The 899,693-nt window shown below is 67.9% G+C and carries 891 protein-coding genes, 8 tRNA genes, 7 pseudogenes and 2 riboswitches (1 of these 908 cut by a window edge); of the genes and pseudogenes, 478 read left to right on the plus strand and 428 right to left on the minus strand.

Annotation, left to right across the window (positions count from 1 at the left end; all coding sequences use genetic code 11):
• Positions 1-147: 147 nt before the first annotated feature.
• Positions 148-1,248, plus strand: a complete 1,101-nt coding sequence (locus A7U43_RS05845) for a BtrH N-terminal domain-containing protein (RefSeq protein ID WP_067992202.1) — start codon at positions 148-150, stop codon at positions 1,246-1,248.
• Positions 1,245-1,913 (plus strand): transglutaminase-like domain-containing protein, encoded by a 669-nt coding sequence (locus A7U43_RS05850; RefSeq protein ID WP_043985051.1) that lies wholly within the window; start codon positions 1,245-1,247, stop codon positions 1,911-1,913. The genes A7U43_RS05845 and A7U43_RS05850 overlap by 4 nt, the downstream gene beginning before the upstream one ends.
• A gap of 224 nt (positions 1,914-2,137) precedes the next feature.
• On the opposite strand, the gene A7U43_RS30030 is transcribed toward A7U43_RS05850, so the two are convergent.
• Positions 2,138-2,371, minus strand: coding sequence for a hypothetical protein (locus A7U43_RS30030; protein ID WP_162291742.1), 234 nt, complete (start codon positions 2,369-2,371; stop codon positions 2,138-2,140).
• Positions 2,372-2,407: 36 nt separating this feature from the next.
• Between A7U43_RS30030 and A7U43_RS05860 the strand changes: the two genes are divergently transcribed.
• Together A7U43_RS05860 and A7U43_RS05865 are read left to right on the plus strand one after the other, a co-directional pair.
• A complete protein-coding gene (locus A7U43_RS05860) occupies positions 2,408-2,722 on the plus strand; it encodes a PaaI family thioesterase (protein WP_043985053.1) in 315 nt (104 codons plus the stop codon).
• Positions 2,723-2,903: 181 nt separating this feature from the next.
• Positions 2,904-3,953, plus strand: a complete 1,050-nt coding sequence (locus A7U43_RS05865) for an LLM class flavin-dependent oxidoreductase (RefSeq protein ID WP_067992205.1) — start codon at positions 2,904-2,906, stop codon at positions 3,951-3,953.
• 47 nt (positions 3,954-4,000) lie between these two features.
• Here the strand turns inward: A7U43_RS05865 and A7U43_RS05870 are convergent, their stop codons facing one another.
• From A7U43_RS05870 to A7U43_RS05880, 3 genes are all read right to left on the minus strand, one after another.
• Positions 4,001-4,465, minus strand: a complete 465-nt coding sequence (locus A7U43_RS05870) for a DUF6188 family protein (RefSeq protein WP_062655118.1) — start codon at positions 4,463-4,465, stop codon at positions 4,001-4,003.
• Positions 4,466-4,540: 75 nt separating this feature from the next.
• Positions 4,541-5,212, minus strand: coding sequence for a TetR/AcrR family transcriptional regulator (locus A7U43_RS05875; protein ID WP_067992207.1), 672 nt, complete (start codon positions 5,210-5,212; stop codon positions 4,541-4,543).
• Positions 5,209-5,667, minus strand: coding sequence for a PaaI family thioesterase (locus tag A7U43_RS05880; protein ID WP_218620378.1), 459 nt, complete (start codon positions 5,665-5,667; stop codon positions 5,209-5,211). The genes A7U43_RS05875 and A7U43_RS05880 overlap by 4 nt, the downstream gene beginning before the upstream one ends.
• Positions 5,668-5,822: 155 nt before the next feature.
• Here A7U43_RS05880 and A7U43_RS05885 point away from each other — a divergent pair, with 155 nt between their 5' ends.
• Together A7U43_RS05885 and A7U43_RS05890 are read left to right on the plus strand one after the other, a co-directional pair.
• Complete coding sequence (locus A7U43_RS05885; RefSeq protein WP_067992211.1) at positions 5,823-6,509, plus strand: TetR/AcrR family transcriptional regulator; 687 nt, start codon at positions 5,823-5,825, stop codon at positions 6,507-6,509.
• Positions 6,510-6,994: 485 nt separating this feature from the next.
• Positions 6,995-7,792: a coiled-coil domain-containing protein gene (locus A7U43_RS05890; RefSeq protein ID WP_067992214.1), complete on the plus strand. Its 798-nt coding sequence runs from the start codon at positions 6,995-6,997 to the stop codon at positions 7,790-7,792.
• A 306-nt stretch (positions 7,793-8,098) separates the two neighbouring features.
• Here A7U43_RS05890 and A7U43_RS05895 read toward each other — a convergent pair whose 3' ends face one another.
• The 6 genes from A7U43_RS05895 to A7U43_RS29095 all read right to left on the minus strand — a co-directional run bounded on the left by A7U43_RS05895 (position 8,099) and on the right by A7U43_RS29095 (position 13,232).
• Entirely contained in the window at positions 8,099-8,725 is a 627-nt protein-coding gene (locus A7U43_RS05895) for a hypothetical protein (RefSeq protein ID WP_083000307.1), read from the minus strand.
• A 251-nt stretch (positions 8,726-8,976) separates the two neighbouring features.
• Positions 8,977-9,603, minus strand: a complete 627-nt coding sequence (locus tag A7U43_RS05900) for a helix-turn-helix domain-containing protein (RefSeq protein WP_133052440.1) — start codon at positions 9,601-9,603, stop codon at positions 8,977-8,979.
• A 122-nt stretch (positions 9,604-9,725) separates the two neighbouring features.
• Positions 9,726-10,562 carry a TIGR04255 family protein gene (locus tag A7U43_RS05905; protein ID WP_070953156.1) on the minus strand — a complete coding sequence of 279 codons (837 nt, stop codon included), beginning with the start codon at positions 10,560-10,562 and terminating at the stop codon, positions 9,726-9,728.
• Between the two features lie 218 nt (positions 10,563-10,780).
• A complete protein-coding gene (locus A7U43_RS05910) occupies positions 10,781-11,239 on the minus strand; it encodes a transposase (RefSeq protein WP_131822210.1) in 459 nt (152 codons plus the stop codon).
• Positions 11,240-11,317: 78 nt separating this feature from the next.
• Positions 11,318-12,901, minus strand: coding sequence for an ATP-binding protein (locus A7U43_RS05915; protein WP_067992223.1), 1,584 nt, complete (start codon positions 12,899-12,901; stop codon positions 11,318-11,320).
• A 133-nt stretch (positions 12,902-13,034) separates the two neighbouring features.
• Positions 13,035-13,232 carry a helix-turn-helix transcriptional regulator gene (locus A7U43_RS29095; protein WP_062657835.1) on the minus strand — a complete coding sequence of 66 codons (198 nt, stop codon included), beginning with the start codon at positions 13,230-13,232 and terminating at the stop codon, positions 13,035-13,037.
• Positions 13,233-13,400: 168 nt separating this feature from the next.
• Here A7U43_RS29095 and A7U43_RS05920 point away from each other — a divergent pair, with 168 nt between their 5' ends.
• Positions 13,401-14,570 (plus strand): tyrosine-type recombinase/integrase, encoded by a 1,170-nt coding sequence (locus tag A7U43_RS05920; protein WP_067992226.1) that lies wholly within the window; start codon positions 13,401-13,403, stop codon positions 14,568-14,570.
• A gap of 52 nt (positions 14,571-14,622) precedes the next feature.
• On the opposite strand, the gene A7U43_RS05925 is transcribed toward A7U43_RS05920, so the two are convergent.
• From A7U43_RS05925 to ponA2, 4 genes are all read right to left on the minus strand, one after another.
• Positions 14,623-14,696 (minus strand) — tRNA-Pro (locus A7U43_RS05925).
• Between the two features lie 225 nt (positions 14,697-14,921).
• Entirely contained in the window at positions 14,922-16,022 is a 1,101-nt protein-coding gene (gene cds1, locus A7U43_RS05930; RefSeq protein WP_067992229.1) for an L-cysteine desulfhydrase Cds1, read from the minus strand.
• Positions 16,019-16,966: a metallophosphoesterase gene (locus A7U43_RS05935; protein ID WP_067992232.1), complete on the minus strand. Its 948-nt coding sequence runs from the start codon at positions 16,964-16,966 to the stop codon at positions 16,019-16,021. Before A7U43_RS05935 ends, cds1 begins: the two co-directional genes overlap by 4 nt.
• A gap of 20 nt (positions 16,967-16,986) precedes the next feature.
• Positions 16,987-19,431 carry a transglycosylase/D,D-transpeptidase PonA2 gene (gene ponA2 / locus A7U43_RS05940; RefSeq protein ID WP_067992236.1) on the minus strand — a complete coding sequence of 815 codons (2,445 nt, stop codon included), beginning with the start codon at positions 19,429-19,431 and terminating at the stop codon, positions 16,987-16,989.
• Between the two features lie 246 nt (positions 19,432-19,677).
• Between ponA2 and A7U43_RS05945 the strand changes: the two genes are divergently transcribed.
• Complete coding sequence (locus A7U43_RS05945) at positions 19,678-20,013, plus strand: WhiB family transcriptional regulator (protein WP_067992239.1); 336 nt, start codon at positions 19,678-19,680, stop codon at positions 20,011-20,013.
• Here the strand turns inward: A7U43_RS05945 and bagB are convergent, their stop codons facing one another.
• Positions 20,014-21,138 carry an ATPase BagB gene (gene bagB, locus A7U43_RS05950; protein ID WP_067992242.1) on the minus strand — a complete coding sequence of 375 codons (1,125 nt, stop codon included), beginning with the start codon at positions 21,136-21,138 and terminating at the stop codon, positions 20,014-20,016. It lies immediately after the preceding gene.
• Between the two features lie 3 nt (positions 21,139-21,141).
• A complete protein-coding gene (gene bagA / locus A7U43_RS05955; RefSeq protein ID WP_067992245.1) occupies positions 21,142-22,170 on the minus strand; it encodes an ATPase BagA in 1,029 nt (342 codons plus the stop codon).
• Between the two features lie 48 nt (positions 22,171-22,218).
• On the opposite strand from bagA, the gene A7U43_RS05960 reads away from it, so the two are divergent.
• From A7U43_RS05960 to A7U43_RS05970, 3 genes are read left to right on the plus strand one after another with little or no spacing between them, the layout of a single operon-like run.
• Complete coding sequence (locus A7U43_RS05960; protein ID WP_105362063.1) at positions 22,219-22,380, plus strand: DUF4177 domain-containing protein; 162 nt, start codon at positions 22,219-22,221, stop codon at positions 22,378-22,380.
• The gene (locus tag A7U43_RS05965; protein ID WP_067992252.1) at positions 22,377-22,832 is read left to right on the plus strand and encodes a RidA family protein; all 456 of its coding nucleotides are present in this window, start codon (positions 22,377-22,379) and stop codon (positions 22,830-22,832) included. Before A7U43_RS05960 ends, A7U43_RS05965 begins: the two co-directional genes overlap by 4 nt.
• A 56-nt stretch (positions 22,833-22,888) precedes the next feature.
• Entirely contained in the window at positions 22,889-23,662 is a 774-nt protein-coding gene (locus A7U43_RS05970) for an MBL fold metallo-hydrolase (protein ID WP_067992255.1), read from the plus strand.
• 70 nt (positions 23,663-23,732) lie between these two features.
• Here A7U43_RS05970 and crp read toward each other — a convergent pair whose 3' ends face one another.
• Both crp and A7U43_RS30655 read right to left on the minus strand, forming a co-directional pair.
• Positions 23,733-24,407 carry a cAMP-activated global transcriptional regulator CRP gene (crp, locus tag A7U43_RS05975; RefSeq protein ID WP_019510750.1) on the minus strand — a complete coding sequence of 225 codons (675 nt, stop codon included), beginning with the start codon at positions 24,405-24,407 and terminating at the stop codon, positions 23,733-23,735.
• A 288-nt stretch (positions 24,408-24,695) separates the two neighbouring features.
• Positions 24,696-24,793: pseudogene (locus tag A7U43_RS30655) on the minus strand (hypothetical protein); the annotation flags it as partial.
• Between the two features lie 205 nt (positions 24,794-24,998).
• Here A7U43_RS30655 and nth point away from each other — a divergent pair.
• From nth to marP, 4 genes are read left to right on the plus strand one after another with little or no spacing between them, the layout of a single operon-like run.
• Positions 24,999-25,679, plus strand: a complete 681-nt coding sequence (gene nth, locus A7U43_RS05985) for an endonuclease III (protein ID WP_197500027.1) — start codon at positions 24,999-25,001, stop codon at positions 25,677-25,679.
• Positions 25,676-26,326 carry a TlpA family protein disulfide reductase gene (locus A7U43_RS05990; RefSeq protein WP_067992264.1) on the plus strand — a complete coding sequence of 217 codons (651 nt, stop codon included), beginning with the start codon at positions 25,676-25,678 and terminating at the stop codon, positions 26,324-26,326. The genes nth and A7U43_RS05990 overlap by 4 nt, the downstream gene beginning before the upstream one ends.
• Complete coding sequence (locus A7U43_RS05995; protein WP_067992267.1) at positions 26,319-27,086, plus strand: NUDIX hydrolase; 768 nt, start codon at positions 26,319-26,321, stop codon at positions 27,084-27,086. The genes A7U43_RS05990 and A7U43_RS05995 overlap by 8 nt, the downstream gene beginning before the upstream one ends.
• Positions 27,083-28,273, plus strand: a complete 1,191-nt coding sequence (gene marP / locus A7U43_RS06000) for an acid resistance serine protease MarP (protein ID WP_067992269.1) — start codon at positions 27,083-27,085, stop codon at positions 28,271-28,273. The genes A7U43_RS05995 and marP overlap by 4 nt, the downstream gene beginning before the upstream one ends.
• Here the strand turns inward: marP and A7U43_RS06005 are convergent.
• Together A7U43_RS06005 and A7U43_RS06010 are read right to left on the minus strand one after the other, a co-directional pair.
• A complete protein-coding gene (locus A7U43_RS06005; RefSeq protein ID WP_067992272.1) occupies positions 28,261-29,232 on the minus strand; it encodes an alpha/beta fold hydrolase in 972 nt (323 codons plus the stop codon). The two genes, marP and A7U43_RS06005, sit on opposite strands and share 13 nt — an antisense overlap.
• Before the next feature lie 11 nt (positions 29,233-29,243).
• Entirely contained in the window at positions 29,244-29,750 is a 507-nt protein-coding gene (locus A7U43_RS06010) for a phage holin family protein (protein WP_067992275.1), read from the minus strand.
• A 172-nt stretch (positions 29,751-29,922) separates the two neighbouring features.
• On the opposite strand from A7U43_RS06010, the gene A7U43_RS06015 reads away from it, so the two are divergent.
• Positions 29,923-30,564, plus strand: a complete 642-nt coding sequence (locus tag A7U43_RS06015) for a chymotrypsin family serine protease (RefSeq protein ID WP_068001995.1) — start codon at positions 29,923-29,925, stop codon at positions 30,562-30,564.
• A 6-nt stretch (positions 30,565-30,570) separates the two neighbouring features.
• On the opposite strand, the gene acs is transcribed toward A7U43_RS06015, so the two are convergent.
• Positions 30,571-32,517, minus strand: coding sequence for an acetate--CoA ligase (acs, locus tag A7U43_RS06020; protein ID WP_067992278.1), 1,947 nt, complete (start codon positions 32,515-32,517; stop codon positions 30,571-30,573).
• A gap of 125 nt (positions 32,518-32,642) precedes the next feature.
• Between acs and A7U43_RS06025 the strand changes: the two genes are divergently transcribed.
• A complete protein-coding gene (locus A7U43_RS06025; protein WP_067992280.1) occupies positions 32,643-33,383 on the plus strand; it encodes a Fic family protein in 741 nt (246 codons plus the stop codon).
• Between the two features lie 411 nt (positions 33,384-33,794).
• Here A7U43_RS06025 and A7U43_RS06030 read toward each other — a convergent pair whose 3' ends face one another.
• On the minus strand, positions 33,795-34,670 hold the full coding sequence (locus tag A7U43_RS06030; RefSeq protein ID WP_411289649.1) for an HAD-IB family hydrolase: 876 nt from the start codon (positions 34,668-34,670) through the stop codon (positions 33,795-33,797).
• A 426-nt stretch (positions 34,671-35,096) separates the two neighbouring features.
• Between A7U43_RS06030 and ssd the strand changes: the two genes are divergently transcribed.
• Genes ssd through A7U43_RS30280 form a run of 7 tightly spaced genes read left to right on the plus strand, consistent with a single transcriptional unit; the run spans position 35,097 to position 39,497 of the window.
• Positions 35,097-36,131 carry a septum site-determining protein Ssd gene (ssd, locus tag A7U43_RS06035; RefSeq protein WP_067992284.1) on the plus strand — a complete coding sequence of 345 codons (1,035 nt, stop codon included), beginning with the start codon at positions 35,097-35,099 and terminating at the stop codon, positions 36,129-36,131.
• Positions 36,128-37,288, plus strand: a complete 1,161-nt coding sequence (locus A7U43_RS06040) for a TadA family conjugal transfer-associated ATPase (RefSeq protein WP_067992286.1) — start codon at positions 36,128-36,130, stop codon at positions 37,286-37,288. Before ssd ends, A7U43_RS06040 begins: the two co-directional genes overlap by 4 nt.
• Complete coding sequence (locus A7U43_RS06045; RefSeq protein ID WP_067992289.1) at positions 37,285-38,067, plus strand: type II secretion system F family protein; 783 nt, start codon at positions 37,285-37,287, stop codon at positions 38,065-38,067. Before A7U43_RS06040 ends, A7U43_RS06045 begins: the two co-directional genes overlap by 4 nt.
• Entirely contained in the window at positions 38,064-38,624 is a 561-nt protein-coding gene (locus A7U43_RS06050; RefSeq protein ID WP_067992291.1) for a type II secretion system F family protein, read from the plus strand. The genes A7U43_RS06045 and A7U43_RS06050 overlap by 4 nt, the downstream gene beginning before the upstream one ends.
• 51 nt (positions 38,625-38,675) lie before the next feature.
• On the plus strand, positions 38,676-38,840 hold the full coding sequence (locus tag A7U43_RS06055; protein ID WP_082902379.1) for a DUF4244 domain-containing protein: 165 nt from the start codon (positions 38,676-38,678) through the stop codon (positions 38,838-38,840).
• 53 nt (positions 38,841-38,893) lie between these two features.
• Positions 38,894-39,160, plus strand: a complete 267-nt coding sequence (locus A7U43_RS30275) for a TadE family type IV pilus minor pilin (protein WP_067992296.1) — start codon at positions 38,894-38,896, stop codon at positions 39,158-39,160.
• Between the two features lie 34 nt (positions 39,161-39,194).
• Positions 39,195-39,497 carry an Rv3654c family TadE-like protein gene (locus tag A7U43_RS30280; protein ID WP_231963536.1) on the plus strand — a complete coding sequence of 101 codons (303 nt, stop codon included), beginning with the start codon at positions 39,195-39,197 and terminating at the stop codon, positions 39,495-39,497.
• Positions 39,498-39,503: 6 nt separating this feature from the next.
• Here A7U43_RS30280 and A7U43_RS06070 read toward each other — a convergent pair whose 3' ends face one another.
• Together A7U43_RS06070 and A7U43_RS06075 are read right to left on the minus strand one after the other, a co-directional pair.
• On the minus strand, positions 39,504-40,598 hold the full coding sequence (locus A7U43_RS06070) for a PAS domain-containing protein (protein WP_067992299.1): 1,095 nt from the start codon (positions 40,596-40,598) through the stop codon (positions 39,504-39,506).
• A gap of 294 nt (positions 40,599-40,892) precedes the next feature.
• Positions 40,893-43,241, minus strand: a complete 2,349-nt coding sequence (locus A7U43_RS06075; RefSeq protein WP_067992302.1) for a DEAD/DEAH box helicase — start codon at positions 43,239-43,241, stop codon at positions 40,893-40,895.
• A gap of 284 nt (positions 43,242-43,525) precedes the next feature.
• Here A7U43_RS06075 and A7U43_RS06080 point away from each other — a divergent pair, with 284 nt between their 5' ends.
• The 3 genes from A7U43_RS06080 (at position 43,526) to topA (ending at position 47,324) form a co-directional block, all read left to right on the plus strand.
• Positions 43,526-43,729: a cold-shock protein gene (locus tag A7U43_RS06080; RefSeq protein ID WP_006243848.1), complete on the plus strand. Its 204-nt coding sequence runs from the start codon at positions 43,526-43,528 to the stop codon at positions 43,727-43,729.
• Positions 43,730-43,802: 73 nt separating this feature from the next.
• On the plus strand, positions 43,803-44,384 hold the full coding sequence (locus tag A7U43_RS06085) for a hypothetical protein (RefSeq protein ID WP_067992305.1): 582 nt from the start codon (positions 43,803-43,805) through the stop codon (positions 44,382-44,384).
• Between the two features lie 111 nt (positions 44,385-44,495).
• Entirely contained in the window at positions 44,496-47,324 is a 2,829-nt protein-coding gene (topA, locus tag A7U43_RS06090) for a type I DNA topoisomerase (RefSeq protein WP_067992307.1), read from the plus strand.
• On the opposite strand, the gene A7U43_RS06095 is transcribed toward topA, so the two are convergent.
• Positions 47,321-48,922, minus strand: a complete 1,602-nt coding sequence (locus A7U43_RS06095) for an adenylate/guanylate cyclase domain-containing protein (protein WP_411289674.1) — start codon at positions 48,920-48,922, stop codon at positions 47,321-47,323. The genes topA and A7U43_RS06095 overlap by 4 nt on opposite strands.
• 53 nt (positions 48,923-48,975) lie before the next feature.
• On the opposite strand from A7U43_RS06095, the gene A7U43_RS06100 reads away from it, so the two are divergent.
• From A7U43_RS06100 to A7U43_RS06110, 3 genes are all read left to right on the plus strand, one after another.
• On the plus strand, positions 48,976-50,187 hold the full coding sequence (locus A7U43_RS06100; protein WP_067992310.1) for a DNA polymerase III subunit delta': 1,212 nt from the start codon (positions 48,976-48,978) through the stop codon (positions 50,185-50,187).
• Positions 50,188-50,277: 90 nt separating this feature from the next.
• Positions 50,278-50,353 (plus strand) — tRNA-Thr (locus A7U43_RS06105).
• Positions 50,354-50,572: 219 nt separating this feature from the next.
• Positions 50,573-51,754 carry a Fic family protein gene (locus tag A7U43_RS06110; RefSeq protein ID WP_067992313.1) on the plus strand — a complete coding sequence of 394 codons (1,182 nt, stop codon included), beginning with the start codon at positions 50,573-50,575 and terminating at the stop codon, positions 51,752-51,754.
• Positions 51,755-51,976: 222 nt separating this feature from the next.
• On the opposite strand, the gene A7U43_RS06115 is transcribed toward A7U43_RS06110, so the two are convergent.
• The gene (locus A7U43_RS06115) at positions 51,977-52,831 is read right to left on the minus strand and encodes a lysophospholipid acyltransferase family protein (protein WP_067992316.1); all 855 of its coding nucleotides are present in this window, start codon (positions 52,829-52,831) and stop codon (positions 51,977-51,979) included.
• Positions 52,832-52,878: 47 nt separating this feature from the next.
• Here A7U43_RS06115 and A7U43_RS06120 point away from each other — a divergent pair, with 47 nt between their 5' ends.
• Positions 52,879-53,448: a TetR/AcrR family transcriptional regulator gene (locus tag A7U43_RS06120; RefSeq protein WP_067992319.1), complete on the plus strand. Its 570-nt coding sequence runs from the start codon at positions 52,879-52,881 to the stop codon at positions 53,446-53,448.
• Here the strand turns inward: A7U43_RS06120 and A7U43_RS06125 are convergent.
• Together A7U43_RS06125 and A7U43_RS06130 are read right to left on the minus strand one after the other, a co-directional pair.
• Entirely contained in the window at positions 53,445-53,813 is a 369-nt protein-coding gene (locus A7U43_RS06125) for a hypothetical protein (RefSeq protein WP_067992323.1), read from the minus strand. The two genes, A7U43_RS06120 and A7U43_RS06125, sit on opposite strands and share 4 nt — an antisense overlap.
• 59 nt (positions 53,814-53,872) lie before the next feature.
• Positions 53,873-55,723 carry a hypothetical protein gene (locus tag A7U43_RS06130; RefSeq protein WP_231963537.1) on the minus strand — a complete coding sequence of 617 codons (1,851 nt, stop codon included), beginning with the start codon at positions 55,721-55,723 and terminating at the stop codon, positions 53,873-53,875.
• A 55-nt stretch (positions 55,724-55,778) separates the two neighbouring features.
• On the opposite strand from A7U43_RS06130, the gene A7U43_RS06135 reads away from it, so the two are divergent.
• From A7U43_RS06135 to A7U43_RS06145, 3 genes are read left to right on the plus strand one after another with little or no spacing between them, the layout of a single operon-like run.
• A complete protein-coding gene (locus tag A7U43_RS06135) occupies positions 55,779-56,717 on the plus strand; it encodes an NAD-dependent epimerase/dehydratase family protein (RefSeq protein WP_067992329.1) in 939 nt (312 codons plus the stop codon).
• A 50-nt stretch (positions 56,718-56,767) separates the two neighbouring features.
• Entirely contained in the window at positions 56,768-58,543 is a 1,776-nt protein-coding gene (locus A7U43_RS06140) for an N-acyl-D-amino-acid deacylase family protein (RefSeq protein ID WP_067992331.1), read from the plus strand.
• Position 58,544: 1 nt separating this feature from the next.
• Positions 58,545-59,129 (plus strand): TetR/AcrR family transcriptional regulator, encoded by a 585-nt coding sequence (locus tag A7U43_RS06145; RefSeq protein WP_067992334.1) that lies wholly within the window; start codon positions 58,545-58,547, stop codon positions 59,127-59,129.
• On the opposite strand, the gene A7U43_RS06150 is transcribed toward A7U43_RS06145, so the two are convergent.
• From A7U43_RS06150 to A7U43_RS06170, 5 genes are read right to left on the minus strand one after another with little or no spacing between them, the layout of a single operon-like run.
• Positions 59,104-59,469 carry a DUF2304 domain-containing protein gene (locus A7U43_RS06150; RefSeq protein WP_067992338.1) on the minus strand — a complete coding sequence of 122 codons (366 nt, stop codon included), beginning with the start codon at positions 59,467-59,469 and terminating at the stop codon, positions 59,104-59,106. The genes A7U43_RS06145 and A7U43_RS06150 overlap by 26 nt on opposite strands.
• On the minus strand, positions 59,466-60,170 hold the full coding sequence (locus tag A7U43_RS06155) for a glycosyltransferase family 2 protein (protein ID WP_082902032.1): 705 nt from the start codon (positions 60,168-60,170) through the stop codon (positions 59,466-59,468). The genes A7U43_RS06150 and A7U43_RS06155 overlap by 4 nt, the downstream gene beginning before the upstream one ends.
• A gap of 1 nt (position 60,171) precedes the next feature.
• Positions 60,172-61,425 carry a polysaccharide biosynthesis protein gene (locus A7U43_RS06160; protein WP_067992341.1) on the minus strand — a complete coding sequence of 418 codons (1,254 nt, stop codon included), beginning with the start codon at positions 61,423-61,425 and terminating at the stop codon, positions 60,172-60,174.
• On the minus strand, positions 61,422-62,765 hold the full coding sequence (locus A7U43_RS06165) for a M1 family metallopeptidase (RefSeq protein WP_067992344.1): 1,344 nt from the start codon (positions 62,763-62,765) through the stop codon (positions 61,422-61,424). Before A7U43_RS06165 ends, A7U43_RS06160 begins: the two co-directional genes overlap by 4 nt.
• Positions 62,762-66,646 carry a Pls/PosA family non-ribosomal peptide synthetase gene (locus A7U43_RS06170; RefSeq protein WP_067992347.1) on the minus strand — a complete coding sequence of 1,295 codons (3,885 nt, stop codon included), beginning with the start codon at positions 66,644-66,646 and terminating at the stop codon, positions 62,762-62,764. Before A7U43_RS06170 ends, A7U43_RS06165 begins: the two co-directional genes overlap by 4 nt.
• A gap of 133 nt (positions 66,647-66,779) precedes the next feature.
• On the opposite strand from A7U43_RS06170, the gene A7U43_RS06175 reads away from it, so the two are divergent.
• The 5 genes from A7U43_RS06175 to A7U43_RS06195 all read left to right on the plus strand — a co-directional run bounded on the left by A7U43_RS06175 (position 66,780) and on the right by A7U43_RS06195 (position 71,633).
• Positions 66,780-67,175, plus strand: a complete 396-nt coding sequence (locus tag A7U43_RS06175) for a hypothetical protein (protein WP_068002007.1) — start codon at positions 66,780-66,782, stop codon at positions 67,173-67,175.
• A gap of 86 nt (positions 67,176-67,261) precedes the next feature.
• Positions 67,262-68,854 carry an aldehyde dehydrogenase (NADP(+)) gene (locus tag A7U43_RS06180; RefSeq protein WP_068002010.1) on the plus strand — a complete coding sequence of 531 codons (1,593 nt, stop codon included), beginning with the start codon at positions 67,262-67,264 and terminating at the stop codon, positions 68,852-68,854.
• Positions 68,855-68,883: 29 nt separating this feature from the next.
• Entirely contained in the window at positions 68,884-69,813 is a 930-nt protein-coding gene (locus A7U43_RS06185) for a 5-dehydro-4-deoxyglucarate dehydratase (RefSeq protein ID WP_067992350.1), read from the plus strand.
• 3 nt (positions 69,814-69,816) lie between these two features.
• On the plus strand, positions 69,817-71,103 hold the full coding sequence (locus A7U43_RS06190; RefSeq protein WP_067992352.1) for a glucarate dehydratase family protein: 1,287 nt from the start codon (positions 69,817-69,819) through the stop codon (positions 71,101-71,103).
• A gap of 59 nt (positions 71,104-71,162) precedes the next feature.
• Positions 71,163-71,633: a PNPOx family protein gene (locus A7U43_RS06195; RefSeq protein WP_067992355.1), complete on the plus strand. Its 471-nt coding sequence runs from the start codon at positions 71,163-71,165 to the stop codon at positions 71,631-71,633.
• Here the strand turns inward: A7U43_RS06195 and A7U43_RS06200 are convergent.
• Entirely contained in the window at positions 71,626-73,125 is a 1,500-nt protein-coding gene (locus tag A7U43_RS06200) for an alkaline phosphatase D family protein (RefSeq protein WP_067992360.1), read from the minus strand. The genes A7U43_RS06195 and A7U43_RS06200 overlap by 8 nt on opposite strands.
• Before the next feature lie 61 nt (positions 73,126-73,186).
• A complete protein-coding gene (locus A7U43_RS06205) occupies positions 73,187-73,831 on the minus strand; it encodes a TetR/AcrR family transcriptional regulator (RefSeq protein ID WP_067992362.1) in 645 nt (214 codons plus the stop codon).
• Between the two features lie 81 nt (positions 73,832-73,912).
• Here A7U43_RS06205 and A7U43_RS06210 point away from each other — a divergent pair, with 81 nt between their 5' ends.
• Positions 73,913-74,872 carry an oxygenase MpaB family protein gene (locus A7U43_RS06210; RefSeq protein WP_067992365.1) on the plus strand — a complete coding sequence of 320 codons (960 nt, stop codon included), beginning with the start codon at positions 73,913-73,915 and terminating at the stop codon, positions 74,870-74,872.
• Positions 74,873-74,925: 53 nt separating this feature from the next.
• Positions 74,926-75,852, plus strand: a complete 927-nt coding sequence (locus A7U43_RS06215) for a LysR family transcriptional regulator (protein ID WP_067992368.1) — start codon at positions 74,926-74,928, stop codon at positions 75,850-75,852.
• Here A7U43_RS06215 and A7U43_RS06220 read toward each other — a convergent pair.
• Positions 75,849-76,817: a 2-hydroxyacid dehydrogenase gene (locus tag A7U43_RS06220; RefSeq protein ID WP_067992372.1), complete on the minus strand. Its 969-nt coding sequence runs from the start codon at positions 76,815-76,817 to the stop codon at positions 75,849-75,851. The genes A7U43_RS06215 and A7U43_RS06220 overlap by 4 nt on opposite strands.
• Positions 76,818-77,180: 363 nt before the next feature.
• Here A7U43_RS06220 and A7U43_RS06225 point away from each other — a divergent pair, with 363 nt between their 5' ends.
• From A7U43_RS06225 to A7U43_RS06265, 9 genes are all read left to right on the plus strand, one after another.
• On the plus strand, positions 77,181-78,752 hold the full coding sequence (locus A7U43_RS06225; protein ID WP_067992375.1) for an ABC transporter substrate-binding protein: 1,572 nt from the start codon (positions 77,181-77,183) through the stop codon (positions 78,750-78,752).
• Between the two features lie 20 nt (positions 78,753-78,772).
• A complete protein-coding gene (locus A7U43_RS06230; RefSeq protein WP_067992378.1) occupies positions 78,773-79,702 on the plus strand; it encodes an ABC transporter permease in 930 nt (309 codons plus the stop codon).
• A gap of 44 nt (positions 79,703-79,746) precedes the next feature.
• Positions 79,747-80,727 (plus strand): ABC transporter permease, encoded by a 981-nt coding sequence (locus tag A7U43_RS06235; protein ID WP_067992382.1) that lies wholly within the window; start codon positions 79,747-79,749, stop codon positions 80,725-80,727.
• On the plus strand, positions 80,728-81,747 hold the full coding sequence (locus tag A7U43_RS06240; protein WP_067992385.1) for an ABC transporter ATP-binding protein: 1,020 nt from the start codon (positions 80,728-80,730) through the stop codon (positions 81,745-81,747).
• Positions 81,740-82,750, plus strand: a complete 1,011-nt coding sequence (locus tag A7U43_RS06245; RefSeq protein WP_067992388.1) for an ABC transporter ATP-binding protein — start codon at positions 81,740-81,742, stop codon at positions 82,748-82,750. Before A7U43_RS06240 ends, A7U43_RS06245 begins: the two co-directional genes overlap by 8 nt.
• A 5-nt stretch (positions 82,751-82,755) precedes the next feature.
• The gene (locus tag A7U43_RS06250) at positions 82,756-83,478 is read left to right on the plus strand and encodes a TSUP family transporter (protein WP_418287683.1); all 723 of its coding nucleotides are present in this window, start codon (positions 82,756-82,758) and stop codon (positions 83,476-83,478) included.
• Positions 83,475-84,269, plus strand: a complete 795-nt coding sequence (locus A7U43_RS06255; protein WP_067992392.1) for an IclR family transcriptional regulator — start codon at positions 83,475-83,477, stop codon at positions 84,267-84,269. Before A7U43_RS06250 ends, A7U43_RS06255 begins: the two co-directional genes overlap by 4 nt.
• Before the next feature lie 97 nt (positions 84,270-84,366).
• A complete protein-coding gene (gene gudD / locus A7U43_RS06260; RefSeq protein WP_067992395.1) occupies positions 84,367-85,725 on the plus strand; it encodes a glucarate dehydratase in 1,359 nt (452 codons plus the stop codon).
• Positions 85,726-85,727: 2 nt separating this feature from the next.
• Complete coding sequence (locus tag A7U43_RS06265; protein WP_068002016.1) at positions 85,728-86,729, plus strand: 2-hydroxyacid dehydrogenase; 1,002 nt, start codon at positions 85,728-85,730, stop codon at positions 86,727-86,729.
• Here the strand turns inward: A7U43_RS06265 and A7U43_RS06270 are convergent.
• The 3 genes from A7U43_RS06270 to A7U43_RS06280 all read right to left on the minus strand — a co-directional run bounded on the left by A7U43_RS06270 (position 86,711) and on the right by A7U43_RS06280 (position 88,960).
• On the minus strand, positions 86,711-87,853 hold the full coding sequence (locus tag A7U43_RS06270; protein WP_068002019.1) for a serine hydrolase domain-containing protein: 1,143 nt from the start codon (positions 87,851-87,853) through the stop codon (positions 86,711-86,713). The two genes, A7U43_RS06265 and A7U43_RS06270, sit on opposite strands and share 19 nt — an antisense overlap.
• A 26-nt stretch (positions 87,854-87,879) precedes the next feature.
• Positions 87,880-88,401, minus strand: coding sequence for a 2-oxo-4-hydroxy-4-carboxy-5-ureidoimidazoline decarboxylase (locus tag A7U43_RS06275; protein ID WP_067992398.1), 522 nt, complete (start codon positions 88,399-88,401; stop codon positions 87,880-87,882).
• A gap of 70 nt (positions 88,402-88,471) precedes the next feature.
• Positions 88,472-88,960, minus strand: a complete 489-nt coding sequence (locus A7U43_RS06280; RefSeq protein WP_067992401.1) for an inorganic diphosphatase — start codon at positions 88,958-88,960, stop codon at positions 88,472-88,474.
• Positions 88,961-89,026: 66 nt separating this feature from the next.
• Here A7U43_RS06280 and dacB point away from each other — a divergent pair, with 66 nt between their 5' ends.
• From dacB to A7U43_RS06305, 5 genes are all read left to right on the plus strand, one after another.
• Positions 89,027-90,403, plus strand: a complete 1,377-nt coding sequence (dacB, locus tag A7U43_RS06285; RefSeq protein ID WP_067992404.1) for a D-alanyl-D-alanine carboxypeptidase/D-alanyl-D-alanine endopeptidase — start codon at positions 89,027-89,029, stop codon at positions 90,401-90,403.
• Entirely contained in the window at positions 90,400-91,452 is a 1,053-nt protein-coding gene (locus tag A7U43_RS06290) for a zinc-dependent metalloprotease (protein ID WP_068002022.1), read from the plus strand. The genes dacB and A7U43_RS06290 overlap by 4 nt, the downstream gene beginning before the upstream one ends.
• Positions 91,431-92,387 carry a tRNA lysidine(34) synthetase TilS gene (gene tilS, locus A7U43_RS06295; RefSeq protein ID WP_067992406.1) on the plus strand — a complete coding sequence of 319 codons (957 nt, stop codon included), beginning with the start codon at positions 91,431-91,433 and terminating at the stop codon, positions 92,385-92,387. The genes A7U43_RS06290 and tilS overlap by 22 nt, the downstream gene beginning before the upstream one ends.
• Complete coding sequence (gene hpt / locus A7U43_RS06300; RefSeq protein WP_067992409.1) at positions 92,350-92,976, plus strand: hypoxanthine phosphoribosyltransferase; 627 nt, start codon at positions 92,350-92,352, stop codon at positions 92,974-92,976. Before tilS ends, hpt begins: the two co-directional genes overlap by 38 nt.
• Before the next feature lie 278 nt (positions 92,977-93,254).
• Complete coding sequence (locus A7U43_RS06305; protein WP_067992413.1) at positions 93,255-94,553, plus strand: HNH endonuclease signature motif containing protein; 1,299 nt, start codon at positions 93,255-93,257, stop codon at positions 94,551-94,553.
• 103 nt (positions 94,554-94,656) lie between these two features.
• Here A7U43_RS06305 and A7U43_RS06310 read toward each other — a convergent pair whose 3' ends face one another.
• Genes A7U43_RS06310 through A7U43_RS06325 form a run of 4 tightly spaced genes read right to left on the minus strand, consistent with a single transcriptional unit; the run spans position 94,657 to position 98,604 of the window.
• Positions 94,657-95,394 (minus strand): SIMPL domain-containing protein, encoded by a 738-nt coding sequence (locus A7U43_RS06310; RefSeq protein ID WP_067992415.1) that lies wholly within the window; start codon positions 95,392-95,394, stop codon positions 94,657-94,659.
• Between the two features lie 41 nt (positions 95,395-95,435).
• Entirely contained in the window at positions 95,436-96,452 is a 1,017-nt protein-coding gene (locus A7U43_RS06315) for a zinc-binding dehydrogenase (RefSeq protein WP_067992417.1), read from the minus strand.
• Positions 96,452-97,630, minus strand: a complete 1,179-nt coding sequence (locus A7U43_RS06320; RefSeq protein WP_067992420.1) for an LLM class flavin-dependent oxidoreductase — start codon at positions 97,628-97,630, stop codon at positions 96,452-96,454. The genes A7U43_RS06315 and A7U43_RS06320 overlap by 1 nt, the downstream gene beginning before the upstream one ends.
• Positions 97,627-98,604: an alpha/beta fold hydrolase gene (locus tag A7U43_RS06325; RefSeq protein ID WP_156525857.1), complete on the minus strand. Its 978-nt coding sequence runs from the start codon at positions 98,602-98,604 to the stop codon at positions 97,627-97,629. Before A7U43_RS06325 ends, A7U43_RS06320 begins: the two co-directional genes overlap by 4 nt.
• Positions 98,605-98,711: 107 nt before the next feature.
• Between A7U43_RS06325 and ftsH the strand changes: the two genes are divergently transcribed.
• From ftsH to A7U43_RS06410, 17 genes are all read left to right on the plus strand, one after another.
• Positions 98,712-100,997 (plus strand): ATP-dependent zinc metalloprotease FtsH, encoded by a 2,286-nt coding sequence (gene ftsH / locus A7U43_RS06330; RefSeq protein ID WP_067992423.1) that lies wholly within the window; start codon positions 98,712-98,714, stop codon positions 100,995-100,997.
• Between the two features lie 16 nt (positions 100,998-101,013).
• Entirely contained in the window at positions 101,014-101,631 is a 618-nt protein-coding gene (gene folE, locus A7U43_RS06335) for a GTP cyclohydrolase I FolE (protein WP_067992425.1), read from the plus strand.
• 41 nt (positions 101,632-101,672) lie between these two features.
• Entirely contained in the window at positions 101,673-102,476 is an 804-nt protein-coding gene (gene folP / locus A7U43_RS06340; protein ID WP_068002025.1) for a dihydropteroate synthase, read from the plus strand.
• Entirely contained in the window at positions 102,469-102,849 is a 381-nt protein-coding gene (gene folB / locus A7U43_RS06345) for a dihydroneopterin aldolase (RefSeq protein ID WP_067992429.1), read from the plus strand. The genes folP (A7U43_RS06340) and folB overlap by 8 nt, the downstream gene beginning before the upstream one ends.
• On the plus strand, positions 102,846-103,358 hold the full coding sequence (gene folK / locus A7U43_RS06350; RefSeq protein ID WP_067992431.1) for a 2-amino-4-hydroxy-6-hydroxymethyldihydropteridine diphosphokinase: 513 nt from the start codon (positions 102,846-102,848) through the stop codon (positions 103,356-103,358). The genes folB and folK overlap by 4 nt, the downstream gene beginning before the upstream one ends.
• Complete coding sequence (locus A7U43_RS06355) at positions 103,358-103,843, plus strand: DUF3180 domain-containing protein (protein ID WP_067992435.1); 486 nt, start codon at positions 103,358-103,360, stop codon at positions 103,841-103,843. Before folK ends, A7U43_RS06355 begins: the two co-directional genes overlap by 1 nt.
• 56 nt (positions 103,844-103,899) lie before the next feature.
• A complete protein-coding gene (locus A7U43_RS06360; protein WP_067992436.1) occupies positions 103,900-105,162 on the plus strand; it encodes a DUF6779 domain-containing protein in 1,263 nt (420 codons plus the stop codon).
• Positions 105,163-105,240: 78 nt separating this feature from the next.
• Complete coding sequence (locus A7U43_RS06365) at positions 105,241-106,164, plus strand: Rossmann-like and DUF2520 domain-containing protein (protein ID WP_067992438.1); 924 nt, start codon at positions 105,241-105,243, stop codon at positions 106,162-106,164.
• A complete protein-coding gene (gene panC / locus A7U43_RS06370) occupies positions 106,161-107,096 on the plus strand; it encodes a pantoate--beta-alanine ligase (protein ID WP_067992441.1) in 936 nt (311 codons plus the stop codon). The genes A7U43_RS06365 and panC overlap by 4 nt, the downstream gene beginning before the upstream one ends.
• The gene (gene panD, locus A7U43_RS06375; RefSeq protein WP_067992444.1) at positions 107,096-107,503 is read left to right on the plus strand and encodes an aspartate 1-decarboxylase; all 408 of its coding nucleotides are present in this window, start codon (positions 107,096-107,098) and stop codon (positions 107,501-107,503) included. The genes panC and panD overlap by 1 nt, the downstream gene beginning before the upstream one ends.
• Positions 107,503-108,306 (plus strand): type III pantothenate kinase, encoded by an 804-nt coding sequence (locus A7U43_RS06380; protein ID WP_067992446.1) that lies wholly within the window; start codon positions 107,503-107,505, stop codon positions 108,304-108,306. Before panD ends, A7U43_RS06380 begins: the two co-directional genes overlap by 1 nt.
• Before the next feature lie 30 nt (positions 108,307-108,336).
• Positions 108,337-109,851 carry a lysine--tRNA ligase gene (gene lysS, locus A7U43_RS06385; RefSeq protein ID WP_068002028.1) on the plus strand — a complete coding sequence of 505 codons (1,515 nt, stop codon included), beginning with the start codon at positions 108,337-108,339 and terminating at the stop codon, positions 109,849-109,851.
• Between the two features lie 108 nt (positions 109,852-109,959).
• Positions 109,960-110,301 carry a histone-like nucleoid-structuring protein Lsr2 gene (lsr2, locus tag A7U43_RS06390; RefSeq protein ID WP_068002031.1) on the plus strand — a complete coding sequence of 114 codons (342 nt, stop codon included), beginning with the start codon at positions 109,960-109,962 and terminating at the stop codon, positions 110,299-110,301.
• Between the two features lie 281 nt (positions 110,302-110,582).
• Entirely contained in the window at positions 110,583-113,105 is a 2,523-nt protein-coding gene (gene clpC1, locus A7U43_RS06395) for an ATP-dependent protease ATP-binding subunit ClpC (protein ID WP_067992450.1), read from the plus strand.
• Between the two features lie 186 nt (positions 113,106-113,291).
• The gene (locus tag A7U43_RS06400; protein WP_067992454.1) at positions 113,292-113,507 is read left to right on the plus strand and encodes a CbtB domain-containing protein; all 216 of its coding nucleotides are present in this window, start codon (positions 113,292-113,294) and stop codon (positions 113,505-113,507) included.
• A gap of 24 nt (positions 113,508-113,531) precedes the next feature.
• Positions 113,532-114,332, plus strand: coding sequence for a CbtA family protein (locus A7U43_RS06405; protein ID WP_067992458.1), 801 nt, complete (start codon positions 113,532-113,534; stop codon positions 114,330-114,332).
• Positions 114,329-114,880, plus strand: a complete 552-nt coding sequence (locus tag A7U43_RS06410; protein WP_067992461.1) for a histidine phosphatase family protein — start codon at positions 114,329-114,331, stop codon at positions 114,878-114,880. The genes A7U43_RS06405 and A7U43_RS06410 overlap by 4 nt, the downstream gene beginning before the upstream one ends.
• Here A7U43_RS06410 and A7U43_RS06415 read toward each other — a convergent pair.
• Entirely contained in the window at positions 114,864-116,213 is a 1,350-nt protein-coding gene (locus tag A7U43_RS06415) for a serine hydrolase (RefSeq protein ID WP_411289561.1), read from the minus strand. The genes A7U43_RS06410 and A7U43_RS06415 overlap by 17 nt on opposite strands.
• Positions 116,194-116,505, minus strand: a complete 312-nt coding sequence (mhuD, locus tag A7U43_RS30035; RefSeq protein ID WP_067992463.1) for a mycobilin-forming heme oxygenase MhuD — start codon at positions 116,503-116,505, stop codon at positions 116,194-116,196. Before mhuD ends, A7U43_RS06415 begins: the two co-directional genes overlap by 20 nt.
• 42 nt (positions 116,506-116,547) lie before the next feature.
• Between mhuD and A7U43_RS06425 the strand changes: the two genes are divergently transcribed.
• Complete coding sequence (locus A7U43_RS06425) at positions 116,548-117,342, plus strand: alpha/beta fold hydrolase (protein ID WP_067992466.1); 795 nt, start codon at positions 116,548-116,550, stop codon at positions 117,340-117,342.
• Here A7U43_RS06425 and A7U43_RS06430 read toward each other — a convergent pair.
• Complete coding sequence (locus tag A7U43_RS06430) at positions 117,316-117,570, minus strand: hypothetical protein (RefSeq protein ID WP_067992469.1); 255 nt, start codon at positions 117,568-117,570, stop codon at positions 117,316-117,318. The genes A7U43_RS06425 and A7U43_RS06430 overlap by 27 nt on opposite strands.
• Positions 117,571-117,641: 71 nt before the next feature.
• On the opposite strand from A7U43_RS06430, the gene A7U43_RS06435 reads away from it, so the two are divergent.
• Positions 117,642-118,613: a GlxA family transcriptional regulator gene (locus A7U43_RS06435; RefSeq protein ID WP_067992472.1), complete on the plus strand. Its 972-nt coding sequence runs from the start codon at positions 117,642-117,644 to the stop codon at positions 118,611-118,613.
• Here A7U43_RS06435 and A7U43_RS06440 read toward each other — a convergent pair.
• Positions 118,565-119,506, minus strand: a complete 942-nt coding sequence (locus A7U43_RS06440; protein ID WP_067992474.1) for an HhH-GPD family protein — start codon at positions 119,504-119,506, stop codon at positions 118,565-118,567. The genes A7U43_RS06435 and A7U43_RS06440 overlap by 49 nt on opposite strands.
• Here A7U43_RS06440 and A7U43_RS06445 point away from each other — a divergent pair.
• Together A7U43_RS06445 and A7U43_RS06450 are read left to right on the plus strand one after the other, a co-directional pair.
• Positions 119,505-120,125, plus strand: a complete 621-nt coding sequence (locus A7U43_RS06445; RefSeq protein ID WP_067992477.1) for a carbonic anhydrase — start codon at positions 119,505-119,507, stop codon at positions 120,123-120,125. The two genes, A7U43_RS06440 and A7U43_RS06445, sit on opposite strands and share 2 nt — an antisense overlap.
• A 69-nt stretch (positions 120,126-120,194) precedes the next feature.
• Positions 120,195-120,980 (plus strand): hypothetical protein, encoded by a 786-nt coding sequence (locus A7U43_RS06450; RefSeq protein WP_067992480.1) that lies wholly within the window; start codon positions 120,195-120,197, stop codon positions 120,978-120,980.
• Between the two features lie 11 nt (positions 120,981-120,991).
• On the opposite strand, the gene disA is transcribed toward A7U43_RS06450, so the two are convergent.
• The 3 genes from disA to A7U43_RS06465 are packed head-to-tail and all read right to left on the minus strand — an operon-like array spanning position 120,992 to position 124,143.
• Positions 120,992-122,071: a DNA integrity scanning diadenylate cyclase DisA gene (gene disA, locus A7U43_RS06455; protein WP_197500030.1), complete on the minus strand. Its 1,080-nt coding sequence runs from the start codon at positions 122,069-122,071 to the stop codon at positions 120,992-120,994.
• A gap of 41 nt (positions 122,072-122,112) precedes the next feature.
• Entirely contained in the window at positions 122,113-123,510 is a 1,398-nt protein-coding gene (gene radA, locus A7U43_RS06460) for a DNA repair protein RadA (RefSeq protein WP_067992485.1), read from the minus strand.
• Between the two features lie 39 nt (positions 123,511-123,549).
• Positions 123,550-124,143 carry a copper chaperone PCu(A)C domain-containing protein gene (locus tag A7U43_RS06465; protein ID WP_418287676.1) on the minus strand — a complete coding sequence of 198 codons (594 nt, stop codon included), beginning with the start codon at positions 124,141-124,143 and terminating at the stop codon, positions 123,550-123,552.
• A gap of 248 nt (positions 124,144-124,391) precedes the next feature.
• Between A7U43_RS06465 and carD the strand changes: the two genes are divergently transcribed.
• From carD to A7U43_RS06500, 7 genes are all read left to right on the plus strand, one after another.
• Positions 124,392-124,880, plus strand: a complete 489-nt coding sequence (gene carD, locus A7U43_RS06470) for an RNA polymerase-binding transcription factor CarD (RefSeq protein ID WP_067992488.1) — start codon at positions 124,392-124,394, stop codon at positions 124,878-124,880.
• A 32-nt stretch (positions 124,881-124,912) separates the two neighbouring features.
• Complete coding sequence (gene ispF, locus A7U43_RS06475) at positions 124,913-125,392, plus strand: 2-C-methyl-D-erythritol 2,4-cyclodiphosphate synthase (protein WP_067992491.1); 480 nt, start codon at positions 124,913-124,915, stop codon at positions 125,390-125,392.
• A gap of 56 nt (positions 125,393-125,448) precedes the next feature.
• Positions 125,449-126,852 (plus strand): cysteine--tRNA ligase, encoded by a 1,404-nt coding sequence (gene cysS / locus A7U43_RS06480; protein ID WP_231963597.1) that lies wholly within the window; start codon positions 125,449-125,451, stop codon positions 126,850-126,852.
• On the plus strand, positions 126,852-127,793 hold the full coding sequence (rlmB, locus tag A7U43_RS06485) for a 23S rRNA (guanosine(2251)-2'-O)-methyltransferase RlmB (protein WP_067992496.1): 942 nt from the start codon (positions 126,852-126,854) through the stop codon (positions 127,791-127,793). The genes cysS and rlmB overlap by 1 nt, the downstream gene beginning before the upstream one ends.
• Before the next feature lie 87 nt (positions 127,794-127,880).
• Complete coding sequence (locus A7U43_RS06490) at positions 127,881-128,723, plus strand: SH3-like domain-containing protein (protein ID WP_067992499.1); 843 nt, start codon at positions 127,881-127,883, stop codon at positions 128,721-128,723.
• Positions 128,724-128,745: 22 nt separating this feature from the next.
• The gene (gene scnC / locus A7U43_RS06495; protein WP_067992503.1) at positions 128,746-129,456 is read left to right on the plus strand and encodes a thiocyanate hydrolase subunit gamma; all 711 of its coding nucleotides are present in this window, start codon (positions 128,746-128,748) and stop codon (positions 129,454-129,456) included.
• Positions 129,457-129,512: 56 nt separating this feature from the next.
• The gene (locus A7U43_RS06500) at positions 129,513-129,812 is read left to right on the plus strand and encodes a thiocyanate hydrolase (RefSeq protein WP_231963599.1); all 300 of its coding nucleotides are present in this window, start codon (positions 129,513-129,515) and stop codon (positions 129,810-129,812) included.
• Here A7U43_RS06500 and A7U43_RS06505 read toward each other — a convergent pair.
• From A7U43_RS06505 to mrf, 4 genes are read right to left on the minus strand one after another with little or no spacing between them, the layout of a single operon-like run.
• The gene (locus A7U43_RS06505) at positions 129,796-131,028 is read right to left on the minus strand and encodes an SLC13 family permease (RefSeq protein ID WP_067992509.1); all 1,233 of its coding nucleotides are present in this window, start codon (positions 131,026-131,028) and stop codon (positions 129,796-129,798) included. The two genes, A7U43_RS06500 and A7U43_RS06505, sit on opposite strands and share 17 nt — an antisense overlap.
• A complete protein-coding gene (locus A7U43_RS06510) occupies positions 131,019-131,933 on the minus strand; it encodes an MBL fold metallo-hydrolase (protein ID WP_067992511.1) in 915 nt (304 codons plus the stop codon). The genes A7U43_RS06505 and A7U43_RS06510 overlap by 10 nt, the downstream gene beginning before the upstream one ends.
• Before the next feature lie 10 nt (positions 131,934-131,943).
• On the minus strand, positions 131,944-132,201 hold the full coding sequence (locus A7U43_RS06515) for a type B 50S ribosomal protein L31 (RefSeq protein WP_067992514.1): 258 nt from the start codon (positions 132,199-132,201) through the stop codon (positions 131,944-131,946).
• Complete coding sequence (gene mrf / locus A7U43_RS06520; protein WP_067992516.1) at positions 132,198-133,388, minus strand: ribosome hibernation factor-recruiting GTPase MRF; 1,191 nt, start codon at positions 133,386-133,388, stop codon at positions 132,198-132,200. Before mrf ends, A7U43_RS06515 begins: the two co-directional genes overlap by 4 nt.
• Positions 133,389-133,505: 117 nt before the next feature.
• On the opposite strand from mrf, the gene rpmB reads away from it, so the two are divergent.
• The 4 genes from rpmB to rpsR are packed head-to-tail and all read left to right on the plus strand — an operon-like array spanning position 133,506 to position 134,468.
• Complete coding sequence (rpmB, locus tag A7U43_RS06525; RefSeq protein WP_068002041.1) at positions 133,506-133,742, plus strand: 50S ribosomal protein L28; 237 nt, start codon at positions 133,506-133,508, stop codon at positions 133,740-133,742.
• On the plus strand, positions 133,742-133,909 hold the full coding sequence (gene rpmG / locus A7U43_RS06530) for a 50S ribosomal protein L33 (RefSeq protein ID WP_067992518.1): 168 nt from the start codon (positions 133,742-133,744) through the stop codon (positions 133,907-133,909). Before rpmB ends, rpmG begins: the two co-directional genes overlap by 1 nt.
• Positions 133,909-134,214 carry a 30S ribosomal protein S14 gene (gene rpsN, locus A7U43_RS06535; protein ID WP_067992521.1) on the plus strand — a complete coding sequence of 102 codons (306 nt, stop codon included), beginning with the start codon at positions 133,909-133,911 and terminating at the stop codon, positions 134,212-134,214. Before rpmG ends, rpsN begins: the two co-directional genes overlap by 1 nt.
• Positions 134,214-134,468, plus strand: coding sequence for a 30S ribosomal protein S18 (rpsR, locus tag A7U43_RS06540; protein WP_067992524.1), 255 nt, complete (start codon positions 134,214-134,216; stop codon positions 134,466-134,468). The genes rpsN and rpsR overlap by 1 nt, the downstream gene beginning before the upstream one ends.
• Here rpsR and bluB read toward each other — a convergent pair.
• Positions 134,465-135,070: a 5,6-dimethylbenzimidazole synthase gene (gene bluB, locus A7U43_RS06545; protein ID WP_231963601.1), complete on the minus strand. Its 606-nt coding sequence runs from the start codon at positions 135,068-135,070 to the stop codon at positions 134,465-134,467. The genes rpsR and bluB overlap by 4 nt on opposite strands.
• A 78-nt stretch (positions 135,071-135,148) precedes the next feature.
• Positions 135,149-136,351, minus strand: coding sequence for an MFS transporter (locus tag A7U43_RS06550; RefSeq protein ID WP_068002044.1), 1,203 nt, complete (start codon positions 136,349-136,351; stop codon positions 135,149-135,151).
• A 99-nt stretch (positions 136,352-136,450) separates the two neighbouring features.
• Here A7U43_RS06550 and A7U43_RS06555 point away from each other — a divergent pair, with 99 nt between their 5' ends.
• The gene (locus tag A7U43_RS06555; RefSeq protein WP_068002046.1) at positions 136,451-136,786 is read left to right on the plus strand and encodes an ArsR/SmtB family transcription factor; all 336 of its coding nucleotides are present in this window, start codon (positions 136,451-136,453) and stop codon (positions 136,784-136,786) included.
• On the opposite strand, the gene A7U43_RS06560 is transcribed toward A7U43_RS06555, so the two are convergent.
• From A7U43_RS06560 to aztA, 4 genes are read right to left on the minus strand one after another with little or no spacing between them, the layout of a single operon-like run.
• Positions 136,780-137,457, minus strand: a complete 678-nt coding sequence (locus tag A7U43_RS06560; protein WP_067992529.1) for a TIGR03943 family putative permease subunit — start codon at positions 137,455-137,457, stop codon at positions 136,780-136,782. The genes A7U43_RS06555 and A7U43_RS06560 overlap by 7 nt on opposite strands.
• Entirely contained in the window at positions 137,454-138,401 is a 948-nt protein-coding gene (locus A7U43_RS06565) for a permease (protein WP_068002049.1), read from the minus strand. The genes A7U43_RS06560 and A7U43_RS06565 overlap by 4 nt, the downstream gene beginning before the upstream one ends.
• A 35-nt stretch (positions 138,402-138,436) precedes the next feature.
• Positions 138,437-139,192, minus strand: a complete 756-nt coding sequence (locus A7U43_RS06570) for a LamB/YcsF family protein (protein ID WP_067992533.1) — start codon at positions 139,190-139,192, stop codon at positions 138,437-138,439.
• A 5-nt stretch (positions 139,193-139,197) separates the two neighbouring features.
• The gene (gene aztA / locus A7U43_RS06575) at positions 139,198-139,839 is read right to left on the minus strand and encodes a zinc ABC transporter ATP-binding protein AztA (RefSeq protein WP_067992536.1); all 642 of its coding nucleotides are present in this window, start codon (positions 139,837-139,839) and stop codon (positions 139,198-139,200) included.
• Positions 139,840-139,859: 20 nt separating this feature from the next.
• On the opposite strand from aztA, the gene aztB reads away from it, so the two are divergent.
• Genes aztB through aztD form a run of 3 tightly spaced genes read left to right on the plus strand, consistent with a single transcriptional unit; the run spans position 139,860 to position 144,001 of the window.
• Positions 139,860-141,857, plus strand: a complete 1,998-nt coding sequence (aztB, locus tag A7U43_RS06580) for a zinc ABC transporter permease AztB (RefSeq protein ID WP_067992539.1) — start codon at positions 139,860-139,862, stop codon at positions 141,855-141,857.
• Complete coding sequence (aztC, locus tag A7U43_RS30285) at positions 141,854-142,765, plus strand: zinc ABC transporter substrate-binding protein AztC (protein ID WP_067992541.1); 912 nt, start codon at positions 141,854-141,856, stop codon at positions 142,763-142,765. The genes aztB and aztC overlap by 4 nt, the downstream gene beginning before the upstream one ends.
• A gap of 30 nt (positions 142,766-142,795) precedes the next feature.
• Positions 142,796-144,001: a zinc metallochaperone AztD gene (gene aztD, locus A7U43_RS06590; RefSeq protein ID WP_067992543.1), complete on the plus strand. Its 1,206-nt coding sequence runs from the start codon at positions 142,796-142,798 to the stop codon at positions 143,999-144,001.
• A gap of 49 nt (positions 144,002-144,050) precedes the next feature.
• Here aztD and A7U43_RS06595 read toward each other — a convergent pair whose 3' ends face one another.
• Positions 144,051-145,193 (minus strand): GTP-binding protein, encoded by a 1,143-nt coding sequence (locus tag A7U43_RS06595; protein ID WP_067992547.1) that lies wholly within the window; start codon positions 145,191-145,193, stop codon positions 144,051-144,053.
• A gap of 83 nt (positions 145,194-145,276) precedes the next feature.
• On the opposite strand from A7U43_RS06595, the gene A7U43_RS06600 reads away from it, so the two are divergent.
• The 4 genes from A7U43_RS06600 to A7U43_RS06615 are packed head-to-tail and all read left to right on the plus strand — an operon-like array spanning position 145,277 to position 149,013.
• Positions 145,277-146,263: a metal ABC transporter solute-binding protein, Zn/Mn family gene (locus A7U43_RS06600; protein ID WP_418287684.1), complete on the plus strand. Its 987-nt coding sequence runs from the start codon at positions 145,277-145,279 to the stop codon at positions 146,261-146,263.
• Positions 146,253-147,047, plus strand: coding sequence for a metal ABC transporter ATP-binding protein (locus A7U43_RS06605; RefSeq protein WP_067992552.1), 795 nt, complete (start codon positions 146,253-146,255; stop codon positions 147,045-147,047). Before A7U43_RS06600 ends, A7U43_RS06605 begins: the two co-directional genes overlap by 11 nt.
• Positions 147,047-147,901 (plus strand): metal ABC transporter permease, encoded by an 855-nt coding sequence (locus tag A7U43_RS06610; protein ID WP_067992555.1) that lies wholly within the window; start codon positions 147,047-147,049, stop codon positions 147,899-147,901. Before A7U43_RS06605 ends, A7U43_RS06610 begins: the two co-directional genes overlap by 1 nt.
• A gap of 11 nt (positions 147,902-147,912) precedes the next feature.
• A complete protein-coding gene (locus A7U43_RS06615; RefSeq protein WP_067992559.1) occupies positions 147,913-149,013 on the plus strand; it encodes a LacI family DNA-binding transcriptional regulator in 1,101 nt (366 codons plus the stop codon).
• Here A7U43_RS06615 and A7U43_RS06620 read toward each other — a convergent pair.
• From A7U43_RS06620 to kstR, 3 genes are all read right to left on the minus strand, one after another.
• The gene (locus A7U43_RS06620) at positions 149,010-149,369 is read right to left on the minus strand and encodes a methyltransferase domain-containing protein (RefSeq protein WP_231963538.1); all 360 of its coding nucleotides are present in this window, start codon (positions 149,367-149,369) and stop codon (positions 149,010-149,012) included. The two genes, A7U43_RS06615 and A7U43_RS06620, sit on opposite strands and share 4 nt — an antisense overlap.
• A gap of 190 nt (positions 149,370-149,559) precedes the next feature.
• Positions 149,560-150,315 (minus strand): trehalose-phosphatase, encoded by a 756-nt coding sequence (otsB, locus tag A7U43_RS06625; RefSeq protein ID WP_067992561.1) that lies wholly within the window; start codon positions 150,313-150,315, stop codon positions 149,560-149,562.
• Positions 150,316-150,319: 4 nt separating this feature from the next.
• A complete protein-coding gene (gene kstR / locus A7U43_RS06630) occupies positions 150,320-150,925 on the minus strand; it encodes a cholesterol catabolism transcriptional regulator KstR (RefSeq protein WP_197499972.1) in 606 nt (201 codons plus the stop codon).
• Positions 150,926-151,175: 250 nt separating this feature from the next.
• On the opposite strand from kstR, the gene A7U43_RS06635 reads away from it, so the two are divergent.
• Complete coding sequence (locus tag A7U43_RS06635) at positions 151,176-153,299, plus strand: acyl-CoA dehydrogenase family protein (RefSeq protein ID WP_418287685.1); 2,124 nt, start codon at positions 151,176-151,178, stop codon at positions 153,297-153,299.
• Positions 153,300-153,308: 9 nt separating this feature from the next.
• Here the strand turns inward: A7U43_RS06635 and A7U43_RS06640 are convergent, their stop codons facing one another.
• Positions 153,309-153,713, minus strand: a complete 405-nt coding sequence (locus A7U43_RS06640; RefSeq protein ID WP_067992566.1) for a TetR/AcrR family transcriptional regulator — start codon at positions 153,711-153,713, stop codon at positions 153,309-153,311.
• Positions 153,714-153,773: 60 nt separating this feature from the next.
• Here A7U43_RS06640 and A7U43_RS06645 point away from each other — a divergent pair, with 60 nt between their 5' ends.
• A complete protein-coding gene (locus A7U43_RS06645) occupies positions 153,774-154,232 on the plus strand; it encodes a hypothetical protein (RefSeq protein WP_067992569.1) in 459 nt (152 codons plus the stop codon).
• A gap of 23 nt (positions 154,233-154,255) precedes the next feature.
• Here A7U43_RS06645 and A7U43_RS06650 read toward each other — a convergent pair whose 3' ends face one another.
• Together A7U43_RS06650 and A7U43_RS06655 are read right to left on the minus strand one after the other, a co-directional pair.
• Positions 154,256-154,828: a hypothetical protein gene (locus A7U43_RS06650; protein ID WP_067992571.1), complete on the minus strand. Its 573-nt coding sequence runs from the start codon at positions 154,826-154,828 to the stop codon at positions 154,256-154,258.
• Between the two features lie 39 nt (positions 154,829-154,867).
• Positions 154,868-155,923, minus strand: coding sequence for a ferredoxin--NADP reductase (locus A7U43_RS06655; protein ID WP_067992574.1), 1,056 nt, complete (start codon positions 155,921-155,923; stop codon positions 154,868-154,870).
• A 149-nt stretch (positions 155,924-156,072) separates the two neighbouring features.
• On the opposite strand from A7U43_RS06655, the gene hsaA reads away from it, so the two are divergent.
• The 4 genes from hsaA to hsaB are packed head-to-tail and all read left to right on the plus strand — an operon-like array spanning position 156,073 to position 159,613.
• Complete coding sequence (hsaA, locus tag A7U43_RS06660) at positions 156,073-157,257, plus strand: 3-hydroxy-9,10-secoandrosta-1,3,5(10)-triene-9,17-dione monooxygenase oxygenase subunit (protein ID WP_068002055.1); 1,185 nt, start codon at positions 156,073-156,075, stop codon at positions 157,255-157,257.
• Positions 157,258-157,259: 2 nt separating this feature from the next.
• Positions 157,260-158,132: a 4,5:9,10-diseco-3-hydroxy-5,9,17-trioxoandrosta-1(10),2-diene-4-oate hydrolase gene (hsaD, locus tag A7U43_RS06665; RefSeq protein ID WP_067992577.1), complete on the plus strand. Its 873-nt coding sequence runs from the start codon at positions 157,260-157,262 to the stop codon at positions 158,130-158,132.
• A 12-nt stretch (positions 158,133-158,144) separates the two neighbouring features.
• Positions 158,145-159,044, plus strand: a complete 900-nt coding sequence (hsaC, locus tag A7U43_RS06670) for an iron-dependent extradiol dioxygenase HsaC (protein ID WP_067992581.1) — start codon at positions 158,145-158,147, stop codon at positions 159,042-159,044.
• Between the two features lie 2 nt (positions 159,045-159,046).
• The gene (gene hsaB, locus A7U43_RS06675) at positions 159,047-159,613 is read left to right on the plus strand and encodes a 3-hydroxy-9,10-secoandrosta-1,3,5(10)-triene-9,17-dione monooxygenase reductase subunit (RefSeq protein WP_067992584.1); all 567 of its coding nucleotides are present in this window, start codon (positions 159,047-159,049) and stop codon (positions 159,611-159,613) included.
• 37 nt (positions 159,614-159,650) lie between these two features.
• Here hsaB and A7U43_RS06680 read toward each other — a convergent pair whose 3' ends face one another.
• The 3 genes from A7U43_RS06680 to A7U43_RS06690 are packed head-to-tail and all read right to left on the minus strand — an operon-like array spanning position 159,651 to position 162,376.
• On the minus strand, positions 159,651-160,637 hold the full coding sequence (locus tag A7U43_RS06680; protein ID WP_067992587.1) for an Rv2253/PknI dimerization domain-containing protein: 987 nt from the start codon (positions 160,635-160,637) through the stop codon (positions 159,651-159,653).
• A complete protein-coding gene (locus tag A7U43_RS06685; protein ID WP_067992589.1) occupies positions 160,618-161,421 on the minus strand; it encodes an alpha/beta fold hydrolase in 804 nt (267 codons plus the stop codon). Before A7U43_RS06685 ends, A7U43_RS06680 begins: the two co-directional genes overlap by 20 nt.
• Before the next feature lie 13 nt (positions 161,422-161,434).
• Positions 161,435-162,376: a LysR family transcriptional regulator gene (locus A7U43_RS06690; RefSeq protein WP_068002056.1), complete on the minus strand. Its 942-nt coding sequence runs from the start codon at positions 162,374-162,376 to the stop codon at positions 161,435-161,437.
• A 35-nt stretch (positions 162,377-162,411) separates the two neighbouring features.
• Between A7U43_RS06690 and A7U43_RS06695 the strand changes: the two genes are divergently transcribed.
• Genes A7U43_RS06695 through A7U43_RS06705 form a run of 3 tightly spaced genes read left to right on the plus strand, consistent with a single transcriptional unit; the run spans position 162,412 to position 166,423 of the window.
• Positions 162,412-163,764, plus strand: a complete 1,353-nt coding sequence (locus A7U43_RS06695) for an MFS transporter (protein ID WP_067992592.1) — start codon at positions 162,412-162,414, stop codon at positions 163,762-163,764.
• Positions 163,761-164,507 carry a 3-hydroxybutyrate dehydrogenase gene (locus A7U43_RS06700; RefSeq protein ID WP_067992595.1) on the plus strand — a complete coding sequence of 249 codons (747 nt, stop codon included), beginning with the start codon at positions 163,761-163,763 and terminating at the stop codon, positions 164,505-164,507. Before A7U43_RS06695 ends, A7U43_RS06700 begins: the two co-directional genes overlap by 4 nt.
• The gene (locus A7U43_RS06705; RefSeq protein ID WP_068002057.1) at positions 164,504-166,423 is read left to right on the plus strand and encodes an acetoacetate--CoA ligase; all 1,920 of its coding nucleotides are present in this window, start codon (positions 164,504-164,506) and stop codon (positions 166,421-166,423) included. The genes A7U43_RS06700 and A7U43_RS06705 overlap by 4 nt, the downstream gene beginning before the upstream one ends.
• Here the strand turns inward: A7U43_RS06705 and A7U43_RS06710 are convergent.
• Entirely contained in the window at positions 166,404-167,684 is a 1,281-nt protein-coding gene (locus A7U43_RS06710) for a 13E12 repeat family protein (RefSeq protein WP_067992599.1), read from the minus strand. The genes A7U43_RS06705 and A7U43_RS06710 overlap by 20 nt on opposite strands.
• A gap of 86 nt (positions 167,685-167,770) precedes the next feature.
• Here A7U43_RS06710 and A7U43_RS06715 point away from each other — a divergent pair, with 86 nt between their 5' ends.
• Positions 167,771-168,595, plus strand: a complete 825-nt coding sequence (locus A7U43_RS06715; RefSeq protein WP_067992602.1) for an alpha/beta fold hydrolase — start codon at positions 167,771-167,773, stop codon at positions 168,593-168,595.
• On the opposite strand, the gene A7U43_RS06720 is transcribed toward A7U43_RS06715, so the two are convergent.
• The 5 genes from A7U43_RS06720 to fadD3 are packed head-to-tail and all read right to left on the minus strand — an operon-like array spanning position 168,561 to position 174,332.
• Positions 168,561-169,757, minus strand: a complete 1,197-nt coding sequence (locus tag A7U43_RS06720; protein ID WP_067992605.1) for a pyridoxal phosphate-dependent aminotransferase — start codon at positions 169,755-169,757, stop codon at positions 168,561-168,563. The two genes, A7U43_RS06715 and A7U43_RS06720, sit on opposite strands and share 35 nt — an antisense overlap.
• Before the next feature lie 10 nt (positions 169,758-169,767).
• Positions 169,768-170,715, minus strand: coding sequence for an acyl-CoA dehydrogenase IpdE2 (ipdE2, locus tag A7U43_RS06725; protein ID WP_067992608.1), 948 nt, complete (start codon positions 170,713-170,715; stop codon positions 169,768-169,770).
• A 2-nt stretch (positions 170,716-170,717) separates the two neighbouring features.
• Complete coding sequence (locus A7U43_RS06730) at positions 170,718-171,671, minus strand: acyl-CoA dehydrogenase family protein (protein WP_067992610.1); 954 nt, start codon at positions 171,669-171,671, stop codon at positions 170,718-170,720.
• The gene (locus A7U43_RS06735) at positions 171,668-172,801 is read right to left on the minus strand and encodes an acyl-CoA dehydrogenase family protein (protein WP_067992613.1); all 1,134 of its coding nucleotides are present in this window, start codon (positions 172,799-172,801) and stop codon (positions 171,668-171,670) included. The genes A7U43_RS06730 and A7U43_RS06735 overlap by 4 nt, the downstream gene beginning before the upstream one ends.
• A gap of 1 nt (position 172,802) precedes the next feature.
• A complete protein-coding gene (gene fadD3 / locus A7U43_RS06740; protein ID WP_067992616.1) occupies positions 172,803-174,332 on the minus strand; it encodes a 3-((3aS,4S,7aS)-7a-methyl-1,5-dioxo-octahydro-1H-inden-4-yl)propanoate--CoA ligase FadD3 in 1,530 nt (509 codons plus the stop codon).
• 47 nt (positions 174,333-174,379) lie between these two features.
• On the opposite strand from fadD3, the gene ipdE1 reads away from it, so the two are divergent.
• The 8 genes and pseudogenes from ipdE1 (at position 174,380) to fadA6 (ending at position 182,182) form a co-directional block, all read left to right on the plus strand.
• Entirely contained in the window at positions 174,380-175,528 is a 1,149-nt protein-coding gene (gene ipdE1, locus A7U43_RS06745) for an acyl-CoA dehydrogenase IpdE1 (RefSeq protein ID WP_067992619.1), read from the plus strand.
• Positions 175,525-176,316, plus strand: a complete 792-nt coding sequence (gene ipdF / locus A7U43_RS06750) for a (5R,7aS)-5-hydroxy-7a-methyl-1-oxo-2,3,5,6,7,7a-hexahydro-1H-indene-carboxyl-CoA reductase (RefSeq protein WP_067992621.1) — start codon at positions 175,525-175,527, stop codon at positions 176,314-176,316. Before ipdE1 ends, ipdF begins: the two co-directional genes overlap by 4 nt.
• Positions 176,317-176,394: 78 nt before the next feature.
• A pseudogene (locus A7U43_RS06755) lies at positions 176,395-177,061 on the plus strand (response regulator transcription factor).
• 5 nt (positions 177,062-177,066) lie between these two features.
• Positions 177,067-178,050, plus strand: a complete 984-nt coding sequence (locus tag A7U43_RS06760; protein ID WP_418287686.1) for a HAMP domain-containing sensor histidine kinase — start codon at positions 177,067-177,069, stop codon at positions 178,048-178,050.
• Positions 178,047-179,564, plus strand: coding sequence for a DUF4153 domain-containing protein (locus A7U43_RS06765; RefSeq protein ID WP_067992627.1), 1,518 nt, complete (start codon positions 178,047-178,049; stop codon positions 179,562-179,564). The genes A7U43_RS06760 and A7U43_RS06765 overlap by 4 nt, the downstream gene beginning before the upstream one ends.
• A 79-nt stretch (positions 179,565-179,643) precedes the next feature.
• Positions 179,644-180,390 carry an SAM-dependent methyltransferase gene (locus A7U43_RS06770; RefSeq protein WP_068002059.1) on the plus strand — a complete coding sequence of 249 codons (747 nt, stop codon included), beginning with the start codon at positions 179,644-179,646 and terminating at the stop codon, positions 180,388-180,390.
• A gap of 44 nt (positions 180,391-180,434) precedes the next feature.
• Positions 180,435-181,028 (plus strand): TetR/AcrR family transcriptional regulator, encoded by a 594-nt coding sequence (locus A7U43_RS06775; RefSeq protein ID WP_067992630.1) that lies wholly within the window; start codon positions 180,435-180,437, stop codon positions 181,026-181,028.
• Positions 181,025-182,182 (plus strand): steroid 3-ketoacyl-CoA thiolase FadA6, encoded by a 1,158-nt coding sequence (fadA6, locus tag A7U43_RS06780; RefSeq protein WP_067992632.1) that lies wholly within the window; start codon positions 181,025-181,027, stop codon positions 182,180-182,182. Before A7U43_RS06775 ends, fadA6 begins: the two co-directional genes overlap by 4 nt.
• Here the strand turns inward: fadA6 and A7U43_RS06785 are convergent.
• Together A7U43_RS06785 and A7U43_RS06790 are read right to left on the minus strand one after the other, a co-directional pair.
• On the minus strand, positions 182,179-184,881 hold the full coding sequence (locus A7U43_RS06785) for a molybdopterin-dependent oxidoreductase (RefSeq protein ID WP_067992635.1): 2,703 nt from the start codon (positions 184,879-184,881) through the stop codon (positions 182,179-182,181). The genes fadA6 and A7U43_RS06785 overlap by 4 nt on opposite strands.
• Positions 184,878-185,693 carry an FAD binding domain-containing protein gene (locus A7U43_RS06790; protein WP_067992638.1) on the minus strand — a complete coding sequence of 272 codons (816 nt, stop codon included), beginning with the start codon at positions 185,691-185,693 and terminating at the stop codon, positions 184,878-184,880. Before A7U43_RS06790 ends, A7U43_RS06785 begins: the two co-directional genes overlap by 4 nt.
• An 85-nt stretch (positions 185,694-185,778) precedes the next feature.
• Here A7U43_RS06790 and A7U43_RS06795 point away from each other — a divergent pair, with 85 nt between their 5' ends.
• The gene (locus A7U43_RS06795; protein ID WP_067992641.1) at positions 185,779-187,128 is read left to right on the plus strand and encodes a guanine deaminase; all 1,350 of its coding nucleotides are present in this window, start codon (positions 185,779-185,781) and stop codon (positions 187,126-187,128) included.
• Here the strand turns inward: A7U43_RS06795 and hpxO are convergent.
• The 12 genes from hpxO to echA20 all read right to left on the minus strand — a co-directional run bounded on the left by hpxO (position 187,112) and on the right by echA20 (position 198,209).
• A complete protein-coding gene (gene hpxO / locus A7U43_RS06800) occupies positions 187,112-188,278 on the minus strand; it encodes an FAD-dependent urate hydroxylase HpxO (protein WP_067992644.1) in 1,167 nt (388 codons plus the stop codon). The two genes, A7U43_RS06795 and hpxO, sit on opposite strands and share 17 nt — an antisense overlap.
• A gap of 2 nt (positions 188,279-188,280) precedes the next feature.
• Positions 188,281-188,598 carry a hydroxyisourate hydrolase gene (gene uraH / locus A7U43_RS06805; protein WP_068002062.1) on the minus strand — a complete coding sequence of 106 codons (318 nt, stop codon included), beginning with the start codon at positions 188,596-188,598 and terminating at the stop codon, positions 188,281-188,283.
• An 8-nt stretch (positions 188,599-188,606) separates the two neighbouring features.
• Positions 188,607-189,053, minus strand: coding sequence for a 2-oxo-4-hydroxy-4-carboxy-5-ureidoimidazoline decarboxylase (gene uraD, locus A7U43_RS06810; protein ID WP_068002067.1), 447 nt, complete (start codon positions 189,051-189,053; stop codon positions 188,607-188,609).
• A 47-nt stretch (positions 189,054-189,100) separates the two neighbouring features.
• A complete protein-coding gene (locus A7U43_RS06815; protein WP_068002065.1) occupies positions 189,101-191,002 on the minus strand; it encodes a solute carrier family 23 protein in 1,902 nt (633 codons plus the stop codon).
• Positions 191,003-191,073: 71 nt separating this feature from the next.
• On the minus strand, positions 191,074-192,153 hold the full coding sequence (locus A7U43_RS06820; protein ID WP_067992647.1) for an alanine racemase: 1,080 nt from the start codon (positions 192,151-192,153) through the stop codon (positions 191,074-191,076).
• Positions 192,154-192,161: 8 nt separating this feature from the next.
• Entirely contained in the window at positions 192,162-193,274 is a 1,113-nt protein-coding gene (locus tag A7U43_RS06825; RefSeq protein WP_067992648.1) for an NDMA-dependent alcohol dehydrogenase, read from the minus strand.
• A gap of 80 nt (positions 193,275-193,354) precedes the next feature.
• Positions 193,355-194,089 carry a hypothetical protein gene (locus A7U43_RS06830; RefSeq protein WP_067992650.1) on the minus strand — a complete coding sequence of 245 codons (735 nt, stop codon included), beginning with the start codon at positions 194,087-194,089 and terminating at the stop codon, positions 193,355-193,357.
• The gene (locus A7U43_RS06835; protein ID WP_067992651.1) at positions 194,086-194,709 is read right to left on the minus strand and encodes a SatD family protein; all 624 of its coding nucleotides are present in this window, start codon (positions 194,707-194,709) and stop codon (positions 194,086-194,088) included. The genes A7U43_RS06830 and A7U43_RS06835 overlap by 4 nt, the downstream gene beginning before the upstream one ends.
• Positions 194,710-194,755: 46 nt before the next feature.
• Entirely contained in the window at positions 194,756-195,829 is a 1,074-nt protein-coding gene (gene ipdC, locus A7U43_RS06840) for a (3aS,4S,5R,7aS)-5-hydroxy-7a-methyl-1-oxo-octahydro-1H-indene-4-carboxyl-CoA dehydrogenase (protein WP_067992654.1), read from the minus strand.
• Between the two features lie 3 nt (positions 195,830-195,832).
• Positions 195,833-196,588 (minus strand): cholesterol ring-cleaving hydrolase subunit IpdB, encoded by a 756-nt coding sequence (gene ipdB / locus A7U43_RS06845; protein WP_197499974.1) that lies wholly within the window; start codon positions 196,586-196,588, stop codon positions 195,833-195,835.
• Positions 196,588-197,457 carry a cholesterol ring-cleaving hydrolase subunit IpdA gene (ipdA, locus tag A7U43_RS06850; protein ID WP_067992659.1) on the minus strand — a complete coding sequence of 290 codons (870 nt, stop codon included), beginning with the start codon at positions 197,455-197,457 and terminating at the stop codon, positions 196,588-196,590. The genes ipdB and ipdA overlap by 1 nt, the downstream gene beginning before the upstream one ends.
• A complete protein-coding gene (gene echA20 / locus A7U43_RS06855) occupies positions 197,454-198,209 on the minus strand; it encodes a (7aS)-7a-methyl-1,5-dioxo-2,3,5,6,7,7a-hexahydro-1H-indene-carboxyl-CoA hydrolase (protein WP_067992660.1) in 756 nt (251 codons plus the stop codon). The genes ipdA and echA20 overlap by 4 nt, the downstream gene beginning before the upstream one ends.
• Before the next feature lie 58 nt (positions 198,210-198,267).
• On the opposite strand from echA20, the gene A7U43_RS06860 reads away from it, so the two are divergent.
• Entirely contained in the window at positions 198,268-199,041 is a 774-nt protein-coding gene (locus A7U43_RS06860; RefSeq protein WP_067992663.1) for an SDR family oxidoreductase, read from the plus strand.
• Between the two features lie 14 nt (positions 199,042-199,055).
• Positions 199,056-199,961, plus strand: a complete 906-nt coding sequence (locus A7U43_RS06865) for an SDR family oxidoreductase (protein WP_067992666.1) — start codon at positions 199,056-199,058, stop codon at positions 199,959-199,961.
• 61 nt (positions 199,962-200,022) lie between these two features.
• On the opposite strand, the gene A7U43_RS06870 is transcribed toward A7U43_RS06865, so the two are convergent.
• The 6 genes from A7U43_RS06870 to A7U43_RS06895 form a co-directional block, all read right to left on the minus strand.
• Positions 200,023-200,544, minus strand: coding sequence for a hypothetical protein (locus tag A7U43_RS06870; RefSeq protein WP_067992669.1), 522 nt, complete (start codon positions 200,542-200,544; stop codon positions 200,023-200,025).
• A complete protein-coding gene (locus A7U43_RS30290; protein ID WP_231963539.1) occupies positions 200,541-201,854 on the minus strand; it encodes an EspA/EspE family type VII secretion system effector in 1,314 nt (437 codons plus the stop codon). The genes A7U43_RS06870 and A7U43_RS30290 overlap by 4 nt, the downstream gene beginning before the upstream one ends.
• Before the next feature lie 65 nt (positions 201,855-201,919).
• Positions 201,920-203,086, minus strand: a complete 1,167-nt coding sequence (locus tag A7U43_RS06880) for a histidine phosphatase family protein (RefSeq protein WP_067992671.1) — start codon at positions 203,084-203,086, stop codon at positions 201,920-201,922.
• 17 nt (positions 203,087-203,103) lie between these two features.
• Positions 203,104-203,583: a nitroreductase family deazaflavin-dependent oxidoreductase gene (locus A7U43_RS06885; protein ID WP_067992674.1), complete on the minus strand. Its 480-nt coding sequence runs from the start codon at positions 203,581-203,583 to the stop codon at positions 203,104-203,106.
• A 9-nt stretch (positions 203,584-203,592) separates the two neighbouring features.
• Complete coding sequence (locus tag A7U43_RS06890; protein WP_067992676.1) at positions 203,593-203,967, minus strand: DUF8021 domain-containing protein; 375 nt, start codon at positions 203,965-203,967, stop codon at positions 203,593-203,595.
• 182 nt (positions 203,968-204,149) lie between these two features.
• Entirely contained in the window at positions 204,150-205,313 is a 1,164-nt protein-coding gene (locus tag A7U43_RS06895) for a steroid 3-ketoacyl-CoA thiolase (protein ID WP_067992679.1), read from the minus strand.
• 158 nt (positions 205,314-205,471) lie between these two features.
• Here A7U43_RS06895 and A7U43_RS06900 point away from each other — a divergent pair, with 158 nt between their 5' ends.
• From A7U43_RS06900 to A7U43_RS06935, 8 genes are read left to right on the plus strand one after another with little or no spacing between them, the layout of a single operon-like run.
• Complete coding sequence (locus A7U43_RS06900) at positions 205,472-206,716, plus strand: cytochrome P450 (protein ID WP_067992682.1); 1,245 nt, start codon at positions 205,472-205,474, stop codon at positions 206,714-206,716.
• Positions 206,717-206,735: 19 nt separating this feature from the next.
• Positions 206,736-207,734, plus strand: a complete 999-nt coding sequence (locus A7U43_RS06905) for an acyl-CoA dehydrogenase family protein (protein ID WP_067992685.1) — start codon at positions 206,736-206,738, stop codon at positions 207,732-207,734.
• A gap of 32 nt (positions 207,735-207,766) precedes the next feature.
• Complete coding sequence (gene fadE29, locus A7U43_RS06910; RefSeq protein WP_067992688.1) at positions 207,767-208,930, plus strand: acyl-CoA dehydrogenase FadE29; 1,164 nt, start codon at positions 207,767-207,769, stop codon at positions 208,928-208,930.
• Positions 208,927-209,889, plus strand: a complete 963-nt coding sequence (locus A7U43_RS06915) for a bifunctional MaoC family dehydratase N-terminal/OB-fold nucleic acid binding domain-containing protein (protein WP_067992691.1) — start codon at positions 208,927-208,929, stop codon at positions 209,887-209,889. Before fadE29 ends, A7U43_RS06915 begins: the two co-directional genes overlap by 4 nt.
• 2 nt (positions 209,890-209,891) lie before the next feature.
• Positions 209,892-210,278 carry a MaoC family dehydratase gene (locus A7U43_RS06920; RefSeq protein ID WP_411289581.1) on the plus strand — a complete coding sequence of 129 codons (387 nt, stop codon included), beginning with the start codon at positions 209,892-209,894 and terminating at the stop codon, positions 210,276-210,278.
• A complete protein-coding gene (locus A7U43_RS06925) occupies positions 210,275-211,453 on the plus strand; it encodes a lipid-transfer protein (RefSeq protein ID WP_067992697.1) in 1,179 nt (392 codons plus the stop codon). Before A7U43_RS06920 ends, A7U43_RS06925 begins: the two co-directional genes overlap by 4 nt.
• A gap of 43 nt (positions 211,454-211,496) precedes the next feature.
• Positions 211,497-212,603 (plus strand): hypothetical protein, encoded by a 1,107-nt coding sequence (locus tag A7U43_RS06930; RefSeq protein WP_067992701.1) that lies wholly within the window; start codon positions 211,497-211,499, stop codon positions 212,601-212,603.
• Between the two features lie 7 nt (positions 212,604-212,610).
• Entirely contained in the window at positions 212,611-213,342 is a 732-nt protein-coding gene (locus tag A7U43_RS06935) for a hypothetical protein (protein ID WP_156525859.1), read from the plus strand.
• Here A7U43_RS06935 and A7U43_RS06940 read toward each other — a convergent pair.
• Both A7U43_RS06940 and kstD read right to left on the minus strand, forming a co-directional pair.
• Positions 213,329-214,189, minus strand: a complete 861-nt coding sequence (locus A7U43_RS06940; protein WP_067992707.1) for a MaoC family dehydratase — start codon at positions 214,187-214,189, stop codon at positions 213,329-213,331. The two genes, A7U43_RS06935 and A7U43_RS06940, sit on opposite strands and share 14 nt — an antisense overlap.
• A gap of 1 nt (position 214,190) precedes the next feature.
• Complete coding sequence (kstD, locus tag A7U43_RS06945) at positions 214,191-215,873, minus strand: 3-oxosteroid 1-dehydrogenase (protein ID WP_068002075.1); 1,683 nt, start codon at positions 215,871-215,873, stop codon at positions 214,191-214,193.
• 95 nt (positions 215,874-215,968) lie between these two features.
• Here kstD and A7U43_RS06950 point away from each other — a divergent pair, with 95 nt between their 5' ends.
• The 3 genes from A7U43_RS06950 to dmpG (A7U43_RS06960) are packed head-to-tail and all read left to right on the plus strand — an operon-like array spanning position 215,969 to position 218,727.
• Positions 215,969-216,754: a 2-keto-4-pentenoate hydratase gene (locus tag A7U43_RS06950; protein WP_068002077.1), complete on the plus strand. Its 786-nt coding sequence runs from the start codon at positions 215,969-215,971 to the stop codon at positions 216,752-216,754.
• Between the two features lie 9 nt (positions 216,755-216,763).
• Positions 216,764-217,675 (plus strand): acetaldehyde dehydrogenase (acetylating), encoded by a 912-nt coding sequence (locus A7U43_RS06955; RefSeq protein ID WP_067992710.1) that lies wholly within the window; start codon positions 216,764-216,766, stop codon positions 217,673-217,675.
• Positions 217,672-218,727: a 4-hydroxy-2-oxovalerate aldolase gene (gene dmpG, locus A7U43_RS06960; protein ID WP_067992714.1), complete on the plus strand. Its 1,056-nt coding sequence runs from the start codon at positions 217,672-217,674 to the stop codon at positions 218,725-218,727. Before A7U43_RS06955 ends, dmpG (A7U43_RS06960) begins: the two co-directional genes overlap by 4 nt.
• Before the next feature lie 29 nt (positions 218,728-218,756).
• Here the strand turns inward: dmpG (A7U43_RS06960) and A7U43_RS06965 are convergent, their stop codons facing one another.
• The 3 genes from A7U43_RS06965 to A7U43_RS06975 all read right to left on the minus strand — a co-directional run bounded on the left by A7U43_RS06965 (position 218,757) and on the right by A7U43_RS06975 (position 221,919).
• Positions 218,757-219,806 carry an alpha/beta fold hydrolase gene (locus tag A7U43_RS06965; RefSeq protein ID WP_068002080.1) on the minus strand — a complete coding sequence of 350 codons (1,050 nt, stop codon included), beginning with the start codon at positions 219,804-219,806 and terminating at the stop codon, positions 218,757-218,759.
• Positions 219,806-221,050 carry a formamidase gene (gene fmdA / locus A7U43_RS06970; RefSeq protein WP_067992717.1) on the minus strand — a complete coding sequence of 415 codons (1,245 nt, stop codon included), beginning with the start codon at positions 221,048-221,050 and terminating at the stop codon, positions 219,806-219,808. The genes A7U43_RS06965 and fmdA overlap by 1 nt, the downstream gene beginning before the upstream one ends.
• A gap of 503 nt (positions 221,051-221,553) precedes the next feature.
• Positions 221,554-221,919 carry a MarR family winged helix-turn-helix transcriptional regulator gene (locus A7U43_RS06975; RefSeq protein WP_067992720.1) on the minus strand — a complete coding sequence of 122 codons (366 nt, stop codon included), beginning with the start codon at positions 221,917-221,919 and terminating at the stop codon, positions 221,554-221,556.
• Positions 221,920-221,949: 30 nt separating this feature from the next.
• On the opposite strand from A7U43_RS06975, the gene A7U43_RS06980 reads away from it, so the two are divergent.
• From A7U43_RS06980 to A7U43_RS06990, 3 genes are all read left to right on the plus strand, one after another.
• Positions 221,950-223,077: a substrate-binding domain-containing protein gene (locus A7U43_RS06980; RefSeq protein ID WP_067992723.1), complete on the plus strand. Its 1,128-nt coding sequence runs from the start codon at positions 221,950-221,952 to the stop codon at positions 223,075-223,077.
• Between the two features lie 35 nt (positions 223,078-223,112).
• Positions 223,113-225,218: a RecQ family ATP-dependent DNA helicase gene (locus tag A7U43_RS06985; protein WP_067992726.1), complete on the plus strand. Its 2,106-nt coding sequence runs from the start codon at positions 223,113-223,115 to the stop codon at positions 225,216-225,218.
• 97 nt (positions 225,219-225,315) lie between these two features.
• Positions 225,316-225,507: a ferredoxin gene (locus A7U43_RS06990; protein WP_067992729.1), complete on the plus strand. Its 192-nt coding sequence runs from the start codon at positions 225,316-225,318 to the stop codon at positions 225,505-225,507.
• 5 nt (positions 225,508-225,512) lie between these two features.
• On the opposite strand, the gene A7U43_RS06995 is transcribed toward A7U43_RS06990, so the two are convergent.
• Positions 225,513-226,139, minus strand: coding sequence for a response regulator transcription factor (locus tag A7U43_RS06995; RefSeq protein WP_068002083.1), 627 nt, complete (start codon positions 226,137-226,139; stop codon positions 225,513-225,515).
• 95 nt (positions 226,140-226,234) lie between these two features.
• Between A7U43_RS06995 and A7U43_RS07000 the strand changes: the two genes are divergently transcribed.
• The 4 genes from A7U43_RS07000 to A7U43_RS07015 all read left to right on the plus strand — a co-directional run bounded on the left by A7U43_RS07000 (position 226,235) and on the right by A7U43_RS07015 (position 231,412).
• Complete coding sequence (locus tag A7U43_RS07000; RefSeq protein WP_156525860.1) at positions 226,235-227,353, plus strand: sensor histidine kinase; 1,119 nt, start codon at positions 226,235-226,237, stop codon at positions 227,351-227,353.
• A 158-nt stretch (positions 227,354-227,511) separates the two neighbouring features.
• Positions 227,512-228,792 (plus strand): cytochrome P450, encoded by a 1,281-nt coding sequence (locus tag A7U43_RS07005; RefSeq protein ID WP_067992736.1) that lies wholly within the window; start codon positions 227,512-227,514, stop codon positions 228,790-228,792.
• Positions 228,789-229,895, plus strand: coding sequence for an NDMA-dependent alcohol dehydrogenase (locus tag A7U43_RS07010; protein WP_067992739.1), 1,107 nt, complete (start codon positions 228,789-228,791; stop codon positions 229,893-229,895). The genes A7U43_RS07005 and A7U43_RS07010 overlap by 4 nt, the downstream gene beginning before the upstream one ends.
• On the plus strand, positions 229,895-231,412 hold the full coding sequence (locus A7U43_RS07015) for an aldehyde dehydrogenase family protein (protein WP_067992742.1): 1,518 nt from the start codon (positions 229,895-229,897) through the stop codon (positions 231,410-231,412). The genes A7U43_RS07010 and A7U43_RS07015 overlap by 1 nt, the downstream gene beginning before the upstream one ends.
• A 36-nt stretch (positions 231,413-231,448) precedes the next feature.
• Here the strand turns inward: A7U43_RS07015 and A7U43_RS07020 are convergent, their stop codons facing one another.
• Positions 231,449-231,826 carry a hypothetical protein gene (locus A7U43_RS07020; RefSeq protein WP_067992746.1) on the minus strand — a complete coding sequence of 126 codons (378 nt, stop codon included), beginning with the start codon at positions 231,824-231,826 and terminating at the stop codon, positions 231,449-231,451.
• Positions 231,827-231,943: 117 nt separating this feature from the next.
• Positions 231,944-232,858 carry an IclR family transcriptional regulator gene (locus A7U43_RS07025; protein WP_067992747.1) on the minus strand — a complete coding sequence of 305 codons (915 nt, stop codon included), beginning with the start codon at positions 232,856-232,858 and terminating at the stop codon, positions 231,944-231,946.
• 104 nt (positions 232,859-232,962) lie between these two features.
• Here A7U43_RS07025 and A7U43_RS07030 point away from each other — a divergent pair, with 104 nt between their 5' ends.
• From A7U43_RS07030 to A7U43_RS07040, 3 genes are read left to right on the plus strand one after another with little or no spacing between them, the layout of a single operon-like run.
• Entirely contained in the window at positions 232,963-234,090 is a 1,128-nt protein-coding gene (locus tag A7U43_RS07030; protein WP_067992750.1) for a hypothetical protein, read from the plus strand.
• Between the two features lie 2 nt (positions 234,091-234,092).
• Positions 234,093-234,875 carry an SDR family oxidoreductase gene (locus tag A7U43_RS07035; protein ID WP_067992753.1) on the plus strand — a complete coding sequence of 261 codons (783 nt, stop codon included), beginning with the start codon at positions 234,093-234,095 and terminating at the stop codon, positions 234,873-234,875.
• The gene (locus A7U43_RS07040; protein ID WP_067992755.1) at positions 234,875-236,017 is read left to right on the plus strand and encodes a sulfotransferase family protein; all 1,143 of its coding nucleotides are present in this window, start codon (positions 234,875-234,877) and stop codon (positions 236,015-236,017) included. Before A7U43_RS07035 ends, A7U43_RS07040 begins: the two co-directional genes overlap by 1 nt.
• A 16-nt stretch (positions 236,018-236,033) precedes the next feature.
• On the opposite strand, the gene A7U43_RS07045 is transcribed toward A7U43_RS07040, so the two are convergent.
• Positions 236,034-236,522, minus strand: coding sequence for a hypothetical protein (locus A7U43_RS07045; protein ID WP_067992758.1), 489 nt, complete (start codon positions 236,520-236,522; stop codon positions 236,034-236,036).
• Positions 236,522-237,691: a Rieske 2Fe-2S domain-containing protein gene (locus A7U43_RS07050; RefSeq protein WP_067992760.1), complete on the minus strand. Its 1,170-nt coding sequence runs from the start codon at positions 237,689-237,691 to the stop codon at positions 236,522-236,524. The genes A7U43_RS07045 and A7U43_RS07050 overlap by 1 nt, the downstream gene beginning before the upstream one ends.
• Before the next feature lie 110 nt (positions 237,692-237,801).
• Between A7U43_RS07050 and A7U43_RS07055 the strand changes: the two genes are divergently transcribed.
• Positions 237,802-238,326 (plus strand): gamma carbonic anhydrase family protein, encoded by a 525-nt coding sequence (locus A7U43_RS07055; RefSeq protein ID WP_067992763.1) that lies wholly within the window; start codon positions 237,802-237,804, stop codon positions 238,324-238,326.
• A gap of 3 nt (positions 238,327-238,329) precedes the next feature.
• Here the strand turns inward: A7U43_RS07055 and A7U43_RS07060 are convergent, their stop codons facing one another.
• The 5 genes from A7U43_RS07060 to A7U43_RS07080 all read right to left on the minus strand — a co-directional run bounded on the left by A7U43_RS07060 (position 238,330) and on the right by A7U43_RS07080 (position 242,694).
• Positions 238,330-238,953 carry a hypothetical protein gene (locus tag A7U43_RS07060; RefSeq protein WP_231963540.1) on the minus strand — a complete coding sequence of 208 codons (624 nt, stop codon included), beginning with the start codon at positions 238,951-238,953 and terminating at the stop codon, positions 238,330-238,332.
• A 79-nt stretch (positions 238,954-239,032) separates the two neighbouring features.
• The gene (locus A7U43_RS07065) at positions 239,033-239,437 is read right to left on the minus strand and encodes a nuclear transport factor 2 family protein (protein WP_067992765.1); all 405 of its coding nucleotides are present in this window, start codon (positions 239,435-239,437) and stop codon (positions 239,033-239,035) included.
• Positions 239,434-240,618, minus strand: coding sequence for a thiolase domain-containing protein (locus tag A7U43_RS07070; RefSeq protein WP_067992768.1), 1,185 nt, complete (start codon positions 240,616-240,618; stop codon positions 239,434-239,436). Before A7U43_RS07070 ends, A7U43_RS07065 begins: the two co-directional genes overlap by 4 nt.
• Positions 240,618-241,676, minus strand: coding sequence for a thiolase domain-containing protein (locus A7U43_RS07075; RefSeq protein ID WP_067992771.1), 1,059 nt, complete (start codon positions 241,674-241,676; stop codon positions 240,618-240,620). The genes A7U43_RS07070 and A7U43_RS07075 overlap by 1 nt, the downstream gene beginning before the upstream one ends.
• Before the next feature lie 13 nt (positions 241,677-241,689).
• Positions 241,690-242,694, minus strand: coding sequence for a Zn-ribbon domain-containing OB-fold protein (locus tag A7U43_RS07080; protein ID WP_067992773.1), 1,005 nt, complete (start codon positions 242,692-242,694; stop codon positions 241,690-241,692).
• A 59-nt stretch (positions 242,695-242,753) separates the two neighbouring features.
• On the opposite strand from A7U43_RS07080, the gene A7U43_RS07085 reads away from it, so the two are divergent.
• The 3 genes from A7U43_RS07085 to A7U43_RS07095 all read left to right on the plus strand — a co-directional run bounded on the left by A7U43_RS07085 (position 242,754) and on the right by A7U43_RS07095 (position 245,818).
• Entirely contained in the window at positions 242,754-243,785 is a 1,032-nt protein-coding gene (locus tag A7U43_RS07085; protein ID WP_067992775.1) for an LLM class F420-dependent oxidoreductase, read from the plus strand.
• 105 nt (positions 243,786-243,890) lie between these two features.
• Positions 243,891-244,607, plus strand: coding sequence for an acetoacetate decarboxylase family protein (locus A7U43_RS07090; protein WP_068002092.1), 717 nt, complete (start codon positions 243,891-243,893; stop codon positions 244,605-244,607).
• A complete protein-coding gene (locus A7U43_RS07095) occupies positions 244,604-245,818 on the plus strand; it encodes a cytochrome P450 (RefSeq protein ID WP_067992778.1) in 1,215 nt (404 codons plus the stop codon). The genes A7U43_RS07090 and A7U43_RS07095 overlap by 4 nt, the downstream gene beginning before the upstream one ends.
• Here the strand turns inward: A7U43_RS07095 and A7U43_RS07100 are convergent.
• Positions 245,815-246,300 (minus strand): MarR family winged helix-turn-helix transcriptional regulator, encoded by a 486-nt coding sequence (locus tag A7U43_RS07100; protein WP_067992781.1) that lies wholly within the window; start codon positions 246,298-246,300, stop codon positions 245,815-245,817. The two genes, A7U43_RS07095 and A7U43_RS07100, sit on opposite strands and share 4 nt — an antisense overlap.
• 83 nt (positions 246,301-246,383) lie before the next feature.
• On the opposite strand from A7U43_RS07100, the gene A7U43_RS07105 reads away from it, so the two are divergent.
• The gene (locus A7U43_RS07105) at positions 246,384-246,980 is read left to right on the plus strand and encodes an FMN-dependent NADH-azoreductase (RefSeq protein WP_067992784.1); all 597 of its coding nucleotides are present in this window, start codon (positions 246,384-246,386) and stop codon (positions 246,978-246,980) included.
• An 89-nt stretch (positions 246,981-247,069) separates the two neighbouring features.
• Positions 247,070-248,404 carry an MFS transporter gene (locus A7U43_RS07110; RefSeq protein WP_067992787.1) on the plus strand — a complete coding sequence of 445 codons (1,335 nt, stop codon included), beginning with the start codon at positions 247,070-247,072 and terminating at the stop codon, positions 248,402-248,404.
• Positions 248,405-248,608: 204 nt separating this feature from the next.
• Here the strand turns inward: A7U43_RS07110 and A7U43_RS07115 are convergent, their stop codons facing one another.
• Positions 248,609-249,409, minus strand: coding sequence for a crotonase/enoyl-CoA hydratase family protein (locus tag A7U43_RS07115; protein ID WP_067992788.1), 801 nt, complete (start codon positions 249,407-249,409; stop codon positions 248,609-248,611).
• A 68-nt stretch (positions 249,410-249,477) separates the two neighbouring features.
• Between A7U43_RS07115 and A7U43_RS07120 the strand changes: the two genes are divergently transcribed.
• Both A7U43_RS07120 and A7U43_RS07125 read left to right on the plus strand, forming a co-directional pair.
• Positions 249,478-251,139 carry an acyl-CoA synthetase gene (locus A7U43_RS07120; RefSeq protein WP_067992791.1) on the plus strand — a complete coding sequence of 554 codons (1,662 nt, stop codon included), beginning with the start codon at positions 249,478-249,480 and terminating at the stop codon, positions 251,137-251,139.
• Complete coding sequence (locus A7U43_RS07125) at positions 251,139-252,260, plus strand: NAD(P)H-dependent flavin oxidoreductase (RefSeq protein WP_067992793.1); 1,122 nt, start codon at positions 251,139-251,141, stop codon at positions 252,258-252,260. The genes A7U43_RS07120 and A7U43_RS07125 overlap by 1 nt, the downstream gene beginning before the upstream one ends.
• On the opposite strand, the gene A7U43_RS07130 is transcribed toward A7U43_RS07125, so the two are convergent.
• The gene (locus tag A7U43_RS07130; RefSeq protein ID WP_067992796.1) at positions 252,257-253,810 is read right to left on the minus strand and encodes a succinic semialdehyde dehydrogenase; all 1,554 of its coding nucleotides are present in this window, start codon (positions 253,808-253,810) and stop codon (positions 252,257-252,259) included. The two genes, A7U43_RS07125 and A7U43_RS07130, sit on opposite strands and share 4 nt — an antisense overlap.
• Positions 253,811-253,905: 95 nt before the next feature.
• Here A7U43_RS07130 and A7U43_RS07135 point away from each other — a divergent pair, with 95 nt between their 5' ends.
• Entirely contained in the window at positions 253,906-254,460 is a 555-nt protein-coding gene (locus A7U43_RS07135; RefSeq protein WP_067992801.1) for a helix-turn-helix domain-containing protein, read from the plus strand.
• Here the strand turns inward: A7U43_RS07135 and A7U43_RS07140 are convergent.
• The gene (locus tag A7U43_RS07140) at positions 254,446-255,420 is read right to left on the minus strand and encodes an NAD-dependent epimerase/dehydratase family protein (protein WP_067992804.1); all 975 of its coding nucleotides are present in this window, start codon (positions 255,418-255,420) and stop codon (positions 254,446-254,448) included. The two genes, A7U43_RS07135 and A7U43_RS07140, sit on opposite strands and share 15 nt — an antisense overlap.
• A 28-nt stretch (positions 255,421-255,448) precedes the next feature.
• On the opposite strand from A7U43_RS07140, the gene A7U43_RS07145 reads away from it, so the two are divergent.
• Complete coding sequence (locus A7U43_RS07145; protein ID WP_067992807.1) at positions 255,449-256,618, plus strand: NADH:flavin oxidoreductase; 1,170 nt, start codon at positions 255,449-255,451, stop codon at positions 256,616-256,618.
• 70 nt (positions 256,619-256,688) lie between these two features.
• On the opposite strand, the gene lpqN is transcribed toward A7U43_RS07145, so the two are convergent.
• The 4 genes from lpqN to A7U43_RS07165 form a co-directional block, all read right to left on the minus strand.
• Entirely contained in the window at positions 256,689-257,420 is a 732-nt protein-coding gene (gene lpqN, locus A7U43_RS07150) for an envelope biogenesis lipoprotein LpqN (protein WP_068002094.1), read from the minus strand.
• 220 nt (positions 257,421-257,640) lie between these two features.
• Complete coding sequence (gene fadD17 / locus A7U43_RS07155) at positions 257,641-259,152, minus strand: long-chain-fatty-acid--CoA ligase FadD17 (protein ID WP_067992810.1); 1,512 nt, start codon at positions 259,150-259,152, stop codon at positions 257,641-257,643.
• A gap of 3 nt (positions 259,153-259,155) precedes the next feature.
• Positions 259,156-260,253, minus strand: coding sequence for an acyl-CoA dehydrogenase family protein (locus tag A7U43_RS07160; RefSeq protein WP_067992813.1), 1,098 nt, complete (start codon positions 260,251-260,253; stop codon positions 259,156-259,158).
• A 9-nt stretch (positions 260,254-260,262) separates the two neighbouring features.
• Positions 260,263-261,447, minus strand: coding sequence for an acyl-CoA dehydrogenase family protein (locus tag A7U43_RS07165; protein ID WP_067992816.1), 1,185 nt, complete (start codon positions 261,445-261,447; stop codon positions 260,263-260,265).
• A gap of 166 nt (positions 261,448-261,613) precedes the next feature.
• Here A7U43_RS07165 and A7U43_RS07170 point away from each other — a divergent pair, with 166 nt between their 5' ends.
• The 12 genes from A7U43_RS07170 (at position 261,614) to A7U43_RS07225 (ending at position 273,472) form a co-directional block, all read left to right on the plus strand.
• Positions 261,614-261,805 carry a ferredoxin gene (locus A7U43_RS07170; protein ID WP_067992819.1) on the plus strand — a complete coding sequence of 64 codons (192 nt, stop codon included), beginning with the start codon at positions 261,614-261,616 and terminating at the stop codon, positions 261,803-261,805.
• Between the two features lie 22 nt (positions 261,806-261,827).
• Positions 261,828-262,757 carry a 3-oxoacyl-ACP reductase gene (locus tag A7U43_RS07175; protein WP_197499975.1) on the plus strand — a complete coding sequence of 310 codons (930 nt, stop codon included), beginning with the start codon at positions 261,828-261,830 and terminating at the stop codon, positions 262,755-262,757.
• Positions 262,758-263,033: 276 nt separating this feature from the next.
• Positions 263,034-263,798: an MlaE family ABC transporter permease gene (locus A7U43_RS07180; RefSeq protein ID WP_068002107.1), complete on the plus strand. Its 765-nt coding sequence runs from the start codon at positions 263,034-263,036 to the stop codon at positions 263,796-263,798.
• 2 nt (positions 263,799-263,800) lie between these two features.
• Positions 263,801-264,643 carry an MlaE family ABC transporter permease gene (locus A7U43_RS07185; protein ID WP_067992825.1) on the plus strand — a complete coding sequence of 281 codons (843 nt, stop codon included), beginning with the start codon at positions 263,801-263,803 and terminating at the stop codon, positions 264,641-264,643.
• 7 nt (positions 264,644-264,650) lie between these two features.
• Positions 264,651-265,853 carry an MCE family protein gene (locus A7U43_RS07190; protein ID WP_067992828.1) on the plus strand — a complete coding sequence of 401 codons (1,203 nt, stop codon included), beginning with the start codon at positions 264,651-264,653 and terminating at the stop codon, positions 265,851-265,853.
• Entirely contained in the window at positions 265,853-266,887 is a 1,035-nt protein-coding gene (locus A7U43_RS07195) for an MCE family protein (RefSeq protein WP_067992832.1), read from the plus strand. Before A7U43_RS07190 ends, A7U43_RS07195 begins: the two co-directional genes overlap by 1 nt.
• Positions 266,880-267,938 (plus strand): MCE family protein, encoded by a 1,059-nt coding sequence (locus A7U43_RS07200; protein ID WP_067992835.1) that lies wholly within the window; start codon positions 266,880-266,882, stop codon positions 267,936-267,938. Before A7U43_RS07195 ends, A7U43_RS07200 begins: the two co-directional genes overlap by 8 nt.
• On the plus strand, positions 267,935-269,326 hold the full coding sequence (locus A7U43_RS07205; protein ID WP_067992837.1) for an MCE family protein: 1,392 nt from the start codon (positions 267,935-267,937) through the stop codon (positions 269,324-269,326). The genes A7U43_RS07200 and A7U43_RS07205 overlap by 4 nt, the downstream gene beginning before the upstream one ends.
• Positions 269,323-270,498: an MCE family protein gene (locus tag A7U43_RS07210; protein ID WP_067992842.1), complete on the plus strand. Its 1,176-nt coding sequence runs from the start codon at positions 269,323-269,325 to the stop codon at positions 270,496-270,498. The genes A7U43_RS07205 and A7U43_RS07210 overlap by 4 nt, the downstream gene beginning before the upstream one ends.
• Entirely contained in the window at positions 270,498-272,282 is a 1,785-nt protein-coding gene (locus A7U43_RS07215; protein ID WP_067992845.1) for an MCE family protein, read from the plus strand. The genes A7U43_RS07210 and A7U43_RS07215 overlap by 1 nt, the downstream gene beginning before the upstream one ends.
• Entirely contained in the window at positions 272,283-272,987 is a 705-nt protein-coding gene (locus A7U43_RS07220) for a mammalian cell entry protein (protein ID WP_067992847.1), read from the plus strand.
• A complete protein-coding gene (locus A7U43_RS07225) occupies positions 272,987-273,472 on the plus strand; it encodes a mammalian cell entry protein (RefSeq protein WP_067992850.1) in 486 nt (161 codons plus the stop codon). Before A7U43_RS07220 ends, A7U43_RS07225 begins: the two co-directional genes overlap by 1 nt.
• Here A7U43_RS07225 and A7U43_RS07230 read toward each other — a convergent pair.
• Both A7U43_RS07230 and A7U43_RS29620 read right to left on the minus strand, forming a co-directional pair.
• Positions 273,459-274,913, minus strand: coding sequence for an alpha,alpha-trehalose-phosphate synthase (UDP-forming) (locus A7U43_RS07230; RefSeq protein ID WP_068002109.1), 1,455 nt, complete (start codon positions 274,911-274,913; stop codon positions 273,459-273,461). The two genes, A7U43_RS07225 and A7U43_RS07230, sit on opposite strands and share 14 nt — an antisense overlap.
• A gap of 6 nt (positions 274,914-274,919) precedes the next feature.
• Positions 274,920-275,084 carry a hypothetical protein gene (locus tag A7U43_RS29620; protein ID WP_105361631.1) on the minus strand — a complete coding sequence of 55 codons (165 nt, stop codon included), beginning with the start codon at positions 275,082-275,084 and terminating at the stop codon, positions 274,920-274,922.
• A 59-nt stretch (positions 275,085-275,143) separates the two neighbouring features.
• On the opposite strand from A7U43_RS29620, the gene A7U43_RS07235 reads away from it, so the two are divergent.
• Complete coding sequence (locus A7U43_RS07235) at positions 275,144-275,980, plus strand: SDR family oxidoreductase (RefSeq protein ID WP_067992856.1); 837 nt, start codon at positions 275,144-275,146, stop codon at positions 275,978-275,980.
• A 5-nt stretch (positions 275,981-275,985) separates the two neighbouring features.
• Here A7U43_RS07235 and A7U43_RS07240 read toward each other — a convergent pair whose 3' ends face one another.
• The 14 genes from A7U43_RS07240 to A7U43_RS07305 form a co-directional block, all read right to left on the minus strand.
• Positions 275,986-276,312 (minus strand): DUF732 domain-containing protein, encoded by a 327-nt coding sequence (locus tag A7U43_RS07240; protein WP_082902037.1) that lies wholly within the window; start codon positions 276,310-276,312, stop codon positions 275,986-275,988.
• 77 nt (positions 276,313-276,389) lie between these two features.
• On the minus strand, positions 276,390-276,878 hold the full coding sequence (locus tag A7U43_RS07245) for a (2Fe-2S)-binding protein (RefSeq protein WP_067992862.1): 489 nt from the start codon (positions 276,876-276,878) through the stop codon (positions 276,390-276,392).
• On the minus strand, positions 276,871-277,746 hold the full coding sequence (locus A7U43_RS07250; protein ID WP_067992864.1) for an FAD binding domain-containing protein: 876 nt from the start codon (positions 277,744-277,746) through the stop codon (positions 276,871-276,873). The genes A7U43_RS07245 and A7U43_RS07250 overlap by 8 nt, the downstream gene beginning before the upstream one ends.
• A complete protein-coding gene (locus A7U43_RS07255; RefSeq protein WP_067992865.1) occupies positions 277,743-278,423 on the minus strand; it encodes an SRPBCC family protein in 681 nt (226 codons plus the stop codon). Before A7U43_RS07255 ends, A7U43_RS07250 begins: the two co-directional genes overlap by 4 nt.
• 3 nt (positions 278,424-278,426) lie before the next feature.
• A complete protein-coding gene (locus tag A7U43_RS07260; protein ID WP_067992868.1) occupies positions 278,427-280,751 on the minus strand; it encodes a xanthine dehydrogenase family protein molybdopterin-binding subunit in 2,325 nt (774 codons plus the stop codon).
• A gap of 135 nt (positions 280,752-280,886) precedes the next feature.
• A complete protein-coding gene (locus tag A7U43_RS07265; protein ID WP_067992871.1) occupies positions 280,887-282,032 on the minus strand; it encodes an XdhC family protein in 1,146 nt (381 codons plus the stop codon).
• Positions 282,033-282,056: 24 nt separating this feature from the next.
• Positions 282,057-282,521, minus strand: coding sequence for a hypothetical protein (locus A7U43_RS07270; RefSeq protein WP_067992873.1), 465 nt, complete (start codon positions 282,519-282,521; stop codon positions 282,057-282,059).
• 2 nt (positions 282,522-282,523) lie between these two features.
• Positions 282,524-284,500 carry a DUF4185 domain-containing protein gene (locus A7U43_RS07275; protein ID WP_067992876.1) on the minus strand — a complete coding sequence of 659 codons (1,977 nt, stop codon included), beginning with the start codon at positions 284,498-284,500 and terminating at the stop codon, positions 282,524-282,526.
• 122 nt (positions 284,501-284,622) lie between these two features.
• On the minus strand, positions 284,623-284,988 hold the full coding sequence (locus A7U43_RS07280) for a hypothetical protein (RefSeq protein ID WP_067992879.1): 366 nt from the start codon (positions 284,986-284,988) through the stop codon (positions 284,623-284,625).
• A gap of 56 nt (positions 284,989-285,044) precedes the next feature.
• Positions 285,045-286,061 (minus strand): zinc-binding dehydrogenase, encoded by a 1,017-nt coding sequence (locus tag A7U43_RS07285; RefSeq protein ID WP_067992882.1) that lies wholly within the window; start codon positions 286,059-286,061, stop codon positions 285,045-285,047.
• Positions 286,037-287,623 carry a phosphonate ABC transporter, permease protein PhnE gene (gene phnE / locus A7U43_RS07290; RefSeq protein ID WP_067992885.1) on the minus strand — a complete coding sequence of 529 codons (1,587 nt, stop codon included), beginning with the start codon at positions 287,621-287,623 and terminating at the stop codon, positions 286,037-286,039. Before phnE ends, A7U43_RS07285 begins: the two co-directional genes overlap by 25 nt.
• Positions 287,620-288,438 carry a phosphonate ABC transporter ATP-binding protein gene (gene phnC, locus A7U43_RS07295; protein WP_418287677.1) on the minus strand — a complete coding sequence of 273 codons (819 nt, stop codon included), beginning with the start codon at positions 288,436-288,438 and terminating at the stop codon, positions 287,620-287,622. The genes phnE and phnC overlap by 4 nt, the downstream gene beginning before the upstream one ends.
• 1 nt (position 288,439) lies before the next feature.
• Positions 288,440-289,399 carry a phosphate/phosphite/phosphonate ABC transporter substrate-binding protein gene (locus A7U43_RS07300; RefSeq protein WP_067992889.1) on the minus strand — a complete coding sequence of 320 codons (960 nt, stop codon included), beginning with the start codon at positions 289,397-289,399 and terminating at the stop codon, positions 288,440-288,442.
• Entirely contained in the window at positions 289,396-290,091 is a 696-nt protein-coding gene (locus A7U43_RS07305; protein WP_067992892.1) for a phosphonatase-like hydrolase, read from the minus strand. Before A7U43_RS07305 ends, A7U43_RS07300 begins: the two co-directional genes overlap by 4 nt.
• Before the next feature lie 93 nt (positions 290,092-290,184).
• On the opposite strand from A7U43_RS07305, the gene A7U43_RS07310 reads away from it, so the two are divergent.
• Entirely contained in the window at positions 290,185-290,928 is a 744-nt protein-coding gene (locus A7U43_RS07310) for a GntR family transcriptional regulator (RefSeq protein WP_082902038.1), read from the plus strand.
• A 113-nt stretch (positions 290,929-291,041) separates the two neighbouring features.
• Here A7U43_RS07310 and A7U43_RS07315 read toward each other — a convergent pair.
• Both A7U43_RS07315 and A7U43_RS07320 read right to left on the minus strand, forming a co-directional pair.
• Positions 291,042-291,116 (minus strand) — tRNA-Thr (locus A7U43_RS07315).
• 17 nt (positions 291,117-291,133) lie between these two features.
• Positions 291,134-292,165, minus strand: a complete 1,032-nt coding sequence (locus A7U43_RS07320) for a hypothetical protein (protein WP_067992896.1) — start codon at positions 292,163-292,165, stop codon at positions 291,134-291,136.
• A gap of 92 nt (positions 292,166-292,257) precedes the next feature.
• Here A7U43_RS07320 and A7U43_RS07325 point away from each other — a divergent pair, with 92 nt between their 5' ends.
• Positions 292,258-292,986 (plus strand): response regulator transcription factor, encoded by a 729-nt coding sequence (locus A7U43_RS07325; protein ID WP_067992898.1) that lies wholly within the window; start codon positions 292,258-292,260, stop codon positions 292,984-292,986.
• Between the two features lie 9 nt (positions 292,987-292,995).
• Positions 292,996-294,486, plus strand: a complete 1,491-nt coding sequence (locus tag A7U43_RS07330; protein ID WP_082902039.1) for a sensor histidine kinase — start codon at positions 292,996-292,998, stop codon at positions 294,484-294,486.
• Here A7U43_RS07330 and A7U43_RS07335 read toward each other — a convergent pair.
• Positions 294,474-294,878: an HIT family protein gene (locus A7U43_RS07335; RefSeq protein WP_068002114.1), complete on the minus strand. Its 405-nt coding sequence runs from the start codon at positions 294,876-294,878 to the stop codon at positions 294,474-294,476. The genes A7U43_RS07330 and A7U43_RS07335 overlap by 13 nt on opposite strands.
• A gap of 141 nt (positions 294,879-295,019) precedes the next feature.
• Between A7U43_RS07335 and A7U43_RS07340 the strand changes: the two genes are divergently transcribed.
• Complete coding sequence (locus tag A7U43_RS07340; protein WP_067992907.1) at positions 295,020-295,988, plus strand: acyl-ACP desaturase; 969 nt, start codon at positions 295,020-295,022, stop codon at positions 295,986-295,988.
• On the opposite strand, the gene A7U43_RS07345 is transcribed toward A7U43_RS07340, so the two are convergent.
• The 9 genes from A7U43_RS07345 to A7U43_RS07385 all read right to left on the minus strand — a co-directional run bounded on the left by A7U43_RS07345 (position 295,981) and on the right by A7U43_RS07385 (position 303,376).
• Positions 295,981-296,823 carry an SDR family NAD(P)-dependent oxidoreductase gene (locus A7U43_RS07345; RefSeq protein WP_067992909.1) on the minus strand — a complete coding sequence of 281 codons (843 nt, stop codon included), beginning with the start codon at positions 296,821-296,823 and terminating at the stop codon, positions 295,981-295,983. The two genes, A7U43_RS07340 and A7U43_RS07345, sit on opposite strands and share 8 nt — an antisense overlap.
• A gap of 4 nt (positions 296,824-296,827) precedes the next feature.
• Positions 296,828-297,256 (minus strand): nuclear transport factor 2 family protein, encoded by a 429-nt coding sequence (locus A7U43_RS07350; RefSeq protein ID WP_067992912.1) that lies wholly within the window; start codon positions 297,254-297,256, stop codon positions 296,828-296,830.
• Positions 297,257-297,344: 88 nt separating this feature from the next.
• Positions 297,345-298,475, minus strand: coding sequence for an NDMA-dependent alcohol dehydrogenase (locus A7U43_RS07355; protein ID WP_067992916.1), 1,131 nt, complete (start codon positions 298,473-298,475; stop codon positions 297,345-297,347).
• Between the two features lie 94 nt (positions 298,476-298,569).
• Entirely contained in the window at positions 298,570-299,109 is a 540-nt protein-coding gene (locus tag A7U43_RS07360; protein ID WP_067992918.1) for a nuclear transport factor 2 family protein, read from the minus strand.
• Between the two features lie 12 nt (positions 299,110-299,121).
• Positions 299,122-299,328, minus strand: coding sequence for a ferredoxin (locus A7U43_RS07365; RefSeq protein ID WP_067992921.1), 207 nt, complete (start codon positions 299,326-299,328; stop codon positions 299,122-299,124).
• A 4-nt stretch (positions 299,329-299,332) separates the two neighbouring features.
• The gene (locus tag A7U43_RS07370) at positions 299,333-300,691 is read right to left on the minus strand and encodes a cytochrome P450 (protein ID WP_067992923.1); all 1,359 of its coding nucleotides are present in this window, start codon (positions 300,689-300,691) and stop codon (positions 299,333-299,335) included.
• Positions 300,688-301,515, minus strand: a complete 828-nt coding sequence (locus A7U43_RS07375) for an SDR family oxidoreductase (RefSeq protein WP_067992926.1) — start codon at positions 301,513-301,515, stop codon at positions 300,688-300,690. The genes A7U43_RS07370 and A7U43_RS07375 overlap by 4 nt, the downstream gene beginning before the upstream one ends.
• 24 nt (positions 301,516-301,539) lie before the next feature.
• Positions 301,540-302,742 (minus strand): cytochrome P450, encoded by a 1,203-nt coding sequence (locus A7U43_RS07380; RefSeq protein ID WP_067992929.1) that lies wholly within the window; start codon positions 302,740-302,742, stop codon positions 301,540-301,542.
• 25 nt (positions 302,743-302,767) lie between these two features.
• The gene (locus tag A7U43_RS07385) at positions 302,768-303,376 is read right to left on the minus strand and encodes a TetR/AcrR family transcriptional regulator (protein WP_067992932.1); all 609 of its coding nucleotides are present in this window, start codon (positions 303,374-303,376) and stop codon (positions 302,768-302,770) included.
• 195 nt (positions 303,377-303,571) lie between these two features.
• Between A7U43_RS07385 and A7U43_RS07390 the strand changes: the two genes are divergently transcribed.
• The 5 genes from A7U43_RS07390 to A7U43_RS07410 all read left to right on the plus strand — a co-directional run bounded on the left by A7U43_RS07390 (position 303,572) and on the right by A7U43_RS07410 (position 308,373).
• Positions 303,572-305,041: an aldehyde dehydrogenase gene (locus A7U43_RS07390; RefSeq protein WP_067992935.1), complete on the plus strand. Its 1,470-nt coding sequence runs from the start codon at positions 303,572-303,574 to the stop codon at positions 305,039-305,041.
• Positions 305,042-305,116: 75 nt separating this feature from the next.
• Positions 305,117-305,872 carry an SDR family oxidoreductase gene (locus A7U43_RS07395; protein WP_067992938.1) on the plus strand — a complete coding sequence of 252 codons (756 nt, stop codon included), beginning with the start codon at positions 305,117-305,119 and terminating at the stop codon, positions 305,870-305,872.
• On the plus strand, positions 305,869-306,711 hold the full coding sequence (locus A7U43_RS07400; protein WP_067992941.1) for an NAD(P)-dependent oxidoreductase: 843 nt from the start codon (positions 305,869-305,871) through the stop codon (positions 306,709-306,711). Before A7U43_RS07395 ends, A7U43_RS07400 begins: the two co-directional genes overlap by 4 nt.
• Before the next feature lie 2 nt (positions 306,712-306,713).
• On the plus strand, positions 306,714-307,157 hold the full coding sequence (locus tag A7U43_RS07405) for a carboxymuconolactone decarboxylase family protein (RefSeq protein ID WP_067992944.1): 444 nt from the start codon (positions 306,714-306,716) through the stop codon (positions 307,155-307,157).
• Complete coding sequence (locus A7U43_RS07410; protein ID WP_067992948.1) at positions 307,147-308,373, plus strand: hypothetical protein; 1,227 nt, start codon at positions 307,147-307,149, stop codon at positions 308,371-308,373. Before A7U43_RS07405 ends, A7U43_RS07410 begins: the two co-directional genes overlap by 11 nt.
• Here A7U43_RS07410 and A7U43_RS07415 read toward each other — a convergent pair.
• Together A7U43_RS07415 and A7U43_RS07420 are read right to left on the minus strand one after the other, a co-directional pair.
• Positions 308,370-308,963 carry a TetR/AcrR family transcriptional regulator gene (locus A7U43_RS07415; protein ID WP_067992952.1) on the minus strand — a complete coding sequence of 198 codons (594 nt, stop codon included), beginning with the start codon at positions 308,961-308,963 and terminating at the stop codon, positions 308,370-308,372. The genes A7U43_RS07410 and A7U43_RS07415 overlap by 4 nt on opposite strands.
• A gap of 17 nt (positions 308,964-308,980) precedes the next feature.
• Positions 308,981-310,222, minus strand: a complete 1,242-nt coding sequence (locus A7U43_RS07420) for a cytochrome P450 (protein WP_067992955.1) — start codon at positions 310,220-310,222, stop codon at positions 308,981-308,983.
• Positions 310,223-310,339: 117 nt separating this feature from the next.
• Between A7U43_RS07420 and purD the strand changes: the two genes are divergently transcribed.
• On the plus strand, positions 310,340-311,608 hold the full coding sequence (gene purD, locus A7U43_RS07425; RefSeq protein WP_067992958.1) for a phosphoribosylamine--glycine ligase: 1,269 nt from the start codon (positions 310,340-310,342) through the stop codon (positions 311,606-311,608).
• Between the two features lie 4 nt (positions 311,609-311,612).
• Here purD and A7U43_RS07430 read toward each other — a convergent pair whose 3' ends face one another.
• Positions 311,613-312,437, minus strand: coding sequence for an alpha/beta hydrolase (locus A7U43_RS07430; RefSeq protein WP_068002117.1), 825 nt, complete (start codon positions 312,435-312,437; stop codon positions 311,613-311,615).
• 83 nt (positions 312,438-312,520) lie between these two features.
• On the opposite strand from A7U43_RS07430, the gene A7U43_RS07435 reads away from it, so the two are divergent.
• The 5 genes and pseudogenes from A7U43_RS07435 (at position 312,521) to A7U43_RS07455 (ending at position 317,851) form a co-directional block, all read left to right on the plus strand.
• On the plus strand, positions 312,521-313,150 hold the full coding sequence (locus A7U43_RS07435; protein WP_082902040.1) for a TetR/AcrR family transcriptional regulator: 630 nt from the start codon (positions 312,521-312,523) through the stop codon (positions 313,148-313,150).
• A gap of 19 nt (positions 313,151-313,169) precedes the next feature.
• On the plus strand, positions 313,170-314,591 hold the full coding sequence (locus A7U43_RS07440) for an APC family permease (RefSeq protein WP_067992960.1): 1,422 nt from the start codon (positions 313,170-313,172) through the stop codon (positions 314,589-314,591).
• Positions 314,592-314,613: 22 nt separating this feature from the next.
• Complete coding sequence (gene purB, locus A7U43_RS07445) at positions 314,614-316,032, plus strand: adenylosuccinate lyase (protein ID WP_068002132.1); 1,419 nt, start codon at positions 314,614-314,616, stop codon at positions 316,030-316,032.
• Positions 316,029-317,234: pseudogene (locus tag A7U43_RS07450) on the plus strand (cytochrome P450). Before purB ends, A7U43_RS07450 begins: the two are co-directional and overlap by 4 nt.
• Positions 317,235-317,251: 17 nt before the next feature.
• Positions 317,252-317,851, plus strand: a complete 600-nt coding sequence (locus A7U43_RS07455; protein ID WP_067992963.1) for a DUF1707 SHOCT-like domain-containing protein — start codon at positions 317,252-317,254, stop codon at positions 317,849-317,851.
• 40 nt (positions 317,852-317,891) lie between these two features.
• On the opposite strand, the gene A7U43_RS07460 is transcribed toward A7U43_RS07455, so the two are convergent.
• Complete coding sequence (locus A7U43_RS07460) at positions 317,892-318,503, minus strand: hypothetical protein (protein ID WP_067992966.1); 612 nt, start codon at positions 318,501-318,503, stop codon at positions 317,892-317,894.
• 30 nt (positions 318,504-318,533) lie between these two features.
• On the opposite strand from A7U43_RS07460, the gene A7U43_RS07465 reads away from it, so the two are divergent.
• From A7U43_RS07465 to A7U43_RS07490, 6 genes are all read left to right on the plus strand, one after another.
• Positions 318,534-319,421: a phosphoribosylaminoimidazolesuccinocarboxamide synthase gene (locus tag A7U43_RS07465; RefSeq protein ID WP_067992968.1), complete on the plus strand. Its 888-nt coding sequence runs from the start codon at positions 318,534-318,536 to the stop codon at positions 319,419-319,421.
• On the plus strand, positions 319,418-321,571 hold the full coding sequence (locus A7U43_RS07470) for a S9 family peptidase (protein ID WP_067992971.1): 2,154 nt from the start codon (positions 319,418-319,420) through the stop codon (positions 321,569-321,571). Before A7U43_RS07465 ends, A7U43_RS07470 begins: the two co-directional genes overlap by 4 nt.
• A gap of 31 nt (positions 321,572-321,602) precedes the next feature.
• Complete coding sequence (locus tag A7U43_RS07475; protein ID WP_067992974.1) at positions 321,603-322,157, plus strand: TetR/AcrR family transcriptional regulator; 555 nt, start codon at positions 321,603-321,605, stop codon at positions 322,155-322,157.
• A 10-nt stretch (positions 322,158-322,167) separates the two neighbouring features.
• Positions 322,168-322,656 (plus strand): glutathione peroxidase, encoded by a 489-nt coding sequence (locus tag A7U43_RS07480; protein ID WP_067992977.1) that lies wholly within the window; start codon positions 322,168-322,170, stop codon positions 322,654-322,656.
• Positions 322,657-322,730: 74 nt separating this feature from the next.
• Entirely contained in the window at positions 322,731-323,435 is a 705-nt protein-coding gene (locus A7U43_RS07485) for a DUF2334 domain-containing protein (protein WP_067992980.1), read from the plus strand.
• A 15-nt stretch (positions 323,436-323,450) separates the two neighbouring features.
• Positions 323,451-325,094 carry an FAD-binding dehydrogenase gene (locus tag A7U43_RS07490; protein ID WP_067992982.1) on the plus strand — a complete coding sequence of 548 codons (1,644 nt, stop codon included), beginning with the start codon at positions 323,451-323,453 and terminating at the stop codon, positions 325,092-325,094.
• Here A7U43_RS07490 and A7U43_RS07495 read toward each other — a convergent pair.
• Positions 325,007-325,588, minus strand: a complete 582-nt coding sequence (locus tag A7U43_RS07495) for a phosphatase PAP2 family protein (protein ID WP_082902041.1) — start codon at positions 325,586-325,588, stop codon at positions 325,007-325,009. The two genes, A7U43_RS07490 and A7U43_RS07495, sit on opposite strands and share 88 nt — an antisense overlap.
• Positions 325,589-325,635: 47 nt before the next feature.
• The gene (locus A7U43_RS07500) at positions 325,636-326,289 is read right to left on the minus strand and encodes an MBL fold metallo-hydrolase (RefSeq protein WP_067992986.1); all 654 of its coding nucleotides are present in this window, start codon (positions 326,287-326,289) and stop codon (positions 325,636-325,638) included.
• Positions 326,290-326,363: 74 nt separating this feature from the next.
• On the opposite strand from A7U43_RS07500, the gene purS reads away from it, so the two are divergent.
• Positions 326,364-326,603, plus strand: coding sequence for a phosphoribosylformylglycinamidine synthase subunit PurS (gene purS, locus A7U43_RS07505; RefSeq protein ID WP_067992991.1), 240 nt, complete (start codon positions 326,364-326,366; stop codon positions 326,601-326,603).
• A complete protein-coding gene (gene purQ / locus A7U43_RS07510) occupies positions 326,600-327,283 on the plus strand; it encodes a phosphoribosylformylglycinamidine synthase subunit PurQ (protein ID WP_067992997.1) in 684 nt (227 codons plus the stop codon). Before purS ends, purQ begins: the two co-directional genes overlap by 4 nt.
• Before the next feature lies 1 nt (position 327,284).
• Here purQ and A7U43_RS07515 read toward each other — a convergent pair whose 3' ends face one another.
• Together A7U43_RS07515 and A7U43_RS07520 are read right to left on the minus strand one after the other, a co-directional pair.
• Positions 327,285-328,082 carry a family 1 encapsulin nanocompartment shell protein gene (locus A7U43_RS07515; RefSeq protein WP_067992999.1) on the minus strand — a complete coding sequence of 266 codons (798 nt, stop codon included), beginning with the start codon at positions 328,080-328,082 and terminating at the stop codon, positions 327,285-327,287.
• Positions 328,079-329,089, minus strand: a complete 1,011-nt coding sequence (locus A7U43_RS07520; protein WP_067993001.1) for a Dyp-type peroxidase — start codon at positions 329,087-329,089, stop codon at positions 328,079-328,081. The genes A7U43_RS07515 and A7U43_RS07520 overlap by 4 nt, the downstream gene beginning before the upstream one ends.
• Before the next feature lie 50 nt (positions 329,090-329,139).
• On the opposite strand from A7U43_RS07520, the gene A7U43_RS07525 reads away from it, so the two are divergent.
• Positions 329,140-330,390, plus strand: a complete 1,251-nt coding sequence (locus tag A7U43_RS07525; RefSeq protein WP_067993005.1) for a M18 family aminopeptidase — start codon at positions 329,140-329,142, stop codon at positions 330,388-330,390.
• On the opposite strand, the gene A7U43_RS07530 is transcribed toward A7U43_RS07525, so the two are convergent.
• Entirely contained in the window at positions 330,387-330,986 is a 600-nt protein-coding gene (locus A7U43_RS07530) for a hypothetical protein (RefSeq protein WP_067993008.1), read from the minus strand. The genes A7U43_RS07525 and A7U43_RS07530 overlap by 4 nt on opposite strands.
• Before the next feature lie 70 nt (positions 330,987-331,056).
• On the opposite strand from A7U43_RS07530, the gene A7U43_RS07535 reads away from it, so the two are divergent.
• From A7U43_RS07535 to A7U43_RS07550, 4 genes are read left to right on the plus strand one after another with little or no spacing between them, the layout of a single operon-like run.
• Positions 331,057-331,404, plus strand: coding sequence for a VOC family protein (locus A7U43_RS07535; protein ID WP_068002138.1), 348 nt, complete (start codon positions 331,057-331,059; stop codon positions 331,402-331,404).
• A gap of 46 nt (positions 331,405-331,450) precedes the next feature.
• Positions 331,451-332,653, plus strand: a complete 1,203-nt coding sequence (locus tag A7U43_RS07540; protein ID WP_067993011.1) for a cation:proton antiporter — start codon at positions 331,451-331,453, stop codon at positions 332,651-332,653.
• A 33-nt stretch (positions 332,654-332,686) separates the two neighbouring features.
• Positions 332,687-334,960: a phosphoribosylformylglycinamidine synthase subunit PurL gene (gene purL, locus A7U43_RS07545; RefSeq protein WP_197500034.1), complete on the plus strand. Its 2,274-nt coding sequence runs from the start codon at positions 332,687-332,689 to the stop codon at positions 334,958-334,960.
• Positions 334,957-336,681 carry an alpha/beta hydrolase gene (locus A7U43_RS07550; RefSeq protein WP_067993015.1) on the plus strand — a complete coding sequence of 575 codons (1,725 nt, stop codon included), beginning with the start codon at positions 334,957-334,959 and terminating at the stop codon, positions 336,679-336,681. The genes purL and A7U43_RS07550 overlap by 4 nt, the downstream gene beginning before the upstream one ends.
• Here A7U43_RS07550 and A7U43_RS07555 read toward each other — a convergent pair.
• Positions 336,678-337,100: a PPOX class F420-dependent oxidoreductase gene (locus A7U43_RS07555; protein WP_067993018.1), complete on the minus strand. Its 423-nt coding sequence runs from the start codon at positions 337,098-337,100 to the stop codon at positions 336,678-336,680. The genes A7U43_RS07550 and A7U43_RS07555 overlap by 4 nt on opposite strands.
• A 41-nt stretch (positions 337,101-337,141) precedes the next feature.
• Complete coding sequence (locus tag A7U43_RS07560) at positions 337,142-338,356, minus strand: MCE family protein (RefSeq protein WP_067993021.1); 1,215 nt, start codon at positions 338,354-338,356, stop codon at positions 337,142-337,144.
• Positions 338,357-338,373: 17 nt separating this feature from the next.
• Between A7U43_RS07560 and A7U43_RS07565 the strand changes: the two genes are divergently transcribed.
• Positions 338,374-338,754, plus strand: a complete 381-nt coding sequence (locus tag A7U43_RS07565; protein ID WP_067993022.1) for a sterol carrier family protein — start codon at positions 338,374-338,376, stop codon at positions 338,752-338,754.
• Positions 338,755-338,767: 13 nt separating this feature from the next.
• On the opposite strand, the gene A7U43_RS07570 is transcribed toward A7U43_RS07565, so the two are convergent.
• A complete protein-coding gene (locus tag A7U43_RS07570; RefSeq protein WP_067993025.1) occupies positions 338,768-340,087 on the minus strand; it encodes a DoxX family protein in 1,320 nt (439 codons plus the stop codon).
• A 136-nt stretch (positions 340,088-340,223) separates the two neighbouring features.
• On the opposite strand from A7U43_RS07570, the gene purF reads away from it, so the two are divergent.
• A complete protein-coding gene (gene purF / locus A7U43_RS07575) occupies positions 340,224-341,774 on the plus strand; it encodes an amidophosphoribosyltransferase (RefSeq protein WP_156525862.1) in 1,551 nt (516 codons plus the stop codon).
• 23 nt (positions 341,775-341,797) lie between these two features.
• Here the strand turns inward: purF and A7U43_RS07580 are convergent, their stop codons facing one another.
• Together A7U43_RS07580 and A7U43_RS07585 are read right to left on the minus strand one after the other, a co-directional pair.
• The gene (locus A7U43_RS07580; protein ID WP_067993029.1) at positions 341,798-342,778 is read right to left on the minus strand and encodes an NAD(P)H-binding protein; all 981 of its coding nucleotides are present in this window, start codon (positions 342,776-342,778) and stop codon (positions 341,798-341,800) included.
• 70 nt (positions 342,779-342,848) lie between these two features.
• On the minus strand, positions 342,849-343,283 hold the full coding sequence (locus A7U43_RS07585) for a cupin domain-containing protein (protein WP_067993032.1): 435 nt from the start codon (positions 343,281-343,283) through the stop codon (positions 342,849-342,851).
• A gap of 141 nt (positions 343,284-343,424) precedes the next feature.
• On the opposite strand from A7U43_RS07585, the gene purM reads away from it, so the two are divergent.
• On the plus strand, positions 343,425-344,501 hold the full coding sequence (gene purM / locus A7U43_RS07590; protein WP_068002145.1) for a phosphoribosylformylglycinamidine cyclo-ligase: 1,077 nt from the start codon (positions 343,425-343,427) through the stop codon (positions 344,499-344,501).
• A 31-nt stretch (positions 344,502-344,532) separates the two neighbouring features.
• Here purM and A7U43_RS07595 read toward each other — a convergent pair whose 3' ends face one another.
• The gene (locus tag A7U43_RS07595) at positions 344,533-344,715 is read right to left on the minus strand and encodes a DUF3073 domain-containing protein (RefSeq protein WP_067993033.1); all 183 of its coding nucleotides are present in this window, start codon (positions 344,713-344,715) and stop codon (positions 344,533-344,535) included.
• 141 nt (positions 344,716-344,856) lie between these two features.
• Positions 344,857-345,936, minus strand: a complete 1,080-nt coding sequence (ygfZ, locus tag A7U43_RS07600) for a CAF17-like 4Fe-4S cluster assembly/insertion protein YgfZ (protein WP_067993036.1) — start codon at positions 345,934-345,936, stop codon at positions 344,857-344,859.
• A 34-nt stretch (positions 345,937-345,970) separates the two neighbouring features.
• Here ygfZ and A7U43_RS07605 point away from each other — a divergent pair, with 34 nt between their 5' ends.
• The gene (locus A7U43_RS07605; RefSeq protein WP_411289657.1) at positions 345,971-346,768 is read left to right on the plus strand and encodes an aminodeoxychorismate lyase; all 798 of its coding nucleotides are present in this window, start codon (positions 345,971-345,973) and stop codon (positions 346,766-346,768) included.
• 265 nt (positions 346,769-347,033) lie between these two features.
• On the opposite strand, the gene A7U43_RS07610 is transcribed toward A7U43_RS07605, so the two are convergent.
• From A7U43_RS07610 to lmeA, 8 genes are all read right to left on the minus strand, one after another.
• Complete coding sequence (locus A7U43_RS07610; RefSeq protein ID WP_067993042.1) at positions 347,034-347,357, minus strand: hypothetical protein; 324 nt, start codon at positions 347,355-347,357, stop codon at positions 347,034-347,036.
• A gap of 98 nt (positions 347,358-347,455) precedes the next feature.
• A complete protein-coding gene (locus A7U43_RS07615) occupies positions 347,456-348,112 on the minus strand; it encodes a heme-binding beta-barrel domain-containing protein (protein ID WP_067993045.1) in 657 nt (218 codons plus the stop codon).
• A 166-nt stretch (positions 348,113-348,278) separates the two neighbouring features.
• Complete coding sequence (locus A7U43_RS07620; RefSeq protein ID WP_067993048.1) at positions 348,279-348,581, minus strand: DUF1416 domain-containing protein; 303 nt, start codon at positions 348,579-348,581, stop codon at positions 348,279-348,281.
• 2 nt (positions 348,582-348,583) lie between these two features.
• Entirely contained in the window at positions 348,584-349,417 is an 834-nt protein-coding gene (locus A7U43_RS07625) for a sulfurtransferase (protein ID WP_067993051.1), read from the minus strand.
• 30 nt (positions 349,418-349,447) lie between these two features.
• A complete protein-coding gene (locus A7U43_RS07630) occupies positions 349,448-349,930 on the minus strand; it encodes a DUF4395 domain-containing protein (RefSeq protein WP_067993054.1) in 483 nt (160 codons plus the stop codon).
• 87 nt (positions 349,931-350,017) lie between these two features.
• Positions 350,018-350,137, minus strand: coding sequence for an Ms5788A family Cys-rich leader peptide (locus tag A7U43_RS30660; RefSeq protein WP_369323235.1), 120 nt, complete (start codon positions 350,135-350,137; stop codon positions 350,018-350,020).
• Positions 350,137-350,559 carry a thioredoxin family protein gene (locus A7U43_RS07635; protein WP_067993056.1) on the minus strand — a complete coding sequence of 141 codons (423 nt, stop codon included), beginning with the start codon at positions 350,557-350,559 and terminating at the stop codon, positions 350,137-350,139. Before A7U43_RS07635 ends, A7U43_RS30660 begins: the two co-directional genes overlap by 1 nt.
• Positions 350,556-351,371, minus strand: coding sequence for a mannan chain length control protein LmeA (gene lmeA / locus A7U43_RS07640; RefSeq protein WP_197499976.1), 816 nt, complete (start codon positions 351,369-351,371; stop codon positions 350,556-350,558). Before lmeA ends, A7U43_RS07635 begins: the two co-directional genes overlap by 4 nt.
• 164 nt (positions 351,372-351,535) lie before the next feature.
• Between lmeA and A7U43_RS07645 the strand changes: the two genes are divergently transcribed.
• Together A7U43_RS07645 and mshD are read left to right on the plus strand one after the other, a co-directional pair.
• On the plus strand, positions 351,536-352,339 hold the full coding sequence (locus A7U43_RS07645; RefSeq protein ID WP_231963602.1) for a winged helix-turn-helix transcriptional regulator: 804 nt from the start codon (positions 351,536-351,538) through the stop codon (positions 352,337-352,339).
• Positions 352,336-353,217, plus strand: coding sequence for a mycothiol synthase (gene mshD, locus A7U43_RS07650; protein WP_082902042.1), 882 nt, complete (start codon positions 352,336-352,338; stop codon positions 353,215-353,217). Before A7U43_RS07645 ends, mshD begins: the two co-directional genes overlap by 4 nt.
• On the opposite strand, the gene A7U43_RS07655 is transcribed toward mshD, so the two are convergent.
• A complete protein-coding gene (locus A7U43_RS07655) occupies positions 353,182-353,541 on the minus strand; it encodes an Rv2640c family ArsR-like transcriptional regulator (RefSeq protein WP_067993066.1) in 360 nt (119 codons plus the stop codon). The two genes, mshD and A7U43_RS07655, sit on opposite strands and share 36 nt — an antisense overlap.
• A gap of 101 nt (positions 353,542-353,642) precedes the next feature.
• Here A7U43_RS07655 and A7U43_RS07660 point away from each other — a divergent pair, with 101 nt between their 5' ends.
• Complete coding sequence (locus A7U43_RS07660; RefSeq protein WP_067993067.1) at positions 353,643-354,122, plus strand: ArsI/CadI family heavy metal resistance metalloenzyme; 480 nt, start codon at positions 353,643-353,645, stop codon at positions 354,120-354,122.
• Here A7U43_RS07660 and arsA read toward each other — a convergent pair.
• From arsA to A7U43_RS07695, 6 genes and pseudogenes are all read right to left on the minus strand, one after another.
• Positions 354,119-355,879, minus strand: a complete 1,761-nt coding sequence (gene arsA, locus A7U43_RS07665; RefSeq protein WP_082902043.1) for an arsenical pump-driving ATPase — start codon at positions 355,877-355,879, stop codon at positions 354,119-354,121. The two genes, A7U43_RS07660 and arsA, sit on opposite strands and share 4 nt — an antisense overlap.
• 4 nt (positions 355,880-355,883) lie before the next feature.
• The gene (gene arsD / locus A7U43_RS07670; protein WP_067993077.1) at positions 355,884-356,258 is read right to left on the minus strand and encodes an arsenite efflux transporter metallochaperone ArsD; all 375 of its coding nucleotides are present in this window, start codon (positions 356,256-356,258) and stop codon (positions 355,884-355,886) included.
• A pseudogene (gene arsB, locus A7U43_RS07680) lies at positions 356,255-357,765 on the minus strand (ACR3 family arsenite efflux transporter). Before arsB ends, arsD begins: the two are co-directional and overlap by 4 nt.
• Positions 357,762-358,145 (minus strand): ArsR/SmtB family transcription factor, encoded by a 384-nt coding sequence (locus A7U43_RS07685; RefSeq protein ID WP_067993083.1) that lies wholly within the window; start codon positions 358,143-358,145, stop codon positions 357,762-357,764. The pseudogene arsB and the gene A7U43_RS07685 overlap by 4 nt, the downstream one beginning before the upstream one ends.
• Before the next feature lie 24 nt (positions 358,146-358,169).
• Positions 358,170-358,844 (minus strand): arsenate reductase ArsC, encoded by a 675-nt coding sequence (locus tag A7U43_RS07690; RefSeq protein ID WP_067993086.1) that lies wholly within the window; start codon positions 358,842-358,844, stop codon positions 358,170-358,172.
• A 24-nt stretch (positions 358,845-358,868) separates the two neighbouring features.
• On the minus strand, positions 358,869-359,546 hold the full coding sequence (locus A7U43_RS07695; RefSeq protein WP_067993090.1) for an arsenate reductase/protein-tyrosine-phosphatase family protein: 678 nt from the start codon (positions 359,544-359,546) through the stop codon (positions 358,869-358,871).
• Between the two features lie 231 nt (positions 359,547-359,777).
• Here A7U43_RS07695 and pstS point away from each other — a divergent pair, with 231 nt between their 5' ends.
• Genes pstS through pstB form a run of 4 tightly spaced genes read left to right on the plus strand, consistent with a single transcriptional unit; the run spans position 359,778 to position 363,694 of the window.
• Positions 359,778-360,872 carry a phosphate ABC transporter substrate-binding protein PstS gene (gene pstS, locus A7U43_RS07700; RefSeq protein ID WP_067993093.1) on the plus strand — a complete coding sequence of 365 codons (1,095 nt, stop codon included), beginning with the start codon at positions 359,778-359,780 and terminating at the stop codon, positions 360,870-360,872.
• A 49-nt stretch (positions 360,873-360,921) separates the two neighbouring features.
• Positions 360,922-361,995: a phosphate ABC transporter permease subunit PstC gene (gene pstC, locus A7U43_RS07705; RefSeq protein WP_067993096.1), complete on the plus strand. Its 1,074-nt coding sequence runs from the start codon at positions 360,922-360,924 to the stop codon at positions 361,993-361,995.
• Positions 361,992-362,906: a phosphate ABC transporter permease PstA gene (gene pstA / locus A7U43_RS07710; RefSeq protein ID WP_067993099.1), complete on the plus strand. Its 915-nt coding sequence runs from the start codon at positions 361,992-361,994 to the stop codon at positions 362,904-362,906. Before pstC ends, pstA begins: the two co-directional genes overlap by 4 nt.
• Before the next feature lie 11 nt (positions 362,907-362,917).
• The gene (gene pstB / locus A7U43_RS07715) at positions 362,918-363,694 is read left to right on the plus strand and encodes a phosphate ABC transporter ATP-binding protein PstB (RefSeq protein WP_067993102.1); all 777 of its coding nucleotides are present in this window, start codon (positions 362,918-362,920) and stop codon (positions 363,692-363,694) included.
• A 65-nt stretch (positions 363,695-363,759) separates the two neighbouring features.
• Here pstB and A7U43_RS07720 read toward each other — a convergent pair whose 3' ends face one another.
• Positions 363,760-364,734 carry a quinone oxidoreductase family protein gene (locus A7U43_RS07720; protein WP_067993105.1) on the minus strand — a complete coding sequence of 325 codons (975 nt, stop codon included), beginning with the start codon at positions 364,732-364,734 and terminating at the stop codon, positions 363,760-363,762.
• Positions 364,735-364,819: 85 nt separating this feature from the next.
• On the opposite strand from A7U43_RS07720, the gene A7U43_RS07725 reads away from it, so the two are divergent.
• Entirely contained in the window at positions 364,820-365,332 is a 513-nt protein-coding gene (locus A7U43_RS07725; protein WP_068002153.1) for a MarR family winged helix-turn-helix transcriptional regulator, read from the plus strand.
• A gap of 2 nt (positions 365,333-365,334) precedes the next feature.
• Here A7U43_RS07725 and phoU read toward each other — a convergent pair whose 3' ends face one another.
• The 5 genes from phoU to A7U43_RS07750 all read right to left on the minus strand — a co-directional run bounded on the left by phoU (position 365,335) and on the right by A7U43_RS07750 (position 371,209).
• Entirely contained in the window at positions 365,335-366,003 is a 669-nt protein-coding gene (phoU, locus tag A7U43_RS07730; protein WP_067993109.1) for a phosphate signaling complex protein PhoU, read from the minus strand.
• 86 nt (positions 366,004-366,089) lie between these two features.
• Positions 366,090-368,108, minus strand: a complete 2,019-nt coding sequence (locus A7U43_RS07735; protein WP_067993112.1) for an LCP family protein — start codon at positions 368,106-368,108, stop codon at positions 366,090-366,092.
• A gap of 212 nt (positions 368,109-368,320) precedes the next feature.
• A complete protein-coding gene (gene dusB, locus A7U43_RS07740) occupies positions 368,321-369,406 on the minus strand; it encodes a tRNA dihydrouridine synthase DusB (protein ID WP_068002156.1) in 1,086 nt (361 codons plus the stop codon).
• Between the two features lie 80 nt (positions 369,407-369,486).
• Complete coding sequence (locus tag A7U43_RS07745; protein ID WP_067993115.1) at positions 369,487-370,491, minus strand: acyl-ACP desaturase; 1,005 nt, start codon at positions 370,489-370,491, stop codon at positions 369,487-369,489.
• 133 nt (positions 370,492-370,624) lie between these two features.
• Positions 370,625-371,209, minus strand: coding sequence for a TetR/AcrR family transcriptional regulator (locus tag A7U43_RS07750; protein WP_067993119.1), 585 nt, complete (start codon positions 371,207-371,209; stop codon positions 370,625-370,627).
• A 40-nt stretch (positions 371,210-371,249) separates the two neighbouring features.
• On the opposite strand from A7U43_RS07750, the gene A7U43_RS07755 reads away from it, so the two are divergent.
• Together A7U43_RS07755 and A7U43_RS07760 are read left to right on the plus strand one after the other, a co-directional pair.
• Positions 371,250-372,290, plus strand: a complete 1,041-nt coding sequence (locus A7U43_RS07755) for an oxygenase MpaB family protein (protein ID WP_197499977.1) — start codon at positions 371,250-371,252, stop codon at positions 372,288-372,290.
• 141 nt (positions 372,291-372,431) lie between these two features.
• Positions 372,432-373,550 (plus strand): serine/threonine-protein kinase, encoded by a 1,119-nt coding sequence (locus A7U43_RS07760; RefSeq protein ID WP_067993124.1) that lies wholly within the window; start codon positions 372,432-372,434, stop codon positions 373,548-373,550.
• Positions 373,551-373,557: 7 nt separating this feature from the next.
• Here A7U43_RS07760 and A7U43_RS07765 read toward each other — a convergent pair.
• A tRNA-Lys gene (locus tag A7U43_RS07765) sits at positions 373,558-373,633 on the minus strand.
• A 136-nt stretch (positions 373,634-373,769) separates the two neighbouring features.
• On the opposite strand from A7U43_RS07765, the gene A7U43_RS07770 reads away from it, so the two are divergent.
• From A7U43_RS07770 to A7U43_RS07800, 7 genes are all read left to right on the plus strand, one after another.
• A tRNA-Glu gene (locus A7U43_RS07770) sits at positions 373,770-373,842 on the plus strand.
• A 45-nt stretch (positions 373,843-373,887) separates the two neighbouring features.
• A tRNA-Asp gene (locus A7U43_RS07775) sits at positions 373,888-373,964 on the plus strand.
• Positions 373,965-374,003: 39 nt separating this feature from the next.
• Positions 374,004-374,077: transfer RNA gene (locus A7U43_RS07780), tRNA-Phe, on the plus strand.
• 63 nt (positions 374,078-374,140) lie between these two features.
• A complete protein-coding gene (locus A7U43_RS07785; RefSeq protein WP_082902045.1) occupies positions 374,141-374,731 on the plus strand; it encodes a YdcF family protein in 591 nt (196 codons plus the stop codon).
• 19 nt (positions 374,732-374,750) lie between these two features.
• Positions 374,751-375,335 carry a TetR/AcrR family transcriptional regulator gene (locus A7U43_RS07790; RefSeq protein WP_067993128.1) on the plus strand — a complete coding sequence of 195 codons (585 nt, stop codon included), beginning with the start codon at positions 374,751-374,753 and terminating at the stop codon, positions 375,333-375,335.
• A gap of 39 nt (positions 375,336-375,374) precedes the next feature.
• A complete protein-coding gene (locus A7U43_RS07795) occupies positions 375,375-375,980 on the plus strand; it encodes a TetR/AcrR family transcriptional regulator (RefSeq protein WP_067993131.1) in 606 nt (201 codons plus the stop codon).
• A 57-nt stretch (positions 375,981-376,037) separates the two neighbouring features.
• On the plus strand, positions 376,038-377,603 hold the full coding sequence (locus tag A7U43_RS07800) for a phytoene desaturase family protein (RefSeq protein ID WP_067993134.1): 1,566 nt from the start codon (positions 376,038-376,040) through the stop codon (positions 377,601-377,603).
• Here the strand turns inward: A7U43_RS07800 and A7U43_RS30045 are convergent.
• Genes A7U43_RS30045 through zwf form a run of 3 tightly spaced genes read right to left on the minus strand, consistent with a single transcriptional unit; the run spans position 377,600 to position 379,646 of the window.
• Positions 377,600-377,755, minus strand: coding sequence for a hypothetical protein (locus tag A7U43_RS30045; RefSeq protein WP_197499978.1), 156 nt, complete (start codon positions 377,753-377,755; stop codon positions 377,600-377,602). The genes A7U43_RS07800 and A7U43_RS30045 overlap by 4 nt on opposite strands.
• Before the next feature lie 42 nt (positions 377,756-377,797).
• Positions 377,798-378,139 carry a UBP-type zinc finger domain-containing protein gene (locus A7U43_RS07805; RefSeq protein WP_067993136.1) on the minus strand — a complete coding sequence of 114 codons (342 nt, stop codon included), beginning with the start codon at positions 378,137-378,139 and terminating at the stop codon, positions 377,798-377,800.
• Positions 378,140-378,149: 10 nt separating this feature from the next.
• Positions 378,150-379,646 carry a glucose-6-phosphate dehydrogenase gene (gene zwf, locus A7U43_RS07810; protein WP_067993138.1) on the minus strand — a complete coding sequence of 499 codons (1,497 nt, stop codon included), beginning with the start codon at positions 379,644-379,646 and terminating at the stop codon, positions 378,150-378,152.
• A 56-nt stretch (positions 379,647-379,702) separates the two neighbouring features.
• Here zwf and A7U43_RS07815 point away from each other — a divergent pair, with 56 nt between their 5' ends.
• From A7U43_RS07815 to A7U43_RS07835, 5 genes are all read left to right on the plus strand, one after another.
• Entirely contained in the window at positions 379,703-380,143 is a 441-nt protein-coding gene (locus A7U43_RS07815) for an SRPBCC family protein (protein ID WP_067993141.1), read from the plus strand.
• 108 nt (positions 380,144-380,251) lie between these two features.
• Positions 380,252-380,689 (plus strand): SRPBCC family protein, encoded by a 438-nt coding sequence (locus A7U43_RS07820; RefSeq protein WP_067993144.1) that lies wholly within the window; start codon positions 380,252-380,254, stop codon positions 380,687-380,689.
• Positions 380,690-380,777: 88 nt separating this feature from the next.
• Positions 380,778-381,476, plus strand: coding sequence for a GntR family transcriptional regulator (locus A7U43_RS07825; protein ID WP_067993145.1), 699 nt, complete (start codon positions 380,778-380,780; stop codon positions 381,474-381,476).
• A 79-nt stretch (positions 381,477-381,555) separates the two neighbouring features.
• Positions 381,556-383,103: an NCS1 family nucleobase:cation symporter-1 gene (locus A7U43_RS07830; RefSeq protein WP_067993148.1), complete on the plus strand. Its 1,548-nt coding sequence runs from the start codon at positions 381,556-381,558 to the stop codon at positions 383,101-383,103.
• Complete coding sequence (locus tag A7U43_RS07835; protein ID WP_067993151.1) at positions 383,100-383,816, plus strand: aspartate/glutamate racemase family protein; 717 nt, start codon at positions 383,100-383,102, stop codon at positions 383,814-383,816. Before A7U43_RS07830 ends, A7U43_RS07835 begins: the two co-directional genes overlap by 4 nt.
• A gap of 93 nt (positions 383,817-383,909) precedes the next feature.
• Here A7U43_RS07835 and A7U43_RS07840 read toward each other — a convergent pair whose 3' ends face one another.
• The 6 genes from A7U43_RS07840 to A7U43_RS07865 all read right to left on the minus strand — a co-directional run bounded on the left by A7U43_RS07840 (position 383,910) and on the right by A7U43_RS07865 (position 390,242).
• Entirely contained in the window at positions 383,910-385,211 is a 1,302-nt protein-coding gene (locus A7U43_RS07840) for an HNH endonuclease signature motif containing protein (RefSeq protein ID WP_067993154.1), read from the minus strand.
• 272 nt (positions 385,212-385,483) lie between these two features.
• A complete protein-coding gene (gene puuE, locus A7U43_RS07845; protein WP_067993156.1) occupies positions 385,484-386,398 on the minus strand; it encodes an allantoinase PuuE in 915 nt (304 codons plus the stop codon).
• Entirely contained in the window at positions 386,395-387,357 is a 963-nt protein-coding gene (alc, locus tag A7U43_RS07850; RefSeq protein WP_067993159.1) for an allantoicase, read from the minus strand. Before alc ends, puuE begins: the two co-directional genes overlap by 4 nt.
• Complete coding sequence (locus A7U43_RS07855) at positions 387,354-388,565, minus strand: DUF6986 family protein (protein WP_067993163.1); 1,212 nt, start codon at positions 388,563-388,565, stop codon at positions 387,354-387,356. The genes alc and A7U43_RS07855 overlap by 4 nt, the downstream gene beginning before the upstream one ends.
• Positions 388,566-388,582: 17 nt before the next feature.
• Positions 388,583-389,752, minus strand: a complete 1,170-nt coding sequence (locus A7U43_RS07860; protein ID WP_067993168.1) for a pyridoxal phosphate-dependent aminotransferase — start codon at positions 389,750-389,752, stop codon at positions 388,583-388,585.
• 10 nt (positions 389,753-389,762) lie between these two features.
• A complete protein-coding gene (locus tag A7U43_RS07865; RefSeq protein ID WP_067993172.1) occupies positions 389,763-390,242 on the minus strand; it encodes a MarR family winged helix-turn-helix transcriptional regulator in 480 nt (159 codons plus the stop codon).
• A gap of 45 nt (positions 390,243-390,287) precedes the next feature.
• Between A7U43_RS07865 and A7U43_RS07870 the strand changes: the two genes are divergently transcribed.
• From A7U43_RS07870 to A7U43_RS07875, 3 genes are read left to right on the plus strand one after another with little or no spacing between them, the layout of a single operon-like run.
• Positions 390,288-390,719: a Rid family hydrolase gene (locus A7U43_RS07870; protein ID WP_067993177.1), complete on the plus strand. Its 432-nt coding sequence runs from the start codon at positions 390,288-390,290 to the stop codon at positions 390,717-390,719.
• Positions 390,719-391,027, plus strand: coding sequence for an MDR/zinc-dependent alcohol dehydrogenase-like family protein (locus A7U43_RS30295; RefSeq protein WP_231963541.1), 309 nt, complete (start codon positions 390,719-390,721; stop codon positions 391,025-391,027). The genes A7U43_RS07870 and A7U43_RS30295 overlap by 1 nt, the downstream gene beginning before the upstream one ends.
• Positions 391,024-391,632, plus strand: coding sequence for a zinc-binding dehydrogenase (locus tag A7U43_RS07875; RefSeq protein WP_231963542.1), 609 nt, complete (start codon positions 391,024-391,026; stop codon positions 391,630-391,632). The genes A7U43_RS30295 and A7U43_RS07875 overlap by 4 nt, the downstream gene beginning before the upstream one ends.
• Here A7U43_RS07875 and A7U43_RS07880 read toward each other — a convergent pair.
• Positions 391,625-392,476, minus strand: a complete 852-nt coding sequence (locus A7U43_RS07880; RefSeq protein ID WP_067993180.1) for an NmrA/HSCARG family protein — start codon at positions 392,474-392,476, stop codon at positions 391,625-391,627. The genes A7U43_RS07875 and A7U43_RS07880 overlap by 8 nt on opposite strands.
• Positions 392,477-392,626: 150 nt before the next feature.
• On the opposite strand from A7U43_RS07880, the gene A7U43_RS07885 reads away from it, so the two are divergent.
• On the plus strand, positions 392,627-392,968 hold the full coding sequence (locus A7U43_RS07885; protein ID WP_231963543.1) for a RidA family protein: 342 nt from the start codon (positions 392,627-392,629) through the stop codon (positions 392,966-392,968).
• 45 nt (positions 392,969-393,013) lie between these two features.
• Here the strand turns inward: A7U43_RS07885 and A7U43_RS07890 are convergent, their stop codons facing one another.
• The gene (locus A7U43_RS07890; RefSeq protein WP_067993186.1) at positions 393,014-393,616 is read right to left on the minus strand and encodes a TetR/AcrR family transcriptional regulator; all 603 of its coding nucleotides are present in this window, start codon (positions 393,614-393,616) and stop codon (positions 393,014-393,016) included.
• A 108-nt stretch (positions 393,617-393,724) separates the two neighbouring features.
• On the opposite strand from A7U43_RS07890, the gene A7U43_RS07895 reads away from it, so the two are divergent.
• Positions 393,725-394,438, plus strand: coding sequence for an SDR family NAD(P)-dependent oxidoreductase (locus tag A7U43_RS07895; RefSeq protein WP_067993189.1), 714 nt, complete (start codon positions 393,725-393,727; stop codon positions 394,436-394,438).
• A 22-nt stretch (positions 394,439-394,460) separates the two neighbouring features.
• Here the strand turns inward: A7U43_RS07895 and A7U43_RS07900 are convergent, their stop codons facing one another.
• From A7U43_RS07900 to urtA, 7 genes are read right to left on the minus strand one after another with little or no spacing between them, the layout of a single operon-like run.
• Complete coding sequence (locus A7U43_RS07900; protein WP_067993192.1) at positions 394,461-395,159, minus strand: urease accessory protein UreF; 699 nt, start codon at positions 395,157-395,159, stop codon at positions 394,461-394,463.
• Complete coding sequence (locus A7U43_RS07905; RefSeq protein ID WP_067993196.1) at positions 395,140-395,634, minus strand: urease accessory protein UreE; 495 nt, start codon at positions 395,632-395,634, stop codon at positions 395,140-395,142. The genes A7U43_RS07900 and A7U43_RS07905 overlap by 20 nt, the downstream gene beginning before the upstream one ends.
• 1 nt (position 395,635) lies before the next feature.
• Entirely contained in the window at positions 395,636-396,439 is an 804-nt protein-coding gene (locus tag A7U43_RS07910; protein ID WP_067993198.1) for an urease accessory protein UreD, read from the minus strand.
• Complete coding sequence (ureG, locus tag A7U43_RS07915; protein WP_067993202.1) at positions 396,436-397,053, minus strand: urease accessory protein UreG; 618 nt, start codon at positions 397,051-397,053, stop codon at positions 396,436-396,438. Before ureG ends, A7U43_RS07910 begins: the two co-directional genes overlap by 4 nt.
• A 13-nt stretch (positions 397,054-397,066) precedes the next feature.
• Positions 397,067-398,782 (minus strand): urease subunit alpha, encoded by a 1,716-nt coding sequence (ureC, locus tag A7U43_RS07920; RefSeq protein WP_067993204.1) that lies wholly within the window; start codon positions 398,780-398,782, stop codon positions 397,067-397,069.
• A gap of 1 nt (position 398,783) precedes the next feature.
• The gene (locus A7U43_RS07925; RefSeq protein ID WP_067993207.1) at positions 398,784-399,485 is read right to left on the minus strand and encodes an urease subunit beta; all 702 of its coding nucleotides are present in this window, start codon (positions 399,483-399,485) and stop codon (positions 398,784-398,786) included.
• Positions 399,486-399,489: 4 nt separating this feature from the next.
• Positions 399,490-400,728, minus strand: coding sequence for an urea ABC transporter substrate-binding protein (gene urtA, locus A7U43_RS07930; RefSeq protein WP_067993210.1), 1,239 nt, complete (start codon positions 400,726-400,728; stop codon positions 399,490-399,492).
• Between the two features lie 187 nt (positions 400,729-400,915).
• Here urtA and A7U43_RS07935 point away from each other — a divergent pair, with 187 nt between their 5' ends.
• From A7U43_RS07935 to A7U43_RS07965, 7 genes are all read left to right on the plus strand, one after another.
• Complete coding sequence (locus A7U43_RS07935; protein WP_067993213.1) at positions 400,916-401,923, plus strand: helix-turn-helix transcriptional regulator; 1,008 nt, start codon at positions 400,916-400,918, stop codon at positions 401,921-401,923.
• A 6-nt stretch (positions 401,924-401,929) separates the two neighbouring features.
• Positions 401,930-403,045 carry an alkene reductase gene (locus A7U43_RS07940; RefSeq protein WP_067993215.1) on the plus strand — a complete coding sequence of 372 codons (1,116 nt, stop codon included), beginning with the start codon at positions 401,930-401,932 and terminating at the stop codon, positions 403,043-403,045.
• Between the two features lie 45 nt (positions 403,046-403,090).
• Positions 403,091-403,981 (plus strand): alpha/beta fold hydrolase, encoded by an 891-nt coding sequence (locus tag A7U43_RS07945; protein WP_068002162.1) that lies wholly within the window; start codon positions 403,091-403,093, stop codon positions 403,979-403,981.
• A gap of 134 nt (positions 403,982-404,115) precedes the next feature.
• Positions 404,116-405,327 (plus strand): acetyl-CoA C-acetyltransferase, encoded by a 1,212-nt coding sequence (locus tag A7U43_RS07950; RefSeq protein WP_067993218.1) that lies wholly within the window; start codon positions 404,116-404,118, stop codon positions 405,325-405,327.
• Positions 405,328-405,331: 4 nt separating this feature from the next.
• Positions 405,332-407,479, plus strand: coding sequence for a 3-hydroxyacyl-CoA dehydrogenase NAD-binding domain-containing protein (locus A7U43_RS07955; RefSeq protein ID WP_067993221.1), 2,148 nt, complete (start codon positions 405,332-405,334; stop codon positions 407,477-407,479).
• 226 nt (positions 407,480-407,705) lie between these two features.
• Positions 407,706-408,668: a helix-turn-helix domain-containing protein gene (locus tag A7U43_RS07960; RefSeq protein WP_067993224.1), complete on the plus strand. Its 963-nt coding sequence runs from the start codon at positions 407,706-407,708 to the stop codon at positions 408,666-408,668.
• Positions 408,669-408,804: 136 nt separating this feature from the next.
• Positions 408,805-409,476, plus strand: coding sequence for a DUF305 domain-containing protein (locus A7U43_RS07965; protein WP_067993227.1), 672 nt, complete (start codon positions 408,805-408,807; stop codon positions 409,474-409,476).
• A 5-nt stretch (positions 409,477-409,481) separates the two neighbouring features.
• On the opposite strand, the gene A7U43_RS07970 is transcribed toward A7U43_RS07965, so the two are convergent.
• The 3 genes from A7U43_RS07970 to ripB form a co-directional block, all read right to left on the minus strand.
• Positions 409,482-410,639, minus strand: a complete 1,158-nt coding sequence (locus A7U43_RS07970) for a sensor histidine kinase (protein ID WP_067993230.1) — start codon at positions 410,637-410,639, stop codon at positions 409,482-409,484.
• Positions 410,636-411,382: a response regulator transcription factor gene (locus A7U43_RS07975; protein WP_067993233.1), complete on the minus strand. Its 747-nt coding sequence runs from the start codon at positions 411,380-411,382 to the stop codon at positions 410,636-410,638. Before A7U43_RS07975 ends, A7U43_RS07970 begins: the two co-directional genes overlap by 4 nt.
• A 123-nt stretch (positions 411,383-411,505) precedes the next feature.
• Positions 411,506-412,237, minus strand: coding sequence for an NlpC/P60 family peptidoglycan endopeptidase RipB (ripB, locus tag A7U43_RS07980; RefSeq protein WP_068002166.1), 732 nt, complete (start codon positions 412,235-412,237; stop codon positions 411,506-411,508).
• Positions 412,238-412,504: 267 nt separating this feature from the next.
• Here ripB and A7U43_RS07985 point away from each other — a divergent pair, with 267 nt between their 5' ends.
• Positions 412,505-414,577, plus strand: coding sequence for a heavy metal translocating P-type ATPase (locus tag A7U43_RS07985; RefSeq protein WP_418287687.1), 2,073 nt, complete (start codon positions 412,505-412,507; stop codon positions 414,575-414,577).
• Between the two features lie 27 nt (positions 414,578-414,604).
• Here A7U43_RS07985 and A7U43_RS07990 read toward each other — a convergent pair whose 3' ends face one another.
• A complete protein-coding gene (locus A7U43_RS07990) occupies positions 414,605-415,300 on the minus strand; it encodes a hypothetical protein (RefSeq protein WP_231963545.1) in 696 nt (231 codons plus the stop codon).
• A gap of 39 nt (positions 415,301-415,339) precedes the next feature.
• Between A7U43_RS07990 and A7U43_RS07995 the strand changes: the two genes are divergently transcribed.
• Positions 415,340-416,869 carry an ANL family adenylate-forming protein gene (locus tag A7U43_RS07995; protein WP_067993243.1) on the plus strand — a complete coding sequence of 510 codons (1,530 nt, stop codon included), beginning with the start codon at positions 415,340-415,342 and terminating at the stop codon, positions 416,867-416,869.
• Positions 416,870-416,884: 15 nt separating this feature from the next.
• The gene (locus A7U43_RS08000; RefSeq protein WP_067993245.1) at positions 416,885-417,856 is read left to right on the plus strand and encodes a GGDEF domain-containing protein; all 972 of its coding nucleotides are present in this window, start codon (positions 416,885-416,887) and stop codon (positions 417,854-417,856) included.
• Here the strand turns inward: A7U43_RS08000 and A7U43_RS08005 are convergent.
• On the minus strand, positions 417,842-419,050 hold the full coding sequence (locus A7U43_RS08005; RefSeq protein ID WP_067993247.1) for an FAD-dependent monooxygenase: 1,209 nt from the start codon (positions 419,048-419,050) through the stop codon (positions 417,842-417,844). The two genes, A7U43_RS08000 and A7U43_RS08005, sit on opposite strands and share 15 nt — an antisense overlap.
• A 75-nt stretch (positions 419,051-419,125) precedes the next feature.
• On the opposite strand from A7U43_RS08005, the gene A7U43_RS08010 reads away from it, so the two are divergent.
• On the plus strand, positions 419,126-419,665 hold the full coding sequence (locus A7U43_RS08010; protein WP_067993250.1) for a TetR/AcrR family transcriptional regulator: 540 nt from the start codon (positions 419,126-419,128) through the stop codon (positions 419,663-419,665).
• On the opposite strand, the gene A7U43_RS08015 is transcribed toward A7U43_RS08010, so the two are convergent.
• The gene (locus A7U43_RS08015; protein WP_067993253.1) at positions 419,662-420,087 is read right to left on the minus strand and encodes a pyridoxamine 5'-phosphate oxidase family protein; all 426 of its coding nucleotides are present in this window, start codon (positions 420,085-420,087) and stop codon (positions 419,662-419,664) included. The two genes, A7U43_RS08010 and A7U43_RS08015, sit on opposite strands and share 4 nt — an antisense overlap.
• Before the next feature lie 3 nt (positions 420,088-420,090).
• Positions 420,091-420,777: a hypothetical protein gene (locus A7U43_RS08020; RefSeq protein ID WP_067993256.1), complete on the minus strand. Its 687-nt coding sequence runs from the start codon at positions 420,775-420,777 to the stop codon at positions 420,091-420,093.
• Between the two features lie 87 nt (positions 420,778-420,864).
• On the opposite strand from A7U43_RS08020, the gene A7U43_RS08025 reads away from it, so the two are divergent.
• Positions 420,865-421,854 carry an LLM class F420-dependent oxidoreductase gene (locus A7U43_RS08025; protein WP_067993259.1) on the plus strand — a complete coding sequence of 330 codons (990 nt, stop codon included), beginning with the start codon at positions 420,865-420,867 and terminating at the stop codon, positions 421,852-421,854.
• Here A7U43_RS08025 and A7U43_RS08030 read toward each other — a convergent pair.
• On the minus strand, positions 421,847-422,212 hold the full coding sequence (locus A7U43_RS08030) for a YybH family protein (protein WP_067993262.1): 366 nt from the start codon (positions 422,210-422,212) through the stop codon (positions 421,847-421,849). The two genes, A7U43_RS08025 and A7U43_RS08030, sit on opposite strands and share 8 nt — an antisense overlap.
• A gap of 2 nt (positions 422,213-422,214) precedes the next feature.
• Positions 422,215-422,922: an SDR family NAD(P)-dependent oxidoreductase gene (locus A7U43_RS08035; RefSeq protein ID WP_067993263.1), complete on the minus strand. Its 708-nt coding sequence runs from the start codon at positions 422,920-422,922 to the stop codon at positions 422,215-422,217.
• A 123-nt stretch (positions 422,923-423,045) separates the two neighbouring features.
• Here A7U43_RS08035 and A7U43_RS08040 point away from each other — a divergent pair, with 123 nt between their 5' ends.
• The 3 genes from A7U43_RS08040 (at position 423,046) to A7U43_RS08050 (ending at position 425,144) form a co-directional block, all read left to right on the plus strand.
• Positions 423,046-423,978 (plus strand): LysR family transcriptional regulator, encoded by a 933-nt coding sequence (locus A7U43_RS08040; RefSeq protein ID WP_067993266.1) that lies wholly within the window; start codon positions 423,046-423,048, stop codon positions 423,976-423,978.
• A gap of 123 nt (positions 423,979-424,101) precedes the next feature.
• Positions 424,102-424,791, plus strand: coding sequence for an SDR family oxidoreductase (locus A7U43_RS08045; protein WP_231963546.1), 690 nt, complete (start codon positions 424,102-424,104; stop codon positions 424,789-424,791).
• Between the two features lie 8 nt (positions 424,792-424,799).
• The gene (locus tag A7U43_RS08050; RefSeq protein ID WP_067993269.1) at positions 424,800-425,144 is read left to right on the plus strand and encodes a cupin domain-containing protein; all 345 of its coding nucleotides are present in this window, start codon (positions 424,800-424,802) and stop codon (positions 425,142-425,144) included.
• Here A7U43_RS08050 and A7U43_RS08055 read toward each other — a convergent pair.
• On the minus strand, positions 425,141-425,560 hold the full coding sequence (locus tag A7U43_RS08055) for a DUF5313 domain-containing protein (protein WP_067993272.1): 420 nt from the start codon (positions 425,558-425,560) through the stop codon (positions 425,141-425,143). The two genes, A7U43_RS08050 and A7U43_RS08055, sit on opposite strands and share 4 nt — an antisense overlap.
• A gap of 53 nt (positions 425,561-425,613) precedes the next feature.
• Here A7U43_RS08055 and A7U43_RS08060 point away from each other — a divergent pair, with 53 nt between their 5' ends.
• From A7U43_RS08060 to A7U43_RS08075, 4 genes are all read left to right on the plus strand, one after another.
• Positions 425,614-426,093 carry a MarR family winged helix-turn-helix transcriptional regulator gene (locus A7U43_RS08060; protein WP_067993276.1) on the plus strand — a complete coding sequence of 160 codons (480 nt, stop codon included), beginning with the start codon at positions 425,614-425,616 and terminating at the stop codon, positions 426,091-426,093.
• Between the two features lie 78 nt (positions 426,094-426,171).
• The gene (locus A7U43_RS08065; RefSeq protein ID WP_067993279.1) at positions 426,172-426,918 is read left to right on the plus strand and encodes an EspA/EspE family type VII secretion system effector; all 747 of its coding nucleotides are present in this window, start codon (positions 426,172-426,174) and stop codon (positions 426,916-426,918) included.
• 2 nt (positions 426,919-426,920) lie between these two features.
• On the plus strand, positions 426,921-427,250 hold the full coding sequence (locus A7U43_RS08070) for a type VII secretion target (RefSeq protein WP_197499979.1): 330 nt from the start codon (positions 426,921-426,923) through the stop codon (positions 427,248-427,250).
• An 18-nt stretch (positions 427,251-427,268) separates the two neighbouring features.
• On the plus strand, positions 427,269-427,763 hold the full coding sequence (locus A7U43_RS08075; protein ID WP_067993286.1) for a hypothetical protein: 495 nt from the start codon (positions 427,269-427,271) through the stop codon (positions 427,761-427,763).
• A 14-nt stretch (positions 427,764-427,777) separates the two neighbouring features.
• On the opposite strand, the gene A7U43_RS08080 is transcribed toward A7U43_RS08075, so the two are convergent.
• From A7U43_RS08080 to A7U43_RS08090, 3 genes are all read right to left on the minus strand, one after another.
• Positions 427,778-428,137, minus strand: coding sequence for a hypothetical protein (locus tag A7U43_RS08080; RefSeq protein WP_067993289.1), 360 nt, complete (start codon positions 428,135-428,137; stop codon positions 427,778-427,780).
• A gap of 280 nt (positions 428,138-428,417) precedes the next feature.
• A complete protein-coding gene (locus A7U43_RS08085) occupies positions 428,418-430,067 on the minus strand; it encodes a DNA repair helicase XPB (RefSeq protein ID WP_067993293.1) in 1,650 nt (549 codons plus the stop codon).
• A 55-nt stretch (positions 430,068-430,122) separates the two neighbouring features.
• Positions 430,123-432,399 carry a helicase-associated domain-containing protein gene (locus tag A7U43_RS08090; RefSeq protein ID WP_067993296.1) on the minus strand — a complete coding sequence of 759 codons (2,277 nt, stop codon included), beginning with the start codon at positions 432,397-432,399 and terminating at the stop codon, positions 430,123-430,125.
• A gap of 65 nt (positions 432,400-432,464) precedes the next feature.
• Between A7U43_RS08090 and A7U43_RS08095 the strand changes: the two genes are divergently transcribed.
• The 4 genes from A7U43_RS08095 to A7U43_RS08110 are packed head-to-tail and all read left to right on the plus strand — an operon-like array spanning position 432,465 to position 434,006.
• Positions 432,465-432,644: a hypothetical protein gene (locus A7U43_RS08095; protein WP_067993298.1), complete on the plus strand. Its 180-nt coding sequence runs from the start codon at positions 432,465-432,467 to the stop codon at positions 432,642-432,644.
• Positions 432,645-432,689: 45 nt separating this feature from the next.
• Positions 432,690-433,115 (plus strand): cyclic pyranopterin monophosphate synthase MoaC, encoded by a 426-nt coding sequence (moaC, locus tag A7U43_RS08100; protein WP_067993300.1) that lies wholly within the window; start codon positions 432,690-432,692, stop codon positions 433,113-433,115.
• Positions 433,112-433,588 carry a MogA/MoaB family molybdenum cofactor biosynthesis protein gene (locus tag A7U43_RS08105; RefSeq protein WP_067993303.1) on the plus strand — a complete coding sequence of 159 codons (477 nt, stop codon included), beginning with the start codon at positions 433,112-433,114 and terminating at the stop codon, positions 433,586-433,588. The genes moaC and A7U43_RS08105 overlap by 4 nt, the downstream gene beginning before the upstream one ends.
• A complete protein-coding gene (locus A7U43_RS08110; RefSeq protein WP_067993306.1) occupies positions 433,578-434,006 on the plus strand; it encodes a molybdenum cofactor biosynthesis protein MoaE in 429 nt (142 codons plus the stop codon). Before A7U43_RS08105 ends, A7U43_RS08110 begins: the two co-directional genes overlap by 11 nt.
• Before the next feature lie 81 nt (positions 434,007-434,087).
• On the opposite strand, the gene A7U43_RS08115 is transcribed toward A7U43_RS08110, so the two are convergent.
• The 4 genes from A7U43_RS08115 to A7U43_RS08130 all read right to left on the minus strand — a co-directional run bounded on the left by A7U43_RS08115 (position 434,088) and on the right by A7U43_RS08130 (position 437,472).
• Positions 434,088-435,314, minus strand: a complete 1,227-nt coding sequence (locus A7U43_RS08115) for a transglycosylase family protein (protein WP_067993308.1) — start codon at positions 435,312-435,314, stop codon at positions 434,088-434,090.
• A gap of 10 nt (positions 435,315-435,324) precedes the next feature.
• Positions 435,325-435,515, minus strand: a riboswitch (cyclic di-AMP (ydaO/yuaA leader).
• A 246-nt stretch (positions 435,516-435,761) separates the two neighbouring features.
• The gene (locus A7U43_RS08120; RefSeq protein ID WP_067993311.1) at positions 435,762-436,019 is read right to left on the minus strand and encodes a MoaD/ThiS family protein; all 258 of its coding nucleotides are present in this window, start codon (positions 436,017-436,019) and stop codon (positions 435,762-435,764) included.
• 2 nt (positions 436,020-436,021) lie between these two features.
• Entirely contained in the window at positions 436,022-437,077 is a 1,056-nt protein-coding gene (gene moaA / locus A7U43_RS08125) for a GTP 3',8-cyclase MoaA (RefSeq protein WP_067993312.1), read from the minus strand.
• Positions 437,074-437,472: a YccF domain-containing protein gene (locus A7U43_RS08130; RefSeq protein WP_067993315.1), complete on the minus strand. Its 399-nt coding sequence runs from the start codon at positions 437,470-437,472 to the stop codon at positions 437,074-437,076. The genes moaA and A7U43_RS08130 overlap by 4 nt, the downstream gene beginning before the upstream one ends.
• Positions 437,473-437,593: 121 nt before the next feature.
• Here A7U43_RS08130 and A7U43_RS08135 point away from each other — a divergent pair, with 121 nt between their 5' ends.
• Both A7U43_RS08135 and A7U43_RS08140 read left to right on the plus strand, forming a co-directional pair.
• A complete protein-coding gene (locus tag A7U43_RS08135) occupies positions 437,594-438,004 on the plus strand; it encodes a cold-shock protein (protein ID WP_067993317.1) in 411 nt (136 codons plus the stop codon).
• A gap of 24 nt (positions 438,005-438,028) precedes the next feature.
• Positions 438,029-439,033: a glutathione S-transferase family protein gene (locus A7U43_RS08140; protein WP_067993319.1), complete on the plus strand. Its 1,005-nt coding sequence runs from the start codon at positions 438,029-438,031 to the stop codon at positions 439,031-439,033.
• Here A7U43_RS08140 and A7U43_RS08145 read toward each other — a convergent pair.
• Both A7U43_RS08145 and A7U43_RS08150 read right to left on the minus strand, forming a co-directional pair.
• Entirely contained in the window at positions 439,018-439,554 is a 537-nt protein-coding gene (locus A7U43_RS08145; RefSeq protein WP_067993321.1) for a DUF2771 domain-containing protein, read from the minus strand. The genes A7U43_RS08140 and A7U43_RS08145 overlap by 16 nt on opposite strands.
• The gene (locus A7U43_RS08150) at positions 439,551-441,137 is read right to left on the minus strand and encodes an MFS transporter (protein ID WP_197500037.1); all 1,587 of its coding nucleotides are present in this window, start codon (positions 441,135-441,137) and stop codon (positions 439,551-439,553) included. The genes A7U43_RS08145 and A7U43_RS08150 overlap by 4 nt, the downstream gene beginning before the upstream one ends.
• 150 nt (positions 441,138-441,287) lie before the next feature.
• Between A7U43_RS08150 and A7U43_RS08155 the strand changes: the two genes are divergently transcribed.
• Positions 441,288-442,070 (plus strand): DUF3027 domain-containing protein, encoded by a 783-nt coding sequence (locus A7U43_RS08155; RefSeq protein WP_067993324.1) that lies wholly within the window; start codon positions 441,288-441,290, stop codon positions 442,068-442,070.
• Here the strand turns inward: A7U43_RS08155 and A7U43_RS08160 are convergent.
• Both A7U43_RS08160 and A7U43_RS08165 read right to left on the minus strand, forming a co-directional pair.
• Complete coding sequence (locus tag A7U43_RS08160; RefSeq protein ID WP_067993327.1) at positions 442,067-442,522, minus strand: SRPBCC family protein; 456 nt, start codon at positions 442,520-442,522, stop codon at positions 442,067-442,069. The two genes, A7U43_RS08155 and A7U43_RS08160, sit on opposite strands and share 4 nt — an antisense overlap.
• Positions 442,523-442,538: 16 nt before the next feature.
• Entirely contained in the window at positions 442,539-442,790 is a 252-nt protein-coding gene (locus A7U43_RS08165; protein ID WP_067993329.1) for a DUF2530 domain-containing protein, read from the minus strand.
• A gap of 44 nt (positions 442,791-442,834) precedes the next feature.
• Here A7U43_RS08165 and A7U43_RS08170 point away from each other — a divergent pair, with 44 nt between their 5' ends.
• The 3 genes from A7U43_RS08170 (at position 442,835) to A7U43_RS08180 (ending at position 444,352) form a co-directional block, all read left to right on the plus strand.
• Positions 442,835-443,269: an Rv0880 family HTH-type transcriptional regulator gene (locus A7U43_RS08170; protein WP_067993330.1), complete on the plus strand. Its 435-nt coding sequence runs from the start codon at positions 442,835-442,837 to the stop codon at positions 443,267-443,269.
• A gap of 109 nt (positions 443,270-443,378) precedes the next feature.
• Positions 443,379-444,086, plus strand: a complete 708-nt coding sequence (locus tag A7U43_RS08175) for a TrmH family RNA methyltransferase (RefSeq protein WP_231963548.1) — start codon at positions 443,379-443,381, stop codon at positions 444,084-444,086.
• On the plus strand, positions 444,083-444,352 hold the full coding sequence (locus A7U43_RS08180; RefSeq protein WP_067993332.1) for a DUF2537 domain-containing protein: 270 nt from the start codon (positions 444,083-444,085) through the stop codon (positions 444,350-444,352). Before A7U43_RS08175 ends, A7U43_RS08180 begins: the two co-directional genes overlap by 4 nt.
• On the opposite strand, the gene helR is transcribed toward A7U43_RS08180, so the two are convergent.
• Together helR and A7U43_RS08190 are read right to left on the minus strand one after the other, a co-directional pair.
• Complete coding sequence (gene helR, locus A7U43_RS08185) at positions 444,349-446,523, minus strand: RNA polymerase recycling motor ATPase HelR (protein WP_068002172.1); 2,175 nt, start codon at positions 446,521-446,523, stop codon at positions 444,349-444,351. The two genes, A7U43_RS08180 and helR, sit on opposite strands and share 4 nt — an antisense overlap.
• 26 nt (positions 446,524-446,549) lie before the next feature.
• Positions 446,550-447,734, minus strand: coding sequence for a glycosyltransferase (locus tag A7U43_RS08190; RefSeq protein ID WP_067993333.1), 1,185 nt, complete (start codon positions 447,732-447,734; stop codon positions 446,550-446,552).
• Positions 447,735-447,945: 211 nt separating this feature from the next.
• Here A7U43_RS08190 and A7U43_RS08195 point away from each other — a divergent pair, with 211 nt between their 5' ends.
• The gene (locus A7U43_RS08195) at positions 447,946-449,535 is read left to right on the plus strand and encodes an HNH endonuclease signature motif containing protein (RefSeq protein ID WP_067993340.1); all 1,590 of its coding nucleotides are present in this window, start codon (positions 447,946-447,948) and stop codon (positions 449,533-449,535) included.
• 35 nt (positions 449,536-449,570) lie between these two features.
• Here the strand turns inward: A7U43_RS08195 and sepH are convergent, their stop codons facing one another.
• The 3 genes from sepH to A7U43_RS08210 all read right to left on the minus strand — a co-directional run bounded on the left by sepH (position 449,571) and on the right by A7U43_RS08210 (position 452,637).
• A complete protein-coding gene (gene sepH / locus A7U43_RS08200) occupies positions 449,571-450,476 on the minus strand; it encodes a septation protein SepH (protein ID WP_067993342.1) in 906 nt (301 codons plus the stop codon).
• A 78-nt stretch (positions 450,477-450,554) separates the two neighbouring features.
• Complete coding sequence (gene serC / locus A7U43_RS08205; protein WP_067993344.1) at positions 450,555-451,661, minus strand: phosphoserine transaminase; 1,107 nt, start codon at positions 451,659-451,661, stop codon at positions 450,555-450,557.
• 28 nt (positions 451,662-451,689) lie between these two features.
• Positions 451,690-452,637 (minus strand): membrane protease subunit, stomatin/prohibitin, encoded by a 948-nt coding sequence (locus A7U43_RS08210; protein ID WP_067993346.1) that lies wholly within the window; start codon positions 452,635-452,637, stop codon positions 451,690-451,692.
• Between the two features lie 226 nt (positions 452,638-452,863).
• On the opposite strand from A7U43_RS08210, the gene A7U43_RS08215 reads away from it, so the two are divergent.
• The 3 genes from A7U43_RS08215 to A7U43_RS08225 all read left to right on the plus strand — a co-directional run bounded on the left by A7U43_RS08215 (position 452,864) and on the right by A7U43_RS08225 (position 458,095).
• Positions 452,864-453,895 carry an AurF N-oxygenase family protein gene (locus A7U43_RS08215; protein ID WP_067993348.1) on the plus strand — a complete coding sequence of 344 codons (1,032 nt, stop codon included), beginning with the start codon at positions 452,864-452,866 and terminating at the stop codon, positions 453,893-453,895.
• 19 nt (positions 453,896-453,914) lie between these two features.
• The gene (locus A7U43_RS08220) at positions 453,915-455,558 is read left to right on the plus strand and encodes a 4Fe-4S binding protein (protein ID WP_067993350.1); all 1,644 of its coding nucleotides are present in this window, start codon (positions 453,915-453,917) and stop codon (positions 455,556-455,558) included.
• Positions 455,559-455,632: 74 nt separating this feature from the next.
• Positions 455,633-458,095 carry a family 1 glycosylhydrolase gene (locus A7U43_RS08225; RefSeq protein ID WP_231963549.1) on the plus strand — a complete coding sequence of 821 codons (2,463 nt, stop codon included), beginning with the start codon at positions 455,633-455,635 and terminating at the stop codon, positions 458,093-458,095.
• Here the strand turns inward: A7U43_RS08225 and A7U43_RS08230 are convergent.
• From A7U43_RS08230 to A7U43_RS08240, 3 genes are all read right to left on the minus strand, one after another.
• Positions 458,076-458,528 (minus strand): VOC family protein, encoded by a 453-nt coding sequence (locus A7U43_RS08230; protein WP_067993358.1) that lies wholly within the window; start codon positions 458,526-458,528, stop codon positions 458,076-458,078. The genes A7U43_RS08225 and A7U43_RS08230 overlap by 20 nt on opposite strands.
• Before the next feature lie 91 nt (positions 458,529-458,619).
• Positions 458,620-459,228: a maleylpyruvate isomerase N-terminal domain-containing protein gene (locus A7U43_RS08235; protein ID WP_067993360.1), complete on the minus strand. Its 609-nt coding sequence runs from the start codon at positions 459,226-459,228 to the stop codon at positions 458,620-458,622.
• Positions 459,225-460,343, minus strand: a complete 1,119-nt coding sequence (locus A7U43_RS08240; protein WP_197500038.1) for a citrate synthase 2 — start codon at positions 460,341-460,343, stop codon at positions 459,225-459,227. Before A7U43_RS08240 ends, A7U43_RS08235 begins: the two co-directional genes overlap by 4 nt.
• Before the next feature lie 63 nt (positions 460,344-460,406).
• Here A7U43_RS08240 and pdxH point away from each other — a divergent pair, with 63 nt between their 5' ends.
• The 6 genes from pdxH to A7U43_RS08270 all read left to right on the plus strand — a co-directional run bounded on the left by pdxH (position 460,407) and on the right by A7U43_RS08270 (position 465,779).
• On the plus strand, positions 460,407-461,066 hold the full coding sequence (gene pdxH, locus A7U43_RS08245) for a pyridoxamine 5'-phosphate oxidase (RefSeq protein WP_082902049.1): 660 nt from the start codon (positions 460,407-460,409) through the stop codon (positions 461,064-461,066).
• 40 nt (positions 461,067-461,106) lie between these two features.
• On the plus strand, positions 461,107-461,796 hold the full coding sequence (locus tag A7U43_RS08250; RefSeq protein WP_068002177.1) for a TetR/AcrR family transcriptional regulator: 690 nt from the start codon (positions 461,107-461,109) through the stop codon (positions 461,794-461,796).
• Complete coding sequence (locus A7U43_RS08255; RefSeq protein ID WP_067993363.1) at positions 461,789-462,484, plus strand: TetR/AcrR family transcriptional regulator; 696 nt, start codon at positions 461,789-461,791, stop codon at positions 462,482-462,484. The genes A7U43_RS08250 and A7U43_RS08255 overlap by 8 nt, the downstream gene beginning before the upstream one ends.
• 72 nt (positions 462,485-462,556) lie before the next feature.
• Positions 462,557-463,858, plus strand: a complete 1,302-nt coding sequence (locus A7U43_RS08260) for a citrate synthase (RefSeq protein ID WP_082902051.1) — start codon at positions 462,557-462,559, stop codon at positions 463,856-463,858.
• A gap of 96 nt (positions 463,859-463,954) precedes the next feature.
• A complete protein-coding gene (locus A7U43_RS08265; protein ID WP_068002183.1) occupies positions 463,955-465,376 on the plus strand; it encodes a DHA2 family efflux MFS transporter permease subunit in 1,422 nt (473 codons plus the stop codon).
• Positions 465,369-465,779 (plus strand): MarR family winged helix-turn-helix transcriptional regulator, encoded by a 411-nt coding sequence (locus A7U43_RS08270; protein ID WP_067993364.1) that lies wholly within the window; start codon positions 465,369-465,371, stop codon positions 465,777-465,779. Before A7U43_RS08265 ends, A7U43_RS08270 begins: the two co-directional genes overlap by 8 nt.
• Before the next feature lie 10 nt (positions 465,780-465,789).
• Here A7U43_RS08270 and A7U43_RS08275 read toward each other — a convergent pair whose 3' ends face one another.
• Entirely contained in the window at positions 465,790-467,346 is a 1,557-nt protein-coding gene (locus tag A7U43_RS08275) for a phytoene desaturase family protein (protein ID WP_067993367.1), read from the minus strand.
• Positions 467,347-467,378: 32 nt separating this feature from the next.
• Between A7U43_RS08275 and A7U43_RS08280 the strand changes: the two genes are divergently transcribed.
• Genes A7U43_RS08280 through A7U43_RS30740 form a run of 4 tightly spaced genes read left to right on the plus strand, consistent with a single transcriptional unit; the run spans position 467,379 to position 468,917 of the window.
• Entirely contained in the window at positions 467,379-467,741 is a 363-nt protein-coding gene (locus A7U43_RS08280; protein WP_067993369.1) for an FKBP-type peptidyl-prolyl cis-trans isomerase, read from the plus strand.
• 10 nt (positions 467,742-467,751) lie between these two features.
• Entirely contained in the window at positions 467,752-468,714 is a 963-nt protein-coding gene (arfA, locus tag A7U43_RS08285; protein ID WP_067993372.1) for a channel-forming protein ArfA/OmpATb, read from the plus strand.
• Between the two features lie 18 nt (positions 468,715-468,732).
• A complete protein-coding gene (gene arfB / locus A7U43_RS30735; protein ID WP_458860420.1) occupies positions 468,733-468,840 on the plus strand; it encodes a channel accessory protein ArfB in 108 nt (35 codons plus the stop codon).
• A gap of 26 nt (positions 468,841-468,866) precedes the next feature.
• A complete protein-coding gene (locus A7U43_RS30740) occupies positions 468,867-468,917 on the plus strand; it encodes a hypothetical protein (protein WP_472419439.1) in 51 nt (16 codons plus the stop codon).
• Here the strand turns inward: A7U43_RS30740 and A7U43_RS08290 are convergent.
• Entirely contained in the window at positions 468,914-470,272 is a 1,359-nt protein-coding gene (locus A7U43_RS08290; RefSeq protein ID WP_067993374.1) for a sensor histidine kinase, read from the minus strand. The two genes, A7U43_RS30740 and A7U43_RS08290, sit on opposite strands and share 4 nt — an antisense overlap.
• A 14-nt stretch (positions 470,273-470,286) precedes the next feature.
• On the minus strand, positions 470,287-471,000 hold the full coding sequence (gene prrA / locus A7U43_RS08295) for a two-component system response regulator PrrA (RefSeq protein WP_156525866.1): 714 nt from the start codon (positions 470,998-471,000) through the stop codon (positions 470,287-470,289).
• A 92-nt stretch (positions 471,001-471,092) separates the two neighbouring features.
• On the opposite strand from prrA, the gene A7U43_RS08300 reads away from it, so the two are divergent.
• The 4 genes from A7U43_RS08300 (at position 471,093) to A7U43_RS08315 (ending at position 476,430) form a co-directional block, all read left to right on the plus strand.
• Entirely contained in the window at positions 471,093-471,905 is an 813-nt protein-coding gene (locus tag A7U43_RS08300) for an ion transporter (RefSeq protein WP_231963551.1), read from the plus strand.
• A gap of 120 nt (positions 471,906-472,025) precedes the next feature.
• A complete protein-coding gene (locus A7U43_RS08305; protein ID WP_231963552.1) occupies positions 472,026-473,813 on the plus strand; it encodes an ABC transporter ATP-binding protein in 1,788 nt (595 codons plus the stop codon).
• A complete protein-coding gene (locus A7U43_RS08310; protein WP_067993384.1) occupies positions 473,810-475,648 on the plus strand; it encodes an ABC transporter ATP-binding protein in 1,839 nt (612 codons plus the stop codon). The genes A7U43_RS08305 and A7U43_RS08310 overlap by 4 nt, the downstream gene beginning before the upstream one ends.
• Positions 475,645-476,430 (plus strand): nitrilase-related carbon-nitrogen hydrolase, encoded by a 786-nt coding sequence (locus tag A7U43_RS08315; RefSeq protein WP_067993386.1) that lies wholly within the window; start codon positions 475,645-475,647, stop codon positions 476,428-476,430. The genes A7U43_RS08310 and A7U43_RS08315 overlap by 4 nt, the downstream gene beginning before the upstream one ends.
• Here A7U43_RS08315 and A7U43_RS08320 read toward each other — a convergent pair.
• On the minus strand, positions 476,427-477,242 hold the full coding sequence (locus A7U43_RS08320; protein ID WP_067993388.1) for a response regulator transcription factor: 816 nt from the start codon (positions 477,240-477,242) through the stop codon (positions 476,427-476,429). The genes A7U43_RS08315 and A7U43_RS08320 overlap by 4 nt on opposite strands.
• Before the next feature lie 58 nt (positions 477,243-477,300).
• On the opposite strand from A7U43_RS08320, the gene A7U43_RS08325 reads away from it, so the two are divergent.
• The 6 genes from A7U43_RS08325 (at position 477,301) to A7U43_RS08350 (ending at position 484,633) form a co-directional block, all read left to right on the plus strand.
• On the plus strand, positions 477,301-478,992 hold the full coding sequence (locus A7U43_RS08325) for an AMP-binding protein (RefSeq protein WP_067993391.1): 1,692 nt from the start codon (positions 477,301-477,303) through the stop codon (positions 478,990-478,992).
• Positions 478,989-480,596 carry an AMP-binding protein gene (locus A7U43_RS08330; RefSeq protein WP_067993399.1) on the plus strand — a complete coding sequence of 536 codons (1,608 nt, stop codon included), beginning with the start codon at positions 478,989-478,991 and terminating at the stop codon, positions 480,594-480,596. Before A7U43_RS08325 ends, A7U43_RS08330 begins: the two co-directional genes overlap by 4 nt.
• A 43-nt stretch (positions 480,597-480,639) precedes the next feature.
• A complete protein-coding gene (locus A7U43_RS08335; RefSeq protein ID WP_067993402.1) occupies positions 480,640-481,029 on the plus strand; it encodes a hypothetical protein in 390 nt (129 codons plus the stop codon).
• 21 nt (positions 481,030-481,050) lie between these two features.
• Positions 481,051-481,935, plus strand: a complete 885-nt coding sequence (locus A7U43_RS08340; RefSeq protein ID WP_067993405.1) for a rhomboid family intramembrane serine protease — start codon at positions 481,051-481,053, stop codon at positions 481,933-481,935.
• 80 nt (positions 481,936-482,015) lie between these two features.
• Positions 482,016-482,624, plus strand: coding sequence for an ATP-binding cassette domain-containing protein (locus tag A7U43_RS08345; RefSeq protein WP_068002186.1), 609 nt, complete (start codon positions 482,016-482,018; stop codon positions 482,622-482,624).
• 2 nt (positions 482,625-482,626) lie between these two features.
• A complete protein-coding gene (locus tag A7U43_RS08350) occupies positions 482,627-484,633 on the plus strand; it encodes a YhgE/Pip domain-containing protein (protein WP_067993407.1) in 2,007 nt (668 codons plus the stop codon).
• 1 nt (position 484,634) lies between these two features.
• On the opposite strand, the gene A7U43_RS08355 is transcribed toward A7U43_RS08350, so the two are convergent.
• Entirely contained in the window at positions 484,635-485,054 is a 420-nt protein-coding gene (locus A7U43_RS08355) for a DoxX family protein (protein WP_082902052.1), read from the minus strand.
• Positions 485,055-485,210: 156 nt separating this feature from the next.
• Between A7U43_RS08355 and A7U43_RS08360 the strand changes: the two genes are divergently transcribed.
• Positions 485,211-485,975 carry a response regulator transcription factor gene (locus tag A7U43_RS08360; RefSeq protein WP_067993410.1) on the plus strand — a complete coding sequence of 255 codons (765 nt, stop codon included), beginning with the start codon at positions 485,211-485,213 and terminating at the stop codon, positions 485,973-485,975.
• Between the two features lie 16 nt (positions 485,976-485,991).
• Here the strand turns inward: A7U43_RS08360 and A7U43_RS08365 are convergent, their stop codons facing one another.
• Positions 485,992-487,482, minus strand: a complete 1,491-nt coding sequence (locus A7U43_RS08365; protein WP_067993413.1) for a carboxyl transferase domain-containing protein — start codon at positions 487,480-487,482, stop codon at positions 485,992-485,994.
• Positions 487,483-487,508: 26 nt separating this feature from the next.
• On the opposite strand from A7U43_RS08365, the gene A7U43_RS08370 reads away from it, so the two are divergent.
• The 7 genes from A7U43_RS08370 (at position 487,509) to A7U43_RS08400 (ending at position 494,878) form a co-directional block, all read left to right on the plus strand.
• Positions 487,509-488,255: an enoyl-CoA hydratase gene (locus tag A7U43_RS08370; protein ID WP_067993415.1), complete on the plus strand. Its 747-nt coding sequence runs from the start codon at positions 487,509-487,511 to the stop codon at positions 488,253-488,255.
• A complete protein-coding gene (locus tag A7U43_RS08375; protein WP_067993420.1) occupies positions 488,255-489,349 on the plus strand; it encodes an MBL fold metallo-hydrolase in 1,095 nt (364 codons plus the stop codon). Before A7U43_RS08370 ends, A7U43_RS08375 begins: the two co-directional genes overlap by 1 nt.
• Positions 489,350-489,367: 18 nt before the next feature.
• A complete protein-coding gene (locus A7U43_RS08380; RefSeq protein ID WP_082902392.1) occupies positions 489,368-490,945 on the plus strand; it encodes a serine hydrolase in 1,578 nt (525 codons plus the stop codon).
• Positions 490,946-490,950: 5 nt separating this feature from the next.
• Positions 490,951-493,314 carry a cation-translocating P-type ATPase gene (locus A7U43_RS08385; protein WP_067993425.1) on the plus strand — a complete coding sequence of 788 codons (2,364 nt, stop codon included), beginning with the start codon at positions 490,951-490,953 and terminating at the stop codon, positions 493,312-493,314.
• A 9-nt stretch (positions 493,315-493,323) separates the two neighbouring features.
• Positions 493,324-493,563, plus strand: coding sequence for an antitoxin (locus A7U43_RS08390; protein ID WP_067993426.1), 240 nt, complete (start codon positions 493,324-493,326; stop codon positions 493,561-493,563).
• Positions 493,564-493,995 carry a type II toxin-antitoxin system Rv0910 family toxin gene (locus A7U43_RS08395; RefSeq protein ID WP_067993429.1) on the plus strand — a complete coding sequence of 144 codons (432 nt, stop codon included), beginning with the start codon at positions 493,564-493,566 and terminating at the stop codon, positions 493,993-493,995.
• A gap of 115 nt (positions 493,996-494,110) precedes the next feature.
• A complete protein-coding gene (locus tag A7U43_RS08400; protein ID WP_067993432.1) occupies positions 494,111-494,878 on the plus strand; it encodes a VOC family protein in 768 nt (255 codons plus the stop codon).
• On the opposite strand, the gene A7U43_RS08405 is transcribed toward A7U43_RS08400, so the two are convergent.
• Positions 494,875-495,315 carry a cupin domain-containing protein gene (locus A7U43_RS08405; RefSeq protein ID WP_067993434.1) on the minus strand — a complete coding sequence of 147 codons (441 nt, stop codon included), beginning with the start codon at positions 495,313-495,315 and terminating at the stop codon, positions 494,875-494,877. The genes A7U43_RS08400 and A7U43_RS08405 overlap by 4 nt on opposite strands.
• Before the next feature lie 42 nt (positions 495,316-495,357).
• Here A7U43_RS08405 and A7U43_RS08410 point away from each other — a divergent pair, with 42 nt between their 5' ends.
• Positions 495,358-495,780: a hypothetical protein gene (locus A7U43_RS08410; RefSeq protein ID WP_067993436.1), complete on the plus strand. Its 423-nt coding sequence runs from the start codon at positions 495,358-495,360 to the stop codon at positions 495,778-495,780.
• Positions 495,777-496,361: a GNAT family N-acetyltransferase gene (locus A7U43_RS08415; RefSeq protein ID WP_068002192.1), complete on the plus strand. Its 585-nt coding sequence runs from the start codon at positions 495,777-495,779 to the stop codon at positions 496,359-496,361. The genes A7U43_RS08410 and A7U43_RS08415 overlap by 4 nt, the downstream gene beginning before the upstream one ends.
• On the opposite strand, the gene A7U43_RS08420 is transcribed toward A7U43_RS08415, so the two are convergent.
• The 4 genes from A7U43_RS08420 to A7U43_RS08435 all read right to left on the minus strand — a co-directional run bounded on the left by A7U43_RS08420 (position 496,358) and on the right by A7U43_RS08435 (position 500,460).
• On the minus strand, positions 496,358-496,804 hold the full coding sequence (locus tag A7U43_RS08420) for an Hsp20/alpha crystallin family protein (RefSeq protein WP_067993438.1): 447 nt from the start codon (positions 496,802-496,804) through the stop codon (positions 496,358-496,360). The genes A7U43_RS08415 and A7U43_RS08420 overlap by 4 nt on opposite strands.
• Positions 496,805-496,898: 94 nt before the next feature.
• Positions 496,899-497,747 carry a winged helix-turn-helix transcriptional regulator gene (locus tag A7U43_RS08425; RefSeq protein WP_068002195.1) on the minus strand — a complete coding sequence of 283 codons (849 nt, stop codon included), beginning with the start codon at positions 497,745-497,747 and terminating at the stop codon, positions 496,899-496,901.
• 23 nt (positions 497,748-497,770) lie between these two features.
• Positions 497,771-499,258, minus strand: coding sequence for a carotenoid oxygenase family protein (locus tag A7U43_RS08430; RefSeq protein WP_067993440.1), 1,488 nt, complete (start codon positions 499,256-499,258; stop codon positions 497,771-497,773).
• The gene (locus tag A7U43_RS08435) at positions 499,255-500,460 is read right to left on the minus strand and encodes an acetyl-CoA acetyltransferase (RefSeq protein WP_067993443.1); all 1,206 of its coding nucleotides are present in this window, start codon (positions 500,458-500,460) and stop codon (positions 499,255-499,257) included. Before A7U43_RS08435 ends, A7U43_RS08430 begins: the two co-directional genes overlap by 4 nt.
• A gap of 104 nt (positions 500,461-500,564) precedes the next feature.
• On the opposite strand from A7U43_RS08435, the gene A7U43_RS08440 reads away from it, so the two are divergent.
• The 5 genes from A7U43_RS08440 to A7U43_RS08460 are packed head-to-tail and all read left to right on the plus strand — an operon-like array spanning position 500,565 to position 503,761.
• Positions 500,565-501,029, plus strand: coding sequence for an RNA polymerase sigma factor (locus A7U43_RS08440; protein WP_067993445.1), 465 nt, complete (start codon positions 500,565-500,567; stop codon positions 501,027-501,029).
• Entirely contained in the window at positions 501,026-501,622 is a 597-nt protein-coding gene (locus A7U43_RS08445; RefSeq protein ID WP_067993448.1) for a methylated-DNA--[protein]-cysteine S-methyltransferase, read from the plus strand. The genes A7U43_RS08440 and A7U43_RS08445 overlap by 4 nt, the downstream gene beginning before the upstream one ends.
• A gap of 58 nt (positions 501,623-501,680) precedes the next feature.
• Positions 501,681-502,907 carry an MFS transporter gene (locus tag A7U43_RS08450; protein ID WP_231963553.1) on the plus strand — a complete coding sequence of 409 codons (1,227 nt, stop codon included), beginning with the start codon at positions 501,681-501,683 and terminating at the stop codon, positions 502,905-502,907.
• 11 nt (positions 502,908-502,918) lie between these two features.
• Positions 502,919-503,281, plus strand: coding sequence for an STAS domain-containing protein (locus A7U43_RS08455; protein ID WP_067993453.1), 363 nt, complete (start codon positions 502,919-502,921; stop codon positions 503,279-503,281).
• Between the two features lie 33 nt (positions 503,282-503,314).
• A complete protein-coding gene (locus A7U43_RS08460) occupies positions 503,315-503,761 on the plus strand; it encodes an ATP-binding protein (RefSeq protein ID WP_067993464.1) in 447 nt (148 codons plus the stop codon).
• Here the strand turns inward: A7U43_RS08460 and A7U43_RS08465 are convergent.
• From A7U43_RS08465 to A7U43_RS08475, 3 genes are read right to left on the minus strand one after another with little or no spacing between them, the layout of a single operon-like run.
• Complete coding sequence (locus A7U43_RS08465) at positions 503,734-504,180, minus strand: response regulator (protein ID WP_067993467.1); 447 nt, start codon at positions 504,178-504,180, stop codon at positions 503,734-503,736. The genes A7U43_RS08460 and A7U43_RS08465 overlap by 28 nt on opposite strands.
• Positions 504,177-505,745, minus strand: a complete 1,569-nt coding sequence (locus A7U43_RS08470; RefSeq protein ID WP_067993469.1) for a sensor histidine kinase — start codon at positions 505,743-505,745, stop codon at positions 504,177-504,179. The genes A7U43_RS08465 and A7U43_RS08470 overlap by 4 nt, the downstream gene beginning before the upstream one ends.
• A 2-nt stretch (positions 505,746-505,747) precedes the next feature.
• Positions 505,748-506,956, minus strand: coding sequence for a PP2C family protein-serine/threonine phosphatase (locus A7U43_RS08475; protein WP_082902054.1), 1,209 nt, complete (start codon positions 506,954-506,956; stop codon positions 505,748-505,750).
• Between the two features lie 203 nt (positions 506,957-507,159).
• Here A7U43_RS08475 and A7U43_RS08480 point away from each other — a divergent pair, with 203 nt between their 5' ends.
• Positions 507,160-507,612, plus strand: coding sequence for a carboxymuconolactone decarboxylase family protein (locus tag A7U43_RS08480; protein ID WP_067993471.1), 453 nt, complete (start codon positions 507,160-507,162; stop codon positions 507,610-507,612).
• A 3-nt stretch (positions 507,613-507,615) separates the two neighbouring features.
• On the opposite strand, the gene A7U43_RS08485 is transcribed toward A7U43_RS08480, so the two are convergent.
• From A7U43_RS08485 to ku, 15 genes are all read right to left on the minus strand, one after another.
• Positions 507,616-507,688: transfer RNA gene (locus A7U43_RS08485), tRNA-Arg, on the minus strand.
• Between the two features lie 27 nt (positions 507,689-507,715).
• Positions 507,716-508,909, minus strand: coding sequence for an AI-2E family transporter (locus A7U43_RS08490; RefSeq protein ID WP_156525867.1), 1,194 nt, complete (start codon positions 508,907-508,909; stop codon positions 507,716-507,718).
• A 12-nt stretch (positions 508,910-508,921) separates the two neighbouring features.
• Complete coding sequence (locus A7U43_RS08495; RefSeq protein ID WP_067993472.1) at positions 508,922-511,027, minus strand: catalase; 2,106 nt, start codon at positions 511,025-511,027, stop codon at positions 508,922-508,924.
• Between the two features lie 138 nt (positions 511,028-511,165).
• Positions 511,166-511,963, minus strand: a complete 798-nt coding sequence (locus tag A7U43_RS08500) for a TIGR03621 family F420-dependent LLM class oxidoreductase (protein WP_067993492.1) — start codon at positions 511,961-511,963, stop codon at positions 511,166-511,168.
• An 18-nt stretch (positions 511,964-511,981) separates the two neighbouring features.
• A complete protein-coding gene (locus A7U43_RS08505; protein WP_067993494.1) occupies positions 511,982-512,701 on the minus strand; it encodes an anti-sigma factor in 720 nt (239 codons plus the stop codon).
• Positions 512,698-513,276, minus strand: a complete 579-nt coding sequence (locus A7U43_RS08510; RefSeq protein ID WP_418287678.1) for a sigma-70 family RNA polymerase sigma factor — start codon at positions 513,274-513,276, stop codon at positions 512,698-512,700. Before A7U43_RS08510 ends, A7U43_RS08505 begins: the two co-directional genes overlap by 4 nt.
• Positions 513,277-513,304: 28 nt before the next feature.
• The gene (locus tag A7U43_RS08515; protein WP_067993495.1) at positions 513,305-514,579 is read right to left on the minus strand and encodes a class I SAM-dependent methyltransferase; all 1,275 of its coding nucleotides are present in this window, start codon (positions 514,577-514,579) and stop codon (positions 513,305-513,307) included.
• Positions 514,579-515,340: a DUF1365 domain-containing protein gene (locus A7U43_RS08520; RefSeq protein ID WP_068002207.1), complete on the minus strand. Its 762-nt coding sequence runs from the start codon at positions 515,338-515,340 to the stop codon at positions 514,579-514,581. The genes A7U43_RS08515 and A7U43_RS08520 overlap by 1 nt, the downstream gene beginning before the upstream one ends.
• On the minus strand, positions 515,334-516,665 hold the full coding sequence (locus A7U43_RS08525) for an NAD(P)/FAD-dependent oxidoreductase (protein ID WP_067993497.1): 1,332 nt from the start codon (positions 516,663-516,665) through the stop codon (positions 515,334-515,336). Before A7U43_RS08525 ends, A7U43_RS08520 begins: the two co-directional genes overlap by 7 nt.
• A 52-nt stretch (positions 516,666-516,717) precedes the next feature.
• A complete protein-coding gene (locus tag A7U43_RS08530) occupies positions 516,718-517,734 on the minus strand; it encodes a poly-gamma-glutamate hydrolase family protein (RefSeq protein WP_231963605.1) in 1,017 nt (338 codons plus the stop codon).
• Positions 517,735-517,788: 54 nt separating this feature from the next.
• Positions 517,789-519,018 carry an Nramp family divalent metal transporter gene (locus tag A7U43_RS08535; RefSeq protein WP_067993500.1) on the minus strand — a complete coding sequence of 410 codons (1,230 nt, stop codon included), beginning with the start codon at positions 519,016-519,018 and terminating at the stop codon, positions 517,789-517,791.
• Between the two features lie 90 nt (positions 519,019-519,108).
• Positions 519,109-519,318 (minus strand): hypothetical protein, encoded by a 210-nt coding sequence (locus A7U43_RS08540; RefSeq protein ID WP_067993501.1) that lies wholly within the window; start codon positions 519,316-519,318, stop codon positions 519,109-519,111.
• Positions 519,319-519,420: 102 nt separating this feature from the next.
• Positions 519,421-520,527 (minus strand): NAD(P)H-dependent amine dehydrogenase family protein, encoded by a 1,107-nt coding sequence (locus A7U43_RS08545; protein ID WP_067993502.1) that lies wholly within the window; start codon positions 520,525-520,527, stop codon positions 519,421-519,423.
• Between the two features lie 9 nt (positions 520,528-520,536).
• Positions 520,537-521,328, minus strand: coding sequence for an SDR family oxidoreductase (locus A7U43_RS08550; RefSeq protein ID WP_067993508.1), 792 nt, complete (start codon positions 521,326-521,328; stop codon positions 520,537-520,539).
• A gap of 271 nt (positions 521,329-521,599) precedes the next feature.
• Positions 521,600-522,514, minus strand: a complete 915-nt coding sequence (ku, locus tag A7U43_RS08555; protein ID WP_067993511.1) for a non-homologous end joining protein Ku — start codon at positions 522,512-522,514, stop codon at positions 521,600-521,602.
• Between the two features lie 31 nt (positions 522,515-522,545).
• Here ku and A7U43_RS08560 point away from each other — a divergent pair, with 31 nt between their 5' ends.
• On the plus strand, positions 522,546-524,834 hold the full coding sequence (locus A7U43_RS08560) for an ATP-dependent DNA ligase (protein ID WP_067993512.1): 2,289 nt from the start codon (positions 522,546-522,548) through the stop codon (positions 524,832-524,834).
• Between the two features lie 9 nt (positions 524,835-524,843).
• On the opposite strand, the gene A7U43_RS08565 is transcribed toward A7U43_RS08560, so the two are convergent.
• The 5 genes from A7U43_RS08565 to A7U43_RS08585 are packed head-to-tail and all read right to left on the minus strand — an operon-like array spanning position 524,844 to position 528,909.
• Positions 524,844-525,485 carry a winged helix-turn-helix transcriptional regulator gene (locus A7U43_RS08565; RefSeq protein WP_068002210.1) on the minus strand — a complete coding sequence of 214 codons (642 nt, stop codon included), beginning with the start codon at positions 525,483-525,485 and terminating at the stop codon, positions 524,844-524,846.
• 38 nt (positions 525,486-525,523) lie between these two features.
• Positions 525,524-526,555 (minus strand): 4-hydroxy-2-oxovalerate aldolase, encoded by a 1,032-nt coding sequence (dmpG, locus tag A7U43_RS08570; RefSeq protein WP_067993515.1) that lies wholly within the window; start codon positions 526,553-526,555, stop codon positions 525,524-525,526.
• Positions 526,552-527,484: an acetaldehyde dehydrogenase (acetylating) gene (locus tag A7U43_RS08575; protein ID WP_067993518.1), complete on the minus strand. Its 933-nt coding sequence runs from the start codon at positions 527,482-527,484 to the stop codon at positions 526,552-526,554. Before A7U43_RS08575 ends, dmpG (A7U43_RS08570) begins: the two co-directional genes overlap by 4 nt.
• A 31-nt stretch (positions 527,485-527,515) precedes the next feature.
• Positions 527,516-528,289 (minus strand): 2-keto-4-pentenoate hydratase, encoded by a 774-nt coding sequence (locus A7U43_RS08580; RefSeq protein ID WP_067993522.1) that lies wholly within the window; start codon positions 528,287-528,289, stop codon positions 527,516-527,518.
• A complete protein-coding gene (locus A7U43_RS08585; protein WP_067993525.1) occupies positions 528,286-528,909 on the minus strand; it encodes a TetR/AcrR family transcriptional regulator in 624 nt (207 codons plus the stop codon). Before A7U43_RS08585 ends, A7U43_RS08580 begins: the two co-directional genes overlap by 4 nt.
• A gap of 93 nt (positions 528,910-529,002) precedes the next feature.
• On the opposite strand from A7U43_RS08585, the gene A7U43_RS08590 reads away from it, so the two are divergent.
• From A7U43_RS08590 to A7U43_RS08600, 3 genes are read left to right on the plus strand one after another with little or no spacing between them, the layout of a single operon-like run.
• On the plus strand, positions 529,003-530,598 hold the full coding sequence (locus tag A7U43_RS08590) for a bifunctional 3-(3-hydroxy-phenyl)propionate/3-hydroxycinnamic acid hydroxylase (RefSeq protein WP_067993527.1): 1,596 nt from the start codon (positions 529,003-529,005) through the stop codon (positions 530,596-530,598).
• A complete protein-coding gene (locus tag A7U43_RS08595) occupies positions 530,595-531,455 on the plus strand; it encodes an alpha/beta fold hydrolase (RefSeq protein ID WP_067993529.1) in 861 nt (286 codons plus the stop codon). Before A7U43_RS08590 ends, A7U43_RS08595 begins: the two co-directional genes overlap by 4 nt.
• Complete coding sequence (locus A7U43_RS08600; protein WP_067993535.1) at positions 531,452-532,438, plus strand: VOC family protein; 987 nt, start codon at positions 531,452-531,454, stop codon at positions 532,436-532,438. Before A7U43_RS08595 ends, A7U43_RS08600 begins: the two co-directional genes overlap by 4 nt.
• Positions 532,439-532,472: 34 nt before the next feature.
• Here A7U43_RS08600 and A7U43_RS08605 read toward each other — a convergent pair whose 3' ends face one another.
• A complete protein-coding gene (locus A7U43_RS08605) occupies positions 532,473-533,852 on the minus strand; it encodes a serine hydrolase domain-containing protein (protein WP_082902055.1) in 1,380 nt (459 codons plus the stop codon).
• Positions 533,853-534,010: 158 nt separating this feature from the next.
• Here A7U43_RS08605 and A7U43_RS08610 point away from each other — a divergent pair, with 158 nt between their 5' ends.
• Both A7U43_RS08610 and A7U43_RS08615 read left to right on the plus strand, forming a co-directional pair.
• Positions 534,011-535,117, plus strand: a complete 1,107-nt coding sequence (locus A7U43_RS08610; RefSeq protein ID WP_231963554.1) for a GGDEF domain-containing protein — start codon at positions 534,011-534,013, stop codon at positions 535,115-535,117.
• An 85-nt stretch (positions 535,118-535,202) separates the two neighbouring features.
• On the plus strand, positions 535,203-536,597 hold the full coding sequence (locus A7U43_RS08615) for an HNH endonuclease signature motif containing protein (RefSeq protein ID WP_067993541.1): 1,395 nt from the start codon (positions 535,203-535,205) through the stop codon (positions 536,595-536,597).
• A gap of 5 nt (positions 536,598-536,602) precedes the next feature.
• Here A7U43_RS08615 and A7U43_RS08620 read toward each other — a convergent pair whose 3' ends face one another.
• Both A7U43_RS08620 and A7U43_RS08625 read right to left on the minus strand, forming a co-directional pair.
• Entirely contained in the window at positions 536,603-537,361 is a 759-nt protein-coding gene (locus A7U43_RS08620; protein ID WP_067993544.1) for a DeoR/GlpR family DNA-binding transcription regulator, read from the minus strand.
• A gap of 19 nt (positions 537,362-537,380) precedes the next feature.
• Positions 537,381-539,360 carry a PTS mannitol transporter subunit IICBA gene (locus tag A7U43_RS08625; RefSeq protein ID WP_067993547.1) on the minus strand — a complete coding sequence of 660 codons (1,980 nt, stop codon included), beginning with the start codon at positions 539,358-539,360 and terminating at the stop codon, positions 537,381-537,383.
• Between the two features lie 205 nt (positions 539,361-539,565).
• Here A7U43_RS08625 and A7U43_RS08630 point away from each other — a divergent pair, with 205 nt between their 5' ends.
• A complete protein-coding gene (locus tag A7U43_RS08630; RefSeq protein ID WP_067993552.1) occupies positions 539,566-540,624 on the plus strand; it encodes a zinc-dependent dehydrogenase in 1,059 nt (352 codons plus the stop codon).
• A gap of 17 nt (positions 540,625-540,641) precedes the next feature.
• Here the strand turns inward: A7U43_RS08630 and A7U43_RS08635 are convergent, their stop codons facing one another.
• The gene (locus tag A7U43_RS08635; protein WP_067993555.1) at positions 540,642-541,004 is read right to left on the minus strand and encodes a hypothetical protein; all 363 of its coding nucleotides are present in this window, start codon (positions 541,002-541,004) and stop codon (positions 540,642-540,644) included.
• Positions 541,005-541,090: 86 nt separating this feature from the next.
• Here A7U43_RS08635 and A7U43_RS08640 point away from each other — a divergent pair, with 86 nt between their 5' ends.
• The 9 genes from A7U43_RS08640 (at position 541,091) to A7U43_RS08680 (ending at position 549,313) form a co-directional block, all read left to right on the plus strand.
• On the plus strand, positions 541,091-542,509 hold the full coding sequence (locus A7U43_RS08640; protein ID WP_067993561.1) for an NAD(P)H-hydrate dehydratase: 1,419 nt from the start codon (positions 541,091-541,093) through the stop codon (positions 542,507-542,509).
• A gap of 9 nt (positions 542,510-542,518) precedes the next feature.
• Entirely contained in the window at positions 542,519-543,922 is a 1,404-nt protein-coding gene (locus tag A7U43_RS08645; RefSeq protein ID WP_067993564.1) for a glutamate decarboxylase, read from the plus strand.
• A gap of 89 nt (positions 543,923-544,011) precedes the next feature.
• Positions 544,012-545,193: an alanine racemase gene (gene alr, locus A7U43_RS08650; protein WP_068002216.1), complete on the plus strand. Its 1,182-nt coding sequence runs from the start codon at positions 544,012-544,014 to the stop codon at positions 545,191-545,193.
• 4 nt (positions 545,194-545,197) lie between these two features.
• Positions 545,198-546,316: an alpha/beta fold hydrolase gene (locus A7U43_RS08655; protein ID WP_067993567.1), complete on the plus strand. Its 1,119-nt coding sequence runs from the start codon at positions 545,198-545,200 to the stop codon at positions 546,314-546,316.
• Positions 546,309-546,773: a tRNA (adenosine(37)-N6)-threonylcarbamoyltransferase complex ATPase subunit type 1 TsaE gene (gene tsaE / locus A7U43_RS08660; protein ID WP_067993569.1), complete on the plus strand. Its 465-nt coding sequence runs from the start codon at positions 546,309-546,311 to the stop codon at positions 546,771-546,773. Before A7U43_RS08655 ends, tsaE begins: the two co-directional genes overlap by 8 nt.
• On the plus strand, positions 546,770-547,399 hold the full coding sequence (gene tsaB / locus A7U43_RS08665; protein WP_068002220.1) for a tRNA (adenosine(37)-N6)-threonylcarbamoyltransferase complex dimerization subunit type 1 TsaB: 630 nt from the start codon (positions 546,770-546,772) through the stop codon (positions 547,397-547,399). Before tsaE ends, tsaB begins: the two co-directional genes overlap by 4 nt.
• The gene (gene rimI, locus A7U43_RS08670; protein ID WP_067993571.1) at positions 547,396-547,860 is read left to right on the plus strand and encodes a ribosomal protein S18-alanine N-acetyltransferase; all 465 of its coding nucleotides are present in this window, start codon (positions 547,396-547,398) and stop codon (positions 547,858-547,860) included. Before tsaB ends, rimI begins: the two co-directional genes overlap by 4 nt.
• Positions 547,857-548,891 (plus strand): tRNA (adenosine(37)-N6)-threonylcarbamoyltransferase complex transferase subunit TsaD, encoded by a 1,035-nt coding sequence (tsaD, locus tag A7U43_RS08675; RefSeq protein WP_067993573.1) that lies wholly within the window; start codon positions 547,857-547,859, stop codon positions 548,889-548,891. The genes rimI and tsaD overlap by 4 nt, the downstream gene beginning before the upstream one ends.
• The gene (locus tag A7U43_RS08680) at positions 548,888-549,313 is read left to right on the plus strand and encodes a nuclear transport factor 2 family protein (protein WP_067993576.1); all 426 of its coding nucleotides are present in this window, start codon (positions 548,888-548,890) and stop codon (positions 549,311-549,313) included. Before tsaD ends, A7U43_RS08680 begins: the two co-directional genes overlap by 4 nt.
• A gap of 29 nt (positions 549,314-549,342) precedes the next feature.
• On the opposite strand, the gene A7U43_RS08685 is transcribed toward A7U43_RS08680, so the two are convergent.
• Both A7U43_RS08685 and A7U43_RS08690 read right to left on the minus strand, forming a co-directional pair.
• Positions 549,343-550,371, minus strand: a complete 1,029-nt coding sequence (locus A7U43_RS08685; protein ID WP_067993578.1) for a PucR family transcriptional regulator — start codon at positions 550,369-550,371, stop codon at positions 549,343-549,345.
• A 93-nt stretch (positions 550,372-550,464) separates the two neighbouring features.
• Positions 550,465-551,898, minus strand: a complete 1,434-nt coding sequence (locus tag A7U43_RS08690; RefSeq protein WP_067993582.1) for an APC family permease — start codon at positions 551,896-551,898, stop codon at positions 550,465-550,467.
• Positions 551,899-552,143: 245 nt separating this feature from the next.
• On the opposite strand from A7U43_RS08690, the gene A7U43_RS08695 reads away from it, so the two are divergent.
• The 8 genes from A7U43_RS08695 to A7U43_RS08730 all read left to right on the plus strand — a co-directional run bounded on the left by A7U43_RS08695 (position 552,144) and on the right by A7U43_RS08730 (position 561,310).
• The gene (locus A7U43_RS08695) at positions 552,144-554,420 is read left to right on the plus strand and encodes a propanediol/glycerol family dehydratase large subunit (RefSeq protein WP_082902056.1); all 2,277 of its coding nucleotides are present in this window, start codon (positions 552,144-552,146) and stop codon (positions 554,418-554,420) included.
• A complete protein-coding gene (locus A7U43_RS08700) occupies positions 554,417-554,776 on the plus strand; it encodes a diol dehydratase small subunit (protein ID WP_067993585.1) in 360 nt (119 codons plus the stop codon). The genes A7U43_RS08695 and A7U43_RS08700 overlap by 4 nt, the downstream gene beginning before the upstream one ends.
• Before the next feature lie 13 nt (positions 554,777-554,789).
• The gene (locus A7U43_RS08705; protein ID WP_067993588.1) at positions 554,790-556,367 is read left to right on the plus strand and encodes a diol dehydratase reactivase ATPase-like domain-containing protein; all 1,578 of its coding nucleotides are present in this window, start codon (positions 554,790-554,792) and stop codon (positions 556,365-556,367) included.
• Between the two features lie 160 nt (positions 556,368-556,527).
• Positions 556,528-556,830, plus strand: a complete 303-nt coding sequence (groES, locus tag A7U43_RS08710) for a co-chaperone GroES (RefSeq protein ID WP_036421278.1) — start codon at positions 556,528-556,530, stop codon at positions 556,828-556,830.
• Positions 556,831-556,934: 104 nt separating this feature from the next.
• Positions 556,935-558,554 carry a chaperonin GroEL gene (gene groL / locus A7U43_RS08715; protein WP_067993591.1) on the plus strand — a complete coding sequence of 540 codons (1,620 nt, stop codon included), beginning with the start codon at positions 556,935-556,937 and terminating at the stop codon, positions 558,552-558,554.
• A gap of 105 nt (positions 558,555-558,659) precedes the next feature.
• Positions 558,660-559,274 (plus strand): hypothetical protein, encoded by a 615-nt coding sequence (locus tag A7U43_RS08720; RefSeq protein WP_156525868.1) that lies wholly within the window; start codon positions 558,660-558,662, stop codon positions 559,272-559,274.
• 10 nt (positions 559,275-559,284) lie between these two features.
• Positions 559,285-559,872, plus strand: a complete 588-nt coding sequence (locus A7U43_RS08725) for a protein kinase domain-containing protein (protein WP_067993597.1) — start codon at positions 559,285-559,287, stop codon at positions 559,870-559,872.
• 115 nt (positions 559,873-559,987) lie between these two features.
• Complete coding sequence (locus tag A7U43_RS08730) at positions 559,988-561,310, plus strand: ISL3 family transposase (RefSeq protein ID WP_052545499.1); 1,323 nt, start codon at positions 559,988-559,990, stop codon at positions 561,308-561,310.
• Between the two features lie 7 nt (positions 561,311-561,317).
• On the opposite strand, the gene A7U43_RS08735 is transcribed toward A7U43_RS08730, so the two are convergent.
• The 5 genes from A7U43_RS08735 to A7U43_RS08755 form a co-directional block, all read right to left on the minus strand.
• On the minus strand, positions 561,318-562,019 hold the full coding sequence (locus tag A7U43_RS08735) for a plasmid pRiA4b ORF-3 family protein (RefSeq protein ID WP_052543539.1): 702 nt from the start codon (positions 562,017-562,019) through the stop codon (positions 561,318-561,320).
• Positions 562,020-562,312: 293 nt separating this feature from the next.
• Positions 562,313-562,600, minus strand: coding sequence for a YciI family protein (locus A7U43_RS08740; protein ID WP_067993599.1), 288 nt, complete (start codon positions 562,598-562,600; stop codon positions 562,313-562,315).
• Between the two features lie 48 nt (positions 562,601-562,648).
• Positions 562,649-563,293, minus strand: coding sequence for a TetR/AcrR family transcriptional regulator (locus A7U43_RS08745; RefSeq protein WP_197499981.1), 645 nt, complete (start codon positions 563,291-563,293; stop codon positions 562,649-562,651).
• A gap of 94 nt (positions 563,294-563,387) precedes the next feature.
• Positions 563,388-563,882 carry a hypothetical protein gene (locus tag A7U43_RS08750; RefSeq protein WP_067993605.1) on the minus strand — a complete coding sequence of 165 codons (495 nt, stop codon included), beginning with the start codon at positions 563,880-563,882 and terminating at the stop codon, positions 563,388-563,390.
• 107 nt (positions 563,883-563,989) lie between these two features.
• The gene (locus A7U43_RS08755; protein ID WP_067993608.1) at positions 563,990-564,280 is read right to left on the minus strand and encodes a WhiB family transcriptional regulator; all 291 of its coding nucleotides are present in this window, start codon (positions 564,278-564,280) and stop codon (positions 563,990-563,992) included.
• Positions 564,281-564,678: 398 nt separating this feature from the next.
• Between A7U43_RS08755 and A7U43_RS08760 the strand changes: the two genes are divergently transcribed.
• From A7U43_RS08760 to A7U43_RS08770, 3 genes are all read left to right on the plus strand, one after another.
• Complete coding sequence (locus A7U43_RS08760; protein WP_067993611.1) at positions 564,679-565,482, plus strand: hypothetical protein; 804 nt, start codon at positions 564,679-564,681, stop codon at positions 565,480-565,482.
• A gap of 88 nt (positions 565,483-565,570) precedes the next feature.
• Positions 565,571-566,146: a sigma-70 family RNA polymerase sigma factor gene (locus tag A7U43_RS08765; protein ID WP_067993613.1), complete on the plus strand. Its 576-nt coding sequence runs from the start codon at positions 565,571-565,573 to the stop codon at positions 566,144-566,146.
• Positions 566,139-567,344, plus strand: a complete 1,206-nt coding sequence (locus A7U43_RS08770) for an anti-sigma-D factor RsdA (RefSeq protein WP_067993616.1) — start codon at positions 566,139-566,141, stop codon at positions 567,342-567,344. Before A7U43_RS08765 ends, A7U43_RS08770 begins: the two co-directional genes overlap by 8 nt.
• A gap of 7 nt (positions 567,345-567,351) precedes the next feature.
• Here A7U43_RS08770 and A7U43_RS08775 read toward each other — a convergent pair whose 3' ends face one another.
• Positions 567,352-567,756 carry a DUF5319 domain-containing protein gene (locus tag A7U43_RS08775; RefSeq protein ID WP_067993619.1) on the minus strand — a complete coding sequence of 135 codons (405 nt, stop codon included), beginning with the start codon at positions 567,754-567,756 and terminating at the stop codon, positions 567,352-567,354.
• 168 nt (positions 567,757-567,924) lie between these two features.
• On the opposite strand from A7U43_RS08775, the gene guaB reads away from it, so the two are divergent.
• From guaB to A7U43_RS08790, 3 genes are all read left to right on the plus strand, one after another.
• Positions 567,925-569,466, plus strand: coding sequence for an IMP dehydrogenase (guaB, locus tag A7U43_RS08780; RefSeq protein WP_067993622.1), 1,542 nt, complete (start codon positions 567,925-567,927; stop codon positions 569,464-569,466).
• A 62-nt stretch (positions 569,467-569,528) separates the two neighbouring features.
• A complete protein-coding gene (locus A7U43_RS08785; RefSeq protein ID WP_197500041.1) occupies positions 569,529-570,656 on the plus strand; it encodes a GuaB3 family IMP dehydrogenase-related protein in 1,128 nt (375 codons plus the stop codon).
• A 69-nt stretch (positions 570,657-570,725) separates the two neighbouring features.
• Positions 570,726-572,483: an FAD-dependent oxidoreductase gene (locus tag A7U43_RS08790; protein ID WP_067993627.1), complete on the plus strand. Its 1,758-nt coding sequence runs from the start codon at positions 570,726-570,728 to the stop codon at positions 572,481-572,483.
• Between the two features lie 9 nt (positions 572,484-572,492).
• Here the strand turns inward: A7U43_RS08790 and A7U43_RS08795 are convergent, their stop codons facing one another.
• A complete protein-coding gene (locus tag A7U43_RS08795) occupies positions 572,493-573,941 on the minus strand; it encodes a catalase (RefSeq protein ID WP_067993631.1) in 1,449 nt (482 codons plus the stop codon).
• 189 nt (positions 573,942-574,130) lie between these two features.
• Between A7U43_RS08795 and A7U43_RS08800 the strand changes: the two genes are divergently transcribed.
• The 6 genes from A7U43_RS08800 (at position 574,131) to A7U43_RS08825 (ending at position 580,747) form a co-directional block, all read left to right on the plus strand.
• A complete protein-coding gene (locus A7U43_RS08800) occupies positions 574,131-575,387 on the plus strand; it encodes a GTP cyclohydrolase II (RefSeq protein ID WP_067993634.1) in 1,257 nt (418 codons plus the stop codon).
• Positions 575,384-576,586, plus strand: coding sequence for a URC4/urg3 family protein (locus A7U43_RS08805; RefSeq protein WP_067993639.1), 1,203 nt, complete (start codon positions 575,384-575,386; stop codon positions 576,584-576,586). The genes A7U43_RS08800 and A7U43_RS08805 overlap by 4 nt, the downstream gene beginning before the upstream one ends.
• 14 nt (positions 576,587-576,600) lie before the next feature.
• The gene (upp, locus tag A7U43_RS08810) at positions 576,601-577,236 is read left to right on the plus strand and encodes a uracil phosphoribosyltransferase (RefSeq protein ID WP_067993642.1); all 636 of its coding nucleotides are present in this window, start codon (positions 576,601-576,603) and stop codon (positions 577,234-577,236) included.
• Between the two features lie 8 nt (positions 577,237-577,244).
• A complete protein-coding gene (gene guaA, locus A7U43_RS08815) occupies positions 577,245-578,843 on the plus strand; it encodes a glutamine-hydrolyzing GMP synthase (RefSeq protein ID WP_418287689.1) in 1,599 nt (532 codons plus the stop codon).
• Between the two features lie 66 nt (positions 578,844-578,909).
• Positions 578,910-579,890, plus strand: coding sequence for an alpha/beta hydrolase (locus A7U43_RS08820; protein WP_067993649.1), 981 nt, complete (start codon positions 578,910-578,912; stop codon positions 579,888-579,890).
• Positions 579,891-579,937: 47 nt separating this feature from the next.
• Positions 579,938-580,747: a hypothetical protein gene (locus A7U43_RS08825; protein ID WP_067993652.1), complete on the plus strand. Its 810-nt coding sequence runs from the start codon at positions 579,938-579,940 to the stop codon at positions 580,745-580,747.
• Between the two features lies 1 nt (position 580,748).
• On the opposite strand, the gene A7U43_RS08830 is transcribed toward A7U43_RS08825, so the two are convergent.
• The 8 genes from A7U43_RS08830 to A7U43_RS08865 form a co-directional block, all read right to left on the minus strand.
• Positions 580,749-581,657, minus strand: coding sequence for a MerR family transcriptional regulator (locus tag A7U43_RS08830; RefSeq protein ID WP_067993655.1), 909 nt, complete (start codon positions 581,655-581,657; stop codon positions 580,749-580,751).
• Positions 581,658-581,684: 27 nt separating this feature from the next.
• A complete protein-coding gene (locus tag A7U43_RS08835) occupies positions 581,685-583,178 on the minus strand; it encodes a flavin-containing monooxygenase (protein WP_067993657.1) in 1,494 nt (497 codons plus the stop codon).
• 1 nt (position 583,179) lies between these two features.
• Positions 583,180-584,100 (minus strand): ferritin family protein, encoded by a 921-nt coding sequence (locus tag A7U43_RS08840; protein WP_067993660.1) that lies wholly within the window; start codon positions 584,098-584,100, stop codon positions 583,180-583,182.
• A 2-nt stretch (positions 584,101-584,102) separates the two neighbouring features.
• A complete protein-coding gene (locus A7U43_RS08845) occupies positions 584,103-584,954 on the minus strand; it encodes an SDR family NAD(P)-dependent oxidoreductase (protein WP_067993663.1) in 852 nt (283 codons plus the stop codon).
• Positions 584,951-585,937: an alpha/beta hydrolase gene (locus A7U43_RS08850; protein WP_156525869.1), complete on the minus strand. Its 987-nt coding sequence runs from the start codon at positions 585,935-585,937 to the stop codon at positions 584,951-584,953. The genes A7U43_RS08845 and A7U43_RS08850 overlap by 4 nt, the downstream gene beginning before the upstream one ends.
• Positions 585,938-586,051: 114 nt before the next feature.
• Positions 586,052-587,971: a hypothetical protein gene (locus A7U43_RS08855; protein ID WP_067993666.1), complete on the minus strand. Its 1,920-nt coding sequence runs from the start codon at positions 587,969-587,971 to the stop codon at positions 586,052-586,054.
• Complete coding sequence (locus A7U43_RS08860) at positions 587,971-589,575, minus strand: S53 family peptidase (RefSeq protein WP_067993669.1); 1,605 nt, start codon at positions 589,573-589,575, stop codon at positions 587,971-587,973. The genes A7U43_RS08855 and A7U43_RS08860 overlap by 1 nt, the downstream gene beginning before the upstream one ends.
• Positions 589,576-589,640: 65 nt before the next feature.
• The gene (locus A7U43_RS08865) at positions 589,641-589,889 is read right to left on the minus strand and encodes a hypothetical protein (protein ID WP_067993672.1); all 249 of its coding nucleotides are present in this window, start codon (positions 589,887-589,889) and stop codon (positions 589,641-589,643) included.
• Between the two features lie 287 nt (positions 589,890-590,176).
• Here A7U43_RS08865 and A7U43_RS08870 point away from each other — a divergent pair, with 287 nt between their 5' ends.
• A complete protein-coding gene (locus tag A7U43_RS08870) occupies positions 590,177-590,911 on the plus strand; it encodes a hypothetical protein (RefSeq protein ID WP_418287679.1) in 735 nt (244 codons plus the stop codon).
• A gap of 29 nt (positions 590,912-590,940) precedes the next feature.
• Positions 590,941-592,563: a DNA polymerase Y family protein gene (locus A7U43_RS08875; RefSeq protein ID WP_067993675.1), complete on the plus strand. Its 1,623-nt coding sequence runs from the start codon at positions 590,941-590,943 to the stop codon at positions 592,561-592,563.
• Here A7U43_RS08875 and A7U43_RS08880 read toward each other — a convergent pair whose 3' ends face one another.
• Together A7U43_RS08880 and A7U43_RS08885 are read right to left on the minus strand one after the other, a co-directional pair.
• Positions 592,564-593,559 carry a nucleoside hydrolase gene (locus tag A7U43_RS08880; protein ID WP_231963607.1) on the minus strand — a complete coding sequence of 332 codons (996 nt, stop codon included), beginning with the start codon at positions 593,557-593,559 and terminating at the stop codon, positions 592,564-592,566.
• A gap of 80 nt (positions 593,560-593,639) precedes the next feature.
• Complete coding sequence (locus A7U43_RS08885; RefSeq protein WP_197499982.1) at positions 593,640-595,625, minus strand: SDR family oxidoreductase; 1,986 nt, start codon at positions 595,623-595,625, stop codon at positions 593,640-593,642.
• 84 nt (positions 595,626-595,709) lie between these two features.
• On the opposite strand from A7U43_RS08885, the gene A7U43_RS08890 reads away from it, so the two are divergent.
• Genes A7U43_RS08890 through A7U43_RS08900 form a run of 3 tightly spaced genes read left to right on the plus strand, consistent with a single transcriptional unit; the run spans position 595,710 to position 599,007 of the window.
• Positions 595,710-596,576, plus strand: coding sequence for a MaoC/PaaZ C-terminal domain-containing protein (locus tag A7U43_RS08890; protein WP_067993680.1), 867 nt, complete (start codon positions 595,710-595,712; stop codon positions 596,574-596,576).
• A 53-nt stretch (positions 596,577-596,629) separates the two neighbouring features.
• On the plus strand, positions 596,630-597,499 hold the full coding sequence (locus A7U43_RS08895; protein WP_067993682.1) for a universal stress protein: 870 nt from the start codon (positions 596,630-596,632) through the stop codon (positions 597,497-597,499).
• Positions 597,496-599,007: an APC family permease gene (locus A7U43_RS08900; protein ID WP_067993684.1), complete on the plus strand. Its 1,512-nt coding sequence runs from the start codon at positions 597,496-597,498 to the stop codon at positions 599,005-599,007. Before A7U43_RS08895 ends, A7U43_RS08900 begins: the two co-directional genes overlap by 4 nt.
• Positions 599,008-599,014: 7 nt before the next feature.
• Here the strand turns inward: A7U43_RS08900 and A7U43_RS08905 are convergent, their stop codons facing one another.
• From A7U43_RS08905 to A7U43_RS08915, 3 genes are all read right to left on the minus strand, one after another.
• Positions 599,015-600,328 carry an HNH endonuclease signature motif containing protein gene (locus A7U43_RS08905; RefSeq protein ID WP_067993686.1) on the minus strand — a complete coding sequence of 438 codons (1,314 nt, stop codon included), beginning with the start codon at positions 600,326-600,328 and terminating at the stop codon, positions 599,015-599,017.
• A gap of 93 nt (positions 600,329-600,421) precedes the next feature.
• On the minus strand, positions 600,422-600,862 hold the full coding sequence (locus A7U43_RS08910; protein ID WP_067993689.1) for a hypothetical protein: 441 nt from the start codon (positions 600,860-600,862) through the stop codon (positions 600,422-600,424).
• 215 nt (positions 600,863-601,077) lie between these two features.
• Positions 601,078-602,346, minus strand: a complete 1,269-nt coding sequence (locus tag A7U43_RS08915; RefSeq protein ID WP_067993692.1) for an IS481 family transposase — start codon at positions 602,344-602,346, stop codon at positions 601,078-601,080.
• Between the two features lie 154 nt (positions 602,347-602,500).
• Between A7U43_RS08915 and A7U43_RS08920 the strand changes: the two genes are divergently transcribed.
• The gene (locus A7U43_RS08920; protein WP_067993694.1) at positions 602,501-605,797 is read left to right on the plus strand and encodes an error-prone DNA polymerase; all 3,297 of its coding nucleotides are present in this window, start codon (positions 602,501-602,503) and stop codon (positions 605,795-605,797) included.
• 3 nt (positions 605,798-605,800) lie between these two features.
• On the opposite strand, the gene A7U43_RS08925 is transcribed toward A7U43_RS08920, so the two are convergent.
• Complete coding sequence (locus A7U43_RS08925; RefSeq protein WP_067993699.1) at positions 605,801-606,211, minus strand: TIGR03667 family PPOX class F420-dependent oxidoreductase; 411 nt, start codon at positions 606,209-606,211, stop codon at positions 605,801-605,803.
• Between the two features lie 23 nt (positions 606,212-606,234).
• Here A7U43_RS08925 and A7U43_RS08930 point away from each other — a divergent pair, with 23 nt between their 5' ends.
• Positions 606,235-606,876 (plus strand): nitroreductase family protein, encoded by a 642-nt coding sequence (locus A7U43_RS08930; RefSeq protein WP_067993701.1) that lies wholly within the window; start codon positions 606,235-606,237, stop codon positions 606,874-606,876.
• On the opposite strand, the gene A7U43_RS08935 is transcribed toward A7U43_RS08930, so the two are convergent.
• Complete coding sequence (locus A7U43_RS08935) at positions 606,877-607,329, minus strand: tRNA (cytidine(34)-2'-O)-methyltransferase (protein WP_418287690.1); 453 nt, start codon at positions 607,327-607,329, stop codon at positions 606,877-606,879.
• Positions 607,330-607,369: 40 nt separating this feature from the next.
• On the opposite strand from A7U43_RS08935, the gene A7U43_RS08940 reads away from it, so the two are divergent.
• The 6 genes from A7U43_RS08940 to A7U43_RS08965 all read left to right on the plus strand — a co-directional run bounded on the left by A7U43_RS08940 (position 607,370) and on the right by A7U43_RS08965 (position 612,716).
• Positions 607,370-607,975 (plus strand): class I SAM-dependent methyltransferase, encoded by a 606-nt coding sequence (locus A7U43_RS08940; protein WP_067993707.1) that lies wholly within the window; start codon positions 607,370-607,372, stop codon positions 607,973-607,975.
• A 210-nt stretch (positions 607,976-608,185) separates the two neighbouring features.
• On the plus strand, positions 608,186-610,750 hold the full coding sequence (locus A7U43_RS08945) for a HAMP domain-containing sensor histidine kinase (RefSeq protein ID WP_082902058.1): 2,565 nt from the start codon (positions 608,186-608,188) through the stop codon (positions 610,748-610,750).
• Between the two features lie 8 nt (positions 610,751-610,758).
• Entirely contained in the window at positions 610,759-611,184 is a 426-nt protein-coding gene (locus A7U43_RS08950; protein ID WP_068002235.1) for a roadblock/LC7 domain-containing protein, read from the plus strand.
• Positions 611,185-611,192: 8 nt separating this feature from the next.
• A complete protein-coding gene (locus A7U43_RS08955) occupies positions 611,193-611,576 on the plus strand; it encodes a DUF742 domain-containing protein (RefSeq protein WP_082902059.1) in 384 nt (127 codons plus the stop codon).
• Between the two features lie 61 nt (positions 611,577-611,637).
• A complete protein-coding gene (locus A7U43_RS08960) occupies positions 611,638-612,159 on the plus strand; it encodes a GTP-binding protein (RefSeq protein WP_231963608.1) in 522 nt (173 codons plus the stop codon).
• Positions 612,156-612,716, plus strand: a complete 561-nt coding sequence (locus A7U43_RS08965; protein ID WP_067993714.1) for a pentapeptide repeat-containing protein — start codon at positions 612,156-612,158, stop codon at positions 612,714-612,716. Before A7U43_RS08960 ends, A7U43_RS08965 begins: the two co-directional genes overlap by 4 nt.
• A 15-nt stretch (positions 612,717-612,731) precedes the next feature.
• Here the strand turns inward: A7U43_RS08965 and A7U43_RS08970 are convergent, their stop codons facing one another.
• Entirely contained in the window at positions 612,732-613,316 is a 585-nt protein-coding gene (locus A7U43_RS08970) for a TetR/AcrR family transcriptional regulator (protein ID WP_067993717.1), read from the minus strand.
• A 103-nt stretch (positions 613,317-613,419) separates the two neighbouring features.
• Between A7U43_RS08970 and A7U43_RS08975 the strand changes: the two genes are divergently transcribed.
• Positions 613,420-615,195 carry an acyl-CoA dehydrogenase gene (locus tag A7U43_RS08975; protein WP_067993720.1) on the plus strand — a complete coding sequence of 592 codons (1,776 nt, stop codon included), beginning with the start codon at positions 613,420-613,422 and terminating at the stop codon, positions 615,193-615,195.
• 9 nt (positions 615,196-615,204) lie between these two features.
• On the opposite strand, the gene A7U43_RS08980 is transcribed toward A7U43_RS08975, so the two are convergent.
• A complete protein-coding gene (locus A7U43_RS08980; RefSeq protein ID WP_067993724.1) occupies positions 615,205-617,826 on the minus strand; it encodes an FHA domain-containing protein in 2,622 nt (873 codons plus the stop codon).
• Between the two features lie 87 nt (positions 617,827-617,913).
• On the minus strand, positions 617,914-619,137 hold the full coding sequence (locus tag A7U43_RS08985) for an NADH:flavin oxidoreductase (protein WP_067993727.1): 1,224 nt from the start codon (positions 619,135-619,137) through the stop codon (positions 617,914-617,916).
• Between the two features lie 28 nt (positions 619,138-619,165).
• Between A7U43_RS08985 and A7U43_RS08990 the strand changes: the two genes are divergently transcribed.
• Both A7U43_RS08990 and A7U43_RS08995 read left to right on the plus strand, forming a co-directional pair.
• On the plus strand, positions 619,166-620,011 hold the full coding sequence (locus A7U43_RS08990) for a bifunctional methylenetetrahydrofolate dehydrogenase/methenyltetrahydrofolate cyclohydrolase (RefSeq protein WP_068002244.1): 846 nt from the start codon (positions 619,166-619,168) through the stop codon (positions 620,009-620,011).
• A 3-nt stretch (positions 620,012-620,014) separates the two neighbouring features.
• Entirely contained in the window at positions 620,015-620,308 is a 294-nt protein-coding gene (locus A7U43_RS08995) for a DUF3017 domain-containing protein (protein ID WP_067993730.1), read from the plus strand.
• Position 620,309: 1 nt separating this feature from the next.
• Here A7U43_RS08995 and A7U43_RS09000 read toward each other — a convergent pair whose 3' ends face one another.
• The 4 genes from A7U43_RS09000 to A7U43_RS09015 form a co-directional block, all read right to left on the minus strand.
• Positions 620,310-620,774: a DUF4383 domain-containing protein gene (locus A7U43_RS09000; RefSeq protein WP_068002247.1), complete on the minus strand. Its 465-nt coding sequence runs from the start codon at positions 620,772-620,774 to the stop codon at positions 620,310-620,312.
• A gap of 76 nt (positions 620,775-620,850) precedes the next feature.
• Complete coding sequence (locus A7U43_RS09005; protein WP_067993733.1) at positions 620,851-621,582, minus strand: class I SAM-dependent methyltransferase; 732 nt, start codon at positions 621,580-621,582, stop codon at positions 620,851-620,853.
• A complete protein-coding gene (gene metX, locus A7U43_RS09010; RefSeq protein WP_067993735.1) occupies positions 621,579-622,709 on the minus strand; it encodes a homoserine O-acetyltransferase MetX in 1,131 nt (376 codons plus the stop codon). Before metX ends, A7U43_RS09005 begins: the two co-directional genes overlap by 4 nt.
• A 9-nt stretch (positions 622,710-622,718) precedes the next feature.
• A complete protein-coding gene (locus tag A7U43_RS09015; protein ID WP_067993738.1) occupies positions 622,719-624,068 on the minus strand; it encodes a bifunctional o-acetylhomoserine/o-acetylserine sulfhydrylase in 1,350 nt (449 codons plus the stop codon).
• Between the two features lie 46 nt (positions 624,069-624,114).
• Positions 624,115-624,234: riboswitch (SAM riboswitch) on the minus strand.
• Positions 624,235-624,495: 261 nt separating this feature from the next.
• On the opposite strand from A7U43_RS09015, the gene A7U43_RS09020 reads away from it, so the two are divergent.
• Entirely contained in the window at positions 624,496-626,733 is a 2,238-nt protein-coding gene (locus A7U43_RS09020; protein ID WP_067993742.1) for an NADP-dependent isocitrate dehydrogenase, read from the plus strand.
• Positions 626,734-626,742: 9 nt separating this feature from the next.
• Here A7U43_RS09020 and A7U43_RS09025 read toward each other — a convergent pair whose 3' ends face one another.
• The gene (locus tag A7U43_RS09025) at positions 626,743-627,582 is read right to left on the minus strand and encodes an alpha/beta fold hydrolase (RefSeq protein ID WP_067993745.1); all 840 of its coding nucleotides are present in this window, start codon (positions 627,580-627,582) and stop codon (positions 626,743-626,745) included.
• A gap of 75 nt (positions 627,583-627,657) precedes the next feature.
• On the opposite strand from A7U43_RS09025, the gene A7U43_RS09030 reads away from it, so the two are divergent.
• Positions 627,658-628,458: an exodeoxyribonuclease III gene (locus tag A7U43_RS09030; RefSeq protein WP_067993748.1), complete on the plus strand. Its 801-nt coding sequence runs from the start codon at positions 627,658-627,660 to the stop codon at positions 628,456-628,458.
• Here A7U43_RS09030 and A7U43_RS09035 read toward each other — a convergent pair.
• Complete coding sequence (locus tag A7U43_RS09035) at positions 628,451-629,455, minus strand: esterase/lipase family protein (protein ID WP_068002252.1); 1,005 nt, start codon at positions 629,453-629,455, stop codon at positions 628,451-628,453. The two genes, A7U43_RS09030 and A7U43_RS09035, sit on opposite strands and share 8 nt — an antisense overlap.
• Before the next feature lie 127 nt (positions 629,456-629,582).
• On the opposite strand from A7U43_RS09035, the gene trpS reads away from it, so the two are divergent.
• The 3 genes from trpS to A7U43_RS09050 are packed head-to-tail and all read left to right on the plus strand — an operon-like array spanning position 629,583 to position 632,567.
• Positions 629,583-630,608 (plus strand): tryptophan--tRNA ligase, encoded by a 1,026-nt coding sequence (gene trpS, locus A7U43_RS09040; RefSeq protein WP_067993750.1) that lies wholly within the window; start codon positions 629,583-629,585, stop codon positions 630,606-630,608.
• Between the two features lie 21 nt (positions 630,609-630,629).
• Complete coding sequence (yhjD, locus tag A7U43_RS09045) at positions 630,630-631,685, plus strand: inner membrane protein YhjD (RefSeq protein ID WP_067993753.1); 1,056 nt, start codon at positions 630,630-630,632, stop codon at positions 631,683-631,685.
• A gap of 21 nt (positions 631,686-631,706) precedes the next feature.
• On the plus strand, positions 631,707-632,567 hold the full coding sequence (locus A7U43_RS09050; RefSeq protein ID WP_067993756.1) for a nitronate monooxygenase: 861 nt from the start codon (positions 631,707-631,709) through the stop codon (positions 632,565-632,567).
• On the opposite strand, the gene A7U43_RS09055 is transcribed toward A7U43_RS09050, so the two are convergent.
• From A7U43_RS09055 to A7U43_RS09065, 3 genes are all read right to left on the minus strand, one after another.
• A complete protein-coding gene (locus A7U43_RS09055; RefSeq protein ID WP_067993759.1) occupies positions 632,555-633,754 on the minus strand; it encodes a D-alanyl-D-alanine carboxypeptidase family protein in 1,200 nt (399 codons plus the stop codon). The two genes, A7U43_RS09050 and A7U43_RS09055, sit on opposite strands and share 13 nt — an antisense overlap.
• A gap of 88 nt (positions 633,755-633,842) precedes the next feature.
• Positions 633,843-635,231, minus strand: a complete 1,389-nt coding sequence (locus A7U43_RS09060) for an aspartate aminotransferase family protein (RefSeq protein ID WP_067993762.1) — start codon at positions 635,229-635,231, stop codon at positions 633,843-633,845.
• A complete protein-coding gene (locus A7U43_RS09065; protein ID WP_067993765.1) occupies positions 635,228-635,749 on the minus strand; it encodes an Lrp/AsnC family transcriptional regulator in 522 nt (173 codons plus the stop codon). The genes A7U43_RS09060 and A7U43_RS09065 overlap by 4 nt, the downstream gene beginning before the upstream one ends.
• Positions 635,750-635,849: 100 nt before the next feature.
• Between A7U43_RS09065 and A7U43_RS09070 the strand changes: the two genes are divergently transcribed.
• On the plus strand, positions 635,850-637,334 hold the full coding sequence (locus tag A7U43_RS09070; protein ID WP_411289600.1) for a gamma-aminobutyraldehyde dehydrogenase: 1,485 nt from the start codon (positions 635,850-635,852) through the stop codon (positions 637,332-637,334).
• A 68-nt stretch (positions 637,335-637,402) separates the two neighbouring features.
• Here the strand turns inward: A7U43_RS09070 and A7U43_RS09075 are convergent, their stop codons facing one another.
• The 4 genes from A7U43_RS09075 to A7U43_RS09090 all read right to left on the minus strand — a co-directional run bounded on the left by A7U43_RS09075 (position 637,403) and on the right by A7U43_RS09090 (position 641,943).
• On the minus strand, positions 637,403-638,593 hold the full coding sequence (locus A7U43_RS09075; protein ID WP_067993770.1) for a lipid-transfer protein: 1,191 nt from the start codon (positions 638,591-638,593) through the stop codon (positions 637,403-637,405).
• 53 nt (positions 638,594-638,646) lie between these two features.
• The gene (locus A7U43_RS09080; protein WP_067993773.1) at positions 638,647-638,994 is read right to left on the minus strand and encodes a DUF732 domain-containing protein; all 348 of its coding nucleotides are present in this window, start codon (positions 638,992-638,994) and stop codon (positions 638,647-638,649) included.
• Positions 638,995-639,094: 100 nt separating this feature from the next.
• Positions 639,095-640,744, minus strand: coding sequence for a serine/threonine-protein kinase (locus tag A7U43_RS09085; RefSeq protein WP_067993776.1), 1,650 nt, complete (start codon positions 640,742-640,744; stop codon positions 639,095-639,097).
• Positions 640,745-640,812: 68 nt separating this feature from the next.
• Positions 640,813-641,943, minus strand: coding sequence for a BTAD domain-containing putative transcriptional regulator (locus tag A7U43_RS09090; protein ID WP_231963556.1), 1,131 nt, complete (start codon positions 641,941-641,943; stop codon positions 640,813-640,815).
• 98 nt (positions 641,944-642,041) lie between these two features.
• On the opposite strand from A7U43_RS09090, the gene A7U43_RS09095 reads away from it, so the two are divergent.
• Both A7U43_RS09095 and A7U43_RS09100 read left to right on the plus strand, forming a co-directional pair.
• Positions 642,042-643,091, plus strand: a complete 1,050-nt coding sequence (locus A7U43_RS09095; protein WP_067993783.1) for an NAD(P)H-dependent amine dehydrogenase family protein — start codon at positions 642,042-642,044, stop codon at positions 643,089-643,091.
• Between the two features lie 54 nt (positions 643,092-643,145).
• A complete protein-coding gene (locus A7U43_RS09100) occupies positions 643,146-644,000 on the plus strand; it encodes a patatin-like phospholipase family protein (RefSeq protein ID WP_156526090.1) in 855 nt (284 codons plus the stop codon).
• Here the strand turns inward: A7U43_RS09100 and A7U43_RS09105 are convergent.
• Both A7U43_RS09105 and lpqV read right to left on the minus strand, forming a co-directional pair.
• Entirely contained in the window at positions 643,997-644,959 is a 963-nt protein-coding gene (locus A7U43_RS09105) for a patatin-like phospholipase family protein (protein ID WP_068002257.1), read from the minus strand. The two genes, A7U43_RS09100 and A7U43_RS09105, sit on opposite strands and share 4 nt — an antisense overlap.
• Positions 644,960-645,034: 75 nt before the next feature.
• Complete coding sequence (lpqV, locus tag A7U43_RS09110; RefSeq protein ID WP_067993786.1) at positions 645,035-645,457, minus strand: lipoprotein LpqV; 423 nt, start codon at positions 645,455-645,457, stop codon at positions 645,035-645,037.
• 115 nt (positions 645,458-645,572) lie between these two features.
• Between lpqV and A7U43_RS09115 the strand changes: the two genes are divergently transcribed.
• Both A7U43_RS09115 and A7U43_RS09120 read left to right on the plus strand, forming a co-directional pair.
• Positions 645,573-646,121 carry a cysteine dioxygenase gene (locus tag A7U43_RS09115; RefSeq protein WP_067993790.1) on the plus strand — a complete coding sequence of 183 codons (549 nt, stop codon included), beginning with the start codon at positions 645,573-645,575 and terminating at the stop codon, positions 646,119-646,121.
• Positions 646,122-646,125: 4 nt separating this feature from the next.
• Positions 646,126-646,515 (plus strand): rhodanese-like domain-containing protein, encoded by a 390-nt coding sequence (locus tag A7U43_RS09120; protein ID WP_067993793.1) that lies wholly within the window; start codon positions 646,126-646,128, stop codon positions 646,513-646,515.
• Here A7U43_RS09120 and A7U43_RS09125 read toward each other — a convergent pair.
• From A7U43_RS09125 to A7U43_RS09135, 3 genes are read right to left on the minus strand one after another with little or no spacing between them, the layout of a single operon-like run.
• Positions 646,492-648,180 (minus strand): alpha/beta hydrolase, encoded by a 1,689-nt coding sequence (locus A7U43_RS09125; protein ID WP_067993796.1) that lies wholly within the window; start codon positions 648,178-648,180, stop codon positions 646,492-646,494. The genes A7U43_RS09120 and A7U43_RS09125 overlap by 24 nt on opposite strands.
• A 9-nt stretch (positions 648,181-648,189) precedes the next feature.
• Complete coding sequence (locus A7U43_RS09130; RefSeq protein WP_067993799.1) at positions 648,190-648,966, minus strand: enoyl-CoA hydratase; 777 nt, start codon at positions 648,964-648,966, stop codon at positions 648,190-648,192.
• 11 nt (positions 648,967-648,977) lie between these two features.
• On the minus strand, positions 648,978-650,012 hold the full coding sequence (locus tag A7U43_RS09135; protein ID WP_067993802.1) for an enoyl-CoA hydratase/isomerase family protein: 1,035 nt from the start codon (positions 650,010-650,012) through the stop codon (positions 648,978-648,980).
• A 186-nt stretch (positions 650,013-650,198) separates the two neighbouring features.
• Between A7U43_RS09135 and A7U43_RS09140 the strand changes: the two genes are divergently transcribed.
• A complete protein-coding gene (locus A7U43_RS09140; protein ID WP_067993805.1) occupies positions 650,199-651,047 on the plus strand; it encodes a Bax inhibitor-1/YccA family protein in 849 nt (282 codons plus the stop codon).
• Between the two features lie 195 nt (positions 651,048-651,242).
• A complete protein-coding gene (locus A7U43_RS09145; protein WP_067993808.1) occupies positions 651,243-652,094 on the plus strand; it encodes an endonuclease domain-containing protein in 852 nt (283 codons plus the stop codon).
• 40 nt (positions 652,095-652,134) lie between these two features.
• On the opposite strand, the gene purT is transcribed toward A7U43_RS09145, so the two are convergent.
• The 3 genes from purT to A7U43_RS09160 are packed head-to-tail and all read right to left on the minus strand — an operon-like array spanning position 652,135 to position 655,539.
• A complete protein-coding gene (gene purT / locus A7U43_RS09150; RefSeq protein ID WP_067993810.1) occupies positions 652,135-653,319 on the minus strand; it encodes a formate-dependent phosphoribosylglycinamide formyltransferase in 1,185 nt (394 codons plus the stop codon).
• A 1-nt stretch (position 653,320) separates the two neighbouring features.
• Complete coding sequence (locus tag A7U43_RS09155; RefSeq protein ID WP_067993813.1) at positions 653,321-654,538, minus strand: acetyl-CoA C-acetyltransferase; 1,218 nt, start codon at positions 654,536-654,538, stop codon at positions 653,321-653,323.
• A gap of 47 nt (positions 654,539-654,585) precedes the next feature.
• Entirely contained in the window at positions 654,586-655,539 is a 954-nt protein-coding gene (locus tag A7U43_RS09160) for an SGNH/GDSL hydrolase family protein (RefSeq protein ID WP_067993815.1), read from the minus strand.
• 196 nt (positions 655,540-655,735) lie between these two features.
• Between A7U43_RS09160 and A7U43_RS09165 the strand changes: the two genes are divergently transcribed.
• The 6 genes from A7U43_RS09165 (at position 655,736) to A7U43_RS09190 (ending at position 662,358) form a co-directional block, all read left to right on the plus strand.
• Positions 655,736-656,782, plus strand: a complete 1,047-nt coding sequence (locus tag A7U43_RS09165) for an alpha/beta hydrolase (protein WP_068002260.1) — start codon at positions 655,736-655,738, stop codon at positions 656,780-656,782.
• 29 nt (positions 656,783-656,811) lie between these two features.
• Positions 656,812-658,206 carry a cystathionine beta-synthase gene (locus A7U43_RS09170; RefSeq protein WP_067993818.1) on the plus strand — a complete coding sequence of 465 codons (1,395 nt, stop codon included), beginning with the start codon at positions 656,812-656,814 and terminating at the stop codon, positions 658,204-658,206.
• A 156-nt stretch (positions 658,207-658,362) separates the two neighbouring features.
• The gene (locus tag A7U43_RS09175) at positions 658,363-658,983 is read left to right on the plus strand and encodes an RDD family protein (RefSeq protein WP_067993821.1); all 621 of its coding nucleotides are present in this window, start codon (positions 658,363-658,365) and stop codon (positions 658,981-658,983) included.
• Positions 658,984-659,100: 117 nt separating this feature from the next.
• Positions 659,101-659,994 carry a DUF2189 domain-containing protein gene (locus A7U43_RS09180; protein WP_067993824.1) on the plus strand — a complete coding sequence of 298 codons (894 nt, stop codon included), beginning with the start codon at positions 659,101-659,103 and terminating at the stop codon, positions 659,992-659,994.
• Between the two features lie 118 nt (positions 659,995-660,112).
• Positions 660,113-661,105, plus strand: coding sequence for a hypothetical protein (locus A7U43_RS09185; protein ID WP_067993827.1), 993 nt, complete (start codon positions 660,113-660,115; stop codon positions 661,103-661,105).
• A gap of 80 nt (positions 661,106-661,185) precedes the next feature.
• The gene (locus A7U43_RS09190; protein WP_067993828.1) at positions 661,186-662,358 is read left to right on the plus strand and encodes a cystathionine gamma-synthase; all 1,173 of its coding nucleotides are present in this window, start codon (positions 661,186-661,188) and stop codon (positions 662,356-662,358) included.
• Here A7U43_RS09190 and A7U43_RS09195 read toward each other — a convergent pair.
• The 3 genes from A7U43_RS09195 to A7U43_RS09205 all read right to left on the minus strand — a co-directional run bounded on the left by A7U43_RS09195 (position 662,355) and on the right by A7U43_RS09205 (position 664,185).
• Positions 662,355-663,029 carry a GOLPH3/VPS74 family protein gene (locus tag A7U43_RS09195; RefSeq protein WP_067993831.1) on the minus strand — a complete coding sequence of 225 codons (675 nt, stop codon included), beginning with the start codon at positions 663,027-663,029 and terminating at the stop codon, positions 662,355-662,357. The genes A7U43_RS09190 and A7U43_RS09195 overlap by 4 nt on opposite strands.
• A 34-nt stretch (positions 663,030-663,063) precedes the next feature.
• Complete coding sequence (gene greA / locus A7U43_RS09200) at positions 663,064-663,558, minus strand: transcription elongation factor GreA (protein ID WP_067993834.1); 495 nt, start codon at positions 663,556-663,558, stop codon at positions 663,064-663,066.
• 204 nt (positions 663,559-663,762) lie between these two features.
• Positions 663,763-664,185: a DUF4307 domain-containing protein gene (locus A7U43_RS09205; RefSeq protein WP_067993837.1), complete on the minus strand. Its 423-nt coding sequence runs from the start codon at positions 664,183-664,185 to the stop codon at positions 663,763-663,765.
• A gap of 95 nt (positions 664,186-664,280) precedes the next feature.
• Here A7U43_RS09205 and mca point away from each other — a divergent pair, with 95 nt between their 5' ends.
• From mca to A7U43_RS09225, 4 genes are read left to right on the plus strand one after another with little or no spacing between them, the layout of a single operon-like run.
• The gene (gene mca, locus A7U43_RS09210) at positions 664,281-665,147 is read left to right on the plus strand and encodes a mycothiol conjugate amidase Mca (protein ID WP_067993840.1); all 867 of its coding nucleotides are present in this window, start codon (positions 664,281-664,283) and stop codon (positions 665,145-665,147) included.
• Complete coding sequence (locus A7U43_RS09215) at positions 665,144-665,401, plus strand: hypothetical protein (protein ID WP_067993845.1); 258 nt, start codon at positions 665,144-665,146, stop codon at positions 665,399-665,401. The genes mca and A7U43_RS09215 overlap by 4 nt, the downstream gene beginning before the upstream one ends.
• Entirely contained in the window at positions 665,373-667,385 is a 2,013-nt protein-coding gene (locus A7U43_RS09220; RefSeq protein ID WP_067993849.1) for a thioredoxin domain-containing protein, read from the plus strand. The genes A7U43_RS09215 and A7U43_RS09220 overlap by 29 nt, the downstream gene beginning before the upstream one ends.
• A gap of 10 nt (positions 667,386-667,395) precedes the next feature.
• Positions 667,396-667,764 (plus strand): nuclear transport factor 2 family protein, encoded by a 369-nt coding sequence (locus tag A7U43_RS09225; RefSeq protein WP_067993853.1) that lies wholly within the window; start codon positions 667,396-667,398, stop codon positions 667,762-667,764.
• A gap of 4 nt (positions 667,765-667,768) precedes the next feature.
• Here A7U43_RS09225 and trhA read toward each other — a convergent pair whose 3' ends face one another.
• Positions 667,769-668,506, minus strand: coding sequence for a PAQR family membrane homeostasis protein TrhA (trhA, locus tag A7U43_RS09230; RefSeq protein ID WP_068002263.1), 738 nt, complete (start codon positions 668,504-668,506; stop codon positions 667,769-667,771).
• Between the two features lie 56 nt (positions 668,507-668,562).
• Between trhA and A7U43_RS09235 the strand changes: the two genes are divergently transcribed.
• From A7U43_RS09235 to A7U43_RS09245, 3 genes are all read left to right on the plus strand, one after another.
• Positions 668,563-669,360 carry a (2Z,6E)-farnesyl diphosphate synthase gene (locus tag A7U43_RS09235; protein ID WP_067993857.1) on the plus strand — a complete coding sequence of 266 codons (798 nt, stop codon included), beginning with the start codon at positions 668,563-668,565 and terminating at the stop codon, positions 669,358-669,360.
• A 4-nt stretch (positions 669,361-669,364) separates the two neighbouring features.
• Positions 669,365-670,723 carry a hypothetical protein gene (locus tag A7U43_RS09240; RefSeq protein WP_067993859.1) on the plus strand — a complete coding sequence of 453 codons (1,359 nt, stop codon included), beginning with the start codon at positions 669,365-669,367 and terminating at the stop codon, positions 670,721-670,723.
• 262 nt (positions 670,724-670,985) lie between these two features.
• Entirely contained in the window at positions 670,986-671,390 is a 405-nt protein-coding gene (locus A7U43_RS09245; RefSeq protein ID WP_067993862.1) for a hypothetical protein, read from the plus strand.
• A gap of 11 nt (positions 671,391-671,401) precedes the next feature.
• On the opposite strand, the gene coaA is transcribed toward A7U43_RS09245, so the two are convergent.
• The gene (gene coaA / locus A7U43_RS09250; RefSeq protein WP_067993865.1) at positions 671,402-672,334 is read right to left on the minus strand and encodes a type I pantothenate kinase; all 933 of its coding nucleotides are present in this window, start codon (positions 672,332-672,334) and stop codon (positions 671,402-671,404) included.
• Between the two features lie 30 nt (positions 672,335-672,364).
• Between coaA and A7U43_RS09255 the strand changes: the two genes are divergently transcribed.
• The 4 genes from A7U43_RS09255 to A7U43_RS09270 all read left to right on the plus strand — a co-directional run bounded on the left by A7U43_RS09255 (position 672,365) and on the right by A7U43_RS09270 (position 677,445).
• A complete protein-coding gene (locus A7U43_RS09255) occupies positions 672,365-673,558 on the plus strand; it encodes a DUF885 domain-containing protein (RefSeq protein ID WP_067993868.1) in 1,194 nt (397 codons plus the stop codon).
• 33 nt (positions 673,559-673,591) lie between these two features.
• Positions 673,592-675,046: a glycine hydroxymethyltransferase gene (locus A7U43_RS09260; RefSeq protein WP_067993871.1), complete on the plus strand. Its 1,455-nt coding sequence runs from the start codon at positions 673,592-673,594 to the stop codon at positions 675,044-675,046.
• A gap of 56 nt (positions 675,047-675,102) precedes the next feature.
• Positions 675,103-675,933 carry an acyl-ACP desaturase gene (locus A7U43_RS09265; RefSeq protein WP_067993874.1) on the plus strand — a complete coding sequence of 277 codons (831 nt, stop codon included), beginning with the start codon at positions 675,103-675,105 and terminating at the stop codon, positions 675,931-675,933.
• Positions 675,934-676,131: 198 nt separating this feature from the next.
• Positions 676,132-677,445, plus strand: a complete 1,314-nt coding sequence (locus A7U43_RS09270; protein ID WP_067993877.1) for a PhoH family protein — start codon at positions 676,132-676,134, stop codon at positions 677,443-677,445.
• Positions 677,446-677,534: 89 nt separating this feature from the next.
• Here A7U43_RS09270 and A7U43_RS09275 read toward each other — a convergent pair whose 3' ends face one another.
• Positions 677,535-678,740, minus strand: a complete 1,206-nt coding sequence (locus A7U43_RS09275) for an integrase core domain-containing protein (RefSeq protein WP_067993882.1) — start codon at positions 678,738-678,740, stop codon at positions 677,535-677,537.
• A 137-nt stretch (positions 678,741-678,877) separates the two neighbouring features.
• Here A7U43_RS09275 and A7U43_RS09280 point away from each other — a divergent pair, with 137 nt between their 5' ends.
• Positions 678,878-679,738: a polysaccharide deacetylase family protein gene (locus tag A7U43_RS09280; protein WP_067993886.1), complete on the plus strand. Its 861-nt coding sequence runs from the start codon at positions 678,878-678,880 to the stop codon at positions 679,736-679,738.
• A 37-nt stretch (positions 679,739-679,775) separates the two neighbouring features.
• Positions 679,776-680,252, plus strand: coding sequence for a PRC-barrel domain-containing protein (locus A7U43_RS09285; protein WP_067993887.1), 477 nt, complete (start codon positions 679,776-679,778; stop codon positions 680,250-680,252).
• Positions 680,253-680,335: 83 nt separating this feature from the next.
• Here the strand turns inward: A7U43_RS09285 and A7U43_RS09290 are convergent, their stop codons facing one another.
• Together A7U43_RS09290 and glpX are read right to left on the minus strand one after the other, a co-directional pair.
• The gene (locus A7U43_RS09290; protein ID WP_067993890.1) at positions 680,336-681,742 is read right to left on the minus strand and encodes a class II fumarate hydratase; all 1,407 of its coding nucleotides are present in this window, start codon (positions 681,740-681,742) and stop codon (positions 680,336-680,338) included.
• Positions 681,743-681,770: 28 nt separating this feature from the next.
• Positions 681,771-682,799 carry a class II fructose-bisphosphatase gene (glpX, locus tag A7U43_RS09295; RefSeq protein ID WP_067993892.1) on the minus strand — a complete coding sequence of 343 codons (1,029 nt, stop codon included), beginning with the start codon at positions 682,797-682,799 and terminating at the stop codon, positions 681,771-681,773.
• Positions 682,800-682,855: 56 nt separating this feature from the next.
• On the opposite strand from glpX, the gene A7U43_RS09300 reads away from it, so the two are divergent.
• Positions 682,856-683,503: a DUF4245 domain-containing protein gene (locus tag A7U43_RS09300; RefSeq protein WP_067993894.1), complete on the plus strand. Its 648-nt coding sequence runs from the start codon at positions 682,856-682,858 to the stop codon at positions 683,501-683,503.
• On the opposite strand, the gene A7U43_RS09305 is transcribed toward A7U43_RS09300, so the two are convergent.
• The 6 genes from A7U43_RS09305 to A7U43_RS09330 all read right to left on the minus strand — a co-directional run bounded on the left by A7U43_RS09305 (position 683,500) and on the right by A7U43_RS09330 (position 689,959).
• The gene (locus A7U43_RS09305; RefSeq protein ID WP_067993895.1) at positions 683,500-684,705 is read right to left on the minus strand and encodes an AI-2E family transporter; all 1,206 of its coding nucleotides are present in this window, start codon (positions 684,703-684,705) and stop codon (positions 683,500-683,502) included. The two genes, A7U43_RS09300 and A7U43_RS09305, sit on opposite strands and share 4 nt — an antisense overlap.
• A gap of 21 nt (positions 684,706-684,726) precedes the next feature.
• On the minus strand, positions 684,727-685,506 hold the full coding sequence (locus A7U43_RS09310) for an SDR family NAD(P)-dependent oxidoreductase (protein ID WP_067993897.1): 780 nt from the start codon (positions 685,504-685,506) through the stop codon (positions 684,727-684,729).
• Positions 685,473-686,540 carry an NAD-dependent epimerase/dehydratase family protein gene (locus A7U43_RS09315; RefSeq protein ID WP_067993900.1) on the minus strand — a complete coding sequence of 356 codons (1,068 nt, stop codon included), beginning with the start codon at positions 686,538-686,540 and terminating at the stop codon, positions 685,473-685,475. Before A7U43_RS09315 ends, A7U43_RS09310 begins: the two co-directional genes overlap by 34 nt.
• An 86-nt stretch (positions 686,541-686,626) precedes the next feature.
• The gene (locus A7U43_RS09320) at positions 686,627-687,508 is read right to left on the minus strand and encodes a formylglycine-generating enzyme family protein (RefSeq protein ID WP_197499983.1); all 882 of its coding nucleotides are present in this window, start codon (positions 687,506-687,508) and stop codon (positions 686,627-686,629) included.
• The gene (locus A7U43_RS09325) at positions 687,501-688,418 is read right to left on the minus strand and encodes an HAD family hydrolase (RefSeq protein WP_082902394.1); all 918 of its coding nucleotides are present in this window, start codon (positions 688,416-688,418) and stop codon (positions 687,501-687,503) included. Before A7U43_RS09325 ends, A7U43_RS09320 begins: the two co-directional genes overlap by 8 nt.
• The gene (locus A7U43_RS09330; protein ID WP_067993905.1) at positions 688,415-689,959 is read right to left on the minus strand and encodes an arylsulfatase; all 1,545 of its coding nucleotides are present in this window, start codon (positions 689,957-689,959) and stop codon (positions 688,415-688,417) included. Before A7U43_RS09330 ends, A7U43_RS09325 begins: the two co-directional genes overlap by 4 nt.
• Positions 689,960-690,330: 371 nt before the next feature.
• On the opposite strand from A7U43_RS09330, the gene A7U43_RS09335 reads away from it, so the two are divergent.
• The gene (locus A7U43_RS09335; RefSeq protein ID WP_067993907.1) at positions 690,331-690,783 is read left to right on the plus strand and encodes a DUF5994 family protein; all 453 of its coding nucleotides are present in this window, start codon (positions 690,331-690,333) and stop codon (positions 690,781-690,783) included.
• A gap of 96 nt (positions 690,784-690,879) precedes the next feature.
• Here A7U43_RS09335 and A7U43_RS09340 read toward each other — a convergent pair whose 3' ends face one another.
• The 5 genes from A7U43_RS09340 to A7U43_RS09360 all read right to left on the minus strand — a co-directional run bounded on the left by A7U43_RS09340 (position 690,880) and on the right by A7U43_RS09360 (position 694,844).
• Positions 690,880-691,635, minus strand: a complete 756-nt coding sequence (locus tag A7U43_RS09340) for an alpha/beta fold hydrolase (RefSeq protein WP_067993910.1) — start codon at positions 691,633-691,635, stop codon at positions 690,880-690,882.
• A 13-nt stretch (positions 691,636-691,648) separates the two neighbouring features.
• Positions 691,649-692,761, minus strand: coding sequence for a 3-beta-hydroxysteroid dehydrogenase (locus A7U43_RS09345; RefSeq protein ID WP_067993913.1), 1,113 nt, complete (start codon positions 692,759-692,761; stop codon positions 691,649-691,651).
• A gap of 70 nt (positions 692,762-692,831) precedes the next feature.
• The gene (locus A7U43_RS09350; RefSeq protein ID WP_067993914.1) at positions 692,832-693,044 is read right to left on the minus strand and encodes an exodeoxyribonuclease VII small subunit; all 213 of its coding nucleotides are present in this window, start codon (positions 693,042-693,044) and stop codon (positions 692,832-692,834) included.
• Positions 693,031-694,278 (minus strand): exodeoxyribonuclease VII large subunit, encoded by a 1,248-nt coding sequence (gene xseA, locus A7U43_RS09355; RefSeq protein WP_067993917.1) that lies wholly within the window; start codon positions 694,276-694,278, stop codon positions 693,031-693,033. Before xseA ends, A7U43_RS09350 begins: the two co-directional genes overlap by 14 nt.
• Positions 694,275-694,844, minus strand: a complete 570-nt coding sequence (locus A7U43_RS09360; RefSeq protein WP_067993919.1) for a lipid droplet-associated protein — start codon at positions 694,842-694,844, stop codon at positions 694,275-694,277. The genes xseA and A7U43_RS09360 overlap by 4 nt, the downstream gene beginning before the upstream one ends.
• Positions 694,845-694,896: 52 nt before the next feature.
• Here A7U43_RS09360 and A7U43_RS09365 point away from each other — a divergent pair, with 52 nt between their 5' ends.
• Both A7U43_RS09365 and A7U43_RS09370 read left to right on the plus strand, forming a co-directional pair.
• Entirely contained in the window at positions 694,897-695,898 is a 1,002-nt protein-coding gene (locus A7U43_RS09365) for a 4-hydroxy-3-methylbut-2-enyl diphosphate reductase (protein ID WP_067993921.1), read from the plus strand.
• 17 nt (positions 695,899-695,915) lie between these two features.
• Entirely contained in the window at positions 695,916-697,673 is a 1,758-nt protein-coding gene (locus A7U43_RS09370) for a penicillin-binding transpeptidase domain-containing protein (RefSeq protein ID WP_067993924.1), read from the plus strand.
• Positions 697,674-697,678: 5 nt separating this feature from the next.
• Here A7U43_RS09370 and A7U43_RS09375 read toward each other — a convergent pair whose 3' ends face one another.
• On the minus strand, positions 697,679-698,857 hold the full coding sequence (locus tag A7U43_RS09375; protein WP_082902061.1) for a DUF6542 domain-containing protein: 1,179 nt from the start codon (positions 698,855-698,857) through the stop codon (positions 697,679-697,681).
• Between the two features lie 83 nt (positions 698,858-698,940).
• On the opposite strand from A7U43_RS09375, the gene ychF reads away from it, so the two are divergent.
• Both ychF and A7U43_RS09385 read left to right on the plus strand, forming a co-directional pair.
• Positions 698,941-700,014 (plus strand): redox-regulated ATPase YchF, encoded by a 1,074-nt coding sequence (gene ychF / locus A7U43_RS09380; RefSeq protein WP_067993927.1) that lies wholly within the window; start codon positions 698,941-698,943, stop codon positions 700,012-700,014.
• A gap of 1 nt (position 700,015) precedes the next feature.
• Positions 700,016-700,387 carry a zinc ribbon domain-containing protein YjdM gene (locus A7U43_RS09385; protein ID WP_269465788.1) on the plus strand — a complete coding sequence of 124 codons (372 nt, stop codon included), beginning with the start codon at positions 700,016-700,018 and terminating at the stop codon, positions 700,385-700,387.
• Here the strand turns inward: A7U43_RS09385 and A7U43_RS09390 are convergent.
• Positions 700,371-700,958 (minus strand): TetR/AcrR family transcriptional regulator, encoded by a 588-nt coding sequence (locus A7U43_RS09390; RefSeq protein WP_067993932.1) that lies wholly within the window; start codon positions 700,956-700,958, stop codon positions 700,371-700,373. The genes A7U43_RS09385 and A7U43_RS09390 overlap by 17 nt on opposite strands.
• A 194-nt stretch (positions 700,959-701,152) precedes the next feature.
• Between A7U43_RS09390 and A7U43_RS09395 the strand changes: the two genes are divergently transcribed.
• Together A7U43_RS09395 and A7U43_RS09400 are read left to right on the plus strand one after the other, a co-directional pair.
• A complete protein-coding gene (locus A7U43_RS09395; protein ID WP_067993935.1) occupies positions 701,153-702,367 on the plus strand; it encodes a cytochrome P450 in 1,215 nt (404 codons plus the stop codon).
• Positions 702,364-702,798: a nuclear transport factor 2 family protein gene (locus A7U43_RS09400; protein WP_067993938.1), complete on the plus strand. Its 435-nt coding sequence runs from the start codon at positions 702,364-702,366 to the stop codon at positions 702,796-702,798. Before A7U43_RS09395 ends, A7U43_RS09400 begins: the two co-directional genes overlap by 4 nt.
• On the opposite strand, the gene A7U43_RS09405 is transcribed toward A7U43_RS09400, so the two are convergent.
• Positions 702,767-703,279: a nitroreductase/quinone reductase family protein gene (locus A7U43_RS09405; RefSeq protein ID WP_068002272.1), complete on the minus strand. Its 513-nt coding sequence runs from the start codon at positions 703,277-703,279 to the stop codon at positions 702,767-702,769. The genes A7U43_RS09400 and A7U43_RS09405 overlap by 32 nt on opposite strands.
• A gap of 31 nt (positions 703,280-703,310) precedes the next feature.
• On the opposite strand from A7U43_RS09405, the gene A7U43_RS09410 reads away from it, so the two are divergent.
• Positions 703,311-703,745, plus strand: coding sequence for a VOC family protein (locus A7U43_RS09410; RefSeq protein ID WP_067993941.1), 435 nt, complete (start codon positions 703,311-703,313; stop codon positions 703,743-703,745).
• Positions 703,746-703,757: 12 nt separating this feature from the next.
• Here A7U43_RS09410 and A7U43_RS09415 read toward each other — a convergent pair whose 3' ends face one another.
• On the minus strand, positions 703,758-704,483 hold the full coding sequence (locus tag A7U43_RS09415) for a DUF72 domain-containing protein (RefSeq protein ID WP_067993944.1): 726 nt from the start codon (positions 704,481-704,483) through the stop codon (positions 703,758-703,760).
• 115 nt (positions 704,484-704,598) lie between these two features.
• On the opposite strand from A7U43_RS09415, the gene A7U43_RS09420 reads away from it, so the two are divergent.
• Positions 704,599-705,555 carry a DUF1214 domain-containing protein gene (locus A7U43_RS09420; RefSeq protein WP_068002275.1) on the plus strand — a complete coding sequence of 319 codons (957 nt, stop codon included), beginning with the start codon at positions 704,599-704,601 and terminating at the stop codon, positions 705,553-705,555.
• On the opposite strand, the gene A7U43_RS09425 is transcribed toward A7U43_RS09420, so the two are convergent.
• Positions 705,527-706,237: a guanylate cyclase gene (locus A7U43_RS09425; RefSeq protein WP_067993947.1), complete on the minus strand. Its 711-nt coding sequence runs from the start codon at positions 706,235-706,237 to the stop codon at positions 705,527-705,529. The two genes, A7U43_RS09420 and A7U43_RS09425, sit on opposite strands and share 29 nt — an antisense overlap.
• 27 nt (positions 706,238-706,264) lie before the next feature.
• Between A7U43_RS09425 and A7U43_RS29630 the strand changes: the two genes are divergently transcribed.
• Positions 706,265-706,435 (plus strand): hypothetical protein, encoded by a 171-nt coding sequence (locus A7U43_RS29630; RefSeq protein ID WP_156525870.1) that lies wholly within the window; start codon positions 706,265-706,267, stop codon positions 706,433-706,435.
• Here A7U43_RS29630 and A7U43_RS09430 read toward each other — a convergent pair.
• Complete coding sequence (locus A7U43_RS09430) at positions 706,419-709,265, minus strand: aminotransferase (protein ID WP_067993950.1); 2,847 nt, start codon at positions 709,263-709,265, stop codon at positions 706,419-706,421. The two genes, A7U43_RS29630 and A7U43_RS09430, sit on opposite strands and share 17 nt — an antisense overlap.
• Positions 709,262-710,119, minus strand: a complete 858-nt coding sequence (locus A7U43_RS09435) for an alpha/beta fold hydrolase (RefSeq protein WP_411289626.1) — start codon at positions 710,117-710,119, stop codon at positions 709,262-709,264. Before A7U43_RS09435 ends, A7U43_RS09430 begins: the two co-directional genes overlap by 4 nt.
• Before the next feature lie 100 nt (positions 710,120-710,219).
• Here A7U43_RS09435 and A7U43_RS09440 point away from each other — a divergent pair, with 100 nt between their 5' ends.
• The 15 genes from A7U43_RS09440 (at position 710,220) to A7U43_RS09510 (ending at position 726,378) form a co-directional block, all read left to right on the plus strand.
• The gene (locus A7U43_RS09440) at positions 710,220-710,834 is read left to right on the plus strand and encodes a TetR/AcrR family transcriptional regulator (protein ID WP_231963557.1); all 615 of its coding nucleotides are present in this window, start codon (positions 710,220-710,222) and stop codon (positions 710,832-710,834) included.
• 186 nt (positions 710,835-711,020) lie between these two features.
• Positions 711,021-711,800, plus strand: coding sequence for an MlaE family ABC transporter permease (locus tag A7U43_RS09445; protein ID WP_068002289.1), 780 nt, complete (start codon positions 711,021-711,023; stop codon positions 711,798-711,800).
• Between the two features lie 8 nt (positions 711,801-711,808).
• Positions 711,809-712,639, plus strand: coding sequence for an ABC transporter permease (locus tag A7U43_RS09450; RefSeq protein WP_068002286.1), 831 nt, complete (start codon positions 711,809-711,811; stop codon positions 712,637-712,639).
• Position 712,640: 1 nt separating this feature from the next.
• Entirely contained in the window at positions 712,641-714,104 is a 1,464-nt protein-coding gene (locus A7U43_RS09455) for an MCE family protein (protein WP_067993953.1), read from the plus strand.
• A 41-nt stretch (positions 714,105-714,145) separates the two neighbouring features.
• Positions 714,146-715,177, plus strand: a complete 1,032-nt coding sequence (locus tag A7U43_RS09460; RefSeq protein ID WP_067993956.1) for a virulence factor Mce family protein — start codon at positions 714,146-714,148, stop codon at positions 715,175-715,177.
• Complete coding sequence (locus A7U43_RS09465) at positions 715,174-716,541, plus strand: virulence factor Mce family protein (protein WP_068002292.1); 1,368 nt, start codon at positions 715,174-715,176, stop codon at positions 716,539-716,541. The genes A7U43_RS09460 and A7U43_RS09465 overlap by 4 nt, the downstream gene beginning before the upstream one ends.
• Entirely contained in the window at positions 716,541-717,875 is a 1,335-nt protein-coding gene (locus A7U43_RS09470) for an MCE family protein (protein ID WP_067993959.1), read from the plus strand. The genes A7U43_RS09465 and A7U43_RS09470 overlap by 1 nt, the downstream gene beginning before the upstream one ends.
• On the plus strand, positions 717,872-718,999 hold the full coding sequence (locus A7U43_RS09475; RefSeq protein ID WP_067993962.1) for a virulence factor Mce family protein: 1,128 nt from the start codon (positions 717,872-717,874) through the stop codon (positions 718,997-718,999). Before A7U43_RS09470 ends, A7U43_RS09475 begins: the two co-directional genes overlap by 4 nt.
• A 1-nt stretch (position 719,000) precedes the next feature.
• On the plus strand, positions 719,001-720,467 hold the full coding sequence (locus A7U43_RS09480) for an MCE family protein (protein WP_067993965.1): 1,467 nt from the start codon (positions 719,001-719,003) through the stop codon (positions 720,465-720,467).
• A complete protein-coding gene (locus A7U43_RS09485; protein WP_067993966.1) occupies positions 720,431-721,099 on the plus strand; it encodes a tetratricopeptide repeat protein in 669 nt (222 codons plus the stop codon). The genes A7U43_RS09480 and A7U43_RS09485 overlap by 37 nt, the downstream gene beginning before the upstream one ends.
• The gene (locus tag A7U43_RS09490; protein WP_067993969.1) at positions 721,096-721,743 is read left to right on the plus strand and encodes a hypothetical protein; all 648 of its coding nucleotides are present in this window, start codon (positions 721,096-721,098) and stop codon (positions 721,741-721,743) included. Before A7U43_RS09485 ends, A7U43_RS09490 begins: the two co-directional genes overlap by 4 nt.
• Before the next feature lie 9 nt (positions 721,744-721,752).
• Positions 721,753-722,652 carry an alpha/beta fold hydrolase gene (locus A7U43_RS09495; RefSeq protein WP_067993971.1) on the plus strand — a complete coding sequence of 300 codons (900 nt, stop codon included), beginning with the start codon at positions 721,753-721,755 and terminating at the stop codon, positions 722,650-722,652.
• Positions 722,642-723,898, plus strand: coding sequence for a WS/DGAT domain-containing protein (locus tag A7U43_RS09500; protein ID WP_156525871.1), 1,257 nt, complete (start codon positions 722,642-722,644; stop codon positions 723,896-723,898). Before A7U43_RS09495 ends, A7U43_RS09500 begins: the two co-directional genes overlap by 11 nt.
• Before the next feature lie 186 nt (positions 723,899-724,084).
• Positions 724,085-724,549 carry a DoxX family protein gene (locus A7U43_RS09505; protein WP_068002298.1) on the plus strand — a complete coding sequence of 155 codons (465 nt, stop codon included), beginning with the start codon at positions 724,085-724,087 and terminating at the stop codon, positions 724,547-724,549.
• Between the two features lie 71 nt (positions 724,550-724,620).
• A complete protein-coding gene (locus A7U43_RS09510) occupies positions 724,621-726,378 on the plus strand; it encodes a DUF3556 domain-containing protein (RefSeq protein WP_067993976.1) in 1,758 nt (585 codons plus the stop codon).
• On the opposite strand, the gene A7U43_RS09515 is transcribed toward A7U43_RS09510, so the two are convergent.
• On the minus strand, positions 726,368-727,165 hold the full coding sequence (locus tag A7U43_RS09515; RefSeq protein ID WP_067993979.1) for a FadR/GntR family transcriptional regulator: 798 nt from the start codon (positions 727,163-727,165) through the stop codon (positions 726,368-726,370). The two genes, A7U43_RS09510 and A7U43_RS09515, sit on opposite strands and share 11 nt — an antisense overlap.
• A gap of 190 nt (positions 727,166-727,355) precedes the next feature.
• Here A7U43_RS09515 and A7U43_RS09520 point away from each other — a divergent pair, with 190 nt between their 5' ends.
• The 3 genes from A7U43_RS09520 to A7U43_RS09530 are packed head-to-tail and all read left to right on the plus strand — an operon-like array spanning position 727,356 to position 730,450.
• Positions 727,356-728,513, plus strand: a complete 1,158-nt coding sequence (locus A7U43_RS09520; RefSeq protein WP_067993982.1) for a thiolase family protein — start codon at positions 727,356-727,358, stop codon at positions 728,511-728,513.
• On the plus strand, positions 728,510-729,304 hold the full coding sequence (locus A7U43_RS09525; protein WP_067993985.1) for a crotonase/enoyl-CoA hydratase family protein: 795 nt from the start codon (positions 728,510-728,512) through the stop codon (positions 729,302-729,304). Before A7U43_RS09520 ends, A7U43_RS09525 begins: the two co-directional genes overlap by 4 nt.
• Before the next feature lie 3 nt (positions 729,305-729,307).
• Positions 729,308-730,450 (plus strand): acyl-CoA dehydrogenase family protein, encoded by a 1,143-nt coding sequence (locus A7U43_RS09530; RefSeq protein WP_067993987.1) that lies wholly within the window; start codon positions 729,308-729,310, stop codon positions 730,448-730,450.
• Positions 730,451-730,508: 58 nt separating this feature from the next.
• Here the strand turns inward: A7U43_RS09530 and A7U43_RS09535 are convergent, their stop codons facing one another.
• Both A7U43_RS09535 and A7U43_RS09540 read right to left on the minus strand, forming a co-directional pair.
• The gene (locus A7U43_RS09535; protein WP_067993990.1) at positions 730,509-731,273 is read right to left on the minus strand and encodes a fasciclin domain-containing protein; all 765 of its coding nucleotides are present in this window, start codon (positions 731,271-731,273) and stop codon (positions 730,509-730,511) included.
• 148 nt (positions 731,274-731,421) lie between these two features.
• Positions 731,422-732,691 (minus strand): annotated as a pseudogene (locus A7U43_RS09540) (MFS transporter).
• Between the two features lie 80 nt (positions 732,692-732,771).
• On the opposite strand from A7U43_RS09540, the gene A7U43_RS09545 reads away from it, so the two are divergent.
• Genes A7U43_RS09545 through A7U43_RS09560 form a run of 4 tightly spaced genes read left to right on the plus strand, consistent with a single transcriptional unit; the run spans position 732,772 to position 736,154 of the window.
• The gene (locus tag A7U43_RS09545; RefSeq protein ID WP_067993993.1) at positions 732,772-733,728 is read left to right on the plus strand and encodes a GlxA family transcriptional regulator; all 957 of its coding nucleotides are present in this window, start codon (positions 732,772-732,774) and stop codon (positions 733,726-733,728) included.
• A 27-nt stretch (positions 733,729-733,755) separates the two neighbouring features.
• Positions 733,756-734,268, plus strand: coding sequence for a gamma carbonic anhydrase family protein (locus tag A7U43_RS09550; protein WP_068002301.1), 513 nt, complete (start codon positions 733,756-733,758; stop codon positions 734,266-734,268).
• Between the two features lie 39 nt (positions 734,269-734,307).
• Positions 734,308-735,435: an NAD(P)H-binding protein gene (locus A7U43_RS09555; protein ID WP_067993996.1), complete on the plus strand. Its 1,128-nt coding sequence runs from the start codon at positions 734,308-734,310 to the stop codon at positions 735,433-735,435.
• Positions 735,432-736,154 carry a CPBP family intramembrane glutamic endopeptidase gene (locus A7U43_RS09560; RefSeq protein ID WP_067993999.1) on the plus strand — a complete coding sequence of 241 codons (723 nt, stop codon included), beginning with the start codon at positions 735,432-735,434 and terminating at the stop codon, positions 736,152-736,154. The genes A7U43_RS09555 and A7U43_RS09560 overlap by 4 nt, the downstream gene beginning before the upstream one ends.
• A 14-nt stretch (positions 736,155-736,168) precedes the next feature.
• Here the strand turns inward: A7U43_RS09560 and tet(V) are convergent, their stop codons facing one another.
• The gene (tet(V), locus tag A7U43_RS09565) at positions 736,169-737,428 is read right to left on the minus strand and encodes a tetracycline efflux MFS transporter Tet(V) (protein ID WP_067994001.1); all 1,260 of its coding nucleotides are present in this window, start codon (positions 737,426-737,428) and stop codon (positions 736,169-736,171) included.
• 41 nt (positions 737,429-737,469) lie between these two features.
• Positions 737,470-738,264: an enoyl-CoA hydratase gene (locus A7U43_RS09570; protein WP_067994004.1), complete on the minus strand. Its 795-nt coding sequence runs from the start codon at positions 738,262-738,264 to the stop codon at positions 737,470-737,472.
• A 113-nt stretch (positions 738,265-738,377) separates the two neighbouring features.
• Between A7U43_RS09570 and A7U43_RS09575 the strand changes: the two genes are divergently transcribed.
• From A7U43_RS09575 to A7U43_RS09585, 3 genes are read left to right on the plus strand one after another with little or no spacing between them, the layout of a single operon-like run.
• Positions 738,378-739,460: a CaiB/BaiF CoA transferase family protein gene (locus A7U43_RS09575; RefSeq protein ID WP_067994007.1), complete on the plus strand. Its 1,083-nt coding sequence runs from the start codon at positions 738,378-738,380 to the stop codon at positions 739,458-739,460.
• Positions 739,461-739,490: 30 nt separating this feature from the next.
• The gene (locus A7U43_RS09580) at positions 739,491-740,258 is read left to right on the plus strand and encodes a 3-hydroxyacyl-CoA dehydrogenase (protein ID WP_067994009.1); all 768 of its coding nucleotides are present in this window, start codon (positions 739,491-739,493) and stop codon (positions 740,256-740,258) included.
• Between the two features lie 12 nt (positions 740,259-740,270).
• Complete coding sequence (locus A7U43_RS09585; RefSeq protein ID WP_067994012.1) at positions 740,271-741,272, plus strand: NAD(P)H-dependent flavin oxidoreductase; 1,002 nt, start codon at positions 740,271-740,273, stop codon at positions 741,270-741,272.
• 95 nt (positions 741,273-741,367) lie between these two features.
• On the opposite strand, the gene A7U43_RS09590 is transcribed toward A7U43_RS09585, so the two are convergent.
• The gene (locus tag A7U43_RS09590; protein ID WP_082902397.1) at positions 741,368-742,996 is read right to left on the minus strand and encodes an HNH endonuclease signature motif containing protein; all 1,629 of its coding nucleotides are present in this window, start codon (positions 742,994-742,996) and stop codon (positions 741,368-741,370) included.
• 134 nt (positions 742,997-743,130) lie between these two features.
• Between A7U43_RS09590 and A7U43_RS09595 the strand changes: the two genes are divergently transcribed.
• Complete coding sequence (locus tag A7U43_RS09595) at positions 743,131-744,399, plus strand: IS481 family transposase (protein ID WP_067994018.1); 1,269 nt, start codon at positions 743,131-743,133, stop codon at positions 744,397-744,399.
• Positions 744,400-744,604: 205 nt separating this feature from the next.
• Here A7U43_RS09595 and A7U43_RS30550 read toward each other — a convergent pair whose 3' ends face one another.
• On the minus strand, positions 744,605-744,727 hold the full coding sequence (locus A7U43_RS30550; protein ID WP_105363407.1) for a hypothetical protein: 123 nt from the start codon (positions 744,725-744,727) through the stop codon (positions 744,605-744,607).
• A gap of 421 nt (positions 744,728-745,148) precedes the next feature.
• Here A7U43_RS30550 and A7U43_RS09600 point away from each other — a divergent pair, with 421 nt between their 5' ends.
• From A7U43_RS09600 to A7U43_RS09610, 3 genes are read left to right on the plus strand one after another with little or no spacing between them, the layout of a single operon-like run.
• The gene (locus tag A7U43_RS09600; protein ID WP_068002307.1) at positions 745,149-747,410 is read left to right on the plus strand and encodes an MMPL family transporter; all 2,262 of its coding nucleotides are present in this window, start codon (positions 745,149-745,151) and stop codon (positions 747,408-747,410) included.
• A 1-nt stretch (position 747,411) separates the two neighbouring features.
• Entirely contained in the window at positions 747,412-748,092 is a 681-nt protein-coding gene (locus tag A7U43_RS09605) for a TetR/AcrR family transcriptional regulator (protein ID WP_231963558.1), read from the plus strand.
• Positions 748,093-748,127: 35 nt separating this feature from the next.
• Positions 748,128-748,715: a class I SAM-dependent methyltransferase gene (locus A7U43_RS09610; protein ID WP_068002304.1), complete on the plus strand. Its 588-nt coding sequence runs from the start codon at positions 748,128-748,130 to the stop codon at positions 748,713-748,715.
• Here A7U43_RS09610 and A7U43_RS09615 read toward each other — a convergent pair.
• The gene (locus A7U43_RS09615) at positions 748,712-749,398 is read right to left on the minus strand and encodes an NAD-dependent deacylase (protein WP_068002310.1); all 687 of its coding nucleotides are present in this window, start codon (positions 749,396-749,398) and stop codon (positions 748,712-748,714) included. The genes A7U43_RS09610 and A7U43_RS09615 overlap by 4 nt on opposite strands.
• 66 nt (positions 749,399-749,464) lie before the next feature.
• On the opposite strand from A7U43_RS09615, the gene A7U43_RS09620 reads away from it, so the two are divergent.
• Positions 749,465-749,830: a GntR family transcriptional regulator gene (locus tag A7U43_RS09620; protein WP_067994026.1), complete on the plus strand. Its 366-nt coding sequence runs from the start codon at positions 749,465-749,467 to the stop codon at positions 749,828-749,830.
• Here the strand turns inward: A7U43_RS09620 and A7U43_RS09625 are convergent.
• On the minus strand, positions 749,827-751,029 hold the full coding sequence (locus A7U43_RS09625) for an Rv1453 family transcriptional regulator (RefSeq protein WP_067994029.1): 1,203 nt from the start codon (positions 751,027-751,029) through the stop codon (positions 749,827-749,829). The genes A7U43_RS09620 and A7U43_RS09625 overlap by 4 nt on opposite strands.
• A 100-nt stretch (positions 751,030-751,129) precedes the next feature.
• Between A7U43_RS09625 and A7U43_RS09630 the strand changes: the two genes are divergently transcribed.
• Positions 751,130-752,596 carry a flavin-containing monooxygenase gene (locus tag A7U43_RS09630; RefSeq protein WP_067994032.1) on the plus strand — a complete coding sequence of 489 codons (1,467 nt, stop codon included), beginning with the start codon at positions 751,130-751,132 and terminating at the stop codon, positions 752,594-752,596.
• Here the strand turns inward: A7U43_RS09630 and A7U43_RS09635 are convergent.
• The 3 genes from A7U43_RS09635 to A7U43_RS09645 are packed head-to-tail and all read right to left on the minus strand — an operon-like array spanning position 752,571 to position 754,764.
• Positions 752,571-753,404 carry a class I SAM-dependent methyltransferase gene (locus A7U43_RS09635; protein ID WP_067994036.1) on the minus strand — a complete coding sequence of 278 codons (834 nt, stop codon included), beginning with the start codon at positions 753,402-753,404 and terminating at the stop codon, positions 752,571-752,573. The two genes, A7U43_RS09630 and A7U43_RS09635, sit on opposite strands and share 26 nt — an antisense overlap.
• 14 nt (positions 753,405-753,418) lie before the next feature.
• Positions 753,419-753,934 (minus strand): DUF1697 domain-containing protein, encoded by a 516-nt coding sequence (locus tag A7U43_RS09640; protein ID WP_067994040.1) that lies wholly within the window; start codon positions 753,932-753,934, stop codon positions 753,419-753,421.
• Complete coding sequence (locus A7U43_RS09645) at positions 753,931-754,764, minus strand: class I SAM-dependent methyltransferase (protein WP_067994043.1); 834 nt, start codon at positions 754,762-754,764, stop codon at positions 753,931-753,933. The genes A7U43_RS09640 and A7U43_RS09645 overlap by 4 nt, the downstream gene beginning before the upstream one ends.
• Positions 754,765-754,795: 31 nt before the next feature.
• On the opposite strand from A7U43_RS09645, the gene A7U43_RS09650 reads away from it, so the two are divergent.
• Positions 754,796-755,239 carry a PPOX class F420-dependent oxidoreductase gene (locus A7U43_RS09650; RefSeq protein WP_067994046.1) on the plus strand — a complete coding sequence of 148 codons (444 nt, stop codon included), beginning with the start codon at positions 754,796-754,798 and terminating at the stop codon, positions 755,237-755,239.
• Between the two features lie 18 nt (positions 755,240-755,257).
• Positions 755,258-755,431 carry a DUF5302 domain-containing protein gene (locus tag A7U43_RS29640; protein WP_156525872.1) on the plus strand — a complete coding sequence of 58 codons (174 nt, stop codon included), beginning with the start codon at positions 755,258-755,260 and terminating at the stop codon, positions 755,429-755,431.
• Here the strand turns inward: A7U43_RS29640 and A7U43_RS09655 are convergent.
• The 8 genes from A7U43_RS09655 to A7U43_RS09690 form a co-directional block, all read right to left on the minus strand.
• Positions 755,428-756,702 (minus strand): acyltransferase family protein, encoded by a 1,275-nt coding sequence (locus tag A7U43_RS09655; protein WP_067994048.1) that lies wholly within the window; start codon positions 756,700-756,702, stop codon positions 755,428-755,430. The two genes, A7U43_RS29640 and A7U43_RS09655, sit on opposite strands and share 4 nt — an antisense overlap.
• A gap of 48 nt (positions 756,703-756,750) precedes the next feature.
• Positions 756,751-757,869 carry an MFS transporter gene (locus A7U43_RS09660; protein WP_231963613.1) on the minus strand — a complete coding sequence of 373 codons (1,119 nt, stop codon included), beginning with the start codon at positions 757,867-757,869 and terminating at the stop codon, positions 756,751-756,753.
• Between the two features lie 115 nt (positions 757,870-757,984).
• Positions 757,985-759,565 (minus strand): solute symporter family protein, encoded by a 1,581-nt coding sequence (locus A7U43_RS09665; protein ID WP_068002313.1) that lies wholly within the window; start codon positions 759,563-759,565, stop codon positions 757,985-757,987.
• A gap of 44 nt (positions 759,566-759,609) precedes the next feature.
• Positions 759,610-759,900, minus strand: coding sequence for a DUF485 domain-containing protein (locus A7U43_RS09670; RefSeq protein WP_082902398.1), 291 nt, complete (start codon positions 759,898-759,900; stop codon positions 759,610-759,612).
• A gap of 215 nt (positions 759,901-760,115) precedes the next feature.
• A complete protein-coding gene (locus tag A7U43_RS09675) occupies positions 760,116-761,846 on the minus strand; it encodes a sodium/solute symporter (RefSeq protein ID WP_067994058.1) in 1,731 nt (576 codons plus the stop codon).
• Positions 761,843-762,208 (minus strand): hypothetical protein, encoded by a 366-nt coding sequence (locus A7U43_RS09680; protein ID WP_067994061.1) that lies wholly within the window; start codon positions 762,206-762,208, stop codon positions 761,843-761,845. The genes A7U43_RS09675 and A7U43_RS09680 overlap by 4 nt, the downstream gene beginning before the upstream one ends.
• Entirely contained in the window at positions 762,201-762,977 is a 777-nt protein-coding gene (locus A7U43_RS09685; RefSeq protein ID WP_067994064.1) for a LytR/AlgR family response regulator transcription factor, read from the minus strand. The genes A7U43_RS09680 and A7U43_RS09685 overlap by 8 nt, the downstream gene beginning before the upstream one ends.
• Positions 762,974-764,173 (minus strand): sensor histidine kinase, encoded by a 1,200-nt coding sequence (locus tag A7U43_RS09690; RefSeq protein ID WP_067994068.1) that lies wholly within the window; start codon positions 764,171-764,173, stop codon positions 762,974-762,976. The genes A7U43_RS09685 and A7U43_RS09690 overlap by 4 nt, the downstream gene beginning before the upstream one ends.
• 81 nt (positions 764,174-764,254) lie before the next feature.
• On the opposite strand from A7U43_RS09690, the gene A7U43_RS09695 reads away from it, so the two are divergent.
• Entirely contained in the window at positions 764,255-764,893 is a 639-nt protein-coding gene (locus tag A7U43_RS09695) for a trimeric intracellular cation channel family protein (RefSeq protein WP_067994072.1), read from the plus strand.
• A 3-nt stretch (positions 764,894-764,896) separates the two neighbouring features.
• Here A7U43_RS09695 and A7U43_RS09700 read toward each other — a convergent pair whose 3' ends face one another.
• Entirely contained in the window at positions 764,897-765,181 is a 285-nt protein-coding gene (locus tag A7U43_RS09700; protein WP_067994075.1) for a DUF732 domain-containing protein, read from the minus strand.
• A gap of 105 nt (positions 765,182-765,286) precedes the next feature.
• Between A7U43_RS09700 and A7U43_RS09705 the strand changes: the two genes are divergently transcribed.
• The gene (locus A7U43_RS09705; protein WP_067994078.1) at positions 765,287-765,868 is read left to right on the plus strand and encodes an HhH-GPD-type base excision DNA repair protein; all 582 of its coding nucleotides are present in this window, start codon (positions 765,287-765,289) and stop codon (positions 765,866-765,868) included.
• 68 nt (positions 765,869-765,936) lie between these two features.
• On the opposite strand, the gene A7U43_RS09710 is transcribed toward A7U43_RS09705, so the two are convergent.
• Complete coding sequence (locus tag A7U43_RS09710) at positions 765,937-766,590, minus strand: nitroreductase family protein (RefSeq protein WP_068002316.1); 654 nt, start codon at positions 766,588-766,590, stop codon at positions 765,937-765,939.
• A 32-nt stretch (positions 766,591-766,622) separates the two neighbouring features.
• On the opposite strand from A7U43_RS09710, the gene A7U43_RS30305 reads away from it, so the two are divergent.
• Entirely contained in the window at positions 766,623-766,772 is a 150-nt protein-coding gene (locus A7U43_RS30305; protein ID WP_067994080.1) for a DUF1059 domain-containing protein, read from the plus strand.
• A gap of 17 nt (positions 766,773-766,789) precedes the next feature.
• On the opposite strand, the gene A7U43_RS09720 is transcribed toward A7U43_RS30305, so the two are convergent.
• Together A7U43_RS09720 and A7U43_RS09725 are read right to left on the minus strand one after the other, a co-directional pair.
• On the minus strand, positions 766,790-767,782 hold the full coding sequence (locus A7U43_RS09720; protein ID WP_067994082.1) for an Rv1157c family protein: 993 nt from the start codon (positions 767,780-767,782) through the stop codon (positions 766,790-766,792).
• A 44-nt stretch (positions 767,783-767,826) separates the two neighbouring features.
• Complete coding sequence (locus tag A7U43_RS09725; RefSeq protein ID WP_231963559.1) at positions 767,827-768,351, minus strand: hypothetical protein; 525 nt, start codon at positions 768,349-768,351, stop codon at positions 767,827-767,829.
• Positions 768,352-768,550: 199 nt separating this feature from the next.
• Here A7U43_RS09725 and A7U43_RS09730 point away from each other — a divergent pair, with 199 nt between their 5' ends.
• Entirely contained in the window at positions 768,551-769,756 is a 1,206-nt protein-coding gene (locus tag A7U43_RS09730; protein ID WP_082902069.1) for a mannosyltransferase, read from the plus strand.
• Here A7U43_RS09730 and A7U43_RS09735 read toward each other — a convergent pair.
• Positions 769,701-769,985 carry a 4a-hydroxytetrahydrobiopterin dehydratase gene (locus A7U43_RS09735; protein WP_067994088.1) on the minus strand — a complete coding sequence of 95 codons (285 nt, stop codon included), beginning with the start codon at positions 769,983-769,985 and terminating at the stop codon, positions 769,701-769,703. The genes A7U43_RS09730 and A7U43_RS09735 overlap by 56 nt on opposite strands.
• 27 nt (positions 769,986-770,012) lie before the next feature.
• On the opposite strand from A7U43_RS09735, the gene A7U43_RS09740 reads away from it, so the two are divergent.
• Positions 770,013-770,399, plus strand: a complete 387-nt coding sequence (locus A7U43_RS09740) for a (deoxy)nucleoside triphosphate pyrophosphohydrolase (RefSeq protein WP_067994090.1) — start codon at positions 770,013-770,015, stop codon at positions 770,397-770,399.
• 10 nt (positions 770,400-770,409) lie between these two features.
• On the opposite strand, the gene A7U43_RS09745 is transcribed toward A7U43_RS09740, so the two are convergent.
• The 3 genes from A7U43_RS09745 to A7U43_RS30050 form a co-directional block, all read right to left on the minus strand.
• Positions 770,410-770,784, minus strand: coding sequence for a hypothetical protein (locus tag A7U43_RS09745; protein ID WP_067994093.1), 375 nt, complete (start codon positions 770,782-770,784; stop codon positions 770,410-770,412).
• Positions 770,785-770,981: 197 nt separating this feature from the next.
• Complete coding sequence (locus A7U43_RS09750) at positions 770,982-771,248, minus strand: hypothetical protein (protein WP_067994096.1); 267 nt, start codon at positions 771,246-771,248, stop codon at positions 770,982-770,984.
• Positions 771,249-771,330: 82 nt separating this feature from the next.
• Positions 771,331-771,492: a hypothetical protein gene (locus A7U43_RS30050; RefSeq protein ID WP_197499985.1), complete on the minus strand. Its 162-nt coding sequence runs from the start codon at positions 771,490-771,492 to the stop codon at positions 771,331-771,333.
• Positions 771,493-771,547: 55 nt separating this feature from the next.
• Here A7U43_RS30050 and typA point away from each other — a divergent pair, with 55 nt between their 5' ends.
• Together typA and A7U43_RS09765 are read left to right on the plus strand one after the other, a co-directional pair.
• A complete protein-coding gene (gene typA / locus A7U43_RS09760; protein ID WP_067994102.1) occupies positions 771,548-773,461 on the plus strand; it encodes a translational GTPase TypA in 1,914 nt (637 codons plus the stop codon).
• Between the two features lie 20 nt (positions 773,462-773,481).
• A complete protein-coding gene (locus A7U43_RS09765) occupies positions 773,482-775,386 on the plus strand; it encodes an ABC transporter family substrate-binding protein (protein ID WP_156526094.1) in 1,905 nt (634 codons plus the stop codon).
• On the opposite strand, the gene A7U43_RS09770 is transcribed toward A7U43_RS09765, so the two are convergent.
• Positions 775,373-776,551 carry a chloride channel protein gene (locus tag A7U43_RS09770; RefSeq protein WP_067994109.1) on the minus strand — a complete coding sequence of 393 codons (1,179 nt, stop codon included), beginning with the start codon at positions 776,549-776,551 and terminating at the stop codon, positions 775,373-775,375. The genes A7U43_RS09765 and A7U43_RS09770 overlap by 14 nt on opposite strands.
• Before the next feature lie 68 nt (positions 776,552-776,619).
• On the opposite strand from A7U43_RS09770, the gene mshB reads away from it, so the two are divergent.
• Together mshB and A7U43_RS09780 are read left to right on the plus strand one after the other, a co-directional pair.
• Entirely contained in the window at positions 776,620-777,471 is an 852-nt protein-coding gene (gene mshB / locus A7U43_RS09775) for an N-acetyl-1-D-myo-inositol-2-amino-2-deoxy-alpha-D-glucopyranoside deacetylase (RefSeq protein WP_067994112.1), read from the plus strand.
• 88 nt (positions 777,472-777,559) lie between these two features.
• Positions 777,560-778,000 carry a hypothetical protein gene (locus A7U43_RS09780; RefSeq protein ID WP_082902070.1) on the plus strand — a complete coding sequence of 147 codons (441 nt, stop codon included), beginning with the start codon at positions 777,560-777,562 and terminating at the stop codon, positions 777,998-778,000.
• 52 nt (positions 778,001-778,052) lie between these two features.
• Here A7U43_RS09780 and A7U43_RS09785 read toward each other — a convergent pair whose 3' ends face one another.
• Positions 778,053-779,183, minus strand: coding sequence for an ICP22 family protein (locus A7U43_RS09785; protein WP_156525874.1), 1,131 nt, complete (start codon positions 779,181-779,183; stop codon positions 778,053-778,055).
• A gap of 188 nt (positions 779,184-779,371) precedes the next feature.
• Between A7U43_RS09785 and A7U43_RS09790 the strand changes: the two genes are divergently transcribed.
• From A7U43_RS09790 to A7U43_RS09800, 3 genes are all read left to right on the plus strand, one after another.
• Positions 779,372-781,942: a bifunctional FO biosynthesis protein CofGH gene (locus A7U43_RS09790; RefSeq protein WP_067994122.1), complete on the plus strand. Its 2,571-nt coding sequence runs from the start codon at positions 779,372-779,374 to the stop codon at positions 781,940-781,942.
• A 115-nt stretch (positions 781,943-782,057) separates the two neighbouring features.
• Complete coding sequence (locus tag A7U43_RS09795) at positions 782,058-782,522, plus strand: DUF2231 domain-containing protein (RefSeq protein ID WP_068002324.1); 465 nt, start codon at positions 782,058-782,060, stop codon at positions 782,520-782,522.
• A gap of 71 nt (positions 782,523-782,593) precedes the next feature.
• Positions 782,594-783,142 (plus strand): YceI family protein, encoded by a 549-nt coding sequence (locus tag A7U43_RS09800; RefSeq protein WP_068002328.1) that lies wholly within the window; start codon positions 782,594-782,596, stop codon positions 783,140-783,142.
• Between the two features lies 1 nt (position 783,143).
• Here A7U43_RS09800 and A7U43_RS09805 read toward each other — a convergent pair whose 3' ends face one another.
• Both A7U43_RS09805 and A7U43_RS09810 read right to left on the minus strand, forming a co-directional pair.
• Positions 783,144-785,162 carry an NADPH-dependent 2,4-dienoyl-CoA reductase gene (locus A7U43_RS09805; protein ID WP_068002331.1) on the minus strand — a complete coding sequence of 673 codons (2,019 nt, stop codon included), beginning with the start codon at positions 785,160-785,162 and terminating at the stop codon, positions 783,144-783,146.
• A gap of 14 nt (positions 785,163-785,176) precedes the next feature.
• The gene (locus A7U43_RS09810) at positions 785,177-785,722 is read right to left on the minus strand and encodes a PadR family transcriptional regulator (RefSeq protein ID WP_067994125.1); all 546 of its coding nucleotides are present in this window, start codon (positions 785,720-785,722) and stop codon (positions 785,177-785,179) included.
• Between the two features lie 272 nt (positions 785,723-785,994).
• Here A7U43_RS09810 and fdxA point away from each other — a divergent pair, with 272 nt between their 5' ends.
• Positions 785,995-786,315: a ferredoxin gene (gene fdxA, locus A7U43_RS09815; protein ID WP_067994129.1), complete on the plus strand. Its 321-nt coding sequence runs from the start codon at positions 785,995-785,997 to the stop codon at positions 786,313-786,315.
• Positions 786,312-787,409 carry a succinyldiaminopimelate transaminase gene (gene dapC / locus A7U43_RS09820; protein ID WP_067994133.1) on the plus strand — a complete coding sequence of 366 codons (1,098 nt, stop codon included), beginning with the start codon at positions 786,312-786,314 and terminating at the stop codon, positions 787,407-787,409. Before fdxA ends, dapC begins: the two co-directional genes overlap by 4 nt.
• Before the next feature lie 49 nt (positions 787,410-787,458).
• On the opposite strand, the gene A7U43_RS09825 is transcribed toward dapC, so the two are convergent.
• Positions 787,459-789,048, minus strand: coding sequence for a PucR family transcriptional regulator (locus A7U43_RS09825; RefSeq protein WP_067994138.1), 1,590 nt, complete (start codon positions 789,046-789,048; stop codon positions 787,459-787,461).
• 82 nt (positions 789,049-789,130) lie between these two features.
• On the opposite strand from A7U43_RS09825, the gene pruA reads away from it, so the two are divergent.
• Both pruA and A7U43_RS09835 read left to right on the plus strand, forming a co-directional pair.
• Positions 789,131-790,759, plus strand: a complete 1,629-nt coding sequence (gene pruA / locus A7U43_RS09830) for an L-glutamate gamma-semialdehyde dehydrogenase (protein WP_067994140.1) — start codon at positions 789,131-789,133, stop codon at positions 790,757-790,759.
• Positions 790,760-790,762: 3 nt separating this feature from the next.
• A complete protein-coding gene (locus A7U43_RS09835) occupies positions 790,763-791,710 on the plus strand; it encodes a proline dehydrogenase family protein (RefSeq protein ID WP_067994143.1) in 948 nt (315 codons plus the stop codon).
• A 14-nt stretch (positions 791,711-791,724) separates the two neighbouring features.
• On the opposite strand, the gene A7U43_RS09840 is transcribed toward A7U43_RS09835, so the two are convergent.
• Both A7U43_RS09840 and A7U43_RS09845 read right to left on the minus strand, forming a co-directional pair.
• On the minus strand, positions 791,725-792,222 hold the full coding sequence (locus A7U43_RS09840) for an Rv2253 family sensor-like surface protein (RefSeq protein WP_067994146.1): 498 nt from the start codon (positions 792,220-792,222) through the stop codon (positions 791,725-791,727).
• 123 nt (positions 792,223-792,345) lie between these two features.
• Complete coding sequence (locus A7U43_RS09845) at positions 792,346-792,885, minus strand: NUDIX domain-containing protein (protein WP_067994149.1); 540 nt, start codon at positions 792,883-792,885, stop codon at positions 792,346-792,348.
• Positions 792,886-792,917: 32 nt separating this feature from the next.
• On the opposite strand from A7U43_RS09845, the gene A7U43_RS09850 reads away from it, so the two are divergent.
• Both A7U43_RS09850 and A7U43_RS09855 read left to right on the plus strand, forming a co-directional pair.
• Positions 792,918-794,336 (plus strand): acyl-CoA synthetase, encoded by a 1,419-nt coding sequence (locus A7U43_RS09850; protein WP_067994152.1) that lies wholly within the window; start codon positions 792,918-792,920, stop codon positions 794,334-794,336.
• Positions 794,330-794,674: a VOC family protein gene (locus tag A7U43_RS09855; protein WP_067994155.1), complete on the plus strand. Its 345-nt coding sequence runs from the start codon at positions 794,330-794,332 to the stop codon at positions 794,672-794,674. Before A7U43_RS09850 ends, A7U43_RS09855 begins: the two co-directional genes overlap by 7 nt.
• On the opposite strand, the gene dapD is transcribed toward A7U43_RS09855, so the two are convergent.
• Positions 794,675-795,655 (minus strand): 2,3,4,5-tetrahydropyridine-2,6-dicarboxylate N-succinyltransferase, encoded by a 981-nt coding sequence (gene dapD / locus A7U43_RS09860; RefSeq protein ID WP_197499987.1) that lies wholly within the window; start codon positions 795,653-795,655, stop codon positions 794,675-794,677.
• Between dapD and dapE the strand changes: the two genes are divergently transcribed.
• Positions 795,654-796,721, plus strand: coding sequence for a succinyl-diaminopimelate desuccinylase (dapE, locus tag A7U43_RS09865; RefSeq protein WP_067994161.1), 1,068 nt, complete (start codon positions 795,654-795,656; stop codon positions 796,719-796,721). The genes dapD and dapE overlap by 2 nt on opposite strands.
• A gap of 107 nt (positions 796,722-796,828) precedes the next feature.
• A complete protein-coding gene (locus A7U43_RS09870) occupies positions 796,829-798,415 on the plus strand; it encodes an ABC-F family ATP-binding cassette domain-containing protein (protein ID WP_067994164.1) in 1,587 nt (528 codons plus the stop codon).
• Here the strand turns inward: A7U43_RS09870 and A7U43_RS09875 are convergent.
• The 6 genes and pseudogenes from A7U43_RS09875 to A7U43_RS09895 all read right to left on the minus strand — a co-directional run.
• On the minus strand, positions 798,412-799,152 hold the full coding sequence (locus tag A7U43_RS09875) for a type VII secretion target (RefSeq protein ID WP_067994167.1): 741 nt from the start codon (positions 799,150-799,152) through the stop codon (positions 798,412-798,414). The two genes, A7U43_RS09870 and A7U43_RS09875, sit on opposite strands and share 4 nt — an antisense overlap.
• Positions 799,153-799,236: 84 nt before the next feature.
• The gene (locus A7U43_RS09880) at positions 799,237-799,515 is read right to left on the minus strand and encodes a hypothetical protein (RefSeq protein ID WP_067994170.1); all 279 of its coding nucleotides are present in this window, start codon (positions 799,513-799,515) and stop codon (positions 799,237-799,239) included.
• Positions 799,516-799,757: 242 nt separating this feature from the next.
• Positions 799,758-799,907: a hypothetical protein gene (locus A7U43_RS29650; protein ID WP_156525875.1), complete on the minus strand. Its 150-nt coding sequence runs from the start codon at positions 799,905-799,907 to the stop codon at positions 799,758-799,760.
• 165 nt (positions 799,908-800,072) lie between these two features.
• Positions 800,073-800,291: a hypothetical protein gene (locus tag A7U43_RS09885; RefSeq protein WP_156525876.1), complete on the minus strand. Its 219-nt coding sequence runs from the start codon at positions 800,289-800,291 to the stop codon at positions 800,073-800,075.
• A gap of 112 nt (positions 800,292-800,403) precedes the next feature.
• Positions 800,404-802,452 carry an acyltransferase family protein gene (locus A7U43_RS09890; RefSeq protein ID WP_067994176.1) on the minus strand — a complete coding sequence of 683 codons (2,049 nt, stop codon included), beginning with the start codon at positions 802,450-802,452 and terminating at the stop codon, positions 800,404-800,406.
• Positions 802,453-802,910: 458 nt separating this feature from the next.
• A pseudogene (locus A7U43_RS09895) lies at positions 802,911-804,107 on the minus strand (AAA family ATPase); the annotation flags it as partial.
• Between the two features lie 67 nt (positions 804,108-804,174).
• Here A7U43_RS09895 and A7U43_RS09900 point away from each other — a divergent pair.
• From A7U43_RS09900 to A7U43_RS09930, 7 genes are all read left to right on the plus strand, one after another.
• Complete coding sequence (locus A7U43_RS09900; protein WP_067994181.1) at positions 804,175-804,729, plus strand: LOG family protein; 555 nt, start codon at positions 804,175-804,177, stop codon at positions 804,727-804,729.
• An 11-nt stretch (positions 804,730-804,740) separates the two neighbouring features.
• A complete protein-coding gene (gene fadD6 / locus A7U43_RS09905) occupies positions 804,741-806,516 on the plus strand; it encodes a long-chain-acyl-CoA synthetase FadD6 (RefSeq protein WP_067994183.1) in 1,776 nt (591 codons plus the stop codon).
• 151 nt (positions 806,517-806,667) lie between these two features.
• Positions 806,668-807,498, plus strand: a complete 831-nt coding sequence (folP, locus tag A7U43_RS09910; protein ID WP_068002334.1) for a dihydropteroate synthase — start codon at positions 806,668-806,670, stop codon at positions 807,496-807,498.
• A gap of 35 nt (positions 807,499-807,533) precedes the next feature.
• Entirely contained in the window at positions 807,534-808,466 is a 933-nt protein-coding gene (locus A7U43_RS09915; RefSeq protein ID WP_156525877.1) for a glucosyl-3-phosphoglycerate synthase, read from the plus strand.
• A 38-nt stretch (positions 808,467-808,504) separates the two neighbouring features.
• Entirely contained in the window at positions 808,505-808,861 is a 357-nt protein-coding gene (locus A7U43_RS09920) for a DivIVA domain-containing protein (RefSeq protein ID WP_067994186.1), read from the plus strand.
• A gap of 41 nt (positions 808,862-808,902) precedes the next feature.
• The gene (locus A7U43_RS09925; RefSeq protein ID WP_269465789.1) at positions 808,903-809,442 is read left to right on the plus strand and encodes a DNA-3-methyladenine glycosylase I; all 540 of its coding nucleotides are present in this window, start codon (positions 808,903-808,905) and stop codon (positions 809,440-809,442) included.
• Positions 809,443-809,606: 164 nt separating this feature from the next.
• Positions 809,607-809,777 (plus strand): DUF3117 domain-containing protein, encoded by a 171-nt coding sequence (locus tag A7U43_RS09930; RefSeq protein ID WP_068002337.1) that lies wholly within the window; start codon positions 809,607-809,609, stop codon positions 809,775-809,777.
• On the opposite strand, the gene glgA is transcribed toward A7U43_RS09930, so the two are convergent.
• Entirely contained in the window at positions 809,774-810,937 is a 1,164-nt protein-coding gene (gene glgA, locus A7U43_RS09935; RefSeq protein WP_068002339.1) for a glycogen synthase, read from the minus strand. The genes A7U43_RS09930 and glgA overlap by 4 nt on opposite strands.
• A gap of 153 nt (positions 810,938-811,090) precedes the next feature.
• On the opposite strand from glgA, the gene glgC reads away from it, so the two are divergent.
• Entirely contained in the window at positions 811,091-812,305 is a 1,215-nt protein-coding gene (gene glgC / locus A7U43_RS09940) for a glucose-1-phosphate adenylyltransferase (protein WP_067994190.1), read from the plus strand.
• Here the strand turns inward: glgC and A7U43_RS09945 are convergent.
• From A7U43_RS09945 to A7U43_RS09975, 7 genes are all read right to left on the minus strand, one after another.
• Complete coding sequence (locus A7U43_RS09945; RefSeq protein ID WP_067994192.1) at positions 812,302-812,889, minus strand: DUF4126 domain-containing protein; 588 nt, start codon at positions 812,887-812,889, stop codon at positions 812,302-812,304. The two genes, glgC and A7U43_RS09945, sit on opposite strands and share 4 nt — an antisense overlap.
• 35 nt (positions 812,890-812,924) lie before the next feature.
• Positions 812,925-813,119 carry a hypothetical protein gene (locus A7U43_RS09950; protein ID WP_156525878.1) on the minus strand — a complete coding sequence of 65 codons (195 nt, stop codon included), beginning with the start codon at positions 813,117-813,119 and terminating at the stop codon, positions 812,925-812,927.
• Positions 813,120-813,146: 27 nt separating this feature from the next.
• Entirely contained in the window at positions 813,147-813,809 is a 663-nt protein-coding gene (locus tag A7U43_RS09955; protein ID WP_067994198.1) for a methyltransferase family protein, read from the minus strand.
• Positions 813,806-815,419, minus strand: a complete 1,614-nt coding sequence (locus A7U43_RS09960) for an ABC transporter permease (protein ID WP_197499988.1) — start codon at positions 815,417-815,419, stop codon at positions 813,806-813,808. The genes A7U43_RS09955 and A7U43_RS09960 overlap by 4 nt, the downstream gene beginning before the upstream one ends.
• The gene (locus A7U43_RS09965; protein WP_067994201.1) at positions 815,420-816,310 is read right to left on the minus strand and encodes an ABC transporter ATP-binding protein; all 891 of its coding nucleotides are present in this window, start codon (positions 816,308-816,310) and stop codon (positions 815,420-815,422) included.
• Positions 816,310-816,957: a TetR/AcrR family transcriptional regulator gene (locus A7U43_RS09970; protein WP_067994204.1), complete on the minus strand. Its 648-nt coding sequence runs from the start codon at positions 816,955-816,957 to the stop codon at positions 816,310-816,312. The genes A7U43_RS09965 and A7U43_RS09970 overlap by 1 nt, the downstream gene beginning before the upstream one ends.
• 85 nt (positions 816,958-817,042) lie before the next feature.
• Positions 817,043-817,684, minus strand: coding sequence for an O-methyltransferase (locus A7U43_RS09975; RefSeq protein WP_067994207.1), 642 nt, complete (start codon positions 817,682-817,684; stop codon positions 817,043-817,045).
• Between the two features lie 177 nt (positions 817,685-817,861).
• On the opposite strand from A7U43_RS09975, the gene sigE reads away from it, so the two are divergent.
• From sigE to tatB, 4 genes are all read left to right on the plus strand, one after another.
• Positions 817,862-818,650, plus strand: coding sequence for an RNA polymerase sigma factor SigE (gene sigE / locus A7U43_RS09980; protein ID WP_067994212.1), 789 nt, complete (start codon positions 817,862-817,864; stop codon positions 818,648-818,650).
• Between the two features lie 89 nt (positions 818,651-818,739).
• Positions 818,740-819,135, plus strand: coding sequence for an anti-sigma E factor RseA (rseA, locus tag A7U43_RS09985; protein WP_067994215.1), 396 nt, complete (start codon positions 818,740-818,742; stop codon positions 819,133-819,135).
• Between the two features lie 69 nt (positions 819,136-819,204).
• Positions 819,205-820,695, plus strand: coding sequence for a serine protease HtrA (htrA, locus tag A7U43_RS09990; RefSeq protein WP_067994218.1), 1,491 nt, complete (start codon positions 819,205-819,207; stop codon positions 820,693-820,695).
• Positions 820,696-821,100: a Sec-independent protein translocase protein TatB gene (gene tatB, locus A7U43_RS09995; RefSeq protein ID WP_067994220.1), complete on the plus strand. Its 405-nt coding sequence runs from the start codon at positions 820,696-820,698 to the stop codon at positions 821,098-821,100.
• On the opposite strand, the gene A7U43_RS10000 is transcribed toward tatB, so the two are convergent.
• The 4 genes from A7U43_RS10000 to A7U43_RS10015 all read right to left on the minus strand — a co-directional run bounded on the left by A7U43_RS10000 (position 821,097) and on the right by A7U43_RS10015 (position 825,583).
• Positions 821,097-822,239 carry an Mrp/NBP35 family ATP-binding protein gene (locus A7U43_RS10000; protein ID WP_067994223.1) on the minus strand — a complete coding sequence of 381 codons (1,143 nt, stop codon included), beginning with the start codon at positions 822,237-822,239 and terminating at the stop codon, positions 821,097-821,099. The two genes, tatB and A7U43_RS10000, sit on opposite strands and share 4 nt — an antisense overlap.
• Before the next feature lie 110 nt (positions 822,240-822,349).
• Positions 822,350-823,579: a lytic transglycosylase domain-containing protein gene (locus A7U43_RS10005; protein ID WP_067994227.1), complete on the minus strand. Its 1,230-nt coding sequence runs from the start codon at positions 823,577-823,579 to the stop codon at positions 822,350-822,352.
• Between the two features lie 154 nt (positions 823,580-823,733).
• Positions 823,734-824,291: a DUF1003 domain-containing protein gene (locus A7U43_RS10010; RefSeq protein WP_082902072.1), complete on the minus strand. Its 558-nt coding sequence runs from the start codon at positions 824,289-824,291 to the stop codon at positions 823,734-823,736.
• Entirely contained in the window at positions 824,288-825,583 is a 1,296-nt protein-coding gene (locus A7U43_RS10015; RefSeq protein WP_067994230.1) for a magnesium transporter MgtE N-terminal domain-containing protein, read from the minus strand. Before A7U43_RS10015 ends, A7U43_RS10010 begins: the two co-directional genes overlap by 4 nt.
• A gap of 25 nt (positions 825,584-825,608) precedes the next feature.
• Between A7U43_RS10015 and A7U43_RS10020 the strand changes: the two genes are divergently transcribed.
• Positions 825,609-826,592, plus strand: a complete 984-nt coding sequence (locus A7U43_RS10020) for an HpcH/HpaI aldolase/citrate lyase family protein (protein ID WP_156525880.1) — start codon at positions 825,609-825,611, stop codon at positions 826,590-826,592.
• Here the strand turns inward: A7U43_RS10020 and A7U43_RS10025 are convergent.
• Positions 826,589-827,035, minus strand: a complete 447-nt coding sequence (locus A7U43_RS10025; protein WP_067994236.1) for a DUF4190 domain-containing protein — start codon at positions 827,033-827,035, stop codon at positions 826,589-826,591. The genes A7U43_RS10020 and A7U43_RS10025 overlap by 4 nt on opposite strands.
• A complete protein-coding gene (locus A7U43_RS10030) occupies positions 827,032-827,661 on the minus strand; it encodes a DUF4190 domain-containing protein (protein WP_067994238.1) in 630 nt (209 codons plus the stop codon). The genes A7U43_RS10025 and A7U43_RS10030 overlap by 4 nt, the downstream gene beginning before the upstream one ends.
• Positions 827,662-827,826: 165 nt before the next feature.
• On the opposite strand from A7U43_RS10030, the gene A7U43_RS10035 reads away from it, so the two are divergent.
• The 6 genes from A7U43_RS10035 to A7U43_RS10060 all read left to right on the plus strand — a co-directional run bounded on the left by A7U43_RS10035 (position 827,827) and on the right by A7U43_RS10060 (position 833,420).
• Positions 827,827-828,339, plus strand: coding sequence for a YflT domain-containing protein (locus A7U43_RS10035; protein ID WP_067994241.1), 513 nt, complete (start codon positions 827,827-827,829; stop codon positions 828,337-828,339).
• Positions 828,340-828,458: 119 nt separating this feature from the next.
• Entirely contained in the window at positions 828,459-829,856 is a 1,398-nt protein-coding gene (locus A7U43_RS10040; RefSeq protein ID WP_156525881.1) for an ABC transporter substrate-binding protein, read from the plus strand.
• A 43-nt stretch (positions 829,857-829,899) separates the two neighbouring features.
• Positions 829,900-830,811: a carbohydrate ABC transporter permease gene (locus A7U43_RS10045; protein ID WP_067994246.1), complete on the plus strand. Its 912-nt coding sequence runs from the start codon at positions 829,900-829,902 to the stop codon at positions 830,809-830,811.
• A 12-nt stretch (positions 830,812-830,823) separates the two neighbouring features.
• On the plus strand, positions 830,824-831,648 hold the full coding sequence (locus A7U43_RS10050; RefSeq protein ID WP_197500045.1) for a carbohydrate ABC transporter permease: 825 nt from the start codon (positions 830,824-830,826) through the stop codon (positions 831,646-831,648).
• A gap of 3 nt (positions 831,649-831,651) precedes the next feature.
• On the plus strand, positions 831,652-832,827 hold the full coding sequence (locus A7U43_RS10055; RefSeq protein ID WP_067994254.1) for an ABC transporter ATP-binding protein: 1,176 nt from the start codon (positions 831,652-831,654) through the stop codon (positions 832,825-832,827).
• On the plus strand, positions 832,827-833,420 hold the full coding sequence (locus A7U43_RS10060; protein WP_067994258.1) for a suppressor of fused domain protein: 594 nt from the start codon (positions 832,827-832,829) through the stop codon (positions 833,418-833,420). The genes A7U43_RS10055 and A7U43_RS10060 overlap by 1 nt, the downstream gene beginning before the upstream one ends.
• Positions 833,421-833,508: 88 nt before the next feature.
• Here A7U43_RS10060 and corA read toward each other — a convergent pair whose 3' ends face one another.
• Complete coding sequence (corA, locus tag A7U43_RS10065) at positions 833,509-834,615, minus strand: magnesium/cobalt transporter CorA (protein WP_068002345.1); 1,107 nt, start codon at positions 834,613-834,615, stop codon at positions 833,509-833,511.
• 131 nt (positions 834,616-834,746) lie between these two features.
• On the opposite strand from corA, the gene A7U43_RS10070 reads away from it, so the two are divergent.
• Positions 834,747-835,916 (plus strand): NAD(P)-dependent malic enzyme, encoded by a 1,170-nt coding sequence (locus tag A7U43_RS10070; protein WP_068002347.1) that lies wholly within the window; start codon positions 834,747-834,749, stop codon positions 835,914-835,916.
• A 44-nt stretch (positions 835,917-835,960) separates the two neighbouring features.
• Positions 835,961-836,788: a glycine betaine ABC transporter substrate-binding protein gene (locus A7U43_RS10075; protein ID WP_067994262.1), complete on the plus strand. Its 828-nt coding sequence runs from the start codon at positions 835,961-835,963 to the stop codon at positions 836,786-836,788.
• 15 nt (positions 836,789-836,803) lie between these two features.
• Here the strand turns inward: A7U43_RS10075 and A7U43_RS30310 are convergent, their stop codons facing one another.
• Entirely contained in the window at positions 836,804-837,628 is an 825-nt protein-coding gene (locus tag A7U43_RS30310; RefSeq protein ID WP_068002351.1) for an SDR family NAD(P)-dependent oxidoreductase, read from the minus strand.
• A gap of 171 nt (positions 837,629-837,799) precedes the next feature.
• Positions 837,800-838,543 (minus strand): annotated as a pseudogene (locus A7U43_RS30315) (alpha/beta fold hydrolase); the annotation flags it as partial.
• Positions 838,544-838,666: 123 nt separating this feature from the next.
• Here A7U43_RS30315 and A7U43_RS10085 point away from each other — a divergent pair.
• Positions 838,667-839,014, plus strand: coding sequence for a DUF732 domain-containing protein (locus A7U43_RS10085; protein WP_067994265.1), 348 nt, complete (start codon positions 838,667-838,669; stop codon positions 839,012-839,014).
• 65 nt (positions 839,015-839,079) lie between these two features.
• Here the strand turns inward: A7U43_RS10085 and A7U43_RS10090 are convergent, their stop codons facing one another.
• The gene (locus A7U43_RS10090) at positions 839,080-842,790 is read right to left on the minus strand and encodes a multifunctional oxoglutarate decarboxylase/oxoglutarate dehydrogenase thiamine pyrophosphate-binding subunit/dihydrolipoyllysine-residue succinyltransferase subunit (protein WP_067994268.1); all 3,711 of its coding nucleotides are present in this window, start codon (positions 842,788-842,790) and stop codon (positions 839,080-839,082) included.
• 192 nt (positions 842,791-842,982) lie between these two features.
• Positions 842,983-843,735: a hypothetical protein gene (locus A7U43_RS10095; protein ID WP_197499989.1), complete on the minus strand. Its 753-nt coding sequence runs from the start codon at positions 843,733-843,735 to the stop codon at positions 842,983-842,985.
• 172 nt (positions 843,736-843,907) lie between these two features.
• On the opposite strand from A7U43_RS10095, the gene A7U43_RS10100 reads away from it, so the two are divergent.
• Positions 843,908-845,170, plus strand: coding sequence for a multidrug effflux MFS transporter (locus A7U43_RS10100; RefSeq protein ID WP_082902076.1), 1,263 nt, complete (start codon positions 843,908-843,910; stop codon positions 845,168-845,170).
• 190 nt (positions 845,171-845,360) lie between these two features.
• Complete coding sequence (locus A7U43_RS10105) at positions 845,361-847,286, plus strand: MFS transporter (RefSeq protein ID WP_231963615.1); 1,926 nt, start codon at positions 845,361-845,363, stop codon at positions 847,284-847,286.
• A gap of 211 nt (positions 847,287-847,497) precedes the next feature.
• Here the strand turns inward: A7U43_RS10105 and A7U43_RS10110 are convergent, their stop codons facing one another.
• On the minus strand, positions 847,498-848,796 hold the full coding sequence (locus tag A7U43_RS10110; RefSeq protein ID WP_067994274.1) for an HNH endonuclease signature motif containing protein: 1,299 nt from the start codon (positions 848,794-848,796) through the stop codon (positions 847,498-847,500).
• Between the two features lie 320 nt (positions 848,797-849,116).
• On the opposite strand from A7U43_RS10110, the gene A7U43_RS10115 reads away from it, so the two are divergent.
• A complete protein-coding gene (locus A7U43_RS10115; protein WP_197499853.1) occupies positions 849,117-850,340 on the plus strand; it encodes an ISL3 family transposase in 1,224 nt (407 codons plus the stop codon).
• A gap of 103 nt (positions 850,341-850,443) precedes the next feature.
• Here the strand turns inward: A7U43_RS10115 and A7U43_RS10120 are convergent, their stop codons facing one another.
• From A7U43_RS10120 to A7U43_RS10130, 3 genes are read right to left on the minus strand one after another with little or no spacing between them, the layout of a single operon-like run.
• A complete protein-coding gene (locus tag A7U43_RS10120; protein WP_231963561.1) occupies positions 850,444-851,814 on the minus strand; it encodes an FAD-binding oxidoreductase in 1,371 nt (456 codons plus the stop codon).
• Complete coding sequence (locus A7U43_RS10125; RefSeq protein ID WP_067994282.1) at positions 851,811-855,266, minus strand: TM0106 family RecB-like putative nuclease; 3,456 nt, start codon at positions 855,264-855,266, stop codon at positions 851,811-851,813. Before A7U43_RS10125 ends, A7U43_RS10120 begins: the two co-directional genes overlap by 4 nt.
• Before the next feature lie 52 nt (positions 855,267-855,318).
• Positions 855,319-855,843: an LppP/LprE family lipoprotein gene (locus A7U43_RS10130; RefSeq protein ID WP_067994285.1), complete on the minus strand. Its 525-nt coding sequence runs from the start codon at positions 855,841-855,843 to the stop codon at positions 855,319-855,321.
• Between the two features lie 114 nt (positions 855,844-855,957).
• Here A7U43_RS10130 and A7U43_RS10135 point away from each other — a divergent pair, with 114 nt between their 5' ends.
• The 3 genes from A7U43_RS10135 to A7U43_RS10145 are packed head-to-tail and all read left to right on the plus strand — an operon-like array spanning position 855,958 to position 859,556.
• Entirely contained in the window at positions 855,958-857,640 is a 1,683-nt protein-coding gene (locus tag A7U43_RS10135) for a DEAD/DEAH box helicase (protein ID WP_067994288.1), read from the plus strand.
• Positions 857,637-858,791, plus strand: a complete 1,155-nt coding sequence (locus A7U43_RS10140) for an acyltransferase family protein (protein ID WP_067994291.1) — start codon at positions 857,637-857,639, stop codon at positions 858,789-858,791. The genes A7U43_RS10135 and A7U43_RS10140 overlap by 4 nt, the downstream gene beginning before the upstream one ends.
• 51 nt (positions 858,792-858,842) lie before the next feature.
• A complete protein-coding gene (locus A7U43_RS10145) occupies positions 858,843-859,556 on the plus strand; it encodes a siderophore-interacting protein (RefSeq protein WP_067994294.1) in 714 nt (237 codons plus the stop codon).
• Here the strand turns inward: A7U43_RS10145 and A7U43_RS10150 are convergent.
• From A7U43_RS10150 to A7U43_RS10160, 3 genes are read right to left on the minus strand one after another with little or no spacing between them, the layout of a single operon-like run.
• On the minus strand, positions 859,541-860,116 hold the full coding sequence (locus tag A7U43_RS10150; RefSeq protein WP_067994297.1) for a TetR/AcrR family transcriptional regulator: 576 nt from the start codon (positions 860,114-860,116) through the stop codon (positions 859,541-859,543). The genes A7U43_RS10145 and A7U43_RS10150 overlap by 16 nt on opposite strands.
• On the minus strand, positions 860,113-861,345 hold the full coding sequence (locus A7U43_RS10155; RefSeq protein ID WP_067994299.1) for a cytochrome P450: 1,233 nt from the start codon (positions 861,343-861,345) through the stop codon (positions 860,113-860,115). The genes A7U43_RS10150 and A7U43_RS10155 overlap by 4 nt, the downstream gene beginning before the upstream one ends.
• Positions 861,342-862,415 carry a hypothetical protein gene (locus tag A7U43_RS10160; protein ID WP_067994302.1) on the minus strand — a complete coding sequence of 358 codons (1,074 nt, stop codon included), beginning with the start codon at positions 862,413-862,415 and terminating at the stop codon, positions 861,342-861,344. Before A7U43_RS10160 ends, A7U43_RS10155 begins: the two co-directional genes overlap by 4 nt.
• A 166-nt stretch (positions 862,416-862,581) precedes the next feature.
• On the opposite strand from A7U43_RS10160, the gene A7U43_RS10165 reads away from it, so the two are divergent.
• Genes A7U43_RS10165 through A7U43_RS10175 form a run of 3 tightly spaced genes read left to right on the plus strand, consistent with a single transcriptional unit; the run spans position 862,582 to position 868,349 of the window.
• Entirely contained in the window at positions 862,582-865,146 is a 2,565-nt protein-coding gene (locus A7U43_RS10165) for an ABC transporter ATP-binding protein/permease (protein WP_067994305.1), read from the plus strand.
• Positions 865,143-866,879: an ABC transporter ATP-binding protein gene (locus tag A7U43_RS10170; protein ID WP_067994306.1), complete on the plus strand. Its 1,737-nt coding sequence runs from the start codon at positions 865,143-865,145 to the stop codon at positions 866,877-866,879. Before A7U43_RS10165 ends, A7U43_RS10170 begins: the two co-directional genes overlap by 4 nt.
• A gap of 48 nt (positions 866,880-866,927) precedes the next feature.
• Positions 866,928-868,349 (plus strand): aldehyde dehydrogenase family protein, encoded by a 1,422-nt coding sequence (locus A7U43_RS10175; protein WP_067994309.1) that lies wholly within the window; start codon positions 866,928-866,930, stop codon positions 868,347-868,349.
• A gap of 4 nt (positions 868,350-868,353) precedes the next feature.
• Here A7U43_RS10175 and A7U43_RS10180 read toward each other — a convergent pair whose 3' ends face one another.
• From A7U43_RS10180 to tap, 3 genes are read right to left on the minus strand one after another with little or no spacing between them, the layout of a single operon-like run.
• Positions 868,354-870,708: an arylsulfatase gene (locus tag A7U43_RS10180; protein WP_067994312.1), complete on the minus strand. Its 2,355-nt coding sequence runs from the start codon at positions 870,706-870,708 to the stop codon at positions 868,354-868,356.
• Positions 870,709-870,719: 11 nt separating this feature from the next.
• Positions 870,720-872,084, minus strand: a complete 1,365-nt coding sequence (locus tag A7U43_RS10185; RefSeq protein ID WP_197499990.1) for an FAD-binding oxidoreductase — start codon at positions 872,082-872,084, stop codon at positions 870,720-870,722.
• A 10-nt stretch (positions 872,085-872,094) separates the two neighbouring features.
• Complete coding sequence (gene tap, locus A7U43_RS10190) at positions 872,095-873,324, minus strand: multidrug efflux MFS transporter Tap (protein WP_067994318.1); 1,230 nt, start codon at positions 873,322-873,324, stop codon at positions 872,095-872,097.
• Between the two features lie 76 nt (positions 873,325-873,400).
• On the opposite strand from tap, the gene A7U43_RS10195 reads away from it, so the two are divergent.
• Together A7U43_RS10195 and A7U43_RS10200 are read left to right on the plus strand one after the other, a co-directional pair.
• Positions 873,401-874,234 (plus strand): uracil-DNA glycosylase, encoded by an 834-nt coding sequence (locus A7U43_RS10195; RefSeq protein WP_067994321.1) that lies wholly within the window; start codon positions 873,401-873,403, stop codon positions 874,232-874,234.
• Positions 874,235-874,309: 75 nt separating this feature from the next.
• Positions 874,310-875,362: an LLM class flavin-dependent oxidoreductase gene (locus tag A7U43_RS10200; protein WP_067994323.1), complete on the plus strand. Its 1,053-nt coding sequence runs from the start codon at positions 874,310-874,312 to the stop codon at positions 875,360-875,362.
• Here A7U43_RS10200 and A7U43_RS10205 read toward each other — a convergent pair.
• Positions 875,359-875,805 carry a nitroreductase family deazaflavin-dependent oxidoreductase gene (locus A7U43_RS10205; protein WP_068002360.1) on the minus strand — a complete coding sequence of 149 codons (447 nt, stop codon included), beginning with the start codon at positions 875,803-875,805 and terminating at the stop codon, positions 875,359-875,361. The genes A7U43_RS10200 and A7U43_RS10205 overlap by 4 nt on opposite strands.
• 11 nt (positions 875,806-875,816) lie before the next feature.
• Positions 875,817-876,254: an HIT family protein gene (locus A7U43_RS10210; RefSeq protein WP_067994326.1), complete on the minus strand. Its 438-nt coding sequence runs from the start codon at positions 876,252-876,254 to the stop codon at positions 875,817-875,819.
• Between the two features lie 40 nt (positions 876,255-876,294).
• Between A7U43_RS10210 and A7U43_RS10215 the strand changes: the two genes are divergently transcribed.
• Complete coding sequence (locus A7U43_RS10215; protein WP_082902078.1) at positions 876,295-876,576, plus strand: hypothetical protein; 282 nt, start codon at positions 876,295-876,297, stop codon at positions 876,574-876,576.
• Here A7U43_RS10215 and A7U43_RS10220 read toward each other — a convergent pair.
• Complete coding sequence (locus tag A7U43_RS10220; protein WP_068002367.1) at positions 876,573-877,064, minus strand: DNA-deoxyinosine glycosylase; 492 nt, start codon at positions 877,062-877,064, stop codon at positions 876,573-876,575. The genes A7U43_RS10215 and A7U43_RS10220 overlap by 4 nt on opposite strands.
• 39 nt (positions 877,065-877,103) lie before the next feature.
• On the opposite strand from A7U43_RS10220, the gene A7U43_RS10225 reads away from it, so the two are divergent.
• Positions 877,104-878,225, plus strand: coding sequence for an adenylate/guanylate cyclase domain-containing protein (locus A7U43_RS10225; protein WP_067994331.1), 1,122 nt, complete (start codon positions 877,104-877,106; stop codon positions 878,223-878,225).
• Here the strand turns inward: A7U43_RS10225 and A7U43_RS10230 are convergent.
• Together A7U43_RS10230 and A7U43_RS10235 are read right to left on the minus strand one after the other, a co-directional pair.
• Positions 878,217-880,406, minus strand: a complete 2,190-nt coding sequence (locus A7U43_RS10230) for a heavy metal translocating P-type ATPase (protein ID WP_231963616.1) — start codon at positions 880,404-880,406, stop codon at positions 878,217-878,219. The two genes, A7U43_RS10225 and A7U43_RS10230, sit on opposite strands and share 9 nt — an antisense overlap.
• 42 nt (positions 880,407-880,448) lie before the next feature.
• Positions 880,449-880,658, minus strand: coding sequence for a cation transporter (locus tag A7U43_RS10235; RefSeq protein ID WP_067994337.1), 210 nt, complete (start codon positions 880,656-880,658; stop codon positions 880,449-880,451).
• A gap of 61 nt (positions 880,659-880,719) precedes the next feature.
• Here A7U43_RS10235 and A7U43_RS10240 point away from each other — a divergent pair, with 61 nt between their 5' ends.
• The gene (locus A7U43_RS10240) at positions 880,720-881,349 is read left to right on the plus strand and encodes a DUF305 domain-containing protein (protein WP_067994341.1); all 630 of its coding nucleotides are present in this window, start codon (positions 880,720-880,722) and stop codon (positions 881,347-881,349) included.
• A gap of 3 nt (positions 881,350-881,352) precedes the next feature.
• Here the strand turns inward: A7U43_RS10240 and A7U43_RS10245 are convergent, their stop codons facing one another.
• Positions 881,353-882,228 (minus strand): AIM24 family protein, encoded by an 876-nt coding sequence (locus tag A7U43_RS10245; protein WP_067994344.1) that lies wholly within the window; start codon positions 882,226-882,228, stop codon positions 881,353-881,355.
• Positions 882,229-882,294: 66 nt separating this feature from the next.
• Between A7U43_RS10245 and A7U43_RS10250 the strand changes: the two genes are divergently transcribed.
• Both A7U43_RS10250 and A7U43_RS10255 read left to right on the plus strand, forming a co-directional pair.
• Positions 882,295-882,498 carry a hypothetical protein gene (locus tag A7U43_RS10250; RefSeq protein WP_067994347.1) on the plus strand — a complete coding sequence of 68 codons (204 nt, stop codon included), beginning with the start codon at positions 882,295-882,297 and terminating at the stop codon, positions 882,496-882,498.
• A 70-nt stretch (positions 882,499-882,568) separates the two neighbouring features.
• Positions 882,569-883,102, plus strand: a complete 534-nt coding sequence (locus tag A7U43_RS10255) for a hypothetical protein (protein ID WP_418287691.1) — start codon at positions 882,569-882,571, stop codon at positions 883,100-883,102.
• Positions 883,103-883,123: 21 nt separating this feature from the next.
• Here A7U43_RS10255 and A7U43_RS10260 read toward each other — a convergent pair whose 3' ends face one another.
• The 3 genes from A7U43_RS10260 to A7U43_RS10270 all read right to left on the minus strand — a co-directional run bounded on the left by A7U43_RS10260 (position 883,124) and on the right by A7U43_RS10270 (position 888,993).
• Positions 883,124-885,319: a molybdopterin-containing oxidoreductase family protein gene (locus tag A7U43_RS10260; RefSeq protein ID WP_067994353.1), complete on the minus strand. Its 2,196-nt coding sequence runs from the start codon at positions 885,317-885,319 to the stop codon at positions 883,124-883,126.
• A 75-nt stretch (positions 885,320-885,394) separates the two neighbouring features.
• Positions 885,395-887,275 carry an ABC transporter ATP-binding protein gene (locus tag A7U43_RS10265; protein ID WP_067994356.1) on the minus strand — a complete coding sequence of 627 codons (1,881 nt, stop codon included), beginning with the start codon at positions 887,273-887,275 and terminating at the stop codon, positions 885,395-885,397.
• Positions 887,272-888,993, minus strand: a complete 1,722-nt coding sequence (locus A7U43_RS10270) for an ABC transporter ATP-binding protein (protein ID WP_067994360.1) — start codon at positions 888,991-888,993, stop codon at positions 887,272-887,274. Before A7U43_RS10270 ends, A7U43_RS10265 begins: the two co-directional genes overlap by 4 nt.
• Positions 888,994-889,097: 104 nt before the next feature.
• Between A7U43_RS10270 and A7U43_RS10275 the strand changes: the two genes are divergently transcribed.
• Together A7U43_RS10275 and A7U43_RS10280 are read left to right on the plus strand one after the other, a co-directional pair.
• Complete coding sequence (locus A7U43_RS10275) at positions 889,098-889,694, plus strand: DUF3558 domain-containing protein (RefSeq protein WP_418287692.1); 597 nt, start codon at positions 889,098-889,100, stop codon at positions 889,692-889,694.
• 11 nt (positions 889,695-889,705) lie between these two features.
• Positions 889,706-890,251, plus strand: a complete 546-nt coding sequence (locus tag A7U43_RS10280; RefSeq protein WP_197499992.1) for a DUF3558 domain-containing protein — start codon at positions 889,706-889,708, stop codon at positions 890,249-890,251.
• 19 nt (positions 890,252-890,270) lie between these two features.
• On the opposite strand, the gene A7U43_RS10285 is transcribed toward A7U43_RS10280, so the two are convergent.
• The gene (locus tag A7U43_RS10285) at positions 890,271-890,771 is read right to left on the minus strand and encodes a SixA phosphatase family protein (protein ID WP_197500046.1); all 501 of its coding nucleotides are present in this window, start codon (positions 890,769-890,771) and stop codon (positions 890,271-890,273) included.
• Positions 890,772-890,886: 115 nt separating this feature from the next.
• On the opposite strand from A7U43_RS10285, the gene A7U43_RS10290 reads away from it, so the two are divergent.
• Entirely contained in the window at positions 890,887-892,056 is a 1,170-nt protein-coding gene (locus A7U43_RS10290; RefSeq protein WP_067994374.1) for a metallophosphoesterase family protein, read from the plus strand.
• A complete protein-coding gene (locus tag A7U43_RS10295; RefSeq protein WP_067994376.1) occupies positions 892,053-894,665 on the plus strand; it encodes an AAA family ATPase in 2,613 nt (870 codons plus the stop codon). Before A7U43_RS10290 ends, A7U43_RS10295 begins: the two co-directional genes overlap by 4 nt.
• A gap of 2 nt (positions 894,666-894,667) precedes the next feature.
• On the opposite strand, the gene A7U43_RS10300 is transcribed toward A7U43_RS10295, so the two are convergent.
• Together A7U43_RS10300 and A7U43_RS10305 are read right to left on the minus strand one after the other, a co-directional pair.
• The gene (locus A7U43_RS10300; RefSeq protein WP_067994379.1) at positions 894,668-896,017 is read right to left on the minus strand and encodes an LLM class flavin-dependent oxidoreductase; all 1,350 of its coding nucleotides are present in this window, start codon (positions 896,015-896,017) and stop codon (positions 894,668-894,670) included.
• Between the two features lie 82 nt (positions 896,018-896,099).
• Positions 896,100-897,371 carry an acyl-CoA dehydrogenase family protein gene (locus A7U43_RS10305; protein ID WP_418287693.1) on the minus strand — a complete coding sequence of 424 codons (1,272 nt, stop codon included), beginning with the start codon at positions 897,369-897,371 and terminating at the stop codon, positions 896,100-896,102.
• Positions 897,372-897,411: 40 nt separating this feature from the next.
• Between A7U43_RS10305 and A7U43_RS10310 the strand changes: the two genes are divergently transcribed.
• Complete coding sequence (locus tag A7U43_RS10310) at positions 897,412-898,683, plus strand: alpha/beta fold hydrolase (RefSeq protein WP_067994382.1); 1,272 nt, start codon at positions 897,412-897,414, stop codon at positions 898,681-898,683.
• On the opposite strand, the gene A7U43_RS10315 is transcribed toward A7U43_RS10310, so the two are convergent.
• Positions 898,670-899,693, minus strand: the 3' portion of a protein-coding gene (locus tag A7U43_RS10315; protein WP_067994385.1) for an ABC transporter family substrate-binding protein. The gene runs 644 nt beyond the window's last position; the window shows 1,024 of its 1,668 coding nt (coding positions 645-1,668); the start codon falls outside the window, past its right edge; its stop codon occupies positions 898,670-898,672. The genes A7U43_RS10310 and A7U43_RS10315 overlap by 14 nt on opposite strands.

Below are 899,693 nucleotides of genomic sequence, written 5' to 3' on the forward strand. Positions count from 1 at the left end.
TTTCCCATAGTCATAGGCGGTCGAGCTGCGCGGGTGAGATTGGCTGCGGTCGACCAGTTCTGGCACCTACCGCCAGCCGCGACGCCTTGATGGAACGTAGCTTTCGATGAGTCTTAACAGTGCTATTGGACAAGAGAGGAAGCGGCGATGGCGAGGATTGAAATTCCCTATCCCCACAGGAGAGGAGGGCACTGTGGTTCCGGTGCGCTGCGTGACCTTACTGAATGGGCACAACTAGGATGGGGGACAGAAACACTCAGTGAAGGATTGGTCTTCACCCTCGGCGGAGCCTTGGACTTCTCGTACGTCCGCTCTACGCAATTGTTTCCCCAGATCTACCTGGTAGGACGAGGAAGCGACCTGGAAAAAGACTACCTCTCCCGAGTTGGTGCAAACTGCGTAGTGCGATCGACCGATGACGCAGACGTGGGATGGTCATTTGTTACCGACGAAGTCGACAAGGGCCGACCCGTCATGGTCTGGGCTGACATCGGCGAACTTCCTTACCTGCGCGTCCGATTGCACATGAGCCGTCACGACATCGTCATCACCGGATATGATGACGAACAAGGGGTTGCCTATGTGGTCGATAATGACCGCGAGACCACCCAAACGGTGGCTTATGACGACCTGCGCCGGGCGCGGTCCTCGGTAGGGTTCCCTACACCGACCCGGCACACCACATATCACGTCGACTGGCCGGAGCGAGTGCCCGACCTTGGGCCGATTGCCGCCACTGCATTAGCCGCGAGCGCAGCTTTCATGCGCGGCGGTGCCGTAGGTGCGCCGCTACTGCGCATCGAGGCAGCTGAAGTCGAGGCCTCCGGTTTGAAGGGTGTGCAGGAGTTCGCCGATGACGTACGGCATTGGCCAACGGTGTTTGATGACGACGCCCTGACCGCGGCATTGTTCGGGCTCGGGGCGTTCATCGAGAAAGCCGGAACCGGTGGCGGGCTCTTTCGTATGCTGCAAGCACAAGGTTGCCAGAATATCGCCGATCTCCTCGGGGACGCCGCCGCAGCCGAAGCGGCGGCCGCGGCCCGACACGCTTCCCAAGCGTGGTCTGAGCTTGCGGCCGCAGCCACCGATGCCGGCACATCGCTACGGAGTCGTAGTCTCGCTGCGGCCAAAATCGCCGCGACGATCCCGGACTCCGAAACACGCCTCGTCGAAGCCCTCGAAACGGCCAGTCGATCCGTTGGCACTGTCGATACCGGCCTCGAGGCTTATCTGAAAGGCTATCTGTGAGCGACACTTCAAACGAATCGAGTTTCCTGGAGACAACTGGGTTCCTCGATTGGCAGCACGACGATGTACAGCGCTTCACCGAGGACGCGGTCGGTGACGTTCGTGACCCTGTGCAGAAGGCGAGGTTGATCTTCACCGCTGTGCGGGACAGGATTTGGTACGATCCCTATAGCACCGACGACGATCCCGAGCATTATCGGGCGAGCTATGTAGCGACAGCGTCGAGGGCGTATTGCATACCGAAGGCGGTGCTGCTGACCGCGGCAGCTCGTGCGGCGGGCATTCCGGCCCGGCTCGGATTCGCGGACGTGCGCAACCATCTGCAGACCACCACATTGCGTGCCCGGATGGGAGGTACCGACGTGTTCGTCTACCACGGATATAGCGAATTACAACTCAACAACCGCTGGGTGAAGGCCACTCCGGCGTTCAATGCCGAGCTCTGCGCGCGATTCGGTGTACCTCCGATCGACTTCGACGGCCACACCGATGCGCTCCTCCATGCCTACGACGGTGGGGGAAGCCAACACATGGAGTACCTCAACGACCGCGGTTGGTACCACGATCTCCCCTTCACCGACATCGTTACAGAGTTGCATCACCGGTACGGCCCGCTCATGGCTGGCGCTGGAGCCCAGCGTGACGCCTTCTCCCAGGAGTTGTGAGGCGCTGCGGACTGTGTGCCAGTTCATTGTGACGCGATCTGGCCGGCTATGAATACACTGCAGTCCAAGGGATTACGGGCAGGACCAGATAGCCGACAGTGTCCTAATCGGAAGGTGTGTCGCAGCGATGATCTCGGCGGGCTAACGAGTCCTACATACATATCTACCGGCGATCAGCCCAGTCGACGCCGGCGCAATTCTTCAGTCGTGTGGTGAACCACGCGCTACGAGGGTCTATTTAGGAGGGTTTCGTCATCGAAGAGCAAGCGGAAGAAGATTCGGCCATCGCATGGTGGCATAGCTTTCAGGATCGTGCTGTCGCCGCCGACGGCGACTACCTTGATGCGCACCACCCGTGGTGCCTTGGTTGCGGCACAGACAATCCGCACGGTCATCGCCTGCGAGCGCGTCGGCATGGCGACGGGGTGGGTGCCAGGCATATCTTCGACGGCAGACATCGCGGCGCACCCGGTATCGCACATGGCGGCGCAGTCATGACCGTACTCGACGACATGGTGGGCATGTTGCTGTACGTCGTCGGTGAGATGGCCGTCACCCGCAGGTTCGATACCGAGTTCTACGCGCCGGTGTTGCTGGGGGTCCCCTACGAGGTCAGCGCGGAGCTGGTGTCCAAGACCGGCCGGAAACTCGAAGTCCGGACAGAATTGCGCGAGGAGACTACCGGTCAGCTAGTCGCGTCCGCCTCAGGGTTATTCGTCGTCGTCACGATGGCGCACTTCACTAGTTCCATACAGAAGGCGACTTCGACACCCTGCATTGTGCGGTCACCCAGGGAGGGAAGATGCTGAGCACCAGCCTTGGAGGTGGCGCACGGCTGGCCGCGCGCGTTCCACGTCTCTTACCCCGCTCGACGCAAACATCATCAACGCACTCATGTACCTGGTCGCCGAGGATCACCTCCACCAGACGGCGGCCACGGGTCAGCGCCGTCGTATTCGACGGCCCGCGCCCGCGCACAGGAGACCGGTCATGAGCACCTACGGCCTGTCGGTTCTCGGCGCGGATTTGAAGTCACTGGCCCAGACCGCACACGCCGCCGATGCGGCCGGGTTCGACGCCGTATGGGCCTCGGAGTTCTACTCCCGGTCGGGTTCGATCTCCATGGCCGCGATGGCCAACTGCACACAGAACTGCCGGATCGGTTCCTCCATTCTCTACGGCGTCGGCCGAAGCCCCCTGGTGCTGGCCACCGAGGCGCGTGATCTCGACGAACTCTCCAACGGACGGCTGGTGCTGGGCATCGGCAACGGCACCAAGCGGATGATGAGCGACTGGCACGGCGTGCCCGACACCTCCGCGCCCGCGCTGCGGATGGAAGAACTCGTGATGCTGCTGCGCCGGATATGGAACCTGCATGAAGGCCCGATCCATCACGAGGGTCGTTTTTACAGAATGAATCTCACGCCGACCGGCGACGTGGGACCCTCCAGCCGGCCGATCCCGATCGTCACCGCCGGTGTCCGGCCTCGGATGTGCGAGGCGGCCGGGCGGGTGGCCGACGGGCTGGCCGGACATCCCCTGTTCACCACCACCTACGTCGAGGAGATCGTCCGGCCCGCTATCGCCAGGGGTGCCGCGCAAACCGGCCGCGACCCCAATGACGTGGAAATCATTTCCATGGTGATGTGCGCCATCCACGACGACGCCGAGGTCGCCAGGCGCGAACTGGCGCAGCAGATTGCGTTCTACTCCTCGGTCAAATCCTACGAGACGGTACTTGATGTGAACGGCTTCGCCAGCGAAGGCCGAACCATCCGGGAAGCATTCGCCCAGCGCGATTTCCCGGCGATGTTCGCCGCGGTGTCCGAGGAGATGATCGACACCATGGGCGTCGCGGGGACGGCACACGAGGTCCGTGAACAGCTGAGACGCTACGACGGCGTCCTCGACCACATCATGCTGTATTCACCATCGGTTGGCATCGCTCCCGAGCGCGTGCAGCAAAACCTCGACAGCATCATTCGGGAATGCTCGCCCGCCTCGATGTCGCCAGGGCAGTCCGGTCCACGTTCAATCTGATCCACGCATTGCCGCCGAAGTTGACCCGTCCCCGTCCGCGGTCGCATTTAGTGCGTCTGTCGCGCCGACCCCGCCGACGGTTGTGCGGCGTTGTTGAGGATGTTGGCGTCGTCGCTGTCGGGGAGGTCGTGGCGGACCACGCGTACCCGCCCCCGGGGTAGGCATGCCATGTAGCCGTGGCGCTTGCCGTACAACTCCCATGCCGTTTCCTCGGAATCGGGGTCGACGTCGATGCTGTGTCCACGCGAGAACCTCAGGTGTAGCCCTCCATCGTCGCCGGACCAGGCCTGAGTGCACACCGCGCCGGCGAGGTTCAACAACGGGCGTTCGTCAGTCGCGATCTTGAGTGGATCGATGCGTACCGCTTCTGCGGGATACGGGTCGACCGCAGGCAGTGTCAGCAGCAAGGGGCACGAGATGACAATCTCGTTGTAGTCGTCCAGGTCCAGGACCAGGCCGTCGCGCACGGAGACGCGTTGCACGACACAATTTTCGATCCATTGGGTATACATGGCACTCTCCTTCGCCGCGTCATCGAGCCTCGCCCTAAGGGTACTTCAGGTAGCGCTGCGATACTACTAGTATCGTTATGCGGTTTCCGCGGGTCGTGCGCGGCTGGTCACCACGCGCCGAGTGGCCAGGTCGATGCGTTCGCGAGTATCGGCGGCCGACGCTCGGTGGCCACAAAAGGCCACGAGGTTGGCCAGCCACACGTCGGAGATGATCGCGGCGATGTGTAAATCGGCTGGAGTCGGTTCGCCGCCCCTGAGCGTGCGGGCCAGCAGGGTCTGAATTTCGGCGGCGGCGCAGTCTAGTTCTGCGGCTGCCCGGGTGTCTGCAACGGCGAACGCTCGTGTCATGGCTGATGTCAGCCAGGGATCGCGCTGCCAGCGGTCATGTAGGTGTGTGGTGAGACGTTCGAGCCGTTCCAATGGCGTGCCGTCACCGCTAGCCCAGTCGTCAGCCGAGTCGAGTCGGCGAAACTCGCGCGATAGCGCCGCCACCAACAAGTTGGTCTTCGCCGGGAAGTGGCGGTAGAGCGTGCCGACGGCGATACCGGCCCGCTCGGCGACCGACCGCATCTGAACCGCCTCATAGCCACCTGACGTGGCCACGAGCAGGGCCGCGTCCAGAATCGCTTCCCGGCGCTGGGTGGATGAATGCGAGGCGGGCGCTACAGCGGTCCGCGTCCGGCCGCCGGCTGATTTTGCCTCCAGCGGTCGGGTTTTGCCATGGCTGCGAGAAAGGGGGAGCGTCATGGTCGCCCGTCGTCGAGGCCGCCGTGACGTGAGAACTGTTCGAGAAGGCCGCCAAAAGCACTGACGTCGCCGTGCGCAGCGAAGTGATCCTGGCTGACCGCGACAAATACCGCAGTGGCGGTGAAGCGGTTGGCCCCATCGGAATCAGTGCCCGTCGCCATGACGTGCAGAGCCCGTCCTTCGCGGCACCGGATGTGGGCGGTGATCCTGTGGGGTTGATGCAGAGGTACCGGCCGCAGATACTCCACTGTCAGGCTGCGAGTCACCGCTGGTGTGCCGGCGATCCACAATGTGAATCCCAAGACGTCATCGCACGCCGCCGCAACTGCTCCGCCATGGGCCAGCCCAGGAGCCCCGATGTGGCGCTCGTCGAAAATCACGTCGGAGTACACCGCGTCGCCGCGGCGGTGCACCACCAACTGCAGTCCGTGGGGATTGTCGGGGCCGCAACCCATGCACGTTGTCGTGTGCGAAGGTAACCGCTTCGGCAGCGACGCGCTTTCCGGCACAATCACGCTCCAATACTATCGGTTTCGCTTCGATACCGTTAGTACCACACTGCTAGACTGCCAGGACAGCATCGCGTGAAATCGACCGCCGAGGTGAATGAGTGAGCGACAGTCAGCCAGCGCCGGTCCCTGACGATGACGTGGACCCGCGGCGAATCCGGTCTCGAAATCGACTGCTGGATGCAGCCGCGACCCTTCTGAGCACTGGCGGCGTGGAAGCCGTCACGATCGATGCCGTCACCAAAGCGTCCAAAGTGGCCAGAACCACGCTTTACCGCCATTTCCAAAGTTCGTCGCACCTGCTCGCAGCCACGTTCGAACGCTTGCTTCCCCAGGTGGCGACTCCGGTACCGACCAGCGGCCCTCTGCGTGACCAGTTGATCGAATTGCTAAGCCGCCAAGCCGCTCTTTTCAACGACGCGCCACTGCATGTCACGACGCTGGCATGGCTGTCCCTTGGTCCCACCGGCCCGACGAACGAAGCCGATGATCGACACACATCCGGCGCGTTGCGGGCCCGAGTCGTCGACCAGTACCGGCAACCGTTCGACGCCATACTCTCTAGCCCGACGGCGCAAGCCGAGTTGGAGAACTTCGACCGAGAACTGGCGCTGTGCCAACTGGTCGGCCCACTGGCGTTTGCCCGGATGACCGGGATTCGCGGCATCACTCACGACGACTGCGAGAACCTCGTCGATGGCTTTCTCGCCGCCCACTGCAAGAGCGACGATGGCGAGACCAAGCGCGTGAAGGCCGCCAGTCTGCATGCAGGGCGACCGCTCGCATAGCCCTCTAGCGGCAACGAGTTTCACTGCGCCCAGTCTGGCTGGTCTTCGAACTTTCCTCTGCACTCCAGTCACGTCGGCGATGGCACCGGCGAAATGTTCGCCGTCACTCGCTAGGGGCCGTGCACGCAGATCGCAGGCATGCCCACGACGACTATGTCGGGCCAGGCGACGTGAACCGCCTCAGCGTTCGCAGTGCGGTTGCTCGCGTTGAGACCCCGTAGCACTTTCGTCAATGGCATTGCGGATCGATGCGTGTTTATCGTCCGACGAAAAGTGATCGTGCTGGCCCCAGAGTGCAAGAGGTGTGTCGGAATTGGAGGAACTGGCTGGCAGGGATGGCTTGGTGGCAAGCGGGGCGGGTTACTCGGCAGTGACGACAGCGGCCGGGGCGCGCCATCGGAAGTGACGCTGAGCGACGCGCGGAACTGAGACGAATGTGGCTGCGGTCGTGGACGAAACCTCGTGTTGCTTCGTAGGTTGTCGACATGACTGCTGTGTCGAAACTGGAGGCGCGTCGTCGCGCCGTCGAGGCGCAACGCCGAGCGAACGAAGTGCGAGCGCAGCAGGACCGTGCCAACGCCGATGACGCGACCGCCGTTCGGGCGTTGATCGGACGCCTGCAGGATGTGGACGAATGGCAGGCCCGTCGCGTCGCGCAGTCTCGCCAGCAAGCGGAGGCGGAGGCGCAGCGCAGGCGCAGCCGCTATTACGCGGAAGCCTGTGCATCGATCAAGGACATGCGGGAACGTGGCGCGACGTTGGCGGCTATCGCCGAGCTGGTCGGTGTTGATGTCAGAGAGATACGCGCGCTGCTGCGCAGCAAGGCGGCGAAAGCCGTTAAGAAGCAACCGGCTGCGCGCGCTGATGCATGGCGCGACGCTCGTGTGGACACGGAGTGGCCGCGGTGCGTGCGATGCGATGTGTTGATGATGGATCCTGAAGACAGGCCACGTCGCGGACGCTGCCGGCTCTACTGCTCGGACACGTGTCGGCGCGACTCATCTGCTGCACGCATGGCTGCCGAGCGCCACGGAACGCCGATCCGCGTCGTCGAGGTGCCGAGGGCCGGTTCCGCGACCGACCTCGCCCTGACGCCTGAAGATTCACCGGCTCCTGTCCCTGTCAGCGCGCTCGACGCCGCAGACATTGCCTCCCGGGACGAGCGGGCGCTGTGCACGCTGCTAGCGAGGCTCACGGAACGGGCACGGCACAAGGACCTCGACCGAGCGACTCTGACGGCGGCGCGTGATCTCGCCAAAGCTGTTTATCCGTATCGCGCCTGAACGGCTCAGCAACCGTATCGATCATCTGGTCGTCAACGCCCGTTGTGCCCGCGTGATGCGCGCTGCGTAACCTGGGTCACGTGGCAGATAACCCGCCAGGCAATCGATGTGCGTCCTGCGCAACATCGGCATCGGCGTTGCCGAGCGCCCTAGGGCGGATCCGTCGCCAGTGAGCGCAGTCGCTCGTAACCTGCCTTCTGACTCCGCGATCCGGCCGGGAGCGGACCGCGGCGTGCTTCGATAGGTACGTGGGGCCACCCTCCGAAATCAGCTGTGCGATTGGTGAGGCGGACACCCCGAGTGGGTCTATGCAAACCGTCCGCGCTCGAGAGTCGGCGCTTCGATGGGTACCGACGCGCGATAGAGTCGCACGGGGCATTTGTCGACCGTGAGGAAATGGATTGGTTCCCAAGTAATCCCGGCGGCGTTCAATGACTTCCGATGGGACTTCCATTCGTCGCGAAGCGGTTTCTTCTCCGACGGTCCGAAGCGGACGTCTGTCAGCACGAGTAGTCGCACACGCTTCGGATACAGTGTGGTCCCCTCGACGATCTCCAAACGAAGCTGTTCGACGTCATCGCACCAGTCCTGCGACTTCTTCGCCTTCGAAATGAGTTTGCGCAGAGCTTCGAATACCGGACCGGCAAGCGCATCGTGCACAGCAGGCCGGCCAAGTTTGCTGGCAAGGCGCTGTCCGAGAATGAGCTCGTCCTCAATCGAGGCGAACCCCACGACCGGTTCCTGCGCAGCGAGCAAACCCTTGCTGACCGGAACGATCGCGCGCAGGTCCACGGCCCAAACCGCTCCAGGAACCGGAGGCTCACTTAGCCAGACGTAGTCGGAGAGCTGATGGTCTTTGATCTGCTGGACCTTCTCCGTCGAAAAGACTGAGATGTCGCGTACCGGGCATGCCTGCACCAGCGGATGCCGCATCCCGGGACCGCCCGCAATGTCGCAGGTCTGTGACACCACCGCGGCATACCCGCTGTCACTCAATGGTGCTGACCGAGCACGCACCTCACCCAACGCTCCATCGGCAGCGGGTTCTCCGGTTACAGGGTCGTCTACCCACGCTGGGACGATCCATGCGCCGCGATCCATCGGGAGAAGATGCCCTTGCCGCCACCGCTCCAGAGCGAGAAGCGTGTGCGGGGGCCATCGCTCCGGCAGGAGTCGATCAATAGTCACCGGGCGAATCCGTCCTCGACGTTCTCGGTCACCACCGGACCACCGGTTCGAATGATCGGTGTCTCGACGTGTTCGGCGATCCCCTCGTATACCGAAGTGCCGATCTCTCGCCGAGGGAACGGCGTCCGATCCACAGCCAGGTCAACGAGGTCGTCGAACCGGCCGTCGAGTAGTGCGGAGGCTCGCTTCTTGTCGGCACGCAGCCACCTGTTCATCGGCTGGTCCAGTGTGCTGCGGAGGTCGTCGACGGCGTCCGCCAACTCCCACAGTCCACCCAAGCTGGCTACACGGGGCCGGCTGGCGGGGGGCTTTGCCGCCCACGAGTGGAACGTGCGCTTGTTGATGCCGGTGGCCTTGAACATCTCCTTCTGCGTTAGGCCCAGTTCGGCTCGGATTCGTTCGAAGGCATCAAGAACATCGACCGTCTCGTCGACCTGTTGCTCGTCGGACAGCACCGTATCGATGAATGTATACGGCATCGTCAACCACAGCGCCGAGCCCGGAAGGTTCATCTGCCCGTCGAGACTCTTGAAAACTTCGACGCGAACCTGATCCCATCCGCACGGGTCGAGGGCTCCAGAGAAATGCGCGACGACATCCCGCAACCCCGGCGATGAACTCATCTCCACGAACGTGCTGGACCAGAGTCCGTCCTCGCAAGGGGCCGGGTACAGGCCCTTTTGTGCTCGGGCCCAGGAAGGTGACCGGAGCACGCGGGAGCCGGTCGGCTGCTGCTCCATGATCGTCATTTCGCGCTCCCTTCTCGAAGCTCTTTCAGGTAGGTATCGGTAACCGACGCCTGAAAAAGTGACAACGAAGTGCGGTTCAGCCGCTCCGCTGAGATGACGACCTCTCGCACGTCGAACGTGAATGAGGAGTGGCGGAACACGTCCGTATCGAGTAGATACTGCACGCACTTGCCCGAATCATCGCGAACTGGTCCATGCCGCAGCAACGCGCCGTGATGATCATCAAGCCGGATCTCCACCTGCTGTTGAGCACCTCGAACACTGCCGCCGAACACTGGGTTAAGCACAGGGCCCAGAAGGGTGTCGTCGATCCGGCCACGCCAAGCCTCTGCAGAGTTGAACCCACTGTCATGGAAGCGGTCGACGTACCGCAGACCGATGCGGTGCACCAACGATGGCTTGACTAACCGTCCGAGAGATTCGACCAGAACGGTTAGCGGAGCCTTCATGCTGGTACGCCACCGCTCGTAGCGGTTGACCTGCATGATCAGGATGTCGGGCATGAGCGTGACGTGTGCTCCGTCCGCGGAAGCAATTTGCCACCCACTGGACTCCGCTGCCACCTGGGAAACGCCGTTGGCCCCGAAGTCGATCCTCATCTGCTGTTGGACGGTGGGTTGAATGCTCGGGAAGTCCACCCCCGTGTTCTCCACAAGGTCGTCCCGGAAAGCAGCGGCGACCTCCGGTGTGATCTCGTCGGTACGGGCGGTATACCGGATCTCGATCACTGCGACTTCGAGGGGAGCGTTTCCGAGCAGGGTCGGATCGGCCGAGGGCAGCCCCCCCAATGGAACGTCCTCAGCTGGGCGAAGTGTGTGTGGATCGATGGTCATACTGTCCTGTCCATAGAGATGCACCTTAGATGCACCTACCGACAAGTGTAGGCGCTATCGTCAGAGATGAGGAGCAGGAGAGGCAGCGGCCCCCGGTCCGGAAATAGCGAACGCGGCTTCAAGGGATCTATGCGCCGCTCGATCGCATCTCGTCTGTCGACACGGGAGTGCGAAAGGCCATTTCGAAGCGGATGGTGCCGCCGCAAAACGGAACCTACCTAAGGACGGCTTAGGCGCAGTGTGCTGCTCTGCCGCCGTTGGGCCGGCCCGCACGCCGTCAGAGAGCCATTTGCCCTTCCAACACCGTGGGCTGTCAACGCGGCGATCTCGGCAGGTAGGTCAGCCACGAAGCGGAGCTCCAGTTCGTCGATTGCGTCTCGTCGCGCCGCTTCGAGAAGCAGGGTCGCATCGTCACGATGGGGGAGAACTCCGTGATCGCGCGCATAGCGATCTGTGACGGTATCGATGAGATCGTCCAACGAGGTGGTGAGAAGAAGCGCATCGTCGCCGGCGTGGCGCTCTGCGAACTCCTCGCGGCGTTCGCTGGACCATGTTGCTGGATAAGAAAGATCTGACAGATACAGCTGCTTGATGGCCGCCTCCAACTGGCCTGACCACCCGTAGTCAGGCCAGTCGTGGATGACCGCCTGGACGATCGCGTCGAATTGCGTGCTCACGAAGACCACTCCTCCCGTTGAGGGACCTGGTCCAGATTCTGCCCGATGGTGCCGACGCCGCTAGCCCGACAAGCGCGGTCACGACGCCTCGACGTCTAGATCGTCGGCTGAATGACCCTTCGGGACAGTCTGGCGGTGCGCGGGCAGCTCTTGAACAGAGGACGACTGCTCCCGCGGAGCCGAAATGCGCGAGGGACGCGAGGATTGCGAGTGTTGTTTGGCCGACACATCTTTGTAGGGCGGGTAGACGGTCCACAACAGGACATTCCGATGATTTCGAGCGCCATCGTCTTCGATCGCCCAACCCAGACTCCGTAGCGCGGGTGCGTGCCGTCGTAGGACGGCCGTGACATCCCGCCCGTTCCGGGGCCACTCCTTCGGCCTGCGCCAGGTGTCGCCGGTTGGCGTGACTGTCGCCAGCAGGTCGCCTCCGGACTTTGCGACGAGCGGTTCCCGGATGTGCAGCCGTAGCTGTTCGATGAACGGGTCGGCGGACAGGCTGTCTTCGGAGAGTTGATTGGCGCGTGACAGGTAACGCCGGAAGCCATGGGTCGACAGAATCTCGTCAACGGCCGCCAGCGTGCGACTGAAGTCCGCCATCCGTGGCGACACGTCGACCGAAATGGTTTCCAGCCGTTGATGGACGACGGCGGCCAGATCGAGAAGCCCGCCCAAAATCCCTGGTAGAGCCGTGCGCCACTGTTGTCGCATCGTGGCTTCCGGTTGTCGCATGTGGCGATCAATGCGTCGCAGGTCGACAGTCGCCAGTCGCTCCGCGAGGTCGGGCCGCACTGCTCCGACGTCGATGCCGTTGATGATGACGCACCGCCGAAATTTGATGACTGCGAGATCGGAGTCTGTGTACAACGCCCGTTTGACGTTGCCGTCGCCGGTGGCGGCGCGGCACAGAGAATCCGACAACCACGGCGAGATAGTCGACAGGTTGTCCAAGGCAACGACCCACGAACCGGAGGCTGCAGTGACCCACGAGTCGGCGTCACGCGGTGCCTGCCGCAGGGGGACCGGTGACGGGTCGATGAGATCGACCAGCATGCGCGTGGTTGTGCTCTTGGCGCTGCCCTGCTCGGCGAACAGCGCCAAGATCGGGTGGGGGACGTCCGTCTGGACAAGAGCGGCAACGAGGGCAGCAAGGAGGACCGGTCGGTCTTCAAAGTCGACGTTGACGAAATCCCAGAGCTTCTCGACATTCCCGCCCTGAGCCGGCAGCGGCATCGCCCCGGTCAACTTGGTACGCAGAAAGCGCACAGGTGCCCGTTCGGTGAGCGTCCACCGGCCCTGTCGGATACGAATCGTCTGGACATCGGGCCGTCCGGTGTCGATGTAAATGGTGCCGTCATCGTCAGCGACGCGGAGGTTGAGGCGTTCGGGCGGCTTCGTGGCAGCCAAACCTTCGAGGATCAGGGTGGCGTCAGTCAGCGCCTGGCCGCCGGCGACCGCGCCGGTTTCGGCGAAGTACCGTGCGGCGAGGTCGGCGCGTAGACCGGCCTTGCCGGCGCGGAGCAGCATCACCAAGTGCGGGCGGTCGCGGTCAGCGCCGAACGGCTCGCCCTCTTCTGAGAGCCCGAGCAGGTAGCGTTCCTGTGCCATGCTGACCAAGCGTGCGGCTACCGACTTCTTGTCCGTCTCGGTGTTGTCGCTCATAGGATTTCCTGCATACGGTGCTTATGCAGGCTGCGTTGACGAGCTATTCTCATGTGGAACTTCCGTGTCGGATGATCAGGTGGTTCGAACAAAGACCTCGGCTAGGCCCCGGGGTCTTTTTCGTGGGTGCGGTTCACGCGGCGTCTCCGCCTCCGCGCCGGGTTGCGCTTTCTTGCTCCGAGATCCATCGCAGCACTTCGTCGCGCCGGTAGACGACTCGGCGGCCCAAGGTGAAACTGGCCGGTCCGATGTCGCAGTGGCGCCAGTAGCGGAGAGTTCCAACGGGAATGCCGATGATGTCTGAAACCTGTTTGGCACTCAGTAGATCCATGTAGCTGCTCCTCAATAGTGGGTTCTGTCAACGAATCCAACGGTGGTGGTGGCGCCCTGCATTTGTCCACCAGTACCCTCAACTTCGCCTATAAATTGGCTCCAGTCGAACGATTTCGTCGGCTGTCGGTGGTCGGTGGGAATCTGGCACCCAACGGAGGTGGCTCACATGCAGCGACGAAACCGCCGCGCCGGCGTCGAGGACAGGTGGCGTCGATCGGACGGGACCCCTGCCGCGCGCAATGGCAAAGGGCGCCGATGGTTGGCCCGGTATGTCGATGATCAAGGCGGTGAGAACACCCGTTCGTTCGACCGCAAGGTGGACGCTCAGGCCTTTCTCAACGAGATCACAGCCGCGCAGACGATAGGAACCTATGTCGCGCCAAAAGCCGGGCGCATTACCGTCCGTGAATTGCACGCCAAGTGGCTTGGTACCCAGGGCCATTTGAAGGAGACGACGGTTGCGACACGCGCGTTCGCATGGTCGGGCTACGTCGAAGGCCGGTGGGCCGCGGTCGCAGTAGCCGACGTGCAATCGTCGGATATCAGGGCGTGGGTGCAGCAATTGGCGGCGGGTGGAGCCAAACCGGCCACCATCGAGAATGCGCTTAGCGTCCTGAGACAGATTCTGGAGATGGCCGTCGACGATCGACGGATCCCCCGCAATCCGTGTATGGGAGTGAAGTCGCCGCGACGACAGCACCGAGCACGGGGCTACCTGACGCACCGGCAGGTGGAACTTCTGGCCCGCGAGGTCGGCGAGTACGCCATCGTTGTTCGATTTCTGGCCTACACCGGGTTGCGCTGGGGCGAGATGGCAGCGCTGCGGGTGGAGTCATTCGACATGCTGCGTCGCAGGGTGAATATCCGTGAGGCGGTCGCCGAGGTGAAGGGACGTGTGGTGTGGTCGTCGCCGAAATCCCACGAACGTCGCTCGGTGCCGTTCCCGGCGTTCCTGGCCGAGCCGCTGGCCGTGCTCATGATGGGTAAGCGGCGTGAGGACTTGGTGTTCACATCGCCAGGAGGAGCACTGCTGCGAGTGTCGACGTGGCGGCCGCGGGTCTTCAACGTGGCCGTCCAACGTCTCCAGGCAGCAGACCCGGCGTACCCCACCGTGACACCGCACGACCTTCGCCACACGGCGGCGTCGCTGTCGATCAGCGCGGGGGCCAACGTCAAGGCCGTCCAGACGATGCTCGGGCACGCGTCCGCAGTCCTGACCCTGGACACCTATGCAGACTTGTTCCCGGACGACCTGGAGCAGGTTTCGGTTGCACTAGATGCGGCGCGGATGCGGTCTTTGGAATCCACTGCGGACCAGCTGCGGACTGGGAAGTAAGAAGGCCCCGACCAGAATTCCCGGTCAGGGCCTCTACCTGCGAACACACCAGTCGGGGTGGCGGGATTCGAACCCACGACCTCTTCGTCCCGAACGAAGCACGCTACCAAGCTGCGCCACACCCCGTGTGAAGCCACGACAGCGTATCGCACCGGGGCATCGGAAAGCCAAACGGCCACCGCCTCGCGGGAAGCATGTCGGACCCCCGTGGTGTTGTAGGAGGCAAGGACGCCGTCGGGGGCGGTCCATGACATGAAGCGAGGCAGATATGACCGGGTTGGGAGCCGCGATCTACATCGGATTCTTCGCTCTGGCCGCGCTGTGGCTGTACCTCAGCGGCCGGCGCGAGGATCAGACCCAGCGACCCGAGGATTCGAATTGGGCCAGCACCGAGGCCGACTCGGACGGGTTCAACCCGTGGCTGGCCAGCCACTCGCTGTCGAAGTAGGTGTCGGCGTAGCGGTCGCCGCTGTCGGCCAGCAGGGTCACCACCGACCCGCCGCGCCGCTGGGCGACCATCTCGGCCAACAGCTTGAACGCGCCCCAGATGTTGGTGCCCGTGGACGGACCGACACGGCGGTTCAGGACGGCACCGACGTGCTGGGCCGCGGCCACCGAGGCGGAGTCGGGGACGATCATCATCCGGTCCACCACCCCGGGCAGAAACGACGGCTCGACCCGCGGTCGCCCGATCCCCTCGATGCGGGAGGACGCCCCGGTTTGGACATGCGGGTCGTGGTGCGCGTAGGACGGAAAGAAGGCCGAGTTCTCCGGGTCCACCACGCACAACCGGGTGCGGTGTCGGCGGTAGCGCAGATAGCGGCCGATGGTGGCGCTGGTGCCGCCGGTGCCGGCGCCGACCACGATCCAGTCCGGCACCGGGTGCGCCTCCTGGTACATCTGGTCGAAGATGGACTCGGCAATGTTGTTGTTGCCCCGCCAGTCGGTGGCCCGCTCGGCATGGGTGAACTGATCCAGGTAATGCCCACCGGTCTGCTCAGCCAACCGCTCGGCCTCGGCATAGACCTGTGCCGACTCTGTGACGAAATGGCAACGCCCGCCCTGTGATTCGATGAGGGCGATCTTGGCCGGGCTGGTCGAGGAGGGCATCACGGCAATGAATGGCAGGCCCAGCAGCGCAGCGAAATACGCCTCGGACACCGCGGTGGAACCCGACGACGCCTCGATGACGGTGGTGCCTTCGCCGATCCACCCGTTGCACAGTGCATAGAGGAACAGGGAGCGCGCCAGCCGGTGCTTGAGGCTGCCGGTGATGTGCGTCGTCTCGTCCTTGAGGTAGAGCTGTACGTCGAACTCGTCGGCCCATGACGGCAGCGGATACCGCAACAGATGGGTGTCGGCGCTGCGCCGCGCGTCGGCCTCGATCAGCCGGACGGCATTGTCCACCCAGTCCCGTGGCCCGCCACAGGCGATATCGCCGCCGGCGCTCACCGTGCCGATACGGTCGGATGGGCCTGTCCGGCGCGGCGACCCAGCACCGATCCCTTGGTGGGGGTGGCCACCAAGGTCAGCAGGGTCGCTTCCGGCCGGCAGCAGAACCGCACCGGGGCGTACGGGGACGTCCCTATACCCGCCGACACGTGCAGCTTCATGTCCGCGCCCCACTGCGACGGGCCCTTGGCGCGCGTGCGGTCCAGTTCGCAGTTGGTCGCGACGGCCCCGTAGAACGGCAGGCACAGCTGGCCGCCGTGCGTATGCCCGGCCATCACCAGCTGATAGCCGTCCGCGGCGAAGCGGTCCAGCACCCATGGTTCGGGCGAGTGCGTGACGCCCAGCGACAGGTTCGCGGTCGGGCTGGGTGCGCCGGCGATGGTCTCGTAGCGGTCCCGCTTCAGGTGCGGATCGTCGACCCCGGCGGCGGCGATCCGCAGCCCGGCGACGTCGAATTCGCGGCGGGTGTGCGTCATGTCCAGCCAGCCGCGCTCGGTGAACGCGGCCCGCAGGTCCTGCCAGGGCAGCGGATCACCGTGGATCCGGCGCTTCTTGTTGAACAGGTAGTTCGTCGGATTCTTCGGCTTCGGCGCGAAATAGTCGTTACTGCCGAACACGAACACCCCGGGCACCGACAGCAGGTCACCGAGCGCCTGCACGACGGCGGGCACCGCCTTCTGGTGCGACAGGTTGTCCCCGGTGTTGACCACGAAATCGGGTGCCAACGTCGCCAGTTCCCGCAGCCAGGCCTGTTTGCGCCGCTGCCGCGGCAGCATGTGCAGGTCCGAAAGATGCAGCACCCGCAGCGGGGTCGAGCCCGGTGTCAGCACCGGCATCGTCACTTCCCGAAGCGCGAACGCGTTGCGCTCGATCAACGACGCATAGCCGATCCCTGCGGCGAGCGTGCCTGCGGCGATCGCGGCAGTGTTCTTCAGGTGCGACATGTCAGCAGCTTACTGCGTGGTCACGGTGCCGGCGGGGGTGGCGGCGGTGGCGGCGGGCCGAGCACCGGCACCGTGATCGGCGGCAGACCCGGAATCTGGATGACCGTCTCGCCGATCGGCGGCGGCAGCCCGGGGATCCCCACCGGCGGTGGCGGCGGGGGCGGCGCGATGCCGTTACTGGTCTGGATGGTGATGATCGACCCCGGGATGGTCTGCCCGGACGGCGAGGTGCCCACCACATAGCCGGCGGGGGAGGTGCTGTTGACCGGTTGCGGATCGTCGGCGACCTGGAATCCGGCCTCCCGCAGGCGCTGGCGGGCCAGATCGAGGCCCATGCCGGCGACACTGGGCACCCGGGACCCCGGGCCGCCCTCGACGTAGCGGGGATCGGTCGGCGGCAGCACGACGGTGTCCGGGGTGATCGGTTTCATCGCCGCGAACCAGGTCCTGGCCGGCTCGTTACCGCCGAACAGGTTTCCCGAACCGCACTGGCGCAGCGGGAACGAGCAGAGTTCGCTCGGGTTGGTGGAGTCGTCATAGATGTAGTTGGCCGCGGCGAACTCACTGGTGAAACCGAGGAAGGCCGAGGACCGGTTCGACTCGGTGGTGCCCGTCTTACCGGACATCGGCAGGCTCCAGCCCACCGAGCCGGCCGCCCCGGCCGCGGTGCCCGCGCCGGTGTCGTCCTTGCTCAGCGCATTGGCCAGGGTGTTGGCCAGGCCCTCGGGCACGACCTGCTCGCAGGTCTCAGTGGTCACCGCGACCTCGGTGCCGTTGCGGTCGAACACCTGAGAGATCGGGTTCGGTGGGCACCAGGTGCCGCCCGAGGCGATCGTGGCGGCGACGTTGGACAGCTCGAGGCCGTTGACCTCGATCGGGCCCAGGGTGAACGAGCCGATGTTCTGCCGCTTCACGAAGTCGGCCAGACTCTCGTTGCTGTCCGGGTCGTAGTCGCGGGCGGTGCCGGGCAGCGCGTAGGACCGCAGTCCCAGGCGCACCGACATGTCGACGGCTTTCTGCACACCCACCTGCGAGATCAGCTTCGCGAAGGCGGTGTTCGGCGAGGTGGCCAGCGCATCGGTGACGTTCATCGAGCCCTGGTAGTTGCCGGCGTTGCGCACACACCAGGTGGCCGGCGGGCAACCCGGCGAGTTACTGCTGCCCAGTCCCTTGGCCTGGAACGCGGGCGGCACCGGAAGTTGGGTGTTGATCCCCATCCCCATCTCCATGGCGGCGGCCACGGTGAAGATCTTGAAGACCGAACCCGCACCGTTTCCGGCCAGCGAGAACGGCTGCGGCTGCATGGTCTCGCCGGCCTCGGTGTTCAGGCCGTAGGTGCGGTTACTGGCCATCGCCACCACCGGGTGGGCGTCCTTGCCCGGCCGGACCACGCTCATCACGCTGGCCACACCCTCGATATCCGCTGGCGCGTACTGGTTCACGGCCGATTTGATGTTCGCCTGCACGTCCGGGTCCAGCGTGGTCTTGATCAGATAGCCGCCCTTGGCGATCTGTTCCTTGCTGATCCCGGCGCGGGCCAGGTAGTCCAGTGCGTAATCGCAGAAGAACGCGCGATCACCGGCCGCGATGCAGCCGCGGGGCAACTCATTCGGGGTCGGCAGCACGCCGAGTGGTTCCTGTTTGGCCGCCCGCAGTGCCTCGGCTTCTTGCGGAACGTTCTCGATCATGGTGTCCAGCACGACGTTCCGGCGGGCCAGCGCACCCTCGGGGTTGGTGTAGGGATTCAGCACGCTGGTGGACTGGACCATGCCGGCCAGCAGCGCGGCCTGCTGCCAGTTCAGCTCGGAGGCGTTGATGCCGAAGTAGGTCTGCGCAGCGTCCTGGACCCCGAAGGCGCCGTTGCCGAACGAGACCAGGTTGAGGTACCGGGTCAGGATCTCCGGCTTGGTCAATGTCTTGTCCAGCGTCAGCGCCATCCGGATCTCACGCAGCTTGCGCGCCGGGGTGGTCTCGATGGCCGCGCGCTTCTCCGCATCGGTCTGCGCGACCACCAACAACTGGTAGTTCTTCACGTACTGCTGCTCGATGGTGGAACCGCCGCGGGTGTCCAGGTTCCCGGACAGGTAGCCGGACAGACCGGTCAGGGTGCCCTGCCAGTCCACGCCGTTGTGCTCGGCGAACCGCTTGTCCTCGATGGAGACGATCGCCAGCTTCATGGTGTTGGCGATCTGTTCGGTCGGCACCTCGAAGCGCCGCTGGGTGTACAGCCAGGCGATCGGGTTGCCGCGCGCGTCGGTCATCGTGGACACCGCGGGGATGTCGCCCTCGACGAGCTGGGCCGACCCGTTGGCCACCACATCGGAGGCCCGGTTGGACATCAGGCCGATGCCGCCGACGACCGGGAACATCAAACCGGCGGCGATGACCGCGGCCAGCAGGCAGCACCACATCAGTTTGATGACCGTCACCGCCACCGGGGGACGTGGCGAGGGCTGCTCAGGCATGAGTTACAGAGTAGCCAGCGGGTCCAATCGGGGCCCGGGAGCCGGGCGAATGTCGATTTCGGCGCTCTGACGGCACGGTCGTCCCAAAAAAGCGTGATCTGACTGTTGCGTAAAAGGCCACTGACCACCTAGCTTGGACACACAATGCGATTCAGGTAACACTCTGGACGCAATGTGGCGCAGATTACATCGACGTGTTATGTGGTCCGGACGAAGGGAACGCTGGTGTCAGTTACATCATCCGCCATGCACAGGACTGGCGTGAACCCCCAACTCCACGCCGCCGCCCCCGGAGCCGAGGCCGAAGCCAGAATCGCGTGGGTTTCCCAGGCGCGCTGCCGGCAGGCCGACCCCGATGAGCTCTTCGTGCGCGGCGCCGCTCAGCGCAAGGCGGCAGTCATCTGCCGGCATTGCCCCGTGATCGCCGAATGCGGCGCCGACGCCCTGGACAACAAGGTCGAGTTCGGTGTCTGGGGCGGGATGACCGAACGTCAGCGTCGCGCGTTGCTCAAGCAGCATCCCGAGGTGGTGTCCTGGGCGGACTTCTTCGCCGCCCAGCGCAAGCACCGCAGCGCCGTCTAGTCAGACACCCGTGAGCTGATCGCCGATGGCGCGCAGCGCTTCCAGATCAGATACGTCGAATGGAAGTGACGGCACCCCGACGATCGCCACATGCGGATTGGCCCCGGTGAACCGGGACAGCAGTCGAACCTCCCGCTTGGCGGTGGCCGCCCGCGCTGCGTGCACCCGCAGCACCGCCGCCGTCAGTCCGCCCGGCCCCTGCGTGGCGTCGAGCTGATCGGCCGCCTCGGCGGCGTGCTCGCCCGGCAGATTGCACAACGTCGGGTGGGTGCGGTTGAGGATCAGGCCGGCCAGCGGCATCTTCTCCTGCGAGAGCCGGTCGACGAAGAACGAGGCCTCGCGCAGTGCATCCGGTTCGGCCGCCGACACCACCACGAACTGGGTGCCCCGACGCTTGAGCAACTCGTAGGTGCGGTCCGCCTTCTGCCGGAACCCGTCGAAGGTGGCGTCCAGCGCCTGTACGAAACCTGCTGCGTCAGCCAACATCTGGGATCCGAGCACCGTGGAGAGCGCCTTCATCGCCAACCCGACCGCACCGGTCACCAGCTTGCCGATGCCCCGACCGGGTGCCAGCAGCAGTCGCCACAGCCGACTGTCCATGAAGCTGCCCAGCCGCTTCGGCGCGTCGAGGAAATCCAGCGCGTTGCGCGAGGGTGGGGTGTCCACCACGATCAGGTCCCACTTGTCCTCGGCCAGCAGCTGGCCGAGCTTCTCCATGGCCATGTACTCCTGCGTGCCGGCCAGCGAGGTCGCCACCGTCTGATAGAACTGGTTGTCTAGAATCGCTTCTGCGCGTTCGGAATCCGACGAGTACTGCAGCACCATTTCGTCGAAGGTGCGGCGCATGTCGAGCATCATGGCGTGCAGCTCGCCGGTGGCCTCGGGTGCCAGCGGAACCCGCTGCGGGGTGTTGCCCAGACTTTCGATGCCCAGCGCCTGGGCCAACCGCTTGGCCGGGTCGATGGTCAGAACCACCACGGTGCGGCCGCGTTCGGCGGCCCGCAGCGCCATCGCGGCGGCGGTGGTGGTCTTGCCCACGCCGCCGGCGCCGCAACACACCACGACCCGGTTGGTGGTGTCGGCCAGGATGGCGCCCAGGTCCAGGGTCGTCGGAGTAGTGCTCACGGGTTACCTCACTCCTTGGGCGGCAAGTGCTTCGGCGAGTTCGTACAGACTTCCCAGGTCGACACCGTCGGCGATGGCGGGCAGTTGCAGCCGGGCCACGTCGAGGTCTTCGAGCAGTTCGGCGCTCTCGGTGCGCGCGGCGATCCGGGTGGCGTGCTGGATGGACTCGGTGAGCAGACCCGCGAAATCGTTGTCCGACAACGTGATACCCGCAGCACTCAGCCCGGCGCGCACGGCGTCGGCGTCGATGTCGCCTTCGGCGGCCTTGCTCAGGTCCTCGGCGGACAGATATCGGGGAATATTGCGGTTGACGATCACGCTGCCGATCGGCAGGTCGAGTTCGCGCAGCTCGCTGATCGCCTCGATGGTCTCCTGCACGGGCAGGGCCTCCAGCAGGGTCACCAGGTGGATGGCGGTCAGGTCCGAATGCAGGATCTTGACCACGCCCTCGGCCTGCGAGTGCACCGGTCCGCCCTTGGCCAACTCGGACACGGCCTTGGTGACATCGAGGAAGCGCGAGATGCGCCCCGTCGGGGGTGAATCGACGACGATGGCGTCATAGGTGGTCTGGCCGGGTTTGGCCGATTTGTCCGCGCGGACCACGATTTCCTTGATCTTGCCGGTGAGCAGCACATCGCGCAGCCCCGGTGCGATCGTGGTGGCGAACTCGACGGCGCCGATGCGGCGCATGGCCCGGCCGGCGATACCCAGGTTGTAGAACATGTCCAGGTACTCCAGGAACGCCGCCTCGGTGTCGATGGCGAGCGCATTGACCTGCCCGCCGCCGTCGGCGGTCGCGATCTTCACTTCCTGGTAGGGAAGCGGCGGTACGTCGAACAGTTGCGCGATGCCTTGGCGCCCTTCGACCTCCACCAGCAGCACCTTGCGGCCGCCGGCGGCCAGTGCCAATGCCAGCGCCGCCGCGATCGTCGACTTGCCGGTGCCACCCTTGCCGGTGACGAAGTGCAGCCGCGCCTTGGTCAGCCGCGACGGCCAGCCGACCGGTTTGCGGTCGTCGGATTCGTGTTCCACGCCTGCATGCTATCCATGCGTGACGCGTGGCCGGATAAGCTCGCCCACATGAGCGAGTTAACCCGTTGGGAATACGCCACAGTTCCGTTGCTGACGCATGCGACCAAGCAGATCCTCGATACCTGGGGCGTCGACGGCTGGGAACTGGTGTCGGTGCTGCCCGGTCCCACCGGCGAGCAGCACGTCGCCTATCTGAAGCGGCCGAAGTGACCGTCGCGTCGAAGCTCGCCGAGCTGGGTATCGAACTGCCCGCCGTCGTCGCGCCGTTGGCGGCCTACGTCCCCGCGGTGCGCACCGGCAACCTGGTCTACACCGCCGGGCAGCTGCCGATCGCCGATGGTGAACTGCTGGCCACCGGCAAGGTCGGCGCCGAGGTGACCGCCGAGCAGGCCAGGGACCTGGCCCGCCAATGCGGGTTGAACGCGTTGGCCGCGGTGCACGCGCTGGTGGGGATCGATTCGGTGGTCAAGGTGGTCAAGGTGGTCGGCTTCGTGGCCTCGGCGCCCGGCTTCGACGGACAGCCCGGCGTCATCAACGGTGCCTCCGAGCTGCTCGGGGAGATCTTCGGTGACGCGGGAGCGCACGCGCGATCCGCGGTCGGGGTGTCCGAGCTGCCGCGCAATGCACCGGTGGAAGTGGAAGTGATCGTCGAGGTCGCGTAAGCGGCCGAGCATGAGATGGAGGTCGCGTAAGCGGCCGAGCATGAGATGGAGGTCGCGTGACGACCCACCCCGCGTACGGCGTGCTGCGACCGGTGACTGAATCGGCCTCGGTCCTGCTGTGCGACAACCCGGGCGTCATGACGCTGGACGGCACCAACACCTGGGTGCTGCGCGGTCCGCGCAGCGACGAGATGGTGATCGTCGATCCCGGGCCCGACGACGTCGCACACATCGAGCGGATTGCGGCGCTGGGGAAGATCGCGCTGGTGTTGGTCAGTCACAAGCACGGTGACCACACCGACGGTATCGACATGCTGGTCGAGCGCACCGGTGCGGTGGTCCGTTCGGTCGGCAGTGGCTTCCTGCGGGGGATGGGCGGTCCGCTGACCGACGGTGAGGTGATCGACGCCGCCGGCCTGCGCATCACGGTGATGGCCACCCCGGGACACACCGCGGACTCGTTGTCATTCCTGGTCGACGACGCGGTCCTGACCGCCGATACCGTGCTGGGCCGCGGCACCACCGTCATCGACGACGAGGACGGCAGCCTGGCGGCCTACCTGGAATCGCTGCGCCGCCTGCAGGGACTGGGCCGGCGCACCGTGCTGCCCGGGCATGGGCCCGATCTCGCCGACCTGGCGCAGATCACCGCCGGCTACCTGGCGCACCGCGAGGAACGCCTCGAACAGGTCCGCGGAGCCCTGCGGCTGCTCGGCGAGGACGCCACCGCAAAGCAGGTCGTCGCGCACGTCTATACCGATGTCGACGAGAAGCTGTGGCCCGCCGCCGAGAAGTCGACCCAGGCCCAGCTCGACTACCTACGCGGCTGAGGGCCGAAACAGCATTCCAGAAGGCCCGTACTCTGACTTTTACCTCTGGAATGCAATTTCGGCGGGAACCCTAGCGAGCGCGGCGGGCCAGCCGCTCGCTGTCGCTGATCAGCACGCTCTTGCCCTCCAGCCGGATCCAGCCGCGGTGGGCGAAATCGGCGAGCGCCTTGTTCACCGTCTCGCGGGAGGCGCCGACGAGCTGGGCGATCTCTTCCTGGGTCAGGTCGTGGGTGACGCGCAGTGCGCCACCCTCCTGGGTGCCGAAACGCTGGGCCAGCTGCAGCAGCTGCTTGGCGACGCGGCCGGGCACATCGGTGAAGATGAGGTCGGCCAGGTTGTTGTTGGTGCGCCGCAGGCGGCGGGCCAGCACGCGTAGCAGCTGCTCGGCGATCTCGGGGCGGTCGGCGATCCACGCGCGCAGCGCCTCGCGGTCCATCGAGACGGCACGCACTTCGGTGATGGTGGTGGCGCTGGAGGTCCGCGGACCGGGGTCGAAGATCGAGAGTTCACCGAACATGTCCGACGGGCCCATGATGGTGAGCAGGTTCTCCCGGCCGTCAGGGGAACGCCGGCCGATCTTCACCTTGCCGGACGTGATGATGTAGAGCCGGTCACCGGGCTCGCCTTCGGCGAACACCGTGTGTCCGCGCGGAAAGTCGACAGGCTGCAGCTGTTTGGTCAGTGCAGCGACCGCAGTGGGTTCTACCCCTTGGAAGATTCCGGCCCTGGCCAGGATCTCGTCCACGTTGCCCCTCTTAGCTCTTCGGGTGATATGTCATGCGCAATCAAACACACGGTTGGCCGACCGCCCAGCTTGTCAGCGAAATCAGTCTAGAGGTTGCGCGGTCAACGACGAGCCAACGCTACACACGATTGGGCTGGCGAGTCGCGGGAAACTGCGGATTGGCCCCGCTCGGCGTCGCCAGCCGGGTGGGCAGACCGGTGAACGCCTGCGGCTCGCGGGCCGCCGGACGGGTGCGCTCCAGCAAATCGGTACCGACGTTTCCGTCCAGGGTGGCGCGGTCGTCGGTATCCAGGCTGGCTTCCAGGCGCCCGAGCCCGAAGGTCGCCAACATCAGCAACCCTGGGATGAAGGCGACCAGCAACCACGACACACAGGAGAGTAAACACGGCGAAGGTCTCAACAGGATCACGGTTTGTCACCGGTCGGCGCAGTGCCGGCCGTCGTTCTCTCCCGCCCGACATCCCGGCCCTTCGCTCACCATGTCCGCAAGTCAGTACGCTGATTCGGGTGAGTGTGAGCACCGTCCGCCGCAAGTCGGCCGCGGCATGGGACCGTGAGACCCCTCTCGGTCTGGTCCGGCGGGCCCGGCGGATGAACCGCGCCCTCGCGGTGGCGTTCCCGCATGTCTACTGCGAGCTGGATTTCACCAACCCGCTGGAGCTCACGGTGGCCACCATCCTGTCGGCCCAGTGCACCGACAAAAGGGTCAATCTGACCACCCCGGCGCTGTTCGCGCGATACCGCACCGCGCTGGACTACGCCCAGGCCGACCGCGCCGAACTCGAAGAGCTGATCCGGCCCACCGGTTTCTACCGCAACAAGGCCAACGCGCTGATCAACCTGGGTCAGGCGCTGGTGGCGCGGTTCGACGGGGAGGTACCCGACACCCTCGCCGATTTGGTCACGCTGCCCGGTATCGGGCGCAAGACCGCCAACGTGGTGTTGGGCAACGCCTTCGACATTCCCGGTATCACCGTCGACACCCATTTCGGCCGGCTGGTCCGACGCTGGCGGTGGACCGCCGAGGAGGACCCGGTGAAGGTCGAGCACATCGTCGGTGAGCTCATCGAACGCCGCGAATGGACGCTGCTGAGTCACCGGGTGATCTTTCACGGCCGCCGCGTCTGTCATGCGCGCCGCCCGGCCTGCGGGGTGTGCGTGCTGGCCAAGGACTGCCCGTCCTTCGGGGCGGGACCTACCGACCCGGTCACCGCGGCGGCACTGGTGAAGGGCCCCGAGACCGAGCATCTGCTGGCGTTGGCCGGGCTGTGAGTCGCTCCGCCCGCTGGACCGCCGCAGTACTGATCATCCTGGTGGCACTCGGCTACGCGCTCTGGCGCGAACTCGGCGCCGCGCCCGGCGGGAGCGTCGACGCGGGTAGCCCCGCCGCCCGCGATCACCGCGATGCCGACACTCCCGCGGCGCTCGCCGAACCGCGGGCCCGGGCCGACCTGTCGCCCTGCCCGGCACCCGGTGCCGGCGCCGGGCCGGCGGCGCTGCGCGGCATCAGCCTGGAGTGCGCGGGTGACGGCACCATGATGGATCTGGCACCGGCACTGGCGGACCGACCGGTGCTGCTCAATCTGTGGGCGTATTGGTGCGGGCCGTGCGCCGATGAGCTGCCCGCCCTGGCCGAGTACCAACGCCGGATGGGTGATCGGGTGCTCGTGTTGACGGTGCACCAGGACGAGAACGAGACCGCGGGCCTGCTGCGGCTCGCTGAGCTGGGCGTCCGGTTGCCGACGGTGCAGGACGGACGGCGTCTTGTCGCCGCGGCGCTGAAGGTACCCAACGTGATGCCTGCGTCCGTGGTGCTGCGGGCGGACGGTAGCGTGGCCGAAATCCTGCCGCGACCGTTCACCGACGCCGACGAGATCGCCGCGGCGGTGAATCCGTCGATAGGAGTTCCGGTTGAGTAGCACCGTCTCGCCGGGCGCCGCGCCCGCCTGGCTGCGGCCGCTGGTCGACAACGTGGCCGCGGTGCCCGACGCCTACCGCAGCCGGGTGCCCGCCGACGTGCTGGCCGCCATCACCGCCGCCAACGAATCCGCCACCCGCGCGGGCACCAAACGCGACGCCGCGGTGCTGGTGCTGTTCTCCGGCCCCGCCGAGGCACCCGTCGGCGGCCCGCCGCCGGACACCGACCTCCTGGTCACGGTCCGGGCCTCGACGCTGCGAAACCACTCCGGGCAGGCCGCATTCCCCGGTGGGGTGTCCGACCCGGAGGACGACGGACCGGTGTTCACCGCGCTGCGCGAGGCGCGCGAGGAGACCGGCGTCGACACCGATCGACTGACTCCGCTGGCCGTGCTGGACCGGATGTTCATCCCGCCCACGGGCTTCCATGTGGTCCCGGTGCTGGCCTACTCACCCGACCCGGGCCCGGTCCGGGTGGTCGACCCGCAGGAGGCTGCCATCGTCGCGCGGGTTCCGCTGCGCGCGTTCATCAATCCGGAGAACCGGCTGATGGTTTACCGGGACGCCAACACCAGCCGGTTCGCCGGCCCGGCCTTCCTGCTCAACCAGATGCTGGTGTGGGGTTTCACCGGCCAGGTGATCTCGGCGATCCTGGATGTCGCCGGATGGGCGCAGCCCTGGGACACCGACCACGTGCGGGAGTTGAGTGAGGCAATGGCGCTCGTCGGACACCCCAGCCAGTACGGTGAGGCCCAACAATGACACCGTCACAGTGGCTCGACCTCGCCATCCTCGCCGTCGCCTTTGTGGCCGCGGTCTCCGGGTGGCGCTCGGGTGCGCTCGGCTCGCTGCTGTCCTTCGTCGGAGTGGTGCTGGGCGCCGTGGCCGGTGTGCTGCTGGCCCCACATCTCGTCGGCAACATCGACGGGCCGCGCACGAAACTGTTCGCGACGCTGTTCCTCATCCTGGCCCTGGTGGTCATCGGCGAGATCGCCGGTGTGGTGCTGGGCCGCGCGGTGCGCGGCGCCATGCGCAACCGCGGTCTGCGCACCGTCGACTCCGTCATCGGCGCGGTGCTGCAACTGGTCACCGTGCTGGTGGCGGCCTGGCTGCTGGCCACCCCGCTGACCAGCCAGCCGACCCTGGCCGGCGCCGTGCGCGGCTCCAAGGTGCTCAGCGAGGTCGACGCGCTGGCGCCGGAATGGCTGAAAAAGGTGCCCACCCGGCTGGCCGGGCTGCTCGACACGTCGGGACTGCCTGCCGTGCTGGAGCCGTTCAGTCGCACGCCGATCGTGGCCGTCGACGCACCCGATGCCGCGCTGTCGGTCTCACCGGCCGTCGAGGCCACCCGCAACAGCGTCGTGAAGATCCGCGGTGTCGCACCCAGTTGCCAGAAGGTGTTGGAGGGCAGCGGTTTCGTCATCGCGCCGAACCGGGTGATGTCCAATGCGCACGTCGTCGCCGGCGCCGAGACCGTCACCGTCGAAGTGGGCGGGCAGTCCTATGACGCCAGCGTCGTCGCCTACGACCCGAACATGGACATCTCCATCCTGGCCGTTCCCGAACTGCCGTCGGTTCCGCTGATCTTCGACGACTCCGAGGCCGAGCCGACCACCGACGCCATCGTGATGGGTTACCCCGGCGGCGGGGACTTCACCGCGACACCGGCCCGGGTGCGGGAGACGATCGAACTCAACGGTCCGGACATCTACAACTCGACCACTGTGAACCGCACCGTCTACACCATCAGGGGCACTGTCCGGCAAGGCAATTCCGGTGGCCCGATGATCGACAAGGACGGCAGGGTGCTCGGTGTGGTGTTCGGGGCGGCCGTCGATGACGCCGACACCGGATTCGTGCTCACCGCCCAGGAGGTCCTTCCGCAGCGGCTGAAGGTCGGCAACACCGCGGCGGTGCCCACCGGCACCTGCATCGGTCAGCCGGGATAGACCTCACCGAGAAAGCGGGTCAGCTCGGCGTTGACCTGCCCGGGTGTCTCCTCGTGCGCGAAATGCCCGGTACCGGGGATGGACACGAACTGGCCACGGGACACGAAGGGTGCCGTGCGGCGCACCGAATCGGCCAGCACATACGGATCGGCGGCCCCGCGCAGATGGAGCATCGGTATGTCCAGCGGGCGCTTCATCGCCCGCATGAAGCGTCGTCCTTCGGCGCGCAGCTGGCTACGCACCGCCCAGCGCTGGTACTCCAGCGTCGAATGTGCCGCGCCGGGAATCTGAATCGCCTGGCGGAGGTGGCGGACGGTCTCGGCGAAGTCCTCGGTGGCCAGCCAGCTGTCTCCGGCTCGGGCGCGGACCACCCGCTCGACCTCTATTGCGTTGTGGCGCATCAACTTGCGTTCCGGCCAGATCGGCACCTGATACCGCAACAACCACGGCAGCACCGCCCGGCGCTGCGCCGAGTCGCCGAGCACCGACGCGCGCAGGGCGGCCGGGTGCGGTGAGCTGACCAGCGCGACGGCATCGACGGCGCGCGGATGCAGGATCGCGGTGGCCCAGCAGACCAGCCCGCCGTCGGCGTGGCCGACCAGGGTCGCCGAGCTGTGACCGAGCGCGCGGATCAGTCCTGCGGTGTCACCGGCCAGTGTCCAGCCGTCATACCCGCGGGGCGGTTTGTCGCTGCCGCCGTAACCGCGCAGGTCGACGGCGACGACCCTGGCATTGGTTCTCCCCGTCGCTTCGCTCGCCCGCGCCTCGCCCAGGCCGCGCAGCTGATGGCGCCAGGACCACCAGAACGAACCGAAGCCGTGCAGCAGGATGACCAGGGGACCGTCGGCGGGCCCACCGTTCGCCTCCACGACGTGAAAACGGATGCCGTTGGCATGGACCTGCAGGTGTCGCCACGGTCCGTCGATGCGCACAACCGACGGATCCGGCCGGGGTGCCATGAGGCGGTCGGCTACCAGCCCGACGGATCGGTGGTGAGTGCGGGACGCGGCGCCTCGGGCTTGTCGTGGCCCGGCGTCAGCGCCTCCTTGGTTTCCTTCACCGACTCGATGGTCTCGCGGGGCCCCCGGATGCGGCGCACCTTCAGATAGCCGAACAGCGCCAGCGCGATGGTGACCAGCACCATGATCCCGAACACGATCAGGAACGCCGCCCATCGCCACAGCCAGGTGTCGAGCAGTTCGGCGATGAAGAAGAACAGGAAGAACGTCGAATAGAACAGCACGACCAGCGCCGCGATGAAGAAGACGCTGCCGGTGAGGCCCTTCTTCACATCGCGGGTGATCTCGGCCTTGGCCAGTTCGACCTCGGCGCGCACCAGCGTGGAGACCTGAGCGGTCGCGTCCTTGACCAGGTCACCGATCGACGGATCGGCCTTCGGAGCGTGCGGGTCGACGAGCGGAATCGATGTGATGGTGGCAGGCACGCCGTTCTTGCGGTCCCCGGTGCTCGAGCTCATGGGGGCTATGTTGCCATGGTCCGGGGGCGGGCGAAGCGACGGGCAAGGTTCCGGCAGCCGAGGTTTTTCCTCGTGGCCGACATAGAATGGCGATCACCGACCGAACGGGGAGACCTTGAGACACCGCTGGTGCAACCTGGCGCGTTTCGCTTCGCTGGCGGTGCTGGCCCCGATGGCGCTGCTGATGAGTCCCACAGCACACGCCGACGGACCGGTGGATCTCGGCGGCGGATCCGGCATCGTCATCGACGGGCACGCGTTCTGCACCCTCACCTCGATCGGGCACGATGCGGCAGGGAAGCTCATCGGCTTCACCTCGGCGCACTGCGGCGGTCCGGGTGCGGTCGTCGCGTCCGAAGCGGCGCCGAAGGCCGGCACGCTCGGTGTCATGGTCGCCGGCAACGACGGCCTCGACTACGCCGTCATCGAATTCGATCCGCAACGGGTGCGCCCGGTGAACACGGTGAACGGATTCTCCATTTTCGGGCTCGGGCCCGATCCGTCGTTCGGGGAGGTGGCCTGCAAGCTCGGGCGCACCACCGGCTACTCGTGCGGTGTCACGTGGGGGCCCGGACAGGACCCGGGCACCATCCTCAATCAGGTGTGCGGGCAGCCCGGGGACTCCGGTGCGCCGGTGACGGTGAACAACCGGCTCGTCGGCATGATCCACGGCGCGTTCACCGAGGAACTGCCGACGTGCGTGGTGAAGTTCGTGCCACTGCACACGCCCGCCGTCACCATGTCGATCAACACGGTGCTGGCGGACATCACCACCAAGAACCGGCCCGGCACGGGGTTCGTGCCGGTCTCGTAGCCGGAACTACTTGCTGGCGCGGATCGCTTCGAAGACGCTCGGGTCGAGCAGTGTCGAGGTGTCACCGAGTTCGCGGCCCTCGGCGACATCGCGCAGCAGTCGCCGCATGATCTTGCCGCTGCGGGTCTTGGGCAGCTCCGGAACCACGTGGATCTCCCGGGGTTTGGCGATCGGGGAGATCTCCTTGGACACCTCGGCGCGCAACTCGTCGACCATCTGCTCGTGCGACAGCTCGGCGGCGTGGCTCTTGAGGATGACGAAGGCGCAGATGCCTTGGCCGGTGTGCTCGTCGGTGGCGCCGACCACGGCGGCCTCGGCGACTCCGGCGTGTCCGACCAGGGCGGACTCGACCTCGGCGGTGGAGATCCGGTGCCCGGACACGTTCATCACATCGTCGATGCGGCCCAGCACCCAGATCTCGCCGTCGGTGCCGTAGCGCGCGCCGTCCCCGGCGAAGTACCAGCCCTGTTCGGCGAACCGTGACCAGTAGGTTTCCTTGAAACGTTCTTCGTCGCCCCAGATGCCGCGCAGCATGGACGGCCACGGCTTGTCGAGCACCAGATACCCGGTGGTCTGTTCGGTGCCCTCGACGGCACGCGCGAGGTCGTTGCCGTCGTCGTCGACGATCTTGGCCGAGATGCCCGGCAGCGGGGTCATCGCCGATCCCGGCTTGCATTCGGTCACACCCGGCAGCGGCGAGATCATGATCGCGCCCGTCTCGGTCTGCCACCAGGTGTCCACGATCGGGGTCTTGTCGGCGCCGAAGACCAGCCGGTACCAGCGCCAGGCCTCGGGGTTGATCGGCTCACCGACCGAGCCCAGCACCCGGATGCTGGACAGATCGTGTTCGAACGCGAGTTCGCGGCCCCACTTCATGAACGTGCGGACCACCGTGGGCGCGGTGTAATAGATGGTCACACCGTACTTTTCGATGACCTGAAAATGCCGGTGCTCATCCGGCGATGCCGGGGTGCCCTCGTAGACGACCTGGGTGGCGCCATTGGCCAACGGTCCGTACGTGATATAGGTGTGCCCGGTCACCCAGCCGATATCGGCTGTGCACCAATACACATCGGTCTCGGGCTTGAGGTCGAAGACGTTGTAATGGGTGTAGGCGGCCTGCGTCAGGTAGCCGCCCGAGGTGTGCACGATGCCCTTGGGCTTACCGGTGGTCCCCGAGGTGTACAGCAGGAACAGCGGTTGCTCGGAATCGAAGGCCGCCCACGCGTGCTCGGTGGAGGCCGTGGGCACGGTCTGGTCCCACCACAGGTCACGCCCTTCGGTCCAGGGCACGTCAATTCCGGTGCGTCGCACCACCAGAACGTGCTCCACCGGACTGTCATCGCCGAGAGCGTCGAGTGCCTCGTCGACACCGGCCTTCAGCGGCGCGGCATTGCCCCGACGGAACTGTCCATCGGTGGTGATGACGATCTTGGCCGCGGCGTCCTCGATGCGGGCCCGCAGCGCCGCGGCGGAGAAGCCGGCGAAGACCACCGAGTGCATCGCGCCCAGACGGGCGCACGCCAGCATCGCGATGATGGCCTCGGGCACCATCGGCATGTAGATCGCCACCCGGTCACCGGCCTGCAGACCCAGCCCGGCCAGCGTGTTGGCCGCCTGGTTCACCTCGTCCTGCAACTGGGCATAGGTGATGGTGCGGGCATCGCCCACCGGTTCACCCTCCCAGTGAATGGCCACCCGGTCACCGTTGCCGGCCTCGACATGGCGGTCCACGCAGTTGTAGGCGACGTTGAGTTTGCCGCCGACGAACCACTTCGCGAACGGCGCGTTCGACCAGTCCAGCACCTCTTCGAAGGGGGTTTGCCAGCTCAGCCGGTTGGCCTGCTCGGCCCAGAAGGCAAGCCGGTCAGCCTCGGCCGCGTCATAGAGGTCACTGGTGGCATTGGCCTTTGCGGCGAAGTCGGCCGGCGGCGGGTACGCGGTTGTGCTCATGGGTGTGAGCCTAGTCACCAAACGTTGCACCGACGTTGGCGCCTCACAACATCCGCTGCGGGCGGTCCGCCCGTTGCGCCGAGCGTCAAAGATTGCGAGCCCAGCGGTCGGCTAGCGTAACCGCAATGACCGATCCACTCGCCCCGCTCGTCGCACTCGAAGGGGTGCTCGCTGCGGGAGAAGAGGCCCGCGAGGAGCTGGGCCGAGCCCACCGCCACCGCACCAACCTCCGCGGCTGGCCGGCCACGGCGGCCGAGGCTGCATTGCGGGCGGCACGGGCGTCGTCGGTGCTCGACGGCGGTTCACTGAGCCTATCCGAGAACGGGGAGCCGGATGCGGTGCTGGCTGGTGCGCTGCGGGTGTCCGAGGCGCTCGAGGGCGGAGCCACCGCCCTGACCGGCGTCTGGCAGCGCGCGCCGCTACAGGCGCTGGCCAGGCTGCATGCGCTGGCGGCGGCGGATCTGGTCGATGACGAGCAGCTGGGCCGGCCCCGTTCGGCTCCGGAGGTCGGGCCCCGCCTGGAGATGCTGACCGAGTTGGTGACCGGCGGCACGAACGTCCCCGCCTTTGTGCTGGCCGCCGTCGCGCACGGGGAACTGCTGACCCTGCAGCCGTTCGGCACCGCCGACGGAGTGGTGGCCCGAGCGGTGTCCCGGCTCATCACGATGTCGAGTGGGCTGGATCCGCACGGGCTCGGAGTCCCGGAGATGTTCTGGATGAAGCAGTCCGGTAACTACCGGGCGGCCGCTCGCGGATTCGCCTCGGGAACGCCGAACGGGCTGGGTGCCTGGCTGGTCCTGAGCAGCCAGGCTTTGCAGGCCGGTGCCCGCGAGGCGCTGTCGATCGCGCAGGCCGCGAAGGGCTGATCGAACTCACCCAGCAAATGAAGCGGGCGACGATCCGTGATCGGACTCTCGTCCGAATCGGCTCGCCGCCCGCTAGCACGGACTCCGGTTACCAAGCGTGCTCTGGTGGGTTGTGTGGGTGGCCTCGGCGTTCTCCCGATGCGCTACGACTGCGACCCCACCCAAGAGGCCGTCGACGCCATTCGCTTTTCGGAATTCCGCAGGCCCACAACGCTTCTGCCTGTATGGCGGCATGTGCTCCGCGTGGGTTCCGGTGATCCGTGCTGGGACGCCTGGCTCGGGAGATCACACCTTCTCTTCCGGTGTGGCCTTGGCCTTACCAAGCTTCCGTGCCTCCTTTGTACTCCGTGACCGCGGTCACATCAAGTACCAATCGGGGGTGAATCCGGATCGTTACGGCGCGACGCTCAGCTACCGACGGGTAGCGGTGCGCGGCAACAGCTTACGGAGCAGCGAATATGTCAGTGCGCCGCCGGCCAGCGCGCTCAGTCCGACCGCGACGGTGGTGGCGACGGCCGCGCCCGACGGGGCGGGCAGCCGGTCGCGCAGTGACACCGGCCGGCTGAAGGTCAGTACCGGCCAGCTGCGCGCGGCGGCCTCCTTGCGCAGGCCGCGGTCGGGATTGACCACCGACGGATGACCGACGGTCTCCAGCATCGGCAGGTCGGTGATCGAGTCGGAGTAGGCGTAGCAGTGCTCCAGGGCGTATCCCTCGCGGGCGGCGAGCTCGCGGATCGCGTCGGCTTTGCCTTCGCCGTAGCAGTAGAAGGCAACCTCGCCGGTGTACTTTCCGTCCTCGACGACCATCCGGGTGGCCATCGCGTGGGTGGCGCCCAGCGCACGGGCGATCGGCGCCACGATTTCTTCGCCAGAGGCCGACACCACCACGACATCGCGGCCGCACAATTTGTGGTCGGCGATCAGGTTGGCGGCCTCGGCGAACACCAGCGGGTCGACGATCTCGTGCAGTGTCTCGCCGACCACGGAGCGCACCTGTTCGACATCCCAGCCGGTACACATATCCGTCAGGTAGGTGCGCATCCGATCCATCTGATCGTGATCGGCGCCGGACATCAGGAAGAAGAACTGCGCATAGGAAGACTTGAGGACGGCGCGGCGGTTCAGTAGTCCTTGGTCGAAGAAAGGTTTGCTGAACGCCAGCGTGCTCGACTTTGCTATGACTGTCTTGTCGAGGTCGAAAAAGGCGGCCGTGCGGATGGGCTGACCGGTGCGCGTTGCGGGGTCTGTCCCGCCGAATTCGCCGGCGGGCCCCTCGGATACCGTCACGATGACCAGCATAGGCGGGGGCCCAGGGAGGCCTTTCCCAACGCTGGGAAAGTGGCAGGTCACGACAGGTGTCGGAAACTGCACATTTTTTCGCATTTCGGGTAAATGTCCTGCATCGCTACTTGCGCCCCCGGCCAATCCCGTGTGTATAGTGGGCCTTACTCGGCTATGGCTGAGTGTGGATCAGCCCGACCCCCCGGGGCTGATACACGACGACCTCCGCCTCCTCCCCCCCTGGCGGGGGTCGTCCCTTTTTCCGGGTGGGTTCGACACCCGACTCGATTCTTCCAGCACAGCCGACAATCGTTGCGGAACGCGATTTTCACTACGCCGGACGTTCGTCGAAGCCATGCACAATCGCCGATTCATCCACAGATCCCGCGCACCGTCTGGTGCCGGCGTGCTCGGCTTGGGCACCGTGGATGAATGACGCCACCCGCAGTACTCGCCTTGGTCGAGCAGCGACCGCTGCGTGACGATGTCGACCGGGTGGCCGCGGCGGCGGCGCTGCGCGTGGTGCACGCCGACCGGCCTTCCAGTCGCGCGGTGTGGATGAGCGCAGCCCTAGTCGTGCTCGATACGGCGGCCGCCGGCCGGTGTGCACACGATGGTCTTCCCCGTCGTGACCGGGTCTTTCTGGTGAGTGCGTCCGAGCCCGACGGTGAGGACTGGAAGGTGGCGGTATCCGTTGGGGCACAACGTGTCATCCGGCTGCCCGACCATGAGGCCGACCTGATCGACGCGTTCACCGAGGCATCGCGGGGCGGGTCGGATGTACGCCGCGGCGCGGTGGTCGCCACCATCGGAGGGTGCGGCGGGGCGGGGGCTTCGTTGTTTGCGGCGGCGTTGGCGCAGGCCGCGCCGCAATCGCTGCTCATCGATACGGATCCGTGGGGCGGCGGTCTGGACCTGGCGATGGGCACCGAAAGCACACCCGGACTGCGTTGGCAGGACCTCACACTCCGCGACGGGCGACTGGGGTTCGACGCGCTACACGCCGCGCTGCCCCGGTGCCGCGGCGTCACCGTGCTCTCCGGTGGGCGTCACGGCGCCGATATCGACGCCGGTCCGCTGAGCGCGGTGATCGACGCCGGCCGACGCGCCGGCGTCGCGGTGATCTGCGATGTGCCGCGCAGGTCCAGTCCCGCCGTCGAGGTCGCGCTGGAGTCGGCGGATCTGGTGGTCACCGTCGTGCCGGCCGATGTCCGCGCGGCGGCGGCTGCCGGGGCGCTGACCGGCTGGGTCCGGACGGTAAACCCGAATGTCGGGCTGGTGGTGCGGGGTCCGGCGCCCGGTGGCCTGCGCGCGGCCGATATCGCCACCACCGTGGGGCTGCCCGTGGTGGCGACGATGCGCCCACAACCCGGGTTGGCGGACGCGCTGGAGCGGGGTGGGCTGTGCATGCGGGCGCGGTCTCCGCTGGCGCGGGCCGCGGCGGCGGTACTCGGGTTGTTGTCATGACGGCTTCCCTCATCGACCGGGTCCGGGAGCGCCTCGCCGCCGAGCAGGGGCCGCTGCGTCCCGGCGTCGTCGCCGAGGCGATCCGCGCGGAGTCCGGCGGTCTTCTCGGTGACACCGAGGTCCTTGCCGGTATGCGGGCCCTGCATACCGAGCTGACCGGCGCGGGCATCCTGGACCCGCTGCTGCGCCGCGAGGGTACCACCGACGTCCTCGTCACCGGTCCCGACGCGGTGTGGGTCGACTGCGGAAACGGTCTGCAGCGCAGCGAGATCCGATTCCCCGACGAAGAGGCGGTCCGCCGACTGGCCCAACGGCTGGCGCTGACCGCAGGCCGCCGGCTCGACGACAGCCAGCCCTGGGTCGACGGCCGGCTCAGCTGCCTCGGTGATGACCTGGTCCGGTTGCACGCCGTGCTGCCGCCGATCGCGGCCGCCGGCACGTGTATCTCGCTGCGGGTGCTGCGTCCGGCCCGCCAGGACCTCGCGGCTCTGATCGGCACCGGCGCGATCGCCGCTCCCGCCGCCGACCTGCTGCGCCGGATCATCGCGGCCCGGCTCGCGTTCCTCGTCTGCGGAGGGACCGGGGCGGGTAAGACGACCCTGCTGTCGGCCGCACTGGGCACGGTCGCCGCAGCAGAGCGCATCGTATGCGTCGAGGATGCGCCCGAACTCGCGCCACGGCATCCGCATGTCGTCAAGCTGGTGGCCCGGGGCGCCAATATCGAAGGGGTGGGCGAGGTCACGATCCGTGACCTGGTCCGTCAGGCCCTGCGGATGCGCCCCGACCGCATCGTGGTGGGCGAGGTGCGCGGCGCCGAGGTGGTCGACCTGCTCACCGCGTTGAACACCGGGCACGACGGTGGTGCGGGCACGGTGCACGCCAACAGCGCCGCCGAGGTGCCGGCCCGCCTGGAGGCGCTCGCCGGACTCGGCGGCCTGGACCGGGCGGCGTTGCACAGCCAGCTGGCCGCGGCGGTGCAGGTGGTTCTGCATGTCGGACGCGGCAGCGGTGGCGCACGTCGGCTGACCGAGATCGCGGTGCTCGGTCGTGGACCGCTGGGCTGGGTGACGGCAGAACCGGCCTGGCATGCCGACCGCGGATTCGGTTCCGGCGCTGTGAAACTGGCTGAACTGCTGGATCAGCGGAGCCGGCCGTGAGCGCCGCGGCGATCCTGCTGGCCGCGGCGCTGTTGGTACAGCCCGCGCCGGCACGTGCCCGGCTGATCAGGGCGCGACGGTCGGGGCCCCTGCAGGCTCGGGCACTTCGGTGCGCGGCGGTTGCGCCGGCGCTGGTCGCAGTCATCGCGCTGGATCCGGCTGTGGTGCTGGCCGGGGTGATCCTGGCCGGCACGCTCGCCGTCCGAAGTCGCGGTGCATCGGCGCGCCGGCGCAGGTCTGGCGAGGCCGCGGCGCTGCGGGACGGGCTGGGCATCCTGGCCGCCGAGCTGCGCGCCGGCGCCCACCCGGTGGCGGCCTTCCAGGCCGCCGGCACCGAAGTGGGCGCCGAGGTGGGCCGACGATTTCAGGTGGTGGCCGCCCGCGGTCTTCTTGGCGCCGATGTCGGCTCCGGAATCCACGCCGTGGCGGCGATCTCCGCGCAACCGGAGAGCTGGGAACGCCTGGCTGTGTGCTGGCGGTTGGCGCAGTCACACGGCCTGGCGATCGCCACCCTGATGCGGGCCGCGCAGCATGATCTCGTCGAGCGGGAGCGATTCCGGGTGCGGGTCGATGCCGGACTGGCGGGTGCGCGCACGACGGCGGCCGTGCTGGCCGGGATGCCGCTGTTGGGGATCGCGCTGGGACAGGCCATCGGTGCGGATCCTCTGGAATTCCTGTTCTCCGGAGGGGCCGGTGGCGTGCTCTTGGTGATCGGGGTCGCATTGTCCTGCCTGGGCCTGATCTGGTCCGACCGGATCGTCGCAGGAGTGTCCAGATGAGTTGGGCTGCTGTGCTTCTCGCCGCTGCACTCATGGTGGGCGGTGGCCCGGCCCGGATCCGGGGCCGCGTCGGCACGCAGGCCGTGTCGACGCCGCGGCGCGCTGATCCGCTGGCGGCGGCGTCCTGCTTCGACGTGCTCGCCGCGTGCCTGTCGGCGGGCATGGCGACCGCCTCGGCCGCCGAGGCCGCCGCGGTCTTGGCGCCATCGGCGCTCGCCGACCAGCTGACGCGGGCCGCGCACCTGCTGGTGCTCGGCGCCGACTCAGAGCGCGCCTGGGCTGATCCCGGAGCCTCGGGCGACCGGCACGGCGCGGTACTGGCGCGGCTGGCCCGGCGGTCGGCGAACTCCGGGGCCGCGTTGGCGAGCAGCGTCGCCGAACTGGCCGACCAGGTGCGCGTCGATGCCGGAGCCGCGGCCGATGCCGCCGCGGAACGGGCCGCGGTGCTCATCGCCGGCCCGCTCGGGCTCTGCTACCTGCCGGCATTCATCTGCCTGGGAATTGTCCCGGTGGTCGCCGGATTGGCCGGTGACTTGATGTGGTCAGGACTGTGGTGAAAGGAAAAAGCAACTGTGCGCAACATCATTCGAGATCTGCAGGCGCGTCTCATGATCGTCGTGGGGGACGAATCCGGGATGAGCACCGTCGAGTACGCGATCGGGACCATTGCCGCGGCCGCCTTCGGCGCGATCCTGTACACCGTGGTGACCGGCGACTCCATCGTCAACGCCCTGTCCAACATCATCACGCGTGCGCTGAACACCAGTGTCTGAGCGGTGATAGCGGTGCCGTCACGGTCGAGGCAGCATTTGCGATCGCCGCACTGGTGTCGGTCCTGGTGGTCTGCCTGGCGGGCCTCAACGCGGCGGTGCTGCAGATCCGGTGCGTCGACGCCGCTCGGGAGGCGGCTCGGCTCGCCGCCCGCGGCGATGACGGGGTCGCGGCGGCGCGCCGGGTCGGTCCGGCCGGGGCGGTGGTCTCGGTGCATCGCGACGGTGGGCTGCTGGTCGCCAGAATCAGCACGAAATCTCCCTTACTGCCGGGGATCACCATCGCCGCCGAAGCGGTATCGGCGGCCGAGCCGGGCCGGTGAGGACACCGGATCGGCAAGCCTGGCCGCCGTCGGAATGGTCCTGGTGCTGCTGGTCGTGACGGCCGGGGTGGCGGTGCTGGGGTCGGTGGTGATCGCGCGGCACCGCGCGCAATCGGCCGCCGATCTGGCGGCGCTGTCGGCGGCCGGCGCGCTGGTATCCGGATATCAGATCGCCTGCGGTCGTGCGATATCGGTGGCCACCGCGATGCGGGCTACGGTGACCGACTGTGCGGTCGACGGACTGGACACCATCGTCACCGTCGCGGTCGATGCGGGTGTGCCGGGGTGGCGTGCCTCCGCCCGCGCGCGGGCCGGACCGGGTGAGCCGGCGACCTGAACCGGCTCAGTCCGCCGATTTGCCCATCCGCAGTATCGATTTCAGGCCGCTGAGCCCGTGGGTTTCGGCGCCGTCGGGCACCTCGGCGTCCTGCTGAGACGCGGCGAGCTCTTCTTCGGTGGGTAACCGCATCGACAGCAGCGCGGCGTAGGTGTCGTCGTCGAGTTCGACCTTGTTGGCCGTCACATGGATGGGGGTGTAGCCGCCGCCGATGGCCGGCAGGCGCAGGACCCGCGCGGCCGGCCCCCGCATGAAGTCCTCCCTCATGCCGGCGATGACCGGCTCGTCGGCCGGATCGATCGCCGGTTCGCCGCGTTCGCGGGCGCGCCAGTCGTAGTGCGGGCTCGGCCGGTCCAGCCACTTGAGCAGCCGCCAATGCTTCATGTCGACCAGCGCCCGATGCACGCCGGGTGCTGCCAGCCCGTTGAGGATTCGCTGCGCCAGATCGTCGGGGCGCACCACCGGACCTTCGCGCACGCTACGCCAGTTCATGGCCCGGCAGATCAACCGCTCACTGCCGTCGGCCTGCTGCTCCTGGACGGCGCGGGCAACGAACCCCACGGTGATCGGCTGGCCCTGATAGTCGGTGACGTTCCAGGTGCTGCACAACAGGTTGCCGGGTTTGGCCCGGATGACCATGGACAACACCTTGGACTCGTTGGCGTTGAGCTCGCGTGCGGGCAGATCCTCGGCAAACGCCCTGCCATGAGTGGCCTCGGTGGCGATATCGCGGCCGGCGTTGGCCAGCGATTCGGGGGTGTCGGTGGCCACCCCGGAGGTCAGATCCCACTTGAGCGGACCCGGGATCGGGCGCTCCGGGGGTTCGGCATCCGGCGGCCCGATCCACAGATGCACGCCGTGGATCACCCCGTCCGACATGTGCACCACCTCGGTACGAATCACGCGGTCGTGTTTGGGGGTGATGATGCTCAGCGCGTGCCCGGCCCGCACGGTTTCACCGATGGCCGACTGGATGGCCATCAGATGTGGATTTCGACGCAGGAAGCTGCTGATCGGCACCAGATTCTTGGTCCGGGCTCCCTGCGCGACGACGGCGGGTTCGTCGCCGAGTGTCTCCACGAGCAACCAGTCGTGGTCCATGGGGGCAGTTTAGCTGGCGCGTGGCGGTCCACCAGCGACTTTCCCGCTGCGGAATCCGTCGATCATCGTGGCGGAATCGCCATTGTACGACCGCTTCGGGCACCCGATTGCACTAATTTTGAGTTGCAGATAGTGCCTCCGAAAAGGTAATTTGCCTCTGCACCCGGATCCCGGGGGTTTGAGAACGGATCGCGTTGTCCGACCGTTTTGTCGCGAAGCCTGTGTGCTCGGCGTCGCTGCTGTCGGCGCATTGCTGAACGCGGCGGTCGGCGAGGGGTGGACCGCTGTGCGGTGTCAGTGCCGCACCAGCGCGTCGAGCACCAGGCGCAGCACCCGCACGGCGCCGTTCTTGTCCAGCGGATCGTTACCGTTGCCGCACTTGGGCGACTGCACGCACGACGGGCAGCCGGCGGGACATTCGCAGGCCTCGATGGCGGCCGCTGTCGCGGCCCACCAGGTCTGGATCTGCCGGTAGCCGCGGTCGGCGAACCCCGCCCCGCCCGGATAGCCGTCGTAGACGAAGATCGTCGGCAGGCCGGCCAGCTCACCCCGCCCGGGTCCGGCGGCTGTTGACACCCCGCCGATATCGCCGCGGTCGCAACTGGCCACCAACGGCAGCAGGCCGATGGCGGCATGCTCGGCCGCGTGCAGGGCCCCGGGTACCGAAAGTGCCTCGATACCGTTGTCGGCCAAGGCTTCCGGTGTGATCGTGCACATCACCGCAACGGTCTCCAGGGTTCGGGTCGGCATGTCCAGTTCGACGAAGTCGATGACCTCACCATCGGCGGCACGCCGCAGATAGCCGGTCACGGTGTTCGACACCGAGACCGGCACCACGCCGACGGTCACCGGGCCGTGCCGGTGCAACTCACCGTCGCCGGTCACCGCGATATCGGTCAACTCCCGGGCCGAGGTGGTGTAGCCGGGATCCTGGGCGTGCACCAGGGCGATACCGTCCTCGAAGTCCAGGGCGTCCACCACATAGGTCTCGCCCTGATGGAGATACACCGCACCGGGGTGCACCGATGCCGGCGCCTGCCCGGTGCCGGTGGTGCCCAGCACGCGGCCCGTCCCGGTCTCCAGGATGGCGATCTGGCCCCCCGACGATCCGCGGATGTCGACCGCGGGGTGCGGATCGATACCGGGGGCCGGGAAGTAACCGCCCGGCCTGCGGCGCAGCAGGCCGTCATCGATCAGCGCCGTCGCGACCGCCTCGGCGTCCCACATCCGGACCTCGGCATCGGTGAGCGGAAGTTCGGTGGCCGCGCACAGCAGCTGCGGTCCCAGCACGTACGGGTTCCGCGGATCGATGACGATGCGTTCGATCGGCTTGTCGAGCAGCGCCTGCGGATGGTGGACGAGATAGGTGTCCAGCGGGTCGTCGCGGGCGATCAACACGATGAGCGCGCTCTGCCCGCGCCGGCCCGACCGGCCGGCCTGTTGCCAGAACGACGTGACGGTCCCCGGGAAGCCGGCCAGCACCACGGCGTCGAGGCCGGCGATGTCCACGCCGAGTTCCAGCGCGTTCGTGGTGGCCAGGCCGCGCAGTTCGCCGTCGGACAGCGCACGCTCCAGGGTGCGGCGATCCTCGGCCAGGTAACCGGCGCGATACGAGGCGACCTGTCCGGCCAGCTCCGGGGCGACCTGCTCGAGGCGGGTCCGGGCGCCGAGCGCGGTCAGTTCGGCGCCGCGTCGCGACCGCACGAAGGTCAGGGTGCGGGCCCCCTCGGCCACCAGGTCGGCCATCACCCGCGCGGCCTCCGCGCCCGCCGAACGGCGCACCGGTGCGCCGTTCTCCCCGACCAGGTCGTCGAGCAGCGCGGGTTCCCACAAGGCCACCGTCCGGCCGCCCTGCGGTGAGCCGTCCTCGGTGACCGCCGTGACGGTCTGCCCGATCAGCTCGGATGCCGTCTCGGCGGGCGCGGCGGTGGTGGCACTGGCGAAGAACACCGTCGGCGATCCCGAGTGCCGCTCACACAGGCGCAGCAATCGGCGCAGCACCATCGCCACGTTCGAGCCGAAAATGCCGCGGTAGTAGTGGCATTCGTCGACAACGACGAACTGCAGGTTGCGCAGGAAGACCGCCCATTTGGCGTGGTTGCGCAGCAGCGAGAGGTGGATCATGTCCGGGTTGGAGAAGATCCACCGAGACCGTTCGCGAGCGAAGCGCCGCAACTCGGTGGTGGCATCTCCGTCGTAGGCACTGGGCGCCACATCGCGCAGGCTGGGCACCGCGTCGGTGAGCGCCTGGGCGGCGCGCAACTGATCGTGGCCGAGCGCCTTGGTGGGCGACAGGTACAGCGCGCGTGCTCGTGGATCGGCGGCCAGCGCCGTCAGTATCGGCAACTGGTACCCCAGCGACTTGCCCGATGCCGTGCCGGTGGACAGCACCACGTGCCGTCCCTCGTGCGCCAGATCCGCCGCGGCGGCCTGGTGCGACCACGGTGTGCTGACCCCCCGGTCGGCGAACGCCGCGATGACGTCGCGGTCGGCCCAGTGCGGCCAGTCCCGGTGCGCGCTGCGCCGCGGTGGCAGGTCTTCGACGTGACGCACCGGATGCTCGTCGGCCGGGGTGCCCTCGAGCGCCCGGGACAGCAGGTCCCGGCCGAAATCGGACCCGGAAGGCGCCCTGGAACCAGACAACTGTCACCTTCCATGATCGTTCGGATGTGTACCCCGGTGAATTGTTAACTACATGATCGTTTCGAGACTGTCGCTGAGGCGTTGAACGTGGTTGACTAAAGGCGGTCGCAGCTTCTGTGTTCGTGTTTCAGCACCCGCAGGATCGAACGTTGCGATCGCGGTTCCTGCGAGGTTGTAGGTCGGGTCGAGTTCCGGCGACACACGCGTTGGTATGGCGGTCGGAACGGGCCCGGTACACCGGAAGTCGGTGAACCGCACCCGGTAAGAGAAGGAATGTACGAGAGATGCCACAGGGAACTGTGAAGTGGTTCAACGCGGAGAAGGGCTTCGGCTTCATCGCCCCCGAGGACGGCTCCGCTGACGTGTTTGTCCACTACACGGAGATCCAGGGGTCGGGCTTCCGCACCCTGGAGGAGAACCAGAAGGTTGAGTTCGAGGTCGGCCAGAGCCCCAAGGGGCCGCAGGCCACCGGCGTTCGCGCCGTCTGAGTCATCGCACCAGGAGGACACCCCCGGCCCCGCCGGGGGTGTTTTCGTATCAGGCGCCGTTAGTGTCGTGCGTGTGAGCCAGCTGTCGTTCTTCTCGGCCGAGTCGGTGCCGCCGACGGTCGAGGACCTGACCGGGCTGCTGGCCGCCCACGGCCAGGTGGTGCTCACCGGCGGTGAGGCGCGGCTGTCCATCGTGGTCGACGCGCTCTGGCGTGCCCGTGAGCTGGCGGTGATGATCACCGAGGTCGGGCTGCAGGCCGAAATCTTGCGCACCGACGAGGACACGCCGTTGGTGCGCACCGGCATGGACAGCCGGTTGGCCGGGATCGCCGCCGACTGGACGCGCGGCGCGGTGAAGACCGTTCCCGGCAATTGGCTGCCCGGCGCGCGGGAATTGCGGGCCTGGACGCTGGCCGCGGGGACGCCCGAGGCGGCGGACCGTTACTTGCTGGGATTGGACCCGCACGCACCCGATACCCACCCGGTGCTGGCATCGGCGCTGATGCGAGTGGGTATAGCGCCCACCTTGATCGGTACCAGAGGCTCCCGTCCGGCGTTGCGCGTCAGTGGTAGGCGGCGCCTATCACGGCTGGTAGAGAACGTCGGGGAACCTCCCGACGACACCGAGGCGTTTGCACAATGGCCGCGAATATAAGGAACGCCGACGGGCGAGCCAGTTTGCGTTGGTTCGCCCAGGATGCGAAATTGTCAGTTGCCAGCGCGCCGCACGGCGCCTCGGCAACAGAGAAGTGGAGTGTAAGAGCAGGTGGCTGACGACGACCGGAGCCGGGCAGGCGCCGGTAACGTTCGGCGGCTCGTGATTGTCGAGTCGCCGACCAAAGCGCGCAAGATCGCGGGTTACCTCGGCTCCAACTACATCGTCGAGTCCTCCCGCGGGCACATTCGTGACCTGCCGCGCGCGGCCGCCGACGTGCCGGCCAAGTACAAATCCGAACCGTGGGCGCGCCTCGGCGTCAACGTCGACGCGGATTTCGAACCGCTCTACATCGTCAGCCCCGACAAGAAGGCCACGGTCACCGAGCTCAAGGCCCTGTTGAAGGATGTCGACGAGCTCTACCTCGCCACCGACGGTGACCGCGAGGGCGAGGCGATCGCCTGGCATCTGCTCGAAACGCTCAAACCGCGCGTCCCGGTCAAGCGGATGGTGTTCCACGAGATCACCGAGCCGGCCATCCGGGCCGCCGCCGAGAACCCTCGCGACCTCGATATCGACCTCGTCGATGCGCAGGAAACGCGCCGCATCCTGGATCGCCTCTATGGCTACGAGGTGTCCCCGGTGCTGTGGAAGAAGGTCGCGCCGAAGCTGTCGGCCGGCCGCGTGCAGTCGGTGGCCACCCGCATCATCGTGCAGCGCGAGCGCGAGCGGATGGCCTTCCGCAGTGCCGGGTACTGGGACGTCACCGCCGAGCTCGACGCCAGCGTGTCCGATCCGCAGGCCGCCCCGCCGCGGTTCACCGCGAAACTCAATACCGTCGACGGGCGCCGGGTGGCGGCCGGGCGCGACTTCGACTCCCTCGGCGCGGTCCGCAAGCCCGACGAGGTCCTGGTGCTCGATGAGGCCGCGGCCACCGTCCTGGCCAACGGGCTGCGTGGTGCGCAACTGGCCGTCTCCTCGGTGGAGCAGAAGCCTTACACCCGCAAGCCCTACGCGCCGTTCATGACGTCGACGTTGCAGCAGGAGGCCGGGCGCAAGCTGCGGTTCTCCTCCGAGCGCACGATGAGCATCGCGCAGCGGTTGTACGAGAACGGCTACATCACCTACATGCGTACCGACTCGACGACGCTGTCGGAGTCGGCGATCAACGCCGCGCGTAACCAGGCTCGCGATCTCTATGGTGCGGAGTACGTACATCCGACCCCGCGTCAGTACACCCGCAAGGTGAAGAACGCGCAGGAGGCCCACGAGGCGATCCGCCCGTCCGGTGACGTGTTCCAGACTCCGGGTCAGCTGCACAGTGCGCTGGAGACCGACGAGTTCCGGCTCTACGAGTTGATCTGGCAGCGCACCGTGGCCTCGCAGATGGCCGACGCGCGCGGCACCACGCTGAGCCTGCGCATCGCCGGCGCCGCCAGTTCGGGTGAGCAGGTCGTCTTCAACGCCAGCGGACGCACGCTGACCTTCCCGGGCTTCCTGAAGGCCTACGTCGAGAGCATCGACGATCAGGCCGGCGGTGAATCCGACGATGCCGAGAGCCGGCTGCCCAACCTCACCCAGGGTCAGCGGGTCGACGCCGCGGATCTGACCGCCGACGGGCACACCACGAGTCCGCCGGCCCGCTACACCGAGGCCTCGCTGATCAAGGCGCTCGAAGAACTCGGCATCGGCCGGCCGTCGACGTACTCGTCGATCATCAAGACGATCCAGGACCGCGGGTATGTCCACAAGAAGGGCAGCGCGCTGGTGCCGTCCTGGGTGGCCTTCGCCGTGATCGGGTTGTTGGAGCAACACTTCGGCCGGCTGGTCGACTACGACTTCACCGCCGCCATGGAGGACGAGCTCGACGCGATCGCCTCCGGTAACGAGCGACGGACCAACTGGCTCAACAACTTCTACTTCGGTGGCGAGCACGGCGTCGACGGTTCGATCGCCCGTGCCGGCGGCCTGAAGCAGCTGGTGGGCGGCAACCTCGAAGAGATCGATGCCCGACTCGTCAACTCCATCAAGCTCTTCGACGATGACCAGGGGCGTGCGGTCAATGTGCGGGTCGGCCGCAACGGCCCGTACCTGGAGCGGATGATCGAGGATCCGGACAATCCGGGTGAGCTCAAACCGCAGCGCGCGAACCTCAAGGACGAGCTGACGCCCGACGAGCTGACCCTCGAGCTCGCCGAAAAGGCTTTCGCCACACCGCAGGAGGGCCGCTCGCTGGGCGTCGACCCGGAGACCGGGCACGAGATCGTGGCCAAGGACGGGCGGTTCGGCCCGTATGTCACCGAGGTGTTGCCGGAGCCGCCCGAGGATCCGGATGCGGGTGTGGGCGCCAAGAAGGGCAAGAAGCCGACGGGCCCCAAGCCGCGGACCGGGTCGCTGCTGCGCACCATGGACCTGGAGACCGTCACCCTCGAGGACGCGCTCAAGCTGCTGTCGCTGCCGCGGGTGGTCGGTGTCGACCCGGCCAACAATGAGGAGATCACCGCGCAGAACGGTCGCTACGGCCCATACCTCAAGCGCGGCACCGATTCCCGGTCGTTGGCCACCGAGGAGCAGATGTTCACCATCACCCTCGACGAGGCACTCAAGATCTACGCCGAGCCCAAGCGGCGCGGCCGCCAGGGTGCGGCCACCCCGCCGCTGCGCGAGCTGGGCAACGATGCGGCCTCGGGCAAGCCGATGGTGATCAAGGACGGCCGCTTCGGACCGTATGTCACCGACGGTGAGACCAACGCCAGCCTGCGCAAGGGCGACGACGTGCTGTCGATCACCGATGAACGCGCCTCGGAGCTGCTTGCGGATCGTCGTGCGCGGGGCCCGGTGAAGAAGGCGGCCAAGAAGGCGCCGGCGAAAAAGGCTGCGGCCAAGAAGACTCCGGCCAAGAAGGCCCCGGCGAAGAAGGCCGCCGCCAAGAAGGCTTAGCCGGACAACGCGCGGGTGTACGGCCGCACCGGCCGGGCCAGCTGCGTGGGTGCCTTGCGGCCGCGCAGCTCGACGATCTCGCCGACGTCCCAGCACAGGGCCTCGGCGTCGAGCGCGCCGCTGACCGCGATGGCGGAGGCGAGAACGTGGCCCTCTTCCAGCTTGGCCAGTTCGGTGAGCCGCGCGGCCTCGTTCACCGGATCGCCGATCACGGTGTATTCGAAGCGGGCCTGAGCGCCGATGTGGCCGGCGATCGCCCGTCCGGCGGATACCCCGATACCGAACTCGGTCTGGCCCAACACATTCACCAACTCGTCGTGCAGCTCGCGGGACGCCGCGAGCGCGGCACCGGAAGCGTCGGGGTGTTCGATCGGGGCGCCGAAGATGGCCAGCGCCGCGTCGCCCTGGAACTTGTTGACGAACCCGCCGTGCTTGTTCACCGTGTCGACGATGACGCGGAAGAATTCGTTGAGCAGGTTCACCACCTCGGACGCGGGGATGGTGGAGGCCAGCTGAGTCGAGCCGACCAGGTCGACGAACAGCACCGCGACATCGCGTTCCTGGCCGCCCAGTTCGGTCCCGCGTTCCAGAGCCCGGCGGGCCACGTCCTCGCCGACGTACCGGCCGAACAGATCACGCAGACGTTGCCGCTCGGCCAAATCGCGCACCATGTCGTTGAAGCCGGCCTGCAGCAGGCCGAGCTCACTGGCATCGTAGATCTGCATGTGCGCGTTGTAGTTTCCGCGTTGCACCTCGCCCAGCGCCCAGCGCAGCTGACGCAGCGGGTCGGCGATCGACATCGAGACCAGCACGGTGCCGACGAGTCCGATCAACAGCGCGGCGATGGCCAGCAACAGGATCGGGGTGGTCAGTTTGTCGGCCGGCGCATTGAGGATCTCGAACTTGCTCGCCACCACGGCCAGCACGATCGCCAGGATCGGCACGCCGGTGGACAACACCCAGGTGAGCACCTGGCGCAGGATCACGCCGGGGGCACGGAAGTTCTCCGGCACACCGGTGCGCAGAGCGGCGACCGCCACCGGTCGCAGCACGCGCTCGGACTGCAGGTATCCGATGATCGCGACCGCGGTGGCGCCCAGGGCGGTGGCGACCGCGACGACGGGCGCCGACTTGCTGGCCACCGGCCAGCTCGCCACGATGAACACGATCGAGCCCAGACACCAGTTGGTGACGTTGATGACCGACCGGTAGAAGGGCATCTTGAGCGCCCGCACCCGGGCCACCTCGGTGATGGTGGTCGAGGTGTCACCGAGCAGTGTGTCGCGGCGCTGCCAGCGGATCACCGGGATGAGCATCCGCAGGGTGATGTAGGCGGCGATGGTGAACGAGACGAACAGATAGGCCAGGAACACCGCCAGGTTGAACGCCGGAAGCTCCTGGAGCTGGATGCGGTCCTCGGGAGGGAGGCCGTAGCGCAGGAAACCCAGCACCAGCAGCGCGCCGATGATGTCGGCCTGCACCATGCCCAGGCCGAACACCGGCCACGGCGTGCGGGCCACCCAGCGAACGAACGCGCTGACGCGTCCGATCGGTGTCACCTCCGCACTCACCCGTTCACCGTATCGGTCACCGGCCACGAGTCGCGCCGCTGAGCCCGTGTCGTGTCCGCCGCTGCCACTAGTGTTGAGCGGTGCGCAGCGGTGTCTTTTCACGTCTGGTGGGTCAGCACCTCGTCGAGGAGGAGCTGCTCGCGGCCGCCACGGCGGCCCGGGGTGACATGTCTCACAGTGGTCTCACAGCTGGGGGAATGACTCATGCCTGGCTGATCACCGGCCCGCCCGGGTCCGGTCGTTCCATCGCGGCGGTGTGTTTCGCCGCGGCGCTGCAGTGCACGTCGGAGGGGCAGCCGGGCTGCGGTGAGTGCCGGTCGTGCACCACCACGATGGCGGGCACGCATGCCGACGTGCGCCGGATCATCCCGGAAGGGTTGTCCATCGGGGTGCGCGAAATGCGCGAGATCGTGCAGATCGCGTCGCGCCGGCCGGGCACGGGTCGCTGGCAGATCGTGGTGGTCGAGGATGCCGACCGCCTCACCGAGGGCGCGGCGAACGCGCTGCTCAAGGTGGTCGAGGAGCCACCGCCGTCGACGGTGTTCCTGCTGTGCGCCCCGTCGGTGGATCCCGAGGACATCGCCGTGACGCTGCGCTCGCGCTGCCGGCATGTCGCGCTGGTGACACCGCCGACCGCGTCGATCGCCGAGGTGCTCACCGAACGGGACGGCATCGCCGCCGACGTGGCGGCCTGGGCGGCGTCGGTCAGCGGGGGACATGTCGGCCGCGCCCGCCGGTTGGCGACCGATCCGGAGTCGCGGCTGCGCCGGGAGCGAGCGCTGAGCCTGGCCCGCGATGCCGCCACGCCGTCGCGCGCCTACGGAGCGGCCGAGGAACTCGTCGCCACCGCGGAGGCGGAGGCGAAGGCACTCACCATGGACCGCAATGAGAGCGAGACCGAGGAGTTGCGGACCGCGCTCGGTGCCGGCGGCACCGGGAAGGGCACCGCGGGTGCCATGCGCGGCGCCAGTGGGGCGATGAAGCAGCTCGAGCAACGCCAGAAATCACGGCAGACCCGCGCGTCCCGCGATGCGCTGGACCGTGCGCTGATGGACCTGGCCACCTACTTCCGCGACGCGCTGGTGGTGTCGGCCGGTGCGGGCGGGGTGGTCGCCAACCACCCGGATATGGCCGAGAAGGTGGGATCGATGGCCGCCCACGTGGCGCCGGACAAGCTGCTGCGCTGTATCGAGGCGGTGCTGGACTGCCGGGAGGCGCTGGCGATCAACGTGAAGCCGAAGTTCGCCGTCGACGCGATGGTCGCGACGGTGGGGCAGGCCCTGAAAACCTGATTCGGCGGGCAGGAGCGCAGCGACCAGGGGATCAACTTGGGTCGCGAGCCGGGGCTGCCGTAGACTCGTCCCGCCTGCGTAGGCAGGCGCGCCACCCTAGCTCAGTCGGTAGAGCAATTCACTCGTAATGAATAGGTCAGGGGTTCGATTCCCCTGGGTGGCTCCACGTTCTTGTATTACCTCGGTTGATGCCCCCGAAGGCGGCAACTGAGACCCCTCCTCCGGCCTAGGAAGAGAAGTAGGGCGGTCGGCGATCTTGAATTAGTTGAACTGACAAGTCCGTAATTCAACTAAGTAGGCTAACAAGTTGAGTCTCAGCGGCGCGCTTCTATGTACGTTGAACCTTGCGTGAGAAGTTCAACCTAAATCCCGTAAGGTTGAACCTATGGATATCGAAGCTGTGGGCAAGTCGCCGATCGGGAATCTGATCCCGATTAGCGGCCTTGACCCCAGGACCATGGAGCCCTGGGAGTATTGGGCATACCTACCGGACCCGCTGCCTGTGGAACCGAACCTAAGCCCGGCCGCAGTGGCGGCAGCCGCGAAAGCTGCCATGGCCATCGCGCGACTGGACGAGGCAGTTGCGCAACTGCCTCGTCCTGAAATCTTGGTTCGACCGATCATTCGGCGAGAAGCAGCCAGCACTTCTGCGCTTGAGGGCACGTACGCGACATTCCAGGAAGTTCTTGAAGCCGACTTCCTCCAAGACAACCAAATGTCCTACGAACAACGCGAGATTCGCAACTACGTGGAAGCATCCGAGCTTGCTATCCAGAACATCACTGAGCGCCGGATTTCACGCAGCTTTCTCGGCGGGCTACAGCGGATCATTGTCCGCAGAACAAAGGGTGATACAGCAGATGCCGGTGATCTTCGCCCGCACGAGGTAGCGATCGGCGCGGAGAACAAACCGATCCAGGAGGCTAGGTTCGTACCTTGTCCCGCGGGCGATCACCTCATTTTCGGGGTTGACGCCTGGGAACAATGGATCAACCAAAAGTCCGACCTTCTCATAGTCGCGAAGATGGCGATTGGTCATTACCAATTCGAGACGCTCCATCCGTTTGGAGACGGAAATGGCCGCCTAGGAAGGCTGATTTCTCTATTGCAGATCATGCAAACAGGTGAACTCCGGTGGCCGGTCCTTAATATCGCACCGTGGTTCGAATCAAGACGGCAGCTATATCAGGATGGGCTACTTGATGTTACTCTCTCCGGAGACTTCAGTCCGTGGGTCGAACTGTTCGCGGAAGCCGTCGAAGTTCAAGCCCGCGAAGGTCTTACCAAAATCCAAACTCTCTTGTCGATCCGCGACCGGATGGTTGCAGATCTGAGAGCTAGGGGTATGCGCGGGTCCCCAGTGGAGATCGCCGAAGTCCTAATTGGATACCCAGTCATTGATGTACCGACCGTAAAGAACCTGTTGGGCAAGTCTTTCCAGGCTGCTAACCAGGCGGTCGGAAAGCTCATCGAACAGGGCATTCTGATGGAGATAACTGGCCGGCGCCAGGACAGGATGTTCGTCGCTCCAGAGATACTGCGGACGGTGAACCGGGTGGATCACTAGCACGCACCCGCGCGGGGAGCGGTTGTAGTTGGCCACACTTACGGCACGGAGATGCCAAGAATCATCGGATTGACCAATCGCCTGAGATGCTCAGCCGCCGCTTTGGCCTCAAATGACAGGAATCGTGCATTGGTTGCGGAACGCGTAGCCGCCTGGTCCTAAGTGAATAGGTCAGGGGTTCGATTCCCCTGGGTGGCTCCACGTTTGCGTTCACCGCGGCCGTCACGGCCGCACGGCGTCGCGCCAGGCCAGCGGATTCAACTCGCGGTAGGGGTCACCGGCCCGAATTTCCTGCACGTCGGCCAGCACCGCCTCCAGCGCTGTCTGGGTCCGGTGTTTCACGGTGTCTGCCCAGTCCGGCGCGGATACGCCGGCCGGCCTGGTGGTGTCGATCGGTTCGGCGAAGCGTAGATACATCCGCTGCGGCCGTGGGATCAGCGTGGGTCCGATGCCGTGCAGCAGTGGCATGGCCATATCGTCGGGCGCGCCGAGCGCCTTCGCGAGGGCCTGGCTGAGCCGCCCCCACCGGCCGTCGCGGGTGGTGAGGCTGCGATACACGTCATCGCCACCGATGAGCCCGGCCGGCACGATCGGATAGTCGTGTTCGGCGGCAATGCGCGCAAAGCCGGTGCGACCCTGCCAGCGCAGCGAGTACTCCTCGCCCTTGAACTTCGCGATCTCGCGGCCACCACCGGGGAACACCAGGATGGGCTGGTTGTGGCGCATGAGTTCGTGCGCCGCCTCGGGTGCGCCGACGGTCGCCCCGCACGCGGCCAGCAGATCGGCGGCCGGGCCGGGCATTTTGCCGAAGCCGCGGTCGGTCAACGGTCGTACCAGCGTGCCGATTTCGCGGCGGACCAGATACGGGATCAGAAACCCCTCGGCACCGGACTGGGTGTGATTGCCGACCAGCAGGAATCGGCCGTCGCGGGGGAGGTGCTGGAGTCCGTCGACATAGGGCCGGTAGAGGTCGAGCAGGGGCCCGACGCCGTCGGCGACCGTTTCGACGATCTGTCGAATCGTCTGGATCCGGCCGGGCTGGTCCATCAACCGTGCGGTGTCCGTCATGATCGTCATACCGCCAGCGTAGCGAACGAACCGGTTCGTCTGGCTATGATTCCGCTGTGCGAACCACGACCGAACTCCGGACCGAGATCCTGGCGGCGGCCCGCGTCGAGTTTGCCCGGCACGGACTGGCCGGTGCCCGCATCGACCGCATCGCGCGCGCGGCCCACGCCAGCAAGGAACGGCTGTACGCGCACTTTCGGGACAAGGAAACACTGTTCCGGGAGGTGCTGGCCGCCGACGCCGCCGCGTTCTACCGGGCGGCCACCCCGCGCCCCGAGGCCGTCGAGGAGTTCGTCGGCGATATCTACGATCTGGCCTGCCGCAGGCCCGAGCACCTACGGATGATCGACTGGGCCCGGCTGGAGGGATTCGCCCTTGGAGCACCGGAACTCGATGGCCAACCGCTGCCCGCACACGCGATAGCCGCCATCGGCGAAGCCCAGGCGGCCGGGCGGGTCGATACCGCGTGGCGGCCCGACGATCTGCTCGTGCTGCTGTTCGCCATCGGGTTGGCCTGGGCCCACCTGCCCGATCCCGGTGCCATCACCGGCGATCCCGAGATCCTCGCCCACCGGCGGGCCGTCGCCGTCGAGGCCGCCGGCCGACTGATCTCGCCGCGGGGCTAGCCCGCTCGGCGCTGGGATTGCTTGCGCTCAGCCAGCCGCCGCCACATATCCTCCAGATCGATATCGTGGGGTTGGCGCGGGCGACGCTGGTGAAACAACGAGTCGTCGTGACTGGCAGGGCAATGAAACCGGTGCAGCTGAAGGCATTTCGCCGGCCAACGGGCCTCGTGCTCATCCTCCAGATCGATCACCTGCCGGGTGATCCGGCGGATGGCGAACCGGTTACCCGCCGCGCTCTCCTCGGTCGGGTACATCCGCGCCTCGAACAGGCGCCAGTCCCCATAGGCCATCTGCAGCCAGACCGTGTCGGTGCCGCAATGCTTGCACGGTGCGACCACCGACGGTCGCGAATCTGCCTGGTCCATGCATCCAGGCTAGGGACAGGCGCCGACATTTCGGGCCCGCACACGCCGCACGGCCCGAACTATCGAGGCGCCACGAACCCGAGCGGCCCGGCGGCGATGCACACCGAGAGCGCAGCGGTGTTCGCACTCACCCGGATGGCGTCACCCGCTCCGGGCAACCGCACGAACACCCGGTTGAGGCCGGGGTGCACCGGCACCTTCACCGGTACACCCTCGGTCAGCGACATGGTCAGCGATCCCTCGCTGTTGGCCAGGTAGTTGAGCTCGGCGGTCCAGTCCGCGGGCAGCAGCGGCCCGTCCAACCTCATGACCACATCGGAGTCCTCGGTCTGCACCAGGTAGCCGCAGCCCGGCACGGGCCCCGGGGTGATGGTGCGCACCCAGCTGACCAGTGCGTCACGCAACCGCCCCGTACTGTCCAGGACCCGCAGTTCCGTTGTGGTGCTGCCGAACTCCGGACGGTCGGGCAGTAACGCGAACATGTGGCTGGCCAGGTTCTCCGGTGCGGCCACCCGCTGCATGATCATCGGATCGACCTCCTGGTCCAGCAGCGGCGCCGCCTGCGGGCCGGCCACAGCCAGGCTGGTGCGCGCATTGTCCAGGTAGGCCGGCACCGGGCTGTCCCGCCAGACCCGCAGGAAGGTGGCTGTCGAGTACAGGCTGCTGCCGACGAAGGCCGCCGCGGCCACGATGACCACCACCGTCCGGGCCGGGGATGCGTCCAGCCGCCGCGACGACGCGCGGTTCGGGGCGCGGAACGCGACAGCGGCCAACAGCGCCAGGACCACCACCAGGTCGGGCAGATAGCGCAGCGTCTGGGCCAATTCAAGTGCGGTGAACTGCGACGAGCGCATCAGATAGATCGGCACCTGGCAGGCCACCGCATAGCCGATGGCGACCAGCCAGACCGGACCGATGCGTTCCTTGCGCGCCAGGGACACCGCCACCGCAGCCGCCAGCACCAGCCAGCCCAGCACCATCACCGGGACCGCAGGGGCGGCCCATGGCGACGCCGGTGCCCACCGCTGCCAGTCCCATGGCCCGCCGGCCAACCCGGGCACGATGCCATGGGTCACCGAACGCCGTAGCAGATCCCAGGTCATGCCCAGATCCAGCGACCAGCGTTGCTGGTCGACCACCACCAGGTAGACCCCAATCCAGGCGGCGGTCACCGCGAGAAGTCCCGTCCACAGCCGGATTCCGCGCCGCCACACATCCGCGACGGACCCACCGGTGACCCAGGCCAGCAGCGCGGTCACCGTGAACGCCACAAACGGGATGACTGCGGATTTCTCGAAGAACAGTAGGGCGCCGAAGTAGACCCCGACGGCGGTCACGGCATAACGCCGATTCCCGGTGCGTACCGCCAGGATCGCATCGGCGCACACCCACGCCAGCGCGGCCAGCATGGGCAACGAGTTCAATCCCGCTGCCCACCAGGCAAATCCGGGCACCGTCAGGGGGGTGAACAGTGCGAACGTCAGCGGGACCAGCAGCACCGGGCGCCAACCCAGGATCACGTACAGCGCGCGCAGCAGCGCCGCCGACGCCAGCAGTTGCAGCAGCACCAGGCTGATCGCGGGGCCGGCCCACTGCAGTGGTGCCAGCCGGGTGATCGCCCCGGCAACCAGGAAGGCACCCGGCATGACGTGCCCGTCGTGATCGTCGAACAGGTACTGCGCGGACAACAGCGGCTGGGTGCCGGCCCGCCCGACCAGGATCAGGTCATCCCAGTAGAAGTCACCGCCGAAGGCCAGCACGGACCGGATCAGCAGCTGCACCGCGACCAGTGCGACCGCCGCCCGGCAGATCCATCTCCCGTCGCTGCGCTCGCCCGGGGTCCGTCTCCCGTCGCTGCGCTCGCCCGGGGTCCATCTCCCGTCGCTGCGCTCGCCTGGCCTCCCGTTCATCGGTTGCGACTGTACGGAGGCGATCCCGCACAGCTCACGCGGCTACAGTGGCCCGGTGCGCACATTGGTTACCGGAGCCGCCGGATTCATCGGATCGACGCTGGTCGATCGCCTGCTCGCGGACGGGCACACCGTCACCGGAGTGGACGATCTGAGCACCGGACGCCGGGCGAACCTGGCCGCCGCCGAACAGCACCCGCAATTCACTTTCGTCGAGGCCGATATCGTCGACGCCGATCTGGCCGCGATCTTGGCCGACGCCGATCCCGAGGTGATCTTCCACCTCGCCGCGCAGATCTCGGTGCGGCATTCGGTGGACAACCCGCAGTTCGACGCCACCGTCAATGTCGTCGGCACCATCCGGCTGGCCGAGGCGGCCCGCACCCACGGGGTCCGCAAGATCGTGCACACCTCGTCGGGCGGCTCCGTCTACGGCACCCCGCCGGTGTACCCGACCGGCGAAGACGTGCCCACCGACCCGGCGTCCCCGTACGCCGCGAGCAAGGTCGCCGGCGAGGTGTACCTCAACACCTTCCGCAACCTGTACAACCTGGACTGCACCCATATCGCGCCGGGCAACGTGTACGGGCCGCGCCAGGATCCGCACGGCGAGGCCGGTGTGGTGGCCATCTTCGCCAAGGCGTTGCTGGCCGGTGTGCCGACCAAGATCTTCGGTGACGGCACCGACAGCCGTGACTATGTCTACGTCGACGATGTGGTGGACGCCTTCGTACGCGCCGCCGGCGCGGCCGGCGGCGGACAACGCTTCAACGTCGGCACCGGGATCAGCACCACGGTCGCCGAGCTGCATACCTCGATCGCCAAAGCGGTCGGCACCGCCGATGACCCCGAGTTTCATCCGGCCCGGCTCGGTGACCTACGCAAATCGCAGCTCGACATCAGCCGTGGCAAGCAGGTGCTGGGCTGGGAACCGCAGGTCGGCCTCGACGAGGGCATCGAGCGCACGGTCGACTACTTCCGCAACGAATCCTGACTTATGAGAAAAAGATAGCGATCGCTCGCTATCTAACCTAGTCTGCGGTCATGCCCTATGACGTGATCATCCGCGACGGCCTGTGGTTCGACGGCACCGGACGCCCGCCGCTGACCCGCTCCCTCGGCATCCGGGACGGCCTGGTGGCCGAGGTGTCGGCGGCCCCGCTGGACGAGACCGGCTGCCCCGAGGTGATCGACGCGGCGGGCAAGTGGGTGCTCCCCGGCTTCATCGACGTGCACACCCACTACGACGCCGAGGTGCTGCTCGATCCCGGCCTGCGGGAATCGGTGCGCCACGGTGTCACCACCGTGCTGCTGGGCATGTGCTCGCTGTCCACGGTGTACGCGGACACCGAGGACGCCGCCGATCTGTTCAGCCGGGTGGAGGCGGTGCCCCGGGAATTCGTGCTCGGCGCACTGAGCACCCACAAGACCTGGACGAATCCCGCCGAGTACGTGGCCGCCATCGACTCGCTGCCGCTGGGCCCGAACATCGCCTCGCTGCTGGGCCATTCCGATCTGCGTGCCTCGGTGCTGGGGCTGGATCGCGCCACCACCCGCGGCGTGGTCCCAACCGATGCCGAACTGGAGATGATGGCCCAGCGTCTCGACGCGGCGCTGGACGCCGGGATGCTCGGCATGTCCGGGATGGACGCCGCCATCGACAAACTCGACGGGGACCGGTTCCGTTCCCGCGCGCTGCCGTCCACCTTCGCCACCTGGCGCGAACGCCGCCGGCTGATCAAGGTGCTGCGCCGGCGCGGCCGCATCCTGCAGAGCGCGCCGAATGTCGCGAAAGCTCAGGAGGCGCTCAACTTCTTCCTGGAGAGCAGTGGGTGGTTCGGTCGTCGCCGCGGCGTTCGGATGAGCCTGCTGGTGTCCGCCGACGCCAAGTCCGCGCCCGGCGCCGTGCACGTGCTGGGCCGCGGCACGCGGCTGCTGAACCGGCTGCTGGACGCGAAGGTGCGCTTCCAGCACCTGCCCGTGCCGTTCGAACTGTATTCCGACGGTATCGATCTGCCGGTGTTCGAGGAGTTCGGCGCCGGCACCGCGGCACTGCACCTGCGCGATCAGCTGGAACGCAACGCGCTGCTCGCCGACCCGGAATATCGACGCCGGTTCCGCAGGTCCTTCGACCGCCGCACACTCGGGCCCGCGTTGTGGCACCGCGATTTCCATGACGCCAGGATCGTCGGCTGCCCCGACGAATCGCTGATCGGTAAGAGCTTCGGGCAGATCGCCGACGAACGCGGGATCCACCCGCTGGATGCCTTCCTGGACGTGCTGGTGGACAACGGCGAGCGCAACGTGCGGTGGACCACCATCGTGGCCAACCACCGCCCCAAGCAGCTCGACAAGCTCGCCAACGAGCCGTCGGTGCACATGGGTTTCTCCGATGCCGGCGCGCACCTGCGCAACATGGCGTTCTACAACTACGCGCTGCGACTGCTCAAGCGCGTTCGCGACGCCGAGCAGGCCGGCCGTCCGTTCATGTCCCCACAGCGCGCCGTGCACCGGCTCACGGCCGAGGTCGCCGACTGGTTCGGGCTGGACGCCGGCACCCTGCGCCGCGGTGACCGGGCCGACTTCGTGGTCATCGACCCAGCGGCGCTGAATGATTCGGTCAACGCCTACCACGAGGCGAGGGTTGCGTTCTACGGTGATCTGAGCCGCATGGTGAACCGCAACGACGACACCGTCGTCGCGACCGGCGTCAACGGCCGACTGGTGTTCTCGGCAGGCGAGTTCCGCGACGGTTACGGCACCACCGTGCGGTCCGGGCGGTATCTGCGGGCGGGTGCACCGAGACCCGCAACCGTCTGAGATGGCCCGTACCCAGCAGCAGCGCCGTGCGGACACCATCGCCCGGCTCCTCGATGCGAGCATCCAGACCATCGTCGAGGTGGGCTACGCCCGCGCCTCGGCGGCGACCATCGCCAAACGGGCCGGCCTGTCGGTCGGGGCGTTGTTCCGGCACTACCCGACCATGGGGGATTTCATGGCCGCCACCGGTCATGAGGTGCTGCGCCGCCAGCTTGACCTGTTCGGCAAACGAGTCGCCGAGATCCCACCCGAGCGGCCCGCACTCGCGGACGTGCTGCAGATCCTCTGCGATGTCACCGGAAACGACACCAACGCGGTGCTCTACGAACTGATGATCGCCGCGCGGACCGACGCCGCGCTGCGCACCTCGCTGCAGGATGTGCTCACCGAATACGCCACCAAGATCGGCGAGGTCGCCGCCGGGCTGCCCGGCGTCGACAGGTTCCCGGCCAACAGCATCCCCGTCCTAACGGCTTTGCTCACCAACACCTTCGACGGGGCGGCGCTGCTGCGCGCGGTGTTACCGATACCCGAGCTGGAGGACAAGCGGATCGCGCTGCTCACCGATCTGCTGGCGGGACGCTAGCCGGCCCCTCCGGTGCGCGCGCACCGTCGAGCGCCACGGCCCTGGCCAGCCGCGCATAACGGAGTTCGAGATCCTTGAACCGCAGGTAGGTGCTCAGGGTGGTGAACAGGAACGCGATCACCAGGGCGTACTCCAGCAGATCCGCTCCGCGGGCCACCCCGAGCTTGTTCGCCAGCAGCGTGGTGTCATCGGGGCGCAGGATGGCGTACACCGCGGCCACCGCGAACAGCAGGTAGCCGACCTTCACCCAGGCCTTGGCCCGGGCGCTGCGACGCGAACGTAACAGATACGCCAGCAGCGTGATGACCGCGGCGATCAGCAGTACCTGAATCCAGTTCACCGGGGCATCCTCCCGCGCAGCAGGCCGTCGAACACGATGTTGACACCGTTGATCAGGGGTTGCCCCTTGGACATCGAATAGTCCGTGTACAGGATCTCCACAGGTTCTTCGGTGACCCGCCAACGCTTTTCGACCGCGAGCGCGATGATCTCGGAGGCATGGCTCATGCCGCTCATGGTGAGGTCCAGCTCATCGGCGACCAACTTGTCGAACACCCGCAGGCCGTTGTGCGCATCGGTCAGGCCCAGCGCCCGATTGCGCGGACTCAGCCACGCGGCGGCACGCAGGACAAACCTCTTGACCGGCGGGGTGTGGCTGACCGCGCCCGGCCCGAACCGGGTACCGATGACGAGATCGACGTCCTCGGCGGTCAAGCGGTCGATCATCGCCACGACATCCTTGGTGCAGTGCTGGCCGTCGGCGTCGAATGTCACGAAGACGGCGGCGCCCGGCCGGCTGCGGGCGTACTCGACGCCGGTCTGAATGGCCGCTCCCTGACCGAGATTCACCGGATGGCGCACCAGGTGCGCGCCGGCTGTGCGGGCGACATCCGCGGTGCCATCTGTGCTGCCGTCGTCGACGCAGACCACGTTCGGGAAAATGGCACGCAGATCGGCGAGCACATCGGCGATGACGCTCGCTTCGTTGAAGGCGGGGACGATGACCCAGACGTCCTGGTAAGGCGTGTCGATGCGGACCAAACTACACGCGATCCGCCGTGGCCAGCGCGTACAGGTGCACCGCGATTCCCACCACCGGCCCGCACAGCAGCGCGGTCACCGTCCTGGTTTCCAGGCCCAGGGGAAGCAGCAGCAGGATGACCGCGGCCAGCGTGGCGCCCACCCAGCCGAACGCGTAGGCGCGGTGCAGGGCGGCCGCGACGGTGGCCGCGCCGGTCAGCGTGAGCAGGGCGATGGCCACCGCGCCCGCGGTGAACCAGGCCAGCAGTCCGCCCGCGGCCTGATAGTCGGGGCCGAAGGCGCTGCGCAGCAGCCACGGGCCGGCGAGCCAGGCCGCCAGTACGCCGAGCATGCCGATCAGCGTGATGGTCAGCGCCGGAACGGCCAGCGCGCGCAGCCGTCGGTGGCGCTGGTCGACGAAGTGTGCGATCAGGTTGCCCTGCATGGCGGTCAGCGGTACCAGCAGCGGCGCCCGGGTGAGCGTCACCGCGAGGATGACCACACCGCCGGCCGCGCCCAGTTCGGGGGTGGTGGCCTTGAGCAGCACCGGGAAACCCATGATCAGGATGGCGCTGGCGCCGGCCGCGGCCACCGAGTGGGAGGCGCCGTTCAGAAAGGTCCGCGTGCTGCCGGCAGCTGTCAGCCGTGCGGCATCGCGGGTGGCCGGGGACATCACCAGCAGGATCAACCAGGCCACCGAACCCGCCACCGTCGCCCACAGGAAGCCGGCCAGTCCCCACCCCAGCACGAAGGCGGCGGCGGCCACCGCCACCCGCAGCGCGGCGTCGGTCACCATCAACGACCCGTACTGCGTCCAGCGGTCCACCCCGGCCAGCATCCCGAGCAGGGTTGCGTGCAGGCAGAATCCGGCCAATCCGACGCTGAGCAGTGCCACGCTCAGCCACTGGTCGGCGGTGAACACCGCCCCCGACCACAGCGGTGCGGTGATCGCGATCGCCAGGGCGGCGCCGACACCCACTGCGGCGGCGATCCGCATCGGCCTGGTGGTCTCGCCCGGCGGCAGGTGCCGCCCACGCAGTGCGCGGACTTCCCGGGTGGATTCCTGGAGCAGGCCGTTGGCGGCGCCGCTGGCCAGCCCGAAGGCGCCCCAGAACACCCCGAAGAGCGAAAACCCGGCCGGTTCCAGATTGCGGGCGGCCAGGTACAGAACGGCGTATCCGCACAGCGCGGACAGGGCGGTGGCGAGTCCGACGCGGGCGACACTTCCCCGCGTGACCGGACCGCGGGCCGGCACTGCCGCGCTGGCGTCGGTCACAGGTCCGGTACGTCCTTGGAATACAGCCAGCGGTCCCACAGCGCGCGCAACGACACCTCGGCATGGTTGGCGGCCAGTCCGGTGAAATCGTCGGTCACCGCCGTGCTGTGCCGGTAGCGCGCAGTCCAATCATGAAGCAGCGCAAAGAAATTATCGTCGCCGATCACACCGCGGAGCGCGTGCAGGGTGAGTGCGCCGCGCTTGTAGACCCGGTCGTCGAACATATCGGCCGGGCCGGGGTCGGTCAGCAGCAGATCATGTGGTGAGTCGCGCAACTTGCGGTGGTAGATCCGCGCCCGCTCGTCGGCGCTCGGGCCGCCGGACTCCTCGGACCACAACCATTCCGCGTAGCAGGCAAACCCCTCGTGCAGCCAGATATCGCGCCAGCGGCGCACCGTCACCGAATTGCCGAACCACTGGTGGGCGAGTTCGTGCGCGATCAACCGCTCCGAGCTGCGCCTGCCGTCGCAGTGGTTGGCCCCGAATATCGAAAGCCCTTGCGCCTCAAGGGGTATCTCCAGATCGTCGTCGGTGACCACGACGGTGTACCCGGTGGCCAGCGGGTACGGCCCGAACTGCCGGATGAACAGTTTCATCATCTGGGGCTGTCGGCCGAAATCGTGGTCGAAGTTGCGCCGCAATCGTTCCGGGAGCACCGCCTGCATCGGCACCGGACTCTTCTGCAGCCGGTAGCGGGTGTATTCGCCGATCTGCAGGGTGATCAGATAGGTCGATGTCGGCTCGGCCTGCTCGTAGACCCAGATGGTGTGGCTGGCCCGCACCTGTTTGGACAGCAGTTCACCATTGGCCAGCGCGTAATACGGACTGTCGGTGCTGATCCGGATGTGGAAGCTGGCCTTGGCGGCGGGGTGATCGTCGCAGGGGAACCACGATGCCGCGCCGTTGGGCTGTCCGGCCACCAGGGCGCCGTTGGACAGTTCCTCGAAACCGACCTCACCCCAGACGGTGCGCAGCGGCCGCGGGGTGCCGCCGTAGCGCACCGCGATGGTCATCGCTGCGCCGGGGGGCAGGGCGGCGCCCAGTGTGATGTGCAGCTTGCCTGCCGCGCACCGGAAATGGCCGGGCCGCCGGCCGTTGACGGTCACCTTCGACACCGACAGCGCGTCGGAGAGGTCGAGGGTGAAGGTGCGCAGCGCGGCGAGCGTCACCGCGGTGATCGTCACCGTGCCGGCGAGCCGGTTGATCGCCACCTTGTACTCGAGGTCCAGTTCGTAGCGGGACACCCGGTAGCCGAAATTGCCGTTGCGCGGTAGGTAGGGGTCGATCACCGGGGGCTGGTGCGACGTCGACTTGCGAAGGGCCTTCTTGGCGGGGCTCACTGGTCGTGCTTCTTCGGCCGCTTGATCGTCCACGGCGCAATCGGGTTGCCCTGCCACCTGGTCCACGGCGGCACCTCGTCCCCGCGCATCACCAGCGACGCCGGCCCGACGGTGGCGCCCTCGCCGATCCGCGACGCCGGCAGCGCCACACAGTGCGGGCCGAGCGTGGCGCCGTCGTCCAGGATGACGGTGTCCATCCGCATGATCCGGTCGTGGAACAGGTGGGTCTGCACCACACAGCCCCGGTTGACGGTGCTTCCGTCACCAAGGGTGATCAGGTCCGCCTCGGGCAACCAGTAGGTCTCGCACCACACCCCGCGGCCGATCTTCGCGCCGAGCCCGCGCAGCCAGACGTTCATCACCGGGGTGCCGGTCGCGGCCCGGGCGAACCACGGTGCCGCCACCGTCTCGACGAAGGTGTCCGACACCTCGTTGCGCCAGACGAAGGATGACCACAGCGGGTGCTCGATGGCATCGATGCGGCCCACCACAAGCCATTTGGCGGCCACCGCGATGCCGCCGGCCACCGCGCCGGCAGCCAGCAGCACCAGGCCACCGGCCAGCGCGGTCCAGCCGTAGCCGATCGTGACGCTCAGCTGATGCAATGCGGCGAGCACCGCGACGCCGATCGCGAAGCTCACGATGACCGGGATGATGCGGCAGGTCTCCACCGCGGCGCGCATCACCCGCAGCTTGGTCGACGGGTTGAAGGTCCGCATCGCGTCGGCGGCAGTGGGTTTGCGTCGCAACCGGATGGGCGGGCTGCCCAACCAGGACGAGCCCGCCTTGGCCTTGTGCGGGGCCGCCGACAGCACCGCCACCAGACCGTCGTCGGGGACGCGCCGGCCCGGCTGGGTGATACCGGAGTTGCCCAGAAAGGCGCGCTTGCCGATGGTCGCCTTCGCGACGTGGATCCAGCCGCCGCCGAGTTCGTAGGAGGCCACCATGGTGTCGTCGGCCAGGAAGGCGCCGTCCTGTATCTCGGTGAACTTCGGGGTCAGCAGGGCCGTCGAGATCTCGGTGTCCTTACCGACTTTCGCGCCCAACAGCCGCAACCACCACGGTGTCAGCAGGCTGGCGTAGATGGGGAACAGGTAGTTGCGCGCGGCGTCCATCAGCCGCTCGGTCGCCCACAGCTGCCAGCCCACCCGGCTGCGCACCGGGTGGTAACCCTCGGTGAGGCCGGCCGAGAGTATCCGCACCCCGCATACGGTCAATGCGGCGTACACCCCCACGGCCACCAGAGCCGCCGCCGGCGTCCACAGCAGAGCCGGGACCAGCGCCGCGGCGGGGGTGGGAGTGCCGTGCACGGCCCAGCCCAGCACCGCGAGTCCGGCGGCCAGCGCGGCCAGCGGCAGCGCACCCAGCAGCATCGAGGTCACGCTGTAGAACGCCACCCAGACGGGGGCGCGGCCGGGACGTTCGTCGGGCCACGGATGGCGTGCCTTACCGGATTTCGCTGCCGGCGAGCCCTTCCAGTACTGCCCGTTCTTCACCTTGCCGAGGACGCCGGAGCCCGCGGCGACGTCGGCGTTCTTACCCACGACGGCCCCCGGGAACAGGGTGGTGCGGGCGCCGATGGTGGAGTCGTTGCCCACGGTGACCGGTCCGACATGGAACACATCGCCGTCGATCCAGTGCCCGGTCAGATCGACCTCGGGTTCGATCGAGCACCGATGGCCGAGGGTCAGCATGCCGGTGACCGGCGGCGTGGAGTGCAAGTCGACGCCCTTGCCGACGGAATTACCAAGGGCGCGGGCGTAATACACCAACCACGGGGCCCCGGCCTGGTTCTCTGCGCCGCTGGCCTCGGCGAGGCGCTCGGCGAACCAGACCCGCAGATGCTCGGAACCCCCGCGCCGGTAGCTGCCCGGTTGCAGCCCCGACAGCAGAGTGCGCGCACCCAGCACGGCGATGCCCATCCGTCCCGGCGGGGTGATGAAGATCAAGAATCCGGCGATGATCCACCACCAGTTCAGGCTGTTCGCCCACGGCACCAGCTCGGTGGCCGCGGCGACGTTGTTCAGGATCGCCAGCCAGATCACCCATTGCAGACCGGTCAGCGTCGCCAACGGCACCGTCAGCGCCACCTGCGCCAGTTGGGTGAGAACCGGGGTCGGTGCCACATCGCGGCGCACGACCTCCGGCGGTGGAGCCAGCTCGTCGAGATAACCGGCCAGCGAGCCGAGCCGGGGGTGGTCGTACAGATCGGCGACGGTCACCTGCGGATAGCGTCCGCGTACCGCGGTCACCAACTGTGCGGCCGACAGCGACCCGCCGCCGAGTTCGAAGAAGTCGGCTTCCGGACCGTCGACGGCTGCGGCCAGCACATCGCGCCACAGGCCGGCCAGCCAGCCCATGGTTCCACCGAGGTCGGGTTCCTCTTCCGCGGCGGCGCCCGGGGGCGGCCACGGCAGCGCATTGCGATCGACCTTGCCCGAGGTCCGGGTGGGCAGTTCGTCGAGCAGGACCAGCCGCGGCACCAGCGCGGCGGGCAGCGCCACCGAGAGCGCAGCCCGCGCGGCCGCCAGGTCGAAGCCGGGATCGGCGCTCGCGATGTAACCGACCAGCAGGGGATTGCCACTGGTGGTGCGGCGCACCGCGGCGGCCCCGCCGCTGACACCGGGCAGGTTCACCAGCGCGGCATCCACCTCACCCAGTTCGATGCGGCGTCCACCGACCTTGACCTGATCATCGGCGCGGCCCTGGAAGTACAGGCCGTCGGCCTCCAGCCGGACCAGATCGCCGCTGCGGTAGGCGCGCTCCCACCCCAGCGAAGGCATGGCCGCGTACTTCTCGGCATCCTTCTCGGGGTCCAGGTAACGGGCCAGGCCCACGCCGCCGATGACCAGCTCGCCGGTTTCGCCGAGTCCGACGGGCAGGCCGTCCTTGTCGACGACGACGAGGTCCCAACCGGCCAACGGGAGCCCGATGCTGACGGCGGAGCGACCGTCCAGCGGGGCCGCGCAGGCCACCACGGTGGCCTCGGTGGGGCCGTAGGTGTTCCACACCTCGCGTCCGTCGACGGCGAGTCGTTCGGCGAGTTCGGGCGGGCAGGCCTCACCGCCGAAGATCAGCAGCCGGACCGCTTCGAGCGCCTCGGCGGGCCACAGCGCGGCCAGGGTGGGGACGGTGGAGACGACGGTGATATCCCGGGTCACCAGCCACGGCCCCAGGTCCATGCCGCTGCGCACCAGCGATCGCGGAGCGGGGACCAGACACGCGCCGTGGCGCCAGGCCAGCCACATCTCCTCACACGATGCGTCGAATGCCACCGACAGCCCGGCCAGGACGCGGTCTCCGGGACCCAACGGGGCGTCACGCAGGAACATCCGGGCCTCGGCGTCGACGAACGCGGCGGCGTTGCGGTGGGTGACCGCGACGCCCTTGGGGGTGCCGGTCGACCCGGAGGTGAAGATGATCCACGCGTCGTCGCGAGTCAGCGGTGCCGCCGCCCGCCACCCGCGCGATGAGCCGGGGCCGCGCACCAGGCCGTCATCGGTGATGATCGCCACCACCTGCGCCTCACCGAAGACCAGTGCGGCGCGTTCCTCGGGATCGTCGGCGTCGACCGGGACGTAGGCGGCGCCGGTGGCCAGGGTGGCCAGGATCGCGGTGTAGAGCGCGTAGCTGCCCGAGGCCATCCGGATACCGATGCGATCACCGCGGCCGATACCGCGGGCAGCCAGCCACTGCACGCTCTCCTCGATGTCGCCGAGCAGTTCGGCATAGGTCAGCTGCACCTCGCCGTCATCGATGGCGGGAGCGTCCGGGAAGCGGTTGGCGGTCTCGTAGAGGACGTCGATCAAGGTCCGCGGGGGCGCGGCCGCCGGGGAAAGTAGGTACTGGGGAGGAATGGCCTGCCCGGGCTCCGCTGTCACTGTTACAAACTACTAAGCCACCCGAGGGGCCCGCGCGCGGCGCGCTGCCCGGCTCGTCGGGTTCACCTCGCGTTGATCGCAACCCTTGGCCGCACCGCGGCCGCATTCTTACCGTGACGGGGTGCGGCTATTCGTGGCAGATGAAGCGTGGAGTGAACTGACGTCCGGCCCAGAGCCGGTGATTCGGGTGGCCGCCGGCGACCTCCAGCAGGCCCGGCGGACCCGTGCCCGGCTGCGTGGGCGCGACGGCACGGTGGCGGTGATCCTCGATGTCACCGTCGCGGTCGCCGACGATGTGCGGGCGGCGTACGCGTCGCTCGGCTCGGGGGACGCGGTGCGGGGTGTGCGCTACGCGGGCACCGTGAACGGACTGGCGGGATTGCTCGCCGATATCGAGACCGCGGGGGTGGCCGACGGTGTCACGCTGGTCGGACCGTCCGCAGCTGCGGAGGACGCCGCGCCGGATCTGGCCGAGATCGGCAGGACCGTGCTGACGCTGCTGGAGCAGCGCCACCGGGCCTGCGCCTGAACCACCGCCGACTGATGCAGTAGCTGCATTAGTCGGCGCCGAATCGGTCTTGGACATGAATGGATCGGCGTCTTAGCGTGGGTGTCATGACAGCCATGCTCGCCAATCAGCTGACCGGCCAGATGATCATCGCGGGATCGCCCGTCACTGGTTCGGGCGCCGAGATCCGCGGCTTCGATCCCGCCGCCGGTGCAGCGCTCGAACCCGTCTACCGCCATGGCGACAGCACCGATGTCCAGACCGCTGCCGCGGCGGCCGCGGCGGCATTTCCGACATACCGGGCCACCACCTCCGAGCAGCGCGCCCAGTTCCTGGAAGCCATCGCCACCCGCATCGAGGCGGTCGGCGAGACGCTGATCGCCCGGGCCGTCGCCGAGAGCGGCCTGCCCCAGGCCCGCATCACCGGCGAGGTCGGACGCACCACCGGTCAGCTGCGGCTGTTTGCCGGCGTACTGCGGGAAGGCAGCTGGAACGGCGCGCGTATCGACACCGCGCTGCCCGACCGGGCTCCGCTACCCCGCCCGGACATCCGCCAGCGCAACATTGCGCTGGGGCCGGTAGCCGTATTCAGCGCCTCGAATTTCCCGCTCGCCTTCTCGGTGGCCGGCGGCGACACCGCGTCCGCGCTGGCCGCCGGCTGCCCCGTGATCGTCAAGGCACACGACGCACATCCGGGCACCTCGGAGATCGTGGCCCGCGCCATCACCGCGGCCGTCGCCGACAGCGGACTGCCTGCCGGGACCTTCTCGTTGCTGTACGGAACCGGTGAGCAACTGGGCATCCAGTTGGTCACCGACCCGAGGATCAAGGCCGTCGGATTCACCGGATCCCGCACCGGCGGAACAGCTCTGGTCGCCGCGGCCGCGGCCCGCCCCGAGCCCATCCCGGTCTACGCCGAGATGAGCTCCATCAACCCGGTATTCCTGCTCGACGGCGCCCTGCAATCCCGTGGCCCCGAACTCGGCAAGGCGTTCATCGGCTCACTGACCATGGGTTCGGGGCAGTTCTGTACCAATCCCGGACTGATCATCGCCGTCGACGGCCCAGGCCTGGACGCGTTCGTCGATGCCGCCCGGGAGGCCGTCTCGGCCGCGCCCGCCGCCCCCATGCTCACCCCGCACATCGCCCGCAACTACGCAAACGGGGTCGAATCCCTGTCCGGGGCGGCCGAATTGGTCGCGCGTGGAGAACGCAGCAGTAGCGAAACCTGTGGTCAGGCAGCGTTGTTCAGCACCGATGCGGACAGGTTCCTGGCATCCCAAGACCTGCAGGCAGAGGTCTTCGGTTCGTCGAGCCTGATCGTGCGCTGCGCGGATGCCGACCAGATGGCCGCGGTGGCCCAGGGCCTCGAAGGGCAGCTCACCGCGACCGTGCACGCCGAGGACACCGACCTGGAGGCGGCCGGCCGGTTGCTGCCACTGCTCGAGCTCAAGGCCGGCCGGATCCTGTTCAACGGCTGGCCGACCGGTGTCGAGGTATGCCACGCCATGGTGCACGGCGGCCCGTTCCCGGCCACCTCCGATTCCCGGACCACCTCGGTCGGAGCCCGTGCCATCGAACGCTTCCTGCGTCCGGTCGCCTACCAGGGCGTGCCGAAAGCTCTGCTGCCCAACGCCATCGCCGACGGCAACCCTGATGGCCTGTGGCGTCGCGTCGACGGCCAGCTCACCCAATCCTGATCCCCACATCTGATCCGAAAGGTCTGCTCATGCGTCCCCACTTCCAGGGCGTTCTGTTCTTCCCCGTCACCCCGTTCACCGAAGCCGGTGCCGTCGACCTCGACGCGCTGGCAGCGCACCTGAGCAAGGGGCTCGACGCCGGACCCGGTGGGATCTTCATCGCGTGCGGCACCGGCGAGTTCCATGCCATCGACGAGGACGAATTCCGGGCGATCGTCGACACGGCCGTGAAGGTGGTCGCCGGCCGCGTCCCGGTGTATGCGGGCGCGGGTGGCTCGGTGGCACAGGCCAAACGGTTCGCGATCGCCGCGCAGGAAGCCGGCGCCGACGGCCTGTTGCTGCTGCCGCCCTACCTGGTGGAGGTGCCGCAGCCGGGCCTGGTCGACTACGTCACCGCGGTCGCCGGGGCCACCGAGCTGCCCGTCATCGTGTACAACCGCAACAACGCAAAGTTCACCGAGGCCTCCGCGGTCGCGGTCGCCAAGATCGGAAACGTCATCGGGTTCAAGGACGGCACCGGCAATTTCGATCAGGTGGCCCGCATCGTCGCGGCCGTGACCACCCAGGTCGACCCTGACTTCCTGTTCTTCAACGGGCTGCCCACCGCGGAGACCACCCAGCTGGCGTTCCGCGCCATCGGGGTGCCGCTGTACTCATCGGCCACCTTCGCCTTCGCTCCCGACCTCGCCCTGGCCTTCTACAACTCCCTGGAGTCGGGTAACACCGAGCTGACCAACGCACTGCTCAACGCGTTCTTCATCCCGCTGGTACAGCTGCGCGACACCGTCCCCGGCTACGCCGTCTCGCTGGTCAAGGCCGGTGTGACGATGGAGGGTGTGCCGGCCGGGCCGGTGCGTCCGCCGCTGGTGATGCCGCACGCCGACGATCTCGCTCAGCTGAGCACGATCGTCGCCGCGGGTCGAGCCGTGCTGGCCGCATCGCTGAGCGAGGCCGTCTAACCCATGGTTGAGCAGAGGACGACGCCGATACGGATCACCGGAGCCCGCATCACCCCGGTCGCGTTCGCCGATCCGCCGCTGCTCAACACGGTCGGGGTGCACCAGCCCTACGCGCTGCGCGCGATCATCCAGCTCGACACCGATGCCGGCCTGGTGGGCCTGGGGGAGACGTACGCCGACAGCCGTCACCTCGCCCGCCTGAACGCCGCCGCGGAAGCAATCACCGGCTTGGATGTCTTCGCGCTCAACGCGATCCGGGCCACCATCGCGGTAGCGTTGGCGGATGACCTGAAATCTGATACGGCCGCCGTCGGCACGGCCGGCATGATCACCACGGCGAGCGCCGTGGATCAGGTGCTCTCCCCGTTCGAGGTGGCATGCCTGGATATACAGGGCCACTGGCTCGGTCGGCCCGTCTCGGATCTGCTGGGCGGCAAGGTCCGCGACGCGGTGCCGTTCAGTGCGTACCTGTTCTACAAGTGGGCCGCCCATCCCGGTCAGGAACCCGATCGCTTCGGCGAGGCACTGGACCCGGCCGGTCTGGTGGCGCAGGCGCGCCGCATCATCGACGAATACGGCTTCACCGCAATCAAACTCAAGGGCGGGGTGTTCCCTCCCGAGGAGGAGATGGCGGCCATTGAGGCGCTGGCCGAGGCGTTCCCCGGCATGCCGCTGCGGCTGGACCCCAACGCCGCGTGGACCCCGCAAACCTCGGTGAAGGTGGCTTCGGGGCTGGCCGGAATTCTGCAATACCTGGAGGATCCGACACCCGGCCTGGACGCGATGGCCGAGGTGGCCCAGCAGGCCCCGATGCCGCTGGCCACCAACATGTGCGTTGTCGCGTTCGATCAACTGGCGCCCGCCGTCGCGAAGGGTTCGGTGAAAGTCGTTCTCTCCGACCACCATTACTGGGGCGGCCTGCACCGTTCCCGGTTGCTGGCGGGAATCTGTGAGACCTTCGGGCTGGGCCTGTCGATGCACTCCAACTCGCACCTCGGTATCAGCCTGGCGGCGATGGTGCACCTGGCCGGGGCAACGCCCAACCTCACCTATGCCTGCGACACGCACTGGCCGTGGAAGACCGAAGACGTGGTCACGGACGGCGCGCTGCGCTTCGTCGACGGAGCCGTCGCGGTGCCCACCACATCCGGTCTCGGTGTCGAGATCGACGAGGACGCACTGGCCGCGCTGCACGAGCAGTACCTGCGCTGCGGGATCCGCGACCGGGATGACACCGGGTACATGCAGTCCGTGCATCCGGACTTCGAACTGGCCGGCCCACGCTGGTAGACGCTGTCTGTTCTGCTGTCCTTCTCCCCGTCGCCTCGCTCGCCCGATACGGTGGGTGGATGGAAGACCAGCCGGCGGTTGCCGTCGCCCACCCACCACAGTCGCTGCTCGATCTCGTCAACCGGGTGCTCAAGGTCGCGCTCAAGACCCCGCTCGGCGGGCTCGCCGGCGATTTCATGCTGGTGGCCTTCACCGGCCGCAAGAGCGGGAAGCGGTATGCGACACCGGTGAGCGCGCACGTCCTCGACGGTGCTCTCTATGTCGTGCTGGAGGCGCAGTGGAAGTACAACTTCCGCGACGGCGCCGACGCGCAGGTGTCCTACCGCGGCAAAACCCGCACCATGCGTGGCGAACTGATCACCGAACCCGGCGCCGTCGCCGACATCGCCGACCGGATCGCCAAGTCCTACAGCCCGAAGAAGGCGCAACGGCAGATGGGGATGGCGTTCCGCGACGGGGCATACCCCACCCTGGACCAGTGGGAGGAATCCGCACGCCGGCTTAAGATTGCGGCCATCAAGCTCACGTGAGGGCCGGGACGCGGTCGGCGATGACGAAGGTGGCGTCCGTCCGGGCCGGCGCGCCGGGGCGGGTCACGAACGCCAACGTGCGGAAGTCGGCCCGCAATTCGTCGGCGGTGATGCGGGTGCGGACGTAGCCGCGGCGATCGCCGAAGTACTTGATATGCGGGTTCTCCACAAGGAGCGCGCCGACAGCCGGACGGTAGTCCGAGCCGTCCCCGCCCGACGAGATCGACGTCGTCACCAATTCCGTTGCCACCGGACCCAATCGGGGGTCACTGATCTCCGCTGCCCAATGCGCGTGTACATCGCCGGTGAGCACGACCGGGTTGCGCGCGCCGGCCAGCCCGGCGGTGATCCGGTTGCGGCAGGCCGCGTACCCGTCCCAGGCATCGGCGTTGGCGCCGCGGCGCGGGCCTGCCTGGACGTCCAGCGGCGCGAAGAACACCTGCTGGCCCAGGATGTCCCAGCGGGCCCGCGACCCCCGCAGGCCGTCGAGCAGCCAGCGCTCCTGCTCCGGACCGGTGAGCGTGCGCCCCGCGGAGTTCAGTTCCGGGCAGTCGGCGCCATACGCATCGCCGCAGGCCTGATCCGTCCGGTACTGGCGGGTGTCGAGCATGTGGAAGGTCGCCAGCGCGCCCCACTGCACGCGCCGGTAGAGCTGCATCGAGGCGCCCCGGGGACGCGCCGAGGCCCGCAGCGGCATGTTCTCGTAATAGGCCTGCATGGCCGCGGCGCGGCGTGCCGGGAAGTCCGGCTGCGGCTCCTCGGGCACCGAGGCGGCCCAGTTGTTGTCCAGTTCGTGGTCGTCGAAGACCACCAACCACGGGGCCGCGGCGTGCGCGGCCTGCAGATCGGGGTCGGTGCGGTACTGCGCGAACCGCTGCCGGTACTGGGCCAGCGTGACCGTTTCCGGGCCTGCGTGCCGGCGCACGGCGCGGTCACCGGCGACGGCCTCGTACTGGTAATCACCTAGGTGCACAACAAGATCCGGGTCGTCCTCGGCCAGTCGCCGATACCCGGTGAACCAGCCCTGCTCGTAGTTGGAACACGACGCGAAACACATCGTCAGGGCGCCCGAGGCGCCGGGTGCGGGCGCCGTCCGGGTCCGCCCGGTGGCCGAGAGGTAGCCGCCGGTACGGAATCGGTAGAAGTACTCGCTGCCCGGACGTAAACCCGTGAGTTCGACGTGCACGGCGTGGGCCGATTCCGGTGCGGCCAGCGCCATCCCGCGCTGCTCGATGCCGTGGAAGCGGTCGTCGGTGGCGACCTCCCACTCGACATCGACAGCTCGCCAGGGCATTCCTCCGCGGCCGTCATCGGCCAGCGGTGCGGGCGCCAACCGGGTCCAGATCACCACACCGCCGGGAGCCGGGTCACCGGAGGCCACCCCGAGGGTGAACGGGTCGCCGCTGCGCGGGCGACCGGATCCGAGCAGGGGGATCGCCGCGACCGCCAGGGCTCCGCCCAACAGCGCCCGGCGGCTGAGATTCGTCGACACGGGGCAGTGTCAGCTGCCGACCTTGCCCGCAGGTGACGCGCAGTGATCCGGTGTCTCTCGGTCAGCCGTCATCTCGTGGTCGCGTGCTGGCGGGCGCACGCACCGCCTCGAACAGCGACACCAGAACCTCGATGAGGTGCTCCCGCTCGACCTCGACATCACCGAGCAGCACCGCGCCGATCGTGCTGATCACCCCGCCGACCAGGAACTGCGAGACCAGCCGCAGGTCGGTGGGCAGATCATCGGTCGGGAGGCCGGGATCGCCGGAGGATGCCGTGGACGCCAGCATCCCGGCGAACCGGCTGGACTCCTGCAGGCTGCGCCGGCCCAACGCCGGGGACGCGGTGGCCTCCAGCACCAGGATCCGGCCCTTGCGTGGATCGGCGAGGATCAGGTCCACCAGCTCGGCGAGCACCGCCCGGGTCCTGGCGAGATCGTCATCGGGTGCCTCGGCCAGCGCGGTCACCGAGCGCCGCGCGCTCTCCTCGACAACCATGTCGTAAACCGCCAGATGCAGCGACTCGATATCGGGAAAGCTCTCGTAGAAGTAGCGGGCCGCCACCCCCGAGGCTTCGGTGACGCCGCGCACCGTGGTGCCCGCGATACCCCGGGTGCCCATCAATTCCAACCCGGCGGCGAGCAGTCGGGCGCGTCGTTCGGCGACCCGGTCATCCGCGGTCTGCCCTCCATACCGCCGGGTGACCATCGGACCATCTTGACACAGCGCCCAGGGTGCTGGTTTCCTAAATCTGCACACAGTCGTTTCCTGTTTTGAGGTGGGGAGCAGATGTCCGGAGCCGCAATCGAAATCGACACCGCAACGCCGAAACCGTGGGAGCCGGGGCAACCACATCACGAGCTGGCCGCCGACGTGCGCTGGTGGATGGGGACGCCATTGGCGTTCGCGCTGTTCGGGCGGCTGGCGCTGGACCAGGTGGCCTATCGCAAGGTCGCCGCCGCCGTCGACGCCAGCGGGCGCTTCGCGACGAACTTCACCGACCGAGGCCTGAACAGCTATCTGTGGAACGGCCCGCTCGCATTCGCCGACGATGCCGACCGGCACGCCACCCAGGAACGCCTGAAATCCAAGCACGGCGCGGTGCACGGTGTGGGCAAGGGCGACTTCGAGGGCGAGCGGTACAGCGCACTGGACCCGAAGCTGTGGAAATGGGTCGGTACCACCTCGCTGAACATCTTCTACGCCGGCTATGTCGCCATCTACGGCGCGGAACTCAACGCCGAGCAGCGCGAGGTCGTGTACCGAACCGTCTGCGCGATGGCCGATATCGGGCTGCCGAGCTCGGCCGCCGAGGTGCCACCGACGGTGGCCGAGATGCAGGCGTACTACGACGAGGTCGCCGCGACCGAACTCGCGTCGAACCCGTTCTTGTTGTGGGCCGCCGCTCAGTTCTCCGCCCCACCGGTGCCGACGCTGTTCGGCCCGCCGTGGCTGCACCGGATCGTCGCGCCGGCTTGGCGGCTGGCCGTCCCGGTGCTGGCCCGGCCCGCCCGGATCTGCGCCGAATCCACCACCCACCCGAAGATGATGGAATTGCTGGGCAGCACCTGGAATTCGGGCAAGCGGGTCGAGTTCGCCTGTTACCGGGCCGGGATCCGGGCGGCGCGGCGGTGGTTGCCGAAATGGGCACTGCTGGAACCGATGGCCTACAACCGGTACCGCTATGAACAGTTGCGCGCCTTCCATCGCACGTACGAGTTGGAGTCCTTCGCGTCCGCAGCGAGCTAGACTGATGCACTGCTGACGCCCCGCAGCGGCGCGGTGATACGAGGAGTGCATGGATGTTCTCACTGGCCCGGCTGTCCTGCTTCATCGCCGTCGCCGAGGAACTGCATTTCGGCCGCGCGGCCGAGCGACTGCACATGACCCAGCCGCCGCTGAGCCGTCAGATCCAGCAGCTGGAAACCGAACTCGGCGTCCAACTCATCGACCGCACCACGCGCTCGGTCACTCTGACCCCGGCAGGGGTGGCTTTCCTGCCCGATGCGCGGCGCATCGTGGCACTGGCCGAGAGCGCGGCGCTCACCGTGCGGCGGGTACCCGCGGGTGATCTGGGCACCGTGGTGGTCGGGTTCACCGCAGCTTCCGCGCACGCGGTGCTGCCGCGTCTGCTCGAGCAGACCCGCAACACCCTTCCCGATGTGAAACTCGAACTGCGCGAGATGGTTTCATCGGTACAGATCGAGGCCCTGATGAGCGGGGAGATCGATCTGGGTATGGCGCGCCCGCCGTTGAAACGCCCGGGGATCGTGTCCCGCCCGCTGTTGCACGAACAGTTGGTGGCGGCTCTGCCCGCCGGGCACCCGTTGACCGGCCAGGCGCGTCAGCTCACCCTCAACGATCTCGACGGCCAGGACTTCGTGATGTACTCCCCGGTGCAGGCGCGCTATTTCAACGAATTGTTGATCAGCACATTCACCATCGCCGGGGCGACCCCGCGGTACGTCCAGTTCGTCACCCAGGTGCACACCATGCTGGTGCTGGTGCGGTCCGGGATCGGGATCGCGCTGGTACCGGCCTCGGCGGCCACCCTGCACCCCGAGGGCGTGGTGTTCCGCTCGATCGGTGCGTTCCGGGAGCGCCCGGTCGAACTCGACGCGTGCTGGCGTGGCGACAGCACCAACCCGGCACTGTTGCGATTGCTACGCGATGTGCTGCCGGCCCGCGAATGGACCACCGACGACCTGGTCGACGAGGTGATCGGCTAGACGCGTGCTCCCGGCTGGAGTACCGGGGTGACCAGCCGTCCGCTGGACAGGAACTCGTCGAGATTGCGCAGGGTGAGCTCCTCCATCGCCGCGCGGGTCTGCACGGTGCCGCTGCCGATATGCGGGAGCAGCACCACGTTGTCCATCGTCAGCAATTCGGCCGGGACATGGGGCTCGTCGGCGAACACGTCGAGTCCGGCCCCGGCCAGGCGGCCCGCACGGAGCGCAGCCACCAAGGCCGCCTCGTCGACGACGCTGCCGCGGGCGATGTTGATCAGGTAACCGTCCGCGCCGAGCGCGTCGAGCACCGTGGCGTCGACCAGCTTGCTGGTGGCATCTCCGCCGGCCGCGGCGATCACCAACACGTCGACACGCTGCGCGAGTTCGGCCGCCGAGCCCACGTAGGTGTACGGAGAGTCGGTGACCTCACGACGGTTGTGGTAACTGACGGTGCAGCCGAATGCGTTGAGCCGCTTAGCGATCGCGCTGCCGATACGGCCCAGACCGATGATGCCGACCCGGCTGTTGCTCACCTGGCGGGTCAGCGGATAGGTGCCGCCGCCCGACCACTGGCCGGTGCGCACGTAGCGGTCGGCCGCGGAGAACCGGCGCATGGTGTCGATCAACAGGCCCACCGCGGTGTCGGCGACGCAGTCGGTCAGGACGTCGGGGGTATTACTCACCCCGACGCCCCGAAGTGCAGCAGCATCCATATCGGTGGTGTCGTAGCCCACGCCGAAATTCACCACCGCGCCCAGGCGCGGCAGCGCGGCCATCAGCGCGGCGTCGACGCCGGTACGACCCGAGGTGACGACGGCGGTGATATCGGCGCCGGGCCCGGCGAGGAACTCGGCACGCGCCGCGGCGTCCGTGGGGAGGGTCTGCGCGCCGTAGCGGGTCCGCAGGGTCTCGGCCAGGGACGGCTTGAGGGGGCCGACCTGCAGGACGTTGGCTGAACTGGGCATGACTGCTCCTTCGCTGCTCTCACTACGTACGGTAGGGAGACCTGCGGATACCTGTCCAACACGGAATTAGCATGGGTTAATGCAGAACCGGCATGACTAGGCATTTGCACGCCGGTCGCGGGTATCAAAGCTCCGGCGGGTGCGGTGTACCCGCAGTTCAGCGGCATTTTGGGGGAGTCGGGCGCGGGCCCGGACGTGCCTGTGGAACCTCTCGGCGACGCATTTCGGGCGGTTGACGCTGCTCGCGAGCCGCTCCTACCGTGTGTCTACCGTCACAGCCGACGTCCACATACGTAGACATCACCACGGCATCGCCGACGGCCACCGCATGTCGCACAGCCCACATCCTGATCTGGAGGTCCGATGGCCCCGACAGTGCCAGCCCGAACGTCGCTGCGCCGGCTCGCTCTTCTCACCGGCACCGCCGTGTTGGCGGCGGGGTGCACCGTGGCCAATACCGGCAGCGGCGGGTATGACCCCGACACCCTGCGGATCGTGCTTCCCCAGGAACCGCCCACCTTGGAGCCGTGCGAGGCTTCGCTGACCTCCACCGGCATCGTGACCCGCTCCAACATCACCGAGCCACTGGCCGAGCGCGATTCCACTACCGGCGAACTGCTGCCCCTACTGGCCACCGGGTGGGAGCAGACGTCCGCCAACGAGTGGACCTTCACGCTGCGCGACGGTGTGACCTTCTCCGACGGCGCACCGTTCACCTCCGCGGACGCCGCGTTCTCGATCGATCGTGCGGTCAACTCCGACCTGCAGTGCAATGTCGACGGTTACGTCTTCGGCGATGAGGTGCTCGCGCTGCAGACACCCGATGAGCACACCGTCGTCATCGGTACCACCGAGCCGGATCCGATTCTGCCGCTGCGGATCTCCTTCGTGGAGATGGTGCCGCGCACCACCAGCATGACCGAGAAGGTCCGTGAGCCGATCGGTACCGGGCCATACGCGATCGAGCGGTGGGATTACGGCCAGAAACTCACCCTGGCGCGCAACCCCGCCTACTGGGGAGCACCGCCCGCCTTCGGGCGTGCCGAATACAAGTGGCGCAGCGAGGGAAGTGTGCGCGCCGCGATGCTCACCAACGATGAGGTGGACATCGCAGTCGGCCTGGGTCCTGAGGACGGTGCCGGAGATCTCGGTGTGCCTTTCCAGAACAACGAGACCACGGCGCTGCGCATCACCGGCACCGAGGCACCGCTGGACGACATGCGGATCCGACAGGCCATCAACTACTCGGTCAACCGCACCGGCATCGTCAAGGCCCTCTTCCGTGGGCTCGGTGAGCCTGCGGCACAGTTGATCCCGGAAGGCGTCGTCGGCTTCAACGCTGAGCTGCCGTTGTGGCCGCACGACCCGGATAAAGCCCGCCGGCTCGTCGAGGAGGCGCGCGCCGACGGTGTCCCGGTGGACCGCCAGATCCGACTGATCGGGCGTAACAGCCAATTCCCCGGTGTCACCGAGACGGTCGAGGTGATCCAGAGTGAACTGGCCGAGGCCGGCCTCAACGTCAAGATCGAGATGATGGACACCGCAGCTCAGTTGGAGTACCAGTTGCAGCCGTTCCCGGCCAATGCCGGCCCGTTCCTCGCGTTGATCCAGCACGGCAACCAGGCCGGGGACGCCGCCTTCTCCGTGGATCAGTACATGCGCTCGGACGGTGCCCAGAGTGCCTTCGGCACAACTGCTTTCGATGAGCAGATCGCCGCGGCCGGTCGTCTCACCGGAGAGCAGCGCCAACAGGCGTACGCCCAGATCTTCGCCGACGAACCGGAGAAGATCCTGCAGTTCGCCTATATCGCCCACATGCGGGGCATCCTCGGCAAGTCCCCTCGCGTGGACTACACACCGAATCCGGCGACCGGCGACGAAATGTTGCTGGCCACGATGACGCCGGCCTCATCCGACCGCACCGACCAGTCCTGACAGCCAGAAGGGCCAACCCGATGTTCTCCTTCGTTCGGCGCCGGATGTACACCAGCGCAATACCATTGGTCATCGTGCTGCTTGGCGTGTTCCTGCTCGCCCGGCTCACCGGTGACCCCACCAATCTCTACCTACCGGAGTCGGCGACCGCCGATCAACGTGAGGCCTTCGCCGCTGCGAATGGCTTCAACGACCCGCTGATCGTGCAGCTCTTCGACTACTTCAAGGGGATCATCCACCTCGACTTCGGAACCTCGCTGCGTACCGGTGAATCCGCGGCCGAGATGGCCCTGCGAGCCTTCCCGGCCACGCTGCAACTGGCCTTCGTCACCATGGCACTGGCCATCCTCGGCGCCGTGATCGTCGGCTGCTGGGCGGCTTACCGGCCCAACTCGCTGGCCGACCGGTTCTCCAGCCTGCTGTCCATGACCGCGGCATCGATCCCGGATTTCTGGTTCGCCATCACCGGAGTCTGGCTGTTCTCGGTGCTGATGGGCTGGCTGCCCACCTCCGGTACCGACGCCGGCATGCTGTCCTGGATCCTGCCGATCGCCACCTTGATGATCCGTCCACTCGGTGTGCTGACCCAGGTGGTGCGCGGCGCCATGGTCTCGGCGCTGTCGGCACCCTATGTCCGACTGGCACGTAGCAAGGGCGCCAGCGATTTTCGGGTCGTCACCCACCACGCGTTGCGTAACGCCGCCGCCCCCGCGCTGACCGTCGCCGGTGATCTGGCCGTCGGCCTGATCAACGGTGCGGTGGTGGTGGAGGCCATCTTCGGCTGGCCCGGTATCGGCAAGCTGATGATCGACGCCATCCTGCAACGCGACTTTGCGGTGCTGCAGGCAGCAGTGCTGCTCACCGCCGTCAGCATCTTCATCCTCAACATCGCCATCGACGCCTGTTACGCGCTGCTCGACGCACGCGTCCGCGAACCCGCGAAGGTCTAGATGATCCCCCCGCCGCTGCGCTCGCCCCAAGGGAGAAGTACACGATGACTCAACTCGATCTGGTGCCGGTCAAGCCCACCACCGCCATCGTCAGCGAGCCGGTGGGGCGCAAGGCGTCGGGCCGCTCGGTCTGGTTCCGCATGCTGGTCAACGACCGTGTGGCGGCGGTGGCGGCCACCGTTCTCGGGGTGGTCGCACTGACCGCGCTGTTCGGCCCGATGCTGGTGGGTGACCTGGCCACCGATATCGACCTGGACAACTCCAACCAGGCGCCGTTCACCCTGGCGCACGGCTGGGCCAACGTGCTGGGCACCGATCCGCTGGGGCGCAGCATGCTGGCCCGCCTCGTCGTCGCCTGCCAGACCACCCTGTCGGTGGCGATTCCCGCGGTGGTGATCTCGGCGGTCATCGGCTCCGTCATCGGCATGTGGGCCGGCTACTACCGGGGGTGGCGCGAGACCCTCGCGATGCGGGTCGCCGACGTGATCATGAGCTTCCCGTCGCTGCTGCTCGCCGTGGTGGTCCTCTACGTGTTCTCGCCAAGTGCGGCCAATATTGTTGTGGTGCTGGCAATCACGCGTATCCCGGTGTACCTGCGCACCGCCCGTGCCGAGTCCGCTGAACTCGCCACCCGGGTGTTCGTCGATGCTGCGCGCACCTTCGGCGCCAGTGGCACCTCGATCATCACCCGGCACGTGTTGCCGATCGTGCTGCCGACGCTGCTGACGGTGGCCACCCTGGACTTCTGCTATGTGATGCTGGCCGAGAGCTCATTGAGCTTCCTGGGCATCGGGATTCAGCCCCCGGACGTCAGCTGGGGCCTGATGGTCGCCCAGGGCCGCACCTACCTGCACACCGCGTGGTGGCTGTCCTTCCTGCCGGGACTGGCCATCGTCATCACCACCGTGTCGGCCACCATCCTGGCGGCTTGGGCACGCATCGCCACCGATCCCGCCCAGCGGTGGCGACTCACCGTCCCGCAAAAGCGACTGTCCCGCTTCGCCAAGACCGGAAAGGCCCTGTAGATGACTGCTGTCGCCGAACACCCGCCCGTGGACCAGACCGACGCCGATCCGGCCTTGCGGGTGCAGGATCTCACCGTGGACATCCGCACCATCGCCGGTACCGTTCGCGCCGTCGACCACGTCACCTTCGCCGCCCGCAGCGGTGAGACGCTGGCACTGCTCGGCGAATCCGGCTGCGGCAAGTCGATGACCGCCACCGCGCTGGTCGGCCTGCTGGAACCGGTCGCCCAGGTGGTCGACGGATCGGCGCGCATCGGTGACACCGATCTGATCACCGCGGACCGCAAAAAGCGCCGCGCGATGGCCGGCCCCGAACTGGCGATCGTGTTTCAGGACGCACTGACGGCGCTGAACCCGCTCTACACCGTCGGCACCCAGCTCGCCGAGCCGTTTCGCATCCACCACGGATTGAAAGCCAAGGAAGCCAAGCGTCGGGCCATGGACCTCATGACGCGCGTGGGTATCCCGCAACCCGAAGAGCGGATGAAGGCCTATCCGCACCAGTTCTCCGGCGGCATGCGGCAGCGCCTGCTCATCGCGATGGCCGTCGCGCTGAATCCGAAGGTGCTGATCGCCGACGAGCCGACCACGGCGCTGGATGTCACGGTGCAGGCGCAGATCATGGCCCTGCTCAAGAGCCTGCGCACGGAATACGACATGGCGGTCGTGCTGATCACCCACGACCTCGCCCTGGTCGCCGAGGAGGCGGACCGGGTTGCGGTGATGTACGCCGGGAGCATTGTCGAAACCGGCTCGGTTACCGAAGTTTTCGGCGATCCGAAGCACCCCTACACCAAGGGCCTGCTGGATTCGGTGCCCGTGGACGCCGTGCGCGGCGCCGAGCTGAAGTCCATCGGAGGCTCCCCGCCGGATCTGCACTCGATCCCGGCAGGCTGCGTCTACCAGGACCGCTGCCCACTGGTCCGCGATATCTGCCGCAGCACCCGCCCGGGTCTGCAGGACGTCGGCAGCCGACGCAAGTCTGCCTGCCATTTTCCCGGGGAGGTCAGCGATGTCTGAGCACCAGCACGCCGACCAGGTGCTGTCGGTCCGTGACCTGACGAAGTCGTTCCGGGTGTCCGGCGGTAAGACGTTGCGCGCCCTCGACGGGATCAACCTGGACCTGGCCCGCGGTGAGACGTTGGGTCTGGTCGGCGAATCCGGGTGCGGCAAGTCGACGCTGGCCCGCACTCTGATGATGCTGGAGCGCCCGGACTCCGGATCGGTCACCTTCGACGGTATCGATCCGTTCGGGCTCAAGGGTAAGGACCTGCTGACGTTCCGCCGTCGGGTGCAGATGGTGTTCCAGGATCCGTACGCCTCGCTGAACTCCCGGATGACCGCGGCCGAGATCATTGCCGAGCCGTGGCGCACCCACAAGACGCTGCACGGCTCCCGCGCGGATCGGGACATGCGGGTTCGCGGTCTGCTGGATCTGGTCGGCTTGGGCGCCAAGGCCTTCGGCAAGTACCCGCAGGAGTTCTCCGGCGGTCAGCGCCAGCGCATCGGGATCGCGCGGGCGCTCGCGCTCGATCCCGAGGTCATCATCTGCGACGAACCGGTGTCGGCGCTGGACCTCTCGGTGCAGGCCCAGGTGCTCAATCTGCTCAACGATCTGCAGCGGGAACTGAAGATCTCCTACGTCTTCATCTCGCACGACCTGTCGGTGGTGCGCCACGTCGCCGACCGGGTGGCCGTCATGTATCTGGGCCGGATCATCGAGAATGGTCCCACCGAGCCCGTTTTCGACCGCGCGTCGCATCACTACACCGCGGCACTGATGTCGGCGGCCCCGAAACTGCGCGACAGCCAGCGCGGTGAGCGGATCCTGCTCAAAGGTGAGGTGCCCTCACCGTTGAACCCGCCGTCGGGTTGCCGGTTCCGCACCAGGTGCGCGGCGGCAACGGAAATCTGCGCCGAGCAGCGTCCGCCGCTGTCACTGGATGTGCTGGTGCCCGGACATGTCGCCGAGTGCCACCACCCCCGGATCGACGAGCAGCAGTCGGCGCTGTCGCACGCGTGAACGAGCTGGGCGGCATGGGGATCGCGGTCATCGTGGTGGCGGTCCTGTTCGCGTCCTGCCTGCAGGGGTCCATCGGATTCGGCATGGGCATGCTCGCCGCACCCGTCGTCGCCGTGGTGGATCCCGGCCTGGTGCCGGGCACGTTGATCATGTTGGCGACCCTGCTCACCCTGATGGTCGTCATCAAGGAGCGCACCGCGATCGACATGGCAGGTACTGGGTGGGCACTGCTCGGACGGATACCGGGCACCGTCGCCGGGGCACTGCTGCTGGCCGCGATTCCCGAACATGCGCTCGCGATCCTGATCGCGACGGTGGTGCTCGGGGGAGTCGCGGTGACCGGGATGGGGTGGGTACCGGTACCGCGACGGCGCAATCTGGTGTTGGCCGGGGCGACCTCCGGAGTGCTTGGCACCGCGACGTCGATCGGTGGTCCGCCGATGGCGCTGGTATGGCAGCGCAGCGCGGGCCCGCAGCTGCGCGCCACCATGAGCAGCTTCTTCCTCATCGGCTCGCTGATGTCGATCGCCATGCTGGCCCTCACCGGCGCCGTGGACCGGCACACCGTGGCCATGTTCGGTGCGCTGGTCCCGGCCGCGGTGCTGGGCTATGTCCTGTCCCGCTACGTCAATCGGCTACTCAACCCGCAGCGGCAGCGGTGGACGGCCATCACGGTCTCCCTGATCGGCGCGGTGGTGCTCATCATCCAACAGACGGGTCTGCTATGACCGAATCCACTGCGCGTGCCGGCGTCAAGTCGGCCGTGCGCACCGTCGCGTTGCTGGAGTACCTCGCCGCCCGCCACGACAAGCCGGCCCGTATCCGTGAGATCAGCGAGGCGCTGGGCATGCCGCGCAGCAGCGCACATGCGTTGCTGCGCACCCTGATCGGCCAGGGTTGGGTGCGCACCGATGAGACCGGCACGCTCTACGGGATCGGAGTCCGGGCCCTGCTGGTGGGCACCAGCTATCTCGACGGCGACCCGTACCTGCCGATGATCACACCGTTTCTCGACGACCTGCGCACCGACTGGGACGAGACGTTTCATCTGGGACGACTCGATGGCACCGATATCGTCTATCTGGCCACCCGGGAGTCCCCGCAGTACCGGCGGGTGACCAACCGGGTCGGTCGGCGACTGCCCGCCTATGCCACCGCACTCGGCAAGGCGCTGCTGGCCGAACGGGTGGGTGCCGAGCGGCGCAGCCACCTGCCCCAGGATCTGGTGGCGCTGACACCGCGCACCCTCACCTGCCCCGATGCGCTCGACGAAGCGCTGGAGAACGCCCGCGTCCGTGGCTACGCGGCCGACGACGAGGAGAACACCACGGGGCTGAGATGTTTTGCGGTGGCGCTGCGCTACATCTGGCCCGCGCAGGACGCCATCAGCGCCTCGGTGCCGGTGTCGCGGCTGACCGCTGAACGCGAGCGGGAGCTCATCGCGGCGTTGTGCGCGGTCGGGGACAAGGTCAGCCGGGTGTTGCGGCCGGTCGCCAACGGTGACAAGTGGTTCGCCTGATGGGCGCGTCCGGCCAGCTCGGCCATGTCGGACTTGCATCAATTGATGCCATAACAGTGTTGGACTTGTATCAACGGGCAAACTTAGGCTGGCGGGTATGAGCGCGCAGACTCTCAGCCGGGGTCCCATCGTCACCGAGATGCGGGTCGTCCCCATCGCCGGCCACGACAGCATGCTGCTGAATCTCAGTGGCGCACATGGCCCCTTCTTCACCCGGAACCTGGTGATCCTGTCCGACTCCGACGGCAATACAGGCGTCGGAGAGGTACCCGGCGGCGCAGCCATCCAGACCACGCTGGAGGACGCCCGCAGCCTCGTCGTGGGACGCGGTATCGGCGCCTACCACGCGGTGCTCGCCGATATCCGGCGTACCTTCGCCGATCGGGACTCCGGTGGGCGTGGCGCGCAGACCTTCGACCTGCGCGTCACCGTGCATGCGGTGACCGCCGTCGAGTCCGCCCTGCTGGATCTGCTCGGTCAACACCTGGGAGTATCGGTGGCCGCACTGCTCGGTGACGGTCAGCAGCGGGACCGGGTGCAGGCCCTGGGATATCTGTTCTTCGTCGGTGATCGCAACCGCACCGATCTGGCGTACCGCGGCCCGGCCGACGAGAACGCCGACGCCGACGACTGGCTGCGGATCCGCCACCACGAGGCGCTGACGCCGGAAGCGGTGGTGCGCCTCGCCGAGGCCGCCCGTGAGCGCTACGGCTTCCGCGACTTCAAGCTCAAGGGCGGGGTGCTGCCGGCCGCCGACGAAGCCAAGGCGGTCATCGCGCTGGCCGACCGGTTCCCGGACGCCCGGATCACCTTGGACCCCAACGGGGGATGGCTGCTGCGCGACGCCGTCACCACCTGCCGGGAACTCACCGGGGTGCTGGCCTACGCCGAGGACCCAGTGGGACCCGAGGGCGGTTTCTCCGGACGCGAGGTGATGGCCGAATTCAAACGAGCCACCGGCTTGCCGACCGCCACCAACATGATCGCCACCGACTGGCGCGAGCTGGGACATGCCATCCGCTGCGGTGCCGTCGACATCCCGCTGGCCGATCCGCACTTCTGGACCATGAGCGGCTCGGTGCGTGTCGCCCAACTGTGCGACGCCTGGGGGCTGACCTGGGGATCGCACTCCAACAACCACTTCGACGTATCGCTGGCCATGTTCACCCAGGTGGCCGCCGCGGCGCCCGGCGAGATCACCGCCATCGACACGCACTGGATCTGGCAGGACGGCCAGCGCATCACCAAGGAGCCCTACCGCATCGTGGACGGCTATCTGGACGTACCCGCAGCGCCGGGCCTGGGCATCGAACTCGACGAGGACCGGGTGGCGGCCGCGCATGAGCTGTACCTGGCCGAGGGGCTCGGCGCCCGCGACGACGCCGTCGCCATGCAGTATCTGATCCCGGGCTGGAGCTTCGACAGCAAACGCCCCTGCCTGCAACGCAACCCGTGACGATGAAGGTCCTCGTCGCCGACCGCAACCTGGTCCCGCACCGTCGTCGACTGGAGGCGGCCCTGCCGCCGGGTGTCAAGACGGTGTGGTCCGGTGCCGACGTGAGTCTGGACCGGTTGCGCGAGGCCGAAGTCTTCGTCGGGGGCCGGTTCACCGCCCCGATGGCAGCCGCCGCAGAAAAATTGCGCCTGGTCCATGTGGCCGGCGCCGGAACCGACCGGGTCGCGTTCGAGGCGCTGGGTGCCGATGTTGTGGTGGCCAACACCTTTCACCACGAGCGTTCCATCGCCGAATTCGTCATGGCCGCCGCCATCATGCTGCGCCGTGGATTCCTGCACCAGGACCGCGCGCTGCGCACCGGCGTGTGGGCCAGCTCGGTGTATGACGACACCATCGTCCAGCCGCCCACCCTGCACGGAGCCCGGATCGGGTTCGTCGGGTTCGGCCATATCGGTCAACAGGCGTGGAAGCTGTTGAGCACCTTGGGCTGCCAGGGGGCCGCCGTGACCGGATCGGGGCGGGTGCGCGACGGTGCGGGCCTGTCATGGGCCGGTGATGCGTCCCGGCTCGACGACCTCGCCGGCGAGTCGGATGTGCTGGTGGTCTCGGCGCCGTTGACCCGCGAGACCACCGGCATGATCGGTCGTCATCAGCTCGGCGCACTGGGACCCGACGGTGTCCTGATCAATGTGGGGCGAGGCCCGCTGGTCGACGAGAACGCGCTCTATGACGCGCTGTTGACCGGTCGCCTCGGGGCGGCCGCCATCGACGTCTGGTACCGGTACCCCGACGCTCCGAATGGTCCCGCCGCGGTGTGTGCGCCGAGTGCGTTGCCGTTCGCCGAGCTGCCGAACGTGTTGATGACCCCGCACGCCTCGGGGGTCACCGCCGACACCTTCGAGGGCAGAACCGACGATATCGCCGCCAACATCGGCCGACTCTTCCGAAATGAGCCGCTGCACAATATTGTTCGTCCAAGCAGCGTTCACCCGAGCGCGTCGTAGATCAGCCGGAAATAGCGATCGGTCCGTGCCGAACCCTCGATACCGGGGCCCATCTTGTTCATCACATAGGAGATGGTGGTGCGCCGGTCCGGGTTCATCGACTCCCAGGACCCGCCCCAGCCGCCCCAGAAGCAGATCTTGCCGTCCGGGATGTAGCCGATGGCCGGGCTCGGTAACCCATAGCCGAGTCCCATCCGCAGTCGGTGGCCGGCCAGCACCAGATCGGGCCCCTCGATCTGGGGGTCGAAGATCCGCTCGACGGTCTCCGGCCTGAGTAGCTGTACCCCATCGACGTTGCCGCCCAACGAGATCGCCGACAGGATCTTGGTCAGGGCCCGGGCGTTGGTGTGACCGTTGGCGGCGCCGATATCGGCCGCCCGCCACGCCGCGGAGTTGGCGACCAGCGGGTCCGGCGCCGGGCCGGTGAAGGTCTTGAGCATCTGCTCGGTCCACTGGTCCATCGGCGGAATCCCCTCGAACGGGTCCGCGGGAGCGATGATCTCGGCGATGCGCTCGTCATCCTCGGGTCGGGCGCCGATCTGGAAGTCGGCGCCGAGCGGTCCGGCGATCTCCTCGGCGACGAACCGCTTCAACGACTGGCCGGTGACCCGGCGCAGGACCTCCCCGATCAGATGGCCGTGGGTCAGCGCGTGGTACCCGGTGGCCGTACCCGGTTCCCACCACGGCGTCTGCGCGGCGAGCATGGCGGTGGAACGGTCCCAGTCCAGGATGTCCTCGGGCGTCACCGGTTGCTCCCACCCGGACACACCCGAGGAGTGGGTGAGCAGATGCCGGAATTCGATGTGCTCCTTGCCGGCGGCCCCGAACTCCGGCCACACCTGCGCCACCGGGGTGTGCGCCTCGATCAGCCCACGGTCGATGAGCATCAGGGCGGCCAGAGCGGTGATGTTCTTGGTCGAGGACCACACGTTGACGATGGTGTCTGCCGTCCAGGGCCGGGTCCGGGCGGCGTCGGCATACCCGCCCCAGATGTCCACGACGAGCTCACCGCCGATATCGATGGCGATGGCGGCACCGCACTCCTCGCCATCGGCGATGGCTCGGCCCAGCGCGTGCGCGAGCGCAGCGAACTGCGGTGTGAAGTGTCCCTCGACGTTTCCCATGCCCGACATCATGCGCCGGGCCGGGGCTACCAGTTGTGGTATCCGCCTTCGGGGCCCAGCATCCGCTCCAGTCGGCTGCGGCCGATCTTGGCCAGCTCGTTGCGCAGCACCTTGCGCTCCATCTCGGCGTCATGGTGCATCCGGTCGGACAGTGCGGCCAGCACGTCGGCGGCGCAGTGCCCGTCGACGTACATCACGAACGGGAAACCGTAGCGGTCGACATAGCCGCGCGACGCGGCACTCAGTGCTGTCATGGTTGCGGCGTCGTCATCCCAGACCGCGCACTGCTCGGCATGCGACCTGGGGCTGCGCGGCCGGCGTCCGACATCCGGGCAGGTGTCCAGAATCTGGTCGATGGCGGCCTCGGGCAGTTCGAACAACAGCGCGTCGGCGCGGCGGAACAGCGTCTCATGGTCGGCGTATGGGCGCCCCCTGGCCAGGTCACGAGCCATCGCATAGCTGTTACAGCACTCGTAGAGGGCGTGCACCGCCTTGCGTTCGGGCAACGTGTTGAACACGTCGAGGCCGATTCCTTGATGCAGTAGCACGCATCCATGATCGAAGGGCCAGGACACGCCCGGGTTACCGCTTGTTACAGCGGTGCTAAATCACCGCTGGTCAGTGCCCGCCGGCCTTGAACCGTTCCACCGAACGCGCCAGCTCGGCCTCGGCCTCTTCGCGGCCGGCCCAGTCCGCGGCCTTGACGAACTTGCCCGGCTCCAGATCCTTGTAGTGCACGAAGAAGTGCTTGATGGCTTCCAGCTCGAACGGCGGCACGTCGGCGAGGTCCTGGATGTGATCCCAGCGCGGGTCGCCGGCGGGCACACAGAGCAGCTTGTCGTCGCCGCCGGCCTCGTCGGTCATCTTGAACATCGCGACCGGGCGGGCCTCGACGATGCAGCCCGGGAACACCGACTCCGGCAGCAGCACCAGCGCGTCCAGCGGATCGCCGTCCTCGCCGAGGGTGTCGGCGAAGAAGCCATAGTCGGCCGGGTAGCCGAAGGACGTGTAGAGGTAGCGGTCCAGCTTCACGCGACCGGTCTCGTGGTCCACTTCGTACTTATTGCGCGAACCCTTGGGGATCTCGATGACGACGTCGAACGACACCGGCGTTGCTCCTTCGGCTGGCTTGGTCTGGCGGGTCCACCCTAGAGGAGCGATACGCTGCACGTTATGCGGCCCGGGAGATGGCGCCGATCCACCCACCTGGTGATCGGCCTGGTGGTACTGGTGCTCGTCGCCGCCGTGGTGGGGGTCGCGGCGGTCGTCACCTCGACCCGTACCGCGGCGAACAAGGCGTTGCCCGAGCAGCCCGCCGCGGTGGCGGCCGCACCGGCGGTTCGCCCGCTCGACGAAGCCACCACAGAACCCACCCCGAAAGGTCTGGCCGCCACGCTCGCCCCCGCGCTGGCCGACCCGAATCTGGGCGCGCTGACCGGCCGGGTGACCGACGCCGTCGACGGAACCGAGCTGTGGGAGCAGGGCGAGGACATCCCGATGCAGCCGGCGTCGACGAACAAGGTGCTCACCACCGCGGCCGCGCTGCTGACGCTGGACCGTGATGCGACGCTGACCACCCGGGTGGTGGCCGGTGACCGACCCGGGGTGGTGGTGCTGCACGGGGGCGGGGACCCGACCCTGTCGGCCGCTGCCGATGACGAACGCACCTGGTACAAGGGCGCCGCCCGGATCAGCGACCTGGCCGCGCAGGTGCGTGAACGTGGCACCCGGGTCACCGCGGTACAGGTGGACCTCGGTGCCTACAGCGGGCCCACGATGGCGCCCGGCTGGGACCCGCTGGACATCGACGGCGGCGATATCGCCCCCATGGAATCGGTGATGCTCGACGGAGGCCGGACCCAGCCGGTCTCGCCGGAGTCGCGGCGATCGCGGACACCGGGTCTGGACGCGGGCCGGGCGCTGGCCACCGCGCTGGGTGTGGACCCGGCGGGCGTCACGGTGACATCGATCGAACCGGACGCCGAAGAACTCGCCTCGGTGCAGTCGCCCCCGCTCATCGAACGGCTGCGCCAGATGATGAACGACTCCGACAATGTGATGGCCGAGTCGATCGGACGCGAGGTGGCCGCCGCGCTGAACCGCCCGCGCAGTTTCGACGGGGCCGTACAGGCGGTGCTCGGCCAGCTGCGCGGGGCCGGTGTGGACACCGCGAACGCCACCCTGCTGGATTCCAGCGGGCTGTCGGTGGACAACCGGCTCACCGCGCTGACCCTGGACGGTGTCATCGCCGCGGCGGTCGGCGAGGAGCAGCCGCAGCTGCGTCCACTGGTCGACCTGCTGCCCATCGCCGGCGGGAGCGGCACCCTGTCCAACCGCTACCTCGACACCGACGAGGGCCGCGCCTCGGCAGGCTGGCTGCGCGCCAAGACGGGATCGCTGACCGGCACCAATTCGCTGGCGGGCATCGTCACCGATGCCAGCGGCCGGGTGCTGACCTTCGCGTTGATCTCCAACAATGCCGGGCCGACCGGGCGGACGTCGCTGGACGCGCTGGCCGCCAAACTGCGGTCCTGCGGGTGCGGCGGATGACGGATCGTTCCGATATCGGCGGTGCGGTCGACTGGTCCTTCGCCGCAGATGTCGGCGCCAAGCTGAGCAGGCCGGGACCGGCCACCACCGACTACACCCGCGATCAGGTGATCGCCCAGCTGCACGACTCGGCGCGCACCGCGGAACTGCCGGTGCGCGAGGTGACCCACCTGAACGAGGGGGCCGAGGTCCCGGACGCGCGGGTGATCGACCGACCGCAATGGGTGCGCGCGGCGACCCGGTCGATGCGGGTGATGACCGGCGCTGCCGAGGCCGCCGGCAAGGGCCCCGTCGGCGCGTTGACCGCCAAGGTGACCGGAGCCCAGACCGGTGCCGTGCTGGCCTTCATCTCCTCGGGGATTCTCGGGCAGTACGACCCCTTCGGACCCGACCAGGGTGAACTGCTGCTCGTGTACCCGAATGTCATTGCGGTGGAACGGCAATTGCGGGTCAAACCCGCCGATTTCCGGCTCTGGGTGTGCCTGCACGAGGTGACACACCGGGTGCAGTTCCGCGCCAATCCCTGGCTGGCCGAACACATGTCGTCATCGCTGGCGGTGCTCACCGACGACGGCGGCGAGCAGGCCGGTGACGTCATCGGCAGGCTCGCCGAATATGTCCGCGCGCAACGCGGCGGTACACCGGTGGATGCCAACTCCGCCGGTGTGCTCGGTCTGCTGCGCGCCGTACAGACCGAGCCGCAACGCCGAGCCTTGGACCGGCTGCTGGTGCTCGGCACCCTGCTGGAGGGGCATGCCGAGCACGTGATGGACGCCGTCGGGCCCGCGGTGGTGCCGACGGTCGCGACCATCCGGCGCCGCTTCGACGAGCGCCGGCAGCGCAAACAGCCACCGCTGCAGCGCATCATCCGCACTCTGCTGGGCTTCGACGCCAAACTCAACCAATACACCCGGGGCAAGGTGTTCGTCGACGAGGTGGTGGCCCGGGTCGGGATGGAGCGCTTCAACGCCATCTGGACCGACGCCGAAACCCTGCCGCTGCCATCGGAGATCGAAGAACCGCAGCGATGGATCGATCGGGTCCTGTAGCGCAGCTGCGCGCGGCGGTGGTGGCGTTCGCGGACGCCCATCTCGAAGACGGCGGGCCGTGGTGCGTGGGACTGTCCGGGGGTGCGGACTCGCTGGCCATGACGGCGGTGGCCGCCCCGTTGCGCCCCACCACGGCGCTGATTGTGGACCATGGCCTGCAGGCCGGTTCGGCGGACATCGCCGAATGGGCCCGCGCTCAGGCCATCGCGCTGGGATGTGTTGACGCACAGGTACTTCGCGTCGATGTGGGCACAGTCGGAGGGCCGGAGGCGGCCGCCCGTACGGCTCGCCACGCGGCACTGCAAAGCGCCCGGGACGGCGCACCGGTGCTGTTGGCGCACACCCTCGACGATCAGGCCGAGACTGTGCTGCTGGGGCTGGGCAGGGGTTCTGGGGCCCGCTCGCTGGCCGGGATGCGGGCCTATGACGCGCCCTGGTGCCGCCCGCTGCTCGGTGTGCGCCGGGAGGCGACGGCCGCGGCCTGCGCGGAATTGGGTCTGACGCCGTGGCAGGACCCGCACAACATCGACCCGCGCTTCACCCGGGTCCGGCTGCGCACCGAGGTGCTGCCGCTGTTGGAGGAGGTGCTGGGTGGCGGGGTCGCCGAGGCGCTGGCGCGCACCGCCGCCGCGCTGCGCGAGGACACCGAGGCGCTCGATGCCGCGGCCGCCGAGATCGGACCCCACGAGGGGCCGCTGCCGTTGGCGGACCTGCACGGATTGTCCGCCGCGGTGCGCCGGCGCGTCATCCGGAGCTGGCTGCTGTCCGGGGGAGCCTGCGATCTCAGCGACTCCCAGATCCGGTCGGTCGACGTTCTGGTCACGGCGTGGCGCGGCCAGGGCGGGGTCGCGGTGCCGAGCAAGCTGCCCAGGCAGCGTCTGTTCGCGGCCCGCCGCGATGGCGCTCTGGTGCTCTACCGTCAGCCGGTCATCTGATCCCGGCTACGCTGTGACGGTGACTGCGGAGTTGTATCCGGGCGACATCAAGTCGGTCTTGCTGTCCGAGGACCAGATCAAAGCCAAGACCGCCGAACTGGCCGGCCAGATCGCCGCGGACTTCCGTGACGGCGGGCCCGATCAGGATCTGCTGTTGATCACCGTGCTCAAGGGTGCGGTCCTGTTCGTCACCGATCTGGCCCGGGCCATCCCGGTGCCCACCCAGCTGGAGTTCATGGCGGTCAGCTCGTACGGATCCTCCACCTCGTCCTCCGGTGTGGTGCGCATCCTCAAGGACCTCGACCGGGATATCAACGACCGGGATGTGCTGATCGTCGAGGACATCGTCGATTCCGGTCTCACGTTGTCCTGGCTGCTGCGCAACCTCGCGACCCGGCGTCCACGGTCACTGAAGGTGTGCACGCTGCTGCGTAAACCCGACGCGGTACGCGCCGATGTGGAAATCGAGTACGTCGGCTTCGACATCCCCAACGAGTTCGTCGTCGGTTACGGCCTGGACTACGCGGAGCGCTACCGCGACTTGCCCTATATCGGCACGCTGGAACCCAAGGTGTACGAAAACCCCTAGGTCTGCGTAACGCGTGGAACGGGTTTCGGGAACGATCGCCCGGCGCCGCATCGTGGCCGATTTTCGGCGTCATCGCTCTTGCGCGGCCCGGTTTGGCGGCGTAACATCGAACATATGTTCGAAACATAGAGCTTCCGGTATGCACCCGTGGAGCAGTTGACCGCGACGGATGTCGCTACAGAGAGAGGTTCGGCGGCCCTGGGGCTTTCCGAGCCGTGTTGCCCATTCGGACTGTTGTTGCCTGCCCGGGTGCACCTCTGTGAAAGCCGGTATCCACTGTGGACGCCACCGATCTCGATACGTTTGTTGATGCGTTGATCGATGACCTCACACCTGCCGCCGTGCGGGATGGGGATCGCACCCTGTTCCACCTCCTGGACAGCCCCAGGCGGATTCTTGACGACCAGGCGGTGGTGGCGGTGCTGGCGGCCGCGGTCACCCTGCGCAACCTGGCCGACCATGTGATCGCCTCGGCGGTCGCGGCGGCGGAGCGGGCCGGGATCCCGGCGCGGCGGCACCTACGCACGGGGGCCGATCTGCTCACCAGTATCGGGGTCGCTCCGGGTGCGGCGTATCGAGCGGCGCGGGTGGGGCGGGCGGCAGAGGCCCTGCCGGCGTTGACGGCGCAGCAGCGCCTCGGTGGGATTGGGATCGAGTTCGCCGATGCCGTCGGCAAGGGCGTCGCGCATATCGAATCCCGGGTGGCGTTGTCCGATGACGAGCGCGCCGAGGTTGTCAGGGCGCTGATGGTTCAGAGCACCCCGTCGGGGGTGGACAAGACGGCCCGCGGGATCGCCATCGCCAAAGCCACGACCCAACCGGTCGACAACACGGTGCCGGTGGCGGAGAACACCGACCTCAACGACATGAACGTGGCGCAAACCGGTGACGGGCGGGTGGCGGCCACCCTGGACCTCGACATCCTCACCGGCGAAGAACTGCTCGCCGCCCTCGACCCGCTATGCCGACCCGTCCCGCTGCCCGACGGATCCCCGGACCCCCGCCCAGCCGGGCGGCGCCGCGCCGACGCCTTCGGGCAGATACTGCGCACCTACCTATCCAGCTCCGGGCGCCCGACGAGCGGTGGGGTCCTCCCGCACGTCACCCTCATCCGCCCGACCACAGCCGGTGTGGACTGCCTCGGGTTCGGTGGGCCCATCACCACCGCGACCGCTGAGCTGATCGCCTGCGACAGCACGCTGACCGCGGTGCTCGTCGACCACTCGGGCGCACCACTGGATGTGGGGCGCAGCGAACGGCTCTTCACGCCCGCGATCCGCAAAGGGTTGGCGGTCCGCGACGGCGGCTGCGCACACCCCGGCTGCGGGCGACCGGTGTCCTGGTGCGACGCCCACCACATCACCCCCTGGGAACACGGCGGCACCACCAGCCTCGACAACGGGGTCCTGCTGTGTCGGCTCCACCACACCGCCATCCACCACGGCGGCTGGCGGGTCTACCTCGGCCCCGACCGCCACCCCTGGTTCATCCCACCGCATGCCCCGGGCACACCCGAGCCGGCGCATCTGCGCTCGCACGCCCGACGCACCATGACCGACCTACCCACGGCTGCATAACCACACCTGCACCGCACCTTGAAAACTTCACAGAGAAACCGGCGGTCGCGTCGATTGCGTTGGTGGCCAACCCAATTACTGCAAAGGCCAACGACTCAGGGCGCTAGGTGAGCTCCCAGATGACCGTCACCGAGAAGCCCACGCTCTGCTCGCCGGGGGAGAGCGGTACCGACTCGGCCATCGCCGCGCGCGGCATCGGGACCGGCGGCGGCGGTGTGGTGCCGTCGGCCTCCGAGATCGAGATGACGTCTCCCAGATTCATGCCGGACAATTCGGCGTACTGCTGGGCGCGGTCCTTGGCGTCTTCGAAGGCGCGGGTGCGAGCATCGCGCACCAGTGCGGAGTCATCGGCGATCGAATAGCTCACCGAGTTGATCCGGGTGTTGTCTCCGCCGGTGGTGACGATCAGGGCCAAGATGTCCGAGGCGCGGCCGGCGTCGCGGATCTTCACGTCGATGGCATTGCTCGCGCGATAGGAGGCGATGCTGGTGCCGTCGGAGTTGTACTGCGGCTGCAGGGAAACCTGGGTGGTGCTGATGTCCTTCTGGTCGATCCCGGCGCCGGTCAGCGCGTCGATCACGGCTTGCTGACGCTGACTGGTCTGGTTGAGCGCGCCGGTGACATCGGCGGCGACGGCTTCCATCGCCGCCGAGACGGTGAGCGTGTCCGGGGTGCCCTGCACCTCGCCTGATCCGACGACGGTGACCTGGCGCGCGGCGCCCGCGGACGGGTCACCGACCGCGGGACCCGACTGTGCATCGCAGCCGCTGAGCCCGACGGCGAGCACCGCCGCCGCGGAAGCGAGACAGACACGGACCGGCAATCGTTGCGCGAGGGTCATGTTCGCACCCTAGCGCCTCACGGGGTGACTGTGGTCAACCGTCACGGGGTGACGACGATCTTGCAATGCCGTTCCGGATCGGCCAGATCTGCGAACGCGCCCGCCACCCCGTCCAGGTCCACCTCGCCGGTGATCAGCGGAGCGACATCGATATCGCCCTCGGCGATGGCACGCAGCGACTCGGCGAATTCGGTTGGTTCGTAGCCGAATACGAAGTGCAGGCTGATCTGCTTGGCGCTGGCGTAGAACGGATGCACGGTATCGGGCTGCATGCACACGCCGGCCACCACCACCCGCGCCCCAGCCGGTGCCCGGCGCAGCACGTCGTCGATGACTCCCGGAGCCCCGACCGCCTCGAACACCACCGCCGGTCTGCTCTGGTGAAACGGTGATCCCTGGGCGGGATCGACGCTGACATGTGCCCCGACGACCTCGGCGAGTGTCCGCCGGGTGGGTGAGAAGTCGGACGCCACAATGGTTTCCACACCACGGTATTTCAGTGCGGCGACTATCGCGATACCGATCGGCCCGCAGCCGATGACCAGCGCGGTCTCGCCACGCTCGATCTTCGAGGTGTTGACCGCGTGCAGGCCCACGGCCATCGGCTCGGTCAGCGCGGCATGCCGAGCATCCAGGCCGTTGGGCACCGGTAACAGCAGTGGCGCCGAGAGCAGCATTCGTTCGGAGTAGCCACCGACGGTGTGGTTGCTGTACACGATCATGTCCAGGCCGGTCGGCGTCACCAGTACCGGGACCGAGGTCACCAGCGTCCCGGGAGCGGGTGCGTCGGTGCCCGGGCCGGCTTCCAGCACTTCGGCGCTGAACTCGTGGCCCAGGTATACGTCGGCGGCCAAGTCGATTCCGGCCAGGGTATCCGGCATGCCCTCCATCTCGGCGCCCGCGGCCAGCATCTGGTCGCCGTGCGCGGCGAAATGCAGATCAGAGCCGCAGATGCCACAGGCCTTGACCGCGACCAGCACCTGACCGGGACCCGGTACGGGCTCGGGCACGTCGTCGCGCACCACCATCGCGCCGGCACGCAGGACCGCGGTGCGCATCAGCTCTTCTCGCTCTGGTGCTCGGTGATGGCCGCGACGATGGCCTGCCCGGCCCGGCCGAGCAGCTGGTCGCGCATGCCCTTGGCCCACTCGTGCGAGGCGCGCGGCGCGCTCAGCTGTCCCTTGAAATGGGGGATGACCTCGCGGGCGAACAACTCGTAGGAGTGATAGGTCGCGGCCGGGGACGCCCAGTCGTGACCGAGCATCAGGAACGTGCCGAACCCACCGGAGCGGTCCAACAGATCCTGGATGTAGGCGATGGCCTCGTCGGTGGTGCCGATGCAGCAATTGCCCTTGGCTGCATAGTCTTCGACGAACTTCCTGGCGTCACCCTGGCCGCCGTCGGTGGCGTTGGACAGCGGCACGAATCCGGCTGCGCCGAAATAGTTCGCGAAATCCTGCAGCCCGTAGGTGCAGTCTTCGATGGCCTGCTCCTTGGTGTCGGCGACGTGCACGATGCCCAGCACCCGCCAGTCCTTGCGATCGGGTGCCGCGCGCCCCGACTTCTGCGCTTGTTCGGTCACGATGTCCCAGGTGGTCTCCACCGCCGCCACCCCGCCGGGAACCGACATCGACAGGGAGAGCAATGACGTGCCGAGTTGGCCGGCCAGCCGCGGCCCGGACGGTGACACCATTGCCGCGGTGGAAATCTCCGGGTAGGGCCAGGTGTAGGGGCGAATGTGCAATGCGGCATCGCGCAAGGTGAACCAGTCGGTCTGCCGGTCGATACGTTCCTCGGGCCCGGCCCGAAACAGCGCCAGGATGGCCTCCAGCGACTCCTGCATCATCCGGCGCTGCTCGACCGGATCGATTCCCATCATGTAGGCATCCGAGGGCAGCGCCCCCGGGCCGGTGCCGAACATGACCCGGCCCCTGGTCAGGTGATCGAGCAACACCCAACGGTCGGCGACCATCAGCGGATGGTGATACGGCAGCGACACCACGCCGGTACCGAGCCGGATGTGCCGGGTGCGCTCGGCGGCCGCAGCGATGAACACCTCCGGGCAGGCGATGAGTTCGTAACCGCCGGAATGGTGTTCACCGAACCAGGCTTCGTCGTAGCCCAGACGGTCCAGGCGCTCGACCCGATCCATGTCGTACTGCAGCGCCAACGTGGGGGATTGGCCGGTGGGGTGGAACGGGGTGATGAAGACGCCGAAGTCCAGCGGAGCGGTCATTTCGACACCTCGCCCAGGAACTCCAGCAGTACCGCGTTGACCTCTTCGGGTCGCTCTTGTTGTAACCAGTGTCCGGCGCCCTCCAGCAGCACTTCGCGGTAACCGCCGGTGGCCACCTCGGTCACCCGGTCACGTGGGGTGAAGCTCAGCACCGGGTCGGCGCTGCCTGCCAGGAAAAGCAGTGGCACATCGATCGTGGTGGCCGCCACGTTGCCCGCGGACGGGTCGGTGATCTCCCAGTTGCGGTCGAAATTGCGATACCAGTTCAGCGGCCCGGTGAAGCCGGTCACCTCGAACGCCCGCACGTACTCCTCGAACTCCTCGGCACTCAGCCAGTCCGGCAGCGGAGGCAAGGGCTGTGCGGCCATCTCGTCGACCGGACCGGTGAAACCCTCCAACGCGACCATCCGCTGCAACGAGGCCCGGACGTCGGCGTTCAGCGCCGCATCGGCCACCCCGGGCTCCTGGAAGTACAGGATGTAGAAGAAATTGTCGCCGAAGATGTGCCGCCAGATCTGGGTGGGCGGAGCCGGGGCCCGCGGAATCGGGGGCACGCTCAGCGCGGCTACCGCGCGCACCCGGCTCGGGTGATACAGCGGGAAATTGGTGACCACGGGGGACCCCCAGTCGTGGCCGACGAGCACCGCGCTCTCGGCGCCCACGTCGTCGAGCAGCCCGGCGATATCGGCGGTCAGTTCGGCGATGTTGTAGTCCTCGATCGCCTCCGGTCGCGATGATCCGCCATATCCACGCTGGTCAGGGGCTAGAACGTGGTAACCGGCCGCGGCCAGCGCAGGAATCTGGTGTCGCCACGAATAGGCCAGTTCGGGGAAGCCGTGGGCCAGCACGACGACCGGATTGCCGGGCTCACCGGCCTCGGTCACCCGCAACGTCACGCCATTGGTATCGACTAACCGTTCGGTTGGTGTGATCACGATCTCACCCAAGCACACGGGCCCGGGACGGGCGAGCATCCCGGGCAGGGAACTTCCGATCGTTGGTCAAGCGGTAGCCTTGAATTTCCCAACTGCACTTATCGGAAGGACCGGGCCGGCCGCGCGTCTGTAGGCCGGAGACATCGATGAACCGTAAAAACGTCATCCGCACGCTCACCGCGATCGCCGTGGTGCTGCTGCTGGGTTGGTCCTTCTTCTATTTCAGCGACGACACCCGCGGCTTCAAACCGGTCGACACCTCGGTGGCGATGGCCCAGATCAACGCGGACAACGTCAAGAGCGCCCAGATCGACGACCGCGAGCAGCAGCTGCGCCTGGAACTGAAATCGGGCAACGGCGACACCGAGAACAGCGACAAGATCCTCACCAAGTACCCGACCGGTGTCGGGGTCCAGCTGTTCGATGCGTTGAGCGCCAAGAACGCCACGATCAACACGGTGGTCAACCAGGGCAGCGTGCTGGGCACCCTGCTCATCTACATGCTGCCGCTGCTGTTGTTGGTCGGCCTGTTCGTGATGTTCTCCCGCATGCAGTCCGGTGGCCGGATGGGCTTCGGCTTCGGCAAGTCCAAGGCCAAGCAGTTGTCCAAGGACATGCCCAAGACCACCTTCGCCGATGTGGCCGGCGCCGATGAAGCGGTCGAAGAGCTTTACGAGATCAAGGACTTCCTGCAGAACCCGAGCCGCTACCAGGCGCTGGGCGCGAAGATCCCCAAGGGTGTGCTGCTGTTCGGCCCGCCGGGAACCGGCAAGACGCTGCTCGCCCGTGCCGTGGCCGGCGAGGCCGGTGTCCCGTTCTTCACCATCTCCGGCTCGGATTTCGTCGAGATGTTCGTCGGCGTCGGCGCCTCCCGGGTGCGGGACCTCTTCGAGCAGGCCAAACAGAACAGCCCCTGCATCATCTTCGTCGACGAGATCGACGCCGTCGGACGCCAGCGCGGCGCGGGTCTGGGCGGTGGCCACGACGAGCGCGAGCAGACGCTCAACCAGCTGCTGGTGGAGATGGACGGTTTCGGTGAGCGCCAGGGCGTCATCCTGATCGCCGCCACCAACCGGCCCGACATCCTGGACCCGGCGCTGCTGCGTCCCGGCCGGTTCGACCGTCAGATCCCGGTGTCCAACCCGGACCTGGCCGGCCGCCGCGCCGTGCTCAAGGTGCATTCGGCCGGAAAGCCCATCGCCCCCGACGCCGACCTGGACGGTCTGGCCAAGCGCACCGTCGGCATGTCCGGTGCCGATCTGGCCAACGTGATCAACGAGGCGGCGCTGCTCACCGCCCGCGAGAACGGGACCGTCATCACCGGGGCGGCGCTGGAAGAGGCCGTGGACCGCGTGGTGGGCGGACCGCGCCGCAAGAGCCGCATCATCAGCGAGCAGGAAAAGAAGATCACCGCCTACCACGAGGGTGGTCACACCCTGGCAGCGTGGGCGATGCCCGATATCGAACCGATCTACAAGGTCACCATCCTGGCGCGCGGCCGGACCGGCGGGCACGCCGTCGCGGTACCCGAGGATGACAAGGGCCTGATGACCCGCTCGGAGATGGTCGCGCGGCTGGTGTTCGCGATGGGCGGCCGCGCCGCCGAGGAACTGGTGTTCCGCGAGCCCACCACCGGCGCGGTGTCCGATATCGAGCAGGCCACCAAGATCGCCCGCGCGATGGTCACCGAATACGGCATGAGCGCCAAGCTCGGCGCGGTCCGCTACGGCACCGAACACGGCGATCCGTTCCTGGGCCGCTCCATGGGCACCCAGGCGGATTACAGCCACGAGGTCGCCCAGATCATCGACGACGAGGTGCGCAAGCTGATCGAGGCCGCCCACACCGAGGCGTGGGAGATCCTCACCGAGTATCGCGATGTGCTCGACATCCTGGCCGGCGAGCTGCTGGAGAAGGAGACCCTGCACCGCAAGGAGCTCAAGGCCATCTTCGACGGGGTGAAGAAGCGTCCGCGGATCACCATCTTCAACGACTTCGGTGGCCGCGTGCCCTCGGACAAGCCGCCGATCAAGACACCCGGGGAGATCGCGATCGAGCGCGGTGAGCCGTGGCCGCCCCCGGTGAAGGAACCCGCGTACAAGACTGCCATCGTCGAGGCCAGCAAGGCCGCCGAAGCGGCCGGCCACAACGGTGCCAACGGTTCCGGTACCCACAGCGCGCCCCCCAACGGTCAGGGCCATGGTCAGGCCCAGCCGGATTACGGTGCGCCGGCCGGCTGGCATGCGCCGGGCTGGCCGCCGCGCCCGACCGGCGGCGAGGCACCTCCGCCGCCTCCTCCCCAGCAGGGCTGGTACCCGCCGCAGCATCAGCCGGGCCCGCCACCCCCGCCCTACCCGCCGCAGTACGCGCCGTCCCCGCACTCGCCCGGTAACGAGCAACAAGGGCCGGACGCACCACCCAGCCGTGGCTGAACAGAACGGAGCGTCGATGACGACGTCGGAGAACGACCTCGCCGCAGCGGTCGGCTTCACGCCCGCGAGCTTCGACCAGGAACGCGCGGAAGCAGCGGTCCGCGAGTTGCTGATCGCAGTCGGTGAGGATCCGGACCGGCACGGCCTGGTCGACACCCCGGCTCGGGTCGCGCGGGCGTACCGGGAGATCTTCGGCGGGCTGTACACCGATCCCGACACGGTGCTCAACACCACCTTCGACGAGCAACACGACGAACTGGTGCTCGTCAAGGGAATCCCGATGTACTCCACCTGTGAGCACCACCTGGTGTCGTTCCACGGTGTGGCCCACGTCGGGTACATCCCCGGGCTGGACGGCCGGGTCACCGGCCTGTCCAAGATCGCCCGACTCGTCGACCTGTACGCGAAACGGCCGCAGGTGCAGGAGCGGCTGACCGCCCAGATCGCCGACGCCTTGATGCGCAAGCTGGACCCACGCGGGGCAATCGTGGTGGTCGAGGCCGAGCACCTGTGCATGGCGATGCGCGGGGTCCGCAAGCCGGGAGCGCTCACCACCACCTCGGCGGTGCGCGGGCAGTTCAAGACCGACAAGGCATCCCGGTCCGAGGCGCTGGAACTGATCCTCCGGAAGTGACCGTGCCGGGCACACGTGTTCTTCCCGACGCTCCGGTGGTGATGGGTGTCGTCAACGTCACCGAGGACTCGTTTTCCGACGGCGGGCTCTTTCTCGACCATGACCGTGCCGTCGAACGCGCACTGGCGCTGGTCGCCGCCGGTGCCGCGATCATCGATGTCGGCGGCGAATCGACGCGTCCCGGTGCGACCCGGATCGCCCCCGAACTGGAGAGCTCGCGGGTGCTGCCGGTCATCCGGGATCTGGCGGCCGCCGGCGCCACCGTCAGCATCGACACCATGCACTCCTCGGTGGCCGCGGCCGCGCTGGAGAGCGGCGCGCACATCGTCAACGACGTCTCCGGCGGGCGTGCCGACCCGAATATGGCCGCCGTGCTGGCCGAGGCGAACGTGCCGTGGGTGCTGATGCACTGGCGGTCCGTGCGCGCCGAGGCCCCGCATGAGGTTCCCGCGTACGCCGACGTGGTCGGTGAGGTGCGCGCGGACCTGCTGCGCAGCGTCGACCACGCCGTCGCCGCCGGCGTGGACCCGACGAACGTGATCATCGACCCCGGCCTCGGTTTCGCCAAGACCGCACAACACAACTGGCAACTGCTGCGGGCACTGCCGGTCTTCGTGGCGACCGGATTCCCGGTCCTGGTCGGGGCGTCGCGTAAGCGGTTCCTCGGGTCGTTGCTCGCGGGGCCTGACGGTGCGATGCGCCCGGCGGACGGACGTGAAACGGCGACCGCGGTCATCTCGGCGTTATCCGGGCTCAACGGCGCGTGGGGCGTGCGGGTGCACGATGTGCAGGCGTCCGTCGATGCGCTCAAGGTTGTTCGAGCATGGGGGTCTCCCGATGGCTGACCGAATCGAGCTGCGCGGGTTGACCGTTCGCGGGCACCACGGCGTATTCGATCATGAGCGCCGCGACGGCCAGGACTTCATCATCGATGTGACGGTGTGGATCGACCTGGATGCCGCCGCCGCGTCCGACGACCTCGCCGACACCCTGGACTACGGCACACTGGCCGCCCGGGCCGCCGCGATCGTCGCGGGGCCGCCCCGCAATCTCATCGAGACGGTGTCTGCCGAGATCGCCGACGATGTGATGACCGATCAGCGCGTGCACGCCGTGGAGGTCGTCGTGCACAAGCCCAGCGCGCCCATCCCGTTGACGTTCTCCGATGTCGCTGTCGTGGCGCGGCGGTCCAGGCGCAGCAGAGGACTGGCGCCGTGAGCACCGCGGTGCTGTCCATCGGATCGAACCTGGGTGACCGTTTGGCCCATCTGCAGTCCGTGGTCGACGGGATGGTCCGCCAGGGTGGCCGGATCGTGGCGGTGTCGCCGGTCTACGAGACCGACGCGTGGGGCGGTGTCGAGCAGGGCGCGTTTCTCAACGCGGTGCTGATCGTCGACGATCCGACCTGTGACGGACCCGGCTGGCTGCGGCGCGGTCAGCAGCTGGAGGCCGCGGCCGACCGGGTCCGCGAGGTGCACTGGGGCCCGCGGACTCTCGATGTGGATATCGTCTCCTGTCGCGAGGGATCCATCGAATTGCGTTCTGGCGACCCCGAACTGACCTTGCCGCACCCGTTCGCCCATCAGCGCGCCTTCGTGCTGTTGCCGTGGCTGGCCGCCGACTCCGCCGCCGAGCTGTCCGGCACCGCGGTCGCCGAACTGGTGGCCGGGCTCGACACCGACGAGCGCGCCGCGGTGCGGCCCACCGACCTGGCATTGCAGCGCTGATGGGACCGACCCGCAAGCGTGACCTCGCGGCGGCGGTGGGTATCGCTGCCGTCGTCTGCTACCTGCTGGTGACCTTCCTGTACCGGTGGTTCCCGCCGATCACCCTGTTCAGTGGGGTGTCGCTGCTGGCGGTGGCGATCGCCGAGGCGGGGTGGGGATACTTCGTGCGGTCACGGATCGCCGGCGGCCAGGTCGGTATCGGTGCGGGACGGCTACATCCGCTGGCGGTGGCCCGCTCGGTGGGCATCGCCAAGGCGTCGGCCTGGGTCGGCGCGCTGGTACTGGGTTGGTGGATCGGGGTTCTCGCGTATCTGCTGCCGCGTCGGGGCATCATGCGGGTGGCCGGTGAGGACACCGCCGGTGCGGTGGTGGCCGCGCTGTGCGCGCTCGCGCTGCTGGCGGCCGGGCTGTGGCTGCAGCATTGCTGCAAGTCCCCGGACGATCCGAAAGACAAGCACGACTCGTACAGCGGCGCAGCCGAGTAGCCGAATCGCCGCGCAGGTCGACACGCGATCTGAGCTGTCAACGGTACAGTCGCCCCATGACCGATCCGTCCCGCGGCGTGCGCGTTCGACGCGTCAACCGCAGGCCGGGGTGGGTGCTGCTGACGGCGTTGCTGGTGCTGGCGATCGTGGCCAGCACGGTCCTGGTTTTCACCAACCGTGTCGAACTGCTCAAGCTGGCCGTGGTGTTGGCCCTGTGGGCTGCCGTCGCCGCGGCGTTCGTCTCGTTCATCTACCGGCGGCAGAGCGATCTCGACCAGGCCAAGGTGCGCGACCTCAAATATGTCTACGACCTCCAGCTGGACCGGGAGATCTCCGCGCGCCGAGAGTACGAACTTGCGGTGGAGGCCCAGCTGCGCCGCGAGCTGTCCGCGGAGTTGCGGGCCCAGGCCGCCGACGAGGTCGCCGCGCTGCGGGCCGAACTCGCGGCACTGCGCACCAATCTGGAGATCCTGTTCGACACCGATCTCGACCACCGCCCGGCATTGGAGACCGACCGGCCCGCCGGCCGGGTGATCGCCAGCCGGATCGATACCCCCGGCCGCGCGGAGTTCTACCCGTCGCCGCGCGCGGCGCAGGAACCGAGCACCGAGGAAAGCCCGATCATCGACGTGCCCGCCGAACCGCACCCGCCGGAGTTCCAGTGGGCACCGGCCGAACCGATCGCACCCGAATTGTTCGGCGGCGCGCACCGGCGGTCCGCCCCCTCCGAGGAACCCGCGCCCTGGCAGCGCCGCGCGGCAGCCAGTGATCGGCCCAGTGAACCGACCCCGACACCGACCCCGACACCGGCCCCGACACCGATGCCGCCCCCGCCGACCCCGACACCGATGCCGCCGCCCCCGCCGACACCGATGCCGCCGCCCCCGCCGACACCGGAGCCGACCAGATCCCAGTGGTCGCCGCCGCCGGCACCCGGCTGGCAGCCCCAGCCCGCGCCGGTCGCGCCGCCGGCACCCGAGCCCGCCCCGCCCAGCGAGCCCGCCCCGGACCGGCGAGGACGCCACTACAGCCCGGATACCGAGTCGGCGCCGCCGCGGCGTGCCCGCCATGCCGTACCCGGCGAAACCGCCGCCCCGCCCCCACCGGCACCACCACGGACCCGCCGCGCTGCCACGCCGGACCCCGAACCGGCGCCGCCCCCGGCCCGGCACCGCGGGGCTGACGACCCGCAGCCGGCGGCCGAGCAGCCGGAGCCCGACGGCGGCCAGCACGCCGGCGGTCAGCCCGTCTCCGAACTGCTCTCGCGCCTACAGGTCACCCCCACCGGCGGTGGCCGGCGCCGGCGCCGCGAGGAGTGAGCTAGGCTCTCTGCGACCGTGCGGTACCCGCAGTAAGGGACCGCAACGTTTATCACCGAATTTGCGAGGTCGTCTGTCATGGTCGACGGACTCCGTCCGGCGCGGCTCACTGTCGGCGTCATCTCGGCCGGTCGGGTGGGCACCGCGCTCGGCGTCGCGCTCGAGCGCGCCGAGCATGTCGTGGTGGCGTGCAGCGCCATCTCCCGCCAGTCCCGCGAGCGCGCGGCCCGCCGACTCCCGGACACCGCGGTCCTGCCGGTTCCCGACGTTGCCGGGCGGGCCGAACTGCTGCTCCTCGCGGTGCCCGACGCCGAACTGCCGGCGCTCATCGCCGGTCTGGCCGCCACCGAAGCGGTGCGGGCGGGCACCATCGTCGTGCACACCTCCGGGATGAACGGGATCGGTGTACTGGCGCCGCTGACCGCCCGCGGCTGCATCCCGCTGGCCATCCACCCGGCGATGACGTTCACCGGCTCCGACGAGGACATCGCGCGGCTGCCGGACACCTGTTTCGGGGTCACCGCACTCGACGAGATCGGATACGCGATCGGGCAGGCCTTGGTTCTGGAGATCGGTGGTGAACCGTTCCGGGTACGCGAAGACGCCCGCATGCTGTACCACGCGGCGCTGGCCCATGCCAGCAACCACCTGGTGACCGTCGTTCTGGACGCCGTCGACGCGCTGCGGTCCGCCCTGCGCGGTCAGGAACTGCTCGGCCAGGAACTCGTCGGCGACGCCCCCGGTGGGCTCGCCGAACGCATCGTCGGCCCGTTGGCCCGGGCATCACTGGAGAACGCGCTGCAGCGCGGGCAGGCGGCGCTGACCGGTCCGGTGGCTCGCGGTGACGCGGCCGCGGTGGCCGGTCATCTGCGGGCTCTCGGGGAAGCCGATCCCGAACTGGCGCAGGCTTATCGGTCCAATTCACTGCGCACCGCTCAGCGGGCGCACGCACCGAAGGATGTGTTCGACGTGCTCACCACACCCGGGACGAATCCGTCATGACCGCCCGTAAACCGCCGGCGTACGCCCCCGGTGAGCTCAACGTGTACAGCCGCCCCGCCGATGTCGCGGATGTGACCAAGGCGCTGCGGGGTACCGGCAAACGGATCATGCTGGTGCCGACGATGGGCGCGCTGCACGAGGGCCACCTGACCCTGGTCCGGCATGCCCAGCGCGTCCCCGGTGCGGTGGTGGTGGTGTCGATCTTCGTCAACCCCCTGCAGTTCGGTGCCGGGGAAGATCTGGATGCCTACCCGCGCACGTTGGACGAGGATCTCGCGGCGCTGCGCGCCGAGGGGGTGCAGATCGCCTTCACCCCGACGGCCGCCGATATGTACCCCGCCGGCCCGCGCACCAGCGTGCACCCCGGTCCGCTCGGCAGCGAACTCGAAGGTGGTTCGCGGCCAACGCATTTCGCCGGCATGCTGACTGTGGTCATGAAACTCTTGCAAATCGTGGGGCCGGACCGTGCGTTCTTCGGCGAGAAGGACTATCAGCAACTGGTGCTGGTGCGCCAGATGGCCGACGACCTGAATCTCGGCACCCGCATCGTCGGGGTGCCGATCGTGCGCGAACAGGACGGGCTGGCGATGTCCTCGCGCAACCGTTACCTCGACGAGGTGCAACGCGAGCAGGCCTGTGCCATCCCGTCGGCACTGCTGGCCGGCATGTACGCCGCGGGCGAGGGCGCCGATGCCGCGCTGGACGCCGCCCGCGCCGTGCTCGACGAGGTCCCGGCGATCAGCGTCGACTACCTGGAGGTCCGAGACCTCTGGCTGGGCCCCGCGCCGCAGACCGGCCGGGCCCGGATGCTGGTGGCGGTTCGGCTGGGCGGCACCCGACTGTTGGACAACATCGCCATCGATATCGGCGTGCCATCGGGGGCCGGCCCCGACGTCGCCTACGACGAGCACGAACTCCCCTGGAGGAACTGATGTTACGAACCATGTTGAAGTCGAAGATCCACCGTGCCACCGTCACCCAGGCCGACCTGCACTACGTCGGCTCGGTGACCATCGATGCGGATCTGATGGATGCCGCCGACCTACTGGAGGGTGAGCAGGTCACCATTGTCGACATCGACAACGGCAATCGGCTCATCACCTACGCGATCACCGGTGAGCGCGGCTCGGGAGTGATCGGGATCAACGGTGCTGCAGCGCATCTGGTGCATCCCGGAGATCTGGTGATCCTCATCGCCTACGCCACCATGGAGGATGCACAGGCGCGCGCGTACCAGCCCAGGATCGTCTTCGTCGACGCCGCGAACCGCCAGATCGACCTGGGCTCCGATCCCGCCCACGTACCGGCCGACGCGTCCGGCCTGATGTCACCACGCTGATGCTGCTGGCGATCGATGTCCGTAACACGCACACCATCGTCGGGTTGGTCTCCGGGGCCGGCGAGAACGCCAAGGTGGTGCACCACTGGCGGATTCGCACCGAGTCCGAAGTCACCGCCGACGAACTGGCACTGACCATCGACGGCCTGGTCGGTGAGGATGTCGAGCGGCTGACGGGGGCCGCGGCGCTGTCGACGGTGCCCTCGGTGCTGCACGAGATCAGGCTGATGCTGGAGCAGTATTGGCCGTCGGTGCCACACGTCCTCATCGAACCCGGGGTCCGCACCGGCATCCCGCTGTTGGTGGACAACCCGAAGGAGGTGGGCGCCGACCGGATCGTCAACTGCCTGGCGGCGTTTCACAAATACAACTCGCCGGCGATCGTGGTCGACCTCGGATCGTCCATCTGCGTGGACGTGGTGTCGGCCAAGGGCGAGTTCCTCGGCGGCGCCATCGCCCCCGGCGTGCAGGTGTCCTCCGATGCGGCGGCGGCCCGATCCGCGGCGCTGCGCCGCGTCGAGCTCACCCGGCCGCGGTCGGTGATCGGCAAGAACACCGTGGAGTGCATGCAGGCCGGCGCGGTGTTCGGGTTCGCATCGCTGGTCGACGGTCTGGTGGATCGCATCCGCGCCGATATCGACGGGTTCGGCGGCAATGATGTCGCGGTGGTCGCCACCGGCAACTCCGCTCCGCTGATACTGCCCGACCTGCGCACGGTCGGGCACTACGACCAGCACCTGACGCTGGAGGGTCTGCGACTGGTGTTCGAGCGCAACCGCGACAACCAGCGCGGGCGACGCTGATTAAGCTGGCTTGTCGTGAGTTCTTCTGACCTGCCTGCCGCACCCACCCAGTCGGAGCACGACGACACCCCGGAGCAGTACCGGATCCGTCAGGCCAAGCGTGAGCGCCTGCTCGCCGAGGGGCGCGACCCGTACCCGGTGCAGGTGGCGCGCACCCATTCGCTGGCCGAACTCCGGGCCGCCTACCCGGAGCTGCCCGCGGACACCCAGACCGGTGACATCGTCGGCGTCGCGGCCCGGGTCGTGTTCGCCCGCAACTCCGGCAAGCTGTGTTTTGCCACCCTGCAGGACGGGGACGGAACCCAGCTGCAGCTGATGGTCAGCCTCGCCGAGGTGGGTCAGGTGTCGCTGGACGCCTGGAAGGCCGACGTCGACCTCGGCGACATCGTTTTCGCCCACGGCCAGGTGATCAGTTCCAAGCGCGGCGAGCTGTCTGTGCTGGCGGATTCCTGGCAAATGGTCTCCAAGGCACTGCGGCCGCTCCCGGTGGCTCACCGGGAGATGAGCGAGGAGTCGCGGGTGCGGCAGCGCTACGTGGACCTCATCGTGCGCCCCGAGGCGCGCACCATCGCCCGCCAGCGCATCGCGGTCGTGCGGGCGGTGCGCTCGGCACTGGAGCGCCGGGGGTTCCTCGAGGTGGAAACCCCGATGCTGCAGACCCTGCCCGGCGGTGCGGCGGCGCGACCGTTCATCACGCACTCCAACGCGCTGGATGCCGATCTGTATCTGCGAATCGCCCCCGAGTTGTTCCTCAAGCGCTGTCTCGTCGGCGGTTTCGAGAAGGTTTTCGAGTTGAATCGAAACTTCCGAAACGAGGGTGCGGATTCCACACATTCACCGGAATTCGCGATGCTGGAGACTTATCAGGCGTACGGCACTTATGACGATTCCGCCATCGTCACCCGCGAACTGATTCAAGAAGTGGCCGATGAGGCGCTCGGTACGCGAGAGGTCCAGCTGCCCGATGGCAGTACATATGACCTGGACGGCGAATGGCCGACGCTGGAAATGTATCCGTCGCTGTCGGAGGCGCTCGGTGAAGAGATCACTCCCGACACCGGCCTGCAACATCTGTTGTCCATCGCCGATCGTCTCGGGGTGGAGATTCCCGCAGACCGCGGTTATGGGCACGGCAAATTGGTCGAGGAACTGTGGGAGCACACCGTCGGCGAAACATTGTGGGCGCCCACCTTCGTGCGCGACTTCCCGGTGGAGACGAGCCCGCTGACGCGCGCTCACCGCAGCATTCCCGGGGTCACCGAGAAGTGGGATCTCTATGTTCGCAAATTCGAATTGGCCACCGGATACTCCGAGCTCATCGACCCGGTGATTCAACGCGAACGTTTCGTGGCGCAGACCGTCGCGGCGGCCGCCGGCGATGACGAGGCGATGCGCCTGGACGAGGACTTTCTTGCCGCATTGGAGTACGCCATGCCGCCGACCACCGGTACCGGAATGGGTATTGACCGCCTGCTGATGGCTTTGACGGGGTTGACGATTAGGGAGACAGTTTTGTTCCCGATTGTGCGCAGACACTCAAACTGAGCAGTATTTGCGCACCTGGTTGTTGAATGAATTCCATCCGTATGCAAGCATTGCGGCAGGGGTCCGGGGTGAATCTGCGAGTGGCCACAGAAGGGTCGTGTGAGCTATATGGCGAAGAAAGTTACCGTCACACTGGTCGATGATTTCGACGGTGAAGCGGCGGCAGACGAAACCGTGGAATTCGCGCTCGACGGCGTGAGCTATGAGATCGACCTTTCTTCGAAAAACGCCGCCAAACTGCGCGGCGACCTCAAGCAGTGGGTGGAGGCCGGGCGCCGCGTCGGTGGCCGGCGCCGCGGACGTTCGGCCGGTACCGGCCGCGGACGCGCCGCCATCGACCGTGAACAGAGTGCGGCCATCCGGGAATGGGCGCGGCGCAACGGGCACAATGTGTCGACTCGGGGACGTATCCCCGCCGAGGTCATCGACGCTTTCCACGCCGCAACCTGATCGACCCCTCGCAAAACAGGCTGCGGTAACCAGATGGTGTTTGCGTAAATCGGATATCCGCCGGCCTTCGCTGACGGCGAACGCCGCCGGGCGGTTTTGCGGAAACGTTCGGCGGCCGATGCGCGTTATGCCACTGACGGCGCCACCGCGCCCCGGGACCGCTCCGGGACCTAGGGGGCACCGCCGCCCCCCGACCACTAGAGTGGACGGTAGGTGCGGTGCCTGTGCAGTTCCTGTACAGCGCACGTGGCCGCCCTATGTGAGGAAGCGCAGGTATAGCGATGTTCGAGAGATTCACCGACCGTGCCCGACGGGTGGTCGTCCTGGCCCAAGAAGAAGCCCGGATGCTCAACCACAACTACATCGGCACCGAGCACATCCTGCTCGGTCTCATCCACGAGGGTGAGGGCGTAGCGGCCAAGTCGCTCGAGTCGCTGGGTATTTCCCTGGAGGGCGTGCGCAGCCAGGTCGAGGAGATCATCGGCCAGGGTCAGCAGGCGCCGTCCGGTCACATCCCGTTCACCCCGCGTGCCAAGAAGGTGCTTGAGCTCTCCCTGCGTGAGGCCCTGCAACTCGGCCACAACTACATCGGCACCGAGCACATCCTGCTCGGCCTGATCCGCGAGGGCGAGGGCGTCGCTGCTCAGGTGCTGGTCAAGCTCGGCGCCGAACTCACCCGGGTGCGCCAGCAGGTCATCCAGCTGCTGTCCGGTTACCAGGGCAAGGAAGCCGCCGAAGCCGGTACCGGCGGACGCGGCGGCGAGGCCGGCAATCCGTCGACGTCGCTGGTGCTCGACCAGTTCGGTCGCAACCTGACCGCCGCCGCCATGGAGGGCAAGCTCGACCCCGTCATCGGCCGTGAGAAGGAAATCGAACGGGTCATGCAGGTGCTGAGCCGCCGCACCAAGAACAACCCGGTGCTGATCGGCGAGCCCGGTGTCGGTAAGACGGCCGTCGTGGAGGGCCTGGCCCAGGCCATCGTGGCCGGCGAGGTTCCCGAGACGCTGAAGGACAAGCAGCTCTACACCCTGGATCTGGGTTCGCTGGTGGCCGGCAGCCGGTACCGCGGTGACTTCGAGGAGCGCCTGAAGAAGGTGCTCAAGGAGATCAACACCCGCGGCGACATCATCCTGTTCATCGACGAGTTGCACACGCTCGTCGGCGCGGGTGCGGCCGAGGGCGCGATCGACGCCGCCAGCATCCTGAAACCGAAGCTCGCTCGTGGGGAACTTCAAACGATCGGCGCGACCACCCTCGACGAGTACCGCAAGTACATCGAGAAGGACGCCGCCCTGGAGCGCCGCTTCCAGCCGGTGCAGGTCGGTGAGCCCACCGTCGAGCACACCATCGAGATCCTCAAGGGTCTGCGCGACCGTTACGAGGCGCACCACCGGGTGTCCATCACCGACGGTGCGCTGGTGGCCGCGGCCACCCTGGCCGACCGCTACATCAACGACCGCTTCCTGCCGGACAAGGCGATCGACCTGATCGACGAGGCCGGTGCTCGGATGCGCATCCGCCGGATGACCGCACCGCCGGACCTGCGCGAGTTCGACGAGAAGATCGCCGACGCCCGCCGGGAGAAGGAATCGGCGATCGACGCGCAGGACTTCGAGAAGGCCGCCAACCTGCGCGACAAGGAGAAGACCCTCGTCGCGCAGCGTGCCGAGCGTGAGAAGCAGTGGCGCTCAGGTGATCTCGACGTCGTGGCCGAGGTCGACGACGAGCAGATCGCTGAGGTGCTCGGCAACTGGACCGGGATCCCGGTGTTCAAGCTGACCGAGGCCGAGACCACCCGTCTGCTGCGCATGGAAGACGAGCTGCACAAGCGGATCATCGGCCAGGAAGACGCCGTCAAGGCCGTCAGCAAGGCCATCCGGCGGACCCGTGCCGGCCTGAAGGATCCCAAGCGCCCGTCCGGTTCGTTCATCTTCGCCGGCCCGTCCGGTGTCGGTAAGACCGAGCTGTCCAAGGCGCTGGCCAACTTCCTGTTCGGCGACGACGACGCGCTCATCCAGATCGACATGGGCGAGTTCCACGACCGCTTCACCGCGTCGCGGCTCTTCGGTGCCCCTCCGGGGTACGTCGGCTACGAGGAGGGCGGCCAGCTCACCGAGAAGGTGCGTCGCAAGCCGTTCTCGGTGGTGCTGTTCGACGAGATCGAGAAGGCGCACCAGGAAATCTACAACACGCTGCTGCAGGTCCTTGAGGACGGCCGTCTCACCGACGGTCAGGGCCGTACGGTCGACTTCAAGAACACCGTGCTGATCTTCACGTCCAACCTCGGTACCTCCGACATCTCCAAGGCGGTCGGGCTCGGCTTCACGCAGGGTGGCGGCGAGAACAACTACGAGCGGATGAAGCTCAAGGTCAACGACGAGCTGAAGAAGCACTTCCGTCCGGAGTTCCTGAACCGTATCGACGACATCATCGTCTTCCACCAGCTGACTCAGCAGGAGATCATCGAGATGGTCGACCTGATGATCGGTCGGGTCGGCAACCAGCTCAAGGCCAAGGACATGGCCATGGAGCTCACCGACAACGCGAAGGCGCTGTTGGCCAAGCGGGGCTTCGATCCGGTGCTGGGTGCGCGGCCGCTGCGTCGCACCATCCAGCGCGAGATCGAGGACGCGCTGAGCGAGAAGATCCTGTTCGACGAGGTCGGGCCGGGTCAGATCGTCACCGTCGACGTCGAAGGCTGGGACGGCGAGGGTGCCGGCGAAAACGCCAAGTTCACCTTCTCCGGACGCCCGAAGGCGGCGGCCACCGACGAGGTGGACCTCGCGGCCACCGCAGCCGAATAGTCAGTACCCAGTCCAAAGCCCCCGACCGGAGTATCCGGTCGGGGGCTTTGGCGTAGTATCCGTACTGCTCTCGACGGACTTCGGAATCTGGTGTAATTCCAGAACGGTCGCGCCACTGTGAAAGTCAGACCCGCCGCCTGTCACCCGCTTTTCGACTTGGGACGCGAACTCCCGAAAGGACCGGATATGACTTCTGCTGAGGCTTCCAAGACGCCCGCCCGCGCCATCGACCTGTCCGCCGTTTCCGCGGTGGTGTGGCTGTCGGCGACCGCCTTCCTGGCATTGCTGGTGCTCTACTTCGTCGGGATGGATCAGGGTGCGACGTCGGTCTTCGGCGCCAACACCGTCATCCATGAGTTCGTGCACGACGCCCGGCATCTGCTCGGCTACCCCTGCCACTAGACGCCGGAAGTAGAAACCACTCCGATGGAGAAACGAATCATCGGGCGCGGCCTGCTGGCCGGCGCCCTCGGCGGCGTACTCGCATTCATCTGGTCCTGGGTCTTCATCGAGCCGGTCATCGACCGTGCCATCGAGTTCGAGGACGGTGTCAGCGCAGCCCATGAGGCCATCGAGCACGGCGGCCATGCCCACGAGCACGGTGCCGGCGGTGGCATCGAGATCACCCGGACCGTGCAGTCCACGATCGGCCTGGGCTTCGGTCTGGTGGCGTTCAGCGTCGCGATGGGGGCGCTGCTCGCGGTGCTCTTCTGCGTTGCATACGGGCGCATCGGCAGCCTCTCGGCCCGCGCGACGGCGGTGCTGCTGGCCGGCGGCATGCTGATCTCGCTGTGGATCGTGCCGTCGCTGAAGTATCCGCCGAACCCGCCGGCGGTCAGCCTGGACGAGACCATCCAGCAGCGCACCCTGTTGTACCTGCTGCTGACCGTGCTGTCGGCGGCATTACTGGTGGGCTCGGTGCTGCTGGCCCGCAAGCTGACGCGCAAGTTCGGTGTCTGGAACGCATCCCTGCTCGGCGCCGGCGACTACGTGGCGTCGATGGCCGTGGTGTTCCTGCTGATGCCGAGCATCTCCGAGACGCCCGGCCCGATCACCGATGACGCCGGGACGATCCTGTTCGGTGCCTTCCCCGCCGACGATCTCTACGAGTTCCGGCTGTACTCGCTGGGCACCCAGGTCGTGATGTGGACGACGATCGGTCTGGTGTTCGCCGCACTGGTATCGCGTCTGTTGGATCAGAGAAACCGCGCCGAAGTAATTGTGTGAGTGAGGTCGTCCGGCTGACCCTGGTCGCGCACGGTATGACCGACGCGATGGCAGCCGGACGATTTCCCACCGACGAGCCACTCAACGGTCTCGGCCGGCGTCAGGTCGGCGTCCGTGCGGGGCTCGGGTCGTTTGACGAAGCGGTTTGCGGACCGGAGCAGCGCGCGGTGCAGACCGCGGGCCTGCTGGGTGTGGCGGCCTCCGTCGAGTCCGGCATCGCCGATCTCGACCACGGTCGCTGGCGCGGTTGCGCCCTCGACGGAGTCGACGCGGCCGACCTGACAGTCTGGCTCACCGACCCGTCGTCCGCTCCGCACGGCGGCGAATCCATCGTCGATCTGTGCCGGCGCGTGGACGTGTGGATGGGCTCCATGGCGCAGCGGCGCGGGCGCGTCCTGGCCGTCACGCACCCGGCCGTCATCCGTGCGGCCATCCTCAACGTGCTCAATGCGCCGCCGAAGTCATTCTGGCGCATCGATATCGAGCCCGCCAGCAGCACCGCCATGCATTACCGCGGGCACGCCTGGACGCTCAGGTCGCCGGGATGAGCCCGAACGACTGCATGGCAATCGACTGCAGCCAGGTGGCCGCGGTGAGGCTGCGGTACCGCGGCCAGGTGAGCTGATAGCTGACCACCCAGCCCTGCCCGTCGCGGTCCTCGGCATACCAACTGAACGTGAGGTCGCCGGGCAGGTTGCCACCCTTGGCGCCGATGTAGCGCCATTTCGCGCGGTCGAGTTCGATGCCGGGGGTGGCGGAGAGGATCTGGCGCACCGGTGCGGCCGGCCCGTGTGCGGCGACCTGTAGTGCGGCGTGCACCCGGCAGACGTCCATCGGAGTCCCGTACCACTCGATGCCGTAGGGCGAGGCCGGGGTGCGGTTGAGCATCGGATCCGGTTCGTAGGGAACAGCTCTGGTGTGCGCCAGCATCTCGGCGCGGTGCGCCCGGGTGGCGGTCTTCCATTCCTCGCGGACATCGGGCTTACCCCAGCCGATGGCGAACAACTCGTAGGTGCTGGGGAACGGTGTCATCGATGCCGGGTCATGGTGGCCGGCGGTCCGCAGGGCGTGCTGCAGTGCGGCGGGACCCAGCCGCGCCATCAGCATATCGGTGGCCATATTGTCGCTCGCCGAAATCATCTGCTGTGCAGCATCTTTGACGGATACCCTGGCGCCGGGTTCAAGATCGTTGAAGCCGGCGGAGCCGACTGCCTTGTTGGCCTCGGTGATGGTGAGCTGCTCATGCCATGTCAAGGTGCCGGCGTTGACCGCTTCGGCGACCGCCAGCAGGACGTAGAGCTTGAAGATGGACGCGAGCGGCATCGACCGGTCGACGTCTGTGCCGGCCACCGTGGTGCACGCGCCGCCGGACACCTTCGACACCTGGTAGGCGTAGTCGGCGCCGGACTCCCGGATCGCGGCATCGATGTCCGACCACTGCCCGATCTCCGGCCGGTCGATGTCGACCTCGAACCGGTCGACCAGCCCGTCGTCACTGGTGCGTAGGTGGATGGTCTGGCCGACGTCGTAGGAGTTGCGCACGTGCAGCGTGGCCTGCCCGGCTCCCAGCGATATGGCGGTCACGGTGATCGGACGGTCTGCCCACAGCCGGTCCATTGCCGCGCCGACCGGTTCGATCATTCCCGGTATGGCCAGGGTTCCGACGGTGACCGTGCCGATCGGCCAGTCCGAGTTGACCATGTCCAGCAGCTGCTTGGCGCGCAGGCCCTGCGGGGTGTTGGTGTCGATGTGCATGCCGTAGGCGGCTTCGGCCACCGGTGGCCCGGTGTGCGCACAGCCGGTGGCCAGCAGAACTGCGGCGGTGGCTAGCGCGGTGATACCGAACGCGCGCCGCGGCGTGCTACTTGCCGGTCCCTGCAACGTCCAACACAACCTCGAACTCCAGCAGCGATGCGCCGGTGGCGACCGGTTTGGTCTGCTGGCCGGCGTGCGCCTCCACGGCCGGGCCCTGGGCCCACGCCTGGAACGCCTCGTCGGACTCCCACTGGGTGACCACGAAATAGCGGCTCTCACCCTTGACCGGGCGCAGCAGTTGGAAGCCGAGGAATCCGGGCTGGTTGTCCACGGCGTGCGCGCGATGGGCGAACCGCTTCTCCAGCTCGGGGCCTGCGTCGGCGGGTACCTCGATGGCATTGATCTTCACGACGGGCATGGGGTTCAGGCTACCCGGGCCTGGTCGCGGCAGGATGTCGGCATGCACAGCGTTTCACTCGTTCGTCGTGGTGGCGCCGACGACGGCCCGGACGGAGGCGCCGCCGCGCCGCTGGTCCTGGTGCACGGTCTGATGGGGCGTGGCAGCACGTGGTCGCGGCAAATCCCGTGGCTGTCCCGATTCGGCCCGGTGTACACCTACGACGCGCCGTGGCACCGCGGCCGCGAGGTCACCGACCCGCATCCGATCAGCACCGAGCGGTTCGTCGAGGATCTGGGTGCCGCGGTGGCCTCGCTGGGCCGCCCGGCGACGCTGATCGGGCATTCAATGGGTGGACTGCACTCCTGGTGCCTGGCCGCCGAACGCCCGGATCTGGTGACCGCGGTGGTGGTGGAGGACATGGCACCCGACTTCCGGGGGCGCACCACCGGGCCGTGGGAGCCCTGGTTGCAGGCGCTGCCCGTGGAGTTCGACTCGGCGCAGCAGGTCTATGACGCGTTCGGGCCGGTGGCCGGGCAGTACTTCCTGGAGGCCTTCGACCGCACCGAGTCGGGCTGGCGGCTGCACGGGCACCCCGCGCGCTGGATCGAGATCGCCGCGCAGTGGGGGATCCGCGACTACTGGCGGCAGTGGCAGGCGGTGCGTGCCCCGGTGCTGCTGCTGGAGGCCGGCGGTACCGTCGCGCCCCCGGGGCAGATGCTGCGCATGCACGAGACCGGTTTCCGGACGACGTATCTGCAGGTTCCCGGGGCCGGGCACTTGATCCACGATGATGCGCCGGAGGTGTACCGCGGGGCCGTCGAGTCGTTCCTAACGGCGCTCGCCGGAGGCGCTTGAGGCGGGCCAGTTCGGCTGGTCCTCGAAGCGGGTCCGGATGGCGTCGAGGTCATGCGCGCAGCGCAGCGAGTCGCGGTCCTCGGCGTGGAAGCTGCCGGCCAGCGGCGCGGCGATGCGGAACTGGTCCAGGGTGAACCGGAGCTTGCCTTCGCGGTGCGCCGTCCAGGCCAGGCCCGCGGCCAGCACGAACGGCGCCAGGATGAGCAGGGTGATCAATGCGGTGGTCATGGCAGTAAGTCTCCGTTTATAAAGATTCCGCCAACAGTGGCAGGAATGACACCTTGAGATAAAATGCTGCCATGGCGATTAGCAGCGTATCGGTGCTGGTGCTCGACGGTCTAGCGATTTTCGAGTTCGGGGTGATCTGCGAGGTGTTCGGCATCGACCGCTCATCCGACGGCGTGCCGAACTTCGATTTCAAGGTGTGCGGACCTGAGGCCGGCCGGCCCGTTCGCACCGCCGTGGGTGCCACGCTGATCCCGGACCACGGCCTCGATGACCTGGTCGGGGCGGATCTGGTGGCCATCCCGGCCATCAGTGGTTCGAACTACGCGCCCGAAGCGTTGGCCGCGGTCCGGCGGGCCGTCGACTCGGGTTCGACCGTGCTGACGGTCTGCTCCGGGGCGTTTCTGGCCGGCGCGGCCGGTCTGCTCGACGGCAGGCCGTGCACCACACACTGGATGCATGCCGATGAGCTGGCTGCCGCCCATCCGACGGCGCGGGTGGACCGCAATGTGTTGTTCGTCGACGACGGGAACCTGATCACCAGTGCGGGTACCGCCGCGGGCATCGATGCCTGCCTGCACCTGGTGCGCCGTGAACTCGGCGCCGAGGTCACCAACAAGATCGCCCGCAGAATGGTGGTGCCGCCCCAGCGTGACGGCGGCCAGCGCCAGTACATCGATCAGCCGATACCGGTGCGCTACTCGGAAGGCTTTGCACCGCAACTCGATTGGATACTCGCCAACCTGGGCAAGCCGCACACCGTCGCCAGTCTGGCCGCCCGCGCCAACATGTCGGCGCGCACCTTCGCCCGGCGGTTCGTCGACGAGACCGGGCGCACCCCGATGCAGTGGGTGACCGACCAGCGGGTGCTGTATGCCCGCCGGTTACTCGAAGAGACCGACCTGGACATCGACCGGGTCGCCGACCGATCGGGGTTCGGCACCGCGACGCTGCTGCGCCACCACTTCCGGCGCGTCATCGGGGTGACGCCCTCGGACTACCGGCGCCGCTTCTCCTGCGAGAACGCCTGTGCGGAAACGGCCTGACCGCCTTCGCCGGCAAGGGCGAACAGGCCGGCCGCGGTCTGCTCGACCAGACCGTCGACCAGCAGTGAATCCAGTGCCCGGTCGCGTTGCGCGGGATCGGAGAGCCACGCGACATCCAGTTGAGCCCGGGTGACCGGTGTGATGCTGGCGCGCAACACGTCGAGCAGACGCCCGCGGGCCTGCCGATCCGTGCCGGCGTACCGCTGCGCCCGCCGCGCCGGCGCCGCCGCGGCCGGATACCCGGCGCTGCGCCAGCGGCATTCGGGTAACGGGCACAACCCGCACTTGGGCGAGCGCGCCGTGCAGACGATGGCGCCGAGTTCCATCAGGGCCGCCGAAAAGCGAGGCGCCGTAGCGTCTTCGGGCAACAGCGCGGCCACCTCGTCGAGATCGCGTGCACTCGCCGGCGCCTCGGCGCAGCCGTGCATGACCCGCGAGACCACCCTGCGCACATTGGTGTCCACCACCGGCACCCGCTGCTGATAGGCAAAACAGGCGACGGCGCGCGCCGTATAGGCCCCGACGCCGGGCAGGGTCAGCAGGGTGTCCACGTCGGAGGGCACCTCGTCGCCGTGCTCGGTGGACACGGTGACCGCGCATTCGTGCAGCCGCTTGGCCCGGCGCGGGTAGCCCAGCTTGCCCCAGGCCCGCAGCACATCGGCCGACCCGGCCGCTGCGGTGGCCGACGGCGTCGGCCAGCGGGCCACCCAGGCCAGCCAGATCGGCTCCACCCGGTTCACCGGCGTCTGCTGCAGCATGAACTCGCTGACCAGGATCTGCCACGCGCTCACCCCCGGCTTGCGCCACGGAAGATCCCGTTCGGCCTCGTCGAACCATGCGAGAAGGTGCACCGGTTCGATACCCGGACCGGGCTCGGGCACAATACCGGTCATGCCCAACTCGAATCCCATCGCCGCGTGGAAGTCACTCAAAGAGGGTAACGAGCGTTTTGTTGCCGGAAAGCCGCTGCATCCCAGCCAGGGGATCGAGGACCGCGCCAGACTGACGGAGGCGCAGAAGCCGACCGCGGTGCTGTTCGGCTGCGGTGACAGCCGGGTGGCCGCCGAACTCATCTTCGACCAGGGTCTCGGCGAGATGTTCGTGGTCCGCACGGCCGGTCACGTCATCGACTCGGCGGTGCTCGGTTCCATCGAATACGCGGTCGGCGTGCTCAACGTGCCGTTGATCGCGGTGCTCGGGCACGACAGCTGCGGCGCGGTGAAGGCCACGCTCAACGCGCTCGACGAGGGCGAGATCCCCGGCGGCTACGTCCGCGACATCGTCGAGCGGGTCATGCCGTCGATCCTGCTGGGCCGCCGCGACGGCCTGACCAGGGTCGACGAGTTCGAGGCCCGCCACGTCACCGAGACCGGTGCGCAGCTGTTGGCCCGCTCGACGGTCATCGCCGAGCGGGTCGAGGCGGGCACCCTGGCGATCGTCGGGCTGACCTACCACCTGGCCGACGGGCGGGTGGCGCTGCGCCAGCATTTGGGCGATATCGGCGAAGCCTGACCGATACCACACCCGACACGCCGACACGCCTCGAACGACTACACGTGAGCGCGGCTTACCGTTGAGGCCGTGCTAGACACCGAACCCCCGCGTCAGCTGCCACCGGAGATCTACCGGCGCCGCAGGGCGCTGGCCATAGGTGTCGCCGTCCTCGTGATCGCGATCGTCGCCGCCATCGTGGCCGTCGTGGTGTCCAACAGCACCGGGTCCGACAGTGCTCCCGCCGACCCGGCCGCCAATACCGAAGCCGCACAGGCCCCGCCCACCCCGCTGCCGGGCGAGGAGCCCGGGGTCAAGACCCCGGTCGTGCCGCCGGCCGCCCAGGCGCCGCCGCCGCAGCCGACGCCGGTCACCGCGGTGGTGCCGCCGCCGGTGCTGCAGGAAGGCGATGACTGCCCGGACTCCACCCTGGCGGTCAAGGGCATCACCAGCGCGCCGAACTACGTGATGGGCGATCAGCCGAAGTTCACCATGGTGGTCACCAATATCGGGCTGGTCGCCTGCAAGCGCGACGTCGGCGCCGCCGTCCTGGCCGCCTATGTGTACTCGCTGGACAACAACCGGCTGTGGTCGAACCTGGACTGCGCGCCGTCCAACGAAACCCTGGTCAAGGAGTTCGCGCCGGGAGAGCAGGTGACCACCGAGGTGACCTGGACCGGGATGGGCTCGGCGCCCAACTGCCCGCTGCCGCGCGAGCCGATCGGTCCGGGGACCTACAACCTGCTGGTTCAGCTGGGCAATCTGCGGTCGGCCTCGGTGCCGTTCGTGCTGGCCGAGGCCGCCCCCGCGCCGCCGGCCGATGCTCCGCCGCCGGATGCGCTGCCGCACGAGGGTGACGGACAGGCCCCGGGCTGAGCCGAGCCGGGTCAGGCCAGCTGGTCGGCGATCGTGGACTCCGCCAGCTGGGACAGCCCCTCCCTGATGTGACGGGCCCACATCGAGCCGATACCGTCCACCGACTGCAGATCGCTGGCGCTGGCGGCGAGCACACCCTGCAACGAACCGAAGGACCGGACCAGCAAATCGACATGGGCGAACTGCAGTCTCGGAATGCCCGCCATCGCCCGGTAGCCGCGTGAGCTCAGCGCGGAGTCCTGTGCATCCAGGGTCGACGGATAGCCGAAAACCCTTGCCAGCGCGGTGAAGTCGAGCAACTCGTTGTCCGAGAGCGCGTCCAGTTCCTCCAGGGTGGCGCTCACCTGGGCGGCACTCGGTGGGTCCGGATTGGCGTGGTAGTCGCGCACGATGAGCTCGCGGGCGGTGTCGTTACCGCCGACGAGCTCTTCCAGCTGCAGCTTGAGCTGACGGCCGTCGGTGCCCAGCTCGACCACGTCGGCGTCGATCTCCAGGCTGATCCGCCGGACCATCTCCAGGCGTTGGGCCACCGTCATCACGTCCCGCAGCGTCACGAAATCCTCGATCTCCGCGGTGGACAACTGTCGGTTCACCTCGTCGAAGCGGGACTTGTAACGCTCCAGTGTGGCGATGGTCTGGTTGGCCCTGGACAGGATGGTGGGGGTGTCGGGCACCACGTGCCGCTCGCCGGCCGCGTACACCGTGACGATGCTCATCGAGTGGCTGACCGAGATGACCGGATAGCCGGTCTGCACGGCGGCACGTTCCGCGGAGCGGTGCCGGGTGCCGGATTCGTCGGTGGGGATCGACGGGTCCGGCACCAACTGCACATTGGCCTTCAAGATCCGGGCGCCGTCGCTGGAGAGCACCACCGCGCCGTCCATCTTGGACAGCTCACGCAGCTTGGTGGGCGCGTAGCGGACGTCGAGGTTGAAACCGCCGTCGCAGATCGACTCGACGCTGTCGTCGTAACCGAGCACGATCAGCGCGCCGGTGCGGCCCCGCAGGATCCGTTCCAGACCGTCCCGCAGGTCGGTGCCCGGCGCCAGCCGCCCGAGCGTCTCGCGCAGCGTGGGGCGGGCCAGATGCACCACGCTCCGGTTGCCCCTGGACTTCACGGCCATCGAGCCTCCTAGGATCGGCCGCCATTGTTGTCGATCGACCGGAGTGCCCGCAACGCCGTGCCGATGTTGTCCGCGGTGGTCAGCCGCAGACCGGCGGGCACATCCTTGACCCCGGGCGGCACGATCGCGTCGGTGAAGCCCAGCCGCGCTGCCTCGGCGAGTCTGCGGTCCATCCCACTGACCCGGCGCAGATCCCCGGCCAGCCCGACCTCACCGATGGCGATCGCGGTGGCCGGCAGCGGCAGATCGATGTAGGCCGATGCAATGGCCATCGCCACCGCCAGATCCGAGGACGGGTCGGTCAGCTTCATCCCGCCGACCGTGGACAGGTAGATGTCGCGCTGGCTGAGCCGCAGCTTGGTGCGTTTCTCCAGCACCGCGGCGATCATCGCGGCGCGCGCGGAGTCGATACCGCTGACCGCGCGCCGCGGATTGCTCGGGGTCTCCTGGCCGACCAGCGCCTGCACCTCACCGATCATCGGTCGCTTGCCGTCCAGGGTGACCGTGATGGCGGTGCCGGACACCGGGGCGGGGCGCTGATCCAGGAACAACCCGGACGGATCGGCCACGCATTCGATCCCGTTGTCGTGCAACAGGAAACACCCGACCTCGTCGGCCGCGCCGAAACGGTTCTTCACCCCGCGCACCATCCGCAGGGCCGAGGCCCGGTCGCCCTCGAAGTGCAGCACCACATCGACCAGGTGCTCCAGTGAGCGCGGTCCGGCGATGGCGCCGTCCTTGGTGACGTGACCGACCAACAGCACCGCGACGCCGTCCGCGGCGCGGGCCATCTTGGCGTACGAGGTGAGCGCGGTGGTGACCGCACGCACCTGGGTGACGCCCCCGGTGACACCGTCGGCCTCCGCGGTGGACATGGTCTGCACCGAATCGACCACCACCAGGGTGGGTTTGACCTGTTCGATATGGCCGAGCGCGGTCTGCAGATCCGATTCGGCGGCGAGGTACATCTCGTCGTGGGTGCACCCGGTACGTTCGGCGCGCAGCCGGATCTGCCCGGCCGACTCTTCGCCGGACAGATAGAGCGCGCGCCGCCCACCGCTGGCCCAGCGGTGCGCGACCTCAAGGAGCAGGGTCGACTTGCCCACCCCGGGATCACCGGCAAGCAGCGTCACCGAACCCGGCACCAGGCCACCGCCCAGCACCCTGTCGAGCTCGCTGACGCCGGTGGGGAAGTGCCGGGTGACCCCCGGATCGATCGTGGTGATGGGCACCGCGGGCGAGGACGGTGCGACGGCGCGGCGGGTGGAACTGCCGTTCAGCGCGGTGAGTGCGACAACCTCGTTGACGGTGCCCCAGGTGCCGCAGTCCGGGCAGCGCCCCACCCACTTGGGCAGCACATGACTGCACTCCGAACACCGGAATTGCGAACGTACTTTCGAAGCCACGCTGTGACGGTAGCCGTCACCGGTGACAGATCGTCAGATTCAGTGCCCGCCGGCTTCGCCGTGTCCGCCGCCGGATCCGCCCGGGACGGGCTCGCCGTCGCGACGGGCAACCTCGCCCGCCGAGATCGGCACCGCGAACGTGGTGGCGCCGGCGCGCTCGAAGGTGAAGGTGAAGTCGTAGGTGAGGCCGTTGGAGATCGGTTTGGTCAGGGTGACCTGCGCCTCAACCTCGTCCTCGCGCTCGATCGAGCCCAGCGCGTCGTGGCCGTCGGGGTCGCCGACCAGCAGCAGGCCGCTGGCCGGGATCTCGGCGTCACCGGTGAGGGCGACCGTGCCGATATCGGAGGTGATCGACACCAGCTTGTCGGACGCGTCCGCCGAGTTGTTGGCGGCGGCGAAGATGAGCTCGACGTCGCTGCCCGGCTGCACGTAGTCGGTGGTCTGCGGCGCCCGCAGGAACACGTTGCGCAGCGAGATGTCGCCGACGGTGTCGACGGTGCCGTTGACCGCGGGTTGCTGATTGGCGCTCTGGGACACCTGACCGGCGCTGCAGCCGGTGAGCGCGAGACCGGCGATCAGGGCGCCGGCGGCCAGTCGGGACGCGCGCACGTTGGAGCGGTTCACTGCGACCACTGGAGCCTCCTGCTCAACCGGACGGATTCGACTATGCACTGTAGTAGGTGGCTTTGCGGCGCGGTAGCCGAGGGCTTCCCTGGGCGGCGAACCCGTGCCGAGGGGACGCCCGCAGCGTCGTCGACGTGCATGTATCGGCCACGGTGTCAACCCCTAGTCTTTGCCGTCGATGCCCCTGACCTGCATTGTTGTTCCCCGCGTGTCCGGGCCCCGTGCTAACATTGAGCTGTGAAAGGGGCTCGAAACTGATGATTTTTAAGGTCGGAGACACCGTTGTCTATCCACACCACGGTGCTGCGTTGATCGAGGCGATCGAAACCCGGACCATCAAGGGCGAGCAGAAAGAGTATCTCGTCCTGAAGGTTTCGCAGGGAGATCTCACTGTTCGTGTTCCCGCTGATAACGCCGAGTATGTCGGTGTGCGTGATGTGGTCGGACAAGAGGGCTTGGACAAGGTCTTCCAGGTGCTGCGCGCTCCGCACACCGAAGAGCCGACCAACTGGTCGCGCCGGTACAAGGCGAATCTGGAAAAGCTTGCATCCGGTGACGTGAACAAGGTCGCCGAGGTGGTTCGTGACCTGTGGCGCCGGGACCAGGAGCGTGGCCTGTCCGCAGGTGAGAAGCGCATGCTGGCCAAGGCTCGGCAGATCCTCGTCGGTGAGCTCGCGCTCGCCGAGAACACCGTCGACGCCAAGGCCGAGATCATTCTCGAAGAGGCGCTTGCGGCGGCGTCCTAGTCGCCACCGAACAGCCGCCACGAAACGACGATGTGACGGATCTGCGCGTCGGTCTTGGGACCGACGTTCATCCCATCGAGGCCGGACGACCGTGTTGGTTGCTCTGCCTGTTGTTTGACGACGCCGACGGCTGCGCCGGGCATTCCGACGGTGATGTCGCCGCCCATGCGCTGTGCGATGCGCTGCTCAGCGCGGCCGGTCTCGGCGATCTCGGTGCCGTGTTCGGCACCGATCAACCCCAGTGGCACGGGGTGGGCGGAGCGGACATGCTCCGCCACGTTCACACCCTGCTGACCGCCAACGGTTTCCGAGTGGGTAACGCCGCGGTGCAGGTGATCGGCAACCGACCCAAGATCGGGCCGCGCCGCACCGAGGCGCAGAACCTGCTCTCGGAACTGCTCGGGGCACCGGTCTCGGTGTCGGCCACCACCACCGACGGGCTCGGCTTGACCGGCCGCGGTGAGGGCCTGGCGGCCATCGCGACCGCGCTTGTGGTCGGTGTTGCAAAGTAACTCTGCACAGGCCGGTAAGCTGGCACGTCGTGACTGGACTGCGGCTTTACGACACGATGGCGGGGGCCGTCCGTGACTTCGTGCCGTTGCGCCCCGGCCACGCCTCGATCTATCTGTGCGGCGCCACCGTGCAGGGGCTGCCCCATATCGGGCACGTGCGCAGTGGTGTCGCCTTCGACGTGCTGCGGCGGTGGCTGACCGCGAACGGCTATGACGTGGCCTTCATTCGCAACGTCACCGACATCGACGACAAAATCCTGAACAAGGCCGCCGACGCCGGCCGCCCGTGGTGGGAATGGGCGGCGACCTACGAGCGTGCCTTCACCGCCGCCTACGAAGCACTCGGGGTGCTGCCGCCGTCGGCCGAGCCGCGGGCCACCGGGCATATCACCCAGATGGTCGAACTGATCGAGCGGATGATCGAGCGTGGCCACGCCTACGCGGGTGGCGGTGACGTCTACTTCGACGTGCTCAGCCTGCCCGAGTACGGCAAGCTCTCCGGGCACCGCATCGACGACGTGCACCAGGGCGAAGGTGTGGCGACCGGTAAGCGCGATCCCCGCGACTTCACGCTGTGGAAGAGCGCGAAGCCCGGCGAACCGTCGTGGCCCACTCCGTGGGGGCCCGGGCGTCCGGGCTGGCACACCGAGTGCGTGGCCATGTGCGAGGCGTACCTGGGTGCCGAGTTCGACATCCACGCCGGCGGGATGGATCTGGTGTTCCCGCACCACGAGAACGAGATCGCCCAGGCCGAGGCCGCCGGTGATGGTTTCGCCCGGTACTGGCTGCACAACGGCTGGGTCACCATGGGTGGCGAGAAGATGAGCAAGTCGCTGGGCAACGTGCTGGCGATTCCCGCTGTGCTGCAACGGGTTCGGGCCGCCGAGCTGCGCTACTACCTGGGTAGTGCGCACTACCGGTCGATGCTGGAGTTCTCCGAGAACGCGCTGACGGACGCCGCCAAGGCCTACACCGGTATCGAGGATTTCCTGCACCGGGTTCGCAACCGGGTGGGCGCGGTCGGCATCGGTACCTGGACCGACAAGTTCGCCGCGGCGCTCGACGACGACCTGTCGGTGCCGATCGCGCTGGCCGAGGTGCACACCGCCCGTGCCGAGGGCAATCGCGCGCTCGACGCCGGTGACCACGACGGCGCGATGGCCGCCGCCGAATCGATCCGCGCGATGATGGGCATCCTGGGTTGTGACCCCCTCGACGAGCGCTGGGAGAGTCGCGACGAGACCTCCGCCGCGCTGGCCGCGGTGGATGTGTTGGTGCACTGGGCGCTGGCCGGGCGTGCCGAGGCGCGTGAGAAACGGGACTGGGCAGCCGCCGACGCCATCCGGGACCGGCTCAAGGAGGCCGGCATCGAGGTCACCGACACCGCGGACGGGCCCCAGTGGTCGCTGACCGAAGCGGAGCACGGCCTGAGCGAGCGAACCGACGGGAAGAAAAACTGATGGCCGGTAATTCACAGCGCCGCGGCGCTGTCCGTAAAGAGGGCACCAAGAAGGGGCCGACGGTCGGTTCCGGCGGAGTGCGGCGGCGCGGTCTGGAGGGCAAGAAGGCGACACCGGCGGCCAAGGACCGGCCGCATCATCCGGCCGCCAAGAAGGCGGCCAAGGCGGCGCGCGCCGCGCAGGGCCGGCATCGCAAGACCGACGAAACCGAGGTCGTGCTCGGCCGCAACCCGGTGGTGGAATGTCTGCGCGCCGGGGTGCCCGCCACCGCGCTGTGGGTCATGCTCGGGGTGGACGCCGATGAGCGGATCACCGAATCCGTACAGCGCGCGGCGGATACCGGCATCTCGATCCTTGAGGTGCAAAAGCACGATCTGGACCGGATCGCCAGCAACGGGCTGCATCAGGGTCTGGCGCTGCAGGTGCCGCCGTACTCGTACACCCATCCCGACGACCTGCTCAAGACCGCCCAGCGCGACAGCGTCCCGGCGCTGCTGGTGGCGCTGGACAATATTTCCGACCCGCGCAACCTGGGTGCGATCGTCCGTTCGACGGCGGCCTTCGGTGGGCACGGCGTGGTCATCCCGCAGCGCCGCTCGGCGTCGGTCACCGCGGTTGCGTGGCGTACGAGCGCCGGTGCGGCAGCACGCCTTCCGGTGTCGCGGGCGACGAACCTGAACCGCACCCTGAACAGCTGGTCGGACGCCGGCCTGCAGATCGTCGGCCTGGATGCCAAGGGCGACACCGAACTCGACGACCTGGACGGCTCCGGGCCGATGGTGGTGGTGGTGGGCTCGGAGGGCAAGGGCCTGTCGCGGTTGGTGCGGGAGAATTGCGATGCCATCGTCTCGATCCCGATGGCCGGGCCCACCGAATCGCTGAACGCCTCGGTGGCAGCGGGCGTGGTCCTCGCCGAGATCGCCCGCCAGCGCCGCAGCTAGCAAACCCCGTTTTCCGTTTCTCGGCGCGCCGCTGCCGGTGCGGGTTATGGTCGGTGGGCCCACCTCAGTGCAGCCCGAGGATGTCCCATGAGTACTCCCGCGCAGCGTGCCGCCCAGCTGGAACTCGTCGCCCGGCTCAAGTCGTCCTATCCCGAACTGCCGGACGCCCCGCCGCCTGATCTGCTCGATCACGAGCGCATCGCGGCCTATCTCAAACCGGTTCACGATGTGGGCGGCGAACCCGACGCCCCGATGAAGTACGAGAACAAGCAGTACGAGGCGTGGGAAGAGCTGACCTACGTGATCTGCGAGGTGCTGGCCTGGCGGGGCATCTGGCTGTCCGAGGAGCGGCGCCGGATCGGCAATGTCGATGTGGGTCGCGCCGAGTATCTCGGTCTGCCCTACTACGGCCGGTGGCTGCTGTCGGTGGCGCGAATCCTGGTGGAGAAGCACCACATCGGGCTCACTGAGCTCACCGAGCGGATGGCCGAGGTGAAGGCCCGCTACGCCGGCGGGCTGGACGGCCGCGCGATCGAGGCCCGTCCGAGATTCGAAGGCGACGGTTCCGGGGTCAAACGCAACAGCCACCACCTGCACGCGGTCGGCAAAGGCGATCCGCAGGTGTACGCCGGACAGGCCGGTACGCCGGCCTTCCGGGTCGGTGACCGGGTCGTGGTCCGCGACGAGCTGCCGGTGCTGTTCTACACCCGCACCCCGGAGTACGTCCGCGGTGCCACCGGCGAGATCGCGGCGGTGGCCTACGAGAGCCCGGCCGCCGAGGACGAGACCTGGGACCGCCCCGATGCGGCGCCGGAGTGGTTCTACGTGGTGCGTTTCACCATGGCCCAGCTATGGCACGGCTACACCGGTACCAGCGCCGACACGTTGCAGACCGAGATCCCCGAACACTGGCTCAGAGCGGCCGGTTGATCTCTGCGAGAAGGGATTCGCCATGACGGAGCACGATCACGATCACGAGCGCACCGTCGCGCCGATGGTGGACGAGATCACCGATTTCGAAGTGCTCGAAGTTGCGCTGCGCGAGCTGTGCATCGAGAAGGGCATCTTCACCGCCGCCGAGCACCGCCGGTTCACCGAGTTCGCCGAGCAGATCGGCCCGACACCGGCCGCGCACCTGGTGGCGCGGGCCTGGCTGGATCCCGAATTCAAGGCGCTCGCCCTTGCCGAACCCATGGCGGCGAGCAAGGCGGTCGGTGTCGACTGGATGGAACCCACCGGGTTCGGCACACCGAGCGACTTCACCGCCTTCCAGATCCTGGAAGACACCCCGAACCTGCACCACGTGATCGTCTGCGCGTTGTGTTCGTGCTATCCCCGGCCCATCCTCGGTAACTCCCCGGAGTGGTACCGCACCCCGAACTACCGGCGGCGGCTGGTCCGTTGGCCCAGGCAGGTGCTCGCCGAGTTCGGTCTCTACCTACCCGATGACGTCGAGGTGCGTGTGCAGGACTCCAACCAGAAGCACCGCTTCATGGTGCTGCCGATGCGTCCGGAGGGCACCGAGGGCTGGACCGAGGATCAGCTGGCCGAGATCGTGACACGAGACTGCCTGATCGGTGTCGCGTTGCCGAAGGTGGGGGTGCGCACCAACGTCATCACCGATACCCGCCCCGCCGTGCACCCCGTCGCGGACCGGCCGTGAACGCGCCGATCGAAGCGCTGCAGAAGATCGTCACGCGCGGACATGTGTGGCCGCGGATGGCGGCCAAGTACGGGGTGCAGAATCCGGTTCCGCCGTGGAAGACCAGCCTGGACGGTCTGTGCGACGCCCTCGATGCCGCCACCTGCGATGCCGCGGTCCCCACCTTCAAGGAGCGCCGCGACGAGGAGGACGCACTTTCGGCGACCCTCTACGCCGACCTGCCCTATCCGGAGAACCAACTGATGGCGCTTGCCCATTCGCTGCTGGCGCGGGGTGTCATCACCGAGCCGGAACTCGAAGAGCGCCTCGCCCGTGTCCGCGCCCGACTGCAGTCGGGGACTAACCCGAGCGGGTGACGGCCCACAGCCCCAGCACCGCGGCGATCAGGGTCAGCGGCGCCGTGCACAGCCCGACCCGGGCGAACTCGGTGAAACGTGCGCTCATCCCGGCGCGATGAACGACATCGCGCCACAACAGGTTGGCCAGCGAGCCGGGATAGGTCAGGTTCGGCCCGATGTTGACCCCGATCAGTACCGCCAGCACGGCGGCCGGCCCGGCCGAGGACACCAGCGGCAGCAGCACCAGCACGGCGGGCAGGTTGTTGACGATGTTGGACAGCACCGCGCCGATCGCCGCGATCGCCAGCAATGCCAGCAGCCCCTGCCCGTCGGGGATCAATCGATGCATGGCCGACTCGAGTCCGTTGGTCATGACCGCGGCCACCACGACACCCAGGCACAGCACGAACGCCAGGAACGGAACATCCAGTGCCACCACGATCTTGGTCATGGTGGTGTGGCGGGTGATGAGACCGCGTACCGCGAGGACCACGGCCCCGGCCAGTGCCGACCACGCCGGGGAAAGCTCCAATGCCGAGGTCACCGCGAAGCCGGCCAGGGTCAACCCGACCACGACGAGCGCGAACACCGGCACGTCCAGCGGCTCGTCGACGGCGCTGCGCTGGGGCGCCACGGTCAGGTCCTTGGCGAAAATCCAGCGCAGCAAGACGAATTCGACGATCACCGCGGCCAGCCAGGGCAGTGCCATCGTCGCGGTGAACTTCAGGAACGTCAGGCCGGCGGCGCTGAACGCCAGCAGGTTGGTCAGATTGGAGACCGGCAACAGCAGTGATGCGGTGTTGGCCAGGTGCGCGGTGGCATAGGCGTGCGGACGGGCCGGCACCGCCAGCATCCGTGCCGTCGCCAGGACCACCGGTGTCAACAGGACGACGGTGGCATCCAGGCTCAACACGGCCGTCACCGTCGCCGCGATCGCGAACACCGAAGCCAGAAAGCGGGTTTGGCCACCCGAGGTGGCGCGTGCCATCAGCACGCCGGCGGCGTGGAACAGTCCCTCGTCATCGCACAGCCGCGCGAGCACCAGCACCGCGGCCAGGAAGCCGACCACCGGAGCCAGCTCGTTCACTTCCCTGACCGCGTCCTGCCAGGACACCGCGCCGGCACCGACGACGGCGGCCGCCGCGGCCACCGCGACGGGGGCCTGGCGACGTGGACGCAACAGCGCGAAACCCAGCACCGCGGCGAGGGCGGCAACCGAAAGCGTCAGCTCCATGGATCGGTGGGCTGCCACAGGGTCGGGAGATGCAATGCGACGCCGTCCTCGGCGGCCAGCGCGGTCAGCGTGCGCATCGAGGCGTCCAGATCGTCACCGGCGTACGGAAGCGCCCGCAGCGGGCGGTCCAGGGGCCGGAAGAAGTCATCCCAGTGGATCAGCACCACGCGGCGCGCGCCGACGGCGAGGACCGTCTCGGCCCAGTAGTCGAGCAGGTAGCGCTCGGGTTGCAGGCCCAGCTGCCCGATCCCCAGATACACCACCTCGGCCCGCAGGCCCGCCAGCGCGCCCGGCACAAAACCGGCGCTGCCGACGACCAGCATCCGGTGCCCGCTGGGTACGTGCGCCACCATGGTGGACCAGGCTTCCCCGCAGCGATACACCGAGGCCCGCACGGGTGGGTCGACCGGCGCCCCGATCACACCGGGAAACCGGTCCGGCGGGCAGTGATCGCCCACGATCAAGGTGATCTCGAAATTGCCGAGGCGCATCGATTCCCCCGGGGTGGCCACCACCACGCGGTCGCCGGGCAGCCGATGCCCGACGTGTGCCGCCGAGTCGCCGCCGACGAGTTTCGCGCCGGTCCGCTGCGCCACCACCGCCGAGTCCATGGCGTGGTCGAAGTGGGTGTGCACCGGAAGCACCGCGTCGAGGCGGCGCACCCCGAGCCGGCTCAGGCACCCGTCGATGCGGGGCTCCGAGGGTGCGATCCGGCCCAGCCCGACCCGCAGCAGCGACGGCCTGCTGAAGAAGCCGTCGGTCAGCACCGCGGATGTCCCATCGGAGATCAGCAGTGTGGTGACACCGGCCCAGGTCACTGTCGGTGCCGCGGCCGAGTCGGCCGGCGGCAGGTCGAAGTACCGTGCGTAATCGTCGATATCGGGCCGGCCGGCTTTCAGGCGCATGCCCCAGAGCCTAGGACCCTGCGCGGTCCCGGCTCCCGTACCGGCGGCGGAACTTCTCCACCTGCCCGGCCGTGTCGAGATGCCGGTTGGTCCCGGTCCAGAACGGGTGCGAGTCGGCGGTGACGTCGACGACCACCAGCGGGTAGGTGGCGCCCTGGTAGTCGATGGTGCGGTCGCTGGTGACCGTCGACCGGATCAGGAACGTCTTACCGGTGCCGGCGTCTTGGAAGACCACCGGATGGTAGTCGGGGTGGATGTCGGGTTTCATTCTTCTCCGTTCAGCATGATGTGTTCGTCGGCCAGATCGTGTGACAGCTCGGCGCAGGGATCTTCGTGCCACTCCCCGAACGGGTCGGGGTAACCGGCCCAGTCCTGCGGGCGTTCCAATTCGGCGTCGGTGAGCAGTGCTGCGTTCAGTGCCGCGGTGATGGTCTCGGGGTTCGCACCGCAGATCAGTGCGGTCAGCGCGATGTGGCGGTCGCCGAACCGCTCGTCCCAGTGCGAAGCGGCCATGGCGGTGCGCTCGGGGTCCGCGTACGCCCGAGCACGCTCGTCCATGCCTGCCAGCCAGCGTCCGGCATCGCCCACACCGAGTCCGCCGCCCGCCGATTCGATCCACACCACGGTGTCGGGTTGGCTTGCCAGCCAGGCCCGCCCGCGCACCCGTACCACCCCGTCGAGCAGGGCGTCGATGGCGTTGTGCAGGCGTTCGGGATGAAACGGCCTGCGCGCGTTGAATTCCAGCAGCTCCACGTCGCCGTCGGGTTGCAGCGGCGGTTGGCCGGACAACAGCGAATCGTGCGGGTCATCGGAGCGGCCGCGGCGTGACTGCGGGTCGAGGTGCTTGAGTGCGGTGGTGACATGCTGCAGCCCGACGGTGATCCGCGCCCGCGGCGCCAGTCTGCGCAGCACGGCGAGGGTGGCCCGGTCGGCTGCGGTCAGCACCAGCACATCGGCGAACTCCGCCTGCCCCACCACGACCTGGGCCACGGTCCGGGAGGCGTCGAGTTCGTCGTCGCCGAGGGCCTGGTTCAGCCACACCTCGGTGTCGATACACGTGACCACCGCCTGGATCTCGACATCGCGACCGGCAGGACCGTCGATATAGCCGGGGCCCAGTTGCACCGGTGTGTCGTTGATCGCCGTGCAGATCGATTCCGGGTCAAGCCATTCCATCAACTGCACGACGATCCGATGCACATCGTCGCGTCGATGCAGCTGGCGCAGCAGGATCAGCAGGTCATTGCGGACGGTGCAGGTCACGCAACAGTTGGTCATCTCCAACGGCCATTGGGTGATCACCAGCTTGGTGTCCCGCATGCCACTGACCTGCCGGACCACGACATGTCCATCGACGGTGTACCCGACCACCGCGGTTCCCGGCGTGCGGAGCAACACGTCGACGACGTCGGTTCCCGCGCCCTGACCGGCTACCAGTATCACTGGCGTCCGCATCTCATCACACCCTATCGATAACGATTTTCATTAAGTCCGATCCGTACGCTACCGTGTGCCGGTCAGCTTGTCGAAAATCGTTTTCATTAACGAGTGAGCATGTATGAGGAGCCGCCGATGTCTGCGCACTGCCAGGTGACCGGGCGCGCACCGGGTTTCGGCAACCGGGTGTCGCATTCGAACCGGCGTACCCGCCGCCGCTGGAATCCCAACATCCAGTCCAAGACCTACTACCTGCCCTCCGAAGGTCGACGCGTCCGGCTGAAGGTCAGCACCAAGGGCATGAAGGTCATCGACCGCGACGGGATCGAGGCGGTCGTCGGTCGGCTGCGCCGGGAAGGGCAGAAGATCTGATGGGTAAGAGCAATGACATCCGGCCCATCGTGAAGCTGAAAAGCACTGCCGGCACCGGTTATACCTACGTCACCCGCAAGAACCGGCGCAACGATCCGGACCGGTTGGTGCTGAAAAAGTACGACCCGGTGTTGCGCAAGCACGTCGATTTCAAGGAAGAACGCTGATGGCCAAGAAGTCCAAGATCGTCGCCAACGAGCGTCGCCGCGCCACCGTGGCGCGCTACGCCGAGCGGCGTGCCCTTCTGAAAGAGCTGATCCGCAAGCCGGATACGGATGCGGCGCAACGCATTGCCGCGCAAGCCGAGCTGCAGCGGATGCCGCGCGATGCCAGTCCGGTCCGGGTCCGCAACCGCGATGCCGTCGACGGCCGGCCGCGTGGGCACCTGCGCAAGTTCGGACTGTCCCGGGTGCGAACGCGCGAGATGGCCCACCGCGGAGAACTGCCCGGTATCCGGAAAGCGAGCTGGTGATGGCACCCCGTGCGCCGAAGAAGCGCAAGCCGGCCCCCGTCGAGATCAAGCGTCCGCGGGCCAACAAGCTCAAGGCGCTCGGCGTCACGACCGTCGACTACAAGGACGTCTCGCTGTTGCGCACGTTCATCTCCGAACGTGGCAAGATCCGCTCCCGTCGCGTCACCGGGCTCACCCCGCAACAGCAGCGCCAGGTCGCGATCGCGATCAAGAACGCCAGAGAGATGGCATTGCTGCCCTACGGGGGACCCTAGCGATCCGCCAGATCCTCTGAAGATGTTGCCGTCCAGCTGTTCTCGGCGACGAACTCGGCCAGCGGCCGGCCCTGCGTCCAGTCGTCGATCTCCAGGGCGGGCCGGTCCGGGAACTCCGGCACCGGGCCCAGGCACAGGATGGCCACCGGTTCGGCGCCGTCGGGCATACCGAGCAGTTCGGCCAGGCGGGCGGGTTCGAAGATCGACACCCAGCCCATGCCGAGGCCTTCGGCGCGGGCGGCCAGCCACATGTTCTGAATCGCGCAGGACACCGAAGCCAGGTCCATCTGCGGCATCGTCCGGCGCCCGAAGACATGGCGCTGCCGATCGTCGCGCAGCGCGACCACCAGGAGCTCGGCGCACTCCAGGATGCCCTCGACCTTGAGCTCCAGGAATTCGTCGCCGCGCGTGCCGAGCGCTTCGGCGGTGCGTTTGCGTTCCTCGTCGACCAGATCGTGCATGGCGGTGCGCAGGCCCGCGTCGGTGATGCGGATGAAGCGCCACGGCTGCATCAGTCCCACACTCGGGGCGGCATGTGCGGCCTGTAGCAGTCGGGTCAGGACGTCCTCGGCCACCGTGGTGCCCGGCATGAAACGGCGCATGTCCCGGCGTTCGGCGATGGTCCGGTAGACGGCCCGGCGCTCGGCGGCGCTGAACGCGTGATCGGTCACGCCGTCAGCCTAGATACCTCCGGTGGACCTGGTGCTGCGCAGCCCCGCGGCGGCCGCCCCCAGGCACGCCGCGGCGACGGCACCGGCGAACCACGGGAACACCGCCGCCAGATCCCATCGGGTGGCGGCCCAGCCGGCGATCAGGGTCGGGATCGCCATCGCGGTGTAGGCCAGCAGGTAGAACGCCGACATCGTCTCACCGCGTCGCGTCGCGGGCACCACATCGGACAGGTGGCGCAACGAGCCGCCGAAGCCCAGCCCGAACGTCGCGCCGAGCAGCACCGCGGCCACGAACACCAGCTCCCAGCGATGGGTCAACAGCACCGGGATGGTCAGCAGCAGCGAAACCGCCATCCCGATATCGCCGATGATCGCCGAGTACCTGGCGGGCAGCCGGGTGGCGGCCAGCTGTGCCATCGCGGCGGCGAACGCGGTGGTGGCGACCACCGCGCCACCGAAGACCAGGTTGTCGATGTGGGTCTGCTGGGCAGCCAGCGACGGGTAGAGCGACAGCAGCACCCCGAGCACCGACCAGGAGGCCATGGCGCCCAGCGCCGAGAACCAGAAGTCCGAACGAATCTCCTCGGGGACCGCGGGTTTGGCGATCCGGATGGGACCCCGGGTACGGGCCGTATGCGGTTCGTTGAGGGCCAGTAGCCCGACGCCGATCACCAGGCAGATCACCGCGACGACGGCATACGGGGTACGCAGCGGATGCGGTGCGTACTGGGCCAGCAGTGCCGACCCGATGATGGCGACCGTCATCCCGATGTTGAAGCTGACACCGCTGAGCTGGCCGGTGCGCACTCCGTGGTCGGGTCGTAGATCGAGCAGCGCGGCCGCGCCGGCGACGACGATCGAGCCGACGGCGGCGCCGTGGATGGTGCGCGCCAGCAGCAGCATCGCCATGCTGTCGGCGATCAGGAAGACCCCGAGACCGATGAGTAAGGCCACCAGTGCCCCGATCAGAACCGGCTTGCGGCCGACGACATCGGAGACCTTTCCCGACACCAGCACCGCCGCCAGGGCCGCCAGCGCGTACACCGCGAAGACGATGGTGGTGGCCAGCGGGGACAGGTGCCAGTTGGCCTCGTAGATCCCGTAGAGCGGGGCGGGTAGCCCGGAGACACCGAGGGCGACCCCGCTCAGCACCAGCACCAGCGGATAGGCCCAGCGCTGCGTCGGGTTGGCCGCGGGATCGAACGCCACCATCGCGGTCACCTCCGGTGTCTGGTTTGACGGACATCGAACCCGCCTCAGGCTACGCTGGGTTCGACAGAGATCAAACCGAATATGACCGAGGTTATTCCGATGGCGGACAACGCACTGGTCACCGACTATCCGGTGCACCCGGTTGCTTCCGTGCAGAAGGTGCTGGCGGCGATCCATGATCCCGTCCGCCTGGAGATGGTGCGCCGGTTGCACAACGCGCAGCAACCGCTGCAATGCGTGGCGCTCTACGACGGCATCAACAAGTCCACCGCCACCCATCACTTCAAGATCCTGCGGGAGGCCGGCGTCACCGAACGGCGGGTGATCGACGGGCTGACGTATCAGAAGCTCCGTCGCGACGAGGTCGAGGCTGCCTTGCCCGGGCTGCTGGACAGCGTTGTCGGCGGCGCGAACCGGGATGCCGCACGTCAATAGCTATAAGTGTTCGCCGGTTGTGGGATCCGCACCACCGACTCGGCGCGCAATTCGCCCGGTGCGGCGCGACCCTCGACGCGCACCCACGTTCCCTCCGGCAGCGCCGCCGCCGACGCGGCAGCCGCTCCGGTGAGCGCGATGCGGGCCAACTGGGCATCCGCAGCGCAGCACACGATGACCACCCGGCCCAGATAGGTGCGGCCGCCGTCGCCGAGGGTGAATCCGGTGACGGTGATCAGCCGGTCGTTGAGCGTGCCCGCCGAGTCCTGGGCCAGCCGGATGAGCACCTCGGGCAGCGACAGTTCGGGCGCGTGCCCGGCGGGCAGCGCCGGGAACGGTCGACGCGGCGCTCCCGCGTCACTCACCGCGGGCCGGGCCGACTGCGGCCCGAGGGCCGGCGGAACAACGAAGGCCAGCAAGGCAACCGGAATCAGCAGTAACCACGCCGCTCCCGCTCGATGGTCGTGCCCGGTGTGTTTCCCGTGCCGGGGTCCGGTGCGGATATCGCCGGCGATGGCAATCACGGCCAACGCTGTGATTACACCGGCGGTGAGCCATAACCACGGCAGCAGAGCAGGTTTCACGTAGCGGGTGTAGGTGCCGGTGGCCGCGATGATGGCGGTGCTCATACCGACGAGCAGCAGCAGTGCATTCTCGGTCTCGCGGCTCATCGGGCGCCCAGGATGAGTAGTCCGACACCGGTGGCCACCGTGGTGGCCACCACGAGCGTGGCCGGTGCAAACCGGATCGCGAAGGCGCGGCCGAACATTCCGGCTTGCATGGCGAACAGCTTGATATCGATGGCGGGGCCCACTACCAGGAACACCAGTCGAGGTACCAGGGGCAGCATCGACAGGCTGGCGGCGACGAAGGCGTCGGCCTCGGAACATAAGGCCAGCACCACCGCGAGCGCGGCCAGCACCAGGATGCCGAGCAGCAGTTGCCCGGCCAAGTGGTCGAACATCCACGACGGCACCAGCACATGCAACGCCGCCGCCGCAGCCGCACCCACCACCAGGAAGGACGCCGCCTGCAGGAAGTCGTGGCGGGCCGCCTCGGTGAACGTGCTGAAACGCGAATCCTGTTGCTGTGTAGGGCGGAGAAGGTTGCGGGTGATCCACCGGGGTTGTCCGAACTTGGCCCAGAGAGCGCCCATGGAGATGGCTGTCAACAACGAGGCGATACAGCGCGCGAGCACCATCAGCGGTTCGCCGGGAAATGCCACCGCCGTGGCGATCAGGACCACCGGGTTGATGGCGGGGGCGGCAAGCATGAACGTCAATGCCGCCGCGCCCACGGTGCCGTCGCCGAACAGTCTGCGGGCGATGGGGACCGACCCGCATTCGCAGCCGGGCAGCGTGGCGCCGCCGACGCCGGCGGTCAGTATCGCGGTCGCGGGTCGACGGGGGAGCCAGCGTGCCAACCGATCCGGTGTCACGAAGGTGGCGACCGCGCCGCTGACCACTACCCCCAATACCAGAAACGGCAGCGCTTGGACGAAGATCCCGCAGAACACCGTGGCGGCCGTGGCGATCTCGGGGTTGACCGAGACGACATCACGGGCGGTGGTGCCGATGAGTGTGAGCCCGATGACGGTCGCCACCAAGACCGGCATGGATTCGATTCGGCGCGAGATCACCGAGACGACCACTAGCTGAACGGAGCGGGATGCACGCCGTGTTCGGCGAGCCGCCTCCGAACCGCGGCCGCAATCTGTACCGCCCCCGGCGAATCCCCGTGCACACACACCGATTCGACACGGATCGGGATCTGTGAACCATCGTCGGCAGTGACCCGCGCTTCGGCGATCATCGTCCACACCCGGTCGGCGATCTGATCGGCGTCGCGCAGCACCGCGTGTGGTTCGCTGCGGGGAACCAGCTGCCCGTCCGGCCGGTACGAGCGGTCGGCGAACGCCTCCGCGACGGTGCGTAACCCCAACTCCTCGGCAGCGCTGAAGAACACCGAACCGGCCAGGCCGAGTACCGGCAGCGCCGGGTTCACCGCGTGTACCGCGGCCGCGACGGCGCGAGCCTGGTCCTCGTGGGTGACGATCGAGTTGTACAGCGCACCATGCGGTTTGACATAGGACACCGCGGATCCGGCGGCCGCGGCCAGCGCGGACAGTGCCCCGATCTGATAGATCACCTCGGCGCTCAGCTCCTCGGGATCCATATCGATGAAGCGTCTGCCGAAGCCGGCCAGATCCCGGTAGCCGACCTGCGCACCGATGCGGACTCCGCGCTCGGCGGCCGCGCGGCAGACGCGCAGCAGCCCGGCAGGGTCGCCCGCGTGGAAACCGCAGGCCACGTTCGCCGAGGTGACGAGATCGAGCATCGCATCGTCCTCACCGAGGGTCCACACCCCGAAACCCTCCCCGAGGTCGGCGTTGAGGTCGACTGTCATGCCGATCAGCCTAGTTCGACGCGGTGCTCGGCGGCCGCGATCAGCGCGCAGTCGTGGGTGGCGGCCACGACCGTCGTCCCGGCGTCGGCGAACCGGCGCAGGTGGGCGAGCACCAGGCGCGCGGAGTCGGCATCCAGTCCGGTCGTGGGTTCGTCGAGTAACAGCAGCGGGGCGTCCTGGGCAAAGGCCTGGGCCAGCAGGACGCGTTGTCGTTGACCGCCGGAGAGTTCACCCATCGTGCGGTGCCGAAGATCGGTGAGTCCGAGTTCGGTCAACCAGTACTCGACGGTCGCCCGGTCCTTTGTCCCGGGGCGGCGCAGCAGGCCGAGGTGGCGCCAGCGACCCATCATGACGGCCTCGGTCACGGTCACCGGGAACGAATCGGTGACCGCGCTGCGCTGTACGGCCAAGGCGACATTGCGGGTGCCGCGGGCAATGGTGCCGGCGGCCACCGGATGCACGCCCGCCAACAGCTCGAGCAATGTCGACTTCCCGCAACCGTTGGGCCCCGTCACCGCCGTGACGGCGCCCGGTGCGATCGACAGCGTCAAGGCGCGGAAAACTGTTGTGTCGGTATGGCTGAAGTCCACCCCGGACACCTCGATGACGCCGGCGTCCGTCGGCGTCTTATTGATAATGAGTTTCATTACTGATAAGAGTGTACGGCATGACCTCCTGGCTCGCAGACCCCTTCCAGGCGGACATGGTCCTTCGCGCCCTGGCGGCCGGGGTGCTGGCCGGCTGCCTGTGCTCCCTGGTTGGGTGTTGGGTCGTGTTGCGCCGCAGCGTGTTCCTCGGCGAGGCCATGACGCACGGCATGTTGCCCGGCGTTGCCATCGCAGCGCTGCTGGGGACATCGCTAATGCTCGGCGGGCTGGTGGCCGCCCTGGTGATGGCTGTCGGTGTCGCGGCGATCGGACGCTCGTCCAAGCTGTCCTCGGACACCAGCATCGGCCTGCTGCTCGTCGGCATGCTGGCGCTCGGGGTCATCGTGGTATCCCGATCGCAGAGCTTCGCCGTGGATCTCACCGGTTTTCTGTTCGGTGACGTGTTCGCGGTGCGCACAACGGATTTGGTCGTTCTCGCCGTGGCATTGCTGCTCACCCTTGGTGCGGTCATCATCGGTCATCGCGCGTTTGTGGCGGTCACCTTCGATCCCCGCAAGGCCGCCACATTGGGTCTGCGTCCGCAGTGGGCCATCCCGGCGCTGACCGTGCTGATGGCCGTCGCGATGGTCGCCTCCTTCCACGTCGTCGGCACCCTGTTGGTTCTCGGGTTGCTGGTCGCACCGCCGGCCGCCGCGCTGGCCTGGGCGAAGTCGATCCCGAAGGTGATGGCATTGTCGGCGATCTTGGGATGCGTCTCGGTGTACGTCGGCCTGCTCATCTCCTGGTACGCCGGCACCGCCGGCGGCGCCACCATCGCCGGGGTCGCGGTGCTGATGTTCTTCGCTTCGACGCTGCTGGCGGCGCTGCGCACGAATCGCCGCCGGGTCGCGGTGCTGGCCGCCTCGGCCGCGGTGGTCGCCGGCTGCTCGTCGGGTGATCCGGCTGCCGCGCCCACCGAGACGTCCCGGGCCAGCACCGGCGACGGCGTCGCCGTCGAGGACGGCGCCCGCGAGTCCGACGGGCCGTTGACCAGGTTGGTGCTCGTCGATCCCGCCACCGGTGACACCTCGGTGTACGACGCGGTGGACGAGACGGAGACGGCCATCGGCTCCTACGGTCCGGTCACCGGGCTGGATGGCGACGGACGCTTCGCCTATCTTCGTACGGGCGAGCGCACCACCGTCGTCGACGCCGGGGCCTGGACCTTCGACCACGGTGACCACTACCACTACTTCGCCGGCACGCCCGCCGACGTCGCGACGCTCGACCTGCCCGCGGCCTCGGTCGGCTCCAGCAACTCGATGGTCGCGGTGGCATCGCCCACCGGCGCCGTCGAGGTCTTCGACCGGGAGAAGCTGGGGTCCAAGACGGTCGAAGCGCCGGCCGGACTGACCGTCCCGTCCGAGACGGCCGCCGCGGTGCCCTACGGCAGCCGGTTGGTCACGGTCAGCGCCGACGGCCGCATTCACGTCACCGGTGAGGCAGGCACGACCGACCTGGCCGGTGAATGCACAGGCGTCTCCTGGGCGATACCGACCCGCCGCGCCGTGGTGTTCGGTTGCGAGACCGGGACGGTGCGGGTCACCGGCGGGGAGAACGCCCTCACGGTGACTCCGGCCCCGTATCCCGCGGATGCGCCGGAGCAGCGCCCCACCGCCATGGAGCACCGGGACCGCGCAGATGTCTTCGCAGGCATCGGTGGCGGCAATGTCTGGGTCCTCGACAGTCGCCAGCGGTCCTGGACACTGTTGCCCGCCGCGGATGCCGTGGCCACCAACACCAAGGGCGACGGAACGGTGCTGATCCTGCACCGCGACGGCACCTTGTCCGCCGTGGACACCAAGACCCGCGCCGAAACAGCCCGAATCCCCTTGTTTCCCGGGCCTATCCCGGCCGACGGTCCGCAACCGGTGGTCGACCTCGACTCCGATCGCGCCTACATCAACAATGCCGATGCCAAGGAGATCTACGAGATCGACTACGCAGACGGACTGCGCATCGCCCGCACGTTGTCCACCGAGGTGACCCCGGGGCTGATGGTCGAGTCCGGCCGGTGACGCGCAGGATCTGGCTGTGCCTGCTGGCCGTGCTCGCCGCGCTGCTCACCGCATGCGGTCCGAACTCCGGATCCGGCGGTGGTGAGATCGTGGTGACCACCAACATCCTCGGCGACGTGGTGCGCAACGTCGTCGGTGATGCTGCGCCGGTCCGCGTCTTGATGCAACCCAATGCCGACCCGCACTCGTTCGGGGTGTCCGCGCAGGACGCCGCGGCCATGAACGATGCCGCGCTGATCGTCTACAACGGACTCGGGTTGGAGGAGAACGTCACCCGAAACGTGGAAACCGCCAAAGCGCAGGGCGTTCCGGTTGTCGCGGTGGGCGATCACATCGACCCTGTCGACTACGTCGAGGGTGACAGCGCCGGGATGGCGGACCCACACTTCTGGACCGACCCGCAGCGCATGATCGCCGCCGTCGACGTCATCGAGGAGACTGTTCACAACGAGGTCGACGGTATCGATGGTGAGGCATTGGCGCGTAACGCCGAGCGCTACCGGGCGCAACTGCGCGAACTCGACAAGGCGATGACCGATGGCTTCGCTGAGATCGCGCCGGAGCGACGCAAACTCGTCACCAATCACCACGTGCTGGGATATCTGGCGCAGCGGTTCGATTTCGAGGTCATCGGGGCCGTGGTCCCCAGCGGTACCACATTGGCCGCGCCGAGCGCGTCGGATCTGCAATCACTGGTGGGAGCAATCGAATCGGCCCGGGTTCCAGCCATTTTCGTCGATTCGTCGCAGCCCGACAAGCTGGCCAGGGTGCTCGCCGAGGACGCCGGGGTCCAGGTGCGGATCGTCTCGCTCTACAGCGAATCACTCAGTCCGCCCGGCTCATCGGGCGCGACGTATCTCGACATGATGCGCGCCAATACCGACGCCATCGTCACCGGCCTGCGCTAGTCGCGGGCCAACTCTGTGAAGGGAGCACCTATGGCCAGTTCGACATGGTTCTATCGGGCGGGAGCGCTGACATTCGCGGCGGCAACTCTGGCCGCCTGCTCATCGGGCGGCCAGAGCGCCGATGCCGGGAATCCCACGCCCGCTGACGCCACCTCCGCGGCACCCGGCGTGCCGATCCCCGAGCCGCTGGCGGTCACCTACGACGGCGGCCTGCTGGTCCTCAACGGCGAGACTCTCGAAGTCGCACAAGACATCCCGCTGGAGGGCTTCCTGCGGGTCAACCCGGCCGGTGACGAGGGCCACGTGCTCGTCACCACCACCGAGGGCTGGCGCATCCTGGATGCCGCAGGCGGGCGGCTGACCGAGGACACCTTCCCGGGCGTCGTGGCGGGCCACGTCACTCCGCACGGTGAGAACACCGTGCTGTTCGCCGATGGCACCGGCGAGATCACCGCCTTCGATCCGCACGCGTTGGAGGCGGGCGGCATGCCCGACACCCGGAAGTGGAAGACCCCGGAGCCGCACCACGGCGTGGCGGTCATTCTTGCCGACGGCACCCGGGTGCAGACGTTGGGCAATCCGGACACCCGGGTCGGCGCCGCGGCGTTCGACGGTGACCGCGAGATTGCGCGCAACGAGGAATGCCCCGGCGTGCATGGCGAGACGGTGGCCGCCGACGAGGTGGTCATCCTCGGCTGCGAGAACGGCGTGCTGAAGTTCGCCGACGGACAGTTCACCAAGATCCCCAGCCCCACCCCGTACGGCCGCACTGGAAACACCCGTGGTCACGAGGATTCCCCGGTGGTGCTGGGCGATATGAAGGTCGACGCGGATGCCGAGATGGAGCGGCCCGAGCAGTTCGCCCTGATCGACACCACCGCCGATGAGATGCGCATCGTGCAGATGCCCGCCGGTGTCAGCTACTGGTTCCGCTCGCTGGGCCGCGGCCCGCAGGCCGAGGCGCTGATGCTCGGCACCGACGGTAATCTGCATGTCTTCGACCCGGTCACCGGTGACCTGGTGCGGTCGATCAAGGTGACCGAGCCGTGGAGTGAGCCCGACGATTGGCAGCAGCCCGGCCCGGCTGTGTTCACCCGTGAGGACGCCGTCTACGTCAGCGACCCGGCGACCAAGCAGATCCACCTGGTGGACGTGGCGGCCGGCACTATCGAGACCTCGGTGACGCTGGCACAGACCCCCAATGAGCTCAGCGGGGCGGTTGGGCACGACCACTGAGAGCCGCTCGGGAATCGGCCGGAGGCACCGCCTCCGGCCGATTCTCATGTCAGTGCGAATGTTGTTGGGTCACAACCCAAGCGGGCAGCGGATCGGAGTAGGCCAGCCAGGCCTGTTCGCCTTCGGCGACTTCGTCGTCGGTCAGAATCGCGTCGCCCAACAGGCGACCGACCTTGTCGCGGTCCAGTTTCACGCCGATGAAGACGATCTCCTGGCCGGGGGTGATCTCGGTGTTCGACCAGTACTGTGCCGGTTCGATCACCAGGTTCGGCCCGGCCTGTGACCAGATTGCGGCGATGGTGGGACGGCTGGCGATCCAGCAGAATCCCTTGCTGCGCAACACCCGGGTGGTCTGGGCGAGAGCGTCGGCGAGGCGCTGGGGGTGGAATGGCCGATCCGATCGGAAGGTCATCGAGCTGATGCCGTATTCCTCGGTCTCCGGGGTGTGGCCGTCGGCGATCTCCTCGTCCCAGCCGGGCGACTGTGCCGCGGCGATCGGGTCGAAGAGCCCGGTGCCCAGCACTTCACCGATCTCGACGACACCGTGATCGGTCCTGATGAGCTTGGCGGTGGGGTTGAGCCGGCGTAGCAGGGTTTCGACCGTGCCGAGTTGGGCCGGGCTTGCCAGGTCGGTCTTGTTGAGCAGCAGCACATCCGCGAACTCGACCTGATCGGTGAGCAGGTCGGCGATGCTGCGGGCGTCGCCCTCGCCGGCCGCGAGGTTCCGGTCGGCCAGCGCCTCACCCCTGGCGATCTCGGCCAGGAAGGTGGACGCGTCGACGACGGTCACCATGGTGTCCAGCTTCGCCAGCTGCCCGAGTTGGAAGCCGTCATCGAACTCCCAGTCGAAGGTGGCGGCCACCGGCATCGGCTCGGAGATCCCGGTCGACTCGATGACCAGGTGATCGAAACGGTTCTGCCGTGCCAGCGCGCCGACCGCCTCCACCAGGTCCTCGCGCAGGGTGCAGCAGATGCAGCCGTTGGTCAGCTCGACGAGTTTTTCATCGGTGCGCTCCAGGTGGCCCTGTCCGGCGACCAGGGCGGCGTCGATGTTGATCTCGCTCATGTCGTTGACGATGACTGCTACGCGACGCCCGTCGCGGTTGGTGAGGATGTGGTTGAGCAGGGTGGTCTTGCCGGCGCCGAGGAATCCGGACAGGACGGTGACGGGAAGCAGGTGGGGGGCTGCCATGAGGCTCCTTAATGAAAATGATTATCAATAAGTATTGTCCGATGCGGCGTTTACTAATGCAAACGGTTATCGTTATCGGCGTGATGTCGTTTGAGTCCTCCCGCGCGCTGGCCGCGGGTCTGTTGTTGGCCGTCCCGTTCGCACTCAGCGCCTGCGGCAGCGGCGACAAACCGGCCGCCACATCGACGGCCGTCCAGGCCGGCGACTGCCCGACCACGCCGGTCGACGTCGTCGTCAGCGTCGATCAGTGGGGCATGATCGTGTCGTCACTCGCCGGAGCCTGCGCGAACGTGACGACCGTGCTCTCCGGCTCGTCGGTCGACCCACACGATTTCGAGCCGGCGCCGTCGGATGCGGCGGCCTTCGAGGGCGCCCAGCTGGTGGTGCTCAACGGCGGCCACTACGACGAGTGGGCCGCCAAGCTGGCCGAGAGCACCGCCCCGGATGCGGCCGTGGTGGATGCCCTGTCCCTGCTCGGCGGGGACCACGAGGGACATGATCACGAGGGCCACGAGGGGCATGATCACGAGGGTGAAGGCGGCGTCAACCCGCACGCCTGGTACAGCCCGATCGCGGTCACCGATGTGGCCGATGCCGTCACCGCCAAGCTCACCGAGCTCGCTCCGGCGGCCGGTGATTACTTCGGCGCCCGGCACACCGAGTTCACCGAGGGTCTGGCGCCCTACCGCGATCTGATCGCCGAGATCAAGGCCGGTGCGGCCGGAAAGAGCTACGCCGCCACCGAGAGCCTGTTCGACGATATGGCCGGCGCTCTCGGGCTCGTCAATCGCACCCCGCAGGGCTACCAGGTCGCCGCCTCGAACGAGAGCGATCCGTCCCCGGCCGACCTCGACGCATTCCTGCGCCTGCTCTCCGATCGCGGTGTCGACGTGCTGATCTACAACACCCAGACCGAGGGCTCCGTCCCCGAGCAACTGCGCGCCGCCGCGGAGGCGGCCGGAGTGCCGGTGGTCGATGTCACCGAAACTCCTGCGCCGGGGGCCGAATCGTTCGAGGCTTGGCAGGTGGATCAACTCACCGCGCTGGCCGAGGCCCTTGGTGTCCGATAACCCGGCGCCCGACAACCCGGCGCCCGATAACGCGCTCGTCTTCGACGACGTCAGTGTGGTCCGCGGCGGCCGGCTGATCTGGTCGGAAGGAACCTTCACGATTCCGGCCGGTGGCATCGTGGCCGTGATCGGATCCAACGGCTCGGGCAAGTCCACGCTGCTGCAGGTCATCCTGGGTCTGCTGCCGGTGGCTTCGGGCACGGTGCGGGTGCTCGGCGGTCGGCCCGGCGCCCACAACGATGCCATCGGCTATGTGCCGCAGGATTATGTGGCCGGCGCCGGGGAGGCGATCCGCGCGCGCGACGCCGTCATGCTGGGCCTCACCGGCCGGCGGTGGGGCTTGCGCCGCACCACCGCGGCGGACCGTGCCCGGGTGGCCGAGGCGCTGCGGGCGGTAGAGGCGGACGAGTTCGCCGACCGGCGGGTATCTCAGCTGTCGGGCGGGCAGCGGCAACGCATCGCGCTGGCCAACGCGCTGGTATCCCGGCCGCGGCTGCTCATTCTCGATGAGCCGCTGGCCGCACTCGACCTGCGCAACCAGCAGGAGATCGTCGGACTGCTGTCCCGGCTGAATGCGGAATACGATGTGACCATTCTTGTTGTCGCCCATGATCTGAACCCGCTGCTGTCGGTACTGGACAGCGCGGTGTATCTGCTCGACGGGCACGCCCATCACGCGGCCATCGACCAGGTTGTCGATGCTGATCTGCTGACCCACCTCTACGGCACCACGGTCGCGGTGGCCAACACCTTGCAGGGCCAGATGTACATGAGGGCCACCTGATGGGCGGTACCCAGATCTATCTCGCGCTGGGTTATCAGGAGAACTGGTGGCAGATCCTGACGTCGGCGTTCATGCGCAACGCAGTGCTCGGCGGCACTCTGGTCGCCCTGGCCGCCGGGCTGATCGGTTATTTCATCATCGTGCGGAACACGGCGTTCGCCGCGCACGCACTGGCCCATATCGGCCTGCCCGGGGCCACGGGTGCAGCCCTGGTGGGCCTGCCGGTGGTCCTCGGGCTGGGCATCTTCTGTATCGGTGGCGCCCTGGTGATCGGGGCGATGGGTAAGAACGCCGGTGACCGCGAGGTCACGACCGGCACGGTACTGGCGCTGGCGACGGGGTTCGGTCTGTTCTTCAATTCGCTGGCCACCAAGAATTCCTCGACGCTGACCAACGTGCTGTTCGGCAACCTGCTGGCGATCACCCATCAACAACTGCTGACCTTCACCGTGCTGCTGCTGGTGATCGCCGCCACGGTCGTAATCGTCTATCGCCCATTGCTGTTCGCCTCGGTGAACGCTCAGGTCGCGCAGGCCAAAGGGGTGCCGGTGCGCGCCCTGTCGGTCATCTTCATGGCGCTGCTCGGCCTTTCGGTGACGATGGCGGTGCAGGCGGTGGGCACCCTGCTGCTCTTCGCCCTCGTCGTGACACCGGCCGCGACCGCGATCATGCTGACGGCACGACCGCTGGCGGCCATGGCGATCTCCACGGTGATCAGCCTGTTTTCGGTGTGGACGGGCCTCGCGGTGTCGGCGGTCTTCAACATGCCGCCGAGCTTCGTGATCGTCACCATCGCCTGCGCGATCTGGCTGGCGGTGTGGTCGGGTAACCGGATCGGCACGGTCGTCCGCTAGCCTCATGAGGCATGTCCAGAAGTCCGGCGCCGCGACGGCGCGCGACGCTGGCATCGCTGGCCGCCGAACTCAACGTTTCGCGTACCACCATCTCCAACGCCTACAACCGGCCCGATCAGTTGTCCGCCGATTTGCGCGAGCGGGTGCTCGCCGCGGCGAAGGAACTGGGTTACCCCGGCCCTGATCCGGTTGCCCGTTCGCTGCGTACCCGACGAGCCGGTGCGGTCGGCCTGATGATCACCGAGCCGCTCAACTACGCCTTCAGCGATCCGGCAGCCCTGGATTTCGTTGCCGGGCTGGCCGAATCGTGTGAGGAGGCCGGCCAGGGGTTGCTGCTGGTGGCGGCCGGACCCAATCGCAGCGTCGACGACGGGTCGGCGGCGGTGCTCTCGGCGGGGGTCGACGGATTCGTCGTCTACTCGGCCTCCGACGATGACCCCTACCTGCCGGTGCTGCTGCAACGTCACCTGCCGATCGTCGTCGTGGACCAGCCCATGGACGTGCCGGGTGCGTCGCGGGTCTGCATCGACGATCGCGCCGCGATGCGTGAACTCGCTGAACACATTGTGGCACTGGGACACCGTGAGATCGGTCTGCTGACCATGCGGCTGGGGCGGGAGTGGCCGCATGAGAGCACCAAGCCGATGGTGGCCGATCCGCAACGGTTGAACTCACCGCATTTCCACGTCCAGCGCGAGCGGGTGCACGGTGTGTACGACGCGATGAGCGCGGCCGGACTGGATCCGGCGTCGGTGACCGTGGTGGAGAGCTACGAGCACCTGCCGCAGTCCGGCGGCGAGGCGGCCGAGGTGGCGCTGGCGGCGAATCCCCGCATCACCGCGCTGATGTGCACCGCCGACGTGCTGGCGCTGTCGGCGATGGACTACCTGCGCGCGCACGGCATCTTCGTGCCGGGGCAGTTGACGGTGACCGGGTTCGACGGGGTGCCCGAGGCGCTGGCGCGGGGGCTGACGACGGTCACCCAGCCCAGCATGGAGAAGGGGCGCCGGGCCGGGGATCTGCTGCATGCCCCGCCGCGCTCGGGCCTCCCGGTCGTCGAGACGCTGACCACCGAGGTGGTCCGGGGCCGCACCTCCGGCCCGCCCGCCTAGCGTTTGCGCCGGGCCGCCACCACGTCGTCGTGGGTGTGCTGGCTGTCCAGGCCGGCGGGTACCGGGCGCGCCCGGTACCGGTCGATGCTGACCTCCCAGTCCGCGTCGAACAGGGCGACGACATCATCGTGCAGCAGATAGTCGGCCGGGTCGAACCCGTGCGCTCTGGCCATCTCGACGTCGATATCGGCGTGGTGGACCACCAGCAGCAGCCCGCCGGGTGCGACGCTGGCCAGCAGTGCACGCTCGGCATCGCGCTGCGGTGAGTGCAGCAACGCCGGATAGTGCGCGGTGACGAGATCGAATCCGCCGTCGGGCAGTTCCAGATCCTCCAGCCGGGAGCGGACCCAGGTCACCACCGCACCCGACGTCGAGGGCTGAACCGGTTGGGAGACCGGTGATCTCGCTGACCACGGCGGGGTTAGGGCGTTGAGCGGGCAACCGGTCCAGGAAGCGGTGGTAGCGCTCGTCCCATTCGTCGGACAAGGCGTGAGCCGGGGTATCGGTCATGGCACCAGGATGCGCGGCGTCCACCCCGACCAGCAATCAGTCTTGCTGATCAGGCAAGCGTGCATCGGCCAGGTAGCGCAGCACCGATGTCACGTCCGCGGGCGCATCGACCCGGAAACCGGCCAGCGTGTCCCCGGGGCCGACCTTGATGCCGACGTCACCGTCGCGCATCCGCCGGAACGCCTTCTCGTCGGTGACGTCATCGCCGAGGAAGACCACTGCCGTTGCCGCGCAACGGTTCCGCAGGATGTCGATCGCCTCGCCCTTGTCGGTGACGATGACCGCGAACTCCAGCACCGCCTTGCCTGCGGTCGTGTGGGCGTCCCAGGACTCGGCGGCGTCGCGGGCCAGGGCCAGTGCGGCCGCGCCGTCGGCCTCGGAGGCATTGCGCACGTGCAGCGCGACGCTGGCGGGTTTGGTCTCCACCGTCACGCCGGGACGGCCCGCCGCAATGTCGTTCAGCGTCTCGGTGATCTCGGCCAGCAGTGCGGTGTCGATCTCGCGCCCGAAGCCGGTGTCGAACTCCGCGCCGTGGCTGCCGACCGCCTGCACCGCATCGGACATCCCGGACAGCTCGCGCAGCACGGACAGCGCCCGCCCGGAGATCAGGGCTGCGAAGGTGCCGGGGAGAGCGGCGAGCGCTTCGAGCGCCGCCGCGGCCTCGGGCAGCGGGCGGGCGTCGGCGGGGTTGTTGACGATCGGCGCCAGCGTGCCGTCGAAATCGGAGGTGACCAGCAGTCGTGGGGTGGCCGCAGCGCGGGTGAGCGCGCGCCGCAGGGCGTCTTCGAGCACGCCTTCAGACCTTAGGTTGTTCCCCGTCACCGATGAGCAACCGCACCGCCAGATCGAGTCGCTTTGCCACGTCGGTGGCCGACGCGCGGCGCGTCAGCCAGGCCAGCAGGTTGGACAGCCACACATCGGAGATCACCCGGGCGATGTGGTACTGATCCTCGGTGGGCTCGCCGTCACTCATGGCGCGGGCGAACATCGAATCCATCAGTTTGCCGACGTGGTCGACCTCGCCGGCAGCGGAGGCGTCGGCGAACACGAAGGCGCGGGTCATGGCCTCGGTGAGCAGCGGGTTGCGCTGCATCGACCGGTTCAGCCGGCCCACCATGATGTTGAGCCGCTCGTACGGGGTGCCGCCGGTCAGGGTGGCGCGGTCGGTCTTGGCGTCGATGCGTTCGAACTCGCGGCCGAGGGCGGACACCAGCAGGTGCACCTTGGACGGGAAGTACCGGTACAGGGTCCCGACGGCGACATCGGCGCGTTCGGCGACGGCCCGCATCTGGACGGCCTCGTAGCCGCCTTTGGAAGCGATGGCCAGCGTGGCGTCCAGGATGCGCTTGCGGCGTTCGCGCTGTGCCTCGGAACCGAGCTCGGATTCGGAGAGAACGGCCACGGTCATCACCTGACGGGGTGAGTCAGAACCCGATCCGGGTTGTGCAGGCGACGACATGTGGCGGACAACTCCTTCGTGATGCGCTTAAGAGGAAAACGATACGCATGCCTACCGTTGATCGCCCACCTCCCCGCTCGGGATCACAGCGGCGCGTCGCGGCCGTGACCATGGTCGACTTGACGTCCGAGCGCTGGCACTATTAGAACACGTTCTAGTGGGAAGCGGAGCCTTCTCACCCAATGGCGAGGAGTTGCCGGTGTCCGTGTTGTCTGTGCAGACCGACACATCCGAGGAGTCTGCGGCCCGTGAGCTGGTCCGTAGCTGGGCTGCGAGCTCCGGAGCGATCGAGGCGACCCGCAGGGTCGAGCTCGGCGACCCCGACGCCTGGCGGGGCCCGTACGCCGGCTTCGGTCAACTAGGGGCATTCGGTGTGGCGGTCCCCGAGGAGTTCGGCGGGGCGGGCAGCACGGTCACCGACCTGCTGGCCATGGTCGACGAGGCCGCGGCGGCCCTGGTACCCGGCCCGCTGGCCAGCACCGCGCTGGCCACCCTGGTGGTCGACGATCCCACCGTGCTGGAGGCGCTCGCCGCGGGCGAGCGCAGCGCCGGTATCGCGCTGGCGTCCGAGATCACCTTCGACGCGGGTACCGCGACCGGGGCCGCGCCGTTCGTGCTGGGCGCGGACCCGGCCGGTGTCCTCGTGCTGCCCGCCTCGGACAGTTGGTTGCTGGTCGACGCCGCCGCCGAGGGCGTGGCGATCGAACGGCTGGAGGCCACCGACTTCTCCCGTCCGCTGGCCCGGGTGGTGCTGACCGGCGCCCCCGCCCAGGTGTTGAGTGCGTCCGGGCAACGGGTCACCGATCTGATCGCGACCGTGCTGGCGGCCGAGGCCGCCGGGCTGGCCCGCTGGTTGCTCGACACCGCCAACGACTACGCCAAGGTGCGCGAGCAGTTCGGCAAGCCGATCGGCAGTTTCCAGGCCGTCAAGCACATGTGCGCCGAGATGCTGCTGCGCAGCCAGCAGGCCGCGGTGGCCGCCGCCGACGCGGCATCGGCCGCTGCCGGTGATGACGCCGAACAACTCTCCATCGCCGCCGCGGTGGCCGCGGCCATCGGTATCGATGCCGCCAAGAAGAACGCCAGGGACTGCATCCAGGTGCTGGGCGGGATCGGCATCACGTGGGAGCACGACGCACACCTGTACATGCGTCGGGCATACGCGGTCGCGCAGTTCCTCGGCGGTCAGTCCCGCTGGTTGCGCCGCACCGTGGAACTCACCCGTGCCGGTGTGCGCAGGCAGCTACATGTGGATGTCACCGATGCCGACGCGATCCGTTCCGAGATCGCCACTGCCGCAGCAAAGATCGCCGAACTGCCCGAAGGGGACCGTCAACGCGCGCTGGCCGAGTCCGGTCTGCTGGCGCCGCACTGGCCCAAACCGTATGGCCGTGACGCGACCCCCGCCGAGCAGCTGGTGATCGATGAGGAACTGAACGCCGCGGGAGTGGTGCGCCCCGACATCTCGATCGGTTGGTGGGCGGCGCCGACCATCCTGTCCGCGGGCACCCCGGAGCAGATCGACCGGTTCATCCCGGGCACTCTCACCGGTGACATCTACTGGTGCCAGCTGTTCTCCGAGCCCGGCGCCGGTTCGGATCTCGCCGCACTGCGGACCAAAGCCGTTCGCACGGAGGGTGGTTGGAAGCTGACCGGGCAGAAGGTGTGGACCTCGAATGCGCACCGCGCCAACTGGGGCATCTGTCTTGCCCGCACCAACCCAGATGTGCCGAAACACAAGGGCATCACCTACTTCCTGGTCGAGATGAACTCGCCCGGCATCGATATCCGGCCGTTGCGCGAGATCACCGGGGAGGCCCTGTTCAACGAGGTGTTCTTCGACGACCTGTTCGTGCCCGACGATCTCGTGGTGGGTGAGGTGGACGGCGGATGGCCGCTGGCGCGCACCACCCTGGCCAACGAGCGGGTCGCGATCGCCACCGGCGGGGCGCTGGACAAGGGCATGGAGCACCTCCTGGAGGTGATCGGGGACCGCGTCCTCGACGGTGCCGAGGCCGACCGGTTGGGAACGCTGATCATTGCGGCACAGGTGGGTTCGCTGCTGGACCAGTTGATCGCGCGGCTGGCGGTCGGCGGCAACGACCCCGGGGCGCCCTCGAGCGTGCGCAAGCTGATCGGGGTGCGCTACCGCCAGGGCCTGGCCGAGACGGTGATGGACTTCCTCGACGGTGCGGGCATCGTCGACTCGCCGGATGTGCGCTACTTCCTGAACACCCGCTGCCTGTCCATCGCGGGCGGGACCGAGCAGATCCTGCTCACCCTGGCGGGGGAGCGGCTGCTGGGGTTGCCCCGCTGAGATGGCCCGTCAGCAGCCGCACCACCTCGTCCTCGAGCACGGCGCCTCTTCGAACAACACCCGGTGCAATGCGCGGTCTTCGCGGTGACTATCGATGGCGGCCCGCACGAACAGCCGTATCAGATCGCCGAGCGCCTCGGGGAGACCGCCGCGCATCCGTTCGGCCAGCAGGGTGGTGCCGGCATCGATATGGGCGTCGGTCAACGCGGCGAGGATGGCGTCCTTGTTCGGAAAGTACTGGTACAGCGAACCGATGGACACGTTCGCCGCGGCCGCGATGCGGTTGGTGGTGCCCGCGGCGTACCCATGCCTGCTGAAAACGCGAGCAGCCGCATCCAGGATGTCGTGGCGGGTCTGGGCGGAACGTTGCTGTCGCGGCTGCTTACGGGCACGAAACCGGTCGGGGGGTGCCATATCGCCTCCGTGCCGTGAAAGCGAGTAGTCAGAAGCTGTTCCGGTGCTCAGACTTATCGCATGCAGCGTGTACACCTCGAGACGATACTGCCCACCGATGCCGACCAGGTGTGGGCGGCCATGCAGTACCCGGTCACGTTTCTCTACGTGTGCCGGGGCCTGTTCGGTATGCCGGCGCTGTCCGGGCGCAGCACCCCGCTACGGGCCGGTGAGCGGGGAACGGGTTGGCTGTTCGCGTTTCACGTGTTCCCGGCCTACCGGCACACCCTGGAGATCCGGTCCGTCGACGCAGCGAGCCGGACCATCGTCACCCATGAGTACGGCGGCGTGCTGCGGGCCTGGGATCACACCCTGCACGTCGAGCCGGTCGACGCGCGCAGCTGTCGCTACAGCGACACCGTGGATATCGACGCCGGTGCCCTCACGGCGATCGTCGTGCCGATCGCCACCGGGATCTACCGCTACCGGCACCGCCGCTGGCACAAGCTGGTGGCGCGGCACCTGCGGCCGGTCAGTTGAACGTCGGTCAGTTGAACGATTGGTCAGTTGAACGTGGTCTGCGCACACGCACCCGGCGTGGTCACATTGACCCCGCCGAAGACCACCTGGATGTTCGAGCAGACGATGAAACCGGCCTCGATGGCGGGACGCCCTGTGCGCCAATCGGTCTGAACAGAGTCACCGTCGACGGCAAACCTCTCCAGCGGGCCGCCGCCGAAGTAGGTCACCGACACCTGGTAGTCGCTGACCGACTTGTAGGCCTTGGACAGCACGTTGTCGTGGTTGGCGCCCTTGAGCTCGCGCGGCATGCCGGCGGGGGCGCTGTACCAGGCCTCCTGGTAGACCGACCGGTCGGTACTGCGGATCGTGATGGTCTGCCGGGCCCAGGTGTCCTGCGGCAGGCCGACGGGTCCGGTCGGGGTGAGCAGACTGGCCTGAGTGCGGAAGAAGCACCTGCCGTCGGTGCCGGGGCAATCGGCGGTCACCTTCATCTCGACGATGCCCTGGGGCGTCGGTATCGACGACGTCCCGGTGTTCACCGCCGCGGATGCGGTCGGGCTGCTGAGTGCGGCCGCGGCAACGGAAGCCGCCAGCACACTGAGAATCCTCTTCACGGCAGTTCCTCCCGGTCCGGGCGAATGTTAGCCCGAGCGCTATTCGTCGTAGGTGACTTCTACCGAATCCGACACGGGCAGGGCCTGGCACGCCAGGATCAGACCCTCGTCGAGATCCGACGGTTCGAGCACGTCATTGATCTCCATGTCGACCTCGCCCTTGCGCATCAGCACCGCGCAGGCGCCGCAGTGGCCCTCCCGGCAGGAGAACGGGGCATCCAATCCCTTGTTGAGTAGCACGTCGAGCAGCTTTGCCCTGCGTGGCCAGTCGATCTCATGGGTGGTGCCGTCCAGTTCGACGATGGCCTGGGCCGGGCCGCGGTCATCGTCCTCATCGATCTCGATGACGACCTCGGCGAACGGGTCGGACTCCAGGGATTTGAACACCTCGATGTGGATGTGCCTGGTGTCGACGGTCTTGCACGCGGCCTCGGCGGCGGCCATGAACGGCCCCGGCCCGCAGATGAACGCTTCGTGGGTGGCATAGGGGCGCAGCAGCGTGGCCAGCGCGTCGGTGTTGGGCAGACCCTGCACGGTCTCCAGCCAGTGGATCACCGTCAACCGGTCCGGGTGGGCGGCCGCCAGTTCCCGCAGTGCCGAGGCGAAGATCACCGACTTCTCATCGCGGTTGGCGTACACGAGCACGACCTTGCCGCTGCCTTCGGCGAGGGCGGATTTGCAGATCGCCATCATCGGCGTGATGCCGCTGCCCGCGGCGAGCAGCAGGAAATCGGTGTCCAAGGTCGCAGGCACGAAGGTGCCCGACGGGGCCAGCACGTGCATGCGCATACCGGCGTGGGCGTTGTCGCACAGCCAGTTCGAGGCGTACCCGTCGGCGGTCCGCTTGACCGTCACCGTCAGGTGTTCGTCGATGCTCGGCGCGCTCGACAGCGAGTAACAGCGGGCCACCGAGCCGGTCTTTTCGCTGGGCACCCGCAGGGTCAGGAACTGGCCGGGGGAGTAGCGCAGCCGGTCGGCGGGGATGTCGCTGCCGTCCGGAATCGCGAACACCAGCGAGCGAGCGTCCGCGGTCTCCTCGACGACCTCGGCCACCTGCAGCTCAAGTACATGGCTGCCCAGCGGTTCATCCGTCACAGACCTGCCCTCATTTCCGTCATAACTAGAACATGTTACAAAACTGAACTTGCGCAGGTCCAGCCGATGATTCGGTGCGCTACTCGACACAAATCGTAACGTGTTCTAATCTTTGTGCAGTGCTCGATCTCGATCCGGGAGGCAATTCAGTGACGTCTATTGAACAGCGTGACGTGCAGGCGGTGCTCGCCGGCATCGATGATCTGTTGCCGAAGCTGCGTGAACGGGCCCAGGCCGCCGAAGACCGGCGCCAGGTGTCCTACGAAACCGTCAACGAACTCGACGAGGTCGGCTTCTTCAAACTTCTCCAGCCCGAGCAGTGGGGCGGGCTACAGGCCGACCCGACGGTGTTCTACGAGGCGGTCCGCCGACTCGCCAGCGCCTGCGGTTCGACGGGCTGGATCAGCTCCATCATCGGTGTGCACAACTGGCATCTGGCGCTGTTCGACCAGAAGGCGCAGGACGAGGTGTGGGGTGACGATCCGACGGTGCGGGTGTCGTCCTCGTATGCGCCGATGGGGGCCGGCACCGTCGTCGACGGTGGTTACCTGGTCAGCGGCGCCTGGCAGTGGTCCTCCGGTAGCGAGCACGCCACCTGGGCGTTCTTGGGCGGTCCGGTGATCAAGGACGGCCGCCCGGTCGACTTCGGCAGCTTCCTGATCCCGCGCACGGAGTACACCATCGACGACGTGTGGCATGTGGTCGGCCTGAAGGGCACCGGCAGCAACACCGTGGTCGTCAAGGATGTGTTCGTGCCGTCGCACCGTTTCCTGTCCTACAAGGCGATGAACGACGGCACCGCCGGTGGATACCAGAACAACACCGCGCCGGTCTACAAGATGCCGTGGGGCACCATGCATCCCACCACCATCTCCGCGCCGATCGTCGGTATGGCCTACGGCGCCTACGCCGCCCATGTCGAGCATCAGGGCAAGCGGGTGCGCGCAGCGTTCGCCGGGGAGAAGTCCAAGGACGATCCATTCGCCAAGGTGCGTATCGCCGAGGCGGCCAGCGATATCGACGCCGCGTGGCGTCAGCTGATCGGCAATGTCGGTGACGAGTACGCACTGCTGCAGGCGGGCAAGGAGATTCCGTTCGAGCTGCGGGCCCGCGCCCGTCGTGACCAGGTGCGCGCCACGGCGCGTTCCATCGCCTCGATCGACCTGCTGTTCGAGTCGGCGGGTGCCACCGCGCTGGTGACCGGTGCTCCGCTGCAACGGTTCTGGCGCGATGCTCACGCCGGCCGCGTGCACGCGGCCAACGAGCCCGAGCGCGCCTACCTGATCTTCGGGAACAACGAGTTCGGTCTGCCGCCCGCGGACACGATGGTCTGACAGTGACGGCAACGCAAGAGATTACCTTCGAATCCACCTCCCGATACGCCGACGTGCAGGCCGGGGAACTGGCCATGCGGTTGCACTACCACGAAGCGGGTGACCCGACGGCGCAGACCATCGTGTTGTTGCACGGCGGTGGGCCCGGCGCGTCGAGCTGGTCGAACTTCGGCCGCAATATCGCCGTGCTCGCCGAGAAGTTCCACGTCATCGCGATCGACCAGCCCGGGTACGGCCTGTCCGACAAGCACACCGAGCATGAGCAGTACAACCGGTACAGCGCCAAGGCGGTGCTGGGCCTGCTCGACCACCTCGGTGTGCAGGGACGCGTTCCGCTGCTGGGCAACTCGCTGGGCGGTGGCACCGCAGTGCGTTTCGCGCTGGACTACCCGGACCGGGCCGGCAAGCTCGTCCTGATGGGTCCCGGCGGCCTGAGCGTGAACCTGTTCGCCCCGGACCCGACGGAGGGTGTCAAGGCGCTCGCCAAGTTCAACTACGAGCCGACGCGCGAGAACCTGGAAGCCTTCATCCGCATCATGGTGTTCGACCAGAAGCTGGTCACCCCGGAGTTGGTCGACGAGCGGTTTGCGATCGCCAGCACGCCGGAATCGCTGGCCGCCACCCGTGCGATGGGCAAATCGTTCGCGGGGCCCGACTTCGAGCTCGGCATGATGTGGCGCGAGGTGTACAAACTGCGTCAGCCCGTGCTGTTGGTCTGGGGCCGCGAGGACCGGGTCAATCCGCTCGACGGTGCGCTGGTCGCGGTCAAGCAGATTCCGCGCGTGCAGTTGCACGTTTTCGGGCAGTGTGGCCACTGGGCGCAGGTCGAGAAGTTCGACGAGTTCAACAAGCTCACCATCGATTTCCTGAGCTAGGAAGGCACAGCGATGAGCATCAAGGCTCTTGGATACATGCGCATCGAAGCCACCGATGTCGCGGCGTGGCGTGAGTTCGCGCTGAAGGTGCTCGGCATGGTGGAGGGCGACGGCAGCACCCCGGGTGCGCTCTACCTGCGGATGGACGAGATGGCCGCGCGACTGGTGATCGTGCCCGGTGACCAGGACCGGTTGCTCGTCTCTGGCTGGGAGGTCGCCGACGCCCCCGCCCTGCAGGCGCTGCGCGAGACGCTGTCGAAGTCCGGCGTCGATTTCACCGAGGGCACCCGCGAGGAGCGCTCCGAGCGTCGCGTCGAGGGCCTCATCCGGTTCAACGACCCGGCCGGCAACGTGCTGGAGGCCTTCCACGGCGCCCAGTACCTGGGCCGCCGGTTTGTCAGCCCGTACGGTCATAAGTTCGTCACCGCCGAACAGGGTCTCGGACACGTCGTGCTCACCTGTGACGATGACGCTGCCGCGCAGGCGTTCTACCAGGATGTGCTCGGCTTCCGGTTGCGCGACTCGATGAGTCTGCCCCCGCAGCTTGCCGGCCGCCCGGCCGACGGTGATCCGATCTGGTTGCGCTTCTATGGATGTAACCCGCGCCACCACGCGTTGGCCTTCATGCCGATGCCCAACCCGACCGGCATCGTGCACCTGATGGTCGAGGTCGAGGAGTCCGATGATGTCGGGCTGTGCCTGGACCGCGCACTGCGCCGAAACGTGAAGATGTCGGCCACCCTTGGCAGGCACACCAACGACAAGATGCTGTCGTTCTACATCAAGACCCCCGGCGGATTCGACATCGAATTCGGTTGCGAGGGGCTCGAAGTCGAGGACGCCAGCTGGGTGGCCCGGGAGAGCACCGCGGTCAGTCTGTGGGGCCACGACTTCAGCGTCGGCTTCAAGTAGCCATGGGCGCTGCGGCCATCGACCCACGCACATTCCGGCATGTGCTCGGGCAGTTCTGCACGGGTGTCACCGTGATCACCACCGTGCACGACGAGGTGCCGATCGGTTTCGCCTGTCAGTCCTTCGCCGCGCTGTCGCTGGATCCGCCGCTGGTGCTGTTCTGCCCCACCAAGCAGTCGCGGGCCTGGCAGGCCATCGAGGCCAGCGGCAGGTTCTGTGTCAACATGCTGCACGAGAACCAGCAGCACGTCTCGGCGCAGTTCGGCTCCAAGGCGCCGGACAAGTTCGCCGGGATCGACTGGAGCCCTTCGCCATTGGGATCGCCGGTGATCGAGGGCAGCCTGGCCCATATCGACTGCACGGTGGCCTCGGTGCACGACGGCGGTGACCACTTCGTGGTGTTCGGTGCGGTGCAGTCGATGTCGGAGCCGCCCGCGTTGAAGCCCCGACCGCTGTTGTTCTACCGCGGCGAGTACACCGGGATCGAGCCGGACAAGAACACCCCCGCCCAGTGGCGCGACGACCTGGACGCCTTCCTCACCGCGACCACGTCGGACACCTGGTTGTAATCCCGTCGCTTCGCTCGCCCCGGGCGCTGTAGCGCCGTCAGTCCCCGATGCGCTGGATGCGGACGTCCAGTTCGACCTGTGCCGGGCAGTCGCCGGTGTAGTCCTGAAACGACTTCCCGGTGAGGGTTTGGATGGGGTTCTGCGGCCCCTGCGGCAGCGGCAGTTCATCGCGGGATGACTGGCGCACCTTGCCGATTCCGTCGGTGCACTGCGCGTCGCCCTCGGGGAAGCTGGCGGTGAACCGGCGGTCGCCGTACTGCATGACGAACAGATTGTTGGTGTCGACGGTCGACATCAAGGTCACGCAGCGGTCCCCGGTGCGCAGGCAGTGGGTGGTGGCGCGGTAGTCGTGCGGTGGGAAGACCTCGCCGGTGGCCGGGTAGGTCTGGGTGTAGGTGTAGGTGCCCCACAGCGCCGCGCCGGGGGATGCGCGCAGCGGCGGCTCGGCGGCCGGGTCAGCCGCTTCGGTGCCGGTGCCCGCTCCACTGGTCGGTGCCAGGTTGACCGCCCGCTTGCTGGCGCACAGCGCCGGTGCGGTGGCCCAGGTGTATTCACCGGACATCGATCCATCCAGCCGGGGCCGCAGCGCGATGATCGACCATCCGGTGACGTCGACCTCGGCGTCGCCTACCTTGCACTTGTCGGGTGCCTCCCGCACGCTCATCCAGTCGCCGTCGATGTAGTCGAAGACCATCGTGAGCGCGGGCGGGCCGGACGGATTCTTCGGATCGACCACCGATACCGTCGCAACGCACTCGGTGTCGCGGCACGTCGAGCGGGCCACCCACGTTCCGGTGCGGGCCGTGCCGGCCACCGGCTTGCCGTCCGGTGTGGCGGTCGGTCCGATGTCGACCTTGAAGCTGCCCTGCAGCGCCGGTCCGGATCCGGTGTCCGCCGCCTCGTCGGTGGAGCGGACGGTGAACAGGCACGCCGCGAAACCGCCCAGGATCACGGCGATCAGCGCGATCGCCGCCAGCAGTTTGACCAGCGTGCGCTTGGTGTCTTTATTCAGTCCGAGTGCCATCGCGAACAGAATGCCATCCCAGCGTCGCCGCGATGAAAGCAATGACGGTTGCGACGACGTCCCGGTGCACTGTTTCGTTCAGGATGTCGTGTTTTGCGCCGGGGAACTCGGCGATCTGCAGCGTGTCGATCTGTTCGGCGTAGGCGCGCACCGGGCCGATGGGCGAGACGGGGTCGGCGCCGCCGTGCACGGCCAGGGTCGGCACCGTCAATGTGGGAAGTTCGGAACCGAATCGATCCCAGGCGGCATCCAGCGCCCGGGTCAGCGGCGCACTGTCCGCTGCGACGAAGGCCAGCGGATCAACCTGGAGCGTATCGAGGTAGAACGGGTCGCCCGACAGCCAGGACGGATCCAGATCCAGCGACGTGTCGACATCGAGCAGGTCGGCGATCGGCGCCAGTGGTGCGCCGGAGATGATGCCGGCGCGATAGCGCGCCGGCTGCTCCACCAACCGCAGCGCGGTGATCACCGAACCGAAGGAATGGCCCGCCGCAATCACGGGCAGTCCTGGGTGCTGCTGCTCGACGAGCACGGTCAGCGCCTCGGCCCGTGCCGAACAGTCGGCCAGCGTGCCGAAATCTCCACGCGGACCGGGACTCAGACCGTGGCCGAGCTGATCGACGGCCCACAGGTCGATGCCCGCGGCGTTGAGCGCAAAACCGAAGCGGTGATAGACGCCGGTGTGTTCGCCGAAACCGTGCAGGAACACCATGGCGGCTCGAGGTTCGGCGGCCGCCCAGTGCCGGTAGTACACGCGGGCGGCGTCGGTCTCCAGGAAGGGCATGCCGTCACAGTATTCAGCCGTGCCTGCCGAGCAAGGCGTTTCGCTGGGCGGCCATCCGATCGCGGATCGCGTCGATGATCGCCGCCACCTCCGGCCGGCGCAGGGTCTCGGCGCGGGTCACCAGCCAATAGGTCAGCTGCACCGCGACGGCATCGGGGAGCACCCGGACCAGATCGTCGTGCCGGTCGGCCATGAAACAGGGCAGCAGCCCCAGTCCCGCGGCGGCACGGGTCGCCTCGACGTGCACGAAGACATTGGTCGAGGACACCGACTGCCGCATGTGCGGGGCGAAGCTGGTGGCATGGTCGAGATCGTCGACCTGCAACATGGAGTCGATGAAGTAGACCAGCGGATGCTCGGACAACTCGTCGAGTCGAGTGGGGGTGCCGTGCTCGGCGAGGTAGCCCGTGCAGCCGTACAGACCGAGGCAATAGTCACCGAGGCGGATCGCCTGCGCCCGATGCACGGTGGGTTCGCCCACCACGACCTCGATGTCGACGCTGGACCGCTGTTGACTGGCGCGTCGGATCGCGGCGACGATCTCCACCGACACCCCGGGATGCCTACGTTGGACATCGGCGGCCGCCGGGGTGGCGATATAGGCGCTGAATCCATCGGTCGCCGAGATCCGCACAACCCCCTCCAGCGCGCGGGGTTGGCCCGCCGCTCCGCCGAGCGAGCGCACCGCCGCCTCCACCGCCTCGGCGGCGGTCAGTACCTCGCGGCCGCGATCGGTGAGTTCCCATCCGGAGCCGACCCTCGTCAGCACCCGGGTCCCGACGGCCTGCTCGAGGGCGGCGATGCGCCGCGAGATGGTGGTGTGATTGACCCCGAGCGCCTCCGCGGCGGTCACGTAGCGGCCGGTGCGCCCGACGGCCAGCAGGATCAGCAGATCGTCCGCGCTCGGCAGGCCCATATCTGCATTTTTGCAGACATGTCCTGCAGATCTGACCATTGTTTCGATCTTGACGTGCATGAATACTCACCCGTATGTGTGCTGCCGATCACAATTCCGCCCCCACCACCGGACTGAAACGCGTCGTCACCGCATCCATGGCCGGCACGGTCGTGGAGTGGTACGAGTTCTTCCTGTACGGCACCGCGGCGACGCTGGTGTTCAGCAAGGTGTTCTTCGCCGAGACGACCAGCGAGCTCAACGCGATCTTCCTCGCCTTCGCCACCTACGCGGTGGGCTTCGTGGCCCGCCCACTCGGCGGCATCGTGTTCGGCCATTACGGCGACAAATTCGGGCGTAAGAAACTCCTGCAGTTCTCCCTGCTGCTCGTCGGCGCCGCGACCTTCCTGATGGGCTGCCTGCCCACGTTCGGGCAGATCGGGTACTGGGCACCGGGCCTGCTGGTGACACTGCGGTTCATCCAGGGCTTCGCCGTCGGCGGCGAATGGGGTGGGGCGATCCTGCTGGTCGCCGAGCACAGCCCGAACAACCGGCGCGGGTTCTGGGCCAGCTGGCCACAGGCCGGGGTCCCGGTGGGCAATATGCTCGCCACCGTCGTGCTGCTGGTGCTCACCGCCACGCTGTCGGAAGCGGCCTTCCTGTCCTGGGGCTGGCGGGTGGCGTTCTGGCTCTCGGCGGTGGTCGTGCTGATCGGCTACTACATCCGCACCAAGGTCACCGACGCGCCGATCTTCGTGGAGGCGCAGGAGGAGGCCGAACGCATCAAGGCGACCTCGTTCAGCGTCGTCGAGGTGCTCAGGCGCTACCCGCGGGGTGTGTTCACCGCCATGGGCCTGCGGTTCGGCGAGAACATCATGTACTACCTGGTCGTCACGTTCTCCATCACCTATCTGAAGGTGTCGGTGGGCGCGGACACCAGCTCCATCCTGTGGTACCTGCTGATCGCGCACGCCGTGCACTTCGCCGTGGTGCCCGTGGTCGGCCATCTGGCCGACCGGTTCGGCCGCCGCCCGGTGTACCTGGTCGGCGCGGTGCTGGGCGGCACCTGGGGGTTCTTCGCCTTCCCGATGATGAACAGCGGCAATTACGTGGTCGTCACCGCGGCCATCACGCTCGGCCTGATGATCCACGCCCTCATGTACGCGCCGCAGCCGGCCATCATGGCCGAGATGTTCCCGACCCGGATGCGGTATTCCGGTGTGTCCCTTGGCTATCAGGTGACCTCCATCGTGGCGGGGTCGCTTGCCCCGCTGATCGCGGTGAAACTGCTCGACCTCTACGACTCCCCGGTGCCGATCTCGATCTACCTGGCCCTCGCGTGCGGCATCACCTTGATCGCCGTGCTCTACACCCGGGAGACCAACGGTATCGACCTGCGGACCCTCGACGACGCCGACGCACGTGAGATCGCCGGGGCGCGTGCATGAGTGAGCTGTCCGGCAGAACGGCCCTGGTCACCGGTGGCGCCAGCGGTATCGGCGCGGCCTGCGCACGCGAACTCGCCGCCCGCGGCGCCCGGGTGACCGTGGCCGACCGGGACGCCGACGCGGCCGCGACCCTGGCCGAGGAGATCGGCGGCACCGCCTGGGTGGTCGACCTTCTCGACGTCGGCCCGCTGGCGGACCTGGTGCTGGAGACCGACATCCTGGTGAACAACGCCGGGGTGCAACGCGTCGCGCCCATCACCGAGTTCCCGCCGGAGGCGTTTCGTATGTTGCTCACCCTGATGACCGAGGTGCCGTTCCTGCTCATCCGGGCCGCGCTGCCGCACATGTATGAATCCGGGTTCGGCCGCATCATCAACCTGTCCTCGGTCCACGGACTTCGCGCCTCGGAATATAAGGTTGCCTACGTGACCGCCAAGCACGCGCTGGAGGGACTGTCCAAGGTGACCGCCCTGGAGGGCGGTCCGCGCGGTGTCACCAGCAACTGCGTCAACCCCGGTTATGTGCGAACCGCCCTGGTGGACAAGCAGATCGCCGATCAGGCCCGCACCCATGGCATCGACGAGCAGCAGGTCGTCGAAGAGATCTTGCTGAAGGAGAGCGCCATCAAACGGCTGGTGGAACCGCAGGAGGTGGCCTCCCTGGTGGGCTGGCTGGCCTCGGCGCAGGCAGGCATGGTGACGGGTGCGTCCTACACGATGGACGGCGGGTGGAGCGCCCGGTGAGTACCGCGCCGCAGTGGCAGCCGACGGCCGCCGACATCGCCGAGGCCCGGGTCACCGACTTCGCCCGATTCGCCGGCGCCCCGGCCGAGTATCACGCGCTGTGGCAGTGGTCGGTGGACGAGCCGGCCGCATTCTGGGGTGCGCTGTGGGAGTATTTCGGGCTCGGTGAGATGCCCGGCGAGGTGCTTGCCCGTACGGATATGCCTGGCGCGCAGTGGTTTCCCGGCGTTCAGCTCAATTTCGTGGATCAGGTGGTGCGGCAAGCCCGCACCGACCGGCCCGCGATCCGCTGCGTCAGCGAGGACACCCCGACCGCCGACTTGTCCTGGGCCGAACTGCTGCGCCGCACCGCGGGATTCGCGCAGACCCTGATCGACCTAGGGGTGCGCGCCGGCGATCGGGTGGTCGGCTATCTGCCCAATATCGCCGAGGCGGTGATCGCCTTCCTGGGTACCGCCGCGGTGGGGGCGGTGTGGAGTGCGTGCGGCCAGGACTACTCGGCCAAGGCCGCACTGGACCGGCTCGGACAGCTCGAACCGGTGGTGCTGGTGACCACCGATGGCTACCGGTTCGGCGGGAAGTTCCACGACAAGAGCGCAGAGGTCGCGGCATTGCGGGACGGTCTGCCTACGTTGCGCGCCACCATTTCGGTCTCCCGCGTGGCCCCGGTGCCGCAGGATCACCTCGACTGGGAGACCGCGACCGCCACCGGTGCCGAACTGGGCACCGTGGCGGTCGGGTTCGACCATCCGCTGTGGATCCTGTTCTCCTCGGGTACCACCGGCCTGCCCAAGGGCATCATGCACGGTCATGGTGGGGTGCTGCTGGAGCATCTGAAAGCCGTTGCGCTGCAAAGTGATATCGGTGAGCGCGATACCTTCTTCTGGTACACCAGCCCGAGCTGGATGATGTGGAACTTCCAGATCGCCGGGCTGCTGGTCGGCGCCACCATCGTGTGCTACGACGGCAGCCCGTCGTACCCGACGCCGGACGCCCTGTGGGCCATGGCCGCCGACCTCGGCGTGACGGTGCTGGGCACCAGCCCGGGATATGTGCTCGGGTGCATGAAGGCCGGTGCGGTTCCGCGCAGCGAGCACGACCTCTCCGCGTTGCGGACCGTCGGGATCACCGGCTCCTCGTTGCCGCCGTCGACGTCGCTGTGGATGCGCGACAATATCGGCGAGCACGTTCAGATTGCCTCCATCAGCGGGGGAACCGATGTGGTCTCCGCCTTCATCGGCGGGGTGCGTACCGTGCCGGTGTGGCCCGGCGAGCTCTCCGCGCCGTATCTCGGCGTGGCGCTGGATGCCTGGGACGAGTCGGGCAACCCGGTGCGCGGCGAGGTCGGTGAGCTGGTCGTCACCAAACCCTTGCCGTCCATGCCGGTGGCGTTCTGGAACGATCCGGACGGATCACGGTATCGCGACGCTTATTTCGAGATGTTCCCGGGCGTCTGGCGGCACGGCGACTGGATCACCATCACCGATCACGGCAGCGTCATCGTGCATGGCCGCTCCGACTCCACGCTGAATCGGCATGGGATCCGGATGGGAAGTGCCGATATCTATCAGGCGGTGGAACGGCTGCCCGAGATCGCCGAGGCTTTGGTGATCGGCGCCGAGCAGCCCGACGGTGGCTATTGGATGCCGCTGTTCGTGGTGCTCGCCGAGGGTGTCGAACTCGATGACGCGTTGCGGGACAAGGTCAAGAGCACCATCCGCGCCGAGGTCTCCCCGCGGCACGTGCCCGACGACATCATCCTCGCCCCCGGCATTCCGCACACCCGCACCGGCAAGAAGCTCGAGGTGCCCATCAAGAAGCTGTTTCAGGGAGCGGAGGCCGAGAAGGTGGTGGAACGCAGCGCCGTCGACGACCCGGACCTGCTCCAGTGGTACGTCACGCAGCGTCGAACCTGACCAGATCGATACTGAGCCCGCACTCGATGACGCTGACCGTCCGGGTCGGTGGCCCCGGCAGCGGCGGGGCGGTCGATCGGTAGACCGCACCGGTGGGCGTGCGGAACTCGGCGGTGTGCGCGCCGTCCGCGTCGGTCGTGGTGACCGCCCAGCCGGGTGCTTCCTTGGTGTAGTTGCAGGCCTCGCATTCGCCAAGCCCGTTGAGCGCGCTGGTGGAACCACCCCGGTGTGCCGGGCGGGCATGATCGTGCTGGCGGATCGGCGCATCGCAATACGGTGTGCGGCAGGTCCGGTCGCGCAGATCGAGGAAGGTGGCCAGGCCCTTGGGGAAGATTCGTGCCTGTGACTCCATGGCCACCAGCTGCCCGCTCCGCGGATGGCGGTAGAGCCTGCGCAGCATCGTCTTCACCGCGGTATCCGCGGCGGCGCGGCCCGTGAGCGTGCGTGCGAAGCCGGCCGGAATGGGCCCGTAGTCGGCGAGCCACCCGGGTGCGTCGTCATCACCGGCGAGGGTGGTGTCGGCAAGCACCAGGTTCAGGGTCACCGGCACCGGTTGTTCGGCCGGTCGGCCGGTCACGCGTTCGACGAGGGTGTCGGCCATGATCTGGCCGCGCGACCGGTCGTCGAAAGTGGTGTCGGCGGCACGTTTCAGGGCGGCGTACACCGCCACGCCCTGGGCGACGGGCAGCAGTGCGGTCACGTAGGTCATGGTGTCCGGCGCCGGCCGTACCGTGACGCAGCGGTCCTTGGCGGCCTTGGCCGACCGCGCCACCACCGCCTCGACATCCAGCCGCGCCGCGATGGCCTTGGCCTCGGCCACCACGCACTTGTCGCCCCAGCCGTCCAGTCGGGACACATCGGCACATAGCTCGGCGTCGAGCTCGCGGCGGTGTTCTACCCGCAGACAGGCCGATTCGCGGACGATCAGGGTCGCCCGCCATTCCGACAGCGCCCCACATTCGAGCGCGGCGAGCGTGTGCGGCATCTCCTCGACCAATGCGGACGCCAATCCCAGGTGGGTACCGCCACGCACCGGTGAGTCGTGCCGGGCAAGGGCCACCTCGCAGGCCAAGCCGCGGCCACGTCTGGCGGCAGGAACACCGGTCGCCGTCTCGGCAGCGCGTCTCTTACTGCGCCACAACGCGGTGGCCCGGGCCTGTGCCGCGGCAGCGGCCGACTTCATCCGTTCCAGGCGCTCGACCTGGATCCGTAACTCCTCTTCGGTGGAGTCCGGATCGACATCGAACACACTTTCGAACATATCCGGAATGCTACCCGCAGCCACTGACAAGCAATGGGGGCTAGCGGTATCGACAACACCCCGCCGACCAAGCAGAGTTATCGCCCATGAGCATCCTCACCACCGCCGACGGCACCGACATCTTCTACAAGGACTGGGGGACGGGCCAGCCGATCGTGTTCAGCCACGGCTGGCCGCTGTCCTCGGATGACTGGGACACCCAGATGCTGTTCTTCCTGAGCCAGGGCTACCGGGTGATCGCGCACGACCGCCGCGGGCACGGGCGGTCCACGCAGACCACTGACGGGCACGACCTGGACCACTACGCCGACGATCTCGCGGCCCTCACCGAACACCTCGACCTGCGTGACGCGATTCATGTCGGACACTCCACCGGTGGCGGAGAAGTGGTGCGGTATCTGGCCCGGCACGGTGAACAGCGGGTGGCCAAGGCCGCCATCATCAGTGCGGTGCCGCCGCTGATGGTGCAGACCGACGCGAATCCCGAGGGTCTGCCCAAGTCGGTTTTCGACGATCTGCAGGCGCAGCTGGCGGCCAACCGGTCGGTGTTCTACCGGGCGCTGCCGGCCGGTCCATTCTACGGATTCAACCGTGACGGTGTCGAACCCGACGAGGCCATCATCGAGAACTGGTGGCGCCAGGGCATGATGGGGGACGCGCTGTCGCACTATGACGGGATCGTGGCGTTCTCGCAGACCGATTTCACCGAGGACTTGAAGAAGATCACCGTGCCCACGCTGGTGATGCACAGCCGCGACGACCAGATCGTCCCCTATGTGGCCGCCGGCCCGAAGTCCGCCGAGTTGCTGCAGAACGGGACCCTGATCACCTACGAAGGCTTCCCGCACGGCATGCCGACCACGCACGCCGACGTCATCAACGCCGATCTGCTGGCGTTCCTGAAGTCCTGAGCCACGGGCCCAACCGCTGCAACGCCGTGGTGATATCGGCCGCGGCGCCGGCGAAGGACAGCCGGACAAACGAGCCGCCGTGCACGGTGTCGAAGTCGATCCCCGGCGCGATGGCGACACCGGTGTCGGCCAACAGCTTTGCGCAGAAGCCCAGCGAGTCGGTGGAGTACCGGGAGATGTCGGCGTACACGTAGAACGCGCCGTCGGCGGGGGCGAGGCGGTCCAACCCGATATCGGTCAGGCCGTCGAGCAGCAGCTCTCGGTTGACGGTGTATTCGGCGACGAGTCCGTCGGCCTCGGCCAGCGACGCCGGCTCGAACGCCGCCACCGCGGCGAGCTGCGGCAATGTCGGCGGGCAGATGGAGAAGTTACCGGTGAGCCGATCGACGGCCCTGCGCAGTGGCTCGGGCACCAGTAGCCAGCCCAGCCGCCAGCCCGTCATCGCAAAGTATTTCGAGAAACTGTTCACCACAATGGGATTGCGCGACGTCTCCCAGGCGCAGCTGGTGGCCGGCGCACCGGGATAGACCAGACCGTGGTACAGCTCGTCGCTGACCAATTGCACATCGCGGGCATCGCACCAGTTCACGATCGCCGCCAGATCATCCGGCGGGATCACGGTACCGGTGGGATTCGCCGGGCTGGCGATGATCAGACCCTTGACCGGCGGATCCAGGGACTCCAGCATCTGCACGGTCGGCTGGAAACGGGTGTCCGGCCCGCAGGGCACCTCGACCGGCTCACAACCCAGGGCCGAGAGGATGTTTCGGTAACAGGGGTAACCCGGACTGGTCACCGCGACTCGATCGCCGATATCGAAACAGGACAGGAAGGCCAGGAGGAAGCCGCCGGTGGACCCGGTGGTGACGACCACGGCGTCGGGGTCCACGTCGATGCCGTGCCGGTGCAGATAGGACCCGGCGATGGCCTCGCGCAGCTGCGGAATGCCCAGCGCCACCGTGTAACCGAGGTTGTGGCCCGCGAGCGCCTGCGCGGCGGCCGCCCGCACCGGGGCCGGGGCCTGTGCGCTCGGCTGACCCGCGGACAGGTTGACCAGGTCGCCGTGCGTGCGCTGACGTTCGGCGGCGGCCAGCCACACGTCCATCACGTAGAACGGCGGGATCCCCGCGCGCAGCGCCACGCGGCCGGTGTTTGCGGTCATCGGTTCCAGGCTAGTCCGCGGACTGGAAAACCTCGGCCTCCAGGCGGCGCAGATGCTGCCGCGGCGGGCCGAGCAGCTGTGCGCTGCCGTGCGCCCGTTTGAAGTACAGCTGGATATCGTGTTCCCAGGTGATGGCGATGCCGCCGTGCATCTGGACCGCCTCGCCGACGACATCGGTCAACGCCTCGCTGGCGAAAACTCGCGCCAGCGCCGCCGACACCGCCGACGGTTCGGCGATCGCCTCGTAGATGACCGCGCGTGCGGACTGCACCTTCACGTACAGATCGGCCATCCGGTGCTTGAGTGCCTGGAAACTGCCGATCGGCCGGCCGAACTGCACCCTGTCCTTGGTGTAGGCCACCGTCAGGTCCAGGGCGCGCGTCGCCGCGCCGATCTGTTCGGCGGCCATCAGCAGTGCCGCGGTGTCGGCCAGACCGGGATCGCCGCCCAGCGGGGTGGTCTCATCCGGGGTGACCTGTGCGAGTCGGCGGGTGAGGTCCATGGTGCTCTTGGCGTGTGCGGTGAAGGTGTTCCACCGGGTGAGGTCCGTGCCGTCGGCGGCGATCACCACATCGGCGATGTCCCCGTTGATGACGTATTCCGGATCGAAGACCACCGTCCCGATCGAGACCCCTTCGGCCAGCGCCTCCAGCGGCTCGTGGTCCTCGGCGCTCAGCAGCGCCAACTCGGCGAGTGTCGTGCCCAGCAGCGGGGTGGGCACCAGGGCCTTGCCGAGTTCTTCCAGCACCACCGCGGCATCGGCGAGCGTGCCGCCGGCTCCTCCGAGATCTTCGGGCACCACCAGCGCTGCGGCGCCCACCTGTTCACACAGCAGCTTCCACAGTGCCTCGTCGTAGCCCCGATCGGATTCCATCGCGCGGCGCACGGCCTCGGGGTTGGCATGCTTGTCGACCAGGGCGGCGACGGTGGAGCGCAGCAGTTCGCGTTCTTCACTCATGCTTACAGGACCTCCAGCAGTCGGCGACGGTGCAGAGTCGGGTCGCCCCAGGCCGAGCGCAACGCCTGCACCCGCAGCAGCAGCAGGGACAGGTCGTGCTCCTGGGTGAAGCCGATGGCGCCGTGGGTTTGCAATGACGAGCGGGCCGACAGCAGTGCGGCATCGGCGGCGGCGACCTTGGCGGCGCTGACATCGCGGGCGGTGTCGGGTGCGGAGTCGGCGAGCGCGAGCGCCGCCCCGTACACCAGCGGGCGGGCCAGCTCGAGCGCGATGTGCACATCGGCCAGCTTGTGTTTGATCGACTGGTAGGAGCCGATGACGCGGCCGAACTGGGTGCGCTGTTTGGCGTAGGCGACCGACTGGTCGAGCATGGCCTGCCCCGCGCCGATGAGCTGCGCGGCGGTGCCCAACACCCCGAATTCGTAGGCGCGTGCCGTGTCGGCGTTGCGAGTGGCCCCGGGAGCGCTGACCTCGAACAGTTTCCGCGCCGGATCCACCGAGTCATGTGCCGCACCGGCGACGGCGTCGGCCACCTGACCGTCCCCGGCGAGCAGCACCAGATCGGCGAAATCGGCGTTCACGGCGTACGGAACCTGCGGCGGCAGTGCGACGGTCGCGATCGACTCGCCTGATGCCAGTGCCGCGGATCGTTCGTCATCGCCGAGCAGCAGCGGCGCCACCACGACGGATTCGGTGACCGGTCCGGGCACCGCCCAGTAGCCGAGCCGTTCCAGGGCGACCACCGCATCGACCGGGTGCGCGTCGATACCGTCGAACTTCTCGGCCACCAGCAGCGCGGTGACGCCCAGCTCGGCGAGTTGGTTCCAGACCTTGCGACCGGGTGCGGTGTCGCCGTCGGCCCAGGCGCGGACGGCCGCCGGTACGTTGGCCGCGCCCAGCGCGGCGTCGATGCTGGACGCGAAATCGCGCTGCTGTTCGTCGATCTCGAAGTTCATGACTTGGGTTCTTTCGGCAGGCCCAGCAGGCGCTCGGCAATGATGTTGCGCTGAATCTCGTTGGTACCGGCATAGATCGGGCCGCCGAGGGCGAACAGCAGGCCCTCGGTCCAGTCATCCACGATCTCGGCGTCGGCGCCCCGCAGGTCCAGGGCGGTCTGGTGCAGGGCAACGTCCAGTTCGGACCAGAACACCTTGGTCACCGAGGATTCGGCGCCCAGTTCACCGCCGCGGGCCAGCCGGGTGACGGTGCCGAAGGTGTGCAGCCGGTACGCCTGTGCCTTGATCCAGGCATCGGCCACGCGGTCGGTGAACACCGGATCCGGATCGGATTTCCACCGGGCGACCAGCCGCTCGGCCGGCGCCAGGAAGCGGGCCGGGCTGCGCAGCGACATGCCGCGCTCATTGCTCGAGGTGCTCATCGCCGCGCGCCAGCCCTCGTTGACCTCACCGATGACGTCCTCATCCGGCACGAACACGTCATCGAGGAAGACTTCGCCGAATCCGGTGTCCCCGCCGAGTTGCGCGATCGGGCGCACGGTCACACCGTCGGCCAACAGATCGAACATGAAATAGGTCAGACCCTTGTGCCGCTGCGCGGCGGGGTCGGACCGGAACAGCCCAAAGCCACGTTCCCCGAACGGGGCCCGTGAGCTCCAGATCTTCTGGCCGTTGAGCTTCCAGCCGCCGTCGACTCTGGTGGCGGTCGAGCGCAGCGAGGCCAGGTCGCTACCGGACTCCGGCTCCGACCAGGCCTGCGCCCAGATCTCCTCGCCGCTGGCCATCTTCGGCAACACCCGGTCCAGTTGTTCCTTGGTGCCGTGCGCGAACAGTGTGGGCGCCAGCATCGAGGTGCCGTTGGCGCTGGCCCGTCCGGGCGCGCCGGCGCGGAAGTACTCCTCCTCGAACGCCACCCACTGCAGCAGGGTGGCGTCCCGGCCGCCGTACTCCTCGGGCCACGCGATCACCGACAGTCCGGCGTCGAAGAGCACCTTGTCCCAGCGGCGGTGCTGCTCGAAGCCCTCCCGGGTGTCGTAGGACTTCGTCGGGAAGTGGTGCCGGTTGGCGTCGAGGAAGTCGCGGACCTCGGCCCGGAAATCCTCGGTGCCTTCGTCGAAATTCAGGTCCACATCAGGGCCTTCCGTCGATCTCACGCAGCTGTGGTTTGACCACTTTGCCTCCTGGGTTTCGCGGCAGAATGTCGAGGAAGGCCACCGATCGGGGGACCTTGAAGTTCGCCAGATGCTCACGCGTGTAGGCGATCACCGTCGCCTCATCGAGCTGGGCGCCGTCTTTGACGACGACGAACGCCTTGCCGACCTCACCGAGTCGGTGATCGGGAACCCCGATCACCGCGGCCTCGGCCACCCCGTCGAGGCGGGCGAGAACCTGCTCGACCTCGGCCGGGTACACGTTGAACCCGCCGCAGATGTACATATCCTTCAGCCGGTCGGTGATGGTGAGATTGCCGGCCGTGTCCAGGGTGCCGATATCGCCGGTGTGCAGCCAACCCTCGCCGTCGATGGCCGCCGCGGTGGCTTCGGGGTCGTCGAGATAGCCGAGCATGACGTTCGGACCGCGTAGCAGCACCTCGCCCGAGTCATCCAGGCGCAGTTCGAAATCCGCGATCGGACGGCCGCAGGTCGTGGCCACCGTGATGGCGTCGTCGTCGGCGCTGCACATGGTGCCGAAGCCGGCGGCTTCGGTCAGGCCGTAGGCGGTCAGCACGATGTCGATGTCCAGCTCGGACTGCATCCGCTCGATCAGCACCACCGGCACCACCGCCGCACCGGTGACAGCGAACCGCAGCGAGGTCAGGTCGTAGTCGGCGCGGCGGGGATGGTCCAGCAGCGTCTGGTAGATGGTCGGCGGTCCGGGGAGCACCGTGATCTGGTGCTCGGCAACGGCTTTCATTGCATGCTCGGGATCGAAGGTGAGGAGCGGGTACAGCGTCGCGCCGGTCTGCAGGCAGGCCAGGATCCCGGCCTTGTAGCCGAAGTTGTGGAAGAACGGATTGATGCACAGGTAGCGGTCGGCGCTGGTGAGTTGTCCACACGCCGCCCACGCCGCCGAGGCGTCCAGTGACTGCCGGTGCGCGCAGCGCACACCCTTGCTGCGGCCGGTGGTGCCGGAGGTGAACAGGATGTCGGAGACGTCGTCGGGGGAGACCGCTGCGGAGCGGGCGTCGACTGCATCCAGGTCGGTGCCGCGGGCGACGAACTCATCCCAGGTCCCGTCCTGGGCGTCGATCGGCACCCGCACGATATGGCGCAGCGCAGGCAGTGCGGAACGGTCGAGTTGGGCGGTGCGGTCGGCGCCGAGGAACTCGCCCGCCGCGATCAGCAGGGGGGTCTGGGTGCGCGCGAGGATGTCGGCGGCCTCGGTGGCGGTGTAGCGGGTGTTCAGTGGGACGACGACGGCGCCGGCGTAGTGGGTGGCCAGTGCGGCCACCACCCAGTGCCAGGTGTTCGGGCACCAGATGGCGACCCGGTCACCGGCGGCGACGCCCAGGTCGATCATGGCCGCCGCGGCCCGTCGTACTTCCTCGCGCAACTGGCCGTAGGTGAGGCGTTTATCGGGCGTGACCAGGGCGTCATGCTCGGCTAGCTGTGCGGCAATCCGGTCCAGTACCGCTGGAACGGTTCGCGTTGCGCTCGTCATTGACGCTCCTCTAACAAAGCAAGTGCTTGGTAGGTTAGCCTACAAGGGTGATAGAGGTCGAGGACTTCCGGGCCGAGGTCCGGCAATGGCTCGCCGATAATCTCGTCGGCGAATATGCAGCGCTCAAGGGTCTCGGAGGCCCCGGTCGTGAGCATGAGGCATTCGAAGAACGGCGTGCGTGGAACCAGCATCTGGCGGCCGCCGGACTGACCTGCCTGGGCTGGCCGGAGGAGCACGGCGGCCGGGGCCTCACCGTCGCGCACCGGGTCGCGTTCTACGAGGAGTACGCCAAGGCCGACGCCCCGGACAAGGTGAACCACTTCGGTGAGGAACTGCTCGGCCCGACGCTCATCGCGTACGGCACCCCGGAACAACAGCAACGCTTCCTGCCCGGCATCCTTGATGTCACCGAGCTGTGGAGCCAGGGTTACTCCGAACCCGGCGCCGGCAGCGACCTCGCCAACGTCTCCACCTCCGCCGAATTGGTCGGCGATGAGTGGGTGATCAATGGCCAGAAGGTGTGGACCTCACTGGCGCACTGGGCGCAATGGTGCTTCGTGGTCGCCCGCAGTGAAAAGGGCTCCAAACGGCACGCCGGGCTGTCCTTCCTGCTGGTGCCGCTCGACCAGCCCGGTGTGCAGATCCGGCCGATCATCCAGCTCACCGGCGACTCCGAGTTCAACGAGGTGTTCTTCGAGGACGCACACACCGAAGCATCCCTGGTGGTCGGCGAGCCCGGGGACGGCTGGCGGGTGGCCATGGGGCTGCTCACCTTCGAGCGTGGCGTGTCCACCCTGGGGCAGCAGATCCGCTATGCGCGTGAGCATTCCAACCTCGTGGAGCTGGCGGAGCGAACCGGCGCCGCCGACGATCCGTTGATCCGCGAACGGCTCACCCGATCCTGGACCGGGCTCAAAGCCATGCGGTCCTACTCGCTGGCGACCATGGACGTCGAGCAGCCCGGGCAAGATAATGTGTCGAAACTGTTGTGGGCCAACTGGCATCGCGAACTCGGCGAGATCGCCATGGACGTGCAGGGCATGGCGGGGCTGACGCTGGACAACCAAGAATTCGACGAGTGGCAGCGGCTCTACCTGTTCTCCCGTTCGGACACCATCTACGGCGGATCCAACGAGATCCAGCGCAACATCATCGCCGAGCGGGTGCTCGGCCTACCCCGAGAGGTGAAGGGATGACTGATCTTTCAGTCGCGCCACAGGAGATCGAGGGCCACGGGCTGCTGACGGGCAAGGTGGTCCTGGTGACCGCGGCCGCCGGTACCGGCATCGGATCGACGACAGCGCGCCGGGCCCTGCTGGAAGGGGCCGACGTCGTCATCTCCGACTTCCACGAGCGACGCCTGAACGAGACCCGCGAGCAGCTGACCGCGCTCGGATCGGGCAAGGTCGACGCGGTGGTCTGCGATGTGACCTCCACCGAGGCGGTCGACAACCTCATCACCGAGGCCGTGGCCACGGCCGGCCGCATCGACGTACTGGTCAACAACGCCGGCCTGGGCGGACAGACCGCGGTGATCGACATGACCGACGACGAATGGGACCGCGTCGTCAATGTCACGCTGACCTCTGTCATGCGTGCCACCCGCGCCGCGCTGCGCTACTTCCGGGACGTCGAACATGGCGGCGTCATCGTCAACAATGCCAGCGTCCTGGGTTGGCGCGCGCAGCACTCACAATCGCACTACGCCGCGGCCAAGGCCGGCGTGATGGCATTGACCCGCTGCAGCGCAATCGAAGCCGTCGAGTTCGGGGTCCGCATCAACGCGGTGTCGCCGAGCATCGCCCGGCACAAGTTCCTGGAGAAGACCTCATCGTCGGAGTTGCTCGACCGGCTGGCCGGTGACGAGGCATTCGGGCGGGCGGCCGAGCCGTGGGAGGTCGCGGCCACCATCGCGTTCCTGGCCAGCGACTACTCCAGCTACCTGACCGGTGAAGTGATCTCGGTGTCCAGCCAGCGGGCCTGACGTCGCGCGAGCGGTTCTGCACAGAACCTTCACAAACGCTGCCCGAAGACGCCACAACCTGGACCTACAGTCGAGGGTGTGAAGCGAATCCTGGTGGTCGACGACGAGCCGACCATCCTGGCCGCGGTGGCCGACCGGTTGCGCGCCGAGTCGTTCACCGTGGACACCGCGGTGGACGGCCCTTCCGCGGTGTCCGTCGCCGCGGCCACCACCCCGGATCTGGTGGTCCTCGATGTCATGCTGCCGGGGTTCGACGGCTTGGAGGTGTGCCGCCGGATCCAGGCCGACCGGGCAGTCCCGGTGCTGATGCTGACCGCCCGTAGCGACGAGACCGACATGCTCATCGGCCTCGGCATCGGCGCCGACGACTATCTGACCAAGCCGTTCAGCATGCGGGAACTGGTGGCCCGGGTGCGGGTGTTGTTGCGCAGGATGGACCGGACCGCCGGACCGCAGCCCCTGGCGGTCGGCGGGTACCGGATCGACCCGCGGGAGCGGCGGGTCCACCATGGCGACCACGAGATCTACCTGACCCGCACCGAGTTCGACCTGCTTGATGTTCCTGGCGGGACGGCCCCGTGCGGCGGTCGCCCGGGAGACGCTGCTCGAGCACGTGTGGGGATGGGGCTCGGGGGTGGAGAGCCGTACGGTCGACAGCCACGTGAAGGCGCTGCGCCGCAAGCTCGGATCCGACCTGATCCGCACGGTGCACGGGGTGGGCTACGCCCTTGAGGTCCCGAAGTGACCGCGGTGTCCTGGTGGGACCGGTTGCCGAGACCGCTGGACCCGCTCCGGTCATTCAAGGTCAAGACCGGTCTGCTGGTCGGCAGTGCGATCACGCTGGCCGCGTTCACCTTCTGGATCGGCGCCAGCTGGCAGTTCCGCTGGGCGCTGCTGGCGGCGCTGACCACCTCGGTGCTCTTCGTCGGGTTCCTCGCCCACGGGATGACCTCCCCGCTGCGTCAGATGACCTCCGCGGCACGGTCGATGGCCCGCGGTGACTACAGCATCCGGGTGCGTGCCACCTCCCGTGACGAGGTCGGCCAGCTGGCGGATGCCTTCAACCAGATGGCCGCGGATCTGGGTGCCGCCGACGAGTATCGGCGCGGCCTGATCGGCAACGTCTCCCATGAATTGCGGACGCCGATCACCGCGTTGCGGGCGGTGCTGGAGAACATGGTCGACGGTGTCGCCGAACCGGATCCGCAGGCATTGCGGACCGCGCTGAAACAGACCGAACGCCTCGGTGAGTTGGTGACCGACCTGCTCGATCTGTCCCGCGTCGAGGGCGGCGCCATCGCCCTGCGGCTCGGCCGGTTCGGGGTCCGGGACTTCCTGGAGGACGCCCTCGAGCACCCGGCGGTCCACATCACGGTCGAGCCTGCGGACCTGACCGCGGTGGCCGACCAGGCGCGGCTGCGGCAAGTGGTGGTGAACCTGGTGGACAACGCTGTGCGACACAGCCCGCCGGGAGGTCGGGTCACCGTCCGGGCACGCGCCGGATCGGGTTTGCTGCTGGATGTCGGTGACGACGGACCCGGTATCCCGGCACGTGAGCGGCAGCGGGTGTTCGAGCGCTTCACCCGTGGCGCGACATCGGACGGCGGCACCGGACTTGGGCTGGCGATTGCCCGCTGGGCCGTCGAATTGCACGGCGGCACAATCGAAGTGCTCGACACTTCGGACGGATGCCAGATCAGCGTCTGGATTCCGGAACTGGAGGAGAGCGTATGACGATCACCGCACCTGGCGTGCCGCCGATCCCGCCGTTGATGGGGCCCGCGCTACCCCGGCACGGCGAGCCCGGATTCTCGGTGTGGCCGCGTCGCGTCTGGCCGCTCGACCCGGTGGCGGCCGCACCGCAACGGTTCGTCGCGTTCGCCTTGATCGCCGGGTTGGTCGGCACCACGGTGTGGCGGCCGACCGAGCTCAGCATCGGCTATCCACTGGTCGGGGTGCTGGTCTTCGCCGTCGTGTACGGCACCGCCGGGCGCCGCCCGCGCCGCTTCGAGGTGCTCGGTATCGCGATGACCCTGGCGCTGTTGACGGTTCCGGCGCTGCTGGCGTCCCCGTGGCTCGGGCAGGTGTGTGTGGCCGCGGCCTGGGTGACCGGCTGGCACACCCTGTTCGGCGGCCGTAGTTGGACCGCGTTGGTGGCGGGTGGGTTCCTGCCCTGGCTGTTACCGGCCCGATCCGTGGGCTGGGCCGGGCGCAGCCTGCCGCGGCGGGTGCATGCGCCCAGCGTGGGCCGAGTCGCGATCGTCGGCGCGGCCACCGTCGTGCTGGTGCTGGTGTTCGGGGGGCTGTTCGCCTCGGCCGACCCCGCGTTCGGGCGGCTGGCGGACACCCTGGTCCCGTCCTTCGATCTGGGGGATGTGTTCTCCAGGGCCACGGTGTTCGCGCTGGTGTTGTTCTTCGTGTTCGGCGGTGGCTATCTGGTGCGTTTCCCGCCGGCGCTGGACGCCGCCGCCCCCGCCCGGCGCACGTCGGTGCCGCCGTGGGAATGGGCGCTCCCGCTGGCGGTGCTGGATGCGCTGTTCATCGCGTTCGTCGCGGTGCAGGCGGCGGTCCTGTTCGGCGGTCACCACCATGTGCTTGAGACCGAGGGGCTGACCTACGCCGAGTACGCGCGGCAGGGTTTCTGGCAGCTGCTGTGGGTATCGGGGCTGGCGTTGCTCGTGCTGGCCGTGATCATTCGGGTCGCAGATACCGGTCGGGACCGGCGTCTGCTCCGGGCGCTCGCCGGAACCCTCTGTCTCACATCGATTGTCGTGGTCGCCTCCGCGATCATGCGGATGTGGGTCTATCAACAGGCCTACGGTTTCAGTACCGAGCGACTGTTGGTGATCACCATCGAGCTGTGGCTGGGCGCGGTGTTCGTCATGGTGGCGTTGGCCGGTGTGCGCATGACGGCGGGGTGGCTGCCGCGCGCGGTGCTGGTCGCCGGAATCGTTGCACTGCTCGGATTGGCGGGCCTGAATCCCGAACGACTGATCGCCGATCGCAATATCGACCGGTTCGAACGCACCGGCCAGCTCGATGCAAAGTACCTGTCGGGCCTGTCCTCCGATATCGATCCGGCCCTGCAGCGGCTGCCCATGTCTGTGCGCCAGTGTGTGCACCGGGCGGCGCGGGAGCGCGGCGGGTGGTACGTGTTCAACCTGTCCCGGTCCCGCGCGGCCGAATACCGGTATCAGGCCGATCTGCCCGCAGTGTGCGAGCCCTACTGGCCCGGTTTCTATCGCTGAGGAATTCGCTGGCGGTGCGGACCCGTGGGCGAGTACCTTCGCGGTGCCGCAACACGGCACGACCGACAGGAGCGAACCGGTGGATCTGCCACGCGTCTTCACCATTCGGGAGAGCAGTCACCGCATCCACAACCCGTTCACCGCGGCGAAGCTCGCCGAGCTCGGGTGCGCGCTGCACCTGGTACCCGGGACCCGGGTGCTCGATCTTGCCAGTGGTTCGGGCGAGATGCTGTGCACCTGGGCCCGCGACCACGGCGTCACCGGGACCGGCGTGGATATCAGCGTCGAGTTCACTGCCAAGGCTCGCGACCGAGCCGCCGAACTCGGTGTCGCAGAACAGGTCACGTTCGTCCACGGCGACGCGTCCGGGTTCGTGACCGAGGACCTGGTGGATCTTGCCGCGTGCGTCGGCGCCACCTGGATCGGTCCCGGTGTGGCCGGTACCGTCGAACTGCTCGACCGCAGCCTCCGACCCGGTGGCCTGATGCTGATCGGAGAGCCGTACTGGCGCCGCGAGGTGCCCGACGATGAGGTTGCCAAGGCCTGCCAGGCCGGCGGCAAGGCGGACTTCGGGCTCCTGCCGGAGCTGGTCGGACGCTTCGGCGAGCTCGGGTATGACGTCGTCGAGATGGTGCTGGCGGACCAGGACAGTTGGGACCGCTACCAGGCGGCGCAGTGGCTCAATATGCGTCGCTGGCTCGATGCTCATCCCGATGACGAACTGGCTGCCGAGATCCGTGCCCAACTCAGTGCCGAACCGATGCGCTACACGCGCTACCAACGTGAGTACCTGGGGTGGGGTGTGTTCGCGCTGATGCGCCGGTGAGACTCCCGCTTACCTAGCAAGTGCTTGGTTGGTACGCTGTGGGAATGACGCAGCCGGCCAGTCGCCGCGACGAGCTCCTACAGCTCGCCGCGACGATGTTCGCCGAGCGTGGCCTCAAGTCCACCACGGTCCGCGATATCGCGGACTCGGCGGGCATTCTGTCGGGCAGCCTGTATCACCATTTCAAATCCAAAGAGCAGATGGTGGAAGAGGTTCTCAAGGACTTCCTGGACTGGCTGTTCGAGCGGTACCAGCAGATAGTTGCCACCGAGACCGGTCCTCTCGACAAGGTCAAGGGGCTGTTCATGGCGTCCTTCGAGGCCATCGAATACCGGCACGCCCAGGTGGTCATCTACCAGGACGAGGCCAAACGGCTTTCGTCTCTTCCGCAGTTCGGCTTTGTCGACGACCGCAACCGCGAGCAGCGCAAGATGTGGGTGGACCTGCTGCACGAGGGCATCGCGGACGGCTCCTTCCGGCCCGACCTCGACGTCGACCTGGTCTATCGATTCATCCGTGACACCACCTGGGTGTCGGTCCGGTGGTACCAGCCGGGCGGGCCTCTCACGGCCGAGGACGTCGGCCGCCAATATCTCGCCATCGTTCTTGGCGGCATCACGACAGAGAAGGAATCATGACTGGAACATCAACGGCCTATGTCATCGACGCCGTCCGTACCGCGGTCGGCAAGCGCAACGGATCGCTGAGCGGTCTGCATCCGGTCGATCTCGGCGCTGCCGCCTGGCGGGGCCTGTTCGAGCGCACCGACCTGGACCCAGGCGCCGTCGACGATGTCATCGCCGGCTGCGTGGATGCCATCGGCGGACAGGCCGGCAATATCGCCCGGCTGTCGTGGCTGGCCGCCGGCTTCCCCGAAGAGGTGCCCGGTGTCACCGTGGACCGTCAGTGCGGGTCCAGCCAGCAGGCCATCTCGTTCGGCGCGCAGGCGATCATGTCCGGCACCGCCGATGTGATCGTCGCCGGCGGTATGCAGAACATGAGCCAGATCCCGATCAGCTCGGCGATGATCGTCGGCGAGCAGTTCGGTTTCACCTCGCCCACCAATGAGTCCAAGAGCTGGCTGCACCGCTACGGCGACCAGGAGATCTCCCAGTTCCGTGGTTCGGAGATGATCGCCGAGAAGTGGAACCTGTCCCGCGAGGACATGGAGCAGTTCGCGCTGACCAGCCATCAGCGCGCCCTGGACGCGATCCGGGCCGGGTACTTCGAGAACGAGATCATCCCGGTCGACGGTTTCGCCATCGACGAGGGCCCGCGGGAAACATCGCTGGAGAAGATGGCCGGGCTCAAGACCCTCGTCGAGGGTGGCCGGCTGACCGCCGCGATGGCCAGCCAGATCTCCGACGGTGCCAGCGCGGTGTTGCTCGCCTCCGAGGACGCGGTCAAGACGCACGGTCTGAAGCCGCGGGCCCGTATCCACCACATCAGTGCCCGCGGCGCCGACCCGGTGTTCATGCTGACCGGCCCCATCCCGGCCACCCACTACGCGCTGGAGAAGACCGGCCTGTCGATTGACGATATCGACACCGTCGAGATCAACGAGGCCTTCGCCCCGGTGGTGCAGGCCTGGCTCAAGGAGACCGGTGCCGACCCGGCGAAGGTCAATCCCAGCGGCGGCGGCATCGCGCTGGGGCATCCGTTGGGCGCCACCGGCGCCAAGCTGTTCGCCACCATGCTGAACACTCTGGAGCGCACCGGCGGCCGGTACGGACTGCAGACCATGTGTGAGGGTGGCGGCACCGCGAACGTCACCATCATCGAGCGGCTCTAGGGGGCCGGCGAGCCCAGCGCCCGCCACACCCGGGCCGGGGTCATCGGCAGCTGATACACCCGTGCCCCGCACGCCCTGGCGACGGCGTTCGCCAGGGCGGGGGCGACCGGGTTGTAGGGTGACTCGCTCATCGATTTGGCGCCCAGCGGACCGAGCTCGTCGTAGGTGTCGGCAAAGTACACCTCGGTCACCGGCACGTCCGCCAGCTGCGGAACGTGGTAGTTGCGCAGCGTCTGGGTGCCGACGGTTCCGTCCGCACCGATGTGGATCTCCTCGTACAGGGCTGAGCCGATCGCCTGTGCGACACCACCTTCGACCTGACCGCGGCATTGCTGCGGATTCATCACCACCCCGGCGTCGGCGGCCTGAATCGACTGCAGGATCCGCACCTGACCGGTCTCGGTGTTCACCGCGACGCGGAATGCCTGCACGTTGAAGGCCACCGAACGCGGTGTGCCGTCGTGCTTTCCGTGGCCGGACATGGGCACCGGTAGCGAGCCGAAATCGACCAGTTGGTCACCGCACTGCACGCCGTTGCGGTCCAGGCTGCACAGCGCCGGAGCTACCCCGGACAGCTCGGCGGCGGCGGACACCAACGCGCGCCGGAGTTCTCGGGCTGCGCGTTGGGTGGCCCGTCCGGCGACCACGGTGCCCGCCGACCCGAAAGCGCCGGTGTCATATCCGGCGGTGTCGGTGTTCGATTGACGGACCACGATCCGCTCGGTGACGGTGTTGAGCTCGTGGGCCGCCAGCTGGGTGTGCACGGTGGTGGTTCCGTTGCCGAACTCGGTGGTGCCGATGTCCAGCGTGTAGGTGCCCTCGGCGTCGACAGATACCGTCGCATCGGCGAAATGGCCTCGTGGCGGAATGGTCGCGATCATGGCCACCGCCATTCCCTCGCCGACCCGCCAACCCTCGGGCGCTGCCACACCGTTGCCTGCCCGCAGCGCGGTCTCGGCCAGGTCCAGGCACTGATCCAGCCCGTAGCTGCCGAAGGTCAGGTCGTCATCGAGCACATGGGAATCCACGAAGTCGTCACCCGGGACGATCACGTTGCGGCGCCGGAACTCGAAGGGGTCGATGTTCATCCGGTCGGCCAGTTCGTCCATCGCGGACTCGACGGCGAACATCACCTGGCCCAGCCCGTACCCGCGGAAGGCGCCGGAGGGCAGGTTGTTGGTGTACACCGACTGTGCGTCGACGCGCTTGTTCGGACTGCGGTACACCGCAACGGATTCGCCGCAGCCATGGAACATCACGCCCGGGCTGTGATTGCCGTAGGCGCCGGCGTCGACGAGCGTGTCGATGGCCAGCGCGGTGAGATGCCCCTGGGCATCGGCGGCCACGGTCACATCGACGCGGAACGGGTGCCGGCACGGGGCCACGGTGAACTGATCGGAGCGCGCGAACTCGTAGCGCACCGGTGCGCCGAGGCGCAGCACCGCCAGTGCCACCAAATCCTCGGTGAGCATCTCCTGCTTGGCGCCGAAGCCGCCGCCGACCCGCTTGGTCAACACCTGCACATCGTCGGGGCCGAGACCGAAGATGTGGCACAGCTCTTTTCGGACGAGGAAGGGCACTTGCGAGCTGGTGCGGATGACCAGACGGCCGTCCTCGTCACGCCAGCCGGTGCAGCCGTGCGTCTCCAGATGCACGTGCTGCACGCGTTGGGTCTGCCAGCGCCCCCGGACCACTGCGCCACCCGAGGATTCGGCGTCGGCGATTCCGGCCGCGATATCGCCGACCTCGCCGTGCAATTCGGCGACCAGGTTGCGAGACGGGTCCGCGATCCGTGCCTGCGGCCCCTTGTCGTCGTGCAAAAGGGGCGAACCCGCCGACCTGGCGGTCTCCGGATCGAATACCGCAGGTAATTCTTCGTAGTCGACGACTATTGCCCGGCAGGCCTTTTCGGCGACCTGGTAGCTGTCGGCGACCACCGCGGCGACGCGCTGGCCGACGAATCGCACGGTGCCGTCCAGCACGGCGGTGTCATCGGGGTCGTCATCGCGGTCCTCGTGGCGGGCCGTCGAGAACAGCACCGGTGGACTGTCCCGATGGGTCAGCACCAGGCGCACCCCGGGGATGGCCGCGGCCGCCGCGGTGTCGATCGACCGGATCCTGGCGTGGGCCAGTGGGCTGGGCAGCACCGCCATGTGCAACAACCCCGGTGGCGCATCGTCCATGGTGTATTCCTCGGTGCCGGTGACCACCCGCACCCCGGCCGGGGCGCCGATCGACCGCCCCACGTCATGAACATCGGATTTGTCGATGTTCACCACCCCGGACAGTGCATCGGTGATCGCCCGGTAGCCGGTACACCGGCACAGGTTGCCTTTCAGATGCTCGGGCAGGTCCGACAGTTGATCTGCGGTCAATGTGCTTGCCGTGGTGACCATCCCGGCGGTGCAGAAGCCGCACTGGAATCCCGCGGCCTCCACGAAACGGCGCTGCACGGGGTGCAGATCATCCGGGGTGCCCAGCCCGGACACGGTTGTCACCGGACGGCCTGCGGCCCGGTAGGCCGGGAACACGCAGGAGTGCACGGCGGCGCCGTCGACCAGCACCGCGCATGCGCCGCAGTCCCCGGCGTCGCAGCCCTTCTTGACCTCGAAATGCCCCCGCTCCCGCAGGAAGGTGCGCAAACACTGGCCGGGGCGGGGATCGTCGTCCCAGTCGGCACCGTTGACCGAGAACCTCATGCCAGCTCGGCCCGGATCTGCTCGGCGAGCGTCAGCGTCACCGCCCGGCGCCAATCCGGGTCGCCGTGGGCATCGCGGGTCAGGTCCTGCTCGGGGATCGCGCTCAACGCGGCGCGCACAGCGGAGGGGGAGGCGGTGGTGGGGAAGCGGAACACGTGTGGGCGCACCGTTGCCGCCGTCACCGAGAGTACGAAGCGGCCGTCCTCGTCCCGACGCCCGATCACGACGGCACCGGAGCGACCGAGCGGGGACGGCGCGATCTTGCGGAAAGCGGTGCGGGCCCGTAACGCGGCGGCAGGGAAGTGCAGGGACCGAAGCACCTCGCCGGGCTCCAGGACGTTGGTGGCCTCGCCGGTGACGAACTCGGCGACCGGCATGGTGTACCCGGAACCGTCGCCGCGCCAGACGGTGGCCGTCGCATCCAGCGCCGTGCACAACGAGATCATCGCTCCGGCGGGAAAGGACAGGCAGATGTTGCCGCCGACGGTCGCCGTGCGCCAGATCTTGAACGAGGCGAGCAGCGCGGTGCAGCACTGACGGAACAACGGGGCGGCCGACCACACCCGGGGCAAAGACCTTGACAACGTGGCGACTTCGTCGAGGGTGCAGGTCGCGGCGAGCTCGATCCCGTCCGCGGTGGTGGTGATCGGGGGCCAACCCAGGTTGGTGATGTCGACCAGTCGCGCGACGGCCGGTTGCGGTTCGGAGAACAGCCAGGTGCCGCCGGCGAGGATGGCGTCGGCGGGTCCGAGCGGCCACACCTCGTCGCGGTGGGTGGGGATGTGCACCGCCTCGACGGTGTTGAGATCCATCTATCGACCGTAGTCGCCGATCGGGCGGTGCGCAGGTCGAAGCCGTCGAACTGCGCGGTGGCTCAGACGCTGTGACAATTGACCGATGCGTGTGTACCGCGGTCATCTGCTCCATATCGGTGGTGCGCCCCGGTCCGATGACGTACAGGCCGCCCTGGTGAATGTGCCCGACGGTGCGCTGGCCGTCGATGGCTCCGGGACGATCGCCTATAGCGGTGAGTACCGCGGGCTGCCCGAGGCGGCGGCCGCCGCGGAGGTCATCGACTGCCGGCCGGGCTTTCTGTTACCCGGTTTCGTCGACACTCACCTGCACTTTCCGCAGACGCACTGTGTGGACTCCCACGGCGGCGGGCAGCTGCTGGACTGGTTGGAGCGCTGCATCTTTCCGGCGGAGTCGATGCTCGTCGACGACGAGTACGCCCGTGGCGTCGCCCGTGACTTCTGCAACCGTCGTGCTTCGGTCGGCACGACCACCGCACTCGTCTTCGGGTCGGCATTCCCGCACGCCCAGGACGCGCTGTACGAGGAATCTATCCGGTCCGGCTTGCGCACGATATCGGGTCGCGGGATCCAGACGGTCGGACCCGCGGCCGCCGGCCCGCTGCTGACCGACGATGAGACGGCAGTTGCGCTCACCCGCAACGAAATCGAACGCTGGCACGGCCGCGACGGCGGCCTCACCCAGGTCGCGGTGGTGCCCCGCTTCGCGCTCTCTGTCACCGAAGCCACGCTGCGCGCGCTGGGGGAACTCTACGACGCGGTCCGGGCCGACGGTGTCTACTTCCACACCCACCTATCGGAGAACCTCGGCGAGATCGACGCGGTACGAGCCCGATACGGTGTCCAGCACTACCTGGACACCTACGACGGGCGATGTGCCGGCGGTGGTGTGTCACTGCTGGGCCGGCGCAGCGTGTTCGCGCACGCCGTGCACTGCTCCGATCATGAATTGAGCCGACTGGCCGAGACCGGAAGCTCCATCGCGCATTGCCCGACCTCGCAGTTGTTCCTCGGGTCCGGCACCATGCCCTGGCGGCGCACCACCGACAGTGGGGTCACCGTGGCACTGGGGACCGACGTGTCGGCCGGCGACGAGTGGCTGATACCCCGGGTGCTCAACGACTGCTTCAAGGTTCACATCAGTGAGACTGGGGGACAGTCACTCTCGATCCCGCCGGCCGATCTGCTGTTCACCGCGACCCTGGCCGGTGCGCGGGCACTGGACATCGAGGACCGGATCGGCAATCTCGACGCCGGGAAGGAGGCCGATTTCGTCATCGTGGATCCGGGGCGGCAGGCCCTGCTGCCGCAACTGCTGGCGCGGATCGACCCCGCCGATGCTGACCGCGTGCTGTTCACCCTGCTCATGAACATGCGGGAAGAGGCCCTGGACGGGGTCTATGTACGGGGCCGCCGGGTCACGGGGTCGGGGTGAGTGGTCCGCCAAGGATGTTGCCGACGATGCCGCGGATGACGTTGCTGCCGTCCTCGTTTCGCAACTCTTCATACCACCGGGCGGTGGTCTCGGGGTCCTTGGCGTGCGTCACATCGCAGCGTTTGCGGGCCCGCAGCACCAGTTCACCGGCGCGCTCGGTGCGCGCGGCCTGATAGGCCGCCAGCGCGGCGTGCACGTCTGCGGGGTTGTCCTTGAACGCCCACTGCAACGCGATGGCGTCCTCCATCGCCGAACAGCCGCCCTGCCCGATATCGGGAGTGGTGTTGTGCGCCGCGTCGCCGAGCACGGCCACCCGTCCCTTCACCCAGGTGTGAAACGGGTCCAGGTCCAAGATCTCCACCCGGTTGGTGGTCAGCGGGTCCAGCTTGTCGATCAGCGTCTGCACACCGGGTGCCCAGCCGGCGAAGTGCCCGCGCAGTACCTCGCGGGCGGTCCCGCGCTCATACCGAACACCCTCGGGCTCGACGACGTCGAAGAAGAAGTAGAAGCGTCCGCCGGCCACCGGCATCACCGAGACACGTTTGCCGTCACCGACATAGGTGGTCCACTCGGTGGCGGGCCCGATCGCGTCATCGGTGTCGACCAGCCCGTTGAAGTTGACATAGCCCGCATAGCGCCGGGTCACCGGGCCGCCGAGTACGTACTCGCGGGTGAGCGAACTGGCGCCGTCCGCGCCGATGATCACGTCGGCGGTGACCGTCGTGCCGTCGGCGAAGGTCGCGGTCGCCGCATCGTCGCCGTCGGCCACGCTGACCATCTTCATGCCGAAGTTGATGTCGTCGACCCCGTAGGCCTGCATCAACATGAGCTGCAGCTCGGCGCGCGCGATCGGGTACGGACGCTGTCCGACCTGATCGATCAGCGGTTGCATGGAGAAGCGGCACATGGTCTCACCGGTATGCGCGTCGAGGTAGCTCATGGTCTCGACGATGCCGCCCAGCTTGGCCGTCTCCTCCTGCAAGCCCAGATAGTTCAGGCATTTCACACCGTTGGACCACACCGAGATGGCCGCTCCGACCGGCTTGTTCTCGGTGACCCGCTCGTAGACCGCGGTGTCGATGCCGATCTGGCGCAGGGCGATGGCGGCACTCATCCCGCCCATCCCCGCGCCGATGATCACGACCTTCACGTTCAGCTCCCTCGGTAGGTGGAGTAGGAGTAGGGGGACAGCAGCAGCGGAACGTGGTAGTGACCTGTCAGATCCGTGATCTCGAAGGCGATCACGACCTCGGGGTAGAACCCGACGATTCCTTCGGCGGCGAAGTAGCCACCGGTGTCGAAATGCAGGCGGTACACCCCGGCGGCCAGCTGGCCGCCGAGTTCGGCGATGCGCCCGTCGGCATCGGTGAGCCCGTCGGCCACCGCGGTGCCGGCGGCGGTGAGGGTGACGGCGACCCCGACGGCAGGCCGCCCGGTGGTCGCGTCGAGGACATGGGTGGACAGAGTCATGAAGCCCATCATGTCGGTTCGCTCACCATCCGCTCCAGGCGCAGCCGGTTGATCTTGGCCAGTTCGTTGCGCATGACCCGGCGTTCGGTCTCGGCATCGTTGTCGAGCCGGTCGGTCAGGATGGCGAGCAGTTCGTCGGCCGAGCGTCCGCTGGCACACACCAGGTAGACGTAGCCGAACCTGTCCTCGTACTCCCGGTTCTTCGCGGCCAGTGCGGCTTTCACCGCGTCGCCGGCATCGGCGACCCGGGCCTGCTCGCGGGCCGATGACGGGTTGTCGGCTTTGGCCCCGATGCGGGGATGCCCGTCGAGCGCGGCATCGATCTCGGCGTCGGGAAGCTCGGCGAGTACGCGGTCGGCTCGGTCGAACAACGCCTCGGTATCCCGGAACGGGGAGCCCGCCACCACCCGGCGCGCCCAAATAGTCGACGAGCACACCTCGAACAACAGATGCATCCGTTGCCGCTCGGACAGCGCGTTGAATTCCTGCAGTCCGATCGCTTTCACGAGAGTTCGTTGAGCCTGCCGAACCGCGCCGCGGCAATGGGATTGGCGTCGGCAACCAGATCGGTGAAGCGGTAGTTGGCGATCTTGGCCACCTCGATCAACGCGTACGCCTTCTCGGTGGCCGCGGAGTTGTCCATCCGCGACCAACCGTTGCGCAGCACCCGGTCGAAGCGCTCGGTCTCGCGCGCACAGATGATGAGCGGGAAGCCGAAGTGTTCGCGATAGGCGGCGGCCAATCCCACCACGTCCTGGTGATCATCTTCGTCGAGATTGCTCAACGCTACGTGATCGACGGCGAGAACCTGACCCGTTTCGTCCTCGGCGCCCAGGTCCGGGAACGCGTTGAGCAATTCGGCTTGCTGCTCCGATGAACCGGTCAGCACGGCATCCTGGAATGCCTCGCGCAGCGCCGTGGTGTCGGTGAACGGGCGTTGTTCGAAGGCGCGATCGGCAGCCCAGGTGACGTCCTGCACCACATGTCCGAACACCTCGGTGAAACGATCCCGGGTCATGGTGTTGACCTCGTCGAGGGTGATGGATCCGCCGCCGGCAACCCGAGGTCCCTTCTTGCCGAGATGGAAGAAGACGATGTTGAGCACGATGGCGGCGATGGCGCCGGTGCTGATACCGCTGCCGAAAAGGATGTCCAGGCCCGCCGGCAGCGCCGAGGAGATATCCGGGTAGGAGGTCACCAGCAGTGCCAGTGCCAGGCTGGTGGTGACGATGATGACATTGCGGTGGTCGGTGAAATCGACCTTGCCCAGCGTCTGGATGCCGACGACGGCGACGGTGGCGAACAGCGTCAGTGCCGCACCGCCGAGTACCGGGTTCGGGATGGACGCGACCACGGCGGCCACCTTGGGCAGGAAGCCGAGCAGGATCATGATCGCACCCGCCGCCGCGACCACCCATCGGCTCTTGATCCCGGTCAGCCGCACCAGGCCGACGTTCTCGGAGAACGCGGTGTAGGGGAACGAGTTGAAGATGCCGCCGATGGTGGTGGCCACCCCGTCGGCGCGCAGTACGTTGCCGATATCGGACGGGCGGACCCGCTTGCCGACGATCTCACCGGTCGCGATGGTGCTGCCGGTGGACTCCACCGCGATGATCATCATCACGATCACCATGGTGATGATGGCGACGATGTCGAACTTGGGCATACCGAAGGCGAACGGCGGCGTGAAGCCGAACATTGCGGCCTGGCCCACGCGATCGAAGTTCATGTCACCCAGCGCATATGCCACCGCGCAGCCCGCGACCAGACCCAGCAGCACGGCAATGGTGGACATGAAGCCCCGGAAGAACCGCTGGATCGCGACGATCACCGCGATGGTGCCCAGCGCGTAGAGCACCCAGCGCAGGTTGGTGGGATCGGGCTCGTGGGTGGCCGGGTTGGTCACCGCATCGAGCGCGCCGATCGGTACCAGGCACAGCCCGATGATGGTGATGAGCGTCCCGGTCACCACCGGCGGGAAGAACTTGAGCAGCCGGACGAACGCGGGTGCGATGAGGAAGGTGAAGACACCCGCGACGATCACCGCGCCGTACACGTAGAGCAGGCTCTCGGTCCCGCCGCCGTGGGCCAGCCCGATCGCGATGATCGGGGCCACCCCGGCGAATGTCACGCCCTGCAGCAGCGGCAGCCGCACACCGACGTTCTTGAACCCGACGGCCTGGATGATCGAGGCGATGCCACAGGTGAACAGGTCGGCGGTGATGAGCATGACGAGCTCTTCGCCGGTCAGCCCGAGGGCGTTCGCGATCAGGATCGGCACCAGCACCGCGCCGGCGTAGAACGCGACGACATGCTGGAAGCCGTAAGTGGCCAGCTTCGGGAGGGGAAGCACCTCGTCTACGGGGTGCACGCGCTTGCGCTGGCTCTTGGTGGGTGCCGACATGCGGACCAGAATCCGGCAGCCGTGCTGAATTCCGGTGTCGTGGGCGTTTCGGCCATGTTGCCGCCGACCGGTCAATCGAATTCCGGTCGCCAGACATCGATGATCCGGTCGCGGTCGGTGACGGCGATCTGGCGCCATCGATCGAAGACCGAGCAGGGATGCGAGATGCCCAGGTCGACGAGATCGCCGACCTGGATCCCGTCGGCACCGGTCAGCACGAGGTGGTGGTCGAAGATCGTCGCGGCGCGCGCCCGGGCGCCGAGCACGACGGGAAGCCCGGCGTCGTAGGCGAGTTCGCGTTTACCGGCACCCAGGACGGCGAGGCCCGGTTCGGGTGTGGACAGGACCGCCGCACGAACCGTGAGCGCCGCGCGCAGACCGGCGATCGGCGACACCCGCGCATAGGTGCCGTGATCGTGCGTGACATAACAGCCCGACCGCAGCACCGGCCGCACGTGGGGTGCCAGCCGCCCCAGCACGGCGACGACACGGTCGGGAAAGGCCGATCCGCCCATGGTGAACAGCGGCAGCTCGATCTCGCCGACCAGTTCATCGAGGACCGCGACGGCACGATCGATGTGCGCATCGACGGCCCCGAGGGTCACCCCGTCGCGTTCGTTGCGCTGCACCCCTTCGTATCCGCCGACCCCGGCCAGGCGCAGACCGTCGGCATGCCGGCAGCCGGCCGCGACCTCCCGGGCGGTGTGGATGTCCCGCACACCCGTGCGGGCGCCACCGGTGCCGACGTCCACGATGACGCCGAGCCGATTGCCGGTCCCGGACATCGCCCGGCGCGCACGGTCGACGCCGGCACCGGAGTCCACGAACACGTAGAGCTCGAGGTCGGGCACCGTGTCGAGCCAGCCACGTAGCCGGGCCAGGTCATGCTCGGTGACGACCTCGTTGGCGATCAGGATGCGGCGCAACCCCCAGCGCAGCGCCACGGCCGCCTGGGTCACGGTGGCCACGGTGACACCCCATGCCCCGGCAGCGATCTGGCGCTCGACGATGGGACGCGTCATCGTGGTCTTGATATGCGGGCACAGCAACCAGCCCTGCGTCAGACACCACCGCGACATCAGTGCGATGTTGTGCTCCAGCGCCGCAAGGTTTAACCGAAGCTGCGGTATCTCGTGGTCGATACCGGCCACCGTACGGCTCAGTGATCGTGCAGGATCACTCCGCGGATGTTGCGGCCGTCGCGCATGTCCTGGTAACCCTCGTTGACCTCGGCGAGTTTGTACTCGTGGGTGACGGTCTCGTCGAGCAGCAGCTTGCCCTCCCGGTACAGCGACAGCAGCCGCGGGATATCGGCGCGCGGGTTCGCCTCGCCGTACAGGCTGCCCAGCAGCCGCTTCTGGAACAGCGTGAACATCATCATGCCCAGGGTCGGGGAGTTGTCGGTCATCGAGGACAGTGCCGTCATCACCACGGCGCCGCCCTTGCGGATGATGTTGGCGGCCTCCTCCAGCATCGCGCCCTCCAGCAGGCCGACGGTCAGGATCGCCGAGTCGGCCATCACCCCCTTGGTGAGATCGGCAACCAGTGCGGTGGCCTCTTCCATGGAGGTGACGAAGTGGGTGGCGCCGAACCGGAAAGCCAAGTCCCGCTTGGCTTCCACCGGTTCGACGACGATGATCTTCTCGGCGCCCGCCAGCCGGGCGCCCTGCACTGCGCCACTGCCGATACCACCGAGGCCGATGATGACCACGGTGTCGCCGGGGGAGACATCGGCGGTGTTGACCGCCGAGCCCCAGCCGGTGGTGACGCCGCAGCCCAGCAGACAGGCCCGCGACAGCGGAATGTCGTCGTCGATCTTGACGATGGACGCCTCGGGCACGGAGCCATACTGGGAAAACGTCCCCACGAAAGCCATCGCGCCGATGTTCTGGCCGCGCGCCCGGCGCCGGTAGGTGCCGTCGACCTGGGTTCCCGCCATGATGAGTGCGCCGAGATCGCACAGGTTCTGGTGGCCGGTGGAACAGAACCGGCACCGGCCGCAGGCCGGCAGGAACGAGGCCACCACGTGATCGCCGGGGGCGAGCCCCACCACGCCGGGCCCGACCTCGCGCACGATCCCGGCGCCCTCGTGGCCGCCGATCAGGGGCAGTGGGGCGGCCAGATCGCCGGTACGGATGTGCTCGTCGGAGTGGCACAGCCCGGTGGCCTCCCAGGAGACCAGCACCTCGCCGTCACCGGGCGGATCGAGATCGATCTCCTCCACGGTCCAGTCGCCGCCGTACTCCCACAGAATCGCCGCGTTGGTCTTCATATCTGGCGAGTGTAGGAATGTGGGGCTGGCGCTGAGCCGTTTTCGCGGGGTTGCTCGTCTTCTCGCCAGGCCCCTTCTCGTCAGGCGGTGGTGGCCACTAGCGCCAGGCCGGCGAACGCGTGGATCCAGCTGGCGAAGCTCCCGACGAGAAAGTACTCGGTGACATCGTCGATACCGACCCGTCCGGCCTCGGAGTCGCGTTTGGCGCTGATCTCCGGGAACCGGATGATGCTCTTGGCGGCCACTACGGCCGTGGCCAGCGTCAGCTGTCCCGCCAGGCCCAGTCCGACGATCAGCAGCCGCTCCATCGAGCCGAGCAGCCTGCCGCCTTTGAGCTGATCCGACGGCTGTGGTTGGCCCGCGGGTTTGACCGCGCCGACCGAGGCCAGGATCAGCCGCACCACCTGGTTGGCGGTCGACACCTGCACCAGCAGGACGCCCAGCGCCATCAGGGCACGGTCGGCCGGTACCGACGCACCGACCCAGACCAGCCATCGGCCGATCAGCCCGTCGGCATCGGATCCCAACCCGGACAACAGGATCAACGTAGCGACCCCCGCCCCGAGAATCAGCAGTGGACGGGCCTGCCGGGCGCCGGTCCGGTCGGCCCGTTCGGATTCGACAAGCCACGCCGCGCCGACGGTCGAGGCGAGGGCCAACAGCGCCAGGTCGGCGGTCTGCCACATCCCCGCGAGCATGGCCCCGGTGATGAGGACACCGACGCACAACACCGGTGGCTGCCACCTGCTGCCGGCCGGACGGCGCACCATATCGCCGAGGCCGATGGCGACCAGACAGAGTGCAAGCAGGCTCATGTGATCTGCGAAAGCGATTGCGAGACCACGGCCATGAGGTCCAAGCCGTCCCGTCCGGCGCGCTGCGAGACCGCCGAGGGGCTGATCTGTTCGTCGGCGGCGAGCTGCTTTTTGGTCCGGCCCGCCATCAGGCCCCGCAGGATGCGGATGGAGCGTTCATCCAGGGATCCAAACATGTGGTCCCGACACATCAGTGCCGCGTTGACGGCCTCGACGGGCGGCCCGGTGTCGGCATCGTTGCGGTAGGTGATGCGCACCAGGGCGAGGCCGGGCTGGCGTTGTGCCTCGGCGGTCCACTCGATGGCCGCCCGTGCGGCCCACCAGCCGGGCCCGTCCTGGACACCGGTGTGCGCGTCGAGGACGTTCACCGTCCCCCAGCCGATGCCGAAGCGGACGTCGATATCCGGGGCGAGCGCCAGCCGTAGCGTCCACGCCGCCGCTAGCGCGTCGCCGACGCGTGGATAGCTGCCTTGGAACTCGTCGCCGACGGTGATCGAGGGTGGGTCGTCCGCTCCGCCGGCGACGGCCCGCAGTGCCGCGCTCAGTTCGCGGTGCAGTGCCCGGCGATCGACCGAGCGCCGCGAACCGACCACGTCACCGATGAGGGTCGCCCGTTCCATGTGAAGAGTATAGCTTCATTCATCGAAAATGAAGCTATGTACTTCATCATGGTCGAATGAAGGACGATGCTTCAGTCAGCTGTGCGACGGCCTCGTCGACGATCCTCGGCACCAGTTCGGCGCACGAGGGTAGGTCGTCCAGGATGCCGGCGACCTGTCCGGAGGCCAGCACGCCGGCATCGGTGTTGCCCTCGACCAGGCCCGCCTTGAGCAACATCGGGGTGTTGGCCGCCATCACGACCTGCGACCAGGTCAGGTCCTTGCCGTGCCGCATGGCCAGTCCGTCGGTGATCATCGACTTCCAGGTCATCCCGGAGAGCTTCTTGAACTTCTGCGCATTGCCCACCGCGGCGGCGAAACCGCGCACCGGGGAACCGCTCTCCAGCTTCTCCACCAGGCCGGTGCGCAACACCCGGTGGGGCATGCCGTCGACACGGGTGGAGACCACGGTGCCGTCCAGTGCGGCCTGCAGGTAGCGCTGTTTGACCGCATCCGGGACCGTCGAATCGGATGTGAGCAGGAACCGGGTGCCCATCGCGACCCCCGCGGCGCCGTAGGACAGTGCGGCGGCCAGGCCACGGCCGTCGAAGAAACCGCCCGCCGCGATCACCGGCATGCCGGTGTCGGCGACGGCGTCGAGGACCGACGGCAGCAGCAAGGTGGTGGCGATCGGGCCGGTGTGGCCGCCGCCCTCGCCGCCCTGCACGATCACCGCGTCCGCGCCCCAACCGGCGACCTTCTTGGCGTGCTTGGCCAGCCCCACCGACGGGATGACCACCACTCCGGCCTCTTTCAGCCTGGCGATCAGATCCGGTTTGGGAGCAAGGGCGAAGGAGGCGACTTTGACTCCTTCGCGGATCAGGAGGTCGACGCGGTCGTTCGCGTCGCCGGCGTCGGCCCGGATGTTGATGCCGAACGGTTTGTCGGTCGCGGCCTTGACCTTGGTCACCGCGGTCGCCAGCTCGGCCAGCGTCATGGTCGCCGAGGCCAGGATGCCCAGCCCGCCGGCGTTGGAGGTCGCCGCGACCAGCCGGGCGCCGGCCACCCAGCCCATCCCGGTCTGCACGACGGGGTGCTCGATGCCGACCAGCTCGGTCAGCGGTGTGGTGAGCTTGCCCATGGCCTAAACCTTGACTACTTTCACTTCACGGTCCCTCAATCCTGTCGGATCGATCACCTCGCGCAGCAAGCGCTGCTCCTCGGCGTCGGGCACTCGGGTGGTCTCCGCGGAATCCAGCCCGTGCACCTCGAAGGAGGTGTTCTCGGCCACCTGATCGGGTTCCACACCCGGGTGCAGCGACACCGCCCGCATCTGATGGTCGGGGCCGTTGAAATCGAAGACCCCGAGATTGCTCACCACCCGGTAGACGTTGGCGAACCGGAAGGCTGGATTGGCGGGATCGATTTTGTCCCAACCGATCCCGGAGACGATGTCCACCTTGTCGGTGAACACCCGCGTGGAGTGGTTGCCGACGAAGTAGCTGGTGGGGTGGTTGATGGTGTTGCCGGGCGCGCCGCGGACCCCGAACATCTGTCGGGTGGGGTGCTGGATCGGTCCGAACGCCGACAGGTTCTGATTGCCGTACCGGTCGATCTGGTTGGCGCCCATCACGACATGGCGCCTACCCCAGGCCAGCGTCTCGAAGACCCGGCCGAACGGCATCCAGCCCTCGATCGCGGCCTTCGCGCCGATGGCCGGGGTATCGGCGATGATGCGGGCCTCGCCGTCGGTCAGCACGATGTCGGGGGAGAAGGTCAGCCGGGCCAGCCGGGCACCGATCTGCACGATGGTGGTCATCGGGGAGACCATGATCTCGCCTGCGTCGCGGAACAATTCGGCGCACGCGACCGCGGTCACCTCGGCACGGGTCACGGACATCACTGGGCACCTTCCTCTGCGAACTTACGCACGGCCGCCTGATAGTCCGCCTCGCCGCCGGACAGATAGGTCTTGACGAACTCGGCCCACGTCTCGTCCGAGCCGGCGGCCTCGGCGTAGTGGCGCTGGAATTTCTCGTCACGGCGATAATCGGGTTCGTTGGTGGTGAAGTGCGCGCCGTTGGGAGCTTCCACGACGCTGTCGACCATCATCCGGTTGATCAGCAGCTGCTGCGGCACAACCGAACTCACCAGTTCCTCGGTGGATACCACCTTCTCGACCGACAAGAAGCGCTGCTCGGCGGACATCAGGAACAGGTCATCGAAGTACGGGTCGATACCCGTGTAGGCGGCGTTGCCGCGCTCGTCGCCGAGGTTCATGTGGACGAACGCCGCATCGAGATTCAGCGCCGGCATCGCGATGAGTTCCTGGTCGTCATAAGGCGATTTCACGGTCTTGAGCTCGTCGCCCCAAAAGGCGCGCACATCGCTGCCCAGCCCGGCCCGGATCGGCAGGAACGGCAGCCGTTGGGCGGCGGCCTGCAGACCGCAGCGCAGCATGCCTTCGTCCATTTCGCGGGCCTCGATGGCGCCGGTGGTGCGGGCCTTGGCAAACCACGGATCGTAGAACGGCGGCGAGTCCAGCGAGACGAAGCCGTAGTACACCCGCTTGACCTTTCCTGCCGAGCACAACAGGCCCAGGTCCGGGCCGCCGTAGGTCACCACGGTCAGATCAGTCACATCGGTGCGCAGCAACGCGCGGACGAAGGCCATCGGCTTGCGTCGCGAACCCCAGCCGCCGATGCCGATGGTCATGCCGCTCTCGATCGAGGCGACGGCCTGCTCCAGCGTTGTTCTCTTGTCTGTCATTTGGTTCCCTTGTCGGTCCCGGCGAACGCGTCGCGGTGCTCATCGGACACGCCTGCGAGGTTCAGCTCGAAGGTGAAGCCCTGCTCCATGCGGTAGCGCGCGGTGACCGGCTGCACGTCGATGAAGTTCAGTGCCTCCTTGGCCGCCCGGATCACCCGGGTGTCCTTGCTGGCGATATCGCGGGCCACCCGCAGCGCGGACTCGTCCAGATCGGCGCGCGGCACCACCTCGTGCACCGAGCCGAAATGGTGCAGGGTGTTCGCGTCCACGGTGGCCGCGGTGAAGAACAGTCGGCGCATCAGGTGCTGGGGCACCAGGCGCGAGAGGTGAGTGGCCGCGCCCAAGGCGCCGCGTTCCACCTCGGGCAGGCCGAACTTGGCGTCATCGGAGGCGACGATGACGTCGGCGTTGCCGACCAGGCCGATACCGCCGCCGACGCAGAAGCCGTTGACGGCCGCGACCACGGGCACCTCGCACTCGTACACCGCCTTGAAGGCGTGGTAGCAGCCGCGGTTGGCGTCGATGAGCGCGGTGAAACCCTCGGTGTTCTGCATCTCTTTGATGTCCACGCCGGCGTTGAAGCCGCGGCCTTCGGCCCGCAGGATCACCACGTGGGTGCTGCGGTCGCGGCCGGCGGCGGTGATGGCATCGCCGAGTTCGAACCATCCGCGCGACGGGATGGCGTTGACCGGCGGGTAGTTGACGGTGACCGAGACGATGCCCGGTTCGACTGTCGCGGTGGTGATGGTCATCGATCACTTCCTGGAGGGGTCGCTACCTAAGCAAGCACTTGCTTGGTACGCTAGCACAGTGACTGACGCGGCTGGAATCAATCTGCACCTGGATGGTCGGGTGGTCCTGGTGACCGGCGGAGTGCGTGGCGTCGGCGCCGGCATCAGCGAGGTCTTCGCCGGTCAGGGCGCCACCGTCATCACCTGTGCGCGACGGCCGGCCGAGGGTTCGCCCTACGAGTTCCATCCCTGCGACATCCGCGACGACGATTCCGTGCGGGCTCTCATCGACACGATCGTGACCAACCATGGCCGGTTGGATGTGGTGGTCAACAACGCCGGTGGATCGCCCTATGTGCTGGCCGCAGACGCCTCAGTCAAGTTCAGCACCAAGATCATCGAACTCAATCTGATCGGTGCCCTGTCGGTCTCCACCCATGCCAACGCCGTCATGCAGAACCAGGACTCCGGCGGCTGCATCATCAACATCTCCAGCGTCAGCGGGCACCGGCCCACCCCGGGCACCGCCGCCTACGGCGCCGCGAAGGCCGGTATCGACAACCTCACCTCGACACTCGCGGTGGAGTGGGCACCCAAGGTGCGGGTCAACTCGGTGGTCGTCGGCATGGTCGAGACCGAGCAGTCCGAACTGTTCTACGGCGATGCCGAATCGATTGCGGCCATCTCCAGGAACGTCCCGCTGGGGCGCTTGGCCAAGCCGGCCGATATCGGTTGGGCGACAGCGTTCCTGGCATCCGAAGCCGCGTCCTACATCAGCGGTGCGTCGTTGCAGGTACACGGCGGCGGCGAGCCGCCGCACTACCTGTCGACCACAACCGCGGACATCAAGTAAAAGGAGAAACGACAATGGGCTTGCTCGACGGCCGGGTGGTCATCGTGACCGGCGCCGGCGGCGGTATCGGACGCGAGCACGCGCTCGCCTTCGCCGCCGAGGGTGCGCGGGTGGTGGTCAACGACATCGGTGTCGGACTGGACGGTTCGCCGGCCGGTGGTGGCAGCGCCGCGCAGAGCGTGGTCGACGAAATCACCGCCGCCGGAGGCGAAGCCGTGACCAGTGGTGCCAATGTCGCGGACTGGGCACAGGCCGAGGGGCTCATCCAGACGGCGGTCGACAACTTCGGCACGCTGGATGTCCTGGTCAACAATGCCGGCATCGTCCGGGACCGGATGTTCGTCAACGCCACCGAGGACGAGTTCGACGCCGTCACCGCCGTGCACCTCAAGGGGCATTTCGCCACCATGAAACATGCCGGGGCCTACTGGCGGGCGAAATCCAAGGCCGGCGAGACGGTGGATGCCCGCATCATCAACACCAGCTCCGGTGCCGGGCTGCAGGGCAGCGTCGGGCAGGCGACCTACAGTGCGTCCAAGGCCGGTATCGCCGCGCTGACCCTGGTTGCCGCGGCCGAGATGGGTCGCATCGGTGTCACCGTGAACGCCATTGCGCCGTCGGCCCGTACCCGGATGACCGAGACCGTGTTCGCCGACATGATGGCGACTCAGGACTCGGCGTTCGACGCCATGGCCCCGGAGAACATCTCCCCGCTGGTCGTGTGGCTGGGCAGCGTCGAGTCCCGGGATGTCACCGGCCGGGTCTTCGAGGTCGAGGGCGGCATCATCCGGGTCGCCGAGGGCTGGGCCCGCGGCGGCGAGATCGACAAGGGTGCCAAATGGGATCCGGCCGAACTCGGCCCGGTGGTCACCGATCTGCTGGCCAAGTCGCGCACCCCGCTACCGGTGTTCGGCGCCTGATCTCGCCGCGGCAGCGCGACCGTGAACAGCAGTCCGGCGATCGCCCGCAGAATCGCCGGATTCACTGCTTGGCCGGGTCGGTGGTGCAGATGGTCAGCAAGGACCGGCGGTTCCGCTCGGCAACCTGTTGTGCATCGAGCCAGCCGATCCCCGCAAAATAGAACGTGTCCGGGTCGTGCCGGGGGGAACCCTCGACGATCTCGCTGATCCGCGTGGGCGTCGACCCCGAACCTTCTGGTGCGGTCACGATGAGGGTCACCTCTTCGGCTGTGCGCCAATCGAACCCGGCAGGTAACGGCTCGGTGACCTGCAGCCCGTCGTACGGCCCGCCCACCGTCAACTGGTCGAACCGAGCGGTGCCGCGGACCGGCGCCAGGGTCAGCCGGCCGGCATCCGGAGTGAACAGCACGACCACCCGGGACACCTCGTCACACGGTGTGCCGGTCGACAGCGCCAACTTGCCGTCGGTCATCCGCGCGCCGAATACCGCCGGCAATGATGTCGCCTCGGGATCGGGCCCCACCAGTTGACAGCCCGAGACCGCGGTCGCCGCCAGAGCGCCGGCCAGCACGCGCGCGATCACGTGTAGCCCCCGTCGCCCCACCCGGCCTCCCGTTCGATGCCGTCGGAGTCGGTGACGGCCGCCCACAGCATGCCGAGGTAACCCTTGTCGGCCCATTGGCGCGAGTGCATCTCCTCGTGGTGCAGCAGGCGATCCAGGTCCAGTCGGCCCGCGGTCGGGTTGCCGTCCGCTCCGATGCCGCGCGACACCCCGGACTCGACGGTGGCGCGCAACTGTTCGCCCGGATTGTGTCCGTGGCCGATGTTCTCCATGAAGATGTCGCCCCAGGCGGTTCCGCCCTTCCAGCTGAACTGGTCCTGCACCCAGTTGCCGCCTATCCCCATCAGCATGCCGTTGGGTGTGGTCATCAGCGCCCCGTCGGCGCCGAGGATGAACGGCACGTCCTCGGTGTAGCTCCAGGAGTTCGCGTTCTGCCGGTCGATGATCCGCTGCACCTCATCGGCGTTGTAGGGCTCGGCAGGAAAGTCCGTCGTCGGGTTGTCCCCGTAGCCGGTGCCGGCGTTGAGGATGTAGGTCATCAGCACCGCGTTGCGGGCATCCTCGCCGGAGGTGCCCTTCGGCAGTTGGAAGAACGATTTCCCGTCGGGGTCCTTGACCCGTGACATGCCTTCCAGCACCGCGAAGCCGGCCGGGGAGATGCCGTGACGACGCGCGACGTCGACGATCGTCTCCGGCGGAACCCCCTGACGCTCGGCGTTTTCCAGCCATTCCCGGTAGTAACCGCTGGGCGTCTCGTGAAGAAGTCCCGCCGCACGGAGCGCCGTCTCGTAACTGTTCTGCGGTGCGGGAAGCCCCGGCTTGTCACCGCCCCCGAACCTCTGGACACCCAACGCCCGATACTCCTCGCCGAGTGCGGCTATGCGGGCGCCGACGGCATTGAGGTCGCTGTTGGACCGGCTCACCGTGTCGATCACCTCGGTGAGACCCCGAGCCACCACGGGCACGAGCATGCGTTGACCGGCGGCCGTCGGCGGCACGCTCGCGGCGGCATCGACCACCCAGCGCCGGGTGGCGTCCAAGCTCTCCCGGCCACCCCTGACCAGGCGTGCGGACTCGTCGACCTGCTCGCGCAACCGCCGGTCGAGGTCGGCCATCGCCGTCAGGACACGGCCCTGCTCGGCGTTGACCGCCGCGTACGCGTCCGCCGAGGGCCCCGTCCAGCGACCCGCGGGGGCCGCCGCGCCGACCTGTTCGGCAAGCCGGCGCAGGGTAGAACTCCCGTCGAAGTCGGATCCGTCCTGGGGTGCCCCCGCACCGAACGTCGCGCGGGCATTCGACCAGGTGGACATGAACGCGTCGAGCACACCCATGCAGATCAGTGTTCCACGGCGCCGAGACCCCCGGATGCAGTGATTTTGCGGGTCCGCCAGGTCGGCTACGCGGCGTTGGCGGCACCGTCGGCGGGCCGCCCGGCCCGCTTGACTTCGGTTGTGTCCCTTACCCGCGGCGCCGTGGCGGGACGGCCGGGCTTCTTCACCGTACGGGTGGTCCGCAGTGTCTTGACCGGTGCTTCGTCCGCCGGCTCCGGCTCCGAAACCTCCGCGGGCCCCGCGATCCGGGACGGTAGGGCGGTGACTCCGGTATCGCTGGTCGTCGTGGTCTCCGGTGCGCTCGGCCGGATCACCTTGTCGACCTCGTCGACGACATCGCGGACCACCGTCACGGCGAACCGGACGGGGGCCCGCACGACGGCACCGACACCGTCGCGGATGGCGGTCGCTATCGCGCGGATATCGCCGCTGCCGAACGCCTGCGCCACCCGGTAGGCCGCGGTCTGCGGGGCGACGACCAGGTCCCGCGCAGCGACGAACAATTTGGTGCCCAGTGAGGTGGGACCGACGGGTAGCCCCGCCCAGTTCGTCAGGGTCCAGCCCTCCTCGGCGCTGCCCTGCACCACCACGGTCTCGGTGTTGTCGAGGCGATGCCGCAACATCAGCCCCAGGTCGGGGTTGTCGACGTTCATCATCGCCCAGAACATGATGGTGGCGGCGTGGGAGAACACCACGGGGTTCTGCGCGCCGGAGTCCTCGACGAGTCGCAGGGCCGCGTCCACCCGCCCGTCGAACGCGTTGCCGTCGCCGCCACCGGGGACACGCACCGAGCGCGCCCCGAGCGTCCACAGCGCGGGGGCCAGCACGTAGCCGATCCCGCCCGGTCCGGCATCAGACCAGCCCTCGAACCAACCCGCGTTGATCTCACGGAATCCGGGTAGTGCGGTGGGGGTGAGTCCGGTGGCGGTCGCGAACGGTGCTGCAGTTTCGATGGTGCGCACCATGTTCGACGTGTAGATGGCGTCATAGTCGGCCCCGTTGGCCGCCAGCGCGGCCGCGACCGCCGCGGACTGCGCCTGGCCCAGCGGGGTCAGATGCGCACCGGGTATGGAGTTGTCGATGGTGTGGGATGCGTTGGAGGCGGACTCGCCGTGTCGGACGAAGGTCACCGTCATCGCCGCCGCGGGCAGCGCCGTGGCCACCAACACCACCGCGGCGAGCAGCGCTGCGAACAGGACGTTCAGCGACCGGCGGTGTGACCCCGAGACCATCGGATCACAGTAGCGAGCTAGGCGGGATCGCAGATGAGGATCGGGATCTTGCGATCGGTGTAGGAGCGGTAGTTCGCGAAGTCCGGATACATCGCGTCCAGCTTGGGCCAGTACTCGTCACGCTCGGCATCGGTGGCTTCCCGTGCCACCAGATCCAGCTTGTCCTTCTTGGTCTGGAACGAGATCGACGGATTCGCCTTGATGTTCAGGTACCACATCGGGTTGGTCGCCCGGCCGCCCTGGGAGGCGACCAGCACGATGCGCCGGCCCTCCTGAAGGAACAGCAGCGGACTGTCACGGGGCTCACCGGATTTGCGTCCGACGGTGGTCAGGATGCCGACCTCGGCACCCCTGAGGAACTTGTTGCCGAGCTTGCCGCCCGACTTCTTGAAGATCCAGGTCTGTGCTCGCGACATCCACTTGATGGCGGTCCCGGTGGAGGGCGCGTTGAGTCGCTCCACCTGCTTGGCGTTGAGCGGTCGGGGGGTGTCGGCCATGAGGTGACCTTATCGGCTGATGAACGGCGTCAACGACGCGCGGATGTGGTGGATTCGGGGATCGTCGGCGGGAATCAGGAACGTCTCGTCGACATGTGAGCAGACCCGACGGCCGAACAGCCGGGGCTTGGTCAACACGTCGAACTGTGCCCGGATCTGGTCACCGTCGACGGTGAACCGCGGCGGCGTCGTCTTCTCGATGACCTTGAACTGCGGGCCGTTGTTCAGGCTGCGTCGCAGATGCTCCCCGGAACGCCCTGTCTTGAGCCCCATCTCGATCCGGATGCAGTCCGGGTGGAACGGCACATCGTCGGCCCGATGGCTGGACAGCGCGTCGATATAGGCCTGCGCGGCCGCGATCCGGTCGCTGTCGGAAGCGGTCATCAGATCCGCTCGATGATGGTGCCGGTGGATTTCACCACGCTGGTACGGGTGCCCGGCATCTCAGATCCGCTCGATGATGGTGCCGGTGGATTTCACCACGCTGGTACGGGTGCCCGGCATCTCAGATCCGCTCGATGATGGTGCCGGTGGATTTCACCACGCTGGTACGGGTGCCCGGCATCTCAGATCCGCTCGATGATGGTGCCGGTGGATAACGCGCCACCGGCGCACATGGTGATCAGCGCGGTGCTCTGCCCGGTGCGCTCCAGTTCGTGCAGGGCGGTGGTGATCAGCCGGGCGCCCGTGGAACCCACGGGATGGCCGAGCGCGATGGCGCCACCGTTGACGTTCACCTTGTCCATATCGGCGCCATGCACCTGTGCCCAGGACAGCACGACCGAGGCGAACGCCTCGTTGATCTCGACCAGGTCGATATCACCCATCTTCATCCCGGCCTTCTCCAGCACCTTCGCCGTCGACTGGACCGGTCCGTCGAGGTGGTAGTACGTCTCGGCGCCCACATTGGCCTGCGCGACGATCCGCGCCCGCGGCTTCAGGCCGTGAGCCTTGGCGACGTCTTCGTCCATCCACAGCACCGCCGCCGCGCCGTCGGAGATCTGCGAGGAGGTGCCCGCGGTGTGCAAGCCGCCCTCGATCACCGGCTTCAACGAGGCAAGGGACTCGGCGGTGGTATCCCGCAGGCCCTGGTCCCGGGTGACGAGAGCCCACTCATCGGTCGGGCGCTTGTTCTCGTCGAGCACCGGCGCCGAGATGGGGGAGATCTCGCGATCGAAGCGCCCCTCGGCCCAGGCCCGCTTGGCCTTGGCCTGCGAGGCCACACCGAGCGCATCGAGATCGGCGCGAGTGATCCCACGGCGCTTGGCGATCCGCTCGGCGGCGTCGAACTGGTTGGGCATGTCGATGTCCCACGACGAGGCGCGGATGATGCTGCGGTCCGGTCCGGCGTTGGCGCCCAGCCCCACCCGGCTCATCGCCTCGATACCGCAGGCGATGCCGATATCGATGGCCCCGGTGGCGATCAGGCCGGCGATCAGGTGGTTGGCCTGCTGCGCGCTGCCGCACTGGCAATCGACGGTGGTGGCACCGACATGCTCGGGCAGGCCCGCGGTCAGCCAGCCCACCCGGGTGATGTTGTTGGACTGCTCGCCGTACTGGGTGACGCAGCCGCCGATGAGCTGTTCGACCTCACCGGGATCGATACCGGCTTTCTCGACGACGGCCTTCTGCACGGCTCCCAGAAGCTCGGTGGCGTGCAGCCCGGACAGCCATCCGTTCCGCTTGCCGATGGGGCTACGGGTGGCTTCGACGATGACAGGATTACCCATGACGTCAGGCTAGAACACGTTTCATTACTCTGACAAGCGGCGATGCGCCCACGCCTTTTATCTGCGGTGGAGGCATGTTTCAATGGTTCACAAGTGGCACTAGAAGGAATTGTTGATGTCGCCCAACCTGTGCCCCGACACGTGCAAGGAGAGTTCGCATGCCCAGCCTGAACCTGCCCGAAGGCTTCGATCCGCTCGACGCGAGCCTGAACCTCGAACGGCTGCCCGTCGAAGAGCTGGCCGCGATCCGCAACGCCGAACCGGTGCACTGGGTGGACGTACCCGGTGGAACCGGCGGATTCGGTGACAAGGGGTACTGGATCGTCACCAAGCATGCCGATGTCAAGGAGGTGTCCAAGCGCAACGACGTCTTCGGCAGCTCCCCGGACGGTGCCATCCCGGTCTGGCCGCAGGAGATGACGCGCGATGCGATCGACCTGCAGAAGGCTGTGCTGCTCAACATGGACGCCCCGCAGCACACCCGGCTGCGCAAGATCATCTCGCGGGGCTTCACCCCGCGCGCGGTCGGGCGTCTGGAAGACGAACTGCGCGCCCGGGCCCGCAAGATCGCCGAGACCGCCGCCGCGGACGGCACCGGTGACTTCGTCGAGCAGGTCTCGTGCGAGCTGCCGCTGCAGGCCATCGCCGAACTGCTCGGCGTGCCACAGGACGATCGCGACAAGCTCTTCCGGTGGTCCAATGAGATGACCGCCGGCGAGGATCCGGAGTACGCCGACGTGGATCCGGCGATGTCCTCGTTCGAACTGATCACCTACGCCATGAAGATGGCCGAGGAGCGGGCCAAGAACCCGACCGAGGACATCGTCACCAAGCTCATCGAGGCCGACATCGACGGTGAGAAGCTCTCCGATGACGAGTTCGGCTTCTTCGTGGTGATGCTCGCGGTGGCGGGCAACGAAACCACCCGCAACTCGATCACGCACGGCATGATCGCCTTCGCCCAGAATCCCGAGCAGTGGGAGCTGTACAAGAAGGAACGTCCGGGTACCGCCGCCGACGAGATCATCCGTTGGGCCACACCGGTTTCGGCCTTCCAGCGCACGGCGCTGGAAGACACTGAGCTCAACGGTGTGCAGATCAAGAAGGGGGACCGGGTGGTGATGTCCTACCGCTCGGCGAACTTCGACGACGAGGCGTTCGACAATCCGCACGCGTTCAACATCCTGCGCGACCCGAACCCGCACGTCGGATTCGGCGGCACCGGCGCCCATTACTGTATCGGTGCCAACCTGGCACGGATGACGATCAACCTGATCTTCAACGCGATCGCCGACGTGATGCCCGATATCAAGCCGATCGGCGAACCCGAGCGGCTGAAGTCCGGCTGGCTCAACGGCATCAAGCATTGGCAGGTCGACTACACCGGCGCTTCGGCGAACTAGATCCTAAGGAGCAGAACGGGTGGACTTCTCGCCGAACCCGGAGCAGCAGGCCGTCGCCGATGTGGTGACCTCCGTGCTGGAACGGGACAACAGCTGGGATGCACTGGTGGCCGGTGGAGTCGCCGCACTCGCGGTGCCGGAGCGCCTCGGTGGTGACGGGCTCGGACTGGCCGAGATCGCGACCGCGCTGACCGAGATCGGCCGGCACGGCACCGTCGGGCCGGCGCTGGCCACCCTCGGTTTCGGACTGGTGCCGTTGCTGGATCTCGCCTCCGAGGCGCAGCAAGACCGCTATCTGTCCGGTGTCGCCACCGGCGCGGTGCTGTCGGCAGCGCTCAACGAGCCGGGCACGTCGCTGCCCGACCGCCCTGCGGTCACGCTGGCCGACGGCAAGCTCACCGGCACCAAAATCGGTGTGCCCTATGCCGGAACGGCGCAGTGGCTGGTGGTCACCGCCGCCGGTGGGGTCGCGGTGATAGCACCGTCCGCGCCCGGGGTGACGCTGACGAAGACACCTGCCTCCAACGGCACCGACGAGTACGTGGTGGTGTTCGAAGACGCCGAGGTCGACGGCGTCCTCGACGACGCGAGCATCACCCGGGTCAACCAGCTGGCACTGGCCGCCACCGGCGCCTTCGCCGCCGGACTGGTCGCCGGCGCGTTGCGGCTCACCGCCGACTACGTGGCCACCCGCGAGCAGTTCGGCCGGCCGCTGTCGACGTTCCAGACCGTCGCCGCTCAGCTCTCGGAGATCTACATCGCCTCGCGCACCATCTCATTGGTGTCCACGTCGGTGGTGTGGCGACTGGTCGAAGGGCTGAATACCGACGACGATCTGGCGTTGCTCGGATACTGGCTGACATCGCAGGCGCCGCCGGCGATGCGGTTGTGCCATCACCTGCACGGCGGCATGGGTATGGACATCACCTACCCGATGGACCGCTACTTCTCCTCGATCAAGGATCTGACCCGGTTGCTGGGCGGTCCGTCATACCGGCTGGATCTGGTGGGGGCGTAATGCGGCGAGCGAAGCGACGGGAGAATAGCTAGATGTTCATCGAACTGACCTCGGAGCAGCGGTCACTGCAAGCCGAACTGCGCGAGTACTTCTCGACTCTGATCACGCCCGAAGAGGCCGCGGCGATGGAGTCCGACCGGCACAACGAGGCCTACCGCGCGGTGATCAAGCGGATGGGTTCGGACGGCAAGTTGGGCGTCGGCTGGCCCAAGGAGTACGGCGGTCTAGGCTTCGGGCCCATCGAACAGCAGATCTTCGTCAACGAGGCGAACCGGGCCGACGTCCCGCTGCCGATGGTGACCCTGCAGACCGTCGGGCCCACCCTGCAGGTACACGGCACCGAGGCGCAGAAGAAGAAGTTCCTGCCCGGAATCCTTGCCGGTGAAGTGCATTTCGCGATCGGCTACTCCGAGCCCGAGGCCGGCACCGACCTCGCCGCGTTGCGCACCACCGCGGTGCGTCATGGTGACGAATACATCGTCAACGGGCAGAAGATGTGGACCACCGGTGCGCACGACGCCGACTACATCTGGCTGGCCTGTCGCACCGACCCGGAAGCCGCCAAGCACAAAGGCATTTCGATCCTGATCGTCGACACCTCGGATCCCGGTTATTCCTGGACGCCGATCATCCTCTCCGACGGCGCCCACCACACCAACGCCTCCTACTACAACGATGTTCGGGTGCCCGCCGACATGCTGGTCGGCGAGGAGCACGGCGGTTGGAAGCTGATCACCACGCAGCTCAATCACGAGCGGGTCGGCCTGGGTCCGGCCGGGCGGATCGCCGGCATCTACGACGAGGTCTACGAATGGGCCTCCAAACCGGGCTCGGACGGTGTCACACCGCTCGAGCAGGAGGGTGCGCGCCGGCTGCTGGGCCAGATCAAGTCGATCTGGCGGGTCAACGAACTGTTGAACTGGCAGGTCGCCGCCTCCGGCGAGACGATCGCCGTCGCGGACGCGGCGGCCACCAAGGTCTTCTCCACCGAACGGATCCAGGAGGTCGGCAGGCTCGCCGAGGAGGTCGTGGGCCGCTACGGCAACCCCGCCGACCCGGAGACCGGCCGGCTACTGGACTGGCTGGACAAGATGACCAAGCGCAACCTGGTCATCACCTTCGGCGGTGGCGTCAACGAGGTGATGCGCGAGATGATCGCCGCGTCCGGTCTCAAGGTGCCGAGGGTGCCGCGGTGACGGGCGATCTGCGCAGCGGTATCGACGAGATCGTCGCCGCCGGACGTGGCGAGCCCACCATTGCCCGGGACCCGGTGAACCAGCCGATGATTCACCACTGGACCGATGCGATCGGTGACACCAACCCGATCTACGTCGACGAGGAGGCCGCCAAGGCTGCCGGGCACGACGGCATCGTGGCTCCGCCCGCGATGATCCAGGTCTGGACCATGATGGGCCTGGGGCGCACCCGCTCCGATGACGATCCACTGGCCCGGGCCATGAAGATCTTCGATGACGCCGGGTACGTGGGCGTGGTCGCCACCAACTGCGACCAGACCTATCACCGCTACCTGAAGCCCGGTGAGTTGGTGGTGATGAGCGCCGAGATTGAGGGCATCGTCGGGCCCAAGCAGACCGCGCTGGGTGAGGGCTACTTCATCAACCAGAAGATCCGCTGGCACGTAGGCGATGAAGAGGTCGCCGAAATGGACTGGCGCATCATGAAGTTCCTGCCCGCGGCCAATCAAGCCGCAACCGACGCGGCGGTGATCCCGGAGGATCTCGACCCGGACAAGCTGATGCGGCCGTCGTCCTCGCGCGACACCAAGTTCTTCTGGGACGGCATCAACGCCCATGAGTTGCGCATCCAGCGCCGCCCCGACGGGACGCTGCAGCACCCGCCGGTGCCCGCGGTCTGGGCCGACAAGGATGCACCCGCCGACTACGTCGTGGCCTCCGGCAAGGGCACCGTCTTCAGCTATGTCGTGCACCATGCGCCGAAGGTGCCCGGGCGCACGCTGCCGTTCGTGATCGCGCTCGTCGAACTCGAAGAGGGTGTCCGCATGCTCGGTGAGCTGCGCGGTATCGACGCGAGCGACGTGAAGATCGGATTGCCGGTACGCGCAACGTATCTCGACTTTCCGGACAGTGATGTCAGCCCGGCCTGGAGCCTGTACGCATGGGAGGTGACCGCGTGAGCGTGAGTGTGGGCACCAAGCTGCCCGAACTGCAGATTTACGGCGATCCCACGTTCATCGTGTCGACTGCCATCGCGACCCGCGACTACCAGGACGTGCACCACGACCGGGACAAGGCGCAGGCCAAGGGTTCCAAGGACATCTTCGTCAACATCCTGACCGACACCGGTCTGGTGGGGCGCTACGTCACCGACTGGGCCGGGCCGAAGGCGAGGGTCAAGTCGATCAAGCTTCGCCTCGGGGTGCCGTGGTACGCCTACGACACCATCACCTTCACCGGTGAGGTCACCGATATCGACGGCGATCTCGTGACGTTGAAGGTGGTGGGCGCCAACAGCCTTGGCAACCACGTCATCGCCACGTCCACTCTGACTTTGGGGGACAAGTGACGCTCTCCGGCAAGGCCGGGTTATCCGGAAAAGCAGCGATCGCCGGCATCGGCGCCACCGACTTCTCCAAGAACTCCGGCCGCAGCGAGCTGCGGCTGGCCGCCGAGGCGGTGCTCGACGCGCTCGACGATGCGGGCCTGACCCCCGCCGATGTCGACGGCCTGGTGACCTTCACAATGGATTCCAACCTGGAGACCGCGGTGGCGCGGTCCACCGGGATCGGGGATCTGAAGTTCTTCAGCCAGATCGGGTACGGCGGCGGCGCTGCGGCGGCGACCGTCCAGCAGGCCGCCCTGGCGGTCGCGACGGGCGTGGCCGAGGTGGTCGTCGCCTACCGTGCCTTCAACGAGCGCTCGGAATTCCGTTTCGGTCAGGTGATGAGCGGTCTGACCATCAATGCCGACTCCCGCGGTGTCGAGTACAGCTGGTCCTACCCGCACGGCCTGAGCACCCCGGCCGCCTCGGTGGCGATGATCGCCCAGCGCTACATGCACGAATACGGGGCCACCAGTGCGGATTTCGGCGCCGTCTCGGTCGCCGACCGCAAACATGCCGCCAACAATCCGAAGGCACACTTCTACGGCAAGCCGATCACCATCGAGGATCACCAGAACTCGCGGTGGATCGCCGAACCGCTACGGCTGCTGGATTGCTGCCAGGAAACCGACGGCGGGGTGGCGATCGTGGTCACCACCCCGGAGCGGGCCCGCGACCTGCGGCATCGGCCGGCGATCATCGAGGCCGCCGCCCAGGGCGCCGGCACCGACCAGTTCACCATGTACTCCTACTACCGCGAGGAACTCGGCCTGCCCGAGATGGGCCTGGTCGGCCGCCAGCTCTGGGAGCAGAGCGGACTGTCGCCGGCCGATATCCAAACCGCGATCCTGTATGACCACTTCACCCCCTATACGCTGATCCAGCTGGAGGAACTCGGCTTCTGCGGCAAGGGCGAGGCCAAGGATTTCATCGCCGGCGGCGCCATCGAACTCGGTGGGAAGTTACCCATCAACACGCACGGCGGTCAGCTCGGTGAGGCCTATATCCACGGCATGAACGGCATCGCCGAGGGCGTGCGCCAGTTGCGCGGAACCTCGGTCAACCAGGTCGACAATGTCGAACATGTGCTGGTCACAGCGGGTACGGGTGTGCCGACCTCGGGTCTGATCCTCGGGTAATTAGTGTGCCGACCCAGGTGGGGGGCACGGTAATCTCGAGCCCATGGGGATCCAGCCTGACGTGAGCCCATACGGGGGGCAGACGGTCACCGGCCCGGGTTGGCCGAACGTCGACGAGAACGCGCTGGCCGCGGCGGCGGCACAGTACGAGGCATTGGCGGCCAAGATCAGTGGCACGGTGGTGCCGCAGCAGCAGGCCCAGCTGATGAAGATGACCGGTGACTGGCTGGGCACGGGTTCGGCGGCGGCGGCCGGTGAGGCCAGCTCCATCATCGGCAGCCACGAGTCCAATGCCGCGCAGGCGGCGGCCATCGCGGCCAAGCTGCGCACGATGGAGGCCACGGTCATCCAGACCAAGACGATGGCGAACATCGTCGCGCAGGAAACCCAGGCCGAGTGCATGGCGATCCAGTCGATGCCGGTCAGCAACACCCAGGCGCTGGTGCAGAGCCGGATCATGCTCGGCCTGTCGCAGAACACCGCCACCGTCACCGCCAACGCCGGCACCATGGCCAACGCCATCGGTGCGCCGGCCAGCACACCCAGCCCGGGCGCGCCGGCGGTGGGGCCCCAGCAGGCCGCCGGTATGGCGGGCCAGGATCCGGGGCAGGCCATGCAGATGATGGGCCAGCTGGCCGGTTTGGTCGGTCAGATCCCGCAAATGCTCGGTCAGGCGATGGGCCAGGTCACCCAGGCTCCGCAGCAGCTGATGCAGAGCGTCGGGCAACCACTGCAGCAGCTCACCTCGATGTTCGGCCAGGGCGCCGGGGGTTCGGGTCTCGGCGCGGTGTCGCCCTTCTCCGCGTTTTCGAACCACCCGCTGGCCGGTGGCAGTGGAGCCGGCGCCGGGGCGGGCATGGTCCGGGCGGCCGGTCTGCCCGGGGGTGGCGGCGGGTCGGCCCAGTCACCGCTGATGGCGAGCCTGGTCGGAAACACCGGGCCCGTGTCGGTGGCGCCGGCCCCGGGCGCCAATGCCGGTGGCGGTGCCGTCGGAGGCATGGCGCCGGTGGCCGCCGGTGGCGGCATGGGTGGTGGCATGGGGCCGATGATGGGGCAGCGCGGGACCAGCGGGGGGACGACATCCGGCTTGGCGTTACCCGCGGCCCTGGAATACGACCTGGCCGAAGACGATGTCGACGAGGACTGGTGACGGCGCGGTGACAAGTTTCGAGAAACCCGAGAACATCAGCTGGGAGGCCGCGACGGTCGAACTCCCGCCGATGCCGGTGATCCCGCCCGGCGCGGATGCGATGAGCATGACGATTTCAGCCGTGCTGCCCACGCTGGAGGCGATGATGACCGCCAACGTGACTTCGCTTGCGGCCAAGGAGAACACGTTCTCCGGCAAGGTCGGTGCGGCGCAGGCCGCTTACAACGTCGGCGACGAATCCGCCGGCCAGTCGGTGGGTCAGTCCGGTGACATGCTCGGCCAGCTCACCGGTCAGCTGGGGCAGCTCGCACAGATGCCGCAGCAGGCGGCGAGCAGCCTCGGCGGTGGCCAGGGTGGCGGCTTCGGTCAGTTGATCCAGCAGGCCATGCAGGCGGCGCAGGGCGCCGTGCAGCAGGGCACCCAGGCCGCGCAGCAGGGTCAGGGGCCGGGTGGGGGTCCTGGTGGTCCACCACCGGGGATGCCCGGTGCACCGACACCCGAACAGCGCGAGAACGAGCAGAACGCGCGCGACGAACAGCAAGACCAGCGCGAAGCACAGCAGGACGAGCGTCAGGCCGCCCAGGATGCCCGCGATGAGCAGCAGGACCGGCGTCAGGCGGTGCTGGATTCACGCGAGCACGGGGCGGCCGGTGGTTCCACCGCGGGGCCGGCGCCCGTCGCACCGCATGGTCCGTCGCGGCCGACCTCCGGCGGCGAGGACCTGGCTAAGCAGGTGTGAGTTCGACCCCGGACAGCACCACGGTGTTGTCCCTGCTGGGGGCGGTGAGCGTCCCGATGTACTTGCCGTCCTGGCGCCAGATGTTGGCCTGCAATGTCTCGCCGGGGATGACGGTGCCGGCGAACCGGGCGCCGTAGCTGCCGACAGCGCTCACGTCGGCGTCAAGGAAGTGGTCCACGATGGCCTTGGCGCCGATGCCGTAGGTGCACAGGCCGTGCAGGATCGGCCGGTCGAATCCGGCGGCCTTCGCGAAGCCGGGATCCGAGTGCAGCGGGTTGCGGTCCCCGCACAGCCGGTACAGCAGCGCCTGCTGCGGCAGCGTCGGAATGGCGATCTCGGCATCGGGTGCGCGGTCGGGCAGTTCCACCGAGGTGGACGGTCCGCGTTCGCCGCCGAAGCCGCCCTCGCCGCGGGCGAAGATGGAACGTTTCGTCGTCCACAGCACCTTGCCGGACGCATCGGTCACGGTGGATTCGCTGACGATGACGGCGGCCTTGCCCTTGTCCCAGATCTCGGTGAAGCGCTGCTTGGACCAGGCCGTGCCGCTGGTCGGGATGGGACCCGGCACGGTCACGGCCTCGCTGGCGTGCAGCACCTTGGACAGCTCGATGTCGATACCGGGGAACTGCACCGTCGGCGCCTCGGTCATGTGGAAGCTGGCCGCCACATTGCCGAAGGTCGGCAGCACCTGCGGGGTGTTGTCCGTCAGGTACCGCAGCTCGCGCTCATCCATCGGATCGGCACCGGCCCCGAGACCGAGGTGGTACAGCTGGATGTCGCTGCTGGTCCACGAGAACTCGATGGGGTCAAGATCGGCGGCGAGCGCCAAGGCGGCATCGATCGGCATATCAGCCCTTTCCGGCAACGGCGAGCGCGGCCAGGTATCCGAAGGTCATGGCCGGACCGATGGTGCCGCCCGGACCGGGGTAGGTGTGGCCCATCACCGGCGAGCTGACATTACCGGCGGCGTACAGCCCCTCGATCACGGAGTTGTCGTCACGCAGGGCGCGCCCGTCGTTGTCGGTGCGGATACCGCCCTTGGTGCCGAGATCGCCGGGCACCATCTTCGCGGCGTAGAACGGCCCGTGCTTGATCTCGCCCAGGTTCGGGTTGGGCTTGACGGTGGGGTCGCCGTAGTAGCGGTCATAGGCGCTGTCGCCGCGGTGGAAGTCCTCGTCGACCCCGGAGCGGGCGAAACCGTTGAACCGTTCGACGGTGGCGGCCAGCGCATCGGCCGCCAGGCCGGTCTTCTCGGCAAGTTCGGCCAGCGTGTCCGCCTTGACGACGACGCCGGACTCCAGCCACTTCTTCGGAATGCGTTGTCCCGGCTGAAGTCCCGCGAAGATGTACCGGTCGCGGTATTGCTGGTCGAAGATCAGCCACGCCGGCACGTTCTCGCCGGGACCCTCGCCCTGCCCGTACCGGCCGCCGTACATGTGGTGGCAGGCCTCGACGTAGGGCATCGACTCGTTCATGAACCGCTTGGCGGACATGTTGACGATGATCGACCCGGGCGAATTGCGTTCCGACAGAGCGAACCACGGCGCGTCGACCAGCGGAACCGTCGGGCCCCACCACGAGTCCTCCATGAGTTCCAACGCGGCACCCAGCTTTTCGGCGGCCAGGATGCCGTCACCGGTGTTGGCGGCGGCACCCACCGTCCACTCGGTGGTGATCGGGGCGCGTTGGTACTTCACCCGCATCTGCTCGTTGTGTTCGAACCCGCCCGAGCCCAGGATCACGCCCTTGCGGGCCCGGATCAGGGTGGGCTCGGCACTTTCGGGATCCTGGGTGTTGCGCACATAGATCCCGCGCACGACGCCGTCTTCGAGGTACAGATCGGTCAGCGCGGTGTTGAGCAGGACCGGAACGCCGGCCCGCTGCAACCCGATGCGCAGCGGAGCGATCAGCGCCCGGCCCATACCGACCAGGTTCTTGCCCGTCGCGTTGGCCCACACCGAGCGCACCCCGACCTTGATGCTGCGCAGCACGCCACGCGGATGGCGTTTGAGTTGGTTGAGCCGCACGTAATCCTGCTGCAACACCACCATGTTCATCGGCACCTTGCCGTACGGCGGCTCCAGGCCCGCCTCATCGGCGCCGAGCTTCTTGGCGTTGAACGGTTTGGGTTCCACCGAGCGGCCGGTGGCCTTGCCGCCGGGGGTCTCCGGGTAGTAGTCGGAGTAACCCGGAACCCAGCACAGCTTCAGCGGCGAGTGCTTGAGCACGAACGACAACATCTCCGGACCGCGGTCCAGATACGTGTCGATCTTCTCCGCGGGCACCACGTCACCGATGATCGCGTGCAGATACTTGCGCGCCTCCTCGGCGGTGTCCTTGACGCCGTCCCGCTTGAGGACTTCGTTGTTCGGGATCCACACGCCGCCACCTGACCGCGCAGTGGAACCGCCATAGTGCGGGGCCTTCTCAACGACTACTGTCGAGAGGCCCTGGTGAGCAGCGGTGAGGGCGGCGACCATGCCGGCAGCGCCGCTGCCGACCACGACGACGTCGTACTCCTGTCCAGTCATGTAGAACACGTTATAGAATTGCAGTGCCTTTCGACAACAGGCCCGCAACTGTGCCGGTCGAGGGCCTGATGAGATTACGAGGGGAATTCACCAACATGCTCAGTGTCGAGGTCCGCGACGAGCTTGCTGCCGACTTGGCCGAGGCGGAGCGCAGTCGGGTGCCGACCACTCCGTTGACGGATCGGTATCCCGATATCGATGTGGTGGATGCCTACGAAATCCAGTTGATCAACATCCGGCAGCGGGTGGCCGAGGGTGCGCGGGTGATCGGGCACAAGGTGGGTCTGTCGTCGGAGGCGATGCAGAAGATGATGGGGGTGGATGAGCCCGATTACGGCCATCTGCTGGCCGACATGGAGGTTTTCGAGGACAAACCGGTTGCGGCGGGCCGGTTCCTGTATCCGCGGGTGGAGGTCGAGGTGGGGTTCATCCTGGCCGATGATCTGCCCGGCGCGGGGTGTACCGAGGATGATGTGCTGGCGGCGACGGCGGCGTATGCGCCGTCGATCGAGTTGATCGATACCCGGATCACGGACTGGAAGATCAAGTTGTGCGACACGATCGCCGACAATGCGTCCTCCGCGGGGTGGGTGTTGGGTCCGGAGCGGGTGTCGCCCAAGGACATCGATATCAAAGCCATCGACGCCGTTTTGAAGCGCAACGGTGAGGTGGTGGCCGAGGGTCGCAGCGATGCGGTGCTGGGGAATCCGGTGACGTCGGTGGCGTGGTTGGCGCGCAAGGTGGATCAATTCGGGGTGCGGCTGCGTGCCGGGGACATTGTGTTGCCGGGGGCATGTATGCGTGCGATAGATGCTCGTCCCGGTGACGATTTCGTAGCGGATTTCGACGGGCTAGGTTCGGTTCGTCTTTCTTTCGAATAGGAGCCACGTATGGCTGAGAAGTTGTCGGTTGCGATTGTGGGGTCGGGCAATATCAGCACCGACCTGTTGTACAAGTTGTTGCGGTCGGACTGGTTGGAACCACGCTGGATGATCGGGATCGACCCGGCGTCGGAGGGTTTGGCGCGGGCCCGCACGTTGGGGTTGGAGACCTCCCATGAGGGGGTGGATTGGTTGTTGGGCCAGTCCGAGAAGCCCGATGTGGTGTTCGAGGCGACCAGCGCGTATGTGCATCGTGATGCGGCGCCGCGGTATGAAGAGGCGGGGATCACCGCGATCGATCTGACTCCGGCGGCGGTAGGGCCGGGGGTGATTCCGCCGGCGAATCTGCGGGCGCATCTGGATGCGCCGAATGTGAACATGGTGACCTGTGGTGGGCAGGCGACGATCCCGATGGTGTACGCCGTCAGCCGCGTGGTCGATGTGCCGTATGCCGAGATCGTGGCGTCGGTGTCGAGCGCGTCGGCCGGTCCGGGGACGCGGGCCAATATCGATGAGTTCACCAAGACCACCAGCGCCGGTGTGCGTGATATCGGTGGGGCGGCGCGTGGTAAGGCGATCATCATCTTGAACCCGGCGGATCCGCCGATGATCATGCGGGACACCATTTTCTGCGCGATCCCCGAGGATGCCGATCATGATGCGATCACCGCCTCGATCAAGGAGGTCGTCGCCGAGGTGCAGAGCTATGTGCCCGGATACCGGTTGCTCAATGAGCCGCAGTTCGACGAGCCGTCGGTGGTCAACGGTGGCCAGCACGTGGTCACCACGTTCGTCGAGGTCGAGGGGGCCGGGGATTATCTGCCGCCCTATGCCGGGAATCTGGACATCATGACCGCGGCGGCGACCAAGGTCGGCGAGGAGATCGCCAAGGAACGAGTTTCGGCAGGAGCGCAGGCATGAGTGGTACCGGAGAGATTTTCTTCAACCCGGTCTGGGATGTCCGGATGACCGATACGTCGCTGCGTGATGGGTCGCATCACAAGCGTCACCAGTTCACCGCCGATGAGGTGCGCTCGATCGTCGCGGCCCTGGATACCGCGGGGGTGCCGGTCATCGAGGTCACCCACGGCGACGGGTTGGGCGGCTCGTCGTTCAACTACGGGTTCTCCAAAACCCCTGAGCAGGAACTGATCAAGCTCGCGGCCGAGACCGCGAAGGACGCCAAGATCGCGTTTTTGATGTTGCCGGGTGTGGGCACCAAGGAGGACATCAAGGAGGCGCAGAACAACGGTGGGGAGATCTGCCGCATCGCCACGCACTGCACCGAGGCCGATGTCTCCATCCAGCATTTCGGGTTGGCCCGTGAACTCGGCCTGGAGACGGTCGGCTTTTTGATGATGAGCCACACCATCTCCCCGGAGAAGCTGGCTGCTCAGGCCCGGATCATGGCCGACGCGGGGTGCCAATGTGTGTATGTGGTGGATTCGGCGGGGGCGTTGGTGCTCGATCAGGTCGCTGATCGGGTGGCGGCATTGGTCGCTGAGCTCGGCGATGACGCCCAGGTCGGGTTTCACGGGCACGAGAATCTCGGGCTGGGGGTGGCCAACAGCATCGAGGCGGTGCGCGCGGGTGCCAAGCAGATCGACGGGTCGTGTCGGCGGTTCGGTGCCGGTGCGGGTAACGCGCCGGTGGAGGCGATGATCGGGGTGTTCGACAAGATCGGTGTGAAGACCGGGATCGATTTCTTCGAGATCGCCGATGCCGCCGAGGAGGTCGTCGCGCCGGCGATGCCGGCGGAGTGCCTGTTGGATCGTAATGCGTTGATCATGGGCTACTCGGGGGTGTATTCGAGCTTCCTCAAGCACGCCATCCGCCAGTCCGAGCGCTACGGGGTGCCCGCGCATCAGCTGCTGCACCGCGCCGGGCAACGCAAACTCATCGGCGGCCAAGAAGACCAACTCATCGACATCGCCCTGGAAATCAAACGCGAACAGGAAGCCCAGAACGCCTGACTCGTCGCCCGGAGTAGCCGCAGGTCTGGCTACTCCGGCGGCGCGTATCCCGGCTTACTCATCAGCTCGCGCAACCCGGCGTCGATGAAGTCGGTGTCCACATCGTTGGCGCCACCGCCGGCGAAATGCCCCCAGATTCCGGGGATGACCCTGACCTCACCGTCGGGTATGAACTGACTGGCCCACTGCTCGTCTTCGGGTGGGAAGTACAGATCCTTCTCGGCGGGCATGGCCAGCAGCGGGCACTTGATCGAGGCCAGCGCCTTCTGCACGCCACCATCGAAACCCGGCGTGTTCCCGACATTTCCGCTGTGCCACGTGCCGATCATCGCGATCAGGTTGTTCGGGTCGCGGCCGTCGCGGAAGAACGCCTCCCAGAATCCGTAGAGGAAATCGTCGAGCGACGTGTAACCCAGCGTGCGCCACGTCTCCTCCCAGTAGAAGGCCTGCGAGTAGCCCCAGCCCGAGTACACCCGGGCGAATGCCCGTAATCCCTTGACCGGTGGCCGATCCGGGTCGTAATCGCCCCCGGCGAAGGCCGCGTCGGCGGTCAGCGCGGCCACCAGGGACTCCAGGAACACCTTGTTGTGCGGTGCGGTGATGCTGGATCCGCAGAACGGTGCGGCCCGCGCCACCATCTCGGGATGGCTCACCGCCCACTGGTAGGTCTGCCCCGCGCCCATCGACCACCCGGTGACCAGCGCGATCGACGTGATGCCGAATTTCTCGGTGACCAACCGGTATTGCGCTTCGACCTGGTCATAGAACGTGACCGCCGGAAAGCGCGGGCCGTCATAGGGGGCCGGGGTGTTCGACGGGGAGGACGACAGACCATTGCCCAACATGTTCGGGACGATGATGAACATCGAGGCGGGATCGAGGACACGCCCCGGGCCGATGAGCCACTCGTTGTCGGTGTGCCAGCCGGAATACCAGGTCGGGTAGACGATCACGTTGGACTTGTCGGCGTTGAGCGTCCCGTAGGTCTGGTAGGCCAGCCGGGCATCACGCAGCGTGAAGCCGCTCTGCAGGGTGAAGTCGCCGAGTGCGAAGTATTCGGCGTCCTGCGGTGCCGGCATCAGTTGCTCACCGCGCACTGCCCGCGGTCGATCCGCTGCGGGGGCGTGCTGGACGGGCGCACATCGATATCGAAGATGGCGGTCGGAATATACAGCGTCGCACATGAATTGGGGACATCGACGACGCCGGACATCCTGCCCTCCACCGGCGCGGCACCCAGGATCAGGTAGGCCTGCTCCTTGGTCCAGCCGAATTTCGACAGGTACTCGATGGCGTTGAGGCAGGCATTCTGGTACGCCAGCGTGGTGTCGAGGTAGTGCTGAGTGCCGTTGCGGTCTACCGAGAACCCGACGAAGGTGAGGAACTCCGAGTAACGCGGTTCCACGATCCCCGGCATGAAGATCGGATTGGTGGTGACACCGTAGGTCTCCATCCCGCCCTTGATGATCTCCACGCGCAGATCGATATAGCCGCCCATCTCGATGGCGCCACAGAAGGTGATCTCGCCGTCGCCTTGAGAGAAGTGCAGGTCGCCCAGCGACAGATTGGCGCCGTCCACGAACACCGGGTAGAAGATCCGGCTGCCCTTGGAGAGGTTCTTGATGTCCTGGTTGCCACCGTTCTCCCGCGGCGGGGCCGTGCGGGCCGCCTCGGCCGCGGCACGCTCGTAGTCGGCTCCGGTGAGGCTGCCCAGCACCGCATTGGACGGCAGCGGCGGCAGCGCGAGCGGCGGTACCCGGTCGGGATCGGTGGCGATGAGCTGGGCTTCGCGGTGATTCCATTTTGCCAACAGGTCCGCACTGGGCGCGGTGCCCATCAGGCCAGGGTGGATGAGCCCGGTGAACTCCACCCCCGGCACATGCCTACTGGTGGCCTTCTGGCCGGTGAAATCCCAGATCGCCTTGTAGGCGGCGGGGAACCAATCGGTGAGGAAACCACCGCCGTTGTCCTTGGCGAAGATCCCGGTGTAACCCCACCCCTGCCCGGCCACGGGACCGCTTTGCTGTGGCACCGGCCCGACGTCGAGGATGTCGACGACCAGCAGGTCACCGGGCTGGGCGCCCTCGACCGCGAACGGCCCCGAAAGCTGGTGCACCATGGACAGGTCGCAGTCGCGGATATCGTTGGCATCGTCGGAGTTGACGATGGTGCCGTCGAACCATTCCTTGGACTCCACACGGAAGCTGTCGCCGGACTTCACCGTGGCCACGGCTGGGATATCGGGATGCCACCGGTTGTGGCCGACCAGTTGCTGCTCCCGGAACGGCTTGCTCTGGTCGACGGGAAAGATCACATCAGGCATGGGAGGACTCCTCGAATCGTTGTTGATGCAGTGGTTTTCACGGCGCGGGCAGCATCCGGTGCCGTGGGTCCGCGTATCGGCGGGCCGATGTTTCTGCCGCGCTTGACGTTCGTCGGACCACCGAGGGTGCGGAGCGGGACTGTTCATGCAGGTCGAGGATGCGCGTGCCAACCTGGTCAGATGTGAGCATTCCGCCCAGTGAGTACACCCGTTTGCTTGTGCCGCAGCATGTTTGACAGTCAACCGAGGTGGGCGCGCTGCCGATCGTGAAGGTGAGGTCGAATGCACCGTCGGTCGGGCAGCGGTAGCGGTAGCGTGGCACGGGTCCTCCGCGTGTGGTCCAAGATATTCCCATTTGGGAATAATCTCGAACCTACACCCGCGTGGGGGGACGTCAAGGGCGAACCACAGGCAAAATTGCGGTGGCCGGTTGTGTTCACCCGGTTGTCACATCTGGCGCCGAACGTGACCGACGAGATTTACAATGGTGCAACACGCACGTCCTAGATTGGTGTGGGGTCGCCGTCCTGAAGGAAAACCATTGGGGTGATTGCGGATTCCGCGGTTCGGAGGAGCTCGGCGCCATGCGACGACGATCGCAGAACGGTTCGGCGGCGGTCCTGCTGCGACATGGCGCGGTAGACGGCGCCGAGGTCGACGAGCCCGTCGATGATCCTGGTGGCCGAGGTGGACGGCACCGCGAGGGCCTCGACGATGTCCGACATGGAACACCCCGGATTGTGATGCACGAAATGCAGCGCCCGCCAGCGGTCCACGGTGAGCTCGGTGCCGGCCAGCGCGGCGTCGATTCCGGCGGTCACGATGGCGGCGCGACGGAGCAGCGTGAGCACCTCGACGAGGTCGTCCATGGCTTGCCTTCTCGCTCGGGAATCCACAGCATGACAGATGCCGGCGTAGCCGCGGAACACCGCCGCCAGGACCCCTCGGAATTCCGGGTGGCGCTGGCGCTCCCTCGGCAGGGACCGGCGGGGATCTTCGGGCTGGAGTGTCGCGCGGCCGCCGAGTTGGCCGCCGCCGAGATCGACGCGGCAGGTGGGGTCGCCGGTCGCCGGGTGCAGTTCGTGCACGTCGATGCCGGCGGCGATCCGGCCGCGGTGGCCACCACGATCGGGGACCTGGTGACCGCCGGCGCCGTCGACGCCGTCACCGGGTGGCACCTGTCCAATGCCCGCCAGGCGATCGCCAAGGTCGTCGAGGGTCGCATCCCCTACGTGTACGCCGCCGCATACGAGGGTGGTGAGACCAGCGACGGTGTGCTCTGCAGCGGGGAGGTTCCCGGTGACCAGATCATCGCCTCGCTGCGCTGGCTACGCACCGAGCTGCGGTTGCGCCGGTGGTTCATCGTCGGCAACGACTACGTGTGGCCACGTGGCTCGGCGATGGCCACCCGCGCCGGACTGGAGGGTTCTGACATCGCCATCCTGGGGGAGCGGTTCGTGCCGCTGGGCTTCGACGGTCCGGTGGGCTGGGAGGACATCCTGGTCGATATCGAAGCCGCCGATCCGGATGGCGTCATCACACTGCTGGTGGGCTCGGACGCCGTTCGGTTCAACAGGGCATTCGCCGACGCCGGCCTGGATGCCACGGTGACGCGTTTCAGCCCGTTCACCGACGAGACCGTCATGCTGGCCAGCGGCAGTGCGTCGACCAGGAACCTGTTCATCTCGGCCGGCTGGTTCGCCGGCCTCGCCTCGGCGTCGGCCGCGGAGTTCAGCACCGGTTTTGCCCGGTCGTTCGACCTGTTCAACGGGACCGGCCCGGCCGGGGTGTCGGTAGCCCCGCAGCCGGGGACGATGGCCGAGACGACATACTCCGGCATGCATCTGCTCGCGGGTATCGCCACCACATCGGTGCCGACCGTCGAGGACGCCCGACGGGCATTCGACGGGTGGGGATGGGATTCGCCGCACGGACCGGTCGACCTGCGGCGGGGTGCGGCGCGCCACCCGGTGCACCTCGCGGTGGCGCGCGGCGTGGAACTTCGCGTCATCGCCAGGGTCCGCTGAGCGGGGTCGTCGGTCCCGACCGGCACGATGGGACCATGGACACTTCCCCGTCGCTGCGCCCGCCCGGGAACGCAACACGCACCGAGGCGCAGGCGATTCTCGAACAACTGGCCGGTCCGGCGGCGCGGCTTCGCGACGACCAGTGGACTGCCATCGAGGCGCTGGTGGTGCACCGCAAGCGTGCGCTGGTGGTGCAACGCACCGGCTGGGGCAAGTCCGCGGTGTACTTCATCGCGGCCAAGCTGCTGCGCGCCGCGGGCCGCGGGCCGACCGTCATCGTGTCCCCGCTGCTCGCATTGATGCGCAACCAGGTTCAGGCCGCCGATCGGGCCGGGGTGCACGCGGCAACCATCAACTCCAGCAATGTCACCGAGTGGGACTCTGTGCAGCAACGGATCAACGCCGGCGAGCTCGATGTCCTGCTGGTCAGTCCCGAGCGGCTGAACAACCCCGACTTCCGGGACGCCGTGCTGCCTGCACTGGCCGCCGACGCGGGCCTGGTGGTGGTCGACGAGGCGCACTGCGTCTCGGACTGGGGTCACGACTTCCGCCCCGACTACCGACGCATCCGCACCCTCATCGCCGAACTCGGCGCCGATATTCCGGTGCTGGCCACCACCGCAACCGCCAACGACCGGGTGGTCGCCGACGTGGCGGCGCAGTTGGGTGTCGGCGGTGGTGACACGCTGGTGCTGCGTGGCGGGCTGGACCGCGAGTCGTTGCGGCTGTCGGTGGTTCAGGCGGGCGGTCCGGCCAAGCGCGCAGCATGGCTTGCCGCACATATCGATTCGCTGCCCGGCTCTGGAATCGTGTACACGCTGACCGTTGCCCAGGCCCACGATATCGCGACCCTGCTGCGCGATCAGGGACATGCCGTCGCCGCCTACACCGGGTCCACGGAGGCCGCCGAACGCGAGCAGCTGGAAGAAGATCTGATCGGAAACCGGGTCAAGGCCCTGATAGCCACCTCGGCGCTGGGGATGGGATTCGACAAGCCCGACCTCGGATTCGTGGTGCACCTGGGGGCGCCGTCCTCGCCCATCGTGTACTACCAGCAGGTCGGCCGCGCGGGGCGTTCCACGGCCAGCGCGGAGGTGATCCTGCTGCCCGGCCGGGAGGACGCCGACGTGTGGCGGTACTTCGCATCGGTGGCGTTCCCCTCGGAAGCCATGGTGCGCAACGTGATAGATGCGTTGGAGCCCGACCGGGCACTGTCCACCGCCGCGCTGGAACCGCTGGTGGACCTCAACCGGTCGCGGCTGGAGATGGTGCTGAAGGTGCTCGACGTGGACGGTGGGGTGCGCCGGGTGAAGGGTGGCTGGATCGGTACCGGGCAGCCCTGGGAATACGACGAGCCCCGCTACCGCCATCTGGACGAGGCACGCAAACGCGAACAACAGGCGATGCTCGACTACCAGAGCACGTCGGAATGTCGGATGTCGTTCCTGCGCAAGCAACTCGATGATCCAGAGCTCGGCCCGCAACCCTGCGGGCGCTGTGACAACTGCACCGGCGCCCGCTACCGCGGCGAGGTGGACGACGCCGCCGCCGAGGCCACCCGGGAACGGTTGATGCGCCCCGGGGTGGAGATCGCGCCGCGTAAGCAGTGGCCCACCGGGCTCGGCAAACTCGGCATCGAGCTGTCGGGACGGATCACCGGCGGGCCCGCACCGGGCCGGGTCATCGGCCGGCTGACCGATCTGGGTTGGGGCGCTCGGTTGCGTGCCGTGCTGGACGGCCCCGACGCCGAGGTGCCCGACGAGCTGGTGGCCGCCGCCATCGCGGTGCTCAAGGCGTGGGACTGGGTGCAACGGCCCACCGCGGTACTCGCGCTGGACTCCGTCGGTCACCCGGTGTTGATCCGCTCCCTGGCGGCCCGCCTCTCCGAGGTCGGTCGCCTCAAAAACCTTGGTGTGCTTAACTATTCGCCCGAACACCGGCCGGTCGCGGCGGCCAACTCGGCCTACCGGGTAGCTGCGCTGAATGCAGCATGGGAGGCGCCTGCGGTCGTCGACGGCGAGATCGTGTTGGTGGTCGACGATATGACCGACACCGGGTGGACGCTGACGATGGCGACGCAGGTCCTACGGGCATCCGGTGCGGTCGACGTGCTGCCGTTCGCGCTGGCCTCGGTCAGCTGAGTGCAAGCTGGCCCGCACAGGCCAGGTTTGGCGCGCGCAGCCCGGTTCCCTGCTCGATCCGGCCCCGATACTCGGGGCTGACAGAGCAGGAGCAATCATGAGAATCGAAGTCGATGTCACGCTGTGCGAGGGTCATGGCCAGTGCCTGATGGCCGCACCGCAGGTGTTCGATCTCCCCGACGGCGCCGACCATGTCGTGGTGCTCGATGCGGATCCCCCGGAGCGGGAACGCGACGCCGTGGTGCGCGCCGCCGCCATGTGCCCGGCGCAGGCGTTGTCGATCAGCTGACGGCGTCAGTCGTCGAGGATGCCGCTGCGACCGGCCAGTGCCGCGGCGGCAATCCGATTGCTGACACCGAGCTTGTTCAGCAGCGATGCCACCATCCGTTTGGCGGTGCGTTCGGACACCAGCATCCGGTTGGCGATCTCCGCGGTCTCCATGCCGGTCGACAGCAGCGTCCACAGCGTCAGATCGGCCGGGGTCAGGGAATCCAGGATCGCTGCGGCCGGCTTGCGGGTGCTGGACAGCAGCGTGTCCAGCAGGCCCGGGTCGACGACCCGCAGCCCGGCCGCGATCGTGGCCAGCGGCTCTGCCAGCGCATCCGGGCGCACCGTCTTGGACAGGAACCCGTCCGCGCCGGCGCGCAACGCCTCCTCGGCCAGCTGCTGATCCTCGGTCCCGGACAACGCCAGGATGCGGGTGCCGGGATGACGCGATTTGATGTGCCGGATGGCCGCCACGCCACCAAGCGGCGGCATGGACAGATCCACGATCGCCAGATCGGCATTGCAGGAGGCCACCAACTCGGCCGCCTCCTCGACAAAGGTGGTGCGCCCGCCGATCACGAACTTCTCGCCCCAGTCGCGGGTCAGCAGCAGTTCCAGACCCTCGGCGAACAACTCGTGGTCGTCGACGATCACGACGACGTACGGCGTGCGGACGCGCCTGCGGTTCACTCGCCGGATGATAGTGATCTCGGCACCGGGGCCGCCGCCAAATGTCTAGGGTCGGGCGGATGAACAGGGTGCCGGCGGATACCGCGCTGGACGGCTATGGTCTGGCCCGGGTCGTCGTCGCGGTCCGGGTCGCGGTGGTGGTGTCGGTCGCGGTGCTGGTGGCGGTCGGTCCGGACTGGATGAGCGCGCACGCCGCAACCACTGCGGCGGTGCTGGCGGCCGCGCTGCTCTACGCCTCGGTATTGCTGGCCCTGCCCCGGTACGAAGTGCGTCGGACCCGCTTCGCCTGGTTGGTGTCCACCGTGGATGTGGCGTTCACGCTGGCGCTGATCGCCTTGACCGGCGGGGCGGCGAGCCCGGTGTCCTCGGTGCTGGCGCTGGTGGTGATCGGCTCGGCGGCCCGGTTGCCGCTACGGGAGTGCCTGCTGCTCTCCGCCGCGGTGGGCGTCGGCTACCTGGCCGTGGTGCTAAGCGTCGGTGCGGGCCACACGGTGTTGGCGCCGTGGCTGTTGGGGCTGTGGGGTGCGCTCTACGTCGTATTCACGGCCCTGATGAGCGGAGGGTTGTCCCGGTTGCTGGAACACGAGCACCGGTCCCGGGTGCGCGCGCTGGTGGCGTCCGACCCGGCCTTCGGCGACGGCCCGGCGAGCCAGCTCGTCCGGCGGCACACCCGCCACCTGGCCGACATGCTCGACGCGCTCTCCGACGTCAACCTGTCGCGGCGGCCCGCCTTCTCCACCGGGCGGGTGCGTCGGGTGGACGTCGCCGACCTGATCGCCGAGGCCGGTGACGCCGTCGGGCTACGGCCGCCCCGACTGCGGGTCACCGTCGGAGGCGACGTCTCCGGCGTCCAGATCGACGCCCAGGGCCTCCGCCGGGTACTGACGAACTTGTTGGAGAACGCCTCCCGGCACGGCCGCGACCGCCCCATCGACGTCGTGTGCGAACGCGAAGGCGACCAACTGCACTGCGCGGTTCACGACCGCGGTCCGGGCGTGCCCGAGCATGCCATCGGGGAGCTGACCGGCAAGTTCGTCAGCCTGTCCGACCGGCGGGGCACCGCCGGACTGGGGCTGTGGATCGTGGCGCAGATCATCGAAGCTCTCGGTGGGACCCTGGCGTTCCGCACTCGCGAGGAGGGCGGGCTGAGCGCGTCGTTCACGGTCCCGATCGGCTGAAACACCCAGGGGCCCGGACGGCCGCCGACGTGGCCCGCGCGGGCCGACGTTGGCCCGCGCGACGTCCCCATCGGGTGTCCCGGTGCCCAAAACTGGCGACGACCGCCACGTGACCTGCACCACAGGACCGCGGGCGATGCCGAAAGGACAGACGCCTGATGACCACTGCGTTCCCCGAGACCACCCACGGTGACATCGATCTGAGTGACCGCGATTTCTGGGCCAAACATCCCGCCGAGCGGGACGCCGCCTTCGCGGTGCTGCGCAGGGAGGACCCGGTGGCCTGGAGCCGGCCCGCCGACTCCGACCTGCTGCCGCCCGAGCAGAACCTCAAGGGGTTCTGGTCGCTGACCAAGCACGAGGACATCCGGTACGCCAGCCGCCATCCCGAGATCTTCTCCTCGGCGCAGGGCATCACCATGGAGGACTTCCCGCCGGAGCTGATCTCCATCGCGCAGTCCTTCATCGCGATGGACGCGCCGCGGCACACCCAGTTGCGCGGCATCACCATGAATGCGTTCAAACCGCGCAACATGCTCCGTCTGCAGGACTGGATTCAGGGCCACGCCCGGGACCTGATCAGCGAGATGGCCGACCTCGGTGAGGGCGACTTCGTCGAATTGGTCTCGGTGAAGCTGCCGGGCCGCATCTTCGGCAGCTTCTTCGGTCTGCCGGAGGGCGAGATCCACGAGAAGACCATCAACGCCGCGCAGCGCGTGGTGGGCTGGACCGACCCCGAGGTCTGCGGCGACCGTACCGCGATCGAACTGTTCGCCGGCGCGGTGATGGATCTGCACGAGACGGTGACCACGCTGCTGCCCGAGCGCCGCGCCAATCCCGGTGACGACCTGCTCTCATGGATGGTGCAGGCCGAATTCGACGGTGAGAAGATGACCGACGACGAACTCAAGGCGTTCTTCACGCTGCTGGCGGTGGCCGCCAACGACACCACCAGACATGCCTCGGCACAGGCGATCTACGCGTTCTCCCAGAATCCCGAGCAGCGTGATCTGCTGGTCGCCGATGTCGAAGGACGGGTCGACGCCGCGGTCGAGGAGGCCCTGCGCTGGGCGTCACCGCTGCTGCACATGCGGCGCACCGCGATCCAGGACGTCACCCTTCGCGGCAAGGAGATCAAGGCCGGCGACAAGGTGGTGCTGTGGTACAGCTCGGCCAATCGTGACGAGGACGTGTTCGAGGACCCGTTCACCTTCGACATCACCCGCAAGTCGAACCCGCACCTCGCATTCGGGGGTGGCGGTCCGCACTTCTGCCTGGGTGCTGCGCTGGCCCGCACCATGCTGCGCTCGCTGCTGACCGAGGTCTACACCCGCATCCCGGACATCACCGCGACCGAACCCAAGTTCCAGGTCGCCAACTTCATCAACGGCATCAACAGCCTGCCGGCCACCTGGACCCCCGAAGGGAAGAACGCGTGAAGACGAAAGCCGCTGTGCTGTGGGGCCTGCACCAGAAGTGGGAGGTCACCGAACTCGAACTCGACGCGCCCAAGGCCCGAGAGGTCCTGGTCAAGCTGACCGCCAGCGGCCTGTGCCATTCCGATGACCACCTGGTCACCGGGGACATGCCGATGAACCTGCCGGTGGTCGGCGGTCACGAGGGCGCCGGTGTGGTCGCCGACGTGGGCCCGGGTGTCACCGAGGTCGAGGTCGGCGATCACGTGGTGCTCAGCTTCATCCCGGCCTGCGGGCGCTGCACCGAATGCGCCCGCGGCCGCAGCAACCTCTGCGTGTACGGGGCGGCCATCGTCGCCGGGCCGCAGCTCGATGGCACCTTCCGGTTCCATGGCCGTGGCGCCGATATCGGCCAGATGTGCGTGCTGGGCACCTTCTCGGAGTACACCGTGGTGCCGATCGCCTCGGTGGTCAAGGTGGACAAGGACATTCCGCTGGACAAGGCGGCGCTCGTCGGCTGCGGTGTGACCACCGGCTACGGCGCCGCGGTGCGCACCGGTGAGGCCCGCGACGGCGACACCGTGGTGGTCATGGGTGTCGGTGGGCTCGGCATCAACGCCGTGCAGGGCGCGGCGCTGGCCGGTGCCCGGCACGTGATCGCCCTGGACCCGGTGGCCTACAAGCGCGAGCGGTCCTTCGAATTCGGCGCCACCCATGCCGCGGCCGACGTCGCCGAGGCCCAGGCGCTGATCGCCGACATCACCCGCGGCACCATGGCCGACGTCTGCGTGGTGACCACCGACAGCGGCGAGGGCGCCTACGTGGCGCAGGCGCTGAGCCTGGTCGGCAAGCGCGGGCGCGTGGTGATGACCGCGATCCCGCATCCCACCGACACGACCGTGGACATGTCGTTGTTCGACCTCACCCTGTACGAGAAGCAGGTCAGGGGATCCCTTTTCGGTTCGTCGAATCCGCGGCTGGACATCCCGCGGATGCTTGAGCTCTACCGGGCGGGCCGCATCAAGCTCGACGAGTTGATCACCCGCGAGTACACCCTCGACGAGATCAACCAGGGCTATGAGGACATGCACGATGGGCGCAATCTGCGCGGGGTGATCAGGTTCTGATGACCGAGATCCGGCACTACCGGATGTACATCGACGGCGCCTGGCAAGACGCCGCCGAGTCGATCGAGGTACACAGCCCGGCCACCGGCGAACTGGTCGCCACGGTCGCCTACGGTGACGTGGCCACCGTGGATGCCGCAGTGTCCGCGGCCAAGGCCGCCCATGAGTCCGGGGTGTGGCGCAACACGTCGCCGCAGCAGCGCGCCGACATCCTCGACGCCATCGCCGACAATCTGGCCGCCCGCGCCGACGCGCTCACCGTGCTGCAGGTGGCCGAGAACGGGGCGACGCTGCGGGGTGCGGGGGCGTTCCTGATCGGTTATGCCATTGCGAATCTGAAATACTTTGCATCGCAGGCCCGCAGCTATCAGTTCCAGACCAGCGGACCGCTGATCGAGGCCCCGACGCTGGCGTCGGGCCTGATCATCCGGGAACCCGTCGGGGTGTGTGCCGGCATCATCCCGTGGAACTTCCCGCTGCTGCTGGCGGTGTGGAAGCTGGGTCCGGCGCTGGCCGCCGGCAATACGGTGGTGCTCAAACCGGATGACCAGACCCCGCTGACACTGCTCGAACTCGCCCGTGCCGCAGACGAAGTCGGGTTGCCACCGGGTGTCCTCAACGTGGTGACCGGTCCCGGTCCGGTGGTGGGGGCACGGCTGGCCGAACACCCCGATGTCCGCAAGATCGCGTTCACCGGGTCGACCGAGGTCGGCAAGTCCGTGATGCGCGCCGCCGCCGACAACGTCAAGAAGGTCACCCTGGAATTGGGTGGTAAGGGCGCCAATATCGTGCTCGACGACGCCGATTTCGACACCGCGGTGGACGGGTCGCTGTTCGCCTTTCTGGTGATGAGCGGGCAGGCCTGCGAGTCGGGCACCCGGCTGCTGGTGCACGAATCCGTGCACGACGAATTCGTCGACCGCCTGGTGGCGCGGGCGCAGACGCTGGTGATGGGTGACCCGATGAGCGCGGCTACCGACCTGGGCCCGCTGGTGTCGGCCAAGCAGAAGGCCCGGGTGGAGAAGTACATCGCGCTCGGCCAGGAAGAGGGCTGCAAGGTCGCCTTCCAGGGCAACATTCCGACGGATCCGGCCCTGGCCGAAGGGCATTGGGTGCCCGCGACCATCCTCACCGGGGCGACCAACAAGATGCGGATCGCCCGCGAGGAGATCTTCGGCCCGGTACTGGTGGTGATCCCGTTCCGCGATGACGACGAGGCGGTCGCGATCGCCAACGACAGCGAATACGGGCTCTCAGCGGGGGTGTGGAGCACCGACAGCGGCCGTGCCCTCGGGATCGCCCGCCGGCTGGAGTCGGGCACCGTGTGGATCAACGACTGGCACATGATCAACGCCATGTACCCGTTCGGTGGGGTGAAGCAGAGCGGTCTGGGCCGCGAACTGGGTCCCGATGCCCTCGACGAGTACACCGAGCCCAAGTTCGTCCATGTCGACCTGACCAACGACCGCCGCAAGCGGGCCTACGCCATCGTGGTGTCGGCGGATCTCGCCGAATAGTTTGCGACGCCGCCGATTTGGGCCGGACCGCGTGGGCTACGGCATGGGTATGGCGATGAAGACTCCGTCGCCCAGCCACACGCCGAACGTGCTGTTGCCGGGGTTCCACACCACCGGCAACGGACCCCCGGGCAGCGGGTAGCCCGCGGGGACCAGATCCAGCGGCGGCAGCCAGAACGGCGGGAGGCCCGCCTGCACCGGGTCACCCCAGTGCCCGGGCGGAACGTTGTACAACGGCGTCGGGGCCTTCTTGACCTGCCCCGGCGGGCCGAACGGATTCTGGCCCGGCGGATCACCGGGAAGCCAGATGTCGTCGCGTTGTGGGTCGGCGCTGACGGCGCCGGCGGAGGCGAACGCCCCCGCACCTAGAGTCACCGCTGTGGCCAGGCTCGCGGCAACCGTCTTGATCTTCATGCTGAAACTCCTTGCCTCGGATGTCGATGCGTCACAGCAACGCCACCTGAGTTGCGTTGCGTGCAAGACCCCCAGACGCCATCGAGGTTACCCGCCGTAGCGCGCCCCGAAACGTGGCTACCAGGTCGCCTTGACACCGCCCAGTGACCGAGTGACCGCGTCCGCGGTCTCGACCAGGGCCGACGCCCGGCTGTCGATCTCGTCGTCGGTGAGCGCATGGCCGATCTGCATGGTGGCCACCATCACCTGGCGTTGGTGATGGTCGTGGACGGGGGCGGCGATGACGCTGATGTCATGGCGCGCCTCGGGGTCATCCTCACCGCGCAGGTACACACGTTCGCCGATATCGGAGACGAGTTCGCCCAACAACGCCCGCAGTTCGTCGGGTAACCGGTTGGACATCCCGGCCATCAGTGCGTAGAGCCGCCTACCGCCGGGGGTGAGCCGCTCCACCAGGTAACCCGCGCTGCGGCATTCGCTGATCACCCGTTCGAAGCGAGCGGTGTCGGTACGCAACGGGATGGTGGGCTGTTTGTGCAGCCACTCGCGCACCGCGTGGTCATCCCACAGCACGAACATCAGGCCGACCGGCGGCGCGAACGGGTAGCTCTGCCCGACCCGCACGGTGGCCGGCGTGCCCGGCGGGGCGACCAGGTCGAGCAGGGTGATGCGGTCGTCGACCACGCCCGACAATGCGGCCGTGGCGCCGAAGGTCTCCGACAACCGGCGCAGTTCGTCCCTGGCCGCAGGACTGACGCGCAACGACTCCTGCGCGATGTGCCCGAGAGTGATCAACGCCGGGCCCAGTCGGTAGGTCTTGTCGCGACTTGTCTCGCCGGCGTCACGTACCAGGTAGCCGGCCTCGGTGAGGGTGGTGAGGATGCCCAGGCAGGTCGGCTTGCTCAGATCGACGCGGCGGGAGAGTTCGGAGAGCCCGAAGCGGTCATGGGGATGGCGGGCAAGGAACTCCAGCACCGCCACCACCCGCTCGGTGGGCGGCGATGCGCGGCGGGACGGCTCGGGGGAAGACATGCTGTGCGCACCTCCGGACGTTGACGCCAACTAGAACGCGTTCTAGTCTCAGATCGGAAACTCTACCACTTCGGTCCAATATTGGACCGAAAGAATGGAAGCCGATGTTCTCACAGCCACTGGCCGACGCCATTGCCGAGGCCGAGCGCCTGGTCGCCGAGGCGCCCTTCATCGAGTCCGAGGCCGACCTGCTCGAAGGCCTGCAGTACCTGGCCGGCTGCATCGCGGCCTGCACGCACGTCGCCTTCGACTACGACCGCGACCATCCGTTCCTGCACAGCGGGACCGGCCCGTTCACCAAGATGGGCCTCGACAATCCGGACACCATGTACTTCGGTACCCGGGTGCAGCCCGGTCACGAGTATGTGGTGACCGGCCGCCGCGGCACCACCACCGATGTCAGCTTCCAGTTGCTCGGCGGCGAGTACACCGAAGAGGTCGTGCCCGACAGCGAAACGGCCTTCGACGACCGCAAGCTCGATATCGCCGCCGACGGGACCTTCGAATGGCGATTCACCCCGGAGACACCTGCGCAGTTGGTGATTCGCGAGGTCTACAACGACTGGTCGGCCGCACGCGGCACATTCGCCATCGCACGCACCGACACCGCAGGCACCGCCCCGGCGCCGCTGAGCAGGGAACTGCTGGAAAAGCGCTATGCCGTGGCGGGCAAGCAGCTGGTGCAGCGCGTGAAGACCTGGCTGCAGTTCCCCAAGTGGTTCTATGACAATCTGCCGGTCAACACGCTCACCGCCCCCCGGCTCACCCCGGGCGGCCTGGCCACCCAGTACTCCTCGGTCGGGCACTACGACATCACGCCGGCGCAGGCCATCGTCATCACCCTGCCGGTGACCGACGCGCCGTACCTCGGCTTCCAGCTGGGCAGCCTCTGGTACATCTCGCTGGACTACATCAACCACCAGACATCGCTGAACGGGACTCAGGCACAAGCGGATCCGGACGGCAACATCCGGATTGTGGTATCCGACGCCAACCCCGGCGTGACGAACTGGTGCGAGACCCTCGGGCATGCCAAGGGCTACCTGCAGTTCCGCTGGCAGCGGGTCTCGCGGGAGCTGACCGAGGCCGACGGTCCGACCATGCAGGTCGTCGACATGGCCGACATCCCCGACGTGTTGCCCTACTACGCATCGAACAAGATCTCGGATGAGGACTGGCGGGCGCGGATCGCGCTGCGCCAGAAGCTGATCGGCGAAAGAATGGTGGGTTGAGCATGGCGGGTCTCTTGCAGGACAAGGTTGTCGTCATCAGCGGGGTGGGTCCGGCGCTGGGCACCACCTTGGCCCGCCGTTGTGCCGAGGAAGGCGCCGACCTCATCCTCGCCGCGCGCACCGTCGAACGCCTGGAGGATGTCGCCGGCCAGGTCACCGCCCTGGGGCGGCGCGCCCTGGCGGTCGGCACCGACATCACCGACGACGCCCAGGTGGCGAATCTGGTCGCAGTCTCCATGGCGGAGTTCGGCAAGGTCGACGTGCTGATCAACAACGCCTTCCGGGTGCCCTCGATGAAACCTTTCGCCAAGACCAGTTTCGAGCATATTCGCGAGACCATCGAGCTGACGGTGCTCGGCGCTCTGCGGCTGATCCAGGGCTTCACCCCGGCGCTCACGGATGCCAACGGCTCGGTGGTGAATGTGAACTCGATGGTGGTCCGGCATTCCGACCCCAAACAGGGTGCCTACAAGATGGCGAAGTCCGCGCTGCTGGCCATGTCGCAGTCGCTGGCCAGCGAGCTGGGGGAAGCCGGCATCCGGGTGAACTCGGTTCTGCCCGGCTATATCTGGGGCGGCACTCTGCAGAGCTACTTCGAGCACCAGGCCGGCAAATACGGCACCACCGTCGAGGAGATCTACAAGGCGGCCGCGGCCAACAGCGACCTGAAGAAGCTGCCGACCGAGGACGAGGTGGCCTCGGCGATTCTGTTCATGGCCAGCGATCTGTCCAGTGGCATCACCGGGCAGACTCTGGATGTCAACTGCGGGGAGTACAAGTTCTGATGGCGCGGACGAATGTGGGAACCGTCGAAGATCTGCACGCATCGGCGACCAAGGCCTGTGGGCTCGACGATTTCGGTGATGACAGCGACAACTACAAGGAGGCGCTCGCCGTCCTTTTGGACGCCTATCAGCGCGATGCCGACCTGACCGAACTCGGCAGCAAGATGCAGCGCTTCTTCGTGCGCAACGCACTTGTGGCCCGGCTGGTGTCCGAGGCGGCCTTCAAGCAGTATCCGCAACATGCGGATGTGCCGATCGAGCGACCGATCTTCGTGACCGGCCTGCCGCGGACCGGAACCACCGTGATTCACCGTCTGCTCACCGCAGACCCGCGGCACCAAGGTCTGGAGCTCTGGCTCGCCGAGTTTCCGCAGCCGCGTCCACCGCGCGAGACCTGGTCGCAGAACCCGGTGTTCGCCCAACTCGACGCCCAGTTCAGCAAGGCGCACGAGGAGAACCCGGACTACACCGGCTTGCACTACATGACCGCCGACGAGGTCGAGGAGTGCTGGCAGCTGTTGCGGCAGTCCCTGCATTCGGTGTCGTATGAGACGCTGGCGCACATCCCCACCTATTCGCGTTGGCTCGCCCAGCAGGATTGGACCAAGCCCTACCAGCGGCACCGCCGCAACCTTCAGCTGATCGGCCTCAACGAACCCGAGAAGCGTTGGGTGCTGAAGAATCCCAGCCACCTGTTTGCCCTCGACGCACTGTTCGCCACCTATCCCGATGCGCTGGTGGTGCAGTGCCACCGGCCGGCCGAGACGATCATGGCCTCGATGTGTTCGCTTGCCCAGCACACCACCGAAGGCTGGTCGAACAGCTTCTCCGGCAGTGTGATCGGTGAGGATTCGCTGGAGACCTGGTCGCGAGGACTGGAGCTGTTCAACGCCGAACGTGCCAAGCATGATCCCGCGCAGTTCTGCGATGTCGACTACTTCGAGTTCGTCAAGGACCCGGTCGGTGCGGTGGAGGGGATCTACCGCACCTTCGGTATCGAATTCACCGACGACGCGCGGCGGGCGATCTCCGAGAGTCACGAGGCGAGCAAGAAGGGGCCGCGCGCACCCAAGCACACGTATTCGCTGAGCGACTACGGGCTCACCGATGAGCAGGTCAAGGAGCGGTTCAAGGGGCTCTGACCTCCCGCCGAGGTTTCTAGCCGTCGCCGGGGGAGGGTGCGCTGGAGATCTCCTCCAGGCATCCCTCGGCGATGGCGTGCTTGATGCTGTCGGTGAGCCGGTGGCAGGACTTCGCGCGGGCCGGATCGCCGCCGGCCGCGCGGATTTCGTCGAAGACCGCGCAGCGTCGGGCGGCGGCGGCGTTCCACTGCACGGTGGTGTGCTCGGGCCCGAGCTTCTTGACCTGGACGGTCGCGTGACAGAACCGGCAGTCCACCGAGGCGAGCCCGGAGGTCAGATACCGCTCCTTGTCGCGGGCGGTCGCCTCGTGGACGGCCGCCGCTCTCTGTGGATCGGATCTGAAATCCGGTGCCTTGGACCAGTTTCCGGTGCTCGGGCGAGCCTCGGGATGATCGTGGTGATCCCCGTGGTGATCATCGTCGTCGTGACCGCCGTGCAACAGCAGCATCGAACGAGCCAGACGATCGACGTCGGGTGTTTCGGCCTGCTCGTCGCCGGCGGGCATCAGCTCGGCTGCTCCGCCGATTCCTTCTGTTCTGCCTGCTTGAGGTTCTCCTGCTCTTGCAGGTTCTCCTGGACTTCGACGGCCCACTTCTCGTTGGCGACGGTGGTGTCGACCTCCATCTCGAAGCGGTCCGTCATATCCGGGGTGACATCGGCGACGTCGACGTAGAACTGCTGATACCAGCGGCGCATCTGGTAGACGGCGCCATCCTCTTCGACGAGCAGCGGATTGTCGATGCGGGTCTTGTGCTTCCAGATCTCGACGTCCTGCAGGAAGCCCTTGGAGACACCTTCGGTGAACACCCGGGCCAGCTTGTCGGTGGTCTTCTCGTCGAGGCCCTTGGGCTTCTCGACGATCACCCCCCACTGCAGCACGAAGGAGTTCTGGCTGACCGGGTAATGGCAGTTGATCAGGATGGACTCGGCCTTGAAACCGCCGTAGTTGTTGTGCAGCCAGTTGATCATGAAGGACGGGCCGAAGTACGACGCCTCCGAATCCAGATGCGCCTCGCCGTAGGTGGTGCCCAGGTCGCTGACGTCCGCGCGGCCCACGTTGTGCAGGTACTGGCTGGCGATATGTCCTTCGAAGACGTTCTTGAAGTATGTCGGCAGCCCGTAGTGAATATAGAAGAAGTGCGCCATATCGGTCACGTTGTCGATGATCTCGCGGCAGTTGCTGCCCTCGATGAGCATCGTGTTCCACCGCCAGTCGGTCCAGTCGTCGCTGGCGAACTCGGGGATCTCCGGGATACGGACCTCGGGCTGCGGTGGGTTGCCCTCATGGTCATGCCACACGAACAGCAGGCCGCCGCGCACATCGGTGTGCCAGGCACGGGTGCGGGCCAGTCGCGGGGTGCGCTTGGCATAGGGCACCAGCTTGCACTTGCCGTCGCCGCCCCAGCGCCAGTCGTGGAACGGGCAGGCCACGGTGTCGCCCTTGATGGAGCCTTGCGCGAGGTTTCCGCCCATGTGCCGGCAGTAGCCGTCGAGGACCTTGAGTTCGCCCTCGGAGTCGGCGAACACCACCAGCATGGTGCCGAAGATCTCGACGCCGTGCGGTTTGCCGTCCAGGTAATCCTTCACCGGCCCCAGGCAGTGCCATCCGCGTGCGTAGCGGTCGGGCAGGTCGCCGGTGTCGATCTCTCTGATGCCGGCAGTCTCGGTAGTCACGGTGGGCCTCCCGTATCTGGTCTCTATAACTAGAACACGTTACAGTTTTGTACGCCCATTGCGCAACGTAAGCGCTGCTACCTGCGCGGACCACACGGTATATGTAGACGATGCCGGTTTACTCGTTTGAAGGTCGGGTCCCCAGAATCGACCAGGAGGCGTTCATCGCGCCCACGGCGACGCTGATCGGCGACGTCACGGTCGAAGCCGGCGCCTCGGTGTGGTTCAACACGGTGCTGCGCGCGGACTTCGCGCCGATCGTGATCCGCGCCGATGCCAACGTGCAGGACGGGTCGGTGCTGCACGCCCCGCCGGGGATCCCCGTCGATATCGGGCCCGGCGCAACCATCGGGCACGCCTGCGTCGTGCACGGCGCGCATATCGGCGCCGACGCCGTCGTCGCGAACCATGCCACCGTGCTCGACGGCGTGATCATCGGCGCCCGCAGCCTGGTGGCCGCGCATGCGCTGGTGGTTCCCGGCACCAAGATCCCCGACGAGGTGGTGGTCGCCGGGGCCCCGGCCAAGATCCGCGGCCCGGTCGCGGGTACCGGCGCCGAACGATGGGTGAAGACCAGCTCGGAGATCTACCGCGAGCTGGCGCTGCGGTACCGCGCCGGGCTCAAGGAAATGTGAGCCCTACTGCTCATCGTCGGCCAGGCCGACCCGCAGCGCGATCTGCTGCATCTTGCCGATGCTTGTGACGAACGGATCGGTCGTGACGTCCCCGTCGGCACTCTGGAACTCGAGTCGGACCAGCGCGGGACCCTCGGTGAACAGCAACAAGGTCACCGCCTTGTCCTCGTCGGGGCGGGTGCCCCGGATCACGACGCCGCCCTGCCCGACGCCGGTGGGTTGGGGATCGCCGACCACCTTTCGGGTGCTGACCGCCTGCTGCAGCGCGGCCGCGGCGGCGGCATCGTCGGGGTAGATCAGCACGGTGTCGATGACGGCGCGGGTGTCCTGCGCGTTGACGAAGAAGGCGCTCGCGCCGGGGTGCCCGTCCGGGGAGGGCTCGCGGGAGCGTTGCACGAAGGTGTCATCGGCGTCGGTGAGATCGGCCGCGGTCAGCAGCAGATCGCGGTAGTCGGAGGCCTGCGGCGCCGCCGTCGACGTCGAGCTGGTGGTGAATGCCGGCAGCGTCGGTGCCGGCGCACTGCTGGCGGCACCACCCGGTTCGGCCGGGGTACAAGCGCTGACGGTGACGGTGATCAGGGCGGCGGCGACAAAGTGTGATCGGGACAACATGGTGGTGAAACTCAACAGATCTATCGGGTGTGCGGGATGAAATCGCCTCCCACCGTACGCGAATCGCCGGGCCCGTGGCTGCGGCCCACCAAGGTCACACCGGCTGCGCGCTGGCCGCCGCCTTGTCCAACTCCCAGTACGCGCGCAGTGCGGCGATCTTGCCCTCGGCGTCGACCCGGTAGGTGAACACACCCTCGGCGGTCACCCGGTAGCCGCTCGCGACGATCACGATGTGACCGACATTTGCTTCCTCGTCGCCGCAGACATAGGACTTGTCGAAGTGGAACTCCAATTGGCTCGGCGCGATCGCCTTGTCGAAGAACTTCGCGATCGCATCCTTGCCGCGGTGCCCGTTGCCCTCCGGATCGAAGTGCGAAGGTCCGATCGGGTCCTGCACGATCGCGTCCTCGGCGAACAGGGCCAGCCAGGCCTCCTTGTCGCGGGCGATCGCGGCTTCCCGCGACCGCCGCCCCGCCAACGTGACCGGACTGTCCGTCATGCCGGCGTGGCGGCCGGTTTGTCGGCTCCGACGACCCACATCGAAAAATACTGGGCGCCACCCCCGTAGGCGTGGCCGAGCGCCTTGCGGGCCCCGGGGACCTGGTGATCTCCGCCCTTGCCCATCACCTGGATGGCCGACTCGGCGAACCGGATCATGCCGGATGCGCCGATCGGGTTGCTGGACAGCACCCCGCCGGACGCGTTGAACGGAATCCGGCCGCCGATCGCCGTCTCGCCCGCCTCGGTGAGCTTCCATCCCTCGCCCTCGGGTGCGAACCCGAGGCTTTCCAGCCACATCGGTTCGTACCAGGAGAACGGGACATAGACCTCCGCGGCGTCGATCTCGTCGATCGGCGAGGTGATGCCGGCGTCGCGCCACAACGCGGCGGCGGCATCCCGGCTGGCTTGCGGGTTCACCTGGTCACGACCGGCGTAGGCCAGCGGTTCGGTGCGCAGCGCGGTCGCGTGGATCCACGCCACCGGATTGCCGTTGGCAAGGTGCGCCTCAGCGGCTTCCTCGTTGCCGATCACCATGGCCGCCGCGCCGTCCGAGGACGGGCAGGTCTCGTCGTAGCGGATCGGATCCCACAACATCGGGGACGCCATCACCTTCTCCAACGTGATGTCGGGCTGGTGCAGATGTGCCAGTGGGTTCTTGGCGCCGTTGAGCCGGTCCTTGACCGCGACGATCGCGCCGATGTGATTGGGGGCCCCGGAGCGGCGGATGTAGGCACGAATGTGCGGAGCGAAGTACCCGCCCGCGCCCGCCCCGACCGGCTTGGTGAAGGGGACCGGAATGCTCAATGCCCACATGGCATTCGATTCCGACTGTTTCTCCCAGGCCATGGTCAGCACGCGCTTGTACTTGCCGGACTGCACCAGACTGGCCGCGACGATCGCGGTCGAGCCACCGACCGAGCCGGCGGTGTGCACCCGGATCAGCGGCTTGTTCGTCGCACCCGTGGCATCGGCCATGAACAGTTCGGGCATCATGACGCCCTCGAAGAAATCGGGTGCTTTACCGACCACGACGGCGTCGATATCGTCGAACGTCGAGCCGGCATCGGCGAGCGCACGGTCGATGGCCTCCCGCACCAGGCCGTTCATCGACACGTCGTGGCGCTTGGCGACGTACTTCGTCTGCCCGGTGCCCAGCACCGCGGCGAGCTTCTTGCCCATCAGTTCTTGCCCTCCAGGACGGCGACGATATTCTGTTGCAGCGCAGGGCCACTGGTGGCGTGCGCCAGCACGCGCTGCGCGGAACCAGAGAAAATGTGCTGCGCGGCGAAACCGATACGCTCCAGCCCGGCCGAGAACATCGGGTTGGCCGACAGCGCACCGCCGGAGGGATTGATCTTCGTCGACGCCGGCAGCCCGATCGCCTCGGTGAGGATCAACTGCTGATGGGTGAACGGGGCATAGAGCTCGGCCACCTCGATCGACCCGGCATCGCCGTTCAGTGCCGCCTTGGCCGATGCAGCCGTGGACGGCGAGGTGGTGAGATCGCGGGCACCCAGGATGGGCGTCTCGATGCGGTGCTCGAAACCGGTGATCCAGGCCGGGTTCTCGCGCAGTTCCCGGGCCTTGTCGCCGGCCGCCAGCACGATCGCCGACGCACCGTCGGTGATCGGGGCGATGTCGTGGCGGCGCAGCGGGTCGGCGAAGAACGGCTGGGACAGCAGCTCTTCGATGGACCCGGTCGCGGTCACCTGGTCGGTGCGGCCACCGGCGGCGTAGGAATCCAGTGCGACCTGGGCCATCTGCTCGTGGGACCACTTCCCGGCATCCAGCCCGGCGCGGGCCTGCAGACCGGCCATCGACACCGAGTCCGGCCACAGCGGCGCCACCGTGTACGGATCGGTCTGCAGCGCCAGTACCCGGCGCAGGGTGCCCGCCGAGGACTTGCCGAATCCGTACACCAGAGCCGTCTCGACCTGGCCGGTCAACAGCTTGATATAGGCCTCATACAGCGCCCAGGCCGCGTCCATCTCGACATGAGATTCGTTGATCGGCGGGATCGCGCCGATCGAGTCGATGGCGGAAATGAACGAGAATGCGCGACCGGCAAGGTAATCCGAGGATCCCGAGCACCAGAAGCCGATGTCGGTCTGCTTGAGCCCGAGTTCTTCGTAGAGCTGGTGGAAGCACGGCATCAGCATCTCGACGCCGTTGGTGGTGCCGTCGGTGCGGCGGACGTGGGGCGCGTGTGCGAAGCCCACCACTGCGATTTCGGTCATCAGTTCGGGCCCTTTACAGGTGGTGCTTGTAGGAGTCGTAGTCGGCGTCGGGTTCGCCGGTGGGCTTGAAGTAGTCGATGTTGTCGATGCCCAGACCCCACTCTTCGCGGGGCTTCCACACGGCCTGCACCCGCATACCCATCCGCACATCGGCCGGGTCGATCTCGGTGACCAGGTGCAGGAACGGGATGTCGGCGCCATCGAGCAGCACATAGGCCGCCACATACGGGGGCTTGATGCGCTGGCCGGGGAACGGGATGTTGATGACCGCGAAGGTGGTGACGGTGCCCTTGTCGGGGAGTTCGATGAACTCGTCGAGTTCCAGGCCGGTGGCCGGGTCGGCTTCCTTGGGCGGGAAGTAGACCTTGCCCGGTTTACCGTCGCGTCCGCTGTGGGTGCGGCCGCCGAGCAGCTTGCCCTCTTCGAGCGCCTTGAGGAACGTGGTCTCGGGCAGCGACGCGGTGTGCTGGATCTCGATGAAACTGGGGGTCACCTGCACGGTGACCGGGTCGCGGTCATCCGGTGCGCCCTCGGGTTCGGGATCCTCGCCGGGCAGGAAGTAGGCGATATCGGTGATCGCGCCGACCGGTTCGTCGATCCAGTGCGCGTGCACCCGGTCACCGGTCGTGATCTCGTCGGCCGAGTTCACCGCGACCGCGTGCAGCAGGGCGGTGTCGGCGCCGTCGAGTTTGATCAACGCCCAGGCGAACGGCCGGTCCAGCGGCTGGCCCTCCAGTGGGTGGGACTGCCAGGTCCAGGACTGCACGGTGCCGACCGCACCGACGGGCACGACCTCGGTCAGGGCCGCGTAGGTGACCGGGTCATACTCAGCGGGTGGTACGTGCACCCGGCCGTCCGAACCGCGCACGCCGACGATGCGTCGCATTCGCAGTGCGGTGAAGAACTGGGACAGGAGTGGTCCGACTGAACGGGTGTAGTCGAATGCGAGCTTCAGCGGCGCCGAGAGGGGCCGCTCATGCTCGTCGATCTGCACCGGGCTGCTTTGGCCTGTGGTCACGGCATCGAGTAGAACAGGTTCTAAGAATGGTTTCAACCATGCGTCGGAAGGTGAGCTAAATGAAGTTGGGTCTTCAGCTTGGTTACTGGGGCGCAAAGCCGCCGACCGACCATGCCGAACTGGTCGCCACGGCCGAAGCGGAGGGCTTCGACACGGTCTTCACCGCCGAGGCGTGGGGCTCGGATGCCTACACCCCGCTGGCCTGGTGGGGCCGCGAGACCACCCGGATGCGCCTGGGCACCTCGGTCATCCAACTCTCGGCGCGCACCCCGACCGCCTGTGCGATGGCCGCGCTGACCCTGGACCACCTCTCCGGTGGCCGGCACATCCTGGGGCTGGGCGTCTCCGGTCCTCAGGTGGTCGAGGGCTGGTACGGCGCCAAGTTCCCGAAGCCGCTGGCCCGCACCCGCGAGTACGTCGACATCCTGCGTCAGGTCTGGGCGCGCGAGGCGCCGGTGCGCAGCGACGGGCCGCACTACCCGCTGCCGCTGACCGGTGAGGGCACGACGGGGCTGGGCAAGAACCTCAAGCCGATCACCCACCCGCTGCGTGCCGACATCCCGGTGATGCTGGGTGCCGAGGGCCCCAAGAATGTGGCGCTGGCCGCCGAGATCGCCGACGGCTGGCTGCCGATCTTCTACTCACCGCGTATCGCGGGCATGTACAACGAGTGGCTCGACGAGGGTTTCGCCCGGCCCGGCGCGCGCCGTACCCGTGAGACCTTCGAGATCTGTGCGACCGCGCAGGTCGTCGTCACCGACGACCGCCCGGCCGTCATGGAGCTGATGAAGCCGCACCTGGCGCTCTACATGGGTGGGATGGGCGCCGAGGACACCAACTTCCACGCGGACGTGTACCGCCGGATGGGCTACGCCGAGGTCGTCGACGACGTCACGAAGCTGTTCCGGACCGACCGCAAGGACGAGGCGGCCAAGGTGATCCCCGACGAGCTCGTCGACGACTCGGCGATCGTCGGCAACCTCGACTACGTCAAGGAGCAGATCGTGGCATGGGAGGCGGCGGGCGTGACGATGATGGTCGTCGGTGCGCGCTCGAGCGAGCAGATCAAGGATCTCGCCGCGCTGGTGTAGCCCGCCGACTAGACACTTCCTTGCAAAGTGTCTAGTGCGAGCCCTACATTGGGGCGCGTGACCCACGCCACATCCCACTACGTGATCGCGGGTGAAACCGTGACCATGCCCGTGCAGATCCGACGGGCAACCCAGCACATGGCCATGTTCTCTGTCGACGCCGACGCCGCGCAGCGGATGATCGACTACAGCGGACTGCAGGTGTGCCGCTACCGGCCGCGCCGTGCCGTGGTGATCCTGATGTTGATGCACTACGTCGACGGGGACCTCGGGCCCTATCTGGAATACGGCACCAACGTGATGGTGAACCCGCCGGGATCCACGGCGTCGGGGCTGCGCGCCCTGGGCCAGGCCGCGGCGTTCATCCACCACCTGCCGGTGGACGGTGCGTTCACCATGGAGGCAGGCCGTCATATCTGGGGCTACCCGAAAGTCATGGCGGACTTCACGGTTCGATCCCCTGGTCGCTCCGCTCCTGCCCGCCGTTTCCGCGACGGCCAGAGCTTCGGCTTCGATGTCAGCGTCGACGGCCGGCACGCGGTGGGCATGGAGTTCAACAAAGGTCTCGCGGTGCCATCGGCGTTCACGTCGAAACCGCAGGTTCATCCGACCTACTCGCATCTGGACGGCGTCACCCGCGAAACGGCGGGACAGATGACGCTGTCGGGGGTGCGCTACCGGCCGGGCGGGGTCTCGGTGCGCCTCGGCGGGCACCCGATCGGACGGGAACTCGCCGCGCTCGGTTTGCCCAAACGGGCCCTGATCTCGAGTTCGGCCGAGAACGTACAGATGACATTCGGCGATGCCAAGGAGATTGCATGACTGGGGTTTTGACGGAGATGCGGCCCGATGTGGATCTGGCCGACGGCCGGTTCTACGCGGACGGCACGACCGCTCGCGAGGCCTATCGGTGGATGCGGGCCCACGAGCCGGTGTTCCGCGACCGCAACGGGCAGGCCGCCGCGGCCAGTCACGCCGCGGTGCTCGACGCCGAGCGCAATCCCGAGTTGTTCTCCAGCGCCGGGGGCATTCGTCCCGACCAGCCGGGCATGCCGTACATGATCGACATGGACGACCCATCACATCTGTTGCGCCGCAAGCTGGTCAACGCCGGGTTCACCCGTAAGCGGGTGATGGACAAGCTGCCGTCCATCGGCAACCTGTGCGACACCCTGATCGACGCGGTGTGTGAGAAGGGTGAATGCGATTTCGTTCGCGATATCGCCGCCCCGCTGCCGATGGCCGTCATCGGTGACATGCTCGGCGTGCTGCCCCAGGAACGTGACCTGCTGCTCAAGTGGTCCGACGATCTGGTGTGCGGGCTGAGCTCTCACGTCGACGAGGGCACCATCAAACTGTTGATGGACACCTTCGCCGCCTACACCGCGTTCACCATGGAGGTGATCGGCAAACGGCGTGCCGACCCGACCGACGACCTGTTCTCGATCCTGGTCAACTCCGAGGTCGAAGGATCCCGGATGAGTGACGACGAGATCGTCTTCGAGACTCTGCTGATCCTCATCGGCGGAGACGAAACGACTCGCCACACCCTCTCCGGTGGCACCGAACAGATTCTGCGACATCGTGATCAGTGGAATCAGCTCACCGCCGATCCGGAGAAGCTGCCGATGGCCGTCGAGGAGATGTTGCGCTGGACCTCGCCGGTGAAGAACATGTGCCGCACCCTCACCGCGGACACCGACTTCCACGGCGCCCAGTTGCGCAAGGACGAGAAGATCATGCTGATGTTCGAGGCAGCGAACTTCGACGAGGAGGTGTTCGGTGATCCCGAGAACTTCCGGATCGATCGAAACCCGAACAACCACGTCGCTTTCGGCTTCGGCACGCACTTCTGCATGGGTAATCAGCTGGCGCGCCTGGAGCTGAAGATCATGCTGACCAAGGTCTTGCAGCGGCTGCCGGATCTGCGGCTGGCCGACGAGAACAAGCTGGGGCTGCGGCCCGCCAACTTCGTCAGTGGGCTGGAATCCATGCCGGTGGTGTTCACCCCGACGAAACCGGTTCGGGCTTAACAGCTCTCGTCGGCGGCACCGGCGCAGCTCGCGGCCGATGCGCCGTGCGTTCCCCCCGTGGCCGACGCGGCGCGCTGCAGCAGTCCGTACAGCGCCGCCTGTTCCTCGCTGTCCATGGCCGCGAACAGTCGATGCTCCAGGCGGGCCAGGGCGGTTTCGATCTCGGCGAGCCGCTGTCCGCCTGCCGGCGTCAGCACGACGGTGTGGCGCCTACGGTCCTCGGGGGACCGCCGGCGCTCGATCAGCCCGGTCGATTCGAGCTCGTTGAGCAGAGCCACCACATTGGTCGGATCGATGCCCAGGCTCGCGGCGAGTGCGGCCTGACTGTGTTCGCCGAAATCGCGCAACAGGGTCAGCCCGATGACGTGGCGGGGACGCAGATCGAACGCGGCGAGTTCGGCCTCCGCGGCGCCGCGCAAGCGACGGGCGAGCAGATCCAGCAGCGGGCCTATCAGCTGGTCGTGCGCCAAACCGTCGCTCACCCGGGCAAGAGTACGGGAATACACGGATCGATCCCGTGGTATAGATAGTTTGTATTACACAAACGATCTGCAAGGAGTCAGTTATGCCGCACCTGCTTCATATCGACTCGTCGGTCCAGGAGGACCGTTCGGTCAGTCGTCGTCTCACCGCCCGCGCCGCCGATCGCTGGCGGGCCGCCCACCCCGGCGGAACGGTGACCTACCGTGATCTGGCGGCGGATCCGTTGCCGCACCTGGACCCCGGCCAGTCGGCGCCGCTCAGTGCCGAACTCGTCGACGAGATCAAGACAGCCGACACGGTCCTGCTGGGATTGCCGCTCTACAACTACGGGCCGCCGAGCACGGTCAAGGCCTGGGTCGATCATGTCCTCGTGGACGGACTGTCCGTCGACTTCGCCACCGGGCAAGGCCTCCTCGCGAGCACCGAGCTGGTGGCGATCGAGACCCGCGGCGGCGGCTACGGCCCCGGCACGCCGCGCGCAGGTTGGGACCACGCACAGGGCTGGCTGGCGCACGCCTTGTCCATGACCGGATTGGAGTCCCGCTTCATCGTCGTGGAATTCACGCTGGCCGACACGAATCCGGCGATGTCCGAGCTCAAGGGGCTGGCGGCGCAGAGTCTCGCCGACGGTCAGGCTCAGATCGACCTGCTGTGGGAGGCCCGGGTGGTCGCCGTCTAGGGCCTCTTGTGTGAGGACTTTGCAAGAAAACCGGGCGACGTGGCGCGAAGGGTTCCCGCCGGGGGCATCCCATCGCCCATGATGAGGCGATGACCACAGCGACACCGACGTCGACGCCGGCGCAGACCCGCCGGGCCATCTGGAACACCATCAGGGGGTCGTCGGGCAACCTCGTCGAGTGGTACGACGTCTACATCTACACGGTGTTCGCGTCGTACTTCGAGGGGCAGTTCTTCGATGAATCGGAGAAGAACTCGACGATCTATGTGTACGCGATCTTCGCCGTCACGTTCCTGATGCGACCGGTCGGCTCATGGTTCTTCGGCCGATTCGCCGACCGGCGGGGCCGGCGCGCGGCGCTGACGTTCAGTGTCTCCCTGATGGCGGCCTGCTCGATGGTCATCGCGCTGGTGCCGTCGCAGGCGACCATCGGCATTGCCGCACCGATCGTCCTGATCCTCGCGCGGCTGGTACAGGGCTTCGCGACCGGCGGCGAGTACGGCACCTCGGCCACCTACATGTCCGAGGCGGCGACCCGCGAGCGCCGCGGCTTCTTCTCGTCGTTCCAGTACGTGACGCTGGTGGGCGGGCACGTGCTGGCACAGTTCACCCTGCTCGTCCTGGACGCCCTGCTCACCGACGAGCAGCTGCGCGAATTCGGTTGGCGCATCGGCTTTGCCATCGGTGGTGTGGCCGCCGTCGTGGTGTTCTGGTTGCGCCGCTCGATGGACGAGTCACTGTCGGAGGAACAGCTGGCGGCCATCCGGTCCGGCGAGGACACCGACGCCGGCTCGATCCGGGCGCTGTTCACCCGCTACTGGAAGCCGCTGCTGCTGTGCTTCCTGATCACCCTCGGTGGCACCGTGGCGTTCTACACCTACAGCGTCAACGCCCCGGCGATGGTCAAGGCCACCTACAAGGACCAGGCGATGACCGCGACGTGGATCAACCTGATCGGGCTGATCTTCCTGATGCTCCTGCAGCCCATCGGCGGCATCCTCAGCGACCGGGTGGGCCGCAAACCGCTGCTGGTGTTCTTCGGCATCGGCGGTGTCCTCTACACCTACGTGCTGATCACCTATCTGCCGCAGACCCAGTCACCGGTCGTGTCGCTGCTGCTGGTCGGCGTCGGCTACATCATCCTGACCGGCTACACCTCGATCAACGCCCTGGTGAAATCGGAGCTGTTCCCGGTGCGCGTGCGCGCACTCGGCGTGGGAGTCGGTTACGCGCTGGCCAATTCGATGTTCGGTGGCACCGCGCCGCTGATCTACCAGGCGCTCAAGGCGCGCGATCAGGTGCCGCTGTTCATCGGATACGTCACGGTGTGCATCGCGATATCACTGGTGGTGTACCTGTTCTTCCTCAAGAACAAGTCCGACACGTACCTCGATCGCGAGCAGGGATCCGCGTTCCTGCGGTGACACGTGAGTCCGGGCAATCCAATCTGCGGCGGATCTACCTGGGTTCAGCCTCGTACGGTGTTGTGCGTCCAGGCTGAGGCCAGGTAGGCAGATCGGCTCCGAGGTCTACCGGAGTTCAGCCTGGTGCAGCTTTGCCCATCCAGACTGAATCGACGTAGGTGGATCGGCTCCTGCGCCGCTGCACCTGGGTTAGGTGCGCCGCCGCTACTTCATCTGGAAGTTGGGCGGCCGCTTCTCGGCGAACGCCCGCGGACCTTCCTTGGCGTCCTCGCTGAGGAACACCGGGATGCCGTTGGCGGTATCGGGCTTGAAGGCGTCGAGCTCGTGCATGCCCTCGGTGTCGCGGATGGTCTTGAGAATCGCCTGCACGGCCAGCGGGCCGTTGTTGTTGATCACCTCGGCGATCTCCAGCGCCTTGTCCAGTGCCGTCCCATCCGGCACCACATGCCCGATCAGGCCGTACTCGAGGGCCTGGGCCGCGGTGATGTGCCGACCGGTGAGCAGCATGTCGCAGGCGATGGTGTACGGAATCTGGCGCACCAGGCGCACCGCGGAGCCGCCCATCGGGTACAGGCTCCACTTGGCCTCGGAGATGCCGAACTTGGCGCTCTCACCGGCGACCCGGATATCGGTGCCCTGCAGGATCTCGGTGCCGCCCGCAATGGCGGGTCCTTCGACCGCGGCGATGAGCGGCTTGGTGAGACGACGGCCCTTCAGCAGACCGTCGATCCGTGAGGGGTCGTAGCTACCGTCCTTGAAGGAATCGCCCGGCGGCTTCTTGGTGGCGCCCTTGAGGTCCATCCCCGCGCAGAAGTAGCCGCCGGCGCCGGTCAGGATGCAGGTCCGGATCTCCGGGTCGCTGTCGACACGGTCCCAGGCCTCGACCATGATCGAGAGCATCTCGGTGGACAGCGCGTTGCGCGCCTCCGGCCGGTTCAAGGTCACGATCAGCGTGTGTCCACGCTGCTCGATGAGGGCGTCGGGGGTTCCGTTTGCTTCGCTCATGGGCGTCCGCCTCCTTGCGTTCGTGACCCGGACTTGTCTCGAAATGTAACACGTTCTAGTTTAGGGACATGGCCCTGAACATCGCCGATCTCGCCGAGCACTCAATCGACGCCGTCCCGGACCGCGTCGCCCTCATCTGTGGTGACGAACAACTGACCTACGGACAGTTGGAGGAGAAGGCCAATCGCCTGGCCCACTACCTCCAGGATCAGGGTGTCAAGAAGGACGACAAGGTCGGCCTGTATTGCCGCAACCGGATCGAGATCGTGATCGGGATGCTCGGCATCGTCAAGGCCGGCGCCATCCTGGTCAACGTCAACTTCCGCTATGTCGAAGGCGAGCTGAAGTACCTCTTCGAGAACTCCGACATGGTCGCGCTGATCCACGAGCGCCGCTACGCCGATCGGGTCGACAACGTGTTGCCCGAGACGCCGAAGGTCAAGACCGTACTCGTGGTCGAAGACGGATCCGACGACGACTTCCAGCGGTACGGCGGAGTCGAGTTCGAGAGCGCGCTGTCCCAAGGATCACCGGAACGCGATTTCGCGCCCCGCAGCGAGGACGACATCTACCTGCTCTACACCGGCGGCACCACCGGGTTCCCCAAGGGCGTGATGTGGCGTCATGAGGACATCTACCGAGTGCTGTTCGGCGGCACCGACTTCGCCACCGGCGAGCCCATCGCCGACGAGTACGACCTGTCCAAGCAGGCCGCAGCCAACGCGCCGATGGTTCGGCTGCCCATCCCGCCGATGATCCACGGTGCCACCCAGTCGGCCACCTGGATGGCACTGTTCTCCGGTCAGACCGTGGTGCTGACACCGGAGTTCGACGCCGATCAGGTGTGGCGTCTCATTCACGACCACAAGGTCAACCTGCTGTTCTTCACCGGCGACGCGATGGCGCGCCCGCTTCTCGATGCCCTGATCGCGCATCAGGAGGAGGGCTCGGCTGGATCCGAACCTTATGATCTGTCGTCGCTGTTCCTGCTCGCCAGCACCGCGGCGCTGTTCTCCACCAGTCTCAAGGAGAAGTTCCTCGAGCTGCTGCCCAACCGCGTCATCACCGACTCCATCGGTTCGTCGGAAACCGGTTTCGGCGGCACCAGCATCGTGGCCAAGGGCCAGTCGCACACCGGCGGCCCGCGGGTCACCATCGACAAGAACACCAAGGTGCTCGACGAGGACGGTAACGAGGTCGTGCCCGGTTCGGGTGTGCGCGGCATCATCGCCAAGTGCGGCCACATCCCGGTCGGCTACTTCAAGGACGAGAAGAAGACCGCCGAGACGTTCCGCACGTACAACGGTGTGCGGTACGCGATTCCGGGTGACTACGCCGAAGTCGAAGCCGACGGCAGCGTGACGATGCTGGGCCGCGGCTCGGTGTCGATCAACAGCGGCGGCGAGAAGATCTATCCCGAAGAGGTCGAGGCCGCGCTCAAAGGCCATCCCGACGTGTTCGACGCACTGGTCGTCGGCGTGCCCGACGAACGATTCGGCCAGCACGTCGCTGCCGTGGTGCAGGCGCGTGCGGGCTCACGGCCCTCGCTGGCTGAGCTGGACGCCCATGTGCGCACCGAGATCGCGGGATACAAAGTGCCACGGAGCCTTTGGCTGGTCGACGAGGTGAAGCGCTCACCCGCGGGCAAACCGGACTACCGGTGGGCCAAGGACACCACTGAGGAACGCCCGGCCGATGATGTGCACGCCAACCATGTGGGAGCCAAGTAATGCGGACAGAGCTGTGTGAGCGGTTCGGGATCGAGTACCCGATCTTTGTCTTCACCCCGTCGGAGAAGGTGGCCGCCGCGGTCAGCAAGGCCGGCGGGCTCGGCGTGCTGGGCTGCGTGCGGTTCAACGATGCCGACGACCTGGAGAACGTCCTGCAGTGGATGGACGCCAACACCGACGGCAAGCCCTACGGCGTCGACATCGTGATGCCCGCCAAGGTGCCCACCGAAGGCACCAGCCTCGACATCAACAAGCTGATCCCGGAGACCCACCGCGATTTCGTGGCCAAGACGCTCGCCGATCTGGGGGTGCCCCCGCTGCCCGAGGACGGGGAAAAGTCCGAGGGCGTGCTCGGCTGGCTGCACTCGGTGGCCCGCAGCCACGTCGATGTGGCCCTCAAGCATCCGATCAAGCTGATCGCCAATGCGCTCGGCTCGCCGCCCAAGGATGTCATCGATCAGGCGCATGCCGCCGGGGTACCGGTGGCCGCGCTGGCCGGCAGCGCCAAACACGCACTGCGCCATGCCGAGAACGGTGTCGACATCGTCGTCGCCCAGGGTCACGAGGCCGGCGGCCACACCGGTGAGATCGGATCGATGGTGCTGTGGCCCGAGATCGTCGATGCGCTCGACGGTAGGGCCCCGGTGCTCGCGGCCGGTGGTATCGGTACCGGACGACAGGTCGCCGCGGCGCTGGCCCTCGGCGCGCAGGGTGTGTGGATGGGTTCGGCCTTCCTGACCTCCGCCGAGTACGACCTCGGCGTGCGGCAGGCCTCGGGGGTGTCGACCATTCAGCAGGCGATGCTCGATGCCACCTCCAGTGACACCGTGCGCCGCAAGATCTACACCGGCAAGCCGGCCCGGCTGCTCAAGAGCCGCTGGACCGACGCCTGGGATGCCGAAAACGCACCCGACCCACTGCCGATGCCGCTGCAGAACATCCTGGTCAGCGAGGCCCATCAGCGGATGAACGAGTCTTCGGATCCGACCGCCGTCGCGATGCCCGTCGGTCAGATCGTGGGCCGGATGAACGAGATCCGCCCCGTCGCCGACATCATCGGGGAACTGGTCAGCGGATTCGAAGAGGCCACCAAGCGGCTCGACGGGATTGCCGGCAGCTAGCGCCCGGGCAGCTTCTGCACCAGCTGGATCATCGGGGTCAGTGCCTTCTGCCACAACGTCTGCGAGATCCCCAGCGGGGCATCGAGGTTGATCACCCGCGCGGTGGACACGGTCTGCGATTCGGTGTACTTCAGGATGCCGTCCGCGCCGTGCCTGCGCCCGACACCGGAGGCCTTCATCCCACCCATCGGTGCGGCGGTACTGCCGAAGGCCAGAGCGTAACCCTCGTCGACGTTGACGGTGCCGGCCTGCAGTCGCGCGGCGATGGCCTCACCCTCGGCCTTGCTGCCCGCCCACACACTGGCATTCAAACCGTATTCGGTGTCGTTGGCTCGCGCGATGGCCTCCTCGACGTCGGCCACCGGGTAGATCGAGACCAGCGGACCGAAGGTCTCGTTGCGCCCGCACTCCATCTCGTCGGTGACATCGGTGAGCACGGTCGGCTCGTAGAACAACGGTCCCAGGTCGGGTCGAGCATTGCCACCGGCAACCACCTTGGCGCCCTTGACCTTTGCGTCGTCCACGTGATTGGACATGGTCTTGACCTGGTCCTCGGACATCAGGCTGCCCATATCGGCGGTGAAGTCGTATGCGGTGGAGAGCCGCATGTCACGCACCCGCTGCCCGAACTTGGCGGTGAACTCGTCGGCGACCTCGCGTTCGACGTAGATGCGTTCGATGGAGATGCACAGCTGACCGGCATTGGAGAAGCAGGCCCGGGTGGCAGCCTTGGCGGCCACGTCGATGTTGGCGCCCTTGGTGACGATCATCGGGTTCTTGCCGCCCAGTTCGGCGGAGAACCCGATGAGCCGGCGGCCGCACTGCTCGGCCAGGGTGCGGCCGGTCGCGGTGGATCCGGTGAACATCAGATAGTCGCAGTGCTCCACGATGGCGGTGCCGACCACCGATCCCGGGCCGGGTACCACGGCGAACACCTCGCGCGGAATGCCTGCGGCATAGAGCAACTCGGCGTTGGCCAGGGTGCAGTACGGAGTCTGGCTGTCGGGTTTGACCACCACCGCATTGCCGGCCAGTAGTGCCGGGATGGAATCGGAGATCGACAGCGCCATCGGGTAGTTCCACGGCGCGATGACGCCGATGACGCCCTTGGGCCAGTGGTTGACCACGGTCTTGACCAGTCCGGGCAGCAGACCCTGAACGCGCTTGGGTGACAGCAGTCTGTTCGCCTCGCGCGCGTAGTAACGCGCGTTGAGCATCATGTCGAGAATCTCTTCCTGAGCGGCCGCACGCGCCTTGCCGGTCTCGGCCTGCGCCACGTCCATCAGGAAGTCACGGTGCTCGATCACCAGGCTGCGGAACCGCTCCATGATGGCGGCGCGCTCGCGGGCCGGGCGGGCGGCCCAGGCGGCCTGCGCCGTGCGCGCCTTCGCGAACGCGGCGGCGACGTCCTCGGCGGTGCCGACCGGAATGGTGGTGAGTTCCTTGCCGGTGAACACCTCGTAGACCTGCCGGGTCTGGCGGGCGTCGATGTCCTCGATGGCGCACAACGCCCGGAGGCGGGCGAAATCGGCGGCGGACGGAGCGGGCATGGCAACTCTCCCTACTGGTGAGTAACTTGCTGGTGCCGCCCAACATACCTGGTACCGGCGGTTCCGGCCAAGGCTCATGCGGTTGAATCTGGGGCATGACCGGACGGCCACGGGACGCCTCGATCGACGACCGCGTGCTGGCCGTCACCCGGGACCTGCTGGTCGAGGTCGGATGGGACGAACTGAGTGTCCGACTGGTGGCCGGCCGCGCCGGGGTCGGGCGATCGAGCCTGAACCGGCGCTGGTCCTCCAAGGCTGAGCTGGTCCTGCACGCCATCCTCGGCGAGGCCCCCGACATGTCTCCGTTCACCGGCACCGACCTCACGGGGTGGATCGACTGGGTCGTGCGCGGCAGTCACCTGCTGTTCGGTCGTCCCGACGTCAAGGAGGCCGTTCCCGGCCTGCTGCTGGCGCTGCGGGAGAACGGCGAGATGCGTGAGCAGTTGTGGGCCGGTTTCAGTGGGCCGGCGATCGAGTTGTTCGCGGTGCAGGGCTACGGCACCGAGGTGGATGCCCGGGCGGCACTGGCCATGGCGGCGGGGGCGGCGTTGTTCGTCACCACCGTCGCCGTCGATGACGACGCGCCGGTGCTGCAGGACCGACTGGTGCAGATGCTGTGCACCGCACTGGGTGCCTCACCGCCCGAATGACGCGATGATCGCCTGCTGCGGTGAACGCCAGCCGGTCAGGCCGAGATCGGTGAGCGTGCACGCATCGTCGGTCGGGGTGGCCGCGGTCAGGAGCATCGCCGCCTCGTGGCTCAGGCCGTCCCCGAGCGGCACCACCCGGGCGCACTTGTCGGCCATCCAGCCGATGCCTCGAAAGAGTCTCGGTGACAGGGGTATTCGCCGGATCGGCCGGCCGGATCCGCGTTCGAGTGCGTCGATCATGGCGTCGAACGTGAGCATCACCCCGCCGCACACATAACGCCTCGGTCCGCACCCGGCGCGCATCAGCGCCGCGTGTACGTCGGCGACATCGCGGACGTCGATCATCTGCATTCCACCCGCCATCCGGGGTGCGGCACCAGCGCGCACCATCGGGGCCCAACCGCGTTCGGTCACTCCGGCGGCGGTCCAGAATGGCGGGCCGACAACGCTGGACGGGTAGGTGACGACCACCGGCGCGCCCCGCTGCTGCAGGCGTCGCGCGGCCCGGTCCGCGTACGCCTTGGTCTGGGCGTACGGGCTGCGCCCGGGTGCCGGGGGAGTGTCGGCCGTGATCACGCCATCCGGTGGTGGGAAGAGTGCGCTGTAACTGCTCACCGAGACGATCGGATCCAGACCGGCCTCGGCGGCGCGCGTCAGCACCGCCTCGGTGGCGTGGGCGTTGACCTCCCACATCAGGGCTTCGCGCCGGCGGTCGGTGCCGACCACCCCGGCGGCGTGGATGAGGGCATCGCAGCAGTCCAGCAGGCGGTCGACGGTCTCGGATGCCCGGATGTCGCCGTCGAGGACGTCCACCTCGCCGAGTGCGGCAAGTCGGGGGATCACCGCGTCGCCGGCGCAGCCCGGGGCGACGAGCAGCCGAATCTCATGCCCGGCCGCCAGTAGTCGGCGGGCGGTGTGGGCACCCAGATAGCCGGTACCCCCGGTGATGGCGACGCGCATGCAGACCTCCTGCTATATTTCGATGCCAATGGTATCGAAAGCATTCACGACGGGGACGTTGGGTCCGCTGACGCTGAAGAACAGGTTCATCAAGGCCGCGACCTTCGAGGGAGTGATGACCGGCGGTCGAGTCGGCGACGCGCTGATCGACTTCCACGCCGGAGTCGCACGCGGTGGCGCCGCGATGACCACCGTCGCGTATCTGGCCATCTCACCCGGCGGCCGGGTGCACCGCGACACCATTGTGCTCGGCGCCGATTCCGTGGCCGGGCTGCGGCGACTGACCGATGTGGTGCACGCCGAAGGCGCCCTGGCCTGTGCCCAGATAGGGCATGCCGGCCTGGTCGCCAACACGCTGTCCAACCGCACCCCGTCGCTCGCTCCGAGCAGCAGGTTCAGCGCTCCGGCGATGGGTCGCGTCAAGGCGGCCACCGCCGCCCAACTCGATGCCGTGGTGGAAGAGTTCGGCGTCGCGGCCCGCCATGCGGTCGAGTCCGGGTTCGATGCCATCGAGATCCACATGGGCCACGGCTATCTGATCAGCTCGTTCTTCAGCCCGAACCTCAACCGCCGCACCGACGACTTCGGTGGGAACACCATCCGACGCGCCGAACTGGCCCGTCGGGTGGCCGAGCGGGTCCGGCGCGCGGTGGGCGAAACCGTCGCCGTCACAGCGAAATTCAACATGGATGATGGTGTGCGCCAAGGCTTCTGGCTGACCGAGAGCATGGCCACGGCTCACCTCCTGCAGGCCGACGGACACCTCGACGCGCTACAACTCACCGGGGGCAGTTCACTTCTCAACCCGATGTACTACTTCCGCGGCCCGGTCCCGATGTCGGAATTCATCGCCTCGCAGCCGGTGCCGGTCGGGCTGGGGCTGCGCGTCATCGGCAGGCGGCTGTTCCGTGAGTACCCGTTCGAGGAAGCCTTCTTCCTGCCGCTGGCCCGGCAGTTCCGCGAGACTCTCGATATGCCGCTGATCCTGCTGGGCGGGGTCAATGAGTTGGACACCGTGCACGGCGCACTGGCGGAGGGTTTCGAGTTCGTGGCCATGGCCCGTGCGTTGCTGCGCGATCCCGGACTGGTCAACAGGTTCCGTGACGAGACCGCGACCGCGGGCCTGTGTGTGCACTGCATGAAATGCATGCCGACGGTGTACAGCGGTACGCGGTGCGTCATCCGCACTCCGGGGTGATTTACGAATGGGCGATGCCGGCGCCGCGGTCGAGCTGCGGTGCCGGCATCGTCCAACGATCGGGAAGGGGCTACGGCGTGATGGTGGTCTCCGAATCGATGACATCGGTTGCCGCGCTGACGATGTCGCCCTGGTCCTCGGTGCCGTCCGCGTTGAGCTGCAGTACGTAGAGGCCGTCGGCGCCGGGGATCACGACGGTCTTCTGCGCCACGATCTTGGTCAGGCCGTCGGACACCCACGTGCCACCGAGCTGGAAAGCCGGGTACTCGCCGAGGGTGCTGACTGCGCCTGCGTTCCAGCCCTCGTATTCCGGCAGGTTCTGCAGCTCGCCGCCGGCCAGGTCGATGATCTTCTGCGGGTCGACGTTGCCGGTCAGCTTCGACACCAGCGCGACGATGCTGGGGGTGTACTCGGCCGCCTCGGGGCCGGTGTAGACGATTGCGCCATAAGCCCATTCGGGGGTGTCGGCACCGGCGTCCTCCCAGCCTTCGGGGAACGGCAGGTCGATGGTCGGCGAGCCCGGGTCGCCACGCTTGACCGGTGTCTCCTGGATGCCGTTCGCCTGGATGTAGCTGGCGATCGTCTCATTCGGGCCGCTTGCCCCGGTCACCTCGTCGCGCGGGGCGACCTTGGGTTTCGTTGTCTTCGGCGCGGATTCGCTCGTCGACGCCTCGGAGGATTCCGCCGCGGCGCTGGTCTCGGCGGATCCCTCGGTGGTCTTGGTATCCGAGCCGCAGCCCGACAGGATCAAGCCCAGCGTGGTGGCTATCGCCGCAACACCGGCAATTGCAGATGTCTTCATCATGAACCCCTTGTTGTGAAAGTCTCATTCATGGCAAACACTTGCCATGCTCATTCTGCTCGGAAGCGTAGCCCAGAAATTGCCGTCACATGGTAAGTAGAAGTACTCAAAAATTGCGCCAAGATATGCATCGACCGCGACAGCAAATTCTCTTACGATATTTTGCCCGGCCCAGCATGACGACGATGCGCGGGTGATCGCGACATCGTCGCGATCCGGTTCACGTCCGTGCGATCCGGTGCACCGGGTCCGCGCATTCGGTTGCCTCGGCGGACAGCACCCGCTTGAGCACCTTGAAGGTCTCGGTGCGGGGCAGCTCGGTAGCCACCCGGACGAATGACGGCCACTGCTTGGGTCCCAGATCCGGCTGGTCCGCCAGGAACACCCGGAAAGCCTCGACATCGAAGGTCGCGCCGTCGCCGAGTACCACCGCGGCCATCACCCGGTCACCGACGGCCGGGTCCGGGATCGGGTATACGGCAGCCTCGACGATTGCACGGTGGCGCAACAGGATCCGCTCGATCGGAGCAGTCCCCAGGTTCTCGCCGTCCACCCGCATCCAATCGCCGAGCCGCCCGGCGAAGTAGATGTAGCCGGATTCGTCGCGGTAGGCCAGGTCCCCGGTGTGATAGACACCGCCGGCCATCCGGTCGGACTCGGCATCGGGGCAGTTGTAGTAGCCGCGGAACCATCCCGCGCCGGTCGGGTTGACCAGTTCACCGACCACACCGGGTGCGCATGGCTGTCCGGTCTCGACATCGACGATCGCCACCTCGTCGGTCAGCGGTCCCAGCGAACCTTCGGGCGTGTCCGGGGTACGCGCAATCGCCACACCGCCTTCGGTGGAGCCGAAGCCGTCGACCACCCGCACGCCGAAACGCTCGGCGAAACGGGGTAGATCACGCGGCGCACCCTCGTTGCCGTACAGGAACTTCAGCGGATTGTCGGCATCATCGGGACGCTCGGGGGTGGCCAGGATGTAGGAGAGCGGTTTGCCGACGTAATTGGCGTAGGTGGCACCGTAGCGGCGTACGTCGGGGATGAACTGGGATGCGGAGAATTTGCGACGCAGCGCAATCGAGGCGCCGGCGGCGACCGCCACCGACCAGCCGGCCATGATCGCGTTGGAGTGGAACAGCGGCATGGACAGATAACAGGTGTCCTCGGAGCCCAGCCCGAACCGCTCAGCGAGCATCCTTCCGGGGAAAGCGACCTTGTCATGGGTCACCCGCACCGCCTTGGGATCACCGCTGGTGCCCGAGGTGAAGATCAGCATGAAAAGGTCGTCGCCGGAAAGGTCGGCAAAGGTCACCGGTGCGCCGGCATGTCCGGCGAGTTCAGCTTTCCACGAGGGTGATTCGACGTCGATGAAGTCGACCCCGGGCGGGACCACGCTCGGATCGTCGGTGAGGACGAGCTGGCAATCGGCTCTGACGATATCGGAGGCCAGTGCCGCGCCGCGCCGGGTCGGGTTCAGCCCCACCGGGACCAGGCCCCGCAGGCCGGCCGCCACCAACAGCGTGGAGAAGAACGTGGTGTTGCCGAGCAGCGCGCCGATGTGCGGGGGCCGGGACGGATCCATCTGCGCACCGAGAGCCGCTGCCAGCTGGGCGCCGGACGCGATGTGGTCCTGCCAGCTGCTGAACGAATCACCCTCGTACACACCACGATCGGTGATGCTGATCAGTGGCTCCAGCAGTTCGGTGACGGTGGGTCCGCTGTGTTCTGTCACCGGCTATACGGGTGTGTCGGCCAGCTCACGGCCGATCCGCAGCAACTGGCCGGTCGCCCCGCCGATCGCGAACTCGGTCTGCTTGGCGGCCAAGAAGTACCGGTGGATCGGGTGATCCATATCGATGCCGACACCGCCGTGCACGTGCACCGCGGTATGGGCGACGCGGTGGCCGGCGTCGGCCGCCCAGAACGCGGCGCTGGCCACGTCGAGTTCGGCCGGCAGATCCTCGGACAACCGCCATGCGGCCTGGGTGAGTGTCGAGCGCAGCGCCTTGACGTCGATATAGCCGTCGGCCAGGCGCGCCGAGACAGCCTGGAAGCTGCCGATCGGCCGGTCGAACTGCTCGCGTTCACGGGCGTACAACGCGGTCAGTTCCAGCGCGCGTTCCAGCACGCCGAGCTGGAACGCGGTGCGGCCCAGCGCTGCCTGGACGGTGAGCCACTCGAGCACCTCGGCATCGCCGATGACGCGTGCGGTGTCGACGGTCGTGCCGCCGAGTTCCAGGTGGCCGACCGCGCCGTGTCCGGTGGTGTCCAGCGTGCTCAGTGTGACGCCGGGATCATCGGTGGTCACCAGGAAGACCAAGGTGGCGGTGTCGGTCTCGGCGGGCACCAGGAACGCGTCGGCCACCGGGCCGTAGGCCACCTGGGTGCGTGACCCGGTGAGCCGGTAACCTGCACCGTCTTGCTGGGCCTGAACCGGGCCCTGGCCCATCTCGCCATCGAGGGCGACCGTGAGAATCTTGGTGCCGGCGACGGCGGGCGCCGCCCAATCCTGCTGAACTGCCTCGGATCCGAACTTCGCCAGCGCGCCTGCGGCGAGCACTGCCGATTCCAGGTAGGGGACCGCGGCCAGCTGGCGTCCCAGCGCGGTCAGCACGGCCGCCTGCTCCAGTACACCGAATCCGCCGCCGCCCAGGGATTCCGGGGCTGCGGTGGACAGGATGTCGGCCTCGATCAGCTTGGCCCACAGGTCGCGGTCGAAACGCTGGTCGAGTCCGTCGAGCACCCGCTGGTGCTCGGGGGTGACCACCGATTCGGTGATGGTGCGCACGAGTCCGCCGAGATCGACGGAGGCTTCGGTTGGTGTGAAGTCCATGTCTGTTCCTTAACGGTTCACTCGGGGCAGGCCGAGTGCGACCATGCCGATGATGTCGCGCTGGATCTCGTTGGTGCCGCCGCCGAAGGTCAGGATCAGGCAGGAGCGGTGCATGCGCTCGATCCGCCCACGCAGCAGCGCACCGGGTGATCCGGTCCGCAGCGTCGCCGAGGTGCCCAGCACCTCCATCAGCAGGCGGTAGGCCTCGGTCGCGAGTTCGGTGCCGAACACCTTGGCAGCGGACGCGTCGGCCGGAGACGGCGCATTGTCCGCGGAGGCGGACGCGAGTTCCCAGTTGATGAGCTTGAGCACCTCGGCCTTGGCGTGCACCCGGGCAAGGTTGAGCTGGACCCATTCGGAGTCGATCAGTCGCTTGCCGTGCACGTCCTTGGTGTTCTGCGCCCACTCGCGAACGCCGTTGAGGGCGACGAAGATCGGCTGCGAGGACACCAGCGCGACACGCTCGTGGTTGAGCTGGTTGGTGACCAGTTTCCAGCCGGCGTTCTCCTCGCCGACCAGGGCGCTGGTCGGGACCCGGACGTCCTGGTAGTAGGTGGCGCTGGTGTCGACACCGGACATGGTGTGCACCGGGGTCCAGGAGAAACCCTCGGCGGTGGTCGGCACGATCAGCATCGAGATGCCGCGGTGCTTCTTGGCTTCCGGGTTGGTCCGCACCGCCAGCCACACGTAATCGGCGTAGGCGATCAGGCTGGTCCACATCTTCTGGCCGTTGATGACGTACTCGTCACCGCTGCGTACCGCGGTGGTGCGCAGCGACGCGAGGTCGGTGCCCGCGCCGGGCTCGGAGTATCCGATGGAGAAATGCAACTGGCCGGCCGCGATCTTGGGCAGAAAGAACTGCTTCTGCTCCTCGGTGCCGAAATGCATGATGGTCGGCGCGACCGAGTTGATGGTCAGGAACGGCACCGGCACATTGGCGATCGAGGCCTCGTCGTTGAAGATCAGGCCGTCCATCGGCGGACGGGCCTGGCCGCCGTACTCCGTGGGCCAGGACAGCGTCAGCCAGCCGTCCTTGCCCATCTGCTCGACGGTCTCGCGGTAGACGTTGCCGCGGCCCATCTCGCCGTCGCTGGCGCCCAGCGCTTCGGCCCGCTCCGGAGTCATCAGTTTCTGGAAGTAGGACCGCAGTTCGCGGCGCAACTCCTCCTGCTCGGCGGTATAACCGATCCGCATGGGGACGTCCTCACTGTTCGGGGTTCGTTGCCGGTAGCACCGACGGGCACATGGTGGTACCCGTCCATCTGTCTCGTTGTAACACGTTCTAGTCTTGCGGTCCAGGGCGGTATTGTCGGACAGCACAGGGACAGCCCACCCTGACCCGGAGTGCGAGGAGGTTGTCATGCACGTAGAAGTCGATCGGGATCGCTGCGAAGGTAATGCGGTGTGTCTCGGTATCGCCCCCGACCTGTTTGATCTCGATGACGATGACTATGCGGTGGTGAAGGTCGACCCGGTACCCGCCGACCAGGAGGACCTGGCCGAGCAGTCCATCGCAGAATGCCCACGGGCAGCCCTGATCCGAAAAGACTAAAGAGACTAGAGGTATTCGTACAGTGGCTTCAGACACCGCAACGAATGAAAACCCGATCGACCTGTCCGGGAAGGTCGCCGTCGTCACCGGCGCGGCCGCAGGCCTGGGCCGGGCCGAGGCGATCGGCCTGGCCCGCGCCGGGGCGACCGTCGTGGTCAACGACATGGCCGGTGCGCTCGACAAGTCCGATGTGCTCGCCGAGATCGAGGCGGCGGGGTCCAAGGGCGTGGCGGTGGCAGGCGATATCAGCGCCCGCAGCACCGCCGACGAACTGGTCGAGACAGCGGACCGTTTGGGCGGCCTGGGCATCGTGGTCAACAATGCCGGCATCACCCGGGACCGCATGCTGTTCAACATGTCCGACGAGGACTGGGATGCGGTGATCGCCGTGCATCTGCGCGGTCACTTCCTGTTGACCCGCAATGCCGCGACGTACTGGAAGGCCAAGGCCAAGGAGTCCGCCACCGGCCAGGTGTGCGGCCGGATCATCAACACGTCGTCGGAGGCCGGTATCGCTGGGCCGGTGGGGCAGGCCAACTACGGCGCCGCCAAGGCCGGGATCACCGCGCTGACGCTGTCGGCCGCCCGTGGCTTGAGTCGGTATGGCGTGCGTGCCAATGCGATCGCGCCGCGCGCACGCACCGCGATGACCGCCGATGTGTTCGGCGAGGCGCCCGAACTCGGCGACGGTCAGGTCGACGCCCTGTCACCGGAACACGTCGTCACGCTGGTGAGCTACCTGGCGTCGGCGGCCTCGGACCGTGTGAACGGCCAGCTGTTCATCGTGTACGGCCCGACGGTGACCTTGGTGGCCGCACCGGTGGCCGCGCAGCGGTTCGACGCAGGCGGCGACGCCTGGGACCCGGCGGCGCTGAGCGCAACGCTGGGCGATTTCTTTGCTAAGAGGGATCCGGAAATCGGGTTCTCTGCCACTGAACTCATGGGTTCTTGAATTCGGAGAATTCCATATCCACCCGCTCTGGGGCGGATAGAACACGTTCTAGAATGATATCGATCATACTGGCTGTGACCTGCAAAAACGCTAGATTTCCACGAAGATTGCGGTTCTTTGACACTGTGAACGTGTTCTAGTTACTATGAGCCCGCTCACTAAGCGCAGCGTGCACATCAGGGGTGGAAACACCGCCAGAGCGAACAGAATCCGGCTATTGTCGGGTACTTCGCCAGTGTGGGACGACGGCAGCCCCGTTCGAGAATGGAGTCGAGGTTGATCGAACAGCTTGCGGCGCCGGCGCGGGCCGTGGGTGGGTTCGTAGAAATGACCATCGACACCTTCGTGAAGATGTTCCGAAGGCCATTCCAGTTCCGCGAATTTCTCGATCAGACCTGGATGATCGCGCGGGTGTCGTTGGTGCCTACGCTCCTGGTGTCCATCCCGTTCACGGTCCTGGTCGCCTTCACCCTCAACATCCTTCTTCGTGAGATCGGCGCGGCCGACCTGTCCGGCGCAGGCACCGCCTTCGGCACCATCACCCAGCTGGGGCCCGTGGTGACCGTGCTGGTGGTCGCCGGCGCCGGTGCCACCGCGATCTGTGCCGATCTCGGTGCCCGCACCATCCGCGAAGAGATCGACGCCATGCGGGTGCTGGGTATCGATCCGATCCAACGCCTCGTGGTGCCCCGCGTACTGGCCTCGACCGTGGTGGCGGTACTGCTCAACGGGCTGGTGTGTGCCATCGGCCTGGCCGGCGGCTATGTGTTCTCGGTCTTCCTGCAGGGCGTGAACCCGGGCGCTTTCATCAACGGGCTCACCATCCTGACCGGACTCGGCGAACTCGTACTCGCCATGTTCAAGGCCCTGCTGTTCGGACTGTTGGCCGGCCTGGTCGGCTGCTACCGCGGCCTCACCGTGCAGGGCGGGCCCAAGGGTGTCGGTATCGCGGTGAACGAGACCGTCGTCTACGCCTTCATCTGCCTGTTCGTGGTCAATGTCATCCTGACCGCCGTCGGCGTCCGAGTGCTGGAGCGGTAGACATGAGCTACGACGCGACACTGCGGTTCCGGCGCTTCTTCAGCGGCGTGCCCCGCGCGGTGGACAACATCGGTGAGCAGGCGCTGTTCTACGGCGAGTCGATGCGGTACATCCCCAACGCGCTCACCCGCTACCGCAAGGAGACCATCCGGCTGGTCGCCGAGATGACCATGGGTACCGGCGCACTGGTCATGATCGGTGGAACGGTCGGTGTCGCGGCATTCCTCACGCTGGCCTCCGGTGGCGTGATCGCCGTGCAGGGTTACTCCTCGCTGGGCAATATCGGCATCGAGGCACTGACCGGCTTCCTCTCGGCCTTTCTCAACGTGCGCATCATCGCCCCGGTGATCGCCGGGATCGCACTGGCTGCCACCATCGGCGCCGGCACCACGGCACAGCTGGGTGCCATGCGGGTCGCCGAGGAGATCGACGCCGTGGAAGCCATGGCGGTGCACGCGGTTTCGTATCTGGTGTCGACCCGGATCATCGCCGGACTGATCGCCATCGTCCCGCTGTACTCGTTGTCGGTGCTCGCCGCGTTCTTCGCCGCCCGCTTCACCACCGTGTACATCAACGGCCAGAGTGCGGGGCTGTACGACCACTACTTCAACACGTTCCTGATACCGAGTGACCTGTTGTGGTCGTTCCTGCAGGCCATCGTCATGTCGGTCGCCGTCATGCTGGTGCACACCTACTACGGCTACAACGCCTCCGGCGGCCCCGTCGGCGTGGGCATCGCGGTCGGCCAGGCCGTGCGCACCTCGCTGATCGTCGTCGTCACCATCACCCTGTTCATCTCACTCGCCGTGTACGGCGCGTCCGGCAACTTCAACCTCTCCGGGTAGGCAAGCGATGTCCGAAGGAACTGCCAAACGGAGTCATGTCAGGATCGCCGCCGCGATCCTGGCGACGATCGTCGTCCTCGCGGTGTTGTTCACGTATCTGTTCTTCACCGCGGCGTTCACCCCCACCGACACCGTCACCGTGACCTCGCAGCGGGCCGGCCTGGTGATGGAGCGAGACGCCAAGGTCAAGTACCGCGGTATCCAGATCGGCAAGGTCAGCGAGATCGCCTACGCCGGCGACCAGGCGGAGCTGACGCTGTCCATCAACCGCGACCAGATGCGCTTCATCCCGTCGAACGCGATCGTGAAGATCGCCGGAACCACGGTGTTCGGCGCGAAGTCGGTGGAGTTCCTGCCACCCGAGGATCCGCGGGACACCCCGCTGCGGTCCGGCACCAGTGTCGCCGCCGCCGACGTGCAACTCGAGGTCAACACGCTCTTCCAGACCCTCACCGACGTGCTGCACAAGATCGACCCGATCAACCTGAACGCGACGCTCAGCGCCCTGGGGGAGGGGTTGCGGGGTAACGGTGACGACGCCGGCGCCGCGATGGCGGGGCTGAACAGTTATCTGGCCCAGCTCAACCCGAAGCTGCCGACGGTGGCCGAGGACTTCCGCAAGACCGCCGTGGTGGCCAACATCTACGGTGACGCCGGCGAGGACCTGGCGACCATCCTGGACAATGCGCCCCGGCTGGCCCAGACGATCGTCGACGAGCAGGACAACCTCAACGCCGCACTGCTGGCCGCCACCGGGTTCGCCCAGAACGGCACCGCCACACTGGAACCGGCCGCCGACGACTACATCGCGGCGATCCAGCGGATGCGCGCGGTGCTCAAGGTGGCCGGCGACTATTCGCCGGTGATCGGTTGTCTCCTGCAGGGCACGTCAAAGGCGCTGGACAACTTCGCCCCTATCATCGGCGGTATCCGGCCCGGCCTTTATGTATCGTCTAGCTTTCTGCCCGGCGCGCCGGCCTACACCTACCCAGAGGGTCTGCCGGTGGTGAATGCATCGGGCGGACCGAACTGCCGCGGGCTGCCCGATGTCCCGGGCAAGCAGCTCGGCGGATCTTGGTACCACACGCCGTTCCTGGTGACCGACAACGCCTACGTGCCCTACCAGCCGAACACCGAACTGCAGTTCAATGCGCCCTCGACGCTGCAGTTCCTGTTCAACGGCGCGTTCGCGGAACGGGATGATTTCTGATGAATCAGACGAGAACCCTGGTGAACGTCATCGTGTTCACCCTGGCGATGGTGTTGGTGGCCGCCGGACTGGTGGTGGTGTTCGGACAGTTCCGGTTCGCCTCGAGCAACCAGTTCTCGGCCACCTTTACCGAGGCGTCGCGGCTGAAATCCGGCAACGATGTCCGCATCTCGGGCGTGCCGGTCGGCTCGGTCGGCGACGTGAGGCTCAACCCGGACAACACCGTCAACGTCACCTTCGATGTGGACAAGCGCTACCAGCTCTACACCTCCACCCGTGTGGCGGTGCGCTACGAGAACCTGGTCGGCGACCGCTACATGGAGATCACCTCCGGCCCGGGCGAGCTGAAGAAGCTGCCGGCCGGGGCCACGATCTCCAAGGACAACACCGAGCCCGCACTGGATCTCGACGCACTGCTGGGCGGATTGAAGCCGGTGCTCAAGGGGCTGGACGGGGACAAGGTCAACGAGGTCAGCAACGCGGTCATCGAACTGCTGCAGGGTCAGGGCGGCGCGATCCAGAGCCTGCTGTCCAACACGAGCTCGTTCAGCCAGCGCCTGGCCGACCGGGATCAGCTGATCGGTGACGTGATCACCAACCTGAACACCGTGCTCGGCACGGTCGACGAGAAGGGCGAGCAGTTCAACGCCAGCGTCGACGAACTGCAGAAGCTCATCACCGGTCTGGCCGAGAACCGCGACCCCATCGCCGGGGCGATCGCGCCGCTGGCATCGGCGGAGAACGACCTGACCGAGATGCTGGAGCTCTCGCGCCGCCCGCTGCAGGGTGTCATCGAAAACGCCCGCCCGCTGCTGCAGAGGATGGACGAGCGCAAGGCCGATATCAACAAGGTGATCGAACCGCTCGCGGAGAACTACCTCCGGCTGAATGCGCTGGGTGCCTACGGCGCGTTCTTCAACATCTATTACTGCTCCATCCGAATGAAGATCAACGGTCCGGCCGGCAGCGACATCCTGATCCCGTTCGGTGGCCCGCCGGACCCGACGAAGGGGAGGTGTTCGGAAAATGGTTAGTCCAGACCGCAGCAATCCGCTGCGCACCGGGATTCTCGGCATCTTTGTGGTGGCGTGCTTGGTGCTGGTGTCCTTCGGTTACACCGGCCTGCCGTGGTACCCGCAGGGCCGCGATTACGAGGCCTATTTCTCCGACGCCGGTGGCATCTCGCCGGGTAACGATGTCGCGGTGTCCGGCATCAAGGTCGGTAGCGTGACCTCGGTCTCGCTGGCCGGCGACCAGGCCAAGGTGGGCTTCACCGTTGACCGGAACATTAAGGTGGGCAACCAGACTCTGGTGGCCATCAAGACCGACACCGTGCTGGGCCAGAAGTCGCTGTCGGTGACCCCCGGCGGCAGCGGCGATTCGACCGTCATCCCGGTCGGGCGCACCACCACCCCGTACACCCTGAACACCGCGCTGCAGGACCTCGGCGGCAACGTCAGCGCGCTCGACAAGCCGCAGTTCGAACAGGCGCTGCAGACCCTCACCGACACCCTGCGCGATGCGACCCCGCAGTTGCGCGGAGCGCTCGACGGGGTGGCGAATCTGAGCCGCAGCCTGAACACGCGTGATCAGGCGCTCGAAGAGTTGCTGTTGCACGCCAAGAAAGTCTCGGACACGCTGGCCCAGCGCGCCGGTCAGGTGAACCAGCTGATCACCGACGGCAACCAATTGTTCGCCGCCCTCGACGAGCGCAGGCAGGCGCTCAGTACCCTCATCGCCGGTATCGACGATGTCTCGCATCAGCTTTCCGGTTTCGTCGCCGACAACAAGCGGGAGTTCCTGCCGGTGCTGCAACGCCTCGATGCGGTGATGGCCAACCTGCTGGAGCGCAAGGAACACATCGGTGAGGCGCTCAGGCGGCTGCCGCCGTACGCCACGACGCTGGCCGAGGTGGTCGGTAACGGGCCCGGCTTCAACATCAACCTGTACGGCCTGCCGCCGGCGAGCATTGCCGAAGTACTGCTGGACGGCTACTTCCAGCCGGGCAAGCTGCCGGACAGCCTCGCCGACTACCTGCGCGGACTGATCTCGGAGCGCACTCTCGTAAGGCCTAAGTCGCCATGACGGACAATACATCTGGCAAGAGCACATGGCTGCGCAGAACCCTTGCGGTGGTGCTCGCGGTCCTGTTGGCCGTCGGTGTCTATCTGGTGTGGCCGAGCCGCGGCGGTCACCGGGTCGTCGCCTACTTCCCGACCGCGGTCGGGCTATACCCGGGCGACGACGTCCGGATCGTGGGTGTACCGGTGGGGCGCATCGATGCGATCCAGCCGCGCGCCCAGGACGTCAAGATCAGCATGACGCTGGATGACGGCATCCAGGTGCCGGCGAATGCCCAGGCGATCATCATCGCGCCGAATCTGGTGTCGGCCAGGTTCATCCAGCTGACACCGGCCTACACCGACGGTGATGTGCTGGCCGACGGTGCGGAGATCGGGCTGGACCGCACCGGTGTGCCGGTCGAGTGGGACGAGGTCAAGGAGCAGCTCACCGCGTTGAGCACGCAACTCGGCCCGCAGGAGGGTGGCCTGCAGGGGCCGCTCACCCAGTTCGTCAACCAGGCCGCCGATACGTTCGACAACAACGGTGACTCGTTCCGCCAGGCACTTCGCGAACTCTCGCAGACCGCCGGGCGCCTGGGGGATTCGCGCACCGACCTGTTCGGCACCATCCGCAACCTGCAGGTGCTGGTGAATGCGCTGTCCAACAGCAACGAGCAGATCGTGCAGTTCACCAATCACGTGTCCTCGGTATCGCAGGTGCTGGCCGCGAGCACCCAGGATCTCGACGCCACCCTGGGCGCGCTCAACCAGGCGCTCGGCGATGTCCGCGGTCTGCTCAGCGAGTCCAACGCCTCGCTGATCCAGTCTGTCGGCAGGCTCAGTGAGTTCACCCAGATCCTCACCGACCACAGCGATGACATCGAGCAGATCCTGCATGTCACACCGAACGGTCTGTCGAACTTCTACAACATCTACAACCCGGCGCAGGGCACCGTCGGCGGCCTGCTGTCGCTGCCGAACTTCGCCAACCCGGTGCAGTTCATCTGCGGTGGCACCTTCGATGTCGGTACGTCCCCGGACAACTACAAGCGCGCCGAGATCTGCCGCCAGCGGATGGCGCCGGTGCTCAAGCGGATCACCATGAATTACCCGCCGATCCTTTTCCACCCGATCGACAGCATCACCGCTTATAAGGGGCAGATCATCTACGACACCCCGGAAACCCAGGCGAAGGCCGAGACACCGGTGCCGTACCTGCAGTGGCAGCCCGCGCCCGGGGTCACCCCGCCGGTCGCACCGCCCGGTGGCAACCTCAGCCAGCTGATCCTGCCGCCACCGGCGGTGCCCGGTCAGATCTCACCGGCAGGTCCGGTGCCGCCGGCTCCGCCGATGGGTGCGGGCCCGCTGCCGGGGCCTGCCCCGGCGCCTGCGGAAGGGGCGGGCGGATGACATCGATCAAATCCATCCTGATGCGAGGAACCGCCCTCGGCGGCGGCACGCTGATGCTGGCCGGTTGCCAGTTCGGCGGGCTGAACTCGCTGAACATGCCCGGCACCGCCGGGCACGGCACCGGCTCGTACACCATCACCGTCGAACTGCCCGATGTCGCGACGCTGCCGCAGAACTCGCCGGTGATGCTCGACGATGTCACCGTCGGCAGCGTCTCGGGCATCGAGGCGGTGCAGCGGCCCGACGGGACGTTCTACGCCGCGGTGCAGCTGTCGCTGGACGGCGATATCGACCTGCCGCAGAACTCGACGGCCACCGTGGCGCAGACCTCGCTGTTGGGATCCCAACACGTGCAGCTCGCTCCGCCGCTCGATGATCCCGTGGGCAAACTGAAGCAGGGCTCGAACATCCCGATCGGCGCGATCGGGCGCTACCCGACCACCGAAGAGGTGCTGTCCGCGCTCGGCGTGGTGGTCAACAAGGGCAACCTCGGTGCGCTGCAGGACATCACCGATGAGGCATACGCGGCGGTTGCGGGGCGGACCGGTAGCTTCGCCGACCTGCTGCCCCGGCTGGCCGAACTGACCGCATCACTGGACCGCCAGACCGAGGACATCCTCACTGCGGCCGAAGGGCTCAACCGGTTTGCCTCGATCCTGGCGCAGAGCAAGGACAATCTCGGCCGCACGCTGGACAGCCTGCCGAACGCGTTGCTGGTGCTGAACAACAACCGCGACAACATCGTCGACGCCTTCGCGGCGCTGAAGAGTTTCGCGGAAGTGGGTTCGCGGGTGCTCTCGGAGACCAAGACCGATTTCGCGGCCGACATGAAGGACCTGTTCCCGGTTGTCAAGGCGCTCAACGACAATGCCGATGACTTCATTAAGGATCTCGAGTTTCTTCCGACCTTCCCGTTCCACTACAAGTACATGCGTAATGCCGTCCGCGGTGACTATTTGAACGTGTTCGTGACGTTCGACCTGACCGTGCGGCGCCTCGGTGAGTCGGTGTTCACCACGTCGTTCTTCGACCCGAACATGAAACGACTCAGCGAGGTGATCAACCCGCCGGACTTCTTGACCGGTGCGATGGCCAATCTCTCCGGGCAGGCGGCCGATCCGTTCAAGATCCCGCCGGGCACCGCGACTCAGCACGATGGGGGGACGCCGTAATGCTGACCCGTCTGACCCGTTTGCAGTTGTCCATCTTCGCGGTGGTGACGGTGCTGACCGTCACCGCGATCTCGGCCTTCTATCTGCACGTCCCCGCCGCCATGGGGATCGGCACCTACGACGTCACCGCGGAGTTCAAGGCCGGGGGCGGGCTGTACTCGAACGCCAACGTCACCTACCGGGGCGTGACCATCGGGCGCGTCGAAGCGGTCGGGTTGACGAACGACGGTGTGCAGGCGCAGATGCGGCTCAACACCGATACCGAGGTGCCGGAGAACGTGACGGCCACCGTGAAGAGCGTCTCCGCGGTCGGCGAACAGTACATCGACCTGGTGCCACCCAGCGATGAGGACGGCGGCGCGGCCCCCGGACTGCTGCGCAACGGATCGAACATCGGGGTCGAGCGCACCGCGATCGGCCAGGACATCGCCGGGATGCTCAAGCAGGCCGATGACCTGGTGGCCAGCGTCGGCGACGCCCGGATCCAGGACCTGCTGAAGGAGACGTTCAAGGCGTTCAACGGATCGGGGCCGGAGCTGGCGCGGCTGATCCAGTCCGGGCGCGATCTGATCGACGAGGCGAACGCGAGTTACGGGCAGACCAGCCAGCTGATCGATCAGGCCGGCCCGTTCCTGGACTCCCAGATCACCGCGGGTGACGACATCCGTTCCAGTGCGGACGGGCTGGCCCGGCTGACCACCGAGGTCGCCAACGCCGACTCCCAGTTCCGTTCGACGTTGCAGACCGTGCCCGGGGCGGTGGCGGAGGCGAACACCACGTTCGAAGGTATCCGGCCGACGTTCCCGGTGCTGGCCGCGAACCTGGCCAACTTCGGCCGCATCGGAGTGATCTATCACAAGTCGATCGAGCAGGCCCTGGTCATCTTCCCGGCGTTGATGGCCGCGTTGCTCACCGTCGCCAGCGGTGTGCCCGCCGACGAGGGCGGCAAGCTCGACTTCAAGGTCAACCTCGGCGATTCGCCGCCGTGCTCCACGGGCTTCATCCCGCCCTCGGAGATCCGCTCGCCGGCCGATACCACCCTGCGTGAGCTGCCGACGGACCTGTACTGCAAGACAGCGCAGAACGACCCCGCGGTGGTGCGCGGTGCCCGCAACTACCCGTGCCAGGAGTTCCCCGGTAAGCGCGCGCCCACCGTGCAGCTGTGCCGTGACCCGGCCGGTTATGTGCCGATCGGCAGCAACCCGTGGCGTGGTCCGCCGGTGCCGTATGACACCCCGATCACCGATCCGCGGAACATCACGCCGCCGAACAAGTTCCCGAACATCCCACCGGCCAACGATTACGACCCGGGCGCACCCGCGGTCCAGCTGCCTCCGGGTGTGACACCGGGACCGGGTCCGGCCCCGAATGCACCGTTCCCGAATCCGGTGCCGCCGAACGACAATGCGCCCGCACCACCGTGGCCGTACTACGCGCCGCCGGACCAGGTACTGCCCCCCTACGGCCGCCAGGTCCCGATGCCGCCATTGCCGCCGGGTACGCCGATCTACCGGCCCCCGGGCTCGACGGCGCCCGGACTGGCTCCGCCGCCGGAGGCGCTGCTGCCCCCGCCGCCCGCGCCGGGCCCACCGCCGCCGGCTCCGGGTCCGCTGCCGGCTGAACAGCCCCTTGCCAGCGCTGCATTGACGAGCACCTACGATCCGAAGACGGGTGTCTTCGCCGACCCGGCGAGCGGCGAGACCGGGGTGTTCGCACCCGGTAGCGACGAGTTCACACCCGCGGAGAACTGGGTGGATCTGATGATGGCGCCGAGGCAGATGTAGATGCCTGACCTGAACGACACTGAGCACAACACCGAAGAGAGCATCGAGAGCAGGCGGACCCGGAGGCGGGCATCACGGGCTGCGGGCCCGGCGGCCGCGCCGGTGGGCGAGCCCACCGCCAAGGTGGTCGTGAGCGCGCCGGTGCCCCGCCCGACACCGTCGGCGCCCATCGCGCTGCCCCCGCGCCAACCCCATCGTGCGATGGTCGCCCTGGTGTCCGGGGTGGCCGCGCTGATCGCTGCTGCCGCACTGGTGGCGGTGGTGGCCGTGCTGATGGTGCAGCACCGTCACGCGGAGGATGTGCAGGCGCGGGATCAGCGGTTCGTCGACACCGCCGAACAGACCGTGATGAACATGTTCAGCTACGACCAGAACACCATCGACGAGAGCGTGAACCGGTTCGTCGACGGCACCAGCGGTCCGTTGCGGGACATGCTGAGCCAGGACAACAACGTCGACAATCTCAAGGCGATCTTCCGCGACACCAATGCCACCTCCGAGGCGGTCATCAGCGGTGCCGCGCTGGAGAAGGTCGACGAGATCGGCGGCAATGCCGCGGTGCTGGTCTCGGTGCGGGTCACCGTCACCGACCTGGAGGGCGTCAACAAGCCGTCCCAGCCCTATCGGATGCGGGTGATCGTGCACGAGGACGACAACGGCCACATGACCGGCTACGACCTGAAGTACCCCGAGGGTGGAAACTGATGCGCACCAGACTGGTTCAGCTGGCTGTAGCGGTCTTCGCGCTCGGTCTGATCGCCCTGTCGGCGGCGGCGGGTGGGTTGTACTGGGACCGGGTGCAGACCCGTGCCGCCGAGCAGGCCGAGGCGGTCCTGCCGGGTCTGGCCATCGAGCAGATCCCGCGGGTGTTCGGCTACGACTTCCAGACCGTCGAGCGCAGTCTCACCGAAGCCGCGACGCTACTGACGCCGGAGTACCGGCGCGAATTCGAGGAACGCGCCACCCAGGACATCATCCCGCAGGCACGCGAACGTCAGGTGATCAGCCAGGCACACGCGGTCGGTGCGGGTGTGATGAGCGCACAACGGGATTCGGCGTCGGTGCTGGTGTTCATGAACCGCACCGTGACCGACAAGGCCAAGCAGCCCGTCTATGACGGCAGCCGCCTGCGCGTCGATTATCAGAAGATCGACGGCAAGTGGTTGATCAGCTACATCACTCCGATTTAGCGGTGGCCAGGGCGTCCAGGAACGCCCGCGCCCAGCGGTCCACGTCGTGGGCGAGCACCTGGCGGCGCAACGCGCGCATCCGGCGCTTGCCGTCCTCGACGGTCTGATTGAGGGCCTGCTCGATCGCATCGCGGACACCGTCGGTGTGGTGCGGGTTGCACAGATACGCCTGGCGCAGTTCGGCTGCGGCACCGGTGAATTCGGAAAGCACCAGTGCTCCGCCGAGATCGCTGCGGCACGCCACGTACTCCTTGGCGACCAGGTTCATACCGTCGCGCAGCGGGGTCACCAGCATCACGTCGGCCGCCACGAAGAACGCGATCAGCTCGTCGCGGGGTAGCGGTCGGTGGATGTAGTGCACCACCGCGTGCCCGACCTCGCCGTACTCGCCGTTGATGTGGCCGACCTGACGCTCGATGCCCTCGCGCATCTCGATGTAGCTCTCGACCCGCTCCCGGCTGGGTGTGGCCAGCTGGATCAGCACGGTGTCGCTGCGGTCGGCGCGGTTCTGTTCCAGCAGTTCGGAGAACGCCTTGAGCCGGACGTCGATGCCCTTGGTGTAGTCCAGCCGGTCGACGCCGAGCAGGATCTTGCGCGGGTTACCCAGCTCGGCGCGGATCTCGCGGGCCCGTTGCCGGACGGCCTTGTCCCGTGCCTTGCGGTCCAGATCGGCGGAGTCGATGGAGATGGGGAACGCGCCGACCTTGACGGTGCGGAATCCGACCTGGACCTCGCCGAAGCGGGAGCGCACCCCGATGGAGGCGCGCGAGGTGTTGGCGCCGATCAACCTGCGGGCCAGGATCAGGAAGTTCTGGGCGCCGCCGGCCAGATGGAAGCCGACCAGATCGGCCCCGAGCAGACCCTCGATGATCTCGGTGCGCCAGGGCATCTGCATGAACAACTCGACCGGCGGGAACGGGATGTGCAGGAAGAACCCGATGGTCAGGTCGGGGCGCAGCATGCGCAGCATCTTGGGCACCAGCTGCAGCTGGTAGTCCTGGATCCAGACGGTGGCACCCGGTGCCGCGGCTCGCGAGGTGGCCTCGGCGAACCGGCGGTTCACCTCGACGTAGCGCTCCCACCACTGCCGGTGATAGGTCGGTTTGACGATGACGTCGTGATACAACGGCCAGAGCGTGGCGTTGGAGAAGCCCTCGTAATACAGCGCGACGTCCTCGGCGGACAGCCGCACCGGGTAGAGCTTCAGGTCATCCTGGACGATGGGTTCCTCGTCGCCGTCGGCGACACCGGGCCAGCCGATCCAGGCGCCGCGTTGCTTGCGCAGGATCGGTTCCAGGGCGGTGACCAGCCCACCGGGGCTGCGCTTCCAGGTGGTGGTGCCATCGGGTAGCACCACCTGATCGATCGGCAGCCGATTGGCGACCACGACGAAATCGGCTTGGCCCCCCTCTGGGGCGGAGTCGTCGGTATCGACTCCCATCGACACCTAGGCCTCGAGCTTTGCCGGTCCGATACCGAGCATGGCGAGGAAGGTGCGACATTCGTCGGCGTCGGTGGCGTAGGCGGCCACCACGCGGCGAGCCATGCTGGCGGTGTCGTCGGCCACGGGCTCGACGTCGCCGATCTCGGCGCTATCTGTTTTGGCGGGCATCACATAATTCTAGGCGAAGTCCCGGCCATCGCCGTCGGCACCCGTGTAAATGTGTAGCTGTGCAAATTACTTTGGCAGGACAGACGGTCCTGGTGACCGGCGGTGGAAGCGGTATCGGCAAGGGTGTGGCGGCGGAGGTGGTCGCCAGCGGCGGCAACGCCATGCTGGTCGGGCGCAACGCCGACAAGCTGTCGGCGGCGGTGGACGAGATCACCGCGGGGCCCGGGGATGGCGAGGTGCGCTTCGAACCCGCCGATGTCACCAACGAGGACGAGGTGGCCCGCGCGGTCGACGCGGCGACGGCGTGGACGGGCCGGCTGAACGGAGTGGTGCACTGTGCGGGCGGCACCGAGACCATCGGCCCGCTGACGCAGGTCGATTCCGAGGGCTGGCGCCGCGCGGTCGACCTGAATGTCAACGGCAGCATGTACGTGCTCAAGCATTCGGCGCGCGAACTGGTGCGCGGCGGCGGTGGGTCCTTCATCGGGATCTCGTCGATCGCCGCGAGCAACACCCACCGCTGGTTCGGTGCCTACGGGGTCACCAAGGCCGCGCTGGATCACCTGATGATGCTGGCCGCCGACGAACTCGGGCCGTCCTGGGTGCGGGTGAACTCCATCCGGCCGGGCCTGATCGCCACCGATATGGTCGCCCCGATCCTGTCCATGCCGGAACTCAGCGGTGACTATGCGGCCCAGACCCCGCTGCCGCGCCACGGCGAGGTGGAAGACATCGCGAATGCCGCGGTGTTCCTGCTCAGCGATGCCTCGGGCTGGATCACCGGTCAGGTGATCAATATCGACGGCGGTCACGGTCTGCGGCGCGGACCCGATCTGTCGGCGATGCTGGAGCCCGTCTTCGGTGCGGACGGGCTGCGCGGGGTCGTCGAGCGCTAGCCGGACTACTTCTGCAGCTTCTCTGCGCAGTACGCCTGCGCGGCGATACCGGCGAAGGTGGTGATCTCGTCGTTGGACAGGTCGGCGTTGTCCTTGATGTAGTACAGCGCCTTCTCGATGCCCTTGTCGCCGCCGTTGCCCAGCTTGCGGCACATCGACTGGGCCATGTCGATCGCCTTGGAGTCGGTGCCGACCTGCACACCGTGCTCGGTGAGTGCCGCCAGGAACTGCTGATCGGTCTCGGTCGGTTCGTCGGCCGCGGCCGGTGCCGCGAGCGCGGTGGCGGCGCCGACGGCCACGATGACCGCGCCCATGACGCTCTTGAAACTCATCGGTTCTCCTGTCCCGTCACCAACGCACAGTACGCACACGCACACTGTGGTGAATATCGGCAGGTGAAGCGGCTGCGTTACGGAGTGGCACCCTCGTCGATGTGCTCGGCGGCGCGTTTCACCGCGTTGACGATGCCCTGATAGCCGGTGCACCGACAGAAGTTGCCGGACAGGCCCTCCCGGATCTCGGCATCGGTGGGGGACGGATTGTCGGCCAGCAGCGCGGTGATGGAGGTGACGAAACCGGGCGTGCAGAAGCCGCACTGCAGGCCGTGGCATTCCCGCATGGCGGCCTGTACCGGTGAGAGCTCACCGTCGGGGGATGCGATGCCCTCCACGGTGGTCACCTCCCGGCCGTCGGCCTGCACGGCCAGCACCAGGCAGGACCGTACGGCCTGGCCGTCCAGCAACACCGTGCAGGCGCCGCAGGCGCCGTGCTCACAGCCAAGGTGGGTGCCGGTCAGCCCGCAGTTCTCCCGGAGGTGATCGGCCAGCGTCACGCGCGGTTCGACGGTGTCGCGGTACTGGCGACCGTTCACCGACACCGCGACGGGTAGTTCATGCATCGAGTGCCTCCGTGGTTGCGTCGGTCCAGGCTCGGGCGACCATCGCCGCTCCCACCCGGGTGCGGTAGGACGCCGACCCTTGCAGATCGGCCGGGATGTCTTCGAGTTCGGACAACGCCAGCCGCCCGAATTCCGCCGCGGTGATGTCGGAGACGGCCCTGCCGGTGATCGCCCGCTCGGCCGGGGTGCCCCGTTCGGGCGTGGAACCCAGCCCGAGCAGGCCCACCGCGCAACGCTTCACCCGGTTCTCGGCGTCGAGTTCGACGGCCACCGTCGCACCCGCGATCGCGAAGTCGCCGTGCCTGCGCGCGAACTCGTGCACGGCAAAACCGGTTCGTCCGGACCAGACCGGGAATCGCACCGCGCGCAGCAGTTCGTCGGCGGCCAGCGAGTTCTCCCACAGGCCGGTGAAGAAGTCGGCTGCCGCGATCTGACGGTCACCGCGTGACGACGCCGCATCGATGGTGGCGTCCAGCGTCAGCGCCACCGCGGCGAACTCGGCCGCCGGGTCGGCATGGGCGATCGCGCCACCGAGTGTGCCCCGGTTGCGGATCTGGAAGTGCCCGATGTGTGGGGTGGCCAGTGACAGCAGCGGCACCGAATCGGCCACCTCGTCGTCCATGCCCACCAGCGCATGCGCGGTGCCCGCCCCGATGACCACCTGGTCGTCGATCAGATCGATGCCCTGCAGTTCGGGTATCCGGGAGATGTCGACCAGGTTCTCGAAATGCGTCAGGCGCATCGCCAGCAGGGGAATCAGGCTCTGTCCGCCCGCGAGTACCTTGGCCTCGTCGCCGAACTCGGCGAGCACGTCCGCTGCCTCCTTCACCGACTCGGCCCGGTGATAGGCGAACGGTGCGGGTTTCATGCGAGCAACCGCGTCAGCAAGGCCTGCAGTTCGGCAGACGCCGTGGGCGCTGCGGTCCGCTTGCGCCGGCCCACCAGGAATCCGATGGCGCCGGCGGCCGCGGCGGCGGCCAGGGCGGGCCCGTAGCGCTTGGCGACCGGCACGGCGACCACCTTCAGCAGGTCGACGGAGTCGGAGGGCTGCGCGGCGGCCGTGGCCGCCTCGGTGGACGGTGCCACCGTGGAAGCCGGTGCGCCACCGAGCAGTTCGGCCTCCAGGCTACGGGCGAACTGGGCGATCAGGTTGCCCGAGACGTCGGCGAGAACGCCGCGGCCGAACTGGGCGGCCTTTCCGGAGATCGCGAGATCGGTGCAGATCACCACCGTCGTCGAGTCGCCCTCGTCCTTGAGTTGCGCGGTCACGGTGGCGGCCGCGGTGCCGTTGCCCCGGGTTTCCTTGCCTTCGGCCTTGAGCACGATCCGCTGGGCGGCGCTGTCCTTCTCCTGATAGGTGGCAACACCCTTGTAGGACACGGTGATCGGTCCGACCTTGACCTTCACCGCACCGGTGAAGTCGTCGCCGTCGACGCTGAGCAGGGTGGCGCCGGGCAGGCACGGGGCCACCCGTTCGACATCGGTGAACACGTCCCAGACTGTGGCCGCGGGTACCGCGACCCGGAATTCGTTGTTGAGCTCCATGTTTCAGCGGGTCCCTTCTGCATGTGCCTCGATGAGTTCGATGATCTTGGCCGGGGTGGCGGGCATCTGGGTGACGGTCACGCCCAGTGGGGCCAGCGCGTCGTTGATGGCATTGATGACCGCCGGCGGCGATCCGATGGCGCCGCCCTCACCGGCACCCTTGTAGCCGCCGACGCCGGGTCCCGGGATCTCGATGTGGCCGAACTCGATAGCCGGAACCTCGGTGGCGGTGGGCAGCAGGTAGTCCACGAAGGTGGAGGCGATCGGGTTGCCTGCGTCGTCGTAGGCCAGCTGTTCGAGCAGAGCGCCGCCGATGCCCTGCACGGTGCCGCCGGCCACCTGGCCTTCGACCACATTCGGGTTGATCATCGGCCCGACGTCCTCGCTGACGATGTAGCGGGTCAGCGTGACCTGGCCGGTCACGATGTCGACTTCGCAGGTGCAGGCGTGGGTTGCGTTGGCCCAGTGGATCATCGCCTGCGAATTGAATCGTGCGGTCGCCTCCAGGGTGGGGGAGACGCCGGCCAGCTGAGCGGGGTCGTAGTAGGACCGGTACGCGATATCGGCGAAGCTGACGCTCTTGTCGCGGTCACCGATGAGGACGGCCCGGGAATCAGCGAGCTCGATATCGTCGGGCTCGGCGCCGAGTATCTGGGCTGCGATCGCGACGATCTGTCCGCGCAGGACGGTGCCCGCTTCGTTGACCGCGCCCGCGGTCATCGGTGCGCTGCGACTGCCTTGGGTGCCCGCGCCGTACGGTGTCACCGCGGTGTCACCCTGGATGGTGGCCACGTCGTTGATATTGGCGCCCAACACGTCTGCGGTGAGTTGGACGACGGTGGTCTCGATGCTGTTGCCGCTGGAGCCGCCGTTGACGTAGACGTTGATCTTGCCCGTCGATTCCATCCTGATGGTGGCGCCCTCGGTGGCGAGGTTTCCGGTCGCCGCGCCGGTGGGCTCGATATAGGCCGAGAATCCGAGCCCGATATAGCGGCCCTGAGCCAGCGCCTCGGCCTGTTCCTTGCGGAAGCCCTCGAGGTCGAGGATCTTGACCGCCTGCTCGAAGGTGTCCGCCGGTGCGCAGTTGTCATACGGCATGCCGTTGGGGTTGAAGAACGGCATCTCGTCGCCACGCAGGATGTTGATCCGCCGCAACTCTGCGGGGTCCATCCCGATCTTGCGCGCCGCGATATCCAGAAGCATTTCCCGGGTGAGGGTTTCGTACTGCCACGGGCCCCGGTAGGCGTGTAGGCCGGGGGTGTTGGAGAACACCGTTTTGTAGTTGAAGCTGGCCTTGGGCACCCGGTAGGGGCCGGGGAAGAACATGCCGATCGCGGCGGTGGTGAGCACCGGATACGGCGTCGGGTAGGAGCCGACATCCTGGACGAAGTCGATATCGGCGGCCAGGATCTTGCCGTCGGCGTCAAAGGCCATCCGGACGGTGCCGTCGACATGGCGGGACTGCCCGGCCGACATCAGGTTCTCGCGGCGATCCTCGATCCACTTCACCGGCGCGGACACCTGGCGTGCGGCGAGCATGATGCTCATGTCCTCGCGCATCGGAACGACCTTCTGGCCGAACCCGCCGCCGGTGTCGCGCACGATGACGCGCACGCCCTGGGCGGGGATGCCGAGCAGGCGGGCGGCGAAGGCGCGCAATTCGTGTGGGGTCTGCGTGGATCCCCAAATGGTGAGTTCGGAGGTGGCGGCCGTCCATTCGACGACGATGCCCCGGGTCTCCATCGGAACCGGTACGTACATCTGCTGGTAGATGCGTTCTTGCACGACATGTGCTGCCGAGGCGAACAGCTCCTCGTCGGGCGGCATCCCGCCCATACCGCCGGCGACATTGTCGGGGTAGGCCTCGTGCACGATGACCTCTGATCCGACGGCCTTCCGGAAATCGGCGACCGCGGGCAGCGGGGTGTAGTCGACGTCGACCAGGTCCACGGCATCCTCGGCAAGGCGCCGACTCTCGGCGACGACGATGGCGACCGGGTCGCCGACGAACTTCACCTCGCCTTCGGCCAGCGGCGGGCGGGGGGTGTCCGGGACGTCCCGGCCGGCCACCGCGTGCCAGGCCTCGTGGACGCCGGGGTTGATGTGTGCGGCGGTGAACACCGCATGCACGCCGGGCAGCGCGAGCGCTGCCCGGCTGTCGATGCCGTTGATCGTGGCGTGCGCGAACGGGCTGCGCACGAAGCAGGCGTGCAACATCCCGGGCCGTTGCACGTCGTCGACGAAGGTGCCCTTGCCGGTCAGCAGGCGGGTGTCTTCGACGCGTGGCACTCGGGTGCCGGCGTAGCGGGCGGCGACGGTTCCCGTCACTGGGGCTCCTGTTCGATCGACTGCTTGCGCGTGTAAGTGGGCTACATCACACGTTCTTGCGAGCGGCGTTAGCCTACCCCGAGAAGCTGCATTCCAAAAGAGGAGAGTGGCGTTACCGCTCGTCGTTGCTGGTGATCAGGCCGGCTCGTGGTGGATCCGGCCGTCCACCGCGGTCAGCGGCCGTCCGCCACCGCCCCACCGGCGGGCGATGATCTCGGCGACGATGGACACCGCCGTTTCCTCCGGCGTGCGCGCGCCGAGGTCGAGTCCGATGGGGCTGGACAGCCCCGCCAGCTCGGTCTCACCGAGACCGGCCTCGCGCAACCGGGCCAGTCGGTCGAGATGGGTGCGCCGCGACCCCATTGCCCCGATGTATCCGACCTCGTTCAGCCGCAGGGCGACCTGGAGGGCGGGCACGTCGAACTTGGGGTCGTGGGTCAGTACGCAGATCGCGGTCCGCGCATCGATGGCGCCGAGTTCCTGCTGGGCGTGCAGATAGCGGTCGGGCCAGTCGACGATCACCTCGTCGGCCGCCGGAAAACGGGCCGCCGTCGCAAAGACCGGGCGGGCATCGCACACCGTCACGCGGTAGCCGAGGAAGGTGGCCTGCTGGGCCAGGGCGGCCGCGAAGTCGATGGCGCCGAAGATCAGCATGCGTGCCGGCGGGGCGTAACTCGCGACGAAGACCGCCATGCCGGTGTCGGTATCGCCCGTGGTCTCGTCCACCCGTTCGCCGTCGGGCCCGTAGGACAGCACCGTGGTGCGGCCGGCCAGCAGCAGTCCGCGGGCGTCGTCGGCCACCGCGGCATCGGCGCGTCCGGAACCCAACGTCCCGGCCACGGTGTCCGGCTCGACGATGAGGTGTCGGCCCAGCCAGGCGTGGTCGGGATGCGCGATCACCGTGGCCACCGCCACCGGGCGATGGGCGGCGATGGTCGCGGCGACGTCGGCGAGCTGCGGGAACGTCTGCTGCGACACCGGTTCGACGAACACGTCGAGAATGCCGCCGCAGGTCAGGCCGACGGCAAAGGCGTCGTCGTCGCTGAAGCCGTAACGTTCTAGCGCCGGCACCCCGGTGGACACCACCTCGGCGGCCAGCTCGTAGACCGCGCCCTCGACGCAGCCGCCGGACACCGACCCCGCCACGGTGCCGTCCGGGGCGACCACCAGCGCCGCGCCCGCCGGCCGCGGTGCGGACTTGATGGTGCGTACGACGGTGGCCAGGCCGGCGGTGCCACCGGCCCGCCAGGTGGCCATCACGGCATCGAGAACCTCACGCACATGTCGGAGTCTATGTGTGCGGCGCTAGCCGTCGCGTTCCCAGAGGCAGTGTCCGGTCATCGAGATGTCGAACAGGCTCGGCAGGACTTCCAGTGAGAGAGCTTGCCCGGCAACACCTTCGGCCGTCACCGGTGCTCCCAGAACGCCCGCGCTGACCACGACCTGCTGGGTCGCGGCACAACGAGTGTCCGGATCCAGTGGCGTCGCCGTCCACGGACCCGGCGACAGATTGGGGTTGCGCAGGCCGCCGCCGTGCAGTGCCATCACCGGGCCGAAGCTGACCCAGCGGTCGATGGGGTCGGTCGGAGCCGTGGCCGCCTGCCAACGCTGCTGCTGACAGATCAGCGGCAGTGCCTGCCCGAACGGCAGGGTGGCCGCGCCGGTCAGTTCCGCTGGGCACGCCGAATACGGTTGTGGCACAGCGGGATCGGCGCGCACCGGAGCGGCCGCCGCGAGCGCGGCGCACAGTAGTGCGGCGAGTGTGCGCATGCCTACAACTTGGTGAGGTCGGTCTTGACCAGCCACACGTTGTAGTCGTTCCAGACCGACAGGTTGAAGTACAGGTCGGTTCCGGTGCCCAGGGTGGACGGCGACCACGGGTGCATCATCGGGGCATAGATGCCGCCGCCCTGCTGGCCCATCACGACGGTCGGACCCGACCAGGCGCCCTCGGGCGTGTCCGACGTGCGCAGGATGATGTTGTTGTACTGGTCGGCGTGCATCGCGACGTACTTGCCGAGGGTCTTGTTGTACTGCACCGACATCTCGCTGACCTGGTTACCCGGCTTGCCGACGCCGCACGCGCCGCTCTCCTTACCGAAGATGGGCGAGGCCTTCGCCGGATCGTTGCGGTACCAGCCGGCCTTGTAGGCCCCGATCCCGAACAGTCCGCCCTTGCTGCCCTTGCTGTAGTACTCGTACTTGGTGACATTGAGGATGTCGGCCTCGGCGACCCGCGAGATATAGGCCTGGCCCTGCCGTCCGTTCGCAGTCCCGTAGGAGTAGACGAAGCCGTCGCCAGGGCGGACGAGGGCGGCCTGCTGGAATTTGGCGTTGCCGCCGAAATTGTTGCGGACACTGCTGGGCGCGATGTACCAGTTCTCGCCGTTGTCCTCGGAATAGGCGATCGCCGAGTAGTTCGTCGACCACGACCCGGCGGCACCCCACTGCTTGACCGACATGAAGCTGAGGTACTGGGTGGCGCCGAACTGGGTGCCCGGGGTGGGTACCGAGATGCCCGCGGTGGGGATCAGGGTCACCCCGGTCGGTAGGCCGCGAGGCAGTCGCTCCGGCAGGATGATCTGACGCGCGTAGTGCTCTTCCCACAGCGGCGATCCGCCGAACATGTTGCCGTTGAGCCACTGACCGTCCGGCACGGCCATCCCGTTCGACAGATCCCGGTCCGGACTACGGAACAGGGTGTTGAGTCGCCAGGTGCCGGTCATGTTCGGGCCGCCGAACGTGTCACCGAAAGCGATCAGCACCTGGTTCTCGTTGATCGGGGTGGCCGGATCATCGGGAATTCCGTTGTCCCACATGGTCCCGACATCGGTGCCCCAAATGCCGTACCGGTTGAAAGTGTCGTTGGGCGCCCAGTTTCCGGTCACCCAGTCCACGAAACTGGTCGACGGACTGAACTGGTATCCCGGCCGGGGGAAGGACGGACGAGGATTGGCGGCGGCGGCGAGCGCAAGAGAGGTGTTGTCGGTGCCGACGCCTGCGGTGGCGGCGGCACTCGACGGGTCCATCCGGTTGAGCAGGTTGTCGACCTCGCGGCGGGCGAACGCCAGCAGTGTCCAAGCCAGCGTCGGAGCAGCCGGCGACCCGGGCACCGCCCCCGCCGCCCAGTCGAGCACCTTGGCGACCACCTTGACGACCGGGGTCAGTGGATGCGGCGGGGCTGCCGTGATCGGTGCGACGCGTTGTTGGGCCTGCGACACGGTCGAGGACGCCAGCGCCAGTGGTGACGCGAACACCGCGACCTTGTCGGGTGTCGCGAGGGTGTCCGCGGGATCGGCGGCTCGGACCGGCTCGGTGCTGAGCGGGGAGGTGGTGGTGGCCGCGGCGGGTTCGGAGTCGTGCGCCGGTGCAGTGATCGCCGCCGCTGCGGGTCTGCCGGCCTTGCGGGCGGTCGCCGGCTTGTTCCCGGCGGTGCGCAGCGTGGGCCGTGGCTTCTTGACGACCTGCTCGCCGGGGTCGTCCGCATCCCCGGTCTCGGACTTCGTGGCGGAATCGGCTGCGGGCTTGTCCGCGGTGTCCGTACCGGTGGCGGAGCCGCCGGTGGAATCGGTGCCTGCCGAGCTGGTGGTCGAATCGTTAGCTGTGGACCCGGTCGACGAGTCGCCGGTGCCGGCCGCGGCGATACCGTGTCCGGTGGCGATCGCGGTGCCGACCCCGAGCGCGACGGCCAAGCCGCCGACCCGGCCGACCGCCAGCCCGCCCCGCCCAAAGTAAGCCGATGAGCCCATGAAGGTGCCTCCGTGCTGTCCGCCCCCGGCCCAACAAGTACTGCTAATACAACCTCAGTCCCGCCGATAGTGGAAGAGGCAAATACACCATGGGCAACTGCTGTTGCAGCTGAACTGGGCTTTCAGTCGATCAGACCGGCTTCGCGCAGGGCCTCGGTGTACAGGTCGGTGGCCTCGTCGATACCGTCTCCCACCCAGGCGTCCACGATGGCGACCCGGTCGGCGACGATCTGCACCCGGTTCACCCAGCGTTCGAAGTCGGGGTCCCGACGCAGCTGGTCGATCTGCTCGGTGCTGCCCTGCACCAGGAAGAAACCACCGAGTTCGCTGGTCTGTGGGCGCAGGATGACCACGTCGTAGCGCTCGATGCGCCCGTTGCCGGTCAGTTCGCCCAGGAAGTCCCGTGATTTCTTCAGCGTCTCCAGGGCCTGCGGTTCCCGGCCCTGCGTCGGCAGCCCCCATGCGATCCAGAATCCGGCTTCGGACACGCCTACCTCTTCCCGCTCTTGCCGTCGCTTCGCCCGCCCCAAAACCTACACAGGCCTCACGGCGCCACCGCGGTACGCAGCATCCGTGTCGGGGGCGGCCGCAGCGCGGACGCCAGGTCCGCCAGCGGAACCGGGTCGTCGACCAGCTGATGCCAGGGCCACCGGTGCAGGGTGCGGTCCAAGAAGACCACCGCCTCGCGCAGGTGTCGCGGTTCGTAATTGTGCACGCCCGTGATGGTCAGCCAGCGCCGCACGATCTGTTCGGGATCCACCGCCAGCGTGGGCGACGGCGCGACCGATCCGGCGATCACCAGGATGCCGCCGACGTCCAGCCGGGCCAGTGCCGCGCTCACCGCAGCGGTCGATCCGGTGAAGTCGATGGCCACGTCCACCGGGCCGTCGTCACCGGGCCGCGCCCCGAACTCGGTGGCCAGCGCCATCCGATCCGGATGGTGGTCGATCACCTGGACCGCGGCGCCGGCGTCCAGGCATGCCGCGGTCGCGGTGAGTCCGAGCATCCCCGCGCCACCGATCAACACCCGCCGGCCGATCAGCGGGCCGGCCGCCTGCACGGTCGCCATCACCGTGGCGGTGGCGCACGCGGCCGGGGCCGCGACAGCGTCGGGCATCCGGGCGGGGACCGCCGCGACGGTGGTGCCGCGCGGCAGCACGATGTGTTCGGCATAGGCGCCCGACAGCGGCCAATCCCCGTCGAACGGTTCGTGGCCGGTCTTGCGGACGGCGGTGCACTTCGCGGATCGTCCCGACCGGCAGCGCGCACATGCGCCGCAGCTCACGGTCACCGACCAGACGATGCGCTGACCGGGCTCGGCCGGCGAACCCGGACCGGCGGCGATGACGTCACCGACGGCTTCATGCCCCAGAACCGAGGGGCACGGCGCCGGCCGGCGTCCGCTCACGGTGTGCAGGTCGCTACCGCAGACGGTGGCCAATCGGACCCGGACCAGAGTTTCGCCCGGGCCCAGGCGGGGGACCGGTACCCGCTGCAGCGAGGTCCCGGAGCCGCCCTGCCATATCGCGGCGGTGGTCACACCAGGCGGGACCGGATCCATCCGGACAACCTCTCGATCGAATACACGATGACGAAAATGACGATCACGATCGCGCCGGCGATATCGAAATTCAGCGTCCGGATCGACTCGAACAGCAGGAACCCGACCCCGCCCGCGCCCACGATGCCCAGCACCGTGGAGGTTCGGACGTTGACGTCGAACAGGTAGAGGCTGGAGCCCACCAGCGCGGGCATGGCCTGCGGTATCACCGCGGCGAACAACGTCTTCCACCAACCGCCGCCCACCGCCCGGACCGCCTCCATCGGCCCGGGATCGATCTCTTCCACCGCGTCGGCGACCAACTTGGCCAGGAAGCCGACCGATCCGATCGCCAGCGCGCAGGTGCCCGCGATGGGACCCAACCCGAGTGCCGCCACGAACACCACGGCAAGGATCAACTCGGGCACCGCGCGCACGGCCAGGATCCAGCCGCGCGCCAGCCAGTACACCGCCGGGCCGGGGGAGACGTTGCGGGCGGCCAGGATTCCCACCGGGATGGACAGAACCACCCCGATCGCGGTGGAGACCACGCCGATCGCCACGGTCTGTGCGGCGGCCTCGAACAGGTCCCAGCCCAGTGCGCCGAAGTTGGGTGGGACCATCCGGGTGAACACCTGCGCCGACGGGATCATCCAGGTCACCAGCGACAGCGGATTGATCCGCAGCATGACGAACGAGGCGATCACGGTGCCGACGAGCAGGCCGGAGAAGGCGAACCGCATGACCCGCTCGCGCCGTGGATCGGAATGCCCTGGCGCCAACAGCATCCGCCGGATCACGATGGACAACAGTTCCATCGCGGTGATGATCACCAGGATGACGCAGACGATACCGAGCGCCCGGGGATAGATCAGGCCGCGCAGGGCGTCCTGCAGCGCGAAGCCGATGCCGCCGGCCCCGACGAAGCCCAGCACCACCGACATCCGCAGGTTGATGTCGATGCGGTAGACGAACGTCCCGATCCAGGACGGGATGACTTGGGGTACCACGGCATTGAGCATCTCGCGCAGATATCCGGCGCCGGTGCTGCGAACCGCCTCACGGGGCCCGGGATCGGTCTGTTCGATGGCGTCGGCGAACAGTTTGGCGAGCATGCCGATCGAGTGCAACGCCAGCGCGAGGATGCCGGGCAGCACCCCGATGCCGAGCGCCCGCACGAACAGCACCGCGAACAGGAGATCGGGCATCGCCCGGCAGAATGTGATGATCGCCCGGGCCGCGGCGTGCACGACGGGGTGCGGGGTGGTGTTGCGGGCGGCCAAGAATGCCAGCGGGATCGAGACGACGGCGGCCAGCACCGTCCCCAGGACCGCCATCAACAGGGTTTCGACCGCGAGCACCCCGATGCGGCCGGGGTCATCCAGGCGCGGTGGCAGCATGCGCTCCAGTAGACGCACGACATCACCCAAACCGTCGATGAACGCGGACGGGAAGAAGTCGATCGACCACGCCGACACCACGGTGGCGGCCAGCGCCACCACGGTGAGGTAGTGCAATGCGCTTGGCAGCGAGCGCTTCTGGTGTGTCGGCGCGGCTGGCGGTGCGACCGGCGCCGCGGTCACGAGCGTTGCTTTGCCGCGGCGTCGCCGGCCGGCTCGACCCGCTGGTAGATCGCCATCACCTCATCGCGGGTCAGGCCGACGGCCGGCCGGTCGAGAACTTTCCGGCCATTGCGCAGGCCTACCAGCCGATGCGCCCAGCCCAGTGCGAGGTCGACCTGATGCAGGGTGCACACCACGGTCAGCTTCTCCTCGACACAGATCTGGAACAACAGATCCATGACCACGCCGGCGTTCTCGGGATCGAGCGAGGCGACCGGCTCATCGGCCAGCAACAGCGCCGGACGCTGCATCAGCGTCCGGGCGATCGCCACCCGCTGTTGCTGTCCTCCGGACAGGGTGTCGGCACGGCGTTCGGCGAGGTCGGCCAGACCCACCCGGTCGAGATGGGACAGCGCGGCCATCCGCATGTGCCTCGGGTACGTCAGCGCGCCGTAGCGCGGGAACCTGAGCTGCCCGAGCCCGCCGATGAGGACATTCTCCAGACAACTGAGCCGCCCCACGAGATTGAAATGCTGGAACACGAACCCCACCCGGGTGCGCAGCGCCCGCAGCTGCGCAGGCGAGGCCTCCTCGACCCGGGTGCCGCCCACGTCGACGTGGCCGGAGCTGACCGCGTGCAGTCCGTTGAGGCAGCGCAGCAGCGTGGACTTGCCCGACCCGGACAGCCCGAGCAGGACCAGCAGCTCACTGCGCCGCACCTCGAGCGAGACGTTGTCCAACGCGAGGGTGTCACCGAATCGTTTGGTGACGTCGCGGGCGACGACGACCAGGTCGTCGCCCGCGACGGGATGGCCGGGACCGGCCGGGAGCGACACCTCAGCCCTTGCACTTCTCGGAGCCGGTGACATCGCAGACATGCCGCACACCGTCGTAGTCGGCGTCGGTGGCCGGCACGACACCCCAGGCCCGTTCGTCGGTGATCCGGCAGGCGTCGCCCTCGCAGAAGCCGGCGGCCTGCAGACTCTCGACGTTGGCCTTCTCGGTGAAGATGCTGGTGAGTTTGTCGATGGCCTCGGCGCCCAGTGAGTCGTTGGCGGCGAACACCGAGCCGGCGATCATCTCCGACTTCCACACCGTCTTGAGCTGGCCGGGCTGCAGATCGCCCTTCTCGATCATGGTCTGGTCGACCATGGTGTCGAAGGCGAATCCGGCATCGCAGTCGCCGTTGGCGATGGACAGTGCCGACGAGTCGTGCCCGCCGGCGAAGACCGGAGACATGGCGGCGGACACATCGGCCTCCGACCCCGACTTGATGACACCCTCCTCGATGAGGCCGGCGGTCGGGTAGAGGAAGCCCGAGGTCGAACCGGGATCGACGAAGCAGACCTTCTTGCCGGCAAAGTCCTTGAGACCGTTGATATCCGCGACGTCGGAGCGGGTCAGTCCGTAGGACTGATATCCCGGTTGCTCACCCTGCTCGCCGATGACGGCGCCGAGTGGCGTGATCTTGGCGCCGTTGATCTTCGCGACCACATAGGCGAACGGTCCGAAGAAGGCGAGGTCGACGTTGTCGGCGATCATGCCCTCGACCACACCGGCATAATCCGAGGCCTGGACGAACTCGACGCTGGACCCGGTCTCCTTCTCCAGCAGTTTGATCAACGGTTCGTAACTGGCCTTGAGATCCGAGGAATTCTCGGCGGGAATGGCCGCCAGGGTGATGGTGTCCGGGAAGCCCTGAGCGTTGGCCGTGTCGGAGCCGGTATCACTGCTCGAACAACCGGCGGCCAGCACGGCGGCCGCTGCGGCCGCGAGGGCGGTCTTGCGAATGGTCATGCGGGGTCAGCCTTTCGGGGTTGGGAGAGAATCAGTTCGGCGAAATCTGCGACCGAGGCCACCACGTGGGTGGCGCCGGCGGCGGTCAGGGTGTCGGCATCGTGCGCGCCGGTCAGGGTGCCCGCGACGATCGAGGCCCCGGCGCGTAGGCCGGACCGGATGTCGCTGGAGGTGTCGCCGAGTACGGCGACCTTGGCGACGTCATCGATCCCGCTGTGCAACAAGGCATTCAGGATCAGGTCTGGGAAGGGTCGTCCGCGCCCGTACTCGCCGGGGGCGAGCACCAGATCGGCGATATCGGCCCAGTCGAGCGCGTCGAGGATGCGCCGCTGGGTCGTTGCGCTGAAGCCGGTGGTGAGTGCGACCTTGACGCCGGCCTCGCGCATTCCGGTGATCGCCTTGGCGGCGCCGGGAACTTCGGCGATCCCGGTGTCGATGCTGTCGGCGTAGACCTGTTCGAAGGTCGCGTTGGCGTGCCGGGCGCGGTCCTCGGTGCCGAAGAGGTGGCGGAAGACCTCGATCTTGGACTGCCCCATCGTGTCGCGGACGTAGGTACGGGCGGCGTCGCGCGCCTGGCCGGATTCCGGGAGTCCGGCCGCGGTGGCCGCCTCGTCGAAGGCGCGCAGCACCAGTCCGTCGTCGGTCACGGTGGTGCCCGCCATGTCCAGCACGGCGAGTTCGATCGATGGCATGCGGACACCCTGACAGCTGGTCTATACCAAGCCGTGTATCCCGCTGGAACGAGCGGTGAACAACACGAGACGTATTGGTCTAGACCATGGTCTATGCCAGCGTTTGCTACGGTCAGCAGGGTGATGAGCGGCGCGCAGCCACGGGTGCTCAAGCACCAGGTGGTGCGTGAACAGCTGGATCGAATGCTGGACGGACTGCAGGTCGGGGACCCGTTCCCGGCCGAACGTGAGATCGCCGACATGTTCGATGTGGCCCGCGAGACGGTGCGCCAAGCCGTGCGCGAGCTGCTGCTCGCCGGCCGCGTCGAGCGGCGCGGGCGTACCACGGTGGTAGCTGCCCCGAAGCTGTTGCAGCCGCTGGGCATGGGGTCCTACACCGAGGCGGCCCGGGCCGAGGGGCACAGCGTCGACCGCTTCCTGGTGGGCTGGACACGGTTGGATGCCGACGCCGTCCTCGCCGCGACCCTGCAGGTGCCGGCCGGGGCTGCGGTCATCCAGCTCGAGCGGGTCTTCACCACCGACGGGGTGCGGGTGGGCCTGGAAACCTCGAAGCTCCCGGCCGACCGCTACCCGGGTCTGCCGGAGAACTTCGACTACCGGACCTCGCTGTACGCCGAGATCCGCAGCAGGGGAATCGTATTCGCCCGCACCGTGGACACCATCGAGACCGCGCTGCCGGATGCGCGCGAGTCGGCGTTGTTGACCGTCGATGCGCGCACCCCGATGTTCCTGCTCAACCGGGTGTCCTATGACCAGCACGGCGTACCCATCGAGCAGCGGCGCTCGCTCTACCGGGGCGACCGGATGACGTTCACCATCACCATGGAGGACCGCTAGAACGACGTGCCGACGCTCTGACGCCGAGTGTGGGGGTTGTCGGCGCTGTCGGGGGTGTTCGTCGCCGAGTTCCCACACAGTCGGCGTGGGCCGGCGCAGCTGCTGGATTGTTGTGGAGCCCCCGGTCGGGATTGAACCGACGGCCTACGCTTTACAAGAGCGCCGCTCTACCACTGAGCTACGGAGGCATGGAACGCGCTACAGCTTAGCGCTCCTCGTCGATGATCCGTTCGGAGACCACCGCCCGCGGTCCGGTGCTGCTGCGCCGGCTGCGCTGACGCGGTAGCGGAATGCGCCCAGCGATATTGGACAGCGGATTGACCACCTGGGACAGCGTGATGACGGCCTCGTGCAGGGCGTCGATCGTCGGGGCCAGCGCCTCAAGTCCGGGCGCCAACCGGTTCAGGGTGTCGGCCACATCGGCGAGTTTGAGCAGCGGGCCGTCCGGATCGGTGAGGGTGTCCAGCAGACCGCCCTCGGACAGCAGGGTGTCGGCGACCCCGTCCTCGCGGAGAATCCGCTCGACCAGACCGTCATCGGCGAGCAGTCGGTCGGCCAGCCCGCCCGGCGCGATCACCCGGGACAACGCACCGCTATCGGTGGTCAGCCGGTCGATCAGGCCGCCCTCGGCGGTGATCTGATCGACGAGCCCGCCCTTGGCCAGTGCACGGCCGATGGGCCCGGTCTCTGACAACAGCTGATCGGCCACTCCGTCCTCGCGCAGCGCGCGCTCCACCACACCTTCCTCGGCGAGTAACCGGTCGGCCAGGCCGCCGGGCGCGATGACTCGTGTCACCACCCCGTTGTCGGCGGTCAACCGGTCCACCAGGCCGCCCTCGGCGGTGACCTGGTCGATCAGCCCGTCCTTGGCCAGCGCGCGCGCCACCGGCCCGGTCTCGGAGTTGAGCCGGTCCAGCAGTCCACCGGGTGCGGTCAACTGATCGACGAGCCCGCCCGGTCGCAGCAATTGGTTCAGCGGGCCCTCCGGGGCCAAGGCACGACCCAGCGGGGCGTCGTCATCCATCAGCCTCGCGAGCCGGTTCGCGCGGTCGACCGCGTCATCGATACCCAGCATCGAGGCGAACGAGGTCGAGCTGCTCGCCGGGTTGGGATCGTTGAGTGAGCGCTGGACGACTTTGAGCGTTCCACCTGCGATGTTGAGGCCCAGGTCGGCCACGGCCAGACCGACCCGCACGGGCGCGGTGGCAAACTGCACAACGGTGTTGGCCAGGTTCATCACGTCAGTCTAGGGCGGCGCCCAATCGCATTCTCAGCAACTTCACAACCAGTACGCAGCTTCACCTCAAGTCCGAGGAGGACGGTGGTGTCATGGCCATGGCTGCAATTTCGGAATCGACGGACAGCATTCCCGAGGCGCGGGTGCTCGTCGTCGACGACGAGACCAATATCGTCGAGCTGCTCTCGGTGAGCCTGAAGTTCCAGGGTTTCGAGGTGCACACCGCCTCCAGCGGCACCGATGCGTTGGACAAGGCCCGCGAGATCCGTCCCGACGCGGTGATCCTGGACGTCATGATGCCCGGTATGGACGGCTTCGGGGTGCTGCGCCGGATGCGCGCTGACGGTATCGACGCCCCGGCCCTGTTCCTCACCGCCCGGGACAACCTGCAGGACAAGATCACCGGCCTGACCCTCGGCGGCGATGATTACGTGACCAAGCCGTTCAGCCTCGAGGAGGTGGTGGCCCGGCTGCGGGTCATCCTGCGTCGCGTCGGCCGCGGTGTCGAGGAGCCCCGCAACGCGCGGCTCACCTTCGCCGACATCGAGCTCGACGAGGAGACCCACGAGGTGTGGAAGGCCGGTGAGCCCGTCTCGCTGTCGCCGACCGAGTTCACCCTGCTTCGTTATTTCGTCATCAACGCCGGCACCGTGCTGAGCAAGCCGAAGATCCTCGACCACGTGTGGCGGTACGACTTCGGCGGCGACGTCAACGTCGTGGAGTCCTATGTGTCCTATCTGCGCCGCAAGATCGACACCGGCGACAAGCGCCTGCTGCACACGCTGCGAGGCGTGGGCTACGTGCTGCGTGAACCGCGCTAGTCGCGGGGGATGAGTACGGGGCATCCGGGCGAGCGAAGCGACGGGGAGAACCGGCCCGGCGAGCGAAGCGACGGGGGAACATTGGGGCGCGGGGTGCCGCTGCGGGTGGGGCTGGTGGCGGCCACCCTGGTACTGGTCGGTCTGGGTCTGCTCGCTTCCGGCGTGGCGGTCACCTCGCTGATGCGCCATACCGAGATCCAGCGCCTCGACCAGACCCTGCTGGAAGCGTCGGGCGGCTGGGCCAGAGCGCCGATGATGACGCCGACCACCATGCCCGAGCCGAGCCCGGCCTACCCGCCGTCGACCTTCTATGTCCGTGGCACCGACGCCGACGGCAGCGTCCGGTTGGCCGTGAAGAGCGGTGCCACCGATCCGGCGTTGCCGGCCAACAACGATGTCGGCCCGAACCCGGTGACGGTGGGCTCCGAGGGTACGTCCGGGATCGAATGGCGGGCGGTCACCGTCCGTGGGCCGGAGGGGGAGCTCACCACCGTCGCGATCGATCTCACCGAGGTCGAATCGACCATGCGCGCCTTGATCTGGTCCCAGTTCGCCATCGGCGCGGCCGTGCTGCTGGTTCTCGGGGTGGTCGGCTACGCGGTGGTGCGCCGTAGTCTGCGACCCCTGGCCGAAGTGGAGCAGACCGCCGCAGCGATTGCGGCCGGTGAGCTGGATCGTCGTGTCCCGCAACGTGATCCCCGTACCGAGGTGGGAAGGCTCTCGTTGGCGCTGAACGGGATGCTTGCGCAGATCCAACGCGCCATGGCGTCCTCGGCCCAGTCGGCGGAGATGGCGCGCGAGTCCGAGGAACGGATGCGCCGTTTCGTCGGTGATGCCGGCCATGACCTGCGTACCCCGTTGACCACCATCCGTGGTTACGCCGAGCTCTACCGCCAGGGCGCGGCCCGCGACACCGACATGCTGATGGGGCGCATCGAGAGTGAGGCCGGCCGAATGGGGCTGCTGGTCGAGGACCTGCTGCTGCTGGCCCGCCTCGACGAACAGCGACCGCTGGATCAGCGCCGGGTGGACCTGCTGGCGCTGGCCAGCGACGCGGTGCACGATGCGCAGACGGTGGCGCCGGAGCGCAGGATCCGGATGGAGGTCTTCGACGGCCCGGGCACACCCGAGGTGCTGGGGGACGAGGCGCGACTGCGCCAGGTGTTCAGCAACCTGATGTCCAACGCCGTGCAGCACACCCCGCCGTCGGCGGGTATCACCGTGCGCGTGGGCACCGATGAGGACAACGCGGTGCTGGAGGTGTGTGATGAGGGTCCCGGCATGAATGCCGAAGACGCGCAGCGGGTTTTCGAGCGTTTCTACCGCGCGGATTCGTCACGGACCCGCGCCAGTGGCGGGTTCGGGCTGGGCCTGTCGATCGTCGACTCGCTGGTCGACGCACATGGCGGTGCGGTATCGGTGGACACCGCGCCGGGGCGTGGCTGCCGGTTCCGGGTCAGTCTGCCCAGAATCGTCGATCTGGCCGCTCAGCCCAACTGAGCCAGCGCGGCCTTGATCTTGGCCTGGGCCTCGTCCAGGGACTCCGGTGACGGGTTGCGGTCGACGGAGGCGAAGCCGAAATCGCTGAGGTTGCGGGCCGGGAACACGTGCACGTGCAGGTGCGGCACCTCCAGTCCGGCGATGATCACCCCGGCACGTTCGGTGTCGAACGCCGCGCACACGGCCTTGCCGATCCGCTGCGACACCGCCATCACCCGGCCGAACAGCCCCGGGTCGATGTCCTGCCAGTTGTCCACCTCGGCGCGGGGAACCACCAGGGTGTGGCCCTGTGTCATCGGTTCGATGGTCAGGAACGCCACGATCTCGTCGTCCTCGTAGACGAATCGGCCGGGGATATCGCCGTTGATGATCATGCTGAAGACGGTCGCCATGGCGTCGAGCATAGGCGGGGCCGACACCACGCCCAGCACAGCCGATACCAATTGCGCAGCGATCGACGTGTCGTAGTCCAATATGCGATCCGTCCCGGCACACTGATGGCCGCCGGGGGGTGATTGGAAGGGATCTACCCCATGCAACGCCCCCTCTCGGACGCCGCGATCCTGCACGAACTGGAGCCGATTGCGGCGGAGAACGTGAATCGGCACCTGGGCAGCACCAAGGATTGGTACCCACACGACTATGTGCCCTGGGGTGAGGGACAGAATTTCGCGGCGGCCGGCGGCACGGACTGGACGGTCGAGCAGTCCCGGCTGGGCGAGGTCGCGCGCGCGGCCATGGTCACGAATCTGCTCACCGAGGACAATCTGCCGTCCTACCACCGGGAGGCGGCGGGGAGCTTCTCCGGCGATGGCGCCTGGGGCACCTGGGTGAACCGATGGACGGCCGAGGAGAATCGGCACGGTATCGCTCTTCGTGACTATCTCGTGGTCACCCGCGCGGTTGACGTCATCGCGCTGGAACGGGCCCGGATGGAACACGTCACCAACGGTTTTGCTGCTACCGATGAGGAACGGGCCAAACACGATTCGGAGTTCCTGATGTCGATCTCCTATGTCACCTTTCAGGAGCTGGCGACCCGGGTCAGTCACCGCAATACCGGCAGGGTCTGCGATGACCCCACCGCCGACCGACTGCTCCAGCGGATCGCCGCCGACGAGAACCTCCACATGATCTTCTACCGCAACATCTGCGGTGCGGCCCTGGACCTCTCGCCCGACCAGGCGCTCGAGGCGGTGGCCGCGGTGGTGGAGAACTTCCGGATGCCAGGCCAGGGCATGCCGGATTTCCGGCGCAACGGAGTTCTGATGGCCAAGCACGGTATCTACGATCTGCGCCAGCACCTCGACGAGGTGGTGTTGCCGGTGCTGCGCAAGTGGCGGATTTTCGAGCGTACCGACTTCGGGCCGTCGGGCGAGGCGCGCCGCGAAAAGCTGGCCGCGTTCCTGGAGGACATGGGCGGTAAGGTCGTGCGCTTCGAGGAACAGCGCGACCGGCTGCTGGCCCGCGAGGCATCGAGACGAGAAGCGCGGGCTAGCTGATCAGGGCATCCACTTCCTCGACGGTGTACGGGCCGCAGTCATGGTGATCCCGATAGCCGATGAAACCCGGTGCGGGGCGAGCGAACTCGCCGATGAATCCGCCGGCGGCGATGAAGATCCGACCGGTGACACCGGCGGCCAGGTCGCTGGCCAGGTACGCGTAGGTGGGCGCGACGTATTCCGGCGGGCCGGCGTCCAGGGCACCCTGCAGGCTGACATCGTCGAGCAACCCGCGCCGGTTCAGGTCGGTGATGTGCTGTTCGTAGTCGGCGCCGGTCGAGAGCCGGGTCTTCGCGCCCGGGCAGACGACGTTGGCCCGCACGTTGTGGGCCTTCAGTTCGGCCGCTATGGCCAGCGTCAGGCCGTTGACGCCACCCTTGCCCGCGGGGTACCCGGTGCCCCCGTAGTCACCGAGATAGGCGAACGAGCTGGTGTTGACGATCGCCCCGCCGCCTTGGGCCACCATGTGCGGCGCTGCGGCTCTGGCGATCTCGAATGCGGTGCCCAGATGCGCGTCGAGCAGCTCACGAAACTGGCCGCTGGTGACGTTCAGGATCGACGAGCCCGTGGGTTCCGCGGCGCCCGCGCAATTGATCAGGACGTCGATGCGGCCGAACTCCGCGATGCAGGCGTCGATCAAGCCGTCGGCGACATGCGGATCTGCGGGGGAGCCGGGAAAACCGATACCCGAAACACGCTGTGCGGCTTCGGAGACCGCGTCCGGGTCGCGGCCGTTGACCACCACCCGGGCGCCGAGGGCGGCGAGCAGTTCGGCGACGGAGAGCCCGATCCCGCGGGTGCCGCCGACCACGACAGCGGCGCGGCCGGCGAGCACTGCGCTAATCGGCCGAACCCTCTTCGAACGTCATCGCGTCCATGTTCCAGTAGCCGCGCAGATTCGTGATCAATCCCGCATCGTTGACACGGTAGGTGAACACGCCGCGCACGGTGGCGGTGAATCCGTTCGGAAATTCGGTGCGCAACACCAAGATGTAGGCGATCTCGGTCGGGGAGCTCGACGGGAACGTCTCCTCGCAGGTGATCGTCAGGGTGTTGGGACCGATGTTCGCGTCGTAGAACGCGGCCAGTGCCGCCTTACCCCGCACCCCGGTGCCGTCCGGGTTGGTGACGGCCTCACCGATCGGGTCCTCGACGACGATGTCCTCGGACATCAGTGCCAGCCAGCCCGCGCGGTCCCCGGATTGCACGCAGCGCCAAGAGTTTCGCGACGCGGCGACAACCGGTGTCAGGTCGGTGGTCTCAGTCATGCGAGTCCTGCCTTCGCCGAAATTGCATTCTAGCAGGGTTCCACTCGAACTTTGCCTGCTGGAATGCAATTTCGCGGGTTCGTAGGGGTTACCGGTCGGCGTCTGTGTAGCGGATCACGCCGCGGATGTTGCGACCCTCGAGCATGTCCTTGTAGCCCTCGTTGATCTGTTCCAGCCTGTACTGCCGGGTGACCATATCGTCGAGGTTGAGCCGGCCGGCCTTGTACATCGACAGCAGCTGCGGGATGTCGTGGTGCGGGTTGCCGCCGCCGAAGATGGTGCCCTGCAGGTTCTTCTGCAGCAGGGTCAGCATCGACAGGTTCATCGTCACATCGGACTTCGCCATGTTGGCGACCGCGGTCACCACACAGGTGCCGCCCTTGGCGGTGATGTTGAGGTAGTTGTCGATCTCTTCACCGTGCAGCTCACCGGTGGTGATGATGGTCTTGGCGGCCATCCGGCCCTGGGTGACCTCGGCGACGCCGCCCATCGCGGAGAAGATGTCCGGGTAGGCGTGGGTGGCGCCGAACTTCAGCGCCTGGTCGCGCTTCCACTCGACCGGATCGACGGCGAAGATGTTGCGTGCGCCCGCGTTCAGGGCGCCCTGCAGGGCGCCCATGCCGACACCACCGATACCGGCGATGACGACGTCATCGCCGGGGCGGACGTTGGCGCTGCGCACCGCGGAGCCGTAACCGGTGGTGACACCGCAGCCCACCAGGCAGGCCACCTCGAACGGGATCGACGGGTCGATCTTCACCACCGAGCTCTTGTGCACCACCATGTACGGGCTGAAGGTGCCCAGCAGCGTCATCGGGATGACCGGCACACCCTTGGCGGTGTGAATGCGATTGGTGTTGTCCGAGACCGCGGTGCCCTGCAGCAGCATGGCACCCAGATCGCACAGGTTGCGCAGGCCGGCCTGGCAGGACGGGCATGAACCGCAGGACGGGATGAAGGACAACACGACGTGGTCCCCGGGCTCCAGGCCCTCGACGCCGGGGCCGACCTCGGTGACGACGCCGGCACCCTCGTGCCCGCCAAGGACCGGGAAGCCGGCCATCGGGATGTCCCCGGTCACCAGGTGGTGATCGGAGTGGCACATGCCCGAGGCTTCCATCTGGATCTTGACCTCGTCCTTGACGGGGTCGCCGATCTCGATCTCCTCGATCGACCACGGCTGGTTGAACTCGTAGATGAGAGCGCCTTTTGTCTTCATGCGCGTGTGCCTTCCACTAGAACCGGTGCCCACAGACTAGAGCCAGTAGTTACGTGCGTCACACCCACCCCCAAGCAACCGCTTGGCCGGGAGGTCACCAGATCGGGACGGGGGCCTGACCCAGCGGGTAGTAGCCCGGCAGCTTCTCGCCCGCGATGGACCGCTCGATGCGCTTCTGCATGGTCGGGGTCAGGTCGCCGGACTCGATGAGCTTCAGGAAGGCCTTCTGGACATGCCCGAAGTCGAAGAAATCGCGCTGCCACTCGATCAGCAGATCGTCATTCAGCCGGAACCAGCTGCCGCCGATGCCGTAGATCTCGTCCTTGCTGCCGTCGCTCTTGTGGGCGATCTGCTTCCAGAAGCCCACGATCTCGTTCTGCTTCTCGTCGATCAGGGTCTTCTGGTACTCGTAGACCCAGTTCTCCAGGCCTTCCATCTCCAGGCCCAAGGCGATCTCGCGTATTTGATCCCTGCCGACGCACATGACGTCTTCCTTCGGGCCGATGTTCCACCCGTAGGTCGCATCCTCGGTGTAGAACTCCGCCAACGGTTTCCAGTCGCCGGCGGCTTCGGCATCCTGGTTGGCCTTCAGCCACCGCTGGACCCAGTCTTCGAGAGCTTCTCGTGACGCCATTGTCGTTGCCTTTCAGTCTTTTTCGATTATTGACAGAGCTCGGGTGGGGCACATGTCGACGGCCATCTCCACGGCTTCGCGGAGTTCGTCTGCGGGCTCGGCGTGCAGTATCTGGACGACGCCGCGCTTGGGTACCTTGAAGACATCAGGCGCCTCCAGCTCGCACATGGCGTGGCCCTGGCAGAGGTCCTCGTCGAGTTCGATTCGGTAGCAGCCCACCGGACTATTCCTTCGCGCGCTTGCGGTAGCGCACCTTCGCCGGACGGGCCAGCTGGACCACCATCTTGGAGTGGTCGTTTCGGTAGCTCTCCGCGGGCTGGGCCATCTCGAACTCGTAGTCGCGCAGCAGGACCGAGAAGATCGCCTTGATCTGCATCTGGGCGAAAGCGGCACCGACGCAGCGGTGCCGTCCGGCGCCGAACGGGATCCAGGTCCACCGGTTGATCAGGTCTTCCTGGCGCGGCTTGTTGTAACGATCGGGGTCGAAGGCGTCCGGATCCGGGAAGTCCTCCGGGAGCCGGTTGGAGATCGCCGGTGAGGCGGCCACCATCTGGCCCTTGTGGATCGGATGTCCGGCCACCTCGAACTCGTCCTGGGCGACCCGCATGAGGATGATCAGCGGCGGATGTAGGCGCAGGGTCTCTTTGAGCGCGTTGTCCAGGTTCGGGATCTGGCGCAGCGCATGGAAACTCACCTCCTGGCCGTCGGAATACAGCTCGTCGAGTTCGTTTTGCACCTTGGTGTAGAACTCGGGGTTGCGCAGCAGCTCGATGAGCGTCCATGACGAGGTGCCCGAGCTGGTGTGGTGACCGGCGAACATCAGCGAGATGAACATGCCGGTGACCTCGTTGGCGGTGAAGCGCGGATTGCCCTGCTCGTCCTTGATGGAGACCAGCACGTCGAGCAGATCGCGGTCGCTCTTATCGGTGGGCGGGTTGGCGATTCGCTGGTCCATGACCTCCTGCACCAGCTCGACCAGGTTGGCCCGGGCCTCGTCGCGGATGCGGAAGCTCTCGATCGGCAGGTAGGGATCGACGTAGCAGAGCGGATCGGTGCCGCGCTCCAGCAGGTGGTAGTAGTTCGCGAACCGGGAGTCCAGCTGGTTGCGGAACTTGAGACCGATCAGGCAGGCCGTCGAGGTGTAGATGGTCAGCTCGGCGAAGAACTCCAGCAGGTCGATTTCGCCGGAGTCGCCCCAATTCTCGGTCATCCGGCGGACTTCGTTCTCGATGGTGGCCGCGTGGCCCTTCATCTGCTCACCGCGCAGCGCGGTGTTGTGCAGCATCTCGGCGCGGCGCTCGGGGTCGGCGTCGAAGACCACACCCTCGCCGAAGATCGGCGTCATGAACGGGTACGCCTCGGCCTGGTTGAGCTCACTGTCGGTGGACCGGAAGAAGAACTCGTTGGCCTCGGCGCCGGACAGCAGCACCACCTGCTTGTCGGCGAGTTGGAACCAGCCGGCGTCGCCGCACTCGTTGCGGATTCGCCACATCAGGCCGATCGGATCGGTGCGGAATTCCTCGAGGTGGCCGTGCTCTTCCTCGCCACCTGAAACACGTTCCACCTCTTTGAGGTCACTCATGTTGCCGGCATCCCTTCTTCGCCCAGCGCGAGCTTCTGCCGATCCTTGGTGTCGGCCAGCGGAGCCTCGGGCTGGAGTTCCATGTTCGCGATGAAGCCGCCGCGCGGTGTCTCGGCGACGAACGTGATGGCCCGCGCGAGATCGTCCGCGCGCAGGAAGTAGTCGTGGCGTGCCTGGCCCCATTTGGCCCAGTCCTCCAGGGCGGGACCGATCAGTTCGGCCGGCAGGCTCCACCCCATCGATGTCTTGGTCGGTCCGGGATGCACGATCGAGGCGCGCACACCCGTGCCTTCCAATTCCATCTGATAGTTCGTCACCATCGCGACCAGGGCGGCCTTGGCCGCTCCGTAGGCGCCCATGTGCGGCCGCTGGCGCAGCGCGACATCGGATCCCACGAAGATCAGGTCGCCGCGGCGGCGTTCGATCATGCCGGGCAGCACGGCGGAGGCCACCCGGTTCGCCCCGATCAGGTGGATCTGGATCTGGGACTCGAATTGCTCGGTGCTGATCGCGTCCAGCTTGCCGAAGTAGGTGTCGCCGGCGCCGGCCACCAGCACCTCGATATCGCCGAGTTCCGCGGTGGTCTGTTCGACGGCGGCCTTCACCGAATCCGCGTCGGTGACATCGAGGTGCACGGTGATGGCTTCGCCGCCGTCGGCGCGGATCTTACCGACGATTTCGTCGAGCTTCTCCACCCGGCGGGCGCCCAGCGCCACCGGAAAACCGTTGCGGGCGAGCCGGATCGCAGTGGCCTCGCCGATACCGGAGGAGGCGCCGGCGACCAGCGCTGGACGGCGGTCGGGCAGGGGATCAAAACGGGGCATGCGGTCGAGGGCCTTTCAGGTCTGTCAGCGGAACTGGACGGTCATCGGGAGGTGAGCGAATCCACGGACGCTGCTGGAGTGGACGCGGACGGCGTTGGCCTCGTCGATCTCGTATCCGCGGATTCGCTTGAACAGCTCGGTCAGCGCCACCCGGGCCTCCATGCGCGCAAGGTGCGCGCCGAGGCAGAAGTGGGCGCCGCTGCCGAAACTCACCAGCTTCGGCCCGATCTCCCGGTCGATGCGGTATTCATCGGGATTGTCGAAGACTCGCTCGTCGCGGTTGGCCGAGCCGATCAGCAGGACCATCACATCTCCGGCGGGCACGACGGTGTCATAGAAGGTGAGGTCCTCGACGACCGCGCGGGCCAGGATCTGACTGGAGGCGTCATAGCGCAGCGTCTCTTCGACCCAGGGGGTGACCAGCTCATGGTTGTCGAACACCGGGGCCAGCTGGCTCGGGTTCTTGGCACCCCAATATGCGGCGTTGGCAAGCAGTTTGGTGGTGGTCTCGTTGCCTGCGACGACCATCAGGAAGAGGAACGCCATGATCTCGTCGTCGGTGAGCTTGTCGCCGTCGATCTCGGCTTGCACCAGCGCCGAGGTCAGATCGTCGCTGCTGTGCTTGCGGCGTTGCTTGACCATGTCGGCGTAATAGACCAGCAGTTCGCCGGACGCGGCGATGGCGGAATCCGGTACGTCGGCGACACCGTCCTCGCGGTGCATCACCCCGTCGGCGAGCGCGCGGATGTGCACACGATCCTCGTTCGGCACACCCATCAGCTCGGAGATGACATCCATGGGGAGCTTGCCGGCGAACTCGTCGACATAATCGAAGGTGGTGCTCTGCAGTGCGGCATCCAGATGCTGATGGGCGATCTCGGTGACCCGGCCCTCGAGTTCGCGGATGCGCCGCGGGGTGAAGCCCTTGGACACCAGCGTGCGCAGGCGTAGATGGCCGGGATCATCGAGGGCCAAAAATGACATGACCCGGTGGGCCTCGTCGTTGCGGGAGATCGGATCCAGCGACACACCGTGCTTGTTCGACAATGTGACGCTGTTGCGGAACCCGGCCACCACGTCCTTGTGCCGGGACAACGCCCAGAAGTTGCGTTCCTCGTTGTGATACAGCGGGGCCTCGTCACGCAGCCGCTTGTAGTACGGGTACGGGTCTTCGTGGAAGTCGTAATCGTAGGGATCGAGGATCGGTGGGGCTGTTTCGAGGCTCAAGGGTTCTCTCCGAGGCTCATGCTGGTTAGTCCTCTCCGAGGAGCAGGCCGACCGAATACGTGAGTCGGTCCGCGATCTGGTGATAGGTGAACGCGCCGCTGCCGGCGTTGACGAGGGCTCCGAAGAAGGTCATCTCCAGCGCCGAGACGACGCGGGGGTCGGCGTCCGGGCCGACCGCGGACCGGATGCGCTTGTGGATCTCGGCACCGATGCGGTCCCGGACGGTGCGGACCGCGGGATCGCTGCCGCCGCCCAGCAGGGCGGTGGTGCAGGCGGCGGCGACTTCGGGCTCGTCGGCGACCACCATGGTCAGTGCGCGCACCGCCTTGTCGACGCGGGTGGTCATCGAGTCGTTGACATCGGTGAAGTACGGAACCTGTCGGACCAGGTCGAGATAGACCTCGGCGATCAGGTGATTCTTCGACGAGAAGTACGTGTAGGCGGTGGCCGGCGCGACCTTGGCGCGGGCGGCGACGGCGCGCACGGTGAGGTCGGCGTAGGACGACTCGCGCAGCATCTCCACACCCGCGGCGAGCACCTTGCGAAAAGTCTCCTCCTGGCGACGGTTGCGCGGCGCCACCGCCGACCCGTCGTCCGCTTGGCCTGTGACGGCAACCACCGAATCGCTGGACACATGTCCAAGTTATCGGATGGGGTGGTCCGACGGCAAGCTGTTCGGATAAATCACCAGTACAGAAGCGGTGCTTGGATGGGATCGGGGGTCGCGGGAAGGTCGGCCTTGCCACCGCCGCGGACGTGACGTTATGGTGCGATGGATTGTTGTCGGACACTTGTCCAGAGAACGTGGCCATCAAAACCTAGGAGTGGGATGTCGATTCTGGCGGATCGCGAGAGCCGGTTGTTCATAGACGGCAAGCTCGTCGCCGGAAGCGCGGGAACGTTTCCAACCGTCAACCCCGCCACCGAAGAGGTGTTGGGTGTCGCCGCCAACGCCGACCGGGCGGATATGGGCGCGGCGATCGGCGCGGCGCGCGTCGCCTTCGACGAGACCGATTGGTCCACCAACACCGAGCTGCGGGTGCGTTGCCTGCGCCAGCTTCGGGAGGCGCTGCAGGCCAATGTCGAGGATCTGCGTGAGCTGACGATCTCGGAGGTCGGTGCCCCGCGGATGTTGACCGCCGGCGCTCAGTTGGAGGGTCCGATCGACGATCTGGCGTTCTCCGCGGACACCGCCGAGAACTTCGCGTGGCGCACCGACCTGGGATACGCGACGCCACAGGGTATTCCGACCAACCGGGTCGTCGCGCGGGAAGCTGTCGGGGTTGTCGGCGCCATCACCCCGTGGAACTTCCCGCATCAGATCAATCTGGCCAAGGTGGGCCCGGCGCTGGCCGCCGGCAACACCCTGATTCTCAAGCCGGCGCCGGACACCCCGTGGGTGGCCGCCGTGCTGGGCGAGATCATCGCCGAGCACACCGATTTCCCGGCCGGGGTGATCAACATCGTCACCTCCGATGACCATGGTGTCGGGGCGTTGCTCTCCAAAGACTCTCGGGTCGACATGGTCTCGTTCACCGGGTCCACCAACACCGGTCGCGCCGTGATGACGGATGCGGCGGTGAGCATCAAGAAGGTGTTCTTGGAACTCGGCGGCAAGTCGGCCTTCATCGTGCTCGATGACGCCGATCTGGGTGGTGCCTGTGCCATGGCGGCCTTCACCGTCGCCATGCACGCCGGACAGGGATGCGCCATCACCACGCGCCTGGTCGTCCCGCGGGCCAAATACGACGAGGCGGTGGACGCGGCCGCCGCGACGCTCGGCGGGATCAAGCCGGGTGACCCCAACAGCAAGCGCACCGTGTGCGGCCCGGTCATTTCAGCGCGGCAACGTGATCGGATCCAGGGCTATCTGGACTCCGCCATCGCCGAGGGTGGTCGCTTCGCCTGCGGCGGCGGCCGGCCGGCCGACCTGGACACCGGCTTCTTCATCGAGCCCACCGTCATTGCCGGGCTGGACAACTCGGCCAAGGTAGCCCGCGAGGAGATCTTCGGGCCGGTGCTGACGGTGATCGCCCACGACGGTGACGATGATGCGGTGCGGATCGCCAACGACTCGCCCTACGGTTTGTCGGGCACAGTGTTCGGCGCCGACAACGACCGCGCCCAGGCGGTGGCATCGCGGCTGCGGGTCGGCACCGTGAACGTCAACGGCGGAATCTGGTACTCCGCGGATGCCCCGTTCGGCGGCTACAAGCAATCCGGAATCGGCCGTGAGATGGGCATCGCGGGCTTCGAGGAATATCTGGAAACCAAACTGATCGCCACGCTCGCCACCTGAGGCCGACTGGCCACTTACGACACGCAACAACGGTCATACCGTGCAATAACTGGCCAGTCGGCCGAGAGGAAGAACATGTACGCGGAATTCAAAGACAAGGTCGGCATCGTCACCGGAGCCGGTGGCGGTATCGGGCAGGCCTACGCCGAGGCGCTCGCACGTGAGGGGGCGGCCGTGGTGGTGGCCGATATCAATCTCGAGGGTGCCCAGAAGGTCGCCGACGGTATCAAGGGCGAAGGCGGCAACGCGCTCGCCGTGCGGGTGGACGTGTCCGACCCGGAGTCGGCCAGGGATATGGCCGCCCAGACACTCTCGGAGTTCGGCGGCATCGACTACCTGGTCAACAACGCCGCCATCTTCGGCGGCATGAAGCTGGACTTCCTGGTCACCGTGGACCCCGAGTACTACCGCAAGTTCATGAGCGTGAACCTCGACGGCGCGCTGTGGTGTACGCGGGCGGTGTACAAGAAGATGGCCAAGCGCGGCGGGGGTGCAATCGTCAACCAGTCCTCCACGGCGGCATGGTTGTACGCGAACTTCTACGGGCTGGCCAAGGTCGGTATCAACGGTCTCACCCAGCAGCTCTCCCGCGAGCTCGGCGGCCAGAACATCCGGATCAACGCCATCGCGCCCGGGCCGATCGACACCGAGGCCAACCGCACCACCACCCCCCAGGAGATGGTCGCCGACATCGTCAAGGCGATCCCGCTGTCGAGGATGGGGCAGCCCGAGGATCTGGTCGGCATGTGCCTGTTCCTGTTGAGCGATCAGGCCAGATGGATCACCGGACAGATCTTCAACGTCGACGGCGGACAGATCATCCGGTCATGAAGCTGGGCTATATCGGTCTGGGCAACCAAGGCGCCCCGATGGCCAAGCGGCTGGCCGACTGGCCGGGCGGCTTGATCGTCTTCGACGTCCGCACCGAGGCGATGACCCCGCTGGCCGAACTGGGTGCCGAGCTGGCCGATGACGTCGCCGCGGTCGCCGCGGCCGATGTCATCAGCGTGACGGTGCTCAACGACGCCCAGGTGCGTGAGGTGGTGACCCAGCTCGGCGAGCATGCCGCAGCGGGCACCGTCATCGCCATCCACTCCACCATCGAGCCCGGCACCGCGCCCGAGCTGGCCGAGCAGTTGGCGCCCAAGGGTATCCACATCGTCGATGCCCCGGTCAGCGGCGGCGCCGGGGCGGCCGACAAGGGCGAGCTCGCGGTCATGGTGGGTGCTGACGAAGAGGCCTACAACGCGGTCAAGCCGGTCTTCAAGAAGTGGGCCTCGCTGGTGGTCCGTGCGGGTGAGCCCGGTGCCGGCACCCGGATGAAGCTGGCGCGCAACATGTTGACGTTCATCGGTTTCGCCGCCTCGTGTGAGGCGATGGCGTTGGCCGAGGCGGCGGGCATCGACCTGCAGAAGCTGGGCCGGGTGGTGCGCCACAGCGATGCGCAGAGCGGCGGTCCCGGCGCGATCATCCTGCGCGACGACACGGCACCGCTGGCGCCCGACCACTGGTTGTTCGACATGTTCACCCATACCCGCGGCCTCGGGGAGAAGGACCTGACGCTCGCACTCGGGTTGGGTAAGGCTGTGGGAGTGGATCTTCCGTTGGCAGAGGTGGCATTGCAGCGCCTCGCCGACGGTCTCGGAGTACCGCACACGAAGGAGCAGTGAGCATGACCGATCGTCGCAAGCAGGGCCTGCAGAAGATGAACGAGGTCTACGGCTGGGAGATGCCCGATATCCAGGGCGACCCGTACTTCGATCTGACCGTCGAGCACCTGTTCGGCACGATCTGGACCCGTCCGGGTCTGTCGATGCGGGACAAGCGCCTGCTGACGCTGGCCGCGGTGACCGCGGTGGGCAACTCGGATCTGGCCGAGATCCAGGTCAACGCCGCGCTGCACAACGGGGAGATCACCGCCGAGGAGCTCAAGGAGGTCGCGGTGTTCCTGACCCACTATCTCGGTTTCCCGCTGGGCTCCAAGCTGGATGGCGCGGTCAGCAAGGTGGTACGCACCCGCAAGACGGCCGCCGAGAAGGGGGCCGGTGAAGACAAGCGAGCCAACGTCGACGCGGCGGTGAAGATGCACTCCGGGAAGTCGCTCGATGACCAGTAGATATGCGGCGCTGCGCAGGGACGAGTTGGCGACCCTCGTTCCGGAGCTGTTGCTGATCGGTCAGTTGATCGACAGGTCCGGAATGGCCTGGTGCATCAGTAGTTTCGGGCGTGAGGAGATGTTGCAGATCGCCATCGAGGAGTGGGCGGCATCCAGCCCGCTCTATACCCGGCGGATGCAGAAGGCGCTCAAGTACGAGGGCGTCGACATCTTCACGCTGTTCAAGGGGCTGCAGCTCGATATCGGTGCGCCGCCGCAGTTCATGGACTTCCGTTACATCGTGCACGACCGCTGGCACGGCGAGTTCTACCTGGACCATTGCGGCGCGCTGCTGGACGTCGAGCCGATGGGCGAGGACTACGTCAAGGGCATGTGCCACGACATCGAGGACCCGACCTTCGATGCCACCGCACTGGCCACCAATCGCAAGGCGCAGGTCCGGCCCATCCACCGTCCGCCCCGCACCCCGGCGGATCGGCACCCGCACTGCCGCTGGACGGTGATCATCGACGAGTCCTACCCCGAGGTTCCGTTCATTCCGGAGATGGACATCGTCGCCGCGACCCACGCGCACTCCTGCGAACTGGACCCGATCGACCCCGACGACGAAGGCGCATCGGACTATTCGGGAGACCTGCTCGCCGATGTCGATTTCGCCGCGTTCTCGCATTCGGCACTGGTGCGGATCGCCGACGAGGTGTGTCTGCAGATGCACCTGCTGGTCAAGTCGTTCCAGATCGCCGTGGAGAAGCGGGCCGGTGCGGACACCGAGCTGGCCCGCGCGATCCGCACCAAGCAGTTGATCGGCATCGCGGGTGTGGCCGCCGACCGGATCCACAAGGCGCTCACACTCGGCAGCGACGCCAAGGGTGCGCTGCGGGTACTCGAACTGCACCCGTTGCTCAATCCGGCGGCCTACGTGTCGGCGGATATCGGGCCGGACTCCGTGCACGTGCGCCGGTCCCCGGCCCACGAGGACGGCGCCTGGGTCTCGCTGATCTCACCGGTCGCCGACGCCCCGCTGCAGGCCATCGCCCATGCTGTCGACCCGCATCTGCGGGCCGAGGTGTCGGGCACCGAGACGGATTGGACCGTGCGGTTCATCTCCACCGACACGGCGGCGAAGAAGTTGCCGGAGGTGGAGGTGTGCGAGTTCAGCGGCGGCGCATCCTGGGTGTTCGAGGAGCGTCGGTCGCTGCCGCTCACCGTCGTCTAGGTGCGCAGTGCCGGGGCGACCCAGCGCCGCAAGTAGCCGCGCAACGCGGCACCGGTGCGCGGTGGCCGGCCCGGGTCGATGACGAACGACTGGATGATGCGCAACAGGTGCTCGGCGAGCTCGTCGAGGTCGTCATCGGCGAAACCCGCTGCCGCCCAGTCGACGTCGAAATGTCGTACCACCGACTGCGCGAACTGCAGTGCGATATCGGAGGTCACGGACTCGGTCAGGGCGGGCGTGCGGCCGGGGGAGAGCAGCAACCCGATGTGTTTGTCCTTGGGCAGCCATTCCAGCGCTGTCGCGATGGCCTCGGTCGCGGCGTCGGCCGGGTCGGTGATGCCCTGCAGATGGGTGGACAACCGGTCCAGGAAGTCGGTGGCCGCGACGACGCCGGCCTGCATCAGCAGTGCCTCGGTGCTCGGGAAGTAGCGGTACACCGTCTGGCGGGTGACGCCCAGCGTGCGGGCCACGTCGGCGATGGAGAAGTCCGCGCCACGCTCGTCGATCGCCTTGCCCGCGGCAGCGAGTATCCGGGCGACGGCTTCCTCGTCACTCGCCGGCGCGGCGCCGGCCCACCCGTGGGTTCGCACGCCGGAATTGTAGCGAGCTAGCGGTAGGAGACCTGCAGGTCCTTGACGCCGTTGATCCAGCCGGACCGAAGACGTTGTGGCTCGGCCAGTTTCGAGATGTCGGGAATCTGATTGGCGATCTCGTGGAACATCAGCTTGATCTCCATGCGCGCCAGGTTGGCGCCGATGCAGAAGTGTGCGCCGTTGCCGCCGAACGCCAGGTGCGGATTGGGATTGCGCAGGATGTCGAACTGGAACGGGTTCTCGAACACGTCCTCGTCGTAGTTGGCCGAACTGTAGAACAGTCCGACGCGCTGACCCTTGCCGATGGTGACGCCGCCGAGTTCGGTGTCGGCGGTCGCCGTGCGCTGGAAACAATGCACCGGGGTGGCCCAGCGGATGATCTCCTCGATCGCGGTGTCGGGTCGCTCGCGTTTGAAAAGCTCCCATTGGTCCGGGTTGTCGAAGAAGGCGTTCATGCCGTGTGTCATGGCATTGCGGGTGGTCTCGTTACCGGCGACGGCGAGCAGGATGACGAAGAAGGCGAACTCGACCTCGGTGATCGACTCGCCGGCGCCATCACCCATGTCGGCCTGCACCAGCCGGGTGACGATGTCGTCGGCCGGGCACTTCCGGCGCTGCTCGGCCATGGTGTACGCGTAGCCCATGAGCTCGGCGTTGGCCACCGTGGGATCGCTGTCGAAGTCGGGATCGTCGGTGTTCATGATGCTGTTGGACCAGTGGAAGATCTTCTCCCGGTCTTCCTCGGGCACGCCGATCAGGTCGGCGATGGCCAACAACGGTAGGCCCATGGCCACATCGTCGACGAAATTACCGCTGTCCTTCTGCGCCGCGGCGGCCACGATCTCGCGTGCGGCGACGGCCAGCTTCTCCTCGAGCGCGGCCACCGATCGCGGGGTGAACAGCCGGGACACCAGTTTGCGCAGCCGGGTGTGCTCGGGGGCATCGTGGTTGATCAACAGCGCCTTGGTCAGGTCGAGTTGGTCGGCGGTGACTCCGTCGGGCAGCCGCATCACCGCACCCTTGGCGTTGGTGGACCACAGATCACCGTTGCGGGAGATGGCCTTGATGTCCTCGTGGCGGGTCACCACCCAGTAGCCGCCGTCGTCGAAGATCGATTCGCCCTGCTCGTTCCACCAGATCGGGGCGGTCTTGCGCAGGTGCGCGAACTCGGTCACCGGGATGCCGCGCAGCAGCACCTCGGGATCGGTGAAGTCGTAGCCCGGTCCGAACGGGCAACCGCTCTCCAGCATCGTCATCGAGGCCCTCCTGGTGTGACGTATCGCACGTGTCGCATCGACCATACACTTACTTCTGAAGTGTATGGCCGCCGACCCGGCGCGAGGGACCCGGTCGGGCGGATATGGTTGGCAACCGTGCGCGTCCTCGTCATCGGATCCGGAGCCCGTGAACATGCCCTGCTGCTCGCCTTGCGGCGCGACCCGCAGGTGGAACAGCTCGCGGTCGCGCCCGGCAACGCCGGCACCGCGGCCATCGCCGAGCAGTACGACGTCGACATCAGTTCGGGGCCGGCCGTAGTGGCTCTGGCGCAACGCCTGGCCTCCGATCTGGTGGTGGTGGGGCCGGAGGTACCGCTGGTGCTCGGGGTCGCCGATGCGCTGCGGGCCGCGGGCATCGCCTGTTTCGGCCCCTCGAAGGACGCCGCCCGCATCGAGGGCTCCAAGGCCTTCGCCAAGGATGTGATGGCCGCGGCCGGGGTGCGGACCGCCGCCAGCGAGATCGTCGACAACCCCGCCAACCTGGACGCCGCGCTGAACCGATTCGGCCCGCCGGCCGGGCAGGCCGCCTGGGTGGTCAAGGATGACGGGCTGGCCGCGGGCAAGGGCGTGGTCGTCACCGCGGATCGCGATGTGGCCCGCGCCCACGCGGCCGGCCTGCTGGATTCCGGGCACCCGGTGCTGTTGGAGTCGTTCCTGGACGGCCCCGAAGTCTCGCTGTTCTGCGTCGTCGACGGCGAGACCGTGGTGCCGTTGCTGCCCGCGCAGGACTTCAAGCGGGTCGGCGACAACGATTCCGGGCCCAACACCGGTGGGATGGGCGCCTACACCCCGCTGCCGTGGCTGCCCGCGCAGGTGCTCACCCAGATCGTCGATGAGATCGTCAAACCCGTTGCTGCCGAGATGGTTTCGCGCGGCAGCGCGTTCTCCGGTCTGCTGTACGCCGGGCTGGCGATCACCTCGGCCGGTCCTTCGGTGGTGGAGTTCAACTGCCGGTTCGGCGATCCGGAGACCCAGGCGGTGCTCTCGCTGCTGGAGTCCCCGCTCGGTCAGCTGCTCAACGCGGCGGCCACCGGCACGCTGGCGTCCTTCGAGGAGCTGCGGTGGCGCGACGGCGCCGCGGTCACCGTGGTGGTGGCCGCCGAGAACTACCCGGGCCGCCCGCGGGTCGGCGATGTCATCACCGGTTCGGAGGCCGACGGTGTCCTGCATGCGGGTACCGCCCGGCGCGAGGATGGCGCGGTGGTGTCCACCGGCGGCCGGGTGCTCTCGGTGGTCGGCACCGGCGCGGACCTCGACGGTGCGCGTACCGCGGCGTACACCGCTCTCAAGTCGATCAAACTGCCCGGCAGTCACTTCCGTACCGATATCGGCTTGGCGGCCGCCGAGGGGCGTATCTCACTCTGACCGGTCAGGTCACGAGTATCGGTGCCAGCCAAGAGATCTCGGCGGGCAGCTGAGCGCTCCAGAACTCGCCGTCGTGTCCGCCCGGGGAGAATCCGCCGGCCGGCGGGCTGGGCAGCTGGGCGATGAATCCCCTGGTGGCGGCGGCGAACGGGTCGCCGTTTCCGCAGTCGATGCGCAGCGGAATCGCGCCCAGCGCGGGCAGGCCCCACACGCTGTTGGCCGCGTAGTCAGCCGCACTGTCGAACGCGCCGGGGGCGGCCGCGCCGGGTGACGTCCACAGCGCGGGGCTCACCGCACAGATCGCGGCGGTGCGTGCCGGGCCCAGCCTGGAGCCGAGCAGCAAAGCGCCGTAGCCGCCCATCGACCAGCCGATGAAGCCGACTCGTGAGGCGTCCAGGCCCTGATCTGCCAGCATCGGGAGGAGTTCTTCCAGGACCATCGCGCCGGCATCGTCACCGGATGCGCGCTTGTGCCAATAGCCCCCACCGCCGTCCACCGCCACCACGGCAAACGGGGGAAGGCCCGCGGCCACCGCTTCGGCGAGGCCCTGCTCGACACCGCCGGCCATCACCGTGGCGGCGTCGCTGCCCTTGCCGTGCAGCGCGATGACCGGTCGCAGCGGCGCGGTCTGGCCCGGGGGCCTGGCGATCGCCCAGTTGGTGCTCACCCCGCCGCGAGCGGCCGAGACGAAGGAACCCGACTGATAGGTGGCGGCCGGCTCGGCGGCGGCGCGAGGCAGGGCGCCCGCGCGGGTCGCGACGGCGCCGAGCGCGGCGCCCAAACCCACGCGCAGCACGGTCCGACGGTTCGGGGCTGGCATGCGCGCCATCTTGCCACCGGCCACTGTGGCGCTGTCTGCCAACTTGTTGTGATTGCCGAAAACCGCCATACAACTGGGATTTTGCTGGCAGCATGCAAGGCGTGACAGCGGCGGTGACTCCAAAGGGAGAGCGTCGGCGGGGCGCTCTGGTGAGCGCCGCCGCCGATCTGCTGTGCGAGGGCGGCATCGATGCGGTCCGTCACCGGGCAGTGGCGCGGCGTGCCGGTCTGCCGCTGGCATCGACGACGTACTACTTCTCCTCACTCGACGATCTGATCGCCAAGGCCGTCGAGCACATCGGCGCACGCGAGGCCGAACAACTGGAGGTTCAGGTGGCTGCGCTGTCGCGCCGGCGCCGCGGCGCCGAATCGACCGCCGATCTGCTGGTCGATCTGTTGGTCGGCGACGACCCTGGGGCGCGGGTCTCCGAACAATTGATCTCGCGGTACGAGCGCTACATCGCGTGTGCGCGTCAGCCCGAGCTCCGTGACATCCAGCGGCGGATACTGCGGCAGCGCACCGACGCCGTCCTGGAGGTCGTCGAGCGGTCCGGCCGCGCCGTTCGATCCGAACTTGTCACCGCCCTGGTGTGCGCCGTGGACGGAGCTGTGGTTGCCTCTTTGGTGGACGAGGGCGAGGGACCGCGGGCCAATGCCCGCGCGACTCTCATCGATGTGATCGACGTGCTCGCCCCGGTCGACGACCGGGCTCTGCACGTCTGAGCTGACCAAAAGGGGTGGGATGACACAGTCGGAAACCACGGAGGCGCCACAACTTCGGCGGGTGATGGGACCGGGCCTGCTGCTGTTGTTCGTGGTGGGCGACATCCTCGGTACGGGTGTCTACGCGCTCACCGGGCAGGTGGCCAAGGAAGTCGGCGGTGCGGCCTGGCTTCCGTTCCTGGTGGCTTTCCTGATCGCCACGGTGACCGCGTTCAGCTACCTGGAATTGGTCACCAAGTATCCGCAGGCTGCCGGCGCAGCGCTCTACGCGCACAAGGCCTTCGGCATCCAATTCGTCACCTTCCTGGTGGCATTCGTGGTGATGTGCTCCGGAATCACCTCCGCCTCAACGGCTTCCCGGTTCTTCGCGGCGAACTTCTTCACCGCCTTCGATCTCGACTGGGGCAAGGTCGGCGTGGTGGTGCTGGCGCTGTTGTTCATGGCGCTGCTGGCGGCGGTGAACTTCCGTGGCGTGGGTGAGAGCGTCAAGCTCAACGTGGTGCTCACCATCGTCGAGATCACCGGCCTGGCCATGGTGATCCTGGTCGGTATCTGGGCGTTCACCGGCGGGGGCGCCGATGTCGACTTCTCCCGGGTCGTGGCCTTCGACACCCCGCAAGACAAGGGCACCTTCCTCGCCGTCACCACCGCGACCTCGCTGGCCTTCTTCGCGATGGTCGGCTTCGAGGACTCGGTCAACATGGCCGAAGAGACCAAGGACCCGGTGCGGATCTTCCCCAAGGTGCTGCTGACCGGACTGGGCATCGCCGGCGTCGTCTACGTCATCGTCGCCATCGTCGCGGTCGCGCTGGTGCCCGTCGGCGTCCTCGCCGACAGCGAGACCCCGCTGATCGAGGTCGTCAAGGCGGGTGCGCCCGGGCTGCCGATCGAGGCGATCCTGCCGTTCATCTCCATGTTCGCGGTGGCCAACACCGCATTGATCAACATGCTGATGGCCAGCCGGCTCATCTACGGCATGGCCCGCCAGCACGTGCTGCCACCGGTGTTGGGCACCATCCACCCGAAGCGGCACAGCCCCTGGGTGGCCATCGTGTTCACCACGCTCATCGCCTTCGGGCTGATCTTCTACGTGTCCGCGGTCGCCAACAGCAGCGCCATCGCCGTGCTCGGCGGCACCACATCACTGCTGTTGCTCGCGGTGTTCGCGATGGTGAACATCGCCGTGCTGGTGCTGCGCCGCGACGTACACGCCGCCGGTGGTCACTTCCGCACCCCGACCGCACTGCCGGTCGTCGGCTTCCTGGCCTCGGCGTATCTGGTGCTGCCGTTCTCCGGACGCCCTGCCCAGCAGTACCTGCTGGCCGGGATCCTGATCCTGATCGGGATCGTGCTGTTCGGCATCACCACCCTGATCAACCGTCAGCTCGGTATCCGCGGCAAGGGCATCATCGATCCGACGCACCTGGGCGACGCCCCGTAGCCGGCTCGTAAGCTGTGTGTTCGTGACGATCCCGAATGTTCTGGCCAACCGCTACGCCAGCGAAGAGATGACGGCCATCTGGTCGCCCGAGGCGAAGATCATCGCCGAACGCCGACTCTGGCTGGCGGTGTTGCGCGCACAGGCCGAGCTGGGCGTCCCGGTGCCCGACGGTGTCGTGGCCGACTACGAGCGAGTGCTGGAAGACGTCGATCTGAGCTCGATCGCCGCCCGCGAGCGGGTCACCCGCCACGACGTGAAGGCCCGCATCGAGGAATTCAACGCCCTGGCCGGCCACGAGCACGTGCACAAGGGGATGACCAGCCGCGACCTCACCGAGAACGTCGAGCAGCTGCAGATCCGCCGATCCCTGGAGCTGGTGTTCGCCCACGGGGTCGCGGTGGTGGCGCGGCTGGCCGAACGCTCGATCGTGTACCGCGATGTGGTGATGGCCGGGCGCAGCCACAACGTCGCCGCGCAGGCCACCACGCTGGGCAAGCGGTTCGCCTCCGCGGCGGAGGAGACGCTGCTGGCGCTGACCCGGCTGCGTGAGCTGATCGACCGGTACCCGCTGCGTGGGATCAAAGGCCCGATGGGCACCGCGCAGGACATGCTCGATCTTTTCGACGGCGATACCGCCCGGCTGGCCGAACTGGAACGTCGTATCGCCCAATTCCTGGGATTCACAGAGGTTTTCACCAGCGTGGGGCAGGTGTACCCGCGTTCGCTGGACCACGATGCGATCTCCGCGCTGGTACAACTCGGGGCCGGCCCGTCCTCCTTCGCGCACACCATCCGGCTGATGGCCGGCCACGAGCTGGTCACCGAGGGTTTCGCGCCGGGCCAGGTCGGCTCCTCGGCCATGCCGCACAAGATGAACACCCGGTCCTGTGAGCGGGTCAACGGGTTGCAGGTGGTGCTGCGCGGTTACGCGTCGATGACGGCCGAACTGGCCGGCGCCCAGTGGAACGAGGGTGACGTGTTCTGTTCGGTGGTGCGCCGCGTCGCACTGCCGGACGCGTTCTTCGCCATGGACGGGCAGATCGAGACGTTCCTGACCGTGCTCGACGAGTTCGGCGCCTACCCCGCGGTGATCCAGCGCGAGCTCGACCGCTACCTGCCGTTCCTGGCCACCACCCGGATCCTCATCGCGGCCGTGCGGGCCGGGGTGGGCCGCGAGGCCGCGCACGAGGTCATCAAGGAGCACGCGGTGGCGGTGGCGCTGGCCATGCGGGAGAAGGGCGCCGAGCCCGACCTGCTGGACCGGTTGGCCGCCGACCCGCGGCTGCCGCTGGACCGGGTGGCCCTCGATGCGGCGCTGGCCGACAAGGAGGCGTTCACCGGGGCGGCCGGTGCGCAGGTCGACGGCGTCGTGTCCGCTGTCGAGGAGCTCGTCGGCCGGTATCCGGACGCCGCAAAGTACACCTCGGGTGCCATCTTGTGACGCTGGCCGACCTCACCGATCTCGACAACTTCGCGGGAGGCTTCCCGCACGAGCTGTTCGAGGTGCATCGTCGCGAGGCGCCGGTCTACTAGCATGAACCCACCGAGCACACCCCGGACGGGGAGGGTTTCTGGTCCGTCGCCACCTACCCGGAAACGCTTGCGGTGCTCCGTGATCCGCAGACGTACTCGTCGGTGACCGGTGGGGCCAGGCCATTCGGCGGCACCCTGCTACAGGACCTTTCGGTGGCCGGCCAGGTGCTCAACATGATGGACGACCCGCGGCATGCCGAGATCCGGCGGCTGGTCAGCTCCGGTCTGACCCCGCGGATGATCACCCGGGTCACCGACGATCTGCGGGCGCGGGCGCGCACCCTGCTGGACGCCGTCGAACCGGGCGTCGCGCTGGACTTTCTCGTCGACATCGCCGCCGAGTTGCCGATGCAGATGATCTGCATCCTGCTGGGAGTGCCGGAATCCGAACGGCATTGGCTGTTCGAGGCGATCGAGCCGCAGTTCGATTTTGGCGGTGCCCGATCGGCGGCCGTCGGGCAGCTCACGCCCGAGGAGGCCGGATCGCGGATGTACGAATACGGCATGCAGCTGATCGCGGCCAAGCGCGCCGACCCCAGCGATGACATGTTGTCGGTGGTGGCCAACGCATCGGATGCCGACTTGTCCGACCTCGAGCTCTACCTGTTCTTCAGTCTGCTGTTCAGCGCCGGGGCGGAGACCACCCGCAACGCGGTGGCGGGCGGGTTGTTGGCGCTGATCGAGCACCCCGACCAGATGCGGCGCCTGCGGTCCGAACCCGAACTGCTGGGGTCGGCGATCGAGGAGATGGTGCGCTGGACGACACCGTCACCGTCGAAGCGTCGCACCGCGACGCGCGCCACCACGTTGGGCGGTTGCGATATCGCGCCGGGGGACAAGGTGCAGGTCTGGGAAGGCTCGGCCAACCGGGACCCGGTGGCATTCCAGCATCCCGACACCTTCGACATCGCGCGGAAGCCCAATGCGCACTTGGGATTCGGGCAGGGTGTGCACTACTGCCTGGGGGCCAATCTGGCGCGCCTGGAGCTGCGGGTGCTGTTCGAGGAACTACTGCCCCGGTTCACCTTCGCGCACCTGGTGAAACCGGTGGAGTGGACCCGCAGCAATCGGCACACCGGTATCCGGCACCTGGTCGTGGAATTCGGCTGATCGCTACCCTCGAAGCCATGGACTCCGGCCAGAACGACAACCTCCGAGTCTCCAACGCCGACCGCGCACACGTGAGCGGACTGCTCGAGCGTGCGGTCGGCGACGGCATGATCAGCCTCGACGAGTTCGTCGAACGCACCGACGCCGCGCTGGCCGCCCGTACCCGCGGGGAACTGCGCGCGGTGCTCGTCGACCTGCCCGGCATGGATCTGCCGGGGGCGAGCGCACCCGTCGCCCGCAGCAGCGCCCGGCCCGAGATCTTGGGCGGCTGGATGACCTCGATCGTGCGGCGCGGGCCGTGGACCGTGGCGCCGGTGCTCAACCTGAACACCCGGATGTGCAGCACCACGCTCGACTTCACCTCGGCGGTGCTGCCGGGACCGGTCGTCGAGGTGAACATCGACGACTACCTGAGCTCGACCGAGCTCATCGTGCCGGCCGGGGCCACCGCTGACCTCAACGGCGTCGACGCCATCGCCGGCAGCGCCACCGTCAAGGTGCGCAACCTCCCGCAGCCCGATCAGCTGCACGTCATCGTGGGTGGCAAGGTCAGGATGGGGTCGGTCAGTGTGCGGCACCCGTTCGGAAGCTGGCTGCGCCGGCTGCACGGTGGCTGAGCGCGAACGTGATCTCCGCGAGGACTCGGTCGGCGCGTCCTCAGAGCTTGACCCCGGCGGCATGGATCTCCAGCAGGGCCAGCCCACGGATCGCGGGTCGGTCGTCGCGGCGCCAGGCACCGATCGGGTCGGGGTCTATCGCGGTGAGCTTGGCCAGCGGTCGGTTAGCCAGCGCACGCATGGCCAGCAGTTCCTGGCCGGCGTGGGTGGAGGCCAGCGTCAGCACCATGAGCTTGCGCCGGAAGAACCGCACCCGCAGGAACAGCCATGGCATGGCGACCGCCAGGATCGGGGTCGCCGCGACCGCCAGCGCCAGCACCCAGGCCAGCCAGGTCGCAGTGCTGTCCAGGCTCTGGCCGGCGCCCGCGATCTCCTTTGCCGCGTCGCTGGCCGCGTGCAGCGGCCCGCCGAGCGCATCGCCGACGAGCGGGAAGTCGTCGGCGCGGTCACCGGCGGAGTTCAGGCTGCCCGACACCCCGTCGGCGCCGTCCTGGACCTGGCGCCCGACTTCGGCGATGGTGGCCACCGCCGAGTACACCGCGCTGCCCACCATGGCCCAGATCACCGTCCAGAGGAGCACGGTGACATCGCTGACAAGCTGGGCCAGGAAGCGACCGGGCCGAGTGGCATAGGGCAGGTACCGCAGTCTCATGGCACCGATCCCAGCACATAGGGTGAGGCAATGCGCCCCGCTCTGACCGACTACCGGCATCTGGCCAGCGGCAAAGTTCGCGAGCTGTACCGCATCGATGACGATCATCTGCTGTTCGTGGCCAGTGATCGCATCTCGGCCTTCGATCACATCCTGGACACCGCCATCCCGGACAAGGGCCGGATTCTGACCGCGATGAGCGTGTTCTTCTTCGAGCAGCTCGGCGTCCCCAACCATCTGGCCGGCCCGCCCGATGACGAACGCATCCCCGAGGAGGTTCTGGGCCGCGCCCTCGTGGTGCGCGCACTGGAGATGCTCCCGGTGGAGTGTGTGGCGCGCGGCTATCTGACCGGTTCCGGGTTGATCGACTACCAGCAGACCGGGGCGGTGTGCGGGATCGCGCTGCCCGCCGGACTCGGCGAGGCCAGCAAGTTCGACGAGCCGCTGTTCACCCCGGCCACCAAGGCCGAGCTGGGCGAGCACGACGAGAACGTGTCCTTCGACGCGGTGGTCGCGCTGGTGGGCGCGCAGCGGGCCGCCGAGCTGCGAGAAGCGACACTGCAGATCTACCGCAAGGCCGCCGAGCACGCGCTGAGCAAGGGCATCATCGTCGCCGACACCAAATTCGAGTTCGGTGTCGATGAGGACGGTGACCTGGTGCTGGCCGACGAGGTGCTCACCCCGGACTCGTCGCGCTACTGGCCGGCCGACAGCTACCAGCCCGGCGAAGTGCAGCCCAGCTTCGACAAGCAGTTCGTGCGCAACTGGCTGACCGGACCGGATTCGGGCTGGGACCGGCGCTCGGACACCCCACCGCCACCCCTGCCTGCCGAGATCGCCGCGGCCACCCGGGCCCGCTATATCGAGGCCTACGAACGCATTTCCGGACTCAGCTTCGACGATTGGATCGGTGCATGACCTCAGCTCCTGTCGCCAAGCGGGTCGAACACCGCCGCGACCATCACGGCGATGTGTTCATCGACCACTACGAGTGGCTGCGCGACAAGTCCAGCCCCGAGGTGATCGCGCACCTGGAGGCCGAGAACGCGCACACCGAGGCGGCCACCGCCGCGCTGGCACCGTTGCGGCAGAAGATCTTCGACGAAATCAAGGCGCGCACCAAGGAGACCGATCTCTCGGTTCCCACCCGCCGCGACCAGTGGTGGTACTACGCGCGCAGTTTCGAGGGCCAGCAATACGGCGTGCACTGCCGGTGCCCGATCAGCGGCCAGGACGACTGGACCCCGCCGGAGCTCGACGAGAACACCGCCATCCCCGGCGAGCAGATCCTGCTCGACGAGAACGTCGAAGCCCAGGGCCATGAGTTCTTCGCGCTCGGCGCCATCAGTGTCAGCGTCGACGGGAACATCCTGGCGTTCTCGGTGGACGTCAAGGGCGACGAGCGATACACGCTGCGGTTCAAAGATCTACGGACCGGTGAGCTCTACGAGGACACCATCGTCGGTATCGGCGCCGGAGCGACTTGGGGCGCGGACAACCACTCGCTCTACTACGTCACCCTCGACGAGGCGTGGCGGCCCGACACCGTATGGCGGCACCGCCTCGGTTCCGGTCTGCCCGCCCAGAAGGTGTATCACGAAGCCGACGAACGCTATTGGCTCGGCGTCGGGCGCACCCGCAGCGACAAGTACGTCATCATCGCCGCGGGCAGTGCGGTCACCTCGGAGGTGCGTTACGCCGACGCCACCGACCCGGAGGCCGAGTTCACCGTGGTGCTTCCGCGCCGCGATCAGGTGGAGTACTCCGTCGAGCATGCCGTGGTGGGGGGAGAGGACCGCTTTCTCATCCTGCACAACGACGGCGCGGTGAACTTCACCCTGGTCGAGGCGCCGGTGAGCGATCCGAGTGCGTTCCGCACGCTGATCGAGCACCGCGAGGATGTCCGCCTCGACGGGGTGGACGCGTTCGAGAACCACCTGGTGGTCAGCTACCGTCGCGAGGCGTTGCCCCGGATCCAGTTGTGGCCCATCGGCGCCGACGGCAGCTATGGGTCGCCGCAGGAGATCACTTTCGAATCCGAGCTGATGTCGGCGGGGCTGAGCGGTAACCCGAATTGGTCCTCGCCGAAGCTGCGGGTGGGCGCGGTGTCGTGGGTCATCCCGGTGCGCGTCTACGACTTCGACCTGGTGACCGGTGAGCGGACCCTGCTGCGTGAGCAACCGGTGCTCGGTGACTACCGCCCCGAGGATTACGTCGAACGCCGGGACTGGGCGGTGGCCCCCGATGGGGCACGGATCCCGATCTCGATCGTGCACCGGGCGGGTTTGGCATTCCCGGCCCCGACGCTGCTGTACGGCTATGGCGCCTACGAATCGTGTGAGGACCCGCGCTTCTCGATCGCCCGGTTGTCGCTGTTGGACCGCGGGATGGCGTTCGCCGTCGCGCACGTGCGTGGCGGCGGCGAACTCGGCAGGCCGTGGTACGAGGACGGCAAGCTGCTGCGCAAACGCAACAGCTTCACCGATTTCATCGCGGTCGCAGAGCATCTGGTGGTGACCGACCTGACCCGGCCGGCCAATCTGGTCGCCCTCGGCGGCAGTGCCGGCGGCCTGCTGGTCGGCGCGGTACTCAATATGGCCCCGCACCTGTTCGCCGGGGTGCTGGCGCAGGTGCCGTTCGTCGATCCGCTGACCACCATTCTGGATCCCTCGTTGCCGCTCACCGTCACCGAATGGGATGAGTGGGGTAATCCGCTGGAGGACGCGGATGTCTACGCCTACATGAAGTCGTACTCCCCGTACGAGAATGTCGGGCCTTACGACTATCCGGCGGTGCTGGCCATGACGTCGCTCAACGACACCAGGGTCTTCTACGTGGAGCCTGCGAAATGGGTTGCGGCGCTTCGGTATGCGCAACGCGACAGCGCGGCTGATTCCGCCAGGGTGCTGTTGAAAACCGAGATGGTGGCCGGCCACGGTGGTATCAGTGGGCGTTACGAGCGGTGGAAGGAAGCGGCATTCCAGTACGCCTGGCTGTTGGCCACCGCCGACCCGGACAATCACGGCGACGGAGACGTACACAGTCTGTTCGGCGGCCCGCGTAACTAGACGCTGTCAAGATGGCGGGTACGATGGCGCGATGGGCAAGGCGAGCTATCACCACGGCGACCTGCGGACGGTGATCCTGGCCGAGGCGGCCGATCTGGTCGCCCAGCGCGGCGCCGACGGTGTCTCGTTGCGTGAACTCGCCCGCGCCGCAGGGGTGTCGCACGCGGCCCCCGCTCACCATTTCGGGGACCGGCGCGGCCTGTTCACCGCGCTCGCCGAACAGGGTTTCCGGATCCTGGCGGCCGAACTGGCAGCCGCGCGGCCGGAGTTCATCGACGCGGCCAAGGCCTATGTCCGGTTCGCGCTCGCCCACCCCGGCCACTTCGAGGTCATGTTCGACAGATCTCTGTTCGACGCCACCGAACCACAGGTGGCGCAGGCTTCGCTGGCCGCCTCGAATGAACTTAACCGCGGCGTCGGCACGCTGTCGGATCCGCACGCCACGGCCGATCCGGAGGGCGCCGCACTGGCCGCCTGGTCGATGGTGCACGGATTCGCCCAGCTGTGGCTCAACAAGGCCATCGATACCGCCGGCGATCCGGTCGCCACGGTCGAGAGGCTGGCGGCGATCCTGTTCGACGGCTAGCGTCGATCCGGTGAGCCTCAACCAGATCCCGCTGACCACTCTTGACGGCACGAACACCACTCTCGGTGAATTATCCTCTCGCGCAACCCTGGTGGTGAACGTCGCCTCCAAATGCGGTCTCACCCCGCAGTACACCGCACTGGAGAAGGTCGCCCAGGCCTATGCCGACCGTGGGCTGACCGTGGTGGGTGTGCCGTGCAACCAGTTCATGGGCCAGGAGCCGGGCACCGCCGAGGAGATCCAGAACTTCTGCTCCACCACCTACGGGGTGACCTTTCCGTTGCTGGCCAAGACCGATGTCAACGGTGCCGACCGGCACCCGCTCTACGTCGAACTGACCAAGGCCGCCGACGCCGGCGGTGAAGCCGGTGACATCCAGTGGAACTTCGAGAAGTTCCTGCTGAACGCGGATGGCGAAGTGGTCCACCGGTTCCGTCCGCGCACCGAGCCGGACGCGCCGGAGGTGATCGCGGCCATCGAGGCCGTCTTGGGCACATAGCGGGGCCCTAATGCTCACTTCGTGTCCGGGTGTTCGCAACCGTCCTGACACCTGATGTTGCGAGACTGACGGGTGTGACCGCAGAGCTCATCGTGTCGATATCCGGGATCAGGGACCGCACCATCGCCGACGTCGACGCGTTCTGCGAGGAACTCGATGCCCGCGGTGTGCCGGTGTCATTGCTGGTGGCTCCCCGGCTCAAGGGCGATTACCGGCTGGAACGGGATGCCACGACGATCCTGTGGCTGGCCGAGCGCCGCGCCGCAGGGGATGCCGTCGTGCTGCACGGCTACGACGAAGCGGCCACCAAGAAGCGCCGCAGCGAGTTCGCCACGCTGCCCGCGCACGAGGCGAACCTGCGGCTGATGGGTGCCGACCGGGTGATGGAGCATTTGGGGCTACGCACCCGGCTGTTCGCCGCACCCGGCTGGTGGGTCTCCGAGGGCACCTCGGTGGCACTGCCGCGCAACGGCTTCCGTCTGCTCGCGGGGTTGACCGGTGTCACCGACCTGGTACGTGACGCCACGACACCGGCCCGGGTGCTCGGCATCGGCGCCGGATTCCTCACCGAAACGTGGTGGTGCCGCACGCTGGTGCTGTCGGCCGAACGCACCGCGCGCCGCGGCGGGACGGTGCGGCTGGCGGTTTCGGCGCGTCAGCTCCGCCACGCCGGTCCGCGGCAGGCGGTGCTCGATGCCGTCGAGCTGGCACTCATGCATGGCTGCGTCCCGGAGATCTACCGCTGGGACGCGGATCCCGTCCTCGCCGAGGCCGCCTGAGGCTAACGTGTCGGCATGGTCGATGCCGATGTGATCGTGGTGGGAGCGGGACTGGCCGGGCTGGTCGCCGCCGCAGAACTGATGGAGCGGGGCCGGCGGGTCCTGATCGTGGACCAGGAGAATGCCGCCAACCTCGGTGGCCAGGCATTCTGGTCGTTCGGCGGGCTCTTCCTGGTCGACAGCCCCGAGCAGCGCCGCCTCGGCATCAAAGACAGCCATGAACTCGCCCTGCAGGACTGGCTGGGCAGCGCCGGCTTCGACCGCCCGGAGGACCACTGGCCGCGGCAGTGGGCACACGCCTACGTCGATTTCGCCGCCGGGGAAAAGCGTGGCTGGTTGCGTGAGCGCGGCTTACAGACCTTCGCCATGGTCGGCTGGGCCGAACGCGGCGGGTACGGCGCGCTCGGGCACGGGAACTCGGTGCCCCGCTTTCACATCACCTGGGGTACCGGGCCGGCGCTGGTCGACATCTTCGCCCGCCGGCTGCTGGGCCAGCCGCGGGCCACCTTCGCCCACCGCCACCGCGTCGACGAGCTCATCGTCGAGGGCGGCGCGGTGACCGGCGTGCGCGGCAGCGTGCTGGAGCCCAGCGATGCCGCGCGCGGTGTGGCGAGCTCACGGGTGGCGGTGGGAGAGTTCGAGTTCCGCGCCCAGGCAGTGATCGTGGCCAGCGGCGGTATCGGCGGCAACCATGAGCTGGTCCGCAAGAACTGGCCGGCCCGGATGGGCCGGGTACCCCAGCAGATGATCTCCGGTGTACCCGCGCACGTGGACGGCCGGATGATGCAGATCAGCGAATCCGCGGGCGCGCACATCATCAACAGCGACCGGATGTGGCACTACACCGAGGGGATCACCAACTACGACCCGGTGTGGCCCAACCATGGCATCCGCATCCTGCCCGGCCCCTCGTCGCTGTGGTTGGACGCCAACGGCAAACGGCTACCGGTGCCGCTCTACCCGGGATTCGACACCCTGGGCACCCTGGAATACATCACGACCACCGGCCAGGATTACACCTGGTTTGTGCTCAACGCCCGCATCATCGCCAAGGAATTCGGGCTGTCCGGGCAGGAGCAGAACCCAGACCTCACCGGCCGCAGCGTCAAGCAGGTGCTGGGTCGGGGCCGCGGGGGTGGTCCGGCTCCGGTCCGCGCGTTCGTCGACAAGGGGGTGGATTTCGTCACCGCCAACTCGTTGCGCGAGTTGGTGGAGGCCATGAACGGTGTCGACGACGTGGTTGCGCTGGACTACGCCACCGTCGAGGCCGAGGTGACCGCGCGGGACCGCGAGGTGGTCAACAAATTCACCAAGGACAGCCAGATCACGGCGATCCGCGCCGCGCGCGACTACCTGCCCGACCGTGTCGCGCGGGTGGTCGCACCGCACCGGCTCACCGATCCCAAGGCCGGACCACTGATCGCCGTCAAGCTGCACATCCTGACCCGAAAATCGTTGGGCGGCCTGGAGACCGACCTGGACTCCCGGGTACTCACGGCCGACGGGACGGTGTTCGACGGGCTCTATGCCGCCGGGGAGGCCGCCGGTTTCGGCGGCGGCGGCGTGCACGGCTATCGGTCCCTGGAGGGCACGTTCCTGGGCGGTTGCGTGTTCTCGGGCAGGGCGGCGGGACGGGCCGCCGCCCGGGACTCGGCCTGAGGGCCCGCCGCCAGCACCGCCAGGCACACCATGGCGGACGCGAACAACGCCGCCCCGATGTTGTCGGTCAGGAAGTGCAGGTCGGTGGCGGCCATGCTCAGCGCGCCGATCACGGTGACGACTCCGGCCACCAGCATCAGCCACAGTGACACCCCGGCCGCCAGCACCAGCATCGCCATCACGGTGATGACGACGGTGGTGTGCCCGCCCGGATAGGCCAACGCGTCACCCTTGTACCGGCCGAACAGCGGTTTGAGCAGCCTGACGATGACCACCGAGAGCACCGGACACAGTGCCACCACCATGGCCAGCCGCCAGCGCCTGCGCACCAGGGCGATCAGCACCGCGACGGCGAGCGTCACCATCATCGGCAGCGCCCAGCTGAAGTACAACATCCAGTGCGGTTCGGGGCCGAACACCCGCTGCAGGATGCGCAGCGCCGCATCGTCGAACGCGGTGGGACCGGGACCGACCACGATGCCCAGCACCACCATCGCGGTGATGCCGATGGGCGGCCACCACAGCAGAAACCGGCGCCGGGTCAGAACTGGGTTCCGTTCTCGGGTTCGAGGACCTGAAAATCGGTCGTCGTCATCTCGGAGAGCCGGCCGTAGTAGATACCGCGGGCCGACGGATCGATGATCCCCTGATGGATCGGGACCGCGTGGGTCGGGGCCACCGCCCGCAGGTAGTCGACGGCCTCGGAGATCTTCATCCAGGGGGCCGCCGCCGGGGTGGCCAGCACCTGCACGGGCTCGCCCGGCGCGAACAGTGCGTCCCCGGGGTGCATCAGCCGGGCCGGGTGGTCGGCGTCCCCGATCAGGTAGGACGTGTTGTCGATCAGCGGGATGTCCGGGTGGATCACGGCGTGGGTGCCGCCGACCCCGCGCACCGACAGATGCCCGACGGTGAACGCGTCACCGGCGTGCACGGCCTGCCACGGTGTGCCGAGCTGGGCGGCGGTCTGCGGGTCGGCGTACAGCTTGGCCTGCGGATTCGCCTCCAGCAGGGCGGGCAGGCGCGCCGTGTCGACATGGTCGGGATGCTGGTGGGTGATCAGGATCGCGTCCAGTCCGGTGATGCCCTCGAAACCGTGCGAGAAGGTGCCCGGATCGAACAGCACCGTCGTCTCGGAACCTTCGCCGTCCGCGAAGCCCGCCAGTAGGCATGAGTGGCCGAAGTGCGTCAGTTGCATGGCTCCATTGTGGCCCGAGACGTCGCCGGTAGAGTTATGACCGATCAAGACCGGTCCGAAATGAAGGAGTCCCCGTGGCCCGCGTCGTAGTGCACGTGATGCCCAAGGCTGAGATCCTCGACCCGCAGGGGCAGGCGATCGTCGGCGCGCTGGGCCGTCTCGGCCATGGTGGTGTCGCGGATGTCCGTCAGGGCAAGCGGTTTGAGCTCGAGGTCGACGACTCGGTGTCCGATGAGGCGCTCCACGAGATCGCCGAATCGCTGCTGGCCAACACCGTCATCGAGGAGTTCTCGGTGAGCCGGGAGGATTCGTGAGCGCAGCGACGGGGAAAATCGGCGTCATCACCTTCCCGGGCACGCTCGACGATGTCGATGCCGCCCGGGCGGTGCGCCTCGCCGGTGGCGAGGCCGTCAGCCTGTGGCACGGTGACGCCGATCTCAAGGGCGTCGACGCGGTGGTGGTTCCCGGTGGGTTCTCCTACGGCGACTATCTGCGATGTGGTGCGATCGCCAAGTTCGCGCCCGTGATGGGCTCGGTCGTGGAAGCCGCCGGCCGCGGTCTGCCGGTGTTGGGGATCTGCAACGGATTTCAGGTGCTGTGTGAGGCCGGTCTGCTGCCGGGCGCATTGACCCGCAACGCCGGGCTGCACTTCATCTGCCGCGACGTCTGGCTGGAGGTCGCGTCTAATTCGACCGCCTGGACCACCCGCTACGAATCCGGCGCCGACCTGCTGGTACCGCTGAAGTCGGGCGAAGGCCGCTACGTCGCCGCCGAGTCCGTGCTCGACGAGCTCGAGGGTGAGGGCCGGGTGGTTTTCCGCTACCGGGACAACCTCAACGGCTCGATGCGCAATATCGCCGGCGTGAGCTCCGCCAACGGACGTGTCGTCGGTCTGATGCCGCACCCCGAACACGCCACCGAACCGCTCACCGGACCCTCCGATGACGGGCTGGGCCTGTTCTACTCCGCCCTGGATGCGGTGCTGACGGCCTGAGTCACCGGGTGAGCGCCACCGAGGCCTCGGCGGTGTAGGACAGGAACGTGAACGTCTCCTGCAGGTAGAGCTGCACGCTGTCGGCATCGTGGGACAGGTAGCCGATGCACACGTCGGTACCCAGCTGTAGATCGAAATCGCCTCCGCGGGTGGACAACACGAAGGCGCCATCGATCGCCGGCGCCCAGATGATCTCGCCGTCGACCAGCCGGTTCAGATGCTCGCGGATGGGATAGCCGTTGACCGTCGTCTCGCTCACCTGGGTGTAGACATCGGCCGAGAGCAGCACGCTGTACGGGCCGTCGACACCGGCCAGTCGCAGCTCGGAGAGTGCCTGACTGATGATGTCGGGCATCTCGCGCGGATCGGCGGGCAGCGCCAGGTTCGGACAGGAACTCGAGCCGCGAATGCCCTCGATGGAGGCGGCCTCGTAGCCCTCGAAGATTGCGCGGTCCTCCGCGAAGGCGAGTTTCTTGGCGGCGTCCTTGACCGGATCCCAGTCCGAGTCCTGCGAACCGCGCTCCACATCATCGACATCGCGACGCCCCACGGTGAACGGCACCCGCAGCCGCACCAGCGGCTTGGATTCCCGCAGATGTGCGATCACACCGTCACCGGGCGGCACGACATCACGCAGATGCCCGGTGCTGACGGCGGCGGTGACCGGGCCCCCGGGCGCGCTGACGTCGACCACGCGACGGCCCGCGATGTGCCGTTTGAAGGTCCGGCTGGCCTCCAGTTCGATCTCGGCCCAGGCCGCCTCGGTGATGGGGGCCAGCTCGCGGTACAGATTGTTCATTGCGGGGTTCCTTTCAGGCTGCCGATGCCAAGCGAGAAGTCGGTGCGTACCGCCTCGCCGGATACCGCCGGCGGCGGAAGCGGCGCAGGGGCGTCGAGGAAGTCGACGGTGGGGACGAAGAACATTCCGCCGGTGACGGCGGTCGAGAAGTCCAGGATCCGATCGGTGTTGCCGGGCGGGCTGCCGATGAACATGTTGGTCAGCATTTGTTCGGTCACGGCCGGGGTGCGCGAGTACCCGATGAAATACGTGCCGTATTCGCCGTTGCCGACGGTGCCGTAGGGCATGTTGCGCCGTACGATCTTCAACTCGTTGCCGTCCGCATCGGTGATGACATTCAGCGCGATATGCGAATTGGCCGGCTTCACATCGTCGTCCATCTCGATATCGTCGAATTTGGTGCGGCCGATCACGTTCTGCTGCTCGTCGACCGACAGGGCCCGCCAGGCCGACATGTCGTGCACATAGCGCTGAACGTGCACGTAGCAGCCGCCCGCAAAATCGGGGTCCTCCGCGCCGATCGTGGTGGCGTTGTCGGCGAGCGCCCCGGTGGGATTCTCGGTGCCGTCGACGAAACCGAGCAGATCCCGATTGTCGAAATAGTTGAACCCGTGCACCTCGTCGACCACCGTGAGCGCGCCCGCCGTCGCTTCCAGCAGGCGTCCGGCCAGTTCGAAGCAGACGTCCATGGTCTCGGCCCGGATGTGCCACAGCAGATCCCCGGGCGTGGCCGGGGCGCGGTGGCGTGGTCCGTCCAGTGCGACGAACGGGTGCAGCGCGGCCGGGCGGGGCCCGGCGAACAGCCGGTCCCAGGCCTGCGAGCCGATGCCGGTCACCACCGACAGCTTCTTGGTGAGGTCGCGGAACCCGATGGCGCGGACCGTCCCCGAGATCTCGGGCAGCGCGTCGTGCACGGACTGTTCGCCGCCGTCGTCGATGGTGGCGACCAGAAAAATGGCCGCCGATGTCAACGGATCGACAATCTGTTGCGGCAGCGGCTGTGGCACAAAGTGACCCTAGCGCCACGCAAGGTCGATTCGCCGGTCAAGATACAAAGATGGCAGCTAGCCCCCAGAGACTGTGTGAGTTCATCGACGCGTCGCCGTCGCCGTACCACGTGTGTGCCACCGCGGCGCAGCGGCTGACGGGGGCGGGGTACCGCGAGTTGTCCGAGGCGGATGCCTGGCCGGCGGCGGGCAGGTTCTTCACCGTCCGCGCGGGTTCCCTGCTCGCCTGGGATTCCACCGCCGGCAGCCTGCCGTTCCGCATTGTCGGCGCGCACACCGACAGCCCCAACCTGCGGGTCAAGCAGCACCCGGACCGGGTGGTCGCCGGCTGGCGGGTGGTCGCCCTGCAGCCCTACGGCGGCGCCTGGCTGAACTCCTGGCTGGACCGCGATCTGGGCATCAGCGGCCGGCTGTCGGTGCGCGAGGGTGCGACCGTCACCGATCAGCTGGTTCGCATCGACGACCCGATCCTGCGGGTCCCGCAGCTGGCCATCCACCTCTCCGAGGACCGCAAGGGCGTCAGCCTGGACCCGCAGCGCCACGTGAACGCGGTGTGGGGAACCGGGGATCAGCGGTCCTTTCTCGGTTATGTCGCCGCACAGGCCGGGGTCGACGAATCAGACGTGCTCGGCTTCGACCTGATGACCCACGATCTGGCGCCGTCACGGATCACCGGTGTCGACGGGGATTTCGTCAGCGCGCCGCGGCTGGACAACCAGGCCACCTGCTACGCCGGCCTGGAGGCGCTGTTGGCGGCGCCGGCCGAGCGGTACGTGCCGGTGCTGGCGCTGTTCGACCACGAAGAGGTCGGTTCGCAATCCGACCACGGCGCGCAATCTGATCTGCTGCCGACGGTGCTGGAACGCATCACGTTGGCCGACGGTGGCGGACGGGAGGACTTCCTGCGCCGGCTGTCCGAATCGATGGTTGCCTCGGGGGATATGGCGCACGCCACCCATCCCAACTACCCGGAACGCCACGAGCCCGGACACCAGATCGCAATCAACGGCGGCCCGGTCCTCAAGGTGCAGCCGAATCTGCGCTACGCCACCGACGGCCGCACCGCCGCGGCGTTTGCACTGGCCTGCCGACAGGCCGGTGTGCCGCTGCAGCGCTATGAGCACCGCGCCGATCTGCCGTGCGGGTCCACCATCGGCCCGATGACCGCGGCCGGTACCGGGATTCCGACCGTCGATGTCGGGGCGGCGCAGCTGGCCATGCATTCGGCCCGTGAGGTGATGGGCGCGGACGATGTCGCGGCCTACTCGGCGGCGCTGACCGCCTTCTTGGCGCCCGCTTAAGGCAGGTCGATCGTGGTGGTGACGGCCACCAGTTGCGGGTCGGCCGGCGCCGAGGAGAAACCGAACGCCACCGGCGGAGCCAGATCGGCCAGGCCACCGAGCGGTACCGGGCCGAACCGCCCGGACAGCGCCTCGATGCAGCGGGTGCGCCGGACCCCGTAGTACTCCCGGCGCCCACCGCCGGCGGTGCCCGCGGTGTGCACCCCGGGCACCAGCAGCCCGGCGACCGGGTTGATGATGCGCAGCCACCACGGGGCGCCGGCCAGCCGAGCGGGCACCAGCCGCAGCAGCCGGTCGAAGCGGGCCGGGCCGCCCAGTCGCACCCTCACCTCCAGGTCGGCCGTGCTCACCGTGAGCCGGTCACCGTCCAGCTCGGCGATGACCGACCCCACCCGGATGTCATCGAATGTGTAGGTCGCCGAGATGAACTCGGCGACCTCATCGGTCGGTGCGAGCAGAATCCGGCGGTCGTCGACGGTCTGCACCATCACGTCGGCGAAGGCGCCGAACGGCGAGGACTGCCAGACCCCGACCACGAACCGGATCCCGGCCTCGGTGCCGAAGCCGGCGATATGTCCGTTGAACCGTGTCCGCATGCCACCATTGTCCGTCCGGGACCGGTCGAATCCGCCCGACGGTGTCGGTGCGCTGTCCTATGGTGCGAACATGACCCTAAGCGTTGAGATGATCACGTTCGACTGTGTGGATCCCGACCGCCTTGCCGACTGGTGGTCCAAGGCGGCCGGTGGTGATGTGAATGCCGTCGCCCCAGGGGAATTCGTCATGGTGACCAGCCAGGGGCGGCCCGCGTTGGGGTTTCAGCGGGTGCCCGATCCGACCCCCGGCAAGAACAAGGTGCACCTGGACTTCCATGCGGCCGACAAGGAGGCCGAGGTGGCCCGGCTCGTCGCTCTCGGGGCCACCGAGACCGGCCGGAACAGCTTCGGTGAGGAGTTCCAGTGGGTGGTGCTGGCCGACCCGGAGGGCAACGCCTTCTGCGTCGCGGGAACCTGACGCCGCTTCCCGGTGAAGGGCGGCGGTCGCTGGCAAGATCGCACAGGTGCTGCTGTCGTTCGTCATCGTGTCGTCCGTGCTGGCCGGGTGGGCGCTGTCGGCCGGGCGCCTGCAGCGCTGGCGGATAACGGCGCCGCTGTTCCTGGTGGTCGCCGGGGCGCTGGTGGAGTACCTCACGCACGGCTCACTGGCCGACACCCTGAATTCCGGCACCGCCCAGCACGTCGCCGAGATCATTCTCGCGGTTCTGCTGTTCGTCGATGCGAACGCCATCCGAGACGGCATGTTCGGCGGCTATCCCCGGGCGGCCACCCGGTTGCTGTTCATCGCCTTGCCACTGAGCATGGGACTGGCGGTGCTGCTCGGCGCGTGGCTGCTGCCCGGGCTCTCGCTGGCCACCCTGGTGGTCATCGCCTGCATCGTGGTGCCGATCGATTTCGCGCCGGCACCGTCGATCGTGCGGGACCGGCTGATCCCGAGCCGGGTCCGCGATCTGCTCAACGTCGAGGCGGGCTACAGCGACGGCATCATCTCGCCGATATTCGTCTTCGCACTGATCGTCGCCCATGCCGAGTCGGACTCGGGTTCGGCCTGGGAGACGGTGACCGACGCGCTCCCGCATGCCGCCAAGGCCATCGTGATCGGGCTGTGTGTCGGCGGGGGACTGGCGCTGACCGCCAACCTGGCCCAGCGCCGCGGTCTGATGACCGGACAGTCCCAACGTGTGCTCACCGTGGCCACGCCGGCCCTGGCCTACACGTTGAGCCTCGGCGTGCACGCCAACGGTTTCGTCGCGGCGTTTCTGTGCGGCGTCGGCTACCGCTATTTCCGGCAGACCGACGACGCCGAGCGCGACCTGGAGTTGATCGAGGACATCAGCTTCCTGCTGACCGCCCTGATGTGGTTCGTCTTCGGTGGCGTCCTGCTGATCGCCTACTGGAAGGCCGGCCTGACCGTGGGCATCGTGGTGTTCTGTCTGCTGGCCCTCACCCTGGTCCGGATGCTGCCCGTGGCGTTGGCGATGCTCGGATCCAGGTTCACCTGGCCCGAGCGTCTGCTGCTCGGCTGGCTGGGGCCGCGCGGCGCGGCCGCCATCGTATTGGGGCTGCTGGCCTTCAATGTGCTCGATGATCCCGACGAGCACATTGTGCTGCTGGTCGTGGTCGTCATGGTGCTGGGCAGTGTTCTGCTGCACGGGTTCGGTGCCCCGGTGGCGGCGCGGGCGGTCGCCCGCACGCGGAGCGAATAAGCTGTCGGGGTGACATCCGCGCACCCTCAGGAAATTGACACCGTCGAGCGCGCCGCGGCGTCGCCCGATCAACCGCAGCCCTTCCGTGAGCTGGGTCTCAAGGATGACGAGTACCAGCGGATCCGGGAGATCCTGGGCCGGCGCCCCACCGACGCCGAGCTGGCGATGTACTCGGTGATGTGGAGCGAGCACTGCTCGTACAAGTCCTCCAAGGTGCATCTGCGCTACTTCGGCGAGACCACCACCGACGAGATGCGCGCCGGCATGCTCGCCGGCATCGGCGAGAACGCCGGCGTGGTGGACATCGGTGACGGCTGGGCTGTCACCTTCAAGGTCGAGTCACACAACCATCCGTCCTATGTGGAGCCCTACCAGGGTGCGGCCACCGGTGTCGGCGGGATCGTCCGCGACATCATGGCCATGGGTGCCCGGCCGGTCGCGGTGATGGATCAGCTCCGGTTCGGCGCCGCCGACGCCCCCGACACCCGCCGCGTGCTCGACGGCGTGGTCCGCGGTATCGGCGGCTACGGCAATTCGCTGGGGTTGCCCAACATCGGCGGCGAGACCGTCTTCGATGCGTCTTACGCGGGTAACCCGCTGGTGAACGCGCTGTGTGTCGGCGTGCTGCGCAAAGAGGATCTGCACCTGGCCTTCGCGTCCGGCACCGGCAACAAGATCATCCTGTTCGGCGCCCGCACAGGACTGGACGGTATCGGTGGCGTGAGCGTGCTGGCGAGCGAGACCTTCGGCGGTGACGAGGGTTCCGGTCCGGGACGCAAGAAGCTGCCCGCCGTCCAGGTCGGCGACCCGTTCATGGAGAAGGTGCTCATCGAGTGCTGTCTGGAGCTCTACGCCGCCGATCTGGTGGTCGGCATCCAGGACCTCGGTGGTGCCGGACTGTCCTGTGCCACATCGGAGTTGGCGTCTGCCGGTGACGGTGGCATGCGCGTCGAGCTGGAAGCGGTGCCCCAGCGCGCCGCCGATATGACACCTGCCGAGATCCTGTCCTCGGAATCTCAGGAGCGCATGTGCGCGGTGGTGACACCGGAGAACGTCGAGGCGTTCATGGCCGTCTGCCGTAAATGGGATGTGCTGGCCAGCGTGATCGGCGAGGTGACCGACGGTGACCGCCTCGAGATCACCTGGCACGGCGAGACGGTCGTGGATGTGCCGCCGCGCACCGTCGCTCACGAGGGCCCGGTGTATCAGCGGCCGGTGGCCCGGCCGGACACCCAGGACGCGTTGATCGCGGACACGTCGGCCGCACTGCCCCGCCCGGTGTCCGGAGACGAGCTCAAGGCGACTCTGCTTGCGCTGCTGGGCAGCCCGCATCTTTGCAGCCGGGCCTTCATCACCGAACAATACGACCGGTACGTGCGCGGGAACACCGTGCTCGCCGAGCACGCCGACGGGGGTGTGCTGCGCATCGACGAGGCGACCGGCCGCGGGATCGCGGTCTCCACCGATGCCTCCGGTCGCTACACCCAACTCGATCCGTACACCGGCGCCCAGCTCGCGCTGGCCGAGGCGTACCGCAACGTGGCCGTCACCGGCGCCACCCCGGTCGCGGTCACCAACTGCCTGAACTTCGGGTCGCCGGAGGATCCGGGTGTGATGTGGCAGTTCTCCCAGGCGGTTCGCGGACTCGCCGATGGTTGTGCGACGCTGGGAATTCCGGTCACCGGGGGCAATGTCAGCTTCTACAACCAGACCGGCAGCACGCCGATTCTGCCGACCCCGGTGGTGGGTGTGTTGGGCGTCATCGACGATGTGACCCGCCGTATCCCGACCGGTCTGGGCAACGAGCCCGGAGAGACGTTGCTGCTGCTCGGCGACACCCACGACGAGTTCGACGGATCGATCTGGGCCCAGGTCACCGGCGACCACCTCGGTGGTGTGCCGCCGAAGGTCGATCTGGCCCGCGAGAAGCTGCTGGCGGAGGTGCTCACCGCCGCGTCGCGTGACGGATTGGTTTCGGCTGCACATGATCTCAGTGAAGGTGGGCTCATCCAGGCCGTCGTGGAGGCATCGCTGGCAGGGGAGACCGGGAGCCGGATCGTGCTGCCGGAGGGCGTGGACCCGTTCGTGTACCTGTTCTCCGAATCGGCCGGGCGGGTGCTCGTCGCAGTGCCGCGCACCGAGGAGAGCCGGTTCCGGTCCATGTGTGAGGCGCGGAACCTGCCGGTGGACCGGGTCGGGGTGTCCGACGAAGGTAGCGATGCGATCGAAGTGCAGGGCCATTTCACCGTGACACTCGCCGAACTGCGGGCCACCTCCGAGGGCGTGCTGCCCGGGTTGTTCGGGTGATCGAGCGGACCACATTCCGGCATCCACTACTGGTGTGGGCCTGGAGTCTGGTCCGTCTCGATTTCTTCGGCATCCCCTTCGGGGCGTTGTTCTTCTGCCTGTCGCTGACCCCGTCGCTGCTGCCGAGGGACTGGTTGTCCGCGGGGTTGATCGGCGGTATCAACGCCGCCATCGGTTACGGCATCGGCGTGCTGATCCGAGCAGTTCTGCACCGCTTCGTATTACGGCACCAATCCTGGTGGCCCCCGAGTGCGTCGAAACTGCGGGTGGCCAAGGTTGTGATCGTGGCGGGTGCGCTGACGGTGCCCGTGCTGACGGTGATTCCCGCCGCCCGGTGGCAGCGGCAGGTATCTGCGCTGATGGGTATCGAAGGCCCCACGACATTGGGCTACATGCGGACGGTGCTGGTGGCCGTGGTTGTCGGCGCCGCGTGCATCGCAGCCTGGCGGGTGCTGGCCGATCTGGTGAAACTCATTGCGCGCGAGCTGATCCGACGCTGGCACCTGCACAGCGAGGTGGCCTTCTTCATCGGCACCGCGATCATCGTGGTGTTGTTCCTGATGCTGGTCAACGGGGTGCTGTACCGCGGGTTCCTGCTCGGCGCCAGCCAGGTGTTCCAGCCGCAGAACTCCACCAGCGCTCCCGGGATCGTCCAACCGGAAGAGCCCGAGAGGTCAGGGAGCCCAACCTCTTTCGCTTCCTGGGATTCCCTGGGTTATCAGGGCCGCAACTTCGTGGCAACCGGCCCGCACGCCGCCGAGTTGACCCGCCTCAACGGTGCGCCCGCGCTGGAGCCGATCCGCGTATACGCCGGGCTGCAGACCGCCGACAGTGACCAGGGGCGGGTGGCGGTGCTGCTCAGCGAGCTGGAACGGACCGGCGCGTTCGAGCGCGAACTGCTCGTCATCATCCCCACCACCGGGACCGGCTGGGTCAACCCCGTCGCCGCCCGCGCGGTGGAGTCCATGTACAACGGGGATACCGCACTGGTCGGCATGCAGTACTCGTATCTGCCCAGTTGGATCTCGTTCCTCGGCGACCGCGAGAAATCGATCGAAGCGGCCCGGATGATGATCGACGGTATCCACCAGCGGTGGTCGACGCTGCCGGAGAACGACCGGCCGAAACTGGTGCTCTACGGCGAGAGCCTGGGCTCCTACGCCGGCCAGGGCGCCTTCGGCTGGTTGCCCGATATCGCCGAGATGGGTTTCACCGGGGTGCTCTGGGTCGGCCCGCCGCACGAGAGTTCGTTGTGGAGCGGGCTGGTGCTGCGCCGCGACCCGGGCACCCCGGAGGTCGAGCCGCGTTATGACAACGGCAGCACGGTGCGGTTCTCGCAGGCGGCCGATCCCGCCGATGTCCAGCGTGTGGCCGCCGCGCCGTGGACGGGCACGCGGGTGCTGTTCCTGCAGCACGCCTCGGACCCGATCGTGTGGTGGTCGCCGAATCTGCTGTTCTCGCGCCCCGATTGGCTCGAAGAACCACGGGGTCGCGACCGTACCGCGTCGATGCGTTGGTATCCGATCGTGACGTTCTGGCAGGTCAGCGCCGATATGCCGAATGCGGCCTCGGTACCCCAAGGGCACGGGCACAACTATTCCGACACCGTGCTCGACGGTCTGGTGGCGGTCGCGGCGCCGGACGGTTGGACTCCGGGCGACACCGAGCGCATCCGCGCCGACCTGGATGACAAAGCGGGCGTGGACGGCCCGGAGACCTAGACGTCTCGGATGTCGGCTACCAGCTCGTGCGGATCGGTGTCCGGGTCGTCGATGCCGAAGCTGATGATGCGGGTGGGTGTGATCCTGATGATGCCGGCGTCGAGCTGGTCGCCGGCCCGCCCGGCGGCGGGTTGCGTCCAGGCCTGCTCGGCGGTGCCCCGGATCTCCAGGCAGCGCACCCGCCACGGATCACGGGAGGCGATATCGTCCACCACGAAGGCCACTTTCGGGTGGTGTGCGATGTTGCGCCACTTCTGACTGGTCGACATGCGGTACCCGGCGATGTCGATGGTGCCCAGATCGGCGTTGTAGCTGAATCCGACCGGACTGTTCTGGGGTGTGCCGTTGCGTTGTACGGTCGCGAGGCGGCCGAGATCGGCCCGGTTCAGGAAATCGATCTCGTGCGGTTTCATGGACATGTGGCCACCGTAGAACCTCAATGAACCTTGAGGTCAAGGGCTCACGGATTGATGGTGGGCGCACCGATCTGGCGGCCCCATACATACTCGGTGAAGATCGGCTGGCCCAGCTCGAAGTGGTTGTAGGGCGCGATCGACAACCCGGTGTCCATCACCAGATACGGTGCCGGCCAGAGTTCGCGGGTGATCTTCTGCCAGCAGCCGGGCCGTCCGCCCGGCCCGCCGCGGGCGTTGACCCGCGGCAGATTGTCCGGGAACACATAGGTGTTGGGCACGCCCATGCCGAAGATCGTGCCCGCCGAGGCCAGGGAGTATCCGTTGTCACCGCCGAACACCTCGGCCATCAACGGGGCCGCGTCGTGGTAGTTGCGGATGGTGCAGAGCAGTTGCGGGCTGTAGTGGTCGAACAACTGCGAGGTGGGGATCAGGTCCTGGGCGGCGCGCACCAGGTATGGCCCGCCGCGGTCCAGGGTGCCGCCCGCGGTGGCACTGAACCCGATTGCCGCCAGCAGCGCGTCGTCGATCGCGCCGCGCTGATCATCGAGTGTCCCCGCGGTCAGCGCGGCCGCGGCAAGTCCGTCGAGAAGGTCGGGAGCGGCCTCGGCATAGATTTCGGCCAGTGCGGTCACGCCCCGCAGATCACGGCGGAACTGCGGCATCCGGGCGTTGAGTCGGTCGAGGATGGCGTTGCCGTCGGCCAGTGATCGACCGATGTCGGCGCCCATCCCGCCGAGGGATTGGGCGGCGGCGGTCAGCGTCTGGTTCAGTTTGACCGGGTCGACGCGTTCCGAGATCGCCATGACGGTCTCGAACAGGGTGTTGAACTCGGTGCTCACCCAGTGGGCGGTGATCTCGCCACCTGCTGAAAGCCGTTGCGGGGAGGGTTCTTCCGGTGAGCGCAGCGCGATGTATTTGTTGCCGAACACGGTGCTGGCCTTGATGTCGGCGCTCACGTTCGCCGGGATGAGGTGCAGGTAGCGCGGGTCGATGCGCAGCGTCAGGAGGGCGTGCGGGACGCCGGCAACACTGGTCGCGGCAATCTCACTGACCCGGCCGATCTCCACGCCGTTGAGCGTGACCTTCGATCCAGGGTCGACGACCAACCCGGCCCGCGGCGAGACGAGTGTGAGACCGACCCGTGCGGCGAATGCGCCCCTGAACTGGCCCCAGAGCAGCACGGCGCCGATCACCAGCAGTACCAGCGCGATGGCGCCGACCGCTTTGTACGGCGGTGCCGGCCGGTCGACGACAGCCACTTTGCGACACTAAACCGATGACGGCCCGTCGCACCGCGGATCCAGCAGAGACACGCGCCGCGGTCCTCGCGGTTGGCGCATGGCTGCGGGACGCCGCGGCGCCGGCGCCAGCGCGCGAGGAGCTGGCGGCCGCGGTGCGCCTGACGGCACGTACGTTGGCCGCCATGGCGCCGGGTGCCAGCGTGGAGGTCCGGGTGCCACCCTTCGTGGCGGTGCAATGCATCGCCGGACCTCGGCACACCCGGGGCACCCCGCCCAACGTCGTGGAGACCGATCCGCGGACTTGGCTACTGCTGGCCACCGGGCTCACCGGGATCGACACCCCGGCGTTGCATCTGTCGGGATCGCGTGCCGCCGAGATTGCCCAGTGGCTGCCGCTGGTGGAGCTGCCGGGCTGACAAGCGCGCGGCGTCAGCGGAAGTACGGGTACTCCTGCACCCAGTGGAAACCGCGGTTGCGCAGGGTGAACGACGACAAGTCGACCTCGCGCAGCGTGATGCTGACCCGGCGTCCCTGCAGTTGCCCGGTCAATTCCAGACGGTCCGGCGCCGGCTGTTCGAAGCGCAGGTCGGCGAACGGCGTCGGGTCCGGTACGACGGCGGTCTGCCCGTCGGGAAGCGGCAACGGCGCGGTCATCGTGACGTGCTCGGCGTCCACCTGCACGGGCGCATCCCGCAGGGTGCCGTCCATGAGCTGGAAGGTGGCCATGCCGGGCCGGTCGAAAACGAGGTGGCTCCAGCGGAACGGGTCGGTGCTCAGCGGCGCCGCCACCCGCCCGTCCACGCTGAATTCGCTGACCGCCCAGATTCCGTAGAGCGGCGGCTTGGGTCGGCCGTCGCCGTACTCGTGCCAGGACTGCCAACCCACGCACGCGAGACCGATGCTGACCCAGATGCCCAAACCCACCTGCGCGACGGTCGCGATACGGTTGGCGCGCTGCCCGGTGAACAGGTGCGGCGTGTGCACCGGGCCCGAAGGGCGCTGCAGCACAAGAACATCGGCCAGTTGCCGCAGATGCGGCGCGAGCAGGACAAGGCTGATCAGCAACAGGTGCGACGACAGAATTTTCACCGGTACGTCGTAGGCCATGTTCATCAGGAACACCTGGCCCATGCTCAGCAGGCTGAGCAGCGCGCCCAGCACCGCGGTCCGGGGCCAGAACAACAACAGCCCCGCGGCGACCTCCACCGCACCCAGCGCCATCTCGTAGGGATGCGAACTGCCGACCTGTAGCCACAGCACCGACATCGGGCTGAACTGACCGAAGGGCTGGAGCAGGGCCGCCAGTGGTGGCGCCGGCATCTGGGTGGGGATGAGCTTGGCGAAACCGTAGAACAGCATTTGTCCGCCCAGGCACAGCCGCAGGAACACGGTGAACCAGGCGAACAGCCGGGTGTACTGGGGACGCCGCCGGTCCAGCACCGACCACACGGCGGTTCCGACCAGCGCGATCATCAGCAGGCAGCCCATGGACACCCAGATCGCGGCCTGGTCCCCGCTGCCCGAATCGGTGTGCAAGGTGGTGTCGACCCCGAACAGCGTGCGCCCCACCCACCCGGTGGCCGGCGCGGTCAGCGTCATCTGCCAGATGACCGCCCCAGCGGGCAGCCAGAGCGCGAGGACTCCGGCGAACGCGAACGTGATCTGGGCGAACCACAGGCAGAACAACCCGAAGTAGAGGAAGCAGAACCGGAATGCGACGCGCGTCACGGGATGCCACACCTCTGCCACGGTAGCGGCGGGAATGACGGCCGCGCGCCGGCGGTTGGCTGGTGTGACGACGAAAACCCGGCGTCCGGTTGAGTTATTCGGGTCCGATGACCGTAGACTGGGCCGCGTCACCCACAGCCCCCAGGGAGCAGCCATCGTGACCTTCGAGCCTGTTGAGCCGGAAGAGAACGAGCCGAAAGAGGAATGCGGCGTCTTCGGCGTCTGGGCCCCGGGCGAGGATGTGGCCAAGCTCACCTACTACGGCCTTTATGCGCTGCAGCACCGTGGCCAGGAGGCGGCAGGCATCGCCGTTGCCGACGGATCCCAGGTGCTGGTGTTCAAGGATCTCGGTCTGGTCAGCCAGGTTTTCGATGAGCAGACGCTGGCCGCCATGGGAGGCCATGTCGCGGTCGGACACTGCCGGTATTCGACCACCGGCTCCACCACCTGGGAGAACGCGCAGCCGGTGTTCCGTAACACCGCCGCAGGCACCGGGGTTGCGTTGGGCCACAACGGCAATCTGGTCAACACCGCGGAACTGGCCACCCGGGCCCGCGATGCCGGCCTGATCGATACCCGTGGCGCCCCGGCCGCCACCACCGACTCCGACATCCTGGGCGCGCTGCTGGCACACGGCGCCGCCGACTCGTCGCTGGAGCAGGCGGCACTGGAACTGCTGCCCACCGTGCGCGGTGCGTTCTGCCTGACCTTCATGGACGAGAACACCCTCTATGCCGCCCGCGATCCGCACGGTGTGCGTCCGCTGTCGCTGGGGCGGCTGGACCGTGGCTGGGTCGTCGCCTCCGAAACCGCCGCACTCGACATCGTCGGTGCGTCCTTCGTCCGCGATATCGAACCCGGTGAATTGCTGGCCATCGATGCCGACGGGGTGCGCTCCACCCGGTTCGCCAACCCCACGCCCAAGGGCTGTGTCTTCGAGTACGTGTACCTGGCCCGTCCGGACAGTGTCATCGGCGGCCGCTCGGTACACGCCACCCGCGTCGACATCGGGCGGCGGCTGGCCGCCGAGAACCCGGTGGAGGCCGACCTGGTGATCGGCGTCCCGGAATCGGGTATCCCCGCCGCGGTCGGCTACGCGCAGGGTTCGGGCATCCCCTACGGCCAGGGTCTGATGAAGAACGCCTATGTCGGGCGGACATTCATCCAGCCCTCGCAGACCATCCGGCAGCTGGGTATCCGGCTGAAGCTCAATCCGCTCAAAGAGGTCATCCGCGGCAAACGGCTGATCGTGGTGGACGACTCCATCGTCCGCGGCAACACCCAACGCGCGTTGATCCGCATGCTCCGCGAGGCGGGTGCGCTCGAGGTGCACGTGCGGATCGCGTCCCCGCCGGTGAAGTGGCCCTGTTTCTACGGGATCGATTTCGCCACCCCCGCCGAACTCATCGCCAACGCGGCGAGCAACTCCGCCGACGAAGACGAAATGCTCGAAGGTGTCCGCCGCGCGATCGGCGCCGACACCCTCGGCTACATCAGCCACCACGGCATGGTCGCGGCCACCGAACAACCGGCCACCCGGCTGTGCTCGGCGTGCTTCGACGGCGACTATCCCATCGAGCTGCCCGGTGAGACCGCGCTGGGCAAGAACGTCATCGAGCACATGCTGGCCAACGCGGCACGCAACGGCATCCCGCTCGAATCGGTCAAGACCGGCGGCGACAACGCCGACGCGCTCAGACGTCCCTGACGCCGCCGACGTGACGTCCCTGACTACTCCGGCGCCGCCGGGCTGAACCGCAGCAGATGGCGTTTGCCGCCCCGGGTTCCCGTGCCGTCCTGGGCCAGCGCTTCGCGCACCGCGTCCCGGTAGCCGGTCAGCCCGCCCGGCGGCGGCGCGATCACCGCATCGATATCGTGCTCGTGCATCACCGCGTCGCATTCCAGTGATTCCACGAGCGGCCTGGCCAGACCGGACGGGATCGGCGTGACCAGCCCGACCCACCAGCTCGCGATCGTCGGTGTGAGGAACGGCAGCACCACGATCACCCGTGGCCGCAGGCCGGCGATATCGGCGTAGCCCTGCATCGCCTCCCCGTACTCCATCACGTCCGGACCGCCGATATCCCAGGTCCGCGACGTCGGAACCGGCGCCGTCGCGGCCTCGACGAGATAGTGCAGGGCATCCCCGATCGACACCGGCTGGATCTTGTTGTGCACCCATTTCGGTGTCGTCATCGCGGGCAGCCGGTCGGTCAGGTGCCGGATCATCTCGAACGAGGCCGAGCCGGACCCGATCACGATGCCCGCCTGCAGCACCACCGTCTCGATCCCCGAGTCGATGAGGATCTGGCCGACGAGTGCGCGGGAGGCCAGGTGGCGTGACAGGTCGACGCCCTCGGGGTGCAGCCCGCTGAGGTACACGATGCGGCGCACGCCCGCCCGCTTGGCGGCGGCCACCACGTTGTGCGCCGAGCGTTCCTCCTCGGCGACGAAATCCTTGGACGTGCCCATCGAGTGCACCAGGTAGTAAATGACGTCGACGCCCTCGAAGGCGGCGTTCAACGAGGCGAGGTCACCGAGATCGCCCTTGGCCACCTCGATCCGGTCTCGCCACGGGCGGTCGTCGAGTTTGGCCGGGGTGCGGGCCAGCGCCCGGACCGCATATCCATGCTCCAGCAGCAGCGGTACCAGGTGCCCACCGATATAGCCGGTCGCGCCGGTGACCAGGCAGCGTGGGTTCGTCTCCGGCACGGGTCCTCCGATTCATGTCGGCCTCAGCAGGTATTCGGGGCCGACGGCGTTCTGGATACCCGGTCGGGACTCACTCAAACGGACAACCCGGGTTGGACACCGGGGTGGCCTGGGCGGAACCGGCCGGATCGATATAGCCGACCCACATCACCAGCGGGTCGGGACCGAGATTGCGGCCGAGGTGCACGTACCCGGGCCCGCTCTGCTCGGTGATGGCCGCGCCGGTGGGATAGATGCCGTCCACTGCGCAGTCCGAGCCGTAGTGGGTCAGGGTCCCGGCCCGGATCACGCCGTACACCTGTCCCGGGTGCCAGTGCCAGCCGGTGCTGCCGCCCGGTGCGATGGTGAGCTCCTTGGTGATGAAGTCCTGCCCGTCCAGGGTGGACTGCGACAGGATCCTGGCCTCGACTCCGACGCTCGGTGTGGCCGATGCCGGCCCGGCCGGGCCGGGAAGCACCGCCGCGCACACGGCGGCAGCCAGCGGCAATGCGCGAAAAGCTGTCATGACCGGTCACGCTGTCACAGTTACCGGTGTGCGCGCAGGCGGCTCGGCAGAATGCGATGAGGTCACCGGGCCTGCGGTGTGCGGTGCGCGACCGGTAACCTTGGGCGCGATGAGCGAGCTTGAACTGGCGAGCCGGTGACCATGGGTAAAGGCCGCGCCGAAGAACACGGCATCTCGTATGCAACCGCCGGAGTGGATATCGAGGCGGGCGATCGCGCCGTCGAGCTGTTCAAACCCCTGGCCAAAAGGGCAACCCGACCCGAAGTCCGCGGCGGTCTCGGCGGGTTCGCCGGACTGTTCGCGCTGCGCGACGGTTACCGCGAGCCGCTGCTGGCGTCCTCCACCGACGGCGTCGGCACCAAGCTGGCCATCGCGCAGGCGATGGACAAGCACGACACCGTGGGGCTGGACCTGGTCGCCATGGTCGTCGACGACCTGGTGGTGTGCGGTGCTGAACCGCTCTTCCTGCAGGACTACATCGCCGTCGGGCGCACCGTGCCGGAGCGGGTGGCCGCGATCGTGTCGGGTATCGCCGACGGATGCGTGCTCGCCGGCTGCGCGCTGCTGGGTGGCGAGACCGCCGAGCATCCCGGGCTGATGGAGCCCGACCACTACGACATCTCCGCGACCGGCATCGGCGTCGTCGAAGCCGACGACGTGCTGGGCCCGGAGCGGGTGAAGCCCGGCGACGTGATCATCGCGATGGCCTCCACCGGGCTGCACTCCAACGGTTACTCGCTGGCACGCAAGGTACTGCTGGAGATCGACCGGATGGACCTGTCGGGGCACGTCGAGGAGTTCGGACGCACCCTGGGCGAGGAACTGCTGGAGCCGACGTACATCTACGCCAAGGACTGTCTGGCGCTGGCCGCCGAAACCCACGTCCGCACGTTCTGCCACATCACCGGTGGCGGATTCGCCGGCAACCTGGAGCGCATCATCCCGCCCGGCTTGGTGGCCGAACTGGATCGCGGAACCTGGACCCCGGCACCGGTGTTCGGCATGATCGCCCAGCGTGGACGCATCGAGCGCGCCGAAATGGAAAAGACGTTCAACATGGGCGTCGGCATGGTGGCCATCGTCGCGCCGGAGGACACCGACCGCGCGTTGGCGATTCTCACCGCTCGCCACCTTGCCTGCTGGACGGTCGGGACCGTCAAGAAGGGCACCAAGGATGGGGTACGAGCTCAGCTCGTCGGGCAGCACCCGCGGTTCTGATCACCAACCGCGCGGTGCATGCACCGCCGGATCAGTGACGCCAGTCGTCCTCGTCGGCGTACCGCTCAGGGAGACCGTCGCCGTTGGTGAAGTCGTCGGCACCGCTGCTGTTGGACAGCTCGCGTTGAAGCCGCTCGAAATCAGTCTCCGGCGTGTTGTATTTAAGGTCACGAGCAACCTTGGTCTGCTTTGCCTTAGCCCGGCCGCGGCCCATTGGGACCCCCTCGCGCAATAACGGAGCGGCCCAACGTGCAGGCGGCTCCGATCTGTGTGTGTCTATATTGTCCTGCCAACACTTTACCGTGCCCGGCGGCGGGCCGCCTGCAGGCCCATGGCTGCCGCGGTTCCGGCCGTTCTAGCGCCCTCCGCTGCGCAGCCGCTCGACCGCCAACCGGCCCGCGCCGACGCCATCGGTGTCGGGCACCGAGTCCGCATCGATGGCCGCGGCCACCGGGTTCTCGCCGCCGGTCACCAGTGGCGTGTCGGCCGGCAGCGCCCGCTTCACCAGGGCCAATCCGATCGGCCCGTCGTCGACGTGGTCGACGACGGACCCCAACCGGCCCACCGCGCGCCCACCGGCCAGCAGTGGATCGCCGGTCACCGGCCGCTCGCCGGACCCATCCAGCTGCACCAGCACCAGCATGCGCGGCGGTTTACCCAGGTTGTGCACGCGGGCCACGGTCTCCTGGCCCCGGTAGCAGCCCTTGTCCAGGTGCACCGCGCCCACGCCCGGCCCGCCGATCCAGCCGATCTCGTGCGGAATGGTGCGCTCATCGGTGTCGACGCCCAGGCGTGGGCGTGCGGCGGCCACCCGGTGCGCTTCGTAGGCCCACACGCCGGCCCGGGTCACGCCCGCGCCGACCAGCGCGTCGATCCACGTGTCCTTGTCCGCGCGCGGGACCAGCACGTCGTACTCACCGGGATGGGTGCCACGCAGGAAGGCGCCACCGGTCAGCGCGACCGCGGTCCAGGCCGCCGGCAGCGCCTGCACCCCGAGCGCGGTCAGCACCGCGGGCTCGGACAGCCCGGGGCCGAGCAGCGAGAGCACCGCAAGGTCGGCCGGGTCCACGGTGACGTCGGCCCAGAAGATCATCTTGCGCAGGAAGCCCAACAGCGGCTCGCCGCGCCACGGTTCGGTGTCCAGCACGGTGACCCCGTCGAGCTCGGTCTGGATCCAGTGATCTTCGACACGGCCCTGCCCGTCCAGGCTCAGATTCTGCACGACGGCGCCATCGGAAAGGTCGCTGACGTGCTGGCTGGAGATGGCGTGCAGCCAGCTGCGCCGCTGGGGCCCGGTGAGCCGCAGCACGGCGCGATGCGATCGGTCGATCACCACGGCGGCATTTCCGGCGGCGCGCTGTTCGCCGAACGGATCGCCGAAATGCCAGACGGCGCCGGCGTCCGGTCCGGATTCGGGGGCGGTGACTGCGGCCATACCGCCACCTTACGGCGGTTACGCTCGGCCCATGGTGGCCCGATCCGCATATGTGGTGGTGGACCTCGACGGTGTGGTGCACGGGCCGCAGACACCGCTGGTGCGGGCGGCCGACCCGATGCTCACCCACGGTGACGGTGTCTTCGAGACCACCTTGTTGCGCGATCGGCGTCCGTGTCTGCTGGAGGCCCACCTGGCACGGCTGGACCGCTCGGCCGCCATCGCCGGTCTGCCGCGCCCCGATCCCGCGCGCTGGCGGGCGGCGGTGGCTGTCGCGGCCGCCCACTGGTCCGGTGCCGCCGAGGCCGTGCTGCGCTTGGTGTGCGGGCGGGGCGCCTCGTTCGTGATGGTGTCCGAGGTGCCGGCGCGGGTCCGCACCGCCCGGGACGGCGGACTGGCGGTGGTGACACTGGATCCCGGCCCGCGCGGCGCAGTGGCGGGCGCCAAATCGCTGTCCTATGCCCTCAACGCGGCGGCGCTGCGGGAGGCGGCACGCCGGGGCGCCGGTGACGCGATCTTTGTCGACGCCGCCGGCCGGGTGCTGGAGGGGCCGCGCTCCTCGGTGGTGATCGCGCAGAGCGAAACGCTGCTGAGTCCGCCGCCGACGCTACCGATCCTGGCCGGCACCACCGTCGAGGCGCTGTTCCGGATCGCGCCACGCAGCGACTTCCGTGCGCTCACTGTAGCGGATCTTTTTGCCGCCGAAGGGGTTTGGTTGCTTTCATCGGTGACGCTGAGTGCTCGGGTGCACACTCTCGACGGGGTGGCGTTGCCTGCGGCGCCGGCCGCGGGCGAGTTGGCCCGGCTGGTGGACCGGGCGGTCTCGCACTAAATCGGTTGTCGGGTCACGGTTTCGGGAGTACGGTCGCTCGTACACAAGAGAGGAGGTGGTCCGAGAAATTGAGTGACATACGGACAAGTGAGGTGGCTGCTAGCTAGCAGCACCAGGAGTGTGACGGAGCTCTTGGCCGTTCGCACATGCGCTCATCGTGCAGTCCTGCGAGCGCTGGCGAATCCCAGGCAGCCACCCGGCCCCCGAGCCCTTGGTTGGTCCAACCAAGACGAACGGCTCGGGGGCTGCTCCATATCCGGGGCCGTCAGCGGCTCGGCGGTGCGGGAGCCAGCGAGCGGCAGGCCTGCATCGCGGCGTCCCAGGTACCGTGGTCCACTCCCGGCGGCGCCGGTGGTGTGGCACCCGCCGTGGGCGGTGCCGGGGGCGGCCCGTCCGGATGGCCCTCGGGGCCGCCGGGGCCACGCGGCCCGCCGTCCGGCGGCGAGGGCACGCCGTTATCGGAAAGACACTGCTGGAAATCGGCGTGATCAGGTGCCGCGGCGGCCTCCGATGAGCACGCCACCACACCGGTCAGCAGCGCCGCACCGGCAAGCCCGACAACGGCGGCGCGCAGCGATGACAGGATCATGTTGTTCTCCTCCTCTACGGATCGGGTGCGATCGACGTTAAGGAGGCAAGGTGGGCATCACATAGCAGCGAGCTTGGTGCAGGCTATGCGTGCGGACGTCAGCCGGTGAAGCGGACCAATCGCGCCGACAGATGCGGGACCAGGCCGCCGTCGGCGTCCACCCGCTCCTCGACATAGGCGAGGTCGCCGCCCTCGATGATCCCGTAGAGGCGTTTGGCGCCGCCCACCAGCATCCCGGACTTGCTGCGGGCCAGGGCATCGGTGGCCAGTTCCCAGGACGCCTGGTTGAGCGGGCTGCCGTAGAAAAGCTCGACGAAACCGGCCGAATGGGCGAGCAGCAGCTCGATGGCTTGCGTCTCATCGACATCGGCCGGGTCGTTGACGAAGCGCCAGAACCCGGTCTCGCGCAGATCCGCGGACAGGAAATCGCCTGTCTCGGTCAACCGCCACGAGCGGGAATCCCAGTTCAGGAAGTCGCCGCCATTGTGGGAGACGATGATCTGTTGGCCGAACCGGTAGTCGCCGTCGGCATCGCGACCCTCGCCCTCACCGCGCCACACGCCGACCAGCGGCAGCAACGCCAACAGCGCCGGGTTGAGGTCGGCCCCGGCGCGCAGGTTCGCCGTGTCCGCGGGTAACGGTAGGTCGTCGAACACCGGAATGTTGCGGGCCGCGGTGACCTTGGCCCGTTCAGCCGCAGAGGCGACGGCCCGGTCACCCGAGCCGGGCACGACTGCGTCGCTGTCGGCGCTCACCCCTCGTCGGTGACGAGCCGATAGACGGCGTAGAGCGCGAACCAGGTGATGACGACGACGGCCACCACGAGCAGAAATTCGAAGAACAACACCACGGGGATGATCCTAACCGCCAAGGGTCACCGCGCTCGAGCCGAGGCCCGTGCGCGGTGACCCTGGGTAGTGGCTAAGCGACCTTGACGTCGATTTCGTGGATGCCGGCGCCGGTCGGGGCGATGGTGGCATCGCCGTTGCCGGCGGGGGACAGGGCCCGCAGCGTCCAGTTGCCGGGGGCGGCGAAGAACCGGAAGTCACCGGTGGCCGACGCGACGACCTCGGCGGTGAACTCGTCAGAGCCGTCCAGCAGGCGCACGAAGGCGCCGCCGACCGCCTGGCCGGAGCCGTCCACCACACGACCGGTGATGACGGTTTCCTTCTCCAGGTCGACGCCGGCGGGCAACGTCTGTCCTTGTTTCGGTGCAGAGCACATAATCAGCTTCCCAACTCGATCGGGGCTCCCACCAGGGAACCGTATTCCGTCCAACTGCCGTCGTAGTTCTTGACGTTCTGGTGACCCAGCAGCTCCTGCAGCACGAACCAGGTGTGCGACGAGCGCTCACCGATGCGGCAGTAGGCGATGGTCTCTTTGGCGCCGTCCAGGCCGGCCTCGGCGTACAGCTTGGCCAGATCCTCGTCGGACTTGAAGGTGCCGTCCTCGTTGGCCGCCTTGCTCCACGGCACGCTGATCGCGGTGGGGATGTGGCCGGCGCGCTGGCTCTGTTCCTGGGGCAGGTGGGCCGGGGCCAGGATCTTGCCGGAGAACTCGTCGGGGGAGCGCACGTCGACCAGGTTCTTCTCGCCGATCGCGGCGATGACCTCGTCGCGGAAGGCGCGGATGTCGTTGTTGGGCGCCTTGGCCGAGTACGAGGTGGCGGGACGGTTGGGCACCTCGGTGACCAGGGGGCGGCCGTCGAGTTCCCACTTCTTGCGTCCGCCGTCGAGCAGCTTGACGTCCTCGTGCCCGTACAGCTTGAAGTACCAGTAGGCGTAGGCGGCGAACCAGTTGTTGTTTCCGCCGTACAGGATCACGGTGTCGTCATTGGCGATGCCCTTGTCGGACAACAGTTTCGAGAACTGCTGCTGGTCGACGAAGTCACGCTTGACCTGGTCCTGCAGCTCGGTCTTCCAATCCAGGCGCACCGCGCCCTGGATGTGGCCGCCCTCGTAGGCGGAGGTGTCCTCGTCGACCTCGACGAAGACCGTTTTCGGCGCGTCGAGATTGCTCTCGGCCCAGTCGGTGGAGACCAGGACGTCGGAGCGTGCCATGAAGTAGTTCCTTTCGTTGTACAGCTGGGGTCAGACGGGTACGCGGCGGAACCGCGCCACGAGCGGGTAGATCTGGCAGCCCAGGCAGATGCCGAAGGCGGCGTTGAGAAACGCGGCGAACAATGCGAAGGCGGTGGCGACGAGACCGACGACCGGGGCGCCCAGCGCGAAGCCGACGGTGCCGGCCGCTGCGAACAGGAAGCCGACCAGCTGCGCGAACCGCAGCGGCGGCACCGGTTCGCGCTCGGTCACCGGGCCCAGTCGCGGGGCGACGAGCGCGGCGAACGCCAGGCCGTAGGGATGCCGTCGCGGTCCCGCGGCGGTGCCGACCGCGAAGACGACCGTCTGCAGGCCCAGGATGACGGCGGCCGCGGGCACACTGACCGCCGCGGTGAGCAGGGTGACGATGAGCACCGCGGTGGTGATCCATGCGACGAAGCGGGGCCCGCGCACGTCGACCTGATCGTGCACGCGCCCGGCGGGCAGTGTTCCCGCTCCGGTATCGACTGACATGTGAATGCTCCTGTTGCTTGGCTGGGCTGGACTGGCAGGCCACGGAGGCGCCTGGCGAAGCGGCGCACCAAGATGAGGGCGCAGCTGTCAGCAGCTACAACAACAGCAACAACCCGCGGTGCGGCACAGATCAACTGCGCGGCGTTTGGTGAGCATCAGCTCAAGGCGGGCGGTCACGACGCACACAATACCCGTAGGCACCGCCATCAGGCCAATAGCGGTTCGAGAGCCGAGCGCAGGTCAGCGGCTTTCGGGACGCCGGTGCTCCGGTATCGCGGCCGCCCGGCGGCGTCGAAGATGATCGTGGTCGGCAGTGACAGCACCGAAAGCCGGCGCGCCGCCTCGGGATTGTCGTCCATGTCGATCTCGACGTGGGCCACCGCCGGGAGTTCCGCGCACACCTGATCGACCACCCGGCGTACCGCCGCGCACGGGCCGCACCAGGTCGCGGTGAAATGCAGGACCGTCGGGCCGGTGTCGGACAGCCCCAGCCCACTGGTGTCGATATCGGCGGCCGCCGCCGCGGCCTTGATCATCCCCGAGCGCAGCGTCATCATCTTGCCGACCAGGTACCCGATGCCGAGCACCGCGATCACGATCACGATCACGAGCGCCCACGATGTACTCATGACTGCCTGAACTCGTCCAGGCGCACGGTTAGTCCCTTCGCGATGCCCTCGACGATGATGTCGGATCCGCGGGCACCGGCGGTGGTCGGCGTCAGGCCGAAGGGCAGACGCTGGCCCGGGATGCGGGTGCTGAACGCCTTCAGTACCGCGGCGGTCCTGTTCTCGGGCACCGGTTCGTCCGCGGTGCCCGGTCCGGTCAGTACCCCGGTCGCGGTGAGGACCAGCGTGCTGCCGTCCGGATCGGCGACCGTCAGATCCACCGCCACGCTCACCCGCTCGGCGAAGTCCGCATTCGTCGGAGTGCCGGTGAACACCAGATCCTTGCCGCTGGAGATGCCCGACTCGGTGACGCCCTTGAGGCCGTCCTCGGTTTCCCGGGTGGGCGCCTCGACCAGCAGGTCCTTGATGCCCATGAAGCGGCCCACGTGCGTGGAGTCGATGATGATCCGGCTCTCGGCGATCCCGACCGGCAGCGCGGCGTCCGGCCCGATCAGCCAGGTCGAGTCCGTCAGGTCGACCGAATGCAGCGTCGCCTCCAACGACACCTTGCCGGTGACCGGGTGCTGGACCCCGCCCGCCCGGATCTCGACCTCGCGGTAGTGGTGGGCGCGGGCCTGGGTGATGAAGGGGAACCCCAGGATGCTGGCCCACGGATCGAAATGCAGCTGCGCGGCGGTGCGAACGCTGCGGGCCAGCCGGTATTCGGCGTAGATCGCCGCGCCGAAATCCGTTCCCACGCCGCCCAGAACCACCGCGAGGAGGGTCGCGAGGACACCGGTCAGCAGCTTGCGCACCCGGACATTCTGTCGCACTCACCGGGTCGGTGGATGGACACCCACCGGTTCCGGTCTGCTAACCAGCAGGTAGCACGGTATTGTTAGGCGATCGTCGGTCGTAACGGCCACGTGTCAGTCATGAATCGCCGAAGTTGCCTCCGACACCGATGTCCCGGGGACGATCCAGGACGCGGGAGAACATATTGGAACTCTTACTTCTGACCGTCGACCCCCATCCGGACACCGTGCTGCCTTCGCTGTCCCTGCTGGCCCACAATGTCCGCACGGCGCCCACCGAGGTGTCGTCCCTGCTCGAGGCCGGGACGGCCGACGTGGCGATCGTCGACGCGCGCACCGACCTGGCCGCCGCGCGCGGCCTGTGCCGCCTGCTGGGCACCACCGGGACCTCGATCCCGGTGGTGGCCGTGGTGAACGAGGGCGGGCTGGTTGCCGTCAACGTGGAATGGGGTCTCGACGAGATTCTGCTGCCCGGCACCGGGCCCGCCGAGATCGATGCGCGGCTGCGGCTGCTGATCGGGCGCCGGGGCGGGGTCGCCGACCAGGAGAGCGTGGGCAAGGTGACCCTCGGTGAACTCGTCATCGACGAGGGCACCTACACCGCACGGCTGCGTGGTCGCCCGCTGGACCTGACCTACAAGGAGTTCGAGCTCCTCAAGTACCTCGCCCAGCACGCCGGCCGGGTGTTCACCCGGGCTCAGCTGCTCCAGGAGGTGTGGGGGTACGACTTCTTCGGTGGTACCCGCACCGTCGACGTGCACGTGCGACGGTTGCGCGCCAAGCTCGGCCCCGAGTACGAAGCGCTGATCGGCACCGTCCGCAACGTCGGTTACAAGGCCGTGCGGCCGGCGCGCGGGCGTGCGCCGGCACCGGCGGCCGACGAACTCGAAGACACCGACGATTACGACGGCGAGCTCGACACAGACCTTGGCGAATCTGATTTCGGTTCGGCCGCAGGCTCTTTCGGTCCGCTGCACAGCCAGTGATCGAGTGGCGGACCGGGCTCTCGGCCGACGATCAGGCCCAGATCACCGGTATCATCGCCGCGGCCACCACCGTGGACGGGGTTGCCCCGGTGGGTGATCAGGTGCTGCGCGAGCTGGTTCGCGATGACACGCGGCACCTGTTGGCCCGCGACGGGCGCACCGTGGTCGGCTACCTGAACCTGGCGCCCGAGATGGCCGAGGCGGTGGTGCACCCGGACGCCCGGCGCCGCGGCTTCGGCGCCGAGCTGGTCCGCACCGCGCTGGCCGCCGGCGGGCCGCAGACCAGAATCTGGGCGCACGGCGACCTGGCGCCGGCCAGAGCGCTGGCCGCCACGCTGGGCCTGCACCCGGTGCGTGAGCTGCTCCAGATGCGCCGGTCGTTGGCCGATCTGCCGAGTTACCAGGCGGCACATGAGATCCGCGGCTATGCCGGACCGGCAGACGACGCCGAGTTGCTCCGCGTCAACAACGCGGCGTTCTCCTGGCATCCCGAGCAGGGCGGCTGGACCGAAGCCGATCTCGACGAGCGTCGCGGCGAATCCTGGTTCGACCCGGCCGGTCTGTTCCTGGCCTACGAAGGGTCCAGGCTGCTCGGCTTCCACTGGACGAAGGTGCACGGGCCGACCCTCGGCGAGGTGTACGTGGTCGGGGTGGACCCCGCCGCGCAGGGCCGGGGTCTGGGTGCCGAACTGACGTTGCGTGGGCTGCATCATCTCGCCGACCGACTGGGCCCCGAGGCCGACGTCACGCTGTATGTGGAGGGTGACAACACGGCCGCGGTGAAGACGTATCGGCGGCTGGGGTTTGACGTCTTCAGTGCCGATATTGCGTATGCGGGCGGTTCAGGTGCAGCAGTCGGGGTCGAGCACCACGCATAGCGCGGCCACCGCCTCGCGGCGCACCGTGTGAAAGACGCTCATGCCGCGTCGCTCGGAGGTGACCAGGCCCGCCTTGCGGAGTTGGCTGAGGTGATGGCTGACCGTCGATTCGCTGAGCCCGACGGCGTCGGCGAGATCGCTGCTGTTGGCCTCCGCGGTCGGACTGCTGAACAGCAATGACATCAGCTTGACCCGCGCGGGATCGGCGAGCGCCTTGAGGCGCAGCGCGACCTCCAGCGCCGCCTCGTCACTCATCGGGCCCGCGGCCACGGGTGCGCAACACACCGGTGCGGACATGTCGACCAGCGGCAAGGACTTCGGCATGAGGGCAATCCTAGCCAATTCATTGACATATGTCGAAGAGGTGGGCATGCTGAACCCAGCGCGCTAATTCGATATATGTCACACAGGTATGGAGGTTCATCATGTCCCGCATTCAGCTCGCCCTCAACGTCGACGACCTCGACGAGGCCGTCGCGTTCTACGCCACGCTCTTCAACACCGCACCCGCCAAGCTCAAGGAGGGCTACGCGAACTTCGCGATCGCCGATCCGCCACTGAAGCTCGTCCTGTTCGAGAACCCCGGCCAGGGCGGCACCATCAACCATCTCGGCGTCGAGGTCGGATCCAGCGACACCGTGCACTCCGAGATCGCCCGCTTCACCGCGGCCGGGTTGTTCACCGACGAGGAGATCGGCGCCACTTGTTGCTTCGCCACCCAGGACAAGGTCTGGGTCACCGGACCGGCCGGGGAGCGCTGGGAGGTCTACACCGTGCTCGCCGATTCGGACACCTTCGGCACCAGCCCGCAGCACCCCGGGGATCCCGACGCCGGCGTGTGTTGCGGCAGCGTGGCGGCGGACACCGACGATGACGAGGTCACCGCGGGTGCGGGCTGCTGTTAGCCGACCCTGGACGCGGTGAGCGCCGACAGGGCGGGGATGCCGACAGGCTCGGTCGCCAGTAGCGGCACCACCGCCACCCGACCGGCCTGATCGGCTCTCACCGTGTTGATCTCGGGAACCTCGGCGATCGCGCGTCGGCGAAGCACCGGGGAGGTCGGGCGCGCGGCGGCCAGCGAATTGTTGATCACCCAGGCCCAGGGGTGGATGTCGGCGCGCTCGAGCTCGCGAGCCAACCCGGCCGCTTCGAGCACCGGAGTGGTCTCGGCGAGCGTGACGATGATGACCTTGGTGAGTGCGGGGTCCTGTAGCCGCATCAACGGGGTGGTGAAATGCCGGTCGCCCAACTGCCGGGCGACCTCACGGTGGTAGGAGCCGGTGGCATCCAGCAGTAACAAGGTGTGCCCGGTGGGAGCGGTGTCGACGACGACGAACTTGTGTCGCGATTCGCCGATGGCACGCGAGAAGGCTTGGAACACAGCGACTTCTTCGGTGCAGGGCGACTGGAGATCCTCTTCGAGCATCATCCGGCCGCGGTCGTCGAGCGCTGCACCCTTGGTGGCTAGCACATGTTCGCGGTAGGCGCGGGTGGCCTCGGTGGGGTCGATACTCGACACGTGCAGGTTGTCCAGGGTGCCGTGCAGCGTGTCGGTGAGGTGACCGGCGGGGTCGGTGGTGGTCAGATGCACCAGATGTCCGCGGTTGGCCAGGGCGACCGCGATAGCGGCGGCGATGGTGGTCTTGCCGACCCCGCCCTTGCCCATGCACATGATCAAACCGTGCTCGCCACTGGCCAGTTCGTCGACCAGAGCGGACAGCGGGGCGTCCGCCACATCCAGGGCGACGTCCTCGGCGGGATCGGGGGAGCCCGGCTCGCGGCTGAACAATGACGCGAGCGCCTCGAGCCCGACGATGTTCGTGGCCTTGAGATCCACCAGATCCATCGGGAGCGCACGCAGTTCGTCGGACAGATCGGCGATGGCGCGCTGTTCGCGGCGATAGATCGCCTCGGCGAGCGGATCATCGGTGGCCGCGGCGGCCGGCAGGACTCCGTTGATCACGACGTACTGGTGGGTGAGGCCGATCGCGGCGAGTTCATGGTGGGTGCGGGTGATCTCGGCCAGGGTGGACCGCTGCGCGCGGGCCACCAGGACCAGGCGGGTGCGCTGCGGATCGGCCAGGGCCGCCACCGCGCCCGCGTACAGTGCCCGCTGCTTCTCCAGTCCGGACAGCGGACCCAGGCACGACGCGTCGCCCTTGCCTGCGTCGAGGAAGTCGGTCCACGAGCCGGGGAGTTGCAACAGCCGGATGGTGTGCCCGGTCGGCGCGGTGTCGAACAGTACGTGGTCGAACTGCCTCATCGGGCCGTCCGAATCGGTGAGCAATTCGGTGAATTCGTTGAACGAGGCGATCTCGGTGGTGCAGGACCCGGAGAGTTGCTCGGTGATCGCGCGCAGTTCCTGTTCGGGCAACAGGCCGCGGACCGGACCGATGATGCGTTCGCGGTAGTCCTCGGCGGCCTGGTCGGGGTTGATCTCCAACGCCGACAGCCCCTCCACCGCAGCGATGTCGGTGATGGTGTTGCCGATCGTGAGGCCGAAGACCTGGCCGACATTGGATGCCGGGTCGGTGCTGACCAGCAGCACCCGCTTGCCGAGGGCGGCCAGCCGGATCGCCGCGGCACATGCGATCGAGGTCTTGCCGACACCGCCCTTTCCGGTGAAGAACAGGAATCGCGGGGGGTCCGTCAGGAACTTCACGAGTTCAACAACAACCGGAAGCATCGGAAGCGCCGCTGCCGCAGCAGCTGTCGCCGAGCAAGTTCGGTGCGGCCACGTCGACTCCGGCCCATTTGGAGAGCTGCTCGCGATCGGGATAGCGGCCGGTCATCGCGGTCACACCGTCGACCAGGACCAGCGGCAGTCCGGCGGATCCCGCGACGTGCAGAAACGCCCGCACGGTCTCGTTCCCGGCGAAGGCGCCCGGCTCGCTGGCCAGGTTGTAGCGGGCGACGTCGCCGCCACGGCCGGCGACGAAATCCAAGTCGGCGGAGAACACCACCAGCTGCTGATCCACGTCCTCCCCGCAGACCCCGGTCGCGCAACACAATGCGGGCTCGAACACCTCGATCTTGCTCATCGGACGGTCTCCTTCAGGTGGGGTAGCAGTTGGTTGACCCGGGTCGCGATATCGTCACGCACCAAGCGCATGCGCTCGATGCCGTCGATACCGCGTTCGGAGGGCTCGTCGGTGTCCCAGACTTGGAATTCGGTACCCGGCACCGGCGCGAGCTCGGCTTCCCGGCCGAGTATCACCACCACGTCGACATCTCGGACACGCTGCGGATCAACCAGTTTCGGTGACTCGCCGGTGATATCGATCCCGATCTCGCGCAAGCTCTCCGCGGACAGCGCATTGATGGCCGTTGCGGGTTTGGTGCCCGCGGAGTAGACGTCCACCTCGCCGCCGGCGAGGTGGCGCATCAGCCCGGCGGCCATCTGCGATTTGCCGCCGTTCTTGGCGCAGACGAACAACACGGCGGGCTTGCGGGTCACTTCGTCTCCTCGGTCACGGCGGGGGTCGGTTGGGTGAATCGTCCGCGCAGCGCCAGCGATACGTACACCAGGGCGACCAGGACGGGCACCTCGATGAGCGGGCCGACGACCCCGGCCAGCGCCTGCCCGGAGGTCACGCCGTAGGTGGCGACCGCCACCGCGATGGCCAGCTCGAAGTTGTTGCCGGCGGCGGTGAAGGCCAGCGTCGTGGTGCGCTCGTAGCCCAGCCCGATCAGCGCTCCGAGCAGGTAGCCGCCGCCCCACATGACGGCGAAGTAGGCCAGCAAGGGCAGTGCGATCCGCGCGACATCCCAGGGTCGCGAGATGATCTGGTCACCTTGGAGCGCAAAGAGAATGACGATGGTGAACAGCAGGCCGTAGAGCGCCCACGGTCCGATCTTCGGGAGGAAACGAGACTCGTACCAGTCCCGGCCCTTGGCCTTCTCGCCGTACCGGCGGGTGAGAAAGCCTGCCACCAAGGGAATCCCGAGGAAGATGAGCACCGATTTGGCGATCTGCCACACCGACGTATCGATGGTGGTCTGCTCCAGGCCGAGCCAACCCGGCAGCACCGACAGATAGAACCAGCCCAAGACCGCGAACATGAAGACCTGGAACACCGAGTTGATCGCCACCAACACCGCGGCGGCCTCCCGGTCACCGCAGGCCAGGTCGTTCCAGATGATCACCATCGCGATACAGCGGGCGAGGCCGACGATGATCAACCCGGTGCGGTACTCCGGCAGGTCGGGCAGCATCAGCCATGCCAGCGCGAACATCAACGCGGGCCCCAGCAGCCAGTTCAGCGCCAGCGAGGACAGCAGCAGTTTGCGGTCGCCGGTGACCGTGTCCAGGCGGTCGTAGCGCACCTTGGCCAACACCGGGTACATCATCACCAGCAGACCGATGGCGATGGGCAGTGAGACACCGTCGAGTTCCACGGCGCCGAGGGCACTGCCGAGACCGGGGATGAGCCGGCCCAGCAGCAGTCCGGCCGCCATGGCGATGCCGATCCACACCGGCAGCATCCGATCCAGCGCGGACAGCTTCTTGACGACCGCCGAGTCGGCGGCGGTGGTGGGGGTGCTCATCGTGCAGTCTCCTCGACACAGGCATCGGATGGTGTGGGGGGTCCGCTCTCGATCTGCAGGATGTTCGAAAGCTGTTGTAGTGCTTCGGGGACGGCCCGGTAGTACACCCACGAGCCGCGTCGCTCGCTACCCAGGATGCCGGCGGAGCGAAGCACCTTCAGGTGGTGGGAGATGGTCGGTTGGGACAGGTCGAATGTTGCCGAGATATCGCAGACGCATGCCTCGCCGCCGGCGCTGCTGGCGATCAGGCTCAGCAGCCGCAGCCGGACCGGATCGCCCAGCGCCTTGAACATCTGCGCCAGCGGCAGGCATGCCCGCTCGTCAAGAGGCGCTCGGCCGAGGGCGTCCTCGGTACGCAGCAGCTGGAGTGAATTCGACATTCATCTATATTGACGTATATCGAATTAAGGGGCAACCGGCACCGAGAGTTCGGCGAGCAGTGCCCGCACCCGCCGCTCGATCTCGTCGCGGATCGGTCGGACCGCGTCGACACCCTGGCCGTGCGGGTCCTCGAGCACCCACTCTTCATAGCGGCGGCCCGGGAAGATCGGGCAGGCGTCGCCGCAGCCCATGGTCACGATGACATCGGCGGCCCGCACGATTTCCTCCGTCCACGGCTTGGGGTACTCGCGGGAGATGTCGATACCTCGCTCGGCCATTGCGGCCACAGCGGCCGGGTTCACCTCGTCCCCGGGCTCGGAACCACCCGACCACGCCACCGCGCGATCGTCGGCCAGGTGGGTGAAGAATCCCAGCGCCATCTGTGAGCGGCCCGCGTTGTGCGTGCACAGGAACAACACGGTCGGCTTGCCGTCATTCGACTTGCCTTCGACCTTGGCCAGCGCGTGCAGGCGTTGGCGGGCGAAGCGCTCGGCGAGCAGCGGCAGGAAGTTGGGTACGCTCGCGCGCCCCGCGAACTGCTCGTACGAGGTGTGCAGGAACAGTTCGATGGTCTCGACGCCGAAGTGGTCGCCGAAGTCTTGCTGCAGCCGGGTCGCGGAGGTCCGCAGCGCCAGTTGCTGGTCGATCGACAGATCGTGCCGCAGATGCGGATGGCTCTCGGTGAGGTTGTCGCTCATGTGCTGCTCCTGGGTGTTCGTCGTTCAAAGGGGTTGAAGGCTGGGGGTGAGGCGGTCGATGCGTGCGGTCAGGTCGTCCATTGCTTCATCGAACGCATCGGGTTCGGCGGTTCGGGCCGGGTCGCAGACCGACCAATGGATACGTGGGAGGTCGGCCGGCAGTTCCTCGTGGGCGTTGTCGCAGACCGCGATGACCAGATCCGTCGGGTCCATGACCTCGACGAGATGCCGGGGTTTGGTCGGGCGTAGCGGCAGGTTGCGCCGGCGCGCCGCGGCGACGGCGCCCGGGTGCACCTCGGTGGCCGGTTGGGTCCCTGCGGATGTGGCGGGGACCGAACTGCGCCGGTTCCAGATGGCCGCCGCGAGTTGGCTGCGAGCCGAATTCTGGGTGCAGACGAACACCACCCGCCGCGCTTTGTGGTCGGCGGGCGAGATCAGGGACTCCAGCGCCCCATGGTTGAGCTTCAGGTAGATCCGTCGGCCGTCGGCCTCCGAGCGTGAGCGCTCGATCACCGCGGCGCGCGCAAGGACGTTGACGTGGTGCGCCAACAGATTCGACGGGATGGACAGCATTGCGCGCAGCTCGGACGGGGCGGCGTCGGCGCCGAGCAGGTGGTCGACGATCGACAGTCGTACCGGGTCGGCGAGGGCGGCGAGCACGGCGACCCGGCGCGCCAATTCGGAAGATCGATCAATGGACATTGACTCAATCATTACTGAGTCAATTGGCGGACGTCAACGCCGCGGGCGGGTTTCCCCCGGTCGGCCCCTGCTGGTTCATCTTGCGTTCACTATCCGTAGGGCATCGATTCACAGGTGGCCCTTAAGTTCACAGCCGAGCGGCGAGAGAACTGCTCGACGCGACATGCGTGTCCCGATATCCGTACTCGAAGGAGCTTCGTGAAGGCCAAACGATCTGGTGCCGCGCTGGGCATGCTTGCCGCCGGTACCCTGCTGCTGTCCGCATGTGGAAGCGACAACAACACCGGCAGCACCGCCACCAGCGGTTCGGCCTCCGGTACGTCGTCGGCGGCCGCGGACTGTGGCGGTAAGAACTCCATCACCGCCGAGGGTTCGACCGCGCAGCAGAACGCCATCGCGCTGTTCAACCAGGTGTGGGGTCAGAAGTGCCAGGGCAAGAACCTGTCCTACAACCCGACCGGGTCGGGCGCGGGCCGCGAGCAGTTCGTCGCCAAGAACGTCGACTTCGCCGGATCGGACTCCGCGATCAAGGAAGAGCAGGCCCAGCAGGCCGCCGAGCGTTGCGGTGGCAACCCGGCGTGGAACCTGCCGCTGGTCTTCGGTCCCATCGCCATGGCCTACAACGTCGAGGGCGTCGAGGGACTGGTGCTCAACGGTGACACGCTGGCCAAGATCTTCCAGGGCCAGCTGACCAAGTGGAACGATCCGGCCATCGCCGCGCTCAACGAGGGCAAGACCCTGCCCGACACCGCCATCACCCCGATCTTCCGCTCCGACTCCTCGGGCACCACCGACAACTTCCAGAAGTACCTGGAGGCCGCCTCGGGGGGTTCATGGACCAAGGGTGACGGCAGCGAGTTCCAGGGCGGCGCCGGCGAGGGCGCGCAGAAGTCCGCCGGTGTGGCGCAGGCCGTGCAGGCCACCCCCGGCGCCATCGGCTACGTGGAGAAGGGCTTCGCCGATCAGGCCGGCATTCCCTACGCCCAGATCGACACCGGTGCCGGCGCGGTCGAGCTGACCGACGAGTCGGCCGGCAAGGCGATCGACGCGGCCAAGTTCGCGGCCGAGGGCAACGACCTGACGCTCGATCTGGACTCGCTGTACGGAACCAAGGAACCCGGCGCCTACCCGCTGGTGCTGGCCACCTACGAGGTCGTCTGCTCCGATGGCTATGACGCCGAGACCGCCGCGGCCGTGAAGTCCTTCCTGACAGTGGCCGCCAACGACGGCCAGGCCGGACTCTCCTCGGCCGGTTACGTGCCGTTGCCGGAGAAGTTCAAGGAGCGTCTGCTGACCTCCATCGAGGCCATCGGTCCGGCTTCCTAGTTCGCTGGCGTAGACGCTGATTCGAGACGAGGATGGGTGCGGAGACCGCATGACATATCAAGGTATCGAGAAGGGCTCAGACGGTACTTCCGTGACTATTCCGAATCCAGCAGACTCGGGGTCGGGTGCGGCGATGGCCGCACCCTTCCCCGAGCCCACGCCGACTGCAACGAATCCGTCGAAGAACTCCACGGTGCGCATCGGCGACCGGATCTTCGGTGGGCTCGCCAAGGGGTCGGGCATCCTCGTCATCGCGATCATCGCCGCGATCGGGATCTTCCTGCTGTGGCGGGCGATCCCGGCGCTCAGCCGCAACGAGGAGAACTTCTTCCTCTTCGGCGGTAACTGGATCACCACCGACACGTCCGCGATGCACTTCGGCATCCTGGACCTGCTGCAGGTCACGGTGTTCGTTTCGGTGTTCGCCCTCATCTTGGCGATGCCGGTGGCCCTGGGCATCGCGATCTACCTGACCAATTACGCGCACAAGCGGGTCAAGGGGCCGTTGGCCTACATGGTCGACCTGCTGGCCGCGGTGCCCTCGATCATCTACGGCGTCTGGGGACTCTATGTCCTCGCGCCGGCGATCAAGCCAGTTGCGGTGTGGCTCAACGAGAATCTGAGCTGGCTGTTCCTGTTCTCCACCGGCAACGCATCGGTGGCCGGCGGCGGCACCATCTTCACCGCCGGAATCGTGCTGGCGGTGATGATCCTGCCGATCATCACCGCCGTCACCCGCGAGGTGTTCGTCCAGACCCCGCGCGGGCAGATCGAGGCGGCACTGGCACTGGGCGCCACCCGCTGGGAGGTCGTGCGTACCACGGTGCTGCCGTTCGGCATGTCGGGCTACATCTCCGGCGCCATGCTGGGCCTGGGCCGCGCGCTCGGTGAGACCATCGCGCTGCTGATCATCCTGCGCGGCACCCAGACCGCGTTCGGCTGGTCCCTGTTCGACGGCGGGTTCACCTTCGCCAGCAAGATCGCCTCGGCGGCTTCGGAATTCAACGACCAGTACAAGGCCGGCGCCTACATCGCCGCGGGTCTGGTGCTGTTCATCCTCACATTCGTGGTGAACTCGCTGGCCCGTGCCGCGGTTTCCGGAAAGGACCGGTCCGCATCATGACCGCAACACTGGATCAGCCGCTCAAAGCTCCCACCTTCCAGGGTGTCAGTGGGCGGCGGAAGTTCACCGACAACCTGGCGACGGTCCTGGTGACCGCGTCGGTGGTGATCGCGATCGTGCCGCTGGTGTGGGTGCTCTACACCGTGGTCGCCAAGGGTATCGGCGTCGTGCTCGACAGCACCTGGTGGATGAACTCGCAGGCGGGCATGACGGCCTTCCAGGCGGGCGGCGGCGCCTACCACGCGATCGTCGGCTCGTTGCTGCAAGCCCTGATCTGTGCCGTCATCTCGATCCCGATCGGCATTTTCGTCGCCATCTACCTGGTGGAGTACGGGGGCGGGACCCGACTGGGCAAGGTGACCACCTTCATGGTCGACATCCTCACCGGCGTGCCCTCGATCGTGGCCGCCCTGTTCATCTACGCATTGTGGGTGGCGACCCTCGGCTTCGAGCGCTCCGGTTTCGCGGTGTCACTGGCTCTGGTGTTGTTGATGATCCCGGTCATCGTGCGCGCCACCGAGGAGATGCTGCGCATCGTCCCGATGGACCTGCGCGAGGCGAGTTATGCGCTCGGCGTGCCGAAGTGGAAGACCATCTCGGCCATCGTGGTGCCCACCGCGCTGTCGGGCATCGTCACCGGCATCCTGCTGTCGCTGGCCCGGGTCATGGGGGAGACGGCACCGCTGCTGATCCTGGTGGGCTACGCCCAGGCCATGAACTTCGACATGTTCAGCGGTTTCATGGGCTCGTTGCCCGGCATGATGTTCGACCAGACATCGGCCGGCGCCGGCGCCAATCCCGTTCCGACCGACCGCCTGTGGGGCGCTGCGCTCACCCTCGTGGTCCTCATCGCGCTGCTCAACGTCGGTGCGCGGTTCATCGCCAAGTTCTTTGCCCCGAAAAAGGTTTAGGAGAGTCTGACATGGCCAAGCGGCTGGATCTCAAAGACGTCAACATCTACTACGGTGCGTTCCACGCCGTGCAGAACGTGTCACTGTCGGTGGAACCGCGCAGCGTGACCGCGTTCATCGGCCCCTCGGGCTGCGGTAAGTCCACCGTGTTGCGGACCCTGAACCGTATGCACGAGGTGATCCCCGGTGCCTACGTCAAGGGCTCGGTGCTGCTCGACGGTGAGGACATCTACGGCGCCGGCGTCGATCCGGTGGGTGTCCGCAAGACCATCGGCATGGTGTTCCAGCGCCCGAACCCGTTCCCCACCATGTCGATCCGCGACAACGTGGTGGCCGGGCTGAAGCTGCAGGGCGTCCGCAACAAGAAGACCCTCGATGAGGTCGCCGAGCGTTCACTCAAGGGTGCCAACCTGTGGAACGAGGTGAAAGACCGCCTCGACAAGCCCGGTGGCGGTCTGTCCGGCGGCCAGCAGCAGCGTCTGTGCATCGCCCGCGCCATCGCCGTGCAGCCCGACGTGTTGCTGATGGATGAGCCGTGTTCGGCACTGGACCCGATTTCCACCCTGGCGATCGAGGATCTCATCTCGGAGCTGAAGCAGGACTTCACCATCGTCATCGTCACGCACAACATGCAGCAGGCGGCCCGGGTCAGCGATCAGACGGCGTTCTTCAATCTCGAGGCCACCGGCAAACCCGGCCAGCTGATCGAGATCGACGACACCGAGAAGATCTTCTCCAACCCGACCCAGAAGGCCACCGAGGATTACATCTCCGGCCGATTCGGCTGACGGTCTCACAAGCGACGTCGGCGCGCTCACGTTCGGTCACCGAACGTGAGCGCGCCGAACTCGTTCTAAGGGGTCAGCACCACCCTGGTGCCGGACGGTTCCGCAGCGGCCCAGGCGTCGGTCACCTCGGCCAGCGGCCGGGTTCGGGTGCGCAGGTCGATGGTGCCGGTCGCGACCATGTCGAACAGCCGCGGCAGCGCCTCGGAGCGGATCCTGGCCAACACGTCGGGCGGCACGCTGCCGATCCCGACCCCGGACATGGTGATGCCGGTGCCACGCAGGATCGCGGCCGGCAGTTCGATGGCGGGTCCGGCCATTGCCCCGATCTGGACGAATCGGGTGCGGTGATAGTGCGCGGCGGGGTGGCCGGCGGCCAGCGCGGTGAGCGTGCTCGCGGCCGGGGCACCCCAGAGGTAGTCCAGTACGGCATCGAAGGGGCGTTCGGCGTGTAGAGCGCCGATGCGCGCGTGCACCTCCGGGTCGCGGAGGTCCATCGCCTCGTCGGCCCCGACCGTGCGCAGCCACCGCAAGCGGGCAACGTCGCGGCCGGTGACGATCACCCGTCCGGCGCCGAACACGGACTTGGCCAGTTGCACCGCCAACGAGCCGGTCACGCCGGTGGCGCCCAGCACCAGCACATGGTCGCCAGGTGCCACGGCGGCGGCATGCTGCAGTGCGGCCCAGGCCGACATACCGGGATTCGGCACGGCTGCGGCGGTGACGGCATCGAGCCCGTCCGGTAGCTCCAGCATTGCGTGCGTGCTGATCAGAGTGCGCTCGGCCATCATGCCGTAGGGCGCGACGGCGCCGGTGTACACCCGTCGGCCGTCCTCGAGCCGGGCGACTCCGTCTACTCCGGCGACGGCGGGGAGTGTGAGTTCACCGCTGGCATAGTGCTTTCCGCTGATAAGTGCCTTGGTGAGATTGGTCAGGGCGCTCGCCTCGACGGTGGCGACAACAGTGCCGTCGCCGGGCTGCGGCTCGGGAAATTCAGTGTAGCGGGGCGTCTGGCCCCATTCGGTGACGACGGCTGCCTTCACGGCGCTCTCTCCTCATGGTTTCCGAAGATATGGTTTCTATGGAAACAATGTACGGCGGCGCATCCTCGGTGGCAACATGGTTTCCGTGAAAACCAAGTCCGGGCTGGTCGATGCGGTCAATATGTTGGTCGGCGCGGTCGGGGACAAGTTCGACGCCGACGAGGACGGCGATCCGGAACGCGATTTCATGATCCAGCGCTGCCCGAAGCGGTTGGAAGGCGTGATTCACCGATTGCCGACCCTGTCGATGCACCTGCTCGCCGCCATCGGGGAGGGTCCGTCCAGCGTGGTCGGGCTGGCTGCCCGCTCCGGCCAACTCAAGGGGACGGTGTCCAAGCATGTGCAGCGCCTGGTGGAGGCCGGCCTGGTGGAGCGCACGCCGGTGCCCGGCAACCGTAAGGAGATTCAGCTGCACCTCACCGCCGACGGCGCGCTGGTCTGCGCGGCACACCGCGAACTGCACCGCGAGATGGACCTGGGTATGCGCGAGTTCCTGCAGCGCTACAGCAACGCCGACTTACAGGTGCTGGAGAAAGTGCTGCGTGACCTGCTGGCCGCGCGCAAGGTAGGGGTGCGGATCGTCGCCGACGACGGCTGACGTCAGCGTGGCTCCTCGAACGTGCCGTCCTCCGGGAATGAACCTGTGGCGGTGAAGATCACCCGGCGAGCCACCTCGACGGCGTGGTCGGCGAAGCGCTCGTAGAAGCGGCTCAGCAACGTCACGTCGACGGCTGCGGTGACACCGTGCTTCCAGTCCTTGTCCATCAGCACCGAGAACAGGTGGCGGTGCAGATCGTCCATCGCGTCGTCTTCTTCGCGGATCCTGGCGGCCTTGTCCGGGTCCAGGGTCTCCAGCACCTCTTGTGCGCTGCGGCTCAATTCGACTGCGACTCGGCCCATCTCGGCGAAGTAGCCGTTGACCTCCTCGGGCAGCGCGTGCTGCGGGTGGCGGCGGCGGGCGATCTTGGCGACGTGCAGCGCAAGGGCACCCATCCGGTCGATGTCGGCGACGATCTGGATGCCGCTGACGATGGCGCGCAGATCGCCGGCAACCGGCCCCTGCAGGGCAAGCAGCAGGAAAGCGGCTTCCTCGGCGCGAGCGCTGATCTCGGTGATGCGGTCATGGTCGGAGATGACCTGCTCGGCAAGTGCCAGGTCGGCCTGCAACAGGGACTGGGTCGCGCGTTCCATCGCCACGCCGGCCAACCCGCACATCTCACCGAGCTGAACGGTCAAGGAAGACAGCTGTTCCTGATACGCAGTACGCATGTCATCACCTTACGGTCAGCGGGCCAGAAGGTCACGATGCCACAGGTGAACGAAAGGTGAATGCCCTTCGTGTCCGGCTGGCCGAACTATTCGCAGCTGGTATCCGCGGCGTTGGTGACCGTGAGGTCCTCGGGCAGCTCGGTGACGGACTCGCTGCTGGTTCCGCGCACCATATGCACCTTCACCGATGATCCGCTCGGTGAAGGCGGCGTCACCGTGCTGAAATCGGAGCCGAGCACCACCCGTACGACATCGCCCATCCCGGTGACCCGCTCGATGGTGGCGTTGTGGAACGACGATGCGACGGTGGCGGCGGCCTGCTCATTGCCCGGTGAGAAGAACACCGTCGTCGATTCCAGCGGGCCGGGGTAGTCATCGGGGGTGTCGATGTTGAAACCGTGCTGCTGCAGCACATCGGCGGCGCTGCTGGCCAGGCCGGATTCGCCGGTCGAATTCGATACCCGCACCGTGACCGCGCCGGGCTCGGTGGCCACCGCGTTGACCAGCTCACCGTCCGGGTCGGCGGATGTGGTTGAGGGGCTACCGGATTCGGGTGTCTGGGGCACCGGGGTGTTGTCGGCGTTGCGCTCCTCGGGCAGCGGGTCATCGTTGATGATCGCCTCGAACAGCGCGGCCATATCGTCGACCCTGGGCTGCTCGTTTCCGTAGTCATCGGCGTAGCCGGTGGTCGGGACGGTGACGAAGGTGATCCGGCCCGCGTTCACGCCCTGCACGGACTGCCCCAGGTCGACCAGATCCCTGGTCCTGATGTTGTCGACGTAGCTGTCCTCGATGAACATGTTCACGACGTTGTTGAGCTTGCTGAGGCTGAAGAAGACCTCTTTGGAGATCAGCGAGCGCAGCAGCGAAGACAGGAACCGCTGTTGGCGCTTGATGCGGCCGTAGTCACCGTTGACCTCGGTGGTCACCTGGCGTGCGCGCACATAGTTCAGCGCGGTGTGGCCGTCCACCAGCTGCCGGCCCGGGTTGGCCAGCACCGTTCCCAGCTCGTAGTCCTCCAGCGGGGTGGTGCTGCACACCTCGACGCCGCCGAGCGCGTCGACCATCTTCGCGAACCCGGTGAAGTCGACTGCCATGAACCGGTTGACCGACAGTCCGGACAGCTTCTGGATCACTTTCACCAGGCACTTGGGCCCGCCGACGGCGTACGCGGAGTTCAGCTTGGTCTCGGTCCAGGCCTCGTCCATGCCGTACATCGGTGATTCTTCGTCGGTGATCGGACCGTAGGCCCCGGTCTCGGGATCCCACGGTTCGCACTTGATCGGTGTGATCGCCAGGTCGCGCGGGAAGGACACGGCGACAACACGTTTGCGATCGGCTGGGATGTTGACCAGCATGATGGTGTCCGAACGTGCGCCGGCGGCGTCATCGGTGGTGCCCGCACCCACCTCGCTGTTCTGGCCGATACGGCTGTCGGTGCCGACGATCAGGAAGTTCTCGTCGCCGAACTGCGCGTTGGGGTCGACGATGTCGCGCGAGTTGGGGTCCAGGGCCGAGACCTGGTTGAGGCTGTTGTTCTTCATCGACTGCCACTGCCAGGCGCCACCGGTCAACACCAGTGCGCACACCGCCAGGAGCGCGGCGGCGACGCGGCCGACGTTGCGGGCCCGGTGGTGCTGCACCGGCGCCGGGTGCGCGGTGTGCAGCGGGCGAGGGGGCCGGATGGCGGCCAGGTCGGGCAGTTCGTCGGCATACGCCGACGCCACATTCATGACCTCGGTGACCGGCTCACCCGGATCCGGGTGAGCCGCGTGCCCCGGTGCCGACGGCTCGAAGATCACCGCTTCGACCGGGTCGGTGATCTCGGCGGCGCTCTCGGGCGCCGGCTCGTCGTCCTGGGGGTCGGCCCGGCGCCGTTTACCGCCGGTGCCGGTGGGCTGATCGGCGGCGAGTTTGGCGATCAGGTCGGCGACGGTGACACCGTCGGTGTGATTACCGCCGGCGGTGTCCGGCGGCACCGACGTTTGGGCGCGCTCCCACGGCGTGGCACCCGGCGCCGACCGCGCGGATCGGGTAAGCCATTGGTTGTCCTCCCCAGAGGCGCGCTCGGGCAGGTCAGGAGTGGCGCTATCGCCGTCACTCATGTCCTACCGGCCTTCAGCTCGTGGGGATCCGTGCGCGCCGTTGCGCTCGGTGGTGGTCTGCGCTGCGTGAAAGCCGCGACAAACTCTTTTAGCAGCAGTGCACCCGGCTCCGCCACCGGAGCCCGGCCTGGTGGCCCCTCATCGTACTGAGACAACCTGAGAGTCGGCCAGCCCGTCGCGGTGACGGAGCGGTCTCGGGATCATCTCACCGGTCAGCCGCCGGAGTTCATCACGTCGGCGCCGACGGGGACCGTCAGGTCATCGGGATCGTCGAGCCAGCCCTCGGGCAGACTGACCGCCCCCGGGGAGCCTTGCCGGCCCCGCGGACCGCCGGCCACCTCGGGGAACGCGACATCGGGATCAAGCTCGGCGAGCAGCGCATCGAGCTCGCGCAGAGTCTTGACCAGCGCCAATGCCCGGCGCAGGTCGGCGCCGGCGGGAAAGCCGTGCAGATACCAGGCGACGTGCTTGCGGATATCGCGCATGCCCTTGTCCTCGCCGAAATGGGCCGCGAGCAGTTCGCCGTGACGGCGCACGATATCGGCCACCTCGCCGAGGGTGGGCGGGGTGGCGATCGGGCGTCCGTTGAACGCCGCCGAGAGCTCGGCGAACAACCAGGGCCGGCCCAGGCAACCGCGGCCGATGACGACTCCGTCACACCCGGTCTGTTCCATCATCGCGAGCGCATCGGCGGCGTCGAAGATATCGCCGTTACCGAGCACCGGGATAGTGCGCACCTGCTCCTTGAGCGCGGCAATCTGGGTCCAGTCGGCGCTGCCCGAGTATCGCTGCGCAGCGGTGCGGGCATGCAGGGCGACGGCCGCGGCACCCTCGGACTCGGCGATCCGGCCGGCGTCGAGATGGGTGTGGTGGTGCTCGTCGATGCCGACCCGGAATTTCACCGTCACCGGGATGTCGGTGCCCTCGGTGGCCCGCACCGCGGCCGCGACGATCTTGGCGAACAGCTTGCGCTTGTAGGGGATCGCGGAGCCGCCGCCGCGCTTGGTGACCTTGGGCACCGGGCAGCCGAAGTTCATGTCGATGTGGTCGGCCAGGTTCTCCTCGACGATCATCTTCGCCGCCGCGTAGGTGGTGTCCGGATCCACGGTGTAGAGCTGCAGCGACCGCGGCGACTCGTCGGGTGCGAACGTCGTCATGTGCATGGTGACCGGGTGCCGCTCGACCAGGGCGCGGGCGGTCACCATCTCGCAGACGTAGAGGCCACTGACGGTGCCGGCGCGGGCCACCTCGAGCTCGCGGCACAGTGTGCGGAACGCGACATTTGTCACACCGGCCATCGGTGCGAGCACGACGGGGCTGGCCAACGCGAGCGGCCCGATCTGTAAGCCAGATCGGGCCGTCTCGCTGTGTGCTGGGGCTAGGAGGCTGCCGATGACGTCACCAACAGGTTCTTCATGGCCTTCTTCTCGGCGACCTTGCGCTCACGCTCCAGGCGGCGCTCCTTGGCCACCTCGAACTTCTCGCAGGTGTCCTCGAGCTCCTTGACCAGCTCGCCGAGGTCGTCGCGCAACCGGGCGCCCTCGCCGGAGAAATCCTCACGCTCGAAGATGCGCCACTTCTTGAGCACGGGCATCACGACGTCTTCGAGGTGGATGCGCGGGTCGTACACACCGCCGACGGCGATGGTCACGGCCTTGCGGCGGAACTCCGGCACGGTGTATCCGGGCATCTTGAAGTTGCGCAGCACCCGGTGCAGGGATTTCATCGCCTGGTTGGGCACCAGATCCAGACCGGCGGCGCTGACGTCGCGGTAGAAGATCATGTGCAGGTTCTCGTCGGCGGAGATCCGGCCCAGCAACTGGTCGGCGACGGTTTCCTCGCAGGCCTTACCGGTGTTGCGGTGCGAGACGCGGGTGGCCAGCTCCTGGAACGTCACGTAGACCACCGAATCGAACAGGGTCGAGGCAAAGAGGTCGCCCTGCTGGTTCTGGCCGGGGGAGAAGCCGCGGGTGACCTGCTCGACGCGCAGCTCTTCCAGCTCGACGGGATCGATGGCGCGGGTGACCAGCAGGTAGTCGCGCAGGGCGATCCCGTGCCGGTTCTCCTCGGCGGTCCAGCGGTTCACCCACCAGCCCCACGGGCCGTCCATGGTGAAGTTCATCGCGATCTCGCGGTGATACGAGGGCAGGTTGTCCTCGGTGAGCAGGTTCTGCACCATCGCGGTCTGGGCGACCTCGGACAGCTTGGACTGTTCGGGGTCCCAGTCCTGCCCGCCGAGGGCGTAGAAGTTCTTGCCGTCCGACCACGGGATGTAGTCGTGCGGATTCCAGTCCTTGCGCATGGCGAGGTGCCGGTTGATGTTCTTCTCGACGACAGGTTCGAGCTCGCGCAGCAGTTGCACGTCGGGTAGGTCTTGCGACACGGTTACTCCCAGTTATCTGTACCTGTTGGTAGCAGTCAATATATCTGTGTCCCCTAGTGACATCAAGTTCCCTCAGCTGTGGGTCTGGTAACGGTTGCACCTCGAATCGGGTGCGCCGGGTCCGTGCTGTCGCTCAGCGGGCGGCCGCGCGGCTGAGCAGCATGTCGGTGCAGTAGTCGACGAACTGCTCGCGGGTCGCGGTCAGGCGTCCGTTCAGGTAGGCGGTGAACAGTGCGGTCAGCGCGCCGACCAGGCCGGTGGCCACCATCGCCTGCAGCGCGGGATCGGTGATCTCGGTGAGCTTGTGCTGCAGCAGGGCGATGAAGCTGGGCATCCACTCGGCGCCGGATTTCGTGAGTACCGGTTCGCGCTCGGGGGCCAGCAGGAGCACCCGGCCGCGGCTGGGGTCGTCGACCATCAGCGTCACGAACGCCTCGACGGCATCGCGCGGTGTCTCCGAGGACATCAGGGCCTTCATCGCGGTGGCGCACACGTCGTCATAGACGGCGCGGACAAATTCGTCACGGTCGGTGAAGCTCTCGTAGAAGTACCGCTCGGTCAGTCCCGCTTCGCGGCAGACCGCGCGCACCGTCAGGGCCGGGCCGGCCGCCCCGCCGAGCAGGGCGACCCCGGCGGCGACGAGTTCGCTGCGGCGCAGTGTCTGGCGGTCCTGCAGGGGGACGCCGGACCATCGGCCGCGTCGTTGACCGGACGACACATCACTCCTAAGCTGCGTAGTGACAACGAGTGTAGTCAGAATGCTTCTGACAGGGACGGGAAGTTCGCCAGTGACTCAAGATACGTCCGAGACGTGCCCGGTGACCAGCGCATCAGCAGAGGTGGCGGCGGGCTGCCCGGTGAGCACCGGCGGCTACGACGCTCCGGCGATGCCGCTCGGTCCGGACTCGCTGACCTGGAGATACTTCGGTCAGTGGACCGGACTGTTCCAGGGCACCTGGGCCGGTTCGATGCAGAACATGCATCCGCAACTCGGCGCGGCGGTCGAGGAACACTCGATTTTCTTCATCGAGCGGATTCCGCGCCTGCTGCGCTCGATCTACCCGATCGGCGGTGTGGTGTTCGACGGAGGCCGCGCGCCCAAGACCGGTGCCGAGGTCCGCGATTACCACATCGGGATCAAGGGCGTGGACAAGCAGGGGCGCCGGTACAGCGCGCTGAACCCCGATGTCTTCTACTGGGCGCACGCGACGTTCTTCAAATCCACCCTGCTGGCCGCCGAGAAGTTCGGCGGCGGCATCTCGTTGGCCGACAAGCGTCAGCTGTTCGACGAGCACGTCGCCTGGTACCGGATGTACGGGATGAGCATGCGTCCGGTGCCCAAATCCTGGGAAGAGTTCGAACAGTACTGGGATCACATGTGCCGCAACGTGTTGGAGAACAACTACGCCGCGCGCGAGGTGATGGATCTGTCGACCATGCCCAAACACCCCTCGCTGCAGTGGATTCCGGATCCGCTCTGGGCGCTCAACCTCAAGATCATGCAGCGCTTCCTGACGTTCATGACCGTCGCCCTCTACGACCAGCCGGTGCGCGACCTGATGGGCTACACCTGGACTCCGCGCCAGCAGTGGCTGCACGATCGGCTCTGCAATGTCATCACGTTCGCCGGCAAGGTGGCGCCCAAGCGCTGGCTGATGCACCCGCGCAAGCGTTCCGCGGTGGACCGGGCCACCGGCCGCCTGCCTGCCGATGCTCCGCTGGTGCAGACCCCGGCGCGCAACCTGCCGCCGCTCGAATACCGTGGCCAGCCCCAGTTCTATTGCCCCGAGGTGGGGTAGCGCTGCCGTTACGCGCATCGCGCCGCGAGATTGCGGTTGTCGCGGTGTCTGCTCGAATTTCTGCGCGATAACCGCAACGTCGCGGCGAGGTCGTGTGCTGCGGTTCGTTGCGGGCTGCAACGCCGGGCTACCGTAGGGCCCATGCAGGGGCCCGAAATGCTCGGCGGCCGCTACGAACTGCGCGGTGTCCTCGGGCGCGGTGGTATGGCGGAGGTCCGTGAGGGCTGGGACACCCGGCTCGGCCGCGCGGTGGCGATCAAGCTGATGGACCCCGCGCTGACCGCGCTGCCGGAGAACCGCCGGCGCTTCGAGGCCGAGGCCCGCGCCGCGGCGCGTCTCAGCCACCCCCACATCGTCGCGGTGCACGACAGCGGTGAGCACAATGGCACGCCGTACATCGTCATGGAACGCCTGAGCGGGCGCACCGTGGCCGACCTGATCGCAGCCGGGCCGATGCCGCTCGCGCAGATCCGGTCCCTGCTCGGCGATGTGCTCTCGGCGTTGTCGGCGGCCCATGCGGCGGGCATCGTGCACCGCGATATCAAGCCGGCCAACATCCTGCTCACCGATACCGGCGTGCCCAAGGTCGCCGACTTCGGCATCGCCAAGAGTCCGGACTCCGGCCACACCGCGACCGGCCTGGTGATCGGCACGCTCGGCTATCTCAGCCCGCAGCGCCTGGCGGGACGACCCGCCACGGCCGCCGATGACCTCTACGCCGTCGGGGTGTTGGCGTTCGAGGCGCTCACCGGTCGGGTGCCCGCACCGCAGGAGAACCTGGCGGCCGTACGCCCGGATATCGAGCCCGCCCTGGCCTCGGTGGTGCAGCGCGCGATGGCCGCCGATCCGCGTGCCCGATTCGCCGACGCCGACCAGATGCGCGCCGCACTCTTCGCGGGGCGGCCGCAGACGTTGTTCCTGGACCAACCGCTGCCGGATCCGGCGACCGCCTACCTGCCGGTGCCGACGCCGCCCCGTCGCCGCCGCACCATGCTCGGTGTCATCGGTGCCGTGCTGGCCGTCCTGGTGCTCGTCATCGCCTTCGTGGTGGATACCGCGTCGCGCTCCGGCACGCCGGCGCCGGTGAGCACCACGACGACGCAGGCGCCCACCACCACGACGACGGTCACCCCGAGCACGGCCACCCCGACCACCCCGATCGTCCAGCAGCCGGTGCCACCGCCGGGCCGCGGCAACGGTGGGGAGAAGAAAGGGGAAAACGGCAAGGGCCCGAAGCCCAAGCGCGGTGACGGCGGGTAGGCGTGCGTGGTGCCCCCCGTAGGGCTCGAACCTACGACCTATGGATTAAAAGTCCACAGCTCTACCAACTGAGCTAGAGGGGCGTGGTGAATCAGGATACTGGGCGGCCTGATCGGGCGGGTGGGGGTATCCGGTTTGGGATTTCGCAGGGCTGTGTCCTAAGCTATCGAAGCTTCCAACGTCACCGGCGTTGAGAGCGGCCCGAAGAAATTCGGATAGGCCCCCATCGTTTAGCGGCCTAGGACGCCGCCCTTTCACGGCGGTAGCACGGGTTCGAATCCCGTTGGGGGTACGGCGCGACGGTGGTGACACACCGGAGCGAAGCAGTACAGAGCAAGGCCCTGTGGCGCAGTTGGTTAGCGCGCCGCCCTGTCACGGCGGAGGTCGCGGGTTCGAGTCCCGTCAGGGTCGCCATTTCGGCGAGGTATTCCGGTCGCAAGGCCGGAGCCTTCCGGCCAGGTAGCTCAGTTGGTACGAGCGTCCGCCTGAAAAGCGGAAGGTCGCCGGTTCGATCCCGGCCCTGGCCACTTCGCAGGATCGCTAATTGTCAGTTCCGTAACATTGTCCCCACCGATCACGATCAACCTCACGTGTCGCACTCATTCGGGGATGAAAAGCGCAGTCGTCTGAAGGCCGTCATCGGCGCGGTGCTCGTCGCGCTGGCGTTCGCCTGTGGTGCCGCGCCGCAGGCCGCAGCGCAACCGGCCGGCAAGGACTTCACCAAGCCCGCCATCGTCATCCTCGGGTACGGCCTCACCCCGGACGGCTGGATGCGACCGATTCTCTACACCCGGGTGTTGACCGGCCTCGCCGTCGCGCAGGCCTTTCCGCAGTCCCCGATCATCGTCACCGGCGGCAACCCGCGCAACGGGCGCACGGAGGCCGGGGAGATGCGCAACCTGCTGCGGCTGCTCGGTTTCCCCGCAAACCGGATCATCGTCGAGGACAAGGCCAACAGCACGGTGCAGAACGCTCAGTTCTCCGTGCCGCTGGCCGAGAAGGCCGATACCTCGGGGATCATCCTGGTGACGTCCTCGACGCACCAGGATCGCGCCGACGGGAACTTCGCCGACGCGGGCGCCAATGTGCTGGCCACGGTGAGCTTCCCGGACGGCAGCCCGCAGACGAACATCACCCAGTTCATCCGCGACGTGCTCAGCCCGCTGACCCCCATCGGCTGAACCGTTCTAAGGTGGCCGGGTGACGACGGACGCTGCTACGGGAGACTTCCGGGCCCGACTGCTGGCGGCGTTCGAGGCGTCGATCGCCGAGGACGGCTACGCCAAGACGACGATCGCGGACATCGTGCGCCGGGCCCGAACCTCGCGCCGGACGTTCTACGAGCACTTCTCCAGCAAGGACGAGTGCTTCATGGCGCTGCTCGCCGAGGCCAATGCCGACCAGGTCCGGTCCATCGCTGCCGCCGTCGACCCCGAGGCGCCTTGGCAGCGGCAGGCCCGCCAGGCCATCGAGGCCTGGATCGCCTCCGGGGAGTCCCGGCCCGATCTCACGCTCAGCTGGATTCGGGACGGACCTTCGCTGGGTGCGGCGGGACGCGACCTCACCCGCGAATCCATGGAGCACTTCATCGATATGGTCACCGCGCTGGTCGACAGCGCGCAGTTCCGCGCCGCCGGGATCGGCCCGGTCTCGCGGCAGCGGATCATCATGCTGCTGGGTGGCCTTCGTGAGCTCACCGCCATCACCGTCGAGAACGGCGGCACGTTGAGCGATATCACCGAAGAGGCGGTCGACGCCACGATTGCCTTGTTCACGCCGCGCTGACCTCTCCGGCGGTCTCGACCTCTCCGGTACGTTGATCTGATGGTTCGGCCCGCTCAGACTGCGCGCAGTGAGCGCACCCGCGAGGCGCTGCGCCAGGCGGCCATGGTCCGGTTCCTCGCCCAGGGGGTGGAGGACACCTCGGCCGAACAGATCGCCGCGGATGCGGGCGTCTCGCTGCGGACCTTCTACCGGCACTTCTCGTCCAAGCACGATCTGCTGTTCGTCGACTACGACGCCGGACTGGAGTGGTTCCGCACCGCCCTGGCCAACCGCTCCCCGCAGGAATCGATCGTGGAGTCGGTGCACTCGGCGATCCTGCAATCCCCGTACGACGTGGACGCCGTGGCCAAGATCGCCGAGCTGCGCGCCGACGAGCTCGACCCCGGCCGCATCGTGCGCCACATCCGCCAGGTCGAGGCCTCGTTCGCCGAGGTGGTCGAGGAACATCTGCGACACGACGATCCACCGGCGCCCGGCTCGGATGCCGCGCTGCGCGTCACCGTTGCGGCGCGCTGTATCGCCGCAGCGGTGTTCGGTGCGATGGAGGTGTGGATGCTGGCCGAGGAGCGGTCGCTGCCGGAGCTCGCCAGGCTGTGCCGGACGGCGCTGGACTCGCTGGAATCCGGAGTGATCCCCACGCCATAGCTGTGCGATGTTTTGACAATATTGACAAAACATAGCCCCGGGGTGCAGCCTGGGCTGATGCCGGACTACGACGCGATCGTCATCGGCGCGGGCCACAACGGCCTGGCCGCCGCCGCCCTGCTGCAACGCGCCGGAATGCGCACCCTGTGCCTGGAGAGCAAGCTCTACGCCGGTGGAATGGCTTCCACCGTCGAGCTTTTCGACGGGTACAAGTTCGAGATCGCGGGCTCGCTGCAATTCCCGACATCGGCGGTGGTGAGCCACGAGCTCGGGCTGGATGCGCTGCCGACGGTCGACGTGGACGTCATGTCGGTATCGCTGCGCGGCATCGGGGATGACCCCGTCATCTACTACACCGATCCGATGAAACTGCTGACCCACCTCAACGAGGTGCACGGAGCCGAGGCCGTCAACGGGATGGCCGGCCTGATGGCGTGGAGCCTGGCGCCCACCCGCGCGCTCGGCCGGTTCGACGCCGCGACACCGCCGAAGACACTCGACGAGATGTATGCCTGTGCGCAGAACGAATTCGAGCATTCGGCGATCACCGACATGCTGTTCGGTTCGGTCACCGATGTGCTCAACCGCTACCTGCCCGACCCGGAGAAACACGGTGCGCTGCGCGGCATGCTCAGCTTCCTGGCGGTTAACACCACCTATCGCGGCCCGGCCACCCCGGGTAGTGCGGCGGCCCTTGCCTTCGGGCTGGCCGTCCCCGACGAGAACGCCGTGCTGATGAAGAAGCTGCGCGGCGGGATCGGCTCGCTCACCACGCATCTCAGTGACCTCTTGACCGTCGGTGGGGGAGAGCTGCGGCTGCGCTCCCAGGTCGAGGAAATCCGCACCGCAGACGGCCGCGTGACCGGGGTCCGGCTGCAGGACGGGTCGGAGATCAGCGCGCCGATCGTCGTCTCCGCCCTCGCCCCCGACCTCACCGTCACGGGATTGCTGGACGCGGCGGCCGTGCCGGCCGAGGCGCGTGAACGCTATACGCGCGTCGATCATCGTGGCAGCTATCTGCAGATGCACTTCGCGCTGGACGGTATCCCGACCTTCACCGAGCCGTACGGGATGCTCAACGACCCCGAAATGCAGTCAGCCATCGGTCTTTTCAACACACCCGAGGAGCTGCAGCAACAGTGGGAGGACTGTCGCCGCGGTATCGTGCCCGCCGACCCGGCCATCGCCATGCAGATGCCCTCGGTCAAGGACCCCGGCCTGGCGCCACCGGGAAAGCATGCGGTGTCCGCATTCTCGTTGTGGTTCCCCGTGGAAGAATCGGCAGGGGCGTCATACGGCGAGCTGAAGAACCAGATGGGCCAACGCGTGATCGACAAGATCAACCGACTGGCCCCCGATTTCGAGAGTCTGATATCCCGGCACACCACGTTCACCCCCAAGCATATGGGGACCATGTTCGGCGCGCCGGGCGGTGACTACTGTCACGGCCTGATCCACCCGGAACAGATGGGGCCGAATCGGCCGGGCCCGAGAGGCTATGCGGATCAAGAACTCCCGGTGCAGGGGCTCTATCTGGGCAGCGCCGGCTGCCACGGCGGGCCGGGCATCACGTTCATCCCCGGGTACAACGCCGCCAAGGCCGCGCTGGCCGACGCGCGTTAGTCGTCGTCCACCGCGCTGCCGTCCGGGGTCGCGCCGCCTTCGTCGGACCAGTCGGAGCGGTCCTCGGCTCCCTTGGCAGGGTCGCTCATGACATCGTCGCGCGCGCCGTCGGCGCCGGCGTCTGACTCGGTGGTCTTGGGATCTGCGCTCACAACCGGAGAACTACCCGTTCCGCCGGGTGCGGAAACAGCCCGTCAGCCGCGCTGAAGCTGCTGCATCCAATCCCGGGGCACCCGCCCACGCGGACCCGGCACCGGCTGATCGGTGGGGTGGGCCTGCGGTGCAGCCAGATCGGGCCCGTCGTAGTAATCGTTGGTGGCGTAGTTCCAGAACCAGTCCTCGCCGGGTTCGAAGCTACGGATGACGGGGTGCCCGGTGTCGCGCCAATGCCGGGAGGCGTGCTTGGCCAGCGAGTCATCGCAGCAGCCGATATGCCCGCAGGCCGCGCACCGGCGCAGGTGTACCCACCACCCGCCGTCGGCGTCGCACTCCACGCATCCGGTACCGCTCGGGGGTCTGGTCGGGTCGACGTCCACCCGTGCGAGTCTACTTCCGCTCCCGCCAGGCCCGCTCGAACGGCAGCCGCCACGCGTTCGGGGCGATCAGCTGGTGGATGGCGTTGGGCCCCCACGTGCCGGGCTGATACAGCTTGGCCGGTGGTGGATCGTCGAGCAGTGCAGCCGAACGCTCCCACAGGGATTCGATGCCCTCGGCGGTGGTGAACAGGGTGTGGTCGCCGCGCATCGCGTCCAGGATGAGGCGCTCATAGGCCTCCAGTACGTCGCCGTTGGTCGGGATCTCCGTGGTGGAGAACTGCATCGACATCTTGTCCAGTTTCATGCCCGGCCCGGGCCGCTTGCCGTAGAACGACAGCGACACCTTGGAGTTGTCGGCCAGGTCGAAGGTCAGGTGGTCGGGGCCCTGGGAGCCGACACCCGAGCCGGCCGGGAACATGGTGCGCGGGGCCTCCTTGAAGGCGATCGAGATGATGCGCATGCCCTCGGCCATCTTCTTTCCGGTCCGCAGGTAGATCGGCACCCCGGCCCACCGCCAGTTGTCGATGCCGACCTTGAGCGCGATGAACGTCTCGGTGTCGGAATCTCTTGCCACCCCCTCGAGTTCGCGGTATCCGGCGAACTGCCCACGCACGACGTCGTTGCACTGGATCGGGAGCATGGAGCGGAACACCTTGTTCTTCTCCTCGCTGATCGCGCGCGGCTCCAGCGCGGTCGGCGGCTCCATCACCACGAATGCCATCACCTGGAACAAGTGCGTGACCACCATGTCCTTGTAGGCGCCGGTGCTCTCGTAGAAGTTGGCCCGCTCGTCCAGCCCGAGCATCTCGGGAATGTCGATCTGGATGTGATCGATGAAGTTCCGATTCCAGATCGGCTCGAACAGCCCGTTGGCGAACCGGAACGCCAGGATGTTCTGGGCGGCCTCCTTGCCCAAGAAGTGGTCGATCCGGAAGACCTGGCCTTCCTCGAACGTCTCGTGCACGAAATCGTTCAGCGCGACCGCGCTGGCCAGGTCGGTGCCGAACGGCTTCTCCATGACCACCCGTGAGCGGTCCACCAGATCGGCCTCCCGCAGCATCGTGATGACGGCGCGGGCAGCCTTCGGGGGCACCGAAAGATAGTGCAGCCGTTGGGCGTTACCGCCGAGTCGGGCATCGGCCTCGGCGACGGCCGCGGCCAGCGCCGCCGGGCCGGCACCCTGCGGGACGTAGCTGAGGATCTTCGAGACATTGGCCCACTGTTCGTCGGTCAGCTTGTGTGTGCCGAACCGCTCGATGGCGTCCTTGACCAGCGCGCGAAACTCATCGTCGGTGAGATCCTCCAACGAGGTCCCGACCACCTGGATGTTGGGCGCCAGCTCCGACTGGTCCAGGTAGGCCATCCCGGGCAGCAGTTTGCGTTTGGCGAGATCGCCGGTGGCGCCGAACAGGACGATGACATGGGGTTCGAGCGGGTCGGTGTCGCGGCGGTGCGGGCGGGCACCCGGAGCGGGGTAGGCGATGGTCTGCGGGTTCTCGGCGGCCATGGCGGGGATGTTGCCATCCCTACGTTAACGCTGCGCGACATCGCTACTGTCAGGCCATGGCAACCAGCGTTTCCCGTGAAGTGGTCATCGAAGCGTCCCCGGAGGAGATTCTCGCCGTCGTCGCCGACGTCGAATCGACACCGACCTGGTCGCCCCAATACCAAAAGGCCGAGGTGGTGGACCGCGACGCCGAGGGCCGCCCGCGTCGCGTCATCCAGACCATCAAGACCGTCGGCATCAGCGATCAGCTGACCATCGACTACACCTGGGAGGACAACAAGGTCAGCTGGGTGCTGGTGAAGGCCAGTCAGCTGAAGTCCCAGGAATGCAGCTACACGCTGACGCCGGAAGGGGACAACACCCGGGTCCGCTTCGACATGACCATCGACCTGGCCATCCCGCTGCCGGGGTTCATCCTGAAGAAGGTGATGAGCGGAGCGATTGACGTGGCGACCGATGGCCTGCGCAAGCAGGTGCTCAAGGTGAAGAAGGGCTAGCCGGCCGGCCATTCGCCCCCGGATTTGCTGCCGACGGGCGCGTAAATTGGCAACGCCCAGATCGCTGAAATCCTTGCACGATCTTAAGAGCGGTCTTATATTTGCTTGATGGTTGTCAGAGCGTCGAGAGAAGTCCTCTTCGACGCCTCGCCGGAGGCGATCCTGGATGCGCTCGCCGATATCGACGAGGTGCCGACCTGGTCCACCCTGCACCGGTCCGCCGAGGTGGTGGACCGCCATCCCGACGGCAGACCCCATCACGTCAAGGCGACCGTGAAGATCATGGGGATCACCGACAAGGAGATGCTCGAATACCACTGGGGTGACGACTGGATGGTCTGGGACGCCCAGGACACTTTCCAGCAGCGCGGCCAGCACGGCGAGTACAAGCTGATCCGCGAGGGTGACCGCACCCGCGTCCGGTTCGACCTCATCATCGATCTGGTCGCGCCGATCCCGGAGTTCCTGCTGCGCCGCGCCAAGAAGATGGTGCTCGATGCGGCCGTGGACCGGCTGCGTACCCGGGTCACTCGCTTTTACGGCTAGTCATCAGGGTGGGCGGGGCGGCGCTTCGCTCGCCGGCGGCTAACCGCGCCGAAACCGTGCCGCAACACGGCCGGCCTAGTCTCGGCGGATGGGGGTCAGGGGCTCGGTGCTACTCGAATGCCTGATCGCCGAGCGGGCCGGAACCTCCCAGGACGGGGTGCTCGGCGAGCTGCGCCGCGCGATTCTCGACGGTGGCGTCCCGCCCGGAACTCCGATCCCGCTCGCCGAGGTGGCCGAGGTGTTCGGGGTGAGTCAGATCCCGATCCGCGAGGCATTGAAGACACTCGTGGCCGAGGGGCTGGTCTCGCACCGTCGCAACGGGGGCTACACCGTCGCGCTGCTGACCGCCCAGGAACTGCGCGAAATGTACATCGTGCGTGAGACGTTGGAGTCCGCCTCGCTGACCGCCGCGGTGCACAATGCCACCGACACCGACCGTGCCGCCGCCGTGATCGCCCACCAACGTCTGGAGCAGGCGATCCGGGACGGTGATGCGGCCGCATATCACCGCGGCAGCAGGAAGTTCCATGCCGCGCTCACCGGTCCGTCGCGCATGCACCGGCTCCTGCACATGCTCGAGGGTGCCTGGAATGTCACCGAACCGGTGCAGTCGATGGTGCATGTCAGCCACACCGACCGCGCCATCCTGCATGCCGACCACCGGGCCATGCTGGAGGCGTTCCTGGCCGGTGACGTCACGGCGCTGCTCGATGTCTCCGAACAACACGCCGCGCGGCTCAACGCCGTCATCGCCACCCTGCCGCGGCACACCGGTCTGCTGGCGTGAACGAATATATTTTCGACGCAACCGCGCGATAGTTCCAGCGAAACAGACGGGAAACAACGCGGTCGGATAGTCGGCAACCATGACCGATACCGTTGTACCTCCGCATAACGCGCCGCCGGGAGCCGTTGTCGGCGCCGGTGACATCGTCGAAGCCGCCGGTCACCCCGTCGGCGGCGGCGTCATCAAACCCGGTTACGACCCCCGGCTCACAAACGAGGACCTCGCCCCGCTGGGCAAACAAACCTGGTCCTCGTACAACATCTTCGCGTTCTGGATGTCCGATGTGCACAGCGTCGGCGGGTACGTCACCGCGGGCAGCTTGTTCGCGCTCGGGCTGGCCAGTTGGCAGGTGCTGATCGCACTGCTGGTCGGCATCAGCATCGTGTATTTCTTCTGCAACCTGGTCGCCAAACCGAGCCAGGTGGCCGGGGTGCCGTATCCGGTGATCTGTCGCACCGTCTTCGGTGTGCTCGGCGCCAACATCCCGGCGATCATCCGCGGTCTGATCGCGGTGGCCTGGTACGGCATCCAGACGTTCCTGGCCTCGGCGGCATTGGACATCGTGCTGATCAAACTCTTCCCGAGCCTGGCCCCGTACGCCGTGGTCGCCGACTACGGATTCGCCGGGCTGTCGCTGCTGGGCTGGGGCAGCTTCCTGCTGCTGTGGGTGCTGCAGGCCTGCGTCTTCTGGCGGGGTATGGAATCGATCCGCAAGTTCATCGACTTCTGCGGACCCGCGGTGTACGTCGTCATGTTCATGCTCTGCGGTTACCTGATCTACAAGGCGGGTTGGGGCGCCATCGATTTGAACCTCGGTGGGGTCACCTACACCGGTTGGTCCTCGGTGCCGGTGATGTTGGGTGCCATCGCGTTGGTGGTCTCCTACTTCTCCGGCCCGATGCTCAACTTCGGTGACTTCTCGCGGTACGGAAAGTCGTTCGAGGCGGTGAAGAAGGGCAACTTCCTGGGCCTTCCGGTCAACTTCCTGGTGTTCTCGGTGCTGGTGGTCGTCACCGCATCGCTGACCCTGCCGGTGTTCGGTGAGCTCATCACCGACCCGGTCGAGACGGTGGCGCGCATCGACAGCACCTTCGCGATTGTGCTGGGCGCGTTGACCTTCGCCATTGCCACCATCGGCATCAACATCGTCGCCAACTTCATCTCGCCGGCATTCGACTTCTCCAACGTCAGCCCGCAGCGGATCAGCTGGCGCGCCGGCGGCATGATCGCCGCCGTCGGTTCGGTGCTGATCACCCCGTGGAACCTGTACAACAACCCCGAGGTGATCCACTACACGCTGGAGACCCTGGGAGCGTTCATCGGCCCGCTGTTCGGTGTGCTGATCGCCGACTACTACCTCATCCGCAAGCAGAAGGTGGTGGTGGATGATCTGTTCACCATGGACGAGTCCGGGAAGTACTGGTACACCAAGGGATACAACAAGGTGGCCGTCATCGCCACCGTCGTCGGAGCGGTGCTGGCCATGATCCCGGTGCTGCTCGGTGGATCGGTGACCGGCATGCACACCGCCGCGCAGTACAGCTGGTTCATCGGCTGCGGTGTCGGCTTCGCCATCTACTACCTGCTGGGCAAGCGGGACGCCCTGGTTGCAGAATCGGTGTCGTGACGCGCATTTGGGTGATCAATCCGAACACCACCCGGGCCATGACCTCGACCGTCGAGGTCTGTGCCCGGGCGGTGGCGGCCGTGGGCACCGAGGTGGTCGGTATTACCTCCGAGTTCGGGCCGCCGTCGATCGAGTGCCACTACGACGAGGCGATGAGCGTGCCCGGGCTGCTGGCGGCGATCCGCCGCGGTGAGGCCGAGGGTGTCGACGGTTACGTCATCGCCTGCTTCGGGGATCCGGGCCTGGACGCCGCGCGGGAGGTGGCGGTCGGCCCGGTGATCGGTATCGCCGAGGCCGCCATGCATGCCGCCAGTCATCTGGGCCGCGGTTTCAGCGTCGTGACCACGCTGAGCCGCACCATCGGGCGGGCCGAGGATCTCGCCGAGCGTTACGGGATGGCGCGGTTCTGCCGGGGCTATCACGCCTGCGAGATTCCGGTTCTGGATCTCGAAACCGACCCGATGGCAACGAAAATCGTCACCGATGCCTGCCGGGAGGCCGTTGAGCACGACGGTTCCGACGCGGTGGTGCTGGGCTGCGCCGGGATGGCCGATATGTGCCGGCACATATCGGAGGAGATCGGTGTCCCCGTGGTCGACGGTGTCACCGCGGCCACGTTGATGGTGCAATCCCTGGTGACGATGGGTCTGCGCACCGGCAAGCGTGGTGAGTTCGCGGCACCGCCGGCCAAGGAGTACGTCCCACGGGTGTAGGTCGTGGTGGCGGGTCCGGCGGGGTGTTGTGCCGCCGGACCCGCTGTGCGGGCGGCTTCACTGTGGAGTTATCAAGGTGCGGTGCAGGTGTGGTTATGCCGCGGTGGGTAGGTCGGTCATGGTGCGTCGGGCGTGGGAGCGCAGGTGCGCCGGTTCGGGTCCGGTCGGGTCATGCGGTGGTATGAACCAGGGATGGCGGTCGGAACCGAGGTAGACCTGCCAGCCGCCGTGGTGGATGGCGGTGTGGTGCAGCCGGCAGAGCAAAACCCCGTTGTCGAGGCTGGTGGTGCCGCCGTGTTCCCAGGGGGTGATGTGGTGGGCGTCGCACCAGGACACCGGTCGCCCGCAGCCGGGGTGTGCGCAGCCGCCGTCGCGGACCGCCAGGCCTTTGCGGATCGCGGGGGTGAAGAGCCGTTCGCTGCGCCCCACATCCAGTGGTGCGCCCGAGTGGTCGACGGTCACCGTCGTGAGGGTGCTGTCACAGGCGATCAGCTCGGCCGTGGCGGCGGTGATCGGCCCGCCGAACCCGAGGGTGTCCACGCCCTGCGTTGCGGGTCGGATGAGGGTGACGTGCGGGAGCACCCCACCCGACATCGGGCGCTGCGAGTTCGAGAGGTAGGTGCGCAGTATCTGCCCGAAGGCGTCGGCGCGGCGCCGCCCGGCCGGGCGGGGGTCCGGGGATCCGTCCGGCAGCGGGATGGGCCGAGTTAACGGGTCCAGGGCGGCGAGCAGTTCCTCGCCAGTGAGCGCATCGAGGTCGAGGGTGGCCGCCACCCGCCCGTCCTCGGTGTGCACCACGCTCATGTCGTTGAGGTCGGCGTTCTCGGCGACCGGCACCGCACCCTCCTCGGGAGATGAGGTGGCGGCTTTGGCGATGGCGATCCCGCGGGCCTTCTTATCCACCCCCGACGGCGTGCTCTGAATCATCAGGGTGGTGACGACCTCGGTGCGCTCGTCGTCGGTCAACGCCACCCGGGCTTCAATGTGGCTGACGCCTTTGCCGACGGCGTCGGCGAACTCGATCCCGACCCCACCGAGGCGCTGGGCCCGGGTCAGCGCCGACAGCCGGTGCGCGGCCCGCCCCACCCGCACGGCTCGATACGCCGCACCGGGGGCCACCCCGATGTTGGTGAGCAGATCGGCCCCCGACCGTAGGTGCCGCCGCGCCGGAATCCCGGCCCGCTCGGCGGCCACGACCGCGGAGGCGATGACATGATCAGCCAGGTTGCGCAGGGTGACCGCGGCGGCCAGCACCGCCACCACGGCCTCGTCGTCAACACCGCGGCGGGGAGCGTCGAGCAGATGAAACAGGGGGCGATCCTCCTCCCGCGCGGCGACAGGGGTGAGGTCATCGATCAACGCGTCAACAAACGTGTCGAGATCAGTGGCGTCCATAGGGATACCGGCTTTCACAGAAGGTGCCCGCACGGGGGCACGATCAGTCAATACGGTCCGCAGGGCCCCAAAGGGGCCATCGAACCTCGCGGCGACCGGAGTCGCGGTCTGAGCTCACCGGATGATGGCAGGAGCTACATCGCATTCGAACTTATGTTCGACTATACGTGCGAATGTCAACCTGTGCAAGGGGTTTCTCGACGAATGTGGCTATGAGTTCCGGTGACGATGCTCCGCGCACGAGGTTCGGGGCGGCTCGCCGGGGCTCTGGCCTAGTCGAGGTGCAGTGGCGCCGGGTGAACCGTCCGCCAGTGCTCGGCGATCTCGATGCGCCGTGCCACCCACACCCGGTCGTGCGATTGCACGTGGTCCAGGAACCGCTGCAATGCCGCGGCCCGTGCGGGCCGGCCGACCAACCGGCAGTGCATACCGACCGACAGCATCTTCGGTGCTCCGGCAACACCTTCGGCGTAGAGCACATCGAATGCGTCGCGCAGGTGCGCGTAGAACTCTTCCCCGTTGGCGAACCCGGCAGGCGAGGAGAATCGCATGTCGTTGGTGTCCAGGGTGTACGGCACCACCAGATGATCCTGGTCGCGCACCGTCACCCAGTACGGCAGATCGTCGGCATAGGAGTCCGAGTCGTAGACGAACCCGCCGTGCTCGACCACCAGGTCACGGGTGTGCGGAGAATCCCGGCCGGTGTACCAGCCCAGCGGGGCCGCGCCGGTCAGGTCGGTAAGGATCTGCACCGCCTCGGCCATATGGGCACGTTCGGTGTCCTCGCCGATCAGCTGATAGGACTTCCAGCGCAGGCCGTGGCAAGCGATTTCGTGGCCCAGCTCCGAGAATGCCGCCACCGCTTCGGGATTGCGCTGCATCGCACGGGCCACCGCGAAGATCGTCAACGGCAGACCGCGCTGTTCGAAGATCCGCAGAATTCGCCACAGCCCGGCGCGTGAGCCGTACTCGTACATCGACTCCATGCTCATGTGACGATTGCCGAACGGTTCGGCCGGAGTCATCTCGGACAGGAATGTCTCCGACGCCGGATCCCCGTCCAGGATCGAGTTCTCTGATCCCTCTTCGTAATTCAGCACAAACTGCACGGCGATCGCCGCGCCGCCGGGCCACCGGGGGTCGGGGATGTCGCGCCCGTACCCGACGAAGTCCCGCGGGTACGTCACGCCAGCTCCCCGAACAGCCGGAGCCGGGCCAGCCCGCCATCGGGGTAGATGTCCAGCCGCACCTCGGTCAACACATCGTCGGCGTCGATGAGGAACTTGTGTCTGGTGTCGGGTAGCAGGTCGGTACGCGCCAGCAGTTCGACCGCCGTTCCGTCGGCCCGGAAACCGGTGAGCGCGGCCGCACCGGGGGAGTTGCCGATGAAATAAGAGGTGTCGATCTCGGCCAGGTTGATCCTGCCGGGCCCGGCCAGCCGGAACCGCACCCAGTCATTGGCGTCATCGCGGCGGCGGGCGGTCTCCCAGCCGTCACCCATCACCTGGGCATAGCCGGGGAAGATCAGATTCTGCGGGGAACTGTAGAAGCGATTGGAGCAGTCCAGGACAAGCCCGCCGTTCTCCAGCGCGGCGAGATCGAGGGGGCCGACGCCGAAGAACCGCTTGTCCGGCAGGCCCTCGCCGTGCACCCGCAGCCGTGCAACCCCGCCGTCGGGGTAGATGTTCAGTCGTACATGGGTCCAACGGCTTTGCGAGTCGACCTCGAAGTTGTTGCGGGTGTCCCCATAGGCCCGGCTGCGGGCGATCAGCGGCGTCCAGTTCTGGTCGGCGGCCAGCTGCTCGGCGGTGGGGTAGCCGTCCACCTCCAGCGCGTCCAGCGAGACGGCAGGCGGGTAGTTGCCCTTGAACCACGCGGTGTCGACCACCACCCCGCGGATCACCCCGGGCACGCCGAGCCGGATGATCGCGGTGTCGTGGCCCGCTTCGCGCCGGCGCCGGGTCTCCCAGCCGTCGTACACCTGGCCCTTGTGTCCGAACGAGGCGGGCTGATACGTCGACGGTCCCTGCGAGATGAGATTCTCCTTCTCGGCGAAGGATTCGTCATTGGCCCAGACGACGGCGCCGCCAAGGGTGCGCAGCGCCAGGTCCGGCAACCAGGTGAAGTCGGGCAGGGATTCGGTCATATCGGATTCCGGTCCTTGAGCTTTCGCAGTACGTCGAGATCGGCTGAGGGGGCCAGTGCCAGGACGTCATCGATGTCGAAGGCGCCACAGTCCAGGCCGCGCAGCACAACCGTGGACAGTGCCTCGGCGGTGGCGGGCTCATCGACGATGGCGCCACCGCGGCGGTCCAGGTAGGCCTGCAGTCGCGGTGCGGCCGCCACGAGCGCGGCGCGGAAGAAGGTGAAGGTGGCCAGCCAACGGGTCACCAGATGGCCCGGGTGCATGTCCCAGCCCTGGTAGTAGCCGCGTTCCAGCGACCGGGTGACCAGCCGGTGATGGCGGCGGATCGCGGCCTCCACCTGGTCTCCGGAGCCGACCGGAAACACCTGGGTGGACCCGTCAGCGATCCACACTCCGGTCTGCGCGGCGGCGGTCTGCATGACGGCTTTGGCGTGGTCGGCGACGGGATGGTCCAGCGCCTGCTGCTGGGGCGCGATGCCGCAGGCGGCGCTGTAGTCGTAGGTACCGTAATGCAGTCCGCTGCACCGGCCCCCGGCGAGGGCGATGGCGCGCGCCACCGTCGCGGCGCCGTCGGAACCGATCACCGCCTGCGGGCTCTCGATCTGCAGCTCGAACCTGCACGTGCCAGCGGGCAGACCGTGCGCCTGCTCCAGTGCCTCGCACAGCCACACCGTGGCCGTAACCTGTTCGGCCGCGCGAAGCTTCGGCACGGTGAACACGAAACCCGGTGGGACGCCGCCGTCGAGCACCAGTTCCAGGGTGCGCACCGAGCGGCGACGGTCCGCGGCGGTGAGCCCCTTGATCCGGATGCCGGAAGTGCCCAACCCGAGCGCGCGCAGGGTGTCCCCGGCCCGGATCGCGTCATCGTCTTCCACGGCGTCGGCGCGTCGCCCATAGCCGTCCTCGAAGTCCAGGCGCAGATCGTCGATGGGTGCGCGGCGCAGCCGGTCGCGGACCATCGCCAGGGTGGTCTCGTCGGCGAGCCCGCCGAACACGCCGGGATGGCTGTCGAGCAGCTCGAGCGCTTGTGCGCCCCATTCGATGACGGTGGCCGGACTCGCGTCGGCGGCGCTGACGTAGACGGTGTGCACGGGCTGACTGCCTGTCCCGTCGCCCGGATACCGCGCCGCCAGGGCCGCGTCCACATCGTCGAGCAGGGCATCGACGCGGGTGAGCGTGTCCTCGGGGACTCGGCGCACGGCGGGCATCGGTCCATCCTGCCGTGTCAGTGCGACTTGAGCACCCCGAGGCGGCGGATCGCCTCGTCCATCGTGTCGTCGCGTTTGCAGAAGGCGAAGCGCACCAGATGATTCCAACCGTTGTCAGCGCTGGTGAAGGCCGACATGGGGATCGCCGCCACCCCGGCGCGCTCGGGAAGCTCGGCGCAGAATGTGGTGGAGTCGGTGTACCCGAGCGGGCGTGGGTCTGCGCACAGGAAATAGGTGCCGTGGCTGTCGTGGACGACGAAACCGATATCGGTGAGGGCCGCGGCCAGCCGATTGCGCCGGGCCTCGAACGTATCGCGCAGCGCCAGCGACCAGTCGTCCTCCTCGTCGAGGGCCTGAGCCACCGCGGGCTGGAACGGGGCGCCACCCACGTACGTCAGGTACTGCTTGGCCGCCCGGACGCCGGCGATGAGGTCGGCGGGACCGCATGCCCAGCCGATCTTCCAGCCGGTGACATTGAACATCTTCGCCGCGCTGGAGATGGTGACGGTGCGTTCCGCCATGCCGGGCAGCGCTGCCAGCGGCAGGTGGCGCAGCCCGCGGGGATTGGAGTAGACCAGGTTCTCGTACACCTCGTCGGTGATCACCAGCAGGTCGTGCGTGATCGCCAGGTCGGCGATCGCCGCGAGTTCCTCGGCCGAGGCGACCGTGCCGGTGGGGTTGTGCGGTGAATTGAGGACGAGTGCGCGGGTGTTCGCCGTGACCGCATCCCGCAATGCCTGGATATCGATGGCGAACCCGCGGCCGTCGGCCACCATGGGCACCGCGACCCGCCGGCAGCCGGCCATCGCGATGACGGGGGAGTACGAGTCGTAGAAGGGTTCGATCACCAGCACGTCGGAGCCGGGTTCGACGAGCCCGATGATGGATGCCGCGATGGCCTCGGTCGCCCCGACGGTGACCAGGATCTCCGAGTCCGGGTCGTAGTCGACGCCGTAGCGGCGGCGGCGTTGACGGGCAATGGCCTCGCGCAGCGCCGAAGTCCCGAGGCCCGGTGGGTACTGGTTGACGCCCTCGGCGATGGCGTCCTGCGCGATCTTCAGCATCGCCGCGGGCCCGTCTTCGTCGGGGAAGCCCTGGCCCAGGTTGACCGCCCCGATGCGGGCGGCCAACGCCGACATCTCCGCGAAGATCGTCACCGCGTACGGCTGGAGTCGGCGCACCGTCATGGTCTCGACCCTAATCGTGCTGGGCCGCGAGTCCGGGCGGCACCACCCGTAGCTTCGCGGCGATTCGGGTCAGCGCCGCCAGGTCGGTGCTGGTGAGTGGGTCGATGACCAGTTCGCGCACCGTGCGCACGTGGATCGGGGCCGCTTTCACCACCATCTGGTATCCCGTCGCGGTGAGTTCGGCCAGCGTGTAGCGACCGTCGTCGGGATCGGGGAAGCGGATCACCCATCCGCGTTGCTCGAAGCGCTTCACCACATTGGACAGCCTCGACAGGGATCCGTTGGCCAGGAACGCCAACTCGCTCATCCTGATTCGCCGATCGGGTGCGTCGGATATGTGGCTCAGCGTCAGGTACTCGAAGAGGGTGAGGTCGACCTGCCGGAGCGGGGCCTCGAGTTGGCCGGGCATGAGCAGGATCAGGGAGATCAAACCCGTCCATGCCTGCTTCTCGTCCTCGGACAGCCATTGGGGTGCGCCGGTGCTCGCCATTGCCGTTACTTTACGCGTGAAGTCATCGGGTGTACGGTTCACTTCATGCATGAAGTAAAAAGTGGACCGAAGGTCCAGTTCTTCGCCACGGCCGGCTACGGGGAGATGTTGCTCGCGGAGCGGCACTACCACCAGGCGGTCCGCATCGGTGACCGCGTCGAGACCTCAGGACAGGGTGGCTGGGATGACGATCTGAACTTCCCGGAGTCGCTGCGGGACGAGATCGTGCGGGCCTTCGACAATGTCGAGCGCACCCTGGCCACGGTCGGTGCGGCCTGGCGTGATGTGGTCCACGTGAACACCTACCACGTGCTGACGGTGGATGCAGATTTCGCCACCCACAACGCGGTCGTGATTGACCAGCTGCGCACGCGGGCCCCCGAACGCGCACCCCTGTGGACCGAGACCGGCGTCACCGCGCTCGGTGCGCCGGAGATGCGTTTCGAGATCCGTGTCACTGCGGTCATCGAGAACTGATGCGCGCCATCGTCTTCCGCCCCGATGCCGCGCGTAGTTTCGCGTTCGCCGAGGTGCCCGACCCGGTACCCGCGGCGCGCAACGAACTGCTCATCGACGTCAAGGCCATCTCGCTGAACTTTGGTGAGGTGAAGTATGCCGACAACGCCGAACACCCCGGCGACATCCCGGGCTGGGACAGCGCAGGCGTAGTCGTGGCCGCTGCCCCGGACGGCTCGGGCCCCCGGTCGGAACCAGGGTGGCCGGAGCGGCCTGGTCGCAGGGCTGGGCGCAGCGGCGAGTGCTTGCATCGGAAAACGTTGCGGTGATCCCCGATTCGGTCGACTTCGAAACCGCGGCGGCTCTGCCGGTCGCTGGGGTGACCGCCGTTCAGAGCATCCGCAGGCTGGGTCCTGTGCTCGGCAAGAGAGTGCTGATCACCGGCGCGTCGGGAGGTGTGGGCCGGCTCGCCGTCCAGCTGGCTGCCCGGGCGGGTGCGCACGTGATCGCCGCGGTCGGCAGTCCAGAGCGCGGCGCAGGCCTGGGTGCGCTCGGGGCCGCCGAGATCGTGGTCGGTCTTGACGGGGTCGCCCCGGTACACGGCGTGGTCGAACATGTCGGCGGCGCCATGCTGGCCGATGCGTACGGACTGCTCGAAGACGGCGGCACGGTCATCGCCGTCGGCTCGGCGTCCGGGCAGCCGACGATGATCGACTTGGAGGCGGCGCGAATGGCCGGGAAGAACAACAGGATCGAGTCGTTCATGGCGCGCTGGCCGGTGGGCGGGGAACTGCAATACGTGCTGGACCTGACCGGCCGCGGCCAGCTGGATGCGCAGGTCGGCTACCGCGACGGGTGGGACAACCTCGATGCGGCGATCGACGCACTGCTCGATCGGCGGGTGGCCGGCAAGGCGGCGCTCACGGTCAGCTGAGCGCAGGCAGCAGATCCGTCTGCAGCCAGTCGGTGAAACTCTGCCAACCGATCTGCGGGTACTGCGCGTGCAGCGCACCGATGTCCACGGTGTAACCGCCGCCGGCAAGGAAGGTGAACATCGCCCGCATGTCGCCGGAGGCGATGAGTGCGGGGTCGCGGGTCACCAGTTCGACGGTCCTGCCCAGTGTCTCGGAGAGCGCGGTGGCCATCTGCCGGCCGGTCGGCTCGTCGGAGGCGATATCGATGCGTGCGCCGCGGACCGGATCGGGATCGGTCAGCACGGCGGTGACGAACCGTCCCAAGTCGCGCCGGGACAGCTGTTGCAGCGGCGCGTCCGCGGGCAGCGGAAGCTCGAAAACGCCGGCCCGGATGTCGTCGAGGCCGCCCAGCATGTTGTCGTAGAAATACGACGGCCCCACGATGGTGTACGACAACCCCGACTGGGCCAGTGCCACTTCCACCGCGGCCTTACTGTCGAAATGCGGTATGCCGGTGTGTTGGTCGGCGTCGGCGACCGAAGAGAACACCAGGTGGGGCACGCGTGCCGACTGGGCGGCTGCCAGGATCGTCGCGCCCTGCGCGACTTCGGCCTCGGGCCCGTCCTCGAACGGGGTGGTGAGCGCATATGCCCCGTCCACCCCGGTGAACGCGCGGGCCACCGACGCTTCGTCGGACAGGTCGGCGGCCACCACCTCCACCCCGGCCTCGGTCAGCCGCAGCGCCGCACGGGAATCCGTGCGACGGGTGATCCCGCGAACCGTCGCGCCCTGTTCGAGCAGAGCGGTCACCACCGCACCTCCCTGCGCGCCGGTGGCACCCAGTACCGCAAAGTGTCCAGTCACCCGTCCAGCCTAGTACCGGGGTGTCCCAGATCAGCCGGTCCGGCTCACCCGGTGGAATAACCGGCGCGCACCGAGGTTGACACAGCAGTGGCAATCTCTTTGATCAACCCGGACAATCACATTCACGTACCTGCATACCACCAAGTGGCGGTGGCCGTGGGATCCAGGCAGGTCCATATCGCCGGTCAGGTGTCCTGGGACCAGGACGGAAATCTGGTGGCGCCCGGGGATCTCGCCGGCCAGGTCGCCCAGGTTTTCCGTAACGCGCACAACTGTCTGCAGGCGGCCGGCGCCACGCTCGCCGATCTGGTCCGTGTCACCTGGTATCTGGTGGATTGGGAACCGGCGAAGGCGGAAGCGTTCCTGGCCGGCCTTGAGCAGGCGGGTCGTGAGTTCGATATGTCCACGCCTCGGGGCACCGTGATCGGCGTGAGTGCGCTATGGACGCCGGAACTGCTCGTGGAGGCGGAGTTCACTGCCGTGGTCGACTGAGGTCCTCGTACACGCAGCGGAGGCGCTGTCATACCCCAGCCGAGGTCAGGGCAGCTGTGGTGCCGGCTGGGGAAGCGGATGAGCACCCTGCGGCCGCAGTCCGTCGAAGATGATGGCGAGATAGCGCTGCCACAGCAAGGGTGCTGGCGTCGAGAGGTTTTCGACGATGTGAACCGGCGCGCACATCATCAGGAAGACGTCGGTTTCGGTGACGTCTGCGCGGATGGCGCCCGCAGCGCGAGCGCGGTGTACGAGTGTGCCGAGTCGGGTGTGCAGCTCGTCTCTCAGCGCGGCCACCGTCGGGTGGTCATCGCTGACGGACTGCAGGAACGTCAGGTCATGCTGCTGGCGTTGATCGGCGGCCACCGTCAGAAACTCCAGTAGCGCCGCCCCCGGATCCGGCGAATCCTCCAACCGGTGGGCAACCGTCGTCAGCGTCGCGAGATGACCGGAGACGATCGCCGCGATCAGGTCCTCCTTCGACGCGAAATGGCGAAACACCGTGCCCTTCGCGACACCCGCGCGGCGCGCGATATCGGCTATGGAGGCGGACAGTCCCCGTTCGGCGAATTCGGCCTCCGCGGCGATGAGGAGCAGGTCGCGGTTGCGCGCTGCGTCCGCACGGAGGGCGCGATTCGGCGGAGCCACACCGCCAGCCTATCAAGTTGACCGATCGGTCATGTTGGCGTTAACGTGGCGGAGTTGAAGATGACCGATTGGTCACTTTATTGGCCTCGACGGATTCGCGGAGGAAGCATGCACGTGCGCGGCGCAACAGCCCTTGTCACAGGAGCCAACCGGGGAATCGGCAGGCACTTCGCCACCGAACTCCTCCGTCGCGGGGCGAAGGTCTATGCCACCGCGCGGCGCCCCGAACTGGTCGACGTCCCTGGTGCTCAAGCGATGCGCCTCGACATCACCGATCAGTCCTCGGTGGAGGCGGCCGCCGCGCTCGCCCAGGATGTCGACGTGCTCATCAACAATGCCGCCGATACGGCCGGGGGCAACCTCGTCACCGGCGACCTGGCGGCCATCAGATCGACGATGGATTCGAACTACTACGGGACGCTCGCCATGATCCGGGCCTTCGCGCCCATTCTTGCGCGCAACGGCGGTGGCGCGATCCTCAACGTCCTGTCGGCCGTGGCGTGGAACACGGTGGCGGGCAACACCGCATACGCCGCAGCCAAGTCGGCACAGTGGGGCCTGACCAATGGCGTGCGCATCGAGCTGGCCGGCCAGGGCACCCTGGTTGCCGCGCTGGTGCCCGGGCTGGTGGGCACCCAGACCCTGTTCGACTTCGCCGAGCAGGCCGGCATGGACCTTCCCGCCGAGGTGGTGACCGACCCCGCCGACCTCGTCCGCCTGGCCCTCGACGGTCTGGAAGCCGGCGATATCGAGATTCTGGACCGACTTGCCGTGGCCGCCAAGGAATCATTGACGGGTCCGCCGCGGGCTTTTGCGTGGTGACTTTGCGCGTCCGCGCCCGAACTCAGGTGGCGAACAGCCGCGACGTGCGCTGCTCGTGACGCATCCCGCTGATCTCCAGCGCGGGGGACAGGCTGCTCAGCTCCGACAGCGGACGTTCACACGCCGAGGCCGCCACCCGGGTCATCGACGCGGCATTGCGCAGCTGGATGCGTTGGCTCTGCAGCGGCCCGAGCCGGCCCAGCCGCACGGCGGCGCTGAGCATCGAGGCCATCAGCGAGCGCAGCGAACCCAGGACGGCGAGCTGTTCGGTGACACCCAGATGGGCCTGCACCACCCCGTCGACGACGGCGGCGTGACCGGGCGTGCTGCCGGCCAACACGGCGCGCAGGTACGGGTGCTGCTCGGCGATGCCGATATCGCAGGCCGTGGCGGTCAACTGCCGGCCCGCCGACACTGACGCCGTGCGGGCATTGTCGAACAGCTTGTGGGACGCGATCAGCGTGTCGAGCTCGGTAAGGCGCTGCGCCGACTGCCAGTCTCGCCATGCGGCGGCGGTGACGGTGCCATCCAGCGTCGCGTAACCGTGGGTGAGGTAACCGCACACCGCCACCTCGATCGCGTCGGCGCCGGCATCGGGACGCAGGGCCAGCCATTCCTCGAGGCCATGGCTGTGCACCATTCGCCCGGCCGGAAACGCGCTGTCGTGCAATTGCAACCACAGGGCGATCGCGGTGACCGGGTCAGTGGTGATGGCCGGCATGGTGGTGGGCTTCGTGGTGGTCGGATGACGTTGCAGACCACCCGTCGGCGGCCATCGCCATCTCGGTGACCTCACCGATCACGCCGAGCCCGGTGAGCATCTCCCGCGCGGCGGCCGCGCTGGTGAACAGCGGCACGGTCAGCGTGTCATCGTCGACGTCGATGGGCGCGTGCTGGTTGCCCAGCGTGTGGCCCAGCAGCAGCATGGCGCGTGCGGTGTTGTCGGCGAAGCGCACCCGGATGGCCGGTTCGCGCGGACGCCGCACCACGACGGCATTGACACCGTCATCGGCGATCACCATGTCGTGGCGCAGGAAGGCGCCGCGCGGCAACATGATTCGCACCTCGATCCCGGTGTCGGTGATAACGAGCTGACGGTGCTTGCCGGCATCACCCCAGCCGATGTCGACATGGTGGCGGCGGCGCCCGGCGAAGGCCGGGCTATCGGCGGTTCCGAGAACGGCATCGGCTAGCACGTCAGGCGCTCCTTGCGATCGGTGGGGACAGCACACTGCGGCGGGCCGCGGCATGCAGCGCGCGGCAGGCTTCGTTCAGCTCGGGGGCGCGTGCGGCGGTCAGCCGCGCGAAAACACCCGCCCGGTGCGGAAGTTCACCGGCACCACCGAGCACACCCGCCAATCCGGCAAGGCTGGCCCGAACCGCGGCCAATGCCGGCTCGGGTGGCCGGCCGGGGGTGAGGATGAGCAGGGTGGCCAGATAGTCGCTGTCCAGACCCGCCTGTGCGGTGATGAGCTGGCGGTCCCGCGCGATCGCCCTGCCCCGCACCCGCACGGTGAAGGAGTTGTCGACGCCTGCGTACCGGAACCGTTCGCCGTGCGCGATGCGGCCCGCGGCGATGGCATCCCAGCCGATATAGGTCCCGCCGTCATCGATGTCCAGCTCGACGCTCTGGGTGAACATCGAATCCGATTGCGGAATGACGGTTTTTGGCAGGTACTCCAGCGCGGCGCCGGCTTCGACGGTGAACCGCAACCGGTGCCGGGCGCCGGGTCCTGCCCCGGCGAACACCTGGGTGGCGGCCTGGTTGGTCAGGTGCAGATGGGAGCCGGCCGCGCAGTGCACGGTGGTGTGCAGATCGTCATCGGAGAATGTGCCGCCGCTGGGGCTCTGTACACACAGGACGGCCGCGCGCGGATAGTCGAGGTCGGTGTGCAGGGCGGTGGTCACCCGCTGCGGGTAGCGTTGGCGCAACTCGGCGATCCGGGTGGTGCCGGTGGCATCGGTCAGCGTGTGCACCGTGAGCTCTCCGGGCGCTATCATGTTCTGGCCGTGAGCATCACACCGCGCAACAACTCGTCCGTCAACGCCTCCAGTCCGGCACCGGCGCGCAGATCGGTGAACACCGTGGGCTTGACCGGGCGGGCGATGGCGCAATCGCGACGCATCCCGTCCAGATCGGCGCCCACCAGTTCGGCCAGGTCGATCTTGTTGACCACCAAAAGATCCGCCTGCAGCAGCCCGATGCCCTTCTTGCGTGGGATGTCGTCGCCACCCGCGGTGTCGATGACGAAGATCCAATAGTCCACCAGATCGGAGGTGAAGGTGGCCGCCAGATTGTCGCCGCCGGACTCGATGAGGATGATGTCGAGATCGTCGAACTCGGCGCACAGCCGGCGTGCGGCAGCCAGATTGGCGGACGGATCCTCGCGGATGGCGGTGTGCGGGCAGGCCCCGGTTTCGACGGCCAGCACCCGGTTCGGGTCGATGACACCGCTGCGGCGGACCCGTTGGGCGTCCTCGTCGGTGACGAGATCGTTGGTGATGACGGCGATGCCGAGACCCCTGGCGATGAGCTGGGGGACCAGCATCTCCACCAGCCGGGTCTTGCCCGATCCGACCGGCCCGCCGATGCCGACGCGGAGTACCTCGGACATGGTGATCTCCTTGCTATTTCAGGGTGTAGCGTCGGCCCAGGGGCACTGTCGTCATCGGTGTACTGGTGCACAGCTGGCCGTCGACCATCACCCGGTAGGTGTCCGGTTCGATGGTGATCTCGGGCAGGTAGTCGTTGTGTAGCAGGTCGCCCTTGGTCAACGCCCGGGCGCCGCGGCAGGCCACCAGTGGGGTGCTCAGTCCCAGCCGGGCGCCCAGGCCCGCGTCGACGGCCGCCGCGGCGACGAAGTTGACCGACACATCGGCCGGGGTGCGGCCGTAGGCGGCCCACTGTGGCCGGTACTTCAGCGGTTCGCAGGTCATCAGGGAGGCGTTCGCTTCGCCCATCACCGACCAGGCCGGGAACCCGCCCTTGAACACCACCTCGGGGCGGATACCGAAGAACTTGGGTTCCCACAACACGATATCGGCGAGCTTGCCCGGCTCCAGCGATCCGACCTCGTGATCGATGCCGAACAACTTCGCCGGGTTGATGGTCAGCTTCGCGATATAGCGCAGGATGCGGGCATTGTCGGCTCCGGTGCCCACATCGCCCGGCAACGGTCCCCGGGTGGCCCGCATATGGGAGGCCAATTGCCAGGTGCGCGCGATGGTTTCACCGATACGGCCCATCCCCTGGGAATCCGAACCCATCGCCGAGATGGCGCCTAGGTCGTGCAGCACATCCTCGGCGGCGATGGTCTCGCGCCGGATCCGTGACTCGGCGAAGGCCACATCCTCGGGGATGCGCGGGTTGAGGTGATGGCACACCATCACCATGTCCAGATGCTCGTCGAAGGTGTTCAGCGTGTACGGGTTGGTCGGATTCGTCGAGGAGGGAAGGCAATAGGGCTCACCCACGACGCGCATGATGTCGGGGGCGTGACCGCCGCCGGCGCCCTCGGCGTGGTAGGTGTGGATGGGCCGGCCGCCGATCGCGGCCATGGTGTCCTCGTAGAACCCGGATTCGTTGAGGGTGTCGGTGTGGATCTGCACCTGCAGGTCGAGTTCGTCACCGGCGTCCAGGGAGGCCCGGATGGCGGCCGGGGTGGCGCCCCAGTCCTCGTGGATCTTGTAGCCGATGGCCCCGGCCAGGCCCTGTTCGATCAGCGGTGCGGTGCTCGATGCGCTGCCGTTCCCGATGAAACCGAAGTTCATCGGGAAGGCCTCGGCGGCGCCGAGCATGCGGGCCAGGTTGTTCGGTCCTGAGGAGGTGATGCCGACGGTGACCGGCCCGAGACCGCCGCCGATCATGGTGGTGATCCCGCTGGAGATGGCCTCCTCGACCAGGCCGGCGCTGTCGAAGTGCACGTGCACATCAATGGCCCCGGCGGTGGCGATCATGCCCTCACCGGACCGGATATCGGTGCCCGCACCGATGATCAGCTCCGGATCGACCCCGTCCATGGTGCGCGGATTGCCGGCTTTGCCGACGCCGACGATGCGACCGTCGCGGATGCCGATATCCGCCTTGCGGATGCCGAGCACCGCATCGATGATCAGCGCGTTGGTGATCACGAAATCCAGGGCGCCTTCGGCATTGGTGAGGTCGCCGTGGACCGCCATCCCTTCGCGCATGGTCTTCCCGCCGCCGAACACGGCCTCGTCGCCGTAGACCGTGGCGTCGGCCTCGACCCTGGCCAGCAGTTCGGTGTCGGCGAGTCGGACCCGGTCACCGGTGGTCGGTCCGTACAGCTCCGCGTAGCGGGCCCGGCTGATGCGGTAGGCCATCTCAGGTCCCCGCGTCGAGGAAGCCGAGCGCGTGCATGCTGGTCATGAGCTCCTCGCTCGCAGGTGTGTCGGTGGGTGCGTTCGTCACGTCGTTCTGGCCGATCACCAGCCGTTCACCGCCGTAGCTGGTCAGCGAAACCACCTGTGCCTCACCAGGTTCGAAGCGCACCGCGGTGCCGGACGGGATGTCCAGTCGCATGCCGTAGGCCGATCGCCGGTCGAATCGCAACGCCCGGTTGGTCTCGAAGAAGTGGAAGTGCGATCCGACCTGGATGGGGCGGTCGCCGGTGTTCTCCACCGTGACCGTCGCGGTCGGCCGGCCGCCGTTGAGTTCCAGATCGCCCTCGGCGGGAAACACTTCCCCGGGGATGACGGCGAGCTCCTCGGCGCTGCGGTTGCCGGGCCCGATGGCGTCATGCACGGTGACCAGCTTCTGCCCGTCGGCGAAGAAAGCCTCCACCTGAACCGAACCCAGCAGGGTGCGCACCCCGGGCAGCACATCGTCATCGGTGAGCACCCGCGCCCCGTGCGCCGCCGCATCCGCGACGTTCGCGCCGGCGCGGGCGGCCTGCACGACCTCATCGGCGATCAGGGCACGGGCCTCGGCATAACTGAGTGCCAGCCCGGCCGCGCGGTGCTTGCGGGCCAGTTCGGCGGCCAGGAACAGCAGCAGCCGGTCTTCGTCCTTGGGTGTCAGATGCATCGCGTCAGCCCGTGATGCCTTCGGCCCAGGGGTACTGCTTGAGATACGGGTCCGGGGTGATGGGCTGCGGGGACTCCCACACCTGCTGGATCAGGCCGTCGGGGGCGACCTTCCCGATGCGCGCGGTTTTGGTGACGTGGTGGTTCTCCCCGTCGATGGTGACCGTGCCCTCGGGTGCGTCGACGCTGACGCCGCCGGCCGCGCCCTGGATGTCGGGGACCGCGAACGATTGCGCCTTCTCGACGCTCGCCTGCCACAGTTTCACTGCGGTGTAAGCGGATTCCATCGGATCCGAGGTCACCCGGTCGGCGCCGAAGCGCTCCTTGAAGTCCGCGACGAAGGCGGTGTTCGCCGGCGTGTCCAGGGTTTGGTAGTAGTTCCACGAGGACAGCTGCCCGATCAGGGAGGCGGCGCCGATACTCTTGACCTCTTCTTCGCCGACGCACATCGACATCACCGGCATCGTCTGCGCGGTGAGTCCGGCACTGTTGTATTCGCGGAAGAACGAGGTGAGCGATCCACCGACCACGACATTGAACACGGCGTCGGCGTCGGCGGTGCGGATCTTGTTGACAATGGTGGAGAAGTTGGTGCTGTCCAGCGGCACGTAGTCCTCACCCTTGATCTCGATGCCGTTGGCCGCGGCGTAGGCCTTCACGATGGCGTTGGAGGTACGAGGGAACACGTAGTCGCTGCCCACCAGGTAGAGCGATTTCACGCCTTGGCCCTTGAGATAGTCCAGGGACGGAATGATCTGCTGGTTGGTGGTGGCGCCCGAGTAGTAGATGTTGGGCGAGGATTCCAGTCCCTCGTACTGCTGGCCGTAGTACAGCAGTGCATCCGAGCCCTCGAAGACCGGCAGCATCGCCTTGCGACTGGCCGAGGTGTAGCCGCCGAAAACGGCCACCACACAGTCGCTGTTGACCAGTTTCTGGGCCTTTTCGGCGAACGTCGTCGGCTCGGACGCGCCGTCCTCGGAGAGCAGATCGAGTTGCTTGCCCAGCACCCCGCCCTCGGCGTTGATCTGCTCGACGGCCATCACGATGGCGTCGTGGATCACCGATTCGCTGACGGCCAGGCCGCCGGACAGTGAGTTGACCGCCCCCACCTTCACGCTGGGGCCCGAGGTATCGGCGCAGCTCTGGGCGGCCGCGGTGTCGGTGTCACCGGCGCGGCTGCCGCAGCCGGCGGTGAGCAAGGTGGTCGCCGCGAGCAGTGCCACGCCGACGCGCAGTCGTTTCATGTTGGGGCCGCCTTCGAGGTCGGGGATCGTTGGCGCTCAGCGTAGGAATTCCCGGCAGCCGGTGGCTATGGGAGGAATCTCCCATTTGCGCCGCCGCCGTTTCGTGGCCGCCGTCGCCCGGAAACATCCTCGAAACATGGCCTGCACATGATGCTTTCGAGGGGCACAACCATACGAAGGATGACCGATGGGTGCATACGGTGAGGTGCTGGGCAGCACGTCCAGTATCGAAACCCGGGCGCACGAGATGCTGGATGCGCTCGGCGCCAAGGCCGCATCGTCGGCGTCGGCGATCAGTCTGTGGGATCCGATCCGCCGCTGCCATGTCGCGGTGGCCAACCACGGGTATCCCGATGCGGTGATGGACCACCTGAACACCTGGTTCATCGAGCACGATCCGCTGTTCGAGACCATGCGGGCGCGCGGGCTCGGGGCGCTGCGGTGGCGGGACTTCCCCGAGTACCGCGACACCTATTCGGTACAAGGCGTTTTCGCGCCGGCCGGTTTCGACGAGGGACTGTCCGCACGGCTGGTCACCGCCGACGGCACTTATGCCGGCACCATCCACGTGAACTGTGACGACGCGCGCTATCCCAGTGATGACGATGTGGGCGAGATCAATTCGCTGCGGGCCCAGATGGCCGAGCATCTGGATTTCTCGGTGCGGCCCCGGATGGTCGCCGACTTGCTGGCGCCCCAGGCCCAGGCGTGGGCGGTGGACGCGGGTGGCCGTGCCCATCTGCTGAGCCTTGGTGACACCTTCGATCGGCCGATCGACCGAGATCTGGTGGCCGATATGGCCCTGGCGGCCCACGCTGCCGGGCTGGCCTTCCGGCCCGAGGCGACCCGCTGGAACGACGGCAGCGGCTGGCTGCACGTCCGCCACATCGCCACCGCCCCGCGCTACCGCCACGACAGCCTGGACGCGGTGATACTCGTCACCGCCGACCCGTTACCGTTCGCCATCACCCCGCGCGAACTCGACGCGCTCACGTTGGCGATCCAGGGTCTGACGAACAATCAGATAGCGGCCCGGCTGTTCATCAGCGTCCGCACCGCCGGTCATCACTTGGAAAGTGCGATGGCCAAGCTGGGTGCGGGAAACCGGGCGGCCTGTGTGTCGCAGGCGGTCGCGTGGGGTCTGGTGTCCGGCAAGCTGCTGGCCGGGAATGAAGCGGCCGCCCGCAGCGCTTAGACCAGGGTGACCGAACCTGCCTTCCGCCTCGCGCCCGATGCCACTCTGCTAACGCCGCTGCGCGTCGGCGCGACAGCGGCCGCCAACCGGATCTTCATGGCGCCGCTGACCCGCTCGCGGGCTCAAAGTGACGGCACCCCATCGGATCTGGCCGCCGAGTACTACTCGCAGCGGGCCGGTGCGGGCATCATCATCAGCGAGGCCACCGCCGTCTGTGAGCAGGCCAACGGTGCGTACATGAACACGCCGGGCATCTACACCGACCGCCACCAGGCGGTGTGGGCGGAGATCGCGTCGGCGGTGCACGCCAAGGGCGGCAAGATGTTCGTCCAGCTCTGGCATGTCGGCCGGATGGCCCACCCAGAGATCAGCGGGTTCGACGTCGTCGCGCCGTCCGCCATCGCCGCCGACGCGGTGACCCACACCCCGTCGGGTAAGCAGCAGCTCACGGTGCCGCGGGCGCTGCGGATCGACGAGATCGAGTCCATCGTCGGGCAGTTCCGCGCGGCCGCCCGGCGCGCCGTCGACGCCGGTATGGACGGGGTGGAGATCCACTCCGCCAACGGCTACCTGCTGCACGAATTCCTCTCCGACGTCGTCAACGTCCGCACCGACGGCTACGGCGGCTCCCCGCAGAACCGGGCCCGGTTCACCGCCGAGGTCGTGGAGGCCGTCGCCGCCGAGATCGGCGCCGACCGGGTCGGGGTGCGGATCTCGCCCGGCGGTTCCGCCGGCGACATGCAGGAGAACGACACGGTCAGCGCCTACGAGGCGCTGCTGAACCGGATCGCCGGGCTGCAGATCGCCTACCTGCACGTGCTGATCGACCCGTCGAGCCAGACCTTCGGTGCGCTGCGGGCCCTGTGGAGCGGCACCCTGGTGCTCAACACCGGCCGCGACACCGGCACCGACTTCTGCCAGCTGGAGAGCCTGGCCGACTGGGGTGCCGCCAGCGCGGTCGCGGTGGGCCGCACCTGGTTGGCCAACCCCGATCTGATCGACCGGCTGGTGCTCGGGGCGGAGCTCAACGAGCCCGATGTCAGCACCTTCTACGCCTCCGGACCGGCGGGGTATATCGACTATCCGACGCTCGACGAGTTGGCCGAACCGCAGACGGCCTGAAACGAGGCGGGCGCTGTCTGCCGCGAGTTCCTACTCTTTGTGTTCATGGGACCGATTCACCACGTCGTAGGTGGGCAGCTTGACATCGCGTACGAACGCGCGGGCAAGCAGGGAGGTTGGCCGGTAGTACTCCTCCACGGCTTCCCGTACGACCCGCGCTGCTACGACGAGGTGGTCGACATTCTCAGTGCGAATGATGCCGACGTCGTGGTTCCCTACATGCGCGGATATGGAAGCACCCGCTACCTCAACCCCGACACGATCCGGTCCGGGCAGCAGACAGCATTCGCGCAAGACCTTCGCGACCTGTTAGACGGTCTCGGCCTGGCGAAACCAATCGTGGCCGGATTCGACTGGGGAGGCCGGGCTGCATGCGTTGGCTCGATGCTCTGGCCCGAGCTCATCGGCGGACTCGTCTCGGTCTCCGGCTACAACGTGCACGACATCGCGACCATGTCGACCACTCCTGAGGCGCCTGCTTTGGAAAGCCGCAGTTGGTATCAGTGGTACTTCCACAGCGAACGAGGGCGGGCCGGCCTTGCTCGCTACCGTCGAGAACTGGCGAGACAGCTCTGGAGTGAATGGTCGCCAACGTGGGCGGTGTCGGAAAGTACCTTCAATGCCTCCGCCGAATCCTTTGACAATCCGGATTTCGTCGACACGGTCATCCACTCATACCGGCATCGCTTCGGTCTGATTGCGGGCGATCCGGTGCACGAGGCGAATGAGCGAATCGTCGCCGCGCAAGAGCCGATCTCGGTGCCAACCGTGGTCCTCGACGCGGCCTGCGACCCGTTGGATGAGCCCCAGAGTCGCGAGTTTCACTCGTTGCACTTCTCAAATCTCATCGACTATCGCATTGTTCAGACTGGCCATAACGCCCCCCAAGAGGACCCGGCTGCCTTCGCTGACGCAATCGAAACGCTTCGCCAATAACTCCCCCCTTCGCGCAGGGCCGCTGAGCGGACGCCCAACCAACAGGTTGGTTTGCGACTTTGCTAGGCTGCGCTCTCAGTGGACCACCATCCTCCGGGGCGTCCCCTGTCACCCACCCGAAAGGGAACAACAACATGTCCGAAGATGCCTTCATCTATGAGGCAATCCGCACGCCGCGCGGTAAGCAGCGCGGTGGCGCTCTCAACGAGATCAAGCCGGTCAGGCTGGTCGTCGGTCTGATCGACGAGCTCCGCTCGCGCTTCCCGGACCTGGACGAGAACCTGATCAGCGACCTGATCCTCGGCGTCGTCTCGCCGGTCGGCGATCAGGGCGGCGATATCGCCCGGACCGCAGGCCTGGTCGCCGGGCTGCCCGAGACCACCGGCGGGTTCCAGCTCAACCGCTTCTGCGCATCGGGCCTGGAGGCCGTCAACCTGGCCGCGCAGAAGGTGCGCTCCGGCTGGGATGACCTGGTGCTCGCCGGCGGTGTGGAGTCGATGAGCCGGGTGCCGATGGGCTCCGACGGCGGCGCATGGGCCGGGGACCCCGACACCAACTACCGCGTCGGTTTCGTGCCGCAGGGCATCGGCGCCGACCTGATCGCCACCATCGAGGGCTTCTCGCGCGAGGATGTCGACGCCTACGCGGCCCGCTCGCAGGAACGTGCGGCGGCGGCCTGGTCCGGCGGGTACTTCGCGAAGTCCGTGGTGCCGGTCCGGGACCAGAACGGCCTTGTGGTGCTCGACCATGACGAGCACATGCGTCCCGGTTCGACCGTGGAGAGCCTGGGCAAGCTGAAGACCGCGTTCGACGGTATCGGCGCCATGGGCGGCTTCGATGACGTGGCGCTGCAGAAGTACCACTATGTGGAGAAGATCAACCACGTGCACACCGGCGGCAACAGCTCGGGCATCGTCGACGGCGCCGCCCTGGTGCTCATCGGCTCGGAAAAAGCGGGACAGTCGCAGGGCCTGACCCCGCGCGCCCGCATCGTGGCGACCGCCACCAGTGGCGCCGATCCGGTCATCATGCTGACCGGCCCGACCCCGGCCACCCGCAAGGTGCTCGACCGTGCCGGGCTGACCGTGGACGATATCGACCTGTTCGAGCTGAACGAGGCGTTCGCCTCGGTGGTGATGAAGTTCCAGAAGGATCTGGGCATCCCCGACGAGAAGCTCAACGTCAACGGTGGCGCCATCGCGATGGGCCACCCGCTGGGCGCCACCGGCGCCATGATCACCGGAACCATGGTCGACGAGCTGGAGCGCCGCGGCGCTCGGCGTGCCCTGATCACGCTGTGCGTGGGCGGCGGCATGGGCGTGGCCACCATCATCGAGAGGGTCTGAACCAATGGCTGAGAACACGATTCAGTGGGACCAGGATGCCGACGGCATCGTCACCCTGACGCTGGACGACCCCACCGGTTCGGCCAACGTGATGAACGAGCACTACAAGGAATCCATGCACAACGCCGTCGAACGGCTTGTGGCGGAGAAGGATTCGATCACCGGCGTGGTGATCGCCAGCGCGAAGAAGACCTTCTTCGCCGGTGGTGACCTCAAGGGCATGATCAACATCGGCCCCGACGACGCCCAGCAGGCGTTCGACGAAGTCGAGTTCATCAAGGCCGACCTGCGCAAGCTGGAGACCCTGGGCAAGCCCGTCGTCGCGGCCATCAACGGTGCCGCGCTCGGCGGTGGCCTGGAAATCGCGCTGGCCACCCACCACCGCATCGCCGCCGACGCCAAGGGAGTCGTCATCGGCCTGCCCGAGGTCACCCTGGGCCTGCTGCCCGGCGGTGGCGGCGTCGCCCGCAGCGTGCGGATGTTCGGTATCCAAAAGGCGTTCATGGAGATCCTGAGCCAGGGCACCCGGTTCAGCCCCGCCAAGGCCAAGGAGATCGGCCTGGTCGACGAGCTCGTGAAGTCCGTCGACGAGCTCATCCCCGCCGCCAAGAAGTGGATCAAGGACAACCCCGAGGCCGGCGTTCAGCCGTGGGATGTCAAGGGCTACAAGATGCCCGGGGGCACCCCGGCCAGCCCCGGCCTGGCCGGCATCCTGCCGTCCTTCCCGGCGCTGCTGAAGAAGCAGCTCAAGGGTGCGCCGATGCCCGCCCCGCGGGCCATCCTGAACGCGGCCGTCGAGGGCGCGCAGGTCGACTTCGACACCGCCTCGCGCATCGAGAGCCGCTACTTCACCCAGCTGGTCACCGGCCAGGTCGCCAAGAACATGATCCAGGCGTTCTTCCTGGACCTGCAGGCGATCAACGGCGGTGCCTCGCGGCCCGAGGGCATCGCGCCGGTGCCGATCCGCAAGATCGGTGTGCTGGGTGCGGGCATGATGGGCGCCGGTATCGCCTACGTGTCGGCCAGGGCCGGCTACGACGTCGTGCTCAAGGACGTCACGATCGAAGCCGCCCAGAAGGGCAAGGCCTACTCGGAGGGCATCGAGGCCAAGGCGCTCAAGCGTGGCAAGACCACCCAGGAGAAGAGCGACGCGCTACTGGCCAAGATCACCCCGACCGCGGATCCCGCCGATCTCAAGGGTGTCGACTTCGTGATCGAGGCTGTCTTCGAGTCCCAGGAACTCAAGCACAAGGTGTTCCAGGAGATCGAGGACATCGTCGAGCCCAACGCGATCCTCGGCTCGAACACCTCCACGCTGCCGATCACCGGTCTGGCGACCGGGGTGAAGCGCCAGGAGGACTTCATCGGGATCCACTTCTTCAGCCCCGTGGACAAGATGCCGCTGGTGGAGATCATCAAGGGCGAGAAGACCTCTGACGAGGCGCTGGCCCGGGTGTTCGACTACACCCTGGCGATCAAGAAGACCCCGATCGTGGTCAACGACAGCCGTGGCTTCTTCACCAGCCGCGTCATCGGCACCTTCGTCAACGAGGCGCTGGCCATGCTGGGTGAGGGTGTCGAGCCCGCCACCATCGAGCAGGCCGGTGCGCAGGCCGGTTACCCGGCCGCACCGCTGCAGCTCTCCGATGAGCTCAACCTGGAGCTCATGCACAAGATCGCGGTCGCGACCAAGGAAGGCGTCGAGGCGGCCGGTGGCACCCACGTGCCGCACCCGGCCGAGGCGGTCGTCGAGAAGATGATCGAGATCGGCCGGCCCTCGCGCCTGAAGGGTGCCGGGTTCTACGAGTACGTCGACGGCAAGCGCACCGGGCTGTGGCCGGGACTGAAGGAAACCTTCAACTCGGGAACCACCGAGATCCCGCTGCAGGACGCCATCGACCGCATGCTGTTCGCCGAGGCGCTGGAGACCCAGAAGTGCCTCGACGAGGGCGTGCTCACCTCGACCGCCGATGCGAACATCGGGTCCATCATGGGTATCGGCTTCCCGCCGTACACCGGTGGCTCGGCGCAGTTCATCGTCGGCTACGAGGGCCCGCACGGTGTCGGCAAGGCTGCCTTTGTGGCCCGCGCCAAGGAACTGGCCGCCCGCTACGGCGACCGCTTCAACCCGCCCGCCTCGCTGGAGGCGTAGCCCGATAAGCCCAAGAACCCCCGGTCCCTCGAAGGCCGGGGGTTTCTTGCGCTCGAGGACCGGTCCGGTGGCACGCCGTGCGCCAGCCCGTTGGCGGTGTGCACGCCCGCGGCGAGTTCGAGGAGGATGCGAAACGGCCCGCGTCTCTTCGTCATGCTGTCGACGATGCCCCGGCCCGGCGGTATCGAACAGTGGCCCTAGTGCCGCTGTTCGATAAGATAGTGACATGCATACCGTGGCGATCCTCGCCTATGACGGGATGTCCGGCTTCGAATCGGGCCTGGCCGCGGAGATCTTCGGAATGGCCGAACTACCGGGACCGTTCTCCGCCGGGGTCGCCCCGCCCGGTTACGCGGTGAAGTTGTGCTCGGAGCAGCCGGAGATCCGAATGCTCGGCGGAGCGGTGGTGCGCACCGCCTACGGGCTCGCCGACCTCGCGGCCGCGGACACCGTGCTGATTCCCAGCGTGCGCGATGTCGAGCAGTCGCCGTCCGCCGAACTCATCGAGGCCATCAGGGTCGCAGATCGCCGTGGCGCGCGGCTGGTGTCGATCTGTTCGGGCGCGTTCGCTTTGGCCGCCGCCGGGGTGCTCGACGGCCGCTCGGCCACCACCCACTGGATCTATGCCGACGCGCTGTCCCGGCGGTACCCCGAGATCGACGTCGATCCCGCGCCGCTCTACGTCGACAGTGGCCGGGTGCTCACCAGCGCCGGGTGTGCCGCGGGTCTCGATCTCTGTCTGCACATCGTGCGCTCCGATCATGGTGTGCGGGTGGCCAATGACGTGGCCCGCCGGCTGGTGATCTCTCCGCACCGCGCCGGCGGGCAAGCGCAGTACATCGATTCGCCGGTGCCCGAGGTGACCGCCGACGGACGGATTGCCGCCGGAATGGCCTGGGCGCTCCAACATCTCGACTCGCCGATCTCCCTGGACGAGTTGGCCACGCGGTCGGCGATGTCGCGACGCAGCTACCTGCGGCAGTTCGCCAAGGCCACCGGCAGCACACCGATCAAATGGCTCATCGAGCAACGTGTCCAGGCCAGCCTGGCGTTGCTGGAGTCCTCGGATCTGCCGATCGAGCAGATCGCCGCGCGGGTCGGGTTCGAGTCCCCGGTGACCTTTCGGCATCACTTCGTCAAGCAGATGCACACCACGCCGAGTGACTACCGCAGTTGCTTCACCGGATAGGCCGGCCCGGTCCGCGGCGGTGTGTCTTCATCAAATCTTCATCGGAAGTCGAAGGGACCCATATTCGCGGCGGCGACGCTGGTGGGAGGTGAGAGCGCTCGCCATGTCAGTGATGATCGTGAAAAGGGGATGTGCAATGCAGCACCAACGATGCGTGTACTCGGTTGCGACGCTTGCCGCGTCGATGCTGGTTCTGAGCGCCTGTTCGGGCACGGCGACCGAGAACGCGACGTCGTCGGTCACCACCTCGGTGTCGACCTCGGCGGCCGCTACCGGCGCCCAGGGCACGCACAATGACGCCGACGTGGCATTCGCCCAAGGCATGATCCCGCATCACGAGCAGGCAATCGAGATGAGCGACATGCTGATCGGCAAGCAGGGGGTCGATCCCGCGGTGGTGTCTCTTGCGAACCGCATCAAGGCGGCTCAAGGTCCCGAGATCACGCAGATGCGGGATTGGTTGCAGCAGTGGGGGGTCGGGTTGGCGCCGGGCGGCGCGGACATGCCCGGGCACACTATGCCGGGGCATGACATGTCCGGTGGAGACGGCATGGGCGATATGCCCGGTATGGGTGGCGGTCACGGGATGATGTCGGAGGCCGATATGGCTGCGCTTCAGAACGCTGAGGGAGCCGCCGCCGGCCGGCTCTTCCTGGAGCAGATGATCGAGCACCACGAAGGCGCAATCACCATGGCCGAACAAGAGATCGGCGAGGGTCGGTTCCCGGCGGCGATCGACATGGCGCGCAATATCGTGTCTTCTCAGCAGGCCGAGATCGAGGAGATGCGGGCGCTGCTGAACAAGTAAGGCGCTCAGGGCTCTCCGGCGTCGTCCGGAGCGGCCTCGATATGCGCCCCCGGGCGCGCCACGGGCAGACCGAAGGCGAAGGTCGCGCCGCGCCCGGGGCCGGCACTGGCCACGGAGATCGTGCCGCCTTGGGCCTCGACCAGCGCGCGTGCAATGGCCAGGCCGAGACCGGCGCCTCCGTGCTCGCGATCGCGTGCGGTGTCCGCGCGGTACAGCCGTTCGAAGATCCTGGGTAGGTGTTCGGCCGCGATGCCGGCGCCGTCGTCGGCCACCGTGACAATGACGGCGGCGCCCTCGTGTGCACAGGTCAACTCGACGGATCCGCCGGGCGGCGTGTGCCTCAGCGCATTGTCGAGGAGATTACCGATGACCTGGGCGAGGCGTTGCTCGTCGGCCCAGACCTTGGGAAGCGCTCGGTGCGGGTGCAGCCGTATGGCCACGCCCTTGGCGGCGTAGCGTTCCCGGACAGCGGCAACGCCCCGGCGCACGACGGCGTCTACGTCAACCATGTTGCAGGACAGCGAGAAACGACTCTCCTCGGCATGGGCGAGTGCGGCGACGTCTGCGGAGAAACGGACCAGCCGTCTGGTTTGGTCGCGCAACATGGCCGCGGTCTCGGGCGTCAGGGTGCGGACACCGTCTTCGATCGCCTCGATATAGGCCTCGAGCACGGACACGGGGGTGCGGATCTCATGGGCCAGATCCCGGAACAAGCGTTGCCGTGTGGAGTCGACGGTCTGCAGCCGGGAGGCCATCTGGTTGAAGGCGATGGCCAAGGCGTCGAAGTCATCGCCGAGTCTCGGTGGCATCACGCGGATGTCGTAGTCGCCGTCCGCCACCGCGCTGGCCGCCGACGCCACCTCGGTGACCGATCGCTGGAGTCGTCTGCTCACATAGAGGCTGGCCGCCAGGGCCACCAGCGCCGACACCGCCACCGCCACCCCGATGGAGATGCCGGTGGCGTAGCCGTACGCCTCCTCGGCGTGCACCTCCTCCATGGAATTGGCCGGCACTCCGGCCCGGTGCAGATGTTCGCGGAACAGTGGGGGGCCGGCGACCGCGGCGACGAGCATGGTCGTCAGGGCGCCGGTGAGCACGACGATCGCCTGGGCGGCCAGCAGACGCATCCCCAGGCCCGGGCGGCGCGACCGTGCGGCTGTCATCGCCCGCCGCCCATGCGATACCCGACCCCGCGCACGGTCGTGATGAAGCGGGGTTGGGCGGCGTCATCACCGAGCTTGCGGCGAAGATGCCCGATGTGGACGTCGACCAGGTGGTCGTTGCCGACCCATGGACCCTCACGCACGATCTCCAGGAGTTGACGGCGGCTGAGCACGACGCCGGGCCGGCCGGACAGCGCGTCGAGAATGTCGAACTCGGTCCGTGTCAGCAGGACCGGCTCATCGTCGAGGCGCACCTCACGCGCATCGACGTCGATGCTCAGCGCGCCGAAGTGCCGGGGCGCGGTGATGCGATGATCGGCGGCGGGCGTCGGGGTCTGAAGTACGCGCGGGCGTCGCAGCATGGCCCGGATGCGCGCAACCAGTTCCCGCGGGCTGAACGGCTTGGTGACGTAGTCATCGGCACCGACGGTGAGTCCGAGTACGGTGTCGATCTCGGCGTCACGTGCGGTGAGCATGACGACGTAGGCATCCGAGAAGGTGCGCAGCTGCCGGCACACTTCCAGGCCGTCGATTCCCGGCAGGCCGAGGTCCAGGATGACCACATCGGGGTCCAGTTCGCGGGCAATGGCGATCGCCTCGAGGCCGTCGGCGGCCACGGCTGTCTCGAACTGCTCACGCTGCAAGTAGCTGGCCACGACTTCGGCCAGCGGCACCTCGTCATCGACGACGAGTGCCCGGTAACCCTTCGTCTGCTCCGACGACCGACCCCTGCCGTGCTCCATGGCCTCAATGGTGCCTGCCGGAGGCACGTTGGTGATCCATCAACGCCGGTAACGACCGGATCTTGAGCGAATCTTCACACCGCGCATACCGAATCTGCGGGTCTGCGGCGCCGTCGTGCCGCGTCAGCTCTCGATGATCCGCACCACGTAGGGCGTCATACCCGAGGTGCGTACCGGTGAGACCTTGATGGGCACCCCCGTCTGCTGCGCCTCGATCATCCGGCCCCCGCCGAGATAAATGGCTTCGTGCTGGCTTCCCCCCGGGCCCCAGAACAGCAGATCGCCGCGTTTGGCTTCGGACGGGGCAACCTTGCGACCTGCTTCGTACTGGTCGCCCGAGTAGCGCGGCAGCAGCACCCCCACCCCGGCGAAGGCGAATCGGGTGAGCCCCGAGCAGTCGAACCCGACAGTTCCCGCACCCTGGTTGACGCCGCGGCTGGGCCCGTCGAGGGTGCCTCCGCCCCAGGAATACGGCACTCCCAGCTGGCTGCCTGCGCGGCGGATCACGTACTCGATGGCCTGCGCCCCGCGGGTGCGGCCGGTGGGGATGCCGCTCGCCGGACCGGCAGCGGGGTCCAGGATGCCGATACTGTTCAAGAAGCTACGGCCCATGCGCAGGACGGTTTGCGTGGCGGCCGCGCTCGCCTGCAACGATGCCTGCGCGATCGCAACCGGATCCCCCGGCGCTCCGGCGCTGGCAACCTTGGGCAGCAGTGGATCCCAGTGTCCGCCATGGTGTTCCGCGGCAGCCACCGGCGCGCTCAGTACAAGAAGGGGCACGACGGCGGCGCAGATCAGCACGCATAGGCGGCTGTGTGATCGCCGGGACGGCGCACGTCGGGTACCGAGCTTCACATCGTTCTCCTGGTGCGCTGGTGGAGCTGGTTCGCCGATTCCGTGCGGTATCGGATTGGTCTGCGGGCCAACCATCTACGTATTTGCTACGTAGATGATGCTAACTCACTTCAGTCACTTTGGAAACAACGGTCACGGAATAACATCGAGGGGATTCGTTGCGCGCGTGCCGATGTCGTTGTTCCTTCGCGGGGAGGGGCGCCGATCCTTGCCATATACCCCCATGGGGTATATGGTGGGCGCGGTATTCCCCACGGAGGCGACATGATGCACCAGCACGACGCCGCGGAGCCGGCCGCACCGCACGGTCACCATGGTCACGACCACCATCCTCAGGGCCACCAGGGCCACCAGGGCCACGACCACCATCTTGATCAGTTCCGAAAGTTGTTCTGGATCAACCTGGTCGTCGCGGTGCCGGTCGTTGCGTTCTCGAACATGTTCGCCATGCTGGTCGGCTACACCATCCCCGCGTTCCCTGCTGCGGGTTGGGTTTCACCCGTATTGGGCACCGTGATGTATCTCGTCGGCGGGCGACCCTTTCTCGTCGGTGCCATCGGCGAAATACGCTCCCGCAAACCGGGAATGATGCTGCTGATCGGTCTGGCAATCACGGTTGCCTTCCTGGCGTCGTGGGGAGCCAGCCTGGGCCTGCTGCACCACGAACTCGAATTCTGGTGGGAACTGGCCCTTCTGGTCGTCATCATGCTTCTCGGGCACTGGCTGGAGATGCGCTCGTTGGCCCAGACGACGTCGGCGCTGGACTCGCTGGCCGCCCTGCTGCCCGACGAAGCCGAGAAGGTCGACGGTGACCACACCATCACCGTGTCGCCCGCCGACCTGCGCGTCGGCGATCTGGTGGTGGTGCGGCCCGGCGGTAGCGTCCCGGTCGACGGGGTGATCGTCGCTGGACGCGCCGATATGGACGAGTCGATCGTGACCGGCGAATCCCGGCCGGTAGCAAAGGGTGTCGGCGCATCGGTAACAGCCGGTACCGTTGCCACCGATTCGGGCCTACGGATCCAGGTCAGCGCCACCGGTGACGACACCGCACTGGCCGGTATCCAACGGTTGGTGGCCGAAGCCCAGAATTCGTCGTCGCGGGCCCAACGCCTCGCCGATCGCGCCGCCGGATGGCTGTTCTGGTTCGCACTGTTCAGCGCGGCGGCCGCGGCGCTGATCTGGACATTGGCGGGGGAGCCCGATGCGGCCGTCGTGCGGGCGATCACCGTCCTCGTCATAGCCTGCCCGCACGCACTGGGTCTGGCCATACCGCTGGTCGTCTCCATCGCGACCGAGCGTGCCGCGCGAGGCGGCGTCCTCGTCAAAGACCGACTGGCGCTGGAAGGTATGCGTACCGTCGACACGGTGCTGTTCGACAAGACCGGCACCCTGACCAAGGGCGAACCGGTCGTCACGGCCGTGGAGAGCGTCAGCGATGTCGACGAGTCCGGGGTGCTCGCCCTCGCGGCCGCCGCCGAGGCCGACAGCGAGCATCCGCTGGCAAAGGCGATCGTCAGAGCTGCCGTCGCACGCCGTCTCGATATCCCTGTCAGCACCGACTTTTCATCGTCTCCGGCGGTTGGCGTGACGGCGACCGTCGACGGTCGCGAGGTGCGGGTGGGCGGCCCGCGCCTGGTCCAGGACGTCGGTGGACATGAGGTCGAGGCGGCCGCGCGCTGGCGCCACAACGGCGCGATCATCTTGCACGTGGTGCGTGACGGCGCTGTGATCGGCGGGTTGAGCCTGGCCGACGAAGTGCGACCGGAATCCCGCGAGGCCGTCGACGCGTTGCATGCCTCGGGCGTGGAAGTCGCCATGATCACCGGAGATGCCGAAGCCGTCGCCACCGCCGTGGGGCGTGAACTCGGCATCGAGCGGATCTTCGCCGGTGTGCGCCCAGAAGACAAGGCCTCCAACGTGGCTGCGCTGCAGGCTGAGGGCAAGAAGGTCGCCATGGTCGGCGACGGCGTCAATGATGCGCCCGCGCTGGCGCAGGCGGATGTGGGCATCGCCATCGGGGCCGGTACGGACGTCGCGATCGCCTCCGCAGGCGTGATCCTGGCCAGTTCCGATCCGCGCTCGGTGCTTTCGGTGATCGAACTGTCCCGGGCCACCTATCGCAACATGAAGCAGAACCTCTGGTGGGGGGCGGGGTACAACCTCGTTTCGGTGCCGTTGGCCGCGGGCGTCCTGGCTCCCGTCGGTTTCGTGTTGCCGATGTCGGTCGGTGCCATCCTGATGTCGCTGTCGACCATCGTCGTCGCGCTCAATGCGCAACTGCTGCGGCGTCTGGATCTTCGTCCCGAAGTCAGCGTGCAGGCCGTCACGAAGGGTTAGAAGGCCATCACGGCCCCGGGACGCTGTCTACCCGTGATGGTCGTGGTCGCTGTGCGGCTCCTCGGCCGGTGCCACGGTCGCCACCGCGCCCTCTGCATGCGGCGCCGCTGCCGGGGCGTGCGCGGGTGCATTGCCGAGCGGGACGGCCGGATGAGCGGGATGGTCGCCGGCATCCTCGACCGGCGCGCCGTGGTGTGCGGTATCGGCCTCCGCCGGACCGTGGTGGCCATGGCGCTGGCCCGCCGCGAAACCGACGGTCGAGGCCAGCGCGATCACTCCGATGGCCCCGACCAGGACCGCGCCGCTGACGAGCGCCGACACCGGCTCACCATCCAGCCCGCGGTACCAGATCCAACACGCGCCCATGACGACGTAGGTCTGCAACAACAGAGCACACAGGTCGGCGGTCTGCACCAGTTCCGGATCACCGGCGTGCGGGCCGAACGGAGCGCCGTCGGTGCGGGACAGCACCCATAGCGCGACCGCGCCCACGTTGAGGGCGATGCCCGCGGCGAGCACCGGCGTGGTGGTTCTGACCAGGATCAGTGCTGCCCAGATCAGCTGGAACCCGGCCAGCGCGGCGAAGAACGCCCCGGCAAGTGCCCATTCCCGCCAATGGGCCGGTACCACTCCGAAATGTATGGCGGCCGCGCCGAGCGAGGCGAGGGCGGCGCAGCGCGCAGCCAGCCTGCTGTCGGTTTTCGCCGCCGCCTTGATCGACACCCGACCGATCTTGTCAGCGCCCGCGCAGAACGCACCTGCATGACATCACATCTCAATCCGAACGAGACTCTTCTGTCATGGGCAGCAGCAACCGCGGTGCACAATGGCCTGGTGACCGAAAGCTTTACCGAAAGGTTTGCGGCAGGGCTGGCGAGCTATGGTCGCCGGCCGTGTATCGAGTTCGAGGGCCACTGGCATGGCGGTGATGAGGTCGAAGGCTACGGCGCCGCCATCACCCGCGGCCTGGGTGACGCCGGCCTGACCGCGCGCGAGCCCGTCGGCCTTGTGGTGCGCAACCGTTACCCGCATGCGGCCGCCACCATCGCCATGGTGGCGGCCGGACGTCCGGTGGCGATGATCTACTCTTTTCAGTCGCCCGAGGCCATCGCCGCGGACATCGAACGCCTGAACGTCGCCGCCGTGCTCGCCGATCCGCAGGACTGGACCGACCCCGTGGCGGCGGCGACATCCCGCATCGGGGCTGCCGGCCTGGCGCTGGGCTCTTCGGTGCGGACCCTCGCCCAGGGCGACCCCGGCCGGCAGCGTCCCGGCATCGACGGTGCGCTGGCGATTCTCACCAGCGGAACCACCGGCCCACCAAAACGATTCGTCGTCCGGTCGACGGTGCTGGAGCACACCGTGTTCAGCGTCACCGGTGGACAGGCCGCTCCCGACGACCCCCCGGAACTGGTGTACTGGCCGCTCGGCGGTATCGGCGGGGTCTGCCAGCTGGTCACCGGTGTCCATGTCGGCAAGCGCATGGTGCTGATGGAACGATTCAGTGTGCAGGCCTGGGTGGACGCAGTGAAAACCCATGGCCTGCAACGTGTCGGTGTGCAACCGGCGGTGGTCCGTATGCTGCTGGAAGCCGATCCACCGGCCGCCGACCTGTCCTCCCTGCAGTTCCTGATGAGCGCCTCAGGGCCGCTCGATGTGGCCACCCGCGACGCCTTCGAGCGGCGGTACGGCATTCCCGTGCTGACCGCCTACGGCGCAACCGAATTCGCCGGATCGGTATGTGCCTGGACGCCGGATCTCTACCGCGAATTCGGGGCACGTAAACGCGCCAGTTGCGGACGCGCACTGCCCGGTGTCGACGTCCGCATCATCGATGGCGATACCGGTGCCGAGGTGTCGGTCGGCGAGCGGGGGATCCTGACCGCGAGGGTCCCGTTGCTGGGCCCGGACTGGGTGCGCACCACCGATATCGCCTCGGTCGACGAGGACGGATTCATCACCGTGCACGGCCGGGCGGACGGTGCGATCAATCGCGGCGGATTCAAGATTCTTCCCGAAACGGTTCGGGGCGTGCTGATCTCGCATCCCGCGGTGCGCGATGCCGGGGTCGTGGGGGTGCCCCATCCCCGGCTGGGTCAAATACCCTTCGCCGCCGTCGAGACCGTCGCCGGCGCGACCGTCACCGAGGCCGATCTCCTGGCGATCGTGCGGGCGGCTCTGCCGGCGCATCATGTGCCGGTATCGGTCGTCGTCGTCGACGAATTGCCGCGCACCCCCTCGATGAAGGTGAGCGGGCCCGGGCTGGCCGCGTTGTATCGGCGGCCCACGTAGAGCAGGCTGTCGGTCATGTCCCGCATCACCTCGCTCGCCGGGGCGAGAAGTCATTTCGTCGGTGCCCAACGCGTCAGGCTGCTGCGCATCTACCTGGGCGCGACGACATTTCTCTACACCTACGGTGTGGTGTTCACGATCTTCCCGGTCCGCACCGATCTCGCCTACGGCAACCCGGTCGGCGGCATCATCGCCGTCGTTCTGGGTGTTCTGAGCCTGGTACAGCTGGCCGTCAGACCCCAGCGGGCAACGTTCGCCACCGCGGTGGCCATCCTCGCCACGCCGATCGTGATGGCCTTTCACGTCACCCTGACCGCCGAGTACGTCTGTCTCATCGCGCCGATGTTCCTGGCGATGTACATCCGGGCCTTCCATCCGCCCCGGCGGGCCTGGGTGCTCATCGCCATCCTGATCCTGGCTTGTGTGGTGGCTGTCGCCGTCGCACCCGCTCCGCACGTGGGAGTCATCACCTTCCTGATCATCGTGGTGGCGATTGCCGGCGCGGCCGAATCCTTCGGGTTGCTGATGCGGGCGATGTTCACCGCGGCCTGTACCGATCCGCTCACCGGTCTGCTGAACCGGGCCGGTTGGGAGATCGCGACCGCTGATCTGCTCGCTGCGCGCAGGGCGCCGTCGCAGATCACCGTCGTCGCACTCGACATCGATGATCTGAAGGGGCTCAACGACACCCAGGGCCACCCCGCGGGGGACCGGCTGATCACCGACTACGCCCGGCAGTGGGCCCGCACCGCTCCGAGAGGTGCCGTGCTCGCACGACTCGGCGGCGACGAGTTCGCCGCCTGCATCGCCGGGGACGAGGTGGCGGGCTTCCTGGACGACGTGCGGTCGGATACGCCGCGGGCCAGCATCGGTACCGCCACCTCGACATCGGGGCGCGTCGACATCGCCGCCCTGTACGCGCGGGCCGACGCCGAGTTGTATCGGGGCCGTCACAGTGCGCGCCGCGACGGTTCAGACGTCGGCTGACGCGTACTGCGGCACCTCGATCGAGTCGTAGAGCCGGAGCCCCTTGCTGTTGAGCCCGGCCAGCATCGCGGTCAGTGGCGTCGGCAACACCGAGATCAGTTGTCCTGCAGGGATCAATGCCCGCACCCCGAGCCGCGAGGACGGAAGAATGCTCCTTGCCACGCTCTTGGCCAGGGCGCGGGCACCGATCACCGGCTCATGCATGACCCGCTCGTAGGCGTCGAAGCCGACGGTCGGGTCACCACTGGCCCGGTGCAGTTCGCCGGCCAGCACGTAGGCCCCGATCACCGCGAGGCTGGTGCTGCCGCCGACCGCGGGGCCCGGACAGTATCCGGCGTCGCCCACCAGCGCTACCCGGCCGCGGGACCAGCTGGTCAACTGCAGCTGGGTGACGGCGTCGAAGTAGAACGCCGGGGTGCGCCCGAGTTCGTCCAGCCAGCGATCCACCTCGGCGCTCATCCCGGCGAACCGGTCACACAGCTGGCGCTGCTGGCCGGCGCTGTCGCGGTGGTCATAGCGGAAGTCCTTGACGGGCCGGAAGATGAAGACCGCTCGAGCATCAACGAGGTGATCGGCGGTGTAGATCATCGCCGTGCGGTCCACGTCGACGAAACCGATCATTTCGCCGTCGACGGCAAGCGATTTCGGAACCGACAGCACGCAGAGGTAGGCCCCGAGGAACTCCTGGTTTCCGCTGTCGTCGCCGAACGCCAGCTGCCGTACCCCGGAGTGCAATCCGTCCGCGCCGATCACCAGATCGAACCGCTGTGACGCGTGGTGCGCGAAGGTGACCGCGCCGTCCTCGCCGATGTCGGTGAGGTGATCGTCGAAGAGATATTCGACAGCGTCCTTGCCCGCGTCGTAGAAGATCTGGCTGAGGTCGTCACGCATGATCTCCACGTGACGGTCCGACAGTGCGGATGACAGCTTGCGGTAGTCGATATGCGTGGGTCGGCGCGCACCCGGGCGGTGGAAGGTGATGGTCTTGGTGCCGGTGGCGTGGGCCATCACCTGATCGAGTATCCCCATACTCTCGGCGATGTCCATGGCCGGACCGAACAGGTCGATGGCGTGCCCGCCGGTCTTGCGGAGCTGCGGCGCCCGTTCGACCACGGTGACATCGAAACCGCGGCGGTGCAGCCAGTAGGCGGCGACCGGCCCGGCGATGCTCGCCCCCTGGATGAGAACCTTCATGACCTCTCCTTACTTAACGGTCGGTAAGTGTATGTCGGCAAGCTTACTTATCGATCGGTCATTTAGGGTGGGTACGTGAGCGCTGCACGGTCGGACACCCGCCAGCGGATCCAGGAAGTGGCCCGCGAACTGTTCGCCGAGAAGGGTGTCCAGCGCACCAGCCTGCAGGATATTGCGGCGCGACTCGGTATCACCAAGCCCGCGCTGTATTACCACTTCACCTCGCGGGACGACCTGGTGCGCAGCATCGTCGCGCCCCTGATCGACGGCGGCGAACAGTTCGTCCTGGAGTGTGAGCAGGCCGTGGGTCTCACACCGACCCGACTTCTCGAGGGGTACTTCGACTACTTCTACGCCCACCGTGCCGACTTGGTGACCGTGGTGTCCGAGCTGAGCACGATCGCCAATCTCGGATTGGTCGACAGCATGCTGGCGTGGCGGGAAAGGCTGAGCCGGGTGATCTACGGGCCGGATCAGACCCTGGAACAGGCCGTGCGAGCTGTCATCGCGCTCGGCGGCTTACAGGACTGCTGTCTGCAATTTCCCGATGCGCCGGCCGAGGCGCTGCGTGCTGCCGGGGTGGCCGGGGCGCTGGCAGCCCTCGGGCTGGATTAGAAGCCGCCCAGATCGGCGGAAAGCCAGTGCTGAGGCTTCATGTACACCGCGACACTCGGTCCGTGCTCCCGCCGCGCCATCTCGAGATACGGCTCCACGGCCTCCGGCGGCAGGTAGCGCTTGGTCACCTCGACGAGCTGGTCGTCGGTGCCGTCCTCGATCCTGTCGACCGCACCGTCGACGGCGACATACCGCACGGTGGGCTCGATGCGTTCGACCATCAGTGACAGATAGCCGGCGGTCTCGATGAGGCGGTGCTTACGCGACCCCGCGCCGGTGATGAACCAGGGCTGGCCACCAGGGGTGTACTGATACCAGATCGGCACCGTCAACGGGCCGCGCCCGCCGCCGGCGTTCACCGACAGCGCGGCGATATGGGGCTCAGCAAGAAACTGTTCACGTTCTTCCCGAGAGAGCGCCATGGCTCAGAGGCAGGGGGTGAAGAACAGCAGCTTGGGGCCGCAGATCCCGGTGCCACCCAGCTTGGGCATCCCGATCCGCGGCATGCCGATCTTCGGATGCGGCGGGAAGCCGAGCTTGGGATGCGGCGGAACGCCGATCTTGGGCAGGCCGACCTTCGGTGAGGGCAGCGCCCGGGCGACCTGGGCGATGTCGTTGGCGGCCGAGAACGTGGCGCCGGTAGCGCTGGCGGCACTACGAAGGCCGGTGCCCCCCACGCTGCCGGGTACCAACCCGAGGAAGGCGAGAGTGGCGGCGGTGTCGGCGGCGGCGGAGGTGGCCAGCACCGGCCAGCCGACCACGGTGTCGACCGTGCCGACGACCGAGTTCCACACCCGGGTCCCCTCGGGGATCGCCCCCGCCTGCTGTGCCAGCTGCCAGGCGCCACCCATCTGCTCGGGGGTCAACTTGGCGACCGCCGGAGTCTCGGCCTTCTGGAGCGCGGCCGAGAGCAGCGACTGGCACTTGCCGGTGTCGGAATTGCGGACCTGCGACTTGTTGCAGTTGTCCACGCAGCTGCCGTTGAACTCGGACTGGCCGGCACCGCAGGCGGTCTCTGCCCCGCTCGGCGCCGCGGTGGCGATCGAGATGGCAGCCAGCGGCATCAGCGCGGCCAGCGAAGCGGCCGCGAAGCGACGTTTGATGGCGGTCATGACCAGTCCTCAGCGTTGATCCAGCGAATGATTTCTCGCAAGTGTAGACGATTTAAGAATGCCGTGGGCAGGCCTAGAGTTTGAGGTATGCGCTTCGGACTGTTCATCCCGCAAGGTTGGCGTCTCGACCTCGTCGACATCCCCACCGATAAGCACTGGTCAGTGATGCGAGACCTGGCCACGTATGCCGATAACAGCACGTGGGACTCGGTGTGGGTGTACGACCACTTCCACACCGTCCCGGTGCCCACGGATGAGGCCACCCATGAGGCCTGGACCCTGATGTCGGCCTTCGCGGCCAGCACCGAACGGTTGAAACTCGGCCAGATGTGCACCGCCATGAGCTACCGGAATCCGGCTTACCTGGCAAAAGTCGCAGCCACCGTCGACGTCATCGCGGCAGGCCGCACCCAGATGGGTATCGGGGGCGGTTGGTACGAGCACGAATGGCGCGCGTACGGGTACGGCTTCCCGTCCGCGGGGGAGCGGCTGGGCCGCCTGGACGAGGGTGTGCAGATCATGCGGGACGCCTGGCGGCACGGCCGGGTCACCTTCGACGGGAAGTACTACCAGGTGCACGACGCGATCGTGGCGCCCACGCCGCCGCAGCAGGGCGGCCTGCCACTGTGGATCGCCGGCGGTGGCGAGAAGGTCACGCTGCGCATCGCCGCCAAGTACGCGCAGTACACCAACTTCAGCAGCGTGCCGGCGGAGTTCGAGCGCAAATCGCAGATCCTGGCCGCCCACTGCGGCGAGGTCGGCACCGATTACGACGCGATCGTGCGCTCGGCCAATGTCAACTCGGTCATCGCGAGTTCGGAGTCCGAGGTCACCGACCGCCTCAAGGCCATCCGCGATCGGCAGGTCCCCAAGGCCGGCGCGGATGCCGTCGACGCCATGCTGTCCAACGTCGCCTCACCGGACTCCGCAACCGGTACCCCCGAACAGGTCATCGAACGCCTGACCCGGCTACGCGACCTCGGATGCGAGTACGCCATCGTGTACTTCCCCGAGGCCGCGTACGACCGCTCCGGTATCGAGTTGTTCGAGCGTGAGGTCATCCCTGCACTCAGCTGATCGGTATCGCGCTCACCTGGTAGTGCGCGATCTGCCAGCCCTGCGGCGTGCGGGTGACGAGCACGCTGAGGTTCAGGGACATGGTGGCGCCGTCGGCGAAGGTGAAATCGGCCTGTGTGTAGCCGAGCACCACCCCGTCGGCGGGCGTGCGGGTCTCCAGGATGCGGTAGCGCACGGTCAGCCCGGCGGGCTGGGATGCGTAGTAGGCGCGGACTCCGTCACGGCCCAGGGTGTAGGGCCGCAGGCCCTGAAAGATGGCGTCCTCGGCGAACACCCGCGCGACGCTGTCCGGCTCGTGGGCGTCGATACCCGCCTGCCAGACGTCCAGGACTTCCTGCAGAACTTCGTGGGCGCTCATGATCAGTGCCCCGCCGCCTGGCCGCCGTCGACGTGCAGGATCTCGCCGGTGACGAAACCGGCGTGTTCCAGGTAGAGCACAGCGTCCACCACATCGGACTGCTCACCGATGCGCTTCTGCGGGTTCAGCTGGGCCAGACCCGCGTACTCGTCGTCGGAATGCATGGGGGTGCGGATGATCCCCAGGGCGACCGCGTTGACCCGGATACCGCGGGTGGCGTACTCCACGGCCAGCGATCTGGTGGCCGCGTTGAGGCCGCCTTTGGTCAGGGACGCGAGCACCGACGGCGCCGCCGTGGTGGCCTGATCGACCAGACTGGTCGAGATGTTCACCAGGTGTCCGCCGTGGTCCTCCATGGCGGCCACCGCGGCGCGGGACACCTCGAAGAAGCCGCGGAGGTTCACCCCGGTGATGGCGTCGTAGTCGGCGTCGGTGTACTCGGTGAACGGCTTGGCGATGAAGATGCCGGCGTTGTTGACGACGGTGTCGACGCGACCGAAGTGCTCCAGTGCGGCATCGATGATGCGTTGGCCGACACCGGGCTCGCCGATATCGCCGGGTACGGCGAGCACCATCGGGTCATCGCCGGCCTCGATGGTGCGTGAGTTGGCGACGACGGCGTAGCCGAGTTTGCGGTAGCCCTCGACCAGTGCCGCGCCAATGCCCTGGGATGCGCCGGTGATGATCGCGACGCGGGTGGTGGTGTTCATGAGCGTGAGCCTTTCCGGTGAAGTGATCTGTTCGCCTCAACCGCATTCAAAGCGCCGGCCATGCCTGGCCGATAGGACCGGAAAACTCGCTGGTGTTAGCGCGCGCCTATTAGGCTTCCCCGGGTGGAACTGCGGCAGCTGCGGTACTTCGTCACCGTCGCCGAGGAGTTGAACTTCGGCCGGGCAGCCGAGCGGCTGCACATCGCGGGACCCTCGCTGTCCCAGCAGATCAAGGCGTTGGAACGCGATCTGAAGGTCCAGCTGTTCGACCGCGACCGCCGCTCGGTGGCGCTCACCCCGGCGGGTACCGCGCTGCTGCCCGATGCCCGCTCGCTGGTGCGGCAGTCCGACGAGCTTCGCAGGCGCGCATTGAATTTGGGAACCGACGACCCGGTGCGCATCGGTTGCGTCAACTGGTGTCCGGTCGACTGGTCCGAGCGGGCCGCCGGGGTGGCCACCTTGCGGGTCGACACCTGGGTGATGCCCTCGCATGCACAGGCTGCCCGTGTCGCTGACGGGACCTTGGACCTGGCCATCTGCTGGGTGCAGGGCGCGGACCTGCAAGCCCTGGACCTGCATGCCCGCCTGGTCGGGGTGGACCGGCTCTACGCGCTGTGTCCGGGCACCGACAATGCGCCGGTACGAGCGAAGGACACCGTGGTGCTCGTCGATACCGATACCGCGAGCTGGTCGTCGTGGAACCGCTACGCCGAGCAGTTCGCGGCCGATACCGGAGCGCGTGTGATGCGCACCGATGACGGCGGGGTGACCGGACCGACCTTCTTCGAGCACGTGCGCCGACTGGGACGCTCGGTGCTCAACAACCCGAAGGGCCAGAACGACTCCGAGTCCAGTGATTTGGTACGCCGCCCGGTGACCGACCCGGTGCCGCTGTGGACATGGTCACTGGTGTGGCGGCGGGGTGAGGACCGGGAGTCCGTGCTCGCAGTCGTCGACGCCTTCTCCCGCGACGTCGGCGATCTGGGCGTCGGCGCCGCCGGTGTGTGGCTTCCTGCCGATGACCCATATCGCCGTGCACACCACGGCGGCCAGTGAAATCTCGGCGGCACGCACAGCACGACGCCAATGCTCCCGGCTGGGAGTCGCAAACTACCAGCACGCGGGATGGTCGCGCAGACGAAACCTGTTGATTCCGAGCAGACACGACAGGAGCGCACCATGAACGAGAACATCGTGAACATGAACATCACCGTCCTGGTCACCGGCGCCAACCGCGGGCTGGGCCGCAAGATCGCCGAAGAGTTCGTCGCGCGCGGCGCCAAGGTCTACGCGGGCGCCCGGCGCCCCGAGAGCGTCGACGTCGAAGGTGTCATCCCGGTGCAACTCGATATCACCGACCCGGATTCGGTACGTCGGGCCGCCGAGGTCGCCGCCGATGTCACGGTGCTGGTGAACAACGCCGGTATCTCCACCCGCGCCGGGTTGTTGACCGGGTCGATCGCGGACATCCGTGCCGAGATGGACACCCACTACTTCGGCACCCTGAACGTCATCCGCGGATTCGCACCCGTCCTCGAACGTAACGGCGGTGGCGCGATTCTCAACGTGCTGTCCGTGTTGTCCTGGATGCACCCGGCCACCTCGGGTGCCTATGCCGCGGCGAAGGCGGCGGCCTGGGCGCTCACCGACGCCGTCCGCGACGAACTGGCGCCGCGCGGGATCGATGTGACCGCGCTGCACGTCGGCTACATGGACACTGACATGGTCAGTTACATTCCGGCAGAACAGAAGACGGATCCCGAGTTGGTGGCTCGACGGGCGGTCGACGGCGTGTTGAGCGGAGCCGTCGAGGTCCTTGCCGACGACTTGGCGCAACATGCGAAGGCGGCCTTGTCTCAGGTGCGATAGTTGAGGTCATGGAGAAGATCTCGCTCGACGCCCTGGCACGTGAGCATCTGGAAACGGCCCGAGCCGCCACCAGCGGTCGCAGCGCTCACACGGTGTACGGCGGCCATGAGCACAGTCTGCGGCAGACTCTGATGGCGTTGACCGCTGGACACGGTCTCGACGATCACGAGAGTCCCGGTGAGGCGACCCTGCAGGTGCTACGCGGGAGGGTGCGGCTGACGACCGGGGCGGTGGGCTGGGACGGCTCGGCGGGTGATCATCTGGTGATACCCCGGACTCGGCACGGCCTGACCGCGATCGAGGATGCGGTGATCCTGTTGACCGTGGCCAAACCGGTGGGGCCGCACGTTTAGAACGGGCTGGAGTTCGACTGCCAGCGCGCTTCCTCCGGGCGAGCGCCGTAGCGGCGGGCGTAGTCGTCGTGGATGCGAGCGTTCTTCTCGCGGTTGATGGCGTCCACCAGGTTCGGGTCCAGACCGTGCTGGGCCAACCGGTGGCGGCGCCACACCTTGTTCAGCACAAAGCCCATCACCAGGGCCCAGAAGTAGATCGGCACCGTCATCTCCAGGTGCACATACAGCGAGGCCGGCAGCAACCACAGCGGGCCGAGGATCAGCGCCGGTGGGATCGCATAGCGAATCATGTGACGTCGGATCGCGCCGGGGCCGGAGAGATCGGCGGCGACCCAGTCCCGCATGGAATCGGGCAGCCGCCGCCCGTACGCGTACAGAACCCGCTGGAGGAAGGTGGGAGTCTGAGTCTCGGCCATGATTAGATAGTACCCTAAGCATTAGCGGACTAATCGGATAGTACGCTGTGAGCATGACCACCGTCTCCCACGATGTTGATCCGCTCGCCCTGGAACGTCAGGTGTGCTTCGCGCTGGCGGTGACCAACCGCGCGGTCCTCGCCGTGTATCGGCCGTTGCTCGAACCGCTCGGTCTCACCCATCCGCAGTACCTGGTGATGCTGGCGCTCTGGGACAACGCGAAGGCGGGCGGAGAACCCTTGTCCGTCAAGCAGATCGCGGCGCTGCTGCAGTTGGATCCGGCCACTACGAGCCCCATGCTCAAGCGGCTGGAGACCCTCGGGCTGATCACCCGGACCCGCAGCGCGGCCGACGAGCGCACCACCCTGATCTCGCTGACCGCAGGCGGTGCGGCCCTGCGGCGCAAGGCGCTGGACATCCCGCCGGCCGTGGTGGCCCGACTGGGCGTCGACCTGTCCGAGCTCGAACACCTGCACTCCGTGCTGACCCGGATCAACGCCGCCGCGGTGGCCGCCGGCGCGCTGGAAGCCTGACGGCCTCAACCCGAAATTTGGTGCGTCTGCGCCTGGGAGGGCGGTGTTAGCCTCGATTCCGGCGGAGGTGATGGCAGCGTGGGGTTCTGGGGTTTTGTCGACGACGTCGTCGACGGTGTGTCCGAAGTGGCGGAAAAGGCCAAGAAAGCCGCCGAATGGGTCGCCGAAACCGCGGAGAAACTGGGCATGCCCACCCTCGGTGAGACGGCAAGAACGATCGAGCACCGGGCCGGGAAGCTCATCATCGCCCCGACCGTCGTGCTGCAAGAGGGACAGAAGCAGATCGATCGGATGCTGAAGTCCTGCGGGGAGGGCGACCCCGACCATGCCGACGAATTCACGCAATCCGCCGAAGCTTTCGATGCCGCGGAGCTCCCGCTGGCCGGCGCGTATCCCAGTGACCAATGGTCCGGGGGGACCGCGGCCGACCGCTACTCGGAGCGGAACCGGGAGCAGCACAATCGCGTGGTGACGCTCGCCGATCTCGACCGGGAGATCCACCGGTTGATCAGCAACGAGGCGGACCTGCTCCCACCGATACGCAGATCTCTGGAGATCCACCACAACGATCTGGCCGACTTCGGAAATCTCACCCAGTACGTCGGACGAATGGGGGCCTACGGCAAGGCGGCGCAGTACGCGATGGAGGTGGCCATGGTGGCCACCACGCTGGCCCAGGCCATTCCGGACTACGAAAGTATGCAGGACGAGGCCGATGCGATCGCCCGGTCGGTCGCCAAGGTCGGTGACGAGTACAAGAGGCTCGCCGACGGCGTCACGATCTCGGATTCCGCCAATGATTACGATCCACCGGCAGGGAGATGACGATGAGCGCACCCTTGAGCCCACTAGAGATCACCGCGGGGCATATCCGCGTGCTCGCCGATCAGCAAAGCCAGGCTGCGCGTGCGGTACGAGACGCGCGCCTGAAGGCCGTGGATGTCAACACGCGTGTTGAAACGACACATGGCACCGTGTGCGATGACACCGCCAAGGCGCTCAAACGCGCGGAGGATGAGCGCAAACGGGCAACTAACATGGTGCAGGCACAGTCAGAGGATCTCGCCGTCAAGCTGGAGCACGCCGCTGAAAAGTACGACGCCAGGGATGCGCAGGAAAAGCGCAACGTCGATCAACAGATGCAGCCCGGTGGCTGAGGTGACGGCGGCCCGTCAGTGAGTGGCGGGGCGTGGGACGACGATGCCGAAGACGGCTACGAAACAGTACAGCAGGGCGGCGAACTGGCCGCCCTGGATTTTTCGGGCACCCCTGCCCACGAGAATGTGGAGTTGCCAGACACCTCGCAACCAGGGCCGGATGAGGATGATGACTCAGAGGTGCCGGTTTTCACCGTCACGAATCCGGCTGGGACCGTATCGGTCACGGTATACCTCACCGGACCGGTACAACGCGTGGACCTGGATCCGAGTGTGGTGAAGATGACCGAACGTGAACTGGCGGAAGAGATTCGGGTGCTCGCCGAACTGGCGCAGATGAAGGCGCGATCCGTGATGCATGCCTTTCTCCTCGAGGGGCTGGCCAGGATGGGACATGACCGCTCGGAGTGGAGTTCCATTTTGAGCACCGCCATCCAGCTCCCGTCACCGGAGCGGGCCGCCGAGAATATGGCCGAGGTTTTCGCGGCCAGGTATGGCGAGGACACGAGCTGAGGTGTCGGTATGGATCACTGCTGGTTGACGCGGCCGTCACAGCTTACGAAACCGCCGACAGTCCTATCCTCGACAAGGGTTGTCCCATAAGTGATCACTCGGCACGCAAGTTCCTGATCCGACCCGTCTGTCGTTTGTGCAGAGACCTCGAAGAACGCGTCCGCACCCTCGAGCGTCACAGTATCGCCCCAGGGTAGAGGGACCGCTTCGGCATGGACCTCACCTTCGGCTCCCTGGTAGACGAGTTCCACCGAATCGGCCGCGCCGGTCACCTCATAGGTCACCACGGTGCGGTGTGAATCGTAGCGATCGTCATCGCCGCCGGACGTGACCACCACCAGCCCGACGGCCACCACCACAACGAGAACAACCACGGCAGCGCCGATTCCGAGGAGCCACGGCCACCGGTTCTTGCCTGTGGACGGTGGCTGCTGCAGGGGGCCGGGATAGTTCGGATATCCGGGGGGTGGTCCTTGTGAGCCACCCCAGGGCTGTCCACCTGGCGGCGGGTAGTAGCCGCCATGGTCGTTTGTCACGGTTGAACTCCTTGCCGGGGGTCGAACCAAGTCTAAAACGCCGGACCGACTACGCCGTCCGCTTCTTCATCGACAGCCAGACATGGTCGCCGCGGGTGGAAACCTGACTGCCCGACGGTCAGATCGCCGGGCCCAGCAGGTCGTCGGCGTCTTTGATGATGTAGCCGTACCCCTGCTCGGCGAGGAAGCGCTGGCGGTGCGCGGCGTACTCGGCGTCCAGGCTGTCGCGGGAGACCACCGAGTAGAACACCGCACCGCCGCCGTCGGCCTTCGGTCGTAGCAGCCGTCCCAGCCGTTGCGCCTCTTCTTGGCGTGATCCGAAGGTTCCCGAAACCTGAACGGCCACAGAGGCTTCCGGGAGGTCGATGGAGAAGTTCGCCACCTTGGACACCACCAGGGTGCGGATCTCGCCGCGGCGGAACTGGTCGAACAGCGCCTCGCGCTCGGCGTTCTTGGTCGACCCCTGGATCACCGGGGCATCCAACTCCTGGCCGAGCTCGTCGAGCTGATCGAGATAGGCGCCGATCACCAGTGTCGGCTCCTTCGGATGCCGCTCCAGGATCGACTTGACCACCGCGATCTTGGAGTGCGCGGTGGAACACAACTTGTAGCGTTCCTCCGGCTCGGCCACCGCGTAGAGCATCCGCTCGTTGTCGGTCATCGTCACCCGCACCTCGATGCACTCGGCCGGCGCGATCCAGCCCTGTGCCTCGATGTCCTTCCAGGGCGCGTCGTAGCGCTTCGGGCCGATGAGGGAGAACACGTCGCCCTCGCGGCCGTCTTCGCGGATCAGCGTGGCGGTCAACCCGAGGCGGCGTCGCGACTGCAGGTCAGCGGTCATCCGGAACACCGGCGCGGGCAGCAGGTGCACCTCGTCGTAGATGATAAGACCCCAGTCGCGGCTGTCGAACAGCTCCAGATGCTTGTACTCGCCCTTGGTGCGCCGGGTGATCACCTGATAGGTCGCGATGGTGACCGGCCGGATCTCCTTGCGCTCGCCGGAGTACTCGCCGATCTCCTCCTCGGTCAGCGAGGTGCGCGCGATCAACTCGCGCTTCCACTGCCGGCCGGCGACGGTGTTGGTGACCAGGATCAGCGTGGTGGCACCGGCCTTGGCCATCGCGGCCGCGCCGACCAGCGTCTTGCCCGCACCGCAGGGCAGCACCACGACACCGGAACCGCCGGCCCAGAATGACTCGGCGGCCATCTCCTGGTAGTCGCGCAGCTCCCAGCCGTCCTGGGCGAGGGTGATCGGGTGCGCTTCGCCGTTGACGTAGCCGGCCAGGTCTTCGGCGGGCCAGCCGATCTTCAGCAGCATCTGTTTGACGCGGCCCCGCTCGCTGGCGTGCACGATCACCATGTCGTCGTCGATGCGGGCACCCAGCATCGGGGCGATCTTCTTGTTGCGCAGCACCTCCTCGAGCACCGCGCGGTCGAGGCTCACCAGCACCAGGCCGTGCACCGGGCTCTTGATCAGCTGCAGCCTGCCGTAGCGCGCCATGGTGTCGACGATGTCGACCAGCAACGGCTGGGGTACTGCATACCGGGAGAAGCTGACCAGGGCATCCACCACCTGCTCGGCGTCATGGCCCGCGGCGCGGGCATTCCAGAGCGCCAGCGGAGTGATGCGGTAGGTGTGGATGTGTTCGGGTGCGCGCTCCAGCTCGGCGAACGGGGCGATCGCCGCCCGCGCCGCGCCGGCGAGTTCATGGTCGACTTCGAGCAGCACGGTCTTGTCGGACTGCACGATCAGGGGGCCGTCAGTCATGCGCGATCCCCCCGATTCTGCGGCGCGTGACGCGCTCTGAAGGTCATTCCGTCCATTATCCAGGGTCGGCCGACACCACGGACGTCACGCGGTGGATGGCGAACTCGCGCACCCGCCCCGAAGCCGGGTCGAAGGCCGTCAGCTGGCCCCCGCGGATGTTGATCGGCGCCACCACCCGCTGGGTGGCCACGCCAGCCGGGTCCACGTAACCCATCACCACCGAGGTCTGCTCCAGCGCGGCCTGCTGCAGCAGGGCAATGAGCACCGCCGGGTCCAGTCGCTCCCCGGACCTGGGTGCGGCCGCCACGCTGCGCATCACCGCGACGATGGCGCCCAGGGTCTGGGGCGGGGGAGCGGTCAGCGGCCGGAACACCCGGCGCCGCGCCGGTGCCGGCACCCTGGCCCCCCGGGCCCGGATATCCACGACGGCACCGGTGGAGTCCTCGGCCGCGGGCACGAAGCCGCCGGCCCGCAGCGCCGCCAGCACATCGCCGATTGAGGCCTGGGACACCGCGACGGTGGGCGCCAGGATGCGCAATTCCAGCGGCTCGGCGGCCGGTGTGGACACCGCCTGGGCCAGCAACGCGGGATCCTCACAGCGCACGAACGAGGCCGCCATGCCGACCCGCAGCTGCCCGTGTCGGCGTGCGACATCATCGATCAGATAGGTCAAGCCTTGTGGCACAGGTGTTTTCGAGTGCTTCTCGAAGAACGCGTGCAGCCCACCCGCGGTGTGCCCGGCGTCGAGCGCCCGGCGGATGGACGGTTCGCTGATCCGGTAGACCATCGCGGCGCCCGCCGACTCCACGGTGGCTACCGCGTCCAGCTGTTCGGCGAGTTCGCGCAGCAGCGGACCGGGCACCACCACGGTGAGATCGGCCTGCAGCAGGAAATGGTCCAGCGGCGCGGGCAGCACCTTGGCCATCGCGTTGATCACGGGCTCGGCGTCGTCCTCGCCGCGCTGGGCCAGTAGCAGCCGGGCCGGGCCGGCGATCGCGCCGCGCCCGACCAACCCCACCGCATGGGCCTCACGCAGCAGATTGGTGACCGGGTCGAGCTGCAGCCGGGCGGCCCAGCGCGGACGCTGCCACACCATCGCCTGTGCCGCCGATTCGGGGTCCACGCCCGCTCCGGCGGGCAGATCGTTGAGCACCGTCAGCAGCAGCCGCCGGTCCAGCGGGGCGGCCGTCGAATACAGCGCATCCGAGAGCACACCGAACGGCTTGCCGTCGGGCCCGCGGCTGCCCACCAGACTCGGCCGGGCGGGCAGGTTCAGCCAGGTCCAGGCGACCAGTTGCCAGCGCGCCGCGGTCGAGATCTCGATGAACCGGTCCGCGGCGACCGTCGGAGCCCAGTACGGGGCGTTCCCGTCGGCAGGCTCGGGATCCGGGGTGCCCGGTGCGATCAGCCCCGCCGCCGCGGCCACCTCCAGGATCAGACCGAGCCGCTGCTCGTCGATGCCGGTCAGCTTGGTGAGCTTCTTGACCTCGCGGACCCCGAGACCGCCGCTGCGCAGTTCGGGCACCGGCGTCGACGACAGCGTCTGGATCAGCAGGTCGAACTCGCGGAGCAGGTCGATCGCGGCGCCGGCGGCCACCGAGTCCGCATCGGCCTGCGTCGTGGTGTGCCGGGTGGGGTCCGGTGCCCGCAGGCCGGTCGGCCCTGGCAGATCGCCGCGCATCACCTGGGCGACGACGCGCGGCAGGATCACGGTGTCCCCGCTGTCGCTGCCGACGTGGTGCAGCAGCCCGGCGGCCAGCAGCCGCTGCACCGGGCGATCCGCGGGTGTGCCCGGCAGCGCATCGCGGGTGCGTCCCACCGGTGACCCTTCGACCAGCCGGGTCAGCAGCTCACGGGACGGCTCGTCGAGGCCCTCGAGCAGGGCCGGGATCTGTTCGGCGGGCAGATCGGGCACGTCCGGGAGAGCCTGTCCCGGGTACCACGGCAGCCCGGCCGCCGTCTCGGCCACCACCCGCAGCACGTCCTCACCCCAGACCAGGGCGCGTTCGGTCAGCGCGTCGAGCGACTCCTTGAGCTGGGCGCTGTCGGCGCGGTCGCCGATGTACTCCACCAGCATGTCCCGCGGTACCGGCGCCGTATCGGCATGCAACACGAGCAGCGTGTCCAACACCGCCAGATGCAGGAAGTCCAGGGCATCGGTGGCGGCCTTGACCGACTGGCGGGCCTGGGCCCGGGCCGCCAGTGCGGCAATGGTGCCGGGCGGCGGCTGGGTGAGGTCGGGCCGGGATTCGAGCAGCCGGACCAGGCTCTCGTCCGGCAGGTCGGCCAGCCAGACGCCGAGCGGCACGCCGGCCCCCGCTACTTTGGTCATTGCTGACCAGCCTAAGCCAGTGTCCCGCTCTCGCCACCGCTCGCGGTACCTGCCACAATGAGGCTGTGGCAGACAAGAAGCAGTACGTCGATAATGGCTGGCCCGAGGTGGCCGAGGGCGATCACGCGGTGAGCGAGCTCGTCAGCGATCGCACCGGCTCGTTGTCCCCGTTCGGTGACGTGACTTTTCCGTTGCCCGCCGAGGAACTGCCCTACATCCACCCGGTCACCGTCGTCAACAAGTAATCGGTGAGCGGGCTCTCGCACCTCGATGAATCGGGCGCGGCCCACATGGTCGACGTCTCGGCCAAGACCGCGACCAAGCGCACGGCCGTCGCCCGGGGTGCGGTGCACACCCGAGGCGACGTCATCGCACTGATCGCCGGTGGCGGGCTGCCCAAGGGTGACGCACTGCCCACCGCCCGGGTCGCCGGGATCATGGCGGCCAAACGCACCAGCGATCTTATCCCGCTGTGCCACCAGCTGGCATTGACCGGGGTGGACGTCGAATTCGAGATCGGCACAACCGAAGTCATCATCACCGCCACGGTGCGCACCACCGACCGCACCGGCGTCGAGATGGAGGCGCTGACCGCCGTCAGCGTGGCGGCGCTGACCGTCTACGACATGATCAAGGCCGTCGATCCGGGAGCCCGGATCGAGGGTGTGCACGTGGTGCGCAAAGAAGGCGGCAAGACCGGCACCTGGCAGCCATGAGGACCGCCCGGGTGATCATCGCCTCCACCCGTGCCGCCGCGGGGGTCTACGCGGACCGTACCGGCCCCGTGATCGTCGAGTGGCTGACCGGTCGCGGCTACGACGTGCCCGCGCCGGTGGTGGTCGCCGACGGCGGCGCGGTCGGCGAGGCGCTGCAGATGGCTTTCGACGCGCAGGTGGACGTCATCATCACCTCCGGCGGCACCGGGATTTCCCCCACCGATCGCACCGCCGAGGCCACCGCGGCGCTCGTCGATTACCAGATCCCCGGGTTGGCCGACGCCATCCGGCGCTCCGGGTTGCCGCGTGTGCCGACCTCGGTGCTGTCCCGCGGGGTGTGCGGGGTGCGCGGCGGCACGCTGGTCGTCAATCTGCCGGGATCGACCGGCGGAGTGAAGGACGGCCTCGGCGTGCTGGATGACGTTCTCGACCATGCCGTGGACCAACTCGCCGGGGGCGATCATGAGCGCTGAAGTGCTGCGGGTCGGGCTCTGCGAGGAGCCGATCTCGCTGTCCGAACACGAGGACCTGGTGGCCCACGCCGCGGCCGGTGCCGTGGTGGGATTCTCCGGGGTTGTCCGTGACCACGACGGTGGACGCGCGGTGACCCGGCTGGAGTATTCGGCGCACCCGTCGGCGCTGCAGACACTCACCGAGGTGGTCCACGAGGTGGCCCGCGACAGTCAGGGTGTGCGGGCCGTCGCCGTCAGCCACCGCATCGGGGATCTGCGCATCGGCGATGCCGCCCTCGTCGTCGCGGTGGCGGCCGACCATCGCCGGGCGGCCTTCCAGACCTGCGCGCGGCTCGTCGACACCGTCAAGGACCGGCTGCCGGTGTGGAAGCACCAGCACTTCGGTGACGGGTCCGACGAATGGGTCAACTCGGCCTAGCCCAGAAAACGCCGAAACCGCATTCCAGAAGGTCCTTACTCGGACTCTGACTTCCGGAACGCGGTTTCGGCGTATGCAGTTTTACGGGGCCGGCAGCGGTGCGGGCGGCAGAACCGGGGCTCCCGGGACGGGCGGCGGCGGCAGCGGCGCACCCGGAGCGGGTGCGGCACCGGGGGGCGCGATGACCGCGCCGGGGGGCGCCGTCGGCGCGGTACCGGTCAGCGAGCGCTGCGTGGTGACGGCGATGAGTGCGTCGCGGCCGCTGATCTGCTGATCCTGCACGGCATTCCAGATCTGGCGCAGGTAGCTGACGTTCGGGCTCTCATTGGGCAGCACGTTCGGGTCGAGCGTCGCTCCCGGGGGCAGGTTCTCCGGGCTGATCAGGTGCGGGACGCCCTCGGCGGGGACCGGGGCCAGCGGATCGACCGCTGCCGGCGCTGCCACCACGTCGGGGGCGGGTGCCGGTGCAGGCGCCGGGGGGACCGGCAGGACCGGCTCCAGGGGCAGCGGGGCCTCCAGGGACCACAGCTGCGGCTGCCCCTCGGGGGCGGGGGCGACGTCCCAGTCGGCAATCTGGATGGCCGGCAGGGCGGCCAGCTGATCGTGGGTCAGCGACGCGATGGTCTCGACGGGCGCGGGCGGGAGCGGTGCCTCGACGGGCGGAGCCGGCGGCAGCGGGGCGTCCAGCGCCACCGGAACGAACTCGGGGGCCGGTGCCGGGGGGAGCGGTGCCTCGACGGGCGGAGCCGGCGGCAGCGGAGCGTCCAGCGCCACCGCAACGAACTCGGGGGCCGGCGGCGGCGCGTCGACCGGTGCGGGCGGCAGCGGGGCCGGTGCGGCGAGCGCATCGATCGGGGCCGGCGGGGGCGGCGGCGGAAGCTCGCCGTTGATCAGCGGATTGTCGAGCGGCTGCGGTGCGGGCTCGGCGACCACATTGCGTGGGGTGGCGCCGGAGAGGCCGCGACCACAGGTGGGCCATGCGCCCTTGCCCTGGCTGGCGAGCACGCGCTCGGCGACAGCGATCTGTTCTTCCTTGGTGGCCAGGTAGGCGGACGGGGCGAACTCGCCGCCGCCGTGACCCGACCAGGTGCTCGGCGAGAACTGCAGGCCGCCGTGGTAGCCGTTGCCGGTGTTGATGGCCCAGTTGCCGCCCGACTCGCAGCTGGCGACGGTGTCCCATTCGCCATCGGTCGCGGCGCCGGCCTGACCGGCCAGGGCGAGGCTGCCGCCGCCGATGACCGCGCCGGTGAAGGCGATCTTGGCGACGCTTACTGAAGAAGTTGTGGGCTTACGGTGCCGACCACTCATAAAACTCTGAAGTTCCTCTCGTCAGCGCCTGCGAGGTCAGCTGTCGGGTTCGGGCAGGAGAGGTTGCCCGGTCTTCGTCGTTCGACGGTGTGTCGAGCGCTTCAGACTTCACCCCAAGGAACCGATACCGGCGTTCCTGGTCTGCTTGTCGGCGGACCGGTGGGTCCCCCGTCTCCATCCAGTGGTTCGTGGGTGTCCTCGCCCGATGGATGGAGCTCGGCGCAATCAGGCGAGGCGGGCCGATCAATGTGGGTCGAACGGCTTGGCATGACGGTAACCGTTCTCCCACGGGGCGTCATCTCGGCGCGTCTTCGGCGTTTCCCATGCTTAAGAACTATGAGAGGACATTAAAGGTGCAGGGAATCCGGGCGTTTCCGCAGGTGTTTTCAGCACTCAAACCGCAGGTGGCCGACCCGTGACCATTTCGTTATGTGATGCAAATCACGACTATCCCCCGGCGAACGGGGGTAAGACATCGACGGTCGCGGGCGTTTGGAGCGCCACCGACCTATCCCGCACCGCGACGCCGTCGCGCAGATACGAGCAGCGTGCGAGGACTTTTGCCAACTCGGCCCCGCGCCCGGCCAGCTCGCCGACCACGTCGTTGATGGTGGTCCCGGCCGGAACCGACAACGTTTCGGTCTCGATTCCCGCAGCGGCCCGTGCGGCGGCGAAATAGCGCACCGTGATCGTCAATTCGGTCATGCTCACCCGCCGATGGCGCTCATCGGCCGGACGGGCTGGACGAAGCTGGGATCGTTGATGCCGTGCCCGGCCGGTTTGGCCCACATCGCCGTGCGCCAGGCCGCCTCGAGTGCGTCGTCATCGGCGCCGCGGCGCAGCAGCGCCCGCAGGTCGGTCTCGGTGGCGGAGAACAGACAGCTGCGGATCTGCCCGTCGGCGGTGAGCCGGGTGCGGTTGCACGCCCCGCAGAACGATTCGGAGACCGAGGCGATGATGCCGACGGTGCTCTGGCTGCCGTCGACCCGCCACAGCTGCGCCGGTGCCGACCCGCGCGGCGACGGATCCGGCTGCAGGTCGAAATACCGGCGCAGCGTACCGAGCACCGTCTCGGCCTCGATCGTCGTGTCCCTGGACCATTCGTGCCCGGCGTCCAGCGGCATCTGCTCGATGATGCGCAGCTGATAGCCGTGGTCCAGGCAGAACCGCAGCAGCGGCACGACATCGTCGAGCCCGGTGCGGGGATCCAGGACCGCGTTGACCTTGATCGGGCCCAGCCCGGCGGCGGCCGCTGCGGCCAGCCCCGCGAGCACATCGGCGAGCCGGTCCCGGCGGGTGATCTGTGCGAAATGCTCGGCGTTGACCGTGTCCAGGGAGACGTTGACCCGGTTCAGGCCGGCCGCCTTGAGTCGGGCCGCGCGCCGCGCCAGGCCCAGGCCGTTGGTGGTCACCGCGATCTCCGGGCGCGGGTGCAACGCCGACGCTGAGGCGATGGTCTGCTCCAGGTGCTGCGCGACCAGGGGTTCGCCGCCGGTGAACCGGATGCTGGTGATGCCGAGTCGGGTGACGGCGATGGCCAGCAGCCGGTCCAGTTCCTCGGCGGTGAGCAGCTGGTTCTCGGGCAGCCAGTCCAGCCCTTCGGCGGGCATGCAGTAGGTGCAGCGCAGGTTGCACCGGTCGGTCAGTGACACCCGCAGGTCGGTGGCCGCCCGCCCGAAGGTGTCCAGCAGTGGTCCGGTGTCCGGCATGCCGGCCGGGGCCGGGCGCACCGGCATCGGTAAGCCGAGATCGGTCAGCGTCACCTCGACACCCCGGCGAAGGGTTGGTCCGAGGGGACGATTTCCTTGCCCAGCGGCAGCAGCGAGACCGGGATCAGTTTGATGTTGGCGATGGCCAGCGGGATGCCGATGATCGTGATGGCCATCGCGATCGCGGTCAGCACGTGACCGATGGCCAGCCATATGCCGGCGACGAGGAGCCAGATGACGTTGCCGATGGCGGCGCCGGGACGCGGACCGGGCTTGTCGACGACGGTGTAGCCGAACGGCCACAACGCGTAGACGCCGATGCGGAAGGCGGCGAACCCGAACGGGATCGTGACGATGAGGACGAAACAGATGATTCCCGCCAGGAAATACCCCAGGGCCAGCCACAGGCCACCGAAGATCAACCAGATGATGTTCAGGATCAGGCGCATGGTCTCCTCCGAGGCTGTCGACCTCAGCCTACCGAGAGGCTAGTAAGATGCCTCTCATTGCGTCCTGCGCAGGCGGGACGCATTACTTATGCGAGCTATCCACGACGAACGGGTGACAGCAGTGCCGACCGGCAAGGTGAAGTGGTACGACTCCGAGAAGGGCTTCGGTTTCCTGTCTCAGGAGGATGGCGAGGACGTCTACGTGCGTTCGTCGGCGCTGCCCGCGGGAGTCGAGGGGCTCAAGGCCGGACAGAAGGTCGAGTTCGGGCTGGCTGCCGGGCGTCGCGGCCCGCAGGCCCTGCAGGTCACGCTGATCGATCCGCCGCCGAGCTTGGCCAAGACCCGTCGCGAGGCCGTGACCGTCGAGCACAAGCACACCCCCGACGAGCTGCACGGCATGATCGGTGATCTGATCACCCTGCTGGAGAGCACCATCCAGCCCGATCTGCGCAAGGGCAAGTACCCCGACCGTAAGGTCGCCCGCCGGGTGTCCGAGGTCGTCAAGGCCGTCGCCCGCGAGCTCGACGCCTAGTTCCTCGGTGGGGACACTGGAGTCATGGCCTACGTGAATCCCCAGGGTGAGTTCAGCCGCGACACCAACTACATCACCACGCGCATCACCGCCGACGGTGCCGACGGCTATCCCGTCGAGCCCGGCCGGTACCGGCTGGTCGTCGCGCGGGCCTGCCCGTGGGCCAACCGGACCATCATCGTCCGGCGGTTGCTCGGCCTGGAAGATGTTCTTTCCATTGGGTTTTGCGGTCCCACCCACGACGAGCGCAGCTGGACCTTCGATCTCGACCCCGGTGGCGTCGATCCGGTCCTCAAGATTGCGCGGATCCAGGACGCCTACTTCAAACGCGTTTCGGACTATCCGAAGGGCATCACCGTGCCCGCCATCGTGGATGTGCCCACCGGTGCGGTGGTGACCAACGACTTCGCCCAGATGACCCTGGACTTCTCCACCGAGTGGACCGCCTATCACCGCGACGGTGCGCCTCAGCTCTACCCGGAGCACCTGCGTGACGAGATCGACGAGGTGGCCAGGCGCATCTACACCGAGGTGAACAACGGTGTGTACCGATGCGGGTTCGCCGGTTCGCAGGACGCCTACGACAAGGCGTATGACCGGCTCTTCACCGCCCTGGACTGGCTGACCGAAAGGCTGGCCGCCCAGCGCTATCTGGTGGGTGACACGATCACCGAGGCCGACGTGCGACTGTTCACCACACTGGCCCGGTTCGATCCGGTCTACCACGGGCACTTCAAGTGCAACCGGTCCAAGCTCGCGGAGATGCCGGTGCTGTGGGCCTACGCCCGCGACCTGTTCCAGACGCCCGGTTTCGGCGACACCATCGACTTTGTGCAGATCAAGCAGCACTACTACATGGTGCACACCGACATCAATCCGACCCGGGTGGTGCCCAAGGGGCCCGACCTGGCCAACTGGCTGACCCCGCACGGCCGGGAAGCTCTGGGTGGCAGGCCGTTCGGCGAGGGAACCCCGCCCGGCCCTACTCGGGAGGGCGAGCGGGTGCCCGCCGGTCACTGCGCGGGGTGAAAGTCCGTCACCGACTCCGAGTACTCCTGGCCCGGCTCCCAGCTGGTGCGTACCGACCACTCGGCGTGCGGCAGCGGGAACTCGTTACCGGCTTCGTCGCGCACCAGCGTCGGTAACTGCACCACAATCCCGGTCAGCTTGCCGTAGCGGGCGTCGACAGTGGGGATGGTGATCGCCTTCGCCGCTCCTGGTCGGAATTCCTGCGCCACCGGGGCGTCGGCGTCTTCATAGGTGCGCAGCAGCAACCAGGGCGCTTCGGAGATCGGCGGATCCACCGCGAGCTGTACCGGTCCCCGTGAGGTCACCGTGAGTTCCCCTGTGGTTTCCGGGTTCTCGCAGGCATCGAGGTTCACCACATCGCAGTAGAAGTACGGTCCGACGCGCACCGTCTTGCCGTGCGCATACGCACTGATCTCCGGGTAGCGCTGCCCGCCGTCCTTGCTCAGCTGCCAGACCAGCACGCCGGTGCCCGCCGTCGCGAGCACGGCCACTGCGGCGAGTATCGCGATGGCCCGTTTCATCGTCTGCCTGCCGCGGTGCTCTCGGAGGGATTCAGGGGTCCGCCTTCGGTTTCGGCCAGGACCGGGCGGTTGCCGCCGAACCCTGGGATGAGTGATGCGCCGTTGTAGCTGACCAGGGTTTGCGCCAGCCCGAGTATGAGTACCGCCGTGACGGTGGTGAACCCCGCCCACAATTCGGTGTAGATCAGCACCCCGGTCGCCCCGCCGATCACCCAGGCCAGCTGCAGCACCGACTCGGACCGGCCGAACGCCGATGCCCGCGACTCCTCGGGAAGATCGTCCTGCAGTGAGGCGTCCAGCGAGGCCTTCGCGATGGCGCTGGCACCGGAGGTCACCAGGGTGGCGACCGCAACCACCAGGAGGTTCCCGGTGAGCGCGGCGGCCAGCGCCGACAGCGTGACCGCTATCGCCGCCCGGACCACCAGCAGCGCGGGACGGCCCAGTTTCAGCCGGGCCGCGGTGAAGTTCCCGGTGAAGTTGCCGATGGCCGCGGCGGCACCGATCAGGCCAAGGATGCGCAGCTGTTCCCAGCCACCGTCGCCGTGCGCCTTCGCGACGAACGCCGGATACAGGAAGAGGAATCCGACCATCACCTTGATGGTGCAGTTGCCCCACAGCGAGGTGATGATGTTACGCCCCAGCGGCTGCCGCGCCGCCGATCGCTGCGGATGCCGACGCAGTTGATCGGTCCCGCCGTGGTAGCTCAGCGTTGTGGGCACCTCACCCGCGGTGACCTCGACCCACTTCGGGATACGCATTGCCAGCACCGCGCCGCCGACGGTCGCGGCCACCAGGACATAAAGCGCCCCGGGCAGTTCGAACATGTTGAACAGGTATTCGGCACCGGCTGCCAGCCCACCGCCGATCACCGTCCCGCCGAGCAGGCCGAACGTCGTCAACCGGGAATTCACCCGGACCAGATCGATGGTCGGTGGCAGCACCCGCGGGGTGACCGCGCTCCGCAGCACGCTGAAAGACTTGGACAGCACCATCATTCCGAGGGCGCACGGGTAGAGAACCCAGGACGGGAAGCTGCCCCCTGCACCGTCATAGTTGGCGATCAGCACCACCGCGAGCACGGTGCGGGCCATGAACGACATCGCCAGCGCGACCCGGCGGCCATGCTGCAGACGGTCCAGCGCCGGGCCGATCAGCGGTGCGATCACCGCGAAGGGAGCGATGGTGATGAGCAGATACAGCGCGACCTTGCTCTTGCTCTCCCCGGACGCCGCGGCGAAGAACAGGGTGTTGGCCAGGGCGACGGCCATCGCGGCGTCGACCGCAAAGTTGGCGACCACCGGCCACGTCAGCGCCGTCAGCCCGGACTTGTCGGCGCCGTCGGCCGTCGCCGCCCGGTGCACCAGCCCGTACATCTTGGAACCCATCTCCCGGCTGCGCTGCGCGGCCGCCCGGGTGACGGTGATGCGCTCACCTGCGGCGGCGCCGGCCCGCGGCGGGGGATCGGTGCGACGCCGGGCCGCACCGTGGTCGTCCAGCGGCGGTAACCAGCGGTTGGCGCTCGGTGCCTGTTCCCGGCGCGGCCCCCGGCGCGGCATCTCGCCGTCGCTCGGATAGTTGGCCATGCCGGGGTGCTCGTCGCCGGACGGAGGCCGCGGCGGGTAGTAGCGGGGATCCCGGGAAGGCACGTTGTCGATTGTCCCTTAAAGCGGTGGCAGTCGTGTGGAGGCCACCGGTGTGGCTCCGGCGCGCATGGTCGGGCAATATGGACACCGATGGACAGCATGACGGACGTGACCGAGCAGGCCCCCGATATCGAGCTGCCGCAGGAGCGGCCGCCGGCACTGGAGGCCCTGCTGATGGGCGCTGTCGACATCGCCCGTGGCGCGGTCGAGGAGCTCAGTGGCGCCGACACCGTGGGCGAATACCTCGGAGCCGTCTTCGATGACCAGACCGCGGCGACGCACCGATTCCTGGCCGTGCTGCCCGGATACCAGGGCTGGCAGTGGGCGGTGGTGGTGGCCGGTTACCCGGGTACCGACCACGTGACCATCAGCGAAGCCGTGTTGGTTCCCGGCCCGACCGCGCTGCTGGCGCCGCAGTGGGTGCCGTGGGATCAGCGTGTCCAGCCCGGTGACCTCAGCCCCGGTGACCTGCTCGCCACCCCGCCGGATGACCCGCGGCTGGTGCCGGGCCATGTGTCCAGCGGCGATCCCGAACTCGACGAGCTCGCCGGTGAGGTCGGGCTCGGCCGCCGCCGGGTCCTCAGTCTGGAAGGTCGGCTCGACGCCGCGGAGCGCTGGCACGAGGGCGAATTCGGACCGGCCTCGGCGATGGCCCGCGCCACCCGTCGGATGTGCCGCGAATGCGGCTTCTACGTCCCGCTGTCGGGCTCGCTGGGCACCGTGTTCGGTGTGTGCTGCAACGAGTTGTCCGCGGACGGTCGCGTCGTGGACTGCGAGTACGGCTGTGGCGCCCATTCGGACACCCCGGTCCCGGCCGGCACCGGTTCCCCGGTCTACGTGCCGTATGACGACGGCGTGCTGGACCTGACCTAACCGCGCTCGGCCGCCGCCTTCAGCCGCGACAGCGTGTGGTTCATGCCGTCGACGAGTTCGACCTCGAAGCTGGGCACCCCGCCCATCGCGGCGTTCACCAGCACCGACGAGATCTTCTTGACGCCATTGGGTGCGCGGCGGCTCTCGATGACCCGGGTGCCGCCATCGATCGGTTCGAGTTCGTAGCTCCATTCGGTGCCGTTCGCACCGATACGGAACGCCAGCTTGCGCTCCGGCTCGACCGCGGTGATGGTGCTGCTCGTCGGCCAGACCAGCAGACGGCGCCGGTTGACGTTCACCGTCTTGGCGCCCACCCGCAGCGGGCCGAACAGCTTCATCGCCCGGGTCTGGGGGCTCCACTGCGGCATCTTCTTGAGATCCGAGATCAATGCCCAGACGGTGGCCGGCGGGGCGGCGATATCGATCTGCGCTTGTAGTAGCGGGGCTCCCATGGCTCTCCTTGCGTTCTCAGATCAGGCCCCGCTGAGCACCGCGATCGCCACGGCGGGCGGATCGGCGCTGCAGCAGGAATATGGCGGTGCCCAGCATGCCGACGCCCAGCCCGGCGACCGCGATCGGTCGCCACTCGTGCAGGCCGGGCACGGTGAATGCCAAGACCGCCGCGATCAGCCAGCCGAGGGCGACCACGACGATCACCGGCACCGGTTCGAGCAACCGCGCCGGTAGCGCGGGCGGGTCAGGCGCCGGGTTCGGGGTCATCGCATGTCAACCTAGCCGATGCCCGCTGGGTATTGTTCGGACCTGTGACTGACGACGTCGATGCCCGGTTACCGAGCGATCTGTCGTTGGCCGTGGTGCGGCTGGCCCGTCAGCTCCGGTTCCGCAGGCCCGATTCGCCGGTATCGCTCACCCAGTTGTCGGCGCTGGCCACGGTGGCCAAGGAGGGCCCGATGACCCCGGGTGCGCTGGCCGCCCGCGAGCGGGTCCGCCCGCCATCGATGACCAGGGTGATCGCCTCGCTGGTGGACCTCGGCTTCGTCGACCGCACCGCGCACCCCGATGACGGCCGGCAGGTCCTGGTGTCGGTGTCGGCGGCCGGCGCCGATCTGATCGAGGCCGAGCGCCGCGCCAGCCGGGAATGGCTGACGCAGCGGCTGGCCCAGCTGACCCCCGGCGAGCGGGCCACCCTGCTGGCCGCCGCCGACCTGATGCTGGCCATCGTCGACGAAGGCGCCTGAACTGGCTCACGTATTCGACATCGACGATCCGGCCGACCCGCGCCTGGACGATTTCCGCGATCTCAACAGCGTCGACCGCCGCCCCGATCTGCCGAGCGGGAAGGGCCTGGTGATCGCCGAGGGCGTGCTGGTGGTGCAGCGCATGCTGGCCTCCCGGTTCCGTCCCCGTGCCCTGCTGGGCACCGACCGCAGACTCGGTGAGCTGGCCGCCGACCTGGACGGTGTCGACGTCCCGTTCTACCGGGCGACCGCGGAGGTGATGGCGGCCGCGGTGGGCTTTCACCTCAACCGCGGCGTGCTGGCCGCCGCACCCCGGCCCGGGGAACTGTCCGTCGACGAGATCATCGCGGGCTCGCGCACCGTCGCGGTGTTGGAGGGCGTCAACGACCACGAGAATCTGGGCTCGATCTTCCGCAACGCCGCGGGTCTGGGCGTGGACGGCGTGCTGTTCGGTACCGGCTGCGCGGACCCGCTGTACCGGCGCGCGGTCCGGGTCTCGATGGGGCATGCCCTGCTGGTGCCCTACGCGTGGGCGTCTTCCTGGCCGCAGGATCTGGAGATGTTGCGTGACAACGGTTTCCGAGTTCTGGCGATGACGCCCAATCCGGTGGCGCCCACATTGGCCGCGGCGATGGCCGAGTTGGCGGACGAGAAGGTCGCCATGATGGTCGGCGCCGAGGGGCCTGGGCTCAAGGAGCACACCATGCGTTCGGCCGATGTGCGGGTACGCATCCCGATGTCGAGGGGCACCGATTCGCTGAATGTCGCGACCGCCGCCGCGCTCGCGTTCTACGAGCGCGCTAGGTTGGACCCGTGAAGGACGCCTCCACCCCCTGGGGTACCGGCCTGACCGTCGCGGCCTTCGTGGCCGGTGTGGTGGGCGTGGCGATCGTGGTGCTCAGCCGCGGCCTGATCAGCATTCACCCACTGCTGGCCGTGGGCCTCAACCTGGTGGCGGTCGGTGGGCTGGCACCCACCGTATGGGGCTGGCGCAGGTTGCCGGTCTGGCGGTGGTTCGTCCTGGGATCCGGGGTCGGCGTGGCAGTCGGTTGGTTGGTCGCGCTCGGTCTCGCATTCTCCTAACCGACAAGTCCTTTCAGGCAAGCCGGGAGTTCGCCGATGTGCAGGACGCCCAGACGCTGGGTGGCGCGGGTCAGTGCGACATAGAGTTCGGACGCCCCCCGCGGACCGTCGGCGAGGATCTTGTCCGGCTGCACCACCAGGACCGCGTCGAACTCCAGGCCCTTGGTCAGCGCGGCCGGCACTGTGCCCGGCACCCCGGGCGGTCCGATCACCACGCTGGTGCCCTCGCGGGCAGCCTCCGCGTCGACGAATTCCTTGATGGCCTCCAGCAGTTCGCCTTCGGCCACCTTCTTCGACCACGGCTGGACCCCACAGGAGCGCACCGATTCCGGTGGCTGGACATCCGGTGCGAACTCGGTGAGCACCGCGGCGGCCACCGCCATGATCTCCGCCGGCGTGCGATAGTTCACCGTCAGTGGCCGGTAGGCCCAGCGCGACTTCACATACGGCGCCATCATCGCCCCCCACGACCGTGCCCCCGCTTCGGAGCGACGCTGCGCGAGGTCGCCGACGATGGTGAAAGACCGGGCCGGGCAACGCCGCATCAGCACCCGCCAGTCCATCTCCGAGAGCTCCTGGGCTTCATCGACGACCACATGGCGGTAGGTCCAATCGCGGTCCGCGGCAGCACGTTCGGCCAGTTCGCGGTTGTCCTGCTCGATGAACCTGTCGGCCAGTTCCTCGGCGCCGATGAGGTCCGCGGCGATCAGGTGGTCCTCATCGTCCATCAGGTCCTCGCGTGCCACCATCAGATCGAGCACACCGGCGGCATACGCCGCCTCCTCCTGGCGTTCCTTCTCCACGGATGGATCGGGTTTGATCCCGCCGAGCAGATCCACCAACTCGTCGAGCAGCGGGACATCCGACACCGTCCACGCCCGGCCGTCCTGGCGCCACAGTGATTCGTCGGCGCCGGCGGCCGCCAGCCGTTGAGGTGACTCGTAGAGCGCACCCAGCAGTGATTCGGGGGTCAGTTCCGGCCACAGGTCGTTGAGTGCGGCCTTGAACCCGTCATGGTCCTCGAGTTCGTCGATCAGTTCGGCGCGCAGATGTTCCCAGGCCTGCTTGTCGTCACGGGTCAACCACCCCTTACCGATTCGCGCTATGGCCCGTTCGGTGAGAGCCCAGGTGAGCACGTCGACGAAGACCGCACGGGCATCGTTGTGCGGTCGACCGGCGTCCCGCGCCTCCTGGATTGCCCAGCCGGCGATCCCCGCGTCGATCTGGACGGTGACGTCGGCCAGCTTGATCGGCAGCGGTTCCTCCGGGGTGCGTTGGCGGTCGGCGACGGCGGCGGCCAGCACATCGAGCATCTTGAGCGAGCCCTTGGCCCGCGCGGCGTCCGGGGCGTCCTCGGCGGTGGTTCGCACACCGGGGACCAGATCGCCCGTGGTCATGAACACCACATTGGTCTCACCGAGGGAGGGCAGCACCCGGCCGACATGGTTGAGGAATGCCGGGCTGGGGCCGATCACCAGCACACCGTGACGCTCCATCCGCTCCCGCTGGGTGTACAGCAGGTAGGCCACCCGGTGCAGGGCCACCACCGTCTTGCCGGTACCCGGACCGCCCTCGATGATGAGCACGCCGGGGTGGTCCAGGCGGATGATCTCGTCCTGCTCGGCCTGGATGGTCGCGACGATATCGCTCATACCCTCGGTGCGCGGCGCGTTGACCGCGGCGAGCAGGGCTGCGTCACCTCGTTCGCCGGCGTCGGGCCGGCCCAGGACCTCGTCGGTGAAATCGAGCACGGTGCGACCGCGAGTGTGGAACTGACGTCGTCGCCGCATGTTCTCCGGACTCGCTGCGGTGGCGACGTAGAACGCGCGCGCCGCGGGTGCCCGCCAGTCGAGCAGCAGTGGCTCGTAGTCATTCTCGCTGTCGAACAGGCCGAGCCTGCCGATGTAGGACCGCTCACCTTCGATGCTCTCGAGTTGGCCGAAGCACAGCCCGTTGTCGGCCACGTCGAGCCTGCTGACCTCTTTGCCCAGCGCCCGGACGTCGGCGTCGCGGTTGACCAGCGTCGAACCGTCCTGTTTGTCGATATCGCCGCGCAGGGCGGCGTTGTAGCGGTCCTTCGCGCGGGCGCGCTCGGCATCCAACCGGTCATACAGCGCAGCGACATAGTCGCGCTCAGCCTCAAGTTCTGCCTGGTAATCCTGGGTTATCATGTGCCCCTTGTTGTTTCGTATGTTCTTCAGCACGCTTGCAACAGCTTCGTGGCAGCTGTTGCGGCCCCGTCGGTGCGAACGGCGCCGGCGACGGCGATCGCTCTGGTTCGGGTATCGGGGGTCAGTACCAGCCTAAGCGCCGCGGCCAGTGAGTTCACCGTCGGCGTAGGCCCGTCGTGAGCCACCCCGATGCCCAGGTCGGCCACCCGGGCCGCCCAGTAGGGCTGATCGGCGATCTGTGGGATCACCACCTGCGGGGTTCCGGCCCGCGCCGCCGTGGTGGTGGTGCCGGCACCACCGTGATGCACCACCGCGGCAACCCGGCCGAACAGCGCCTGGTGGTTGACCTCTCCGATGACGAAGCAGTCCGGGTCGTTCGTGGTGAGACCGGCCCAGCCGCTGCCGATGAGCGCCCGCCGATTCTGCTGCCGGATCGCCTCGATGGCCACCCCGGCGGCGTCGGCCGGCGCTGTGACGCTGCCGAAACCCACGTACACCGGCGGGGATCCCGCGTCCAGGAAGGCCGTCAGATCCGGCGGCAGCGGGCGCGTGTCCGGCACGATCCATGCACCGGTCTGCAGTACGTCGTAGCCCGGGTGGCTGCGCAACGGACTCAGGACGGGGTCGGACGCCACCCACGGAGCGTGGCTGAATGTGTGGTCGCGGACGTTGTGCACCGGCGGCAGGCCCGCGGCCTCCCGGTGTCGGTTGAGTGCGGGCCCGTAGAGTGCCTGCACCTTCTCGGCGTCGAGATCCCAGAGCACGCGGTTGTCGGTCTCGCCGGGAGGGAACGGTTTGCCCGGCCGAGGCAGCGGGTGGTAATCCGGTGAGGGCAGTACCTGCGGGTTGAACAGCACACACTGGTACGGCACGTCGAGGAGCTCGGCGATCGAGCGCATCCCGGCGGGCATCAGCCCCGTCGCGACGATCGCATCGCTACCTCGGGCGATGTCGAGCAGCTCGAATTGACGGGTCACCAGCTCTGCGGCCAGGGCCGGGGCGTCCTTGGGGGTGGCCTTGCGGACGTGCACCAGCTCGCGCACCGACGGACCGGCGGGCACCACCGGCACCCCGGCCGCGGCGAGCAGATCGGCGAAGTCCGGTGGCGCGCCGACGAGTGCTTGGGCACCTTGGCGCTGCAGTTCGAGTGCCAGTGCCAGCAGCGGCTCGACATCCCCGCGTGAGCCGAATGAATAGAGCAGTACGCGCATTGATCCCCCTGAATCGTGTTCGAGGACAGCGATTCTGCGGCATGACCCGGGTCTTGCCGCAAGCCCCGGGGTGCGCTATAAATTGAGAGTGGGAAGGCGCAGGCCTTCCCTTTTTTGTGTCCGCTTCGGGTCCGGTGGCGCCGGCGTGCACGGTATCCATAGGGGCGTATTTTCTGGTCTCTTGTCGGACCGCGCCGGTAGAATCGCACACATGTTCGATAGGGTCGGGTTGGCGGGGATGGGCGATGAAGCCCTGGTCTCCGCGCTGACGGCCGCGACCCAGGATGAGGCCAAAGTGGCTGCCCGCAGGTTGGCGTTGATCGGTGAGGTGATCGCCCGCCAGTGTGACGGTGAGGACGATGATCACGCCCATCAGGTGATCAACGGGTGGGCCTGGGCCCAAGCCGCGGTGGCGGCGGCCTGCAACCTGAACCCGTATGCGGCGTCCAAGCAGATGCGCATCGCCCAAGCCCTGCGTGACCGGCTACCCCGCACCGCCGCCCTGCTCGCATCGGGGGCGGTCTCGGCGACGGTGGTCGATGCGATCACCTGGCGCACCCACCTCGTCGAAGACCCCGACGCGCTCGGGTTGATCGACACCGCGATCGCCGCCGAAGCCGCCCAGTACGGGGCCCACTCAGAGAAACAGTTGATCGGTGCGGTGGATCTGTGGGTGGAGAAATTCGACCCTGACGCCGTGGTGCGGTCTCGTCGGGCGGCCAAGGATCTGTATGTGGAGTTCGGCGATAAGGACGACCCGAACGGGGTGGCCTCGTTCTGGGGGCGGCTGCGGGTGACCGACACGAAGGTCCTGCAGCAGCGCCTCGACGCCTTGGCTGACACCGTGTGCCCGAACGATCCACGCCGCCGCGGGGAACTACGCGCGGCGGCGTTGGCCGCGCTGGGGGTGGTCGGCCCCGCACTGGAGCGGCTGACGTGCGCGTGTGGGGATCCCGGGTGCGAGGGCAGCGGGAAGGATCCGCGGGCCGGGGCGGTGACGATCTATGTGCTGGCCGATCAGGTGCCCGCCGCCGGCCAACAGGCACCCCAGCAGACTGTGCCGGGCACTACGGGCACCCCGGAATCCCAGCCCACCAAGCCCGAGACCACGTCCGAGTCTGAGTCCGGCGGTGACTCCGAGCCGCAGACACCGGCCGCGGAATCTGACCCCGCGGCTCCCGCGGCGTGCCACCCCAGCCCCGCAGTGATGCTCGACGGCGCCATCATCCCCGCCCACCTACTCGCCGAACTGGCCGCCGGGGGCGCCAAGGTACAGCCGCTCACCGAGATCGCGGCTTTGCCCACCGAACGCCAATATCGTCCCTCGGCCGCGCTGACCGCGTTCGTCCGGATGCGCGCCATGACCTGCTCATTTCCTGGCTGTAGCCGGGCGGCGCACCGCTGCGATCTGGATCATCTGATTCCGTGGCCGGCCGGGGCCACCCACCCCGCCAACCTGGCCCCACTCTGTCGTCTGCACCATCTGCTCAAAACGTTCAGTGGCTGGCAACCCACCGCGAAACCCGACGGCAGCATGCACTGGCACGCACCCACCGGGAATACCTACACCAAGGCTCCCGGTGTGGCACTCCTGTTCCCGCACTGGAACATTCACACACCCGTCCCGCGCAGACGCGCGATCAGGCTCCTCGACGACACCGACCGCGACACCAGAATGCCGGTCCGCACCCGCACCCGCGCACAAGACCGCGCCCAACGCATCAAAGCCGAACGAGTACACAACGCCACCGCCCGCGCCCTCGAACACACCCACAGCGACAGCGACCCACCACCCTTCTGAGGGCGATGGGTCGGCTGCTCGGGTGAGACGCGCTGTCAGCGCTGGGTGCCGGAACGCACGCCCAGCAGGACGTCTTCCCAGGCGGGTACGGACGGCTTGGCCTTGCGGGCACGGCGCGGCTTCGGTGTCGTCGGCGCCGGTTCGTCCTCCGCCTCGGCTTCGGTGCTTGCGGCGGCCGGTGTGGGCTGCACCTCGGGTGCGGTCTGCCGCGGTGCGACCGGGGCAGCGGCGGCCACGGGCGCCGGAGCCTGCGGTGGCAGGACCACCTGAGACGGGTGGATGGGGGCGTGCACCGCCACCGGCGGCACCTCGAAGTCGAGTTGTGCGACAGCGGCCACTGGGCGCAACGGCCGGGCGAAGCTCGGATCGATCAACTCGGCCGCGCTGTCATCGAAGGCCACGACGGTGCCGCCATGCGAGCCGGGGGTGAACCGGAAGTGGGCCTGCAGATCGGACTTGCCGGCCTTCCAGGCCAGCTGCACGGTCCAACGGCCGTCCTCATTGCGCCAGGCATCCCAGTTCGTCGCATTGGGGTCCAGACCGCGGGAGACCAGTGCGGTGGTGATCGTCTCGAGCAGCGTCAGCACCGACGGGCCGTCGGCCAGGACGGGGTGTGCCGCGGTGGCCAACTCGGCCGCGCGCGAGCGTTCCAGCAGCACCGGGTTGGCGAACCGCCGGATCCGGTCGATGTCCTCACCGGCCAGCGCGGCAACCTGCTCCACGGACGCGCCCGCGCGAATGCGGGACTGGATCTCCTTGGGACGCAAGCCTTGACTCACCTCGACCTCGATCTCGGTTTGGTTGGAGGTGGCCTTGTCGCCGCGTACGGCGGCCCGCAGACGGTTGTCGACACGGATCGCGAAATTGTCACCGGAGTCGGGGGCTTCGCAGATGAGCCGCTTGCCGTCCACGTCGAGCCCGACGACCTTCAGTTCCCGCATAGTGCACCTCCACCGCGCACCCTACTTTGTTATCCGCCCGTTACCGCGCAGACACGCAGACTGGTGGCGCGGCCGTGCTCAGATCCGTTCCACGACCCAATCCACGCACGCCGTCAACGCACTGACATCCTCGGGATCGATCGCGGGGAACATCGCGACCCGCAGCTGGTTGCGGCCCAACTTTCGGTACGGCTCGGTGTCGACGATTCCGTTCGCACGCAGGGCCTTGGCGACCGCCGCCGCGTCCACCGAATCAGCGAAGTCGATGGTGCCGACCACCTGCGACCGCAGCTTCGGGTCGGTGACGAACGGCGTTGCGAATTCCGACTTCTCGGCCCACGAGTACAACCGCGACGACGAATCCGCGGTGCGCTTCACCGCCCAGTCCAGCCCGCCGTTGCCCAGCAACCAGTCGACCTGCTCGGCCATCAAGATCAGCGTGCCGATGGCCGGGGTGTTGTAGGTCTGATTCTTCAGACTGTTCTCCACCGCGATGGGCAGCGACAGGAAGTCCGGCACCCAACGGTCGGTGGACGCGATCGCGTCCACACGGGCCAGCGCCGCGGGGGACAGCGCCGCGAACCACAGTCCGCCGTCACTCGCGAAGTTCTTCTGCGGCGCGAAGTAGTAGGCGTCGGTGTCCCGGATGTCGACCGGCAGCCCGCCGGCCGCCGAGGTGGCGTCGATGAGCACCAGGGCGTCACCTGCCGGGCGCTGCACCGGCACCGCCACACCCGTGGAGGTTTCGTTGTGCGCCCAGGCGACCACGTCCACCGACGGATCCGAAACCGGCTCGGGCGCGCTGCCGGCGTCGGCCTTCACGATGATCGGGTCGCCGACGAACGGGTTCTTCGCCACGCAGGAGGCGAACTTGGAGCTGAACTCGCCGTAGGTCAGGTGCAGCGACTTCTTGTCGACCAGCCCGAACGCGGCGGCATCCCAGAAGGCGGTCGACCCGCCATTGCCCAGGATGACTTCGTAGCCGTCGGGCAGGGAGAACAGCTGACGCAACCCATCGCGCACCCGGCCGACCAGGTTCTTCACCGGTGCCTGCCGGTGCGAGGTGCCGAACAGGTCACCCGCGGCGGCCAGGGCGGCCAGCTGCTCCGGGCGCACCTTGGAGGGGCCGCAGCCGAAGCGGCCGTCTCTGGGCTTGATATCGGCGGGGATCGTCAGTTCGGCCATGGCGTCAAGATTATCGGCCGAGGAGATGTCATCCGGCCTGGGGCACCACGTAGGTCGGCTGGTAGGGGTTCTGGCCACGCTCGATCGCCAGCGCCCGCAGGTACGCCTCCACATTGGGGTAACCGGCGATCTCGGCCTGCTTCTGCAACGCGACCTGCCGGGCCAGTTCGGTCTGGGCCTGCGCGGTCGCCTTGTCGGCCTCGGCTTTGGCGCGCGCGGCGTTCGCATCGGCCACGCCCTTGGCCTCGGCGGCGCGCGCGTCGGCGATGGCCTTCTGCTCGGCGATGATGGCGTCCTTGAGGCCCTCGTCCACGGGGTCCGGTTTCATGACCGTCACCTGGAAGTTGGTGAAGAACTCGCGGCCGTCGGTGCGGGCGCGCGAGGCCCCGGGCAGCGCGTCGCGCAGCGCGTTCTGAAACTCGATGCGCACCTTCTCGTCATTCCAGATCTCACGCCAGGTGTACTTCTGGGCCACGCTGATGAGGACCTGTTCGGCGGGCTGGCCGATCACATAGCGCAGCAGATTCACCCAGCCGGTGGTGACCAACCCGTCGTTGTCGAGCCAGCCCTGGTACTTGGTGCCGAAATCGCGATGGAAGTCCATCAACATGCCGCAGTCGCTGGTCAGGTCGAAGGTGATGACCACCGGAACTCGCAACTCGGCGGGCGCGGTCGCGTTGGAGACCACGATCGTCGGCTCCGCCTCGGAATCCGGGCTGCCGGTCGCATCCCAGCTGATCTGGCGCGACGGGTAGCGGTAGGCCTTGAACCCGCCCGGCGGGTTGAAGGCCGAGGTCTCCGGGTCGATACATCCGTCGACTTTGGGATCGGCCGGGATCAGGAGGTAGTCGTCGACCTTGATAGCGGTCTGGCCGGGACCGATTTGCGTCGCGCAACTCGATAGCACGGCGCCGGAGAACAGCAGGGCGACGACGCCCACCGCGCCGATGATGATGGCCTTTGTCCGACGAGCCATGGCTTCCCCGAATCTGTAACCCGAACCGCACCGCAGTCGGGGCGACGGGCGATCAGTCTAACTTGATCTTGATCCACAATAGGTGACCTGGCTCACATGTGACCTGGATAACGCCGCGGCGCCACATCTCGGGAAAGCCCCTGTTTAATTACTGGGACCGCGGGTACTGTTCCTAGACATCGAGCGACCGAATGTAAATCTCACGGTAGGCAGGGAGGCCCCCCGAATGGCTGTCAAAGAAGCCAAGACGCGTGTGATCAAGCGTTGGCGTCGCAACATGGAGGTTCGCGACGACGTCGAGTACACCGACATGCTCACCACGCTGTCCGAGGGATCGGTACGACGCAGCTTCAACCCGTTCACCGATATCGAGTGGGATTCGCCCGAGTTTGCGGTGATCCCGAACGACGAGCGCTGGATCCTGCCCGACACCGACCCGATCGGTGGGCACGAGTGGTACCAGTCCCAGTCGGTGGAGCGTCAGATCGAGATCGGCATGTGGCGCCAGGCCAACGTCGCCAAGGTGGGCCTGCACTTCGAGAACATTCTGATCCGCGGGCTCATGGAGTACTCGTTCTGGGTGCCCAACGGTTCCCCGGAGTACCGGTACTGCCTGCACGAGTCCGTCGAAGAGTGCAACCACACCCTGATGTTCCAGGAGATGGTGAACCGGATGGGCGTGGATGTGCCCGGCATGCCGAAGCTGCTCAAGTGGGTGCAGCCGATCATTCCACTGGCCGCCGGACCGTTCCCGATCCCGTTCTTCTTCGGCGTGCTCGCCGGTGAGGAGCCGATCGACCACACCCAGAAGAACGTGCTGCGCGAGGGCAAGGCCCTGCACCCGATCATGGAGCGGGTGATGGCGATTCACGTCGCCGAGGAAGCGCGCCACATTTCCTTTGCGCACCAGTACCTGCACAAGCGGGTCCCCGGCCTGCGCCGCCGCCAGCGCTGGATGCTGTCGATCTTCGTGCCGCTGACCATGCGGATCCTGTGCTCGGCGATCGTCGTGCCGCCGCGCGAATTCTGGAAGACCTTCGACATCCCCCGTTCGGTGCGCAAGGAGATCTTCTTCTCCGCGCCCGAATCGCGAATGTTCCTGCGCAACATGTTCTCCGATGTCCGCATGCTCAGCTACGACACCGGTCTGATGAACCCGATCGCCAAGCTGGTCTGGAAGCTGTGCAAGATCGACGGCCCGCCCGCTCGCTACCGCAGCGAACCGCAGCGTGAGCACCTGGTGTCGGTCGCTTCGTAAGCGGCGCCGGTAACACAAGATGCCCCACGTCATCACCCAGTCGTGTTGCAGCGACGGGTCCTGTGTCTATGCGTGCCCGGTCAACTGCATCCATCCCTCCCCGGATGAGCCGGGTTTCGCGACCACCGAGATGTTGTTCATCGATCCCGATGCCTGCGTTGACTGCGGCGCCTGCGTCAGCGCCTGTCCGGTGGGTGCGATCTCCCCGGATACCAAGCTGACCGAGAACCAGCTGCCGTTCGTGGAACTCAACGCGGCGTTCTATCCGAAGCGCGAAGGCAAGCTGCCGCCGACGTCCAAGCTGGCGCCGGTGCTGCCCGCGCCGATGATCGAGTCACGGGGCGGTCCGCTGCGGGTGGCGATCGTCGGTTCCGGGCCGGCGGCGATGTACGCCGCGGACGAACTGCTCACCCAGCGAGGGGTCTGGGTGAACGTGTTCGAAAAGCTGCCCACGCCTTATGGTTTGGTGCGGGCCGGGGTGGCGCCGGATCATCAGAGCACCAAGCGGGTCACGCGTCTGTTCGATCGGGTGTCCGAACATGCCGGGTTCACCGCCTTCCTCAACGTCGAGGTGGGCAAGCATCTGAGCCACGCCGAGCTGCTCGAGCATCACCATGCGGTGCTCTACGCGGTCGGCGCGCCCAATGACCGCCGGCTCGACATCGAGGGCATGGGCCTGCCCGGCAGCGTCACCGCCACCGAAGTGGTCGCCTGGTTCAACGGCCACCCCGACTTCGCGGACCTGGCGCTGGACCTCGGTCATGAGCGGGTGGTGATCATCGGCAACGGCAACGTCGCCCTCGACGTGGCACGGATCCTCACATCCGATCCGGATGCCTTGGCGCGCACCGATATCGCCGACCACGCGCTGGCGGCGCTGCGATCCTCGAAGGTGCGGGAGGTGGTGGTCGCGGCACGGCGCGGTCCCGAGTTCTCGGCGTTCACGCTGCCCGAGCTCATCGGCTTGACCGCCGCGTGCGAGGTGGTGCTCGACGCCGCCGACCATCAGCGGGTCACCGCGGACCTGGCCACCGTGGCCGACCGTCTCACCCGCAACAAGCTGGAGATCCTGGCCAAGCTGGGCGACGCATCGGCGCCGATCACCCGTCCGCGGATCCGACTGGCCTACCAGCTGACCCCGCGGCGTCTGCTCGGCGAGGACCGGATCAGCGGTATCGAGTTCACCGACGGCGCCACGCTGGACGCCGGCCTGGTGGCGACCTCAATCGGCTACCGCGGCAAGGCGATTGCCGATCTGCCGTTCGACGAGGTGGCCGGCGTGGTGCCCAATGACGGGGGCCGGGTGCGCGACAGCGCCGGTGCGTATGTGGCGGGCTGGATCAAGCGCGGCCCGACCGGCTTCATCGGCACCAACAAATCCTGCGCGGCCGAGACGGTGCACCGTCTGGTGGAGGACTACAACCAAGGACGGCTCGGCGACCCGGCCCACAAGCCGGCGGCGCTGGACAGGCTGGTCCGAAGCCGTCAGCCCGCGGTCGTTGACGCCGCGGGCTGGCGGGCCATCGACGCCGCGGAGATCGCGCGCGGTGGTGGGCAGCGTCCGCGAGGCAAGTTCGTCGACATCGCCGAGATGCTCGCGGTCGCGGCCACGGCGCCGCGCCCGCCCGCGCACAAACGGCTGCTGGCGGGTCTGCGTCGCTGACTCCTGCCGAATGTGGTCCACCGCCGCAGCGCAGCGTGTATACGAAATGAATGCGTAGTGGTCGGATCGCTGGGGTGGCAGTGGTGGTCGGCATCTGGTCGGCGACCGGGTGGGGATACCCGGGTTTGGCGTGGGCCGACACCCCGGGAGCGGAACAGGGCACCGAGCAGGGCGCCGAACACGGTGCCGACCAGGCCTCGGCCCCCGGGCCCGAGGTCCGCAAACTGGAACGCCGGGTCGGGCCCCGGACCGTTCGGCAGGTGCAGAGCGCCGCGGGTGGGGGACTGTCCGCGCCGCGCCTGAGCGGCCTCACCCCGGACGCCCGGCGTCCCGCAGACACCACGCCCGCGGACACCGCAGCCACCGCAACCGCGGACGCCGAACCGGCGGCCACCGACGCGAGTGCGTCTGGGCGGGCTCAGGTGCCGACCGCGGCGCCGGTCGTCGCGGCGACCGCCCCGGTGGGCGCCACCGCGGCCGCGCCCGTGACGTGGACATCGACGCTGCCCAACCCGGTCACCGCGATCCGGTACGTGGCCAATGTCGTCAAGAGCCTGGTCGGCGCGGTGCTCAGCCCGTTCGCCGCGGGGCTGCCCGCCGGACCGGTGGGTCCGCAGTCGGCCTGGGCGGTGCTGGCCTGGGTGCGCCGCGAACTGTTCAACGCCACACCGCGCATCACCGACGACGGCGAGACGACGCAGACCACCACCGGGCAGGTCCTCGGTAATGTCGGCGCCTCCGACCCCGACGGTGACCCGTTGCGCTACACCGTGGTCGGCCGTCCGATCAACGGCGGGACGGTCCAGATCGACCAGACCACAGGCGATTTCATCTACCGGCCGACCAATGCGATGGCCGCCACCGGCGGCACCGACTCCTTCACTGTCGTCGTCGACGACCAGCGGGCCGGCGTGCACTGGCACGGCCCGCTCGGGTTCCTGCAGCACGTCCCCATCCTGGGCAACCTGTTGCGTCCCGGCGGCGGGCACGGCGTGGCCCGCACCATCACCGTCGAGGTCGACCCGGTCGAGGGTGTGGACCTGTCCTTCCCGGACGACTTCCACTGGGGTGTGGCGCATGCGGGATTCCAGGCCGAAGGCGGCCCGGGCTCACCGATCGATCCGAACTCCGACTGGTACAAATGGGTGCACCATCCATTGAACCAACTGCTCGGGCTGACCAATGGGGTCCCGGAGAACGGTCCGGGTACCTACGTCTCGTATGACTCCGACGCGGCGCTGGCCAAGGACGAGCTCGGCATGAACACGTTCCGGATGTCCATCGAATGGAGCCGGATCTTCCCGAATTCGACCGCTGGGATCGACATCACGGATGAGGGTGGCGGGGTGAGCCTGGCCGATCTGCAGGCCCTGCAGGCGCTGGCCAACCCGGTCGAGGTGGCGCACTACCGGGCCGTCTTCGACGCGTTGCGCGCGCACGGCCTGGAACCGCTGGTCACCGTCAACCACTTCACCCTGCCGCTGTGGGTGCATGACCCGATCACCGCACGCCCACTCATCCAACTGGGTCTGCCCGCGCCGGCGGCCGGCTGGCTGTCGGACCAGACGCCCGTCGAGTTCGAGAAGTACGCCGCCTTCCTGGCCTGGACCTACGGCGACCAGGTGGACAACTGGGTGACGCTCAACGAACCGTTTCCGCCGGTGATGACCGAGTTCCTGGCCATCCCCGGGCTGGTGCCGAGCTGGCCCCCGGGCGTCGTGCGCACCGATCTCGCAGCCCGCTTCGTGGTCAACGAGGCCAAGGGCCACGTCGCGGCGTATGACGCGATCCACGCGTGGGATGACACCGCGTTCGTCGGCTTCGCCAACAACATGGTCCCGGCGCGCCCGGCCAACCCGGTCAACCCTCAGGACGTGGCCGCCGCGGACGCCTGGAACCGGGTGTTCAACCAGTGGTTCCCCAACGCCGTCATCGACGGCTGGATCGACGCCGACTTCGACGGCAAGAAGACCGCCGACGAGATCCATCCCGGCTTCGCCGACAAGGTCGACTTCCTGGGCGTGCAGTACTACGGCTCACAGCCGATGGGTGGCTTCGGATTCGCGCCGTTACCCGGTTTCAACTTCCTGCAGGGCATCCCGTTCCGCTGCCAGCCGTCCTCGCAGACCTGCAGCGATTTCAACCAGCCCATCGACCCGGGCGGATTCCGTGAGGTGCTCGAAGTTGCTGCCTCCTACGGCAAACCGATCTGGATCACCGAGAACGGCGTGGCCGACGACGAGGACACCAAACGGCCGTCCTACATCGTCAACCACATCGCCGTGGTGCAGGACCTGGTGGCGCACGGTACCGACATCCGCGGCTACACCTACTGGTCCTTCGTCGACAACCTGGAGTGGTCGGAGGGCTACCACCTGCAGTTCGGTCTGTACGGCTCGGATCCCGACACGCCGGAACTGGAGCGCACCCCCAAACCCGCCAGCATCGCGGCGATCAGTGCGATCACCGGTGCGAATGCGTTGCCGACGGGCCTGTTGGAGCTCTACCTGCCCGGGGCTAACCCTGGTTCTGCATAGCTGTGGCGATCTCCTCCATGCTGACCTCGCGCACCGGCTGGCCCAGCGACCACTGATGGCCGAACGGGTCGCGCACCATGCCGTAACGGTCACCCCAGAACTGGTCGTCCAACGGCATCACCACCTCCGCACCCGCCGCGACGGCCTGCGCGAACTTGGCATCCACATCGGTGACGGTGAGGTGGATGGTGACCGGGGTGCCGCCAAACGCCTTGGGGGTCTGGGACTTCCCGTTGTCGAACTCGGGGAAATCGTCGTTCAGCATGACCGTGGACCCGTTGATCTGCACTGCGGCATGGATCAGCCGGCCGTCGGCCTGCGGCACTCGGCCGAGTTCAGTGGCGCCGAAGGCCTTGACGTAGAAGTCGATGGCGGCGGCGGCGTCATCGACGCACAGGTGCGGGATGACGGCGGGAGTGATATCGATGGCCATGGTTGTCTCCTGGTGTTTGGCGACTGACGATCTATAGACCGGGCACGCGCCCGGATCTCATCGCATGCAATCACGAGGGTGTGACAAGGCCTCAGACCACCGAATATCCCGGTGGCAGGTTCGTCCTGCCGGTCAGCGCCGCCAGCACCGTCTCGCCGTGGCCGAGCCGGACGGCCACCCGGGTGGCCAGCACACCGGCCTGTTCGACGGCCTCGATGGGCAGGCCGGCATCCAGGCCGGTGGCCCGGGCGATGTCCATACCGTGCACCACGAGTTCGAACACCCGGGTCTGCAGATAGTCCGACAACCGGATGCCCAGCCCGCCGATCACGCGGATCGCCGGGTCCCCGGCGGCGTCGACATCGGCGAGGGCCCGTGCGACGAGTCCGTCGACGGTGGCAGCCGGGTCGGTCCCGAGCGCACGACCGGCCTGGCGGCCGCGTTCGTCGATGGCCTCGGCGCCGGCAGAACCCATGAACTCGCGCACCCATACGTAGTAGGCCACGGCGTCGTCGACGTCGACGGTGTCGGCCGGGGTGCGCAGATAGTCGCTGACCGTGATGAGCGAGCGGGAGGTATGCCCGACCAGCGCACGTAGATCCCATTCGCCCAAGCCTGGACCGTCCCAGGCTGTTTCGGGCACGGCCCGCACCAGACGCGCGAAAGCCGCAGCGGCCGAGGCGAATACGGTAGCGGTCATGATGCTGAGATGCGATCCCACCCGGCAACCGAATCCGCGGGGCGCGGGTCCGGCCCGATGTACACCGCCGACGGGCGTACCAATTTGCCCAGCCGTTTCTGCTCGAGAATGTGCGCACACCAGCCGGCCGTCCGCCCGCAGGTGAACATGGCGGGCATCATCGTGGGCGGCACCTGAGCGAAATCCAGGATGACGGCCGCCCAGAACTCGACGTTGGTCTCGATGGCGCGGTCGGGCCGCCGTTCCCGGAGCTCGGCGAGCGCGGCCTGCTCGAACGCCGCCGCCACCTCGTAGCGCGGGACGCGAAGTCGTTCGGCGGTCGCGCGCAGCACCCGGGCCCGCGGATCCTCGGATCGGTACACGCGGTGACCGAAACCCATCAGTTTGTCCCCGCGATCCAGGATGCTCTTGACCACGGCTCGGGCGTCGCCGCTGCGTTCGGCCTCCTCGAGCATCGGCAGCACCCGCGCGGGCGCACCGCCGTGCAGCGGGCCGCTCATCGCTCCGACCGCCCCGGACAGCGCCGCCGCGACATCGGCTCCGGTGGAGGCGATCACGCGGGCGGTGAAGGTCGACGCATTCATGCCGTGTTCGGCGGCGGTGACCCAGTAGGCGTCGATGGCCTCGATGTGGCGCGGATCCGGGTCGCCCTGCCAGCGGGTCATGAAACGTGCCGTGACGGTGTCGCATTCGTCGATGGCCTTCTGCGGCACGGCGGGCCGATAGATGCCGCGAGCGGACTGTGCGACGTAGGACAGTGCCATCGCGGACGCACGGGCGAGCTGATCGCGCGCCGTGCCGTCGTCGATGTCGAGCATCGGCGCGTAGCCCCAGATCGGCGCCAGCATGGCGAGCCCCGCCTGCACGTCCACCCGGACATCACCGGAGTGGATGGGTAGCGGGAACGGTTCGGCGGGGGCCAGGCCGTGCCGGAAATCACCGTCGACCAACAACCCCCAGACCTCACCGAAGGTGACGCGGTGGGCCACCAGGTCCTCGATGTCGACGCCGCGGTAGCGCAGCGCACCGCCGTCCTTGTCGGGCTCGGCAATCTCGGTGGTGAACGCCACCACGCCCTCGAGCCCGGGGACGAAATCCTCCGGAACCGGCGACAGCTCTGTCATGCCCCGATTCTCGCACTCGTCCGCAGACGCCGTCGCGGGCGTACCGTTCTGCAGATGGAACCGGAACAGCTCGCGCGGATGCGGGCCGAATACGGGTCGGTGGAGAAGGATGGCAGCGCGGATCTGGACGCCGACTGGGTGGCCGACGGATGGCTGGCCTTGTTCAACCGATGGTTGGCCGAGGCCCATGCGGCCGGGCTGGCGGAGCCCAACGCGATGGTGGTCGGCACCGTCGACGCGGAGGGCCGGCCGATGACGCGCACCGTGCTCTGCAAGAGCGCCGGCGACGACGGGATCACCTTTTTCACCAACTACGACTCCGCCAAGGGCGAGCAGCTGGCAATACGGCCGTATGCCTCGGCCACCTTCCCCTGGTATGCGTTGGGGCGCCAGATTCACCTGCGCGGCCCGGTGATCCGCGTGCCTGCGGCCGAGACGGCCGACTACTGGTCCAAGCGTCCACGTGGCTCGCAGCTCGGCGCCTGGGCATCCAAGCAGTCCGAGCCGATTCCCTCCCGCGCGGCACTGATGGCTCAACTCGCCGATGTCAGTGCCCGGTTCGCCGATTTCGAAGCAGTTCCGGTTCCGCCCAATTGGGGTGGGTACCTGATCGCGCCGGAGGTGGTCGAATTCTGGCAGGGCCGGGAAAACCGCGTGCATAACAGGATTCGCGTCACACCGGCCGACGGTCGGGTGGAGCGTCTTCAGCCGTAACCTCCGGCGCACTCTCAGGTGGCCGGGTTACGATCCAGTGGTGACAGCCGCGAGCAGGGAACCCGATCTCGGTTTGCGCGAACGAAAAAAGCAACGCACCCGGGCGATCTTGATCGACGCGGCGCTCGAACTCTGTCTGCGTCAAGGCTACGAGCAGACCACCGTCGACCAGATCGCTTCGGTGGCCGAGGTGTCCCCGCGCACCTACAGTCGCTACTTCGCTACCAAGGAAGCCGTCTTTCTTACCCTGCTGGAGGATCTGTCCGAGCAGATCGCGGCCGAAGTGCGTCAGTTGCCGCGCGGAATCGGCCCGATCGAAGCGTTGCGGGCGGCACATATCGCAGTGCTCACCAAGTCCGCGGCCGGTCAGATCGACGGCTTCACCAGTGACCGTGTGGTGCTCACGCTGCGCGTGATCAATAGTGCAGATGCCTTGCAGCAGGGCGCATTCGAATTCAAGTCCCCCGCGGTGCAGGCCGCTCTGGCCGAGCTGATGGGCGTCGAGCCCGACGACCGTCAGCTGTTGCTGGGGTTGTCGGTGTTCTCTGCCATCGTGCTGGCGGCCTGCGGTGACCTGGTCGAGGACACCGACGGGATGCTGCTGGGCCCGTTGCTGATGATCGAGCGGCTCAACCAAGCGTGTGAGCAGGTTGCTGGGTTCGCAGGACAGATGTTCCTCACCCGCCCCGGACAGCAGCCGGCCGGCGACGATTTTCCGGCGAATGTCTGAGCGGCCACCCAGCGGGCTGCGGGAACGGAAGAAGCTGCGGACCCGCGCCACGTTGATCGAGACGGCAGCCGAACTGTGCGAGCGGCAGGGTTTCGACAAGACCACCGTCGAGCAGATCGCGGCCGCCGCGGACGTCTCGCCGCGCACCTTCAGTCGGTACTTCCCGACCAAGGAGGCAGTGATCTTCGCCATCATCGAGGACACCGCCGCCTTCGTCGCCGACGAGTTGGCGCTGCTGCCGACCGATATCAACGAGTTCGAAGCGATGCTGCGGGCCCACCTCAAAGCCGTGCAGCCGGGCCTGGACGGCAGGCCGACGCCGATCTTCCACCGGATGGCGGCGCTGATCCGGATCGTGAACTCCTCGGCCAGCCTGGCCGTGACGAACATCCCGTACCGCCAGCAGCAGGATCATTTCCCCACCGTGGTCGCCATCGCCAAGCGGATGGGGCTGCCCCGCGACCATGACGCGGTGCACCTGGTGCTGGAGACCTGGACAGCGGTGATGAACGCCGCGACCCGGGGCCTCGGAACGCCGGGTCAGCCGCCCATCGAGCCGGACGTCGTCGCGGCCCGCATCACGGCGGCCTACCAGACGCTGACCCGGACGTGGCGGCCGTGGAGCTCGGCCCTGGAGTCGACCGATCTGCCCGCCGGGGAACCCCCCGCAAGCGCTCCGGATTGTTAGCGACTACCGTCCAGTATCAAGAGACGGCTTTCGGTCGCCTCACCCGTGACGACGCCCAGAGAAGGGGTTCCAGTGGCCGCAAACTCCAGCCCTGACGAGAAAGCCACCCTGTCGTATCCGGGCGGCTCCCTGGACTTGGAGATCGTCCACGCCTCCGAAGGTTCGGACGGTATCGCGCTGGGGCCGCTGCTGGCCAAGACCGGTTACACCACATTCGACGGCGGCTTCGTCAACACCTCGTCGACCAAGAGTGCGATCACCTACATCGACGGGGACGCCGGCATCCTGCGCTACCGGGGCATCCCGATCGAGCAACTGGCCGAGAAGTCGACCTTCCTTGAGGTCAGCTACCTGCTGATCTACGGCGAGCTGCCGACCTCCGATGAGCTGGCCACCTTCACCAACCAGATTCAGCGGCACACCCTGCTGCACGAGGACCTCAAGCGTTTCTTCGACGGCTTCCCCCGCAACGCGCACCCGATGCCGGTGCTGTCCTCGGCGGTCAATGCGCTGAGCGCCTACTACCAGGATTCGCTGGACCCGCTGGACAACAAGCAGGTCGAGCTGTCAACGATCCGGCTGCTGGCCAAGCTGCCCACCATCGCCGCGTACGCGTACAAAAAGTCCGAGGGCCAGCCGTTCCTCTACCCGGACAACTCGCTGACGCTGGTCGAGAACTTCCTGCGGATGACCTTCGGTTTCCCGGCCGAGCCGTATGAGGTAGATCCCGAAATTGTTCGCGCCTTGGACATGCTTTTGATCCTGCATGCCGACCACGAGCAGAACTGCTCGACGTCCACGGTGCGCCTGGTCGGATCCTCGCAGGCCAACCTGTTCACCTCGATCTCCGGCGGTATCAACGCCCTGTGGGGTCCGCTGCACGGCGGTGCCAACCAGGCTGTGCTGGAGATGCTGACCAAGATCCGCGACGGCGGTGACGATGTCGCCACCTTCGTCAAGAAGGTCAAGAATCGCGAGGACGGCGTGAAGCTGATGGGCTTCGGGCACCGGGTCTACAAGAACTACGACCCGCGGGCGCGCATCGTCAAGGAGCAGGCCGACAAGATCCTGGGCAAGCTCGGCGTCGATGATCCGCTGCTGGACATCGCCAAGCAGCTCGAGGAGATCGCGCTGACCGACGACTTCTTCGTGGAGCGCAAGCTCTACCCGAACGTCGACTACTACACCGGCGTCATCTACCGCGCGATGGGCTTCCCGACGCGCATGTTCACCGTGCTGTTCGCGCTGGGTCGGTTGCCTGGCTGGATCGCGCACTGGCGGGAGATGCACTCCGAGCCGGGCAAGATCGGCCGTCCGCGCCAGATCTACACCGGTTACACCGAGCGCGACTACGTCGACCTCGGCGGGCGTTGACCTTTCTCGTACCGAGAGATTTCTCACGCGGGCGGTAGGTTGCCCGACAAACAGTTGTAGTTTCACAATTGTTGTGTGAATGACACCATCAGCACGCTGACTGCGCGGCGCAAGGCGATCGTCCTCGCGTCCTGTTGTCTGAGTTTGCTGATCGTGTCGATGGACGCCACCATCGTCAATGTCGCGATCCCCGCGATCCGCACCGATCTGGGCGCGACGGCATCGCAACTGCAGTGGGTCATCGACGTCTACACCCTGGTGCTCGCCTCCCTGCTGATGCTCTCCGGCGCGATGGGAGATCGTTTCGGCCGCCGCCGGGTGTTCCAGGCCGGACTGGTGATCTTCGCCCTCGGTTCGTTGCTGTGCAGCCTCGCCCCGGGGATCGACGCGCTGATCGCGGCGCGATTCCTGCAGGCCATCGGCGGCTCGATGCTCAATCCGGTGGCGCTGTCCATCATCTCGCAGGTGTTCACCGGACCGGTCGAACGTGCCCGGGCCATCGGTATCTGGGGTGCGGTGGTGGGCATTTCGATGGCACTGGGCCCCACCGTCGGCGGGCTGCTCATCCACCTGATCAGCTGGCGGGCGGTGTTCTGGATCAACCTGCCGATCTGTCTGGCGGCCATCGTGCTGACGGCGATTTTCGTGCCGGAGACCCGCTCGGCGACCATGCGCAACATCGACCCCGTCGGCCAGTTGCTGGCCGTGGTGTTCCTGTTCGGTGCGGTCTTCACGCTGATCGAGGGCCCCGCCCTGGGGTGGGGCAACGCACGGGTCATCGCCGCGGGCGGGGTGGCGGTGCTGGCCTTCGCGGCCTTCCTGCGCTACGAATCCCGGCGCACGGATCCGTTCATCGATCTGCGCTTCTTCCGCAGCGTGCCATTCGCTTCCGCGACGGTGATCGCGATCTGTGCGTTCGCCTCCTGGGGTGCGCTGCTGTTCATGATGTCGCTGTATCTGCAGGGCGCACGCGGTTATTCGGCGGTCCAGACCGGTCTGATCTACCTACCGATCGCCGTCGGTGCGCTGGTCTTCTCGCCGCTTTCGGGCCGGCTCGTGGGCCGCTACGGTGCCCGGCCGTCGCTGCTGGTGTCCGGGGTGATGATCGCGGCGGCTTCGACCGTGTTGGCGCTGTTGCCCGAGGCGGCTCCGGTGTGGGCGCTGATGACGGTGTTCGCCGTCTTCGGTATCGGCTTCTCGATGGTCAACGCGCCCATCACCAACGCCGCGGTCAGCGGGATGCCGCTGGATCGGGCCGGCGCGGCCTCCGCGGTCACCAGCACCAGCCGCCAGATCGGGGTGAGTATCGGTGTGGCGCTGTGCGGTTCGGTCGCCGGTGCGGCGCTGGCAGGCACCGGGAGCTTCGCCGCCTCGGCACGCCCGCTGTGGCTGGTGTGCGTCGCGCTGGGGGTGGTGATCGTGGTGCTCGGTGTCGTCTCGACAGCGCCACGGGCCATGGAGTCGGCGCGGCGGCTGGCCCCGCTCATCGAGGGACCGAAGGCGGCGGCCGATGCCTGATGATCTGGCCGACGAGGTGTGGCGGCTGATGGCCTCGGTGGTGATCAATAACCAGGACACCTGGAAACGCGCCGTGGTGGACCGGACCGGTCTGCCGTTCAGCAGGATTCGCATCCTCAGCCGGTTGGCGCGCGAGCCGCTGTCGGTCAAGCAGATCGCGGCCGCTGCCACCATCGATGCCCCCGCCGCGACCGTGGCCGTCAACGATCTGGAGGAGCGCGGTCTGGTGGTCCGGCAGATCGACCCCGGCAACCGCCGCTCCAAGACGGTGTCGCTCACCCCCGCCGGGCGTGAGCTGCTCGCGATCATCGATACCGTGGAGAACCCAGCACCCGCACCGTTGCGTCGCCTCAGCGCTGCCGATCTTGCTGCGCTGCAAGCACTCCTGCGGAAGCTGGGCTGACCCGGCGCCGTCAGCTCTCCAGCACGGCCATCGCCGCATTGTGCCCGCCGATACCGGACACCGCGCCGCCGCGGCGGGCCCCCGAGCCACACAGCATGATGGCTTCGTGGTCGGTGGCTACGCCCCAACGCCGCGCCGGGGTGTCCAGCTCCTCGTCGTCCTCGGCGAACGGCCAGCTCAGTGCGCCGTGGAAGATGTTTCCCGCGGTCATCCCCAACGCGTTTTCCAGATCGGTGGTGGTCTTGGCCTCCACGCACGGCCGTCCGTCGGGGTCCTGCAGCACGACATCCTGGATGGGTTCGGCGAGCACCGAGTTCAACGAATGCAGCGCCGCCGCAGCGAGTTTGATGCGCGCGGTATCCGGGTCCAGATCTGCGAGCAGATGGTGCGGAGTGTGCAGCCCGAAGACGGTCAGGGTATGGGCGCCGCTGCGGCGCAGCGGCTCGGACAGGATGCTCGGGTCGGTCAGCGAGTGGCAGTAGACCTCGCACGGCAGCGGATCCGGTATCGACCCCGACGCGGCATCGGCGTACGCGGTGTCGAGTTGACGCAGCGTCTCGTTGATGTGGAAGGTGCCGGCGAACGCCTGCTCCGGACCGACCCATTGATCACGCAGCCGCGGAAGGCGTTTCAGCACCAGGTTGACCTTGATCTGTGCACCCGGGGCGATATCGGGTTCCGGTTCGCCGAGCAGACGGGCCAGCACCGCGGGTGTCACACCGGCCAGCACATGCCTGCCGTGGATGGTGTGGTCGCCGCCGCGGGTGCGGTAGCTGACGTCACCGTCCGGGCTGATCGCGTACACCTCGGCGCCGGTGACGATCTCGGCGCCGAAACCGCAGGCCGCAGCGCTCAGTGCGCCGGTGACCGCGCCCATCCCGCCGACCGGCACGTCCCAGTCGCCGGTGCCGCCACCGAGCAGGTGGTACAGCATGCAGATGTTCTGCGTCAGGGACGGATCGTCGGTGGCCGCGAACGTCCCGATCAGCGCGTCGGTGGCCATCACCCCGCGCACCAGGTCGCTGCGCACCGCCTCGGCCACGCTGTGCCCGATCGGTGTCTCGATCAGCGCCTGCCAGGCGGCGCCGGCGGCCGGGTCACCGGCGGCCAACACCCTGTTGTGGATGGTGTTGCGGGTGGTCAGTGGGGCCATCAGCGTCGGCCACAGCGCGCCGGTCACCAGTCGGGCGCGCCGGTAGAACTCGTTGAACCGGGCCTCGTCATCGCCCGCCCCGACGGCCGCGAACGTGTTTCGCGGTCCGATCAACAGACCGGACGCTCCCCGGTTGGCCGGATCCGGTGTGTAGGACGAGTAGCGCCGGCGCGCCAACCGGAACCGCGCGCCGAGATCCTCGATGATCCGCCGCGGCAGCAGGCTGACCAGATAGGAGTACCGGGACAGCCGCGCGTCCACCCCGTCGAAAGCGTGCGCGGAGACCGCGGCGCCACCGACATGGTCCAGTCGCTCCAGCACGGTGACCCGACGACCCGCCCGGGCCAGGTAGGCCGCCGCGACGAGTCCGTTGTGCCCACCCCCGACGATCACGATGTCTTGGTCTGGAGCCACAAAGCCAGTTTGCCCGACTACGGTGTGAAACCGTGGCAACGAAACCCGAGATTGAATTTCCCGATGGCCCCGCACCCACCGAACTCGTCATCGAGGACGTGACGGTCGGCGACGGCGCCGAGGCGGTGCCGGGCGGCACCGTGCAGGTGCACTATGTGGGGGTCGAGTACGACACCGGCGAAGAGTTCGACAGTTCGTGGAACCGGGGCGAGGCCATCTCGTTCCCCCTGCGCGGCCTCATTCAGGGCTGGCAGGACGGTATCCCCGGCATGAAGGTCGGTGGCCGGCGCAAGCTCACCATCCCGCCGGAGCTCGCCTACGGTCCCGCCGGTGGCGGACACCAACTGTCCGGCAAGACGCTGATATTCGTGATCGACCTGCTGGCCGCTCGCTGAGCCAGAGCCCATGGCGACGTCCGAGCCCGGCGCGAGCCGCCTTTACCGGCGTCCGCCGGGCGCGGGCTGGCTGGTGGCCCTCATCGTGGTGCCGCTGGCGCTGGCCCTACTCGGGACGGGCGGGTGGAATCAGCCCGCGGACTCGCTGCCGCTCACCGGAGTCAGTGCCCGGGCCACCCCGGTCGCCACAGATGCCGCACGCAGCACGGTGCTGATGGCGCCGTTGTCGTTGCAGCGCAGCGGCAATGACGTTGTCCTGAGTGGTCAGGTGCCCGACGAATTGTCCCGCACGTTTGCACTGGACCGCGCCCGCACGCTGCTGCCGGGATCGAATGTGATAGACCTGCTCACCGTCATCGGCGGTATCACCGCGACCGACCTGGCCGGTCTGGATCCGGTGCTGACCGCCGCTGCGCCGCTGCCGGACTTCGGATTCAGCATCAACGGAGCCAGCATCGTCCTGACGGGAACGGCCCCGTCCGAGGAGATCGCGAACCGGGTGCAGGCCGCCGTCCAGACCGCGTGGCCGGACCTTGAGGTGGTGGACGACATCGCGGTCATCACCCCCGGAGTCGCGCCGCCGGCGCCGCCGGGCCCGGGTGTGACCAGTGAGTGTGCCGATCTGCAGCAGAACATCTCGGGTCTGCTGCGCACGCCGATCCCGTTCGAGGCCGACGGATCGCAGGTGGCGCCGGCCTCGGCGCCGCTGATCAACGAGCTGGTTCGGGAACTGCGCGCATGCCCGGCGGCGAAGATATCGATCATCGGGCACACCGATGACACCGGGACCGAGGCCGACAATGTCGAAGTGAGCACCAATCAGGCCAAAGCCGTTGCCAACGCCTTCATTCGGCAGGGGGTGGCGGCCGACCGGATCACCTCCACCGGAGTCGGCGCGGCCGCGCCGATCGCGAGCAATGACACCGAATCGGGCCGGGCGGCCAACCGGCGCATCGAGATCAGGGTCAGCTAGGGGGCAGTCGTGGAGTTCATGATGCAGTGGTTCGGGTATCTGCTGGCGTTCGTGGCGGGGTCCGCGGTGGCGTGGGTGGCAACGGTGCTGCTGGTCCGGCGCGCCGGTGAGGACGAGACGACGTGAACGCCACCCTGCTGGCGCTGTCGTTCGTGCTCGGCGTCGTGCTGACGCTGGCCTTCACATTGCGCAGGACACCCTAATGTGGGCCGGGCAGCTTCAGTAACAGTCGGGTGCCGCCCAGCGGGCTGGCCTCCAACGATGCGGTGCCACCGTGCAACTCGGCCTGCTGCGCCACCAGGGCCAGGCCGAGTCCCGAGCCGGAGTGCGAGGCCGTCGAACCACGCGAGAACCGCTCGAACACCTTGGTGCGCTCCTCCTCGGGGATGCCGCAGCCGTCGTCGTCGATGGCGATCTCGACACCTTCACGCGAACTGACCGCCGACAGCTGCACACGGGTGGCGTCACCGTGCTTGACCGCGTTGGCGATCGCGTTGTCGACCGCCAGCCGCAACCCGGCGGCCAGACCGAGGATCAGCACCGTCGGGGCCGGCACCAGCGAGACGTCAAGGTCGGGATACACCCGCATGGCGTCATGGGCGGCACGGTCCAGCAGTTCGGTGAGGTCGACCGGCGCATGGTCGTCGGAGGTGGACAGTTGGCCCTGGGCGAGCCGCTCCAGCGCCGACAGGGTGGCCTCGATGCGGGACTGGGTGCGGATCACATCGCCGAGCACCTCGGCGCGCTGCTCCTCGGGCATGTCGAGGGTCGCCAGCACCTCGAGGTTGGTGCGCATCGCGGTCAGCGGGGTGCGCAGTTCATGGGAGGCGACCGCGGCGAAATCGCGGGCCGATTCCAGGGCGGCCTTGGTGCGCTGTTGCTCATCGCCGATGCGGGCCAGCATGCCCTCCACCGCCTCGCCGATCTCGCTGGCCTCCCACACCCCGCGCACATTGACCTCGTCCGGGTTGGACTGCGCGTTGATGGCGCGGGCCTGCTGGGCCAGTCGGCGGAACGGCGTGATCATGACCGCCGAGATCACCCAGCCGACCACCAGGGTGCCGCCGATGACGCCGCCGCTGATGAGCAGCACCCGGCGGTGCTGGTTGTCGATCTGTCGTTCGGTGTCGGTCAGGGTCGCGCCCAGCGCGATGGAGGCCTGGCCGGCGGTGAACGTCCGGACCCGGTATTCGGTGCCGTTGATGGTGGTGGTGGCGAATCCGTCCGGGAATTCCGGCAGCACGACGTCGGCGGGTATCGACACGGTGGCACCGCCGATGCGTGCGGTGCGCACCAGGTCGGGATCGGCCTCCGGGGCGTCGGCGTCATCCTTCATGGCGGTGCTGAGTAGGGAGCTGACATCGCCCAGGCTGCTGATCGAGTCCAGCCGCCGGTCCAACTGGCTGTATTGCTCGTTGGTAATACCGATCCACACCCAGGTGCCGATGATGATGACGGTGGTGACCACCCCGAGGGCGGCGGCCACCACGATCGAGCGCAGGGACAGGATGCGCTTGGGCAGGCCCAGCGCGCGGTAGAGCCGGTCGTTCAGATCCACGGCGTCAGTCTCGACTATTGCGTTCGCAGGACGAAGCCCACGCCGCGCACGGTGTGCAGCAGCCGGGGTGCCCCGCCCGCTTCGAGCTTGCGGCGCAGGTAGCCGATGAACACGTCCACCACGTTGGTGTCCGCGGCGAAGTCGTAGCCCCACACCAGTTCGAGCAGCTGCGCGCGGGACAACACCGCGGTCTTGTGCTCGGCCAGCACGGCCAGCAGGTCGAACTCGCGCTTGGTCAGGTCGACATCGGCGCCGTTGACCCGGGCGCGCCGGCCCGGGATGTCGACCTCCAGCGGGCCGACCGAGATGGTCTCCGAGGAGAACGTCGCGGTGGATCCGCGCCGACGCAGCAGGGCCTTGACCCGGGCCACCAGCTCCTGCAGCACGAAGGGTTTCACCAGGTAGTCGTCGGCTCCGGCTTCCAGGCCGGCCACCCGGTCATCGACGCTGGTGCGCGCAGAGAGCACGCAGACCGGGACATCGTTGTCCATCGCGCGCAACGCGGTGACCACGCTGACGCCGTCGAGCACCGGCATGTTGATGTCCAGCACGATCGCATCCGGTCGGGTCTCGGTGGCGCTGCGCAGGGCTTCGGCGCCGTCGACGGCGGTGGATACCTCGAAGCCCGACAGCCGCAAACCACGTTCCAGCGACGCGAGTACGTCGGGGTCGTCGTCGACGACGAGGACCCGAGGCGAGGTCGAGGCACCACTTTCCATGCCGCCAATACTGCCCCAAAGCCGTCGGCGGCTGGGGGATGCGGGTCGGTCGGCGCTGCGTCCGTCTCGGGCAGGGCGCCAAACCGTGCTAGATACATACCGTGAACTCGACTCCGTCCCTGGTGGCGCGGGCCAAGGCGCTGGTGGCCAACCCCGTGTTCGACGTCGTGATGATGACGGTCATCCTCGTCAACGCGGTGGTACTGGGGATGGAGACCTTCGCCTCGCTCTCCAGTGCGCACCACGGCCTGTTCAGCACGGTCAACAACGTCATTCTCGGCATCTACATCGTCGAACTGTTGGTCCGGATCACCGCCTGCGGGTGGAATCCGCGCACGTTCGCACGTGATGGCTGGAACATCTTCGACTTCCTCGTCGTGGTCGCCTCCCTGCTGCCGTGGCTGCGGGAGAACGCGATGCTGCTGCGCCTGGTCCGGCTGCTGCGGATCGTGCGCATCGTGCGTTTCCTGCCCGACCTGCGCGTCATCGTGGCCGCTGTCGGTCGCAGCGTGCCCGGCGTCGCTTCGCTGGCCGCCGGCACGGTGCTGCTGATCTATATCTTCGGGATGATCGGGTGGGTGCTGTTCGGTGCGCACGACCCGGACAACTACGGCAACATCGGGGTCGCGATGCTGACGATGTTCCTGATGCTGACGCTGGAGAACCTGCCCGACAACATCGCGATGGGCCTGGAGATCTCGCCGTGGACGGTGGTGTTCTTCGTCTCCTATGCGGTGCTGGCGAGCTTCCTGATCTTCAACCTCTTCATCGGCATCGTGCTGAACTCGATGGAGGAGGCCCGCTCTGCCGATCGCAAGGAACACGAGACCGACGACCTGTTGGCCAGGTTGCGGGCTGCGCGCAACGCGCTGGAAGAGGCAGAGGCCGAGCTGGCCAAGACTCATCGCAGATAGCCGGGTAACGGTTTGACCTCATCCATTGTTGAGGTTTTACGGTGACGAGGCGCCGGTTAATCCGGTTGTCGTACTCGTGCCGTAGAACTCAGTATGGGTAGGGGGAGGAGGTGGTTGCGCGTGTCAGGTTTGCGATCGGTGCCGGCGATCGCGCCACCACCGCGGCGCATCCGATCGTCCTCGGACATCCTGCGATTGCTGCCGTACCTCAAGCCCTATCGGGTCCGCTGGATCGCGATGGTGGTGGCGGCCTTCGTCAGCCTGGGCGCCACCGTGTCCGTGCCGCTGCTCACCAAGGCCGTCATCGACGGGCCGGTACGCGAGAAGGATGCCGCGGGCCTGTGGACGCTCGGGTTGGCCGCCGTCGCGCTGCTGGTCACCGAGGCCGTGCTGTGGTTCATCCGGCGCTGGCTGGTGGCCCGCGCGACGATGGGCGTCGAGGCCGATATCCGCAAGGACCTCTACGCACGGTTGCAGGTGCTGCCGATGTCCTTCCACGGCAACTGGCAGTCGGGCCAGCTGTTGAGCCGGGTGATGAACGACCTGAGCGCCATCCGGCAGTTCCTGTCCTTCGGGCTGCTGTTTTTGATGCTCAACGTCGTGCAGATCATCGTGGTGACGAGCATCCTGCTGGCGATGTACTGGCCGCTGGGTGTGGTCGTGGTGGTGGCCATTGTGCCGATCACGCTGACCATCCTGCATTTCCAGCGGCAGTTCACCCTGCTGTCCCGGCAGTCCCAGGACCAGGCCGGCAATGTCGCCACCCACGTCGAGGAGTCCGCGCTCGGGCTGCGGGTGATCAAGTCCTTCGGTCGCGAGGAGCACGCCTACCGCGGTTTCGACGAGCGGGCCACCGATCTGTTCGACACCGAGGTGCGCAAGGTGGGGGTCTCCGCCAAGTTCTGGACGCTGCTGGAGGTCATCCCCAACATCACCCTGATCATCGTGCTCGGCTTCGGCGCGTACGCGACCGGTCACGGAGTCATCAGCATGGGCACCCTGGTCGCGTTCATCACCATGATGCTGTCGCTGGTGTGGCCGATCGCCTCCCTGGGTTTCCTGCTGTCGATGACGCAGGAATCGATGACGGCGGCCAACCGGGTCGCCGAGATCTTCGACGAGCCCCGCACGATCAGCGACGGGCCGCACCATGACCCGCCCCGTGGTGGCCGGCTGGAACTCATCGACGTCGGGTTCCGGTTCCCGGACTCGGACAGTTGGGCCCTGCGGCACGTGAACCTGACCGTGGAGTCCGGGGAGACGGTCGCGTTGGTCGGCGCCACCGGGTCGGGGAAATCCGTGCTCGCCGCCCTGTTGTCGCGGCTGCATGATGTCAGCGAGGGCGCGATCCTGGTCGACGGCACCGATATCCGCGAGCTGTCGCTGCCCGCGCTGCGCCACACGGTAGCCACCGCGTTCGAGGACCCGACGCTGTTCTCCATGTCGGTCGCCGAGAACCTGCGCCTGGGCAACCCGGAGGCCACCGATGAGGATCTGGCTCGCGGCATAAATGTCGCTTCGGCTGGATTTGTGTATGACCTGCCGTTCGGGCTGGACACCCGCATCGGTGAGCAGGGCATGAGCCTGTCCGGCGGTCAACGGCAACGTCTTTCGCTGGCCCGCGCCATCATTGCCGAGCCGCGGATCCTGGTGCTCGACGACACGCTGTCGGCGCTGGACGTGCACACCGAGGCCGAGGTCACCGAGGCGCTGGGCCGGGTGTTGCGCGATGTCACCGGCATCGTGGTGGCCCACCGTGCCTCGACGGTGCTGCTCGCCGACCGGGTCGCGCTGCTGGAGAACGGGACCGTGACCCGGGTCGGCACGCACGCCGAACTGCTGGCCGACGCGCCGGAGTACCGGTATCTGCTGGCCGCCGACGACGAGCTCGCCGGGGTCGAACCATGAGCGACGGGACCGCGGGCGTCGATACCGGCTGGCGGGGTAAGGCCGTCGCCGCCGACGACGAGAACCTGCCCATCGACGAGTCGATCTCCCGTCGCCGGGAGGCCCGCTCCCTGCTGGGCTCGCTGCTGCGGCCGTACACGTCGGTGGTGGCGGTGCTGGCCGTGGTGGTGGTGGTGGAGAACGCGGCTCGGCTGTCGGTGCCGCTGCTGGTGCAACGCGGTATCGACCACGGCATCCCGCCGATCGTGGCCGGCGGCACCGCACGCGAGCTGTTCCTGATCCTGGCGGCGCTGTGTGGTGTGGTGGCGCTGCAGGCCACCAGCCGGATGTACTTCCTGCGCCGGTCCGGCCGGATCGGCCAGGAGATCCTGATCGAGCTGCGCCGCAGGCTGTTCCGCCACTTCCAGCGGCTCGACGTGGCCTTCCACGACCGTTATACCTCGGGCCGGGTGGTGGCCCGCTCGACCAACGACGTCGACGCCATCCAGGACATGCTGGCCACCGGATTCGACGGTCTGATCACGGCGGTGCTGACCATGTTCGGCACCGCGGTGCTGCTGGTCGTGCTGGACTGGCGGCTCGGGCTGGCCTGCCTGTGCGCGTTCCCCGTGCTGGTGGCGCTGACGTGGTGGTTCCGCAGCGAGTCTTCCCGGACGTATCTGAAGGTGCGTGAGGCCGCCGCGCTGGTCATCGTGCAGTTCGTCGAGACCATGACCGGCATCAAGGCGGTGCAGGCCTACAACCGCGAACCGCGCAACCAGGAGATCTTCGAAGGCGTTGCCGACCAGTACAAGTCGATCAACGAGCGGGCGTTCAAACTGCTGGCGGTCTTCATGCCCGCGGTACGGCTGACCGGCAACCTGACCACCGGCGCGGTGCTGCTCTACGGCGGCTATCTGGTGCTCGAAGACCAGATGACCCTGGGCACGCTCACCGCCTTCCTGCTGTACCTGCGCATCTTCTTCGAACCCATGCAGGAGATCTCGCAGTTCTTCAACACCTTCCAGTCCGCGTCGGCGGCGCTGGAGAAGATCGCCGGAGTGCTCGCGCAGGATCCCGACATCACCGATCCCGAACACCCGGTGCGGCTGACGGATGTGAAGGGCCACATCACCTTCGACGATGTGCACTTCTCCTATGTACCGGACCGCCCGGTGCTGCCGTCGCTCACGCTCGACATCCCGGCCGGGCAGACCGTCGCGCTGGTCGGCACCACCGGTGCGGGCAAGACGACCATCGCCAAGCTGCTGGCCCGGTTCTACGACCCGGTCAGCGGGGCGGTCACGTTGGACGGTACCGATCTGCGTGATGTCGCCCAGGCCGATCTGCGCACCCATGTGGTGATGGTGACCCAGGAGAACTTCATGTTCGAGGGCACCATCGCCGACAACATCCGGTTCGGCCGGCCCTCGGCCACCGATGCTGAGGTGCGCGAGGCGGCAATCGCGGTCGGCGCGGACCGATTCATCGACGCCCTGCCCGAGGGGTATCTGACCGACGTGGCCAAGCGCGGCGGCCGGCTGTCCGCGGGGCAGCGCCAGCTCATCGCGTTCGCCCGGGCGTTCCTGGCCGACCCCGCCGTGCTGATCCTCGACGAGGCCACCTCGTCGCTGGACATCCCGAGCGAGCGGATGGTGCAACGCGCCCTGGCCACCGTGCTGGCCGATCGGACCGCCGTGGTGATCGCGCACCGGTTGTCCACGGTGCAGATCGCCGACCGGGTGCTGGTGCTCGAACACGGCGAGGTCGTCGAGGACGGGCCGCCGGATGAGTTGATCGACGCCGGCGGCCGGTTCGCCGCGCTGCACCGCGCGTGGATCGAGTCGCTGGCATGAGGTCGCTGCGGGTCTCATCGGTCGCGTTGCCGATCGAATTCGGCGACGAGACAAGCAATTTTGCTGCCGCCCGCGCTGCTCTGCAGCGGGCCGAGCCGGGGCTTATCGTTCTTCCGGAGCTGGCCACCAGCGGCTACGTGTTCGGTGACCTCGACGAGGCATGTGCGCTGTCCATGACGGTGGATGATCCGCGGTTGACCGGGCTGGCCGATGTTGTGCCCGACGGTGTGGTGGCGGTGATCGGGTTCTGCGAACGCGCCGGCGAGCAATTGTTCAACTCCGCGCTGGTGTTCGACCGGACCGGCACGCTGGGCTGCTACCGCAAGGCGCACCTGTGGGACGAGGAATATCGGTTCTTCAGTCTCGGTGCCGAAGCGGGCACGCTAATGGACACACCAATCGGCCGGCTCGGCGTCGCGATCTGCTACGACATCGAATTTCCGGAGGTACCACGGCGGTTGGCGCTGGCCGGCGCGGAAGTGCTGGCGCTGCCGGTGAACTGGCCGCTCGCCGATCGCCCGGCCGGCGAGCACGCGCCCGAGACCATCCAGGCGATGGCCGCGGCGCGGGCCTCCCGGCTGCCGATCGCGATCGCCGACCGGCACGGCACCGAGCGCGGGGTGACATGGACCGGCGGGACCGCCGTCATCGACCGGGACGGCTGGGTGGTCGCGACGCCCGATGCGCACGGTGTCGCGTCGGCGGTAGTGCGTATCGATGCGAGCAAGGCTCTGGGCGCGAACAACGATGTGTTCGCCGACCGGCGCCCGGAGTTGTACTAGGGGATCAACCGTGCCCGGCGTGCCCGCGACACCGCCTCGTGCCGGGTCCGGGTGCCCAGTTTGTTTGCCGCGCTGCGCAAATAGCTCTTGACCGTCTCGGGCTTCAGGGAAAGCCTCTCGGCGGCCTCGGCATTGGTGCAGCCCAGCGCGATCTGTGCCAGCACGTCGACCTCGCGGGGTGTCAGGTGCGCGGCGTCCATCTGGGGTGCCGAGAGCAGGTCGGCGAGGCGCTGCAGTTCGGCGCCGGTATCACCCTCGGCGCGTGCGGCCAGACTGCGCAGACCGGCATACACCTCGCGGATGGTCTCCGGGTTGGCCGTGCCCGTCTGCTGCGCCTCGCGCAGCCGCAGCCGGCGGTCCACCTCATCGCGGATACGCAGCTCGTCGACCAGCCGGCGGCCGGCGTCGACCATCAGATCGGCCGCCCGCCCCCCGAACGGCGCCCCGGACCGATACGCGCCGTAGAGCATCGCCCGCGGCACGCCGTCCACGATCACCGGCACGGCAAGCACCGAACGGATGCCCTCCGAGAGCACCGGGGCGTCGTAGTCGTGGGTGATGGTCGAGGCATTGCGGTAGTCGGACACCGACAGCGGCCGGCCCGCGACCATGCTGGCCCCGCCCAGCCCGGACCGCGACCGCACCACCAGGCCGCGCAGCAGCCCGGTGCGGGTTCCGACGAACTCGCTCAGTAGCAGCGCGTCACCGGCGACCTCACCACCGAACAGCACCGGAACCCCGGCCTCGACCGCGACCCGGCGCAACTCGGCGCGCAGGGCGTCGGTATCGCGGGGGCGCAGCAGCGGTGGCACGGTGTTCCCCTCTTTCGGGGGTAGCGGTCAGCAGAGTGTGACGTAGATCCTAGTCGCCATGAGCACCAACACCGATCTGTATCGCGCCGCTCGCGATCACCTCGTGGCCGTGATCAGCGACTATGACAAAGCGGTCGGCACCTTCACCTGGCCGGAGATCACCGGCGCCTTCAACTGGGCCACCGACTGGTTCGACGTCATCGCAGCAGGCAACAACCGCACCGCGTTGTGGATCGTCGAGGAGGACGGCACCGAGACCAAGGTCTCCTTCGCCGAGATGGCCGAGCGGTCCGACCGGGTGGCCACCTGGCTCAAGGGCCTCGGCGTCGGCAAGGCCGACCGCGTCATCCTGATGCTCGGCAACCAGGTCGAGTTGTGGGAGGCGATGCTCGCGGTGGCCAAACTCGGCGCGGTGGTCATGCCGACCACCGGCGCGCTGGGCCCGGCGGACCTCGCAGACCGCATCGACCGCGGCGGCGCGCGGTTCGTCATCGCCAACGCCGCGGACGCCGCGAAGTTCGACGCGGTGCCCGGCGAGTACACCCGCATCTGTGTGGGAGAGGCACCGGGCTGGCACCGCTACGCCGACGCCTACGACGTCACACCGCAGCGTTTCGACACCGTGACAACGGTCGACGACCCGCTGCTGGTGTACTTCACCTCCGGCACCACCAGCCGACCCAAACTCGTCGAGCACTCCCAGGTGTCCTACCCCGTCGGCCACCTGTCCACGATGGCCTGGATCGGGGTCACCCCGGGCGACGTGCACCTGGCCATCAGCTCGCCGGGCTGGGCCAAGCACGCCTGGAGTTGCTTCTTCGCCCCGTGGATCGCCGAGGCCACGATCTTCGTCTACAACTACGGCCGCTTCGACGCCGCGAGCCTGCTGCACCAGATCCGGCGGGCCGGGGTCAACACCTTCTGTGCGCCGCCGACGGTGTGGCGGATGCTCATCCAGTCCGATCTGGGCGCCAAACCCGAAGGGCTGCGCGAGATCCTGGGCGCCGGCGAACCGCTGAACCCGGAGGTCATCGCCGCCGTCGAGCGCGCCTGGGGGCTGACCATCCGGGACGGGTTCGGGCAGACCGAGACCACCCTGCAGGTGGGAAACACGCCGGGCCAACCGGTCAAGGCCGGCTCGATGGGCCGCCCGATGCCCGGTGTCCCGGTGGTGCTCGTCGACCCGCTCACCGGCAAGCTCGCCGACGAGGGTGAGATTTGTCTGGACCTGTCCAGTCGGCCGGTGAACCTGATGACCGGCTACCTGGGTGACCCGAAACGCAACGACGCGGTGATGCACGGCGGCTACTACCACACCGGTGACGTCGCCAGCCGCGACAGCGACGGGTACATCACCTATATCGGGCGCACCGATGACGTCTTCAAGTCCAGCGACTACAAGGTCTCCCCGTTCGAACTGGAGAGCGTGCTCATCGAGCACCCCGCCGTGGTGGAGGCCGCGGTTGTCCCGCAACCACACGACACCCGGCTCGCGGTCCCGAAAGCCTATGTCACCCTGGCCGAAGGCTGGGCGGCCGACGCCGGTACCGCCCGCGCGATCATGGAACACGCTCGGGACCATCTTGCCCCCTACCTCAAGGTGCGCCGCGTCGAGTTCTTCGAACTGCCCAAGACCATTTCCGGCAAGATCCGGCGCGTCGAACTGCGCACCCGCGAGGATGAGGCGCACCGGTCGGGAACCCCGATCGACACCGAACACCGCTACGAGGATCTGGTGGGCGAGCGATGAAGAGTTATGACGCCGGGCCGACGGACGTGCCCATCATCGAAGACACCATCGGTGCGAACTTCGAGCGCACCGCGGCCGAACACCCCGATACCGAGGCGCTCGTCGACGTCGCGCAGGGCCGGCGCTGGACCTACCGCGAACTCGACGACGAGATCGACCTGGTGGCCCGGGGCCTGCTGGGCCGCGGCATCGCCAAGGGCGACCGGGTGGGTATCTGGTCACCCAACCGGGCCGAGTGGACCATTGTGCAATACGCCACGGCCAAGATCGGCGCCATCCTGGTCAACATCAACCCCGCCTACCGCACCCACGAACTGGGCTATGTGCTCAACCAGTCGGGGGTGCGGATGCTCATCTCGGCCACCGACTTCAAGACCTCGGACTATGTCGCGATGGTCGCCGAGGTACGCGCCGAGGCGCCGGCCCTGACCGAGGTGATCTTCCTCGGCACGCCGGACTGGGCGGCGCTGCGTGCGGCCGCAGTCCCGGCGGGCGAACTGCGGGACCGGCAGGCCACGCTGGTCAACACCGACCCGATCAACATCCAGTACACCTCGGGCACAACGGGTTTCCCCAAGGGCGCGACGCTGTCGCACCGCAATATCCTGAACAACGGGTTCTTCGTCACCGAGGGCATCAACCTCAAACCGGGGGACCGGCTGTGCATTCCGGTGCCGTTCTACCACTGCTTCGGCATGGTGATGGGAAACCTGGGCTGCACCACCCATGGTGTCACCATGGTGATCCCGGCCCCCGGATTCGATCCCGGCGTCACTCTGGAAACCATTGAGGCCGAACGCTGTACCGGCGTGTACGGGGTCCCGACGATGTTCATCGCGATGCAGAACCACCCGAGTTTCCCCGAGCGTGACCTGTCGAGTCTGCGCACCGGCGTCATGGCCGGCGCGGTCTGCCCGGTCGAGGTGATGAAGCGGTGCATCAACGATATGCACATGGCCGAGGTGGCCATCGCCTACGGCATGACCGAGACCTCGCCGGTGTCGTGCCAGACGCTGCACGATGACGATCTGGAACGCCGCACCGCGACCATCGGCCGTGCGCATCCGCACGTCGAGGTGAAGATCATCGACCCCGAGACCGGCGAGGTCGTGGATCGCGGGCAGCCCGGCGAGTTCTGCACCAAAGGTTATTCGGTGATGCTGGGCTACTGGGAGGACGACACCAAGACCGCCGAGGCGATCGACGACGAGGGCTGGATGCACACCGGCGATCTCGCGGTCATGCGCGAGGACGGCTACTGCACCATCGTCGGGCGCATCAAGGACATGGTCATCCGCGGCGGGGAGAACGTGTATCCCCGCGAGATCGAGGAGTTCCTGTACAGCCACCCCGGGATCGAGGACGCCCAGGTGATCGGGGTGCCCGACGCCAAGTACGGCGAGGAGATCTGCGTCTGGGTCAAACTGAAGCCCGGTGCGGAACCGCTGGACGCCGACGCCGTCCGGGAGTTCGCGCGGGGCCGCCTGGCGCACTACAAGATTCCGCGGTACGTACACCTGGTCGACGAGTTCCCGATGACCGTCACCGGCAAGATCCGCAAGGTGCAGATGCGCGAGGAGAGCGTGCGAATTCTCGGCTTGTGACGTTCCGGCTGCGCTGAGGGCGCACTGCTGGAAGAGTTGGGACATGGCACTGTACGGACGGCGGTTATGCGCCGTGCTTGCTGTGCTCTCGGCGGTGCTGCACCTGAGCATGCTGGGTCAGGCGAGCAGTGCCGTGGTGGCCGTGTTGGTCGCGGCCATGGCATCGGTGTGCCTGTTTTGCGGATACGAACTGTGGCGGGCCGGGTCGCTGCGCAGCTGGTGCCTGGTCGGGGTGATGAGCCTGGCCATGGTCGCCGCGCACCTGTCGCTACCGGGACATCGGCACGCCGAACAACCGGCCATCTCCGGTCCGCCGGCCGAGTCGATGAACGCGCTGATGGGCGTGGCCACCACGGTGTCGCTGGTCGAGGCCGTCATCGCCGCCGCGGTGCTGTGGGTGCTGACCCGACGCCGCGCAGCCGGACTGGTCTGAGGCATCGGCCAGAATGTAGGCATGACGTATCCGCCGCCGCAGGTGCCCCCGCAGGCCGCCCCGGTCTGTTACCGCCATCCCGGTCGACAGACCTACGTGCAGTGCACCCGTTGCGGGCGCTACATCTGCGGGGACTGCATGATCTCCGCGGCGGTCGGTCATCAATGTCCGGAATGCGTGGCGGCGGGGGCAGCCACCATCCGCCCGACGCAGGGCCGGTTCGGCGGCAAGGTGGCCTCGGACAAACCGCTGGTGACCTACACCCTCATCGCGGTCAACGTCGTGATGTTCGTGCTGCAGATGGCCTCGGGCTGGGTGTACAACCAGTTTGTGCTGTGGCCGCTGGCCATCGCCGTGGACGACCAGTACTACCGCCTGGTCACGTCGGCCTTCCTGCACGGCGGCATCATGCACATCCTGTTCAACATGTATGCGCTGTACGTGCTCGGCCCGTCGCTGGAGCGGTTGTTGGGTCGGCTGCGGTTCGGCGCGCTGTACGGGTTGTGTGCCTTGGGCGGATCTGTGCTGGTGTACCTGATCACCCCGGTCAACACGGCCACCCTCGGTGCCTCGGGAGCGGTGTTCGGCTTGTTCGGTGCGATCTTTGTGGTGTCGCGTCGGCTCAACCTCGACGTCCGCTGGGTGGTCGGCCTGATCGCGCTCAACGTGGTGTTCACCTTCGTTGCCCCGCTGATCGGTGCCGGCGCGATCAGCTGGCAGGGCCACCTCGGCGGCCTGGTCACCGGTGCCTTGGTCGCGGCGGGGTTCGTCTACGCCCCGAAGGCGCGCCGCAACCTGGTCCAGGGGGCGGTGGCCGGCACCCTGCTGCTGCTGTTCGTGCTGCTCGTTTGGTTGCGTACCGAACATCTGCTGACGATGTTCGGCGGCTACCTGAACCTGCGCTGATGTTGTGCTGAGATTGGGCGGTGACGGCGCCAGCCCCTGAACCCGAACCCGAACCGGCGGTCAGTGCCCGCGCCATCTCGATGCACGGTCCGTGGGGGCCGGTCTACGGCCCCATCGACCTGGACGTCGACGCCGGCGGCGTGACCGCGCTGATCCACCCGGCCGGGACCGGACGCACCGCGCTGTTGATGACGTTGGCCGGGCGGATGCGGCCACTGTCGGGCACCGTGACGGTGTTCGGTCACAGCGATGCCCGCAAGATCTTGCGGGTGTCGGCGCTGGCCAATATCGACGCACTGGACAAGATCGACCAATCGGTCACGGTGCGCGACCTCATCACCGAGCAGTTGCGTTGGGACGCACCGTGGTACCGGTTCATCGGGCAGGCCTCCCAGACCGAGCTGGCCGATATCTGCGGCAGCACCTTCGGTGATGTTCCGCTGCCCGGCCTGACCGCATACTTCGACCAGATCGGCGAGCTCGCGCAGGTGTTGTTGCGGATTGCCCTGGCCAACACCGGCACCCCGCCGCTGTTGGTGGTCGGCGACCTGGACGGCATCACCGACGACCGCAACCGTGCCGTGGTGCTGGAACGCCTCATCGCGCTGGGGGAGAACCAGACGGTGATCACCGCATCCGCCAACCCCGTTCCCGCAGCCCGTGCGCAGATCACAATGGAGAGTGAGTAGCCATGCTTGCCGGAATGTCGCTGGGCACCGACCTCAAACGGTTCTCGCGGGGCGCGATGCCGCGCATCGCGCTGGTCACCGTGGTGCTGATGCCATTGTTGTACGGCGCCATGTATCTGTGGGCGTTCTGGAACCCGTTCGATGCGGTGAACAAGGTGCCGGTCGCTCTGGTCAACGAGGACACCGGCACCGTGGTCGACGGTAAGAAACTCGACGCCGGCGCCCAGGTCGCCGACGCCCTGCTGAATTCCGGTCAGCTGCAACTGCATGAGGTCTCGGCCACCGAGGCCGCCGACGGGGTGAGCAGCGGCAAGTACTACTTCTCGGTGACGCTGCCGCGGGACTTCAGCGCCGATATCGCCTCCCCGTCGGGGAACGCCCCGCAGCAGGCGCGGATCGACTTCACCTTCAACGATGCCAACAACTATCTCGGATCGATCATCGGTCAGAACGCCGCCCGTGAGGTGATCAACCAGGTCAACGCGAGCATCGGGCAGCGCACCCTGGAGACCGTGCTGACCGGGCTGACCGACGCCGGTGACGGCCTGGTGAAGGCCGCCGACGGTGCCCAGCAGTTGGCCGCCGGTAACGCGCAGGCCAACGACGGGGCTCAGCGGTTGGCCTCGGGCGCAGGCGAACTGACCGCCGGGCTGGCGGTCGCGCGGGACGGTTCTGCGCAGCTGATGGCCGGCACCCGCCAGCTGGCCACCCGGGTGGACTCCGCGACGGGCCCGCTGCTGGAGATGCTGGATCGGGTGAGTGGGCTGCAGCTCAATCCCGACGAGGTCGGTCAGCTGGCGCAGCGGCTCAGCTCGGCGGTGCGCTCCACCACCGACCGGGTGGCCGCGCTCAACGTCGATCAGGCCCAGGCCGCCGCCATCGTCGATCAGGCTCTCGCTCTGCTGCAGACGAACCCGGACCCGACCGTGCGCCATGCCGGCGACGTGCTGGCCGGGGCGCAGCGCCTGCTGCGGGCCAACGGTATCGACCCGGCCACCGACGACGGTTTGATTCGGTTGCGGGACAGTGCGTCCCGGCTCGAAGGTGAACTCGGTGACCCGAACAGCAAGCTGCGGGTGTTCATCACCCGGGCGCTGGACGGTGGCCTGCGCGATGACGTCGCCGCCCTCAAGGACGGCGTGGACCGGCTCGACACCGGCGCGCACCAACTCAACAGCGGCCTGGTGCAACTGGCCCGCGGCGGCGGCCAGTTGTCCTCGGGGGCAACACAGCTCGCCGACGGCACACAGCAACTTGCCGACGGCAGCGCGGAACTGGCCAGCAAGCTCAAGGAGGGCTCGGCGCAGGTCCCGTCGTGGACGCCGCAGCAGCGTACCGAGGTGGCCCGCACCCTGGCCGCTCCCGTCAGCCTGGAACTCACCACCGACAACCCGGCCCCCACATTCGGTACCGGATTCGCCCCGTTCTTCCTGCCGCTGGCGCTGTTCATCGGTGCGCTCATCATCTGGATGTTGTTGAAACCGGTGCAGTCCCGCCCGATCGTGTACGGGCTCGGCGCGCTGCGGGTGGTGCTGGCATCGTATTGGCCCGCGCTGTTGATCGTCGTCTGCCAGGTCGCGGTGATGTACCTGGTGGTGCACTTCGGCGTCGGCCTGCAAGCCAAGTATCCGCTGGCCACCGTGGCGCTGCTACTGCTGATCGGCGCGACGTTCCTGGCCATCATCCAGGCCTTCAACGCGCTGTTCGGTGTGTCGGTGGGCAGGGTGGTCACGCTGGCATTCCTGATGCTGCAGCTGGTGTCCGCCGGCGGTATCTACCCGGTCGAGACGACGGCCAAGCCCTTCCAGATTCTGCACCCGTTCGATCCGATGACCTACGCCGTCAACGGGTTACGGCAGACCATCGCCGGAGGTGTGGATTCCCGGCTGTGGATCGCGATCGCGGTGCTCACCGGTCTGTTGGTGGCGGCGCTGGCGGCCAGTTCCTGGGCGGCGCGGCGCGACCGGCAGTACACGATGGAACGGCTGAACCCGCCGATCGAGGTCTGAGTCAGCGGCGCGACACCGCGAGCGAGCCCGGGCCGATGGCGACCAGCAACAGGAAGATGAAGCAGTAGAGCACCGCGGTCTCGCCGCCGTTGTCGATGGGCCAGAACGCGTCCGGGAAGTGCCGCCAGAAGTAGGCGACCGCCATCATGCCGGCCGCGATGAACGCGGCCGAACGGGCCAGCAGACCGATCGCGATGAGCAGACCGAGCACGATCTCGAGCGCTCCGGCCCACCACATCGGCCAGGCACCGAACGCCGCGACGGTGCCGCTGGGGAAGCCGAACAGTTTCGCCGTTCCGTGCATCGCGAACATGAGCCCGACGACCATCCGGAACACTCCGAGGGCGATGTCGGCATCGGGTATCGGGCGGGTGCCGCGTCCCGACGTGCTGCGTGCGGCGCGGTCCGTGGAGGTGGACATGGTGGTCGGCCCTTTCGGTGGCTGCGCGGACGGGATGTCCGGTGCGTCTGGGTGCCAAGTCTTCTGGCCGGACGGGCGCCGGCGGGCACACTCATAGACGATTCAAATGTTGTTGCCGCTGCTTCGGCGGCCGCCGACGGCGACAATGGTCCGGTGATGTCCACACCGGCCGAAGACCGGCGGCCCCGCCGAGCCATCCTCGGCCAGTTGCCGCGGATGTACCGCGCCGACGGTTCACCGATCCGGGTGCTGCTCGTCGATGACGAACGCGCGCTGACCAATCTGGTGCGGATGGCCCTGCAGTACGAGGGTTGGGAGATCGACGTCGCCCATGATGCGGCCGAGGCCGTCGCCAAATACCGCGCCGCCACCCCCGATCTGCTGGTGCTCGACATCATGCTGCCCGATACCGACGGCCTCGGTGTGCTCGCCCAGATCCGTGATTCGGGTCCCTACACACCGACGCTGTTTCTCACGGCGCGGGATTCGGTGGCCGACCGGGTCACCGGGCTGACCGCCGGCGGCGACGATTACATGACCAAACCGTTCTCACTCGAAGAGTTGGTGGCCCGGCTGCGCGGACTGCTGCGCCGTACCGCCTATCTGACGCCGGCCGAGGACGAATCGCTGGTCGTCGGGGACCTCGCCCTGGATGTGCCCAGCCGTGCGGTCACTCGCGGCGGCGAGCCGGTCGCACTGACCTCCACCGAGTTCGACCTGCTCCGGTTCATGATGCGCAACCCGCGACGTGCCTTGAGCCGCAACGAGATACTGCAACACGTGTGGGATTACGACTTCGGTGGTCGGACCAGCATCGTGGATCTGTACGTGTCGTATCTACGCAAGAAGCTCGACACCGACCGCGAACCGATGATCCACACCGTGCGCGGTGTCGGTTACCTGCTGCGCGCCGCGCCGTGAGCCGCCGATCGCCGGTTCACAGCCCGATGCGCCGGTAACGGTGCAGCCGGGTGCCGACCCGTTCGATATCGGACATGGCGCGCAGCCGGTGCAGCTCGCCGGCGATGGTCGCCGAGAGGCGCGCCGTGAATGCCTTTGGCTCGTCCGCCGCGTCGGGTTGTTCGGCGACGATGACATCGACGATTCCGTTACGCAACAGGTCGGCCGATCGGATGCCTTGGGCCGCAGACAGTTCCGGTGCGTGGTCGGTATCGCGGAAGACGATGGCGCTGGCGCCCTCGGGTGGCAGTGGCGCCAGCCAGCCGTGCTGGGCGGCCAGTACCCGATCGGCGGGCACCATCGCCAGCGCGGGCCCGCCGCTGCCCTGGCCGAGCAGGATGGACACCGTCGGCACCGGCACGGTCACCAATTCGGCCAGGCAGCGCGCGATCTCACCGGCGAGGCCGTCCTGCTCGGCGTCGGCCGAGAGTGCCGGGCCGGCGGTATCGATGAAGGACACCAGCGGTAACCGCAGACCGGCGGCCAGCGCCATCCCGCGGCGCGCCGCGCGCAGCGCCTCCGGGCCCAGCATGCCGAGGCGGCGCTGGCCGAGTACCACCGCCGGTTGACCGCCGAACCGGGCCAGCGCCAGCAGCGTCTGACCGGAAGTCGTGTCCTGCTCGGTGTCCGGGTCGCGCCGCTCCGGGCCGCCGGAAGCCGAGAGCACCACCGGGTCCGTCGCCCCGTGCCGCAGCACGTACTCGGCGCCGGGGCGATCGGGCCGCCGCGACGCCAGCACGGAATCCCAGGCCGGGATGTCGGCAATGGCGGCCGGCTGCGGAGCCGGTGGTGGTGGGCCGGGCGGATCGAGGATCACCGCCAGCGTCCGGTCGAGCACCGAACGCAGCGCCTCCGGGGGCACCACGCCGTCGATGACGCCGTGCCGGTACAGGTTCTCGGCGGTCTGCACGTCCGGCGGGAACTTCTCGCCGTAGAGCTGCTCGTACACCCGGGGGCCCAGGAAGCCGATCAGCGCGCCCGGTTCGGCGGCGGTCACGTGCCCGAGCGACCCCCAGGACGCGAAGACCCCGCCGGTGGTGGGGTGACGCAGATACACGATGTAGGGCAGGTGTTCGCGCTTGTGCAACTCGACGGCGGCCGCGATCTTCACCATCTGCAGGAAGGCGACGGTGCCCTCCTGCATGCGTGTACCGCCGGACGCGGGGGAGGCCAGCAATGGCAGCCGCTCGGCGGTCGCACGGGTGATCGCCGCGGTGATCCGCTCCGCCGCAGCCACCCCGATCGAACCGGCAAGGAAGTCGAACTCGCAGGCCAGCACCGCCACCCGCCGGCCGTGCACGGTGCCCTCACCGGTCAGCACCGACTCGTCCAGGCCCGACTTCTCGGCGGCGGCACGTAGCTCCGCGCGGTAGGCGTCGGACCGGGCCACCTGCAGCGGGGCGCTGTCCCAGCTGCGGAAGGAACCCTCGTCCAGGACGGCATCACGTAGTGCCAGCGCGCTGCTCACACGAGAAGGCTAATAGGCTGGGGTTCATGATTGGTGTGACCCGTGACGGCAACGTCCTCACTCTGGAAATGCAACGCCCCGAGCGCCGCAACGCCCTCAACGCCGCCCTCGTCGACGGCCTGCGGGAAGAGATCGAGAAGGCCAGCCAGAATTCCGCGACCTCCGGGGTTCGCGCCATCGTGCTCACCGGGCAGGGATCGGTGTTCAGCGCCGGCGCGGACCTCTCCGACGCCGAAGGCGTGGCCAAGGATCTCCCGGAGCGGGCCAAGCAGCTGAACCTGGCCATCGACGCCAGCCCGGTACCGATCATCGCGGCGTTGAACGGCCCGGCGATCGGGGCCGGAGTCATCTTGGCGATGATCTGCGATCTGCGGGTCGCGGCGCCGGGGACCTACTTTCAGTTCCCGATCGCCAAGTACGGGCTGGCGCTCGACAACTGGTCGATCCGACGGCTGGTCTCGCTGGTCGGGCACGGCCGGGCCCGCGGGATGTTGATCGCCGCCGAGCGGCTCGACCTCGACACTGCGGTACAGACCGGCATGGTCAACCGGGTCGGCACCCTCGCCGACACCCAGGCCTGGGCCGCCGAGATCGCCGGGTTCGCCCCGCTGTCGGTCGCGCACTCCAAGCGGGTCCTCAACGATGACGGCGCCTACGAGGAGCCCTGGCCGGCGCACAAGGCGGGCTTCGACAAGGCCTGGGCCAGCCCGGACGTGATCGAGGCCCAGGTCGCCCGGATCGAGAAGCGTCCTCCGAACTTCCTCGGCGCCTGATGTTCGCGCAGGCGGCCCGGTTGCTGGGCGGAACCACTGCCGTGGTTGCCGGTGGCTGGGTGCTGCGCGCGGTGCAGGGCGCGCCGTCGGCGCTCGGTGCCGCCGATATCGGCCCGCACGCCAAGAAGTCGCCGAACTACGACAAGGGCGTGTTCGTCAACCGCGAACCGGCCTCGGCCGCCCAGCTCACCAGAGCCGATCAGTTCGCCCTGGTGCGTGACCTGGTCACCGGTGGGCAGCGTCAGCGCCCTCCCCAGGAGATCCCGCTGGTGCGGCCCACGGTCGACGCCCCGCCCGCCGATCTCGCCGTCACCTGGTACGGGCATTCCTCGGCGCTCATCGAGGTCGACGGCTACCGGGTGCTGGCCGACCCGGTCTGGAGCCAGCGGTGCTCCCCGTCGCGGGTCATCGGACCGCAGCGCCTGCATCCGGTGCCCGCGCACCTCGACGAACTGCCCGCGATCGACGCCGTGATCATCAGTCACGACCACTACGACCATCTCGACATCCACACCATCAAGACACTGGCCCGCAGTCAGCGCGCCACGTTCTACGTCCCGCTCGGAATCGGCGCACACCTGCTCACCTGGGGTCTGCCGCCGGAACGGATCGTCGAGCTGGACTGGGACGAGAGTGCCGAACTGGGATCGCTGCGCCTGGTGTGCACGCCGGCGCGGCATTTCTCCGGCCGCTTCCTGACCCGCAACGTGACGCTATGGTCGTCCTGGGCGGTGATCGGACCGCGCCACCGGGTGTTCTTCGGCGGTGACACCGGCTACACGGCCGGCTTCACCGGCATCGGCGACACCTGGGGGCCGTTCGACCTCACCCTCATGCCGATCGGCGCCTATCACCCCGGCTGGCCGGATATCCACATGAACCCGGAGGAGGCGGTGCGCGCCCACCGCGATGTCACCGACACCGGGCTGCTGGTGCCGATCCACTGGGCGACGTTCCGGTTGGCGCCGCACCCCTGGTCGGAGCCCGTGGAGCGGATGTTGCGCGCGGCCGCCGCCGAGGGGGTGGCGGTGGCGACGCCGAGGCCGGGCCAGCTGGTCAGCTCGGCCGTGAACGACGCATGGTGGCGGGACTGACCCGATAGCGTGGTCGGGGTGAGACTGATCTTGAGCATCGCCGCGTCCGCCGTGCTGGTGGCCGGGTGCGGAGCCCCGAATACGGCGCAACCCAGTCAGGGAACACCGGCGCCGGTGGCATCCCCGTCGGCGCCGGTGCCGCCACCACTGGTGCCCGCGATGCCGTTGCCGGACAACGCGGTCGAGAACGCGGTGTCCAAGCTGGACGGCCTGGCCGCAGAACTGCTGCGGGAGTCCGGTGTTCCGGGGCTGGCGGTGGCCGTCGTGCATGGCGGAAAGACGGTGTACGCAAAGGGTTTCGGTGTCCGCGATGTGCGCTCCCAGGAGCCGGTGGACCCGGATACGGTCTTTCAACTCGCCTCGTTGTCCAAACCGCTGAGCGCCACCGTGGTCGCCCGGCAGGTCGACGACCAGACCGTCGGCTGGGACACCCCCGTGGTCGACGAACTGCCGTGGTTCGCGTTGTCGGACCCGGGCGTCACCGCGATGCTCACCGTCGGCGACCTGTTCTCGCACCGCTCCGGGCTGCCCGACCATGCCGGGGACAAACTGGAGGACATCGGATACGACCGCCGTGCCGTGCTCGAACGGCTGCGCCAGCTGCCGCTGGACCCGTTTCGGATCTCCTACGCGTACACCAACTTCGGGCTGACCGCGGCCGCCGAGGCGGTGTCGGTCGCCGCCGGCCTGCCGTGGGAGCGGCTGGCACAGGAGTCGCTGTTCGGTCCGCTCGGGATGAACTCGACCAGCTACCGCTTCGCCGATTACGAGACCCGATCCAACCGGGCCGTCGGGCACATTCGGGTGGGTCCGCGGGACTATCAGCCGCGCTACGTCCGCAATGCCGATCCGCAGGCACCCGCGGGCGGCGCGAGCTCGTCGGTCAACGATATGACGCGCTGGATGTCGATGGTGTTGGCCGAGGGGAAACTCGACGACCGCCAACTCATCGATGCCGCCGCGCTGCTACCCGCGCTCACCCCGCAGGTGGTCTCCAGCAGGGGTGCCGAACCCGCGATGCGGTCGGGTTTCTACGGCTACGGATTCAACGTGGGCACCACCTCGGCGGCCCGCACCGAACTGAGCCACTCCGGTGCCTTCGAGCTCGGCGCCGGAACCAACGTGGCGATGCTGCCCTCGGCCGATGTCGGGATCGTCGCCCTGACCAACGGCACGATGTCGGGTGTGCCGGAGGCGCTGACCGCCCAGTTCGCGGATCTGGTGCAGTTCGGCGAGGTCCGGGAACCCTGGTATGAGCTGTACAGTTCCAAGCTGCTGCCGATGGGTGACCCGGTCGGATCGCTTGTCGGCGCGCCGCCGCTCGCCGATCCCGATCCGGCACAACCCCTGTCGAGTTATGTGGGCTCCTACCGCAACGACTTCTGGGGTCCCGCGGTGGTGTCCGAGCGGGACGGCAAGCTGGTGCTCGCGCTCGGGCCGCGTGGGGATTCCTTCGAACTGGCTCACCGCGACGGCAACGTGTTCACCTTCACGCTGGTCACCGAGAATGCGCCGCCGGGCACGATCTCCAAGGCCACCTTCGACGGTCCGAAGCTCACCCTCGAGTATTTCGATGAGGCGGTATTCATCAAGTGACAACCATGATCACCGGTCTGAGCGATGCCGAAGTCGCCCAGCGAGTGGCCGCCGGCCAGACCAACGACGTGCCGACGCGGGCGGCGCGCAGCGTCTCGGAAATCGTGCGCGCCAACGTATTCACCCGCATCAATGCGATCCTCGGTGTGCTGTTCGCGATCGTGGTGGCCACCGGTTCGGTGATCAACGGGCTGTTCGGGCTGCTGATCGTCGCCAACAGCGCGATCGGCATCATCCAGGAGCTGCGCGCCAAGCAGACACTGGACAAGCTGGCCATCGTCGGGCAAGCCAAACCCATGGTGCGCAGACAGTCCGGGACGCGGGCCCTGGCGCCCAGTGCGGTGGTGCTCGGCGATGTCATCGAGGTGGGTCCTGGCGACCAGATCACCGTCGACGGGGAAGTGTTGGAGGAGAACAACCTCGAGGTCGACGAGTCGCTGCTGACCGGTGAGGCCGACCCGTTGGCCAAAGACCCCGGGGACATGGTGATGTCGGGCAGTTTCGTGGTCGCCGGCTCCGGTGCCTACCGGGCCACCAAGGTCGGACGGGAGGCCTACGCCGCTCAGCTGGCGGAGGAGGCCAGCAAGTTCACCCTCGTGAAATCCGAACTGCGCAGCGGTATCAACAAGATCCTGCAGTTCATCACCTATCTGCTGCTGCCCGCCGGTGCACTGATCATCTACACCCAACTGTTCACCACCGACGCCGGCTGGAGGGAATCGGTGCTGCGGATGGTCGGGGCGCTGGTGCCGATGGTGCCCGAGGGCCTGGTGCTCATGACGTCCATCGCCTTCGCCGTCGGGGTGGTGCGGCTGGGCCGGCGACAGTGCCTGGTGCAGGAGCTGCCGGCCATCGAGGGCCTGGCGCGCGTCGACGTGGTGTGCGCCGACAAGACCGGCACGCTCACCGAGAACGGGATGCGGCTGTCGCAGGTGAAGACCTTCGGGACCTCGGATGCCGCAACGGTGCTGGCCCAGCTGGCCGCCGACGACCCCCGGCCCAACGCCAGCATGGCCGCCATCGCCGAGGCCTATGGCACCGCGCCGGGCTGGACGGCCACCGCCAGTGCCCCGTTCAAATCCGCCACCAAATGGAGCGGCACCTCCTATGGCGAGCACGGTAACTGGGTGATCGGCGCCCCCGACGTGCTCTTGGCGCCGGCCTCACCGGAGGCCGAGCAGGCCGAGGAGATCGGCGCCCAGGGCTTGCGGGTGCTGCTGCTGGGATCGTCGGACCGCAGCGTCGACGACGCGGCCGCTCCCGGCACCGTCACCCCCGTCGCGCTCGTCGTCCTGGAACAACGCGTGCGCCCCGACGCCCGGGACACCCTTGAATACTTTGCCTCCCAACAGGTCACCGTCAAGGTGATCTCCGGTGACAACGCCAGATCGGTGGGCGCGGTGGCCGGCACGCTGGGTCTGCACGGCGAAACCCTGGACGCCCGACGGCTGCCCGAGCAGGCCGAGGAGCTCGCCGGTGCGGTCGAGGAGTACACCACCTTCGGCCGGGTCCGCCCGGACCAGAAGCGCGCCATGGTGCACGCCTTGCAGTCCCGCGGGCACACCGTGGCGATGACCGGTGACGGCGTCAACGACGTGCTGGCGCTCAAGGACGCCGATATCGGCGTGGCGATGGGCTCGGGGAGCTCGGCATCGCGTGCGGTGGCGCAGATCGTGCTGCTGGACAACAAGTTCGCCACGCTGCCCTACGTCGTGGGCGAGGGCCGCCGGGTGATCGGCAATATCGAGCGGGTCTCGAACCTGTTCCTCACCAAGACGGTGTACTCGGTGCTGCTGGCCGCGCTCGTCGGCATCGGCGGACTGTCGGCCGACCTGTTCGGGGGCGACCCGCTGCTGTATCCGTTCCAGCCGATCCACGTCACCATCGCGGCGTGGTTCACCATCGGCATCCCGGCGTTCATCCTGTCGCTGGCGCCGAACTCGGAACGGGCCCGGCCCGGGTTCGTGCGCCGGGTGATGACCTCGGCGCTGCCGGCCGGTGTGATCGTCGGCGTGAGCACCTTCGTGTCCTACCTGCTGGCCTACGAGGGGCGCGGCGCGACGGCCGAGCAACAGACCCAGGCCTCGACGACGGCGCTGATCACGCTGCTCGTCGGCTCGGTGTGGGTGCTGGCCGTGGTGGCCCGGCCCTATGAATGGTGGCGGGTCGCGTTGGTGGCGGTGTCCGGGCTGGCCTATGTGGTCATCTTCTCCATCCCGCTGGCCCAGCGGACGTTTCTGCTCGACCCGTCCAACCTCGCGCTGACCTCGATGGCCCTGGGGATCGGGGTGGTGGCGGCGGTGAGCATCGAGGTCGCCTGGTGGGTGGAGGGTCGCTGGGCGGGCGAACCGCGGCGGTTGTGGCGCTAGGGTTGTGTCATGAGTTTCTTGGACAAGATCAAGGGCCTGGTGGCGAAGAACGCCGACAAGGTCGACACGGTCATCGACAAGGCCGGTGACCTGGTCGACAAGAAAACCCAGGGCAAATACGCCGAGCATGTGGACAAGGTCCAGGACGCCGCGAAGAAGGCGGCCCGCGAACAGGCCGGCACCCCGCCACCACCGGTGCCGCCCACCCAGCAGTCCGGACAGCCGCCGGCCGCCCCTCCCGCGCCGTAGATGGCCAAGCTCTCCGTCTCCGTCGACGTCCCCCTGTCGCCGGAGCAGGCCTGGGAGTCGGCATCGGATCTCGCGCGGTTCAAGGAGTGGCTGAGCATCCACAAGATGTGGCGCTCCGCGCTGCCCGAGGAGCTGGGTAAGGGCACCGAGATCGAATCGATCGTCGAGGTCAAGGGCATGCTCAACCGCGTGCGCTGGACGGTCGTGAACTACAAGCCGCCGGAGTCGATGACACTCAACGGCAACGGTGTCGGCGGGGTGAAGATCAAGCTCATCGCCCGGGTCAAGCCCGTGGTCGAGGGTGCCGCCGTGCAACTGGACATCCACCTGGGCGGGCCCGCGCTGTTCGGCCCGATCGGCATGGTGGTCGCCGGTGCGTTGAAGAGCGACATCCGCCAGTCGCTGGACCAGTTCAAGGCGGTGTACTCCTAGTTGGATGCCGCCGAAATGCGCGCAATGGTTGCTGTCGCCTAGCCGATTGCGACCATTGCGCGGGTTTCGGCGCGGTGCGCGATGAGTTTTCGGGGGCACCCGAGTCGGTACCGGCATGACAACCTCACACCCGCTTGGCGCCCCGTGCTGGATCGACCTGTCCACCTCCGATCTCGACCGTGCCCGACAGTTCTATGGCACGGTCTTCGGCTGGACCTTCGAGTCGGGCGGACCCGAGTACGGCGGCTACGTCAGCGCCTTCGTCGACGGCGCCCTGGTCGCCGGACTGATGGCCAATGATCCGCAGTGGAACATGCCCGACGGTTGGAGCACCTACCTGCACACCGCCGACGCGGACGCCACCATCGCGGCGATGACCGCCGGGGGCGGATTCAGCTGTGGCGGCGCCATGGATATCCCGGCCAAGGGCCGGATGGCGATGGTCGCCGACCCGACCGGCGGCCTGATCGGATTGTGGCAGCCCACCGAACATCTGGGTTTCCAGGCCGCCGGTGTGGCGGGCTCGCCGGTCTGGCATCAGTTGACCACCCGGGACTTCGCCGCCACCCTGGACTTCTACCGCGCGGCGTTCGGCTGGCAGACCCAGGTCGAGGCCGATTCCGATGAATTCCGCTACAGCACTGTGCTGTTCGACGGCGAACAGCGGATCGGTGTGATGGACGGTGGCGCGTTCATGGCCGCCGACGCTCCGTCGGTCTGGACGTTCTTCCTGGGTGCCGACGATGTCGACAAGACCGTGGAACTGATCGTCGACAACGGCGGCAGCATCGTCCGGCCGGCCGAGGACACCCCCTACGGCCGGCTGGCCGCGGTGGCCGACCCGACCGGCGCCGGATTCAACCTGTCCTCGTTGCAGCCCTAACCGGCGCCCAGCGCGAAGTCGGCGAAGTCGAATCCCGGTACCACCACACAACTGACCAGCGTGGGCTCCTGATCGCGCGGCATCGCCCGCTGCCAATGCCCGGGCGGCACGATCCACTGCGGCTGCTCGCCGGCGGCGATATCGGGCCCGAGCACCACGGTGTCCGCCGAAGCCTGCTCCCGGCCGACCTCCAGCAGCAGGGGGCTGCCGCGGTGATGCAACCACAGCTCGGCGCTGCGCACGGTGTGCCAGGCCGACTGCTGGCCGGGCATCAGCAGGAACAGGATCGCCGTCCCGGCCCGGCGCGGCCCGGTGTAGTCCGACGGCAGGGCCGACTGGGGAATGGTCAGCTCACTGCGCCAGGTTTCGCGATACCAGCCCCCCTCGGGGTGCGGGGATAGCTCGAGCTGGCGGGCCCAATCGGGTAGTTCCGTCATGGGGATCCAGGGTACGCAGGGTGACCCGATAACCTGTGGCGCATGGCTCGATTGCGTCCCGGCTGGCTGGTCGCCTGTTGTGCGCTGGTGTTGGCGGTGAGCGCCTGGTTGCCGTGGTTGACCACCACCGCCGACGGTGGCGGCCGGGCCAATGCGATCGGCGGCAAGGTCGGGTCGATCGGGGTGCCGCCGCCGGGGTTCGGGGTGGGTCAGCTGATCGTGTTGCTGGCCGCGACACTGATCGTGGCCGCCGCGATGGCCGCCCGTGAACTGTCCGCGCGGTTGGCATCCTCTGCGGCACTGTCGATTTCGATGGTCGTGGCAGCGCTGATCGGCTGGTACTTCCGGCTGTATGTGCAGGCGCCGGTGGCAGCCGGGTACGGCATGTACCTGGCCGCGGCCGCGACGGTCCTCGCCGCCGTGTTGTCCGTGCTGGCGATGGTGGTGGCGTGGAGGCGGGCATGAGCTTCGTAGGGCCGGTGGTGCTGACCGGCCCGCGCTGGGTGACGCTGGAACCGCTGCAGGCCGGGCATACCGCGGAGATCGCGGCGGCGGCCGCCGAGGCCGGCGACCTGTGGTTCACCAATGTGCCGACACCGGATACCGCGGCCGCCTGGGTGCAGGCCCGGCTGGCCGATCCGCACGGGTTCGCCTTCGTGGTGCGCCGCCTGGACGGCACCGTGATCGGGTCGACGAGCTACCTGCACATCGACGGGCCGAACCGGCGCCTGGAGATCGGGGCCACCTGGTATGTGGCGCCGGCGCGGCGCACCGGGGTGAACACCGAGGCCAAGTTGCTGTTGCTCACCCACGCCTTCGACGTGCTCGACTGTGTGGCCGTGGAATTCCGCACCCACCTGTTCAATTCGGCCAGCCGGGCGGCGATCGAACGCCTCGGTGCGAAGCTCGACGGCGTGCTGCGCAGCCATCAGCTGCTGGCCGACGGGTCGCGCCGGGACACCGCCGTCTACTCCATCCTGGACATCGAGTGGCCGGCGGTGCGGTCCAACCTGACCTACCGGTCAGACCGCACCGCGCCGCACTAGCCGGCGTCGACGACCGGCGCCTCGACCGACTTCTGCGCGTTGTGCGCGATCTCGATCTTGCGCGGGCGGGCCCGTTCGGCCAGCGGGATCGTCAGGGTGAGCACCCCGTTCTCGTAGGTGGCCGAGATGGCTTCGGTGTCAATGCCTTCACCGAGCGATAGCTGTCGGCGGTAGCTGCCGAAGAACCGCTCATTGGTCAACCACTGCACCGAATCCTCGGAGCGAGCGGTGCGATGGGCGGAGATCGTCAGGGTGCCGTTGTCGACATCGATGTCCACCGAGCCGGGGTCGATACCCGGCAGGTCCGCGGTCAGCACGTAGTGGTCGTCGATCTTGCACAGGTCCATGGGCATGAACCTGGGTGCGCGTGCGGAGCCGGTCTGGCCGGCCAGCAGGTTGCGGGTGATGGAGTCCAGGTCACTGAACGGATCGAAACGAAGCACAGCAATCCACCTCCTCGTTACTCAAGAGCCCGCCACCCCGGCGGGCAGCCAATCACTGTGCACCCTCGAATTTAGCACTCGACGCCAGAGAGTGCTAGTCCCGGATGACCCGATCGGCGTGCAGTTCGCCAGCGCATCCGCCACAGGTCAGTACCCCGACATACGCTGCGCCACAGCAGGTGTGGGTGAGCAGGACGGCGGGCCCCTCGGCCACGGCGTACCAGCGCTGGGCCCAGGCCAGCGCGGTCAGGATGATCGGAAGCACCGCGCGGCCCTTCGGTGTCAGCCGGTAGCGGCCGTCGGCGGAGTCGAGTACGCCGTTGGCGGTGAGCACCTGCAACCGGTCGGTCAGCGAACCCGGTGGCGCCCCGAGCTGATCGGCGAAATCGGTGAACCGGGTCGTCCCGACGAAGGCGGCGACCATGATGGCGAACGCCCACCGGTTGCCCAGGATGCTCATGGTCTGCGGGAACAGATCGGCCTGGGCGGCCCGGTCGCCGTGCGAACGACGCCTGCTGGAGCCCTCGGGCATCGAACGCGGCCACGACCCGCTCGGACCCCACCGCACGGCAAGGTGCTCCTCGTCGACGGCCAGGCCGCACCCTTGACAGGTCAGCACCGGTGCGAATTCCTGGCCGCAATCGCCGTGTCGCATGGCGGGCAGGGCATGCTCGGGCACCCACCGGCGCTCCCAGTTCCAGATCGACACCAGCACCGGCCACAGGGCGCGGCCGCGGGCGGTGAGCAGATACTCATGGCGCGGCGGTCCGGACTGGTACTGGCGGCGCGTCAGCAGATCGTGCTGGACCATGCCGACCAGACGTCGGGTCAGCACCGAGTGTGAGATCGGCAGCCGATCGACGAATTCCCCGTACCGGGAGGCGCCCAGCAGCGCCTGCTGCACGATCAGCAGCGTCCATTCATCGCCGAGCAGCCCGAGCATCCGCCCGACGGCGTTGGGCCGGGTCACCCGCGCCAGCGCCGCAGTTCCGATCCGGGTGCCCAGGTGGAGTGCGTACCGCTGGAGATCCGTTCGGGCAGTGCGAGTTTGCACACCGGACCGTCGGACACCCGGGCCGCGTCGAACACCACGCAATAGGACGCGTCGGCGTTCATATCGGTGGTCAGGGTGACCAGATATCCGTCGTCCTCACCCCGACTGCCGACCCGGGGCGCCATCGCCGTCTCGCTGCCGTACACGCCGTCTCCGAAGGCGAACCGTTGTTCGGCGCCGGTGTGCAAGTCGTGCCGGACCAGGCCTTCGAACAGGAACCAACCCGGCTTGCCGGTGGCGGCGTAGGTGTAGCGGTAGGGGCGTCCGGCGAAGCCGGAGTTGATCATCCCGAATTCGGTGATGCTGTCCGACAACTGCTCTTCCCGGGTCTGTCCGGTGACCAGGTTGAACCGCCACCGGTGCAGCCTGGTCTGCATCCCGTCCAGCGACAGTCCGCGGAAGATGCGCTGCCACTTCGGGTTCATGCCGAAGGCGGCGCCTTCGGTGGGTTCGGGTTCGCCCTGGAAGAACCCGTCCAGCACGATCTCGTCGCCGTCCTCGAAGGCGTTGGTGAAGTGCAGGACGTAGGTCGTCTCGGCCTCGAACCACATCACATCGCCGGGCCCGCCGCGCCGCGGCAGCACCGCGAACCGCGACGGCATATCGCGGTGCAGGCGTGGGATGTGCGCATTGTGCTTGAGGAACTCGGCATCCCAGAACAGCGGAAAGTCGTTGAGAATCACGTAGTTGTCGGTGAACGCCATATCGTGGGGCAGCCGTGGGCCGGGCAGCTCGACGTCCACGTAGTGCACCAGCGTGTTGCTCTCGTCGACCACCCCGTAGTGCAGGTACGGCGCATCCTTGCCGTAGTTGAAGAACAACAACTCGCCGGTCGCGTCGTCCACTTTCGGATGTGCGGATACGCCCAGCCCGGGCGGCACCCACCCCTGTGTGCCCAGGGTGTCGCCGGTGTAGGGATCGATGCGGTACAGGTCGCCGCACTGGTAGAAGCTGCTCAGCGCGACGCCGCGGTGCACGGTGACGTCGGTGCTCGACGCATCCTTCATCAGGGTGCGTGCGCCCCACCCGTGGTCGCGCTTGGCCCACTCCACCGGCTCGGCGATGCCGGGCCACAGCGGGCCGCCGGCCTCGTTCTCGGCCAGGAAGCCGTCGGTGCGGACGAACCTGTTGCGGTAGTTCGCCTTTCCGTCCCGGAATCCGACGATGTGCAGCATGCCGTCCCCGTCGAACGGGTGGTAGGCCTTGAACGCCGGGTGCAGCGGGTTCTCGGTGTTGCGCAGGTACACCCCGTCCAGGTCGGTCGGGATCTCACCCTCGACGGCCACCAGGTCGTCGGAGTCCCATTCGCAGGTCTGCGGTCGCCAAGGGCCGGTGCGGTAGGGGTGATCGTCGTCCGGGGGCAGGGTGGACGCGAATTTCGCGACGAGATCGGTGTTCATAGGAGCTCCTTGGCAGTGCCGACGACAAAGCTGACGGTGGTGGCGGTGCTACCACCGAAGTTCAAGGTGCCGAACGCTTTCGCGCCGTCCACCTGATAGGCGCCCGCGGTACCGCTGACCTGTTTGGCGGCGTCGAGCAGCATCCGGATACCGCTGGCGCCGACGGGGTGCCCGCCGCCGATCAACCCGCCACTCGGGTTGACCGGCAGCCGGCCGCCGACCTCGATCTCGCCGTTCTCGATGGCCTTCCACGATTCGCCCGGCCCGGTCAAGCCGATGTGGTCGATGGCGAGATATTCACTCGGCGTGAAACAGTCGTGCACCTCGATACCGTCGAGATCGTCGACACCGATGCCGGCACGGGTGAACGCGTCGAGCGCCGCGCCACGCACATGCGGCAGCACGTACAGATCGTTCGCCGAGCGGTCCAGTTTCTGCTGCAGGCCCAGACCGACGGTGCGGTGGCCCCAGCCGTCGATCCGCCCGATCGGCCGGGCGGTGGGGTGAGCCCGCAGAAAGGCGTCGCTCACCAGCACCACCCCGGCGCCGCCGTCGGTCATCTGGCTACAGTCCAGCCGGCGGATCCGGCCCTCCACCACGGGGTTCGACGTCGCGTCGACCTGCCAGTCCCGGGTCTGGGCATTCGGGTTGGCGCGGGCGTTCGCGTAGTTCAACCGTGAGATCGCATCGAGATGAGCGTCATCGAGGCCGTACCGGCGGTCGTACTCATCGGCGACGCGGCTGAACATGTACGGCCACATGAACGTGGCGTCGGCGCCCTCATGTCCGGTCCAGGCGGCCGCGCCGAGGTAGGCGGCGGCGACATCGCCGGGGACCGTCTTCTCCAGTTCCACCCCGATGACCAGTGCGCTGTCATAGGCGCCGGAGCGCAGATCGGCGATGGCGGCCAGGGCGGCGACACTGCCGGACGCGCAGGCCGCCTCGTGCCGGGAGGCCGGGACGTCCCACAGGTCGGGTTCGACGGTGGCCGGCATCGCGCCCAGGTGACCTTGGGCGGCAAACATCTCACCAAAGGCGTTGGCGACGTGCACCACGCCGATCGCGGCCGCGGGCGTGCGGGCCGCGGCCAAGGTCTCCCGGACCACCTCGGCGGTCAGGTCGGCGAGATCGTGGCCCTCGCGCTGCAGGTTGCGCGCGTAATCACTCTGATACCCGCCCAGGATCCACACGTCGGCGCCCATGCGCGTGACGGTACTACAACTAAGAGAGTTAGTCGGGGGAAGTCGACATCTCACGTTTCGCCCCGCCGGGGCGTCTACTCGACGTGACCGGTCTACACAATGGGATGGTGCGACGGCCATTCGAGGACATCGTGACCGAATTCGGGCCGACGGTGCTGCGGGTGTGCCGGGCGGTGCTGCGCCCTTCCGATGCCGAGGACGCCTGGTCGGAGACATTCCTGTCCGCCATGAAGGCCTATCCGGAGCTGGACCCGCACGCCAATGTGGAGGCCTGGCTGGTGACCATCGCACACCGCAAGGCCATCGACCTCGGGCGCGCGGTGTCCCGGGCGCCGGCTCCGGTCGCCGAGGTCCGCGACACCGGGCGGCTCGACCACCACGATCCGGACCTGTGGTCGGCGCTGGAGGCGTTGCCGGACAAACAGCGTCGGACCCTGGCCTACCGCTACCTGGCCGGTCTGCCGTACGCCGACATCGCGGTACTGCTCGGCGGATCCGCCGACGCCGCCCGCCGCGCCGCGGCCGACGGCATCAAGACGCTGCGCACCACCTATCCGAGGGATGAATGATGACCGAACTCTTCGACGGCATCGGCGCCGACGCGCCGACCCTGGCCCGGCTGCACGCCCGACTCGAGCGTGCGGCTCATGACGCCGGCCTGCTCGACGTGGCCTACCGGACCCACGACACCACGGTCGGCCGGCTGCTGTTGGCCGCCACACCCGTCGGGCTGGTGCGGGTGGCCTACATCGACCGGAGCGGGATGGACGGCGAACTGGCCGGCCTGGCACAGCGGATCAGTCCGCGGGTGCTGCACGCCCCGGGCCGGCTCGACGCCGCCGTCGCCGAGATCGACGAGTATCTCGCGGGCCGGCGCACCCGGTTCGACCTAAACCTGGATCTGCGGCTCACCGACGGATTCCGGCGCCGGGTGGTCGACGAGCTACGCCATATCGAGTACGGGCATCGGGCGAGTTATGCGCACATCGCGGCAGCGGTCGGCAGCCCGAAGGCGGTGCGCGCGGTGGGCAGTGCGTGTGCGCGTAATCCGCTGCCGCTGGTGATCCCGTGTCACCGGGTGGTGCGCACCGACGGATCCATCGGCCAGTACGCCGGCGGAAGTGCGGCCAAGGCGACGCTGCTGGCGCTGGAGGCGGACTGAGCGAGCGACGGGAGACCGGGTACGCTGGGGTACCAATTCGTTGTGAGGTGAGGTGCGGGTGAGGCTGGCCAGGGCGAGCGCGCTGCGCCTCGGCCTGTTGGCGCTCGGCCTGTTCGTCGTGGCCACCAATGCCTTCGTCATCGCCGGCGTGCTGCCGCAGATCGCCCACGCGCTCGGTGTCGGGCCCGCCACCATCGGCTACTCCATCTCCATCTACGCCATCGTGGTGGCCGTCGCGTCCCCACTGGTCTCGATGACCTGCGGCCGGGTCCGTCCGGAGCGCGTGATGGCGGCCGGATTGGTGCTCATCGCCGCCGGCACCTTCCTCGCCGCGGCCGCCGGCACCTTCACCGTCTTCACCGCCGGGCGCATCATCGCGGCCCTGGGTGGCGCGGCACTGGTGCCCTCGGCGATGGCCGCCGCGCCCGTGATGGTGCCGTTGCCGCAGCGCGGCCGTGCCATCGCGCTGGTGGGTATGGGCTTCACGCTGGCCATGGCGATCGGGTCCCCGATCGGCACCGCGCTGGCCGATATCGGTGGCTGGCGGCTGCCGCTGTCGGTGCTGGCGGGACTGGCCGCGGTGCTGGTACCGGCCCTGCTGCTGATGGTGCGGGATGTCCCGCGCAGCGCCGCGGTGGACCTGCGGTCGCGCGCCGTCGTGCTGCGGGACCCGCGCATCGTGTTCGCCATCGCCGCCTCCCTGCTGATGACGCTGGCGTTCAACATGGTCTACATCTTCAGCGCGGTGATCACCCACGACGCCACCGGCGGGGACCACAAGCGGCTGGCGATCCTGCTGCTGGCCTACGGCGTGGCCGGCGTCATCGGCAACGTGGTGGGTGGCCGGTTGGCCGACCGCATCGGCAGCCGCCGCACGCTGCAGATCGTGCTGGCCGCCCAGGCCACCGCGTTCGTCTCGCTGATCCCCGCGCACGGGTCGTTGGTGGCGACCGCCCTGGTGTTCACGCTGTCGGGCATCGGGGGATTCGCGGCCTCGGTGGCCATCCAGTACCGGCTCGCACTCATCGATTCGCGCCACGCAAACATCGCGCTGGCGTGGTATTCGACGGCGATGTACGTCGGGATCTCGATCGCGCCGCTCATCGGCGCCGCCGCACTTCCGCACGGTGTGCCGGTGTTGCTGGCCGCCGCGGCGGCGTCCATCCTGGTCGCGGTCATTGCGTCCGAGGTCAGCCACGCCAGGCGACGTGACTACGATGGGGTAGCCCGGGACCAGGACCTGGTCTGTGCGTCCTCGACGCCCAGCTACCCCGGGTGCGCGTAGACGGAGGAACGATGAGCAGCCAGCCAGCAGCGGCCAACGGGAACATCAAGCAGGACCGGGTGGGCGATATCAGCATCGTGTCGGTGGCCGGCACGGTGGACATGATCACCGCGCCCAAGCTGGAAGCGGCGATCGCCGATGCCGCCGCATCGGCACCGCCGGCAGTCGTCGTCGACTTCACCGCCGTGGAATTTCTGGCCTCGGCGGGCATGGGGGTACTCGTCGCCGCGCACGGCGATCTGGCGCCCGCCGTGAAACTCGTCGTCGTCGCGGACGGCCCGGCCACCAGTCGGCCGCTCAAGTTGGTGGGTATCGCCGACGTCCTCGATCTCTTCGCGACACTCGATGAGGCCCTAGCTGCCCTGCAACGTTAGAAACGCCGGCAAACGGGTAGCCAGCACGTCGACATGACAGAGCAAGGCGATTCCGCAACATTCGCGAAGATCGGCGTGATCGCCGGCCCGCAGCACGCTGCCCAGATTCGGCAGGAGCTGGCCGAGTGGCTCAACCGGTGCTTCGCGCTGGACCCGGAGAAGTCCAGCGATGTGCTGTTGGCCGTCTACGAGGCGCTGGCCAACGCCGCCGAGTTCGCCTATGTCGATGCCCCGCAACCCGGCCCGATGCATGTGCGCGCCGACTATGACGACGGCGCGGGTGTGCTGACCGTGACGGTCACCGACGAAGGGCGCTGGCGGGCCAAGGACGACAGCGTCGCCAACCCGGCACGCGGCCGCGGCATTCCGCTGATGCGGGCGCTGGCGGATCGCGCCGATATCGACACCACCGCGGCCGGCACCGAGGTGCGCCTGCAGTGGGATCAGATCGTTCAGAACTGCGGTAGCCGCACCACCTGAACGAAGAACTCGTCGATCTGGCGCACCGCGCTCATGAACTGGTCGAGGTCCACCGGCTTGGTCACATAGGCGTTGGCGTGCAGCTTGTAGCTGCGCAGAATGTCCTCCTCGGCCGATGAGGTGGTGAGCACGACGATCGGGATGAGGCTCAGGCTGTCATCGGATTTGATCTTCTCCAACAGTTGCCTGCCGTCGTACTTGGGTAGGTTGAGATCCAGCAGGATCAGATCCGGCCGTGGCGCATCGGCGAACTTGCCGCGCCGGTACAGGAAGTCCAGGCCCTCCTCGCCGTCATGAGCGACATGCAAGTTGTTCTTGATCTTGTTGTGCTCGAACGCTTCCCGGGTGATCAGTTCGTCACCGGGATCGTCCTCGACGAGCAGGATGTCGATCGGTCGAGTTTCGTCCGGGTAGCTCACATGCTTCCTTCCAGCTCGGGTTGTGCGGCCAGGTCGGGCGCGGTGGTCGGGGTGGCGGGCAACGTGAATGTGAACCGCGTGCCGTCGGTGTAGGTGGTATCGATCCAGATCGTGCCGCCGTGGTACTCGATGATCTTCTTACACAACGCCAGACCGATGCCGGTGCCGGTGTAGGAATCGCGCCCGTGCAGCCGTTGGAAGATGACGAAGACCTTGTCGACGAATTCCTCCCCGATGCCGATCCCGTTGTCGGTGACGGTGAACAGATGCTTGTCGGCGTGCTCCCCGGTGCCGTCGGCGCACTCGATCACGATCCGCGGCGCCAGCCCGGCACGATGGAATTTCACCGCATTGCCGATCAGGTTCTGCCACACCATCGCCAGCAACGTGGGATCCCCGTCGATGGTGGGCAGCGGGTCGGCGGGCAGCACGATCTCGGCGCCGGTTTCGTCGATGGCGGTGGCCAGGTTGATCATGGCCGCGTTCACGACGGCGTTGAGGTCGACCTCGGTGGTCGTCGCGTTGAGGCGACCGACGCGGGAGAAGGTGAGCAGATCGTTGATCAGCACCTGCATCCGTTTGGCGCCGTCCACGGCGTAGCCGATGTACTCGATCCCGCGTTCGTCGAGCTTGTCGCCGTAGCGCCGCTCCAGCAGCTGGCAGAAGGATGCGACCTTGCGCAGCGGTTCCTGCAGATCATGCGACGCGACATAGGCGAACTGCTCGAGCTCGGCATTGGAGCGGCGCAATTCGTCGGCCTGTTCGTCGAGGGCGGCCCGCGCGGACCGGGAGATCTCCAGCTCGTCGACGATGCGCTGGCGCATGTCCTCCACGTCGGCGCCGATGGCGCGGATATCGGTGGGCCCGCGCGGAATGATGCGTTCGCCGAAGTTGCCCTCGGTGATCCGCCGGCATGCCGCGGCCAGCGCCGACAGCGGACGGGTGACGGCGTTATGCATCACCACCGCCAGCAGTACCGCGGTCACCACGAACGTCAGGATCATCGCGATCATGACCGCATCGCGCCAGCCCCGGATCTCGTCGAGTTCGATCAATCCGGCCGCCCGGGCTTCGGTGAGGTGATCGTTCTGGACGGTGAACAGCTCGCGTAGCCGGTCGAAGAGCGCCCTGCCCTCGTTGATGCTCGCGTCGTCGAGCTGCTCGGCCCCGACGATGCCGGCGACCAGCGGGCCCGCGTACTCGTCGCGCCACTGCTCGGCGGCCGCCTCGATCCTGTCGAGGTCGGTGAGCAGCTCGTCGCTACCGGCCAGATCTTGCCGGATCTGTTCGGCGGCAGCGGTTTCCGAGGCCCGGCCGTCGTGGTACGGATCGAGGAAACGCGGGTCGGCGGTGAGCAGGTAGCCACGGACCGCGGTCTCCTGATCCCGCAGTGCGGCCTGGAGTTGATAGGCGGCCACGCGGGCCGGCTGGACGCCGTCGCGCAGCTGATTGGACACCTGGTCGGCCTGCCCCACCAGGATGGTGGCGGCGATCGAGCACCCCAGCACGGCCGTACCCAGGACCGCGAGCACCAGGTTCTGCCAACCCTGCACCGTCAGTTTCATTGTCAGCAGCGCTCCACTCTGATCACCGCGATGTCGTCGGTGAGCCCGCCGTGCAGCGCCGCCCGTGACTCGGCGGCCACGATGAGCGCCTCGACGAAATCGGAGCCCGGCAACCCGGCGAGGGTGCGGGCCATGGTGAGCAATCCTTCTTCACCGAGCCGCTCGTCACCGCGCCCGGAATGCCCCTCGAAGAGCCCGTCGGTGAGCAGCAGCAGCCCGTGGCCCTTCGGCAGTTCGTAATGTTCGACCGGCCATTCGCGGGCGCCGAGCCCCAGGGCCGCACCGGGGCGCGGCTCCAGCCAATCCACCGTGCCGCCGCCCTGCAGCAGCAGACCGGGATGACCGGCCCGGACGGCGGTGAAGCGGCCACTGTCGGGCTCGAGGGCCACACTGAGCAGGGTCGCGAAGATGCCGTTACTCGGGCGCTCGGTGGTCAGGATCCGGTCGAGTTCGCGCATTCGTTCATTGCCGCGCAGACCCGCGAATGTCAGCGCGCGCCACCCGATGCGCAGTGCCACGCCCAGGGCCGCCTCGTCCGGGCCGTGCCCGGCGACATCGCCGATCATCACGTGCACCGTGCGGTTGTCGGTCTGCACCACATCGTAGAAATCGCCGCCCAACAGGGCGTCCTGGCGGCTGGGGCGCGATCGGGTGACGATGTCGACGCCGGGGGAGTCCAGCAGCACCGGTGAGGGCAACAGGCCGCGCTCCAGGCGGGCGTTCTCCAACGCGCGCATGCGGCTGGCGTGCAGGTCGACGGTGGCCAGCTCGGCGCGCTTGCGTTCGATGGCGTACAGCACCGCGCGGCGCAGGGTGTCGGGCTCGACGCGGCCCTTGACCAGGTAGTCCTGGGCACCCGAGGACACCGCGGTCACCCCGAAGTGCTCGTCGGTGAGACCGGTCAACACGATGATCGGGATGGTGTCGTCCAGCCCGCCGAGACGGTGCACGGCGTCCATGCCGGTGGAATCGGGCAGATTCAGGTCCAGCAGGATGCAGTCCGGGCGCCTGTCGGTCAACGCGCGGGCGGCTTCGGAGATGGTCTGGCACCAGAGGTAGTCGAACTCACCGGCCGCGTCGGCGATGAGCTCCTCGACCAGCAACGCGTCCGCGCGGTCATCCTCCACCAGAAGCAGCGACAACCGCGCCCCGCCGGCGGCGGTGGCAACGTTCGGCCCGGGCGAAGGCATCGGGGACTGCGGCGCGCGCATGGAAAAAACCAATCCTCCACCTGGGGCTTCGGCCCCGGTCGCGCGGTATTGCGGTTCGGGCATCAACTCCTCGACCTTACCCAGAGACGGGTATCGGGATATCGCTGTACGGGCAGTTACGTCGTGTAACGGCTGACCGGCGTCACATTCCGGCGTGCTGTTCCGTCAGGTGTGTGACCGTCCGTCACAGTGAAGGAATCGCCATGCTCCCGCACGTCAACATCAGCAAGCAGTTCTCCGGACCGTATGAGGCGTTCGCCGTCTTCGACGCCAAGGTCAAAGAGGCCACGCAAGCCGCCGGGCTGTCGGCACTGCTGGTCGAGCTGGTGAAGCTGCGGGTCTCGCAGATCAACGGCTGCGCTTTCTGCCTGCGGATGCACACCCGCGACGCCATCGCCGCCGGCGAGACGGCGGACCGGCTCGCCGTCCTGCCGGCCTGGTGGGAGTCGCAGTATTTCGACGAGCCGGAGCGGGCCGCGCTGACCCTGGCCGAGCGGGTCACCCGCATCGCCGACGAGCACACCGCGGCGACGCCGGCGGTGGATGTGGAGTCGGCGCTGTCGACGCAGCAGATCGCGGCCGTGGTCTGGCTGGCCGTCGAGATGAACGGCTGGAATCGGATCGCCATCGCCAGCCACTATCCGGTGGGGCCATGAGGGTGCCCCCGGCATGATTCGAACATGCGACACCGGCTTTAGGAGAGCCGTGCTCTATCCCCTGAGCTACGGGGGCCGGGGACCTGCGCTGTAGAACTCTAGCTCAGACCGTGTCCAGTCGCGGATAGAGGACTTCCTCGACGATGAGTTGCACCGCGGCGGCGATCGGGATGGCCACCAGCGCACCGACGACGCCCAGCAGCGAGCCGCCGATCAGCACAGCGACCAGTGTCGTCAGCGCCGGCACATGCACGGCCCGGCCGATGATCTTCGGGACCAGCGCGTAATCCTCGATGAGCTGGAACACCACGTAGAAGACGATGGTCGCGATGCAGATCGGCAGTGACACCGTCAGCGCGACCGCCCCGACGATCACCCCGGCAATCGTCGAGCCCACGATCGGCACCAGGTCCAGAATGGCGACCATGATCGCCAGCAGCAGCGCGTAGGGCACGTCGAACGCCGTCAGCCAGATCAGCGTGACCGCCCCGGCCAGCAGTGAGATCAGCACGTTGCCCAGCACGTAGGCGCCGACCTTGGCGAAGACCTCGTCGCCGATCAGGATCGCGCGCGGTCGCCGGGTATGCGGGACCAGCCGGTACAAGGTGGTGCGGATCCGTGGCATATCGGCAAGGAAATAGAGCGTCAGCACGATCGTGATGAGGGTGTCGGCCACCGCACCGAGGACCGCCGTTCCGGCACTGAGCACCTGGTTCATCATCGAGCCGTCGACCCTGTCGACGGCCTCGGTGATCCGCTGCTGCAGGTGCAGGCGCTCGTTGACACGGCCGATGAACGACGAATTGTCCTGCGCCTGCTGCAGATACTGCGGCGCCAGGGTGACCAGCTCGGTCAGCTGCGCGAACAACGGCGGGATGGCCGCCGCGATGAAGCCCGCTATCCCGGCCAGGAACACGACGAACACCAGCACCGTCGCCAGCCACCGCCGCAGTCCGTGATTCACGCACCAAGACACCACCGGTTCCAGACCGAGCGCCAGGAAGAACGCGACGCCGATCAGGATGAGGATCGAGGACAACGACGCGGCGAGCTGAACCGCGCCGTAGGTGACGGCCACCCCGGCGGAGCCGGCCAGGCCGATGAAGAACGGGGAGCGGCGGTCGAACCGCTTCCCCGGCGCGCCGAGCGGCCGTTCGGGCGAGGCCATTTCGGCGGCTTGCAGTTCGGCCGCCGCGACCGGGCCCTCGTCGTCGTCGTGCGGCTGGGCCACCATGTCGTTGTGACCGTCGGCCGCGTCCGGTCGTTCGACACCGCCGGGGGGCGCCGCCGTGCTCATCTGAAGGCCGTATCAGCCGGCCGACGTCGGGACCACACCGGCGCCGGTCTTGACCCGGTCCCACGCACGGTGCAGCCCCAGCGCGGTGGTCAACTCGGCGGTGAAGCTCTTGTCGACGTCCTCGCCGATCACGAGGCCCGGCCCCTTGACCGGGATCTTGGCCCCCTTGAGCACCGCGCCGCCGTCGCCCCAGGCGGCCAGCGCCTTGCAGTGCCGGAACGCTTCCTGAAGCAGCACAACCTGTCTGGGATCCGGCGCGGTGCCGGATGCAATGATGACGCAGTCGAACTCGATGGACCGGGCGGTGGCGTAGGCGCGGTTGACGATGACGCTGCGGCGCCCGGCCTTCAGGACACCACCGACCGGGGCGATCACCAGCGGGATGATGCCCATTCCCTCGGCGGCTTTGGCGAGCTTCGCCACACCGGCCAGGTCCGATCCGGCGTCGGCGATGATGCCGATCTGGCGACCCTTCACCGGTCCCGGTTCGGCGACAACCTGGGACAGCGCCGGGGAGAGCGTCACGTCGGTCGGCGGGTTTCCCTCGGGCGCAGGCAATCCGAGGGCGGCCGCGACCTGCTCGCACAGGTCGGCGTCCACATTGGCCAGCACCTGCAGTTGGCGCTCCTTGATGCCCTGCTCGTACACCTTGCCCAGCTCGAAGCTGAACGCCTCGGCGATATGGGCCTGTTCGATCGGGGACAGGCTGCGGTAGAACATCGCGGCCTGGGAGAAATGGTCATCGAACGAAGCAGGTTGCGCCCGCTGCACCCGTCCCTCGATGACGCGGGGCACCTGCACATACCCGCCCTCGCGTTCCGTGGCGGGATGCGGCTCGTCACCGTCGATCGAGTTCGGGTGATAGGGCGCCAGACCGGTGTGCACCGCACTCTGATGCATACCGTCGCGCAGCATGTCGTTGACCGGGCAGTGCGGCCGGTTGATGGGCAGCTGGGTGAAGTTCGGACCGCCGAGCCGGGTCAGCTGCGTGTCCAGGTACGAGAACAGCCGGGCCTGCATCAGCGGGTCGTTGGTCACCTCGATACCCGGGACCAGGTTGCCGGTGTGGAAGGCGACCTGCTCGGTCTCGGCGAAGTAGTTGGTCGGGTTGCGGTCCAGGGTGAGTTTGCCGACCAATTGCACCGGCACCAGCTCCTCCGGCACGATCTTCGTCGGATCGAGCAGGTCGATGCCCTCGTAGGTGTCGGTGCCGTCATCCGGCATGATCTGCAGGCCCAGCTCGTATTCGAGCGGCGCCCCGGCCTCGATACCGTCGGCCATGTCGCGGCGGTGGAAATCGGGATCGCAGCCGGCAGCGATCTGCGCCTCCTCCCAGACCATCGAGTGCACCCCGGCGACCGGCTTCCAGTGGAACTTCACCAGTGCGGTCTCGCCCTTGACGTTGACCAGCCGGAAGGTGTGCACTCCGAAACCTTCCATCGTCCGGTAGGACCGCGGGATGCCGCGATCACTCATGTTCCAGAAGGTGTGATGGGTGGCTTCGGTGTGCAGGGAGACGAAATCCCAGAACGTGTCGTGGGCGGACTGGGCCTGCGGAATCTCGCGGTCCGGGTGCGGTTTTCCGGCATGGATGATGTCGGGGAACTTGATGCCGTCCTGGATGAAGAACACCGGCATGTTGTTGCCGACCAGGTCGAAGGTGCCTTCCTCGGTGTAGAACTTGACCGCGAACCCACGGGTGTCGCGCACCGTGTCGGCCGAGCCGCGGGACCCGAGCACCGTCGAAAAGCGGGTGAAGACAGGGGTTTTGGTCCCTCTCTTACCGAGGAAGCCGGCCTTGGTCACCGAGGCGGCGGTCCCGTAGGACTCGAAGACGCCGTGTGCCGCAGCGCCGCGCGCATGCACCACGCGCTCCGGGATGCGTTCGTGGTCGAAATGGGTGATCTTCTCGCGCAGGTGAAAGTCTTCCAGCAATGTCGGCCCGCGGGACCCGGCCTTGAGCGAGTGATCGGTATCGGGGAGCCGGACGCCTTGGGCGGTGGTCAGGAATGTTCCGGTCTGCGCGCGCGGCTCTGAGCCGACGAGATGATTGGTGTCCGTCCCGCTGGGACCGACCGGGGCGGGTGCGGATTGGTCGCGTTTGCGTGGTGTGGGCATCAGATTCTCCGAACCGAGACATGGGCTTTGCGTCCGGTGCGGTTACCCCGCTGTCAATTGCCGAAACTCTGCGCCGACTGTCGTCGCAGGACGGCCCGGGTGTGCCCGTTCGCGTCGGTGGATGGATGACGCGGCCGGTCACCTCAGCTCGGCGATCACCTTCCCGAACGCTTCGGCGTGGCCGGCCTGCACCACCAGATAGTTGGCGCCGTAGGTGTCGCGCAGCCCACGTACCTTGTCGGCCATCTCGGTCACCGAGCCGGACAGCACCCCGGGCAGGGCCAGCATCTGCTCATCGCTGAGATCGGGCGCATAGTGACGGGTCATCGACAGATTCGGCATGTCGGAACCGTCGGCAGGTACGGCGGTGATCGCCAGGTTCACCTCGATATCGTCGAAACGGGACCCGGCGGCCGCCCGCAGCACCGCGATGCGCTCGGCGATCGGGTGGCCGGTGACACCGACGATGTTGGCCCACTTAGCCGCGACCGTGAGCAGCCGGTCGCCGCCACCGGCGATCATGATCGGCGCGCCGGGCACGTGCTCGGCCAGGTACTCGACCACGTGCTGGAGGTACTCGATGCGCCGCGACGCCGGCGGGAACGGCAGTTCGGCGGCCTCGAACTCCTCGCGGACATAGCCCGCACCCAGCCCCACCTCGAATCGCCCACCGGAGAGGTCATGCAGCGCGCCGACATCGCGGGCCAGCAGCGCCGGTTTGTAGAAGCAGGCGTTCAGCACGAAGGTGCCCAGCCGCAGCGTCTGGCTCGCCGCCGCGGCGGTGGCCAGCACCGGGAACGGCGCGGGCGCCCCGAGGTGATCGGGGACCAGCACGACGTCGTAACCGAGGTCTTCGGCCATTCGCACCGCGTCGCGGACCTTGGCCGCGGAGGAGGTGTCACGCAGGCCGAGACCGAAACGGAAGTCGCGAAGCATGCCCCGACCGTAGCGCGGTCAGCTCAGCGGCAGGGAGGCAAACGGTGTCGTGGTGGGGCGCTGCGAACCGGCTCCGGGTTCGACGGTGAACGCCAGGGTGGTGGAGGAGCCGAGATCGGGCAACACCGCCGTGGTGGACGGGGCGATGGCGCCGGCGTCCATCACACCCGCCGAGTGCGGGCCCTCGTTGTCGATCAGCCACATCTGGTAGACCGTGCCGGTGGCCGGGGGTTCCACGTTGTTCATCACCAGCACGCCGGCATTGCGTTCCCGGGAGAACACCACCGTGGCGGTGCCGCCGGTCGGGATCTGGCCGGACACCGTGCGGACATCGGGTGCGGCGAAGATCTGCTCGGCGGTGGTCACCGTGGGTGCCGGCCGCAACCAGTAGCCGATCCCGAAGGTGCCCACACCGATGACGACGGCGGCCGCGGCGGCCACCGCCGCGGTGGTCCAGCGCCGCCGCGGCGCACGCAGTTGACGCACCTGCCCGGTCTGCTCGGCGGACACCGCGGCCAGCAGACGGTCACGCAGTTGAGCGGGAGGTTCGGCCGCCGTTGTCCCCGCGACCAGTGCCATCGCCTCGCGGACCTGGCGTACTTCGCCGGCGAACGCCGCGGAGGTCTCGGCGTCCGCGGCGCGGACCCGACGGTCGATCTCGGCGCGCTCGGCATCGTCGACGGCGTCCAGCGCGTAGGGCGTCGCCAGGCTCAGCAGCTCGTCGCGGGGGGCGGTCATGCTGCGTCCAGACAGTTGCGCAGGCCGCGGATGGCGTCGCGCATCCGGGATTTGACGGTGGCCAGGTTCGCCGACAGCCGGTCGGAGACCTGGACGTAGGTCAGTCCTTCGTAGTAGGCCAGCTGGATGCACTCACGCTGCCGGTCGGTCAGCGTCCCCAGACAGGTCGCGACCTGCCGGTATTCCTCGCGTTCCAGCACTCCCTCGGCGACCTGGTCGACGGGCAGTTCGACGGTGGCCGCGCCGTAACGGGACTCCCGATCGGTGGCGGCCTGCTCGGAGCGCACCCGGTCCACGGCGCGGCGATGGGCGACCGTCATCAGCCACGACAGCGGCGTGCCGGCCGACGGGTTGTAGTCCGACGCGTTCCGCCACACCTGCAGGTAGATGTCCTGGGTGGTTTCCTCGCTGTAGCCGGGATCACGCAGAACCCGGGTGACCAGCCCGTACACCCGGGCGCGGGTCTGGTCGTAGAACTCGGCGAACGCATCGACATCGCGTTGCGCCACCCGGCGCAGCAACGCGTCGAGGTCTGCCGTCACGCTCCGTAGCCTAGCGGGCGCGGGCGCGGTCACGGCCGGCAACACCGGTATTTCGCCTTGCTCATGTTCGACCGCCGGTCGGCGCGAACGTCCACTGGTAGACGTCGAGGTACCCGGAGCGGAATCCCGCCTCGGAGTAGGCCAGGTAGAGCTCCCACATGCGCTGGAACGTGTCGTCGAAGCCGAGTTCGGCCAGCGCCGCCGATCGCTGCAGGAACCGTTCGCGCCACAACCGCAGGGTTTCGGCGTAGTCGCGCTGCAGCGAGAACATGTCGACGGTGCGCAGCCGGGTGGACCGCTCGGTGATCCCGACGATGGCTTCCACCGAGGGCAGCAGGCCGCCCGGGAAGATGTACTTCTGGATCCAGGTGTAGGTGTTGCGGGAGGCCAGCATTCGGTCATGCGGCATGGTGATGGCCTGTAACGCCACCCGCCCGCCCGGAAGCACCAGCTTTTCCAGGGTCTGGAAGAACGTCGGCCAGAATTGATAGCCGACCGCTTCGATCATCTCGACCGACACGACGGCGTCGTAGCGGCCGTCGAGGTCCCGGTAATCACGCAACTCGATGTGCACACGGTCGGCGACGCCCGCCGTGTGCGCGCGTTGCCTGGCGAGTTCACGTTGTTCGGTCGACAGCGTGATGCTGTGTACGTGGGCCCCGCGCGCCGCCGCGCGGATCGCCAATTCGCCCCACCCGGTACCGATCTCGAGAACCCGGCTGCCGGCATGCACGCCGGCGGCATCGAGCAGGCGGTCGATCTTCGCGCGCTGTCCGTCGGCCAGATCCGGCCATTCCGGCCGGGTGGTGTCGAACAGGGCGCTGGAGTACGTCATGGTCTCGTCGAGGAACTCGGCGAACAGTGCGTTCGACAAGTCGTAGTGGTCGGCGATGTTGCGCCGCGACTGGGCAGGGCTGTTGTGCATCGACCGTGGGTGTCGCACCACGGCCAGCGGTCGAAGCCGTTGCAGTGCAGGAGGAATCAGCACATCGACCGAGGATGCGAACTCGGTGAGCAGCGCCGGGAGATCGGAGGAGGTCCAGTCGCCGGCCATATAGGACTCGCCGAAACCGATGAGCCCGTAGCGGCCCACCCGCGCGAAGAACGCGTCGGGCCGGTGCACGGTCATGGTGGGTAGCGTGGGGTCCGCCGCGCCCAGGGTGGTCCCGTCCGGGTACTCCAGCCGGATCGGCAATTGGCGTACCGCGCGCCGCAACAAGGCTGCGGCGATGCGTCCCTGCACCGCGCTGACCGGGCCGCGGGGTGCCTTCGCGATCTGACCCCACCGGCTCGAACTGCGCTGAGTCGCGGTGTCTCCGGTGGTCTCCGGCGTCATCATCTGGAGGCGGCCTTTCTGGTCAGTGGTGCGGTGCGGGGGCGGGGCGTGACGGGCAGGCCGCGCAGCCAGAGCGCGACACCGTGCATGCGTATCTGCGCAGCGCCCATCAGCGGCGCCACCGGCGCCACGAACTGCATCCGGACGATCTCGCGCGCCGTTGCCGGCCGACGCTGCCCGTGCAGCGCCGCGGCGAACACCAGCTTGTGGTCCCGGTGGTAGGAGATGGCCACCTCGGCGTGCGCGCCGGGCCTGGGCACATCCACCAGGTAGTAGCCGTCGACCTTGTTGAACGGGGACACATAGAAGGCCTTGCTGACCGCGGCCGGTCCGGTCTCGGTGGGCGGCAACAGATATGCGTGACGCCCCCCATAGGTGTTGTGCACCTCGACGATGACGTGGACCAGCGCACCGGCGGCGTCGTGACACCAGAACACGCTGATCGGGTTGAAGACGAAGCCGAGCACGCGGGCGTGCAGCAGGGCGGTCACCCGCCCGTCGACCGGGGCGGCACCCTGCTCGGCGAGGAAACCGTCGACCCGTTCGCGCAGCGTCGGCTGCTGCTCCGCGGGTGCCGAGAAATGGTCCTGCGCACGGAAACCGGCGAACGGCCGCAACCAGAACGGCAGCCGCGGCAGATCGTCGACATCCACGTACCAGGTGTAGCTACGATGCTCGAACTCGGTGCGCAGCGGGGCGTGCCGGGTATGGCTGATCCGGGTGCGGTACAGCGATGCCGAGGGGCGCTCACGCGTCAGCATGAGACCGTCACCTGTTCCGGTGCGGTGGGCCACCGCGCGCCGAGTCGTTCGGCGGCGCGCAACCCGGCGGCCGCGCCGTCCTCGTGGAAGCCCCAACCGTGGTAGGCGCCCGCGAACACCACCCGGTCGTCATCGAGGGTCGGCAGCAGGCGTTGAGCGGCAACCGATTCCGGGGTGTAGAGCGGGTGGTCGTAGACCATCTCGGCGATCACGGTGCTCGGGTCGACGCGGTCGCGCCCACCAAGGGTGACCAGGAACCGGCGTTCACCGGTCAGCCCCATCAGTCGGCTGATGTCGTAGGTCACCAGCACCGGTCCGGATGACCTCCCGTCGCGTCGCTCGCCCGGGCCGCCGGTCGCCAGGTAGTTCCAGGACGCTTGGGCGCGGGGCCGGGTCGGCAGCAGGGAGGTGTCGGTGTGCAGCTGGGCGTGGTTGGCCGAGTAGCCGATCGCGCCCAGGACGGCCCGTTCCCGGGGGGTGGGTTCGGCCAGCGCCAGCAGCGCCTGGTCGGGGTGGGTGGCGATCACGGCGGCGTCGAACTGCCGCGGACTGCCGTCGCCGGCGGTCACCAGCACACCGTGCTCGTTGCGCCGTACCGAGCCGGCCGGGCAGCCGAGCACCACCTCGTGCACCCGTTCGGCGATGGCTGCGACATAGGTGGCCGAACCGCCGACCACGGTCTTCCAGGTGGGGGAACCGAAGACCGTCAGCATGCCGTGGTGCTGCAGGAACTGGAACAGGTAGCGCGCGGGATAGCGCATGGCCTCCCCGGGCGCGCACGACCAGACCGCGGCGACCAGCGGGGTCATGAAGTGCTCGACGAAGTAGGCGGAGAAGCCATGGCGGTCCAGGAAGGCCCCCAGCGTCTCGTCGTTCTCGTGGTCGTCGAACCCGAGCAGATCGGAGGCGGCGCGGTGAAACCGCTTGACCTCGAACAGCATGCGCAGATATCGCGGACGTGCCAGGTTCGACACCGAGGGGAACAACCCGCCCAGGCCACGCGCTCCGGCGTACTGCAGCCCGATACCGTCATCGCGCACCGACATCGACATGTCGGTGTCGTGGGTGTGCACGCCGAGCTCGTCGAACAACCGGCACAGCGTGGGGTAGGTGCGGTCGTTGTGCACCAGGAACGCCGTGTCGACGGCCACCGGGTTACCTCGCCCGTCGTCGACCAGATGGGTGTGGGCGTGGCCGCCGAGTCGGACATCGGCTTCGAACAGGGTCACCCGGTTCGAAGCCGACAGCACGTAGGCGGCGGTCAGCCCGGCGACACCGCTTCCGATGACGGCGATGGAGCGGCCACCGAGGTCGTTTCGTTGCACGCATGGTATTCGGAGCAGTGCGGAAAACGGATGGGCCGGTGCGCCGACGGTCTCAGCGTGCCGGCGGGGGTGACCACGCTCTCGCCGCCGCGGCGAGCCCGTCGATCAGTGCCGACGTCGCCGGGGTGATGCCGTCGGCGTCGGGCAACCCGCTGCGCGGGCTGGTGCCGCGCACCCGCGGTGGCAGCTCGAGCTGCACGCCGCCGCCGCGGGGCAGGTTCACCGGATTGTCCGGGTGCAGCCCGCGCAGCTCGCGGGGCATCGCGTCGAGGTCGACGATCATCTGATGTCCGGGCACCTGGACGTGCCGTGCCAGGTGCGCGGCCAGCTCCCGGTTGCCGCCACCGGCCAGCAGTTGGGTGCTGCGCCCGATGCGGCCGTATCCGTGCAGCGAGACCACCGTGTCGACGTGGCCGAGGAAGGCGGCGAGCCGTTCGGACTCCGCGGGGCGGTACAGCCTGGAGGACAGGTGATGTGGGTACCGGTCGGGGTGGCGCACCGTGTACAGCGAGGCACCCGATGCCCGGGCGGCCCGTTCGGCGATGACATCGGTCATCTGTTCCAGCCCGCCGCCGTGGATGGCCAGGAAGCCGAACCGGGACGCCAGTGTGCTGGTCTCGGCGACGTCCGGGTCGGCGAGCAGGTCGGAAAGAGACTGCGGTGCCGGGCTGTCGGCGGTGGCCCGGCCGGGCCAGCCCGCCGGGTCCCAGCGGTGCAGGAAGTCCACCCACCGTTGCGGCAACCCGTGGTGGCGGGCGCCGTCGATGATCCGCTCCAGGTAGCCGGGGCGGGGCGGGCCGGGTTCGACCCGCGGGTCGATGTACACCCAGGCCGGGCCGGGGCCCTCGGCGGTGTGCACGACGAGCCGGTCCCGGCGGTAGCGGACGGGGACGCCCTCGGCGCTGTCCAGCACGGCCAGGTCGTGATCGCTGATCCGCCAGAGCACCCCGTGTACGACGGCGCCGGACATGGGTTCGACGGTGGCCACACCGCGCTCGTTGATCAGCCAGTCATGGTCGGCGAGGATGGCGGGCCGGGGATCGGCGGCGTCCGGGCAGCGCCGGGCCATCTGTTGCACGCACAGATTGGATCCGTACGCGAAGTACCGATGCGCCAATACCCGTCAGCCCCGGATGGTCAGATAGATCAACACCACGTTCAGCGCGGTGATGACACCGGCCACCAACCAGCCTAGGGCCGTGGTCACCCGGTGGTTGATATCGGCACCCATCAGCGCGCGGTTGCTGGTGAGCCGGATCAGCGGGATCAGAGCGAACGGGATACCGAAGGACAGCACCACCTGCGAGAGCACCAATGCCCGACTCGGGTCCACCCCGATCGCCAGGATCACCAGCGCGGGGATCAGGGTCACCAGCCGGCGCAACAGCAGCGGGTAGCTGCGCTTGAGCAGGCCGGACATGATCATGGCGCCGGCGTACGCGCCGACCGAGGTCGAAGCGAGCCCGGAGGCGAGCAGGCCGATCGCGAAGAACAGGGCCACCGTCGGTCCGAGCTGGCTGCTGACCGCGGCGTGCGCGCCCTCGATGGAGTCGGTGTTCTCCATGCCCTGCAGATTGGTCGCCGCGACCAGCAGCATCGCCAGGTTCACCGCGCCCGCGACCAGCATGGCCAGGCCGACGTCGTACTTGGTGATGCGCAGCAGTCGTTTGCGGTCCGGCCCGGAATCGGGCTGGCCGTGCCGGTCACGGGCCAGCCCGGAGTGCAGGTACACCGCGTGCGGCATCACGGTGGCGCCCAGCATGGCGGTGGCCAGCAGCACGCTCTCGGCGCCGTCGAAGCGTGGAACCAGCCCGGAGGCGACATCGGCGGCCGACGGTGCCGCGACGAACAGGCTGGTGAGGAAGCCGATCGCGATGATCAGCAGCAGCCCGGTGATCACCCGCTCGAACACCCGCTGACCGCGGCGGTTCTGGATCGCGAGCAGGCCGAGCGACACGGCCCCGGTGATGATGCCGCCGAGCAGCAGCGGCAGATCGAACAGCAGATACAGCGCGATGGCCCCGCCGACGATCTCGGCCAGATCGGTGGCCATGGCGACCAGTTCGGCCTGGATCCAGTAGGCCACCCGGGTCCGGGTACGGGTGTGGTCGGCGACGGCCTCGGGCAGCGAGCGCCCGGTCACCAACCCGAGCTTGGCGGACAGGAACTGCACCAGCCCGGCCATCACATTCGCGACCAGAATCACCCAGACCAGCAGGAAGCCGTACTGGGCGCCGGCACTGACATTGGCCGCGACGTTGCCGGGGTCGACGTAGGCGATGGCCGCGACGAACGCCGGTCCGAGCAGATACCAACTCGGCCGCAGCCGGGTGGGCGTGGGGTCCTGCAGCACGTGCTTCCCTTCTCTTCTATCCGGACTGGCGAATAGAAAAGTTAGGGTAGCCGAAATCTGTGGGAGGTCAACCGGCGGGTAGGGCCGGATTCACCAACCTAAGTAGAACCCTCCGTTGCCCCACCACCATTGCCACGGCCCGTAGTTCATCGGGGCGGGGTAGGTGGTCAGTTGGGCGTGGCCGGGCCTGCTGCACAGTGTTGTGGTCTCGCCGACCTGGACGCAGTCGGGCACCGCCGTTGCGACGGGCGCGAAGGTGAGTCCCAGGGCGAGGAGTGCGGGTGCGATGAGGATCCGCATGATGGCCTCCTGATGGTGGCCGTGAGGTCGGATGTAGGGGTCGCCGAATGACGTTCAGCGGGTGGGTGTGTGATCCATGTCGGCCATAGGCGGCCCCTGTCCTCAAGTGGTGCGCTGTCCTCCAGCGTACAACCCTTTTCCGGTGATCAGCGGCAGATCCAGGGTGGTGGTGATGCCGGGTGCGGACGCAACGACGGCGGGTATCGCGTTCACGACGCGGGCCGCGGTGGCGACCAGGCCGGCGTGGTTGTGGTCACCCTTGCGGCTGCTCAGGCACAGGTCCAGCGCGTAGGACGGCTCGCCGGTGACCTCGACGCGATAGGAGCCGCCCTCCTGCGCGGGCTGCGGCCACTGCGGGCACAGGTCCGCGCGGAGCCGGGTGACGTGCTCGAGGACCACAGCGGGATGGCCGCCGACCATCCCGCGAACCTCGAAACGCATTGCCGCGGTGGTGCCTTTCGCGATGTGACCGGAGGCGATCTCGAAATCCTCCGGCGCCGGGATCCGGGTGTGGGCCTCGGTGACCTCGTCGAGTTCGATGCCCAGGCCGGCGGCGAGTTGGCGCACCACCGAACCCCAGGCCAGGCTCAGCACGCCGGGCTGCAGCAGCATCGGCAGCTCGTCGAGCGATTTCCCGAAGCCCATCACGTCGAACATCACCGTGGCGCTGTCATAGGTCGCGTAGTCGACGATCTCCATGCACCGGATCTGCTCGACGCTCTGACAGGTGCCCGCCAGGGCAAGGGGCAGAAGGTCATTGGCGAAACCGGGGTCGATGCCATTGACGAAGATGGAGGACGAGCCCTGTTGGGTCGCCTCCTCGATCGGGCTGATCAGTTCGGCCGGCAACACCTGCCACGGGTACTGCAAAAACACCGCGGCACTGGCCACCACGTTGACGCCGGCGGCCAGGATGCGGCGGTAGTCCTCCAGGGCGTCGGGCAGCCGGTTGTCGGCCATGGCGGTGTACACCGCGCAGTCCGGCTTGTCCGCGAGGATGGCGTCCAGGTCGTTGGTGGCCAGGATTCCGGTCGACACATCGAGACCGGCGAGTTCTCCGGCGTCCTTGCCGGCCTTGGCTTCCGAGGAGACCCAGACCCCGGTGAGCTCGTACCGCGGCTCGTTGATCAGTTGGGTCAGGGCGTGGCGGCCGACGTTTCCGGTACCGATCGCGGCGACGCGGATGGGTGGAGCCGACGAATCAGACATGGGATTTCCTCACAGGTCGGGCAGGGGCAGGTCGAGATTGGGGAAGGTGAGGCCACCGTCGACCTCGAGGGTCTTGCCGGTCAGGTAGCTGCCGGCCGGGGAGGCCAGATACACGGCGGCGGCGGCGATATCGCTGGGGTCGCCCAGGCGTCGCATCGGGGTGGCCTTCTCCATCGGGTCGCGCAGCGCCTCATTGGAGGCCACCACGTCGAGCGCCGAGGTGAGGATCGACCCCGGTGCGATCGCGTTGACCCGGATGCGCGGGCAGAGGTCCAGCGCCGACAACCGGGTGTAGTGCGCCAGCGCCGCCTTGGCGGTGCCGTAGGCGGCAAATCCGCGTCCCGCGAGCCGGCCCATGGTCGAGGTGATGTTGATGATCGAGCCCCCGCCGGAGTGCTCCAGCATCAGGGGGACCGCGGCGGTGGTCAATGCGTGCGCGGTGCCGACGTTGAAGGTGAATGCGTCCTTGAGATCCTTGGTGGATGTATTCAACAGCGGGCTCGGCATGGTGCCGCCGACGTTGTTGACGACGATGTCTAGTTTCCCGAACGCGTCGACGGCCGCGGCTGCCAGCGTCGCGGTGGACTCCGGGTGCGCGAGGTCGGCGACCACGATGTGGGCGCGCCGTCCGACGGCGGCCACCTGTGCGGCGACCTCTTCCAATTGTGATTGGGTGCGCGCCGCGATCACCACGTCCGCACCGGCTTCGGCGAATGCGACGGCGATGGCGGCGCCCAGTCCCCGACCGGCCCCGGTGACCACGGCCACCTGATCGTCGAGCCGGAATTTGTCCAGGATCATGCAAGCCTCATTTCTGTCCTGGGCGCCACCGTAACAAGACTCCGGCGGCCTCCGGGCAGATTTCTGCAACACGTTCTAATTTGGCGGCGGCTGACAGTTCCCGGTGCGTTGTGCTTGGGCCAGGCGTGGATTCGGGGCTCCTACCTGGGTGCAGTCGAGCCGAAGATTGCCTCCGCGACACTGAACACCGGTAGCTCGCAACGCCGAATGTCGTACCTGGCTTCGGGCTCGGCAAGAGTGCCTCCGCGAACCTGAACACAGGTAGACGCCGCTATTTCTTGGTGGCGGCCTTCTTTGCGGGGGTCTTCTTGGCCGCCGCCTTCTTGGGTTCGGCCTTCTTGGCCGCCGCCTTCTTGGGTTCGGCCTTCTTGGGTCCGGCCGTGCCGGCCTTGCCGGACTCGCGGGCCTTCACGCTGGCCTCCAGCTTGGCCAGCAGATCCGACACATCCTCGGTCTCGTCCAGATCGGTGGGCTGTTCCTCGGTCGTGAACGCCTCGCCGCCTTCCAGTTTGGCCTGCACCAGCTCGTGCAACTGCTCCTGGTAGGTGTCCCGGAACTGATCGGGGGAGAAGTCATCGGTCATCGACTCGACCACCTGTCCGGCCATCTTCAACTCCGCCGGTTTGATCTCGACCTCCTTGTCCAACGACGGGAAGTCCGGGTCGCGGATCTCATCGGGCCACAGCAGGGTGTGAATGACCATCACATCGCGCTTGCTGAAATCCTTCACCCGCAACGCCGCCAGCCGCGTCTTGTTGCGCAACGCGAAATGCACGATCGCCACCCGGTCCGTCTCGGCGAGCGTCTTGGCCAGCAGCACATAGGATTTCGTCGACTTGGAGTCTGGCTCCAGGAAATAGCTCTTGTCGTACATCATCGGGTCGAGCTGATCGGCGGGCACGAACTCGACCACGTCGATCTCGCGGCTGCGCTCCTCGGGCAGGGTGGCGATGTCCTCGTCGGTGATGATCACCGTCTGGCCGTCGTCGGATTCGTAGGCCCGGGCGATATCGCGGTATTCGACCACCTCGCCGCACACCTCGCAGGTCCGCTTGTAGCGGATCCGCCCGTGATCTTCGGCGTGCACCTGATGGAACTTGATGTCGTGGTCCTCGGTGGCGCTGTAGACCTTGACCGGCACGTTGACCAGACCGAAGGAGACCGAGCCTTTCCAGATCGACCGCATAGGCAACGGTAACAGCGGGTAATAGGGTCATGTGGTGGAGCGCTTCGGCCGGGTCGGATTGACCAATCCCGACAAGGTGCTCTACCCGGCCGCCGGCACCACCAAGGCCGAGGTGTTCGACTACTACCTGGCCGTCGCCGAGGCCATGCTGCCGCATATCGCCGGCCGCCCGGTGACCCGCAAGCGCTGGCCCAACGGTGTCGAGCAGGCCGAGTTCTTCGAAAAGCAGTTGGCCTCCTCGGCGCCGGACTGGCTGGACCGCGGCTCGGTCACGCACCGGTCGGGGACCACCACCTATCCCATCGTCAACACCGCGGAGGGGCTGGCCTGGATCGCGCAGCAGGCCTCCCTGGAGGTGCACGTCCCGCAGTGGCGGTTCGACCCGGCAGGCGATCCCGGCCCGGCCACCCGCATCGTGTTCGATCTGGACCCCGGCGAGGACGTCAGTTTCCGCCAACTCTGCGAGGTCGCCCATGAGGTGAAGAGCTACGTCGAAGACATCGGGCTGACGGCGTACCCGCTGACCAGCGGCAGCAAGGGGGTGCATCTGTACGTGCCGCTGGCGGAGCCGATCAGCTCGCAGGGCGCCTCCGTGCTGGCGAAGCGGATCGCGCTCGCACTGGAGAAGAGCATGCCCCGGCAGGTCACCGCGACCATGACCAAGAGCCTGCGGGTCGGCAAGGTGTTCGTGGACTGGAGCCAGAACAGCGCGGCCAAGACCACCATCGCGCCCTACTCGATGCGTGGTCGCGCGCAGCCCACGGTCGCCGCGCCGCGGACCTGGGAGGAGATGACGGATCCGGATCTGCGGCAGCTGCGTTTCGACGAGGTACTGGAGCGGGTCGAGCGGGACGGCGACCTGCTGGCCGGCCTCGATGACCCGCTCCCGAAGCCCGACAAGCTCACCACCTACCGCAGCATGCGTGACGCGGGTAAGACCCCCGAGCCGGTTCCGCGCACGGCCCCGGCGACCGGCAATGACAACACGTTCGTCATCCAGGAACACCACGCGCGTCGGCTGCACTACGACTTCCGGCTGGAACGCAACGGCGTGCTGGTGTCCTGGGCGGTGCCGAAGAACCTGCCCGAGACGACATCGGTGAATCACCTTGCCGTGCACACCGAGGACCACCCGCTGGAGTACGCCACCTTCGAGGGGTCGATCCCCAAGGGCGAGTACGGCGGTGGCGAGGTGATCGTCTGGGACTCGGGCACCTATGAGGCGGAGAAGTTCCGGGACAACCCACCCGACGGGCCCGACAAGGGCGGCGAGGTCATCGTGACGCTGCACGGCTCGAAGATCACGGGTCGCTACGCGCTGATCCAGACCGATGGCAAGAACTGGCTGGCGCACCGGATGAAGGAGCAGCCCGGGGCGACCGCCGCCGACCTCAAGCCGATGCTGACGACGCACGGCTCGGTCGAGAAGCTGACCGCCGCCGGGTGGGCGTTCGAAGGCAAGTGGGATGGGTACCGGCTGCTCGTGGAGGCCGACCACGGGAATCTGCACCTGTATTCGCGCAGCGGCCGCGATATGACCGCCGATTTTCCGCAGGTGCGTTCCCTGGCAGCTGATCTCGCCGACCACCAGGTGATCCTGGATGGCGAGATCGTCGCGTTGGACGCCGCCGGGGTGCCGAGCTTTTCTGCTATGCAGAACCGCGCCACGGGCGGGAACATCGAGTTCTGGGCGTTCGATCTGCTTGCGCTGGACGGGCGTTCGTTGTTACGGGCCAAGTACCGCGACCGCCGAGCTCTGCTGGAAATGCTGGCCAGGGACGGGAGTCTGATCGTTCCGGACCTGCTCGACGGTGACGGGGCGGAGGCGCTGGCGTATGTACGCGAGCGCGGGTACGAGGGCGTGGTCGCCAAGAAGTGGGATTCCACCTACCAGCCCGGCCGGCGCTCGAAGTCCTGGATCAAGGACAAGCTCTGGCTGACCCAGGAAGTGGTGATCGGTGGGTGGCGTGCCGGCGAGGGAGGTCGCACCAGCGGGATCGGTGCGCTGGTGGTGGGTGTCCCCGAGGGCGACCGTCTGATATTCGCGGGGCGCGTCGGGACCGGGTTCACCGAGAAAATGCTGGGCGACCTGCGGACGCTGCTCAAGCCGCTGGAGACCGATGAATCACCTTTTTCCACAGCGCTTTCCGGTCCGGATGCCAAGGGCGTGACCTATGTGCGCCCGGAGCTGGTGGGGGAGGTGCGCTACAGCGAGCGCACCCCCGAGGGTCGGTTACGGCAACCGAGTTGGCGGGGGCTGCGCCCGGACAAGTCCCCGGGTGAGGTGGTGTGGGAACCACCTCAGGTGGCTGGTCCCTAGACGCGCAGGTCAGCGTCCTGGCGCGGGGGAGGCGTCGAGAACGGCGCGGACGGCGGATTCGTCACCGTCGATATGGACGAATGCGGCGACGTCATCCAGTGCCAACGCGCCCGCCGCAAGTCCCAGAACCAGCTGGGGATCGGCGGTGAGAACGGCGTCGACGTCGTGCCCGTCGGGTTTCGCGACCTCGACTCCGGACTCGGTGGCGTGCAGGTGCACCATTGCCCCGTCGACGGCGATCCCCACACGCAACGATCGGCCGGTCGACCGACGGCCCTGGAACAAGGCGGGAAGGGCCACGGCGAGCCATTCGGGACGGAATGTGTCGCCCTCGGGTCCGCGGACCATCAGCGGGGTGGACCAGCGGACAAATGCGTTGATGGGCTCGCGCAGCTGCGCGCCCCATTCGGTGAGCGCGTAGGCCACCGCACTGGCGTCGTCCGACAGCCGCCGCTCGATCACCCCGGCGGTCTCCAGGTCACGAAGCCGGTCGGTCAGCAGATTCGTCGCGACGCCGGGCAATCCCTCTCGGAGCTCCCCGTACCGCGCCGGTCCCATCAGGAGCTGGCGCACGATCAACAGGTTCCACCGGTCACCCACCACATCCAGGGACCGGGCAAGCCCGCAGTACTGACCGTAGTCTCGACTCATCGCCATCCACTTGCAATTTTCAAGTTGACTTGATGATATCAGTCGCGCGATGCTGCTCGATCGGTCGGGACGCTGAGGTCCAGCGCGATGTCGACGAGCATGTCCTCCTGCCCGCCGACCATGCCGCGGCGGCCTGCCTCCTCCAGCAGGGTGCGCGCATCGACGCCGTATCGAGCCGCCGCGTGCTCGGCGTGGCGCAGGAAACTGGAGTACACCCCGGCGTAGCCGAGGGTCAGGGTTTCGCGGTCGACGCGCACCGGTCTGTCTTGCAGGGGGCGCACGAGGTCATCGGCCGCGTCCTGCAGTGCGTGCAGGTCGCAGCGGTGCCTCCAGCCGAGTTTGGATGCCGCGGCGACGAATACCTCCAGCGGAGCGTTCCCGGCGCCGGCGCCCATCCCGGTCAGCGATGCGTCCACCCGGTTGGCGCCGTGCTCCACCGCGACGATCGAGTTGGCCACCCCGAGGGAAAGGTTGTGGTGGGCGTGCACCCCGATTTCGGTGGTCGAATCCAGCGCTTGGCGCAGGGCGTCGACGCGCGCGGCGATCTCACCCATGGTCATCGCGCCGCCGGAGTCGACGACGTAGACGCATGTCGCGCCGTAGCCCTCCATCAGCTTGGCCTGCGCGGCCAACGCCGTGGGGGTGCTCAGATGGCTCATCATCAGGAATCCGACGGTGTCCATGCCGAGGTCGCGCGCGGCGGCGATGTGCTGGGCGGAGATATCGGCTTCGGTGCAGTGGGTGGCCACCCGCACCACGGTGGCGCCGGCACGATGGGCATCCCTGAGGTTGTGCACGCTGCCGATGCCGGGCAGCAGCAGCGTCGCGACCCTGGCGTGGGTGACGGCCGCGGCGACGGCCTCGATCCACTCCAGGTCGGTGTGCGCGCCGAACCCGTAGATGCAGCTGGACCCCGCCAGTCCGTCGCCGTGCGCGACTTCGATGGCATCGACGCCCGCCGCGTCGAGCGCGGTGGCGATGCTGACGGCCTGCTCGACGCTGTACTGGTGTGCGACGGCGTGCATGCCGTCGCGCAGCGTCACGTCGCAGACATACAGATCGTGGGTCATGGGATCGCCCGGCTGGTGTCGCGTGTGTGGATGGCGACGCGTTCGGCGGTGGCGATGGCCGCCGAGGTCATGATGTCGAGGTTGCCCGCGTAGGCGGGCAGGTAGTGCGCCGCCCCGGCGACCTCGAGCATGACCGTCACCCGGGTGCCGATGAACTTGCCGGTTTCGGGGATGTAGAGCGGATTGCCCGCGGTGAAGCTCTCGAACTGCACGGGTTGTTTCAGCCGGTAGCCCGGGACGTAGGCGCGCACCGTGTCGATCGTCTCGGCGATGGCATGCCCGATGGCGGTCCGGTCGGCATCGCTGTCGACCAAGCAGTACACGGTGTTGCGCATCAATACCGGAGGGTCGGCCGGGTTGAGGATCATGATCGTCTTGGCGCGCTGGGCCCCGCCCACCGATTGCACGGCCGCCGAGGTGGTTTCGGTGAACTCGTCGATATTGGCGCGGGTCCCGGGGCCGGCGGACTTCGACGAGATGGAGGAGATGATCTCGGCATAGGACACGATGGCGGTCTGTGACACCGCGGCCACAATCGGGACGGTGGCCTGCCCGCCGCAGGTGACCATGTTCAGGTTGGGGGCGTCGAGATGGTCGTCGAGGTTGACCACCGGCACGCAGTACGGGCCGACGGCGGCGGGAGTGAGGTCGATCATCCGCACGCCGGTCGGTTCGAGCGCGGCCCAGTTGGCGAGGTGCGCGTCGGCCGAGGTGGCGTCGAAGACGAGTTCGACATCTTCGAACTGCGGCAGGTTCAGCAGTCCGTCGACACCGCCGGCGGTGGTGGCCACACCCATGCGTGCCGCGCGGGCCAGCCCGTCGGAGGCGGCATCGATGCCGACCATGGCCGCGACACGTAGGGGTCCGTCGCGCCGCAGGATCTTGATCAGCAGGTCGGTGCCGATGTTGCCGGAGCCGATGATCGCCACCGGCCATTCATGGTGTGCAGTCACGGTTTTCCTATTCGAATCGCAGCGAGATGGTGCCCAGCCCGCTGATCGTGGCGGCGGCGGTGTCGCCGGCATGGACGAAGGCGGCCGAGGTGAACGATCCCGACATGACGAACTGCCCCGCGGACAGTTCGGTGTCGTAGCCGGCCAGCGCATTGGCCAGCCACGCAACCGCCGCAGCCGGGTCACCCATCACGGCTTCGCCTCGGCCCGAATCGATCTCGGAGCCGTTGAGGTGCAGCGTGGCGTGCGCCTGGGGCAGGGCGAGGTCCGCGGTGTAGGTCACCCAATCGCCGAGGGCGACCGCGCCGGAGGAGGCGTTGTCGGCGACGGTATCGGGCAAAGTGAGTTTCCAGTCGGCAATCCGGCTGTCCACGATCTCCAGCGCGACGGCGACCGCCTCGGTGGCGGCGTACACGTCGGCGACGGTGACGCCCGGTCCGCGCAGGGCGTTGCGCAGCAGGAAGGCCACCTCGGGTTCGACTCGCGGGGCGCAGAATTGAGCTGTGTCGGCCACCTCGCTGAGCACCATGTCGTCGAGCAGGTAGCCGAAATCGGGTTCGTCGACACCGAGCAGGGTCTGCATCGGCTTGGAGGTGAGCCCGATCTTGCGGCCCACCAGCGCCGATCCGGTCGCCAGCCGGCGCTGCAGGTTGATCTGTTGCACCGCATACGCCTGCGGGACACCGAAATTCGGGTAGCTCTCGGTGAGCGGGGCGATCGGACTGCGGTCGAGGTGCGCGGCCCACAGGTCGGCCGCCGCGGTGGTGATCACGTCGTTCACCGATCGCCCTCGGCGGCCAGTCGGACGGCCATATCGTAGAGCGCGCGGCCGTGCAGCTCGAACAGGGCGACCAGATCGACACTGTCGCCGGCGATCTCCTTGGCGATGAACAGGCCGTCCGCTCCGGCGATGGCATACGTGGCGACCTGGTCGACGTGCGTCTGCGCCAGCCCGGGGACCAGTTCCAGGATGCCTTCGGAGAGAATGCGGAACGCCTGGTCGCGTGCCTCGACGAACATGGCGCGCGCCCGTGGCTCGACGGGGCGGCGCTCCAGGCCCAGCATGAGACCGAGCCGGATGAAATCGGGGGAGTCGACCAACGCCTTGGCGATCTGCGCCGCCGCGCCGGCGAGTCGTTCGGCGGGCCGGCCGTCGGTGGGGAACTCCCATGCGGCGAGCCAGGACCCGAAGCTGCGCTCGATGACCGCGGCGAGCAGGTCGTCCTTGTTCTTGAAGTGCCAGTAGATCGAACTGGCCGGCAGTCCGCACTTCGTACTGACCGCGCCGATGCTGGTGCCCTCGTAGCCGCGCTCGGCGGCGATCTCGGTGGCGGCATCCAGGATGCGTTCGCGGGAGATGGCGCCGTCCGCGCGCTGGCGTCGGGGCTTCTTGTCGGCCATGGCATCACTCCTTGATCGACCCTTGACTCTGTAGTGATCGCTACATTACCGTATCGATCACTACAGAATCAATCCCGAAGACGAGGGGTCGCAATGACCGATGTTCCGAGCTATGACGTGGCGATAGTCGGCTATGGCCCCACCGGGGCGACGGCCGCCAACCTCTTGGGGCGACTGGGCGTGAACGTCGTCGTCATCGAGCGTGACCCGGATATCTACGCCCGGGCCCGGGCCATCTCCACCGACGACGAGGTGCTGCGAATATGGCAGTCCGTCGGACTGGCCGATCGGCTCCAGGCCGATATGCTGCCCGGCCGGCCGGTGGCCTTCGTGGACTCCACCGGCACACCGTTCATCGAAACCACGATCGCCGCCGGCGGATGTGGACATCCGCCGCAGCAGTTCATCTATCAACCGGCCGTCGACGATGTGTTGCGCCAGGGCGTGCAGCGGTTCGGGAACGTCGAGGTGCTCCTGGAACGCGAATGTCTGCGGGTGGCCAACCGCGGTGATCATGTCGAACTGCTGATCGGCGACCTGCGTGCCGATACCATCAGCCGCATCCATGCCTCCTACGTGATTGCGGCCGACGGCGGGTCCTCGCCGACCCGGGGTCTGCTGGGCATCGGGTACTCCGGGCGCACCTATGCAGAACGCTGGGTGGTCATCGACACCGAGGTGCTCGAGCACTGGGAAGGTCACGACCACTTACGTTTCCACTGCGACCCCGAACGCCCCACGGTGGACTGTCCCACCCCGCTGGGGCACCACCGCTGGGAATTCCCGGCCCGCGGAACCGAAGACGATGACGCGCTGACCTCCGACAAGGCGGTCTGGGAGGTACTGCACCAACACGGCGTCACCGAAGCGCAGGTCAAGATCCTGCGTGCGGTGGTCTATCGCCACCATGTCCGTGTCGCGGACCGGTGGCGGGTCGGGCGGGTGTTCCTCGCCGGCGACGCCGCCCACGCCATGCCGCCATGGATCGGCCAAGGCATGTGCGCCGGCGTGCGCGACGTGGCCAACCTGTGCTGGAAGCTGGCGGCCGTGCTACGCGGGCAGGCCCCCGATGTTTTGCTGGATTCCTATGAGGCCGAACGTAAGCCGCATGTCACCGAGGTCACCCGGCGCGCGGTGCTCGTCGGCCGCGTCATCACCGAACGGCGCCGCGCCCTGGTCGCCCTGCGCAATCGGGTGATGCGCGCGGTGTCGAAAGTGCCCGGCGCCATGGTGCGCGGGCAGAAGCTGTGGTGGATCCCCGTCGCGCGGTACCGTGCCGGATTCCTCGCCGACGAGCGACATGGCGCGGTCGGCTGGCAGATACCGCAACCATGGGTGATCGACGGCAAGGGCGACACGGCCCGCCTCGACGATGTCCTCGCCGGACGGTGGACCGTCCTGCACACGCAGCAGGCACCGGCCGGGATCCGGGCCTGGACGGATCGGGGTGCCGCCTCGATCCGGCTCGCCGGCCCGCACGAGGCCGTCGAGGGTGATGACGTGCGCGACAGCGGTGCCGTCCTGATCGGCTGGATGGCCGCCAAGAAGGCCGATGCCCTGGTCATCCGCCCCGACGGCTTCGTCTACGCCGCAACGACTTCCGACCGTCCGCTGCCGGAACCTCCCGCGGGGTTCAGCACGACCGCACCCGCCGCCCTCGCTTCGATTCGCACTGGAGTCACCGCATGAACACCAACACCACCACCCTGACCGAGCACACCGTCACCGTCGGCGGTCGGCAGATCTTCTACGCCGAAACGGGCAGCGGCCCGGCCGTCGTGTTGCTGCACGGTGGCGGCCCCGGCGCGTCCGGGGTGTCGAACTACTCCCGCAACATCGATGCGCTCGCCGAGGAGTTTCGGGTGATCGTGCCCGACCTGCCCGGCTACGGACGCTCCAGCAAGGGTGTCGACGGAAACGACCCGTTCGGATACCTCGCCAACGGCATTCGCGGATTGATGAACCACCTCGGCATCGACCGCGCGCACCTGGTCGGCAACTCCTACGGCGGCGCCTGCGCGCTGAGACTGGCCTTGGACACCCCCGAGCGGGTGGACAAGATGGTGTTGATGGGTCCCGGCGGCATCGGCACCACCCGCGCGCTGCCGACGGCAGGGCTGCAGAGCCTGTTCGCCTACTACGGCGGTGACGGCCCGTCCCGGGCCAAGCTGGACACCTTCATTCGCCAATACCTGGTCTACGACGGGGATTCCGTGCCCGCAGAGGTCATCGACACCCGGTACCTGTCGAGCATCGACCCCGAGGTCGTCGCGAACCCGCCGCTGCGTCGCCCGTCCGGGTTGTTCGCCTTGCGCACACTGTGGCGAATGGACTTCACCCGGGACAGCAGACTTGCCCATCTGCCCACTCCGACATTGGTGATATGGGGCCGCGACGACAAGGTCAACCGCCCCAGCGGCGGTCAGATGCTGGCCGATGCCCTGCCCAACTGCGACCTGCTGCTCGCTGCCAACGCCGGACATTGGGTGCAGTGGGAACGCGCCGACTTCTTCAATCACGTCACCCGCGCGTTCCTGGGCGCATGAACATCTTCGGCAAGGCGCACCTGGGCTATCTGGTGGTCGAGACCGACAGGTTCTCCGACTGGCGGCGCTTCGGCGAGGACGCCATCGGCATGCACTGCGACGAACTCAGCGCCCAGCACCTGCGATTTCGGCTCGACGATCACGCGTGCCGTTTCCTGCTCCAGCGGGGACCGGCGGAAGATGTCACCACCATCGGCTGGCAGCTCGATGATCACGGCACCTTCGAGGAGGTCGTCCGGCGCGTCACCGGCGCCGGCGTGCCCGTCACCGAGGGCACATGCGAGGAGGCCGTGCTGCGCGGCGTCGAGCGACTGGTGCGCTTCCCCGGGCCGAAGGGGCTCACCCAGGAGATCTTCACCGCGCCCACCATCACCGCCGCGCCGAACCTGCGGTACGGCGAATTCGTCACCGGCGCATCGGGAATGGGTCACGTGGCGATCACCTCCACCAAACCCGGTCAGATGCACGGCTATTACGCCACGGTCTTCGACGCCCGGTTGTCGGACTACATCGACGAGACCATCAGCGGGCTCAAGTTCAAGATCCGCTTCCTGCGCGTCAACGAGCGCCACCACTCCGTGGCGATCGCCGCGGTGCGCGGCCTGCCGGTCAACCCGATCCGCACCCGCGTGCAGCACCTCAACATCCAGGCGGCGGACCTCGACGCCATGGTGGACTCGTATCGACGCGTCACGGCACTGGGTTTCGACATGGCACTCGACGTCGGGCAGCACACCAATGACCGCGAACTGTCCTACTACGCGGTCACCCCGTCCGGTTTCGAATGGGAAGTCGGATGGAATCCCATCGTCGTCGACGAAACCACCTGGGAGACAACCACCCATCAGGGCATCAGCATATGGGGTCATACCCCGGTCGGGCAGACCGTCGTCGACAAACTCGCCCAGTTCAAGACCGGTGCGCAATCCCTGCTGCACCGCGAGGACACGGTACCGGCGCTGGTGGGCGGCATTGCCGGGTGAGACCGGGCAGCGCGCGTCCTAGGTCCCGTAGAGATTAGGTCCCGTAGAGATGCAGCGCCCGGGCCGCGGCCGTGGCCACGTCACCACTGAGCCCGACGATCGGTGGCCCGCCGGGCTGGTGGATCACGTTGGCGAGCACGACCACGTAGGTGTCCGATTGTGGGTCCATCCACAGCGTGGTGCCGGTGAAACCGGTATGTCCGAAGCTCCCGACGGGAAAGATGTCGCCGCGCGGCCGGGAATGGGCTGTGTCGATGTCCCAGCCGAAACCGCGCAGGTCCGGTAGCGGGCTGGGCTGCTGGGGACTGGTCATCAGCGCGAGGGTCGACTGCGTCAAGGGAAAGGTGCTCGGACGGCCGGCGAGCCGGTCGAGCAGGGCCTGTGCGAACAGCCCGACATCGTGTGCGGTGGTGAACACCCCGGCGCTGCCGGTCGCCCCGCCCATCCGGCGTGCCGTCGGGTCGTGCGCGGTGCCGCGCAGGAGGTGGCCGTGGTCGGGGTTGAGACCCGGGGTGTCGCCATCGTGTGCCGTGGGTGCGACGCGCGCCAGCAGATCGGTGCTCCATGACCCCGGCGGGCAGTCGCTCACCGCGGGCGCGTCGGTGTCGACGGCGATCGCGTTGCCCCGAACCATATGTGGTCCACACGCTTCGGCGACCGGGAGGTAGTGGGTGTCGTGCATGCCCAATGGCGTGAACACATTGCGCTGCACGTAGGTGTCTATCGATTGGCCGGTGAGCTTCTCGACGATCGCCCCGACGAGGATGAAGCCGATATCGGAGTAGTGGAAGAGTTGCCCGGGCTCGAACACCACTTGCGCGGCGAGGGCCCGACGCGTCCCCTCGGCTTTGTCGGCCCGCGCCAGCCCCCACGGCCCGTCCAGGCTCAGGTCGCCCGCGATACCGGAGGTGTGCGTGAGCAGCAGACGCAGCGTCACCTGGGCGCGCCGGGGATCATCGAGTGGATTGAAATCCGGCAGATAGGTCTGCACCGGCTCGTCGAGCTGAACTCGGCCCTGCTCGTACAGCGCCATGATGGCGGTCGCGGTGGCGAGGCTCTTCGTCAGGGAGGCCAGGTCGAAGATGGTGTCCACGGTCATTGGCTCCGCCGGCGCCGGCACCCCGTCCAGACCGGGCTCGCCGGCGAGCTTTCGCACGCCGAAGGCCTGCCGGAACACCACATTGCCGGCGTGCCCGATCTGCACCACCGCACCCGGTAGGCGGTGCTGCGCGATGGCTTGTTCCACCAGCGCGGACACCGGCGCGAATTCCTTCGACAGCACCGAGGGCACCGGCGTGCGCGACGCGGTACCGGAACTCTGCGTGCTGGAAGCGGCCGGTGGTGGCCGCGTCGGGTGTCCGCAGGAAGCCGCCACGGCGACAGTGAGCACCACCGCCGCCGTGGCGCGGGCCATCCGCGAACCCGACACCGTCACCCGGCAACGGTAGCCCGGCCGGTGGCGCTACGCCGCGGCCGTCATTGCTGTCGGGGGTCACCGGTGCATTCTCCGATTCGATGGTCATTGCACTTCACCGATACCGGGTGCGGTGTCGATGTACGCTCGGCAATGATTTGCTGACCAGCGGCACGGGGGCCACGACGATGACGGCGGCGGGACCGGGTAAGTGGTTGTCACGCACCAACCACTACGGGTGGATCACCGATTACCTCGTTGCGCGGCGCATGACCGGCGCCGTGCGAGTGATCATGGCACTGGTCGCCGGATCCCTGGCGGTGTGCCTGCTGGCGCTGCTGAACAGCGTCGACGCTCCCCGGTCCGCCATCCCGCTGGCGATGATGTGGACCGCGTTCGCCGGCGGCGTCGCGGGTGCGGCCCTGTGGGTGCTGAAATGGCCGACGCGGGGTGAGTCGCTGGCCTTCGCCCTGGTCTCCAACACTTCGGTGGCGCTGGCGTGCCTGTCGTACCCGAATCCGCAGGGCGGGCTCACCGGCTGTATCGCCTTCGCGACCGCCGCCGCCTATATCGCCTTCTTCCACGGGACGGCGTTGGTGCTGTACAACTTCGTCCTGGCCACCGCCGTCGCTCTGGTCGTCGCGGTCCGTGTCGTCGATTCCGGGCACCTCGCACTGGCGTTGGTGGACATCTTCCTGGTGTTGCAGGTCAACATCGTCATGCCGCTCGCCATCCATGTGTTGGTCCGCGCGCTCGGTGTGGATCTCGAACAGGCCGAGCGGGATCCGCTCACCGGCCTGCTGAACCGGCGGGCGCTGCAACAGCACGTCAGGAAGATGTTGGCCGGCACCGACCGTGAGTATCTGGTGGTGGCGGTGGTGGACCTCGACGATTTCAAACACATCAACGACACGTACGGGCACCAGGCCGGTGACGACGCCCTGGTGGCGGTCGGGCGCGCGCTGGGGCACGCCGTCTTCGACACCACCGCGGTGATCGGACGGATCGGAGGCGAGGAGTTTGTCGTCGCCGCCGCCTGTCGGACCGCGGACCCGACGCTGCTGTCGCGGCGCATCTGCAAGGCCATCGCCGACCTCCCGGTGCACGTCACGGCCAGCGTCGGGACGTCATCGGCCGAGATTCGCTCGCTCGACGGTGACGAGGCGGCGCTGCACACCCTGATCGAGCGCCTGGTGGTGGCCGCCGATGAGGCGATGTACCGCGCGAAGCGAGCCGGCGGCAACAGGTTTCGTCATGCCAGCTGATCCGGCGGCGGGACTCCGGGCGGACGCGGTACGCGCGCATTTCCGATGAGTCAACGTGTCACAGGCAGGTGGCATAATAGAACACATGTTCGAGAGCCGGGGTGTGGTCTCCCACCTTGATGCCGCGCGTGATCAGTTGCGCGCCGAACGCACAGCGGTGGCCGCGAAGATTCTGGAGGCGGGCAGGTTCGCGTTGGCGCGGATGGCCGAGTTGGGGCACGCCTTCGAGGACCTGATCGTCGATGACTGGGAACTGGCCGCCGCGGAGCTGGGTGCCGAACTGGGGATCAGCCGCGGGCGGGCCTGCACCTTGATCACCCAGGGGCGGGACCTGCTCACCCGGTTGCCGAAGTTCGCCGGTATCTTCGCCACCGGCACCGTGGATTTGCGGGTGCTGCGGGTCATCCTGCACCGCACCGCCCTGGTCACCGACTCGGACGTGATGTCGGTCATCGACGCGCAGCTGGCCGCGGCGGCCCCGGCATGGAATGCGCGCTCCGATGAGCGGATCGGGGAGTTGGTGGACTGGATGGTCATCGATGTCGACCCTGAGGCGGTGCGCCGGGCGCGCAGCGCTCGCCGATCGCGCAGTATCCGGGTGGAACCGGTCGGGGACGGGATGGTGGAGATCTACGGGCGTGTGGATGCCGCCAAGGGTGCGGTGTTCGATCAGCGCCTCGATGAGCTGGCCCGCACCACCTGCCCGGATGACCCCCGCACCTTCGATGAGCGCCGCGCCGATGCCATCGATCTTCCGGCCCTGGGTGCCAGCGCGTTGCCGTGTGAGTGCGGCAACGAGCACTGCCCCGCCGCGGGCAGCGAGGCGCCCACCGGCCATATTGTCCTTCACCTGCATGGGGACCGCGACACCGTCGAGGGCCGCTCGGATCGTCCGGCCCTGCTGCCCGGGTACGGGCCGGTCCCGGCCGAGCAGGTCCGCAAGATGGCCCCACGCGCGAAGATTGCGCCGGTGCCCGATGCCGCGGATCTGGGGACCGAACGCGGGTACCAGCCATCCCGCACGCTCACCGAGTTCATCGCCTGCCGGGATCTGACCTGCCGGTGGCCCGGCTGCACTATCCCGGTTGCGCGTTGCGATATCGACCACACCACGCCGTGGCCCTACGGACCCACCCACCCGTCGAACACCAAGTTGTACTGTCGAATCCATCACTTGATCAAGACATTTCACTGCGGTCCGCAAGGTTGGATCGATCAGCAACACCCGGACGGCACCATCACGATCACCGCCCCCAACGGCCGGGTGTACACCACCACGCCCGACGGCGCGCTGTTCTTCCCCACGCTGGCCACCCCCACCGCGACGCTGGTCGTGCCACCGGCACCGCCACCGGGCCCACACCGTGAACTCGCCGCCCCCAAACGCACGCGCACCCGCGCCCAGAACCGCGCCTACCGAATAGCCCACGAACGCGCACTCAACCGCGCCGACTACGAAGCCAACCCGCCACCGTTCTGACGGCTTCAGGCTCGAATCACACTGGGCCCCAGCGCTTCGTACCGGTGAGCGTCGGGCACCGGGAGCTCGGTGCCGGTCACGATGGTCTGAAAGTCGGACACCTCGGCGAATCGGCAGAAGCTGGTCTGCCCGAACTTCGAGTGCGCGGCGACCAGCACCCGGCGCGAGGCGACCCGTACCGCGGTCTGCTTCACCGCGGCCACCGCCGGATCGGGCGTGGTGAGGCCGTGCTCCAAACAGATGGCGTTGGTCCCGAGAAAGGCCACGTCGATGACCAGACTGCGCAGCCGCTCCAAGGCCCATTCATCCACCGTGGCAAGGGTTCTGCCGCGCATCCGGCCGCCCAGCAGCAGCACCGTCACGGTGCTGCTGTGCGCCAGTGCCTCGGCGGCCAGCAGCGACGCGGTCACCACGGTCAGGCTCTGGTCGGCGAGCAACTCGGCGATCAGGCGGGGGGTGAACCCCTCGTCCAGATAGACGGTTTCCGCGCCGTGCAGCTCGTTGGCCGCTGCGCCGGCGATCCGGTGTTTCTGGGCCAGATCCACCTGACTGCGAAACTCGACACCGGACTCGAAGGCCACCGTCTCCAGCGGGACCGCCCCACCGTGCACCCGCTTGAGCAGTCGTCGGCCCGCCAGCACCTTGAGGTCCCGGCGGATGGTCTCCGTCGCCACCTGGAGTTCCTCGGCCAGGGCGGGTACCTCGACGCGCCCCCGACTGCGGGCGAACTCGACGATCTGGCGCTGGCGGCTGTCCGAATCCACGCTCACATTGTGGTCGGTGTCATTCCCCGGCGTTCAGCACGGCCTGGATTTCCTCGGCCGTGGTCGCCGCCCGGAGTTGGGCGACACGGTCCTTGTCCAGGAACACGTGCGCGATGCGGGTCAGCAGGGCCATGTGATCGTTTCCGGCGCCGGCGATCCCGACGACGAATTCGGCGGGCTTGCCGTTCCAGTCGATGGGCTGCGGGTAGCGCACGAACGAGATGCCGGTGCGGCGGATCGCGGTCTTGGCCTCGTTGGTGCCGTGCGGGATGGCCAGGCCGTTGCCCATGTAAGTCGACACCGATCCCTCGCGTTCGTGCATGGCGCCGACATAGGACGGTTCGACCGCTCCGGCGGCGACCAGCAGGGCGCCGGCCTCGTCGATGGCCTGCGCGGCGGTGCTCCCCGTGCCGTTCAGCACGATCGCGGACACCGGCAGTACGTCGGCATCGCCGACCGGGGCGTCCTCGGTGGCCGGTGCGGCCGGCGCCGGTGTGGAGTCGGCGTTGGCCTGCTTGAGTTGCTCGACGATCTCGTCGTAGCGCGGGCTGCCCATGAAATCCTCGACGGAGACGTGCGCCGCCGACGGTGTCTTCTGCCGAGCCCGCGCGGTCAGATCGCGGTGCGAGACGACCAGGTCGTAGGTGTCGCTCAGGTTGGAGATGGCCGAGTTGGTGACCGTCACATCGCCGAAACCTGCCTTCTGAATCTTCCTGCGCAGCACCGAGGCGCCCATTGCCGAGGATCCCATGCCGGCGTCACAGGCGAACACGATCGTGGAGATGGTTCCGCCGCGGCCCGCGCCCACCAACGCCGAAGCGACGCTGGACTTCTTGCCCTTCATCGCCTCCATCTCGGCGGTGGCGGCCGCCAGATCCGGCTCGTCGGTGGCGCGGTCGGTCTTGAGCAGCAGTGCCGCAACGGCGAACGACACCGCCGCGGCGCCGAAGACCGACAGCGTGACCCCGAGAAAGCTGCCACTGGCGGTCTGGGCGTAGACGGCGATGATCGACCCGGGCGCGGCGGGTGCACGCAGGCCGGAACCGAACAGCACGTTGACGAAGACGCCCGTCATACCGCCGAGGATGGCCGCGATGATCAGCTTGGGCTTCATCAGGACGTAGGGGAAGTAGATCTCGTGGATGCCGCCGAAGAACTGGATGATCGCCGCACCCGGTGCCGAGGCGCGCGCGATGCCGCGGCCGAAGGCCATGTACGCCAGCAGGATTCCCAGGCCCGGGCCGGGGTTGGCCTCCAGCAGGAACAGGATGGACTTGCCGGTCTCCAGCGCCTGCGTGGTACCCAGCGGTGTCAGCACACCATGGTTGATGGCGTTGTTGAGGAACAGCACCTTGGCCGGTTCGATGAGGATCGAGGTGAGTGGCAGCAGATCGTTGTTCACCAGGAAATCGACGGCGTTGCCGGCGGCCCGGGTGAACGAGGACACGATGGGGCCGATGCCGAAGAAACCGAAGATGGCCAGGATCATGCCGAGAATGCCGGCGGAGAAGTTGTCCACCAGCATCTCGAAGCCGGGCCGGATCTTGCCGTCCCACAGGGCATCCAACTTCTTCATGGCCCAGCCGCCCAGCGGACCCATGATCATGGCGCCCATGAACATCGGCACATCGGCGCCGGTGACCACGCCGATCGTGGCGATCGCACCGACCACGGCGCCGCGGTTGCCGTGGATCATCCGGCCGCCGGTGTACCCGATCAGGATCGGCAGCAGATAGGTGATCATCGGGCCGACGATGCCGGCGCCGTCATAGGCGCCCCAGCCGCCGAGCTTGGCGACCCAGCCGTCGGGATCCCGTAGCGCCGGGAAGATGCCCTGTAGCCAGCCGGCCTTGATGAACAGCGCGGTGATCAGGCCCCAGGCGATGAACGCCCCGATATTGGGCATGACCATGTTGGACAGCGCCGTGCCCAGTTTCTGCACCCGCACCCGTAATCCGGTCTGCGGTGACGCCGCGGCAGATGCTTCGACAGTGGACATCCGTTGACCTCCGGTTCCGCCGGCAATGGGGTGATGCCGGTCACATGCATATCTAGTAATACGCATACTCGGGCAGGTTTGCAAGCGATTCGGGCAAAAACGGGCAGTCAAATCTGTGGTTTTGTGACCATATTGGCGCTACAGTTCGGACAGCGAGTTCGAACGACAGCTCCCGGGACCTGGCCGACGACCGAAAGGACCGCCCATGAAAGCCCTGCGTTTCTACGCCCCCGAGGATGTCCGGCTGGAGGACGTCCCGGAGCCGCAGTGCGGCCCGGACGAGGTCAAACTGCGCGTGCGCAACTGCTCCACCTGCGGCACCGACGTCAAGATCTTCCACAACGGGCATCAGAACCTCACGCCACCACGCACCATCGGTCATGAGATCGCCGGCGAGATCGTGGAGGTGGGTGCCGACGTCAACCCCACCTACGGCAGCGACTGGTCGGTCGGTGACCGCGTCCAGGTGATCGCGGCCGTTCCGTGCGGCGAGTGTCACGAATGCCGCAAGGGCTGGATGGCGGTCTGCCAGAACCAGACCTCGATGGGCTACCAGTACGACGGTGGCTTCGCCGAGTTCATGATCGTGCCGAAACAGGTGCTCAAGGTCGACGGGCTGAACAAGATCCCGGACAACGTCGGCTTCGACGAGGCCTCGGCGGCGGAACCGTTCGCCTGCGCCATCAATGCCCAGGAACTGCTCGGCATCGAGGAGGGCGACACCGTGGTGGTCTTCGGGGCGGGCCCCATCGGCTGCATGCACATTCGTATCGCGCGGGGCGTGCACAAGTGCGGTCCGATCTACCTCGTCGACGTCAACGACGCCCGGCTCAAGATGTCCGCCGACGCGGTGCACCCCGACGGTGTCATCAACGCCGCCGATGTCGACGTGGTGGACAAGGTCATGGAACTCACCGGCGGGCGGGGCGCGGATATCGTGATCACCGCCACCGCGGCCAACGTCGCCCAAGAGCAGGCCATCGCGATGGCCGCCCGCAACGGCCGGATCTCCTTCTTCGGCGGTCTGCCCAAGACCGACCCGACGATCACCTGTGACTCCAACGTGGTGCACTACCGGCAGCTGCACATCCACGGCGCGAACGGCTCGGCCCCCGAGCACAACAAGCGCGCCCTGCAGTACATCTCCTCCGGGCAGGTTCCCGTCAAGGATCTGATCACCCGCCACATTCCGCTGGACAACGTCCTGGACGCCTTCGACATCGTGAAGAAGGGCGAGGCCATCAAGGTCACCGTCGAACCCTGATCGCGGTTCGGCGCGGGTCAGCCTCCCACAGCGACGAGGTAGCCCCCGATCCCCGCGACGCACGCGAGCGCGCACAGCGCCAGCGTGCCGATCGCGAACGGCCATGCCGCGGCACGGCGCACCATCGCCACGATCGTCAGTGTCGTGCCGACCAGCCACATCACCGCGGCCACGGTGAAACCGGTGAACATGGCCGTCACCCCGGCGTCGATGTCACATGTCTCGGGCGGGCAGTGGTCGGTGAACGCCATGAAGAAGATGCCGAAGAAGGCCGCCACGCCGCCGCCGGCAACGGTGAGCACCAGCGCGGTGATCGACACCGCGATATCGATGCCCGACGCCCGGGGTTTCGGTGGCGGGTACCCGTACGGGTAGGTCATGACGCACGATCGTATGGCCTTGCCCCCGGCGGTGCCGCAGAACGCGTAACCTGTTGGCGCGCGGGCACGAGAGGGAGCGGGAGCCGATGCGGAACTACTACACCGCGGAAACGATCCGTGCTGCCGAGGCGCCGCTGCTCGCATCGCAACCCGAGGGAACGCTGATGCGACGCGCCGCCTGCGGCCTGGCAGGCGTCGTCGCCGCTGAGTTGCGGCGCCGTACCGGCGGTGTCGCCGGACGCGATATCTGTGCCGTCGTGGGCTCCGGTGACAACGGTGGTGACGCGCTCTGGGCGGCGACCTTCCTGCGGCGTCGCGGCGCCCGCGCCGCGGCGGTGCTGCTCGCGCCCGATCACACCCACCGGCGGGCGCTGGCCGCGTTCCGCAAGGCCGGTGGTCTGATCTGCGAAAGTGTCCCGGCGGCAACCGATCTGGTGCTTGACGGCGTGGTGGGGATCTCCGGGCGCGGCCCACTGCGTCCCGATGCGGCGGCCGTCTTCGCCGCCACCGACGCACCCGTCGTGGCCGTGGATCTGCCCAGCGGTATCGACGTGCACACCGGCGCGGCCGAGGGTGCACATGTGACCGCGACGGTCACCGTCACCTTCGGCGGACTGAAACCCGTTCATGCACTGGCCGATTGCGGGCGGGTCGAACTCATCGACATCGGCCTGGACCTGCCGGCATCCGACATCATGGGACTCGACGCCGCCGATATCGCGGACTGCTGGCCGATCCCGGGCCCGCGCGACGACAAATACAGCCAGGGGGTCACCGGGGTGATGGCCGGGTCGGCCACCTACCCGGGCGCGGCGATCCTGTGCACGGGAGCAGCGGTCGCGGCCACCTCCGGGATGGTGCGCTACGCGGGAACCGCGGCCGCAGAAGTCGTTTCGCATTGGCCGGAGGTCATCGCGACGTCTGACCGAGAGTCGGCGGGCCGGGTGCAGGCCTGGGTGGTGGGCCCGGGCCTCGGCACCGACGAATCGGCCTGCGAGGCGCTGCGCTGGGCGCTGCAGACCGACCTTCCGGTGCTCGTCGACGCCGACGCGCTCACCCTGCTGGCCACCGCGCCCGAGCTTCTGGCCGACCGCCGCGCGCCCACGGTGCTCACCCCGCACGCCGGCGAATTCGCCCGGCTGGCCGGTGAACCGCCCGGCACCGACCGGGTGGCCGTCGCTCGCGGCCTCGCCGACCGTCTCGGCGCCACCGTGCTGCTCAAGGGCAACGTCACCGTCATCGCCGAGCCCGGCTCGAAAGCCGTCTACCTCAACCCCGCCGGGCAATCCTGGGCTGCCACCGCGGGTTCCGGTGACGTGTTGTCCGGCGTGATCGGCGCACTGCTGGCCGCCGGCCTGCCCCCCGGCCGCGCCGCGGCGGCCGGAGCGTTCGTGCACGCCCGCGCGGCGCGCGCCGCCGCCGAGGATCCCGGACCGGCGCCGGCACCGACATCGGCGTCGGCGATTCTGGCCCATCTGCGTGCCGCGCTCGGTTCCGTCCTCTAGAAAGGACACATGCCCAACGTCTCCCGTCATTCCTCCCTGACCCCCGCCTACACCGGACGGCTGTCGACCAGCCCGATCCCGGCCCTGCGGTTGCCGGACGAATCGATGGAGCCCGAGCAGACCTATCGCTTCATCCATGACGAGCTGATGCTCGACGGCAGTTCGCGGCTGAACCTGGCGACCTTCGTCACCACCTGGATGGACCCCGAAGCCGACCAGCTCATGTCGGAGACGTTCGACAAGAACATGATCGACAAGGACGAATACCCCGTCACCGCGGCGATCGAGCAGCGTTGCGTGTGCATGGTCGCCGATCTGTTCCACGCCGAGGATCTGCGCGACGACGATCAGTCGACGGCGGTCGGGGTGTCGACGGTCGGCTCCAGCGAGGCCGTCATGCTGGCCGGTCTGGCGATGAAATGGCGCTGGCGCGACAAGTTCGCCGGCAAGAACGGGGACGGCTGGAAGTCCCGCACCCCGAATCTGGTGATGGGTTCCAATGTTCAGGTGGTGTGGGAGAAGTTCTGCCGCTACTTCGACGTCGAGGCCCGGTACCTGCCGATGGCCGACGGGCGCTACGTGATCACCCCCGAGCAGGTGCTCGACGCGGTGGACGAGGACACCATCGGGGTGGTCGGCATCCTCGGCACCACCTACACCGGCGAGCTGGAACCGATCGGCGAGATCTGTGCCGCCCTGGACCGCCTGGCCAAGGACAAGGGACTCGACATCCCGGTCCACGTCGACGCGGCCAGCGGCGGTTTCGTGGTTCCGTTCCTGCACCCGGACGTGGTGTGGGACTTCCGGCTGCCGCGCGTGGTGTCCATCAACGTCAGCGGCCACAAGTACGGGCTCACCTACCCGGGCATCGGCTTCGTGGTGTGGCGCAACAAGGAGCACCTGCCCGAGGAGCTGGTCTTCCGGGTCAATTACCTCGGCGGGGACATGCCCACGTTCACGCTCAACTTCTCCCGCCCGGGCAACCAGGTGGTCGGCCAGTACTACAACTTCCTGCGTCTCGGCCGGGAGGGTTACCTGCAGGTGATGCGCTGCCTGTCGGAGACCGCGCAGTGGCTGGCCAGGGAACTTGCCGCGATGACCGTGGATAACACGCCGCTGTTCGAGGTCATCACCGACGGATCGGCAATCCCGGTGGTCGCGTTCAAACTGGCCACCGACACCTCGTACACGGTGTTCGACATCTCCGCGCTCCTGCGCAGCTACGGCTGGCAGGTCCCGGCCTACACCATGCCCGATGATGCCTCCGACGTCGCCGTGCTGCGCATCGTCGTGCGCGAGGGATTCTCGGCGAACCTGGCCCGCGCGCTGCGCGACGACCTGGTCGAGGTGCTGGGCAAACTGTCCAAGGTCGGCATCGGCGGCTTCGCCGACGAGGAGCATTTCGCGCACTGACCCGCCACCTTGTGCTGGCTTCGCCGGTGGCCTCAGCTGTGAGGCACCGCGAGCACTCTGGGACAATCGACAGCGGTGACCCAATGACCATGAACCCGACTTCCCGGACCACACCGCCGACGCCCTCCGCATCCGAGCGGGCGGTGCTGCCCACTGTGTCGATCGATCTCGACGCCATCGCGCACAACGTGCGCATCCTGCGCGAACACGCCGGTTCGGCCGCGGTGATGGTGGTGGTCAAGGCCGACGGCTACGGCCACGGCGCCGCGCCGGTGGCGCGTGCCGCGCTGGCCGCCGGCGCCGCCGAGATCGGGGTGGCCACCGTTGCCGAGGCGCTGGCGCTGCGCCGGGACGGCATCAGCGCGCCGGTGCTGGCGTGGCTGCATCCGCCGGGCACCGACTTCGCCCCGGCGCTGGCCGCCGACGTGCAGATCGCGGTGTCGTCGGCCGAACAGCTCGATGACCTCGTCGACGCGGCCCGGCGCACCGGCATCACCGCCGTCACCACCCTCAAGGTCGACACCGGGCTGAGCCGCAACGGGGTGGCCGCCGCCGATCTGCCCAAAGTGGCGACCGCGCTGGCGCACGCGGTCGCCGAGGGCACCATCCGCACCCGCGGCATCATGAGTCACCTCGCGTGCGGTGACGATCCGGCCAACCCCGGGCCCACCGACCTGCAGGCGCAGCGGTTCGAGGCCATGCGCGCCCAGGCCGACGCCGCCGGCGTGCGGTTCGAGATCGCGCACCTGTGCAATTCGCCGGCCGCCATGACCCGGCCGGACCTGGCCTACGACATGGTGCGTCCCGGGATCGCGGTGTACGGCCAACCCCCGATTCCCGCGCTCGGCACCATGGGGCTGCGCCCGGCGATGACGCTCACGGCGCCGGTGGCGATGGTGCGGACGATCCGTGCCGGTGATGGGGTGTCCTACGGGCACACCTGGGTCGCCGACCGGGACACCACCGTGGCGTTGATACCGCTGGGCTACGCGGACGGGATCTTCCGGGCGCTCAGCAACCGCCTGCAGGTGTCCATCAACGGGCAGCGCCGGCCGGGGATCGGTCGGGTCTGCATGGACCAGTTCGTGGTCGACCTCGGGCCCGGACCGGTCGACGTCAGCGTCGGGGACGAGGCAATCCTGTTCGGCCCCGGCGATTCCGGTGAGCAGACCGCCCAGGACTGGGCCGAGTTGATCGGCACGATCAACTACGAGGTGGTCACCAGCCCGCGGGGCCGGGTCACCCGCGTGTACCGCGGCGGGACGGGCTGAAACCTTGGTAGACGACGATGTCCGCGAGCCGGAGAGCTGGCCTATCGCGCGCTGGCTGGCCGGGGTGGCCGGGCTGACGGCCGTCGGCTCGCTGGCCGGGGTTTCGGTGGCGCGTTCGCTGGCCCGCCGGGCCAGCGTGGACGACCCTTACGCGGGTGAGGATTTCGAGCTGCTGCACGATGACCGCAGCGTGGTGGTCACGACCGATGACGGGGTGCCGCTGGCGGTCCGCGAATGCGGACCGCCGGATGCTCCGCTGACCGTGGTGTTCGCGCACGGGTTCTGTCTGCGGATGGCCGCCTTTCACTTTCAGCGGGCTCGCCTCGCCGAGCAGTGGGGACCGCAGGTCCGGATGGTGTTCTACGACCAGCGCGGCCACGGCCTGTCCGGTGACGCCTCACCGGACACCTTCACCGTGGCGCAACTGGGTCGCGACCTCGAGTCGGTCCTGGCGGTGCTGGCTCCGCGCGGTCCGGTCGTGCTGGTCGGGCACTCCATGGGCGGCATGACCGTGCTGGCACACGCCCGCCAGTTTCCGCAGCGCTATCCCACCCGGATTGTCGGGGCCGCGCTGATCTCCTCTGCCGCCGAAGGTGTTTCACGCTCCCCGCTGGGTGAGATCCTGCGCAATCCGGCACTGGAGGCGGCCCGGTTCGCGGTCCGTTACGCCCCCGGCCTGGTGCACCGCGGCCGAGGCGTGGCCCGCTCGATCATCGGGCCGGTGCTGCGCGCGGCCTCCTACGGTGACGAGAGCATCAGCCCCAGTGTGGTGGCCTTCAGCGAGAAGATGATGCACGACACCCCGGTGCACACCCTGGTCGGGTTCCTGCATGCGCTGGAGGTGCACGACGAAACCGAGGGCCTCATGGCACTGGCGAAGATCCCGACCCTGATCGCCTGCGGTGACCGTGATCTGCTCACGCCGCTGGAGTACTCGCAGGAGATGGCCTTGGCGCTACCCAAATCGGAACTGGTGATCGCCGAGGGCGCCGGACATCTCGTCCAATTGGAACAACCCGAGTTGATCGATGACGCACTGGTGCGCCTGGTCGAACGGGCCACCCCCTCCAAGCTGGTCGCGCTCACTCGTCGGTTGAAGGAACGGGCCCGCAACCATGGCTGAGCGCACCGCGGGCACCGCCGTACTACCCACCGCCGAGGACACCGCCGCGCTCGGCGCGCGCCTGGGTGCGGAGTTGCGCGCGGGGGACGTGGTGGTGCTCTCCGGTCCGCTCGGTGCGGGAAAGACGATGCTCACCAAGGGTATTGCGGCGGCCATGGATGTCGATGGTCCGGTCACCTCGCCCACCTACGTGTTGGCGCGGGTGCATCCGGCCCGCCGCGCCGGGGCGCCGGCCCTGGTGCACGTGGACATCTACCGGCTGCTCGACCACGGCGGCGATCTGCTCGGCGAACTCGACTCGCTGGACCTCGACACCGATCTCGCCGACTCGGTCGTCGTGGTCGAGTGGGGGGAGGGTTTGGCCGAGCGCCTCTCCGAGCGCCACCTCGACATCCGCCTCGACCGGGCCGGGGACTCCGAGACCCGCACCGCGACATGGCAATGGAGCACTTCATGATTGTGTTGGCCCTCGACACCGCAACTCCCGCAGTCACCGCCGGAATCGTGGAGGTCGGCGAGGCGATCACCACGCTGGCCGAGCGCACCATCGTCGACGCCCGCGCCCACGCCGAACGGCTCACCCCCAATGTGATTGCCGCACTGGCCGACAGCGGCAAGGCGATGGCCGATCTACATGCAGTGGTGGTGGGCTGCGGGCCCGGCCCGTTCACCGGGCTGCGAGTCGGGATGGCCACCGCGGCCGCCTACGGTCAGGCGCTCGGCATCCCGGTGCACGGCGTGTGCACCCTCGATGCGATCGCCCGCGCCACCCTTGGTGATGTCCTCATCGTCACCGATGCGCGCCGCCGCGAGGTGTACTGGGCCCGCTACCGCGACGGCTTGCGCCTCACCGGCCCGGCGGTCAACGCGGCAACCGACGTGAGCACCGACGGTGTGCAGTCGGTGGCCGGCTCACCGGCCCTTGCCGCGGTCTTCGGGCTGCCGGTGATCGGACCGGAGTACCCGGGCGCCGCCCAACTCGTTGCGGCCGTGCCGGATTGGACGCGTGACCCGGACCCGCTGGTGCCGCTGTACCTGCGTCGACCGGATGCCAAGACGCTCGCCGAACGGGGCTTGGCGTGACCGAACCGACCACAGTGAAGATCGAGGCGCTGACCAAGGCGGACGCGGTGCGGTGTGCGGAACTTGAGGCGCAGCTGTTCGCCGGTGACGATCCGTGGCCGCCCGCGGCGTTCCTGCACGCGCTGGACGGTAAGCACAACCACTACGTGGCGGCCCGCGACGAGGGCCGGCTGATCGGGTATGCCGGCATCTCCCGGCTGGGCCGGATCCCACCGTACGAGTACGAGGTGCACACCATCGGCGTCGACCCGGCCTATCAGGGCCGCGGTATCGGCCGCCGGCTGCTCGATGACCTGCTGCACTTCGCCAGCCGCGGTGAGGTGTTCCTGGAGGTCCGCACCGATAACGACGCGGCCATCAATCTGTACAAGAGCGTCGGCTTCGCCACGGTGGGTGTGCGCAAGCGGTACTACAAGGTCAGCGGTGCCGATGCCTACACCATGAAACGGGACGCGACATGATCATCCTGGCCATCGAAAGCTCCTGTGACGAAACCGGAGTCGGCATCGCGCGGCTCGACGCGGAACCGGGCGGGCCGGTGTCGGTGACGCTGCTGGCCGACGAGGTGGCCTCCAGCGTGGAGGAGCACACACGCTTCGGTGGGGTGGTGCCCGAAATCGCCTCCCGGGCGCACCTGGAGGCGCTCGGTCCCACCATGCGCCGCGCCCTGGACACCGCGGGCATCGCGCGCCCCGACGTTGTGGCCGCCACCATCGGACCGGGCTTGGCGGGCGCCCTGCTGGTGGGAGTCGCTGCCGCCAAAGCCTATTCGGCCGCCTGGGGGGTGCCGTTCTATGCGGTCAACCATCTCGGCGGACACCTGGCCGCCGACGTGTACGACCACGGCCCGCTGCCCGAATGCGTGGGGCTGCTGGTCTCGGGCGGGCACACCAACCTGCTGCACGTGCGGTCGCTGGGCGAGCCCATCACCGAGCTGGGCAGCACCGTCGACGACGCGGCGGGGGAGGCCTATGACAAGGTCGCGCGCCTGCTCGGGCTCGGCTACCCCGGCGGCAAGCCGCTCGACGATCTCGCCCGTACCGGGAACCCCGACGCCATCGTGTTCCCGCGCGGGATGACCGGTCCGCGGGATGCACCGTACGCGTTCAGCTTCTCCGGGCTCAAGACCGCCGTCGCCCGCCACCTGGAGAAGCACCCGGATGCCTCGCCGGCCGATGTGGCCGCCGGCTTCCAGGAGGCCGTCGCCGATGTGCTGACCGCCAAGGCGGTGCGCGCGGCGACCGACCTCGGGGTGTCCACACTGCTGATCGCCGGCGGGGTGGCCGCCAACTCCCGGGTGCGTGAACTCGCCGAGCAGCGCTGCGCGGCAGCCGGTCTGACGCTGCGCGTGCCGCGTCCCCGGTTGTGCACCGACAACGGCGCGATGATCGCCTCGTTCGCGGCCCATCTCATCGCGGCCGGGGCGCCGGCGTCGGCACTGGATGCGGCCAGCGACCCCGGCCTGCCGGTGGTCAAGGGCCAGGTCGCATGAAACAGGACATTCTGGAGCTGCTGTACCGCTACGCCGAACTGATCGATGCGGGGGACTTCGACGGTGTCGGGGTGCTGCTGGGGCGCGGCTCGTTCATGGGGGTGACCGGCGCCGAGGCGATCGCCGGACTGTTCGCGGCGTCCACCCGTCGCTTTCCCGAGCACGGCGGAACGCCACGCACCCGGCATCTGGTGCTCAACCCGATCGTCGACATCGACGGGGACACCGCGCGGGCGCGCTCGACGTTCTGCGTGCTCCAGCAGACCGACACCGTCGCACTGCAACCCATCGTCGTCGGCCGTTACGCCGACACCTTCGCCCGTGACGAGCAGGGCTGGTATTTCACCGGCCGCCACGTCGATATCGAGATGCTCGGCGACGTGTCCGACCACCTGATGATCGACCCCACCCGGCTCGGCTGACGGTCGGCCGGCGGACGAGCAATCGCCGCTCAGTGATCGCTGCGCGCCTCGTTGATCTGGTGCACGCGCACACTGACCTCCAACTGGAAGCGATCCGCGGGATTCTTCAGCGACAACCCGGTGAGGTCCTCGATCAGTTTGATCCGGTACAGCAGCGAATGCCGATTCAGGAACAGCGCTCGCGCGGCCGCACTGGTGTTGACGGCCTCGTTGAGCAGGATCTCCAACGTGTGCACGAGTTGGCCGCGGCGGGTCTTGTCGTAATCGACCAGCGGCTGCAGCGTTTTGAGGATGGTCGCCATGCTGCGGGGGTGCTGGCGCAGCACCTCGGCGAACTGTTGCGGTCCGATCGGGCCGTCGGGAACGGGCGCGACGGTGACGGACCCGTTGTGCTCCGGCGGCAGCAGCACCCAGCTGGCCAGACCGTCGGGCAGGCCGCTGGGCCGCCGCGCCGACTCGACCAGCTCGGAGCCCACCGACGCGGGCAGCGGTGCGGACAGGTGGATCATCACCAGGTCCTCGGTGATCGAGGTCCTGGTGGTGATCCCGTAGGTGTGCGCCAGCTGGGCCAGGGTGTGGGCGAAGGTCTCGGTGTGTTCGGCCCACCGCGGGTCGTGGTCCTCGCGCCGGCCGATGACCATCTGGATCAAGGCATCGACGGGCGCGGCATTCAGCAGCGGCAACAGCTGGCGCTGGATGTCGGCGAAGGGGACCTCCCACGGCAACATCACCAACGGGAATTCGTGGGTGTCGGCCAATGGAACCAGCGTGGCCAACAGGTCGCGGGTGTCGATATCCGGTGGCCCGCCCAGTGCCACCCCGGCAGCCGGCGAGGACATCAGGAAGGTGAGGAACTCACGTACCCCGGGCTGGCGGACATCGGTACCGGTGGTCAGGACGAAATCGCCGGGCCGCACGAAGTCCTCGGCGGGCGCGTGCATGATGTCGACCCACAACACCTCACGGGTGAGCCCCCGATGCCCGGCCAGGACCGAACCCTGATCCAGCGGCGGGATGGTCAAGGCCTCCGCCACGGTCAGTGACGCACCCGCAGACATATCGCCCGTTTCCTCTCGAAATCGGCGGGTCGCTGACGCGCCGGATTCCGACGGTATCAGCGACCCGCGACGTGCCGAGGGGGCTCCTGGCGATCAGGACTTCGCGACCGCCAGGTCGTCGGGTACCCGTCCGCTCAGGGCCGCGCCGATCGCGAGGAACACCACCGGCGCGATGCCGAAGATGATCGCCAGGGTGGTGGAACCGCCGACGACCAGCGTGAGGTTCGCGATGATGAGCGCCACGGCCGCCGCCAGGACGATCGTGGCCACCGCGGCGAGGACGATGACGTTCGCCGGTCCGCCGCGCCGCTTGAAGAACAACCCGACGGAGATCGTCGTGAGCAGCCACAGGATCGACAGCCCCCAGATGCCCAGCCCACCGAGCGGGCCGAAGATCTGCAGCACGGGATCGAGCCCGATCACCACGAACACGCCCATGATCACGATCGACACCACGGAGACCACGACCGAGGCATTGGCCGGCGATCCCAGCCTGGGGTGCACCTCGCCGAGCCGCTTCGGGAGCACGTTGTCGCGGCCCAGCACGAACGTGTACCGCGAGCAGATGTTGTGAAAGGCCAGCGCGCAGGCGAACACGCTGACGAACCAGAACAGGGTGGTGAGGTCCTTGCCCAGCATGCCGAGGTACTTCTCGGCGGTGTTCACCATGAAGTTGTCCGGGTCGTCGGTGGCAACCTGGATGGCGTCGTTCCCGCCGTTGCCCTCGACCAGCGCCCAGCTGGAGAACGCGTAGAAGCTGGCCACGATCCCGACGGCCCAGTAGGTGGCGCGCGGGACCGTGCGGTCGGGGTCGCGCGCCTCGTCCCGGAAGACTGCCGTCGCTTCGACACCGACGAAACCCCACAGGGCGTAGAGCAGCGCGATGCCGAACGCCCCGCTGATGCCCGACGGGGTGAAGGAATCGCCGGTGATGCCCTTCTCGCCGCCCTGGAGCACGATGACCAGATCGAGGATGACCAGGATGGCGACCTCGGAGACCAGGAAGATGCCCAGCACCTTGGCGCTGAGTTCGATATCGCGGTACCCGAGGAACGCGATGATGAGCAGGACCAGCCCGGTCAGGACCCACCACGGCACCGCCGGGGCGCCGACGATCTCCAAGAGGCCGGCCAGGATGACGCCGTCGTACGCGGCGACCGCCAGCAGCGTCGCCAGGTAGGCGGGCAGCGCCAGTACGGCGGCACCGGTACCGGCCGCTTTGCCGAGGCCCTTCTGGATGTAGGCGTAGAAGGCGCCGGTGTCGGTGACGTACTTCGACATGGCCACGAAGCTCGCGGCAAACAGCAGGAAAATGACGCCGGCGACCAGGAACGCCACCGGGATGCCCGTGGAACCGCCGAGCACCATCGCGATGGGGACGTTGCCGCCGACGGTCGACAGCGGTGCCGCGGCGGCCACCACCATCAGCACGATGGCGGGCACGCCGAGGTTGCCCCGCAGGCGGCCGCGCGTATCCGGTGGCGTCGCGCCACCAGGACTTTCGCCAGTATTGAGTACTTCGGACATCGGGATCCTCCTCTGGCCGCGGCGCGACGGTTCGTCGGCGCCGAGTTCGGGGGAAAGTCTGCGAGACGGCGGCGGTGTCTGCCAGCGGTCTTCGTCACTTTCCAACATCTTGTTGTAATCCGGTCACAGATTTGGGGGGCAATATGTGCTCTTCTCACACATGTTGTTGGAAGCTCGAGTCGTACCGTTGTCCGCCCCGAGCGCCTGGCCGATGCTGTGTGCACACGCGACGAGAGAGGCCCACCGTGAACAGCCCCGAACCCGAACCGGATCGCCGGCTCGGTCGCATTCGTCTCCTCGACGAGCAGCGCGTCAATCTCGACGGCTTCGCCGAACCCGACCCCGACCTGGGCATGATCTCGCACCTCTCGCCGAACGACCCGGAGCCTTCCTGGGTGGTCGACGAAGACGGCACGGTGCTGGAGATGGACTCCACGCCGGCCGCGGAGTTCGACGCGATCGACGAGTTCGTCGTGCGCTACGCCGTCGACCACGCACAGGCTCCGGCATCGATGGCGATGGACGAGGTCGAGCTTGCGCGGCTCATCGTCGACTCCAGCGTGCCGCGCGCGGATGTCCTGACGGTGTGTTCGGGGCTCACCCCGGCGAAGATGGCGCGCGTCGTGGCTATGCTGCACCCCGTCGAGATCCAGATGGCGATGATGAAGATGCGCGCCCGGCGCACGCCCGCCAACCAGGCCCACGTCACCAACCGGCTCGACGATCCACTGCTGATCGCCGCCGACGCGGCGACCGCTGTCTTGTACGGCTTCCGGGAGTTGGAGGCGACCGTCCCCGTGCTCGACGATGCGCCCGCGGTGGCGGTCGGCCTGCTGATCGGGTCCCAGGTACCCGCCCCCGGTGCGTTGACCCAGTGCTCGGTGGAGGAGGCCCGCGAACTGGAACTCGGTGTGCGTGGGCTGGTTTCGTACGCCGAGACGGTATCGGTGTACGGCACCGAGCAGGTCTTCACCGACGGTGACGACACCCCGTGGTCCAAGGCGTTCCTGACATCGTCCTACGCGTCGCGCGGCATCAAGATGCGGTTGTCCAGCGGTGCGGGCTCCGAGGTGCTGATGGGAGCCGCCGAGGGCAAGTCGATGAATTACCTGGAGGCCCGATGTGTCGCGCTGGCCAAGGGCATCGGCGCGCAGGGTGTGCAGAACGGTGGGGTGGACGGAGCCGCGATCACCGCCTCGGTGCCCGGCGGGGTCAAGGAACTGCACGCCGAGAACTTGATGGTGATGTTGCGTGGGCTCGAATCCTGCAGTGGCAACGACTCGTTGATGAGTGAATCCACCATGCGGCGCACCAGTCGCACGTTGCCGACGCTGCTGTCCGGATCGGACTTCATCTTCTCCGGCTTCGGATCGATCGTGCCCTACGACAACATGTTCGGGCCGTCCAACTTCAACGCCGACGACCTGGATGACTACCTGGTGATGCAGCGGGACTGGGGCGTGGACGGCGGCCTGCGGTCCTGCGACCCGACCACGCTGGAGTCCATGCGCCGCCAGGCCGCCGAAGCCACCCGGGCGGTGTTCGAATATCTCGGCCTGGCCGACTTCGACGACGACCACGTGGAAGCCGTTGTCGGGGCGGCTGGGTCGAAGGACCTGCCGGACAACGACGGGGTCAAGGTGCTGAGTGCGGCCCGGATGATCGACCAGTCGGGGCTCACGGTGCTCGATGTCGTCACCGCGCTCGCCGAGACCGGATTCACCGACCTTGCCGACCGGGTGCTGGGGATGTCGCGGGCCCGGGTGATCGGCGACTACCTGCAGACCGCGGCGATCTTCGACGAGGAGATGAACGTGCTGTCCGCGCTGGAGGACCCGAACCACTACCGCGGGCCCGGAACCGGATACCGGCCCACCCCCGAGCGGCAGGCCCAGATCGATACCGTGCGGCAGGCCCGCTCAGTGACCGACCTCGTCCGGGAACAGGCGGCGTTCGCGGAGCCGGAACGTCTGCGGGTGCTCGGCCCGTCCCTGGTCGGTGCCGATCCGCGCGAAGTCGTCGTCGGTGTGTCGCCGGCGTTCGGCACCAAGCTGTTCCGCACGCTGTCGGGGATGACGATCTACGACGCTCTCGAGCAGATCCTGGCCGGTCTGGAGGAGGAGAAGTGCGTGCCCCGGCTCGTCCGGATCGCCGACAGCATCGATCTCGGATCGATCGGCAAGTCCGCCGCGGGGCTGTCCGGTTCCGGCATCGGGGTCGGCCTGCAAGCCAAGGGCACCACGTTGATTCACCGTCGTGACCTGCCCCCGCTGGCCAACCTGGAACTGCTCAGCGTGGCGCCGCTCATCACTGCCGAGATGTACCGCATCATCGGGATCAACGCGGGCCGGCATGCCAAGGGCGCGACCCCGTCGCCCATGCGCAACGCCTACAGCGACGAGGCGATCACGGCGCGCTACCACACCCGGGTCGTGTCCATGGTTGCCATCGAACGCGCCGAATGCCCGGCGCTGCCGGGCCGCGAACGCCCCACCCACACGGACATGGAGTTCACGCGATGACCGCGCTTTCGCACTCGGGCCGCAGCGTTACCGACGTGACCGTCGAGGCCGCCTGCAACGGCGAACTCGCCCTCGACGACATCCGCATCAGCCGGCAGACCCTGCTGATGCAGGCGGAGAAAGCGGAGCGCAGCGGATCGATGCAGCTGGGTCTGAACCTGCGTCGCGCCGCCGAGATGACCGCCTTGAGTGCGGCGGACATGCTGGCCTCCTACGAGGCGCTGCGCCCGGGTCGTTCGTCGTTCGACGAGTTGCAGGAGCTGGCGGAGCGGCTCGACGCCCATGACGCCCCCACCTGCGCGGCATTGGTTCGCGAGGCCGCCGTCGTGTATCGGCGGCGCGGCCTGCTGCGATGACCGGCCTGCTGCGATGACACTGTGGGCCGGTGTCGATATCGGCAATGCGACCACCGAGGTGGTGCTGTGTCGTGATCGCGACGTGGTGACCAGTGCGCGCACCCCGACGCGCGGTGGCAAGGGTTCGTTGCGGGCGGTTGCGGGTGCGGCCCAACTCGTCCGACGGCTCGCCGACAAACACGGTCTGACCGTCGACAGGGCAGCTTTCGCGCCGACCCCTCCGGTGCACTCGACCGTCGAACGTGTCCAGCTGGAGGTGCCGCGCACCGGTCGGCTCACCATCGTCACCCGGGCGGCGGCGACCACCGCGGGTGACGCGGTCGGCGCCGGCGCCCCGGTGTCGGTCGAGCGTCTCGACACCGTGGAGCCGGGCCGGCCCGTCATTGCCTGCGCGGGGCCCGAACACGGCTACGCCGAGGTCGCCGGATGGGTGAACGCCGCCGTAGGCGCGGGCCGCGATGTCGCCGCGGTGCTGACCGCCAATGACGAGGCGGTGCTGGTGTCGAACCGGTTGGTGACCGCCCTGCCGGTCGTCGACGACGTCGACATCGAGCGTGTGCTGGCGGCCCAGCTGGTCGCCGTCGAAGTGCGCGAAGGGGTGTCGCCGCTGCAGCGGCTCACCGATCCGTTCTGGCTGGCCGACACCTTCGGGCTGGGTGATGACGAACGCGCCGACGCCAGGGTCGTCGCCGATCAGCTCTTCGACAGCGTGTGTGCGGTGGTGGCACTGGATGAAACGGCCGGCCGGCTCGAGTCGGCGCCTCCGCCCGAGCTGCCCTCCGGGCCGGCACACATCGTGTACCTGGCCGACATTGCCGCGCAGGCCAATTCGCGCCGCGGGTCGGTGACGGCCGACAGTCTGGTGATGGCGGCGATGGGCGCAGCCGGGGGTGCGCCTGCCGATGCCGACGCGCTCGCCGACGCATTGGGGGTGCCGGTCACCCGCATCGAATCCGAAGCCGACGCGGCGCGTGCCGGCGCGCTGACCACCCCCGGTATCCCGGCCGGTGTCGTGGTGGTGGACGTCGGCGGCGGCACCGTCGACGTGGTGGCCGCCGACGGCCGGGCGGTGCTACCGGGGGCGGGGCAGCTGTTGACGGTGGCCACGGCCACGGCACTGGACATCTCGATCAGTGCTGCCGAGTACGCCAAGCGGGCAGAGGCGGTCACCGCGGTCACGGTGCAGCTGGTGGAGGACGAACACGGCCGGCGCCGGTTCCTGGACGCGCCGATCGACGGTCGTTGCACGGGCTGGCTGCTGACCGCGGCGCCGAGCGGGCTGCTGCCGTTCACATCCGCGCTCTCCGGCGCGGAGTGGCGCAGCTGGCGGTTGGCGGCCAAGCGTCTGGTGATCGGGGGAAACGTGACCCGGGGTGTGCAGCAGGTCGCGTCCGGGGCGACGGGGGTGCTGCTGGTTGGCGGCGGAGCCGGCGACGACGAACTCGTCCGGGCGCTGACCGAGCAACTCGGCCGCGACGTCACCGTGGGGCGTGGCAACGTCGCTGGTGGGTTGGGTCACCGCTTCGCGGTGGCGTATGGGCTCGTCGTGCTGGCGGCCGGCGGCGATCACCCCCGCACAGCCCACCCTTGAGTGCTAGCACTCTCATGTATAGAGTGCTAGGTGGCACGCGGCCAGCCCCAGCGCCGGCACCCGCGACGACGGAGCGAAGGTGTGGACGCATGCCGAACACCTGAAAACCAGAGGACCCGGAGCCAATCCGGACTCCGACCCAACAAAGTGGAGGGCTCCCATCGTGGCAGTCAACATCAAGCCACTCGAGGACAAGATCCTCGTTCAGGCCAACGAGGCCGAGACCACGACCGCTTCCGGTCTGGTCATCCCGGACACCGCCAAGGAAAAGCCGCAGGAAGGCACCGTCGTCGCAGTTGGCCCCGGCCGCTGGGACGAGGACGGCGAGAAGCGGATCCCCCTGGACGTTGCCGAGGGTGACACCGTCATCTACAGCAAGTACGGCGGCACCGAGATCAAGTACGGCGGCGAGGAGTACCTGATCCTCTCCGCGCGTGACGTGTTGGCTGTCGTCAACAAGTAAGCACCCGTGTACCGCCCCGGATATCCCCGCGTTCGAGCGGGTGATGTCCGGGGCGGTATGCATTGCCCCCGGTGTACGGGGGCTCGGCACATCAAAGGACATTTATGAGCAAGCAGATCGAATTCAATGAAACTGCGCGTCGCGCCATGGAGGCCGGCGTCGACAAGCTCGCCGATGCCGTCCGCGTCACGCTCGGCCCGCGTGGCCGCCACGTGGTGCTGGCCAAGGCCTTCGGCGGACCCGTGGTGACCAACGACGGTGTCACCATCGCCCGCGAGATCGACCTGGAGGACCCGTTCGAGAACCTGGGTGCCCAGTTGGTCAAGTCGGTGGCCACCAAGACCAACGACGTCGCCGGTGACGGCACCACCACCGCAACCGTGCTGGCGCAGGCCATCGTCAAGGCCGGGCTGCGCAACGTCGCGGCCGGTGCCAACCCGATCGCACTGGGCGCGGGGATCAGCAAGGCCGCCGACGCCGTGTCGGAGGCGCTGTTGGCCGCCGCCACGCCGGTCAGCGACCTGAAGGCGATCGCGCAGGTCGCCACCGTGTCGTCGCGCGACGGCCTGGTCGGCGACCTGGTCGGCCAGGCGATGACCACGGTCGGGGCCGACGGCGTCGTCACGGTGGAGGAATCCTCCACCATGGAGACCGCACTCGAGGTCACCGAGGGCGTCGGCTTCGACAAGGGCTTCACCTCGGCCTACTTCATCACCGACTTCGACGCCCAGGAAGCGGTGCTCGAGGACGCGCTGGTGCTGCTGCACCGCGACAAGATCAGCTCGCTGCCCGACCTGCTGCCGCTGCTGGAGAAGGTGGCCGAGGCCGGCAAGCCCCTGCTGATCATCGCCGAGGACGTCGAGGGTGAGGCACTGTCGACGCTGGTCGTCAACGCCATCCGCAAGACGCTCAAGGCCGTCGCCGTCAAGGCGCCGTTCTTCGGTGACCGCCGCAAGGCTTTCCTGGAGGATCTCGCCGTCGTCACCGCCGCACAGGTGGTGAACCCGGATGTGGGTCTGTCGCTGCGCGAAGCAGGTCTGGACGTGCTGGGCTCGGCGCGACGGGTGGTGGTCACCAAGGACAGCACCGTCATCGTCGACGGCGCGGGCACCCAGGACGCCATCGAGGCCCGTAAGTCGCAGCTGCGCAGCGAGATCGAGGCCACCGATTCGGACTGGGACCGCGAGAAGCTCGAAGAGCGTCTGGCCAAGCTGTCCGGTGGTGTCGCGGTGATCAAGGTCGGCGCGGCCACCGAGACCGACCTGAAGAAGCGCAAGGAAGCCGTCGAGGACGCCGTCGCGGCGGCCAAGGCGGCCGTCGAAGAGGGCATCGTCACCGGTGGTGGCGCGGCGCTCGTGCAGGTCCGCAAGGAGCTCGACGGGCTGCGCGGATCGTTGACCGGTGACGAGCTGCTCGGCCTCGAGGTGTTCTCCTCGGCACTGTCGGCCCCGCTGTTCTGGATCGCCACCAACGCCGGTCTCGACGGTGCCGTCGTGGTGAACAAGGTCGCCGAGCTGCCGGGCGGGCAGGGCTTCAACGCCGCCACCCTGACCTACGGTGATCTGCTCGCCGAGGGCATCGTGGACCCGGTCAAGGTCACCCGTTCGGCGGTGCTCAACGCCGCGTCGGTGGCCCGCATGATTCTCACCACCGAGACGGCTGTCGTGGAGAAGCCGGCCGAGGAAGAGGATCACGACCACGGGCATCACGGTCACGCCCACTAGGTCATAGCTCTACGGAGACGCCCCCGGTCCTGTTGGGCCGGGGGCGTTTTCGTGCGGGCACCGGCGAGCGGCGCCCTGTTTTCAGCATCCTGACACAATGTGACGGTGGTTTCACCAGCGGAGCGACGCCTGGAACGGGTCCTGAGGCAGTACAACAGCGACGAACCCGTCGATCAGGACTACCTCGACATGTACCTGACCCCGCCGTCGTGGGGCCTCGATGCTCCCGTGGAGCGGGCGTTCGCATCGATCCATGAGCGGCTCGACAACGAGCTGGAGTTCTTGAACCAGAAAGCGCGCAGCGGAGGTCCGTTTGCCGGAGGGCACTTCAACGCTGACAACAGTCGCAGATTGCTCAATCTCATCGACGAGGTGGCCGAACTGAGAGCGGCCTTGGAAAAGGTCGGCAAGTCGCTGACGGTGTCCCCCGAATACCAGCGGGTACTGGACACTGCAAAGGACTGGCTGGTCGACAGTGGCGGGAGTCCGATACCCGAGGGCTTTGCGCCCGTGGTTCTGGAAAAGTATGACACCATTTTTGGTTTGGCCGATGCTGCGATCGAACTGTCCGAGCACTCGCGTGTTTCGCTCGTTCCAGTGGGGGAGGGGTCTTTCGCGCTGGTGCACAAATTTGTGGATCCGAACTACGACATCACCTTCGCCAGGAAGAAGCTGAAGTCGACCGCCGACGATCGGGGACGTCGAGCGGTTCCGTCGTGAGTACGAAATCATGAAGGGCCTGGACTTTCCCTACATTCTCAAGGTCTACCGGTACAACGAGGTGGAAAATTCCTACCTCATGGAGTTCTGCGAGAGCACGCTGGAGGAGTACGTCAAACGTCGAAACAACCAGCCGCAGTTTGACTTCAGCGTTCGCCGCAGGATCGCTCTCCAGTTCCTGTACGGACTGAACTACCTTCATCTCAAAGGCATCTGCCACCGTGACTTGAGCCTGAAAAATATCCTTCTGCGGGTGTTTTCTGACGGGGCCGTGACGGTCAAATTGTCGGACTTCGGATTGGCAAAGCCGAAAGAATCTGATTTCACCAGGACGGAAACCGAGATCCGCGGAACATTTGTGGATCCCGCTCTTAATAGGTTCAAGGATTTCGAGCCCGTCAACGACATCTACGTTGTCGGAATCGTTCTCTCGTACATTTTCAAGGGGGTAAGCCACCTCATCTCCGACTCCACTCCGTTGGCTGAGATCGTCCAGAAGTGTTCCCATTCGGATCCGGCGCAGCGGTATCAAACGGTCCTGGAGATAGTAAAAGCGGTCGAAGATCTGGACACCGAGCCGGATGGCGCTCCGGCCTGATTCACGGCTCTTCACAGATGAGGGTGTAGAGGTGGTTGGCGCGTCGTTGCCGGGATAGAGGTCGAGGTCTCTCGAAAATGAGGGTTCCTACACTCCTCATCCGAAAGACCTCGACGTGCCTGACGCTACCGGTCGGGCGGGCTTCGCCTGCGCTGACCTGACGACTTTCTGCCGCCTCGACGAACTTGGGCTGCAGGTGACCGGACAACGCCTTGAGCCCGGCCGTGCTGTGCTGGCGTGCCGGGTGACCGACGAGGACCGGTGGTGTCGTCGCTGCGGCGAAGAAGGCATCCCACGCGACAGCCTCACCCGTACTCTGGCCCATGAGCCGTTCGGGTGGCGCCCCACCACACTGCTGGTGACCATCCGTCGCTACCGGTGCGCCGGCTGCGCCCACGTGTGGCGACAAGACACCACCAGGATGGCCGAACCACGTGCCAAGCTGTCGCGGCGTGCTCTGCGGTGGGCGCTGGAAGCCATTGTCTGCCAGCATCTATCCGTGGCTCGCATCGCCGAAGCGCTCGCGGTGTCGTGGAACACCGCCAACAACGCGGTGCTGGCAGAAGGCCGACGGGTGCTGATCGCCGATCCGGCCCGTTTCGACGGCGTGGCGGTGATCGGCGTCGATGAGCACGTCTGGCGGCACACCCGTCGCGGTGACAGGTACGTCACCGTCATCATCGATCTCACCCCTGTGCGTGACGGGACCGGTCCGGCTCGGCTGCTCGACATGGTCGAGGGTCGCTCAAAAAAGGCGTTTCAGGACTGGTTGGCCGAGCGGCCGCAGGACTGGCGTGACGGCGTGGACGTTGTTGCTATGGATGGCTTCTCCGGGTTCAAGACCGCTACCGCCGAGGAACTGCCCGAGGCGGCGACGGTGATGGACCCTTTCCACGTGGTGCGCCTGGCTGGCAACGCCCTCGATGAGTGCCGCCGCCGGGTGCAGCTGGCGACATGTGGGCACCGCGGCCGCAAGTCCGACCCGCTCTACACCTGCCGACGCACCCTGCACACCGGTGCCGATCTGCTCACCGACCGCCAGCGCACCCGGCTGGCCGCCTTGTTCGCCGCCGACGCCCACGCAGAAGTCGAGGCCACCTGGCAGATGTATCAGCGCACCGTGGCCGCGTATCGTGAACCCGACCGCACGAAAGGCCGCACGATGATGGCGGCGCTGATCACCACGCTGAGCACCGGCGTTCCCAAGCCGCTGACCGAACTGATCACCCTGGGACGGACCCTGAAGAAGCGTGCCGCCGACGTGCTGGCCTACTTCGACCGCCCCGGCACCTCCAACGGGCCCACCGAAGCGATCAACGGCCGCCTCGAACACCTGCGCGGATCCGCGCTGGGCTTCCGCAACCTCACCAACTACATCGCCCGGTCACTGCTCGAGACCGGAGGCTTCCGAACTCAGCTCCTTGCACCTCGGCAGTGAAGAGTCCTCAACGCATATTCGACGCGGCCAGAGCGTCATTGGTCTCGGTCACCGAGAAACGATCGGGGTGCCAGCCTCGGGGCAGCCAGTCGCGCATCTCCTGCGCACCCAGCCCCATCGGTGTTGCCCGCGGGTCGTACCCGCCACGAACCCACGCAGCCAATTCCTCATAGCCGCCCAAGCCACCACAATCCTCCGGCGGGCAGGCCATCTTGCCCGCCAGGCACACCGGAGCCGAAGGTGGATCATCGAGAACGTCTTCGACCACCAGCACGTGCTCCCATCCGTCGCCGAAGTCGTAGTCATAGAACAACCGGTCGCCCTTACCGGAGACCACCTGATCCAGGCGCACACCGTCCTCGACGAGACCGTCGTCGCCTTCGCTGAGATCAAATCTGGTGACGAAGTAGGCACGGGTACGCCGGTCCGCCCCGACACCGAACTTATGCAGATGACCGTCCTGCCAGCCCATCGCAACCTGCAGCACGTCATGCAGCTCATCGAGCACGAGGTCACCCGGCAGGACCAGACGACGCCAGATCGGCGGCTTGGCGTACATCAGGTCGACCCGCACCCGGAAACCCCGCACACGCTCCGGCACAGCTCCCACCTCGGGTGTCGGTTCATCGAACACTCCCGCGAACAAATCCCGGCCAGCATCGGCCATCAGCTGTTGCAGCATCGACAGGTCCACACCACCCCCGGACACCGCGCTCTTCCTCTTACTCTTCCGCTTCTCCTCCGGCACACACCCAGCCAACCAGACACCCCAATCACAGGCCGACAGCAGCTGACCGTTCTACACCCTCAATCATGAAGAGCCTGATTCACTCAGATCTACGGCGGATCATTTTCGAAGCATCGTGCAGAGCGTGTGTGCTACCGCTGGTGCGCAATCGGGCGTCGCCCTAGATCCCTAGATTGAGGACCGCTTCCTGCGCCACTCGACTTGGCCTCAATACCTTCGTCTGCTGCGCAACGATTGTGGTTGTGCAGGATCGTTCAGCCGGCCAGGAACGTCAGCCGCGGATCGGTGATATTCGGTTCGATCTCCGCGATTTCGGCGCCGACGACTTCGTGCACCACAAACGGGTCGTCGGCGACGCGCTGCGCGATCTCCTCGCGTGAGATGCCCGTGGCGATCAGTGCGCCGCCCACGCCGGGGTGGATGCCGCCGACCAGCACGAGTACACCATCATCGACACCCTGCTGCACCCAGTCGCGATGAGCGGCCATATGGTCGGCGGCAGCAGATTTGTTGTCGGCGAAGCGGAGAAGAACGACGAACATCGATACTCCTTGTGCAGCAGCGGTTTTGGGCAGGGGGCAGGTCTGTCGTCACGAGGTGGCGAGTTCGTCGCGCAGCCACCGCTGGAACCGGTCGACCTCGCGGCGGGTCCAGGCGGGATCGCGAAACGCATTGGCGACGGTCGCCGTTCCTTGGCTGAACATCAGCACGTGCAGCGCCAGATCCTCGGCGTCGCGCGCGCGGCCGAGCAGGCCGAATTGGATCACCAGCCAGTCGCGGAACATCTCGAACACTTCCAATGCCTGCCGGCGGGCCGGGTGGTCGAGCTTGCTCAGTTCGCCGGTGAGGGTCCCGACCGGACATCCGTGCAATTGAATGGCGTCTTCGTTGCGGATCACGATCTCCACGTACTGCCGCACGCGCTCGGCGGGGTCGGCCGACATCGCCTCCCATTCGTCGAGCATGGCGCGGGTCGCCCCCAGGCGGGACTCGATCACCGCCGTGAGGATCTCGTCCTTGGTCCTGAAGTGGTGGTAGAAATTTCCCCGCGAAATCCCCACGGCGGCAGCGATCATGGCGAACGAGGTGCGCTCGAAGCCGTTCTCGTAGAACAGTCGATCGGCGGTTTCGACGATCCGGTCCCGGGTCGGCGTCGTGGTCATGGTTCGGCACCCGCGGCTTCGGCCGCCGGGTGCGCGGCATTCATCCACAGTGGCCGGCCCGGCCAGGCCCACGGCAGCACGGATCCGACCTCCTCGCACCTCAGTTTTAGGACACTTGTCCTACGCGAGGATCAGGGTAGGACAATCGTCCTATCCAGGCAAGCGGCTACCGCAGCACGGGCTGGATGGACACCAGCTGGTATGCGCCCGGCTGCGCCTGCTCGGATCGGAACCCGACGAGCAGGCTGCCGGGTGGCAGCCGGGTTGCGATGTCGTTGAGGGTCCTGGGCAGGAACACCCGGGCCTTGGCATTGCCGTACCAGTTGGGATCGGCGGGGGACACGTCGAGGCCACTGACCTGCTCGATGGTGTTGTCCCAAGTGCGCACGGCCTCCGGCGGCGCGGCGCCGAATCCCACCGACGGCAGGTATGCCTCGCCCGGTCCGGCCAACGTGATCGGTTGTGTGCCTGCGAGCGGCGTGCCGGTGAGCGTCCCGTTGACGGCATCGGTGGTCACCGAGGTCAAGCGCATGGTGCAGATGCCGTCGACGACGGCGGCCGGCACGCAGACGTCGGGCAGCGGTGCGGCGTGGGCCGGAGCGGCGGACAGGACGGCGGCGGTCGCCAACGCGGCGGCGCCTGCCAGCCGTAGGGAGTTCACACGAGTCTGATCGGCGCCGGGCGTGCCCGAGTTACACGAGCAGACGCATATGGCCTCTCAAACGGGTGTCTGAGAGGCCATATGCGTCTGCTCGCGCAGAGTTGAGGTCAGGCGCTGCGGCGCATCCCGCGCTTGAGCAGCAGTTCGCGTTCGGACTCGGACAGGCCGCCCCAGATGCCGTAGGGCTCGCCGACCGAGAGGGCATGCGAGCGGCACTGGGTGATGACCGGGCAGGTGCGGCACAACTCCTTGGCCCGCATCTCGCGCTGTGCCCGAGCGCGACCACGCTCCCCGTCGGGATGGAAGAACATCGACGAATCGACTCCCCGGCAATGACCCGCCATTTGCCAATCCCAGATGTCGGCGTTGGGTCCGGGCAGTTGCTGCGGCTGTGGCATATGAAAACCCCTCTCGTCGCACCCATTTCACGAAACGCGTGAAGTGCGTGAGTCGCGGAACTGAACCGAGCTCATGTCGCCGATGACATCTCGTGCACACAACGTAGAAGGGCTACCGAAAAACCGTCAATACCCAGGCTCACCGCGAAAAGGCATAACTGCAGGGTATGAATTTACGTCACGTTCATCATGTTCACTTGCGGGCAATGCGCCGGGTGGTTCGGGCCCGTCGGCGAGTGGTCGCCGAACCGCATTTCCCCAGCTCGCATCAATTCGGCAAATTCGACGCCATGCGGCCCGTTGACCTATTGGTAACGTGCCGACCACCAATTGTTAACCAAGGTCGAATTGGTCACTCTTTTCGGCCCATCACGCCGGCGTTGATAGCGTCCGGTGCGATGGCCAGCCCGAAATCCTCCGTGTCCGACCGCCTGGCCGACGCCGCCTTCGGCGCCGCGCCGCAGCTCTGGCCGTTGCCGACGGCCGGCTCTGCGCGGGAGCGCTGGCTGCGCGCCGTCGCCGCCGGCGGGCAGGGGCACTACGGCACCGCGTTTCACGAACTCGACGAGATCATCCGCACCGGACCACCCGGACCGACGCACTCCCTGGCGCACAGCACCCGCGCGTCGTTCCTACGCCAGCTCGGCGGACACGATCAGGCGCGTGGCTGGGACGGCCGGGCCTGGTTGCTTGCCGGGGGCGATCCCGAGGCCGGTGTGGACGCCCTCGTCGGTCTCGCCGCCGATGCCCTGGGCGTGGGACGGTTGGCCGCCTCCGCGCGGCTGCTGCAGCGCGCCCGCGAGCTGCTCGCACCCCCCGCCCCGCCTCGGCTGCCGGTCCGGCTGCAGTGGGTGGCCGCGGAACTCGCCATGGCCGGCGGCGACGGCACCGCCGCCGTCGCGCACGCCCAGACCGCCGTGACGCTGGCCGACAAGCTCGGCTCGATACGCCACACCGTCAAATCACAGGTGGTGTTGGCGGCCGCCCTGTGTTGCGCCGGCCGCCTCGACGACGCGCGCGAGGTGGCCGACGCGGCGTTCGCTGAGACGGACCGGTTCGCGCTGATCCCGCTGCGTTGGGCGCTGGGATGTCTGCTCGCCGATATCGGCAGTACCACGCATTCCGCCCCGCAGGTCGCCGCCGTACGGGACGCCGCCGCCGATACAGTGCGACGCGGAGGCGGCGTGTGGTCGCGTCGCTGAGACGATTCACCCCTGCTCGATCGTTAGTGTTTATCTGACGCAAACGTCCGCTGAAGTCCCATCCGTAACGCTGGAGAGATCAACCACGATGACAATTTCGGGAGAACGTCTCGATGCTGTCGTCGCTCATGCCGTGGCGGGGGATCGTGAAGCTCTCCGGGTGGTCTTGGAGACCATCCGCCCGATCATCGTCCGGTACTGCCGGGCACGGATCGGGTCAGCTGAACGAAGTGGTCTGTCCGCAGACGACATTGCGCAGGAGGTGTGCTTGGCCGCCATCACGGCGTTGCCGCGCTACAAGGATCAGGGACGTCCGTTCCTGGCCTTCGTGTACGGCATAGCTGCGCACAAGCTTGCCGATGCCCACCGGGCTTCGGCGCGCAACCGTGCTGAGCCCACCGACAACGTGCCGGAGCGCTTCTCCGGCGAGGCCGGCCCAGAACAGCTGGCCATCGACGCCGACGCCTCGGCCCGGATGGAGAAGCTCCTGGCCATCCTTCCGGAAAAGCAGCGCGAGATCCTCATCCTGCGCGTCGTCGTCGGGATGAGTGCAGAGGAAACCGCGGAAGCGGTCGGAAGTACACCAGGCGCGGTGCGGGTCGCCCAGCACCGCGCGCTAGCCCGACTGAAGTCGGAGATCACAACGGGAGGTGAACATGCCTGATTTCGGTCGCTGGACCGCCAACGGCGGTGACCCCTCCCTCAACGACATCAACCGCGCCGACAAGTTCCTGGACGCACTGGCCGCCGAGCAGCCGGTATTCTCCACCGACCGCGGTGACGCCGACCTCGCGTTCCTGCTGTCGGGCTGGCGCGACGAGGTCCGCCAGGTCCCGATGGACCACGTCGTGACACCTGCCGAGGCCGGCGCGGCCCTCGTCGATGCCACCGCGGCACCGTCGCGGCGCAACCGGTTCGGGCTGGCGGTCGTCGGCTCCGCGGCCGCCGCCGTGCTCTGTCTCGGCGGCTTCGGCACCGCGGTTTTCGCGGCCGGGCCCGGCGACGGTCTGTACCCGATCCGCAGCATGTTCTTCGGTGACGAGCGGGCCACCCGTGACGACGCCGTCGTGTTGGCCGCCCAGACCGAGCTCGCCCAGGTGCAGCAACTGGTGGATCAGGGTCAGTGGGACCAGGCGCAGGACAAGCTCGCCGCGCTGTCGGCGACGGTGCAGAGTGTCGATCGGGTCGAGCAGAAGCAAGAGCTGATCCAGCAGTGGAATGCCTTGACCTACAAGGTTGTCGAGCAGGACCCCGCCGCCACCCTGCCCCCGCCGGGGGAGCCGTTGCCGGAGCTGCCCGCCTCACCGCTGACGCTGCTGCCCATGCCGGTGATCGAGGAATCCGTCACGGTCACCACGACCCCGGGCCCCGAAGTGCTCTCGACCACGGTGACTTCGGAGACGACGACCTCGGAGACGACGACCTCGGAGACGGTGACCTCGGAGACGACATCGACGACCAGCACGTCGGAGACCGCCACGTCGACCAGTCCGGCCACCGAGACGACAACCTCGCCGACCGCGACTTCGGCCCCGTCGACCACGCCGTCAACGACTGCGACGACCACCACAGCGCCGACGACCACCGCGCCGACGACCACCGCGCCGACGACGACCACGACCACCACCGTGGTGACGCAGTCGACGTCGGTGGCTCCGCCGCCGCGTGCCAGCGCGCCCGCGTCGACGCCGGCTGCGCCGCCCTCGACGCCGGCTGCGCCGCCCAGCACTCAGCAGCAGGCGCCGGTGGTACAGGAGGCGCCGGCGGTCACGTCAGCGCCGGCCGCCGAACCCGTGCAGGAAGCACCCGCGCCGGCGGTGGTCACGACCACCACGGTGCCAGTGCCCGCCGACGGCGAGTGACGAAAGTTCAGCGGTATCCGTCGGGTTCCGACGCCGCCTCGTTGAGTGAGGCATCGGCGTAGCCGCGACAGTAATCCCAGGTCACGTAGGCGTCGGGCTCGGGATCGTAGGCCGGCTCGTGCGGGCGCACCGTACCGTCGACGAGCAGCTGCAGCAGGTTCGCCCGCAGCATGTCCCAGTCGTGATAGTGGTCCTGCTGGCATTCATCACAGCACACCACGAGGCCACGAATCCCTCTGTGCGCCAACAACGCCTCGTACACCGACAGGTCGGCCAGGTCCGCTTCCACGGCACTACGTTCCTGCGCATCCAACGGCAACCCGGGCTCGATCGCGTCGAGAGCCGCCGATGGATCGGACGGGTCATCGGCGAACGGGTCGGGTGGCAGGCCAGGCGGGAGGTCATCTCGCACGCATCTAGCCTACGCAGCCGCGCTGCTTTCGCGCCACCGGTTCACCCCGCGTGCCGCCCGCGCGGACCGAACTGTGGACCCACCTCGCGGCGTGGCCGCGAGCGCCGAGGTCAGTGCCGATAGAATGGCCTCTTAGACTCGCGACTGTTGCTAGTGGAGGCTCCACCCATGTCGATCGCTGAAAGCAGCGTCCCGCTCGCCATCCCGGTCCCCACCGGCGGTGATGATCCGACCAAGATCGCGATGCTCGGGCTGACCTTCGACGATGTCCTGCTGCTGCCGGCCGCATCCGACGTGGTGCCCGCCAACGTCGACACGTCCAGCCAGCTCACCAAGCGGATCCGGCTGCGGGTCCCGCTGGTGAGTTCGGCGATGGACACCGTCACCGAGTCGCGGATGGCCATCGCGATGGCCCGGGCCGGCGGGATGGGCGTGTTGCACCGCAACCTGTCGGTCACCGAACAGGCCGGTCAGGTCGAGACCGTCAAGCGGTCCGAGGCCGGGATGGTCACCGACCCGGTGACCTGCTCGCCGGAGAACACCCTGGCCGAGGTCGACGCCATGTGCGCGCGGTTCCGGATCTCCGGGCTGCCGGTGGTCGACGCGGCGGGCGCGCTGGTCGGGATCATCACCAACCGCGACATGCGCTTCGAGGTGGACCAGTCCCGGCCGGTGTCGGAGGTAATGACCAAGGCCCCGCTGATCACCGCGCAGGCCGGTGTCTCGGCGGAGGCCGCGCTGGGTCTGCTGCGCAGGCACAAGATCGAGAAACTGCCCATCGTCGACGGCCACGGCAAGCTCACCGGCCTGATCACCGTCAAGGATTTCGTCAAGACCGAGCAGTTCCCGCTGTCCACCAAGGACAGCGACGGACGCCTGCTGGTGGGTGCCGCCGTCGGTATCGGTGACGACGCCTGGACCAGGGCCATGACCCTGGTGGAGGCCGGCGTCGACGTCCTCATCGTCGACACCGCGCATGCGCACAACCGGCTCGTGCTGGACATGGTGAGCCGGCTCAAGGCCACCGTCGGTGAGCGCGTCGACGTCGTCGGCGGCAATGTCGCCACCCGTGCGGCGGCCGCCGCACTGGTCGACGCCGGAGCCGACGCCGTCAAGGTCGGCGTGGGTCCGGGGTCCATCTGCACCACCCGCGTCGTCGCCGGTGTCGGCGCACCGCAGATCACCGCGATCCTGGAGGCCGTCGCCGCCTGCTCGCGCAAGGGTGTCCCGGTGATCGCCGACGGTGGCTTGCAGTACTCCGGCGATATCGCCAAGGCGCTGGCCGCCGGTGCCTCGACCGCCATGCTCGGCTCGCTGCTGGCCGGCACCGCCGAGTCGCCCGGCGAACTGATCTTCGTCAACGGCAAGCAGTTCAAGAGCTACCGCGGGATGGGGTCGCTGGGTGCCATGCAGGGTCGCGGCGCCGCCAAGAGCTACTCGAAGGACCGCTACTTCCAGGACGACGTGCTTTCCGAGGACAAGCTGGTGCCCGAGGGCATCGAGGGCCGGGTGCCGTTCCGCGGGCCGCTGTCGACGGTGATCCACCAGCTGACCGGTGGCCTGCGTGCCGCGATGGGCTACACCGGCTCGGACACCATCGAGCATCTGCAGCAGGCGCAATTCGTCCAGATCACCGCCGCGGGCCTGAAGGAAAGCCATCCGCACGACGTCGCCATGACGGTCGAAGCGCCCAACTACTACGCCCGCTGACGAGCGCTTGCGCGAGGAACCGGAAACTCAGCAGCCCGAAAGGCATCCCGTACATGCGTGACATGGTTGAAATCGGCATGGGCAGAACAGCTCGCCGCACCTATGAACTCGACGACATCAACATCGTCCCGGCCCGCCGGACCCGTTCCTCCAAGGACGTCTCGACGGCCTGGCAGCTGGACGCCTACCGGTTCGAGATCCCGGTGCTCGCGCATCCGACCGACGCACTGGTGTCGGTGGAGTTCGCCATCGAGATGGGCAGGCTCGGCGGTCTGGGTGTGCTCAACGGGGAAGGGCTGATCGGCCGCCACGCCGACGTCGAGGCCAAGATCGCCGCGGTCGTCGAGACCGCGGCCACCGCCGATGACGAGTCGGCCTCCATCCGGATGCTGCAGCAGCTGCACGCCGCACCGCTGGATCCCGAACTGCTGGGTGCCGCCGTCGCGCGCATCCGGGATGCCGGAGTCACCACCGCGGTGCGGGTGAGCCCGCAGAACGCCGCGGCACTGACCCCGGCGCTGGTGGCCGCCGGCATCGACCTGCTGGTCATCCAGGGCACCCTCATCTCCGCCGAGCGGGTCGCCAACGACGGCGAACCGCTCAACCTCAAGACCTTCATCTCCGAACTCGACGTGCCGGTGGTGGCCGGCGGCGTACTCGACCACCGCACCGCGCTGCACCTGATGCGCACCGGCGCGGCCGGCGTCATCGTCGGCTACGGCTCCACCTCCGGAGTGACGACCTCGGACGAGGTGCTCGGCATCAGCGTGCCGATGGCCACCGCGATCGCCGACGCCGCGGCCGCCCGGCGCGAATACCTCGACGAGACCGGCGGCCGATACGTCCACGTCCTCGCCGACGGCGACATCCAGACCTCGGGCGACCTGGCCAAGGCGATCGCCTGCGGTGCCGACGCCGTGCTGCTCGGCCCGCCGCTGGCGGTGTCCGCCGAGGCCCAGGGCGACGGCTGGTTCTGGCCGTCGGCGGCGGCGCACCCGTCGTTGCCGCGCGGTGCCCTGCTGCAGGTGGCGCTCGGAGCCCGGCCGCCGCTGGAGCAGGTGCTCAACGGCCCCTCCGATGACCCGTTCGGATCGCTGAACCTGGTGGGCGGTCTGCGCCGTTCGATGGCCAAGGCCGGCTACTGCGACCTGAAGGAATTCCAGAAGGTCGGCCTGACGGTCGGGTCCTGAACAGGATTTCTTTACAACTTAGGCCCTCCTGTCTAGAAAGTTACCTGCCGGTAGCGTCATACTGGTCCGATGCAGCCTGACTACGACGTCTTGATCATCGGCTCGGGATTCGGCGGTAGCGTCAGCGCCCTGCGGCTCACCGAAAAGGGATACCGCGTGGGGGTTCTGGAAGCCGGCCGGCGGTTTGCCGACGCGGACTTCGCGAAGACCTCCTGGAACCTGCGCAAGTTCCTGTGGGCCCCGCAGTTCGGGATGTACGGCATCCAGCGCATCCACCTGCTGCGTAACTGCATGATCCTGGCCGGAGCCGGTGTCGGCGGTGGCTCGCTGAACTACGCCAACACCCTCTACGTGCCGCCGGAGCCCTTCTTCGCCGACCCGCAGTGGCGGGATATCACCGACTGGCGCGAAGAGCTCATGCCGCATTACGACCAGGCCCAGCGGATGCTCGGGGTCGTCACCAACCCCACGTTCACCGATGCCGACCGGATCATGAAGGAGGTCGCCGAGGACATGGGCGTGGGGGACACCTTCGTCCCGACCCCGGTGGGCGTCTTCTTCGGTGAGAACGGTGAGAAGACACCGGGCAAGACCGTGCCCGACCCGTACTTCGGCGGTGCCGGCCCCGCGCGCACCGGATGCATCGAGTGCGGCGAGTGCATGACGGGCTGCCGGCACGGCGCCAAGAACACGCTGCTGAAAAACTATCTGGGCCTGGCCGAGTCGGCCGGCGCGCGCGTACATGCGCTGACGTCGGTGCGGTCGTTCGAGCAGCGCCCCGACGGCGTGTGGGAGGTGCACACCGTGCGCACCGGAGGCAAACTGCGCCGCCGGAAGAAGACCTTCACCGCCAATCACCTGATCCTGGCCGCCGGCACGTACGGCACCCAGAAGCTGCTGTTCCGGATGCGGGACACCGGGCGACTGCCCGAGTTGTCGTCGCGGCTCGGCGTGCTCACCCGCACCAACTCCGAGTCCATCGTCGGGGCCGGACGGCTCACCGTCGGTGACGATCTCAACCTCACCCACGGCGTGGCCATCACCTCGTCGATCCACCCGACCAGTGACACGCACGTCGAACCGTGCCGGTACGGCAAGGGATCCAATGCGATGGGTCTGTTGCAGACCCTGATGACCGACGGCACCGGTCCGGAGGGCACCGATGTGCCGCGCTGGAAACAACTCGTCGCGACGGCCAAGGCCGACCGCCGGGGGACGCTGCGCCTGCTGAATCCGCGGCGGTGGAGCGAGCGGACCATGATCGCGCTGGTCATGCAGCATCTGGACAACTCGATCACGACGTTCACCCGCAAGACCTGGTTCGGTTACCGGATGCTGGACAGCAAGCAGGGTCACGGCCTGCCCAACCCGTCCTGGATCCCGGCGGGTAACGAGGTCACCCGCCGCATCGCCGAGAAGATCGACGGGGTGGCCGGCGGCACCTGGGGCGAGCTGTTCAACATCCCGCTCACCGCGCATTTTCTCGGCGGGGCCGCCATCGGGGACAGTGTCCAGACCGGCGTCATCGACCCCTACCAGCGGGTGTACCGCTACCCGACGCTGTATGTGGCCGACGGAGCGGCGATCTCGGCCAATCTCGGGGTGAACCCGTCGCTCTCGATCACCGCGCAGGCCGAACGGGCCGCGGCGCTGTGGCCGAACAAGGGCGAGGTGGATCAGCGTCCGGCGCAGGGCGAGCCCTATCGCCGGTTGGAGCCCATCGCCCCGATCCGGCCCGTGGTGCCGGCGCAGGCACCCGCCGCGCTGCGTCGGCTGCCGATCTTTCCGGTGAACTCGCAGCTGTCCAGCTCGCCGCAGGCCGGCTGAGTCTCACCGCTACGTGACCGCGGCGGCGACCCTGTCGCCGAGATCCTTGTCCACGTTGCGCCAGTATTCGAAGGCACGCTCCAACACCGCATCGGACACCCCGTCGGAGAGGTGACCGGCGATGTTGGAGACCAGCCGGTCGCGCGCCGCGTCGTCGAGCACCTCGCGCACCAGCGTGCCGGCCTGGCCCCAGTCGTCGTCCTCGGCGTGCAGTGAGTACGCCGAGCGCACCATGTCGCCATCGGCATGCCACAACGGCTCGCCGGTGCGTGCCGGATCGGCCTTCGGCCCGCCGTAGGAGTTCGGCGCGTACACCGGGTCGGTGACGTTGGTGACCCGCATCGCCCCGTCCTTGGAGTAGCTGTTGACCTCGGTCTTCGGGGTGTTCACCGGAATCTGGCGGTAGTTCACCCCGAGCCGGGCGCGGTGCGCGTCGGAGTAGGAGAAGTCGCGCGCCAGCAGCATCTTGTCCGGGCTCAGCCCGGTACCTGGGACCGCATTGTTCGGCTCGAACGCCGCCTGCTCCATCTCGGTGTGGTAGTCGCTGACGTTGCGATCCAGGGTCAGCCTGCCGACATCGATCAGCGGGTAGTCGCTGTGCGGCCACACCTTCGTCAGGTCGAACGGGTTGAACCGGTAGTTCTTGGCGTCCTCGAACGGCATGATCTGCATCTTCAACGTCCAGCTGGGGAAATCGCCCCGCTCGATCGAGTCGAACAGGTCGCGCTGGTGGGCGTCACCGTCCTGGCCGGCCATCTGATCGCCCTCGTCCTGGGTGAGGAACTCGATGCCCTGATCGGACTTGAAGTGGTATTTCACCCAGAAGATCTCGCCGGCGGCGTTGATCCAGCTGTAGGTGTGGCTGGAGTAACCGTTCATGTGCCGCCAGGTGCGCGGGATCCCGCGGTCACCCATCAGCCAGGTGACCTGGTGTGCCGACTCCGGCGACAGCGTCCAGAAGTCCCACTGCATATCGTGGTCGCGCAGGTTGTTGGCGGCCCGGCGCTTCTGCGACCGGATGAAATGCTGGAACTTCATCGGGTCGCGGATGAAGAACACCGGAGTGTTGTTGCCGACCATGTCGAAATTGCCGTCCGATGTGTAGAACTTGGTGGCGAAACCGCGCGGGTCGCGCCAGGTGTCCGGGCTGCCGCGCTCACCGGCGACGGTGGAGAACCTGGTCAGCGTCTCGGTTTTCGCCCCGGGCTGCAGGAATGCGGCCTTGGTGTAGGCGCTGACATCTGCGGTCACTTCGAAATGGCCGAAGGCGCCACCGCCCTTGGCATGCGGCTGGCGCTCCGGGATCCGCTCGCGGTTGAAGTTCGCCATCTGCTCGATCAAATAGTGATCCTGCAGCAGGATGGGGCCGTCGGGACCGACGGTCAGGGAATGCTCGTCGCTGTAGACCGGTATCCCGGCGTCCGTGGTGGTCGGTTTGGGCTGTGTATTCGTCACCATTGCTCCTCTCGAGCGTGCGTGCGGACTGCAAGGCCGTGTACCCCGTGCTCACGGATTCGACACCTGGCGGCGAATACTGCTGTGAGACTGCGATATTCGCACACCGAGCTGGTATGTCGGGGCGCTGATACGATGCAGGTGACAATGCCGTCGCCGCAGTTGTGAGGCGTTCGTCCGAGAGGAGCCGGCGTGGGAACTGGTACAGATCGCGCCGGCGCGCGCCATATCCGGCTGACCTCGCACAGCGGGGGCGCCACCGCCGCGGCGATCCAGTGGGGCGCGCCCACACCGGCCGAGCGCGGCCCGGTGGTGGGCACCACCGGCACCCGGGCCCATCGCAATGTCATCGGCACCCACAGCGGTTCCTACGGCGTCTACCGGGCGCTGGCGGTCGCCGCCGGAGCCCTCTCCCCGCAGCACCGCGCCGACCTGACCAACACCGCGCCGACCGATGTGATCGGCCCGCACCCGCAGTGGCAGGACCCGTCGGCCATTGTCAGCCTGGACCCGTGGGGCGCCGCGGTCGCCGACGTGTTCGCCGCCGAGCTGGAGGCCGGCCAGGACATTCGCCCGACGATCGCCGTCACCAAGGCGCACGTGATGCTGCCGGAGGTTGCCCTCGCCGTGCAGCAGGGCCGGTTGCGACCGGACGGCAAGGTGCTCCTGGACAGTGGAGCCGCGGTGGTGACCAAGGTGGCCGTCGAACCGGTCTGGTATCTGCCCGGCGTCGCCGCGCGCTTCGGCTGCACCGAATCAGCCTTGCGCCGTGCACTTTTCGAGGAGACCGGCGGGATGTACCCGGAGCTCGTCACTCGTGGTGATCTTGAGGTCTTCCTGCCACCGATCGGCGGTCAGACCGTCTACATCTTCGGTGAGCCAAGGGATCTGGCCGATCCGTCGGTGGAGCTGACCGCCCGCGTGCACGACGAGTGCAACGGCTCCGATGTGTTCGGCTCCGACATCTGCACGTGCCGGCCGTATCTGACGCACGCGATCGAGGAGTGCATCGCCGGCACCCAGCGCGGCGGGGTCGGTCTGGTGGCCTACTCGCGTAAGGAGGGTCGCGCACTCGGTGAGGTCACCAAGTTCCTGGTCTACAACGCGCGTAAGCGCCAAGTCGGTGGTGACACCGCCGATCAGTATTTCGCGCGCACCGAATGCGTGGCCGGCGTGCAGGACATGCGCTTTCAGGAACTGATGCCCGATGTGCTGCACTGGCTGGGCGTCACCCGCATCCACCGGCTGGTGTCGATGAGCAACATGAAGTACGACGCCATCACCGGGTCCGGTATCACCGTCGGGGAACGGGTGAACATCCCCGACGACCTCATCCCCGCCGATGCCCGCGTCGAGATCGACGCCAAGATGGCGGCCGGCTACTTCACCCCGGGGCCGGTTCCGGACGCCGAGGACCTGAAGAACACGGTGGGCCGGGGCCTGGTGTGAGCGCCGCAGCCACCCTGCGCAGCACCGCCGAGATCCGGGCCCGTTCGCAGCACCTGTTGACCAGGGCGCGGGACGGCTCGTCGGCATGGTTCACCGTGCACGAAGACGCCATGGATGCCGCGGCCGCCGCCGTCGCCGACCTCACCGTCACCCGGTTTCCCGATCTGGTGATCCCGTTCCACAGCCGGTGGCGCCATTTCGAGGCCGGCGGGGTGCACCGCACCCTGGCGCTCGACGGAACCGATGCCGCCGCACGCGCCCGCGCGATGATCGACCTGACCGTCATCAGCGTGCTGCTCGACGCGGGTGCCGGCCCGCGGTGGCGTTACCGCGAAGCCGACACCGGCCTGGAACTCACCCGGTCCGAGGGCCTCGGCGTGGCCAGCTGGCACGCATTCACCGCGGGCACGTTCTCCTCGGACCCCGAGTGCCCGCTGCAGGCCGACGCCGCCGGTCTGCAGACACTGGACCCCGAGCGGCTGGCCGCGCACCTGCAGGTGGTCCCGGACAACCCTCTGGTCGGCTTCGACGGGCGGGTCGACCTGTTGCGCCGCCTCGGCACCGCGCTCGCCGAGCAGCCCACGGTCTACGGCACCCCCGGACGGCCCGGGGGACTGTTCGATCTGCTGATCGTCGATCCCGCCGCACCGACGGTGGCGACCCACGACATCCTGAGTGCCCTGTTGTCGTCACTGTCGCGGATCTGGCTGGCCGACAATCACATCGATGGTGAGCCGCTGGGCGACTGCTGGCGACACGACGCGGTCCCCGGGGTGGGCGCCACCGCGGGCTGGATGCCGTTCCACAAGCTGTCGCAGTGGCTGACCTATTCCTTGCTGGAACCATTCGGCTGGGCCGGTGTGCAGGTGAATGGGCTCGACGCGCTGACCGGTCTGCCCGAGTACCGCAACGGCGGGTTGTTCCTGGACACCGGTGTGCTGCGGCTGCGTGAGGCCGGGTGGGCCGAGCGCGCATGGACACCCGCCGACGAGCTCGTGGTGGAGTGGCGCGCACTGACGGTCGCCCTGCTCGACGATCTCGCGGTGCTGGTCCGCGAGCGCCTCGGCGTCAGCGCCCAGGCGTTGCCGCTGGCCTGCGTCCTCGAGGGCGGCAGCTGGGCGGCCGGCCGGGCCCTGGCCCAGGAGTTGCGCGGCGGACTGCCGCCGCTCACCGTGATCAGCGACGGCACCGTGTTCTGAGGAGAGGATCTGCCATGGCCCCATCGTCTGCGGTGCATGTGATCGAGCACCCGCTGGTCACTCACAAGCTGAACACCCTGCGCCGTAAAGACGTGTCCACCAACAGTTTCCGGCGCCTGGTCAGCGAGGTGTCGGCGTTGATGGCCTATGAGGTGCTGCGCGATATCCCACTCCACGAAGAGCAGATCGAGACGCCGCTGGAGACCATGACCGCCAAGGTGATCGACGGCAAGAAGCTGGTCTTCGTATCCATCCTGCGGGCCGGTGGCGGCATTCTCGACGGCATGCTGAGCCTGGTGCCCAGCGCACGGGTCGGGCATATCGGGCTGTACCGCGACCCGAAGACCCACATCGCGGTGGAGTACTACTTCAAGGTCCCCAATGACCTGCACGAGCGCGACGTGGTGGTCGTGGACCCGATGCTGGCCACCGGCCACACCGCGATCGCCGCCATCGACCGGCTCAAGGAGCACCAGCCGCGGTCCATCAAGTTCGTCTGCCTGCTCAGCTGCCCGGAAGGCCTGGCGGCGCTGCACGAGGCCCACCCCGACATCCCGGTGTACACCGCCGCGATCGACCGCCAGCTCGACGAACACGGCTATATCGTGCCCGGCCTCGGCGATGCCGGGGACCGGCTGTTCGGTACCTGACCACTACACTGTCGCAGGTGGAACCAGCTTCTTTAGACGCTCTTCGCGCAAGCGCGTCATCGCAGACCCGCCCCGTTCTCGTCATCGATTTCGGCGCGCAGTACGCCCAGCTGATCGCGCGCCGCGTCCGCGAGGCGCGGGTGTTCTCCGAGGTCATCCCGCACACCGCGACGGTCGAGGAGATCAAGGCCCGCGATCCGCAGGCCATCGTGCTCTCCGGCGGCCCGGCCAGCGTGTACGCCGACGGTGCGCCGAAGCTGGATCCGGCGCTGTTCGATCTGGACGTTCCGGTGTTCGGTATCTGCTACGGCTTCCAGGCCATGGCGCAGGCACTCGGCGGGACCGTCGCGCACACCGGCACCAGCGAGTACGGCCGTACCGAATTGAATGTCACTGGCGGCCAGCTGCATTCAGACCTGCCCGAGCATCAGCCGGTGTGGATGAGCCACGGCGACGCGGTCACCGAGGCGCCCGACGGCTTCGACGTGGTGGCGGTCAGCGCGGGGGCGCCGGTGGCGGCCTTCGAGAACCGGGCCCGTCGGCTCGCCGGGGTGCAGTACCACCCCGAGGTCCTGCATTCCCCGCACGGCCAGCAGGTGCTGAGCCGCTTCCTGCACGAGTTCGCCGGGATCGGACCGGCCTGGACGCCGGCGAATATCGCCGAGCAGCTGATCGCGCAGGTCCGCGAGCAGATCGGCGACGGAGAGGCGATCTGCGGGCTGTCCGGCGGGGTGGACTCAGCGGTCGCCGCGGCGCTGGTGCAGCGGGCCATCGGAGACCGCTTGACCTGCGTGTTCGTCGATCACGGTCTGCTGCGGGCCGGGGAACGCGCCCAGGTGCAGCGTGACTTCGTCGCCGCGACCGGCGCCAAGCTGGTGACCGTCGATGTCGCCGATCGGTTCCTGGAGGCGCTGTCCGGCGTCACCAACCCGGAGGGCAAGCGCAAGATCATCGGCCGCGAGTTCATCCGCGCGTTCGAGGGAGCCGTGCGTGACCTCGTCGAGGGCGAGGGCACGGTCGACTTCCTGGTGCAGGGCACCCTGTACCCGGATGTCGTGGAGTCCGGCGGCGGTGCGGGCACCGCGAACATCAAGAGCCACCACAATGTGGGCGGCCTGCCCGACGACCTGAAGTTCACGCTCGTCGAACCGCTGCGCCTGCTGTTCAAGGACGAGGTGCGCGCCGTCGGACGCGAACTCGGCCTGCCCGAGGAAATCGTTGGCCGCCAACCGTTCCCGGGCCCGGGGCTGGGCATCCGCATCGTCGGCGAGGTCACCGCGTCCCGGCTGGACACGCTGCGCCGCGCCGACTCGATCGCCCGCGAGGAGCTCACGTCGGCGGGGCTCGACCAGCAGATCTGGCAGTGCCCGGTGGTGTTGCTCGCCGACGTGCGCTCGGTGGGTGTGCAGGGTGACGGGCGTACCTATGGCCACCCGATCGTGCTGCGTCCGGTGTCCAGTGAGGACGCCATGACCGCGGACTGGACACGGGTGCCCTACGAAGTGCTGGAGCGGATCTCGACCCGGATCACCAACGAGGTACCCGAGGTCAACCGGGTGGTGCTGGACGTGACCAGCAAACCGCCCGGCACCATCGAGTGGGAGTGACGATTCATCCGTTCGGGTGACAGCGTTGACGTCGCACCGGACTGATCTTGAGCCGATACTCGGCGCATGACCATTCGCAAGCGCGGGGGATACGCGTGGTTGTTCGTCCTTGCTCTCTTCTCCAGTCTGCTTGTCGTGCCGCCGGTGGCGGTGGCCGAGGGGGCGCGTATCACCGGGATCGAGCATGTCAACGATCGGTGGGACAAGGTGTCGGTGTTCTCGCCGTCGATGAACAAGGTGATCGTCAACGATGTGTTCAAGGCGGGGCGTGGTGGGGCGCCGACGTTTTATCTGTTGCCGGGTATCGATGGTGGGGACAATTTGGACCCGGGTGGGATGTGGGCGCCGGGTACCAAGAGTTGGTTCGGGATGGCCGATATTGCGGGTTTCTTCGCCGATAAGAACGTCAATGTGGTCTCGCCGCTGGGTGGGCAGTTCAGTTGGTTCACCGATTGGGTGGCCGATCCGGGGAAGCAGTATCAGACGTATATGACGCGGGAGCTGCCGCCGTTGATCGATGCCGAGTACGACACGAATGGGCGTAATGCGGTCGGTGGGTTGTCGAGCACCGGGGGGACGGCGGTCGATTATGCGGTGCAGGCGCCGGGGGTGTATCGGGCTGTCGGTTCGTATAGCGGGTTGTTGACTCCGGCGGCCAATCCGCAGCAGGTGTCGATCACGTTGATGGGTGGTGGGGCGAGTGCGGATGCGATGTGGGGGCCGGCGGGTGGGCCGTTGTGGGTGGCGCATGATCCGTCGTTGAATGTGGCCAAGTTGCGGGGTGTGGCGGTGTATGTGGCCGCGTCGGGTTCGGGCAATGTGGGGGCGGTTGATCGGTTGCCGCCGGGGTTCGGGCCGAATATCACCGGTGGGTTGATCGAGCGGATTGTCGCTGATAGCACCCGGGTGTTCGCCGATAATGCTGCGGCTGCGGGGGTTCCGGTGACGTATGTGGTGCGCCCGGATGGTTCGCATACCTGGGGTCTGTTCGAGTCGGAGATGCAGGAGTCCTGGAACACCACGATCGGCCCCGCGCTGCGGGCGTGACCGGCGAAACGGCCGAACACCGGCGGCTGGTCTGCTAATTTGCCGCCGTGGTCGATAATTCCGTGCGGAACAAAGCCATCTGCCTGGCCGCGCTGGCATTGCTGATGAGCGGCTGCTCCACCGATACCGCTGAGCCGGCCGCGCCCGGCACCAGTTCGGTTTCGGCGCAACCGCATTCGGGCTGCAGCCCGCGGGATGGGCGACCCACCGAAGTCCCGGTCCGAATCAAGGAACCGGAGCAGACGCCCGAACCGGCAGCCAAACCCGACCCGCCCGACGGGGTCTACGGTGACCCGGATGCCGCGACCCGCTACTGGGCCGAGCAGTCCGAAGGCGACTGCGGACTGATGGCCACCCGCACGGTCATCGGGGAGCTGACCGGCCAGGCGCCCACCGAACGCGACATCATCGATATGGCGGCCGACACCCCCAGCGAATGTAGCCCCGGCGAGCCGGTCTATGACGAAAGCGTCGACCCGACCGACGGCGGCGTCGGTCACGGCACCTGCACCACCGACCTGATGTTGCTGCTCGACCAGTTCGGCATCGAGTCCGACTACACCAATGACGATGTGGCGGCCGACGGCGGTGTGGACACCGGCATGGATGCGCTGCTGGATTACCTGAACGACGACCGGCAGGTCATCGTGTGTGTCAACTCGCGCATCATCTGGGACACCGAGGGGGACCGAACCAACTGTGGTCACCTGATCACCGTTGCCGCCGTGGATGTTCCGAATGACATCGTCTATCTCGGTGACAGCGGTGGTGCGGACACCCGCGGCGAGCAGGTGAGCATGGCGACCTTCGAGCAGGCCTGGGCCACCGGTGACCACGAGCTGCTCGTGACCCGCTGAGTCAGCCGCCCTGCTCGGCTTCCTTGTCGATGAGGTCGCCGAGGATCTGGCCGACCGCCGACTCGATGGTCGACTCGATCGAGAAGGCCAGCGTCGCGGACACCGCCGAGACGGCCTGGGTGCGGAAGCGCACCAGCATGGTGAGCAGCTCGGCGATCTCGGTGTCCGCCGGCAAGGCGGCACCCGGATTGATACGGTGCAGCACCTCCTCGATCCCGGCCTGCACCAGCAGACCGCTGATCTGGTCGACCAGCGGGGCGATCTGCTCGTGCAGGCCGATGAGCTTGTCGGTGGACACCCCGTACTGGCGGATCTCGTTGAACGCCTCGATCAGCTTGGGGCGGACGACGACTGCCTCACCATCTTCGAGCTTGATGACGCCCAGGCCGACCATACGCTCGAATCCCGGGTCATCGTCGACCAGCCGTCGGGCGTCGGCCACACTCATCCGTTCGGGTTTCTCGGTCGCCCAGCTCCCGGCGATCGCGGATTCCAGCCCGAGCAGCTCACCCACGCCCTTGCCCTGCTCCCAGGCCGAGAGCATCTCGTGCACGTGGGCGATGTTGTAGCCACGGTCCAACAGGGAGGTGATCAGTCGCAGCCGGGTCAGGTGGGTGTCGTTGAACAGCGCGATGCGGCCGACCCGCAGCGGCGGGTGCAGCAGCCCGCGGTCGCGGTAGACGCGGATGTTGCGGGTGGTGGTGCCGGCCAGCTGCGCCAGCTCGTCGATCCGGTACTCGCCGGAGGCGGCGACACCGTGCGGCTGCACCGCCGCGTCGAAGAGCTGGGTGACCGCGTTCTCGACGACGTCACGCGAGCTGCGCCGGATCTGGCGCGGAGCCCGACGCAGCCCGGTGAGAATCGTCGAGATCGCGCCGGCGGGTTGCCGGGGTGGCTTAGGCGTCCCCATCAGATCTCACCCATCACATCTCAGCCGTCAGGCCGACGACAGCGCGGTCGCCCGTGCGTCGCGTGCCACCGCCGTGTAGTCACCGAACCGGAAGTCCCGCATCTGTCGAAGATACTGGGTGGCGAACCCGGGGTACATGGAGGCATTGAATCCGTCCGCGGTGAGGTACCAACTGCTGCACCCGCTCATCCAGGTGGTCTTGCGCAGTCGGCGCTGCAGCGCGGCGTTGTGCCGTTGCTGGACATCCGCGCGGACGTCGAGGTAGCGCAGGTTGTCGCGCACGATCGTGCCGATGGCGGTGACGGCGTAGTCGATCTGCCCCTCGGAGTACACCAGCAGCGAGTTGTGTCCCGGGCCGGAGTTGGGCCCGGTCATCATGAAGAGGTTCGGGTACCCGTGGGCCTGGATGCTCTTGTACGCCTGTGCACCACCGGCCCATTCCTCGGCGAGTACGCGTCCACCGAGGCCGGTGACCGGGAACGGCGGGCCGGACAGGTGGACGTCGTATCCGGTGGCGAACACGATGGCGTCGAGATGGTGTTCGATCCCGTCGCTGGTACGGATGCCGACCGGGCTGATCGTGGCGATGGGCCAGTCGATGAGCTTGCAGTTGTCCTTCTGCAGCGCCGGGTAGTAGTCGTTGGAGATCAGCATGCGTTTGCAGCCCGGGGTGAAATCGGGTGTGAGTTGGCGGCGCAGCCACGGATCGGCGACCTGGCGGCGCAGGTGCGCCTTGCCCAGCCGTGACACCAGGCCGGTCAGCGGGGTGTCCCAGACCAGTGCGGTCGCGGTGACCTCGTGGCCCCAGAACAGCACCTGGCGGGCCAGTTCCTGGGCGGCCGGCACGTGGGCGAACAGGGCCTTGGCCGCCGCCGGGGTGGCGACATCCATCCGCGGTACCACCCAGCCCGGGGTGCGCTGGAAAACCTTCACGTACCCGGCCTGCTTGACCAGTTCCGGCACGATCTGCACGGCGCTGGCGCCGGTCCCGATGACGGCCACTCGCTTGCCGGTGAAGTCGTAGTCGTGATCCCAACGCGCGCTGTGGATCTTGTGACCGGTGTAGGTGTCCAGCCCGCGGATGTCGGGGAACTTGTGGTCGGTCAGCGGTCCCGAGGCCAGCACCACGGTGCGGGCCCGCAGGTGGGTTCCCGCGGTCGTCTCTACCGTCCAGATACCGGCCGCCTCGTCGAAGGACAGTCCGTTGACCTCGACGCCGAACCGGATGCGCCGGCGCAGGTCGAAATCGTCGATCATCGCCTCGATGTGTGCGCAGATCTCGCCGGCCGGCGAGTAGGCCCGCGACCAGTCCGGGTTCTTCGCGAACGAGTAGGAGTAGAGCAGTGAGGGGATATCGCAGGCCGCGCCGGGATAGGTGTTGTCCCGCCAGGTCCCGCCCACTCGGTCGGCGCGTTCGACGATGACGAAGTCGTCGATGCCCGACTCGGCGAGCTTGATCGCGGTGCCGATTCCACTGAACCCCGCTCCGACGATGATGGTGTCGTGGGTGTGAGAGGTCATGTCAGGCCGCCGGCTTGTAGGTCAGTTCCTTGAACCAGGACGGGATCGGTTTCAGGATGGCCCGGGGCAGGTGGTCGGAGGCGGCCACCATCGGGTTGGCCACCCAGTGGTAGGGATTGCGGTCGTTGACCACCATGCGGGCGTGGAGCTTGAGGATCTGGTAAGTCGGTACCCGCCAGGTGTTCTCACCTCGTCCGCCGATGTCCTTGAAGCGCATCATCGCCTTGTAGAGACGCTCGGGTTCCAGGCCCATGCCGACGATGTTGTTGCGCATCCGGTTCAGCAGCGGGACGTAGATGATCATCCCGATGATGAGTCCGGGGGAGGCGACGCTGCCGACGAAATCGATGGCCAACTTGCGTGCCTTGGCGTTCCCGATCATGTTGAGCACTTCGAAATCCACCGCGATGTGCCGTGATTCGTCGCTGTTGATCTTCTCGAACACCTGATGGCAGACCGGGTCGTCGACCTCGTCGAGCAGGAACTTCAGCAGCGCGCCGTCCAGCGCGACCTCGAGCATCGGGATGACGGTGCCCAGCACCGACAGCGACATGTCGTCGGCGTAGGTGTCCAGCCAGTCGATCGCCAGCCGGATGTTGACGTTGGGTTCCGGCATTTCGCCGTCCTCGAGCATTCCCCAACGTTTCATCAGCGCCAGTTCGGCATTGGCGTGCCGCTGTTCCTCGGCGTGGAAGTAGCGGTAGATCTCGGCCAGTGTCGGGGTGGGCGCCTTCTTGGCCAGCGCGGCGAACCCGCGTGCGCCGACGTTCTCGATCCAGCACAGGTCGGCCATGAAAGCCTTGAGCTTGGGCCGGAACTCGTCACTGATGGTCTCGGCGCCCGGCGCGTCCCAGTCGATATCGGCCAGCGCCCACTGCCGGTCCTTGATCTTGGTGAGCATGACGTCCATGTCGATAGCCATTGTCAGACCTCCTGGGGTGCGGTGATGCGGGCGGTGAGGCCGACGGCGCGGGTGTACACCGTCGGTGTGAATCGTTTGATGCCCCAGCCGATCCGGGCGTCGGGTTGCGGCATGCAGTACAGGCCGCCGCGGTCGTTGGTGTCCAGGCACATCCGGGCGACCTTCTGCGGGCTGAACCCCGTCCAGCGCATCAGGGTGTCGGCGAGCTGGCTGGAACCGGCGGTGATGCGTTCGGTGTCGAGAATGTTGGTCTTGACGAAGGTGGGACACAGCGCGGTGACGTTGATCCCGGTGCCGGCGAGTTCGGCGGCCAGGGTCTCCGACAGCGACAGGGTGCCGGCTTTGCTCACGTTGTAGGCGGCCATCCCGGGTGCCGCGCCGAATGCCGCCGCCGAGGCGACGTTGATGATGCCGCGTGGCTGGTCGGTCTGGGCGCTACGCAGCAGTGGGGCGAACACGTGGCAGCCGTGGATGGGCCCCCACAGGTTCACTCCGAGCACCCAATGCCAGTCCTGCAGGCTGGTCTGGCCGATCGGGGTGCCGCCGGCGCCGACCCCGGCGTTGTTGATCACCAGCGTGGGCGGCCCGCCGAACCAACTCTGCGCATCGTCGGCCAGGGCCTGCACGTCCTCGATCCGCGAGACATCGCAACGCAGTACGGTCGCCTCGCCGCCTGCGGCGGTGATCTCCGCGGCGGTGGCGGCCGCGGTGTTCTCGTCGATGTCGCTGCACACCACCCGTCCGCCGCGGGCGGCGAGTTCGAGGGCGAACGCGGCGCCGATCCCACTGCCGGCTCCGGTGACGACGGCGTCGGCGTGGCGGCTGCGCCGGCGTGGGTTGAGAAACGGGATCATCCGGCTACCCGATCGGCAGTGTTGTGCCGCAATGCATCCGCGATGAAGGCGGTGATCTTGCGCATGGCCGGGACGGCCTCGGGGGTCAGTCGGGGTAGCGCCTGGAACACATGCACCTGATCCGGCCAGATCTGCAACTCGCTGGTGCCGCCGGCGGAGCGGATGTCCGCGGCCAGGGTGCGGGCATCGGCTTGCAGCATCTCGGCGCCACCGGCCTGGATCAGGGTGGGGGGCATCCGGCGCCCGCCCGCGACGTCGAGGGTGAGCCGATGATGGTTGAGATCCATTCCAGCGCAATACAAGCCGATCAGCCTGGCGGCATCGGCGGCGCGGATCGCCGGATCGTCACGCAGTGTCTCGCGGGCGCGGGCCAGCGCGAAGGTGAGGTCGTAGAGCGGGGAGAGCAGTGCCAGCGCGGCCGGATGCGGGACGCCGGGCTGCAGCAGCATGTCGACCGCGAGGTGACCACCCGCGGAATCGCCGGCGATCACCATGCGTTCGGGGTCCAGGTCGCATTGGGTAGTCAGCCAGTCCCAGCCGGCGCGCACATCGTCAGCGGCGGTGGGGAAGCGGTGTCTGGGTGCAAGCCGGTAGTCCACGCAGAACACCGGGAGACCGGTGAGCCGGGACAGCCAGGCGGTGAGTCTGCGGTGGGTGCGTGGCGAGCACAGCGCATAACCGCTGCCGTGCACGTAGTAGATCGCCCGGGTCTCGTCGGTGGCGGTGCGGGTGGCGCTGCGGACCCATTCCCCGACCACCCGGCGGCCGTCGGGAAGGCAGACGTCGACCTGCTCGACGTCGGTGCCCGCCAGTGACGGCCCGAAGGTGTCCATCACGCGGGCCACGATCTGCCGCGACGCCCACAACCCCCACGCCCGTTCGGGCGGCAATATCGTGCTGATCTGCCGCAACGTCACGCTGCTGATGACGGCGGCGCCGCGGGACTGCAGCGATCCGCGGGCGGGAAGGGACTGCTCGGGCATTCGGACCTCCATCGGTCGAGCGTCCGATGAGTACACCTTCAATTGGTGACATTTGTCAATGTCAACATTCGGTGTTGTGTGACCCAGCTCCCATGCTCGGGCTACCGGCCTCGGTTACCGGGGTGGGTCGCCGCGCCAGCTGAAACTGTTGACGTACTTGCCCATATCCAGTGCCAGCTGCAGGTTGGCCGCCGACGGCTTACCGGAACCGAAATCCGGACCGAAGGCGCGATACGGCCCCACCGCGCCGGCGATCAACGCCAGATCGTTCTTCACCGCCACCATCACGATCACCCGCATCCGGGTCGAACTGCTCATCGCCCCCTGCGGCCACAGATCGGCGGCCAAGCCGTAGCCGTGCTGGTACCCGACCATCGTGTTCGGGATCTCGTAGGCCGTCTTGGTGTCCGGGAACGTCTCGTTCACCAGATCCACCGCGATCTCCTTCGGGGTGCGCCCGGCGGCCGGGCGGCTGAACAGCTGCATCGTTCCACCGTCGCCGGCCTGCAGCACGGCGGTGACGCCGTTGTCCTGCTTGGAGATCTGATACGCGGCGCCCTCCACCGGATACGACACCGAAAATGCCCCGTCTGCGGAGGTGAACCGGGGATTGATCTCGACCGCGCGGTTCATCGGCGGACTGCCGCAGTCCGGCGGGCAGATGTACTTGGCGGCCGGTTTCGAGATCAGCCCGGACAGCCCGACCAAGGAGCCGGCCAGCACGACGACCGCGATCCCCAGCACCAGCGCCACCGTGCGGAACGATGTCTTCGGTGGCTCAAGCGCCTCGAAGGTGCCCGCGTGCAGCGAGTAACCGGGCTTGAGGCCCACCACAATCTCCCCGGTTGCGGGTTCCTCGGCCAGCCGGATGGGGCGATCGTCGCGCCGGGTTCGCCGCGATCGGCGTGAGGAGGCGTGCATGGCCGCCCCGCAGGCCGCGCAGAACGGCGCATCGGGGACGACGTGGTCACACTCGACGCACAGGATCGGTTCGTCGGTGCGGATCTCGTCCTGTGCCTCGTGCAGCAGGGCCAGGTGCAGGCCGATCCGCAGCGCGAGAAGCGCGAGCGCGGTGAGCGTCAGGTGCCCGGCCAGTTGCAGCCACTGGGGGAAGCGCGCCACGTCGAGCAGGCCGAGCCCGGCGTAGACCGCGACCACCACCAACGCGATCACGATGAGGGTGCCGCGCACGAAGCCGCGGTTCTTGTACACCTTGGTCGGCGGCCTGGTGAACCACAGTGCGGTACCGATCAGGCCGCCGACGGCGGCGGCGGTCAGCGGCATCGCGATACCGCGGATCCCGGCCTCCACGAGCAGCCCGTCCAGCGGGCGGACCCGGTTGATCATCCCGGTGCTGAATTGCGGTGCCAGCCGGCTCAGGGTCGCCGCGGCGGTGAACGTCAGTGCCCCCAGCGCGCCGATGGCGTAGCCGTCCAACGATTCTCGGTTGCCGCGCCAACCGAGCCTGGCCACCAGCGCGGGTACGAGCATCAGCAGCATGCTGCCCACCGGCACGCCGATGCCGTCGCGCAGGATGCGTCCGCCCGCGATACCGGCGCCCAGCGGGACACCGTAGGCCCGCGCCACGGCCGCTCCGGTCAACAGCACCCAGCCGACGCCGAGTACCACCCCGAGCGTGACCGTCAGGATCAGCGTGCTGCGGGGGATGTCGCGGGACACCCCGGATTCGCGCAGGTACAGCGCGAACAGCAGGGGGATGCCGAGGGAGGCGACGGCGATGAGCGCGGCCGGCATGCGCAGGACGGTGCCCACGGTGAGGGCCGTCGCCAGCAGCACCAGACCCATCAGGAACACCTTGCGTGACCGCGGTGCCAGATGCGGGAACAGTGAACTGGTCAGCGAGGGGGTGAGCAGGCGCTGTCCGGGTGCGGCGCTGAAGGCGCGGGCGCGCAGCCAGTGCGGACCGTCACCGCGTTGGTGATCGGCCAGGGGGACGCCGCAGAGTCCGCAGTAAACCCCTGCGGGAACGTCGATCTGGCAGACCTGGCATTCCATCATGCCGGGCGCGCTCATCAGGCACCCACCCGTTGGGCGATTTGGAGGTTGCGGACCAGATTGTCGATATCCGGGGTGCCGAGGCCGGTGACCAGGTCGTAGCCGGGGCCGGCATTGTCGACGGCGTTGCCGCCCAAGGTCACATCGCGGAAAGCCGGTCGGGGCGCGCCCTGGGCGATGCGGTACAGCAACGGGTTGATGTCACCGATCAGGGCGTCGCCGTTCTCCAGAAGGTACTGGTTCATCACCGCGGTGAGTCCGGCCCAGATGGGTGCGGACTGCGAGGTGCCGCCACCGACGACGATCTGATCGTTGAGGACGATCTTCACGCCGGTGAACGGGTCGGCCACCGCAGCGATGTCCGGCGTCATGCGCTTGCCGTCGTGTCGTTCGGCTGCGACCGTGGAAGCGGCGGTCCGTTGCCACGGCGGCATGTCGAAGAGTGCCGATACGCCGCCACCGGTGCCCTGGGACAGCGGGACGTCGAACCAGGTCTGCTCGGACACCCACGACCCGTCGGCGTCGGTGGACAGGGTGGTGCCGCCGACGCTGGTCATCTCGGGCAGCGAGGCGATCGAGTCGAGACCGACGTCCTGTTCGCTCGGTGGTGACGACCAGTCTTGTCCGCCACGGCATTCCATGCCGGCCAGATCGCCACTGGCGTTGTAGGCGGTGGTCCCGTGCGACTGGGCGGTGCGCAGCGCGGAACGGACCGGGGCCAGGTCGGCGGCGGTGATGAGTTTGTCGCAGCCCCAGCCGATCGAGAAACTCCAGACCGCGCCGGGGAACCGGCGATCGGTGTCCTCGAGCATCTCGCCGATCTTGCGGTACCCGCCGCCACCTTCGACGGTGGGCCGGGCATTGACCACGATCTTGCGAGCATCGGGGGCAATCGCATGTGCCACTTGGAGATCCATCGACAGTTCGCCGCGCGGTTCCCCGGGTGATCCGCCGATGACCTCGGGGGTGAACTGTGGCAGGCCGAATGTGGTGGTGAACTTGTCCAGGTCGGACTGCCGGAAACCGTCGAAGGCGAAGATCACGATGGTGATACCCCTGCCGGTGAATCCGTCCCTGGCCAGATCGTCGGCGTTATAGGTGTTCAGCAACGCCTCCGGGGCCAACCCCTGATCGGGGACATCGAGGGGGATGTGGTCGGGGCGGGACATGTGATGTGGTGTGTAGCTGAGGATCCGGCCGATCTCGGCAACCTCGTCGCGCAACTGCTCGGGTACCGACGGCTGATGCGGTGAGGCATAGAAGAGTTGCCCTTTCCTGCCCCGATAGTCGCGCACGGAGACGTCGAATGCCCGCTCGACGGCATCGGGGGCTCCCTCGACGATGACCCAGTCATCGCCCGGGCGCCAGCGCACCGACAGCGACTGGTCCTGCGCCCAGTCCATCAGCGCGGTCGGCCGGGATTGGTCGGTGAGGGTGGCGGTGAGTTCGATGCGCTCCTCGCGGGCCGGTCCGAGATCGGTCGATGCGTCCAGCAGAGATGCGAAAGGGCCCTTGATGAGCGAGGCATCAGGGCGTTCCCGGTCGGCGTACAGATCCGCGGCGACCACCAGTGCTCCGATGAGGAGCAGGGCGGTCAGTGAGCGTGCGAGCACCGTTCTCATGGTCTCAAACGAACTGAGGGCGGGTCCGAAAACTCCGGACCCGCCCCGTTCTCGGTTGATGTCGCTCAGTCGTTCTGCTGCGGGTCGAAGGTCGGCTGAGGCGCCGTGACCGGGGGAGTGAAGACGTTACCGCCGGTGGGGTTGATCGACTTCTCGGTCGGGGTCAACGACGACTCGGTGGTGGTCGTGGGGGTGGTCTCTTCGGGCTTGTCGCTGTCACTGCTGCACGCGGCGGTGAAGCCGATCATCGCGATGATGGCGGCACCGCCCACTGCTGCCGAAATCCGCCGACGAGCCAGACGATTTGATGCCATGTTCGGTCCTTTACTTGTTCTCGGTGTAGTGAATCACTGGTCGGCGCGAAGATCCGCGAAAACCGGGTGCAGCAGTCCCGTTTTGAGGTCGGGATCTGGTGTCAGAAACTGTAACGCAGCGCCTGTATCAGTGCATTCCCTTACTCGAGCGTTGTTGATGACCGATTTGTGACGCTGATCTGGGCGTCCATTCCACCGCTTGACTGGCACACCCGACGAGTGTTTACTCGAGACATCGAACATGCGTTCGAACAAAGCTCGTTTCGGATGATGCTGGAGGTGCTGCTGTGGTGGTGGCCATGGACCTGGAGCAGCACCGAAAAGAGCGTGCTGAGCAGGTAGAACAGCTGCGTCACAGGATAGCCGAAGTCTCCGGGAGGATGGGCATCCCGGGTGCGCGAAGAGGCGCCGACGCCGGACCGAATTCCGCCTCGGAGGCTTTGCTGAAACCTCTGGATCCGCCGATCGGGCCGCCTGAGGACGCGTTGCCGGTGCCATCCGGGTCCGAGCCTCTTTCGCAGCTGTTGCCCCGGGGGACGGTGGCGGTGCTGTCCGGGGCCAGATCACTGGCACTGCGGATGGTGGCGGCGGCCACCGCGGCCGGCGGGCACGCGGCCATCGTCGGGCAGCCCGATGTCGGTCTGATGGCGGCTGTGGAGATGGGCGCCGACCTGAGCCGGGTCGCGGTGATTCCCTATCCGGGGACCGATCCGGTGGAGGTGGCCGCGGTTCTGCTGGACGGTCTGGATCTTGTGGTGCTGGCGCTGGCCGGGCGATCGGTGCCGATGAGCAGAGCGCGGGCGGTCACGGCGCGCGCCCGGCAGAAGGGGTGCACGCTGCTGGTCACCGGGGGTGATTGGCACGGTGCCTCGGCTCGGCTGGATGCCAGGGTCTGCGGCTACGAGATGGTCGGTTCCGGGGGTGCCGCGATTCCCGGCCGGGGACGGATCGGGCGGGTGCGGTTGGACACCCGGACCAGGAGCCGGATTCCCGGGCAGCCGCGCCTCGCGGTCGGTGGCTGACGGTGTCGCGGGTTCTAGCGCTCTGGTGCATGGATTGGCCTGCGGTGGCTGCCGCCGCCGCGGCCGGGCTCGCCGCCACCGACCCGGTGGCGGTCACCCTGGCCAACCGGGTCATCGCCTGTTCGGCCGCGGCCCGGGCGGTCGGGGTGCGGCGCGGGCTGCGCCGTCGTGAGGCGCAGTCCCGGTGCCCGCAGCTGCACGTCGTCACCGCAGACCCGGCGCGCGATGCCCGCCACTTCGAGGCCGTGACGGCGGCGGTCGACGAGGTGGTTCCCCGGGCCGAGGTGCTGCGCCCCGGTCTGCTGGTGCTGTCGGTCCGGGGCGCATCCCGCTATTTCGGATCAGAACAGGAGGCCGCCGAACGGCTGGTCGACGCGGTGGCCGCGGCGGGCGCGGAATGCCAGACCGGTATCGCCGATCAGTTGTCCACCGCGGTGTTCGCGGCCAGGGCGGGGCGCATCCTCGAGCCGGGCCGGGACGCGGCATTCCTGTCCGGGCTGTCCATCCGGCAGTTGGCCACCGAACCCAGCCTCTCCGGGGCGAGCCGGGAAGACCTGGCAGACCTGCTGTGGCGGATGGGAATCCGCACCATCGGTCAGTTCGCCGAGTTGTCGCGCACCGATGTGGCCTCCCGGTTCGGCGCGGACGCTCTTCTCGCCCACCGATTCGCCTGCGGGGAGCCCGACCGCGGACCGTCGGGGCGTGATCTTCCCGCGGAGCTCGATGCGGTGATGAACTGCGATCCACCCATCGACCGGGTGGACGCGGCGGCCTTCGCCGGCCGATCGTTGGCCGGCGAACTGCACCGCAGCCTGGAAGGCGCCGGGGTGGGCTGCACCCGGCTGGCCATCCAGGCCGTCACCGCCAATGGTGAAGAGCTGAACCGGGTTTGGCGCTGTGCGGAACCGCTGACCGAGGATGCCACCGCGGATCGGGTGCGGTGGCAACTGGACGGCTGGCTGACCCGGCGGGCCACCGGGGGGACGGGGCCCACCGCGGCCATTGTCACCCTGCGGCTGCATCCGGTGGAGGTGGTGTCGGCCGGCGCGCTGCAGCTCCCGCTGTGGGGGTCATCCGGTGACGACGACCGGTTACGGGCCCGTCGGGCGCTGGTGCGGGTGCAGGGTCTGCTGGGGCTGGAGGCGGTTCAGGTGCCGGTGCTCAGCGGTGGCCGTGGGCCGGCCGAGCGCATCACCTTCACCCCGTTGGGAGATGAGCCGTTACCCCGGGCGGATCCGGATCAACCCTGGCCGGGGCAGTTGCCCGAGCCCTCGCCGGTGGTGCTGCTCGACGATCCGGTGGAAGTGCTTGACGCTGAAGGCAAACCGGTGCGGGTGACGAGTCGGGGATTGTTCTCCTCGGCCCCGGTGCGGCTGGTGTCCCCAGGGCGGGGCGAGCGAAGCGACGGGAGAGATGTCCGGGGCGAGCGAAGCGACGGGAGAGATGTCCGGGGCGAGCGAAGCGACGGGAGAGATATCAGCTGGTGGACCGGGCCATGGCCGGTCGACGAACGCTGGTGGGATCCCGAACGCAAACCGGTGGGCCGGACCGCTCGTGCTCAGGTGGTGGTCGACGCCCGCGACCGTGTCGGTGTGGCGATGCTGCTGTGCTACCGCCAACGGCAGTGGCATGTGGAGGGCATCTATGAATAACTAGCGATGTCCCACCCCGCGCGCGAAGGGGCCGACCCGCTCGATGAAACGCTCGAAGAACGCGGCGGGGTCCACCTCGACGCCGATGTGCGCGTTGTGCTCCCGCCCCCAGTGACCGCGCCAGTCGGCCACCGTCATCCCGCGGGTCAGGGTGCCGGTCAGTTCCACGTCGACGGTCGCGGACTGGTAGCGCACCAGGTCGGGGTCCAGCGCGACCGCGGCGGCCAGCGGATCATGCAGGTGTGCCAGGTAGCCCTCGCCCTGGTCGAAGTGGAACTCGAAGTAGAAGCGCATGGCATCTTCGAGCACCCGGATCAGCGGATTGGCTGCCGCCGATGGGGTGCCCCGATCGTCGAGCACACTGAGTTGCGCCGACGGGGAACCGGCGGCGGCGGCCAGCCGGCCCAGGATGGACGGTGTCATCGCCACGTTCTCGGTGAGGTTGAGGCCCAACACAATCGGTAGATGTGTGGGCGTGCTCAGGCCCCACGCCGCGCCCCACACCGCGAACACCTCGGCGGCGGCCTCCGGGTCGACATGGGTGTTCCATTCCGCGACGGGGGTGGTGTTGCCGCGGTAATCGAACGCGCCCCCCATGATCACCAGCCGGCGCAGCAGCCGGGGCAGTGCGGGCTCCAGACGCAGCGCCAGCGCGAGGTTGGTCAGCGGGCCGGTGACCAATCCGAGGAGTTCGCCGGGGTATTCGCGGGCCGCGGCGACCCAGGCGTGGGCGGCGTCGTACGGGGTGAGTGATCGGTCGGTCTCCGGCAGTCGCGCGTAGCCGAGCCCTTCGGGACCATGGGTGTCCTCGGCGGTGCGCAACGGAATGCTCAGCGGCACCGGGGCGCCCTCGGAGACGGGAACATCGTCGATCCCGAACAGTTCGAGCAGCCCCAGATTGTTGATCGACACCTGCGCGACGGGCACATTGCCCGCCGTCGACGCGATGCCCACCACATGGGCGTCCGGGCTGGCGAACAGATAGGCCAACGCCATCGCATCGTCGACTCCGGTGTCGACGTCGGCGAACACCGGCAGGCGCACATCTGTCACGCCACCACGATAGGTGTGGCCCCCTACCAGTGCACACCCGGAATCGCCCGCACCGCCCGCTTGACCGGTCGGGGCACCCGCACGGTCCGCGCGGCGCGCGACGGCTTGCGGGGTACGCGCTCGCGAATGGGCTCGTCGGCAGCCTCGCCGCGGGCGGCGGCGGAGTCCGGGTAGCCCAGATAGAGCTGGTGCAGGACACGGCGGGACAGCCGCGGTGTGAAGTAGGTGCCCAGATCGGCCAGTGTGCCCAGCGGGGTGTCGATGCGGGACGGCTTCTCGATGAGCCCGCGGACCACCATCGCCGCCGCATGCTCGGCGGTGATCGGGGGCACCGGGTTGAGTCGGCGAGACGGCGCGATCATCGGCGTGCTCACCAGTGGCATATGGATATTGGTGAAGGTGATGTGATCCGAGAGCGTTTCGGTGCCGACCACGTCGGAGAACGCGTCCAGCGCGGCCTTGGTCGGCAGATACGCGCTGTATTTGGGACTGTTGGCCTGCACGCCGGCACTGGATACGTTGACCACGTGGCCGAACCGGCGTTCCTGCCAATGTGGTAGCAGCGCCAACACCATCCGCACCGCGCCGAAATAGTTGACGGCCATCACCCGTTCGTAATCGTGCAGGCGGTCGGTGGAGGCCGACACCGACCGGCGGATGGACCGGCCGGCGTTGTTGACCAGATAGTCGACGTGCCCGAATCGGCCGAGGATGTCCATGACGGTGTGATCCACCGAACCGGAATTGGTAACGTCACAGGTGAATGCGTGTGCGTCGCCACCGTCGGCGCGGATCTCGGAGATCAGGTCGTCCAGCGCTGCGGCATTGCGCGCCAATGCGAACACCGTGGCGCCACGCTGGGCGACCGCGATTGCCGAGGCGCGCCCGATGCCGCTGGAGGCGCCGGTGATGATGACGTGCCTGCCCACCAGCGGCCCGTCCGGGTCATCGCGGCGGGCCCGGTCAGGGTCCAGGTTCTGCGCCCAGTATCTCCACAATTTCGGCGCGTACGAGGCGAATTCGGGCACCTCGATACCGGTCCGGGCGAGCGCGGCCGTGGTGCGGTCGGCGACGAATGTCGGCGCGAGGTCGACCACGTCGAGGATCTCCGCGGGCACCCCGAGTTGGGTGGCAGCCATGTTGCGCACGATCTTGGCGCGGCCGGTGGCCTTGAGGACGGGGGACACCGCCGCTCCGGGGAGCGAGCCGACCAGCGGCGGCAACCCGGCGGCCTTGGCCACACCGCGGTAGATGCCGCGCAGCCCAATGGTTTTCGGAGCCGTGAGATGGAAGGTGCGACCGTCGGAGTCGGGGATGTGCATCAGGTGAACCATGGCGTCAACCACGAAGTCGACCGGCACGATGTTCGTTCGGCCGGTGTCGGGCAGCACCATCGGGGTGAAGCCGGGCAGAGCGGCGAGTTTGGCCAGGATGGGGAAGAAGTAGTACGGCCCGTCGGCCTTGTCCATCTCGCCGGTCCGGGAGTCGCCGACCACGACGGCCGGGCGGTAGATGCGCGTCCGCAGTCCGTGTTCGGCGCGCACCAGTGCCTCGGCCTCGAACTTGGTCTGGTGATACGGGGTGGGCAGATACTGGCCGACGTCGAAATCGTCCTCGGTGTACTCGCCGCGGAAGTCCCCGGCCACCGCAATGGACGACACATGATGCAGTGTCGCTCCGAGGCGCCGGGTCAGGTCGATGACCGCGCGAGTGCCCTCGACGTTGGCGGCGCGCTGGATGCCCTCGGGTGCGGTCATGTCGTAGATGGCGGCGCAGTGCACCACATGGTCGGCGGTGCCGAGGTCGTCTCCGAGGCCCAGTCCGGGCTCGGTGAGGTCTCCGACCAGTGGTTTCGCTCGGGGGCCCCATTTGCTGGACAGCCGTTCGAAGTGTTGCAGTGACCCGCGGCGGACCAGCACGGAGACCTCGGCGGCGGGGTCGCGGGCCAGCAGGCGGGCGACCACTCGACTACCGATAAACCCGGTACCGCCGGTAACGACATAATGCATGCGGCTCATGGTGGTCCTCGGACGGGCAAAGGTCAACTATGGTCCCGGTCACACCCCATAGCCGTCACGAAGGGATGTCCGCCCATGCCGCTCGACCCGAACGCCGTCGGTGCCAAGACCGAACCCCAGACCTTCAGCTGGACCGACCGCGAGACGCTGCTGTACGCGCTCGGTGTCGGCGCGGGCACCGACGACCTGGCCTTCACCACCGAGAACAGCCACGATATCGAGCAGCAGGTGCTGCCCACCTTCGCCGTGATCGCCTGCTCGCCGTTCGCGGCCGCGCTGCTGATCGGGTCGTTCAATTTCAGCCTGCTGTTGCACGGCTCCCAGGCGATCCGGTTGTTCGCGCCGCTTCCGCCCGCCGGAAGCTTGAGCGTGCACTCCGAGGTCGCCGATATCCAGGACAAGGGTGCGGGCAAGAACGCGGTGGTGATGCTCAAGGGCGTCGGTGCCGACCCGGACAGCGGTGAGGTGCTGGTGGAAACCCTGACCACGGTGGTGATCCGGGGCGAGGGTGGGTTCGGCGGTCAGCCCGGTCAGCGGCCCGCGGCCCCGCAGTTCCCCGACCGCGCGCCCGATGCCCAGGTCGCCCTGCCGACACGTGGCGATCAGGCACTGCTGTACCGGCTCTCTGGCGACCGCAATCCGTTGCACAGCGACCCGTGGTTCGCCCAGAATCTCGCCGGTTTCCCCAAGCCGATCCTGCACGGCCTGTGCACCTACGGGGTGGCCGGCCGGGCCCTGGTCGCCGAACTCGGGGGCGGCGACGCCACCAAGGTCACCGCGGTGGCGTCGCGGTTCAGCTCGCCGGTATTCCCCGGCGAGACGCTGACGACGTCGATATGGCGCACCGAGCCAGGCCACGCGGTGTTCCGCACCGAGGCCGCCCACCCGGACGGCTCGGACGCCCGGGTGGTGCTGGACGACGGCGCCGCTGAATACAACTGATTTCGTAGGCCCAAACGCCGGTGCGCATGGCCGCGCGTTGACAGGATGGCCCGATGAGACTGGTTGTCGGATACCTCGCCATCCCCGGCGGCGCGGACGCGGTCGCCCTCGGCGTCCGATTGGCCCGCAGCCTGGGCGCCGAACTGGATCTGTGCCTGGTGCTGCCGCAGGACCGCGGCATCCCCGCCATCGTCCCGGAGGACGTGCTGGCCGAACAGGCGCAGGAATGGCTCGCCGATGCGATGGCCGAGATCCCCGACGATGTGGTGGCCCACCCGCACGTCAGTTTCAGCAACTCACCGGCTGACGGCCTGATCCGGGAGGTCCGCCGACTCGGCGCCGAGGCGCTGGTCGTCGGTGGTTCGGGCGGCGGTCTGGTCGGCAACTTCTCCCTCGGCTCGGTGGTCAACGAACTGCTGTATTCGGCCCCGGTCCCGGTGGCCGTGGCCCCGAAGGGCACTCGGCTTTCGACCGTGCCGCGGGTACGCGAGGTGACCTGCGCCATCGGTGAGCGGGCCGGTGCCGATGCGCTGCTGGACGCGGCGTTGCGGGCCGCCAAGGCCGCGGACGTGCCGTTGCGGTTGGTGTCGCTGGTGGCCCTCGACCCGATGTACGGATCGCTGCGCAGCGACGCCGAAGCGCTGCGTGAGCGGGCGATGGCGCACGCCCACCATGTCTTGGAGGAGGCGAAAAGCTATCTTCCCGAGGGCTTCTCGGTGACCTCGACGGTGGTCGACGGTTCGACCGTGGAGGATGCGGTGAGCAGACTGCCCTGGCAGGACGGCGATCTGCTCATGGTCGGTTCCAGTCGGTTGGCCGCGCCGCGCCGGCTGTTCCTCGGTTCGACGGCGGCCAAGATGTTGCGTGTGCTCGACGTTCCGATGGTCGTCGTACCCCGATCTGTCGATGAGGAGAATTCATGACCACCCAGGACTCGGGAACGGTGTCGAAAGGCCTGGCGGCGGGCAAGGTCGGCACCCTTTCCGGCGCCGTGCTCGGCATCTCCTGTGTGGCGCCCGGTTACACGCTGACCGCGAGCATCGGCGTCATCGTCGCCACGGTCGGTTTGAAAATGCCGGCGATCTTCATCGCCGGCTTCATCCCGATGTTCCTCACCGCGTACGCCTATCGCGAGTTGAACTCCCGGACCCCGGACTGCGGGGCGTCGTTCACCTGGTCCACCAAGGCATTCGGGCCCTATGTGGGCTGGATGTGTGGGTGGGGGATGGTGGTGGCCTCGATCATCGTGCTGTCCAACCTGGCCGCGATCGCGGTCGAGTTCTTCTATCTATTGATCGCCCGGGTGGCCGGTCAGCCCGGGATCGCGGACCTCGCGGGAAACAAGCCTGTCAACATCATCACGACATTGGTGTTCATCGCGCTCGCCACGCTGATCGCCAGTCGCGGAATCACCACCAGTGAGCGAGTTCAGTACGTGCTGGTGGGCTTCCAGTTGCTGGTGCTGGTGGCCTTCGCGGTCGCGGCTCTCGTCCATGTGAGCCGAGGCGATGCCCCGGCCGGGCTGAGTTTCGATCTGGACTGGTTCAACCCGTTCACCGGGCTGACCCTGGCGGTGTTCGCCGTTGGGCTGACCGGTTCGATCTTCGCGTTCTGGGGCTGGGACACCTGTCTGACCCTCGGCGAGGAATCCAAGGACCCGACGAAGGTGCCCGGACGGGCCGGGTTGCTCTGTGTCATCTCGATTCTGGTCACCTACCTGCTGATCGCGGTGGCGGTGATGATGTACGCCGGCACCGGCGAGGAGGGCCTGGGGTTGGGCAACCCGGAGAATTCAGAGAACGTGTTCGGGGCGCTGGCCGACCCGGTGCTGGGACCATGGTTCGGACCGCTGCTGTACCTGGCGGTGTTCGCCTCCTCGGTGGCGAGCTTGCAGACCACCTTCCTGCCCGCCGCCCGTGCCATGCTCGCGATGGGGGCATACAAGGCCTTCCCGGCCCGCTTCGCAGAGGTGAGCCCGCGCTTCCTGACGCCGGTGTACTCCACCGTGGTCGCCGGGGTGGTCACCGGCGGGTTCTACACGGTCGTGAAATTGTTGTCCGACAACGCACTCTGGGACACCATCGCCGCGCTGGGCATCATGATCTGCTGGTACTACGGCATCACCGCGTTCGCGTGCGTCTGGTTCTTCCGCCGGGAACTGTTCGACAGCGTTCACAACATCGTGTTCAAGCTCGTCTTCCCGCTGCTGGGCGGGCTCATGCTCGCGACCGTCTTCGTCATCGCGATCGGCGAGAGCATGAACCCGGAGAACGGCAGCGGCGCGGCGATCGGCGGTATCGGCCTGGTGTTCTTCATCGGGTTCGGGATTCTGGCGCTCGGCGCGGTGCTGATGCTGGTGATGCGTTCGCAGCGCCCGGACTTCTTCACCGGGCAGACGCTGCGACGCGATACTCCGGCGTTGCAGGAATAGCGCAGCGCTAGTTCATCGACGCCGGTGGCGGTTCGAATGGTGTGTACCACCACCATTGGGCGCGTTCACCCTTGGGTCCGGGGCACGGTGGTACATCGGGTGCCGCCGTGGTGGGTGGGCGGGCCAGTGCGGTGTTGGTGAGTTCCTCGCCGTCTTCGTCGGTGACTTTCAGGGTGTCGGCGGGCCCGGTGAGGGTGATGCCGCCGCGGTGATGCAGGCGGTGATGAAACGGGCAGAGCAACACCAGATTCCACAGTTCGGTGGGCCCGCCGTCCTCCCAGTGCACCAGATGATGGGCATGCAACCCGCGCGTCGCCGCGCACCCGGGCACCACACACGTGCGGTCGCGGTGCTCCAGCGCTCGGCGCAGCCGCCGCCCCACCGTCCGGGTGGTCCGCCCCGCCCCGATGGGGCGACCGGCGTGTTCGAACCACACCTCGCAGGTGGCATCACAGAACAGGTACCGGCGGTCGGCATCGGAGAGGGCCGGGCCCAGGTGCAGCGCGGCGACCCGCTTCTCGACATCGAGGTGCATGACGACGGTGGTGTGCTGCCCGTGCGGACGCTGCTGCACGTCGGCATCCCAGCCGGCCTCGACCAGACTCATGAACGCATCGACCGCGTTCGGGAACGGGGGCGCCTGCCCGGAAATCGTGGTCTCGGCGTCGACGTCGTACTGATCCCCGTCCTGCGGATCAATCGCGTCTTTGGGGTCGTGGTCGCGTTTCCAGTCCGCGATCAGCTTGTCTCGGTGGGACTGGTGGGCGGTCTCGAATTTCGCGGCCTCCACCGTGGGCAGCCGGATCCGGTAGGTGGTGTAGTCATCGCTTTCGATACGGCTGAACGACCGCTTCGGTTCGGGCTTGGGATCGGGTTCGGGACGCGGTTCCTGTTTGACCGCGGTCCGCAACTGGCTGACCGTGGCGTGCTGCACCAACTCCGCGTAATGCTCATCGCAGCCCGGCCCGCCGCGTTCGGCGATCACCCCGATCTGATCCAGCGACACCCGGCCCTCGCGCAGGCCCGCCGCGCAGCGTCCAAGCTCTGACAGCCGGTGCGCCACCGCGACCATGGTCTCGGCCCGCCGCGGGCTCACCCCGGCCTTCCACGCCACCAACCCCGCCAACGAGCGACACCCGGTGGCACCCCACAAGGAGTTTCCATCGGCGCTGCCCGCGCCGTCGATCTCGGCGATGATCTCCACCAACCGGCCATCGATGGCATTGCGCTGCCCGGTCAACTCCGCCATCTTGTCGAACAACACCTCGATACGCTTGGGCGCGAACCGATCCCGATCCAAAGGCGCTGTCGGAGGCGGCATATGACCATTATCGCAAAGGGGGCTGACATGTCCCGGGCTCGACGGCGGTGGTTGCGGGCATGCCGCGTGGGCGAACGTCGAGCGCGCCGCGTGTCAGGACGGACGCTGAGGCGGTGTCGTGGTCGGTGCGGGAGGCATCCCGCCGGGCCCCATCATCCCGCCCGGCCCCATCATCCCGCCGGGGCCCATCATCCCGCCGGGTCCTATCATGCCGCCAGGCCCCATCATGCCGCCGGGTCCCATCATCCCGGGGCCCATCATCGGGCAACCGTCCCGTGGTCCCTGCGGCCCCATCTGATAGCTGTGGTGGTAGCCGCGGGTCCAGCCGTGGTAGCCGCCGGGCCCGCCGCCGATGACGATTCCGGCGACGAAAACCACGGTGACGACGAACAAGACGCCGGTGATGGCGCCGACCCACGCCAAGACTTGGTAGAGCCGACTGGGGCGATGCTCGGTGTGCGTACGGGGTGGTGGTGCCACCGTTGCCGACTCCGCGGCGGGGGTGGCATTCGGGGTGTCCGGTGTGTCAGTCATGGTCGGTGTACCTCCGTCGGTGGACTCGGCTGGGGTGTGCCGGCCGCCCCAGCCTCGGTGCCGGATTCGCCTGGAGACCTCCAGCACCTGTCAGTGTGCGACCGGGTCGCGCGCGCGCCTAGGGCCAATAGGCCCCACTTTCGACGGACGGGCGCTGTGATGTCTCAGGACATCGGTGACAGTTCTGTATCAGGACATCGGTGACAGTTGATGTATCAGGACATCGGTGACGGTTTCTCGTTCTTGGGGCGCGGACCACGGGGGCGTCCGTTGCCGACGTACTTCACCCCCGGTGCGGGTCGGGTGTGTTCGATGAGGACTTCGCCGTCCAGGTCAGCCACGGTGATCTTCTCGCCGTCGATGACCACCAAGACCTGTTCGAAGCCGCGCCCGCCGTCGACTTGATAGCGAACTCCGGCGAGGACGAGGGTGCCCCCGCTGGTCAGGGTTGCGACGTTGGTGCCGGCAGGCAGGTCGGTTGGCGCAGACCTGCGCGGTGTGGTGACCGCTGGACGAACCGGCGCGTCGGGCCTGGGGCGCGGCGGGTCAGCTTTGGCGATTGCCTCCCAGGCCGTGCGCGGTGTGACGCGTCCAGGCAGCCCTTGGTGGGGGCGTTCGGTGTTGTAGATGTCGTCGAACGCATCGACCTGGGCCTGCAACTCGGCCAGCGTGCTGGCAAGCGGCTGCTTGTCGAGGTAGCGGAACAAGGTCTGATGGAAGCGCTCGTTCTTGCCTTGCGTGGTGGGCTTGTCGGGCTTGCCGGTGATTGCCTGAACCCCTAGCCGCGAGAGGTGCTTGACGAGTCGGCCGAGGTAGCCACGCCGCGAGGGATTCAGCGCAATTCCGTTGTCCGACAACAACCGTTGAGGAACACCACAGGCTGCTACACCCTTGTCAAACACTGCGATGGCCGCTTCGGCAGTCTCTGTCCACGCCACATGGGAGGCCACCGCGTAGCGGGAGTGGTCGTCGATGAGCTGGAAGATCACACACGTGCGACCACCGGTGAGTACGTACTGCGTGGCGTCGACTTGCCAGCACGCGTTCGGGGCCGAGTAGACGAACCGTCGCCATGCCGAACGGGGCTTCTTCTTGGGCTCAAGACGAGCCACACCGGCCTCACGGAAGATCCGTGCCAACGCCGCGATGGAAGGGACCTGCGGCAAGCCCATCGCGTGCATTTTGTCGTACACGCTGATCGGTCCATGGTCGCGGCCGGACGCCTCCAGAGCGGCACGCACGGCCACGGCCTGCTGCCTAACCTCCTCAGTTAACTTCGACGGACTCGACTTGGGCCGCCGAGACTTGGGTTCGAGCACCTCGGCCTGCCCATCGGTCTTCGCGCGCTGACGTAACGCGTAGAACGACTTTCGGGAGATGCCGTGCTCGGCGCAGAACGTCGAGACCGCCCCACGCGGCGCGTCATCAGGCCACTGTGAGATCGCCAACCGGACACGAGGATCGATAGGTTCATTAACAGCCACCCCCGCAGCCTCGGCGCAGAAGTGTCACCACCAAGACCCCTCAAAGTGTCACCGATGTCCTGATACAGAACTGTCACCGATGTCCTGATACATCACATCGGCAGTCGGGGAGCACACCTGGACATATCGAACAGGTGTTCGATAGAGTGGTTCGATGGGTTGGCATAATGGGCCGCCGAGCTGGGCCGAGATGGAGCGGGTGCTCAACAGCAGGCCGCGCGGCAAGCCGCGGCGGTCCGGCCTTCCCCTGGAGCCCCCCGGTGACGGCGGGGACAGCCCCGCCTGGTCGCGCAAGCGTGGCGCGTACCAGCCGGAAGGGGTACGGCGTTCCGGCTCCTCGGTGCCGTATGCCGAGCTGCACGCGCACTCGGCCTACAGTTTCCTCGACGGCGCTAGCACCCCCGAAGAGCTGGTGGAGGAGGCTGCCCGGCTGGATCTGCGGGCCATCGCGCTGACCGACCACGACGGCCTCTACGGGGTGGTGCGTTTCGCCGAGGCCGCCCGCGAACTCGACATGGCCACCGTGTTCGGCGCCGAACTGTCGCTGGGTAACGTGCCTCGCACCGAACAGCCCGACCCGCCCGGGCCGCATCTGTTGGTGCTGGCCCGCGGCCCGGAGGGATACCGGCGGCTGTCGCGCCAGATCTCGGCCGCGCACCTGGCCGGCGGCGAGAAGGGTAAACCGCGGTACGACTTCGACACGCTCTCCGAGGCTGCCGGTGGGCACTGGCATGTCCTTACCGGTTGCCGCAAAGGTCATGTCCGGCAAGCGTATGCAACCGGCGGACCGGACGCCGCGGAGCGGGCGCTGGCCGACCTGGTGGACCGGTTCGGTGCCGACCGGGTCAGCGTCGAACTCACCCACCACGGACATCCGCTCGACGACGAACGCAACGCCGTCCTGGCCGCGTTGGCGCCCCGGTTCGGCCTCGGCGTCATCGCCAGCACCGGGGCGCACTTCGCGGTGCCGGCACGGGGCCGGCTGGCGATGGCGATGGCGGCCATCAGGGCCCGCAACTCGATGGACGATGCGGCCGGGTATCTGGCCCCGCTGGGGGGAGCGCACCTGCGGTCGGGGGAGGAGATGGCCCAGCTGTTCGGCACTCAGATTGCCACGGCATCAGCAGAATTGGGTGAACAGTGCGCGTTCGGGCTGGCGTTGATCGCCCCCCAACTCCCGCCGTTCACCGTGCCGGACGGGCATACCGAATCGAGCTGGCTGCGACAACTGGTGCGCGACGGGGCCCGGGAACGCTACGGTCCGCCGGACCGGGCCCCCAAGGCCTACGCGCAGATCGAACACGAGCTGTCGATCATCGACAAGCTGGACTTTCCGGGTTACTTCCTGGTGGTGCACGACATCACCCGGTTCTGCCGGGAGCGCGACATCCTTTGCCAGGGAAGAGGGTCGGCGGCCAACTCGGCGGTCTGCTATGCGCTCAAGGTCACCAACGTCGACCCCATCGCCAACGAGCTGTTGTTCGAACGGTTCCTGTCCCCGGCACGTGACGGCCCACCCGATATCGATATCGACATCGAATCGGACTTGCGCGAGGACGTCATCCAGTACGTCTATGACACGTACGGTCGTGACTACGCCGCCCAGGTCGCCAATGTCATCACCTACCGGGGCCGTAGCGCGATCCGCGACATGGCCCGCGCCCTCGGCTTCTCCCAGGGCCAGCAGGACGCCTGGAGCAAGCAGATCAGCCGGTGGAACGGCCTGGCCGACTCGCCCGACGTCGAAGACATCCCCGAGCAGGTGGTCGACCTGGCCACCCAGATATCGAATCTGCCCCGGCACATGGGCATTCACTCCGGCGGCATGGTGATCTGTGACCGCCCGATCGCCGATGTCTGCCCGGTGGAATGGGCCCGGATGGCCAACCGAAGCGTGTTGCAGTGGGACAAAGATGACTGTGCGGCAATCGGTTTGGTCAAGTTCGATCTGCTCGGCCTGGGCATGCTGTCGGCCCTGCACTATGCCATCGACCTGGTGCGTGAGCACAAGGGGCTCGACGTGGACCTGTCGAAGTTGGACCTGTCCGAACCTGCGGTCTACGAAATGCTGCAGCGCGCCGATTCCGTCGGGGTGTTCCAGGTCGAATCCCGGGCGCAGATGGCCACCCTGCCCCGGCTCAAGCCGCGGGTCTTCTACGATCTGGTGGTCGAGGTCGCACTCATCCGGCCCGGCCCGATCCAGGGTGGGTCGGTGCACCCATATATCAAGCGGCGCAACGGTGAAGAAGAGGTCGTCTACGACCATCCGTCGATGGAACCCGCGCTGCGCAAGACTCTCGGTGTGCCGTTGTTCCAGGAGCAGCTGATGCAGCTGGCGGTGGACTGTGCCGGGTTCAGCCCGGCCGAGGCCGATCAGTTGCGCCGGGCGATGGGCTCGAAACGGTCCACGGAAAAGATGCGGCGCCTCCGCGGCCGGTTTTATGACGGGATGCGTGAGCGGCACGGCATCACCGGCGAGGTGGCCGAGAAGATCTACGAAAAGCTGGAAGCCTTCGCCAACTTCGGTTTCCCGGAGAGTCATTCGCTGAGTTTCGCCTCGCTGGTCTTCTATTCATCCTGGTTCAAGTTGCATCATCCTGCGGTGTTCTGCGCGGCGCTGCTGAGGGCCCAGCCGATGGGTTTCTACTCACCGCAGTCGTTGGTCGCCGATGCGCGCCGGCACGGCGTGCTGGTGCACGGCCCGGATGTCAACGCCAGCCTGGCGCACGCCGGCTGTGAGAACCGCGGGCTGGACGTGCGGATGGGGATGGGCAGCGTCCGCCACATCGGTGATGAGCTGGCCCAACGGATCGTCGACGAACGCAGGGCCAATGGGCCGTTTGCCACGCTGTTGGATCTGACGGCCAGAGTGCAGCTTTCGGTCTCGCAGACCGAGGCGTTGGCCACCGCCGGTGCGCTCGGTTGTTTCGGCATCACCCGCCGGGAGGGACTGTGGGCTGCCGGCGCGGCCGCCGCTGAGCGGCCGGACCGGCTGGCGGGGGTGGGATCGTCATCGCATATCCCGCCGCTGCCCGGGATGAGTGCGCTGGAACTGGCCGCCGCCGACGTCTGGGCGACCGGGGTGTCACCGGACAGTTATCCGACCCAGTTTCTGCGCGAGACGCTCGACGAGATGGGGATCGTGCCCGCCGATCGGCTGCTGTCGGTGCCGGACGGCACCCGCGTGCTGGTGGCCGGCGCGGTGACACACCGGCAGCGACCGGCGACGGCACAGGGGGTGACGTTCATGAATCTGGAGGACGAGACGGGCATGGTCAACGTGATGTGCTCACGCGGGGTGTGGGCCCGCCACCGCAAGCTGGCGCAGGCCGCGTCGGCACTGGTCATCCGCGGGATCGTGCAGAACGCCACCGGTGCGGTGACGGTGGCCGCGGACAGGATGAGCCCGATCGACCTGAGGGTGCGGTCGCGGTCGCGGGACTTCCAGTGACCACTACTCCGTCGGCGTCGTCCACACCTTCTCGATACTGATCCGCAGGCGGGTGCTGAAGTTGCCCATCGACTCCGTCAGCCCGAACTGGTCGGACAGCTGTCGGTACTTCGCCCAGTACGGTGCATCCTCGCGGAGATCGATGCCCTCGGCATCCACCCGGGCCGGCCCGCCGACCACGATGATCCCGCCGCCGTTGCCGTCGGAGTCCAGGTTCAGGCTCACCTGCGGATGGTTACGGACGTGGCGCACCTTGGCCGCGCCGGGCTCGGTGTACACCACGATGTCGGTGCCGTCGAAGAAGAACCACACCAGTTTGGGCACCGGCTGTCCGGACTTCGCGACCGTGGTGAGCCAGCCGTAGCTGTCGGATGTCAGCCGGTCGATGATCTCCGGTGTCAGGTCTGCAGTCATGCCCGCGAATGTAGTCTCGCCCTATGACACTCAACCTGACCGCGGATGAAGTTCTGACCACCACGCGTTCGGTGCGCAAGCGGCTCGATTTCGACAAACCGGTGCCGCGCGAGGTGCTCCTGGAATGTCTGGACATCGCCCTGCAGGCGCCGACCGGTTCCAATTCCCAAGGCTGGCAGTGGGTTTTTGTGGAGGACGAGGAGAAGAAAAAGGCGATCGCCGACATCTACCGGGTCGCGGCAACGCCCTACCTCGATGCGCCCAAACCCCAGTACGGCGACAGCCGCGACGAGCGGACCCCGAAGGTCGTGGACTCCGCGAAGTACCTCAACGATCACCTGCACGAGGTGCCGGTGATGCTGATTCCCTGCCTGGAGGGCCGGCCCGACGGTGCCCCGGCCGGCCTCAGCGCAGGATTCTGGGGGTCGCTGATGCCCGCCGTCTGGAGTTTCATGCTGGCGCTGCGCAGCCGCGGCCTCGGCTCGGCGTGGACATCGCTGCACCTGATGGGCGACGGCGAGAAGCAGACCGCCGAACTGCTCGGCATCCCGTTCGACAGGTACTCCCAGGGCGGCCTGTTCCCGATCGCCTACACCAAGGGCACCGACTTCAAGAAGGCCAAGCGGCTGCCCGCCGAGGAACTCACCCACTGGAACACCTGGTAGTCACACCGCGCCCGTGAACCCCTGCTGGCGCCACGCCTCATAGGCGGCGACGGCCGCGGCATTGGACAGGTTCAGCGAACGCCGTCCGGCCAGCATCGGGATGCGCACCCGGGCGGTGATGTGCGGATCGGCCAGGGTCTGTTCGTCCAGGCCGGTCGGTTCGGGTCCGAACATCAGCACATCGCCGGGCCGGTACGCGATCTCGGCAAACGACCGGTCGGCGTGCGCGGTGAATGCGTACACCCGCGCCGGACCGATCGCCGCCCACGCCGCGGCCAGGTCCGGGTGCACCGTCACCGACGCCAGGTCGTGATAGTCCAGCCCGGCCCGACGCAGCTTCGGTTCGGACAGGTCGAAGCCCAGCGGTTCCACCAGGTGCAGGTGGCATCCGGTCCCGGCCACCATCCGGATCGCGTTGCCGGTATTGGGCGCGATCCGCGGGGAGAAGAACATCACGTGAAACACAAGCACACCCTTCCTCAATAATGGCCCCATGGTCGAGCAGAGCATCTGGATGCAGAAGGTCGCGGCGGACCCGGGGCACTCGCAGTGGTACATCGACCGCTTCCGGTCCATGGCACGCGCGGGCAAAGACCTGGCCGGCGAGGCCCGGCTCATCGATGCGATGGCCCGGCGCGGCGCCCGCATCCTCGACGCGGGCTGCGGCCCCGGCCGGGTGGGCGGCTACCTGGCCGCCGCCGGACACGACGTCGTCGGCGTCGATGTCGACCCGGCACTGATCGCGGCCGCCGAGGAGGACCACCCGGGTCCGCGCTGGCTGGTCGGCGACCTCGCCGAACTGGACCTGCCCGCCCGCGGCATCACCGAGCCCTTCGACATCATCGTCTCGGCGGGCAATGTGATGACCTTCCTGGCGCCGAGCACCCGCGCCCGGGTGCTGAGCCGGTTGCGTGCGCACCTCGCCGACGAGGGACGCGCGGTGATCGGGTTCGGCGCGGGCCGCGAGTACGAGCACACCGACTTCCTCGACCACGCCGCCCAGGCCGGGTTGGTGCCGGATCTGTTGCTGTCCACCTGGGATGTGCGCCCGTTCGCCGAGGGCGCCGACTTCCTCGTCGCCATCCTGCGGCCGGCATAGGCGCCCTGCGCGCGGGGAACCCGCGCCGACCCCACCACGGGTGCGCAACGTAACGGTCACGAACTGTGCCCGTTCGCGCTCGAGGTATGGATACCGCTGTCCGCGACTGCCATACTCGACGAATTGCCAGGCGTGCCACGCCGGCCCCATCGTGGGCTCAAGCAGCAGGAAGCATATGAACGCGTCCCAACCGATACGCGGCCGGCTCTGATGACGAGCTTTGCCGCGCCGCACACCGATGACGAATCACGCAGCGCCACAACACAAACCGTGAAGCGCCCGGCTCGGTGGGCGCTGAGCAACTGGCCCGTCGGCTGGAAAGTGTTTGCCATCGTGCTGGTTCCGCTGGTGCTGGCGGCGACATTCGGCGGGCTGCGCGTCTACGCCGGGTTCACCGAGGCCGCCGATCTGCGGCTCGCGGCCGACCGCGCCGATATGGTGCCCGCGATCGTGGAGTACATGGCCGCCCTCGATGCCGCGGTGCTCGCCGGCGGTGCTGACGCCCAGCCCGCGCTGAGCGCATTCGACACCAGCCGCCAGGCACTGCAACGCCAACTCGACGAGACCGCTGTGCTGCCCGATGTGGACAGCGGTGTCACAACGATCCTCCGAAATGGCCAGGACCTGGTGAACCGGGTGAGCGCCAACTCGATCGGCCTGCGCGACCGGGTCACCAACTATGCGCCCATCCTGCTGACCGCCGAGGACGCCATCAACGGCTCGGTGCGCGTCGACGACGCCCAGATCCGCACCGAGACCCTGGGCCTGTCCCGCGCTGTCGGTGCCCGCGGCCAGATGATGATGCAGCAGCTGCTGGTCAATCTCGGTGGTGAGGTGCCCGAACCCGAGCTGCGCACCTCCATGAACACCGTCGCGGGCACCGAACCGTCCACGCTGTTCGGCATGAGCCAGATCCTCGGCGTCGGCTCGGCCGAGGCAAAGCAGCTGCAGGAGCAGTTCATCCGGCGGATGGCGATCATGGCCAACCCGACCGCGGTGCTGGTGAACAATCCCGAGCTGAGCCAGTCCATCGCGGCCACCGACGGGATCGCCGACGCGCTCATCGCCGAGACGACGTCATCGGTCACCGCCGCGGTGGCCGAACAGGCGGCCGCGCAGCGCAGTACCGCCATCCGGGACGCCGTCGTGGCGATCGCCGCGATCGTGGTCGCGCTGCTGATCGTCGCGCTCGTCGCGCGGTCATTGGTCCGGCCGCTGCGCCGGCTGCGCGACAGCGCGCTGAAGGTCGCGCACACCGAACTGGCGCGCGAGCTCGAGCAGGTGCGTAGCGGGGGAGACCCGGGCCCGGTCCGTCCGATCCCGGTGCACACCACCGAGGAGGTCGGACAGGTCGCGCACGCGGTCGACGAACTGCACGAGCAGGCCGTCCTGCTGGCCGGCGAGCAGGCCCGGCTGCAGCTGCAGGTCAGCGACATGTTCGAGACCCTGTCGCGGCGCAGCCGGTCGCTGGTGGACCAGCAACTGGCACTGATCGACCAGCTCGAGCGCGATGAGCAGGACCCGCAACGCCTGGAGCGGCTGTTCCGGTTGGACCATCTGGCCGCCCGGATGCGTCGCAACGGTGCCAACCTGCTGGTGCTCGCCGGGACCAACGTCACCCGCGAGCACGCCGAGCCGGTGCCGGTCAGCGCCGTGGTCAACGCCGCGGCCTCCGAGGTCGAGGAGTACACCCGGGTGGTCACCGACGAGGTGCCCGACTGCGATATCGGCGGCACGGTGGCCGCCGACCTGGTGCATGTGCTTGCCGAGCTGATGGACAACGCGCTGCGCTACTCACCGCCGGATTCACAGGTGCGGGTGTCGGCGGTCCGCGCCGGCAACGGGGCACTGGTCATCGAGGTCGCCGACCGCGGACTGGGCATGGCTGAGCCCGATCTGCGGGTGGCCAACACCCGCCTGCAGTCCGGCGGTGAGGTCAATCCCTACACCGCGCGACACATGGGCCTGTTCGTCGTCGGCCGCCTCGCCGCCGCGCACGGACTGGTGGTCCGGCTGCGCAGTACCGATGTCGGTGACGCGAGCTCGGGTACCACGGCCGGGGTGTACGTCCCCGAGGAGTTGCTCGCCGGGGTGCTGCCCGTTGCGGTCGTCACCGATTTCCGTCCGGCACCGGTGACCGAGGTGCGCCACGTCGCACCGGCGCAGCCCGAACCCGTTCCACCGGAGTCGATTTCGGAAGTTCACGCCCCGACCCCGGTATCTGTTCTGCCGCAACGCAGCCCGGGTGCCAGCGGGTTCCGGTCCGCGTCGACCGAGGCCGATTCGCAGCAGTGGCCCACCGAGCCGACCCCGGTGCACGCGCCCGAACAGCCGACCCCGGCACCGGCGGACACCTCGGCGTCCTTCGCCGCACGTGGCCAGGCGCACGCGAAGCTCGAACCCGCCGATACCAGTTCCGCCGACGACGCCATCTACCAGAAGATGCTGTCGGAATGGCTGGTCGACCCGACCGATCTGGGCACCAGCGCCGATCTGGATTGGCAGTCGGTGTGGGACCACGGCTGGTCGGCGGCAGCATCGGCCGAGGAGGCACCCGTCACCGAACACACCGCCGAGGGTCTGCCGGTCCGTACACCCGGCGAACGCCTGGTGCCCGGTACCGGCGAGATCGGTGAGACCGGTGCACCGGTAGCATCTGAGCCCGGCGACCCCGGCCCGTTGCCGGATCCCGAGGCCGTGCGAGCGAGCCTCAGCAGCCATTTCGGTGGGGTGCATGCCGGTCGGTCGCACACCCGCGACACCGGAGGATCATGAGCAACGCGATGGCGGGGGACAACGCCGCGGCCGAGCGAACGACACAGCGCGAATCACTGGACTGGCTGGTGTCCAAGTTCGCCCGTGAGGTCGCCGGTGTCTCACACGCGGTGCTGGTGTCGGCCGACGGTCTGCTGATGGCGGCCAGCGCGCACATGCCGGCCGAACGCGCCGACCAGCTGGCCGCGGTGGCCTCGGGGCTGGCCAGCCTCTCGACCGGTGCGGCGCAGCTGTTCGAGGGCGGCCACGTGATGCAGTCGATTGTCGAGATGGAGCACGGCTATTTGTTGTTGATGCGCGTCGGCGACGGATCCAACCTCGCCACGCTGGCGACCCGATCCTGCGATATCGGCCAGATCGGCTACGAGATGGCCGTTCTGGTCGAACGTGTGGGCAACGTCATCCAATCGTCGCGTCGGCGCCACCACGCCTGAGGCCGCCGATGGAGCCGCCCGACGCCTGGGAGTCCGCCGATCCGGTGGACGTTGCGGCCATGGTGCGGCCCTATCGGCTGACGGCCGGGCGCACCGATTCGCATCTGGATCTGCCGCCCGAGGCCCCGGTCCAGACGCTGCAGGGTGCACCGGCGCACCGCTGGCCGGCCAGCGACGTCCGGGCCCGGATCCTGGCACTCGGCCGGCACGGACCGTCGGTGGCCGAGATCGCGGCGCGGCTGTCGCTTCCGCTCGGTGTCGCGCGTGTGCTGATCGGCGACCTCGTGTCCGAGGGGTATCTTCGGATACACACGACGCTGGGCGACACCGCCTCCGCCGACGAACGTCGTGAACTGATCGGGAGGACGCTGCGTGGCCTTCGGGCACTTTGAGGGGCCCCGGAATCAGGCGGGGCCCTCGACCGGTCGCTCGGAGCGGCCGGGCGCGACCAAGATCGTCGTTTCCGGCGGGTTCGGTTCCGGCAAGACCACATTCGTCGGCGCGGTCTCGGAGATCATGCCGCTGCGCACCGAAGCGCTGGTGACCACGGCGTCGGCCGGGGTCGACGGTTTGGACGCCACCCCGCACAAGAACACCACCACGGTGGCGATGGACTTCGGCCGCATCACCCTGGCCGAGGATCTGGTGCTCTACCTGTTCGGGACCCCGGGCCAGCGACGCTTCTGGTTCATGTGGGACGACCTGGTCCGCGGCGCGATCGGCGCGGTCATCCTGGTCGACATCCGTCGCCTGCAGGACAGCTTCGCCGCCATCGACTTCTTCGAAGCACGTGGTCTGCCGTTCCTCATTGCCATCAACGAGTTCGACGGGGCGCCAAGCTATCCGGTCTCGGCCGTGCGGCAGGCGCTGGCGTTGCGCGAGGACATCCCGATCGTCAGCGTGGATGCCAGAGACCGGCATTCCGCGCGGGCCGCCCTGATCGCGGTCGCCGAGTACGCCCTGGCCGCGGTGTGACCGACGACCAGGTCTGGGTGGACCGCGAGTTCACCGGACACGACTTTCGCGACGAGGACCTGAGCCGGATCCGTACCGAGCGGGTGGTGTTCGACGAATGTGATTTCAGCGGTGTCGATCTGACCGAGTCCGAGCACCACGGATCTGCGTTCCGCAACTGCACCTTCCGCCGGGCATCGTTGCTGCACAGCACGTTCCGGCAGTGCAGCCTGCTGGGCCCGGTGTTCACCGAGACCAGATTGCGGCCGCTGCGATTCGTGGAGGTCGATCTGTCACTCAGCGTGCTCGGCGGGTGTGACCTGCGCACCGTCGACCTGTCGGACTGCCGGTTGCGGGAGGCGAACCTGGTCGGGGCGGATCTGCGCAAGGCCGTGCTGACGCGGGCGGACCTCAGCGGGGCGCGGGTGCAGGACGCCAAGTTCGACGAGGCGGACCTGCGCGGCGCCCGCACCGATCCCACGTTCTGGACGACGGCGAAAGTTCGTGGCGCGCGGATCAATATCGAACAGGCACTGGCCTATGCCGCCGCGCACGGGTTGGACGTGCACGGTGAGTAGCGGCCCGCGAGGGGCTCAGCGCACCATGCGTTCGGCAACCCGGGCATAGACCTCGCCGAGCTTGTGCGCATCGCGGTGCTGGCGCGACGGGAACCACCGGCACACATCGACGCACAGCGATGAGATGGCCATCACGATCTCGTCGACGCTGTCGACGTGGAACTCGCCGGCGGCTACCCCGTCGGCAACGATGGCGCTGATCACATCGGTGACCCGGTGCCGCAACGGGGCTATCGCGCGGTAGTGCAGCGGACTCAGACCGTGCAACTCGTACTGCACCACCCGGGCCTGCTTGTGGTTCTCGGCGTGCCAACTGGCGAATGCGGCGACGACCGATCGCAACCGTTGGGTGCAACTCGCCTCCGGTGAATCCGCGCTCTCCAGCGCCGAGAGCAGGCTGCTGTGTCCTTCGAGGGCGATGGCGTAGAGCAACTCTTCCTTGGACCGGTAGTGCGGGTACATCGCGGTGGCACTCATGTTGAGCCGCTTGGTGATCTGGCGGGTGGAGCTGCCGCCATAACCCGACTCGGCGAAAGCTTCGATGGCGGCACGTCGGATGCGTTCCGCTGCCGCGGAATCCGCGCTTCGATCGCTGGCCATGTCGGCTGGATCCTACATGCCTTGACACGGGGCGGGGTCGGGATGCAATATTAGCGAGCGCTCATAAAATGAGCAGTCGCTAATATTTACGAAGGGTCCGGGCATGGCGGAGTTTCTCTCACGGCGCGATATCGACTTCCTGCTGTTCGACTGGCTCGGTGTCGACGACCTGGTCAAGCACGAGCGATTCGCCGAGCACTCGCGGGAGACCTTCGACGCGGTTCTCGATCTCAGCGCGGCCATCGCAGGCAAGTGCTTCGCACCCCACAACAAGACGTGCGACCAGAGCGCACCGTCGGTGGGCGCCGACGGCACCGTCGTGCTGATCGACGAAATCAAGGACGCGCTGGACACTTTCGGCGAGGCGGGCCTGATGGCCGGCGCCTTCGACGAAGCCCTGGGCGGCATGGGTTTGCCGACGGTGGTCGCCCAGGCGTCGATGACCTTCTTTCGGGCGGCCAACCCCAGCATCACCTCATACGCGTTCCTGACGGTGGGCAACGCCAACCTGCTGGTCGAGTACGGCACCGACGAACAGATCGACACCTGGGTGCGGCCGATGCTGGAGGGCCGCTTCTTCGGCACCATGTGCCTCTCGGAGCCCGACGCCGGCTCGTCGTTGGCCGACATCACCACCCGGGCGGTGCCCGCCCCCGACGGGACCTACCGGATCACCGGAACCAAGATGTGGATCACCGGCGGTGACCATGAGCTCTCGGAGAACATCGTGCACCTGGTGCTGGCCAAGGCGCCCGGCGGCGGTCCCGGTGTCAAGGGGATCTCGCTGTTCATCGTGCCGAAGTTCCTGCCCGACGGCACCCGCAACGACGTCGCGCTGGTGAGCCTGAACCACAAGATGGGCAACCACGCCACCACCAACGCCCTGCTCAACTTCGGTGACGGCACCCACCGGCCCGCGGAACAGCCGGGCGCGGTCGGCTATCTCGTCGGCGCCGAACACCACGGGCTGACCTACATGTTCCACATGATGAACGAGGCCCGCATCGCGGTGGGTGGGCAGGCCACCGCGACCGGGTACGCCGGCTACCTGGCATCCCTGGACTACGCCAAGCAGCGGGTCCAGGGGCGACCCGTGGACGCCAAGCGTCCCGGCCAACCGCAGGTTGCGCTGATCGAGCACGCCGACGTCAAGCGGATGCTGTTGGCTCAGAAGTCCTATGTCGAAGGCGCACTCGCGTTGGGCCTGTACTGCTGGCGGCTGGTCGACGAGGAGCGCATCACCACCGGGGCCGAGCGCGACAACGCGCACCTGCTGCTGGAAGTGCTGACGCCGATCGCCAAGAGTTGGCCCGCGCAGTGGTGTCTGGAAGCCAACAACCTCGCCATCCAGGTGCACGGTGGGTACGGCTACACCAAGGAATTCGACGTCGAGCAGCACTACCGGGACAACCGGCTCAACGCCATCCATGAGGGCACCCACGGCATCCATGGGCTGGACCTGCTGGGCCGTAAGGTCGTCATGCAGGACGGGGCGGGTTTGACCGTGCTCGCCGAGCGGATCAGCCACACGATCGACGCGGCAATGGAATTCGACGATGCGGTGGGCCACGCCCGGGCGTTGCGACGCGCGCTGGACAGGCTGCTGGAGGTCACCGCGACACTCTGGTCGGCCGGCGACATCGCCACCACGCTCGCCAACTCGACGATCTACCTGGAGGCCACCGGTCATGTGGTGATCGCCTGGATGTGGTTGGAGCAGATGCTTGCCTGCAGCGGTCGCGACGGTGACTTCTATGACGGCAAGCGCGCGGCGGCCCGGTACTTCTTCACCTACGAACTACCCAAGGTCGGCCCCCAGTTCGAGCTGCTGGCCAGCCTGGACCGGACCACGGTGGAGGCCGCGCCGAGCTGGTTCTGACGCCCCCGGCTATCCCGCCTTGAGACGGATCTTGAAGCGCACGAAGCTCAGGTACGCGACGCTGAGGGCCGCCAGCATGCCCATGTCGAACCACCACGCCGAGGTGGTGTGCTCCCAGTGCGCGTCCTTGGGCGTCAGTGGTCCGGGCACCAGCTTGATCAGATCCACCGTCGACGCCGACGCCGCGAAGCCCCAGCGCGCCGGGGTGAACCAGGACAGCTGGTCGAGTATCAGGCGGTCGGTCACCGGGATCATGCCGCCGGAGAACACCAGCTGGCTCATCACGGCCACCACCAGCAGCGGCATGATCTGCTCACTGGACTTGGCCAGCGCCGAGAGCGCCAGACCGACCATCGCCGCGGTCACCGTCGTCGCCGCCATCACCAGGAACAGCTCGGCCGTGGGAGGAAGGAAGGACACCGACCCCTGGGTCGGGCCGCCCTTGCCGGCCACCGCGATCGCGGTGACGATCGAGGACTGGATGATGGCGAACACCGCGTAGATGCACACCTTGGCCATCAGGTAGGCCGTCGTCGACAACCCGACGGCCTGCTCGCGGCGGAAGATGGCGCGCTCACCGATCAGGTCGCGGACCGTCAGCGCGGTGCCCATGAAGATGGCGCCGACGTTGAGCAACACCAGCATCTGGCCGGGCTCATTGGGGGCGTCGCCCATCGGGTTCGGGATGCCGAAGCCGACGTCACCGGGAACCGACAGCGACAGCACACCCATGATGAACGGCAGCATCGCCAGGAACGCGAAGTAGCCGCGATCGGAGATGATCAGCCGCATCTGGCGCCGGGCGATCGTGGAGAACTGTCGCCGCACACTGGTTTTCGCGGGCTTACCCAGATCGGCGGGCTGCGAGGACGCCTCGGCCTGCGGCGGCGGGCCGCTACGGGACAGATAGCGCTGGTGTGAGGCGTCGGGGTCGCCGGCGACCGAGGAGAAGATGTCGGCCCAGTTGGTGGTGCCCAGTTCCGGGCCGATCTGGCTGGGCGGTCCGTAGAACGCCGTCTTGCCGCCGGGCGCCAGCAGCAGCACCTGATCGCAGACGTCGAGGTAGGTCAGCGAATGCGTCACCACCAGCACCACGCGGCCGGCATCGGCGAGCTGGCGCAGCATCGTCATCACCTGGCGGTCCAGCGCCGGGTCCAGGCCGGAGGTCGGCTCGTCCAGAATCAGCAACGACGGGCCGGTCAGCAGTTCCAGAGCCACCGAGGCCCGTTTGCGCTGACCGCCGGACAACTTGTCCACCCGGGTCTCCAGGTGCTGGGTCATCTCCAGTTCCTCGAGGACCTGCAGGACCACCCGTTCGCGGTCCTCGTTGGTGGTGTCCGGCGGCAGCCGTAGCTCGGCGGCGTACATCAGCGCCTGCTTGACGGTCAGCTGGCCGTGCACCACATCGTCCTGGGGGACCATGCCGATCCGGGATCGCAGCGAGGCGTACTCGGCGTGAATGTCGTGGCCCTCGAAGGACACCCGGCCGTCGGTCGGGTGCGTCAGTCCCGCGACCTGTTTGGCGAACGTCGACTTGCCGGCACCCGAGGGGCCGATGACCGCGGTCAGGGTGCCCGGCCGCGCGTCGATCGAGATGTTGTTCAGCAGCGTCTTGTTGCCCTCGATGGTCCACGTCAGGCCGCGGACCTCCAGACCACCGGTGCGGGTAGCGGCCTGGGTCTCGGAGCCGCGGACCAGCGTCCCGCCGGTGAACACCAGGTCGACGTTGCCGATGGTGACCACATCGCCCTCGCGCAGCAGCGCGTCGTCGACCCGGGCACCGTTGACGAAGGTGCCGTTGATGCTGCGGTTGTCCAGGATCTCGGTGCCGCCGGGCCCGGACACCAGGGTGGCGTGGTGGCGCGAGGCCAGCACGTCGGGGATGACGATGTCGTTGTCGGTGGCGCGACCGATCTTGATCCCGCCCGGGGGCACCTCGGGTGCGCGACCGGGCCGCAGGATCTTGAGCATGCTGGTCGCCAGATTGTTCTCCGACGGCCGCGGCACCGCGGTCGGACCCATGGCGGTCTGCGACGGGTCGGCCGGCGGAATGTAGGTCGGCTGCGAGCGCGACACCGCGGGCGGGGGATAGGTCGGCTGCGGCGCGCTCGGCTGATAGGACTGCTGGCCCGTCGGCTGATACGGCTGCGGGCCGGACGGATACCGGGGCTGGGCGGGTGGGGCGCCGGCGCCGGTCGACCAGGCCGGCGGGGCGGGCGGTTGGGGCGGCATCGGGGCCTGGGTGGGCCAGGACGCGCTGGGGCGCGGTCCGGTCGAGGTCGGTACCGCGGCCGTCGGCGGCGGCGTGCCGGCCGAGCCCTGATGGCGGCCGACCTCGAACACCAGCTGCGGGCCGTCCGGGTTGCCGATGTTGATGTACTGGCCGTCGGCGATGTCGAGGGTGGGCACCCGCTGGCCGTTGACGTACATGCCGTTGAGGCTGCCGTTGTCGATGGCGATCCACCGGCCCTGGTCGAAGCGCAGCACCAGGTGCGCGCGGGAGATCAGCGGGTGGGCGATACGGACATCGGCACGCAGATCGCGGCCGACGACGACGTCGTTGCCTGCGGAGAAGGTCCGTGAGGACCCGTCGTATCTAACGGTCAGCGCGGGCGTTCCGGGGCGGCTCATCGCGAACAACTGTATCGGTTGGGCGGGACGGTCTGCCGGGCCGCAACGGCGATGTTGCCGATCTGAGGCGTTCTCGGCGCTGGATCGTCAGACCGTCAACGTGTCCGGGGCGCCGGTGAGCACGCAACGGGTGTGGCTGTAGATGGTGGGCATGCACTTGTTGCAGTGCGTGCACAGGGCCTTGACGGTGTGGGCGTCCCCGTCGGCCTTGATGCGGTTGATCAGGTCGGGTTCGGCCAACAGCGCACGGCCCATCGCGACGAAGTCGAATCCCTCCGCCATCGCCAGGTCCATGGTCTCCCGGTTGGTGATACCACCCAGCAGGATCAGGGGCATCGACAATTCCGCCCGGAATTGGCGGGCATGCCGCAGCAGGTAAGCCTCGCGGTACGGGTACTCGCGCAGGAATTTCGTGCCGGTCATCCGCATGCCCCAGCTCAGCGGCGGTTTGAACGCGGCGGCGAACTCCCGCAGCGGCGCGTCGCCGTGGAACAGGTACATGGGGTTGACCAGCGAGCTGCCCGCGGTCAGCTCGATGGCATCCAGCCCGCCATCGTCCTGGAGCCACTTCGCGGTCTGCAGTGCCTCGTCGATCGGGATACCGCCGCGCACGCCGTCGGTCATGGTCAGCTTCGCGGTGACCGCGATCTGCTTGGCGCCGTGGGTGTCGACGGCGTCGCGCACCGCCCGCACGACCCCGCGCGCGACCTTGGCGCGGTTCTCCAGCGACCCGCCGAACTCGTCGGTGCGCCGGTTGAGCATCGGACTGAGGAACGAACTGGCCAGGTAGTTGTGCCCGAGGTGGACCTCGACGGCATCGAATCCGGCGTCGATGGCCAGCCGCGCGGCGTCCGCGTGCGCCGCGGTGACCGCGCGGATGTCCTCCAGGCCGGCTTTGCGGGCGAACCGGATCGAGAGCGGATTGAAGAATCGCACCGGCGCCAGCGCCGGGGCCCTGTTGGTCTTGGCGTTGGCCACCGGTCCGGCGTGACCGATCTGGGCGCTGATCGCCGCGCCTTCGGCGTGCACGGCATCGGTCAGCCTGCGCAACCCGGGCAGCGCCTCCGGACGCATCCACAGCTGCCAGCCGTCGGTGCGTCCGCCGGGCGTGACGGCGCAGTAGGCGACCGTCGTCATGCCGACACCGCCCGCCGCCGGTAGCCGGTGGTACTTGATCAGATCATCGGTGACCAGTGCGTTCGGGGTGGCCGCCTCGAAGGTGGCGGCCTTGATGATGCGGTTGCGCAACGTCACCGGACCGAGCTTGGCCGCACCGAACACGTCGGTGAACACTCTGGGCTGCGTGTTCATACCTGGCGAGCCTGCCACAATGAGCTACGTGGCAGCGACGACTTTGGACGGTAAGTCCACCCGCGACGAAATTCTCGACGACCTCAAGGACCGGGTGGCCAAACTGGCGACGGCCGGCCGCACCCCAGGGCTGGGCACCATCCTGGTCGGCGACGACCCCGGATCGCAGGCCTATGTGCGAGGCAAGCACGCCGACTGCGCCAAGGTCGGGATCAACTCGATCCGCCGCGATCTGCCCGCCGACATCAGCCAGGCCACCCTCGACGAGACGATCGACGAGCTCAACGCCAACCCGGACTGCACCGGCTACATCGTGCAGTTGCCGCTACCCAAGCACCTGGACGAGAACGCCGCGCTGGAACGCATCGACCCGGACAAGGACGCCGACGGGCTGCATCCCACCAATCTGGGTCGGCTGGTGCTCGGCAAAGAGGCTCCGCTGCCCTGCACGCCGCGCGGCATCGTGCACCTGCTGCGCCGCTTCGAGGTACCGATCGCCGGTGCGCACGTGGTCGTCATCGGTCGAGGGGTGACCGTCGGCCGCCCGCTGGGCCTGCTACTCACCCGCCGCTCGGAGAACGCGACCGTCACGTTGTGTCACACCGGAACCCGGGATCTCGCCGCGTTGACCCGGCAGGCCGACATCATCGTCGCCGCGGTCGGGGTGCCCTATATGGTCACCGCCGACATGGTGAAGCCCGGCGCTGCCGTCGTCGACGTGGGCGTCAGCCGGGTCGAGGGCAAGCTCACCGGGGACGTGGCGCCCGACGTCTGGGACGTGGCCGGATATGTGTCGCCGAACCCGGGCGGGGTGGGCCCGCTGACGCGCGCGTTCCTGCTGACCAACGTGGTGGAGCGAGCCGAACGTGACTAGCTCTTGACGCCGAAGGCGTTCGCCCGCAAGATCTTTGCCGGCCAGTGGCCGATCCTGCTGGTCGGCCTGATCCTCGTCGCCGCACTGGGGCTGGTGATCGCCGGGTACTGGCGTCGCGGTGCGCTGGTCATCGGGATTGCCGTGGGCGTGGCCGCCGCGCTGCGCCTCGCGCTCACCGATGAGCGCGCCGGCCTGCTGGTGATCCGTTCCCGCCCAATAGATTTCGTGACAACCGCGACGGTGAGCGCGACGATGCTCTACATCGCGTGGACCATCGACCCGCTCGGTACGTCCTGAATCACGGTTGCTCGGATCGGGCCTGCGGCCCCAGCGTCACGCCCGTGGCGATCATCGCGACGGCCGAGCCCAGATGCAGCCAGTTGTCGGCGGTGTTGACGGGCAGGACATTCCACGGCCCGTGGTGGTCGACGGCCAGTCCGTAGAGCCACAGCACTGCGTACCCGGCACCGCCCCACAGCAGGTACGCCGTGGCGGACGACGACGACCGGGCGAACACCAGCCCGGCGATCCCGAAGGCCAGGTGCACCAGATTGTGCAGCACCGAGACGGCGAACACTCCGAGCAGCAGGGCCCCCGAGCGGTGACCGGCCCACCCCAACTCCTCGAAACCACTGGTGATGCCCGGGATGAAACCGGCGAGCCCGAACAGCAGGAACACCGTGCCGATCACCATCGCGGCAATCTGCACGATCGGGGCAGCACCGCCGGCCTCGGCAAGACGGTCTCGGTCACGCCTGGACATCGCGGGCCTCTCGTCGTTCACCGGGTAGTACCCACTCGGCGTACCGATTATGCCGCGCGGGGCCCGGCCCGTCCGGTCAACGCAAGGTGGCCCGGATCCCCACGGTGATGTAGGGCAGCGCCAATCCGGTGCTGTTGGCCAGCGCAGGATGGGTGGCCAACAGCTCGCGCACCCGCTCCAGGGTGCGGGTGCGTACCTCGGCGGGCGAGGTGATGCAGTAGCTGCGGGAGGCCACCAGGTCGATGAGCGCCTGCGGGGTGAGGTAGTTCGTCCACTCCACCTGGCTGCGTTGCACATCGGTGAACGGCGCGGCCGGGGTCACCTCGTCGTTGAGCGGGTCGTGCTCGTGGCCGATGATGTTGCCGAGATCCTTGACCCAGCCCAACCGTTCGTCGCGGATGTTCCACACCAGACCGAGCCGGCCGCCGGGGCGCAGCACCCTGGCGATCTCGTCGGCCGCGCGCTGCGGATCAAACCAATGCCACGCCTGGGCCACCACCACCGCGTCGACGCTGTCGTCCGGCAGCGGGATCTCCTCGGCGGTCCCGAGCAGTGCCGGGGTGTCCGGCAGCGACCGGCTGAGCACCTCCAGCATCTCCGCGATGGGGTCCACGGCCACCACATCGAGGCCGCGTTCGACGAGCCGAACGGTCAGCTTGCCGGTCCCGGCACCCAGGTCGAGCACCCGCTGCGCCCCGGTCGGCAGCAGCCAATCGATGGCCTCCGGTGGGTAGGACGGCCGGCCCCGCTCGTAGGCGGCGGCCTCCTCGCCGAACGACAGCGACCGCTGGCGATCCGACCGGCTCACCGGGACGCGATCTCCAGCGTCTGCCGGATCAGCGGTGCCACCGCCTCGGTCTCGACCAGGAATCCGTCGTGCCCGTAGATCGAGTCGACGACCTGGAGTCCGGCACAGCCAGGCAGCAGATCGGCCAGCTCCTGCTGCTGACGCAGCGGGTAGAGCCGGTCGCTCGTGATACCCGCGACCAGTACCGGTACCGGGCACCCGGTCAGTGCGGCCTGCACGCCACCGCGGCCGCGGCCGACGTCATGGCTGCTCAGTGCGTCGGTGAGCGCCACATAGGTGCCGGCGTCGAAACGGGATACCAGCTTGCCGCCCTGATGTTCCAGGTAGCTCTGCACGGCGTAGCGGCCACCGGTGGTGGGATCCTCGTCGCCCTGGGCGAGGTTGGCGAACCGCGAATCCAGTTCGGCCTCGCCGCGGTAGGTGAGGTGCGCAATGCGTCGCGCGATCTCCAGTCCGGCCGCCGGGACGCGGCCCGTGCCGTAGTAGTCGCCGCCATTCCAGTTCGGGTCGGCCTTGATCGCGGCAACCTGGGTGCTCTGGGTGCCGATCTGATCGGCGGTGGCACGCGCACCGACCGCGAGGATCAGCCCGGCGCGCACAGTGTCGGGGTGTCCGACAACCCATTCCAACGCCCGTGCCCCGCCCATCGAACCGCCGATCACCGCGGCCACCTGGCTGACCCCGAGCGCGGCCAGCGCGGCCAGGTCGGCGTTGACCTGATCGCGGATGGTGATCGCCGGGAACCGCGAGCCCCAGGGCTTACCGTCAGGTGCGATCGAACTGGGGCCGGTGGAGCCTCGGCAGCCGCCGAGGGCGTTGGTGGCGATGGCGCACCAGCGGTCGGTGTCGATCGTCGCCCCCGGCCCGGCGACGCCGTCCCACCAGCCCGGTGTCGGATGGTCGGGGCCGGCCGGGCCGGTGATGTGCGAATCGCCGGTCAGTGCGTGCAGCACCATGACGACGTTGTCGCGTTGCGGGTTCAGCTCGCCCCAACGTTGCACCGCGATGGACACATCGTCGAGGACCACGCCGCTTTCCAGTGTCAGGGAGCCGATGTGGACGACCCCGATGTCACCCTCTGCGGGCAGCGTGGCGGGCACGTCGCTCAGTATGTCGAAGATGGTCATGGGGCCCGCTCACACCGACGCGACACGCTGGCCGGCGACCGCCTTGGCCGCGGCGAACCCCTGGTCCAGGTCGGCCAGGATGTCGTCGATCCCCTCGATACCCACCGCCAGGCGTACCAGCCCGGGGGTGACACCGGTGCTCAACTGCTCCTCGGCACTCAGCTGGGCGTGGGTGGTGGACGCGGGGTGGATGACAAGCGACCGCACGTCCCCGATATTGGCGACGTGGCTGTGCAGGGTCAGCGCGTTCACGAAGGCCTTGCCGGCCTCGATGCCGCCGGCGAGTTCGAAGGCCAACACCGCGCCGGTGCCCTTGGGGGCGATCGTGCGGCCCAGCTCATACCACGGTGAGGTGGGCAGGCCGGCGTAGTTCACCGAGACGACGTCCTCATGCCCATAGAGGTACTCGGCGACCCGCTGGGCATTGGCGACGTGCCGTTCGACCCGCAACGACAGCGTCTCCAGGCCCTGGGCGATGAGGAAGGCATTGAACGGTGCCAGTGCCGACCCCAGGTCGCGCAGCAACTGCACGCGGGCCTTGAGCGCAAAGGCGGGCGGGCCGAGTGCGGAGAACACCACGCCGTGATAGCTCGGGTCCGGCTCGGTGAAGCCGGGGTGGCGGCCCTGGGTCCAGTCGAAGTTGCCACTGTCGACGATGACCCCGGCGATCGCCGAGCCGTGTCCACCGAGGTACTTGGTGGCCGAGTGCACCACGATGTCGGCGCCGTGCGCGATCGGCTGGATCAGATAGGGGGTGGCGATGGTGTTGTCGACGATCAGCGGGATGCCGTGTGCGTGGGCCACGCCCGAGACGCCGGGGATGTCGAGGACGTCGATCTGCGGGTTGGAGATGGTCTCCGCGAAGAACGCCTTGGTGTTGGGCCGGATCGCCGCACGCCAGGTGTCCAGGTCATCGGGGTTCTCCACGAAGCTGACCTCGATACCGAGCTTGGGCAGCGTGTAGTGGAAAAGGTTGTAGGTGCCGCCGTAGAGCCGCGGGCTGGACACGATGTGGTCGCCGGCGCCGGCCAGGTTCAGGATCGCGAACGTCTCGGCGGCCTGCCCCGAGGACAGGAACAGCGCCGCGACACCGCCCTCCAAGGCGGCCACCCGCTGCTCGACGACATCGGTGGTCGGATTCATGATCCGGGTGTAGATGTTGCCGGGCTCGGCCAGCCCGAACAGCGCGGCGGCATGGTCGGTGTCGCGGAACGTGTACGACGTCGTCTGGTAGATCGGCAGTGCGCGGGCGTTGGTGGCCGCGTCCGGCGTCTGGCCGGCGTGGATCTGCTTGGTCTCGAACGACCAGTCCTGTGCCGGGGTGCTGTTCTCCGGGTTGCTCTTGTCTGGGGTGCTCATCGAAAACGAACCTCCATCCGTGTCTGGGGGTCCGTCCGTCAGTACGGACCCGCGCTTGCCGGCAGTCGCCATTCGACCGCTCAACCTGGTCTTCACCCGGAGCACCCCACCGCGGTTGGAGGGTTGCCGGCCAGCAAGCCGGGGCTAGATGCTGGCACTCATGACCGATACGAAGCGTAGCTGACGACATTGACCCGATGCCACCTGGTTGTCGGCGCCGACCGGCGGCGCAAAAAGCTACTGGTCGGTAGCCAAAGCTGACCCCTCGTGCCCGGATCGGCCCTTGTAGTGTTGCCGGTGAGGGCAGACCGGGACCGCCATCACAACGGTTGCGGAACGCCCGCAGGTGCGGGTCTCGCCGCTGTCGGACACCCCCGGCAGGGCCGATTCCCGCTGCAACTGAACGATATTGAGGCCGGGAGAACATATGAGCGCCGAGCAGCCGACCATCATCTACACGTTGACAGACGAGGCACCGCTGCTGGCGACCTACGCCTTCCTGCCGATCATCCAGACCTTCGCGGGTGCGGCCGGCATCGACGTCAAGACCAGTGATATCTCCGTCGCGGCACGCATCCTCGCCGAGTTCGGCGATTACCTCAGCGACGAGCAGAAGGTGCCCGACAACCTGGCCGCACTCGGGGAGCTGACCCAGGACCCGAGCGCCAACATCATCAAGCTGCCCAATATCAGCGCGTCGGTGCCACAGCTGCTGGCCGCCATCAAGGAGCTGAAGGCCAAGGGCTACGACCTGCCCGACTTCCCGGGTGACCCGAAGACCGACGAGGAAAAAGCGATCCGTCAGCGCTACGGCAAGATCCTGGGCAGCGCGGTGAACCCGGTGCTGCGCGAGGGCAACTCGGATCGCCGTGCACCCAAGGCGGTCAAGGAGTACGCCCGCAAGCACCCGCACAGCATGGGCGAGTGGTCACAGGCGTCGCGCACCCACGTCGCGACCATGAAGACCGGCGACTTCTACCACGGTGAGAAGTCCATGACGCTGGACAAGGCCCGCAACGTCCGTATGGAGCTGGTCACCGCCGCCGGCCCGACCGTCGTGCTCAAGCCCGAGGTCAAGCTCGACGAGGGCGATGTCATCGACAGCATGTACATGAGTAAGAAGGCGCTCATCGCGTTCTACGAGGAGCAGATCGAGGATGCCTACAAGACCGGCGTGATGTTCTCGCTGCACGTCAAGGCCACCATGATGAAGGTCAGCCACCCCATCGTGTTCGGCCACGCGGTCAAGGTGTTCTACAAGGACGCCTTCGCCAAGCACGGCAAGCTCTTCGACGAGCTGGGCGTCAACGTCAACAACGGCCTTTCCGATCTGTACGACAAGATCGAGGCGCTGCCGGCCAGCCAGCGCGAGGAGATCATCAACGATCTGCACGCCTGCCACGAGCACCGCCCGGAACTGGCCATGGTCGACTCGGCCAAGGGCATCTCGAACTTCCACTCGCCGTCCGACGTCATCGTCGACGCCTCGATGCCGGCGATGATCCGCCTCGGCGGCAAGATGTACGGCGCCGACGGCCGCACCAAGGACACCAAGGCGGTCAACCCGGAGTCGACCTTCTCCCGGATGTATCAGGAGGTCATCAACTTCTGTAAGACGCACGGCCAGTTCGACCCGACCACCATGGGCACCGTGCCGAACGTCGGCCTGATGGCGCAGAAGGCCGAGGAGTACGGGAGCCACGACAAGACCTTCGAGATCCCCGAGCCCGGCTACGCGCGGATCGTCGACAACGACTCGGGCGAGGTGCTGCTGAGCCAGCAGGTCGAGGAGGGCGACATCTGGCGCATGCCGATCGTCAAGGACGCCCCGATCCGGGACTGGGTCAAGCTGGCCGTCACCCGGGCCCGGCTGTCCGGAATGCCGGTGGTGTTCTGGCTCGACGACGAGCGCCCGCACGAGAACGAGCTGCGCAAGAAGGTCAAGACCTACCTGGGCGAGCACGACACCGAGGGCCTGGAGATCACCATCCTGCCGCAGGTGTGGGCCATGCGGTACACCCTCGAGCGGCTGATCCGCGGCCAGGACACCATCTCGGCCACCGGCAACATCCTGCGCGACTACCTCACCGACCTGTTCCCGATCCTGGAGCTGGGCACCAGCGCCAAGATGCTCTCGGTCGTGCCGCTGATGGCCGGTGGCGGGCTGTACGAGACCGGGGCGGGCGGCTCGGCGCCCAAGCACGTCAGCCAGCTGATCGAGGAGAACCACCTGCGCTGGGATTCGCTCGGTGAGTTCCTCGCCATCGGCGCCAGCCTGGAGGATCTGGGCAACAAGACCGACAACGCGAAGGCCAAGGTGCTCGCCGACACGCTGGACAGCGCCGTCGGAAAACTCTTGGACGAGAACAAGTCTCCGTCGCGCAAGACCGGTGAGCTGGACAACCGGGGCAGTCAGTTCTACCTGTCGCTGTACTGGGCGCAGGCCCTCGCGGCGCAGTCCGAGGACAAGGAACTGGCCGAGTACTTCGCCCCGCTGGCCAAGAAGCTGGCCGACAACGAGCAGACCATCGTCGCCGAGCTCAACGCGGTCCAGGGTGCGCACGCCGAGATCGGCGGGTACTACTACCCGGACCCGGAGAAGACGGCTGCGGTGATGCGGCCGTCCAAGACGTTCAACGCCACGCTGGAGGCCGCCAACGGCTGAGCGCCGCGCTCAGGTACCGAGCTCGCGCTCGCGCTCGGGTTCGGTGTGCCGGTCGACGAACTCGGCGATCAGCTCGGTGACCAGTCCGGGGGCTTCCAGCATCGGAATGTGGCCGACGCCCGGTAACCGGGTCACCGTGGCCTCGGTCGGCAGGTTCTCGATGAAGTACCTGGTCCCGCGCGGGGACGGGAACACCCGGTCCTTCTCACACAGCACCAAATGGGTGGGGACGCCGACACCGGCCAACTCCAGCAGGCCGGGCAGCCGCAGCGTCTTGACGAGCAGCTGCACATAGGCGGTGCAGTGGGTGGCGTCCTCGACGAGGGCGACCAGGTCCGCGCGGCTGGGGCCGTCGGCCGGTCCGCTGACCGGCAAGGTGGCGATGCGCGTCCCGAATGGAAGGTCCAGAATGCGCGGGCCGAGCAGCCGGGCGGCGATCAGCGCCGGGCCACCGAGCAGGAATTTGAGCACGGTTTCGTACTTGGTGAGCGAGTGCTGACGCCATCCGCCGGCCGGTGCGATGGCGGTCAGGGTGCGGGAGCGCCCGCGACGTTCCAGTTCGAAGGCGACCCACCCGCCCAGCGAATTGCCCACGATATGGGCTGTGTCCCAGCCGATCTGATCCATCCGGCGCTCGATGTCGTCGACCAGCGCGGCGGTGTCCAACAGCCAGGTTCCGGCGCGGGCGCCGCCGTGGTGGCCGATCATGGTGGGTGCGAGCACCTCGAAGCGCCCGGTGTCGCTGAGTTGGCCGGCCACGGTGCGCCAGACGTTCTGCGAGCACAGGAACGGGTGCAGCATGAGTATCGGTTCACCCGATCCGCGGTGAATGGGTGCGTACTGGGTCATGGTGCCCGACAGTATGGCGGTACCGCCGGTACCGCAAGGCTCGCTTGTCATACGGGTCCACTAGGGTCGTCCACCGTGATCGTCACCACCGTCAATGTCAACGGCATCCGCGCAGCGGTCAAACAACGATCCGCCGAGAACCTCGGGCTGCTGCCGTGGCTGAAGACCAGCCCGGCCGACGTCGTCTGCCTGCAGGAGACCCGCGCCGACGACGAACAGCTCGCCGAGGCACTCGCGCCGGCCCTGGCCGACGGCTGGCATCTGGCCGCGGCCGAGCCGCATGTCAAGGGCCGCAACGGCGTTGCGGTGCTGTCCCGCACCCCGTTCGACGCGGTGCGCATCGGCTCCGGAGCCGAGGAGTTCGCCGAGCACGGTCGCTACATCGAGGTGGACACCGCGGGTGCGACGGTGGCCAGCGTGTACCTGCCCACGGGTGAGGCCGAGACGGAACGCCAGCTGGAAAAGGAACGCTTCATGGCCGCGGTCGAGAAGCGGATGGCCGAGATGCTCGCGCGCGGCGGCGACGCGGTGCTGTGCGGTGACTGGAACATCGCGCACACCGAGAGCGATATCAAGGCCTGGAAGGCCAATGTCAAGAAAGCCGGGTTCCTGCCCGCCGAGCGACAGTGGGTGACCGGCCTGCTGGACGCCGGCTGGGTCGACGTGGTGCGCCGGCTACACCCGGATGTGGCCGGCCCGTACAGCTGGTGGTCGTGGCGCGGCAAGGCCTTCGACAACGACGCGGGCTGGCGCATCGACTACCACCTGGCCACGCCCGGCCTCGCCGCCCGCGCGGTGTCGGCGCGGGTGGAGCGCGCCGAGCTGTACGCGTTGCGCTGGTCCGATCACGCCCCGGTGACCGTCGAGTTCAGCTGACCGGGCACGGTGCGCCGGGGGAGGCCCGCAGCGCTCCGTCGGCACCGTCGATGGCGGCGCGCACCGCCTCCAGCACCCGCGGATCCCAGGTCATACCGGTCTCCCAGGGAAGCCCGGCCAGGTCGGAGACGAAGATGCTGTGGGTGTCGTCGAAGGTGAGGCAGCGCCGGTGTGGCAGCACCCGGTCACTGATGTCGGTGGCCAGCGCGCTGGAGGTTGCGACGAGGCCGTCGTTGGGCCACACGGCCGGGTTCGGTGCCGCCGAGCCTGCCGGCGCGGTGAAGCGGTTGCCGCCGATCAGGGTGACCGGGATCCCGTCGAGCACACCGGCCTGATATTCGTTCCAGCCGTCCGGACCCATCAGGTAGGCCTGGTTCACCTCGCGCCCCGATCCGGCCATCAGTCGCTGGACCTCGGCTTTCATATCGTCCATCGCCGCTGCGCAGAAGGCGTCTCCGAGGCAATCGTTTTTGCCGAGGATGTCGTTGGCATAGTCGGACAGGTAGGACCCCTGCCACGGGGTGCCCAGGGTGGTCAGCGACCGGATCCGGATCGGGGAGTCCAGGCCCTGCAGCACCCGGATCGCCGCGCGTGAATACAGCCCGCCCATGGAGTGGCCGACGATGTCGATCTCGTCCACCCCGTAGGCGGTGTGCAAGTGGTCGAAGAAGCGGGCCAGGTGTTCGCCCGCGGTGTCGATGCTGCCGGTCGAGTTGACGGTCATGTTCTCCGGCAAGGTGATCGGACAGTCCCCGAAGGCGCCGAAACCGTCTTGATCGAGGACCGGGCCGCGACCGGCCATCGCCGGGGAGGTGTAGACGGTGTGGCCGTGCTCGAGCAGGTAGCTGCGCAGGGCGGTGTCGGTGTTGCCCGCCGCCAACCCCGATGCGCAGGCCGCAGTGGGGGTGGTGAACGGGCTGGTGGCGTTTCCGCCCGACACGATCACCACCGCACGTGAGTCCGATTGTGGTGCGGCGTAGGCGATTTGGGTGCTCATCACGATGCCGACGATAAGGATCAGCGACAGAACTGGCAAACGGGACACGACGCCTCCGGCTATTTGACGACTGCGTAAACGATAGCGGCCGCGCTGAAGAATGCACGCATGACAAAATCGAGTCATCATGAGTGACTCCCGCAGCGCCGGCCGCCAGGTCGTGTTTTCCGGCGCACAGCCCACCTCGGATTCCCTGCATCTCGGCAACGCGCTCGGTGCGGTCAACCAGTGGGTCAGCCTGCAAAACGACTACGACGCGTATTTCTGCGTGGTGGATCTGCACGCCATCACCGTCCCGCAGGACCCGCAGGTGTTGCGGAAACGCACCCTGGTGACCGCCGCGCAGTACCTCGCGCTGGGGGTCGATCCGGCGAAGGCGACCATCTTCGTCCAGAGCCACGTGCCCGCCCACACGCAACTGGCATGGGTGCTCGGATGTTTCACCGGCTTCGGGCAGGCGTCGCGGATGACCCAGTTCAAGGACAAGTCGCAGAAGCAGGGCGCCGAGGCGACCACCGTCGGACTGTTCACCTACCCGGTGCTGATGGCCGCCGACATCCTGCTCTATGACACCGACCTGGTCCCGGTGGGCGAGGACCAGCGCCAGCACCTGGAACTGAGCCGGGACCTGGCCGAGCGGGTCAACGCCGGTCTCCCTGGAACCTTCGTCGTCCCCGAGGCGATCATCCCCAAGGCGACGGCCAAGATCTACGACCTGCAGGACCCGACGGCCAAGATGAGCAAGTCCGCCACCAGTGACGCCGGGTTGATCAGCCTGCTGGAGGATCCGAAGAAGACCGCCAAGAAGATCCGGTCGGCCGTCACCGACAGTGAGCGTGAGATCCGCTTCGACCGGGAGGCCAAGCCGGGGGTGTCCAACCTGCTGACCATCCAGTCCGCAGTCACCGGTACCGATATCGACACCTTGGTGGCCGGTTACGCCGGACGCGGGTACGGCGATCTCAAGACCGAAACCGCGGATGCCGTGGTCGATTTCGTCACGCCGATCAAGGCACGTGTCGACGAACTGCTCGATGACCCGACCGAACTGCAGGCGGTGCTGGCCACCGGGGCCGCGCGCGCCGACCGGGTGGCTTCAGCGACGCTGCAGCGGGTATATGACCGAATGGGATTCTTGTCGCCGACACGTTGACAGCCCGGAAAGGGATCACCGATGGCCGACCGCGAAGCGGTATCGACAGCCCCGTCCGAGCCGGACGCACCAGGTGTGATGGATCGGTTGCGCCTCCGATTCGCCTGGTTCAACCGCATCATGGTGGCGCAGGACCGGTACAACGCCTGCAAGGGCGACTTCTATGCCGCCGGCATCACGTACTTCACCATCTTCGCGTTGTTCCCGCTGCTCATGGTCGGGTTCTCCATCGGCGGGTTCGTGCTGGCCAACCAGCCCGATCTGATGACAGAGGTCGAGGAGCGCATCCGCTCCAGCGTCTCGGGCGACCTCGGGACCCAACTCGTGGAGTTGATGGATTCGGCGATCGACTCGCGCGGCACGGTCGGTGTCATCGGGCTGTTCACCGCGGCGTGGGCCGGCCTTGGCTGGATGGCCAACCTGCGTGAAGCGCTGAGCCAGATGTGGGAGCAGCGGCACGAGCCCGGCGGATTCGTGGCGACCAAGCTGTCGGATCTGCTGGCACTGGTCTCGGCGTTCGTGGCGCTGGTGCTGACCATCGGCCTGACCGCACTGAGCAAAGAGTCACCGATGACGACGGTGCTGAGTTGGTTCGGGCTGCAGGATGTCCCGGGTCTCAGCGTCGGACTGCAGGTGGCGTCCTGGGCGTTCTCACTCGTGATCTCGTGGCTGCTGTTCACCTGGATCATCGCCCGGCTGCCGCGCGAGTCGGTCAGCTTCCGCAGCTCACTGCGCGCCGGGTTGCTCGCGGCCGTGGGATTCGAGGTCTTCAAGCAGGTGGCCTCCATCTATCTGCGCTCGGTGGTGACCGGACCGGCCGGGGCGACCTTCGGTCCGGTGCTGGGCCTGATGGTGTTCGCCTACATCACCGCCCGACTGATCCTGTTCGCGACGGCCTGGGCGGCGACCGCACCGGAGAACCTGGCCGCGATGCCGATCGAGCCGCCCGGCCCGGTCCGGATCAGCCCGCGGATCGAGGTCCGTGAGGGCATCGGGATATCCGGCGCGGCCGCAAGTTTCGCCGCCGGTGCGCTCGGCGCGCTCGGGCTGTCCCGGCTGCTGCGCGCGCGGCGCTGACCTGTGGGTAGCGTGCCACGGGTGGCTCTGGTGACTCCCTGGTGTGCGTCGGTGGGAATCCGGGTGCCCGTGGTGAACGCCCCGATGGGTGGCGCCGCCGGCGGGCGGCTCGCGGCCGCGGTCTCGCGCGCCGGTGGGCTGGGCATGATCGGTATGGGCTCGGCCGCGACCGGCGAGGCGCTGCGCCACGAACTCGCCGAACTCGGTGACACCGGTCGGCCGTTCGGGATCGGGTTGGTGCACTGGGTGATGAGCGAGCGGCCCGACCTGTTGGAGGTGGCGCTGGCCGCCCGGCCGGCACTGCTGTCGGTGAGTTTCGGGGACGACTGGGGGTGGGTGCAGGACGCGCGTGCCGCCGGAGTGAGCGTCGCGACACAGGTCGCGACCGTCGAGGACGCCGTCCGCGCAGTCGAGGCCGGGGTGGACGTCGTGGTGGCCCGCGGCGCGGAGGGCGGCGGTCACGGGAAACCCGTGATGGGCACCCTGCCGCTGCTGACCGGCGTGCTCGATGCGGTCGACGTCCCGGTGCTGGCCGCCGGTGGCATCGCGTCGCCGCGCGGGGTGGCGGCGGTGCTGGCGGCCGGCGCCTCCGGTGCCTGGGTGGGCACGCTGTTCGCCGCCTGCCACGAGGCCCTGACCACGCCCGAGGCCCGTGCCGAACTGCTCGCCGGATCGGCGACAGAACTGACGTCAGAGCACGACATCGCAGCCGGATACCGTTGGCCGCCCGGCATTCCGGAGCGGGTACTGCGCGGATCCCCGGTGAACGCCGGACAGGGTGTTGGCCAGCTGAGCGCTCAGCCCGGCGCCGGCGAACTCGTCGCGCAGCTGGGCGACGGCGCGGCCGCGTTGCTGGGGCGCTGGGCGGCTCAGGCGCGCTGACGGTTCATCGACCGCGCGGCCATGATGAGGGCGAGGACGATGATGACGCCGACGAAGCCGACGCCGACGCGCACCGGCAGGGCATCGGCGCTCGGGAGCGCGGTGGCGGCCACCGCCGTCGGATCCGGTGCGGCCTTGGGTTCTGGGGCGTTCAGGGACGGGTCGGGTTCGATGAGCGTGCCGACCTTGGTGCCCGGCGGTGTCGCGAAACCGTAGTCGAGTAGCCGGGCGGCCTGTTCCCACGGCGCGATCGGCACCCGGGTGCCCTTGAGCAGGACCGCCACCAGTCGACGGCCGTCCCGCTCCGCGGCGCCGACGAAGGTCTGCCCGGCGTCGTCGGTGTACCCGGTCTTGCCGCCGAGCGCGCCCGGGTAGTTGGCCAGCAGCTTGACGTCGTTCTCCAGCTCGTAGGTGGGCCAGTTGTACTTCTGGGTGGCCACGATCTTCGCGAACGTGTCGTTCTGGAAGGCGTATCGGTAGAACAGGCCGATGTCGTAGGCCGAGGTGCTCATCCCCGGCCCGTCCAGACCCGACGGTGTCGCGGCGCGGGTGTCGCGGGCGCCGAGCTTGCGGGCCAGGTTGTTGATCTTCTGCAGGGCGGTGTCCATTCCGCCGAGCTGGGCGGCCAGCGCGTGGGCGGCGTCGTTGCCGGACACCATCAGTAGGCCGTGCAGCAGATCGCTGACGGTGTAGCGCTCGCCGTTCTTCACACCGACGCTGCTGCCCTCGGCGTTCTCGTCGGCCTCGCTGCCGGTCACCACGCGGTTGATCGGCAGCTCCTGGATCGACTGCATGGCGACCAGAACCTTGATGACGCTGGCGGGGCGGTGCCGACCGTGCGGATCCCTGGCGGCGATGATGTCGCCGGTATCCAGATCGGCGACCAGCCACGCCTCGGCCGACACGTCACCGGGCACCGGCGGAGTGTCCGGCGCCGTGATGACTCCGCACCCACTGAGCGCGTCCCCGCCGAGTGCGGTGGCGGGCACCGGCAGCGGCTGTGGCGGCGGTCCGGCCTTGGGCACTTCGGAGTCATCGACCGCCGGCGGCGTGCTCACCCGGTACGGGCAGGGGTCCGCACCCGGATCCGCGCCGGCGGCCGGCGCTGCGAGGAGCCCGGGGCCGGTCAGCATCAAGGCCGCGGTGACCACACAAGCCACTCGGCGTAACGAAACGAAGGAAGCCATCGTCTGTGCAGACTAGGAGACCGCAAGCCGATTCCCGGGTCGCCACGCTGTGGCTGATGTGACTTGTGTGGTTACTGAGGTTGTGTTCTCAGAGTCGGCGGCCGGCCTCGGACAGCACGTTGTGCAGGATGTCGTAGATGGCGTCGAACTCGGCCTGCCCGCTGATCAGCGGCGGAGCCAGCTGCACCACCGGGTCGCCACGGTCATCGGCGCGGCAGTACAGCCCGGCCTCCCACAGTGCCGGCGTCAGATATCCGCGCAGCAGGCGCTCGGACTCCTCGTCGTTGAACGTCTCCTTGGTCGCCTTGTCCTTGACCAGTTCGATCCCGTAGAAGAAGCCCTCGCCGCGGACGTCGCCGACAATCGGCAGGTCGTAGAGCTTCTCCAGGGTGGCCCGGAAAACCGGGGCATTCTGCTTGACGTGGGCGTTGATGCCCTCACGCTCGAAGATGTCCAGGTTGGCCAGCGCGACCGCCGAGGACACCGGGTGCCCGCCGAAGGTATAGCCGTGCCCGAACACGGTGGAACCGTCGTTGAACGGCTCGAACAGCCGGTCGCTGGCGATCATGGCGCCGAGCGGTGAGTAGCCCGACGTCAAACCCTTTGCGCTGGTGATGATGTCGGGTACGTAACCGAAATCGTCGCAGGCGAACATCGAACCGATGCGGCCGTAGGCGCAGATCACCTCGTCGGAGACCAGCAGCACGTCGTACTCGTCACAGATCTCGCGGACCCGCTCGAAATACCCGGGCGGCGGCGGGAAGCAGCCGCCGGCGTTCTGCACGGGCTCCAGGAAGACCGCGGCGACGGTGTCGGGGCCCTCGTACTCGATGGCCTCGGCGATCCGGTCGGCGCAGTAGCGGCCCCAGGCCTTGGGGTCGGTGCTGAACTGCTCGGGAGCCCGGTAGAAATTCGTGTTGGGTACCCGGAAACCGCCGGGCGTCGGCGGGTCGAAAGGTGCCTTGAACGCCGGGATCCCGGTGATCGCCAGGGCGCCCTGCGGGGTTCCGTGATAGGCGATGGACCGCGAAATCACCTTGTACTTGCCCGGCTTGCCGGTCAATTTGAAGAACTGCTTGGCCAGCTTCCAGGCGCTCTCCACGGCCTCGCCGCCACCGGTGGTGAAGAACACCCGGTTCAGGTCGCCCGGCGCGTAATTGGCCACGCGCTCGGCCAATTCGATCGCCGAGGGCGTGGCATAGGACCACAGTGGGAAGAACGCCAGCTGCTCGGCCTGTCTGGCCGCCGCCGCGGCCAGTTCTTCACGGCCGTGCCCGACCTGGACCACGAACAGCCCGCTCAGGCCGTCGATATAGCTGTTGCCCTTGTCGTCGAAGATTCGGGTGCCCTCGCCGCGGGTGATGATCGGCGGGGTGATGCCCTTGCCGTGGCGGGCGAAATGCCCCCACAGGTGCCGGTTGGCTTTTGCTGCCAGATCGCCTGTCGTGGTCTGGTCGGTTTCAGAAACGATGGTCATCGTGTGCCCCAATTGTATTGCTGTTTAACGAGTTTGAGATAGACGAGGGTTTCGGTGGCTATCACTCCTGGCACGGCGCGGATTTTGGTGTTGAGCAGGTCGAGGAGGTCGCCGTCGTCCTCGCAGACGACCTCGACGATGGCGTCGAACGTCCCGGCGGTGAGCACCACATAGTCCACCGACTCCAGTGCGGCCAGCTTCTCGGCGACCTTGGTGGTGTCGCCGGTGCAGCGGATGCCGATCATGGCTTGGCGGGCGAAACCGAGTTGCATGGGGTCGGTGACGGCCACGATCTGCATGACCCCGGCGTCGACCATGCGTTGCACCCGCTGGCGCACGGCGGCCTCGGATAGACCTACGGCCTTGCCGATTCCGGCGTAGGAGCGTCGGCCGTCGGCCTGCAGCTTCTCGATGATGGCCTTCGAGAGCTCGTCGAGCTGGAATGCGGCGCCGGGGCGGGAGTGGCTGATTCGCAGGGACACAGCGGACGCGCCGGGCTGGGAATCCGGGTTCGACATGTCACGATTGTGCACGGAATCCGTCGTTACAAGCAACTAATTCCATGAAATCAGCCGTTCGACATGCCGCAGATTGTCGTAATGCGTAGGCTTGAGCTCTGTGAGTGCAACCCATATTCCCGGCAGCTGGATCAACGGAGCCGCCGTGCCGACCGGCGGTGCGCCCTTCGAGGTCATCAACCCCGCCACCGGTGCGGTGGTGGCGACCTACGCGTTGGCGACCCCCGCCGATGTCGATGCCGCGGTGGCAGCCGCGCGTGCCGCCCAGCCGGGATGGGCCGCCGCAACCCCCGCCGATCGGGCCGGGGTGCTGTTCGAACTGGCCGAGTTGATGGCCGCCGAAGCCGACACCTTCATTGCCGAGGAGGTGGCCCAGTGCGGTAAGCCGGTGCGGCTGGCCACCGAATTCGACGTGCCGGGCAGCATCGACAACGTGTTGTTCTTTGCGGGCGCGGCAAGGCATCTGGAGGGCAAGGCCAGCGCCGAGTACTCCGCCGATCACACCTCCAGCATCCGGCGTGGCGCGGTGGGCGTCGTCGCGACGATCACGCCATGGAACTACCCGCTGCAGATGGCGGTGTGGAAGGTCATCCCGGCGCTGGCCGCCGGTTGCGCCGTGGTCATCAAACCGGCCGAGATCACCCCGCTGACCACCCTGACCTTGGCCCGGGTGGCCACGGCTGCCGGTCTGCCCGACGGGGTGCTCAATGTCGTCACCGGCTCCGGCGCCGATGTCGGTACGGCACTGGCCGGGCACCGCGATGTCGACGTCGTCACGTTCACCGGCTCGACCGGGGTGGGCCGCAAGGTGATGGCGGCCGCCGCCGTGCACGGTCACCGCACCCAACTGGAACTCGGCGGCAAGGCGCCCTTCGTGGTGTTCGAGGACGCCGATCTGGACGCCGCCATCCAGGGCGCGGTCGCCGGCGCCCTGATCAACTCGGGCCAGGACTGTACGGCCGCCACCCGGGCCATCGTGGCGCGCGACCTCTACGACGACTTCGTCGCCGGTGTCGGTGAGGTGATGGGCAAGATCGTCGTCGGGGATCCGCACGATCCGGACACCGATCTGGGGCCGCTGAGCTCCTTCGCGCATCGGGAGAAGGTGGCGGCCATGGTGTCTCGCGCCCCGGAGCAGGGTGGTCGGATCGTCACCGGGGGTGTCAGCCCGGACCTGCCGGGTGCGTTCTACCGGCCGACGTTGATCGCCGACGTGGCAGAGGATTCCGAGATCTACCGCGACGAGGTGTTCGGTCCGGTGCTCACCGTGCGCTCCTTCACCGACGATGACGACGCGCTGCGTCAAGCCAATGACACCGTCTACGGCCTGGCGGCCTCGGCGTGGACCCGCGACGTCTACCGCGCGCAGCGGGCCTCCCGGGAGATCGATGCCGGTTGTGTGTGGATCAACGACCACATCCCGATCATCTCCGAGATGCCGCACGGCGGGGTCGGGGCCTCGGGCTTCGGCAAGGATATGAGCGACTACTCCTTCGAGGAGTATCTGACCATCAAGCATGTGATGAGCGATATCACCGGGGTGGCCGAGAAAGACTGGCACCGAACCATCTTCGCCAAGCGCTAAACCCTGCGATTTGTGGAGTTTTAGCCGGAACCATTCCGGCTAAAACTCCACAAATCGCGAGGGGAGGGCTAGCGGTCGGCGCGCTGGTAGGCCGTGACGACGGCCGCGCCGCCGAGTCCGATGTTGTGCTGCAGCGCGGCACTGACATTGTCGACCTGCCGCTTGTCGGCGGTACCGCGCAGCTGCCAGGTCAGCTCGGCGCACTGGGCCAGGCCCGTCGCGCCGAGTGGATGGCCCTTGGAGATCAGCCCGCCGGACGGGTTGACCACCCAGCGTCCGCCGTAGGTGGTGTCCTCGTTGTCGATCAGGGCCGGGGCTTCACCCGGGCCGCACAGACCCAGCGCCTCGTAGAGCAGCAGCTCGTTGGCGGAGAAGCAGTCGTGCAGCTCGATCACCTGGAAGTCCTCGGGGCCCAGTCCGGACTGCGTGTAAACCTGTTGTGCGGCCTGAACATTCATGTCGTAGCCGATGATGTTGGCGGCGCTGCCGTCGAAGGTGGACTCGAAGTCGGTGGTCATCGCCTGGCCGACGATCTCGACGGCCTGCTCGGCCAGCCCGTGCTTGTCCACGAAGGCCTCGCTGACCACGATCGCCGCACCGGACCCGTCCGAGGTCGGCGAGCACTGCAGTTTGGTCAGCGGGTCGGAGATCATCTTGGCGCCCAGGATGTCGTCGAGGGTGTACTCGTCCTGGAACTGCGCGTACGGATTGTTCACCGAATGCTTGTGGTTCTTGTAGCCGATCTTCGCGAAATGTTCTGCGGTGGTGCCGTATTTCTTCATGTGCTCGCGACCCGCCGCACCGAACATCCAGGGCGCCACCGGGAAGGCGAACTCGTCGATCTCGGCCAGCGCCTTCACATGCCTGCCCAGCGGTGACTCGCGGTCATCGGCGCCCCCGCCGAGCGAGCCCGGCTGCATCTTCTCGAAGCCCAGCGCGATCACGCAGTCGGCCAGGCCGCCCCGGATCGACTGCGCGGCAAGATAGAGCGCCGTGGACCCGGTGGAACAGTTGTTGTTGACGTTGACGATCGGGATCCCGGTCATGCCGAGCTCGTAGAGCGCGCGCTGGCCCGAGGTGGAATCACCGGAACAGTATCCGACGTAGCCCTGCTGAACCTGCCGGTATTCGATACCGGCGTCGGCGAGTGCCTTGGTGCCCGACTCGTTGGCCATCTGCGGGTAATCCCAGCCCTCACGCCGGCCCGGCTTCTCGAATTTCGTCATACCCACTCCGACGACGAATACCCGGTTCGGCATGTCCTGCCCCTTTCGCTGCGCTGCGGTAGAGGCTCAACATAACCCGCGCGCCCTCAGCCGAACGCGCCGGTGTGTTGCGGGCAGTAGTAGCCGATCGACATGACGATGAACGCCGCGGCCTGGCGGGTGTTCAGGTCGGTGTGTTCCAGGATGTCCAGACCGATATCGGTGGCCTCGACACCGGAGTTCAGCTCGGTGCACACTTCGTGCGCGTTGGCGATGACCTCGACGGCAGACTCGTAGGCGATGCCCTCGTAGCGGATATCGGACAGGAACGCCGCATCGTCGGCCGAGGTGATCGCGCTCGCGGTGCCGGTCCCCAGCGATCCCGCGGCCAGGCCGATGGTGCCGGCGACCAGGGCGAGACCGGCCGACTGGACCAGGCGCTGTGCTGCGAACATCGTTTCTCCCCTGTGATCGTCAGGCCCGGTCTGATCCGGGCGTGACATCAGGGTCCAACGACGGTCTTGGCGGATTCTTGGGACGCGCTTGGTGCGGCCCTCAGCCGTAGGCCAGCCACCACTGGTGCAGCTCATCCATGTTCGGGCTCTGCGCATTGCCGAGCAGCAGGTCGTCGTTCTTGGTCCAGGTGAGGTCCGGCCCGTCGTTGTAGGTGCCGCAGGCGATCGACCCCTCGGCCTTCTGCGGGGTATCGGTGTAATGCCAGGTGGTGGGGGAGTCGGCGGTGCTGTTCGGGCAGGGCATCAGCTCGGCGGTCTCACCGATCGCCTCGTCGAAGTTGGCCCGCAGTGCCCCCTGGTCGGGGAACGTGGAGTACCTGGCCGACACCGGTCCACCGGGCAGGCTCGACGGTCCGCAGTCCACCGTCGCCAGCGCACCCGGTACCGGGGGGTCCACCGGCTGGCAGACCCCAGGGTCGTATCCCTGCGGCAGCATGCCGAAGAGGCGTTCCTGCAGGGTCGCCGGATCGGGGGCATGGCTGGTGCGGGTGGCTCGCTCGCTGGTCCGGGTCGAGGTGGTGCTCGTCGTCGGCGCGGCGCCGGTGTCCTGGTCCGGCTTGACCATGACGAAGATCCCGACGGCGGCCAGCACCAGGGCCAACACACCCGCGGCGGCCGCGATGGGTAGCCACGGGGTCTTCTTCTTGGGCGGCTGCGGCGGGCGGGCCTGGGGTGGGGTGTGCCACTGCGGGCCCGACGCGGCACCCGATGCGGCCTGGAACGGGGCACCGGGCCCGGGAGGCGGTGGCACCGACGGCGGCGGGGTGGCCCCGAACGGCGGTGGGGTGGTGAACTGCGGGCCCGGCATGGTCGCTGCCGCACCGCGTTGCACGATGTGCGCGGCCTGGTTCTGGTCCCGCACGCTGAGGGCGTCGGTGGCGGCCGCGGCCAACGCCCCGGCGCTGGCGAATCGGTCCTGCGGCTTTTTGGCCATCCCGCGCGAGACGACAGCGTCGAACGCGGGCGGGATCCCGGGCCGGGTGTGGCTCGGGGCCGGGATCGGCTGCATCAGGTGCGCGGTGATCACCATGCTGACGCTGTCGCCCGGATACGGCTGAGAGCCAGTGAGGCATTCGTGCAGCACACAGGTCAGCGCGTACACATCGGCGCGGTAGGTCACCTCGTCACTGGTGAACCGTTCCGGCGCCATGTACGCGTAAGTGCCCACCGCGGTGCCCATCTCGGTCAGCTTCTCGTCGCTGGCGGCATTGGCGATACCGAAGTCGACCAGGTAGGCGAAATCGTCCCGGGTGATCAGGATGTTCTCGGGTTTGACGTCGCGGTGCATGATGCCGCTCTCGTGGGCGGCATCAAGCGCCGAGGCGATCTGCCTGACGATGGCGACCGCGCGCGCCGGCGTCATCGGGCCGTGGCTCCTGAGGATCTTGCGCAGATCGGCCCCGTTGATCATGCGCATGTCGACGTAGAGCACTCCGTCGATCTCGCCGTAGTCGTGGATCGGCACCACATGGGGTTCCTGCAGGCGTCCGGCCGAATGCGCCTCGCGCTGAAGGCGCTTGCGGAACACCGGGTCGTGAGACACCCCCTCGGGCAGCAACTTCAGCGCGACGATGCGGTCCTTTTCGGTGTCCTCGGCTTCGTAGACTTCGCCCATGCCGCCGCGCCCGATCAGCCTGCGCAGTCGATAACGACCGAAATCCGTACCCTCACGTGACGTCGGCCCGGTCATTTTTCTGCTCCCACTCGGTGTGTCGGCCCATCACATTATCGGTTCCGCAGAACGCGCACCCCGCAAGCTCAGCGGGCCGCCACGATCTCGAACACGAATTCGTGGTCGCACACCCGGACTCGGTCACCGCTGGTGAGGGTCGCGGTGCCGCGGATTCGCTGCCCGGCCACCTCGATTCCGTTGGCCGAGCGCAGGTCGGTGATGACATAACTGGTGCCGGTGTCGACGATGACCGCGTGGTGGCGGCTGACGCTCACGTCGTCGAGCACGATGTCGTTGTCGGGGAGACGCCCGATCCGGGTGGCCGCCGACAGCAGTGGGTAGATCCGTCCGGAGGCCGACCGCATCTGCGCGGGGGCCGACTGTGCGCCCGTCGCGGTGCGCATGTCGATGTTGATCTTGTGCACGGCCGTGGTGCGCGCGGCCTGCCGGGTGTTGATCGGTTCCTGGCGCAGGATGCGTTCGGACAGTGCGCGCACCGTCGGGCCGGGGTCGATGCCGAGATCCTCGGCCAGGGTGCGGCGCAGGCGCTGGTAGGCCTCCAGCGCGTCGGATTGCCGCTCGCTGACGTAGTAGGCGGTGATCAGTTGTGCCCACAGCGGTTCGCGGTAGGGATACTGGGTGACCAGTGATTCCAGCGTCCCGATGACGGCATGGCCTCGGTTGCAGGCGATCTCGGCCTCGGCGTGCGCGGTGTGCGCGACGACTTTGTCCTCGACGAGGGCGGTCGCGAACGGGCCGACGAACTCGAAATCGCGCAGGTCGTCGAGTACCGGTCCGCGCCACTGCGCCAGCGCTGCGGCCAGGTGGCTGCTGGCCTGTTCGAACTGGTTGGCCGCGGCGGCCTGCACGCCGGCATTCTTGGCCGTCACGAAGCGACCGAGATCGCAGCCGTCATCGGTCACGGTGAGCCGGTAGCCCGGTGGGGCGCTGGCCAGGATCATCCGGCCATCGGCACCGCCACCACTGATCAGCTTGCGCAGATTGGAGATGTAGGCATGCAGACTGGCCTTGGGCTCGGGCGGCGGGAACTGCTCCCACGCCGCACCGACCAGGGCGTCGCTGCTGACCGGACGATTGCGGCTCATCACCAGCATGGCCAGCACGGCGCGCTGCTTGGGTGTCCCCAGCGCCACCGGCGCACCGTTGATGCACAACTGCAGCGGGCCGAGCACCCCGAAGTCCGCGCCACCGCTCACCGACGTCCGCCTTTCATGGCTCACCATTGTGCCCGGATGCCCACGCACACCACCCCGGCAGTGGTAGAACGTGTTCTAGTTTTGCGAAAGGGCGAGTCATGGCATTGCGGGTTGTGCAGTGGGCCACGGGCGGCGTCGGTGTCGCCGCGATCAAGGGTGTGCTCGAGCATCCCGACCTGGAATTGGTCGGTTGCTGGGTGCATTCGCCGGCCAAGCACGGGCGCGACGTCGGCGAACTCATCGGCGGCGAAGCGCTGGGAGTCGCCGCGACCACCAGCGTCGAGGAGATTCTGGCGCTCGACGCGGACGCAGTCGTCTACGCGCCGCTGATGCCCAACCCCGACGAGGTGGCCGCCCTGCTGCGGTCGGGAAAGAACGTCGTCACCCCGGTCGGCTGGGTCTATCCGGGCGAGAAACAGGGCGCAGCGCTGCGCGAGGCCGGCCTGGCCGGCAATGCAACGCTGCACGGCACCGGCATCGCCCCCGGCGGGATCAGCGAGAAGTTCCCGCTGCTGTTCTCGGCGATGTCCACCGGGGTGACCTTCGTCCGGGCCGAGGAGTTCTCCGACCTGCGCACCTACCACGCCCCCGACGTGGTCCGCCACGTCATGGGGTTCGGTGACACCCCGGACAAGGCGTTGTCCGGACCGATGCAGAAACTGCTCGACGGCGGGTTCATCCAGGCCGTGCGGATGTGCGTCGACGAGTTCGGGTTCAACGCCGATCCGAAAATTGTTGCCCGACAGGAGATCGCCGTGGCAACCGCGCCCATCGACTCACCGATCGGCATCATCGAACCGGGTCAGGTGGCGGCCCGCAAGTTCCATTGGGAGGCTGTCGTCGGTGACCGGGTGGTGGTGCGGGTGACGGTCAATTGGCTGATGGGGGAGGAGAACCTGGCCCCGGCATGGGATTTCGGGCCCGAGGGGCAGCGCTATGAGATGGAGGTGCGCGGCAATCCCGATTTCACGGTGTCGATCAAAGGTTTTCAAGGTGAGGTGGGCGAGGAGGGTCCGGAGCCCGGCGTCGTCGCGACTGCGGCGCACTGTGTCAACTCCATCCCGGCGGTCTGTGCCGCACCGCCCGGTATCGCGACCTATCTGGATCTGCCGCTGCTCAGCGCGAAGGCCGCGCCCGAGCTGAGATAGTCAGGGCCGCCGGCGGTCGGGCAATCATCGGATCGGCGCGTGCTGGCACACTGGCTGACCATGACACGTGCACTGATTCTGGGTGGCGGGGGCCTGGCGGGTATCGCCTGGGAGACAGGTGTGCTGACCGGGATCGCCGACGTGGCGCCACAGATCGCCGAGAGGCTGCTGAATGCCGATGTCCTGCTGGGCACCTCGGCCGGCTCGGCGGTGGCGGCCCAACTCGGCGGTGGCGCATCCCCGGCCGAGCTGTATGCGCGCCAGCTTGCCGAGGAGTCCCACGAGATCGACCCCGGGGTCACCATCGACGAGCTCACCGAGGTGTTCATCGGTGCGCTCGGTGCCCCCGGCAGCACCCTGGAGCGGCTGCGTCGTATCGGCGGGATCGCGCTGGCCGCCGACACCGTTCCCGAGCGGGTGCGCCGCGAGGTGATCGCGCACCGGTTGCCGTCGCACGACTGGCCGGACCGGGATCTGCGGATCACCGCCACCGACACCGCGACTGCTGAACTGGTGGTCTTCACCGCCGATTCGGGCGTCGCACTGGTCGACGCGGTCGCCGCCAGTTGCGCGGTCCCGGGCGCCTGGCCGGCGGTCACCATCGGGGACCGCACCTTCATGGACGGCGGGGTGGGCAGCACCGTCAACATGGCGGCCGCCGCGGACTGCGCGGCAGCGGTGGTGCTGGTGCCCGCCGGCGAGACCGCGCCGTCGCCGTTCGGCGCCGGGCCGGCCGAGGAGATCGGGGCATTCTCGGGCGCGGCGTTCGCGGTGTTCGCCGACGCTGACGCGCTTGCCGCGTTCGGCCGCAACCCGCTGGACCCGCAGTGCCGGCGGCCCTCCGCGATCGCCGGACGCGGCCAGGGGCGTCGGGTGGCGCCGGCCCTCGCGGCGTTCCTGGCCGGTTAACCGAGCGCGTCGAGGGCCGCCGCGGCCAACTCCTGGCCGATCTCGATGACCTCCTCGGCGCGGTGGTACTCCAGACTGCGGCACGCGTTGCGCGGGATCTCGATGAGCAGATCCGGCGGATAGGTGGCCAGCGTGTGCCGAGCCAGCGCCGACTGGGCGATATCGATGGTGCGGTTCATGATCTCGAAGCTGCCCAGCCGCGGCAGCGCGGGAAGTCCGCTGTCGCTCAGCGGTTCGGGAACGTCGGCGGCGTCGTCCAGCGAACTGCTGAACCTGCTCAACACCGACTTGGCGGCCGGACTGTCCATCACCCGCTGGGCCGTGGCGGTGTCCAGCAACGCCGTTGTGCTGCGCCACATCCGGCCCAGCCACTCGGTGGTGACCCGCGGTTCGGGCTCACTCAACCGGACCGCGGGGTCGCCCCCGGACAGGCTCACCGCGATGGTGAGGTCGGCGTTGACCGCCGACAGCGGGGCCATCGGCAGCGGGTCCAGGATGCCGCCATCGGCCAACAGCCGGCCGTCGAGGACGTGCGGGGTGAAGATGCCGGGGATCGCGATGGACGCCCGGATGGCATCGTCGAGCGGTCCGCGTTGCAGCCACACCGACTTGCCGGCGATCAGATCGGTGGCCACCGAGGTGTAGGGGATGGGCAGCGACTCGATGGTGACGTCGCCGAGGATGTCGCGCACCGCGTCGAGGATCTTCTCGGCCCGCAGCACACCCGGTGACGTCAGCGACGGATCCAGCAGCCGCAGCACCGCCCGTTGGGTCAACGATCCCGCCCACTGTGCGAATTCGTCGAGCTTGCCGGCGGCGTGTAACCCGCCCACCAGCGCCCCCATCGACGACCCGGCGACGCCGACGATGTCGTAGCCCCGCTCGGTCAGTTCGTTGATCACCCCGATGTGCGCGTAACCGCGCGCACCCCCGCTGCCCAGTGCCAGCGCGATTCGCATGCCCTCATTGTGGTGCACCCCGCGCCGCCACGGGCGGCCCGGGAGGGCGGACTTGGCCTCGCCGTGATTCGAACCTCAGCCGCACTCCGCGTTCGCCGCGGCGTAGGCGGCCATGATGACGGCGGCCTGCTGCCCAGGGGTCAAATCCGCCCAGGCGATGTTGAAGCTGCCCGGACCGGACGCGCCGGGGGCCTGCACCGTCTGCAGGTACGCCTCGACGGTGCCCCGCTGCTGGTCGAACCAGGCCCGCGCGGCAAGACAGGCCTGGCCATAGCCCGATTCGGTGGCATCCGCCGGAGCGCCGACACCGGTCGTCACGCCGCCCGGGGACACCTGCACGGCGCCGTCGGGCACCTCACCGGGCTGCGCCGGCGGCGTGGTCTCCGCGGCGGCGGTGCTCGTGGTGGTGGTGCCGGTCACCGGTTCCTCGGCGCTGGGCGAGCACCCGGTCAGGACGATCGCGGCGGCAGCGGTCACGAGGATCGGGTAGCGGCGCATACCGCCAATCTATGCAACACTCGCGGCCATGACGGAGACCACCGGGTTCTGGGGTTGTTGTCGGGCTGTGTGAGCGCCGACCCACCCACCCGTTTCCGTTCCCTGGAGTCCCTTCATGGTCACCCCCACCCTTTCGCCCGCCGTCTCGGCGCCGACCCGACTGCGCGTGCCCGATCTGCTGGCCGCGACCGACCGCAGCGCCGACGATGTGCTGTCCGGCCGCTACGACCGGCTGTTGGCCGGTGCCCGGCTGCCCACCGACGAGCGCTGGTACCGCCGCCTCCACGGTGACGACGAACTCGACATCTGGCTGATCAGCTGGGTGCCCGGCAAAGCGACCGAACTGCACGATCACGGCGGCTCGCTGGGTGCGCTGACGGTGGTGTCCGGAGCCTTGCGGGAGACCCGCTGGGACGGAACGGGGTTGCGTGACCGCGAGCTGGCGGCCGGCGACCAGGCCGGCTTCCCGCTGGGCTGGGTGCACGATGTGGTGTGGGCCCCAGGGGCGAGCGACGCGGCGGGCAATCGGCGCAGCCCCGCCCCGGTGACCCTGAGCGTGCACGCCTACTCGCCGCCGCTGTCGGCGATGTCCTATTACCGGGTGACCGAGCGGAACACGTTGCGCCGCAGCCGGACCGAACTCACCGATGCTCCGGAGGAATAGTCACATGCCCAGTCGTATCGATGTCATGCTCGACGCCGCCCGGGCCCGGTTGCAGCGGATCGAGGCCGCCGACGTGCCCGCCGCGTTGCGGCGCGGCGCCCTGCTCGTCGACATCCGGCCGGGCTGGCAGCGGGCCGCCGAAGGCGAGGTGCCCGGTGCGTTGGTGATCGAGCGCAATCACCTGGAGTGGCGGCTCGACCCCACCAGCGACGCCCGCATCCCCGAGGCCGTCGGCGATGACGTCGAATGGATCGTGCTGTGCTCGCAGGGCTTTACGTCCAGCCTCGCCGCCGCCGCGTTACACGACCTGGGGCTGCACCGGGCCACCGATGTCATCGGCGGCTATCAGGCGCTGCCGGACGAACTGACCTCAGCTGCTCTCGTCGGAACGTAGGGTCGGGCGCAGCCGCTCGGTCTTCTCCGGCGTCCAGCCCGGGGGCTGCAGGATCGCCGCCCAGGCATTGGCGACATCGCGCACGTAGACGTGGCCGTGCCCGTCGGGCACATCGACGGCCACCGCCATATCCGCGGACACCTGCAGGAAGGTCACCACCGGGATCCACTCCATCCGCGGGGAGACGTCGTAGCCGCGCGGCTCTTTGAGCCAGTCGGGTTTGGCGAACAGCAGATCGGGGTTCCACCATGCGATCGGGTCCGAGGCGTGCTGCAGATACACCACCCGCGGCTGTCCCCATGGGTCGTCGGGTCGGCCGAGGTCTTTCGCGGCGATGGCCGAGAACCGGACGTTCTCGCCCTTGTCGAAAATGGGCAGCCACTGCGGGGAGCCCTCATCGCGATTGATGGTGAGGTTGGTCCAGATGGTGTTCTTGAACGTGGGACCGGAGAACAGCGCGCCGTCGGTGCGGGCGATGAGGTTGTTCAGGGCCAGGAACGGGGCCTCGCCGCCGAACGAGCCGAGGCTCTCGCCGAACACCACCAACTTCGGTCGATCATTTTCGGGCAACTCGCGCACCAGCGCGTCGACGGCTTCGAACAATGCCTGGCCGGCCTGCCGGGCGTTCTCCTGGTCGACCAGGAAGGAGATCCAGCTGGGCAGGAACGAGTACTGCATCGACACGATCGCGGTGTCGCCGTTGTACATGTACTCCAGCGAGGAGGCCTCGGCCTCGTTGATCCAGCCGGTACCGGTGGTGGTGGCGACGGCGATGACATCGCGTTCCAGCCCGCCGGTGCGCCGCAACTCCTCGGCGGCCAGCTTGGCGGTGGCCTTGATGCCGTCGGCGGAGTTCAGCCCCGCGTAGGCGCGGATCGGTTCGGTGGCGGGAGAGCCGTTGAACTCGGTGAGCTCGGCCACCGACGGGCCGCCCGCCACGAAGTTGCGACCCTGATGCCCCAGCGACTCCCAGCTGACCAGCGACTGCGGTCCGCCGGAGCGCAAAGCGGTTGTGGGGGCCGGATTGTCGGGATCATCCTCGTTGTTGACGTTCTCGAAGGTGCTGTTGATGGTGCTCATGGCGAAACGGACCACGATGCCGTTGAGCAGTGCGATGGCCAGCGCGAGGACCAGGGCCACCGCCACCACGCCGGACACCCTCGGGGGCGCGACCCGCTCCAGCTGGCGCACCAGGTAACGGACCAATCTGCCCACCAGCTGGCCGATCTCGACGAACACGAACAGGAACACGATGCCCAGCACCGCGGTCAGCGGGTGATCCCAGAACCCGAGCCGGGGTACGCCCATCAGGTCGCGGATGTCGTCCTGCCAGACGTGGAAGTAGACGATCGCCGCGATCTGCCCGATGACGCCGACCACGAGCAGGGCCAGCCAGGCCCACTTCGGTGGCCTGGCCGTGTGCTCCCACGACAGCATGTAGCGGAACAACCAGACGCCGAAAACCCCCAGGCCGTAGCCGATACCGCCGGCCGCGCCGCTCACCAGTCCCTGGAACAGCGGACCGCGCGGTAACAGCGACGGGGTCAGCGACAGCCAGATGAACACCAGCCCGACCGCGGTACCGGTGAAGGTGTAGTGCCTGCTCCACCAGGCGCGCGTGACCGGCGCTTCGGTGGTGTCCGGTTCCGTGGCGGTGACATTCACCGCTCGACTTTAGCGATGGGTGAAGTTCGCCGCGCGCTTCTCGGTGAACGCGGCCATGCCTTCCTTCTGGTCCTCGGTCGCGAACGCCGAGTGGAAGATCCGCCGCTCGTAGAGCAGGCCCTCGGCCAGCGTCGACTCGAAGGCGCGGTTGACGGCCTCCTTGGCCATCCGGGCGGCCGACAGCGACATCCCGGCGATGGTCGCGGCGGTGGCGTTCGCCTCGTCGAGCAGGCGCTCGGCCGGGACGACCCGGGAGACCAGGCCGGCCCGCTCGGCCTCGGCGGCGTCGATGGTGCGGCCGGTGAGAATCAGGTCCATCGCCTTGGCCTTGCCGATGGCGCGGGTCAGGCGCTGGCTGCCGCCCATGCCGGGCAGCACGCCCAACTTGATCTCGGGCTGGCCGAATTTGGCGGTATCGGCGGCGATCAGCAGATCGCACATCATCGCCAGCTCGCAGCCACCGCCCAGGGCGTAGCCGGCGACCGCGGCGATGGTGGGGGTGCGGGTGGCGGCGAATGCGCCCCACAGCGCGAAGAAGTCCTGGCTGAACACATCGGCGAAGGACAGGTCGGCCATTTCTTTGATGTCGGCGCCGGCGGCGAACGCCTTCTCGCTGCCGGTCAGGATGATCGCGCCCACACCGGGGTCGGCGTCGAGCTCGGCTGCGGCGGAGGTGACCTCGTGCATGACCTGGCTGTTGAGCGCGTTGAGGGCCTTGGGCCGGTTCAGCGTGATGGTGGCCACCCGGCCGTCGCGGGTCAGCAGAATGGTCTGGTAATCAGTCATCGGAGTGTCCTTCAGAACGTGAGATCGGGTTCGGCGGAAGCGAAGTAGGCGTCGATCGCCGCATCATCGCACTCGGCGAGCGTGGCCGGCGACCACTGCGGATTGCGGTCCTTGTCGACCAGCTGGGCGCGGATGCCCTCGACGAAATCATGCGACTTGGCCGAGGCCACCGACACCCGGAACTCCTGCTGCAGCACCTCTTCCAGGGTCCTGAGGTGCCCCGCGCGTCGCACCGCGGTGAGCGTCACGGACAGGGCGATCGGGGAGCGGGTGGCGATCAAGTCGGCGGCGTCACGGGCGGCCTGCTCATCATGGGCGCGCAGATCGTCGAGGATATCGGCCACGGTGTCACCGGCGTAGCAGCTGTCGATCCAGTCACGTTGGGCCAGCAGTGCACTGGGCGGTGGCTCCTCGGCGTAGGAGTTCAGTGCGTCCTCGTGCCCGTCGGTGATGACGGCCTCGGTGAAATCGTGGAGCCGCTCGTGCGGAACGAAATGGTCGGCGAAGCCCAGGGCGATGGCGTCCGCACCGGAGAAGGGGGCGCCGGTCAGGGCGGCGTGCAGGCCGAGCAATCCCGGCGTGCGCGCGAGCAAGTAGGTGCCGCCGACATCGGGGATGAAGCCGATACCGACCTCGGGCATGCCCATCTTCGTCTTGTCGGTGACCACGCGGACGTTGCCGTGCGCGCCGACACCGACACCGCCGCCCATCACGATCCCGTCCATGACGGCGACGTAGGGCTTCCGGTAGCGGCCGATGTGGGCGTTGAGCCGGTACTCGTCGGACCAGAACTGGCGTGCGAAGGAGCCGTCGCCGAGGGCGCTCTGACGCAGGGCCACCACGTCACCGCCGGCGCACAGGCCGCGTTCGCCGGCGCCGGTGAGCAGCACGCTCCGCACGGAGTCGTCGTTCTCCCAGGTCGTGAGCGCCTGCTGGAGGCCGGCGACCATCACGTCGTTGAGCGAATTGATCGCCTTGGGACGGTTCAGCGTGACGATCCCGACGCCGTTGCGGACACTTACTAGGATGTCCTCGTTTTCTGCCACGACTGCAATCTAGTTCGTAGCCCCGGCGTGACGTGCGACGGGTAGGGTTTGCACGAAGATCAACCTGGACGTTTCCTGAGAACTTTCTCAGTCGTCACTGGCTGGGCGTGGGAACCTGTTCGGTGCGTTGATCGTTGACCGTGTGTTCGTCAATCGAACCACCAGTACTGAAGGAGAGGACCTACGGTGCGCGAAAGCAGCAACCCGGTATTCCGATCACTGCCCAAGGGGCAGGGCGGATACGCGCAGTTCGGTACCGGAGCCGCAAGCTTCGGTGCGCAGCAGGTACAGGCGCAGCCCTACGCAACCCAGTACCCCGATCAGCAGCAGGCCGGCGTCGCACGGCCGATGACCATCGACGACGTCGTCACCAAGACGGGCATCAGCCTGGCGATCCTGACCGCGGTGGCCGTCGTCTCCTACTACATGGTGAGCACCAACCTCGCTCTGGCCACGCCGTTCACCCTGGTGGGTGCGCTCGGTGGCCTGGCGCTCGTCCTCATCGCGACCTTCGGGCGTAAGCAGGACAATCCGGCCATCGTGCTGAGCTACGCCGCGCTGGAGGGCCTGTTCCTCGGTGCGGTGTCCTTCATCATCGCCAACCTGGCCTCGGTCGGCGGCGTCGGCATGATCGCCCAGGCGATCGTCGGCACGCTCGGCGTGTTCTTCGGCATGTTGGTGGTCTACAAGACCGGTGCCATCCGCGTCACCCCGAAGTTCACCCGGATGATCGTTGCCGGCCTCTTCGGTGTGGTTGCCTTGATGCTGATGAACCTGGTGCTCGGCATGTTCGGTGTCGGCGGCGGTGCGGGCATGGGCCTGCGCGACGGTGGCGCCATCGCGATCGGCTTCTCGCTGCTGTGTATCGCGCTGGCGGCGTTCAGCTTCCTCATCGATTTCGACGCCGCGGATCAGATGATCCGCGCCGGTGCCCCGGAGAAGGCCGCATGGGGCGTCGCCCTGGGTCTGATGGTCACCCTGGTGTGGCTGTACCTGGAGATCCTGCGTCTGCTGAGCTACTTCAACAACGACTAGCAGTCCGGCCAGAGAAAGGGCGTCCCGCACGGGGCGCCCTTTTTCGTTGCCTCTGCGGTGAGGGCGGTGGCTACTCGCACTTTTGCGCCGTCCGCGCAGAGTCGACATATCCACAGTCGCGGATCGATGCACAGGGCGCGTCCGACGATCACGGCCGGCCGTGTGCCTGTCGGCTCGGGTCGGCACGGTCCAGTCATGGACATCTCCGCGCCCTTCATCGGTAGTGAGGCATTGGCGGCAGGTGCACTCAGCCGGCACGAGCTACGCAAGTACTACCGCGCCGTACTGCCCGACGTGTATGCCGACAAGCGTGCCGCGCTCACGCTGCGACAGCGCACCATGGCGGCGTGGTTGTGGTCCGGACGTGAATCGGTGATCGCGGGTGCGGCAGCGTCAGCACTGCATGGCGCCGACTGGGTTGCCGATGATGCGCCGATCGAGCTCATCTGGCCGAATGCCCGCGCGCCGCGGCAGGTCATCACCCGGCACGACCTCCTGCTCGACGGCGAGGTGCTGGTGCTCGACGGGATGACGGTCACCACGGCCCACCGCACCGCATTCGATCTCGGTCGACGCGGCCGGATGGGCGATGCCGTCGCACGCCTGGACGCGTTGATCCGGGCTACCGGCCTGACACCGGCTGATGTGCGTGGGGTAGCCGAACGTCATCGTCATACCAGGGGACTGCGGCAACTCGAGCGGGCGCTTGAGCTGGCCGACGGCGGTGCACAGTCTCCGAAAGAGACGTGGCTCCGACTGATGCTGACCGAGGACGGTTTTCCGCGGCCGCGCACGCAGATTCCCGTCCTCGATCCGGCCGGCTACGCCAAGTACTACCTGGACATGGGGTGGGAGGACCGAAAGCTGGCCGTCGAATACGACGGGGTGCAACACGCGGAGGCACTCGCCTACGACATCGAGCGACACGACTACATCGCCGGCCTCGGGTGGAGCGTCGTCAGAGTGGCGGCGGGCCAACGGCGTCCCAGCATCATCGCTCGTGTGGAGCGGGAGTGGCGCCGGCTTTCCGCGTTGACTCTGCGTTGAGGGCGTGGGCTACTCGCACTTTTGCGCCATGGGCGCAGAGTCAGCGAGAAGTGGGGCGGACCCGGCTCGCCGCCTCGACGGCATTGGCGCGGGCCACGTCGACGTCGGCGTCGTAGGCCAATGCCACCCCCATCCGGCGTTTCACGAAGCTCTCCGGCTTGCCGAACAGCCGAATATCGGTGCGTGGCACCGCCAAAGCCTCATCCACCCCGTCGAAGACGACACCCTCGGCGTCCACCCCGCCGTAGATCACCGCGCTCGCACCGGGTGTCCTCAGCGTGGTGTCCACGGGCAGTCCGAGGATCGCGCGGGCGTGCAGCTCGAACTCGTTCTGCCACTGCGTCACCATCGTCACCATGCCGGTGTCGTGCGGGCGCGGACTGACCTCGCTGAACCAGACGTCGTCACCCTTCACGAACAGTTCGACGCCGAAAATGCCCTGCCCGCCGAGGTTGTCGGTCACCGCGGCGGCGATCTGCTGGGCGCGCCGCAGTGCGGCGGCCGACATCGGATGCGGCTGCCAGCTCTCCACGTAATCACCGCTGACCTGCTTGTGGCCGATGGGCTCGCAGAATTGGGTCCCGCCCACCGCGCGCACCGTGAGAAGCGTGATCTCGTAGTCGAAGTCGATGAACCCCTCGACGATGATCCGGGTGTTGCTCACCCGGCTACCGGACATCGCGTACTCCCAGGCCGGCGCGACGCCGTCCGGGCCGTCGATCTTGCTCTGCCCCTTGCCCGAACTGCTCATCACCGGCTTCACCACACACGGATAGCCGATCTCGTCGACCGCCGCCTGCAGCTCGGCCAACGAATCGCAGAACCGGTACGGGCTGGTGGTCACGCCCAGCGTCTCGGCCGCCAGCCGCCGGATACCCTCGCGGTCCATCGTCAAGCGGGCCGCCCGGGCGGTCGGGATCACCCGCACCGCACCGGCGGCCTCCAGCTCTTCCAGCACCGGCGTCGCGATGGCCTCGATCTCGGGCACCACCAGATCCGGCCGCTCGGTCTCGATGAGTTCGCGCAGCGCGTCCGGGTCGGTCATCGCCAGCACGCGCGCATGGTGCGCGACCTGGTGCCCCGGCGCGTTCGGGTAGCGGTCGACGGCGATGGTTTCGACGCCGAGGCGCTGCAGCGCGATCAGGACTTCGCGGCCGAGCTCACCCGAGCCGAGCAGCATGACCCGGGTGGCGTGCGGGGACAGTGGTGTTCCGAGACTGGTCAAATCAGGACAGCCGCTCCACGACCATCGCCATACCCTGGCCGCCGCCGACGCACATCGACTCGATGCCGAAGGTCTTGTCGTGGGTGGCCAGGTTGTTCAGCAGGGTTGCGGTGATGCGGGCGCCGGTCATGCCGAACGGGTGCCCCAGCGCGATCGCGCCGCCGGAGACGTTCAGCTTGTCCTCGTCGATGCCGAGCTCGCGGGCCGATCCGATCACCTGAACGGCGAAGGCCTCGTTGATCTCGACCAGGTCGATATCGGAGATGGTCTTGCCGGCCTTGCCCAGTGCCTTGCGGATGGCCTCGATCGGGCCCAGGCCCATAATCTCCGGCGACAGCCCGGACACCCCGGTGGACACGATGCGCGCCAGCGGGGTCAGCCCCAGCTCCTTGGCCTTGGTGTCGCTCATGATGACGACGGCCGCGGCGCCATCGTTGAGCGGGCAGGCGTTGCCCGCCGTGATCGTCCCATTGGCGCGGAACACCGGCTTGAGCTGGCTGATCTTGTCGTAGGAGGTGCCGGCACGCGGGCCGTCATCGGTGGAGACGACGGTGCCGTCGGGCAGCGTCACCGGTGAGATCTCGCGCTCGAAGAAGCCGCTCTTGATGGCCTCCTCGGCGCGGTTCTGCGACCGCACACCCCAGTGGTCCTGGTCCTCGCGGCTGATACCGGTGTAGGTGGCGACGTTCTCGGCCGTCTGGCCCATCGCGATGTAGACGTCCGGGATGAGGCCGTCCTCGCGCGGGTCGTGCCAGGTGGACTCGTCTTCGGCCTGCTTGACGGTGCGCGCCTGCGCCTCGTCGAACAGCGCGTTCTTGCTGTTGGGGGCACCGTCGGCGGCGCCGACCCCGAAGCGCGACACGGTCTCCACACCGGCGGAGATGAACACGTCCCCCTCGCCGGCCTTGATCGCGTGGAAGGCCATCCGGGTGGTCTGCAACGACGACGAGCAGTACCGGTTCACCGTGGTGCCGGGCAGGAAGTCGTAGCCGAGTTCGACGGCGACCGCGCGGGCGATGTTGTAGCCGGCCTCGCCCGCGGGCTGGGCGCAGCCCATCATCAGGTCGTCGATATCGCGGGGATCCAGCGAGGGCACCTTGTCCAAGACCGCGCGCACCATCTGGGCAGCCAGATCGTCGGGTCGCATGGTGGCCAACGAACCCTTGACGGCGCGTCCGATGGGGGAGCGGGCGGTGGCGACGATGACGGCTTCGGGCATGACGGCTCCTCAGGACTCAAGTACATATGCAACGTGTTGCAAGAAACCTAGCCCGCCGACACCACGATGGGTGCGGGGACCCCGGTTGTGCGACGCCACAGCCGAGTCAGGTTGGCGATCCGGGGCAGCACGGTGGCACCGTCATCGGTGCGCGATTCCAGCGCCGCCTCGGCCGGCGCGTCAGAGACGAAGTCGCCGAGCGCATTACACAACGCGGGCAGCAACTGCTGGGCGGCGAGCCGGTAGCCCGCCCCGGACGGGTGGAACATGTCGGGGGAGAACAGCAGTTCGGGGGCCTTGTAGAAGTCCGGTGCCAGCAGATCCGAGAACGGCACCGGGACCCCGCCGGCCGCGCGCACCTCGGCGGCCTGCGCCCGGGCCAGCCGCAGTCCCTGACTGCGCGTCACCCAGCGCAGCGGCTGCGGGATCGCCTTGATGACGCCGAAATCGGGGCAGGTCCCGACGACCACCACGGCACCAGCGGCGCGCAGGCGCTGCACGGCGCGGCCGACCCGGCGTGCCGAGGGCCAGGTGCCGTTGGGTTTGGTGATGTCATTGGCGCCGATCATGATGACCGCGGCATCCGGGGGCGGCCCCGCGACGAACATCGCGTCGATCTGTCCCGAGAGCCCCTTGGAGGTCGCGCCGACGATCGCCTTGGTGCTCAGCCGGATCCGTCGGCCCGATTCCTCGGCGAGGCCACGGGCCAGCAGCACACCGGGCACCTCGTCGGCGCAGGAACTGCCGTATCCGGTGGCGGTGGAGTCGCCGAAGATCATCAGGTGCAGGTCGAAGGGGACGTCGCGGGTCCATCGCTGCACCGGGCCGCCCCCGGCGACATAGACACCGTCGGCGCGCGGCGGGACGTCCCAGGACTTGGGTATCACCCGGCGGGCCTGATCGGCCTGCCCGCTCAGCAGGTTGCGTGCCCCGACATAGGCCGAACCCGTTGACGCCAAGGCTGCGGCTGCCAGGGCGATGCTCGATGCGCGACTGCCCACGAAATCGATACTAAAAGCCGATTTCGGCAATGTCAGTGTTGTCGAGGAGTGGGCGCGGTCACGGTGGGGTATCAACTCCGGAACCAAACGGATTCTTTGATTGTTGAACCGATTGACGCGAGCGCAAGCTAAGTTACCCCGGTTGGCTAAGTAAATATCCGCAACGGGTACTACAACGGCGTAGGAAGTGGTGGCGATGACGGCACCAAGCAAGGTCTCAGGTTCACCGCGCACGGCGATAAGCCCAGTTAGAGCGCGGCAATCCCGGCGATTCCCGGTCGGTGACTGGCGCCCCGTCGAGGTCGTCGAGGACGGCGCCAGCATCGCGGGCCGGATCGCCGGACTGGTTGCCATGATGACCATCCGGCCAACTCTGGCAATCGGTAGCCATGTCCCCAAGCTGCCCTGGCCCTTCGGCATCGTCGACTTCGCCGCGCGGGTGCTGCGGCCGGCCCCCGGCACGGTCCGCGCCACCATCGCGCTGCCGAACTGCACGGCCCAACTCGTCCGCGCCGCCGGCGTGCTGCCCGCCGACGGCATGCGCAGCGTCGTTCTTTACCTGCACGGCGGGGCCTTTTTGTCCTGCGGCGTGAACACGCATGGCCGCCTGACCACGGAGCTGTCGAAATTCGCCGACAGCCCGGTGTTCGTCGTGAACTACCGGATGATCCCCAAGCACTCGATCGGGGTGGCCCTCGACGACTGTTACGACGCCTACCGGTGGCTGCGGCTGACCGGGTACGCGCCGGAGAACATCGTGCTCGCCGGTGACTCGGCGGGTGGATACCTGGCGCTGGCGCTGGCCCAGCGGCTGCAGGCCGAGGGTATCGAGCCCGAGGTGCCGGCCGCTGTCGTGACCATGTCCCCGTTGTTCGAGATCGACAACACGCACCGCACCCAGCACCCGAACGCCCGCACCGATGCGATGTTCCCGCCGAAGGCGTTCGACGCCCTGGTCGACATGATCGGCACGGTCGCCGCGCGGCACGGCGAAGAGGTCTACGAGCCGCTGCAGAACATCGAACCCGGGCTGCCGCGCACCCTCATCCACGTCTCCGGGTCGGAGGTGCTGCTCAACGACGCGCGCAAGGCCGCGCGGATGCTGGCCGAGGCCGGCGTCCCGGTCGAGGTGCGCATCTGGCCCGGTCAGATGCACGTGTTCCAGCTGTGTTCACCGCTGGTCAACGAGGCGACCCGGTCGCTGCGTCAGATCGGTGACTACATTCGAGAGGCGACGTGGTGAGCCGATCGCCGGCCTGAGACCATGGTGGTATGCGCATCGCCAGGCACATCAGTGAGCTCATCGGCAATACCCCGCTGGTCCAGCTGAACTCGGTGGTCGCACCGGGGTCGGGCCTGGTCGCCGCGAAGATCGAGTACCTCAACCCGGGCGGCAGCTCCAAGGACCGGATCGCGATCAAGATGATCGACGCCGCCGAGGCCTCCGGCGAGCTCAAGCCCGGCGGCACCATCGTCGAACCCACCTCCGGTAACACCGGGGTGGGGCTGGCCCTGGTCGCGCAACAACGCGGTTACCGCTGCGTGTTCGTCTGCCCGGACAAGGTCAGCGAGGACAAGCGGAATGTGCTGCGCGCCTACGGTGCCGAAGTGGTGGTGTGCCCCACCGCCGTCGCCCCGGACGACCCGGCCAGCTATTACAGCGTGTCCAACCGTTTGGTCGAGGAGATCGAGGGGGCCTGGAAACCCGACCAGTACTCCAACCCGATGGGGCCGGAGAGCCATTACGAGACCACCGGTCCCGAGATCTGGGCCGATACCGACGGCAAGATCACGCACTTTGTCGCCGGTGTGGGCACCGGTGGCACCATCACCGGCACCGGTCGCTACCTCAAGGAGGTGTCCGGCGGCCGCGTCCAGGTGATCGGCGCCGATCCGGAGGGGTCGGTCTATTCGGGCGGTACCGGTCGCCCGTACCTCGTAGAAGGCGTCGGCGAGGATTTCTGGCCCAGCGCATACGATCCCGCCGTCCCGGACCGCATCATCGCGGTGTCCGATGCCGACTCCTTCGAGATGACGCGGCGACTGGCCCGCGAGGAGGCCCTGCTGGTCGGCGGATCGTGCGGGATGGCGGTGGTGGCCGCGCTGAAGGTCGCCGAGGAGGCCGGACCCGACGCCGTGGTGGTGGTGCTGCTCCCCGACGGTGGACGCGGTTACCTGTCAAAGGTTTTCAACGATGCCTGGATGTCCTCGTACGGTTTCCTGCGCAGCAGGCTGGACGGTTCCGTCGACGACGTCACGGTCGGAGAGGTGTTGCGCCGCAAGTCCGGTGAACTGCCGGATCTGGTGCACACCCATCCGTCCGAGACGGTGCGCGACGCCATCAGCATCCTGCGCGAGTACGGGGTGTCGCAGATGCCGGTGGTGGGCGCCGAACCTCCGGTGATGGCCGGCGAGGTGGCGGGCAGTGTGTCCGAAAGGGAGCTGCTGTCAGCGGTTTTCGAAGGACGGGCAAAGCTGGCCGACGCTGTGGCGCTGCACATGAGTGAGCCCCTGCCGCTGATCGGATCCGGTGAACTACTCGGAACCGCGGCAAAAGAGCTGCGGGACAGCGACGCTGTCATGGTCGTCGAGGACGGCAAGCCGATCGGCGTGCTGACCCGCCATGACCTGTTGGGATCGCTGTCCGAGAGCGCCGCGCATCGCTAGGGTGGGCGAATCGCACTGATTGCGTTGGCAAACACGGTGTGCGGCGCGGTCGTATCCGGTCGATGAAGTTGGTGTTAGTGCCGCCACACCGGCCTTTTTCTCCGGTAGGGTTACACGCCGCAGAACCAGCTAATTTCCTGACCTGGAAGGCGCCCGATGACCGAGCAACCGCCACCACCTCCCGGGAATTACCCGCCGCCTCCGCCCCCACCGCCCGGTGGGTACCCGCCGCCCCCGCAGGGTGGATTCCCCCCGCCGCCCCCGGGTGGCGGTTACGGTGGTCCGCCGCCCGGTGCCGGATTGCCGAAAGAGGCGTACACGCCGTGGTTGACGCGCGTGCTGGCGTGGATCATCGACATCCTGCCGGTGGCCATCCTGGAGGGCATCGGTTACGGCCTGCTGCTGGGAACCCGGGAGACGGTGTGTGTGACCGACACCTCCGAATACGATCTCGGTGAGTTCTGCGCCACCGGCGCTTCGACGCTGGGCCAGGTGTCCTTCGCGATCACCTGGATTCTGGCGCTCGCCTTCGTCATCTGGAATTACGGCTACCGGCAGGGGACAACGGGCTCCAGCATCGGCAAGAGCATCCTGAAGTTCAAGGTGGTCAGCGAAAGCACCGGCCAGCCAATCGGATTCGGCATGTCGATCGTGCGTCAGATCGCGCATGTGGTGGACGCCATCATCTGCTACATCGGCTACCTGTTCCCGCTGTGGGATGCCAAGCGCCAGACGATCGCCGACAAGATCATCAAGACGGTCTGCCTGCCCCTCTGAGATTCGTACGAACACCGTTTCACCGGACACGCTGGACCGCGGATTCGCCGCTGCGGGAAAGGTTTTCACTACGACCACGGCGGTTCACTTCAAACCTCGACGCGAAGAGAAGGCGCCATGACCCAGCCACCACCCCCGCCGGGCGGTTACCCACCACCCCCGGAGAACGTCCCGCCGCCGGGCGGATACCCGCCGCCGCAGGGCAACTACCCGCCGCCAGGTGGCTACCCGCCGCCGCCGCAGTATTACCCGCCGCCGCAAGGCAATTACCCGCCGCCCGGTTACCCGCCGCCGGGCAACTACCCGCCGCCCGGCGCCCCCGCCTACAGCGTGGGAGAAGCCGTCTCCTGGGCGTGGAACAAGTTCAGCAAGAACGTCACGGCGATCCTGGTGCCCACTTTGGTGTTCGGGGTGGTCTACGCCGTGCTGCAGACCGTGATCCAGACGATCACCTCGGCGTTCAGCACGGTGGACAGCACGTCCTACGGTGACGGTTACGCCGCGAGCATCTCGCTGGGGCTCGGCGGGATCGTGGTCTCCATCATCGGCGCCGTCGTGACGGTGATCGTGGCGGCGGTGGTGCAGTCGGCCTATATCGGCGGCATGCTCGACATCGCCAACGGGCAACCGGTGCAGATCGGGTCGTTCTTCACGCCGCGCAATGTCGTCAACGTCATCATCGCCTCGGTTCTGTCCAGCATCATCGTGGGCATCGGTGTGTTGCTGTGCATCGTCCCGGGTGTCATCGCCACCATCCTGTTGCTGTTCACCACGGCCGTCGTCGTCGACCGGAATGTGTCCGGCGTCGAGGGCCTGCGCGCCAGCTTCGCCATCGCCAAGGCGAATTTCGGTCCGACGGCACTGACCTGGTTGACCACCATCGGCGTCGGCATCCTCGGTGTGCTGGCCTGCCTGGTCGGCCTCGTCGTCGCGTACCCGATGATCGCGCTGATCACGGTGTACGCCTACCGCAAGCTCAGCGGTGGATATGTGGCACCGCCGACACCATAGTGATCATGAACGCCGCAGGCGTGCCAGAGTGTCATAGGCTCACCCCAGGCGTCGGTCCGCGCAGTTCTGGCGCGGACCGGAGTTCCATTGTCAGCTACCAGTCGCACGAGAAGGTGACATGACTCAACCACCACCCCCGCCCGGCGGATATCCGCCGCCGCCCGAGAACGTCCCGCCGCAGGGGAACTACCCCCCGCCCGGCAATTACCCGCCGCCGCAAGGGGATTACCCGCCGCCCCCGCAGGGCAACTATCCGCCACCCCCGCAGGGTGGTTACCCGCCACCCCCGCAGGGCGGGTATCCGCCGCCCCCACCCCCCGGCGGATACCCGCCACCGCCGCAGGGCGGTTATGCACCGCCGCCGCCCGGCGGATACCCGCCGGCCGGATACCCCGGGGCGCCGGCACAGTTCGGCGTCGGTGAGGCGTTCTCGTGGGCCTGGAACAAGTTCAGCAAGAACGCGGCCGCGCTGATCGTCCCGACCCTGGTCTACGCGTTGATCGTGGGCATCGTCGGCGGCATCGTCTACGGTCTGGCCTTCGCGCTGGCCCCCAGCGGCGTGACCACCTACGACAGCTATGACTCGGGCTTCAGCTACGAGTACAGCGCGGGCTTCGGCGTGGCCAGCTTCATCGTGCTGGCGCTCGGCGGTCTGGTGCTGCTGGTGCTGCTGGCGGCGATCTCGTCGGCCTATATCAGCGGCATCCTGGACATCGCCAACGGCGTTCCGGTGACCGCGGGTTCGTTCTTCAAGCCCCGCCTGATCGGCCCCGTCATCATCGCCACCGTGCTCGTCGGCATCGCGACCTCGATCGGTAGCGCCCTGTGCTACATCCCGGGCCTCATCGTGTCGATCTTCGCGTTCTTCACCACCGTCGCGCTGTTGGACCGCAACCTGTCGGCCATCGACGCGATCAAGATGAGCATCGATATCGCCAAGAACAATTTCGTCCAGGTGCTGATCGTCTGGCTGCTGTTCTCGGTGATGCTGTCCGTCGGCTCCTTCGTGTGCCTGGTCGGATTGCTGGTCGCGGCACCGGTCGCGATCCTGTTCGAGGTGTACGCCTTCCGGCGCCTGACCGGCGGACAGGTTGCACCGCTGACGCCATAAACGCGGTAACGCACGGGACGGGGTGGGCCGGCAACGGTCCACCCCGTTTCGTGTTTCGGGTCCCCACTACCCTGATCCGCATGGGTGAACAGCGAAGCGCGCACGACGCACACCGGTGGCAGGGTCTGGCGACCCGGGCCATCCACGCCGGGTTCCGGCCCGATCCGGCCACCGGCGCCGTGAACGCCCCGATCTACGCCAGTTCCACCTTCGCCCAGGACGGCGTCGGTGGCCTGCGCGGCGGTTACGAATACGCCCGCACCGGCAACCCCACCCGCGCCGCGCTGGAAGCGTCGCTGGCCGCCGTGGAGGAGGCCGACTACGGCCGGGCCTTCGCCTCGGGGATGGCTGCCACCGACTGCGCGCTGCGTGCCCTACTGCGCCCCGGCGACCACGTGGTGATCCCCGACGACGCCTACGGCGGTACCTTCCGCCTGATCGACAAGGTGTTCACCCAGTGGGGCATTGCGTACACGCCGGTGGCGCTGTCGGATCTGGACGCGGTGGCGGCCGCGCTCACCGCGACGACGAAGCTGGTCTGGGTCGAGACACCCACCAACCCGCTGCTGTCGGTCGCCGATATTGCCGGGATCGCCGAGATCTCCCACCGGGCGGGCGCGAAGCTGCTGGTGGACAACACCTTTGCCTCGCCGGCGCTGCAGCGGCCGCTGACCCTGGGCGCCGATATCGTGCTGCACTCGACGACGAAGTACATCGGCGGGCATTCCGATGTGGTCGGTGGCGCGCTGCTGACCAGCGACGAGGAACTCGACACCGCGTTCGCCTTCCTGCAGAACGGCGCGGGCGCCGTCCCCGGACCCTTCGACGCCTACCTGACCATGCGCGGGCTCAAGACCCTGGTGCTGCGCATGCAACGGCACAGTGAGAACGCCGCCAAGGTCGCCGAGTTCCTGGTCGAGCATCCGGCCATCGAATCGGTGCTCTATCCCGGCCTGCCCAGCCACCCCAACCACGAGGTGGCCGCCAAGCAGATGTCCGGCTTCGGCGGCATGGTGTCGGTGCGCCTGCGCGGCGGCCGGGCCGCGGCCCAGGATTTCTGCGCCCGGACCGAGATTTTCATCCTGGCCGAATCCCTCGGTGGGGTGGAATCCCTGATCGAGCATCCCGGCGCGATGACCCACGCCTCGACGGCGGGGTCCCAACTGGAGGTGCCCGAGGATCTGGTCCGGCTGTCGGTGGGCATCGAGGAGGCCGCCGACCTGCTCGGCGATCTGGAGCAGGCGCTGCGCTAGGAGCCCAGGGCCGGCCGCAGCGCAGACACCGTGACGGCCAGGTTGATCTCCGGCAGTCCGGTCGGTGACTCGTCGACCCAGCTGCCCAGTGCGATCTCGCCGGCGCGGGCGTGCACCCAGCGCCAGCCGCGGTCGTTGAGGCTCAGCAGCGCCCCGAGACCGTCGGTGGCGTGCAGCAGCGAGATGATGGCCGCTGTCGGCGGGGCCGGCGGGCGGCGGTCGAACAGGGCCGACAGCAGCGCCGACCGCGCCGGGCCGGCGCGGTCGCGGTTCACCAGTGGCAGCACCGGTTCCGCGGACGCGGCCCACTTCGTGAAACTCTTGGACGGCAACGGGATCCGGCGGATCTGCGCGCTGCGCTCCAGGTGTGCGACGAGACGGTCCTCGGTGTGCCTGCTGAGTTTGGTGATCGCCGCCGCCGGCTTCAACGGCCGTTGCGAGAGCAACTCCAGGGCCGGTCCGGTGATTGGATCCAGCGGGCCCGTCCCGGTCAGCGCGATCAGGCGCCCGGCCGGTTCACCCTCGACCGACGGCCGGACACGGCAGGACCAGGCCAGATCCAGCAGGGTGGCCGCGCCGAGAACGCGTTGCCTGCGCCGTCGGTCCAGGCCGGGCCGTCCCGACGCGTTGTCGAGCAGCAGCAGGAACAGGTCCTCGGCGATCTGGGCCACCGGTGAAACCTATCGTCCGCTGCGGCGGACGATCTCAGGAGTGGTAGGGCTCCGCGCTGAGCAGGGTCACCGTGACGGTGCTGCCGTTGGGAATGGTGTAGCTGCGGGTGTCGCCGACCTTGGCGTCGAGCAGCGCCTCACCCAGGGGAGACTTGGGCGAGTACACCTCCAGCTTGCCGTCGCTGACGCCTTCCTGGCGGGTCGCGATCAGGAATGTCTCGGTGTCGTTCTTGTCATCGCCGTACTGCACCTTGACCACCGAGCCGGGCAGTGCGACGCCGGACTGCTTGGGGGCCTCGCCGACCTTGGCGTTGTTCAGCAGCTCCTGGAGCTGACGGATGCGCGCCTCTTCCTGGCCCTGCTGCTCGCGGGCGGCATGGTATCCACCGTTCTCGCGCAGGTCGCCCTCTTCGCGGCGGTCGTTGATCTCGGCGGCGATGACGGGACGATTGGCGATCAGCTGATCGAGCTCCGCCTTCAGCCGGTCGAAAGCCTCTTCGGTCAGCCAGGTGACCTGAGTGTCGGTCATGTCCTCGCGCTCCTGTCGTTGGTATTTTCTCGCGCGCTGTATCGCGTGGGAAGGTCGTGTATCGCCGCGATCGCAGGCGCCGTGGCAGCGCGCTAATGCAGCAATACACGGCTCCAGCCGGAACCGTGTATCGGCCAAGCTTACCACCGACGCGTCGAGCGGTTTTCACGATTTCGCCGTTCGCCGTTCGCCGGGGGGACGTTTCTAGGGCGCCACCAGATAGCCCGGCACGTCCATCCCGCAGCCATAGATATCGCCGACGACCGGCGGTTTGGTGGATTTGACCACCGCGTCGATCACCACCGAGGTGGCGGTCGACGGGGGCACCAGAATCTCCCGGCGGCCGGTCTCGTCGCCGTTGATGGAACGGGCCCGCACGATGCACACCGCGGGCCGCGACGGATCGGCCCGGGTGACGGTGATCGTCACCGCCACCGTCTCGTCGTCGATGATCTGATAGCCACCGATCTCGCCCTTCACATCGGCCCCGAACCGCTGGAACGCGACGAGCGCGATCACCACACCTACCGTCACAATCAGTAGGAACAGCCCGATCCCCACCCGGCGACGGGTGCGTCGGGACAACTTTTGCCGCCCGTAACGGGCGGTGGGACGCTCGATGGTCAAGGTTAAGGGTGCCCGTCGGTCAGTTGGTTCGACTACGACTGGAACTATAGAGCGGTGGGCATACGCGAGAGGGACGCCTCGTTGGATCAGACACTATGACTGAATTGCGCTTGATGGCGGTGCACGCCCACCCCGATGACGAGTCCAGTAAGGGAGCGGCCACCACGGCCCGCTACGCGGCCGAGGGTGCCCGGGTCCTGGTGGTGACCCTCACCGGCGGCGAACGCGGTGACATCCTCAACCCCGCGATGGACATCCCCGAGGTGCACGGACGCATCCACGAGGTGCGCCGGGACGAGATGGCCAAGGCCGCCGAGATCCTGGGCGTCGAGCACCATTGGCTGGGCTATGTGGACTCCGGGCTGCCCGAGGGCGATCCGTTGCCGCCGCTGCCGGAGGGGTCCTTTGCCACCGTGCCGCTGGACGGGCCGACCGAGGCGCTGGTGCGGGTCATCCGGGAGTTCCGCCCGCACGTCCTGACCACCTACGACGAGAACGGCGGATACCCGCACCCGGATCACATCCGCTGCCACGAAGTGTCCGTCGCCGCCTACGAGGCGGCCGCCGACCATGTGCGTTACCCCGACGCCGGGGAGCCCTGGGCGGTGGCCAAGCTGTACTACAACCACGGTTTCCTGCGGCAGCGGATGCAGGTGCTGCAGGACGAGTTCGCCAAGCATGGCCAGGACGGCCCGTTCGGCAAGTGGCTGGACAACTGGGATGCCGAGGAGGACCTGATCGAGCAGCGGGTGACCACCCGGGTGGAATGCGCGAAGTTCTTCGCCCAGCGGGACGAGGCACTGCTCGCGCACGCCACGCAGATCGACCCGAAGAGTTTCTTCTTCACCACCCCGATGGAGTGGCAGCAGCGGCTCTGGCCGACCGAGGAATTCGAACTCGCGCGGTCCCGCGTCCCGGTGCAGCTGCCCGAGACCGACCTCTTCACAGGGATCAAGACATGACAGATGTACTCCTGATCGCCGCCGGCCTGCTGGCCGAGGAGGGGCCGCGGCAGACCGGCCCGGATTTCGGCAAGGCCAGCCCCGTTGGTCTGCTGGTGCTGGTGGTGCTGCTGATCGGCACCTTCGCGCTGGTGTGGTCGATGAACCGGCACCTCAAGAAGCTGCCGGAATCCTTCGACCCGGAGCATCCCGAACCCGACCAGGCCGTCGACGAGGGCACAACAGGTGAGTTCAAGGACGAACCCAAGGGGTAACACCCTGGCCGAGGCGACCAGCCCGTACCTGCGTCAGCACGCCGGCAACCCGGTGCACTGGCGGCAGTGGGACGCGCAGGCGCTGGCCGAGGCCGCCGCCCGCGATGTGCCGATCCTGCTGTCCGTCGGATATGCCGCCTGCCACTGGTGCCATGTGATGGCGCACGAGACCTTCGAGTCCGAAGACGTCGCGGCCGCGGTCAACGACGATTTCGTCTGCATCAAGGTCGATCGCGAGGAGCGTCCGGACCTGGACGCCATCTACATGAATGCCACCGTCGCGTTGACCGGCCAGGGCGGCTGGCCGATGACGTGCTTTCTGACCCCGGACGGGCGCCCCTTCTTCTGCGGCACCTACTACCCCAGGGATGGCTTCCTGCAGCTCGTTGCGGCCGTCACGCAGACCTGGCGGCAGCGGCGCGGCGAGGTCGAGAAAGCCTCCGACGATATCGCCGCCGAACTGCGGGCGATGAGCACCGGGCTGCCGGGGTCGGGACCCGCGCTTGCGCCCCGGCTGTGTGATGACGCGGTGGCCGCGGTGCTGGGTGCGGAGGACACCGAACGTGGCGGCTTCGTCGACAATGCGCACGCAGCGCCCAAATTCCCGCCATCGACACTGTTGGAAGCTCTGTTGCGGCACTACGAACGCACCGGTTCCGAGCAGGTGCTCGCGACGGTGGAGCGGACCGGCGTGGCGATGGCGCGCGGCGGCATCTACGACCAGCTTGCCGGCGGATTCGCGCGGTACAGCGTGGACGCGTCCTGGGTGGTGCCGCATTTCGAGAAGATGCTCTACGACAACGCGCTGCTGCTGCGGTTCTACGCGCACTGGGCGCGGGTCACCGGGAATCCGTTGGCGCGCAGGATCGCCGACGAGACGGCCCGGTTCCTCATCGACGGTCTCGGCGCGGGGGGCATGTTCACCTCATCGCTGGACGCCGACTCCGACGGGGTGGAGGGCCTGACCTATGCGTGGACGCCCGCACAGCTGCGCGATGTTCTCGGCGACGACACCGACTGGGCCGCTGCGCTTTTCGGAGTGACGGCGAGTGGCACCTTCGAGCGCGGCAGCTCGGTGCTGCAGCTGCGCTGCGACCCCGACGACTGGGGCCGCTTCGAGCGGGTGCGTACCGCGTTGCTCGCTGCCCGCGCGCAGCGGCCCCAGCCCGGTCGTGACGCCTTGGTTGTGACGGCCTGGAACGGCCTGGCCATCACCGCGCTCATCGAGGCATCGGTGGCGTTGGGCAAACCCGAATACGCCGACGCCGCAACGGTATGCGCGCGTGAGCTGGTGGCCCTGCATCTTCTCGGCGGACGGCTGCGCCGCGCGAGCCTCGGCGGTGTGGTCGGCGAGAGCCCGGCGGTCTTGGAGGACTACGCGTCGCTGATCACCGCGATGTGTGGGCTGTACCAGCACACCGGCGGGTCGTCCTGGCTCACCACCGCCACCGGTCTGCTGGACACCGTGCTGGAGCATTTCGCCGAACCCGGCCGGCCGGGTCGCTGGTTCGATACCGCCGACGACGCGGAGGCGCTGGTGCTACGACCGTCGGATCCGCTCGACGGCGCCACCCCGTCGGGGGCGTCCGCGGTCGCTGAGGCCCTGCAGCTGGCGGCGCACCTCACCGGGGATCCGCGCTACGCCGCTGCCGCCGAAGCCACGCTGGCGTCGGCGACCAGCGTGCTGGCGAAAGCCCCACGCTCTGGCGGACATTGGCTCGCGGTCGCCGAGGCCGCCGTGCGCGGGCCCCTGCAGATCGCGGTGGCGTGTGACCCGCCGACCTCGGAGTTGCTGGCCGCGGCACGCAGGCTCGCGCCCGGAGGAGCGGTGGTGGTCGGCGGGCCGATGGACTCGTCGGAGTTGCTGGCCGGACGCGACCGGGTGGGTGGGCGCGACGCGGCCTACGTGTGTCGCGGGCGGGTCTGCGATCTGCCGGTCCACACAGTGGAAGATCTTGCGACCGCGCTCAAGCGGTCCGTGTAACCTGCGGCACATGAGCTTCGAGCCCGATGTCTTGCAAGGTTTCGTCCAGCGTTACCTGGACACCGTCGTCACCGGCAGCGCGCAGGACGTCGCCGCGCTATACGCCGAGGACGCCACCCTGGAGGATCCGGTGGGCGGCGGTGAGGTGCACATCGGGCGGCAGGCGATCGCCGGCTTCTACAACAACGTCGCCGGTGTCGAGGTGAAGACCGAGCTGCTGTCCTTCCGGGCGGGCGGCAGCGAGGCCGCCTTCGTCTTCGCCATCACCGTCGGCGGGTCGATGCGCATCGAGCCCATCGAGGTGATGACCTTCAACGCCGACGGCCAGATCACCTCGATGCGGGCCTTCTGGGGACCCGCCGACATCACCACGCTCTAGCAGCTCAGAAGACGGCGAACCACATCGCGATGTAGTGGCACAGCGCCGCGACGGCGGTGCAGGCATGGAAGAACTCGTGGTGGCCGAAGGTGGTCGGCCACGGGTTGGGCCACTTGAGCCCATAGAGCACCCCGCCGATGCTGTAGAGCGCGCCGCCGACGATCAGCAGCACCACCGCGGCCAGCCCGGCGCCGTCCATGATCGGCCCGATGAACCACGCCGCGACCCAGCCCAGCAGCAAGTAGAGCGGCACCCCCACCCAGCGCGGCGCCGACGGCCAGAACATCTTGAGGAACACCCCGGCGATGGCGCCGCCCCAGACGATCCAGAACAGCACCATGCCCTTGGATTCGGGCAGCGCCAGCAACGCGAACGGTGTGTAGCTGCCGGCGATGAAGATGAAGATCATCGAATGGTCGAGGCGCTTCATCCACTTACGGGCGCGTGGTGACTGCCAGGTCACCCGGTGATAGGTGCCGCTGACGGCGAACATCGCCACGATGGTGAACGTGTAGAGCAGCGTGGCCAGCCCGGCGCGGGTGGACTCCAGCGACCAGGACACCGCGACCAGGGCGGCGCCGGCGATGAACGCGACCACCGCGGAGTACACGTGGATCCAGCCACGGGCCCGTGGGCGACCGAGAAACTGTGCGACGCCTTCGGCGAAAGCCTCGGGCAGATCCTCGGCCGGTGGAACGGCCGCTGACCGGTACGGCCGACCGGAGTCGATGGGCGTGGACATGTCACCTCCCATGAGTGGCACGGAACTGCGTCATGATGACAGTAGTCTTGTTGGCTGTGGAGATCATTCCGCCGCGACTCAAGGAGCCGGCCTACCGGCTGTATGAATTGCGGCTGCGCAGGGAATTGGCGCAATCGAGATCCCAACTGCCACGCCACATCGCCGTATTGTGTGACGGAAATCGCCGCTGGGCCCGCGACGCCGGGTTCGACGATGTCAGCTACGGCTACCGCAAGGGCGCGGCGAAGATCGCCGAGATGCTGCGCTGGTGCCAGGCCGCCGGTATCGAGCTGACGACGGTCTATCTGCTGTCCACCGAGAATTTGCAGCGCGACCCCGACGAACTCGCCGCGCTCATCGAGATCATCACCGATGTCGTCGAGGAGATCTGCGACCCGGCCAACCGCTGGAGCGTGCGCACCGTCGGTGACCTGGAGCTGCTCGGCGAGGAGCCGGCGCGCCGGCTGCGCGACGCCGTCGAGGGCACGGTGGGCACCTCGGCGCCCGGTGCGTTGCAGGTCAACGTCGCCGTCGGCTACGGCGGCCGGCAGGAGATCGTCGATGCGGTGCGCGGCCTGCTGAGCAAGGAACTGGCCAACGGCGCCACCGCCGAACAGCTCATCGAGTCCGTCACCGTCGACGCCATCTCGGAGAACCTGTACACCTCGGGCCAGCCCGATCCCGATCTGGTCATCCGAACCTCCGGTGAGCAACGACTCTCGGGATTCCTGCTGTGGCAGAGCGCCTATTCGGAGATGTGGTTCACCGAGGCGCACTGGCCGGCGTTCCGCCGGGTGGACTTCCTGCGCGCATTGCGCGACTACACCATGCGGCACCGCAGGCACGGCAGGTAGCCCGATGGCGGGCCTGTCGGCAGTGGTCTTCGCGCTCAGCTGGTGGCTCGGGTTGTATCTGCTCGCGCGAGATCCGCGCAAGCCGGTGCTGGTGCTGGCCGCCGCGGGGTTGACGAGTTTCGCCGCCGTCGTGGCCCTCGACGCCGTGCGGGTGAGTACCGAATCCGCTGCGTTGGGCCGGATCGAGATCTACCTGGTGGCGTTGCCGGGCATCTTCTGGTTCGCGGTGCTCGCCGAACTGTCCCGGCCGGGCGAGACGGGGCGCGGTCGGGTGCGCGAGATCGTGCTGGTCTGCGCGGTGGCGGCGGTGGCGTTCACCGGCGCAGCCCTGGCCGGCAGCGTGTCGGGGCCGCTGCGCGCCGGGCACTGGGCGATGTTCGCCGCCGTCTCGGTGCCGTCGCTGGGGGCCATGGTGACCGCGGTGCTGCGCCCTGCCCAACCGGTGCCGGTGGTGCGGTTCGTCCTGGTGGCCACCCTGTTCTTCGCGCTCGGCAACGCGATCCTGGTGATCCCGCTCGGTCTGCTGCCGAGCTGGCTGGCGCTGGCCTCCACCGGCTTCGACGTGGCACTGCTCGGCGTCGCGGTGGCGCTCTGGGATGCCTTCGACGAAGGACAGGCGCTGCGCGCGGACATGCTGCGGTCCTTCATCGCCACGGCGGCGATCGCGACGCTGTTCGGTGGACAGGCGGTCATCGGGCTGGCGGTCGCGGGCCCTTCGGCGACGACCGCGTTGACCGTGTTGTTGTTCACCAGCCTGGCCATCGCCATCACGATCAACGTGCTGGCCGACCCGCTGGCCGGTGTGCTGGACCGGCTGGTGTTCTCGCGCTCACCCGCGCTGCGCGCCGAGCGCGCCGCCCTGCGCAGCACCGAGGCGGCGTTGCCACTGCGGGCGCACAACCCGCTCGACGAGCTCGACGATGACACCTTCGCCAGGTTGACCCGGCGCGCGCTGGGGCATTACGGCGATCTGTCCAAACTGGTGGCCAGCCCGCTGACCGCGCTGCCGGCCATCGACGAGCGGCTGGCGGCCCGTGGGGCGGCGGATCAGCCGCTGGAGCGGGCCAACGAACTCAAGGCGTTGCTCGCCGACCGCATCGCCGCACTCAAACCGCGGGACGGTGGCGACTTCGGCACCAGCGAACAGTGGCGGCACTACAACTCGCTGTACTTTCCCTACGTCGTCGGCGTGCGCGCCTATGCGCAGAATGCGACCGCGGCCGGCCTGGATCCGGTGGCGCGGCAGGCCTGGCAGTGGCTGGTCACCGAGGTGCCGCAGCGCTCACTGCACAACTGGCAGAACGCGGCGGCCCGCGTCATCGCCGCCGATCTGCGCGGCGGGCTGCTGGCGCAGGCTCGCTGACCTCCACCCGAGGCCTCTTCTCCTAGGCCTCGTCCCTCGGCCGCATCGGCGTGACCTGCGGTTGGCAGTGCTTGGCAGCGTCCGGCGTCGAGCTGGCAGTGCCCGGCGAGCAGGGTCGAAGACGTCAGAAGTTCGTCCGACCCACCGGTGCGGGGTGTCCCGCGCATCCGGGGTGCAGGTGCCCGGGTGTCGAGGCTCGCGGAGGCGCCCGCACCGGTCTGAGACACCGCCGCATTCACTGGTTCCCCCGAAAGGAAGCTCCATGTCCGCCATCACCGCCCCTGCCGTATCCACCCGACCCGACTCCTTCCTGCGTCTCGCCATGCGCGCCGATGCGGTGATCAGTGGCGCCGCCGGCGTCGGGCTCCTGCTCCTGGCCCGTCAGGTGGCCGAGGTGTCGGGCACCACCGCCACCGTCGAATACGCGACCGGCGCGTTCTTCGTCGTGTTCAGCGCCATTGTGCTGGCGCTGGCGGCGCGGCCGGCCGTGCGCACAGCCGGGCTGCTGCTGGCCATCGGCAACCTGCTCTTCAGCGTGCTCACCGTGGTGGTGGTGCTCGCCGGCGTCTGGCCGTTGACCACCACCGGGGTGATCCTGACGCTCGGCACCGGCGCCTACACCCTGGTGATGGCCGAGCTGCAGTACGTCGGCGTGCGCCGCATCTGAAGCGAGCGAGATCAGAGCTTGCGCAGGCGCAGCCGGTTGATCGAGTGATCGGCGTCCTTGCGCAACACCAGGGTGGCGCGCGGCCGGGTCGGCAGGATGTTCTCGATCAGGTTGGGACGGTTGATCGAATGCCAGATGTCGCGGGCGGCGAACACCGCCTGCTCATCGGTGAGCGTCGAGTAGTGGTGGAAGTGCGAGGCCGGGTCGGCGAACGCGCCGGCCCGCATCGAGAGGAATCGCGAGATGTACCACTGCTCGATGTCCTCGACGCGGGCGTCGACGTACAGCGAGAAGTCGAACAGGTCCGACACCATCAGCGCGGGGCCGGTCTGCAACACGTTGAGACCCTCGAGGATGAGGATGTCCGGCTGGCGGATCATCTGCTTCTCACCCGGGACGATGTCGTAGATCAGGTGTGAATACACCGGCGCGCAGACCTTGTCGGCGCCCGATTTCACCGCGGTGACAAACCGCATCAAGGCCCGGCGGTCGTAACTCTCCGGGAAACCCTTTCGGTGCATGAGGTTTCGTCGCTGCAGCTCGGCATTGGGGTAGAGGAACCCGTCGGTCGTGACCAGGTCGACGCGGGGGTGGTGCTCCCAGCGGGCCAGCAGGGCCTTGAGTACACGCGCGGTGGTGGACTTACCGACCGCCACGCTGCCGGCGACGCCGATGACGAAGGGGACCGGCCGGTCCGGGTTCTGCTCGCCGAGGAACTCGGCGGTCGCGGCGAACAGGCGCTGGTGCGCGGCGACCTGCAGATGGAGCAGTCGGGCCAGCGGCAGGTACACGTCCTCGACCTCGGCCAGGTCCATCTGCTCGCCGAGGCCGCGCAGCCCGAGGAGTTCGGCTTCGGTCAGGGCCAACGGGGTCGACATACGCAACGAGCGCCATTGGGTCCGGTCGAACTCCACATATGGGCTCGGCTCGCTGGGCCGCGGCATATCGCAAGTCTTGCATTTACGGTTGACGGTATGGACGCCAGCACCCTCATTGACGAATATCTCTTGCTCGGTCTGCGCTTCGACCGGGTCGAGGAGGGATACGTCGACTCGTTCGTCGGCGACCCGGCGCTGCGCCAGCGGGTCGCCGACGAACCCGCACCCGACCCGGCCGAGCTGGCCCGCACCGCCCGGCGGCTGCTGGCCGAGGTGCCGGCCGCCGGCCTGGACGCCCAGCGCGCCGACTATCTGGCCGCGCATCTGAAGGCGCTGGCCTGCGCCGGGCGCAAGTTCGCCGGCGAGGAGGTCGGGTTCGTCGAGGAGGTGCGCGAGTACTTCGACGTCGACATCGTCAAGGGCGACCCCGACGGCTACCGCGACGCCCACCAGAAGCTCGACGAAGCCCTGGGCGGCAGCGGGCCGTTGGCTGCGCGGCTGCAGGCCTACCGCGCCGGTGAGGAGATCCCGCCGGAGCGACTGGAGGAATGCATCCACGCGTTCTCCTCGGCGCTGCGCGACACGGTGCGCGCCACCTTTCCGCTGCCCGAGACCGAGACGATCACCTACGAGGTGGTCACCGACAAACCGTGGTCGGGCTTCAACTACTACCTGGGCGACTACACCTCGACGGTCGCGGTCAACGCCGACCTCAAACAGCAGATGTCGAACCTGCCGCGCCTCGTCGCGCACGAGTCCTATCCGGGCCACCACACCGAGCACTGCCGCAAGGAGGCAGGTCTGGTGGCCGCCCAGAATCAGCAGGAGCAGACCATCTTCCTGGTCAACACCCCGCAATGCCTGATGGCCGAGGGGCTGGCGGACCTGGCGCTCTACGCCGTGCAGGGACCGTCCTGGGGCGCCTGGGCGGCGGAGATCTACGCCGATCTGGGCCTGCGGTTCGACGGTGAGCGGTCGGCGGCCATCTCCGAGGCCGCCGCGGCACTGGCCGATGTGCGCCAGGACGCGGCACTGATGCTGCACGACGAACACCGCGACGCCGACGAGGTGGCGGCATATCTGAGCCGCTGGCTGCTGGTCAACGATGAACGGGCCCGGCAGATGCTGCGGTTCCTGTCCTCCCCGCTGTGGCGCGCATACACCAGCACCTATGTCGAGGGGTACCGGTTGCTGCGGGCGTGGATCGATGACCGGCCGGCGCAGGTGTCGCTGACCGAGCGCTTCACCAGGCTGCTCGACGAGCCGCTGATCCCGTCCAGCCTGCGGTAACTGAGGGTCGGAGCCGGGCGATAAGCTGAGCCCATGACTGCCGACTCGTCGTTGACCGCTCCGGGTGTCGAATACGCCGCCACCGCCAGCGAGGCCTACCGGGCCGCGCTGGCCGTGATCGAGTCGGTTGAGCCCCGCATTGCCGCCGCAACCCGCAAAGAGCTTGCCGATCAACGTGATTCGCTCAAGCTGATCGCCAGTGAGAACTACGCGTCGCCGGCCGTGCTGTTGACCATGGGCACCTGGTTCTCCGACAAGTACGCCGAGGGCACCATCGGGCACCGCTTCTATGCGGCCTGCCAGAACGTCGACACCGTCGAGGCGCTGGCCGCCGAGCACGCCCGCGAACTGTTCGGCGCCCCGTATGCCTACGCGCAGCCGCACTCGGGCATCGACGCGAACCTGGTGGCGTTCTGGGCGATCCTGGCCACCCGGGTCGAGGCTCCGGGCCTGGCCGAACTCGGCGCCAAACACGTCAACGACCTGTCCGAGCAGGACTGGGAGAAGCTGCGCGCCAAGCTGGGCAACCAGCGGCTGCTGGGCATGTCGTTGGACACCGGCGGACACCTGACCCACGGTTTCCGGCCCAACATCTCGGGCAAGATGTTCCATCAGCGCAGCTACGGCACCGACGCGCAGACCGGCCTCATCGATTACGACGCGGTGGCCGCCGCGGCCCGCGAGTTCAAGCCGCTGATCCTGGTCGCCGGCTACTCCGCCTACCCGCGCCGGGTGAACTTCGCCAAGATGCGTGAGATCGCCGACGAGGTGGGTGCCACCCTGATGGTCGATATGGCGCACTTCGCCGGTCTGGTGGCCGGCAAGGTCTTCACCGGCGACGAGGACCCGGTGCCGCATGCGCATGTCACCACCACCACCACGCACAAGTCGTTGCGCGGACCGCGCGGCGGCCTGGTGCTGGCCACCGAGGAGTACGCGCCCGCCGTCGACAAGGGCTGCCCGATGGTGCTGGGCGGACCGCTCTCGCACGTGATGGCCGCCAAGGCCGTCGCGCTGGCCGAGGCCCGTCAGCCCGCGTTCCGCGAGTACGCCCAGGCGGTCGCCGACAACGCCCAGGCGCTGGCCGAGGGCTTCACCAAGCGCGGCGCCCGTTTGGTCACCGGCGGCACCGACAACCACCTGGTGCTGCTCGACGTCACCTCGTTCGGGCTGACCGGCCGGCAGGCCGAGTCGGCGCTGCTGGACGCCGGCGTGGTCACCAACCGCAACGCCATCCCGGCCGACCCGAACGGCGCCTGGTACACCAGCGGCATCCGCTTCGGCACCCCGGCACTCACCACCCGCGGCTTCGGCGCCGCCGAGTTCGACAAGGTCGCCGAGCTGGTCGTCGACGTGCTGTCCAACACGGCCGCCGAGGGCTCGTCGAAGGCGAAGTACACCACCGCCGACGGTGTGGCCGACCGGGTGCACGCCGCCTCCGCCGAGATCCTGGCGGCCAACCCGCTCTATCCGGGATTGACGCTGTAGAACACGCCGGGCGGGCGGATTTTAAAAACGTGTGAATGCGGGTTACAGTTACTTTTATGGCTGAGAAACCCGTTGCCAACGCGTTGATCCTTGAGCTCGAGCCGGTCGTGGCGGAGAACCTGTCGCGCCATCTGGCCACCGAGGAACCCTGGTACGGCCACGACTACGTGCCGTTCGACCAGGGCGAGAACTTTGCGTTCCTCGGCGGTAAGGACTGGGATCCCTCCGATGTGACGCTGCCCAAGCCGATCACCGATGCCTGCGAGATCCTGCTCATCACCAAGGACAATCTGGCCGCGCACCATCGCGAGATCGTCGAGCACTTCATTCTCGAGGAGAAGTGGGGCCGCTGGATCGGTCGCTGGACCGCCGAGGAGCACCTGCACGCCATCGCGCTGCGCAACTACCTGGTGGTCACCCGGGAGATCGACCCCGCCGCCAACGAGGATGTGCGCGTCGAGCACGTCATGAAGGGCTACCGGGCCGACCGTTTCACCCAGATCGAGACCCTGGTCTTCATGGCCCTGTTCGAACGCGCGCACGCCGTGTTCACCCGCAATCTGCAGGCGCAGATCACCGAGCCCACGCTGAAGGGCCTGATCGGCCGGATCGCCGCCGACGAGGAACGCCATGAGGAGTTCTTCGCCAACCTGGTGGCGCACTGCCTGGCCGGCGACACCCGTGCCGAGACCGTCGCCGCCATCGCGCGCCGGGCCGCCGCGTTCGAGGTCGTCGGCGGTGACATCGAGGCCTACGCCGACAAACGCGCCGTCGTCGCCGAGGCAGGCATCTTCGACGAGGCCGCCCGACGTGCCGTGATCGCCGACCGGATTGCCGCCTGGGGTGTCGCCGAGGAACCAGAGTTACGAGAGTTCACCGGCGCGTAACCTGTTGTGCCGGTTGACCCGGCGCGCCGTCAGGCGGTCCTGCTTCGGCGGGGGTAGCGTCGATTCCGATGGCTAGCGAATTGCTTTGCTGTCCGGGCGGTACCGATCTTTTCGCGAGAACGGGACCGGCCCCGGTCCTCGGTACCGCGGTGCCCGCCGAAACGCTTCCGCGGGGCCGCGGAGGTTGAGGAGCGCCTCGTGACCGATTCGCCGATCAGGACCTATGTGCTCGACACTTCCGTGCTGCTGTCCGATCCCTGGGCATGCACACGGTTCGCCGAGCATGAGGTGGTTGTCCCTCTCGTGGTTATCAGCGAGCTGGAGGCCAAACGGCACCATCACGAACTTGGCTGGTTCGCCCGCCAGGCCCTGCGGCTGTTCGACGACCTGCGCTTGAAACACGGGCGGCTGGATCAGCCGATTCCCGTCGGCAGCCAGGGTGGCGTGCTGCACATCGAGCTCAACCACAGCGACCCCACCGTCCTGCCGGTCGGCTTCCGCACCGACACCAATGACGCCCGCATCCTGACGTGTGCGGCCAACCTGGCCGCCGAGGGTAAGAACGTCACCCTGGTGAGCAAGGACATCCCGCTGCGGGTCAAGGCGGGTGCGGTCGGGGTGGACGCCGACGAGTACCACGCCCAGGACGTCGTGACCTCGGGCTGGACCGGGATGGACGAGCTCGACGTGTCCGGCGAGGACATCGACACGCTGTTCGCCGACGGTGACCTGGATCTGGCCGAGGCGCGAGACCTGCCGTGTCACACCGGTGTGCGGCTGCTCGGCGGCGGCTCCTCGGCGCTGGGCAGGGTGAACGCGGACAAACGGGTGCAGTTGGTGCGCGGTGATCGCGAGGTGTTCGGCCTCCGGGGAAGGTCAGCCGAACAACGCGTGGCGCTGGATCTGCTGCTCGACGAGTCCGTCGGCATCGTGTCGCTGGGCGGCAAGGCCGGCACCGGCAAATCGGCGCTGGCACTGTGCGCCGGACTGGAGGCGGTGCTCGAACGGCGCACCCAGCGCAAGGTGGTCGTCTTCCGCCCGCTGTACGCGGTCGGTGGGCAGGACCTCGGTTACCTGCCGGGCAGCGAGAGCGAGAAGATGGGCCCGTGGGCGCAGGCGGTCTTCGACACCCTGGAGGGTCTGGCCAGCCCGGCCGTCCTCGAGGAGGTGCTCAGCCGCGGGATGCTGGAGGTGCTGCCGCTCACCCACATCCGCGGCCGGTCGCTGCACGATTCCTTCGTGATCGTCGACGAGGCGCAGTCGCTGGAACGCAACGTGCTGCTGACGGTGCTGTCCCGCCTCGGTTCGGGTTCACGGGTGGTGCTCACCCACGATGTCGCCCAGCGTGACAACCTGCGCGTCGGCCGGCACGACGGTGTCGCGGCCGTCATCGAGAAGCTCAAGGGGCACCCGCTGTTCGCGCACATCACCCTGATGCGCAGCGAGCGTTCCCCGATCGCGGCGCTGGTCACCGAGATGTTGGAGGAGATCACCCCCGACGCGCTGCCCTGAGAAGTGATTTGTGGAGCCGCAGCCGTAATGGTTACGGTGTCGTGTCTCGGGACATCGCTGACACATATGTCTCGGGACATCGCTGACACTTATGGTGCCGGTTGGGGCTCGCGAGTGCGATAGCTGCGGGTGGTCTTGTCGCCGGGTTGATATCTGCGTTTGGGGTTGGCGACCAGTGTGCGCACGAGTCGGTTTCCGCTGAAGATCGTGATGTGGTCGCCGTCGCGGATGGCGTGGCATTGGTGCCCGGCCCACCGCAGCCCGACATTGACGTCGTAGGGGCCCACGTTGAGTCGTCCGGTTTTCTTATCGACGACGTTGCAGGTGACAAAGACCGGTCCCGGCAGCGGCCGGGGTGCTGGGCGAGCGGATACGGTGGCGCTGAATACGGCCGCCGGCGTCACCCCGCGGTGGGCACGGTGGCGACGGTGATGGTTGTAGAAATCGCGGAACGCGTCCAAAAGCGTATTGAGTTCAGCGATGGTCATCGGCGCCCTCTGGGCCCGCAGCCATTTCTTCAGGGTCTGCCAGAACCGTTCGATCTTGCCGCAGGTCTGCGGGTGATACGGGGTGGAGTTGATGGTCTGGGTCCCCAGCGTGCGCAGGTTGATCTCGAAGGCTGACTCGTGGCCGCGCAGGCGACCGGTGTAAACGGAGCCGTTGTCTGTCAACGACATTGCCGGAATCCCGCACTCCCAGATACCGGCCATGATGACTGCCCAGACCAGCTCCCCGTCGGCATCACCGGTGGCCGCGTGCAGCCCGACCAGGTACCGGGAGTGATCATCGAGGGTGCCTGCGATCGCGACGTGGGTGCCATCGGCGAGTTGCCATTGCGTCCAGTCCGACTGCCAACACTCGTTGGGTCGGGTGAAGCAGAAGCGTTTGGTCGCTGATTTCGGCCGTTTCTGCGGCTGCGGGGTGATCATGCTATGGCGAGTCAGGATCCGCCACACCGTCGATCGTGAAGGCACCAGCGCGGCATCGACAGTACTGTCGTCGCGCAGTGACCACACGATGGATTCCGGCCCATGATCAACGCCTTGGTCAAGCAACCGCTGCCGGCGATCCAGGACCAGCTTCTCTACCACCGCGCTGCTCTGCCCTGGGCACCGACGCGGGCGCCGCGACAGGTCCTGCAGCCCGGCCAGGCCGTGCTGCAGGAACCGTCGTCGCCACTTGTAGAACGTCTCTCGGGAGATGTTCTCGCGGCGGCAGAACTCCGCCACATTGTCGATCTGCCCGGCCAACGCCGCAGCCATGCGAATGTCCATCGCCGTCACCTTCTGGGCCATGAACCATCCTGGTCGCGGCCCTACTCAGGTGTCAGCGATGTCCCGAGACATACATGTGTCAGCGATGTCCCGAAACCGGACACCGCAACCATTACGGCTGAGACTCCACAAATCGCGGGGTTCGGTAGGCTGCCAGCGTGAAACGGGCCTGGCTGTGGACGGTGGCGGGGGCCGTTGCCGCCGTGCTGATCGTGGTGGCGGGCGCGCTGAGCGGTCACATCCGCCGCGCGGACGCCGACACCGTCGACTGCACCGTGCAGAAGTGTGTGGCGCTGACGTTCGACGACGGGCCCGGCCCGTACACCGACCGGTTGCTCAAGGTGCTGGCCGACAATGACGCGAAGGCCACCTTCTTCCTGATCGGCAACAAGGTGGCCGCCGATCCGGCCGGTGCGCGGCGCATCGCCGACGCCGGCATGGAGATCGGCAGCCACACCTGGGAACACCCCAACATGACAGCGATCCCTGTCGAGGACATCCCGGCCCAGTTCAGCAAGGCCAACGCGGCCATCGAGGCCGCAACGGGTCAGCGCCCGACGCTGGTGCGCACCGCGGGCGGCCTTGTCGACGATCAGGTGCTCGCCGAGGCCGGTAAACAGGGGCTGGCCGACATCAACTGGGATGTCATCCCGTTCGACTGGGCCAACGACGCCAACCTCGCTGCCAGCCGCCAGATCCTGATGACCCAGATCAAACCGGGTTCGGTGGTGCTGCTGCACGACACCTACTCCTCGACCGTGGACCTGGTCTACCAGTTCATCCCGGTGCTCAAGGCCAACGGCTATCACCTGGTCACGGTCAGTCAGCTGCTCGGCCCGCGCGCCCCGGGCAGCCTGTACGGCAGCCGCGAAAACGGTCCACCCGCAAACGATTTGCGTGATATCCCGGCGGACGGGATCCCGGCGCTGCCCGCCACCTCGTCGCCGCCGCCGATGCCGAACTTCCCGATCACCGACATCCCGAACGCCAACTCCGGGGGACCCAACAACGGGGCATGAGGTTTGTCACCGCACCGCGGCGGCTACTCCTGCGGGCATGACGAGTCTGGTGGATCAATACGTCGGCGCCACCGCGTACGACGTGTCGGGCGACAAGATCGGCAAAATCGGCAAACTGTTCGTCGACGGGCGCAGCCGGGAACCCCGGTGGGCCGCGGTGCGCATGGGTCTGTTCGGCAAGACGCACGCGCTGATCCCGCTCACGGGCTCCCGGCAGGAGGGCCGGTCGGTCACCGTCACCGTCACCAAGGCCGCCGTCAAGGACGCCCCGAAGCCCATGGGCGGCGAGGGCGTCACCGTGGATGAGGCCGCCGAGTTGTCCCGGCACTACCGCCTCGACGAGCCGCAGCCCGACGCGCCCGAACCGCCGGCGCCGCATTCGACCGCGCTCAACATCGCCTCGGTGGCCGCGGGTATCGGCGGCACCGCGGTGAACACGGCCGCGTGGAATGTGGCCGACCCGGCGGAGAATCAGCATCCCGACACCTTCGAGGAGCCGGAGCCGAGCCGTTAGGACGCCCGGGCGCGCGAGCAGACGCAAATGGCCGCCAAAACCGGGGTTTTGGCGGCCATTCGTGTCTGCTCGGCGGATGCCGGCTATTCGCCCGGCTTGACCTTCGCCATCGCCAGCACGTCGAGGCGGCGGTCCAGCTCCTCCTCGGACAGCTTGTCCCCGATCAGGCCGCGGTCGATCACGGTCTGGCGGATGGTCTTGCGCTCCTTGAGGGCTTCCTTGGCGACCTTGGCGGCCTCCTCGTAACCGATGGCCGAGTTCAGCGGCGTCACGATGGACGGCGAGGACTCGGCCAGCTCGCGCAGGTGTGCCTCGTTGGCGACCAGCCCGTCGATGCACTTGACCGCGAACAGCTTCGAGACGTTGGCCAGCAGCGTGAAGGACTCCAGCACATTGCGGGCCATCATCGGGATGTAGACGTTGAGTTCGAAAGCCCCGGACAGTCCGCCGACGGTGACCGCGGCGTCGTTGCCGATGACCTGGGCGGCCACCTGGGTAACGGCCTCGGGCAGCACCGGGTTGACCTTGCCCGGCATGATCGAGCTGCCCGGCTGCAGGTCCGGCAGTTGCAGCTCGCCCAGACCGGTCAGCGGGCCCGAGCCCATCCAGCGCACGTCGTTGGCGATCTTGGTCAGCGACACCGCGATGGTCTTGAGTGCGCCGGAGGCCTCGACGAGCCCGTCGCGGGCAGCCTGGGCTTCGAAAGAGTCGGCGGCGGTGCGCAGTTCGGCGATGCCGGTCTGGTCCACCAGCACCGCGACCACCTTGGCGCCGAAACCGTCCGGAGCGTTCAGGCCGGTGCCGACGGCGGTGCCGCCGATGGCCAGCTCACCGAGGCGGGGCAGCGTGGCCTTGACCCGTTCGATGCCGGCCTCGATCTGGCGGGCGTAGCCGCCGAACTCCTGGCCCAGGGTCACCGGCACGGCATCCATCAGGTGGGTGCGGCCGGACTTGACGGTGGTGCGCCACTGGCGGGCCTTGGCGGCCAGCGACTCGTGCAGGATCTCCAGCGCCGGGATCAGGTGGCGCACAGCCGCTTCGGTTGCCGCGATATGGGTGGCGGTGGGAAAGGTGTCATTGGAGCTCTGCGACATGTTGACATCGTCGTTGGGGTGGATCGTCACGCCGCTAGCCGCGGCAATGCTCGCGATGACCTCGTTGGCGTTCATGTTGGAGCTGGTGCCCGACCCGGTCTGGAAGACGTCGATGGGGAACTGGTCGTCGTGGCGGCCGTCGGCGATCTCGGCGGCGGCGGCAATGATGGCGTCGGCCTTGTCGGCGGCCAGCAGACCGAGGTCCTTGTTCACCTGGGCGCACGCGCCCTTGAGCAGGCCCATCGCCCGAATCTGGGTGCGCTCCAAGGGGCGGAACGAGATCGGGAAGTTCTCCACCGCCCGCTGGGTCTGGGCGCGCCAGAGTGCGTTCTTGGGCACCCGCACCTCGCCCATGGTGTCGTGCTCGATGCGGTACTCGACGTCGCTGTCGGTCATCAGGGTCCTTTTCTGGTTCTTGTGCGGGTCAGGGGAGGGGGTGTGCTGCCGACGAATCCCCGGTGAAGTCCACCGCGGAGTATTCGTTGAGCTTGGCCAGCCGGTGGTAGGCCTCGATCATCCGGACGGTGCCGGACTTGGAGCGCATCACGATCGACTGGGTGGTGGCACCGCCGCCGGAGTACTGAACGCCCTTGAGCAGGTCGCCGTCGGTGACACCGGTGGCCGAGAAGAACACGTTCTCCCCGGAGACCAGATCCTCGGTGTGCAGCACCCGGTCCAGGTCGTAGCCGCGGTCCAGCGCCTTCTGCTTCTCGTCGTCATCGGTGGGGGCCAGGCGGGCCTGGATGGCGCCGCCCATGCAGCGGATGGCGGCGGCGGCGATGATGCCCTCGGGGGTACCGCCGATGCCGACGAGCAGGTCGGTGCCCGAACCTGGCCGGCACGCGGCGATGGCGCCGGCGACGTCACCGTCGGAGATCAGCCGGATGCGGGCGCCGGCGTCGCGGACGTCGGCGATCAGCTGAGCGTGCCGCGGGCGGTCCAGGATGCAGACCGAGAGGTCGGCGACGCTGGACTTCTTCACCTTCGCGACGCGCTTGATGTTCTCGGCGATCGGGGCGGTGATGTCGATGACGTCGGCCGCATCCGGGCCGACGGCGATCTTGTGCATGTAGAACACCGCGGACGGGTCGAACATGGCCCCGCGTTCGGCGACGGCGAGCACCGAGATGGCGTTCGGCATGCCCTTGCTCATCAGGGTGGTGCCGTCGACCGGGTCGACCGCGAAATCGCAGTCCGGCCCGTCTCCGTTGCCGACCTCTTCACCGTTGTAGAGCATCGGGGCGTTGTCCTTCTCGCCCTCGCCGATGACCACCACACCGCGCATCGACACGGAGTTCACCAGCTCACGCATGGCGTCGACGGCGGCCCCGTCCCCACCCTCCTTGTCACCGCGACCGACCCAGCGGCCCGCGGCCATGGCTCCGGCTTCGGTGACTCGGACGAGTTCGAGGGCGAGGTTGCGGTCTGGGGCTTCCCGGCGCGAAGGCGTCATGAGTGCAGATTGTCCCATTAGCGGATCAAAGTTTGGGAACTGGGATACTGGCTGTCATGACCACCCCGGAACCGGACCCCGACGCGCCGGTGATGGTGCCGGTTCCCCGGCCCGCCAAGGACCGCCTCCTGCAGGACGGCCGCGACATGTTCTGGTCGATGGCCCCCCTGGTGCTGATCTGCATCGTGCTGGCCGGTGTACTCGGTATGTGCACGTTCGCGCCCAACGGTCCCGGTCAGGGTGACATCCCGCAGTTCGACGCCCCGGCCGCGCTCCAGGCCGACGCCGAGGTGCTCAAGATCCCGATCCGGCTGCCGCAGCTGCCGGCCGGGTGGCAGGCCAACTCGGGTGGTCGCGGCAGTATCGACGGCGGGCGCACCGACCCGGCGACCGGACAAGCCGTCCGGGCGGTGACCTCGCGGGTCGGCTATATCGCCCCGAGCAAGATGTATCTGAGCCTCACGCAGAGCAACGCCGACGAGGCCCGCCTGGTCGGTCACCTGAATCCCGAGGCCGTGCCCACCGGCGCACAGGACGTCGACGGGGTGACCTGGGTGGTCTACGAGCCCGGCGAGGGAGAGCCGATCTGGACCACCCGTATGCAGACCGGCCAAGCCCAGATCGCGATCACCGGCGCCGGGTCCCAAGACGACTTCCGCACGCTGGCCAAAGCCGTGCAGAGCCAAGCTCCGCTGCCGGTTTAGTCCTTCGGTTCGGGGCCCTCGCCGGGCACCGGCGCCGCAACCACGGGTTGGCGCCGGGCCGCGCGGGCCCGCGCGATGAGACTTCGCAGCCGACTGGGCTTTTCGGGTTCATCCTCGAGCGCCTCGGTGCCCATGTCCATCGGCACCCCCTGGTAGACCCACAGGTACACACTGATCGTGGTGACGATGACGATCATCACCACCGGCCCGATCACGATGCCCAGGAAACCGAACATGGTGATCCCGGCGAACACCGACAGCAGCATCAGCGCGGAATCCAGTTTGGCCTCCTTGGGCACCAGGATCGGGCGCAGCACATTGTCGATGTTGGTGACCACGATGACGTGGAAGACGATGACGAAGATGCCGCCCCAGATGTTGCCGAAGATCGCCAGACCGATCCCGAACGGGATGGTGACGATGCCGCCCCCGAGCGGGATCACCGACAGCGCCGACAGCAGGATGGCGAAGATGAAGAACCCGTCGTGGAAGCCGGCGATGTAGATCGAGATGGCGCCGGCGGTGCCCTGGGCCAGCGCGATGACGAACTGGCCGCGCACGGTCCCGCGCACCATGGCCGCCATCTTGGCCAGGTACAAGTCGGTGGCCTCCTCGCCGAGCGGGTTGAGCCTGCGGATCAGCAGCCGCAGGTCGTCGCCGTTGACCAGTAGCGAGATGAACACGTACAGGAAGATGATCGCGGACGTGAGGCCGCCGAACAGGCCGCCGGCCGCGCCCTGCAGGAAATGCAGGCCCCACTCGCCGGCGCGCTGGGCGAAGGTGATCACCCAGCCCTGCAGCTGCTCGGGGGTGATGTCGGTGCTCTTGAGGAACGGCAGGCGGTCGAGCAGTTCGTTGAGGATCCCCAGTGACCGGTCCCCGAGGGTGCTCAGGTCGGTCCTGCCCACCCAGTCGGCGACGCTGCGCACCATGGTGGTGATCTGCACGACGCCGATGGCGACCGCACCGCTGATCGGAATGATCACGATGGCCAGCGCCGCGAACAGGGTCACGGTGGCCGACAGGCCGGCACTGAACCGGCCGCGCAGCCGCTCATAGAGCGGGTCGAACAGATAGGCCACCACCGCCGCGACCACGATGAGGATGAAGTAGCCGCGCAGGAAGTAGGCGCCGAAGACGATCGCCATGACGGTGGCGATCGCCAGGGCCCGCTTCTGGCTGAGGGTGAACTCCGTTTTCACGGGTCTATTTGACAGGTTCTGTCACGGTTGCGCGAGCTTCATGATGTGGCCGAGCAGATCCGGGTACCGCTTCATGTGCGCCCCACCGTTGAGATCGAGCACCTCGCCGGTGAGCCAGGACGCCCCGGTGAGGAACACGACGGCTTCCGCGATGTCGGCCGGGGTGCCCGCTCGGCCCAACGGCGTGTTCTCCACGTACTCCTCCACCACGCCGGGCACCAGGGCCGCGCCTTCGGTCAGCGGGGTGTGCACGAATCCGGGTGCGACGGCATTGACCCGGATTCCACGCGCGGCCAGCTCGAGCGCGGCGACCTGCGTGAGCATCGAGAGCCCGGCCTTGGCCGAGCAGTAGGCGCTCATGCCGGCGGCGGGTTGGCGTCCGTTCAGCGAGGAGATCGAGACCAGTGAACCGCCGTCGTTGAGATACCGGCCGGCGTACTTGGTGACGATGAAGGCGCCGGTGAGGCAGACATCGACGACGGCCCGGAAGTCCTGCACCGCGAGGTCGACGATCAGCCCGATATTGGAGAAGCCGGCACAGCTCACCACGGCATCGATGTTCCCGGTCTGCTCGAAAAGTGTTGCCACCGAGTCTTCGTCGACGACGTCGACGGCGGCTGCCGAGTGCGGGTCGCCGAGTTCGGCGGCCCGGGCTGCGGCACCTTCGGCGTTACGGTCGGCGACCACGACGCGGTAGCCCTGGCCGGCCAGGGCCTGCGCGCAGGCCCAGCCGATACCGGATGCCCCGCCGATCACCACCGCAGTCCTCACTGGTGAGCCTCCGGTCGGGGATCGCCCCATTTGTCGGCGATCGCCTGCCACGGGTTCGCGTACCGCAAGCCGGTGCCGTAATACGCCGTGCGCCGCTTGAGGACCTGCTTGACCAGCGGTGCGACCACCCGGAGCAGCGGTCGTGTGATGCCGGCGTGCTCGGCCGTCTCGATCAGCATGTCGGGCCACGAATGGTGCTGGAAGCCAAGGACGTGCTGGGCGCGGGTGGTGTCCATCCAGTCGGTGTTGAACCAGCCGTCATCGTCGGCCGGGTCACCCTTGAGCCCGGTGGGCAGACCGCCCACCAGCCCGAGCGCCGCCGCCATCGCCGGGGCCACGTCACCCTGGAGCAGGCGGTGGGTGGCGTCGTCGCCGCCGATCAGCAACGTCTCGCCCACCGCGTCGGCGGTGGTGGCCGCGGCGAAGGCGCGTGCCACATCGCGGACATCGACGGTCTGCAACCGGCCGTCGGTGGGCAGCATGCCCTCGAAGGAGAAATTGTCCATCTTCATGTAGGAGCCCGGGCTGACGGTGAGGACACCGCCGAGTCGCAGGATCACCCAGTCCAGTGCCGAGGTGCGCACGATCTTCTCGGCTTGGACCTTGTGGTCGCCGTAGATGTCGGCGGGGTTGACCGGGGTGTCGGCGGTCAGCACTCCCGAGACCGTGTGCGGATTGCGTGACCCGTACACGGCGATACTGGACGCCAGCACGAAACGTGGTGGACTGGAGAGCTTTTCGGCGGCACGCACCAGGCTGGCGGTAGCCTCGACGTTGACGCGCTCGGCAAGCCCGCGGCGTTGGTAGATGAACGGCGGGATGACCGCCGCGAGATGGATGACCGCCGACGGGGACACCTCGTCGACCAGGGCGCCGACGGCGGCGGGATCGGTGAGGTCGGCCCAGCGCACGGTGACGCCCACCGGCAGCGAGTCGGCCGCCTTCCGGGCGGCCGGGGTGTCCAGGTCGGTGGCCACCACCGACCGACCGTCGTCGGCAAGGCGTTGCACGGTCGCCGACCCGACCAACCCGAAGGCTCCGGTCACCAAAACGGTTTCGGTCATACAGGCTCCATCACGAGTATTAGAACGTGTTCCAACATTAGCGAACGGACCGTGTGTGCGCGGGTCACCGTCGGCGCGCCGGCAGGTCAGTTCCCGACACAGCGAAACCCGATATGGCTCATCCCGGTATCAACCATCTGCGGTCGCCGCGCGGCCGGACGGTAGCGCATGCAGTAGCTGTCCGCGCACAGGAAGGACCCGCCCTTGATGACCTTGCGCCCGATCCTGAACTGCGGTTGCGCGGGGTCGTAACTGTCGGCGACGCAGCAGGGTCCGGTGGTGCGGTCCTCGGCGTACCAGTCGGTGGTCCACTCCCACACGTTGCCCGCCATGTCGAAAAGGCCGTAGCCGTTGGGCTCGAAGCTCCCGACCGGCTGCGTGGTGCCGTAGCCGGATTCCGGCAGGTAGGGGAATTCACCATGCCAATAGTTGGCCCGGCGTTCACCGGGTTTCTCCGGGTCCGCACCCCAGGTGTAGGTGGCGCCGGGCAACCCGCCGCGGGCCGCGGTCTCCCATTGCGCTTCGCTGGGCAGCGACAACCCGGCCCAGGCCGCGTAGGCCGCGGCGTCCTCGAACGCGATGTGCACCACCGGGTGCCGGTCGCGGTCGGTGAGCGAGGAACGGGGTCCGCGTGGATGGTTCCAGCAGGCCCCGGGCGTCCACGTCCACCATTGGCTGAGGTGCCGCAGATCCACCGGTCCCGCGGTGCGCCGGAACACCATCGAACCGGGGACCAGGTTCTCCGCGGGTGCGCCGGGGTAGTCGGCGGGATCAACCGGCCGTTCGGCGACGGTTCGGTAGCCGGTGGCCTCCACGAAGTCCGCGAACTGGGCGTTGGTCACCTGGTGGCGCTGGATCCAGAAACCGTCGACGGTCACCTCACGTGCCGGTCCTTCCTCCGGATAGTGGGCGTCGGAGCCGAGTGTCGTCGTCTGCGCCGGGACCCAGACCAGATCGGTGTCAGTCACGAAAGACGGTCGCCCAATCATCGCGCATGCTGACCGTGGTCCACCCGTACTGCTCGGCATGGCCGAGGGCGCGTTCCGCGCCTGCGGTATACGCGAATTCGCGCTCGGCATCGTCGTGGTGCACCAGCATTTTCAGCGACGGCCCGTCCTGGGCGCCCGTGTACATCAGCATTTCGTCGTCACCGTTGGAGTTGCCCGCCGCGAAGATGGGCCGGCGCCCGATGCGGTTCCAGATGCGCACCGGCTTCTCGGGGCCGTCGTCCCAGATGTCCAGTGCGGGTTGCAGCAGCAGATCGCCATACCCGTCGGCGCCGACGAACTTGAGGCCCTGGGCGCTGCCGACGACCCGTTCGGGTGGAATGCCGTAGATCTGGCTGGTGACCGGGCGCATGAAGTCGCGACCACCGCCGGACACGATGTAGCAGGCGAACTCGTGATCGGCCAGATAGCGCAGCAGTTCCACCATGGGCGCATAGGTGCACTCCAGGTACCGGCGGTGCAGAGTGGGGTGCATCGCCTCGGCGAAAAAGGTGCCGACGGCGGCCGCGTGATCTTCCACCTTCACCGAGTCGTGCAGTGAGAGCACCGCCGCGGCAAGAGTTTTCAGGTCGGTGTCATCGCCCTGGTAGTGCTTGGTGATGGCACCGCCGAACCACTGCAGGTCGCCGTTGTGCGCCGCCAGATAGGGCTGTCCCTCGGCGAGTGACGGATCTGCGGCCACCTTGTCGGCCAGCCGTCGCACGATGAAATCGAGTTGGATGTACATCGGCTTCTCACACCACAGCGTGCCGTCGTTGTCGAACACCGCGACCCGCTCGACCGGGTCGACCTCGCGGGAGACCCGCGCCACGAACTCGATGATCGCCGACCTGGTGGGCCCGTCCTGCCAGGACTGCAGGGCCACCGTCAGTCGCCCCGGCCGGCCAGGAACTTCTCCAACTCTTCGACGGCATTGCTGATGGTGAACGACGCCGGTTCCTGGCGCGGCGGAAACTCCTTGAAGGTCTCCAGGAACTGATTGACGATCGCGCTCCCGTAGAACATCAGGTAGAGCCTGTCGATGACCCAGTCCCAGTAGGTGTTCGAGGTGACGTCGGCGCGCTCGAGCGGATCGGTGCGCAGGTTGAACAACTTGGGGGCCCGCAATTTGGTGAACGGTTCGAACCACACCTCCAGGGTGCCCTGGCAACGCTGCTCCATGAAGACGATCTTCCAGTTGTCGGCCCGGATGCCCAGCACGTCACCGTCGTCGGAGAAGTAGATCATTCCGCGGCGTGGGCTCTTGTCGACCTCGCCGGTGAGATAGGGCAGCAGGTTGTAACCGTCGATGTGTACCTTGAAGGTCTCCTCGCCGGCCCGATGGCCGACCTTGAGCTTCTCGACGATATCGGGATCACCGGCGGCCGCCAGGAACGTCGGCAGCCAATCATGGTGCTGGACAATCTCGTTCGAAACAGTTCCCGGCGCGATGCGGCCGGGCCAACGGATCAGCTCCGGGATGCGGAAGGCGCCCTCCCAGTTGGTGTTCTTCTCGCTGCGGAACGGGGTGGTGGCGCCATCGGGCCAACTGTTGGCATGCGGGCCGTTGTCGGTGGAATAGATGACGATGGTGTCCTCGGCGATCCCGAGTTCGTCGACGAGGTCGAGCAGCGTGCCGACATGGCCGTCGTGATCGACCATGGTGTCGTGATACGGCGACTGCCAGCGCCCGGCCTGGCCGACGCTGTCCGGCTTGGTGTGCGTGCGGAAATGCATGTGGGTGGTGTTCATCCAGACGAAGAACGGAGTGTCCGACGCGTGCTGGCGCTTGATGAAATCCGCACAGGCGGCCGTGGTCTCGTCGTCGATGGTCTCCATCCGCTTCTTGGTCAGCGGGCCGGTGTCCTCGATGCGCTGTCGGCCGACCGGCCCGTACCGCGGATCGACCTCGCCGGAATCCTCCTCGGTCGCCCAGGAGTGGATGACGCCGCGGGGCAGTAATGCCTTGCGCAGCAGCGGCGCCTCCTCGGCGGTGGGGTAGTCCTCATGCTCGGGCTCCTCCTCGGCGTTGAGGTGGTACAGATTGCCGAAGAATTCGTCGAACCCGTGCGCTGTGGGCAGATACTTGTTGAGGTCGCCGAGGTGATTCTTGCCGAATTGGCCGCATGCGTACCCCAGCGGCTTGAGCAGTTCGGCGATGGTCGGGTCCTGCTTCTGCAGGCCGACGTCGACGCCGGGCATGCCCACCTTGCTCATCCCGGTGCGATACACGCTCTGCCCGGTGATGAATGAGGCACGGCCGGCCGTGCAACTCTGCTCACCGTAGGAGTCGGTGAACAGCATGCCCTCTTTGGCGATCCGGTCGATATTGGGGGTCTGATACCCCATCATTCCCCGGCTGTAGCAGCTCAGGTTCCAGATGCCGATATCGTCGCCCCAGATGACCAGGATGTTCGGTTGAGATGTCGGCACAGGTCAGTCCTTTGCTCGGGGTTCGTGCGCGTCTCTACATTGCGATCGACGCCCGGGCGCCCCGGCGCGGGCCGGCGGCGCAGAGCTGTCCGGAGGTCTCCGTACGAGGATGGGGAGCCTCTCGCCGGGCCATGATGCCTCCTCTGATCGGCAACGCGCCTGCCGGGAATACTAGGAGCCGGCCGGCGCCGGCGGGCAGGATCGGCACACTCGGCACGGGCGGCGCGTATCGGGTTGGGTTTCACGGTGATTGTGGGCCGCGTCCGCCATCTCCGGTTCGCGGTCTACGCTGGAGGAATCGTGGGTTCCTCGCGTGCCCGATCCGTCGGTTGCCGTCTGCGGTCGCTCTGATAGTGATGGGAGCATCGCCGATGGTCGATGTCACCGCCGAACATCCAACCGCCACCCGGCTCGCGATCTGCGGTCGCACCGATGAACGCGGCACCGTCGACGGTGCCTGGTGGCCGTCTGCCTACGACCTCAAGGCCACGCTGCCGGATCTGATCTCGGTGATGGGCCGCTGGCTCGGGCCGGTCTCGCGCGTGCTGTATGACCCGAGCCTGTTTCCGTCGGCGCCGTCGCGCATCATCCGGGGCACGACGGTGATCTCGGTGGACCGCTACTCGCTGGTGGCCAGCGACACCATCTATCTGACCGGCACCCACACCCGCAATGCCCTGCTCTATGTGGTGCCGCCGCAGACCGACGCCGACCATGCGTGCGACCTGCTCAAGCGGGTCGAGAGCACCACGATTCCGATGACGGTGCGGATGCTGCGCGCCCTTGTCGGAGGCCATCCGGCGGCGCGCGAACACCTGGGCTGATTTGGGTCGCGGGCGTTTCGTACCGTAACCTGGGCCTCACGTTTCCCCGGCACTGTAGACGCCGCGCGGGAAGCCAGAGGCCGGGGCGCTACAGCGTCACCGGCCTTGTCCAGCTCTGGGGACGGTGTCTGAGCCCTCGGCATCGGCCCATTCGGCGAGCTCACGGACCAGCGCGGGGTACCGGCCCCGGTCCGGGCGGAAGATGTCGTGTGGTGAGTCGGGGAATTCGTACAGCCGCGCATCGGGGAACGACCGGCGGTAGCGGTCCCATGCCGCCGCGTCGATGATCGGGCTGTTGGGGCTGCGCACCACCAGAAGTGGCGGCCCCCACTGCGCCAGCGGTTCCCACATCGACCGCGACACCGCGGCGGCGAACGTCGCGACCGCAGCGTTGCGGTCGACCCGCTCGTGCACCGGTGTGCCCCGCCAGCGTCCGTCCAGCACACCCATGGCGATCTGCTCGGGCAGCGCGATCTCCTCGGGCAGGTAGTCGCCGATCGAGATGGACCGGACCCGGTCCGGATGAGCCAGCGCCCAGGTCAGCGCGTAGGACGTGCCGCGGGAGAAGGTCATCAGGTGCACCGGGCCGGCGGTCACGTCGTCGATGACGGCTCCGATGTCACCTGCGCGTGCTGTCGCGTCGTACGGTCCGCCGGGCGCCACGCTGCGTCCATGGCCGCGCAGTTCGACGACGACGGTGCGCCGGCCGAACAGCGGCAGCACCGCGATGTAGTCCTCTGCCACGCAGGTGAACCCGGGCACGAACACCACGGGGGCGCCACGGTCGTCGCCGCCGGAGTCCAGATAGCGGATACGGGCATCTCCATGGGTGGCGATGCGGAACTGCGGCATGGGTGGAAGTAAATCAGCCGTTCGGTGGCACCGGTGCGGCAGCCGCCACCACCGGCTCGGAGCCCTGCGATTCCATCTGCCGGAAGAGCTCGGTGTAGTACGGCAGGCATTCGGCCATCGCTGCTTCGGTGGTGTACAGCGGCTCATACCCCAGGTCGCGGCGCGCCTTGGCGATCGAGAAGTAGTTGTTCAGGTAAAGCCGTTCCACGGCAAGGGGTTCGACCAGCGGCTCGCGGATGCCGTATTTGAAGTGCAGCCATTGCCAGGCCATCATCGCCTTGTGCACCAGCTTGCCGGAGACCCGGAAGTTCGGCAGCTTGCGCCCGCAGGCCTCGACCACGGGGCGGGCGAACTCGAACATGTTCAGCGGTTCGCCGTCGTTGATGAAATACGCCTGGCCCGGGGCTGATCCGCCCGGCACCAGGTGCTCGGCGGCCAGGATGAAACCGTGAATCAGGTTGTGCACGTAGGAGTTGTCGAGCTTGATGTTCTTGTTGCCCACGAGCACCTTGACGTGCCCGGCCAGCACGTTCTCGAATACCTTGCGGAACATCGTCTGGTCGCCGCGGCCCCAGATGCCGCTGGGCCGGATGGAGCAGGTCAGCATGCCGTGCTCGCCGTTGCAGCCCAGCACGAACTGCTCGGCGACAACCTTGGTCTCGGTGTACAGGTCATTGAACCGGCCTGTGTACGAGAGTGTTTCATCGCCGTTCTGGATGTCCTGGCCGCCCATCACCACGCTGTTGGACGCGGTGTAGACGAAGCGTTTGACACCCGCGGCCTGCCCGGCGTGCACCAGGTTCTTGGTGCCTTCGACGTTGACGCCGAAACTGCGCTTGCGGTACTCCTCGGTGACCGACGCCCCGCCCATCAGGTCGATGATGGCGGCGGTGTGGATGACGGTGTCGATACCGTCCACGGCGGCGGCCACATCGCCGGTGTCGGTGATGTCGCCGACGACGGTCTGCAGGTTCGGATGCGCGGGCAGCGGGGACGGGGCCCGGTCGAACGAGCGGACCTGCAGGCCGCGGTCGAGCAGTGTGGTCACCAGGTTGGCGCCGACGAAGCCGGACCCGCCGGTCACCAGGACTCGGCCCAGGTCAGTGCGCAGTGTTGGGTCTCCCATGTGACGAGGATAACTGAAACGTGTTCCAGTTTTGAACCCCGGAGGGCAGAGTCCGTTCGGACCCGCGCCGTCAGCCGTCCTCGGACTCGCTCGCCGCCAGGGTCTCGGCCACCTTCTGACGCGCACCGGCGAGGTGCTCTTCGCATCGTTTGGCCAGCTCTTCGCCGCGTTCCCAGAGCTTGAGCGAGGTGTCCAGATCGAGGCCGCCGTGCTCCAGCTGCGCCACCACCTCGATCAGTGCGTCCCGCGCCTCTTCGTACCCCAATTGACTAATGGGCTTCATCTGCACCCTCGCTGACTGTTGTGATGGCACCGTCGGCGACCCGCACCCGCAACCGGGTGCCCGCCGGGGCGTCGTCGACCGATCGCAGGATCGGCCGGTCTTCACCCGATTCCCGGGCATCGACCACCTGGACCACCGCGTAGCCGCGTGCCAGGGTGGCCGCCGGGCCCAGTGTGCTCAGCCGGGCCCGCAGATGCTCGAGTCGATCGGTTTCCGCGGCGATCAGCCTGCTGATGTCCCGGCGGGCCGTGCGCCGCGCCCGGTGCACCTCCTCGGCGCGGGCATCGAGGGCCTGCAGGGGCCGGGCCAGCACCGGTCGTGAGCGCAGCCCGTCGATGACGTGCTGCTCGCGGCGCACCCAGTTGCGCAGCGCCTGCGCACTGCGCCGGCGCAGATCATCGACCTGGGCCTGCTCGGCGGCCGCGTCGGGGACCACACGTTTGGCCGCGTCGGTCGGGGTGGCCGCCCGCAGGTCGGCCACCAGATCGCAGAGCGGGTTGTCCGGTTCATGGCCGACGGCGCTGATCACCGGCGTGGTGCAGGCCGCGACGGCCCGGCACAGGGTCTCGTCGGAGAACGGCAGCAGATCCTCCACGCTGCCGCCGCCGCGGGCCAGAATGATGACATCGACGTGTGGATCGGCGTCCAGCGCGGCCAACGCCTCGACGATCTGAGCGACCGCGTTCGGGCCCTGGACGGCGGTGTTGCGCACCGCGAACGCCACCGCCGGCCACCGGCCGGAGGCGATCGCCATGACGTCGTGCTCGGCGGCCGATGCGCGGCCGGTGATGAGCCCGATGGTGTTGGGCAGGAAGGGGATCGGTCGCTTGAGTCGACGATCGAAGAGTCCCTCGGCCTCCAGCAGCCGGCGCAGCCGGTCGATGCGGGCGAGCAGTTCGCCGACCCCGACGGCGCGGATATCGCTGACCCGCAACGAGAAGCTGCCCCGGGCGGTGTAGAACTGCGGTTTGCCGTGGACGATCACCTGGACGCCTTCGGCGAGTTTCACCGGCGCGTTGACCACCAGGTCACGCGGACAGGTCAGCGACAGGGACATATCGGCGGCCGGGTCGCGCAGCACCAGAAATGCGGTGGGAGAGCCGTGCCGCACGTTCAGCTGGGCGATCTGCCCCTCGACCCAGACGGTGCCCAGCCGGTCGATCCATTTGGCCACCCGGGTGGCCACGGCGCGGACCGGCCACGGGTTGTCCGGGGACTGGCCGGGTTCGCTCACTTGGCCGACGCGCGGGTGATCCTGTTGGCGAGCAGCGTCTGAAACGGGGCGCGGGCCTTGTTGGCCTCTTCGAAGGCCAGCAGCGCCTCCAGCTCGTCGAGTTTGAGCGAGGTGAGCCGCGCGCGCAGCTGCGCCAGCGTCAACGTCTCGTAACCGATCCGCTCGACGACGCCGGGAACCCCGGCGCTCCCGTTACCGGCCGGCTCGACCACCTCCGGGGTGGCCTCACCCTCGCTGAACAACGCAAAGCGTCCCTCGGTGAGACGTGTCACCGGGGCAACCTCGTCGTCATCGGCGAGGTTGCGGAACGGGTCGTCGGGCAGATCTTCGTCGAAGGTCGCCCACTCCGGTTGCTCGTCCTTGGGCGGGAACAGTTCCTCGAGGGCCTCGTCGCCGCGGTTGACCAGATCGGCGACGTCCTGCTGCACCTTCATCACCAGATGGGCCAGTTGGCTGGCCACCGTCATCGGGTAGGTCAGGATCGTCTGCGGGAGCTTGCGGGTTTCGTCCAGCGCGGTCACCGCCGCGCCCACCAGCAGTCGGACTCCGTATGGTGCAGTTGCCATGGGTGCAGCCTACGGCTGGCCCGGCGGGCATGCCGGTAAGTACCCTGGTTGCATGCCACCAACCGTCAACATGGGTATTCCGGGCGCCGCCAGCTCGGTCAGTTCACCGGTGGTGGGCAAACGCGTGCTGCTCGCCGAACCGCGCGGCTACTGCGCGGGCGTCGACCGCGCCGTCGAAACCGTGGAACGCGCGCTGGAAAAGCACGGCGCCCCGATCTATGTGCGCCACGAGATCGTGCACAACCGGTATGTGGTGGACACGCTGGCCAAGGCCGGGGCGGTCTTCGTCGAGCGCACCGACGAGGTGCCCGAGGGGGCCATCGTGGTGTTCTCCGCGCACGGGGTCGCGCCGACCGTGCACGTCGAAGCCGCCGAACGGAACCTGCAGACCATCGACGCGACCTGCCCGCTGGTCACCAAGGTGCACAACGAGGCCAAACGGTTCGCCCGCGACGACTACGACATCCTGCTCGTCGGCCACGAGGGCCACGAGGAGGTGGTCGGCACCGCCGGGGAGGCACCCGACCACGTCCAGGTCGTCGACAACCCGGACGCCGTGGACAACGTCACGGTGCGCGACCCGAACAAGGTCATCTGGCTCTCGCAGACCACGCTGAGCGTCGACGAGACCATGGAGACGGTGCGCCGGCTGCGGGAGAAGTTCCCGACGCTGCAGGACCCGCCGAGCGATGACATCTGCTACGCCACCCAGAACCGGCAGGTCGCGGTGAAGGCCATGGCGCCCGAATGTGAGCTGGTCATCGTCGTCGGGTCGAAGAACTCGTCGAACTCGGTGCGGCTGGTCGAGGTGGCGCTGGGCGCCGGCTCGCAGAACGCCTACCTGGTCGACTACGCCGACGATATCGACCCGGCCTGGTTCTCCGGCGTGACGACCGTGGGAGTCACCTCCGGCGCGTCGGTGCCCGAGATCCTGGTCCGCGGGGTGCTGGACCGGCTCGCCGAATACGGCTACGGCACCGTGCAACCGGTGACGACCGCCAACGAGACACTCGTGTTCGCGCTGCCCCGGGAGATCCGTCCGCCGCGCGACTGACGGTACGTTCGAGCCCTGTGGGCCTACTGCGACGTGTGATCCCTGTTCTGTGTGTGACTGTCTTGCTGCTCGCGGGCTGCAGTGACACCGAGGACCGGCTGAACGCACGCGTCAACGGGTTCGCCGACGCCCTCAACCGGGCCGACGCACCCGCCGCGGCCGCGTTGACCACCGACCCGGCATCCGCAGATGTGCTCGGCACGCTCTACGCCAACCTCGGCAAGGACGTCCGGTTCGACGTGTCCGGGGTGCAGCGCAACGAGGACGCGGCGACCTTCACCCTCGCCGCGACGTGGAAGTTCGGGCCGGCGAAGGCCACCGAATGGACCTACACGACCCAGGGCCGTGCGACGGCCGACGGCGACGACTGGAAGATCCAGTGGGACCCGGCCAGCGTCGCGCCCGGCCTCGATGAGGGGCCGCTGTCGTTCAGTACCCTCATCCCGCAACCGGCGGCCCGGGTGCTGGACCGCACCGGCGCCGACCTGCTCACCCAGCACATCGTCACCCTCGTCGACGTCGCGCCCGGTGCCGACGTGGACAGCGTTGCCGCGCTGCTCAACCCGATCGCGCCGACGATCACCGCGGAGTCGCTGACCGCAGACCTCGCGGCGGGCAAACCCGTCACCGCCGTCACGTTGCGCGAGGAGGATCTGACCCCGATCCGGGAACAGCTGGCCGCGCTGCCGGATGTGACGCTGCGGCCGCAGACCCGACTGCTGGCCACCGACCGCGCACTCACCTCGCCGACGCTGTCGGGCCTGTCTGAGCTGTGGCAGCAGCGCACCGACGCCGCGGCCGGCTGGGCGGTGACCGCCCAGACCGCGTCGGGTGCCAAACGGGTGGGTGGGCGGGACGCCGATCCGGTCGGTGACATCTCGGCCACCCTCGACATCGGCATGACGCTGGCCGCCGAGAATGCGCTGGCTCCGTTGGCCACCCCGGCCGCGATCGTGGCCATCCAACCGTCCACCGGCAACCTGCTGGCCGTCGCGCAGAACGCCCCCGCCGACGCGCAGGGCCCGATCGCGCTGACCGGCCTGTATCCGCCGGGCTCGACGTTCAAGACGGTGACGGTGTCCGCCGCGCTGCAGGCCGGGCTGGTCACCCCCGACAGCATCGTCGGCTGTCCGGGCACCGAGAACATCGAGGGCCGCCAGATCCCCAACGATGACACTTTCGACCTCGGCGATGTGCCGCTGCACACGGCGTTCGCACGGTCCTGCAACACCACGATGGGCCGGCTCGCCGTCGACCTGCCGCCCGATGGGCTGACGAAGGCCGCCGCGCAGCTCGGCCTGGGCATCGACTTTGTCGCGCCCGGCATGACGACGGTCACCGGCTCGGTCCCGGTCGCGGACACCTCGGCGCTGCGCGTCGAGGAGGGCATCGGGCAGGGCACGGTCACCGCGTCGCCGTTCGGGATGGCGTTGGTCGCCGCGACCCTGGCGAAGGGTTCGGTGCCCTCACCGACCATCGTCACCGGTGAGCCCGCCGTCGCCGACCGCACTCCCGAGCCGCTGCCCAGCGGTGTCGACGAGCAGGTGCGGGCGATGATGCGCGAGACCGTCACCGGCGGCACCGCCACCGCGCTGCAGGACATCCCGGACATGCTCGGCAAGACCGGCACCGCCGAATATATCGACGACACCCACGCGCACGGCTGGTTCGTCGGGATCCGCGGTGATCTCGCGCTGGCGGTGTTCGTCAGCGACGCCGGCAGTTCCACGCCCGCGGTGGATGCCGCGGGTGCGCTGCTGCGCGCGGTGCCCTGACGGGACTACTCCCAGTCGTCGCGGCGGTGGCCGGCGCGCGGGCGGGTGCGGTGCTCGGTGCGCCGCTCCTCATCGCTGCTGCGGTAGCGCACCCGTGAGACCGGGTGGTGACTGCTGTCGGTGGGCGATGAGCGCCGCGGCCGTTCCTGATACGGGTCCTGGCGCTCGTCGGGGCGGCGGCCGTACCCGGGCTTGTACCCCGATTCGTACCCCGATTCATACCCCGATTCGTAGCCGTCGGGCCGCGGACGGCGCCGTGGGCGTTCGTAGTCCGGGGTGTCACGCGGGTCGTAGGGCTCATAGCCGCGGGACGGGGGCGGGGTGCGGCGGGGTTCACGGGGGTCGCGGGCCGACGGGTTGCGGGGGCGTCGCGGCTGGCGTTCGCCGGGCAGCGGCCCTTCGGCCTGGCGGCGTGGCCGGCCGGTGCGTTCCCGGGCGACATCCCGCTCGCGGCGGTCGGCGGCCGCCGCCGATGCCGCGATATCGGAGTCCGGCGGGCGTGTGTGCCGGGCGCGGGACGGCTCACCGCTGCGCGGGGCCCGGCGTGGCCGCGCATAGGGGTCGACGGGCTCGCGGCGCGGTCGACGCGGGGCGCGGATCGGTTCGTCGTCCTGCTCGGCCGGGACGGCGGTGCGGGCGAACCGGCGTGCGGCGCGGCGTGGGGTCTCGGCAGGTGGATCGGCGGCGTCGGTGGCGGTGGCTTCGACGTGGTCGGTGCCGCGGTCCAGATACCAGCGGGCCGCCCCGACGAGCAGCACCACCGCCGAGGTGAAGAACATCAGCGGGAAACGTTCGATCAGCGGGTAGCCACAGTTGATCAGGATGTCCTTGAGGCCGCTGAGCTCGCCGCCGTGGAACAGGAAGTAGGAGGTGGGAACCGCGACGAACAGGATCAGCGGGGGTTGGATGACGGCGGTGAACAAGCCGCTGCGACGCACCAGGACCACCGCGGCCAGCGCGCCGAGCACGTAGCAGGTGGCAAACACGGCGCCGAGTTCCTTGTTGCCCGCCCCGGCGTCATAGGCGAAGCCGATGGCGGTCGCCGTCACCGCCAGCAGAGTGGCGCCCCACCACGGCAGTCCGGACGGCAGACCCGGCAGACTCGGTGGCAGCAGCCCCTGGAATCGGGGGAGCGCGGAGCGGTGATCAACCGACTCCGTCGGCTCTGCTGACTGACCTGACACACGTCGACCGTACCGGCTCTAGCTGCTGGTGTGCTGCCAGCACGCGCTGAGGAGATCGTCACAACCCTTAGACTCTGGAGTCCGTGAGCTTGAACCTCGGAATCGTCGGTCTCCCCAATGTCGGCAAGTCGACCCTTTTCAACGCGTTGACGCGGAACGACGTGCTGGCCGCGAACTACCCGTTCGCGACCATCGAGCCCAATGAGGGTGTGGTGGCGCTGCCCGACCCCAGGCTGGACAAACTCGCCGAGATCTTCGGTTCGGAGAAGACCGTGCCGGCGCCGGTGACGTTCGTCGACATCGCCGGCATCGTGAAGGGCGCCTCCGAGGGCGCCGGGCTGGGCAACAAGTTCCTGGCCAACATCCGCGAGTGCGATGCCATCTGCCAGGTGGTGCGGGCCTTCGCCGATGACGATGTGGTGCACGTCGACGGCCGGGTGGACCCCCGCTCCGATATCGAGGTGATCGAGACCGAACTGATCCTGGCCGACATGCAGACCTTGGAGAAGGCGGTGCCGCGGCTGGAGAAGGAAGCGCGCAACAACAAGGACCGCAAGCCCGTGTTGGAGGCGGCGGTGGCCGCCCAGGCGGTGCTGGATTCCGGCAAGACGCTGTTCGCCGCCGGCACCGATGTGGCGCCGCTGCGCGAGTTGAACCTGATGACCACCAAGCCGTTCCTGTACGTGTTCAACGCCGACGAGTCGGTGCTCACCGATGCGGCCAAACAGGCCGAGTTGCGGGCGCTGGTGGCCCCCGCGGATGCGGTGTTCCTGGACGCCAAGATCGAGTCCGAGCTGATCGAACTCGACGACGAGTCCGCCGCGGAGCTGCTGGAGTCGATCGGCCAGACCGAGCGCGGCCTGGACGCGTTGGCGCGGGCCGGTTTTCACACCCTGAACCTGCAGACCTATCTGACGGCCGGGCCGAAAGAGGCGCGCGCGTGGACGATTCACCGCGGTGACACCGCGCCGAAGGCGGCCGGCGTGATTCACACCGACTTCGAAAAGGGTTTCATCAAGGCCGAGATCGTGTCCTTCGCCGACCTGGTGGAGGCCGGATCGATGGCGGCGGCCAAGGCTGCCGGCAAGGTCCGGATGGAGGGCAAGGACTACGTGATGGCCGACGGGGACGTGGTGGAGTTCCGGTTCAATGTCTGACGTGTTGCCGTCTGACGCGTTGCCGCCGTGTCCGGCGTGCGCCAGTGAATTCACCTACGAGCAGGGGGCGCTGCTGGTGTGCCCGATGTGCGGTCACGAATGGTCGGCGCACGAGGTGCCCGAGGTCGAATCGGCGCACGCCGGGGCCGCGGTCAAGGATTCGGTCGGCAACGTCCTCGCCGACGGGGACACCGTCATCGTCGCGACGACGGTGAAGGTCAAAGGCGGCGGCGGTGGGGTGATCAAGGCCGGTACGAAGGTTCGTGGCATCCGGCTCATCGCCGATGGCGTCGGCGATCACGATATCGACGCGAATGTCCCCGGTTTCGGTCGCATGCAACTCAAGTCGAGTGTGGTCAAGAAGGTCGTCTGACAGAGACACCGGCTTCGGCGGGGCCGCCCGCGTAGGACGCGCCGAGGAATCGGCGCACCATCTCTTCCTCTGCGGCGGCGTCCTTGAGCGGCCAGTACCACAACGCCAGGAACGTGCGGATCAACCATTGGGCGGCAAGCGGATCGGCTGTGCCGAGCCCCACCATTTCGCCGGCGAAGCGGGACACGATGGGGGAGCCGGTGAGCCACTCCTCGCCGGGGCGCATCGCCATCGCACGCATGATCTTGGCGAGCGGATCGGTGCGCAGGCGTTCCAACGCGACCGTGGTGGCGGTGACGATACGTTGCGGGCCGGTCAGCCCGTCGATGGCTGCGCGGACCGAGTCGAGGATGCGTTCGGCCTGTCGCGCGAGGACGACATCGCGGATGGCGCTCTTGCCCCCGGTGTGGCGATAGACGGTCGCCGGGGAGCAGTGCACCGCCGCCGCCAGCGCGTCGATGCTGAACGCGTCGTAGCCGTGCCGGGCCAGCAAGGTGGCGGCCGCGGCGTAGATCCGTTCGGCGGCCTCGTCACGGCGATTCCGCCCCACCAGCCAGTCGTCGGTCGCCATCGGTCAATCGATCCGTTCCCGCGAAGTCACGTACCCGTTTTATCACCGTGAGAGGAATGCCAGCTGAATTCTCACCGATTGGTGCAGGTCCGCCGGATCGGGTGAGAAGTCGGCAGCCGTGCGCGTCCGGACCCGGATCTCATCTTCGCCGCGCACCGTTGACGCAGGTGGACGCCCCATTCACGCTGAGTCGCATGACCCTCTTGGCGGACGCGACGGACTTCTTCGGCACCGCGGCATTGCAGGACCCGTATCCCCTCTATGACCGGCTGCGCGACCAGGCGGCGGTGCACCGCATCGGCGACTCCGACTTTTACGCGGTGTGCGGCTGGGACGCCATCGTCGATGCCGTCAACCGCGTCGACGACTTCTCGTCCAATCTGACGGCCACGATGGTGTTCCACGACGACGGCACCGTCACCCCGTTTCCCATGGGGGCGCTCGGTGACCCGATCCACGCGCTGGCCACCGCCGACGACCCGGTGCACGATGTGCACCGCAAGATGCTGTTGCCGCACCTGTCGGCCCGCCGAATTCGGGTGATCGAGGAGTACGCCGAAGCCGCGGCGCTGCAGCTGTGGTCCGACGCGTTGGTCGACGGTCGGATCGAGTGGATGAGTGCGATGGCCAATCGGCTCCCGATGATGGTGGTGGCCCGCCTGCTCGGGCTGCCGGACGAGGACACCGACCGGCTGATCCGTCTGGGATTCGCCACCACCACACTGCTCGACGGCGTCGTGAACGAGACTCAGCTCGAAGCCGCCGGGATGGCCGCGATGGAGCTGTCCGGGTACGTCCTGGAGCACTTCGCGACGGCCGGCGAGCGCTCGGCGCCGGGGCTCATCGGCGACCTCGCCGCCCGCTACGCCTCGGGCGAGCTGGAGCAGTTGCCGGCCCTCGGCATCATGTTGACGTTGTTCAGCGCGGCCGGCGAATCCACCGCGTCCCTGCTGGGCAGCGCCGCCTGGATCCTGGTCACCCATCGCGACATTCAACAGCAGCTGCGCGCCGATACGGATCTGCTGGGCGCGTTCATCGAGGAGACGTTGCGCTACGAGTCGCCGTTTCGGGGGCACTACCGCCACGTGGTGCGCGACACCACGTTGGCCGGGGTGCACCTGCCCGCCGATTCGCGCCTGCTGTTGATGTGGGGGGCCGCCAATCGTGACCCCCGGCAGTTCGACGTACCCGATGAGTTCCGGCTCGACCGCAGCGGAGCCAAGGGGCACATCGCCTTTGGCAAGGGCGCACACTTCTGCGTCGGAGCCGCGCTGGCACGTTTGGAGGCCCGGATCGTGCTGCGCACGCTGCTCGAACAGACGGACTGGATTCAAGCCGACGATGTCGGACACTGGCTGCCCAGCATCCTTGTCCGCCGACTCGACCACCTGGGACTGGTGGTCACATGACCGACCACGCAGAGTTGGTCGCCTGCTACGAACTGACCCAGGCCAAGGCGAGATACTGCCGAACGCTCGACACCCGCGACTGGGACGGACTGGCGGCATTGCTGACCGACGATGTCGAGTTCGGCATGGGTGACGGACACACCGAACCGCACATGACCGTGGGGCGCGATGAGACGCTCACGCTGCTGCAATCCCTGGTGGCCGGGTCGAAGACCGCGCACCACGTCCACGCACCCGAGATCGACCTCAACGGGGATGAGGCACAGGTGATCTGGGCGGTGCAGGACCGGGCGGTATTCGACAGCGGTTTAGCGGTCACCGGCTACGGCCACTACACCGAGCGATGGGTGCGCCAGGCCGGGCAGTGGAAGCTTGCGTCGGCGCGGCTGGCGCATCTGATCACCGACGTTCAGCAACCTGTCGCGGGGTGAGCCGGAACACGGGGATCTGCCGGCCGGCCGGGGCCGTCTTATCGCGGTAGTCGTCGTAGCCGATGTACACCTTCTTGGCCAGCGCGAACAACCCCTCGTACTCGTCCGTGTCGGTCACTTCGGCGGCCGTGAAGGGTTCCATGCCGAACTCGCAGTCCGGATTTGCCTTCAGGTTGTAATACCACTGGGGATGCTTGGAGCCCCCGAAGTTCGAGGCGATCAGGATGACGTCGCGCCCGTCGTGGAAGTACGTGAGCTGCACCTGGCGCCGTTGTCCGGACTTTGCGCCGGTCGACACCAGCGGCGCATTGATGATCGGACCCATGTTGATCCGGCCACCGGTCAACCGGAACAGGTACGGGTCGGTCCGGCGGGCGATATGCCGGGCGACGAACTGGCCGATACGTGAACGTCCGAAGCGCACACTGGCGTGGTACCTGTCGCCGCGGGGCCTATGGGGATCGACGTAGCGCAACGGCATGTAGAGCACGGTACGCCGCTATGGTGAAGTCATGGTGAGGGCCCGGCAGTTCCAGGTCACGTTCGATTGCGCGGTACCCGAGCGTGTTGGTCAATTCTGGTGTGCGGCACTCGGTTACGTGGTGCCACCCCCGCCCCCGGGTTTCGCGGACTGGGACGAGTTCAACCGCGCCCTGCCCGCTGACAAACAGGACTCCGCGTTCGCCTGCGTCGATCCCGACGGGGTGGGGCCGCGGCTGTTCTTCCAGCGCGTCCCCGAAGGCAAGACCGTCAAGAACCGGGTGCATCTCGACATCAGGGTCGCCCCCGGACTGGCAGGCGCGGATCGCCTCGCCGCCCTGGAGAGCGAATGCGCGCGACTGGTCGAACTCGGTGCGACGCGGGTGCGACTGCTGCCCGCCGGTGACGGCGAGGAGTCCTGCATCGTGATGCAGGACGTCGAGGGCAACGAGTTCTGCCTCGACTGACGCGCCGGGCGGTCAACCGATCATCGCCCGCAGGTCTCGTGCGTTGCGCACCGCGTGCCCGCCGAGGTCGTTGTTGAAGTACACCAGCACATCCCGACCCTGCGCGTCCCATTCGCGGATATGGTCGGCCCACCGGTGCAACTCGTCGGCGTCGTAGGAACCCGCGTACATTGCGTCATCTCCGGGCCCGTGTAAACGCAGGTAGACCAGATCTGCGGTGGCGGTGACCACGCACGGCAGCCCGGGCCCACTCATCACCACGTAGGCGGCGTTGTACCGGCGCAGCATGTCGTACACCGCAGAGTCATCCCAGGAGGGATGGCGCAGCTCCATCGCCACCGATAGGTCGGCGGGCAGGGCGCTCAGGAAATGGTCGAGGCGTTCGTCATCGCGTGGCTGCGCGGGATGCAGCTGCACCAGCAGGGCGGCGCGGCGGTCACCGAGCGCCGCCCAGCCGGCCGCGATCCGCTCGATCCATTGCTCCGGTTCGCGCAGCCGCCGGGCGTGCGTCAGGCCGCGCGGCGCTTTGACCGCCATTGCGAAACCGTCCGGCAGCCGGTCGCGCCACTGCGCGAACGTCGCCGGCCGGGGCCACCGGTAGAAGCTGGCATTGAGTTCGACGGTGTCGAACTCGGCGGTATAGGCCTCGAGGCGGCGGGACTTCGGCAACGCCGGCGGGTAGAGCACCCCGTCCCAGTGGTCGTAGGACCAGCCCGATGTGCCGATGTGGACGGTCATCGGCGGTCGGCATCCAGAGCGCTGTTGCGGGTCGCGGCGGGTGACATCCAAAGTGGTTACCCGCGTTCTCGGCCTTCAAGCGCTGCAGAGCGTGCGCATGGTGGACAATTCGTACATGCCGATACATGTCGACACCGACAATTTCGTCCGAGCCGAGACCCACCGGATGTTTCGCGACAACCAGGCCGTGGCAGGTGGGATCGGCCGATTCGTGCACAACCGGGAACCGGCGAGTATCGACGCGCAGACCGTCATCCGACTCAACCGCGATACCCTCTACAGCTTCGCGGTGGTCGACCTGGTCGAACCGGTCCGACTGACCCTGCCGGAGGCCGGCGGTCGGTATCTGTCGGCGATGATCGTCAACGAGGACCACTACATCAACCGGGTGCTGCACGAACCCGGCGAGCATGTGCTCACCGCCGACGACTACGGATCGCGGTACGCATTCATCGGGATCCGGATTCTGGTGGATCCCAATGATCCTGGCGATGTGGCGGCGGTGGCGGTGCTGCAGGACGCGATCATGCTCACCGGTGGTGGCCATGACGATTTTGTGATGCCCGATTACGATCTTGCCGGCATGGACGCGACCCGCGAGGCGTTGCTGCGGCTCGCGGCGGGACTGCGCAACTTCGACCGGACCTTCGGGACACGTGAGGAGGTCGATCCGGTGCGTCATCTCATCGGGTGCGCAGCCGGTTGGGGTGGGCTGCCGACGTCCGAGGCGGCCTATGTCGGTGTCGAACCGAACGTCGAGGTCGGGGACTACCAGATGTCCTTCCGCGATATCCCCGTCGATGCGTTCTGGTCGGTGTCGGTGTACAACAGCCTGGGGTTTTTCGAGCCGAATCCGCACGGCCTGTACTCGGTCAACAGCGTGACCGCGGAGCGCGATGAGGACGGCTCGGTCACTGTGCGATTCGTGCCGTCGATCGACGGTGACGTGCCGCCGAATGCCATTGTGACGCCCGACGGTTGGAACTACCTCATCAGGCTGTACCGGCCTCGACCGGAAATTCTCGACGGCACCTGGGCGCCGCCTACGCTGACGGCGCGGAGTCCACGGTAACGGCGATCTCGTCGGTCAACGAGCATCCCGGCGCCAGGGGCAGGCTGTCGCCGCTCCAGAACTTGCCAGGGTCGAAATAGTTCTCCCGCTTCTCGGTGCTCAGCAGCCCCATCTCCTCGTAGGTGATGGCCACGGTCTCGGCGCAGTACGCGGTCTCCAGGCCCTCGGAGCGCCGGCGCCGCTTGTCCCGCTCGGCCGATTCGCGGACCTTGCGGTGGATGATCGGCAGCCCACGGGTGAAATCGCTGACGATCGGCAGCCGTCCGCGCAGCCAGCGCCCCGTCAGCCGGGCCGTCGACGGGAACGCGGTGCCGTTCATCCGGGCCACCACCTTGAGCATCTGGTCCTCCTGCTCGCGGGTGGCCGGCGGGGTGAGCTGCCGCAGCCAGGCCTTCTGCCCGTACTCGTGCACCCAGCGCTCCACCACCTCGCGGGCATCGTTGAGCTGCACCCCGCGGTGGTGGGTGCCGGTCCACAGGTCGAGCAACTTCTGGCCGAGTTCGGCGTGCCAGATCAGCGGTGGCAGGTCATCGATCGCGACCGTCATCCCGACATGGTTGACCGGTGCGTTCGTCAGCGCCTGGATCGCCCGGTCGGGCCCCGATCCACCACGGAACAACCAGATATCGCCGGTCCTGGTTTCCTCGAGCGCCCGTGACAGGGACACCGTGTTCGCGTTCACGACCGCAGCTTAGGCAGAATCTCGGTCATGAAGGGCATCTGGAAGTGGGTCGGACTGGCTGGTGTCGCGGGTGTGGTGGCCGGTGGGGCGCTGGTGGCACGCGATCAGCGCATCCGCAACGCCTACACCCCCGACGATATCCGCGCCCGGTTGCACCGGCGTTTGGACGAGGCCAACGGGTCTACCACCCCTCGGTGAGCACCCGGTCCAGGGTGTCGGCGTAGAAGTCCGCGCCCGCGAGGTCGATGCACAACGGCGGCTTGGTCTTCAGGATGTTCTGGTGCTCTCCGGTCGGCTGGATGATCACGCCGAGTTCCAGCATGCGTTCGCAGATCGCCATGGTCTCCGCGCCGGCGGGTTCCAGGGTCGCCGGGTCTCGGATCATCTCGACACCCAGATACAGCCCCATCCCGTGCACGGTGCCCACGATCGGATGCTTGTCACGAAGGGCCAGTAACCGCGACTTCAGGTGCTCACCGACGTGTAACGCGTTGTCCTGCAGGCCCTCGTCACGCAGCACATCCAGCACGGTCAGCCCGATCGCACAGGACAGCGGGCTGCCGCCGGTGGAGGAGAAGAAGTAACCCTGCGAGCGGAACGCGTCGGCGATCGCGCGGGTGGTGATCACCGCGCCGAGTGGATAGCCGTTGCCGGTGGCCTTGGCCACCGAGACGATATCGGGCACCACCTGTTGCTGCGGAAAGCCCCAAAACCAGTGGCCCAGCCGTCCGTAACCCACCTGGACCTCGTCGGCGATCGCCACCCCGCCGGCGGCGCGCACCGCGGCGTACACCTGGTGCAGGTAGCCGTCGGGCAGCGCCATGCCACCGGCGTTGCCGTACACCGGTTCACAGATGAACGCCGCCGGTGGACGCCCCTGCGCGGTCATCGCCTCGATCTGGGCGACGGCGTCGGTGGCGTAGCGGTGCGCATCGTCACCGCGGTACTTGCCGCGGAAGCTGTTGGGCGACTCCACGGTGTGTACCCAGTCCGGTCGGGTGGCCAGCGCGTTCGGGTTGTCCGCCGTCGACGTGGACACCGCATCGGTGGCGTAGGTCCAACCGTGGTAGGCCTCGCGCACGGCGATCACATCGCGGCGCCCGGTCGCCGCGGTGGCCAGCCGGATCGCGAGATCGCTTGCCTCCGAGCCGGAATTGACCAGGAACACGGTGTCCAGCGGGTCCGGCAGGGTCGCGGCGATCCGCTCGCTGAACTCCACCACCGCCGAGTAGTTGAACCGTGAGTTGGTGTTGAGCCGGCGAAGCTGCGCCGAGGCGGCATCCGCCACCCGAGGGTGGGCGTGTCCGAGCACGGTGACGTTGTTGACCATGTCGAGGTAGACCCGGCCCGCCGTGGACATCAGGTAGTGCCGGTGCCCGCGCTCGATCCGCGGGGGATGGCGGTAATAGCGTTCCTGCACCTTCGCGAAGCTCTCATCGCGGCGGGCCAGCAGATCTCGCCCGTCATCGCGGGGGAGCGCGTCCAGACCGAGCACCGCTCGCGGATCGCAGGAGAGCGCCAGCCACCCCGGGGCGAGGTCGGCCGAGGTGAACTCCGGCGCTACGACGGCGCCGGCCGGGCGGACCGACAACCCGGCCCAGCGGCCGGCGCCGATCACGCCGAGGTGTTCACCGGCGCGCACATGGCCGGGGGCGGCGCTGGACTCCACCCCGCGCAGCGTCAGTTCGAAGTCCAGCCCGCGCAGCGTGAGCCGATCATCCGACCGGTCGGCCACCTCCCCGTCCCACGGGGCCAGCACCCGCGTCGTGGCGCGCGGCCACAGCCCTATACCGGTCTCGACGTTGGCCGGGGCGGTCTGGGACAACAGGGGAGCGCGGTTGAGTCGCGGCCGCCCGAATCGGGTGAGCACCAGCTCGGACCCGTCGTGGACGGCCGCCGCGGCGAGTTCGTCCTCATTGTCGAGGGTATCCGAGAGATCCAGCGTCACAACGGTTTCCGGATCCAGGCTGGAGATCAACCGATTCTCGATCTGCACCTGCGGCGCAGGGGCTGACAAGCCCAGTTCGGCGGTGATCAACGCCGACATCACCTCCATCGGTACGGAGGTGGCCTGGTCGAACATCCGCCACTCGTCATCGGACTGGTCGGTGATGTAGGCGTTGTCGGGGTCGAGTTCACCCTGCTGGGCGCCGCTGACGATGAGCACCGCAGTGCGCAGCACGAGCAGCGGCCACAACACCTTCGCCTCGGCGGGTTGCAGCGGACGCACCGCATGGAATGCCTTGACACCGGGCAGGATCGAGGTGGGTCCGTTGCCGGGGTGGCCGAGCACCGAAGACAGCGTCACGGCCAGTTCGGACACCGCCCAACTGTCGGACAGGTCACCGAAGTCGATGATGCCGTCCGGCAGACCCGACGGGCCGGACACCACGTTGGCGTCCGTCAGATCCAGGTGTACCGCCTGGCGCGGTAGCGCATCGGCGTGCGGCGCGATCAGCGACCACGCCTGCCGGGTGGCGGCCAGGATCTCCTCGCGCCGGCGCGGCGCGTGCGCGATGAGCCGGGTGACGACCTGCTCGCCGTAACGCAGGTCCCATTGCAGGATGCGGTCCAGGCCGGGATGGCTGAAGCCGTCCAGGGCCCGGCTGACCCGGCCGGCGAGATCACCCATGGCGGCGACGGTCGGCGGGGTGAGATAGCCGCGCTCGGTGAGGGTTCCGCCGGCCAGGAACGGCAGCAGCCGGACACCCTGGGGTGCTTCACCGTCGCGCGTGGGCAACGGGGTGGCCACCCGCATGTCGGGATGGGTGCGGGCGATCAGCTCGGCCGCGGCGTCCTGGGCGGCGAGTTCGGTCTCGGTGAACGCCGGGTTGGCGATCTTGAGCACCGCGACCGGGTTCCCCTGCTCGGACACCAGGAAGTTGCAGTCCTGCTGGCTGCCAAGCGATGTCACCTCGCCGCGGGAGCCGTACCGGTCGGCCAGCAGTTCGGCGGCCTGGCTCTCGGTGATCTGGGCCGCCGGCAGCGCGGGCTGCACGAGAAAATTGAACCCCGCCACGGTGCTCATTTCCCGACGAACCTGACGACGACATCGGTGAACGCGTCGTTGTCATCCCCGGCGGCGGTGTGGCCGGCCTCGGACAGCTCGACGAACTCGGCCGCGGGGACCTTGTCGAGGAAGTCCCGCACGCCCTCCTCGGAGACCACGTCGGACAACTTTCCGCGGATCAACAGGATCGGTATCGACAGGTTGGTGGCGGCCGCCTCCAGCTTGTCCACCCGGGCGAACGGATCATCGCTGGGTTTGGTGAGAAACGCCGGATCCCAGTGCCAGTACCAGCGACCGTCGCGTAGCCGCAGATTCTTCTTCAGGCCTTCGGTGCTGCGGGGTTTGGTGCGGTGCGGGAGATACGCAGCGATGGCATCGGCGGCCTGTTCCAGGGAGTCGAAGCCGTGGATGTGGTTGAACATGAAATCCCGGATCCGGGCGCTGCCGTCCTTCTCGAAGCGCGGCACCACATCGACCAGGATCAGCTTGGTCACCAGGTCCGGGCCGGCCTCGTGGGCGGCCTGGATGCCGGTCAGCCCACCCATGCTGGCGCCGACCAGGGCCACCGGCCTGCCGATCTGGTAGAGCACCTGCAGGATGTCCTCGGCGAGCGTCTCGACGTCATAGCTGGCCGTCGGGGAGCGGTCGCTGTCGCCGTGGCCGCGACTGTCCAGGGCGACGACATGCATCCCACGGTCGGCCAGGATCTGTCCGGTGTTCTTCCAGGAATGCCGGTTCTGGCCGCCGCCGTGCAACATCAGCACGGTGGGTCCCGACGCCTCGGTCACGGTGTCGCGGTTCCACTCGTCGGCCACCAACGCCAGGTCGTCGACGCCGCGGAACGTCACCGTCTGGGGTGCGCTGTTTGCCATGGTCACGGACATCCTCTCGCCAACCTGCGGCTCACGTTACTGACCGCCCCGGCGAAACTGGTGTCGGGTCGGCGCTGGGGGGTCACTAGACTCAGGTGGCGTGCCGTCAGTGCCGTCCGCAGGGTCCAACGACGAGGAACGTGACCGCATCGTCGAGGCCACCTTCGATTGCCTGTCCGAACCGCACGAGGGCCCGGTGCACGTCTCGGCCATCCTGGCGCGTGCGGAGGTCTCCAGCCGGGCGTTCTACCGGCACTTCGAGTCCAAGGACGAGCTGTTCCTGGCGATGCTCGAGCAGGTGACCGAGCGGCTGGCCGTGGTGCTCGACGAGATCGCCGGCGCACCGGCCCCGGATCCGCTGAATCAGCTGCGGGCCTGGCTTGATCAGATGTTCGCGCTGGCAACCGAGACCGACCTGCACCGCAACCTGGCCGTGCTGGACTGCGACGAGATGCGGTCGGCCAAGGGATACCGGGAGGCGCGCACACGGTCGCGGGCGCGCCGCGAGCGCTCGCTGGCAACCATTCTGCGATCCGGGCATGCCGACGGTTCGTTTCCGCTGGCCGAGCCGGAATCGGATGCCATCGCCATCGCGGCCCTGGTGAGCCGGGAGCTGACCTCGGCAAGGATTTTCGATCCCGCGGAGATTGCGCTGTCGCGCGCCCGGGTGGAGCGGTTCACGCTGCGTGCGCTGGGTGTCGCCGGCAAAGTGTGACGCACACTACTGCACGGTAACTTAGGTCGGCCAACCAGGTGGTCGGTGTTGTCGCTGTGAGAATCGTTATGTACGTTCTTCCGCATCCATAGCCGAGCCTGTGGTCATATCGTGTTCGAAGCGCGAGCACCTTGGAAGGGGCTACATGGGCAAGCGGATGTGGGACTGGGCGGGATCGGTCCGCTGATGGCTGTGCAAGATGCCATTCCCAGTGTCGTGACGCGGCCGGTGCGCGCTTTCGGCGGGTTCTTCTCGATGACGCTGGACGTCTTCATCCTGATGTTCCGGCCGCCCTTCGCGTGGCGCGAGTACATCCTGCAGTCGTGGTTTGTGGCACGGGTGTCGTTGCTGCCCACGCTGATGCTGACCATCCCCTACACCGTGCTGTTGACCTTCACCTTCAACATCCTGCTGACCGAGTTCGGCGCCGCGGACTTCTCTGGGACCGGCGCCGCGTTGGGCACCGTCACCCAGATCGGGCCGATCGTCACCGTTTTGGTGATCGCCGGTGCGGGCGCCACCGCGATGTGCGCCGACCTGGGCGCCCGGACGATCCGCGAGGAACTCGACGCCCTGCGGGTGATGGGCGTGAATCCGATTCAGGCATTGGTCATCCCGCGGGTGCTCGCGGCCACGACGGTATCGCTGGCGCTGTCGGCCACCGTGGTGCTGGTCGGACTCACCGGCGCCTACCTGTTCTGCGTGTATGTCCAGCACGTCTCACCGGGCGCGTTCGTCGCCGGCCTGACGCTGATCACCGGACCGGCCGATGTGATGGTCGCGTTGGTCAAGGCCGCGCTGTTCGGCCTGACCGCCGGCCTGATCGCCTGCTACAAGGGGATCTCGGTGGGCGGCGGACCGGCCGGCGTGGGTAACGCCGTCAACGAGACCGTGGTGTTCACCTTCATGGCGCTGTTCGCGATCAACGTGGTCGCGACCGCCGTCGGCGTGCGGGCGACGATGTGACCAGCGTGATGGGGTACCGCTTGAAGCGCGGCGTCGGCAACGTCGTCGACGGCTGGAACCAGGTCGGTGTGCAGACTCAGTTCTTCGGGCGCACGCTCATCTCGATCGGTGACGTGTTCGTCCGGTACCCCAAGGAACTGATCCGGCTGATCGCCCAGATGGGCCTGGGCACCGGCGCTTTGGCCATCATCGGCGGCACCGTCGCCATCGTCGGCTTCCTGACCGTCAGTACCGGCGCGCTGGTGGCGGTGCAGGGTTACAACCAGTTCTCCGAGATCGGCGTAGAAGCGCTGACCGGTTTCGCCTCGGCGTTCTTCAACGTGCGTCTGATCGCACCGGCCACCACCGCGATCGCCTTGTCGGCGACCATCGGCGCCGGGGCCACCGCGCAACTGGGCGCCATGCGCATCAATGAGGAGATCGACGCCCTGGAGGTCATCGGTATCCGCAGCATCGCCTACCTGGCGTCCAGTCGCGTCATTGCCGGTGTCATCGTGGTCATTCCGCTCTACTGTGTGGGCGTGCTGATGTCGTTCTACGCGGCCAAGATCGGCACCACCGTCATCTACGGGCAGTCCAGCGGTGTCTACGACCACTACTTCGACACGTTCCTCAACCCGATCGACCTCATCTGGTCGTTCGTCCAGTCCATCGCGATGGCGATCGTCATCATGTTGGTGCACACCTATTACGGCTTCACCGCCAGCGGGGGACCCGCCGGGGTGGGCGAGGCCGTCGGCCGCGCGGTGCGCACCTCGCTGGTGATCTCCGCGTTCGTCGTGGTGATGATCTCCCTGGCGGTGTACGGGCAGTCCGGCAACTTCAATCTGGCCGGTTGACATGGCCGAGACACGACGCACAGGAATTGCACCGGGCTGGTGGACGCTGCTGTTGGTGGTGTTTGTGGTGGCCGCCGTCTGGCTGTCGTTCGCGTTGTTCACCGGTTCGCTGCGCAAGACCGTTCCGGTGACGCTGACCGCGGACCGATCCGGGCTGGTGATGGAGACCAACGCCAAGGTCAAGATGCGCGGCGTGCAGGTCGGCAGGGTCGTCGCGATCAGCGGCGGTGACTCCGAGGCCGCGTCGCCGGTCAAGTTGCGCCTCGACATCGACCCCGACCAGATCCGTTTCATCCCGGCCAATGTCGAGGCCCGCATCCGGGCCACCACGATCTTCGGTGCCAAGTTCGTCGACCTCGTCTACCCGGAGAGCCCGAGCGCCGAGCGGCTGAAGTCCGGCCAGGTGCTCGAATCGCTCAACGTCACCACCGAGGTCAACACCGTCTTCGAGAATCTCGTGGGCGTGCTCGAACAGGTCGACACCGCCAAGCTGAACGCCACGCTGTCCGCGCTCGCCGAAGGCGTCCGCGGCCGCGGGGAGGTGATCGGGCAGGCCACCACCGACGCCAACCAGGTTCTGCTGGCGCTCAATCCGCGGGCCGAGACGATCCGTGCCGACTGGCAGGCCCTGAAGGGCTTCAGCGACGCCTACAGCGACGCCGCCCAGGGCATCCTGGCCACCTTGGACGCCGCCAGCACCACCGCGACCACGGTGAGCGCGAACTCCCGGCAGCTCGATGCGCTGCTCCTTGCGACAACCGGGTTGTCCAACAAGGGAATCGAGTTGCTGGCCCCGAACAACCCCAACCTGATCAAGGCCATCAACACGCTGGCGCCGACCACCGACCTGCTGCTGAAGTACAGCCCGTCCTACACCTGCCTGCTCACCGGCGCCAAATACCTGCTGGATCACGGTGGCTACGACGCCACCGGCGGCAACGGCAAGTCCTTCATCCTGGACACCAGCCTGATGCTCGGCGATGACCCGTACCGCTACCCGCAGAACCTGCCGATCGTCGGGGCCAAGGGCGGACCGGGCGGAAAGCCGGGTTGCGGCTCGCTGCCGAGCGTCGACGACAACTGGCCGGTGCGCCAGCTGATCACCAACACCGGTTTCGGTACCGGCGTGGACTGGCGACCCAACCCGGGTATCGCGTTCCCGACCTACGGCAACTGGCTGCCGGTCACCCGGGCCGTCCCCGAGCCGCCGAGCATCCGCAACACCTGGGGCGGACCGGCAATCGGGCCTATCCCGTACCCGGGTGCCCCGGCCTACGGCGCCCAGCTCTACGCCCCGGACGGCACGCCACTGTGGCCCGGTCTACCGCCGGCGCCGCCGCCGGGCGCACCGCGCGATCCCGGTCCGACCCCCGGTTCGGAGCCGTTCGTGGTGACCGCGCCCGGCGTCCAGCCGACACCGCTGCCACCGCAGCCGTTGCCGGTACCCGCCGCACCGGGCCCGTGACGTCCGACCTCAGCTGACCGACGAAGGAGAACCGAGCAGTCATGAAAGACAATCTGGGGGCCGCCATCTGGCGGCTCACCATCTTCCTGGCAGTGTGCCTGCTGGGTGTCTTCGGGCTGTTCGCGATCTTCTCCCAGCTGCGCTTCGGGGAGACGGAGAAGGGTTACCGCGCCGAGTTCTCGAATGTGGGTGGCATGGAGCCCGGCGATTTCGTGCGGATCGCCGGTGTCGAGGTCGGCAAGGTCGGCGACATGAAGATCCGCGATGACGGCACCGTGCTCGTCGACTTCACCGCCGACGAATCCGTCATGCTGACCCAAGGCACCCGCGCGGTGATCCGCTACGACGATCTCATCGGCGGGCGCTACCTCGGCCTGCTGGAGGGTGCCGGGGACACCGCGCGGCTGCAGCCCGGAGCGACGATCCCGTTGTCCCGCACGGCACCTCCGCTGGATCTGGACGCACTGATCGGTGGCTTCCGCCCGCTGTTCAAGGCGCTGGAACCCGACCAGGTCAACGCGCTGTCCGGCCAGCTGATCAGCGCACTGCAAGGGCAGGGCGCCACCATCGGGTCCTTCCTCAGCCAGACCGCGGCGCTGACCAACACCCTGGCCGATCGTGACCAGCTGATCGGTGAGGTCATCGTGAACCTGAACACGGTGATGGGTTCGCTCGGCGACCAGAACGAACAGTTCGCCAAGGCGGTGGACGGCCTGTCCGAATTGATCGAGGGACTGGCCGAGCGTCGCACCGATATCGCCAGTGGGGTGGCCTATGTCAGCGAAGCGGCGGGCAGCATCGCCGATCTGCTGGAGCAGGCCAGGCCGCCGCTGGCCAAGACCGTCCAGGAGACCGACCGTGCCGCCGGCATCGTCGTCGCCGATCACGAGTACTTCGACAACCTGATCAACACCCTTCCCGATGCGTATCAGGCATTGGCGCGGCAAGGCATCTACGGTGACTTCTTCAGCTTCTACCTCTGCGATATCGTCCTCAAGCTCAACGGTAAGGGCGGTCAGCCGGTGTATGTGAAGGCCGCCGGACAGAACAGCGGGAGGTGCACCCCGCGATGAAGTCTTTCGGAGAACGTAACCAGTTCGTGGTCGGCGCAGTGGGTCTCGCGATCATCGCGGCCATCGTGCTGGGTGCGCTGAACTACGACAAGCTGCCGTTCCTGAGCCAGGGCAAGAACTATTCCGCCTATTTCGCCGAGGCCAGTGGTATCCGCGACGGCGCGACCGTGCAGGTCTCCGGGATGCGGGTCGGCAGCGTCTCCGGGGTGGAATTGGACGGCCAGCGGGTGCTGGTCACCTTCAAGATCGATGGCGATGTGCGGATCGGCGATCGCAGTGAGGCCGCGGTGAAGACCAAAAGCCTGCTGGGCACCAAATATCTCGAGGTCACACCGCGTGGGGACGGCTGGCAGGACGGCACCATTCCCCTGGACCGCACGACGCCCGCCTATCAGCTGCCCGATGCGCTCGGTGACCTGTCGGCCACCATCAGCGGGTTGAACACCAACCAGCTCTCGGATTCGCTGCGGGTGCTCTCGGAGACCTTTGCCGACACCCCGCCCGAGCTGCGGGTGGCCATCGAGGGGGTGTCCCGGTTCTCCGAGACCCTCAACGAGCGTGACGCCGAGCTGCGTTCGCTGTTGGGCAACGCCAACAAGGCCACCACGGTGCTGGCCGAGCGCAGCGACCAGATTGTCGGTCTGGTGCGCAACAGCAATGCGCTGTTGGCCGAGCTGCGGGCACAAAGCGCTGCGCTGGACGCGATCTCGGGCAACATCTCGGCGCTGAGCCGTCAGCTGCGGGGCTTCATCGCCGAGAACGACGAAACCCTCAAACCGGCGATCGACAAACTCAACGGCGTGCTGACCATCCTGGACAATCGCAAGGAACGGCTGCAGAAATCGCTGAAGCTGATGGGTGACTACGCGATGTCGTTGGGCGAGTCGGTCTCCGGCGGGCCGTTCTTCAAGTCCTATGTCGCCAACCTGCTCCCAGGACAGTTCGTGCAGCCGTTCATCGACGCCGCGTTCTCCGATCTGGGACTGGACCCCAATGTGCTGCTGCCCTCGGAACGCACCGATCCGCAGGTCGGGCAGGCCGGCACTCCCGCGATGCCGGTGCCCTACCCGCGGACCGGTCAAGGCGGCGATCCACGTCTGAACCTGCCCGATGCCATCACCGGCAATCCCGGTGACCTCGGCTGCGGCCCGCCCGGGATTCCGCTGCCCGGACCGACCGGGTGTTACCCCTATCGCGAGCCGATTCCGGCACCGCCGCCGGGCGGACCGCCGCCCGGACCGCCGGCGGTGGCACCGCCGGGGATCGCGTCGACACCGACCCCTCCGGGCCCGGTGTACGTGCCCGCCCCCGGTGAGCCCGCGCCGCACGGTGCCGGTTCCGGCGCAGAACCGGGAGTGGGTTGATGGCAACACCTTCCAAGCCGCGCACGCGGACCTTCCTGGCGGTGGCCCTGGTGGCGCTGTTGGCCGCCGGTGTGTTAGTGGTGATCAAGGTCGGCGACACCATCAACCGGGTCAACGTCGTCGCCTACTTCGACAGCAGCAACGGCATCTTCGAGGGCGATGACGTCGTGATCCTCGGCGTGCCGGTCGGGCGGATCGACAAGATCGAGCCGGAGCCCGAACGGGTCAAGATCTCGTTCTGGTACGACGCACGCCACAAGGTGCCCGCCGACGTCAATGCGGCGATCCTCTCGCCGATGCTGGTGACGTCGCGGGCAATCCAGCTGACCCCGACCTACTCCGGTGGTCCGGTGCTGCAGAACGACGCCGTGATCGACCAGAACCGCACCGTGGTGCCGGTCGAGTACGACGATGTCCGCGAACAGTTGCACCGCATCACCGAGACGCTGCAGCCCACCGAGCCCGGCGGGGTCAGCGAACTCGGTGCCTTCATCAACACCGCCGCGGACAACCTGCGCGGCCAGGGCGCCGACATTCGCGCCACCTTGGTCAAACTGTCCCAGGCGATTTCGGCCGTCGGTGACCACAGCACCGATGTCTTCGCCACGGTCAAGAACCTGTCGATCCTGGTCTCGGCATTGCAGGACAGCACCGATGTGATGCGGGCGCTGAACCAGAACCTGGCCTCGGTGACCGGCACGCTGGCCGACAACCCGGACGAGGTCGGCACCGCTGTGCAGGATCTCGCCGACACGGTCGGTCTGGTACAGACGTTCGTGGCCGATAACCGCGAGAGCCTGGGCACCACATCGGATCGACTGGCCGGGGTGACCCAGGCCCTCAACGACAGCCTCGCCGACGTCAAGCAGTTCCTGCATGTGGCGCCCACGTCGTTCCAGAACTACATCAACATCTATCAGCCCGCCCAGGGTGCGGTGTCGAGCGTGCCGGTGATCAACAACTTCGCCAACCCGATCAGCTTCCTGTGCGGCGCGGTGCAGGCGGCCTCGCGCCTGGGTGCCGAGCAGTCCTCGAAGCTGTGCGTGCAGTACTTGGCGCCGATCATCAAGAACCGCCAGTACAACTTCCTGCCGATCGGCCAGAACCTGCTGGTCGGGACGCAGGCACGCCCGAATGAAGTGACCTACAGCGAGGATTGGATGCGTCCGGACTACATCCCGCCGCCGGGGCCCGCGCCCGTGCCGCCGCCGGCCGGTGCGGTCCCGGTGCCGGGTGGGCCGCCGCTGGCCGCCGAGGCGCCCGGCGTGGGCCTGGCCACCAACCCGGCCGACGGGTTGCCCGGCCTGATGGTGCCGACGGGACCGGGATCATGACGACACGGGTGCGCCTCGCCGGCGCGGTGTTGGTGATCGCGGCCGCCGTCACCGGATGCCAGTGGAAGGGCCTCAATTCGGTCGCGCTGCCGGGTGTCGAGGGCGTCGGGCCGGGGTCCTACACGGTGCAGGCGCAGATGCCCGATGTCGATCACCTCTCCCCGAACTCGCGGGTGCGCGTCGACGACGTGACGGTCGGCAACGTGACCAAGATCGAGCGCCAGGGCTGGCACGCGCTGGTCACCATGAGCCTCAACGAGAATGTCGTGCTGCCCGCGAACGCGACCGCGACGCTCGGCCAGACCAGCCTGCTCGGTTCCGAGCACATCGAATTGGCGCCACCCACCGACACCGCCCCGCAGGGCCGGTTGAAGCCGGGAGCGGTGATTCCGCTGGAGTCCAGCGGCACGTTCCCCACCACCGAGCAGACACTGGCGGCGATCTCGTTGCTGCTCAACGGCGGTGGTGTCGGCCAGGTTCAGGACATCACGACGGCGTTCAGCACCGCCTTCACCGGGCGCGAGGCCGACCTGCGCAGCCTGATCGAGCAACTCGACATCTTCATCGCCTACAACAACGACCAGAAGGACGACATCATCGCCGCGGCCGAGAGCCTGAACTCTCTGGTCGGCCAGGTCGCCGAGCAGAAGCCGGTGGTGGACAAGGCGTTGCAGACGATTCCCGACGCACTGCAGGTGCTCAAGGACCAACGCGAGATGTTGGCGGAGGCGCTCGTACAGCTGGGCAGGTTCAGTGCGCTGGCCGCGGATGCGACCAGCCAGACCAGGGAGGCGCTCGTCGCCGAGCTGAAGGCCCTGGGGCCCACCCTGGAACAGCTGGCCAATGCCGGGCCGGCGCTGACCCGCTCGCTGAGCTTCCTGACCACCTATCCGTTCCCGAAGGAAACCATCACCAATTGGATGCGCGGTGACTACGCCAACCTGACCCTGGTGGTCGACCTGACGCTGAGCCGTGTCGACCAGGGCCTGTTCACCGGCACCCGGTGGGAGGGCGACCTGACCGAGTTGGAGATGCAGTGGGGCCGCACCATCGGTCAGCTTCCCAGCCCGTACACCGGGGTGAATCCGCTACTCGCGCCGTACCGGTGGGATCAGGGGCGATGACATGATCCTGACCAGGAGAATCCTGATCCAGATGGCGGTGTTCATCGCCATCTCGGTCGTCGCGATCGGCATCATGGCCTTCAGCTACATGCGGTTGCCGAACCTGCTGTTCGGCGCCGGGCATTACCGCGTCACCCTCGAGCTGCCCGAGACCGGCGGCCTGTACCCGCGCGGCAATGTCACCTACCGCGGATCGCAGGTGGGCCGGGTGGAGGAGGTCGGCCTCACCGACCGGGGCACCGTCGAGGCGAAACTGTCGCTGACCGACGATGTGTCGATCCCGGCCGACCTGGACGCCGCGGTGCACAGCCAGACCGCCGTCGGTGAACTGTTCGTCGAGCTGATGCCGCGCAGCGGGGACGGGCCCACGCTGCGCGACGGAGATGTCATCCCGCTGGACCGCACCACCGTCCCGATGGATGTCAACACCCTGCTGGACGCGACCAACCGTGGCCTGCAAGCCATTCCGGGTGACAACCTGCGCACCGCCGTCGACGAGGCCTACCTGGCGGTCGGCGGATTGGGCCCGGACCTGTCGCGGCTGGTGAAGGGTTCCACCCAGCTGGCCATCGATGCACGGGCCAACCTGGATTCGCTGACCACCCTGATCGACGAGTCGAAGCCGGTGCTCGATACCCAGACCGACACCTCCGGCGCGATCCGCGCGTGGGCGTCGAACCTGGCGACCATCACCGGCGAACTGCGCGACCACGACGATGCGGTCCGGGGCTTGCTGGAACGGGGACCCGGTGCCGCCGAGGAAGTGCGGGCGCTGCTGGACAGGCTGCAGCCGACGCTGCCGATCGTGCTCGCCAACCTGGCCAGCGTGAACCCGGTCCTGGTCACCTACCAGCCCGCGCTGGAGCAGCTGCTGGTGCTGCTGCCGCAGGGCACCGCCACCACCCAGGCCACCGGTACCGCCAACCGGAACACCAAGCAGGACTACAAGGGCGCGTACCTGAACTTCAATCTGAACCTGAACCTGCCACCCACGTGCACGACCGGCTTCCTGCCGCCGCAGCAGCAGCGTGTCGCCAGCCTGGAGGACTACCCGGACCGGCCGGCCGGTGACCTGTACTGCCGGGTCCCGCAGGACTCCGCGTTCAACGTGCGTGGCGCCCGCAACCTGCCGTGCCTGACGGTGCCGGGCAAGCGTGCTCCCAGCGTCGCGATGTGCGAGAGCGACGAGAACTACGTCCCGCTCAACGACGGCTTCAACTGGAAGGGCGATCCGAACGCCACCATGTCCGGGCAGTCCATCCCGCAGGTCAGGCCGGGGACACCACCTGCGGAAACAGTGCCGCCGCCGGCCGCGGCGCCCCCGCCTGTCGCAGCCGCTGAATACGATCCGGCCAGCGGCACGTACGTTGGACCGGACGGGCAGGTGTACACCCAATCGAACCTGGCCCGCACCGCGAACGAGGAGCAAACATGGCAGACGATGCTGCTACCCCCTCCGGGGAAGTGAGCGAGTCCGCATCCGACACCGAGGAGACCGTATCCGCTGACGCCGACGAGTCGGTGCAGGACTTCGACGCCGCGGTGGCCGACGACGAGTTGGCCGAGGACGAGTTGGCCGACGACGCGGAGGCCGAAGCGGCCGCCAAGCCCGGGATCTCGCATGTCCGCCTGGCCACCATCGCCGGGCTCGTGGTGGTGCTCGCGCTGGCCGGCCTGGTGGGCTGGCTCGGTTTCCGCACCTACGAATCGCGTCAGCTCGAGGACCAACGTCAGCTGTTCCTGCAGGTCGGCCGCCAGGGGGCGATCAACCTCACCACGATCGACTGGGAGCATGCCGAGGCCGATGTGCAGCGCATCCTGGACTCCGCCACCGGCACCTTCTATGACGATTTCCAGCAGCGCGCGGCGCCGTTCATCGACGTCGTCAAGCAAGCACAGTCCAAATCCGTCGGGATGGTGACCGAGGCGGGCCTGGAATCCGAGTCCGACACCGAGGCCAGTGTGCTCGTCGCGGTGACGGTGCAGACGTCCAATGCCGGTGCCGCCGAGCAGCAACCGCGGCTGTGGCGGATGCGCGTGACGGTCCAGGATGTCGGCGATGATCAGGTGAAGGTGTCCAACGTGGAGTTCGTGCCGTGACCGAGAAGAACGCCCCCGCCGAGGGCGGCGCATCCGATGACCTGGAGCCCGAGGTGACCGACGCCGAGTCGGGCGCCGTCGAACTCGACGAGGCCGCCGATGTGCCCGCGGAGACCGAGTCGGCCGAGGCGACCGAACCCGCCTCCCCGGCGAAGCGGTCCATCGAATGGCCCCGGGTGCTGGCCTACGGCATTCTGCCCGGTCTGGCCTTGGTACTGGGTCTGGGCGCCGGTTTCCTGAAGTGGCAGGACAATTCGGTGCGCGACGGGGACAGCGCGGCCGTCGAATCCGTTCAGGCCGCCAAGGACAGCACGGTGGCGTTGCTGTCCTACAAGCCGGACACCGTGGAACAACAGCTCTCCGATGCCCGTTCGCTGCTCACCGGAGACTTCCAGCAGGCCTACACCGATCTGACCACCGACGTCGTCATCCCCGGCTCGAAGGAGAAGCAGATCTCCGCGGTGGCCACCGTTCCCGCGGCCGCCTCGGTGCAGGCCGACCCGAATCGTGCGGTGGTGCTGGTGTTCGTCAACCAGACCGTCGTGGTCGGTGCCGACGCGCCGACCGACACCGCCTCCAGTGTGCGGGTCACCCTGGAGAAGTCCGGCGACCGCTGGCTGATCTCGGCCTTCGAACCGGTCTAGGGGCACCCGGTGACCGGCCAGATCGACGTCGTGGGTGACGATGTCACCCTGCGTGCGTTGACCTGGGGTGACTGGGACGACCGTGACGCGCCGGTCGCCGTGTGCCTGCACGGGTTTCCGGATACCGCCCATGGCTGGCGCAAGGTGGCCCCGCAGCTCGCCGATGCCGGCTGGCGGGTGGTGGCCCCGTTCATGCGGGGGTACGCGCCGTCCTCGCTGTCCGCCGAGGGCAGCTACCACGTGGGCGCGCTGATGGATGATGCGCTGCGGGTGCTCGACGCCGCCGGTCCCACCGGGCGCGACGTCATCATCGGCCATGACTGGGGTGCGATCGCCGCCACCGGTCTGGCGGCCATGCCGGGCAGCCCTTTCGACAAGGCCGTCATCATGTCGGTGCCCCCGTCGGCAGCATTCCGGCAGCGCTCCGACATGGCCCGGTTGGCCGCGCAGCTGCCGCGTCAGTTGCGGCGCAGCTGGTACATCCTGTTCTTCCAATTGCCCTGGCTGCCAGAACAATCCGCGGCACGGGTGGTGCCCAAGCTGTGGCGGGACTGGTCCCCGGGATATGACGGCGCCGAGGATGTGCGCCTGGTGCTCGACGCGATCGGAGCGCCGGAGCGCTGGCGGGCGGCGCTGGGCTACTACCGGGCGACGGTGCGCAACAGTCGCCCGCCGGCCCGCTACGCCGAGTTGCACCGGCACTGGCTGTCCGCGCCCGTTCTGCCGACGCTCTACCTGCATGGCACCGACGACGGTTGTGCGTCTTCGGATTACACCGAGTGGGTGCGCCAAGTGCTGCCGACCGGCAGCACCGCCCACGTCATCGACGGCGGCGGGCACTTCCTGCAGCTCGATCAGCCCGCTGCCACCGCGGAACGCATCCTGGATTTCATCGGAAGTGGCCGCTAACCGGCTGACCGCGGTCGACGCCCAGATGTTCTGGATGTCGGCCAGAATGCCCAACGACACCTTCCTGCTGTACGGATTCGACGGTGTCCCCGCCGACCTGGACGCGGCGATCGGTGCGCTCATCACACATGCCGGCACCAGCCCGGATCTCAACCGGCGGGTGGCCGATGGTTCGCGGTGGCGCTACCCACGCTGGGTACCGCACCAGGTCGGTACCGGACAGTTCATCGTGCACGATCTGGTCGACACCTCGTGGCGGGGCTGTCTGGCGGCGGTGAGCGCGCTCGTCGACGATCAGCTCGACGCGACGGTGCTGCCCTGGCGGTTGCACCTGTTCGTCGGCGTCCAGGGTGTCCCCGGCACCGTAGATGACGCGACGGTCGCGGTCCTGCAGATCACCCACACCCTGGGTGGTGGTGGGCGGACCTGCGGGCCGGCGGCGGTGATGTTCGGCGGCTCCGCGTCGGTGGACCCGGTCGCGCCCGAGCACGCCCATCCCGTCCTGCTGCCGTGGCGCAGTGTGCAGGCCGCGCGCACATACCGGCAGCTGATGCGTGACACCGAGGCCGCTCTGGTGCCACCCCCGGCCGCACCGTGTACCCCGTTGCGCACCAACGCCAGCCCGGTCGGGCGGCGGCTCATGCGTACCGTCACCCGTGATCGCGCTCAACTCTGTGGCACGACCGTCACGGTCGCCGCGCTGTCCGCGATCTCCGAGGCGCTGGCCGGTCAGCTCACGAAACTCGGCGTCGAGGTGGGGGAACTCGGCGCCGAGGTGACCATGGCCAAGCCCGGTCCGCGTCGCGCCTACAACCATTTCGGCACCGTCGGCGTCGGACTGCACCCGGGCCTGCTCGACGAGCAACGCGTCGATGCGATCGCCGCAGACCTGGCCGACCGTCGCCGACGCGCCGCGCATCCGGCGATGCGCGCCTCCGAGCGCGCCTTCGATGCCACCCCCGCGCGGCTGTTGCGCTGGGGGATAAGCCAGTTCGACCCGTCGGTGCGCTCGGCGACGGTAACCGGCAACACCGTGGTGTCCAGTGTCAACTGCGGGGCGGCGGATTTCGCGTTCGGGGGCCGTCCGGTGCGGATGGCCGCCGCGTTCCCCGGTCTGTCGCCGATGGTGGGCATCACCCACTGCGTGACCGGCGTCGGTGACACCATCACGCTCAGCGTGTACGCCGCCGAATCGGCGATCGGCGATATCGACGAGTATGCGCAGCGGCTGGAGTTCGCTCTTTAGGTCGCCGAGTGGCCACTTATCACACGGCTCTTCGTGGTTTGCGTGACATAACTGGCCACTCGGCGGTGCTCAGTGTGGATGGGGGGTGGGCGGTGACGTAACAGATGGCCTAGATTCTGTTACGTGGCTGACTCCTCTTCCTATGATGTGGCGCTCCTGCTCCTGCGCGTTGTTCTCGGTCTGACCATGGCCGCCCACGGTTACAACAAGTTCTTCGGCGGTGGACGCATCCCGGGCACCGCGGGCTGGTTCGACAGCATCGGCATGAAGCCGGGCCTGTTCCACGCGCGGGTGGCGGCCAGCACCGAGATCGCCGCGGGGCTGGGCTTGGCGCTGGGCCTGCTGACGCCGATCCCGGCCGCCGGATTCGTGGCGCTCATGCTGGTCGCGGCCTGGACCGTGCACCGGCACAACGGCTTCTTCATCGTCAAGGAGGGCTGGGAGTACAACCTGGTGCTCGCGGTGGCGGCGGTCGCCATCGCCGGCCTCGGGGCCGGTCGCTACAGCCTGGACCACCTGCTGTTCTCCGGCACCGAGGTGGCGTCCTGGCTGTCGGGCTGGTGCGGTCTGGCCATCGCCGCGGGTCTCGGTCTGCTCGGCGGTATCGGGCAGCTGGTCATCTTCTTCCGCCCGCCGGCCAAGACCAGCTGACACCGTCGGCGCACCTGCCGAGATGACCGAACTGCTGGCCTCGGACTAGAACACGTTCTAGTCTTGCCGGCATGGGATTCCTGAAGCAGAACACTCCGGTGATCGACTTCGAGGAGTGGAGCAAGGGCACCCGCGCCGAGCGGATCGTGCCGATGGCGCGGCACTGGGCCGAGGTCGGCTTCGGCACTCCGGTCGCGCTGCACCTGTTCTATGTCCTCAAGATCCTGGCCTACGTCGTGGTGGCCTGGGTGCTGGTGCTCGCGAGTACCGACGGTCTCGGGGGTTTCACCGAGTTCTCGTCGTGGTACAACGAGCCGATCCTCTATCAGAAGGTCGTGTTCTACACGATGCTGTTCGAGGTCGTCGGTCTCGGTTGTGGTTTCGGCCCGTTGAACAATCGGTTCTTCCCGCCGATGGGTTCCATCCTGTATTGGCTACGGCCCAAGACGATTCGGCTCCCGCCGTGGCCCAACCGGATCCCGCTGACCAAGGGGGACAGCCGCGGCCCGGTGGATGTGCTGCTCTACGGGGCGCTGCTGGTGATGCTCGTGGTCGCGCTGTTCTCCCAGGGCACCGGCCCGATCCCGGAACTGGGCACCGAGGTGGGCGTGCTGCCGGTGTGGCAGACGGCGGCCATCCTGGTGCTGCTCGCGCTGGCCGGACTGCGGGACAAGGTGATCTTCCTGGCCGCCCGCGGCGAGGTGTACGGATCGCTGGCGGTGTGCTTCCTGTTCACCGGCGCCGACATCATCATCGCCGCGAAGTTCGTCTGCCTGGTGATCTGGCTGGGCGCGGCGACCTCGAAGCTCAACAAACACTTCCCGTTCGTCATCTCCACGATGATGAGCAACAATCCGGTCTTCCGGTCACCGGCGATCAAACGAAAGTTCTTCGAGCACTTCCCCGATGATCTACGTCCCGGCCGGGCGTCCCGGTTCATCGGTCACTTCTCCACCGCGGTCGAGGGGCTGGTGCCGCTGGTGCTGTTCTTCAGTCACGGCGGGTGGGCGACGGCCATCGCGGCCTTTGTGATGCTGGTGTTCCATTTCGGCATCCTGAGCTCGATCCCGATGGGGGTCCCGCTGGAGTGGAACGTGTTCATGATGTTCAGCGTGCTGGCGCTGTTCGTCGGCCATTCCGATATCGGACTCGGCGATCTGTCCAGCCCCTGGCCGATCGTCTTGCTGGTCGTGGTGGCCGGCACCGTCATATTGGGAAACCTGTTCCCGCGCAAGGTGTCCTTCCTGCCCGGCATGCGCTACTACGCCGGTAACTGGGACACCTCGCTGTGGTGCATCAAGCCCTCGGCCGATGCCAAGATCGCCGCGGGCATCGTCGCGATCGCCAGCATGCCCGCCGCGCAGCTGGAGAAGTTCTACGGCAGCAAGGAGGCCGCACAGATCCCGATGTACATGGGATATGCGTTCCGCTCCTTCAACACTCACGGCCGGGCGCTGTTCACCCTGGCACACAGGGCGATGGCCGGGTACGACGAGGACGATTACACCCTCACCGACGGTGAGCGCATCGTCAGCACGGCCATCGGGTGGAACTTCGGTGACGGCCACATGAGCAACGAACAGCTGGTGGCCGCCTTGCAGTCGCGATGCCATTTCGAACCGGGGGAGGTGCGGATCGTGATGCTCGACGCGCAACCCATCCACCGCCAGACCCAGCGGTACCGTTTGGTCGACGCCGCCACCGGCGAGTTCGAACGTGGCTACGTCAAGGTCGCCGATATGGTCGTCCGTCAGCCGTGGGATGACACCGTGCCGGTCTACGACGTGCAGACGCCGGGCCCCGCGTCCTCCAGCGGCGTCAGATCATGACGTCGCGGACCTTGACCGACTCCATGCCCTTGAGGAGCAGTTCGCGTGCCGTGTCCAGGTGTTTGCGCCAATGCGCCTCGGCGGCCTCGCCGTCGCCGGAACGCATCAGCGTCATCAGCCGCTTGTAGGACCGCATCAGCAGTTCGTAGTCGGATTTGGACAGCGGCCGGTTCTCCTTCATGGCCAACGCGGTGTGCCGCACGGTGATCTCGTGCAACATCCCGGCCATGAGGGTCAGCGTGGCGTTGCCCGACAGCTCGACCACCCGCTGATGGAAGTCGCCGGTCGTCTCGGCCATCCGGCCGGTGTCGCGCCCGGAGGGGACATGCTCGGCGATCATCGTGTCGAGCTCGTCGAATGCCTCGGTGTTGCCGGACTCGGTGAGCAGGCGCACAGCCATCGGCTCGATACCGGCGCGGGCCGTCATCACGTCGGCGATGGTCGCCCCGGACAGCTCCAGCAACAGCCCCGCCGGGCGTGCCACGATCTCCGGGCCGGGCACCCGTACCCGCGCGCCGGTGCGTGAGCCACGGCGTACCTCGACGAGACGCTCGGATTCCAGCACCCGGACCGCCTCGCGCAGCGTCGGGCGGCTCACTCCGAAGTGGGCCATCAGCTCGGCCTCGTTGGGCAGGTAGTCGCCCTCCTTGAGCTGGCCGTCGACGACCATCCGGCGCAGCGTCCCGGCCACCAGTTCGGCCGTCTTCGGTGACCGAATGGGCGCGCCGGCCACCGCCGGGACGGCGCTGCGGCCGATCATCGGCGAGAGCGGGGTGCTGCCGGCCACGGGGTCACTCCTCGTCAGTACGCTGGTATCAGGTGTTCAACTCAGTAAACCATGTTGGCCACCCCGGCGCGTGCACCCGCGTTCATCCGCGCTCTACCAACCAGTAGGTTGACCTAGTAAACCTCCTGCTCTAGGTTCGATTTAAGCCCATCCATATATGGAGCGCCAACCACCTTCGAAGGAGAAGTCCATGGCTGAAGCCGTCATCGTCGAGGCTGTCCGTTCACCAGTCGGCAGGCGCAACGGCGCACTGTCCGGCGTGCACCCGTCCGAACTGTCGGCCCAGGTGCTCAACGGCCTGGTGCAGCGTGCCGGCATCGATCCGGCGCTCGTCGACGACGTGATCTGGGGCTGTGTCATGCAGGCCGGGGAGCAGGCGCTCGACATCGCCCGTACCGCCGTGCTGACCGCCGGGTGGCCCGAGTCCGTCCCCGGCGTCACGGTGGACCGCCAGTGCGGATCGAGCCAGCAGTCGCTGCACTTCGCCGTCGCCGGTGTGATCGCCGGTCACTACGACGTCGTCGTCGCCGGTGGTGTCGAGTCGATGTCGCGCACCCCGATGGGTTCCTCGTTGGCCAATGGCGGACACCCCTACCCGGAGGCGTTCCGGACCCGCTACGAGCAGACCCCGAACCAGGGCGTCGGCGCGGAGATGATTGCCGAGCAGTGGGGATTCTCGCGTACCCAGCTCGATGAGTTCTCCCTGCGCTCGCACGAAAAAGCCGCCGCCGCACAGGATTCCGGTGCCTTCAAGGACCAGATCGTGGGCATCAAGACCAAGGACGCCGACGGCAACGACACCGTCGTGCTCGAAGACGGCGGCATCCGCCGCGGTGGCACCGTGGAGTCCATGGCCGCCATCAAGCCCGCCTTCAAGGAGGACGGTGTGATCCACGCCGGTAACTCCAGCCAGATCTCCGACGGCTCGGCCGCGCTGCTGGTCATGTCGGCCGAGAAGGCCAAGGACCTCGGTCTCAAGCCGCTCGCCAAGGTGCACACCGCTGTGCTCGCCGGCGCCGACCCGGTCATCATGCTGACCGCACCCATCCCGGCCACCCAGAAGGCGCTGGCCAAGTCCGGTCTCAGTGTCGACCAGATCGGTGCGTTCGAGGTCAACGAGGCGTTCGCCCCGGTCCCGATGGCGTGGCTGAAGGATATCGGCGCCGACGAGAATCGGCTCAACCCCAACGGCGGCGCCATCGCGCTGGGCCACCCGCTCGGCGGTTCCGGTGCGCGCATCCTGACCACGCTGCTTTACCACATGCGGGACAACAACATTCAGTACGGCCTGCAGACCATGTGCGAGGGTGGCGGCCAGGCCAACGCGACCATCCTGGAGCTGCTGTGAGCGACGAGCAGGCCGGAGCGCTCACCGAGAAGCGCGGCAATGTTCTGATCATCACGATCAACCGGCCCGACGCCCGCAACGCGGTCAACGCGGCGGTGTCGACCGCGGTCGGCGATGCCCTGCAGGCCGCCCAGGACGACCCGGACGTCCGGGTCATCGTGCTGACCGGCTCGGGGGACAAGTCCTTCTGCGCCGGAGCGGATCTGAAGGCCATCTCGCGCGGGGAGAACCTGTTCCATCCGGAGCATCCGGAGTGGGGTTTCGCCGGGTACGTGCGGCACTTCGTCGACAAGCCGACGATTGCCGCGGTGAACGGCACCGCCCTCGGTGGCGGCACCGAGCTGGCGCTGGCCAGTGACCTGGTGGTCGCCGAGGAGCGCGCGAAATTCGGTCTGCCGGAGGTGAAGCGCGGTCTGATCGCCGGCGCCGGCGGGGTGTTCCGCATCGTGGCGCAACTGCCGCAGAAGCTGGCACTTGAGCTGGTGTTCACCGGAGAACCGCTGTCCTCGGCCGACGCGCTCAAATGGGGTCTGATCAACAAGGTCGTGCCCGACGGCACCGTCGTGGACGCGGCACTGGAGCTGGCCGAACGGATCGCGGTCAACGCGCCGTTGGCGGTTCGGGCGAGCAAGAGGGTGTCCTACGGGGCGGTCGACGGCGTCGTCGCCGCCGACGAGCCGTTCTGGAAGCAGACGTTCGGCGAGTTCGCGACGCTGCTCAAGACCGAGGACGCCATGGAGGGACCGTTGGCCTTCGCGCAGAAGCGCGAGCCCGTCTGGAAGGCAAAGTAAGCAGTGAAGAGACTGGTTTTCGAAACCGAGCACGAGCAACTCCGGGAAACCGCCAAGCAGTTCCTGGAGAAGGAGTGTCTGCCCAACGTCGAGAAGTGGGAGGCCAACCGCCTCGTCGACCGTGAAGCCTATGTGGCCGCAGGCAATTACGGATTGATCGGGTTCAACATGCCCGAAGAGTACGGCGGCGGCGGCGTCGACGACTTCCGCTTCAATGCCGTGATCGTCGAGGAGTTCTCGAAGTTCGGCCTGGCCTGCCCCGGCGTGAGCCTGCAGAACGACATCGTCGGCCCGTACTTCAAGAACCTGGCCACCACCGAGCAGCTGGAGCGCTGGATGCCGGGCTTCGCCAGTGGCGAGCTGATCGGTGCCATCGCGATGAGCGAGCCCGGCGCGGGCAGCGATCTCGCGGGCATCAAGACCACCGCGGTGCGCGACGGCGATGACTACATCATCAACGGCGCCAAGACGTTCATCTCGGCCGGTATCAACTCCGACCTGGTGGTCGTGGTGGCGCGCACCGATCCCGAAGCCGGCCACAAGGGCTTCTCGCTGCTGGTGGTGGAGCGCGATATGCCGGGCTTCACCCGCGGCCGCAAGCTGGACAAGATGGGCCAGCACGCCGCGGACACCTCGGAGCTGAACTTCGAGGATGTCCGTGTCCCCGCGGCCAACCTGCTCGGCACCGAGGGCAAGGGCTTCTACCACTTGATGGAGAACCTGCCCTCGGAGCGGCTGTCCATCGCCATCGCCGGCATCGCCGGGGCGCGGGCCACCTTCAACGAGACCCTGCAATACGTCAAGGACCGCAAGGCCTTCGGGCAGCCCATCGGCAGCTTCCAGAACAGCCGCTTCGTGATGGCCGAGCTGGACACCGAACTCGACATCGCCGAGCAGTACATCGACCGCTGCCTGCAGGCTGTCGTGGACGGTGAGCTCACCGCGGTGCAGGCCTCCAAGGCGAAGTGGTGGTGCACCGAGCTCGGGAAGAAGGTCGTGGACTCCTGCCTGCAGCTGCACGGCGGCTACGGGTACATGAACGAGTACCGGGTCGCCAAGGACTACGTCGACGTGCGCATCCAGACGATCTACGGTGGCACCACCGAGATCATGAAGGAGATCATCGGCCGCGATCTGGGGCTGTAGACAGCACGCAAAAACGGCGCCCACTCGTCACGAGTGGGCGCCGTTTTTTATGCCTGTGCTAGCCCGCCGGTGCGGTCTCGGTGACGGTCACGGTCGTGGGCGCCTCGGCGGCCGGGCTGGTCGCCGACGTGGTCTCGGTGGCCGACGTCGTGGTTGTGGTGGTCACCGAGGTGCTGGTCGGCACCGAGGTGGCGGTGGTCACCGGGGTGGGCGCCAGCGCCGGGTCCAGCACGGTGTCGATGATGTAGACGCGCATGTGGTCGGCGCCGATGCCGCCGCATTCGACCTTGGCGTCGTTCACCGTGATGTCGCCGCCGGAGCCCTTGACGATCACCGGCTTACCCTGCTGGGTGTACACGGTGCCCTCGATATCGTCGGGACCGAGGATGCCGAGCGCCATGTGGTAGTACACCAGCGCGGTCAGCGCGACCGGATCGGTCTTGAGCTGCTCCAGCTTCTCGGGCGGCAGCTTCGCGAACGCGTCGTTGCTCGGCGCGAACACGATGTAGGGGCCGTTGTCGAGCACCGCGGCGACATTGACCTCGGGGTTCAGCTGGCCCGAGATCGCGCCGCTGAAGGTGGAGATGGCCGGAATGCTGGCCAGCGCGGTCGAGGACTGCGCCTTGGCCAATCCGGTCAGTGAACCGGGGCCGGTGGGCACCGACTTCACGGTCGCGTCACACGTGGGGCCCTTCGGTTCGGCGATCACCATGCCGGGGGTGGTGGTGGGATCGTCGGCGTGAGCCGTGACGGTGGTTCCTGCGAAGACGATGGCCGACGATGCGACCACGACGCCGAAGAGTTTGCCGGTGCGAGCGTGCACGTGTGTTTTCCTCCCGCTCATGACTGGGTCGGCGCGTCACAAGCGGGAACGCGGCTGACCGGTGTTTTTTACAGACTCGGTGTCAAATCCTCTGGCGTCCCCGCGGCGCCGGTTGAATCGTAAGCGCCGGTGTGAGCGCAGCCAAATGCTAGGGCGCCGGCAGGGCCGCCGCACCGGCCGGTCTGCGCACGCCGGCGCACAGCGCGGTGGCCGTGAAGCACAGCCCGGCGGCGAGGTAGAAGGCCAGGTCATAGGTGCCCTGCAGGTCCCGGATCCAGCCGGCGCCGGCCGCCGCGACCGCCGCGCCGAGCTGGTGTGACGCGAACACCCAGCCGAAGACGATCGGCGTCGCGGTGCCGAAGAAATCCACGGCACAGCACGATCGTCGGCGGCACGGTGGCCACCCAATCCAACCCGTAGAAGATGATGAAGACCCAGGTCCCCGGTTCGGCGTGCGGAGAAAGCAGCGACGGCAGCAGCAACAGCGATACCCCGCGTCCGGCGTAATACACGCATAGCAGCACCCGCGGGTCCACGCGATCGGTCAGCCAGCCGGAGAAGATCGTCCCGGCCACGTCGAGAATGCCGATGGTGGCCAGCAGCCCGGCAGCCAGGGTGGTCGGCATGCCGTGGTCGTTGGCCGCCGGGATGAAATGCGTACCGATGAGCCCGTTGGTGGTCATGCCGCAGATGGCGAAGCTGGCGGCGAGCAGCCAGAACGCGCGGGACCGCAGCCCGATGCGCAGCCCGTCGAACGCGGCGCTGAAGGTGCCCGTCGGCAGCGTCACGACATCGGCGGAGGTGGCACCGTACGCGGTCAGCCCGATGTCCTGGGGCCGGTTGCGCATGAACAGTGCGACCAGCGGCACCACGGCCAGGGCGGCGGCCGCCACGATCAGCGATGCCCAGCGCCAGCCGTGCCGGGTGGTCACCTCGGCCACCACCGGCAGGAAGATCAGCTGTCCGGTGGCGCTGGCCGCCGTCAGTACCCCGGTGACCAGCCCGCGCCGCGCCTCGAACCACCGGGTGGCCACCCTCGCGACGAATCCCATCGAGATGGCGCCGGTGCCGATGCCGACCAGCACTCCCCAGAGCACCACCAGCTGCCAGCTCGCGGTCATCACGACGCTCAGCGCCGAGCCGGCGGCGATCAGCGCGAGCGCGCCGGACAGCACCGGTCGCACCCCGAAGCGGTCCATCAGGGCGGCGGCGAACGGGGCGGTGACGCCGTAGAGCGTCATGTTCACCGCCATCGCCACCCCGACGGTGCCGTGCGACCAGCCGAACTCGTGGTGCAGCGGGTTCATCATGACGCCCGGCACCGACCGGAAGGCGGCCGCGCCGAGGATGGCGATGAAGCTGACGCCGGCCACCACCCAGGCCCAGTGCAGGCGGGTGCGGGCGCGCAGCAGTGTCATGCGTCGATGGTCGCGGATCGGGACGGCCCCGCCTAGTGGCATGAATGACAGCACTCGTCAAAAACATGCCAAACTGTGGTGTGCACCGTGTCACCGTCCTGCTGGTCGCGCCGGTGGTGGGTTTCGACGCCACCATCGCGCCGACCTTGTTCGGCAGCGCCGCCGACGCCGGTGGTGCACCGCTCTACGAGGTGACGATCTGCGCGGCCACCGCGGGGGCGGTGCCGACCACCAGCGGATACTCCATGCTGCCCGGTGCCGGCCCGCAAGCCCTGGCCACCGCCGACACGGTGGTCATCCCCGGCACCCGGTATCCGCCCGCCCGGACGAACGGCACCTTGGGCCCCGAGGTGCGGGCGGCGTTGGCGATGGTCCGTCCGGGCGCCCGGCTGGTCTCGATCTGCACCGGCGCCTTCGTGTTGGCGGCCGCCGGCCTGCTGGACGATCGCCCGGCGACGACCCACTGGCAGTTCGCCGACACCTTCCGGGCGTTGTTCCCCAGCGTGCGACTCGACGAGAACGTGTTGTTCGTCGATGACGGCGACGTGCTCACCTCGGCCGGCCTGGCCGCAGGGATCGACCTGTGCCTGCACATCATCCGGTCCGATCACGGTGCCCAGGCGGTCAACGAGGTGGCCCGCCACTGCGTGGTGCCGCCGTGGCGGGAAGGCGGCCAGGCCCAGTTCATCGATCGGCAGGTGCCGGCCGCCGATGATGCCTCCACCGCCGCCACCCGGGAATGGGCGTTGGCTCACCTCGATGAGCACCTGACGGTGCAGGTGCTGGCCCGCCATGCACACATGAGTGCGCGCACGTTCAATCGTCGCTTCCGGACGGAAACCGGTGAGGCGCCCGGTCATTGGATACGCAACCGCCGGCTCGACCGGGCGCGAGAGCTGCTGGAATCACAGCAACTGTCCGTCGACGAGGTCGCCCGGCGCTCCGGCCTCGGCACCGGCGGCAATCTGCGCCACCACCTGCGCCGCGACGTCGGCATGTCGCCGACCGGTTATCGAAAGGTGTACCAGGGGGTCTAGAAGTGGCGCCTGATTACCATGACGGCCATGCCTGAACCGCTGATCATCCCCATCCAGGGCCGCGCCCCGCAGTTGCACGCCGAATCGTGGGTGGCGCCCAACGCCAGCGTGATCGGGCCGGTGACGCTGGCCGCCAAGGTCAGCATCTGGTACGGCGCCACACTTCGCGCCGAATTCGAACCCATCGAGATCGGCTTCGGCTCGAATCTCCAGGATGGTGTCACTGCTCACGTCGACCCCGGTTTCCCGCTGCGCGTCGGGTCGGGCGTGAGCGTCGGCCACAACGCCGTGCTGCACGGCTGCACCGTCGAGGATGACTGCCTGATCGGCATGGGCGCGATCGTGCTCAACGGTGCGGTCATCGGAGCCGGTTCGCTGGTCGGAGCGGGTGCGGTGGTCCCGCAGGGGGCCGTCATCCCGCCCGGCTCGCTGGTTGCCGGGGTGCCGGGCAAGGTGCGACGCGAGCTCACCGCGCATGAGCTGGAAGGCAACAAACTGAACGCGCAGGTGTATCAGGGGCTCATCGACCTGCACCGCTGACCCGGTTTCATCGGCCCGGCCGTGGGTAGTTTGGGGACTATGCGGATTCTGCTCACCGGCGCGACCGGATACATCGGGTCGCGCCTGGTCGCCGAACTGCTGGCCGAGGGCCACGAGGTCGTGGTGACCAGCCGGAACCCCGCCCGGCTCGGGGCATACGGCTGGGTCGACGACGTCACCGTCGTCGCCATGGATGCGCGTGAATCCGACTCCACCGCAGCGGCGTTCGTATCGGCCGGTGCGGTCGACGTGGTGTATTACCTGCTGCACGGGATCGGCGATCCCGGTTTCCGGGAATCCGACAACCGGGCGGCGGCCAACGTCGCCGATGCGGCTCGCACCGCGGGTGTGCGCCGCATCGTCTACCTCGGCGGATTCGTTCCCGGCGGTGAGACGCTGTCCGATCATCTGGCCGGCCGGGCCGAGGTCGCCGAGGCCCTGCATGTCGACGGCGGCGCCGAGGTGGTGTGGCTGGGTGCGGCGCTGATCATCGGCGCCGGTTCGACGTCTTTCGAGATCCTGCGCTACGTCGGTGACCGGTTCCCGGTGCTGCCGCTGCCGAGCTGGATGTCCAACCCCATCGACCCGATCTCGATCAAGGATGTGCTGTATTACCTTGTCGCTGCGGCAGATTCGGAGAAGGTTCCGGCCGGCTCCTATGACATCAGCGGGCCGGACACCACCACCTACCGGGATCTGCTGGCCGCCTACGCGCGGCTCAGTGGCAACTGGCAGGTCGAGGTCCCGGTCGGTGGTGTACCCACCGCACTGGTCTCCATGGTGTCGGCCGCGGTGCTGCCGGTCCCCGGCGGTTTGACCGCGGATCTCACTGCCTCCCTTGACTACCCGATGACCGCCAGCGGGGACGGTCTGCGTGGGCTGGTGCCCGACCCGGACGGTGGCCTGCTCGGGGTGGATGAGGCGATGGTCAGGTCGCTGACCGCGCATCCGCGCCGGCCGGTCGACCGGCTCGCCGACGCCCATCACCTCGCCGATACCGACCCCGACTGGGCCGGCGGTGACACCGCGAGGATCCGGCAGCTGACACCGTGGATCGCGCGCCCCGCGCTGTCGATGTTGGCACCGCTTCCCGGTCCGGCCAGGGCGGCGGTGCGCACCGGACTGGATGCGTTGACGGTCCTGGCCGCGAAGGTCGACCCGCGATGACGGGCCCCAACACCCCTTCGACGAATTGGGCCGGTGAGCTGCGCAGAATCGCGGCCAACAAGGCGCCGCCTTCCGAAGAGGCTCCTGCGGTGATCGGCAGACGCAAGTTCGTGGTCGGCGCTGTGCTGCTGATCGGTGCCGCATTGCTCGGCTATTCCCTGAGTCGTCCGCCCGGCGACGACACGTTCGTCTGGCTCACCCTGGCGCTGGCCGGTGTCTGGGCCACCGGAGCGTTTCTGTCCGGCCCGTTGCACATGGGGCACGTCGACTTTCACCGACGCAGCCGGCGTCCGGTCATCACGGGGACAGCGATCGGGCTCGGGCTCGGCGCGGTGTTCGTCCTCGGCGGATTGGTGGCCCGGGAGATCCCCGGCATCAACGACTACATCCGCGACGTGCTGCAGTACTCCAACGCCGGGCCGCTCTACCTGATCGTCTTCATCACCGTGATCAACGGGCTCGCAGAGGAGATGTTCTTCCGTGGCTCGCTGTACACGGCGCTGCTCAGGCACCGCCCGGTGCTCACCTCCACCGTGCTGTACGTGATTGCGACAGCGGCCACCACCGGCAACCCGATGCTCGGTTTCGCCGCGATCATCCTGGGTTCGATCTGCGCGGTGTTGCGCCGCGCGACCGGCGGGGTGCTGGCCCCCATGTTGGTGCACTTCTTCTGGGGTCTGGTGATGGTGCTCGCGTTGCCACCCATCTTCGGTGTCTGAGTTCCCCGGTTTCCCTACCGGTCCAGCGGATGCGCGGTCTCGTCGCGGTACATCCGGGCGGCGAGATATGCGATCAGTCCCAACGCCATCGGCCCGATGCCGGCCAGTAGATAGATCATCTCGATCGAGATGATCTTGGACAACGGCCCGGCCAGCGCCATCGACACCGGCATGAACACCAGCGACACGAAGAAGTCCAGACTGGATACCCGGCCCAGCATCGCCGGCGGGACCCGGCGTTGCAGCAGCGTGCCCCAAATGACCATGGCCGCACCGCTGGTCATGCCGACCACGAACGACGCGAACGCCATCCAGGGGAATGACGCGGTGTAGCCGATCGCGATGATCGGCAGGTTGCCGACCGTCCAGCAGGTCATCATCACCGTCAGGTAGCGCCGCGGCAACCGGCGCGACGACACCGCGAGCGCGCCGATCGCACTGCCGAGTCCGAAAGCGGCCAGTACGAATCCGAAGATCCGTTCTCCGTGGTCGAAGCGTGCGTTGGTGATGAACGGCAACAGCACCTCGATCGGACCCATGATGAACAAGATGAAGCCGCTGGCGAACAGCAGGGTGGCGAGCAGCCACGGGGTGCGCACCATGAACCGGAAACCGTCGCGCAGATCGGTGAGCACATGGGTCTTCGCGGTGTCGGCGGGCACCTGCTGTTTGACGGGGCGAGTCGCGATCAGCAGTGCCAGACCGGTGCCGTAGAGCGCCGCGCAGATGACCGCGCCGACGGTGGGGAAGGTGGCACCGATCAGCAGACCGGCCACCGCGGGGCCTACCGCCTGCTGCAGGGTGGGACGCATCACGCCCTCGATCCCGTTGGCCGCCAGCAGTTGTTCGGGCGGCAGTAGGCGCGGCAGGATGGCGCTGTAGGCGGGGAAGAAGAACGCGGCCGCGACGCCGAGGGCCGCCGAGGCCACCGCCATATGCCACAACCGCAGCGCGTCGAGAAGCCCGAGCACCGCCACCGCCGTCACCGCGGCGGTGTTGACCGACTCGACCAGGATGATGATGCTGCGCTGCGGAAACCGGTCTGCGGCAATGCCGCCCACGAGGACGAACGCCACCAGACCGGCGGCCAGGCACGTGGCGACCAGCGACAATGCCGCCGGGTCGTTGCTGATGGCGATGACCTGCAGGGCCATCACCACGGTCCACATGCCGGTGGCGAAGATCGACAGCGCGACCGCGCTGATCAGCAGGCGGTAATCGCGGATCTTGAAGGGGGCGAGTACGCGCCAGCCACCCCCCACATGCGTACTCACGCAGTCGATGGTGGCGCAGTGCCGGCGATCAGTCCACTGATTTAGCTGTCACTGAAAGCGGCCGGCCGGCCCTCCTGGAACGCCTTGGTGCCTTCGGCGAAGTCCTTGGACGTCAGCAGGATCAACTGGCCCTCGCGCTCCCGGCCGATCGCGGCCTCGAGTTCGGTGAGGGTGGCGTCGTTGATGGCCTGCTTGGTCTTGCGCAGCGCGACGGCCGGACCCCCGGCCAGCGTGCGCAAAACCTTGTCCACCGCGGCCTCGAGATCGTCCGGCGCGTGAACGGAGGTCACCAGGCCCCAGTCGTAGGCCTCCGACGCGGTGATGCGCTCGGCCAGCAATGCCATCCGCTGCGCGCGGATCCGGCCGACCGCCGCCGCGACCAGCGCCGAGGCGCCACCGTCGGGCATCAAGCCGATCTTGGTGAACGCCAGCATGAAAAACGCCTTCTCCGAGGCGAGGACGACATCGGCGGCGATGGCCAGCGAGACACCGACGCCGGCGGCCGGTCCCTGTACCACCGAGACGACGGGCTTGGGCAGCGCGACGATGGAGCGCACCGCGCGGTTGGCGGCGTCGAGCACCACCTCGGGCCCGTTGACCGACTTCGCCGAGACGTCCTCGGCGCTGATGCCCGCGCCCGAGCTGAAGCCGCGGCCCGCGCCGGACAACTTCACGACGCGGACCGCGGGATCTGTGGCGGCCTGCTCGAGGGCTTCGGCGATACCGGTCAGCATGGCCTCGGACAGCGAGTTGAGGCTGTCGGGCCGGTTCAGGGTCACCGCCAGCACGCCGTCGGCGAGCTCCACGGTCAACTGATCGATGCTGCGATACGTCATCTGTACGCCCTCAAGTTTGGCGGGTAGGTGACCCGCGGCCAGTCGACTTGGTTATACAAGTAAGCTATGTCGGCGGTCAACTACTGAGTACTCAACGGCGAAGGACGGTAGCCATGGCGGGACCACTGCAAGGTTTGCGAGTTGTCGAACTGGCCGGCATCGGCCCCGGCCCGCACGCGGCGATGATTCTGGGTGATCTGGGCGCCGACGTGGTGCGCGTCGATCGACCGACGGCCAAGAACGGGGCCATCTCGGACGCGATGCTGCGCAACCGGCGTTCGGTCACCGCGGACCTGAAATCCGACGAGGGACGCCAGTTCGTCCTCGACCTGGTCGCCAAGGCCGATGTGCTCATCGAGGGGTTCCGTCCCGGCGTCACCGAACGGCTGGGCTTGGGGCCGCAGGACTGCGCCAAGGTCAACGAGAAGATCGTCTACGCCCGGATGACCGGGTGGGGTCAGGACGGGCCGCGCGCGCTGCAGGCCGGGCACGACATCAACTACATCTCGCTCAACGGCGTGCTGCACGCCATCGGCCGCAAGGGCGAACGCCCGGTGCCGCCGCTGAACCTGGCGGGCGATTTCGGTGGCGGGTCGATGTTCCTGCTGCTGGGCATCCTCTCGGCGCTGTGGGAGCGGCAGACCTCGGGTAAGGGTCAAGTGGTCGACGCCGCGATGATCGACGGCTCCTCGGTGCTCATCCAGATGATGTGGGCCTTCCGCGCCCAGGGTGTGTGGTCCGATGAGCGCGGCACCAACATGCTCGACACCGGTGCCCCGTACTACGACACCTACGAGACCGCCGACGGCAAGTACTTCGCCATCGGCGCCATCGAGCCGCAGTTCTACGCCGAACTGCTGACCAGGCTGGGCCTGGACCCGGCGACACTGCCGGCGCAGAACGACATGAGCCGCTGGGAAGAGCTACGTGCGGTGTTCACCGACGTGTTCAAGACCAAGAGCCGCGACGAGTGGACCGCCGTGTTCGCCGGCTCGGATGCCTGCGCCACCCCGGTGCTGGCCTTCGGTGAGGTGCTCGACGAACCCCACATCACCGAACGTTCCACTTTCTACGAAACCCAGCACGGCCTGCAGCCGATGCCGGCCCCCCGGTTCTCCCGCAGCGAGCCGGCCGTGCCGACACCGCCACCGCTGATCGGTGCCGACACCGAGACCGTGCTCAAGGACTGGGCCTGAACCAACCCCCAACGAAAGGAAAGTCAACACGTGGAGATCAAGGATTCGGTAGCGGTTGTCACCGGCGGGGCCTCGGGCCTCGGTCTGGCGACCACCAAGCGCCTGCTCGATGCCGGCGCCTCCGTCGTCGTCATCGACCTCAAGGGTGAGGAAGCCGTCGCCGAGCTGGGCGAGCGCGCCAAGTTCGTGGCCGCCAACGTCACCGACGAGGATGCCGTTGCCAAGGCCATGGACGTGGCCGAGTCGATGGGCCCGCTGCGCATCAACGTCAACTGCGCCGGCATCGGCAATGCGATCAAGACCCTCGGCAAGGAGGGCCCGTTCCCGCTGGACGGCTTCCGCAAGGTCGTCGAGGTGAACCTGATCGGCACCTTCAACGTGCTGCGTCTGGCCGCGGAGCGGATCGCCAACACGGAGGCTCTTGACGACGGCAAAGGGTCAGCAGAGCGCGGCGTCATCATCAACACCGCCTCGGTCGCCGCGTTCGACGGTCAGATCGGCCAGGCCGCCTACTCGGCGTCCAAGGGCGGCGTCGTGGGATTGACCCTGCCCGTGGCACGGGACCTGTCGCGCAACCTGATTCGCGTGTGCACCATCGCGCCGGGCCTGTTCAAGACCCCGCTGCTGGGCTCGCTGCCCGAGGAGGCGCAGCGCTCCCTCGGCCAGCAGGTACCGCATCCCGCGCGTCTGGGCGACCCGGACGAATACGGCGCGCTGGCCGTGCACATCGTGGAAAACCCGATGCTCAACGGTGAGGTCATTCGCCTCGACGGCGCCATCCGTATGGCCCCCCGGTAACTGGAGGAACACATGTCACTTGTCACCAAGTTCACCGAGGCCTTCGGCGTCGAACACCCGATCGCCCAGGGTGGTATGCAGTGGGTGGGGCGCGCCGAACTCGTTGCCGCCGTTGCGAATGCGGGCGGTCTGGGGTTCATCACCGCGCTGACCCAGCCCACTCCGGCCGATCTGGCCAACGAAATCGCCAAGACCCGCGACCTCACCGATAAGCCGTTCGGGGTCAATCTGACGATCCTGCCGGCGATCAACCCGCCGCCGTATGACGAGTACCGCAAGGTGATCGTCGATGCCGGCGTCAAGATCGTGGAAACCGCGGGATCCAACCCGGCGCCGCATCTGCCGATGTTCCACGATAACGGCATCAAGGTGCTGCACAAGTGCACCTCGGTGCGCCACGCGGTCAAGGCGCAGACCCTCGGCGTCGATGGCATCAGCATCGACGGTTTCGAGTGCGCGGGCCATCCCGGCGAGGACGATGTTCCGGGTCTGGTGTTGATCCCGGCCGCGGCCCGCGAGATCGAGATCCCGATGATCGCCTCGGGCGGCTTCGGTGACGCCCGCGGTCTGGTGGCCGCGCTGGCCCTGGGTGCCGACGGTGTCAACATGGGCACCCGCTTCATGGCGACCGTCGAGTCCTGCATCCACCAGAACGTCAAGGACGCCATCGTGGCCACCGACGAGCGGGGTACCGAGCTGATCTTCCGCAGCCTGCACAACACCGCGCGGGTGGCTTCCAACGTGGTGTCGCGTGAGGTCGTGGAGATCCTCAAGGGCGGCGGCCAGTTCGAGGATGTCAAGGATCTGGTCGCCGGCGTGCGCGGCCGCAAGGTGTTCGACGACGGCGATATCGACGCCGGCATCTGGACCGCGGGCACCGTGATGGGGCTCATCCATGACATTCCGACGGTTGACGAGTTGATCACGCGGATGGTCAGCGAGGCTGAGGACATCATCATCGGCCGACTGGCGGACATGGTGAATATCGAAGAGCCGGAGCAGGCCACCGCCTGATGCGCAGGTCCTGACCGCGAGAGCAACAGCCGCCCGGTCGAGCCCGCGAGGAAACTCACGGTGTTCGATCGGGCGGTTCTCGTTGCGCCCGTTGTTCAGAAGGGTGGTGGGTCGCTGTCGCTGTGGGTGTATTCGAGGGCGCGGGCGGTGGCGTTGCGTGCTCGTTCGGCTTTGGTGCGTTGGGCGCGGTCTTGGGCGCGGGTGCGGGGGCGGACCGGCATTCTGGTGTGGCGGTCAGTGTCGTCGAGGAGGCTGATCGCGCGTCTGCGCGGGACGGGTGTGTGGATGTTCCAGTGCGGGAACAGGATTGCCGCGCCGGGGGCCTTGCTGTAGGTGTGCCCGGTGGGTGCGGTCCAGTGGATGGTGCCGTCGGGTTGGACAGTGGGTGTCCAACCGCCGAAGGTCTTGAGCAGATGGTGCAGACGGCAGAGCGGTCCGAGATTGCCCGGATGCGTCGCCCCGGCCGGCCATGGGGTCAGATGGTCGAGGTCGCAGCGGTGCGCAGCCCGGCTACAGCCAGGGAAGCTACACGTCATGGCGCGCATCCGGACGAACGCGGTCAGCGCGGTCGAGGGCCGGTATCGGGGTTCGGCGGGCAGGTCGGCGATGTCGGCGAGGGGTTTGATGGTGGCGCCCGCGGCGATGAGTTCGGCGAGCAGGTGGGCGGGGATGATGGCGCCGTCGAGCATCACCGCGGGGCTGGGGTGGCACGCCGCCGGGGCCGCGGGTTGTGGCGCTGCGGCTGGGGCCGCGGGGTCAGATTGCGCGGCAGGCTCCGCGGTGTCGCCACCGGACTCAGGCACGGTCTCGGACGTGGTCTTGGGCTCGGCCCCGGTCTCGGCCGGCTCGGATTCCGGGCTGCCCGCCGCACCCGGCACACCCTGCTGGGGTGTGTCGTGGCCGGCGGCGGGGATCTGATCGGCCAGCACATAGATCGTCACCGCCCCGGCCCGGGGGTCTTTCCCGCTGCCCTCGCAGTCGGGGTTCCCGCACGCACACGTCAGCCGCTCCAGTGCCGGGCCGACCGCCCCCAGCGCGGCCAACGCGGCCGCCCGCAGTTCCCCGCGGCGGCGCGGATCGTTCGGGCAGACGGTGTCGGCGAGGTCGTTGAGCCGTTGTTCGAGGATCTTTGTGTCGGTGACGCGCAGCCGTCCCCAGAACGAGGCGACCCCGTTCGGGTCGTCCTTATCGCCGAACTCCACATACAAGTCCTTGGCGGCCCGACGAGACCTCACGACGGCGTCGGGGTCGAACTTCTCCACCCACACGTCGACGGCGGTGATCAGCGCCTTTTCCGAATGCGCCCCGTACTCGCCGGCCTCCCCAGCGATCGCCGCATCGATCAGGGCCAGCGCATCGGGGTCTTCGACGAGGTGGGTGCGCCAGGTGATGGCATCGATCACCGTCGCCGACACTGTCCCCGATGCGAGCAGGGCGGCGGTGCGGGGCAGCCGGTCACGCAGGGCTTGGGCGATGCGCATCTGCTTGGACGCCGCACGCGGGCTCAGGTTGCAGGCCGCGGCCACCGCGGCTTGGGCCCAGGCCCACCCATCAATGACCTGGTGGGCGCTGGTGTCGTCCTCGTCATCACACTGACGGGCCACGACCTCGCCGATCAAAGCCAACCGCTCCGCGGCCGCCGTCGCCTCGGCCCGGGTCGCAGCAGTCAACGCGGAGACCAGGGCTTCATCGCCCATCCCCGCCAACGCGACTCTATCGAACATGTGTGCGATTTTACCGGCACGGTCCGACATTGGTGTGTGTTATGTCTCAAGACATCGGTGACAGTTCTGCATCAGGACATCGGTGACACTTTGAGGGGTCTTGGTGGTGACACTTCTGCCTCGAGGCTGCGGGGGTGGCTGTTAATGAACCTATCGATCCTCGTGTCCGGTTGGCGATCTCACAGTGGCCTGATGACGCGCCGCGTGGGGCGGTCTCGACGTTCTGCGCCGAGCACGGCATCTCCCGAAAGTCGTTCTACGCGTTACGTCAGCGCGCGAAGACCGATGGGCAGGCCGAGGTGCTCGAACCCAAGTCTCGGCGGCCCAAGTCGAGTCCGTCGAAGTTAACTGAGGAGGTTAGGCAGCAGGCCGTGGCCGTGCGTGCCGCTCTGGAGGCGTCCGGCCGCGACCATGGACCGATCAGCGTGTACGACAAAATGCACGCGATGGGCTTGCCGCAGGTCCCTTCCATCGCCGCGTTGGCACGGATCTTCCGTGAGGCCGGTGTGGCTCGTCTTGAGCCCATGAAGAAGCCCCGCTCGGCATGGCGACGGTTCGTCTACCCGGCCCCGAACGCGTGCTGGCAAGTCGACGCCACGCAGTACGTACTCACCGGTGGTCGCACGTGTGTGATCTTCCAGCTCATCGACGACCACTCCCGCTACGCGGTGGCCTCCCATGTGGCGTGGACAGAGACTGCCGAAGCGGCCATCGCAGTGTTTGACAAGGGTGTAGCAGCCTGTGGTGTTCCTCAACGGTTGTTGTCGGACAACGGAATTGCGCTGAATCCCTCGCGGCGTGGCCACCTCGGCCGACTCGTCAAACACCTCTCGCGGCTAGGGGTTCAGGCAATCACCGGCAAGCCCGACAAGCCCACCACGCAAGGCAAGAACGAGCGCTTCCATCAGACCTTGTTCCGCTACCTCGACAAGCAGCCGCTTGCCAGCACGCTGGCCGAGTTGCAGGCCCAGGTCGACGCGTTCGACGACATCTACAACACCGAACGCCCCCACCAAGGGCTGCCTGGACGCGTCACACCGCGCACGGCCTGGGAGGCAATCGCCAAAGCTGACCCGCCGCGCCCCAGGCCCGACGCGCCGGTTCGTCCAGCGGTCACCACACCGCGCAGGTCTGCGCCAACCGACCTGCCTGCCGGCACCAACGTCGCAACCCTGACCAGCGGGGGCACCCTCGTCCTCGCCGGAGTTCGCTATCAAGTCGACGGCGGGCGCGGCTTCGAACAGGTCTTGGTGGTCATCGACGGCGAGAAGATCACCGTGGCTGACCTGGACGGCGAAGTCCTCATCGAACACACCCGACCCGCACCGGGGGTGAAGTACGTCGGCAACGGACGCCCCCGTGGTCCACGCCCCAAGAACGAGAAACCGTCACCGATGTCCTGATACATCAACTGTCACCGATGTCCTGATACATCACAGTCCGACATTGGTGTCGAGCGCACATGGCCGGGAGAGCAAAAAACCGCCCGGCCGAGCCCACAGCGAAAGCTGCGGTGTTCAGTCGAGCGGTCTCTTGTTGTGCGCGGGCGGCGTGGGCGGCATTCAGCCACTCATGCCGGCCGGAGAAGCCGGTGGGTGCGCTCCGCGGTCAGACCGCGGCGGCGAGATCTGGGAACTGCTCGGAGGTGTCACCCTCCACCAGGACGTCCCCGTGGTAGAGGGCGTCGAAATCAACCTTGATGACATCTGCGTTGGTGTCGTCGATCCACATGCTTTGAAGCGTATGGGTGCTGATTAAGAGATCCTTGAGCTCAAGTTCGGAAATTCGTGGCAATTCTTACCGCTGGGTAGGTTTAAGCTGCTGGCAGGCTGGGAAAGCGGCGTCAGCGTGTCCTGAAAGTAGCTTCTGAGCTGGGATGATTGCCGGTCTGGCCACGGCCGCCGTGGGTGCCGAAAGTTTGCCGGAACCCCCGGTTTCGCCCCCTCGGCCAGCAAATTCTTACTCATCGGTAGCCTGCGCCTGGCGTGTCACTGTGAGCAATGTTGCAGAAGTGACTGATGAGTCTGATGGGACTCGCCTTTCAGGTGAACCGGATGCCGCGCCATCTCGTGTCATCGGGGTGGCGGCCGGCATTGACGGCTTGACTTACCCTTGTTAACTTAACGTCGATAACCGAATGGAGGGATGGCCCGTGCTGAATCGAATCGCCCGCATCGCGATCGCCGCCCCACGCCGCGTGCTGGCGTTGACCGCCCTCGTCATGGTGGCCGCGGCGATCTTCGGCATCCCGGTCGCCAAGACTCTGTCCGCCGGGGGCTTCCAGGACCCCACCTCGCAATCCGCGGAAGCGACCGCACTGCTCACCGAAAAGTTCGATCAAGGCGACATGCAGCTGCTCTTCACCGTCACCGCCGAGGACGGTGTGAACAGTCCCGCCGCCACCGCGACGGGTACCGAGATCGTCAGGGCGCTCGAACAGTCCCCGCACGTCGCGCAGGTCACCTCGGCATGGACCGCGCCGCCGCCGGCGGCGGCGGAGCTGGTCAGCAAGGACAAGACCGCCGGCCTCGTCGTGGCCGGCATCACCGGTGGCGAGAACGACGCGCAGAAGTACGCCGAGGCGCTGTCGGAGCAACTTGCCCACGACCGGCCCGGGGTCACGGTGCGGTCCGGCGGGGCGGCCATGGTCTACGCACAGATCAATGCGCAGACCGAACGGGATCTCCTGCGGATGGAGGCCATCGCCATCCCGTTGAGCTTCCTGGTCCTGGTGTGGGTGTTCGGCGGGCTGGTGGCCGCCGCCGTACCGATGGCCGTCGGCGGCATGGCCATCCTCGGCTCGATGTCGGTCCTGAGGCTCATCACCTTCACCACGGACGTGTCGATCTTCGCGCTGAACCTGTCCATCGCCATGGGTCTGGCGCTGGCCATCGACTACACGCTGCTCATCATCAGCCGCTATCGCGACGAACTCGCCGACGGTGTTCCGCGCGAACGCGCACTCGTTCGCACCATGGCCACCGCCGGACGGACCGTGGTGTTCTCCGCAACCACCGTCGCGCTATCCATGGTGGCGATGCTGCTGTTTCCCATGTACTTCCTGAAATCGTTCGCCTACGCGGGGGTGGCCACCGTCGGTTTCGCCGCGCTCGCCGCCACGGTCGTCACCCCGGCTGCGATCTGGCTCCTCGGGGACCGGCTGGACGCCCTCAACGTGTTCCGCAGGGACCGGCTGCCCAAACCCGTCGACCAACAGTTCTGGTACCGCTGGACGCATCGCGTGATGGGCCGGGCACTCCCGCTCGGGCTGGCGGTGGTGTCCCTGCTGCTGGTGCTCGGGGCGCCGTTCCTCGACGTGCGTTGGGGCTTCCCCGACGACCGGGTGCTGCCCGCGTCCGCATCCGCGCACCAGGTGGGTGATCAGTTGCGGGACGATTTCATCGACAACTCGGCGACCGCCGTCACCGTCGTGATCCCCGACGCGCAGGGACTGACGCCGGGTGACTACGAGCGCTACGCCGCCGAACTGTCCCGGGTGCCGGAGGTGGGTGCGGTGTCCGCGCCGACCGGCAGCTTCACCGACGGCGTCAAGACCGGGCCGCCGGTGGCGGCGACCGGGGTTGCCGATGGCAGCGCGTTTCTCACCGTCAGCAGCACCGCCCCGCTGTTCTCGGATGCCTCGGAGAATCAGCTGACCGCGCTGCACGAGATCGAGGGTCCGGGCGGGCGGGCCGTGCAGCTCACGGGTATCGCCCAGGTGAACCGGGACAGCGTGGTGGCCATCACCGACCGCCTGCCGTGGGTGCTCGGGTTGATCGCCGTCATCACCTTCGGGCTTCTCTTCCTGCTCACCGGCAGCATCGTGCTGCCGTTGAAAGCCATTGTGCTCAATATCCTTTCGCTCACGGCAGCGTTCGGGGCGCTGGTCTGGATCTTCCAGGAAGGTCACCTCTCGGCACTGGGTACGACTCCGACCGGCACCTTGGTGGCCAATATGCCGGTACTGCTGTTCTGTATCGCGTTCGGGCTCTCGATGGACTACGAGGTGTTCCTGCTCGCCCGGATCCGGGAGAACTGGCTCTCGCTGCGCGCCACCGGCGGGGACACGCCGCGGCACCTGAACGACGAAGCGGTGGCGCTGGGTCTGGCCCGCACCGGCCGGGTCATCACGGCGGCTGCGCTGGTCATGTCGATCTCGTTCGCGGCACTGATTGCCGCCGAGGTGTCCTTCATGCGGATGTTCGGTGTCGGACTGACGCTGGCCATCCTCGTCGACGCCACCCTGGTCCGGATGGTGCTGGTGCCCGCATTCATGCATGTGCTCGGTGGTTGGAACTGGTGGGCCCCCAAACCGCTGGTTCGGCTGCATGACCGGATCGGCATCGACGAGTCCGGCGATGCCGATCCGGAGCGTCGCCGGCAGGTGCCCGCGCCGGTGGCGGACACTGTCTGACGTGTCCCCGCAATCACTGCGGCGCCGCCGTTCGGCACGTGGCTCCGGCGAGCAGCTGCATGACGAGATCCTCGACGCGACCACCGAACTGCTGCTGGAGACCGGGCACGCCAAATCGGTGTCCATCCGTGCGGTGGCCCAGCGGGTCGGGGTGACCTCACCGTCGATCTATCTGCACTTCGCCGACAAGGACGCGCTGCTGGACGCGGTGTGCGCGCGGTACTTCGAACGCCTCGACGAGGAGATGCAGCGGGTGGCCGCCGACCAGACCTCGACCATCGAGGTGCTGCGCGCCCAGGGCCTGGCCTACGTGCGGTTCGCCAGACAGACCCCCGAGCTGTATCGGATCGCGACGATGGGCGAGGGCAGTCCCGGTAGCGATGTCGACATGACCTTGGCCAGTTCAGCTTTCGTGCACATGCGCACGACGATCGAGGCTCTGATGGACGAGGGTGTGTACCCGCCCGGCGACTCCACCGCCGCCGCCCTGGAACTGTGGACCGCGGCGCACGGGGTGGCCGCCATGCTCATTGCCAAGCCCTACCTGCCGTGGGGAGATGTCGAACAGTTCACCGACCGTGTGCTGCGGTCGATATGCTGCGGACACATCGCGACGGGCTATATCGGGGTCGACGTGGCTCCCGCCGAGGCCGTCGAGAAACTCAAGGAGCTCAAGACGTGAGCGATATCGACAATCCCTTCTTCGCTCGGCTGTGGATGGTGATGTCCGGCCACGAGCCCGAATCGCTGCGGCGGCTCAGAATGGCCAACCTTGCGGGCCTGACCGGGCGCGTCCTGGAAGTCGGCGCCGGCACGGGCACCAACTTCGCGCACTACCCGGCCGGTGTCAGCGAGGTGGTGGCACTGGAGCCCGAGGTGCGGCTGGCCGAAGTGGCCCGCCGGGCCGCGGCGGCGGCACCGGTGCCGGTGACCGTCAGCACCGCCACCATCGAGGAGTTCGGCGCGGACGAATCGTTCGACGCCGTCGTGTGCTCGCTGGTGCTCTGCTCCGTCGACGACCCTGATGCGGTTGTGCAGCAGCTGTATTCGATGCTCAAGCCGGGTGGCCAGCTGCGCTACCTGGAACACGTCGCCGGAGTCGGCGCGCGCGCGACGCTGCAGAAGGCGGCGGACGCGACGGTGTGGCCCCGGCTGCTCGGGAACTGTCACACCCACCGCAACACCGAGGCGTCCATCGCGGCGGCCGGCTTCTCGGTCGCGGGCTCGCGGCGCGAGCAGACCCTGCCGGCATGGTTGCCGTTACCGGTGTCCGAGTTCGCCATCGGACGTGCGGTCCGGCCCTAACGACCCAGAAGGGCGGGCAACCGCTGCAGCAGTTGGGGCAGCGCGGTGGCCGAGGTCTCGCGCACCACGGCGGTGGCGGCTTCCGACAGCGGAGTGGGCTGCGGATTGACCTCGATGACCGGAATGCCGTTGGCCAGCGCGGCTTCCGGCAAACCAGCGGCGGGATAGACCACCGATGAGGTCCCGACCACGATCACCACATCGGCCTTGGCGACGGCCTGCACCGAGAGGTCCCATGCATCGTCGGGCAGCCCCTCGCCGAACCACACGACATTGGGCCGGATCAGGCCGCCACATGCGCAGCGCGGCGGCTCGATGACCTCGACCGGTGCCGGCATGGCCGGCAGTTCTCCGATGTAAGGGCTGCCGCAGGCATCGCAGCGGAACTCGAACAGGCTGCCGTGCAGGTGGTACACCCGGTTGCTGCCGGCCCGCTCGTGCAGGTTGTCCACGTTCTGGGTCACCACATGCACCTCGGCGTAGTCCTCCCACGCCGCGACCGCCAGGTGGCCGGGATTCGGGTTGACCGCACTCATCATGTGATGTCGCCACAGATACCACGCCCACACCCGTTCGGGGTGGCGCTGCCAACCGTCACTGCTGGAGATCTCGTAAGGGTCGACGTTGGCCCAAAGACCCGTCTCGACATCGCGGAACGTCGGCACCCCGCTCTCGGCGGACATGCCTGCACCGCTCAGCAGCGTCACTCGCACCTCACCAAACTATCGTGCGTGCGACATACTGGGCACGTGGGAGGTCTGGGGGAGTGGGTCCGCCTCGATCAGCGGGCCGGTGCCCCGCTGTTCGATCAGCTGAGGACGCAGATCATCGGTGGCGTGCGCGACGGCAGGCTCACGCCCGGCACCCGGTTGCCGACGGTCCGTGACCTTGCCGGGCAGCTCGGCCTCGCGGTGAACACCGTGGCGCGGGCCTACCGTGAGCTCGAGGCCGCCGGAGTGCTCGAAACGCGGGGCCGGTTCGGCACATTCGTCGCGCGGATCGATCCGGCCGACAACGCGATGGCCGCGGCCGCGCACGCGTTCGCCGAAACGGCCCGCGCCCAGGGCCTCGGCAGGGACGAGGCGTTTCGTTATCTGGACGCCGCTTTCGACTAACCGGTCCAGCGCAGTACGTCCAGCGCGACGGCCACGCTGACACTCTGCTCGGCCAGCGGCCGCGGCAACAGTTCGTCGGCCCGGGCGAGCCGGCGCAGCAACGTGTTGCGGTGCGTGTAGAGCCGCGCCGCCGCCCGCGAGGCGTTGCACTGGCTGGCAATGAATACCCGTACGGTCTCCTGCAACTCGGTGCCCGCGGTGGCGAGTTCGCCGAGTACGCGAGCGACGAAATCGGCGCTGCGGTCGGGATCGGCGGTGATCAGGGAGACCATCTCGACATCGGTGAATCTGGCCATCTGCTGACGGGAATGCAGCCGCGCCATCATCTGCTGGGTGATGATCGCTTCGAAATGGCTGCGCCGGAAACCGTCCAGGCCGTCGCCGGTGGTGCCGACCGCCACCCGGATATCGGCGCTGTCGCGCACCGCCGCGTCGAGGACGTCCAGATCGAGGGCGCCCGGTGCCCATACCCAGCGGGTGGCGCTGCTGGCCAGCACACTCAGCGGCCGCCCGCCGCCGGCCCGGCCGATGGCTTCGGCGGCTCGGTCCAGTCGGGTCAGATCGCCGTCATGGGTGTCGGTCCAGATGACGGCCGCGGTATGGCAGCCGGTCAGGGCGTACCCCAGGCGCTGTTCGGCCCGGGAACGCGGAATGGGCGCACCGTCGAGTAGCAGCGCGACGGTCTCCCGGCGCTCGGCGTGACTGCCGTGCGTGAGTTCGTCACGCTCCAGGTCGATCTGCGCGGCGATGCCGGCCAGCGTCGCGTCGACGAACGCACTGATGGATCGTGAACAGGCCTGCAGCAGATCGTGTAACTCGGTGGCGTCGGAGGTCAGCTCGAAGGCGATCTCCATCAACCGCCGCCAGGCCACGCCCTCACCCACCCGGTAGGCATCCAACGGGAAGGCGTTCACCCCGCGGCGCACCAGTTCCCGCGCGATGCTCAACGGCTCCGGCCCGGTGTTGGGCGGCACCGGCGCACCCGGATCGCGGACATTGGCAGTACTCCAGAAGAACAGGTTGGCGCGGTTGCTGCGGCTGACGGCGGCCGCGAGTTCCGGGTCCGCGGCGATGGCGGGACTGGCGGCCAGCACGGCCTGGTCGAGTTCGTCGAGCCATTCCGGGCGGGCATTGGACACGATCTGGGCGCACTGCCGGATCAGCTCCCTGACCCGGGGTGACGGCAGCGGCTCAGTCATGGGTGCAGCGTAGAAGGCTGGTGCATTGTGCACCAGCGTTTCGGCTTTATGGGATGTTTGGACCTGGCTGCACCCCGGCCCGCGCCGCGACGATCAACGCATGGAATCAGTCGATGTGGTGATCGTTGGAGCCGGGATCTCCGGTATCGGGGCTGCCTACTATCTGCAGCGCGAACATCCCGGCCGTAGCTTCGCCATCCTGGAGTCCCGCGGGGCGACGGGCGGCACGTGGGACCTCTTCCGCTACCCCGGGATCCGGTCGGACTCGGATCTGCACACCTTCGGCTACGAGTTCAAACCGTGGCGCGACGAACACGCCATTGCCACCGCCGACAAGATCCTCGCCTACCTGCGTGAGACCGTGGACGAGAACGGCATCGAGGACAAGATCCGGTTCCATCACCGCGTGCTGGGCGCCGCGTGGAACAGCGCCGACGCTCGCTGGATCGTCGACGTGGAACACGACGGCGTACGGTTCGAACTCAGCGCCAACTGGCTGTTCTGCGCCGGGGGGTACTACCGCTACGACGAGGGCTTCACTCCGGAGTTCGCCGGGCGGGAGCGGTTCGGCGGACAGATCATCCACCCCCAGCACTGGCCGGAGGACCTCGACTACACCGGCAAGAAGGTGGTGGTGATCGGCAGCGGCGCCACCGCGGTGACGCTGGTGCCGTCGATGGCGGCGACCGCCGGGCACGTGACGATGCTGCAGCGCTCACCGACCTATGTCATGCCGGTGCCCGCCAAGGACGGCTTCGCCAACACCGCGCGCAAGCTACTGGGCGATGACCGCGGATATGCGCTGGCGCGCCGCAAGAACATCGCCAAACAGCGCGGGGTCTACACCTTCTGTCAGAAGTACCCGACCGCGGCCCGGTGGCTGATCCGCCGGATCAACGCCAGCAAGCTGCCCGCCGGCTACCCGGTCGACGAGCACTTCAGCCCGCGCTACAACCCGTGGGATCAGCGGCTGTGCGCGGTGCCCGACGCCGACCTTTTCGAGGCCATCAGCAACGGCAGCGCATCGGTGGTCACCGATCGGATCTCGAGCTTCACCGAGACCGGCGTCGCGCTGGAGTCCGGACGCGAGCTCGACGCCGATATCATCGTCACCGCAACGGGTTTGAATGTCCAGCTGTTTGGCGGGATCACCCTGTCGGTGGACGGCGAACCCGTCGACTTCGCGCAGACCGTGGCCTACAAGGGCATCATGCTCAGCGGCGTGCCGAACTTCGCGTTTGCATTCGGCTACACCAATTCGTCGTGGACGCTGAAGGTCGGGCTGCTGTGCGAGCATTTCTGCCGGCTGCTGCGCTACATGGACGAGCACGGATACGACAGTGTGCGGCCGGAATTCGATGATCCGGGGATGCCCACCAAGCCGCTGCTGGACTTCGGCGCCGGGTATGTGCAGCGGGTCATCGACGAGATTCCCCGCCAAGGGGTGCGCGGTCCGTGGCAGATGACGATGAACTACACCGTCGACGCCGACGTGCTGCGCAACGGCCCCGTCGAAGACTCGTCGCTGAAATTCGGTGCGCTCAGCCGAATTCCAGCCGCGTTGTGACTCCGCGCAACTGATCGAGCACCGGCAGCCGGTAGGACGCCCAGATCAGCGCGTTGAGTACCGTGCCACGCCCGCTCGGTAGCTCCACATCGTGGGCCGCTCGCACGCCGGGGATGGTGGTGGCCAGCTCTGCCGCCTGTGCCGGCGACAGGCTGAACGGCATCGGCGGCACCCGGTAGCGCAGCGAGGGACGCAGCAGGCCCTGACGCGCCCACCAGGCGAACCAGTACGGCGGCAGGTCGAACATCATCTGCCCGCCCGGAAATCGCTTGGCGCATTCGGTGATCAGTCCGAGCGCCTCGGTCGGCTGCAGGTACATCAGCAGTCCCTCGGCGGTGATGAACACACCGTTGGTGGCGTCGATATCGTCCATCCAGCTGTAGTCCAGCGCCGACTGGGCGCTGCTGGACACACGTTGCGAGGGTGGCAGCAACGTTTCGCGCAGCGCCACGATCGGCGGGAGGTCGACCGTGTGCCAACGGAACCGGTCACCGACGCCGGCGGCATCGAGTCGGTAGAAGCTGGTCTGCAGACCCTCCGCAAGGGCCACCACGGTGGCATCGGGATGTTGACGCAGATAGTTCTTGGTTTCCCGGTCGAAGGCCAGCGCCCGCAAGGCCATGTCCTGGCGGTTGGCGAAGCCGAACTTCCCGAAGTCGAAGTCGATGGCGTCCACCAGGTCCACCGCCACCGGGTCGTCGATGATCCGGTCGGCCCGGCGGGCTTCGGTGGCGCGGACCAGCAGGGTCAGCAGCGCGGTCTCGGAAACGCCGGTCAGGGCGCTGGCATCGGCTCTCGGGGAACTCACATGGTCGAATGTACCTACGCGAGCACTTTGTCCAGGGTGCGCAGGTTGCGAGTGGTGGTGCAGGACTTGTAGCGCTTCTTGCCCATCGTCTTGCCGATCGCCGAGTTCAGCGTCGCCGACCGGGCCACCTGCCAATAGAGCACCCCGTCTCCGCGGGCGGCGGTCTCCCCGGCTGCGTCGGCGAGCGCCACCAACTCCTGCAGCACGTCGGCGTCGCTGACGAAGGTGACATAGGAGTGGTGTTCGGGGACCGCTCGCTCGAACGGGTAGTGCGCGGAGATGTCGGCGACGACGTCCAACGGGTAGGCCAACACCCAGGCGTCGTAGCCGAAATTCTCCCGCAGCGCGGCCTCGGCCGCCGCGCGTACCGCCGCCGCCGACGACGGGCTGTCCAGCAGCACGTTCCCGCTGGCCAGCACGGTCTTCACCGCGGTGAAGCCGGCCGCGGTGAATACCGCCGCCACCTCGGCCATCTTGAGGGTGACCCCGCCGACGTTCACCCCGCGCAGGAACGCGGCGTACCGCGTCACCGCCCGAACTCCAGCAGCGTGATGGCCGGCCGCGCCCGGCGGAAGGCACCGATCCGGTCCAGTGCCGGCAGGCTCGCGAGTTTCCACACCCCGCGACCGGGTGGCAGTGCGATATCGCGTGCACGGCGCACACAGTCGATACGGCCCGCCAGCGCGAGGGCCTCGTCGGCGGTCATCGCGAACGGCATCGGCGGGGCGATGTAGCGGTCGGACAGTTGCAGCCCGGTCAGGGTGCGCCTGCTGAGCCAGTGCGGGATCGAATCGAACATCATCTGCCCGCCGGGGAACCGGGCCGCGCAGTCGGCGATCAGGCCCAGCGAATCCTCGGGCTCCAGGTACATCAGCAACCCCTCGGCCGTGACGAACACACCGTGCTCGGTGCTCACCTTGTCCATCCAGCTGCGGTCCAGGGCCGACTGCGGCAGCTCGATGATCCGGTCGTTGCGCGGGAGCAACCGCCGGCGCAGTTCCATCACCGGTTCCAGATCGATGGAGTACCAGGTCAATTCGTCGGCGACGCCAGCACGGGCCAGTCGCCAGAAACTGGTCTGCAGGCCCTCCGCGAGGGCCACCACCGACGCCTTCGGGTGAGCCGTCAGATAGTCGATGGCCGCCGCGTCGAAAGCCCGTGCGCGCAACGCGTGCGACTGATTGGGTTTGCCGAACTTGCGGTAGTCGTAGCCGATGCTGTCGAGCAGGGTGACCGCCCACGGGTCCCGGATCACCCCGTCGGAGCGCTTCGCCTCAGAGCCGCGGTTGTGCAGGGTCCAGAGGGTGGTCATGGACACGCCCTCCAAACTGGTGCCGTCGATCCCACCCAGATGACTCATGTCCCCGATCGTAGAGTCGTACCCTCGTGGCATGGGGCGCCAGGTTTTCGACGACAAGCTGTTGGCATTGATCAGTGGGAACTCGCTGGGGGTGCTGGCCACCGTCAAGAAGGACGGCCGGCCGCAGCTGTCCAACGTGTCCTACTGGTTCGACGCGCGTCGGGTGGCCCTGCAGGTGTCGGTCACCGAACCGCGGGCCAAGACCCGCAATCTGCGCCGCGACCCACGAGCGTCCATCCATGTGTCCTCCGATGACGGCTGGGCCTACGCGGTCGCCGAGGGTGACGCCCTGCTCACCCCGCCCGCCGCGAATCCCGGGGACGAGACCGTCGAAGCGTTGATTTCCTTGTACCGCAACATCGCCGGTGAACACCCGGACTGGGACGATTATCGCCGGGCCATGGTCGACGACCGGCGGGTGCTGCTCACCCTGCCGATCAACCATCTGTACGGGATGCCGCCGGGCATCAGGTGACAGGGCTAGGCTGACCCCATGGCCGACGAGACTCCCGAAGACGACACCAAACGCAAGTTCCGGGAGGCGCTGGAGCGGAAGAAGACGCAGACCGCCGAGGGCGTGTCGCACGCCGACGCCGGGCGCAAACAGTCCCGCGGCGCGCACGGCCCGGTGGAGAACCGTCGCGAGTTCCGCCGCAAGAGCGGTTAGCTCGCCAACCGGCGGGCCGCCACGAGCGCGGCCAGCATGAGCGCGACGAAGTACAGTCCGAGGTCCTTCAGCCCCCAGCCCACCGCGGCCAGGGTGGTCGCGCCCGCGACGCACAACAGTGCGCCGACCGCCGCGCTGCGCGGTCCCGGACCGTCGACCGTGCCGCCGTCCCAATAAGGCAGCGGATTGTTCTCCAATGGCCGCAACGCCACGAACAACGCCGCCACCAGGACGACCATCAAGGCCAGCTGGGCGATACTGAGCGCCACGAAGTGCGGTTGGCCCGGGTAGCGGGGCAGACCCAGCAGGTCGAAGGCCAGGTGCACGCCCAGCAACGCCGGGATGTGCCACAGGTACAACGTCATCGCCCCGCTGTTCCCGATGGCGACCAGCCACCAGACCCGAGGCCGCCGGGCCCACCGCCCGATCGTGGGGGCGAGCGCAATCGCGAACGCGCACATCATGATTGCGTGCCCCGCCAGCAGCAGTGACGGTGGCGTCATGTTCTTGAGCTGCTGTCCCTCGATGCCGACCAGGCTCAGCTCGTACGGGCCGAACCGGGCCAGGGCGATGTTCACCGCCAGCATCGCCGCCCCGAGGATGGTCGCGTTCGACCGGGTGAGCAGCCGGTACCGGTAGGCGACGCCGAACATGCCGGGCACCAGCCACGCCGCGAGATTGGCGTAGCCCAGCCAGGTCCAGTCCGGGTCGTGCACCCGGATCACGTCGATGACCGCCACCGCCGCGTAAAGCGTCGCGACGGCCACGATGAGCCGGCCGGTGGTGCTGATCCGGGTGAGCAGCGGAACCGTCGCCAACACAAGCACATAGGCACCCAGGAACCAGAGCAGCTGAATCGAGATACCGGCCAGCGGTTCGTACACGTGCACCGGCAAGACCCGGCGGGCCACCAGCAACGCGAGGAACCAGAACGCAAGGTAGTAGAACACCGGGCGGTAGAGCCGGGTGCAGCGCTTGAGCAGCCACCCGCCCCAGGGACCGCCGTAGGCCGTCGCCGAGGCGGCCACCCCGGCGAAGAAGAACAGCGGCATGATCTGGAACACCCAGGTCAGTGCCTGGAACACCGCCGCCGTGGTGAGCAGGTTCTCCCAGTAGAAGACCCCACCGCGAATGATGCTGGTGGCCATGACGGTGTGCCCGATGACCACCCCGACCAGGGCGGTGATCCGGATGACGTCGATGGCCCGGTCCCGATCCACAGGTGTCGCGGCGGTGACGTCGGCGACCGTGGGGAACGCGGCGATGGGCATGCCCCAGAATCTAGAGGCCGGCGCCGCGTCGCACCTGAGTAGAACCACTCAGTCGGCGGCGCGGCTGCGCTGGATGAGGATGGCGGCCAGGCACACCGACGCCAGCACCGCCACCGCGGCCGCGAAACTCACCCCGGCGGTGCGCAGCCCCCAGGCCTGGGCCGCCACGCCGACCCCGACCACCGGCAGCGAGATCGCGACATAGGCCACCACGAAGTAGGTCGAGCTGACCTCACCGCGCCGCCCGGCCGGTACCTGCTCGACCACTGCCGCCAGACCGCGGCTGAAGCTGATGCCCTGTCCGGCACCCGCCACCAGGGCCGCGACGATGATCCCGGGCAGCGACGAAAATGTCAGCGCCACAGCCAGAATCACCATTGCCAGCACCAGGATCGCGCAGCCCCAGGCGACCGCCGTCGCTGCAACGATGCGGCGACCGATCAGCTGTGCCACCGCAGAGGCCAGGAAGATCGACCCGGCAATGGCGCCGGCGACAGCGTGGTTGTCCACGCCGACCACCTCGGAGACGAACGACGGTGCGATCGCGGCGAACAGGCCCGTCACCGCGAAGCCGGCGAAAGCGGCGGTGGAGGCGGTGACGAACACGCCGCGCACCTCGGCGGGCACGGCGAGGCGCTGCACGCCGATCCGGCCGGTGCGCGACGAGGTCTCCGGCGCGGCGAGCACCGCCGCCACGGCCAGGCTCGCCAACGCGATGTGCACGACGAACGGCATCGTCAACGGGTGCGCCACGTACTCGGCGAGCAGGCCCGCCAGCACCGGCCCGATGCCCAGACCTCCGATGTTGACGATGGTGGCCACCGTCGCGGCCCGTTCCTGCTGGGCGGCCGGCAGTGCCTCCACCACCGCCGCGGTCGCCGTGCCGGTGAACAGCCCCGCCGACAGCCCGGACAGCAGCCGGCCCACGAGCAGAAGCGCCACATCATCGGCGATCAGGAACACCACGGCGCTGGCGATCGCCGCGGCCAGTCCGGCCAGCAGCACCGGCCGGCGGCCCACCGCATCGGACCAGCCGCCGAACAGCAGCAGCGCGCCGAGCACGCCCACCGCGTACGCCGCGAAGATGACGGTGGTGGTGACGACGGAGAAGTGCATCCGTTCGGCGTAGAGGGCGTACAGCGGGGTCGGCAGGGTGGTGCCGACCATGACGGCGGCGAAGGCATAGGCCAGTGCAGCGAACGCAAAGGACCGGCGGCGGGTGTTCACTCGGGTGAACAACACCGCCGCCGGGCCGGGTAATCCGGGTGGTTGGTGCGCCGCGCTAGTGCGCGACCGCCTTCTCGGCTCCCACACCGGTCAGCGAGCGGACCTCCATCTCGGCGGCGATCGCCGGGTCGCCGGTGTCCTTGGAGGTGAGGGTGCCGATGATGCCCAGCGCGAAGGCCAGCGGGATGGACACGATGCCCGGGTTGGCCAGCGGGAACCAGGCGAAATCGGCACTCGCGATCATCGATGTCTTGGTACCGGAAACGGCCGGGGAGAAGACGATCAGCACGATGGTGGAGATCAGGCCGCCGTACATGCTCCACAGCGCACCGCGGGTGTTGAACCGTTTCCAGTACAGCGAGTAGACGATGGTCGGTAGGTTGGCCGCGGCCGCGACGGCGAAGGCCAGCGCCACCAGGAACGCGATGTTCTGGCCGTTGGCCAGGATGCCCAGACCGATGGCCAGGATGCCCAGCACCACCGCGGTGATGCGGGAGACCTTCACCTGCTCTGCCTCCGTCACGTTGTGGCTCTTGAGGACACTGGCGTACACATCGTGGGCGAAGGACGCCGATGCGGTGATCGTCAACCCGGCGACCACGGCGAGGATGGTGGCGAAGGCGACCGCGGAGATGATGCCCAGCAGGACCACGCCGCCCAGTTCCAGGGCCAGCAGTGGGGCCGCGGAGTTCACCCCGCCGGCGGCGCCGAGGATGCGGTCCGGGCCGACCAGGGCCGCCGCGCCGTACCCGAGCACCAAGGTGAACAGGTAGAACGCGCCGATCAGGGCGATGGCCCACACCACGCTGCGGCGGGCTTCCTTGGCGGTGGGGACCGTGTAGAAACGCATCAGCACGTGCGGCAGGCCCGCGGTGCCGAGCACCAGCGCCACCGCCAGCGAGATGAAGTTGATCTGGCTGGTCAGCGATCCGCCGTACTGGGCGCCCGGGGCGAGCACGTCGCGATTGGCCACGCCCTCGGTGGTGGCCCCGGAGATGGCGGTCTGGGCTGACCCGAGAATCTCGGAGAAGTTCAGGCCGAACTTGGCCAGCACCATCACGGTCATGAACCCGGCGCCGGCGATCAGCAGCACCGCCTTGATGATCTGCACCCAGGTGGTGCCCTTCATGCCGCCGACGAGCACGTAGACGATCATCAGGACGCCGACGACGGCAATCACCAGCGACTGGCCGGCCCGGCTGTTGATGTTCATCAGCAGCGCCACCAGGCCGCCGGCACCGGCCATCTGGGCGAGCAGGTAGAACAGCGAGACCGTCAGCGTGGTGGTGGCCGCCGCCAATCGGACCGGGCGCTGCTTGAGCCGGAAGCTCAGCACATCGGCCATGGTGAATTTGCCGGTGTTGCGCAGCAATTCGGCCACCAGCAGCAAGGCGACCAGCCAGGCGACCAGGAAGCCGATGGAGTACAGGAAGCCGTCATAGCCGTAGACGGCGATGGCGCCGGCGATGCCGAGGAAGCTGGCGGCCGACAGGTAGTCACCGGCGATGGCGATACCGTTCTGCGGGCCGGAGAAGGCCCGGCCGCCGGTGAAGAACTCATCGGCGGTGGCGTTGCGCTTGCTGGCCCGGATCACCACGACCATGGTGACCACGACGAACAGCCCGAAGATGGCCATGTTGGCGACGGGATTACCCACCGTTTGGGTGGCGGCCAGGAGGTTCACTGCAGGGGTCCTTCCAGCTCGTTGCGGATGGCTTCGGCGCGCGGGTCCAGCTCGCGGTTCGCGAACCGGACATAGAGACCGGTGATGACGAACGTCGTGAGGAACTGCCCGAGCCCGATGATCAGCCCGACGTTGACGTTGCCGAACAGCCGGGTGGCCATGAAGTCGTGGGCGAACGCGCCCAGCAGCACGTAGATGCCGTACCAGATCAGGAAGAACGCGGTCATCGGGAAGACGAACCGGCGCAGCCTGCTGCGCAGGTCCTGGAACTCGGGGCTGGCCTGCATGGCGAGGAACTCCTCGCCGGTGGGCGCAGGTCGCGCGGGTATATCGATCTCGGGCACCGGGGACTCCTGACGTTGACTGTGAACCAGCTCGACCCCGAATCTAATTGAGATGCAGGTCACAAATCCGGGTCAAACGGCGAAGCCGGGCAGCGGTGCGGTGAGCGGTCAGTCAGCGGCGGTGAGCGGTTGCCCACCCGGTGGATACGTGCGGACGCTCAGCTCTCCGGCAGCCGCTCGACGCCCATGCCGAGTCGTTCCGGCACGTGCATCCGGGCGAAGACCTGCGCGACATCGGGTGCGGCGCGGGTGAACCGGCTGACCACGATCATCGTCGCGAACGCCACCGGCACGCTCACCGCGGCCGGATAGCCGACCATCACCGCGGGCCAGCCACCCAGCACGGTCTCATCGACACCGCCTGTGATGGCCACCAGAACGGCGCCGCCGCAGACCAGCCCGCCGACGGCCAGTCCGGCGGCCGCCCCGGCGGCGGTCAGCCCACGCCACCAGATGCCCAGCACCAGAAGCGGACACAGGGTGGATGCCGCCACCGCGAACGCCAGGCCGACGGTGCGGGACAGCTCGATGTCGGCGACCAGCAGCGACAGCGGGATGGGAATGAGGCCACCGATCACCGCGGCGACGCGAAAGTCCCGCACGCGCCCCCGCATCACGTCGGTGGCCAGCGCTCCTGCGATGCTGACCAGCAACCCCGATGAGGTCGCCAGAAACGCCGCGATGGCGCCCGCGGCGACCAGCGCGGCCAGCAGTTGCCCGAACACCCCGCCGATCGCCGACCCCGGCGCCAACAGCACTGCGGCATCGGCGGTCCCGGTGATCAGCAGCTGCGGAACGTACAGCCGGGAGAACACCCCGAGCAGGACGGGGAACAGATAGAACAACGACAGCAGCGCGATGACCGCCAAGGCGGTCCGCCGCGCCGCCCGCCCGTCGCGGTTGGTGTAGAACCGCACCAGCACGTGCGGCAAACCCATGGTGCCAAGGAAGGTCGCCACAATGATCGAGATCACCTGGTACAGCGGGTGGTCTCCGCCCAGGCCGCCGCCGGAGGAAATCCACTCTCGTCCGGTCCCCGGGGTGCCGGCAACCACCGGCGTGGCGGCCCCGGCGGCCAGCGTGAGGCTGGTCCCCGCACCCAGGGTGTGCTCGCCAGGGGTGCCGAAGGTGGCGTCGCGCACGGCGTTTCCGTCGAGCTCACCGCTCACCCGGATCCCGGACGGGTCGACGACCTGCACGACGATGTCGGTCTCGATCTGCACGGTGGTCTCGCGGTCCACGCTCGGTGGCAGTGGGCCGCCGAGGTCGCCGCGGTCGGTGACGAACAGACCGAGCAGGGCCAGCGCGGGGATGGCGATCGCGGTGAGTTTCAACCAGTACTGGAAGGCCTGCACAAAGGTGATGGAGCGCATCCCGCCGCCCACCACATTGGTGATGACGATGGCGCCCACGAGTAACGGTCCCGTCCAGACCGGCATCCCGAGAAGGGTTTTCAGGGCCAGCCCCGCGCCCTGATACTGCGGGGCCAGGTAGAACACGCAGATGATCACGACGACGAGCATGGCCACCTTGCGCAGCCGCGCCGAACCGAGCCGGAACTCGGCGAAGTCGGGGACGGTGTAGGCGCCGGAGCGGCGCAGCGGCGCGGCAACGAACAGCAGCAGGCCGAGGTAGCCGGCGGTGAACCCGACCGGGTACCACAGCGCGTCGGCACCGTATTTCGCGATCAGTCCGGCCACCCCGAGAAATGATGCTGCGGAAAGGTATTCGCCGGATATGGCGGCAGCGTTCCAGCGCGGCCCGACGCTGCGCGAGGCCACCAGAAAGTCCGATGTGGTGCGGGACAGGCGGACGCCCCAGCTGCCGATCACGACCGTCGCGACGGCGGCGGCCAGCAGCGCGGCCGCGGTCAGCGGGGAGCCGCTCACGGTTCGCTGTCGACGACCCGGACGAAGTCCTTCTCGCCCTGTTCGGCCAATCGGACGTAGAGCCTGCCCACCCCGTAGAGCAGGGGATAGGCCAGCACCGCGAGCAGCAGCCAGTTCAGCCGCATGCCGAAGACCATCAGATCCGGTGCGGCCCTGTTCAACACCACGATGCCGGCCACGGCGAACACCACGACGGCACCCAGGCGGAGCGCGAGCCCAAGTTGCGCGCGCACCAGGCCCCGCACCAGCGCGTCGCCGACCTGGGTCTGCTCCTGTACCTCGATGCGGGTGCGCACCATGCGCGCGCCGCGCCGGTGGGCGAGCACCACCCGCTGGCGCTGGGGTCGTTCGCCCTCACTCATCCGAACCCGCCGGCTTGAGGTTGCGCATCGGATCGCGGACCAGCCGGTCGCGCAACTCGCGGGCCTGCCGCCGGCTCACCGGGAGCTCCACTGCGGGGGAGCTGCCATTGGCGCGCAGCCGTACCAGCACCGCGCCGTCGGCGGTGCGTAGTCCGGTGACCATCCGCAGCGAGACCAGGTGGGACCGGTGGATGCGCTGGAAGCCGTGGTCGCGCCAGCGGGTCTCCAAGACACTCAACGGAATACGTACCAGGTGGGTTCCCGTCGCCGAGTGCAGTCGGGCGTAATCGCCCTCGGCCTCGACCCAGCCGATGGTCTCCCGGGGCACCAGGTGGGTGATACCGCCGAGCTCGGCCGGGATGACATCGGAGTCGGGGTCCTCGGCTGGTTCGGGCTCGTTGCTGCGTGCGGCGCACACCCGGCGGACCGCCTCGTCGAGCCGGTTCTGCCGGATGGGTTTGAGCAGATAGTCGACGGCGCCGACATCGAAAGCGGCGACCGCCTTGTCATCGTGGGCGGTCACGAACACCACGGCCGGCCGGTTCGCGAAGTTGCGCAGCACGCCGGCGAGTTCGATGCCCGACAGCCCGGGCATGTTGATATCGAGGAACACCGCGTCGATCGGGTGGGCGTTGAGTTCCCGCAGCGCCGAGGTGGCATCCCCGGCGGTGTGCACCGCGGCGATATCGGGGTGCTGGTCCAGGAGGTAGGCGAGTTCGTCCAGGGCGGGGGCTTCGTCGTCGACGGCCAGCACCGTCAGGCCGGTCACGCCACACCTCCGCTGGCCCGCACACCGGAGCGGAATTTCGGCACCCGCATGATGACCTTGGTCCCCGCCCCGATCGCCGTCTCGACCACCAGACCGTAATCGTTGCCGAACGCCGCCCGCAGCCGATGGTCGACATTGGTCAGGCCGACATGTGCGGACTGGTCGGTTCCGGCGGGCTGCAGCGCATCGCCGTGGCCGGCCCGCAAGGTGTCGGGATCCATTCCGGCGCCGTCGTCCTCGACGGTGATGACGCAGTCCGAGCCGGCGTCATTGGCCACGATCTCCACCGATCCACCTCCGCGCCCGGCCAGCCCGTGCCGTACCGCGTTCTCCACCAACGGTTGTAACGCCAGGAACGGCACCACCACGTTGAGCACCTCGGGGGCGACCTGCAGGCGCACCTTCAACGCGGTGCCGAAGCGGGCCCGTTCCAGGGTGAGATAGCGGTCGATGTTGCGCAGTTCCTCGGCCAGGGTGGTGTATTGGCCGGCGGCCCGGAACGAATAGCGGGTGAAATCGGCGAACTCCAGGATGAGTTCCCGGGCGCGGGCCGGGTCGGTGCGCACGAACGAGGCGATGGTGTTCAGCGCGTTGTAGATGAAGTGCGGACTGATCTGCGCGCGCAGGGCCAGCACCTCGGCCTTGTCCAGCCGGGCACGGGATGCGTCGAGCTCGGCCAGTTCGATCTGGCTGGCGGCGTAGCGGGCGACCTCGCCGATCGCGCCGAGCATGCCGGGGCCGGGGGACGCGGCGGTGACGACGACCAGCACACCCAGCACGTCGCCGTTTTCGGCCAGCAAGGGCTGGGCCACCACCGTCGAGGTGCGGACACCGTTGAGCACCCGGCGTTCTCCGGCGATCGACTCCGCGGCGGTGGCCGCGCAGGTGTCGGCGACCTCGGACTGCCAGATCGATGCGTCGTCGGGGTCGGTGGCCAGCAGTTCGCCGTGGCCGTCGAACAGTGCGACGCCGTCGGTACCGGTCAGGCCGCGCAGGAAGGGCGCTGCGGTCGCCGCGGATTCGGAGTCCAGACCCTGCCGTAGCGCCCGCGCCGCCAGCGAGGCGGTGTGCAGGGCGGCGTGCACGGCACGTTCGGTGGGGGTGGCCACCACCCGGCGGGTGCGCACCACGAGGACGGCCGCCACCGCCGCCAGCAGCAGCGCGACCGCCAGCGCCCATGCGATCTGACCCGACATCGTGCGGCCACTGTAAACCGGGGGCGAGCCGAAGGTTCGCAGGCTGCACAACCTCGCCAACAGGCGTGATAAGCACTGGGGGTGGATGCCGAACCGACGCTGCTGGTGCTGGATCTGGTCGGTACCTTCGCGTTCGGGCTCAACGGGGCGCTGACGGCGGTGCGGGCGGCCCGGTTGGACGTGGTGGGGGTGCTGACCCTCGGCATGATCACCGCGTTGGGCGGCGGGGTGATTCGCGACGTGCTGATCGGCGCGACACCGCCGGCGACCTTCCTGGACTGGCGGTACTTCGCACTGGCCGCGGGCGGTGCGACGATCGCGTTCGCGCTCAGCAGACGGCTGCACCGGCTACAGACCTTGATCACGGTGTTCGATGCGATCGGGCTGAGCGTCTTCGCGGTGATCGGCGCGGGCAAGGCGCTGGCCTACGGAATCGGGCCGGCGCCGGCCATTCTGCTGGGTGTCGTCACCGCGGTGGGCGGTGGCACCATCCGGGACACGCTCATCCGGCAGGTGCCCACCGTCCTGCAAAGCGAGTTGTACGCCATCCCGGCGTTGATCGCGGCGGGGCTCACGGTGCTCGCCATCGAGCTGGGCGTGTACGGACTGCCGGCCGCGCTGGGGGCGGCGGCGGTCTGTTTCGTCATCCGGATGCTGGGGGTGCGGTACGGACTGAACGCCCCCCGTCCGCCCGGATCGTCGTGGCGCGCCGAGCAGTGACGATCACTGCACCGGGCAGGCGTACTTCCTGGCCACGTCGAACACCCGCTCCTGCGCCCCGGGCCCGATGACGCCCTGTGCGGCCAACTCCAGGCCGATGTATCCCGGCAGGCCGCCCACACACGCCTGATGCATGGCGCGCCATGCGGTGTCCGGGTTCAGGTTGTACCCGTTGCGCTGCAGGCCGCCCATGTACTCGTCGAACTCCGGTGTGCCCTGCTCGGGTATGGCGTGCGCCGTGGCGGCCAGCGCGATCGAGGCGGCAACGGCCGCAACCAGAGGTGCCATCACACGTCTCACGACTGTCTCCTACCGGGCTGTCTGCAGGTCAGGGCACTACGGTCGCACACCGCACCGGCACCGCGCGCGGATTCGCGGTTCTAGACTGGGCCGGTGCCCACCTTGCAGCTAGTCCAAGATCCCGCGGCCGATGCCCTGCTCGAGGCCAACCCGTTCGCACTGTTGGTCGGCATGCTGCTGGATCAGCAGATCCCTATGGAGACCGCGTTCGCGGGCCCGAAGAAGATCGCCGACCGCATCGGGGGCGTCGATGCCCGCGAGATCGCCGATTACAACCCCGACGAGTTCGTCGCGCTGTGCTCGCAAACCCCGGCCATCCACCGCTTTCCGGGGTCGATGTCCAAACGGGTGCAGGCCCTGGCCCAGGCGATCGTCGACGATTACGACGGGGACGTGACCGCGCTGTGGACCAGCGGTGAACCCGACGGCGCCGAGGTGCTCAAGCGGCTCAAACGGTTGCCCGGCTTCGGCGAGCAGAAGGCCAAGATCTTCCTCGCGCTGCTGGGTAAGCAGTACGGGGTGACGCCGAAGGGTTGGCGCGCCGCGGCGGGGGATTACGGCAAGGCCGGTACGCACATGTCGGTGGCCGATGTCGTCGACGCCGGTTCGCTGCAGGAGGTCCGGGCCTACAAGAAGAAGATGAAGGCGGCCGCGAAGGCTGCGAAGCAGGCCTAACTCGTCGACTCTGCGGCCAGGGCGCATTTGTGCGAGTGACCCGCACCCTCATCGCAGAGTCAAGGCGACTAGAACGCCGGGCCGTCGAAGCGTTCCCGGGTCACGAACTCGGAGACCGATTTACGGGTCAGCCTGGTGACCTGCTTGACCGGCTTGCCCAGCGGCAGCACCGCGGCGACCGCGAAGTCCGCCGGGATGCCGAGTAGTTCTTTCACCGCGGGCTCCTCGGGCACCACCATCGTGGTGAGCACACCGCCGAAGCCCTCGTTGCGCGCTGCCAGCAGGATGTTCCACACCAGCGGGTAGACCGACGCGCCCGCCACCAGGCCGATGCGATCGAGATCCTGATCGAAGGCCGCCACCACATTGAGGTCGACGCAGATCACCAGCGCCACATCGGCGTCGAGCAACTGGGCGGCGCGGGGCACCCGCACGGCGGCGAGCTCCTCGGCCGACGCGCCCGTGGGGTGCAGCGGATTCCACGGGCTCTCCCCGCGGCGCTGTTGGGCGATGTAGCGGCGGAACCCGGTGTCGGTGAGATCGGCGAGGGCCTGCATGGTCGCGCGTTCGCGGACCACCACGACACGGGCGCCCTGCCGGTTGCCGCCGCTCGGCGCGAAGCGGGCGTTGTCCAGGATCCGGACCAGTGTTTCGTCGGGCAGCGGTTCGCCGGTGAAGACCCGGACCGCCCCGGTTGTGCGCATAACGTCGTAGATGTCCATGCTCACCATCATCGGTATGCGAAGGTGGACATATGGCTAAGACACATCTGAACTGCCCGTGCGGCGAGGCGATTCAAGGTGCCGACGAAGACGATCTGGTCGAGAAGGCGCAGGCGCACCTCGCTGAGTCCCACCCCGGCCGTGAGTACGACCGGGAAATGATCCTCTTCATGGCCTTCTAGCGCGCTCGGCGAACGGGCTACGGCACCACCGTCGACCCGATGGTGGGCATGAACTGGCACTGCTTCTCGGTGGTGCTGACCTGACCGAAGATCGTCGACATGATGCTGCCCGAGCCGGTGTCGGCGATCGCGGTCAGCGTGGTCGGTCCTTCGGGGTTGATATCGGCCTGCGGTTTGAGCGTCGCGGTCCCGGACTTGCCGGTGCTCAGGTTCACCCAGGTGACGTTGAGCGGCAGCTTCTGCACGGCGGCCGGGCCGGGCGTTCCGACCGCGGTGAACACGTAGGCGGTCTGGCCGGCGACCGGTCCGGGCGCGGGGATCTTGGCCGGGCCCGCGACCGAGATCGCGGTGGCCAGCACGTTGCCGCCATCGGCGCCGCAGCCGTTGCTGATGGACGGGTACATGAAGTCCTGGGTGGTCGGCGCGTCGGGGCCGAAGTCGGGCATCGCGCCGGGAGCCGGGGCCGGGGCGGGACCGGGTGCCGGCGCCGCCTCGGGGGCGGGTGCGGCCAGCGCGGCGGCTTGCGGGGCCGGAGCCGGCGCGGGCACGGCGTCGGGGGGTGGCGCCGGAGCATCGACCGGCGGGAGTGCTGCCTCGGGTGCGGTGGGCACGGCCATCGGCACCGGGCCGACGGAGTAGGCCGGGTCCACGCCGGCGGGTAGGTGCGCCTGAGCGCCCGCGCCGGCCGCAGGCACGTGGGCCTGCGGTTCCGACACGAACTGGTTCACCGCGGACGCGACATTCAGCGAATCGGACGGCGCCGCCGCGTTTCCGGCGAACGCGGCGGCGGCGGCCATCAGCATCGAGGCGGCATTGCTCGGGTCAGCAGCAGCCTGCTGGATCGCCGGGCCGAGAGTCTCCATCGCCGGTAGTCCCGGTGCCTGTAAACCGTTGATCGGCAGCGGCATGGGCGCGGCCGGATCGGCGTGGGCCGGGATCGCGACCCCACCGCCCAGCACCACCACCGCGCAGGCTGTGGTGCTGGTCAGCAGTGTCCGGATCGATGGCATGACTTCCCCCTGGTGAGCTGTTCGGTGACGGTGTGGGCGGTCGGTCAGGGCAGCGCGGAGACCGGTAGGAACATCGGCACCAGCGACTGGGCCGCGGCGTCCGCCGGCGAGGACGCGGGAACGCCCGGGGCCGCGGGTGCACTCGGGGCCGTCGCGGCCGCGGCGCCCTGCGGCAGCAGACCCGCGAGCGGGGTGCCGGCCGGCATCAGCGAGGCCAGACCCGCGGGCATCAGGTCCTGCACGCCCGCCACGGCCGGTGCGGCAGCCGCCGCGGCCGGCAGCGCCGCGGCGACGCCCGGTGTCTGCGGCAGGTTGAGCGACGCGGTGGCCGTCGGCGGCTGCGGCGTGATCGGATCGACCGGCAGGGTCGACTGTCCGCCGCCACCGGTGAACGCCGAGGCGAGCCCCTGGATGAGCTGCGGTGCGGCGGCCGGGATGCCGGCGAGCTGGTTCATGAACGGGATGTTCGGCATGGCGGGCGCGGGTGCGGGCGGCGGCGGGGCCGGCTCGGCAACAGCGGTCGGGCTGAGCATCAGGGCGGTGGCGACGGCGCCTGCTCCGGCAATCATGCTGGCGGCAAACGCTTTTCTGGCTGGTGACACGAGACTCCCCATTTCGTTGACGGCACGTCTCAGACCGAAGGTACGGAGTTACTGGTGTTACTCAAGTGACAAGAGTGGCATTTATTCAACCGTTACGGAGGTGTGCGCCGATGGTGACCGGGGCGCGAGCCGCCGGGGGGTCGTTAGAGTCGGACCGGTAAACACCATGCGCAACACCGGTCCGAGGGCACAGCTGTATCGCTGGGCGCCGCTGGTGGTGGTGGTCAGCGTCCTCGCACGGCTGGCCTGGACCTACCTGGTGCCCAACGGGGCCAACTTCGTCGACCTGCACGTTTATGTCGGTGGCGCGGAGACCCTGGAGCACCCCGGTGCGCTCTACGACTACGTCTACGCCGAACAGACGCCCGACTTCCCGTTGCCGTTCACCTACCCGCCGTTCGCCGCGGTCGTGTTCTATCCGTTGAGCCTGCTGCCGTTCGGGGTGGTGGCCTTCATCTGGCAGCTCGGCATCTTTGCCGCGCTGTACGGCGTGGCGCGGACCAGCCTGCGCCTGCTCGGGCACACCGACACGCGGGCGGCGATGCTGTGGACCGCGGTGGGCATCTGGACCGAGCCGCTGCGCAGCACGTTCGACTACGGCCAGATCAATGTGCTGCTGGTCTTGGCGGTGCTGTGGGCGGTGCAGAGCAACCGGTGGTGGTTATCGGGTCTGCTGGTCGGACTGGCCGCGGGCATCAAGCTCACCCCCGCCGTGGCCGGGCTGTACTTCGTGGGGGTGCGCCGCTGGATGGTCGCGGTCTTCTCGGCGCTCGTCTTCTTCGGCACCATCGGCCTTTCGGCGCTGGTGGTGGGCGAACAAGCTCGCTACTACTTCACCGACCTGCTGGGCGACGCGCGACGCATCGGTCCGATCGGGACCTCGTTCAACCAGTCCTGGCGCGGCGCGATCTCGCGGATTCTCGGGCAGGACGCCGGGTACGGTCCCGTCGTGCTGGCGGCGCTCCTGCTCACCGCGGTGCTGGCGCTGTTGGCCTGGCGGGCCATCGGCACCGCGGACCGGCTCGGCGGCATCGTGATCGTCGGACTGTTCGGGCTGCTGCTCTCGCCGATCTCCTGGACGCATCACTGGGTGTGGTTGATCCCGCTGATGATCTGGCTGCTGCACGGACCCCTGCGCGAACGCCTCGGTGCCCGGGTGCTGGGCTGGGGGTGGCTGGCGCTCACCCTCATCGGGGTGCCCTGGCTGTTGAGCTTCGCGCAACCGACCATCTGGGAGATCGGCCGCCCGTGGCAATTGGCCTGGGCCGGGCTGGTCTATCCGGTGGCCACGCTGGCCACCCTGGGGTGGATCGCCGTCAGCGGTCGAGCAGCTGATCGATCGCCTTCGCCATCTGGAGATCCTGCTCGGTGATACCGCCGGCGGAATGCGTCACCAGGGCGAAAGTAACCGTGCGCCAACGGATGTCGATATCGGGATGGTGGTCGCGCTGCTCGGCCAGTTCGGCGACGCGACCGACGGCGTCGACCCCCTGCAGAAACGTCGGGAACTCGATCGAACGACGCAGCGCCCCGTCGGACCGTTCCCAGCCGGTGAGATCGGGCAGCGCGGCATCGACTTGGTCGTTGGTTAACACAGCCATGACCTCGACGGTATACCGTCGAGCGCGATGACCGGGCAGATCGTCGTTGCGGGAGCACTCATTTCACCGGCGGGGTTGCTCGTCGCGCAGCGGGTGCGGCCGCCGGAACTGGCCGGCCTGTGGGAGTTGCCCGGCGGCAAGGTGGCCGACGGCGAGACCGACGCGCAAGGACTGGCCCGGGAACTGCGCGAGGAACTCGGCATCGAGGTCACCGTCGGCGCGCGTCTCGGCGCGGACGTGGTGCTGCCGAACGCGATGACGCTGCGGGCCTATCTGGTGACCTGTACGGCCGGGAGTCCGCGCGCCCATGACCATCGCGCGCTGCGCTGGGTGCGTGCGCGGGAGTTGGACACCCTGGATTGGGTGCCCGCCGACCGCGGGTGGATACCCGACCTGGCCGGCGCGCTGCGTTAGCTCGGAGCCCTCACCAGCTCCCGATGGGCGCGTACTGGCGGAACTCGCCGCCCGCGGGGACCCCGAACGGCGCCGACGAGGTGCCCGGCACCGCGATCACGCTGTCGCGGACCTCGCCCTGGGCCATGACGCCACCGGCGCCGGCGCGCCTGTTCTCCGCGCCCGCGCCACGGGCAACGCCCTGGCCGGCGCGGCGCAGCGCATTCTTGTCGACGATCACCGCCTGCCGACTGCTCACATTCGGGCGCGGCGCGACCTCGGTGACCTCGGCGTTCGCGGTCGCCGCGGCGATGCTCAGCGCGGCGGCGGCCGCCGCGGCGGCGCCGATGCCGACGACGGTCAGCGAGCTCGCGACACGCACAAGGCTCCGGGTGGTCACAGACATCGGCACAAGCCCTTCGTCGCAGCGGACCGCTCTGGCCGCTCACCGGATCACGCAGGAGTGTCGAACGTTACCCAATCGATTGCGTGCGCAAGGGCTTTCGCGGCGGGCCTGAACGGCGATCGCGCCGAAAGATATTGACTATCAGGTCAATTGGGTGAACCTGAGAGTTCTCGAAGATTATTGCGCGCCGGAGGTGGCTAGTACCGCAGCCGGTCGCCGACCACCCGGACCGGCTGGTCGCGGTGGCCGGCGGTGTAGATCGGGTGCAGCAGCGCCGGGTGCCGGCAGTGCGGGCAGGACGCTTGCGGGTCCTTGGCCGAGGACAGCGTCAGATGGTGACATGCGGCACACCGCACCACGTACGCGGCGCCGAACCAGTTGAGCAAACCGAGATAGATCGCGGCCGTCGCGGCCACCGCCAGCACGACGATCACCGCCACCGTGAACACCTGATAAACCGCCATGACCGTAACCTCCAAGACGCCCGACGGGGTACCTCCACGGTACGCCTGCTGCGGCGTCAGGACCAGGTATCCGCCCAGCTCATCAGGTCTTTCGAGCGAGTTTGTAGACCTTCTCCAGCTCCTTGCCGCGCAGCCCGTTGTGGGCGGCCTTGTGCACCTTGTGCAGCACCAGTGGGCACTTCTTGCAGCGCGGCTTGCTGCGACAACACTTCTTTTTCGGCTTGGCCGAGAGCAGCTTCTTCACGCACGCCTTCCGCAGGATTGGCTCGTTTTCGTGATCGGGTACCCGCACTGCGACAATGACCCACGTGGATTCTCGCCCGAACTTTCGCAACGTAGCCATCGTCGCGCACGTCGATCACGGTAAGACAACCCTGGTCGATGCAATGCTGCGGCAGTCCGGTGCGTTGTCGCACCGTGGCGATGACGCCATCGAACGGCTGATGGACTCCGGTGACCTTGAGAAGGAAAAGGGCATCACCATCCTGGCCAAGAACACCGCGGTGCATCGCACCAACCCGGATGGCACCGTCACGGTCATCAACGTCATCGACACCCCCGGGCACGCCGACTTCGGCGGCGAGGTGGAGCGCGGCCTGTCCATGGTCGACGGTGTGGTGCTGCTGGTGGACGCGTCCGAGGGCCCGCTGCCGCAGACCCGCTTCGTGCTGCGCAAGGCACTCGCCGCGCACCTGCCGGTGATCGTGGTGGTCAACAAGACCGACCGCCCGGACGCCCGGATCGCCGAGGTCGTCGAGGAAAGCCACGACCTGCTGCTGGACGTCGCCTCCGATCTCGACGAGGAGGCCCAGAAGGCCGCCGAATTCGCCCTCGGCCTGCCGGTGCTCTACGCCTCGGGCCGGGCCGGCATCGCCAGCACCACCGAGCCGGCCAACGGGCAGAACCCCGACGGGGAGAACCTCGACCCGCTGTTCGACGTGCTGATGGAGCACATCCCGCCGCCGCAGGGCGATCCGGAGGCCCCGCTGCAGGCACTGGTGACCAACCTCGACGCCTCGGCGTTCCTCGGTCGTCTGGCGCTAGTCCGCATCTACAAGGGCAAGCTCAAGAAGGGTCAGCAGGTGGCCTGGATGCGTGAGGTGGACGGGCATCCCGTCATCACCAACGCCAAGATCACCGAACTGCTCGTCACCGTCGGCGTCGAGCGCACCCCGACCGATGAGGCCATCGCCGGCGATATCGTCGCCGTCGCCGGTATGCCGGAGATCATGATCGGCGACACCCTCGCCGACACCGAGCACGCGCACGCGCTGCCCCGCATCACGGTCGACGAGCCCGCCATCTCGGTCACCATCGGCACCAACACCTCGCCGCTGGCGGGCAAGGTGTCCGGGCACAAGCTGACCGCGCGGATGGTCAAGAGCCGGTTGGACGCCGAGCTGGTCGGCAACGTGTCGATCAAGGTCGTCGACATCGGCCGGCCGGACGCCTGGGAGGTGCAGGGCCGTGGTGAACTCGCACTGGCCATCCTGGTCGAGCAGATGCGCCGCGAAGGCTTCGAGCTGACCGTCGGTAAACCGCAGGTGGTCACCCAGACCATCGACGGCAAGCTGCACGAACCGTTCGAGGCGATGACGATCGACACCCCGGAGGAGTTCGTCGGCGCCATCACCCAGCTGATGGCCGCCCGCAAGGGCCGCATGGAAGACATGACCAACCATGCCGCCGGGTGGGTCCGGATGGACTTCATCGTGCCCAGCCGCGGCCTGATCGGGTTCCGCACCGACTTCCTGACGATCACCCGCGGCACCGGCATCGCCAACGCGGTGTTCGACGGTTACCGCCCGTGGGCCGGCGAGATCCGGGCCCGCCACACCGGCTCGCTGGTCTCCGACCGGTCCGGCAAGATCACGCCGTTCGCCATGACCCAGCTCGCCGACCGCGGCCAGTTCTTCGTCGAGCCCGGCCAGGACACCTACGAGGGCCAGGTCGTGGGCATCAACCCGCGTGCCGAAGACCTCGACATCAACGCCACCAAGGAAAAGAAGCTCACCAACATGCGGTCCTCGACCGCCGACGTCTTCGAGACGCTGGCGCGTCCGCTGGAGCTCGGCCTGGAGCAGGCCATGGAGTTCTGCGCCGAGGACGAATGCGTCGAGGTCACCCCGGAGATCGTGCGGGTGCGCAAGCTTGAGCTCACCGCCAGCCTGCGGGCCCGCGCGAAGTCGCGCGCCAAGGCACAGAACTCCTGAGATTGCGACGGCCCGATACCCTGAACCCCGTGCCGACAGCCCGACACCGCTGCACCGTGGTTGTGGCCGTGCTGTCGGCGCTGGTGCTGGCCGGCTGCACCGTCAGCCCGCCGCCCGCCCCGCAGAGCACCGAGACGGTGTCCACACCGCCACCGGCGCCGGCCAAGGCCATGCAGATCATCATGGCCATCGACGCGATCGGCGCCGGGTTCAATCCGCATCTGCTGTCCGACCAGTCCTCGGTGAACGCCGCGATCTCGTCGTTGGTGCTGCCGAGTTCGTTCCGTCCCATCGCCGATCCGGCGACCCCGACCGGTTCCCGGTGGGAGATGGATCCGACGTTGCTCGTCTCGGCGGACGTGACCGACGAGGAGCCGTTCACCGTCACCTACAAGATCCGGCCGGAGGCGGCGTGGACCGACAACGCGCCGATCGGCGCGGACGACTACTGGTACCTGTGGCGGCAGATGGTCAGCCAGCCCGGTGTCGTCGACCCCGCCGGATACGACCTCATCACCGGCGTGCAGTCGGTGGAGGGCGGCAAGACCGCCGTGGTGACGTTTTCGCAGCCCTATCCGGCGTGGCGGGAACTGTTCAACGACATCCTGCCCGCCCATATCGTCAAGGATGTGCCGGGTGGTTTCGGCGCCGGACTGGCCAGGGCGCTGCCGGTGACCGGCGGCCAGTTCCGGGTGGACAACATCGACCCGCAGCGTGACGAGATCCTGCTGGCGCGCAACGACCGCTACTGGGGCGAACCGGCCAAACCCGACCAGGTCCTGTTTCGCCGCGCGGGTTCCCCTGCGGCACTGGCTGACTCGATCCGCAACGGCGACACCCAGGTGGCCCAGGTGCATGGTGGGCAGGCGGCGTTCGCGCAGTTGTCGGCGATCCCGGATGTGCGGACCGCACGCATCGTCACGCCCCGGGTGATGCAGTTGACGCTGCGGGCGCAGCAGCCTGCGTTCGCCGACCTGCGGGTGCGGCGGGCCTTGTTCGGGCTGCTCGATGTCGACCTGCTGGCCGCCGTCGGCGCCGGGTCGGACAACACGGTGACCCTGGCGCAGGCCCAGGTGCGCTCACCCTCGGATCCCGGTTATGTGCCGACCGCCCCGCCGGCACTCAGCCGGGAGGCGGCGCTCGGATTGCTGGCCGATGCGGGCTACCAGGTGCAACCGGTGCAGGCGCCCACCACGGCGACGCCGGGCACTCCCGCGCCGGACCAGGCCCGCGGTCAGATCATCAAGGACGGTGTGCCGCTGACGGTGGTGCTCGGAGTGGCCGCCAACGACCCGACATCGATCGCGGTGGCCAACACCGCGGCCGACCAGTTGCGCAGTGTCGGTATCGCCGCCTCGGTGTCCGCGCTGGACCCGGTGACCCTCTACGGCGATGCCATGGTCAACAACTCAGTGGACGCGGTGGTCGGATGGCATTCCGCCGGAGGCGATCTGGCCACGGCGCTGGCCTCGCGCTACGGCTGCCCCGCGCTGGAAGCGACCCCGGTGTCCACGGTGACACCGGCGCCCAGCGTCACCGTGACCACCACGCTGCCGAAGTCCTCGAGCACCGTCACGTCGGCACCTCCGACGCCCACCGCCACCGCGCCGGCCACCACACCGGCCACCTCGGCACCCCAATCGCCGGAAAGCACAGGCGAATTGGTACAGGCGCCCAGTAACCTCACCGGGATCTGTGACCGCAGCATCCAACCGAGAATCGATGCGGCCCTGCGCGGCACCGAGGAGATCGGCAAGGTGATCGATGCCGTCGAACCGCGGTTGTGGGACCTGTCGACCGTGCTGCCGATCCTGCAGGACACCACCATCGTGGCGGCCGGGCCGCGGGTGTCCGGGGTCAGCCTGACCGGTGCGGTACCGGTCGGCATCGTCGGTGACGCCGGCAAGTGGGTCAAGCAGCCCTGACGGAGCTGCGCCAGATCCGGTGGGCGGCAAAGGCCGCGATCGCGAACACCGCCAGTAACCACACCGGCGGATGTGCGAGTTCCCAGACGAACAGGGCGGCGAACGCGGGCGCGCGCTGGGTGATGGCGAGCACCCCGGCGGCACAGGTGAGGGCGACCGCAGCGGTATTGACGTGCAGGCCGGTGAACTCGTTGAGCGCCAATGCGGCCACCGATCCCGCCGCGGCGCCGGTGGCCAGCGCGGGGGTGAGCAGCCCACCCACCGCGCCGGCCCGCAGGAACAGCGCGGTGAGAACGGGTTTGAGCGCCAGGATGGCCAGCGCGGCGGTGATGGTCAGATCGCTGTCGACGCTGACCACCAGGATGCTGCGGCCGTTGCCGGGAAGCTCGGGCCACCAGATGGAGCAGACTCCGGTGAGCAGGCCGGCCGCGGCGATGCCGGGGATGAGTGTCCAGGAGGAGCTGGGGGTGGTGCTCGTTGCGGTGATGCGGTTGAACGCGACGCCGACACCGACCGCCAGCGGTGCGATGACCAGCGCCAGTCCGACGAACAGGTAGGAAAGGTCCGCGTCCGGCCAGTCCAGCGGATGGCGCAGATGCGTGACCGGGGACGCCACCGCCACCGCGAGGCTGGAGGTGATCAGCGCGGTTCCCACGACGCGGGGGTGCCAACTGTGCATCAGCACACTGATGGTGAACAGCGCGCCGCCCAACGGCACGCCGTACACCGCGCCCAGGCCGGCCCCGGCCGCGCAGGACAGCAGGATCTCGCGGTCGCGCGCGGTGAGCGACCAGCGCGCCGTGGCGGCGTCGCCGAAGACCGCCGCCAGCTGCCGCGGCGCGCCCTCGCGGCCCAGCGACGCACCGGCGCCCACGAGGAGCACCTGCAGACCGGCATCGATGGCCATCGGCAGCCGGGGCAGGGGTCGGCGGGCGGCGATGGTGGCCGACAGCCGCGGCACCGGGTGGTGTCGCCGCAACACCCACCAGCCCAGCCCGGCCAGCGCACCGCCGATCATCGGGCCGACGGCACGGCGCAGGTGTCCGCTGTCGTCGACGCCGTCGAGCAGACTGCCGAAGCTGTAGCGGTAGGTCAGGTGCTCGATACCGTGCAGCAGCAGGGTCGTGGCGATACCGGCCACCCCGGCGAGCAGACCGATCGCCATGACCGCGCAGGCATACTCAAGCGCTCGGCTTCTCGCGTCCGGGGGCGGCACACGGTAAACCTAGGGGAGTGGAGACTCCGCGGCTTCTCTTTGTCCATGCCCATCCCGACGACGAATCGTTGACCACGGGTGCCACCATCGCGCACTACGCGGCGCGGGGCGCCGAGGTGCGGGTGGTCACCTGCACGATGGGCGAGGAGGGCGAGGTCATCGGCGAGCGCTGGGCCGGGCTCGCGGTCGACGCCGCCGATCAGCTCGGTGGCTACCGGGTCACCGAGCTCACCGCGGCGCTGGCGGCCCTGGGCGCCGGCGAACCGCACTATCTGGGCGGGGCCGGGCGGTGGCGGGACTCCGGCATGCCCGGCACGCCCGCGCGGCACCGCCAGCGCTTCGTGGATGCTCCGCTGGAGGAGCCGGTGGCCGAACTCGTCGCCGTCATCCAGGACTTCCGCCCACACGTGCTCGTCGGCTACGACCCCAATGGTGGTTACGGGCATCCGGACCACATCAGGGTCCACGAACTCACCACCGCGGCCGTGGCCGCCTCCGCGACACTGGCCTGGCCGGTCCCGAAGTTCTACTGGACGGTGATGGCCGTGTCCGGGTTCGTCGACGGCTTCGCCAATCTCGGCCAGCCACCGCAGGACTGGGTGGTGATCAAGCCCGAGGACTTCTCGTTCGCGTTTCCCGATGAGCGGGTGGACGCGGTCATCGATGCGTCGGCGCAGCTGCCGGCCAAGGCCGCCGCCCTGCGGGCGCACGCCACGCAGGTCACGGTGGCCCCGGACGGCCGGTCGATGGCGCTGTCCAACAAGATCGCGTTGCCGCTGTGGGGTGTGGAGCATTATGTGCTGGCCGCCGGCGAGCGGGGCAGCGACGGAATCGAGAACGACCTGTTGGCCGGGCTGAATTTCCGATAGTCGGGCACAGACGCGGTAAGGTCTGCGACATGGACCCGGATTTGGATCCCAACCTGCAACATTGGCAGGACCGCGCCGACAACTTCCAGTGGGTGGTCGGCTCCCTGGTCGCGCTGCTCGACAGCATCCCGACCTGACAGCGGGACGTCTGGACGGGCCCGCCTGGTTCGCGCCCCTCGTGCTCGGTGTGCTCGCCGTCGACGGCGTGCTGACCGCTCTGGCCTCGGCCTTCCTGCTGCCCCTTCGCCTGGGTTCGGTGCCGCTCCCGGTCAGCATGCTGATCAGCGGTGCGGTCAACGCCGCGCTGGTGTGGGCGGCACTGCAGTGCACACCGTCGATCCGGGTGGCCGCACTGCCGTTGTGGACATGGTTGGCCACGGTGCTCGGGCTGACCTTCGGCGGGCCCGGCAATGACCTGGTGTTCGGCGGGGTCGGCGCGATGAGCTACGCCGTGCTCGCGCTCATCGTGGTGGGGGCGGTGCCGGCGGCCCTGGTGTTGCGCGGCGCGCAGTCTGTGCGTGATCGGTAACGTCCACCGTTACTGATCACGCACACAATCTGATCACGTACGTCGTGGTGGTCTACTTCTCGGCGCCGGAGCCGGCACTGCTGTCGGGCTTGGTTTCGCTCGTGGTCTCGTTCTTGGTGTCGGGCGTGTTGTCCGGCTCGTTGTCGGCCTGCGGATCGGGTCCGGGGTCCTCGCTGTCGATATCCGGCTGCTCGGAGTCCACGTCGGTGTCCCCCGTGGTGGTCTCCTCGACATCGACATCGACATCGACGTCCTGCTCGGCGTCCTCATCGGGGAGGCCCTCACCGTCGCTCGTGTCGTCGGTGGGAGTCTCCACGGGCTGCTGAGGTTCGGCGTCCGCGGGGTCGGTCTCGACCGTGGACGGTCCGGGTTCCTCGGCCACCGGCGTCTCGGGCTCGGCCGGCGGGGTGGTCTGCTCGGTCTGCTCCGTCTGATCGACCGGGGGTGTTGCCGGTTCCTCGTCGGCGACCTCCTCGGCGGGCGCGGTGCCGACACCGGCCGGGACCTGCACCGCGGTGCGCGCCCCCATCACCTCCATCGTCGACTGCGCAGCGAGCGAGGAGAAGAACGGCGGGAAGGGCGGGAACGGGGGCAGGAAACTCAACAGCCAGTCGATCTCGGCGTTGACGAACCCGATGCCCGCGGCGACGGTGTCGTTGAAGAAGTTGGTCAGGCCCTGGCCGAAGCTGATGGTGCCGCCCACCCAGTAGGCGATGTTGAAGACGGCGCTGGTGATCATCGGGCGGATCAACGAGTAGTAGAAGATGCTGATCTGCGGGGTGAACCAGTTGACGACGGGAATCCACTGGGTGGCGTAGATGCCGAGGTTCACACCCCAGTCCACCCAGGGCATGATCACGTCGTAGGCGGTGATGATGGCGTTCTCCAGGCCGGGCAGTGCCAGCGCACTCACCTGTGCCGACGCCACATCCAGCGTCTCGGTCATCGCCTCGGTCGAGCTGAACGCGGACGCGGGCAGCAGCGCCGTCGCCGCCTGCGCGGTGGCGTACTCCGGCGGAGGCTGCTTCAGCAGCGGATTCACCGGTGCGGTGGACGCGGCCAGCGCCACGTTCTCGTGCCGGGGTGGGTGGGTCGCCGGCGCCACCGACGGGGGAATCGCGATGGAGCCGGCGGCGACGATACTGATCCCGGCCATCAGATATGGACGTACCCGCAACCGCATGATCGCTCCCGTTCACTCAGTCCCGACGGGCATGAACTTACGCCAGGGTCAACGTTTCGGGCGGTATTCCGAGGACGGCTCGTGCGACCGCCGCGCGGCGACGGCTAATGTGACCCTTATGCCAGGCGCATCTGTTTCAAATAGTGAGACGCGCGGATGATCCATGTCGATGCCGGGGTTACACGGGAGTGGCTCTGAACCCCCAGCACGGCTCCGATCTGCCCAGCCCGGTGGTCCCGCCGAAGCCCAACCCGTCCGCGCTGCGGCGCGTCCTGCGCCGCGCCCGCGACGGTGTCGCGCTGAACGTGGACGAAGCTGCCATCGCGATGACCGCACGTGGCGAGGACCTGGCCGACCTGTGCGCCAGTGCGGCGCGGGTGCGCGACGCCGGCCTGGAATCGGCCGGACGCCGCGGCGCCACCGGACGGCTTCCGGTCAGTTACTCCCGCAAGGTCTTCATCCCGGTGACCCACCTGTGCCGGGACAAGTGCCACTACTGCACCTTCGTCACCGTGCCGGGCAAGCTGCGCGCCGAGGGCAAGGGCATGTTCATGGAGCCCGACGAGATCCTGGACGTCGCGCGCCGAGGCGCGGAGCTTGGTTGCAAGGAAGCCCTTTTCACCCTCGGTGACCGCCCGGAGGCGCGCTGGCCGGAGGCCAAGCAGTGGCTCGATGAGCGCGGTTATGACTCCACGCTGGATTACGTCCGCGCGATGGCCATCCGGGTGCTGGAGGAGACCGGGCTGCTGCCGCACCTCAACCCCGGCGTCATGAGCTGGACCGAGTTGTCCCGGCTGAAACCCGTTGCGCCGTCGATGGGCATGATGCTGGAGACCACATCGCGGCGGCTCTTCGAGACCAAGGGCCTGGCCCACTACGGCAGCCCGGACAAGGATCCGCAGGTCCGGCTGCGCACGCTGGATGACGCCGGCCGGTTGTCTGTCCCGTTCACCACCGGGCTGTTGGTCGGCATCGGCGAGACGTTGGTCGAGCGCGCCGAGACCATGCATGCGATCCGCAAGTCGCACAAGGCGTTCGGTCACGTCCAGGAAGTCATCGTGCAGAACTTCCGGGCCAAGGATCACACCGCCATGGCCACGGTGCCCGATGCCGGTATCGATGACTTCCTGGCCACTGTCGCGGTGACCCGCCTGGTGTTGGGACCCAAGATGCGTATCCAGGCGCCGCCGAATCTGGTGTCGCGCCACGAGTGCCTGGCGCTGATCGGTGCCGGCGTGGACGACTGGGGTGGGGTGTCGCCGCTGACTCCCGACCATGTCAACCCCGAGCGGCCCTGGCCGAACCTGGACGACCTGGCATCCATCACCGCCGAGGCGGGATATGACCTCGTGCAGCGCCTCACCGCGCAGCCGCAGTACGTGCAGGCCGGGGCGGCCTGGATCGACCCGCGCGTCCGCGGGCATGTCGACGCCCTGGCCGACCCGGACACCGGGTTGGCGCGGGATGTGAACCCGGTGGGGCGGGCGTGGCAGGAACCCGACGAGGCGTCGGAATCACTGGGCCGCACCGACCTGCATACGGCGATCGACTCCGAGGGCCGGCTCACCGAGACCCGCAGCGATCTCGACAGCGCCTTCGGTGACTGGGAGTCCATCCGGGAGAAGGTCTCGGAGCTGGCCGCCCGCGCCCCCGAACGCATCGACACCGATGTGCTCGCGGCCCTGCGCGCCGCCGAGCGCGACCCCGGCGGGTGCAGTGACGACGAGTACCTGGCGTTGGCCACCGCCGACGGGCCCGCTCTGGATGCGGTTGCCGCGCTGGCTGATTCGCTGCGCCGCGATGCCGTGGGTGATGACGTGACCTACGTCGTCAACCGCAACATCAACTTCACGAACATCTGTTACACCGGCTGCCGGTTCTGCGCGTTCGCCCAGCGCAAGGGCGATGCCGACGCCTATTCGCTGTCCACCGACGAGGTCGCCGACCGGGCCTGGGAGGCGCATGTCGCCGGCGCCACCGAGGTCTGCATGCAGGGCGGGATCGATCCGGAGCTTCCGGTCACCGGGTACGCCGATCTGGTCCGCGCGGTGAAGGCCCGGGTGCCGTCGATGCACGTGCACGCGTTCTCCCCGATGGAGATCTCCAACGGTGTCACCCGCAGCGGATTGTCGCTGCGCGAGTGGCTGACGGCCTTGCGCGAGGCCGGCCTCGGGTCCATACCCGGTACCGCCGCGGAGATCCTCGATGACGAGGTGCGCTGGGTGCTGACCAAGGGCAAGCTGCCGACCTCGGAGTGGATCGACGTGGTCAGCACCGCCCACGAGGTCGGGCTGCGGTCGAGTTCGACCATGATGTACGGCCATGTCGACACGCCGAAGCACTGGGTGGGCCATCTCAATGTGCTGCGCTCCATCCAGGACCGCACCGGTGGGTTCACCGAGTTCGTGCCACTGCCGTTCGTGCACCAGTCCAGCCCGCTGTACCTGGCCGGCGGCGCGCGCCCGGGCCCGACTCACCGGGACAACCGTGCGGTGCACGCGCTGGCGCGGATCATGCTGCACGGCAGGATCTCTCATATCCAGACCAGCTGGGTGAAGTTGGGTATCGAGCGCACCCGGGTGATGCTCAACGGGGGCGCCAACGATCTGGGCGGCACCCTGATGGAGGAGACGATCTCGCGGATGGCGGGTTCGGAGAACGGATCCGCCAAGTCGGTCGAGGAGCTGACGGAGATCGCCGAGGGTATCGGCCGACCGGCTCGCCAGCGCACCACCACGTACACGCCGCTGGCCGCCTGAGCCTAGGCTCTCCTAACCGTCTGGGCGCGAAATTTGTTGTGCTCATGTGCCTTTCGGTCGCCATGGGCGGCCGATGGGCGGTATCTTCTGGTGGTCGCCGAGCATCAGGAGTGCCATGACCACGATTTCCGGGATACCCGCTCATGCGCTGCTGGTGCACGGCGTGGTGGCACTGGCGCCGTTGACGGCGCTGTTGCTCATTCTCTGTGCATTCTGGCGGGCCGCCCGCAGTCGCCTGGTGTGGTTGGTGCTGGCCCTTGCTGCCGGCGTCATGGTGCTCACACCGCTGGCGACGTCGGCGGGGGAGTGGCTGTACAACCGCGAAAGTGAGCACCGCCCGATCCTCGAGCTGCATGAGGAGCGCGGCGAGTGGATGATCTACTTCGCGATCGGTTTGTTGCTGGTGGCGATCCTGTTGGCGGTTCAGCACGTGCGGGAGTCGCGCGCGGAGCGGCCGGGTCGCGGGCTCGCGGTCGGGGTGGCGATCCTCGCCGTGGTGGTCGGTGTGTCGTCGACGGTCGGCGTGGTGCTGATCGGGCACTCGGGCGCGGAGGCGAAGTGGGGCACCATTGCGGAATGAAATCGGACCACGGTCCGTTTGCATGATGTGAGGGTGCCGGGCAGGCCGGCGCCGCCATGCAAGGAGACATCATGACCGCAGCAGTCGCCACCGATCTGACCACCGGCACCTGGGCGCTGGACCCGGTGCATTCCTCGGTCAACTTCTCGGTCCGCCATTTGATGGTGAGCAAGGTCCGCGGCACGTTCGACAGTTTCGAAGGTGCCATCACCGTCGCTGAGGACGGCACCCCGTCGGTGTCCGCGACCATCGACATCAACTCGGTCAACACCCGCAACGAGCAGCGCGACGCCCACCTCAAGGCCGCCGACTTCTTCGACGCCGAGCAGTTCCCGACCGCGTCGTTCGTGTCCACCGCGGTACGTGCCGACGGTGATGACTATGTGCTCGACGGTGACTTCACCCTCAAGGGTGTCACCAAGCCGGTATCGCTGAAGCTCGAGTTCCATGGCGTCAACCCCGGCATGGGCCATGGTGCGGTGGCCGGCTTCGAGGCCTCGGTGGTCCTGAACCGCAAGGACTTCGGCATCGCCTTCGACGCTCCGCTGGAGACCGGCGGCGCCGTGGTGGGCGACAAGGTCACCATCACTCTGGAGATCGAAGCGCTCAAGCAGGCCTGATCTACAGCCTGGCGGCCAGCTCGGTGCCCTGGCGGATGGCCCGCTTGGCATCGAGCTCGGCCGCGACGGCGGCACCGCCGATGACGTGTGCGGTGACACCGCGGGCCCGCAACTCGTCGTCGAGCCCGCGCACCGACTCCTGGCCCGCGCAGATCACGATGTTGTCGACGGCCAGCAGCCGCGCACCGGACCGATCGGACCCGAAGCTGATGTGCAGCCCGGCGTCGTCGATGCGCTCGTAGTTCACCCCGCAGAGCTGTTGCACGCCTTTGGCTTTCAGCGAGGCGCGGTGCACCCAACCCGAGGTCTTGCCGAGCCCGCGGCCCTGCGGCCCCTTGGTGCGTTGCAGTAGGAACACCTCACGGGCCGGCGGGAGCGGGATGGGTGTGGCCAGTGCGCCGCGCACCGTCGGCGCGTCCTGCGGGTCCAGGGCTCCCCATTCGGCCTGCCACTCCTTGCGGTTCAGGGTGGGCGAATGCGTGGTGACCAGGAACTCGCTGACATCGAACCCGATGCCGCCGGCGCCGATGACCGCCACCGATTCGCCGACGGCGGCTCCGGAGAGCACCTCGGCGTAGGACAGCACCTTGGGGTGCTCGATGCCGGGGATGGCGGGTACCCGGGGTGTGACGCCGGTGGCGAGCACGACATCGTCGTATCCGGCCAGGGTCTGCGTATCCGCGCGGCATCCCAGCCGGACGTCGACATTGTGCACCTGCAGCATGCGCGCGTAGTAGCGCAGCGTTTCGGTGAACTCTTCTTTGCCGGGAACCCTTCGGGCCAGGTCGAATTGGCCGCCGATCCTGTCGCCGGCCTCGAACAGTGTGACGCGGTGCCCGCGCTGGGCGGCCGTCACCGCCGCGGACAGCCCGGCCGGTCCGGCGCCCACCACGGCCACCGAACGGGCCCGCCGCGTCGGGCCGAGCACCAGGGTGGTTTCGTGCCCGGCCCGCGGATTGAGCAGACACGACACCGTCTTGTGCGCGAAGGCGTGGTCCAGGCAGGCCTGATTGCAGGCGATGCAGGTGTTGATCTGATCGGCGGCGTCCTCGGAAGCCTTGCGCACCCAGTCCGGATCGCTGAGCAGCGGGCGGGCCATCGAGATCAGTTGCACGCCGGTGTCGGTCAGGATGTGCTCGGCGGCCTCGGGCATGTTGATCCGGTTGGAGGCCACCACCGGGATGTCGACGTGTTCGGCCAATGCGCCGCTGACGCCGACGAACGCGCCGTTGGGTACCGAGGTGACGATGGTCGGGACGCGCGCCTCGTGCCAGCCGATACCGGTGTTGAGGATGCTCGCTCCGGCGGCCTCGATCTCGGTCGCCAGCGCGAGGGTCTCCTCCCAGGTCTGCCCATCCTCGACGTAGTCGGCCAGCGATATCCGGTAGACGATGATGAAATCCGTGCCGACGGCTGCCCGCACCCGGCGCACGATCTCGACCGGGAAGCGTCGCCGCTTCTCCGGCGTCCCGCCCCAGGCGTCGGTGCGCCGATTGGTGCGCGGCGCCAGGAACTGATTGATCAGGTACCCCTCGCTGCCCATGATCTCGACACCGTCGTACCCGCCCGCGCGGGCCAGCAGCGCGGCGCGCACGAAATCATCGATGGTGCCCTCGACATCGCGTAGGGCGCGCGGCCGGAACGGGTTGATGGGCGCCTTGATCGAGGAGGCGCTGACCGAAAGTGGATGGTAGGCATAGCGTCCGGCGTGCAGGATCTGCAGCGCGATCTTGCCGCCCTCGGCGTGGACGGCCGCGGTGATCCGCCGGTGTCTGCGCGCATCGGAGTCCGAACGCATCTCGGCGGCGAACGGCAGCAACCAGCCGGTCCGATTCGGCGCGTACCCGCCGGTGATGATGAGACCCACCCCACCGCGGGCGCGTTCGGCGAAGTAGGCGGCCAGCCTGTCGGTGTCGCGGGCACGGTCCTCCAGGCCGGTGTGCATCGAGCCCATCACCACCCGGTTGCGCAGGGTGGTGAAGCCGAGATCCAACGGGGACAGCAGGTGTGGATAGTTCACGGGGTCTCCGGTACTCACAGGGCCTCCAGTACTTCGGAAAGCCATTCGATGGCACCCTCCTCTGCGCGGATGCCGCCACGCAGCACCAGGTACTGGTGCAACTCGGATCCGGCGAGACGCGCCGGATCGGGGAACTGCTGTTTCTCGAATCCTCGGTAGGTGTCGAGCAGTGCGGCGCGTTCGGCGCGTAACCCGGCGGCCTGCGCGCGGATGGCGTCGACATCTCCGTATCCGGCGGCACGGATCTTGACGGCCAGATCGCGGGTGCGGTTGTCGGCCACCGTGCTCCCGCCGCCGGCCAGTGGTTCGGCGAGCCAACGCGCCAGTTCGGCGCGCCCGCGCGCGGTCACCGAGTAGACCTTCTTGTCCGGTCGACCGTGCTGTTCGACTTCGCGGACGCCCACCCAGCCATCGCCTTCCATGGCCCGCAGCGTCCGATAGATCTGCTGGTGGGTGGCCGACCAGAAGTAGCCGATCGACTTGTCGAAGCGCCGGGCCAGTTCGTAGCCCGAACTCGGCTGCTCGCACAGCGACACGAGGATGGCGTGGGGGAGGGCCATGTCCGGCAGCCTAAGCGCTACCGGCGGTCTTATGCAACAAGTTGCAGTGCACAGAAGTGCATAGCGCGTGGCTACTAGGCGCGGTGTATATGCAACGACTAGTGTCAGTAACCGCGCGCCACCCAGCACGGGCGGCGCGTGAAGTTAGGACACACTGAGACGCACGTCCCGTAATGAGCCCTTCATACTGGCCCGTGCGGGCGCTCTAGATGAGTCCCGACCCAGAAACTGAACCGACCAGCAGCCCACTGGACAGGACAGGAGAGACATCAGTGACGTACGTCATTGCCGAACCCTGCGTCGACGTCAAAGACAAGGCATGCATCGAGGAATGCCCTGTCGATTGCATCTACGAGGGTGCCCGGATGCTGTACATCCACCCGGATGAATGCGTCGACTGCGGTGCCTGTGAGCCGGTCTGCCCGGTCGAGGCCATCTACTACGAAGATGACGTCCCGGATCAGTGGAGCAGCTACACGCAGAGCAATGCGGACTTCTTCAATGAGCTGGGTTCACCCGGCGGCGCGTCGAAGGTCGGCCAGACCGACAACGACCCGCAGGCCATCAAGGATCTCGAACCCAAGGGCGAGTGAACTCACCTAAATCGGCGTCCTTGCCGGTGTTCCCCTGGGACACCCTGACGGACGTCACCGCCATCGCGCGCGCTCATCGCGACGGCATCGTGGACCTGTCGGTCGGCACGCCCGTCGACGATGTCGCCCCGGTGATACGTGCGGCTCTCGCGGCTGCGAGCGCGACGCCGGGTTATCCGACCACCGCGGGGACCCCCGAACTGCGTGCGTCGATCCATGCTGCGCTGCAACGCCGATTCGGCATCACCGGCGTGGACCCGGCCGCGGTGCTGCCGGTCATCGGCACCAAGGAGCTCATCGCCTGGTTGCCGACCCTGCTGGGACTGGGATCCGATGACACCGTGGTGATCCCGGAGCTGGCCTACCCGACCTATGACGTGGGTGCCCGGCTGGCGGGGGCGCAGGTGCTCGCCGCGGATTCGCTGACGCAGATCGGACCGCAGGCTCCGGCGCTGCTGTTCCTGAACTCGCCGAGCAATCCGTCGGGCAAGGTGCTCGGCCTGGACCATCTGCGCAAGGTGGTCGGCTGGGCCCGCGAACGGGGTGTGCTGATCGCCTCCGACGAGTGCTATCTCGGGTTGGCCTGGGACGCCGCGCCGCTGTCGGTGCTGCACCCCTCGGTGTGCGACGGCGACCACACCGGTCTGCTGGCCATCCACTCGTTGTCCAAGTCGTCCTCGCTGGCCGGGTATCGGGCCGGCTTCGTCGCGGGCGACGCGAGCGTGGTGGCCGAACTGCTGGCGGTGCGCAAGCACGCCGGGATGATGGTGCCCGGGCCCATTCAGGCCGCCATGGTCGCGGCACTCGACGATGACGATCATGTCGCAGTGCAGCGTGAGCGATACGCCCAGCGACGAGCGGTGCTGCTGTCGGCGCTGCGCGGCGCCGGCTTCACCGTCGACCACTCCGAGGCCGGACTGTACCTGTGGGCCACCCGCGGGGAACCGTGCCGCGACACCGTGACCTGGTTGGCGCAGCGCGGAATCCTGGTGGCCCCCGGCGAGTTCTACGGCCCGGCCGGTGCTCAGCACGTGCGGGTGGCGCTCACGGCCACCGATGAGCGCATCGCCGCGGCGGCCGAACGGCTCGTCTGAACCCTGGCTCCAAGGGCCGGCTGACGCACGGGATCCAGCCGAACGCGGGTCACCGGTTCGGCGGCGTGCGGTCCGCGCGCAGGCTCAGCGAGAGCAGCAGCCGCAGATCGGGGTCGGACAACGTACCGCCCAGGACGGTCTCGATGCGCCGCACCCGGTAGCGCACGGTGTTGGGGTGTACGTGCAGCCACTGGGCCGCCGCGCCGATATCGCCGAAACAGTCCAGGTATGCGCGCAGCGTGTCGGCCAGCACGGGGTCCGCGGCGCGCAGATCGCGCACGCGCGGGTCGATCAGGCGGTCATCGGCACCGACCATCGTCACGATCTCGTCGAGCAGCACCGTGGTGCGCGCCTCGGCGAGTGAGGTGAGGGCACCGAGCGCACCCGGGTGGCGTTCGGCGCTGTCGAGCACCCGGTCCACTTCGGCGCGGGCGGCTGCCGCGCCCGCGAGTCCCGTTGCGGGCGTGGCGATGACCGCCCGCAGCTCCAGCCCGAGTTCACGGCGCAGGGTGGCGATGGTGCCGCGAATCCACGACGTCACCGTCCTCCCGGCATGCGGAAGCAGGACGTACACCCGCACTCCACGGGACGCCACCTGGGCGTCGGGGCGGAAGGCACTGGCGCTCAGCGCGAGCACATCGACCAGGCGGGCCGGCGCCGCACCGGTACCGACGAAGCCGACGACGGCGGCCGGCCCCTCGGCGGCCAGTCCGAGTTCCCGTGCGGTGGCCGCGATGTCGATATCGGCCTCGCGCAAGCCGAGGATCTCCTGTACCCGCACGGCATGCGTCGACGGTGCCGCGGCGAGCCGCGCCAGGATTCTGGCGGCGAGCACCGATGCGCCGCGCAGCACCTGATCGGCATCGTCGGCCAGCGGACGGGCGCCCTGCTGTACCCAGATGGTGCCCGCGAACGCGGGCCGGTGACGGCTGTCGGGCAGGTGAATGCCGATGGCGCGGCGCGGTTGCAGCCCGAGTTCGGGCCGGGCATCGATACGCACCACCTCGGTGCTCCCGCGCAGCGCGTCGAAGATGCCTTCGCGCCCGATCCAGGCGAGGTGCTCCGGCGGGCCCGCGCGTCCGAGAATCGACAGCCGGCGCAACTCGTCCGCTTCGTCATTGGACGCGGAGTACGCGAGCACGTGCGACTGCACGTCCTCGATGCTCACCATGCCGTGCGTGCGCTCGGCGATCGACTGGGCGAGCCCGAACAGATCGGTACCGGATTCCTGTAGTGGGTCGGCGCGGTCGCCGTGGTGTTCGAAGACATGGTCGATGAGCCGGTAGAGCCGTTCCCAGCGCGCCCGCGGCTCCACCGCGACCACCGCGGTGCCCACGGCGACCGCACGGGTGATCACCGCGGCGGACGGCTCCTTGACGAAGATGGCGGCCGGTGTCCGAGGGGCCTGTTGCACCAGCCAGGACAGCACATCGTCATCGCCGACGCCGAGCAGCAGGAACACATCGGCCGATACGGCCGCGGCGGCCAGTCCCAGCCGCACATCGTCGGGGTCGATCAGGGCGGCCGACGCCACCGGCAGATCCAACCCGCGCGGGGCCTGCACCAGCGTCACCATCGTGGCGTCCAGGGCGAGTACCAGTTGACCCAGGCTGACCCCGGGCGGCGCGAATGCGGCCATGTTGTGGGATTCTACTAACTGGATTGTGGACTTTGGCCGATTCGCCAAGCCTGGGCCGGCGGCGCCACGAGACCCTGAGGGCATGGACGCCATCACCGCAGTTCCGCTGCCCTCGAACGAGCCGATTCACGAATACGCGCCGGGCAGCACCGAACGTGCCCGCCTCACCGCCGCGCTGCGCGACCTCACGAGCGCACCCATCGACCTGCCGCATGTCATCGGCGGCAAGCACGCCATGGGTACCGGCCGGCGCATCGACGTCGTGCAACCGCACCGGCACCGGGCGGTGCTCGGCACGTTGACCAACGCCGGCCACGACGATGCGGCCGCCGCCGTCGATGCCGCCATCGCCGCCAAGGACGCCTGGGCGGACACCCCGTTCGACGAGCGCGCCGCGGTCTTCCTACGGGCCGCCGACCTGCTGGCCGGGCCCTGGCGGGAGACGATCGCCGCCGCCACCATGCTCGGTCAGTCCAAGACCGCCTATCAGGCCGAGATCGACGCGCCCTGTGAGCTCGTCGACTTCTGGCGCTTCAACGTGGCGTTCGCCCGGCAGATCCTCGCCCAGCAACCGCTCAGCAGCCCCGGTGTGTGGAACCGCTGCGACTACCGTCCGCTCGAGGGGTTCGTCTGTGCGATCACCCCGTTCAACTTCACCGCCATCGCGGGCAATCTGCCGACCGCACCCGTGCTGATGGGCAACACCGTCGTGTGGAAACCGTCCATCACGCAGACGTTCTCGGCGTACCTGACCATGCAACTGCTCGAGGCCGCCGGGTTACCGCCGGGCGTCATCAATCTGGTGACCGGTGACGGTCACGCGGTGTCCGATGTGGTGCTGGCCGACCCGCGGCTGGCCGGTATCCACTTCACCGGGTCCACCGCGACGTTCCAGCACCTGTGGCGCGAGGTCGGCGCGCACATCGACCGCTATGACAGCTATCCGCGGCTGGTGGGCGAGACCGGCGGCAAGGACTTCGTGGTGGCCCACCCATCCGCGCGACCGGATGTGTTGCGCACGGCCCTGATCCGCGGTGCGTTCGACTACCAGGGGCAGAAGTGCTCGGCGGCCTCGAGGGCGTTCATCCCACGCTCGGTGTGGGCGCGCGTCGGCGACGATTTCCTGGATGCCGTCTCGGCCCTGAAATACGGTGATGTCACCGATCTGTCGAACTACGGCGGCGCCGTCATCGACGAGCGGGCCTACGCCAAGAGCGCACACGCCATCGAGCGGGCCAAGAGCGCGCCCGCCGTCACCATCGCCGTCGGCGGTGAATGCGAGGACAGTGAGGGCTATTTCGTGCGGCCCACGGTGCTGCTGTCCGACGACCCGACCGATGAGGCGTTCCGGGACGAGTACTTCGGGCCGATCCTGGCCGTGCACGTCTACGACGACGACGCCTGGACCGACGTCCTCGGCGTCATCGACGGCGGATCGAAGTACGCGCTGACCGGTGCGGTGATCGCCGACGACCGCGCCGCCGTCCTGCAGGCCGAACGCCGATTGCGGCATGCGGCGGGCAACTTCTACGTCAACGACAAACCCACGGGTGCCGTCGTTGGGCAGCAGCCGTTCGGCGGGTCGCGGGCGTCGGGCACCAACGACAAGGCGGGTTCGGCGCTGAACCTGCTGCGGTGGACGTCCGCGCGCTCCATCAAGGAGACCTTCGTCCCGCCGACCGACCACAACTACCCGCACATGGGGGTCTGAACGATGGGCGTTTTCGGGCAGGTCGCCCGGCCGGCGATCCTTGCCGCCGGCCGATCGGACCGGTTGCGGCGCAGCGCCGAACGTCTCCCGGTCACCCGCGAGGTGGTGCACCGTTTCGTTCCCGGGGACACCGTCGAGGATGCGCTGGGGGCGGTGGCCCGACTGCGGGACACCCAGCGCCTCGTCAGCATCGACTACCTGGGTGAGGATGTCACCGACCGGGACACCGCCGCGGCCACCGTGCAGGCATACCTGGGTCTGCTCAGCGCGCTCGGTGGACGCGGTGAGCAGGCCGGCAGACCCCGGCCCCTGGAGATCTCGCTGAAACTCTCGGCGCTGGGGCAGGCGCTGCCCTGCGACGGCGACAAGATCGCCTTCGAGAACGCACACACCATCTGCGCCCGCGCGGCCGAGCTGGGGGTGTGGGTGACCGTCGATGCCGAAGACCACACCACCACCGACTCCACCCTGTCGATCGTGCGCGAACTGCGCGCCGACTTCCCCTGGCTGGGCACCGTGCTGCAGGCCTACCTGCGGCGCACGGCGGCCGACTGTACCGAGCTGGCCGATATGCGAATCCGGTTGTGCAAGGGCGCCTACGACGAACCGGCCTCGGTGGCCCACCGTGACGCCGGCGAGGTCACCGAGTCCTATCTGCGCTGCCTGCGCATCCTGATGGCCGGTACCGGCTATCCCATGGTGGCGTCCCACGATCCGGTGGTCATCGGCGCCGTCGCAGAAATGGCGGCCGAGTTCAACAGGGGGAGCGATGATTTCGAGTATCAGATGCTCTACGGCATCCGTGATGACGAACAGCGCCGACTGGCCCTCGCCGGTAACCATGTCCGGGTGTACGTCCCGTTCGGCACGCAGTGGTACGGCTACTTCGTGCGCAGGCTCGCCGAACGCCCGGCGAACCTCACCTTCTTCCTACGGGCACTGGTGGACTGACCGCGAAGGCGGCCTCACGGCGCGGGGAATGCGGCGGCCGGCATGAGCACGTTGCCGCGGCACGGGCCGCTGAGGATATCGGTGTACCAGCTGCCCTGCAGGGTGCCGTCGGGTTGGGGTGTGTAGGAGACCCAGGACTGCGCCGGGCTGAACACCCGCGGCGCGCTGTCACCGAGATAGCACTCCCACTGCCAGTTGTAGGCGAAGGTCCACTTCTCGCCGTTCCACTTGTAGCGCTGGGGCTGCGGGATCGTCGGGTTCGACGGCGCGGGCCCGTCCAGCACGGTGGCGACACAGCTGGTGGCGGCGCACGCCGTCGCGAACGTATAGACGGCGCTGAGATCACCTTCGGGCTGGCGGGCGGCGACACTGGTGCCGTTCTTCTGCGATGCGTAGGTCACGACGGTGTAGCGGCCGTTCCACCCTTGGCCGACCGCGGCGGCCGACGGCATGGGAGCGAGGCCGGCCACCAGGACGGCTGCCAGCGCAGTACACAGTCGACGGACCAACATCCCTTTCCCTGTTCAGTCAAAAAGACCAGCTGACCACAAGGTAGCGGGGGGCGGTGACAAAACCCTCGATCGTCATGTCTGCTGCGTCAATTAGAGACCACATTGTGACGGTGAACTGGTTTTCTAGCGGCCTTCGGCCAGCCGCACCATGGTCCACGCCGCGATCGTCTGCGCATCGGTGATGGCTCCGTCGCGGATCATCTGCTCGATCTGTGCGCCGGTGAACCAGGCACTGTGCATGTCCTGTTCCTCGTGTTCACGCTCGTGCTCACCCTGGGTCAGGCCGGTCGCCAGGAACACCCAGCCGCGCTGGCTGCTCATCCCGGGCGCGACGTCGAGTTGGCCGAGCCGGACCAGCGAGTCCGCCCGCAGGCCCGTTTCCTCACGGAGCTCGCGGGCCGCCAGCTCGAGCGGTGCCAGGTCCACCCGGTCCGGCGCGGTGCCTTGCGGGAACTCCCAGCGCCGCAACCCGATCGGGTAACGGAACTGCTCCACCAGGTGGAAGCGGTCACCGTCGCGCGCGACCACCAGCGCGTAGGTGGGTTTGTCGATCACGCCGTAGATGCCGTGGCTGCCGTCGGGGCGTCGGATCGCGTCCTCGCGCACCGTCATCCAGCTGTTGCGGTACACCTCACGACTGGACATCCGCTCGATCGGTCGCATCGGCCAAGAGTAGCCTCGCACAGGTGTCTAAGGTGTTGCTGTCCTCGCTGGACCCGGCCGCCGTGGCCGCCGGGCACGACCTGGCCGACGCGGTGCGCATCGACGGGGTGACGTTGAGCCGCAGCGATCTGGTGGGGGCGGGCACCTCGGTCGCCGAACGCGTCGCCCGGGCGCAGCGGGTGGCGATCCTCGCCACCCCCACCGCGACCACGGTGCTGGCGGTGGTCGGCTGCCTCATCGCCGGCGTGCCGTTCGTCCCGGTGCCCGCCGATATCGGTGCCACCGAACGCGAACATCTGCTCAACGATTCCGGTGTACAGGCCTGGCTCGGTGAGCTGCCCGCCGAAAGTCAAGGGCTGGCGCATATTCCGGTGCGGATGCACGCCCGCTCCTGGCACCGCTACGCCGAGCCGCGGCCCGAGGCCACGGCCATGATCATGTACACCTCGGGGACCACCGGACTGCCCAAGGGCGTCGCCATCAGCCGGAGCGCCGTCGCCGCCGATATCGACGCGCTGGCACAGGCCTGGGAATGGACCGCCGCCGACACCCTGGTGCACGGGCTGCCGCTGTTTCATGTGCACGGGCTGGTGCTCGGATTGCTGGGGTCACTGCGGATCGGAAACCGATTCGTACACACCGGCAAACCGACGCCCCAGTCCTACGCCGAGGCGGCGGGCACGCTGTACTTCGGGGTGCCGACGGTATGGTCGCGTGTCGCCGCCGACCCCGCCGCCGCTCGTGCGCTGTCCTCGGCGCGGTTGCTGGTCTCGGGGAGCGCGGCGCTGCCGACGCCGGTGTTCGAGGACCTGGTGAGGCTCACCGGGCACGCACCGGTCGAACGGTACGGCAGCACGGAAACGCTGATCACCATCAGTACCCGGGTCGACGGGGAACGCCGGCCGGGCTGGGTCGGCCTGCCACTGGCGGGAGTGCAGACCCGGCTGGTCGACGACGAGGGGCGGCCGGTGCCCCACGACGGCGAATCGATCGGGCAGCTCCAGGTCAAGAGCCCGACCAACTTCAGCGGATACCTGAACCGACCCGATGCCACGGCCGAGGCGTTCGATGCCGAAGGCTGGTACCGCACAGGCGATGTCGCGGTGATCGATACCGACGGGATGCACCGCATCGTCGGGCGCGAATCGGTGGACCTGATCAAGTCGGGTGGTTTCCGGATCGGTGCCGGTGAGATCGAAACCGTCCTGCTGGGGTATCCGGGTGTGGCCGAGGCGGCGGTGGTCGGCGTGCCGGATGACGACCTGGGGCAGCGGATCGTGGCCTTCGTCGTCGGCGACGCGGACCCCGACCGGCTGATCCAGCACGTCGCCGAACAACTCTCGGTCCACAAGCGGCCCCGGGAGGTGCGCATGGTGGACGCTTTGCCGCGCAACGCCATGGGCAAGGTGCTCAAGAAGGTGCTGGCCACCGGAGGAGGCGACCCATGTTGAGGCTCAGCCAGATCTGCGTCGACGCCCACGACCCGGAGCGGCTGGGCGCCTGGTGGGCCGGCGTCCTGGGGTGGCCGTTGCGCGTCGACGCCGACGGCGATGCGTTCGTGACGCCGCCGCCTGGACAAGGGTCCGAACTGCTGTTCCTGGCCGTACCGGACGACAAGGTGGTCAAAAACCGGCTGCACCTCGACTTCACGCCCGATGACCAGCAGGCCGAGGTGGACCGGGTGCTCGCGCTGGGCGCCAGCCGGGTGGACATCGGTCAGGGCGAGCAGAGCTGGGTGGTGCTGGCCGACCCCGAGGGCAACGAATTCTGCATCCTCGCCCCGGAGTGATCAGTTGGCGTGCAACGCCTCGTTGAGGGTGATGCCGGTGCCGTCGCGCCGGACGACCTCCACCGCGCCGGACAGCGAGTTGCGGCGGAACAGCAGATTGCTCGAACCCGAGAGATCCTTCGCCTTGACCGTCTGCCCGTCCGCGGTGCTCACCTTGGTGCCACCGGTGACATACAGGCCCGCCTCGATGACACAGTCGTCGCCCAGCGAGATGCCCAGTCCGGCGTTGGCGCCCAGCAGGCAGCGCTTGCCCACCGAGATGACCTCCTTGCCGCCACCGGACAGCGTGCCCATGATCGACGCGCCGCCGCCGACGTCGGAGCCGTCTCCGACGACCACACCCGCCGAGATGCGGCCCTCCACCATCGAGGTACCCAGCGTGCCCGCATTGAAGTTGACGAAGCCCTCGTGCATGACCGTGGTACCCGGCGCCAGGTGCGCGCCCAGACGCACCCGGTCGGCGTCGGCGATGCGCACACCGGTCGGGATCACGTAGTCGACCATCCGGGGGAACTTGTCGATGCCGTACACCGTGACGGCGCCGCGGCGGCGCAGCTTGGCGCGCACCAGCTCGAAGCCGTCGACGGCGGCGGGACCGAAGTTCGTCCACACCACGTTGGCCAGCAGCCCGAAGATGCCGTCCAGGTTGGCCTCGTGGGGCACGGTCAGCCGGTGCGAGAGCAGGTGCAGGCGCAGGTATGCGTCGAAGGCGTCGACCGGCTTTTCTTCCAGCGAGGCGATGGTGGTGCGCACCGCGACGACCTCGACATCGCGATCGGTGTCCGGTCCGGTCAGTTCGGCCAGGTTGTCGGTCAGCTCGGCGACCGACAGCCGCGTCGTCTGCGACGTTCCGTCGCCGGTCAGCTCGGGTGCGGGGAACCAGGTGTCCAGGACGGTTCCGTCGGCGGCAATGGTGGCCAGGCCGAAGCCAGATGCAGCAGTCACGGGGCTACACGCTACTGGACTAGCCTCAACGGTCATGGGGCTAGACCTGCGCGCCGATCCGATCGCACTGACCGCCGCCCTGGTGGACATTCCCAGCGAGTCGCGTCACGAGCAGCGCATCGCCGGGGAGATCGAGACGGCGCTGCGCGAGCAGGCGCCGCATTTCGAGGTGATCCGCTCGGGCGACGCGGTGCTGGCGCGCACCAACCTGGGGCGTCCGTCACGGGTGCTGCTGGCCGGGCACACCGACACCGTGCCCGCCGCCGACAACCTGCCCAGCCGGGTGGTGGACGGCCGGATGTACGGGTGCGGGACTTCGGACATGAAGTCCGGCGACGCGGTGTTCCTGCACCTGGCCGCGACCATCGCCGAGCCCAGCCACGACATCACCCTGGTCATGTATGACTGCGAGGAGATCGAGTCCAGCGCCAACGGGCTGGGCCGCATCGAGCGCGAGCTGCCGGACTGGCTGGCCGCCGACGTCGCGATCCTGGGCGAACCGTCCGGCGGGTTCATCGAGGCCGGCTGCCAGGGCACCATCCGGATCGTCGTGAGCGCCTCCGGAACCCGGGCGCACTCGGCGCGATCCTGGCTGGGGGACAATGCCATTCACAAACTCGGAGCCGTACTGGACCGGCTGTCGCGGTATGAGGCGCGCAGGGTGGACATCGACGGGTGCGAGTACCGCGAAGGACTCTCGGCGGTGCGCATCGACGGCGGCATCGCCGGCAACGTCATCCCGGACGCGGCGACGGTGACCGTCAACTTCCGGTTCGCGCCCGACCGCAGCGTCGAGCAGGCGATCACGCACGTGCACGAGGTGCTCGACGGGTTGGAGGTGTCCCTGCAGGTCACCGATGCCGCGTCGGGAGCGCTTCCCGGACTGGACAATCCGGCCGCCGCCGCGTTGGTGGCCGCGGCCGGGGGAGCGGTGCGCGCCAAGTACGGCTGGACCGATGTGTCGCGGTTCGCCGCCCTCGGTATCGCCGCGGTGAACTACGGGCCGGGCGACCCGAACCTGGCGCACAAGGTCGACGAGCACGTCGACATCGCGGCGATTACCGCCACCACCGAGACGCTGCGGGCCTACTTAACCGCTTGACCGGAGTCGGTAGCATGGTTCACGTGCTGGGAATCGACGACATCTCCGGGTAAACCCCCGAGATCTGTGCTGTCGTCCGTCAACGTTCGTTCACGTGGAGTTCCCGCATGTCTGTTGTCTGTTCCCATCTTTCGTTCCATTGGCCCGATGACACCCCGGTGTTCACGGATCTGTCCTGCTCGTTCGGGCGTGGCCGATTCGGGTTGGTGGCCCCCAACGGCGCCGGTAAGAGCACGCTGCTGCGGCTGATCGCCGGTGAGCTCGGCCCGGCCGCCGGCAGTGTCGCGGTGGACGGTGTGCTCGGATACCTGCCGCAGAATCTGCCGTTCCTGGCCGCACACACCGTGTCCGATGTGCTCGGGGTGGCCCCGGTGGTCGCCGCGTTGGAGGCGCTGGCGGCCGGCGACGCCGGCGAGGCCGTGTTCGCCGCCATCGGTGAGGACTGGGACATCCAGGAGCGCTCACGCGCCGAACTCGATCGGCTCGGCCTGGATCTGGAGCTGGACCGCCCGTTGTCGACCCTCTCGGGTGGCCAGGTGGTGTCGCTCGGGCTGACCGCGCAACTGTTGCGTCGGCCCGATGTGCTGCTGCTCGACGAGCCCACCAACAATCTTGACACCGGCGCCCGCCAACGGCTTTACGGTGTGCTGGAGGATTTCGCCGGGTGTCTGCTGGTGGTCAGCCACGACCGGGTACTACTGGACCGGATGGACGCGATTGCGGAGTTGCGGGCCGGTGAGCTGTCGCTCTACGGCGGAGGGTTCAGTGCTTACCAGTCGGCGGTGCGGGCCGCCCGGGAGACCGCCGAGAGCAATATCCGCAACGCCGAACAGGACCTCAAACGGCACAAGCAGCAGATGCAGCAGGCGCGTGAGCGGGCCGATAAACGGGCATCGACCGCCAAACGCAATCTCAAGGACGCGGGCCTGCCGAAGATCGTCGCCGGCAAGCTGAAACGCGACGCCCAGCAGTCCGCGGCCAAGGCCGATGACGTGCACGCCCGGCGGGTCAGTGATGCTCGAGACCGGCTCGACGACGCCGAGCGCGCGCTGCGCGACGATGACGTGCTGACCCTGGACCTGCCGGATACCCAGGTCCCCGCCGGGCGCGTGCTGTTCGTCGGAAAGGGTCTGCGGTCACGGATGTTCGAGGGTGTCGAACTGGCCGTTCACGGCCCGGAGCGGATCGCGCTGACCGGCGCCAACGGCGTCGGCAAATCGACCTTGCTGCGCATCATCTCCGGTGACCTGGCGCCCGACGCGGGGGAGGTGCACCGCGGTGACGGGCGAATCGCCTACCTGTCGCAGCGCCTCGATCTGCTCGACGAGTCGATGTCGGTGGCCGACTGCCTGGTGGCATACGCGCCCGGGCTTTCGGTGACCCGGCGGCGACATCTGTTGGCGCAGTTCCTCTTCCGAGGTGACCGGATCGACCTGCCGATCGGTGCGCTCTCCGGGGGAGAGCGGTTGCGGGCCACGCTGGCGTGTGTACTGTTCGCCGAGCCGGCACCGCAACTGTTGCTGCTGGATGAACCCACCAACAACCTCGATCTGGCCGGCGTCGCCCAGCTGGAGTCGGCACTGCATGCCTATCGCGGGGCAGTTGTCGTGGTCAGCCACGACGAGAGCTTCCTGGCCAATATCGGTGTGCAGCGGCGGCTGCTGCTGACCGGCGGGGCGCTGATGACCGGCTAGCCGACCTGTGGGCGGGTGGGCGCGGGCGGCGCCGGCGGGGGCGCCTCGACGGGTGCGCGAGCCGACGGGACGTCCTGGCCGGGGCGGGCCCCCGGCGGCTGGGCCGGTTCGGCGTCCTCGGGTTTGTCGGCGTGCTCGGCGTCCTCCGCACGCTCGGCGCTGTCCTTGCGCTCGTCGTCGGGATCCTCGGACTCGTCGAGCATCCCGGCCTGGGCGGCCTGCTGGATGCCCTGCATGATCTGCTGTGCGCCCTGCTGCAAGCCCTGAGCCAGGCCCTGCAACGGCGCCGTGACGCCCTGGGCGAGCTGGCCCACCTGCTGGCCGACCTGACCCAGGATCTGGCCCAGCATGTCAGTGCCCGCGCTCGGCGATCCGCCGGCAGGCGCGCCAACGGATCCGGCGGCGTCGCAGGTCCGCGGCCCGCTGCCGCCCTCGAGAGCGGCGGCGGCCGCCTGCATACGTGCGCCGCCCTCCTCGTCACCGGCGGCATACGCGGCAGCGGCCTTCGCCAGCAGATCGGCGATGGTCGACGCCGATGTCGACGTGACGCCCAGGGTGGCGTCCCGCCCGCCGAGGGTGGTACCGAGCGCGCTGCCCACCGCCGAGGCGATGGGGCCGTGGCTGGTCTGCACAACGGTGCCCTCGGCGGCCAGTCCGGACAACCCCGAGGCCACCTGGGCGTGCGACTCCGTGAAGTCCCGCAGGCCGTCACGCTGGACGAAGAGTGGATCGGTCATGTGGCGGCCCCCTGTCGCTCGCAGCTCAGTCTATGGCCGCGGTGCGGGTGGGTACCGCGGGAGTTTCCCGCGCGGGGCCCGGTGCTACGCGGTCGGATTCGAGGCGGGGATCGAGTAGGCCGAGTGGACCGAGCGGACCTCCCGGACCCCGAGACTCGCCCCGCGGGGTTCGTATCTCGGCTCATGCGTCAACCGCGGAAAGTCGATCGGGAACTGCAGCAGGCCGGGAAAGGGACCGTCCTCGGTGACATCCTCGGTGACGTCTTTGGTGACACCGGCGTCGGCCAGGGCCGGTGGCGCGAACAGCAGCGTACCGGCAGTGATGACGGCGCCGACGGCGCCAATGATGGTCTTCTTCTTCATGTCTGGCTCCCTCTGCGGAGAAATAGCCATCTCCTCAACAGCGACTCATCGTTGACTTCTGCTGTCAGGACTCACCGTAGATCGCCGAACTGGCGGCTCACTGGGGCGTGGCGCACAGTTGACTGAAGACGATTCGCGCGCAGTTCCGTTGGGCGACAGCGGGCCTGACGCGCCCGTGCGGCTTCGGGTTCACGGGTGTGCAGCCCCGCGTTGAGCCCGGTGCTTTCGTCGTGGGCCGCAGGTCAGGGCCTGGTACGGCGACGGTCACATTCGTGCGCGTGCGGATCCCACGGATAGCGAGGTGAGGCCCAGTCCTTGGGGCGGAACGGCGTAACGAGGATGAGTGCTCCGACGGCGGCCACCGCCGCGCTGGTCATGGCGGTTCTGTTCATCTGCCTACCCCCCCGGTCAGGTGATGCCCTGCACCCCACGGGCCGTCCCCTCGGTCCCGGCGGGCGCGTTCCTAGTGCGTCACTAGTCGGCTACGGGTCATCGTACCGGAATTCGACACTGCGCCCGGCTGATTGGATTCCCGGTGACGCCGTGGGCAACCCGGCTCAGTGGGGTCGGTGCGCCTGCCGGACGCTATGGGTCATCCCGCGGGGCGCCATATGCGGAGCGCGGGTGAGGTAGTGCAGTCCGAACCGGTGATGAATCACCGTGGTGCCGGCGTCCGACGGTGTGGCCGGCGCAGCGTCGGCCTGCGCGGGCGCCGCGGCGCCGAGTACACCGGCCGTCACGGCGAGCGTGGCTGCGGCGATGGCGATGCGTTTCATGCCGGCTCCTTCTGTCACCGCCGACAGTAGGACGACATGCTGGTGGCCGGCTGTGTCCGACCGCACGGTTGCCTGGACTGCAGGCGTTGTCGGGTCGGCGAGCGGGTACCGGTCAGCCGGCAGCCGGCCCGGGTGGAGCCGGCTTGAGCGGAGCGGGACGTGGTGCCCGGAACATGGTCAGGATGTCCTGGCGTGCCGGGATCGGACCGGTCGTCTCGGCCGAACGCAGATAGCCCTCCGCCGCGGCGATGAAGGCGCCCGAGAGCACCCGACTCATCTCCGTGGTGATATGACTGCCATCCCGGTACACGAGTGTGTTGCCGATGATGCTGGGGCACGTGGTGGCATTGCAGAACAGCTCGGTGAAATCGACATAGGAGACGTTGCCGTATTTCTCGGCGACGGACCGTTCGGCGGCACGGAGTTCGGAGTCCAGCGCCTGGGTGCGCTCGAGTGCGCAGCGATCGGCGTCATCGAGGAAGCGGGCCAGGCAGATGGACGGTGTGACACCGGTCGACGGTGTGTCGGCGAGCAGGACGATGTGTGACTGCGCAGGCAGTCGGTCGATTGCCGCGGTCAGGGCGTCTCGCCACTGCTGTGCGCGATTCTCGTCGTCGCGCAGGTAGAGCTTGCCGAAGTTGCCGAGCAGCACGAGTTCCGGCGGGTCGGCTGCGAGCTTCTGCGCCACGGACTCGACCCAGGCCAGACAGCTGGTCGAGGCGATATCGGGCGGTGGTGCAGCCGGGCACCCGCTCTTGGTGTGCGACTCCAGCCGTACCTCGCCGCGCTCGGCCAGCGGTTGCAGGGCTGGATACCATTGTGCGGCATGGGAATCCCCGAACAGCACGACCCGTGCAGCCGTCGGGTCGGACCCGATGGCGCAGTCGGCGAGTTCGGTCTGTGTCAAATTGCGATGACATCCGTTGTCGTACAACACCGGCCGATCGTCGTCGGCCTCGCTGAGCTTCGGGGTCAGATTGCTGGGCACCCAACCGGTGCCCGCGGGGCTGGCGCGCAGCACCACCGGTTCGGCGGGTCGGCCGCCGTCCAACCGGGTTTGGGCCACCAACCCCGCCGCCATCGCCGTCACCACGACCGTGGCCATCGCGCCGGCGGTGACGGCCAAGGTGCGGCGCGGCCGCGCCGACGTGAGCCAGGTGATGCGCTGCCCCGGTATCTCGACGTAGGTGTAGAGCAGCCAGGCCAGCGGCACGCAGGCCAACGCCAGCGCGCTGCGCGCCCACATCGGCAGGTGTTCCATGTAGGCGCCGGCGGCGACCGGCAGCATCAGCACCGGCCAATGCACGAGATAGAGGGAGTAGGAGATATCGCCGATCCAGGTGGCCGGCCGCACACTGAGCACCGCTGCCGGGCCGCCCGGCGCGGTGCCCGCGGCGATCAGCGCGGCAGCACCCAGGACGGGGATGGCCACCGCGGACCCGGGGTAGACCGTCTTGGTCGTGAACACCACGCCGGCGCCGATGATCGCCAGTAGTCCGACCCAGCCCAGTGCCGCCGCGACGCGCGGCGCGAACAGCCTTCGCCCGTCGAGCAGTGCCAGCGCGACCAGTGCGCCGAGTCCGAACTCCCACACCCGGGCCGGCAGCAGGAAGAACGCGTCGGGTTGGGCGTAGGTGGTGGAGTACTGGCAGATGGCGAAGGACGCGACGATGATCGCCGACATCGCGATCGCCATCCTCCAGCGTGCCGTGAAGAGGCGGAACAGGATCGCCAGCAGCACCGGCCACAACAGATAGAACTGTTCCTCCACCCCCAGGGACCAGTAGTGCAGGAACAGCGATGGCGTCTTCTCGGCCAGATAGTCCGTGGCGTTGTAGGCGAACCAGAGGTTGGGGACGTAGAAGGTCGCGGCGATGGCGTCGGTGACCACATGGCCGAATTGGATCGGCGAGACCAACAGGCGGGCGGCCACCACGGTGGCGACGATGACGACGAAGGCGGCCGGCAGCAGCCGTCGGGCGCGGCGGGCGTAGAACGATCCGAAACCGATCCGGCCGTGGTCACGCAGGGATTTCAGCAGGTGCGTGCTGATCAGGAAGCCGGAGATGACAAAGAAGACGTCGACGCCGACATAGCCGCCGCCGAATCCCGGTATCTCCGCGTGGAAGAGCACGACGAGCAGCACGGCGACGGCCCGCATGCCCTGAATGTCCAGGCGCTTCTCGTTGATGCCGCACTACCTCTCTGTGTGATCGTGCGCACTGTCACGCTGACGCTGTGATCCGCGACACAAAATTGACGTCGACGTCACCATAGCGTTGCTCCGGGGCGGTTGGTACGCCGAGGTCCCATCGCGGGCCCCGCTTCGACGGGCGAGCATGGGGCCGGCCGTGCGCTTGCGGCATCGGCTTGCGGGCCGTCCGTGTGCCCGCGGTTGTCGCAGGCGGGTCGTCTGCGTGGGTGCCGGGGCGGTTTGCGGAAGGCCCACGCGGCGGTGCCCGGCAAACCGGCGGCGGTGTCGCCGGTCCTCGATACGCGCGCCCATCTGCCCCCCGGTCGCCATCCTTGCTGGGCTCATCCTAAGCGTGTGAGCGAAGCGGCGCGTGGGTTGGGCTGTGTCAATTCCTCTGCAAGAGACCAGATTTCGGCCTCGATGAATCAGATCGCTCTCGAATAACCGCACCGGGAGTAGTTTTTGGCTACCGAAGCGAGGGCAATCTCATCCCCGTCTTTCAGTGCTCGTGCATGGTCTAGGGTCAACCGAGCAAACATGCAGTCGATATCGAGCGCGAGGACACCGTCGGTGGCGCGGGTGTCGCCCAAACGGACCGCGTCGTGTAACGCACGCAACGCCACCGCGGACTGGCCGCCGCGGGTGGCGGCGCGGGCAGCCTCACGCGCGGCGGCGACCGCCGCCACGTTGTCCCGACGGGCCGCGCACGTCCAGGCCCGGGCCAGCGCCAGTTCCGGAGCGAACAACATCGATTTCAATCCGTGCCGGGATTCGGCCCGGCTCAGCGCCTTGGCGGCATCGACCGCAAGTCCCTGCTGCCCGAGTGCCTGCGCCAGCAGCATCCACGCCAGCGGTCCCCAGGAATAGCCGGTCACCGCGAGCGCCTTGGCGGATTCCCGCAACAATGGCACCGCCTCGTCGACGCAGCCACGCGCCAGCAGCACATCGGCCACCAGCAGTTGCCCGATGGCCCGAGCCGGATGCGCGTCCGACACCAACGCATGCGCCAGCTTCTCGGCACCATCGAGATCACCGTCGAGCACCAGTGCGGTGGTCTGTCCGAAGGCGGAGGTGAACCGCAGCAACCCGGGATTACCGGCGGCGATCGCCTGCGCGGCGAGACGGTCCACCGGGGCGAACCGGCCCATCCGGGCCGACGAGAGGGCCGCCGCCGATGCCGCCCACCCGATGGCCCGATGGTCGGCGTCCGGGGCCGCCAGCACGGTCTCGGCGAGTTCGAGCGCGCGTTGCGGGCTCCCGGCGTTCATGGCGAAGGTGCTCAGCAGCGCATCGATGGTGGTGGCCGAACGCAGCCGGGCGCGCGTCGAGCGCAGGAAGGCGGTCGCCCGCTCGGGCTCGTCGAGCATCCAGAACTGATTGGCCGCACGCGGCAGCGCCCACGCGATGAGGTCCGTTTCGGCCAACGCTGCCGGATCGACCTCGGCGAGGACGGCGTCGGCCTCGTGGCCGCGCCCCTGCCAGGCCAGCGCCTGGGCCAAGGTCAACCGGGCCGACAGCGCATCGCGTTCGGCCAGTGCCGCCCGGGCCAGTTCCTCGGCGGCCCCGAGGTCCGCGCGGCCCAGCGCGTCCGCGGCGGCGGCGCCGGCGGTGCTCGGCGGCTCAGACACAGCCGCAGTGTATGGCGGGCGGCCCCGCGGCCACAGCGAAACCGGCGGTAGGTTCTCAACCGTGTCCGACACCAGCTCCTGGGCCGTCTGCGTGTACTGCGCCTCCGGTCCAACCCACCCTGAACTGCTCGAACTCGCTGCCGACGTGGGTCGCGGCATCGCCGACCGGGGCTGGACGCTGGTCTCCGGCGGCGGCAACGTCTCGGCGATGGGTGCGGTGGCCGACGGCGCCCGGCAGCGCAACGGCCGCACCATCGGCGTCATTCCCAAGGCCCTGGTGCACCGGGAACTCGCCGATGTCGCCGCCGACGAGCTCGTGGTCACCGACACCATGCGCGAACGCAAACAGGTGATGGAGGACCGCGCCGACGCCTTCATCGCCCTGCCCGGTGGTATCGGCACCCTCGAAGAGTTCTTCGAGGCGTGGACCGCGGGGTACCTCGGCATGCATGACAAGCCGATCGTCATGCTCGACCCGTTCGGGCACTACGACGGTTTGCTGAATTGGCTGCGCGGGTTGGTGGACACCGGTTATGTCGGTGAACGCGCACTGGAGCGGCTGGTGCTCGTCACCGATGTTGAGACGGCTCTCAGCGCGTGTAGCCCCGATCACTAGGCTTGGTGGCCATGAGTGACGACACAACGCGCACCAGCGTCGGCCTGCTCGATATCGCCACCAAGATCCCCGGGTTGTTGCTGGATGCACCGGCGATCGTGCGGGGCGTGGTCACCGGCATGGGCGCCCGGCCCACCGCCAAGACCTCGATCGGCAAGGTCTTCCAGGACCGCGCCGCCCAGTACGGCGACCGGGTCTTCCTGAAATTCGAGGACCAGAAGATCACCTACCGGCAGGCCAACGAGACGGTCAACCGCTACGCCGCGGTACTCGCCGCCCGGGGTGTCGGCCACGGTGACGTCGTCGGGATCATGCTGCGCAACTCCCCGGACTCGGTGCTGCTGATGCTGGCCACCGTCAAATGTGGGGCCACCGCCGGCATGCTCAACTACCACCAGCGCGGCAACGTGCTGGCCCACAGCATCGGCCTGCTGAACGCCAAGGCCATCGTCGCCGAGGCCGACCTGGTGGAACCCATCACCGACAGCGGGGTGGCCACCGACGGCCTGATCACCCTCGACGAATTGCGGCAGGCCGCCACCACCGCACCCACCACCAACCCGCCGACGACGGCCGCGGTACTGGCCAAGCACAAGGCGTTCTACATCTTCACCTCGGGCACCACCGGCATGCCCAAGGCCAGCGTGATGACCCACTACCGCTGGCTGCGTGCGCTGGCCGGGTTCGGCGGCCTCGGCCTGCGCCTGAACAGCAATGACACCCTCTACTGCTGCCTGCCGCTCTATCACAACAATGCGCTGACGGTGTCGGTCGGTTCGGCCCTGAACGCGGGCGCCGCGCTCGCGCTGGGCAAGTCGTTCTCCGCGTCGCGGTTCTGGGACGACGTGATCAAACACGACGCCACCGCCTTCGTCTACATCGGCGAGATCTGCGGGTACCTGCTCAACCAGCCGCCCAAGCCGACCGATCGGGCGCACAAGGTGCGCGTGATCGTCGGCAACGGGCTGCGCCCGGCCATCTGGGACGACTTCACCACCCGCTTCGGCATCCCGCGGGTATGCGAGTTCTACGGCGCCAGCGAGGGAAACACCGCGTTCGTCAACGTGTTCAACGTGTCCAAGTCCACCGGCATCTGCCCGAGCCCGGTGGCCTTCGTCGAATACGACCTGGACACCGGGGAACCCGCTCGGGCCGCCGACGGTCGGCTGCGCAAGGTCAAGAAGGGCCAACCCGGCCTGCTGCTGTCCAAGGTCAGCAGCTTCCAGCCCTTCGACGGTTACACGGACAAGTCGGCATCGGAGAAGAAGCTGGTGCGTGACGCGTTCAAGGAGGGCGACGTCTGGTTCAACACCGGGGATCTGATGCGCGCGCAGGGCTTCGGGCACGCGGCCTTCGCGGACCGGCTCGGCGACACCTTCCGGTGGAAGGGCGAGAACGTCGCCACCACCGAGGTGGAGGCCGGGCTGTCCGGCGACAAGCAGGTCGAGGAGGCCACCGTGTTCGGGGTCGAGGTGCCCGGCGCCGGTGGTCGCGCGGGCATGGTCGCGCTGCAACTCAAGGCGGGGCAGGAGTTCGACGGAGCGGCGCTGGCGCGCACCGCCTACGCGCACCTACCCCCGTACGCGGTGCCGCTGTTCGTGCGGATCGTGCCGGAACTGGCGCACACCTCGACGTTCAAGAGCCAGAAGGTCGAACTGCGCAAACAGGGCTACGGCGAGGACGTCGGGGATCCGCTCTACGTGCTGGCCGGACGCGAGGAGGGCTACGTGCCCTTCTATCCGGAGTACGTCGACGAGGTGAAGGACGGTAAGCGCCCGAAGTCCTGAGCGACTTCGGCGTGATCGGCTGCGGTCAGCGCAACAAATCACGCCGAAATCGCTGAGCGCTAGCCTGGACAGCGTGCAGTCGACGGGCAGGGGCGAGCGAGGCGACGGGAACAAGACCTTCCTCGGCCGCCCGGTCGCCGGTGACCGGGCCATGATCATGGCGATCGTCAACCGCACGCCGGATTCCTTCTATGACCGTGGGGCCACCTTCACCGACGAGGCCGCCAAGGAGGCCGCGCACCGCAAGGTCGCCGACGGCGCGGACATCATCGATATCGGCGGGGTGAAGGCGGGCCCGGGCGAGGTTGTGGACGCCGACGAGGAGATCGCGCGGGTGGTGCCGTTCATCGAATGGCTGCGCGGTGCCTACCCCGACCAGCTGATCAGCGTGGATACCTGGCGCGCGGCGGTGGCCAAGCAGGCCTGCGCCGCCGGGGCCGACCTCATCAACGACACCTGGGCCGGTGCCGACCCCGGCCTGCCGGAGGTGGCCGCCGAGTTCGGTGCCGGTCTGGTGTGCTCACACACCGGTGGTGCGGTGCCGCGGACGCGTCCCTTTCGGGTGAACTACGGCATCACCGAACGCGGGGTGGTCGACGATGTGATCGCCGAAGTGACAGCCGCCGCCGAGCACGCCGTGTCGGTGGGGGTGGCCCGGGACGCGATCGTGATCGATCCCACCCACGATTTCGGCAAGAACACTTACCACGGCCTTAGTTTGTTGCGCCACGTGAAAGATCTTGTAAACACGGGATGGCCGGTCCTGATGGCCCTGAGTAACAAGGATTTTGTCGGGGAGACTCTGGGTGTGGGACTGACCGAACGCCTGGAGGGCACGCTGGCGGCGACGGCTTTGGCCGCCGCCGATGGCGCCGCCATGTTCCGGGTACACGAGGTCGGACCCACTCGACGCGTACTGGAAATGGTCGCGTCGATCCACGGATCGCGTCGGCCGACGCGCACGGTGAGGGGACTGGCATGACGGTGATAACAGAGCTGACACCAGAACTGACCGCAATGAACGAGACTGACGCGGTGTCAGGGCACCGCTGGATGGCAGACCACAGCTTCGGTCGCCCGTCCTGGACCGTTGAGGAGCTGATCGCCGCGAAGGCGGGCCGCACCATCTCGGTGGTGCTGCCTGCGCTCAACGAGGAAGAGACCGTCGCCTCGGTGGTGGAGACCATCACCCCGCTGCTGGGCGGGCTGGTCGACGAACTGATCGTGCTGGATTCCGGATCCACCGACGACACCGAGATCCGCGCGGTCGCCGCCGGTGCCCGCGTGGTGACCCGCGAGCAGGCGCTGCCCGAGCTGCCACCGAATCCCGGCAAAGGCGAGGTGTTGTGGCGTTCACTGGCCGCCACCACCGGTGACCTCGTGGTTTTCGTCGATTCCGATCTGATCGACCCCGACCCCATGTTCGTGCCCAAGCTGCTCGGCCCGCTGTTGACCACCGACGGCGTGCACCTGGTCAAGGGGTTCTACCGGCGTCCGCTCAAGGTCAGCGGCAGCGAGGACAAGAACGGCGGCGGTCGGGTCACCGAGCTGGTCGCGCGGCCGCTGCTGGCGGCATTGCGCCCGGAACTGACCTGCCTGCTGCAGCCGCTGGGCGGTGAGTACGCGGGCACTCGAGAGCTGCTGACCTCGATACCGTTCGCGCCCGCCTACGGCGTCGAGATCGGGCTGCTCATCGACACCTACGACCGGCTGGGGCTCGACGGTATCGCCCAGGTCAACCTGGGGGTCCGCGAGCACCGCAACCGCCCGTTGACCGAGCTGGCCGCGATGAGCCGGCAGGTCATTGCGACCCTGCTGAGCCGGTGCGGCATACCCGACTCCGGGATGGGGCTCACCCAGTTCTTCGCCGACGGTGACGACTACACGCCGCGCACCTCCACGGTGTCACTGGCCGACCGGCCCCCGATGAACACCCTGCGGCCGCGCTAGGGGGCATCCGTGTCACACCGGTAGGGCAGTATCGAGGCGTGACCCTGATACTCATGTACCTGGTGGTGCTGATCCTGGTCGGCACGGTGTTGTTTGCCCTGGGCAGCGTGCTGTTCGGGCGTGGTGAGCAGTTGCCGCCGCTCCCGCGGGCAACCACGGCAACCGTGCTGCCGGCCTCCGGCGTGACCGGTGCCGACGTCGACGAGGTCAAGTTCACCCAGACTCTGCGTGGCTACAAGACCAGCGAGGTCGACTGGGTGCTCGATCGGCTGGGTGCCGAACTGGATTCGCTGCGTGGCGAGTTGGCCGCGGTGCGTGCCGCGCACGGGCTGACCGACGCCGCGGATGGTCCCGCCGTCCACGAGCCCGCCCACGCCAGGGCCGACGAGTCGTGAGCACGCCGGCCGCCGACGACGGACGGGTCCGATGCGGTTGGGTGCCAACCGATTCCAGCCCCAACGGGGTGCTCTACCGGGACTATCACGACACCGAGTGGGGCAAGCAGTTGCGGGGCACGGTGCCATTGTTCGAGCGGGTCAGCCTGGAGGCCTTCCAGAGCGGGCTGTCCTGGCTGACGATCCTGCGTAAGCGCGACGGTTTCCGCCACGCGTTCAAGGGGTTCGACATCGAGAAGGTTGCCCGGTTCACCGACCGGGACATCGCCGCGCTGATGGAGGACACCGCGATCGTGCGCAACCGCGCAAAGATCGAGGCGACCATCAACAACGCCCGCGCGATCGCGGACCTCGACGTCGACTTCTCCGATTTGCTGTGGTCCTTTGCGCCGCCGCGGCGATCGCGTCCCGCGGCGATGTCCGAGGTTCCCGCCGTCACCGCGGAATCCACGGCGATGGCCAAGGAACTCAAACGTCGCGGATTGCGCTTCGTGGGTCCGACGACGGCGTACGCGCTGATGCAGGCCACCGGCATGGTCGACGATCACATCGCCACCTGTTGGGTGCCCGCGCCGGCGTGAGCGACATGTTTCCGGTCACGGTCCGTGCGTTTCGCCGGGTCTTTTCACACTGCGGCGCCGCGATAGGGAACAATAGGTTTAGTTCAGTACCAATTCTGTGCCGGTTGACGCCGGCTTGATCGGGTCCGTTCAGTGCGGGCCGGCTCATGCGGAGGGAGCACACGATGGCGGCGATGAAGCCCCGGACCGGTGACGGTCCATTGGAAGCGACCAAAGAGGGGCGCGGCATCGTGATGCGGGTACCACTGGAAGGCGGAGGGCGGCTCGTGGTCGAGCTCACCCCCGATGAGGCCGCCGCGCTCGGCGAAGAACTCAAGAACGTGACGAGTAGCTAGCTCGTCACCAGGTTGTATATCTGAAGGGTCTCCTCGGCGATACGCGCCCAGGAGAACTCTTCGATACAGCGTTGCCGCCCCGCGGCACCGTAGCGGCGGGCGCGTTCGGGCTCGGCGACCAGCGCGTTGACCGCGTCGGCCAGCCCCGACTCGAAGGCGACCGAGTCGTGGGCGTCGTAGTGCACGAGGAGTCCGGTTTCGTGGTCGGCGACCACCTCGGGTATGCCGCCCACATCGGAGGCGACCACCGCCGTCGAACAGGCCATCGCCTCGAGGTTCACGATGCCCAGCGGTTCGTAGACCGATGGGCAAACGAAAACCGTTGATGCCGACAAGATCTCGCGAATCTTGCCGATCGCCAGCATCTCTCGTACCCAGAACACACCGGACCGGGCGGCGGCCAGTTCCTGCACCGCCGCGCTGACCTCGGCGGCGATCTCCGGGGTGTCCGGGGCGCCGGCACACAGCACCAATTGGATGTCGGGGGCGAACCGGTGCGCCGCGGCGACCAGGTGCGCGACACCCTTCTGCCGGGTGATCCGGCCCACGAACGCGACGATCGGCCGGTTCAGGTCCACACCGAGCTCGGCCAGTACCGAACCCTGCGGCTCGGGTGGGGCCGGGAACCACACCGACGTGTCGATCCCGTTGCGCACCACATGCACCCGGGCGGGATCCAGCGCCGGATAGGTGGCCAGCACGTCGCTGCGCATCCCGGAGCTGACGGCGATCACCGCGGCGGCAGCTTCCACGGCCGTGCGTTCCACCCACGACGACACCCGGTACCCGCCGCCGAGCTGCTCGGCCTTCCACGGCCGCATCGGCTCCAGCGAGTGGGCCGTGAGGACATGGGGGATGCCGTGCAACAGCGACGCCAGATGGCCGGCCATCCCGGTGTACCAGGTGTGCGAATGCGCCACGGTCGCGCCGGCGGCCGAGTTGGCCATCACCAGGTCGGCCGACAACGTCGACAGCGCCGGGTTCGCGGACGCCAACGCGGGGTCGGGCGCGGCGACGATCGCGGTGTCCCGTGGCGCACCCATGCAGTGCACCTCGACCTCGCACAATCGTCGAAGTTGCGCGACGAGTTCGGTCACGTGCACGCCGGCTCCGCCGTACACCTCCGGCGGATACTCCCGAGACATCATCGCCACCCGCATGGTGTGCACCGTATCCGGCGAAACATCGCCGCGCACCCCTCATCCAGATCGCGAATCATGATCGGGTCCGCCGGCGCCCAAACTCCTTGACATGCAGCCATCGATCGGGGCGATTGGCTAGCCGCACTGCGGGCGGACCGATAGGTTGGCAGCATGAGGGAAGCGCCACATGTGCTGGGTATCGTCCTGGCTGGGGGGGAGGGTAAGCGCCTTTACCCATTGACGGCGGACCGGGCGAAGCCGGCGGTGCCATTCGGCGGCGGCTACCGGTTGATCGACTTCGTTTTGTCGAACCTCGTCAATGCCCGGTTCCTGCGGATCTGCGTTCTCACGCAATACAAGTCGCATTCGCTGGACCGGCACATCTCGCAGAACTGGCGGCTGTCGGGCCTGGCGGGGGAGTACATCACCCCGGTGCCTGCGCAGCAACGGCTCGGACCGCGGTGGTACACCGGATCCGCGGACGCCATCTACCAGTCGATGAACCTCATCTACGACGAGGACCCGGACTACATCGTCATCTTCGGCGCCGATCACGTGTACCGGATGGACCCCGAGCAGATGTTGGCCCATCACATCGAGAGCGGCGCGGGGGCGACGGTGGCCGGCATCCGGGTGCCGCGGGCCGAGGCGTCGGCCTTCGGTTGCATCGACGCCGACGAATCCGGCCGGATCCGGGGCTGGGTGGAGAAGCCGGCCGACCCGCCCGGCACGCCCGATGACCCCGAGCAGACCTTCGCCTCGATGGGCAACTACATCTTCACCACCAAGGTGCTGATCGACGCCATCAAGGCCGACGCCGACGAGGACCATTCCGACCACGACATGGGCGGCGACATCATCCCGCGCTTGGTGGCCGACGGAATGGCCGGCGTCTACGACTTCGATGACAACGAGGTGCCCGGCGCCACCGAACGCGATCACGGCTACTGGCGCGATGTCGGCACCCTGGACGCGTTCTACGACGCGCACATGGATCTGGTGTCGGTGCACCCGGTGTTCAACCTGTACAACAAGCGCTGGCCGATCCGCGGTGGCTCGGAGAACCTGGCGCCGGCGAAGTTCGTCAACGGCGGCTCGGCACAGGAGTCCGTGGTGGGCGCCGGCAGCATCATCTCGGCCGCCTCGGTGCGAAACTCGGTGCTGTCGTCCAACGTGAGCATCGACGACGGCGCGATCGTCGAGGGCAGCGTGTTGATGCCCGGGGTGCGCATCGGACGCGGTGCCGTGGTGCGCCGGGCGATCCTCGACAAGAACGTGGTGGTCGGGCCCGGCGAGATGGTCGGCGTCGACCTGGACAAGGACCGGGAACGGTTCTCCATCAGCTCCGGCGGCGTGGTCGCCGTCGGCAAGGGCGTCTGGATCTAGGGGGCCGCGGCCCTGCGGCGCCGGCGCCACCGCCACACCCGGACCGCCGCGAACGCGACGGCCGCCAGTGCGACGAGGACCAGCGCCGGCAGCAGTATCGAGACGAAGACCAGCCCGACACTGGTGACGTCCTCGGCGGTGCTCAGCACCGGGGCCGCCATCCCGGCGGATCCGATATTGGCCACCGGCCGCACGGCGGACTTGGTCAGCGACACCACCAGTGCGGTGAGGATGCCGATCACCACCGCGATCCACTGACCCGATGACGCGAAGGCGCCCGGGTCGGTGACGGCCGCGGTCTGGGCGGCGGTGCCGGACCCGAAGACGATGCCGCCGGCGGTCGGCCGGACGAACGTCTGGACCGCGTCATTGACCGTGTCCAGGGCGGGGATCTTGTCGGCGACGATCTCGATGATCAACAACACCCCGACGATGAGCATCACCCAGCCGTTCTCCAGCCACGCCCAGCTCGTGGGCAGCGCCACCAGATCGGTGAAACGCGACAACACGCCGAGCGCCAGCAGCGGGATGTAGGCGTTGAGCCCCGCCGCGGTGGCCAACCCGAAACCGGTGAGCAGCTCCATGGATTCAGTATGTGGCCGCAGCGGTCGGGAACGGATCAGTTCGGGCGGCGGGTGTTCTTGGAGGTGGCGCGGGACGGCTTGTCGTGGCGGGGGACCGCGGGCAGATCCTTGATCTTGCGTCCCTTACCCGCCACGGTGGCCAGCGATCGGCGGCACCGGGGGCAGATCGGTTTGCCCTCGATATCGACCGTCCAACTCTTCCCGCTACCGGGGCATGCCTTGTCGGTCATGGACTGCACTGTAGCCACCGCCGCCGCTCACCACAGGTAGGGCACCAACCGGTAGCGCACCCTCGTCATGTATTCGGGGTAGCCGACCAGTTCCTCGCTCAGCATCCGTTCCTCGTCGCGGATGCGCGCGACGATCACCGGGGCCGAGGCGAGCACGCCGAGCAGGCCCCACCACGAATCCAGGGCCAGCGGGGTGCCGAGCATCATGACGGCCGCGCCGGTGTACATCGGGTGGCGCACCCAGCCGTAGAGCCCGGTGTCGGCCAGCGGCTGCCCGGCTTCGACCCGGACGGTGGCCGCCGCATAGTTGTTCTGCACGATGACGAGCTGGGTCACGCCGAGGCCGGCCGCGACCAGCAGATCCCCGGCAATCACCAGCCACACCGGCACCTGCGACCACCCGAACCGGTGGTCGAGCGCCGACAGCACGAACGTCACGACCACCAACGTGAGCGTGAGGGTCATGATGATCCGTTGCGCGGGACGGGTTTCCGCGGTGGGACCGGCCTTCATGCGGCGCGCCAGGGCGTCCGGGTAGCGGGCCGCCAGGTAGGCGCTCCCCACGCCGGTCGTCGCGACGAACACCGCGAGGAAGACCCAGGCCTGCCAATAGTCGAAGGTGCCTGCCGGCCAGAACAATACGGCGAGGAAGAAGACGAGCCCGGTGACGGTCTGCGCGACGAGTTTCATCCCATGTCCCGTGTTCGATAGATCGAGCCGGCCAGCAGCGTGGCGGCGGCCGCGACGGCGAGCATCGCGACGAGGGCGGTGACCGGGAAATCGGCCGGGGCCGTGGTCTGCCCGATCGGTGAGGCATCCAGCAGCCACTGCGGCAGGCGCAGCAGCGCACCGAGATACAGCGAGGTCACCACGAATGCCACGGCGAGCCACCCGATCCAGGTCCGGCGCAACGCGACGGCGAATGCCGCGACCCCCGCCAGGACCGCCATGGCGGGCAGGAAGGTCAGCGCGGCGCCGGTCAGCCGCCAGGCGGTGGCCGGTTCGCCGACGGTGATCCCGGCGCCCAGGCCGTTGCCCAGTCCCGCGCAGAACAGCAACGCAGCCGCCCCGGTCAACGCCGCCGCGACCGAGGTCAGCAGCCACCGCCAGCGCGACACCGCGGCGGCCAGCACCTGCTCGGACAGTCCGGACTGCTCGTCGCTGAACGTTCGCACGACGGCGGCCACCACGTAGGCACCGACAGCGGCGGCCAGGAACTGCGACATGGTGGTGTACACACCATCGGTGCCCGACACCGCGAGCACCCGCGCGAGCAGTTCGTTGTGCTCCGCTGCGCCCAGCAGCGATGTCGTCATCGACCCGAATGCCAGGCCCGCCACGAAGAGCCCGATGCCCCAGCCGAGCAGCTGGCCGCGTTGCAGCATCAGGTGCAGGGCGAACACGTTGGGAATCGGGCGCGCATCGCGACGTCGGTCGCCGGAACCGATGATGCCGTCGTCGTACTGGCGCCGAGACTCCAGTACCGCGGCGGTCACCACCAGCGCCGCGGTGAGCCCGATCAGCATGAGCAGCGGCCACCAGCGCAGCTCCACGAAGGACCGCATCTGCTGCGCCCAGGCGATGGGGGACAACCAGCTCACCAGGCTGCCGGAGTTGTCGATGACATCACCGATGCCGCGTACCAACGCTGCCACGGCGAGCGCACCCAACGCAGCGCCCGTGGCGGTGCGTGCCTGGCGCCACAGCTGGGCGGTGACGGCCGCCAGCGCACCGAAAACCACTGCCACGGCGGTGATGCCGAGACTCAAGGCGGCGCTGTCGGCGATCCCGAAACCGTTGGCGACGAGCGCTGCTGTCACGGTGCCGGCAAGAAGGGCGTTGACGCCGCCGACCAGGATCAATGCTGCGGCGGTGCGGGCGTGCCGGCCGACCACCGAGGACAGCACGAGTTCGGCTGCGCCGCTTTCCTCATCGCGCCGGGTATGCCTGATGACGGTGAGAACGGCCAGGATCGAGGCGGCCACGATCATCGACAGCATCAGTTCGTTGGCGATCATGGCACCCAGGGCCGTCTCGTCGCGTCCGAACATCGGCCCGCCCATGATGATCCCCGCCGGGGTCTGCATCAGCTCGACGCGGGTCCGCCGCTGTTCCTCGGCGGGGTAGGCCAGCTCGAGCGCACCCGGGGTGTAGGCCATCATCAGGGTGAGCAGGGTGAGCCAGATCGCCAGTCGAATACGGTCGCGGCGCAGTGCAAGTCGCAGTGCCGCGGTGGTCCCGGTGAGTGCGGATTCCGCCGCCGGCGCCCGATGCCGGGTGGCTGCGACGGCGGTGCCCACCTAGCTCACCCCCTGATACTCGCGCAGGAACAGGTCTTCCAGCGATGCCGGCGCCACCGCGAGTTCGTCGATGCCGAGCGCGGCGAGACGGTCCATGGTGATGTCGAGATCTGCGCGGTCCACCGAGAAGCTGATCTGTCCGTCCTGGATGGCGAAATCATGGAGGAACGCCAACTCGCGCAACCGGTTTCCGTCGCCCCGAGTGCGAGCGGTGATGGTGTTGCGCATCAGGTCGCGCAGCTCGCTGAGGGTGCCCGTCCGTACGGTACGCCCGGCCCGGATGATGGTGACGTTATCGCAGAGCTTTTCGACCTCGGCGAGGATGTGGCTGGACAGCAGCACCGCCGCGCCGCGGCCGGCGACGTCGGTGACGCACCGCTGAAAGTTCCGCTCCATCAGGGGGTCCAGTCCCGACGTCGGTTCGTCGAGGATGTACAACTCGGCGTCGGTGCTGAACGCGGAGACGATGGCGACCTTCTGCCGATTGCCCTTGGAGTATGTGCGGGCGGGCTTGTGCGGGTCCAGCTCGAAACGTTCGATGAGTTCATTACGGCGCCGGTTGTCGACCGTGCCGCCACGCAGGCGGGCCAGAAAGTCGATGGCTTGACCACCGGTGAGATTCGGCCACAACGTGACATCGCCCGGCACGTAGGCGATCCGGCGGTGCAACGCGACGGCGTCGCGCCACGGATCGCCACCCAGGAGTCGCACCGCGCCGCTGTCCGCGCGCAGCAGGCCGAGCAGGATCCGGATGGTCGTCGACTTGCCCGCCCCGTTCGGTCCGAGAAAGCCGGTGACGTCTCCGGGGGCGACGCTCAGGTCGAGTCCGTCCAGCGCCCTGCTTCGGCCGAAGCTCTTTGTCAGACCTTCGATCTGGACTGCCTGTGTCATCACTTTTCGTCCTCCTCGGCGAGACCCTGCTCGCGCTGGGCGGCGAACGCGTCGTACATCGTGGAATCGGCCATCAGGCCGTTGGTGTAGACCTCAAGGGCGGGGAGCACCATCTCCGCGGCGTAATCGCGCAGCACCGCACGCACATCGGTGGGATTGTCGTGCAACTGCAGGTAGAGCAGGAAGGCCCCGCCCCCGCTCAACCCGAGAAACCTGGCCCGCGCCCCGGGGTCCCGGCTCGGCTTGACGGTGCCGGCTCGCACGCCGGCCTCGAGGTACTCCTCGGTGTTGTCCAGCATCCTGTGCCACAGGGCTTTGGCGAGATCGCTGCCGGACTGCATGCTGCGCACCAGGTAGGCCATCATCGGCGCGTAGTCCTCGATCTCGGCCATCTGGGCAAACCATGTCGCAGGATCCGAGGACTGGATGGACTCGGATTTCGAGCTGCGGATCTCCTCGATGATGTGGTCGTCACACGCCCTGCGCAGCGCATCCTTGGAGCCGAAGTGATGGATCACCAGGCCCGCGCTCACCCTGGCGGCCGCGGCGATCGCCCGCACGCTGGTGCCGAACCCGTGTTCGCCGAACTGCTGGATCGCGGCGTCGCGGATCCGCGCGGTGGTCGTCAGATCGTCGCTTGAACGCACGTTTAGTACGTTAAACACTCGTTCAGTCGAGCGTCAAGGGGTGAGCCCGTCAAGAACTCGTCAAGAACCCGGGCGGGCGGCCCGGTCAGTCGCGCGCGGCCGCGAGCAGACCGTCACCCAACGGGATCAGTACCGGGGTGAAGCGCTCGTCCTCGGCGATCAGCCGCGCCGCCTCGCGCACCGCGGCGACCTCGGCATCGTTGGCCGAGGCATCCCCGGCGCGGCCGCCGAGTGCGGCACGATGCACGACGATCGCACCGCCCGGTCGCAGCAACCGCACCCCTTCGGCGACGTACTGCGGCTGATCGGCCGGCGCGGCGTCGACGAACACCAGGTCATAGGACTCGTCGGCCAGCCTGGTCAGCACTTCCTGCGCGCGGCCGCTGATCAGCCGGGTGCGGGACGGGCCGACACCGGCCTCGGCGAACGCCTGCTTGGCCAACCGCTGGTGCTCGGGTTCGACGTCGATCGTCGTCAGCACACCGTCCTCGCGCATGCCCGCCAGCAGCCACAACCCGCTCACTCCCGCTCCGGTACCGACCTCGACCACGGCTTTCGCTCCGGTGAGGCGGGCCAGCACGCTCAGCAGCGCGCCCACCGCCGGGGTCACCGCGCCGGCGCCACTGTCCACCGCGCGTTCGCGTGCGGCGGCCGTCACCTCGTCCTCGGTGATCGATGCCTCCGCGTGCGAGACGATCGACTGGGCGGCGTCGTCGGTGCTGGCCATGCCCGCAGCGTAGAGCGAACTGCGACGGTCCGGCCCCCGACACGCCCGCCCCTGACACGAGAATCACACCCGATTTCAGGCGGTTTTACCTGGTCGAACGGTGGGTACTCCGCATTCTCAGGAATTGTTCAGTTTGCTCATATGCCAGGCACACCCCGGTCGGAGACGGTACTTCCCATGGAACACGGCGAAAGCTTGCGATCACGGAATACGGACGGCCTGGCCCACGTTTCCCTCGATAACGCGCAGACGCCGCCCACAACGGCCTGCCATCTCGACACGGAGGATCCGACGATCACCAACGCTGCAGTCTCGCCCAACACCGCAACGCCTGTTGCCAGCCCGGTGTCCATGCCCCACCTGGAGCAGTACACCGAGGACGGGTGGGTGGAGCCGTCAGACGAGCTGACCGGCACCGCGGTGTTCGATGCCACCGGCGACAAGGCGGCCATGCCGTCCTGGGACGAACTGGTGCGCCAGCACGCCGACCGGGTGTACCGGCTGGCCTACCGCCTCTCGGGTAACCAGCAGGACGCCGAGGATCTCACCCAGGAGACGTTCATCCGCGTCTTCCGGTCCGTGCAGAACTACCAGCCCGGCACCTTCGAGGGCTGGCTGCACCGCATCACCACCAACCTGTTCCTCGACATGGTGCGCCGCCGCACCCGCATCCGCATGGAGGCGCTTCCCGAGGACTACGACCGGGTGCCGGCCGAGGATCCCAACCCCGAGCAGATCTACCACGACTCCCGGCTGGGGCCCGACCTGCAGGCCGCGCTGGACTCGCTGCCGCCCGAGTTCCGCGCCGCCGTCGTGCTCTGCGATATCGAGGGTTTGTCCTACGAGGAGATCGGCGCCACCCTCGGTGTGAAGCTGGGCACGGTGCGCAGCCGTATCCACCGTGGTCGGCAGGCGCTGCGCGAGCATCTTGCCAAGCATTCGGATCAGCTGACCGCCTCCGCCTGAGCGTCATGGGTGTGAGGCGCGGATTACCGCGCTACATTCAATTGAGCAGTGTGTGTTCAACGGCGCGGCGTTCCGAGAGGAGTCGGGTGATGGCTGACCCGGGCGATGTGTTCCGTCGCGCGTTCTCCTGGCTGCCCGCGCAATTCGCCTCCCAGAGCAGCGGGCCGGTCGGGCCGCGTCGTTTCGGGTCCACCGAGCATCTGTCCACCGAAGCCATCGCCGCGTTCGTCGACGGCGAGCTGCGGATGACCGCGCATCTGCGCGCCGGGCACCACCTGTCGTTGTGCCCGTCGTGCGCCGGTGAGGTGGAGGCCCAACGGCAAGCGCGCTCGGCGCTGCGGGACGCCTGCCCGATCGCGATGCCCAATTCGCTGCTGGGTCTGCTGTCCCAGATACCCGAGCGCGATCCCGAGATCCCCGCCGCCGGGGAAGCGCCTGCCGACATTGCCGAAGGCGCAGGTCGCGCCCGCCGCAAGCGCCGGTAGGGTTGAGACGAACACGATCAGTCGCGGGTGCCGTCGAGGGTGCGCGCTTGAGCCGGGAGTGATGCACGGGTGACCAATCAGGACCAATCGGGTGCCAACCCGCGTCTTGCCCCCCGTCCGGTTTCTCGTCCGCCGGTCGACCCCGCCTCCCAACGCGCCTTCGGCCGCCCCAACGGGGTGTCCGGCTCGTTCCTCGGTGCCGACAATCACCGCGACCAGGGCGAGTACACCCCGAAGAACCTGTCGCCGGACCCGGTCCTGGCCGAGGCCTTCGGACGTCCGTACCCCGGTGGCGATTCGCTGCAGCGCCACCCCGCCGACGCCGGCGCCTTGGATGCCGAACGCGATACCGACGCCGACGACGTCGACGATCCGTGGCGCGACCCGTCCGCCGCAGCAGCGCTGGGCGCCCCGGCGGCCGCACCGAGTGCGCCCGTCGTCGTTGCGGCGCCGCAGGGCAAGCTCGGCGTCCGCGATGTGCTCTTCGGCCGCAAGGTCTCGGTCACCGCGCTGGTGATCCTGGCGATCATCGCGCTCGTCATCGGGGCGCTCGGCGGTGTCGTCGGCCGCAAGACCGCCGAGGTGGTGGAGGCCTTCACCACCTCCAAGGTCACCCTGGAGACCAGCGACCGGCCGGCCGAGCCCGCCGGCCAGTTCGCCGAAGTTGCTGCCGCCGTGGCCGATTCGGTGGTCACCATCGAAGCCACCAGCGATCAAGAGGGCTCGCAGGGCTCCGGTGTGGTGATCGACGGGCGCGGCTACATCGTGACGAACAACCACGTCATCTCCGAAGCGGCGATCAACCCGAGCAAGTACAAGATGACGGTCGTGTTCAACGACGGCAAGGAAGTCCCGGCCAACCTCGTCGGCCGTGACCCCAAAACCGATCTGGCCGTGATCAAGGTCGACAACGTCGACAACCTCAGCGTCGCGAAACTGGGCGACTCGGAGAAACTCCAGGTCGGTGAGCAGGTGATTGCGGCGGGCGCCCCGCTGGGCCTGCGCAGCACCGTCACCCACGGCATCATCAGCGCGCTGCACCGCCCGTTGGCGCTGTCGGGCGACGGCTCCGACACCGACACCGTCATCGACGGTGTGCAGACCGACGCCTCGATCAACCACGGCAACTCCGGTGGCCCACTGATCAACATGGCTGCCGAGGTCATCGGCATCAACACCGCGGGCAAATCACTGTCCGACAGCGCCAGCGGTCTGGGCTTCGCGATCCCGGTCAACGAGGTCAAGGATGTGGCGCAGAAGCTGATCGAGGCCGGCAGGATCTCCCATCCGACCCTCGGCCTGACCGCCCGCTCGGCCAGCAACGACCTGGCCTCCGGCGCGCAGATCGCCGACGTCAAGGTCGGCGGACCCGCGGAACGGGCCGGGATCCTGGAGAACGATGTGGTGGTCAAGGTCGGGGACCGCGATGTCGCCGATGCCGACGGCTTCGTGGTCGCCGTGCGTCAGCTCAAGATCGGCGAGCCCGCTCCCATCGAGGTCGTTCGCGACGGTCGCCGGGTCACCCTGACCGTCACCCCGATCGGCGACGGCGCACCCTAAATGTTCGCCAACGTCGGCTGGGGCGAGATGCTGCTGCTGGTGGTGGCCGGCCTGGTCATCCTCGGCCCCGAACGGCTGCCCGGAGCGATCCGCTGGACCTCCGGCGCGGTCCGTCAGGTGCGTGAGTACCTCAGCGGGGCCACCAGTCAGCTGCGTCAGGATCTGGGGCCGGAGTTCGAGGATCTGCGCGAGCCGCTGAGCGAGCTGCAGAAGCTGCGCGGGATGACACCGCGGGCGGCACTGACCAAACACCTGCTCGACGGGGACGACTCTTTCCTGACCGGGAACTTCGACAAGCCGGTCAAACCGGTATCCCCGGACGCGCCCAAACCCGCCGCCGATCCGACGCCGCCCGGCGGCGGCGAACCGCCCGGCGGCACCCGCTTCGACAGCGACGCGACCTAGCGGCCCGCCGGGTCCAGTCCCAGCGACATCCCGGCCAGGCCACGCTTGCGCGCCCCGAGGGCGTCGGCGACCTTGCGCAGTTCCTTGGCCGCGGGTGAATCCGGTGCCGACAACACCAAGGGGACTCCGGAATCCCCGGCGGCCACCAGGCTCGGTTCCAGCGGAATCTGACCCAACAGCGGCACATCGGCACCCACCGACCGGGTCAGCGACGCGGACACCTGGGCGCCGCCGCCGGACCCGAAGATGTCCATCACGGTGCCGTCGGGCAGGGTCAGGCCGGCCATGTTCTCCACCACACCGACGATGCGCTGGCGGGTCTGCAGGGCGATCGCGCCGGCCCGTTCGGCGACCTCGGCGGCCGCCGACTGCGGGGTGGTGACCACCAGGATCTCCGCACCCGGGATGAGCTGGGACACCGAGATGGCGATATCGCCGGTGCCCGGCGGCAGGTCGAGCAGCAGCACGTCCAGGTCGCCCCAGTACACATCGGCCAGGAACTGCTGCAGCGCGCGGTGCAGCATCGGTCCGCGCCACACCACCGGGGTGTTGCCCTGGGTGAACATGGCGATCGAGATGACCTTCACGTCATGGGCGATCGGCGGCAGGATCATCGAGTCGACCTGGGTGGGCCGATCCACCACACCCATCATCCGGGGCACCGAATGGCCGTAGATGTCGGCGTCCAGCACGCCCACCGACAGGCCGCGGGCGGCCATGGCCGCCGCGAGATTCACGGTGACGCTGGACTTCCCGACGCCACCCTTACCGGAGGCCACCGCGTACACCCGGGTCAGTGAGTTGGGCTGGGCGAACGGGATGACCGGTTCGCGGGAGTCGCCGCGCAGCAGCTTGCGCAGCTCGGCGCGCTGCTCGTCGTTCATCACGTCGAGGGTGACCTTGACCGCGCCGGTGCCCGGGACGTCGGTGACCGCCGCAGTGACCTTATCGATGATCTCGGTCTTCTTGGGGCAGGCCGCGGTGGTCAGGTACACCTCGACGTGCACACCGGCGTCGGCGTCGATGGTGACGGCTTTGACCATGCCCACCTCGGTGATCGGGCGGCGCAGTTCGGGGTCGACGACCTTGCCGAGCGCGGCGCGCACCGCTGCTTGCAGGTCGGAATCAGTTGCAGACATCACCCGCGAGTCTAGGCCGCGATGACCGGCCAACCGGGCGCCGGGCCGGGTAGGACGCTCAGGCCGCGGGGCCGGGTGGGACGCTCAGGCCGCGGGGCCGGGTGGGACGCTCAGGCCGCGGGGCCGGGTGGGGGGCCCAGCGGCGCGGGCACCGCCGGAGCCACCGCGGCCGGCGGCGGTGGGGCGAACGGGTTGAACGGTGCCGGTGGCGCGGCGGCCGGCGGCGGTGGGGCGAACGGGTTGAACGGCGCGGCCGGCGGTGGGGCGAACGGATTGACGGGCGCGGCCGGAGCCGGGGTGTTCTGCCCGATACAGAACACGGCGCAGCTCGGCACGGCCGTGGGCGAACCGGGCCCGGGCGGCACGGGCAGGCGGTCGGCCACATCGGCGCGGCCGAGGTCGAAGAAGGGCATCACGGCCATCGGATCGGTCGAGGGCAAGCCGAGCGCGTTGAGCGGCAGGCCGGGCCCGAGGCCTTCGGGTTCGGTGTCCAGGTGCACATTGCCCATGCCCAGGGCGGGCACCGGTCCGGTGATCGGCGGCAGATTCACCGGGACCACGCCCGTGGCGTACGCGGCGGCCCAGCCCAGCACGTTGCGGGCGTAGGCGACCGAATTGTTGTAGCGCAGGATCGCGGACATCACCTGGCTCTGATCGCGCATGTTCAGGCCACCGCTGCACAGGTAACGCGCCGCGGCGAGCGTCGCGTCGTACAGGTTCTGCACCTCGGCCTTGCCGTCACCGTTGCCGTCGGAGGCATACCGCGACCAGGTGCCCGGCAGGAACTGCATCGGGCCCATCGCCCGGGCGTAGGTGACTCGATCGTTGTTGCGGCTCTGGACGATCACCTCGTTGCCCGGCAGCGTGCCGTCCAGGGCGGGCCCGAGGATCGGTTTTGCGGCGGTGCCGTTGACATCGGTGGCGCCGCCGTTGGCGTGCATCGACTCGATGCGACCGATACCGGCCAGCAGGTTCCAGCTCATCCCGCAGTTCGGCGCGGCAGAGGCCATCATCCGTTCGGCGTTGCGGTAGGCGTTCAGCGCGACCGTCGGAATGCGAAGGTTGCCGGGGGCATTCACCACGGCGGCCGGCGGGGGAGCCGACAGCGCCGAGCCCGCGGTCTGGAACGGGCGCGGGGCCTTTGCCGCGGCCACCACGGTGACACCGGCATCGCGGTCGGGGGTGTCCACGACCGCCGCGAGCGGCGTCACGGTGGTCTCCAGCACCGGCTTGACGATCGGCGAGGAGGCACCCACACCCAGGGTCAGCACCAGTGGGGTGAGGATGGCGATCCCCGTCAACCCGCGTGTGCTGGGAGCAGAATCAGCCACCGTCCGCATCAGTCGCTCCGCTCCGTGCCGCGCTGCAGCGAGGGCGGAGGCTCCCCCTTTGACCACTCAACCGTCCTAGATGTGCGGTACCCGACCGTTTGTGAACCTGGTCACCATACCCAGTCCCACGTCGTCATGGTGCGGCATTGGCGGCAACCGATGTTCACTGGCCCGGCGTCTGCTCGGCGTCGTCGGTCGGCTCGTCGGGCGCGACGTCCGCCGCGGTGGCCCGCTTGCCCTTGTTCTTCTTCGGTTTGGGTGGCACCAGTTCGACCAGCATCTCCCGGAGTTCCTCGAGTTCGCGGCGCAGATAGTCGCGGGTGGCCACCTCGCCGACCGCGAGCCGCAGCGCGGCCAGTTCGCGGGCCAGGTATTCGGTATCGGCCTTGGTTTGCTGCGCCCGGCGGCGGTCCTCTTCCAGGGCCACCCGGTCCCGGTTCTCCTGGCGATTCTGCGCCAGCAGGATCAACGGCGCGGCGTAGGCCGCCTGAGTGGAGAAGGCCAGGTTCAGCAGGATGAACGGGTACGGATCCCACTGCAGCGTGACCGCGAACAGGTTCAACAGGATCCAGACGATCACAAAAACCGTCTGGATCGCCAGGTAACGCCCGGTGCCCAGGAACCGCGCGAACGACTCGCCGAAGCGGCCCGCGGCCTCGACGTCGAACTGCGGGGTGAGCCAGCGGCGCGAATCCCGCGGCGTGTCGATCCTGTCGCTCACGTCGACTTCTCCGTGGTGACGATCAGGGACTCGGCTTCGCGCTCACGCCAGTCATCGGGCAGCAGGTGGTCGAGCACATCGTCGACGGACACCGCGCCGAGCAGATGGTTCTCCTCGTCGACCACCGGCCCGCACACCAGGTTGTAAGCGGCGAAGTACCGGGTCAGCGCGCCGAGCGGTTCTTCGGGACGCAGGCTGGGCAGGTCCTTGTCCACGATGCCGCTGACCAGCGCGGCGGGCGGCTCACGCAGCAGCCGCTGCAGATGTACGCAGCCCAGATAGCGCCCGGTCGGGGTCGCGGTCGGGGGTCGCACCACGAACACCAGCGAGGCCAGTGCCGGCGTCAGGTCGGGGTCCCGGACCCGGGCCAACGCCTCGGCGACCGTGGTGTCCGGGGCCAACACGACCGGCTCGGAGGTCATCAGACCGCCGGCCGTGTTCGGCGAATGACTCAGTAGCCGCCGCACATCCTCGGAGTCCTCCGGATCCATCCGGCGCAGGAACTGCTCGGCATCGGCCGGCGCCATCGACCCCAGCAGGTCGGCGGCGTCGTCGGGATCCATCGCCTCCAGGACATCGGCGGCACGTTCGGTCTTCAGCTGCCGCAGCACGGCCACCTGCTCGTCCTCGGGCAGTTCCTGGAGCACGTCGGCCAGACGTTCGTCATCGAGGGCGTTGACCACCTCGAAGCGCCGTTTGGCCGGCAACTCGCGGACGGCGTCGGCGACCTCGATCGGACGCTGCCCCTGGAACTGCTCGAGCAACTGCGCGACACCCTGGTCGGGCATGGCCAATCCGGACGGGGTCAGGCCCTGCACATGTTTCCAGTCCACGACATGGATGTTGCTGCGGCGACCGAGCCGGCGCTGGGTGCGCACCGCCACTTTCGTGACCATCCAGTCGCGGGTACGGGTCTGCTCGATGCCGAGATCGACGACGATCACATCCTGGCCGGCGAGCTGCTCGAGGTCGGGGTCATCGACCCGTACCCGGGTCTCCAGCACTTGGCCCAGCGCCAGCACCTCACCGGGGCGCTGGGAGAACCGGCGTAACGAGACATTGCCGGTGGTCAGCGTGACGGCGCTGGGCTCGATGGCGGTCACCCGCAGGATGGGCACGAAAATTCTTCTGCGGGTGAGCAATTCGACCACAAGTCCGAGCACGCGGGGCTGCTGGCGAACGATGCTGATGCTGACCACCACATCGCGGACACGGCCGATCGACTCGCCGTCCGGGCCGAGGACGACCATGCCCGCCAGCCGGGCTGCATATACCCGGGTAACCGCCGCCATGAGTCAAAGCGTAGAGACTGGGGGCGTGGACAACAGGTATCGCCCCCGACGAACGTGTCTGTCGGTTCCGGGCAGCAGCGACAAAATGATCGAGAAGGCCAAGACCCTGGCGGCCGACCAGGTGTTCCTGGATCTCGAGGACGCGGTGGCCCCCGATGCGAAGGCGGCCGCCCGGACCCGGGTTGCCGCCGCACTGGCCGGGCCCGGCTGGAACGGCTCGTCGCTCAAAGGGGTGCGCGTCAACGACTGGACGACGCCATGGACCCACGCCGACGTCATCGAGGTGGTGACCGAGGTGGCCCGCGCCGGGTCGGTGCTGGACATCATCGTGCTGCCCAAGGTGCCCGACGCCACCCATGTGCATGCGCTGGACATGCTGCTCACCCAGCTGGAGCAGACCCATGGACTGCCGGTGGGCCGCATCGGTATCGAGCCGCAGATCGAGAATGCCCAGGGCCTGACGAATATCGACGCCATCGCCGCCGCGCCGCGCGTGCAGGCCTTGGTGCTCGGCCCCGGCGACATGGCGGCCAGCCTCAACATGCGCACCCTGGAGGTCGGCGGGCAGCCCGAGGGGTACGACCTCGGCGACGCCCACCACCACGTGCTGATGCGCATCCTGGTGGCCGCCCGCGCCCACGGTCTCAACGCCATCGACGGGCCATATGTGAAGGTGCGCGATGTCGAGGGGTTCCGCCGGGTGGCCGGCCGGTCGGCTGCGCTCGGCTACGACGGGAAATGGGTGCTGCACCCGGACCAGATCACCGCGGGCAACGAGCTGTTCAGCCCGCGGCAGGCCGACTACGACCACGCAGAGCTGATCCTGGATGCCTACGAGTGGCACACCTCGGCGGCCGGTGGAGCCCGCGGGGCGGTGATGCTCGGCGACGAGATGATCGACGAGGCCAGCCGCAAGATGGCGCTGGTGGTCGCGGGTAAGGGCCGCGCCGCCGGGATGGTCCGCACCGGTGAGCCCTACCGGCCGCCCACGGGGTCTTCGCAGAGCTAAACCAGGGTGAAGCCGCTGGCGACGACGCCGATCCACAGCAGGATCATCAGGACCAGGCCGGCGGTGACCAGCCCGCCGATGACGGTCCCGGCCAGGGCCAGCCCGTAGCCGTCCTGGCCGGTGCGTTTGGTCTCGCGCATCGCGATGACGCCGAGCACCAGCCCCACCACCGACGGCACCCCGCAGAACAACAGCCCGACGAGGGCGGCGACCAGCGCGCCGACCGCCTTGCCGTTGGTTCCGGGGGGTTTCGCCGGCCGGTACGGGTCGTAGAACACCGGGGCGCCGGGGTAGCCGGGATATCCGGGCGGCGGGTAGCCGGGTGCGCCGGGGAAGCCGGCGGGCGGTCCGGGGTAGATCGGCGGCGGCAGACCCGGATCGGCGGGGTAGTCCCACGCCGGGTTCGGCTCGCCCGCGGGCGGCTGCGCAGGGCCCTCGCTCACAGCACCGCGACGGCGATGATGAAGCTGAACACCAGCGTCAGCGCGCCGACCGCGATGCCCGCCACCGCGAGTCCGTGGCCGCCCTGGTGGTTCTGCTTGATCTGGTTGAGCGCGACGATGCCGAGCACGATGCCGATGATCGAGCCGATCCCGCAGAGGACTCCGGCGAGGGAGGCGATCAGCGAGCCGATGGCCAGGGAGTTCGTCCCCGGCTGTGGTGCCGGTCCGTAGCCCCCGTAGCCGGGCATGGAGCCGTACGGCGGCGGGTAGCCCGGCGGCGGCCCGCCGTACGGGGATGCGCCGTAGGGCGGCGCCGGCGGATAACCCGCGGGCGGGGGTGCGCCCTGGGGTGCCCCGAAGCCCGGGGGCGGTGGCGGGTAGCCGGTGGACGCATAGTCCGGCGGCGGGAAAGCGGGCGGCGGGTAACCGCCGTAGGCCGGTGGCGGCGAATAGTCCGGGTAAGCGGGCGTCGTCGGCGGGGTGGGTTCGGCGGGGGATTGCTCGATCGGGGGCGCCTCGTAACCGGCGGAGGTCGGCTCGGAGGCACCGCCTGCCGTGGTCGGTTCGGTACCGGAACCGCCGTCCGATGGTGGCGTTGCCCCTGCGTTCTCACCCGGATCGGTCATCCGTCAAACTTAGCGTACGTGCTGGTACCCGGGGTGATTGCCAGTGCGGGGCACTGGCGCGCCGGCACCGTTCGGGGGCTAGGGTTGTGGCATCGAACCCGAAGGACGCGTACCCGTCTGCACAGGTCGTGGAGCGCTGACGCGAACGAAGGAGAACGAGTAGCCATGACCGGTCCCCTCCAGCCCGGCAACGACCCCGTGGGCCGACCCGGCTCGCGTGGCCCATCCGCACTGCCGACCCCGCCGAAGGGCTGGCCGATCGGGGCGTACCCCACCTACGCCGAGGCCCAACGGGCGGTGGATTACCTCTCCGATCAACAGTTCCCGGTGCAGCAGGTCACCATCGTCGGCGTCGATCTGATGCAGGTCGAGCGGGTGACCGGCCGGTTGTCGTGGCCGAAGGTGCTCGGCGGCGGGGTGCTCTCGGGTGCCTGGCTGGGCTTGTTCATCGGGCTGATCCTGGGCTTCTTCAGCCCGAGTCCGTGGGGCGCACTGGCCACCGGCCTGATCGCGGGTGTCTTCTTCGGCCTCATCACCTCGGCCGTTCCGTACGCGATGGCCCGTGGCACAAGAGATTTCAGCTCCACCATGCAGCTCGTGGCGGGCCGTTACGACGTGCTCTGTGATCCGCAAAGCGCAGAGCAGGGGCGGGATCTGCTGGCGCGCTTGACGATCTGATGGGCGACGCGCCCGGGAAACGGTTGCATATTCCGCGCTTGTAGCCCTAGGTTTGCCCCGCGGGACGTTCTCGCCCGGAGCCGCTCCGGCGGTGCCATCAACGCAGACGGAGGCCGGAAGTGCTGAAGCGACGACTCTGCGCCGGGGTGATGGCCGCGCTGACGGTCGGTTCGGTGGTCACGGCGTGTGGTGAGGCCCAGAACGGCATCGTCATCAGCTACTACACACCGGCCAACGAGATGGCAACCTTCACGGCGGTCGCCGAGAAGTGCAATGAGCAGCTCGGTGGACGGTTCACCATCAAGCAGGTTTCGTTGCCCAAGGGGGCCGACGACCAGCGCCTGCAGTTGGCCCGCCGGCTCACCGGCAACGACAAATCACTCGATGTGATGGCACTCGATGTGGTGTGGACGGCCGAATTCGCCGAAGCCGGTTGGGCGTTGCCGTTGTCCGACGACCCCGCGGGCCAGGCCGAATCCGATGCCGCCGCCAACACCTTGCCGGGCCCGTTGGAGACCGCCAAGTGGCAGGACAAGCTGTACGCGGCGCCGATCACGACGAACACTCAATTGCTCTGGTACCGCGCAGATTTGATGCCCGCGCCGCCGGCGAACTGGGATCAGATGGTGGCCGAGGCGAAGCGTCAGTACGCCGCGGGGGGACCCAGCTGGATCGCGGTGCAGGGCAAGCAGTACGAAGGTCTGGTCGTGTGGTTCAACACGCTGCTGGAAAGTGCCGGGGGTCAGGTGCTCTCCGACGACGGCAAGACCGTCACACTGACCGACACCGCCGAGCACCGGGCGGCGACCGTCAAGGCGCTGCAGATCATCAAAGACGTTGCCACCGCACCCGGTGCGGACCCGTCGATCACCCAGACCGACGAGGGCACCGCGCGCCTGGCGCTGGAACAGGGCAAAGCCGCGCTCGAGGTCAACTGGCCGTTCGTGCTGCCGTCCATGCTGGAGAACGCCGTCAAGGGTGGCGTCGCGTTCCTACCGCTCAACGAGGATCCCGCACTGGCCGGTGCGATCAACGACGCGGGGAGCTTCTCGCCCACCGACGAACAGTTCAACACCGCATACGACGCCAGCAAGAAGGTCTTCGGTTTCGCGCCGTACCCGGGTGTGCGGGACGGCGAGTCGGCGCGGGTGACTCTGGGTGGGCTCAACCTGGCGGTCGGGAAGAACACCCAGCACAAGGCCGAGGCCTTCGAGGCCATCCGCTGCCTGCGCAACGTCGACAACCAGCGTTACACCTCGGTGGAGGGCGGGCTGCCCGCGGTGCGGGCCTCGCTCTACGACGACCCGGAATTCCAGAAGAAGTACCCGCAGTACGAGATCATCCGACAGCAACTCACCAACGCCGCGGTGCGGCCGGCCACGCCGGTGTACCAGTCGGTCTCGACCCGGATCTCGGCCACCCTGGCGCCGATCACCGACATCGATCCCGAGCGCACCGCGGACGAACTGGCCGAACAGGTACAGAAGGCCATCGACGGCAAGGGGCTGATCCCGTGAGCGATGCTTGCGAGCGAACCGACGGCGCTGAACGCGGCATCCGATCGGGCGAGGTGGCCGCGTGACGAACACGCAGACGGATGACCTCGCCTCGCAGCGGCGGTTGGCCTTCTGGTTGATCAGCCCGGCGGTCTTCCTGATGCTGGCGGTGACGGCCTACCCGATCGTCTACGCCGTCTGGCTCAGCCTGCAGCGCTACAACCTGGCCGCCCCCGATGACGTCGAGTTCGTCGGTATCGACAACTACGTCACCATCCTTTCCGACCGCTACTGGTGGACGGCGTTCGCGGTGACGCTGGGTGTCACCATCGTCTCGGTGGCCATCGAGTTCGTGCTCGGCATGGCGCTCGCACTGGTCATGCACCGCACCATCTTCGGCAAAGGCGTGGTGCGCACCGCCATTCTGGTGCCCTACGGCATCGTGACGGTGGCGGCCTCCTACAGCTGGTACTACGCGTGGACGCCCGGCACCGGGTATCTGGCCAACCTGCTGCCGACCGGCAGCGCGCCGCTGACCGAACAGCTTCCGTCGCTGGCCATCGTGGTGCTCGCCGAGGTGTGGAAGACGACGCCGTTCATGGCGCTGCTGTTGTTGGCCGGTCTGGCGCTGGTGCCCCAGGACCTGCTCAATGCGGCGCAGGTCGACGGAGCCGGCGGATGGAAGCGGTTGACCAAGATCATCATCCCGCTGATCAAACCCGCAATCCTGGTGGCATTGCTGTTCCGCACCCTGGACGCGTTCCGCATCTTCGACAACATCTACGTGCTGACCGGCGGTGCGAACGACACCGGTTCGGTCTCGATCCTCGGTTACGACAACCTGTTCAAGGCGTTCAACCTGGGGCTGGGTTCGGCCATCAGCGTGCTGATCTTCCTGTGCGTCGCGGTGATCGCCTTCATCTTCATCAAGATCTTCGGTGCCTCGGCACCCGGCGCGGACGAGGAGGGCCGCTAGATGGCGGAGAACGTGGGTGCCCGCCGCGCGACGGGTTGGGCTGTCGTCAACGTCATCGTCGTGCTGTACGCCTTGTTCCCGGTGCTGTGGATCCTGTCCCTGTCGCTGAAGCCGACGTCGACGGTCAAGGACGGCAAGCTCATTCCGTCGGAGATCACCTTCGACAACTACAAGGCCATCTTCGAGGGCAACATCTTCACCTCGGCGCTGGTCAACTCGATCGGCATCGGTCTGATCACCACGTTGATCGCCGTCGTCATCGGTGGGATGGCGGCCTACGCGATCGCGCGACTGGCCTTCCCCGGCAAGAAGGTTCTGGTCGGCGTGGCCCTGCTGATCGCGATGTTCCCGCAGATCTCGCTGGTGACGCCGATCTTCAACATCGAACGCCGGCTCGGGCTCTTCGACACCTGGCCGGGACTCATCATTCCTTACATCACGTTCGCGCTGCCGCTGGCGATCTACACCATGAGTGCGTTCTTCAAGGAGATCCCGTGGGATCTGGAGAAGGCGGCCAAGATGGACGGCGCCACCCCGGGGCAGGCCTTCCGCAAGGTGATCGCGCCGCTGGCCGCGCCGGGCATCGTCACCGCGGGCATCCTGGTGTTCATCTTCGCGTGGAACGACCTGCTGCTCGCGTTGTCGTTGACCGCCACGGAGCGGGCGATCACCGCCCCGGTGGCCATCGCCAATTTCACCGGTAGCTCACAGTTCGAGGAGCCGACCGGGTCGATCGCAGCGGGGGCGATGGTCATCACCGTCCCGATCATCATCTTTGTGCTCATATTTCAGCGACGGATCGTGGCCGGGTTGACCTCCGGCGCGGTGAAGGGGTAATTCATGGCCGAGATCGTGCTGGAGAACGTCACGAAGAGCTACGCCAACGGTGCCGCGGCGGTGAAGAACCTGTCGCTGACCATCGCCGACGGCGAGTTCATCATCCTGGTCGGACCGTCGGGCTGCGGGAAGTCGACCACCCTGAACATGATTGCGGGCCTGGAGGACATCAGCTCCGGGGAGTTGCGCATCGGCGGGGAGCGGGTCAACGACAGGGCGCCCAAGGACCGCGACATCGCCATGGTGTTCCAGTCCTATGCGCTGTACCCGCATATGACCGTGCGCCAGAACATCGCGTTTCCCCTGACGCTGGCCAAGGTCGGCAAGGACGAGATCGCCCGCAAGGTCGACGAGACCGCCAAGATCCTGGACCTGGCCGCACTGCTGGACCGCAAGCCCGGGCAGCTGTCCGGCGGTCAGCGCCAGCGGGTGGCGATGGGCCGGGCGATCGTCCGTAATCCCAAGGCGTTCCTGATGGACGAGCCGCTATCCAACCTGGACGCCAAGCTGCGCGTGCAGATGCGCACCGAGATCGCGCGGCTGCAGAGCCGGCTGGGCACCACCACGGTGTATGTCACCCACGACCAGACCGAGGCGATGACGCTGGGGGACCGCGTCGTGGTGATGCTGGCCGGTGTGGCCCAGCAGATCGGCACCCCCGAGGAGCTGTACACCACCCCGGCGAATCTCTTCGTCGCCGGTTTCATCGGGTCGCCGGGGATGAACTTCTTCCCGGCGACGCTGACCGACGGCGGCATCAAGCTGCCGTTCGGTGACGAGGTGGTGCTCACCGATGAGGCGCAGCGGATCCTGGGGCAGCATCCCAAGCCGACCAACGTGATCGCCGGGCTGCGACCCGAGCATTTCGACGACGCCGCGCTGGTGGACTCCTACACCCGCATCAAGGGGCTCACCTTCGAGGTGGACGTCGATCTGGTGGAGTCCCTGGGCGCCGACAAGTATCTGCATTTCCGCATCGAGGGGTCCGGTGCGAAGTCGGCTCGGCTCGCCGAACTGGCCGCCGAATCCGGTGCCGGCGAAAACGAGTTCGTGGCAAGGGTTTCGGCCGACTCGAAGGTGTCCGCCGGTAAGAAGGCGGAGCTGGCGGTGGACACCTCCAAGCTGATCATCTTCGACGGTGACACCGGGGTGAATCTGTCGATCCCGCCCGCCGGCTAGTGGTCGACGTCCCGGCCGAGGTGCGCGGCCGCCTGCAAGCGCACTTCACCGCGGCCGGTGTGCTCGGCGAGCCGGCCGAGGCGAATGTCACCTTCCTCGGTGCGGAGCGGATCTCCGTGCTGCGTTACGGTCCCGACGCTGAGGGCGTCAACCACTTTGTCTCACTGGGCTGTTCGCGCTACCCGATGGTGGATCCGACCGAGTTCGTCACCGACACCCAGCAGGGGCCCCGGGCCGAGGTGGTGGTGTCCCTGCGCCCGCCCAGTCCGGCGGGTCTGGCCCGCTCGATCGCGGTGCTGGCGGCCGCGCCGTCGGTGGAGGGGCTGGTGCTGGAGCCCGACGCGTTGATCGACCTGAGCGGTCCGCTGTTCGAGGGCGCGCCGTTCACCGCATTCCTGTTGGGCCCCAGCGATATCGAGGATGTCGCGTTGGCGGACCCGCTTTCGGACGTCAGGATTCTGCAGGCCACCCCGATCACCCCGACCGAGGCGGCCTGGGTGCGCCTCAAGGGCGCCGAGGCGATGCGCGAGGCGTGGCGCAGCGACGGGGTGGACGTGCTCGATGCGAACCGGCGCGCATCGCAGCCGTCCTAGACCCCGCACCCCTGATCGCCGAAACAGCATTCCAGACGGGCGGCACTCGCACTTCTGCGTCTGGAATGCAATTTCGGCGAGGGTGAGATCAGAGCCAGTGGTTGTGCCGGAACGTCCGGTACAACAGCGTGCACACCGTGAGCATCACCAGCAGCACCGTCGGGTAGCCCCAGGTGGCCTTGAGCTCGGGCATGTGCTCGAAGTTCATGCCGTAGATGCCGGCCATCGCGGTCGGCACCGCGGCGATGGCCACCCAGGCCGAAATCTTGCGCATATCGGTGTTCTGCTGCATGGAGACCTTGCCGACGGCGGCCTGCACCAACGAGCTGAGCACCTCGTCGTAGCCCTCGATGCGGTCGGCCGCCTTGATCGTGTGGTCGAGCACGTCGCGCATGTAGCGCCTGACCTCCTTGGAGATCAGGTCATTGTGATCGGTGGTGATGCGCTGCAGGTCGGTGGCCAGCGGGCTGACCGCCCGGCGGAGCTCGACCACCTCGCGCTTCATCAGATAGATGTGCTCGATCTCGGTGGCGCTGTTGGGGGAGAAGACGTTCTCCTCCATGGCGTCGATATCCGTCTCGACGAGGTCGGTGACGTCGAGGTAGTCGTCGACGACATGGTCGGCGATGGCGTGCATGACGGCGTAGGGGCCCAGCTTGCAGCTCGTCGGGGTGGTGTCGATGTGCTTGCGCACCGTGGCGAGTCCACCGTGCTCGCCGTGGCGAACCGTGACCACGAAATCGGCGCCGACGAACACCATGATCTCGCCGGTCTCGACGATCTCGCGGGTCATGGCCACCGAGTCGTGCGCCACGTACTTGACCGTCTTGAGCACCAGGAACAGCGTGTCGTCGTAGCGTTCCAGCTTGGGGCGCTGGTGGGCGTGCACCGCGTCCTCGACGGCCAGCTCGTGCAGACCGAACACCTCGGCCACGGCCTCCATCTGATGCTGGTCGGGTTCGTGCAGGCCGATCCAGACGAATGCGCTGCCGCCGGCGGCCTCGATCTCGTGCACCTTGTTCAGCGCGGCCGCGTGGGTGTACTTGCCCGGTAACCGGGTTCCCTCGCAGTACACGCCGCAGTCGACCATCGCCTGCGAGACCGGCACGTGGATCCCGGAGGCGTCCGGAGCGGTGGCGACCCGGCGTCCCGCCGGCCTCAACATCGACGGTGGCAGGGGGCGGAAAGACGGCATCGCGACCTCCATCATCTGGGGGTACGAGGGCGTGCCCCGTGGCCGAATGTTACTCGTCAGTCACGTTTCCAACCTCTCACGCGCAGGGAACCGGTGCCTGTGAGTTCCTTGGGTGAAGTAACGTGACGCCCGTGTCGGAATTGGTAAAGACCCCACAGGTTGTCATTGATGACGCGGAGATCTTCGCGGCCCACGAGGGTGGCAAACTCTCGGTCGAGCTGAAGGCACCGCTGGATACCCAGCGTGCGCTGTCCATCGCCTACACCCCGGGCGTCGCTCAGGTCAGCCGCGCCATCGCCGCTGATGTGACGCTGGCCAAGAAGTACACCTGGGCAAACCGCCTGGTGGCGGTGGTCAGCGATGGCAGCGCGGTGCTGGGACTCGGCGATATCGGTCCCGCGGCCTCGCTCCCGGTCATGGAGGGCAAGAGCGCGCTGTTCAAGACGTTCGGCGGACTGAACTCCATCCCGATCGTGCTGGATACCAAGGATCCCGACGAGATCGTCGAGACCCTGATCCGGCTGCGCCCGACCTTCGGTGCGGTGAACCTGGAGGACATCTCCGCGCCGCGCTGCTTCGAGATCGAGCGGCGCGTGATCGAGGCGCTGGACTGCCCGGTCATGCATGACGATCAGCACGGCACCGCGATCGTGGTGCTCGCCGCGCTGTTGGGGGCGGTCAAGGTGCTCGAGCGCGAGATCCACGACCTGAAGGTCGTGGTGTCCGGTGCCGGCGCCGCCGGTGTCGCCTGCACCAACATCCTGCTCAACAGTGGGGTCACCGACATCGTCGTGCTGGACAGCAAGGGCATCGTCGAGAGCGGTCGCAGCGACCTGAACTCCTTCAAGGCCGAGCTGGCCCAGCGCACCAATCCGCGCGGGCTCACCGGCGGGGCGGCGGAGGCACTGCACGGTGCCGATGTGTTCCTCGGGGTGTCGGCAGGTTTGGTGCCCGAGCAGCTCATCGCGTCGATGGCGCCGGGCGGCATCGTGTTCGCGCTGTCGAACCCCGATCCCGAGATTCACCCCGATGCCGCGCGCAAGTACGCCGCGGTGGTGGCCACCGGGCGCAGCGACTTCCCGAACCAGATCAACAATGTGCTGGCCTTCCCCGGTGTGTTCCGGGGCGCGCTGGACGCCGGCGCTCGCCGTATCACCGAGGAGATGAAAGTCGCTGCCGCGCATGCGATCTTCTCGGTGGTCGGCGATGATCTCGCGGTCGACCACATCGTGCCCAGCGCGCTGGACCCGCGGGTGGGCCCCGCCGTCGCGGCCGCGGTCGCGGAAGCCTCCGGCGTCTGATTCGGCCCGCAGGAGCGAAGCGGCCCGGGAACTTGCACAGCCAGATGCGCCGGCTGGCGATCGCGCTCGTCGCGCTGCTGATCGCCGGGTGCGGTGGGCAGGCGCCACCGCCGCCGTCGGTGTCGGTCGGAGCCGACGGGCAGTCGACGCTGCTGGCGCATCTGTATGCCGCGGCGCTGCGCTACTACGGCAGTCCGGCGCATGTGCGGGACACGCCGGATCCGTTGGCGGCGCTGGATTCCGGCGCGGTCGACGTGGTGCCGTCGTTCACCGGCGACGTGCTGGCGCGCTTCGCCCCGGATGCGGCGGCACGGTCGGCAGCGCAGGTGTACCGCGCCATGATCGGGGCCCTGCCGGAGGGGCTCGGTGCCGGTGACTACGCCGACGCCACCTCGGACAAGCCGGTTGTCGCGGTGACCGCAGAGACCGCCGCCAGCTGGGGGGTCGGTGACCTCAGCGCGCTGATCGGCCGCTGCGAATCGTTGAAACCAGGTGTGGTGCAAGGGGTTGCAGTGCCGGAGTCGTTCGGCACGTGTGTGCCGTCGGCGCCCGAGGAGTTCCCGGACGACGAGGTGTTGTGGGCGGCCCTGCGCAGCGGTGAGATCGACACCGCCTGGACGACGGCGGCGGCCCCCGATTTCCCGGCGGACCTGACCATGCTCTCGGACCGCACGGCACTGATCCGCGCCGAGAATGTGGTGCCCATTTTCCGCCGGAACACCTTGAGCCAGACACAGCTACGGGCGGTCAACGAGCTCGCCGGTGTGCTCGACACCGATGCGTTGGCGCAGATGCGTGCCGAGGTGGCCGGCGGTGCCGAGCAGGGGGCGGTGGCCGGTGCCTGGCTGGACGCCCACCCGCTCGGCCGCTAGAGCACGTCGGCACTATTACTTCGGGATGAGCCCCTTGGCCACCGACGAGAACAGGCGCTGGTAGCCCGAACCGGTGATTCGGATGATGACGTCGAGGACCTTGGCGTCGGCGCCGACGAGGACCCGGGCGCGGTCCTTGCGGACCGCCTCCAGGATGATCTTGGCGGCCTTCTCCGGGCTGGTCTTGGCGAGCTTGGTGTCGAAGGCCTTGGCCATCTCGGCGACGTCGATGCCTTCGGCGGCGGTGGCATTGCGGGCGATCGCGGTCTTGATGCCGCCCGGGTGCACGCAGGTCACCTTGACCGGGTGCTTGGCCAACGCCATCTCCTGACGCAGCGCCTCGGTGAATCCGCGCACGGCGAACTTCGCCGAGTTGTAGGCGGCCTGACCGGGCACCGAGAACAGCCCGAACACGCTGGAGACGTTGACGACATGCCCGTCGCCGGAGGCGATCAGGTGCGGCAGGAAGGACTTGGTGCCGTTGACGACGCCCCAGTAATCGACATCCATCACGCGCTCGATGTCCTTGTATGAGCTGACCTCGATATCGCCACTGAACGCGATACCGGCGTTGTTGTAGATCTGGTTGACCTTGCCGAAATGCTCCTTGACAGCGTCGGCGTACAGCTCGAAGGCCTCGCGCTCTGTCACGTCGAGACGGTCGGCCTTGACCGGGACACCGATCGCCTTGAGGCGTTCCTCGGTGACCGCCAGTCCCTCGGTGTCGACATCGCTGATCGCCACACTGGCGCCCGAGCGGCCGAGTTCGACGGCCAGCGCCTGCCCGATACCCGATCCCGCCCCCGTGACGACGGCAACTTTCCCGGCGAAGCCCTCCATGCACCCACTCCTGTCGTGACCAACTGTTGCTCGATTGTGTTCGACCTTAGCCGTTACCGGCGGTACCGACGCCGACCGGGTCGGCCCGTTGTCCACGAATGCGGTGACCAGGTCGGCGAACTCGTCGGGCCGCTCGATCTGCGGCATGTGCCCGGTGTCGGTGAACAGGTGGACCTGTGCGGCGGGGAAGTGCCGCCGGGCCGCCTCGAGGTGGGTCGCGGGCAGGATCCGGTCGCGGTCGCCCCAGATCAGCAGGGTGGGGCGGGGGTGCGCGGCCACGGACGCCAACAGTTCCGCGCGCCATTGCGGTCGAACCCCGCGGGTGGTGCCGAGATGATTGGCGATCTCCAGCAGGAACGTGCCGGTGTCGGGTTGTGCGGCGATCCGCAGCGCATGCGCGATGCGTTCGGGGGTGGCCAGTGCCGGATCGGCGAAGATCCGGCGTTCCATCAGCCGGGCGCCGGCGGCGGTGCTGTGCGTCGCGGCGTACCGCCCCAGACCGGGCAGGGACAACATGCGCAGCAGCGGGGTGACCTCGGCGCCGAAACCCGCGCTGTTGACCAGGGTCAGGCTGGCGACCCGGTCGGGGTGGGATGCCAGCAGCTGCATGGCGACCGCACCGCCGAGCGAATTGCCGATGACGTGGCAGGGCCGGGTCTCACCGAGTTCGGCCAGGATGCCCGCCACGCCGTCGGCCAGGGCCGCCAGGTCGGCGGGTCCGTCCCGGCGCGCCGAGAACCCGAAACCCGGCTGATCCGGCGCGATCACGTAGAAGCGCCGAGACAGTCGCTGCACCTGTTCGGACCAGTCCTCCAGGCTGCGGGAGATGCCGTGCAGCAAGAGCAGCGGCGTGCTCTCCCGATCACCTGCTGTCTGGACCCGGACGGCACGGTCATCGACAGTCAGCAGGCGCATCCGACCATGATGTGACAACCGTCTCGCGATGACCAGAGGCAGAACGCATCGTCTTGGTCCACTGATGGTGCGGTTTGTGCGCCGGGGTGTAACGATGCTCGCGCGCGCAGCGATGCCCCCATCATGATGCGTTTGCGATTCGCGGTTGCCGCCGGTGCCGTCCTGTCCGCCGGTCTGCTGGCCGCCGCCCCCGCCCAGGCCGATCCGGCCACCGATTTCCTGAACACGCTGGACGGTTCGGGTCTGGGCACCATCAACCCGGCCGACGCCGTCTCGGCGGGCCAGTCGGTGTGCCCGATGTTGGCCGACGGAGGGCAGAACCTCGCCGATGTCGCCGGGCGGGTCTCGGAGACGATCGGGCGTCCGCTCGGCCCGGCCACCATGTTCACCGGCTTCGCCATCTCGGCGTTCTGCCCGGGCGCGGTCACCTCACTGGCCAACGGTGAGTCGCCGTTCCCCGGGCTGTTCTAGCCCCGATGTGAAGAAGGTCGCGGGAATCGTCGACGATTCCCGCGACCTTTTCACGTTGAGTGCCGTTACGGCGCGAACGCCTCGTCGATGATCTCCTGCTGCTCGACCGCGTGCACCTTCGACGAACCCGAGGACGGCGCAGACATCGCACGCCGGGAGATGCGCTTGATCCCGGTCAGCTTCTCCGGCAGGAGTTCGGGCAGCGACAGCCCGAACGTCGGCCATGCGCCCTGGTTGGCCGGCTCCTCCTGGACCCAGAAGTACTGGGACACATTGGGATACTGGTCGAGTGTGGCGGCGAGCCGGCGCCGCGGCAGCGGGTAGAGCTGCTCGATGCGCACGATGGCCACGTCGTCGCGCTTCTCCTTGGCCTTGCGGGCCACCAGCTCGTAGTAGATCTTGCCGCTGGTGAGCAGCACCCGCTTCACCGTGGACCGGTCACCGACGCCCTCCTCGTAGGTGGGCTCCTCGAGCACCGAGCGGAACTTGATCTCGGTGAAGTCCTTGACCTCGCTGACCGCAGCCTTGTTGCGCAGCATCGACTTCGGGGTGAAGACGATCAGCGGCCGGTGGATGCCGTCGAGGGCGTGGCGGCGCAACAGGTGGAAGTAGTTCGCCGGGGTCGACGGCATTGCCACGGTCATCGAGCCCTCGGCGCACACCTGCAGGAAACGCTCGATGCGGCCCGACGTGTGGTCGGGGCCCTGTCCCTCGTGGCCGTGCGGCAGCAGCAGCACCACGTCGGAGAGCTGGCCCCACTTGGCCTCGCCGGAGGAGATGAACTCGTCGATGATCGACTGTGCGCCGTTGACGAAGTCGCCGAACTGCGCTTCCCACAACACGATTGCCTCGGGGTTGCCCACCGAGTAGCCGTATTCGAAGCCCACCGCCGCGAACTCCGAGAGCGCCGAGTCGTACACCATGAACCGGCCACCGGTCGGGTTGCCATCGGCATCCGCGGTCAGCAGGTCCAGCGGGGTGAACTCGGCGCCGGTCTTGCGGTCGATGATCACCGCGTGACGCTGGGTGAACGTGCCACGGCGGACATCTTGGCCGGTGAATCGAACCGTCTTGCCTTCGGCGACAAGCGAACCGAGGGCCAGCAGCTCGCCGAACGCCCAATCCACCTTGCCCTCGTAGGCCATCTCGCGGCGCTTCTCCAGTACCGGCTGCACCCGCGGATGGACGTTGAAGCCCTGCGGTGCGGCCAGATGCGCGTCACCGATGCGGGCCAGCACCGCCTTGTCGACGGCGGTGTTCAGCCCCTTCGGGGTCTGCTGGTCGGACTCGACCGATTCGCTGGGTTCGATCTCGTGCTTCTCCAGCTCGCGGACCTCGTTGAACACCCGCTCCAGTTGGCCCTGGTAGTCGCGCAGCGCGTCCTCGGCCTCCTTCATCGAGATGTCCCCGCGGCCGATCAGCGCCTCGGTGTAGGTCTTGCGGACACCGCGCTTGGTGTCGATCACGTCGTACATGCCGGGCTGCGTCATCGACGGGTCATCACCCTCGTTGTGCCCGCGGCGGCGGTAGCACAGCATGTCGATGACGACGTCCTTCTTGAACTGCTGCCGGAAGTCCATGGCCAGCTTGGCCACCCAGACGCACGCCTCGGGATCGTCACCGTTGACGTGGAAGATCGGTGCGCCGACCATCTTCGCGACGTCGGTGCAGTACTCGCTGGAGCGCGAGTCGTGCGGCGAGGTGGTGAAGCCGATCTGGTTGTTGACGATGATGTGGATGGTTCCACCGGTGCGGTACCCGCGCAGCAGCGCCAGGTTCAGCGTCTCCGCGACCACGCCCTGACCGGCGAAGGCGGCGTCACCGTGCAGCATCATCGGCACCACCGAGAACGCCTCGTGCTCCTCGGGGGAGCCGAAGTCGATCAGGTCCTGCTTGGCGCGGACCAGACCCTCCAGCACCGGGTCGACGGCCTCCAGGTGGCTCGGGTTGGCGACCAGCGACACCGCAATATCGTTGTCCCCGAACATCTGCAGGTAGGTGCCGGTGGCGCCGAGGTGGTACTTCACGTCGCCGGAGCCGTGGGCTTGGCTCGGGTTCAGGTTGCCCTCGAACTCGCTGAAGATCTGGCTGTAGGGCTTGCCGACGATATTGGCCAGCACGTTGAGCCGGCCGCGGTGCGGCATGCCGATGACGACCTCGTCGAGTCCGTGCTCGGCGGCCTGGTCGATCGCGGCGTCCATCATCGGGATGACGGTCTCCGCGCCCTCCAGTGAGAAGCGCTTCTGCCCGACGTACTTGGTCTGCAGGAAGGTCTCGAAGGCCTCGGCCGCGTTGAGCTTGCTCAGGATGTACTTCTGCTCGGCGACGGTCGGCTTGGCGTGCTTGGTCTCGACCCGTTCCTGGATCCAGCGCTGCTGCTCGGGTTCGAGGATGTGGGTGTATTCCACACCGGCGTGCCGGCAATAGGCGTCGCGCAGCACCGAGAGCACATCGCGCAGCTTCTTGTACTCGGCGCCGGCGAAACCGTCGACCTTGAATTCGCGATCCAGATCCCACAACGTCAGGCCGTGGGTCAGCACGTCGAGGTCGGGATGGCTGCGGAAACGGGTCTTGTCGAGGCGCAGCGGATCGATATCGGCCATCAGGTGACCGCGGTTGCGGTAGGCCGCGATCAGCTCGATGATCCGGGCGTTCTTGTCGAAGATCGAGTCCGGGTTGTCGATGCGCCAGCGCACCGGCTCATACGGGATCCCCAGCTCCATGAAGATCTCGTCGTAGAACTCGTCGTCGAGCAGCAGGGTGTGGATCGTGCGCAGGAAGTCGCCGGACTCCGCGCCCTGGATGATGCGGTGGTCATAGGTCGACGTCAGGGTGATCAGCTTGCCGACACCGAGCTCGGCGATGCGTTCCTCGCTGGCCCCCTGGAACTCGGCCGGGTACTCCATGGCGCCGGCGCCGATGATGGCGCCCTGGCCGCGCATCAGGCGCGGCACCGAGTGCACGGTGCCGATGGTGCCCGGGTTGGTCAGCGAGATGGTCACACCGCCGAAGTCCTCGGCGGTCAGCTTGCCGTCGCGCGCACGCCGGACGATGTCCTCGTAGGCGGCGATGAACTGTCCGAACTTCATGGTCTCGCAACGCTTGATGGCCGCCACGACCAGCGTGCGGTTACCGTCCTTGCCGGGCAGGTCGATCGCGAGGCCCAGATTCGTGTGCGCCGGTGTGACGACATTCGGCTTGCCGTCGACCTCGGCGAAATGCCGATTCATGTTCGGGAACTTCTTGACCGCCTGCACGATGGCGTAGCCGAGCAGGTGGGTGAAGCTGATCTTGCCGCCGCGGGTGCGCTTGAGGTGGTTGTTGATGACCACGCGGTTGTCGATCATCGCCTTGGCCGGGATGGCCCGCACGCTGGTGGCGGTGGGCACCTCCAGCGAGGCGTTCATGTTCTTCACGACGGCGGCCGACGCCCCGCGCAGCACGGTGTTCTCGTCGGCGTCGGCGGCGGGGGACTTGGTGGCCGGCTCGGACTTGGGGGCGTCCTTGGGTGCCGACTTGGGGGCAGCCTTCGGTGCGGACGTGGGCGCGGCCGCCGTCTCGCTCTTCGGCGCGAGCTTGCTGTCCGGCTTTGCCGGGGCCGGCTCCGCGGGTGCAGCCTTCGCAGCGGGGGCCGGCGAAGCGGGTGCCGACGTCTTTGCCGGGGCGGGCTCAGATCTCTGGGCCGGTGCGTCGATCGGCTCGGGGGCGTAGTCCACCAGGAACTCGTGCCAGCTGGGATCCACCGACGAAGGATCTTCGCGGAATTTGCGATACATCTCTTCGACGAGCCACTCGTTCTGTCCAAAAGGTGATGGTGAACTGCTCACAGCAGCGTTTCGCCCCGATTCCGTCTGTCCCGGCGGGCACCGTCCGGCGTCGCCCGCCCGCTGATTTTTCTGCGGCTTCCCGCATTTGGCCGACTAAAGGCTACGCCTCAGAACACACCCCCACCACGAGAGTGTTACTTGTCACTGGGGCTGTGCGGACGGTAGCACGTGTAGGGTCGACGGCCACCTCGGCGGCGGGCCACCGAACGCCAGCGCCGCGTTCGCGATGATCCGCTTGCCCATCAACCGATTACCGACACCGCCCACGACGGCACCGACGCCGACCGGCAGCAGTTTGCCGAACGCGATGGCCCCGCGCTTGAGCGCGTACTTCTTGACGAAGAACTTCAGCAGCCGGTTGTTCAGCTGCGATACCGCCGGCAGCGGCAGCGTCGCCGCACCGTCGGAGATCCAGGCGCCGCTGGTGCGGCCTCCGCCGAGCAGATCGGCGACCGCGTGCTTGCTGTCCTCGCCCACCAGCACCGCCAGCACCAGGGCGCGGCGCCGTTCGCGGTGATCGGCGGGGATGCCGTGCACCTCGGCCACCGCCAGCGCGAACACCGCGGTGGCCTCCAGGAACACCACCGTCTCCCCGGCGACGGCGGACATCGCCACCAGGGTGCCGATACCGGGGAACGCGGCGGCCGAGCCGACCGCGGCGCCACTGGCCATCACCGCCGCCAGATAGTGCTTCTCCAGTGCGGTGATGATCTCGGCCGGGGTGGCGTCCGGACGCTGCCTGCGCAGCCGGTCCACATAGGCGGTGACGGCCGGCGCCTGCAACCGCGTGCTGCGTTCGAGGATGTGGGACAGCGCCTTGGCGGCCGCGCCGGGGTCCTCATCGACCCCGTCCCGGACGGCGGGCAGATTCTTGCTGCTGGACCGAGCGTTCATCAACGGTTTCTCCCATCGCATCCCTGGAATGTGCTCCCACGGTGCCTGTCGAATACCCAGGCTAATGCCCGTTCAACGCGTGGGGGTCCGACCCGTGTGCCCGCACCCGCAGTGACGGCGGTCACGGGCCGGCCCGGGAAGAAAAAACCTCGGTGCGGCGCTGGCCATAGTCGTGGCAACATCCCCGGGCGTGACAACCGAGCGCGTGGAGCCCAGCAGACTCCGGATCATCACCGTCCTGGGACTGATGATCGCGCTCGGGCCGTTGACCATCGACATGTATCTGCCGGCGCTGCCGCGGATCGCCGACGACCTGGTGGTGTCCTCGTCGGTGGTGCAGTTGACCTTGACCGGCACGCTGGCGGGGCTGGCCTTCGGGCAGCTGATCATCGGACCGCTCTCGGATTCGTTGGGCCGCCGTGTCCCGTTGATGGCAGGTATCGCGCTGCACATGCTGGCCTCGCTGGTGTGCCTGTTCGCGCCGAACATTCAGGTGCTCGGCGCCGGGCGGGTGCTGCAGGGGTTCGGTGCCGCCGCGGCGGCCGTGGTGGCCGTTGCCGTCGTCGGCGACCTGTACGTCGACTCCGCCGCCGCCACCGTGATGTCCCGGCTCATCCTGGTGCTCGGCGTGGCGCCCGTCATCGCGCCGTCGCTGGGTGCGGTGGTGCTGCTCAAGGCGTCGTGGCACTGGATCTTCGCCGTGCTGGTGGTGCTCGCCGGCGCGCTGTTGCTGCTGGCGGCGCTCGCGCTGCCCGAGACTCTCCCGGTGTCGCACCGGCGTCCGCTGCATGTGCGGTCCATCGTCACCACGTACGGCGCGTTGCTGCGCGATTTCCGCTTCATGACGCTGGTGTTGGTGGCCGCGCTGAGCATGGCCGGATTGTTCGGCTACATCGCCGCCGCGCCGTTCGTCCTCCAGGGCGACTACGGGCTGAACCAGCAGTCCTTCGCGCTGGTGTTCGCCGCTGGGGCGATCATCCTGATCGGGGCCACCCAGTCCAATGTGGTGTTGCTGCGCCGGTTCTCCCCGCAGGCGATCATGCGCGTCGCGCTGGTGGTGTCGGTTATCGCCGCGATCGTGTTCGTCGCGCTGGCGGTGACCGGGGTCGCCGGGCTGGCGGGGTTCCTGGCACCCGTGCTGGTGATCCTCGGCGGGATGGGCTTGGTGCTGCCGAATGCGCCCGCCGTCGCGCTGTCCCGGCACCACGAAGCCTCCGGCACGGCGGCTGCGCTGCTGGGCGCCGCCCAGTTCGGGGTCGGTGCGGTGACGGCCCCGGTGGTCGGCGTGCTGGGCAACAACGAGTTCGCGCTGGCGTCGGTCATGTTGGTGGGGTCGGCGGTCGCGTTGGCGGCCATGGTGTTCGTCGGTCGTCCGTCCCACGCCGAGGGAGACGCCGTCGAGGTGCTCGGCGATCCACTGCCCGAACCGGCGTGATCACCCCGGTTGTCGCGGTGTGATCGTCCCTGACTTGTCGGGAATCGGGCGGGTCCGTAGCGTCGGGCAGATCGCCAATCTCCCGATGACGAAGTAGATGTTCGAGAACCCCGCTGATCGACGCGTGCCCACGGCCCCCCGACTGACCGAGGGAGCCCGCCCGGCCAATCCCTGGCATGCCCTCTGGGCGATGCTGGTCGGGTTCTTCATGATCCTCGTCGACTCGACAATCGTCGCCGTCGCCAACAAGCGCATCATGGAGGAGCTGAACACCGACTACGACGGTGTGATCTGGGTGACCAGCGCCTATCTGCTCGCCTTCGCCGTCCCGCTGTTGGTGGCGGGCCGCCTCGGTGACCGGTTCGGGCCCAAGAACCTCTACCTCATCGGGCTGGCGGTGTTCACCGCCGCCTCGCTGTGGTGCGGGCTGGCCGGTTCCATCGAAATGCTCATCGCCGCTCGGGTGGTGCAGGGATTCGGTGCCGCACTGCTGACGCCGCAGACGTTGTCCATGATCACCCGCATCTTCCCGGCTGCTGGTCGCGGCGTGGCGATGAGCGTGTGGGGCGCGACCGCCGGGGTGGCCACCCTGGTCGGCCCGATCGCCGGGGGAGTCCTGGTGGACGGCCTCGGCTGGCAGTGGATCTTCTTCGTCAACGTGCCGATCGGCATCCTCGGTCTCGGGCTGGCGCTGTGGCTGGTGCCCACCCTGCCCACCACCCTGCACCGGTTCGACATCCTGGGTGTCGCCCTGTCGGGCCTGGCGATGTTCCTCATCGTTTTCGCGCTGCAGGAGGGGCAGTCGCACCAGTGGGAGCCGTGGATCTGGGCGGTCATCGCCAGTGGAGCCGCCCTGATGGTGGCGTTCGTCTATTGGCAGTCGGTCAATCCTCACGAGCCGTTGATTCCGCTGCAGATCTTCCGGGACCGCAACTTCACCCTGTCCGCCCTGGGCGGCGCCGTCATCGGCTTCGTGGTGACCGCCATGATCCTGCCGGTGATGTTCTATGCGCCGGTGGTGGCGGGGTTGTCCTACACCCGGTCGGCGCTGCTGACGGCACCGATGGCGATCGCCTCCGGCGCGCTGGCCCCGCTGGTGGGACGCATCGTCGACCGCACCCATCCGACGCCGGTCATCGGGTTCGGTTTCTCCACGGCGGCCATCGCACTGACCTGGCTGTCGTTCGACCTGACCCCGACGACACCGATCTGGCGGCTGCTGTTGCCGCTGACCGCGATGGGCGTCGGCATGGCGTTCATCTTCTCGCCGCTGGCCGCGACCGCCACCCGGAACATGTCACCGCAGGCCGCCGGCGCGGGGTCAGGGGTCTACAACGCGACGCGGCAGGTGGGCGCGGTTCTCGGCAGCGCCGCGATGGCGGCGTTCATGACGGTCCGGATCAGTGCGGAACTGTCGGCGGCCGGTGTCGAGGTGACCGCCGACGGTCCGGCCCCCGCACTGCCCGGGTATCTGCACGGTGCCTTCTCCGAGGCGCTCGCGCAGTCGCTGTTGCTGCCGGCGTTCATCGCCCTGATCGGTGTGGTCGGCGCGATCTTCCTGCGCGGTTTCGCGACCGGGCCCACCGCCGAGGGCGAACCCGCCGCCGAGGTGCGCCCGATTGACGAGCAGCACTCGCTCGACGAACAGTGGGACGACGAGGACGACTACGTCGAGTACACGGTGGATTGGCAGCACCCGGTGCGCGTCGCGGACCCGCCGACAGATCTGATCCCGGCTCTCGGCGACGAACCCGCGGAGCCGACCACCGATCGCCTGTTCGAGCATGTCGAGCATCCGCTACCCGCGCCCGCCGACACCTGGCATCCCGGGCCGGTCGAGACCTGGCAGCACGTCATCGATGACACCGAGTCGGTACACGAGCCGGCACAAGAGGCGGTGGTCGAGGATCGGCCGCACGACGCGGCGTGGCCAAGTATCCTCGACGACGTGCTGGCCGCTCCGGCCGGCGATCAGATCGGTCACGCGCGCAACGGGTTTCACACCGACCAGCAGGGCTGGTTCCAGCCGCTGGAACCGCCTTCGGCTCACGAGCAGCCCGAGTCCTCGGGCCGGCATTCCCGGCCGAATCGCGGCAGGCACTCCCGCGAGGACTGATCGGCGCGCGCTGCGCGCTCGATGGTTTTCGGGTGACGGTGCTTCACGCGTTGTGCACCAACACCATTGGGTGAGTTCGCGGCACCGCCGGCCAAGGAGTACGTCCCACGGGCGCGATCCGTGGTGGCGGGTCCGGCGGGGTGTTGTGCCGCCGGACCCGCTGTGCGGGCGGTTTTCTCTGTGGAGTTGTCAAGGTGCGGTGCAGGTGTGGTTATGCCGCGGTGGGTAGGTCGGTCATGGTGCGTCGGGCGTGGGAGCGCAGGTGCGCCGGCTCGGGTGTGCCCGGGGCGCGGGGTGGGATGAACCAGGGGTGGCGGTCGGGGCCGAGGTAGACCTGCCAGCCGCCGTGGTGGATGGCGGTGTGGTGCAGTCGGCAGAGCAGGACGCCGTTGTCGAGGCTGGTGGTGCCGCCGTGTTCCCAGGGGGTGATGTGGTGGGCGTCGCACCAGGACACCGGCCTGCCGCAGCCGGGGTGTGCGCAGCCCCTGTCGCGGACCGCCAACCCTTTGCGGATGGCCGGGGTGAACAGCCGTTCGCTGCGCCCCACATCCAGGGGTGCGCTGGCGGCGTCGACGAGCACCGTCGTGAGGGTGCTGTCACACGCGATGAGTTCGGCGGTCGCGGCGCTGACCGGGCCACCGAACCCGAGGGTGTCCACGCCGTGCCGGATCAGGGTGACGTGTGGGAGTACGCCCCCCGACATCGGGCGTTGCGAGTTCGAGAGGTAGGTCCGCATGATCTGTCCGAAGGCGTCGGCGCGACGTCGACCGGCCGGCCTGGGGTCGGGTGAGCCGTCCGGTAGTGGCACGGGCCGGCATAGTGGATCGAGTGCTGCGATGAGTTCCTCGCCGGTGAGCGCATCGAGATCCATGGTCACGTTGACCCGTCCTTCGTCATTGACCATGAGGGTCATGTCGTTGAGGTCGGTGTTCTCCGCCACCGGCACCGCACCCTCCTCGGGGGATGAGGTGGCGGCTTTGGCGATGGCGATCCCGCGGGCCTTCTTATCCACCCCCGACGGAGTGGCCTGAATCATCAGGGTGGTGACGACCTCGGCGCGCTCGTCATCGGACAACGCGACACGGGATTCGATGTGACTGACGCCCTTGCCGACGGCGTCGGCGAACTCGATCCCGACCCCACCGAGGCGCTGCTGCGCCGTCAGCGCCGGCAAGGCCTCTGCCGCCCGCCCCACCCGAGCCGCCCGATACGCCGCACCCGGAGCGACCCCGATACTGGTGAGCAGATCGGCCCCCGTGCGCAGATGCCGCCGCGCCGGGATACCGGCGCGTTCCGCGGCGGCGACTGCCTGGGCGATCACATGGTCGAACACGTTGCGCGCCGTGACAGCGGCAGCCAGTACCGCGAGCAAGGCCGGTTCATCCACGATGCGCCGAGGAGAATCCAGCAGGTGACACAGCCTCCGGTCGGCCTCGTCCTCCGGGACGGGTGCCGGGGTGAGATCGTCGAGGAGCGCGTCGATGAAGGTGTTGAAGTGGGTGGCGTCCATAAGGGATACCGGCTTTCACAGAAGGTGCGCACAGCGCACGATCAGTCAACACGGTCCGACTGGCTCCCGAAGGGGCAGCCGAACCTGGCGGCGACCGAAGTCGCGGTCTGCAGCTCACCGAGTCGTAATGGGAGCCACGTCGCATTCGAACTTATGTGGCGCTCCTAGTGTTCTAGTGGGCGCTTTTCTGCTGTTCAGGGCCGGTTCATACTGCAGCACAAGCGCTCTCGGCGTGTCAGCGTAGAGATGAAGGACGCGCACGCGGTGTGCCTCTAGGTTTCGGGGTTACCACACCAACCTCAACCAGAGGATCCATCCGCGTGCGCGTCAGTACTGCATTTAACCGTCTTCTTCAGATCCCCGGCGCATCGGTGGTCGACGTGTCGATCGGGGACCACGATGTAGAGATCACCGTACGGCCCAAAACGCGGCTGCTGACCTGCCCCTGCAGCAAACGCGTGAGGGCCGTCTATGACCGTCGCCGGCGGCGATGGCGCCACCTCGACCTGGGCACCAAACGACTATGGCTGATTTACCGCATCCGCCGGTTGCACTGCCCGGATTGCGGGGTCATCACCGAAGACGTGCCCTGGGCCCGACCGGGAGCCAGGTTCAGCCGAGACTTCGAAGACATGGTGTTGTGGCTTGCTCAGCGCACCGACCGCACGACGGTCTCGACCCTGATGCGGTGCAGCTGGGAATCGGTCACCTCGATCATCACCCGCGGAGTCGATGAGCTGCTTGATCAACGCCGACTCGACACCCTCTACCGCATCGGTGTCGACGAGATCTGCTACCGCCACCCGCACCACTATCTGACCATCATCGGCGATCACGACACAGGAACCGTCATCAATGTCCAGCCCGGACGCAGCGAAGACTCATTCGCAGCATTCTTTGAATCCCAACCAGATTCGGACCTAGAAACCATCGAAGCGGTCAGCATGGATGTCAGCAAGGCCTACCAAGCTGCCGCCCGAGAACACGCACCGACGGCGACCATCTGCTTTGACCCGTTCCACATCATGCTGTGGGTCAACCGAGCCCTGGACCGCGTCTTCGCCGACGCCGCCAGCGGCCCGAACAAAGTCGTCATGACCTCAGCACAATGGCGTCAAACCCGATGGGCCCTGCGTACCGGGGAGAACAAACTCAACGACACCAAACGGGCACTGGTCAACCAGATCGCGCGCGCCAGCCGACGCGTCGGACGAGCATGGACCCTCAAAGAACAACTACGCGACCTCTACCGACTCGATCACGAACCCGGCGCCGCTCGCGCACTCCTCAAGGCCTGGATCACCGCGGCCAAACGCAGCCGCATCCCCTCATTCGTCGAACTCGGCAAACGCCTCCAAGAACACTTCGACGCCATCATCGCCGCCGTCGAACTCGGAATATCCAACGCCCTCATTGAGGGCATCAACGCCAAGATTCGCCTCATCAACGCCCGCGGCTACGGCCACCACTCCGCCCGAGCACTGACCGCAATGATCTACCTCTGCCTCGGCGGATTACGCCCAAAACTACCCACGAAAACATGAGGAGTCGCACTTATGTTCGATGCTACGCCGAATCACGTCCCCGCGCAAGGGAAAATGTGGAGGGTGCTTGCCAGCCGGGCGTGAACCCGGTATCGGCGGCCTGTCAGACGAACAGCACCGCCGGGTTCAGATATCCGGTCGGGTCCAGCGCAGACTTGACCGCGCGCATGGCGGCGATATCGGACTCGGTCCGGGCCATCGACAGGTAGTCACGTTTGCGGGTCCCGACCCCGTGTTCGGAACTGACGTTGCCGCCGTGCTCGGCGATCAGCGCCATCATCGCCGAGTACAGCGCGTGTTCCCGGTCACCGTCGAGGGCGCACCGCACCAGGTTCAGGTGCAGGTTGCCCTCGCCGATGTGGCCGAACAGCACCGGGATCGCCTCCGGGGCGTGCCGGGCGACGAGATCGACAGCGGCCGTGGTGAACCCGGCGATCGCCGCCAAGGGCAGTGATACGTCGAACTTGAGCGGCGGTCCGTAGGCGCCGAGCACATCGCCCACGGATTCGCGGACCTGCCACAGCCGTTGGGAGGCAACGGTGTCCATACCGACGGCCGGCTCACCGCTGAGGTCGGCGTCCTCCAGCATCTCGGCCAGGCTTTCGGTGTGGTCGGCGTCGCCGGCCAGTTCGATCAACAGCATCCACGCTCCGGCCACCGGCGCAGGTACGCCGAGATGCTCCGCCGTCAGGGTCGCCGCACGCGCGTCGATGAGTTCGAGGGCGGCCACCCCGTCGGCGTCGCGGAACCGGCGCCCGGCGGCGATCAGTGCGTCCAGGTCGTCGAAGCCGGCGACCGCGGTGACGCGATGCGCGGGAATGGGATGCAGCCGCAGGTCCAGTCCGGTGATCACGCCGAGAGTGCCCTCGGCGCCGACGAACAGCGCGGTCAGATCGTAGCCGGTGTTGTCGCTGCGGACCTCGCTGTGGCGACGCAGCACCGACCCGTCGGGCAGCGCCACGTCCAGCCCGATGACCTGTTCGCCCATGTTGCCGTAGCGCACGGTACGCAGACCGCCGGCGTTGGTCGACGCCATCCCACCCACCGTGGCCGAATCGCGCGCGGCCAGATCCACCCCGAAGAGCAAGCCGGCCGCGCTCGCCGCGCGCTGCACCGCGGCCAGGGTGGCGCCGGCGCCCACTCGCACCCGGCGTTCCACGGTGTCGACCGCGTCGATGGCGGTGAGGCGCTCGGTGGACAACAGCACGTCGTGGTGCTCGGGCACCGTGCCGGCCACCAGCGAGGTGCGCCCGCCCTGCACCGTCACGTACACCCCGACGTCGCGGCAGGCTCGCAACACCGCGGCCACCTCCTCGGCGGTTCCCGGTCGCACCAACGCGCCCGCCTGTCCTTGGTAGCGACCGGTGTAATCGACCGAGCGGCCGGAGAGCACGTCGGGATCGGTGCTCACCTGACTCGCGCCGACGATCACGGCGAGCTGCTCGATCAGGGCGGCGGACAGCGGGGCGGTCATGTGGTGGGTGTATCACATGCGGTGAGGGCGAGGAACGCGCCCAGCTCGATCAGTCCGTCCGGCTGCCCGGGCAGATAGTCGGTCAACCGCGCCGAGCGCACCAGCACCGCCGCATACTTGGCTCGGCTGATCGCCACGTTGAGCCGGTTCCTGTTCAGCAGGAAGCCGATACCGCGCGGCACGTCGTCGATCGAGGATGCCGTCATCGACACGAAGACCACCGGGGCCTGCCGGCCCTGGAACTTGTCCACGGTGCCGACCTGCACATCGGGCAGCCCTGCGGCGTCGAGGCGCCGGCGCAGCAGCACCACCTGGGCGTTGTACGGAGTCACCACCAGGATGTGCTGCTGCCCCAGCGCGACGGTGCCGTCCTCGTCGGTCCACGGGCAGCCCAGCAGCGCGACGATCTCGGCGATGATCGCGTCGGCCTCCTCGGGGCTCTCGGTCGAGTTGCCGCTGTGCTCGACGGCCAGCACCCGCACCCCCGGCGCCACACCGTCGAGGCGCCGGGCCGCGCTGACCTTTTCGTAGGCCTGCAGCCGCCCGTCGTAGGACAGCCGGGACACCGGCCGGCACACATCGGGATGCATCCGGTAGGACACCTCCAGGAAGTACCCGCGTTCCGGGGGCAGCGTGTGGTGGCCCTCGACCAGCCAGCCCAGCGCCGATTCGTTGACCGGTTCGGGATGGGTGCCCTGACTGACCTGGGGCAGCTGCTGCGGGTCGCCGAGCAACAGCAGATTGCGCGCGGCGGAGGCCACCGCGATGGTGTTGGCGAGGTTGAACTGCCCGGCCTCTTCGACGACCAGCAGATCGAGGCTCTGCCGCGGGACCCGTCCGTCATTGGCGAAATCCCAAGCGGTGCCGCCGATCACGCAGCCGCCGTCCGCCGCGATGAAAGCCGGGTAGTCCTTCTCGGCGATCTGGGACCACGGCACCCCCTCGCGGGCCTTCTTCTTGCCGACGCGCATCGGGTCGGCCCCGGCACGCACCACACCGTCGAGCAGGTTCTCGACGACGGCATGTGATTGGGCGACCACGCCGACGCGCCAGCGGTGCGCGTTGACCAGACCCGCGATCACCGCGGCCGAGGTGAAAGTCTTTCCCGTTCCGGGCGGGCCGTGCACCGCCAGATAGGAATTGTCGAGGTCGAGCAGGGCAGCGGTGATGGTGTCGGCGTGGTCGGTGGGTGTGTCCGGTCGCGGCAGCGGATTCCCGCTGACGGTCCGCGGCGGTCTGCGCAGCAACACGTCGGTCACCGCGTCCGCCGGCAGGGTGGGCAGCCCGGCCGCCACCGACGCCGCAGTGGCGTCGATGGATTCCTGCAGCGGTCGCGTGTTGATGGGCGGCCCGGGAGTCAGCGCGAACGGTAACTGGTCGAACTCGCCACCGTCCTTGGGCTGCCGTTCGCAGACGATGACCGAGGTCGGCACCTCGGGGTCATCGCATTCCAGCACGGCCACCGAACCGAACGCACGGCGATCGGGATCCTCGGCCAGCCCGGCCGGCGCGGGTGGATCGTAGAGTGCGTACATGTCCTTGGCGAGTTCGCCGTTGGCCAGCTCGCCGGTCAGCCGGACATGCCGCTGGGGCTTACGCGCGCGGGGCGGTTGGTGCCAGTCGTTGACGATCTCGGCTTCCTCGGCGACGAAAACACCGGTGTTGTCCGACCATTCGTCGACCGGGTTGTTCACCCGGTCGAAGTGGCTCCACCAGAAGGGCTTGTCCTCGCGCTTGTGAAAGCCCCGTGCCGCCGCCACCATCGCGACGGCGGTCTGCTCGACGGTGCGTTCCTCGACACCATCGCCGGCGAACTTCATCAGGGCGCGGTGCACCGCGTCGGATATCTCTGCGGCGCCGTCGGGTTCGGCAAGGCGCACCGGCTGTGGGCCGCGCGGCGGCACCTCCGATTCGATGGCGCGGGCCACCAGCCAGTCCCGCAGCCGACGGGTGGAGCGGCAATCATAGCGGTTGTAGTCCTCGATCTCCTTGAGCACCACCTCCGCGTCGTCGGTGCGGCCCTGTTCCCGCAGCGCGCAGAACTTCGCGTACTGGGTGATGGAGTCGGTGGCGGTGGTGACCTCGCCGCTGCGCAACTCGTTACCCATGTAGAGCGGTTCCAGGTACTTGATGCTGTAGCTCTCGGCGCCGACCCGAATGCTCTTGCGCACCAACGGATAGAGGTCGACCAGCACACCGTTGCGCAGCAGGTCGTCCACCGCGTTCTCGCCGACACCGTAACGCCCGGCCAGCCGTAGCAGGGTGCTCTTCTCGTAGGCCGCGTAGTGGTAGATGTGCATTTTCGGGTAGCGCCTGCGACGCTTGCGCACCATCTCCAGGAAGTCGAAGAGCGCCTGACGCTCGTCGGGACGGTTGTGCGCCCAGAACGGGGTGAACTCGTCGGTGACGGTCAGCACGCCCCAGAGGTATTCCAGCCCCCAGTCCCGGCCATTGCTGGTCCACAACGGGTCGCCCTCGAAGTCGAAGAACAGATCCCCCTTGTCGGCGTCGGGCAGCACCATCAGCGGCTGGGCGTCGACGACCTCGAAGGGGGGTTTCACGTTGCCGTTCTCGACGACTCTGTCGGCGATCTGCAGGCGGGCCTGCCCGGTGAGCGCGGCGACGGTGCGCTTGGACAGTTCGGGGACGGCCCCGTCGTGTGCGGCCAGCTGGTGCACCGTGCTGATGCCGGCGTCGATGAGCCGGGCGCGCTGGCTGGTCCGCATGCCGGCGACCAGCAGCAGGTCATCGGATTCGGCGACCTGGGCGCTGCATTCGGGGCAGCGGAAGCAGGCCCGCACCCCGTCGTCGGCCCAGGACACCGGGACACCGCCGGCCAGGTGTGCATCGAGCAGTCGCTGCAGGGCCTCGCGGCGCGGCCGGTATACGGGGAGCAGCTCGTCGACCCGGTAGCTGGAGACCGCGCCGTCGCCGAGCACCAGGTCGACCTCGTCGGCGACCGGGACGCCCGCGGTGGCCAGCGCGTCGGCGTAGGCGGCCAACTGGAGCAGCGCCTCCACCTTGACCGAGCGGGCCAGCTTGGTGTCGCGCAGGCGGTAGCGCCCGCCGCGAGGGCCGGCTTGCAGAGTGAGAAAGTCGGCGAAACCGGCGAACCGGCCGTCGAACATGGCGGCCTGGTAGATGGCCGGATCGCGGCGGCGGACGGCGGCCATGGTGTGTTCGGCGGCCGCCGTGAGCCCGGCCACCGTGTAGGCGGGCCTGCCGATCACGGTGACGTCGGTGGCCTCCCGCATCGCGGCGAGGTGTCGCTGCTCGTGCTCGTGCCCGAGATCGGCCGTGCGGGCCAGCAGCTCATCGTCGGTGCTGACGCGGGGCCCCCAGCCGAGGCGGGCGTCGAAGGAACGCAGCAGCGCGTATTCACACCGCGCGGCGGCCGCGAGGTCGGAGGCGCTGTAGATCACCAGCCCGCCGGCCCCGTCGTCTAGGAACACCCACTCAGGCTAGGGGAGACCTCGGACACAGGTGGCCGAGCGGGGGGCGGTGTCAGCCGGTGTTGCCGATGAGCTCCACGCCGTTGCCGTTCCAGCGGAACCGCACCACGCTGTCGAGCCCGGCCACCCCGCCGGTGAACTTCAGGGCGATGGTGTCACCGGTGCTCATGGCCTGGTCGATATCGTTGAAACCGTAGGTATCAGGCACCCCGGTCGGGATGAACTTGCCGAGGTGGAACATCACCGCGCGGGTGTTGGCATTGTCGGCGTTGGTGTTCGCCTTGACAATCACCACCGACAGCGGCGCGCACTCGTTGTAGTTGCCCGCCAACGGTTCCGGGCTCCACGGCTGATTGCTGCGCGGATCCTTGGGTAGTTCGGAGACCGCGCGGGTGATCTCCGGGGCGGCCAGATTCACGGCGCACGGATCGGGCACCGGGGTGACCGGGGCCGGGCCGGTCGGGGTGGGTGCGGGCACCGGCGCGCTGGCCGGCGCCGTCACCGGCGGGCGGTCATCGGGGGTCTTGGAGACGGTGGAATCACTGGATCCGCAGCCGGCCAACACCAGGGCCAGCATGGGGGCGACCGCCAGAACTGGAGCTCTCAACGCAAGCACCTCACAGGGTCGAACCGTACCCGTGGCGGCCATCCGTCCGGGCGAGGCCCGGTCACGCTCTAGACTGCTCATGAAATGACGTCGCCTGATGAAGCCACCCCCGCCGCCGAACTGACCTTTGCTGACCTGCAGATTCACCCATCGGTGCTGCAGGCCGTCACCGACGTCGGCTACGAGTCGCCGTCGGCGATCCAGGCCGCCACCATCCCGCCCATGCTGGCCGGCTCCGACGTTGTCGGCCTGGCCCAGACCGGAACGGGTAAGACCGCGGCCTTCGCCATCCCGATCCTGTCCAAGATCGATGCCGCCAGCAAGAACACCCAGGCCCTGGTCCTGGCGCCGACCCGCGAACTCGCGCTGCAGGTGGCCGAGGCCTTCGGCCGTTACGGCGCGCACCTGCCGGGCATTCAGGTGCTGCCCATCTACGGCGGCTCGTCCTACGGCCCGCAGCTGGCGGGATTGCGGCGCGGGGCGCAGATCGTGGTGGGCACCCCCGGTCGCGTCATCGACCATCTGGAGAAGGGCAGCCTGGACCTCTCGCACCTGGACTACCTGGTGCTCGACGAGGCCGACGAGATGCTGCAGATGGGCTTCGCCGAGGACGTCGAGCGCATCCTGGCCGACACACCCGAGTACAAGCAGGTCGCCTTGTTCTCCGCGACCATGCCGCCGGCCATCAAGAAGATCACCAGCAAGTACCTGCATGATCCGGTCGAGGTCACCGTCAAGTCCAAGACGCAGACCGCCGAGAACATCACTCAGCGCTACCTGCAGGTGTCCTACCCGCGCAAGATGGATGCGCTGACCCGGCTGCTGGAGGTCGAGGAGGGCGACGCGATGATCGTGTTCGTCCGCACCAAACAGGCCACCGAGGAGGTCGCCGAGAAGTTGCGCGCGCGGGGATTCGCCGCGGCCGCCATCAACGGCGACATCCCGCAGACTCAGCGCGAGCGCACCATCGCGTCGCTCAAGAGCGGTGCCATCGACATCCTGGTGGCCACCGACGTGGCCGCCCGCGGGCTGGACGTGGAACGCATTTCGCACGTGGTGAACTACGACATCCCGCATGACCCGGAGTCCTACGTGCACCGCATCGGGCGTACCGGCCGCGCCGGACGCTCGGGCACCGCCCTGCTGTTCGTGACCCCGCGGGAACGCCATCTGCTCGGTTCGATCGAGCGCGTCACCCGCCAGAAGCTGGTCGAGATGCAGCTGCCGTCGGTGGACGATGTCAACGCGCAGCGCGTGGCGAAGTTCAACGACTCGATCAGCGAATCGCTGAACTCCCCGGGGATCGATCTGTTCCGGCGCCTCATCGAGGACTACGAGCGCGAACACGACGTGCCGTTGGCCGATATCGCGGCCGCGCTGGCGCTGCTGTCCCGCGACGGGGAAGCATTCCTGATGACCGAGCCGCCACCGGAGAAGCGCAAGGAGCGCACCGAGCGGGCGCCGCGCGAGGATGGTCCGGGCCGTAAGAAGCACAGCACCCGCACCGATCTGGCGACGTACCGGATCGCGGTGGGCAAACGGCACAAGGTGGCACCCGGAGCGATCGTCGGCGCCATCGCCAACGAGGGCGGCCTGAACCGTAGCGACTTCGGACACATCAACATCAAGGTCGATCACTCGCTGGTGGAGTTGCCCGCCAAGTTGCCGCGGGAGGTCTACAAGAAGCTGGAGAACACCCGCATCCAGGGTCTGCTGATCAATCTGCAACCGGAACGGAGCAGCAAGCCCCGTCGCAAGGACTCGTGACGGCGCAGCAACAGGCCCAGGGGGGTCTGGAGTCCGTCTCGAGCACCGAGCGTGTCGCCGCGCTCACCGGTGTCCGCGCCGTCGCCGCGCTGCTGGTGGTGCTCACGCATGCCGCGTACACCACCGGCAAGTATCCGCAGGGCTACACCGGGTTGGCGCTCTCCCGCGCCGAGATCGGGGTGCCGATCTTCTTCGTGCTGTCCGGTTTCCTGTTGTTCCGGCCGTGGGTGAGGGCTGCCGCCGCGGGGGCGGCACCGCCCTCGGTGCGCCGGTACGCCTGGCACCGGGTGCGCCGGATCATGCCGGCCTATGTGGTCACCGTGCTGGCCGCCTATGCGCTCTACCACTTCCGGCATGCCGGACCCAACCCCGGCCACACCTGGGAAGGGTTGCTGCGCAACCTTTCTCTGACCCAGATCTACGCCGACAACTACGTCTACCGGTTCCTGCACCAGGGCCTCACCCAGATGTGGAGTCTGGCGGTCGAGGCGGCGTTCTATGTGGCACTGCCGGCACTGGCCTGGCTGCTGCTGGTGCTGTTGTGCCGTCGCGTCTGGCGTCCCGCGCTGCTGCATGCCGGGCTGGCCGTGCTGTTCGCGGTGAGTCCGGCCTGGCTGGTGCTGGTGCACACCACCGATTTCCTGCCCGACGGCGCCCGGTTGTGGCTGCCGACCTATCTGGCGTGGTTTGTCGGCGGCATGCTGCTCGCGGTCCTGGAGGCTCGGGGCGCGCGCGCCTATGCGCTGGTGTGCATCCCGTTGGCGGTGATCAGTTATCTCATCGCGTCGACGCCGATCGCGGGGGAGCCGACCACCTCGCCCGCGCTGCTGAGCGAGGCCATCGTCAAGACGATCTTCTATGCGGCGATCGCCACCCTGGTGGTGGCGCCGTTGGCGCTGCCGGGGCCGACGCGCGCGGGGGACCGGTCCTGGTATTCGCGGTTGCTGGCCAGCAGGCCGATGGTGTTCCTCGGGGAGATTTCCTATGAGATCTTCCTGATTCACCTGGTGGTCATGGAGGTGGTGATGGTCGAGATCCTGCGCGACCCGGTGTACACCGGGTCGATGACGGCGCTGTTTCTCGGCACCATGGTGGCGACGATTCCGTTGGCCTGGCTGCTGCACCGCTTCACCCGGGTGCGCGACCGGTAGACCTCGGTACAATTTAGGGTACGCTAACCTAAGTTGAACCGAGGAGGGCTGATGATCGATCTCAAGCCGCAACGTGGCATCGAGGGTGTCCTGGTCAAACTGTGGCGGGGCGGTGACTACGAACTGACGGTCACCGGCCGCACCGAGATCACCCCGAACTTCCTGCGGTTGCATTTCACCGGACCAGAGCTGCTCACCGAACGCGCGATCCATCCGACCATGTGGGTCCGAGGCTGGTTCCCGGACGGCTCGCGCTCACATCAGCGCGGCTACACCCTGGTCAACCCCGATCCCGAGGCCGGCACCGTGGACATCGACTTCGCCATGCACGACGGGGTTGCCACCCGGTGGGCACGCGAGGCGCAGCCCGGCGACACCCTTGAGGTGACGGTGCTCGGCAGCGATTTCGCCGTCCCGGAACCGGCGCCCGCCGGGTACGTCATCGTCGGCGACACGGCGTCGCTGCCGGCCATCAACTCCCTGCTGGACGCCATCGGCGACGCTCCCGCCCAGGTGTTCTTGGAGTCCTCACATGACGACGACCGCGAATTGCCCACCGGCCGAGCCGATGTGACGTGGGTGGATCGCGAGGATGACGGCGGCGCGCTGGTCGAGGCGGTGGCCGCGGCGGCCTTCGATGCGCCGGACCACTTCGGCTGGGTGGCCTGTGACAACCGCACCACCCGGGCGGTGGCCCGGGTGCTGCGTGAGGACTACAAGATCCCGCGCAAGTCGGTGAAGGCGCGCGCCTACTGGGCCGCCTGAGCCACGCCCGCCACCTGCGGCACGACGAACCGCTCCAGCATCAGGCGTTCGTCGTCATCATCGCGGCCCGGGAACTGCAACAGCGAGATCAGCACCCGCACCAGCCAGCGTGCCCGCAGTTCGGCATCGGTCTGATCGCCCATCGAGGCCAGGAATGCCTCGGTGAGCGCTCGGATGACCTCGGAGCGTTCACCCATCTCACCGCCGATCGGGCGGGCGGAGCTGGCGAACCATGAAGCCAGCGAAGGGGTTTCGCGCACCCGATGCAGGGCGGCCAGCGCACCCTCGGTCACCCGCCGGTGCGGATCGGCAATCCCGGCCAGTTGTTCGCCGATTTCGGCGAACAGTCGGAGGGTCTCGCGGTGCACGTAGGCGGTGTAGAGCACGTCCCTGTTCTCGAAGTAGCGGTACAGGGTCGCCCGCGAGCAGCCTGCGGCCGCGGCGATGTCGTTCATGCCGACCGAAGCGGCGTCGCGGTGGCTGAACAATTCCTCGGCCGCATCCAGGATGCGCTCGGCCGCGGCCTCGACGCGCCGCTGCGCCAGCCAGTCGTTGCTCATCTGGTGATGGTGAACGGTACGGACAGTGGCCGGCGCACATAGCTGCCGCCCGCCCACACGATATTGTCCTCGTCCACTTCGAAATCCGTTATGCGGGTGAGCAATTCCTCCAGTGCGACCCTGGACTGCATGCGGGCGGCAGCGGCACCCAGGCAGTGATGCGCGCCGTGGCTGAACGTGAGGATATTGCGTGGTCGGCGGGTGACGTCGAGGTCGGCGGCGTCCGGGCCGTACTGGCGTTCGTCACGATTGCCCGAACCGTAGAGCAGCAGCACCCGCCGGCCTTGCGGGATGTCGGTGCCGGCGACCGTGACATCCCGGGTGGTGGTGCGTGCCAGTCCCTGCACCGGGGAGGTCAGCCGCAGGAACTCGTCGACCGCGTCCGGGATCAGTGCCGGGTCCGCGGCCAACATGCGTCGCTGATCGGGGTGGCGATGCAGCAATTGCACTGAGCCGCCCAGCATGCCGGTGCTGGTGTCGTTACCGCCGGTCACCATGGTGAAGGTGAACGCCAGGATGGACAGCACTCCGGCGATGTCCCCGTCGGCGCCCACGCCCGCGGCGACCAGGTGTGACACCGTGTCGTCGGCCGGTTCGACCCGGCGGCGCTCGATGAGCGCGGTGAAGTAGGACATCATCCCGCCCAGGGCATCGCCGAGGGTCTCCAACGCCCCGCCGATACCGCCCGCGGAGGTGTTGGCCGCCACGATCGCGTCGGTCCAGCCGTCGAACTGGCCGCGGTCCTCCTCGGGCACACCCAGGTAGTGCGCCACCACCATGGACGGCAGCGGCTTGAACAGCTCCGCCACGATGTCCCCGCCGCCGTTCGCGCGCAACCCCTCGATGCGTTCGACGACGAACTCGCGGACCTTCGGTTCGACGGACTCCACCTGTCGTGGCGTGAAGCCCCGTGAGACGAGCTTGCGGAACTCGGTGTGTACCGGCGGATCCTGCATCACCATCGGCGGATTGTCGGCCAGTCCGATCATCTCCAGCTCGCCGTAGTTGACGGTGAGGCCCTGGGCGGAGGAGAACGTCTGGTGGTCGCGGGCCGCGGTGAAGATGTCGGCATGCCGCGCCATCACGTAGTAGTCGTGGTCCGGACTGTCGGTGCGGACGTGATGGACCGGGTCGTGGTCGCGCAGCGCGCGGTACATGCCGAACGGGTCACGCCACGACTCCGCGGTCGCGAGCTCGAACCGCGCCTCGTGAGACAAACCAGTCGTCATGTCTTATTCGTACGACACCTCGCGATGACTGTCAAGGAGGATGTCGCTGTCCGGCCGCGGACGGAGTTCTCGCCGACATCGGTCGCGGCGCATGCCGACTGCTGACGGTCCCCGGTCGTCGTGGTCGGTGCCAAAGCGCCCATCGCCAGCTCGCGCCGCTGCAGCGGTGCGCTCCCGGTCAGCACCAGCACGACGGCGAAGCCGTCGTGGTCACCGGTCGTGGTGGTGGGGGTGTTGTAGGCGTTCTCCAGCGGCACCAGCCCGCCGTAGGTCGCCTGACCGCTCGCGACAAGCTGGCGCACGAGCGCGTCGCGGGCCGCGTTGGATGACACGTAGACGTGTCCGGGCAGCAGGCCGGAGAAGCCGACCCGCTCGGTGCTGAAGGCGCCGGTCCACACGAAACCGGTGTCGGTCTGGATCGGATCGGGCCCGAAGAACCGGCCGTGATCGTTGCGGAACAGGAAGAAGTTGTTGGAGTAGGCCAGCAGCGGGCCGGTGGGCTTCTGCCCGTAGGTCACGCCGTCGATGCTCGCGCGGAACCCGACGTTGTGCAGGGGTTGCGCGGGGAACCGGGACCGCAGCATCGCGTTGTTGAGTCCGCGGTTGGCCTGCGCGCTCGTGGTCGCGTGCGGGTCGACGATGATGACGTTGACGGCCTCCAGCAGGTCCTTGCCATCGCGGCGCTTGCCGCCCCAGTCGGCGATCTGGCCGTTGGACCTGAGCATCCACTTGCCGATATCGCCGTACGTGCTGGGAGCGGAGTCCGCGGGTGTGGGTGCGGCGGCGTCGGCGAGCGCCGAGATCGCCGGTGCGGTGCGGGCGCGTCGCGGTGCGACCCGGGCCGCAGCGACGGGTCCCGCGGCGGCCGTCACGCTTCGGCGCAGTCCCGGCCGCGTGGTCGGGGCGGCCGTGTCGGAGGTCGACGCGGAACTGCCGGTGCCCCGGCCGTCGGCGGTCGGGCTGTCGGCGTGCGCGGCACCACCGGCCACCGCCGCCCCGATACCGAGCGCCACCACCAGCGATCCGACGAATCCGACGCGCTTCGATGCGCTGCGCACGCTCACGGCCATGGCGTTGTCCCCCCGCCGGCGGCTGGTGCGCGCCCGGCGACCGCAGCCTATCCGGGGTGCACCCCGCCGCGCGGGCTTGTCGATCACCTGACCCCCACCCGAAAGGCAAGTAAGGCTAGCCTTAGCGCAGAGGCGCGTAGTACCTGCAACGGAAAGGACATCGCCGATGGCACGCGGACTGCAGGGCGTGATGATGCGCGGTTTCGGCGCACGTGACCACGAGGTCACGGTGCTGGGCACCGAGCGGCTCGCTCCGCACTGCGTGCGAATCCGGATGGTGTCACCTACCGTCTTCGAGGACTCGGGCACCGACCCGACGTCCTGGCTGCGGTTCTGGTTTCCCGACCCCGAGGGCAGCGACACCGAGTTCCAGCGGGCCTACACCATCTCCGAGGCCGATCCCGAGACCGGACACTTCGCGATCGACGTGGTACTGCACGAACCCGCCGGACCCGCCTCGACATGGGCGGCCACCGTCGAGCCCGGCGCGACCGTCGCCGTGATGGTGATGGGGTCCAAGGGGTTTTCCGTACCCGACGCGGTCGAGGACCGGCCCGCCGGTTACCTGCTCATCGGCGACGCGGCCTCCCAGCCCGCGATCAACGGCATCATCGGGGCTGTCCCGCAGGACATCCCGATCGAGCTCTATCTCGAAAAGCACCATGATGATGACGCGCTGATCCCGCTCGCCGAGCATCCGCGGCTCACCGTGCACCGGGTGGCGCATCGGGACACGGAGTCCCTGGCGGCCGCCATCGAGTCTCGCGACTGGTCCAACTGGTATGCCTGGGCCGGCCCGGAAGCCGGTGCCCTCAAACACCTGCGCACCCGGCTGCGAGACGAGTTCGGCTTCCCCAAGCAGGAGATCCACGCCCAGGCGTACTGGACCGAGGGTCGCGCCATGGGCAGCAAGCGTGGCGATGAAAAGCCCGAAACCCCTGCCTCCGAGCGCAAACCCAAGCCCAAACCCGACCCCGCGCCCGCCGTCTCGGGTACGTGGCGCGCCCAAGCCGCCGGCCGGTTGCTGGCCCCCTTGAAGAAGACGCTGATCATCTCCGGTGTGCTGCAGGGGCTGATCACGCTGATAGAACTCGCACCGTTCGTGCTCCTGGTCGAACTCGCGCGGCTGCTGTTGCTCGGCGCCGGCGCCGAGCAACTGTGGGATCTCGGGATCGCCGCCGTCGCACTGCTGGGCACCGGAACCTTCCTGACCGCCGCGCTGGCGCTGTGGCTGCACCGGGTGGACGCGCATTTCGCGCGCGAACTGCGCGGCCGGCTGCTCACCAAGATGTCCCGGCTTCCGTTGGGCTGGTTCACCGCCCGCGGGTCGGGGACGATCAAACAGCTCGTCGCCGACGACACGCTGTCGCTGCACTATCTGATCACCCACGCCATCCCCGACGCGGTCGCGGCGGTCATCGCGCCGGTGGCGGTGTTGGTCTACCTGTTCGTCGTCGACTGGCGGATCGCGCTGGCGCTGTGCGGCCCGGTGTTGGCCTACCTGGTGCTGATGTCGGTGATGACGATCCAATCCGGCAGCAAGATCGTTGCCGCCCCGCGGTGGGCGGAACGGATGAACGGAGAGGCCGGCGCTTATCTCGAGGGCCAGCCGGTGGTGCGCATCTTCGGTGGCGCCGCCGCCTCGAGCTTCCGCAACCGGCTCGATGAGTACATCGGCTTCCTGGTCGATTGGCAGCGGCCGTTCGTCGGGAAGAAGACCCTGATGGATCTGGTCACCCGGCCGACCACGTTCCTCTGGCTGATCATGATCGTGGGCACCCCGCTGGTGGTCACCGGCCGGATGGAACCGGTCGGCCTGCTGCCGTTCCTGTTGCTGGGCACCACGTTCGGGGCCCGGCTGCTGGGCATCGGTTACGGACTCGGCGGTATCCAGGGCGGCATGCTGGCGGCCCGGCGGGTGCAGAGCGTTCTCGACGAACCGGAGCTGACGGTGCGCGCGGGCTCGTCGCCGGGAACGGCCGACGGCGCCGTGGTCTTCGACGGCGTCACCTTCGGGTACCGGCCCGAGGTGCCCGTCATCAAGAACGTCAGCCTGACGCTGCGGCCGGGCACGGTCACCGCGTTGGTCGGGCCGTCGGGTTCGGGCAAGTCCACCCTTGCCGCACTGCTGGCCCGCTTCCACGACGTACAGCGGGGGGCGATCACCGTCGGCGGCGCAGACATCCGCACCCTGTCCGCCGACGAGTTGTACCGCCGAATCGGCTTCGTGCTGCAGGAAACTCAGCTGGTGCACGGCACCGCCGCGGAGAACATCGCGCTGGCTCAACCGGACGCCGACACCGAGGCGATCACCGCGGCCGCCCGGGACGCCCAGATCCACGAACGTATCGAGCACCTTCCCGACGGGTACGCGACCGTGCTCGGCGCGGGCACCGGGCTGTCCGGTGGTGAGCGCCAACGCCTGACCATCGCGCGGGCCATCCTCGCCGACACCCCGGTGCTGATCCTCGACGAGGCCACCGCCTTCGCCGACCCGGAGTCGGAATACCTTGTCCAGCAGGCGCTGAACCGGCTGACCCGGGACCGCACCGTGCTGGTCATCGCGCACCGGTTGCACACCGTCACGCACGCGGATCAGATCGTTGTGCTCGACGACGGGGCGATCGCCGAGGTGGGTACCCACGACGATCTGCTGGCCGCGGGCGGGCGGTACCGCGCGCTGTGGGAGTCCGGTCGACCGGCGCACGTCGGGCAGGAGGTGACCCGGTGATCCGCACCCTGCTTGCGCTCGTCCCCGCCGACCGACGCGGCCGGGTCCGGCTGTATACCGTGCTCACCGTCTTCTCGGTGTTGCTGCGTGCGGTCGGGGTGGTGCTGTTGGTCCCGTTGGTGGCAGCACTGTTCAGTGCTACTCCGGCCGACGCCTGGCCGTGGCTGGGCGGGCTGACGGCGCTGACCGTGGCGGGCTGGTTGGTGGACACCTATGCCGCGCGGCTCGGTTTCGACATCGGCTTCGCGGTGCTCGACGCCACCCAGCACGATATGGCCGACCGGTTGCCGAATATCAAGTTGGACTGGCTGACTCAGGAGAACATCGCGACCACCCGGCAGGCCATCGCCGCCACCGGTCCCGAACTCGTGGGCCTGGTGGTGAATCTGGCGACCCCGTTGATCGGTGCCGTGCTGGCGCCCGCTGCCATCGCGGTGGCCCTGCTGATGGTGTCGGTCCCGCTGGCGCTGGCGGCCCTGGCCGGGGTGGTGATCCTGCTCGGCGCGCTGTGGCTGGCCGGGCGGCTCAGCAGGACCGCCGATCGACTGGCGGGGGAGGCCAATTCGGCGTTCACCGAACGCATCATCGAATTCGCCCGCACCCAGCAGGCGTTGCGCGCCGCGCGTCGGGCAGAACCGGAGCGCAGCCTGGTCGGCACGGCGCTGCAGGCCCAGCACGGCGCGAGTCTGCGGCTGCTGACCATGCAGATTCCCGGGCAGCTGCTGTTCAGCCTGGCCAGCCAGCTTGCACTCATCCTGTTCGCCGCGGCGACCACCGTGCTGACCGTGCGCGGGGACCTGGCTGTCCCGGAAGCCATTGCGCTGATCGTGGTCATCGCCCGCTACCTCGAACCCTTCACCGTGCTCAGCGAACTGTCCGCGGCGCTGGAATCCACCCGCGCAACGCTGGCCAGGATCCAACGGGTGCTCGACGCCCCCACCTGTTCGGCCGGCGTCGCGACGCTGCCCGAGACCGGGCCGCCACCCATCACATTCGAGGACGTGTCCTTCTCCTACGGCGGCGATCCGGTGCTGAAGGACCTCAGCTTCACGCTGGAACCCGGCACCACCACCGCCATCGTCGGGCCGTCCGGATCGGGGAAGACCACCATCCTGGGACTGATCGCCGGGCTGCACGAGCCCGACCGGGGCCGGGTGCTGTTCGGGGACGCGGACCTGGCCACCCTGCACCCGCAGGCCCGCCGCGCCGCGGTGAGTGTGATCTTTCAGCACCCCTATCTGTTCGACGGGTCGCTGCGCGACAACATCCTCGTCGGCGATCCGTCCGCCGACGAGGACACCCTCGCTGGCGCGACGAGGCTGGCACGGGTCGACGAACTGGCCGCCCGACTACCCGACGGGGAACACACAGTCGTCGGGGAGGCCGGATCCGCGCTGTCCGGCGGGGAGCGCCAGCGGGTCAGCATCGCCCGCGCCTTGGTCAAACCGGCTCCGGTGCTGCTGGTCGACGAGGCCACCAGCGCGCTGGACACCGAGAACGAAGCGGCGATCGTGGAGGCACTCACCGCCGACCTGCGGGCCCGCACCCGGGTGATCGTCGCGCACCGGCTGGCCAGCATCCGGCGCGCCGACCGGGTGCTGTTCGTCGAGGACGGTCGCATCGTCGAGGACGGCACCATCACCGAACTGCTCGCCGAGGACGGCCCGCACCACCGGTTCCGGGAGTTCTGGGGTCGCCAGCGCGCCGCCGCCGACTGGCAGATCACCGTCTGATCGCGGCGAATCCCTGCGGGCACCACGTCGATGAGGGAGGTTGTTCCCATGCGTGAATACCTGCAGTTCTATATCGACGGCGGCTGGGTCGACCCGGAAAAGCCCGCCACCCTCGACGTCGACGACCCGCGCACCGAGCAGGTGTCGGGCCGGATCGCGCTCGGGTCGGCGGCCGACGTGGACAAGGCGGTGCGGGCGGCCCGGGCCGCATTTGCGGCCTGGTCGGTGTCCAGTCGGGAGGACCGGCTGGCCGTGCTGGACGCCATCCGGGCCGAGTATCAGAAGCGCATGGGGGACCTGGCCGACGCGGTCGGCGAGGAGATGGGCGCCCCGCCCGGGCTGGCCGGCGGCCCCCAGGTCAACCTGGGCCTCGGTCATCTCGCCGCGGCGATCGAGGCCTTGGCGAATTTCGAATTCGAATCCGACCGCGGCGCCACCCGGATCATCCGGGAACCGATCGGGGTGTGTGGGCTCATCACGCCCTGGAACTGGCCGCTGAACCAGATTGCGGCCAAGGTGTACCCGGCGCTGGCCGCCGGTTGCACGATGGTGCTCAAACCGTCGGAGGTGGCCCCTTACTCAGGCCAGATCTTCACCGAGATCATCAGCGCCGCGGGCGTTCCCGCGGGTGTCTACAACATGGTCTTCGGCGACGGGCCCGGTGTCGGCGCGGCGATCTCCAGCCATCCCGGTATCGACATGGTCTCGTTCACCGGGTCCACCCGCGCCGGTATCGAGGTCGCCCGAAACGCCGCGCCCACCGTCAAGCGGGTCAGCCAGGAACTCGGCGGCAAGAGCCCCAACATCGTGCTCGACGATGAGGCCTTCGCCAAGGGGGTGGCCGCCGGGGTGTTGGCGATGATGCTCAACAGCGGCCAGAGCTGTAATGCCCCGTCCCGGATGCTGGTGCCCAATTCCCGGATGGACGAGGCGATCACCATCGCCCGTGACGTCGCAGCCGCGGTCACCGTCGGCGATCCGCAGGACAAGGCGGCGATCGGGCCGGTCGCGTCCCGGGTCCAGTTCGACAAGATTCAGCGGTTGATCCAGCAGGGCATCGACGCCGGCGCCGATCTGGTTGTCGGCGGCACCGGGCGACCCGACGGGCTGGACACCGGCTACTACGTGCGGCCCACGGTGTTCGCCAACGTCACCAACGACATGGTGATCGCCCGCGAAGAGATCTTCGGCCCGGTGCTCTGCATCCTGGGCTACGACGATCTCGATCAGGCCATCGAGATCGCCAATGACACCGATTACGGTCTGGCGGGCTATGTCTGGGCCGGCGACGTCGAGAAGGCCCGCGCGGTCGCCCGTCGGATCCGCGCCGGTTCGGTGGCCATCAACCACGCCTTCGACATCGCCGCACCGTTCGGCGGGTACAAGTCCAGCGGAAACGGCCGCGAGTGGGGCGATTTCGGCTTCCACGAATACCTGGAGGTCAAGGCTGCCCTCGGATACTCGCGCTAGGGCCTCAGTCCCGGGCGAACGCCGTGTCCACCACCGCCCGGGCGTCCGGCTCCCCGGACCCGGTGCTGAAGTCGAGGACCACCTCGTCGAACGCGCCACCGGTGAAGGGGAACGGTGAGCGGTAACGGGCCGATACCGAGAGCGTGACGCTGCGGCCCGCGCAGGTCCGTTGCATGAGGTCCAACCCGGTCATGCGGACCGCGTCTGCCGCGCCCACCACCCGATCGTCGATGGTCATCGTGACATCGCCGAGCATGTCGAGGGTGCCCTCGCCCGGCCCGGTGCGGCGGAAGCTGACCTCGAACACGTGTCGCCCCACGGTGACCGGTTCGTCGGCCACGACGGTGTGCTCGGTGCCCGCGTTCGTGCACGCGTACTGCAGTCGGCCGTCGGCGATGAACAGGGCCTGGCCGGATGAGCGACTGCCCTGCGAGAACAGCACCCCCTCGGCGTCGGTGCGCTCCACCGAGACCGGGACCCGCAACGTGAACGAGCGGCCGCGGACCAGCCCGCGGAACCCGGTATTGCCTGCGGGTGCGCCGCACGAGAACGACGCGCTGGAAGGTGACTCGCCGATCTCGTCGGCGGCCAGCATCACGATCTCCATGACGCTCAGGTCGGCCAGCGGAAAGGCGTGATGCTCCAGTGCCAACTCGTGCCACAACGTCTTCAGATCGGCGAGTTTGTCCGGCTGTTCGGCGGCCAGATCGTGGCACTGGCTGCGGTCGGTGGCGATGTGGAACAACTCCCAACGGTCCCGGTCGAATGCCGACCACCCCTTCGGTCCGCTCGCCGTGGGCGGGTGCACGGTGCCGGCGAACCAGCCGTCGTGCCAGATGCCACGGGTGCCCAGCATGGTGTAGAACTGGGTGTGCTTTCCCGTCTCTGCATCCGGGTCATCCAGCGCAGCAGCGAAACTCGTTCCTTCCAAAGGGGTTTGGGAAATCCCGCGGGCGGTCTGCACCTCGCCGAGGCCGAGCAACTCGTACACCGTCGGCGTGACATCGCTGACATGCACGTACTGCTCACGCACCGCGCCGCGCGCCGACACGCCGGCGGGCCAGGAGACGACGCAGGGATCAGCGATACCGCCCTCGTATGAGGCATAGCGCTTGTACATCTTGTAGGGCGTGTTGAACGCCATCGCCCAGCCGTTCGAGTAGTTCATCTGCGTTGCCGGGCCACCGAGTTCGTCGAACATCCGCAGGCCGTTGCGGGTGGTGTCGCCGCCACCGAACATCGGTACCACCTCATCGAGGGCGCCGTTCGGCCCGCCCTCACCGCTGGCGCCGTTGTCGGACATGATCACCACGATGGTGTTGTCGAGTTGGCCGGTGGCTTCCAGGTAGTCCACCACGCGCCCGATCTGCGCGTCGGTGTAGGACAGGAAGCCGGCGAAAACCTCGGCCATCCGGCAGGATACCCGCTTGTCGTCCTCGGACAATGAGTCCCAGGGCCGGACATTCTCGTCCTGCGGCCACGGCAACCCGTCCGGGCTGACCGCGTCGGCGTACGGATTCATCGGGGACAGTTCGGTGCCCGCCGGGAGCAGTCCGAGTTCCTGCTGCCTGGCCAGCACGATCTCCCGGTAGCGTTCGTAGCCCATATCGAAGCGCCCCCGGTACCTGTCGGCCCACTCGGGGGCGACCTGGTGCGGCGAGTGGCCCGCGCCGGGGCACAGGTACATGAACCACGGTTTGTCGGGTGCGGCGGCACGGTGGTCGCGCAGGAAGCCGATGGCGTTGTCCGCGAGATCTTTTGACAGGTGATAACCCTGCTCGGGGGTGGCAGGTGGGTCGATGGGCGCATTGTCGCGAACCAGACTGGGATACCACTGGTCGGTCATCCCGTCGAGGAAACCGTAGAAGCGGTCGAATCCGCGGCCCAACGGCCAGTAGCGCCGTGAGCCGGCGGCGTGGCAGTCCTCAAGCGGTGCCAGGTGCCACTTTCCGACGGCATAGGTGGACCACCCGCGTTCGCCGAGAACCTCGGAAACCAGCGCGGATTCGGCCGGTATGCGGCCGTGGTGCCCGGGGTAGCCGCGGGCCATGTTGAGCACCGAGGCCACCCCGACGCTCGTCGGGTTGCGGCCGGTCAGCAGGGCCGCCCGGGTGGGCGAACACAAGGCGGTGGTGTGGAACTGGGTCAGCCGGACACCGCGATCGGCGATCCGCTTGATGGTGGGCATTTCCACCAGTCCGCCATAGCAGTCCCAGGTGGCGATGCCGATGTCGTCCCACAACAGATACAGCACATTGGGTGCTCCCGCAGGGGCGGCCGTGCCACGGTACGGGGCCCAGTCGGGAGTCGATTCCCTGATGTCGATCGACACGCTGCCCTGAAAGCCCACGGATTCCACCTTGCTCTCGTCTAGATCGCCGCCCCCGGATTCAGTATGCCCGCCGGGTCGAGCGCGGTCTTGATCCTGCGGTTGAGCTCCATCGCTTCGGGGCCCAGATAGCCTGCCAGCCAGGGCTTCTTGAGCCTGCCGACACCGTGCTCACCGGTGATGGTGCCGCCCAGCGACACCGCCAGATCCATGATTTCGCCGAACGCGACGTCCGCGCGGCGCGCCATATCGGCATCGGCGGGGTCGAAGACGATCAGTGGGTGGGTGTTGCCGTCACCGGCGTGGGCGATCACCGAGATCAGCAGATCATGGTGTGCGGCGATCTTCTCGATCCCGGCCACCAGCGCGGCCAGCGCCGGCAGCGGCACCCCGACATCTTCCAGCAGCAGCGAGCCCTTGGCCTCGACCGCGGGAATGGCGTAGCGGCGGGCCACCACGAACGCCTCGCCCTCGGCCGGGTCGGAGGTCGAGAAAACCTCCGTGGCACCGGCTTCGGTGAAGACAGCCGCCATGAACTCGGCATCCTCGGCGCCGGCGGGCCCCCGGTCGTCAGAGGCCGCGACCATCATTGCCGCGGCGGTACGGTCCAGGCCCATCTTCAGTTTGTCCTCCACGGCGTTGATCGCCGCCGAGTCCATGAACTCCAGCATGGACGGCCGGATGCGTCCGGTGATGGTGACGACGGCGTCGGCGGCGGCCTGCACGGAATCGAAGGTCGCCACCACCGTGCACGGGGTGTGCTGGGGCGGCAACAGCCGCAGTGTCACCTCGGTGATCACCCCGAGGGTGCCCTCGCTGCCGACGAACAGCTTTGTCAGGCTCAGCCCCGCAACATCTTTGAGCCGCGGCCCGCCCAGGCGTACGGCGGTGCCGTCGGCCAGTACCACCTGCAGGCCCAGCACGTAGTCGGTGGTGACGCCGTACTTGACGCAGCACAACCCGCCGGCATTGGTGGCGATGTTGCCACCGATGCTGCAGATCTCGAAGGACGACGGGTCCGGCGGGTACCACAGGCCGTATTCGGCGACCGCCGCCTTGACCTCGGCGTTGAGCAGTCCCGGCTGCGCGACGGCGGTGCGGGTCGCCGGGTCGACGGTGATATCGCGCATCCGCTCGGTCGAGAGCATGATCGCGCCGTCCAGGGCGGTCGCGCCGCCGGACAGTCCGGTGCCGGCCCCGCGCGGCACCACGGCGATCCCGTGGGCGGTGGCCCACCGCAGCACTGTCTGCACCTCCTCGGTGCGCCGGGGGCGCACCACCGCCAGCGCGGTACCGGCGTCGGGGTCGGCGGCGCGGTCCTGACGGTAGGACGCGACGATATCGGGGTCGGTGACCACACTGCCCTCGGGGAGAGCGGCCACCAGGTCTTCCAGCGCGGAACTCACGGGCGCCAGTCTAGGGCTGACGGTCCCGGTCCAGGTCGCGCAGCGAAGGCAGCCCGATGGCCACCAGACCGAGCAGCAGCATCGGCACCGACAACGCCAGGAAGGTCGCCTGCAGCCCCGCCGCGTCGGCGAGCGGACCGGCCAGCAACAGCCCGAGCGGCCCGGCCGCGTAGGCCAGCGAACCCATCACTCCGACCACCCGGCCGCGCAGGTGCTGCGGAGCGTTGGTCTGCATGACGTAGTTGTAGATCGGCTGGATGGGGCCGTAGACGAAACCGACCACCGCCGAGAGCGACAGGATGACCGGCAGCGGCGGCAGGAACGCGATGATCGTCATCGCGACACCGAGGGTGATGACCGCGATCAGCATGGTGGTGCGGCGCTTGACGAACTTGGCCAGCACCGCATAGCTCAGTGCCCCGATCAGACCACCGATCGACAGGGCCATCAGCACCCAGCCCAGCTGTGCCGGTTCGTTGCGGTCGGTGAAGTACTTGGGGAACAGCACCGCTTCCATCGGCATGTAGAGGCCGGTGGCGGCGAGATCGATGAACGCCAGGGTGCGCAGCACCTTGAGGTTCCAGACGAACTTCAGGCCTTCGACGACACCGGCCCACACCCGGTCGGGCAGCGCGCTGCGATCCGGTTTCCCGGTGCCTTCGAGTTTGAGCAGCGAGACCGCGGCGATGGAGCAGCCGAAGGCGGCCGCGGTCACCCACATGGTCTCAATACCGCCCAGGGTGGCGATCAGCATGCCGCCGATACCGGGGCCGACGATATAGGCCAGGTTGAACACCGCTTCGTAGACGCTGTTGGCGTGATCCAGCGTCCAGCCGGCGCGTTTCGCGGCCTCGGGCAGCATGGTCTCCCGGGCCGTCATACCGGCGGGGTCGAACGCCGCACCGAGGGCCGCCAGTGCAGCCAGCACCGCGACGTTGACGGCGTCGGCCCCGAAGATCAGCGCCACCACCGGCACGGCGGCCACCGACAGGGCCGAGAGCAGATCCGAGATCATCGAGACTCGTCTGCGGCCGATGTAGTCCACCGCGGCACCGGCGATCACCGTGGATACCAGCAGCGGCAGCGTGCCCGCCATCGCCACCACGGATGCCTCGACGGCAGAACCGTTGCGCTGCAGCACCAGCCACGGGAACGCGATCATCGAGATACCGTTGCCGGCGCCGGCCATGAGGGCGGCGAACAGGATCAGGAACGCCGGACCGCGGCTGCGAGTATTCATCGTCTATCGCGGCGAATGTAGCAGCGCGATCACCGACCCGCCCATCGAATTTCTGTCCACCGGGCAGGATGGACGGGTGCCCACCGAACGGCGCCTGCCGCATCCCAGAACCGGGCGGCCATTCCCGTCGCCGGTGCCGCCCGGTTCGGGCTGGCCCGGCGATCCGGCCCGCCCGGACACCCCGGTGGCCCGCGACGCGGCCGGGGTGGCCGAACTGGCGGCCCGGCTGGGCTCCGTGGCCGAGCTGGACGCCGAGACCAGCGTGTGCCGGGCTTGCCCGCGGCTGGTGCAGTGGCGCGAGGAGGTGGCGGTCACCAAACGACGGGCGTTCGCCGACGAGCCGTATTGGGGGCGTCCGGTGCCCGGGTGGGGAGCCAGCCGGCCGACGGTGCTGATCGTCGGGTTGGCGCCGGCCGCGCACGGCGCCAATCGCACCGGCCGGGTGTTCACCGGTGACCGATCCGGGGATCAGTTGTTCGCGTCGCTGTACCGGGCCGGTCTGGTGAACTCGCCGCTCACTGTCGACGCCGCGGATGGCTTGCATGCCAACGGAGTTCGTATTGTCGCGCCGGTACGATGCGCACCGCCGGCCAACAAGCCGACTCCGGCCGAACGGGCCACCTGCGCGCCGTGGCTACAGGCGGAATGGCAGCTGGTGTCCCCGCATGTGCGGGTGGTCGTGGCGCTCGGCGGGTTCGCCTGGCAGGTGGTGCTCGGGATGCTGGCCGATCGGCTCGCCGGACAACCGAAACCGGTGTTCGGGCATGCGGTGCGCTACCCCCTGCCGGCCGGGTTGACGCTGCTGGGCTGTTATCACCCCAGCCAGCAGAACATGTTCACCGGCCGGCTCACCCCGGCCATGCTCGACGACGTGTTCACCCTCGCCGCGGAACTTGTGCACGATTCGTAACGCTCGGCGGCACAGATCGTGCACACATCGACGGGCCGGGGGAACGAACCGGTCGGCGATGGCGTTGCATGGACAATGCGTCTTTCCGTTCTCGACCTCGTCCCCGTCCGCAGTGACCAGAGCACCTCGGATGCGCTGGCTGCGACGGTGCGCCTGGCACAGACCGCGGACCTGCTCGGATACACCCGATACTGGGTGGCCGAGCACCACAACATGGCCTCCGTCGCCGCGACCAGCCCGCCGGTGGTGCTGGCCTACCTGGCGGCGCAGACCGCGTCGATCCGGCTCGGCTCGGGCGGGGTGATGCTGCCCAACCATGCCCCGCTGGCGGTCGCCGAGCAGTTCGCCCTGCTGGAGGCCGCCGCCCCCGGCCGCATCGATCTGGGGATCGGCCGCGCACCCGGGTCGGACCCGGTGACGTCGATGGCGCTGCGCGGCGCCCGCGCCCAGAACGACGAGGACATCGAGCGCTTCCCCGAGTACCTCGATCATGTCGCGGCGCTGATGAGCACCGGTGGTGCCCGGGTCGGACTGTCCCGCGGCATGCTGGCCCAGCAGGATTACGTCCTCAAGGCCACCCCGGCCGCGCTCGGCGAGCCCCGGCTGTGGCTGCTGGGGTCCTCGATGTACTCCGCGCACCTGGCGGCCGCCAAGGGGCTGCCCTACGTGTTCGCCAACCACTTCTCCGGGCAGGGAACCGCCGAGGCGCTGGCGGCCTACCGGGCCGAGTTCCGGCCCAGCGAGCTGCTGGCCGAACCGACCACGTTCATGACGATCAACGCCTCGGTGGCCGACACCCGCGACCAGGCGATGCGGCTGCTGCTGCCGAACCTGCAGATGATGGCGCGGCTGCGGACCGGGCGCACCCTGGGTCCGCTCGATCTTGTCGAGGACGCCGAAACCGCGCGGCTCTCCGCGCAGGAACAGCTGATCGTCGATTCGGGTCTGGCCCGCACGGTGGTCGGTGACCCGGCCGAGGCGGCCGAGGCGATCCGTTCGGTGGCAGCACAGTTCGATGTCGACGAGGTGATGGTGGCACCCGTCGCCTCGGCAGTCCGGGGCACCGATGCGCGCACGGCGCCGGGCCGAGAGCAGACACTGGAACTGCTGGCCAAGGAACTGCTCTAACGCGGTGTCAGCACGATGACCGGGATCGGTCGGCTGGTGCGCTGCTGATACCCGATGTAGCGGTCCTTGTTGCCGCGCATGTCGTTGACGATGCGCCACAACCGGCCGAAATCGGGATCGTCGGGAAACACCGCCCTTGCGGTGACACCGAAGCGTCTCGGACCCACGTTGATCTCGACCTGGGGGTTGGCTTTCAGGTTGTGAAACCAGCCGGGTGCCTTGGGCTCGCCACCCTTGGACGCCACCACCAGGTAGTCCTCGCCGTCGCGGGCGTAGGTCAGCGAGTTGGCGCGTGCCAGTCCGGTCTTGGCGCCCACGGTGTGCAGGATCAGCGCCGACGGCCCGAACGGGATGGTGTGCCCGATCCGCCCGTCGGTCGCCTTGTAGAGCTTGTCGTGCAGTAGCAGCAACGGCAGTCCGATGTACTTTTCCCACGGAGGCATGCTCATGCCGCTCAATCCTGCGCGGCTTCGCCGAGTTGCGCCAGCGCCGTCCGCAACAGCCGGCCGGATTCTTCCCGATCGGTGTCGCGGCGCACCAGCACGCCCTTGGCGAAGGACAGCTTGTCGCCGTTGCGCCGGGGCACCACGTGCAGATGAATGTGGAACACGCTCTGAAAGGCGGCCTTGCCGTCGTTGATGACGATGTTGTTGCCGTCGGCATGCAGACCGGACACCCGGGCTGCCCGCGCGATGCGCTGGCCGAGCACCGCCATTGCCGCCACGGTGTCCGGTGCGGTGTCGGTGAGATCCACCGCGTGTCGTTTGGGGAACACCAGGGTGTGCCCCCGGGTGAACGGCCGGATATCGAGGATGGCCAGCAGGTCCTCGTCCTCGTGGATCCGTATGGCGGGGGCGTCACCGGCGACGATGGCGCAGAACACGCAGGACATCCCGCCACCGTAGTCGGCGAGCGTCCTCTACAGTTCGGCCATGGGTCTGTTCGGCAGTTCGGAGGGCGATCTGGCGCGCCGGGTCGAGATGCTGGAGCGCCGCGTCGCCGCGCTGGAACGGGCTCTCGACGGCGGACACCGGCCGGTCGGCGAACTCACCGAGTCCTCGGGGTCGGAGCTGGTCGCGCCGCAGTCCGGGGTCAGCGAGATGGTCCGGCAGCTGGCCATCCAGGGCCACACCATCGCGGCCATCAAGCTGCTGCGTGACGAGACCGGAATGGGGTTGCGCGAGGCCAAGGACACCGTCGAGCGGCTGACCTAACGGGTCAACGCTGCGCGCCACAGCGTGAGTTTGTCGGCGAACCGCATGGTGTGCGCCGGGCTCGTCGAGGGCAGCCGCAGGCTCGGGATCATGGGTGCGCTGCGCACGAGTCTGCGGTAGTTGGTCTCGGCGGCGGCTCCGTTGAACACCACCAGGCCGATCCGGGGATGATCTCGGACGAACGCGCCGAAATCGTTGGGCACCATGCTGTCCCGCTCGACCGCGGCGTCCAGGCTGCCGGTGCGGCGACAGCACCGCAGCACATCCCACACCGCGACGCCGTGCCCGGTGAGTGCGGCGACCCGCCGGTCGTAGGGCGCCGCCGCGTCGAATCCGAAGATCTCCGCGGTGATCGGCCAGAACGCGTTGCGCGGGTTGCCGTAGTACTGCGCGGAGGCCAGGGACATCACGCTCGGCATGTTGCCCAGGATCAGCGTGCGCGGCGCGGCTCCGGTGAGCGGAGCGAGCCCGTGCAGTAGTTCACCCATCACCGGAGATGATGCCTGGCGCCGGTATAGGTTGGCCACGTGGGTGCGGACTTCGACATCGAGTCATCCGGGTTGCTCGACGGGCTGGAGGGTGCGGCCAGGGCCGAGCGCGCCGAGCTCATACCGTGGCTGCTCGAGCACGGGGTGACCGTCCAGCAGATCCGGGAGTCCTACGCGCCGGTGCTGTTGGCCTCGCGCCGCATGCTCGGCGACGACGGCGACTACGTCTCGGCACGCGAGATCTGCGAGCACACCGGGATCGATCTCGAGTTGTTGCTCCGCATCCAGCGGGTGCTCGGGCTGCCCACGGCCGATGATCCCGACGAACGCGTGCACCTGCGCGTTGATGGCGAAATTGCCAAGTACGCAAAATATTTCGTCGATGCGGGTATTGACCCCGACAACCTGGTGCTGGTGGTGCGGGCGCTGGCCGACGGCTTGTCCAAGACCGCGGAGGCGATGCGGTTCACCTCGATGTCGGCGGTGATGGCGCCGGGCGTCACCGAGCTCGAGGTGGCGATGTCCTCCGAAGCGCTGCTGCGGCACGTGGGCCCGCTGCTCGGCCCGATGATCCAGGACATGTTGCGCCTGGAGTTGCGGCGCACGATGGAAACCGAAGCGGTGACGGCGGGGGAGCGGGCCGAGGGCCTGCCGCTGCCGGGTGCCCGCCCGGTGACGGTGGCGTTCGCGGATCTGGTGGGTTTCACCCGGCTGGGGGAGGCGGTGCCGCCCGAGGAACTCGAAGGTCTGGCGAATCGTCTCGTGGAGTACACCCATGAGGTGGTGGCCCCGCCGGTGCGTTTCGTCAAGTCGATCGGCGACGCGGTCATGCTGGTCAGTCCCGACCCGGTCCCGCTGCTGACCGCGATGCTGGCGCTGCTGGACGCCGCCACCGTCGACGACGAGTTCCCCAGGCTGCGGGTGGGTTTGGCGTCGGGGATGGCGGTCAGCCGTGCCGGTGACTGGTTCGGCAGCCCGGTCAATCTGGCCAGCCGGGTCACCGGTGCGGCCCGCCCGGGTGCGCTGCTGGTGACCGAGGCGGTGCGCGAGGCGGTGGGCGACGCGGCCGGTGTCGAATGGTCGTTCGCCGGCGCGAAGCGGCTGAAGAACATCAAGGACGATGTGAAGGTGTTCCGGGCCCGCCGTTCGGTGTCAGTGTGACGAGCGGAACCGGCGCAGCCGCAGGCTGTTGCTCACCACGAAGACCGAGCTGAAGGCCATGGCGGCGCCGGCGATCAGCGGGTTGAGCAAGCCCACGGCCGCCAGTGGCAGGGCGGCGATGTTATAGGCGAACGCCCAGAACAGATTTCCCTTGATGGTGCGCAGGGTGGCCCGGGACAGCCGGATGGCATCGACGGCGGCGCGCAGGTCCCCGCGCACCAACGTGAGATCCGAGGCTTCGATGGCCACGTCGGTGCCGGTGCCCATCGCCAGGCCGAGATCGGCCTGTGCCAGTGCCGCAGCGTCATTGACACCGTCGCCGACCATCGCGACCACGCGGCCCTCGGACTGCAGGCGGGTGATCTCGTCGACCTTGCCCGCCGGCAGCACGTCTGCCACCACCCGCTCGATACCCAGTGTGGCGGCCACCGATTCGGCGGCGCGCCGGTTGTCACCGGTCAGCAGCACCGGTGTCAGCCCGAGCTTCCGGAACCCCGAAACGGCTTCGGCGGCATCGTCCTTGATGGTGTCGGCGACCACGACCACGGCTCGGATCCGCCCGTCGGCGGCGAACCAGATCGGCGTGTGCCCACGTTCGGCGGCCGCGTCGGCCGCGTGTTCCAGTGCGGCGGGCGGGGTCAACGACCAGTCGTCACGCAACCAGCTCGCCCGTCCTGCCGCGGTGGCTGCTCCGTCCACCACGCCGCTCACGCCGAGTCCGCCGTGATTCTCGAAATCGGTGACCGCCGGTAGCGTTCCGCGCGCGCCGGCATGGGCTGCGATGGCGCGGGCGATCGGATGCTCCGAGCCGTTCTCCAGGGCGCCGACCCAGCGGAGAACCTCGTCCGGATTATCGCCGTCGGCGACGTGCACGTCGACCACCGACATGCGTCCGGTCGTCACGGTCCCGGTCTTGTCGAGCACCACGGTGTCGACCCGCCGGGTCGACTCCAGCACCTGCGGGCCCTTGATCAGGATGCCGAGCTGTGCGCCCCGGCCTGTGCCGACCAGCAGCGCGGTGGGAGTGGCCAGCCCCAGGGCGCACGGGCACGCGATGATCAGGACGGCGACCGCGGCGGTGAACGCGGCAGCAACCGTTCCCGCACCGAATGCCAACCAGCCCAACAGCGTCAGCAGCGACAGCACCATCACGATCGGCACGAAGACCGCCGAGACCCGGTCGGCGAGGCGCTGTACCTCCGCTTTGCCGCTCTGGGCCTCCGATACCAGCCGGGCCATCTGCGCGAGCTGGGTGTCGGCGCCGATGTGGGTCGCGCGGACCTCCAGGCGTCCGCCCGCGTTCACCGTGGCGCCGATGACGTTGTCGCCCTCGGTCACTTCGACCGGCACCGGCTCCCCGGTCAGCATCGAGGCATCGACTGCGGAGGTGCCCGCGGTGATGACTCCGTCGGTCGCGATCTTCTCGCCGGGGCGCACCACGAAGATGTCGCCCACGGCGAGTTGGTCGATGGGAATGCGGATTTCGGCACCGGTGTCACGGAGCACCGCGACATCCTTGGCTCCCATGTGCAGCAATGCCCGCAGCGCCGCACCGGAGCGCCGTTTGGCGCGCGCCTCGAAGTAGCGTCCGGCGAGCAGGAAGGTCGTCACCGCCGCGGCGACTTCCAGGTAGAGGTGCGGTTCTGAGCTGGTGGAGATCAGTTCGAACGGCATCGTCATCCCGGGCATCCCGGCGTGGGTGAAGAACAGCGCCCACACCGACCACGCGTAGGCGGCGATCACCCCCACCGAGATGAGGGTGTCCATGGTGGCCGCACCGTGGCGCAGGTTCGTCCACGCGGCCCGGTGGAACGGCCAGGCCCCCCAGACCACCACCGGCGAGGCCAGCGTGAACGCCAGCCACTGCCAGTTGGTGAACTGCAGCATCGGCACCATCGACAGCGCCACGACGGGTAGCGTCAACGCCGCCGCGATCAGCAGTCGCTGACGCCACGGCGCCGACTCGTCGGGTTCGTCGGATCCGATGGTTGCCGTGTCGGTTTCGCGGGGCAGTGCCGCGGTGTAACCGGTGGCCTCGACGGCCGCCACCAGGTCCTCGGTGGAGACGGTGTCCGGGAACTCGACGCGGGCCTGCTCGGTCGCGAAGTTGACGCTGGCCTGGACACCGTCGATGCGGTTGAGTCGCTTCTCGATTCGCGCCGCGCAGGACGCGCAGGTCATCCCGCCGACGTCGAGCGTGAGGGTGCTCACGTGATCGCCTCCCTATGCCGACTGCGCGGAACCCACGTCGTACCCGCTGTCCTGGATCGCGGCGGTGACGGCGGCGACATCGTCGGTGCCGGCGACGGTCACCGTGGCGCCGGCCAGATCGACATCGACGGCGCTCACCCCGGCCAAGGGGCTGACCGCGGCGGTGATTGCCGACACGCAGTGGCCGCAGCTCATACCGTGGACCTCAAGAACGATGCTCATGCCGCCATGATATACCGGTAGGGGGTATGGGTAAATAGCCCCGTTCTGCGAGGATGGGCACATGATGCGCACACCGGCGAAGGCGATCGCGACAGCCGCGGCCGCCGCACTGCTGCTGGCCGGCTGTACCGATCAACCGGCTCAGACCAGCGGGGACGGTCACACCGAGCATGACCACGGGACCAGTCACAGTGGCAGCGGTGCCGATCCTGGACCGGGCGCCGAGGGCTCGTCGGCGCACAACGGCGAGGACGTCATGTTCGCCCAGCACATGATCCCGCACCACAGCCAGGCAGTGGAGATGACCGACATCCTGCTGGCCAAGGATGATGTCGATCCACGCGTGATCGAACTCGCCAAGGAGATCAAGGCCGCGCAGGCTCCCGAGATCGAGCAGATGCAGGGCTGGCTGACCAGCTGGGGTAATCCGCCGATGCCGGCGATGGACCACGGCTCGATGGAAGGGATGGTGGCGCCCGCCGATATCGAGAAGCTGAAGGCAGCGCCCGGCCCCGAAGCCACCAGACTGTTCCTGGACCAGATGATCGGTCACCACGAGGGTGCGATCACCATGGCGCAGAGCGTGATCGACGGCGGTCGGTTCGAGCCGGCGAAGACCATGGCGCGGGCCATTATCGACAGTCAGCAGCACGAGATCGACGAGATGAAGTCGATTCTGGACTCGCTCTAGGCGCTACTGCACCGGGTAGGTGATGCCCTCCGAGGGCTGCACGATCACGAATCCCTGGCCGTGGAAGGCGACCTGCACCGCCTCGCCGGACCCGCGACCGATCAGCGCGCCCGCCTTGAAGCTCGTCTTGAGCTGGGTCTGCAGGTTCGCCGACCATGCCACCACCGCATTGGTGTCGGCGAATGTCGGCGCCTCGGCGGCATTGAGCACCACCGGCGGTCCGTCGGTGGTCAACGCCACCCACCCGCTACCCCGCAAGGTGGTGTTGAACAGTCCGCCGGTGGCGATGCTGCCGCCCTTCACTCGCTCGATGTTCCAGTCCAGGCTCGCCGCGAAGGCCAGCACATTCTTGCCGCTGATGGACAGGCCGGAGTTGGTCAGCTGCAGCAGGTGCACGTAGTTGGCCTGTTCGGCGAGGAAGACGTCGCCCTGGCCCTGGCAGCGCATCAGCGGCAGGCCCTCGCCGGTCAGTGCCTTCTTCAGGAACTTCCCGGCGCCACCGCCCTCGAAGGCAAAGTCCACGTTGCCCTGGTAGGCGACCATCGAACCCTGCCGCGCCATGAACGGTTCGCCGAGGCGTACCCGCAGCAGCCGCTCGTTCTGCAGGGCGATCGCCTTGGACTCCTTCTCGCTGAATCGCCCGTCGATCAGGTCGCCGCTGATACCGGTGAACCCGTCGCCCTGCGGTGTCGGCGCCTGGGCCGCAGGGACCGGGGGTGCACCCTGAGGTTCGTGCTGGTGGGCGGCCGGCGCAGGCGGTGCGCCGAGCGGCGCGGTGTGCACCTGCCCCTGGTGGGAAACCTGATCGGTCCAGTTCTGGCCGTCATACCAGCGGTACTCGAAGCGGCCCTCGGGATCTCGCAACCATTGACCACTCACCGTGCACTCCTCTTCTCGGTCGATTCCACGCGTACAGGATCACTCTAGGCTGGCATTCTCTGATGTATGGCAGGTGACGAGATCGATCGCGTGCGGGCCAAGAGCGCGCTGGCAGTAGTCAAAGAGCATCCGGGCATGGTGCTGTTCCTCGCCTCCCCGGCGATCATCGCGGTGGCCGCGGTCTGGTGGCTGGCCGGCGCCGCGTGGGCGGGACTGTTGTTGGTGGCGCTCGTGCTCGGCGGCGGTGTGGTAGCGCTCAAGAAGCGGTAGCCGGCGGTGATTCCGGGTTTCGCCGTGTGCGAACGCGGCTCACCCAGCCATGTTACGGTGTAATGATGTAATCATGAGACACCATCAACACGGGCGGCGCGGCTCGGCCGACGCCGTCACCGACGCCGCGGAATGGTTTGCCGGGCGCCTGCCCGACGACTGGTTCGCCGGTGATCCGACCGTCGTGGTCGATCGCGAAGAAATCACGGTGATCGGGCAGTTGCCCGACACCGACGGCGAGCAGAGCGCCGCCCGGGCGTCCGGCCGGGTGGCGAAGTTCCGCGAAGAGACCCGCGGGGAACGCATGCGCATCGCCGACGAGGCCCAGGACCGGTTCGGCCGCAAGGTCTCCTGGGGTGTGCAGGCCGGAGGTGAGCGCACGTTGTTCACCCATATCGCCGTGCCCGTGATGACCAGACTCAAACAGCCGGAGCGCCAGGTGCTGGACACGCTGGTCGACGCCGGTGTCGCCCGGTCCCGCTCCGACGCCCTGGCGTGGTCGGTGAAACTGGTCGGCGAGCACACCGAGGAGTGGCTGGCCAGGTTACGTGAGGCGATGACGGCGGTCGACGACGTGCGCGCCGAGGGGCCCAACCCGCAGTGATTTCGGCGTGATCGGCTGCGCTCACCGCACCCGATCACGCCGAACTCGCTCGAGTTTGACGCGGGTACCGCCCAGCGCCGAGGTCTGCGACAACGGATCCAGCGCTGCACCGTCGACCAGTAGATTGCGGTTGACGCCGTAGGTCTGCGGCGCCGCGCCGGAGCGCGGGTCGAAAACGCGGGAACCCCAACCGTGTTCCATCACCACCAGGCCGCGGCGGGGCCGGTCCGACAGTGCCGCGATGATGTCCACCGAGCCGATCGCCGATGTCACCCGCACGGTGTCGCCATCGCCGATGCCGAGTGCGGCCGCGTCGTCGGGATGGACGAACACCACATTGCGCTTCCCCGACGGATGCAGGCCGGGAAGTTCGTTGAGCCACGAGTTCATCGCGTGGCGGTTGCGTCGATTACCCAGCAGGAAAGGGAACTCCGGGGTGAGTCCCGGGCCCGCGTCGGCCAGCAGTTCGCGGGTGCGCGCGACGAATTCGGTCGGTGCCACGTGCACCCTCCTGTCCGGTGTCCGCAGCGCTGCCCGGAAATGCCCGTACTCGCGCGGACCCAGCACCAGGCCGTGCGGGTTGTCGTGCAGATCGCGCCATTTCAGCTTGTGGCCGTTGACCTTCCGCGATGTCAGGATCATCAACCGGTTGATCCAATGCGGACCGAATGCGAGGGCCGGGCGCCGAGTGAGGGCGGCGACGCGCCGCGAGAACCGGATGACACCGTTGAGGCCGCGTGCACCGAACAGCGGACGCTTCATGGCCAGCGCCAGGTCGACGAAGATCCGCCACTCCTCGCGCGCCTGCGGCGGGGGGACGACGGCCCGCGCGCCGAACTGGACGAACGGCTCGTCGTGCATGCTGCTGGTGAACGCCAGCAGGTCCTCGCGCTCCAGCCAGTGCACCGCGGGCAGCAGCCAGTGTGCATGCCGATGGCTCTCGCGTTGCACGAAATCGATGGCCACCAACAGATCCAGCCGTTGCAGGGCGGCATCGAGTCGAGCACCGTCGGGGCCCGATATCACCGGGTTCCCGGAGTTGATCACCAGCGCGCGGATCCGGCCGGGACCGGGTGTCAGGATTTCACCGGGCAGTTCGGCCAGTGCGTGCGCGCCGGCCACCATCTCGCGGCCGGCGACCCGGCTGCGGTGTGGTGCGGTCTCGGCCAGGCCGGCCAGTCGCAGCGTGTCGACGTAACCGGGTTCGAACCGGCGGCCCCCGGGCCGATCCATCCGTCCGGTGATGACATTGAGCACGTGGCCCAACCATTCGGCGACGGTCCCCGTCTCCTGCAGGGACACGCCCGTCCGGGTGATCGCCATCGCGCCGGGTGCGGTGGCGAAATCTCGCGCCAATTGCTCGATCTCATCGCGATCGATATCGCAGCGGTCGGCCAGATCGTCGACATCGCACGAGGCCACCAGCGCGCGGATCTCCGGCATCCCGGTGGCCAGGTCGGCACAGTCACCGGCATGCTCCAGGCGAGCGTCCAGGATGACCTTGACCATCGCTAGTAGCAGCGCCCAGTCCTGGCCCGGAAGCACGGCCAGATGGGTGTCGGCCTTGTCAGCGGACTCGGTACGCACCGGGTCGACCACCACGATCCGCGCGCCGCGCCGCTGACGGTCCAGTGCGCGGCGCCACCCGTCGGGCACGGATTCCAGCCAATTCCAGGCGCTGACAGCCGGGTTCGCGCCGACCAGCAGGAATAAGTCGCAGTTGTCGATATCGGAGACCGGCACCATCAGGGGCGATCCGTACATCGCCTGCGCGACCACGTGCACGGCATTCTGGTCCACCGACCCGACGGCATAGCGGTTGTGGGTGCCGATCGCGTCCAACCAGCCGTTCATGAACACCAGGTTCGATGACGAGTAGCCGGCCGGGTTGCCGTAGTAGGCGCCCACCGCGTCCGGTCCGTCGGCGTCGATCACACGGTTCATCCGGTCGGCGATATCGCGCAATGCCTCGTCCCACGAGGCCTCGACGTAGCGGTCGCCGACCCGCCGCATCGGTGCCACGATGCGGCGCGGATGCTCGACCACCTCTGCCGCGGTGCGGCCCTTCGCGCAGAAATCGTGCCGGCTGTGCGGGTTCAGTTTGTCCGCGGCGATCTTGCGGACCCGGTTGTCCGCCACGGTGACCTCCACACCGCACGAGGCCAGGCAGTACCGGCAGAAGGTGTGCACGGTCGTCGTGGATTGGGGACCGGCCATATCTGCATACTGCCCAACGGGTTCCGGCGCTGTCCGGGGATTGGAATTGAGCAGACCGCTTGATGGCCGGTCCAGTCACGCCCTGGCCATGGCCCAATACTCACCGTGGCGCGCCAGCAGTTCGGTGTGGGTGCCGCGCTCCACGATCCGGCCGGACTCCATCACCAGGATCTGATCCGCGTCACGGATCGTCGAGAGCCGGTGCGCGATGATGAAACTGGTTCGGTCCCGCCGTAGTTCGGCCATCGCCTGTTGGATCAGCAGTTCGGTGCGGGTGTCCACCGAGCTGGTCGCCTCGTCGAGGATCAGTAGTTGAGGTTGGGCCAGAACCGCGCGTGCGATGGTGATCAGTTGTTTTTCTCCGGCGCTGATCGCGCCACCGTCGTCGCCGACCCGGGTGTCATACCCGTCGGGCAGGGTCTGCACGAACCGCTCGACGTGCGCGGTGCGGGCGGCCTCGTACACCTCCTCGCGGGTGGCGGCGGGGCGGCCGTAGGCGATGTTGTCGTAGATGGTGCCGCCGAACAGCCAGGTGTCCTGCAGTACCATCCCGATCCGTGCCCGCAGCGCCTGGCGGGGCAGCGCGGCGATGTCCACCCCGTCGATCATGATCCGTCCCGCATCGATGTCGTAGAAGCGCATCAGCAGGTTCACCAGCGTGGTCTTGCCCGCGCCGGTCGGGCCGACGATGGCCACCGTGGAGCCGGGCTCGGCGATCAGCGACAGATCCTCGATCACCGGGGTGCCGGGTCGGTAGCCGAACGAGACGTGCTCGAAGGCGACGCGGCCCGCCCCGGCGGTGCGTGCAGCGGCGACGGGCTCCGCCGACTCCTCCGGGGCGTCGAGCAGATCGAAGATGCGTTCGGCACTGGCGATCCCGGACTGCAGCGAGTTGTACATCGCCGCGACCTGGGTCAGCGGCTGATTGAACTGGCGGACGTACTGGATGAAGGCCTGGATGCTGCCCAGGGTGATCTGGCCGGTCGCAACCTGGATCCCGCCGACCACCGCGACCGCCACGTAGCTGAGGTTGCCGATGAACGTGGTGGCCGGTGAGACCAGGCCGGACAGGAACTGCGCGCCCAGGCCGGCCCGGTACACCTCGCCGTTGAGATCGCTGAACTTCTCGGCGGCCGCGGCCCGGTGACCGTAGGTCTTCACGACGGTGAAACCGCTGTAGGTTTCCTCGATATGGGCGTTGAGGCGACCGGTGTTGGTCCATTGCGCCACGAACTGCTTCTGCGAGCGCCGGGCGATGGCGCGGGTGGCCAGCAGTGACAGCGGCACGGTCAACACCGCGATCAAGGCCAGCAGCGGTGAGATCGTCAGCATCGCCACCAGCACGGCCAGCACCGTCACCACCGAGGTGAGCAGCTGGCTGATCGTCATGGCCAGCGACGACTGCACATTGTCGACGTCGTTGGTGACGCGGCTGAGCAGTTCGCCGCGCTGCCGGCCGTCGACGTAGGACAGCGGCAGCCGGTGCACCTTGTGCTCGATCTCGGTGCGCATCGCCGCCATGGTGCGTTGCACCACCACGTTGAGGATCCGGGCCTGGCACCAGACCAGCAGCGCGCCAATCAGATACAGGCCCAGCGCCAGCAGCAGGGTGTGCGCGACGGCGGTGAAGTCGACACCGCGGCCCGGGACCACATTCATCCCGGAGAGCAGATCGGCGAAGGTGTCTTCACCGCGCGCCCGGGCCGCCTCGACGGCCTGGTCCTTGCTCAGCCCGGCAGGCAACTCACGTCCGATGACACCGTTGAACAACAGGTCGGTGGCATGGCCGAGGATACGCGGTCCGATGACACCGATCGCGATACCACCGACGGCGAGCGCGATCACCAGTACGGTCAGACGGCGTTGCGGGGCCAGCCGTTTCAGCAGCCGCACCGCCGAGCCCCGCATATCGCGGGAGCGCGTCGCCGGCGGTTCGGCGCGCAGCGGCCGGGTCATGCGCGCACCGTCTGAGAGTCCGCGAACTGCGCATAGGTCGGACATTCCTTGAGCAGCGTGTCATGCGTGCCGGTGCCGACCACCCTGCCGTCGTCCAACACGATCACCTGATCGGCCTGTGCCACCGTCGAGATCCGCTGCGACACGATGATTACCGTCGCCGTGGACGACACCTCGCGCAGTGCGGCGCGCACCCTGGCATCGGTGTGCACGTCCAGTGCCGAGAAGGCATCGTCGAACAGGTAGACCGCCGGTCGCCGGACCACCGCGCGGGCGATGGCCAGTCGCTGGCGCTGACCGCCGGAGAAGTTGACCCCGCTCTGCGCGACGCGCATCTGCAGACCGTCCGGGTCGGCACGCACGAAGTCGTCGGCCGCGGCCACCCGCAGCGCGTCCCACATGTCGTCCTCGGTGGCCGACGCGTTGCCGTAGCGCAGGTTGTCGGCCACCGTGCCGGAAAACAGGTAACCACGTTGAGGGACCAAACCTATGGTGGCCCAGAGATCTTCGGGATCGAATTCACGCACGTCGACTCCGTCGACGCGGATCGAACCCGCGGTCACATCGTAGAGCCGGCCGATCAGCGATATCAGCGTCGACTTCCCCGAGCCGGTGCTGCCGACGATCGCGGTGACGGTGCCGGGCACGGCGGTGAACGAAACATCCTGGACCACAGCGCGATCGGCACCGGGGTAGCGGAAGTCGGCGCGCTCCACGCGCACTGACCCGGTCGCCGGAGCGGGCGCCGGATTCGGCGGCGCGGTGATCTCCGGTGCGGTGGACAGCACCTCGGTGATCCGTTCAGCGCACGCCGATGCGCGGGGCAGCAGCACCACCAGGAAGGTCGCCAGCAACACGGCGTAGAGGATCTGCATGAAATAGGCCAGGAACGCGATCAGCGACCCCACCTGCATCTGGCCGGCGTCGATGCGCTGACCGCCGAACCAGATGAGCGCGACACTGGAGAGGTTGATCACCAGCGTCGTGGCCGGCAGCATCAGTGCCTGCCAGCGCCCGGCGGCCAGCGCGGTGTCGGTGAGCGCCCGGTTGGCCTCGTCGAACCGGCTGCGTTCCAGCGGTTCGCGCGCGAACGCCCGGATCACCCGCATCCCGGAGAGTTGTTCGCGCATCACCCGGTTGATGTTGTCGATGACGCGCTGCATGGTGCGGAAGATCGGCATCAACCGCGAGACCAGCCAACCGTTGGCCAGCGCCAGGATCGGCACGCTGATGACCAGCAGCCAGGACAGCCCGGCGTCCTGGTGGATGGCCATCGCGATACCGCCCAGGCCCATGATGGGCGCGGTGATGAGCATGGTGGACGTCATCTGCACCAGCAGCTGGATCTGCTGGACGTCATTGGTCGTCCGGGTCAGCAGTGTCGGCGTCCCGAACCGGGCGGTCTCGGCCGCCGAGAACCCGAGCACATGGGAGAACATCGCGGCCCGCAGATCGCGGCCGAACCCCATGCTGGCCCGCGACCCGAAGAACACCGCCCCGACGGCGCACACCACTTGCAGCGCCGTCACCGCCAGCATCACCAGCCCGAGGTGGGTGATGCGCGCGGTGTCGCCGACGGCGACACCCTCGTCGATGATGGCGGCGTTGATCGTCGGCAGGTACAGCGAGGCCAGCGTGCTGATCACCTGCAGGCCCGCGACCGCTGAGAGCAAGCCGCGGTAGGGCCGCACGTGGCGGCGCAGCAGGGCGAGCAGCATCTGGCTACTGTCGCATACCCGCCTGCCGACACCGGTGTCGGACCGGGACACGAAATTGCAGGTCAGTCGGTATGTCAACGGTTCCGTGCCGGGTGGCCGCTACAGTGCATGTCGTGACCCCCAGAAGCGGCCATCCGATTCCTCAAGGCAGGCTCACCCGTGCCGCGAAGATGCTGGTAGCCGCCGCTGCGGTGCTCCCCGTGGTGGCCGCCTGCTCCTCCGGCCCGGAGGACCCGGGCTCCCCGTCGGTACCACCGAGCACCGAGTCCGCACCCGCGGCCCAGCACGGCCCGGACTTCCCGGAATGCGGCGGCATCACCGACCAGACCATCTCGCAGTTGACCGAGGTGCCCGGATTGGTGAACACCGCCCGCACCTCGGTGGGCTGCCAGTGGCTGGCCGGGGGCGGCATCGTCGGCCCGCACTTCTCCTTCACCCACTTCCGGGGTAGCCCGATCGGGCGGGAACGCAAGACCGAGGAACTGTCCCGCGCCAGCGTGGAGGACATCAACATCGAGGGGCACGACGGGTTCATCGCCATCGGTGAGGACCTGGTGCTCGGACCCAGCCTGTGCGAGATCGGCATCCAGTTCGACGACGACTTCATCGAATGGTCGGTCAGCTTCGCCCAGAAGCCCTACCCGGATGCGTGTGAGGTCGCCAAGGAACTCACCCGCCAGTCGATTGTGAACGCCAAATGATGGGCCGCGCCATGACACGTCCGCTGACCGTGCTGATAGCGCTGCTGGCCGCGTTGACCATGGTGATCGGCGTGCAGGGCTGCTCCCGTGCGGTCGACGGCTCGGCGGTCAAGGCCGGAGCCGGGCCGCGCAACAACGACTCCGAGAAGACCTACCCCAACCTGCTCAAGGAATGTGATGTCCTGACCGAGGACATCCTGGCCGAGACGGTGGGCGCCGATCCACTGGACATCCAGAGCACCTTCGTCGGCGCGGTGTGCCGCTGGCAGGCCGCCAACCCGGGCGGCCTGATCGATATCACCCGGTTCTGGTTCGAGCTCGGTGACCTGGAGAACGAACGCCAGGCCGCACAGGCGATGAACTTCCCGATCGAGGATCGCCGGGTCGCCGGGGTGCAGTCGATCGTGATGCGCAACCCGGCCGCCAACGGTGCGTGCGGGGTGGCCAGCGACGCCAGCGGTGTCGTCGGCTGGTGGGTGAATCCGCAGGCGCCCGGCATCGACGCCTGCGCGATGGCGATCAAGCTGATGGAGCTGACGCTCGCCACCAACTCCTAGCTACCGGGGGATCTCCTAGCTACCGGGGGATGTGGAACCCGGCCAGCTGGGCGCCGCCCAATTCGAGGGCCTGCCACGTCGTCGGCACCCGCAGCAGCGCGAGCGCCGAGGTCGGATACTTCGACTCGATCTCGGCGAGCACGCCGGCATCGCTGCTGTCGTCGGCCAGCCCGAGCGCCAGCCCTGACATCACCGGCTCATGCCCGATCACCAGCAACGTGCCGACGTCGTCGGCGACGCCGTTGATCTCGGTGAGGACGATGCCCGGCGTGGCGTCATAGATCCGGTCGACGAAGCGCACCGGCGCGTCGATCCCGGTCCGCTCCAGGGTCTGCCGGGTGCGGGTGGCGGTGGAACACAGCACGGCGTCGACGGGCGGTGCGGCGGCGCGCAACCAGTCTCCGGCGAGCCCGGCCTCCCGGATACCGCGCGCAGCCAACGGACGGTCGTGGTCGCCGACCCCGGCCGGGTAGTCCGACTTGGCATGACGCAGTAGCAGAAGCGTTCTCATCTCAATCAGGCTAGGCCATGCCGACGCGCGTCCCGGGACTTGTCGGACACCGGACCTAAACTCTGCACAAACAGCGGACGCTCGCGACGAACCACCGATGACCGAACCGAAAAGGAGTGCCGAGATGCGCTTTCTGCACACCGCCGACTGGCAGCTCGGGATGACCCGGCACTTCCTCAGCGCCGGTGGCGGCGAGGCGCAGTCGCGCTACGCGGCCGCGCGGCGGGAAGCGGTGTCGGGCCTGGGCGCGCTGGCCGCCGAGGTGGGTGCCGAGTTCGTCGTCGTCGCCGGTGACGTCTTCGAGGACAACCAGTTGGCGCCGCGTGAGGTGAGCCTGGCGCTGGAGGCCATGCGGGCCATCACGGTGCCGGTGTATCTGTTGCCGGGCAACCATGATCAACTCGACGCCGGGTCGGTGTACACCAGCACGTTGTTCGGCGACGAATGCCCGGACAATGTCATGGTGTTGAACCGCGATGGCGCTTTCGAGGTGCGCCCGGGACTCGAGATCATCGCGGCACCATGGCGTTCCAAGTCACCGACCACCGATCTGGCCGCCGCGGTGACGGCCGACCTGCCCGCCGACGGCACGGTGCGCATCCTGGTCGCGCACGGCGGGGTGGACGTTCTGGATCCCGACCCGTCGAAGCCTTCGCTGATCCGGTTGGCCGGCTTGGAAGCGAGCCTCGACCGCGGCGCCCTGCACTATGTGGCATTGGGGGACAGGCACTCCCGCACCGAGGTCGGCCGCACCGGCAGGGTCTGGTATTCCGGTTCCCCGGAGGTCACCAATTACGACGATATCGAGACCGACCCGGGGCACGTCCTGGTCGTCGACATCGAAGAGGCCGACCCTGCGCACCCGGTGCAGGTGTCCGCGCGCCGGGTCGGGCGCTGGCGTTTCCTCACTCTGCGACACGATGTCGACGACGACCGCGACATCGCCGGCCTCGACGTCAATCTGGACCAGCTGCCGGACAAGGAACGCACCGTCGTGCAATTGGTGCTCACCGGATCGCTGACCGTCACCGACAAGGCCAAATTGGACGCCTGCCTGGACCGGTATGCGCGGGTGTTCGCGTCCCTGCGATTGTGGGAGCGGCACTCCGACATCGTGGTGCTGCCTGCCGACGGGGAATTCGACGACCTGTCGATCGGTGGATTCGCTGCCGGCGCTGTGCAGGAACTCGTCGAGGCCGCCCGTGCCGACGGCGCGGAGGCCGAGGATGCCCGTTCGGCGCTCGCCCTGTTGCTGCGGTTGTCGGGTGGTCACCTGGAGGGCAACGTCGCGTGAAACTGCATCGGCTGGTTCTGACCAACTTCCGCGGGGTGGCCCACCGCGATATCGAGTTCCCCGACAGCGGGGTGGTGGTGATCAGCGGCGCCAACGAGATCGGTAAGTCGTCGATGATCGAGGCGCTGGATCTGCTGCTGACCGTCAAGGACCGCTCCACCAAGAAGGAAGTGAAGTCGGTCAAACCCACCCATGCGGACGTGGGCGCGGAAGTTCTTGCCGAAATCTCCACCGGTCCTTACCGTTTCGTGTATCGCAAGCGCTTCCACAAACGCGCCGAGACCGAACTGACCTTGCTGGCTCCGACCCGCGCGCAACTCACCGGCGACGAGGCACACGACCGGGTGTTGGCGATCCTGTCCGAGACGGTGGACACCGCGTTGTGGGAGGCGCAGCGGGTGCTGCAGTCCTCGGCCACCGCGCCGGTGGATCTGTCCGGTTGCGACGCACTGTCGCGGGCACTCGACGTCGCGGCCGGATCCTCCGACGGCGCTGCCGGTGATGCCGATCCGCTGCTGGTGGACCGGATCGAGGCCGAGTACCTGACGTACTTCACCGCGACCGGACGCCCGACCGGGGCCTGGGCGGCGGCCACCGCCCGGTTGCGCGCCGCCTATGACGAGGTGGCGCGCAGTGCCGCGGCGGTCGCCGATGTCGAGCAGGCCGTGCTGCGGCACGCCGCGCTGACGACCCAGCTGGCCGCGGCCACCGAGCGGGTGGAGGCCACCGAGGAGCGCGTGAGTGCGGCGCGACAGGCAGCCGCTGCCGTGGCGGAGCTCACCCGGGAACGTGACACCGCCCGGGTGCTCGCCGATGCCGCGACCGCCACCCATACCGCGTCGAGCGCGGCGGTCAACGAGCGCCGCCGGCTGCGCGCCGCGATCGACGAACGATCCAGGTCTGCAGCGGAACTCATCGCGGTGGCCGCCGAATCCGCGCAGACACACGCGGCCGCCCAGCAGGCCGCCGAGGCCGCCGAGGCCGCCGCCGAGCAGGCGCGCGCCGTGGCGGATGCCGCCGCGGTCGCGGTCGATGCCGCGCGTACCGACCTGGCTCACCTCGTCGCCCGCGACGAGGCCGACCGGATCACCAGCCAACTGGTCAAACTGGACGTCGCCCGCGCCGAACTCGCCGAGATCGACCGCGAGCTGTTCGGGAACACCATGAGCGATGCGCTGATGGCCGAGATCGAGGTCGCCGCGCGGGCCGTGCAGCGCGCGGCCGACCAGGCTGAACTCGCTTCGGCGCGTGTCGAACTCGTCGCACTGGCCGATACGCGGGTGCAGGTCGGGGAGCGGACCGTCGAGCTGAGGGCGGGGCAGGATTGGACGGCGGTCCTGGGCACGCCCACCGATATCGAGCTGCCCGGGGTGTTGCGCGCACGCGTTGTCCCGGGAGCAGACGCCGCCGAGACGCATGCCGCGCTGACCGCCGCCGGGGAGGTCCTCGCCGATGCGGTGCGCCGGGCGGGGGTGCAGAGCGTCGAAGAGGCCCGTGCCAAGGATGCCCGGCGCCGCGACCTGCAATCCGCGCAGCACCGGTTGCAGGCCACCGTCGCGGCGCTCACCGGTGACGAGACCGTCGATCAGCTGCGGGCCCGACATGCGGAACTGATTGCCGGCCAACCCGATATCGCCGGGAACACCGAGACCGCTCGGGCCGCGCTCATGACCGCTCGCGCGGCGCACCGAGTTGCCACGGAGCGCGCCGACGCGCAGCGCGCGTCGGCGGCGGCCGCGGTCACCGCCTGTCATGAGGCCGCGGTCACCGCCGGTGTACTGCGGGAGAAATTGGGCACCGCGCAGGCCGAGTTGCAGGCCGCCACCGAACGGCTGGCCACCGAGCGGCGCGCCGCCACCGATGACCAGCTTGCCCTGGCAGCCGAAGCGGATGCCGAGAAGGTCGCCCGCTCCGGCGCCGAGGTCATCCGGTTGGACGCCGAACTCGCCGCCGCCCAGCCGGAGACGGTCGCCGCCGAGCTCGACGCGGCGACCCGCGTCCTGCGGGAGGCGGTGCGTGAGCGGGAGGCCACCGCCACCGCGCTCACCGAGCTCACCGCCACGCTCAAGCTCTACGGGACGCAGGGGCGTAAGGGCACCCTGGATGCCGCCCACACCGAACGCGAGCACGCCCACGGTGAATATCTGAGGATCGAGCGGCGGGCCCGGGCCGCGCAGACGTTGCGCACGGTGCTACTGCGCCATCGCGAATCCGCACGCCGGCGATATGTGGAGCCGTTCCGTGGCGAGATCGAACGGTTGGGTCGCATCGTGTTCGGCGCCGATTTCGAGGTCGATATCGGCACCGACCTGACCATTCGCAGCCGTACGTTGGACGGCCGCACCGTCGGGTACGAGTCGCTGTCGGGCGGGGCGAAGGAGCAGATCGGCATCGTGGCGCGGCTGGCGTGTGCATCGCTGGTGGCCAAGGAGGACACCGTGCCCGTCGTCATCGACGATGCGCTGGGCTTCACCGATCCGGACCGTCTCACCCGGATGTCCGCCGTGTTCGACTCGGTGGGCGGAGACGGCCAGGTCATCGTGCTGACCTGCAGTCCGGATCGGTATGCCGGCATCGCCGATGCGCGGCTGATCGAGCTGACCGCGTGAGCTCAGGCGACCGCGTGGGCCACCCGATCTGCCGGCAGCGCACTCAACCCGAGGTGATCGCGCAGGGTGTCACCGGTGTACTCGGTGCGGAACAGCCCGCGCCGCTGTAGCTCGGGCACCACATAGTCGACGAAATCATTGAAGGTGCCCGGGCTTTGGCCCGCGGACACCATGAAACCGTCGGCCTCGCCCGAGGTGAACGACTCCTCGATCTGATCGGCCACCTGCGACGCGGTCCCGACGTACTGGGGAAGCAGCACACCCTGGGCGTACCACTTGCCGATATCGCGCAGGGTGAGGTTGTCCCGATTCGCCACCCGCCGCGCGGTGTCGAACAGGCCCTGGGTGCCGGTCACCTCAATGTCCTGCACCGGCGCGTCCAGGTCGTACGTCGAGAAGTCGTGGTTGGTGTGCACGCTCAAGGTGATCAGTCCGGAGATCGGGTCGGCCAGTTCGTTGTGGAAGGCCTGCTTCTCGCGGGCGATCGATTCGGTTTCACCGATGAACGGGATGAACGCCGGGAAGATCAGCACCCCGTCCGGATTTCGGCCGAAATCGCTTGCCCGCGACTTGATGTCGTCGTAGTAGGCGCGCCGGCCCTCCGGCGTCGGGTCGATCTCGAAGATCGCCTCGGCCCACCGGGCGGCGAAATCCCGTCCGGAGTTCGACGAGCCGGCCTGGATGAGGACCGGATGGCCCTGCGGCGAGCGCGGCACGTTCAGCGGGCCGCGGGTCCGGAAGAACGTGCCCTCATGGTCGACCCGGCGGATCTTCGCCGGGTCGGCGAACACCCCGCTGGCCTTGTCCACCACCAGCGCGTCCGCGTCCCAGGAGGACCACAGTTCCAATGCGGTGCGCACGAACTCGTCGGCCCGCTCGTAACGCAACTCGTGGTCCAGGTGGTCGTCCTGACCGAAGTTCTGCGCCTCGCTGGCCGTCAGCGAGGTGACGATGTTCCAAGCGACCCGGCCGCGGGTGATGTGATCCAGGCTGGCGAAGATGCGGGCGAGTTCGTAGGGGTGAAAGTAGGTCGCGGACTTGGTGATCGCCACCCCAAGTTTCGACGTGACCGCACCGATGCTGGCGGCCACGATCGACGGATCCAATGTCGCGGTTGCCTGGGTGCCGCGGCGCAGCGGCTCGGTGATATCGGCGCCATACTGGGCCGGGGCGGCCAGCAGGTCGGCGAAGAACACGAAATCGAACTTGCCGCGCTCCAGGATGCGGCCGATGCGGTGGTAGTACTGCGGGCTGGTGAAGTCGGTATCGCTGCCGGGGTGCCGCCACGCGGCGTGGCTGTGGGTGACCTGGGACGCGATCTGGAAGCCGCCGAGGTGCAGGTGTCTGGGCATGATGTCGGGTCTCCTTGTGATTTCGGCGTGATTCGCTGCGCTCACCGCGGCGAATCACGCCGAGATCATGGGTGGTAGGGGGTCAGAAGTAGGCGTTGGCGGGGATGGCGGTGCCGTGCAGCAGGTTCTGCCCAACGACCCGCGCCTTGAGGCCCACCGGGTTGTGCAGCGTGATGGTGCGGATGTTTCGCCAGTGTCGGTCCAGGTTGCGCTGCCGGCTCGCCGCGCTGGCTCCGCCGAGCTCCAGCAGTCGGGTAGCCGCGATCGGCGCGACATCGTCGAGATGAACCTTGACCTTGGCCACTTTCAACTGGGCCTCGGCGGCCAGGTCCGCGTCCGGCACGCCGTCGACCTCGGAATCGGTGGCCGCGCCGAGGGCCGCGGCGGCGTCCAGCACCGCGGTGCGGGCGATATAGGCCACCGAAGCCAGTTCGCCCAGCTGACGCTGGAGCAGGGGGTCGTCGGCGGGCCGTTCGGAAAGCGCGTGGCTGAAGCTGCGTTCCCGTGACCGCAGCAGTTCGACGCCGTCGTCGACGACATTGGCCAGCACACCTGCCACCACGGCGTGGATGTAGAGCTGCAAGGACGCGTACTGGATGGTCGGGACCGGCTCGGCGTCGTATGGGCTGTCGCTGAGGATTTCCTCGGCGGCCACCGCGACACCGGTGAAGGTGGTGGTCCCGGTGCCGGTGCGGCGCTGCCCGAAACCGTCCCAGTCGTCGATGATCGTGACCCCGGCCCGGTCCGCCGGCACCACGACCAGGGCGACGGAATCGTGATCGGTGGTCGCCGTGGTGGTCAGATAGTCGGAGAACAGGGTGCCGGTGCTGTAGAACTTTTCGCCGTCCAACCGGAAACCGCCGGTCGGGGTGGGCAACAACCGGGTGTTGAACACCAGGCTGCCGACGGCCTGGGTACCCTTCTCGCTGAATGCGTTGCCGAAGATCTTGCCCGCTGCGACACGATCGAGCCAGGTGTGCGACCGGGAGCGCAGCCGCTCCTCGACGAACCAGAAGTGGGCACGGAAGATGTGCGCGACGATCGGGTCGGCCTGGGCGACGTCGATCACCGCGGAGAACAGTTGCGGCACGGTGAATCCCGCACCACCGAACTCGGCGGGCAGCCGCAGCGTGCCGAATCCGGCGCGTTTGAGGGCAGTCACCTGGTCGAAAGGGTTCTCGTCGTTGAGGTCTCGGTCTCGTGCCCCGGAGGCGATGCTGCTCAGCAGATCCTTCCATTGCGTTGACCCGGGCAGGACGTGCTGATTGTGTGCGACGGTTGTCATGTCGACCATGTGTACCGGCGGTGACCGGCGTGGCGCACTGCTTGGGATCACCGCGATCCTGAGAGTGATCCTGTGACTGTTCGGCGGGAACGGGGCAGAATGGTCGGTGATGACGATGTCCGCCAAGCGCCGCCGGGCCCACGACAAGCTCGCCGCCCTGCCCGGTGTGCGCCCGGTCCGCCGGCCGGTCGCCCGCACCGGGGATGCGGCGTTCGACCTGTACTACGTGCGGGTCGGCCGTAAAACGGCGCATCCGGTGGTCGTCATCCCCGGTGGCCCGGGGTTGGCGTCGGTGGCGCCGTACCGCGCGTTCCGCCGGCATGCGGCCGCCGCCGGGTGCGATGTCATCATGATCGAGCACCGCGGTGTGGGGTTGTCCCGCCACGACGACGACGGTGCGGATCTGCCGCCGGAGGCGATCACCGTCAAGCAGGTGGTCGACGATGTCGCGGCCGTGCTCGACGACGCCGGTGTCGCGACCGCGCACATCTACGGCAGCTCCTACGGTTCCTATATCGCGGCCGGTGTCGGCGTGCGTCATCCCGGCCGGGTCGCCGGGATGGTGCTGGACTCCCCGGTGCTCTCGGCCGGGGATATCGACGAGATGCGGACCGCGATCCGCGGCCTGCTCTGGGACGGGACCGAGGAGCCGGGCGGTGCGGGCGAACCCTCGCCCGACCTGGCACTCAAGGTCAGGACGCTGGCCGAGGAGGGGATGAAGCTCGACGGCTCGGCCCAGGTTGCCAGCATGGTCTACGAGTACGGCGGTGTGCACCTGCTCGATCGCCAGCTCGACCTGCTGCTGCGCGGCCGGACGCTGCTGTGGGCGGGACTGAGCACGCTGCTGCGGATCACCCAGCGCAAGACGCCCTACCGCCACGAGGACGACCTGGTGGCCCGAATTGCGTTCCGCGAGCTGAATTTCGCCGGTGAGCCCGACGGGCTACCGCTGGATCCCTCGGTGGTGATGCGGGAAATCCACGATCCGGAACAGGAATTCGAGCGTGAGCCGTTTGACCTGGTTGCCGCGATGCCCGAATTCGACTGGCCCACCGCGGTGCTCTCCGGTGGACGCGATCTCACCACGCCGCCCGCGGTGGCGCGGCAGGTGGCCGATCTGATCCCGCACGCCACCTTGGTGACGTTGCCCACCGCCGGTCACAGCGTGCTCGATACCAGGGAGCGGGCAGCCCTGGAGGTGATCGGTGCGCTGCGGATCGGGGCGGTCGGCACGCTCGCCGAGCGCGGCGTGGAATTGGACCGGCTACCCGTCAATCCGATTGTGCGGGCCGCGATCACGGTGATCGCGGCGGCGGCCGCACTCGAATCCACCCTGCCCGCGGCGGTGCCGCGGATCGTCTCGCGGATCAGGGTTTCATGAAACCGATCGCCGAGTAGTTGATGTCCCCGATACCGGTGGGGCCGTAGTTCGCCAGGGTGCTGCGGACGGCGACGTTACCCGGCGCCTGGAACAACGGCAGACTGTGCCCCTCGGCCCAGATCATCTTGTCGAGTTCGTTGGCGAGTTCGCGCGCCTTGCCCTGGTCCAGTTCGGAGAGCGTCTCTTCGATCTTGGCGTCGATCTCGGCGCTGCCGATCTTGCCGTAGTTGCTCTCGCCCTGGGCGGCATAGATCTGGGTCAGGCTGGCCAACGGGAACGCGTCGCCGCCCCAGCCGAACTGGGCCATATCGAAGTTCCCGATGGTGACGTAGTCGGGGAACAGGGCGCCCCCGGCGGCCGGCACCAACTCCAGGTTGATGCCGATCTGGGCCAGCTGATTCTGCGCGATCTGGGCGACCGCGCGGGTGCTCGCGCCGTCGTAGAAGACGTTGCGAATCTTCAGCTGCTTGCCGTCCTTCTCCCGGAACTGGCCGTTCTGCACCCAGCCCAGTTCGTCGAGTTCGCGTTTGGCCGCCTCCGGATCGAAGCCGATGCTGTTGTCCTGGTAGCCCTCCTGGCCGGCCAGGTAGATGTGGTTGTTCAGCGCCGCCGGATTGTCGGCGAGACCACGCTGGGTCACCGCGGAGATGGCCTGGCGGTCGATGCCTTTCATCACCGCGGTGCGCAACCCGGGATCGGCGAGGATGGCGCCCTCGTTGCCGTTGATCGTGAAGTGATACCAGTTCGGGGCCGGGGCACGCCGGATGCTGATCCCCTGGGTGCGCTTGGCATTCTCCAGATCGTCCAGCGAGGCCAAACCCACCGAGTCCAGGGCGTTGTTCTGCAGCGCCGGGATCACCGCGGCGTCGTCGAGCACGGTGTAGGTGATGGAATCCAGTAGCGGCGGTGTGCCCCACCATTTCGGGTTGCGGGTCAGGATGATTCGTTGCGCACCGCGATCGACGGTGCTGATCATGAACGGACCGGCAGACACCGACGGGCCGTTGAGG

Origin of the sequence: Mycobacterium adipatum (assembly GCF_001644575.1) — a bacterium.
Classification (GTDB): Bacteria; Actinomycetota; Actinomycetes; order Mycobacteriales; family Mycobacteriaceae; genus Mycobacterium; species Mycobacterium adipatum.

Excerpts from the sequence above, each read along its gene's own strand:
- A7U43_RS09120 (WP_067993793.1), top strand. The coding sequence starts at position 646,126 with ATGCCCAGTCGTATCGATGTCATGCTCGACGCCGCCCGGGCCCGGTTG.
- A7U43_RS09300 (WP_067993894.1), top strand. The coding sequence starts at position 682,856 with ATGACCACCCCGGAACCGGACCCCGACGCGCCGGTGATGGTGCCGGTT.
- aztD (WP_067992543.1), top strand. The coding sequence starts at position 142,796 with ATGGCCAGTTCGACATGGTTCTATCGGGCGGGAGCGCTGACATTCGCG.
- A7U43_RS09175 (WP_067993821.1), top strand. The coding sequence starts at position 658,363 with ATGACCGAGCAACCGCCACCACCTCCCGGGAATTACCCGCCGCCTCCG.
- A7U43_RS08830 (WP_067993655.1), bottom strand. The coding sequence starts at position 581,657 with ATGGGGACGCCTAAGCCACCCCGGCAACCCGCCGGCGCGATCTCGACG.
- A7U43_RS09315 (WP_067993900.1), bottom strand. The coding sequence starts at position 686,540 with ATGACCGAAACCGTTTTGGTGACCGGAGCCTTCGGGTTGGTCGGGTCG.
- A7U43_RS10215 (WP_082902078.1), top strand. The coding sequence starts at position 876,295 with ATGGGTCTGTTCGGCAGTTCGGAGGGCGATCTGGCGCGCCGGGTCGAG.
- A7U43_RS06775 (WP_067992630.1), top strand. The coding sequence starts at position 180,435 with ATGACGCAGCCGGCCAGTCGCCGCGACGAGCTCCTACAGCTCGCCGCG.
- A7U43_RS07250 (WP_067992864.1), bottom strand. The coding sequence starts at position 277,746 with ATGAAACCCGCACCGTTCGCCTATCACCGGGCCGAGTCGGTGAAGGAG.
- A7U43_RS10310 (WP_067994382.1), top strand. The coding sequence starts at position 897,412 with ATGACGATGTCCGCCAAGCGCCGCCGGGCCCACGACAAGCTCGCCGCC.
- A7U43_RS09240 (WP_067993859.1), top strand. The coding sequence starts at position 669,365 with ATGGCGGGCCTGTCGGCAGTGGTCTTCGCGCTCAGCTGGTGGCTCGGG.
- upp (WP_067993642.1), top strand. The coding sequence starts at position 576,601 with ATGGCCCCATCGTCTGCGGTGCATGTGATCGAGCACCCGCTGGTCACT.
- A7U43_RS08500 (WP_067993492.1), bottom strand. The coding sequence starts at position 511,963 with ATGCTTCGCGACTTCCGTTTCGGTCTCGGCCTGCGTGACACCTCCTCC.
- A7U43_RS09520 (WP_067993982.1), top strand. The coding sequence starts at position 727,356 with ATGGCTGAAGCCGTCATCGTCGAGGCTGTCCGTTCACCAGTCGGCAGG.
- A7U43_RS09840 (WP_067994146.1), bottom strand. The coding sequence starts at position 792,222 with ATGTTGGTCCGTCGACTGTGTACTGCGCTGGCAGCCGTCCTGGTGGCC.
- A7U43_RS08905 (WP_067993686.1), bottom strand. The coding sequence starts at position 600,328 with ATGCCGCCTCCGACAGCGCCTTTGGATCGGGATCGGTTCGCGCCCAAG.
- A7U43_RS07660 (WP_067993067.1), top strand. The coding sequence starts at position 353,643 with ATGTCCCGCATTCAGCTCGCCCTCAACGTCGACGACCTCGACGAGGCC.
- A7U43_RS10200 (WP_067994323.1), top strand. The coding sequence starts at position 874,310 with ATGCGTCTTTCCGTTCTCGACCTCGTCCCCGTCCGCAGTGACCAGAGC.
- A7U43_RS07465 (WP_067992968.1), top strand. The coding sequence starts at position 318,534 with ATGCGCCCCGCTCTGACCGACTACCGGCATCTGGCCAGCGGCAAAGTT.
- A7U43_RS08115 (WP_067993308.1), bottom strand. The coding sequence starts at position 435,314 with ATGAGTGGTCGGCACCGTAAGCCCACAACTTCTTCAGTAAGCGTCGCC.
- acs (WP_067992278.1), bottom strand. The coding sequence starts at position 32,517 with ATGAGCACAACCGCGTACCCGCCGCCGGCCGACTTCGCCGCAAAGGCC.
- A7U43_RS10055 (WP_067994254.1), top strand. The coding sequence starts at position 831,652 with ATGGCCGAGATCGTGCTGGAGAACGTCACGAAGAGCTACGCCAACGGT.
- A7U43_RS08045 (WP_231963546.1), top strand. The coding sequence starts at position 424,102 with ATGAACGAGAACATCGTGAACATGAACATCACCGTCCTGGTCACCGGC.
- A7U43_RS07020 (WP_067992746.1), bottom strand. The coding sequence starts at position 231,826 with ATGAAGATCAAGACGGTTGCCGCGAGCCTGGCCACAGCGGTGACTCTA.
- A7U43_RS08425 (WP_068002195.1), bottom strand. The coding sequence starts at position 497,747 with ATGCTCGGGCTGCTCGGCGATGAATGGACGCTGCTGATCGTGCAGCAG.
- A7U43_RS07045 (WP_067992758.1), bottom strand. The coding sequence starts at position 236,522 with ATGCCCGCCGGCGACGAGCAGGCCGAAACACCCGACGTCGATCGTCTG.
- A7U43_RS07395 (WP_067992938.1), top strand. The coding sequence starts at position 305,117 with ATGTACGCGGAATTCAAAGACAAGGTCGGCATCGTCACCGGAGCCGGT.
- A7U43_RS09085 (WP_067993776.1), bottom strand. The coding sequence starts at position 640,744 with ATGACCGGGCCGACGTCACGTGAGGGTACGGATTTCGGTCGTTATCGA.
- A7U43_RS30280 (WP_231963536.1), top strand. The coding sequence starts at position 39,195 with ATGGTCCTGGTGCTGCTGGTCGTGACGGCCGGGGTGGCGGTGCTGGGG.
- ipdE2 (WP_067992608.1), bottom strand. The coding sequence starts at position 170,715 with ATGAGTGAAGAACGCGAACTGCTGCGCTCCACCGTCGCCGCCCTGGTC.
- A7U43_RS06710 (WP_067992599.1), bottom strand. The coding sequence starts at position 167,684 with ATGTTCGAAAGTGTGTTCGATGTCGATCCGGACTCCACCGAAGAGGAG.
- A7U43_RS09560 (WP_067993999.1), top strand. The coding sequence starts at position 735,432 with ATGACGGGCCCCAACACCCCTTCGACGAATTGGGCCGGTGAGCTGCGC.
- A7U43_RS06040 (WP_067992286.1), top strand. The coding sequence starts at position 36,128 with ATGACGGCTTCCCTCATCGACCGGGTCCGGGAGCGCCTCGCCGCCGAG.
- A7U43_RS08410 (WP_067993436.1), top strand. The coding sequence starts at position 495,358 with ATGGCTCGATTGCGTCCCGGCTGGCTGGTCGCCTGTTGTGCGCTGGTG.
- A7U43_RS06125 (WP_067992323.1), bottom strand. The coding sequence starts at position 53,813 with ATGGACCAGGCAGATTCGCGACCGTCGGTGGTCGCACCGTGCAAGCAT.
- A7U43_RS07755 (WP_197499977.1), top strand. The coding sequence starts at position 371,250 with ATGCTTCTGACAGGGACGGGAAGTTCGCCAGTGACTCAAGATACGTCC.
- A7U43_RS09095 (WP_067993783.1), top strand. The coding sequence starts at position 642,042 with ATGGCATTGCGGGTTGTGCAGTGGGCCACGGGCGGCGTCGGTGTCGCC.
- A7U43_RS06235 (WP_067992382.1), top strand. The coding sequence starts at position 79,747 with ATGACTCAACTCGATCTGGTGCCGGTCAAGCCCACCACCGCCATCGTC.
- fadD3 (WP_067992616.1), bottom strand. The coding sequence starts at position 174,332 with ATGACGAGCGCAACGCGAACCGTTCCAGCGGTACTGGACCGGATTGCC.
- A7U43_RS09020 (WP_067993742.1), top strand. The coding sequence starts at position 624,496 with ATGAGCGCCGAGCAGCCGACCATCATCTACACGTTGACAGACGAGGCA.
- A7U43_RS07855 (WP_067993163.1), bottom strand. The coding sequence starts at position 388,565 with ATGCCCGCCGTGCGCCGAGTCCCCGAGGACACGCTCACCCGCGTCGAT.
- A7U43_RS06790 (WP_067992638.1), bottom strand. The coding sequence starts at position 185,693 with ATGGATCTCAACACCGTCGAGGCGGTGCACATCCCCACCCACCGCGAC.
- A7U43_RS07105 (WP_067992784.1), top strand. The coding sequence starts at position 246,384 with ATGCCGCACCTGCTTCATATCGACTCGTCGGTCCAGGAGGACCGTTCG.
- A7U43_RS08085 (WP_067993293.1), bottom strand. The coding sequence starts at position 430,067 with ATGACTGACGGCCCCCTGATCGTGCAGTCCGACAAGACCGTGCTGCTC.
- A7U43_RS08595 (WP_067993529.1), top strand. The coding sequence starts at position 530,595 with ATGAACACCAACACCACCACCCTGACCGAGCACACCGTCACCGTCGGC.
- corA (WP_068002345.1), bottom strand. The coding sequence starts at position 834,615 with ATGCCGTCTTTCCGCCCCCTGCCACCGTCGATGTTGAGGCCGGCGGGA.
- A7U43_RS08700 (WP_067993585.1), top strand. The coding sequence starts at position 554,417 with ATGACCGCGCTTTCGCACTCGGGCCGCAGCGTTACCGACGTGACCGTC.
- A7U43_RS08030 (WP_067993262.1), bottom strand. The coding sequence starts at position 422,212 with ATGAGCGCCCACGAAGTTCTGCAGGAAGTCCTGGACGTCTGGCAGGCG.
- A7U43_RS07190 (WP_067992828.1), top strand. The coding sequence starts at position 264,651 with ATGTCCGAAGGAACTGCCAAACGGAGTCATGTCAGGATCGCCGCCGCG.
- echA20 (WP_067992660.1), bottom strand. The coding sequence starts at position 198,209 with ATGACCATCACCACCGCGACAGTCGAACCGGGCATCGTCTCGGTCACC.
- A7U43_RS06010 (WP_067992275.1), bottom strand. The coding sequence starts at position 29,750 with ATGAGCTCGAGCACCGGGGACCGCAAGAACGGCGTGCCTGCCACCATC.
- A7U43_RS07420 (WP_067992955.1), bottom strand. The coding sequence starts at position 310,222 with ATGACGATGCTGGAGAGCGGTTGCCCGTTCGGACCGGGCTACGACTTC.
- A7U43_RS08875 (WP_067993675.1), top strand. The coding sequence starts at position 590,941 with ATGGATTGGCCTGCGGTGGCTGCCGCCGCCGCGGCCGGGCTCGCCGCC.
- A7U43_RS08335 (WP_067993402.1), top strand. The coding sequence starts at position 480,640 with ATGGCACTGTACGGACGGCGGTTATGCGCCGTGCTTGCTGTGCTCTCG.
- ureC (WP_067993204.1), bottom strand. The coding sequence starts at position 398,782 with ATGGCCTACCGCATCAGCCGGGCCCGCTACGCGGAGCTGTACGGACCG.
- A7U43_RS06405 (WP_067992458.1), top strand. The coding sequence starts at position 113,532 with ATGGAGAAACGAATCATCGGGCGCGGCCTGCTGGCCGGCGCCCTCGGC.
- A7U43_RS08970 (WP_067993717.1), bottom strand. The coding sequence starts at position 613,316 with ATGGCCAGCGATCGAAGCGCGGATTCCGCGGCAGCGGAACGCATCCGA.
- A7U43_RS07825 (WP_067993145.1), top strand. The coding sequence starts at position 380,778 with ATGGGGGTCAGGGGCTCGGTGCTACTCGAATGCCTGATCGCCGAGCGG.
- A7U43_RS05870 (WP_062655118.1), bottom strand. The coding sequence starts at position 4,465 with ATGTATACCCAATGGATCGAAAATTGTGTCGTGCAACGCGTCTCCGTG.
- A7U43_RS08550 (WP_067993508.1), bottom strand. The coding sequence starts at position 521,328 with ATGATCCTGGACAAATTCCGGCTCGACGATCAGGTGGCCGTGGTCACC.
- A7U43_RS07245 (WP_067992862.1), bottom strand. The coding sequence starts at position 276,878 with ATGCATGAACTACCCGTCGCGGTGTCGGTGAACGGTCGCCAGTACCGC.
- A7U43_RS07200 (WP_067992835.1), top strand. The coding sequence starts at position 266,880 with ATGGTTAGTCCAGACCGCAGCAATCCGCTGCGCACCGGGATTCTCGGC.
- A7U43_RS06110 (WP_067992313.1), top strand. The coding sequence starts at position 50,573 with ATGGATATCGAAGCTGTGGGCAAGTCGCCGATCGGGAATCTGATCCCG.
- A7U43_RS05915 (WP_067992223.1), bottom strand. The coding sequence starts at position 12,901 with ATGAGCGACAACACCGAGACGGACAAGAAGTCGGTAGCCGCACGCTTG.
- pruA (WP_067994140.1), top strand. The coding sequence starts at position 789,131 with ATGGACGCCATCACCGCAGTTCCGCTGCCCTCGAACGAGCCGATTCAC.
- A7U43_RS09665 (WP_068002313.1), bottom strand. The coding sequence starts at position 759,565 with ATGGCCATCTTCGGGCTGTTCGTCGTGGTCACCATGGTCGTGGTGATC.
- A7U43_RS10235 (WP_067994337.1), bottom strand. The coding sequence starts at position 880,658 with ATGAGCATCGTTCTTGAGGTCCACGGTATGAGCTGCGGCCACTGCGTG.
- A7U43_RS06225 (WP_067992375.1), top strand. The coding sequence starts at position 77,181 with ATGGCCCCGACAGTGCCAGCCCGAACGTCGCTGCGCCGGCTCGCTCTT.
- A7U43_RS08105 (WP_067993303.1), top strand. The coding sequence starts at position 433,112 with ATGAGGACCGCCCGGGTGATCATCGCCTCCACCCGTGCCGCCGCGGGG.
- A7U43_RS09480 (WP_067993965.1), top strand. The coding sequence starts at position 719,001 with ATGATCCTGACCAGGAGAATCCTGATCCAGATGGCGGTGTTCATCGCC.
- A7U43_RS08120 (WP_067993311.1), bottom strand. The coding sequence starts at position 436,019 with ATGACCGAATTGACGATCACGGTGCGCTATTTCGCCGCCGCACGGGCC.
- trpS (WP_067993750.1), top strand. The coding sequence starts at position 629,583 with ATGAGTGACTCCCGCAGCGCCGGCCGCCAGGTCGTGTTTTCCGGCGCA.
- A7U43_RS05875 (WP_067992207.1), bottom strand. The coding sequence starts at position 5,212 with ATGACGCTCCCCCTTTCTCGCAGCCATGGCAAAACCCGACCGCTGGAG.
- A7U43_RS08445 (WP_067993448.1), top strand. The coding sequence starts at position 501,026 with ATGATGACCGAACTCTTCGACGGCATCGGCGCCGACGCGCCGACCCTG.
- A7U43_RS06730 (WP_067992610.1), bottom strand. The coding sequence starts at position 171,671 with ATGAACTTCGAGATCGACGAACAGCAGCGCGATTTCGCGTCCAGCATC.
- A7U43_RS07375 (WP_067992926.1), bottom strand. The coding sequence starts at position 301,515 with ATGCCCCGTTTTGATCCCCTGCCCGACCGCCGTCCAGCGCTGGTCGCC.
- A7U43_RS06695 (WP_067992592.1), top strand. The coding sequence starts at position 162,412 with ATGTGTGCTGCCGATCACAATTCCGCCCCCACCACCGGACTGAAACGC.
- dapD (WP_197499987.1), bottom strand. The coding sequence starts at position 795,655 with ATGACCGTTGAGGCTAGTCCAGTAGCGTGTAGCCCCGTGACTGCTGCA.
- A7U43_RS06500 (WP_231963599.1), top strand. The coding sequence starts at position 129,513 with ATGGCGGCCAAGTACGGGGTGCAGAATCCGGTTCCGCCGTGGAAGACC.
- A7U43_RS09770 (WP_067994109.1), bottom strand. The coding sequence starts at position 776,551 with ATGGCGATCGGTCTGCTCGCCGGGGTGGCCGGTATCGCCACGACCCTG.
- A7U43_RS29650 (WP_156525875.1), bottom strand. The coding sequence starts at position 799,907 with ATGAACAGAACCGCCATGACCAGCGCGGCGGTGGCCGCCGTCGGAGCA.
- A7U43_RS07945 (WP_068002162.1), top strand. The coding sequence starts at position 403,091 with ATGGGACCGATTCACCACGTCGTAGGTGGGCAGCTTGACATCGCGTAC.
- A7U43_RS08980 (WP_067993724.1), bottom strand. The coding sequence starts at position 617,826 with ATGAGCCGCCCCGGAACGCCCGCGCTGACCGTTAGATACGACGGGTCC.
- A7U43_RS08600 (WP_067993535.1), top strand. The coding sequence starts at position 531,452 with ATGAACATCTTCGGCAAGGCGCACCTGGGCTATCTGGTGGTCGAGACC.
- A7U43_RS06255 (WP_067992392.1), top strand. The coding sequence starts at position 83,475 with ATGACCGAATCCACTGCGCGTGCCGGCGTCAAGTCGGCCGTGCGCACC.
- A7U43_RS09740 (WP_067994090.1), top strand. The coding sequence starts at position 770,013 with ATGACCGGGCAGATCGTCGTTGCGGGAGCACTCATTTCACCGGCGGGG.
- A7U43_RS08230 (WP_067993358.1), bottom strand. The coding sequence starts at position 458,528 with ATGGCCATCGATATCACTCCCGCCGTCATCCCGCACCTGTGCGTCGAT.
- A7U43_RS08685 (WP_067993578.1), bottom strand. The coding sequence starts at position 550,371 with ATGTCTGCGGGTGCGTCACTGACCGTGGCGGAGGCCTTGACCATCCCG.
- A7U43_RS07000 (WP_156525860.1), top strand. The coding sequence starts at position 226,235 with ATGAACAGGGTGCCGGCGGATACCGCGCTGGACGGCTATGGTCTGGCC.
- hsaC (WP_067992581.1), top strand. The coding sequence starts at position 158,145 with ATGAGCATCAAGGCTCTTGGATACATGCGCATCGAAGCCACCGATGTC.
- tap (WP_067994318.1), bottom strand. The coding sequence starts at position 873,324 with ATGAATACTCGCAGCCGCGGTCCGGCGTTCCTGATCCTGTTCGCCGCC.
- pstA (WP_067993099.1), top strand. The coding sequence starts at position 361,992 with ATGACCGCAACACTGGATCAGCCGCTCAAAGCTCCCACCTTCCAGGGT.
- ipdF (WP_067992621.1), top strand. The coding sequence starts at position 175,525 with ATGACTGATCTTTCAGTCGCGCCACAGGAGATCGAGGGCCACGGGCTG.
- A7U43_RS09945 (WP_067994192.1), bottom strand. The coding sequence starts at position 812,889 with ATGGAGCTGCTCACCGGTTTCGGGTTGGCCACCGCGGCGGGGCTCAAC.
- A7U43_RS09505 (WP_068002298.1), top strand. The coding sequence starts at position 724,085 with ATGGCCGCCCACGGTTACAACAAGTTCTTCGGCGGTGGACGCATCCCG.
- A7U43_RS08590 (WP_067993527.1), top strand. The coding sequence starts at position 529,003 with ATGACCGATGTTCCGAGCTATGACGTGGCGATAGTCGGCTATGGCCCC.
- A7U43_RS07055 (WP_067992763.1), top strand. The coding sequence starts at position 237,802 with ATGCCGGTTTACTCGTTTGAAGGTCGGGTCCCCAGAATCGACCAGGAG.
- A7U43_RS08405 (WP_067993434.1), bottom strand. The coding sequence starts at position 495,315 with ATGACGGAACTACCCGATTGGGCCCGCCAGCTCGAGCTATCCCCGCAC.
- A7U43_RS07985 (WP_418287687.1), top strand. The coding sequence starts at position 412,505 with ATGCACCAGCACGACGCCGCGGAGCCGGCCGCACCGCACGGTCACCAT.
- A7U43_RS09470 (WP_067993959.1), top strand. The coding sequence starts at position 716,541 with ATGGCAACACCTTCCAAGCCGCGCACGCGGACCTTCCTGGCGGTGGCC.
- A7U43_RS09340 (WP_067993910.1), bottom strand. The coding sequence starts at position 691,635 with ATGCCGCAGTTCCGCATCGCCACCCATGGAGATGCCCGTATCCGCTAT.
- A7U43_RS07530 (WP_067993008.1), bottom strand. The coding sequence starts at position 330,986 with ATGCGGACACGGTTCAACGGACATATCGCCGGCTTCGGCACCGAGGCC.
- A7U43_RS07205 (WP_067992837.1), top strand. The coding sequence starts at position 267,935 with ATGACGGACAATACATCTGGCAAGAGCACATGGCTGCGCAGAACCCTT.
- A7U43_RS07025 (WP_067992747.1), bottom strand. The coding sequence starts at position 232,858 with ATGTCTTCCCCCGAGCCGTCCCGCCGCGCATCGCCGCCCACCGAGCGG.
- A7U43_RS08415 (WP_068002192.1), top strand. The coding sequence starts at position 495,777 with ATGAGCTTCGTAGGGCCGGTGGTGCTGACCGGCCCGCGCTGGGTGACG.
- A7U43_RS07595 (WP_067993033.1), bottom strand. The coding sequence starts at position 344,715 with ATGGGCCGCGGCCGGGCTAAGGCAAAGCAGACCAAGGTTGCTCGTGAC.
- A7U43_RS09575 (WP_067994007.1), top strand. The coding sequence starts at position 738,378 with ATGGCGGGACCACTGCAAGGTTTGCGAGTTGTCGAACTGGCCGGCATC.
- A7U43_RS07870 (WP_067993177.1), top strand. The coding sequence starts at position 390,288 with ATGCATGAAGTAAAAAGTGGACCGAAGGTCCAGTTCTTCGCCACGGCC.
- A7U43_RS06880 (WP_067992671.1), bottom strand. The coding sequence starts at position 203,086 with ATGGTCTCGGGGTCACACCGCCGGTCGCTGAACGTCCTGTTCGCAGCG.
- A7U43_RS08900 (WP_067993684.1), top strand. The coding sequence starts at position 597,496 with ATGACCACCCAGGACTCGGGAACGGTGTCGAAAGGCCTGGCGGCGGGC.
- A7U43_RS06210 (WP_067992365.1), top strand. The coding sequence starts at position 73,913 with ATGTCCGGAGCCGCAATCGAAATCGACACCGCAACGCCGAAACCGTGG.
- A7U43_RS09260 (WP_067993871.1), top strand. The coding sequence starts at position 673,592 with ATGACTGCCGACTCGTCGTTGACCGCTCCGGGTGTCGAATACGCCGCC.
- A7U43_RS07470 (WP_067992971.1), top strand. The coding sequence starts at position 319,418 with ATGACCTCAGCTCCTGTCGCCAAGCGGGTCGAACACCGCCGCGACCAT.
- A7U43_RS10290 (WP_067994374.1), top strand. The coding sequence starts at position 890,887 with ATGCGCTTTCTGCACACCGCCGACTGGCAGCTCGGGATGACCCGGCAC.
- A7U43_RS07285 (WP_067992882.1), bottom strand. The coding sequence starts at position 286,061 with ATGGATCCGGTCCCGCCTGGTGTGACCACCGCCGCGATATGGCAGGGC.
- A7U43_RS08090 (WP_067993296.1), bottom strand. The coding sequence starts at position 432,399 with ATGACCAAAGTAGCGGGGGCCGGCGTGCCGCTCGGCGTCTGGCTGGCC.
- A7U43_RS08615 (WP_067993541.1), top strand. The coding sequence starts at position 535,203 with ATGTTCGAGAGCCGGGGTGTGGTCTCCCACCTTGATGCCGCGCGTGAT.
- folB (WP_067992429.1), top strand. The coding sequence starts at position 102,469 with ATGGCTGACCGAATCGAGCTGCGCGGGTTGACCGTTCGCGGGCACCAC.
- A7U43_RS08505 (WP_067993494.1), bottom strand. The coding sequence starts at position 512,701 with ATGACCGCCCCCCGCGACGAGCTGCTGAGCCTGGCGACGCCCTACGCG.
- A7U43_RS06900 (WP_067992682.1), top strand. The coding sequence starts at position 205,472 with ATGCCCAGCCTGAACCTGCCCGAAGGCTTCGATCCGCTCGACGCGAGC.
- A7U43_RS08215 (WP_067993348.1), top strand. The coding sequence starts at position 452,864 with ATGGCTGTCAAAGAAGCCAAGACGCGTGTGATCAAGCGTTGGCGTCGC.
- A7U43_RS09180 (WP_067993824.1), top strand. The coding sequence starts at position 659,101 with ATGACCCAGCCACCACCCCCGCCGGGCGGTTACCCACCACCCCCGGAG.
- A7U43_RS09680 (WP_067994061.1), bottom strand. The coding sequence starts at position 762,208 with ATGAGTGAGGGCGAACGACCCCAGCGCCAGCGGGTGGTGCTCGCCCAC.
- A7U43_RS08680 (WP_067993576.1), top strand. The coding sequence starts at position 548,888 with ATGAAACAGGACATTCTGGAGCTGCTGTACCGCTACGCCGAACTGATC.
- A7U43_RS08155 (WP_067993324.1), top strand. The coding sequence starts at position 441,288 with ATGGACAGCATGACGGACGTGACCGAGCAGGCCCCCGATATCGAGCTG.
- A7U43_RS30295 (WP_231963541.1), top strand. The coding sequence starts at position 390,719 with ATGCGCGCCATCGTCTTCCGCCCCGATGCCGCGCGTAGTTTCGCGTTC.
- A7U43_RS08835 (WP_067993657.1), bottom strand. The coding sequence starts at position 583,178 with ATGACCTCTCACACCCACGACACCATCATCGTCGGAGCGGGGTTCAGT.
- A7U43_RS09735 (WP_067994088.1), bottom strand. The coding sequence starts at position 769,985 with ATGGCTGTGTTAACCAACGACCAAGTCGATGCCGCGCTGCCCGATCTC.
- A7U43_RS06440 (WP_067992474.1), bottom strand. The coding sequence starts at position 119,506 with ATGACCGGTATTGTGCCCGAGCCCGGTCCGGGTATCGAACCGGTGCAC.
- A7U43_RS05900 (WP_133052440.1), bottom strand. The coding sequence starts at position 9,603 with ATGAGTTCATCGCCGGGGTTGCGGGATGTCGTCGCGCATTTCTCTGGA.
- A7U43_RS06565 (WP_068002049.1), bottom strand. The coding sequence starts at position 138,401 with ATGCCGGTCTTGGTGGCGACCGTCATCGGGCTCACACTCATCGGCACC.
- folP (WP_068002334.1), top strand. The coding sequence starts at position 806,668 with ATGATCATGGCGATCGTCAACCGCACGCCGGATTCCTTCTATGACCGT.
- A7U43_RS06240 (WP_067992385.1), top strand. The coding sequence starts at position 80,728 with ATGACTGCTGTCGCCGAACACCCGCCCGTGGACCAGACCGACGCCGAT.
- A7U43_RS09550 (WP_068002301.1), top strand. The coding sequence starts at position 733,756 with ATGCCTGAACCGCTGATCATCCCCATCCAGGGCCGCGCCCCGCAGTTG.
- mrf (WP_067992516.1), bottom strand. The coding sequence starts at position 133,388 with ATGCGGACGCCAGTGATACTGGTAGCCGGTCAGGGCGCGGGAACCGAC.
- A7U43_RS09810 (WP_067994125.1), bottom strand. The coding sequence starts at position 785,722 with ATGGCCCTCCCCCACGCCATCCTCGTGTCGCTGTGCGAGCAGCCGAGT.
- A7U43_RS30030 (WP_162291742.1), bottom strand. The coding sequence starts at position 2,371 with ATGTCTGCCGTCGAAGATATGCCTGGCACCCACCCCGTCGCCATGCCG.
- A7U43_RS08060 (WP_067993276.1), top strand. The coding sequence starts at position 425,614 with ATGACCACCGTCTCCCACGATGTTGATCCGCTCGCCCTGGAACGTCAG.
- ssd (WP_067992284.1), top strand. The coding sequence starts at position 35,097 with ATGACGCCACCCGCAGTACTCGCCTTGGTCGAGCAGCGACCGCTGCGT.
- rpsR (WP_067992524.1), top strand. The coding sequence starts at position 134,214 with ATGGCACCCCGTGCGCCGAAGAAGCGCAAGCCGGCCCCCGTCGAGATC.
- A7U43_RS08470 (WP_067993469.1), bottom strand. The coding sequence starts at position 505,745 with ATGAAACTGACGGTGCAGGGTTGGCAGAACCTGGTGCTCGCGGTCCTG.
- aztA (WP_067992536.1), bottom strand. The coding sequence starts at position 139,839 with ATGAAACTCATTATCAATAAGACGCCGACGGACGCCGGCGTCATCGAG.
- A7U43_RS07860 (WP_067993168.1), bottom strand. The coding sequence starts at position 389,752 with ATGACGGTGCGCCGACTCCAGCCGTACGCGGTGACGATCTTCGCGGAG.
- dacB (WP_067992404.1), top strand. The coding sequence starts at position 89,027 with ATGCGGCCCGGGAGATGGCGCCGATCCACCCACCTGGTGATCGGCCTG.
- A7U43_RS09075 (WP_067993770.1), bottom strand. The coding sequence starts at position 638,593 with ATGCCGAACCGGGTATTCGTCGTCGGAGTGGGTATGACGAAATTCGAG.
- A7U43_RS07925 (WP_067993207.1), bottom strand. The coding sequence starts at position 399,485 with ATGCATCTGACACCCAAGGACGAAGACCGGCTGCTGCTGTTCCTGGCC.
- A7U43_RS10150 (WP_067994297.1), bottom strand. The coding sequence starts at position 860,116 with ATGAGCAACGACTGGCTGGCGCAGCGGCGCGTCGAGGCCGCGGCCGAG.
- A7U43_RS08890 (WP_067993680.1), top strand. The coding sequence starts at position 595,710 with ATGCCGCTCGACCCGAACGCCGTCGGTGCCAAGACCGAACCCCAGACC.
- A7U43_RS07130 (WP_067992796.1), bottom strand. The coding sequence starts at position 253,810 with ATGCCCGCTCCGTCCGCCGCCGATTTCGCCCGCCTCCGGGCGTTGTGC.
- A7U43_RS09155 (WP_067993813.1), bottom strand. The coding sequence starts at position 654,538 with ATGCCCGAAGCCGTCATCGTCGCCACCGCCCGCTCCCCCATCGGACGC.
- A7U43_RS06320 (WP_067992420.1), bottom strand. The coding sequence starts at position 97,630 with ATGACCGCTCCGCTGGACTTCGGCGTCTTCATCACCCCGTTCCACCCC.
- marP (WP_067992269.1), top strand. The coding sequence starts at position 27,083 with ATGACACCGTCACAGTGGCTCGACCTCGCCATCCTCGCCGTCGCCTTT.
- A7U43_RS08355 (WP_082902052.1), bottom strand. The coding sequence starts at position 485,054 with ATGTCCACCTCCACGGACCGCGCCGCACGCAGCACGTCGGGACGCGGC.
- A7U43_RS09465 (WP_068002292.1), top strand. The coding sequence starts at position 715,174 with ATGAAGTCTTTCGGAGAACGTAACCAGTTCGTGGTCGGCGCAGTGGGT.
- A7U43_RS10250 (WP_067994347.1), top strand. The coding sequence starts at position 882,295 with ATGGCAGGTGACGAGATCGATCGCGTGCGGGCCAAGAGCGCGCTGGCA.
- A7U43_RS09065 (WP_067993765.1), bottom strand. The coding sequence starts at position 635,749 with ATGTCGAACCCGGATTCCCAGCCCGGCGCGTCCGCTGTGTCCCTGCGA.
- A7U43_RS06510 (WP_067992511.1), bottom strand. The coding sequence starts at position 131,933 with ATGCGCCTGAAAGCCGGCCGGCCCGATATCGACGATTACGCACGGTAC.
- guaB (WP_067993622.1), top strand. The coding sequence starts at position 567,925 with ATGTCGATCGCTGAAAGCAGCGTCCCGCTCGCCATCCCGGTCCCCACC.
- ftsH (WP_067992423.1), top strand. The coding sequence starts at position 98,712 with ATGAACCGTAAAAACGTCATCCGCACGCTCACCGCGATCGCCGTGGTG.
- A7U43_RS07325 (WP_067992898.1), top strand. The coding sequence starts at position 292,258 with ATGGCCATGGCTGCAATTTCGGAATCGACGGACAGCATTCCCGAGGCG.
- A7U43_RS30550 (WP_105363407.1), bottom strand. The coding sequence starts at position 744,727 with ATGTGGATCGACGACACCAACGCAGATGTCATCAAGGTTGATTTCGAC.
- A7U43_RS09555 (WP_067993996.1), top strand. The coding sequence starts at position 734,308 with ATGCGGATTCTGCTCACCGGCGCGACCGGATACATCGGGTCGCGCCTG.
- A7U43_RS29630 (WP_156525870.1), top strand. The coding sequence starts at position 706,265 with ATGAAGGGCATCTGGAAGTGGGTCGGACTGGCTGGTGTCGCGGGTGTG.
- A7U43_RS08345 (WP_068002186.1), top strand. The coding sequence starts at position 482,016 with ATGCACGGTCCGTGGGGGCCGGTCTACGGCCCCATCGACCTGGACGTC.
- A7U43_RS06055 (WP_082902379.1), top strand. The coding sequence starts at position 38,676 with ATGATCGTCGTGGGGGACGAATCCGGGATGAGCACCGTCGAGTACGCG.
- A7U43_RS07900 (WP_067993192.1), bottom strand. The coding sequence starts at position 395,159 with ATGCCGGCCATCACCACTGACCCGGTCACCGCGATCGCCCTGTGGTTG.
- A7U43_RS08790 (WP_067993627.1), top strand. The coding sequence starts at position 570,726 with ATGCAGCCTGACTACGACGTCTTGATCATCGGCTCGGGATTCGGCGGT.
- A7U43_RS08270 (WP_067993364.1), top strand. The coding sequence starts at position 465,369 with ATGCCTGATGATCTGGCCGACGAGGTGTGGCGGCTGATGGCCTCGGTG.
- A7U43_RS07490 (WP_067992982.1), top strand. The coding sequence starts at position 323,451 with ATGGTCGATGCCGATGTGATCGTGGTGGGAGCGGGACTGGCCGGGCTG.
- A7U43_RS07145 (WP_067992807.1), top strand. The coding sequence starts at position 255,449 with ATGGTATCGAAAGCATTCACGACGGGGACGTTGGGTCCGCTGACGCTG.
- A7U43_RS06360 (WP_067992436.1), top strand. The coding sequence starts at position 103,900 with ATGACCGATCCGTCCCGCGGCGTGCGCGTTCGACGCGTCAACCGCAGG.
- A7U43_RS09645 (WP_067994043.1), bottom strand. The coding sequence starts at position 754,764 with ATGAGTCATCTGGGTGGGATCGACGGCACCAGTTTGGAGGGCGTGTCC.
- A7U43_RS06685 (WP_067992589.1), bottom strand. The coding sequence starts at position 161,421 with ATGCCCTTCCTGGAGACCGACGCCGCCCGCGTGTACTACCGGCACTGG.
- A7U43_RS07960 (WP_067993224.1), top strand. The coding sequence starts at position 407,706 with ATGCATACCGTGGCGATCCTCGCCTATGACGGGATGTCCGGCTTCGAA.
- A7U43_RS09060 (WP_067993762.1), bottom strand. The coding sequence starts at position 635,231 with ATGACCATCGTTTCTGAAACCGACCAGACCACGACAGGCGATCTGGCA.
- A7U43_RS09570 (WP_067994004.1), bottom strand. The coding sequence starts at position 738,264 with ATGACGTATCGCAGCATCGATCAGTTGACCGTGGAGCTCGCCGACGGC.
- trhA (WP_068002263.1), bottom strand. The coding sequence starts at position 668,506 with ATGTCCACGCCCATCGACTCCGGTCGGCCGTACCGGTCAGCGGCCGTT.
- A7U43_RS09750 (WP_067994096.1), bottom strand. The coding sequence starts at position 771,248 with ATGGCGGTTTATCAGGTGTTCACGGTGGCGGTGATCGTCGTGCTGGCG.
- A7U43_RS09435 (WP_411289626.1), bottom strand. The coding sequence starts at position 710,119 with ATGGCAAACAGCGCACCCCAGACGGTGACGTTCCGCGGCGTCGACGAC.
- A7U43_RS08765 (WP_067993613.1), top strand. The coding sequence starts at position 565,571 with ATGACAATTTCGGGAGAACGTCTCGATGCTGTCGTCGCTCATGCCGTG.
- A7U43_RS06865 (WP_067992666.1), top strand. The coding sequence starts at position 199,056 with ATGGGCTTGCTCGACGGCCGGGTGGTCATCGTGACCGGCGCCGGCGGC.
- A7U43_RS10240 (WP_067994341.1), top strand. The coding sequence starts at position 880,720 with ATGATGCGCACACCGGCGAAGGCGATCGCGACAGCCGCGGCCGCCGCA.
- A7U43_RS07320 (WP_067992896.1), bottom strand. The coding sequence starts at position 292,165 with ATGAACCTGGCCAACACCGTTGTGCAGTTTGCCACCGCGCCCGTGCGG.
- A7U43_RS10280 (WP_197499992.1), top strand. The coding sequence starts at position 889,706 with ATGACACGTCCGCTGACCGTGCTGATAGCGCTGCTGGCCGCGTTGACC.
- dmpG (WP_067992714.1), top strand. The coding sequence starts at position 217,672 with ATGAGTGGTACCGGAGAGATTTTCTTCAACCCGGTCTGGGATGTCCGG.
- A7U43_RS08605 (WP_082902055.1), bottom strand. The coding sequence starts at position 533,852 with ATGGCCCGCGCCACGGCGGCGGTGGTGCTCACTGTCGCCGTGGCGGCT.
- A7U43_RS06015 (WP_068001995.1), top strand. The coding sequence starts at position 29,923 with ATGGCGCTGCTGATGAGTCCCACAGCACACGCCGACGGACCGGTGGAT.
- A7U43_RS07975 (WP_067993233.1), bottom strand. The coding sequence starts at position 411,382 with ATGGAGCACGGCAGGGGTCGGTCGTCGGAGCAGACGAAGGGTTACCGG.
- A7U43_RS09650 (WP_067994046.1), top strand. The coding sequence starts at position 754,796 with ATGGGGCGCCAGGTTTTCGACGACAAGCTGTTGGCATTGATCAGTGGG.
- A7U43_RS08725 (WP_067993597.1), top strand. The coding sequence starts at position 559,285 with ATGAAGGGCCTGGACTTTCCCTACATTCTCAAGGTCTACCGGTACAAC.
- A7U43_RS29640 (WP_156525872.1), top strand. The coding sequence starts at position 755,258 with ATGGCCGACGAGACTCCCGAAGACGACACCAAACGCAAGTTCCGGGAG.
- A7U43_RS07355 (WP_067992916.1), bottom strand. The coding sequence starts at position 298,475 with ATGAAGACAAAAGGCGCTCTCATCTACGAGTTCAACCAGCCGTGGTCG.
- arsD (WP_067993077.1), bottom strand. The coding sequence starts at position 356,258 with ATGAGCAAGATCGAGGTGTTCGAGCCCGCATTGTGTTGCGCGACCGGG.
- A7U43_RS10075 (WP_067994262.1), top strand. The coding sequence starts at position 835,961 with ATGCGCCGGCTGGCGATCGCGCTCGTCGCGCTGCTGATCGCCGGGTGC.
- A7U43_RS10120 (WP_231963561.1), bottom strand. The coding sequence starts at position 851,814 with ATGACCGCCCCGCTGTCCGCCGCCCTGATCGAGCAGCTCGCCGTGATC.
- sigE (WP_067994212.1), top strand. The coding sequence starts at position 817,862 with ATGGAACACGGCGAAAGCTTGCGATCACGGAATACGGACGGCCTGGCC.
- A7U43_RS06215 (WP_067992368.1), top strand. The coding sequence starts at position 74,926 with ATGTTCTCACTGGCCCGGCTGTCCTGCTTCATCGCCGTCGCCGAGGAA.
- A7U43_RS30660 (WP_369323235.1), bottom strand. The coding sequence starts at position 350,137 with ATGGCGGTGCCTACGGGTATTGTGTGCGTCGTGACCGCCCGCCTTGAG.
- A7U43_RS29620 (WP_105361631.1), bottom strand. The coding sequence starts at position 275,084 with ATGCCCGCCAAAACAGATAGCGCCGAGATCGGCGACGTCGAGCCCGTG.
- A7U43_RS09880 (WP_067994170.1), bottom strand. The coding sequence starts at position 799,515 with ATGAAGAAGAAGACCATCATTGGCGCCGTCGGCGCCGTCATCACTGCC.
- A7U43_RS09475 (WP_067993962.1), top strand. The coding sequence starts at position 717,872 with ATGACGACACGGGTGCGCCTCGCCGGCGCGGTGTTGGTGATCGCGGCC.
- A7U43_RS06550 (WP_068002044.1), bottom strand. The coding sequence starts at position 136,351 with ATGGTGGCGTTCGATCCCGCGGCCAACCCGACGCAGCGCTGGGCCTAT.
- A7U43_RS09170 (WP_067993818.1), top strand. The coding sequence starts at position 656,812 with ATGCGCATCGCCAGGCACATCAGTGAGCTCATCGGCAATACCCCGCTG.
- A7U43_RS08760 (WP_067993611.1), top strand. The coding sequence starts at position 564,679 with ATGGCCAGCCCGAAATCCTCCGTGTCCGACCGCCTGGCCGACGCCGCC.
- A7U43_RS08530 (WP_231963605.1), bottom strand. The coding sequence starts at position 517,734 with ATGGCCCGGCGCTGCCCGGACGCCGCCGATCCCCGGCCCGCCATCCTC.
- A7U43_RS07735 (WP_067993112.1), bottom strand. The coding sequence starts at position 368,108 with ATGAGTGACGGCGATAGCGCCACTCCTGACCTGCCCGAGCGCGCCTCT.
- A7U43_RS08165 (WP_067993329.1), bottom strand. The coding sequence starts at position 442,790 with ATGACCCCGAACCCGGCGCCTGACCCGCCCGCGCTACCGGCGCGGTTG.
- A7U43_RS07950 (WP_067993218.1), top strand. The coding sequence starts at position 404,116 with ATGTCCGAAGATGCCTTCATCTATGAGGCAATCCGCACGCCGCGCGGT.
- ku (WP_067993511.1), bottom strand. The coding sequence starts at position 522,514 with ATGCGGTCGATCTGGAAAGGCTCGGTCTCCTTCGGTCTGGTCAACGTG.
- alr (WP_068002216.1), top strand. The coding sequence starts at position 544,012 with ATGAACCCGACTTCCCGGACCACACCGCCGACGCCCTCCGCATCCGAG.
- A7U43_RS09365 (WP_067993921.1), top strand. The coding sequence starts at position 694,897 with ATGCCACCAACCGTCAACATGGGTATTCCGGGCGCCGCCAGCTCGGTC.
- A7U43_RS09890 (WP_067994176.1), bottom strand. The coding sequence starts at position 802,452 with ATGCGGGCCGTCGCCGTGCTGCTCGTCGTGCTCTTCCACGCGGAGATA.
- A7U43_RS05905 (WP_070953156.1), bottom strand. The coding sequence starts at position 10,562 with ATGACCATCGATCCACACACACTTCGCCCAGCTGAGGACGTTCCATTG.
- A7U43_RS07120 (WP_067992791.1), top strand. The coding sequence starts at position 249,478 with ATGGCCCTGAACATCGCCGATCTCGCCGAGCACTCAATCGACGCCGTC.
- A7U43_RS08565 (WP_068002210.1), bottom strand. The coding sequence starts at position 525,485 with ATGAGTCGAGACTACGGTCAGTACTGCGGGCTTGCCCGGTCCCTGGAT.
- A7U43_RS07970 (WP_067993230.1), bottom strand. The coding sequence starts at position 410,639 with ATGACAGCCGCACGGTCGCGCCGCCCGGGCCTGGGGATGCGTCTGCTG.
- A7U43_RS09710 (WP_068002316.1), bottom strand. The coding sequence starts at position 766,590 with ATGGACATCTACGACGTTATGCGCACAACCGGGGCGGTCCGGGTCTTC.
- A7U43_RS07525 (WP_067993005.1), top strand. The coding sequence starts at position 329,140 with ATGGCAGCTAGCCCCCAGAGACTGTGTGAGTTCATCGACGCGTCGCCG.
- A7U43_RS06570 (WP_067992533.1), bottom strand. The coding sequence starts at position 139,192 with ATGACAGTCGACCTCAACGCCGACCTCGGGGAGGGTTTCGGGGTGTGG.
- zwf (WP_067993138.1), bottom strand. The coding sequence starts at position 379,646 with ATGGCCGCCGAGAACCCGCAGACCATCGCCTACCCCGCTCCGGGTGCC.
- A7U43_RS10205 (WP_068002360.1), bottom strand. The coding sequence starts at position 875,805 with ATGCCTCCGTGGGAAAAGTACATCGGACTGCCGTTGCTGCTACTGCAC.
- rseA (WP_067994215.1), top strand. The coding sequence starts at position 818,740 with ATGGCTGACCCGGGCGATGTGTTCCGTCGCGCGTTCTCCTGGCTGCCC.
- A7U43_RS09825 (WP_067994138.1), bottom strand. The coding sequence starts at position 789,048 with ATGGCCGCATTCGCGCCGCCCGGGGTCAGCCTGGGTCAACTGGTACTC.
- A7U43_RS09690 (WP_067994068.1), bottom strand. The coding sequence starts at position 764,173 with ATGTCGGGTCAGATCGCATGGGCGCTGGCGGTCGCGCTGCTGCTGGCG.
- A7U43_RS07350 (WP_067992912.1), bottom strand. The coding sequence starts at position 297,256 with ATGACTGAGACCACCGACCTGACACCGGTTGTCGCCGCGTCGCGAAAC.
- A7U43_RS07455 (WP_067992963.1), top strand. The coding sequence starts at position 317,252 with ATGGACTCCGGCCAGAACGACAACCTCCGAGTCTCCAACGCCGACCGC.
- A7U43_RS09415 (WP_067993944.1), bottom strand. The coding sequence starts at position 704,483 with ATGACCGTCCACATCGGCACATCGGGCTGGTCCTACGACCACTGGGAC.
- A7U43_RS10130 (WP_067994285.1), bottom strand. The coding sequence starts at position 855,843 with ATGCTGGCCCTGGTGTTGGCCGGCTGCGGATCCAGTGATTCCACCGTC.
- A7U43_RS05845 (WP_067992202.1), top strand. The coding sequence starts at position 148 with ATGGCGAGGATTGAAATTCCCTATCCCCACAGGAGAGGAGGGCACTGT.
- A7U43_RS06940 (WP_067992707.1), bottom strand. The coding sequence starts at position 214,189 with ATGCCGATCGATGCCGCCTTGGCGCTCGCCGCCGATCTTGACCCCATC.
- A7U43_RS09725 (WP_231963559.1), bottom strand. The coding sequence starts at position 768,351 with ATGATTGCCGGAGCAGGCGCCGTCGCCACCGCCCTGATGCTCAGCCCG.
- A7U43_RS06180 (WP_068002010.1), top strand. The coding sequence starts at position 67,262 with ATGACAGCCATGCTCGCCAATCAGCTGACCGGCCAGATGATCATCGCG.
- A7U43_RS08050 (WP_067993269.1), top strand. The coding sequence starts at position 424,800 with ATGGAGAAGATCTCGCTCGACGCCCTGGCACGTGAGCATCTGGAAACG.
- A7U43_RS07035 (WP_067992753.1), top strand. The coding sequence starts at position 234,093 with ATGGCGGGTCTCTTGCAGGACAAGGTTGTCGTCATCAGCGGGGTGGGT.
- A7U43_RS10015 (WP_067994230.1), bottom strand. The coding sequence starts at position 825,583 with ATGGCGGCGGTTACCCGGGTATATGCAGCCCGGCTGGCGGGCATGGTC.
- A7U43_RS07270 (WP_067992873.1), bottom strand. The coding sequence starts at position 282,521 with ATGCGCACACTCGCCGCACTACTGTGCGCCGCGCTCGCGGCGGCCGCT.
- A7U43_RS30305 (WP_067994080.1), top strand. The coding sequence starts at position 766,623 with ATGGCTAAGACACATCTGAACTGCCCGTGCGGCGAGGCGATTCAAGGT.
- A7U43_RS07300 (WP_067992889.1), bottom strand. The coding sequence starts at position 289,399 with ATGACCATTCGCAAGACCGCCCTCGCGGCCGCAGCGGCCGCCGTGCTG.
- A7U43_RS07840 (WP_067993154.1), bottom strand. The coding sequence starts at position 385,211 with ATGGACGCCACTGATCTCGACACGTTTGTTGACGCGTTGATCGATGAC.
- A7U43_RS09610 (WP_068002304.1), top strand. The coding sequence starts at position 748,128 with ATGGTGATGTCCGGCCACGAGCCCGAATCGCTGCGGCGGCTCAGAATG.
- A7U43_RS08950 (WP_068002235.1), top strand. The coding sequence starts at position 610,759 with ATGGCGGGGGACAACGCCGCGGCCGAGCGAACGACACAGCGCGAATCA.
- A7U43_RS08755 (WP_067993608.1), bottom strand. The coding sequence starts at position 564,280 with ATGCCACAGCCGCAGCAACTGCCCGGACCCAACGCCGACATCTGGGAT.
- A7U43_RS07625 (WP_067993051.1), bottom strand. The coding sequence starts at position 349,417 with ATGGCACGCTCCGACGTCCTGGTCTCCACCGACTGGGCCGAGAGCAAT.
- folP (WP_068002025.1), top strand. The coding sequence starts at position 101,673 with ATGGGTGTCGTCAACGTCACCGAGGACTCGTTTTCCGACGGCGGGCTC.
- A7U43_RS05880 (WP_218620378.1), bottom strand. The coding sequence starts at position 5,667 with ATGGGTTGCGGCCCCGACAATCCCCACGGACTGCAGTTGGTGGTGCAC.
- A7U43_RS06720 (WP_067992605.1), bottom strand. The coding sequence starts at position 169,757 with ATGACCGCAAACACCGGCCGCGTGGCGCTGCGCGCGGGGATCCCGCCG.
- A7U43_RS08130 (WP_067993315.1), bottom strand. The coding sequence starts at position 437,472 with ATGCGCCTGATCCTGAACATCATCTGGTTGATCTTCGGTGGCCTGTGG.
- A7U43_RS10090 (WP_067994268.1), bottom strand. The coding sequence starts at position 842,790 with ATGTATCGCAAATTCCGCGAAGATCCTTCGTCGGTGGATCCCAGCTGG.
- A7U43_RS05890 (WP_067992214.1), top strand. The coding sequence starts at position 6,995 with ATGACTGCTGTGTCGAAACTGGAGGCGCGTCGTCGCGCCGTCGAGGCG.
- A7U43_RS08630 (WP_067993552.1), top strand. The coding sequence starts at position 539,566 with ATGAAAGCCCTGCGTTTCTACGCCCCCGAGGATGTCCGGCTGGAGGAC.
- A7U43_RS06975 (WP_067992720.1), bottom strand. The coding sequence starts at position 221,919 with ATGGACGACCTCGTCGAGGTGCTCACGCTGCTCCGTCGCGCCGCCATC.
- A7U43_RS08985 (WP_067993727.1), bottom strand. The coding sequence starts at position 619,137 with ATGAACACGCAGCCCAGAGTGTTCACCGACGTGTTCGGTGCGGCCAAG.
- A7U43_RS09885 (WP_156525876.1), bottom strand. The coding sequence starts at position 800,291 with ATGAAACGCATCGCCATCGCCGCAGCCACGCTCGCCGTGACGGCCGGT.
- A7U43_RS10265 (WP_067994356.1), bottom strand. The coding sequence starts at position 887,275 with ATGACCCGGCCGCTGCGCGCCGAACCGCCGGCGACGCGCTCCCGCGAT.
- A7U43_RS09255 (WP_067993868.1), top strand. The coding sequence starts at position 672,365 with ATGGACGCCAGCACCCTCATTGACGAATATCTCTTGCTCGGTCTGCGC.
- A7U43_RS08955 (WP_082902059.1), top strand. The coding sequence starts at position 611,193 with ATGGAGCCGCCCGACGCCTGGGAGTCCGCCGATCCGGTGGACGTTGCG.
- A7U43_RS10135 (WP_067994288.1), top strand. The coding sequence starts at position 855,958 with ATGACGTCGCCTGATGAAGCCACCCCCGCCGCCGAACTGACCTTTGCT.
- A7U43_RS08850 (WP_156525869.1), bottom strand. The coding sequence starts at position 585,937 with ATGCCCGAGCAGTCCCTTCCCGCCCGCGGATCGCTGCAGTCCCGCGGC.
- A7U43_RS10220 (WP_068002367.1), bottom strand. The coding sequence starts at position 877,064 with ATGGGTGAACTACTGCACGGGCTCGCTCCGCTCACCGGAGCCGCGCCG.
- A7U43_RS06765 (WP_067992627.1), top strand. The coding sequence starts at position 178,047 with ATGACGATCACCGCACCTGGCGTGCCGCCGATCCCGCCGTTGATGGGG.
- A7U43_RS10145 (WP_067994294.1), top strand. The coding sequence starts at position 858,843 with ATGATCGATCTCAAGCCGCAACGTGGCATCGAGGGTGTCCTGGTCAAA.
- A7U43_RS05935 (WP_067992232.1), bottom strand. The coding sequence starts at position 16,966 with ATGTCGCACCTGAAGAACACTGCCGCGATCGCCGCAGGCACGCTCGCC.
- A7U43_RS09975 (WP_067994207.1), bottom strand. The coding sequence starts at position 817,684 with ATGGCCAGCACCGACGACGCCGCCCAGTCGATCGTCTCGCACGCGGAG.
- A7U43_RS08255 (WP_067993363.1), top strand. The coding sequence starts at position 461,789 with ATGTCTGAGCGGCCACCCAGCGGGCTGCGGGAACGGAAGAAGCTGCGG.
- A7U43_RS09485 (WP_067993966.1), top strand. The coding sequence starts at position 720,431 with ATGGCAGACGATGCTGCTACCCCCTCCGGGGAAGTGAGCGAGTCCGCA.
- A7U43_RS05960 (WP_105362063.1), top strand. The coding sequence starts at position 22,219 with ATGAGCGAGTTAACCCGTTGGGAATACGCCACAGTTCCGTTGCTGACG.
- moaC (WP_067993300.1), top strand. The coding sequence starts at position 432,690 with ATGGTCGACGTCTCGGCCAAGACCGCGACCAAGCGCACGGCCGTCGCC.
- A7U43_RS06930 (WP_067992701.1), top strand. The coding sequence starts at position 211,497 with ATGGGGATCCAGCCTGACGTGAGCCCATACGGGGGGCAGACGGTCACC.
- A7U43_RS08910 (WP_067993689.1), bottom strand. The coding sequence starts at position 600,862 with ATGACTGACACACCGGACACCCCGAATGCCACCCCCGCCGCGGAGTCG.
- A7U43_RS06365 (WP_067992438.1), top strand. The coding sequence starts at position 105,241 with ATGGTCGACGGACTCCGTCCGGCGCGGCTCACTGTCGGCGTCATCTCG.
- dusB (WP_068002156.1), bottom strand. The coding sequence starts at position 369,406 with ATGGCCGGTGTGACAAATGTCGCGTTCCGCACACTGTGCCGCGAGCTC.
- fadE29 (WP_067992688.1), top strand. The coding sequence starts at position 207,767 with ATGTTCATCGAACTGACCTCGGAGCAGCGGTCACTGCAAGCCGAACTG.
- A7U43_RS06490 (WP_067992499.1), top strand. The coding sequence starts at position 127,881 with ATGAGTACTCCCGCGCAGCGTGCCGCCCAGCTGGAACTCGTCGCCCGG.
- A7U43_RS06785 (WP_067992635.1), bottom strand. The coding sequence starts at position 184,881 with ATGAGGTTCTCGGTCAACGGTGCCGACTGGGACGACGATCCCCGCCCC.
- A7U43_RS07005 (WP_067992736.1), top strand. The coding sequence starts at position 227,512 with ATGACCACTGCGTTCCCCGAGACCACCCACGGTGACATCGATCTGAGT.
- tsaD (WP_067993573.1), top strand. The coding sequence starts at position 547,857 with ATGATCATCCTGGCCATCGAAAGCTCCTGTGACGAAACCGGAGTCGGC.
- A7U43_RS07830 (WP_067993148.1), top strand. The coding sequence starts at position 381,556 with ATGACCGATACCGTTGTACCTCCGCATAACGCGCCGCCGGGAGCCGTT.
- A7U43_RS09410 (WP_067993941.1), top strand. The coding sequence starts at position 703,311 with ATGGTGAGGGCCCGGCAGTTCCAGGTCACGTTCGATTGCGCGGTACCC.
- A7U43_RS07555 (WP_067993018.1), bottom strand. The coding sequence starts at position 337,100 with ATGTCCATGAAACCGCACGAGATCGATTTCCTGAACCGGGCCGATCTC.
- A7U43_RS10175 (WP_067994309.1), top strand. The coding sequence starts at position 866,928 with ATGCGTGAATACCTGCAGTTCTATATCGACGGCGGCTGGGTCGACCCG.
- A7U43_RS07210 (WP_067992842.1), top strand. The coding sequence starts at position 269,323 with ATGACATCGATCAAATCCATCCTGATGCGAGGAACCGCCCTCGGCGGC.
- uraH (WP_068002062.1), bottom strand. The coding sequence starts at position 188,598 with ATGACTCTGTCCACCCATGTCCTCGACGCGACCACCGGGCGGCCTGCC.
- A7U43_RS09265 (WP_067993874.1), top strand. The coding sequence starts at position 675,103 with ATGGCTGAGAAACCCGTTGCCAACGCGTTGATCCTTGAGCTCGAGCCG.
- arfA (WP_067993372.1), top strand. The coding sequence starts at position 467,752 with ATGGCGACGTCCGAGCCCGGCGCGAGCCGCCTTTACCGGCGTCCGCCG.
- tsaE (WP_067993569.1), top strand. The coding sequence starts at position 546,309 with ATGGCTGAGCGCACCGCGGGCACCGCCGTACTACCCACCGCCGAGGAC.
- urtA (WP_067993210.1), bottom strand. The coding sequence starts at position 400,728 with ATGAAACGACTGCGCGTCGGCGTGGCACTGCTCGCGGCGACCACCTTG.
- tatB (WP_067994220.1), top strand. The coding sequence starts at position 820,696 with ATGTTCGCCAACGTCGGCTGGGGCGAGATGCTGCTGCTGGTGGTGGCC.
- A7U43_RS06070 (WP_067992299.1), bottom strand. The coding sequence starts at position 40,598 with ATGGACCACGACTGGTTGCTCGTGGAGACACTCGGCGACGAACCCGCC.
- A7U43_RS08220 (WP_067993350.1), top strand. The coding sequence starts at position 453,915 with ATGCCCCACGTCATCACCCAGTCGTGTTGCAGCGACGGGTCCTGTGTC.
- A7U43_RS07535 (WP_068002138.1), top strand. The coding sequence starts at position 331,057 with ATGACCCTAAGCGTTGAGATGATCACGTTCGACTGTGTGGATCCCGAC.
- A7U43_RS07390 (WP_067992935.1), top strand. The coding sequence starts at position 303,572 with ATGTCGATTCTGGCGGATCGCGAGAGCCGGTTGTTCATAGACGGCAAG.
- A7U43_RS08195 (WP_067993340.1), top strand. The coding sequence starts at position 447,946 with ATGTTCGATAGGGTCGGGTTGGCGGGGATGGGCGATGAAGCCCTGGTC.
- A7U43_RS10110 (WP_067994274.1), bottom strand. The coding sequence starts at position 848,796 with ATGGACGCCACCCACTTCAACACCTTCATCGACGCGCTCCTCGACGAT.
- A7U43_RS09510 (WP_067993976.1), top strand. The coding sequence starts at position 724,621 with ATGGGATTCCTGAAGCAGAACACTCCGGTGATCGACTTCGAGGAGTGG.
- A7U43_RS07685 (WP_067993083.1), bottom strand. The coding sequence starts at position 358,145 with ATGTCGAATTCACTCCAGCTGCTGCGTACCGAGGACGCCCTCGGCCGA.
- glgC (WP_067994190.1), top strand. The coding sequence starts at position 811,091 with ATGAGGGAAGCGCCACATGTGCTGGGTATCGTCCTGGCTGGGGGGGAG.
- A7U43_RS08625 (WP_067993547.1), bottom strand. The coding sequence starts at position 539,360 with ATGTCCACTGTCGAAGCATCTGCCGCGGCGTCACCGCAGACCGGATTA.
- groL (WP_067993591.1), top strand. The coding sequence starts at position 556,935 with ATGAGCAAGCAGATCGAATTCAATGAAACTGCGCGTCGCGCCATGGAG.
- A7U43_RS09405 (WP_068002272.1), bottom strand. The coding sequence starts at position 703,279 with ATGCCGTTGCGCTACGTCGATCCCCATAGGCCCCGCGGCGACAGGTAC.
- A7U43_RS08855 (WP_067993666.1), bottom strand. The coding sequence starts at position 587,971 with ATGAGCGCGCCCGGCATGATGGAATGCCAGGTCTGCCAGATCGACGTT.
- A7U43_RS08925 (WP_067993699.1), bottom strand. The coding sequence starts at position 606,211 with ATGACTGCAGACCTGACACCGGAGATCATCGACCGGCTGACATCCGAC.
- A7U43_RS09105 (WP_068002257.1), bottom strand. The coding sequence starts at position 644,959 with ATGCGAATCGCGCTGGCACTGGGCAGCGGGGGTGCGCGCGGTTACGCG.
- lpqN (WP_068002094.1), bottom strand. The coding sequence starts at position 257,420 with ATGAAGACATCTGCAATTGCCGGTGTTGCGGCGATAGCCACCACGCTG.
- A7U43_RS08820 (WP_067993649.1), top strand. The coding sequence starts at position 578,910 with ATGACCATTCGCAAGCGCGGGGGATACGCGTGGTTGTTCGTCCTTGCT.
- A7U43_RS06615 (WP_067992559.1), top strand. The coding sequence starts at position 147,913 with ATGTCCAGAAGTCCGGCGCCGCGACGGCGCGCGACGCTGGCATCGCTG.
- ipdC (WP_067992654.1), bottom strand. The coding sequence starts at position 195,829 with ATGGGCAAGCTCACCACACCGCTGACCGAGCTGGTCGGCATCGAGCAC.
- A7U43_RS07655 (WP_067993066.1), bottom strand. The coding sequence starts at position 353,541 with ATGCCGAAGTCCTTGCCGCTGGTCGACATGTCCGCACCGGTGTGTTGC.
- A7U43_RS07800 (WP_067993134.1), top strand. The coding sequence starts at position 376,038 with ATGCCGGACTACGACGCGATCGTCATCGGCGCGGGCCACAACGGCCTG.
- A7U43_RS06435 (WP_067992472.1), top strand. The coding sequence starts at position 117,642 with ATGGCGATTAGCAGCGTATCGGTGCTGGTGCTCGACGGTCTAGCGATT.
- A7U43_RS09835 (WP_067994143.1), top strand. The coding sequence starts at position 790,763 with ATGGGCGTTTTCGGGCAGGTCGCCCGGCCGGCGATCCTTGCCGCCGGC.
- A7U43_RS08475 (WP_082902054.1), bottom strand. The coding sequence starts at position 506,956 with ATGCGCGCGCCGCAGTCCCCGATGCCTTCGCCCGGGCCGAACGTTGCC.
- A7U43_RS09360 (WP_067993919.1), bottom strand. The coding sequence starts at position 694,844 with ATGGCAACTGCACCATACGGAGTCCGACTGCTGGTGGGCGCGGCGGTG.
- A7U43_RS06325 (WP_156525857.1), bottom strand. The coding sequence starts at position 98,604 with ATGCTCGCCCGTCCCGGGCCCGTGTGCTTGGGTGAGATCGTGATCACA.
- A7U43_RS08940 (WP_067993707.1), top strand. The coding sequence starts at position 607,370 with ATGGTCGAGCAGAGCATCTGGATGCAGAAGGTCGCGGCGGACCCGGGG.
- sepH (WP_067993342.1), bottom strand. The coding sequence starts at position 450,476 with ATGCGGGAACTGAAGGTCGTCGGGCTCGACGTGGACGGCAAGCGGCTC.
- A7U43_RS08070 (WP_197499979.1), top strand. The coding sequence starts at position 426,921 with ATGAGCGCACCCTTGAGCCCACTAGAGATCACCGCGGGGCATATCCGC.
- dapE (WP_067994161.1), top strand. The coding sequence starts at position 795,654 with ATGGGGCTAGACCTGCGCGCCGATCCGATCGCACTGACCGCCGCCCTG.
- A7U43_RS08975 (WP_067993720.1), top strand. The coding sequence starts at position 613,420 with ATGGCGGAGTTTCTCTCACGGCGCGATATCGACTTCCTGCTGTTCGAC.
- A7U43_RS09145 (WP_067993808.1), top strand. The coding sequence starts at position 651,243 with ATGGACATCTCCGCGCCCTTCATCGGTAGTGAGGCATTGGCGGCAGGT.
- A7U43_RS09950 (WP_156525878.1), bottom strand. The coding sequence starts at position 813,119 with ATGACCGACAAGGCATGCCCCGGTAGCGGGAAGAGTTGGACGGTCGAT.
- A7U43_RS10270 (WP_067994360.1), bottom strand. The coding sequence starts at position 888,993 with ATGCTGCTCGCCCTGCTGCGCCGCCACGTGCGGCCCTACCGCGGCTTG.
- A7U43_RS09225 (WP_067993853.1), top strand. The coding sequence starts at position 667,396 with ATGAGCTTCGAGCCCGATGTCTTGCAAGGTTTCGTCCAGCGTTACCTG.
- fadA6 (WP_067992632.1), top strand. The coding sequence starts at position 181,025 with ATGACTGGAACATCAACGGCCTATGTCATCGACGCCGTCCGTACCGCG.
- A7U43_RS06270 (WP_068002019.1), bottom strand. The coding sequence starts at position 87,853 with ATGGGAAACGTCGAGGGACACTTCACACCGCAGTTCGCTGCGCTCGCG.
- A7U43_RS07910 (WP_067993198.1), bottom strand. The coding sequence starts at position 396,439 with ATGATAGCGCCCGGAGAGCTCACGGTGCACACGCTGACCGATGCCACC.
- carD (WP_067992488.1), top strand. The coding sequence starts at position 124,392 with ATGATTTTTAAGGTCGGAGACACCGTTGTCTATCCACACCACGGTGCT.
- pdxH (WP_082902049.1), top strand. The coding sequence starts at position 460,407 with ATGGAACCGGAACAGCTCGCGCGGATGCGGGCCGAATACGGGTCGGTG.
- A7U43_RS07040 (WP_067992755.1), top strand. The coding sequence starts at position 234,875 with ATGGCGCGGACGAATGTGGGAACCGTCGAAGATCTGCACGCATCGGCG.
- gudD (WP_067992395.1), top strand. The coding sequence starts at position 84,367 with ATGAGCGCGCAGACTCTCAGCCGGGGTCCCATCGTCACCGAGATGCGG.
- A7U43_RS08160 (WP_067993327.1), bottom strand. The coding sequence starts at position 442,522 with ATGGGAGCCCCGCTACTACAAGCGCAGATCGATATCGCCGCCCCGCCG.
- A7U43_RS09185 (WP_067993827.1), top strand. The coding sequence starts at position 660,113 with ATGACTCAACCACCACCCCCGCCCGGCGGATATCCGCCGCCGCCCGAG.
- A7U43_RS10155 (WP_067994299.1), bottom strand. The coding sequence starts at position 861,345 with ATGACGACTGGTTTGTCTCACGAGGCGCGGTTCGAGCTCGCGACCGCG.
- fadD6 (WP_067994183.1), top strand. The coding sequence starts at position 804,741 with ATGAGTGACGACACAACGCGCACCAGCGTCGGCCTGCTCGATATCGCC.
- A7U43_RS08385 (WP_067993425.1), top strand. The coding sequence starts at position 490,951 with ATGATCACCGGTCTGAGCGATGCCGAAGTCGCCCAGCGAGTGGCCGCC.
- A7U43_RS08520 (WP_068002207.1), bottom strand. The coding sequence starts at position 515,340 with ATGCTGACGCGTGAGCGCCCCTCGGCATCGCTGTACCGCACCCGGATC.
- A7U43_RS09450 (WP_068002286.1), top strand. The coding sequence starts at position 711,809 with ATGGGGTACCGCTTGAAGCGCGGCGTCGGCAACGTCGTCGACGGCTGG.
- A7U43_RS06050 (WP_067992291.1), top strand. The coding sequence starts at position 38,064 with ATGAGTTGGGCTGCTGTGCTTCTCGCCGCTGCACTCATGGTGGGCGGT.
- arfB (WP_458860420.1), top strand. The coding sequence starts at position 468,733 with ATGATGCAGTGGTTCGGGTATCTGCTGGCGTTCGTGGCGGGGTCCGCG.
- A7U43_RS07240 (WP_082902037.1), bottom strand. The coding sequence starts at position 276,312 with ATGAGTTTCAAGAGCGTCATGGGCGCGGTCATCGTGGCCGTCGGCGCC.
- A7U43_RS05920 (WP_067992226.1), top strand. The coding sequence starts at position 13,401 with ATGCAGCGACGAAACCGCCGCGCCGGCGTCGAGGACAGGTGGCGTCGA.
- A7U43_RS07865 (WP_067993172.1), bottom strand. The coding sequence starts at position 390,242 with ATGGCGAGCACCGGCGCACCCCAATGGCTGTCCGAGGACGAGAAGCAG.
- A7U43_RS06505 (WP_067992509.1), bottom strand. The coding sequence starts at position 131,028 with ATGGAGCTGACGCTTTCGGTTGCCGCCCTCGCCGCGGTGCTGGGTTTC.
- A7U43_RS06965 (WP_068002080.1), bottom strand. The coding sequence starts at position 219,806 with ATGCCGGCACCGCAGGACGCCGAATACTTCGCACTCGGCGACTTCACC.
- A7U43_RS09585 (WP_067994012.1), top strand. The coding sequence starts at position 740,271 with ATGTCACTTGTCACCAAGTTCACCGAGGCCTTCGGCGTCGAACACCCG.
- A7U43_RS05945 (WP_067992239.1), top strand. The coding sequence starts at position 19,678 with ATGCACAGGACTGGCGTGAACCCCCAACTCCACGCCGCCGCCCCCGGA.
- A7U43_RS07565 (WP_067993022.1), top strand. The coding sequence starts at position 338,374 with ATGACGGCCCGTCGCACCGCGGATCCAGCAGAGACACGCGCCGCGGTC.
- A7U43_RS29095 (WP_062657835.1), bottom strand. The coding sequence starts at position 13,232 with ATGGATCTACTGAGTGCCAAACAGGTTTCAGACATCATCGGCATTCCC.
- A7U43_RS07585 (WP_067993032.1), bottom strand. The coding sequence starts at position 343,283 with ATGACAGCTTTTCGCGCATTGCCGCTGGCTGCCGCCGTGTGCGCGGCG.
- A7U43_RS09335 (WP_067993907.1), top strand. The coding sequence starts at position 690,331 with ATGGTCGATGTCACCGCCGAACATCCAACCGCCACCCGGCTCGCGATC.
- A7U43_RS07335 (WP_068002114.1), bottom strand. The coding sequence starts at position 294,878 with ATGGCGACCGTCTTCAGCATGATCATCAACGGCGATATCCCCGGCCGA.
- A7U43_RS08370 (WP_067993415.1), top strand. The coding sequence starts at position 487,509 with ATGATTGGTGTGACCCGTGACGGCAACGTCCTCACTCTGGAAATGCAA.
- A7U43_RS10260 (WP_067994353.1), bottom strand. The coding sequence starts at position 885,319 with ATGGCCGGTCCCCAATCCACGACGACCGTGCACACCTTCTGCCGGTAC.
- A7U43_RS08645 (WP_067993564.1), top strand. The coding sequence starts at position 542,519 with ATGCCCAACGTCTCCCGTCATTCCTCCCTGACCCCCGCCTACACCGGA.
- A7U43_RS08690 (WP_067993582.1), bottom strand. The coding sequence starts at position 551,898 with ATGTCCGAAGTACTCAATACTGGCGAAAGTCCTGGTGGCGCGACGCCA.
- A7U43_RS09795 (WP_068002324.1), top strand. The coding sequence starts at position 782,058 with ATGACCACGATTTCCGGGATACCCGCTCATGCGCTGCTGGTGCACGGC.
- purM (WP_068002145.1), top strand. The coding sequence starts at position 343,425 with ATGGGTAAAGGCCGCGCCGAAGAACACGGCATCTCGTATGCAACCGCC.
- A7U43_RS07030 (WP_067992750.1), top strand. The coding sequence starts at position 232,963 with ATGTTCTCACAGCCACTGGCCGACGCCATTGCCGAGGCCGAGCGCCTG.
- A7U43_RS09015 (WP_067993738.1), bottom strand. The coding sequence starts at position 624,068 with ATGAGCACCCCAGACAAGAGCAACCCGGAGAACAGCACCCCGGCACAG.
- A7U43_RS08435 (WP_067993443.1), bottom strand. The coding sequence starts at position 500,460 with ATGGGCGCCGACGTGTGGATCCTGGGCGGGTATCAGAGTGATTACGCG.
- A7U43_RS06560 (WP_067992529.1), bottom strand. The coding sequence starts at position 137,457 with ATGAGCCGCGAGACCGAGAATGCACTGCTGCTGCTCGTCGGTATGAGC.
- A7U43_RS06185 (WP_067992350.1), top strand. The coding sequence starts at position 68,884 with ATGCGTCCCCACTTCCAGGGCGTTCTGTTCTTCCCCGTCACCCCGTTC.
- A7U43_RS06835 (WP_067992651.1), bottom strand. The coding sequence starts at position 194,709 with ATGGAACGGGCGACCCTCATCGGTGACGTGGTCGGTTCGCGGCGCTCG.
- A7U43_RS08310 (WP_067993384.1), top strand. The coding sequence starts at position 473,810 with ATGAGCGACGGGACCGCGGGCGTCGATACCGGCTGGCGGGGTAAGGCC.
- A7U43_RS07500 (WP_067992986.1), bottom strand. The coding sequence starts at position 326,289 with ATGCAACTGACGCACTTCGGCCACTCATGCCTACTGGCGGGCTTCGCG.
- A7U43_RS07995 (WP_067993243.1), top strand. The coding sequence starts at position 415,340 with ATGACATCACATCTCAATCCGAACGAGACTCTTCTGTCATGGGCAGCA.
- A7U43_RS08340 (WP_067993405.1), top strand. The coding sequence starts at position 481,051 with ATGACGTATCCGCCGCCGCAGGTGCCCCCGCAGGCCGCCCCGGTCTGT.
- A7U43_RS08585 (WP_067993525.1), bottom strand. The coding sequence starts at position 528,909 with ATGGCCGACAAGAAGCCCCGACGCCAGCGCGCGGACGGCGCCATCTCC.
- A7U43_RS09660 (WP_231963613.1), bottom strand. The coding sequence starts at position 757,869 with ATGGTCGGCACCACCCTGCCGACCCCGCTGTACGCCCTCTACGCCGAA.
- clpC1 (WP_067992450.1), top strand. The coding sequence starts at position 110,583 with ATGTTCGAGAGATTCACCGACCGTGCCCGACGGGTGGTCGTCCTGGCC.
- A7U43_RS06640 (WP_067992566.1), bottom strand. The coding sequence starts at position 153,713 with ATGGCACCCCCCGACCGGTTTCGTGCCCGTAAGCAGCCGCGACAGCAA.
- A7U43_RS08025 (WP_067993259.1), top strand. The coding sequence starts at position 420,865 with ATGCGCTTCGGACTGTTCATCCCGCAAGGTTGGCGTCTCGACCTCGTC.
- A7U43_RS09445 (WP_068002289.1), top strand. The coding sequence starts at position 711,021 with ATGGCTGTGCAAGATGCCATTCCCAGTGTCGTGACGCGGCCGGTGCGC.
- kstD (WP_068002075.1), bottom strand. The coding sequence starts at position 215,873 with ATGACTGGACAGGAGTACGACGTCGTCGTGGTCGGCAGCGGCGCTGCC.
- A7U43_RS07430 (WP_068002117.1), bottom strand. The coding sequence starts at position 312,437 with ATGGCGCGCATGCCAGCCCCGAACCGTCGGACCGTGCTGCGCGTGGGT.
- A7U43_RS07095 (WP_067992778.1), top strand. The coding sequence starts at position 244,604 with ATGACTGGGGTTTTGACGGAGATGCGGCCCGATGTGGATCTGGCCGAC.
- A7U43_RS07015 (WP_067992742.1), top strand. The coding sequence starts at position 229,895 with ATGACCGAGATCCGGCACTACCGGATGTACATCGACGGCGCCTGGCAA.
- A7U43_RS07075 (WP_067992771.1), bottom strand. The coding sequence starts at position 241,676 with ATGACCGAAATCGCAGTGGTGGGCTTCGCACACGCGCCCCACGTCCGC.
- A7U43_RS08330 (WP_067993399.1), top strand. The coding sequence starts at position 478,989 with ATGAAGAGTTATGACGCCGGGCCGACGGACGTGCCCATCATCGAAGAC.
- hsaB (WP_067992584.1), top strand. The coding sequence starts at position 159,047 with ATGGGCGCTGCGGCCATCGACCCACGCACATTCCGGCATGTGCTCGGG.
- A7U43_RS09800 (WP_068002328.1), top strand. The coding sequence starts at position 782,594 with ATGACCGCAGCAGTCGCCACCGATCTGACCACCGGCACCTGGGCGCTG.
- A7U43_RS08490 (WP_156525867.1), bottom strand. The coding sequence starts at position 508,909 with ATGAGCACGGCGGCGCCCCCCGGCGGTGTCGAACGACCGGACGCGGCC.
- uraD (WP_068002067.1), bottom strand. The coding sequence starts at position 189,053 with ATGCATCTGTTGTTCGAGGTGTGCTCGTCGACTATTTGGGCGCGCCGG.
- A7U43_RS07815 (WP_067993141.1), top strand. The coding sequence starts at position 379,703 with ATGGCAACCAGCGTTTCCCGTGAAGTGGTCATCGAAGCGTCCCCGGAG.
- A7U43_RS07635 (WP_067993056.1), bottom strand. The coding sequence starts at position 350,559 with ATGAGTACATCGTGGGCGCTCGTGATCGTGATCGTGATCGCGGTGCTC.
- A7U43_RS09965 (WP_067994201.1), bottom strand. The coding sequence starts at position 816,310 with ATGACACAGGCAGTCCAGATCGAAGGTCTGACAAAGAGCTTCGGCCGA.
- A7U43_RS07220 (WP_067992847.1), top strand. The coding sequence starts at position 272,283 with ATGCCTGACCTGAACGACACTGAGCACAACACCGAAGAGAGCATCGAG.
- A7U43_RS07405 (WP_067992944.1), top strand. The coding sequence starts at position 306,714 with ATGACCGATCGTCGCAAGCAGGGCCTGCAGAAGATGAACGAGGTCTAC.
- A7U43_RS05860 (WP_043985053.1), top strand. The coding sequence starts at position 2,408 with ATGACCGTACTCGACGACATGGTGGGCATGTTGCTGTACGTCGTCGGT.
- A7U43_RS07275 (WP_067992876.1), bottom strand. The coding sequence starts at position 284,500 with ATGGGCTCATCGGCTTACTTTGGGCGGGGCGGGCTGGCGGTCGGCCGG.
- A7U43_RS07255 (WP_067992865.1), bottom strand. The coding sequence starts at position 278,423 with ATGGAGCTCAACAACGAATTCCGGGTCGCGGTACCCGCGGCCACAGTC.
- A7U43_RS09130 (WP_067993799.1), bottom strand. The coding sequence starts at position 648,966 with ATGACTGATTACCAGACCATTCTGCTGACCCGCGACGGCCGGGTGGCC.
- A7U43_RS06145 (WP_067992334.1), top strand. The coding sequence starts at position 58,545 with ATGGCCCGTACCCAGCAGCAGCGCCGTGCGGACACCATCGCCCGGCTC.
- A7U43_RS09190 (WP_067993828.1), top strand. The coding sequence starts at position 661,186 with ATGGGTGAACAGCGAAGCGCGCACGACGCACACCGGTGGCAGGGTCTG.
- A7U43_RS06205 (WP_067992362.1), bottom strand. The coding sequence starts at position 73,831 with ATGGTCACCCGGCGGTATGGAGGGCAGACCGCGGATGACCGGGTCGCC.
- A7U43_RS07695 (WP_067993090.1), bottom strand. The coding sequence starts at position 359,546 with ATGTCCATTGATCGATCTTCCGAATTGGCGCGCCGGGTCGCCGTGCTC.
- A7U43_RS07690 (WP_067993086.1), bottom strand. The coding sequence starts at position 358,844 with ATGAGCGACAACCTCACCGAGAGCCATCCGCATCTGCGGCACGATCTG.
- A7U43_RS10000 (WP_067994223.1), bottom strand. The coding sequence starts at position 822,239 with ATGTCTGCAACTGATTCCGACCTGCAAGCAGCGGTGCGCGCCGCGCTC.
- alc (WP_067993159.1), bottom strand. The coding sequence starts at position 387,357 with ATGACCGAATCCCTGCCCGACTTCACCTGGTTGCCGGACCTGGCGCTG.
- A7U43_RS09785 (WP_156525874.1), bottom strand. The coding sequence starts at position 779,183 with ATGCGGTTGCGGGTACGTCCATATCTGATGGCCGGGATCAGTATCGTC.
- A7U43_RS08845 (WP_067993663.1), bottom strand. The coding sequence starts at position 584,954 with ATGATCCCGTTTCTCAACCCACGCCGGCGCAGCCGCCACGCCGACGCC.
- A7U43_RS08515 (WP_067993495.1), bottom strand. The coding sequence starts at position 514,579 with ATGACGCCGGAGACCACCGGAGACACCGCGACTCAGCGCAGTTCGAGC.
- A7U43_RS07410 (WP_067992948.1), top strand. The coding sequence starts at position 307,147 with ATGACCAGTAGATATGCGGCGCTGCGCAGGGACGAGTTGGCGACCCTC.
- A7U43_RS06895 (WP_067992679.1), bottom strand. The coding sequence starts at position 205,313 with ATGGGTAATCCTGTCATCGTCGAAGCCACCCGTAGCCCCATCGGCAAG.
- A7U43_RS08190 (WP_067993333.1), bottom strand. The coding sequence starts at position 447,734 with ATGCGCGTACTGCTCTATTCATTCGGCTCACGCGGGGATGTCGAGCCG.
- A7U43_RS09275 (WP_067993882.1), bottom strand. The coding sequence starts at position 678,740 with ATGGCCCAGAAGGTGACGGCGATGGACATTCGCATGGCTGCGGCGTTG.
- A7U43_RS07115 (WP_067992788.1), bottom strand. The coding sequence starts at position 249,409 with ATGAGCGAAGCAAACGGAACCCCCGACGCCCTCATCGAGCAGCGTGGA.
- A7U43_RS08395 (WP_067993429.1), top strand. The coding sequence starts at position 493,564 with ATGGCCAAGCTCTCCGTCTCCGTCGACGTCCCCCTGTCGCCGGAGCAG.
- A7U43_RS06990 (WP_067992729.1), top strand. The coding sequence starts at position 225,316 with ATGAGAATCGAAGTCGATGTCACGCTGTGCGAGGGTCATGGCCAGTGC.
- A7U43_RS09460 (WP_067993956.1), top strand. The coding sequence starts at position 714,146 with ATGAAAGACAATCTGGGGGCCGCCATCTGGCGGCTCACCATCTTCCTG.
- A7U43_RS07620 (WP_067993048.1), bottom strand. The coding sequence starts at position 348,581 with ATGTGCTCTGCACCGAAACAAGGACAGACGTTGCCCGCCGGCGTCGAC.
- A7U43_RS10230 (WP_231963616.1), bottom strand. The coding sequence starts at position 880,406 with ATGACCTGCGCGTCCTGCGCGGCGCGAATCGAGAAGCGACTCAACCGC.
- A7U43_RS06195 (WP_067992355.1), top strand. The coding sequence starts at position 71,163 with ATGGAAGACCAGCCGGCGGTTGCCGTCGCCCACCCACCACAGTCGCTG.
- A7U43_RS08945 (WP_082902058.1), top strand. The coding sequence starts at position 608,186 with ATGACGAGCTTTGCCGCGCCGCACACCGATGACGAATCACGCAGCGCC.
- A7U43_RS07195 (WP_067992832.1), top strand. The coding sequence starts at position 265,853 with ATGAATCAGACGAGAACCCTGGTGAACGTCATCGTGTTCACCCTGGCG.
- ponA2 (WP_067992236.1), bottom strand. The coding sequence starts at position 19,431 with ATGCCTGAGCAGCCCTCGCCACGTCCCCCGGTGGCGGTGACGGTCATC.
- A7U43_RS09720 (WP_067994082.1), bottom strand. The coding sequence starts at position 767,782 with ATGCCATCGATCCGGACACTGCTGACCAGCACCACAGCCTGCGCGGTG.
- A7U43_RS09590 (WP_082902397.1), bottom strand. The coding sequence starts at position 742,996 with ATGTTCGATAGAGTCGCGTTGGCGGGGATGGGCGATGAAGCCCTGGTC.
- A7U43_RS07460 (WP_067992966.1), bottom strand. The coding sequence starts at position 318,503 with ATGAGACTGCGGTACCTGCCCTATGCCACTCGGCCCGGTCGCTTCCTG.
- A7U43_RS07310 (WP_082902038.1), top strand. The coding sequence starts at position 290,185 with ATGCCAGCGTTTGCTACGGTCAGCAGGGTGATGAGCGGCGCGCAGCCA.
- mca (WP_067993840.1), top strand. The coding sequence starts at position 664,281 with ATGACTGAATTGCGCTTGATGGCGGTGCACGCCCACCCCGATGACGAG.
- A7U43_RS08150 (WP_197500037.1), bottom strand. The coding sequence starts at position 441,137 with ATGGCCAACTATCCGAGCGACGGCGAGATGCCGCGCCGGGGGCCGCGC.
- A7U43_RS06190 (WP_067992352.1), top strand. The coding sequence starts at position 69,817 with ATGGTTGAGCAGAGGACGACGCCGATACGGATCACCGGAGCCCGCATC.
- A7U43_RS08480 (WP_067993471.1), top strand. The coding sequence starts at position 507,160 with ATGCTCCCGCACGTCAACATCAGCAAGCAGTTCTCCGGACCGTATGAG.
- A7U43_RS07110 (WP_067992787.1), top strand. The coding sequence starts at position 247,070 with ATGACCACAGCGACACCGACGTCGACGCCGGCGCAGACCCGCCGGGCC.
- A7U43_RS08020 (WP_067993256.1), bottom strand. The coding sequence starts at position 420,777 with ATGACCGCCATCAAACGTCGCTTCGCGGCCGCTTCGCTGGCCGCGCTG.
- A7U43_RS08440 (WP_067993445.1), top strand. The coding sequence starts at position 500,565 with ATGGTGCGACGGCCATTCGAGGACATCGTGACCGAATTCGGGCCGACG.
- helR (WP_068002172.1), bottom strand. The coding sequence starts at position 446,523 with ATGATAACCCAGGATTACCAGGCAGAACTTGAGGCTGAGCGCGACTAT.
- A7U43_RS06610 (WP_067992555.1), top strand. The coding sequence starts at position 147,047 with ATGGGCGGTACCCAGATCTATCTCGCGCTGGGTTATCAGGAGAACTGG.
- A7U43_RS09395 (WP_067993935.1), top strand. The coding sequence starts at position 701,153 with ATGACCCTCTTGGCGGACGCGACGGACTTCTTCGGCACCGCGGCATTG.
- A7U43_RS06220 (WP_067992372.1), bottom strand. The coding sequence starts at position 76,817 with ATGCCCAGTTCAGCCAACGTCCTGCAGGTCGGCCCCCTCAAGCCGTCC.
- A7U43_RS08390 (WP_067993426.1), top strand. The coding sequence starts at position 493,324 with ATGAGTTTCTTGGACAAGATCAAGGGCCTGGTGGCGAAGAACGCCGAC.
- A7U43_RS07330 (WP_082902039.1), top strand. The coding sequence starts at position 292,996 with ATGAGTACGGGGCATCCGGGCGAGCGAAGCGACGGGGAGAACCGGCCC.
- A7U43_RS08785 (WP_197500041.1), top strand. The coding sequence starts at position 569,529 with ATGGTTGAAATCGGCATGGGCAGAACAGCTCGCCGCACCTATGAACTC.
- A7U43_RS08315 (WP_067993386.1), top strand. The coding sequence starts at position 475,645 with ATGAGGTCGCTGCGGGTCTCATCGGTCGCGTTGCCGATCGAATTCGGC.
- yhjD (WP_067993753.1), top strand. The coding sequence starts at position 630,630 with ATGGCCGACCGCGAAGCGGTATCGACAGCCCCGTCCGAGCCGGACGCA.
- A7U43_RS09845 (WP_067994149.1), bottom strand. The coding sequence starts at position 792,885 with ATGCGACCGATCGAGCGGATGTCCAGTCGTGAGGTGTACCGCAACAGC.
- greA (WP_067993834.1), bottom strand. The coding sequence starts at position 663,558 with ATGACCGACACTCAGGTCACCTGGCTGACCGAAGAGGCTTTCGACCGG.
- A7U43_RS08865 (WP_067993672.1), bottom strand. The coding sequence starts at position 589,889 with ATGGCATCAAATCGTCTGGCTCGTCGGCGGATTTCGGCAGCAGTGGGC.
- rpsN (WP_067992521.1), top strand. The coding sequence starts at position 133,909 with ATGGCCAAGAAGTCCAAGATCGTCGCCAACGAGCGTCGCCGCGCCACC.
- A7U43_RS06595 (WP_067992547.1), bottom strand. The coding sequence starts at position 145,193 with ATGGCAGCCCCCCACCTGCTTCCCGTCACCGTCCTGTCCGGATTCCTC.
- A7U43_RS09285 (WP_067993887.1), top strand. The coding sequence starts at position 679,776 with ATGACGAGTCTGGTGGATCAATACGTCGGCGCCACCGCGTACGACGTG.
- aztB (WP_067992539.1), top strand. The coding sequence starts at position 139,860 with ATGACCTCCTGGCTCGCAGACCCCTTCCAGGCGGACATGGTCCTTCGC.
- A7U43_RS10085 (WP_067994265.1), top strand. The coding sequence starts at position 838,667 with ATGATGCGTTTGCGATTCGCGGTTGCCGCCGGTGCCGTCCTGTCCGCC.
- lsr2 (WP_068002031.1), top strand. The coding sequence starts at position 109,960 with ATGGCGAAGAAAGTTACCGTCACACTGGTCGATGATTTCGACGGTGAA.
- A7U43_RS07760 (WP_067993124.1), top strand. The coding sequence starts at position 372,432 with ATGCAGGGGCCCGAAATGCTCGGCGGCCGCTACGAACTGCGCGGTGTC.
- rpmG (WP_067992518.1), top strand. The coding sequence starts at position 133,742 with ATGGGTAAGAGCAATGACATCCGGCCCATCGTGAAGCTGAAAAGCACT.
- A7U43_RS30290 (WP_231963539.1), bottom strand. The coding sequence starts at position 201,854 with ATGGGTGTGCTCGACGCGTTCATGTCCACCTGGTCGAATGCCCGCGCG.
- A7U43_RS08460 (WP_067993464.1), top strand. The coding sequence starts at position 503,315 with ATGACAGAGCAAGGCGATTCCGCAACATTCGCGAAGATCGGCGTGATC.
- A7U43_RS07185 (WP_067992825.1), top strand. The coding sequence starts at position 263,801 with ATGAGCTACGACGCGACACTGCGGTTCCGGCGCTTCTTCAGCGGCGTG.
- A7U43_RS09875 (WP_067994167.1), bottom strand. The coding sequence starts at position 799,152 with ATGACCGATCCACTCTTCGTCCAGCGTGACGGCCTGCGGGACTTCACG.
- A7U43_RS05865 (WP_067992205.1), top strand. The coding sequence starts at position 2,904 with ATGAGCACCTACGGCCTGTCGGTTCTCGGCGCGGATTTGAAGTCACTG.
- A7U43_RS06245 (WP_067992388.1), top strand. The coding sequence starts at position 81,740 with ATGTCTGAGCACCAGCACGCCGACCAGGTGCTGTCGGTCCGTGACCTG.
- A7U43_RS07955 (WP_067993221.1), top strand. The coding sequence starts at position 405,332 with ATGGCTGAGAACACGATTCAGTGGGACCAGGATGCCGACGGCATCGTC.
- A7U43_RS06825 (WP_067992648.1), bottom strand. The coding sequence starts at position 193,274 with ATGAAGACCAACGCGGCGATTCTGTGGGAGTACGGCGGCGACTGGACC.
- hpt (WP_067992409.1), top strand. The coding sequence starts at position 92,350 with ATGGCGCTCTGGTGCTCTACCGTCAGCCGGTCATCTGATCCCGGCTAC.
- A7U43_RS10300 (WP_067994379.1), bottom strand. The coding sequence starts at position 896,017 with ATGCCCAGACACCTGCACCTCGGCGGCTTCCAGATCGCGTCCCAGGTC.
- A7U43_RS07895 (WP_067993189.1), top strand. The coding sequence starts at position 393,725 with ATGCACGTGCGCGGCGCAACAGCCCTTGTCACAGGAGCCAACCGGGGA.
- A7U43_RS06980 (WP_067992723.1), top strand. The coding sequence starts at position 221,950 with ATGACAGATGCCGGCGTAGCCGCGGAACACCGCCGCCAGGACCCCTCG.
- lpqV (WP_067993786.1), bottom strand. The coding sequence starts at position 645,457 with ATGCGCCGCTACCCGATCCTCGTGACCGCTGCCGCCGCGATCGTCCTG.
- A7U43_RS09400 (WP_067993938.1), top strand. The coding sequence starts at position 702,364 with ATGACCGACCACGCAGAGTTGGTCGCCTGCTACGAACTGACCCAGGCC.
- A7U43_RS09930 (WP_068002337.1), top strand. The coding sequence starts at position 809,607 with ATGGCGGCGATGAAGCCCCGGACCGGTGACGGTCCATTGGAAGCGACC.
- A7U43_RS06380 (WP_067992446.1), top strand. The coding sequence starts at position 107,503 with ATGCTGCTGGCGATCGATGTCCGTAACACGCACACCATCGTCGGGTTG.
- A7U43_RS08455 (WP_067993453.1), top strand. The coding sequence starts at position 502,919 with ATGAGCAGCCAGCCAGCAGCGGCCAACGGGAACATCAAGCAGGACCGG.
- serC (WP_067993344.1), bottom strand. The coding sequence starts at position 451,661 with ATGGCCGAACTGACGATCCCCGCCGATATCAAGCCCAGAGACGGCCGC.
- A7U43_RS08740 (WP_067993599.1), bottom strand. The coding sequence starts at position 562,600 with ATGTTCGTCGTTCTTCTCCGCTTCGCCGACAACAAATCTGCTGCCGCC.
- A7U43_RS30310 (WP_068002351.1), bottom strand. The coding sequence starts at position 837,628 with ATGGAGGGCTTCGCCGGGAAAGTTGCCGTCGTCACGGGGGCGGGATCG.
- A7U43_RS08770 (WP_067993616.1), top strand. The coding sequence starts at position 566,139 with ATGCCTGATTTCGGTCGCTGGACCGCCAACGGCGGTGACCCCTCCCTC.
- A7U43_RS08635 (WP_067993555.1), bottom strand. The coding sequence starts at position 541,004 with ATGACCTACCCGTACGGGTACCCGCCACCGAAACCCCGGGCGTCGGGC.
- nth (WP_197500027.1), top strand. The coding sequence starts at position 24,999 with ATGAACCGCGCCCTCGCGGTGGCGTTCCCGCATGTCTACTGCGAGCTG.
- A7U43_RS08895 (WP_067993682.1), top strand. The coding sequence starts at position 596,630 with ATGAGACTGGTTGTCGGATACCTCGCCATCCCCGGCGGCGCGGACGCG.
- panD (WP_067992444.1), top strand. The coding sequence starts at position 107,096 with ATGTTACGAACCATGTTGAAGTCGAAGATCCACCGTGCCACCGTCACC.
- glpX (WP_067993892.1), bottom strand. The coding sequence starts at position 682,799 with ATGACGCCTTCGCGCCGGGAAGCCCCAGACCGCAACCTCGCCCTCGAA.
- A7U43_RS09630 (WP_067994032.1), top strand. The coding sequence starts at position 751,130 with ATGGAATCAGTCGATGTGGTGATCGTTGGAGCCGGGATCTCCGGTATC.
- A7U43_RS06355 (WP_067992435.1), top strand. The coding sequence starts at position 103,358 with ATGGGACCGACCCGCAAGCGTGACCTCGCGGCGGCGGTGGGTATCGCT.
- A7U43_RS07065 (WP_067992765.1), bottom strand. The coding sequence starts at position 239,437 with ATGACGGACAGTCCGGTCACGTTGGCGGGGCGGCGGTCGCGGGAAGCC.
- A7U43_RS10035 (WP_067994241.1), top strand. The coding sequence starts at position 827,827 with ATGACCGGTCCCCTCCAGCCCGGCAACGACCCCGTGGGCCGACCCGGC.
- A7U43_RS09745 (WP_067994093.1), bottom strand. The coding sequence starts at position 770,784 with ATGTCTGTGACCACCCGGAGCCTTGTGCGTGTCGCGAGCTCGCTGACC.
- A7U43_RS09420 (WP_068002275.1), top strand. The coding sequence starts at position 704,599 with ATGCCGATACATGTCGACACCGACAATTTCGTCCGAGCCGAGACCCAC.
- A7U43_RS07135 (WP_067992801.1), top strand. The coding sequence starts at position 253,906 with ATGACCGGACGGCCACGGGACGCCTCGATCGACGACCGCGTGCTGGCC.
- coaA (WP_067993865.1), bottom strand. The coding sequence starts at position 672,334 with ATGCCGCGGCCCAGCGAGCCGAGCCCATATGTGGAGTTCGACCGGACC.
- A7U43_RS06600 (WP_418287684.1), top strand. The coding sequence starts at position 145,277 with ATGTCGTTTGAGTCCTCCCGCGCGCTGGCCGCGGGTCTGTTGTTGGCC.
- A7U43_RS08325 (WP_067993391.1), top strand. The coding sequence starts at position 477,301 with ATGAGCACCAACACCGATCTGTATCGCGCCGCTCGCGATCACCTCGTG.
- A7U43_RS09025 (WP_067993745.1), bottom strand. The coding sequence starts at position 627,582 with ATGACCCAGTACGCACCCATTCACCGCGGATCGGGTGAACCGATACTC.
- A7U43_RS09870 (WP_067994164.1), top strand. The coding sequence starts at position 796,829 with ATGTCTGTTGTCTGTTCCCATCTTTCGTTCCATTGGCCCGATGACACC.
- A7U43_RS06645 (WP_067992569.1), top strand. The coding sequence starts at position 153,774 with ATGCAGCGTGTACACCTCGAGACGATACTGCCCACCGATGCCGACCAG.
- A7U43_RS09350 (WP_067993914.1), bottom strand. The coding sequence starts at position 693,044 with ATGAAGCCCATTAGTCAATTGGGGTACGAAGAGGCGCGGGACGCACTG.
- A7U43_RS10210 (WP_067994326.1), bottom strand. The coding sequence starts at position 876,254 with ATGTCCTGCGTGTTCTGCGCCATCGTCGCCGGTGACGCCCCCGCCATA.
- A7U43_RS08375 (WP_067993420.1), top strand. The coding sequence starts at position 488,255 with ATGTTCGCGCAGGCGGCCCGGTTGCTGGGCGGAACCACTGCCGTGGTT.
- A7U43_RS06265 (WP_068002016.1), top strand. The coding sequence starts at position 85,728 with ATGAAGGTCCTCGTCGCCGACCGCAACCTGGTCCCGCACCGTCGTCGA.
- A7U43_RS10160 (WP_067994302.1), bottom strand. The coding sequence starts at position 862,415 with ATGGCCGTGAGCGTGCGCAGCGCATCGAAGCGCGTCGGATTCGTCGGA.
- A7U43_RS09955 (WP_067994198.1), bottom strand. The coding sequence starts at position 813,809 with ATGAAACTCGTCGCGCAGACCGTCACCGGGCTCGTCTTCTTCCTCGCC.
- A7U43_RS09700 (WP_067994075.1), bottom strand. The coding sequence starts at position 765,181 with ATGGCACCTCTGGTTGCGGCCGTTGCCGCCTCGATCGCGCTGGCCGCC.
- A7U43_RS07085 (WP_067992775.1), top strand. The coding sequence starts at position 242,754 with ATGAAGTTGGGTCTTCAGCTTGGTTACTGGGGCGCAAAGCCGCCGACC.
- A7U43_RS08430 (WP_067993440.1), bottom strand. The coding sequence starts at position 499,258 with ATGAACACCGATCTCGTCGCGAAATTCGCGTCCACCCTGCCCCCGGAC.
- A7U43_RS06690 (WP_068002056.1), bottom strand. The coding sequence starts at position 162,376 with ATGGTCAGATCTGCAGGACATGTCTGCAAAAATGCAGATATGGGCCTG.
- A7U43_RS08015 (WP_067993253.1), bottom strand. The coding sequence starts at position 420,087 with ATGGCGCTCTCTCGGGAAGAACGTGAACAGTTTCTTGCTGAGCCCCAT.
- A7U43_RS09310 (WP_067993897.1), bottom strand. The coding sequence starts at position 685,506 with ATGGGGCGATCCCCGACCGGAGGCTCACCAGTGAGGACTGCGGTGGTG.
- A7U43_RS09430 (WP_067993950.1), bottom strand. The coding sequence starts at position 709,265 with ATGAGCACCGTGGCGGGGTTCAATTTTCTCGTGCAGCCCGCGCTGCCG.
- rlmB (WP_067992496.1), top strand. The coding sequence starts at position 126,852 with ATGGCCGGTAATTCACAGCGCCGCGGCGCTGTCCGTAAAGAGGGCACC.
- A7U43_RS09390 (WP_067993932.1), bottom strand. The coding sequence starts at position 700,958 with ATGGCGACCGACGACTGGCTGGTGGGGCGGAATCGCCGTGACGAGGCC.
- A7U43_RS08705 (WP_067993588.1), top strand. The coding sequence starts at position 554,790 with ATGACACTGTGGGCCGGTGTCGATATCGGCAATGCGACCACCGAGGTG.
- A7U43_RS07400 (WP_067992941.1), top strand. The coding sequence starts at position 305,869 with ATGAAGCTGGGCTATATCGGTCTGGGCAACCAAGGCGCCCCGATGGCC.
- A7U43_RS08140 (WP_067993319.1), top strand. The coding sequence starts at position 438,029 with ATGGCCTACGTGAATCCCCAGGGTGAGTTCAGCCGCGACACCAACTAC.
- A7U43_RS09080 (WP_067993773.1), bottom strand. The coding sequence starts at position 638,994 with ATGTTCGCAGCACAGCGCCTGGTCCAGTCGGCCGGTCTCGCCCTGGTC.
- phoU (WP_067993109.1), bottom strand. The coding sequence starts at position 366,003 with ATGCGTACTGCGTATCAGGAACAGCTGTCTTCCTTGACCGTTCAGCTC.
- A7U43_RS07125 (WP_067992793.1), top strand. The coding sequence starts at position 251,139 with ATGCGGACAGAGCTGTGTGAGCGGTTCGGGATCGAGTACCCGATCTTT.
- A7U43_RS07370 (WP_067992923.1), bottom strand. The coding sequence starts at position 300,691 with ATGAGTGACCTCAAAGAGGTGGAACGTGTTTCAGGTGGCGAGGAAGAG.
- pstB (WP_067993102.1), top strand. The coding sequence starts at position 362,918 with ATGGCCAAGCGGCTGGATCTCAAAGACGTCAACATCTACTACGGTGCG.
- A7U43_RS09215 (WP_067993845.1), top strand. The coding sequence starts at position 665,144 with ATGACAGATGTACTCCTGATCGCCGCCGGCCTGCTGGCCGAGGAGGGG.
- A7U43_RS07230 (WP_068002109.1), bottom strand. The coding sequence starts at position 274,913 with ATGGGAGTCGATACCGACGACTCCGCCCCAGAGGGGGGCCAAGCCGAT.
- A7U43_RS08400 (WP_067993432.1), top strand. The coding sequence starts at position 494,111 with ATGACAACCTCACACCCGCTTGGCGCCCCGTGCTGGATCGACCTGTCC.
- A7U43_RS08935 (WP_418287690.1), bottom strand. The coding sequence starts at position 607,329 with ATGTTCTTCTCCCCGCGGATCGCGCCCAATACCGGCAACGCGATCCGG.
- A7U43_RS08360 (WP_067993410.1), top strand. The coding sequence starts at position 485,211 with ATGTCCACACCGGCCGAAGACCGGCGGCCCCGCCGAGCCATCCTCGGC.
- A7U43_RS06885 (WP_067992674.1), bottom strand. The coding sequence starts at position 203,583 with ATGGCCGACACCCCCCGACCGCTCAACGCCAAGCAGGTGGAGCGACTC.
- A7U43_RS09915 (WP_156525877.1), top strand. The coding sequence starts at position 807,534 with ATGAACGAGACTGACGCGGTGTCAGGGCACCGCTGGATGGCAGACCAC.
- A7U43_RS07630 (WP_067993054.1), bottom strand. The coding sequence starts at position 349,930 with ATGTCAGTCGATACCGGAGCGGGAACACTGCCCGCCGGGCGCGTGCAC.
- A7U43_RS09455 (WP_067993953.1), top strand. The coding sequence starts at position 712,641 with ATGGCCGAGACACGACGCACAGGAATTGCACCGGGCTGGTGGACGCTG.
- A7U43_RS07360 (WP_067992918.1), bottom strand. The coding sequence starts at position 299,109 with ATGGCGTCACGAGAAGCTCTCGAAGACTGGGTCCAGCGGTGGCTGAAG.
- dmpG (WP_067993515.1), bottom strand. The coding sequence starts at position 526,555 with ATGACCCACGATCTGTATGTCTGCGACGTGACGCTGCGCGACGGCATG.
- rpmB (WP_068002041.1), top strand. The coding sequence starts at position 133,506 with ATGTCTGCGCACTGCCAGGTGACCGGGCGCGCACCGGGTTTCGGCAAC.
- folE (WP_067992425.1), top strand. The coding sequence starts at position 101,014 with ATGACGACGTCGGAGAACGACCTCGCCGCAGCGGTCGGCTTCACGCCC.
- A7U43_RS06515 (WP_067992514.1), bottom strand. The coding sequence starts at position 132,201 with ATGAAACCCGACATCCACCCCGACTACCATCCGGTGGTCTTCCAAGAC.
- A7U43_RS06700 (WP_067992595.1), top strand. The coding sequence starts at position 163,761 with ATGAGTGAGCTGTCCGGCAGAACGGCCCTGGTCACCGGTGGCGCCAGC.
- A7U43_RS09165 (WP_068002260.1), top strand. The coding sequence starts at position 655,736 with ATGACGGCACCAAGCAAGGTCTCAGGTTCACCGCGCACGGCGATAAGC.
- A7U43_RS09115 (WP_067993790.1), top strand. The coding sequence starts at position 645,573 with ATGGTCACCCCCACCCTTTCGCCCGCCGTCTCGGCGCCGACCCGACTG.
- A7U43_RS06140 (WP_067992331.1), top strand. The coding sequence starts at position 56,768 with ATGCCCTATGACGTGATCATCCGCGACGGCCTGTGGTTCGACGGCACC.
- A7U43_RS08540 (WP_067993501.1), bottom strand. The coding sequence starts at position 519,318 with ATGCGGATCCTCATCGCACCCGCACTCCTCGCCCTGGGACTCACCTTC.
- A7U43_RS07070 (WP_067992768.1), bottom strand. The coding sequence starts at position 240,618 with ATGGGCAAGAAGCTCGCCGCGGTGCTGGGCACCGGGCAGACGAAGTAC.
- A7U43_RS07165 (WP_067992816.1), bottom strand. The coding sequence starts at position 261,447 with ATGCGGATCGGTTATACCGCCGAGCAGGAGGAGTTGCGCCGCGAACTG.
- pstC (WP_067993096.1), top strand. The coding sequence starts at position 360,922 with ATGACATATCAAGGTATCGAGAAGGGCTCAGACGGTACTTCCGTGACT.
- A7U43_RS07090 (WP_068002092.1), top strand. The coding sequence starts at position 243,891 with ATGCCCGTGCAGATCCGACGGGCAACCCAGCACATGGCCATGTTCTCT.
- A7U43_RS08840 (WP_067993660.1), bottom strand. The coding sequence starts at position 584,100 with ATGGCTATCGACATGGACGTCATGCTCACCAAGATCAAGGACCGGCAG.
- A7U43_RS09245 (WP_067993862.1), top strand. The coding sequence starts at position 670,986 with ATGTCCGCCATCACCGCCCCTGCCGTATCCACCCGACCCGACTCCTTC.
- A7U43_RS07225 (WP_067992850.1), top strand. The coding sequence starts at position 272,987 with ATGCGCACCAGACTGGTTCAGCTGGCTGTAGCGGTCTTCGCGCTCGGT.
- A7U43_RS08145 (WP_067993321.1), bottom strand. The coding sequence starts at position 439,554 with ATGAAACGGGCCATCGCGATACTCGCCGCAGTGGCCGTGCTCGCGACG.
- A7U43_RS10030 (WP_067994238.1), bottom strand. The coding sequence starts at position 827,661 with ATGACCGATCCGGGTGAGAACGCAGGGGCAACGCCACCATCGGACGGC.
- A7U43_RS06985 (WP_067992726.1), top strand. The coding sequence starts at position 223,113 with ATGGACACTTCCCCGTCGCTGCGCCCGCCCGGGAACGCAACACGCACC.
- A7U43_RS07305 (WP_067992892.1), bottom strand. The coding sequence starts at position 290,091 with ATGCCATCGATCGAACTCGCCGTGCTGGACATGGCGGGCACCACCGTG.
- typA (WP_067994102.1), top strand. The coding sequence starts at position 771,548 with ATGACCCACGTGGATTCTCGCCCGAACTTTCGCAACGTAGCCATCGTC.
- A7U43_RS06555 (WP_068002046.1), top strand. The coding sequence starts at position 136,451 with ATGGCGGACAACGCACTGGTCACCGACTATCCGGTGCACCCGGTTGCT.
- glgA (WP_068002339.1), bottom strand. The coding sequence starts at position 810,937 with ATGCGGGTGGCGATGATGTCTCGGGAGTATCCGCCGGAGGTGTACGGC.
- A7U43_RS08000 (WP_067993245.1), top strand. The coding sequence starts at position 416,885 with ATGTCCCGCATCACCTCGCTCGCCGGGGCGAGAAGTCATTTCGTCGGT.
- A7U43_RS06430 (WP_067992469.1), bottom strand. The coding sequence starts at position 117,570 with ATGACCACCGCATTGATCACCCTGCTCATCCTGGCGCCGTTCGTGCTG.
- scnC (WP_067992503.1), top strand. The coding sequence starts at position 128,746 with ATGACGGAGCACGATCACGATCACGAGCGCACCGTCGCGCCGATGGTG.
- A7U43_RS08110 (WP_067993306.1), top strand. The coding sequence starts at position 433,578 with ATGAGCGCTGAAGTGCTGCGGGTCGGGCTCTGCGAGGAGCCGATCTCG.
- A7U43_RS08035 (WP_067993263.1), bottom strand. The coding sequence starts at position 422,922 with ATGAACACCACCACCCGCGTCGCGATCATCACCGGCGCATCCCAGGGC.
- A7U43_RS06715 (WP_067992602.1), top strand. The coding sequence starts at position 167,771 with ATGAGCATCCTCACCACCGCCGACGGCACCGACATCTTCTACAAGGAC.
- A7U43_RS07935 (WP_067993213.1), top strand. The coding sequence starts at position 400,916 with ATGGGTGCATACGGTGAGGTGCTGGGCAGCACGTCCAGTATCGAAACC.
- A7U43_RS08545 (WP_067993502.1), bottom strand. The coding sequence starts at position 520,527 with ATGTCTGATTCGTCGGCTCCACCCATCCGCGTCGCCGCGATCGGTACC.
- A7U43_RS09670 (WP_082902398.1), bottom strand. The coding sequence starts at position 759,900 with ATGCAGGCCAGCCCCGAGTTCCAGGACCTGCGCAGCAGGCTGCGCCGG.
- A7U43_RS07170 (WP_067992819.1), top strand. The coding sequence starts at position 261,614 with ATGCACGTAGAAGTCGATCGGGATCGCTGCGAAGGTAATGCGGTGTGT.
- A7U43_RS09730 (WP_082902069.1), top strand. The coding sequence starts at position 768,551 with ATGCGCAACACCGGTCCGAGGGCACAGCTGTATCGCTGGGCGCCGCTG.
- A7U43_RS06005 (WP_067992272.1), bottom strand. The coding sequence starts at position 29,232 with ATGGCACCCCGGCCGGATCCGTCGGTTGTGCGCATCGACGGACCGTGG.
- A7U43_RS09625 (WP_067994029.1), bottom strand. The coding sequence starts at position 751,029 with ATGACTGAGCCGCTGCCGTCACCCCGGGTCAGGGAGCTGATCCGGCAG.
- pstS (WP_067993093.1), top strand. The coding sequence starts at position 359,778 with ATGCTTGCCGCCGGTACCCTGCTGCTGTCCGCATGTGGAAGCGACAAC.
- mhuD (WP_067992463.1), bottom strand. The coding sequence starts at position 116,505 with ATGCCCGTCGTGAAGATCAATGCCATCGAGGTACCCGCCGACGCAGGC.
- A7U43_RS07160 (WP_067992813.1), bottom strand. The coding sequence starts at position 260,253 with ATGGACTTCACACCAACCGAAGCCTCCGTCGATCTCGGCGGACTCGTG.
- tsaB (WP_068002220.1), top strand. The coding sequence starts at position 546,770 with ATGATTGTGTTGGCCCTCGACACCGCAACTCCCGCAGTCACCGCCGGA.
- A7U43_RS06230 (WP_067992378.1), top strand. The coding sequence starts at position 78,773 with ATGTTCTCCTTCGTTCGGCGCCGGATGTACACCAGCGCAATACCATTG.
- A7U43_RS09035 (WP_068002252.1), bottom strand. The coding sequence starts at position 629,455 with ATGAGCACCCAAATCGCCTACGCCGCACCACAATCGGACTCACGTGCG.
- ygfZ (WP_067993036.1), bottom strand. The coding sequence starts at position 345,936 with ATGGCCGCAGTCACCGCCCCCGAATCCGGACCGGACGCCGGCGCCGTC.
- A7U43_RS06425 (WP_067992466.1), top strand. The coding sequence starts at position 116,548 with ATGCACAGCGTTTCACTCGTTCGTCGTGGTGGCGCCGACGACGGCCCG.
- A7U43_RS07215 (WP_067992845.1), top strand. The coding sequence starts at position 270,498 with ATGCTGACCCGTCTGACCCGTTTGCAGTTGTCCATCTTCGCGGTGGTG.
- A7U43_RS06080 (WP_006243848.1), top strand. The coding sequence starts at position 43,526 with ATGCCACAGGGAACTGTGAAGTGGTTCAACGCGGAGAAGGGCTTCGGC.
- A7U43_RS06955 (WP_067992710.1), top strand. The coding sequence starts at position 216,764 with ATGGCTGAGAAGTTGTCGGTTGCGATTGTGGGGTCGGGCAATATCAGC.
- A7U43_RS06890 (WP_067992676.1), bottom strand. The coding sequence starts at position 203,967 with ATGACCGCTTCCGACAGCGACCGGATCGCGGCCGCGCAGGCCTATATC.
- A7U43_RS09655 (WP_067994048.1), bottom strand. The coding sequence starts at position 756,702 with ATGCCCATCGCCGCGTTCCCCACGGTCGCCGACGTCACCGCCGCGACA.
- A7U43_RS09345 (WP_067993913.1), bottom strand. The coding sequence starts at position 692,761 with ATGGGAGACCCAACACTGCGCACTGACCTGGGCCGAGTCCTGGTGACC.
- A7U43_RS07340 (WP_067992907.1), top strand. The coding sequence starts at position 295,020 with ATGCAACGCCCCCTCTCGGACGCCGCGATCCTGCACGAACTGGAGCCG.
- A7U43_RS09855 (WP_067994155.1), top strand. The coding sequence starts at position 794,330 with ATGTTGAGGCTCAGCCAGATCTGCGTCGACGCCCACGACCCGGAGCGG.
- A7U43_RS06815 (WP_068002065.1), bottom strand. The coding sequence starts at position 191,002 with ATGTCGGCACCCACCAAGAGCCAGCGCAAGCGCGTGCACCCCGTAGAC.
- A7U43_RS05895 (WP_083000307.1), bottom strand. The coding sequence starts at position 8,725 with ATGCGGCATCCGCTGGTGCAGGCATGCCCGGTACGCGACATCTCAGTC.
- A7U43_RS06115 (WP_067992316.1), bottom strand. The coding sequence starts at position 52,831 with ATGACGATCATGACGGACACCGCACGGTTGATGGACCAGCCCGGCCGG.
- A7U43_RS08350 (WP_067993407.1), top strand. The coding sequence starts at position 482,627 with ATGCTTGCCGGAATGTCGCTGGGCACCGACCTCAAACGGTTCTCGCGG.
- A7U43_RS06025 (WP_067992280.1), top strand. The coding sequence starts at position 32,643 with ATGACCGATCCACTCGCCCCGCTCGTCGCACTCGAAGGGGTGCTCGCT.
- ipdA (WP_067992659.1), bottom strand. The coding sequence starts at position 197,457 with ATGACAGACAAGAGAACAACGCTGGAGCAGGCCGTCGCCTCGATCGAG.
- A7U43_RS07140 (WP_067992804.1), bottom strand. The coding sequence starts at position 255,420 with ATGCGCGTCGCCATCACCGGGGGTACCGGCTATCTGGGTGCCCACACC.
- A7U43_RS08860 (WP_067993669.1), bottom strand. The coding sequence starts at position 589,575 with ATGAGAACGGTGCTCGCACGCTCACTGACCGCCCTGCTCCTCATCGGA.
- fmdA (WP_067992717.1), bottom strand. The coding sequence starts at position 221,050 with ATGCCTGATGTGATCTTTCCCGTCGACCAGAGCAAGCCGTTCCGGGAG.
- A7U43_RS08930 (WP_067993701.1), top strand. The coding sequence starts at position 606,235 with ATGACACTCAACCTGACCGCGGATGAAGTTCTGACCACCACGCGTTCG.
- panC (WP_067992441.1), top strand. The coding sequence starts at position 106,161 with ATGACCGCCCGTAAACCGCCGGCGTACGCCCCCGGTGAGCTCAACGTG.
- A7U43_RS08920 (WP_067993694.1), top strand. The coding sequence starts at position 602,501 with ATGGGTTGGCATAATGGGCCGCCGAGCTGGGCCGAGATGGAGCGGGTG.
- A7U43_RS06795 (WP_067992641.1), top strand. The coding sequence starts at position 185,779 with ATGCGTGTGTACCGCGGTCATCTGCTCCATATCGGTGGTGCGCCCCGG.
- A7U43_RS07495 (WP_082902041.1), bottom strand. The coding sequence starts at position 325,588 with ATGGTGGTGCTGGGCATCGTGGTCGGTCCCGGTCCCACCGCGTTCGAC.
- A7U43_RS07435 (WP_082902040.1), top strand. The coding sequence starts at position 312,521 with ATGCAAGGCGTGACAGCGGCGGTGACTCCAAAGGGAGAGCGTCGGCGG.
- A7U43_RS06315 (WP_067992417.1), bottom strand. The coding sequence starts at position 96,452 with ATGCGCACCGCGGTCCTGCGTGCCGGCGCGATGGTGGTGCGCGACGAC.
- A7U43_RS09055 (WP_067993759.1), bottom strand. The coding sequence starts at position 633,754 with ATGGCTTCCTTCGTTTCGTTACGCCGAGTGGCTTGTGTGGTCACCGCG.
- A7U43_RS06130 (WP_231963537.1), bottom strand. The coding sequence starts at position 55,723 with ATGAACGGGAGGCCAGGCGAGCGCAGCGACGGGAGATGGACCCCGGGC.
- A7U43_RS08640 (WP_067993561.1), top strand. The coding sequence starts at position 541,091 with ATGCGGAACTACTACACCGCGGAAACGATCCGTGCTGCCGAGGCGCCG.
- A7U43_RS06680 (WP_067992587.1), bottom strand. The coding sequence starts at position 160,637 with ATGGCACTCGGACTGAATAAAGACACCAAGCGCACGCTGGTCAAACTG.
- A7U43_RS09290 (WP_067993890.1), bottom strand. The coding sequence starts at position 681,742 with ATGACCGACAGCGACGTCGAGTACCGCATCGAGCACGACACCATGGGC.
- ipdB (WP_197499974.1), bottom strand. The coding sequence starts at position 196,588 with ATGTCCGTGACCCGTGCCGAGGTGACCGCGGTCGCGTGCGCCGAATTG.
- A7U43_RS08795 (WP_067993631.1), bottom strand. The coding sequence starts at position 573,941 with ATGGTGACGAATACACAGCCCAAACCGACCACCACGGACGCCGGGATA.
- ureG (WP_067993202.1), bottom strand. The coding sequence starts at position 397,053 with ATGTCCGAGGTACTCCGCGTCGGCATCGGCGGGCCGGTCGGATCGGGC.
- A7U43_RS07610 (WP_067993042.1), bottom strand. The coding sequence starts at position 347,357 with ATGATCCTGTCATCGCTGCGCGCCGCCGTTGTCGGGCTTGCCGGTGCG.
- A7U43_RS08495 (WP_067993472.1), bottom strand. The coding sequence starts at position 511,027 with ATGCCCACACCACGCAAACGCGACCAATCCGCACCCGCCCCGGTCGGT.
- bluB (WP_231963601.1), bottom strand. The coding sequence starts at position 135,070 with ATGCGCCGTTTCATGCCGGGCACCACGGTGGCCGAGGACGTCCTGACC.
- A7U43_RS10105 (WP_231963615.1), top strand. The coding sequence starts at position 845,361 with ATGCTGGTCGGGTTCTTCATGATCCTCGTCGACTCGACAATCGTCGCC.
- A7U43_RS10095 (WP_197499989.1), bottom strand. The coding sequence starts at position 843,735 with ATGAACGCTCGGTCCAGCAGCAAGAATCTGCCCGCCGTCCGGGACGGG.
- A7U43_RS06445 (WP_067992477.1), top strand. The coding sequence starts at position 119,505 with ATGCCCAACTCGAATCCCATCGCCGCGTGGAAGTCACTCAAAGAGGGT.
- A7U43_RS06310 (WP_067992415.1), bottom strand. The coding sequence starts at position 95,394 with ATGACCCTCGCGCAACGATTGCCGGTCCGTGTCTGTCTCGCTTCCGCG.
- A7U43_RS06400 (WP_067992454.1), top strand. The coding sequence starts at position 113,292 with ATGACTTCTGCTGAGGCTTCCAAGACGCCCGCCCGCGCCATCGACCTG.
- tilS (WP_067992406.1), top strand. The coding sequence starts at position 91,431 with ATGGATCGATCGGGTCCTGTAGCGCAGCTGCGCGCGGCGGTGGTGGCG.
- A7U43_RS10165 (WP_067994305.1), top strand. The coding sequence starts at position 862,582 with ATGGCACGCGGACTGCAGGGCGTGATGATGCGCGGTTTCGGCGCACGT.
- A7U43_RS09000 (WP_068002247.1), bottom strand. The coding sequence starts at position 620,774 with ATGTCCAGGCGTGACCGAGACCGTCTTGCCGAGGCCGGCGGTGCTGCC.
- A7U43_RS09615 (WP_068002310.1), bottom strand. The coding sequence starts at position 749,398 with ATGTCCGCCGAGAGCGGGGTGCCGACGTTCCGCGATGTCGAGACGGGT.
- A7U43_RS08235 (WP_067993360.1), bottom strand. The coding sequence starts at position 459,228 with ATGACCGCTACCGTATTCGCCTCGGCCGCTGCGGCTTTCGCGCGTCTG.
- A7U43_RS06290 (WP_068002022.1), top strand. The coding sequence starts at position 90,400 with ATGACGGATCGTTCCGATATCGGCGGTGCGGTCGACTGGTCCTTCGCC.
- A7U43_RS07965 (WP_067993227.1), top strand. The coding sequence starts at position 408,805 with ATGCAGCACCAACGATGCGTGTACTCGGTTGCGACGCTTGCCGCGTCG.
- A7U43_RS08005 (WP_067993247.1), bottom strand. The coding sequence starts at position 419,050 with ATGAAGGTTCTCATCCAGGGGGCGAGCATCGCCGGGCCGGTCGCCGCC.
- A7U43_RS06950 (WP_068002077.1), top strand. The coding sequence starts at position 215,969 with ATGCTCAGTGTCGAGGTCCGCGACGAGCTTGCTGCCGACTTGGCCGAG.
- A7U43_RS07820 (WP_067993144.1), top strand. The coding sequence starts at position 380,252 with ATGGTTGTCAGAGCGTCGAGAGAAGTCCTCTTCGACGCCTCGCCGGAG.
- metX (WP_067993735.1), bottom strand. The coding sequence starts at position 622,709 with ATGACCATCTTCGACATACTGAGCGACGTGCCCGCCACGCTGCCCGCA.
- A7U43_RS08055 (WP_067993272.1), bottom strand. The coding sequence starts at position 425,560 with ATGGCCGAGACTCAGACTCCCACCTTCCTCCAGCGGGTTCTGTACGCG.
- A7U43_RS08210 (WP_067993346.1), bottom strand. The coding sequence starts at position 452,637 with ATGGCTCGTCGGACAAAGGCCATCATCATCGGCGCGGTGGGCGTCGTC.
- A7U43_RS06830 (WP_067992650.1), bottom strand. The coding sequence starts at position 194,089 with ATGAGCCTGCTTGCACTCTGTCTGGTCGCCATCGGCCTCGGCGATATG.
- A7U43_RS07475 (WP_067992974.1), top strand. The coding sequence starts at position 321,603 with ATGGGCAAGGCGAGCTATCACCACGGCGACCTGCGGACGGTGATCCTG.
- A7U43_RS08885 (WP_197499982.1), bottom strand. The coding sequence starts at position 595,625 with ATGCATTATGTCGTTACCGGCGGTACCGGGTTTATCGGTAGTCGAGTG.
- A7U43_RS10005 (WP_067994227.1), bottom strand. The coding sequence starts at position 823,579 with ATGCGGACGGTGGCTGATTCTGCTCCCAGCACACGCGGGTTGACGGGG.
- A7U43_RS07795 (WP_067993131.1), top strand. The coding sequence starts at position 375,375 with ATGGTTCGGCCCGCTCAGACTGCGCGCAGTGAGCGCACCCGCGAGGCG.
- A7U43_RS08880 (WP_231963607.1), bottom strand. The coding sequence starts at position 593,559 with ATGGCGTTGGCCTATCTGTTCGCCAGCCCGGACGCCCATGTGGTGGGC.
- cysS (WP_231963597.1), top strand. The coding sequence starts at position 125,449 with ATGGCGGGGGCCGTCCGTGACTTCGTGCCGTTGCGCCCCGGCCACGCC.
- A7U43_RS07440 (WP_067992960.1), top strand. The coding sequence starts at position 313,170 with ATGACACAGTCGGAAACCACGGAGGCGCCACAACTTCGGCGGGTGATG.
- A7U43_RS07515 (WP_067992999.1), bottom strand. The coding sequence starts at position 328,082 with ATGAACAATCTGTACCGCGAGCTGGCCCCCATCACCGAGGCGGCCTGG.